Raw genomic sequence first — 666,226 nt, 5'->3', positions numbered from 1 at the left:
GCAGCAGGAACAGCAGCAGGAACAGCAGCAGGAACAGCAGCAGGAACAGCAGCAGGAACAGCAGCAGGAACAGCAGCAGGAACAGCAGCAGGAACAGCAGCAGGAACAGCAGCAGGAACAGCAGCAGGAACAGCAGCAGGAACAGCAGCAGGAACAGCAGGGTATTGAGCTGGTGGTCATGGTACGTGACACCCCAGAATTCCCTGGCGGCCCGCTGCGCGCAGATGTTCATCCTGATGAAGTGGATAACTGGCTGGCGCTGGACTGGCGTCTGGAGGAATAACCATGCTGGTTGCCGATCCCAACTCTCCAGGCTTCAACAGCTACGCCAGCGTGTCAGACCTGCGGGCATTTGCCGCCGGGCGCGGATATAGCATTCCTGCAGATGATGGTGAGTGCGGTCAGATGCTGATGCAGGCAATGGACTTTCTGGAAGGGAAGGCCTGGCGCGGTCAGCGTTCCAGCGCATCACAGCCTCTATCCTGGCCGCGTTCCGGCGTGCGCTTCGATGGTGTTGACCTGTCGAATGATGCGATTCCACAGCGCCTGATTGATGCTCAATGTCGCCTGGCCATCGAATCGCAGGAGATTGACCTCACCCCGTCGGTCGCTGGCGGTGGGGCGGTGACGATGGAGCGCGTCGAGGGTGCGGTAACAGTCCAGTATGAGCCGGGAACGAATAAAGCTTCTCCGTCATTCCCATGGTTCTATTCCGCACTGCGCGGGCTTGTAGTGGGCGGCAACCAGGTCCGGGTCGAAAGGGGGTAGCATGGCAATCGACTATCGACGCATGCGCGCTACGGCAACGCGGCTCCTGAAGGATAACGGCAAATCCTACCAACTGACCCGAGGCGGTACCACCACCCGCGATCAGTACGGGAAAGAGGTTATCACCGAGCCTATTACAGCGACCGTTACCGGCGTTATCACCGAATACTCCACGCGTGAAATCGACGGTTCACTGATTGCTACGGGCGATAAGAAACTGGCGGCCACGTTTGAAACGGAAGTGCGCATTGGCGACCTCATTGATATCGACGGCAAAAAGTGGCGCGTGGTTCAGCCGAATCCGGTTAAGCCCGCAGATGTGCTGATCTCCTACAACATCCAGCTGAGGACCTGATTATGACCAGTTCTGCAAATCAGCCGTTCCTGGCTGCCATTCAGTTGTTCGTCGATGGTTCAAAGCAGGAGATTGAGGAGGCGGTCCGCCGGACGGGTATCAAAATCCTTGGTCGCCTCATTGAAATGTCTCCGGTTGGTAAACCAGACACATGGGAGGTGAATCAGACGGCATCAGCCTACAACACCGCCGTTCGTGAGCACAACGCGGCCCTGCGTGATGATCCGGCCAACCTGACCAAATCGGGACGGCTTAGACGCGGCCTGCGCGTAAACGACTCGATGGACATCAAAAAGCCTGAGGGTTATGTCGGTGGTCGGTTCAAGAACAACTGGTATGTGGGTTTCGACAGCCAGCCGACTCAGTCAAACGATACACCAGATGCTTCCGGCCAGGGCTCAAATTCACGTGGCATGGCGGTGCTTGAGGTATTCAGAGTGGGCCAGGTCAGCTCGATTTACTTCACCAATAACCTGCCATATGCGGCAGCGCTGGAAAACGGTCATTCCACCCAGGCGCCGGGCGGGATGGTGGGCATTACAGCTATCGACGCGGCGCAGCTGTTCCGTGAGGCAATGAGCGAGGTGCGCAATGGCCGGTGATCAGTCAATGCGTATCGCTGGCCTGCTGGAAGGTCGCGTCGCGGTTATCTGTTCCTCGCTCGGGCTGCCGGTGGCCTGGCCGAACATCGCGTTTACTCCACCGGATAATGCGCCGTACGGGCGTGTTTACGTTCTTCCGGCGCAAACCGTGGGGCAGGATCTGGAAGGTCAGTTGCGTACATATCAGGGCATTCTCCAGCTCAACATCATCGCGCAGGCAGGCGGCGGGGTGACGCTGGCCAGAGGGCTGGCAAAGTCTGTCGCAGATGCTTTTCCCGAAGGGCTGCCGCTGGTGGATGGTGACCTGACCGTTTATATCAATGGTCCGCCGCAGGTGCGTCAACCTATACAGGATCGCCCCACATCATCACCCAACGGCAGTAACGGCTCTATCACCTACACTACCCCGGTCAGCATGCAGTACCGCGCTGATTACTGACCCGCCACCCGGCGGGTTTTTTATTATCTAAATTCAGGAGAGTGCTATGGCATTCGCAATCCCTAACGGCTCGCGTGTGAACGTGGCCAAGGCCTATCAAGCCCCAATCACCTTTACCGCAGCCTCTAACGCGACGGAATGCGAACTGACCGTTGCATCGGCCGCCGGCATTCTGGCCGGTGACGTAGTTCAGGTGAGTTCCGGCTGGTTAAAGCTCGATAACATGGTGCTGCGCGTCAAATCGGTGACCAGTAATAAAATCGTGCTGGAAGCATTCGATACTACCGACACCACCAAATTCCCGGCAGGCACTGGCGCGGGCACGCTGCGCAAAATCGACTCATGGATCACCATGCCTCAGGTGATGACACTATCAACTGAAGGTGGTGACCAGCAGAACATCAGTGTGCAGTTCCTCGAAGATGACAAAGCGCGAACTATCCCAACGTTTAAAAACGCCGTGGTTCAGGTTTACACCTTTGCACACGACCCTCAACTGGCGATCTACAAACGCCTCATTGACCTGGATGACTCCAGCGACACAACAGCGGTCTGGTTCCATAACCCACGCGGCAAAGCCGATCGTTTCTACTCAGCCAAAGTATCGTTCCAGCGCGTGCCGCGCACGGAAATCAACGCCGTGGAAAGTAACGAGGCGCGCATGAACTTCGAATCGGACATGCAGATTTACCCGATCGCCGATTCATCCGTGACGCCTCTGGCGTTCCTGACCGACCTGCCGGCCACCAAGTCGGTTGCCACAGGCGCGGCGCTGGATCTGGCGGTGGTAATGAAGGGCGGCTCAGCACCTTACACCTACGTATGGAAGAAAGGCAGCACCGCTATTCCGGGCAAAACCGCATCGACGTTCAACATTTCGTCTGTCGCATCCGGTGATGCTGGCGTTTACACCTGTGAAGTCACCGACGCCGCTGGCAAAACCATCACCTCGGCTGCGTGTACTGTCACGGTCAGCTAACCAATCAGGCCCGGTAAGCCGGGCTTTTTTTTGGAGTAACCCATGAGCGGAACAATTGAGATCAGTGAGGTTGGGATGACAGTCAATATGGCTGGTGGCGGGAAAATAGTTATCGGCAATTGGGGTGATGGCCCAGTAAATACGGCAGCCGCTCGGCCACCCCTTACCCCGGAAGAGGAGCTTTACGGTCGTGGGCTCTGTCTCCTGCCTGATGGATGGGAAGATCTAAGCGGTGATGGACACTGGCAACATCAACTCACTGAATCTTTGCGTCAACTTTGGCCGTCGTTCAGCAGGGAACAGAAGATGGCTATCGCTTACTCCATCAGAGAACTGTCAGATGAGCTGACGAACATCGCATACGAAGCTTCCTGGTAATAACACATCTGCGCATCGCACGCGCACATCAAAGAAAGTCTTTCAGCTGTGAGCCTGGGCGAACCGTTAACTTTCGGCGGATTTGCCGTGCGACAGGCTCACGCCTAAAAGGAAAATTAAAATGTCAGAACCTTCAATCGTCCCTTACGTAAAAACCACTCCCAAACCTTTTGGTGTGGACGTCGAATGGAAATGGCCTGGTGGCTGCTTGTGGCTGGAGCTGCAATACCTTCATGAAGATGGCCGGCTTGTGAAAGAAATCATCCATTGGCCTGCTATCAACTACCTTATTTCCGGTCTCAAAGCAGGTGAGCGATTGCAGCTGCGCCTGCGTCCGCTTCCAGTTGGGCAGGATGGCTCAGCAAGAGATTGGCGAGCCGGTGACTGGATCGAAGGGGTTTCTTCTGTCGATACCGAAGAGATTATTGAGGCGCTGGACGAAGAGATCCGTAACAGCTGCGCACTTCATGGCCTTAAAGGTGGCTGGTTTGTCGATAAAACCGGCAAGGCTTACATCCACGAAGCGCTGATTGGCGATGGCGTAGTGTCTGCCAACTATATTGTAAAGATGAACGTGAACCACGGCGGCAAACTGCACGTTGCTGGCATGACCCTCGGAGTTGAAGAAGGAAAGCAGCAGGTAACGTTTAAGGCCGATCGCTTTAAGGTACATGAAGCCGCTTCATCCATCATTGGAAACGCTGTGGTATCAGCCAGGAAGATGAAGATTAAGCTTGGCGATGAAATGACGCAGGCCATCATTGATGCTGTACGTGAAAGCGATTTGTTCGCAGCCCTCCAGGCAAAGATTGATGCGCAAACAGCTTCAGTAGCTGGCCTGCAACTGGCGGTGCGCGATGTGGTAAACGATGTTCTCCGCAATGCGCTGAAGCCAGGCGGTCTGCTGTACAAACGATAACTCTCACCATCACACACTGGAATATTCAACCCGCTACGGCGGGTTTTTCTTTTTCTAAGGAACCGAAATGACTAAGTTCTCACTCATCCCCACTCCTACATTTTCTGTGACCGCGAGCATCCCACGCGCTGGCGCCGAAGACGGCAAGCTAACCTTCACCTTCCGCCATAAGACACTGGAAGAGCTGCGCTCTATGGACGAAAAGCTGCAAAAGGCCGCTGAAGGTAAAAAGGCTGCTATCGAGCCGCAGGCCGACTACCTCATGGAAATTGTCGAGGGGTGGGCACTACCTGACGAGTTCACCCGCGACAACGTTATTGTCCTCCTGCAGAACTATCCGCGCGCTTTCGACAGCATAGGTCTGGCATACACCAAAGAGCTGATGGGTATCCGCGAAAAAAACTGAGGCAGGTCGCCGCAGCGTTGTACACGCCGGGGCCGACTCTCGCGGAGCTGAGCGCTTTTGGTTTGACGCCTGAGGACGTGGAGGAAGAGGTGGGGATCTTGCCATCGGTGTGGAGGTCCTTCACCATCTTCTCTTCCCTGGCGACCCAGTGGCGAGTCGGCGCGAGCGGGGCGACCGGCCTTGATTACAACGTTCTCCCCTGGATGTTCGAGTTACACGGGGTTGAGGATGCGGCGGCCTGCATGGCTGACCTTCAGATTATGGAAAGCGAGGCTCTCAAGGTAATGCATAAGGAGACGAAATAATGACAGACCAGATCGCCTCGATTACTTTGCGGGCCGATGTTTCTGACCTGAAAACAGCCAGCAACGAACTGGATAAACTCGGCCAGGCGGCGGCCGGTGCTGTAGATAAAGCAGATGATCTGAATAGCGTGTTTCGCGCTGGCGCTGAATCTGCGAAGCAAGGCAGTGAAGGGCTCAAGGAGCAGCAGAACGCGCTCAAGGGGTTGCTGGAGAATATCGATCCGGTTACCAAGGCCTTAAACCGGCTGGATGAGCAGCAAGAATCGCTGCGGAAATTCCAGGCCAAAGGTTTCCTGGATACCGATACCTTCCAGGCTTACAACAAAATCCTGGATGACACCCGCCTTAAGCTGACCGACACCGGAGAAGCCGCGGCTCGTGCTCAGGCCGAATTAGCCGCTACCCAGGCGGCAGAGAAGCAGTCCGCAGCGTTAAAGAACCTTCTTGGGTCCATCGACCCGACTATCCGCGCGTTCAATTCGTTGGATGAACAGCACGCACAGCTGGTGGCCCATTTTGAAGCAGGCCGCATTAACGGCGCGCAGTTCGAGCACTTCAACACCATCCTCAACCAGACGCGTGAGCGCCTCTCTGGTGTCGCTGACGTACTACCAGAGGCACTATCCCGCCAAGAGGCGGCGGCCCGCCGCGCTGGAATCTCCGTCGGTCAGTACAGCGCAGCAATGCGTACGCTTCCGGCTCAGTTCACGGATATCGCCACGCAGTTAGCTGGTGGGCAGTCGCCGTTCCTGATTCTGCTTCAACAGGGCGGGCAGATTAAAGACCAGTTCGGCTCGGTTCAGGGGGCGCTGTCCGGCGTCGGCGAATACATCCGCAGCATGGCTGGGATGATTAACCCTACCACAATCGCACTTGGTGGGCTGATTGGCACGATCGGCCTGCTGGCTGCCGCGGCATACAATTCATCAGAGCAATTCGACCAGGTAGCTCGCTCGGTCATCATGATGGGAGGTGCTGGCTTCGCTTCAATGCAGCAGCTCAACGAAGCCGCTGAGGAGGTGGCCGGTAAGACGAATACATCGATCAGTTCCACCGTCGATACGCTCGTTACACTGAACGATACTGGCAAATATACCGCCAGTCAGATGAAGCAGATCGCAACGACCATCACTCTAATGGGTAAGGCCGGAAACGATACCAAAACGGCAATGGCCGACTTCGGCAAAATTGTCAGCGACCCGGTTAATGGGCTGGCCAGCCTCAATGAGCAATATGGTTTCGTTGATGAGGCTATGATTAAGCACATCATCCAGCTTCGTAAACAGAAGGGTGAGCAGGCGGCTGTTACCGAAGCCATTAACCTGTTTGCTGGCGTCATGGAAAAACGCGCACAGGAGACTATTGAGGCAACGGACAATATTGGCAAAGCATGGACTGGGCTAAAAGCATTCGCCTCTGACACTTTCGGCCAGATCGGAATTACTGTGCGGGCTTGGGGCAATCAGGTTATCGAGGTGTTCAAGTTATTGAGCACTTCGTTTGAAGCCCTTTTCGTCAAGATGAAAGAGGTCTCCCTTGAAATTATGGGGGGGATGATTACCGGTTTCACGGATATTGCTAACAAACTACCGGGCGGGGAAGCTCTCATCAAATCCATGGGGTTTGATGGGCTCGCTGAGAGCGTTGCCGAGAGCAGAAAGGCTGCAAGCAAGGAATATACTCAGCTTACAGCTGAGTACAATAAGCACATTGCTAATCTCAGTAAATCCCAGTGGCAATGGGAGGAGGAAGCGAAGAATGGTTCTGGTGGTGTAAAAGGCACAGGCTCAGTTGATCGGCAAACTAAGGATGCTGTTTCGAAGCTTGCTCAGGACTCAGACAAAAAGACCAAAGAGGCGAAAGCCACTCTGGAAGCTGGCGATCGCACCCTGGAGAACTATCGCGCCCAGGCCAGAACGTTAACTGAAACGCTCGAGACCCTCCGACAAACAGGAGAAACCCACGCTAAAAACACCGAGTTCAGTAAACAGCAATCTCGATTCGCTGAATTGGATGAGGCAGCCAAAACCCGCGCGCTGACTGCTCAGGAAAAATCTTTACTGTCGAGCCGTGAGGCGATTCTGAACGCCGCCAAGGTGGTTGATCAGAAGAACAAGGAAGTAGAGGCGCAGCAGAAGATTAACGGCCTGGCGCAGCAGGCGAATAAATACGTCACGCAGATGTCGGAAAAAACCGATGCATTGCGTGATAGTGCAGGCCTCAGCAGTCGGCAAACGCAGCGCATGATGGAAGAGGCGCAGCTTCGCCAGGGCTGGCTCAACGGTGGCGGTAAGCTTGACGATGCCGGTTATAAAAAAGAACTGGCGGCTCTCAGGAAATATTATGCCGAAGAGGACAAATTACGGGGCGACTGGAAAGCAGGTGCGGTAAGTGGCTGGAATGAATATCTCGACGCTGCAACCAACACTTACGACGCCGTTAAAAACGTTGCCAGTTCCACGCTGACTGGCCTGAGCAACATGCTGACTGAGCTTATGACAACTGGCACCGCGTCAGTTAAAGAGTTCGGCAAATCTATGCTCAAGATGATCCTCGAGATAACCAACCAACTTATAGTGGCCTATACAGTACAGGCCGCGATGGGCTGGATAAACGGTGGCAGTAAAGGCGGGAGCACACCAGGGGGATCTTACGCGAACGCTGCCGCTGGCCTAACTTTTAACGCTAAAGGCGGTGTTTATGATTCGCCAGGGCTCAGTAAGTACGTTAATGGGGTATACGACTCACCCCAGTATTTTACTTTCCAGGGCGCATCGAAGTTTGCGAAGGGCGGTGTATTCGCAGAGGCTGGTGCTGAAGCAATCATGCCGCTTACTCGGGACTCCGCCGGACGGTTGGGCGTACGCGCCCAGGGCGGTGGCGGTATGGCTCCGGTTATTAATACCACCGTTAACGTTGATGCTGGTGGTTCGGTCACAACCCAAACATCCAGTTCCGGTGATGTTATGGGCCGTGCGCTCGCCGATGAAATGCAGAACGCTGCGTTGCAGGTTATCCAGAAGCACCTGAAACCAGGCGGCATGATCTATAACTTCAGTAAAGGCAGGTAGCCAGTTTCGCCGGGTTTTTCCATTGACCGAATACTGTTAGGATTAGTCCGGGCTTTCACCGAGGGAAGATAGGGACATGAAGAAACTTATTTTGGTTATGGGTATCATCGCTTTGGTTGGGTGTGCTACCAAGCCAATTTCAACTGAGCAGGCTAAGCCAGCGCCAGGGAAACAAATTCTTGATAACACTCTCTTCACGAAAAACGCTGGCACCGGGGAGGTTGTGATTAAACGTGACTCTGGTTATGTGGGGAGTGCTTGTTTGACGAGGGTTTATGTCGATGGGCGTGAAGTTGCCGATCTTGACCCTGAACAAAAAATCACAATCTACCCCACCTTGGGGGATCACATCTTCAGCGCGTGGCCAAAAGGAATGTGTGGTGGGGGAATGAGTGAACAGGCAGGTAAAGTAATCGAAGGTAAGGTATTAACTTACAGGATAGGTTACGGCTCTGGTTCAGAATTTGGGATTTACCCAACCGCATTTTAACCACTAACCAAGACCTACCGGGCCTATAGCCCAACAAGCCTCGCACATGCGGGGCTTTTTGTTGTTGGGGTGGTATATGCGGTTAAAATGCGAGCGCCAGCTTTCTGAGGGGGCGAAATACTACAGCAATCTTTGTTGTTCTGCATTCCAACCAAGCCATACATTTTGTGCAAAAAGTGCTATTTATGCCATTCTTGAAAGCTCAAGCTGGCTCATAGGCACCGCCTATCTCCCGAGAACGTGACAATAGTTTACTATTACCTGAGGGGTAACTTCTGCGATAGTGCTGTTAACTTTCAAAATGGTCATCGCGATCATCGTCGAACGTGGGGCTATCTTGACCAAATGAGGATTGCTTAAAAGTTATAGCTAGCTATAGAATCACTGTAGAGTGCTGCTTTCATAAATGATTTAGAGGTTCAATATGTTTAGCGAAGAAAAAGTAGCTCAGATGGCTGCTTACCTGCTACTTAAACGTGGCGGGCGCATGGCATATCTGAAGCTTATGAAATTATTATACTTGGCAAATCGCCAATCTATGATCCGACATGGACGCATGATGGGTGAGGATCGTCTCTATTCAATGCCTCATGGCCCTGTGATGTCTACTACCCTGGATTTAATCCGTGGTAGAGCAGAGACTGGCGGTGAATACTGGTATCGGCTGATTCAAACAGCGGGGCATGATGTTTGCCTGAGTGCTGATCCGCGTGAAATGGATGCTGATGAAGTGTTCGATGAATTGAGCCGGGCAGATGTCCGCATCCTCGATGAAATTTATGCCCAGTATGGTCACATGAATAGATACGAGTTGCGCGATATGACTCACCTGCGTGATGTTTGCCCGGAATGGCATGATCCTCGCGGGTCTAGAACCCCTATTGACGTGCGTGAAATTTTTTTGAATGAGGGTAAAACTCCTGAAGAAGCTGAAAATATTTTCAGGAGCATGTGCGAATCACAAGAGCTCAAGGAGTTTTCTTCTCAATTGTCATGAGCACATTTCAACCATATAAAAAAGGAACCGTTTTAGCTCCAAGCGGGCCATGCAATCATCTTCATGTGATTTGCAACGATCCTGTTTATTACCCAGTAAACGACTGTTACTGCATTTTGGTTGTTAACGTGTCCAGTATTAAGCCGGGCGTTCCTCATGATGATGCGTGTGTGCTTAACCCTGGTGACCATCGATTTATCCAGCATCCCAGTTATATAGTCTATGCCGAGGCAGTTATCTGGCGTGTCGATAATGTTGCAAGAAAGCATGCAGCCGGTGAAATAACGGCGCATGATGATATGCCAGAAGCTGCATTCGAGAGAGTACTCTCAGGCTTCGATATTTCAGAACAAGCAAAACCAAAGCACATCAGGTTTAAAGAAAAGTATTGTACGAACACGTCATTAATAGATCAGCCTGAACCGACCGATGGTTTGACAGGCACATAACTTAAACCCGCCATCTGGCGGTTTTTTGCTTTATGATATCTTACACACCCGCTTCGGCGGGTTTTTTTATGGAGCAAATATGGCCGTTGAAACATACAACTGGCGATCTCAGCTCGGTGCTGGCGCGATTGAATATAGTCAAACGGTGCGTGCTGCGCAGTTTGGCGATGGTTACGAACAGGTGGCCGAGAACGGCATCAACTCCACGGCGATCCAGGTGCCAATGAAGCATACAGGAGCAGAGGCTGAGGTTGATGCAGTCCGTGATTTCCTCCTGGCTCATACCGTGAAGGCCTTCATCATCACGCCGCCCGGAGAAGCGAAGGGGCTTTATCGGGTAGTCGCCGATTCCGTACGAAAAAATCAGATCAGCAGCAAGTTTGCTGAGCTGACTTTCACCATCAAACGCGCATACGGGGTTTACGCATAATGGCATTAGTCGATCAGGCGGCGATGCTGGCACCGGGTGGCAGGGTTCGCCTGGTTGAAGTTGACGCCTCAGAGTTCAGTGGTGGTATCCACCGTTTCCACTACGCACCTTTCCCCCATACGCCGGAAGAAATTGATGCTGCCAATGGAGATGAGCAAAAGCTCGGACCCAAGCCAATCGTCTTCGGTGGCAATACCTACGATTTTTGGCCGTTTCAGGTTTCAGGCCTGGAGCTATCAACAGACCAGGCGGCGGAGCCGTCTCTTAGCGTTTCCAACCTCGACGGTCATATCACGGCGCTATGCCTGCAATTTAAAGACATGGTTAATGCCAAAGTGAGCATTATCGATACCTATGCGGTCTATCTCGATGCTGTGAATTACCCTGGTGGCGTAAACCCTACAACTGATTCGTCAATGTTCACCCTTCAGACCTTCTGGCTTGACACGAAAACCTCCGAAGACGACGAAGTGGTTTCATGGTCACTCAGTAGCCCCGCAGACTTGCAGGGGCTTGTTATCCCAACCAGACAAATCACCTCGCTCTGCGAATGGGCGCTACGCGGGCAGTACCGGAGCGGCGATGGATGCACCTACAACGGCACGGCGTATTTTGATGCGAAGGGTAATCCTGTCGCTGACCCGGCGCTGGATGTGTGCGGCGGCTGCCTGAGTGACTGCCGTAAGCGGTTTGGTGCCGGGCTGGCAGAGCCTAATACCGCGACCCTTGATTTTGGGGGCTATCCAGCCACCGTGCTTTTTTCCAGATAACCGGACGTACCAATGAATAAAACCATAATGGCAGCTATCCGGGCGCATGCACTGGATGAATCCCCGCGTGAGTGCTGTGGCTTCGTTATTCAGTCTGGCCGTCGCCAGCGCTACATTCCCGTGCCGAATACGCACGAAAATCCGACAGAACATTTTCGCATCGACGGCGAGCACTGGGCTAACGCCGAAGATATCGGGACGATTATTCGCGTCATCCACTCCCACCCTGGCGACGGTGCCCGGCCTATTCCGTCCGATCTGGACCGACAACAGTGCAATAACTCCGGCGTGGTCTGGGGCATTTACGCGCCGGACAGCGATGAATACGCCGATATAATGCCGGAGGCGGTGCCGCTTATTGGGCGTCCGTTTATCCTGGGCTCGAATGACTGCTGGGGGCTGATTATGGACTGGCACGCCATTCAGGGCGTCACGCTGAACGATTTTCGCGTCGATTACCCATGGTGGGAAAGCCAGTACCCGGACAATCTCTATTTCGAAAACTGGGAGCGGGAAGGGTTTGTCGAATGCGACCCGTCGCCAGGCTGCATGGTAATCATGCAGGTTGAATCCGCTAAGTGGAACCACGCGGGGATCATTACCGAGGAAGGTGAGCTGCTTCACCATCTGTACGGGCAGCCATCCTGCATCACGCCGTATGCGCGCGGTTATTTCAAAGACAGGACGATGATCTGCGTCCGTCACAAAGAGCTACCGCAGGAGATAAAACCATGGCGCGTTTAACCACTATCCGCCTGTATGGCGCGCTGGGCGCTCGGTTCGGGCGCGTGCATAAGCTGGCGGTGCAGACTTCGGCAGAAGCCGTGAAGGCGCTCTGCATCAATTTCGATGGGCTGGAAAGCTACCTGATGAACGCTAAAAAAAATGGCATGACCTTCGCGGTGTTTCGCGGTAAGCGCAACATAGGCGTGCAGGACTTCCAGGAGCTGGCAGGCGATAGCGATATTCGCATAGCGCCAGTTATGGAGGGGGCGAAGAAGGCCGGCATGTTCCAGACCATCTTGGGGGCAGTGATGGTGGTCGCCGGTATTATCGTCGGCGTGGCGACCGGCTGGACCGGTGTAGGTCTCACCTTTGGTGCCGGACTTATCATGTCGGGCGCGTCAATGATGGCTGGTGGAATTTACCAGATGCTTTCGCCCCAGCCCAAAGGACTACAGGGGCGAGACGATCCTGACAATAAACCCTCATATGCCTTCGGTGGATCGGTGAATACCCTTGCGATGGGTAACCCGGTCGCGCTTCTTTATGGTGAGCGCGAGATTGGCGGCGCCATCATCAGTGCCGGCATAGTCGCAGAAGACATCTGAAAACTCCTTTCTGAATATCAAGCACCCAATTGGGTGCTTTTTTTATGGATGTAATATGGAAGCGATCACTGGTGCAAAGGGTGGCAGCCAGAAGCAGCACACACCTGTAGAACAGCCCGATTCGGCGCAGTCAATGGCGCGCTGCCGCATGCTGCTGGCGCTCGGGGAGGGTGAGTTTGCTGGTGGCCTGGATGCGACCCGGATATTCCTGGACGGTACGCCGTTGGGAAACCCCGACGGAACGATGAATTTTGAAAATGTGTCATGGGATTTCCGGCCTGGCACACAGACCCAGACACCAATACCGGGATTCCCTGCAGTCGAGAATGAAACTACGGTTGGCGTATCGCTGACAAAGGCCACACCATGGACCCGCGCACTGAGTAACACCCAGATTGACGCGGTGTTGGTTCGTATTGGCATCCCTGGGTTACAGCAGCAGGAAAACGATGGGGATATTGTCGGCACTACGGTTCAGTACCATATTGATCTGGCGGTGGACGGTGGCGCTTACTCGACAGTAATGACTAAAACCGTCACAGAGAAGCTCAGTTCGCTCTATGAACTAACCCACCGTATTAATCTTCCCAAAGCCAGCACTGGCTGGCAGATTCGAGTGGTGCGAGACACCGATGACAGCACCAGCCAGATGCTGCAGAACAAAACGCAGGTACAGGCAATCACTGAGGTGATTGATGCGCGCCTGCGTTATCCCCATACGGCGCTGCTGTATGTGTCGTTCAACGCCAAATCGTTCAACAATATCCCGAAGGTTTCCTGTAAACCTAAGGGGCGCATTATCCGCATCCCTTCGAATTACGATCCGATAGCCAGAACCTATAGCGGCACATGGGACGGGACGTTTAAGTGGGGCTGGACGAATAACCCAGCGTGGATCTGGTTCGATGTGCTCACTGAGCCGCGTTTCGGACTTGGCCGCCGCGTGACGCCAGAAATGCTCGATAAATGGGAGCTTTATCGCATAGCGCAGCGCTGTGATCAGCTTGTACCAGATGGAAAAGGCGGTAGCGGTACAGAGCCGCGCTTCATGTTTGACGTGTACATTCAGGCGCAGGCCGACGCCTGGCAGGTGATCAAGGATATCGCCGCAGGCTTTAACGGCATGACGTTCTGGGGCAACAACATGTTCAATGTTGTCTCGGACATGCCGGCGGATACGTCGAAGCTGCAAATCCTTACCCGCGCTTCGGTGGTGGGCAAGCCGGTTTACTCGAGCGGCAGTGAAAAGACCCGCTTCTCCAGCGCGCTGATTAACTTCAGTGACCCTGACAATCACTATCAGGACCGCACAACAGCGGTGATGTTCCCGGACCTGGTTAAGCAGTTCAAGTTTAAGCAAACGCAGATCACCGCAATCGGCTGCACGCGCGAGAGCGAAGCACAGCGCCGTGGCGGGTGGGCTGTGTACTCCAACTCACTTGACCGGATTATCACGCTACAGACCGGGCTTGATGGCTATGTCTACGTGCCGGGTACCGTGTTTGCATTTGCCGACGAACGCCTTTCAGGACGTGTTTATGGCGGGCGTATAACCGGATATAACGCCGGGTTGAAAGCTGTGACAACCGATCGGGGTACCAGTGCCGTTGCGGGTGACACACTGATGATCCGCACAAAGGGCGGTACCGTTGAAAGCCGGGTGATCCAGGCCGTAAACGGCACGCAGCTGGTGGTCGCCACTCCTTTCACGGCAGCGCCGTTACCCAATGCTGTATTCGTCATCGATGCCGGGCAGTTACGCCTGCAATACTTCCGCGTTACGAACCTGAGATTTGATGATGAAGAAAACACCTTCACAATCACCGGGGCCGAATATAACGCATCAAAATATGATGCGGTCGATAACAATGCCCGCCTGGACACGCCGCCAATAAGTCTGATACCAACCGGCCTCGTCAACCAGCCGACCAATATCGTGGTGGCGAGCTATGATTCGGTTCGACAAGGGCAGCGCGTGGCCACGCTAACCGCTACATGGGATGCGCCACTGGATAAAAATGGCAAACCACAGGCGGATGTCATAGCCTATCGGGTGCAGTGGAAGCGCGGCGACAATGAGTGGGTTAACGTACCGGAGACCGGTCTTCGCAATATCGAAGTGCCTGGCATCTTCGAGGGTGATTATCTGGTCCGTGTACGCGCGATCAACTCCGGCGGTGCATCGAGTCTCTGGGCAACTTCCGCGCTTACACACCTGAAGGGGCGTACGGGGGATGTTCCTAAGCCTGTCGGTCTTACGGCATCTGAAAATGTCGTTTTTGGGATCCATATAACTTGGGGCTTTCCAGCCGACACAGGTGACACCCTGAGCACTGAGCTGCAATACAGCATTGCCGCTGACGGTTCGAATCCTATGCTTTTGGCATCTGTACCGTATCCGCAGAAACTTTATCAGCAGATGGGGCTGAAGGCGGGGCAGGAATTCTGGTACCGGGCACGGCTGGTTGACCGAACCGGTAACGAATCAGGTTACACAGAATGGGTGCGCGGGCAGGCCAGCATCGATGTTTCCGATATCACCGATGTGATCCTGGAGGAGATTAAAGAGACTGATACGTTCAAAGACCTGATCGAGAGCGCGGTGGAGAGCAGTGAAAAGTTCGCAGAACTGGCTGATGCAATCAAAGAGAATGCAAACGGTCTTGCAGCGGCGGTTGGATCGAATAAGCAGACAGCAGAAGCAATCATCGGCAACGCGCTTGCTATTGCTGATGTTGTCGTGCGGCAGACAGCCCAGCAGGGCGCTAACTCTGCGACCTTCGAACAACTCCGGGAGGTGATCGCCACTGAGACGGAGGCTCGCGTCACGGATGTTACTCGTCTTGAGGCAAAAACTGAGCAGAACGAGGCGGGAATTACCGAGGTAAGGCAGGCTCTGTCAGATGAAACGCAGGCGAGGGCGACAGCTGTCGACCAGCTTACTGCGAGTACTCAGGTCATTTCTGATAAAGCTGATTCGGCTTCGGGCAAAGCTGACGCTGCATCAGGTAAGGCAGATGCAGCTGAACAAGCCAGCTCGCAAAATACTGCTGATATCACCACGTTGCGACAGGTTGTCACCGACACGACTTCATCAATGGCATCCCGTCTGGAGGAGCTGGGAGCAAGAACCGATACTGCCAGCGGCGGCATTCAGAGTAACTCCATCGCGCTAATAACGAGTACGCTGGCGCAGGTTGATCAGCAGGTGAGACTCAGCGCGCAGTACGGTGACAGTAAGGCCAGCATCGATCGTATTGATAATGTTATGGCAAGCGACAGGGAGGCAACAGCGCGTTCGCTGCTGAGTTTGCAGACTGACGTGAACGGCAACAAGGCAGCAATCAACAGCCTGAACCAGACGTTTTCCAATTATCAGCAGGCCACGGCCACGCAGATAAACGGCATTACGGCGACCATCAACGGGCACACTTCAGCGATCACCACCAACGTGCAGGCCATTGCGAACGTCAACGGCGACCTGAAGGCGATGTACAGCATCAAGGTTGCCGTGGATGCGAACGGAAAACAGTATGCTGCTGGTATGGGGATAGGTGTTGAGAATACTCCATCTGGCATGCAATCACAGGTGCTGTTTGTGGCTGACCGTTTCGCGGTAATGGCGCAGGCTGGTGGGGCGGTATCGTTGCCGTTCGTTATCCAGAACGGACAGACCTTCATCCGGGATACGTTCATCCAGGACGGTACCATCAGCAATGCCAAAATAGGTAACTACATTCAGTCAAATAACTACGTTGCTGGTTCCGTCGGATGGAAACTGGATAAGTCAGGAACGTTTGAGAACTACGGCTCCACAGCTGGAGAGGGGGCAATGAAACAAACCAATCAGACAATTAGTGTCCGGGACTCCAACAATGGGTTGAGGGTGCAGATCGGGAGAATCACGGGAACATGGTAACGGGAGGCCTCTTACGGGGCCTCTTTTTTTCAGGAGAACTGGATGGCGGAATATGGTGTTCAGACATGGGACGCATCAGGCAATGTTAATAATTATGGCGTTAAGCCTGTCAGCGTTTGTGGATATCTCCAGCTGGCCCAGAACCAGAAAACAGGCTCTTACACCGTAGCGCTTCCACCGGGTTGCAGGCTGACCTATTTTCAGAGCATGAACGGCGATCAGTTTGGAACGAGTCGGAGGAAGATCACCATTTCGGGGGGAACCGCAACAGTGTCAGCTGTAGGCGATACCGACTACTCAGCAGGGACTGAGCCTGCGGCAGCGGCTTATCTCATTTTCCAGATCGAGAGGGCATAAATGGCGGAGTATGGCGTTTTACTGACGACCACGAGCGGGGAAGTATGGGTGACCGCGAACAGCTCGCCAATCGCTCTTCAGGCGCGAAAGACAGCGGCACTTCAGGGAACATCGGGGTTCAATACCAAAGTGACGCACACATTCGCCGCAGGTCAGCCCGTTGTCGCGTTCGTTCATTGCACGGTTGAGGTTGAAATCACCCAGACGATAAGCGGGAACACCATCACGATTGATTTTCTCAGACCGAATGCAACCGGCACAGCGTACGTTTATTTTTTCTCTATTTTCCCGCAGACAAAGCCAGACTACGGGCTGGCTGTGTGGGATGCATCAGGGACGCTGATTTTAACAAACGAAACGCGCACGCTGAGCGATGTTGTCACCCTCGGTACCGCCGGGGTGGATGCCAGCTCAGGATACAACATCAATACAACTCTGGCGGGGAAGTGGGCCTGCATGCCTGCCATGCTGGGACTAATTACCGGGGTTGTATCGGCTGGCGGTCAACCGCAGCCCTACTCGGCCATATACAAGAGCATGGCAAAACTTGAGGGAAGCAATACGCGGATATTCGCCAGGCCGCAGACAACCCCCGGCGGCAACCTTCAGAACGTTACGTATTCGAATCTGAGGAACGTGATTATGGCCATTAACTGCGCCAACTATGATTGATCGTTTTTAGCGATCAATTTTGAATAATTGATCTATCAAATCAATTATATCCCATTGATTCATATTGTTATTGTGTAGCTTCATGAATGCCCTGGGATATAACCACTATGAAAAATATGATTCTTTGCCTGGCGGTAGCGGTATTGCTCTCCGGTTGCGCTGGCGTTATTGAGAAGCAGCAACCCGTATGCACCGGAACAGCCTTTGTCGGCGGACAGGAAAGCAGCGTCCAGATCTACGGAGTCCGCAAGCAAAATAATCAGACCCAGTACCGCGCCGGTTACCCCTTTAACTGGACCTGGGTTAGCGCCAACACGTTCACCAGCACCACCTGCCATTAACTCATTCTGTTTCAAAATAAACCTCGCTCCGGCGGGGTTTTTTATTGCCTGGAGAAAACATGATTTATACTACTGGCACTATCGCCATCAGCGGAAACACCCTTACAGGTACCGGCACAAACTTCACTGCTGCTGGTTCTCTTATTCGTAACGGCTGTACCGTTATTGCAATGACCAGCCCTGTGCAGGTATTTCAGATTACCACCATTGGCAGCGCAACAAGTCTCACCGTTACGCCAGCTGCTAACCCTACAATCCCTGCTGGAACAAAATATGCCATTCTTCTGAGCGACAGCCTGAGCGTCGACGGTCTGGCGCAGGACATCGCTGAAACCTTCACTATGTATCAGCGTTACATGAGCGGATTCGCTGATGTGATGAACGGTACTACAGACGTCACCATCACAATTAACGGTGTGGCCGTCACAGTACCAGGCCAGAAATCACTGGCGAAGAAAGGGGCAAACAGTGACATTACCAGCCTTTCCGGGCTGACTACAGCGCTATCTGTAGCACAGGGCGGTACCGGTTCGACAACCGCATCAGGCGCTCGCACAAACCTCGGTTTAGGAACAGCAGCAACAAAGGATACTGGTACGGCGCCAGGGCAAGTTTTACTGGCAGGAGCTGCTTTTGGCTTGGGTAGCAATTTAGATGGGTACTCATATTCACAGCCAACGGGTTTTTATACTGGTCAACCAGATTCTCCAACACCTGATTATGGCGGCGGATGCATCAGAATGAGCCATGGTGGTTATCAGTCAGAGTTATATTCCCCACTTGCTGGCAAAGTCAGACTTTTTGCTCGCAATATAAATACCTCCACCGGAGGCAGCGCCTGGGCAGAATACTATTCTACTGCGAACACCACTAAAGCCAGCGATGGAACACTAAAAGCAGCCTCGCCGGTTGCACGGATCGTTAAATCTCAAGAGGAAAACCAGCGAAGCGATATTGCTGATGATGGTTTTTTATGGTGCGGCTGTGGTGCGGCGAACGCCGAGGCAGAGGGCATTACTATTTCACGGCTTGATGTCGGCGTTTATGTTCTCACAGGTTCGGCAGGTCTGGCGTCTGATGGGTGGCAGTTACTGCCTCCAATGGACCCTGGCGGCATCGGAGAACTTGGCGTAGTTGAGGCAGTTAAAACCGATAACGGCGAACTGACAATCCGTCTGTTTAAGCGCAAATACATGCTGGGCGATGAAGGTGAGATTGTAAAAACAAAAGGGGAGCCGATCGACGTACCGGCTAACAGCTGGATTGATGTTCGCCTGGACATGCCTGAAAACAGCGTCTGGAATCAGCGCCAGAAAGAGGCGATGGCAAAAGAGACTCAAGAATCTGCTTCGTAAAGAAAACCGCTGCCCATCGCATGCAAGAATGGGCGGCGGCTGATTGCTCAGTATTCATGACCGAGCAAACGTCAGGAATATTACCCGACCAAAATTTATAGGCCAACCTGGCGAAAGGTCGGGAACTCTGAAACCAGCCACATATCGGACTCTTCAAACATTTCCTCCAGCATGCGATTCAGTTTTTCACGATCGCTTTTGCTGGCATCGCTATTGAGGCTGTTTGCCTGCATCGGCTTCACTTTCACCTCGGCATCAGGGAAAATCTGGTGCACCCGCTTCTTCAACTCGGCCAGTATGATCTCTCTGGCCCCTTCGAGCCCCTCTACATTTCGCTTGTCATAAACCAGCTCAACGAACATCACTCTCCATCCTTACTGACTTGATCTGTTGATACAAAAATACTACTGTATATGTATACAGTCAATGAGCAAGTGAGGGTGCTGCTATGCCTCGCCAATATGATATTCACGCAGCTTTTTTAGCCTCTATAGAACAGAATCAAAAGGGTTACCTTTGTCTCAATACAAATAAATTCATCAATAAGTTGCGCGAGAAGAGCTGGCATTTCAGCCAGGCGGATGCAAATACATGGATCGAGCGATACCAGCCGGACTTCGCCGATAAGACGACAAACGGCAGCGAGAACCGGTACTGGATCCTGCGTAACATGGGGAGGGTTTTCTAATGGGCTTTCCTTCGCCGGCTACGGATTACGTTGAACAGCGTATATCGCTTGACGAGCGCATCATCACCAGGCCAGCGGCTACGTACTTTATGCGGGCCGGTGCAACGCATTACCGGGAAGGTATCCTCAATGGTGCTTTGCTGGTTGTCGACGCGTCAATGTCTCCATGTGATGGTTCATTGCTGGTTTGCACAGATAGCGGTGAGTTTAGGATTAAGCGGTATCGCACACACCCGCGGCCACACCTGGAAAACCTTGAGAACGGTAAACGGGAGAGTTTGCCAGATAAGGATGAGGTATCCGACACTTCGCGTCCGGTATTTGGGGTGATCACGTATATCATCAACGACGCGCGGTCTGGTGAGTTTGATGATTGTCCGGTGATGTGATGGGGCATGGGTGGGGCATAAAGTTACCGCGAAACGACGTTAGTTCATTGCACATGACAAATCGTATCGCGGCAACATAGCAGAAGTTACCGCACATCAATCCAACATCAAGCCACTTCGTTAAAAGACTTAATAGTCTCCAGATAAAGATCGCCTGCAGTACCGGATTTCCGAGGAAAGGGATCAGGGTAATGACGTCATGGCTGCTTAACGAGCTGCCGATCCCCAGCATGATCCCGCAAAAAGAGAGAAGCGCCACGGGCAGCATAAAGGTTTTGCCCAGTTGCTGGAAAAACTCCCACAGCGATATTTTTTGTGCTGCTTTCGTCGTCATAAAACGACTCCTTAAATGGTAGAAAGAGATTTAACGACCGCGATGGGGCGAAAAGATAAAACGTTTTATCAAACTTTAGTGCGCGCTAAATCACATTCTCAGGCTTTTACTGGTAGTATAAAGATAACGTATTGATAAAACGTTTTAGCGATCTCATTATCAAGGAGTCACGCCACCACATGGCTGTAGCGAAAAAGATCACCATCAACGATGTCGCGCTGGCGGCGGGGGTTTCCGTTAGCACCGTTTCGCTGGTATTGAGCGGGAAGGGGCGCATCTCTCCTGCTACGGGTCAGCGCGTCAACGAGGCCGTTGAGCAACTGGGCTTTGTGCGTAATCGCCAGGCGTCGGCGCTGCGCGGTGGGCAAAGCGGGGTGATAGGGCTGATTGTTCGCGACCTCGCGTCGCCGTTTTATGCAGAACTGACCGCCGGGCTTACCGAGGCGCTTGAAGCGCAGGGGCGAATGGTTTTCCTGCTCCACGGTGGGCGCGAGCCGGAGCAACTGCTCTCCAGGCTGGATATGCTGCTGACGCATGGGGTGGATGGGGTGATCGTGGCCGGCGCGTCCGGTGTGGGCAGTGAATTGTGTGAGCGCGCGGCGCAGAAAGGCGTACCGCTGGTGTTTGCGTCGCGCGCCAGCTATCTCGACGAAGCCGATACCCTTCGGCCGGATAACATGCAGGCCGCGCAAATGCTGACCGAGCATCTTATTCATCGCGGCCATCAGCGCATCGCCTGGCTCGGCGGTAAAAGCTCGTCCCTGACGCGTGCCGAGCGGGTGGGCGGTTACTGCTCCACGCTCATCAAATACGGCTTGCCGTTTCACAGCGAATGGGTGGTGGAGTGTGAATCCAGCCAGAAAAAAGCCGCCGAAGCCATCGGCACGTTGCTTCGCAACAGCCCGACAATCAGCGCGGTGATTTGCTATAACGATGTGATTGCGATGGGGGCGTGGTTCGGCTTGATCCGCGCCGGACGCCAGAGCGGTGAGGGCGGGGTAGAAACGTTCTTCGGCCATCAGGTGGCGCTGGGGGCATTTGCGGATGTCGGTGAAAATGCGCTAGACGATCTCCCCATCGTCTGGGCGACGACGCCGGCTCGTGAAATGGGATACACCCTGGCAGACCGAATTATGCAGCGTATTGAAAATACGGAGGTGCAGGCCGGGCATCAGATTGTGGCGGCGCGGTTAGTGACGGTGAAGTAATCTTCGCTGCACATCGCCTGGCAATAAAAAAACCCCTCATGCGAGGGGTTTTTCGTTTACTGCTGCGGTACTGCTGGCGGCGCTGCCGGTTCAGCCGGTGCCGGAATGCCCAGCGTCGGCATACCAAACATGCCGACAAAATCTTCCAGCGGCATTTTGTCGCCGTTGAGCGTTACCTGGTCATTAGCATATTGCAGGCTGGTGGAAATGGTGTTGTCTTCCACCTTCGTGATGCGGAACATCTGGCCCATCGCCGCCAGGCCTTTCACCTGTTGGTTTGCCAGTTTACCTGCATCTTCTTCACCATACCCTTCGAGTTTCGCAATCTGCGTCATGAACTCGGTTGCCATATCCATCGGGATGGTCAGCTTGCTGTCGAGCGATTTCACGCTGCGGTCAACTTCCTGCGCCAGGGTCTGCGGCTCGCCGGTCGCGGCCGCCGGATCCTTCAGGAACAGCGACAGGTTGAAGTTGGTTTCGCCTTTGTCGTTTTTCCAGCTCAGTGGCGCAACGGTAATTACCGGCTCGCCTTTCAGCAGGATCGGCAGGTTATTAAACAGCACGGCCATCGCCTGCTGCTGGTACGCCTGCGGGTTCTGTTGCAGGGCGGCATCGGTCAGCAGAGCCTGACTCTCTTTGCTGTATTTCTGGCTAAATTCGTGCCATGCCTGGCCGTCAATGTTGCCAATTTTCAGTGACAGCTTGCCGGTACCAAGGTCCTGATTCTGTACTTTCAGGCTTTTCAGGCTGTAATCCAGCTGGGTGTTGATGCTTTTACCGTCTTTGGAAACGTCAGACTTGCCGTCCAGATCCATGCCTTCCAGCACTGCCATCTCTTTACCTTCAATCGCAATGGCGATCTTATCGAGGCTCAGCTTCTGATCGCCAATACGCTCGTCAAAATCGGTCATACGGCTATTGCCGCTGGCTTTCAGGTTGTTGAAGGTAAGCTGGACCTTCTGGTTATATTCATTGACTGAATTCACCAGGCCGCTGGCGGCATCGCCGGTCAGAGAGACATTCTTGCCGTCGCGATCGGCATCAAGCTGGAAATTACCGCCGCTGAAGGCGACTTTATCGGTGCCTTGTTCGTAATTCAGCGCTTTCAGGTCGATGTCGGAACGCGTATCACCGGCATAGCTGATGCGGGTATTGATCTCGAACGGCGACTCATTTTTCGCCATATCGAAAATTGGCTTCGTCACCTCGTTATTTACCAGTACGGTTCTGGCGGATGCCATAGAGGGGATCAGGTTAAACTTTTTCAACTGTGCCAGCGGGAACGGACCGTGGCTGACCACTTCATCCAGTACCACGCTCTGGCCCGGTTTCAGCCAGGCGTTCTGATTGCCCGCTACCGGCTTCACCACCACCTGCATATGGCTGGTAAAGACGCCACGCTGGTAGTTCTGGTAGCTCAGCTCCAGACCTGCTTCAGGCGCGCTGCGCTTAATTTCGCTGTTTGCCTGTGCCATCATCTCTGCCAGACGGCTTTCCAGCTGTTTCCCGGTATACCAGGAAGCACCCGTCCAGATCACGCCTAAAGCAACAATCACTCCTACCGCTACGACCGATTTTTTCATTGCGATTATCCCTAAAATGAAACCAGGCGGTTAAAACCGCCTGGTGTTACAACGCCTGTTACTAGCTTAGCAAGAGTTGTTAAAAAATTCAGTAAGTCCCTAAAGCTTATTAAAAACGCGCGCCAGGCGACCAGTGCCGCTCACGAAGACAGGCGACTCGTTTGCCGGGACAAAAGCGGACTCCCCCGGTTTAAGCAGCAGACGCTCGCTACCGTTATGCAACGTCGCTTCGCCTTCCACACAGAACAGGATCGCGGCGCTCTCCTGTGCAATGGCGGTTTCGTCTGCGCTGAGGTCATGCAGGGAGAAGGCAAAATCGTCAACCGGAATCGGGAAGTCCAGCTCTGCGCCGTTTTTCGCCGGCTGAGTAAGCAGCTCCGCAGCAGGTTTCGCCACGAACTTCACGTTGGCAACCAGCTCAGGGATGTCGATGTATTTTGGCGTCAGGCCCGCGCGCAGTACGTTATCGGAGTTAGCCATCACCTCCAGCGCCACGCCGTTCAGGTAGGCGTGCGGGGTTTCAGCGAACAGGAACATTGCTTCGCCCGGGTTGAGCTTCACCACGTTCAGCAGCAGCGGAGAGAAGAGGCCGCTGTCGTCCGGATAAAACGCGGAAATTATGCGAATGGTGTCCCATGGCTCACCCTGCTGGCCGTTCAGCGCGGCTTTCAGCACCGCCAGCGCGTGGGATTTTTCCTCGCCCTGCATATTCAACAGGCTGGCAAACAGCGCGCTCAGGGCTTCTGCGTTCGGGTTTTCCAGGAAGTGGGCGATCGCGTTGTGAGCCCCAGCGACCGGTTGCAGCAGGGAGATGATCTCGGAAAACTCGCGGAAGGCATTCATCGCCAGGAAAGGGGTAAGGGCGAAAACCAGTTCCGGCTTGTGGTTAGGATCTTTGTAGTTACGCTCTGCGGCGTCTAACGGAATACCGGCGGCATTTTCTTTGGCAAAGCCCAGCTCAGAGGCTTTTTTGTTCGGGTGAACCTGAATGGAGAGCGGCTGGTCGGCGCACAATACCTTGAACAGAAACGGCAGCTCACCAAAACGATTCGCCACTTTATCGCCGAGCAGCGCGGCTTTGTCGGTATCGATGACATCACGCAGGCTACGCACCTGGCCGCTGGCATCTTCAATTTTTGAGCTGCTCTTCGGGTGCGCGCCCATCCACAGCTCTGCCATCGGCAGGTTGTCCGGGTTGGCGATACCGTAGAGATCCGTTAACGCAGTTTTACTTCCCCAGGCGTAGTTTTGCACTGAGTTGATGAGTTTTTGCATTATCAAGCCCTGATTCATATGTGGAATTAACTTCGCGTATTAAAGCAATAAACCGAATGGAAGTAACCTGCGGATGTAAAAAGTCGTACTAGTCTCAGTTTTTGTTAAAAAATTGTGTAGGATAAGCTGACTCGCTTTTAAGCCGGGCAGCGGAACATCTGTCCTGAATAAACAGACCGAAGCAGTAAGTGAGAGAATAATGTCGAATAAACCCTTCCATTATCAGGATCCTTTCCCCCTCAGTCAGGATCGGACCGAGTATTACCTGTTAACCCGCGATTACGTTTCTGTCTCTGAGTTTGAAGGGCAGGAGATCCTCAAAGTTGACCCGCAGGCGCTGACGCTGCTGGCGCAGCAAGCCTTCCACGATGCTTCCTTTATGCTCCGTCCGGCGCATCAGCAGCAGGTTGCCGATATTTTGAGCGATCCGGAAGCCAGCGAGAACGACAAGTACGTTGCCCTGCAATTCCTGCGTAACTCTGATATCGCGGCGAAAGGCATTCTGCCGACCTGCCAGGACACCGGCACGGCGATTATCACCGGTAAAAAAGGCCAGCGCGTCTGGACCGGCGGCGGTGACGAAGCGGCGCTGGCGCGCGGCGTCTACAATACCTACACCGAAGATAACCTGCGCTATTCGCAAAACGCGGCGCTGGATATGTACAAAGAGGTGAACACCGGCACCAACCTGCCTGCGCAGATTGACCTCTACAGTGTCGACGGTGACGAGTACAAATTCCTCTGCATTGCCAAAGGCGGCGGTTCAGCCAACAAAACCTATCTTTACCAGGAAACCAAAGCGCTGCTTACCCCGGGCAAGCTGAAGAACTATCTGGTTGAGAAGATGCGCACCCTTGGCACTGCGGCCTGCCCGCCGTACCATATCGCGTTTGTGATTGGCGGTACGTCTGCTGAAAGCACCCTGAAAACCGTTAAGCTGGCCTCAACCAAATACTACGATGGCCTGCCAACGGAAGGTAACGAACATGGTCAGGCGTTCCGCGACGTGCAGCTTGAGCAGGAACTGCTGGCCGAAGCGCAGAATCTGGGGCTGGGCGCGCAGTTTGGCGGCAAATACTTCGCGCATGACATTCGCGTGATCCGCCTCCCGCGCCACGGTGCATCCTGTCCAGTGGGGATGGGCGTGTCGTGCTCTGCGGATCGTAACATCAAAGCGAAGATCAACCGCGACGGCATCTGGATCGAAAAGCTGGAGAACAACCCGGGCAAATACATCCCTGAAGAACTGCGTAAAGCGGGTGAGGGCGAAGCGGTACGCGTTGACCTGAATCGCCCAATGAAGGAGATCCTGGCGCAGCTTTCGCAGTATCCGGTTTCAACGCGCCTTTCCCTGAACGGGACGATTATCGTGGGCCGCGACATCGCCCATGCGAAGCTGAAAGAGCGCCTGGACAACGGTGAAGGGCTGCCGCAGTACATTAAAGATCACCCGATCTACTACGCAGGCCCGGCAAAAACGCCTGATGGGTATGCTTCCGGCTCGTTAGGCCCAACGACGGCGGGCCGTATGGACTCCTACGTCGACCAGTTGCAGGCCAAAGGTGGCAGCATGATCATGCTGGCGAAAGGCAACCGCAGCCAGCAGGTGACGGACGCGTGCCACAAGCACGGCGGCTTCTACCTCGGCAGCATCGGCGGCCCGGCAGCGGTGCTGGCGCAGGGCAGTATCAAGAGCCTCGAGTGCGTGGAGTACCCGGAACTGGGTATGGAAGCGATCTGGAAAATTGAAGTGGAAGACTTCCCGGCGTTTATCCTCGTGGATGACAAAGGTAACGACTTCTTCAAACAGATCCAGTCTTCCCAGTGTTCGGCATGTGTGAAGTAATTCTGTAAATTGCCGGGTGGCGCTGACGCTTACCCGGCCTACATCCTCGTAGGTCGGGTAAGGCGCAGCCGCCACCCGACATCAAAAAGAGCGCACAAAGCGCCATAACGTTTCTCAGAAGTCATCAATACTTATCTCTTAAGCATGTGAGCAATCCCATCTTTGTTATCAAGGAGTAAGTAATGACAATGCATCGCCGCGAGAAAGACTCCATGGGCGCCATCGACGTCCCGGCCGACAAGCTATGGGGCGCGCAAACCCAGCGTTCGCTGGAGCATTTCCGCATTTCGACAGAGAAAATGCCCGTCTCGCTAATCCAGGCGCTGGCGTTGACCAAACGCGCTGCCGCCAAAGTCAATCAGGATCTGGGCCTGCTGGATGCCGATAAAGCCTCCGCCATCATCAATGCCGCCGACGAAGTGCTGGCGGGCAAACATCCCGACGAATTCCCCCTTGCCATCTGGCAGACCGGCTCAGGCACCCAGAGCAACATGAACATGAACGAGGTGCTGGCGAACCGCGCAAGCGAGCTGCTTGGCGGCGTACGCGGCATGGAGCGGAAGGTTCACCCGAACGATGACGTGAATAAAAGCCAGAGTTCCAACGACGTGTTCCCGACGGCCATGCACGTGGCGGCCGTCATCGCTATCCGCGAGCAGCTTATCCCGCAGCTCAACGTGCTCAAATCTACGCTTAACGAGAAAGCGCAGGCTTTCGGCGACATTGTAAAAATTGGTCGTACGCACCTGCAGGACGCCACGCCGCTGACGCTTGGCCAGGAGATCTCCGGCTGGGTGGCGATGCTGGAGCACAATCTTAAGCATATAGACAACAGCCTGCCGCATCTGGCGGAGCTGGCGCTCGGCGGAACGGCGGTTGGCACCGGGTTAAACACCCATCCCGAGTACGCGGTGCGTGTGGCCGAAGAGCTGGCGAAGATCACCGGGCAGCCGTTTGTTACCGCCCCGAATAAATTCGAAGCGCTGGCGACCTGTGATGCGCTGGTCCATACCCATGGCGCGCTGAAAGGGCTGGCAGCCTCGCTGATGAAAATCGCCAACGACGTGCGTTGGCTGGCCTCCGGCCCGCGCTGCGGCATCGGCGAAATCAGCATTCCGGAAAACGAGCCGGGTAGCTCCATTATGCCGGGTAAAGTAAACCCGACGCAGTGCGAAGCCATGACCATGCTGTGCTGTCAGGTGATGGGTAATGACGTTGCGGTCAACATGGGCGGCGCGTCGGGTAACTTCGAGCTTAACGTCTATCGCCCGATGGTGATCCACAACGTACTGCAATCGATTCGTCTGCTGGCCGATGGCATGGAGAGCTTTAACGAGCACTGCGCGGTGGGCATTGAGCCTAATCGCGAGCGAATCAGCCAGCTGCTGAATGAGTCCCTGATGCTGGTCACGGCGCTAAACACCCATATTGGTTATGACAAAGCGGCCGAAATCGCTAAAAAAGCGCACAAAGAGGGGCTTACCCTGAAAGCCTCTGCGCTGGCGCTGGGCTACCTGACGGACGCCGAGTTTGATGCCTGGGTCCGCCCGGAAGCGATGGTGGGCAGCATCAGGTAATCACTGCGCCACATACAGGTGCAGCCGCGGGATAATCAGCTGTAGCGGCTGTGCCTGGGGTTTATAGCGATGCTGAACGTTTTCAGCATCGTAGTTCAGCAGTTCTCCTATATCCGGCACCACCGCACCCTGATCGGCATCGTAGAGCGCAATCAGCGGTGTCGGGCAGGCGTATTGCACCTGCTTTTGCTGTCCCGCATACCAGACACGAGCGATAGGCTGCACCTTGACCGGACGCTTTATTTTAAGACGGGTATCAGCCGGCAGGGAGGCAATGCTGTGGTACTCCTGCTCCAGCCGTTCAATCCACTGTTCCCGCGACCACGGGGCGACCGTTCGCGGCGATTTCAGGCTTTTCTCCAGCTGAGCCAGGATCTCGTCGCGCGTGAAGTTTTTAATGATGTGCTTGTTGGCCCAGCCGAAGCGCAGCGTGGCGGGGTGGCGCAGTACCGTCAGCGTGCGGTAAGCATTCAGGGTGATCAGCCCCGGAAGCTGGCGATGCACCCATTCAAAACGGGCAGCCGGTGCCAGCCCGGATTCAACGGTCACGATTTTCTCGAAGGCGGCTTTCAGCGTATTAATATGCGTAATTTGCGCCTCAATGGCTTCACGCGTTGCGGTATCCGTTTGCAGACAGATGACGCCGGGCAGGCGAACGGCGGCCTTACTGCTGCGATTTTCGGACTGCTGCTGGATGAAAAGGCGGCGATAGTGCTGCAACGTCAGTTCCAGCGCCACTTTACCGATATGCTGCGTTACCTCAATGGTGTTCAGCGGGTCGTGTTCCGCGCCTTTCGCCACCTCGGGCAGGGAAAAGACGCGGGCGGCCAGCAGGCGGCAGCCCTGTAGTTGCGCCGTCAGGGTCAGTAACGCCTGCTCTATTTCCCGAAATGTGGTGTTAAGCCTTTCGATGAGATCGTAAGTCGCCATAATAGTCCTTAATTAGTTACAACATACTACTGATATAGCACAACACGCCGGGTCAGGCCAGCGTGCGGTTTAGTTCAGGCAGGTATGGGAAGAGGAATGTTGTGATAGATCGGCCAGCTAAAGACGAACCGGGCCCCGCCCAGCTCGCTCGCTTCGCAGCGAACCGAACCGCCCATCGCCTGGGCAATAGAACGGACAATAGCCAGCCCCAGACCACAGCCGCCGGTAGCACGGTCGCGGCTGGGGTCGAGGCGCACAAACGGCTCGAAAACTTTTTCACGCTCCGCTGGCTCAATACCGGGGCCATCGTCTTCCACGCACAGAATTGCCTGGCTCCCCTGCAAATCTAAACCTATGCGCAGCGTGGTTTCGCTGTAGCGCATGGCGTTGTTCATCAGATTATCCAGCACGCGTTCCATCAGGCGCATGTCCAGCGCGCCGTACGCGCCGGGGGTAATGGCTGTCAGCAGTTTTCGCTGAGGGTTAACGCTCTGCACATCGTTAATATGCGTCTGTAGCCAGACGGGAAGATCCGGCGTACTGAGGTGCAACTCCGTCTGAGGCCGATCGAGGCGGGCATAGGTCAGCAGCTCTTCAATCAGCGCTTCAAGCTGGCCAATATCCCGATTGAGGGCCTGCGATTCTGCGGCGGTGAGGTTCTCGCTCATCTCCAGGCGATAACGCAGGCGTACCAGCGGAGTGCGCAGTTCATGCGCAATGCCGTCGATAAGCTGCTTCTTGCTGGCAATCAGGGCGTTGATGTTATCGGCCATCTGGTTAAAGGCAATACCGAGACGGTCAAAACTGGAACCACTGTCGAAATGTATGCGTTCAGTTAAATGACCCTCCCCAAAACGCTGTGCGGCGGATTCCAGTTTCAGCATGTCCTGCCAGTGCGGTCGCATCCAGATGAACACAGGGAAAGCGAGCGAGATGGCAATAAAGCCCAGCAGGGCGAGATCCAGCAGGCGCATCTGGTGCAGGTAATAGAGATAGGGCACTGGCCCGACGGCCAGGACATAGTGGCTGCGCGGAATACGCTGAATGAAGGTATATTTCTCGTCCAGTGCGACGATGTCTCCGTCGCGCAAACGCTGCATCGCCGGCGGCGCTAAATCAAAATCCTTCATGGGTTCGATACGCAGATCAAACGACAGATTCAGATCCAGCTCTTTTAACGTACGTGCCCAGTCATGCGGAGGAATTTCGCGCAGCTCGCTACGCATCAGGTAGAGCGAGCTTTTCATCAGATCGTCCAGGGATTGTCTGCCCGCACGCTCTGCGGTGAACTTATAGACCAGCCCGACCAGCATGGTCATCACCAGAAAGCAGACAAACAGCAGTAAATAAAACTGAACAAACAGCTTCTTCATTAATTTCACCGAAACAGGGGCTTCACTACACGTCTTTTACCAGCAGGGTCGCTATGGGCGCAAGTCAGGCATGATGCGTTGAAAAGGGGTATTCGTCGAAAGGTAATAAAACACGGCATCGCTTTATTCCATCAATGCCCGGGTAATCCGTTTACGCTTCGCTATACGAGTTTATTTGCGATTGAGAGTATTTGTGAATCAGAATAACAATGACAAAGGCCACCTGCGGGTGGCTTTATTTATGGCGTTTACCAGTGAGAGGTATCCGGCGCAAACGGTGCGACAAAGAGACTTATCTTTGTAACCTGAACATTACCAACATTCGTTAATGTCTGGATTTGACTGTGCTGACAATCAGTGGATTCGTGATAAACCCATGCGGACACTTACGCGCGTTGCAATGCACCGCGTAGGTACATATCTCCTCTTCCTGGTTTCGATTGTATGGGCAGGCCATCTTGTTTTTAATTTCACTCCATAACATCTCGTTGTAAGGGGAGATGTTGTATATCGATATTGGCTTGAAAACGCCATTAATGAAGACGCCATTCTTTGTCGGATATATCCTATCGCCGGGGTACAAATAGACATCGCTTTCATACCAAATGATGAGTTTCAAGAACTTGAGTCCCAAGATGCTTGAATAAACGATTCCCGTGTTAGGACAAATTACCGAGCTAATGACTCTCCATGACATTGCTATACCTCGTTCATTAAATAATTGAGAGAGTATAAGGTTTAGCATGAGAATTAGATTTCTGCAAACGCGTAAGCTATTGAAAAAGATCGATATTATTTATATGATAACTATATACCCTTTGTTTTCATAAGGATAAGATAATAATTTAGTCAATTGTAAAGTTCATTTTTAACACAATGTGCATTTAAGTGACGGATTTTTGATCGATGATGGTTCCTGAACTGCTGAATATATATTGTACTATAGCAATGAAATACATTAGAGCTACTTTTGTTTACGCGAAAAATGCACATCGAAATTGAACAGGTAAGAGGAATGTGATCAAGGGATATTTCATGACTAACGATGCATATAATCGAAAACTTACGACGTATACCGATAACATTCCTGATGCATCGCAAGTTATTTTTCGAAATTTACTGTGTAGTTTTTTTTCAGGTTTCCCATGCGTGCGGGGCAAACAGGTAGCCCTTATTACGTACGGTTTTAATGCGGTAGGGCTCGGTGGCGCTGTCCTGCAGTTTTTTTCGCAGGCGAGAAATCGCCACATCAACGCTACGATCCATTCCGTCGTAACTTACGCCGCGCAGATTTTTCAACAATGCATCCCGGTCCATAATTTGCCCGGCATGAGTTGCCAGCTCCCACAGCAGGTCAAAATCTGCGGTTGAGAGCGCAATCAGCTCCCCGGAAAGCATAACCTGTCGGTTGACCGGGTCGATAGAAAGCGTGCCGAACCGCATCGCCTTATGCGGCGTTAAAGAGGGCGCAGGCGCTTCACGCTCAGCGCTGGCACGCTGACGCAGATGAAGGCGCAAACGAGCAAGCAGGACCGCCGGCGGCGTGGTTTTCAGGATGTAGTCATTCGCGCCCATCTCAAGGGACAGAATATGATTCATATCGCTGTCGAGAGAGGTCAGCAGAACGATCGGGCCGTCCCATTTCGCGCGCAGATCCCGGCAAAGCGTCATGCCATCTTTTCCGGGCAGCATAATGTCCAGCAACACCAGGTCCGGATTTTCGCGGGTGACGACGTCTTCAGCGCGATCGCCACGAGGTTCGACAACCACTTCAATATCATGTTTACCCAGATATGCGGCGATCAATTGACCCACTTCGGGTTCATCTTCAACATAAACAATCTTATTCATACTACGTCTGTCATCGCGAAAAACGTCAACATACACCGCACAACCTTAACCTTCCATTAATCTTTCATAATTAGCCGGAGTTCCGTTATCCTGCACGGGAATGTTATTTGATTGTTAAGGGAAAAGAATGGGGCTGTTGATCAAAGCCGCGCTGGGTGCGCTGGTCGTGCTGCTGATTGGGGTGCTGGCTAAAACGAAGAACTACTACATTGCCGGGCTTATCCCGCTGTTTCCCACCTTTGCGTTAATTGCGCACTATATTGTGGCCTCTGAGCGGGGTATAGAGGCGCTGCGTGCCACCATTGTATTCGGGATGTGGTCAATCATCCCGTATTTCATTTATCTGCTGTCGCTGTGGTACTTCACCGGTTTTCTGCGTCTGCCCCTGGCGCTGGGCGGGGCGGTGGTCTGCTGGAGCCTCAGCGCCTGGGTGCTCATCTTCTTCTGGAGCCGCTTTCACTAGCGCAGCGGGCGGCCACCGTCCACGGCAAACGTCCTTCCCGTGACGTAACAGCTGGTCAGCAGATAATCGATCAGGTCGATCACCTCTTTCTCGCCGGGCGCAATTTTCATCAACGATTTGTTAAGCGCCTGCTGACGATACTCGGCATCATCGCCCTCGTTAAATAAAATCATCGCCGGGGCAATCGCGTTGACTTTTACCTCGGGGGCCAGCTTGCGCGCGAACGAGCGAGTCATATTATCCAGCGCGGCTTTGCTGGCCGCGTAGGCGATGTGTTTATCGCTGCCTCGCTCCACCACGTAATCGGTGAAATGGATAATGTCGCCTGCGGCATGGCCGTGTCCGCGCAGCAGATCCTGTAGGGCATGGTTGAGCAGATAAGGCGCATTAACGTGGATCTGCATCATGCAGGCGAGCGTTTCGCTGAGCGAATGTCCTGCTTTTTCAGGAAGCCAGGTACTGGCGTTGTGAATAACCGCCCGCAGCCCGGGGGTGGTCGATTTCACTTTTTCCGCGAAAGCAAGAATACCTTCATCCGTGGAGAAATCCGCCTGAATGCAGACGGCTCCGGCATGTCGTAGCCCTTCAATGGAGGGATATTCCGTGCGGTAACTGACGATAACCGGATGGCGAAGATTGAGAAAGTGATGGGCGAGGGCGAGGCCGATGCGACGGCCTGCGCCAGTGATCAATATTGGGCGTTGCTGCGTGTGTCCCATCGTAATCTCCTTTTCAGTTCAACAATGGGACAGGCGGCGCTATCCCATTAACATCCACGTTGCCGGTACGGCAGCGACTAACAGCAAACCTATCAACGCCATTTCGCGGCGCTTAAGGGCATTATCAAGCTGATGCGTACGGCGAGCGTAGATAAACACCAGCAGGCCTGGCGCGTAGAGCACCACGGACAGCAGCAGATGCATCGGGCCGGAAGCATACAATAACCATAGACCGTAAATACAGGCACCTACGCCTACCGCATAGTGTGCCGGGCGGGTCGCAATTTTTAACAGATATGCGCCCACTAAGAAATAGGGTACCAGAATCATCTCGGAGGCGATGGTCAGCAGCGTGTTATAGTCCGAACCTGTGAGCCAGATCAGCACCAGACAGACCTGCACGCTGATGTTGGTGAGCCACAGAGAAGCCGATGGCGCACTGTTTTTATTCTGACGGGCAAACAGGCGCGGGAACGCTTTGTGCGTGGCGGCCAGGAACGGAACTTCCGCCGCCATAATGGTCCAGCTCAGGTACGCGCCGCAGACGGAGACAATCAAACCTGCCGCGATAACCACATCACCCCAGGGACCGAGCATTTTCACCATCAGCCCGGCCATGGACGGATTACGCATCTCCGCCAGTTCAGGGCGGGCCACCACACCGAGCGACAGCAGCGTCACCAGCAGATAAACGCCCAGCGCCGCCAGGACGGCCAGCAGCGTGGCGCGTCCCACGTCGCGTTTGTTACGCGCGCGGGCAGAGACCACGACGGCACCTTCAACACCGATGAACACCCACAGGGTAATCAGCATGGTATTTTTCACCTGCTCCCAGACGGGAACGCCCAACGCAATACCGCTGAAATCGAGCGTAAAGACATCGAGACGGAAGGCGAGGAAGGCCAGCACGACGAACAGGCCAAGCGGCACCAGCTTGGCCAGCGTCGCCACCAGGTTAATGCTGGCCGCGGTCTGAACACCGCGCAAAATCAACCAGTGAACAATCCACAGCAGCACCGAGGCGCCGACGATGGACTGCCAGGTATTGCCGTCACCAAACAGGCGCAGTTCGGGCGTATCGGTAAAGAAACTGAGCGCCGAGAAGACGATAACCAGATAGGAGACGTTGGCGATCACCGCGCAGAGCCAGTAGCCCCAGGCGGAGCAGAAGCCAATCAGCTCGCCAAAACCTTCACGGGCGTATGTGAATATTCCGCCGTCCAGATCCGGTCGGATACGGGTCAGCAGCAGCATGGCGAACGCCAGCAGCAAAATCCCGACGCCGGTGATGCCCCAGCCAATCAGTAATGCGGCCGGGCTGGCGACGGCCGCCATGTTCTGCGGCAAACTGAATACGCCCGCGCCCAGCATTGAGCTCAATACAAGTGCAGTTAACGCACTCAGGCCAAGTTTCTTTTCCATTGGCTTCCTGTTATGAAAAGTCCAAATCCAGAATAATTATTTCGCTAAGGCGCATAAAAATGGTGGATTACGCTAAGGCGCGGGATTTTACGGAGTGTGACGGATGCATGCAATGACATGGGGCAGAAATCAGGAAAAAAGTAACAAAAAAGGCGGCACTGCGCCGCCTTTATGAAACCGTTTTGTTACTTGTACAGATCGGCACTGATGGTCAGGTTGTTGCCACGTTCCTGCCACTGGCGGGTGATGTGGTAATACTTCGCGCCTTTCTTCGCAGCACGCTTCGCCACCTGATAGGAGATTTCTGTCATGTTGCCATAGTTGCCCGTAAACTTGATGCTGTCGAACGGCACCATCTGCGCGGCAGTGGCTTTGTTCAGCTCTTCAATTTTCGTGCCGTCTGGTAACGTAACGGTATAACGACCGCCTTTGGTGGATTGGGTTTCAAAGAAACGACCCACTTCTGCGCTTGGTGCCGCAGACGTTGCTACGCCCGGAATTTCAACTTTCTTCGCTTCTTCACCGCCTTTTGCTAACGCAGCACGACCGGCTTCTGAATCCGCTGGAATCGCATCCGGGCTTTGCACTACGCGTTTTTTCGCATCTTGCTTATAGATGAAGGCGGTAATGCGCTGGTTTCCGCCCTGGTTGGCATCAACCTGACGCACGATATAAAACGCGTAAGCGCCTTTTTCTCTCGCGGCTTTGCTGATGGCATCGTTAACTTCAGGCTGGCTGCGGTAGAAGCCCTGAACGGTCACGGTGTCATACGGTTCCAGCTGAACAGCCTGATCTTTCGGCAGTTCAACAATGCCGTTAATCACGCGGTTTTTCTGTTCATCTGCCTTTGGGGCATTCTCTTTGTACAGCGCAACAGTCACGCGCTGGTTACCGCTGTTGCCCTGATCGGACTGGTCAACGACGTAAAACGAGGCAGCGCCGTTTTTATCGGCGGCTTTTGATGCGGCGGCGACGGCATCGCCAATGGAATTATACCGACCCACAATGACCGTATGGTCAAAAGGTTTTAACGCTGCCGCTTGCTCCGGCGTCAACTCTGTCGCAGCATTCGCTGACAGGGCGGTCGCGGAAAGAAGTGCGGACGCCAGGAGTGTGTTCTTAAGCTTCATAAAAATAATCCTTCGCCTTGCGCAAACCATGTACTGGTGTTGTTGTTAATTTGAGACGGTCCCGATTATGGCATTTAACACCCGTCGCTGTCTGCGGCATTTTTCACAGCCTGTGCTCAGCAAAGGACCTGATTCGATAACATTTTGTGATATGTGGAAAAAACAGGCGTTTCACAAGAAAAACTGATTAAGCATATGACTTTTACAAGTTAATTTAATGTTAATGAGTTGTTCTTTTATGGCGCTATATCATGTTTTTACCGCTTCGCTTGCGCGATTTATCGGTCCTGAAGGCGAATTTGAGGTAAATATCTCTGTCAGTGACCCCGATCGCTTATTTTTCACAGATAAAATAAGAAATAGTGTTTTCTGGCGGTAGATCACGGGCGCTATTTTCAGTAGGTTATAGAAAGTTTGTTACTGTTTTATTTTCCGGGGTTAATCATTCTCCGTCGTTATCGCGATGGTGAAAATTGATACGAACCGCGGGCAATTATCGACAAACCATCATCACAAACCGATGGAAGGGAAAACTATGCGTATTGGGGTACCAAAAGAACGGTTAGCCAATGAAACCCGCGTAGCGGCAACACCAAAAACGGTGGAGCAACTGCTTAAACTGGGTTTTACCGTCGCGATTGAAAGCGGCGCGGGCAAACTGGCGAGTTTCGATGACGAGGCCTTTACTCAGGCTGGCGCGGACGTAGTGGACGGTGCTGAGGTCTGGCAATCACCCATTATTCTGAAGGTAAACGCACCGGAAGAGAGTGAAATTGAACTGCTGAACGCGGGCACGACGCTTGTGAGCTTTGTCTGGCCAGCCCAAAACCCGGAGCTGATGGAGAAGCTGGCGGCACGCGGTGTCACCGTGATGGCGATGGATTCCGTGCCGCGTATTTCGCGCGCGCAGTCTCTGGATGCGCTGAGTTCTATGGCAAACATTGCCGGCTATCGCGCCATTGTCGAAGCTGCGCATGAGTTTGGTCGCTTCTTTACCGGTCAAATTACGGCCGCAGGCAAAGTACCACCCGCGAAGGTGATGGTAATTGGTGCCGGTGTGGCAGGTCTTGCCGCCATTGGGGCCGCAAACAGCCTGGGCGCTATTGTTCGTGCGTTTGATACCCGGCCGGAAGTGAAGGAGCAGGTGCAGAGTATGGGCGCCGAATTCCTTGAGCTGGACTTCAAGGAAGAAGCGGGCAGCGGTGATGGTTACGCGAAGGTCATGTCTGAAGCCTTTATTAAGGCGGAAATGGCGCTCTTTGCGGCGCAGGCAAAAGAGGTGGACATCATTGTCACCACCGCGCTTATTCCGGGTAAACCGGCACCGAAGCTGATCACCCGTGAGATGGTGGATTCCATGCAGCCGGGCAGCGTGATTGTCGATCTGGCGGCGCAAAACGGCGGTAACTGTGAGTATACCGTGCCAAATCAGGTCACGACGACCGCGAACGGCGTGAAGGTGATCGGTTATACCGACCTGCCAGGACGTCTGCCAACCCAGTCCTCTCAGCTGTACGGCACGAACCTCGTTAATCTGCTGAAGCTGCTCTGCAAAGAGAAAGACGGCAACATCACCGTTGATTTTGATGATGTGGTGGTGCGCGGCGTGACCGTGGTGCGTGAAGGGGAAATCACCTGGCCTGCACCGCCGATACAGGTTTCCGCTCAGCCTCAGGCTGCGCCGAAAGCGGCGCCTGAGCCTGCAGAACCAGCGAAACCTGCGTCGCCGTGGCGCAAATACGCCATCATGGCGCTGGTCATTATCCTGTTTGGCTGGCTGGCGGACGTCGCGCCAAAAGAGTTCCTTGGCCACTTCACCGTCTTCGCGCTCTCCTGCGTGGTGGGTTACTACGTCGTGTGGAACGTTTCCCATGCGCTGCATACCCCGCTGATGTCGGTTACCAATGCCATCTCCGGGATTATCGTGGTTGGGGCATTGCTGCAAATTGGTCATGGCGGCTGGATCAGCTTCCTGAGCTTCATTGCAGTGCTGATCGCCAGTATCAATATTTTCGGTGGTTTCACCGTGACTCAGCGCATGCTGAAAATGTTTCGTAAAGGCTAAGGGGTAGCATATGTCTGGAGGATTAGTTACAGCCGCATACATTGTTGCTGCAATCCTGTTTATTTTCAGTCTGGCGGGGCTTTCCAAACACGAAACGTCTCAGCAGGGAAATAACTTTGGTATCGCCGGGATGGCGATTGCGCTGATTGCCACCATCTTTGGGCCGGACACCGGCAACGTGGCGTGGATCCTGGTGGCGATGATCATCGGTGGTGCGATTGGTATTCGTCTGGCGAAACGCGTTGAAATGACCGAGATGCCGGAGCTGGTTGCTATTCTGCACAGCTTCGTGGGTCTGGCCGCGGTGCTGGTGGGCTTCAACAGCTATCTGTACCACGAACCGGGTCTGGAACCGATTCTGGTGAACATCCACCTGACCGAAGTGTTCCTCGGCATCTTCATTGGCGCGGTGACCTTCACCGGCTCAATCGTGGCGTTCGGCAAACTGCGCGGGAAGATCTCTTCCAAACCGCTGATGCTGCCTAACCGCCACAAGCTGAATCTGGCGGCGCTGGTCGTTTCCTTTGTGCTGCTGGTGGTCTTCGTGCGTACCGAAAGCGTAGGCTTGCAGGTGCTGGCGTTACTGGTGATGACCATTATCGCGCTGGCCTTCGGCTGGCATCTGGTGGCGTCTATCGGCGGGGCAGATATGCCGGTAGTCGTCTCCATGCTGAACTCCTATTCCGGTTGGGCAGCGGCGGCAGCAGGCTTCATGCTGAGCAACGACCTGCTGATTGTCACCGGTGCGCTGGTCGGTTCTTCCGGTGCGATCCTGTCTTACATCATGTGTAAGGCGATGAACCGCTCGTTTATCAGCGTCATCGCGGGTGGCTTCGGTTCTGACGGTTCATCAACCGGTTCTGATGAGGAAGTGGGTGAACACCGTGAAATCAGTGCGGAAGACACCGCAGAGATGCTGAAAAACTCGCATTCCGTTATCATCACCCCGGGCTATGGCATGGCGGTGGCGCAGGCGCAGTATCCGGTGGCGGAAATCACCGAGAAACTGCGCGCGCGCGGTATCAAGGTTCGCTTTGGTATTCACCCGGTGGCGGGGCGTCTGCCAGGCCACATGAACGTGCTGCTGGCGGAAGCGAAGGTGCCTTACGACATCGTGCTGGAAATGGACGAGATCAACGATGATTTCGCCGACACCGACACCGTGCTGGTGATTGGCGCCAACGACACCGTTAACCCGGCGGCGCAGGACGATCCGCGCAGCCCGATTGCGGGTATGCCTGTTCTCGAAGTGTGGAAGGCGCAGAACGTCATTGTCTTCAAACGCTCTATGAACACCGGCTATGCTGGCGTGCAGAACCCGCTGTTCTTTAAAGATAACACCCACATGCTGTTTGGCGACGCCAAGGCCAGCGTGGATGCGATTCTGAAATCTCTTTAATTCCGCTTCATCCTGACAAACCGCCCCTGGGGGCGGTTTTCTTATTTCTGCGGTCAGCCATTCTCCTCTGTCTATACTTTACCCTTTGTGTAATACGAGGAGGTGTAATGCAATTTCTGTCCCGCTTTGACATCATCGCGCTGATGATGACGCCATCATTCTGGATTGGCGTCGCCACGGTAGTCTTTGTAACTCTGCTGGTGTACTGGCTGCTGACGCGCCTGATCGCCTTTGTTAAGAAAGGGATCACCACCTGGGGCGACAAGCATCCCACCACCAACCGGATGCGTTTTATCCTGACGGATATGCTTAACCGCACCAGCCGCTTCCTGCTTTTTGTCGTGGCGCTGCTGTTCAGCCTGCGTTTCGTCGACTTACCGGATCATCTCTTTGGTACCGTGAGCCACGCCTGGTTCCTGGTCTTCGCTATCCAGGTGGCGCTGTGGATGGATCAGGGGGTGGTGTCGTGGCTTCGTCACGTCATGCTGGCGCCGGGAAGCCATAAAAACCCGGTGACGCTGGTGATCACGGGGCTTATCCTCCGTGCCATTGTCTGGTCAGTGATGCTGCTGTCTATCCTTGCTAACGCGGGCGTCAACATCACTGCTCTGGTTGCCAGCCTTGGGGTGGGGGGTATTGCTATCGCCCTCGCGGTGCAAACGATCCTGAGTGACGTGTTTGCATCGCTCTCCATCGGTTTTGATAAGCCGTTCGAAATCGGCGATTTTGTGGTGTTTAACGATGTCGCCGGGACGGTAGAGCACATCGGCCTGAAAACCACTCGTATCCGTAGCCTGAGCGGGGAGCAGATTGTCTGCGGGAACGCCATCCTGCTGCAACAGACGCTGCATAACTACAAGCGGATGCAAACGCGCCGGATCGTCTTTACCTTCGGGGTCGCCAGCGACACGGCGCCGGAAAAACTGCGTTCAGTGGGTGATATGGTCAAACAGATCATTACCGACGTCGGGGAAACGAAGTTTGACCGCGCCCATTTCCTGGGCTTCGATCGCGATCGCCTGACCTTCGAGGTGGTCCATATCGTTAATACGGCGGATTACAACAAGTACATGGATATTCAGCAGGAGATCAATATTCGTATTCTGGAGGGGCTGAACCAGCAGGAGATCAAGCTGGCGCTGCCGAGCATGGTTCTGCACGCGCCCTGGATGAATGCTGGCGACGAGGCACCGGCGCAACGGTTGAGCGAAGCGCAATAAAAAAGCCCGCCGTTACCGGCGGGCTTTCATTTTGGGGTCAATCGTCTTCCTCATCGTCCAGTTCAACCGGCGTCTGATACTGATCCGGTTTGATAACCAGAAGGTCGCAGCGAAGATGGTCGATCACCTGCTCGGCGGTATTACCCAGGAACGCGGCAGAAATACCGGTCCGGCCAATGGTGCCCAGCACCACAATCCCGGCCTGCAAATGCTCCGCCAGATCAGGAATAACCTCTTCCGGTAACCCTTTTTCTACGTGGGTCATGTTCTCATCGATACTGAATTTCTGGCGCAGCGCTTTCATGGCCAGCAGATGCTGACCGCGAATCGCGTCGTTATACACGCTCGGGTCAAATTCAGGCAGCTCGATGGCGATATTGATTGGCGTAACCGGATAGGCTCCCACCAGATGGACTTCGGTATGGTTTACCTGGTCGGCAAGCTGAAGGGTCTCCTTCACCAGCTTCTCGTTCAGCGAATTGTGATAATCCTCTTCGCTGGCCAGATTGACCGCCACGACGGCTTTCCCGCCCTCAGGCCACGGCTGATCTTTCACCATCCATACCGGACAAGGGCATTTGCGCAGCAGGTGCCAGTCGGTCGGGGTGAAAATCACGGATTCCAGTTTGTCATGCTGGTGCGCCATTTTCAGCAGCAGGTCATGCCCACCGGCCACCACTTCCTGAATAATGGCTTCGAAAGGGCGGTTGTGCCAGACCACCTTGATATCGATAGGTACGCCCGCTTCCAGATAATACTTCGCCTGCTCGCGGATCCACGCGGTACGCTGGCTGATCACTCCCTGACGCATAGCGGTGCGCTCGTCAGGCGACAGAAGGGTGGTCATCTCGTATGAGAAGTCATAAATCGGCAAAAAGGCTTTAATTTTGCCACCAATCCGTTGATGTAAATACACAGCACGTCGTAATGCTGGCTGATCGTCCTGATTCGGATCGATAGCCACCAGCATATTTTGATACTTTGCCATACAGGTCTCCTTACTACTGTCACCACAGTCTGTAAGTAAAAGAGTAACCTATATATCTTGAATGAAACAGGGGGGAAGTTTTTGCCAGATCAATAATCATGAAAATTTATCGACCTGGCATAAGATATCCGGGAGAGTTATGCCACGTTACGTGAGTGACCCGCCAGAATGGCCAGGGCTTCACCGTTTTCAATGGTGATGTACTTACCTTTAACCGCCAGCATTCCGCTCTTCTGGAAACGACCCAGCAGACGGCTGATGGTTTCCACGGTCAGGCCCAGATAGTTACCAATATCGCCACGCGTCATGGTCAGACGGAATTCGCGTGGGGAGAAGCCACGTTCCGCGAAACGGCGGGAGAGGTTATAGATAAAGGCGGCCAGACGCTCTTCGGCATTCTTTTTGGAAAGCAGCAGGATCATATCCTGATCGCCTTTGATCTCACCGCTCATCAGACGCATCATCTGCTGACGCAGGTTCGGCATCTTACCGGACAGATCGTCCAGCGTTTCAAACGGGATTTCACAAACCATAGAGGTTTCCAGCGCCTGAGCAAAGCTCGGGTGATGGCCACTGCCGATGGCGTCAAAGCCGACTAAATCGCCCGCCAGATGGAAGCCAGTGATCTGCTCGTCGCCCTGTTCGGTAATGGTGTAGCTTTTGATGGTGCCAGAACGGATAGCATAGAGCGATTTCAGTTCGTCTCCCGCTTTAAACAGCGTCTGCCCTTTCTGAATAGGCTTTTTGCGCTCGATGATATTGTCAAGCTGATCGAGTTCATGCTCATTCAGAGTAAACGGGATACAGAGCTGGCTGATGCTGCAATCCTGGCAATGGATAGCACAACCGCCAGACTGAATGCGTCGTATAATTCGCTTTTCCGGGATCATAGGTTTGCTCAAGCCTTAATTGATATTGGTCAATTTTAACATCTTTTTGGTAAGGACGTAAGTCTGGCAAACCCCCAATAAAGACAAGAGACGGCAGCGAGTTGCCATCTCCTTGAAATTCCACAGAATGATTAAGGATTATTAGCCTAACAGGAAGAAAATTAAGCACAAAAAGCCTGGGAATTACAGCAGAAAATACCCTTCGTGACGCAGCAGCCACTCTTTACGCTGTACGCCCCCGGCATAGCCGGTGAGGGTGCCGTTGCGCCCGATCACGCGATGGCAAGGCACCACAATGCTGACGGGATTTGAGCCATTCGCCGCACCGACTGCGCGCGCCGCGCCGGTACGGCCAAGCTGCTCTGCCAGCTGACCGTAGTGCATCACCTGCCCGCAGGGAATGTTACGTAGCGCCTGCCACACCTCGCGCTGAAAAGGGGTACCCGCCGTGGCGGTTGGCAGGGTATTAATAATGCTGAGATCGCCCTCGAAGTAGGCCGCCAGTTTATCGCTCAGCCCGCCAGGATTACGGGCTGTAATACGCTCGTAACCCTCGGCGCGATAATGAATGTTGAGCAGCTCAACCATCCGGTCGCTGTGCTCTTCCCACTCAACAGCGCGAAGATTGAACGCTTCATCCGCGATAACCCACAGCGGCCCCAGCGGTGTCGCAATCTTGTCTTCGAGTAATCTCAGCATCAGTATTCCTTAGTTCAGCCTCGGGTAAATACCCGGTCCAATCGGCAGGCCGACAAGATACCACGCCACCAGCATCACCAGCCATACCCCTAAGAAGATAAGCGGATAGGGCAAGACCAGCGAATAGTAGGTACCCAGCTTAGCCTCCGGTCTGTAGCGTTGCAGGAAGCCTAAAAACAGCGGAACGAAGGGTGACACGGGCGCCAGCGGGATCACCGAAGAATCGGCGACACGGAACAGGATCTGGGCGAACGCCGGATGAAAGCCGAGCATCATAAACATGGGGACAAAGATGGGGGCCAGAATCGACCAGATGGCCGACCCGCTGGCAATAAACATGCACAGCAGGGACGACAGCAGCGCCAGGCCGACAAACGCCGGAACCCCGCTCAACCCCGCCGCCTCCAGCGCGTCCGTCAGGCTCACGGCCATAAACTTGCCCATGTTGCTCCAGTTAAACATGGCCACAAACTGCGCCAGCGGGAACACCATCACGATAAAACCCGCCATCTCCTTCATCGGCTCGATCATCAGGTGCGGCAGATCTCCCTGACGGCGGATTTTACCGGTAGCGATGCCGTAGGCGAGCGAAACGACGAAGAAGAAGAGAATTATCAGCGGCACAATACCCTGAATAAACGGCGAGGGAAGTACGGTGTGTTTGATTGGATCGCGCAACACGCCATTCTCCGGCACCACCATCAGCGCCACAGCCGCAATGAACGCCAGCGAGACGATCCCGGCGACGCGCAGGCCGAACTGCTGCTCTTTGCTCAGCGTCTCCAGCTTTTCATCGCTCCGGCCTTCCCATTTACCCAGGCGCGGCTCAACGATCTTATCGGTAATCAACCCCCCGACAATCGTCAGGACAATCACCGAACTGGCCATAAAGTACCAGTTGTCGATCACGCTGACGTGCATGGCCGCATCGATGGTGCTTGCTGCCTCCGTGCTGATGCCGGAGAGCAGCACATCGGTGGTCACAATAAGCAGGTTAGCGGTAAACCCACAGCCGACGCCCGCGATCGCCGACAGCAGGCCCGCAACAGGATGACGGCCAACGGCGAGGAAAATCAGCGCCCCCATCGGCGGCATGATCACCAGCGCCGCGTCGGACGAGATATGGCTGAAGAAGGCAATAAACAGCACCATATAGCTGGCATAACGCGCGCTGACGTGCGAGGCCATTTTCACCATCAGCGCGGGCAGCAGACCGACGCGTTCGGCCAGACCCGCGCCTAACACCAGCGCCAGGATGGCGCCCAGCGGCGCAAAACCGCTGAAGTTTTTAATCACGTTCGGCAAAAACCAGTGCAACCCCTCCACGCTGAGCAGATTTTTTACGGCCACCATGCTGCCGTCGGCCGGGCTGCGCACGCTCACATCAAAGGCGGACAGCACGGCTGTCGCGACCATCAGGATGACAATTAAATAGATAAAAAGCAGGAAAGGGTGCGGCACTTTATTGCCGATCCTTTCAACCCAGCCATAGAGCTTACCGGATGGGGAATGCGAAGGTATGGAAGACATACTCATGGGCGTTCCTCGGGACTGTTGTTGTGTTGTGTTGTATTTTTTTTATTTTAAAGGTGACGGTGTCACGTCCTGCGGGATCGGACACTCGTACGGTTTTTCTGTTATGTGTTGTTCGAATTCTTCCCGACATTTTCGCAGCAGGTCGGCATCCTGAAGCAGATGCAGCGCGGTCGCGCCCATCACTTTTCCGGCCAGCAGCATGCCTTTATGGGCAATAGAGGTACGCCCCTGCGCCACCAATTGCCAGGTATGCAGCGGGGTGCCGACGGTAAAACAGGGGCTAAAGCACTGTGCGACAGGCATCTTCCAGCTGACATCCCCCACGTCGGTGGAGCCTGCCAGCACGTTATCGGTGATGGCGTAAGGGGCAACTTCATCCACCAGTAGCGTTTCGTGATGGCGTCGGGCAAAGGCTTTTCCCTCTTCGGCTCCCGTTGCGGCAATGTTTTTCAGGCTGTTTTGCAGGTCGTTTGCCGTGAGCGTGGCGCGGATTTCACGGGCAAATTCGCGTTCTTCTTCCGTCCAGTCCGGCGTGCCGTAATGCTGCAATGCGCGGTACATGGCCGCTTCGAGCGTACGGTTCGGCAGATAGCTGGAGCAGGCTTTATCAAAGCGACACTCGACAGTGGTTTCGGTCATCATCGCCGCGCCCTGGGCGATTTTCTCGATGCGCGCGTAGATCTGCTGCGCATCGGCCATCTCCGGAGCGCGGATCAGGTAAAGCACTTCTGCCTGAGCCTGCACCACGTTAGGCGAAATTCCGCCGGTATCGGTGATGGCGTAATGAACGCGCGCTTTTTCAATGATGTGTTCGTTGAGGAAGTTTGTGCCGGTGGTCATCAACGTCACGGCATCCAGCGCGCTACGTCCCAGATGTGGGGAGTTTGCGGCGTGGGCGGCGATCCCCTTAAACCGCCAGGCGGCCTGAATATTGGCCAGCGTGCTGACGTTAAACATCCCGGCAAAGGCTTCCGGATGCCAGGTCACGGCAGCGTCCACGTCGTCAAATAATCCTTCACGCACCATAAAGGTTTTACCGGAGCCGCCTTCCTCGCCGGGGCAGCCGTAAAATCGTACCGTTCCGCTGCCGCCGTGCTGTTCCAGCCAGCTTTTCACCGCCACCGCACCGGCAAAGGCAGCAGTACCCAACAGGTTATGCCCGCAGCCATGGCCGTTAGCCCCCGGGGTGGCGGATTGCGCCGTCGCGCAGTGCGCCTGCTGGCTCAACCCGGCCAGGGCGTCGTATTCGCCCAGAAGGGCGATAACGGGCTTGCCGCTGCCGTAGCTGGCAATAAAGGCGTTGGGAATGCCTCCGGCTTCCCGCATCAGGGTAAAGCCCTCGGATTCCAGCGCGCTGGCGAGCCGTTCGGCGGACCAGAACTCTTCAAAGCGCGTTTCGGGATGATCCCAGATGTCGTCGGCAATATCGGTAAACGTCTGACATCGCGTGTCGATGGCATCAGCGATAAAAGCGTAGTTCTCCTGCATTACACACCTCGCGTCCACGGGAAATTAAGCGCAGTTCGCGCCAGTGTTTCGATAGCAACGTTCATCACCTGCTCATCAAAATCGAATTTTTCGTTGTGATGTCCGGCGCTCAGTTCGGTGCCGAAGACCATATACGAGGCCATGCCGCCGTTCTGCTGCACGCGGGCCATCATTAGCGTGGCATCTTCGGAGCCCGCAGGCGCTTTGACCTTATTAATGGCATGAGTCACGCCGGGCACCTGGCTTGCCTGTTCGCGCAGATAATCGACCCAGGCCGGGGAGGGGGCACTGGAGGTCGCCGCCCCCATCAGGTTTATCCCGGCTGTTACGCCGTAGAGCGCCGCCGCGCCGGTAATCACCGCCTGCGCGCGCTCAAAGACATAATGATTAATGGCCTCGCTTTCGCCGCGGGTTTCAACCTTAAGCAACGCATCAGCCGGAACCACGTTGCGTCCGCTGCCCGCCTGCATGACTCCGACGTTAACCCGGGACGCGCCTTCGCTGTGTGGCGCGATGCCATGCAGCGCGATAGCGGCCTGGGCCGCCGCGAGCAGGGCGTTACGGCCCTCTTCCGGTTTACCGCCAGCGTGTGCGGCAACGCCGGTAAAGCGCACGTCAAATTTGGTGGTCGCCATGAAGTTATCGCTGCCGCAGATCACCGTCCCTTCCGGAACGCCGGTTCCAATATGAATGGCGGTAAAGTAGTCCACGTCGTCCAGCGCCCCTGCAGCGACCATAGCGCGGGCGCCGCGCGTACCCTCTTCGGCAGGCTGGAAGATCAGTTTGATGGTGCCGTTGAGCTGGGCTTCATACTGCTTAAGCACCTGCGCCAGCCCCAGACCAATGGTGGTGTGGCCGTCGTGCGCGCAGGCGTGCATCATGCCCGGGTTGCAGGAGGCAAAACCGTCGCGGTACGGCCGGTGGCTGTCGTCATGCGCTTCGCTCAGATCAAGCGCATCCATGTCCACGCGAAAGGCCTGGGTCGGGCCGGGGCGACCGGTATTCAGGGTCGCGACAATGCCGGTGAACCCGCCTTCGAACGGCGCGAGCCATTTTTCCGGTGCGCCTTGCGCGCGGGCGCGGGCAAATTCCCGCGCCAGGGTTGCGTCATCGGGCAACCCCATCCGGCTTTCGGCATCCACGACATCGCGACCCATCGCCAGCTCGTAACCCAGCGAGTCCAGGATCTCCGAGACTTTCGCGGCTGTGCGAAACTCCACCCAGCCGGATTCCGCGAAATGGTGAAAATCGCGACGCCATGCGCTCAGTTGGGGGGCTAATGTGTGGATGTACTGCGCCAGTGCGTTCATATCTTTTCCTGTCATCATTAAAATATGTGAACTGCTTCACGCTGTGATAGTTTTTACTTATCACTAAGCGATTTTTCACAGTTTTAACCGTTCAGGAATTACCCTCGCACATCCGATTCCATTAAAGTAGATGACAGTTTCTTTACTCTGATAAACAACGGTTATCGGTCGGGTTATGTCATTTCAGATTAAATTTCATCAAATTCGGGCTTTTGTCGAAGTGGCGCGTCAGGGCAGTATTCGCGGAGCCAGCCGGGTGCTGAATCTTTCGCAGCCCGCGCTGACTAAATCCATTAAAGAGCTGGAAGAGGGCATGGCGGCACAACTGTTTGTGCGCCGGAGTAAAGGTGTCGCCCTGACCGAGTGCGGGGAAGGGTTTTATCACCGCGCTAATTTGATTCTGGAAGAGCTTCGCGCAGCGCAGGATGATATCCGTCAGCGTCAGGGGGAACTGACCGGGCAGATCAATATTGGGATGGGTGCCAGCGTGGCGCGCAGCCTGATGCCCGCCGTTATCTCCCGTTTTCATGCGCAGCATCCTCAGATCAAGGTGCGGATTATGGAAGGTCAGCTGGTATCAATGATCAATGAATTACGCCAGGGTGAGCTGGACTTTACCATCAATACCTATTATCAGGGGCCTTACGATCACGAGTTTACGTTTGAAAAACTCTTTGAGAAACCTTTTGCGGTATTTTGTCGGGAAGGACATCCGGCGTTGGGGGCTACCTCTATTAATGAACTTCTTCATTATAACTGGACAATGCCAACGCCGCGGGGAAGTTATTATAAGCAGCTTGAGGATATATTTCATCATCGCTCGCAGATACCGCGTATTGGCGTCGTTTGCGAAACCTTTTCGTCCTGTATAAGCCTTGTCGCACAAAGTGACTTCCTGAGCGTGCTGCCGCAGGAGCTGGGCTGCGACCCGCTGCTGGCGCACCGGCTGGTCATGCTGCCGGTTGTGGAAACACTTCCCAGAGCGGCCTATTATTTAATTCAGCGCCGTGATGCACGCCAGACGCCCCTGGCTGAATCATTAATTACACAATTCAGAAGGGAAGCGAGAAAAATAGTTTTATCGTGAAATTGCCAAAGAAAAAATAGAGCCTGCCCGACATCAGACAGACCCTACAGTACACACAGCAGTGCGTCCTTTCGCAAATCCTGGGTATTATATCCATGAGGCAGGTATATTTAGGTATAACATCTTTCCTGAAAAAAGAAAGGCGGCACGTCATTGGTTTTACAAAATTTCAACGCAAATCACTTATTTTAACTCTGCTGTAGTTTTAGTTAAGTAATATTTAAATAACTTTAATGGTAGCTATATATATTCATCAGATTAATATTTATCTTGCCCCTTGCGGTAAGGGTTATTGAGGCCCCTGCCCGGTGCAGGTATAGTACAAGCCCCGATGTGCCCGGAGGATTTCCATGAACCCTGACGACAAATCACTTTTTCTTGACGCCATGGAGGATGTCCAGCCCCTGAAACGCTGCACCGATATCCACTGGCAGCAAAGCCGTAATACCCGGGTTCGCCAGGAGATCGATACCGAGCAGCTCGACAACTTTCTCACACTGGGTTTCCTGGAACTCTTGCCGCTTGAAGAGCCGCTGATGTTCCAGCGCGAGGGCGTTCAGCAGGGCGTTATTGACAAGCTGCGCTCGGGTAAATACGCCCGACAGGCCAGCTTAAATCTGTTGCGTCAGCCCGCCGAACGCTGCCGCCAGATGCTGTACGCCTTCATTCGCCAGGCCAGCCGCGACGGTTCACGTAACCTGATTATCATTCACGGGAAGGGCCGCGAGCAGAATTTGCACCCGAACGTGGTGCGCAGTTATCTTGCCCGTTGGTTAACTGAGTTCGAGGACGTGCAGGCTTTCTGCGTGGCGCTGCCGCATCACGGCGGCAACGGGGCATGTTATGTTTCACTCCGAAAATCCGATGAGGCGAAACAGGAGAACTGGGAACGTCACGCCAAGCGCAGCCGTTAACAGTAAGGCCTAGAACGTCTCCCAGTTTGTGTCACCTGAGGCACTGACCGTGGCGGGACGCAACAGTTGCGGTGCTTTTGTATTTTTTGGCCGCGGAGCGGTGTTTTCCTGCATGTTCAGCCGGAAAGCCGCCACGGCCTGGCGCAGCTGTTCAGACTGATCTTCCAGCGCCGCCGCCGCCGTTGCCGACTCCTGTACCAGCGCGGCGTTTTGCTGCGTTACGCTGTCCATCTGCGAGACCGCCAGGCTGACCTGTTCAATACCGCGGCTTTGCTCGTCAGACGCCGACGAGATTTCAGCCATAATATCGGTTACGCGTGTCACGGCCGCGACGATCTCTTTCATGGTCGCACCCGCCTCGCTCACCTGTTCCGAGCCGGTATTCACCCGGCTGACGGAGTTTTCAATAAGCCCTTTGATCTCTTTTGCCGCCTGCGCGCTGCGGCTGGCCAGCGTCCGTACTTCGCCTGCCACCACCGCAAAGCCGCGGCCTTGTTCGCCGGCACGGGCGGCTTCAACCGCCGCGTTGAGCGCCAGAATGTTGGTCTGGAAGGCAATGCTATCGATAACGCCGGTGATATACGCAATTTGCTGAGAACTGTCGGCAATGTCATTCATGGTACGCACTACATTATTCACCACCTGGCCGCCGCGTGCGGCGGTTTCAGACGCATTCTTTGCCAGCAGCGTCGCCTGACGAGCGTTATCCGAGTTCTGTTTCACCGTGGCCGTCAGCTCTTCCATGCTGGCGGCGGTCTCTTCCAGCGAGGCTGCCTGCTGCTCGGTTCGGGCCGAAAGGTCGTTACTCCCGGCGGCAATTTCTCCTGCGCCCGTGTAGATAGAATCTGTGCTGCCGCGCACGGCGCTGACGGTGCTGACCAGCGACTGTTGCATCTCATGCAGACCGGCGGCCAGCTGGCCCATTTCGTTGCGCCCGGTAATCGCGACGTTTTGCGTCAAATCGCCGCTCGCGATGGTGCGAATATGGTTCATGATGGCGTTGAGCGGTCTCAGGAGCAGGTGCTGTAAACCCTGCCAGATCACCACCAGCACGGCGATAACGGTCAGGAAGATCGCCGCCAGCGTCCACTGCATCTGGGTAAAGCTGTTCTGGTTCTCTTCGGCGGCGGCTTTCAGCAGCACGTTGTTTTCCGCGCGCCAGCGGGTATAGACCGCCTCCATCTCATCCTGCGCCTGCTGGGCGTCCAGGTCGCCATAGGCCTGATAGTTATCGGCGCGCAAGTACGCAATGGACAAGCGCATTACCTCGTGCATGTTCTTCCAGGCTTTCTGCATCTCTTCGGTGAGCGCGGCATTTTGCCCCTTCACCTGCGGAATCGCCTGCCAGTTTTTGTAATAGTCTTCGGCTTTGGCCAGCGAACCGTTCGCGGTGCCCAGCAGCGTATTGATTGCCGCGAGAGAGGCCGGGTCGCGCTGGTTTTTCAGGTAGCGGATCGCCACGCGGGTGACGGTAACGCGCGTTTTCACCAGGGTGTTCACACTGTCGCTCAGGCTCTCCTGCTGGGCATTGAGCAACCCGGAGTTCTGAAAGTTGTGACGATCGTTGTTAACGGCAGAGTAGAACAACCCTCCCGTGACAACTTGCAGCAGACAGAATATGGTGAGGGCAAAGATAATACCGGTAATCACGTGCAGATTTTTCAGCATGGCGGTCATCCGTAATAGAAGAGGCAGGGTTACATCAATACTATCGTCGTAGCGAATTTAAACTTTAATTTTACTATTGCTTAACTAATGGTTTCGTTGCGGAACCTGTTGTAAACCCGGATCATTTTTATGAGGAAGATCAGCATGAGCAGCATAGATAAATGCGGAACATTCACGCTCGGAACGCGTACGGTTAAACGGTTTGGCTATGGCGCGATGCAGCTTGCCGGACCTGGCGTTTTTGGTCCGCCAAAAGACAAAAATGCGGCGCTGGCGGTGTTGCGTGAAGCGGTAGAGTCGGGGGTAAATCACATTGATACCAGCGATTTTTACGGCCCCCATGTGACCAACCAGCTTATCTGCGAGGCGCTTCATCCGTACCGGGATGACCTTACGATTGTGACCAAGATCGGAGCCCGACGCGGCGAGGACGCCTCCTGGCTGCCGGCGTTTTCCGCCCAGGAGCTGACGCAGGCGGTGCATGACAACCTGCGCAACCTGAAGCGAGATGTGCTGGACGTGGTTAACCTGCGGATCATGTTTAGCGCCCACGGACCAGCGGAAGGCTCGATTGCCGCGCCGCTAAGCACCCTCGCGGAGCTGCAACAACAGGGGCTGGTTCGCCATATTGGGCTGAGCAACGTCACTGCTTCGCAGGTGGCTGAAGCGCAGAAGATGGTTTCCGTGGTATGCGTACAGAACATGTACAACGTGGTGAATCGCGGTGACGATGCGCTGGTAGATTCGCTGGCGCAGCAGGGGATTGCCTGGGTGCCGTTCTTCCCACTGGGTGGTTTCACGCCACTGCAATCTTCCGGGCTACAGGCGGTGGCGGATTCACTGGATGCGACGCCTATGCAGGTGGCGCTGGCATGGCTGCTGCAACGCTCGCCAAATATCCTCTTGATCCCGGGTACTTCTTCGGTGGCGCATCTGCGTGAAAACCTGGCGGCAGCCGATCTGGTATTGCCGCCTGAGGCGCTGGAGACGTTAAATACGCTGGTAGAGTAACCCAGACAGCAGCAAAAGCCCGGGGGGATTTTTCGGGCTTTTGGTGTTTATGACACAATCTGATTCCTTTGGCGGTGAAGTGCTAACGCTTCCGCCACGATTTCCTGCTTACTTTTCCGTGTTTCATACGCAGTAATGCGGATGTACTCCATCAGCGCTGGATCGATGCGCGCACTTAACATCCTGAGATCGGCCTCCTTTGCTACACCGCGAGCAACACGCTTGTCGGGATAATCACGGGCTGGCATAGAAAACGTCCTCCAAAAATTGTCTTGTTAATTTGTGCTGTAAAATATGCGCTAGTCTTGGTGTAAAGTCAATGGCTAGTGAAGGCGCAGTGAATTACTGTTTGGATTTTCTGTGATTCAAGACTTCATTAAGTGATTTAATAGTGTTTGTATTGTCACTCTGTGAGTCCGCTTTGATGCGGAAAGTCACATTTTCAGTGCTGATAATGACGGAATGTTCAACGCACCAGACGCTCTAAAATTATTGATAATTTCTTCCTGAAACTTAACTCAGGTTTATCCCTGTGCTTATTCATGGTTATTGCTTAATTAAATCTTCTGTTTGAAGGCTCAGCTGTAAAAATCTGACGCTATAAGACCGGCCTTGGGGGAATCCTGATATTAATCCTTTAAGCAACTTCCGGCTGGTCATATATTCCAGCATAGGTGACGTAGTTAGCGATATTCGCTATTTTAACCCTGTTAAACCCATGTAATTTCGCTGGTTTTCATTTCTTCCGACATAATAGATTTTGTCTACGGTCTCTTTTTAATTTATGCTTCGCATACGAACAATTAGCGTTGTGCAGGGTTTTAACATCGTGGCAGTTAATAAAACCCTGCTTTATATAAAGTAATCAGGAGATTCATTTTTATGTCAGACAATAATCCCCGCCCATTGGGCTGGTTAGGCCCGTGGTGCCTGCTGGTGGGTGTGGTACTTCTTGTGACGGGGCTGTTTTTTGCCATCGGCGGTTTTAAACTGGTTTCCCTGGGGGGGAGTTGGTACTTTCTCATTGCCGGGGTTTTCACGCTGCTCTCTGCAATTCAGTTTTTCCGCCGCAAATCCTCTGCCGTAGGGCTGTTTGCTCTGGTGTTTCTTGGCACCCTGATTTGGGCATTTTTCGATGCCGGACTCGACTTCTGGCCCCTGGTTTCCCGATTAATGGTACCCGCCGGGCTGATGGTGCTGGCAGCAGCCACCTGGCCTGCATTGCGTAAGCGTGAAGGAAAACCGTCCTCTACGAAAGGGGCGATGGCGGTCTGCGCGGTCCTTATTATCGGCATGGGCGTCACCTTTGTTCAGATGTTTCAACCCCATCCGACCGTGCCGTTTAGCGGCGAAAAGCGCCCGCTGGTGCCGGTAAAAGAAGAGGCGAAACAGCAGAACTGGGATCACTACGGTAATACGGCTGGCGGTAGTCGCTTTGTGGCGCTGGACCAGATAACCCGTGACAACGTGAAAAACCTGAAACCGGTCTGGACCTACCATACCGGTGATATTCCGCAAAGTCCGGATGGCAATGGCGCAGAAGATCAGCAAACGCCGCTACAGGTAGGCGATCGTGTCTTCCTCTGTACGCCGCATAACAACGTGATCGCCGTGGATGCCGATAGCGGGAAAGAGATCTGGAAAGCGGAAATCAACGCTAAGTCTGCCATCTGGATGCGCTGCCGTGGCCTGGCGTACTTTGATGCCACCAAACCGCTGGCACAGCCAACGGTAGCCGGCTCCACACCGGTTCTGCCAGCGCAGGTCGCACCGGGCGCGGCATGCCAGCGCCGTATCCTGATGAATACCATTGACGGTAAGCTGATCGCGTTAGACGCCGATAACGGCAAATTCTGCCCGGACTTCGGTACTAACGGCAGCGTTAACCTGCATGAAGGAATGGGCGACGCGTCAGATCCCACCTACGTGCTGACGTCGGCCCCGACGCTGGCGGGTACCACGGTCGTGGTTGGCGGCCGCGTTGCGGATAACGTCAGCACCGATATGCCGGGCGGCGTAATACGTGGTTATGACGTGATCACCGGCCAGCTGCGCTGGGCGTTCGATCCGCGTAATCCGGATCCGAACTATGTTCTGAAGCCGGGCGAAGACTACAAACGCAGCTCCGCAAACTCCTGGGCCCCTATGTCCTGGGATGCGTCGATGAATACCGTGTTTATCCCGATGGGAAGTTCCTCTGTCGACCTGTGGGGCGCTGACCGTATTCCGGAAGATCACAAATACGCCACCTCAATTCTCGCTCTGGATGCGACTACCGGGAAAGAGAAGTGGGTATACCAGACCGTGCATAACGACCTCTGGGATTTCGATATCCCGATGCAGCCGAGCCTGGTTGATTTCCCAACGAAAGAGGGCAACAAGCCCGCGGTGGTGGTGGGCACTAAAGCGGGGCAAATTTACGTTCTCGATCGCCTGACGGGTAAACCGCTCACTGAAGTGAAAGAGGTTCCGGTAAAACCAGCGGATATTCCACGTGAACAGTACCCGGCAACGCAGCCTCGCTCTGTGGGGATGCCGCAGATTGGCGCTGAAACCCTGAAAGAATCGGATATGTGGGGGGCGACGCCGTTTGACCAGCTGGCCTGTCGTATCAGCTTCAAATCAATGCGTTATGACGGTCTGTACACGATGCCGGGAACCGATATTTCCCTGAGCTTCCCGGGCTCGCTGGGGGGAATGAACTGGGGCAGTTTGTCCACCGATCCGAACAACCAGTATATCTTCGTCAATGACATGCGTCTGGGCCTGTGGGTTCAGCTGATTAAGCAAGATCCGCAGAGCGCGGTGGCAAACACGGGCGGTGAAGCCGTGAACGCCGGGATGGGCGCCGTTCCGATGAAAGGAACGCCGTATTCGGTCAACAAAAACCGTTTCATGTCACCGCTGGGCATTCCGTGCCAGAAACCACCGTTTGGCTCTCTCTCCGCCATTGACCTGAAAACGCAGAAAATCGTCTGGCAGGTGCCGGTCGGTACCGTACAGGATACCGGTCCGTTTGGGGTAAAAATGCGTATGCCAATGCCTGTCGGTATGCCGACGCTGGGCGGTACGCTGGCCACGCAGGGCGGTCTGGTCTTCATTGCGGGAACCCAGGATTACTACCTGCGCGCCTTTGATTCCTCTACGGGGGAAGAAGTGTGGAAAGCGCGTCTTCCGGTGGGTAGCCAGGGCGGACCTATCAGCTATGTATCACCGAAAACCGGCAAACAGTACATTCTGATCTCTGCTGGCGGTGCACGCCAGTCGCCGGATCGTGGTGACTACGTGATTGCCTACGCGCTGGATAAATAACAGCGAAATAAGCAACCTGGCCCCGTCGAAGTACGGGGCTTTTTTTTGACTAAAAACCACGGATATGAAGAAAGCGGCGGGTCCGGTCAGCCCGTGAAAAGCACCCGCCAGCGACGGCGATGGCGAGTCATCTCGCGCCATAGTGCGATTATCTCGTCAAGTTGCAGGGCATCAACAGCCTGCGGCGTTAACACCGGTAAACCATAGCGCTGGCGCAGGGCGGCTACTGCCGTGGCGCTGGCATTCATCGGTGACAGGATTTGCGTCGCCAGCTGCTGTCGCAATACGCTGAACGCCGTCACATCGCACAGCGTCAGCTCACGCAAAAATTGTTTGCAGCAACCCAACAGGTTCACGGGAGAGCGGTCAGGCGACTGTAACGCCAGCAGCAGGCCATCGCGATCGGCAATACGCTGATAACGACAGCTGACCACGTAGCCAATCTGCTGTTCCACGCGCAGGCGCTGGAAAAATTGCGGTTCGCAGCATAACGCCAGCAGCCGCAGCGCGGCGAGCGACGCGCCCGGCGGCAGGGGAATAAACACCAGCAGCGCCGAATCCGCGCTGGCGTGCGGAATGTGTTCGATCCCGCCGGGACAACCTCTTAATGGCGTCGGCTTAGCGTTAACCGCCGCCCGGAGCAGGCCAAGCTGCCGGGCTAACCCGTGCGCGTGTGCGACGCTGCCGCCAACTAGCGCCGCCAGCCAGCCGTCTCGTGGCGGATCCGATGCCAGACGTTCAGGCAATTGCTGAAGCAGCTCACGGATGGCAATGCCTTCTGGCACTGGCGTAAGAGCCGGGGCGGGGTGGGAGAGGCGATCGATTATCGCCCCGATGATGTGTTCCGCCGTAGCTACGGCGTCAGGTAGCCGCAGGGTGAGCTGCCAGCTACCGTCAACCGTTTGCCACTCGCCGCTGCCGTCAATATGGCGCAGTTCAGCAAGAAGAGGGCGTAACTGTTTGCCCATCGCCACCCCCTGCGCCCGTTCCACGCACGAATAAAAAGGCCTGCGCAGGATCAGCGTTGGCGGTTGTGTCTGCGCCGACAAATGCAGCAGCGGAGCGGCTTCTGACGTCGGGGCTGGCGTAACATACCTGGCAGTCTGCGGGTAGAAGGAGAACGCGATGGGGCTATCATCTGCAACCGGCTGGCGACGCCAATGGCTAAGCGGCAGAGCAAACCCCTGGCTGGTGATAATTTCAGCGGTTTCAATTTTTTTGCAGGCCAGATACGAGGTGGGCGCCGCCAGTAAATCGGCACAAAAGGCGGAAAAACTTACGGGCGCCGCACCGGGCGCAAAACCGAACGCCCGCTGGCGCAGCTGCTCCAGCGTCGGCAGGGCGCTGAAATGCTGCTGTGCCAGCCGATAATAATGCCGCTGCTGCTCATCCGTCGTTTGCTGTAGCGCCCGTAGCCAGTGGGCAATATGCGGGTCAACCTCCTCGGGTCGTTCGCTATCAACCGTTAGCGCCAGCCATCCGTTATCGTTATCCTGATAAAGCCAGTTCAGGGCGACATCTTCTGCCAGCCCGCGCGCCCGCAGCCCGGCAATCAGGCTTCCGGGGGCGTCGTCCAGTAAAAACTCCCGAAATAAGGTGACATTGTCACTTTTTCGAATTAACGGACAACGCCACAGTGCGGGTCGCTCTGTCACTGCCAGCTGAAAATCTGCTTCAGCGCTAAGACGCAACGGGGGAGCGGTTTCAGGCATGCCACCAGAAGCAAAACCGGACGCAAACGTATGGGCAAGCTCGGCCAGCGCATCCAGCGTTTGCGGCCCTTGCAGCCACAATTGCAGATGTCCGGCCACATAATAGCGCCGATGAAAGTCGCGCAACGCGGTTTGCAGCGATCCCGGGTCCTGCCCCAGAGAATCCTGGCTACCTACCTGAAAACGGCGAAAAACTGTGGGTTCTTCCATCGCGTGGCGTGCCGCCGCTTCGCGCCTGGCGGAATCATGCTGCTGGATGAGCCGGTTTTCCGCATCAATGACCGCCACTTCGCGCTGTATGTCATCGCATGAAAGCAGCGGCGCCTGCAACATATCCCGCAGTCGTGCGACGCCGTCGGACAGGTTATCGGCGGCCACATCGAAGAAAAATGCGCTGTGGCGAGCCAGCGTGGTGGCATTGACGCTACCGCCCTGACGCTGGACCCAGGCCATGAGTCGATCGTCACCCTGATAGCGCTGGCTACCGCGGAACAGCAGGTGCTCAAGTAAATGCGCAAGACCGGCGAAGCGCGGTGGCTCGTGATGGCTTCCGGCACTCACGCGCGCCAGCGCCGCCGCGCGTGTCGCCTGCGGCTGATGCACCAGCGTTGCGCGTAAACCGCCTGCCAGCTCCACGATGCGGGGGGTCATTATCGTTACAGTTCCCGGGTTTTATAGATAAGCTGAGAACGGGTGCGGTTGCGGAACTGAAGCTGGCCGATTTTCATATCGCTACAGGCTGCTTCGCGTCGCGCGTCCAGAATTTTATGATGATGCGGCGATTTGCTGCACACCGGATCGGCGTTATCCGCATTCCCGGTGAGCATAAAGGCCTGGCAGCGGCAGCCGCCGAAGTCCTTCTCCTTTTCATCGCAGGAGCGGCACGGCTCCGGCATCCAGTCAAACCCGCGATAGCGGTTGAAGCCGAAAGAGTCATACCAGATGGATTCCAGACTCTGATCAAGCACCGAGGGGAACTCCACCGGTAGCTGGCGCGCGCTGTGGCAGGGCAGCGCCGTGCCTTCCGGGGTCACGCTGAGGAAAATCGACCCCCAGCCGCCCATACAGCCTTTTGGTCGCTCTTCGTAATAATCAGGGGTGACGAACAGCAGGTTGGTCAGATTGCCGCTGGCGGCCATTTTTTGCCGATAGTCGGCAACCACGCGTTCCGCACGGGCAATCTGTTCCCGCGTCGGCAGAAGCCCCTGACGATTAAGGAACGCCCAACCGTAGAACTGGCAGGTGGCAAGTTCGACGTCGTCGGCGTCCAGTTCGATGCACAGCTCGATGATTTTATCGATCTGGTCGATGTTGTGCCGGTGCAGGACGAAATTCAGCACCATCGGGTAATCGCGCGCTTTGACCGCTTTGGCCATCGCCAGCTTCTGCTGGAAGGCTTTTTTATTCCCCGCCAGCGCAGCGTTGAGCACTTCATCGCTGGCCTGGAAGCTAATCTGGATATGGTCCAGACCGGCCTCGCTGAACGCGTCGAGCTTGCTTTCCGTCAGGCCAATTCCCGAGGTGATCAGGTTGGTATAAAAACCGAGATCGCGGGCGGCGCGGATCAGCTCCGGCAGATCTTTACGCGTCAACGGTTCGCCGCCGGAAAAACCTATCTGCACGCTGCCCATCGCCCGCGCCTGGCGGAAAACCTCAATCCACTGTTCAGTGGTCAGCTCCTGATCCTGCCGGGCAAAGTCCAGCGGGTTAGAGCAGTAAGGACACTGTAGCGGACAGCGATAGGTCAGCTCCGCCAGCAGCCACAGCGGTGGATTGACGGTGGGTTTATTCTGGCTCACGGAAAATAATCCACTTCTGTTGATAAGCGATTTGCAGGAATTCTACGACGTCGTCATCCACGCCGCCGGCTTCCGGGAACCGTTCGTTGAGTATGGCAATGATGGCCGCCGCGTCGCGTTGGCCATCGACCAGTTCGAGGATTGCGGCCGCGGTCTCATTGAGTTTAGCCATGCCTTCCGGATAAAGGATGACATGGCTGTCCTGAGCGGCTTCCCATTGCAGGCGATAGCCGCGACGAAAAGCGACGATGGAGTTTTTTTGCATGCTTATACCAGTCGGGTTGTGTGCCAGGCCGCTTTGTCGGTGACCGTGTGATAAGGCGGACGCTGTAGCGCGTAGGCCATGGTCATCGCGTCGAGCATCGACCACAGGATATCGAGTTTGAACTGAAGGATCTCCAGCATCCGATTCTGCTTTTCTGCGCTATCGCAGTAACTCTTCGCCAGCTCCAGACCGTGTTCAACGTCGCGGCTGGCCTGGCTGAGGCGGCTGCGAAAATAAAAATAGCCTTCCTCTTTGATCCACGGATAGTGCTGCGGCCAGCTGTCGAGACGCGACTGATGAATTTGCGGGGCAAACAGTTCGGTGAGCGAACTGCATGCCGCCTCCTGCCAGTTGGCGCGGCGGGCGAAGTTAACGTAAGCGTCCACGGCAAAACGAACGCCGGGCAGCACGTGGCGTTCGCTGATTAAGTCGTCGCGGCTAAGCCCTACGGCTTCGCCCAGCTGTAGCCAGGCTTCGATCCCGCCGTCATGACCGTTGCTGCCGTCGTGATCGAGGATCCGCTGCACCCATTTGCGACGCGTGTGCGGATCCGGGCAGTTCGCCATAATGGCCGCATCTTTCAGCGGGATCGTCGTCTGGTAGTAAAACCGGTTCGCCACCCAGCCCTGGATCTGCTCGCGGCTGGCCTCGCCTTTATGCATCGCGATATGGTACGGATGGTGAATATGATAGTAGGCGCCTTTCGCCCGGAGGGCGTGTTCAAACTCTTGCGGCGAGAGCGTTTCGCGAATGTGCATAGTTAGTCCTGAAGCGTGATGGTCATCCCGTCCCAGCTCACTTCAATTCCCTGCTGCGTGAGGGCGTGACGCTGCGGCGACTGCTCGTTAAGGATCGGGTTAGTGTTATTAATGTGAATCAGAATCTTGCGCTTTGCCGGCAGTGAGGCCAGCAGCGCCATCATGCCGTGTTCATCGCCGAGCGCCAGATGGCCCATATCGCGGCCGGTATTGCGCCCGACGCCAGCGGCCTGCAGTTCATCGTCCTGCCAGACTGTGCCGTCAATCAGCAGACAGTCCGCTTTTTTAAGCCACGGCAGGATGTCGTCATCGGGTTCACCGAGACCCGGCGCGTAGAACAGCGTCTGACCGTTGCGGCGGTTTTCGATAAACAGCGCCACGTTATGCCCCGGCAGCGGGCGGTCGCGCCACGGCGAATAGGGCGGTGCGTTACTGGCGATGGGGACAGCGGTAAACTGCAAATCAGGGCAGGCTTCCACGCTAAAGGCGGTGAGCGGTGCGATCGGATGATGAATCAGGCCGCCGTTCCAGTGCCGGAGCATGGTAAAAATCGGGAATCCGCTGGAAAGATCTTCATGCACCTCTGGCGTACACCATACCTGATGCGGACACCCCTCGCGCAGGCTGAGCAGCCCGGTGGTGTGGTCAATCTGGCTGTCGGTGAGAATAATGCCGCCAATATGCGTGCCGCGCAGAACCTCTTTCTTATTCAATTCTGGCGTATGGGCAATCTGCTGGCTGATATCGGGCGAGGCGTTACACAGTATCCACTCTTCGCCGTTATCGCTGACGATGATCGACGACTGGGTGCGGGGGGTCGCCTGAAGGGTACCGTTGCGCAAACCCTGACAGTTGGCGCAATTACAGTTCCACTGAGGGAAACCGCCGCCGGCGGCGGAACCGAGGACTTTAATAAACATGAAGATAGGCCAGGTAGTAAAACAGAAATGCCCGCACGGATGGCGGGCTGAGCGATTAGCGGTTGGAAATGTACAGCGTCACTTCCAGGCCAAGACGTAAATCAATAAAAGCAGGTTTCTTCCACATCGTTTTTTCCTCTTTAAAAATGCAGCACCAACACCATTGTTTGTGCCAGTTTTGTGATTGTCATCAAATAATGCGTCACTGTGGGGCAAAGCTCAACCCGAAAGATGTAAGGAATTAACGTAATGTTTACAACGTAACCTATTGTTGCCAAACATTTTGCAATACCTTTTGCCAGTTGCCCCACAGCAGCTTATTCAGCACAAATTGATCATAGCCGCTGTCACGCAACGCGCTGATTAGCCGCGGTAAACCACTCACATCATGCAAATCATCAGGTAACGTGATGCCGTCAAAATCGGAGCCCAGCGCAACATGATCTTCGCCCATGATGTTAATAAGATAGTCGATATGGCGAACGATTGTGCTCAGCGGGGTATCGCTATCGCGTTTACCGTCGGCGCGCAGAAAGGCGTTGCCGAAATTGACCCCTGCCACGCCGCCGCTGTCGCGGATAGCCAGCAGTTGCCGATCGGTCAGATTACGCGGTTGCGGGCACAGCGTATGGGCGTTGGAATGGGTGGCGACCAGCGGTGAAGAGGAATGACGAGCAGTATCCCAGAACGCCTTTTCATTCATATGAGAAACGTCAATCAGCATGTTCAGGGCGTTAGCGTGCTTAATAAGGGCGATACCCTCTGCTGTAAGCCCTGGGCCTCTGTCCGGGCTGCCGGGAAACGCCCCGTTAACGCCGGTGCCAAAACGGTTAGCAATGTTCCAGAAAGGCCCAATGCTGCGCACGCCAGCGGCATAGAAAGCCTGTAGATCGCCACCCTCGCCGTCAAAACCGCCCGCACCCTCAATATGCGCCACCATCGCCAGCACCTTATCCTGACGGCAGCGTTCGATATCTGCCGCGCTCAGGCACAATCGCGCCCGTCCATCGGAGTGTGCGACAAGCTGCTTGAGGATCGTCAACTGCTGCCAGAGAATGTCGATTGGTTGCCACGGCTCGCTGGCGTAGTGCGGCGCCATGCGGGCGATATACTCCTGCGGCGGCACGAACAGCGCGAACAGCCCGCCGGAAAATCCGCCTTGCTGCATGCGCGGATAATCGAGGTGTCCGTTCTCAATGCCGGAGAAGAAGGCCGTTACCGGATCCTGGCGATGGTGAAGCCATAAATTAAGCAACAGGTCATTGTGACCATCAAAAATCGCCATAGCGCATCCCACTGTTTTTTATTGCTGCGAAAGTTGCCTGGCACGATAACCGATTTGTCCGGTCCGGCAAGGAGAAACTTACAACTTAGCAGCAATTGTTAATAACGCTTAACCCTGAGGAGATCCGCACATCATATTGCGTGGCGAGATAAGAGCATTTCCCGTTCCATCTGCGATTGCATCGCGTACGTTCCCTGAGCTACAGGGCTACGCTATACTTCGCCACTTTGAGTTATGCGTGGCAGGTAACGAAATATGCGGGAGAGCATTAATTTTATTTTCGTGGTGCTGTCTTTCACGGCACTGATTATGGTGATGCGCTTTTTCATCAGGCGTATTCGGCATCCAAAGCGCATCGTTGCCGACAGCCGGGGAATGAAAAAAATCTCTACCCATCCTTCCTGGTTTGGCGGATCGTCAGGTAAAACCTACTTTTATGATGAGCAGTATTTATACGAGGTCATAAATAGCGTCACCCGTAAAATTGAGCTGGCGGCTATCGTAAAAATTAAGCCGGGCTCGACAGTGGTAAATAACAGGCGGATCTGGTCTGTGAGCTATCTTGAGGGAACCCGTGAAAAACAGGTGCAATTTTATAATAATCTGACGGTGTTTAATCAAAACTTTGCTGCGTTTTTAGAGGCTGTAAAACGCGTGAATCCTGAAGCCGATATTAAGGCCGTCTCCTTGTTCAATCTGTGACTGGAATACATTACCTTTATCTTTCTGACTGCCCATACGGCAGGTATGGGCAGTAAAGCTGCCGATATTACTTCTTCTTGTTCATCATCGCCTTGAGATCGGCAAAGGGGTTAAACGTGGCGACACCCACGTCTTTTTGCGCATCCTCACCTGCGACAACGGTGGTGCCATACTGATCCGCTTCGGTGTACTTTGAGTGTTCGTGGTCATGGCAAAACAGGCACAACAACTCCCAGTTACTGCCATCTTCCGGATTATTGGTGTGATCGTGGTCGATATGGTGGACCGTGAGTTCACGAAGATTCGAATACACAAACTCCCGCGAGCAGCGTCCACAGACCCACGGGTAAATTTTTAGCGCTTTTTCACGGTAGCCGCTTTCCAGCCGTGCGTAGTTTTTGGGGATCAGAGCCATTGCTGATGTTACCTGTTAAAAAAGAGAATAGTTCACACTATATCCCATTTTGAGATGCCAGGAGAATGCCTCCTCTGCGGGAAGGCAGCGTGCGATTTGCGTATTTCTGTCAGTTTATTTGAAGCATTCCGTTAAATAATCACCATTTATTCTCATCGGTTAATGCGTAGAGTAGGGATAACGCAATGCTTTATCAGGATACTCCACTATGAAAAAGATCGGATTTTTGTCGTTTGGTCACTGGACGCCGTCTTCCCAGTCCGGCACGCAAACCGCAGCTGACACGCTGCTACAGTCCATCGATCTGGCTGTCGCCGCTGAAGAGCTGGGCGCGGACGGGGCTTATTTCCGCGTGCACCACTTTGCCCGCCAGCTCAGTTCGCCATTCCCCTTGCTGGCTGCGATAGGCGCGAAAACCAAACGCATCGAAATCGGTACGGGCGTGATCGACATGCGGTACGAGAATCCGCTGTATATGGCGGAAGATGCTGGCGCGGCAGATCTCATCTCCGGCGGGCGATTACAGCTTGGTATCAGCCGGGGCTCCCCGGAGCAGGTGATTGATGGTTGGCGTTATTTTGGTTACGTGCCGCAGGACGGGGAAAACGAATCTGATATGGCGCGCCGTCACACTGAGGTACTGCTTGATGTATTACGCGGTGAAGGGTTTGCGAAGCCTAACCCACAGCCGATGTTCCCAAACCCGCCGGGATTGTTGCGTCTGGAGCCGCATTCAGAGGGCTTACGCGATCGTATCTGGTGGGGGGCTGGCTCCAATGCAACGGCAGTATGGGCGGCAAAACTGGGGATGAACCTGCAAAGCTCAACGCTGAAAGATGATGAAACCGGCGAGCCGTTCCATATTCAGCAGGCAAAACAGATCCGTGCCTACCGACAGGCCTGGGCCGAGGCAGGGCATACCCGTCAGCCACGCGTTTCGGTCAGCCGCAGTATTTTTGCCCTGATGGACGATCGCGACCGGATGTATTTCGGTTCAAGCCGCAATGAGAGCGACAGCGTTGGCTATCTGGATGAGAAAACGCGGGCCATTTTCGGACGCAGCTATGCCGCAGAGCCAGACAAGCTGATTGAACAGTTGAGAAAGGATGAAGCGATCTTGGAAGCGGATACGCTGTTGCTTACCGTGCCGAATCAGCTGGGCGTGGAATACAACGCACATGTGATCGAGTCCATCCTGAAACATGTCGCACCGGAAATGGGATGGCGCGATCGCAATGCGTAATCTGGCCCTCTGGTATCGCCGGTTTGGTGAGCCTGAATCGGTACTGCAAGCGGAAACCACACCATTGTCACCGCGACAGCCGGGAGAGATACGTGTGCGCATGCTTTTTTCTCCGGTGAACGCCTCCGATCTCATCCCCATCACCGGGGCATATCGCCATCGCACGCCGCTGCCCGCAATAGCCGGTTATGAAGGGGTCGGAATAGTGACCGAAACGCCCGCCGCTTACCCGGCGCTGCTGGGCAAGCGGGTCCTGCCGTTACGGGGGCAGGGAACCTGGCAGCGCTATGTCGACTGCCCGGTGGCGTATGCGGTTCCCGTCCCGGACGACGTCGACTCGCTTCTTGCCGCGCGGGCGTATATCAACCCGCTTGCCGCTCAGATGATGCTGGACCGCTATCCTCCGATCGGGAAAACGGTGCTGCTCACCGCTGCCGGTTCTGACTGCGCCGTTCTGCTCGGGCAATGGGCACGCCAGGCGGGTGCAGAGGCGGTTTACGGGATCCATCGCTCGCCCGTGCACGCTCAACGTCTGGCTGAAATGGGGATCGTCCCGATTGCGCAAGATGATACGGCCGCCGTCAACGCTGCCGCCGCGCAAGCGGAGGTGGTGTACGACGCCACGGGCGGCAGCCTGGCGGAGGCGATCCTGAGCGTGATGCCCGAAACCGGTACCTTTGTCTGCTACGGGCTACTCTCCGGGCAGACCTTCCGGCAGCAGCGGCCGTTGCCGCGCGTGGCGTGGTTTCACATTCGTAACTATCTGGACGCGCTGAGCGCTGAGGCGTGGCAGGCGGAGTTTCGGCGCATCTGGCCTAAACTGCGCGCCAGCCAGTGCAGCGATGTTACCCTCTACCCGCTGTCGGAATGGCAGCGGGCAGTGGGCAACTACCGCGAAGCGGGAAGAACGGGCAAGCCTATGCTGTCGATGGACAATTAATCGGCCTTATGGCTCATGTCGCTCAGCAGTACAGCGATACTTTGTCCACCGGCGGTCTGCTCCAGGCCAATTTTGACAATAATTGTCAGCGGAACGGAGAGCAGCATGCCGACAGGCCCGAGCAGCCAGCCCCAGAAAATCAGGGACAGGAACACAACAAGAGTTGAAAGCCCCAGCCCGCGTCCCATTATCCGTGGTTCGAGAATGTTCCCGAAGACAAGGTTAATCACCAGATAGCCTGCCAGCAGAATCAGGGCATCATACAAACCGCTGAAAACCAGCACCTGAAGGATAGGGGGGATCGCCGCCAGCACGGAGCCAATGTTAGGAATATAGTTGAGCGCAAAGGCCAGCAGCCCCCAGACGAAGGCAAAACGCACATCCAGCGCGGCGAGCATCCCCCAGACCACTAATCCCGTCACGAGGCTGATGGCCGTTTTCAGCACCAGATAGCGTGAAACGCTGTCGAGCGCGCGCTGAATAGCACCCATTCCCTCTACCGGACGCACCATGATGTGCTGGAGTTTTGCAGGCAGCTGTGGAACTTCCAGCATCATAAACACAACCGTCAGGAACAGCAGGAAAATCGAGGTCATGGCGTTGGAGAGCTGTGCCAGCAGGCTGGTGACAATCGTCATGGCGGCATTCGGATCGATGTATTTAAGCAGTTCCTCAACCGAGACTTCGATACCCGCGCGTTGCAGCAAGGGTTCAATTTGCAGCAGCGGAGTCGCCAGGGAAGAGCGGTATGTCGGCAGCGTCCGCGCCAGCTCGTTCAGGGAGGTTCCCAGATAGGCGACTAACAGCACCATCGCAACGATAATAATACTGATAAGCAGGCTTATCGCCAGCACACGCGGGATGCGTAGCCGCACCATTCGCTGCACCAGTGGATTGAGGATCACCGCGATAAAAAGCGCCAGGATAAAAGGCACGATGATATCGGCCGCAAAACGAACGCCGGTCAGAATGATCACCAGCATGCCCAGCATGATGACGATCTTAAGCCCGTTGAGGGTGATAATGGGTTTGGCCATGGACGTTCCTGAACAGTTTTTTATTTATAATAGAGGGGAAAGCGGATTAAAAAAACTAACCAAAATCAAACAGACTGGGTAAAGAAATGAAAAGGCTTTGAGTAAATTCCTGGCTTATGATACAAATCAGGCGTGTTCAACTACTGAGGACAATTTTCATCCGCAAAGACGAGAAGCAACACCGCGGATAATTGTAATTTTATGGACAATTTGTTCAGGACGTATTTTTCAAACAACTCTGCTCTGTTTTCTACCTCCCTCTGCACGCTTTCCGGTGAACAACACTGGCGTTCCGCGCTATAGTCACGTCTTCTGCCTGAGCTGGCGCTATGCGCTTAGCTAACTGATTTAATTCCCACTTTTTTGGTTTGCTGTTCGCAGCGAGCCTCGATGGATTATATTCTCAAGCAGGAGAAAAACATGTTTTACTGGATTTTATTAGCTCTGGCTATCGTTGCTGAAATTACCGGCACCTTGTCGATGAAATGGGCGAGCGTGAGTGACGGCAGCACCGGATTTATTTTGATGCTGGTCATGATTACGCTTTCCTATATATTCCTCTCTTTCGCGGTTAAAAAAATCGCGCTGGGCGTGGCATACGCTTTGTGGGAAGGTGTTGGTATTTTATTGATTACGCTGTTCAGCGTCATGATATTTGATGAAACCCTGACGACAATGAAAATTGCCGGGCTGACGACCCTGGTCGCAGGTATCGTGCTGATTAAATCGGGTACGCGCAAACCAGCCAAACAGCAGAAGGAGCAGACCCATGCAGCAGTTTGAATGGATCCACGCGGCCTGGCTGGCTTTCGCCATCGTTCTGGAAATTATTGCGAACGTCTTTTTGAAGTTCTCCGACGGCTTTCGTCGCAAAGCCTACGGCTTGTTATCGATTGCCGCGGTTCTGGGGGCGTTTAGCGCCCTGTCACAGGCGGTGAAAGGCATCGATCTTTCCGTGGCCTACGCGCTGTGGGGCGGCTTCGGTATTGCCGCCACGCTGGCGGCAGGCTGGATTATGTTCGGGCAGCGTTTAAACCATAAAGGCTGGATAGGGCTGGTATTACTGCTCGCTGGCATGATCATGATTAAACTGGCCTGAGTGACCTACTGCTGCGCCAGGGCTTCCAGCCGGTCGCGAAAACCGGTCACCGCTAACGCTCGGTTATCGGCGCGCCAGCGGTCTTTCGCTGCCGGAGCAGAACTCTGAACGCCAATCAGTTGCCAGCCGTTAACGGTTTTTAACATCAGGGGCGATCCGCTATCACCCGGTAGCGTATCGCACTGATGCGAAAGCACGCTGTTTTGCGCCCAGCCCGTCACCACGCAGTCCGTATGGGTGTACAGCGAATCGAGGTGATCAACAGGGTAGCCTGACTGCGTCACTTTTCGATCGGCGGCTTTCAGGGCGGCGGTGAGCGCGTCTTTGTCACCATCAAAGAGCGGTAGCGGAGCGATCCCGGACGGCGGATAACGTAAAACGATCAGCCCGAAATCCCAGGATGCCGCCCCGGGCGGCACAATCCAGCCATCGCCATCCGGTTTCAGGCGTTTCCCGAGCGACGGATCCACCCGCCCCTCAATACCGTGAATTTCGTAGCGCCAAATCCCTTTCTGCGAGACAAAGCGCAGGGCGATCGCTTTATCCGGTTTGCCTTCGGGCGGCATTAACAGGCAATGACCCGCCGTCAGCGCAAGGCGTGGCGTTATGAGAGTTGCGGTACATAGATTGCCGCTGGCGGTTTCCAGTTGCCCGATGGCATCCCAGGGCGCTTCGGTAGGATCGGTGACACGCGTACGATCGTCATGACCAAAAAACAGCGTCTTTACCTCTTTGGCGCTGATGGCGTCATCGTCGCCCTCATCCGCATGTGAAAAGCCTGCAAAAAGGCTAAACGTTCCCAGTAACAACACAACAGATTTACGCATATCACACTCTGGTGGGGGTAATTATGATTATTAAAAGTGAACCCTATGAAAATACTATAGACGCGACGGCGAGAAAGTGGGAGTAAAATCAGCGTGCTACATTCAGGAAAGATAAAAGTGGCTGGCGATGAGCGCGCATAAAATTAGCAGGATAAGAATGAACTCAAACCGATAGCGCCGCAGCATACGCCCTCCGGATAAAAAAACGGCGCTGACCGCAAACCCGTTCAGCGCCGGTTTACCAACGTGCCCCGAAGGGCACGGTTAAGCTTGTACTCTTACGCTGCTGGCTGTGCAGCAGGTTTAGCCGCTTCGTGTTTTGCCGCTTTTTTGTGATGCTTTTTAGCCGCCTGGGCTTTCTGCTCTACCGCAGGTTTTGCCGCTTTTTTGTGGTGCTTTTTCGCGGCCTGCGCTTTCTGTGCTGCCGCTGGTTTAGCCGCTTTGTGATGTTTTTTATGGTGAACCGTTTTGGCCGGAGCAGCGGTGGATGCCGCAGGCGCTGCGGTGGCGGTAGTTTCAGCCGCGAATGCAGCGGAAGAAAGACCCATAGCAGCGGCAACAACCAGAGCTAATACTTTTTTCATTTTCATACCCTCGAATTTGGTTTTTCATTTAACCCCACTGCGGGGCCGTTGAAATAACTATATCCCTGTAAATTCGGGGTTTCCGTGAGTGATTGGTATCGGCGTGTAACCATATGTACAACGCCGGGGTGGCCCCCGGCGCGTTTGGTTACAGGTAGCGGGACGTCAGGTGTTCGCGGAAGTAGCGGATATTCAGATCTTCACCCGTGGCCTGGGTGATGAGCTGCGACGTGCTGAAACGGCTGCCGTGCTGCCAGATATTCTGACGCAGCCAGTCAAATAGCGCCGAGAAATCGCCCCCGGCAATGGATGCCTGCAACCCGGGCAGCGCAGTTTTGGCGGCATGAAACAGCTGTGCCGCATACATTGCCCCCAGCGTGTAAGACGGGAAGTAGCCAAAACCGCCGTCGGTCCAGTGGATGTCCTGCATACAGCCGTTGCGGTAGTTATCTTTGGTGGATAATCCAAGCCAGGCCTGCATTTTCTCATCCCATAACGCGGGGATATCATTCACTTCAATTTCGCTATTGATCAGCGCGCGCTCAATCTCATAGCGCAGCACCACATGCGCCGGATAGCTCACTTCATCCGCGTCAACGCGGATGTAGCCCGGCTTCACGCGCTGGTTCCAGGCAATAAAATTCTCTTCACTGAATGCCGCCTGGCTGCCGAAACGGGCATGGACCGCCGGAAGCAGATGCTTCAGGAAAGCGTCGCTGCGGCCAAGCTGCATTTCAAAGAACAAGCTCTGGGATTCATGGATCGCCGTAGAGCGCGCCAGCGCAACGGGCTGGCCGGCCCACGCTCGCGGAAGGTTTTGCTCGTAGCGGGCATGTCCGGTTTCGTGGATCACGCCGAAAAGCGCGCTGAGCAACTCGTCTTCATCGTAACGCGTGGTGATACGCACATCTTCTGGAACGCCGCCGCAGAACGGGTGGGCGCTAACGTCCAGACGACCGCCGTTAAAATCGAAGCCAAGCATTTTCATCGCTTCCAGGCCCAGCTCGCGCTGGGTGGCGGTCGGGAAGGGACCCTGTGGCGGAACGAACGATCGTTGAGCCTGTTTTTCCACAACCTTTGCCAGCAGCTCCGGCAGCCAGGACTTCAGATCGCCGAACAGCACATCCAGGCGAGCGCTGGTCATGTCGGGTTCAAAGATATCCAGCAGCGCGTCGTAAGGCGTGCAGCCTTTAGCCTCGGCGCGCAGGCGGGCCTCTTCACGACTGAGCTTCACCACCTCTTTCAGGTTGGCTGAAAAGCCCTGCCAGTCGTTGGCCGGACGCTGAGTACGCCAGGCGTGTTCACACCTGCTGCCCGCCAGCGATTTGGCCTCTACCAGCGATTCCGGCAGTAAAGTGGCCTGCTGGTAGTGGCGCGTCATTTCACGCAGGTTGGCCTGCTCAACGTCGTTCAGATCTTCTTCTGCTGCCGCCGCCAGCCATTCACCCACTTTTTTATCGGTCAGGATCTGATGTTGCAGGACGCTCATCTCCGCCAGCGCTTCACCGCGCGCGGCGCTGCCGCCGGGCGGCATCATGGTAAACATGTCCCAGCTGGCGATGGAGGAGAGGTGAGAGAAGCGGGAGAGACGCTGGAAGGTGCGGGTGAGTTGTTGATAGTTATTGTTTTTCATGAAGTCCTCGTGTCTGAATCAGCCGATGACAAAAATTAGCATCGGCTCGATTTAAACACGAAGAGGGCTGAATGTTAATGCAGTCGTTTATGCAGGCTCGCGCCCACCAGCAGTGCCGCGCACAGCATCAGCGCGATAAATCCGCCCACGCCGTTCCAGCCGTAGTTATGCCAGAACACCCCGCCGAGAGTCCCGGCAATGCTGGAACCGAGATAGTAACTGAACAGATACAGTGACGAAGCCTGACCTTTAGCGCGGCGCGCGCGTGGGCCAATCCAGCTGCTGGCAACGGAATGCGCGGCAAAGAAGCCCGCAGAGAAGAGCAGCATTCCGGCAAAAATCAGCCACAGGGAAGAGAAAAGCGTCATCAGCAGTCCGAACAGCATCACGGCGGTGGACACCAGCATCACCGGACCACGGCCGAAGCGCGCGGTCATGGCGCCCGCTTTTGGCGAACTCCATGTCCCGGTGAGATATGCCACAGAGAGCAAACCCACCAATGCCTGGCTAAGATGCCACGGTGAAAGCATCAGCCGGTAGCCAATATAGTTAAACAGCGTGACAAATGACCCCATCAGCAGGAATCCCATCAGAAATAGTCGCGGCAAACCTTTGTCGCGCCAGTGCAGACGGAAGTTGATAAACAGTGTTTTCGGACGCAGGGAAGTCGGGCGGAAATGGCGCGATTCCGGCAGGATTTTCCAGAACATTAGCGCCGAAGCGAGGGCGAAGCAGCCGATTACGGCCAGCGCAATGCGCCAGTTAAAGAAATCGGTAAACACACCGCTGAGCAGGCGTCCGCTCATCCCGCCGATAGAGTTCCCGCTAATGTACAGCCCCATGGAGAAGGCCACGAAACTCGGGTGGATCTCCTCGCTGAGATAGGTCATCCCGACCGCCGCCACGCCGCTGAGGGATAACCCAATCAGCGCGCGCATGACCAGAATGCCGTGCCAGCTGGTCATCATGGTGGACAGCAAGGTACACACGGAGGCCAGCATTAACGCCGTTACCATGACCTGCTTACGCCCGATGGCATCTGAAAGTGGCCCGGTGAACAGCAGACCGATCGCCAGCATCCCGGTTGAAATGGAGAGCGAAATACTGCTGCTGGCTGGCGACACGCCAAATTCATGCGACAGGACCGGCAGGATCGGCTGAACGCAGTAGAGCAGGGCGAAAGTGGCGAGACCCGCTGAAAAGAGCGCCAGCGTGACGCGCATAAACTGGGGGGTACCACGTTTTATAAACTGAACCGGCTGCGGTACTGCGGGTAAATCATCAATGTCGCTGGCCGGCGCGATATCAACGGTCGTTGTACGGCTCACACATAATCCTTGCTTAAACTTCCCCGTGGTTTCTGGTGACGGGTATGACCACAAGATTAGGGTAGGAAAATGTAAATAATCTGTCTAATATATTAATAATCTCAAATGATACTTTAAAAATATGAATATCGAGCTGCGCCATCTGCGCTATTTTGTCGCCGTCGCCGAAGAGCTCCATTTTGGTCGTGCTGCGGCAAGGCTGAATATCTCCCAGCCACCGCTGAGCCAACAGATCCAGATCCTTGAGCAGCAGGTTGGGGCGCGTCTGCTGGCGCGAACCAACCGCAGCGTGAGCCTGACGGCGGCGGGAAAACAGTTTCTCGCCGATAGCCGACAGATCCTGAGTATGGTGGTGGACGCCGCCGCCAGAGCGGAACGGCTTCATCTCGGGGAGACGGGAGAGCTGCGCATCGGGTTTACCTCGTCGGCCCCCTTCATCAGCGCTGTTTCACAAACGCTATCCTCGTTTCGCAGTAACTTTCCGGATGTGCATATTCAGACGCGCGAAATCAATACCCGGGAGCAAATATCGCCGCTTAATGAAGGATCGCTCGACCTGGGGCTAATGCGTAACACGCAGTTGCCTGATACCCTGGCGTGGCAGGTGATCCTCCGCGAACCGCTGATGGCGATGATCCCCCGGGATCACCCGCTCGCCGCGCAGCATAGCGTCACGCTGGCTGAACTGGCGAAAGAACCCTTTGTCTTTTTTGACCCACAGGTGGGTACCGGATTGTATGACGATATTCTTGGTCTGATGCGGCGATATGGCCTTGTCCCGACTATCGCGCAGGAAGTGGGGGAAGCCATGACGATCATTGGTCTCGTTGCCGCAGGACTTGGCGTGTCGATTCTTCCGGCCTCGTTTAAACGGGTACAACTGCCGGAAATGCGCTGGGTGAATATTGCCGAGCAGGATGCGGTCTCGGAGATGTGGCTGGTGTGGTCTAAACATCATGAACAGAGCCATGCGGCACAGCGTTTCAAAGAACAATTAATTACCGCTTCTCACGGGCGTTATTTATAGGGAAAAGCGGGCGAAAATGTGCAGTAAATCACATGGCTAAGTAAAAATTTGACGTCAGCCATTGAAGTGCTTCACCATAGCCCTCAGTTTATTTCGAAGCTCGAAAATAAGGGAGTACGAGGTGGTTGCTGATAGTCAGCCAGGGCATATCGATCAGATCAAGCAGACCAACGCGGGCGCCGTTTATCGCCTGATTGATCAGCTGGGTCCGGTTTCGCGTATCGATCTTTCGCGCCTGGCACAACTGGCACCCGCCAGTATTACCAAGATTGTCCGCGAAATGCTGGAAGCCCATCTGGTTCAGGAGACAGAAATTCAGGAGCCGGGCAGCCGTGGCCGTCCGGCGGTAGGGCTGGTGGTGGAAACGGAAGCCTGGCACTACCTGTCGCTGCGAATTAGCCGCGGGGAAATCTTCCTCGCGCTGCGCGACCTCAGCAGCAAGCTGGTGGTGGAAGACCGGCTGGAACTCCCGCTCGATGCAGAGCAACCACTCCTCGATGCCATTCTGACCCACATCGACCAGTTCTTTATTCGTCACCAGCAGCGCCTTGAACGTTTAACGGCGATTGCGATCACCCTGCCGGGAATTATTGATACCGAAAATGGCATTGTGCACCGCATGCCGTTTTATGAAAACGTCAAAGAGATGCCGCTGGGCGACGTGCTGGAAAACCACACCGGTGTGCCGGTCTACATTCAGCATGATATCAGCGCCTGGACGATGGCGGAGGCGTTGTTTGGCGCTTCCCGGGGCGCGCGCGACGTGATTCAGGTGGTGATTGATCATAACGTTGGCGCAGGTGTGATCACCGACGGGCGTCTGTTGCATGCTGGCAGCAGTAGCCTGGTGGAGATTGGCCATACGCAGGTCGATCCGTACGGAAAACGCTGCTACTGCGGTAATCATGGTTGTCTGGAGACGATTGCCAGCGTCGAAAGCGTGCTGGAGCTGGCGCAGGTGCGGCTCAGCCAGTCAATGAGCTCCACGCTGCACGGTCAACCGTTGAGCGTCGAGGCATTATGCACTGCGGCAAGGCAGGGCGATCTGCTGGCGAAGGACATCATTACCGGCGTGGGCAATAATGTCGGGCGCATTCTGGCCATTATGGTGAACCTGTTTAACCCGCAAAAAATACTGATCGGCTCCCCGCTCAGCCAGGCGGCGGATATCCTCTTCCCGGCGATTTCCGCCTGCATCAACCAGCAGGCGCTTCCCGCGTACAGTAAAAACATCGTGGTCGAAAGTACGCAATTTTCCAACCAGGGTACGATGGCTGGCGCCGCGCTGGTAAAAGATGCGATGTACAACGGCTCGTTACTGATTCGTTTGCTTCAGGGCTAACTCTTTTCCATAGATGTACGAAAAATTGCGCTATCTCAAGCCGGGTAGCGCACGCTTCCCGTAGACTTTCCCCACTGAATTATTTACCTGGTTTATATTTTTTGAAGCATACCCAAGAGGTGGAATGAGTCATGCTTAAGCGTTTCTTTATTACTGGTACGGATACGTCTGTCGGGAAGACCGTCGTATCCCGCGCGTTACTTCAGGCCCTGGCGGCAAGCGGTAAACGCGTTGCAGGATACAAGCCGGTAGCAAAAGGCAGTAAAGAGACGCCAGAAGGGCTGCGCAATAAGGACGCCCTGGTTCTGCAAAGCGTCTCGTCTCTGGAACTGCCTTATGATGCCGTCAATCCCATCGCGTTAAGCGAAGAGGAAAGCAGCGTCGCTCACAGTGGGCTTATCAACTACAGTCTGCTCTCTGATGGCCTGGCAAATCTGAGTGAAAAGGTTGACCACGTTGTCGTTGAAGGGACCGGTGGCTGGCGCAGCCTGATGAACGATTTACGTCCCCTTTCCGAGTGGGTGGTGCAGGAGCAGCTGCCGGTGATTATGGTCGTGGGCATTCAGGAAGGGTGCATCAACCATGCCTTGCTGACGGCGCAGGCTATCGCTAATGACGGCCTGCCACTGATTGGTTGGGTGGCGAACCGTATTAACCCGGGCCTTGCGCACTACGCAGAAATCATCGACGTGCTGAGCAAAAAGCTGCCTGGCCCGTTGGTAGGCGAACTGCCTTATCTGCCCCGCGCCGAGCAGCGCGAATTAGCGCACTATATCGATCTCTCGGCTTTCGGCGGTATGCTGGCCGTAGATCGAGTCGTGGCGTAGCGTTCTCGACAATACCGACGCCACAACACAGGCAACCAGCAAACCGGGAAGTAAAAAATACTGCCCGGTCATCTCACATACCATCAAGGCCGACATGATTGGCGCATGCGTTGTGGCGGCGAGCAGCGTCGCCATACCCGCCAGCCCAAGCAGGATCGCCGTCTCAGAGCCAGGAAACCACAGCGCAAAGATCTGCGCAAACAGCATTCCCGTTGCCATACCAACGAACAAGGTTGGCGTAAACACGCCTCCCGGTGCGCCGGACCCGCTGCTTGCCAGCACCGCCAGGAGCTTGCAGATAAAGACGCCGGCAATTACCGACAGCAGCGGCGGCGACTGCAAAAACGCCTGAACCACGCTGTAGCCATTCCCCCATACCTTCGGCGTCAGCAGCGACAGCAGCCCGACGATCAGCCCCCCCAGCGCCAGCTGCCAAGGCGGTGAAAGTTTGAGACGCAGAAACAGAGAATGGCTGAAAGCCATTAGCCACATCAAAAGCGGGCCGCACAGCCCAGCCAGCAGACCCACGCCAACGATCAGGAAATAATCCACCGCCGTAAGCATCTCGCTGAGATGGACATCATAAAGTGTATTCGCGCCGGGACTTAACAGGCGCGTGGTCAGCAGGGCAACCACAGCGGCAATCACCACCGGGCCGAGGGAGGCCAGCATCAGCGTGCCAAACAGGATCTCTGCGATAAACAGGCTGCCCGCCAGCGGCGCATGATAGGCGCTGGCCATCCCGGCGGCGGCACCGCAGGCGATCCACAGTTTCCATTCGGATTTCGGCGTACAACGTTGTGCAAAAAAGGAGGCAGCGAGGGCGGCAAGCAGGATCATGGCGCCTTCCCGGCCGATGGCGCTGCCGCTGGCGACCACCAGCAACGAGGCGAGGGATTTCACCAGGCTGGCGCTGTAATCAAACTGGCCATCACCCGTCTCCAGCGCCTCCATATAATCGGTCGGGGCGTGGGGACGTTGTGCCGTCATGCGCTGCCATCCCCACAGTAGCACTCCCGCGGCCAGACCACCCAGCGCAGGCGTCAGCGCCCGCCGCCAGGGCGATAACGCGGCAGCGGCGTTCACCAGGCTTCCGCTTTCGTTGCTGAGAAACAACCACTCCAGCAGATACATGCTGTGGCGGAACACCGCAACGGCCAGCGCTGCCAGCACGCCGGTGACGGTAGCAATCAGGAGACGGCGAAACATCGCGCGGATGTCGGGGTAAGCGTGAAGACGTTGCATGAAGTCGTGATTAACGGGGACGATACGATATTGTGGCGGGAAAACGTGAGGTTAGCAAAAGGTATGCGTGCGGAAAAAGGCCGGGCAGTACCCGGCCTGAATGCTTAACTCTCGCTATGAATATTCAATGCCCGGCGCGTACGCCCGGAACTCAAATACTCCGCAATATAATCCTGGGATATCTCGCCGTTATAGCGTCCGTCCTCGTCCACAATCGGCATCCAGCTGGTGTTGCTCTCATACAGGCGAGAAAGCACCACGCGCAGGTTATCCTCGGCCTTACCTGTCATGCGGAACGGATGCAGAATATCACCGCAGCTGCCGCTGGCATTACGCGCTTCGCGGCGCTTCACAAAGCCCAGCGGTTTGCCGAGATCATCAACCACGGTAATGGCGCGAATATCGTTGTCATCCATGGTGGCGAAGGCCTCTGGCAGCGGCGTCGATTCGCGTACCGTAATCGTCGGCTGCTGGTCGGTGACGTCGCCCGCGGATACCAGCAGCAGGCGTTTCAACGTCCGGTCCTGACCAACAAACGAGCCGACAAACTCATTGGCGGGTTTCGCCAGCAGCTCGTCCGGGCTGGCGCACTGAACAATACGCCCCTGACGGAAGACGGCAATACGGTCGCCCAGCTTCAGCGCTTCGTCAATATCGTGGCTCACCAGCATCACGGTCTTTTTCAGCTTGCGCTGCATCTCCAGGAACTGGTTCTGGATCACCTCACGGTTAATCGGGTCAACCGCGCCGAATGGTTCATCCATCAGCAGGACTGGAGGATCCGCTGCCAGCGCGCGGATGACGCCGATACGCTGCTGCTGACCGCCGGACATTTCGCGCGGATAGCGGTGAAGGAATTTATGTGGATCCATTGCCACCATATCCATCAGCTCCTCGGCACGGGATTTACAGCGCGCTTTGTCCCAGCCCAGCATGCGCGGCACGACGGTAATGTTCTCTTCGATAGTCATGTTCGGGAACAGGCCAATCTGCTGGATCACGTAGCCAATGTTGCGGCGCAGGGTCACGGTGTCCATCCCGCTGGTGTCTTCGCCGTTAATCAGGATCGTCCCGCTGCTTGGCGTAATGAGACGGTTAATCATCTTCAGGGTAGTGGTTTTCCCGCAGCCGGACGGGCCGAGCAGCACGCACATTTCCCCTTCAGGCACGTTCAGATTGACGTTGTCGACGGCCTTAAACGTCTGGCCGTGCTTCTGTGAAAATTGTTTGGTGAGGTTTTCCAGTTTTATCATTATCGAATCCCCTTCGGAGTCAGTACCACCTGCAAACGGTGCAGCAACCAGTCGAGCACAATCGCTAAAAGACAAATCATCAGCGCGCCCGCAATTAACATACGAATATCACTCCCGCCAATACCGTTAAGCAGCAGCAGGCCCAGACCGCCCGCGCCAATCACGGCAGCAATCGCCATGACGCCGATGTTCATCACCACGGCGGTGCGGATGCCGCCAAAAATGACCGGCAGCGCCATTGGGATTTCCACCCAGCGCAGACGCTGCCAGAAGGTCATGCCGATGCCGCGTCCCGCTTCGCGCAGGCCGGGTGGCAGGCTGTCGAGCGCCGTGTGGGTGTTGCGCACAATCGGCAGCAGTGAATAGAGGAACACCGCCGTAATCGCGGGCAGGGCGCCAATGCCCTGACCGATCAGCGAAAAGAGCGGGATCATCAGGCCGAAAAGCGCAATTGACGGGATGGTGAGCACAATGGTGGCAATCCCCAGCACCGGCGTTGCCAACCATTTATGGCGGACAATTAAAATACCCAGCGGCACGCCAATAACAATCGCCAGGCCCACGGCGAGTGCCACCAGCCAGAGGTGTTGCAGCGTCAGGGTTAAGAGATAGTCCCAGTTGTCGAGAATATAGTGAATCGTCTCCATAGCGCCTCCTACAGCAACTGTTTGCTACGCAGGAAATCACGGGCGACCTGCTGCGGTGACTGATGGTCGATATCCACCTTCTTATTCAGTTCGGTGATAACGTCGTTGTTGAGCTGGGCTGAGAGGGTGTTCAGCGCCTCCTCCAGCCCCGGGTTAGCCTCCAGCGTGTCTTTTCGAACAACTGGCGTCACGGCGTAACTCGGGAAGAAGCCTTTATCGTCTTCCAGCACTTTAAGATCGAAGCCCTTCACGCGCCCGTCGGTGGTGTAGATCAGCCCGGCATCGACAAACCCGTCGCGCACCGCGTTATAGACCAGCCCCGGATCCATCTGGCGGATCTGCGGGCGGTCCAGCTCCATGTTGTAGGCCGCCTGCAACGGTTTCATCCCGTCGCTACGCCCGGCAAATTCCAGGTCAAGGCCCAGCAGCCAGTTGTTATCTGGATCGGTTTTACGGATCTGCTCAATCTTTGCCACCATCTCAGACATGGTATTGATATGTTCAGCCTCGGCGCGCTTGCGCTGCATGGCAAAGGCATAGGTATTGTTCATATCGGCAGGTTTAAGCCACACCAGACCGTGCTTTGCGTCGAGGCGTTTCACCGTCTCGTATGACTCCTGCGGCGACATGCGTTTGTTGATATGGTTGAAGATGATCAGCGACGTGCCGGTGTACTCCCAGGTCATATCAATCTGCTTGTTAATCATCGCGTTACGGGAAATCACCGTCGCAATATTAGTCTGCGGCTGCACCTGAAATCCTTTCTTTTGCAGATACTGTACGGTCATGGCCGAGAGAATGTGCTGCTCGGTAAAGCTCTTTGTTGCCAGGATCAGCGGCGCGGCGAGCGCCTGGCTGGTGAAGAGCGCGGCGGCGCACAGCGCCGTCAGGCCGGAAAACAGTCTCATAGAAGCTCCTTGTTATAATTATCGCGCGAGATGCGGGCTCAGTAGTCGACCCAGTGCCGCCAGCAGCGTATCCAGAATCAGGGCGAACAGGGCGGTGGCCGCCGCGCCCAGGATCAGCGTCGGGAAGTCATTCAGATAGATCCCCGGGAAAATCAGCTCGCCGTAGCTGCTGGCGCCAATCAGGAATGCCAGCGGTGCGGTACCGACGTTAATCGCAGTGGCAATGCGAATACCGGAAAGCATCACCGGCCAGGCGTTAGGAATTTCGACCTGATGCAGGCGCTGCCATTTGGTCATGCCGATGCCGTTTGCCGCTTCCAGCAACGACGCGGGAACAGAGCACAGCCCGGCATAGGTGTTACGCACAATTGGCAGCAAAGAAGCGAGAAAGAGGGCGATAATGGCCGGTTTATCACCGATGCCAATCACCACCATCGCCAGCGCCAGAACGGCCAGCGGCGGCAGGGTGTTGCCCACGTTAAAGATTTGCATCACGTATTCGGCGATACCCCGTGCCGCCGGACGGCTCAGCAGAATACCGCTTGGAATGCCCACCAGCAGGGCAAAGAACATTGATGAAAAGACCAGAATCAGGTGCTGTTGACCGAGGTAGAGCAGGTCAACCTGGCGCGCCTTAATCGTCTCCAGTCCAATTCCCCAGGTGAGGAGAGCGAGGACCACGATAATCGCGCCGACAAAAAGCAGCGAACGTTTAAGTAATGGGTGCATTGCGGTGTGTCTCCCTGTGCGCATGCGTTATAGCAACCACCTGTTGCGGTTGCCTGTTGTTATGCCATGTTTCGGCAGGGGTACTTCACCTATAGCAAGCGAAACGGAAGGGTTCCAGCAAAGGGGGTAAAACAGTAACCCTATGAAATTAGTGACAACCTGAGTTAAGCCTTATGGCGTAAGGGCTGTCAGTGGGAAGGCAGAATAGTCTTAAAGAAGCATGCCTCAAGTGACAACGTCACTTGAGGCGTGCTGATCACCCTATCGACTAAGCGCGGCGCGTACCTTTCGAACGCGCCACGAGATACGAACGATTGAAAAGGCGGCGATAAACACCAGCATCAGGCCCAGTGCCAGCATCGCGTGGAATCCAAACTCTCTGAAGAGGATCAGCCCCGCAATCCCGCCGGTAATAAACGAGAAAAGGGTGGTTAAATGGGTTTTGAGCTGGCTCTTTTGCGCGGCCGTGTCTTTGGAATAATCCCGGCGCAGCATGGCGACCATAACGGAGGCCAGCGAAATGCCGGCATCGGTCAGCGTGCCGGTAATGTGCGTGGATCTCACCCGACCGCCGGAAAGCTGAGTTGAGGTGGAGTTATGAATTCCCATCAAACCGCACAGGAAAAGAATAATCTCCTGATTCGTGGCGAAGGAGTGAAAATACATTTCATAAAGGGATACCCCGGCAAGTAATAGCCCTTCAACAAATAAAACCTGGCTGAATATCAGCCTGACGTTATGGATAATTCCCCAGATAACAATAATCCGCGCAACAATGGCGCCAGTGACAAACGACAGAATAATGGCACCAAAAAAAAGAATATCACTGAGATCGGTGGAGGAAACTTCGCTGGATAACTGCGATGTATTACCCGTCATATGAGAGGGGAAAAAGCCGAACGCGCCCAGCGCAATGGCATTCAGCAGTCCCGCGGAGGTCGCCAGCCAGAGTGCAAGACGACGATCCTCCTGATGCGTTCGTTCTTTCTTTAATTTAATCAGCAAAGAATACCTCCAGTTTGAGCTTTGCCTGACTTCTCAAGCTAACAAAGCGATGTCGCCGACTGACCAGGATATTGCTTAATTATTATTTCAACGGGAGGTATTCGAGGTTTTGTAATTAAATAAAATAACCCTGTTAATATAATGCCTTATTGCTGATGCCACGAGCAGACTGACGGGCAAAAATACCGTCCCAGTGTGCATGCTCGCTGTAGCGGGATGGGATTTGATTCAGTGTAGACATAGGTGTCATTCACGACGATGAGAAGAGATGCCCCCGTGATTTCCGGGGGCTTAGAGTGTTATTTCAGACTGGTTTTGAAGAACTGCTCAAACTGCGCGAACGGGATTTTTCCTGCGACGTTATCGTAGAGATCAACATGGTTTGCACCGGGAACAATCACCAGCTCTTTCTCTTTGCTGCCGACGGCCTTGAACGCATCCTCCGCAAAATAACGAGAGTGTGCGTTTTCACCGGTCACAATCAGCGTTGGGATAGTGATCTCCCCGGCATAGCTCAGCAGCGGCATATTCATAAAGGATAACGGCATGGTCGCAGTCCACGCGCCGGTGGAGTTTACGGAACGGGCATGGAAACCGCGCGGCATACGGTAGTAATCATAGAACTCTTTCAGTACCGGATGCGGATCGGTGGGCAGTGCTTCCGGCAGAATGCGCTCGGCCGCCGTCACCTTGCCATTCTCATCGACATTAATATCGTGGCCGCCATGGGCGAAAGTGCCGCTTTCAGCATCTTTCCAGCGCTGCGCGTTCAGATACTGCAACACGGCCCGACGATCGGCCGCTGAATAGCGATCTTTCCCGTTGCCCACGCCGTGACCCATCGCGCGGCTCATATCGTACATTACGCTGGTGGCGACCGCCTTCACGCGGGTATCCATGGATGCCGCGTTCAGCGCCATACCGCCCCAGCCGCAGATACCAAGAATGCCGATACGGTTACGGTCAACTTCTTTCTGTAACCCCAGGAAATCCACAGCGGCGCTAAAGTCTTCGGTGTTGATGTCAGGGGAGGCAACGTTACGCGGCTGGCCGCCACTTTCCCCCGTGTAGGATGGGTCGAAGGCCAGGGCCACGAACCCCTGCTCAGCCAGAGTCTGGGCGTACAGACCGCTGGATTGTTCTTTAACCGCGCCGAACGGCCCACTGACAGCTATCGCCGCCAGTTTATGGTCGCCGTTGTTCCTGGGAATGTACAGATCGCCCACCAGAGTGATCCCGTACCGGTTCTGGAACGTCACTTTGCGGTGGTTGACTTTATTGCTCTCGGCGAAGGTTTTCTCCCAGGTTGTCACCATCGAAACGGGGGCGTTAGGATTTAGCGTTTCTGCATAACTCATTGTTGTCACTCCACTTAATGATGCGCATAACAGCAGCGCAACGGACAGTTTTTGGGTGAATGTTTTCATAAGAGGTACCGTGTGTTGTTGTAATGAGGCCATTATAGTTAGCAGAAATAGTGCTGATTAGAGGCCAAAAGCTGCTAGGATTAATATCATTTTGTTATGAATTGACGAGGCATGATGGCGAAGCGGGAAAACTATAATGAGCTGTATCTCTTTATCCAGGTGGTGCGGGAGGGAAGCTTTACGGCAGCCGCACAGCGGCTCGGGCTGGCGCAATCCGGCATCAGCCGATCGGTTCGCGAGCTGGAAGAGCGGCTGGGCGTTCAGCTTCTGGTGCGTACTACGCGCAAGCTGTCGCTGACACACGCCGGGGAACAGCTTTACCAGACCGCCGGCTCCGCCTTTGATGCGCTTGATACCGGGTTGACCAGACTGGCGCATTACCGCCAGACGCCGTCCGGCACGGTGCGCATTAATGCCAGCCAGCACGCCATCGAGAAATGTCTGCTGCCAAAGCTCGCTATCTTCAAACAGCGTTACCCGGATATCCGTCTGGAATTGATGAATGAGAGCCGGTTCGTGGATATCATTGCCGAGCGATTCGACGCGGGCGTCCGGCTGGGACCGGAGGTGGGACAAGGAATGATTGCGGTGCGCATCACGCCCGATATGGAGATGGCTGTGGTTGCCGCCCCGGCGCATTTTCGGCGCTATGGTTTCCCGCAGACGCCCGCCGATCTGGATGCTCATCCCTGCATTGCCTACCAGTTTGCAGACGGTAACCACTATCAATGGGAGCTTGTTCAGGACGGGAAACGAGTTACGCACCGGCCTGAGGGGCAATGGGCCTTTTCCGACAGCTACATGGAGGCCGAAGCGGCCCGGCTGGAACTCGGGCTGGCCTATGTCCCGGTTGAGCTGGTGTCTGACGATCTGGAGCGTGGCACGCTTATACGCGTCTTACAGCGCTACAGCCTGCGGATGGAAGGGCTTTACCTCTATTATCCGCACCGCAACGTGTCCCCGGCGCTGAGAGCGGTTATTGATACGTTGAAAATTTAAGGCAGCCTCTGCTCGACGGTCTATACAGCTCCTGGGTTTGTGGTACGCTACTATTTTATATAGCGCTGCTTAATTAAGGCAAAGAAATGACAAAAATAACGCCAGAATATACGGCTGTAGACTTATCGAGTTGGGCAAGGAAAGAACATTTTGAAGTCTTTCAGAGCTTTGCTCAATGCACGATTAACCAAACGGTTCAGCTGGATATCACTGCGCTGCTGAAACATATCAAACAGGTTGGCTGGAAATTTTATCCTTCGATTATTTCCCTTATTTCGACAGTCGTTAACCGCCATTCTGAGTTCCGTATGGCTATGAAGGATAATGAGCTTGTAATATGGAATGAGGTGCATCCCAGCTATACCCTTTTCCATAAAGAGACGGAGACGTTTTCATCATTATGGAGTCACTTCGACGGGAATATTCATCACTTTCAGAACGTTTATGCAGAAGACGTTTCTCGCTATGGTGATAATCTTGCCTACTGGCCTAAAGAAGAGTATCGGGAAAATATATTCTTCATATCGGATATTCCGTGGGTCAGTTTTACCAGTTTTAATATCAACGTGGCTAACATGCAGAACTTTTTTGCGCCCATGTTCACGTTTGGAAAATACTTTAACCAGGATGGAAAAGTCTTGTTGCCTTTCGCCGTTCAGGTTCATCATTCTGTCTGTGATGGTTTCCATGTGGCCAGACTAATCAACGAGTTGCAAGAGTTGTGTGATAATTTACCGCACTATTAAGCCGCGAGCCGTTTCCGGCCCGCGGCAGCAGGACAGGTGATGAGTCGTTCTGACGATCAGGCGGCTTTGACGGCCCGGATTTTTTTGCTGCTATCCGCCTCCTCTGGCGCTGTTTTATCCGTTGCAGCATTGAGCTCGGGAAGCTTGCTGGTACGCAGGATATGCTGCACGGACTCTTTCTGCTCGGCAAGATACAGACCAAGGTTTTCCGCCTGCGTTTCATCCATCTGCATTCCGCTTTGCAGCAGCCAGTCGGTGAACGCTTCTGCCATGTCGAGCAGTTTGTCGTGAGCGTCAGCCTCTTTCTTACTGGCAAAAGTCATTTTCTCTTCACCTTTTCTTACGACCACGAATTTTGTTTCAACAGCCATTTTGCACCTCCAGCACTGTAATTATATACAGTATAGCAGCTCCGGATCTGCGTTGCAGCAAAAATGTCCGAACCTGGCTTACACAACGGATGTACAAGCCAGGAGCTGTTATCGGTACAGCGTTTTTTCTGCAATCGGGATCAGCAAAGTGGACTGCCATTCTGCCAGCGTCAGCTGGGCAAGTTTACCCAGCGCCGTATAGAACGGATGGGCCGCGTTTTCAACGAATACGCTAAGGAAACGCGTGCTCCACGGCAGCAGATGCCAGGCCATAAGCTGGTCGCGTTCTGTGTCGCGACCGTTCTCGGCAAGCCATGCCGCCAGCATCAGCAACGTTCCGAAGTGATCTTCCGGCTCATTCTGCTGCATCTCAAAGGCGATATGGTTTTCACGCATCCACTGGCGTAATGCAAGGGTCGAATCGCCAAACAGCACGGACTCGCGATCGAGCCAGACGGAGCCCCACGGGGGGGCGGGCAGAGCATACGGGCCAATAAACAGACGCTGCCAGGCGTCTTTCAACGCTTCGTCCGACGGGTTCTTAAACATACTGGCCACGGGCTGCAGGCTTTCCTGCGCCAGCGGCCAGTCCTGCACCCAGTCACCTGCGGTCAGGGCACTCACCAGCGGTGCGGTCTGCTCGCTGTCAGGGGCAAAATAAAACAGCGCGCCCAGTACCCGGGCGCTGAACGCGAACGATTCGCGGTGTGAGACGTCATTCATTACAACTTTCCTTACTTGTGCGCGGGGGTAGGCCGCGCACCTGTGTTAACCTGCAATTGCTAACCCTGCGGTCATATGCAAACCATAAAATAGCCCACGGCCAATCATTTCACCCACCGCCACCAGCACGAAACCTGCAAACAGGCCGAGCGTTTTCGGTTCCTGACGACGAATAAGTGGACAGATCCAGCAGCCTAAACCCGCCGCCAGCAGCGCGATGCGCCATACCTGAAGCGAACCATAATCCGGCAGCAGGGCGTTAGCCTGCTGGATAGAACTCTGGATCGTCCCCAGCGTATTGCTTTGCAACACGACGACCGCCACGCAGGCGATGAGTGCCAGTACGCTGACAGACGCGGCAAGGGTACCTTTGTATGTCACGTTTGCGACCCGCAGAAGCAGCGCGGCCAGCATCGGGCCAGTAAGAGCCATCGTCAGGTAGAAGGCCAACGTGGTGTAGCCCGTATACCAGGTCGGTACGGTATCGATCTGATAGACCCGGGTCATCGCCCAGACAAAAACGACACCCAGGAGCTGGCTGACAACCAGCCAGATTTTGCCTAAAGCTGGGGGCATTTTACCGATAACCGACACCAGCCACCAGAAACCGCCCACGGCAAAGAAGATCGAACCCGCCGCGATCTCATTACTCAGCGCTGACGTTCCCACGCGGTTAAGCGAGTTGAAGGCGCGCAGCGGGGAGCCAAGATGCAGTACCGAGGCCATAAACCCAATACCCATTACCAGCCAGAGAAAAAACAGGCTGCGCACGATGCGTATTCTGGCCTTGTCATCACCTTCATTCAGCCAGGCGAAGCCCATCACGATTAATGCGCCAGCCACGCACTGCCCGAAAACGGTGAAGATCACCAGTGGCCATTCATGCCATCCACTTCCCATCTCACACCTCCTTCGGGTTTGCCAGGTAGCCGGTGGTGTCACCCGTCGGACGGCTGTTGGCGTTAGGTTTAATCACAATACTCGGCTTCGTGAAGCGCGCAGACGGCAGCGGCGCGACCGCAGCAAGCTGACCGTGTTTTTTACGCAGCTCTTCAATCGGGCCAAAGTCCAGCGCGCGCAGCGGGCAGGACTCGACGCAGATGGGCTTTTTGCCGTCCGCCACGCGGCTGTGGCAGCCGTCGCACTTGGTCATGTGGCCTTTAGCCGCGTTATACTGCGGCGCACCGTACGGGCAGGCCATGTGGCAGTAGCGACAGCCGATGCAGACATCCTCGTTCACCACCACAAAACCGTCGTCTCGCTTGTGCATTGCCCCGCTCGGGCAGACCTTAGTGCAGGCCGGATCTTCGCAGTGGTTGCAGGCAATCGACAGGTAATAGGCGAAGACGTTCTGATGCCAGACGCCGTTATCCTCCTGCCAGTCGCCGCCCGCGTATTCATAAATACGACGGAAGCTGACGTCCGGGGTCAGATCTTTGTAATCCTTGCAGGCCAGCTCGCAGGTTTTACACCCGGTGCAGCGGCTGGAATCAATAAAAAATCCATACTGGGTTGTCATCGGTTAATCCTTATGCCTTCTCGATCTGCACCAGGTTCGTGTGCTGCGGATTGCCTTTCGCCAGCGGTGACGGGCGGTGTGTGGTCAGGGTATTGATGCAGGAGCCGTGATCGACACGATCGCCGTTCATGTTGGCGTCATGCCAGGCGCCCTGGCCCATCGCGCTTACGCCGGGCATGATGCGCGGGGTGACTTTGGCGGCAATGCGCACTTCGCCGCGATCGTTAAACACGCGCACCGTGTCACCGTTTTTAATGCCGCGCTTCTCGGCGTCTACAGGGTTAAGCCACACCTCCTGGCGACAGGCGGCCTGGAGCACATCCACGTTGCCGTAGCTGGAGTGGGTACGGGCTTTAAAGTGGAAACCGAACAGTTGCAGCGGGAATTTGCTGCGCTCGGGCGCGTCCCAGCCTTCAAAGGTTGAGGTATAGACCGGTAGCGGGGTGATGGTTTCGTCTTTTTGCAGTTCCCAGGTTGCCGCAATATCCGCCAGCTTGCTGGAGTAGATCTCGATTTTCCCGGACGGGGTTTTGAGCGGATTGGCATCCGGATCGTCACGGAATTTTTTATAGGCCACAAAATGTCCATTTGGATCTTTGCGCTTATAAATACCCATTTTTTTCAGCGCGTCGTAGGACGGCAGCAGCGGATCTTTGGCAACCATTTTGGCGTAAAGGTAGCGCAGCCACTGCTCCTGCGTACGGCCTTCGGTGAATTTCTGATAGACATCCGGTCCGAGACGTTTCGCTACTTCGCTCATGATCCAGTAGATGGGTTTGCGCTCAAACTTCGGGGCGGTTACCGGCTGGAGGAAAATCAGGTATCCCATGTTGCCGGCGTAATCGTTGGGGATGATATCTTCCTGCTCAACGGTCATCAGGTCCGGCAGGACAATATCGGCATACTTCGCGGACGAGGTCATGAAGTTGTCGATAACGACGATCGTTTCGCACTTACTCTCATCCTGCAAAATGTCGTGAGTTTTGTTGATATCAGAGTGCTGGTTGATGATGGTATTACCCGCATAGTTCCAGATGAACTTGATCGGCACATCCAGCTTATCCTTACCGCGTACGCCGTCGCGCAGGGCGGTCATCTCCGGTCCACGCACGATGGCATCCGTCCAGCTGAAGCAGGAGATTTGCGTTTTCACAGGATTTTCCGGCAGCGGCATACGTTCAATGGTGATGGTGTAGGTCGATTCGCGCGCGCCGCTGTTGCCGCCGTTAATGCCGACGTTGCCAGTCAGGATCGGCAGCATGGCGATGGCGCGGGATGTCTGCTCGCCGTTGGCCTGACGCTGCGGGCCCCAGCCCTGGCAAATGTAGGCCGGTTTTGCCGAACCGATTTCACGGGCCAGCTTAATAATGCGATCGGCAGGAATGCCTGTAATGCGCGACGCCCATTCCGGGGTTTTCGCGGTTTTGTCATCACCCTGGCCGAGAATATAGGCTTTGTAATGACCGTTAACAGGTGCGCCTTCCGGCAGGGTTTTTTCGTCATAACCCACGCAGTATTTATCAAGGAAAGGCTGATCGACGAGGTTTTCATTAATCAGCACCCACGCAATACCTGCCACCAGTGCGGCATCGGTGCCCGGACGAATCGGGATCCACTCGTCTTCGCGGCCTGCGGCGGTGTCGGTGTAGCGCGGATCGATAACGATCATCCGTGCGTTAGACCGTTCACGTGCCTGTTCAAGGTAGTAAGTGATCCCGCCGCCGCTCATGCGCGTTTCTGCCGGATTATTGCCGAACATCACCACCAGTTTGGTGTTTTCGATATCTGATGTACTGTTGCCGTCGTTGCTGCCGTAGGTGTAGGGCATTGCGCAGGCGATCTGCGCGGTGCTGTAGGTGCCGTAGTGGCTGAGGAAGCCGCCGTAGCAGTTCATCAGGCGTGCCACCAGCGAGGCGTAAGGGGAGGAGCGGGTGATATTGCCGCCGACAATTCCGGAGGAGTAGTTAATGTAGACCGCTTCGTTGCCGTATTTTTCGACCACGCTTTTCAGGCTCGCGGCGATGGTGTCCAGCGCTTCTTCCCAGGTGATACGCTCAAACTTGCCTTCTCCGCGTTTGCCCACGCGTTTCATCGGATAGTTCAGACGGTCTGGATGATTAATGCGACGGCGAATTGAACGGCCTCGCAGGCAGGCGCGAACCTGATGGTTGCCGTAAACATCCTCGCCGGTATTATCCGTTTCAACCCAATAGACTTCGTCATCGCGAACGTGCAGACGCAGCGCGCAGCGGCTACCGCAGTTTACCGAGCAGGCGCCCCAGACGACTTTATCTTCCGCTGGCTGAATAGCGGTCTGCACTGCGGCGGCGGCGCTTTTCAGACCAAAAGGCAATGCGATCCCACCGGCGGCAAGCGCCAGAGATCCTATGGCAGTAGATTTAACCAGAGTTCGACGGCTTATCCCGTCGTGATGTTCAACTTCGGACATAACTCACCCCATCATTGTTAATAATTATTTTCACCCGTGACTACAACCGGGCTAATGATGGGGGGAGTGTTACTTATTTAGAGGTATTAAATATTAATCCTCGTCAACTCAGGGGAATTGAGTGGGAAAATCATTGCGGCTCAGCGGGTGCATTCTCCTGCGTACCTGCACCGCTTACCGGGTAGTTTCCGCTACTGGTACGAGTGTACAAAATTTTGAAAGTATCGTTGGCGCAATGCCCAACGACCTGCGCATCCGGCTGGTCGGCCTGATCGTTCGGCACGATGTTCAGGGTAAAGCCAGACTCCGGTACGCCGTTGTTGATAATCTTCTGCTGAATGTCGCTTTTCACGCGCTCGCAGGAGTCCGGGGCCGCAAGTATAGCAGGTGAAGCACTCATTAACAGCAGGGCGGTAATCCAGGGTAACCGTTTCATCTGTAGCTCCTTTTCACTGTGTGGACTGTAAGCATAGCAGGGTTAGGGTAAGCTTTTGTTTTTGGACCTGTCTTTCTGAATTGTCCTGGAGCCCTGCCTGCGTCATAAAATAAATTGCGAATAATGGTGCTGATTGTCTACCAGATAAGAAGGCAGGGTGCGTTTTGATACCTCTTGCCTGACCAGTTTTCGGTCTCGTCCCCAGATATCTTCGGCGTTGGTAATAACCTTCATAATATGTTCCGGGTTATTAAATTCCGGCAGATCGTATTCGGTATGAGAAATGGTAGACATTTTTTCGGAAATTCTTTCTGGAGTCATTACCCATGAGAAATGCCAGCCGCCATCTTTCACAATTTTATTATTGATTTTTAGCCAGTTCCATTTAAACCATGACCAGTTTTTATCTTTGCGTGCCCGCTTCCAGTTTCTGAAAGATTCAGGCTCACCGTGGAAGAAATGCTTAAGGTTGTAATAGGACGTCGCGCGGGGCAAGGTACATTTTCTCGGCGTACCATCCATGTTGTGAACCTGAAGATTAAACTGATAGTTGAACACGTTTTGATGAATAGTCGTGCAGAGCGCGCGTGGATTAATGGCCCTGACCGTCTCGGGAGAGAAAATTTCATCAACGTCTGACACCAGAATCAGATCGTCGTCTGCCGCGTCTTTTAACCCATTCATAATGGAGTTGCGAAGCGCTGCTTCATTTGCCCAGGCATCAACCTGGTTATTGTCAGCACTGTTTAAAATAGGCTGCGCGTCAAAAGGCACGTAAATAATTTTGTCTCTGAATTTGCCAAACTTCGTAATATCGAAATGTAATTCTCGCGGTATGCCCGTAAAAGAGTGTGTTGCTTCTACAATGACAAAACGGTCAACGACATCAGCGAGAGTATGTAATCTGATGTCGAGCAACATATCTTCGTCATAGTACAAAAAACAGTCGTAAATCATGATGTTAACCCGAAAATTTAAGAATCTAATTTTATAATAATGTGGAATTTTCCGCGCCCAAAGTAGCCACTTTGGCAGGTCTCGTCAATGCAAATGACGGATTTATACAGCGTAAAGAGTCAAATGAAGTGCTGTTATGTAAGTTGCTGTATTTGCTAATATGATTGTATCACTCTCTGAACGGTAAATGATGTGAATAAATACGCAGCGATAACGCTACTGGCAACGGTACTGGTGGGATGTGACAACAACACCGCGCCGCTGTCATTTACGCCGGAGATGGCGAGCTTTTCGAACGAGTTTGACTTTGACCCTCTGCGCGGGCCGGTGAAGGATTTTACCCAGACGCTATTCAACGATAAGGGTGAAGTCTCTAAACGTGTGACCGGCACGATGTCAACGGAAGGATGTTTCGATACGCTTGAACTGCACGATCTCGACGCTAATACGGGCGTTGCGCTGGTGCTGGATGCTAACTACTACGTCGATGCGGAAACCCAGCAGCAGAAGGTGAAGTTGCAGGGAAAATGTCAGCTGGCGGAACTGCCGTCTGCCGGCCTGACATGGGACACCGACGATAACGGGTTTGTGGTTGCCGCGCACAGCAAAGAGATGGAAGTGAAGTACCAGTATGATACCGACGGCTACCCGCTCGGTAAAACCACGGTCTCCGGCGACCAGCGTTTATCGGTCAAATCGATGCCGTCGAAAGATCTGCGTAAGCGCATGGATTATACGGCGGTAAGCCTGTTGAACGATAAACCGATGGGCAATGTAAAGCAGAGTTGCGATTACGATCGCCACAACAACCCGGTGAGCTGCGAGCTGGTTATCGTCGATGACAGCGTTAAACCTGCCATTGAGCGCAAGTACACCATCAAAAACAGCATTGAATATTATTAAGAATAAAACCGCGCAGGTTACTGCGCGGTGGGTTTAAGCAGGTTGGCGGAGGAGGATTTATGCCCGGCCAGATGCTGATGCTGGAAAATGCACATGCGGATGGTGTTACGGTATTCGCCATTAATAAAGAACTCATGGATCAGTTCACCTTCCACCATAAAGCCGAGCTTACGGTAGATATGAATCGCTTTTTTGTTCTCTTTGTCGACGATAAGGTAAAGCTTGTAGAGATTCAGGACGTTAAACCCATAATCCATCGCCAGCTTTGCCGCCCGCGACGCAAGACCTTTCCCCTGGTGCTCCGGTGAAATAATGATCTGAAATTCCGCCCGACGGTGAACATGGTTGATCTCAACCAGCTCAACCAGTCCGGCTTTCTCACCTTCGCACTCCACCACAAACCGGCGTTCACTCTGATCGTGGATATGCTTATCGTAGAGATCGGACAGCTCGACGAAGGCCTCGTAAGGCTCTTCAAACCAGTAGCGCATCACGCTGGCATTGTTGTCGAGCTGGTGGACAAAGCGTAAATCTTCGCGCTCCAGCGGACGGAGCTTAACGTCACACGGCGTCGACATTACGGTGCTACCGTGCGGCCAGTGCGACGATCCAGACAGCGCAGGGTGTTAGGCTCCCAGTAAGCGTTGACGTTGGCACTTTGCTGGCATTTGTCGCGGGCATCAAACGCGACGTCTTCTTTATCCCACTCTTTTTCCACGCGCTTATTCACTTTCTGACGCAGGCTGCGGGTGTCATTCCATTGTTCTTTGTCCATGGCGGCGTTCTGGCGGCTTTGCGCGCTGTCACCAGACTCAATGATGAGTTTGCTGGTTTCGGCTGATGCCGTTGCGGCGAAGGCGAACGAGGACAGCGCCAGTGCGGCTGTCAGACAAAGGCGTTTGCTTAATGTAGTCATAGCGTTTCCTTTAAACGGGTGCAGACAATCGGATTACCCCGTTGGATTCTACACCAATCCGAAAGGGTGTCATACCCGCGCGGCAGGTATGGGAACGATGAGAGCATTATCGCGTATGATGTCTAAATCAATCCTCACGAAACGAGAAAAATGTTCAAAACGACGCTGCTTTTTTTCGCGACCGCGCTGTGTGAAATCATCGGATGCTTTTTGCCGTGGCTCTGGCTAAAGCGGGGCGCTTCCGCGCTGCTGCTGATCCCGGCGGGTGTGTCCCTGGTTCTTTTCGTCTGGCTGCTCACCCTGCATCCGGCCGCTAGCGGGCGGGTTTATGCGGCCTACGGAGGGGTGTACGTCTGTACTGCGCTGCTGTGGCTGCGCTTTGTCGATGGCATCAGGCTAAGCCTGTATGACTGGGCAGGCGCGCTGGTTGCCCTGTGCGGCATGTTGATCATCGTGGCCGGCTGGGGACGCGCATAGTCGTCCTCATAGTGTGATCGCCCGCTGATTTTTCGATCGTTATACTTGTATGGTAGTAGTGTAGTTGCGTAAATTTCCTGCATCACAACGAGCGATGTAAGGAAATGGATTATGAAGATTGTCGGGGCTGAAGTATTTGTCACCTGCCCGGGGCGTAACTTTGTCACCCTTAAAATCACCACCGATGAGGGCATTGTCGGCCTGGGTGATGCCACGCTTAACGGACGTGAACTTTCCGTTGCCTCCTACCTGAAAGATCACCTGTGCCCTCAGCTGATTGGCCGCGATGCGCACCGCATCGAAGATATCTGGCAGTTCTTCTATAAAGGCGCGTACTGGCGTCGTGGCCCGGTCACCATGTCAGCGATTTCTGCCGTGGATATGGCGCTGTGGGACATCAAAGCGAAAGCCGCGAACATGCCGCTCTATCAACTTCTGGGCGGAGCCTCCCGGGAAGGGGTGATGGTTTATTGTCATACCACCGGGCACACCATTGACGACGTACTGGAAGATTATGCCCGTCATAAAGAGATGGGCTTCAAGGCTATTCGCGTGCAGTGCGGCGTGCCGGGGATGAAAACCACCTATGGTATGTCTAAAGGAAAAGGGCTGGCGTATGAGCCTGCAACCAAGGGCGACTGGCCGGACGAGCAGCTTTGGTCCACCGAGAAATACCTCGACTTCACGCCGAAACTGTTCGACGCAGTGCGCAGTCAGTTCGGCTTCAACGAACATCTCCTTCACGACATGCACCACCGTCTGACGCCCATCGAAGCGGCGCGATTCGGCAAAAGCATTGAAGAGTACCGCCTGTTCTGGATGGAAGACCCGACTCCCGCTGAAAACCAGGAGTGTTTCCGCCTGATCCGCCAGCACACCGTCACGCCCATTGCGGTGGGGGAAGTGTTCAACAGCATCTGGGACTGCAAGCAGCTGATTGAAGAGCAGCTCATTGACTATATTCGCGCCACCATAACCCATGCGGGCGGCATCACCGGGATGCGTCGCATTGCTGACTTTGCCTCACTCTACCAGGTGCGTACCGGCTCACACGGCCCGTCGGATCTGTCGCCGATTTGCCACGCCGCGGCGCTGCATTTTGACCTGTGGGTACCGAACTTTGGCGTGCAGGAGTATATGGGGTATTCAGAGCAGATGCTGGAAGTGTTCCCGCACAGCTGGCGCTTCGATAACGGCTATATGCACCCGGGCGACAAGCCAGGGCTGGGCATTGAGTTTGATGAGAAGCTGGCAGCGAAATACCCGTACGAACCGGCCTGTCTGCCGGTGGCCCGTCTGGAAGACGGCACCCTCTGGAACTGGTAAACGAGGAGCGAATAATGAAAAGCGTAGTGATCCAACAGCCGAATGCGCTGGTGATTGAGGAGCGTCCTCTCCCGTTGCCGGGCGCAGGCGACGTCCGCGTCAGAATTAAACTCGCCGGTATCTGCGGTTCAGACAGCCATATCTATCGCGGGCATAACCCGTTTGCGAAATACCCGCGGGTAATCGGTCACGAGTTCTTTGGCGAAATAGACGCGGTTGGCGAAGGCGTGGAGAGCACCCGACTGGGCCAGCGCGTGTCTGTTGATCCGGTGATCAACTGCGGACACTGCTACCCGTGTTCCGTCGGAAAACCGAACGTTTGCACCTCGCTGGTGGTGCTGGGCGTCCACCGTGACGGCGGCTTCAGCGAATACGCCGTCGTGCCGGCGAAAAATGCCTGGCACATTCCGGATGCGATCCCTGACAAACACGCGGTGATGGTTGAGCCTTTCACCATTGCCGCCAACGTGACGGGGCAGGCGAAACCCACCGAACAGGACGTGGCGCTGATCTACGGCGCAGGCCCGATGGGGCTGGTCACCGTGCAGGCGCTAAAGGGCGTTTACAAGGTGAAGCAGGTCATCGTGGTGGATCGCATTGATGAGCGGCTGGGGATGGCGCAACGCAGCGGCGCAGACTGGGTCTTCAACAACAGCGAGCACTCATTACAGGCCGCGCTGGATGAAAAAGGCATCAAGCCGACGTTAATCATCGATGCTGCCTGTCATCCGTCCATTTTGCAGGAAGCGATTACGCTGGCGTCTCCGGCGGCGCGCATCGTGCTGATGGGCTTCTCCAGCGACCCGAGCCAGATCGTGCAGCAGGGGATCACCGGCAAAGAGCTGTCGATCTTCTCTTCGCGCCTGAATGCCAACAAATTTCCGGTGGTCATTGACTGGCTGGAAAAAGGGCTGATCGACCCTGAAAAACTGGTCACCCATACATTTGACTATCACCACGTTACAGACGCCATCGAACTGTTTGAAAAAGACCAGCGGCAGTGCTGCAAAGTCTTGCTCACGTTCGACCAATAAAAATTCACGCGGTTAAGAGCCTGCGAAGACAGGCTCTCAGTGGTACGCATCTTACCTTGCAGAGATAGCCATTATGACTCAAGCACAACCTCAAAGAAGTACGTCAGACCTGGTGAAAGCCGCCGTATCCGGCTGGCTGGGCACCGCCCTGGAGTTTATGGATTTTCAGCTTTACTCCCTTGGCGCCGCGCTGGTATTCCATGAAATTTTCTTCCCTGAACAATCCGCGGCCATGGCGCTGATCCTGGCGATGGGGACCTATGGGGCAGGCTACATCGCGCGTATCGTCGGGGCATTTATCTTCGGCAGAATGGGAGACAGAATTGGCCGCAAAAAGGTGCTGTTTATCACCATCACCATGATGGGGATCTGCACCACCTTAATCGGCGTCCTGCCAACCTACGCGCAGATCGGGATTTTCGCACCGGTGCTGCTGGTGACGCTGCGTATTATTCAGGGGCTGGGCGCGGGGGCAGAAATCTCCGGCGCAGGTACCATGCTGGCGGAGTACGCGCCGAAGGGTAAACGCGGCATCATCTCCTCGCTGGTGGCCATGGGAACCAACTGCGGGACGCTGAGCGCCACGGCGATCTGGGCCGTGATGTTCTTTGCCCTCGATCGTGAAGAGCTTATTGCCTGGGGCTGGCGCGTGCCATTCCTCGCCAGCGTGGTGGTGATGATCTTCGCCATCTGGCTGCGTATGAACCTTAAAGAGAGCCCGGTGTTTGAGAAGGTTAACGACGCTGAAACCATTGCGCCGGTTGCTGCGCAGGATACCTCGGTCGGCGCGATGTTTAAGAGCAAATCGTTCTGGCTGGCGACGGGGCTGCGCTTTGGTCAGGCCGGCAACTCAGGTTTGATTCAGACTTTCCTTGCCGGATATCTGGTGCAGACGCTGTTGTTTGATAAGGCGATCCCAACCGATGCGCTGATGATCAGTTCAATTCTCGGCTTCCTTTCCATCCCGCTGCTGGGCTGGCTGTCCGATAAAGTGGGGCGCCGTCTGCCGTATATCCTCCTTAACATTTCAGCCATTATTCTGGCTTACCCGATGCTGTCGATTATCGTCGATAAGAGTTACGCGCCGGGCGTGATTATGCTCTCTATCATCGTTATTCATAACTTTGCGGTGCTCGGGTTGTTCGCGCTGGAAAACATCACCATGGCAGAGATGTTTGGTTCGCGGAACCGCTTTACCCGCATGGCCATTTCGAAAGAGGCGGGCGGGCTGGTAGCCGTAGGCTTTGGTCCGGTGCTGGCGGGGATCTTCTGCAACATGACCGGGTCCTGGTGGCCGATTGTGGCGATGCTGGTAGCGTATTCGCTGATTGGGCTGGTCTCCGCGTTGCTGATGCCGGAAGTGCGCGACCGCGATTTGAGTGAAGCCGAAGATGCTGCGGAGGCTCCTCATAAGGAATCGGTAGCCTACAGCGCGCTCTCTTCACGCCGCTAGTGGTTTACATCTTGCGCTACCTGTCACACAACTTTTTACTGATGTCACACCACATGGCGAAAAGTTAATGTAAATCAAGATCTGAAAACGATGTATCAGTATGGTTAATGGCAGCGTTTTTTGACTCCGACTGCCATTCTAGTTGGTGTAGTCAGCAGGCGCTGCCGTTCTTAAAAGGAAGCGGCAGTGGATCACAGCTTTCATTAATTAACGAGTCTCAATCATGGAAAACCGGTTATTACAGGCGAAGGCAACGCGTCCTCAATACGATCGCGACAGCCTCAAGGCACGCATTGTTCATTTAGGGTTTGGCGCGTTTCACCGTGCGCACCAGGCGGTGTACACCGATATACTCGCCGCAGAACAGGGCAGCGACTGGGGTTACTGCGAAGTTAACCTGATTGGCGGCGAACAGCAGATCGCCGATCTGAAGGCACAGGATAACCTTTATACCGTGGCAGAGATGTCTGCCGATGCGTGGACGGCGCGCGTGGTCGGCGTCGTCAAAAACGCGCTGCATGCGCAGATCGACGGGCTGGAAACCGTGCTGGCGGCGCTGTGTGAGCCGCAGGTCGCCATTGTTTCCCTCACCATCACCGAGAAAGGATATTGCCACTCCCCGGCAACCGGACAACTGATGTTCGATCATCCGTTAATCGTTGCAGACCTGCAAAACCCGCATCAGCCTAAATCTGCGCCGGGCGTGGTGGTTGAGGCGCTGGCGCGTCGCAAGGCGGCGGGGCTACCGGCATTCAGCGTGATGTCATGCGATAACATGCCGGAGAACGGCCACGTGATGCGCAATGTGACCTGTGCCTACGCGCGCGCCGTAGACGGCGATCTGGCGGACTGGATCGAAGCGAACGTCACCTTCCCGTCAACCATGGTGGACCGCATTGTGCCCGCCGTCACGGCTGATACGCTGGATAAAATCGAACAGCTGACTGGCGTACGCGATCCGGCAGGTGTCGCCTGCGAGCCGTTCCGCCAGTGGGTGGTGGAAGATAATTTTGTTGCCGGACGCCCCCAGTGGGAAAAGGCCGGTGCGGAGCTGGTTTCTGATGTCATTCCGTTTGAAGAGATGAAGCTGCGAATGCTTAACGGCAGCCACTCGTTCCTGGCCTATCTCGGCTATCTGGCCGGTTATCAGCACATTAACGACTGCATGGAAGATGAACATTATCGCGCAGCCGCGCATGCGCTGATGCTGATAGAGCAGGCGCCGACGTTGAAAGTGCGGGGCGTGGATTTGGGTCGTTATGCCGACCAGCTGATTGCGCGTTACAGCAATCCGGCCCTGCGTCACCGCACCTGGCAAATCGCCATGGACGGTAGCCAGAAATTGCCGCAGCGCATGCTCGATTCCGTGCGCTGGCACCTTGTCCACCAGAAACCCTTCCCGCTGCTGGCCCTCGGCGTGGCGGGCTGGATGCGTTATGTCGGCGGTGTGGATGAGCAGGGTAACGCGATTGAGGTGAGCGATCCGCAGCTGGCGGTGATTCAGGCGGCGGTAAACGGTAGCGCTGAAGGTGAAAGCCGCGTTAGCGCGCTGTTGGGCATTGAGGCTATTTTCGGTAACGAGCTGCCGAAGGACACGGTATTCGTGGCTGCCGTCATGCAGGCCTATCAAACGTTGCTGCAAAAAGGCGCGAAGGCCACGGTTGCTGAGTACGCAGCCCGGCTTTAACGCTTTGACATGCCGCCGTTCGCGGCGGCATGTCGGGGCACAGCTTAGTGCATCCCCAGGCGAATCAGCTCAATCGGTTCGAACTTACCTTCGCATCCTTCCACTTCAACCGTTTTACCACGACGCACCTGCTCGGCATTAAGGCCGTCGCTGTGGATCGCTTTAATCACGCCGAACTGACCTGTGCCGCTAATCATGACGCGGCTGCCAGTGGTGATTGCATTTCGGTTACGGTCGTATGTCATCATGGTATTTTCTCCTCTCGCACTTATCCGTTACGGCGCTAATTCAACGGCTGCCGTTCACGGGGCACTATTAATACGCCTCTCTTAAACGAAATTATTTGCTTTTGATCAAGCTCACACTTTTTTCTTATTTCCAGATGGCGTTGACGGTTCAGGACACCGCTTTACAAAGCGGACAGTTATTTTCCTTAATTGATAGTTTCCAGACGCAAGCGTTTAGGCTTTGTTTATATCCACAATGCCATTCTGGAGGCAGAAAATAACCCTTCATCGGAAAAGGAGTCAGGCTTATGTATAAGAAAATTTTGATGCCTGTTGACGTGTTTGAAATGGATCTAAGCGATAAAGCGGTACGCCACGCGGTCAACCTCGCGAAATCGGAAGGCGCGACGATCACCCTGGTCAACATTCTCCCTAACAGCAGTCGTTCGTTACTGCGGGGGTTCAATGCCGATATTAAGAAGTTCGAAGAGTATATGACCGCCGAGTCGGATAAGAAGATGAAGGCACTGAAACGGCTCTTTGATATGTCCCCAGAAAATATTGATTGTGAAGTACGTTTCGGCAACGTACGCGATGAAATCATCCAGCTCAGCAAAGAGGGGAAATATGACGTTATTGTTATTGGATCAAGAAACCCGAGCATGACAACACATCTGCTGGGCTCGAATGCTGAAACTATCCTGCGCTACGCCACTATTCCGGTATTAGTGGTCCGCTAATCACTTCGCCGCAACCGAAAGGGGGCGGCGAAGCTTTATTCTTCGCTAAACCACTCGCGGTTTTCCTGACGAATTAACTGAACTGACTCGCTAATTTCCTGAAGGTGAAGCGTCATCGCTTTATCTACGGCTTCCACGTCGCGTTTTTCCAGTGCGCTGAAAATATCGTGATGCTGGCGCAGCAACATCTCTGGCGGAGAAACATGGTCGAGGCTCATGTAGCGCACGCGGTCGATGGTAGCTTTGATGTTTTCGACGGTATCCCACGCGAGCTGGCACTCGGCGATCTGCGCCAGTTTCTGGTGAAATTCGTCGTCCAGCTGGAAAAAGTCGTTTAACTGTTTGCGGTCGATGGCAATGCGTTGCTGATGCAGGTTTTGCTCCAGCAGGTAGCACTGGTTATCGTTGATGAGCGACGCGGCGCGACGCACAACGGCGCACTCAATGGCCTGGCGAACAAAACAGCCATTCCGTACCTGCGAAAGCGAAATTTTATTTACATAGCTGCCGCGCTGAGGGCGGATCTGGATAAGGCCGTTTTCTGCGAGCTTAATAAACGCCTCGCGCACGGGCTGACGGGAAACGTCAAAACGTACTGAAACCTCTTTTTCTGAGAGTGGCGTTCCCGGTGGGATCAGGCAGCGAACGATATCACGGCGTAAGATGCGATAAATTTGCTGATTTACAGGCTGGGTAGGATTAAGTTGCGATTCAGCGGCCATGGGTTGTGATTTCTCAGAGAGTTAACCTGAACATACTACCATTCTTTTACCCGTCATCACATACCCGGCCCGCAGGCCGGGAAGGGTGAATTACCCGCGATGCACGCTGAGTCCGGCATAGGTCTGGCTGACGGGCATCATCTCAACCGTGTTGATGTTGACATGCTTCGGCAGCGTCGCGACCCACCAGACGGTTTCGGTGATATCTTCCGGCGTCAGCGCATTCGCATTTTCATAGGTTTTATCCGCTTTCGCGTCATCGCCTTTGAAACGCACGTTGGAGAATTCCGTTCCACCGACCAGACCCGGCTCAACATCGGTCACGCGGATCGCGGTACCGTGCAGGTCGGTGCGCAGGTTCAGGCTGAACTGGCGTACAAAGGCCTTGGTTGCGCCATAGACGTTGCCACCCGCGTAAGGCCAGCTGCCTGCGGTGGAACCGATATTAATGATATGACCACGGTTACGTTCAACCATGCCCGGCAGCACGGCGCGGGTCATGTACACCAGGCCTTTGTTGTTGGTGTCGATCATGTTCTCCCAGTCTTCGACGTTGGCTTTGTGGGCAGGCTCCATGCCCAGCGCCAGGCCAGCGTTATTGACCAGCACGTCGATTTCACGCCATTCGGCAGGCAGGTTGGCAATCATCTCTTCAATGGCGGCGCGGTTGCGCACGTCCAGCTGTGCGGTCAGGATGCTGTCGCCCAGCCCGTCTTTCAACTCCTGGAGACGCTCCTGACGACGACCCGTTGCAATCACCTTATGTCCGTTGGCGACGAAGCGACGCGTGATGCTTTCACCAAAACCTGCTGTCGCCCCGGTAACTAATATAATCATCTCACTGTTCCTCAACGCTTTTTGTGTTGTACTACCATAGCACGCACTCGGGCACATCGTTAAGGCAACATTTGTATGACGCCATTGCAGGCCGGAGCAGGCTGGCCTACTCTGGTGAGAAATACCGTGCTCAGGAGTAAACGATGTCGGTCAACAACCCTTTCTTTGACGTTAGCCTGCTGCCTTATCAGGCTCCGCGTTTTGATGTGATAGAAGACAGCCACTATCGCCCGGCGTTTGATGAAGCAATGCGCCTCAAGCGTGCAGATATTGACGCGATTATCGCGCAGAGCGCCGTGCCGGACTTCAACAACACCGTGCTGGCGCTGGAAAAGAGCGGGGCCATGCTGTCGCGCGTCAGCAGCGTGTTCTTCGCCATGACGTCCGCACACACCAACGATTATCTTCAGGCACTGGACGAGCAGTTCTCCACCGAACTGGCCGGGCTGGCGAACGATATCTGGCTAAACGATACGCTTTTCGCCCGCGTGGAAGCCGTCTGGCAGGATCGCGACACGCTGGATGCCGAATCCCTCCGACTGACGGAGGAGACGTATCAGCACTTTGTTCTTGCGGGCGCGCGTCTGAACGCCGATGAAAAAGCCGAGCTGAAAGCCCTGAATACCGAAGCCGCCACCCTGACCAGCCAGTTCAACCAGCGCCTGCTGGCTGCGAACAAGGCGGGAGGGCTGGTGGTGGATGATGTTCACCAGCTTGACGGACTCAGTGCGGAGGAGATTGCTGCCGCGGCTCATGCTGCCGCAGAAAAAGGGCTGACGGATCGCTGGCTGATCCCGCTTCTGAATACCACGCAACAGCCCGCGCTGGCGGCGCTGTCTTTGCGCGAGACCCGTAAAAAGCTGTTTAGCGCGGGCTGGGAACGCACTCAAAAAGGCGACGAAAACGATACGCGCGACCTGATCCGTCGGCTTACCGCGTTGCGGGCAAGACAGGCGCAGCTGCTCGGCTTTGACAACTATGCCAGCTGGAGCATTGCCGATCAGATGGCGAAAACGCCGGATGCCGCGCTCGAATTCATGCGCGGGATAGTTCCTGCGGCGCGCAGCAGGGCCGCGCTGGAGCAGGCGGATATTCAGAAGGTCATTGACGACGAGCAGGGCGGTTTTACGGTGCAGGCCTGGGACTGGGCGTTTTATGCCGAACGCGTGCGTTCAGCGAAATACGCGCTGGATGAGTCGCAGATCAAACCCTATTTCGCGCTCAATACCGTGCTGGAAGATGGCGTATTCTGGACCGCCACGCAGTTGTTCGGTATCCGCTTTGTCGAGCGTTTCGATATTCCGGTTTATCACCCGGACGTTCGCGTGTGGGAGATTTTCGACCACACGGGTGAAGGCATGGCGCTGTTCTACGGCGACTTTTTCGCGCGTGATTCCAAAGCGGGCGGGGCGTGGATGGGGAATTTTGTTGAGCAGTCTTACGAGTTTGCCGCGCGTCCGGTGATTTATAACGTCTGCAACTATCAAAAACCAGCGAACGGGCAGACCGCACTGATCTCCTGGGATGATGTGATTACCCTGTTCCACGAGTTTGGCCATACGCTGCATGGCCTGTTTGCCAGCCAGCGCTATGCCACGCTTTCAGGCACCAACACGCCGCGTGATTTCGTTGAATTCCCGTCGCAGATCAATGAACACTGGGCCAGCCATCCGCAGGTGTTTGCGCACTTTGCCCGCCATTATCAAACCGGCGAGCCGATGCCGGATGCGCTGCGGGAAAAAATGCTCAATGCGACCCAGTTTAATAAGGGTTATGACATGACGGAACTGCTGAGCGCCGCGCTGCTGGATATGAACTGGCACGGCATTCATCAGCCCGTTGAAGACGTGGAAACCTTTGAAGCCGCCGCGTTGAAAAAAGAAGGGCTGGATCTTCCAGCCGTACCGCCGCGCTATCGCAGCAGCTATTTTGCCCATATATTCGGCGGCGGCTACGCGGCGGGCTATTACGCCTATCTCTGGACGCAGATGCTGGCGGATGATGGCTACCAGTGGTTTGTCGAGCAGGGTGGTTTGACGCGCGAAAACGGACAGACATTCCGCGAGGCGATTTTGTCGCGCGGCAACAGCACTGATTTAGCTGAACTTTACCGGAACTGGCGCGGGCACGATCCGAGGATCGAACCGATGCTGGAGAATCGTGGATTGAGTGTTTAAGGGCTTTTTAGTGTGGAAACAGAACCGGGCGCGATGCCCGGTTTTTTGTTCGATTTTTTCTTCCCCGAAACTCCTCCAAATTCCTCCCCAAAATGAATCCTTAAATTCTGCGAAATTTGCAGGATAACTTTCTTATGGCTGACCCTATATATCAGGGCGAACGACTGGGCAGCTTCCTGCTGCGCCAATGGAGAGGGAATTAATTGTGGAACGTACCCGGGGCTGGAGTGGCGCTGCCTGCGAGGAAAGGTGAATAGGCTGCCCAGTAAATAAAGAGGTTATGGAAACTTGAATACATTACAGTTCATCAGGATTGTTCGATACGCTGATCCCGATCTTGATCAGACTTAAAATCATCAATGCCAGTACCATTGCCACGATAGTAGAGATGATAAGCGTTGTCATAAAGGCCCCCTTTGTGAGTATATCTTTTAGACTGTTTGAATCAAAAAATGTTCCGAGTCCTAAAAAATATATGACATTAGACAGGAATGTATCGTCTGCTAAATGAAAAAAAAGCCTACGCCAGGTAGGCAATACTGATAATTCCTAATTGTTTTAATAATGCTTGTTACTAAAGGTTATCTGCAGTGTTGGTAGAAGATATTGAAGCTTATAGATACTTCCTGGCTGCATCTAATATTTCCTGAGATGTAAGCTCTCGATCTGATGCAACATAGACAACTTCATGGTCACCTGTTAAAGAGGGAAAACCGGCTGACATTATCGGAAGGTTTATCCCTTCTCCATTAGGGTATTGTTCGCGTATTGATGTCACGCCCTTAAGTACGGTGATTACTTTACCTGGTTTACCATTAAAGAAAATAATTACTTTTTTCATGTATCACCATGTATTTCAGGGGGTTTTATGGCCCGGGGTTGTTCGAAAGGGGTTGATTTATTGACGTTTAGTTACCTCTTTCGAAATTAAAACAAGCAATATTCTGCCTTAACGTGTACTGTAGCAGTCCATTTGTACTGGAGAAGCTTATGTCTGCACGTAAAAACACGCAATTCCGCCGAAATTATTTAGTCAAATGCCCTTGTCCAAACTGCACAAGAGACTCGGAGCATAGTTACAATCGTGTACAAAAGGGAGCTCAACTGGTTTGCCCTTACTGCAACGCGTTGTTCAAATCCCCTCAACATTACTAAAAAATCTCATATAATAACTAAGAAGTGATGCTTTTGGAGGCTGCCTAACCTCTTACGCACTTTAATCTTTTATAAGCAGTTAGTTTCTGCTTTGAGACTATTCATGCAGCAGTCCTGCATTTCATCACATCGGTCAGCAAATTTGACGGTGCTGTAAATATGCTGGCCTGTTGTAATGATATTCGCAAACGATAAATGACGCTTCTGATTATTTAATTCACAGAAGCTTAAGCGGTCATTGAGGGGGTTATTTATCGCAAAGCGTAACATTTGCAGCTGTCGGACCTTTGGTACCGGCAATGACAGCAAATTTAACTTTTTGGCCTTCAAAAAGAGTTTTGAATGTCTCTCCCTGTAGAGAAGAAGAGTGAACAAGGATATCTTTACTTCCATCGAGTGGGGAGATGAAGCCAAAGCCCTTATCATCGTTAAACCACTTAACAAGACCTATCATTTTTGATGACATAAAAACTCCACTTGAACACTTAAAAGTTACAAGTTCATGAAAAGAAACGCATGATGGCATACGTATGGACTCAAGAGGAGGGGATATCAGAGATAGCACCTGGTTATGAGGACTACTTTGGAAAAGTCAGATTCACATTGCATCGAACCAACCACATCATTAAGGCATGTGTAGATCTTTTAAGCAAATCTTATTTTAGCCATCTGGGAGGCCATACAGATTAGATTAGCCAATCCAAATTTTTCCTGTGTCGTCAAATTTGATTTATAGCAAGGAAATAATTTGTCTCGTAAAATGACAGGAGTTGTCAAAGGTTTTGACTTCAATAGAGGGAAGGGTTTTATTATCCCATCTAAAAAGTGCAGGTCTAACTAAGATCAGATTTGATTTCTATTTGCTCTATCAAATCCCTCCCCTGGTTTTTTACATTTCCTACTGTACGCGTTACCGCATGCCAGACGAACTTATCGGTGGGCACTGCACCATCTGAAGCTATCTCTTCAGCTTCTTTCCCGCCAACATGCTGTCGCATCCACTCGCGTGCCGCTTCTGGTGACAAAACTAATGGCCTGCGGTCATGAATGTCGACGAGGCCTTTATCAGCCGCAGACGTCACAATCAGAAATCCCTCGGCTTCATCGCCGCGCTCAAACGGTGTGCTTCCGATCGCCGCCATAAAGATTGGCTGACCGTCGGCCCGGTGGATGAAGTAGGGTTGTTTCTTGTCACCTGACTTCTTCCATTCGAACCATCCATCGGCAAAACAGATCGCCCGGCCATGTTGCCACAGAGGTTTAAACATTCTGCTGGTGGCCGCGGTTTCTACACGTGCGTTAATCAGTGGTGCTTTGTCCCACCATCCAGGTGCGTAGCCCCAGAACACCGGATCGAGGTGCAGTAGTTCGTCGCGTTCGCTCAGCAGCAGGACTTTGGTACCGGGCGCGACGTTGTACCGGCCAATGGGGGCCGGGTCATACGCGATGTCGCGATCGCCTTCGTCGGCAAGGTAGGCCAGGTATTCTTCACGGGTTTGGGCTTGTGCAAAGCGTCCACACATAGAAACCTCCAGTCGGATGTCATACTCAAAGTATAGGGCAGGGATAAGAAGACTTGATCGACATGCAAAAGCTGTATCTTGTACAAGATAACGCGAGAAAATGGGCAGAAATTCCGCGAGGCGTTTTTATCTTGCGGGCACGATCCGAGAAATGAACCGATGCTGGAGAACCGCGGGTGAGTGATTAAAGGCATTACTGGCTGAAAACAGAACCGGGCATTGCGCCCGGTTTTTCCCCGGTGGGCTGGTATTTGTTAACCTTGTTACTCTTGCGTCAGCCACATGTCCGACTCTTCAAACATTTCCTCAAGCATACGGTTCAGCTTTTCCCGGTCGCTTTTGCTGGCATCGCTATTCAGGCCATTCGCCTGCATTGGCTTAACCGTCACGCTGGCATCAGGAAAAATCCGGTGCACACGTTTTGTCAGTTCAGCCAGAATTATCTCCCTGGCTCCCTCCAGCCCCTGTACGTTTCGCTTGTCATAAACCAGTTCAACAAACATTATTTTTTCCCTATGAATATTAATTGTGCGATTCTGTCTGCACGTAAAAATACTACTGTATATGGGTACAGTCAAACGGCATTCCGGCTAAAGAAATGCCATGCCGCTCTTCACCTTGTTTATGTTGATGACAATCTATTCATTTAGCCTTTAAAACGAGCAGTCGAAGCGTTTAATCGTAAAATTTACAAAAACCATAATTTGAAGCCAGAGAGAAACTTACAAACGAAACGGTGAAGGTTTAAACAGTCGCTACGGTTCAGCTGCCTTGCGCGTGCTTTAAAACAAAATTACTGTATATAAAAACAGTGTTAGAGGTATGCGTAATGGAATTTATCAGACCTACAGAACTGCGTGAGATTATCGCGCTTCCACTTTTCAGCGATTTAGTTCAGTGCGGATTCCCAAGCCCGGCTGCCGATTATGTGGAGCAGCGCATTGATCTTAATGAACTTCTGGTTGCCCACCCCAGCTCGACGTATTTCGTTAAAGCCGCGGGTGATTCAATGATTGAAGGGGGAATAAGCGACGGCGATTTACTGGTGGTCGATAGTTCCCGAACGGCTGAGCACGGCGATATCGTCATCGCCGCGGTGGAAGGGGAATTCACCGTTAAGCGCCTGCAACTGCGGCCTAATGTTCAACTCAATCCGATGAACAGCGCTTATTCACCGATTATCGTTGGCAGTGAAGACACGCTGGACGTTTTTGGTGTGGTCACTTTTATTGTTAAATCGGCCAGCTGATATGTTTGCGCTCTGTGATGTGAATTCATTCTATGCATCATGCGAGACGGTATTCAGGCCAGATTTGAGAGGCCGACCGGTGGTTGTCCTCTCAAATAACGACGGTTGCGTGATAGCGCGCAGCGCAGAGGCCAAAGCCGCTGGCGTTACTATGGGGGCGCCATACTTTAAGCAGAAAGACCTGTTCCGGCGCGCCGGCGTGGTTTGCTTCAGCAGTAACTACGAACTTTACGCTGACATGTCCAGCCGGGTAATGACCACGCTGGAAGAAATAAGCCCTCGCGTAGAAATATATTCCATTGATGAGGCCTTTTGTGATCTCACCGGGGTTCGTAATTGCCGGGACCTGACTGATTTTGGCAAGGAGATCCGTGAAACGGTTTTGAAGCGTACGCACCTGAAGGTCGGCGTTGGCATAGCCCAGACGAAGACGCTGGCGAAGCTGGCAAATCACGCGGCGAAGAAATGGCAGCAGCAGACGGGTGGGGTGGTTGATTTATCCAATATCGACCGCCAGCGCCGGTTGTTGGCTATCGTGCCTGTAGAGGACGTATGGGGCGTGGGCAGGCGCATCAGCAAGAAGCTCAATGCGATGGGTATCAAAACGGCGCTGGATCTCTCAGAGCAGAGCACGTGGATTATCCGCAAGCACTTCAATGTAGTGCTGGAGCGAACGGTCCGGGAGCTGCGCGGCGAGCCGTGCCTCGATCTGGAAGAGTTTGCACCGACAAAGCAGGAGATCGTCTGTAGTCGGTCATTCGGTGAGCGCGTGACAGAATACGAGCAGGTGCGCCAGGCTATATGCAGCTATGCGGCCCGTGGCGCTGAGAAGTTACGTGGCGAGCACCAGTATTGCCGCTTTATCTCGGCGTTCGTAAAGACCTCTCCGTTCGCTCTGAACGAACCCTATTACGGCAACAGTGCCTCAATGACGCTTCTCACACCCACTCAGGACTCCCGCGACATTATCAACGCCGCGGTAAAGTGCCTCGACAAAATCTGGAAGGAGGGCCACCGCTACCAGAAAGCCGGCATTATGCTCGGGGACTTCTTCAGCCAGGGCGTTGCCCAGCTCAATTTGTTTGACAATAGCGCGCCGCGTGCCGGAAGTGAAAAGCTGATGGAAGTGCTGGATCGTCTGAACGCGAAAGATGGAAAGGGTACGCTTTATTTTGCCGGGCAGGGCATACAGCAGCAATGGCAGATGAAGCGTGAAATGCTTTCGCCGCGGTATACGACCCGGTATTCAGATTTACTGAGAATTCGATGAATGTTAATGGCTGTTTTGTGCCAGAAGCGGACATTGATATAAATGGCAATTGATCAAACAAATCTCTGATGCTCTTTCTGCCAGTATTTAAATGGTGTTCTTAAACGGAACGTACGCCAGTTTGCCGGATGGTTTAATAAAAACTCTCCTGGCGTGTCTGCGCGAATGTACTACTTTCAGTAAAGTGACTTTTACAGGGAGGGTCAATGAAACCATTATCGCTTTTATTATTGTCGAGCCTGACGTTAGTGGGTTGTGGCGCGAACAATACCCCTTCAAATACGCCTGTTCCGGGTGTAAAAACCTCCGTCGGGACGAGCACGCTTGAAGCCGGTGCTCAGCTTATCCAGTCCCGTCCGCCCATTGATGCAATGAGTGCCTACCTTGACGGTTTCCATTTTTATAGCGGGGATAAAAATGGCCAGATGGAAGTCCATCATTATGTAACCGTGTTGAATGAAGACGTGATGCAGGCGGTGATCTACGACGGTAACACCAAAGATGCCCGTTTAATGGGCGTTGAGTACATCATTAGTGAGCGTTTGTTTAACACACTGCCGCCGGAAGAAAAAAAATTGTGGCACAGCCATCAATATGAAGTGAAATCCGGCAGCCTGATTGCTCCAGGTTTACCTGCAGTGGCTGACAAAGCATTGATGAGCAAAATTGTGAATACCTACGGCAAGACCTGGCATACCTGGCACACCGACCGCGATAAAAAGCTGCCGCTCGGCATTCCGGCACTGATGATGGGCTTTACCGGGGAAGGGCAGTTAGACCCTAAACTTCTGGCGGACAGAGATCGACGCTTTGACGTGAGCACGCAAGCCATCAAAGAAGAACGTAAGGATATTGTGGCGCACCCAGTTGCTAAGGGAGCGGATGCCTGGCAACGTGGTGAAGAGATCCAGCTTAAGCGGGTTAAAGGTTCAGGTGAGCATGGCCAGGGCGACACAAGCCATTTTTGATATCAAAAGCCTTCAGGAATACCCCGGCAACGCCGGGGATAGGGCCAGTCCTATTATTTTCTCGTCCTCAGGCATCAGAAACGCCATGTGGCTGAAAGATTACCTGCAATCGAGTCATAGCCAGAACGAAACATTTCGCTTTCAACCCCGATGCCCAATTCGACATCAGCGTTGATTTTATAGCTCATACCTGCCTTAACACCCAGAGTGTCACGACCAGTCACCTGATTCCTGGAACTAAACCCTGTGCTTCGATAGTTGGCGAAAGAGGCTTGTTGCACTACGTTGCCATCAAGCAGTTCATGATCCCAGCTGAGCTGCAGCTCAGCTGCGAACGATGCCCCTGAAGCGAGGGGTACATTCCAGTTACCATTCACCCCGATACTTGATCTCAGAGAATCGAAGGTCTGCGAACCCAGCATCAGTCGGCTGCCGTCATTGCCGCTTTCCTTCACGCCGGGACGATGTAATGTGGTGTAATTCAATGACGTTACCGGTCCGGCGTTCACATTATTATTCAGCGCCCATCGATAGCCTCCGCCGGCCGTAACAGAACCTGACAATCCGGTCCAGGTGGCATGGTGGCTTGCTCCGTAAGTTTCTACATTAATGTTTCTGTCCAGCCAGCTGTCTTCAATACCCAATCGGCCAGTGCCGAATAAATACATTCCTTCGGACCTTTCAGCGCCGTAACGAGCATGAACACCCAGATCGAAAGCAGTGGTTTTCCCGGTTGCGGTTTCTGGTGATTTCACCGTCACCGACTGACCGCTGACCGCACCATGAAAGCCATACATCCAGTTGTGATTCTCATCGTTTTGTTTTTCAGCACCGAATACAATGCCATAACTGCTGGCGTCGTACCCTACACTGTCACCCTGACGCTGTTGCCAGAAGCCGCCGCCAAAGGGTATGGCAAAGCTGCGCCATTCGCCTTCCGTCAGTTGCTTCGGCATAACCACAGGATTTGGCCCGCCCACGATCCGCGCTATCTGCTGTTCACGCTGCAGGGAACTTGCGAACATGGCGCTGTAGGCGCCCACAGAAAGTTGCGGCAAGGCATTGCTGATACTCCCGCCATCAGTGGCTGAGAAATCCAGAGTACGGTACAGCGGTTGTATATCCGACTTAGCTTCCGCCACAATTTTATCCAGCGCTTGCCCTACCTGACGCGCATTAGCGTCCTGCGCATACCGGCTGTATGCGTTTGAAGCGCGCAGCATTGAGAGCTGCCAGCCATTCTTTCCCTGTGGCGTTGTTTGCAGCGTTAGCGTGGGTGAACGGAGCATGCTGTTCACCGCACTGAAATTGCCGTCGGAAGCGTCCGTTTTTAGCAAATCTTGCGTATTCAGACGCCAGTTTGTTGCGTACCAGTCCGGCTGCGGCGCAAACGTCAGTTGACCGTCAAATTGTGCGTGACCGTCCACTCGCAGAGTATCATGCCTGCCGCGCCCGTCGACTTCCAACAACAACTGCCCGGTATTCCCCTGTTGATAAGCACCGGATATTTTGATTTGCCCAAGTGAATTACCCGGCGCAAGGATCCCGTTATTTACAAAGCGGCCTTCCTCATTAAGCGTATAGCTGGCGTTGCCGGACAGGCTGGCACCTGGCGCGATAGTCATGCTGTAAATCTGGAAATCGCCATTAAGCGAGGTTTTCCCTCCGTGCGCGTCCAGTGCCAGATTATTGATACCTTCAATGTTTCCGCGGTACGTAAAGCTGAAATCAGCATCGGCAGCTTCCGTCGCTTGCCCGTACGCATTGGCCTTCCGACCGAAGGTAAGCAGCGTTAACCGCTGTTGGCCATAGTCATCCCGCTGGGCGTAGTCCGAATAAATATCACCCTCCAGCCGGGCACCCGTTAATATATTTATATTACCGACCAGCGCGTTCGGTGATATATAAATCGCCGCGCCTTTACCGGCAACCCGTCCGCTGATGTCGGCATTGTCTACCAGCGCTCCCTGCAACTCGGGTAATAACGCATCGTAATAGCCGTCCACGATATGAAGCCAGGATCCACGATAGTCCACCTCGTTACCCAGGAGGTTATTGCCAAAATCAAAACTGATACCGACGCCACTGGCTCCCAGTGCCTGAACGTCGCCACGTTGAATAAGGCTGTGCTGTTTACCGTAGGCAAACATCACTCCACGGCCATTAACGCCATCGGCGTATATCCGTACACCGGGATCGATGCTCAGGGTGTTATTTTGCCCATCTATACGGATGCCCGCGCCGCCAGCCCCTGAAGTCAACAGGTCCGCTTGTTGAAAGATATGGTTATTACTGCCATACACATGCAGGCCTACTCCCAGATTAGCGGTATTGTATTGACCAGCCAGATAGCCATCCGCCTGCTGATTACGCTGAAAATAGCCATTGCGGTTAACGAGCGTTTGCCCGTTGCCATATAGCGAAAAACCGAAAAAGTTACGCCGGTCAATCTGATATCCCATATCCTGCAGCAACGCCAGTTCCGCTTCCATAAACGTGGTGTAATTGCGGTAGTTCTGATGGCTCATCATGCTGTTTTTCAGCTCGATATGGCTCATGTAGTTATCATCGACCGAGCCGTCGTCTGCTAACATTTTCACCGGCACGCCAGGCATGGCGCCTGCAAGGACTTCATCCACATGCCTGCCGGTGAAATAGCCTTTATCAAGCCGTACATCAAAGCCTTGTGGATCCCATCTGTTATTGCATCCATTACACAATATTACTTGCCCTGGCCGGGCAGGATTGCCACGGTCATCGCGCAGATGGCTGGTCCAGGAGCCAAAAGGCACGGTATCAAAAGCAGGCGTGAATGTGCCACTTCCTTGCAGATCGGTAACCATATTGGATATTCCCAGTCCATGTGCCAGCTCATGAACAGCGACGCTGACCAGATCGGCCTTTCCAGTGCGCGGCAATTGCGCGGGCACATAGGGAACGTTATCAAAATCCAGTTTGCCCATGATGAACTGGGCGTGGGAGCCAAAGGTCAGCTCTCCGGTATCAATACCGTTCAATGCGCCTTGCAACTGCGTCAGACTTATAATGCCGTCGGTAACTGAATCGCTGGAACCTGCGGCATTCTCGTCGTTAAACGTCCCCACATTGATAATGGCAGGCAGTTGCCCTGGGCTGGGGGTAATAACCTCAGCCCAGTAACGCATAGCATCGAGTATTTTTTCTTTTTGTTGCTGGCCAAGATCCCAGGTTGACTCAGACGCATTCGGCCAGTCCGGCATAAAGGGGCCGTCGCCAACATTAAAGAAACGCACTTCAAATACCGCAATATTATGTGGGTTATAGACCAGATAGCTTTCTCCTGCATACGGATTATTACTGACAAATAAACCCGTTAATGCAGCCGTCATAAAAACCCTTTTCATATTAACCATCCTTGTGTGAAAAAATAATTCTTACGTCCGTCAATATAAATTCACATCTGAGCTCAATGAATCATAAACAAATATAATAATTATCGATGTGGTTTGATAATTTAGAATAACGAGTGACCTTGCCCTGTGATAGCCTCGTTTTTCAGGATTTTATAAACGGTGGAGCGGGCGATCCCGGATTGAGAAACCGGGTCCCGGTGAACAGGAATATACCGACATATGCAGGGGAAATAACGGATAGGGTATGGTGTCGTGGCATAATCGACATAAGCGCGAGGCTTTACTGTACTTCACGACACCAAAAACTATCAGATCGCTTATCAATCAAAGCCAGCGAGAGCGTTTGAGCCGAAGCCACAGTAATACACAGGCTCCCAGCGTGACAGCGACCGTAGCCGGATAGCCAAAGAGCGTCTTCAGTTCCGGCATATGTTCGAAGTTCATACCATACATGCTAAAGACTACCGTCGGGATCACGAGGATGGCCCCCCAGCCAGCCAGTTTCTTCACGACTTCGTTTTGCTGCACTGAAACCAGTGCCAGGTTAACGTGCATCGCGCTGCTTAGCAGCTCACGCATGTCATTTACATCCGTTACTACATGGCTTGCGTGATCCTGAATATCTCTGAAATACGCCCTGAGGGGTTTTGGAATAAGTTCTTCATGAATGCGGATAAGCTCTGTACAGATTTCTTCTACTGGCTGAGCGGCGTTGCGAAGCCCGAGTAGATTACGGCGGAGGGAATACACGTCCTGAATAGCTTCACGGTCAAATTCACTGTGAAAAAGTGTCGCTTCTATATCACCAATTTTGGTGTTGAGGCGCGCAGTCAGCTCTGCATAACTGTCAACAATAAAATCCAGAATACAGTAAAGAGGATAAGCCGGACCGTACGAAAGCATGTCCGGGGCCTCAGCAGCACGGGCGCGTATAGGTGCATAGCTCACTGAAGCACCATGGCGCACCGTAATAAGGAAGTTTCGGCCCACAAACAAATGCGTTTCGCCAAACTCAATATTGTCGTCCTGTCCACTGACGGTTTTTACAACGATAAATGCCGAGCTGCCATAACGCTCTATTTTAGGCCGCTGATGTGCATTAAGCGCATCCTCAACGGCCAGATCGTGCAGACCGAACTCCTCCTGGACTTTGTACATAAACGCAGGTTCAGGCTGCCAAAGCCCCAGCCAGATAAACGCATCGGTATCCTGGATGACTTCACTGATATCCTCAATATCTACGGTTTCGGCGGGGTGGCCTGAACGGTAGACCATACAGTTAACAATCATTTCCTGACTATCCCTTAAGCATGTGTCTAAGAAGCTTAACCATTTCCGTTAAATTTCCAAATTTTTATGCCGGCAGGTTTTAATATGTTGAATACTCAGAAAGGTCATGTTCACGCGTCGTTCAATCCGGGCACTGACTCTCCAGCCATTGACCGACGACGGGCCATAATTTCTCCGCACATCGCGTACGAAAAAATCCCATATGCCCAATGGACGAAAGACCAAACTCTGCGTGCCGTATCTCGCAGCGTTCTATTTTTGCTTGTTGCACCGGCTCCATCAGCCGCGCAATAGCTTCACGGTTAGCCCAGGGATCGTCATCAAATCCCATTACCAGCACGGGTAGGGTGATCTCACTTGCCCGTTGGCGTGCATTCCAGTGTGGATCATCGTAAAAATATCCAGGCATTGCGCTCCAGCGCCCCCATTGAAGCATGACTGGTGCCGGTAAATCTTCACCCAGCCCCAGGCGCCTGGCAGGCATGTAACCGAAGATACGGCACAGAATCGGAGCCAGAACACGCAATACGCACCAGACACGCACCTTTTCAGTGGTGCGTTTGATGGTGCTCGTCACCCCGGCATGTGAGGCTACAATGACCGCAGCTTGCAGGGCGTGGGTGGCTGTTGAAAGCAGAACGGCATGCCCGCCCACACTGTGTCCTACCGCCAACAGGCTAAGTCCTGGAAAATGTGCTTTAGCCCAGGCGGTTATACATCCGACGTCCTGGTCGATCCAGTCAGACATAGAAACGCGGTAAGTACGGACCAGCCCGGATTTAGAGAGGCCGGTGCCGCGATAATCGTATGTGAGGACGTTGAATCCTCTGTTAAAAAGATATTCTGCGAATCCCTTATAAAACCCCTGTACAACCGCCGTTGCCGGATGAAGGAGCACTATCGCTTTGGCATCGCTTCTTTCCCAAATTGTGGCTGCCAGAAATCCACCTTCATTGACGGGTATTATGACTGAACGCATTCATAGAGCCTTATTTATGTGGTCATACCAGTTATGCCTGAATTAAATCTAGCCTTTACTACCCCATCTGGCGATTTTTTTTTACACCCCAGCGTTTGTCCCTCGCTCAAAGCAGACAATAAACCTCGCCCGTGCGTTTTTAGCGAAACACACTGCCTTATGGGCTCAACGTGAGGAAGGGGACTCGCCGGATAAACGCCCCTTTAAAAAATCCTCTTCTATACTCAGTTACGTTTAGTGAAATATGCCGCCGTTTTTTTCACGTCGCGTTGTTTTAATAGCCATTGCACGCGCGAACAGCAGGGACATATATCCACGAAAACGCCTTAATGTTGGTCCATTTTGCATTTTTTAGAGGGGGATTCCTGGTATGTTGCATTCTCAATCTTCGCGCGTCGGCACTATTTTGCTGCTGTTGGCCGCGGTTATAGGCTTCGCGGTGGCGCTATACGCCTGGTGGACGCCGCTTACCGGCGTCACAGACACCATTGGCGCACTGGGCGTGGCCATTGCCAGCGCGGTGCTGGCGATACTGATCTTTGTGTTACGTGCGGCATCGGGGCGCGGGGCGCGTGTTTTCCTGATTATTGTCACCCTGGTGGTGTTGGCGGGTATTGGTTTTGCCGCCGCGCTGCTGCACCAGTACATCATAACGGCAGCCATGGTGGTCGGCCTGATTGGTCTGATTATGCTGAGCAGCCATTCCGCCCGTTACAACCATTCCGTCAGAACCTGAGGAGCCGCCCGTGCATAACGATAAGCATTATCCCTTCATAAAAGTCAGCATGACGGCGCTGGCGCTGCTGGTCACCCCGTTCGCGCTGCAGGCGCAGGATAAAGCCGCTGAGGCCTCTCAGGGGACCCAGGAATCACTGAATATTGATGCGGCCGATCAGCAGGCGCCTGGAACCACAAAAACCACAGACGATGCCTCAACCGGTAGCGGTGACGGAAAGAAAGCCGCCTCGGCCAGCCAGCCAGCGACGCCGCTGGTGCCCGGCACGCCAACCTGGGACAGCTTCCACGGCCAGCTTAACGCGCAGAAATACAGCCCGCTTACCCAGATCACGGCGGATAACGTCAGTAAATTAACGAAAGTCTGGGAGTTCCATACCGGCGACGTCTCGGATGGTAAAGGTGATACGCCAGCGACCGTGTGGTCCGCAACGCCCATTTTCGCTAACGACACGCTCTACATCGGTACCCCTTTCGATCGCCTGATTGCGCTGGATCCGGGCACGGGTAAAGAGAAGTGGCACTATGACACCAAATCGTCGCGCAAGGCACTGACCCAGCCGGTGCTGAAAAACCGCGGCGTTTCCTACTGGCAGGCCAAAAATCCGGTGAAGGGAGAGGCGTGCCAGAAGATGGTCTATATGGGCACCGTTGACGGCAAGCTCTTTGCGCTGGACGCCGATTCAGGCAAACCGTGCAGCGGCTTTGCGGACAATGGGGTGCTGGATCTGAATCAGTGGAACACCGTTAACGCCAAGTATCCGCTCTCTGTCCTGCAACCGCCAACCGTCGTCGGCAACCATCTGCTGGTGGGTTGGGCCGGGAAAGACTGGGCCTATGCCGAAGCGCCTCCGGGTACCGTATTTTCTGTCAACGCCCAGACCGGCAAGCTTGAATGGACCTTTGAGGCGATACCGGCAGAGATCCGCAAGCGTACCGGTACCGCTAACGTCTGGACGCACATGTCCGCCGATGAGGCCAATGGGCTGGTCTATCTCCCGGTCTCATCGCCGTCTCCCAACTATTGGGGCGGCAACCGCGTCGACGCAATTCCGCTTGGCACCTCCACCACCGCGCTGGACATCAACACCGGTAAAGTGGTCTGGTCCCGTCAGTGGGTACACCACGACGTCTGGGATTACGACATCAACTCTGCCCCGACGCTGATGGATATCACCGTAGACGGCAAGCAGATCCCGGCGCTGGTTCAGGCCACCAAGCAGGGCTTCCTGTTTGTGGTTAACCGCTTGACCGGGGAGGACGTCTGGCCAATCGAAGAGCGTCCGGTTCCGCAGGGTGATGGTTCGGTCCAGGGCGAAGTTCTCTCGCCTACACAACCGTTCCCGACCAAACCTGCGCCGCTGCTCGACCAGTCGAAAAAGCCGGAAATCTGGAAGCTGGCGGATATCGTCGGTGGCGGCCAGTGCTCTCGCCTGTGGGATAACCTGACCTATGAGGGAATGTATACTCCGCCTACCACCAAAGGCGAAGGCACGCTCACCTATCCCGATAGCGCCGGCGGCGTGCAGTGGGGCGGGGTGGCGTTCGATCCGCAAAAACAGATCGCCATCGTCAACACCTCGCATATCGTTCAGTACGTGAAGCTCTACAGCCGTGAGGATTACGATAACGCGGACAAAGACTCCGGCAACGAAAGCGGCTTTGCCCCACAGGAAGGCGCCCCGTACGGTATGCGTCTGCTGGTGGCGAGCAACTGGCTGGGCATGCCGTGCTGGCAACCGCCGTTTGGTGAAATCGTGGCGATAGACATGCACACGGGCGATGTGAAATGGCGTCGTCCGGTTGGCGCCTCACAGCAGTATGGCTTCTTCATGCCGGAAAGCTGGGGTTCGCCTACCATTGGTGGCCCGGCAGTGACGGCGGGTGGCGTGATCTTCATCGGTGCTTCAATGGATGCCAAAGTGCGTGCCTACTCGGTAGAGAGCGGTGAAGAGCTGTGGTCCGATCAGGCAGAAGCTCCAGCGGTAGCGAACCCGTCCGTGTATGAATATAAGGGTCGGCAGTATGTGGCCTTCGTGGCTGGCGGGAACACGATCCTGAAGGATCAGGTAGGCGATCAGGTGGTTGTCTACGCGTTGCCGGAATAATTCATCAGGAAGGTGAAATAAGCGTGGGGCCTGCGGGCCCCACTTTATTTTGCAGTAGTCGTTTCACCGACGCGCTTATTTATCGGCTGATGCGCCAGCACGCGTTGACATCTGCTCGGCGGACTTCAGATGCTGCTCAACGACCGGCGTGTGCTCGTTGGCCAGAGCCTTCACATCCGGATCGTCAATTTTACTGGCGTCGCTCTTAAGCTTCGACAGCACCTTCTCGTGGTCCTTCACGCCAGCATATTCCATATACATTTTGTCAAAAGCGTCACCGCGCTGGTTTTCAAGCCTTGAGTTCAGGGCTTTATGGGCGGCGTCTGGCTCGGTCGGCAGCTCTACGCCCTTTTTCTGGGCAATGGCCTGCACTTTGGTCAGGGCGGCGCCGTGGTCGTCGACCATTTTCTGGGCGAATGTTTTCACTTCACTGGTCTGGGCCTTGTCCAGGGCGAGCCTGGCGGCGGCGACTTCGTTGATATTGGCCTGCGCCATGTCCTTTAACGCTTTCTCGTCGCCGGAGCTGAGTCTGGCGTCCGGTTGAGCCTGGCCCGCAGCGTTAGTTTGCGCGGCGCTTGTCGTCTGGGCTTGTACGCCAACGGTGCTGAACATTGCTGCAACTGCTGATACGGCTAGCAGCCTTTTCAGGGTTTTACTCGTGTGCATATTGTTCTCCTGATGGTCATGGTACAGGTAAGTTTCGGTTACCTAACGCGCAACCGGGCAGATAAATGCTAACTGCACAGGTCAGTATAGTAGATGAACCTGCTGTAATCGCAGGTTGCGTCAGAGAGGGCAGGTAATAATGCTCAATAAGGCGACGCTTATCACTCAGTCTCTCTACGACATTGGCACGGATCATTCCCATATTTGATGCTAATGTTAAATAGATAGATTTATTAACAGGAGGAATGATATGAAAAAAGCACTATTAGGGAGTGTATTGGCTTTAACAGTTGCAAGCTTTGGCGCATCTGCGGCAGATATGATTTCCAAAGATGAAGCGCACCACTTCAAACTTGAATACCTGGGCAATGTATCTGTAGGGGCTTCAGGTGGACAAATTTCTTCACCTTCAGATCTTCATCAAAAACTCTCGAAACTGGCAGATGAGAAGGGCGGGAAATACTATGTCATCATCGCCGCTCGAGAGCATGGCCCTAACTTCCAGGCCGTAGCAGAAGTCTTCAAATAATCTTTCCGAATAACGCAGAAACCCGCTCATGGCGGGTTTTTTGCTTATAGGGAGCAAAAAAAATGCCCCTGGTGCGGGGCGAGTTTGAGTCAAATCTTTTCTTATGTTTATGTGCTCTAAGGCGTTGGCACAATAACAGCTTATTCAAATAATGCAATCTAAATGCATATTTAAATGCAATGGCCCCATCTGCCCCTCATCTCAAGGTGAAGGCAGCATACGTAACGCAGATAGTCTACGCTTTACATAGGGTTATGGTTAAAACCAGTTAGATACTGGAAACAGTAAACGGCCGCAAGAGGTAAATATGAAAGTTGACGCAATGACGCAAAAGGCAGAGGAAGAAATTTCAGCGCTTATAGCCAAAAAAATTGCAGAATTACGAAAAAAAACAGGGCAGGAAGTATCTGAAATTGAGTTTATCGCTCGTGAGGCCATGACAGGTCTGGAGGGGTATGAAGTAAAAATCAAACTCCTGTAAGCGTTTCTTCCTGAAATGGTCGCTCAATTCTTGCCGCAAAAGAGAACCGGGCGTGGTGCCCGGTTGTTTTATGGATAATCGACGTCTTTATGAGCGAATAAACGTCAGGATATCGGCATTTATGGTATCTGCATGCGTGGTATGCATCCCATGCGGGAAGCCTGGATAGATTTTAAGCTCGCTGTTTGCGAGCAGCTTATCCTGAAGAAGGGAGGCATTTTTATACGGGACGACCTGATCGTCATCACCCTGCAACACCAGGACGGGAACCGTGATGGCTTTGAGATCGTCCGTCTGGTCGGTTTCTGAAAATGCCTTAATGCCATCATAGTGGGCTTTGGCGCTACCGATCATACCCTGACGCCACCAGTTCTGGATTGTTCCCTGCGAAACCTCTGCTCCGTCTCGGTTAAATCCATAGAAAGGACCGCTGGCGACGTCGAGGTAAAACTGGGCGCGGTTAGCGGCCAGCGCCTGGCGGAAGCCGTCGAACACCTCAATGGGCGTACCGCCGGGGTTCGTGTCTGATTTTACCATCAGCGGAGGAACGGCGCTGACCAGTACCGCTTTGGCCACCCGCCCCTGAGGCTGGCCGTACTTCGCAACGTATCTGGCGACCTGGCCTCCGCCGGTGGAGTGGCCGACGTGCACGGCATTACGCAAATCAAGGCTTTCGACCACGGCTGATGCGTCGGAGGCATAATGATCCATATCATGACCTTCACTCACCTGATCGGAACGACCATGACCACGACGGTCGAGGGCGATGACGCGGAAACCTTCTGCAAGGAAAAAGAGCATCTGGTTATCCCAGTCATCGGCGCTCAGCGGCCAGCCGTGATGGAAAACGATCGGCTGCGCATCCTTCGGACCCCAGTCTTTGTAATAAATACTGACACCATCTTTCGTTGTTACGAATGCCATATTTCAGACTCCTCTGCTAATGGCAACATGTGTGAAGGCTAAGTAAATAGCCCAGCATTTAGGGATGTAATAAAACTGACTTATATTAATCTTATTACTGATATATCCGCTTAAAGTGTAGAAGGGTTCCTGAAAACAGTTATAGATTAATTTTGTATGGTCATTATTTATTTTTAAACGAAATATCCCCTAAACCAGCCGGGGCACTGTGTTATTTTTCTCGCGTGGTGAATCCCCCTGTGCGGAGGGGCTAAACAGCACGTGTAGCTTAGGCAATCAGTAGCGGGTCAAGGTGGCTGACCAACGACTCACCGGGAGGCACCCGGCACCACACATACGTTAAAGCTTGTATCTCGCTAAATTTATTAGGGATGGTGTATGAAGTTGGGCTTTTTGGCTGGAGCAGTGCTGGCAACCTGGTTGTCTTTAACCTACCCGACGCAAATGAGAGCTGTTTTTGAACAACTGGTTACGATAGTGCAGCAAATCACGCAGCCTTCAGCAGAGCCTCATTCTGATATGGTCACACCGGAACAGTCATATCCTTGATTGTTATATTTACGATGAACGTTAGCCATCTTAATAGTTAACCTGTGCTTATTTTTCTGATGGGCTTATTATTGGCCGGGCAGAGGTTACCGCCACCCGGCCTGACGGTCTTAAACGATCGCGTTAGGGCACGCTTCGCCCTTTTCAAGCTGCTGTAAATTCCCCAGCGTGGTTTCCGAAATACTGATCAGCGCTTCGGCGGTCAGAAACGCCTGGTGGCCGGTGAACAACACGTTGTGGCAGGCCGACAGGCGACGGAACACGTCGTCCTGAATCACGTCGTTAGATTTATCCTCAAAGAACAGATCGCGTTCGTTCTCATACACGTCCATACCCAACGCGCCGATTTTTTGCGTTTTCAACGCTTCGATAGCGGCCTGAGAGTCGATCAGTCCGCCGCGGCTGGTATTGATGATCATCACGCCGTCTTTCATCTGGTCGAACGCCGACTGGTTAAGCAGGTGATAGTTTTCCGGGGTCAACGGACAGTGCAGGGAGATAACATCAGACTGCGAGAAGAGCGTTTTCAGATCGACATACTCCACGCCCAGCTCCAGCGCAGCGGCGCTTGGGTACGGATCAAACGCCAGCAGGCGCATGCCAAATCCTTTCAGGATGCGTAGGGCGGCCACACCAATTTTGCCGGTACCGATCACGCCTGCGGTTTTACCGTACATGGTAAAGCCGGTCAGCCCTTCCAGAGAGAAGTTGGCATCACGGGTACGCTGATAGGCACGGTGAATACGACGGTTGAGCGACATCATCATCCCGACCGCATGTTCTGCCACGGCTTCCGGAGAATAGGCCGGAACGCGAACAACCTTCAGACCCAGCTCTTTGGCGGCATCGAGATCGACGTTGTTAAAGCCCGCGCAGCGCAGGGCAATGTATTTCACGCCCTGTTTTTTCAACTCTTCCAGTACCGGTCGGCTACCGTCATCGTTAACGAAGATACACACGCCTTCGCAGCCGTGGGCGGTTTTAGCCGTCTTTTCAGTCAGCAGAAAGTCGAAAAATTCAAGATCGAAACTGTACGTCTCGTTAACATGTTGCAGATACTTTTTGTCGTACTGCTTTGTGCTATATACCGCGAGTTTCATAAGACTTTCTCCAGTGATTTTGGAACCACGTTAGCATGTTTAAAATTATCTTACAATTTTTCAAAATTCATTGAAATCAATAAGTTCTATGAATTATTGTAGAGCATCTACTCTTAAAAATGGCATTACCTTCAACTGACTGGCTAAACATGCGACAATGAGCGGCAAGAACGGCTTATTTATTTCGCAAAATCAGGATATTAACTGCCCATGAAGGGTAAATACAAAGCCGCAATCGCGCTATTACTGCTGCTGTTAATCGTGCCGCTGACGCTGCTGATGACGCTCGCCCAGTGGGTGCCCACGCTCGCCGGGATCTGGCTTCCCGTTGGAACACGCATCGCGTTTGAAAAAAGCCCACGGCTCACGCGCCACGCCCTGATCATCCCCGATCTCCGTTATCTGGTAGAAGAGTGCGAAATTGCCCGCGTGGAAAACGTGACCCTGTCACACCCCAGCCGCTGGGATCTGGATATTGGCGCACTTGAACTTAACTCTGTCTGCCTGAGCAAATTACCGCAATCGGCGCCGTCTACGGTGGCGCCGAAAACGCTGGCGCAGTGGCAGGCCATCCTGCCCAACACCTGGCTGACCATCCACCGTTTTACCCTTTCTCCCTGGCAGCAGTGGGAGGGTGAGCTGCATGCCTCACTCACGCCAGCCCGCCAGGACATCACCTATAAAGGCGAGCAGGTGAGCATTAAGGGGCAGTTGCGCGGCCAGACGCTCTCCATCAGCCAGTTCGATGTGCAGCTGCCGGACCAGTCGCAGCCCGTGAAGCTGGTCGGTGAATTTACCCTGCCGCTGGTGCCGGACGGCGTACCGGTGAAAGGGCATACGGTCGCGACCTTTAACGTGCCACAGTTATCCTCGCTGGTCGATGCCGATCTGGACTGGGAGGATAATCAGGGCCAGCTGGTGGTTATGGCGCGGGACAACCCCGATCCGCTGCTCGATTTACCGTGGCAGATCACCGCTCAGCAGTTGACCATCAGCGACGGGCGCTGGAACTGGTCAGCCTCCGGTATGCCGATGAGCGGTCGCATCGGCCTGAAGGTGGATAACTGGCAGCAGGGGCTGGAGAAAGCCACCTTCACGGGGCGGCTCAACGTGCTGACCCAGGGGGACGCGGGTAAGGGCAACGCGGTGCTGAATATCGGTCCCGGCTCGCTCAGTATGGAAAACAGCGCTATGCCGCTGCACCTGAGCGGGGAAGCCAAGCAAAACGATCTGATCCTGTATGCCAGACTCCCGGCGAAGCTGACCGGCAGCCTTTACGATCCGCAGCTTACGTTTGAACCCGGCGCACTATTGCGCTCGCGCGGACGCATCATTGACTCGCTGGATATCGATGAGATCCGCTGGCCGCTGGCGGGCGTGAAGCTCACGCAAAAGGGCGTGGACGGCCGCCTGCAAGCCATTCTGCGGGCGCATGAAAACGAGATGGGCAATTTTGAGCTGCATCTGGACGGCCAGGCTAACGACTTTTTACCGGACAACGGTTTGTGGCAGTGGCGCTACTGGGGTAAAGGGAACTTCACGCCGATGAACGCGCGCTGGGATGTCCGGGGAACCGGGGAGTGGCGCGACAACGTTATCGAACTGACCGATCTTTCCACGGGGTTCGACAAATTGCAGTACGGCACGATGCTGGTCAGCAAACCGCGCCTGGTGCTGGATCACCCGGTGCGCTGGTCGCGGGACCCGGATAACCCCACCTTTAGCGGTGCGCTCGCGCTCAATGCCGGCCAAACGCGCTTTTCAGGCGGAAGCGTGCTGCCGCCGTCCGTTTTGACCTTCAGCGTTGACGGGACAGACCCGACGGTGTTCCAGTTTAAAGGGAACCTTCATGCGGATGACATCGGCCCGGTCCAGGTGAATGGACGCTGGGACGGCGAACGCCTCCGCGGTCAGGCCTGGTGGCCAAAACAGTCTCTTACAGTGTTCCAGCCGCTGATCCCGCCAGACTGGAAAATGACCCTGCGTGGCGGCGAAATGTACGCGCAGGTGGCTTTCTCGGCGGCCCCCGACCAGGGGTTTGAGGCCGGGGGGCACGGCGTGCTGAAAGCGGGCAGCGCGTGGATGCCGGATAACGAAATCAACGGCGTTGATTTTGTTCTGCCGTTCCGCTTAAGCCAGGGCACCTGGTCACTGGGTACGCGCGGACCGGTAACGTTACGAATTGACGAGGTGAAAAACCTGGTCACAGCCCGAAATATCACCGCGGATCTTCAGGGCGATTATCCCTGGACCGAAGCGAACCCGCTCCTGCTCACCAACGTGAAGGTGGAAGCGCTCGGCGGGAAAATCACCATGCAGCAGTTGAGAATGCCGCAGCACGATCCGGCTTTACTGCGCGTGGATAATATTTCCTCCAGCGAACTGATAAGCGCGGTAAATCCGAAGCAGTTTGCCATGTCCGGCCCGGTGAGCGGCGCGCTGCCGTTCTGGCTGGACAATGAGAAATGGATCATTAAAGATGGCTGGCTGACCAACCCGGGGCCGATGACGCTGCGCATCGACCAGGACACGGCGGATGCCATTGTGAAAGACAACGTGGTTGCCGGGGCGGCGATCAACTGGCTCCGCTATATGGAAATTTCGCAGTCGTGGACAAAACTCAATGTGGATAATCTGGGTGTGTTAACCATGCAGGCGGCCATTAAAGGCACCAGCCGCGTCGAGGGCAAAAGCAGCTTCGTTAACCTGAATTACACCCATGAAGAGAACATTTTTACCCTCTGGCGCAGCCTGCGCTTTGGGGACAATCTGCAAACATGGTTTGAGCAACATGCGGCGATACCCCTTCTCCGCGGTTCGACAGGCAAGGAAAGTGAGGAACAACAATGAAAAAGAGGGCTGGTGTACTCACCGTGGCCGTCGTCGCGCTGCTGTCAGGCTGCACGCCGCGCATTGAAGTGGCGGCGCCCAAAGAGCCGATCACCATCAACATGAACGTGAAAATCGAGCATGAAATCCATATCAAGGTGGATAAAGACGTCGAAGCCCTGCTGAAATCCCGCAGCGATCTGTTCTGAGGATGCCATGAAACGATTAGCTCTGATGTTACTGGCGCTGGGGATGAACGTTCACGCCGCCACGCTTACGCTCAACGATGCGCGCACCCAGGGGCGCGTAGGGGAAACCCTGAGCGGCTATCTTGCGCCCGTTCAGCACGACGCTGAAACCCTGGCGCTGGTGAACCGTATCAACGCCGCACGCACGGAAAGTTACCAGCAGCTTGCTGACAGCAATAATTTGCCCGTCGACGAGGTGGCGAAAATGGCGGGGCAAAAGCTGGTGGCCCGCGCGCAGCCGGGTGAGTACGTGAAGGGGATTAACGGCAAATGGCTGAAAAAGTAACTAGCGGTAACGCTTACGGTATTCGCCCGGCGAAACCCCGAAACGCTGCTTAAAGGCGGTGGAAAAATGGCTATGGTCGGTAAAGCCCCAGCTGTAGCCAATGCCCGCCAGCTTTTCGTCATCGCCGATGGAACGCAGCGCCTGAGCGCATAAATCGAGGCGACGGTTCTTGATATACTGCGCTACCACCAGCCCTTTCCCGGCAAACATGCGGTACAAGCTACGCACGGACATGCCGCTCTCTGAGGCTATCCACTCCGGTCTTAACGCCTCCGACTGAATATGATCGTCAATCAGGGACAGAACGTGCCGGAACTGACGCTCCTTGCGCGGCAGCACCTCGTCATGCTGCTGGAAGGCCGGACGCAGCAGACACACCATCGCCTCCAGCGCCGCTTCGCTTTCACTGGCGCTGAGATCGGCATTGCCCATGCTCTCCTGTAACAGTCGGTAGCTCAGCTGTACGGTAGGCAGACTGCGGGATAGGGGCAACGCGCACCTCACTTCCTGAAAACGCGCGTGTTGCTCAATGATTTGTCGCGGGAGCAGCAGCGAAATCTGGCGGGAACGCTCCTGCCAGTAAATGGAGCACGGGCGGGAGGCATCAATCAGCGTGATATCCCCGGCTTTCAGCAGCGCGCGCTGGTCGTCCTGTTCGATTCCGGCGCTGCCTTCCAGCTGAAACACGGTGTAGAACCAGGCATCGTTGCCGTTTTTGATCTCCTGACGGGTGCGAAACAGGTTAACGCCTGCGGCGGTCACCGTGCTCAGCTTCAGACTTTGGGTATAGCTGGTTTCCAGTTCGCCGAGAAACGCCCCCTCTAACGGACGTGCCGCAAAGCGCCCACAAACCTGGTTAATTTGCGCCAGCCACTGCTGAAAATTGTCCTGTTCGCTTGCACATGCCATTGATGTTCTCGCTGCACCGTCACTGTTTTCGCATTGTTGCATTTATGTTGCATATTGTCAGGGCTACGAGGCTGACTATAGGAAAGAACACTCAACGGTTACAGCGATATAAGCGGGAATTATCACGATTTGCGGAGCCTGTCACAGCTGGCAAAGCGAATGTCACACAGACAAAAGCAGGAATGCGAATCCCCTCTTAGACTGCATACACACCCTGCGAAGCATAACGAAGGAGTATCCTATGTCCGAATCACACGTCGCCGTCCTGCCTGGCGTGCAGCAGTTTTTAGATCGCCAGCACGGCCTGTGGATCGAAGGGCGTCAGGCGGCATCCGATAGCGAAAAGCGTCTGAACGTCTACAACCCGGCGACCGGAGAGGTCATTGCCTCCACCGCCGATGCCAGCGTTGATGATGTCGATCGTGCGGTGATGTCTGGCTGGCGCGCCTTTGTCGCCCGAAGCTGGGCCGGGCGGCTTCCGGCAGAGCGGGAACGCATCCTGCTGCGGTTTGCGGATCTGGTGGAACAGCATGGCGAAGAGCTGGCACAGCTCGAAACCCTGGAGCAGGGGAAATCGATTAACATTTCCCGCGCCTTCGAGGTGGGCTGTACCCTGAACTGGATGCGCTACACGGCAGGGCTGACCACCAAAATTGCCGGTAAAACCCTCGATCTCTCGATTCCACTGCCGCAGGGCGCGCGTTATCAGGCGTGGACGCGTAAAGAGCCGGTTGGGGTCGTGGCGGGGATTGTGCCGTGGAACTTCCCGCTGATGATTGGCATGTGGAAAGTGATGCCCGCGCTGGCGGCAGGTTGCTCCATCGTGATCAAACCCTCGGAAACCACGCCGCTCACCCTGTTACGGGTGGCGGAACTGGCGAGCGAGGCGGGGATCCCGGATGGCGTTTTCAACGTGGTGACCGGCAGTGGCGCCGTCTGTGGCGCGGCACTGACCTCGCACCCGCGCATTGCCAAAGTGAGCTTTACCGGATCGACGGCGACGGGCAAGCAGATTGCCCGCGCGGCGGCGGATACGCTGACGGGCGTGACGCTGGAACTGGGCGGCAAAAACCCGGCCATCGTGCTGAAAGATGCCGATCCGGCGTGGGTGATTGAAGGGCTGATGACCGGCAGCTTCCTGAATCAGGGGCAGGTCTGCGCGGCCAGTTCACGTATATATATTGAAGCTCCGCTGTTCGACACGCTGGTCAGCGGCTTTGAACAGGCCGTGAAATCCCTGAGCGTCGGGCCGGGCATGTCGCCGGATGCGTTTATCAACCCGCTGGTGTCGCGCGCCCACTGCGATAAGGTCCAGGCGTTTCTGGATGAGGCGAAGGCGCACAATGCGGAGCTGATCGCCGGGAACCGGGGGCCAGACGGCAAAGGCTATTACGTTTCGCCAACGCTGGTGGTCAACCCGGATAATCATCTGCGACTGACGCGTGAAGAGGTCTTCGGGCCGGTGGTGAATCTGGTCCGTGTAGCGGACGGGGAAGAGGCGCTTCAGCTGGCGAACGACACTGAATACGGCTTAACGGCCAGCGTCTGGACGCAGAACATCAGTAAAGCGCTGGAGTACACCGACAGGCTACAGGCCGGAACCGTGTGGGTGAACAGCCACACGCTGATAGATGCCAACCTGCCTTTCGGCGGCATGAAGCAGTCTGGCACCGGGCGCGATTTCGGCCCCGACTGGCTGGATGGCTGGTGTGAAACCAAGTCGGTGTGTGTGCGGTATTAAAAAAACACCGGGTGGCGGCTACGCCTTACCCGGCCTACGGGATCGAGGAAAAAGGTTGGTTTTGTAGGCAGGGTAAGCGCAGCGCCACCCGGCGTAACTTACAGCGACCACCGATTCCGCCCGGCCTCCTTCGCCCTGTACAGCGCCGCATCGGCGCGGGCGATGATTTCCGCCCCGACTGCCTGGACGGCTGGTGTGAAACAAAGTCGGTGTGTGTGCGGTATTAAAAAAACGCCGGGTGGCGGCTACGCCTTACCCGGCCTACGGGATCGAGGAAAAGGTTGGTTTTGTAGGCCGGGTAAGCGCAGCGCCACCCGGCGTAACTTACAGCGACCACCGATTCCGCCCGGACTCCTTCGCCCGATACAACGCCGCATCGGCGCGGGCGATGATTTCCGGGCCGGCCAGTCCTGGGGTATAGCCGGCAATGCCCATACTCACCGTCACACATTCACTCACCTTCGACGCGCTGTGCGCAATGGCTGCGGTGCGCAGGCCAGCCTGGATCCGCGCGGCGACTTTCTCAGCAACGCTTTCTTCACAGTCAAAGAGGATCACGACGAACTCCTCACCACCGTAGCGCGAAACCACATCCTCTGGCGTGCGCACCGAGGTGTTCAGCACCTCCGCGACCCGCGCGAGACACGCGTCTCCCGCCTGGTGACCATAGGTGTCGTTATACAGTTTGAAGTAGTCGACATCCAGCATCAGTACCGTGAAGCGTTTGCCTTGCTCCACCGCGTTTTCCAGCACCAGCTCCATCGCCCTGCGGTTGGCCGTTTTCGTCAGCGGATCCTGATGGGCCAGCGCATCCAGCCGCGAAATTAAACGCTGATTCTGCTGGTTGCGACGCCAGGCCTCTTCAAACCAGCTTAAGAGGATGTAGCGTCCGCAAACGAGAATGAACGTGAACACCACCCACAGCCCGGCAAAGCGAAGGTTCATCTCCTGATTCAGCAGCATGCTGGCAACGGGCATGGTGATCCACAGCGGCGCGATAAAGCACACCAGCCCCACCGGATGAAAATAGAGCGCGGTCATACCGGCCATCAGCAGGGTAACGAATATCGGCCAGGGATGAGGAAGCTGTATCACGTTGATAAACCAGTAACAACTTATCGACCATAGCAGGCTACACATTAACAGCACGGCGCTGACGCCGCGGATGTGGCGCCAGGCCATTATTACCAGCGCCACGGAAAGGATGACTACCCCCAGCATGGAAGCGTCAATCATTTGTGTGAGAGGTGGGCTGACGTGTAAGAGGGTATCAATTTGGCCGAACAGGGAATTGCGCAGCAGGATCATTAGCGCAAAGCTCGCGTTGACGAAGGCGAGCCACGGCAGGTTCATGGCCAGCCCGTGGACAACCATGGCGTTACGGGTCGGCCAGGTCGCGGGCTCCGGAGTGGCGTTGTGTCTTTTTTCCATGAGAGAGAATGTCCCTGTGGCGGGCGGAAAGACCGCCCGCGAGTGCATGCCTTTACGGGGTCACAATGTTAAACCAGAATTCAAATTTATCCATGTAACCGAGCATGGCATCGAGTTTTGCGGCATCGCCCGTCACTTTGATATCGCCATTATCCTGAGCCTGTTTAAGCGTCACTTCTTTCAGGATGATTTTATTCAGCGTATCGCGGTTGAGGGTCACGGTCGCGTCAGCATCCTTCGCTTCGGCGTTCGCCGTGTGGTTCAGCACGCCATTTTCCAGCTCCAGCTTGTATTTGCCGCCGTCGCTGCCGAGGTCGATGTTAAACACCGATTTTGCATCCGCTGCTTTTTCACCGTTGATATGCACCGCCAGATAGTCAAAGAACATTTCTGGCGTCATTGCGCGCACGGTATCCGGGCTGGCGGTATTCGGGGTCGGACCTTTCACCACGCCGTTACGCAACTCCTGCGCGCCGGTCAGGTAGAAGTTACGCCATGGGCCGGATTCAGCCTGATAACCCAACTGCTCCAGCGCATCCGCTTCAAGGTTACGTGCGGCCTGGTTGTTTGGATCGGCGAATACCACTTTGCTGACCACCTGAGCCACCCAGCGATAGTTGCCCTGGTCAAAATCGGTTTTAGCTTTACTCAGGATGGCATCCGCGCCTCCCATATACTCCACAAATTTCTTCGCGGCTTCTTCAGGCGGCAGTTCATCCAGGGTCGCGGGGTTGCCGTCAAACCAGCCTAAATAGAGCACGTAGGTGGCTTTGACGTCATGACTGACTGAACCGTAATAGCCTCGGTTGGCCCAGGTATTGGCCAGGGAGTTCGGCAGCTTGAAGTTGGCGGCGATCTCGTCACGCGTCAGCCCTTCATTCGCCATGCGCAGGGTCTGGTCGTTGATGTAGCGGTAGAGGTCGCGCTGGCTTTTCAGCAGGTTAACCACATTCTCGTTGCCCCAGGTCGGCCAGTGGTGCTGCGCCATGATAACTTCGGCCTTATCACCCCAGCGTACAATTGCCTGGTTGATGTATTTCGACCATGGCAGCGGTTCACGAATTTTCGCACCGCGCAGGGAGTAGGTGTTGTGCAGGGTATGGGTGACATCTTCCGCAGACTCGATCAGCTTTTTCTCTTCGATATACCAGAGCATCTCAGAAGGCGCTTCGGAGCCCGGCGCGAGCATAAAATCATAGGTCAGGCCATCGATCACCTCTTTCTGACCATCTTTCTCGATGATATTGGTCGGGGCAATCAGGGTCACCGTCCCGGCGGAGGTGGTGGTGCCGAGCCCCGCACCCACCTGGCCTTTCGCATCCGGCTTCAGCAGGTTGCCGTACATATAGCTGGCGCGGCGGCTCATGACGTTGCCCGCCATGATATTTTCCGCGACGGCGGCCTCCATAAATCCGGCTGGCGCGTAGACTTTAACCTTGCCGGACTTCACGTCGGCTTCGTCCACCACGCCGCGCACGCCGCCATAGTGGTCAACGTGGCTGTGGGTGTAAATAACAGCGACGACAGGTTTCTTGCCGCGATTTTTATAGTAAAGATCCATCCCGACTTTGGCCGTCTCCGCCGACACCAGCGGGTCGACCACGGTAATGCCTTCTTTACCTTCAATAATGGTCATGTTTGACAGGTCGAGGTTACGGATCTGGTACACGCCCTCGGTGACTTCAAACAGGCCGCTGATGTTAATCAGCTGGGACTGACGCCATAAGCTCGGGTTAACCGAATCGGGCGCTTTATCGCCTTCCTTGATAAAGGCGTACTGCTGTGGATCCCAGACGGTGTTGCCTTGCTCCCCTTTGATAATTTCCTGAGGTAGCGGGGCGATAAACCCTTTGTGGGCATTGGTAAAATCGGTGTTATCGGAGAAAGGAAGCTGGTTGAAGAGTGCGTTGTTGGCCTGCTGAGTTGCTGCGGTTGCATCCTTAGGGGCTTCTGCGGCCCAGGCTGAACTGGCGGAAATGAAAAAACCGGCCAGCGCAAGGCTTCTTACTATCTCATTGACTTTCATCCTAAAACCTCTCGGTTATGTATAGCGTTGTTCATGGATACTTCGATATCTACAAAATGTTTCAGATGTTGCAAAAGCATTAAGCGAAGTAACATGAACTATAATCGGGGAGTGGTATTCAGCAAGAAAGCGAATGAAAAACCGGGCATCGTGCCCGGTCAACGTGTTATTTCTGCTCTTTTTTCTTACCGAGCGTTGGCGTCTCGTCAAAGAAGTTCCACGGTTTGAGTAACGTGTGCACCCATTCCGTCGGCATTATCGGCCACTCCTCGGCGCGGGCGACATGGGTGGTGCCGGTGGTCATCCAGATGACGTTATCCTGGTCGTTCAGCGACTCGTTATCTTTGCTGTACTGGCCGAGGCCCGTATCATGCGTGGAACGGTTCGGGTATTTTCCCTCCGGGTACATCTCGTCGGGATGGTAACGCGTCACCCACAGCTGTTTATCCATAAAGCTCAGGCGGTGATAAATCCACTCGTCCGGGGCAAACCTCGCGCCCGTCGCCACCGGGTGTGTGCCCCCCGCGTAAGGGATGATCTGATACGAGACCGGGTTGCCCATGCGGTTCTCTTTGCTGGTGTTGCTCAACAGGCGGATGGTGCCCGGATCAAACTTCTGCGCCGCCTGCTGTTCGGTATCAATATCATACTGATTCACCTGCATGGTGCTGGTGCGCGGTCCGCCAGCGGTGTTCGGTTTGACGTCCGGATCCATGGCCACCAGCTTGTTGTTGATGCCGTCCACGTCCATATCCAGACGGAAGTTGTAGATGTGCTGGTGGGTGGTGCCGACAATATTATGGTCGATCAGCGTACCGTATCGGGTGTCATCCTTCGCGGTGGCATCATGCATTGTTTTCGTCTGCACGCCTTTCACCGCTTCAATGCCCGTGGCCCCTGCATCAATGCCGATGGTGCCGTTTTCGTGGAATACCCAGTCGAAGATATAATCGTAGTTACCCACGGTGCTGACCCAGCGCACCACCAGCTCGCGGCGCTCGGTGCTGACGTTGGGTTTACCTAACTCCTGATGCTTATACTCCGGCCCGGCGTAACGCTCGAAAATGGCGATCGCCCGGGGGATCTCCATTGGCGCACCGGTATAGTCCGGGATGGTTTCGTTGAGCATCACGGCGTTAGACGGAACATCCTTGCCGCGCACCAGCGGGGAGGTCAGGGTACCCATGCCGTAATCACCGGAGTCCAGGTAGGCCTTAAAGTACCAGCCGATATCCGGGTCGCCGTACGGCACAATCATGCCCCCGAGCGATCCCTGATACATCACCTGTCGCTTTTTGCCGTTGTCGTTATAGGTCACGGTGGAGATTATCGGGCCGACGCGCGAGTCCAGGCTCAGATGAAAATCCCAGTTCTGCCAGTGCACCATATCCCCGGTAATGGTGTAGTTCTTGCCTTCCGGCTCGATAATCTCCAGCGGTTTTTTCACCGTTTCAACGCGGTCACGGCCATCATAAGGACGCGGGGTGAGCGGCACCGGCACGACCGGGCCCTCCTCAATCTTCTGGATTTTCTTCTGCTCAAGATCCACCACCGCAACCAGGTTTTCGATCGGGTGCGCCCAGTAGTTACCGTCGCCCACGTCGAGATAGCTGATCACTTTCAGCAGGCGGTCTTCCTGTTTCAGCCCATCCTTGCCGTCAAAAAAGCCGACGGTAAGCGGGGTGGTGATCACTTTCTTCGGATCGGTAATGCCGCGCTTTTTCAGCACGGCGGCAAACTCCGGGCTTTCATTGATGATCTGCTGCACGGTATTGAAGTCATCCAGCAGCACCATGCCGTGCGCGTCTTTGATCGGCTCCCAGCGGAGGATCTTTTTGTCCTTCAGATCCACCCGGCTTTCGATGATGCGTTTGCCGTCAAGCATAATGATATTGGCCTGGCGGGGCGCATCCACCGCCGTGCCGTTAAGCACGAAGTCCCAGACTTTGGCTTTTTCTGGCTCCGCCAGCGCAATCTGGGTAAAGCGGGTATTGGGTTTAAAATCCGCAGAGGCTTTCACAATGGCTACGGCCTGGTTGATTTCATCAGCGGTCAACGCGTTTAACGGGTGGGGGCGTTTTTCAACCTGGAATGTCTGATCAAGACCGGACTGAAAGACATCGTTGATAAAAGTCTCCGGGATATAGGCCTTATTGTTCTTCATCACCACAGGCACCTGGAGCGTCAGCGGTTTGCCGTTAACGATGGCGGTGTTGGCGCCGGGTTTGACCTTCACAAAGGCACCGTCTTTAGCGATGGTGAACATCTGGGCGTAATCATCCCACTGCACGTCCGCGCCAAACGCCTGAAGCGTTTTGTCCATCGGGACCATATGCGCCTCGCTGCCGTGAGCGTAAACAGGGGATTGCCAGGCGCAACAGAGCGCAACGGCCATGGCCAGTGCCGTTCTACGGGCAGAAAAAGAAGAATTGCTTCCCATCGCAGACCTCATCTTGTTGTGTTTATTGTGTTGTGTCAGCCTTATCCTGACAGGCGCGCACGAAAAGCGTTTGCCTGCATCTGCCAGGTTGTTTGTCAGTCTTGCCAGGTTAAAAAAAGACCGGGGGATATCACACCCCGGTCAGGTAGTTGTAGGCCGGGTAAGCGGAGCGACACCCGGCATGAAAGAGGTGCGTCAGAAGTCACCCTGCTGGCGCGCCACCAGCGTCAGAATGGAGTAAAGCGCCACGGCCTGCTGATGCTGGTTGAAGATCTCCACCGCCCATTCCACCACGCCCGTCGGTTTTTCCTCGGCAGTGCGCTGTTTCTTCAGCGTTTTACGTTTACAGGTCAGGCGCACCTGAATGGTATCGCCCGGCTTGACCGGCTCGATAAAGCGCAGGTTTTCCATGCCGTAGTTGGCAATGACCGGCCCAACCCCGGCATCGACAAACAGCCCCGCCGCGGCGGAAATCAGGAAATAACCGTGTACCACGCGCTCGCCAAAAATCGACTCCGCCGCGCCAATTTTGTCCATATGGGCATAGAAATGATCCCCGCTCAGGCAGGCAAAATTCACGATATCCGCTTCCGTCAGGGTACGACGCGGGGTCAGCAGGCTGTCGCCCGGCTGTAACTCCTCGAAGTATTTACGGAACGGATGAACGCGATCTTCCTGCACCTCCGCGCCACGGACCCACTGTTTGCCAATGGCGGCGAGCATGGACGGGCTGCCCTGAATGGCCGTGCGCTGGAGATAGTGCTTCACCGCACGCAGGCCGCCCAGCTCCTCGCCGCCGCCCGCACGTCCCGGGCCGCCGTGCACCAGCTGCGGCAGCGGTGAACCGTGGCCGGTGGATTCTTTCGAGGATTCCTGGTTGAGGATCTGAATGCGTCCGTGGGCGCGCGCGGCACCGGCAATAAATTGCCGCGCCACGTTTGAATCTGCCGTGACCAGCGTTCCCGCCAGGCTGCCGCCGCCCGCCCGCGCCAGCTGCATGGCGTGTTCACTGTTGCGGTACGGCATCAGGGTGGCGACGGGGCCAAAGGCTTCGGTGGCGTGAACGGCCGGAGTTTCGTCCGGCTGCGGGCAGAACAGCAGGGTGGGCGGGAAGAATGCGCCAGCCGCCTGCATATCGGCTTTACCACCCAGACGGATCTGGCAGCCCGAGGCAAGCAGATGATCGACTTTTTCCTGCACGTCAGCACGTTGCTCACTGTTGACGAGAGCCCCCATCTTCACCCCTTCCTGGGCCGGATCGCCGACGACCACGTTCTCCAGCCGCGCAATCAGCGCCTGGCTGACGGCTTCAACCTGTGCTTCCGGCACGATGATGCGGCGGATGGCGGTACATTTTTGCCCGGCTTTGGCGGTCATCTCGCGCACCACTTCGCGAATAAACAGCGCAAACTCTGGCTGCTCCGGCGTCACGTCCTCACCCAGCACGCAGCAGTTAAGGGAATCTGCTTCCATGGTAAACGGAATGGAATGCGCGACGATATTCGGATGTACGCGCAGGCTCTGCCCGGTGCTGGCCGACCCGGTAAACGTCACCACGTCCTGGCTGTCGAGCTGGTTCAGCAGATCGCCCGCGCCACCACAGATCAGGCTGATGGCGCCGTCCGGCACCAGTCCGCTCTCGACGATCGCTTTCACCATTGCCTGAGTCACCTGCGCGGTGGCGGTGGCGGGCTTGATGATGGCGGGCATCCCGGCAAGCCAGGTGGGTGCGAGCTTTTCCAGCATCCCCCAGCACGGGAAGTTGAACGCGTTGATATGCACCGCCACGCCGGATTTCGACGTTAACACGTGACGTGCCGCAAAGCCGCCTTCCTTAGACAGCGGGATCAGCTCATCCTCCGGCCACAGGGTATCGTCCGGCAGCTCACGGCTGCCGAGGCTTGCGTAGGTGAAGAGGGTGCCGATACCGCCTTCAATATCCACCCAGCTGTCGGCCTTCGTCGCGCCGGTCTGGGCTGACAGGGCATAAAACCGATCCTTCTGGCTCAGCAGATGTTTGGCCACCGCCTTCAGCATGGCGGCGCGCTCGATAAAGCTCATTGCGCGGAGCGCTTCTCCGCCGTGTTCAATGGCGTAACGGCGCGCGGCCGCCATATCCAGCCCTTCGCTGGTGACTTCAAATAGCGTTTCCCCGCTGATGGCGTGGGTGATGGTGCGCTCGCGGCCCCGGCCTGATTGCCAGGTGCCGGACAAGAAGCTGGCTAACTGCTGCATTTCTTCTCTCCAGGTGTTTCGTGATTTCACTATAAATAGTTTGATCGCGAATCATAAAAAGCAAGCTGAGTTTTAATGAATTGTTAACGTTGTGATCTCTATTGCTTAGCCTGACCACCCGAAAGCCTTGTATAATCGGCCTTTCATGAAAAGGCTTGCGAGCGTTGTCACAAAATAAACAAACGCTTCTTGGGGTTATATTTAACCTTTGTGTAACTTTTAAGAAACCAAATGATTCACCATTATGCTGTTTTTGGTGATTTAACGAATCACAAAGGTGGTTATGTGACGCAAGAACAACGCTTTGAGCAACGCATCGCACAGGAGACGGCCATCGAGCCGCAGGACTGGATGCCGGATGCCTATCGCAAGACGCTGATCCGCCAGATTGGACAGCACGCCCACTCTGAGATTGTCGGCATGCTGCCGGAAGGAAACTGGATCACCCGCGCGCCGACGCTGCGCCGGAAAGCCATTCTGCTGGCGAAGGTGCAGGACGAAGCCGGACACGGCCTGTACCTCTACAGCGCGGCGGAAACGCTGGGCTGCGCCCGGGAGGACATCTATCAAAAGATGCTCGACGGCAAGATGAAATACTCCTCCATCTTCAACTATCCGACCCTGAGCTGGGCCGATATCGGCGTCATTGGCTGGCTGGTGGACGGCGCGGCCATTGTGAACCAGGTGGCGCTGTGCCGTACGTCTTACGGCCCGTATGCCCGGGCGATGGTGAAAATCTGTAAAGAAGAGAGTTTCCACCAGCGTCAGGGTTTTGAGGCCTGTATGGCGCTGGCGCAGGGCAGCGAAGCACAGCGGCAGATGTTGCAGGACGCCATCAACCGTTTCTGGTGGCCCGCGCTGATGATGTTCGGACCCAACGACGACAACTCCCCAAACAGCGCCCGCAGTCTCGCCTGGAAGATCAAACGCTTTGGCAACGATGAGCTTCGCCAGCGCTTCGTGGACAACACGGTGCCTCAGGTGGAGATGCTCGGCATGACCGTGCCGGATCCCCACCTGCGTTTCGATGAAGAGAGCGGCCACTACCGCTTCGGCGAAATCGACTGGCACGAATTTGACGAGGTGATCAACGGGCGCGGGATCTGCAACCACGAACGTCTGGCCGCAAAACGTAAAGCCTGGGACGACGGCGCATGGGTGCGTGAAGCCGCTCTGGCCCACGCGGAAAAACAACGCGCCCGCCAGGCCGCATAAGAGGAATCAACCATGAGCAATGTTTACTGGCCGTTATACGAAGTTTTTGTCCGTTCGAAGCAGGGGCTGTCGCACCGCCATGTGGGCAGCCTTCACGCTGCCGACGACCGCATGGCGCTGGAAAACGCGCGCGATGCCTATACCCGCCGCAGCGAAGGCTGTTCCATCTGGGTGGTGAAGGCGAGTGAAATCGTCGCCTCCCAGCCGGAAGAGAGCGGGGAGTTTTTCGATCCGGCGGAAAGCAAGGTCTACCGCCATCCGACGTTTTACACCATCCCTGATGGTATTGAGCATATGTGAGGTTGGGGATGAACAACGTATCTGCTTATGCCCTGCGTCTGGGCGACAACGGTCTGGTGCTCTCACAGCGTCTGGGCGCCTGGTGCGGCCATGCGCCGGAGCTGGAAATTGACCTGGCGCTCGCCAATATCGGCCTTGATCTGCTCGGGCAGGCGCGCAATTTCCTGACCTACGCCGCTGAACGGGAGGGTAAGGGTGATGAAGACACCCTGGCCTATGGCCGCGATGAGCGTCAGTTCCGCAATCTGCTGCTGGTGGAACAGCCAAACGGCAGCTTCGCCGACACCATTGCCCGTCAGTATCTGATGGATGCGTGGAACGTAGCGCTGTACGAACGGTTGATCCACAGCAGCGACAGTCAGCTTGCCGCCATCGCGGCAAAAGCCATTAAAGAGGCGCGCTATCACCTGCGTTTTAGCCGCGGCTGGCTGGTGCGGCTGGGGGACGGGACAGAAACCTCCTCACAGAAAATGCAGCAGGCGGTGGATAGCCTGTGGCGCTTTACGGCTGAATTGTTTGACGCCGACGACGTCGAGCTGGCGCTGGTTGACACCGACGTGGCGGTTGATCCGCGCGCCCTGCGGGAACCGTGGGAGCGCGAAGTGTTTGCCGGGCTGGCGGAAGCTACCCTCCGCGTGCCCGAGGAAGTGGCGTATCGCACGGGCGGCAAGAAGGGGCTACATACTGAACACCTCGGACCGATGCTGGCTGAGATGCAGTATCTCCAGCGCGTTTACCCCGACCAGCAGTGGTAAAGGAGAACGCTATGCAACGCCTCGTCGACATTGCGCCTGCCCAAATCCCGCAGATTTGGGCGCTGTTAAGCCAGATCCCCGACCCGGAAGTGCCGGTGCTGACCATCACCGACTTAGGCATGGTGCGCAGCGTGAAGGCGCAGGGGGAAGGCTGGGTTATAGGCTTCACGCCAACCTATTCGGGCTGTCCGGCAACGGAGCATCTGCTGGGGGCGATCCGCGAAACTCTGACCGGGAACGGCTTTTCCCCGGTACATATTGTGCTGCAACTGGAGCCCGCCTGGACCACCGACTGGATGACCGACGATGCCCGCAGGCGCCTGCGGGAATATGGTATCAGCCCGCCTGTCGGCCATAGCTGCCATGCCCACGTTCCTGCGGAGGTGAGCTGCCCGCGCTGTGCGAGCACCGATACCTCGCTCATCAGTGAATTTGGTTCCACGGCCTGCAAAGCGCTCTACCGCTGCAATACCTGCCGTGAGCCCTTCGACTATTTCAAATGTATTTGAGGCTGCCATGACAACGTTTCATTCATTAACAGTGGCAAAAGTGGAACCCGAAACCCGCGACGCGGTGACCATTACCTTCGCGGTGCCGCAGGCGTTACAGGAGGCGTACCGCTTCCGTCCCGGTCAGCATTTGACCCTGAAAGCCAGTCCTGGCGGGGATGAACTGCGCCGCTGCTACTCCATCTGCCGGAGCACCGCGTGCGGTGAGATCAGCGTGGCGGTCAAAGCCATCGAGGGCGGACGTTTTTCCCGCTATGCCCGGGACGAGATCAAACCGGGCATGGCGCTGGAGGTGATGGTGCCCCAGGGGCATTTTGGCTACCAGCCGCAGGCCGAACGCGAAGGCCACTATCTGGCGATTGCCGCCGGGTCCGGGATCACCCCGATGCTGGCGATTATGTCCGCTACGCTGGCCACTGAAGCCCACAGCCACTTCACCCTGATTTACGGCAACCGCAGCAGCCAGAGCATGATGTTCCGCCGGGCGCTGGCGGACCTGAAAGATAAATACCCGCAGCGTTTGCAGCTGATCTCCATCTTCAGCCAGGAGACGCTCGACAGCGATCTGCTCCATGGCCGTATTGACGGGGAAAAGCTCCAGGCGCTGGCAAAAACGCTGGTGAATTTCCGCCAGTACGATGAAGCCTTCATCTGCGGCCCGTCGGCGATGATGGACGAGGCTGAGGCGGCGCTGAAAGCGCTGGGTATGCCGGAAAAAGCGATCCATCTTGAACGCTTTAACACGCCGGGAACCCCCGTTAAACGGACAGTCAGCGTGCAGGCCGACGGGCAGAAGGTCACCGTCCGTCAGGACGGGCGCGACAGGGAGATCACCCTGACGGCGGACGACGAGAGCATTCTTGACGCGGCCCTGCGTCAGGGGGCGGATCTGCCTTACGCCTGCAAGGGCGGCGTGTGCGCCACCTGCAAATGCAAAGTGCTTCGCGGGGAGGTGGACATGGCGACCAACTACAGCCTGGAGCCGGACGAGCTGGCCGCAGGCTATGTGCTGAGCTGTCAGGCGCTGCCGTTAACCGCTGACGTTATCGTCGATTTTGATGCGAAGGGGATGGCATGAGCGAACTGATTGTCACCCGTCATGGCCGCGTGTTGCAGCTGACGCTTAACCGTCCGGCGGCGCGCAACGCGCTCAACAATGCGCTGCTCACGCAAATCGCGGAGCAGCTTGAAGCCGCCGCCGCGGATGCGGAGATCGCCGTCTGTGTGATTTACGGCAACGAACGCTGCTTTGCCGCCGGGGCCGATCTCAACGAAATGGCGGAGAAAGACCTGCCCGCCACCCTGAACGATATCCGCCCGCAGCTGTGGGCGCGGATAAACGCCTTCACCAAACCGCTGATTGCCGCCGTGAACGGCTACGCGCTGGGGGCAGGCTGTGAGCTGGCGCTGCTCTGCGACGTGGTGATTGCCGGTGATAACGCCCGCTTTGGCCTGCCGGAAATCACCCTCGGGATCATGCCGGGCGCAGGCGGCACACAGCGGCTGATCCGTAGCGTGGGCAAATCGCTGGCCAGCAAAATGGTGCTGACGGGCGAAAGCATCACGGCGGTTCAGGCGCACAGCGCCGGGCTGGTCAGCGACGTCTACCCGGCCTCGCTGACGCTGGAGTACGCCCTGAAGCAGGCGGGGCTGATGGCGCGCCACTCGCCGCTGGCGTTACAGGCGGCGAAGCAGGCGCTTCGCCAGTCGCAGGAAGTGCCGCTTCAGGCCGGGCTGGCGCAGGAGCGTCAGCTGTTTGCGCTGCTCGCGGCCACAGACGATCGCCGGGAAGGTATCAACGCCTTTTTACAAAAACGCACCCCAGACTTTAAAGGACGCTAATTGTGGAATTTATTCTGAGCCATGTTGAGCAGGGCGTAATGACCATTACGCTGAACCGCCCGGAGCGCCTGAACAGCTTTAACGACGTCATGCACCAGCAGCTTTCCGAATGCCTGAAGCAGGCCGAGCGCGATGACGCTATCCGCTGCCTGCTGATCACCGGGGCAGGACGCGGTTTCTGCGCCGGGCAGGATCTCAACGACCGTAACGTGGACCCGAACGGCCCTGCGCCGGATCTGGGCATGTCCGTTGAGACTTTTTACAACCCGCTGGTGCGCCGCCTGGCAAAACTGCCGAAGCCGGTGATTTGCGCGGTTAACGGCGTGGCGGCGGGGGCAGGAGCCACGCTGGCCCTCGGCTGTGACATGGTGATTGCGGCCCGTTCAGCCAGCTTTGTGATGGCCTTCAGCAAGCTCGGGCTGGTACCGGACTGCGGCGGAACCTGGCTGCTGCCGCGCGTGACCGGACGCGCCCGCGCCATGGGGCTGGCATTGCTGGGCGACAAGCGCAGCGCCGAGCAGGCACAGGCCTGGGGAATGATCTGGCAGGTGGTGGACGACGAGCAGCTCTCCGCCACCGCACAGCAGATGGCGCTGCATTTTGCCTCGCAGCCGACCTATGGCCTGGGCTTGATCAAGCAGGCAATCAACGCCGCCGAAACCAACACCCTCGACGCCCAGCTTGATCTGGAGCGCGACTATCAACGTCTGGCCGGACGCAGCGACGACTACCGGGAAGGCGTCAGCGCGTTCCTGGCAAAACGCGCGCCGAACTTTACGGGGAAATAAGATGGTGAATATCCATACGGTCGCCGTCATTGGCAGCGGCACCATGGGCGCCGGGATTGCCGAAGTGGCAGCCAGCCACGGTCATCCGGTTCTGGTGTACGACATTGACGCTGCGGCGATTTCCCGCGCCGTCGACGGCATTCGCCAGCGGCTGTCCTCTCGCGTTGCGCGCGGAAAACTCTCTGCCGACGCCGGGGAACAGATCCTCGCCCGCCTGACGCCGGTGACGAATATCGGTGCTCTGGCGAAAGCCGATCTGGTGATCGAGGCGGCCTCCGAGCGGCTTGAAGTGAAAAAGGCGCTGTTTACCCAGCTGGCAGAGGTTTGCCCGCCGCAGACGCTACTCGCCAGCAATACCTCGTCCATTTCCGTTACCGCGATTGCGGCGGAGATAAACCACCCTGAACGCGTCGCCGGGCTGCACTTCTTCAATCCTGCCCCGGTGATGAAGCTGGTGGAGGTGGTCAGCGGGCTGGCGACCTCACCCGAAGTGGCCGATGCGCTGTGCGAGCTGGCGCTGAGCTGGGGAAAGCAGCCGGTACGCTGCCAGTCCACACCGGGGTTTATCGTCAACCGCGTAGCGCGTCCTTTCTACTCGGAAGCCTGGCGCGCGCTGGAAGAGCAGGTGGCAGCGCCCGAGGTGATCGACGCCGCCCTGCGAGACGGCGGGGGTTTCCCGATGGGGCCGCTTGAGCTGACGGACATGATTGGTCAGGACGTCAACTTTGCCGTGACCTGCTCCGTATTTAACGCCTTCTGGCAGGAGCGTCGTTTTTTGCCGTCGCTGGTGCAGCAGGAGCTGGTGCTGGCGGGGCGTCTGGGTAAGAAAAGCGGGCAGGGCGTTTACCGCTGGCAGGAGGACAAACCCGCCGTCAGCTGGCTCGCCCCGGTCAGCCACAGCTTCAGCCCGATGCGTGCACAGCGAAGAAGTGACGGTGTCACGGAAATTGACGATCTGTTGTTGATCGAAACGCAGGGTGAAACCGCGCAGTCGCTGGCGCTGCGCCACGGCTGTCCGGTGGTGGTGGTCGACCGCATCGAGCGGGATGTGGCCGTTATAGCCGCCGCGCCCGGCAACCCGCACGCCGCCACGCAGAAAGCCATTTACTGGTTGCAGCACCAGGAGAAACGGGTGGTCCAGATTGCGGATTACCCCGGCCTGCTGATCTGGCGCACGGTGGCGATGATTGCCAACGAAGCGCTGGATGCCCTGCAAAAAGGGGTCGCCAGTGAGCAAGACATCGATACCGCCATGCGCTTAGGGGTCAACTATCCCTGCGGCCCCATCGCCTGGGGCGAGCGCCTTGGCTGGCAGCGTCTGTTAACGCTGCTGGAGAACCTGCAACGTCACTACGGCGAGGAACGTTATCGCCCCTGTTCACTGCTGCGCCAGCGTGCGCTTCTGGAGAGTAGTTATGAGTCATAACGCCTGGCATAACGCCCGCGCGATGTACGAACGGGACGCCTGCGCGCAGGCGATGGGGATGGACATTATCGAGATGGGCGAGGGCTACGCGGTGGTGACCATGACCATCACCCCGCAGATGCTTAACGGGCATAAAACCTGCCACGGCGGACAGCTATTCTCGCTGGCCGATACCGCCTTTGCCTACGCCTGCAACAGTCAGGGGCTGGCGGCGGTGGCCTCAGGCTGCGCCATCGATTTTCTGCGTCCGGGCTTTGCTGGCGATAAGCTGACCGCTACCGCGCGGGTGAAGCATCAGGGCAAACTGACCGGCGTCTACGACATCGAAATTCAGAATCAACAACATAAAACCGTCGCTCTTTTTCGCGGGAAATCCCACCGCACCGGCGGCAGTGTGACAGGAGAAGCCTGATGCGTAACGCATTTATTTGTGAGGGTGTGCGTACCCCGGTCGGTCGCTACGGTGGAGGATTATCCAGCCTGCGTGCCGATGACTTAGGGGCCGTTCCGCTGCGTGCGCTGCTGGCGCGTTACCCGCAGCTCGATCTGGAGCGCATAGATGACGTGATCTTCGGCTGCGCAAATCAGGCCGGAGAGGATAACCGCAACGTGGCGCGCATGTCGTCGCTGCTGGCCGGGCTGCCGCAGACCGTTTCCGGTACCACCATTAACCGCCTGTGCGGCTCCGGTCTGGATGCCCTTGGCTTTGCGGCGCGCGCCATTAAGGCCGGGGATGGCGATCTGCTGATCGCCGGTGGCGTCGAATCCATGTCCCGTGCGCCGTTCGTGATGGGTAAAGCCACCGCGGCGTTTCAGCGTCAGGCGGAGATCTTCGACACCACCATCGGCTGGCGATTTGTGAATCCGCTCATGCATCAGCAATACGGAACTGACAGCATGCCGGAAACGGCAGAGAATGTAGCGGAATTGTTAAATATAAGCCGTGCCGATCAGGACGCATTTGCCTTGCGCAGCCAGCAGCGCACCGCGCTGGCACAGCAGAATGGCGTTCTGGCGCAGGAGATAATCCCGGTACAGGTAACGGGGAAAAAAGGCGCGGTAACGGAAGTGAGCGTAGACGAGCATCCGCGCGCCGAAACCACCCTTGAACAGCTTGCCGCGCTGAAAGCCCCGTTTCGCAAGAACGGTGTGGTGACGGCGGGGAACGCCTCTGGCGTCAACGACGGGGCGGCGGCGCTGATTATCGCCAGCGAGCCGATGGCGCTTGCCCAGGGGTTAACCCCGCGCACCCGCATTGTGGCCATGTCGACCGCGGGCGTCGAGCCGTGTCTGATGGGATTAGGCCCGGTTCCCGCCACCCGTAAGGTGCTGGAACGTGCCGGACTCAGTATCACCGATATGGACGTCATTGAGCTTAACGAAGCCTTCGCCGCACAGGCGCTGGGGGTGCTGCGTCAGCTGGGCTTGCCGGATGACGCGGAGCATGTCAACCCGAACGGCGGAGCGATCGCGCTAGGTCATCCGCTGGGAATGAGCGGTGCCAGACTGGCGCTGGCCGCGAGCAATGAATTGCACCGACGCGGCGGGCGCTACGCGCTGTGTACTATGTGCATCGGTGTGGGTCAGGGCATTGCCATGATCCTTGAGCGTGTTTGAGCGAACAATAATGTGAGTACCCTGCGATGATAAATACAACAAAGCTTGATCCGATCGAAACCGCGTCCATTGATGAATTGCAGGCGTTGCAGACCGCGCGCCTGAAGTGGACGCTGAACCACGCCTACAACAACGTTCCGATGTACAAACGCAAGTTTGATGCCGCGGGCGTTCACCCTGACGATTTCAACGAGCTGGCGGACCTGCAAAAATTCCCGTGCACCACCAAGCAGGATCTGCGCGACAACTACCCGTTCGATACCTTTGCGGTGCCGATGGAGCAGGTGGTGCGTATTCACGCCTCGTCGGGCACCACCGGAAAGCCGACCGTGGTGGGGTATACCCAGAATGATATCGACAACTGGGCCAATATCGTCGCCCGTTCCCTCCGCGCCGCCGGGGGCAGCGCGAAGGATAAAATTCACGTCGCCTACGGTTACGGGCTCTTCACCGGCGGGCTGGGGGCGCACTACGGTGCAGAGCGTCTGGGGGCGACGGTGATCCCGATGTCCGGCGGCCAGACGGAGAAGCAGGCGCAGCTGATCCGCGATTTCCAGCCGGATATGATCATGGTGACGCCCTCTTACTGCCTGAACCTGATCGAAGAGCTGGAGCGTCAGATGGGCGGTGATGCCAGCGCCTGTTCCCTGCGCGTCGGCGTGTTTGGCGCCGAGCCGTGGACGCAGGCGATGCGCCGCGAAATCGAGAAACGGCTGGGCATTACCGCGCTGGATATCTATGGTCTCTCCGAGGTGATGGGGCCGGGCGTGGCGATGGAGTGTCTTGAAACCGCTGACGGTCCGACCATCTGGGAAGATCACTTCTTCCCGGAGATCGTCAACCCGAATGACGGCACGCCGCTGGCCGACGGCGAGCAGGGCGAACTGCTGTTCACCACGCTGACCAAAGAGGCGCTGCCGGTGATCCGCTACCGCACCCGCGACCTGACGCGCCTGCTGCCGGGCACCGCACGCACCATGCGCCGGATGGATCGCATCAGCGGGCGCAGCGACGACATGCTCATCATTCGCGGCGTTAACGTCTTCCCGTCACAGCTGGAAGAGGAGATCGTCAAGTTCGAACATCTTTCGCCGCACTATCAGCTGGAGGTGAACCGCCGCGGGCATCTTGATTCACTTTCGGTGAAGGTCGAGCTGAAACAGAGTAGCTTAACGCTGACGCATGAACAGCGTTGTCAGGTCTGCCATCAGCTGCGTCATCGGATTAAATCGATGGTGGGGATTTCAACCGATGTGATGATCGTTAACTGCGGCAGCATACCGCGATCCGAGGGTAAAGCCTGCCGGGTGTTTGATTTGCGTAAGGTTGCGGCTAACGGATGAGGGATCTACACAAAATAATGTCTGCATCGACGGCCCCCTCTCCCTTGAGGGAGAGGGCTGGGGTGAGGGGGAAACCCCAGATTCGTATGCTATGATTCATCCAGGAAAAAAATAACAACAGAATGAATCACATGAATAAACTTGATGCCTTTATCCAGCACGCAGTCAGCTCTGTTCCCGTCAGCGGAACGTCGCTTATCTCCTCGCTGTATGGCGACGCGCTTTCCCATCGCGGCGGAGAGATCTGGCTCGGCAGCCTGGCGGCCCTGCTGGAAGGGATGGGATTCGGGGAGCGCTTTGTGCGCACCGCGCTGTTTCGCCTCAACAAAGAGGGCTGGCTGGACGTGTCCCGCATTGGCCGCCGCAGCTTTTACCGTCTCAGCGACAAGGGGCTGCGTTTGACCCGACGCGCGGAAAATAAAATCTACCGTGCAGAATTGCCGGCGTGGGATGGTAAATGGCTGCTACTGCTTTCCGAGGGGCTGGATAAAACCACGCTCGCGGACGTGAAAAAACAGCTCATCTGGCAAGGGTTCGGCACGCTGGCGCCGAGCCTGATGGCCTCGCCGTCGCAGAACCTCGCGGACGTGCAGTCGCTGTTGCATGACGCGGGCGTGGCGGAAAACGTCATTTTCTTTGAAGCTCATTCGCCGCTGGCTTTGTCACGCGCGGCGTTACGATCCCGCGTGGAAGAGTGCTGGCAGCTGACCGAACAAAACGCGATGTACGAAACGTTTATCAACTCGTTCCGTCCGCTGCTGCCGCTGCTGAAAGAGGCGTCGCCCGAGGATTTAACCCCGGAACGCTGCTTTCAGATCCAGCTGTTACTCATTCATTTTTATCGTCGCGTGGTGCTGAAAGATCCGCTGTTGCCGGAGGAGTTACTCCCGGCGCACTGGGCGGGACAGAGCGCGCGACAGCTGTGCATTAACATCTACCAGCGCGTGGCAGCGGGAGCCCTGGCGTTTGTCAGTGAGAAGGGGGAAACCTCCGTCGGCGAGCTGCCCGCGCCCGGCACGCTTTATCACCAGCGTTTTGGTGGTCTGAATATCACATAAGGAGAGGGTATGCCTGTTTATCAAATTGATGGTCTGACGCCGGTCGTGCCTGAAGAGAGCTATGTTCACCCGACCGCGGTGCTGATTGGCGACGTGATCCTCGGCAAAGGTGTTTACGTAGGCCCCAACGCCAGCCTGCGCGGTGATTTTGGCCGGATCGTGGTGAAAGACGGCGCGAACATTCAGGATAACTGCGTGATGCACGGTTTTCCGGAGCAGGACACGGTGGTGGAAGAGGACGGGCATATCGGTCACAGCGCGATTCTGCACGGCTGCATTATCCGCCGTAATGCGCTGGTGGGGATGAATGCGGTGGTGATGGACGGAGCGACGATCGGCGAAAACAGCATCGTCGGGGCGGCGGCGTTTGTGAAGGCCAAAGCGGAAATGCCTGCGAATCACTTAATTCTTGGCAGTCCGGCGAAAGCGATTCGTGAGCTAGGCGCGCAGGAAATAGAGTGGAAAAAGCAGGGCACGCGGGAGTATCAGGTGCTGGTGGATCGCTGTAAGCAGACGCTGCATCAGGTAGAGCCGCTGCGGGAAGAAGAGCCCGGCCGCAAACGGCTGGTATTCGATGAGAACTTATGGCCCAAGTCGGCTGGCCGGGATAATTAACCATTTCTTGCCTGCGAAATAATGCAATGGCATAGGGATGCGTTAACGCGCAACAAATACCCTTTGGGGATAGTGTATAATTGAACGTTTCAGACCTGCATTCATAAAGGGATTTTGTTACCCTGACGCAGATCACGCCTCTCATTCAGAGCGGTCAATGCGTTTATGGAAGACACTATATGAGTGAAAACGACACTATCCCAAAGCAGTCCAAAAGCCAGATTAACAAAGCGGTATTTTACACATCTGCTTTGTTAATTTTCCTTCTTGTCGCCTTTGCCGCGATTTTCCCTGACGTTGCCGATAAAAACTTTAAGCTACTGCAACAGCAAATATTCACCAACGCCAGCTGGTTTTACATTCTTGCCGTCGCGCTGATTTTAATGAGCGTGACGTTCCTCGGCTTGTCCCGCTACGGCGATATTAAACTCGGGCCCGACCACTCCCAGCCTGACTTCAGCTACCACTCCTGGTTCGCCATGCTGTTCTCGGCGGGGATGGGGATCGGCCTGATGTTCTTCGGCGTGGCGGAGCCGGTCATGCACTACCTTTCTCCGCCGGTGGGGACACCTGAAACGGTCGCTGCGGCCAAAGAGGCCATGCGGCTGACATTCTTCCACTGGGGGCTGCACGCCTGGGCTATCTACGCCATCGTTGCGTTGATTCTGGCGTTCTTCAGCTACCGCCACGGCCTGCCTTTGACGCTTCGTTCGGCGCTTTATCCGATTATCGGCGACCGTATTTACGGCCCGATAGGTCATGCGGTGGATATCTTCGCGGTAATCGGCACCGTATTTGGCGTGGCGACCTCGTTAGGCTACGGCGTTTTACAGGTCAATGCCGGGCTGAACCACCTTTTTGGCGTGCCCATCAACGATACCGTGCAGGTGATCCTGATCGTCCTGATTACCGGGCTGGCGACCATTTCCGTGGTGTCCGGTCTGGACAAAGGCATTCGCATTTTATCAGAGCTCAATCTGGGGCTGGCGGTACTGCTGCTGGTGCTGGTGTTGTGCCTGGGGCCAACCGTACTCCTGCTGAAATCCTTTGTGGAAAATACCGGCGGATACCTGTCCGAGCTGGTGAGCAAGACGTTTAACCTGTACGCTTATGAACCGAAATCCAGCAACTGGCTGGGAGGCTGGACGCTGCTGTACTGGGGCTGGTGGCTGTCCTGGTCACCGTTTGTCGGGATGTTCATTGCCCGTGTGTCCCGCGGCAGAACCATCCGCGAGTTCGTGACCGGCGTGCTGTTTGTCCCGGCGGGCTTTACCCTGATGTGGATGACGGTGTTCGGCAATAGCGCCATTTACCTCATCATGAACAAGGGAGCGTCCGATCTGGCGAATACCGTCCAGCAGGACGTGGCGCTGGCGCTGTTTAATTTCCTTGAGCATTTTCCGTTCTCTTCCGTGCTGTCATTTATTGCCATGGCGATGGTCATCGTCTTCTTTGTGACCTCAGCCGACTCCGGGGCGATGGTGGTGGATACCCTCGCGTCCGGCGGCGAAGCCAATACCCCCGTCTGGCAGCGCATCTTCTGGGCCGCGCTGATGGGCGTAGTCGCTATCGCGCTGCTGCTCGCGGGCGGACTGAGTGCGCTGCAAACCGTGACCATCGCCAGCGCGCTACCGTTCTCGATGATCCTGCTGGTCTCAATCTATGGGTTGCTGAAGGCGCTCCGACGCGATTTGACCAAACGCGAGAGCCTGAGTATGGCCACGATCGCGCCGACAGCGGCCCGTAACCCCATTCCGTGGCAGCGCAGACTGCGTAACATCGCCTACTTACCTAAACGCTCCCTGGTGAAACGCTTTATGGAAGAGGTGATCAAACCGGCCATGGTGCTTGTGCAGGATGAACTGAATAAGCAGGGAACGCAGAGCCATATCAGCGACGCGTCGGACGATCGTATTCGCCTTGAGGTGGATTTAGGCAATGAGCTGAATTTCATTTATGAAGTCAGGCTGCGTGCCTATAACTCGCCGACCTTCGCGCTAGCGGCCATGGAGAATGATGAGAATCAGGCAGAACAGCACCGATACTATCGGGCAGAAATCTACCTCAAGGAAGGTGGGCAAAATTACGATGTGATGGGCTGGAACCAGGAGCAGTTAATTAACGATATTCTGGACCAGTATGAAAAACATCTGCACTTCCTGCACCTGGTGCGTTAATCAGCCAGCCCCTGAAGCATTCGCTTCAGGGGCGTAATTTAATACGCCTCCGGCAGCGGACGGTCTATCGACACCAGCTTTCCGCGCTTCATGGTGATATAGCCCCCGGCTTTAAGATCCGCCAGCACGCGAAAGACATGCGTTCGCGACAGGTTAGTTCGCTTGATGATAAACAGCGCCAGACCCTCATTCTCTCCCGTGTGGGTTTCCTGCCGATAAAGATAGCGATAGAGCATGGGTTTAATGGTCTGGTAGCTGGTGACCTGCCTGCGTTCGTTGTGCAGGTCGATGGTGAATATCGACATGTAGGTCAGTATGGTGGCCAGCGCCTGCATGCGCTCAGGCCCACCCTGGAAAAATATCTGGTCGAAGTCGGCCCAGGATATTCTCACCAGTTTCACCCTGGCACTGCTGCGATATTCATACTTCGCCAGTGGACAATACCTTTCCATTAACCCGATCGGCATATACTCAATAGTATTGCCAATATTCAGCCCATCATCAGGCATTAATATCGTCAGCGACCCTTCAGTACAGAAATAAATATAGCCAGGTTCAACGGTGAGTTTTTTATTTGCGGCAACGGTTAAGACCTCGCCTTCACAAAGCATTTGCGGAAAAAATTGCCCAATATTGAGTTGCTGATAATAGGTATGGATATCCTGAAAATTCACGCTAAGCCTCTCCCCGCAACGTCTGCTATGGTAGCGAGTATAGCAGCAATAGCCCACGGATTACGAATCGATAAATAACTAGTCCCATATGGGACTATGAAGGGAAGGTATTCTGGTTAGAATGGTCCTCAATGAGTTCGCATTAAAATTATCCGCCACAATTAAATATCGCTGGCGGCGCAATTAATCTATGAGGCCATTTAATGAAATTAACGATAATCGCTAAACATCTGGCGCTGGCCGGTGTGTTGACGTCGCTGTCGCTTTCCGCGTTTGCGGAAGTACAGCCGCAGGATGCCACTCCTACAACCCAGCAGGCTAATAACGCCCTGTATAACAAATTACCGTTTGCCGATAAAACCGACTTTGAAAATGCCCATAAAGGCTTTATCGCCCCGCTGCCGCAAAACATGATCAAAGGCGAGCAGGGGAACGTTATCTGGAACCCGGCGAAATATGATTTCGTCAAAGAGGGTGAAAAAGCCCCGGATACGGTAAACCCGAGTCTGTGGCGTCAGTCACAGTTGATCAACATTGGCGGGCTGTTTAAGGTCACCGACGGCGTGTATCAGATCCGTAATCTCGATCTCTCCAACATGACCATCATTGAGGGCGAGAAGGGCATTACCGTTATCGACCCGCTGTTAAGCGCTGAACCGGCGAAAGAAGCGCTGGATCTCTACTATGCAAACCGCGGCAAGAAACCGGTCGTCGCTGTGATGATCACCCACAGCCACGTTGACCACTATGGCGGCCTGCGCGGCGTGGTTGACGAAGCTGACGTCAAGTCTGGCAAAGTGAAAATCTACGCGCCGGATGGCTTTATGAAAGAGGCGGTTTCCGAAAACATTATGGCCGGAAACGCGATGAGCCGCCGTGCGAGCTATATGTACGGCAACCTGCTGAAGCCGGATGCAAAAGGCCAGGTGGGTGCAGGCCTTGGCACCACCACCTCTGCGGGTACTGTCACCCTCATCCCGCCGACCGACTACATTACCCATACCGGTCAGGAAGAAGTGATCGACGGCTTGACCTACGACTTTATGATGGCGCCGGGTTCAGAAGCTCCGTCGGAGATGCTGTGGTACGTCAAAGAGAAGAAAATGATCGAGGCCGCAGAGGACGTGACCCATACTCTGCACAACACCTACTCCCTGCGCGGCGCGAAAATCCGCGACCCGCTGGCCTGGTCTAAGTACATTAACGCCGCCATTGAGCGCTGGGGCGCGGACGCGGAAGTGATTATTGCGCAGCACCACTGGCCGACCTGGGGTAACGAGAATATCGTCAAGCTGATGAAAGGCCAGCGCGATATGTACCGCTACATCAACGACCAGACCCTGCGTATGGCCAACAAAGGCCTGACTCGCGATGAGATCGCCGCAGAATTTAAGCTGCCGGAATCGCTCGAGAAACAGTGGGCAAGCCGCGGTTACTACGGCTCCGTTAGCCACGACGTCAAAGCCACTTACGTGTTTTATCTCGGCTGGTTCGACGGCAACCCGGCAACCCTCGACGAGCTGCCGCCTGAACAGGCTGCGAAGAAGTTCGTGCAGTACATGGGCGGCGCTGATGCCATCATGCAGAAAGCCAAAGCGGATTATCAGCAGGGTAATTACCGTTGGGTTGCTCAGGTGGTCAGCAAAGTGGTCTTTGCCGATCCTAACAACCAGGCTGCCCGTAATCTGGAAGCCGACGCGCTTGAGCAGTTAGGTTACCAGGCGGAGGCGGGCACCTGGCGTAACTTCTACCTGACCGGCGCGCAAGAACTGCGTAATGGCGTGAAGAAGCTGCCGACGCCGAACACCGCCAGCCCGGATACCGTGCGGGCGATGACCCCGGAAATGTTCTTCGACTACCTGGGTGTGCACATCAACGGGGTGCGTGCCGGTAACGCGAAGGCGGTCTTCAATGTCGATCTCGGTAAGGATGGCGGCAAATACAAGCTGGAGCTGGAAAACGGCGTGCTGAACCATACCGCCAACGCGCAGGCGAAGGATGCCGACGCAACTATCGCGCTTGATCGCACCACGCTGAACAACATCATCCTTAAGAAAGAGACGCTGAAGCAGGCGATGGATAAAGGTGACGTGAAGGTGAGTGGAAACGGGGCGAAGCTGGAAGAGATGCTGAGCTACATGGACAAATTTGACTTCTGGTTCAATATCGTAACGCCATAAGTTCAGGTTTCATCCACATAATCCTGGCGCCTTAGAAATAAGGCGCCATTTTTTTATTCACGCATCGCCAGCGCGCTGGCACTTGCCGGATCGAACAGCGAAATACTCTCGATCTGATCAAGCATGATCACCTTACGGAAATCCATAGCGCTTTTTGGCTCTGAGTCGAGCGTAACCTCATGCTCGGCGTACCATTTGCTGTAGTTGTGCTCAATACACAGCTGCATGTTCTCCCCGTCGCGGTAGCCGCTCAGCATCGGGATAAGCACGATATTGGCGGTTTTTTCATACTCCAGCGTGGCGGTATGGATCATGCCAATATAAATCCGCCGCGACTTCAGCGTGACGTGCGCAAGTTCACCTTCCTCCATGCACTGATAGAGCAGTTGTTCAATCCCGCTCGATTGTGCCAGCCGCTTGTAGAGCTTTTTCCGGCCTTCGCCGTCCAGCCGCGCGCTGCCGGCCCAGTTAGAACGATAGAGACAAAACAGGATCGCAAAGGCCAGCATCACCACGACCGGAGCCTGAATCCCTAAAAAGCTCCAGTTCATAAAATCAATTTGCCAGTCGGCGTATTTTGCGGACGTGAAATGGAACGTGTTGTCGGCGGCGGAGAGGGCGAACAACAGCAGCCAGAGCAGGCCGGTGGCGATCACGCCCTGTAAAACGAAAATGCAGCCATACAGCGCCACAAGGAAATAGACATCCCAGCCGAATGAACGCTTAATTTTGAACCGGGTTGAGAGATCGCGGCTGGTGTACCAGTAGCCGCATACCATCAATACCATGAATATTGCCGTTCCCATTTCAGGCCCTCTTCAGCGCGTTGACATGGCGCAGAAAGTCCTGCCGAACCTCGTTACTTTTGTAGTTAACCGAGGCGTTTCCATCCTGATCGATGATGATGCGGTCGCCATCCTCTACGGCTTCAATAATTTCCTGGTGACTCATAACCTGCAACAAGGATTCCGGGCTGGAAAAGAGCGCCATCAGTAAATTTTTCATCGCGTGACATCCTTATGAATTAAAAGGATAAGTCTGGAAGATAAATGGCACCTTTGCCTTAAGGTTATCCCTAAAAAATAACGGCACGGCGGTGAGAATCTGCTTTTGACTCAAATTGGCACCTCAGGGAAAGTTTTTAAAGTACTGAATTAAAAGAGATATAAAAAATATATCTGCACAAACTTGGACAAATAACGCTAATTGTGTAAGTTTTAATTATGCGATTTCGCTACGTTGTTTACAGCCAGGATGTGACCCATGAGCACGTTGCCGTCCGTCATCAGTCGATTCGTTGATTATTACGCCACGCTGGATACCCAGCCACCTTCGGCGCTGGCAAAGATTTATCGCGCCGATGCCACGCTTATCGATCCCTTTGGCGAACACAGCGGGTTGTTCGCGATTCAGCGCTATTTCACTCACCTGCTGGCTAACGTCCAGCGGTGCCGCTTTACCGTCGATGCACCGTTGCAGCAGGGCGATCGCTTTGTTGTTACCTGGATGATGCACTGGTCGCACCCGCGTATTGCCCGGGGGGCAATGCGCCAGCTGCCGGGCTGCTCTGTGGTAGACATGCGCGACGATCGCATAGTTCGCCAGCGGGATTACTACGATGCCGGAGAGATGATTTACGAACATCTTCCGGTGCTCGGCTGGGCCGTACGCGGCGTGAAGCGGAGAGTGAAATCATGAAAACGGTTCTGATCACCGGCGCAAGCTCGGGCATAGGGGCCGGGCTGGCGAAATCTTTTGCCGAAGATGGCTACCGGGTGATTGCCTGCGGGCGCGATGCGCAACGTCTGGCAGCCGTGCATCAGCACAGCCCCAACATTACGGTGCGCCTGTTCGATATGACAGACAGGGACGCCTGTCGCCAGGCGCTGGCGGACTGTGCTGCCGACACGGTGATTCTTTGCGCCGGAACCTGCGAGTATCTCGATCGCGGCGAGGTGGATGCCGCGTTGGTGGCGCGGGTCATGACCACCAATTTCATGGGGCCGGTAAACTGCCTTGCGGCGTTGCAGCCGCAGCTGATATCCGGCAACCGCGTGGTGCTGGTCAGTTCAATGGCGCACTGGCTTCACTTCCCGCGAGCCGAAGCCTATGGCGCCTCTAAAGCGGCGTTAACCTGGTTTGCCGACACGCTGCGCCTCGACTGGGAGCCGAAAGGGATCGCCGTCACGGTCGTTTCACCTGGTTTTGTCGACACGCCGCTGACCCGAAAAAATGATTTCCCGATGCCGGGCCGGGTCAGCGTGGAGGACGCCGTCCATGCCATTCGTCGCGGTCTGGCAAAAGGGAAGGATCATATCGCGTTTCCCGCCGGGTTTAGCCTGGCGCTGCGCCTGCTCTCCGGTCTGCCCGATAAACTTCAGCGCGCACTGCTGCGCAGGATGGTGCGACCATGAAGATCGCGATTATCGGCAGCGGTATCGCCGGGTTAACCTGTGCCTGGCGGCTCGCCGGACATCATCAGGTCACGCTGTTTGAAGCGCAGGCCACGCCGGGCGGTCATACCGCAACGGTGGATGTCGACACGCCGCAGGGCAACTTTGCCATCGACACCGGTTTTATTGTCTACAACGACCGCACCTATCCGCGCTTCATGGGGCTGCTGAGCGAACTGGGCATCAGCGGGCAAAAAACGCAGATGAGTTTTTCGGTGCATAACCCGCAGAGCGGGCTGGAGTACAACGGCCACACGCTGACGTCACTGTTCGCCCAGCGTCGTAATCTGTTAAACCCTGCCTTCTGGACGCTGCTGAAGGAGATCGTGCGCTTTAATCGGCTGGCGAGACAGACGCTCCGGGGTGACGTCAGCGAGTCCGCCACGCTGGAGACGTTCCTGCACCAGCACCGCTTCACGCCTTTTTTTGCGCGTCACTACATTCTGCCAATGGGGGCGGCTATCTGGTCATCCTCGCTACAGGAGATGAAACGCTTCCCGCTGCCGCTCTTTTTACGCTTTTTTGAAAACCACGGTCTGCTGGACATTACCCATCGTCCGCAGTGGTACGTGGTGCCGGGCGGCTCCCGGGAGTACATCCGCGCGATGATGGACAAGCTTGGCGATCGCCTGACGCTGCACCTCAATGCGCCGGTGCAGCAGGTTATTCGCCACGATCGCGGGGTTGATATAACGCGTGAGGGCGTAACAGACAACTTTGATCAGGTGATCTTCGCCTGCCACTCCGCTCAGGCGCTGAAGATGCTCGCCAGCCCAACGCAGGCTGAACGTGAGGTGCTGGGTGATATCGGCTGGCAGCGTAACGAGGTGGTGCTTCACAGCGATCCGCGCTGGCTGCCGGTGCGCAAGCGCGCGTGGGCGAGCTGGAACTACCGCCTCAGCGAGCAGGATCGGGCCAGCGCCTGCGTCACCTACAACATGAATATCTTGCAGGGACTGCCGCCGGGTAGCCCGCTGTTTTGCGTCACCCTCAACCCGGAAACGCCGGTGGAAGAACGCTATGTGCTGCGCCGCTTAGTCTATGAGCATCCGCTTTTTAACCCGCAAAGCTGGCAAGCCCAGGCCCGGCGTGGCGAAATAAACGGTCGCCAGCGGAGCTGGTTCTGCGGCGCGTACTGGTACAACGGCTTCCACGAAGATGGGGTACGCAGTGCGCTGGATGTGGTAAACGCCATTGCGGCCGGGGAGGGCAACTGAGATGAACAGCTGCCTTTACCACGGCACATTGCACCATCGCCGTCTTTCGCCAAAAGCGCACCACTTTACCTACAGCGTCTTTATGGCCTGGCTCGATCTCGATGAGCTGGACGCGCTGCCCTCCGTCGGTGTGCGCCGTAACCGCGTTGCGCCCGCGGCATTTTATGATGCGGACTACCCGCTGGGCACGCCGCTCAAAGAGTGCGTCCTTGAGCGTCTGGAAAATCTGACCGGCGAACGCCCGGCGGGGCGGGTCATGCTTCTAACCCAACTGCGTTATTTCGGCTTTCATTTTAACCCAGTCAATTTTTACTACTGCTATGACGGGGAAGACACCCTGCGCTGGGTTCTCGCCGAAGTCCGCAACACGCCGTGGAATGAACGACACTACTACGCGGTAGCGGGGCGGGACGCCCCGCCGACGGAAAAAGCGTTTCACGTCTCGCCCTTTAATCCGATGGACATGGTCTACCACTGGCGCTTCAACAGTCCGGCCAGCACGCTGCGCATGCATATCGAAAACCATCAGGAGACGAAGGTGTTTGATGCCACTCTGACGCTGCGCCGGGAGCCGCTGACGCGCGCAGCGCTGCGGTCGCTGCTGGCGCGGATCCCGTTGATGACCCTCAAAACCGTTTTCGCCATTTACTGGCAGGCGCTCAGGCTGTGGCTGAAGCGCGTGCCGCTGCATAACCATCCCCTAAGCAGGAGTGAACGCTCATGACCGATCCCGTCTTTGCGCTTGAACCCGATATCCCGCGCAACGTCCGCGTCGCGCGATGGCTGCTTTTTCGCCTGCTGAACGGGCTGCGCGGCGGCTCGCTGACGCTGCGTGAAGGCGCCCAGACGTTCCAGTTCGGCGACGCCTCCGCCGCGCTTCACGCTGAGGTGCAGGTACTCGCTCCGGGCGTCTACTGGCGCATTCTAACCGGGGGCAGCCTCGCCGCGGCACAAGCGTGGATAGATGGCGACTGGGAGACGGCCCACCTGACGCCGCTGCTGGAGCTGATAGCGCGCAATAGCCAGATCCTCGGGCAACTGGAAAAAGGGTTTCGCCTGCTCGGGAAACCGGTAGAGCGGCTACGGCACTGGATGCGGCGCAACTCCCGCGCGCAGGCACGGGAAAATATTGCCGCCCATTACGATTTGGGCAACGCCTTTTACGCCCATTTCCTTGATGAACAACTCCTTTACTCCAGCGCGCTGTTTACCGGGGAAGAGCAGGATCTGGCAGCGGCTCAGCAGGCAAAAATGGCCAGGCTGTGCGACCAACTGGCGCTCACCGCAAACGATCATCTGCTGGAGATTGGTACCGGCTGGGGGGCGATGGCGGAATATGCCGCCCGTCATTATGGCTGCCGGGTAACAACTACCACGCTATCGCAGGAGCAGTACCAGTGGGCCACCGCGCGGATCGCGCGGGCAGGTTTACAGGATCGCGTTGAGGTGCTGCTCTGCGACTACCGCGATCTGACCGGAGTGTACGATAAGCTGGTGTCGGTTGAGATGATTGAAGCCGTCGGCCAACGCTACCTGCCAACGTTTTTCCGCACCTGCCAGGCGCGTCTGCGTCCGGGCGGGCGGATGGCGATTCAGGCCATCACCATTCAGGATCAGCGCTATCGCGACTACAGCAAAAGCGTCGATTTTATTCAGCGCTACATCTTCCCCGGCGGCTTTTTGCCCAGCATCACCGCCATGAATGAACTGATGACCCGCCATACCGATTTTGTCGTGCGTAACCTCTTCGATATGGGGCCGGACTACGCCCGCACGCTGGCGCACTGGCGTCAGCGCTTCGTTCACGCGTGGCAGGAGATTGAAAAGCTCGGATTTGATGACCGTTTCCGTAGGATGTGGCTGTACTACCTCGGCTACTGTGAAGCCGGGTTTAACGCCCGCACCATCAGCGTGGTGCAGTTGACTGCGGAACGCGTATGAAGCGCTACGGGCAGGTATTTCTGCTGGCCATCGGGTTTGATCTCTACTGGACGCTGGTGGTGCTGTTTCGCGAGCAGGGGCTGGTCATCTGGATCGCGCTGGCGCTGATTGCCTGGCTGTTGTTACCGCCATCACACCGGGTATACACCCTTGTGCTGGCGGCGTCGGGCGCGATGCTGGACGCCCTTTGGGCGCTGACGGGGTTGATTTCATTCACTGGCACGTCTCTGATGCCGCTATGGATGGTGGCGCTGTGGCTGATGTTTGCCACCGTCTGGACGCAACTGACCCGCACGACCACCTTGCCGGGCTGGCTGCTGACGGCGCTGGCGACCCTGGGCGGGCCGCTGGCCTACCTGTTTGGCGAGCGTCTGGGGGCCATCACGTTCCTGGAGCCGACTTTTATCGTCGTCAACTGGATGATCCCGGGCTGGCTGGTGCTGATGCTGTTTTTCCACCTGCTGTTGGGGAGACAACAATGAAAAATCTGTTACTGGTGCTCGCCTTGTCCATCTTCACCTGTACCGTGCAGGCGGCAGACTGGCTGAGCTGGCGCAAGGTAGGTGATGCCACCCTCACCTGGGGGCCGTTTACCGTTTATACCTCTCAACTGCTGACGCCCGACGGCAGCTATACAGGAACAGACAGCGATAACGCGCTGATTATCACCTATGCCCGGGATATCGATGGCGACGACCTGGTCGAGGCGACCCGCGACCAGTGGCAGGCGCAGGGCATTTTGCAGCAGGAGCCGCAGAGTGAAGCCTGGCTGCGGATGCTAAAAGCGCTCTGGCCCGACGTCACGCCCGGCACGCAGCTCGCGTTTGTGGTTAATAACGGTCAGGGGCAATTCTGGTATCGCCCCACGGCTTTGCAGAAAAAATTTACGCCCCTCGGGCCGCGCCAGTCGGCAGCGTTTAGCTCGCGCTTTCTGGCGATCTGGCTCGATCCCCGCACCGAGTATCCTGAACTGCGTCAGCAGTTAATCGGAGGACCACAATGAAACGATTCCTGTTAATGGCGCTTACACTGACAATGCTGGTGGCCGGGTGCAGCACAGAAGTGACCGAGTATCGTCAGCAGCAGCCAAGGCTTGATATTTTCCACTACTTCCAGGGCAAAACCGAGGCGTGGGGGATGGTGCAGGACCGCAGCGGTAAGCAGATCCGCCGTTTTCACGTCGAGATCGCCGGAGATGTTATCGGCGATACGCTGACGCTGAACGAGCATTTTGTCTATGACGACGGCGAGAAGCAAAAGCGCGTCTGGCATATCCGCCGCATTGGCCACGATCGTTACGAAGGCACGGCGGGTGACATAGAAGGTGTCGCGACAGGTCAGGTTTCGGGCAACGCCCTTAACTGGCGCTACAGCATGAACGTGAAGGCGGACGGCAAAACCTGGCTGCTGCACTTTGATGACTGGATGTATTTGCAGGACAGCACCCGCCTATTCAATAAAACCGAGATGAAGAAATTTGGCGTCACCGTCGCCACGGTGACGCTGTTCTTTACCCGCAAAGAGGGCGGTTAATCCTCTTCGGGCTGAGGTTTACTGCTTGAGTAGATGAAGAAGAGCGCGATACTCAGGCAGACCACGGCCCCGAAACGGCTCGCTGAAAACGGAATGGCTTCATTGTTCAGCCAGCCAAAGTTATCAATCAGCATGCTCATGGCCAGCTGACCCAGGATCACCGCTACCGTGGCAACGGCGGTGCCGATACGCTGCACCGCGAGCACCATAATCACTATATAGGGCACGCCGCACAGGGCGCCCAGAAGCTGCCACTTGGGCACATCCATCAGGCTGACCGCCTGTTTCGGCTCAAAAAAGAAAATGAGCAGGGCGGTTACCAGCGCGCCGACGGAAAAGGTCAGAAACGCGCTTTTGAATACCCCCACGCTGCTGCCTAATTGCCCGTTAATGGCAGCCTGAATGCTCAGCGTCGCGCCGCCAATCACCGCCAGAATAATCATAATCACGGTCATAACGTTACCCCTGCGCCACGAGAATGAGCGCGGCGATGATAAATCCCAGCGCAATAATGCGTTTTGTATCAATCCTGCGGTGCGGCGTACCCAGCAGGCCGTAGTGGTCAATAATCAGGCTTTTAAAGAACTGGCCTGCCAGAATGCCGATCATCGTCATAGCAATACCGATCGCTGGCGTGGCAATGGTGAGAATGATGACGTAGACCGGGCCGAGCACGCCGCCCAGCAGGTGCCATGACGGCTGCGCAAAAAATGAGGGACTGTTGCGGGGGCTGAAAAACAGCATCAGCAGAAACGTCAGCCCGGTTCCCACGCTAAATATGCTGAACGCCGCCCACAGGTCGCCCACCTCCGCGCACAGCGGCCCCAGCAGCCCGGCTTCCACGGACAACCCCATGCCGCCGGCAATCACCAGTAAAATTAAAATAATGTGCATAACGCTTTTTCTCCTTTTTCCAGGCGGAGAAGATTACGTCTGAACATCATTGAGAAAAATGCCATAATGCAGGAAACACCTGTGCAGGAAATGCATTAATGATGGATGCCGGACATATCAGCGTTCGCGCGCTGCTGATCTTCATCGACGTTTATGAAACGCAGAATTTTTCCGTGGTGGCGAGGCGGGAAGGGATTTCTGCGTCGCAGGTTTCCCGCATGATTCACCAGCTTGAGGATGCCCTCGGGCAACAGCTTTTCTACCGCAACACGCGGGCGATTATGCCCACAGAGAGCGGGCATCTTTTTGTGCGCTATGCCCGGGCGATGGCCGGAAATCTGGAGGATGCGCGACGCGAGCTGGATGAACGCGCCCGCGAGCCGTCGGGCACGCTGCGTATCAATGGCCCGGTCTTTTTCGGACAACGGCACATCGCGCCGGGCCTGCCGGGGCTTCTGGCGCGTTATCCTCGTCTCTCCATTGAACTGACCCTCACCGACGATTTTATCGATCCGCACCGCGACGCCGCGGACGTAATCTTCCGCATCGGCGCGCTGACGGACTCCTCGTTTCACGCCCGGGTGTTCGGTCAGCAGTTCTACCATCTGGCGGCCTCGCCGGACTATCTGCAAAAACATGGCGCACCCGAGGGGCCGGACGATCTCAGCCGTCACCACTGTCTGGTTTACCGCGGCTCGTCCGGGCCTAACCGCTGGCTGATCCGGCAGTCGGGCGAGGCGTGGGTTCACTATCCCATCGTACCGCTGATGACTTCCAATAACGCGGAAACACTCCTGATTGCGGCGCTGGGCGGCATGGGCGTTGTGCTTTTCCCGGACTGGATGGTGAACGAACGGCTCAAAAGCGGTGAGCTGGTGGCACTGCTGCCGGAAATGGAATGTTCTATTAATACGGAGCCACTGACGATTGCGGCGATTTACCCGAACGCGCGTCATCCGCCCCTGAACGTCAGGGCGGTGATTGACTACTATATAGAGCGGTTCGGTACGCCACTGTACTGGCAAACCTGAAGGTTAGCGGGCAAGCTCGCGACGGATAATGTCAGTCCCGGCGCTTAATGCCTTCAGCTTACCGTTGGCGACCTGGCGGGAAAGGGGAGCCATGCCGCAGTTAGTGGACGGATAGAGCTTGTCTGCATCCACAAACTGCAACGCCTTGCGCAGCGTATCGGCGACCTCTTCCGGCGTTTCGATGGTCTGGGTGGCAACATCAATTGCCCCGACCATCACTTTTTTACCGCGGATCAGCTCCAGTAGATCCATCGGCACGCGCGAGTTGTGGCACTCCAGCGAGATGATATCGATCTTTGAGGTCTGCAACTTTGGAAACGCCTCTTCATACTGGCGCCACTCGGAGCCGAGCGTTTTTTTCCAGTCCGTATTGGCTTTGATGCCGTACCCGTAGCAGATATGTACTGCGGTTTCGCATTTCAGCCCTTCAATGGCGCGCTCCAGCGCGGCGATGCCCCAGTCATTCACTTCGTCGAAAAAGACGTTAAAAGCAGGTTCGTCGAACTGAATAATGTCAACGCCGGCCGCCTCCAGCTCGCGGGCTTCCTGATTAAGAATTTTAGCGAACTCCCAGGCCAGCTTTTCGCGGCTTTTATAGTGAGCATCGTATAGCGTGTCGATCATGGTCATCGGGCCAGGCAGCGCCCACTTGATCGGCTTATCCGTCAGCTGGCGAAGGTATTTCGCGTCGTCTACAAACACCGGTTTCTGGCGCGCCACCGCGTCTACCACGGTCGGCACGCTGGCATCGTAACGGTTACGGATCCGCACCGTCTGACGATTCTCAAAATCCACGCCGCTGAGATGTTCAATAAAGGTGGTGACGAAATGCTGGCGGGTTTGTTCCCCGTCGCTGACGATATCAATCCCGGCGCGAATCTGTTCATCCAGAGACAAACGAAGCGCATCCTGTTTCCCTGCCAGTAATTCCTCGTCCTGGAGTTTCCACGGCGACCAGAGCGTTTCCGGCTGCGCAAGCCAGGTGGGTTTCGGCAGGCTGCCAGCCGTCGATGTCGGGAGCAATGTTTTCATAAGAAGAACCTTTTATTCGTATTAAATTAAAGCGTGAAGTGATGAGACCACTGCTCAAGAAGGGTTTTATAGGGTTTGATGAACCGCTCTTCGGTATATTTACCCTGTTCAATGGCCAGCCGGCTGCGCTCTTCACGGTCATAGACGATTTTTGTTAATGAGTGATCCTGCTGATTCAGGTCGGGCTGATAGCACTGTCCCGCAGCGGAATTGGCATTGTAAATTTCTGGTCGATAGATCTTCTGGAACGTCTCCATGGTGCTGATGGTGCCGATCAGTTCCAGATTGGTGTAATCACGCAATAAATCGCCGGTGAAGAAGAAGGCAAATGGCGCGACGCTGTTTTCCGGCATGAAATAGCGAACCTTGAGGCCCATCTTCGCGAAGTACTGTTCCGTTAGCGACTCGCCGTCCGGCTGGTACTCATACCCCAGCACCGGGTGGTGGTTACCGGTACGACGATAGGTGTCTTTGCTGGAGACGCTCAGGCAGATCACCGGCGCTTTTTTAAAGTTCGCCTGATATTCCGCAGAATGAATGAAGCTTTTAAAGATATTGCCGTGCAGCTCGCCAAAATTCTCGGGGAGGGTAAAACGGGGCTGATCTTTATTATGCTCCAGCAGCAGGACGCTGAAATCATAGTCACGAACATAGGATGAGAAGTTATTCCCGACGATGCCTTCGATGCGCTCGTGGGTCTTTTTATCCACGATCGTCGTTTGCAGAATTTCGATGGCCGGGAAAGTAAAATCGCCGCCGATTTTCATATCGACTGAAATAATCTCCAGCTCGACGGCATAGCGGTCGGATTTTGGGTTATCCCAGCTCGCCAGCGCGTTAAAGCGGTTGTTGATCATCACCAGCGTATTGCGCAGGTTCTCCTGACGCTTCTCGCCACGCGCCAGGTTGGCGAAGTTGGTGGTGGTACGCGTGTTTTCTGACGGGTTATAATTTTCATCAAAGCAACTGCGCTTAAGGGTAAATGTGAAAGCCTGACTCATTTGGTTATGCATCCTAAGTTCATGTTGCCTAAACGTTATCAATGCATAATTTATGCCTGAGCCACTGGCGCAGGGGAAGTGACTTAATTTCACTGCGTCATGAGGGTTCTTCATGAACTGCGCGATTCAGGTATAATCCCCCGACATTTCCAACCGGTTTAAACGATCATGACAAAACTCACCCTACAAGAGCAGATGCTGAAAGCGGGCTTAGTCAGCAGTAAAAAGATGGCGAAGGTTCAGCGCACGGCGAAAAAATCCCGCGTCCAGGCTCGCGAGGCGAGAGAGGCTGTTGAAGAGAACAAGAAAGCCCAGCTGGAGCGTGATAAGCAGCTGAGCGAACAGCAAAAACAGGCGGTGCTGGCAAAAGAGTTCAGGGCGCAGGTGAAGCAGCTGATTGAGATGAACCGCATCACCGTGGCGAAGGGCAACATTACCTTTAACTTTACCGATGGCAGCCTGATCAAAAAAATCGACGTCGATAAGCAGACGCAAACCCAGCTGATCAACGGTCGTCTGGCGATTGCCCGACTGGTGATTAACGCGAATGGCGACTGTGATTACGCGATTATCCCGGCGGTGGTGGCGGATAAAATTGCCCAGCGCGATGCGGACAGCATTGTGCTAAACAGCGCGTTGAGTCAGGAAGAGCAGGACGAAGACGATCCGTACGCAGACTTCAAAATCCCTGACGATTTAATGTGGTAAACCTCGTTCAGAATGGCGCGGCGTGACGGGCATTCATGGTCTCGCCGCTCAGCGGATGCATAAAACTCAGAACGCTTGCATGCAGCATCAGCCGGGGCGTTTCTTCCGCCCCCGGCCATTCCAGACCCCCATACAGATCGCACCCCAAAATAGGGTGGCCTAACTGCTGACAGTGAATGCGCAGCTGGTGGGTGCGCCCGGTCTCCGGGGTAAGCTCAACCCGCGTCAACGGCATTGTCGTATCCTGATAAATACGTTCCATCACCCGATAGCGGGAGCGAGCGGGCTTACCGGTGCGGGCACAGATCGTCATCAGCGGAAACAGCGCCGGATCTTTGGCAATCGGGGCATCCACGGTCCCTTCGTCCTGTTCCACATGTCCGCACAACAGGGCGGTGTAAACCTTGGTCACGGCGCGCTGGCTGAACTGGTGGCAAAGCGCGGCGTTAATCGCTTTGTTACGTGCAATCACCATCAGGCCCGAAGTGCCAAAATCAAGACGATGCACCAGCGTGCAGCCGGGAAAGGTTTGCACCAGACGGTAGTGGACGGAATCGCGGTTTTGCGGATTTTTCCCGGACAGGCTGAGCAGACCTGAGGGTTTGTTGATCAGCAGCAGATGCTCGTCCTGCCAGAGGATCTCAATGTCGTCGTGACAGGGTGGTGCAATAAACGTATCGATTATGACAGACATCAGGCCGCCGGGCTGGAGAGTGGGTGCGGATGATAACGAAATACGGGGGAAAGAAAAACCCTCCCACCGGGCGGAGAGAGGGGGAAAATTTAGGCTGCGACCAGGCTGTCGATAGCGGCTTTCGCGTCGGTCTGCGCTTTGGTGGCTACTTCCGGGCCGTAAGCGATACCTTCAGCGAACACGAAGTTCACGTCGGTAATGCCGATGAAGCCCAGGAACAGCGTCATGTACGGTGCGACCAGATCGGTAGGGGTATCTTTGTGAATACCGCCGCGGCTGGTCAGGACGATAGCGCGTTTACCTTTCACCAGACCTTCCGGGCCGTTCTCGGTGTAACGGAAGGTTACGCCAGCGCGCGCCACCAGGTCGAAGTAGTTCTTCAGCTGCGTAGGAATGTTGAAGTTATACATTGGGGCGTTGATCACGATAACGTCGTGGGCCTGCAACTCAGCAATCAGCTCGTCGGAGAGCGCCAGGGCTTCCTGCTGACGTGGGGTGAGAGGCGCATCGCTCGGACGCAGCGCGCCAACCAGCTCGCCGTCCAGCACAGGAATCGGGTTTGCCGCCAAGTCACGCACGGTGATTTCATCCGCGCTGTGCTGTTCACGCCACTGTTCAACGAAATAGTCAGCCAGCTGACCAGACTGTGAATACCCTGCCAGAATACTGGATTTCAACACTAATACTTTGCTCATGGGAATTTCCTGTTTTGTATTTGATTGAGGGGGTTGCCCCGTTGCTTGTTGACACTTTATTCACAATCCTGCCACAGGGATAGCGCAATATATCGAAGCCTATGTTCGAATTTTTTGAATAAGGCGCGAAAAGCACTGATGTGGTACTCTATAGCAATCATTAAAAAGAGATTTTATCCGGCAGTGCACTGCCCGTTAACGCTATGACAGAACAACAGAAATTATCCTTCCCGATGCTGATGCAACAGCTTGATTCGCTGATGCTGCGCGATAAACAGCGGTTTGCGCGCCGTCTGCACGGCGTTAAGAAGGTTAAAAATCCTGATGCACAACAGGCCATTTACCAGGAGATGGCCAAAGAGATTGAACAGGCGGCAGGGAAAGTTGTGCTGCGTGAAGCCGCACGCCCGGAGATTACCTATCCGGAAAACCTGCCCGTCAGCCAGAAAAAACAGGACATTCTTGAGGCCGTGCGCGACCACCAGGTGGTGATCGTCGCGGGGGAAACCGGTTCAGGTAAAACCACTCAGCTGCCGAAGATCTGCATGGAATTAGGCCGCGGGGTGAAAGGGTTGATCGGTCACACCCAGCCGCGTCGTCTGGCGGCGCGCACCGTGGCGAACCGTATTGCCGACGAGCTGCAAACGGAGCCGGGCGGCTGCATCGGCTACAAGGTGCGATTCAGCGACCACGTCAGCGATAACACCATGGTTAAGCTGATGACCGACGGTATCCTGCTGGCGGAAATCCAGCAGGATCGTCTGCTGATGCAGTACGACACCATCATCATCGATGAAGCGCACGAGCGCAGCCTGAACATCGACTTCCTGCTCGGCTACCTGAAAGAGCTGCTGCCACGGCGTCCGGATCTGAAAATCATCATCACCTCCGCGACCATCGACCCGGAGCGCTTCTCAAAACATTTCAACAATGCGCCGATCATTGAAGTCTCAGGCCGAACCTACCCGGTTGAAGTGCGCTATCGCCCGATTGTTGAAGAGGCGGACGATACCGAGCGCGACCAGCTTCAGGCCATCTTCGATGCCGTCGACGAGCTGGGCAACGAGAGTTCTGGCGACATTCTGATCTTCATGAGCGGCGAGCGTGAGATCCGCGATACCGCCGATGCGCTCAGCAAGCGCGATCTGCGCCATACCGAGATCCTGCCGCTGTACGCGCGCCTGTCCAACAGCGAGCAGAACCGCGTGTTCCAGCCGCACAGCGGGCGCCGCATCGTGCTGGCGACCAACGTGGCCGAAACCTCGCTGACCGTACCGGGCATTAAATACGTGATCGACCCGGGTACGGCGCGCATCAGCCGCTACAGCTACAGAACCAAAGTTCAGCGTCTGCCGATCGAGCCGGTTTCGCAGGCGTCAGCTAATCAGCGTAAGGGCCGCTGCGGCCGCGTGTCGGAAGGGATCTGTATTCGTCTCTATTCGGAAGACGATTTCCTTTCGCGCCCGGAGTTTACCGATCCGGAGATCCTGCGAACCAACCTGGCATCCGTTATCCTGCAAATGACCGCGCTGGGGCTGGGCGATATCGCCGCCTTCCCGTTTGTGGAAGCGCCGGATAAGCGCAATATTCAGGACGGGGTGCGGCTGCTGGAAGAGCTGGGTGCCATTACCACCGACGAGCAGGCGACGGCCTACAAGCTAACGCCGTTGGGCCGCCAGCTTAGCCAACTGCCGGTCGACCCGCGTCTGGCGCGCATGGTGCTGGAGGCGCAAAAACACGGCTGCGTGCGCGAGGCGATGATCATCACCTCGGCGCTCTCCATTCAGGATCCGCGCGAGCGTCCGATGGACAAACAGCAGGCGTCGGATGAAAAACACCGTCGCTTCCACGATAAAGAGTCCGATTTCCTCGCATTCGTCAACCTGTGGAACTACCTCGGCGAGCAGCAAAAAGCGCTCTCTTCGAATCAGTTCCGCCGTCAGTGCCGGGTGGATTTCCTCAACTACCTGCGCGTGCGCGAATGGCAGGATATCTACACCCAACTGCGCCAGGTGGTGAAAGAGCTGGGCATCCCGGTGAACAGTGAACCGGCGGAGTACCGCGAAATTCATATCGCCCTGCTGACCGGCCTGCTGTCTCATATCGGGATGAAGGATGCGGATAAACAGGAATTTACCGGCGCACGCAACGCGCGTTTCTCCATCTTCCCGGGCTCCGGTTTGTTCAAGAAGCCGCCAAAGTGGACCATGGTCGCCGAGCTGGTGGAAACCAGCCGTCTGTGGGGGCGTATCGCCGCGCGTATCGATCCAGAGTGGGTTGAGCCGGTGGCGCAGCACCTGCTGAAACGCTCGTACAGCGAGCCGCACTGGGAGCGCGGGCAGGGCGCGGTGATGGCGACGGAAAAAGTCACCGTTTACGGCCTGCCGGTGGTTGCAGCGCGTAAGGTTAACTACAGCCAGATTGACCCGGCGCTGAGTCGCGAGCTGTTTATCCGCCATGCGCTGGTGGAAGGCGACTGGCAGACGCGCCATGCGTTCTTCCGCGAAAACCTCAAGCTGCGCGCCGAGGTGGAAGAGCTTGAGCACAAGTCCCGCCGTCGCGACATTCTGGTGGACGACGAGACGCTGTTTGAGTTTTACGACCAGCGCATCAGCCACGATGTGATCTCGGCGCGCCATTTCGACAGCTGGTGGAAGAAAGCCAGCAAAGAGACCCCGGACCTGCTCAACTTTGAAAAGAGCATGCTGATCAAAGAGGGCGCGGAGTCGGTCAGCAAGCTCGACTACCCGAACTTCTGGCATCAGGGCAACCTGAAGCTGCGTCTGACCTATCAGTTTGAGCCGGGCGCGGATGCCGATGGCGTGACGGTGCACATTCCGCTGCCGCTGTTAAACCAGGTGGATGAGAGCGGGTTTGAGTGGCAAATTCCCGGCCTGCGCCGCGAACTGGTCATTGCATTAATCAAATCCCTGCCTAAACCAGTGCGGCGCAACTTTGTACCGGCGCCGAACTACGCCGAAGCGTTTTTAGGCCGCGTCACGCCGCTGGAACTGCCGCTGCTGGACGCACTGGAGCGTGAGTTCCGACGCATGACCGGGACCACGATTGACCGCGACGACTGGAACTGGGATCAGGTGCCCGATCACCTGAAAATCACATTCCGCGTAGTGGACGATAAAAACAAAAAGCTGCTCGAAGGCCGTTCTCTGACGGAGCTGAAAGAAGCGCTGAAAGGTAAAGTCCAGGAGACGCTCTCTGCGGTGGCCGATGACGGTATTGAGCAGAGCGGGCTGCACATCTGGAGCTTTGGTCAGCTTCCGGAAAGCTATGAGCAGAAGCGCGGGAACTACAAGGTGAAAGCCTGGCCCGCGCTGGTGGATGAGCGCGACAGTGTGGCGATTAAGCTCTTTGACAATCCGCAGGAGCAACAGCAGATGATGTGGCGCGGGCTGCGTCGCCTGCTGCTGCTTAACATCCCGTCGCCGATTAAGTATCTGCACGAGAAGCTGCCGAACAAAGCCAAGCTGGGGCTCTACTTTAACCCGTACGGTAAGGTGCTGGATCTGATCGACGACTGTATCTCCTGCGGTGTGGACAAACTGATCCACGAGGCGGGCGGTCCGGTCTGGACGGAAGAGGGCTTTGCTCAGCTTCATGAAAAGGTGCGCGCGGAGCTGAACGATACCGTGGTAGAGATTGCGAAACAGGTCGAGCAGATCCTCACCGCCGTGTTCAATATCAACAAGCGCCTGAAGGGGCGGGTGGATATGACCATGGCCCTGGGTCTGTCGGACGTGAAGGCGCAGATGGCGGGGCTGGTGTATCGCGGCTTTGTCACCGGCAACGGCTTTAAGCGTCTGGGTGATACGCTGCGTTATTTGCAGGCGATTGAGAAGCGTCTGGAGAAAATGGCGGTCGATCCGCATCGCGATCGAGCGCAGATGCTGAAAGTCGAAAACGTGCAGCAGGCGTGGCAGCAGTGGCTCAACAAACTGCCGCCAGCGCGTCGCGATGACGACGACGTGCGGGAGATCCGCTGGATGATCGAGGAGCTGCGCGTCAGCTTCTTCGCCCAGCAGCTCGGTACGCCGTATCCCATTTCGGATAAGCGTATCTTGCAGGCGATGGAGCAGATCGCCGGCTAAAACCATTGCCCGGTGGCGCTGCGCTTACCGGGCCTACGGGAGAACATGCAGGCCGGGTAAGGCGTAGCCGCCACCCGGCTTTTTTATCGTTCCACCATCGCTAGCGTAAACCCATCCCACCCCTTAACGCCCACCGTTTGCAGCGCGGTGGCGGTTAAGCGTGGGTTATCTCCAGTCATCTCGATAAACTTCCGTACCCCATGCACGCGTGCATCGTCGCTTTGCCCGTTAACCACCTCGCCGTCGCGCACCACGTTATCGCCGATTATTACCGTGCCGGGACGGGAGTAGTGCAGCGCCCACTCCAGGTAGCCGGGATTGTTTGGCTTATCGGCATCAATAAAGATCAGGTCAAAGGGCGGGACGTCACCGAAATTCTCGAGCGACTTTAGCGCCGGGCCTGTAATCAGTTCGATACGATCGCCGAGTCCCGCAAGATGAATATTCTGGCGTGCAACAGCGGCATGTTTCGGGTCCGCTTCTAGCGTAATCAACTTTCCGTCCGGCGGTAGGGCGCGCGCCATCCAGATTGAGCTATATGCACCAAGCGTACCGATCTCCAGTATTCGACGCGCCTGCGTCATGCGGACAAACAGCGCCAGCAGTTGCCCCTGATTTGCGGCAACGTCGTGCTCGGGTAAACCGGCGCGTTTGTTGTTTTCAAGGACGTTCTGGAGAACTTCATCTTCAGGAATAAGCGACGAAATCATGTAATTATCTACTGAACACCACTGCTGTTGCATAGATTGACTCCTTGGGGGTATCGCCAGAGGCGAAATGTAGGCCGGGTAAGGCGTAGCCGCCACCCGGCATGTTTTCACGCACTGACCCAACCGCCGCCCAGCGCTTTATACAAATCAATTTGCGCCAGCAGCAGGTTGTTTTTCACCTGTACCACGCTGGTCTACACCGAGAACAGCGTGCGCTGTGCATCGAGCACATCCAGATAAGAAGAGTACCCGTTGCGGTAGCGGTTTTGCGCTATCCGCAGCGTCTCCTGCGCGACCGCCTGCTGAGCCAGCAGCTCGTTAAGCTGTTCCTGATAACGGGTGATGGCATCAAGGCTGTCATTCACCTCGGCAAACGCATTACGTACGGTTTTTTCGTAGCTGTACAACGCCTGATTACGCTGAGACTGGGAGATATCCACCTGTGCATTCAGCGTCTGTCGGTTCAGCAGCGGCGCAAGAATACTGCCGCCCACGCTCCAGAGCTGGAGGGGGTTATCCAGCAATCCCGACAGCGTGCGATCCTGCACCGATCCTGTGGCCGTGAGGTTGATCGACGGCAGCAGGCTGGCACGCGATGCCGCCAGCGTCGCGTCCGCCGCAATCAGCTGACGTTCAGCCTGGACGATATCCGGACGCCGGTTCAGTAACGTCGACGGCAGTTGGGAGGGCAGTTTCAGCGGCGTCAGGGCATCAAAGCTTTCACCGCGCGCAACGTTACCCGGGTTGCTGCCCAGCAGCAGGCTAAGCGCATTCTCCTGCTGCGCAATCTGGTGCTGAAGCAGTGGAACCTGAGCGCGGGTGGCGCGCAGCTCAGAATCCGATTGCATCAGCTCAAGGCGAGAGCTGTATCCCGTCTCAAACTGTCGTTTAGCAAGATTGAACGCCTCTTCACGCGATTTCAGCGTGGACTGGGTAACGCGAAGCTGTTCATCCAGCGACAGGAGAGTGACGTACCCGGAGGCCACCGACGATGCGACCGTGAGATCTGCCGCCGCGGCCGCCGCCTTTTGTGCCTCCAGCGACGCTTCGGCGGCACGGGAGGTGCTGCGGTTTACCCCCCAGATATCCACGTCGTAGCTGGCGGTCAGGCTGCCTTTGTACAACGTACCGTATACCGGAAGGCCTGTGGCGGCGGACTGCGAGCGCGCGCGCGTCCCGGTCACGCCCGCGTCAAGCGACGGGAACAGGCTGCCGTCGGCGGCGTATACCCGGGCCTGATACTCATTAATCCGCTCGCGGGCAATCAGCACGTCGCTGTTGTTCTTCAGCGCCTGATCCACATAGTGATTCAGATTGCTGTCGTGGAAATTACGCCACCAGAGCTGCTCTGTCGGGCTGGTTGGCCCCGACGTCGCGCGCCACTGGGCCGGGATATGCAGGGACGATGTGGCGGGCTCAACGTCAACCGACTGGCAACCCGCTAGGATAGCCATCATCAGCAGGCCGGCTATCGGGCGAAGCGTCATTGTTTTGCCTCCCGCGTGTCGATGGTGACCTGCACCGACATGCCAGGGCGCAGCAGCCGGTACGCCTCCGGCTCACCGAGTACCTCAATGCGTACCGGGATGCGCTGGGCGATTTTAACAAAGTTGCCCGTGGCGTTATCCGGGGTAATAGCGCTGAACTCGACGCCTGTGGCCGGGGATATGCTCTCCACGCGGCCCTGATAGGCTTTATCGTTTAACGCATCGACGGTGAATTTCACTGGCTGTCCGACGCGTAAATTCGCCAGCTGCGTCTCTTTGATATTGGCGATCACCCAGTGCTGCGGCGGGACCAGCGTGGTAAGGTGCGTCCCGGCGGTGACGTACGCTCCAAGACGCACCGCAATCTGCCCGAGCTGACCGTCACGCGGCGCGACAATGCGGGTGTTTTGCAGATCGATCTGCGCAAGCTCCAGCGCGGCTTTCGCATTTTGAACGTCCGCTTCCAGCGAAGCGCGATTGACGATAACCGTTTGTAGATCCTGGCGCGACATCTCAAGCGTTGCTTTCGCCTGGTCGATATCGGCGCTCCCCTGGGCGGCACTGGCCAGCGCCGCATCGCGCTCGCGAATGGACAGGGAGCCGTCTGCGGTCAGATCCTTCACGCGTTTCAGATCCGCCTGGGTTTTCAGACTTTGGGCACGGGCGTTTTTCAGTGCCGCTTCGTTTTTGGCAATCACCGCTTCCGCGCTTTTACGCTGTTGCAGGTTGTTGTTCAGCGCAGCAATTTTCATTGCCAGCTGCGCCTCGGCCTGATGGACGCGCTGGCGATAGATCCGGTCATCAATCTGCAACAGCAGGTCGCCTTTTTTAACCTGCACAAAATCCTGAACATGGACCTCAGTAATGTAGCCGTTGACTTGCGGACTGATGAACGTGGTCTGGCCGCGCACGTAGGCGTTATCAGTAAACTGGGTATGACGCGTGAACGGGGGCAACTGCCAGGCATAAAGGATCACCAGCACCCCGACAATGCCGATAGCCGCGGCGGTGAAAATGGAAACGACGCGTACATTTTTGCGGGTGTTGGCCTGCTCTTTGGCGGCATCCTGCTGACTCATAACTTCTCCTGAAAAATAGTCATTACTTATTGCCAGTGGCGTTCTTAAGGGCCATACGGGCGGTGATGCGCAGGCGCAGCAAGCGCCATAAAATCCAGACCAGCGTGGCTGTGGCAATGCTCGCCGTCAGGAGATAAGTATCGTTGTAAGCCAGAATGTTTGCCTCAAGCGTCGTCACCGTCTGAAGCTGAATAATGGCCTGGGTTCCCAACAGGGAACTGTCGCCAACCAGGCTTTTATACATCTGGGTGTAAAGCTGAATGCGTTCGTTCACCAGCGGGTTGAGGGTGGTGAGCTGGTCAGCCAGCAGGCTGGAATGGTACTTCTCGCGCCAGGTCTGGAAGGTACCAAGGATTGCAGAACCCAGCAGGCCACCAAGGTTCTGACTCATGCCAAACATCACGGAAAAGCTGACCAGATTGCGTGGATCGGCGATCACCCCGCCAATGGCGGCCAGCATCGCAGGGGCGAGGAAGAAAGCGCTGCCGAAACCAAGCAGGAACTGGCTGAACATCAGCTGATCCGGCCGGGTCAGGTTATTGGACTGGCTGTCCAGCAGCGAAGCAACAATCATCAGCGCCAGCGAGGTGATAATCGGCCAGGCCAGCTTAGTGGGTTTGATCGTCAGACAGCTGGTGACGATACCGCAGACGATTCCGGCGAAAATAGACCACGCCAGATGGGTCATCTGTTCATTCTGTAGGCCTGCATATTGCAGCCAGCCGATGACGCCGGTGTTCTGTTCCGCCAGTACGATGCGGATCAGCAGCATAATCAACCCCAGGCGTACGATGCTGCCGCTGGACAGCCAGCGGGTATTGAGCAGCGGGTTGCTGCGGTTATGTTCAAAGACGATTGCACAGACAATTAGCACCAGCGAGAGAGCCAACGCCCAGCCGATCCACGGTGTTTCAAACCACCATTCCAGACGCCCTAGCGACAGAACCGCGCACAACAGCGCCATACCGGGCGCAAGCAAAAAGAAGGTGATGAAATCTTTCTTCTCGAAAACTTTGCGTCGATCGCCCGGGGGCAGTTTCAGCACCATCACGCAGGCCAGTGAGATCAGGGCCAAACCCAGCTCGAAGAAGTACAGCCCACGCCACTCATCAAGCTGCAACAGCTCGGTGGAGAACAGCCGCGCCAGCGGTATCGCCAGCGACGAACCGGTAATGCCGATGGTCAGCGCCTTCAGTCGGTGCTTCGCGGGCCAGGCCTGTATCTGGTAATAAATGCCGAGCGAGCTGAGCGCGGCGGCGACCATCCCGTGTGCCGCCCGTACCATCAGCGCCGAGCTGAGATCGTTCACAAACAGGTGGAAAAAGGTGACCAGCACATACAGCACCAGGAAGCCTTCCGTAAACGCGCGCAAACCGTACTGCTGGCGAAACTTTACCAGCAGCAGGTTGATAGAGACGTTAGTCATGACATAGACGGCAGGCAGCCAGGCGATTTCAGTCGACCAGGCGCCGAAGGTGCCTTGCAGATTTTGCAGATTGGCGGTGACGACCGCGTTACCCAGCGCCCCGGTCAGGCACACCAGCAGGCCGACCACGCCATAGGCGATCCGTTTCGACGTCGGATGTTCCGGGGTGGAAGGGGAACCCAGCAGAGCGGGTTTCTCGTGTGGCTGCCACTCGCGAGGAGCATAAGGATCGCGTTGGGGCAGGCGCATAACGGGGTTTACCTTTAAAAATGTTGAATTGTGAGCGGGCTAATGATTCTACGGCTGACGCAAATCATAATTCAAGTGAATACGAATATTGTATGTTAATCAAATGTAGAGGGAATGATGAAGAAAAAGTGCGGCTCGCGAACGGAGCCGCAATAATATTATCGCTGTTCCGGCTGCGCCTGAAGGTGGCGTTCACGGTTGATGCGGCTGGCACAAAAAATTGCAATGAGGGAGATAGCGACCGTCACGCCCAGATACCAGGCCACGGGTACCCAGTCGCCGTCGTATTTCGCCAGCAGTCCGGTAGCTATTAGCGGTGCCGTTCCGCCCGCCAGCGCGGCCCCAAGTTGATAACCCAGCGTGATACCGGTGTAGCGAACGTTGGCACTGAAAATTTCAGAGCAGAGCGTGCCGAGAACCGCCGTCACCGGTGCCCACAGTACGCCAAAAGCGATAACGGTCGCGAGCACAATTCCCCAGGTGGTACCGGTATTCAGCAGCATAAACCAGGGCACGATAAACAGGCCGAGCACGAAGACACTGACGGCGTACATACGCTGGCGGCCAACCCTGTCGGAGAGCAGCCCCATCAGCGGGATCATGATAGTGGCGACCAGTGCGCCAAGAGTTACTGCCTCCAGCGCCTGGGATTTCTGATAGGTCAGGGTGGTAGTGGCGTAGCTCACCACAAACGTGGAGAAAATATAGAACGGTGCTGTCTCAACAACCTTAAGCCCGGCGGCAATTAGCACTTCACGCCAGTGGTGTTTTATGGTGTCGCGCAGCGGAGCTTTCGCAACCTGACCGGATTTTTTCACTTTCTGGAAATCAGGCGTTTCGTCAATATCTTTTCGGATCCAAAGCCCCAATATTACCAGCACGGAACTGAGCAGGAACGGAATGCGCCAGCCCCAGGAGAGAAAATCCTCTTCGCTGAACAGCGTCATTAGCGAGACGATAAATGTCGCCATCAACATGCCGATGGTAACGCCCGCCTGCGGAATACTGCCGAAGAAGCCTTTGCGTTTTTCTGGAGCATACTCATAAGCCAGCAGCAGCGCGCCACCCCATTCACCGCCGATACCCATCCCCTGAATAATACGCATCAGGATCAGCAACGCGGGCGCCCACATCCCGATCATGTCGTAGGTGGGCAGCAGGCCAATCATCACGGTTGCACCTCCCATCAATGAAAGGGTGAGGACAAGCGTTTTTTTGCGACCGATACGATCCCCGATATGTGCAAAGAGAACGCCGCCAATGGGGCGAATAAAAAAGGTCAACGAGAAGGAGAGATAGGAGAGGATCAGCCCGATTACCGGGTCGACCATCGGAAAGAAAATCTTGTTAAACACCAGCGCGGCAGCGGTGCCATAGAGAAAATAATCAAACCATTCAATAGAACTTCCCGTAAGACTGGCAATTAATACCTTTTTGTTTTTCCGCAATACCGTTGTCGTGCTCTCATGTTGTGTCATGACTCAAAACTCCGCCACGTGGATGATAATAGAGGTGTTACCTGGCGCGCTTCAGGTGCAACCTGTCGGTGTGTAATGGTTGTGAAATTGTTAAGCAACTTAGGGTTGGATGTTACGTTTGGCAAGTCAGCCAGAACTAAAACGGGTCAGAACACGATGGGTTAAGCAGCAACTGGTGCTTTTTCAGCACGCTGTTGTGGCAGGATGTGTTGAAGGGCAGATAATCAAAAGCACAAACCCAGGGTGCAACCCAATTGTTTTTGGATGTTTCTGGTTATTTCATCAAAATGACAAATATGCAGTGTAATGAGCACCTCGGCTTTCAGAGTGATCTCCTTTTCACCCCCGTTGTGTGAAGTACTCTAAAGATTAATGCTGTAAGGAGGTAACGATGACAATGGCACTTTTCCCCTGTCTGCCTGGCACAACCCTCGATGCCGTGAATACCGTTGGGGCGTGGCTTGCTCAGGACGACTATCAGGACAACCAGCCCGTTGATCTGGTGATTCTGGCGGGTAACGCGGTGATCCCCGCGATTGATGCTGCCTGTAAAATCGCGGCTGAACAGGAGGTTCCTCTGATCATCAGCGGCGGGATCGGTCACTCGACGACCTTCCTCTACGCCGCGATTGCTAAGCACCCCCGCTATAACAGGATACCCACCACCGGGCGGGCTGAGGCGGCTATTCTGGCCGACATCGCCCGTGAATTCTGGAACATTCCGGCTGAGCATCTTCACGTTGAGGATCAGTCGAGCAACTGTGGCGAAAACGCCCGCTTCAGCCGGGCGTTGATGAAACAGTCCGGACTGAACGCCGCCCGGGTGCTGGTAGTGCAGGACCCGACGATGCAGCGTCGCACAATGGCTACGTTTGCCCGCGTTTGCCGCGACGAGGCTGCATCGCCCGCATGGATGAGTCATCCCGGCCTGACGCCCGTGCTGCAAAACAGTGACGACGGTCTGGCGTTCAGCGGCCCGGTCGAGGGGTTATGGCCGGTAGAACGTTACCTGTCGCTGGTGCTGGGTGAATTTCCGCGACTCAGGGACGACATCAACGGCTACGGTCCGGCGGGACGTGATTTCATTGCCCATGTCGATATCCCTGCCGACGTGGACGCCGCGTGGCAGATCCTGCGAAACGACGTCATTCTCACCGACGCGCTGGTGAGCCGTTCTCTGCTGTAATGCTCTTGCCCGTTTGCGCCATCTTTTACGCAAACGGGCAGCCTTTGTTGCCGATTTGTGATTTTTGAAACGGGCTGACCCGTTTCTTTTATGAGATATCTCACAAAAACAGACTCATAGAGTAGGCAATTGCCCCGGTAATTATAGTTTTTAACATTAAGTTTACTTGTTAAAAACAGTGTGATTACAGGAGCAGGTTATGACAGTACCCGTACAACATCCTATGTATATTGATGGACAGTTTGTTGCCTGGCAGGGTGATGCCTGGATTGACGTGATCAATCCGGCCACGGAAGAGGTCATTTCCCGTATTCCCGACGGCACCGCCGAGGACGCCCGCAAGGCCATTGACGCGGCAGAGCGCGCGCAGGCTGGCTGGGAGGCGCTGCCTGCCATTGAACGCGCCAGCTGGCTACGCAAAATTTCCGCCGGGATCCGCGAGCGCGTCAGCGAAATCAGCGCGCTGATTGTGGCCGAAGGGGGCAAGATCCAGCAGCTGGCGGAAGTGGAAGTTAACTTTACCGCTGACTATATCGACTATATGGCCGAGTGGGCGCGCCGTTATGAAGGGGAAATCATTCAGAGCGACCGTCCGGGCGAGAATATTCTGGTGTTTAAGCGCGCCCTTGGCGTCACCACCGGCATTCTGCCGTGGAACTTTCCCTTCTTCCTGATTGCCCGTAAGCTCGCTCCTGCGCTAATCACCGGCAACACCATCGTTATCAAACCGAGCGAATTTACCCCAAACAACGCCATTGCGTTTGCCAAAATCGTCGACGAGATTGGCCTGCCGAAAGGCGTCTTCAACCTGGTGCTGGGCCGCGGTGAAACCGTCGGACAGGAGCTGGCCGGGAACCCGAAAGTGGCGATGGTCAGCATGACCGGCAGCGTCGGGGCGGGTGAAAAGATCATGGCTGCGGCTGCGAAAAACATCACCAAAGTGGGGCTGGAACTGGGTGGTAAAGCCCCGGCCATCGTGATGGACGATGCCGACCTCGAGCTGGCCGTGAAGGCCATTGTGGATTCACGCGTCATCAATACCGGACAGGTGTGTAACTGCGCGGAACGTGTCTATGTTCAGAAGGGGATCTACGACCGCTTTGTGAATCGTCTGGGCGAGGCAATGAAAGCCGTCCAGTTTGGCAATCCGGCTGAGCGAACGGATATTGCCATGGGGCCGCTGATCAACGCCGCCGCGCTGGAGCGTGTGGAGCAGAAGGTGGCGCGCGCGGTGCAGGAAGGGGCTAAAGTGGTCCTTGGCGGTAAAGCGGCAGAGGGCAAAGGGTATTTTTATCCCCCAACGCTGCTGCTGGACGTACATCAGGACATGGCCATCATGCACGAAGAGACCTTTGGCCCGGTGTTGCCGGTGGTGGCTTTCGACACCCTGGAAGAGGCCCTGAAAATGGCCAACGACAGCGACTACGGTTTAACCTCGTCTGTATATACGCAGGATCTGAATGTCGCCATGAAAGCCATTAAAGGGCTTAAGTTCGGCGAGACCTACATTAACCGTGAAAACTTTGAAGCGATGCAGGGCTTCCATGCGGGCTGGCGGAAATCCGGGATCGGCGGGGCGGATGGCAAACACGGTCTGAATGAGTATTTGCAGACGCAGGTAGTCTATTTGCAGTCGTAATCAGGAGCCCCCTCCATGCGAGATAATGTGTGCACGAAGCAGTTCCCTCGCCCCTTTGGGGAGAGGGTTAGGGTGAGGGGAACATACGGCTCTGGTGGTCATTCCGTTCACTTTAGGTTCCTTGCTACTCTGTAACAAAATGACCGGTGAACGTGCCAGGGTGGCTCAGTCGCCACCACCCTGGCGACCCGGGCTCCCGGCGGTAAATCGCCGCTTCGCGGTCCCTTCGGCTTATTCCTTCCGGCTTATCGGGGACGGGCGGAGGTAACATCCCTGTAAAGCCCGCCCTCTCGGCGCATCCCTGCGCCTCGCCCCGGCCGGAAGGCAAACGCCTCAGCGATTTACAGCCGGACCTGGGCATCGCTGTAATCCCTCCGTTATTCTGAAGGCACGTTAATGCTTCTGATTTCAAATAACTGGGAATACTCGGCCCTCCGTAAAAGGGGGTTCACATTTTCAGGAAAGGTGGTTATGTTGGCGCGATAACTGTTATTTATCGGGAAACAACATGCGCACAAAATATACGGGTCTGCAAATCAGCATTCACTGGCTGGTTTTTCTGTTAGTGATTATGGCCTATTGCGCCATGGAGTTCAGAGGTTGGTTCCCGCGAACCGATCGTCCGCTTATTAATATGATCCACGTTTCCTGCGGGATCAGCATCCTGGTGCTGATGGTGGCGCGCCTGTTTATCCGCCTGAAATTCCCGGCTCCGCCCATTCAACCGAAACCAAAAGCGATGATCACCGGGCTGTCCCATCTGGGGCATCTGGTTATCTACCTGCTGTTTATTGCGCTGCCGCTGATCGGCATGGTGATGATGTATAACCGGGGAAATGACTGGTTTGCGTTTGGCCTGACGATGCCGCATGCGGCGGAGGGGAATTTTGACCTGGTGGATACGCTAAAAGCGTGGCACGTAACGCTGGCGAATCTGGGGTATTTTGTGATTGGTTTGCACGCCTTTGCCGCGCTGATGCATCACTATTTCTGGAAAGACAATACGCTGCTGCGCATGATGCCGAAAAAGCGTCAGTGACCGATAATGCCCTGCCAACCCGCAGGGCATTTTTTTTGCGGCTTATTGCAGTTGCGCGCGCTCCTGCGCCGTTAAGTCCAGTTCCTGAGTTGTACCCGTTTCTGAAGATTTTACCGCCGCTTCCAGCACCGCCATCACCGCCAGGGCTTCCACCGGATGGACCGGATTGTCAATCTTGCCGTTCAGGGCATCGCGCACGTTTATATAGTACTGCCGCTGGTCGCCTTTTGGCGCAGGGATAGCGCTGGCTTCACCCTGGGCATTAAACAGCACCATAGCGTCGCTGTCCTCACCCCAGCTTTCGCTACCCGGAATGACGCCTGCCAGAAGCTGGGCTTCCTGCTGATCGATGCGCGCTTTCACCACGCTGGCCTTATCGCCGTGGACGGTAAAGCGGGCAACGCCGCCTGCCACCAGCATGCTGCAATGGAGGACCACTTTGTGTTCAGGATAGTTCAGCACCACGTGCGCCCAGTCGTTAATTTCCGCACCGTCACGCAGGGTGGCGATGTTGCCCTGTACCGACAGCGGCAGACCAAAAAGCTGTAGCGTCTGGTCAATCATGTGCGGGCCTAAGTCGAACCACAGGCCACTGCCGGGAACATTTTGCTCTCTCCAGCGCACGCGAACCTCCGGGCGGAAACGATCGATATGCGATTCAAAGTGTTTTACCTTGCCGATACTGCCTTGCTCAATCACCTGCTTAATGCCGAGAAAATCGCTGTCCCAGCGGCGGTTATGGAAGACAGAGAGCAGGCGTTGTTTTTCTTGCGCAAGCGCAATCAGATCTCTCGCTTCCTGCATATCCAGCGTAAACGGCTTATCCACTACCACATGCTTGCCGGCATCGAGCGCCAGGGTGGCCAGCGGCGCATGGGTCGCGTTAGGGGAGGCGATAACCACCAGGTCGATATCCGGGTGCTGAATGGCCTCTTCCGGCGTGGCGACAACGAGGACGTCCGGCAGGTCGCGTTTCACTTTCTCTTCATCCCGGGATGAGACCACCGCCAGCTTCAGGCCGTCGACGGACTGGATCAGCGGGGCATGAAACGTCTTACCCACAAAACCATACCCGATCAGCGCAATATTCATTGTCTTCACTTTATTCATGACCTTCTCCACGTTAATGCGCGCAAACGGTAACCTGCACGGCGCTATGGTCCCCGAGCTCTGCCCAGGGACGATCTAAAAACAGTTGATGAATCTGGGATAACCCTGAAACCAGATAAGGTTCGCACTGGTTGAGTTTCAGATGATCGGCGACTACCCAGTGCGCCTGGCTTGCGGCCAGCATGGCACGCTTCACCTCGGCATCCGCCTCCTGACTGGCGCTCAATCCGAGCTCGGCATGAATGGCGCATGCGCCAAGGATGGCGATATCCGCCCGGTAGCGAGAGAGCAGCGAAAGGGTGGCGCTTCCGGCAAACAGGCGCTGTTTCTGATCCCACTTTCCACCAAGCAGGATCAGATCGATATCTTCCCGATCGCTAACCTGCTGGGCGATATCAAGAGAAGGGGTGATGATGGTCAGCGGTCCCTGCAGGAAAGAGGCAACGGCCAGAAGTGTGCTTCCGGCGTCCAGAAAAAGCGTCGAGCCCGCAGGTACGCACTGCGCAACCTGTTTACCCAGCCGCTGCTTGATTTCAGGCAGTAAGGTATTCCTGCTAACTCGGTTCATCGTCGAGAGATTCAGCGCGATGGCGCCGCCATGGTTTTTTTGCGCCAATCCCTGTTTTTCCAGATCGGTCAGATCGCGACGGATAGTATCCGCAGAAACCTGCAACTTTTCTGCCAGCTCAGTGATGCTGGCCTGGCCTTGTTCAGTAATAATTTCAAGTACATATTTCTGTCTGGCGGTTTTATGCATGGGTGCAGTATCCTGCAAAATGTCGCAATACTATGCAGTTTACAGCATTTTACAGGAAAGGGAATCGTAACAGGAGGGGGATGTTGTCCAAAAACAGTTTGATAAGGTGAATATTGAATTAGCATTAATCAGTCATCAAAAACATGTATGTATCGTTTAGACCTGATGTTAACGCTATGTTTTACATAGAAATTTGGTTAAAGCTACCGAATAAGGAGTTCGAATAAGAATATAAAACCAGATTATAAATATAAATTGGTGCTTATATCTATTAGATATTCTTTTTAAAGTAAAATAATTTAATATTAATCAGCGAATGACTTAAATTGACAGTTCTTTGAAAATCTTTGTGTCTGATTCGCGATGAAATAAACGCAAAAATGTACATCAAGGTGTTTCAGAATTTTCCTTAAATTACAGATGGTTTATATGTTTCAGCGTAAACGCATCTAATAGCCATTTGTCCAGAAACCCCATCTTTTTTCTTATTTGTAACACCGCATTAACACTACAGGTGTGGTCGCTCATATCACATTTTGTTATGCTGCGAATCAATGAATATTTAAGTAAATTCTTAAAAGAAAAAAAGAGATTGAACGGCTCTCATCTCAATTGAAATGGGTGTGGTCGACTATTGGCGGAATTTATCAAACAGGAGTGGGGCAAATAGGGTGAATTATTTGTACCTCTTCCTGGTAATTATTTAGCCATCACCTGAAGTCCGGGGGTATTATAAAGATGAAATGCAATAACAGGATGCTCAGATTATCTGCTTCCCTGACCTTAATTTCACTGGTGGTGACTGCGGCTCATGCAACTAACGGTCTGGTAGGGATATCTCCCGTTGCGGCAATGACGATGAAAGAAAGTATTCTTTTCGCTCTTGACCGCGACCCGTCGGTGAGTCAGCAGGCTGCACAGCTGGGGATTGGCCAGGCACAAATAGACGAAGCGCGTAGTGGCTGGATGCCACAAATAGCCCTGAACGGGAGTACGGGTCACAGCCAGACCACCGATTCGAGCGGCTCGTTGCGAAATTCCGCAGCCTGGGGGCTGAGCCTGACGCAGCTTGTGTACGATTTTGGCAAGACCAATAACAGCATCAGCCAGTCTTCAGCTCAGCGTGACAGCTATCGCTACCAGCTAATGAGCACGATGTCTGCCGTCGCGGAAAAAACGGCCCTCAGCTATGTGGAAGTGAAACGCTACAGCGATCTGCTACAGGCGGCAACAGAGAACGTGCAGGCGCTTAAAAACGTTGAGCAGCTGGCAAAACTCCGCGCCGATGCAGGCGTAAGCTCCACCTCTGATGAGCTTCAGACCCGCACCCGTATTGCCGGAATGCAGGCGACGGTAGAGCAGTACAATGCGTCCCTGAACAGCGCCCGCGCGCGGCTGGCGGTATTAACTGGCATACAGGCTGAACGCTATTCACCGGTTCCGGGAGGTCTGGCCGTGGAGTCGGATTCTCTCAATCGAATTGATTATTCACTGATCCCAACGGTGATGGCCGCGCAGAACATGGAGCGTTCAGCCCAGTACGGCGTAGAAACCGCGAAGTCACAGCACTGGCCAACCTTAAGCCTGAAAGGGGGCCGCACCCGGTACGAGTCTGATAATCGCGCGTACTGGGATGATCAGATCCAGCTCAATATTGATGCACCGCTTTATCAGGGCGGCGCGGTCTCGGCGCGCGTCCGTCAGGCCGAGGGCGCAAGGGCAATGGCATCGTCTCAGGTCGATCAGGCCCGTTTTGATGTCCTGCAAAAAGCCTCCGTCGCACAGGCCGACTGGACCGGGGCGCAAGGACGTATGGAGGCCGGAAAACGTCAGCTGGAAAATGCGTTGCGCGCCCGCGACGTCTACAAAAATGAATATACCCTGAGCAAGCGCAGCATTAACGATCTGCTCAGCGTGGAGCAGGATGTCTGGTCTGCCACCTCAGCGAAAATAATGGCTGAATACGATGGCTGGAGCGCGGCGATTAATTACGCCTCCGCGGTGGATAATCTCATGCCGCTTATCGGAATAGAGAAAAACGCTGCCGCGAAATTACCTGATTTGAGTTAAAAAAGGCGCGCCTTTCTGCGCGAAATAAGTCAGACAATAATGGGTGGTTTTTCCCAGGGATAGTTACATCCCTCTGGTGGACATAACCACAGGAATACGCGCACCTGCAAGGAGAAGAATATGAGTAACGCAAAAGTTGTTGATGTTATCATTCGAAAAACGGCAGAAAAAACGAAATTAACCGGTGAAGGTAATCTCTCGGTCTCTATTTCATCGCCGAGCGTGATTGAAATTCAGGGTTCTGCTCAGGACGTGGTGCGTTATGTCCGCCAGGGGAATGACCTCCTCATTTATATGAAAGATGGCAGCGTGATCCGCTGCAATAATTATTTTGTCGAAGACACGGAAACCCATAATCATTCCGAACTGGTATTTAACGATAACCAGGAGTTGACGCATATTTCATTTGCCGATGCCGGGGAAGCATCAGGCGTTGCCGCCACCGAATTAACCGCCCAGGCTGCACCCATTAGCAGCATTGAACCTTTTCTGGAGCAGGGAAGCGTCTTAAGCGATGCGCCGTGGGGCTGGATTGCCGGAGCGGCGTTGGGAGGCGGTGCGATTGGCGCACTGCTGGCTCACGGCGGTGACGGCGAAACCAAAACAAAAGTTATTGATAATACAAAAGAAGTCGAAAGCGCCACGCCAACATTTTTGCTGACGGATAACGCGGGTGACAAGCAGGGGGTGCTGAGTGCAAAAGAGGTCACGGATGATAACACCCCAACCTTCAGCGGTACCGGGCAGCCGGGCGCGACAATTCAGGTTAAAGACAGCAGCGGCAGCACCATCGCCAGCACCATGGTCGCAAAGGACGGCACCTGGACGGTAACACTTCCGACCCAGGCGGAGGGGGAACATACCTGGTCCGTCGTCCAGATCGACGGCAGTAAAACGACCTCTGCGGGCAGTATTACCGTAACCGTTTCTACAGCGGATACCAGCGTGACGCTCGCCACCACGGCGGGCGATAACGTGATCAACGCCAGCGAGCAGGCCGCTGGCTTTACGCTGTCCGGCACCAGCAAAAACCTGGCGCAGGGAACGGCGCTTACCGTCACGCTGAACGGTAAAACCTATTCCGCAGAAGTGGGGGCAAACGGCGCATGGAGCGTGAAGGTGCCTGCTGCTGACGCGCAGGCGCTGGGCGATGGTACCTGGACGGTCAACGTCAGCGGCAAAGACGCGGCGGGCAACACCGTGACCGGCAGCCAGACGATTGGCGTCGATACCGCTGCGCCAGCGATTTCTGTCGACACGATCGCCCAGGACAACATCATCAACGCGGCTGAACATAATCAGCCGCTGACGCTGACCGGAAAAACCGATGCGGAAGCGGGCCAGATTGTGACGGTCACGCTGAACGGCAAAAATCACACGGCGACCGTGGGCAGCGACGGCACCTGGTCCGTTACGCTTTCGGCCAGTGAAGTACAGGCGATGGCTAACGGCGAGCACACCCTGACGGCAAACGTCAGCGACAAAGCGGGTAACGGGGCCTCCACCACCGCCGATTTCACGGTCGATACCGCAGCGCCAGTGGTCACTATCAACACTGTCGCGGGCGACGACATTCTGAACACCAGCGAGCAGGGGCAGGCTCAGATTATTTCCGGCCAGACGAACGGCGCGGCGGCGGGCGACGTTGTCACCGTGACCGTTGGCGGCAAGACCTTTACCGGTGTCGTCCAGGCGGACGGCAGCTGGAGCGTCGGCGTGCCAGCCTCTGTCATTGGCGCGCTGGGTGAAGGTAGCCACAGCATTTCGGTCTCCGTGACCGATGCGGCGGGCAACACCAGCAGCGCGACGCACGGCATTACGCTCAGCGGCAACCCGCCGGAATTCACCCTTGACCCCATCAGCCAGGATAACGTCCTGAATGCGCAGGAGGCCATGCAGCCTCTGAGCCTGAGCGGGACCAGTAATCTGCCGAACGGCAGCGCTGTCACCGTGACGTTGAACAACGTTAACTATCAGGCCACCGTTGAGAATGGTAGCTGGTCCGTTCAGGTGCCGGTTTCCGACGTGCTGGATCTGGCGAATACCCTTTACACCGTGAGCGTCAGCGGCACCGACAGCGTGGGTAACAGCGGCTCCGCCGAGGCGAATCTGCTGGTCGATACCGCGTTGCCGCAGGTGATCCTCAACTCCTTTGCCGGGGATAACCTGGTCAATAACGCCGAAGCGGCGGTTGACCAAACCCTCAGCGGACGCGTCACCGGCGCGGCGGCGGGCGATACCGTCTCTGTCACCGTGGGCGGCAAGAGCTACACCGCGACGGTTGGCAGCGACCTGAAATGGAGCGTGACCATCCTATCGGCCGACCTTCAGGCGTTTGGCGACGGCGATTTAACCTTCAGCGCCTCTGTCACCAATGCGCACGGCAACACCGGCACCGGCGAGCGTGATATCAACATCAACGCCGAACTGCCGGGCCTGCGCGTGAACACGATCTCTGGCGATGACGTGATTAACGCCATTGAACAGCAGCAGGATCTGGCCGTGACCGGCTCCAGCACTCATCTGGCCGAAGGCACACAGATCACCGTCACCATCAATAATGTTGAATACGTCACCACGGTTAACGCCAGCGGCAGCTGGCAGATTGGCGTGCCGTCAGCGGACCTGCAGGCATGGACGGCGGGAGGCATGACCGTCAGCGTCAGTGCGGAAGATGCCTGGGGCAACACCGTGGCGGCTGAACACCCGATCGAGCTTGACCTGAACGCGGTGGCCGTCACCATCGATACCGTAACCACTGACGATAGGCTCAACGCGGCGGAAAAAGGCGCGGATGTCACGCTTTCCGGTCAGACGCAGGGCGTAGAGGCCGGGCAAACCGTGGTGGTGAAATTCGCGGATCAAACCTTTACCGCACAGGTGCAGCAGGACGGCTCCTGGCGCCTGACCGTTCCGGCGAGCGCGATGGAAACGCTGATCGACGGGCGGGCGCAGGTGAGCGTCAGCGTGACTAACGTCAACGGCAACAGCGCGGACGCCTCACGCGTGGTGACCGTCGATACGCAGCCGCCAGCCATTACGCTTGATAACCTGACCGACGACAACATCATTAATGCGGCAGAAGCGCAGCAGGATCTGGTGCTCAGCGGCAGCACAACCGCTGAAGCGGGCCAGACGGTCACCGTGACGCTGAACGGTAAATCTTACCAGACCACGGTCCAGGCGGACGGTCGCTGGCAGTTGAACGTGCCTGCCGCCGACGTTGGCGCGCTGACCGATGGCAATGTCACCGTCACGGCCACCGTCAGTGACGTGGCGGGCAACAGCAGCAGCGCGGACCGCGTTGGGCTGGTGGATGCCACCGTGCCGCAGGTGACCATCAACGATTTCGTCACCGACACCAACACCGTTAACCAGCTGGCCCATTCACAGGCGCAGATCCTGAGCGGCTCCGTCACCGGCGCGGCGGCGGGTGATTTGGTCATCATCACCATCAATAACGTGGACTACACCACCGTGGTGGATGCGGCGGGCAACTGGAGCCTCGGCCTGCCTGCGTCCGTCGTTCAGGGGCTGACGGACGGCACCTGGAGCATTAACGTCTCCGTGACCGATCGGTCCGGCAACACCGGCAGCAGTTCAGTGGATGTGGTGGTCAATACAGTCACGCCTGTAATCGGTATTAATACGCTGGCAGCGGATGACGTGATCAATGCGGCAGAGAAGGGCGAAGATCTGCTGCTTTCCGGTACCAGCAACCAGCCGGAAGGAACCACCATCACCGTTAATCTGAACGGTATCAACTATGCAGCCACCACCGACGCCAGCGGCAAATGGAGCGTTTCCGTACCCGCCTCTGCGGTGAGCGCGCTGGGTGAAGCCAATTACACCGTGACGGCGAGCGTCACCGATAATGTGGGCAACAGCGCCTCTGCCACGCACGATGTGCTGGTGGACAGCTCGCTGCCGGTTGTTACCCTCAACAACGTCGCGGGCGACAATATCGTTAACGCGGCGGAAGTGGCCGCAGGGCAAACCCTGACCGGGAAAGTATCGAACGCGGCATCGGGCGATACCGTCACCATTATCATCGGCGGGCAGACATACACGGCTACCGTACAGGACGATCTCACCTGGAGCCTGCCGTTAACCCAGAGTCAGTTAACCGCGCTCGGCAACGGCGACCTGACCGTATCGGCCAGCGTGACGAACGCGCACGGTAATACCGGATCGTCTTCCCTGGATGTCACCATTGACGCCCAGTTGCCCGGCCTGCGCATTGATACCGTCGCCGGTGACGACGTCATTAACGTTATTGAACACGCGCAGAACCTGGTTATCTCCGGCACCAGCACCGACCTGGCGGCGGGTAGCACCGTCACCGTGAGCATCAACGGCAAGAGTTATTCCGCCTCGGTACTGGCGGACGGCACCTGGCAGGCTGCGGTTCCGGCCGCGGACGTCTCCCGGTGGGAGGACGGGTCGCTCACCATCAGCGCCAGCGCGCAGGATACCTCCGGCAACCCGGTGAACATCGGTACCGTGGTGGATGTCGATCTCGCCCCGGTGGCGATAAGCATCAACAGCGTGACGGACGACAACGTGCTGAACGCGGCAGAAAAAGGCCAGGATCTTGTGCTGTCCGGCTCCTCCTCGAACGTTGAAGCGGGCCAGACCGTTACCATTATCTTTGCGGGTAAAACCTGGACCACGATGGTCGATGCCAACGGCGACTGGACCTGCACCGTACCGGCTGCCGATCTGAGCGGCCTGAAGGACGGCGACGCCAGCGTACAGGTCAGCGTAACCAACGTGAACGGCAACGCGGCCTCTTCCTCGCAGGCATTCAGCGTCGATACCGCCGCGCCAGCGGTCAGCATCAACACCATCAGCGGCGACAACATGCTAAATGCGGCAGAGGCCGCGCAGGACCTGACCCTGAGCGGGACGTCTACTGCCGAAGCAGGCCAGACGGTCACCGTGACCTTCAACGGCAATCAGTACACCGCCCAGGTGCAGGCAAACGGCAGCTGGACGCTGGATGTACCGGCGGCGGATCTGGCGGGGATCGCAGACGGTAGCGCGGCGGTCACGGCGACCGTGTCCGATAAAGCGGGCAACCCGGCCAGCGCGGGGGCGTCCGTGCTGGTCGACACTACCGTGCCGCAGATTACCTTCAACATTGTGGCGGGCGACGACATTGTTAATATTGCCGAGCACGGCCAGGCGCTGATTGTCACCGGCAAGGTGACGGGCGCGCAGGCGGGCGATGTGATTACCCTGACCCTGAACGGCAAAGACTACACCGCCATGCTGGACGGTGCCGGTAACTGGAGCGTGGGCGTTCCGGCGGCGGACGTGGGCGCGCTGGCTAACGGCGATCAAACGATCTCCGCCACGCTCACCGATAAAGCGGGCAACAGCACCAGCGCGACGCACGCGTTTGACGTCTCCCTGACCGCGCCGGTGATTGCCATCACTACCCTGGCGGTTGACGACGTGATCAACGCGACCGAGAAAGGTCAGGATCTGCTGGTCTCCGGCACCAGCAACCAGCCGGACGGGACCCGCATCACCGTAACCCTGAACGGTATCAGTTACGCCGCCACCACCGATGCCAGCGGTAACTGGAGCGTCACCGTTCCGGCGGCAAACGTCTCGGCACTGGGCGAAGCGAGCTACAGCGTGACGGCCAGCGTGACCGATACCGCGGGTAATAGCGCGAACACCAGCTATAGCGTGCTGGTCGACAGCGCGCTGCCGCAGGTCACCATTAATGCAGTTGCCACCGACGACGTGATTAACGCAGCGGAAGTGGCTTCCGGACAAACCCTGAGCGGGAAAGTGAGCGGCGCGGCGAGCGGTGACACTGTCACGATCGGTATCGGGGGCAACACCTATACCGCGACGGTTCAGGACGATCTGAGCTGGTCGGTTAACGTGGCATCTGACGTCTTAACCGCTATCGGTAACGGGGATCTCACCGTAACAGCGAGCGTGACCAACGGCCACGGCAACACCGGCACCGGCGAGCGCGACATCACGATTGATGCCAGCCTGCCGGGCCTGCGCGTGGATACCGTGGCAGGCGACGATGTGATCAACAGCATCGAGCATACTCAAAACCTGATTATCACCGGCTCCAGCGACGGGCTGGCGAGCGGATCGGCGCTGACGGTCACCGTCAACGGCAAAACCTACGCGGCAACCGTGCTGGCGGACGGCACCTGGACGGCGGCTATTCCGGCGGCTGACGTCGGCGCGCTGAGCGCAGGTATAGTCACCGTGACCGTTGACGGCCAGAGCGCGGCGGGTAATCCGGTTTCCATCAGCCATGACGTGAAGGTGGATCTAGCGCCGGTCGCCATCAGCATCGACGCCGTAGCTACCGACGACGTGATTAACGCAGCCGAGAAGGGTGCGGATCTGGTGCTGTCCGGCTCGACCACCAACGTGGAAGAAAACCAGACCGTTACTATCATTTTCGGCGGTAAGACCTATAGCGCGACGGTGGATGCCAGCGGCCACTGGACGGCGACCGTACCGTCTGCCGATTTGGGCGGACTGAAAGACGGCGACACCAGCGTGCAGGTCAGCGTCACCAACGTAAACGGCAACAGCGCCTCTGCGGGCCGCGAGTACAGCGTGGATGCCACCGCGCCGACGGTGTCGATTGAAATCGTCAGCGACAACAACATCATCAATGCTGCCGAAGCGCAGCAGGATCTGGTCATCAACGGCGTCTCTGATGCGGAAGCGGGCCAGACCGTGACCGTGACCCTGAACGGCGAGAATTACACCACCACCGTGCAGGCGAATGGCAGCTGGAGCGTCACCGTACCGTCTGCGGATGTCGGCGCGATTTCCGACGGCGATTACACCATCACGGCAGCCGTCCTGGATAAAGCGGGTAACCCGGCCTCGGCGGATCGCGATGTGCTGGTGGATACCACGGTGCCACAGCTGACCATTAACACCGTTTCCGACGACGACGTGATCAACAGCGCCGAGCATGCGCAGGCGCTGATTGTCACCGGTTCCGTGACCGGTGCGGCGGCGGGTGACGTGGTGACCGTCACCATCAATAACAAAGATTACACGGCGACCCTGGACGCTTCCGGCAAGTGGAACGTGGGCGTGCCTGCGGCGGACGTGAGTGCTCTGACCGCAGGGGATCACACCATCACCGCGGCGCTGACCGATAAAGCCGGAAACAGCAACAGCACAACGCACGAGGTTGAAGTCAACCTCACCGCGCCGGTGCTGACCATTGACACCGTGTCCGGTGACGATGTGATCAACAACACCGAGAAAACCCAGGATCTGACGATCTCCGGTACGGCTTCCGGCCTGGCGACAGGCGCGGTGGTGACCGTGATGCTCAACGGCAAAGCGTACAGCGCCACGGTAGCTACCAATGGCCAATGGACTACAACCGTTCCGGCGAGCGAGGTGGGGCAACTGGGTGAAGCGCTTTACACCGTGTCGGCCTCCGCGACGGACAGCGTCGGCAACAGCACCAGCACCTCGCACACCGTGAACGTGGAATCCGTTCTGCCGGGCGTGATTATCAACACCGTGGCAGGTGACGACGTCATTAACGCGGCGGAGATGGCAACCGGCCAGACCATCAGCGGTAAGGTGGTGAATGCCGAAGCAGGCAACACCGTGACCGTGACCATTGGCGGCAACAGCTACACCGCAACGGTGCAGAGCGATCTCACCTGGTCCGTGAGCGTGCCGGAGTCGGTGCTGACCGCACTGGGCAACGGCGATTTAACCGTGTCAGCCAGCGTCACCAACGGCGTGGGCAATAGCGGAACGGGCGAGCGCGAAATCGTGATAGACGCGAATCTGCCGGGCCTGCGCGTGGACACCGTGGCGGGCGATGACGTGATTAACAGCATCGAACACGGGCAGAATCTGATTATCACGGGTTCAAGCGACGGCCTGACGGCGGGTACGGCGCTGACCGTCACCGTAAACGGTAAAACCTATGCGGCTACCGTGCTGGCAGACGGCACCTGGAGTGCGGCGATCCCTTCTGCGGACGTGAGTGCCCTTGCCGCAGGCACGGTCACCTTGACCGTTGAAGGCCAGAGCAGCGCGGGCAATCCGGTGACTATCAACCATGATGTGATGGTGGATCTGGCAAACGTCGCCATCAGCATTGACGCCATCGCTTCCGATGACGTGATCAACGCCGCCGAGAAGGGCGCGGATCTGGTGCTCTCCGGCACCACTGCGAACGTGGAGGAAAATCAAACCGTCACCATCGCCTTCGGCGGCAAGAACTACACCGCCACGGTGGACGCTGAGGGTAAATGGACCGCCACTGTGCCATCTTCGGATCTGACCGGTCTGAAAGAGGGTGATGCCAGCGTGCAGGTAAGCGTCACCAACGTGAACGGCAACAGCGCCTCGGCGGGTCGCGAGTACAGCGTGGATGCTACCGCGCCGTCCGTGACCATCAACACGATTGCCACAGATGATATCCTCAACGCCTCAGAAGCGCAGTCAGACCTGGCAATTTCCGGCACCAGCACCGCCGAAGCAGGCCAGACGCTGACCGTATCGCTGAACGGCAAAGATTACACCACAACCGTCAGCGCGAACGGCAGCTGGACGCTGAACGTTCCGGCGGCGGATCTGGCAGGATTAACCGACGGCAGCGTGACGGTAACTGCCTCAGTCAGCGACAAGGCGGGTAACCCGGCATCGGTTGATCACACTCTGACGGTGGATGTGACCGTTCCGACTGTGACCATCCACACCGTGGCAGGCGACGACGTGATTAACGTGGCTGAACACAAGCAGGCACAGATTATCAGCGGCTCCGCCACCGGCGCGGCGGCGGGCGATAAGGTCACCTTCACGATCGGCGGCCAGACTTACACCACCGTGCTGGACGCGGCGGGTAACTGGAGCGTGGGCGTTCCGGCAAATGTGATTTCAGGCCTCAGCGACGGTACGGTGACCGTCACTGCGTCTGTCACCGACGCGGCGGGCAACACCGGCAGCGGCACGCATAATGTGACCGTCGATACCGGTCTGCCGTCGGTCAGCTTCAACGCCATCAGTGATGACAACGTCCTGAACGCCGTTGAAAAAGGGCAGGACCTGAGCGTCAGCGGCACCAGCGCCAACCTGACGGAAGGCACCGTGGTGACCGTAATTCTGAACGGCAAAAACTACACGGCGACAACTGCGGCAGACGGCACCTGGAGCCTGACGGTTCCGGCGGCGGATCTGGCCGGTCTCGGTCAGGCCAGTTACACCCTGAATGCGACCGCCACCAACGGCGTGGGCAACAGCGTGAGCAACACCGCGAACCTGCTGGTGGACACCGCGCTGCCAACCGTCACCATCAACACCGTGGCGGGCGACAACGTCATCAACGCGGCGGAAGTGGCGGCAGGTCAGACCCTGAGCGGCACCGTGGCGAATGCCGAAGCGGGCAACACCGTGACCGTGACTATCGGCGGCCACAGCTACACCGCAACGGTGCAGAACAATCTGTCCTGGTCCGTGAATGTGCCGTCTGACGTGCTGACCGCACTCGGCAACGGCAGCCTGAGCGTGACGGCAACCGTCACCAACGGCCACGGCAACACCGGGACCGGCGAGCGCGAGATCGCTATCGACGCTAACCTGCCGGGCCTGCGCGTGAATACCGTGGCGGGTGATGACGTGATCAACACCATTGAGCACGCGCAGAACCTGATTGTTTCAGGCTCCAGCGACGGGCTGGCGCCGGGCACGGCGCTGAGGGTTACCGTCAACGGTAAAGATTACGCGGCAACGGTACTGGCAGACGGCACCTGGCGCGCGGCGATCCCGTCCACCGACGTGAGCGCGTGGCCGGAAGGCACCGTGAAAATCAGCGTTACCGGCGACAGCGCGGCGGGTAACCCGATCTCCATCAGCCACGATGTGACCGTGGATCTGGCTACCGTTGCCATCAGCATCAATGCGCTTGCCACCGACGACGTGATTAACGCGGCGGAGAAGGGCGCGGATCTGGTGCTGTCCGGTGCGACCACCAACGTGGAAGCCGGGCAGACCGTGACCATCAGTCTGAACGGCAGGATCTACACCACCACCGTGGACGACAGCGGCAACTGGACTTACACCGTGCCGTCAGCGGATCTGGCTGGCCTGAAGGACGGCGATGCCAGCGTGCAGGTGAGCGTCACCAACGTGAACGGCAACAGCGCGTCTGCGGGCCACGAGTACAGCGTGGATGCTACCGCGCCGTCCGTGACCATCAACACGATTGCCACAGACGATATCCTCAACGCCACGGAAGCGCAGTCAGACCTGGCAATCTCCGGCACCAGCACCGCCGAAGCGGGCCAGACGCTGACCGTGTCGCTGAACGGCAAAGATTACACCACAACCGTGAGCGCGGACGGCAGCTGGACGCTGAACGTTCCGGCGGCGGATCTGGCAGGATTAACCGACGGCAGCGTGACGGTCACTGCCTCAGTCAGCGACAAGGCGGGTAACCCGGCATCGGTTGATCACACTCTGACGGTGGATGTGACCGTTCCTGGGGTGACCATCCACACCGTTGCAGGTGACGATGTGATTAACGCGGCTGAACACAATCAGGCGCAGATCGTCAGCGGCTCCGCCACCGGCGCGGCAGCGGGCGATAAGGTCACCGTCACGATCGGCGGCCAGACTTATACCACCGTGCTGGACGCGGCGGGTAACTGGAGCGTGGGCGTTCCGGCCAGCGTCATTTCAGTCCTCAGCGACGGCACCGTGACCGTCACTGCGTCTGTCACCGACGCGGCGGGCAACACCGGCAGCGGCACGCATAATGTGACCGTCGATACCGGTCTGCCGTCGGTCAGCTTTAACGCCATCAGCGATGACAACGTACTGAACGCGGTAGAAAAAGGGCAGGACCTGAGCGTCAGCGGCACCAGCGCCAACCTGGCGGAAGGCACCGTGGTGACCGTAATTCTGAACGGTAAAAACTACACGGCGACAACTGCGGCAGACGGCACCTGGAGCCTGACCGTTCCGGCGGCGGATCTGGCGAGCCTGGGCGAAGCCAACTACACCCTGAGCGCGACCGCCACCAACGGCGTGGGCAACAGCGTGAGCAATACCGCGAACCTGCTTGTCGACACCGCGCTGCCAACCGTCACCATCAACACAGTGGCGGGCGACAACGTGATTAACGCGGCGGAAGTGGCTGCGGGGCAGACCCTCAGCGGCAGGGTAACGAACGCTGAGGCGGGCAACACCGTGACGGTGACCATCGGCGGCAACAGCTACACCGCGACGGTGCAGAGCGATCTGACCTGGTCCGTGAACGTGCCTGAGTCGGTTCTGACGGCGCTGGGCAACGGCGATTTAACGGTGTCAGCGACCGTCACTAATGACCATGGCAATTCGGGAACGGGCGAGCGCGATATCACTATCGACGCCAGCCTGCCGGGGCTGCGCGTGGATACCGTGGCGGGCGATGACGTGATCAACAGCATTGAGCATGGTCAGAATCTTATCGTCACTGGCTCAAGCGATGGGCTGGCGGCGGGCACTACGCTCACCGTGACCCTGAATGGCAAGACCTATGCCGCGTCGGTACTGGCAGACGGCTCCTGGACCGCGGCGATCCCGGCGGCAGACGTGGGCGCTCTGGCCGCAGGCACGATGACCGTCACCGTAGGGGGCCAGAGCGCGGCGGGCAATCCGGTCTCCATCAGCCACGACGTCACCGTCGATCTGGCAGCCGTGGCAATCAGCATCGATGCCATCGCCACCGACGACGTGATTAATGCGGCGGAGAAAGGCGCGGATCTGGTGCTTTCCGGCAGCACATCCAATGTGGAAGAGAACCAGACCGTGACCATCACCTTTGGCGGCAAGTCTTACACCGCCAAAGTCGATGCCGACGGCAACTGGACGGCGAGCGTGCCTTCCTCGGATCTGGCGGGTCTGAAAGACGGCGACGCCAGCGTGCAGGTGAGCATCACCAACGCGCACGGCAACAGCGCTTCGGCGGGCCGCGAATACAGTGTAGATGCCACCGCGCCAACCGTGACGATTGACACGGTCGCAGGCGACAACGTGATCAACGGCAGCGAAGCGGCTGCGGGCGTGGCCATTTCCGGCACCACCACGGCGGAAGTCGGTCAGACGGTAACCGTAACCTTCGGCGGGAACAGCTACACCGCGCAGGTTCAGCAGGGCGGCGTCTGGAGCGTTAACGTGCCGGGCACAGACCTGTCCGCCCTGGCGGATAACGGCTACACCGTGCAGGTGAGCGTGAGTGACGCCGCGGGTAACCCGGGCAGCGCGGGTAAAGCGATTACGCTTGATACCACACCGCCGACCGTCAGCTTTAACGTTGTGGCGGGCGATGACGTCATCAACAGCGTGGAGCACGGGCAGGCGCAGATCGTCAGCGGCACCGCAACCGGCGCCAGCGTCGGCGATAAGCTGATTATCACCATCGGTTCGAATCAGTACACCACCACCGTTGACGCCAGTGGCAAATGGAGCGTGGGCGTTCCTGCCAGCGACATTTCTGCCCTGACCGACGGCACCGTGACCCTCAGCGCGACAATCACCGACAGCGCGGGCAACAGCAGCACCCAGACCCATGACGTGGTGGTAAATACCGCATCGGTCGCGCTGACCGTCAACACCCTCAGCGGCGATGACGTGATCAATGCGGCAGAAGCGGGGGCGTCGCTGGTCATCAACGGCTCCAGCGCGCAGTTCGCCAGCGGTACGCAGGTTACTATCACCCTGAATGGTAAGAGCTATACGGCCACTATCCAGAGCGATGGCTCCTGGACAACCACTGTACCGGCCGCCGACGTGGGCACCCTGGCCGACGGCGCGAGCTACCAGGTTTCTGTTTCGGCGCAGGACAGCGCCGGGAACAGCGCCTCGGCGACGCATACCATCAGCGTGGACACCACCGCGCCGGTGATTAGCGTGAACACGTTGTCGGGCGACAACGTGCTGAATGCGGCGGAAGCTCAGCAGCCGCTCACCGTACACGGCTCTTCCAGCGCGGAAGCAGGCCAGACGGTGACCGTCACGCTGGGCGGAAAAACCTACACTGCGCTTGTCGGCAGCGATGGCACCTGGACGCTGGACGTTCCGGCGGCAGACCTGGTCGCACTGAGCCAGGGTGCGCTGACGGTGACCGCCGTGGTCAACGATAAAGCCGGTAACAGCGGCCAGACGACCCATACCTTAACGGTCGATACCGTCGCACCAGCCGTCACCATCAGCACCGTGGCCGATGACGATATCGTCAACAACGCCGAGCAGTTGGCGGGGCAGACTATTAGCGGGACCACCACCGCGGAGCAGGGCCAGACGGTGACCGTCTCCTTCAACGGGCACAGCTATCAGGCGACCGTTGGAGCAGACGGTTCGTGGTCGGTCTTCGTGCCGGGCCGCGACTTCCTCGGCCTGAGCGATGGGGATTACACCATTACGGCTACGGTGAGCGATAAGGCGGGTAACCCGGGCAGCGCAACACACGACGTGACGCTGAACGGCGACGTGCCGACCATCGTCATTAACACCTTTGCCCAGGACGATATTGTCAACGCCGCCGAGCACGGCACGCCGCTAATTGTCAGCGGCACCACCGACGCGCCTGCGGGCCAGACGGTGACCATTACGCTTAACGGTAAAACCTACACGGCTACCGTTCAAAATGACGGCACCTGGAGCTATACGGTCGGCAGCGCAGACGTGACCGCGCTGGCGGACGGCGGTTCGTACGTGATCAATGCGCAGGTGAGCAACGCCATCGGCAACAGCGCCAGCGATAACCACAGCGTCACCGTGGATCTCACCGCACCGTCAATGGGGATCAGCATTGATTCCCTGCAAAACGATACCGGCCTGAGCGCGAGTGACTTCATCACCAACGATAAGCAGGTGGTGGTGAACGGTTCCCTGACCGCGCAGCTCGGTAATAACGAGAAGGCGCAGATCAGCCTCGACGGTGGTTCAACCTGGATTGACCTGACCGTGACCGGCACCACCTGGCGCTACACCGATGGGCGTACCCTGACGGACGGGACGTACCCGTACCAGGTGCGCGTCATTGATAACGCGGGCAACGTCGGGGCAACGGACAGCCAGGACGTGGTAATCGATCTGACGAAGCCTGCGGCGACGAGCATTACCGTGGATTCCGTCTCGCAGGATACCGGCCTGTCCGACAGCGACTTCATTACCAGCGACAACCAGATTAGCCTGAAAGGGACGCTCGGCGCGGCCCTGGGCAGCGGCGACCACGCGCAGATCAGCCTGGACGGTGGCGCGACCTGGACTGACGTGAGCGTCAGCGGTCTGAGCTGGACCTACGTTGATGGCCGCACGCTGGCCGACGGAGACTACAACTACCAGCTGCGGGTGATTGACGACGCGGGGAATATCAGCGCCACCACCAGCCAGGTGGTGACCATTGATACCGTCGCGCCGGACGCCAGCAAAACGATCGCTATCGACAGCATCAGCGACGATACCGGCCTGAGCAGCAGCGACTTTATCACCAATGATACCTCCCTGACGCTGCACGGCTCGCTCGGCGCAACGCTGGCCGACGGCGAATATGCCCAGATTAGCATCGACGGCGGAGTCAGCTGGCAGAACGTGATCGTCACCGGCAACAGTTGGTACTACGTGGACGGCCGCACGCTGGGTAACGGCACCTATGACTACTATGTGCGGGTAATAGACATCGCGGGTAACATTGGTGGGTCGGCATATCAGAAGGTGACCGTGGACCTGGTGGCGCCTGATAGTGCGATTACCGTCAGCATTGACAGTATTTCAACCGATACGGGCTATAGCGACAGCGACTTCCTGACTAATGATACGTCACTGACTATCAATGGTTCGATTGGTGCGCCGCTTTCCAGCGGTGAATATGTGCAGATCAGCGTCGATAACGGTTTGACCTGGCAGTATGTCACGATGAATGGCAACCGCTGGAGCTTCATCGATATCCGCGATTTGCCTGAAGGGGAACATACCTATCAAGTTCGGGTTGTAGATTTAGCGGGGAATACAGGCGCAACGGCTGAGCAGGTGGTTACCGTCGATCTGACGCCGTCTAACACCGCAGCGACAATTATTAGCTATACGGATGAGGTAGGCTCATCACGCGGTGAGTTTAGTGCTGGCACGACAACAGACGATCGTTTGCCTGTGCTAAACGGCACGTTGTCTTCCTCGCTTTTGACCGGCGAGCTGGTGCGTGTGTATCGCGCCGACGGCACCTTGCTTGGCGAGGCTGACGTAAACGGTACTTCCTGGTCCTTCGCCTTGACGGATCCGCTGGTAGATGGAGAAAAAGGGGAATTTTATGCGGTCGTTGTCGATGCCGCTGGAAATGAAACCACACCTTCACCTGTGTTTGATTTCACCGTTGATTTGCAAATGTATGTAGAGGTGCAGGATACCCTGGATACCACGCCGATTATCACCGGCCGCGTTGACTTCGAGATCCTCGATGGTGAATACGTTGAAGTGACGGTCAACAATGTGGTTTACAGTTCTCGCAATGGCGTTGTCGTTGTTGATCCTAAGAACAGTACCTGGTACGTGCAGATCCCTGACGCAGACGCCCTGGCGCTAGGCACATATGATGTCAAGGCTGCACTTTACAAAGCTGACGGCACGCAGATCACGGCGGATGACTCCGCGAACGAGCTGACGGTATCACCGACGCCGGAAATAAGTTTTACCTCGACCGCAGCCTCTTCGCAGGATACGGGCACGGCACTGACTCTGGCTGAAGATGGCTCATGGAGGATCCTCAGCAATTCTACGGTCTTTACCCAGAACGCAACCAGTTCGACGACGTTAGGTTCATTCAGCTCCGTCGCAATCAGTGGTCCGGACAGACAGCAGCAATCAACATTTGTCGACTTTGACCGTGATGGCCTGATGGATATCCTCGGTGCAGATACCAGTTATGCAAATGGCCAGCAGTCTTTCAAATACAATGCGGACGGCACCTACACCACCTTCCAGGTGGGTTCTAATGGCGTTGCGGGACAGACAAATGATGTCAATGGCAACACATGGAGTTGGTACGGCGGCGTAATGGGCATTGATATTGATGGGGATGGATTTGTCGACATGGTATACGGCGATGGATCTCCAAACGATTCCAACGCACCGGGTGGCTATGATACGCAAATCGTAATGAACACGGACGGCACTATTATCGGCTTTGACAAAAGTGGTGCTTATGTTGAAACCGCTACAACCCAGGATGGGGTGGCATCGACCAACAATAACAATGCGCAAATGAGCCGCGATCTCTCTGGCGTGGATCTCAACAATGATGGCTATGTCGACATTGTGTATCACGGGACGGTAGGCACCAACTATACCTCAGGCGGAGGCTCCAGCAGTGCGAATACCCGACTGGTGGTCGCGACCAATGGCGTGGATGCAAACGGTAATTATACGCTGACCAATACCCAGATTGTGACGGGGGTTTTCTATGGAAATCAGGGGACGACGAGTAATTATTACACCACTATGACCTGGGCCGACCTTAACGGCGATGGCTATATGGATCTCTTTGTGGGAGGGCTAACCGGTCAGGGTAACGCCACCAGTGCCGTTTTCTACAACGATGGTGCCGGGAATTTAACCGCGGCGGCTAACGGTGTGGGAACCGGGTCGAATGTTCAGACCTTCGGCGACAGCGTAAACAGCATGACCTCGCTGGCGGTGGACTGGAACGGTGATGGCAAGATGGATCTGATCGAGATTGCGGGCGCAGCGGGCAGCACAGTTGCCACTAACGCCAACAATATCGGCATGCTCTGGCTCAACAATGGTGTGAACGCCGGTACAGGGCAGGTTAACTGGTCATCGCAAACGCTGTTAACGGGCGCAAATCAGGGCAGCACTAACGTCACCACGGGAGCACTAGCGCTCGACCTTGATTATGATGGCGATCGCGATTTAGTCGTGTTCCGCGCGGCGGGTGGCAAGACGGAGTACATCGAAAATACCAGTACCATCAACGATGGAACCAGCATCATTCTGCGTATTTCTGACGCCAACGGTATTAACGCCTTCTATGGTAATACGGTACTGCTGGTAGACGAGAGTACCGGTAAAGTTGTTAGTTCACAGGTCATTAACCCGCAGGGCGGCGTGAACATGAACGATTCGACAGGGCTGGTGTATTTCTACGGTCTTGATGCGAGCAAGTCTTACAGCGCTGTACTGCTTTCTAATGCTAATGACTTTGGCGGTGTTTCGTCCGTCAGTTTCGACTCTTCCGGGACAACGAATACCATCGAGAACGTCAACGCTTCCTGGGCGGGACTCAAAGCGGTAGAGAAGAACCATGCCTATGTATTGACCGCAGAAAATGGGGATGCAGTCGTTGATAGCGCCCAGGCCGCAACGGATGGAAGCAATTCAGTAGGTATTGTAGGAACAGGTTACAACGACACGCTATACGCAACGGCCGGTACGCATATTTATAACGGTGGCGGCGGTAGCCGCGTGGTATCCGATGTGAACGTCTGGACCGCCGAAGGGGGAATGGATATTGTCGATTACAAGCTCGCTGGTTCGACAGCGCTGAATATCGATCTCAGTAAGACCGGTATGCAAGATACAGGTTTTGGTTCTGCACGGTTTGTCAACATTGAAGGGCTGGCTGGTGGAAATGGTGACGATGTCTTTACAGGCAATACCGCGGATAACTTCTTTGAAGGCCGCGGCGGTAACGACACCTTCAACATCGGCAGCGGCGGTCAGGACACGCTGCTCTATAAGCTGATCAACGCGTCTGACGCGACGGGCGGCAACGGTAGCGATGTGGTGAACGGCTTTACCGTCGGTACCTGGGAAGGGACGGCAGACACGGACCGCATCGATCTGCGCGACCTGCTTTCCGACAGCGGCTATACCGGCACCGGCTCGGCGAGCTACGTGAACGGCGTGGCGACGCTGGACAGTAGCGCGGGCAACATTGCTGACTACATCCGCGTGGTGCAGAACGGCAGCAACACCGAGATCCAGGTTGACCTCGACGGGACGGGCGGCCAGTTCTCGCCAACCACCCTGGTGACGCTGAACGGCGTGCAGACGGATCTGGCGACGCTGCTGGCAAATCATCAACTGTTAATTGCGTAAAACAACGCCGCGGGGAGCGATCCTCGCGGCTTTTTGCGTTTCTTTACATTAATAGCCATAACCCTCTATTTCACAAGATTATTTTGCGGGCTCGTTTAGGTAACGTTCGATTTCTAATCATCTCGCAAAGGTATCATTTCAGTGCGAAATCATCGCCCTGAACAGGACGTAGCATTATGAAGACACATCCACAGTACGAACCCTGGTTGCAGGGCATGCTCATCATCGCTAAGCACTATCGGCTGGATTTTTCGGCGGAGCATGTTCGGGTCACGATTAACCATGAAAGCCAGTCTTCGCGCCAGCTGGTGCTGGAGGAGATGGCGCGCCAGCTTGGGCTGGGGATGCGTTGGGTAGCGGCGGAAGCCGTATCGCTCGACCCGTGGCGCTTACCGCTGCTGGCGGAGTTCACCGGCGGGCAAATCGCGGTCATCAACCGTATGGACAACGAAGGGAACATCAGCGTGCAGTTCAGCGGCGACGGCGGCCTGGAGACGACGCTGACGCGTGACGAACTCGGTTCGCGGTTAAAAGGGCTGATGGTGCTGCGTCCCCTGGAGTCCACGCCGGATGCGCGCGTGGATGATTACATCAAACCCTATGAGAAAAACTGGTTCTGGCAGCTGGCGCTGAAAGACTGGCGTCGTTACAGCGATATTATGCTGGTGGCGCTGGTCGCCAACGTGCTGGCGCTCTCCGGCATGGTCTTTTCCATGCAGGTGTATGACAGGGTGGTGCCGTCCCAGTCGGAAGCCACGCTGTGGGTGCTGTTTGGCGGCGTGATGATCGCTATCGTGTTTGAATTCATCATGCGCATGCTGCGGGTGCATATTTCGGATGTGGTAGGGAAACGCGCCGACCTGCGTATTTCCGAGCGCGTGTTTGCCCACGCCCTGCGGATTAAAAACGGCGCACGGTCGAAATCGACCGGGTCGTTTATCGCCCAGATCCGCGAGCTGGAGTCGGTGCGGGAGCTGATCACCTCCACCACCATTGCAGCCATCTCCGATCTGCCGTTCTTCCTGCTGTTCGTCTTCATTCTGTGGATGATTGGCGGCCCGCTGGTGCTGGTGGTGCTGCTGGCCGTGCCGCTGCTGCTCATTCCCGGCCTGCTGGTGCAGCGCCCGCTGGGAAAACTCTCCAGCGAAGGGATGCGTGAATCGGCGATTCGTAACGCCACGCTGGTGGAAGCGGTGCAGGGGCTTGAGGACATCAAGCTGATGCGCGCCGAGCAGCGGTTCCAGAACCAGTGGAATAACACCAATGACGTTGCCGCCAGCGTCGGCATGAAACAGCGCTGGCTGACGGGGCTGCTGCTGACCTGGACCCAGGAGGTGCAATCTATCGTCTACGCCGTGGTGCTGCTGGTGGGCTGTTACCTGGTCATCAGCGGCGACATGACCACCGGTGCGCTGGTGGGCACCTCGATTCTGGCGTCCCGCACCATTGCGCCGCTGTCGCAGATTTCCGGCGTGCTCTCCCGCTGGCAGTCAGCAAAGGTGGCCCGCAAGGGACTGGATGACCTGATGCAGCGTCCGATTGACGATCCCCAGCACGGCAAAAAAGTGCATAAAGCCCACCTGCGCGGTGATTATCAGCTGGACGACGTCGGGTTTTATTACGACGAAGAAGAGAAGCTCACCGTGCTGAACGTCAGCAAACTGCGCATTCGCGCCGGGGAGCGCGTGGCGGTGCTCGGGCGGAATGGTTCGGGGAAAAGCACTTTGCTGCACCTGCTGGCGGGAATGCAGGAGCCACAGCAGGGCAGCATTTTGCTGGACGATATTGCTCTCAATCATCTTGACCCGGCTGACGTACGCCGCGATATGCAGCTGCTCAGTCAGCAGGCGAGGCTGTTCTTCGGCTCCGTACGCGACAACATCCTGATGGGTAATCCGCTGGCGACAGACGAGGAAATCCATCAGGCGCTGGTCAATAGCGGCGCGCTGGAGTTTGTGCGCAAGCAGAAAATGGGGCTGAACACCATCATCAACGAGGGCGGAATGGGGCTTTCCGGCGGGCAACGTCAGGCGCTGTTGCTGGCCCGCGCGCTGATCACCTCGCCGAATATTCTGCTGCTGGATGAACCCACAGCCTGGCTGGATGAGGTCAGCGAGAAGCAATTTATCCAGCATCTGCACCAGTGGCTCGGTAAGCGCCGGACGCTGGTGGTGGCGACGCATCGTCTGCCGATTCTGGACCTGGTTGACCGCATTATCGTGCTGGAAAACGGCAAAGTGGTGATGGATGGCCCTCGTGATGCCATTTTACGCCAGCACGGAATGGCCCCGCAGCAGGCGCCGCAGCGCACGGTTAAACTGAAAACGGAGGGCGTGGCATGAATGATTTCTCCCGCTTTAATAGCCGACTGAAGGAGCCCCGCCTGCCGCGATCGTCGCTGGTGGCATGGTCGCTGTTTGCCCTGCTGGTGGTGTTTATTACCTGGGCCAGCCTGTTCCAGCTGGATGAGGTCACTACGGGCAGTGGCAAGGTGATCCCGTCCTCCCACGAGCAGGTGATCCAGTCCCTGGAAGGGGGGATTATCCACAGTCTGATGGTGCGCGAAGGCGATATCGTCGAGCGTGGTCAACAGCTTGCCCAACTGGACCGGACGAAAACCGAGTCCAGCGTGCTTGAGAGCGAGTCTCGATTAAATGCTGCGATGGCGACAGCCGCGCGTCTGAATGCTGAAGTGAACGACACCGGGCTGACATTCCCGGCAGAGCTGGATGACGACGTTGAGCTGGTTAAACAGGAAACGGCGCTTTACCAGTCTCGTCGCGAAAGTCTTGAAAAAGGGCTGGCGGGTTTACGCCAGGGAGCGGATCTCGTGCAGCGTGAACTGGCATTAACGCGCCCGCTGGTGACGCAGGGGGCGGCCAGTAAGGTCGAAGTTTTACGCCTTGAACGCCAAAAAAATGAGCTGGAGAGCAAAATCACCGAGATGAAAAACCAGTACTACGTTCGCGCCCGCGAAGAACTGGCGAAAGCGAACGCGGAAATCGAAGCGCAGCGTTCGGTGATGAAAGGGCGCGAAGACTCACTCACCCGCTTAACGTTTAATGCGCCGGTGCGTGGCATCGTGAAAGACATTGACGTGACGACGGTTGGCGGGGTGATCCCGCCGAACGGCAAACTGATGAGCCTGGTACCGCTTGATGACCAGATGGTGATAGAAGCGAAAATCTCACCGCGCGATGTCGCGTTTATCCATCCCGGGCAAAAAGCGCTGGTGAAAATCACCGCTTATGACTACTCCATTTACGGCGGGCTGGAGGGGGAGGTGACGATGATTTCACCGGATACCCTTCAGGACGAGGTGAAACGGGATGTTTATTATTATCGCGTTTATATCCGTACAGACAGTAACCATCTGACTAACCGGCAGGGCAAGGAATTCCCGGTGTTTCCGGGCATGATAGCTACGGTTGATATCAAAACCGGCAGTAAATCCGTCATTGATTATCTGCTGAAACCGTTAAATAAGGCAAAAGAGGCGCTGCGCGAGCGATAAAAAAGGCGTTCAGCAAGCCGAACGCCCGTCAGATCAGAGTGTAGACGTCATGTTGACAGCATGGCGTCGTTCTTTTGGCACCACATTGATGTAATGTGTGACATAGGCAAAATATAAACCGGCATAATTTTCGACAAGTTCGATAAATGCCGGGTAAATGGACATCCGGCCATCGCCGCGATCTTTAAGATAACCTGCCTCCTGTGCCGATTTGATAATGCGGTTGACGTGAATACGCGAGACGAAAAATTCTTTTGCAAGTGTGCTGGCTGAATACGCTATTATGGCACCGTATGCTGTTTTGTTTTTAATGGCCTGCAAATAGAGATAGAGCATAATCATTCGGCCACCATCCTTATCAATAAATAAACCCACCTCCGGAAGTACTTTACTGAATGTTAATCCGCGGAAAAGGTATTCTGCGGCGCGCCGGAAAAAGTTGTGCCTGAGTGTGTCATTGTCCAGAAGATTAACATTAATGTTGAATGTCGGATAAAGAATGCTAACAGGCGTGAACGCCCCGGACATATAGCGTTTAAGCTCATCCAGTCCTTTTTCCGTAGGCGCGATTTTTGTTTTTCGCCGATCTTCGGTACAGCGCCAGGTCTTAATTCGCCCGGTGGTTTTAAGTATGGTGATGATCGCAATAACGCTGTTAGGGCTGGCGATATTATAGCGTGAGCACAGTGCCTTAATCTCCGAGACCGACTCAGCCTGATTGCCAAAAACAAAACAACATATTGAGAGTATTATATTGAACCGTGATTCCTGAAGCATCGTTTTGTAGAACAGGGGTTGTTTTTTATAAATGGCGTCATTGATTCTGTAGTGTTCTATTATAGCTTCACTAAATCGCGGGTTGTTTTTAATGACATCCCGTCGATGTAGCAAAGCTCTGGATGAGATGTGATTATCCATAGCATTTTCTCTTTTTTTGTCTGAGCCGATGAGAAGAAGTGTCCGGACTTCTTTTTCGGAATTTTCATTATACCTTGAGAAAGTCCTGGTTACTGTTGTTATATGAAAAGAAAATGATATTTATGCTGCATATGGATGAGTCGGTTGATTAACGCAAAGATGTTCATGTGCATAACATTGATAACGGTTTATTAACCAAATGGGGTGCGGTAAAATTATTCAATGCGACAAGGAATATTGGCTTTAATTACATATGGGAATGATGTTTGTATTCTCAGGAGCAGGTTATGTCTCAAAATTTACCTTCTGTGCAAGGTACTTGCTACAAGCAACGGTTTGTTATTTCAGCCTGCGGTTTCACCTTTGAAGGGTATAGCCTGCTTCTGAAATCTCGAGGCGTACACGCCACGCGACTCCATTTTGAAGAGGATGAAATATGTTCCGTTGACGTTGAAAAAATGATGGAAAATCAATCGCCCGAGGTTTCGGTTTTCCTTGGTCGTGACGTTGCTACTTTTCTTGAAAGCCTGAAGCGCTTGGTATCCGTTCTGAATGCACTGCCAGTGATTTGCAGGGTCACCCTGTATGGTGCACTACCTGAGCGATGGCTTAATGCAACGTTGAGAAGTCTCGTTAATAATACAAAAAAGCTTTCCACGATCAGGGTAGAGAATATTACAGAAATAATGGGCTTTGTAAAAAATGAGACAGATGAGCGTGCTGGCCCTTCACGCTTGTTGCGTAACGTACCGGACAAGGAGGGTAAAGAAAATTTGCATGGGTTAACACATCGCGAGTTAACCGTGCTACTGAATTTCTATCGGGGTATTTCCATAAAAGAGCAGAGTAAGAGGTTAGGGCTGTCAGATAAAACTATTTATACCCATCGCAAGGTGGGTTTGGGTAAATTATATATTATCAGAGTATGGTTTAGCGACTCTCGCGTTTTCAGAGATGAGGTTTGTGCAGTAAAAAATAAAACAAAAGTGTTTTCGGAAACGGAAATAGATATATTACAAGCGTTACATAAACGGGAAATCTTTGCGGCTTATCAAATTATCACTGATAGTGATAAAGAAGGAGTTGGATTTGAAATCCTGCTGCGCTGGCATAAAAAAGGTGAGATCCTGAAGCCAGCCTATTTTCTGGGAGGGATAAAAAATAGTGAAATATGGCTCAAGCTAACGGCGTTAGTCATCCATGCGGCCGTATCAGGTATCAATAAATACAATGGAAAATATTATTTTTCAGTTAACATTCCTCCTCAACTTGCTTCGGGAAACGCGCTGCCGGGGATGGCCAAAAAGGCCGTCGAAATGTTACTCAAACCGCAGTGGGCCGGGAAACTAGTCTTTGAACTAGCTGAAACGATTGACGTAACAAAGGATAAAAATATTCCCGAAACACTCCAGCGTTTACGCGCCGAGGGATGTCGGCTTTTTCTGGATGACTGTTTTTCAAAATATCATGCTATGTTGCCCATCAGACTGATTAATGTTGATGGACTAAAGCTTGATCGCGATATTGTTGAGCACTTTGTGGCTAACGACAAAGACTATAGCATTATTAAAGCGATACAGGTTTACAGCGACATGACGGGGACCGAATGCGTTGCGGAAGGCGTCGATAGCGAAGAAAAATTTGAAAAACTTGTCGCGTTAGGGGTTAAGCGATTCCAGGGTTATTATCTTTCCCACGCGGTTAAAGAAGAAGAGTTGGATCGAATGGTACGGCTATTTAGTTAACGGCTTCACTATGCTGGTGGTACGACAGACTACAGTATTCGACCACCAGTAAAAAACACTCAATCACCGTCGCAATAGTGTATTCTCAGATATCATCACGCGTAAAGCCGACAACAATTTCAAGTGTGTTGCGAATGACATCGCAGGCTTCAGGCTCCTCGGTAATTTCAAGGGCGTGAATCAGTTGCAGGATGATCTCTTTATTCGAAAGGTTGTCACCGGTCAGCATAATACAGCGTATTGCCGAGCCTAACACTTCAACTTCACCACTGAGATGCTTTCCAGCATTAAGAAAGTGTTCCGCCAGTCCTTTATCGTGCAGGGCTTCAAAATTATACGTCTGGTGCATAGTCGCTTTACTCATGGTGGTCACCGTCTCGGTTAAAATTAGTGTTTCTTATTTGGGCTCAGAAGCGTGTTGTGAGTAAAGAGAGAGCGCATGCGGCCAATTTCATAATCGCCCATCACTCTTCCCCGGTCGTGCGATACGCCGGTTACACGCTGGCGCACTTCATCTTCAGCGGCAATCAATGCATTTTTACGCTCATCATTTGATTCAACGTTAGCCATCGCCAGCAGGCGATTAGCAAGAGACGCAAAGGTAATAGGTCCGTTCTCTTTCAGTATGGATAATACGGCCTCACCGATAAGGTCATCCTTAAGTCGTTCAAATTTAGTTCTATGCATAGCTTAATCTCACTCTGCTACACGCGGCTGTAGCATGGGGTTAGTCATCGCATCCAGATGCTCTATTCTCACTCGGCATGACTAACTTAGTAAGTTAAAAACAGTGTTCAGGTTAACGCTCGAAGAAGAGGGCTATCAAACCGTTATAGTGCGCTTTCTCAACGTCAGAGGTTGATTCTTCAATTCTGCGCAACAGCTTTGTACAAATTGTCATTCTGCTCAGTTGTACATTTTCTTTGATGATCTCGCTGACGATGGCACCAAGGGTTTCCTGCTGTGTTGGGACATTATCCTTGTTAAAATACAAGGTTATAGCGCTTTCTGCTGTAGAGGGAGCATGGTTGCGACGCATAATTTTCCACCGTTGACAAACAATTTTGTAACATCACTGGCATCGAATTTATACTATCCGGTCAAATCTGTACATCTAAATTGTACAAGTTTTTCGTGCAGTTCGGGGATTTGTCAGAAGAACTATCAAAATTAGGGGGGAAGAGAGGGAGAAAAACGTGGGGAAAAGAAAAGGCCCCGGAGGGCCTGAAATTATTTCCGTCCCAGCAGAAGTCCCAGAACGATGCCTACCGCACCCGCAGCGATTAAGCCCGTTAACGGGTTATTTCTGACGGCTTCAGTAACATCCGAGACGGCATCACTGGCCTGGGCTGCATATTTTTTCGCTGCACCTTTCACCTGATGTTTAGGGGAATCAACGAATTCACCAAACTGCTGCTGTGCAGAGCCGGATAATTCATCAAGTTTGTTTTTGGCTTTATCGCCAGCGTATTGTGCATTTTTATCAGTGTCGAAATCAGACATTCCAGCCTCCTTTTGTTGATAGTCTAAGGATAGACGCTGATGGCAAGAGTGAGAGAGAATTCGCTAAAATCGACGCCTGATTACCTCTTTTTAGGATATGTCTTTCTTACATGTCCACCATAACGCCCTAAGGATGGAGTGGATAAATATTTCCCTCGCCGTCTCTGTCTACGTAGCGGGAAGAGACTATTTCTCGTGCGTTAGCGCGAAAGGTAATGTAATAGCCAAGGGATGCGGCCAGGCACAGCATATAGCCGAACGATTCCGAACCTTCCTCCACGGCGTTTTTCATGACACGCATATAGCCATGCTCCAGAATGGCGTGCCACAGCACCTGCATTCCAAAGAGACGGGAGAAGACCAGTACAGCCAGCAGGCCGCTCAACAGAATACCGTACCAGGGGGATTGCGTGTATTTTGCCAGCTGTTCCAGGGTAGTGCGAAAATGCATAACGGGGCGAATTATAGCCAGCAGAGCGGTAATCAGCGCGAACCACACCCAACTCCCATGAGAAATGAGGTCAAAAAGCGCGTCCAGTTCACGAATTAACATCGTCAGGAAAAAACCGCCAACCAGTATATTACAGTAACGCATGGATTCATCCATTTTCGCCAGACGAAAATGGAGAAACACGATAGTCGCTAATACCGTTTCCTGCATGATTTCGGTCAGTGATAATTCCGGAATATCATGGCCGACAAACCGCATATCAACCCAAAGACAAAGAATAATAAGCGCGCATGCGACCGCCGCGCCAACAAAGAATAAAAAGCTCTTTAGTACAATCATTAACACCACCATTTTGTTTGTAGCAGTATGTTAGGTGACGAGAATGTTATTTCTGTTCACATCGTGCCATATAAGTGCGGAATTTTAACATTACGAGCTAAATAGGATTCGTAGCGGCCAGAATAAACCCTAAATATCTTTTGTTCCTTGCCGGCGATGTGCTCATTGCAGCGTCTCTATCTTGTGGTTTACAGGGCAATAACATACGAGGTACCATACCCCCCTATAGTATCAGGAGGGCGTATGCCGCATTCACCCGAAGATAAAAAACGTATTCTGACCCGCGTCCGCCGCATTCGAGGCCAGGTTGATGCCCTTGAACGCGCCCTGGAGTCGGGCGATCCCTGTCTCGCCATTCTGCAGCAAATTGCCGCCGTGCGCGGTGCTGCCAATGGCCTGATGGGTGAAATGGTTGAAATTCACCTCAAAGATGAGCTGGTGACGGGGGAGACCACCCCGGATCAGCGGGCAGTGCGGATGGCGGAAGTCGGCCATTTGCTGCGCTCTTATCTAAAATAAACCCACACACCTCACAACAAGGGAAAGACATCATGAAATCTCGCGCAGCTGTCGCGTTCGGCCCAGGCCAGCCGCTGAAAATCGTTGAAATTGATGTTGCTCCGCCGAAGAAAGGCGAAGTGCTGATCAAAATTACTCACACCGGCGTCTGCCATACCGATGCGTTTACCCTGTCCGGTGACGATCCGGAAGGCGTATTCCCGGCGGTGCTCGGCCACGAAGGGGGCGGTGTAGTGGTGGAAGTGGGTGAAGGCGTTACCAGCCTGAAGCCCGGCGACCATGTGATCCCGCTCTACACCGCAGAGTGCGGCGAGTGTAAGTTCTGCAAATCCGGCAAAACTAACCTCTGTCAGGCCGTGCGCGCCACGCAGGGCAAGGGGCTTATGCCGGACGGCACAACCCGCTTCTCCTATAACGGCGAGCCAATCTATCACTACATGGGGACCAGCACCTTCAGCGAATACACGGTGTGCGCCGAGATCTCACTGGCGAAAGTTAACCCGCAGGCCCCGCTGGATAAAGTCTGTCTGCTCGGCTGCGGTGTCACCACCGGTATCGGCGCGGTGCATAACACGGCGAAAGTGAAAGAGGGTGACACCGTGGCGGTGTTCGGCCTGGGCGGGATCGGTCTGGCGGTCATCCAGGGCGCGGTACAGGCGAAAGCTGGGCGTATCATTGCTGTGGATACCAACCCGGAGAAATTTAAGCTCGCAGGTGAGATGGGTGCGACCGACTTCATCAACCCGAAAGACTACGACAAACCGGTTCAGGACGTGATCGTTGAGCTGACCGACGGCGGCGTGGACTTCAGCTTCGAATGTATCGGCAACGTCAACGTGATGCGCTCAGCGCTGGAGTGCTGCCACAAAGGCTGGGGTGAGAGCATCATTATCGGTGTGGCCGGCGCGGGTCAGGAGATTAAAACCCGTCCCTTCCAGCTGGTGACAGGGCGCGTATGGCGCGGGTCGGCATTTGGCGGCGTGAAAGGCCGTACACAGCTGCCGGGCATGGTTGAAGATGCGATGGTCGGCAAAATTCAGCTCGACCCGTTCATTACGCACCGCCTGCCGCTGGAGCAGATCAACGAAGCTTTCGATCTGATGCACGAAGGAAAATCCATTCGTACCGTCATCCATTTCGGCGACAACTGATTATTCTGCCAGCGGTTTTTCCCGCTGGCATTTCTTCCCTGATCTTCTCTAAAGTGTGACCTGTCTGGCGCTTTTAGGCGTAATCTAATTCCCCGCTGTGCCGATGACTCTTTTACAGGCGTGTTTTTACGCATCTTACCTATAAGAGAGTCGACGGTCATGGACAACACAACATCGATGCAGGCGCAGCACAAGCTGAGTTTCTTGCATCACATCCGGCTGGTTCCGCTGTTTTCCTCCATTCTCGGTGGCATTATTCTCCTGTTTGCCTTGAGCTCGGGTCTGGCAGGCTATTTCCTGCTCCAGGCCGATAACGATCAGCAGGATGTCACAGCAGAAATCCAGGTGCGCACCGGTCTGTCAAACAGTTCCAACCATTTACGCACCGCCCGTATCAACATGATCCACGCGGGGGCGGCGAGCCGCATCGCGGAGATGGAGGCGATGAAGCAAAACATCGCTGAGGCTGAGACCCGCATCAGGCAGTCGCAGGATGGATTTGCCGCCTATATGAAGCGCACCGTTCGCACTCAGGCTGATGAAGCGCTGGATGGCGATCTGAAAGCCCGCTATGACGCCTACATCGCCGGTATGCAGCCGATGCTGAAATATGCCAAAAACGGCATGTTTGAAGCCATTATCAACCATGAAAATGAGACCGCGCGTCCGCTGGACGATGCCTATAACGCGGTGCTGCTGAAGGCGATAAAAATTCGCACCGAACGCGCCAACGCACTAACGGCGCAGGCTCACACCCGCACCCGGCTGGGGCTGATGTTTATGTTCGGCGCGTTTGGCCTGGCGCTGGCGCTGGCGGTGATCACCTTTGTGGTGCTGCGCCGTACGGTGATAAACCCGCTTCAGCGAGCCGCTACGCGTATCGAAAATATCGCGAAAGGCGATTTGACCATGCCGGACGAACCGACCGGGCGCAGCGAAATTGGCCGCCTGACGCGCGATCTGCAAACAATGCAGCACGCGCTGGTGACAACCGTGGGCACAGTGCGGCAGGGGGCGGAGGAGATCTACCGGGGAACCAGTGAGATCTCCGCGGGTAATACCGATCTCTCATCCCGAACCGAACAGCAGGCGGCGGCCATCGAACAGACGGCGGCCAGCATGGAGCAGCTCACCGCGACGGTGAAGCAAAACGCCGATAACGCGCATCATGCAAGTAAACTTGCAGAAGATGCCTCCGGTAAGGCCAGCCGCGGGGGGCAGATGGTCTCCGGCGTGGTGAAAACCATGGGTAATATTTCCACCAGCTCGAAGAAGATCTCTGAAATTACCGCCGTGATTAACAGCATCGCGTTCCAGACCAATATTCTCGCGCTCAATGCGGCGGTTGAGGCGGCGCGTGCGGGTGAACAAGGACGCGGCTTTGCGGTCGTGGCGAGTGAAGTCCGCACCCTGGCAAGCCGCAGCGCGAACGCGGCGAAAGAGATTGAAAGCCTGATTAATGAATCGGTGTCGCTTATCGATCAGGGTTCCGGGGAGGTGGTTGCGGCGGGCAATACCATGAATGAGATCGTCGAGGCGGTTAAACGCGTCACCGATATTATGCTGGAGATTGCGGCCGCGTCTGATGAGCAGAGCCGCGGCATTGTTCAGGTGAGCCAGGCGATTTCCGAGATGGATAAGGTGACGCAGCAGAATGCCTCGCTGGTGGAAGAAGCCTCTGCGGCGGCGGCCTCGCTGGAAGAGCAGGGCGCGCGTCTGACGGAAGCCGTTGGCGCGTTTCGTCTCAACGGGGCGCGCGCAGGACGGACTACAGCCGCCGCAACCGCAGCAAAACCCGCGCCTTTAACCCCGGCGGCGGCCGTCTCAGGTGATAACTGGGAAACGTTCTGAGTAAGACAGACCCGCCCTCGCGGCGGGTTCTGCGTTTAGGATCAGAGAGGCATTGACTTACGAATGGCGCTTAACAGCGTTTGGGCGCCTTCAGAGAGCGGGGCATCTACCCGCGTCAGGATCCCAATGGGTTCTCCTGCGCCGGGTGAGGTTACCGGCAGCGCGGTGAGCACGCCGCGTCGCAGATCGTCCTTCACCGCGCCGGACGGCACAAACCACACGTAGTCATAATCCACCGTCAGCTGGCGCGAAAGAGACGCCGAGAGCGTTTCAATACACCCTGAAGGCAGCGTGCAGCCCTGCATTTGCAGCAACGCTTCCGCATTCTGACGCGGAACCGTTCCTTTCGGGGAGACTACCACCGGCCACTCCATTACGCGGCTTAAGGTGACGGTATCCTGCAGCAGGGGATGATTCGGACGCACGACCAGCTTCAGTGATTCCAGGAACAGCAGCTCGTAATTCAGGCCGCTCATCAGTTCCGGATCGGACATCCGGCCAATGCCCAGATCGAGCTCCCCTGACTTCAGGCCCGCCAGCAGCATGGTGTTATTCATGGTCGCGACCTGAAGCGTGGCGTGCTTTTGCTGGCGGTGGAACTGGCCGATCGCTGCAGGCAATATGCCCAGCGCCGCCGTTGGCAGTGCCCCCACGCGCACGATGTCGCTGGCCTGCTCTTCTTTACGGTTTAAGGCCTGACCGGCGGTATTGAGGGCATCAAGAACTTTAACGGCATGCGTCAGGAACTGTTCGCCTACGAGCGTAAGCTGAGCGCCCAGACGGCCGCGGTCGAACAGACGGGTTCCGGTAAGCTGTTCCAGTTCGTTCAGCGTTTTGGATAGTGCAGGCTGACTAAGGTTAAGGGTTTCAGCCGCTCGCCCCAGCGTTCCCTGTTGAGCGACGGCCACAAATGTATGCAAATGGCGCAAGCGTATGCGCTGACTGAACAGACCATTTTTTTCCATAGGCGATGTTAAAAACAGAGCGACGCGGGTGACAAGTTAAGTTGTTTGAATTTGATAACCTGATAGCAAAATATTTTTAACATTTGATCTGTTTGAGTTACAACTGTTTTTCGAAAACGCCCATGCTTTGACCACTCGTCTGCCTGGATCACAATTTGTAAATTCTTCCCAACGAAAAGAACGGGCTTCTCTACACTCCAGGTAGTATTCACTGGAGGCATGACATCATGGCGAACACCATCACGGCTGATGATATTCGGGAACACTTTTCGCAGGCTATGTCGGCGATGTACCAGCAGGAAGTTCCGCAGTACGGCACCTTGCTGGAACTGGTGGCGGACGTTAACCTGGCGGTTCTGGAAAATAACCCACTTTTACATGAACAACTGGCAAATGCAGACGAACTGGCGCGCCTGAATGTTGAACGTCACGGTGCGATCCGCGTTGGCACCGCGCAGGAGCTTTCCACCCTGCGCCGGATCTTCGCCATTATGGGCATGTACCCGGTCAGCTACTACGATCTCTCCCAGGCGGGCGTGCCCATCCACTCGACGGCGTTTCGTCCGACTGACGATGCGGCGCTCTGCCGTAATCCGTTTCGCATTTTTACCTCGCTGCTGCGCCTGGAGCTGATTGAAAACGTTGCGCTGCGCGAAAGGGCGGCAGAGATCCTCTCCCGGCGCAACATCTTTACGCCGCGCTGCCTGGACCTGATCGACCTGCATGATGCGCAGGGACACTTTACCGAGGCACAGGCACGCGAATTTGTGCATGAAGCCTTAGAAACCTTCCGCTGGCATCGCCATGCGACGGTCGATCAGGAAACCTATCTGGCGCTTAGCAACGAACATCGCCTGATAGCCGACGTGGTCTGTTTCCCGGGGTGCCATATCAACCATCTCACGCCGCGTACGCTGGATATCGACCGGGTACAGGAGCTGATGCCGAAGTACGGCATTGAGCCGAAAATCCTGATTGAAGGCCCGCCGCGCCGCGAGGTGCCGATCCTCCTGCGCCAGACCAGCTTTAAGGCGCTGGAAGAGCCGGTGCTTTTCGCGGGAGAACACAAGGGTACGCATACCGCGCGTTTCGGTGAGATTGAGCAGCGGGGCGTGGCCCTTACGCCGAAAGGACGCGAGCTGTACGACCGTCTGTTAAATCAGGCCGGGACCGGCAAAGACAACCTGACCCATCAGCTTCACCTGCGCGAGATCTTCAGCACCTTCCCGGACAGCGAAATGTTCCTGCGCCGTCAGGGGCTGGCTTATTTCCGCTACCGTCTGACTCCGACAGGTGAGGCGCATCGCCACGCGTTTCGTCCCGGCGACGATCCGCAGCCGCTGATCGAACGCGGCTGGGTTGTGGCGCAGCCGATCACCTATGAGGATTTTCTGCCCGTCAGCGCGGCGGGGATTTTCCAGTCGAATCTTGGCAATGAAACGCAGGCGCGCAGCCACGGCAATGCCAGCCGCAATGCCTTCGAAGCCGCGCTCGGCTGTGCGGTGTACGACGAGTTTACGCTTTACGAGGAGGCGGAAGCGCGCAGCAAACAGCGTTGCGGTTTGCTCTGAAACCGTTACTCTGCAGGGGTGTGATGGAAAAAGAAGGTTGGTATGGAAAATCCCTCCGCCCCTGTGGTTGAAACGCGCCAGGGCGCACTAATTGGTTCTACTGAAGGCGATACCCATGTGTGGTGTGGCATTCCTTATGCGGCACCGCCGGTTGGCCCGTGGCGCTGGCGCTCCCCACGCCCCCCTGCACGCTGGGATGGCGTGCGTCCGGCGACGGCGTTCTCCGCCTCCAGCTGGCAGAGCAGCGAAAGCTGTCAGGAGCTGGGCGGCGGCGATCCTGGCCAGTTCTCTGAAGACTGCCTGTACCTTAACATCTGGTCGCCAGTCGTACGCGCCGATCCGCTTCCGGTGATGGTCTGGCTGCACGGCGGAGGATTTACCCTCGGCGCTGGCGGTCTGCCTCCGTATAACGGCAGGGCGCTGGCGAAGCGCGGCACGGTGGTGGTGACAATTAATTACCGTCTCGGCCACCTCGGCTTTTTTGCCCACCCGGCGCTGGAGGGGGAAGAAGAACGCGTGGTGCATAACTTTGCGCTGCTCGATCAGATCCAGGCCCTGGAATGGGTGCGCGATAACATTGCCGCGTTCGGCGGCGATCCTGAGAACATCACCGTATTTGGCGAGTCGGCCGGTGCGCGCAGCGTGCTGTCGCTGATGGCTTCTCCGCTTGCGGGAGGACTGTTCCATAAAGCCATTGTGCAAAGCGGGTACACGCTGCCCGACACCCCGCGCGAGCAGGCCATGCATAAAGGCGAAGCGATTGCTGCCCATTTTGGCCTGCAAAATGCCACCGCGGAACAGCTTCGCGCGATCCCGCCTGAGGCGTTCTGGCCGCTGACCTCGCCACTGAATATCGCCCCTGCGCCCATCGTGGGTGACTGCGTTTTGCCTGAGGCCATGCTCGATGTCTTTTTCGCTGCCCGTCAGCATTCAGTACCGGTGATGATTGGGTCAAACAGCGACGAAGCCAGCGTGATGTCGGTGTTCGGGGTCGATCTTGCCGGGCAGATCCAGAAGCTCCGTCGCGAGCGGCGCTTTGGCCTGGGGCTGATCAAGCTGCTTTATCCGGGCGTGAAGGGCGATGAGGAACTCGGCAGGCAGGTTTGCCGCGACATGGCCTTTACCACCATGGGATACGTGGTGATGCAGGCGCAGCAGCGGGCAGGCGGCCTGTGCTGGCGATACTGGTTTAATTATGTGGCCGAAGCGGAGCACGCGACGTATACCAACGGCGCCTGGCACGGTAACGAAGTGCCCTACGTGTTCGATACCCTTGGGCAGGTGGAACCCTCGCGGCAGTATGTAAATGAACGCGATCTGGCCTTCGCCGCTCAGGTGGCGGACTACTGGGTGAGCTTCGCCCGGGATGCGGGAGCACGCGATAGCCTGGTGGGGCCCACGCGCTGGCCCGCCTGCCGGAAAGGGCGGGACGTGTTGTTACGCATCGGTGTGAATAAACATGCAGGTTTTCGGCTTGAAAACCGTTTTATGCGTGCCCGTATGAGCCTCTTCAAACGGGTAATGAAACACCACGTCAGCCTCGACTGAGCAGACAGGCACGAAACGCATCCAGCCCGTTCTCCGGGTCGGGTGCGTCGCGTAACACCAGCCGGTAGCTCGCCCCCGTCTTTATGCTCGTATCATAAGGCCGTATCAGCCGTCCGGCGCGCACGTCCTCCTCCACCAGCGTTTCATCCGCAATGGCGATGCCCAGCCCCTGAATGGCGGCGGTAATGGCCAGATCCATGGTTTCAAAGTGTTGATTTTTGAGCATAGCTGGCGCCGGACGCGGCTGTTTCGCCAGCCACAGCGTCCAGTCCGTTTTGTCCCGCGTGGGGTGAAGGAAGGTGAGTGTTTCCAGCGCAGAACCGGCCCGCAGCGGGCTCATCACCGGGGTTAAGGCCTCTTCGAACAGCAGATCGCCGGCGCTCATGTGCGTTCCAAACACAATCGCCGCGTCATAGGATTCGGTTTTGAAATTGACGTTATGATCGGTGGTAGTGGTCAGCGCAATCTGGAGTTCCGGCTGTTCGCGCTCGACCTGTAACAGACGCGGTACCAGCCAGCGCATCGCGCAGGTAGGCGCTTTCAGTCGAATTACGGTCTGGTGCGTCCGCGCCTGTTCAGCAACGTTAAGCAGGTGCTCAAACGCAGATTGCAGTTCCGGCAGCAGGGCGCTTCCCTGTGAAGAAAGACGCAGGCCGCGAGCATGGCGTTCGAACAGCGGGAAGCCGAACCAGCTTTCCAGCGAGGCAATTTTGCGGCTTACCGCCCCCTGCGTCAGACAAAGCTCCTTCGCGGCATGGGTAAGATTCAGGTGACGCGCGGTCACGATAAACGTCTCTACGGCATTAAGCGGAAATGAACGACGCGACATATCTCACCTTAGCTATGCGTTTTTGTCATGGCTATTATGACAACAATTCGATTGTCCCGGCAATCAAGTTATTGTTTGAATAGTTATGCATTCACCACGAGAAGGGACAGAGGATGACTTTGAAAACGCCGGTGCAGACCCGCTCTAAATTGCCCGATGTAGGAACCACCATTTTTACCGTTATCGGCCAGCTTTCAGCCCGGCATAACGCCATCAACCTTTCTCAGGGTGCGCCGAATTTTTCCTGCGACCCAAAACTTATCTCCGGTGTCACTCGCGCCATGGAGTCAGGGCATAACCAGTATGCCTCCATGACCGGGCTGCAACCGCTCAGAGAGCGCATCGCGGACAAAATTGCCACGCTCTATGGCACCCGCTATGACCCGGCGAGTGAGGTACTGGTGACCGCCAGCGCCAGCGAAGGGCTTTACTCAGCCATCAGCGGGCTGGTTCATCCTGGCGATGAGGTGATCTATTTCGAGCCCTCCTTTGACAGCTATGCGCCGATTGTCCGTCTGCAGGGGGCGACGCCGATCGCTATTAAGCTGACGGTACCGGATTTTGCCGTGAACTGGGAGGAAGTACGCGCGGCTATTACCCCACGCACGCGGATGATCATCGTCAATACGCCGCACAACCCGAGCGGACAGGTGTTTTCAGCCGCCGATCTGCACCAGCTGGCAGCGCTGACGCGCCACACCGACATCATCATTTTGTCTGACGAAGTGTACGAGCACGTCGTTTTTGATGGCGAACCGCATCACGGGATGGCAACGCACCCGCAACTGGCGGAGCGCAGCGTGATTATTTCTTCTTTCGGAAAAACCTATCACGTCACCGGCTGGCGCGTGGGTTATTGTGTGGCGCCCGCGGAGCTGATGGATGAAATATGTAAGGTCCATCAATTTTTAATGTTCTCGGCCGATACGCCGATGCAGTACGCGTTTGCCGAACACATGACCGATCCGCAAACCTGGCTGTCGCTGGCGGCGTTTTATCAGCGCAAGCGCGATCTGCTGCAAAGTTTGCTCGCCGACTCACCGTTCAGGCTGCTTCCGAGTGCCGGTTCGTTTTTCCTGCTTGCGGATTACAGCGGCTTTAGCGACGAGCGCGACAGCGAGATGGTGAAAAGGCTGATTGTCGAGTACGGGGTTGCCACCATTCCGCTGTCAGCGTTTTATGCCGATGGCACGGACAATAAACTGATCCGTCTCTCTTTTGCGAAAGATGAGGCGACGTTACGGGCAGGTGCCCAGGCCCTTTGTCGGGTTACACCACGTTAAGGAATTTGAGATGAAATTACGCGCGTTAGTTGTCGGCATAGGACTGCTGTGTTCATTCTCGTCGTTTGCTGCTACCGAGTTGCGATACGGGCTGGAAGCGGAATATCCGCCGTTTGAAAGCCGCAATGCCTCAGGGGAGCTGGAAGGATTTGACGTAGAACTGGGAAATGCCATCTGTAAAGCCGCCGCGCTGAAGTGCAGCTGGGTAGAAACCTCGTTTGATGCGTTGATTCCCGGTCTGGTGGCGAAAAAGTTCGACGCCATAAACTCGGCGATGAACATCACCGAACAGCGTCGTAAGAGCATTGATTTTACCCAGCCCATCTACCGTATTCCCTCCCAGCTGGTGGGCAAAGCCGGTTCTGCGGTAGAGGCCACGCCGGAAGGGCTGAAGGGCAAAACCATCGGCGTTCTTCAGGGTTCAATTCAGGAAACCTACGCCAAAGAGCACTGGGAAAAGCACGGTGTCACCGTGGTGTCTTATAAAGATCAGAATATGGCCTGGGGAGATCTGCTGAATGGCCGCATCGATGCCTCGCTGGTCATGTCAGCGGCCGGGCAGGCAGGTTTCCTCAGCAAGCCGCAGGGCAAAGGGTTTGGCTTTATCGGCAAACCGGTGTCGGACGACACCATCCTCGGCAGTGGGATCGGCTTTGGGCTGCGTAAGGGGGATGAGGCCACCAAAAAGCAGCTTGATGCCGCAATTGATAAAGTACGTGCCGACGGCACGATCGCTAAACTGGCTGATAAGTACTTCCCGGGTATCGATGTCAGCGTAAAATAACCGCCTCGTTGGTCCCGGCTGTTGATGTCCAGCCGGGACATTTTTAAATACACTTCATCCTTCAGGCTGCCTCTGCGTTGGCTACGTCTGTTCACCCCAGTCACTTACTTGAGTAAGCTCCTGGAGATTCTCAGACTTGCCGCCTTGAGCCAGCATGAATGATTTAGTGTATTTACTGTTTTTTACACCACTTTCAGGCCGTTCTGGTCGACAGAAAATATTTCTCGGTTTGTTCAGATAATCATCCGCCAACAATTGGATTCTTAACCGTTTTTGTTTAGGCTGTGCGTTCTTTCTTGCCGTCATTTCGCTGCGCGCGAAACTCATTCACACGACCATAAGGACGTTTTCTCAGGCATGAATCGCAGACGTTTTCTCAAAGGTTCCCTGGCAATGGCTGCCCTGAGCGGCACTTCTGGCCTTGCTTCTCTGTTTTCCCAGGCGGCGTATGCTGCTGACTCCGACATTGCCGACGGTCAGAGCCGTCGCTTTGACTTCTCTGTTCTGCAATCCATGGCGCACGATCTGGCGAAAACCCCGTGGGGTGGTGCGCCGCGTCCGCTGCCGGAAACGCTGGCCACCATGACGCCGCAGGCGTACAACGCCATCCGTTACGATGAGAAACAGTCGCTGTGGAATAACATTGAAGGTCGCCAGCTGGACGCCCAGTTCTTCCATATGGGGATGGGATTCCGCCGCCGCGTGCGCATGTTCTCGCTGGATCAAAGCACCTCTCAGGCGCGTGAGATCCACTTCCGTCCAGAGCTGTTCAGCTACGGCGATACGGGCGTGGATACCAAACAGCTTGAAGGTCAGAGTGACCTCGGCTTCGCCGGATTCCGCGTCTTTAAAGCGCCGGAGCTGGCGCGACGCGATATCGTTTCGTTCCTGGGCGCGAGTTACTTCCGCGCAGTGGATGATACCTACCAGTACGGCCTTTCCGCACGCGGGCTGGCGGTGGATACCTTTACTGACACCCCGGAAGAGTTCCCGGATTTCACCTCCTTCTGGTTTGAAACCGTTAAGCCGGGCGATACCACCTTTACCGTCTATGCGCTGCTGGACAGCCCGAGCATTACCGGTGCCTATAAGTTTGTGATCCACTGTGAGAAGAGCCAGGTGATCATGGACGTCGAAAACCATCTCTATGCGCGCAAAGACATCAAGCAGCTCGGCATCGCGCCGATGACCAGCATGTTCAGCTGCGGCAACAACGAACGCCGCATGTGCGACACCATTCATCCGCAGATCCACGATTCAGACCGCCTGGCAATGTGGCGCGGTAACGGAGAGTGGATCTGCCGACCGCTGAACAACCCGCAAAAGCTGCAATTTAACGCTTATCTGGATAAAAACCCGAAAGGCTTTGGTTTGTTGCAGCTTGACCGTGATTTCTCCCATTACCAGGACGTCATGGGCTGGTATAACAAGCGACCAAGCCTGTGGGTCGAGCCGCGCAACAACTGGGGTAAAGGATCCATCGCCCTGATGGAGATCCCGACAACCGGCGAGACGCTCGATAACGTGGTCTGCTTCTGGCAGCCGGAGAAACCGGTGCAGGCGGGTGATGAACTGGACTTCAAATACCGTCTCTACTGGAGCGCGCAGCCGCCGGTGCGTTCACCGCTGGCAAACGTCTACGCTACCCGTACCGGTATGGGCGGCTTCCCGGAGGGCTGGGCGCCGGGTGAAAATTACCCGAAAGTGTGGGCCCGTCGCTTTGCCATTGACTTCGTCGGGGGCGATTTGAAGGCCGCCGCACCGAAGGGCATTGAGCCGGTGATCACCCTGTCCAGCGGTGAAGCGAAGCAGGTGGAGATCCTCTACGTCGAGCCGTTCGACGGGTATCGCATTCTGTTTGACTGGTACCCAACCTCTGACTCCACCGAGCCGGTCGATATGCGTCTGTTCCTGCGCTGTCAGGGCGACGCCATCAGCGAGACCTGGCTGTACCAGTATTTCCCGCCCGCGCCGGACAAACGTAACTACGTTGACGATCGGATCATGCGTTAGTCCTTATGGGTTTGTGCCGGGTGGCGGCTTCGCCTTACCCGGCCTGATTCGGACGCATTTGTAGGCCGGGTAAGCGTTAGCGCCACCCGGTAATTAAGAGGCACTATGTCTTCAGAAATTATCCCCGTAACCCAGGAAATCGAGCTTCGCGCCGTCGAAGAGCGCTATACCACCGATCTGCATAACCTCGTTGTTAAAAACAAAACCTGGCTGCAAACCGCCTTCGACTGGGCGCAGCATGTCGGCACTGAAGAGGACACGCGCCGTAACGTTCAGAGCAATCAGATGCTGCACCAGCGCGGCTACGCCAAAATGTTCCTGATTTTCATGAAGGACGAGCTGGTGGGCGTGCTTTCTTTTAACGCGATAGAGCCTGCGAATAAGGCCGGGTACATCGGCTACTGGCTTGACAAAGCGCATCAGGGGCAGGGCATTCTCTCTCAGGCGCTACAGGCGTTTATGCGCTATTACGTTGAGCGCGGCGAGATCCGCCGCTTTGTGATCAAATGTCGCGTGGCTAACCATAACAGTAACCGCGTGGCGCAGCGCAACGGTTTTACGCTGGAAGGTTGTTTGCGGGAAGCGGAAATGCTCAACGGCCGCTTCGATGACGTAAACCTGTACGCCAGGTTATTCCCGCTATAGCGCCCCCAGCAGCGGCGTCCGGGTGATCCGCGTGTCACCGTTGATCACTTTGGCTCCCCGGACGTGAATGCTTTCACCCTCCAGCGCCTCGATCGCCGCATCGTCTGTCATCTCCACCTGATGCTCAATCAGGACATCGCCGCTGATACGCGCTCGCCCCTGAATAACGACCTTGTCATCAATCAGGATCGGCCCGCCGCGTAACCACGCCTCGCCACCAATCAATACGTGGTGTTTAATCACGCAGTTACCTTCGACGAGGGCGTTTTCCGCGACCTGTGAACTGTACCGCACGGTCGGGATCGCATCATCCTCTAAACCGGCCAGCAGGCGGGCGTTGCCGTACACTTTGGCGCAGTCGCACACCCAGACGTTATTAAGCGCGTTGCCCTCAAGAATGGCGCGGTCAAACACCTCCGCGCGGTGCTCAACAAAGGCCCAGGTCACCATGGCATCGCCGTAGATTTGCGCCTGATGCACAATACGCGACTGGCTGACCGTGGCTCTGTCGTAAATCTGCAGGATCTGCTCACGGTCGGGTGTCAGCCCTTTGGCTGCAATCACCATGCTGTTATGCAGCACCCGCGCGTCACCCGCGATACGGCATTCCCCGCGTACGGTGGAGTGCTGGATAGTGACGTTGTCACTTATTGCCGCGCCGTGACTCACCTCTGCCGCGTCAAGCCAGCTGTTGCCGCCTACGAGTGCGCGGTGGCTTACGATGCAGGGTTGGGTGAGGCGGGCGTTGCCGGATATCCTGGCCCCGGCAAACACCACGCTGTTTTCATCATAAACCCAGCAATCCCCGTCCTGGGCGAGCGCGTGTTCATCCTCAACCCAACCACCTTTTGTCCCGCTGGTCACATCGTTAAAATCCTTTGCGGCAATTATCTGTCTGAGTAGGGTTGTGCACGGCGTTGATCCGTCCTGCCAGCGCCAGAGACGGGTTTCATTGCTAAGCCTGTATTTTGTCATCGTGTTTTCCCTGAAAAGCCATTCACTAAACGTAGCAAACTTTTGGCGTTTCGAAGTGCTGGCGTCTGCACGGTAAACCCCTTAAAATGGCATTTAAAATACATTTTAAAGTTTAAAAAAAATGCATAACCAAGACCAACGCGTTCTTAACTTGCCCGCCGGTTATTTCGGTATGGTTCTGGGTACCATAGGTATGGGGTTCGCCTGGCGTTATGCCGGTACTATCTGGCCGGTGACGCGCTGGCCGGGCGAGATCCTGGTGGCGCTGGCGGTGGCGATCTGGTTCCTGCTGAGCGTGGCGTTTCTTACCCGTGCGGTACGGTTTCCACATAGCGTGCTGGCCGAGATGCGGCATCCGGTAATGAGCAGTTTTGTCAGCCTGTTTCCAGCCACAACGCTACTGGTGGCCATTGGCTTTGTGCCGTGGTGCCGACCGGTGTCGCTGGTGCTGTTTAGCGTAGGCGTGGTGATCCAGCTTGCGTATGCCGCCTGGCAAAGCGCCGGGCTGTGGCGCGGTAAGCATCCGGAAGAGGCCACGACGCCGGGACTGTATCTGCCGACGGTAGCGAACAATTTTATCAGCGCCATGGCCTGCGGTGCGCTGGGTTTCCACGATGCGGGGCTGGTGTTCCTTGGTGCCGGGGTCTTTTCCTGGCTGAGCCTCGAGCCGGTCATTCTGCAACGCCTGCGCAGCGCGGGCGAACTGCCCGCGGCGCTTCGTACTTCGCTCGGGATCCAGCTTGCGCCTGCCCTGGTGGCCTGTAGCGCCTGGTTTAGCGTCAACGGCGGCGAAGCGGACACCTTCGCCAAAATGCTTTTCGGCTATGGTCTGTTGCAACTCCTGTTTATGCTGCGTCTGATGCCGTGGTATCTGTCGCAGCCGTTCAACGTGTCGTTCTGGAGCTTCTCGTTCGGGGTGTCGGCGCTGGCGACCACCGGTTTACATCTGGGGCAGAGCAGTCCGTCAGGGTTCTTTCATGCCCTCGCGGTTCCCCTGTTTATTTTCACCAACATCATCATCGCGATGCTGCTGGTCCGTACTTTTATCTTGCTGATGCAGGGCAAACTTCTGGTGCGCGCTGATAAGGCACTGCTAATGCAATCTGAGGAAAAATAATGACTGTCGATGAAAACTACTTTACTGAGAAATATGGGCTGACCCGCACGCACTCAGAGGTCCTGCTCAGCGCGGACATTGTTAAGCCGGGAAAAACGCTCGATCTCGGTTGCGGAAATGGCCGTAACAGCCTCTACCTCGCTGCAAACGGCTATGACGTGACGGCGTGGGATAAAAACCCGATGAGCATCGATAACATCGAGCGCATTAAGGCGGCGGAAGGGATCGCGAATCTGCAAACGGCGATAAAGGATCTGAACAACCTGACCTTTGACGGCGAATACGACTTTATTCTTTCCACCGTCGTGTTGATGTTTCTCGAAGCAAAAACCATCCCTGGTCTTATCGCCAATATGCAGCGTTGCACTAAACCAGGCGGCTATAACCTGATCGTTGCTGCCATGGATACGGAGGATTATCCGTGCACAGTCGGCTTCCCGTTTGCCTTCAAAACCGGTGAACTGAGCCACTACTACGAAGGCTGGGAGCTGATCAAGTACAACGAAGAGGTGGGGGAACTCCACCGTACCGATGCCAACGGGAACCGAATCAAGCTGCGCTTCGCCACCATGCTCGCACGCAAGCCCGCTTAACGCGCGGCCAGCAGACAGAGTTGCAGGGCCGTGCGACAGGAGGCCTCGAACGACGACAGCGGTAAAAACTCAAACTTCGAGTGGAAGTTATGGGCGCCGGTGAAGAAGTTCGGGGTGAGCAAGCCTTTGGCTGACAGGGCCGCCCCGTCCGTGCCACCGCGCATGGGGATCGGTTTTGGGGTGATACCGAGCGATTCCATCGCCTCGAACATCAGGTCGATCGCGCGGCGGTCTTCGCCAATCGCATTGCTAATATTGCTGTAGGTATCTTCAATGCGATACTCCACGTTTGCCGTGGGATGCTGCGCAGCAATCCGCGCTGCCACATCGGCAATTTGCTGCTTGCGGGCGGCAAAACCCTCTTTGTCAAAATCACGAATGTTGGCTTTCAGCACCGCTTCGTTTTGCCCGGCCTGGATGCCGTTAAACCAGATATAACCTTCGCGCCCCTCGGTGCATTCCGGGGTTTGCTGGCGATCGAAATGGCTGATGAAATCCGTTGCCATCAGCAGCGGGTTGACCAGCACCCCTTTGGCGGACATCGGGTGCGCCGTGACGCCGGTAAAGCGAATTTCAGCCGCCGCCGCGTTAAAGTTCTCGTAAACAATTTCCCCCAGCTCGCAGCAGTCGATGGTCCAGGCAAAATCGACGTCGAAGCGCTTCAAATCCAGCGCTTTCGCGCCACAGAGACCAATCTCTTCATCGGGCACAAACGCCACCACAATATCGCCATGCTTATGTTCAGCGGTGAGGTTTTCCAGCACCGTCATGACCACGGTGACGGCCGCTTTATTATCTGCGCCTAATACGCTGGTTCCGTCGCTGAAAATAATCTCCTCATCAGGATAAGCCAGAATTTCCGGGTGCTCATTTACGCGCAACCAAATATCTTTTTCTTTATTCAGGCAGAGATCATCTCCCGTAAAGGTTAATATTTGTGGATGAATATCCGGGGATAAACCGACGTCAACGGTATCGATATGGGTAATAAAACCAATCCGCGGCGCGCCGGGAATATTGCCTTTTTTCACGGCGGTAACGGTGGCGAACTCATCAATCACAATATCGTCTAACCCCAGCGTTTCCAGCTCCTTCGCCAGCTCCCGCGCCATGTCGTGCTGGCCCGGGGTGGAGGGCAGGGTTTTGACTTTCGGGTCGCTCTGGCTGGTGATGGCGAGATAGCGGAAAAAGCGTTGGGTTAATTGTCTGGAGAGTTCTGAGCCCATAGTGTTTCCTTCTGTATTTATTTTTCATGTGTTTGCACCATCACTTTAATGTTATTTATGAAATGGCAAAAGAAGTAATTAGCCGTCGAATTAAAAAGACAGGAATAAATGATGAAAAGCACATTCACAATGATAACGCTGGCGCTTGCTGCGCTGACGGTCAGTTCCACCGTCGCGGCAAAAACGCTGGTGTATTGCTCCGAAGGATCGCCGGAAAATTTCAATCCTCAGCTCTATACGTCGGGGACCAGCGTGGACGCCAGCGCCGTACCGGTTTATAACCGTCTGGTCGATTTCAAACCGGGCACTACCGAACTGGTGCCGAGCCTGGCGGAAAGCTGGGAGGTGAGCGAGGATGGTAAGGTCTACACCTTCCACCTGCGCAAAGGGGTGAAATTCCACAGTAATAAACTGTTCACGCCGACGCGCGACTTCAACGCGGATGACGTGATTTTCTCGTTTATGCGCCAGAAGGATGTGAATCATCCCTACCATAACGTCTCCAACGGCAGTTATTCCAACTTCGAAAGTCTGGAGTTCGGCAGCCTGATTACCGCCATTGATAAGGTTGACGATCGCACCGTGCGCTTCACCCTGGCGCACCCGGAAGCGCCGTTTGTTGCCGATCTGGCGTGGTATTTTGCCTCCATCCTGTCGGCGGAGTATGCCGATGCCATGCTGAAAGCGGGCACGCCTGAAAAGGTTGATATGCAGCCAATTGGCACCGGGCCGTTTAAACTGGCGCAATATCAGAAGGATTCCCGTATCCTCTTTACCGCCTTCCCGGACTACTGGCAGGGAAAATCGAAGCTGGATCGTCTGGTGTTCACCATCACGCCGGACGCCTCGGTGCGTTTTGCCAAAGTCGAGAAGAATGAGTGCCAGGTGATGCCGTTCCCAAACCCGGCGGATCTGCCGCGTATGAAGGCTAACAAAGACATCAACCTGATGAGCAAGGACGGTCTGAATACCGGTTTCCTGGCATTTAACACGCAAAAGCCGCCGCTGGATAACGTAAAAGTGCGCCAGGCGCTGGCGATGGCGATTAACAAACCGGCCATCATTGAGGCGGTCTTCCACGGCACCGGCACGGCGGCGAAAAACCTGCTGCCGCCTGGCGTCTGGAGTGCCGACAGCGAGCTGAAAGACTACGATTACGATCCAGAAAAAGCGAAAACGCTGTTAAAGGAGGCGGGATTTGCCAACGGCGTAAGCATCGATCTGTGGGCTATGCCCGTGCAGCGGCCGTATAACCCGAACGCGAAGCGTATGGCTGAAATGATCCAGGCGGACTGGGCGAAAGTAGGCGTGCAGACCAAAATCGTGACCTACGAATGGGGCGAATACCTGAAGCGCGTGAAGGGCGGGGAGCATCAGGCTGCGCTGATGGGCTGGACAACGGCGACGGGCGATCCGGATAACTTCTTCGGACCACTGTTTACCTGTACGTCCGCCAACGGCGGGTCGAACTCGGCCAAATGGTGCTATAAGCCGTTTGATAACCTGATTGCCGAAGCAAAATCGATAACCGATCGCGAAAAACGCGTGGCGCTGTACAAGCAGGCGCAGCAGATGATGCACGATCAAATGCCGGCGGTTATGATTGCCCACTCGACCATTTTTGAGCCAGTCAGAAAAGAGGTCACGGGCTATGAAATCGATCCCTTCGGCAAACATCTGTTCTGGCAGGTAGATATAAAACAGTAATATTTTTCTGCCCGGATCCCGTCCGGGCACTATTTTTACAATTTGTGCCTTCCCCGTCATTTTTTGCCACAACATTTCCCTCTGTTTTTTGTTATAACTTCAAGTGCATACTTGCAGATAACTCGGAACTCCATCATGCGTACTTCCACTTTTTTTAAAGTTGCAGTGCTTTCTGGCCTGTTGGCCCTTTCTGGCTGTGCGTCAAAAGTCGCAGCCCCCGATCAATATTCAGGCTTTTTAAAAGATTACTCTGACTTGCAGGAGATGACATCAGCAACCGGGAAACCAACCTTGCGTTGGGTCGATCCTTCCTATGATCCGGCGAACTACGACAGTATTATCTGGACCCCGATAACCTATTATCCGACACCAAAGCCAACCACACAGCTTGGGCAAAAAACGCTTGATGAATTGTTGAGTTACACCAATAACACATTAAAAAACGCGATTGGCCAGCGTAAGCCAATTGTGACGACGCCGGGCAAACATAGCCTGATCTTCCGCGGCGCCATCACGGGTGTGAGCTCAGAGAAAGAAGGTTTGCAGTTCTATGAAGTGGTGCCCGTCGCGCTGCTGGTTGCGGGTACGCAGATGGCAACCGGCCATCGCACCATGGATACGCATCTTTTCTTTGAAGGTGAGCTGATTGATGCGGCCACGAACAAACCGGTAGTTAAAGTTGTTCGTAAAGGTGAAGGTAAAGAGCTTGCCAACGAGAACACGCCGTTGGGATTCGCCACACTGAAACAGGTTGTGGATGATATGGCGACCGATGCCACCATGTTTGATGTCCATCAGACAGCAAAATAATAAAAAACGGCCTGCATTTACGCAGGCCGTTATTTTATGCCGTCAGCAGGCGGCGGAACCAGGTTTCCGGTTTCGTAAACATCACCATATTTCCCCCCAATATCAACAGCAGGCCGACGATCCCGTTGATATGCCACACGTAACCCTCGTACACCGTTGAAATCGACAGCGCCACCAGCGGGAACAGCAGGGTGCTGTACGCGGCCTTACCGGGACCAATGCGGCCTACCAGCGTAAAGTAGGCGCCGAAGGCAATCACCGAGCCAAACAGAGCAAGATAGAGCAGCGCCCCCATATAGCTCACCGTCCATTCCGGCATAAAGCTTTCGCCCCTGAATAGAGCGATAAGGCCCATCACGACGGTGCCATACAGCATCGCCCAGGCGTTGGTGGTCATGGTTTCCAGCCCGTTTCGCTGATGACGCATGCTGATCATATTCCCCAGCGAGAAGCCGTAGGTGCCGAGGGCGGAAAGCCCGATGCCCGTAAGCAATGACGCGCTCCAGCCGCTGGCGAGCAGATCGTTCCAGAACAGGGTAATGATCCCGATAAGCCCCAGCGCTGCCGCCGTCCAGAAGCGCGCGGGTGGACGCTGGCCGAAGAAGATAAAGCTGTTGATGGCGTTATACAGCACGGCCATCGAGAAAATCACCGACTCAAGGCCGGTATTGATATGGGCGGCGGCGGTATAAAAGCACCAGAAGTTGAAACAGAAAACGCAGCAACCCTGAAGCATGCAATAGAGATGATCCCGCAGCGCCAGCCTGCGCAGGCGACGAAGGGCGACCAGTACGATCATCATCGTGGCGCTGGCCACGGCGAAGCGCCAGAAAATGGAGACCGGCGCTGCAACCGGCCCCTGTTGTAAAAAAATGGCGATCCAGGTCGTGCCCCAGATAACAACAACCAGCCCATAGAGTAATGCGTTCATGGTGTCTCTCTTCTCATACCGCGAAAAACAACAGTGTGGCGAAAGAAGGGGGCCCCGGCTTTCATCGCCTTGCGCCGGACTTGCAAATTCTTGCGCTTTTTTCTCGCACAATGGCTGGTAACAGGCTGCAACACTTCTTAGACTGACAGTCTGATTAATCACCTGTTTACGGCCATGTCTCTCGTTTACGACACCTTTGAAACGTTACGCCAAAAAAATGCAGTACTGCGGGAAACCGTCGCGCTCAATACTGGCATTCAACTGGCGGCGTGGTACAACAAGCACGACACGATCACCGTGAAAAGCAACCATCACACCCTTAGCCTGTACGTGGCGGATGGCTATGAAAGCTATCAAAAAACGCCGGGTGGCTGGAAAAATGGCGGCGGGCCGGACCGTTTTTGTCTGATGCCGGAAGAGAGCGAATCCACATGGGATATTCGTGATGACCTGTCGTTCGTGCACCTCTACTGCACCGATGAACACCTGCGGGACGTGGGGGAGAAAATCTGGGATAAACGACCGCTATCGCTGACGCTGGAGGAAAAAATCTTCGGCAGCGATCCGAAAATCACCGCCCTTTATCGCCAGTTTTTGCTCGGCTGCGACTGGCAGCAAAACGCCAATCAGCTCACCCTGAGCACTGCGTCGACCTTATTACTGACGCATTTGGTCCAGCACTATTCCAGCGTCCAGTGGAAGTTACCGGTGGTCACCGGCGGGCTATCGCCGTTTGTGCTGCGCAACGTGCTGGCCTTTATCGAGGAAAATCTGGCGCAACCTTTAACGCTTGCGGAACTGGCGGGCCAGGCCGCACTCAGTGAGTATCACTTTGCGCGGATGTTCCGCCAGTCGATGGGGCTGGCGCCGCATCAGTACGTCATGCAGCGCCGCATGGAGAAGGCCAAAGCGCTGATTCAGCACACGACCACGCCGCTCACCGACATCGCGCTGGCCTGCGGATTTAACTCCGCCAGCCATTTCAGTAACCGTTTTCGCAGCATGACCGGCATCACGCCGTCACAGCTACGCGCGGCGAAGGCGTGAGAAGACAGCGTAACAGATCCCACCCAGCACCAGCCCCCAGAAAGCGGAGCCAATTCCCAGGAGCGTGACGCCGCTGGCGGTCATCAGGAAGGTGACGATCGCCGCGTCGCGCTCTGCTTCATGATTCAGTGCCTGATACAAACTCCCGCTGATAGTGCCGAGCAGGGCCAGCCCGGCCAGCGTCTGGATGCCGCTCAGCGGCAGGGCGGCCATCAGCCCCGAAATCGACCCGCCGAACACCCCCGCCAGCAGATAAAACCCGCCTGCGGCCGCCGCTGCCAGCCAGCGTTTACTGGCATCCGGGTGGGCGTCCGGACTCTGGCAGATGGCGGCGGTGATGGCGGCGATACAGATGGAATAGACGCCGAAGGGGGACAACAGAAGCGCCAGCCCGCCGGTGGCAACGATCAGCGGTGAGACCGCCAGCGGATAGCCCGATGCCTGCATGGTGGCGAAGCCGGGCGCATTCTGCGATGCCATGGTCACCAGGAAGAAGGGTAAGCCGACGCTGATCAGGCTGGTGAAGGTGAACGCAGGGGCAATGAATTCCGGCATGATCACCGATAACGTCATTTTATTCGTGACAACGTCACCTCCAGCCCAGGCCACGAACACCCCCACCAGCAGCGTGGCGACAATGGCGTACCGGGGCGCTACGGCTTTAGCCACCAGCCAGGCGACCAGCATACTGCCACAAAGAAGCACGTGTCCCTCAAGATTGCTGAATGCCTTCAGGCCAAACTGTAACAGCACGCCTGCCAGCATAGCGGCGGCAAGCGAGTGCGGGATCAGTTTCATCAACCGGGCAAACAGGCCAGTGACGCCGCACAGCAGAATCAGCGCATTCGCAAATATAAATACCCCTATGGTTTCCGCCAGCGTCACGCCTTGCAGGCTGGTGCAGAGCAGCGCCGCGCCAGGAGTCGACCAGGCGGTCAGCACCGGGGCTTTATACCACCACGACAATGCAAGCGTGCTGATCCCCATCCCGAGCCCCAGCGCGGTCATCCATCCGGCGATTTGCTGTGTACTGGCGCCCGCCGCCGCAGCCGCCTGCCAGATAATGGCGGCAGAGCTGGCGTAGCCCACCAGAACGGCAACAAAACCAGCCAGCACGGCAGGAAAGAGAGAGGCAGTCGATCGCATGTGAACTCCGTTGTGCGTTATAACGTCCGGGATAAGGTATCACTGTGCGCTATAGCGTACAAGTGGTATGCTTTGCTGCAACGGGAGGAACTATGGATATCACTCAACACCTGGCAACCACACTGAAAGCGCTGCGTCAGGCGCGGGGCTGGAGCCTGTCGAAACTGGCGGAAGAGACGGGCGTGTCGAAAGCGATGCTTGGGCAAATCGAACGCAATGAGTCCAGCCCGACGGTCTCAACCTTGTGGAAAATTGCCACCGGGCTGAACGTACCTTTTTCGGCGTTTATCACTCCAGAGAGCGAACCGCAGGCGGTGTTCGATCCGCAGCAGCAGGCGATGGTGGTGAAACCGCTTTTCCCCTGGGATGAACAGCTTAAGTTCGACCATTTCTCCATCACCCTGTCGCCCGGCGCGCTGAGTGAGTCCACGCCGCACGAAGCCGGGGTGATTGAACACGTGGTGGTGATAAGCGGTGAGCTGGATATGCATATCGACGGTGTCTGGCGCACTCTATACGCTGATTCAGGCGTGCGTTTTGCCGGCGATAAACCGCACGCGTACCGCAACAGCAGCACCCGGACGGTGCATTTTCACTCTCTGATCCATTATCCCCGCTAAAGCGTCGCAAAACGGTTTCACTGGCACAGACTTCTGACTACAATAGCCGCCATTTTGACCATAACGGATAACGACGAAGTATGCGCCTGCACCCCCATCATCTTGAACTGCTAAGCCCGGCCCGCGACGCCGCCATTGCCCGTGAAGCCATTCTTCACGGTGCGGATGCCGTCTACATTGGCGGCCCAGGCTTCGGTGCCCGTCATAACGCCAGCAATAGCCTGCGCGACATTGCCGAACTGGTACCGTTCGCCCACCGTTTCGGGGCGAAGGTGTTCGTGACCCTGAACACCATTCTTCATGATGATGAGCTGGAGCCCGCGCAGCGTCTTATTACCGATCTCTACCAGACCGGCGTTGACGCTCTGATCGTTCAGGATATGGGTGTTCTGGAACTGGATATCCCGCCAATTGAGCTGCACGCCAGCACCCAGTGCGATATCCGCACCGTTGAGAAGGCGAAGTTTCTTTCAGACGTCGGGTTTACGCAGATTGTTCTGGCGCGTGAGCTGAACCTGAACCAGATCCGCGATATCCACCAGGCCACCGACGCGACCATTGAATTCTTTATCCACGGTGCGCTTTGCGTGGCCTATTCCGGGCAGTGTAATATCTCTCACGCCCAGACGGGGCGCAGCGCTAACCGCGGCGACTGCTCTCAGGCCTGCCGTCTGCCATATACCCTGAAAGACGATCAGGGCCGCGTGGTGGCATTCGAAAAACACCTGCTGTCGATGAAAGATAACGATCAGACGGCAAACCTCGGCGCGCTGATCGATGCCGGCGTACGCTCCTTCAAAATTGAAGGCCGCTACAAGGACATGAGCTACGTGAAAAATATCACCGCCCATTATCGTCAGATGCTGGATGCCATCATAGACGATCGCGGTGACCTGGCGCGCGCGTCCGCCGGTCGTACAGAGCATTTCTTTATTCCATCGACGGACAAAACGTTCCACCGCGGCAGTACGGATTATTTCGTTAATGCGCGCAAAGGGGATATTGGCGCGTTCGATTCACCGAAGTTTATTGGTCTGCCGGTGGGTGAAGTGCTGAAAGTGGCGAAGGATCATCTTGACGTTCAGGTTACAGAGCCGCTGGCGAACGGCGATGGTCTCAACGTGATGATCAAACGTGAAGTGGTTGGTTTTCGCGCCAATACGGTGGAGAAAACCGGCGAAAATCGTTATCGCGTCTGGCCGAACGAAATGCCTGCCGACCTTTACAAAGCCCGCCCGAATGCGGCGCTGAACCGTAACCTGGATCACAACTGGCAGCAGGCCTTGCTCAAGACCTCCAGCGAGCGTCGCATTGCGGTGGATATCGCGCTGGGTGGCTGGGAAGAGCAGCTGATCCTGACCATGACCTGCGAAGACGGCATCAGCGTGACGCATACGCTCGACGGCCTGTTCGAGGTGGCGAACAATGCGGAGAAAGCGCTTAGCAACCTCAAGGATGGCGTAGCGAAGCTCGGGCAGACCATTTATTATGCGCGCAATATTGAGGTGAATCTGCCGGATGCGCTGTTCGTGCCGAACAGCCTGCTGAACCAGTTCCGCCGTGAAACGGCAGAGATGCTGGATGAAGCACGCCTGGCAAACTATCCGCGCGGCAGTCGTAAGGCCGAAGCGGTGCCTGCGCCGGTCTACCCGGACACGCATCTCTCTTTCCTTGCGAACGTTTACAACCACAAAGCGCGTGCGTTTTACCATCGTCACGGCGTGCAGCTGATTGACGCCGCGTATGAAGCGCATGAAGAGAAGGGCGATGTGCCGGTGATGATCACCAAACACTGCCTGCGGTTTGCCTTTAACCTTTGTCCGAAACAGGCGAAAGGGAATATTAAAAGCTGGAAAGCGACGCCGATGCAGCTGGTGAATGGCGATGAAGTACTGACGCTGAAGTTTGACTGCCGTCCGTGTGAAATGCACGTTATCGGCAAGATGAAGAATCACATCTTCAAAATGCCGTCTCCGGGCAGCATTGTGGCCTCCGTCAGCCCTGACGATTTGATGAAGACCCTGCCGAAGCGTAAAGGCAGCTAACCCGCAGAGTGGGTATCCGGTTTGCGCGATTTCTGCCAGGCATGGTGCTCGCGCAACCCCTCCGCAGACTCCTCTGCCGCGCTACGTAACTCGTCGCTGTCAGCTTCATGACGAAGCTGATGGTCGGCGTTTTTCACATACACAAATTCATGCCCTTTGTGCTCCGCCATAATCTGCCCCGAGAACAGTGCACTAATCAGCAGCAGTAGCGAAAAGCCTTTTCTGAACATCTTTTACCCCCGAAAATACGCTACGGTCATCGTAGGGATAATTTCATAGAGTAATTATTCGACTCTTTAAATTTGAGAAAATAGACTGTCAAAAATTGTGGTCGCCATAAAACTCACTTAAGACTATTCTTAAAAGCAATATCGCCGTTGTAAACTCCCATTTCTGGTATGCAAAGAGAAGCTAGATTTATCGGGAAATCATTTACAATAAGATTTTTCTGGCTAAGGATTGGATCGAATAAATGAAAAAAATAATCGTGCTATCACTTCTGGGCGTAGTGGTTGCGGTGGGTGCTGCGGCCAGCATCTATTCAAATGAAGAACCAGAATATATTCAGTCAGCAAAAAGCCGTGTCGGATCGTATTTAACCAGCGATTACGGACGTGTCGAATGTAATAGCACCCAGGTAAGTGAAGATCGCTGGGAGCTGGGCTGTACCAATAAGGCGAGGGGCAAAACCTTCCAGTTCGCTGTTTACCCATCCGAGCAGGCGCCGTATGGGGTCTCTCGTGCGTTTTATCTCGAAGCGATTAATGATGATGCCCGCCAGAGTGCAGAGCAGGGGCTGATGCGTTATCTGCAAATTAATACTAAAGCGGGTTAATCGATTCGTTTATGCTTCGTTGAGGCTCACAGTGGTAGATTGCAGGTGATCCACATCCCGGTATGGAATACCGGAGCGTAGATACCAAAATACAAATCTATCCATGCAAGCATTTACCGCCAGATTATGGCGGTTTTTTTTTGCCCGTTTATCGTACCGGCTGTAAAAATTGTTTGCGATATTGCGCGGGTGAAAGCGCAAATTGCTGCCGGAAATGGTGGCGCAGCGTGGCGCTTTGTCCAAATCCGGTTTGTTCCGCAATATTGTCGATGCTGAGCCGACTGTTTTCGAGATAATCTTTTGCCCGCTGCAATCGCGCAGTCAATAACCAGCGCGCGGGCGTTGTTCCGGTCGCGTCCTGGAAACGGCGCAGAAAGGTGCGCTGACTCATACCCACCCGCAGGGCCAGCGATTCGACGGTATGGGAAACGGCCAGATGCTGGTGAAGATAATCAAACAGCTGGCCCAGGCGCTGGCTCTCCCGCAACTGAGCCACCGGTCGGCTAAGCTGCTGGGTTTGCGAGCCGTCCCGATGGGGCGGGATCACTAGCCGACGCGCCACGCGGTTTGCCACTTCCATACCGTAATTCCGGCGCACCACGTGCAGGCACAGATCAATCCCCGCGGCGCTTCCGGCGGAAGTGAGAATATCGCCTTCGTCCTGGTAGAGCACATCTTCGACCACGGTAATGGCGGGATAGCGTGTTTTCAGCGCTTGCGTATAGCGCCAGTGGGTGGTCGCCTTCCGCCCGTCAAGCAGGCCTGAGGCTGCCAGAACGAAAACGCCAGAACAGATCGAGAGTAGCTGGCAGCCGCGGGCATGCGCCGCGCGGAGCGCCTGGCAGAGCGCTTCGGGTACGGGTTCGTCCAGCCCTCGCCAGCCGGGAACGACAACCAGATCCGCCGTCTCCAGCAGACCCAGATCGCCATCGGCCAGAATACGGATCCCGCCCGTTGCCCGGAGTTCGCCATCATCCACGCTCGCCACGGCAAACTGATACCAGTCATCGCCCATCTCCGGGCGCGGCAAGCCAAAGATTTCTACCGCCACGCCAAACTCAAAGGTACATAAACCGTCATATGCCAGCACGACCGCGCGCGGCGAGGGATGTCTTAAGTTTGTCATCTTTTTGCTGTTTTCTGGCATAGGCGGACGCATTCATGGGCTGAGTTAAGGGATAGAGTAGTGTTAACACAAACACCACAAATGAGGAAGATTCATGAGCTATGTTACTGAATTTCCGGCTGCTGAGCCGCAGGAAGCTGTGGGACATTTTCTGCGTCGTCTGAGTGTCGAGACGGACTGCGCCGATGTCCATCACGCGGTATCCTGCGGTGAGCAGGACTTTGTTCTGCTGCACGTTGTCGGAAAGCCTGAACATTTTGCCCGGCGGCATCTGCCCGGCGCGCTGCATTTACCCTGGAGCCAGATCACCGCAGAGCGGATGAAAGCGTGGCCGGAGGGCACGCTGTTTGTCGTCTATTGTGCAGGCCCGCACTGCAACGGGGCGGACAGGGCGGCGCTGAAGCTGGCGCGTCTGGGTCTGCCGGTTAAGATTATGCTCGGAGGCATGACCGGCTGGGAAGATGAGCGGTTCGCGTTTGCAGGATCTTCATCACCCGCTCTGTGAACATGAATTTATTTCAACACAGATGAAATTTTCTCGTTTGTCGGCGGCGAGCCGGTATGACATCTTTTCAGGACGTTTAGACATCCAGAAGTCTAAAGATTCAAGAGATGAATTATCACTGTGGGCAATTAACGCCGACAGACAGAGGAGATTTCCATGCAGCGACACCATGCCCCGTACCGCGCCGATGTAGTCGGCAGTTTTTTACGCCCGGATGCTATTAAACAGGCCCGTCTGCAATTTGCCAGCGGTGAAATCGATGCCGGGCAGCTTCGCGCGGTTGAGGACGAGGCCATTCGTCATGTTGTCGAGCAGCAGTGCGCCTGCGGTCTGCATGTGGTAACGGACGGTGAATTCCGCCGCGCCTGGTGGCACTTTGACTTCTTTGACGGGCTACAGGGCGTGGAGCGTTATGATTCCCAGCAGGGCATTCAGTTCAACGGGGTGCAGACTAAAGCCCATGGCGTGCGCGTAACGGGCAAACTGGGCTTCGGCGATCATCCTATGCTGGAAGATTTCCGCTACCTCAAAAGCATTAGCGGTAATGCACAGCCGAAGATGACCATTCCGAGCCCGAGCGTGCTGCACTTCCGCGGTGGCCGCAAGGATATTGATGCTACGGTCTACCCGGATCTCAAGGATTACTTTGACGATCTGGTGACCACCTGGCGCGATGCCATTCGGGCCTTTTACGATGCAGGCTGCCGCTATCTGCAGCTGGATGACACCGTCTGGGCCTATCTTTGTTCGGAGGACCAGCGCCGCCAGATCCGCGAGCGCGGTGACGATGCAGACGAACTTGCCCGGACCTATGCCCGGGTGCTGAATAAGGCGCTGGAGGGCAAACCGGACGATCTGACCGTCGGGCTGCACGTCTGCCGCGGCAACTTCCGCTCAACCTGGATTTCCGAGGGCGGCTATGAGCCGGTGGCGGAGGTGCTATTCGGCACGGTGAACGTCGACGCGTTCTTCCTGGAGTACGACAACGACCGTAGCGGGGACTTCGCGCCACTGCGTTTTGTGCGCCCGGGTAAACAGCAGGTGGTTCTGGGGCTGATCACCACCAAACACGGTGAACTGGAGAACCCGCAAGGGGTGAAAGCGCGTCTGGAAGAGGCTGCGCGCTACGTGGCGAAAGAGCAGATTTGCCTCAGCCCGCAGTGCGGATTTGCTTCTACGGAAGAGGGTAACAGCCTGAGCGAAGCCCAGCAGTGGGATAAAGTTCGCCTCGTGACGAAAATCGCCAGCGACGTCTGGTAACGCCGTTTACAGCGCTGCATTATTACAGTGCAGCGCTGTACCATTCTGAGTCGTTTCCCGTCACTCCTCTCTTCGATCCCTTTAAAATCCTGTCTCTGCAACCTGGCACTGTTTTTGCTCTCTTGAAACTGGCGTTACTTTTTTCTGCGTCCGGCGGTAACGGACGTCTTCGCACAGCTTTCTTTTCAGGAGTGAAAATATGCACCGTCGTACCTTTATTAAAGCGTTCACCTTGTCCGCCTCCGTCATCGCCATGGGAATGAGCTTTGGCGTCCAGGCCGCAGAGACCATTAAAGTCGGGATTATGCACTCTCTCTCCGGCACGATGGCCATTTCAGAAACGCCCCTGAAAGATGTCGCCCTGATGACCATCGATGAAATCAACGCTAAAGGCGGCGTGCTCGGGAAAAAGCTGGAGCCGGTGGTGGTTGACCCGGCATCCAACTGGCCGCTGTTTGCCGAAAAGGCCCGCCAGCTTCTGAGCCAGGATAAGGTCGCCGTGGTGTTTGGCTGCTGGACCTCCGTATCGCGTAAATCGGTTCTGCCGGTTTTTGAGGAGCTGAACGGTTTGCTGTTCTATCCGGTGCAGTATGAAGGTGAAGAGATGTCACCTAACGTCTTCTATACCGGCGCGGCGCCTAACCAGCAGGCGATCCCGGCGGTGGAGTACCTGATGAGCGAGGACGGCGGCAGCGCGAAGCGATTCTTCCTGCTGGGTACGGACTACGTTTACCCGCGCACTACTAACAAGATCCTGCGCGCCTTCCTGCACTCGAAAGGCGTTGAAGATAAAGATATTGAAGAGGTCTACACCCCATTTGGTCATAGCGATTACCAGACCATTGTCGCCAGTATCAAAAAGTTCTCCACGGGCGGCAAAGCGGCGGTGGTCTCCACTATCAACGGTGATTCCAACGTGCCTTTCTATAAAGAACTGGCGAACCAGGGGCTGAAAGCCACGGACGTGCCGGTGGTGGCGTTCTCGGTGGGTGAGGAAGAACTGCGCGGCATTGATACCAAACCGCTGGTGGGTAACCTGGCGGCGTGGAACTACTTTGAATCCGTCGACAACCCGACCAACCAGACCTTTGTCGCGGCTTACAAAGCCTACGCGAAAGCCCATAAGCTGCCGAATGCCGATACCGTGGTCACCAACGATCCGATGGAAGCGACTTACGTTGGCCTGCATATGTGGGCGCAGGCGGTTGAAAAAGCGGGAACAACCGACGTGGACAAAGTGCGCGCGGCAATGGCGGGCCAGTCGTTCAACGCGCCGTCCGGCTTTACGCTGACCATGGACGCCACCAACCACCACCTGCATAAGCCCGTCATGATTGGTGAAATTGAAGGCAACGGCCAGTTCAACGTCGTCTGGCAAACCGAACAGCCGGTACGCGCTCAGCCGTGGAGCCCGTTTATCGCCGGGAATGACAAAAAGCCTGACCAGCCGATGAAAACCGCCAGCAACTAAGCCACCACCAGGGAGAGACGTCATGAACGCCATACGCATGATGATTGCGATTGTGTGGCTTACCGGACTGCTGCCAGGGATGGCGCAGGCATCGGATGCCGATGATTTCGTTGCCGCTAGCCGCAGCCAGCAAACCGCCATGCTGACCCGCTGGGCAGCCACGCCGGAACCTGCACGTTTGCCGCTGCTTAAGGCGCTGCAACAGGAGAACCTTTATACCGACAGCCAGAAGAAGGCATTTACCCGCATCGACGGCTAAATGGTTGCCCTGGGCGCGGCAAAAAGCGTCGAAGGATCGACCAAAGCCGTGCGGCTGACCAACCGACTGCGCGTGTTAACCGTCACGGCGCTGGCGACGCATCAGCTTGTCAGTGACAGTGTCACCGAAAGGCGTCATGCCGCGCGGCAACTTCAGCGTGACGCCCGGCCGGATATGCTCGGCTTTCTGCAACAGCGGGCCAGTAGCGAAACGGACGACGTCGCCCGACAGTCGCTGATGCTGGCGCTGGCAAACCTCCAGCTGACGAGCCCACAGGCTGAAGTACGGCTCAAGGCTGTTGAGCTGTTGGGACAGTCTGACGATCCGGACGTGCAGGCCACGCTGACGCCGTTCACCCGGACGCAAACCGAGCCGGACGCACGGGTACGTGCCGCCGCCGCTGAGAGCCTGGAGCGTATTCAGCACCGGCTGATGTGGGGCGAACTGCTGGGGCAGGCCTTCATGGGCCTGTCGTTGGGGTCGGTACTCTTGCTGGCCGCGCTCGGGCTGGCTATCACCTATGGTCTGCTGGGGGTGATTAACATGGCTCACGGTGAAATGCTGATGCTCGGGGCGTATGCCACCTGGATGGTGCAGCAGGTAATGGCGCAGTGGATGCCTCAGTGGCTGGCGCTCTATCCGGTGGTGGCGCTGCCGGTGGCGTTTTGCCTGACCGCAGGCATCGGAATGGTGCTGGAGCGCACGGTGATACGCCATCTTTATGGCCGCCCGCTGGAAACCCTGCTCGCCACCTGGGGGATCAGCCTGATGCTTATCCAGCTGGTCCGCATGACCTTTGGCGCTCAGAACCTTGAGGTCGCTAACCCGGCCTGGCTGTCCGGCGGGGTGCAGGTTTTCGCCAACCTGACGCTGCCCTGGAACCGTATTGTGGTGCTCGGCTTTGTACTGCTGGTGCTGTTCTTCACCTGGCTCATTCTGAACAAAACGCGTCTGGGTCTCAACGTGCGGGCGGTGACGCAAAACCGCAGCATGGCGGCCTGCTGCGGCGTTCCCACCGGACGGGTAGATATGCTGGCGTTTGGCCTCGGGTCCGGCATTGCCGGGTTGGGCGGCGTGGCGTTGTCCCAGCTGGGGAACGTGGGGCCGGAGCTGGGCCAGGGATACATCATCGATTCGTTCCTGGTGGTGGTGCTCGGCGGCGTCGGCCAGCTGGCCGGTAGCGTCGCGGCGGCCTTTGGTCTGGGGATCTTCAATAAAATTCTTGAACCGCAGATGGGCGCCGTGCTGGGCAAGATCCTGATTCTGGTGGCGATCATTCTGTTTATCCAGAAACGTCCGCAGGGGTTATTCGCACTTAAAGGGAGGGTGACAGACTGATGAGCCAGCCATTGACCTTAACACTGGCGCGCAGGGCACCGCGCACCGCGCAAATCTTCGGCAGTCTGCTGGTTGCGGCGCTGCTGGTGCTGCCTTTTCTCGCGCTGTTACCCGCAACCCATCCGCTGGCCGTTTCGACGTGGATGTTGACGCTTATCGGCAAGATCCTCTGCTACGCGGTTGTCGCCGTGGCCCTCGATCTGGTCTGGGGCTATGCCGGTATGCTCTCGCTGGGGCACGGCATATTCTTCGCCCTGGGCGGCTATGCGATGGGCCATGTACCTGATGCGCCAGGCGGCCGGGGACGGGCTGCCCGCGTTTATGTCGTTTCTCTCGTGGAGCGAACTGCCCTGGTTCTGGTGGGGAACGCAGCATTTTGCCTGGGCGCTGGTGTTAATCGTGACGATCCCCGGCCTGCTGGCGCTGGTCTTCGGCTGGTTTGCTTTCCGCTCGAAGATCAAAGGGGTCTATTTTTCCATCATGACCCAGGCGCTGACCTATGCGGGCATGCTGCTGTTCTTTCGCAACGAAACCGGTTTTGGTGGCAATAACGGCTTTACCGGCTTCACCACGCTGCTCGGGTTTTCCGTTACGGCGACCACCACGCGGATCGCGCTGTTTCTCGCAACGGTCATGCTGCTGCTTCTGGCCCTGGGCACAGGCTACGCGCTGGCGAAGAGTAAATTTGGTCGCATTTTAACGGCGGTGCGCGATGCGGAAAACCGTCTGACGTTCTGCGGCTACGATCCGCGCGGCTTCAAGCTGCTGGTCTGGACGCTTTCCGCCGTACTGTGTGGTCTGGCGGGGGCGCTGTACGTTCCGCAGGTGGGTATTATCAACCCGGGTGAAATGTCGCCGACCAACTCGATTGAAGCGGCCATCTGGGTGGCGCTGGGCGGGCGCGGCACCCTGGTAGGCCCGGTGATTGGTGCGGCGCTGGTCAATGGTGCGAAGAGCTTTTTCACCGTGGCGATGCCGGAGTACTGGCAACTGTTTCTTGGGCTGATTTTCATCGCCGTGACGCTCTTTTTACCGCGCGGCGTGTTCGGTCTGTTTCGTAAGGGAGAGAATTAATGCAGCCCTCTGAAGGACTCTTTACCCGCCAGCTACCGGGCGATCGTTACCGTGAGCAGACCGATCCGGTGTTACAGCTCGAGGCCATTAACGTCAGTTTCGATGGTTTTCAGGCGTTGACCGATCTCTCACTTAATATCGGCATTGGAGAATTGCGCTGCATCATTGGCCCTAACGGCGCCGGTAAAACTACGCTGATGGACGTGATCACCGGCAAAACCCGGCCAAAAAGCGGGAAGGCTATTTACGATCAGTCCATCGATCTGACAGCCCTTGAACCGGCGGCCATTGCCCGTCAGGGCATTGGCCGTAAGTTCCAGAAGCCGACCGTGTTTGAAGCGCTGACCGTAGGGGAAAACCTCGAAATCGCCATGAAAGCCGACAGGTCCGTCTGGGCGAGCCTGCGGGCTACGCTAAGCGGCGAGCAGCGCGACCGCATTGACGAGATGTTGGTTTTGCTACGGCTTGGCAGCGAGCGCGATCGCCGCGCCGGGCTGCTTTCCCACGGTCAGAAGCAGTTTCTGGAGATCGGCATGCTGCTGGTGCAGGATCCGCATCTGTTGCTGCTGGACGAACCCGCCGCCGGTATGACCGACGCAGAGACGGAATACACAGCCGAGCTGTTCCGAACTCTGGCAGGCAAGCATTCGCTGATGGTGGTTGAGCACGATATGGGCTTCGTCGAGACCATCGCCGACCACGTCACGGTGCTGCATCAGGGGCGCGTACTGGCAGAAGGCTCGCTTCGCGAGGTACAGGCCAATGAGCAGGTGATCGACGTCTATCTGGGACGCTAAGGAGAGGTAATGTTACAGGTTAACGAGCTGAATCAGTACTACGGCGGAAGTCATATTCTGCGCGGGGTGAGCTTTGAGGCGGTGGTCGGGGAAGTTACCTGCCTGCTGGGGCGCAACGGGGTGGGGAAAACCACACTGCTGAGGTGCCTGATGGGGCTGATCCCGGTGAAAGCCGGGGAGGTGGTCTGGCAGGGAAAGACCATCACTCACAGTAAACCGCACCAGCGGGTGCAGTCCGGCGTGGCGTATGTTCCGCAGGGGCGGGAGATTTTTCCGCGTCTGACCGTAGAAGAAAACCTGCTGATGGGACTGTCGCGCTTCTCCGCGGGAAACGCAAGGAGCGTGCCGGAGGAGATTTGGCAGCTTTTCCCGGTGCTGAAGGAGATGAAACACCGTCGCGGAGGCGATCTTTCCGGTGGTCAGCAGCAGCAGCTGGCGATTGGTCGCGCGCTGGCGAGCCGTCCACGGTTACTGATCCTGGATGAACCCACGGAAGGTATACAGCCGTCGGTGATTAAAGAGATTGGGCAGGTGATCCGCAGCCTGGCGAACCGGGGGGATATGGCGATCCTGCTGGTGGAGCAGTTTTATGATTTTGCGGCGGAGCTGGCCGACAGCTATCTGGTGATGTCGCGCGGCAGCATCGTCCAGCAGGGGCGCGGTGAGAACATGGAGCAGGAGGGGGTTCGCGGACTGGTTGCGATCTGAAATGTTATACTATAACATCATTATTCTTATAACACGGAATGAGGGTTTTGCTGTGGCTGCACAACTTGGAAAAATTGCGCTGACTCTGGGAACGCTGCTGGTAAGCGGCTCGCTTTTTGCCCATTCGCACGGTCATCAGATGACGGAGGCGGAACAGAAGGCGGCAAACGGCGTCTTTGAGGATAAAGACGTCAGGGACAGGACGCTGTCTGACTGGGACGGGACCTGGCAGTCTGTTTACCCGTTCCTGCTTGATGGTTCGCTGGATCCGGTTTTCGAAAAGAAAGCGCAGAAGGGGGAAAAATCCGCTGCCGAGGTGAAAGCCTACTACCGTAAGGGCTACGCGACGGACGTGGACGCCATCGGCATTGAAAACAACGTGATGGAATTCCACAGAGGCAAAACGGTGAGCAGCTGCCGCTACGACTACAGCGGCTATAAAATTCTGACCTATGCGTCGGGGAAAAAAGGCGTGCGCTACCTGTTTGAATGTAAGGATAAGGCAAGCCAGGCGCCTAAGTTTGTGCAGTTCAGCGATCATACCATCGGGCCGAAAGCCTCTTCACACTTCCATATCTTTATGGGCAACACCTCCCACGAGGCGCTGCTGAAAGAGATGGATAACTGGCCGACCTACTACCCGAACGAGATGTACAAAGAGCAGGTGGTGGAGGAGATGTTGCACCACTAGGCTGTTGGATTTGCCGGGTGGGGGCTTAGCCTTACCCGGCGTGGGATTAGGGTTTCGTAGGTCGGGTAAGCGCAGCGCCACCCGACACGCTATCTTCACTTTTCACGCGCATCCCGCGCAAAACCATCAGCCACGCCGCAATGATGGCGGCCATCATAATAATAAATAACGACCAGTGCGGCAGATGGGTCAGGATGAGCCCGGTGATCATCGGGTTCGCCGCCGCGCCCAGCCAGCCCAGCGCCTGGGCGGAGAAGTAGCTCGCCTTCATGCCCGGCGGGGCGATATTGTCGATCAGCATGTATTCACCCGGGGCATAAATAATTTCACCCAGGGTGAAAATCGCCGCCGCAATCCCCCAGTAAAGCAGGTTCTCGCCGGAGATCATAAACCCGCCCAGCCCGAGGATGAAAAAGAGCGTTGCGGCTGTCATTAGCGGGCGGATGTTGCTGGCGGAGATCTTGCGGCCAAGCGCGTATTGCAGGGAGACCACCACCACCGCGTTGACGGGCAACACAACGGCCACCACCTTTTCTGCGAAATCGCTGTCCGCATACGCGGCGAGGACGTACTGGGAAATGCAGCTGGCGAACGATCCGCCCACGTAGGACGCCAGCAGGCCGGAGAGCGTGTACCAGAACAGCGCCCGGTCCTTCAGCAGCACCGAGGGCTGCCACGGCGCTTTTTCCTCCACGCTGTCAGACGCTACGCTTTTCTGCACAAAGAAATGGATAAACCCGAGCGGCAGTGCGGCGCAGAAGGCCGCCAGCCAGAACGGCAGTTGCAGGCTGTACATCACCAGTAGAGTGCCAACCGGCGGCCCAATCGTCCAGCCGATGTTCAGGAAACTGTAGTTGAGTGAGAAAACGCGCGCCTTTTCGCTGGAGGTCAGCACGTCGGCAAACCACGCTTTCAGCACCGTTGAGAAGACGGAATAGGCGCAGTTAATCAGGGCAAAGAACAACACCACCAGCGTCACGTTATTCACCAGCGGAATGGCCACAAACCCGGCGATAAAGGCCACGATGGCGACCAGCATATAGCGTTTTTTGTCGAACTTGTCCGCCAGGATGCCAAACCCCAGGCTAAACACCACGCCAATGGTCAACGCCACGGTAAGGGCATAGCCAATATTCTCCACGCTCATATCGTACACGCGTGTGAGATATATGGTCATAAAGGGCAGCGTTGCCCCGCGGCCAATTGTTAATAACAATGACGATGCCAGCAGCGCTGCGGTTGAGCGCCTGATTGATGGTTTCATTTTCCTGCCCGACAAATGCTTATGCTTTTTTTGTTGTGTTATTACAGGATTATCATGGGATCGGCAGCTTGTATAGCACCCAATTTATCCGCAAGTGCTTCTCCTCAGTACCAGAATTAATGATCTTCTCGCGGGGGTATTTTTTCTGTTACCTTGAAGTGTTTACAAAAATTTAATAATTCAGGGGCGGAAAATGACGCGGAAAGACGGGCTGTTAGCGTTACTGGTTGTCGTGGTGTGGGGACTCAATTTTGTGGTCATCAAAATGGGGTTGCATAACATGCCTCCACTCATGCTGGCGGGTCTGCGCTTCCTGCTGGTGGCCTTCCCGGCGCTGCTGTTCGTTGCCCGCCCAAAGATTCCCCTGAAGCTTCTGCTGGGCTACGGCCTCACCATCAGCTTTGGTCAGTTTGCGTTTCTTTTTTGCGCCATCAAATTCGGTATGCCTGCGGGTCTGGCTTCGCTGGTGCTTCAGGTGCAGGCTTTCTTTACCATTATTCTCGGCGCGTTTGTCTTTGGCGAACGTTTGCAGGGCAAACAGCTGGCGGGTATTAGCCTTGCGGTCTTTGGCGTGCTGGTGCTGATAGAAGGCAGCCTCAACGGTCAGCATGTCGCGCTGCTGGGCTTTATGCTCACCCTGGCGGCAGGGCTGAGCTGGGCGTGCGGCAACATCTTTAACAAGCTGATAATGCAGCATGAGTCGCGTCCTGGGATCATGTCGCTGGTGGTCTGGAGCGCGTTGATCCCCATTGTGCCGTTTATGGCCGCGTCGTTTATTCTGGATGGACCGCAGGTGATGCTGAAAAGCCTGGTGGAGATCGACCTGACGACCATTTTGTCGCTGATCTACCTGGCATTAGTCGCCTCAACCATTGGCTACGGCATCTGGGGATCGCTGCTCGGACGCTATGAAACCTGGCGCGTGGCGCCGTTATCGCTGCTGGTTCCGGTGGTCGGGCTTGCCAGCGCCGCCCTGTTGCTGGATGAAACGCTCAGCGCGCTGCAACTGTGTGGCGCAGGGCTGATTATGGCCGGGCTGTATATCAACGTCTTTGGCTTGCGGGTGCGTCGGGCGACGCGGGTGCGGAGTTAAGGCAGAAAAAAGCCCCGCATTAGCGGGGCAAAAACGAATTACAGGTCGTGATTATAATACGGCACGCCTAATTCGTCGGATTTGTCGCTGCCAGCGCCCATGTGATTGAAGTCCCAGGGCGACTGGTTTTGCGTGGACGGCATAATCATGGTGTCACGATTATTTTGCTGCCCCGCACTGGGGGTTTGCTCCGCGAAGCTCTGGCCGGAAACCAGCACCAGCAAGGTGAGGGCGGCGGAGACGATAAATTTCATGATTTCCTCGGTTACGTCTTAACAGGCGATGATTAACTGCAATGTTTTAGCGGATACAGATAACGGGATTCACCCGGCATACTGGTAATACGGTACTTATGAGGCGGCACGTCAAAGTAGTTCTTGAACGTACGCGTCAGGGTTTGTTGCGATTCAAATCCGTAGCGTTCCGCCAGATAGAGGATCGGCTCATTGCTTTCTTTCAGTTTTTGGGCAATCTCCGTCAGCTTGCGGCTGCGAATATATTGTCCTAATGAATGGCCGGTCTCTTTTTTAAACATCCGTTGCAGGTGCCATTTTGAGTAACCTGAACGCTCAGACACTTTCTCAAGGGAGAGTGGAGATTCCAGGTTATCTTCGATCCAGTCCAAAATGCTATGAATGGTGATAGCGTCAGTATTGCGTCTGGACATCGTCATACCTCTTTTTCTGTTTACGGCAGGATTTTCTTGAGTAAAAGCTCAAGCGTTGCCACTTCATCTGCCGTTAAGTTTTTTGTCAGTTCCTGGTGCAGTGTTTGTCCTACTAATTGATGACATTGCTCACACATGGCCGCGCCATCGCTGGTCAGTTTCACCAGTACGCCACGTTTGTCATTCGGGTTAGGGCTTCGTTCTATCCATCCTTTGCAGACGAGACGATCCAGCATGCGGGTTAACGCACCCAGATCGACAGAGAGCACCTTTTTCAGCTCAACCGGCGTGATACACACTTCGCAGCGAATGGAACACAGCACTTTGAACTGTGTTGCGGTGATATCCAGCGGTGACAGGTAGTCATTGAGCAGGCGATCTTTTTTCTGGTTAACCATATGAATAAGACGACCCAGTGGGATTATGTCGTTAAAGAGATCACTGGTGCTTTTCACAATGGTTGCCCTGGCAAGTAGTTTAGTCACGGCAGATATTATTGCTCAGGCAAGTATAAGTCAACTGAATGGATCAGCCGATGCCACGAAATGCTAAAACGCTTCAGGAACTTTTTCTGTACGCTTTTAAATCATATAGATAATCTGGGGTTATTAGTTTCGCGGGACAATTATGGTTACGTTGCGCGGATAGCTCAGGACGAGACTTTCCCCCTATAATTGCGGTAATGAATAAGGATAAGGACTGCGGTGCATTATGTTGGATTTGATTAAAGCAGTGGGGCTTGGGCTGGTGGTGTTGCTTCCGCTGGCGAACCCGTTAACGACCGTGGCGCTCTTTCTGGGGCTGGCGGGTAACATGAACAGCGCGGAGCGCAACCAGCAGTCGAGGATGGCCTCCGTCTACGTCTTCGCGATTATGATGGTGGCTTATTACGCCGGACAACTGGTGATGAATACTTTTGGTATTTCGATTCCCGGTCTGCGTATCGCCGGTGGGCTGATTGTGGCGTTTATTGGTTTCCGGATGCTGTTCCCGGCGCATAAAGCGCATGAATCGCCGGAAGCCAAAAGCAAATCGGAGGAGCTTGAAAGCGAACCGAGCGCCAATATCGCGTTTGTGCCGTTAGCCATGCCGAGCACGGCGGGGCCGGGAACGATTGCGATGATCATCAGTTCCGCCTCAACGGTGCGTGATGGTGTTACTTTTCCGCACTGGGTTATTACCGTTGCGCCGCCGATCATTTTTGCGCTTATCGCCATTATCGTCTGGGGGTCATTGCGCAGCTCCGGGGCGATTATGCGCTGGGTGGGCAAGGGGGGGATTGAAGCTATCTCCCGTCTGATGGGCTTCCTGCTGGTCTGTATGGGCGTGCAGTTTATTATTAACGGCGTGCTGGAGATCATTAAGACGTATCACTGAGGACATTGCCGGGTGGCGCTGCGCTTACCCGGCCTACAAGTCCGTAATAACCTGGGCCGGGTAGGCCGAAGCCGCCACCCGGCACGACTAACGTCAACCGTGGCTGGTCTGTTCTTCCATCGCGACCGGCCATTTACGGAAGATAAGCACCGACCAGATCAGCGCAATCAGCGCGGGAATCGCCCCGAGATAGCCAATGGCCGACATCGATACATGCAGGCTGATCTGATTTCCCACCAGCGCACCGGCCCCAATTCCCAGATTAAAAATTCCCGAGAACAGCGACATTGCCACGTCCGTGGCGTCCGGGGCCAGGGCCAGCACTTTGACCTGCATTCCCAGACCAATAATCATGATCGCCACGCCCCAGAACAGACTGAGGATCGCCAGATGACTCTCGCTGCCTGCCGCAGGCATCAGTAACAGCAGGCACGCCAGCAGCAGGCCAATCGCACTGCTTACAAGCGCAGACGCGTGCTTATTGCCCAGCTTCCCGAACAGGATACTGCCGATAATACCCGCGCCGCCCAGGATCAGCAGCAGAACGGTGGCGAAGTTAGCGCTAAAGCCCGCCACAACCTGAACAAACGGCTCAATATAGCTGTAGGCCGTGTAATGGGCGGTCACCACAATCACGGTCAGCAGATAGATGCTCATCAGCGCCGGTCGACGCATCAGCAGCGGCAGACTTTTCAGCGAGCCGGAGTGTTCGCTGGGCAGTTTTGGCAGCAGTTTGATCAGACACACCAGGGTGATCAGCGCCCCCATGCCGATGGCAAAGAAGGTGGTGCGCCAGCCGAAGTATTGACCCACAATGCGCCCGATCGGCAGGCCTAACACCATCGCCAGCGCCGTTCCGGTGGCAATAAGGCTCAACGCCTGGGCGCGTTTCCCCGCCGGGGCGAGACGAATGGCGAGCGATGCGGTAATCGACCAGAAAACGGCATGGGCAAACGCGATGCCGACGCGGCTGATCACCAGCACCGTAAAGTTCCATGCCATAAATGACAGCACATGGCTGGCTATGAACACCACAAACAGCCCAATCAGCAGCTTACGACGTTCCATCTGGCTGGTCAGCAGCATAAACGGCAGCGACATCAGCGCTACCACCCATGCATAGATGGTCAGCATAATGCCAACCTGCGCCGTTTCCATATGGAAGCTGGCTGCAATGTCGGACAGCAGCCCAACCGGAACAAATTCCGTGGTGTTGAAAATAAACGCTGCGATGGCGAGCGTGACCACGCGTAGCCACGCGACCCTGCGGGAAACCGTGTGTGTTGTCATAGGGATATCTGGGATTCGTTGCCTGAAAGATGAGGAGACGATCTTAAAGCCTTAAACGGCGAAAACTCAACCGTTATGTGATGTGAATCACAAAATTTACCTTCATGCAGCGGTAGCGAACGCGGTTGTTTTCATTGAAGATAAAGAACAACACAACAAAAACAGGCGGTAACACGATGCAGGAGATTGATTTTTATCTGGTAGATGCGTTCAGCGAGTCCTCCTTTGGCGGCAACCCGGCGGCGGTGTGCCCGCTCGACGCGTGGCTGCCGGATGAGACGTTACTGCGGATGGCACAACAACATAACCAGTCGGAAACCGCGTTTTTTGTGTGCACCAAAGGGGGGATTGAGCTGCGCTGGTTCACCACGCTCACCGAGGTTAATCTGTGTGGTCACGCGACGCTTGCCGCGGCGTATGTTCTGTTTAACGAACTGGATTATCCGGACTCACGCCTTCATTTTGACACCGCTTCTGGTCGCCTGACCGTCAGCCGTGAAGGTGACTGGATGACGCTGGACTTCCCGGCCTGCCCGACGCAGGCACAGACGCCGCCACCGGAGATGCTCACCGCACTCGGTATCAGCCACTACGTCGAGGCGCGAAAAGGCCGCGCCTGGGTGCTGGTACTGGAGAGCCGCGAGCAGGTGGAAGCCATTAATCCGGATTTCTCCGCCATGACGCCGGGGGAGCATAAAGTGGCCGTCACCGCCCGGGACGAAGGGGAATACGACTTTGTCAGTCGTTTCTTCTCGCCGGGCGTGGCCGTGCCGGAAGATCCTGTCACCGGCTCCGCGCACACCATGCTGATCCCTTACTGGAGTGAACAGCTTGGCAAAACACAGATGTTTGCCCGTCAGGTTTCTGCCCGTGGTGGCGACGTACGCTGCGAACTGAAAGGCGACCGCGTGCGGATGGGCGGGCAGGCGGCGCTGTATCTGAAGGGCACAGTATTTCTGCGCTGAATAAATCTAAGAGGAACCAACGATGCAGGAAATTGATTTTTATCTGGTGGATGCCTTCAGCGACAGGGTGTTCGGCGGCAATGCGGCGGCGGTGTGTCCGCTGGAAGCGTGGCTGCCGGATGAGACGTTGCTGAAGATGGCGAAGCAGCATAATCAGTCAGAGACGGCGTTCTTTGTCCGAACGGATAACGGGTTTGAACTGCGCTGGTTTACCACGCAGGATGAAATTAACCTCTGCGGCCACGCAACCCTCGCGGCTTCTCACGTTATTTTCGAATACCTGGATTATCCGCATACGGAAATCACCTTCACCACGCGCTTTGTCGGCGAACTGACGGTACAACGCAGCGGCGACTGGCTGACGCTGAATTTCCCGGCGTGGTCAACCGAGGTTGTCGATACTCCACCCGCAGTGCTGTTCAGCGCGCTGGGCATTAACGCGGCAAAAGAGGTGCGTGCAGGGCGCGATTACATGGTGGTGCTCGACAGCCAGCGGCAGGTGGAGGCGCTGACGCCGGATATCACAGCCATGCTCCCGCTGGGGAAAATGGTCTGCGTTACGGCGCCGGGGGATGAGTATGATTTCGTCAGCCGCTTCTTCTGCCCGGGGGAAGGGGTACCGGAGGATCCGGTGACGGGATCAGCGCACAGCATGCTGATCCCGTACTGGAGCGAAAAGCTTGGAAAAACGCAGATGTCGGCCCGCCAGGTCTCCTTGCGCGGCGGGGATCTGCGCTGCGAGCTGAAAGGCGACCGCGTGCTGATTGGCGGGCAGGCCACGCTGTATATGAAGGGGAAAATTTTCCTTCGTCTCCAGGATTACGGTCATCATTAAAAACTATGACGCCGGTATACAGGGCGGGCGGTATGTTGAACGAAAACGACAAGGAGCCTGCCATGTATTCTATTACCGCTGAATCCGCCCATCATCCAGATATTCTCGCCCTGATTACGGCGCTGGACCGTTATCAAAGCGTTCTCTATCCCGCGGAAAGTAATCATCTGCTGGATTTAACCGAACTGCCGGACGACTCGCTGATCCTGATGATTATTCGTGACACTCAGCTTAACGCTGTCGGGTGTGGCGCTGTTGTTTTGAACGGGGACGGGACCGGGGAAATGAAACGGGTCTATATTGATCCAACCCATCGCGGGCAACGGCTGGGTGATAAATTACTGGCGGCGCTGGAAGATGAAGCCCTCAGCCGCTGCTGCCACACCGTCCGGCTGGAGACGGGGATCAAACAACACGCCGCTATTCGTCTGTATCAACAGTGTGGATACGAACGGCGCCCCGCGTTTGCCCCCTACAACGAGGATCCGCTGAGCCTGTTTATGGAGAAGACACTGGTGGCTGACGTTCGTTTAGCAACCCTATAAACGCCTCAAGCTGGCGGGTCATCGCACCGCGTCGCCACACCAGCCAGGTGGTGAGCCAGCGCCAGTTTTCCGCCAGCGGCCACGCCGCCACCTGATGATGCCCCGGCATGCTCTCCAGCATGGAGCGGGGCATCAGCGCAATGCCTGCCCCGGCAATCACGCAGGCGAGCATCCCGTGGTAGGACTCCATCTCGTGGATCCTTCCCGGCGTTACGCGGTCAGCATGAAACCAGCTCTCCAGATGACGCCGGTAGGAACAGTTGGCGCGAAAGGCATAAACCTCGCTACCGCTCACCTGCGTGGCTTTTGACACTTCCGCGTGACCCGCAGGGGTGACCAGCATCATCTCTTCCCGGTAAACCGGCATTCCTTCCAGTTCGGGGTGTGAGAGCGGCCCGTCGACAAAGGCGGCGCTGAGCGTCCCCTCAAGCACACCGTCAATCATCGTACCGGAAGGCCCGGTGGATAACGCAAACTGAATGCGCGGATAGCGCTGATTAAACCGCGCCAGACTTTCCGGAATGCGTACGGCGGCGGTACTTTCCAGCGCGCCGAGCGAGAATAATCCCTGCGGTTCATCCCCGGCGACGACCATTCGTGCTTCGTCAACCAGCGCCAGGATCTGCTTGCTGTAGCGCAAAAAATTGTGCCCGGCGGGGGAAAGCCGCAGGCGCTGATTCTCGCGAATAAACAGCTCCACACCGAGATCCGCTTCAAGCTGTCGGATGCGGGTGGTGAGGTTTGACGGCACCCGGTGTACCTTCTGCGCCGCCTGGGTAATGCTGCCGGTCAGTGCGACGGCGTTAAACATCTCAAGCTGTGTTAAGTCCATACCGTTCTCGATTCGTGAACAAGGTGGTGAGTATTATTCATTTTTAAGAAATAGCAGAGTGGGCCACAATCAATCAACTGTTATTACATGGAGAACTTCATGACGTATTCATCTGCTACCCATGCCCACTCTGTCAACCCGGCTACCGGCGAAACGCTGGCTGCTTACCCGTGGGCAACGTCCGGTGACGTTGAACGTGCCATTGCGCAGGCGGATACCGGTTTTCGTCAGTGGCGACGCGAAAGCGTAGCGCACCGGGCGCAAAAACTTCGCGATCTGGGTGCGGCGCTGCGTAGCCGTGCGGAAGAGATGGCGCAGACTATCTCCCGGGAGATGGGCAAGCCCATTGGGCAGGCGCGTGCGGAGGTGGCTAAGTCCGCCAGCCTTTGCGACTGGTACGCTGAATACGGCCCGGCAATGCTGCGCCCGGAATCTACCCAGGTCGACAATGCGGTGATTGAGTACCGTCCGCTGGGGCCTATTCTGGCGGTGATGCCGTGGAACTTCCCGCTCTGGCAGGTGCTGCGCGGTGCGGTGCCGATCCTGCTGGCAGGGAACAGCTATCTGCTTAAACATGCGCCAAATGTGCTCGGCTCGGCGGAGCTGATCGGGAAGGTGTTCGCGGATGCCGGTTTCCCGGAGGGGATCTTTGGCTGGGTGAACGCGACAAATGACGGCGTCAGCCAGGCGATTAACGATCGGCGTATCGCGGCGGTGACTGTAACCGGCAGCGTTCGGGCTGGTGCGGCAATTGGCTCGCAGGCGGGCGCGGCGCTGAAGAAATGCGTGCTGGAGCTGGGCGGCTCCGATCCGTTTATCATTCTGAATGATGCCGATCTGGATCTGGCTGTCAACGCGGCCGTGGCCGGACGTTATCAGAATACCGGACAAGTTTGCGCGGCGGCGAAACGCTTTATTGTGGAAGCGGGCGTGGCGGACACCTTTACCCAACGCTTTGTTGACGCGGTCAAGGCGCTGAAAATGGGCGCACCGGATGAGGAAGATAACTATATTGGCCCGATGGCGCGATTTGATCTTCGCGATGAACTGCATCAGCAGGTACAGGCTACGCTGGCGGAAGGGGCGACCCTGCTGCTCGGCGGCGAGAAGCTTGCCGGGACCGGTAACTTTTATGCGCCAACCGTACTCGGCGACGTCACCCCACAGATGACGGCCTTCCGTCAGGAGCTGTTTGGCCCGGTGGCCGCGATTACCGTCGCCAATGATGCGTCGCACGCGTTGCAGCTGGCTAACGACAGCGACTTTGGCTTATCAGCGACGGTCTTTACCGCGAACGATGCGCTGGCTGAAACCTTCTCTCGCGAGCTGGAGTGTGGCGGAGTCTTTATCAATGGCTACAGCGCAAGCGATGCGCGCGTTGCGTTTGGCGGAGTGAAGAAGAGCGGCTTCGGGCGAGAGCTTTCACATTTCGGTCTGCATGAGTTCTGTAACGTTCAGACGGTCTGGAAGGATCGCGTGTAATGTTGATGCCGGGTAGGGCAAGGCCGCTACCCGGCAATTCACGTTTCCTGTCATTATTTTGCAATGGTTCTGTCATTTTCGTTTCGTAGACTCGCTCGCGTCTAACGTATTGTTACAGAAGAAAATTATGAACCTAACGCAAATTTTTCGTCGTCTTGCGCAGCGCTTTTTTCCTCGTCAGTTTGGCCTGCTGACCGGCATCTTTTGTATTATCGGCCTTTTCTCCGCCCTGCAACTTTCATCCTCCTTCCTGCTTACTGCCTCCCTGAATCAAGCCCAGCGTAACGAACAGCGCAATCAGCTGGTCTGGCAGCAACAGAGCAGGCTGGATCAGGCACGTATTTCGCTGCTTGCGGCGAGCGATCTGCTCAACCGCTCCGGGGTGTACTTTATGCAGGATAAAGAGACCGGTTCGGAAGGGAGCTGGCATAGCCTGATGGACGAGGCGCAAAAATCCCTGGCGGCGTCTCAGCAGGCATGGCAAGCCTGGCTCGCGCTTAATCCTACGCAGGACGAGGGGCTTGTTAATAGCTATCAGCTGTTCTTCGGTGCCATTAGCGAGCAGGCGGAAGGGCTGGTGAAAACCAACAGCATCGACCTCTTTTTCGCCGTACCCGCCCAGGCGTTTCAGACCGATTTTAATGACAACTTTGCACGTTATCAGCAACGGAGTGAGAAGCAGGCGATACAGGGGCGTCAGACGCTCATGGAACAACTCTCAGGCCTGCAACGGCTGTTCCTGTTTGCGCCGCTGGTGCTGCTGGCTATTGCCATTGCCGTCTGGTTTGCAATGGCGAAATGGGTGATATCCCCGCTACGCCGTCTGATTGTCCATATTAACCAGCTTGCGGCAGGGGATTTGTCGGGAATACCCCCTGACGTTGTGCGTTTTAACCGTGAAATCAGCCAGCTCAGCGGCAGTATTACCGCCATGCAGCGCGGGCTCCAGCAACTGGTGACTCAGGTCAGCGAGGCCACTACCTCTATGGTCGAAAATATCGGGTCACTTGCGCAGGGGAACCAGAAGCTTTATCAGCAGTCCACGCGACAGGCCAAAGAGCTGGAGGAGGTGACCGCGCATATCGCCGATCTCGAAACCCACGTTGAGGGGAACACGGGTTATGCAAAACTCGCCCGCTCGCGCGCGGATGAAGCCCGACAGGCTGCCGTCGGCGGGGAGCAAATGATGACAGCGGTGAATGGCTCGATGCAGACGATCGTCGACCGATCCTCAGAGATGCGTGGGATCGTCGCCATGATCGACAGCGTGGCGTTTCAGACCAATATTCTGGCCCTCAACGCTGCCATTGAAGCCGCCCATGCGGGAGAACAGGGGCGCGGGTTCGCGGTGGTCGCCCGTGAAGTGGGGCTGCTGGCCAGAAAAAGCAGTCACTCTACGCAAACCATCCAGTCGCTAATTAACCACTCGCTACAGGGCATTGAAGAAGGTTCTCAGGTGGTAAACCGTCTGGAAGAAAATCTCCAGCAGGTCACCGGGCTGGTGGCCAATCTGAGTAGCCTGCTGAATGATATTTCGCTGGCCACTCTAAATCAGGGGGAAAGCATTCATCAGATGACGCGCCAACTTCAGGCGCTGAATCAGGTATCGCGTCAGACAGATGTGCTGGTTAGCGAAGCGTCGAATGCCTCTGAGCGCCTGCATCGGGAGTCAGATCTTTTGTTGCAGGCCGTCTCGCGTTTTCGTCTCCCTGCCTGACGTGACGTATAAGCCTCTGTTATACTCGCAGCCCGTTTTAGCCTGAGGGCAAGGAGCAAAGTGTGGCTGCGGTCATCCATAATGAGATGCTGGACGAGATTCTGGCGCAGGTTCGTCCGTTACTGGGGCAGGGTAAGGTTGCCGATTACATTCCCGCGCTGGCCTCGATCAGCGGTAATAAGCTCGGCATCGCCATTTGTACTGTCGACGGGCAGCGTTTTCAGGCGGGAGATGCACTGGAGCGCTTTTCAATTCAGTCGATCTCAAAAGTGCTTAGCCTCGTTGCCGCCATGCGCCAGTATGACGAGCAGGAGATCTGGCAGCGGGTGGGCAAAGATCCCTCCGGTCAGCCCTTCAACTCCCTTCTCCAGCTTGAAATCGAACAGGGTAAGCCGCGCAACCCGTTTATCAACGCCGGGGCGCTGGTGGTGTGCGATATGCTGCAAAGCCGGCTGAGCGCGCCGCGCCAGCGTATGCTCCAGATTGTGCGGCAGCTTTCCGGCGTGCAGGACATCGCCTACGATCCGGTGGTAGCGCGCTCTGAGTTTGAACACTCTGCACGTAACGCCGCCATCGCCTGGCTGATGAAGTCCTTCGGCAACTTTCATAATGATGTCGCCACGGTTCTGCAAAACTATTTTCATTACTGCGCCCTGAAGATGAACTGCGTTGAACTGGCGCAGACTTTTCTGTTTCTGGCGCATCAGGGCCATGCCCCGCATCTGGGCGAGGACGTTGTCTCCCCGATGCAGGCCCGGCAGATCAACGCCTTAATGGCAACCAGCGGAATGTATCAGAACGCCGGGGAGTTTGCCTGGCGCGTGGGGCTGCCGGCTAAATCCGGCGTTGGCGGCGGCGTTGTGGCCATTGTTCCGCACGAGATGGCGATTGCCGTCTGGAGCCCGGAACTGGACGAGACCGGCAACTCACTGGCGGGCGTCGCGGCGCTGGAACAGCTGACCAAACGCCTTGGACGGTCCGTATACTGATGTCCACGTTAGATCCTCTGTTTACGCGACTGGCTCGCTCCACGTTTCGTTCACGATTTCATTTAGGGATGAAAGAGCGGCAATACTGCTGGGATAAGGGCGCGGACACTATCGATAAGCATGCCGCTGATTTTATCGCCGCGCGGCTGGCGCCTGCACACCCGGTGAATGACGGTAAGCAGACGCCGATGCGCGGCCATCCGGTTTTTATCGCCCAGCATGCCACGGCAACCTGCTGTCGGGGCTGTCTGGCTAAGTGGCATGCTATCCCGCAGGGCGTGCCGCTGAGTGCGCAGCAGCAACAGTATATCGTCAACGTGATCCATCATTGGCTGGTCATTGAGGTAAATCGTGCCTCCTGAACTGACAATGTCTCTGTTTAAGCTACGCTTTTACTAATGCTCAGCGTCAGGAGACGTCATGAAAGCACCTCTAATTCCCGTGAATGAAACGGAGCGCATGAATGCGCTGCGCGAGTCCGGTCTGCTTGAGATCGACAATTATCCCGCGTTTGATCGTCTCACGCGGCTGGCAACACGCTTTTTCAGGGTGCCGCTGGCGATGATTACGCTGGTGGATGACCACGCTGCGATCGTGAAATCTGCCGACGGGCGGGCACTCGCCAGCCAGACTCGCGATCTCTCGTTTTGTGGTCATACGATCCTGGGTGACGCGCCGCTGCTGGTGGCTGACACGCTGCTGGACGAACGCTTTGCGGATAATCCGCAGGTGGCGGGAGATCCGGGCGTGCGCTTTTATGCCGGTTTCCCGCTGCGCTTACGTGACGGGGCGTGCGTAGGATCGTTGTGTCTCATTGATTACGCACCGCGTGAGTTTACCGCGGCGGATTCCGCCGTACTGGCCGATCTCAGCGCGCTGGCAGAAGATGAATTTGCAGCCGTTAGCGCCGCCACGACCGATGAACTCACGGGCCTGTTTAACCGACGCGGGTTTAACCAGTTTGCGCAGTTTGCACTGTCGGTTTCGCAGCGTAGGGCAGAACCGTTAACGCTTGGCTGGCTGGATCTGGACCATTTCAAAACCATTAACGATCGCTTCGGGCATCAGGAGGGCGACAAGGCCCTGAAAGCGATGGCCGCCCTGATGCGCTCCTCATTCCGCGAGGCCGACATGCTGGTGCGTTTCGGGGGAGATGAGTTCGCGGTGCTGTTTGCGGATACCGATGAGCCTGGCGCCTGGATCGCCATGCAGTATCTTGTCGAACAAACGGAGAAGTATAACGCGCGTCAGCTGCATCCCTGGTCGTTACAGTTCTCCTGGGGGCTGAGCGAGTTCGATCATCACCGCAACGATATGCAGGCATGGTTAAAACACGCGGATGCGCAAATGTACGCCATGAAGCGGCAACATCACGGCGAAAAATGACATAACGAAATCCTATGTCATCGCTTATTGCGTAACAAAAATGTTAATAGCAAAGTGGAGAGATTCAACCTAAGGACGCGCAATGAACTCTCCCATGCTGATTAAACCTCTCTCCCGACAGGACATCCTCACCCACATTGATGCCCTGAGCGATATCCTCGTCAACTGTGTCAACGGCGGCGCCTCCGTCAGCTTTATGCTGCCTTTTTCTCCCGAGAAAGCCCAAACCTTCTGGCTCGGCGTCGCAGACAGCGTCGGGCGCGACGAGCGTACCGTCCTGGGCTGTTTTGACGCGGAGCAGGGGCTGGTTGGCACGGTCCAGCTGATCACCGACCAGCCGGAAAACCAGCCGCACCGCGCAGATGTCGCGAAACTTCTGGTACATGAGAAGGCGCGCCGTAAAGGTGCGGCAATGGCGCTGATGGAAGCCCTGGAGGCGGTTGCGCGTGAAAAAGCGCTTACGGTGCTGGTGCTTGATACCTCGACCGGCAGCGGCGCGGAGACGTTTTATCAGAGAGCGGGCTGGCAAAAGGCGGGGGAGATCCCACGCTACGCCCTGATGCCGAACGGGGACATGACGGCGACTTCGGTGTTCTATAAATTTCTTTGATATTTTTCACCATCGCGTCCTGAGTTGATCCAGACAGGGGTTCTGGTCCTGAAGTTTTGAAAAGTTATCACACCAATCTTATCAGGCTGTATGACTAATCATAAAGGACCTCCATTGTGAACACACTCAACCGTCGTGATTTCCCCGGTGCGCGCTACCCTGAACGTATCATCCAGTTTGGCGAAGGTAACTTCCTCCGCGCGTTCGTTGACTGGCAAATCGACCTCTTAAACGAGCATACCGATCTCAATGGAGGTGTGGTGATTGTACGGCCGATCCAGAGTGATTTTCCGCCGTCGCTGAGCACCCAGGATGGTCTGTATACGACGATTATTCGTGGTCTGAATGAGGAGGGGGAAGCGGTAAGCGATGCGCGTCTTATTCGTTCCGTGAATCGTGAAATCAGCGTCTATAGCCAGTACGATGAATTCCTGAAACTCGCCCATAACCCGGAGATGCGGTTTGTCTTCTCCAATACCACGGAGGCGGGGATCGGCTATCACGCGGGCGATAAGTTTGACGATGCGCCAGCTGTCAGCTATCCGGCCAAACTGACGCGTCTGCTGTTCGAACGCTTTACCCACTTTAACGGGGCTGCGGATAAAGGCTGGATCATCATTCCTTGTGAGCTTATCGACTACAACGGCGATGCCCTGCGTGAACTGGTGCTGCGTTATGCACAGGAGTGGGCGCTGCCAGCGGCATTCATTGCGTGGCTGAATAACGCTAACACCTTCTGCTCGACGCTGGTTGACCGCATTGTTACCGGCTATCCGCGTGATGAGGTGGCAGAGCTGGAAGCCGGGCTGGGCTATCACGACAGCTTCCTCGACACGGCAGAACATTTCTACCTGTTTGTTATTCAGGGGCCAAAATCACTTTCAGCTGAATTGCGCCTGGATAAATACCCGCTCAACGTCCTGATTGTTGACGATATCAAGCCTTATAAAGAGCGTAAGGTGGCGATCCTCAACGGCGCACACACGGCGCTGGTTCCGGTCGCTTTTCAGGCCGGGCTGGATACGGTAGGGGAAGCCATGAACGACGGGGAGATTTGCGCGTTCGTAGAGAAGGCTATTTATGAGGAGATTATTCCGGTCCTGGATCTGCCGCGCGATGAGCTGCACTCCTTCGCCAGTGCCGTAACGGGGCGTTTTCGTAATCCGTATATTAAGCATCAGCTGCTGTCGATTGCACTGAACGGGATGACCAAGTACCGCACCCGCATTCTGCCACAACTGCTGGCAGGGCAGAAGGCGACCGGTGAACTGCCAGCACGTCTGACGTTTGCCCTGGCGGCGCTAATTGCATTTTACCGTGCCGAGCGCAACGGTGAGCGCTATCCGGTGCAGGACGATGCGCACTGGCTTGAACGTTACCAGCAGCTGTGGACGCAACATCACGACAAACAAGTCACTACCCGTGAACTGGTATCGTCAGTGTTAAGTGTGAGCGAGCACTGGGAACAGGATCTCACTCTGGTGAACGGACTGGTAGACCAGGTTGCCCAGGATCTGGATGCAATTTTAAGCAAAGGCATGCGCGAGGCGGTGAAACCGCTCTGCTAATCATAATGCCCGGCGTTTGCCGGGTTTTTTACAGACCAGTATTAGTTACAACATACTATACGTCCTTTTTTTTTAAAAAGCACATGCAGCACCGTGCGGTCAGGGCTTAACAGGTCAGAAAATGCAATGAACTATTAACATGCTTGCAACCGTGATGAGGATCACGTTTAATAGCCGCGCTCTTTACTTTTCTGAAGCTGATTATGATTGTTCGTCCTCAACAGCACTGGCTGCAACTGATTTTTGTCTGGCATGGTTCGGTACTTCCCAAAATTTATACCCGACTGCTGCTTAACTTCCTGCTTTCCATCGCCGTGATTGTCATGCTGCCGTGGTACACCTCGCTGGGTATCCGCTTTACCGTCGCGCCGTTCAGCATTCTGGGCGTGGCTATCGCCATCTTCCTGGGATTTCGCAATAACGCCTGTTATTCGCGCTACGTTGAGGCGCGTCTGCTTTGGGGGCAGTTGATGATAGCGGCGCGCTCGCTGTTTCGCGAGGTAAAAAACACCTTGCCGGATGATAAACATCTTGGAGAGTTTGTCCGCCTGCAAATCGCGTTTGCTAACTGTCTGCGTATGACACTGCGCAGAAAAACCAATGCCGATCAGCTGTCCCGCTATCTGGCTCCAGACGATTTACGCAAAGTGATGGATGCCAACTCGCCGGCGAACCGTATCCTGCTGATCATGGGGGAGTGGCTGGCCGTACGGCGGCGCAGCGGGCACCTTTCAGACATCCTGTTTCACAGCCTCAACAACCGCCTGAACGATATGTCCATCGTGCTGGCAGGCTGTGAGCGTATCGCCAATACGCCAGTCCCGTTTGCCTATACGCTGATCCTGCACCGGACGGTGTATTTGTTCTGCATCATGCTGCCGTTTGCGCTGGTTGTTGATCTGCATTACATGACGCCCTTTGTCTCTGCGCTGATTTCCTACACTTTTATCTCGCTTGATACGCTGGCGGAAGAGCTGGAAGATCCGTTTGGGACGGAAGATAACGATCTGCCGCTGGACGCCATCTGCAACATGATGGAGCGCGATCTGTTGCAGATGAACGATGAAGAGAACATCCCTGAAAGGCTAATGCCGGATAAGCATTATCAGCTGACCTGACGGGCATTCCACTCGTCGCGGGTGATTTCCCACAGCTCCGAATCCAGCAGACCGCTGACATAGGCTTTCTTCTCTGTCCTGATGAGTCGCATGCCGCTGCTGTCTGAAATACGTCGGGAGCGGCTGTTGGCCGCCGCTTTCGGCGCGCGTAACACCGCTTTGTTAAGCGTATTGAACCAGTAATCCGTTGCCGCGATACTCGCCTCACGCATATATCCCTGGCCCTGAAATTCCGGCGCGAGCCAGAACCCCCTGTTGTTGTCCTCCACGTCATACAGGCAAATCAACCCCATCAGTTCGTCAGGCGCTTCGCGACGGCGAATCGTCCAGAACCACGCAATCCCTTTGGCCATGTCGGGCAGTGCAACGTTGTTGACATAATTTTCTGCACCGTTTTCCGGGTAGGGCCAGGGGACTGAAGCCACCATATAGCGGACAATTTCCCAGCGCGGATAGCGTTGCTGGATCTGGACGGCATCGGCGGCAACAAGGGGTTTAAGTAATAAGCGTTCTGTCGTAAGCGTGGGTATCGTCATCCGGTGATCTCCATATTTGAGCGTTATCATTTGTTTGGGTTCTGATATTTCATCAATATCACATTCCAGTTGGTCGTGCTTTTGTTATTCAGATTTATTCATAAAGGAGTATGTAATGCCAAGAAAAGCCAGGCCCGAAGAAGCCGAAACACTCTGGCACGTCCGTAACGAAGCGATGCGCCATGGCTGTAAAATCTGTTACGACGCAGAAGTGATTGCGCGCTGGACGTCAGAAAAGATGCCTGAACATTACCGTACCTCCAGGTCGATTTCGTGTTATAGGCCTGCCCATGCAGGAGCTGAACTGCTCCCAAATGGAGCTACGGTTTACGAAGTTCAATAGCTTATTTACATTTGCTTACATAAATACACTTTCTTTACATTAAGTAATGTAAGATATTTTTTTAGCACAAAATGCAAAACTAAATTAAATGGAGATGATTTATGTCGAATATAAGAGCATTAAGCCTTAATGAGATAGCATTAGTAAGTGGCGGCAATGGAAGCGGTAATTATGAAGGTGCCGGTAGTCGTAACACCAGCTCTAAATCTGGTAATTCAAAAGGAAACAATGGCTCTATTTACAAGGGCGTTGACTCATGCGGCGCAGGAATCATCGGTGGTCTAATCGCCGGCTCTCCTGGGGGGCCAGTGGGTATGACCGCTGGGGTAATTGGTGGAGCTATAGCTGGCCAGTGCACAAAAGATAGTTTTTCAGATCGTGGTAGTAAAGATAAAAGTAATAATTACAACGGCCCCGGACAATGCCGTTGGTAAGTAATTTGAGTTGTGTGTGATAATAATTTAAAAGCTCATTATAACTGAATGTTATTCTAGGTGTTTCGATATTTAATGATTATTCGAAGTAGTCATGATGAGCTATTATTGTTGATAAAGTTAATGTAATCACAAGTATCGGGTTAAGCATGAAACAATTTTTAAATTTCCTAATTTACTTATTTTTTTTCATTATCGCATTTACCCTTTTGAAATACGCTGAAGTTCTTGAGTTTGACGAAGTATCACGGCCAGGGATTATATCAAGGTTTCTTATTGCGTTGATTGTATTAATAGCAGTAACTCGATGGGGCGTAAACTTGATGAATAGGTTTAAAAGTAAATAAAGTACACTCCGATAAAAATTGTTGTGTTGCAGAATGGAATCATTACAAATGTTCACTGAAGTTAAAGTGCATGATATCAAAAAATGATTACGATATCATAACCATATTTGTTGATTCTTATATAAAATATGAATTAATAATAGGTTGAACATGATAATCTTTAGGCATGTCTATCCATTCATTTATAGTAAGAAAAACGTAATTGTTCTTTTTATTGCGTCTGTTATCTCAATAATAATTACGTTATCGCCATCCATAACCCTCCGCTATCTTACTCTCGATGTGTCATTTTTCTTATTGTTTATTGCGGAATTTTCAATTGCATTTTTCTTGTATATTTTTTTACTTAAGGAAGTTGGATGGTTTTAAATTACGCCCAAGTAGAGATTTAACTTCAATAAAATTTTCTATTGTTGTGTTGTTTGTCATTTTGCTGGTTCAGTATAATGTTTATCTTTACAGGGACAATTTATATCATTATGGACCTTCCCATATTAGTTTTATAGCATTTATAATAGCCACCTTCGTAGTCCCATATTATGAGGAGATTATATACAGGGGCTGTATCTTCGGTGTTTTCCACTCAATTTTTAATAAAAAGTATATTATCCCATGTATATTGACTTCATTGTCTTTTTGTCTGATGCATGGACAGTATTATAACATTTTAGATCAATCCATTCTTTTTTTGGTGTCAATATTGCTATTAATAGTTAGAATAAGAAGTAGAGGGCTTTTTTATCCTATTATAATTCATTCGTGCATGAATGCTTTTGTTTTGTCGTTAAATTTTTGAAGGATATTTGGGATATGAATATCTTCAGGGAAGAGGCTTTAAATCATCAAACAGATTCTGATTATGGTGAGATTGTCTTACCTGCGTCATTCGGTTTATCAGTAAGCGCACTCACAACGTTATTCATATTTCTGTGCCTGATACTCTTTATTCTTTATGGTAGCTATACACGTAAGGCTCACCTTTCCGGAATCGTTATGCCCTCATCCGGGCTGGTAAAAATCACTCCTCAATATGCTGGCTACGTAACCAAATTGACCGCCTCAGAAGGTCAACACATTATTGCCGGTGAGACTCTTTATCATATCAGCGGTGAACATTTCAACGAACAGGGGGCAGGTACACTCGCTGCTATAAGACTTTCCCTACAAACTCAGTTTACAATGCTGACTTCTCAACAGACCCTGGAATTGCGTGACAACAGTCAGCAGCAGCATGCCATACAACAGCGAATAGTTTCCCTGAAACCTCAGGTTAAAAGTGCAGAAAAGCGTCTGTCACTTGCCGTGCATCAGGCTGCGCTGGCCGTGTCTGTTATGGAGCGCTATAAGAAACTTGCTGATACGCATTACGTATCAGATATCGAATACCAGCAGAAGCAGATTGACGTTTCAACGTCACAGCAAAACGTTGAGGATCAGCGTCAGGGGCTTCTGCAACTGCACACCGCGATGGAGGCTGCTAAAGACGACCTTGACCATCTCATCGTTCAGGGTGAAAGCCGGAAGGCTGAAATGGACAGGCAGTTGCAGGTTATCAGGCAACAGCAGGACGAACTGGCAGGTAAGGAAAATTTCACGCTGACTTCACCGGTATCCGGAACCGTTGCTGCCGTGCTGGTCAGACAGGGACAGTCTGTCAGGGCATCTGAACCTGTCATGACCCTCATTCCCGACAATGCCCGTTTGCAGATAGAACTCTATGCTACCAGTCAGAATGCTGGCTTTATTCAGGCGGGGCAGCGTGTTGCCCTGCGGTTCTCTGCCTTCCCCTATCAGAAGTTTGGTGTGCAGTACGGGACTATCCGTGAAATAAGCCATACAACGCTGACATCTTCTGATTTACTCTCCGTATCTCCTGTGACCTGGAAGGAGAATGAAGGTCATTACCGCGTCATCGTTGAACCTGAAAATACTTTTATTCTGGCTTATGGGAAACAGGAAGCCCTGCGCCCCGGCATGGTTCTTGAGGGGGATGTCAGCCTGGATACCCGCAATTTGTGGGAGTGGCTGACTGAGCCGCTCTGGAGCCTGAAAGGAAAGCTGTGATGGATACACTCAAATGGACCGGGAGAAAACAGCTTCCTCTCACCCGACAGACAGAGTCAGCGGAATGTGGTCTGGCATGCCTGGTCATGATGGCCTGCTGGCATGGTCTGCAAACAGACTTACCCACACTGCGCGAACGTTTCAGTATCAGCTCACAAGGGATGACCCTGCAGAGACTGACTGAATGTGCGGCCGGTATCGGATTATCCAGCCGGGCAGTTCGGCTGGAGCTTGAGGACCTAAGATCCCTTTCTCTCCCGTGTATTCTCCACTGGAACATGAATCATTTTGTTGTGCTACATAAAGTTCGCGGAAGCAGGCTGGTTATTCATGATCCGGAAAAGGGAAAAGTAACGCTCTCCCTACAGGATGCTGGAAAACATTTCACCGGCGTCGCGCTGGAGCTGATGCCAGCCAGTGATTTTACCGCTCGGGATGAAAGGAAAAAAATCCATCTGCGCCAACTGACAGGTAAAACACCGGGTCTGTTGTCGGCAATGTCGCGAATTATCGTTTTTGCCGTGGCACTCGAAATCCTGACACTGGGAAGCCCGCTTCTCAACCAGCTGGTGATTGATGAAGTCCTGGTGGTTGCCGACCAGAGTTTGTTGACCGTCATTATTATTGCGCTTCTGCTGATGTCACTGACCCAGATGCTGCTGTCACTGGCCCGCCAGTGGGCGAGTATTACACTGTCCGTCAATTTTAACATGCAGTGGACAGCACGGGTTTTCCATCATCTGGTCCATCTTCCTCTGGCCTGGTTTGATGCACGCAGTAAGGGGAGTATTAATGCTCGTTTTGAGGCGGTAGATACCATCCAGCAGGCGCTGACTACGCAAGTGCTGGAAGGTATTCTGGATGTGTTGCTCGTGGTGACTGCGCTTTGCATGATGCTGCTGTACAGTCCTGAAATGACATTGATCGCCGTACTTGCAGCCATTTTCTATGGTGTGTTGAGGGCACTGTGGTATCCGTCCCTTCGACAGTCGGCAGAAGATGCCTGGGATGCAGGTGCCAGGGAGTCCGGGCATTTTCTTGAAACACTCAACGGGATCCTCAGCCTGAGAATTAACGGTGTGACGGCACATCGTGAGGCCGCCTGGCTGAATCTCAACGTTGCCCGCAGAAATACGCAGTTGCGTCAGAGCCGTCTGCTGATGTGCTATGACATTGCTCACACTCTTACCGGCAGCGTGGTATCAGCAATCATTTTGTGGAAAGGCGCCGGGGAGGTATTGAATGGTACCTTCACCGTCGGCATGCTGGTTGCTTATTTATCCTATCAGACGCGTTTTTCTTCCAGTATCAGTAGCCTGACTGATAAGTTTTTTTCCTGGCGTATGCTCGATGTTTACAACGAACGACTGGCTGATATTGTACTGACCCCGACAGAAGGCCTTCAGCAACAGCCTTTTCGTGAGCATAACAACGCTTCGCACATTCCTTCTGTATCCCGCAGGGAGATGGCTGAAGATGCTCATGCTCCGCTAGTACTTGAGCACATTATCTTCAGCCACAAGGGAGGGAATAATCCGATAATTCGCGGAGTGTCGCTGACACTCCATCCCGGAGAAATTGTTGCCATTACAGGTAAATCCGGATGCGGTAAATCAACGCTGGTGAAGCTTATCCTTGGGATCCACATCCCTGATGAAGGCAGGATCAGGGCATTTGGCAAATTGCACACGCATCCGGATTACTTTCAGGTTCGTCAGCGTATCGGTACAGTACTGCAGGATGACCATCTTTTCAGAGGTTCTATAGCAGATAACATTATTTTTTTCAGTGATGACCGCAATTATGAACGAATGATTCAGTGCGCAAGACTGGCACTTGTCGACAGCGATGTTATGGCTATGCCGATGGGGTATCAGACGCTGATTGGTGAAACCGGCGGGGGGCTTTCCGGAGGACAAAAACAACGCATTCTGCTGGCGAGGGCGTTATACAAGAAACCGGGATTTCTGTTACTGGATGAAGCGACCAGCCACCTTGATGTTGAGAGTGAAATCCGGATAAGCCAGACCTTACGTCAACTGAGGCTTCCTGTCCTGCTGATAGCCCATCGCCCGGAAACCATTGCATCTGCAGACCGGGTTTTGTATCTGGCAGACGGCTACTTAACGGACCTGAAGCACCAGCAAAGTGTTAATGTTGACGAATCGGTTTGTGTTCAAACTAATGACGTGATCGATAAAAATTAACCTTAACGTATAATAATTTTCGATATCCAAACTGGCCTCTATCTGGAAGATTTGTTTGTTGATGCTGCCGAACGTGGCGCAGGGGCAGGCAAAGCCCTCATCGATGAGGGCAAGCGGGAAGGGTGGTCGCAACTTTACTGGGTCACCCGGGCAAACAACCCGGCGCGTAAACTCTATGACCACTATGGTGAAGCCGACGATTACGTCCGTTACCGAATCACCCTTTAACCGGATTTGTATCACACTGTATCTGCCTCTGTGATACATACACAGGTATGCAATAAAACCGCCTCCGCACACATCCCCTATACAAACCCATGGTGTTATATCTCCGTCAACTGAACTCACCCGGAGATAACATCATGTTTAACAAACTCGCATATTCAGCAGTCGCATTGACCGTTTCGCTTGGCACCTTAATGTCCTGTCAGGCAGAAGCGATGGGTAAGGATTACTCGTCGGCTTTTAACCAGGTAAAACAAATTAACGCCGGCGATCTGAACGTCGGTTATGTCGATATCGGGCCGAAAGACGGGCAACCAGTGATCCTGCTGCATGGCTGGCCGTACGATATTCACAGCTACGCGGAAGTTGCCCCCGCGCTGGCCGCGAAGGGGTATCGTGTCATTGTGCCGTCCCTGCGCGGGTACGGCACCACGCGCTTTATTTCTGATAAAACGCCGCGAAACGGCCAGCCTTCGGCAATGGCGAAAGACATCGTCAACCTGATGGACGCCCTGGATATCAAACAGGCGGTGTTTGCCGGTTATGACTGGGGTGCACGTACGGCGGATATCGTTGCGGCGCTCTGGCCGGAACGGGTGAAATCGCTGGTCTCGGTAAGTGGCTACCTGATCAGCAGCCAGGCGATTGGCAAACAGCCTTTACCGCCGAAGGCAGAAGTTCAGTGGTGGTATCAGTTCTATTTCGCCACGCCGCGCGGGGCGGAAGGCTATGCTAAAAATACACACGATTTTGCCCGGTTGATCTGGTCCCAGGCTTCGCCTGACTGGAAATTCAGCGATGCCACCTTCAATGCGAGCGCCAAATCCCTCGATAACCCGGACCACGTTGCCGTCACGCTCAGTAATTACCGCTGGCGTCTGGGGCTGGAGAAGGGTGAGCAGAAATATGACGCCTACGAACAGAAACTGGCTACGCTACCGAACATTACGGTGCCGACCATCACCATCGAGGGCGGTAACAACGGAGCACCACATCCTGCACCCGCAGCCTATGCGGGGAAATTCACCGGAAAATATGAGCACCGTACTTTCGGCGCAACAGTTGGCCACAACCCGCCGCAGGAAGATCCGCAGAACTTTGTTAAAGCCGTTGTCGACGCGGATAAGCTCTGATATGTGCTATTTTCAATCCGTTACCTCTTAATCAGGAGCCTGCGGTGGAGCATATTGATCACATCCTTGTCGTCGATGACGACAGGGATATTCGTGAACTGATTGTCGATTACCTCGTGAAATCCGGCTACCACGCCTCTGGCGCGGCGAACGGGAAAGAGATGCGCGTAGTGCTCGACAAACAGCATATCGACCTGGTGGTGCTGGACGTGATGATGCCCGGTGATGATGGCCTGACGGTGTGTCGACAGCTGCGCAGCAGCAGGCATAAGGATCTGCCGATCCTGATGCTCACCGCGCGCAACGAGGACATGGACCGGATCCTGGGACTGGAGATGGGCGCCGACGATTATGTGGTAAAACCGTTTGTGGCCCGCGAACTGCTGGCGCGTATCAAAACTATCCTGCGCCGTTTTCGTACTATGCCGCCTAATCTTCAGGTGACCGAGGCAGGGCGCCTGGTGGTGTTCGGTGAATGGCAGCTGGATACCGTGGCGCGTCATCTGATTGATAACGAGGGGATGGTTGTGGCGCTCAGCGGGGCGGAATATCGCCTTCTGCATGTATTTCTCGATCATCCTCAACGGGTGCTGACCCGCGATCAACTGCTGAACCTGACGCAGGGACGTGATGCCGAGCTGTTTGAGCGTTCGATTGATCTCCTGGTGAGCCGCGTGCGACAGCGCCTGAATGAAGATGCCCGCTCGCCAGCCTACATTAAAACCGTTCGCAGCGAAGGCTACGTTTTTACTATGCCGGTGACCATCGTCGAGGCCAATGAATGACGCTGTGGCCCCGCACCTTACTGGCCCGGCTGCTGATCATTGTGCTGCTTGGACTCTTGCTGGCTAACGCGCTCAGCCTGACGCTGGTCATGGTTGAGCGAATGCACAGCGCGCGCACGATTATGCTGGGCAATCTTGAGAATGACGTGGCGACCAGCGTGGCCATTCTCGACCGGCTTCCGGCCAAAGAGCGGCCAGAGTGGCTGGAACGGCTCGGTCGCGGTAATTATCGTTATATCCTTGGTCCCGGCGAGGCTGGCGCTGCGCCAACGGACAAGCGCTCGCGGGATGCGATTCGCACCCTGAAAGAGACGCTTTCAGTTCAATATCCGCTCCAGTTTACGGCAGTGCCGGGGCCTGTTTCCCACATTCAGGCCCATCTGACGCTCCGCGACGGCGCACCGCTCACTATCGATCTGATCCCGCGCATGCCGCCAGTCGCCAGCTGGTTACCCGTGGTGCTGGTTCTTCAGTTGTTACTTGTCGCGCTCTGCTCCTGGATTGCCGTGCGCCAGGTTGTCCGGCCTTTCCTGCAATTCACGCGCGCGGTTGATTCCCTCGATCCTGCGGCCCATTCTCCTATGACTGAAAAAGGTCCGGTTGAGGTGCGACAGGCGGCGCAGGCTTTTAATGAGATGCAGTCGCGGATACAAACTTATCTGCGTGAACGCGCGCAGATTCTGGCGTCCATTTCTCACGATCTTCAGACGCCCATCACGCGTATGAAGCTGCGGGTCGAAATGGCGGATCAGCCCGAACTCCACGATAAGTTGTTGAGCGACCTGGATAATATGTCGCGCCTGGTACGAGAAGGTATTGCCTATGCCCGGTCATCAGAATCACTGAAAGAGACCACGCTTAAGCTGGAGCTAAACGCGTGGGTTAACAGCATCGCCAGTGATTATCAGGACATTGGTAAAAACGTGCAGTTTCATGCACGCAGTACACGTCTGCCGATCGTCACCCGCCCCCAGGCATTGCGCCGGGTAATGACCAATCTGCTGGATAATGCGCTCAAGTTTGGCCATAGCGCGGTAATAGAGATTGATGAAGATGAAAGGCAGGTAGCGATCCGCATTATGGATAACGGCCCCGGCATCCCGGAGGCAGAACTGGGGGCGGTGTTACAGCCGTTCTACCGGGTTGAAACGTCGCGCAACCGCGAAACGGGCGGCACCGGGTTAGGCCTCGCCATTGCCGCGCAGCTCACCGCCCAGCTTGACGGGAAATTGCATCTTGCAAACCGGGCAGAGGGCGGGCTGGCCGTAAGCGTGACTCTTCCGCGCGTTTAATTGTACGCCTGTGTATCTGCGCGCCGTGCGGATACACAGGCAGACAAAATTCAGTTTTTTGCACACGGCCTGAACACATTCGCAGGGTGAAATGACCTCACTGCACCTTCGCAGCAACTGTATCGTGAGGTCGTTATGTTTCTGATAATCGCTTTTTTAGGCGGCATGATTAGCCTGCTCAGTCCGTGCACGCTTCCCGTTATTCCTCTGCTGTTCGCCGGCTTTCAGGGGCAGCGCAAACACATTCTGGCGCTTCTGGCGGGAATGATAGTGATGTTCACGTTTGTGGCGATGGTAGTAACGGTTGCCAGTGACTGGATCGCTGACGCCACCGTTATCGGTCGCTGGATTGCGCTGCTGGTACTGAGCATTGCCGCCCTGGCCCTGATCTTCCCGCAGTTCGCTCAGCGCATTGCCAGCCCGGCGGTCAGCGCTGGGAACGTTCTTAACACCCACAGCGTTCAGCGACACGGCATGTTTTCGGCTTTTCTGGCAGGGCTGGCCGTTGGACTTCTGTGGTCCCCCTGTGCAGGACCGATTCTCGGGGCGATCTTCGGCATTAACATTACTGGCCACTCGGCCATCGCAACCGGAGCGCTGTTAGCCGCTTACGGCAGTGGGTGCGCGTTGATGCTGGGGCTGCTTGTCGCGGGGGGCCGTAAGCTGATAACCCCTCTGAGAGCCAAATCCGCATTGATGGAGCGTCTGCGTCAGGGCGCAGGGGTGATGATGTTAGCCGCCGTGGCTTTCAACGCCTCAGGAATGACGTCGGTCCTGAAAGGCGCCAGCGGTATTACCGACCAGCTGGAAAACGCTCTCTTGAGCCTTGCGCAACCAACCTCCACGCAGGTGAAACTGCGACCGATCGCTGACGCAATGCCGAGCAGCCAGCTACCGTCATTGAGCGGCGGTACGGGTTGGGTAAACGGTGACCCTGTCACGTCTGAGGCCTTGCGGGGGAGAGTTGTTCTTATCGATTTCTGGACCTGGGACTGTATCAACTGCCAGCATACCCTTCCGCACGTGCGTGACTGGGCGAAGAAATATGAGTCACAAGGTCTGGTGGTGATTGGCGTCCACACCCCGGAATACCCCTGGGAAAAGCCGTTATCATCGGTGAAAAACGCGGTCAATAAATGGCAGCTGCCGTACCGCGTAGTGACGGATAATAACTACAAAATCTGGAGCGCGTTCGGAAATCAGTACTGGCCAGCGCATTACTATTTCGATGCGAAAGGGCAACTGCGTTACAGCGCGTTTGGCGAAGGTAACTACGACAAGCAGGAGGCCGTGATTCAGCAGTTGCTCAAGGAAGCGCGTTCCTGATCCGGCTTACGGAACCCGCTGAGCCACCATAAACAGGCGCGGAAAAGCCAGCAGTATCTGCCCGTTCTCCTGGAGCGGATACTGCTCTTCCAGCAGCTCAAGGTAGCGTTTCAGATAGTTTTTCTGCTCGCTTTCGTTGAGTTCCTGTAACCACGGCCGTAACCCCGTCGCGCTGACCCAGTCAATAATCGCCTGATGAGAGCTCATCTGATGGAAGTAGATGGTGCGCCAGATATCCACGTCACATCCCGCTTCCGTCAGAATATCGTAGTAGGCATGGATACCCGGCAATGGCTCGCGGCCACGATCGGGGTAGCCCTGTTCCCAGGCAACTTCACGCATCAGGGCGTGCGTCGGCTCAAGCCAGTTGTCAGGCATTTGCACCGCCAGCACGCCGTTTAACTGGAGCAGTGAAACCAGGTGTGGCAGAAGGTGGTAATGGTCCGGGATCCATTGCAGTGAGGCGTTGGCGAAGATCAGGCTGAGAGGCTGGTCAGGTTTGTAGTGACGGATATCCGCCTCAATAAAGTAGCAGTCTGGCAGGGCCTGTCGGGCTTCCTCCAGCATGGCCGGGGAGTTATCCACGCCGGCGATCTGCGCTGAAGGCCAGCGCTGTTTCAGCAGCGCGGTGCTGTTGCCTGGCCCGCAGCCCAAATCCACGGCAGAGGTTATGTCAGCAAGCGGCACCCGGGCGAGTAACTCAGCGGCGGGACGTGTGCGTTCTGCGCTGTACTGTAGATAAAGAGAGGGATCCCAGTCGGCCATTTTCGCATCTCCATGTTGAGGTGTTCAGCAAGAATAGCACAGGCAAATACCTGCGCAGGGGCAGGTATCCGGATAAACGTGATATTATAAAATGCCTTTCAGGGCCACGTGATAAAGCAGCATGATGGTTTTACCGTCGACGATCTGGCCATTCTCGATGCCACGAAGCGCGTCGTCCAGCGTCATTTCCAGCACGTCGATATCTTCCCCCTCTGCTTTAACGCCGCCGCCCGCGCTGGTCCGATCCTGCGGGTGATATTCCGCCAGATAGAAGTAGAGTTTTTCGGTAACGGAGCCCGGGCTCATATAGGCCTCAAAAATTTTCTCTACGCGCGTCACCTTATACCCGGTTTCCTCTTCCGCTTCGGCCTTAATCCGGCTTTCCGGGTCAAGGTTATCGAGCAACCCGGCAGCCGCCTCAATGAGATCCTCTTCGTGAACATTGATAAACACAGGGAAACGAAACTGACGTGTAAGAATGACTGTTTTGCTGTCGCGATTATAGAGCAGGATCGTCGCGCCATTCCCGCGGTCATACACTTCACGCTCTTGCCGCTGCCAGTCACCATCGCTGCGCTGGAGGTCAAAAGTGTATTTTTTCAGGTTATACCAGTTGTCGGACAACGTTTCGCTGTTGATGATGCGTATATCTGCACGTTTTGATTGCACGTTTGGCTCTCCTCTCGTAGAGTATGCATCATAAACAGCATTTTCGTGTAATTACAATAATTATCGTGCAACATCAGGAATCATTCATGCTCACAAGTCAGCGTAAACAGTTGATTCTGGAAAAGCTGGAGGCGGAAGGCCAGGTCCAGTCAACTGCGCTCAGCCTCTTTTTCTCGGTGTCTGAGGACACTATCCGCCGGGATCTACGTGAACTGGCGGCAGAAGGGCGTTTGCAGCGTGTCCACGGCGGCGCGCTTCCGGCATCTTCAGCGATTGCGCCTTTTGCCGAGCGTCAGTCCGTTAAAATGGATGCAAAAAAACGCGTGGCACGTCGGGGCGCGCAGCTCATTTCACCGGGGCAGGTAGTGATCATTGATGGCGGGACGACCACCTCAGAACTTATTACCTTCTTGCCGCCAGATTTGCGGGTAACCGTGGTGACGCACAGCCCGGGTATTGCATTGGGGCTGGTCAACCATCCGTGCATAGAGGTGATCCTGATTGGCGGTCGTTTGTATAAACACTCCATCGTCACGGTCGGCGCGGCCGCTATTGAAGGCATCAACAATATTCATGCGGATCTGTTTTTCATGGGTGTCACCGGCGTGCATCCTGAGGCCGGGCTGACCACCGGAGATTATGAAGAAGCATGCATCAAACGTGCATTTTCCGGCAGAGCGGCGGAAACGGTGGTATTGGCCTCACCGGAAAAGATCAACACGGCCTCGGCGTTTGTGATTGGCGATTTGTCGCAGGTGAATACGCTCGTTGTTGAAAACACAACGGATGAACGCTGGGTCAACGCTATGAAAGAAAAGGGCGTTGCGGTGATCGCCAGCCAGTAAATATCCGCATTTTTGCCAGCCTGCCTGCGTGGTTGTCAAACAGACAAAGGTTATCCATCACGCGGATTCCTAGACTAAGGCTTTCATCTGTTTAAGGAAAAGCCATGAAAGCGATCTCCATTCTGGCGTATGGCGCGGACCCAACCGCTCAACGCCTGGCAACGTCCGCCATTCAGCAGGCCAAAAATAGTGCTCAACAGAACGATGTCATCGTTATTCCGCAAGGCCGTTTTCTGACCGGCGCGTTGTTTCTGAAAAGCGGTGTTTCACTTCGCCTGGACGCTGGCGCACAGCTCGTTGGAAGCCAGGATCTGGCTGATTATCCCCTGATAAATACCCGGGTGGCCGGCATTGATATGCGCTGGCCGGCAGGCATTATTAATATCATCGATTGTGAAAACGTCAGCATTACCGGTACAGGCACGATAGACGGGCAGGGTGCAATTTGGTGGCAACGCTACTGGGGCGATGACGAGCGCAGCGGCATGGTTGGCGATTACAGCGCAAGAGGATTGCGCTGGGTTGTTGATTATGACTGTCAGCGCCCGCGCAATATTCTGGTCTTTGAAAGCCAGAGCATTCTGCTGCGTGATTTTACCAGTCGGGAGTCCGGATTCTGGAACATGCACCTCTGTTATTCGCGCCATATCGCGGTTGAGGGCGTGCAAATCAGCAATTCTGCGGGGCCGAGCACCGACGGGATTGACGTCGACTCCTGCGAACAGGTGCGGATTGAACGCTGCATTGTGTCCTGCAATGACGACAATATCTGCATCAAATCAGGACGAGGACGCGAAGCGGCGCAAAATGCACGTCCCGCGCGGGATATAGTGATTCGAGGATGTACGCTGAATAAGGGATCCGGGATCACACTGGGGAGTGAAACTTCAGGTGGCATTGAACGCGTCCTGATAGAAGATAACGCGTTTAACGGAACGGGCGTCGGGTTTCGCATTAAATCTGCTCGCAACCGGGGCGGATTTATCCGTGATATCACCGTACAAAATCTACGGCTTACGGACGTGCGTTTTCCGGTGCTGATCCAACTGAACTGGTTTCCGCAGTATAGCTATGGCGACCAGAGCAATTTATCTGATAAACCAGAACACTGGCGCAAACTGGCTGAAGGTGTTGAGGGCGAAGCCGGTCTTACTGCGGTCAGCGGACTGACGATTAAAAATATGACGGCGCGTCGATCAGACAGCAAATGCTTTTCGCGGGCATTTTTCATCGAGGGATATCCGGAGCGTCCTGTGGTCGGGTTAACGCTGGAGGGGATTTTGATTGACGCGTCAGAGTTCGGGAAAATTTCTGGTGTGGATGAGCTGCGCTTTAAGGATGTACAGGTGACTGCCGTGGAGATCACGCAAGACCGTAACGACAGTTATGAACGTTGATGGCACAGAACAGAGGGACATGATGCGCGGAATGAGCAGAACAAGGAAGGGTCTGAACTGGCTGGATTTACTCGTATTCAATCTAAGTGCGCATAATGTATATTATGTTAAATTTAGTCCGTCGTTCATTTAGTTCATAACCGCTCAGAGAATGCTATTAATCATACACTTACCTATCCCCCTATCTTCTTCTTGCAGGACGTTATGTTTGTCGGTTACTTTATTCATAACCATACTATGTATGAGGTTTAATGCCACATGTTCATACTCACACAACTCAATATCAACCAACGGCAGCGTTTATGGGCATTGATGGATACTCACACGCGCCAGCCGCTTTTATATCCGTTATTATATCTTATAGACCATCTTGCTTTGCGTTCATCAGCCACGCAATCAGCTTCACTTCAAGCGCTCAAGTTTTTCTATGAATTCTGGCACCAGAAACATGGCGTGACTTTTTGCTTCAGTTTTTATTCCTCGAACCACAATCCATTTATTGCCATTGATGAACTTACAGCCTTTTTTCATTATCTGGAAAATACGCATTTCTATGTACCAGCGTTAACTATAAGGTCTACTACGCAGACCATGCCTCAACGTCGTACAAATATCAGATATGTACATTCGATTATTCGTTTTATCAGATATTTGATTAACACGTATATCTCGCCGAGATACATAGATGGCTCGCCTAAAGAGCTCACACGACTTGCCACGCAGTTAACGGGTCGGTTATCAATACATAAAGCAGAATTCCGTACTCTTAACCATTCTCGTCAGATGAAAAATGGCACGACCCATAAGCGCTTTCGAAGTCTGACTGCTGAGATGGTCATGGGTTTTTACCAAATCATTACACCCGATTCAATTTCAAAGAAAAACCCACTTAATCCCTTCCCTACTGGTGAAATCCAGCTACGTAATTTTCTGATTTGCAGATTGCTTTTAAATTATGGATTGCGTGTCAGTGAATTACTGCTTTTGGAGTGTCATTCGATTAAACCAAATCTCCGAGGGGATCAGTTCAGCCTGATTGTGACCACAGTAGATGACGACGTTTCGGATCAGCGAAAAAGATTGCCTTCATTAAAAAATGTCTATGCAAACCGGGTGCTGGCATTAGATAAACTGGACTTTCATTTTCTAAATATATATATCCATAAAATCCGCCCTCAAGCCTCCCATAGTTTTCTGTTCACTTCCACCCAAAGACTACATCCGCCACTGTCATACCATGCAGTTTATGATATCTTTACCCGTATTGATGACATCATGACTGTGCAGTATCCTGAATACAAAAAAGATGAATATTATGATGCCATTGAAAGCATCTCGCCTCATATAACGCGGCATACTTGGGCTTATTTAACACTACAACGTATTTATCGTGAAAAACTTCAAAAAATTAAGGCCAACTTACACCTGGCAGCCATAGACTTTTCTATCGTTGGATTGATGGATGAAGCCAAGGATGAACTACGGCTACTTGGCGGTTGGAGTCACAATAGCCATATGCCTGATCTTTACGCTAAAAGATTTCTATCTCAGCAGGCTAATACGGCTAATCTTCAGCGAATTGTGATTGATAACGAGGCCCTGAAATCAACATTTTCCCATGTATGCGATGAATGGAGTGCATATGAGTAGAATCAATAAACAGTTAAATGCGCCGAACAGCAATATTTATACACCTGTATTTGTTGAGAGTATTTTAAAAGTTAATATACCAGTTAGTATTTATCTTAAATCGGCAGATCATTTTGATGACAAATATATCATCTCAACAAGTGATAGTTGGGTATTCGATTATTCAGGGAGCCGCCGCTATGCCCACTTTCGTCAGGATAAAATCAGCAACCAATTAATCAAATATATTTGCTTCCATTATGCATCTGCCAAATGTCCAGCTCAGGTTCCTGAGGTACTCCATGCGTGGTCTTTGGCAACTGATCATTGTATAATCAAATCTTCTTTCACTTTTGCGGTGTTGAAAGATTACCTCGAAACTCAGGAAATTAAACCTCAATATTTCTACTTTATTATTTTCGGCCTAAAAATCCTCTGTACCGAAGCATTCCCTGGTTTTACCTTCGAAGATTATGAAGACCTCGAATTCATCCCTCGCCCGCACTCCCATGACTGGGGAATCTATCAGGAAATTGATCATGTTCTGGATCCCCTCGAAAAAAACATGATCAGTAAAGGCTTGTTTGAAATGGCTATGGCGATTCGGTCTGGCGAAAACTACAGTCTAAACACCATGCGAGATGCAGTAATTCTGGGACTGACGTATGTCACCGGTGCCCGACCGGTACAACTGGCCAAGCTGGCGGTAAAAGATTTACGTATTGATACCCGAAACTCCGAAACCGGGTTAATACGATATAGCTTACTCCTTCCTTACGCCAAACAGCGGCACTTAACGACTGAACGTCTGTTTTTGGCGATTCCAGCTGAAATTGGCGCGTTGATTAGGCACTATATCGAGCAAGCGCAACTAAAACCTGATGGCAAGCTATTTGAATTTAGTCACTCTGCACCGTTTAATGTGTCCAGGGCGATTAATAAGGCCATCCTCTGTTTCAGTCCGCCAGATTATCAGGCAGCCGTAGCACGTGGCGAAGCGGCTTTGCCAACCATTACCCCGACCGACTTGCGTCACAACGTGGGGCATTCACTGGCTATGCAAGGGGTTAGCGCCGAGGAAATTGCGCATATTCTGGGACATAGCTCCCTTACTGTTGCCAAGTATTACATTCTGGCGACGCCTGCACTGGCACTGATTCGAGCCAAAGCATTGGGTATCAATCCGGTATGGCAAAACATGGTGGCTATGATGTTGACTGGTGAAATGACCTCTTCAACGAAATGGCAAGACCAGCGAGTGGTCGGCATAATCGGTGATCAGTTGCATGATGGGATTGGCGGTTGCTCCAGAGATGATGGCAAATGCCCGTTCAGTGAAGTACGCTGCTGCTACGGTTGCCTGTATTTCCGCCCCTTTTCTGATGGTGACCATCATGCGGTGCTGGAGAGTGTAGTAAAAGAAGTCGATGAATTGATTTCCATTTCAGACAGTGTTGGTAACGCCCGCAATCCACTTATTTCCGTCCATGAAACCACACAATTTGAAATTCAATCCGTGATTGCTCGTTGCCGCTTTCATCAGGAAAAAGGCGGTGTGCGATGAAAAAACATTTTGCGCAGTTTTACGCATTTATCACCGAGCAGCAAAGCTGGTTTGAACAGCATCTGGCAGCAGACTTCGAGCAGTCATGGGATGATCCTGTCTGGGTCTGCGGCAGCAATGGAAGTGGTTGGTTACGTGGCAATGGCAAAAATAAATTACGCTTTGATGAAATTGGCCGTACCAAAGGTATTGAGGGGCGTCATGCCGTGGCAGAGGACTATGCCCGGTTTATGAAAGCCCTGCTGGTACTGGTGTATCGGAGGCGAAATCGTAGTATATCCCCAGCGGTGGCTGTGGCAACACTCATGATTTTAAAGCGCTGGTACCACTCACTATTTGAGGTGACCGGGCAAACCCACCCAGTGTATCTAACCACAGGGGTAATTCAACGATCGATGGATAACCTCAGCGCGGCTTCATCTCTAGGGGACCCCAATACCGCCAATTACAAAGGACGCTGTGTCAGTCTGCAAAAACTGGTTAATCACCAGTCATTCACACTGGTGACATTGCAATATGTATCCGATGGGCAATATACCAATCAAACAAACCTCACTCGTAAAGCCCGGGAAACCATGGCGCTGAAACAGCAGACCAAGCTGTCTGATACCACTACCGATGGTGAAGATGCGTTGATTACCATTCGCGGATTTCTGAACATAGTTGCATTAATCCAGCGGGTGGAAAGTGATGCTGAGAAAATCGCGTTAAATTGCCTGTTGTTATTGGTTATTACCGGCTTTCGCTCCATTGAAGCGTTTAATCTCAGACAGGATGCCCTGTTTAAACGCCAGATTGATGATCCGGCACTCTGCAAACGGTTTCAGGACAAGGGATTACCCGATTATTTTCTTGGTATCCGTTATGTTGGTGTCAAAGGTGCTGGGGAGCGAACGCATTGGGTAGAACCGCTGGCAGTACCGCTGGTCGAGAGTATATTCAGTACCGTTAAAATGTTGACCGCACCAATACGCAGCCATCTTACCTATCTACGGGCAAAATCTTTTGCTGATTACCTGCCACAGGCCATCAGCAACATGCCGGGTGAACGAGTTGAACTGGATGATGTGGTGAAGTACATCACCCAAACTACCTCAAGTTTTCGGGGCCGGGCAGGACAACGGGACAAAACATCCAAAGCCCTTAGCAAAAGAGGTGTGCTGCCCGTTCAAGAAATACCAGGGCCGAAAAACAGCAAATCTATCTATTATTCCAAGACTGATCTCAATCATTACATCAAGACCGAATTTGGCCTGACGAATGCCAACGAACCCTGTACACACGCCTGGATGGAAAATGGCAAACGCTACCAAGTTAACTACGAGGACCTGCTATTTCTACACGAGAAGGGTTCGCTGGCATTAAAGCGCACACTGGCTTTGCTAGCTACACCGATACCCTTCACTAACACACTTATGAATAAATTTTTAGGCAACGTTGAGCCTGATGGATCAGTATTCAGCAAATATCAATTACTGGAGGAGGATGGTACCTCCACAAGGATGCGTACCCACATTCCCCGGCACAACATCAATACCTTTCTTGCTATTGCGGAAATCTCTGACCACTTACAGGCAATGCTGATGGGGCGAGTGGACATCACGCAGAATCAGCACTATCAACATCTGGCAACTGCAGGACGGCGAAAAGCAGCCTCGTTGATGCCCTTGCAGCCGATATCGACAGCACTAACTGCCACACCCTATTCGTCCTCCGTTGCTACGCCACTGGATATCGTCAAACAGACCGGCCAACTGGCGGCCACGAAACACATGGCTATGGACAATACCATCAAAGCCAACCTGCATACTTTTGACGATAGGAATGATGTAGCCAGATTCATCGAGGCGTCATTTGCTGACGGTCTATTTGAAGATGTTGCTGCCGCCTTTGAAGAAATCCGCACCGCAGAAGGACCAGAGCAAGCCTCTGCTATGGTGGCAAGGCATGCCGTGTTGTATCCGCTAAAATTTGGCTCCTGTATGCGGGAAGTTAACCTCTGGGGATGTCCTTATCGACTGAAATGCCAAAGTGCTGCATTTTGTGAACATTTCACGCTGACAGGCCGGATAGATGAGCTACCCAATCTGATCGCTAAAAAACAGGCGTTACAGCAAGCATATTCTAAGTTAACGCAACTTAAACAACATCAGCCTGACTACCAGACCAGACTGGCCGACATCGAAAAACGGTTACAGCAACTCAAGGCAATACAAGCACAATGGCAGCATCGTGCTAAAACTCAACAACTGGTTGCTACGAAGAATGTGCTATCTGGTGAAGTAATCACCGAGGGCAAAGTCCGTACACTGGCCCAGCTTTTTGCACTTGAATACCAACAATTGATGAAGGAGAACGACTGATGCGCGGCAAGGAACTAGACACATTAATCGAGCACGAATTACAACTAATGCTGGTTGAAGGCTTTGACAAGTCACCTATTTCTGCCAAAGCCTTGCATATTCGGCTCAGGGCAAAAGGTATCGTTAATGGTGGTTTAAGCACGCTGAGCAGCCTTGAGCGAAGGCGCCTAATTGCTGCCTATATTGATCAGCAACTTGGTCCATTGAATCTACGGCCAAAAGAAAAACAGCAATACGTCAACCGCAAAACCCGTCAGGCCTTGCTGGCCAGAAACCAGCAGTTGCAGGCGGAAATCAGCGAACTGCGACACCAATTAGCACAGAATACCCTTTCGTTAATAGAAATTGTCAAAGCGGTAAAAATCAATTCGGTTATTCCGGTGGAAAGTCTATTGGCCAAACATGTGATTCGGGAGCTACACAAGTCATCATAATTCTGACATGAAGTATTTCGCCGACTGCTTCCTGGTTGCCGGCGGAATGCTAGTTGTACAATTAATAAATTTATAAAGGTATTCCTCATTATGATGGAGTTGCTTGTCTCGTTCGCATTAATATAATGTGTTAAATATCAATGACTTAACGACATTAATGAATAATCCGTCACTATTTTTGACATTTGATAAATATGAAATCTACCAGTGTGTTACTAATTGGTAAAGATGAGCAAGTTAGAAGAATGGCGAGAAATGAAAAACATAAACAGATTGATTCGAATTAGTGGAAGGTTGTTACATCACTAAAAAGCCTTCTTATAATCCGCACTTAAGCCTGTTATTACATTAAAAGAAAAAGGAACAATGATTGATATAGCGGTATGTTTTTCTACGAACTCATAATTAAACGCCTTTCTCTATTCGAAAAATGAGCATGGCGACTTTTTATGCCACCTAATCTTAGTGCATTATCTCAGAGGGCGTTTTTGACTGTAATGCTTTGCTTGGTTTATTGCACCTGTTTAATGCTGCACTTTCGTTACCTTCAAAAAGTTCAGTAGCCTTTTGTATAACATCATTTTTTGTCAGAGTGGCTTACATCTGAAGACGTTTTGAGTGCTTCGATCAGGTTGCTTCGCTCTTCCTCTGTCATCCGAGATATGAGTAATGCAAGTTCTGCTGTTGTCTGATCATCACAAAAAAAGTAGTTCAACGGCACGTTTAACTCTGCCGCCATCCGTCGAAGCGTATCAATGTCGGGGACATGGCGCCCTTTCTCATAGTGATTCATACGACTGCTAGCCGATGCGGGATCAAAGCCAATAAGTAGTCCCAGAGAGCGCTGTGATAGCCCCGCCCTGCATCTCGCTTCTTTAAGTCGTTCTGGTATCGGGTTTTTTTCTGACACTGAATCATCTTCATCGGCCTCGGATGCTTAGATTGTCTAAGTATCTGTCATTGTTGTATACTTAGCAATCCTAAGTTGATAGCCTTTTTTTAGTGATATGAATAGTAGAGTAACCAACCCTGAGTCGTACATATTTTCTGCAATCATCTATATTGGCAAAGATAACTTTACCAGTAACGAAGTAGCGAAAATTCTTATCGAGCGATTTTCACTTCCGAAAAATTATTTAAAGGCAAAAGCTTTTGCTTATAACCAAATTCAAAGTCTGGTTAGAAGAGGATTGTTAAATAAAGTAAGGAAATTAGGTGTGTATCAATATTTATACTCAGCCACATCTGAATTCAATGTCGTAAAGGATAGCGTAGAGTTAATTGAGACACCCCAAAATAAACCCTGTCAACTTATTTCAAGCACTGCCAGTTATGAACATAGCAATGTAGACATTCAAATAAGATCTCTTATTGAAAAATACAGCAGTGAGTTGGAAAAAGTATTAGGCGCAAAGGAGATTTATGAGGAATTGATAATTGCCGTACCGAGCAGGGAAAATGAATTCAGGAAACTTTCTCTCGAACAAGAGAAAAAACACATTAAGATAAATGAAAAAATAAATACATTGATTGGGGTTTTTAATAAAACCATTGCAGTAAATCAATGAATTTCAAAAGGTCTTTAAAGTTAAATAGAATCATGAAAAAGAGAGGGCAAAACAGAGTCCGCCCTCTCCCTTCATACCCTGACAAACCTCATTGCAATGAGATTAACAGCGTGCACCACTATATGCTAGTCCTTAATAAATATAAGCTCAGCCAGCCCCAGATGCAACCTTAAAGATTTCAGCACTACTTGTTAAACAACGAGTTCATCCTTACACCTTATAAGCTGTAAAGTAATAAAACACCTTACAAGCTGTTTTTCAAGGAGTGAACTTATTATAAAGTAATCGACATGGCCACCTACTTATGGATACTGTTTTTCCGGTTAGACTTCTTAGCCAGTTACGCCCACTTTTAATAGGTTTTCGTAAATCAAAAGGATTAACTCAAAGAGAATTATCTGCCAGGTTGGGTGTCACTCAGCAGACTTATGCTCGCCTTGAGGCAAACCCTTCAAAAGCTAGTTTTGAGCGTCTATACAAAGTTTTAAATATTTTAGGAGTGGAGATTTCGCTTAGTTCTGCACCACTTTCTACTTATAAAAAGCCTGCAAATTTTGTAGAAAAGGAGTTTGATTCACCGGCAAGGCGTGAAGAATGGTGATAGAAGCCAGGCTATTTGATAAGCCTGTACGTCAGGCAAAGTCCCTAAATGGTGATTATCATGCCGTCAGGTTAACAACTTTATCAATCGGAAGATCAATGCTGTCTGACGGGAAAGCGCTTTCAGAAAAGAGTTTGAAAACAGTGCCAGTAAGCTTCGCTCTTTCCAAAATGCCCATTTGCTCCAGCGCTCGCAGTAATGTAAAAATCTCCTTCGAAAACAATCATCCTATCAGAGTCGAAGCAGATAACTCGCTTTGGATACAGGTAAACAGCGGTTAGAAATATGCCCGTTGCGGCGTATGGATAAATATACTTGCGGAGCCGCGCGACAAATGTAGAGGGAAAGCAGGCAATGAAATTATATGAGAACGTGGTTATTGGTAATTTTCTGTACGGATTAGGCGTCTCTGTCGGGGCTCAACTTCGTGGACATGTGTTGCCAGCATCTGTCAATCTCCTCCAGCAGACGCCTGAAGACAAGGCGCTGGCTGATGTCCTGCTTTCCTTCCCCGGCACGCTGCGGCTGATTGAGTTCAAGACTGCGGATAACCGTTCCGGTAAAGAGGCGGCCCGCTTCAGAAAGCTCTCGCATGCTCTGGAAAGTGATGCGAGACTGACGCCGCTTTCTCACCGGATCCACTGGTATGTCGAAACCATGCCTGACGTTCAGTTGGGGGTGAAAACCTACTTTTCAAGTTATCTCAGCGCCCTCTCCCGACCTAATCGTCAGGCTGAGCCCCTGAATCTTGAGAAATTTATTGCGCAGACAACCCGTAGCATCTTTTCGAGTCAGGTTCATGCCGAAGATCCGGTTGCCGTCAGTAACTAAACGCGTCGGCAACTTGTCTGCAAAAGGTGATAGCCCCGACAGAATTTTTCAGAGCCATCGCCTGCATTTTCAGATTCGGAGTGCGATGTTTAAAAGAAAAAAGCCCCTGATGGGGGCTTCACTTAGGTGTGGTTGCTGTGAACGAAATGAAAACATTGTATCTTCCAACCTTGCTAAATGATTTTATTTGCAAAGTTATGGCGGGTATAAATGACCGGAATTGGGGGCGTAAAGAAGATATAACGGCGCTTCGCCAGTCAGTACTGAAATTTAGGTGTATCTTCGACCCAACAAAAGGGCAATTAATTGCCCTTTTTAATCAGTCTGCAACAATTTCTAAACCATTGCGGAAATTGCGCCACAGTCATGAGGCTTATCAAAAGCAGAGGTGCTTTTCACATATTCAGTAATAAGCGCACCAATAATCTTAACTGCATCTCTGTTCGTTGTAATGAAGCCCAATGGCATAGTCACAGGCAGCGTTTCTGGTTGAGAAATATGATAGATAACGGCAGATAACTCATCCTCAAGATGAAGAATCTCAACATTACCATCTAACAGTCCTTCAACTAGCCCTTTAGCGTGCGCGTGGAATTGCCCAAGTTCATGCTTCCACTGCCTTGCAACCCGGACATCAGTTGCATCCTGGACGGGTACGTATAGCACCGGTTTATACAGTCGCTTATCCTTCGTAGCCGACCTGTTAAGAAAATCGCTCAGGCTTGAGATAAATCGGGCACTCTTTGACCAGTATGGATCTGATGGAGCTATCCAAACGAACGGGCTACCGCCATTATCGGTTTTGTCTCTGATACGCTGATTGAGCACCGGTGCCAGAGCTTTCTGCAGCGTTTCCCAGTTGTCTTTAGAATAAACCGGGCCTAAAAAAGTCGTCCTGCCTGAGTCTGAGTATTCTTCAAGTGCCTGCATATCCTTGATAAATGATGGATTAAGCTGATTTGTTTTAGAGTCAAACAGCTTAAGCGTAAGATCATCGTTAATGGATACCATGGCCTTAAAAATACTCATGGTATTGTTATGCCGTGATAATCTGGCTATCTCAACTGCCATTAACTCATGAACACATTCCGAACTGTTTAACTGTTCATAGTCTTCGCGCTCTACAGCTTTACCATCGTTATCCATTTTAAATTCCGTTGTTAAACGGAGCGGTATTTGCCGCAGCTTATTAACAGAATTAACGGTGTAGATAGAAGGTTGTTCTTTTCCGCCCTGAACCTGCAGGTGAGACAGATAACCTTTATCAAGGATTTGATTGAACTGGTACTGAAAGTGCTTCTCAACCAGTTTCTCACTTTGAGAAATGTTGCTGTCATCAACCTTTAATGTTAACCCTCCCCTCCAGTGGTCCTGGAAAGTCTGGTTGCTGAAGCAGCTAAATGTAGCTAAATCAAAGGATAAGGTGCCGCCACTGTCTTGGATAGTTGCAAGGTGCGGTATCTCGCCAACCTCTGAGAAATAGCCATTTGATTTGTCGGTTAAGGCCAGTCTACCGTCAGAGGAGAGCGTCAATTCACCACGCTGCACAAGATCAGAAATCGCCTCCTCTGTCTCACGATGGGTCAGGCCAAAATAGGTTGCTATTTGAGTTTTGCTCATCGAGGCTACATGAACGAGTCTCAGCACAAACTCCCGGATGAATGGCAGCCCCTTCTGGGAAACATAGGAAAACTGAATGTTAAACCTCTGTGCGGGCAGCAGGAAGTCAACCTCGTGATAGGTTACTTTGTTATCAGATATCATTTCTTTTTGCCTCCCTGCTGAGCGGAGAGGAATCTGTATCCAGCTTCCTGACCTCGTTCAGCCATATAACTTACAACGGAGCCTAATGGCAGTTCTTTATTATTTCCCTTCCAGATATCGGCATTACCCACAATCAACAGTCGATCCATAGCGCGTGACATCGCAACATTTATACGGTTTGGAGCGCGTAAAAAACCTGGGCTATGCTGCTTATCCGAACGCGTCAGTGAAAGGATAATGATCCGGTTTTCCTTGCCCTGATAACTGTCAACAGTGTCAATTTTAACAATGTCCTTAAATCCCTCGCTCCATATTTCCTGATTGAATTTCTGACGGAGCAGCCGCTTTTGTTCGGCATACATACATATCACGCCAATAGCGGCTTCATCTTTGTTAACGAGCTTTGAAAGCTGAGCGACAAATTCTTCATTCTCTGACACCTGTTTAAGAACCGAAATAATCTCGTCAGCTTCACATCGGTTGTAAATGCTTGTTCCGCGATCTTCAAGATGATGTGCCCGATGGCCGAGATTAGCAGTATCAAGCCAGGTTACGACGCTACATAACGCTTCTGGTGCTTGCCGATAGACATCCGGAATTGCCCGTTCTCCATTCAGAAGCTTCCTGTCATAGAACGTCTTCGATACGAGATCACCAATCGGTGGAGCCATACGATACTGGGTCAGCAGAGCTGCACTTGCTTGCGCACCATAAGCAGAGTTGAAGGCACGGGCAAAGTCACTTCGTAACACCTCGTCAATTTCAGTGCGGGAGTTATTGATACCCAGCTTCCTCGCTAATGCCGCCTTGTGAGCATCCGAGTACAATGGGGGAAGCTGCAAGTGGTCACCCACCAAAAGGACGCGTCGGGCCGACTGCATAGCAATGGCCAGCTCGCTTGCAATCGAGCGCGCCGCCTCATCAATGATCACCCAGTCGTAGATATTCTCCTGAATGCCAATGTGCCCCTGTCCAATACCTACGCATGTGCCAGCCACTAACTGCCTGGACCGCGAATAAAACTCGTCCAAGTTCACTCGCTCTCCCGACATAGCATCCTGCATATCACGGGATATTTTAGCTAACGCCTTTACACGTCTTGCCTCATCAGGTCTGACCCCATACTCCGTACACAGTCTGGAAATCAGAATATCTTTTGCTGCAGAGACTTTCGCGTCTTTATCCAGGTTAATCCCATATTCATGACTTAGCCTAGAACGAATGGAATAATCTAGTTCGACTGCGATACCTTTCAGTTCACCAATCTCTTTTGAATCCGTTAAATCGTTCACTTGGTAGAGCAATTTCTCAAGGTGATCGATTTGCCTGAACAACCTGAGTTCAGCAAGTACAACACCCGAAATAAATCTCGGTTCTAGGCCAATGGCTTCACTCAACGCTTCAACACGGTACTTAATTTCAGCATTGAACAGTTCGCGCTTCTCCGTTGTGATTGCGTTTGAATACACATCTTTCAGACCAGGGGAAACGGCCCCTTCTCGGTTGCTGAACCTAACAACGTCCAACTCTGTACCAAGCCGGGAACAGTGTTTTCTGATACGCTCAGCCGCTGTATTAACTGCCTCGTGTGACTGACTGACCAGTAAAATGCGTTTGGTATTCTGTTTCTCGATCAGGTAGTGGACAAAGGCCGCGATGAACTCGGTTTTACCGGTCCCTGGTGGCCCCTGAAGCAGGGAAAGAGGGCCATTATTGACCAGTTTGTTAAACGCCTTTCTTTGCTGCTCATTCAGACTGATCTTGTTTCCGTGCTGGTCTTCACGGTCGTATCTGGCAAAATCTGCATCACTGAGAGTGATACCATAATTTTGAGCCACCTGTTTGCAGGATGGGTCGAACAGGTCAATTAAGTCAGGCAGTACACTTTCTCGATCGAGGAGACGTTCAAGCGCACGTTTACGTTTCTGATAAGACGCCCGATCCTGCTTTGTACGGAAGAAGACAGTATCAGAATCCTTCAGCCTGTAGGCTGCTGAACGCACTTTGATCAGACGGATCTCTTTGAGCTCTGACTTCTTGAGTGACACCTCACCTATAAATCGCTCAACACCTTCCTGATCGACCTGCAAGGCTTCGACCTCATCACCATTTCTGAATACGCCAAGAGGATCAACGTCTGTAGAGTAAGGGAGAAGTAGCTCTCCATGAGCATCTGCAACCGGGACCACCTCTCCGCTGACTTCAATGTTTGGGTAGGATTCAGTTTCAGTATCAAGAATGGCGCGCCAAAGCTTCACCGTCGGGATTTCCAGCACTTCTTTTAAAGAAGGCTCAAGAGCCTGCTTATCCAGTCTTGCAAAGGCATCTTTAAGCTGAAGCGTAAGCGGATCCTGTTCCTGAACGTCTTCAGACGCGGCAATCAATTCGATTGCCCGCCCAAAAGATTCTTCTTCATTAAGTAAAACTGTCAACGCCGACATATCCTGCGGACTGCCGGGGGTAATCCTGATACCGGTAGCAATTTCGAACTGACTTTCATCAATATCTTGCTTACGAATGGATGTACGAGCCCATGGCCTGAATCCATGAATCAGCGTTTTCTGCTCTTTGTGGAACACAGCAGTGAAACTGCCACCTATCCCTGTGAAAGTCACTTTTACTTCAGCTTGCACTTTAGGATTTGGCTCAACTTTCACATACAGATGCCCGTTATCAGGTAGGACAGAGATTATCTCATCGGCGTTTCCTGCTGTTATCTCTATAAGTGCTTGTTCTGATGCTAAGTTATTACTGTCTATCGCTTTTTTAAACCGTCCTAAATGCTTAAACCCAAAAACCAAGTCTTCCAGCTCAGCTCGGATGGCATTCGCAATAGTCTGATGAAACTCTGATTCATGCCCCCATGACAAACCTAACAACTCGCAGGACATTTTCATCACTGCATAGTTGTCGCGTTCAAAGGAAGTACAATTATCGATGTATTCAGGGCTGTAGCTGTGGTTTTTAGGTTCGTCACCGGATGGTGAAAAATCGGGGATATCGATGAGGAAAAGCGAACGACTCTGTGTCACAAGCATCACATTGCCAGGATGGATATCCCCGTGAGAAACACCGAGGCCGTGTAAATGCTCAACGGCGGCGACGAACTTACCAATAAGAGCGATTTTTTCATCATCGGGGACCAGCATTTTATCCCAGGTTTCTCCATGTACCTGATCCGTGACCATATAGAGGCTTGATGATTTTGATGCGATACCGAATTCACGAATTTCAGGAAGATACGTTGGTTTAACTAAAGAAAGCTGCTCAACCTGCTTTAAAAACTTCAGAACCTGGAAGTTAATTGACGGATCGTCTCCCTGCCCCCCCGCGTTCAGCCAGGCCTTCACGAGCCTTCCACCCGAGATATAGACTTCCTTGTCGGATGTTTCGACCAGAAAGTCACCATCTTCCCGGTACTGACGAGAGTGATTGATAGCATGCCGGTAAGGATCAAGCTCAGTATCATCAAATGTTGGGATAGTCTTGCCAGCAGGCTCGGCTTGTTTCAGGGCATCAAAAAATTCTGTCGCGGAAGTAAATTTTGCAGCAACGGCATCCAGTAATACATATGAATACCAGTGTTGGCTGTTTAGCATACTATCCTGTACTTTCTCCAGACTCTTTGGCGACATGCGCGTACCGCTTAATAAATGCCAGGCCACAAGGCCCAGGGCATGAACATCCTGCTGAAAAGGCGTAAGCTCGCCCTCATCAAGCATGTCTTTTACCTCGATTGCACCTACGGATAAAAGCTTACGGTAATCACCGACCGTTCCGGCTGGCCGGTGGTAAGCCGAAATAAAGTTTGAAAGAGCAACTTCTTTTGAAGGTGAAATCCACAGGCTGTGATCGGCTATATCCCTGTGCGCTATTTTCATCTCATGGAGATCACTAAACTTCGCAATGAGCAGTTTCACCACGTTCAAGCGATCCATATCAGAAAAGGCCTTACCATATTTTCCGATAAACTCATTAAACCGGACATGGCCCGGCGGAAGTTCATAGACTTCACTGTACTCGGCCGTGACCTCGTCTTTCTGGAAACTCGTCAGAGACCTGAGACAGTGGTTATACAGGTCACGGTTCTGGTGATTGATGTGCTGTAACACTTCGCGCTCACGTGAAACGATCTGAGCTCGTCCTTCCGGGGTATTCGCTTTTGTTCCCGCGATATTCTTAAAATTCCACACTCTGAGTAGCGCTTCGCTATTCGCTGATATCTCAGATTTTGCCAAGTATTCGCGATACACCTTTTTAGGGTGTTCGAAAATCATATCCTTAGCCTCGTAGCCATTAACTCTCAGGGCTTTTGGCGCCGTCTGAGGCCCTAGGAACAGATTATCAAAAAGAGGAAAATCCTTGTTAAGAACTTCGGAACCTCGGTGCGGTTTGAAGTAGTTATTGAACGTCCGCCGATCGGCAAATTTCAGGAATTCTTTTAACGAGATCGTATGGTGAAGTTGTTCCTCCGGCAGCGCGCTGAAGTCCGCATTGCCGGTCATCACAACAAAGAAATGAACAAACGGGGTATAGCCTTTGTTCGTAAAACGGTTTGCCAGACGCTTGAGTTTGTTGTCTAGCATGAATTTTTTGCCACGGGTCACGCTTACGGGCGAGCGCCCCATGTTCTTGTCACCCTTATACCAAGTATCTCCGCGCGCGGTTACAGGCTGATGGTTCCAATCTTTCAGTTCAACAATGATCACGTTGCAGTGTGTGACAATAACTAAATCGAATTCACCCTCTTTTTTTGCCTCAACAAATCGAAAACCTGCATAACCTTTCCAGGGGAACATTCCATTGCCGGTAAAACCATAGCTTTGTAGCTGCTCGCCAATTGAACCGCCACGGACAGGCTTGTCAGGCTTAGATACATTGGCTGAAAAAGCAGCCTTTATTTTCTCGATAGCCAACACTTCCTGCTCTTGTAAGCCACCATCCCACATTTCTACTTCCAACGAAGTTCCCCTTAGATTTCAGTTTAAATTTGCTTAGAAAGTCAGGCCATTTATTCTGGTCAATAACGGATGAATCGGACTAATTGCTATCTATATTACTATTAAACATAGATAATTTTAATATCATCATTTGTTTGAAGCACTGACGGGCTCACTAGTGAAGTTCAATAGTAAGCCAAAGCGTGCTGCCGCGCCGATTGTTATTCCCCGGTCGAGCAGCAGTCCCCTGATTTGGCAGACTGTCGCAGTACGATGATTGACAATACGCTGTCTTGCCCGGTGCAGAGCCTGAATATCCTGTTGCTCCGGGCTTTTTGGCGGCGCGAACTGCATTGTTGGCTGCATCAGAGTCACGGCTATATCCGATGATCGTTATACCAATCAGACTAATTTGACACGGAAAGCCCGAGAAACAATCGTTCTAAAACAAAAAGACAAGCTGGATGATACGGCCAATATTTCGACTATACGTCATCCAGACCTGTAGACGTTGAAGCTATTCGCGAAAAAACTGGTTCTTTAATGCGAAACATTCCGCTCGGGATGAAGCAATGCAAACATTCGGTAAAGGCCTTTTTTATTACTGGAGAGAAGCGTTAATTACGATAACCCTGAATAGTTAGCCATTATAGGCAATTCATGGATCGGTAAGTAATCAAACTACATATCAACCAACAGCATCCCGGCCATCCCGTCCAGGCGTTTTTTTACCTTTTCCCATCCGGGCATAACCTGCCCCATTAGCCGGTAAAATTCCTCGCTGTGATTGTGCTCAGCGACGTGACATAACTCGTGCAGCAATACATAGTCGATACATTCTGAGGACGCTTTTACCAGCCATGGGTTAAGTGTCAGGCAACCTTTTGCAGAGCAATTTCCCCATTGTGTTTGCATGGCTCGCAAACGGATCGGCGGACGCTCACTTACCCATAAGGTTTGCGGGATCAATAAATCCAGCCTGCGTTGGAACACATCTCTGGCGCGTTCCCGATACCACTCAGTAAGCAACGCCTTCACGCGTTCCGCAGATTTTTGTCTGACTGTGACTTCCAGACGTCCCCGCAGCATTTTTACTCGCTGCGGAACAGTAGCGTCTTCAGTGACTTTCAACTGGTATTGCTTGCCAAGATAGTAATGGCTTTCGCCACTCACGTACTGGCGCGGGACGATATGCGTCTGTTGTTCTCTGAAATCCCGCAGTTGCTGGTATATCCAGCGCCCTCGTTTTTTCAGCGCAGACAGCACTTCCTGCTCCGGCGTTCCGGGTGGTACAGATGCGACGACCCGGCAGTCCGGATGAACCTTGATAAGTATCCTGCCTTTAACGACCTGCCGTGGAGTACACTGCACCACTATGGTTTCATCACCATAAACAAACCGTACAGCATTTATGGATGGTGACTTTTTCTCACTCATGATTTCATCAAACCAACGCGCAGGATCTGAATGATGGTTTCAACGATACGGTTTACCTGATTCATTCCAGCACCGATCTCACGACAGGCCGTAAACAGCTGTGGCAACAGGTTTGTCTTAACGGCTTTCTCAATATCCTGAGGATTAAGGGAGTTTTCCGCAACCGCTTTGACAATAATAGTGTCCACCTCGAAAGCCAGCTTCGTCCATTTATCCTGAACCTGAACATCGTTTACCGCGAAAACCTCAGGTAGCTCTTTTTTGAATACTCCGTAGTATGCTTGCGCATGTTTGCTTACGGCCAGCGCATCCGGGATATCGCTGAGTTTGCGGGCTTCCACCTGCGCCTCAAACTCGCGGAACAGGAGATATTGCTTCAGCGGGTGGTCGAACAGTTTTTCTGTCTCTTCGATAACCATACGCAGGAGTTTTGAGAATGTCTCCTGAGCATAGGGATCGTCGCGCAGTTCCTGTTCAATCATTTTCGTTACGCGGGTTTTAATAATGTCGGTCTCATTGCGGGTCTTGTTGTTATCCCACTCTTCCGGCTTTTCAGTTTTACCCATCTTGCCCACTTCATATACGCCATCCGGTTCACGAACCGCGACACCAGTAACATGCTTATTCAGCAGTTTTTTCACCTGTTCTGCGTAGTCGTCATAATTGACCTGCTCACCACTGACCTGCATCGCCCACTGGCGCAGGCTGGTCATCTGTTTTACCGTCTCTTTATAGAGGTTTCGATCTTGTTCCGTAAAACTCTTATCGGTGAAGAAGGTTGCGGATTGCAATGCTACTTTCAGGCATCCGGCAAAAGCGGTTAACGCTTCAAAGAAGTCATCGCGGGTTTTCTGATGAATATCCAGCATCTCCCCGTCAAGCTCTTCTATTTTGGGCACCAGTACCGCGCGCAACTGCTCCGTGTCGTTCTTATTTTTGACACCGGCAAAAATCGCCCACAGCTGGTTATACAGATGCGGCAGTCGTTTGTACTCAGAGCTCATGGCGCTGTACAACCCATCAATATCTTTGATGTCATAGCCACCCTGGGTCCGGGAAGCGAGATCCTGATATTTGCTCATGGTCGTATCCAGCTCGGCCAGTATGCCGCGATAATCAATCAACAGGCCGAACTTCTTCAGCGGATGTAGCCGGTTTACCCGCGCAATAGCCTGAATAAGATTGTGTGACTTAAGCGGCTTGTCGATATACAGCACGGTATTTTTGGGTTCATCAAACCCGGTCAGCAGTTTATCGACGACGATCAGCAGCTTGAGATGATCATCGGTATCGAACCGGCTAATGATATTGCGGGTGTATACAGATTCATCCTGCGTACCGACATTATCCTTCCACCATTTTGTTACTTCCGGCAGCTTGCTTTCATCCACCTCGGTGTTTCCTTCCCGGGTATCCGGGGGGCTTATCACCACCGCTGATTCAAACAAACCGGCTTCATCAAGATACTTTTTATATTTAATGGCAGAGATTTTGCTGTCGCAGGCAAGTTGTCCTTTCAGACCCTCATCAATATTTTTCGAGAAGTGTGTGGCGATATCCAGCGCAATCAGGCGAATACGATCATCTGCACTGTAAACCTCACCTTTACGGGCATACTTACGCTTGAGGTCAGCCTTTTGCGCATCGCTCAGACCATCGGTAATGCGGTCAAACCAAGCGTCAATCGCGCGGTCATTCACCTCAAGATCCGGAATACGCTCTTCATAGAGAAGCGGTGTAACGGCCTGATCTTCCACCGCCCGCTGCATAGTATAGGCATGGACAATCGGGCCAAATTTGTTGGTGGTCTTATCTTCTTTGAGCAGTGGCGTACCGGTGAATGCCACAAAGGCGGCATTCGGCAGCGCCAGTTTCATCCGCACATGGTTTTCGCCACCCTGACTGCGGTGCCCTTCATCAATCAAGACGATAATATCGGGGCTGGTATTAACGCATTCAGGCAGTTTTGTCGCTGAGTTAAATTTCTGTATCAGGGTGAAGATAATACGTTCTTTGCCGGAGCCGATCTGTTTCGCCAGCATCTGCCCGGACGTCGCCATTGCATTAGCTTTGTCTTTTTTCCCGGCCAATTCGCCGCCAGACGCAAAGGTACCGCTGAGCTGTTCCTCAAGATCGATGCGATCTGTCACCACCACGATACGGCACTGCTTCAGGCTGTCGTGCAAAATCAGCGCCTTACTGAGGAACACCATAGTGTAAGATTTACCGGAACCCGTGGTATGCCAGATGACACCACCTTCCCTGCCACCGTCTGGCCTGCGAGTACTGATGCGTTCCAGTAGTCTTTTAATACCGAATACCTGCTGATAGCGGGCGACAATTTTACCGTTCTTTTTGTCGAACAGGGTAAAGAAGCGGGTCATCTCCAGCAGGCGTTCTGGCGACGACAGACTGATCAGCAGCTTGTCCTGCCCGCTGACGGCCAGTTCACCGGCAGCAATTAACTGCTGATACCACTTAAGATCGGCTGCCGGGCGATGGGCAAACAACGCATCAATTTGCTCAGTAGATAGCGGATGATTGCGGATGGCGTACATCTGCGCATCGGTAATATCTTCTTCACGCCATGCCGCCCAGAACTTCATCGGTGTATGGCAAGTGCCATAGCGACCGTCATGCCCGTTAATTGACAGCAGCAACTGACTGTAGGCAAACAGTTGCGGGATTTCATCGTTGAGCTGATTGCGGATACTCTGGGATATCCCCTCGTCAATGGTTGGCCCCTTTTTGCCGTGTCCGACCGGGCTTTTCGCCTCAATCACGGCAAGCGGGATACCATTCACAAAGCAGACGATATCCGGTCTGCGGGTTTCGACACCACCTGAGCGCAGCACCGAGAACTCCTCGGCAAAGTGGAACTGGTTATTTTGCGGGTGTTCCCAGTCAATCAGCGCAATGGTAGGGTTCACTTTCTTGCCATCGACAAACTCCGTGACGGCGATACCGTAGAGCAGATGGTTATACATCCGTTCATTGGCTTTTAGCAGCCCTTCGTTCAGCGCCGGGGAACATACCTGCGATATCAGGTTATCCAGCGCTTTTTCCGATAAGAGACATGTTTTACCGCCCGCCATAAAGGAACGCTTCGACAACGCCTCACGCAGAATCGGGCGTAGCACCACCTCATCCAGTTTATAGCCCCGGTAATCCATAATCTTTTTTGGGGATAAAAACGTCCAGCCGAGGCTGCTCAGTAACGTTAGAGCCGGAATTTTGGCGCTGTATTCTTCCTGGAATTTTGGCGTGTACGATTGATTCATGAGCGTTCCTTGTTCTCCGTGTTATGCGTTAACGGTCTCTTCCATTTCTACTTTGACACGGCGTTTCCCGGTCAGTAATTGCTGCATCAGGGCTTTTTTCTCTTCTTTCAGGCAGGCGAGCTTGCCCTGAAGAACTCGTATAATCCTGCTGGAGTTATATAACATATCGGCGATTCGCTCCTGCTCTTCAAAACATGGAACCGGGACTCGTGTTTCCATAAATTCTGTTGGCTTAATATTTAACAATCCATTATTTCTGACCCCAGTGTTAACTAGCGCCCCTAACTGTGGCTTGAGGTAATCGGCCTCAAATAAATACTTAAAATAACGATGACTAAGACCTTGTTTTAATTTAAAACATACGTAGACATGAGGTACGAGTCCTGCTTCGTATTTATCAAGATCAAAAACACATCCAAACTCGTATGTTTTTGAGTTTCCTTTGTTATATGCAAACTCGCCTTTTTTAAGCAGGATATAATTTTTTATACTCTCTCCCGCCATATAACGGCTATAACGCTCATCCTGCCTGACAAATCCAGACAAAGAAGATATTGTTAAAATAGGATGTTCGGAAGTATCATTTTTACGTTGAACACGCGTTGCTATTTCACTTATTCTTTTAAACTTCCACTCCCCACTAAACCTCTCCCCATTCTCATCCAGCAAACGTTTCTTACCGGTAAGCAATTGCTGCATCAGGGCTTTTTTCTGCTGCTGACTGTTGGTGAGAAGCTTTTCAGTCACCGCAATTGCCTTATCCCAGGTTGACAGGATTTGAGCGATTTTCTTTTGTTCCGCAATAGGGGGAAGTAATAACGAAAACTGCTTAATATCGTTGGGGCTGATATGAGGTACAGCTGTAGCTGTCTGAGTAAGCTTAACGTATTGCTCAAATTTGTATCCTGAGAAATACTGGCGGAGTAACCCTTGCGCCAAGGTTTTTTTTGCTCGGATTCGAGCAACTCGTTGCACAAGCAAGCAAGGCAGATCATCACAAGTCACTTCAGCAACTTTTAAGCCACCTGATATCCATGTACGATCAAGAGCTATAACAAAATCGCCTTCCAAAAGAAAATATTTATCCATATTTCCTTGTACGTTTCGAGGCCAACGTTTAGCATTTATCCAGCGAAGCTTACCAGGTTCAATATTGTCTCCCCTTAGCAATCTGATATCGTGTTCTTCAGCCGAATATTCAGTACTAGAAAAAGCAAAACCGGTTAAGCAATCAATGTGTTTCTCAAAAGTTGTGTGTGACCAACCCTTAGGCACCATAACCCAACTCCTTTAAATACCCTGCCATCTCCGTTTCCAGTTTCGCCAGTTCCACCTTCAGTTGCTCTCTCTCTTTACGCACGGCCAGCAAATCAATTTCGTCCTCTTCCTCAAAGGTGTCGACATAGCGCGGAATATTGAGGTTGTAGTCGTTGTCTTGAATCTCCTTCAGGCTGGCGAGATAGGCGTATTTCTCAACGTTATCGCCTTCGCGATAGGTATTAACGATTTTCTGGATATTTTCTGCGCTGAGCTGGTTTTGGTTTTTACCCGCTTTGTATTCACGACTAGCATCGATAAACAGCACCTTGTCATCCACTTTCTGTTTTTTGAAAATCAAAATTGCAGCTGGAATACCGGTACCGTAAAACAGCTTTTCTGGCAGGCCAATTACCGCATCCAGCAGGTTTTCATCAATCAGTTTCTGGCGAATTTTGCCTTCGCTGGAGCCACGGAACAACACACCGTGTGGCACCACTACACCCATACGACCAGTTCCCGGTTTCAGGGTTTCAATCATATGCAGAATAAAGGCGTAATCCCCTTTGGTTTTCGGTGGCACGCCGCGACGGAAGCGACCAAACTTGTCCTGCTCGGCCTCATCATGGCCCCACTTATCCAGGCTAAACGGCGGGTTGGCGGTCACGATATCAAACAGCATCAAGTCGCCGTTTTTATCAAGCAGTTTCGGGTTGCGAATGGTATCGCCCCACTCTATTTTGTGGTTGTCTTCGCCGTGCAGGAACATGTTCATTTTCGCCAGCGACCAGGTGGAGCCAATTGCTTCCTGACCGAACAGCGCATAGTTGCGGCTATCATGTCCGGAGACGATTTTACGCCCGCACTTCATTAACAACGAACCAGAACCACAGGCCGGATCGCAGATGGTATCACCGGGCTGCGGATCCAGCAGTTCAGCAATCAGGTCCGAAACTTCCGGCGGAGTATAGAACTCTCCTGCTTTTTGCCCACCACTGGCGGCAAAGTTTTTGATCAGATATTCGTAAGCGTTACCGATCACGTCCAGCGTACCCACGCGGCTCGGCTTCAGGTTCAGAGCTTCACCGGCAAAGTCTTCCAGCAGTTGTCGCAGAATAGTATTCTTCTGTTTTTCTTCACCCAGACGGTCAGTGTTAAACGAGATGTCCTGGAACACGCTTTTCCCGGCATCTTTCAGTTTGGTGCCGTTGGCTTCTTCAATGGCATGCAATGCCTGGTCGATACGCTCACCATTACCCGGCTCATGACGACGCTCATACAGCGCATAGAAACTGGCGTTTTTCGGCAACACGAAACGTTCGTTTGCCATCATCGCTTCAATCAGCTCCGGCGCATCACCATACTGCGCTTTGTATGCGTCATAGTGATCCTGCCAGACATCCGAAATGTACTTGAGGAACAGCATGGTAAGAATAAAGTCTTTATAGGTATCGGCGCTAATTGTGCCACGGAAGGTATCGCACGCGGCCCACAGGGCTTTGTTGATAGTATCCTGACTAATTTTGTCGTTCATGAATCATCCTGCTAAGAAGGAAACCTTGCGATGTGTTGTATTCATCGTAGAAAATTTGGTGCAAATAATACCTTAAGGTGCGTCTTCAGGCACGTCAAAGCCGCATCGTTCGAAGTGGATTTTCCTGAGGGGAATAGGACTCTTTTGCCCGTAATGTGGTGGACTGGTCGATGAAACAAACACTAACGCGCGGCTTGGTACTGGATACACTGTCGATGGCGGTCTGGTAGCGCCGACGTCATTGTGTACAGCGTAATGGTAGGGTTCTGCCGGGATACTTACAATTCCTTTTGCTCGAAGAAAAGGAAGAAACGCGTGTATTTAGGGTCGGACTAAAAGATGCGTAAATCTGTCTATCAGCTCACCTAACAAAAGCATTAGAGAGTCAGCATCAATTATCCGTGAACAACGTAGATACCAGGGGGAAGGACGCGTATCGCACCGTTAAATAGGCTAAACTCTTCTTCTGAAAGGGCTGGAATGCGATCACGCGCTGATACTGGATGTGGGAAACATGGGGGCAAGTGATTTGTATGTTGCGCTCTCCAGGGGGCCAAATCTGTTACGGTCTTCTCTGGTCGTGATGAGTTTACACCCTGAAATTCCCCATGGACTGACTCCACGGCCGTAGACATATCCTGTCCTCACGACGAGGCCTGTTCAAAGACCTCTGGGCTGATGCCCCCCAGGTGGCTGTGGCGCCGGGCCCGGTTGTAAAACACTTCGATGTAATCGAAGATATCGCCCGGGCCAGATCCCGGGTTTTGTATATTCTCTTCCTGATGCGTTCTTTTTTCAGTGAACTGAAGAACGATTCGGCTACAGCATTATCCCGGCAGTTGCCACGCCGGCTCATGCTCGGAGCCAGGTTATTGGCCTGGCAGAACCGTCACCCGCGACCTTTGCTAGCCTGAAGTTAAGTCGTAGCGTAACGTACCAACTAACTAGAAACCGCTCCAAGTCCATATCGTGAGGATAATGACTGTAGAGACACTCCATAATAGTATTGCTGAAGTATTGATTTAGTTTTATTATCCTATGAACGGTGAGATTCATAAATGTTAAATTTCAAAGAGTTAGATAAAGACGGGAAAGAATTTGAACTCCTTATTAGGGAGTTGCTTTTTTCTAAAGGGTTTAAGGTCTATTGGAGTGGTGTGGGGCCAGATGGTGGTCGAGATCTCGTTTGTATTGAAGAACATAAAAGCTTCTTCGCACCCAGTCAAAAGAAGTGGTTAATTCAATGCAAGCATAATGCTAACGGAGGCGGATCGGTAGGAATCAAGGATCTTGATGATATTGTTGATTCATGTTCTCAACATGGTGCTACAGGCTTTATTTTGGCGTGCTCGACTCAGCCATCATCAGCTGTTGTCGACCGACTTGAATCAATTACTAATAATCCAAAGAATGATATTACAGCCATATATTGGGATTATGTTTTTATTGAGCAGGCGCTTTCAACCCCAGCCCTTTGGCGAGTGGCTCAACGTTTTTTCCCAGTATCATCAGAAGCAACTTCTTGGAAAGTATATGCGACTGAAAATCCTAATCATTGGGTAGTAAATTATAAAGGTTACTATTTTCACTTAGCCAATAGAATCGGCTCATATCATGAGCACCATTTTGAAAGTATAAGTAAAAGAATTGAGGAGATTGAGTCAATTGAAATGCCGAAAAATCATTTCATACGGGTTAGGTCAGTATATTTTGACGACAAAAATGGAAATTATACATGGTACTTGGATTACATGTATCCAAACGCAGATAGGCCAAAATATAGCTCCGCTGAAATTAAACATTACTTAGGCGACGGGTACGCTTTAGAGGATGGTCAATGTTATTTATTTGATGTAAAACTAAGATCATACTTCCAGTTTAGTGACCACTATGACCCAGATCACTACGATTACTATTCACCTTATATCAACAATTATTTATATGGTATGAAGCGGGAGGGTAACTGGGATGATCACGAAGAGGCATACCGTTCGGATCAGGAACTAATAGAGAAGTTAGAAGCATGTCGAAATGTAAGTTTTGAAAAGCTGGCTGAAAAGTTTAAAGAACTTGATTTTTGCCGATTGATGCGGTCATCAAATGCGCGTCTGGAAGATCTAGATAAATTCCATCTACAACGAAATTGGTCTGATTTGATATCTTCCTTAGACATTGAAACTGATAGGTTTTTTTCGGCCTGGTTTATTTTTGACGTCAATAATGTTAATAGATTTCATGAGTTAGTGTCATATATACCTCAGCACGTACTTTATAACTTTAGACTGTCCAGGGCTTATATTTATTTACCTGAACGTGACAATAGAAGCGTTCTGGATTCAAATGATGATGAGTACATATTCGAATTAACATTATCAATTCATCCTGCAGAGCTTAATAATAAGTTCATTGCAAGAGAGAAGTTAAATGAGTACTTTGATTTGATTATCAATGGAATTAATGAATTCCAGTCTAAATACTATTAAGTTCTAAGACTACCTCTTATTTTAAGAGAGGCGAAGTACCTGGTGATCTACGGGGCTAGTCTAAGAGTGAGAAATCAAATAACACCACCTGGAGCTTACAAAATAGCCCTTTTCAGGGCTTATTTTGATTTTCTGACAGCTAGCAGTCCTGCATATTTGCTGCCCTTAGCTCTTCGATTACGCTGAATCATCGTTCCGCCACCAGACATGACCGGGATAAACTGTCCGTATTTTGCATCATACGCAAAAATCTGGCCGTCCTTCGGAGCAATCCCTGAATGGTCAAGATGTACATCCACCGCCTGAGTTTCTCCATGAAAAAGCGCAGCTGCTCTTACACGTATAGGGTGACGAATTGATGTTTGTACTGAGGCTGCAGCGACACTTTTCCGGCTGCCCTTCCATTCTCCATTATTCTTCACTAACCCCTATCCAGATGGGAGCCAGCGGCCTGGTTTCCGCAGACTTCCGGGCAATTGATGACAATGGAATAGCACCATGGCGCTTTCCCTTGCCAAACCACAATGCTATTTTGGATCATTTAATCAAATCATGCTCTTGTATGCAATTTATCTGCAACTAGGTTCCGTTCACATTGAGGGACGCCTCTCGAATATTCTGAATGAATAATTTGGCGCTGTGCTGGACATTGTTAGTGAACCATCCTGTATTTTTTTGAAGTGTAGGTGCTTTGAAGTTACAAAACAACATCGAGAATGGCGGGGATTACTCCCGCCATTCTCTCTTACTGAGCTTAGCGGTTGTGAAGAGTGCTACCTCCGTATGGTCGCTTCGTAAGCAAACCTCGCAGATATCCTTTCTCGAAACCAGTACCAGCATGTTGTCACCAGATAACGATAAGATCGACAAACATCACCTTTTTTCTGTTAGTTCATGAAGTTATATATGTAGCCAGTAGGATTGTTAATTTAAATAATTATTTAAAACAATATTATACTGATGATTTTTTTCATGAACTGAATTCTCGCACAACATAAGTTAAATGCACTATGGTGATAATGAGTTTGTGATTTGAACGCTGAGTTAACGCTGCTATTATCTAAGTCTTAAGGTTGGAATCATAAATGTTAGTATTGTCATGCTTGGGCTTAGCGGCAGCTGTATCCTCTCTACCGCTTTCTATAGGATGCTGCTATTTACTTTGCATAACAGAGTCTGGCGCAAGCTTATTAGCCAGACGCGCTGAACATTCATTCCATAAAAATCCCGCCGCTACCGGCGGGATTTCTTCATGGGTTTTTATACCTGCGCAAACAGATAAGCTCATCGCATTTACCCCTTCCCTTTATCGCTACTGAGGAAGCCTGAGAAACAGTGTCCGTTCCTGAGTCTGCGATGCTTTAAAACCATGGTGGATATAAAACGCTTTGGCGTCCTCAGTGAGTGCATGAACCATGATCGCCCGCACCCCAATATTCTCTGCTACCCGATAACAGCGTAAAACCGCATCCTGGAGTAAATCGGCTCCCAACCCATTTCCGCGTATTGAGACATCGACAGCCAGACGGGCAAGAATAATCACAGGAATGGGATCCGGCATGTTACGCCGCAAATTACCTGTCGCTTCCGTATGGTTAACGCTGCCGGTAGCTAGAGAGTAAAATCCCGCGACCTGCTTTGTGCCCGTTTTACAAACGACAAACGTTCGGGCTGCGCCAAGCGCCTGGTTTTTCAGACCTCTTTGTTTTAACCATTCGTCAAGTACGGCCTCTCCACTGACGAACTCCGCCAGTTGATGGACGCTGGATAAGGGCTCTGGGGCGGTTACACGTCCCACTGAGGTTTCCTTGCCAGCAGTTTTTCTATGGCAGGATCGTCGGCGACCGGGGCATCAAGCATATCAATGAACTCTGCATACTGTTCATCGTTAAAATTGAATACACGCCGATCGAGGATCACATTTTCGGCTGCCTGACAGGCCATCTCCAGAATGAAGTCAGTACGTGATTTATGGAGGATCTCTGCGGCGGCATCGATAAGCGCCCGCTGGGATTCTTTGGCTCTAAGATTGAGTTGAACATCTGATTTCATGGGTATACCTCTTGTATAGCAATTGCTTTACAAGCATAGCACAAGCGGCGCGTATAGCAATCGCTATACAGGACCCTTAACTCTTCACTCTGCATATCGCGAGAATTTGCTCTCTCAGCCAGCGGTGCGCGGGATCGCGTTCCATTCTTGGGTGCCACATCTGTGATACCGTAATTTGACGGCTTTTGAACGGCAGCTCGAAAACGTGTACCTGGTCCGTTACCTGCTGATTGAGTAAATAGAGCGCGGGTATCATGGCGATAAGATCCGATGCCACCGCCACGGACAGCGCCGTCGGAAATCCCGGTACGACGCTCGCGATTTTACGTTTTGTTCCGAGTTCGGCCAGCGCATCGTCAACGGATCCGTGCAGTGCACCCTCGGGTGACGCTACCACATGGCCCCAGGCTACATAATCCTTCACCCCTATTTCTGCCTGCTTAGCCAGCGGATGCCCCTTACGCACGACGCCCACAAACCGATCCTCAAACAGTCGTTGCAGCCGTATTTCAGGCCCCATATTACTCTGGACGCCAATCTCCAGATCAACCAGCCCTTCCCGAAGATAGCGCGACGTTTTTTCCGGCTTAGGCGCAAAGCGTATACAGACGTCCGGCGCGGCGTCGGCCACAGCCGCTATAAGCGCAGGCCCAAACGCCACCACAAAACCATCGTTTGCCCTGATGGTAAAAAGTCGCGCCAGGCTTCGCGCGCTGAACGTTTCAGTTGAGGGCTTTAATACCGCCCTGGCCTCGTGCACTGCACGCCTGGCATGGTCCCGGGTCGCTTCGGCCCACGGGGTCAGTACCATGTTACGTCCGGCGCGCACCAGAATCGGGTCGCCAGTGACGTCGCGTAACCTGCTTAATGTCCGGCTCATTGCCGAGGTGCTGAGGTTCAGACGACGTGCCGCGCCTGCCACGCTCGCTTCGCTCAGCAATATGTCGAGTGCTATCAGCAAATTAAAATCGGGTTCGGACATCTCCTTCCTCCCTGCATATTCAGATAAGGCGTTTCATGCAACGATAAAGTGTAAATGGTGCGCCTTCCGCCCTGCAAAAGCCATCTTTATAGTTTTGTGATCCACACACTCTTCTCTAAGGACAACAAGATGATGCTTTTTTCCAGCCAACCCGGGGACGATGGACTGCCTGGTCCGACGCGCGCACGGGTGATGGCCGCGATAATGACCACCACGTTAATGGGCGTTTTTGATGGCACCATGATCAATATTGCCCTGCCCTCCATGGCTCAGGAGATGCAGGTGCCAGCCAGTTATGCCGTCTGGTTCGCCAACGGGTATCTGCTGGCGGCTGCAATGACGCTGGCGATATTCGCGGCGCTTGCGGCCCGCCTGGGTTATCGCCCCGTATTTCTGGCAGGCCTGACGACCTTTACCCTGACATCGCTGGGTTGCGCGCTGACGAAAACGCCCGAAGTGCTTATCGGTATGCGCGTGCTTCAGGGGATCGGCGGCGCAGCGACGCTGAGTATTGCTCCCGCGATACTGCGGTCCGTATTTCCCGGACGATTGCTTGGCCGCATTCTGGGTTTGCACGCCCTGCTCATCGCCTCCAGCTCCGCTATCGGCCCGGTATTGGGCGGTACGATCCTTCACACCCTGAGCTGGCAATGGCTTTTTGCGATAAACGTTCTTCCCGGCACCCTCGCCTTGCTGCTGGCGGTCAAATCGCTGCCGCGGGATGCGGTTCGAAAGCAAGCGCCCTTTGACACCCTGGGCGCCATATTGTCGGCGCTGCTGTTGGGTTCGACGATCGTGGCGGCGAACAGCCTCCAGGATGCTACGTATCACACAGGTAGTCTTTGCTGGACGGTTCTCGCTGCGCTGAGCGGCATGGCTTTTATCTGGCAGATCCGCCGCACGGATAACCCCTTACTGCCGCCAGCCATATTTAAAAATGAACGTTTTACCCTCGCGGCCTTAACGTCGATGATTGCTTTTGTCAGCCAGGGTATCACCTTTATTGCGCTACCCTTCCTGTTTCAGAGCGAATACGGCTACAGTCCGGTGATTTCTGCCCTGCTATTTACGCCGTGGCCGTTAGGGATCGTGCTGATTGCGCCGCATGCAGGCCGGTGGGCGGACACGATTTCAGCCCCGGTGATTTCAACCCTGGGGCTGATGATTTTTGTCGTCGGTTTGATTCTGCTGGCAACGTTACCCGCCAGCCCTTCGATGTGGGATATCTGCCTGCGAAACCTGGTTTGCGGGATGGGATTTGGCTGCTTTCAGAGTCCCAATAACCGGGAAATGCTCTCAAACGTTAGTCGTGACTATGCGAGCTATGCATCCGGTGTATTATCCATTATGCGCACGTTCGGGCAATGTCTGGGGGCCGCCGCTGTGGGCGTACTGCTGGCGACAAATGAGAGATCAATTCATGCTGCACTGTGGATCGCTGCGGCAGCTTCTGCGGTAGCGGTCATCGTCAGCGCGAGCCGGCTGCGTAAAATCACTCATCCTGCGGAAACAGGTTGAGCGAGCAAAAGCTCCCGGGTCGCATCTTCAAAATTAGGGCGCGGCCCGTACACCACTTTTACATGCTGTAATTCATTAATGATTTCATTACTGATGTCGTGACCATAATCCACTGTAGAGGCGCTATCTTTATTGAAAACGACCGAATAGTGATGATCTATTCTGTATTTTTCAACGGTATCAGATATGACTCGCTGGCTTATATGCCGCAGGCGACCCTGCTCTGCCCGCAGTTGCGTGTTTTTACTCATATCATCGATCGCTTTCATTTCACGGCGCAAGGGTTCTGGCAGAGCGTAATATTTTTTCTCAACTTCAAGCGCGGATTTTTTAGCTAATGCGAGAAGTATTTCGTTCTGCTTTTTTTCCTGTGCCAGTAACGGTGATTCACGCAGGATCCGCTTGTAAGAAATACATGCAACCCCTTTTTGTCCGGCGTGAGGCTTAAGGTGACCGTTAAAAGAATATAATCCTACAAGACACACAAAAATTAACAGAATGACTGAAAAGCGTGGCTCAGACCGTTTAGTAATCATTGTCAGTTCCACCGAATAAATAGGGTCGCAGAGGAAATGTACACGACAGAAACACATAACGGTAGCGCAGAGGTGTACAAAAATAAACCGCAGCGCTACCCCCTGTCATGATCAAAGGTATCAATTATATTTAAGGGTGATTGTCCCAGTGGCATTTGCTTGCCCTGGCGTGACAACGTCACTGGTTTTGTAATACCACGCTTTAAAACGTAAGGTTTCAGACTCTCCGGCCCCGCCTGTATTTGCCGGATCGCTATAGGTGGTTGCGGAGCCGATATCAGCAAGCGCGGTACCATCGGCACCAAGCCCACTGCCTTGTGATGCGGCTTTTACACGACTGGAATTAAAAGCTTGCACCTCCTGACCAATGGCCCAGTAGGTAAAACTGCGTAGCGCCGGTTGATAGGCTGATATCACGACCCCCACACCGGTCGCCGTCGTACCCGATTCAGACTGGTCTAAAGCAATCACTGAGCCATTATCATTGTCGCCCTCGGCAAGCGGCCCGTTGATGGTCATGGTCACGTTGGTGCCTGGCTGACAGCTCAGACCAACATCCTGTTCGGGTCCTTCCACCATCTTAAGATTATCAAACGCAGAGGTATCCACATCGCCCATATTAAACAGCAGGGAAGAAACGGATGCTGAGCATCCCATCGCATAGACTTCTATCTGCGTATTTGACAAATAGACTTCTGACGCATTATCACCGTTATCCGAACTGCTCTGCCCTTCACGAAATTCCACCGTCGCCAGTTTGCCGCTCTCAAGGGCCAGATTACCGCTCGGGATTGTACCCCCCGTCGCAATCAACTGCACACGATAGGCCGAGCCCGCCAGCGTATGGCTGCTCTCGCCATCGCCGGACTGCCATGAGTTATCAACCGCACGTTCATAATCATACGGACCGGCCTGGTTAAGCGTGTAGGTCTTAATGCCGATACCCGGTATCGTGGTCGGGTAGATATTATCTCCCACCGGCGACGCCGACGCTAAATGAGTCGGGTTATAATGAAATCCTACGTAATAATCCCTGCTACAGTTTTTAATCGTGACATCCCCATCCGTCCCGCTGATATATCCAGAATCGTATAACACTTCGCCAAAGGTATAATTTTTCGCACTGACCAACAGTTTCGAGGGTAATGGGATCGTCGTGACGGTAACATCATCGCCGTTATCCCGGTTACAGGCTGCATGACTTAATAGTGGGACTGTCCCCAGCAATAACACCAGATAATATAAATATTTTGACATGAAATTAGTCTGCTCACTTAAGCTCAGTTATAAACAACATTCAATGTAATCGCACTGCTGAATGCACCCGGTGTTGGGGTCCCATGTGGGGTATACATTCGGGCAGTAAAAGTCATCGCGCCGGTTTGGTTTTCGAGCGCAACCGGGTAGCTCACGCCGTTGGCCAGCGCGACACCGCTGATGGGATGTTCGTGGTCACGGATAAACAACTGAAGGCCGACATCGGTCGCGCCGCCTGCATCTGCCGCCACCTGATTGGCGTAAATGACAGAAGCATAAGCCGGATCTTCAGCGTAAGGTGCGCCTGTAAAGGTAACCGTTGCCTGGCTTAACCCTGCGGTGCAGCTGTCAAACGCGATGGTCACTGGCACATTTCCTGTGTTCCCCCCCGCTACGGCAAAGTCTTTCCAGTAATATTTCCCGAGGTCGACTGCCTCCGGTTTGGTGACGTTACATGAGCCATCAATAATGTTTCCGGTGACATGGAACTCAATATCATTGCGATCGGTGTACGCCATTGCCGGCGACACGCTCAGCATGAATACCATTCCCGGGCCGATGAGCGATTTAAGGCCGGAACGGAGAATAATGAAGCGTGACATTAATTTGCTCCCGATACGGGATGGCAAACCCCGTTGATGAATAAAATATCGGCCTCTGTTTTAGCGCCGGCAAGTGTGTAATCAACGGCGCACTGCTTGTTCGCCTTCTCCCCCCACTTAACAATTAACCGCCCTTTCCCGGCGAGCCCGACGAGATACACTTCCCCGCCGTCGCCAACAATACTGCTGCGCGTGTCATCCGACTCGCCGCTGGTTTGTGTTACTACTGCGCCAAACGGCACCGGTTTACCGTTGTAGGTCAGCGTCATCATCGCCTTTTGTCCAATCCAGGTGTTGTACTTCACGCGTACTACCGCCCCTTTGGTCGGCACCACGGTTTTGGCGATGTTATCAATGGCCGCGGAAGTATCGCTGGCATCCACTGTGTTGAGTGAGATCGAATTGCTGTGATACGGACGAACGTACGGCACAATGGCGTTACCGAAATAATCGGTATGAACGTTCGTCTGCCCGTTGATCGGCATACCGGAAACCCCCGGCGTTTCAACCAGCGCTACGCTATCGTTAAGCTGACGCGCCAGGGTGATACCGTCGCGATGCAGCACCATGCCCCCGCGCAGGCTGTAATTCACTCGTCGGCTGTAATCGTCGTAGCTATAGCCTGCGGACATATCGGCATAAGTACTTTGATAACCCACAGTGACATTGCCGTTAGTAGCTTCAGAATCGGCGTTATAGCCTTCTGAAACCTGCCAGTTCAGCTGGTTTTCCTGCATCGCGGTACCGGAAATTCCGATGTTGTGCGTGGTATCGCCGTTTTTACTACTGTTCATCGAATAGTTAGCCGAAACAGACCGGGCCGCTTCACTGTGGCTGAAGGCGCTGAACGGTACGCTCAGGTTAAACGAGAAGACGTTATCGTCGTCGTAGTTATCGGAATCGTTATTGTAACCGCCATTGACGTTTTTAGAGTGGGCATAGTTCAGCGAGTACGACACCGGTCCAAGCGTGCTGCTGAAGCCCAGGTTCATGGAGTCCGCATGTTCACTGTTCCAGTAAGAGGCGTCGTACATGCTCAGTGACAGGGTGCCGAAAGGCAACGTCTGTGAGATTGTCACATCAAAACGGTTTCGCTCCCGGCCATTATCAATAGTGCTATTGCCCGGATCCCAGTCATTGAGGAAGTCCTGAAACGAAAGATAATCCCGGGTTGAAAATTTATAACCGGCGACGGCAATATCGGTGTTGGTCTGCTGAAGCGTCTTACTGTAGCGCACGCGATACGACTGGCCGCTATGGTGTTCCTGTTGTCGCATGTTGTCCGGCTGCGGGATATCCGCCCACGACTGGGAAATATCAAATGAGAGCGCTCCGGCGCTGCCCATATTAAAACCAGTTCCGGCAATCAGGTTGGAATAATTGTCTTCCGCCTGAATATAGCCGCCGTAAAGCGTGATCCCTTTTCCGACGCCCCAGGCCGCTGATCCCTGAATAAAGTTAAAATCCTCTGCACGTGAACCCGACCCGTCCTGACGGGTTTTGCCCGCCACCAGGCCATACTGCACCTGACCTTCACGTTGCAATACCGGCAGCGTGGCGTAAGGCACAATAAAGCTACTTTGCGTACCGTCGGACTCTTTGATCACCACCTGTAAGTCGCCGGAGCTGCCGGTCGGATACATATCGCTGAATTCAAACGGCCCCGGCGGCACGGTAGCCTTATAAATGCTGTGACCGTTCTGGTATACCGTCACTTCGGCATTGCTGCGGGCTATACCGCGTATTACAGGGGCGAAGCCTTGCATGCTGTCCGGCTTCATATCGTTATCCGAGTACATCTGCACCCCGGTGAAACCGACGCTATCAAAAATGCCGCCGCGCGTGGTTCCTTGTCCCAGTACCAGCTGGCTTTTAAGAGATTTAATATCCCGTGAGGCGTAGGTATACACGGAATCCCAGTCATTTTCGGATTCGGAATGGGTATAGGTGGAATAGTTGCGAAAGCGCCAGGCGCCTACGTTCAGCCCCGGTTGCAGGCTAAGAAACTGATTACTGCTGTCGGTGCCGTTGCGTTGATGCAGATCCTGTTGACCTGAGACGCTGTAATTAAGTAAACCCGCCGTGATCCCTTCATCCCAGCGCTCCGGTGAAACATAACCCCTTGCGGTGTTAAATAAAGCAACCTGCGGCAGGATCAGGTCGAAACGCTGCTGCGCCAGATCGATTTTTTCGTCCGCGCCGGGGATGGCATACAGATCCACACATTCGCTGGCTTTTTCCTGTTCGCCAAAATAGTTATCGACACGAACGTTCCAGGCTTTCAGCTGAGTGACGTTTAAGCATGCCCCTGTGCGGTCTGACGTAGGGGCACTTTTCAATCGTCGAAAAGAGAGGGTTTTACTGTCTACCAGATTGCCGTTGATAAAAATGTCGACGTTATAGTCCCCGGGCGGCACCTCATCTTTGGCAAACAGACTGAGATCCATTGCTGGCACTTCTGCGCTGTCTGTTTCCAAAAGATGAGGGTTGAAATGTTCCTGCGCACGTGCGCTGAAAGAACTAAAGACAACACTGAGCCCGAGCCCTAAAGAAAGGACGTAGGTTTGTTTCACTTTTTCCATTGTAACCCTGTATCCGTGCGGGAGACTTACGGTGTCGATTAATATGAGGTGACTTTGTCCGGGCCTTTCACGCCATAATCATTAATAAGCGACCAGGTTACTTTGCCGTGAGGTGACATAACACCTTCAGAAATACTCAACCTGGAGAATGGCGCGACAAAATACTGTCCGCTTAACGCCTGGTGATTAATTTCAATTCGTGAGAAGTTCATATAAAAAGGTGTCGGGTTATTGACCTGTAAACCCTTCGCGGTCAGGTTCCACTTAAGCTTTTCCGCACTGGATTCTGGCGTCTGCCCCTGTAATGCTGCCGGACGGTAGATCAGCTTAATCTTTGAGTTGATTGCAATTTGCATCGTATTTTTACCTTCACTACCGTCGGTAGCGGGGATCCCTTTCACGTTCAGCCATAACAGCGATTCACGATCTTCCGGAACAGGTAAACCTGAACGCACAATACGAATTGACGCTTTTTTCCCGGCTTCCAGACGGAATAGCGGTGGCGTAATAATCATATTTTCTTTTTTTAACGGGCTGCCTTTAGCCGGGCTAATCCACGACTGTACCAGGTTAGTAACCTTGTCAGAGTTTTCAACGGACAAAGAGGCGGCCTGGCGGGAGCCGTCAAAAATAACCCGCGTACTCCCGGTAACAATACTGGCGGACGCGTTCAGGCTGGCGGCGCTGGCCACGCAAAAAATAACAGCGGCGATGGGTTTCATAATGCACTCACAAACTAAAAAGGAGGGTTTCCCCTCCTGCGGAATCAGTTATAACGGACGTTATAGGTAATAACAGCGTTAACATCGCCGGCAACGGCCTGCCCGGTGGCAATCATCTGCGCGGTATAGGTTTGACTCGCTGTGCCATCGGTGAAAGTAATAGGATCGTTATCTGCATTATTTTTGACGATGGTACCATTTGAGCCGCCCTGCTTGAGCTGAACGGCCACGTTGGTTGCCGCACCCAGCGTAGCAGTGTTTGCAAAATAGGATGGATCGGCTGCAACAGCATCAACAGGGCCTGAGAAGACAATATTTGCAGTCGTGCTGGTTGGGCAGTTATTCAGGTCGAACACAAACTGTTTTGGCGCGCCAAGGTCGCCTTTTGTAGCGAGGTCGGTTGCCGCCGTTGAGCCCAGATCAACGGTCGCATTTGCCGTGCCGCCATCAACGGCAATATCACAACCCTGATCGAGCACCGTTCCATTAAATGTGATAGTGTTAGAAGCCGTCGCCGCGCTCGCGCCACAGAAAGTCAGAATAAGCGTCGCACCAATTTTAGTCAGTTTCATTCGTTGATATCCCAATAGAAATAATAAATATCTTCATTTTTATTCCTGCCAGGACGAGACAATAACAAAGTAGCTCCACTGAGCTCACAATGAATAATGCACCGTTTGTGACAAGGCAAATATAAACCCTCAGGCAGGAATTAGATTCGCAACATCAATAAACGACATCAGCAAATCCGAAGTAAGGTTACAAGAAAGTTACGGAGTTTCGTAAAATAAAGTAATTTAATTTTAGACAACCTTTTGTTATGGCCTGGATTGGCATTTTGTTAGCATTCGCGCTGTTTTTTCTGAGCAATAACGCCACCGGCAGTGTTGCTAGCAGCATATCCAGACTGACATATTTGAGCGAATGAGAACAATAGGCATGATCAACAAAAAAAACATGATCGCATTAACCCTTTGTGGCCTGATGATGGCAAGTGGCAGTGCGCTGGCGGGCCTTCCTTCTGGTGACAGCGACAATAATATTAATACCAACCCAGAGAACGATGCGGGGACTCAGGGCACGGGCGGCGTAGTCCATTTTACCGGTAAGATTACCGATGCATCCTGTAATATCACCACCGACTCAGCAGGGCAAACCGTTGAATTAGGCACCTGGGCTGCAAGCTACTTTGCCACCCAAAAAGAGACCACGCGCACGCCTTTCCAGATCTCAGTTGAAGGTTGCCCGGATTCCGTTAAAACCGTTGCCGTGTTGTTTGATGGTAACAAAGATGCGAATGATAATACCCTGCTGGGTTTAAATTCTTCCGTGGACAGCGATGGCAATACGGCGACTGGCGTTGCCGTTAAACTCTATGAAAGCGACCGTAACACGCAGATTAAAATTGGTGATATTTCTCAGAGTATCGACCTTGCCGAAGGGGAAGATTCAAAAACACTCAATTTCTACGCCAATTATAATGCCACCACCGATGTCGTCAGCACCGGAGAAGCCGACGCAGATGCCAATTTCCTGATGGTTTATAACTGATCGACTGATGATAAGCAGAGCTTTCTCTGCTTATCTTTTACCTCTACGGGGATCTGAAAATGAAGAAACTCACCGCGGCCCTGTTCTTTTATTCGCTCGGCATGAGTCTGTCAGCACACGCGGGGGTTGTGATGGGCGGTACGCGTGTTGTGTACCTTGAGGGGCAAAGAGAAGTGGCATTTTCCATTACCAATATGGAAAAAGAAACCCCTTATCTTATTCAGTCGTGGATTGAAAATATTGACAGTAAGAATAAAACCGCTCCGCCCTTTATCGTGACGCCTACGTTATTTCGTTTAGATGCGGAACAGAAAAACTCGCTGCGCATCAATTATCTTGGAACGCCATTACCCACTGACCGGGAATCTGTTTTTTGGCTTAACATCAAAAATATTGCCCCGAGCAAAAAAGCAAACAGCAACAAATTGCAGATTAACGTGAAGTCAAAATTCAAGTTATTTTTCCGTCCCGCAGGGTTGAAAGGCAATGCCGAACTTGCCTACAAAAAATTAAAATTTACCTGTCGTAATAATACGCTTAGCGCACACAACCCCTCGCCCTGGTTTGTATCGTTTTACAAGGTCAGCGTTGGGAACACCGACGTTGAAATGCCGGGAATGATTGACCCCTTCTCCGATCGTCAATGGCACATTCCCTGCTCGGGGACCATTCGCTGGCAGGCGATCAACGATTACGGCGGGCTGACGAGAGTCGCCACGCAATCCTGACGCTGTGACAACACGCCTTTGGCGAATGTAGCCAACGACCGCACATGCATTCTCTCGTCCCACGCAATTTACCCCGCATTTATACGCTCGCGATGCTTGCGGGTGCGGTCACGTCTGGCATTCATGTGCGCCGGGCACAGGCCGATGAGTACTTCGATCCTCAGGCGCTGGAGATCACCGCAGATCAGCAGCAGGCTAGCGACTTAAGCTATTTTTCCCGACAAGGCGGTCAGCAGCCGGGACGTTATCGTGTCGCGGTTGTTGTTAACCAGACGCAGCGGGATGAGCGCGAAATTGCATTCGTTGATACGGGGGGAACGCTCTCACCGGTCCTCAACCTGGCGTACCTCAAGAGACTTGGGATAAACATCGCGGCCTTCTCTTCGTTCGATGCGCTGCATGACGAGGAGACATTTACGGACATCGGCAAATATATTCCCGATGCGTCGACGCATTTTGACTTCACCCATCATCGGCTGGTTTTCAGCATTCCTCAGGCAGCCATGTTGCAAAAAAGTGCCGATTATATTCCTCCCGAACAGTGGGACGACGGCATCCCCGCTGCTTTTGTCGATTACAATCTTACGGGCTCGACAACCAACATCGACAATTTTCATGACAACAGCAGCTATCTGAGCCTGCGATCCGGTATCAACCTGGGGGCGTGGCGTTTACGCAATTACGCCACGTTTGAATATGGTAATACCCATCACTGGCAGTCTCAGGGAACATCACTCCAGCGGGCCATTACGCCGCTGAAGAGCGCGTTAACAATAGGGAATGCCTACACGTCTGGCGAGGTTTTTGAGAGTTTTCAGTTTACGGGGCTTCAGCTTGCCTCGGATGAGAATATGCTGCCGGACAGCCAGCGCGGTTTCGCGCCCACGATCCGCGGGGTCGCTCACAGCAATGCCCGCGTCAGCGTTCGCCAGCACGGTTACACCATCTATGAAACCTATGTTGCGCCTGGCGCATTTGTCATTAGCGATCTCTTCCCCACTTCGCAAAGCGGCGATCTTGAGATCACGGTCCATGAAAGTGACGGCAGCGAACGCACGTTCACCCAACCCTACTCCTCGGTGGCCTTCATGCTACGGGAGAAACGACTGAAATTCAGCGCCAGCGCCGGACGGTATAACAGCCCTGACGCCGAGGGCGACACCCCGCCGTTTGTTCAGGCCTCCGCCTTTTACGGATTGTCTTCAAGCCTGACGCTGTACGGCGGAGCGGAGCTTTCCGGCCACTATCAGGCTCTCGCGCTGGGATTAGGTAAAGATTTTGGCCGGTTTGGGGCACTGGGTGTGGACACCGTTGCGGCGAAAGCACACCTCAGTGATGACAGGCTGGCCCTCGGGCAGCAAATACGCGCTCAGTACCAAAAAAATCTCGCTGAAACGAACACGTCGCTCACCCTTTCGACCAGCCATTACACGACGCATGACTTTTACAGTTTCAGTGAAGCAAATGATGACAGCGATCCAGACCAGCACGTGCATAACCGGCGTAACCGCACGCAGTTCAGTTTGACGCAGGATCTCGGTGCGCTGGGCAATATCAGCGCATCCTTTTACCGTCAGGATTACTGGAACGCCTCGGCGGTCGATCAAACCGTCCATCTTGGCTATTACGCTAACTACAAAGGGGTGTCGTTGAGTGTTGGGTATTATCTCACCCGCTCAAGCGCTGATGATAGCGACAACGAACGGGCGATAAACCTTAGCATCAGCGTCCCACTCAGCCGCTGGTTACCCGGCGCAACAACCAGCTACAGCCTCAACAATAACCTTGATGGCCATACTACCCGGCAGGTTTCGCTGTATGGTACGGCGCTGGCCCACGATCGCCTGAACTATAACCTCCAGCAGGGCTTCGACAACCAGGCCAATACCGCGAACAGCAACCTTGCGCTGGCTTATCACGGCGGTTATGGCAGCGCCAGTCTCGGGTACAGCCACGATCGCTATAGCAACCGCGTGAACTACGGCGCGGCAGGCGGCATTGTGGCAACACAGTATGGGGTGACGTTGAGCCAAAGCCTTGGGGATACCCTGGCGCTGATCCGCGCTGACGAGGCGTCGGACGTTCAGGTTGAAGGAGCGACCAATGTTCACACCGACTCCCGAGGTTATGCCGTGATGCCAACCTTATCGGCGTATCACAAAAACACCATTTCGCTGGATACCGAAACGCTGGCAGAAAATGTCGATCTGGACCAGAACAGCAGAACGATTGTGCCGACCAGCGGCGCGGTCGTCCTGGCGAATTACCATACCCACGTGGGCATCAGAACGCTCATCACCCTTACGGCACACGGGCGCCCGCTTCCATTTGGCGCCAGCGCGTATGTCTCGAACGGGACGTCTGCGAAATCAAGCGTCGGCATCGTTGGCGAAGCAGGACAGGTCTATCTCAGCGGCGTGCCGCTACGCGGGACCTTGCATGCCAGCTGGCGGCAGAAAGGCCAGGATATGCGCTGTAGCGCCCCATTACGCCTTCCGGATACCGCTGGCCGCACTCCGGTCACGCTTCTGAAGCTTCAGTGCCAATAACTTACTGAGATATCTGTGAACAATATCAACCGTTTAATCAATCTCCTGATGCTCGCTTTTTTGCTGATTCACGCTACGGCAAGGGCGTCTCAGACCTGCCCGCCGACCATGGGCGATGCGGTCATTAACTTTCAAAACTACTCGATCACTGATAACCCCTCGATCCCTCCGGGGTCGATGCTTTCAGGCGCTATCCTGGGCCAGGAAAACCGCTCGTTTTATAACTGTCCTGAGGGAACCGGCCCGGTAACGATGCGCTTTGTGGCCAATAATGCCTTAACCGTAGCGCCCGTCAGCGGCGTGGCGCCGAACGGTACGGGCGCCCCGGCCTCCGTTTATGACGTGCCAGATATTCCCGGCGTCGGGTTTGCGGTGGGCGTTCGCGAAACCACGCACTGTGCAGCTGAACCCGTGCATTACATCGCCTCGGGGGATGACAGCGTTGCGATTTGCAGCACAAACGATCCCTCGCAAATGGCGACCCAGTTCTTCGTCGTGTTTTATAAAACCGCGCAGGAGATTGTCTATGAACAGCCGAACAGCGGGCAAATTCGCGCAGGAACGCTGATTCTGGAGGATGCTAACGGCGCGGTGATATCTGAAGCTGGCGTGACGGTGGAAGTCGCTGCCGCCGACCTGAAAGTGCATAAATCGAGCTGTTATATCTCGGATAACAACATCACCGTCAATATGGGACAAAGTAGCGTAAGCGATCTCAACAAAGGAATGGATGGGGATAAACACCGCTTCATCATCCCTCTGGTCTGTGACGCATCCCAAACGGCAGCGGTGAAGATCGGGTTCTTTGGTCCGACTGAAAAAGACGCGCAGAATCACGATGTGCTGGCGCTAAGTCAACAGGAGAGCGCCGCTACCGGCGTGGGGATCCGCATTCTGTATGGCGATAACTACGGTGCCGCCAGAGGCACAACCGTTCCTCTCAACAGCACCGGTGTCGAACCTTTTGCCAACGCTGCCCGGCAGACCGCGTTTTCCCTGGATTACGACGCACAATATGTGCGCACCGAAACCCAGGCCACCGCGGGGCTGGCAGACAGCCTGGCAACATTTAGTCTGATATACAACTAAGCGCTACTCCAGTGCCAGCAGCGCAAAACTCGCCAGCCAGTGCCCGCCGCTGTAGTGACTGCCGACAACATGCTCCACGCTCGCCGAGAGATGGCGCGCAACGGCATCGCGTAATGGCTTCCGGGTGTGATGATTTTCCGGCAGGGCGCGGGCAATGTGCTTCATACACCAGGCACGGCTGAGGTTGAGACCGTCCAGATGCGCGATTTTCGGGTCGGTGCGATCGCTCACCTCAGCCGGGTTCATGAGCGCAGAAACGGCGCCCACTTCAGGCAGAAACGCATCGAACCAGGCCGGGAAATCCTCCACCACCTTACTCATCAGCAGGGCCTCGGTCAGCGCTCCGGAGATATACTCGTCGCCACCCGGCTCATAATGCGCAGGATACTGCGTGTCCGCGAGGTAAAACCGCGTTGCCGCGTCCAGGATGGCGCGCTCAAGCGTGTCATCGTTCACCGCCCGGGCATAATCCAGCCCCAGCGCGAGCGCAAACGCCGTGTTGTAGTGCGTCCCGACGCGGATCGGATAGGTAAGCTTGCTGAGGTAATCCACCAGCCGCTGGCGAATATCCCGCGTTAACGGTTGCAGCGTCTGGTACCAGCGCTCCGCCTGCGGCAGTGACGATTGTTTCAGCTCCTGGGCCAGCGCCAGCAGCCAGCCGTAGCCATAAGGTCGCTCAAACGACGCGCGGAACGGCGCGGTAAAATAGGCCAGCTCCTTCGCCACCTTCTCGTCGGTCAGGTGTTCTTCGAAGAGAGTGATGATCTCTTCCCGACACGGCAGTTCGGGCCAGAGACGCAGGCAGCGCAGCAGCAGCCAGTAGCCGTGCACCGCAGAGTGCCAGTCAAAACAGCCGTAAAAGATCGGGTGCAGCTCGCGAGGCGGCAGAACGTCGCCGTCATCGTTGAGCAGATGCATAATGTGGTTCGGATATTCCTGACGTAAATAGGTCAACGGCATTCTGGCGAAGGCGTCAGCCTGATGTTGCGTTAATTCCATTGCAGCTCCTTAGCGAAACACGAGGAAATACATTAAGAACACGTTCACCACCAGCAAGGTTAACGCGGTCGGGATCTGGATCTTGATAACCTGATATTTGTCTTTTAGCTCCAGCAGCGCGGCGGGCACGATGTTGAAGTTGGCGGCCATCGGGGTCATCAGCGTGCCGCAATAGCCTGCGTACATGCCGATAGCCAGCAATGGTGCCGGGTTACCGTGATGGACGTTAATCAGGAATGGCAGAGCGATACCGGCGCTTAACACCGGGAAGGCAGCGAAGGCGTTGCCCATAATCATGGTAAACAGCGCCATCCCCACGCAATAAATGACCACCAGCATGAAGCGGCTGTCCGGGTTCACAAACAGGCTGACCACCTTTTGTACCGATTCGCCGGTATTCGCCACCACAAACACCCCGCCGAGCATGGCGAGCATCTGCGGCAGGATCACCGCCCAGCCAATGGTATCGACCAGCCGACGCGACTGACGAACCGCATGCAGCGGCGTACCTTTTGTCAGCCACCAGCCGGTGAGGATAGCTGCCACACAGGCCACGCACAGCGCCGCCAGCGTAAGCTGCTTCTGGTCTAGCAGATAGACACCGCCAATCGACACGCCTTTCAGAAACAGCGTCCCGATGACCGTCACCACCGGGATCATCAGCGCGGGCAAGAATAGCCAGTTTTTCAGCCGGTGTGATGAGGTAACCTGCTCCTCCTCGGTGGACATTTTATAATGCCCCTTCCCGACCAGCCCGAAACCGGCCAGTAGCGCAATCACGATAACGGCGCCGCCAATAATGCGATACGCCAGCGACTTACCCAGCTCCTGCACCATCAGATCGCCAAACAGGAAGATCCCGCCAAACAGAAACCAGAACAGCGCGGTGGTATAGCGTTTCGGGTTAGCGCGATCGCGAAGGGTCATCACAACCAGCAGCATCACGACAAAGCCGATCAGGTAGTACACGCGGTTAATGGTGATAAGGGTCATCATGGTGCGATCTCCTGCGTACCCTGCTCTGCTCTCCAGGCCATCACGTCGCGACGAATGCTGGCGTCGAGGCGCAGCAGACGCGTCATATGGATGATCAGTGCCGCAATAGCGGTCGGAATGGCCCACAGGCCGATATGCAGCGGTTCGATCCCCTCGATCCCGTTCTCTTTCAGGAACGCATCAATCAGCAGTACCGCGCCAAAGGCGATAAAGATATCTTCCCCAAAGAAAACCGCGATATTGTCACAGGCGGCGGCATGGGCTTTGATTTTGTCGCGGATAGTCTGCGGCAGTTCGCCGTATTCATTCAGGGCCGCCCCTTCGGCCATCGGCGCCAGCAGAGGACGCACCGTTTGTGCGTGGCCGCCAAGCGACATCAGGCCCAGCGCAGCCGTCCCTTCGCGGGCAACAAAGTAGAGCATCAGGATACGCGCCGAGGTGGCGCTGGCGATCTTCGCGACCCAGGCCTGGGCGCGCTCTTTCAGCCCGTAATACTCCAGCAGGCCAATCACCGGCAGGATCAGAATGAAAGTAGCGAGCGATCGGCTATTCACAAACTTTTCGCCAAAGGTTTCCAGCAGCATACCGAAATCCATGCCAACCAGCAGGCCCGTTGCCAGCCCCGCCACCACGACAACCAGCAGCGGGTTGAAACGCAGTGCAAAACCAATAACCACCACCGGAATCCCGATAAGTGGCAACAGTGTAGAACTGTCCATAAACGTTACCCTATCCAAAGTGAGCGTTGCGCGCCGACGGCTATTTTTTATACTTCGCAGCAGAGCGAAGCCGGTGCATTACGGCGCGCGATGTTGTGTGTTGCGTGAGGCTCCACAGAACCTGCACTAAAAAGCTATATCTGAACGTCAAAAACATGTAAACAATTTATCAATAAAATGTTCTTATTTTATCGACGGGTTTACATTCTGGAGAAAGGATCGGTATGACGACAAAGAAAACGAAAACAGCGTTAAACCACGACGATATTGCGGACGGGCGTATCGTCTCCTCCCGCCATCTCGTCTCAGAGCGGTGTGCTGAATTATCAGAGCTGGAATATGCGCTGATCATGACCAGCAATGCGTTTAACAAATGGATGGTACGCTGCATGACCGCAGCAGGGGAACCGGATATGGGCGCTTTCGACGTCTCGCTTCTGCACCACGTAAACCACCGCAACCGCAAGAAAAAGCTGGCCGACATCTGCTTTGTGCTGAACGTGGAAGATACCCACGTGGTGACGTATGCGCTGAAAAAGCTGGTAAAGGCGGGTTACGTCACCAGTGAAAAAGCGGGGAAAGAGCTCTTTTTCTCGACGACGGAGGAAGGCAAAGCGCTGTGCATGAAGTACCGGGAGGTACGGGAAGCCTGCCTGATCAACATTCATGCGGAAAGCGGCATTCCGGGCGCGTCGATTGGCGAGACCGCGCAATTACTCCGCGCGATCTCCTCCCTGTATGATACCGCCGCACGCGCGGCGGCCTCGCTTTAAGGACGGCGGAAAAGCGTTATGCTCCGCCCGGCCAGTTCATAATCGACGGATTCCGTGATGATTTCCCCTGTAGGGGCATCATCCGCCGTCGAAAGCTCCAGCACCCAGCCCCCTTCGCCAAACTGCGGGATCTGGAATGGCACCGTGCCTTCAAACGGGTTAAACAGCATCAGCACGTCGTGCCAGATGCCCTCTTCCTGCTCAAGATCCGGACGGCTGATGGCAAGACCAAGGGTGGAACCCTCGTCCCACTGCTCAGACTGCTGCGGTCCGCCACCAGCGTTAAACCAGCGGATCTCAAGCCCGTCGCGCCAGTTTGCACGGCGCAGCAGCGGCTGCTCAGCGCGCAGAGCAATCAACCGACGGGTAAAGTCGCGCAGCTTCTCGTCGTTTTCAGAGAGTCCTTCCCAGTTTATCCAGGAGATCTCGCTGTCCTGGCAATAGCCGTTATTATTGCCCTTTTGCGTCCGGCCAAACTCATCACCTGCCAGCAGCATCGGCGTGCCGTGGGAGAAGAAGAGCGTGGTGAGGAAGTTGCGCTTTTGCCGCTCGCGGGTGGCGATAATATCCGGATTCTTCGTCGGCCCTTCTTCACCGTAGTTATACGACCGGTTATCGTTATGTCCGTCGTTATTATCTTCCCCGTTATCGGCGTTATGCTTCTCGTTGTAAGATACCAGGTCGTTCAGCGTAAAGCCGTCATGCGCGGTGATAAAATTGACGCTGGCCCACGGACGACGTCCGCGCAGATCGTACAAATCACCGGACCCTAACAGACGGGCGGCAAAATCGTTAGAAACGTTATCTCCCTTCCAGTATTCACGTACCGTGTCGCGGTATTTGTCGTTCCACTCGCCCCAGCCTGGCGGGAAGCCCCCCACCTGATATCCCCCTGGGCCGATATCCCACGGTTCACCGATAAGCTTCAGCTTCGACAGCACCGGATCCTGGGTCACGGCATCAAAGAAGCCGCCGCGCGGGTCAAATCCCTCCGGCTCGCGTCCGAGAATGGTTCCGAGGTCAAAGCGGAAACCGTCAATCTGCATCGATTCCGCCCAGTAACGCAGGGAGTCCATGACCATCTGCAACACGCGCGGGTGCGAGGTGTTAACGGTGTTCCCGGTGCCGGTGTCGTTGATGTAATACCGGTGCTGATCCGGCATGGTGCGGTAATAGCAGAAGTTATCAATCCCCTTAAACGACAGGGTTGGCCCCAGCTCGTTGCCCTCCGCCGTGTGGTTATAGACCACGTCGAGGATCACCTCGATGCCCGCGTCATGATAAGCACGCACCATGTCGCGGAAACCCTGGATCCCCGCCGGGCCGTAATAGCGGGACGCTGGCGCAAAGAAACCGAGCGAGTTATAGCCCCAGAAGTTTTTCAGGCCGCGATCGAGCAGGTGCTGATCGTCAGGGAACCAGTGAACCGGTAGCAGCTCGACCGAGGTAATGCCGAGGCTTTTGATGTACTCCACCGAGGCTTTATGCCCCATCCCCTCAAACGTACCGCGCAGTTCAGGCGGAATAGCCGGGTTAAGCTGGGTAAAGCCTTTTACGTGGCTTTCATAGACCACGGTATGCGGCCACGGGATATCGGGCCGGCGTGAGTCCTGCCAGTCAACGGCATTGGGGTCGATGACCTTACATTTGGGCGTAAACGGCGCGCTGTCTCGCGTGTCAAAACTGAGATCCAGCTCGTCGTGTCCCAGCTCATAGCCGAAGTGGGCATCGTTCCACTCAATTTCACCTACCAGTTCACGGGCATAGGGGTCAATAAGCAGCTTATTGGGGTTGAAGCGGTGACCGTTCTCCGGATCGTAGGGGCCGTAAACGCGGTAGCCATACAGCGCCCCCGGTTTCAGGTCCGGCACATAGCCGTGCCAGACCTCATGGGTATATTCCGGCAGTTCAAGACGGGCGATTTCTGTTTTTCCCGAAGGATCAAACAGACACAGCTCCACCCGCTCCGCGTGGGCGGAAAACAGGGCGAAGTTCACCCCTTTTCCGTCATAATTTGCGCCCAACTGTTGGCCATGACCGGCCCGAATTTCAAACGTTGTATCCTTTGGCATTTTTGTTCTCCTCAATTATTCGCAGGTAAGCAGAACCAACAAACATCCCTTTTCAGACGTTAAATCCAGCGTCTCTGGCAGAAGGCGACGCTCACCGGTAAACAGATCCCGGTAGTGCTTCCCGGCCAGCGCCTGGGGTATGGCCACGGTAGTATTGGCCCACAGCATCGCATTATCGGTGACGTCAAACGCCAGGCGCGGCACGGCGACGATCAGCGCCTCGTCATCTTTGATGCGGGCATAAACGATCAGATTCTCCTCCCGCTCGCCGGTTACCTTCAGCGGCAGCCAGTCGCCGTAGCGGATAAGCGCGGGGTAATGTGGCCGAAGCCGTAACAGCGTGGCGGTGACGTACTGCTTCACGCTGCCGTCTCGCCAGCGTTGCGCATCGTTAAAAACGGTGCCATCCGCTACGCTGAGGTTTTCCGCCAGTGCGGCGAAATCCGGTTCGCGGCGGTTATCCGGGTCGACGAGGCTGAAGTTAAGCCCCTCGCTGCCCTGGTAGATGTCCGGTACGCCAGGCGCAGTCAGTTTGATCACCGTCTGGCTCAAGCTGTTAATTAACCCAGCCCGAATAAACGGCTGGAGTGCGGCACTGAAATCACGCAGGAACAGGGTGTTATCCGGGGAAAGCAGATGGCGCACGTAGTCCAGGACCACGCTCTCGTAACCTTCGTTGCTGTCGATCCAGTCGGTACGCTGCTTGGCCTCGCGCAGGGCTTTCTCGATAAAGCCGAGGAAACGCTCTTCCAGTGACTTAAGGCCATCACGATCCTCAGGCGACAGGGTTGCTGGCCAGACGCCCGCCAGCGCCTGGAAGATCATCCAGGTGTCGGCGGCGTTCGGCGCGGTGCCATCGTTGAGGAATCGGACCTGCGTCTGGTTCATTTGCCGCCAGCGCGCCAGATTTTCTCCCCACAGATCTGGCGCTTCCGTAAGCGTATACAGACGAGCTCGTGCATCCTCGCCGCGTTTGGTGTCGTGGGTGGAAGTTCCCAGCAGCGCATCGGGCTGGCGGGCAAGTCGAATGCGCATCTCCTGATGAAAACGGGAAAGTGAAAACGCGCGCGGCGTCGGGTCGGCGCCGACTTCGTTCAGGGCCAGCTCCAGGTTATGGCGGAAGAACAGCGTATCCTCTACCGATTTCGCCATCAGCGGCCCGGTCAGCTGCTGAAAACGGGTGCGGAAAAGCGAGGCCAGCGCGTGGTCATGCTCCGGCAGATCGCCGGAAAGAATACGCACAATCAGACTCAGAGCGGGTTCAGAGGTGTTGACACTGGCGACCACGCGACTGAGCAGCGCCACATCCGGTGGCGTCAGCCCCTGTGCGGTGCCGTAGGTGCGATACACCGGAAACGCGATAAGCAGCTCACGCAGGGCATGGCGGATATCCTCATGCTCCACTTCGGCACCGTTATGCCCGGCCAGCTCGCTGGCTATATTGAGCAGCGTGGTAAATTCACCTTCAAAATTACGATCGGTCATCAGGCCTTTGGCGTTGCGAAGTTCCGCCTGCCTGTCAACGGTCGTACCCAGTGTCTCGTCGTAGAGCGTCTCCAGCCGCGAGAGGTTGGTATCATCCACCAGCACTTCCGCCAGGGAGGCGATAAACTCATAGCCCGTAGTACCTGAGATGGGCCACTCCGTAGGAAGCTGTTCCCCTTTGGCGAGGATTTTTTCCACCGTGATGTAGCAATCCGGTCCGGTCGCCGCACGCAGTCGCTGCAAATAGCCCAGCGGATCGGCAAGCCCGTCCACATGGTCAATGCGCAGGCCGTCGACAACCCCGGCGTGGACAAGCTCAAGGATCAGGCGGTGCGTGTCTGCGAATACCGCCTCATCCTCTACCCGCACGCCGACCAGCCCGGTGATTTCAAAAAAGCGCCGCCATGAAAGCTGTTTCGGCGCTTCCCGCCAGGACATCAGCCGCCAGCTTTGCGTCTTGTGGATCTCAGCGATGCTCTTGCCTTCGGCATACGTGCCGGGATTAAGCGGATAGGCGGTATCATAGTAAACCAACGCCGCGCTGTCGGTGACACTGTCACGTTTCAGGGTGATAGCCCCCCGCTCCAGCTCGGCTTCAAAGGTGTCGCCAAGAAACGGCAACGTCAGCGGTCGGGACCAGTCGATATCAAAATATGCCGCATAGCGGCTCTGCCGACCATGCTCGATAACATCGCGCCACCAGCGGTTTTCCAGCGAGGTCGACATATGGTTAGGAACGATATCCAGAATCAGCCCCATCCCCGCCTGTTTCAGCGCTGCCGCCATGCGGTCAAACCCTTCCCGCCCGCCAATCGCCGGGTCGATTTCGTTGGGGTCGGTCACGTCATAGCCGTGGGTGGAATCCGTGGTTGCGGTGAATACAGGTGACGCGTAAAGATGGCTAATTCCGAGGTCTTTCATATACGGAATCAGGTCCACAACGCGATCGAAGGTCATGCCGTTGCGAAACTGAATTCGGTAAGTAGAGGAAGGGATCATAGCGCTGCTTCTCCATCAGCAAAGCGAACAACAATGCTGTTCGGCGGCAGGTTTTCGACTGCCTCCGGCCAGCTAAAGATCGTTTTTCCGGGCAGGTCCGCTAAGGCGAGGGGCTTTTTGCCGATATTCAGCGCCAGCGACAGCGTACCGGACGGAAAACGCCAGCTCACGGCAACCATGCCGAGCGCCGTTTGCAGGACGTTACCCTCCACGGCGCCCCGCTGTTTCAGTAACGGGACGATAAAGCGTTGACGCAGCGCAATCAGTTCGCGCGTAACGTGCAGCCACGCCCTGCCTTCCTCTGTGTCTGCCTTGTTCCAGTCAAGCTTCGACCGCATAAAGGTATTTACGTCATTGGGATCCGGTACGGTTTCATCGTGCCCGGCATGGCCGGTAAACTCTTTCGCGCGCCCCTCCCGCACGGCTTTCGCCAGGTCGCCGTGGAAGTCGGTGAAAAAGAGGAACGGATGCGTTTCGCCATACTCCTCACCCATAAACAGCAGCGGGATATGTGGCGACAGGAGCAGCGCCGCGAATAGCACGCGCGTTTTCTCCGCCCCAGCCAGAGAGATAAGCCTCTCCCCCTGGGCACGGTTGCCGACCTGGTCGTGATTCTGAATAAAATCGACAAAAAACTGCGGTGGTTGCTCGCGACACTCTACCCCGCGCGATTTCCCGGTCTGAAGCGAGATTTCCCCCTGGTAGACAAAGCCCTCTGCCAGCGCCCGCGCCAGCTTTTTCTCCGGCTCAAAGGCAAAATCCTGATAATAGGCGTGTGATTCCCCGGTCGCGAAGACATGCGCGGCGTTGTGAAAATCATCATTCCATTCGGCGGTGAAAAGCGGCGTCTGACCATGCTCATCGCGCGGATGCAGGAAAATCACGTTGCGACTGTCTTCGGTGGTCAGATGGATATGCCGATCCGGAAAGGCGTCGCGGATCCGTTGCGCTATCTCGGGAAGAATATGGGTCTCAGCGTTGTCATGGATCTGGTCGATGGCGTCGAAGCGCAGACCGTCAAGATGATACTCCGAGAGCCAGAATAACGGCGCCTCAGCGATGTATTGCCGGACGGCTTCAACCTCATAGGCTATACCGTTGCCCCACGGGGTCATACGATCCTGATGGAAAAACGCCGGCGAGAGCAACGGCAGGTAGTTCCCTTCCGGGCCAAAGTGGTTGAGTACAATATCCAGCACCACGGAAAGCCCGAGCGCGTGGGCGGCATCGATGAAGGCATGAAAATCATCCGGTGTGCCATAAGCTGAGTGCGGGGCATACAGCTGTACGCCATCATACCCCCATCCGCGCGCGCCCCCGAACTGGGACACGGGCATCACTTCCAGTTGCGTAATACCCAGTTCGGCCAGATAAGGCAATTTATCGATGGCCGCCCTGAAGGTTCCTTCCCCGGTGAAGGTGCCGATATGCATCTCGTAGATCACCGTCTCTTCCCATGGCCGCCCTTGCCATTCCCGCTGTGCGGGCAGGTTGTGACGCGGGTCGATTACCACCGACGGGCCGTTGACGTCAGCCTGTTGCGCGCGGGAGGCCGGATCCGGCACCGCCATTCCATCCTGTAAAACAAACTGATACGGCGTACCGTGTCTGACGCCGGGCACGTCAACCTGAAACCAGCCGTCGCCCACCGCCGCCATCGGAATGTCGGTGTCGGTTAAACGCAACGTGAGATCTTTCTGCCCTTCTGCCCAGACGCGAAAACGTACAACGTCATCGGAAATAAACTCAGCACCCCAGTGCCTGCGACATGTTCTGAATTCCATTCATTGTCCTCGAATGACCACATTTTACGCGGAACGAAATACAAGCTTAGACCAGGATGAACAGAGTGTTATGCCAGCAGGGTATGCCGCTTCGTCTATTATCTATTTATAACTCCCACTTAAGGAATACTATGCATATTCGAAAAGGATTAAGCACCGACCTCGCCCGTCTTGAATGTTGTGATTTTTCTTTTACGGTCGATGAGATTGCCAGAGAACCTTTTCTCAATGGTGATTTGCATATCGAGGCGCTAACCGATCCTTATCATAAAACCTATGAACTGGATCTCCAGACGCTGGAAAATCATTGCGTTAATCCCGATTCAATATTTCTTATCGCCGAAACGGATGACGGTGAAATCGCCGGTTTTATTACCGCGTCCTGCAACTGGAATAAATTTATTTCGGTGGATTACATTGCCGTGGAGCGTTCAAAACGCCGAACGGGCGCGGCGCACAAGCTGATGTCTGCCACCCACGTCTGGGCGCGAAGCCTCAATGCGCCCGGCTTACGGCTGGAGACGCAGAACGTTAATGTTTCTGCCTGCCTTTTCTATCGTCACTATGGGTTTATTCTGGGCGGTTACGATCGTTACCTTTACAACGCCCTGCCGGAAAAAGATGAGGTCGCCCTTTTCTGGTATTACATGCTGGCTTGAGAAAATATTTTATATCCGCCACTGGAATATAGATTTGTCTGAATTTGTCAATTTTGCCCGCTTACGTTTAATTAACGACTAATCTTGGAATTCACTATTAAGGAGGCCGGTATGTCTACAGGAAATAATCACACGCTGCATTACCCTCGTCCACCGTTTGCAGAACAACCGCAAAGGGCTCCCGGGCTGGCATCGGAAATGAAGCCAATACCGGATCATGGTGAAACAAGTTATATCGGGTCAGGAAAACTGGCAGGAAAAAAAGCGCTGATTACCGGCGGTGATTCCGGCATTGGTCGCGCGGTAGCCATCGCCTATGCCCGTGAAGGTGCGGATGTCGCTATTGGCTATCTGCCGGAAGAGGAGTCCGATGCGGCATCGGTCATTGCGCTGATTCAGGCTGAAGGCCGTAAGGCGGTCGCCATTCCCGGCGACATTCGCGTGGAGTCCTTCTGCGACACGCTGGTGGAAAAAGCCGTTGCCGAACTGGGCGGCCTGGATATCCTGGTGAATAACGCCGGACGCCAGCAGTACTGTGAATCTATCGACGATCTCACCACGGCAGATTTTGACGCAACGTTTAAGACCAACGTCTATGCCCCCTTCTGGATCACCAAAGCTGCGCTGCGCCATTTGCAGGAAGGTGCCGTGATCATCAACACCACTTCCGTTCAGGCGTTTAAACCGAGCGCGATCCTGGTGGACTATGCGCAGACCAAAGCCTGTAACGTGGCCTTTACCAAGTCTCTGGCCCAGCAGCTGGGACCGCGTGGTATTCGGGTAAATGCCGTCGCGCCAGGTCCATACTGGACGCCTCTTCAGTCCAGCGGCGGTCAGCCGCAGTCCAAAGTTCAGAAGTTCGGGGAAGATACGCCCCTGGGCCGACCGGGCCAGCCGGTTGAAATCGCACCGCTGTATGTGCTGTTTGCCTCCGATTCCTGCTCATACGCTTCCGGGCAAGTGTGGTGCTCTGACGGCGGTACCGGCGTGCTGTAAAGCATCCTCTCAGACCTATCCATTTCATGGATAGGTCACATTCACTCCCCTGCTGTTCTCAAAAATCGCAGTTGAACTATGATGAACTTACTATTAAGGAGCCCATCATGTTTACTGTGAAAAAACTTGCGATATCAACCCTGTTGACCGGTTCAGTTTTATTCTTTCCAGCGATCCACGCGGTGGCCAGCGTTCCGCAGCATGTGGTGAAACAGCAGGCTGGCGGCTACAGCGTTCAGGTTGGCGACACGATTATCACCGCCTTTACGGACGGCAGCGTGCCGCAGGATCTGCACGCCTTACTGCGCCGGACGACGGCGGAAAATACCGATGCGTTACTGGCCAAAAACTTCCAGGCCAATCCGGTGGAAGCATCGATTAACGCGTTTTATATCGCCTTGCCCGGTCACAAAATCCTGGTGGATACCGGTTCCGGTCAGCTCTTTGGCCCCGGCAAAGGCGGGCGGCTAATTGAAAGCCTGGCGACCCAGGGCATCAAACCCGAAGATATTACCGATGTTCTAATCACCCATGCGCACTCCGATCACGCCGGTGGTCTGGTCAAAGACGGTCAGCGCGTGTTTACCCACGCGCAGGTCTATGTCGGCAAACCGGATATCGATTTCTTCTTTAACGTCGAGAACCAGAAAAAGTCTGGCTATGACCAGAACTACTTCGATGTCGCGCACAAGACATTAAAGCCTTATCTGGATGCCGGAAAAGTGAAGACTTTCTCAGGCACCGAACAGCTTCTGCCGGGCATCAGCGGTACGGTTCACCCGGGCCATACCCCAGGTTCCGCGTTTTACACGCTGGAGAGCAAAGGTGAAAAAATTACCTTTGTCGGCGACATCATCCACGTCGCCGCGGTTCAGTTCCCGCAGCCCAACGTGACGATTGCTTACGATGAGGATCAGGACGGCGCCGCCCGGGTGCGCAACGCTGCTTTCGCTGAGTTTGTGAAAAACAAAGATCTGATTGCGGCGCCACATCTGCCTTTCCCCGGGATCGGCTATGTGACGAAAGGTGAGCGGGAAGGCTACGCGTGGGTCCCGGTGACCTATACCAACCGTGACGCAAAATAAGATGTCCCCCTCCGATATGGATATGGACCTGATCCTGACGCTGGATGCGTTACTCAGGGACCAGAATATCACCCATGCGGCCGCGCGGCTGGGCATCAGCCAGCCAGCAATGTCTGCCCGCCTGGCACGCCTGCGCGTGTTGTTTGGTGAGCCGCTGTTTGTCCCTTCCCCACACGGACGTGGGGTGTTACCGACGCCGCGCGCCGAAGCGTTAAGGCCGCAGGTCGCGACGGTTTTGCAGGGCATAGCGGCGATGCTTGAACCCACCACGTTCAACGCGCAGAACAGCAACCGCACCTTTGTTATTGCCCTGCACGAAAACCCGGCGCTAATGCTGGGGGCAGAGTTGCAGAATCAGATTAGCAGTGCGGCACCAGGTATCCGCCTGCGTTTTGCGCTCCCGGAAACCCAGCTGCTGTCAGCGCAGATGGAAAATGGCGATGTGGATATTTATATCGGCGTTAATGCGGGGGCGCACGATGCATGGGTCAGACGCAAACTGTTTGACGATGAATATGCCACAGCCCAGCGGAAAGGCCATCCGCGCGGTACGGGGCCGGTGGATCTGGAAAGCTATTGTAGTCTTTCACACCTGGTGGTTTCATCCGAGGGCGACCCGTTCGCGGGCTTTGTCGATCAGCATCTGGCGGGGCTTGGCCACCAGCGTAACGTGGTGATGTCGACGCAAAGCTATGCGATGGCGCCTGCGATTGTTGCCGGTACCGATTTACTCTGCACCCTACCCAGCCGCATGTTGCTACGCTTTACGCAAACGCTTGATATTTTTTCGCCGCCGCTGGATCTCCCGCCGATCGTCATCGGTATGTACTGGCACCCGAAAAACAGTCAGGATCCGGCTAACCGCTGGCTACGTGAACAGCTTCTTCAGGCCGCCGGACGTCAGGTATGATCGAGGATACTCAGCAATTTTTTCAGGACCTCAGAGCGAATAATCCGGTGGCAAACCAGCGTCAGCTCGCTCTCCCGGAGTCGGTCAAGAATATCCACAAAGACGACGTTTTGTACGCATATCGCCTTCGCTGAAGCTGGCAGCATGGCGATGCCAAACCCTGCCGAGACGAGGCTTATCACCGTGGGGACATCGGTGGCATTTTGCACAACGTCAGGCTGTATGCCAGCGCTGTGACAGGCATCATAGAAATATTGCTCCAGCCCCATCCCCTCCGGGTCGCGCAGGGCGATCCACTTCTCCTCTTTCACCGACGCAAGCGTCAGCGCGGCGGAGCCCGCCAGACTGTGTTGACGAGGTAAGGCCAGCACGGCTTTTTCCGTTGTAAAAGGACGACTTTGCAGATCGTCAGGCAGCAGCGGTAACGGGGCACGAATAATGGCCACATCCAGCTGGTTGCTTTGCACGCCGGTATAAAGGGTTTGCACGTTTCCCGTCATCATGGAAAGGCTGATGGCTGGCCATTTCTCATGTAAAAGCCGCAGCGCGTCGGGCAGCTTACTGTCGAATATCGCGCTTGAAACGCATCCGAGATTCAGCACGCCCTGTTCCCCTCTGGCCGTCTGTCTGGCATCCAGAATCGCCTGATCGGTCATAAAAATCGCCACTCTGGCTTTACTGAGAAACGCCTCACCGGCTGGCGTCAGCGTCAGGCGACGATTCGCCCGGCTAAAGAGCACTACCCCCAGACGATCTTCAAGCGTTTTGATTTGCTGGCTTAGTGCCGGTTGCGCCATGTTAAGGCGCTCCGCCGCACGATGCATGTGAAGCTCTTCCGCCACCACGATAAAATTGCGCATCAGTCGAAACTGCATACTGTGCCTTCATTATTGATAATAAAATTCATATTAAAATAGCATGAATGATGCAATTGATAGCCTTCTTCGTCCGGTTAAGAATGGATGCAATCATCCGAGGGGGAAAATATGGAAAACCACATCAACGATCTCAGAAGTGCTATCGAACTGCTCAAACGCCATGAAGGTCAATACCTTGAAACCAACTATCCGGTCGATCCTGACGCGGAGCTGGCGGGTGTGTACCGGCATATTGGTGCTGGCGGCACGGTAAAACGTCCGACGCGCATCGGCCCGGCCATGATGTTTAACGCTATTAAGGGGTATCCCGACTCCCGTATTCTGGTCGGTATGCACGCCAGCCGCGAGCGGGCGGCGCTCCTGTTGGGCTGCGAGCCCTCTGAACTGGCAAAACATGTCGGCCAGGCGGTGAAAAACCCGATTGCTCCCGTTGTCGTCCCGGCGGCCCAGGCGCCGTGTCAGGAGCAGGTGTTTTATGCCGACGATCCGGACTTCGATCTGCGTAAATTGCTTCCGGCACCGACCAACACGCCGATAGATGCCGGTCCGTTCTTCTGTCTGGGGCTGGTGCTGGCAAGCGATCCGGAAGACGCCTCGCTGACCGATGTCACTATTCACCGTCTTTGCGTTCAGGAGCGCGATGAGCTCTCCATGTTCCTTGCCGCGGGCCGCCATATTGAAGTGTTCCGTAAGAAAGCCGAAGAGGCGGGCAAACCCTTGCCGGTCACGATCAATATGGGTCTCGATCCCGCTATCTATATTGGCGCCTGTTTCGAAGCCCCTACTACGCCCTTCGGCTACAACGAGCTGGGTGTCGCCGGTGCGTTACGTCAGGCTCCCGTCGAGCTGGTGCAGGGTGTGGCCGTAAATGAAAAAGCGATTGCGCGTGCGGAAATCATCATCGAAGGCGAACTGCTGCCGGGCGTGCGCGTAGAAGAAGATCAGCATACCCACACCGGGCACGCGATGCCGGAATTTCCCGGCTACTGCGGGGAGGCTAACCCCTCCTTGCCGGTAATTAAAGTGAAGGCCGTCACGATGCGTCATCAGGCGATCCTGCAAACCCTGGTAGGACCGGGCGAAGAGCACACCACGCTGGCCGGTTTGCCAACGGAGGCCAGCATCCGGAATGCGGTGGAAGAAGCCATCCCCGGTTTCCTGCAAAACGTCTATGCGCATACCGCTGGCGGGGGCAAATTCCTTGGGGTATTGCAGGTTAAAAAACGCCAGCCTTCTGACGAAGGGCGTCAGGGTCAGGCGGCCCTCATCGCGTTAGCCACCTATTCCGAGCTTAAAAATATTATTCTCGTCGACGAAGACGTGGATATTTTCGACAGCGACGACATTTTGTGGGCGATGACGACCCGTATGCAGGGCGATGTCAGTATCACCCATCTGCCGGGGATCCGCGGTCACCAGCTCGATCCGTCTCAGGCACCGGATTACAGTCCCTCCATTCGTGGCAACGGGATCACCTGCAAAACGATTTTCGACTGTACGGTGCCCTGGGCGCTGAAGTCCCGCTTTGAGCGTGCACCCTTTATGGAGGTAGACCCGACGCCGTGGGCACCTGAACTGTTTAAAAAATAGCGTTAACCGGAAAGTCTTCTTCACCCTTCACGGGTGAAGAACCTCACGCTGAAATTGCCGCGTCCCCTGCTTTCTTGTAACCTTTGAGCGTTTATCACATCCCCATAAAAAATGAGACTACCGGACGCCTATGACAGCACCTATTTCCAACGATCCTTTGCATGGCGTAACGCTTGAAATGCAGGTTAACGCGCTGGTTGCGCGATATGGCTGGAATGAACTGGGCAACCGAATCAAAATCAACTGTTTTCGCAAGGACCCGAGTGTTAAATCGAGTCTGAAGTTCCTGCGCCGCACCCCATGGGCGCGGGCGGAAGTTGAAGCCCTCTACCTCGACTCCCTTCACGATGACGGTAACGAGGAACAGGACGAACCGGCGTTTAATCCCTGGACGGATGGCCGGACACCCAGGAGCTAACACGCAAATGATGCGACACGTAAAACGGACTGGCGCGCTGCTTGGCTGCGCGCTTTTACTGGTAAGTTGCACTTCTAAACCACCCAAATCACTCGTTACCCCGCTGCCGCAGGCGAAACCTGTACAGCAGACTAACGAACCCATGCGCGGGATCTGGCTGGCGACCGTCTCCCGTCTCGACTGGCCCCCCGTGTCATCGGTGAATGGCCGCAGCGCGGACCAGCGTATCGCCCAGCAACAGAAGGCGCTGACGGACAAGCTCGATAAGCTGAAAAAGCTTGGGATCAACACCGTCTTCTTTCAGGTAAAACCGGACAGTACGGCGCTGTGGGCCTCTGAAATACTGCCGTGGTCAGATACCCTGACCGGGACTATCGGGGAAGACCCCGGTTACGATCCGCTCCAGTTTATGCTGGATGAAGCGCACAAGCGCGGGATGAAGGTTCACGCCTGGTTCAACCCTTACCGCGTCTCCACCAACACGAAGCCGTCGACCATCGCGGCGCTTAACCGTACCTCGTCGCTTCATCCCTCCAGCGTCTACGTCCAGCATCCGGAGTGGATCCGCACATCGGGGGATCGTTTTGTTCTCGACCCGGGCATTCCCGAGGTGCGGGACTGGATAACCCAGGTGGTGATGGAAGTGGTGAATCGCTACCCTGTCGACGGCGTTCAGTTCGATGACTATTTTTACACCGAGACGCCGGGCTCAACCCTGAACGATGCCTGGACCTTCAGGCGCTACGGCGAGGGATTTGCGTCGAAAGCTGACTGGCGTCGGCACAATACGCAGCAGCTGATTGTGCAGGTATCAAGGGCGATCAAGCAGGCAAAGCCTGAGGTTGAATTTGGCGTCAGCCCGGCGGGAGTCTGGCGCAACCGCTCCTTCGACCCGGCAGGATCGGACACGCGCGGTGCCGCAGCCTACGATGAATCCTACGCTGACACGCGAAAATGGGTACAGCAGGGTTTACTGGATTACATTGCGCCGCAGATCTACTGGCCCTTCGCCCGCGACGCGGCACGATACGATGTGCTGACAAAATGGTGGGCTGACGTGGTGAAACCGACCCATACCCGCCTGTATATCGGGATCGCGTTCTACAAAGTGGGCGCGCCTTCCAGAAACGAACCGGACTGGACGGTGAACGGCGGCGTACCGGAGCTGAAAAAACAGCTCGACCTCAACGATTCACTGCCAGACGTAAAAGGCACTATCCTGTTCCGTGAAGACTATCTTAACCAGCCGCAGACGCAGGAGGCCGTAAATTACCTCCGGGGGCGCTGGGGTAGTTGACTGACAAAAGGCAGAAACGTCCTGTTTCTGCCTTTTTTTTTACGGCTTCGGCCCGAACATCGCCTCAAGCTGTTTTGCGTCTGGCATGCCCACGACCTGCTGCAGTTCGTTTTGCTCATTCAGGTAATAAATAGCCGGTGTGGCATTTGCGCCGAGACTGTCCATAAGCGTCTGGTGATTTTGCAGGATCTCAACGGTTTCCCGTGAAGCCGCCCCTTCAGGTTTAGGCAGCTTTTTACCGCCGGACAGCTCGTACTCTTTCCAGGCCGACACCGGATCTTTGGCATTCAGGATCGCGGAGGCGTTACGCCCGCTGTTCGGGTTAAGAAACGCAACCAGCAGCGTGTTGAGCTGGACCTTGCCGGCCTTCACCCACGGCTGCGCTTCAGCCCAGAACTGCTTGCAGTACGGGCAGAACGGGTCGGCAAAAACAAAGACTTTGCGCGGGGCGCTCTCCGCGCCCTCTTTCAGCGGATGCGCCGCATTGAGCTTTTTCCACATCTCGCGGCCCATCGGGGCGTAGATCTCTTTCTGGAAAAAGGCCTCGCTGAGGTTGGTTCCCTTCTCATCATACAGATAGCCAGACACCACGTGCTTTCCGTCAGGGGTCAGAAAGAGCGTCACGCCCATGTCCTGATACTGCCCCAGCCACGTTGGCGCGCCGCCGGGGGCATCAATTTTCTTAATGATTTTGATATCCTGCTGCTCACTGAAGTGCTTTACCACATCCGGAAGCGACTCCTCTGCCCTGACCAGCCCTGAAAACAGCAGAGCAGAGAGTAACAGCACCTTTTTCTTTGCTAACAGTTGAAGCATAACGACCCCTCTAAGATATTGTTTTTCAGAGTGGTCGAACTTTATTGCCCTGTCAACGCTTCATAAATATCCTTGAGGCGACTACGCAAAAATCGCACAGCTTTGTGTTTGCGGGATAATAACGCCTGCACGCTGTCGCCCGTTTCCTCCGCCAGCGCCTTCATGGTGTATCCTTCAAATTCCGTTTTTTCAAACACCTCGCGCTGTGGTGGCGGCAGTTCCGACAGGGCTTGCCCCAACTCTTCCCACAGCAGCATGTTGAGATACTCCTCCTCCGGGGTTTGCGGTACGCCGAATAACGTTTCTGCAATCTCCTGCTCCGGAAAGTCCTCGTCATCTGCCGTCAGGTACCCCGGCAGTGAAACCTCATGCTTTTTTCGCGCCCGGTCGATCATCTCATTTCGCGCGGCGCGAAACAGCCAGGCGGCGACGTTCTCCACCGGTTGTTCCACTTTCATCAACTGCCAGGTCACTTCCTGAAGAATATCATCGACATCATCACGAACCGCAGTCCGTCCGCGAATGAAGGCTTTTAGCCGTGCGCGGCCGGCATTGAGTGCCGAGATCAGTAATGATTCCCCCGCGTCACCGGCTTTCATATCGCTCACTCGGCTTCCGGCGCTTTCGCAGCGTTATCATCTCGCTTCTCATCCCGGTCATCGTGCCACCGGCAATGACCATGACGCCCAAATCCCGCCCGACGCTGCTGAATGAAGGCCTCCCGTTGTTCGGGGGTCATATTCATCCATTGTGCGTGCATACGGCGGTGTGCACCGAACATGCCTGGACGAAAACCCAGCCCACCAAAAAGAATGCGGCTCAGCAGCAGGATCCCCAGCGCCTGCCAGAAGCCAATGGCTTTAACCCCCAGGATGGCCGGGAGCAACGCGTTCCACAGGGACATGACCAGCAGGCCAAGCACCACGAACAGGACTGCGCCTATCACGATGCCCTTGTACATACGATGGCGGCCCAAACCACGCCCGTGACCTTTTCCGTGCATATCGAAATTTCTCATATGTACCTCGTTTATGTTGAATGATTATGGTCTCTGATGAGGTAGACGGATGAGGAACAGAAATATTGCCGGGGAAAGATAAAATTTATGTGATAGCGGCTTTGTACGGATAACAGTAATGGCTGAAGGAGATTGTGCAGCGGCTGCATGCAGACATTAAAAAAAGGCTCCAACAGGAGCCTTCCTCATTTAATCACGCAATTGCCGGCAGACGAAAACTCGAAATACTCTGCGACAGCTGCTGCGCCTGCTCCTCCAGCGAGGCCGCGGCTGCGGCGGATTGCTGCACCAGCGCCGCGTTCTGCTGGGTCACACCGTCCATCTCCGTTACGGCCTGCCCAACCTGACCAATTCCACGGCTCTGCTCTTCTGAGGCAACCGAAATCTGTTCCATCAGCGTATGCACTTTATTCACAGAGCTGATAATAGAATCAATCACCTCTCCCGAACGATTCACCAGTTCCGCACCGTTTTTCACGCTGGAAACAGACTGGGCGATGAGGCTTTCGATATCCTTCGCCGCCACCGCGCTTTTCTGGGCCAGGGTGCGCACTTCACTTGCCACCACGGCAAATCCTCGCCCCTGCGTACCGGCACGCGCCGCTTCAACGGCCGCGTTCAGCGCCAGAATATTAGTCTGGAAAGCAATACTGTTGATGACACTGGTGATGTCCTCAATACGCTTCGAGTTGGACGCGATAGTATTCATCGTTTCGATGACTTCACGGGTTACCGCTTCACCGGTATGGGCATTTTTCACGGCATCCTGCACCAGCTTACCGGCCTGGAACACGTTATCGGTGTTATTCGCCACCGTCGCGCTCAGCTCTTCCATGCTGGCGGCCGTCTGGGTCAGGGCAGAAGCCTGTTGCTCCGTACGGGAGGCCAGGTCGATATTGCCGGAAGCAATTTCCTGCGCCGCATGCGTTACGGTGTGGCTGGCATCGCGCACCTGAGAAATGGTGGAGAGCAGCGCCTGGCGCATCTGCTCCATCGAGGACATCAGGTGATCGATTTCATTCCCGGAATCACGCTTGATCGGTACCGGTACGTCCAGCTTCCCGGCCGCAATCTGTCGACAGTGCTCGCGCGCCAGGTTCACTGGCGCAAAGACCACGCGTTTCATCAGCAGGCTGACGACGAGGATCACCACCACGAACAGCACCGCAATGCAGGCGATAATAACCAGACCCGACACAAAATTATGGCTCGCATCCTCGTTCAGCGTTTTGGCGTACTTCTGGTGAACGGAGAGAACCTGATCGAGCACAATTTCATATTGGCGATCGAGTTGAGACACCACGGGAATAAGAGCGTTGAACCGCGACACATCGTGAGCGGCGGCAGCGGCAATCAGCGGTGCCAGTCCCTGGTTACGGTAGTTTTGCCACGCCTGCTGGTAGGCAGTGACCAGCGGGGCTTCGTCCTGCAAACGCGGCGAGGCCATAAACGCCGAAAATGCACTATCGGCTTTGGTCAGCGCCTCTTTAACCGAGGCCAGTTTCGCAGACGAGTCGGTGGCGTCCCCCGCTTCCACCATTTTTACATACTCCATAACCCTGACGCGCAGGGTTCGGCTATGGTTAATAGGATCAATAATGGACAGGACCACCTGAATTTCTTTGTTCACATTATCCAGCGAAGTATTACTTTTAATGATGAGCCCAACGCTGGTGATGGTGCTGGCCACAAAGAAGAAAAGCAGAGAAAACAGGATAATCAGGGATGATTTTTTCAACGACATAACACACCTCAGGGATTTAATTTCCCTTTGGTTATCGGCTGAATCCGATCTTTAATTAATTAAAGTTATTGATATATCCGTCAGACGTTACCCTGTCACTCCCGGGCCTTGTATCGCCGTTGCAGTGTGGCATCCAGTTTACGCTGGATTGGCTCCGGCGTTTCCCCTTCAATCAGTTTGCCAATCAGATCAAAGCAGTGCCAGGCGAGCTGGCGGTTATCCTGACGAACGGTATCGACAGGAATGGTCAGAGAATCATAGAGATAGTGATCATCAAAGCTGGCCAGACGCATATCGCTTTGCAGCAGATTATGTTGCCCCATATAGCGCAACACCCCTTCCAGCAGACCGCAGGCGGCGGTAAAAAGGGCTTTTGGCGGGCGGCCCAGGCGCGCGCAAAGTTCGGCAAACATTTCGTAGCCGGAGCTCGGATGGTAATTACCATGAATAATCCACTCCGGACGTAACTCGACGCCAGCGTCACGCAGCCCCTGCTTAAACCCTTCCAGACGGTCACGCGTCGGGGAAAGCCGCGGCTGGCCGCCGAGGAAGTAGAACTCATCCGGATGCTGGCGCGCAATGTCGGCCACCAGCGTGGCGGTCGGGGTAATTGAATCGGTGAGGACCAGCGGCAGAGAACTGTCGTTCATATGACGGTCAAAGAGCACAACGGGCAACTGCTCGCTCAGCTTTTGATAATCCGCGTCGTTGAGCATGCTGGAGGCGACAATCAGCCCGTCCACCTGGCGGGCCACCATGTTATTGACCACCACCGTCTCCTGGCCCGGATTTTCATCGCTACAGGAGATCAGCAGCTGAACACCCGCCTCGCGGCAGAGGGTCTCCAGCTCATGAGAAAAAACGGCAAACCCGTAGTTGGTGATTTCCGGCACCACCAGACCAATGGTGTGGCTGCGGTTGTCCCGCAGCGAACGGGCGTGAATACTGGGCTGATAATGATGTTCTTTGGCAATCGCCAGCACACGCTCGCGTGTCTCCTCCGCCACCCGAAGCTCTTTGCTGCGGCCGTTCAGAACCAGACTGGCGGTGGCTTTTGATACCCCCGCCAGCTCCGCGATATCTTTAATGGTGACGCGTTTTGTTTTTCTCACAACGACTTAGATCCGGCTGCCAAAACCCTATTCTATCATGCAGCTGCGCAGCGACCAGTAGCGTAATGTGATGTCGGACGCACCTTCGAAGCGAACCTGGGCCGGATGGTCAGGAAAATAGCGGCTGCTCATGACGCCTTCACCGTGATTGATGAAAATTTCGACGCTGGAACGGTCACACAGCACGCGTAAATGATGAACAGTGCCCCGCCAGTAGCGGTTCAACGTCTCTCCGGTTTCCAGGCTGGCGCGTTCCAGATGGATCCCCGCATCATCCATAATCAGCCGCAACGCGCCGGCAAAATCCACATTAACGCGCGAGGCGCTCAGTTCGAACTCAAGACGCGTTCCCTCCAGCACCGGGGCATCGCTGGCGCGTCCCTGCCAGTGATGTTCATCCTCGCGCAGTGTTTCCAGCTCACGGACCGGCGTTTGCCAGAGCTTACCGTTGCGGTAGCGCAGCTCGCGCGGACAGGTCATCTGGTGGATCCAGCCGTGGACCCGTGTAGGCTGGAGCATCTCTTCGCCGTCCGGCACGCCCATCCAGCCGATGAGGATGCGGCGGCCGTCTTCTGCCACCGTGGTTTGCGGCGCGTAAAATTCGAAACCGGCATCAAGCTCATGCAATTCGTCGTGCGCAAATGCAGGCGTTTGATAATCAAATGCCCCACTCATCCAGACGGCCGGATAGGTGTTGAGATAGCGATACGGTTCGCGCGCCAGCCCCTGTGGGCAGCAGATCAAGACGTGTGTGCGATCAAGCGCAAACAGATCCGGGCACTCCCACATATAGCCCGCGTCCGTGAGTCCATTGACGCCGTGACCGGCGATTTCGCCGCAGGACGCCCAGGTATGCAAATCGGCTGACGTAAACAGCAGCACCTTGCCGCGCTTATGCTGATCCTGCGCCCCGAGCACCATGTACCACTGCCCGTCATGGCGCCACACTTTCGGGTCGCGGACGTGCCCGGTATACCCGTCCGGCAGGGGCAACACCGGTCCCAGTTTGGCAAACGTGCCGTCGTCATTTTGCACCGCCAGACACTGCCAGGCGGTGCGGCCGCCATCGTCAAACTTAACGTTGCCGGTATAGCACAGGGTCAGCACGCCGTTGTTATCCACGGCGCTGCCGGAGTAACATCCATTGCGGTCATACTCTTCGTCAGGCATCAGCGCCATTGGCTCGTGCTGCCAGTGCACCAGATCTGCTGAGCTCCAGTGTCCCCAGCACTTGTAGCGATGATCGCAGCCCAGCGGGTTCCACTGATAAAACAGATGGTAACGTCCGGCAAACCAGATAAAGCCGTTCGGATCGTTCATCAGCCCTGTCACCGGTGCGGGATGCCACTGCGGATAGTGGCTGTCCGCCAGCACACGCGGCTGGCCTTGCATAACGGCCTGCAACACGGCAGGCCAGCGGGAAGGTAAGGTCATTATTCAGAGTCCGTCTTATATTTCAGCAGCAGAGAAACGGTGAACGCCACGCCAAAGGCAATCACCATGCCGATAATATAGTTGAGCAGCGAGCTGGCCTGAACGATCGCCATACCGGGAAGCGCCGTCAGCCCAACGGCGGTCATGTAGACATGCACCGACACCACCCAGGCACCGCCCGCCGCACCACCGATCAGCGCCGCGATAAACGGCTTCACGAAACGCAGGTTGATGCCAAAAATTGCCGCTTCGGTGATGCCCAGCATCGCGGAAAACGCCGACGGTAAGGTAATGGCTTTGATTTTGGCATCACGGGTTTTGAACCACACCGCCAGACATGCCCCGCCCTGCGCCACGTTCGCCATCGCCCAGATCGGCAGCAGGAAGTTCACGCCAATCGACGGGTTACCCAGCAGTCCGGCCTCAATAGCGTGGAAGCTGTGGTGAATGCCGGTAATGACAATCACCGAATAGAGCCCACCAAACAACAGCCCGGCCAGCCAGCCCGCGTGGGCAATCAGGGTGCTAAGAATAAAGGAGATCCCGTCGCCCAGCGCGCGTCCCGCCGGGCCAATAATCAACAGCGCGATAAAGCCGGAGATAATGACGGTCAGGAACGGCGTCAGGATCAGATCTAACGCATCCGGGATCGCCCGGCGAAGCTGTTTTTCCACAATGCTCATAAACCACACCGCCAGCAGTACCGGGAAGACGGTTCCCTGATAGCCAATCATGGCGATTTCAAGACCGAAGAAGTTCATGGTGTGGAAGCCGGACGCTACGCCCCAGGCGTTGGTCAGCGCCGGATGAGTCAGGATGCCGCCGAGCGTTGCGCCCAGATACGGGTTGCCGCCAAACTCCCGCGCGGCGGTGAAGCCAATCAGGATCGGCAGAATAATAAACGCCGCCGAGCTGCACATATCCAGCATGATATAGAGCGCGTTATCCGGATTAACCCAGCCGTAGGTTTTAACCATCCCGAGCAGGCCCATCAGCAGACCCGAGGCCACGATCGCCGGAATAATCGGCACGAAGATGTTGGAGAGCAGACGCGCGATGCGCTGAAACGGGTTCAGCTTGCGGGCTGCAATATCCGCCGCTTCCGATTTACTGGACTCGCTAATCCCTGCCGCCTGAATAAACGCGGTGTAAACCTTATTCACCACCCCTGTGCCGAAGATCACCTGCATCTGCCCGGCATTTCGAAAACAGCCTTTCACGCCTTCAACCTTGCCGATAGCCTGCTGGTCGGCAAGCGCATCATCGACCAGCACCAGACGAAGGCGCGTGGCGCAATGTGCCGCGCTGGCAATGTTCTCTTTGCCACCGAGCAGCGGAATCAGCTCGCGCGCAATATGATTAAAATCCATAGATACCTCTTCCTGACCTCTTTTTATGATGTTCGAAACGCCCCCGCAATGCGGGAGCGTGAAGGGTTAAAACCAGGTTTCCATCTGCACCCCAAAGTTCCATTCCCCACCCGCGTTGAAGCCGCTGCTGCCAAAGGCGTCATCGCTGGCGTAGTTATCCAGCTTGCTGCTCCAGTCCATCCAGGTGGCGAACAGGCGCAGCTCCGGACGGCTGAAGAAATCGCCAATCTTGCCCGCCTTTAACGTCGGGGCAAAGGTCAGCTTGTAGAAGCTACCGTTAACCGCATTGCGATCCTTGTAGCCTTCCGGGTTTAAATCCATGTATTGATAGCTGCCCTCGAACGCGAGGGCGAAATTCTGGGTCACCTCTTTGATCAGACGCGTATTGAGCGTGACCCACTCATAGCTGTCGCCCTTCACGTAGCGGTCCTTACTGCTTTGCGCCAGTACGGCGGGCGCAATGTGCCAGCCACCGCCCAGCGGCGTGACACCGTAACTTGCAAAACGCCAGGTATCGGCTTCTGACAGCAATGCGCCGTCTGCACCAATGCTTTTCACCTCGGCCCCCAGACCGTGGCCGTAAAGCAGCGCCGTTTTGGCGGAACCTTCCCGCAGGCCGTAGAAGCTCTCGTTATGCAGACCCACCAACGCATGCACCCCGTTATTCGCCGCATCGGTTTTAATCGGATCGCCGTTGCTGTCCTTACGGTCGTCATTATCTTTTGCCCGTAAGCCGCTGACCATCAACTGCACCGGCCCGGCGAAGTGGTTCATGCTTAAGATGTAGTTCTGAACGTTGTTGTCGATCTCCTCTTCACTGCCGAAGTTACGGCCATAAAGGGAGAAGTTACTGCGCAGCGTATCGTTCCACTTCACGTCGTAGACGCCGCCGCCGGTCCCGGCGAGAAATACCACGTCGGAATCCAGCCAGTGAATGTCGAAGTTGTCGCGGTCAAAACGCTTACCCGCCCAGAAGGTGCTGCCTTTCAGCGCACCGGTAACGTCCGGCAAATTGCCCAGCTCGGCAAAGGCCTGACGAATGTTCAGGTCGCTGCTGTCTGCCGACCAGTCGTTATAGGTTTTTTGACCGTCGGCCAGCATCGCCTTAAAACGCGTCGTCGCGCCATTTTCCAGCGTCTGTTTGTGCTCAACATTCAGCTCAACGTAGGTATCCGCTTCGTTCCCCAGACGCCCGATGGCCCCACCCGTTTCCCCTGCGGGTGTCAGATAAGGACCGCTTTTGCTGCTGGAGGCAGCATCGTTCATCAGCAGCCCGGAACGGGCGTAACCGTGAAACTCAAAACCGCCTGTCCGATCGGCTTTCTCTTCCAGCGCCGTGGTACGTTGCGCCACCGCCTGTGTGGAGGTTTGCGCTTCCTGCTGCGCAGCCACCAGTTGCTGCGTTTTCTGTTCCGCTGCCGTGGCGCGTTTTTCAGCAACCTGCGCACGGGTTTCCGCCTCCTGCAAACGCTGCTCCAGCGCTGCCAGGCGCGCTTCGATACGGGTCATATCCGTCTGGGCAAAAACAGAGGTACTGCCGGCCAGCATGCCTATCATCACGGCAAGTCTGCGTTTTTTATACATTTTGTCGCATCCCTAATAACTATCGGTAAAAGTGCTAAATTGCTAAACCGGTTTAGGTGAGTGATACTAAACCGTTGAATTTTGAATCGGCAACGTTTTTTGCTAAACCGTTTTAGTAAGTGTGATCGAGGCGACAATTCAGGCCCCCGACCGGAGGCCTGGCGACGTGAATTACAGTTCGTGATGATAAGGCAGCGCTGTCATTGCCCCTTTTGCGGTTGTCGCCAGCGCTCCGCAGCGCTGCGCTAACGTGATGACCTCTGAGAGACGGGCCTGGCCATGACGTGCCAGACCGAACAGCAGCCCGGCGACGAAAGCATCCCCCGCACCGGTGGTATCAATGCATTCTACGGGTGATGCAGGATAGTGCGTCAACGCGCCTCCCTGCCAGGCGGTCACGCCCTCTTTTCCCTGCGTCACCAGCACCAGCCTGGCCGGACAGGTGCGCATCAGCGCCGCCAGCCCCTCATGGACCTGCGCATTTCCGGTTAAGAACGCCAGTTCTTCCACCGAGATTTTCACCACATCTGCACAGGCTAATGCCCGCTCAAGACACTGACGCAGCTCGACTTCATCGTGCCAGAGATCGGCGCGGATATTGGGGTCAAAGCTGACGAATCCCCCCGCCAGTCTGATAGCGGACATCGCCTGAAACGTCGCGGAACGGCTGGGTTCGGCGCTGAGCGCGATAGAGCAGACGTGCAGCCACTCCCCGGCGCGGAATGGCGGGAGATCGGCTGAGTCGAGGAATAAATCAGCGCTCGGGCGAACCATAAAGGTAAAGGAACGTTCACCGTCGTTATCGAGATCCACCACCACCGTGGAGGTGCGATGCTGCGGGTCCAGGCGCAGCCATTCTGTATTAACCTGCTCATCCGCAAGCGTTTTTTGCATAAAACGCCCGAAGGGGTCGTCGCCCACCCGGCCTATAAAGGCGCTTCTGCCTCCCAGACGCGCTACCCCTACCGCAACGTTGGCCGGTGCGCCGCCAGGACATTGCAGCAGTTTGCCCTCTCCGTCGGGCAACAGATCCACCACTGCATCGCCAAGTACCCAGATCGTCTCCATATCACCTTCTTAGCTAAATCATGTTAAACCGGTTTAGCTATTTAAGCACAGGCAGGGTGTCGGGGAAATATGGCGAGGGACAATTTGCTTAACCCACCCGATGGGGCCAGTGAATATCACCCACGCCATTGAGCTGCGGGCGGGCGAACAAAAAGCCCTGGAAGCGGCGAATACCGGCGGATTCAAGCCAGCACCACTCTTCTATCTTCTCAATGCCTTCTGCGACCAGCGTAATCTCCAGATCGGTGCAGCAGCTGATTATCGACTTCACAATCGCCTGCTTGGGCCCGCTCAGGTGGATATCGCTGACGATCTCTCTGTCGATTTTGAGCTTATCCGGCTGGAACCGGGTGAGCAGCGACAGACCGGCATAGCCGGAACCAAAATCATCTATTGCGAGCCCAACCCCTTCCGCTCGCAGCTGTTTAATGGCGCTGTTAAACTGGTTAAAGCCGGATATCATCTCGTTCTCAGTGACTTCAATGACCACCTGCTCTGGCTGTAGACCGTGCTTTTTTATCTGCGTTACCAGGAACTCTACCGCACCCGGCACGTTAACCAGCGACATTGGCAGCAGGTTCACCGCCAGTTTGTGGCTGCCGATGCCCAGCTTTTGCGCCAGCGCAAAGGTCCAGGCTTTGGTATGCAGATCGACTTCGTATATCTTTTCACGATCGAGACTACGGAAAAAATGCTCCGGGCTGCCGCCGTCGTTTCCGCGTATAAGCGCTTCGAGAGAACTGATTTTGCCTTCGGACGGCTCGACAATGGGTTGCAGCGCAAACTGGCAGGGCTGTCCCGCCAGCAGACCTAACCCTTTACCAAACGGCGCGCGCTCTCGCGAAAGCGTCCATTTATCAGGCTCATAGTCCGAAGCGGGTGGGATAGCGGTTTTGCCGGTGATAAAGGTCTGAATAAATTTGAAGACCCGATCCTCAGAAGTCAGATAGCTTTCCAGCTTGCTGTAATGCAGAACCGACGCCAGAACCGCTTTCGGGGTCTGAACATCCAGGTCAAACAGCAGCATTCCCACGTCTTCGAAACTTCTGCGCGGGCCGTAATCGCGCATCAGCTCCACCACGCCGGTATGCCGGTTGTCCGCACGGATGGTGTTAAAAAGCGCGACGACGCTCTGTTCCGTGCCTTCGAGAATTTGCAGAACGTCACGTCCACGGGAGAGAAGAATGCCTGAGATGCCCTGCTCCGTATTACGGATCCTGGCCTGTTCAACCAGCGCGCTTAACGCTGCGGAGGTGCAGGTTAAGCTCAGCTGGCTTCGATAAATGAGAGTTGTCAGCACAGAAACGGGGTCCGGTATGGGGTATACGCCTGAACGGTATTGTTTAACACAGTTCCCCGGTGTGACCTAATCTATTCCACGTCGGGCTTAATTCTCCCCGATACGGCTGTCGATCCGCGTCTGCATATAGTCGTAGAAAGGATTCGACGTTACGCGCATTAACGCATCTTTACCGACGCTCAGAACTGAGGTTTCTCCCCACAGGGCTATCGTCCCGAGACTGATTCCATAGCGGTTTTTCACCTCAGGATGGCGGCCGTACAGATCGTCTTCAGGCGGGAACGGAATGGCAATATGCGACAGGGAATAAACCTCCTGCGGATACGAGACCGACAGCGGCGTCACCGTTTCCCGGGTGCTGCCCGCAGGCGTTGTCTTTGCCACCATATCAAACCTGTCAGGGCTGGCATTGGTCACAATTGTGACACTGTAACGCCTTTTCGCCTCGGGAAGCAGGTCAGCCACCGCCGTCCAGGATGATGGCCTGAACAGTGGACGGAAACTCCCGGCCTGATTGATGTCAAATACCACCAGTTCGCTGCCATTTGCCGGAAGCTGGTCAAACAGCCCGCTGACTACGGCGCGGGTACTGACCGTTGAATCCATGACCGACTGAAACGCCAGTACCGGCGGAAGCTGCGTTAGTTTGTGATCATGAACATCGCGGTTTATCTGCTCATGCAGCGCCCGGGTAAGCAGCCAGGACTGACGTGCCGCATTCACCGGGAACGAATTGTATTTATAAGGATTATATTCCGGCGAAATGTTGAGCCACGCGGCTTTGGCAAACGCCGGTAACATAGCCGGTAGCCCGGCGAATCCGGCAAAGCGCGCAAACGCCGTGACGCCAATCATCGGTGAGAGCAAAACGATCTGCTGAGGTTTACGCAGTTCAGGCGCATCAAGGGCGTCGAGGGCGTATTTCATCGCCAGCGCCCCGCCGTTGGAATAGCCCACCAGGTGCAGGGGGAGATCGTTCCCCGTCAGGCGTGTTGCTTCACGAACCGCAAGGCGCGTAGCTGCCAGCCACGCCTCCCAGTCAACGTCTGTCAACGCGCCCGGCGCCGTGCCGTGTCCGGGCAAACGAGGCACTACGGCCACAAAGCCGTGCTTTTGATAATTCACAGCCAGACGCCTGACGCTGTAGGGCGAATCCGTCAGACCGTGCAACAACACTACCGCCCCGCGCGGCTTTCCGGCAGGCATCAGCACAAACGACCGGTTTGCATCCGGAGTAAAGTGTCCTGGCCACACCAGGCTCTGACGGTAATAGCGGTTCAGCGGCGTGCGCTCTGCGGGGGTGACTTTCGCCGTCACCTCAGCATCAAGAGCGGTGAAGATGGCGTTTTCCCGCGCGACATAGGCTGCGAAGGTCGCGTTATCCATCTCCTGCACGGACATTTCGTCAGCCCGCCAGGTATGCCAGTGATGCAGAGCCGGCCCCTGCTGCGAAAGATAAACCCGCACCGCCAGCAGAACGAGCACGATGATCCCGATGACCATCGCTATTTTTTTTGCGAGAGCCATCAGGCGCACGCTGACCCGCCAGGGCAAATTCGCCATGTAAGGCTCCCTCTCTTATCCACAGAGCTTTCATCTTACCAAAAAATGTGAAGAGGCTGTCGTATTCACCAAATAGATATCGCTCAGGCCGGACACTGCACCAAAAGTGAACTACGCTGCACAAATGTTGAGCATCTGTTAAACAAATATTGCATTAACTTTGCTGCACAGCGCGTTTTCGCCGCAATGTGAACATGGCACGCGTCCTGCATTGTTAATCTGATAACAGAAACCCGGCTTTTGACAGCCAGTTAACAGCGAGGCGGTATGACGACCAAACCAGAGGTGTTGAGCCGTATCGAAGCGACCTTTAGCCAGCTCACCCCGAGCGAAAAGCGGGTGGCAAGCTGGATGCTGGCGCATGTCGGGCAGATCCCCTTTGAAACGGCTGAGAGCGTGGCGCTGGCCACGGCCACCAGCGGGATCACCGTCGGACGCTTTCTGCGCAAGCTGGGCTATCGCAACCTTGATGACGCCAAAAAAAGCCTGCGCGATCCCCATCAGCCCTGGGGCATTAACGAGCGTCTGGACTCCTGGAAACAGCAACAGCCGCTGTCGGATCGCCTTCAGCACTCCCTGTCGCTGGAGGTGGACGCCATTGCCCATGTCTACCAGCTGGCGCAAAGCGAAACGTTCAGGCAGGTGGTCCAGCAACTTACCCATGCCGACGCCGTCTTCGTGCTGGGGATCCAGTCCACGCGCGGGATCGCCAATGCGTTCTTCAGCCATCTGGAGTATCTGCGCCCGCGGGTAAGCTATTCCGAAGGGCTCTCTGGTAGCTGGGTGGAGTCGCTTAACTCCGGCTTTGCTAACCCGTATATCGTGCTGACCGATACCCGCGCCTACTCCGCCATTGCCCGCCAGTACTGCCGCGTGGCGAGCGAAAAAGGCCTGGCGATGGCGCTGATCACCGATATCTGGTGCCCGTGGGCGCGGGATTACCCGATTGATTTACTCCAGGTGAAGACCGATACCGGCCATTTCTGGGACTCGCTGGCGCCGGTGAGCTGTCTGTTCAACCTGCTGCTGTCGGGCGTCGTGGAGGCGCTGGGGGAAGCGCTGCCGGAACGTCTGGCAATCAACCGACAACTACAACAAGAATTTGGTCAATTTGAACGCTAAAGGAGCGGAGCTATGCCTGAAGAGAGTCAACTGATTGATGTGGCGAAAACTTTTCCCACGCTGCATATCGATCTGAAATACGCGACCGCCGATAACATTACCGGCCGCCCGATCTATCAGCACGCCGCGTGCCTGCTGCACACGGATGCCGCCACCGCGCTGGCGAAATCGATCAGTATCGCCGCGCTGGCCGGTTTGAAGCTGGTGGTCTACGACGCCTATCGCCCGCAGCAGGCACAGGCGCAACTCTGGGATGCCTGCCCCAATCCGGAATACGTGGTGGATGTCGCGATTGGCTCGAACCACAGCCGGGGCACTGCCATTGACGTCACGCTGATGGATGAACACGACAACGTGCTGGATATGGGCGCCGGGTTTGACGAAATGCACGACCGTTCTCATGCCTGGCACCCTTCCGTTCCGCCCGAGGCGCAGCGAAATCGTCTGCTCCTGAACGCCGTTATGTACGGCGGCGGTTTTGTGGGCATCAGCAGCGAGTGGTGGCATTTCGAGCTGCCGAACGCCGCCAGCTATCCGCTGTTAGATGACCAGTTCGCCTGTTATCCGATCACACACTCACTGTAATTCTGGAGCCCGGCCATGAAAACAACGCTGCTTACTACCCTGATTGCCGCTACGCTCGCCCTGAGCGCCCTTCCCGCTCTGGCGGCGGTGCCAAAAGATATGCTGGTGATAGGGAAAGCTGCCGATCCGCAAACGCTGGATCCGGCGGTCACTATCGATAACAACGACTGGACGGTGACCTACCCCTCGTACCAGCGTTTGGTGAAATACAAGCCTGGCACCACGGAGGTGGAAGGCGATCTGTCGACGGGCTGGAAGGCGTCAGACGACCAGAAAGTGTGGACGTTCACCCTGGCAGATAATGCAAAATTCTCCGACGGCACGCCGGTGACCGCCGAAGCGGTCAAGCTGTCGTTTGAACGTCTGCTTAAAATCAACCAGGGATCTTCCGAAGCGTTCCCGAAAGATTTGAAAGTGGACGTGGTGGATGAGCATACGGTGAAATTCACCCTCAGCCAGCCGTTTGCCCCGTTCCTCTACACGCTGGCAAATGACGGCGCGTCGATTGTCAACCCGGCGGTGCTGAAGGCCAATGCCGCCGACGACGCACGCGGTTTCCTGGCGCAAAACACCGCGGGTTCCGGACCGTTTATGCTGAAAAGCTGGCGGAAAGGTCAACAGCTGGTGATGGTGCCCAACCCACACTGGCCAGGTGAAAAGCCGCACTTTAAGCGCGTCTCGGTGAAGATTATCGGTGAAAGCGCCTCGCGTCGCCTGCAACTTTCCCGTGGCGATCTGGATATCGCCGACGCCCTGCCGGTGGATCAGCTTGCTGCTCTGAAGCAGGAAGGCAAAGTGGCCGTGGCGGAATACCCGTCCCTGCGGGTGACCTACCTCTATCTGAACAACAGTAAGCCTCCAATGAATCAGGTGGATTTGCGCCGCGCGGTCTCCTGGGCGACCGATTACCAGGGGATGGTGAAAGGCATTCTCAGCGGGAACGGCAAGCAGATGCGCGGCCCGATCCCGGAGGGCATGTGGGGCTTCGATGCGAACGCCATGCGGTACAGCTTTGACGAGGCCAAAGCCAAAGCGGCGCTGGAGAAAGTCAAAGATAAACCTGCCAGCCTGACGTTCCTCTATTCCGATAACGACCCGAACTGGGAGCCTATCGCCCTCTCCACGCAGGCGAGCCTGGGCAAGCTGGGGATTAACGTCAAGCTCGAGAAACTGGCGAACGCCACCATGCGCGACCGCGTCGGCAAAGGTGATTATGACATTGCGATTGGTAACTGGAGCCCGGACTTCGCTGACCCGTACATGTTCATGAACTACTGGTTCGAATCGGACAAAAAAGGGCTGCCGGGGAACCGCTCATTCTATGAGAACAAAGAGGTCGATGCATTATTGCAGGCGGCACTGAAAACCACCGTTCAGGCGGAACGCACCAAAGATTACCAGCAGGCGCAGAAAGTGGTGATTGACGAGGCGGCTTACGTTTATCTGTTCCAGAAGAACTACCAGCTGGCGATGAACAAAGAGGTCAAAGGCTTCACCTTTAATCCGATGCTTGAGCAGGTCTTTAACATCGCCACCATGAGTAAGTAACGGCCCACGCCGGGGGGAAGTGTATGACGTTCTGGAGCATTGTGCGCCAGCGCTGCTGGGGGTTAATCCTGGTGGTGGCCGGTGTCTGTATTATTACTTTTATTATTTCACACCTGATCCCCGGCGATCCGGCCCGCCTGCTGGCCGGTGATCGCGCCAGCGATGAAATCGTGCAGGGCATCCGCCAGCAGCTGGGGCTGGATCAACCACTCTATATTCAGTTTGGCCGCTACGTTGAGGCGCTGGCACATGGCGATCTGGGCACCTCTATTCGCACCGGTCGCCCCGTTGCGGAAGATTTGAAAGCTTTTTTCCCCGCCACGCTGGAGCTTGCCTTTTGCTCCCTGCTGCTGGCGCTGGTGATTGGCGTGCCGCTGGGCATTTTATCGGCGGTGTACCGTAACCGCTGGCTGGATCACCTGGTGCGACTGATGGCGATGACGGGCATCTCGACGCCTGCCTTCTGGCTGGGACTGGGAGTTATCGTTCTGTTCTACGGGCAACTGCAAATTCTGCCCGGCGGCGGCAGGCTGGACGACTGGCTCGATCCGCCCGCCCACGTTACCGGTTTTTATCTGCTGGACGCTCTGCTGGAAGGCAACGGCGAGGTGTTTTTCAATGCCCTGCAGCACCTGATTTTACCCTCCCTGACCCTGGCCTTTGTGCATCTGGGTATTGTGGCGCGTCAGGTACGTTCCGCGATGCTGGAGCAACTGAGCGAGGATTATATTCGTACCGCCCGCGCGAGCGGGTTGCCGGGCTGGTACATCGTCCTGCGCTACGCCTTACCCAACGCCATGATCCCCTCCATTACCGTGCTCGGGCTGGCGCTGGGCGATCTGCTGTACGGGGCCGTCCTTACCGAAACCGTGTTTGCCTGGCCGGGAATGGGAGCCTGGGTGGTGACCTCCATTCAGGCGCTGGATTTCCCTGCCGTCATGGGCTTCGCGGTCGTGGTATCGCTGGCCTATGTCTTCGTCAATCTGGTGGTGGATCTGCTGTATCTGTGGATCGACCCGCGAATTGGGCGCGGAGGTGCCGAATGATGTTAACTCAGGAAACGCCCGTCCCTGTCAGCACCGCTAAACAGCGCATCAACTGGGCAAAGCTGTTCTGGATGTTACGCAAAAGCCCGCTCACGCTGATCGGCGGGGTCATTATGATCGTGATGCTGCTGATGATGGTGGTCTCGCCGTGGATAGTCCCGCACGATCCGAACGCGCTGGATCTGACCGCGCGCTTGCAGGCACCGTCAGCCCAGCACTGGTTCGGCACCGATGAGGTGGGCCGGGATCTGTTCAGCCGCGTGCTGGTGGGCAGCCAGCAGTCCATCACAGCGGGGCTGGCGGTGGTGGTGATTGCGGGCGGCATCGGTTCGCTGCTCGGCTGTTTGTCCGGCGTACTTGGCGGGCGCGGCGACGCCATCATTATGCGCATCATGGACATTATGCTCTCCATCCCCTCGCTGGTGCTGACGATGGCCCTGGCCGCCGCGCTCGGCCCAAGCCTGTTTAACGCGATGCTGGCGATTGCGATTGTACGCATTCCGTTTTACGTGCGGCTGGCACGCGGGCAAACGCTGGTGGTGCGCCAGTTCACCTACGTGCTGGCCGCCCGCACCTTTGGCGCATCGCGCTGGCACCTGATCAGCTGGCATATCCTGCGTAACGCCCTGCCGCCGCTGATCGTACAAGCGTCGCTGGATATCGGCAGCGCCATTCTGATGGCCGCCACGCTGGGCTTTATTGGATTAGGCGCGCAGCAGCCGACCGCCGAATGGGGGGCAATGGTGGCCGTGGGGCGTAACTACGTGCTTGACCAGTGGTGGTACTGCGCGTTTCCGGGGGCGGCAATTCTGATCACGGCGGTTGGCTTTAATCTGTTTGGCGATGGTCTTCGCGACCTGCTGGATCCCAAATCAGGAGGGAAGCAGTCATGAGTGATTCCGTATTATCGATTGAAGATTTGCACCTGAGTTTCCCCATTTTTCGCGGTGACGTCCACGCGCTCAACCACGTCTCGCTGGAGATTGGCCGGGGTGAAATTGTCGGCGTGGTGGGCGAATCCGGCTCGGGAAAATCGGTCACCGCGATGCTGGCGATGCGCCTGCTGCCGGAAGGCAGTTACCATGTTCACCATGGCCGTGTCACGCTGCTCGGGGAAGATGTGCTGAACGCGTCGGAAAAACAGCTTCGTCAGTGGCGCGGCGCCAGGGTGGCGATGATTTTTCAGGAGCCGATGACGGCGCTTAACCCCACGCGCCGGATTGGCAGGCAGATGGTGGAGGTGATCCGCCAGCATCAGTCGCTTTCCCGCCGCGACGCGCGGCAGAAGGCGATCTCCCTGCTGGGCGAGATGCAAATCCCGGATGCGGCGCAGGTAATGGATCGCTATCCGTTTGAGCTTTCCGGCGGTATGCGCCAGCGGGTCATGATCGCCCTTGCCTTCTCCTGCGAGCCGGAGCTGATCATCGCTGATGAACCCACTACCGCGCTGGATGTGACCGTCCAGCTTCAGGTGCTGCGTCTGCTGAAACATAAAGCGCGCGCCAGCGGAACGTCGGTGCTGTTTATCAGTCACGATATGGCGGTGGTGTCGCAGCTTTGTGACCGGATGTACGTTATGTACGCGGGCAGCGTGATCGAAAGCGGCAGCACGCAGACCTTGATCCACCATCCTGTGCACCCCTATTCGATTGGCCTGCTGCGGTGTGCCCCGGAAAATGGTGAACCGCGCGAGATCCTCCCGGCCATTCCCGGCACGGTACCTAACCTCAGCCACCTCCCGCGCGGATGTGCTTTTCGCGAACGCTGTTTTGCTGCCGGGGCGAAATGCAGCGAAACGCCGCGCTTAATTTCCACGGGCGCAGAAGGCCAGCAGGCTGCCTGCTGGTACCCACAACAGGAGAGACGCCATGTCTGAGGTACTGCTGGAACTGGATAGCGTGCATGTGAATTTTCCTGCGCGCAAAAACTGGCTGGGGCGCGTGACGGAACAGGTACACGCCCTTAACGGCATGGATCTCCGGATCCATCGCGGCGAAACGCTGGGCGTTGTGGGGGAATCCGGCTGTGGAAAGAGCACGCTGGCGCAGCTGCTGATGGGCATGCTCAAACCGAGTACCGGTGCCTGTCAGCGCGCGAATGCGGCGGGTGGTATGCAGATGGTATTTCAGGACCCGCTCTCGTCCCTCGATCCGCGTTTACCCGTCTGGCGCACCATCACCGAGCCGGTGTGGATACAGCAACGTCGCAGCGAACGGGAGCGTCGTCAGTTGGCTGAAACGCTGGCGCAGCAGGTTGGGATTCGAGCGGAATATCTTGACCGCCTGCCGCATGCGTTTTCGGGCGGACAGCGCCAGCGCATCGCTATTGCCCGGGCGCTCTCTTCGGATCCGGACATCATCGTGCTGGATGAACCCACCAGCGCGCTGGATATTTCCGTCCAGGCACAGATCCTCAATTTGCTGGTTGCCCTGCAACAGCAGCGAAATCTGACCTACGTGCTGATCTCGCACAACGTCTCGGTGGTCCGGCACATGAGCGACCGGGTGGCGGTAATGTATCTGGGGCAAATCGTGGAACTGGGGCCGACGGACCAGGTGCTGGGTCAGCCGCGCCATCCGTATACGCAGCTGCTGCTTGACTCCGTTCCCCGGACCGGAGAACCGCTGGATGAGGATCTTGCGTTACGAAAAACCGATCTTCCCGGTAATCGCCACCTGCCCGTTGGGTGCTATTTCCGCGACCGCTGTTCGCTGGCGACGCAGGGATGTGAACAGCCGCAACAACTCCAGCCCTCTTCCGCAAGCCGAAGCGTGCGCTGCTGGCGTAACCGTTAAAAATGAGCCGGGCATGCGCCCGGCCCGATATCAGTTAAGTTTGTAATCCAGCGTGATTTCCGCTTTCAACAGCTGCGAGACCGGGCAACCGGCCTTGGCTTTCTGGATAATGCCGTCGAACTGCTGCGGATCGATACCCGGTACCGTCACCTTGCTTTGCAGCGCGACTTTGCTGATGGCAAAACCGCTGTCGGTTTTATCCAGCGAGACATCCGCCGTGGTATCGATGGAATCGGCGGTATAACCCGCTTCGCCCAGCATTAGCGACAGGGCCATAGAGAAACAGGCCGCGTGCGCTGCGCCAATCAGCTCTTCCGGGTTAGTCCCTTTCTCGCCCTCGAAGCGGGTGTTAAAGCCGTAAGGTTGCTGGTTAAGGACGCCACTTTCGGTCGATACCGTCCCTTTGCCGCGTTTGATGTCGCCAGACCAGTGTGCTGAACCGTGCTTATGAATCGTCATGCTTGCTCTCCTTTTGGCTTACAAAGGGATAAGTATAGGACGCATAGTCCATTTTGCAGGGAAGACAGACTAGTCCGATCGCGTGGCAAGGTGGTTTGCCAGCGCGTCGAGGAACACACGCTGTGCCGCAGGCTGATAGTCTCGCGACTGATAAATACCAAAAATGCCGATCGGTTTTGGCGTATAGGCGCTGAGCACCGGCACCAGGCTTCCCTGCCGTAGCGCCGCGTCGGCCTCGCGCTCGGGCAGCATGGCAATACCACAGTGATTTATCGCCGCCTCCATCAGCAGAGATGAGATACTGGCGCTGAGATTGCCGCTGACCGCCGTCGTGACCGGCTCCCCTGCCGGCGTTAAAAAACGCCACGACTGACCGGCAAAAAAGCTGTAATGCAGGCAGTTGTGCCGGGCTAAGTCTTCCAGCTCCTCTGGAACGCTCCGGCTTGCAAGGTAGTGCGGCGAGGCGCAAAGCACGGACCGACACTCTCCCAATCGGCGAGCGATCATACCCGGTTCGGGGTTATCGGTAATGCGGATCGCCACGTCAATTCGCTCGCCCACCAGGCTCACCGGATGGTTGTTAACATCCAGCTCAATGCGCAGTTGAGGGTAACGCTGCAACAGATCGGGCAGCACCGGAGCGATAATCTGCATCGCGGTAAAATGCGCGCAGGCGACACGAAGCGTGCCTGAGGGTAAATCCTTCACTGACTGATCTTCAATTTCCTGAGAAATTTGCGATAGCTTGCGCGTCTTTTGCAGGACTTTCTCCCCCGCCGCCGTCAGCGTCAGCTTACGGGTGGAGCGGTTAACCAGCCGCGCCCCAGCCCACTTCTCCATCTGCTCCAGATAACGGCTCACCATCGGACGGGAGATCCCCAGCGCCCGCGCCGCCGCGCTTAAACTCCCCAGTTCACAGATGCGGTTGTACACCTGGGCGGCAATAACGCGATCCATTTTGACCTCCATTTGCTCGATCTATGAAACTAAGCATCTCCTGTTTCAGGAATTCTGGCAAATGTAGAGATCCGTACAATAGAGACTTTCCTGAAGAACAGAGACATGACCATGACTATCGCCCGCCTTGCTTTGCTGACAACCCTTTTCACTCCGGCCGTCTTTGCCGCGCCGTTGACCGTTGATACGTATAACCCGCAGGAAAAAGGCATTTTTGCCGTTTCTTCCACGCTGGTATCTGGCCCGAAAGAGGCGGTACTGTTTGACGCCCAGTTCAGCGTGAAAGATGGCGAAGCGCTGGTAGAAAAAATTCGCCACAGCGGTAAAACGCTGAACAAAATCGTGATCACTTCCGGCGATCCGGATTTCTATTTCGGCCTGCAACCGCTGATGAAAGCCTTCCCTAATGCCAAAGTTGTCGCCACGCAACAGGTGGTGGACCATATCAGGGCCACAAAAGACGCGAAGCTCGCCTTCTGGGGGCCACAGATGAAAGATGGCGCGCCGACGCAGCTCTACGTGCCGCAAGTGCTTGCCTCAACCACCTTTATGATTGACGGTGAGAGAGTAAGCATTGAAGAGCCTGAAAGCTATGCGGCGTACGTCTGGATCCCATCCGCCAAAACCATCCTCGGCGGCACGGGCGTCTCATGGGGCATTCACGTCTGGACGGCGGATACCCAAACGACGGAAAGCCGTAAACAGTGGCAGCAGACGCTGGATAGCATGGCTGCCCTTAAGCCCGAACGCGTTATTCCGGGCCACTACCTTGGGACACCGCCAGCGAGTACCGGCGCTATCGACTTTACCCGTCGCTATCTACAGCAGTTTGAAAAGGCCCTCAGGACGCATAAAGAATCAACTGGCGTCATCAATGCGATAAAAAAACAGTGGCCGAACCTTGCGGAAGAAAGTTCGCTGGAACTGAGTGCCAAAGTGAATACCGGCGAAATGAAGTGGTAATAGCCTGATTATCTCCTGCTATATTTAAATTTTTTATAGCAGGAGTTTACTATGCAATCGTCAGTAAGGGGTATTGACCATATCGGTATTACGGTGCCCGACATTGAAAAAGCCACCCTATTTTTTGAACGCGCTTTCGGCGCACAGGTTTTATATCATTCTGTCGATGCAGAAACCGATAATATCGATCAGCCCGCCCAGCAGCACACCTTAAAATTATTTCCCGGCACTAAAATTCATGCCATTCGCATGCTTGTTATGCCGCACGGACCCGGCATAGAACTTTTCGAAATGCATGGCCCTGAACAGGGAATGCCCGCTCGCGCCAGCGACTTTGGACTTCAGCATTTTGCTGTTTATGTTGATGATTTTGATAGTGCCATCGCGGCTTTCACCGCCGCCGGCGGCGAGATGTTCACCGCGCCGAAGCCGCTTAGCTTTCCGGATGAGCAAGGTGAAGGCAATGCTTTCTGCTATGGTCAAACCCCCTGGGGCAGCATTGTGGAATTGATCTCCTGGCCGACGCCCATGCCTTATGAAAAAACCACGAATTTACGCCGCTGGAAACCCTGAGTTTTATTTCTGTGCTACGGGAGATGTTATTTTTAATTCCAGGACGAATCTGAACCACAACGGCAAAAATATTTGCCAATCTGAATGTGAATTACGATTTTGCACGCCGTAACATTAAACAGACAACGACACGGAGGCAGCATGTTTACTTATTACCCGGCACATACCACAGCAGCACAACCGGAACTTGTTAACGCGATCGCACAAGGTCTTCACGCCGAGCACGGTGTTGTTACTGAAGATGACATTTTGATGGAACTGACCAAGTGGGTGGAAGCCACGGACAATGACATCCTCAGTGACATCTACCAGCAAACCATCAACTATGTGGTTAGTGGGCGAAACGCACCTCTGTAAAAACCTGCTAAGCTGGATCTGCAACCTAAGGGGTTACATTTCGTTTGCGTAAGCAAGCTTGTCCTTAAAACTATCAACAGGATTGAGGAGTTAACATGAAATCGAACCGTCAGGCACGCCATATTCTGGGACTGAACTACAAGCTCTCTAACCAGCGTAAAGTGGTTATTGAGGAGGGTAGCGAAACGCAAGTTACCCACGCCACCGGCAGGAAACGTCAGGCAGGCAAGTAATTTCCAGTACGAAATCCACAACACCATCGGTCACCCCGGTGGTGTTTTTCTTTATGTGTTGCGGTAATTAATATTCAGCTCCTTTATAATACCAACCGACCGCACCCCGTAGCACAGGCCAGAAAGATGACAAACAGCAGTGTCAGGGACGGATCTTCTTAAAAAGAGTGAGTGACATGGACAACAAACTGAAAAAACATCGTTCCCTTTATATTCCTTACGCCGGTCCGGTTTTACTGGAGTTCCCCCTTCTGAACAAAGGCAGCGCCTTTAGCATGGAAGAGCGCAGCAGCTTTAACCTGCTGGGCCTGCTGCCTGAAGTGGTTGAGACCATTGAAGAACAGGCAGAACGTGCCTGGATCCAGTATCAGGGCTTTAAAACCGAAATCGATAAACACATCTACCTGCGTAATATTCAGGACACCAACGAAACCCTCTTCTACCGCCTCGTGCAGAACCATCTTGAAGAGATGATGCCCGTCATTTACACCCCCACCGTCGGCGCGGCGTGTGAACGCTTCTCAGAGATCTACCGTCGTTCCCGCGGTGTGTTCATCTCTTATCAGAACCGTCACAACATGGATGACATTCTGCAAAACGTGCCTAACCACAACATCAAGGTGATCGTGGTGACCGATGGCGAACGTATTCTGGGCCTCGGTGACCAGGGCATTGGCGGGATGGGGATCCCCATCGGTAAGCTCTCGCTGTATACCGCCTGCGGCGGGATCAGCCCGGCCTACACCCTGCCGGTGGTACTTGACGTGGGGACCAATAACCAGCAACTGTTGAACGATCCGCTGTACATGGGCTGGCGTCACCCGCGCATTACCGACGACGAGTACTATCAGTTTGTGGATGATTTCATCCAGGCCGTGAAGCACCGCTGGCCTGACGTGCTGTTGCAGTTCGAAGACTTCGCACAGAAAAACGCCATGCCGCTGCTGAACCGCTACCGCGATGAGATCTGCTCGTTCAACGATGACATTCAGGGCACTGCGGCAGTGACCGTCGGTACGCTGATTGCTGCGAGCCGTGCGGCAGGCAGCCAGCTCAGCTATCAGAAAATTGTCTTCCTGGGTGCAGGCTCCGCGGGCTGCGGCATCGCCGAGCAAATTATTGCCCAGACCCAGCGCGAAGGCTTAAGCGAAGAGCTGGCCCGCTCCCGCGTCTTTATGGTGGACCGTTTTGGCCTGCTGACCGACGGCATGCCAAACTTACTCCCGTTCCAGACCAAACTGGTGCAGAAACGCGAAAACCTGAAAAACTGGGATACCGATAACGAAGTGCTCTCGCTTCTTGACGTGGTGCGCAACGTGAAGCCGGACATTCTGATCGGCGTGTCCGGGCAGACCGGCCTCTTCACGGAGGAGATTATTCGCGAGATGCACAAGCACTGCGAACGCCCTATCGTGATGCCGCTATCTAACCCGACTTCACGCGTGGAGGCAACGCCGCAGGACATCATCGCATGGACCGAAGGTAAGGCACTGGTCGCAACCGGCAGTCCGTTTGATCCGGTGGTGTGGAAGGACAAACTCTACCCCATCGCGCAGTGCAATAACTCCTATATCTTCCCGGGTATTGGTCTGGGAGTCATTGCTTCCGGCGCGTCCCGCATCACCGACGAAATGCTGATGTCCGCGAGCGAAACGCTGGCAGGTCACTCTCCGCTGGTGAATAACGGTGAAGGCCTGGTACTGCCGGAACTGAAAGACATTCACAAAGTGTCCCGCGCAATTGCCTTCGCGGTAGGCAAAATGGCGCAGCAGCAAGGCGTCGCGGTGAAAACCTCTGCCGATGCGTTGCAGCAGGCGATTGATGATAACTTCTGGATGCCGGAATACCGTAGCTATCGTCGTACTTCGATTTAAGCATTGCCCCTCACCCAGCCCTCTCCCCAAAGGGGAGAGGGTGAAAACCGCACCGGACAGTCCCCTCGCCCCTTTGGGGAGAGGGTTAGGGTGAGGGGAATATACGGCACTTCCCACTAGCCAAACCCATTTTCCCCCGCTACACTCCCTTCATCCATTAACCTACTGAATATATAAGGAGGCCAATTATGCTGTACTGTGAAATTTTCAATGTTTCACATACATTTGGTGATCGCACCAGCTCAAGCGTTATCGGTATCGTGCTGCGATAACTACCGCTTGAGCGAAGACACTAACCCCTGAAATCCCTTCTCTCGGGCTTACTGAGTTATCGTCAGCGATGTTTGACGAGGCATAAACATGCCTGTAACTCCTGGGTAAGCAACAATGAGCACTCTACTCACTGCACATTCTTTACGTGTTGATACCGCGTTTGGCACGCTCTTCGACTCTCTCTCCTTTACGTTGAAAAAAGGCGACCGGATTGGCCTGCTGGGTGATAACGGCTGCGGAAAAAGTACGCTGCTGAAAATCCTCGACGGGACGCAGTCCCCTGCTGCCGGAACCGTTTCACTGGCGGGACATTGCCTGCTGGCGCGCGTGGAACAACATCTGCCGGAGACCCTTTATCCCCTGACCATGCTGGATGCGGTGCTGGCGCAGCTGCCGACCGGTGAGCGCGACAGTCTTCGCTGGAAGGCCGAGACGCTGCTGGCCGGAATGGGCTTTACGACGCAGGAAACGGCGCTGCAATCCGCCACGCTGAGCGGCGGTCAGCATACGCGGTTGCTGCTGGCGCGGGCGTTGATAAGCGATCCGGATCTGCTGCTTCTGGACGAACCGAGCAACCACCTCGACCTGCCGACCCTGCTGTGGCTGGAGCAGTTTTTACAGAGCTGGTCCGGCAGCTTTGTGCTGGTTTCACACGACAGGCAACTGCTGGACGCGGTAACCAACGGCAGCTGGATCCTGCGCGATAAAATACTACACTACTTCGCCCTTCCCTGCACTGCCGCCCGTCAGGCGCTGGAGGCGAAAGACGAAAGCGATGCGCAGCGCCACAAGGCAGAGCAAAAAGAGATCGACCGCGTCACGGCCAGCGCCAAACGCCTCGCGACCTGGGGCAAGGTCTACGACAACGAAGATCTCTCCCGTAAGGCTAAGCAGATGGAAAAACAGGTCGAACGCCTGAAAGAGAACCAGACGGAACTGACGGCGGGAAGCCCGTGGACCTTAACCCTGCGCGGGGACGCGCTTCGGGCCGATCGCCTGCTGGAAATGACCCACCTCGGCGTGCCCCCGGCGCCGGGTCTGCCAGACCTGTTTACCCTCGTCAGCGCGCGGCTGAAGAGCGGCGATCGCGTGGCAATTGTGGGTCGTAACGGCTGCGGAAAATCGTCGCTGCTGAAGCTTATCTGGCGACATTTTTGCGACGAGATCGCGGACGAGCGGCTTAAGCGTCATCCGCGCGTCTCACCCGGCTACTACGACCAGACGCTGCATCAGTTGCCAGACGATACGGCGCTGCTTGATGCGCTGGAGCCTTTCGCGCCAGATCCGCAGACCCGTAAAATGGCGCTCATCAGTGCCGGCTTCTCGTGGGCGCGGCACGGGCAAAAAGTCAGTACGCTGAGCGGCGGGGAACGTTCGCGCCTGCTGTTCGTCGGCCTGACCCTTGCCCGTTATAGCCTGCTGATGCTGGATGAACCGACCAACCACCTGGATATGGAGGGCAAAGAGGCGCTGGCGGAAACGCTGCAACAGTTTGAAGGCGGAGTGCTGCTGGTGAGCCACGATCGTCAGTTAATTAGCCAGAGCTGTAACCGCTACTGGCTGATTGAGGACGGCAGGCTTAGCGAATGGCACGATGCGGAGGCGGTGTTTGAGCGCCTGCGTGCGAGCACCGGTCCGGTGGTGCCTGAGGCGTCGAAGACTGCATCGAAGGCACCACCTTCAGCGTCTGACGATCTGCTCGAACGCCTGGTTGCCCTGGAAATGCTGCTGGAAGAGGATTTGGCGCGCAAGCCAAAACAACAAAAACCGCAGTTGCAGGCGCAATGGCGAAGAGAGATTGAGGAGATAGAAGCCCAACTATAAATCTGTACCCGGCGGTCGTTACGCCGGGTTTTTTACGTTAGCGTTTTCCCCTACTGATTATTAGAGGATCACCGTATTCTTAATCTGAAACTGAATTAATTGATGACATTATGTTGCGGTTGCCTTGCATTACAGCGCCAAAGTATTAATCCTTAATGGGTATTACACCTGCTATGCAGATACTCATTAGTAAAAGGAGAAACACATGAAGGCTGCTGTTGTCACTCAGGATCATCAGGTTAACGTTACAGAGAAAACCTTACGCGCGCTCAAACATGGTGAAGCGCTGCTGAAGATGGAGTGCTGTGGCGTTTGCCATACCGATCTCCATGTTAAAAATGGCGATTTTGGCGACAAGACCGGGGTGATCCTCGGCCATGAAGGGATTGGTATTGTCAAAGAGATTGGTCCGGGCGTCACGTCACTGAAAGTTGGCGATCGTGCAAGCGTGGCGTGGTTCTTCGAAGGCTGTGGCCACTGTGAATATTGTAATACCGGCAACGAAACTCTGTGCCGTGACGTAAAAAACGCGGGTTACTCCGTCGACGGCGGCATGGCGGAAGAGTGCATCGTGACCGCGGATTACGCGGTTAAAGTCCCGGAGGGGCTGGACTCTGCGGCGGCCAGCAGCATCACCTGCGCCGGTGTCACCACCTACAAAGCGGTAAAAGTCTCTGAGATCAAACCCGGCCAGTGGATTGCGATCTATGGCCTTGGCGGTCTGGGCAACCTCGCACTGCAATACGCCAAAAATGTCTTTAATGCGAAAGTTATCGCCATTGACGTGAATGACGAGCAGTTGAAGCTCGCTGCCAGCATGGGCGCAGACTTAACCGTGAACTCCCGCAGTGAAGATGCGGCAAAAGTGATTCAGGAGAAAACCGGCGGCGCACATGCGGCAGTGGTGACGGCGGTAGCGAAAGCGGCCTTCAACTCTGCCGTTGATGCAGTTCGCGCCGGAGGCCGCGTGGTGGCTGTTGGCCTGCCGCCGGAAGCGATGAGCCTGGATATACCACGTCTGGTCCTGGATGGGATTCAGGTGGTGGGCTCTCTGGTGGGTACTCGTCAGGATCTGCTCGAAGCCTTCCAGTTTGCGGCTGAAGGTAAGGTGGTTCCGAAAGTCACGCTGCGCCCACTGGAAGATATCAACGCCATCTTTAAAGAGATGGAACAGGGCCAGATCCGTGGCCGTATGGTGATTGATTTACGTTCTTAACCGCGGTGGCCGGGTAGCGGGTTTGCCCTGCCCGGCCTGTCACGTAGACGAACGGCGATCGGAAATCCACTCCTGAACCTCGATCTGGAACGTGTCCGGCGCTTTTCGATACATCTTCCGCGCCAGATCCAGGATGGTATGGCGTCCTAACTCCTCTTCCATCCGCTGCTGCGCGCTGTCCATAACCGATCGCACCCCGCACGGTCCGTCACAGACCCAGGCCGGTGGCGTTTCATCAAATACCGCCAGGCGCTGACGCACTTCCCGACATTCGAACATATTCTTATCGCCATCGATGGCGTGCGCCACGTCCAGCACGCTGATCAGCTCTGCCGGACGCGCCAGCCGGAATCCTCCCCCCTTGCCTTCGGTGCTGATAACCAGCCCCGCGCGTGACAAACGAGTGAAAATCTTCCCAAGATAGTCGTACGGTACGCCCTGCAAGGCCGCCATCTCCCGGACGCTCATCTCACGCTCATTGCCTTTTGCATCCACCATACACATCAGGCTATGAATGCCATATTCCACACCAGAACTGTAAAACGCCATGGCTCACTCCGGGTCATTGTTCGCTGCATTATAACGAATTTTAACTCAGAAAGAAGTTGTCGCAGTTAACTCCGACAAGTATAGTGGCAGTTATGTCAGACACACAGCCTGACGAACAAAAGGATCGAGTATGAAAAAGCAGATTTTAATTGTGGGTAGTGGGTTTTCCGGTATGTGGGCTGCGGTCAGCGCCGCGCGTCTTTCTGCTCTGGAAGGTAATAATAGCCTCAGCATTGCCGTGCTGGCCCCGGTACCGGAACTGCGCGTTCGTCCACGTTTTTATGAAGAGAACGTGTCGACGATGGTCGCGCCACTGACCGAACTGTTTGCTGAACTGGGTATTGCCTTTATTTCGGGCGAAGCACAACGTATTGATACCTCTTCTAAAACCGTTTTGTATCGCGATTCAAACGGCGCCATTGCCGAAGTCAACTGGGAACGTCTGATCCTCGCAACCGGTAGCCAGACTAAACGTCCGCCGATTGCCGGTCTGACTGAATACGCATTTGAGATCGACCAACTCGACTCCGCCAGGCTGTTCGAGCAACATCTTGATTCGCTGGTTTCGCGCCCCTCCACCCCAGAACGCAATACCGTGGTCGTGTGTGGCGGCGGTTTTACCGGCATTGAGCTGGCAACGGAACTCCCTGCTCGTCTTCGCACCCGCTTCGGCGCCGATACAAAGACTAAAGTGATCGTAGTTGAAAGAGGTCCAACCATTGGCGGGCGTTACAGCGAAGCGCTGCGTAACACCATTGAAGAAGCAAGCAACGCGCTGGACGTTGAATGGCGTTTAAACAGTGAAATTGAAGCTATTGATGCCAGCGGCGTGACGCTGAAAAACGGAGAGCGCATTGCCAGCGCGACTGTAGTGTGGACGGCAGGGGTAGAAGCTAACCCCCTCAGTCTGCAAATTGACGGGGAACGCGACACTCAGGGACGCCTTATCGTCACCGACACGTTGCAGATCCCTGCGCATCCGGAGGTTTACGCGACGGGTGATATGGCGCACGCCAAAACGGACGATGCGGGCAACACGGCACTGATGACCTGCCAGCACGCGATCCAGCTGGGGAAATTCGCCGGACATAACGCAGCTGCCAGCCTGTTAAATCTGGAGCCGTACCCTTACCGTCAGGTGAATTACGTCACCTGTCTGGATCTGGGTGGCTGGGGCGCGGTGTACACCGAGGGCTGGGAACAGCGTGTTAAATCCGTGCGCGAGGAAGGCAAAAAGATCAAAGTCGCCATCACCAACGAACTGATTTACCCGCCAGCAGCAGACAAAGCAGTCGCATTTGCCGCCGCTGACCCGCTGGCGAAATTCGTGTAGTCCCCTCCTGTGCCCGCGACCAGCGGGCAAAGCGTGAAATCAGGCCAGCGCTCCTGCGTTGGCCTGACGCTTTTTGGCACATAAAAAACCGTACATCAACAGAGAGGTCATTGCTGAGAAGGATAAGATCGCTGCCGGAAGCGTGACATAGCTCCAGCTAAAGCCGAGCGTAATCATCATTCCACCGAAATACGCGCCTATTGCGCTGCCGAGGTTAAACGCCATTTGCCCGCCTGCGGCGCCCAGCATCTCGCCGCCTTTCGCATTTTGCAGCAGCAGTATTTGCAGCGGCGCAGAGAGCGCAAACAGCCCGGCGCAGCAGACGAACCCCATTACCAGTGAAGCTGTTTTAAGCTCGCCAAACGCGAACAGTAACAGCAGCGAAGCCACAATCACCATGTCGGTGGTGGCAGCAATGCGCAGCGGGCTAAAGCGCGACGACAGCTTGCCGCTGAAGACATTACCCAGCACCATGCCCAGCCCCATCAGCATCATGATCGCGGTCATGACGCCCTCGGAAAAGCCTGACACGTTGACCATAAACGGCTTCACGAAGCTAAACCAGGCAAACACCCCGGCATTGCCAAACATCGTTGCGGCAAAAATTAGCCACGGTTCCGGTTTTTTCAGGAAGTGGAATTGTTCTGTCAGCCGGGTGGTTGTCGTGTCGTGAATGTCTGGCACCCACAGCAGAACAGAGAGGATCACCAGCGCATCAAAGACGGCAATCAAAAAGAAGGTGTAGCGCCAGTTAAATTCATGTCCCAGCCAGGTCCCGAGCGGGACGCCAAGCAAATTGGCAACGGTCATCCCGGCAATCATCCCTGCTACAGCAACCGTCACCTTACCCGGTGGCGCAATTTTTGACAGGATTATCGCCCCCACACCGAAAATCGCGCCATGCGGGAAACCAGAGATTAAGCGCCCCGCCGCCAGCCCCATGTAGGTGTCAGAGAAGGTAAAGAGCGCGTTACCGACGACGCACATCGCCACCAGAAACAGCAGCGTTGTTTTCAGCGAAAATCTACTGGAGAACAGCGCCACAATTGGCGCGCCGATCACCACGCCAAAAGCGTAAAACGAAATCATATTTCCGGCGGAGGGAATCGAAATGCCCGTATCATGAGCCAGTTCTGTCAGCACGCCCATGATGCCAAATTCAGCCATCCCCAGGCCAAAGGTAGCCAGTGCTAACGAAAAAATTGTTTTTTTCATACCGCGACCACTGTTAAAAAATACGCAGCGTGCATTATTGATTAAACTTGTATGGTGAACCAGTTCAAATCAGCTTTCTGACACATTAATCCATTCATTCAGGCCGATTACACGCTTAGTACGGCCTCGATCCCGCGACCGGACCCATAGGGAGACCCGCCATGGTCAGTAAGAAGAAAACCCGTGTTGTTGATGATGTCGTTAAAAACGCGCCGCTCAAAACCAAAGCGTACGAGCAAGAGCTTCGCCGCCTCCATGTTGAACTGGTTAAGCTCCAGCAATGGGTGGTCGCCAAAGGGTTAAAGGTCTGTATTGTTTTTGAAGGGCGAGACGGCGCGGGTAAAGGCGGCGCCATCAAAGCCATCACCGAACGCGTCAGCCCCCGGGTGTTTCGCGTTGTTGCGTTACCGGCCCCCACCGATAAAGAGAAAAGTCAGCTCTATTTTCAGCGTTACGTTCCCCATCTGCCCTCTGCCGGTGAAATCGTCATTTTTGACCGGAGCTGGTACAACCGCGCAGGCGTGGAAAGAGTAATGGGTTTCTGTACCGAAGAGCAGGCCGACAAATTTCTTGATGGAACGCCGGTGATGGAAAAAGCGATGGTCGATGCCGGTATCATATTGTTGAAATACTGGCTTGAAGTAACGCCAAAAGAGCAGGAACGCCGCCTGCGCGATCGCATTAATGATGGTCGCAAGATCTGGAAGCTGTCTCCAATGGACATAAAATCTTTCAATCTGTGGGATGAATATACCCTCGCCCGTGATGCGATGTTTAAAGCGACCGACACCGCCTGGGCGCCGTGGTTTGTGGCGCGCTCAGAAGATAAAAAACGGGTTCGGTTGAATATTATTTCGCATCTGCTTTCACAGATCCCCTATAAAGAAATTCACGTTGACAAGGTGGATTTACCGAAACGCAAGATCGGCAAAGTGAAGCCAACAAAATATCCCTTCCGGTATATTGCAGAGCGGTTTTGATATTACTGGAAGACGGCTCGCATAATGTAGATTACCAGGGGAAACAGTATTGTTTTTTGTTGGCTGCGGTTGATAATTACCGCACCAACAAAGGAGAAAACATGAAACCGAACCGCACAGAAAGATGTGCTACGACAGAGCGCCCTACGGGGAATAGACCTCGCCCACTCTCTACAGCAGGAGAGCTCAAGCGGCAGCGTCAACAGGATCAAGGATTTATTAAAGCAATGAATGAATTAACGGCCAAAGCCGGGCTATTATCGGATGACCCTTATTTCGGAGGGCTTTGATGTGTTTTCAGTTTGACGTTTACCGCAATCCATCAAACAGAACGTGTGAATATCAACCCTATTTTATGATTACTCAGCACGATTATTATGACGACTTATCAACGAGACTTATTGTCCCGTTAAGCTATCACAATCATTTAAGAGGATATTCAAACGCTGCAACGCCACTGGTGAACCTTGAATTCCAGACATATTTTCTTAATACAGCCAACATCACACACGTGGAGACAAAAAAACTTAATAATAAGGATTATGTATGTAATCTGCGCAGTACAAGAAGCAGTGTTCTTGCAGGAATTGATGCGTTAATTACCAATACGTAGCTAAAAGCCGCGCAAGCGCAGCGCCGCCGGACAATGCCGACGGCGCGAGGTTTACTTCAACCCTTCCGAACTCTCTTTTTGCGCTTCAAGACGCTCAATGTCGCGGTACCAGCGCGGATGGTGCTTCTGCGCCCAGCGGCGGCTCACCTTCCCTTCAATCATGCCTTTGATCGATCCTTTCACCCAGAATGCCATATACATATGGATCAGAATGGCGTGGATCAGAATAATGGCCGAGGTCGCGTGGATCAGCAGCGCATAACGCACCACCTGAATCGGGAAATAGTGCGCAAAATACGGACGCCAGATGATCACCCCGGTCACCAGCAGCACAAAAATCATGCTCATGATGGTCCAGAACATCATCTTCTGCCCGGCGTTATATTTGCCCACCTTCGCGACTTTATGCTCGTTGCCTTTCAGAACCTCAACAATCCCTTTTAGCCACGGAATATCCTGCTTGTCAGGGATGTTGTGATGAACGAAACGTACAAACATAAACATCAGCACCACGAAAATCAGTACGCCGAAGAACGGATGCAGTATGCGCCCCATCTGCGGTGTCCCGAAGGTTTCCGTTAGCCACTGTAGCGTCGGGAAGAAGAACGAAATGCCGGATACCGCCACCAGGAAGAAGCAGATGACCACCGTCCAGTGACAGGCGCGATCGACAAATTTTGTGCGCACTATCATTTTCGACTTACTCATGATGCTCCTCCTCGTCGTCATCCACCTCTTTATTCGGCCCGATACCGATGTAGTGATAAATCAGCCCGGCAAAGGTGGCGATAAAGCCCGCCGCTGAGAGCGGCTTAAGCGCCCCTTTCCAGAGGTTGATTGAGGTATCGATCGCCGGATCTTTCGGCAGATTGTGATACAGCTCCGGCTGGTCATTGTGGTGCAGAACATACATGACGTGCGTACCGCCCACGCCCTGCGGGTTATAAATCCCGGCCTTGTCATAGCCGCGCGCTTTGAGCTTATCCACCCGCTGCTGCGCCACTTCCAGCATCTCTTTTTTGGTGCCGAAGTGGATAGCCCCGGTAGGACAGGTCTTCACGCAGGCAGGCTCCTGTCCGACGCTGACGCGATCGACACACAGCGTGCATTTATAGACCCGGTTATCTTCTTTATTGAGGCGCGGGATATTAAACGGACAGCCTGCGATGCAGTAGCCGCAGCCGATACAGTTATCCTGCTGGAAGTCGACGATCCCGTTGGCGTACTGAATAATTGCACCCGCAGACGGGCATGCCTTCAGGCAGCCCGGATCTTCACAGTGCATACAGCCGTCTTTACGGATTAGCCACTCAAGCTTGCCGTTCTGGTCGGTTTCGCTAAAGCGCATCACCGTCCAGGACTTGGCGCTCAGATCAGCCGGGTTATCGTAAACGCCAACGCAGTGCCCCACCTCGTCGCGGATATCGTTCCACTCCGAGCAGGCCACCTGGCAGGCCTTACAGCCCACGCAGGAGGAGACATCGATCAGCTTGGCGACTTCTGCCTTGTAGTCCCGCGCGCGAGGCGCGGGCGTTATCGGGTTGGTCGCGGAGCGTTTAATAATGTCTTGTGTTTCCATCGCCATTTAATCGCTCCTTACGCTTTCTCGATGTTGACCAGAAACGCTTTATACTCCGGCGTTTGCGAGTTGGAATCGCCGACGTTTGGTGTCAGGGTATTGGCGATGTAACCTTTCTGCGCCACCCCTTCAAAGCCCCAGTGCAGCGGGATGCCGACGGTTTCTACCTGCTGGCCGTGTACGTTCAGACTTTGCAGACGACGGGTGACCACCGCTACCGCGCGAATAAAGCCGCGCTTGCTGCTCACCGTCACGCGATCGCCATTGGCAATGCCTTTCGCCTTCGCCAGCGTTTCGCTTATCTCCACAAACTGTTCCGGCTGCGCGATGGCGTTAAGCCGCGCATGTTTGGTCCAGGTATGGAAATGCTCAGTCAGGCGGTAGGTAGTTCCGACATACGGGAACTTGTCCTTTTTACCTAAACGCAGCACGTCATCTTCATAGATACGCACTACCGGGCTGGAAACTACGTTCGGGTGCAGCGGGTTAGTGCCGAGCGGCGTTTCCATCGGCTCGTAATGTTCCGGGAACGGCCCTTCCGCCAGCTTGTCGATGGCAAACAGACGTCCCAACCCTTCCGGCTGCATGATAAACGGCCCGGTGTTGCTGCCCGGCGCGGCGGTGCTGAAGTCCGGGATATCGTTCCCCGTCCACTTCGTGCCGTTCCACTCGATCAGCATGCGTTTCGGATCCCACGGCTTACCGTTCACGTCTGCGGAGGCACGGTTGTACAGTACGCGGCGGTTCAACGGCCACGCCCATGCCCAGCCCAGCGTGTTGCCCAGGCCTGACGGATCGGCATTATCACGGTTCGCCATCTGATTACCCTGCTCCGTCCAGCTGCCGGTGTAGATCCAGCATGACGAGGCCGTGGTGCCGTCGTCACGCAACAGCGCGAAGCTATTGAGCAACTGGCCTTTCTTCGCCACCAGATTGCCGTTGGCATCGTACAGATCGGCCAGCGCCACGCCGTTGTTCTCTTTTGCCACCTCTTCAGACTCAGGATGATCCGGCTGCTTGTAGTTCCAGCTCATCTTCAGCAGCGGCTCTGCGCCTTTGCCGCCTTCGGTGCGGTACATCTCGCGCAGACGATGGTAAATACCGGCCAGAATTTCGCCGTCATTACGCGCTTCACCCGGCGCATCCTGACCTTTCCAGTGCCACTGTAGCCAGCGGCCAGAGTTGGCAATAGAACCGTCCTCTTCCGCAAAGCAGGTCGATGGCAGGCGGAACACCTCAGTCTGAATGGATGCCGGATCGACATCGTTAGACTCGCCGTGGTTCTGCCAGAACGTAGACGTTTCGGTGACCAGCGGATCGATAACCACCATGTACTTCAGCTTGCTCAGGCTGCGAACGACTTTGTTTTTATCCGGGAATGACGCCACCGGGTTAAAGCCCTGGCAGATATACCCCGTGACGTCGCCCTTATCCATCATGTTGAAATACTTGATGACATCGTAAGCCTGATCCCATTTCGGCAACCACTCAAAGCCCCAGTCATTCTCTTTCTGCGCCGCATCGCCGTAGAACGATTTCATCAGACTGACGGCAAACTTCGGATAGTTACTCCAGTAGTTCACCTGGTCCGGACGCATCGCTTTTGGCGTATTGGCGTCAAGCCAGCTTTGCCAGTCGGTCTGCTTCTCCGACGGCAGGGTCAGGTAACCCGGCAGGCTGGTCGACAGCAGGCCGAGATCGGTTAAGCCCTGAATGTTGGAGTGTCCGCGCAGGGCGTTCACGCCGCCACCGGCCATCCCCATGTTGCCGAGCAGCAGCTGGATCATCGCCATGGTACGGATGTTCTGCGCGCCCACGGTATGCTGCGTCCAGCCCAGCGCGTACAGGAAGGTGGTTGTTCTGTCGGCGGCACTGGTGGAGGCCAGCACTTCACATACTTTCAGGAAGTCTGCTTTCGGCGTACCGCAGATGTTTTCCACCACGTCTGGCGTATAACGGGAAACATGCTGTTTCAGCAAGTTCCACACGCAACGCGGATCGGTCAGGGTCTCATCGCGTTTCGCGTAGCCGTTTTCGTCGAACTGATAGTTCCAGGACGATTTATCGTACTGACGTTTCTCTGCGTCATAGCCGCTGAACAGGCCATCTTCGAAGGCGAAATCTTCCCGCACCAGCAGGGCGGCATTGGTGTAATGCTTAACGTATTCCGCGTTAATCTTATTGTTTTCGATCAGGTACAACAGCACGCCGGAAAGGAACGTAATATCCGTACCGGAGCGGATCGGCGCATAAATATCAGCCACCGATGCCGTACGCGTAAAGCGTGGATCGACGACAATCAGCGTCGCATCGTTGTTGTTTTTCGCTTCCATCGCCCAGCGGAATCCCACCGGATGGGCTTCAGCGGCGTTACCGCCCATCACCACCACGACGTTTGCGTTTTTGATATCAACCCAGTGGTTGGTCATCGCACCGCGACCAAATGTTGGAGCAAGACTTGCTACCGTTGGTCCGTGTCAGACGCGCGCCTGGTTATCAACCGCCAGCATGCCGAGGGAGCGCACAAATTTTTGCGTCAGCATGCCGGTCTCATTACTTGCCGCAGACGCACACAGCATCCCGGTGGAGGTCCAGCGGTTTACCGTAACGCCCTGCTCGTTCTTTTCAATAAAGTTGGCGTCGCGATCCGCTTTCATCAGTTTTGCAATACGTGAGAAGGCCTCGTCCCAGGAGATGCGCTGCCATTTATCAGAGCCCGGCGCACGATATTCCGGATAGCGCAGACGGTTTTCACTGTGGACGTAGTCCAGCAGCCCCGCCCCTTTCGGGCAAAGCGCCCCGCGGCTCACCGGATGGTCCGGGTCCCCTTCAATATGATAAATCGCTTCTTTGGCGTTCTTCGCGCCATCACCCAGGCTATACATTAATAGCCCACAACCCACGGAGCAGTATGTGCAGGTGTTACGGATCTCTTTCGCGCGCAGCAGTTTATAGTTGCGTGCCTGAGCCAGCGCCATTTTGGGAGCGAATCCCAGCATTGCGGCTGTTGTTCCGGCCATACCGCCCGCGCAGATTTTAAAAAATTGTCTGCGGCTGACGTCCATTGCTGTCCTCGTTATCTGATAAGACTTCGCGCCGCAAACTAACAGCAAAGCCCCTGTTTTTTTTGCGTCAAATCAAGGTCGCCGAACTTCGCCCCCTTAATAGTCACCGCCGGTATGATTTATTACTCCTTTCGGGTTAACCGCGAAACAGAAAATTCGCCTGGTGAATGGGTTAGATGCTATAAGTTTACCCTTTGATTTTTATCAGACTGGCAGGGTAATGGACAGAAAAAGAGCAACGCTGATTGGCCTGGTGGCCATACTGCTGTGGAGCAACATGGTGGGTCTCATCCGCAGCGTCAGTGAGGGACTTGGCCCGGTGGGGGGCGCAGCGATGATCTACACCGTCAGCGGATTATTGTGTCTGGCGACGGTAGGTTTCCCTGATATTAAACGGTTTTCGAAAGGCTATCTCATTGCGGGCAGCGTCCTGTTTGTCAGCTATGAAATGTGCCTTGCCCTGTCGCTTGGCTTTGCCGCGACGCGCTCGCAGGCAATTGAGGTGGGCATGGTCAATTATCTCTGGCCAAGCCTGACGATTGTGTTCGCCATTTTGTTCAACGGACAAAAATCCACCCTGTGGGTGATCCCCGGCTTAGCGATCTCCCTGTTGGGCGTGGGCTGGGTCTTAGGCGGCGAAAACGGGCTGCACGTTCACGACATCATGCAGAACATCGTTTCCAGCCCGCTGAGCTACGGGCTGGCATTTGCCGGTGCCTTTATCTGGGCCGCCTACTGCACCGTCACCAGCAGGTATGCCAGAGGGCAAAATGGCATTACTCTTTTCGTCCTGCTGACCGCCCTGAGCCTGTGGGTCAAATATGCCGTCAGCGATCAGCCCGAAATGGTATTCAGCGTGCCGGTAGTCGTGAAACTGTTGATGTGTGGTGCTGCCCTTGGCTTTGGCTACGCCGCCTGGAACATTGGGATCCTCCACGGTAACGTCACGGTGCTTGCGGCCGTCTCCTACTTCACCCCGGTACTCTCTGCCGCGCTGGCGGCTATTATGCTGAGCTCTCCGCTTTCATTCTCATTCTGGCAAGGGGCATTAATGGTTTGCGCCGGATCATTACTTTGCTGGTATGCCACCCGCAAATAGCATTTTTATTTTTACCGGGCACGAATTATGCCCGGTAAAAATTAACATTATTTTAATATGTGATCACAATAAAGAATATTATTTATAACATTCGTGTGTATTTCTATTTCTGTATAGAGTATTCACAGAAAGTCAGATTCGTTGTGGAAATTGACATAAACTGACAACGCAGGTAATTAATTCAACCCCAATATTCCCGCGCTATATAGCACATAGTGCAATAGTTTATTTCTGGATGTTTCTTTTGAAAAGCAGTTGCTGGCTTCCGGACAAATCCACAAACCACTGTTTTAAAAGTCAATAACGCGCCCCATTCCTTGAGATTATCTGCCAAGCCCTTTTATCTCCCTCTAAAAACAAAAACGCATGGCAACTATTTCCAGCCTTATTATCGTGATTGGTTAATAATCAATTTATGTATATAAATTAACCTCATTGAGCGATTTAAGGGAAATTTATCGGATCAGGATCACACTAATTGAAATTATCTTTAATATTTTGAAACTTATTATTGAAAGCAGTCTACGGAATTTTAAAAATAGTCTGCCATTGACGATAAGCCTCGTTTAAAAATCGCTCAGGTGGCTTAGGAAATACCTAAATAAAATTATAAGGGTTAGTTAAGATGAAACTTAAATTAGTTGCAGTGGCAGTGACTTCCATGTTGGCGGCTGGCGTTGTTAACGCGGCTGAAGTTTTTAACAAAGACGGTAACAAACTGGATCTGTACGGCAAAGTTACTGGTCTGCACTATTTTTCTGATGATGCTGGTAGCGACGGCGACAAAACATACGTTCGTCTGGGCTTCAAAGGTGAAACTCAGATCAACGATCAGCTGACCGGATACGGCCAGTGGGAATATGAGTTCAAGGGCAACCGCTCTGAAGCTCAGGGTTCCGACGGCAACAAAACCCGTCTGGCCTTCGCTGGTCTGAAATTCGATGAATTCGGTTCCTTCGACTACGGTCGTAACTACGGTGTTGCTTATGACATCGGCGCATGGACTGACGTTCTGCCAGAGTTCGGTGGCGATACCTGGACGCAGACTGACGGCTTCATGACCGGTCGTACCACTGGCGTTGCCACCTACCGTAACACCGACTTCTTTGGTCTGGTTGACGGCCTGAACGTGGCTGCCCAGTACCAGGGTAAAAACGACCGTTCAGAGATCACCGAATCCAACGGTGACGGCTGGGGTCTGTCTTCTACCTATGAATTCGACGGCTTCGGTGTGGGTGCGACCTACGCGAAATCTGACCGTACTGACCGTCAGGTTCGTGCTGCAAGCAACCTGAACGCCGGTGGCGAAAACGCAGAAGTCTGGGCTGCTGGCCTGAAGTACGATGCGAACAACATCTACCTGGCAACCACCTACTCTGAAACCCGCAACATGACGGCATTCGGTAGCGGTCACGTTGCCAACAAAGCACAGAACTTCGAAGTTGTGGCTCAGTACCAGTTTGACTTCGGTCTGCGTCCATCCATCGCTTACCTGAAATCCAAAGGTAAAGACATCGGTTCTTATGGCGACCAGGACCTGGTTGAATACGTTGACGTTGGCGCGAGCTACTACTTCAACAAAAACATGTCCACCTACGTTGATTACAAAATCAACCTCGTGGATGACAGCCAGTTCACCAAAGATGCCAAAGTGGCTACCGACAACATCGTGGCTGTAGGTCTGACCTACCAGTTCTAAGAGGTGTTAGTTCAAAAGGCCAGCCCTCGCGGCTGGCCTTTTTTTTTACTGCTGCCCTCAGACCTTCGCCAGACTAAACCAGATCCCGATCGCCAGAATCATCAGCATGGCTCCCGCACTGCCCAGGGCCACGCTGTGCGAGGTGATGAACGCGGTTTTCGCCGCCGTCATCACCGGCTCGGCCAGTGACGGCGTCAGCTCCTGCGCGACCTTCATCGCTTCACCGATGGACGACGAGGCTTTATCGGTCAGCGACGCGCTCAGCCCCTGCGGCAGTACAATTGACGCCGAAAAGCTGCGGGTTAACAGCAGACCGAAAATGGCGATCCCGAGACCAGCGCCCAGCTCGTAGGACATGGTTTCGATCGCGCCTGCCGCGGCCGCTTTCTCTTTCGGCGCGGCAGCCATGATCGCTGACGTCGATGCCAGCAGTGCGCTGGCGGCACTGAAGCCCAGCAGCACCATCAGGCTCCACGCCTGCCACTGTTGGGTGCTGAAATCGAGCGTCGACAGGCCGATAAAACTGATCGCGCTTAGCCCCATGCCTCCGGCCGCGACAATGCGCAGCCCCAGACGCCCGACCAGCACACCCGCGATCGGCCCGCTAAATCCGCTCGCCACCATTACCGGCAGCATAAATATCCCTGCTTCAAACGGCGTAAAACCATGCACGAACTGCAACTCCTGCGCCATCAGCAGTTCAAAGCCCACCAGCGCAATCATGGCGGTCATCGCCATGACCACGCCGCTTAAAATAATGCGATGGCAAAACAGACGCATGTCGATCATTGGCACGCGCGCGCGCAGCTGGATACGGACGAAAATAAACAGCATCACCGCCCCGGTAAGCAGCGTAGAGGCCACCATCCACGGCGACAGCACCCCTTTCAGGGCGGTTTTGGCGCTGTAGACCAGCAGTAAAATGGCGACAATCAGCATAATGGCATGGCTGATATTGAGCGGCTGCTCGGGCCGACCCTGCTGAGCAGGCACATAGCGCGCAGCAAGCGAAACCACGATCAGCACGATCGGCACGTTAATCAGGAAGACCGAACCCCAGTAAAAGTGCTCCAGCAGCATGCCGCCAATCAGCGGGCCAAACGCCGCGCCGCCCGACCCAACGGCAGCCCAGACGCCAAGGGCGATGTTACGGTGCCGCACGTCAATAAACAGCGTGCGGATCCCTGCAAGCGTAGCCGGAATGATCATCGCCGCGCCAATCGCCAGCGACGCGCGGGCGGCAATTAGCCAGCCCGCGGACGGCGCAAAAGCCGCCGCTAACGATGACAGGCCAAACAGCACGCTGCCGATCATCAGCAGGCGCTTAAAACCTATGCGATCGCCCAGCGCGCCCATCGGCAGCACCATCCCCGCCATCACCAGCGAGTAAATATCAATAATCCACAACAATTCGTTGCCGCTGGCACCCAGCGTCATGCTCAATGTTGGCGCCGCCACGTGCAGCACCGTCGCGTCAATCGCCACCGGGATATACACCAGCACGATAATCACTAACGCTAACCACTGACGAAACATAAATTTCCTTTTCATTTAAAAACTGGACACATGTCCAGATTGCGATCCTACGTAAAGTTGAACACTTGTCCAGCTCTTTGTTACACTCGTTTCGTTGCCATTGAGAGTGAGAAATTATGCGTTATCTGAGCAAGGACGAGCGGCGGGAAGAGATCCTACAGGCCGCAATGCGCGTGGCGCTGACCGAAGGATTCGCTGCGATGACCGTGCGCCGAATCGCTACCGAAGCGGGCGTCGCCACCGGGCAGGTGCATCACCACTTTGCGTCGGCGGGCGAGCTTAAATCGCTGGCGTTTGTCAGGCTGATCCGCGATTTGCTGGATGCTGAAATCGTTGGCGAAAACGCAGGCTGGCGCGAGCGCCTGCATGCCATGCTCGGCAGCGATGACGGCGGGTTTGAGCCCTACATTCGGCTGTGGCGGGAGGCGCAAATTCTCGCCAGCCGGGATAGCGATATCAAAAGCGCCTACGTTTTGACCATGGAGATGTGGCACCAGGAAACGGTCGCAATTATCCGCGCCGGTGCGGAGGCCAACGCCTTTACGCTTGCTGATCAGCCGGAAAATATCGCCTGGCGTTTAATTGGTCTGGTATGTGGCCTGGATGGCATATATGTCTTAAATATGCCTGAAATGGACGACGCGGCATTTAATAAGCATCTGGATAAACTTATCTCCCTCGAATTGTTTTAATACTCCCATCGGAGTATTAATTTCCACAAAGAGTTACAATTAGTAACACATAAAGCGAACCCTGATTCCCATTCCAAACTCAGGGATTCGCTTTTTTATCTATCCTTTCAGATGTATCCCATAACATCCTATAAATTTCATACGCCACTGACAGATATCTTTCTGTTTTTCCTTCTTTTTTCTCTCCACTTCGGTAAGCAAGAGGGTGATATGTCACATCAAAGCGAGAAGAGTAATCAGCATCTGTTGAGTAACTGGAAACCGGAAAACGCGCAATTTTGGGAGAATAAAGGGAAACATATCGCACGAAGAAACCTGTGGATTTCCGTGGCGTGTTTGCTGCTCGCATTTTGTGTCTGGATGTTGTTTAGCGCTATTGCGGTAAATCTTAATAAGGTCGGATTTAATTTCAGCACCGATCAGCTTTTTATGCTAACGGCATTACCTTCTCTCTCCGGCGCGATATTGCGTGTCCCCTACTCTTTTATGGTACCGATATTTGGCGGACGTTACTGGACCGTGTTAAGTACCGTTATCCTGGTCGTACCCTGTGTCTGGCTTGGGATCGCCATCCAGAATACCGCCACGCCCTATTGGATCTTCATCATCATCGCACTGCTGTGCGGTTTTGCCGGTGCCAACTTCGCTTCCAGCATGGGAAACATCAGCTTCTTCTTCCCGAAAGCCAGACAGGGCAGCGCACTGGGCATTAACGGCGGGCTGGGTAACCTGGGCGTGAGTGTGATGCAGCTGGTTGCGCCGCTGGTGATTTTCCTGCCGATGTTTACCTTCCTCGGCGTGCACGGCGTACCGCAGGAGGATGGCTCGACGATGTGGCTGGCGAACGCGGCGTGGATCTGGGCGCCGCTGCTGATTCTGGCCACAATTGCGGCGTTTTTTGGCATGAACGACATCGCCAGCTCGAAAGCGTCCATTGCCAGCCAGCTTCCGGTGCTTAAGCGCTTTCTTCTCTGGCTGCTGAGCCTGCTTTATCTGGCAACCTTCGGCTCGTTTATCGGTTTCTCGGCAGGCTTTGCCATGCTGTCGAAAACCCAGTTTCCGGACGTTAATATCCTCCACCTCGCCTTCTTTGGCCCACTGATCGGCGCCCTGGCGCGTTCGGCTGGCGGAATGATTTCGGACAGACTGGGCGGCGTAAGGGTGACGCTGATCAACTTCGTCTTTATGGCCATCTTTAGCGCCCTGATTTTCCTGACGCTCCCCGGGTCTGGTTCAGGCAGCTTTATCGCCTTCTATCTGGTCTTTATGGGCCTGTTTCTGACCGCAGGCTTGGGTAGCGGCTCGACCTTCCAGATGATCGCGATTATCTTTCGCCAAATCACCCTCGACCGCGTGAAAAAACAGGGCGGGAGCGATGAACAGGCACAGCATGAAGCGGTGACCGAAACGGCTGCGGCGCTGGGCTTTATCTCTGCCATCGGTGCGGTGGGCGGGTTCTTTATTCCCAAAGCCTTTGGCACCTCCCTGGCGATGACCGGTTCCCCGGTGGGCGCCATGAAAGTCTTCCTCGTGTTTTACATCGTCTGCGTGCTCGTCACCTGGCTGGTGTACGGCCGCAAATCCTCACAAAAATAATAACTACCTCTTCGCCGGAGCGTGATGCCTCACCCTCCGGCCATGTTATCGAAGCAGGAGAAATGTCATGAGCAAACTGTTGGACCGCTTCCGTTACTTCAAAACAAAAGGCGACAGTTTCGCCGATGGGCACGGCCAGGTGTACCACACCAACCGCGACTGGGAGGACAGCTACCGTCAGCGCTGGCAGTTCGACAAGATTGTGCGATCCACCCACGGCGTTAACTGCACCGGCTCCTGTAGCTGGAAGATTTATGTCAAAAATGGCCTGGTGACATGGGAAACCCAGCAGACCGACTACCCGCGTACCCGCCCCGACCTGCCTAACCACGAACCGCGCGGCTGCCCGCGTGGCGCAAGCTACTCCTGGTATCTCTACAGCGCCAACCGTCTCAAGTACCCGCTGGTACGCCGCAGGCTGATCGAACTCTGGCGCGAGGCGCTGGCGCAGCATACCGATCCAGTGCTGGCCTGGGATGCCATTCAGAACGATCCACAGAAAGCGCAAAGCTACAGAAAGGCGCGCGGTAAAGGCGGGTTTATCCGCTCAAACTGGAAAGAGCTTAACCAGCTGATTGCTGCCGCCAACGTCTGGACCATCAAAAATTACGGCCCGGATCGGGTGGCCGGTTTTTCGCCTATCCCGGCCATGTCGATGGTCTCTTATGCCGCCGGTACGCGCTATCTCTCCCTGCTCGGCGGCACCTGCCTGAGCTTCTATGACTGGTACTGCGATTTGCCTCCGGCATCGCCGATGACCTGGGGCGAGCAGACCGACGTGCCGGAATCGGCGGACTGGTACAACTCCAGCTATATCATTGCCTGGGGCTCGAACGTGCCGCAGACGCGTACCCCGGACGCCCACTTCTTTACCGAAGTGCGTTACAAAGGCACCAAGACCGTCGCCATTACGCCGGACTTCTCGGAGGTGGCGAAGCTCAGCGACCAGTGGCTGGCCCCCAAACAGGGTACCGACAGTGCCCTTGCCATGGCGATGGGGCATGTGATCCTCAAAGAGTTCCACCTTGATAACCCGAGCGATTACTTCCTCAACTATTGCCGCCGCTACACCGACATGCCGATGCTGGTCCTGCTGGATGAACAGGCTGACGGTCGCGTGGTGCCGGGCCGCATGCTGCGCGCGTCGGATCTGGCCGACGGGCTGGGTGAAACCAATAATCCGGAGTGGAAAACCATCGCCTTTGACGTCGCCGGAAATCTGGTGGCGCCGAACGGCTCTATCGGTTTCCGCTGGGGCGAAAAAGGCAAATGGAACCTGGAGTCGCTGGCCGCGGGACAGGAGACCGAGCTGACGCTTTCCCTGCTCATCACCCACGACAGTGTGGCAGACGTGGCCTTCCCTTACTTCGGGGGCAACGAGAACCCGCATTTCCGCAGCGTGAAGCAGGAGCCGGTGCTGACGCGCCGCGTACCGAGTAAAACCCTGACGCTGGCCGACGGCAGCCAGAGACGCGTGGTCAGCGTGTACGATCTGGTGCTCGCAAACTACGGCCTCGATCGCGGTCTGGAAGACAGTAACGCGGCGGCAAACTACGCCGAGATCAAAGCCTACACCCCGGCCTGGGGCGAACAAATTACCGGCGTCCCCGCTTACCTGATAGAAAAAATCGCCCGTGAATTTGCCGACACGGCGCACAAAACCCATGGTCGTTCGATGATCATCCTCGGGGCCGGTGTGAACCACTGGTACCACATGGACATGAACTACCGCGGGATGATCAACATGCTGGTCTTCTGCGGCTGCGTCGGGCAAAGCGGCGGCGGCTGGTCGCACTATGTCGGCCAGGAGAAACTGCGTCCGCAAACCGGCTGGCTGCCGCTGGCCTTCGCGCTGGACTGGAACCGTCCGCCGCGCCAGATGAACAGCACCTCTTACTTCTACAACCACGCCAGCCAGTGGCGTTATGAGAAGCTCACCGCACAGGAGCTGCTTTCTCCTCTTGCAGACGCGTCGAAATTCACCGGACATCTGATTGATTTCAACGTCCGCGCCGAGCGCATGGGCTGGCTACCTTCCGCGCCGCAGCTCAACCTCAACCCGCTGCACGTTAAGGCCCGCGCCGACGCCGCCGGAATGTCGCCGCAGGATTACACCGTGCAGGCGTTAAAATCGGGCGATATTCGATTCGCCTGCGAACAGCCGGACAACGGCATGAACCACCCGCGCAACCTGTTTGTCTGGCGTTCTAACCTGCTTGGCTCGTCCGGAAAAGGCCATGAGTACATGCTAAAATACCTGCTTGGCACCGAGAGCGGGATTCAGGGCGAGGATTTAGGCTCAACGGATGATGTCAAACCTGAAGAGGTGGAATGGCAAACCGCCGCCATTGAGGGCAAGCTGGATCTGCTGGTGACGCTCGATTTCCGTATGTCCAGCACCTGCCTGTTCTCCGATATCGTCCTGCCGACCGCCACCTGGTATGAAAAAGACGATATGAATACCTCGGACATGCATCCGTTTATTCACCCGCTCTCTGCCGCCGTTGATCCCGCGTGGGAGTCCCGCAGTGACTGGGAGATCTACAAAGGCATCGCCAAAGTCTTCTCTGAAGTGTGCGTCGGGCATCTCGGCACCGAAACTGACGTGGTGCTACAGCCGCTACAGCATGACTCCCCGGGGGAACTGTCGCAGCCTTTTGATATTCTGGACTGGCGCAAAGGCGAGTGCGATCTCATCCCCGGTAAAACCGCGCCAAACATTGCGGTCGTCGAGCGCAACTATCCGGAAACCTACGAGCGCTTCACTTCTCTCGGTCCGCTGCTGGACAAACTCGGCAACGGCGGAAAAGGCATATCGTGGAACACGCAAAACGAAGTCGATTTCCTCGGCAAGCTCAATTACGTCAAGCTCGACGGCCCGGCCAAAGGCCGACCGCGCATTGAAACCGCCATTGATGCTTCAGAGGTGATCCTCGCTCTTGCGCCGGAAACCAACGGTCAGGTCGCGGTCAAAGCCTGGGAGGCCCTCGGCGAACTGACCGGGCGCGATCACACCCATCTGGCGCTGAACAAAGAAGACGAGAAAATTCGCTTCCGCGATATTCAGGCGCAGCCGCGCAAAATTATCTCCAGCCCAACGTGGTCCGGCCTTGAGAGCGAGCATGTCTCGTATAACGCAGGCTATACCAACGTTCACGAGCTGATCCCGTGGCGCACGATTTCCGGCCGCCAGCAGCTGTATCAGGATCACGCCTGGATGCGCGCCTTCGGTGAAAGTCTGGTGGCCTATCGTCCACCGATTGATACCCGCAGCGTCACCCATATGCGCGAGATCCCGCCGAATGGCTTCCCGGAAAAAGCGCTTAACTTCCTGACGCCGCACCAGAAATGGGGCATTCACTCCACCTACAGCGAAAACCTGCTGATGCAGACCCTGTCACGCGGGGGGCCAATCGTCTGGATCAGCGAAACCGACGCGCGCGAGCTGGGGATTGAGGACAACGACTGGATCGAAGCCTTCAACGCCAACGGCGCCCTCACCGCCCGCGCGGTGGTTAGCCAGCGCGTGCCGCCGGGCATGACCATGATGTACCACGCTCAGGAGCGCATTCTGAACATTCCGGGGTCAGAAGTGACCGGACGGCGCGGCGGGATCCACAACTCGGTCACCCGCGTCTGTCCGAAACCGACCCACATGATTGGCGGCTACGCGCAGCTGGCGTACAGCTTTAACTATTACGGCACCGTCGGCTCGAATCGCGACGAGTTCATTATGATCCGCAAAATGAAAAACATTAACTGGCTGGACGGCGAAGGTCGGGATCAGGTTCAGGAGGCGAAAAAATGAAAATACGCTCACAGGTTGGCATGGTACTGAATCTCGATAAATGCATTGGCTGCCACACCTGCTCGGTCACCTGTAAGAACGTCTGGACCGGGCGCGAAGGGATGGAGTATGCGTGGTTTAATAACGTCGAAACCAAACCGGGTATCGGCTATCCGAAAAACTGGGAAGATCAGGATGAGTGGCAAGGCGGATGGATCCGCAGTATTCACGGCAAGCTGACCCCGCGCCTCGGCGGAAAAATGGGCGTCCTGTCGAAAATTTTCGCCAACCCCGTGTTGCCGCAGATTGACGATTACTATGAACCTTTCACCTTCGATTACCAGGATCTGCACCGCGCCCCGGAGGGGGATCACCTCCCTACCGCCCGCCCCCGCTCGCTGATTGACGGTAAGCGGATGGATAAGATCGTTTGGGGGCCAAACTGGGAGGAGCTGCTGGGTGGCGAGTTCGAAAAACGCGCCCGCGACCGAAACTTTCAGAAGATCCAGAAAGAGATGTACGGTCAGTTCGAAAACACCTTCATGATGTACCTGCCGCGCCTGTGCGAGCATTGCCTCAACCCGAGTTGCGTTGCCACCTGCCCGAGCGGTGCGATTTACAAACGCGAAGAGGACGGCATTGTGCTGATCGACCAGGACAAATGCCGCGGCTGGCGTCTGTGTATTAGCGGCTGTCCGTACAAGAAAATCTACTTCAACTGGAAAAGCGGCAAGTCAGAGAAGTGCATCTTCTGCTATCCGCGCATCGAGTCCGGCCAGCCGACCGTCTGCTCAGAAACCTGCGTTGGACGCATCCGCTACCTTGGCGTGCTGTTGTATGACGCGGACCGTATTGAAGAGGCGGCCAGCACCGAGCATGAAACCGATCTGTATGAGCGCCAGTGCGACGTGTTCCTTAACCCGAACGATCCGGCGGTGATTGAAGAAGCCCTGAAGCAGGGCATCCCGCAGAACGTCATCGACGCAGCGCAGCGTTCCCCGGTTTACAAAATGGCGATGGACTGGAAGCTCGCCCTGCCGCTGCATCCGGAATACCGCACCCTGCCGATGGTCTGGTATGTGCCGCCGCTGTCACCGATTCAGTCCTACGCGGACGCGGGTGGTCTGCCGCAGAGCGACGGTGTACTGCCTGCGGTCGAAAGCCTGCGCATCCCGGTGCAATACCTGGCAAATATGCTCAGCGCGGGCGATACCGGCCCGGTGCTGCGCGCTCTGAAGCGCATGATGGCGATGCGCCACTACAAACGCTCCCAGACCGTGGAAGGCGTGACCGATACCCGCGCCATTGAGGAAGTGGGCCTGACCGAAGCGCAGGTTGAGGAGATGTACCGCTATCTGGCCATCGCTAACTACGAAGACCGCTTCGTGATCCCGACCAGCCACCGCGAAATGGCGCGCGACGCCTTCCCGGAGAAAAACGGCTGCGGCTTCACCTTCGGTGACGGCTGTCACGGCTCCGACACCAAATTCAACCTCTTCAACAGCAGCCGCATCGACGCGATCAACATTACCGAGGTGCGCGATCACGGGGAGGGAGAATAATGCAGATCCTTAAAATCATCGCGCTACTGATTGAGTATCCCGATGAGCTGCTTTGGGATAACCGTGAAGAAGCGCTTTCCCTGGTGGAACAGGATGCGCCCATGCTACTGCCGTTTGCGCAGCAGCACCTGAGCGCCCCGCTGCTGGATAAGCAGGCCGAATGGTGTGAAGTTTTCGAGCGGGGGCGCGCGACTTCACTACTGCTGTTCGAGCACGTTCACGCCGAGTCCCGCGATCGAGGTCAGGCGATGGTCGACCTGATGAGCCAGTATGAGAAAGCCGGGCTGGAGCTGGATTGCCGCGAGCTGCCGGACTATCTGCCGCTCTATCTGGAATATCTCAGTATCGTCAGCGACGACGAGGCGCGTGAAGGGCTGCAAAACGTCGCGCCTATACTGGCGCTGATTGGAGGCCGCCTGAAACAGCGCGAGGTAGCGCATTACCAGCTGTTTGACGCCCTGCTGTCGCTGGCGGAAACACGGCTTTCCAGCGACAGCGTGGCGAAACAGGTATCCGGTGAAAAACGGGATGATACCCGTCAGGCACTGGACGCCGTGTGGGAAGAGGAACAGGTCAAGTTTATCGAAGACAACGCCACATCGTGCGACAGTTCGCCGATGCAGCAATATCAACGACGCTTTAGCCAGGACGTCGCGCCGCAGTACGTGGACGTCAGCGCCGGAGGCCCAAAATGACTCATTACCTGAACGTGTTTTTCTATGACATTTATCCGTACATCTGCGCCACCGTCTTCTTCCTCGGCAGTTGGTTGCGCTACGACTATGGGCAGTACACCTGGCGGGCGTCATCAAGCCAGATGCTCAGCAAGCGCGGGATGAACTGGGCTTCGAACCTGTTTCATATTGGGATTCTGGGGATCTTCTTCGGGCACCTGTTCGGCATGTTAACCCCGCACTGGATGTACGCCTGGTTTTTACCCGTCGCGGTTAAACAGCAGTTAGCCATGATTGCAGGAGGTATTTGCGGGGTGCTGACGCTGATCGGTGGGTCGATGCTTTTGATCCGACGCCTGTTCAACCAGCGGGTGCGCGCCACGTCCACCACGCCGGATATTATCATCATGAGTATCCTGCTGCTTCAGTGCATCCTTGGGCTGTCGACCATTCCTTTCTCCGCTCAGTACCCTGACGGAAGCGAGATGATGAAGCTGGTCGGCTGGGCGCAGGGGATCGTCACGTTTAAGGGCGGCTCGTCGGAAATGCTGAGCGGCGTCGCGCCGATCTTCCGCGTGCATCTGGTGCTGGGGATGACGATCTTCCTCATCTTCCCGTTCACCCGCCTGGTGCACGTGTGGAGCGCGCCGTTTGAGTACTTCACGCGTCGGTATCAGGTGGTGAGATCGCGCCGTTGATTTGTCGGGTGGCGGCTACGCCTTACCCGACCTACGTTCACACGCCCGTAGGCCCGGTAAGGCGTAGTCGCCACCGGGCTATTTCCCTGCCTGCGGATGCGTATCAAACCCTGCCATTACTGCCGTCAGCTCTGCCAGTGTAAAGCCGTGCTTCGGGTCATCAACGCCCAGGCCAAACCGCTCCTGCATCAGCTTATATAGCGCCTCCGCATCCGGCAAATGGATCTGCTCCTCCACATGACCGTTCTGCCAGTGGGTAAAATTGAAGTTGGTCAGCGTCAGCTTGCCCCCGTCCGGCAGGTGGCGACACATCAGCAGGTGATGCCGAAAATGGGACTGAGGCCAGTGCGCCGACCAGAAGTTACCCATCACGTAATCGTTGAAGTACTGCGTCCCCAGGTCAAATTGGTACATCGACTGCCAGTGCTCGTGATGGCGGAATTGCAGTACCCAGTCGTTACCCTCGCTCAGCAAACGATAACTCCCGTGCGGGGTTTCCTGCTCCTCGTTAGCGATCAAACGAATCGGCGCCGTCAGCGTTTGTCCGCCAAATCCCACATCGGCGATCCAGCGCTCGCCGTTCAGCTCAACCAGGAGCAACCGGTGCGTGCGCGGCGGCATCTGCGACGGATTCGCCAGTACAACCCGCCCCAGCACGCTGCGTACCGTAAACCCAACTTCGCGCAACACCCGCTCAAACAGGCCATTTTGCTCGAAGCAATATCCCCCCCGACGCGCGGTGACCAGTTTATCCACCAGACACCCGTCGTCCAGATGGATTTCCCGCGGCAAAACGACGTCAATATTTTCAAAAGGGATCGCGCAGTTATGGTGTAAATGGAGCCCCCGCAGGGTATCGATATTAACCTGTACGGGCTGCTGCCAGCCCGTGCGGGCAAAATAAGCACTCAGAAATGGGGACATGATTTGCTCCATGATGTGATATCCCCTGTTTATAAACTATTTTCCCTTATGCATATGCGCAAAAGTGCTTTTTCGCCATACTCATCGTGTACATGAGGAGATCCTATGAGCCACTTTCGTCCTGTTGAATTACGTCATGCCAGCCGTCTTCTGAATCACGGTCCAACCGTGCTCATCACCAGCCGGGATGAGACCATCGATCGTCGCAACGTCATGGCCGCCGCATGGTCTATGCCGGTGGAATTTGAACCCCCGCGTATCGCGATTGTGGTAGACAAAAGCGCGTGGTCACGGGAGTTGATCGAACGCAGCGGGAAATTCGGCATTGTGATCCCCGGCGTGGCGGCAGCCAACTGGACCTGGGCGGTCGGCAGCGTCAGCGGGCGCGACGAGGATAAATTTAACTGCTACGGGATCCCGGTTATTCATGGCCCTGAGCTTGGTCTGCCGGTTATAGAAGAGAAATGTCTGGCGTGGATGGAGTGTCGGTTATTACCTGTCACTTCTGCGGCCGAGAAATATGACACCCTGTTTGGCGAAGTGGTTTCCGCCGCGGCAGATGAACGCGCATTTGTCGCCGGACGCTGGCAGTTTGACGGGGATAAGCTGAATACGCTGCATCATCTGGGGGCCGGGACGTTTGTGACGAGTGGGAAGATGGTGAAGGCGCTGGATTGATTTTTTAATTATACCCATCTGAATTATATAAAATTTCTATGGCATTTTATGTTTATCATAACGATGTTAAACGGAGGATATTTCAGAAGCTGTTGCATAAACAATCTTTCGTAAAGGAACTATCCATGTCATGGAACAAAGATGGCGCAATATCATATGCGAAATCACACGCGCAACCCAGCAGCACGGGTTATTGTGCTCGTTACGTAACAGAAGCGATCAGAGCGGGTGGTCGATTAAAAATCCCCAACACGCGTCTGGCAAAAGATATGGGGCGCACATTAGTCAATGCAGGCTTACCGCAACATACAACCTCATTACGAACTGTTCAGGCATGGTTAATGAAACCACTCTACTTTTTACTTTTCGCCCTGTCTCCGCTCGCGGCCGCAGAAAACATTTATGCACCGGATCAGGCGGCGCTTAAATTCAATCAATGGTATATAGCGCAGTTAGATCAGAACAAACCGCCCGTACTCAATCCAGACATTATGAACGAGTTCGTAGCCTCAGGGACCATTTCAGCAATTAAAGAAATGTACTCTGGCGACAGTAACGACAAAGATATGCCCGATGCGGATATGTTTATCAAAGCGCAGGACTGGGATGATGACTGGAATCAGATAACCGTCTTACATTCTGATTTTGACGCCGTTTGCACAAACGTCTATGTCGCATTTGGTAAGAAGCAAGATCATGTTATTGCAGATTGTCTCGTTGAAGAGCAAGGAAAATGGAAAGTGCGCTCGGCGACGCTAATTAAGTAACAGGCATAAACTCCCTGTCGTAATAATAAAGGCACATGGTAGCCAAATGACTACCATGTGCAATTAATTAACTCTTCACGCGCTTGGCAATAATCTCATCCGCCACATTCCGCGGAGCTTCCGCAAAATGATGGAACTCCATCGTATACGTCGCGCGCCCCTGGGACATCGAGCGCAGCGTGGTGGCGTAGCCAAACATTTCAGCCAGCGGGACGTCAGCGCGAATAATCTGGCTGCCGTACTGCTCTGCCATCCCCTGCACCATGCCGCGGCGGGAGGAGAGATCGCCCATAATGTTCCCGGCATACTCTTCCGGCGTTTCCACCTCAACGTGCATCACCGGCTCAAGAATAACCGGATCCGCCCGCCGCGCGCCCTCTTTGAAGCCGAGGATCGCCGCCATGCGGAAGGCCATCTCCGAGGAGTCAACGTCATGGTAGGAACCAAACGTCAGGGTCGCTTTCACATCGACAACCGGATAGCCCGCCAGCACCCCCGTATTCATGGCTTCTCTCAAGCCTTTTTCCACCGACGGGATGTACTCCCGCGGCACTACCCCGCCTTTGGTGGCATCTTCAAACACAAAACCACTTCCGGCTGCTAACGGCTCCAGACTCAGGACCACATGACCGTACTGCCCTTTCCCGCCGGACTGTCGGACAAATTTACCTTCAATATCCTTCACCGCTTTACGCAGGGTTTCACGGTAGGTGACCTGCGGACGACCAATGTTTGCCTCAACGCCAAACTCACGCTTCATGCGGTCAACGATGATTTCGAGATGCAGTTCGCCCATCCCGGAGATAATGGTCTGACCGGACTCTTCGTCCGTGTGCAGACGGAAAGACGGATCCTCCGCCGCCAGGCGCTGCAGGGCGATCCCCATTTTCTCCTGATCGGCCTTGGTTTTCGGCTCAATCGCCAGCGAAATAACCGGGTCCGGGAACTCCATCCGTTCAAGGGTGATCACCGCATTCGGGTCGGTCAGCGTGTCACCGGTGGTGACGTCTTTCAGCCCGACACAGGCTGCGATATCCCCTGTGCGCAGCTCGTCCACCTCATGGCGGTCGTTGGCATGCATCAGCACGATGCGCCCGATTCGCTCTTTTTTGCCCTTTACCGGGTTATAAACCGCGTCGCCTTTGCGCAGTATGCCGGAATAGACGCGAATAAAGGTCAACTGTCCGACGTACGGATCGCTCATCAGCTTGAAGGCCAGCGCAGAGAATGGTTCATCATCGCTTGGGTGGCGCTCGGCGTGCTGTCCATCTTCGTCTACCCCATCAATAGCGGGCACGTCCAGTGGAGACGGCATCAATTCAATCACCGCGTCGAGCATGCGCTGCACACCCTTGTTCTTGAAAGCGCTGCCGCACAGCATGGGCTGTATTTCACCGGAGATCGTCCGGATCCGTAGCCCTTTGATGATTTCAGCTTCATCCAGTTCGCCCGTCTCAAGGTACTTATCCATAAGCTCATCGCTAGCTTCTGCCGCAGACGAGACCATTTTTTCTCGCCACGTCTGGGCGGTGCTCAGCAGATTGTCGGGCACCGGCGCGTAGGTGAACGCCATGCCCTGGGTCGCATCATCCCAAAGAATGGTGCGCATCTTGATGAGATCAACCACGCCGGTGAAGTGTTCCTCTGCGCCCACGGGGATCACAATCGGGACCGGATTAGCTTTCAGCCGCTCCTGCATCATCCGCACCACGCGGAAGAAATCCGCACCCGGGCGGTCCATTTTGTTGACGAATGCCAGACGCGGGACGTGATATTTATTCGCCTGACGCCAGACGGTTTCCGACTGCGGCTGCACGCCGCCGACGGAGTCATAAACCATCACCGCGCCGTCGAGCACACGCATGGAACGTTCCACCTCAATGGTGAAATCCACATGCCCGGGGGTGTCGATAATATTGATGCGGTGCGGTTCAAAGCCTCTGTCCATGCCGGGCCAAAAACAGCTCACCGCCGCCGACGTAATGGTGATCCCGCGCTCCTGCTCCTGCGCCATCCAGTCGGTGGTTGCCGCGCCATCGTGTACTTCACCCAGCTTGTGGCTCATCCCGGTGTAAAACAGGATACGCTCAGTGGTGGTTGTTTTGCCGGCATCGATATGCGCGGAGATACCGATGTTGCGATAACGTTCGAGTGGAATGGGTCGGGGCATGATATTTCCTTACGTCTTCATGACGGGTTTGTGACGACCAGGATAGTCGCGTGTTTGTTCGTTTGTTATAATAGTCCTATTGTACGAGTATTATCGAACTATTTTTTAACGGTTGACCTATTGTTGATATAGCTCAATCTCACGCGAGACGCAGGAAAACGATGATCCCAAACCACCCGGAACCTGAACAAATACTACTGGAAAATGTGCTGTTCGCCCTCGGCAATCCGCTGCGGCTGGCGATTATTCGACGGCTGGCCGACGGCAGTGAGCTGAGCTGCAACGCGCTGCGCCCGGACGAGGTGGTGAAATCAACCATGACTCACCACTGGCGTGTACTGCGCGACAGCGGCGTGATCTGGCAGCGCCCGCAGGGGCGCGAGAATATGATTTCACTGAGAAGAGAAGATCTGGACGCCCGCTTTCCGGGGCTGATGGCGATCCTGTTACAGTCGAAATCATAAGCGCTCTGACTGTTGCCCTTCGGCCAGCGCGCGCAGCGTAGCTTTGAGCCAGTTCGTGACGCCTCGTTTCCCGCTGCGCTTGTGCGAATAAATTTTTACTTCAAACGGACTGATGTGGAACGGTAAATCAAAAATTTTAATACGGGTAGCTGGCAGCAGCTTTTCAGCGGCGAATCGAGGTAACGCCATCAGCAGATCGCTTTCTGCAATAACAAACGGGGCGCTGAGCATAGACGGGGTTTTCATCGCAATGTGTCGGGTATAACCCATGCGTTCCAGCTGCAAATCCAGCACCCCCTGCTTCTCATTCCACGGCGTAACCACAAGATGCCGGGCGGCGAGATAATCCTCCAGCGTGAGCGCGCTCCGGCTCGCATTGCTAATCACCACATATTCATCTTCGAACCAGCTGATCTCTTCCAGCTCCGGGTACCGGCGATCCTCAATGGTGCTGAATCCCAGGGCCAGATCCACCTCTCCTGCCAGTAATTCCGTCAACGCCGGGCTGTGCGGCAAATATCGTAATTCCAGACGCAAACCAGGCGCCGCATGTTGAAGCGTATTCATGAGCGCAGGGAATATGCAGAACGCGGTAAAGTCCGTTATCGCGATCTGCAAACACGCTGTACTAATAGCAGGATCAAATTCCGGCTGCGGCGACAGCTCCTGGTCGAGATATTTCAGGGCCGATGCAATAACTGGCGCAAGCTGGGTGGCATAGACGCTGGGACACATTCGATGTCCTTCCCGGTAGAACAGCGGGTCGTTGAGCGAAACACGCAGCCGTGACAGGGCATGGCTGAGCGCCGAGGTGCTCATCGCCAGCTCATCTGCCGCAAGTCGAACGGAACTGTGGCGATAAATCGCGTCAAAAACCGGCAGAAGGTTTAAATCAAGGCGCCTTAAGGCTGGATGCATAATATTCATCATTTATTGATTTCATTGCACTTAATTCTTCTGACATTAGCCTTTATGCTTATCCCCATCAACTACAAACAAAGATAAAGGGAACGGAATGAGCATTACGATTCGTCAGGCGCGACCTGAAGATGCAGCGGCAATATACGATATGATTTACGAACTCGCAGTCTATGAAAAAGCGCCAGAAGAAGTGGTCACCACGCCGGACGAAATCCGTAAAACGCTGTTTGGTGCAGACAGTAAAACCGAAGCGCTGGTTGCCGAATATGCAGGCCATGCTGTGGGGTATGCCGTTTTTTTCACCAGCTATTCCACCTGGCTTGGCCGCAACGGCATCTATATGGAAGATTTGTATGTCTCCCCGGAATACCGCAGCAAGGGTGCGGGAAAAGCACTGCTTAAAAATATCGCGTAATGCGCAGTGGAACGTCACTGCGGCCGGCTGGAATGGAGCGTGCTTGACTGGAACCAGTCTGCAATTGATTTTTATCTGAGCATCGGCGCGGTACCGCAGTCCGAATGGGTACGCTATCGTCTTGATGGCGAGGCATTGCGGGCATTTGCTGAGTAGCAATGCCATCGCGTGAAACGCCCCTCTTTCTAAGGGGCATAATGTCAATGAAAGCGTTGCTGAAGCACGGTATATCTGAGAAAGAGATTACCGCCTTTTTTGTCTTCTCTGAGACGTTCGACGATTCAGCGACCGAGGCTCATTCCGGCTGCGTCAGGCTGTAGACGGGGATCCGCCGGGTTGTCATCGTTAGCGTATCAAACACCTCAGTCTCTGACGTCACAATCCTCGTGCCCGTTTTTCTTAGCCTCTGCACATCGGCCGCGATGCGCTGAATGCCAAACCAGAAAAGCCCGTCGAGCGCCGTTACAGATAGTCCATTTTCGAGTGCCAGTTTGAGTCGTTCCCTGGGCGCTTTCACCTGCTGTGCAATTTGCCGGTAAGGTACTTCACTTCCGCCAGTGCTGTCGCTTCGCTGGATCCGCGTTTTCAGGTGATAGGTAAATTCGTCAGGAACGCCTTCCAGGTCCTGTTTAAGGCTGTAAACGCAGCCAAACCGCTTGCCGTTGAACAGGACATTTTTTTGACTGAGCTGGAACTCATTTCTGATCCCATCAATCAACTGCGGGGCGCGGGTGAGGAGTAACCGGAAGGGAAGCTCAAAGCTGGTCACATAATCCACATTCAGCAGCGCGAGACGCAAACGCTCTTCCGCACCGGATTTTTGCTCGCGACACTCGCGCATCACTTCTGCCCACTGGCGGGTCAGACGTTCTGGCTCGGCGACTTCGGTGAGGAGATATTTTTCAAGCTGATAGTCGACTCTTCCGGTCATATTTTGCATCCCGACAAGGTGGATGCGGTAATTCTATCCAGCGGCGCAGATTTTATAAAGGGCGGAGCGCAACGGCATCCGCCCCCTGTGTTACTGCTGGATACTCGACCGATCCGACATATCGCTGGCAGCGAAAGTTCTGACTGAGGACTGGACCTGTTTTTTTCGCGCATACCGGTCCGGTTGCCCTTCAGGACGCGTTTTGAAGCGACGATGCAGCCACATATATTGCTCGGGTGCCATCATCACCGCACGCTCAATTGCCCTGTTCATCTGCGTAGCCACGGCCACTTTATCGCCTCCCTGCAAGGTATCGCTAATATCGTCCAGGATAATCAGCTCATACCCTGTGCCGTCTGCTTTTCTGCGTGGTACAAACGGGATCACGGCCGGTCTGGCACTTTTCACCAGCATATAGCTCCCGGCAGTTGTCGCGGCGTCCGGGACGGCAAAAAACGGCACAAACACGCTATTCGTTTTTCCATAGTCGTGATCCGGGGCATACCAAAGGATCTCATTTTGCTTAAGCGCGCGGATCATGCCCTTCAAATCGTAGCGGTCGAGCATGGTTTTATTGGAACGCAGACGACCGCGCGTCTGTAGCCAGTCGAGCAACGCATTGTTGTTGGGACGATAGACGCCAATACCCGCGTTGAGCATGCCAAAGATGCGTGCGCCTAATTCCAGCGTGAGAAAATGCATGCCAATGAGCACCACGCCCCTTCCTTGCGCCCGTGCCTGTTCCATATGTTCGTAGCCGGTCACGCTGAAGTGTTTGCGCACGCGCCAGTCAGGCCAGAACCACGCGATGCCCGTTTCGATGACGCCCATTCCAACCGATTCAAAATTACGCTCAAGCAAACGCTCGCGCTCACCCTCTTTCATCTCCGGAAAGCAAAGCTCAAGATTTCGTCTGGCGATTTCCACGCGGCGTGGAAGCATGCGCATAGCCAGACGCCCGAGTCCGTGCCCTGCTTTTAACAGAAGCGAATATGGGAGCTGGACCGTACACCAGAGTGCGGCGATGCCTGCCCAACTGAGCCAGTAACGAGGATGAATAAAGGCGAGTGAAAACCGAGGTAATTTTGTCATGAAAAAATTATCCTTTTACTATCTGTACTTAATCTGGTGCAGTTGTAGTGCTTACCTGCTGATTTAACGAATATTGTTCGGAGGAGTGAATTGTAGCGGAAACGTTGTGCTGTTTATTATCGATTTTTGCGAAAGGAATGAAAGGCGGGGATCGCCGGGTGATACTGCACCACCCGGCAGGCGAGTTACATCGAATAGCCGGGCTTCTTAATCAGTTCATCCAGTTTAGGTCCAATCTCGGTATCCCAGACCTGCGCCTTCCAGTCAGCTTCCTGGACTTCGTGAAGCGCCACGGAGATTGAGCGATCTTTGCTGTTCAGATGACGGACTATCGTTTCGGCGATATCCGCCGCCAGGGCCGTTTTTTGTTCGTCAGTCAGATCGCGTGGAAAACATTTGATATCAACGTGAGGCATGGGCAGGGCTCCTTTTATAGGTTAGCGTTCCACGTTATCAGATTATGTCGTTAGCTTTTAGCACCTTGTGCAGTTCTGGCAACGCGCAGACGGCATCCGCGATGGCGGTGATATTAGGTGCGTTGGTGGTAAACCACTCATGACCTGGCCCCCAGGTACGCACGACGGTAATATAGACGTCAAGCAGCGTTAGCTGTTGGCCAAAGGCATAAGGCGAGGCGCTGAGCTGGCTGTCAAACCACAGATAGAGGGATTTCCGGTACTCAATACAGTTTTTCTTCAGCTGTTCCGGGGCATCAGGCACCCAGCGTTCCGGGTAATCTGCATACGTAAAGGTGGGATAGACGTTCGCCACAAACCAGATGAGCAGGCGCTGAAACTGCTGGCGCTCGGCCTGCCCAACGGGCGGCGCGAGGTCGGGTCGTCTGTCGAGCACCATCAGGGCGATCGCCGCGGTTTCCGTCACGATCGCCCCATTTTCCAGCTCCAGCGTCGGCACCTGGCACAGCGGGTTCAGTTTCAACAGCAATTCGCGCTGCGGGCCGGGCTGGTCAAACCCATCCACGTTGACGAACTGATACGGGATGTCTGCCAGAGTCAGCATCACCTCACTGATTGCCGATCCCCAGCCGGGTACGCCATAGAGTTTGATCATGTTGCCTCCTCAGGGATGAAAACCCTAAGTGTATACCCGTCATACTTCAAGTTGCAGGTGCGTTGGCTGCATTCACTCACCCCAGTCACGTACTTATGTACGCTCCCGGGGATTCGTTCCCTTGCCGCCTTCCTGCAACTCGAATTATTTAGGGTATAGAGCACCATTAGTAGGTTATCCCGGGCGGATTAACGTCTGAAGACGTCACCGCTTCGCCCGCTTCCCCCCAGCGCGCCAGCACCTTTTGATAATCCCCGCGCTTAATCGCACCGTCCAGCGCAGCCTGCAACGCATACACCAGCCCATTGCCTTTTTTGGTTGTGGTGGCGACATAGGCTTTCTTCGGGCCTAATCCCACGACGCGGGTTTTGCCGGTTAACGCGGCTTTGTAGGCCGAAACGGACTGCGGTCCAAAGAAGACATCCGCCCTGCCGGACTGAATATAGAGATTGCCTGAGGCGTCGTCGGTCAGATAAACCGGCAACGCAGGCTCGCGTCCGGCCTTTTTATTCTCTTCGTTCCAGCCCAGCAGAATACGTTCCTGATTGGTGCCTGACCCGACAATCACCTTTTTACCGGCCAGATCTTTCGCACTGGTGATCGACTGTACGTTGCTGGTGGATTTCACCGAGAAGGCCAGGGAATCGACGCGATAGGTTGCAAAATCGAACTTCTCCTTACGTTGCTCGGTGACGGCGATATTCACCAACGCCACGTCATAGCGCCCGGAAGTGATCCCCAGCGGCCAGTCTTCCCACGCCGTTGGCACCAGCTTCAGCTTCAGCCCCAGACTGCCCGCCAGCAACCGGGCGATATCCGGGTCGCTGCCAATACGGGTGCGGTTATCACTGGCCAGCAGCGCCAGCGGCGGAGAATTCAGGGCTGAAATCGCCACCGTGAGGGTACCCGGCTCAACAAATTTATAGTTCGCCGGGATTTTCGCCACTGCCTGTTGATCAACCGTCACTGGCAGCGGCTGTTCGTTGGCCTTTAAATCAATGCTTGCGTGGCTCGCTGTCGTGAAGACCAGCCCCGCCAGGAGTCCATATTTCATCTGCGCTCCTTACAGCACTTTTGAGAGGAACTGGCGCGTTCGCGGATGCGACGGTCGGTTTAACACGTCGTCGCTGCTGCCCTGCTCCACAATTTTACCGTCGACCATAAATACCACCTGGTCCGCCACTTCCCGGGCAAAGCCGATCTCATGGGTGACCACCACCAGCGTAGTGCCGGAGCGGGCGAGCTTTTTAATCACGTCCAGCACTTCGCCAACCAGTTCCGGATCCAGCGCCGAAGTTGGCTCATCAAACAGCATCACGCGCGGGCGCAGCGCCAGCGCGCGGGCAATGGCAATGCGCTGCTGTTGGCCGCCGGAGAGGTGACACGACCAGGCATCGGCTTTATCGCGCAGACCTACCACATCCAGAAGGCTGTAGGCGTTTTCAATAGCCTCTTTTTTACTGAACTTTTTATGCGCGATGGGTGCTTCAACCAGGTTTTCCAGCACCGTAAGATGCGGAAAAAGATTGAAGTTCTGAAACACATACCCAACGTTGACGCGCTGTTTGAGGATCTCTTTCTCTTTGAGCTCGTAGAGTTTGTCACCCTGACGGCGATAGCCGATGTAATCCCCGTCAATCTGGATAAAGCCTTCGTCTACGCGCTCCAGATGGTTAATAGTGCGCAGCAGCGTCGATTTTCCCGATCCAGAGGGTCCGAGGATCACCGTCACGGAGCCCGGTGGGATCTCAAGCGTAACGTTATCGAGCGCTTTATGTCGGCCAAAAAACTTACTGACGCCGGTTATGGAAATGTGTCCTTCAGGAGAGGCTTGCATGAACGGGCTCCTGTGCTGACGAAGTGGTGACGGAACACGCGCGGCTGGTCGCCCGGCTCTGGTTTACGGCGGAGCGGCGCTCGCTGCGGGCGAGTCCACGCTCAATAACATGCTGGATGGCAGACAGTACGGTGGTGATCACCAGATACCAGACGGCCCCCACCATCAACAGCGGGATCACCTCCTGGGTGCGGTTGTAGATCATCTGGATCGTGTAGAACAGTTCCGGCATCGCCAGCACGTAAACCATCGCCGTCCCTTTGGCGAGGCTGATGATTTCGTTAAACCCGGACGGCAGGATGGTGCGCAGCGCCTGGGGGAGAATTATGCGCACGGTGCGACGCCACGCCGGCAGACCCAGCGCAGCGGCCGCCTCATACTGACCGTGGTCGACCCCAAGGAAGCCCCCGCGAATGATCTCCGCAGTATAGGCGCTCTGCACCAGCGTCAGCCCCACGATGGCGGTAGAAAACTGCCCGAGAACGTTGATGGTTTCAAAGCTGCCCCAGGTAATGCCGGTAAAAGGCACGCCGAGAGAGAGCGTGTCGTAGAGATAGGAGAAGTTATAGAGGATAATCAGTACCACGATCAGCGGCAGCGATCGGAACAGCCAGATGTAACCCCACGCCAGGCTGTTCAACAGCCATGATGACGAGAGCCGAGCCAGCGCCAGCATGCCGCCAATCACCACGCTCAGTACGGTGCTTATCAACGTCAGCAGCAGCGTCTGTCCGACGCCTTCGAGGATCACCGGGTCAAAGAACCAGCGGGCAAATACCGCCCATTCCCAGCGCGGATTAAAGGCCACGGACTGGATCACGACCGCCAGCATAAACAGCGCCACCACGGCGCCAGCAGCGCGCAGCGGATAACGTGCCGGGACCACTTTTATGGTTTCAACGTTGCTCATCGTCGCTCCTTATGCGGTTTTGCTGAGCGCTTCGCGGATCAGCGTCTTGGTGAAACGCAGCCGACCGTCGAACGGCGGCTGGCTATACTCTTCCGGGTCGCGGTTGAGATCGAACTGCGGCTGATACCCCTGACTGAGATAGAGCCGCACCGCCTCCGGCTGACGAAACCCCGTAGTCAGGTAGATGTGGCTGTAGCCCGCCAGCACCGCCCGGCGCTCCAGCTCCTGTACCACGCGCGCGGCCAGTCCCTGCTGGCGCAGCGTTTTATTCGTCCATATACGTTTGATCTCTGCGGTATGTTCGTCGAAGGGCTTGTACGCCCCGGTGGCGACGATCTCACCCTCGCGCTCCAGGACGATAAACAGCCCCTGCGGCGCTAGGTACCACTCTGTCAGCTCGACTTCCGCATCCTTTGAAAAGTAGTCGCCGTAACGAGCGGCGTACTCACCGAAAAGCCCCGAGATAATGGGCTGAAGATCGGCATCTTCCGGCGAAACGTCACGAAATTGTTCATGCATAGCGCCTCCTTAATCGCCCAGACCCGCCGGGTTAACTTCGGAACTGGAGATACGCTCCACGCCTTCCCCCCAGCGGTTTAGCACCTTGTCGTAATCTCCGTTCTTGATCGCGCCGTTCAGCGCGGTTTGAACCGGTTCGACCAGGCCGCTGCCTTTTTTCAGCGTCACCGCGATATGCGCCGCCTTCGGCCAGCCGCCGTCGACGCTGCCGACAAGTTTGGTTTTACCGTTAAGCGCCGCTTTCCAGGCGCCGATCACGTTCGGGCCAAAGAAGGCGTCCGCGCGTCCCGACTGAAGCGCCAGCGTTTGAGCCGCGTCGTCTTTGGTGTAGATCGGCGTAAAGGGTTTAAGCCCTTTTTTGAGGTTCTCTTCGTTCCATGCCAGCAGAATGGCTTCCTGGTTGGTGCCGGAACCCACGATGATGCGCAGCCCGGCGATATCCTCTGCCTTCACAAGCGAGTTGATGGGACTGGTGGATTTCACGTAGAAGCCAAGTGAATCCTTGCGATAGGTGGCGAAGTCGAACTTCTCTTTGCGCGCTTTGGTGACGGTGATGTTGCTGATAGCCGCATCGTATTTCCCGGAGGCCACCCCCAGCGGCCAGTCCTCCCAGGAGGTGGGAACCACGTTCAGCTCCAGCCCAAGGCTGTCCGCCACCAGACGCGCAATGTCGACCTCACTTCCCAGCAGGGTCTTGTTGTCGTCGGAAAAGACCGTCAGCGGCGGTTGATTCAGTCCCGCTACCGCCACGGTAAATTTCCCCGGCACGGCAAAGCGATAGTCTTTCGGCAGTTGCGCGATCGCATCGCTGTTTTTGGCGGTATTGATCGGCGTTTTATTGGCCTCAATGCTCACGCCGGTGCCGTTAATATTGACGTTCTCTGCCCAGACGGCAGGGGTAAAAGCCAGCGCAAGCGCCAGAATAAGCGATGATTTCTGCATAGCGTTTTTCTCTTTTATTGTTGTGTGAACTGATTTTTGGGCTCGTCTAAGCCCAGACTTTCGCGCAGCGTGGTGCCGGGATAGTCGGTGCGGAACAGGCCGCGCGCCTGTAAAAGGGGGACCACCTGGTCGACAAAGCGCGGGAAGGTGTCCGGCGTACCGCCCTGAATGATGAAGCCATCCGCCGCCTTCTCCTCGAACCAGGCCTGTAAACCATCGGCCACCTGCTCCGGTGTGCCGGAAAAACGCGGGCGCGGCGATGCGGCTTCCAGCGCGACCTGACGCAGAGTTAAGTTGCGCTCACGGGCGTTACGCTTGATTTCATCGGTGGTGCTGCGGAAGCTGTTTTTGCCCAAATCGCCAATATCCGGGAACGGCGCGTCGAGAGAATACTGGCTGAAGTCGTGATGCTCGAAATAACGTCCAAGGTAATTCAGCGCATCATTAATGGAGACCAGTGCCGCCGTGGTTTGATACTGGTTTTCTACGTCATCGGCGTCGTTTCCAACAATCACGCTGACGCCCTGGAATATATGTAAATCCCCTGCGCGGCGGCCGTGACTTTCAAGCTGCTGTTTAACATCGCGGTAAAAAGCCTGGGCTTCTTCCCGCGTGTCATGGTGGGTAAAGATGGCGTCAGCGTGTTTTGCCGCCAGCTTTTTACCGTCGTCGGACGCACCAGCCTGAAAGACAATCGGACGTCCCTGCGGCGTGCGGCCAATATTCAGCGGGCCGGAAACCTGGAAGAAATCACCGTGGTGATCCAGAGTATGCAGTTTCGACGCATCAAAGAACTGTCCGCTCTCTTTATTGCGGATAAAGGCATCCCCTTCCCAGGAATCCCACAGTCCTTTCACCACGTCGAGATACTCATCGGCAATGCGGTAGCGCAGCGCATGCTCCGGGTGTTTTTCACGGGAGAAGTTCCTGGCTGACCCTTCCAGCGGTGAGGTCACCACGTTCCAGCCCGCGCGTCCGTTGCTCAGGTGATCGAGGCTGGCGAACTGGCGTGCAACGGTGAAAGGCTCGCTGTACGAGGTGTATAACGTGCCGACCAGCCCCAGGCGCGAGGTGATACTCGCCAGCGCGGACAACACCGTCAGCGGCTCAAAGCGGTTTAAAAAATGCGGAATGGATTTCTCGTTAATATAAAGACCGTCGGCCACAAATATAAAGTCGAGCTTGCCCTCTTCTGCTTTTAAAGCCGTTTCTTTAACGAAATCAAAATTAATGCTGGCATCCGCGACCGCCGCGGGATGGCGCCAGGCAGACATATTACCGGATGCACCATGCAAAATGGTCCCCAGCCGCAATTGACGATGTGCAGACATATTCACCTCAAATTAATTAAACGTGTTGCAGGGCTTTTTCCGCGAGCTGAGCAAAATAGCGGGCAGCGGGTTCGATTAATGCTTCGTCCGGGTTAAATGCCGGGTGATGTAACCCAAACGGACTGTTGCTGCCAATGCTGACAAACGCGCCGGGTATGTTTTGCAGATAGACCGCGAAATCCTCCCCGCCCATGTGCAGTTCCGCATGCCGGGTTTCATATCCCGCTTCGCGCGCGACCGAGGTGGCAAACCCTGCCCAGTGTTCATCGTTCACCAGCGCGGTGGGCCCGGCGTACCAGGTGATGTTGATCTGCGCGCTAAAGGCGCTGGCAAATCCGGCGGCGATTTCACCGACGCGCGCTTTCACTTTCTGCTGCACTTCCGTACGGTGCGTGCGCAGCGTGCCCTCCAGCTCAACGCTTTCCGGCAGCACGTTCCAGGTATTCCCCCCGGCGATGCGCGTCACGCTCAGAACGACCGAATCCAGCGTGTTAACGTTACGGCTGGCTACGCTTTGCAGCGCGGTCACCAGCTGGCTTGCCAGCACGATGGCGTCGTTGCCTTCATGGGGACGTGCGGCATGCGCGCCTTTGCCGGTAACATGAATAACGAAGCGATCGACGTTCGCATAGAATGGGCCGCCGCGCGTAGCAAACTCGCCGACCGGCAGTGAAGGCTCGTTATGCATTCCGAAAATCGCGCGTACGTCACGTAACGCCCCGGCCCGCACCATACTTTTTGCTCCGCCGAAATTCTCTTCCGCAGGCTGGAACAGGATCCGCACGCGACCGTTGAGCGAGGCTTCCCGCTCCTTTAGCTTTAACGCAGCGCCGAGGATCACGCTGGTGTGGATGTCATGGCCACAGGCATGCATCACCCCCGCACGCCGGGAGCTAAACGGCACCCCACTGCGCTCGTCGATGGGTAACGCGTCGATATCGGCGCGCAGCGCAACCAGTGCGTTGCCCGTGCCGATCTCCGCAACCAGCCCGGTCTGGAGATCGTAAGGCAGCGGTGCAATACCGGCCGCCGTCAGCCACTCGCGCAGGCGCGCCGTTGTTTCGACCTCCTGACCGGAGAGTTCAGGGTTCTGGTGCAGCTCACGGCGCCAGGCAATCAGTTGTTCGCTAAAGCTCATACGGTCACCTCCCTGTTAAATCGCGCCTCGGCCAGCAGTCGCAGTGACTGCACGCGCGTTGCGCCATCGGCGACCGGCGTGTCGATGATAAATTCGTCAATTCCCCACTGCTGATGCAGCGCGTTGAGCTGTTCAAGCACCGAATCCGCCGTTCCGGCCAGCAGAGACTGCGCCCGACGCGCGATGCGCACCGGGTCACTCCCCGCCTGCCGCGCAAAGGCGTAGGCCTGTTCTTCGCTGGCCACGGTGACGCGCTGTCCGTTTACCAGCTCCACGCCCCACACTTCAACCTTCTGCGCCAGCGCATCGGCCTCAGCCTGGGTTGGGGCAACAATGACCTGCACGGCCACAATCACCTCCCGGACGCTGTGTTGACGCCACGCTGTGACGACCTCGCGCAGCAGCTCAGGATCACCGTTCAGATGGGCGGCAAAGACAAAATGCCAGTCGAGGGAGGCCGCCAGTAGCGCGCTTTCGGTACTGGCGCCCAGCAGAAATCCCCGGGCAGGCACCGGCGGCAGCGGCGTGGCGCGAACGTCCTCCTCCGCTGACTGATTTTCAGGGCGGATCCAGCGATCAAGCTGCGTCAGTTGTTCAGTAAAGCTGCCTTTTTCCTGCGGATTTAGGCCGTACTGCAAGGCGCGGGTAGAGAGCGGCAGACCGCCGGGCGCTTTGCCAACGCCCAGATCAACCCGGCCCGGCGCAATGGCGGCCAGTACGTTAAAATTTTCGGCGACTTTATAGGGGCTGTAATGTTGCAGCATGACGCCGCCTGAGCCCACGCGAATACGTTTTGTTTGCCCGAGGATCCAGGCAATCAGCAGCTCCGGCGAGGGGCTGGCAAGCTGCGGGGTATTGTGGTGTTCGGCAATCCAGAAGCGGTGATAACCCAGCGTTTCCGCCTGTTGCGCCAGTGCTAAGGTTCGCGCCAGCGCATCGGCGGCTGTTTCGTGTTCTGCGACGGGGCTTTTATCCAGAATGCTGATTCGCCATGACATGTTGCGTTCTCGTTTGACTTAACATGTCGTCATTATTAAAGGCGGATTTCACCTCTGAGAAACAATTAATTTACATTTGGATTGCCGGAAATCAGCTATAGCTTACCGCTACTCGTTCGGATACTGCTCGTCGGTGACCTTCTCCAGCCATGCCACCGGGCTCCCGTCGACAGCTTCTGCGATGGCGATATGGGTCATGGCCGTCTGCGCGCTTGCGCCGTGCCAGTGCTTCACGCCGGGTGGGATCCAGGCGATATCACCCTGATTCAACGGTTCCGCCTCTTTCCCCCACTCCTGTAACCAGCCGCACCCCTGCGTCACGATCAGCGTTTGTCCAAGAGGATGCGTATGCCAGGCGGTACGTGCGCCGGGTTCAAAGGTGACGGTCGCGCCGCCGACTTTTGCCGGTTCAGTCGCCTGGAAAGGCGCGTCAATACGCACGCAGCCGGTAAACCAGGCCTCTGGCCCCTGAACGGAAGGTAGCGAACCGCTACGGATAATTTTCATGATTAACTCCTCGTTTGCTGTTGCGTTAACAGTAGCGTAAAGCCATGGGGAGCATTAGAGTGCATAATCAGAAAGGAACCATGAATTCAATTCATAAATCGAGTAAACCGCCATGTTAAAAGACAACTTCAACGATCTGCTTTCCTTTATGGTCGTCGCCCGGGAGCGCAGCTTTACCCGCGCCGCGGCGCAGCTTGGGGTATCTCAGTCGGCGCTCAGCCACGCAATGCGCAATCTGGAAACGAGGCTGGAAGTCCGTCTGTTAACCCGCACCACCCGTAGCGTGGCCCCTACCGAGGCCGGCGAGCAACTCTTCATGCGCTTAAGCCCCCATCTGCTGGAGATCGAGCAGGAACTTACCGCGCTGCGTGATACCCGCGACAGACCTGCCGGGAATATTCGCCTTACCGCCGGGGAACACGCCATGTCTGCCGTGCTGTGGCCTGTGCTTAAACCCTTTATGGCGCAGTATCCTGACATCAACGTTGAAGTCACGGTGGACGATGGGCTGACAGATATTGTCGATGGCCGCTTTGACGCGGGGGTGCGTCTGGGTGAGCAGGTGGCGAAAGATATGATTGCGATACGTATTGCCCCGGACATGCGCATGGCGGTCGTCGGGTCGGCAGACTATTTGCATCGTTTCGGGGTACCGGAAACGCCGGAGCAGCTTGATCAGCACCGCTGCATTAATATGCGCCTGCCCACACGCGGCGGATTATATGCCTGGGAATTTGAACGGGACGGACGTGAGCTGCGCGTGCGGGTTGACGGCCAATTGATCCTCAACAGCCTGCCGCAACGCATTGATGCCGCCGAAAACGGTCTGGGGCTGGCGTACGTCCCGGAAGATGCGGTTCAGGACGCCCTTGCTGAGGGCCGGTTAGTGCGTGTGCTTGAAGCCTGGTGTCCGGCTTTTGCCGGTTATCATCTCTATTATCCGAGCCGCCGCCAGCACACTTCCGCGTTTTCATTACTTATCGCAGCTCTGCGGCATCCATAAGCTCTACCTATAGGTAACTATTAAGTAAACCTGATGATTAAATCAGCATTCACAGACCTTTTTGCCTAAAAAATCGTCACGATTCAGCGCGTTGTGATTGCAGTCTGCTCTGACCACACGATTTCCTTCGACGAGCATCACTTTCGGCACGGTTATATTTTGCGTCGCTTATCAATTGCGGGTAGGATGCCTCGCCATGTTTTGCCTTATCCATACACAGAATGACTGGAAAGGCAGCATGTGTCTGCGCAGAAGCAATCGTTTGTTTCGGCTTCTGCCAGGCAGGACTATCACGTTAATGGTTCAGACAGGCAAACAGGTAACTCAATGAAAACAAGCAATAAAAGCGCAGCCGATCATCATGCTGCTAAACGTCGCTGGTTGAACTCTCATGAAGAGGGCTATCACAAGGCGATGGGCAACCGTCAGGTGCAGATGATCGCCATCGGCGGCGCTATCGGTACAGGTCTTTTTTTAGGTGCAGGCGCACGTCTGCAAATGGCTGGCCCCGCTCTCGCCCTGGTCTATCTGGTGTGCGGGATCTTCTCTTTCTTCATTCTTCGCGCCCTCGGCGAGCTGGTGCTCCACCGCCCTTCCAGCGGTAGCTTTGTCTCTTACGCCCGTGAATTTCTCGGTGAAAAGGCCGCGTATGTCGCGGGCTGGATGTACTTCGTTAACTGGGCAATGACCGGTATCGTCGATATCACCGCCGTTGCGCTGTACATGCACTACTGGGGCGCGTTTGGCGATGTGCCGCAGTGGGTGTTCGCCCTCGGGGCGCTGGCAATCGTCGGGACCATGAACATGATCGGCGTGAAATGGTTCGCCGAGATGGAGTTCTGGTTCGCGCTGGTGAAGGTGCTGGCCATTGTGATCTTCCTGGTGGTCGGGACCGTATTCCTCGGCACCGGTAAACCGCTGGACGGCAACGCCACCGGCTTCCACCTGATTACCGATAACGGTGGTTTCTTCCCGCACGGCCTGCTGCCAGCGCTGGTTCTGGTCCAGGGCGTGGTATTCGCCTTTGCCTCCATCGAACTGGTCGGTACGGCGGCAGGTGAATGTAAAGATCCGCAGACGATGGTGCCAAAAGCCATCAACAGCGTGATCTGGCGTATCGGTCTGTTCTATGTGGGCTCCGTGGTATTGCTGGTACTGCTGCTGCCGTGGAATGCATACCAGGCGGGGCAAAGTCCGTTTGTGACCTTCTTCTCTAAGCTGGGCGTGCCGTACGTGGGCAGCATCATGAACATCGTGGTACTGACTGCCGCGCTCTCCAGCCTGAACTCCGGGCTCTATTCGACGGGCCGTATCCTGCGCTCCATGTCGATGGGGGGCTCTGCGCCGAAGTTTATGTCGAAGATGAGCAAGCAGCAGGTGCCTTACGCGGGTATTCTGGCTACGCTGGTGGTGTATATCTTTGGCGTGTTCCTGAACTATCTCGTGCCGTCTCAGGTGTTTGAGATCGTGCTGAACGTCGCTGCGCTGGGCATCATCGCCTCCTGGGCCTTTATCGTGGTGTGTCAGATGCGTCTGCGCAAAGCAATTAAAGAAGGGAAAGCGGCTGACGTCAGCTTCAAGCTGCCGGGCGCGCCGGTGACCTCCTGGCTTACCCTGCTGTTCTTGTTGAGTGTGCTGGTGCTGATGGCCTTCGACTACCCGAACGGTACTTACACCATCGCCACAATCCCGCTGCTGGCGGTGCTGTTGATTGCTGGCTGGTTTGGCGTGCGTAAACGCGTGAATGAAATCCACAGTACCGCCCCGGTTCATCCTGGAGATGACAAACAGGATGGTCCGCTGGTGGAAGAGACGTCGCGTTAATAAAAAAGCCGGGTGGCGGCTACGCCTTACCCGGCCTGCATTTCATTGTTTTCCAGGCCCGGTAAGCGCAGCGCCACCGGGCAATTCCCACCTTAAAGCGCGATACGGATCACATCGTCAGGCTGAGTGGCTTCCTGCTGACGGGTGGACTTCTGTTTCACCGTCACGTACAGCGTTTTACCGTCCGCAGACAGCGCCAGGCTGTTCGGGTAAACCGGCGTATCGAAGGTTTTGGTCACTTTGTAAGTTTTGGCGTCAATCACGCTCACCTTGCCCGCCTCGCGGTGCGTCACATAGGCTTCGTTACGCGCCGGGTTAAACAGTACGGCCAGCGATTCTGGCGCGGCGATTTTCTGCATTACGCTGCCATCTTTCAAATTCACCACCAGCACTTCAGGCTGTTTTGAATCCGTCACAAACGCACGCTGGCCGGCAGTGTCCAGGCTCAGGTTCAGGTAGAAGTGCTCTTTTCCGTCTTCCTGTACTTTCTTACGGCTGAGGATTTTGTTGGTCGCGGTATCAATGGTCACCAGCTCACCGTCCGCATTGGTGGTATACAGGCGTTTTGCCTTCGCATCCAGCGCCAGTCCGGTGCTGAACGTGCCGGTGTTCGTGATGGTGTCCTTCAGCTTCAGCGTTGCGCCATCAACAACCCAGATCACGCTCTCCTTGCCGATGCCGGTAATGTATACCGTATTGGTCGTGTCATCGGCCACCAGCTGGCGCGGCTGAAGCGGCTTCACCGTGTCGCTACGTTTGCGATCGTCCAGCACCAGGCGCCCTTTCACCTCGCTCGTTTTGGCGTCAATCGCCGTCACGGCGCTGTTGACGGTGTTACCGAACCACAGCGTCTGGGTGGCGTTATCGATCGTGGCGCCAAACGGCTTGAGATCGTTATGAATCGCCTGCGTCACTTCCAGCGTGACCGGATCCAGACGATAGACCACGCCGCCCTTATCGGTTTTGCGGCTTTGTGACGTCGCAACCCACAGCGCGTTTTCCTGCTGGCTGACGGCCATTTCATACGCGCCCTTGCCGACCGCTTTGCGCAGCATCTCTTCAGCGGCATGAACCTGGAACGTACCGGCAAACAGTAAAGAGCCCAACAGCAGAGACCCACGCAGGCGCGGCGAGCACAGATGACGTAAAGACATAACAATTCCTTTTTAAATGAGGAGATTTACCGCTGACATCGCTTCCGGCGGGCAAAGTCATCGCTTTGCCGTTATTTTAATGAGAATAGTAATCATTAATGAGTTGAATGTGGAGTATTTCTTTCCTGCAAAACCTTACATTCACGAAATGTGCGGTTATAGTTTTCATAACATTTACAAAGGATTTAACATATATACACAGGTTCCAGTTGATTTGGTTCGAATTTTTTCTTAACCGGCTTACTCCATGAAAATTATTACTGCCCATAAGGCATCACTACCCCTGTTGTTCGTTCCCGTCATTTTTGGCCCGCTGAGTGCGATGGCCGCGGATGAACAGACCCTGATCGTCAGCGCCACGCCGCAAACCGTCTCAGAACTGGACACCCCGGCCGCAGTCAGCGTGGTGAGCGGCGAGGATATGCGACATGCCACACCGCGCATCAACCTTTCTGAATCCCTTGGGAGCGTACCTGGCCTGCAAATCCAGAACCGCCAGAACTATGCTCAGGATCTGCAACTTTCCGTTCGCGGATTCGGCGCGCGCTCAACCTTCGGCGTACGCGGGATCCGCATGTACGTGGACGGCATTCCGGCAACCATGCCCGATGGCCAGGGGCAGACATCAAACATTGACCTCAACAGCATAGAGAGCGTCGACGTGCTGCGCGGCCCCTTCTCGGCCCTGTACGGTAATGCCTCCGGCGGCGTGATCAACATCAACACCCAGACCGGACAACAGCCAGCCACCATTGAAGCCAGCAGCTATTACGGCAGCTACGGCACCTGGCGTTACGGCATGAAGGCCACCGGGGCGGTGGGTGATGGTACTCAGGCGGGCGATGTGGATTACGCCGTATCCACTACCCGTTTCACCACCCATGGCTATCGCGACCACAGCGGCGCGCGCAAAAACCTCGCCAACGCGAAACTGGGCGTGCGTATTGATGATGTCAGCAAGCTGACGCTGATTTTTAACAGCGTGGACATGAAAGCCAACGATCCGGGCGGACTGAGCTATCAGGAGTGGCAGAACAACCCGCGCCAGTCACCACGTGGCGATCAGTACAACACGCGTAAGACCATTAAGCAGACCCAGGCCGGGATCCGCTACGACCGTCAGCTGAGCGAACAGGACGACCTCAGCGTGATGATGTATGCCGGTGAGCGTGAAATGACTCAGTACCAGTCCATTCCGGCGTCCACTCAGCGCGAGAATTCTGCGCATTCGGGCGGTGTGATTGATATGCAGCGTCACTATCAGGGTATTGATACGCGCTGGACCCACCGCGGTGAGCTGCTGGTTCCGGTGACATTTACCACCGGGTTGAACTACGAAAACATGAGCGAAAATCGTCGCGGGTATGAGAACTTCGTTATGGACAACGGCGTGCCAGATTATGGCGTGAAGGGTAATAAACGCCGTGACGAACGCAATCTGATGTGGAACCTGGATCCCTACCTGCAAACCCAGTGGCAGCTAACGCAAAAACTGTCCTTAGAGGCGGGCGTACGTTATAGCTCCGTCTGGTTTGACTCCAACGATCGTTACATTACCCCGCAAAACGGTGATGACAGCGGCGACGCCAGCTACCACAAATGGCTCCCGGCAGGTGCGGTGAAATACGCCGTGACCGACGCATGGAACCTGTATGCCGCGGCAGGACGGGGATTTGAGACGCCGACCATCAACGAACTTTCCTACCGTTCTGATGGCAAAGGTGGCCTCAATATGAACCTGCAACCGTCCACCAACAACACCTATGAGATTGGCAGCAAAACCCGCGTCGGCAATGGCATCCTGACGGCGGCGCTGTTCCGCACGGATACCGACAACGAGATCGTGGTGGACGAAAGCAAGGATGGTCGCACGACTTATAAAAACGCGGGAAAAACGCGCCGTCAGGGTGTGGAAATTGCGCTCGACCAGCAGTTTGCCGAGAACTGGAAGCTGAAGATGGCGTGGACCTATCTTGATGCCACCTACCGCACCAACGTCTGTAGCAATGCAGACTGTAGCGGAAACCGGATGCCGGGGATCGCCCGTAACATGGGATATGTGTCGTTTGGCTGGGAGCCTGAGGAAGGCTGGTACGCAGGGGCAGATGCCCGCTACATGAGTGATGTCATGGCCAACGATACCAACACCGCTAAAGCGCCCTCTTATACCGTAGTGGGCCTGAATACCGGGTATAAACTCAACTACGGCAAATGGGGAATGGACGTCTTTGGTCGCGTCGATAACCTGTTCGATAAAGAGTACGCCGGTTCAGAGATTGTTAACGCTGGCTACAACCGCTATTACGAACCTGCCCCTGGTCGTAACTATGGCGTGGGCCTGTCGGTCTCTTATCGTTTTGAGTAAACCATTCTCCGGCAGCGCACGTTGCCGGTAAAAAAATAAGCAAAATAACATCATTCCCGGTTGCCTGATGCGCCGGGAATATAATCAAGGACGTTTGATACAAATAAACAAATAAGTGCGCCAGAGGGATCCTTAACTGTAGTATTGCCGTTGCAGAAGAATATTGGCTTCATCAATGGCTTTGTCGATCGCTTCCCGGCTGGCCGTCACATCCCTTTGCTCAAGCGCAGAAAGCAGATCGTCATAATGATAGGTCGCTGCGGGAACCTCGCTTAACTCTTCATGCAGATAGTGAATGCACGGACCAATCCGTACCCAGAGCTGCTCAATCAGCGAGTGAAGGGTCGGCATCTCGGCATACTGATAGAGCGTGAACCGGAACACGCGGTTGGCATGGATCGCTTTCTGTACATCGCCCTGATGCATGGCGGCACTGAAGTTATCTGACAGCGCGCGTAACGCATCCAGTTTGGTCTCGGTCATATTCTGGCACGCCGCCGCAACGGCCATCGGTTCAAGCTGCTTTCTGATGGCGTTAATTTCGTTATAGCGTTCCAGCGTCACTTCTGGCACCAAAAACGCCTGCGCTGGCGTGGCCTGTAATGCCCCCGCCGACACCAGGCGCAGCAGGGCTTCGCGCACCGGTGTGATACTGGTGCCCAATTTATCCGCAATCTCTTTTGTAACGAGTCGAGCCCCAGGTTTTAATGAGCCCGTAATTAATGCTCCCTTTAAACTGTTCTCTACTTGCAAAGTCAGACTGATTCTTTGTGCTTTTTCCATATGTTCCAAATCAAGCATGTTTAATTCCCGTAGCCAAACAAAATGCCATTTTCAGCGTCTGTTTAAAAAAACATCGCCGGTTAGATATATCCTGTATCGTCATGCCTGGTATGAGGGGCGCGCGTAATATTAAAATCGTTCAAATAATATTGCATTTTTCACTTCTGGCTCAGCTGGGCCGAGGCGCGCAAAGCTTATGGATTAATTAAAGACAATATATCGTATCTTCACAAATAATTATGGCGGACACTGCCCGCCATAACCGATGCTCTGTTTAGTCGGCCGCCACGCGGATCACAACCTTGCCGAAGTTTTTCCCCTCAAGCAGGCCAATCAGGGCGTCCGGCGCCGCGTCCAGCCCTTCCGTAACCTGCTCGCGATAGTGAATTTTGCCTTCCTGCACCCAGCGGCCCATTTCCTGCTGGAACTCGTCAATACGATGACCATAGTCCTGCGCGATAATAAAACCCTGCATACGGATGCGTTTTTTCAGGATTGTCCCCATCAGTAGCGGTAAGCGGTCCGGACCCTCCGGCAGGTTGGTCGCATTGTAGCCGCTGACCAGTCCGCAAACCGGCACGCGCGCGGAGGTATTCAAGAGCGGCAGCACGGCGTCAAAGACTTTACCGCCGACGTTTTCGTAATACACATCAATGCCCTGCGGGCAGGCTTTAGCCAGTTGTTCGTCAAAATCATCCGCATGGTGATCCAGACAGGCATCGAAACCGAGCACGTCGACCGCATGACGGCATTTCTCCTCCCCGCCAGCCACGCCGATGACCCGGCATCCTTTGATTTTACCGATCTGCCCCACCGTTGCGCCGACCGGCCCCGTGGCCGCCGCCACGACAAGGGTTTCCCCTGCCTGAGGCTGGCCGATATCGAGCAGCCCCATATACGCGGTGAAGCCCGGCATCCCCAGCACGCCGAGTGCCCATGAAGGATGCGACGGGTTTTCACCCAACTTCACCAGCCCCTGCCCGTCGGATAGTTCATACTCCTGCCAGCCGCTGTAACCCAGAACCCATTCACCCTCTTTATAATCCGGATGACGGGAGGTCTCGACGCGGCTTACCGTGCCGCCCACCATCACCGCGCCAATCTCGACCGGAGGTGAATAGGATGGCGCATCGCTCATACGGCCTCGCATGTACGGATCAAGCGAGAGCCATACGGTGCGTAATAACACCTGCCCCTCTGCGGGCGCGGGGATCGGCTGCTCTTCCAGGCGGAAATTATCGGCAACCGGCGCGCCGTGTGGACGGGAAGCCAGTACCCAGCGTCGGTTTTGCGTAGTAGATTGACTCATTCATCGCTCCTTACTGCTGAAAATGTCATTCAAGTCTGGCACGTTATCCTGCGGCTCGCCTGTGCATTATGAGCCGGACTGATTAAGCCGCACGACCAGATAAAGGCACGATTCATCCGTTTCGTTGATAAACCGGCAGTCGTTCGGCGGCCCGAGTTCCAGACAATCTCCGGCCTTCATTTCATGGCGAGTATCCCCCTCCAGAAAGACCAGTTCACCTGCCTGCAACCAAATCAGCTGTCGTGCCAGCGCATAAGAGGAGGCGGGCATCGGCACATCGCTACCTGCGGGTAGCTCCACCTGGACGAGGTCGATAGGCATATCGCTGCGCGGCGACACATGGCGACGCAAATAGTGGGTTTGCGGATCGCGCCAGACGGGCTGATTCGCCAGACGTAACAGTTTGCCCTCCTGCATTTCCGCGCGCGCAATAAGCGTAGACATGCTAATACCGAAGGCACCGGATAACCGCGCAAGCAGCGTCGCCGTTGGGCTACTGTCACCCCGTTCAATCTTATGGATCATGGCGCGTGAGATACCTGCCCGTTCGGCCAGTTCGCTTAATGACCAGCCCCGCGACTCGCGTTCAAGGCGTATGCGGGCGCTAATGCGTTGATTCATATTGTCTGTCATTGTATTCATGACGTCATACTATAGTGTACGGATGGTTTTTCGGGGCAGTTTTGTGACAAAAAAATAGGGATTTTGTCGTAGCGATGCAATATAAGAACTGTGTAATATTGTGAGTAAATCGTACTACTATAGTGAACAACACAGCCAGAGGTTACCCATGATTGTTCGTCATGCCTGCAAAGAAGATTGTGCCGCTATCGGTGAAATTTATAACCATGCGGTGCTGCACACCGCCGCCATCTGGAATGATAAAACTGTCGACAACGATAACCGTATCGCATGGTTTGAGGCGCGTACTCTGTCGGGTTATCCAGTTCTGGTCAGTGAAGAAGACGGAGTGGTGACGGGATACGCCTCATTTGGTGACTGGAGAGCGTTCGACGGATTTCGCCACACGGTGGAGCACTCGGTGTACGTTCATCCCGAACATCAGGGCAAAGGCATTGGCCGGCTGCTGATGACGGAGTTAATCAAGGAAGCCCGCCAGATCGGTAAACACGTGATGGTTGCCGGTATTGAGGCGCAGAACCAGGCGTCAATTCATCTGCACGAAACCCTTGGCTTTATTACCACCGGCAATATGCCGCAGGTGGGAACCAAATTCGGTCGCTGGCTGGACTTAACCTTTATGCAGCTCCAGCTTGATGAGCGCAGCGATCCGGATGCTCTGCCATGAATCAATCGTTGACGTTAGCGTTTCTGGTAGCCGCCGGCATTGGGCTGGTGGTGCAAAACACCCTGATGGTGCGCATTACGCAATCTTCCTCCACCATTCTTATCGCCATGCTGCTGAACTCGCTGGTGGGGATTGTGCTGTTTGTCAGCATTTTGCTGGTGAAAAATGGCCTGGCGGGGTTTAACGAACTGGCGTCAACGGTGCGCTGGTGGACGTTGATCCCCGGCCTGCTGGGGTCTTTTTTTGTCTTTGCCAGTATTAGCGGCTATCAGAATGTGGGCGCGGCAACGACCATTGCCGTCCTGGTGGCAAGCCAGCTGATTGGCGGTCTGGTGATGGACATCCTCAAGAGCAACGGCGTTCCCCTGCGCGCGCTGGTTGGCCCGGTCTGCGGCGCAGTGATGCTGGTGGTCGGCGCCTGGCTGGTGGCACGGCGCCAGTTTTAACCCTTACAGAATAGTCCCGCCCTGCGTAAGGTGGGCATGGCGCGCCTCCGCCTCTTCTTTATGCTGCTTACCATGATGCGCAATCGCGGTGCGCAGGCGCTGCTGCTGGGTATAGCGATCTTCACGGCTGAGCTCTACATCATCGCTTAATTCGATCAGCAGTTCGTTCATGTGAGTAATTACGCTCTCTTCGATGGTGGCATCGACGCGGGCGATAACATCATTTAAATGTGACATTGTCACTCCTTTTCACGTGCCCGGTGGCGCTACGCTTACCGGGCCTACATTTGACACCCGTAGGCCGGGTAAGGCATAGCCGCCACCCGGCAAAATACGATCAGTTCAGCTTCGCTTTCGAGAAATCGCTGCCCATCAGGCTTACGCTGTACCCGGTCACATTGCTGCGGGTCGCGTAGAACGTTTTACCGTTAGCTAACGCAATCCACGGTGCCTGCTGGTAGAAAATCTCCTGTGCCTGGCCATACAGCTTCGCACGTTCGTCCGGGTTGCTGGTCAGTTTGGCCTTTTGCACCAGCTCATCATACCCCTTATCACACCAGCGCGCGGCGTTAGATCCGGTTTTGATGCTGTTACAACCCAGCAGCACATCGGCGAAGTTGTCCGGATCGCCGTTATCAGACATCCAGCCGAACAGCGCGGAATCATGCTCGCCTTTGCGCATGCCGGAGAGATATTCCCCCCACTCGTAAGAGACGATTTTCGCCTTCACGCCCACCTTCGCCCAGTCAGCCTGGATCATCTCTGCAATGCGTCGGGAGTTCGGGTTGTACGGACGCTGAACCGGCATGGACCAGAGGGTCACTTCCGCGCCTTTCTCCAGACCCGCCTGCTTCAGCAGCGCTTTCGCTTTTTGCGGATCGTAGCCGTAATCCTTCAGGTCTTTATTAAAGCCGAGCATGTTCGGCGGGATCGGCGATTTAGCGACCGTACCAGACCCCATAAAGACCGCGTTCACAATGGCCTTTTTGTCCGTCGCGTAATTCAGAGCCTGGCGCACCAGCACGTTATCAAACGGTTTTTTCTCTGTGTTGAACGCCAGGTACCCCACATTCAGCGCATCCACCGAGTGCAGCGTCAGGTCTTTGTTTTTCTTGATCGCTTCAAACTGCACCGGCGACGGCGCAGGAATGATCTGACACTCGTTCGTTTGCAGCTTCGCCAGACGCGTCTCAACGTTTGGCGTGATGGAGAAGATCAGGTGTTTGGTCGGCACCTCACCGTCCCAGTAGTTCGGATTGGCGACGTAGCGGATCAGCGAATCCACCTTGTACTGCTGAAGCACATACGGCCCGGTGCCGATTGGCCAGGTGTCCACATTTTCAGGCGTGCCCTTTTTCAGCATCGCGTCCGCGTACTCGGCAGAGAGGATCGAGGCGAAGTCCATTCCCCAGTCGGCCAGGAAAGCCGCGTTGGGTTCGCTCAGCGTGAACTGAACGTGATAATCGTCGATCTTTTTCACATCCTGAATGAGCTTGTCGAGGCCCACGTCATTAAAGTATTCGTAATTACCCTGGGAAACATTGTGATAGGGATGCTTAGGGTCTTTCTGACGCATAACGGAGAAAATAACGTCATCAGCGTTAAAATCACGGGTCGGTTTGAAGTATTTATTGCTGTTGAATTTCACCCCTTTACGCAGGGTAAACGTGTATGTTTTGCCGTCTGGCGAAATGGTCCACGACTCCGCAAGAGAAGGCACCGGCGTGTTTTTTACCGGGTCGAAGTTAATCAGACGGTTATACAGCGTTTGCGAGCTGGCGACAAACGAGGGGCCAGAGCTGGCGATCTGCGGGTTAAACGACTCCGGCGACGCCTCGGAGCAGTAGATAATGGTGTCTTTGTTTGCCGCCCATGCGGCGCTTGCCGGTAGCAGCGCGCTCAGCGCGAGGGCGAGCACGGTTTTCCCTGTAAACATGGTTATGACCCTTTCGGTTTTATTATAGTGAACAGTAATAACAGCACAGACGTTTTGGCCTGACAAATAACGAATCACTATCAGGTTATTCTAAAGCCGTACATTTCGCTGGTTTTAACATCAGCCCGCAGAAACCGATTTGCCTTAAGGTCCATTATTCGTCAAGCACAACCGTCACGATCAATGCCGCAAGAAATCGTCCCTTTTATCGTCTCCTCCGCCGTTTGCTTGCTTACCTGATTCGCTAAAGTAATGGCGTGAAGAAGTCTACAGGACCAAATCGTGGCAAAAACACTTTTACGCAGCGGTAATCTGGATGATTTTCAGGCCGTTGGCGGCGGCGGACAGGCCGTTTTTGAATCAGCGCTGCAAATCCGCGAAGCGCTTCGGTTGCGCAAACAGCAGGCTATCGTCGATTGCCTGGCCATTCCTCAGGTCAATGACGGCGGCGATCGCGTTGACTGGTACTCCCCGGTTGAGGGAACCGTCTCCAGCTGGAAGGCGGCGGATGAAGACGATCGTTTTCGCGCCCTGCGCTATCTGGAAAACACGCTCGCCAGCATGGAGTCGCTGAGTAAAAAATGCCTTCAGTCACCGAAAACGGCGCAGCAACTGTTTGGATCTCTGCTCTCTAAAGCGTTCCAGTTTCCCGGTGAAAACTTTGTTTTCCTGGTGGATGGCAAACCGGTGATCTGCTTCTGGGGTTTCGTCAGTCTTAACGAAAACGCGCGCGACGACGTGCTGGACTGCCTGCGAGAATCGTTGGTCCCTGAACCTGAACCCGTGATGATTAACGAACCTGAACCTGAACCTGAGCCAGAACCGGCCCCGGTGGTGACCTTCGAGCAGGCCGACGCGCCGCTTATCACGCCTGTGGCTACCGTGCGTATCACCGAAAATGAGCTGTATACGCCAGAGCCGGTGCGCATGAACACCGTGCCGTCAGAGCCCGCACCAGCGGTGGTGCAGAAAAAACGTCGCTCCCCCCTGTGGTTGCTGCCGGTTGCCGCCGTCATTATTGCAGCCATTGCCACGCCGCTGCTCTGGCCAAAACAGGCCCCGACCGCAGCGCCAGTTACCTCACCAGCGCCAGCACCTGTCGCCATTGCTCCGGCCCCCGTGAAGACGGTTGAGCCGCTTGAGCTGAAACTCCCACTGCATCAGGCAGAAGTGGTAGAGCCGAAGGTGAAGACGCCTGCCCCGGCAGCCGAACCGGTGGTCATTACCGCGATACCGAAAGATGCCATGGTAATGGAAGCAAACCAGGTCAAAGCGGGGTTAACGCGCTTCCTGAACGGCACCTGGCGCGCGTTTCTCGATGTGCAGGATCCGCTCACCGGCAAACCGCCGTCTCTGCGCTACCAGATCCAGAACAATAAAGGTTTCGCCCGGGTCGTGCATGGCGACAACATTGTCTGCCGGGTAGACGTCTTTTCCGGATTACACAGCAACGGCGAGCTGTTGATCAAAACGCGCGGAAACGCTCGTTGCACCGACGGTTCACGCTATCCGATGCCGGAAGTGACCTGTAAGGCAGGTGCCAGCGACGTGGCGGAATGCACCGCACGTTACGATGCCCACACCGTCGTTCCTCTGACGTTCAAGAAAGCAGGTGTCTGATCCTATGCTGGTTAATCTTTGCGACTATAAACAGAGCGTGACGCTGATTGCTAACAGCGGCGTACAGTTTCTCGATTTTGGCCTGACTCCGCAGGACACCGCCAGCAACGGGCGTTTCGTGCGAAAAACGGCAAATGGCCCGCTGCTGCGCCTGGATTTTGACCTGGTCAACGGCCGGTACACGCTGCCTGCCATCGATGGCGGGAAGCCGGAAGTGGTCAAGCCTGAAAGCACCATTCCACTGCATGACTCCCTGACCGTGCTGGACGGTGTCTGGCTGCCGCTTCCTTTCCTTCGCTTTAACCCGCCGCGGACGTTTGTTGATGGCCCGGATAACTGGGCGCGCGTCCAGGTACGGAAGCTGTCCACGCCCGACGCGGCTGGCAATACGCACCGGGTCACCGTCGCGCTCGACAGCCAGATTGCTGAGCATGCGACGTCTGCCCTGTCGCCGGTTGAAAACGACATTCTTAACGGCACGCGTTTCGCCCTCGCCTGGCGCGACAGTGAGGTTGAGAGTTTCCTCGACCAGACCTGGATTGACGGCTGGCTGCGTGAAGCCTTCACACAATATGCTGACGGGGTTGAAAAACGCGCCGAGCGCGAGCTGCATCAGGCCATGCGCAGCTTTGAATATCAGGCGCACTGGCTCAACCTGCTCTCCATGCTCGGTGAACAACTCACCGTGCCGGAAGTGAAGTTTGTCACCCATACCCTGAGCACCCCTGCTATTCCTGTCGATCTGATCCTTGACGTAGGCAACACCCACACCTGCGGCGTGATTATTGAAGATCATGGTAATGCCAACGACGGCCTGCGCCAGACGGCTGAACTTCAGGTACGATCTCTGAGTGAGCCACAGTTCCTGAATGAGCCGCTGTTTACCAGCCGTCTTGAATTTTCCGAAGCGCGTTTTGGCAAGCAGCACTTCTCGGTGGAAAGCGGCCGGGAGGATGCATTCGTCTGGCCGTCCATTGTCCGCGTGGGTGATGAAGCGCGTAAGCTGGCAATGCAGCGTCTGGGCACGGAAGGCAACAGTGGAATTTCCAGCCCGCGTCGCTATCTGTGGGACGAGACGCCGGTGGTGCAGGACTGGCGCTTTAGCCAGATGAACAGCAAAACCCAGCGCGAACCGCTGGCAACTGCGTTTCCGCTGATGAACCTGATGAACGACGACGGGGAACCACTCTTTACGCTGCCGCAGGATGAGCGTCTGCCGGTGTTCTCTCCGCAGTACAGCCGCAGCACCCTGATGACGCACATGCTCTGCGAGCTGCTGGCTCAGGCGCTTGGCCAGATTAACAGCGTGGCCACCCGCTTGCGGCTCGGCTTCCCGGCCTCTCCCCGCCAGCTGCGAACGCTGATCCTCACCCTGCCTTCGGCGATGCCGAAACAGGAGCGCGAGATTTTCCGCCGCCGCATGTTCGAAGCCATCGCCATCGTCTGGAAAGCGATGGGCTGGCATCCGCAGGATGAAGATTTTGCCAGCCGCAAGCAGCAGGAAAAAAGCGTGGTGCCGGTCCCTGAGATCCAGATGGAGTGGGACGAGGCCAGCTGCGGCCAGCTGGTGTGGCTGTATAACGAAGCCATTTCCCACTTCGGTGGCCAGACCGAGGCCTTTTTCGCCTCCCTTGCCCGTCCGGATCGCGCGCCTGAGCCTGGCGTCCAGCCGGGGCGCGCTCTGCGCGTGGCCTCGATTGATATCGGCGGCGGCACGACGGATATGGCCATCACGCACTATCAGCTAGACGATGGTACCGGTAATAACGTCAAAATCACCCCGCAACTGCTGTTCCGCGAAGGGTTCAAGGTCGCTGGCGACGACACACTGCTGGACGTGATCCAGCGCTACGTTCTGCCCGCGCTGCAAACCCAGCTTCAGAAATCCGGCATTGCCGATGCTTCCCAGCTGATGGCATCCCTGTTCGGCGACTCCGGGCGGATCGATACCCAGGCGGTCCTGCGCCAGCAGACGGCACTTCAGCTCTTTATGCCGATCGGCCACGCGATCCTGGCGGCGTGGGAATCGAGCGATGTTGACGATCCGCTGGCCGGGCTGCATGCCACCTTTGGCGATCTGCTTGCGCAAAAACCGACCCGCAACGTGATGAACTATCTCCAGCAGGCGATCGACCATGCGTTGCCTGCCGGCTCAGAACACTTTGATCTGTTCAGCGTCCCGCTGCACGTCAGTTTCCGGGAGATGCAGGACGCGATGCTGGCGGGTCAGTTCACGCTTGCCGCCCCGCTGCATGCGGTATGTGAGGCGATCTCTCACTACAGCTGCGATATTCTGCTGATCACGGGACGGCCAGGCTGTCTGCCAGGCGTTCAGGCCTTGATTCGCCACCTGCAACCGGTGCCCGTCAACCGCATCGTCTGGCTGGATAAATACCAGGTTCATGAATGGTATCCGTTCAGCCAGCAGGGACGGATCGGCAACCCGAAATCCACCGCCGCCGTGGGTGCGATGCTCTGTAGTCTGGCGCTGGATCTTCGTCTGCCGCGCTTTAACTTTAAAGCAGCGGATATTGGCGCGTACTCTACGGTGCGCTATCTGGGCGTGCTGGATAACACCATCAATACCCTGCGGGACGAGAACGTCTGGTATCACGATATCGACCTCGATAAACCCGGCGCGAAACTGGACGCCCGTCTGCACTTCCCGCTGCGCGGCAACGTTACGCTGGGCTTCCGGCAACTGGCCAATGCCCGCTGGCCCGCGACGCCGCTCTATACCCTGAGCATCAACTCTGCCGAGCTGGCGAAAGCCATTGCGGGCGACGGCGTACTGAACGTGCGCCTGAAGCTGCGTGGCGGCAATAAGCAGGAGGGGCCGGAATCTTTCGAGCTGAGTGATGCCTGGCTACAGGACGGCACGCCAGTGCCGCCGGACGCCCTGACATTTAAACTGAATACTCTGGCCGATCGCCGACACAGCGGCAGCCACTACTGGATCGACAGCGGGAGCGTATACCTCAAATGACTGCGACGACTGCCACCACTCAGGCCTTAATCGGGTGGATCAACGAGACGCGACAGCACGCCCCGATGCTGGATAACGAAGCCGACGCCCTGCTTGCCCGCCTTAACGCTGCTCGCGCGCGTGAAGAGGCCCTCGAACGTGCCCTTGTCTGCCAGGGCAGCATCGGCTTATACGGCCACTCGCAGGCCGCGAAAGCGCATCTGCTGGCCTCCCTGTGCGGCAGCGGCGACGAACGGCTGAACGTTACGCCGGGTCAACGCACGTTTGATTACTTCTCGCATATTAACCCCGGGCATGCGCCGACCAACATGGCCGTGCGTTTCAGCAGAGCGACCAGCGAGGTCGCAGACGACGCGTTTCCCCTGCGCCTGAGCCTGGTAACGGAGGCCGAGCTGGTACAGCTGTTTATCGCCCGCACCACGTTGGATCCGCAGATCCGTGCGGTGGATAAATCGGTGATTGAAGCCCGGCTTGAGAAGTGGCGTACGCTGCGTCAGCCGCACAGCGTGCCGGGAATAACGGCGCAGGAAGTCGCGACCGTTGCCCGGTTCTGGCAAACCGTAGTACCCGGCGCTAAGCAGCATATTGATGATGCCCTGTGGCACCAGTTTGCCCTGCTGGTTCCGTCGCTTGATCTCAGCACCCGCGCCAGCGTCTGGTCTCTGCTGTGGGGTGAGCAGCAGGAGTTAACCCAGCAGTGGCTTAAACTCGCCCAGGTGCTGCATCAAACCAGCCATGCCAGCGCGCTTGCGGCGCCGTTGAGTCTGCTGGTGGACAGTTTTGGTCTGCCGTGTGAAGGTTTCCTTACTCACGGGGCCTTTACCGTGCCGGAAGCGCAGGAAACATTGCTTCATCCGGTAAATAACGGCGAGTTGCTTAATGCCATTAGCCTGCCCGTCGATGTGCTGGCCTGCCTGACCCGCGAAGTGGTGCTGCCCGTTGAAAACTGCGTTCTGGATAACGTAGATATTATTGATATTCCGGCCATTTCTGAGGAAAACACGCCGCTGATGATGCAGGCAAAATGCCTGTGGTTGCTGGAGCATTATCGTCAGCACATTCAGCCGGATGTCCTGGTTATCTGCAATGCAACGGCGCACCATCAGCAGACGGCAAAAACGGCCAGGCTCCTGCAAAACTGGGTCAAAGAGACGCAGCCGGTTGAAGAGTCCGCGTTGCCGGGCCTGGTCTGGGCCATTACCCCTCACGATGCGCGGTTTACCACAAAGCAGAATCTGGACGAAGCGGTGCAGCAATTGCTGGGCCAGCCGGGTCTGCGCTGGGGCACGCTTCAGGCGCTCGATAGCCACAGCATGCAGCGAGTGATTGAGTGGCTGTCGCAGGCTACCCTGCCGGCACATCGCCAGAAGCGTCTCCGCGCGCTGAAAAGGCTGTTACAAGAGTCGCTGTCGACGCTGATGCGCCCATATGTCGCGCCTCTCACTCAGGAGCCAGGCGCAGGGCGGGCAATGGCCGAAAAAATGGTCCGAACGCTGCAAGGCAGTGCCGCTCGTCATGGTGAACTGCTTGAGGGGCTTCTGCCGCCGTTAAACGCGTTTGAGACGCTGCTGACCGTTCACCAGCCTCGTGAGGAACAGGTCAACGGCCTGTTTAACGATGTTATCGATCTGTTTGCGGAAGAGACGCAGGAAAATCCAGGCGCGTTGCAGACCAAAGACAAAGCGCGGCTGGCCCATAACGTGTGGGTTAACCATCTTCGTCAGTGGAGTCGCAACGACGCGGCGGTCGCCCGTCTGGGCCTGGACGCAGAGGTACTACAGCAGATTGCGGATGTGCTGATCGTTACCAGCTACCGGCTGGATCTGCCGCTGCAACTGCAACGCATTGCAGAAAAAGATAAAAGCAGCGCCGCGCAGCTGCATGCCGCGACAGGCAATTTCGTTAGCTGGCTTGGCTATGAACTGACGCCCGTTTCTGAACGGCCTGCAAGCCGGATCCGCAAAGGTCAGCCAATTTTTGTGACGCCAGTTGTGAGCTGCGCTTCACCCCGGCTTACCCGACTTGGCGAGCAGCCTGTTCACGCGGCGACAGCCTATGTTTATGACTGGCTGGTTGCGCTCTACACCCGCGCGATTGAGAATGTGGATTATCAGTGCCCGTATGACATTAAGCCTGCTGCGCGGAAAGCCTTGTCTGCCTTGCTGTCTTAATCATTGCAGCCCGCAGCAATGCGGGCTACCCCTTCATGATCCGTTTATGAAGCCAGACAAAGCCTGAGCCAACGCTGACGGGTTTTCCCAGGACATTGAATGGCCCGCATCAGGGATAATTTTTACAGCAACGCCTTTTTGTTGCAGACGATTAAAATCGTCATCAGGCAGGGACCACTCACCAAAAACTAACATGACCGGGCAGCTCAATGACAAAAACAGGTGTTCCCAGTCGGGTTTAACGCCCTTGACCAGGCTCGTTGCGCCGCGCCAGACGGCCCAGGGGGCATTGCTTTGAAGGCTTCCAGACCACGCCGTCGTTTCCGCCCGCAGCATGTCATCATAGCCCTGTTCCAGAAAATGTTGTTCCGTTTGGGCCGCAATTGCCCGGCTGAACATCCCGCCACCCGCATGAAAATTGGGTTCAGACACTATCAGGCCTTTAACGCGTGACTTTAGCAGCGTTGCCGTTTCGATCGCGATACTCCCCCCCATGCTATGACCATAGAGCCAAAGACTATTCAGGCCGAGATGGTCTAACAGTTCAACCACCACCTGCGCCTGTTCACTTGTGCGATAACGGTAGTTGTCAGGTTTGTCACTGTAACCGCTACCGGGGAGATCGATCAGAATGGCTCTGCGCCCCCCGAAACGGGTATCACAGACAATACGAGGATATTCATACGACGATGCACAGCCCAACCCGTGGATAAACACAACCGGGTCACCGAAACCGGGAAGATCCTGCCAGCGCACCGTGCAGCCTGCTTGCTGTGAATAGAAACTGTTCATAAGCATTCCATGTATGACGGACTGTATATTTATACAGCCTCAATGTATGGAATGCTATGTCTGGATGCCGATTCTGGAAGCGTGCTTCAGAAAAGAGAGATTAACAGGGCAACAGGAAAGCTCATCGGCCAGGTAGATCCCACCAGGAATGCGCTCAACAGGCGAATACGTTTACGATCTTTAGACAGGAACCAGGTAATTAATGCGCAGATGGAGGCCATGATTGCGTAGAAAACCAACATCTTTTGATACAACGTCATTCTGTTTACCTGAGCCGAAAAATAACCGCACGCAATATGCGTCATATGTTGACACAGATCAAGTTTTTTCGTTACACAATAACCCCTTAATTATTAATGATAATAACAACTGAGTACCTTGTGTAACAACGCCGGGTAAAGCAAAACGGTTATTATTGATAAGATGCATATAGAGTGCACTTTTTGGTAAATCCATCCCTGCAGAAAGCAGTCTAATAAAAGCAGGCTTTTAAGGGAGGAAACATGCTACGCATTCCGCAGAGTTGCATTCACACCCGTTCCACGCCTTTCTGGAACAAAGAAACGGCCCCCGCCGGCATTTTTAAACGTCACCTTGATACGGGCACGCAGCCGGGCGTTTACCCTCGCCTGTCGGTGATGCGCGGCGCGGTGCGTTATCTGGGCTATGCTGATGAATTTACACCTGAGCCTGACAGCGAGCTCGTCATTGAAGCGGGTCGTTTCGGCGTTTTCCCGCCAGAGAGATGGCACCACATTGAGGTGATGACCGACGATACCTTGTTCAATATTGAATTCTTTGTTGAACCTGAGGTGCTTAAGTCCCTTTAAGCGTCCGACAACATGAAGGAAACTATGATGTTACGTATTCCTGAAAACTTTGTTCATACCCGCTCGACGCCGTTCTGGAATAAAGAGAGCGCCCCAAAAGCGCTTTTTACCCATCACAACACCAAAGCCGGCGTGTACGGTCGGTTGTCCGTCATGCAGGGTGCGGTGCGTTACTTTGGCTTTGCCGATGGCGATGCCACCGAACCCGATCTGGAAGTGATCATTGAGGCCGGTTCTTTTGGCATCTCCCCACCGCAAAAATGGCACCGCATTGAGCTTCTGACCGACGACACCTATTTTAATATCGACTTTTTCGCGGATCCTGCCGTCACGCTCAGCGGTGCGGGTATCGGTAAAGTGGTCAACACGCATAAGGAGTAAATAATGGGTAAGGCTACCTATACCGTGACCGTCACCAATAACAGCAATGGCGTGTCGGTGGATTATGAAACAGAAGCGCCAATGGAGCTGTTGATCCCGGACGTCGCGGCAGATGTCGTGAAGGATCTGGTGAACACCGTTCGCGCCTACGATACGGAAAATGAACACGAGGTATGTGGCTGGTAAGCTGAATCGCCCGGCACTGCGCCGGGCATGAGGGTTTAGTGTTTAAACATGACATGTCGGACTACCGTATAATCCTCAAGTCCGTAGACCGACATATCTTTTCCGTAACCGGATAACTTCATCCCGCCGTGCGGCATTTCGCTCACCAGCATAAAATGGGTATTGACCCAGGTGCAGCCATACTGCAACCGTGCGCTGAGGCGATGGGCGCGTCCGACGTCTTTTGTCCAGACGGACGAGGCCAGGCCGTATTGCGAATCGTTAGCCCAGTTCAGCACCTGCGCTTCATCCTCAAATTCTGTCACGCTGACCACCGGGCCAAACACTTCTCGCTGGACGATCGCATCTTCCTGCTTCGCCCCGGCCAGCAGCGTTGGCTGGAAGTAATATCCTGCCCCCTCTTTTTTACTGCCACCGGTGACGACGCGGATATGTCCAAGGGTTTTGGCTTCGTCCACGGCAGCACAAACGCGGGAAAGATGCGCTGCGGAGCTGAGCGGGCCCAGCTCAGTTGATGTATCGTCCGGCGCGCCCATTTTCAGGCTGGTAACAGCTGCGCCCAGCTTTTCGACCAGCGCGGAGTAAATCCCCTTCTGGGCATAGATACGACAGGCTGCGGTACAATCCTGACCAGCATTGTAGAAACCAAACGTACGCACGCCTTCAACCACGGCATCCAAATCTGCATCGTCAAAGACAATGACCGGGGCTTTTCCACCCAATTCCATATGGGTACGTTTAACTGAAGATGCTGTATGCCCGATAATATGTTCTCCGGTAGCAATAGAGCCGGTGAGAGAAACCATACGGACTTTTTCGTGCCCGGTCAGCGGATCTCCTACGGTTTTGCCGCGACCAAACAGCACGTTGAGCACGCCTGGCGGGAAGATATCTTTCGCCAGTTCCGCCAGCTTCAGCGCCGTCAACGGGGTGATTTCAGATGGCTTGATGACGACGCAGTTTCCCGCCGCCAGCGCGGGCGCCAGCTTCCACGCCGCCATCATCAGAGGATAGTTCCAGGGCGCGATAGAGGCGACAACGCCAACCGGGTCGCGGCGGATCATCGAGGTATGTCCTTCGAGGTATTCTCCAGCAGCCAGCCCATTCAGGCAGCGGGCGGCCCCGGCAAAGAAGCGAAACACATCGACCACGGCCGGGATCTCATCTCCCTGGACACAGTGCAGCGGTTTCCCGCAATTTAGCGACTCCAGTTGTGCGAACGCGTCAGCGTTGGCTTCTATCACATCAGCCAGTTTCAACAAACTTTCGGCGCGCGTTTTGGGCGTCGTTTGCCCCCACTCAGTGAACGCGCGATCGGCAGCCTGGACGGCAGCGTCCACCTGTGCTGCCGACGCTTCAGCAATCTCCAGCAATACTTCACCCGTGGCAGGATTGTAAACCGCCTGCTTCTCACCCTCGCCGGTCACCAGTTCACCATTAATCAGCAGTTGATTTTGCATAGCATCGTCCTGTTGAAATCGACATAGTTTTCGCTGTCAGCACACGTTCTGGCGGGTCGATGCGTGACAACGTCACGTCACCAATCCGCACTCCCTTACTAAAGGTAGACCGCGCATCATGTCGCTTCAGGAATTTTCATCAAGGTGTGACTGGGGGCAGCATCATTTCGCGAATTAACGCCGCCAGTTGGACGACCGCCTGCTCCTCCCGCTCGCCCCATCCCCATGAGGTATTGAAACGGAAAAACGGTGTCCAGATATTGGAGGTGGAAAACATTTTGCCGGGCGCAATGCTGATTTGATGAGTTAATGCCTTTTCACTCAACTGCCCCGCATCCAGCTGTTCAGGCAGTTCCAGCCATAAAAAGTAGCCGCTGTCGTTATGATGGATTTTGACGCCAGCAGGCATATGGCGCAAAAGCGATTGCCAGGCCTGCTGTTTGCGTTCAGCAAGCGTGCGCCGCAGGCGACGAAGGTGGGCGTCGTAACGTTTGGTCGCCAGGTAATCCACCAGCGCCAGCTGCATGGGGGAGCTGGTGGATAACGTACTCATCAGCTGTAACTGCTGAATACGGCGCGCATGTTTTCCCGCCGCCACCCAGCCAATACGGAAACCGGCCACCAGACACTTGGAGAATGAGGAGCAGTGCAACGTCATATCCTGCTTATCCCAGGCCTTTGCCGGAAGCGGCTTTTCGCGGCCAAAGTAGAGTTCGCTGTAAACATCGTCTTCAATCAGCGTGACGTTATGCCGGGTTAATAAGGCCACCAGCTGAGCTTTCTTCTCTGCACTCAGCGTGAAGCCGAGCGGGTTCTGACTGTTGGTCATCAGCCAGCAGGCTTTCACCGGATAATCATTTAACGCCTGCTCAAGGGCACTGAAATCGATGGCCTCACGCACGTCAGTAGCAACCGACAGCGCTTTCAGTTTCAGACGTTCAAGTGCCTGGAGTGCGCCATAAAAACAGGGGTTTTCAACGATAACCCAGTCACCTGGTTCAGTGACAGCCTGCAAACTAAGGTTGAGTGCTTCGAGCGCGCCCGCGGTGATCACAATTTCGTCCGGGGAGATATTCATCCCCTGCTGAGCGTAGCGACGGGCAATGGCATGACGTAAGTCGACGTTACCCGGCGGCAGGTTTTCAATCACGCTCATGGCCGTGGCCGTTTTACTGACATTAGCCAGCGAGCGGTTGAGTTGCTGAAGCGGGAATAGGCGCGGATCGGGAAATGCCGAGGCAAAAGGGACAACGGAGGGGTCGCGGCTGGCCTGTAGCACGTCGAAGATATAGGTGTTGATGTCAACTACTTCATCGCGCATCACCTGCGCGGGCGGTGCTGGCTGGTGTGTGGTCGGACGGGCGGCAACGTAATAGCCTGACTGCGGTCTGGCAACAATGCGCCCCTGACTTTCCAGCATCTGATACGCGTGGCCCACGGTCATGAAACTCATGCCGCTGCTTGCCACCTGCTCTCGCAGAGAAGGCAGCTTATCGCCCGGCAACCATACGCCAAGCTCAATCTGCGAGATAATTTGTTGCGCCAGACGCTGGTATTTTTTCATCAGATTCTCCTTATTGCTGACAGTGTATATCAGCAGGAGAAAAAGAGAAGAATTTGCTAACTGTTATGGGAAACGCGGTAGATTACTTGCGGTACTCAGTAATGTGATTCTGAGCAGAACGCGCTGCGGCCAGGTGGTCGAGAGTGATCATCGACGATTTGCAGAAAATGCATTTTGCGCCGAACGGATTTTTGTCAGACACATCAAAAGCTGAGGTGCGGTACTGCGAGCCATGACAGCATGGGCAGCGGAAATGGATATAAGAAGTCATAGGATTCTCCTGTAAACGTAAAAACGTAAATTACTCATGAGCCGATCAGGCAAAAGTTGGTTCGATACAAAACTAATCGGAATGTAGATAAAGACCCAAGAGAGGCTGCGGAGAGGCACAACGTGATGAGAACTGCTTTATAAAACTACGTCAGATATTTATTTGGATTCAAAACCAGAAATCCATTAACGCATGTTGCAGGCGACAAAGCAAGCTGTTTAATGCGTAAAAATCATAAAAAGAAATTTTTTATTCAAGATTGTCTACAGCTTCATTGATTATTCAAGAAACCGATTTCGAAGCACCAACACATAACACATTGAAATATAATTGTTTTATATGGCATTTTATGCCTACCTGGTTGGTTCAACAGAGGTATTAACTTTTCAGATTCACTCAGAAAAAAGGAACTATAGGATGGCAATTCCAGCATACCTCTGGCTAAAAGATGACGGTGGCGCGAATATTAAGGGCTCTGTCGACGTTGTAAATCGTGAGGGAAGTATCGAAATTTTGAGTTTTGGGCACGGCCTGTATCTCCCTACCGACAACATGACCGGTAAGATCACAGGTACCCGTATTCATAGCCCACTTAATTTTGAAAAAGAGTTCGACAGCTCAAGCCCCTATTTGTACAAAGCAGTAGCAAAAGGACAAACCTTAAAAAGCGCTGAGTTTAAGTGGTATCATATCAATAATGCAGGCCAGGAGGTCGAATACTTCAACATGCTACTGGAGAACGTGAAAGTTGTCTCTATCTGCCCACTCATGCATGATATAAAAAATCCCGCGACTGAAAAACATAACCATCTCGAAAGTATCGCACTTCGCTACGAAAAGATTACCTGGAAGCATTGCGACGGGAATATTCTCTTCTCTGATGAATGGAAAGACAGATGATTCGATGTACTTTTCATTTAAACGGGGGACAGCTTTCAACGCTGAGCTGTCCTGGCCTGGGTTTTTTCCCCGCATATTCAGGAAACTCAGGTCACAACAGAAACAATCCTGATGCCGTTTCAACGCCTGAGGTAGGGCCATTACCACCCGGACTCTATTATATCGTTACACGTCCTCGAGGTGGGTTAGCTACCCACTGGCATGATGTTATCAAAGAGTTTGAAAGCGGATCGAACCGTGATTTTTGGTTTGCTCTTTATCGTCATGATAATCACATTGACGATACAACCTTTATCAACAGAGTTGAGCGAGGATCTTTTCGTCTACACCCTGCGGGACAGTCCGGTATTAGTAATGGATGCATCACATTACCAAACCATGCTCACTTCAGAATATTAATGCATGGACTACTGGCGTCCGGCACAATAAAAGTCGCTGCTGGATTAAATGCACTTGGCACCATACAGGTATATTGATGAATGCAAGAAAACATGCCCTTACGTGGGTGGTCGAAACATTGATGCTTTTCATTATTTATTCGCTGGTATGCTACATCATGCCGGATGTTTTGCTTTATCACCTCTACACCAGACATTTTGGATTTGTAACTGAACTTGAATGGAGTGAAAGCTACACATTATTACTTTTTATTTTTTCCTTTCTGCTTAACGCCGTATTGATCTACCTTTGGGCGTTACGAAAGTGAGCGTTAACATGGGCGGTAATATTACCGCCCGATACAAGTTTCACATAGACGGTCAAGAAAACTGTTATAGATAAATAACATCGGTCTGTCTCTGCAACCCAGACCTGGCAAAGCTTAGAATGGCATCGAATTTTTTGCACTGCGGAGTTTTGCATGTTTGGTTTCGATGCGTTTCATCTTGCGCGAATACAGTTCGCCTTTACCGTATCCTTTCATATTATTTTTCCGGCGATAACCATTGGCCTGGCGAGCTATCTCGCCGTGCTGGAAGGGCTGTGGCTGAAAACAAAAAACCCCGTCTGGCGTTCGCTGTACCATTTCTGGTCGAAGATCTTCGCCGTCAACTTTGGGATGGGCGTGGTCTCCGGCCTGGTGATGGCTTATCAGTTTGGCACCAACTGGAGCGGGTTTTCGCAGTTTGCGGGCAGCATTACCGGCCCTCTGCTGACCTATGAAGTGCTCACCGCGTTCTTCCTTGAGGCGGGGTTCCTCGGGGTAATGTTGTTTGGCTGGAATAAGGTCGGGCCGGGGCTGCACTTCTTTTCGACCTGCATGGTGGCACTGGGGACCCTCATGTCTACGTTCTGGATCCTCTCGTCAAACAGCTGGATGCATACACCGCAAGGGTATGAAATCATCAACGGTCAGGTCGTTCCGGTGGACTGGTTTGCCGTGGTGTTTAACCCCTCCTTCCCTTACCGCCTGCTGCACATGTCGATAGCGGCATTTCTCAGCAGTGCACTGTTTGTCGGAGCCTCCGCGGCCTGGCATTTGCTGCGCGGAAACAACACGCCTGCCATTCGCACCATGTTCTCCATGGCGTTGTGGATGACGTTGATCGTAGCCCCTGTTCAGGCACTGTTGGGTGATATGCACGGGCTTAATACCTTAAAATACCAGCCCGCGAAAATAGCCGCCATTGAAGGCCACTGGGAGAATCCCCCGGGTGAGCCTACTCCACTGCTGCTGTTTGGCTGGCCGGATATGGAGCAGGAACGGACCCGTTTTAGCCTTGAAATTCCCGCTCTCGGCAGCCTTATCCTGACCCACAGTTTCGATAAACAGGTTCCGGCATTGAAGGAGTTCCCAAAAGACGATCGCCCGAACGCCACCATTGTCTTTTGGTCTTTCCGCATCATGGCCGGTTTAGGGATGTTGATGCTCTTCCTGGGCATGGTGGCGGTCTGGCTGCGTTACAAACAGCGCCTCTACACCTCACGTTCCTTCCTGTGGTTTGCCCTGCTGATGGGGCCGTCCGGGCTGATCGCGATCCTCGCCGGATGGGTAACAACGGAGGTCGGCCGCCAGCCCTGGGTCGTCTATAGGCTACAGCGTACGAAGGATGCGGTTTCCGCACATGGCGATCTGCACATGAGCATCAGCTTGCTGGCCTTCTTCGTGGTTTATACCGCGGTGTTCGGCGTGGGTTACAGCTATATGGTGCGTCTGATTAAAAAAGGGCCGCAGCCTTATGAATCCTTCGCGACTGAATCCGATGGCCGCCCTGCTCGTCCGCTTTCTGCCGTCACCACTGAATTTAAGGAGTAACCGTAATGGGTATCGATCTTTCCATTATCTGGTTCGTGATTATCGTTTTCGCCACGTTGATGTATATCGTGATGGACGGTTTTGATCTGGGGATAGGCATACTGTTTCCGGTAACGCCGAATGCGGACGATCGCGACGTAATGGTCAACAGCGTGGCTCCCGTCTGGGACGGCAACGAAACCTGGCTGGTGCTTGGCGGTGCGGCCCTGTTTGGCGCCTTTCCTCTCGCCTATGCGGTGATCATCGACGCGCTAACCCTTCCACTGACAATAATGCTGATCGGGCTTATATTTCGTGGCGTCGCCTTCGAATTTCGCTTCAAAGCGACTCCGGCGCACCGCCCGTTCTGGGATAAGGCCTTTATTGGCGGGTCAATTGTGGCGGCCTTCAGCCAGGGCATCACCGTCGGCGCGGTCATCCACGGGTTCAGCGTCACCGGTCGCGCTTACAGCGGTGGTCCGTTTGACTGGTTTACCGCGTTCAATCTTTTCTGCGGTGCGGGTCTTGTGGTGGCTTACGCGCTGTTAGGATCAACGTGGCTGGTAATGAAAAGTGAAAATGCCCTGCAACAGCGGATGCGTCAGGTATCGAAAGTGCTTCTGCTCCTGCTTCTGGTATTCATTGCGGTAATCAGTATATGGACCCCTCTCGCCCAACCAGCCATTGCTGCGCGCTGGTTTACGCTGCCGAATCTGTTTTATCTGCTGCCCGTTCCTGCGCTGGTTGCGATCCTGAGTCTGTGCCAGTGGCGCTGCCTGAACGATCCTGCGAGCCATACTCTGCCGTTTATCATGACGTTAGGGCTGGTTTTTCTTGGATTTAGCGGGCTTGGGATCAGCATCTGGCCGCATATCATCCCGCCGGACATTACCCTCTGGCAGGCCGCTGCGCCAGCCCAAAGCCAGGGCTTCATGCTGGTGGGCGCACTGTTGATCATTCCTGTGATTCTGGTCTACACCTTCTGGAGTTATTACGTTTTTCGCGGAAAAGTACAGCATGGGGAGGGTTATCACTGATGCAACAACCTGTATGGAAACGTTTGATGTGGCTTGCCATCATCTGGGGCGGCAGCGTCCTGGCACTGGCCTGCGTAAGTATGCTCTTTAAAATGCTGATGGCCGCAGCCGGATTTAAATCGCACTAATTTATTCACCGGGTGCGTTGCCGCCCGGTCCTTATCTCGCACTTTCAGATAAACCCCATTAACACCCTGGAGGGTATGGTTACACTGAAAAAATATTTACAGCATTGATAGTTTGAGAAGAAAAATGAAAAAGCTCGCGGCAGTAAGTTTAATCAGCCTCGCACTGGCGGGATGCGTTAATCCCGGTAAAGCCTCCGTTCAGACCGATCAGTTAGAGAATCACCGTTTCGTGCTGGAAAACGTTGATGGAAAAGCGGTTAAGGGCCTGAAAACGCAGCCTGAAATTCGGTTCAGCGCGCAGCCCAGTATCAGCCTGATTAACAACATTGCCGTCTCCGGCACAATGTGCAACGGCTTCAACGGCCAGGGAAAATTGTCCGAAGGAGAGTTGACGGTCAAAACGCTGGCAATGACGCGGAAACTCTGCACCGAGCCGCAGCTAAATGAACTGGATCAGACCATCGCCGATATGCTACGCACAGGCGCACAGGTAGACCTGACCGAAGACCAGTTAACGCTGGCGACAGCCAATAAAACATTGATGTTTAAGCGAGTTGAATAACTCAGTAACTTCCGCACGAACCTACGGCAAGCGACTGCTCACTACAGCGTTTGCCATTTGGCAATGCGCACATGCCGATGGCGGAGCCGTCAAGCTGACGGGCAACGGAGAGTGAACCGCCGATCATTGCGCAGTTGGCCTGGCCTGAACTGGACATAGCCGCTCGCATACCTGGCGTAACGTGTGCCGCTGTCGCCTGCTGTACAGGTTCATTGCTGCATGCCGACAACAGTAACGCGGCACATCCGACCCAAAATGCTGAACGCATACCTTCCTCCCCATAAATAAAGCGAAACCTATGCATAATAGGCATCACGCGCCGCATCGTCGAGAGCGGATGTGCGTATTTATGCGCCCTGGTAACAATTTCTCGCAATTTTTTAACGCGAATAGCCATCCAGTCATTGATACAGCGCATCCCAAGGACACAAAAGCGAAAATCGTAAAACCTGAGCTTTGCTAAAATACACAGATAATATTCAGGGTCTGTCGTCGTTTTACAGGCCCCTCTTTTTGCGCAATGTAAGGGTGTTGTCCTATGCAAACTATTGACGGCAATGGTGCAGTCGCGTCTGTTGCGTTTCGTACCAGCGAAGTGATCGCCATCTACCCCATCACGCCCAGCTCCACCATGGCTGAACAGGCTGACGCCTGGGCTGGTAATGGGATAAAAAACGTCTGGGGCGATGTCCCGCGGGTTGTAGAGATGCAGTCCGAAGCCGGCGCCATTGCCACCGTGCATGGTGCGTTGCAGACCGGTGCCCTGTCGACCTCGTTCACCTCGTCTCAGGGGCTGCTGTTGATGATCCCCACGCTTTACAAGCTGGCAGGACAATTAACGCCGTTTGTCCTGCACGTCGCCGCACGTACTGTAGCCACACACGCGCTCTCTATTTTTGGCGACCACTCAGACGTGATGGCCGTGCGTCAGACCGGCTGCGCTATGCTCTGCGCCAGCAGCGTGCAGGAAGCACAGGACTTCGCGCTGATTTCGCATATCGCCACGCTGAAAAGTCGAGTGCCATTTATTCATTTCTTCGATGGTTTTCGCACCTCTCACGAGATCAATAAAATCGTTCCGCTGCCGGATGACACTATTCTTAACCTGCTGCCGCAGGCTGACATTGATGCCCATCGCGCTCGGGCCCTCAATCCGGAACATCCGGTGATCCGGGGTACCTCTGCGAACCCGGATACCTATTTCCAGTCCCGCGAGGCGACAAACCCGTGGTACAACGCGGTGTATGAGCACGTTGAACAGGCGATGGACGATTTTGCCGCTGCGACGGGTCGCGCATATAAGCCATTTGAATATTACGGTCATCCGCAGGCCGAGCGCGTAATCGTCCTGATGGGCTCCGCCATCGGCACCTGCGAAGAGGTGGTCGATGAGCTTCTTACGCGTGGTGAAAAAGTTGGCGTGCTAAAAGTTCGCCTCTACCGTCCATTCTCTGCGAAACATCTGCTCGCAGCCCTGCCGGAAAGCGCGCGTGCCGTGGCGGTACTTGACCGCACCAAAGAGCCTGGCGCGCAGGCTGAACCCCTTTACCTTGATGTAATGACCGCTCTGGCTGAGGCATTTAATCACGGTGAGCGCGAAACGCTGCCGCGCGTCATTGGCGGGCGTTATGGTTTGTCTTCCAAAGAGTTCGGGCCGGAGTGCGTCCTGGCCGTATTTGCTGAACTGCGCGAGGCAAAACCGAAGCCGCGCTTTACGGTCGGCATTTATGATGACGTGACTAACCTTTCTCTCCCTTTGCCGGAAAACACCCTGCCCTCGAATGCGAAACTGGAAGCGCTGTTCTACGGTCTGGGCAGCGACGGCAGCGTCTCGGCGACCAAGAACAACATCAAAATTATCGGTAACTCCACGCCGTGGTATGCGCAAGGGTATTTCGTCTACGATTCCAAAAAAGCGGGCGGGTTGACCGTCTCGCACCTGCGCGTCAGCGAACATCCAATCCGCTCGGCATACCTGATTTCTCAGGCGGATTTTGTTGGCTGTCATCAGCTCCAGTTTATCGATAAATACCAGATGGCCGAGCGCCTGAAGCCCGGCGGTATTTTCCTGATCAACACCCCGTATAGCGCCGATGAGGTCTGGGCACGACTGCCCCAGGAAGTCCAGGCGGTGCTAAACCAGAAACAGGCGCGCCTGTATGTCATTAACGCCGCGAAGATCGCCCGCGAGTGCGGCCTGGCCGCGCGTATCAATACGGTTATGCAGATGGCGTTCTTCCACCTGACCAATATTCTGCCGGGCGACAGCGCGCTGATGGAGCTCCAGGGGGCGATAGCCAAAAGCTACAGCAGCAAAGGTCAGGAGCTGGTTGAGCGCAACTGGCAGGCGCTGGCGCTGGCCCGCGAGTCGCTGTTCGAGGTGCCGTTGCAGCCGGTCAATACCAGCAGCCCGAACCGGCCGCCAGTGGTGTCTGACGCTGCCCCGGATTTCGTCAAAACCGTTACGGCGGCGATGCTTGCCGGGTTGGGCGACACTCTTCCCGTCTCTGCGCTTCCGCCTGATGGCACCTGGCCGATGGGCACGACCCGCTGGGAAAAACGCAACATTGCCGAAGCGATCCCTATCTGGAAAGAAGAGCTGTGCACCCAGTGCAACCACTGCGTGGCGGCCTGCCCGCACTCGGCCATTCGCGCCAAAGTGGTGTCGCCAGAAGCGATGGCGGACGCACCGGAAAGTCTGCACTCGCTGGATGTAAAATCCCGTGATATGCGTGGCCAGAAATATGTTCTTCAGGTGGCACCAGAGGACTGTACCGGCTGTAACCTGTGCGTCGAGGTGTGCCCGGCGAAAGATCGTCAGGATCCCTCAATCAAAGCCATTAATATGATGTCGCGTCTGGAACATGTTGAAGAAGAGAAAGTGAATTATGACTTCTTCCTCGACCTGCCCGAAATCGATCGCAACAAGCTGGAACGCATTGACATTCGTACCTCGCAGCTCATCACCCCCCTCTTCGAGTACTCCGGGGCGTGTTCCGGATGCGGTGAAACGCCGTACATCAAACTGCTTACCCAGCTTTACGGCGACCGGATGCTGATTGCCAACGCGACAGGCTGCTCGTCAATCTATGGGGGGAACTTGCCGTCCACGCCTTATACCACCGACGCGTATGGCCGCGGCCCGGCTTGGGCAAACTCGCTATTTGAGGATAACGCAGAATTTGGTCTGGGATTCCGCCTGACGGTCGATCAGCACCGCGCCCGCGTAATGCGTCTGCTGGAACAGTTTGCCGATAAAATCCCGGCAGAGCTGAATGACGCCCTGCATGCGGAGGCCACGCCTGACGTTCGTCGCGCACAGGTTGCTGAACTGCGCCACGCGCTTCAGGGTGTTGAAGGGGCTGAACAACTGCTGACCGATGCTGACGCGCTGGTTGAAAAATCTATCTGGCTGATCGGTGGCGACGGATGGGCCTACGATATTGGTTTCGGTGGTCTTGATCACGTCCTGAGCCTCACCGAAAACGTTAACATTCTGGTGCTTGATACTCAGTGTTATTCCAACACCGGCGGACAGGCCTCGAAAGCAACGCCACTGGGTGCGGTCACGAAATTTGGTGAGCATGGCAAACGTAAGGCGCGTAAAGATTTGGGCGTCAGCATGATGATGTATGGACACGTCTACGTCGCGCAGATTTCGCTGGGCGCGCAGCTTAACCAGACGGTGAAAGCCATTCAGGAAGCGGAAGCGTATCCTGGCCCGTCGCTGATCATCGCCTACAGCCCGTGTGAGGAGCATGGCTACGATCTGGCGCTTAGCCACGACCAGATGCGTCAGCTTACCGCAACCGGCTTCTGGCCGCTGTACCGCTTTGACCCGCGCCGTGCCGATGAAGGAAAATTACCGCTGGCGCTGGATTCCCGTCCGCCTTCAGACGCCCTTGCCGAAACCTTACTTCAGGAGCAGCGTTTCCGCAGGCTGAACGCTCAACAACCAGAAGTAGCAGAGCAGCTATGGAGGGACGCGGCAGCGGATCTTCAGAAGCGTTATGACTTCCTTGCACAGCTGGCGGGGAAAGCGGAAAAATCAACCAGCGAATAACCGTTATGCCCGGCTTGCCCGGGCATTTTTTTGCCATAAAAAAGCCCGATGCACGTGCACCGGGCTAATCCAAATGTTCGGTGAAAATTGCCTCAACGTTCTGAACAATATTCACGTGAATTATGGATGAAAAAATCTTAAAGGCATATAACGCCATGGAGAATACCTTCTTTACCACTTAATTAATAATTTTTATTTTGTATCGATTATAACGATTAATTCACGGCATCAATTGTTATTTCAAACGCATCATTTGCTTTAGATTTTACTCAACCCGTAACAATTATATTTTATTCATCAACCCTCTGTGTGATTTAGCATGGGACAGCTTTCCATCCCGGAAAGTTCACTAAGCAATAAAAAAATAACTGCAAAGGAATAATCAAAATGCAAAGAAAAGTACTGGCACTGATGATCCCCGCTTTGTTAATGGCTGGAGCCGCTCACGCAGCTGAAATTTATAATAAAGACGGCAATAAACTGGATCTGTATGGCAAAGTAGATGGTCTGCATTATTTCTCTGACGATGCGTCAAAAGATGGCGACCAAACCTATATGCGCCTGGGTTTCAAAGGTGAAACCCAAATCAACGACATGATGATCGGTTACGCGCAGTGGGAATACAACATTCAGGCAAACAACACCGAAGGCTCTGACAATCAGTCCTGGACGCGTCTGGCCTTCGCGGGTGTGAAGGTGGGCGACTACGGATCCTTCGATTACGGCCGTAACTATGGCGTCCTGTACGACGTAGAAGGCTGGACCGATATGCTGCCAGAATTTGGTGGCGACTCTTATACTTATGCCGATAACTTTATGACCGGTCGTGCAAACGGCGTGGCGACCTACCGTAACACCGACTTCTTTGGTCTGGTGCAGGGTCTGAACTTCGCGGTGCAGTATCAGGGTAATAATGAAGGTAATAACTGCGATGAGAATTTCTGCTCTACCAATGAAGGGACCAACAACGGTCGTGATACACGTCATGAAAATGGTGACGGTTACGGTATCTCCGCAACCTATGATTTCGGCATGGGCTTCAGCGCAGGCGCGGCATATGCTTCATCTGACCGTACTAACGATCAGGTAAATTACACTACTGCGGGAGGTGATACTGCGGATGCATGGACCGCAGGCCTCAAATACGATGCCAACAACATTTACCTGGCTGCAATGTATTCCGAAACCCGTAATATGACGCCGTACGGCGACAATGCAGATGCGGTTGCAAATAAAACCCAGAACTTTGAAGTGACCGCACAATATCAGTTCGATTTCGGTCTGCGCCCGGCTGTTTCCTATTTACAGTCCAAAGGTAAAGATCTGGGCAATGGTCAGGACGATAAAGACCTGGTGAAATACGCTGACGTCGGTGCTACCTACTATTTCAACAAAAACATGTCCACCTATGTTGATTATAAAATCAACCTGCTGGATGAAGATGATTCATTCTACAAAAACAATGGCATCGGTACGGATGACATCGTAGCGTTAGGTCTGGTTTACCAGTTCTAATCCCGTTAGCCCGCAGCGATCTGCGGGCTAATTTTATCTCTGTTTCGCCTGTTCTTTGCGAAAAGAGAGATAGCCAATTACCCCGCTGTCGCCATCCATAGGGTGATTTACTCCATCCATTACCGCCACTTCCGGGAAGTCGAATGGCGTAACATTCTCCAGACAGGCGACATTCACACCATATTCATTGGGATTGGAACGTCGTTGATGGAACGTATAAATACCGCAAACCGAGCAGAAGAAATGGCGCGCAGTGCCGGTGTTGAAACGGTACTCTGTGAGCGTGTCCGCGCCCTGCGTCACCTTAATACCCGTCAACGGCGCGGAAACCACTACTGCCCCGCGCATCCTGCAAAACGAGCAGCTACATCGCCGTGCGGTATTCAGGCCGTCCGTCAGCTCAACAGTAAATTTCACCGCCCCACAATGACACTGTGCATGACGAATTTCAGCCATCGCTTATACCCCTTTTCTCACTAACTCAGCCGCTTTCAAAAAGACCTCATCTTCGACACCATCCCCCTTCTGCCTGCCGAGCCTCACCAGCTCATCGACAATACTTTCACGGTTGATGATCTTCTGCGCTGAAACCAGCCCGATAACGGCGGCACCAATCGCCAGCCCAACTAATCCTGTCTGTTCGTCTTTATTTTTCATAGAAGCGCTCCCTTGTTCCCCTCAAAAGCGTAGCAGGAGAACTGTAAAACGTGCTGGAACGCGGGGAAGAGGTCGGTGCTTTATCTCACCTTCTCGTCCGGCAAAACAGGGGGTTCTGAGCGGGTATCGGAATATCGTGAATAGCGTTGCGCATAGAGAGGCCGTAATGGGTGTTAAAACCGCCTTCGTAAAGGCGGCTGGTCATTACTCTGGATCTTTATCGCCTGATTCAGGCGCTGAGCCAGGATCATCTTTCGGTTTTCTTCCATCCTTTCCCGGGTTATCCGGGCTGGGATTATAATCAGGATGGTCACCATTAACGGGTCGGTCAGTCATTTTCACCTCCGTTTTTACTGCGTAAGCTGTAAGTGTAGACAACCCGTTAGTCTTAACCAAACTTCTTTGAGGGGCTCATTTGTAAATCGTGCTGGCATTCGGCGCTGCAATCCGTACCATACACGACACACTTTCGCATGCTGGTTTTTACCGGTAGCCGCAAACCCGTCTTTTATCGCTAACCAGATGGGCACATAAATGCGCAGATGGTGTATGAAATCTATGCTACATGGATAGAAGAGATGAACACGAAGCTGACGCTTTGAAATCGTTTTCTCACCCTGTGCCCCATTTGAGATCTGAGTAACGAATAGATGCAACAAAATCAAGAGATTAACAAGAAAGAACAGTACAACCTGAATAAACTGCAAAAGCGACTGCGCCGTAACGTGGGCGAAGCCATTGCAGACTTCAACATGATTGAAGAAGGCGATCGCATCATGGTCTGCCTGTCGGGCGGTAAAGACAGCTACACCATGCTGGAGATCCTGCGCAATCTACAGCAAAGCGCACCGGTGAACTTTTCCCTGGTCGCGGTTAACCTCGATCAAAAACAGCCAGGATTCCCGGAGCATATCCTGCCGGAGTACCTTGAGAACCTGGGCGTTGAGTACAAAATCGTAGAAGAGAATACCTACGGCATTGTAAAAGAGAAGATCCCGGAGGGCAAAACGACCTGCTCGCTTTGCTCACGTTTGCGTCGCGGCATTCTGTACCGCACCGCAACCGAACTGGGCGCCACCAAGATTGCGCTTGGTCATCACCGGGACGACATTCTGCAAACGCTGTTTTTGAATATGTTTTACGGCGGCAAAATGAAGGGAATGCCACCGAAGCTGATGAGTGACGACGGCAAACACATCGTGATCCGCCCACTCGCCTACTGCCGCGAGAAAGACATTGAGCGTTTCTCTCAGGCCAAAGCCTTCCCTATCATTCCGTGCAATCTGTGCGGTTCACAGCCGAACCTGCAACGTCAGGTCATTGGCGACATGCTGCGTGACTGGGATAAACGCTATCCGGGTCGCATTGAAACCATGTTCAGCGCCATGCAGAACGTGGTGCCTTCGCACCTCGCCGATGTTGAACTGTTCGATTTCAAAGGGATTAACCACGGTTCAGAGGTGGTGAACGGCGGGGATCTGGCGTTTGACCGCGAAGAGATCCCGATGCAGCCTGCTGGCTGGCAGCCAGAGGAAGAGGATGCGCAATTCGATGAACTGCGCCTGAACGTGGTGGAAGTGAAATAACCTGACTGCGTCTCAGACAGTGCTTCTGAGACGCTTTTTTCCCTTACTTCAGCAGCCGAACGCGGCAGGTTTTCCCTTTAATCTTCCCGCCCTGCAACTGTTTCCAGGCCTTATGCGCAACCGACTGGCGAACCGCTACATAGACATGTGCAGGATGGACCGTGATCTTGCCAATTTCTGCCCCGTCGAGACCGATATCCCCTGTTAACGCCCCCAGAACGTCACCGGGACGCATTTTGGCTTTTTTTCCGCCGTCGATGCACAGGGTGGCCATTTCCGCCGCCAGCGGAGCGATGCTGATATTACCGGGGGCATTCACCCAGTTGAGTTTCAGTTGCAGCATTTCCGCAAGAATATTAGCGCGCTGCGCCTCTTCAGGCGCGCAGAAGCTGATCGCGAGACCGCTGTTACCCGCACGCGCGGTACGCCCGATGCGGTGGACATGCACTTCCGGATCCCATGCCAGTTCGAAATTCACCACCAGTTCAAGCGATTTAATATCCAGGCCACGAGCCGCCACATCCGTTGCAACCAGCACGCGAGCGCTGCCGTTAGCGAAACGCACCAGCGTCTGATCGCGATCGCGCTGCTCCAGATCGCCATGCAGCGATAATGCGCTCTGTCCGGCATCATTCAGGGCATCGCACACCGCCTGACAATCTTTTTTGGTATTACAGAACACCACGCAGGACGCTGGCTGGTGTTGGCTAAGCAATTTTTGCAGCAGTGGAATTTTGCCCTGCTGCGACGTCTCGAAGAACTGCTGCTCAATCGCTGGCAATGCATCGACAGTATCGATTTCAATGGTCAGCGGGTTCTTCTGCACGCGCCCGCTGATCGCCGCAATCGCCTCTGGCCAGGTGGCAGAAAAAAGCAGCGTCTGACGCGTGGCTGGCGCAAAGCGAATCACTTCGTCAATCGCATCGCTGAAGCCCATATCCAGCATGCGGTCAGCTTCATCCATCACCAGCGTTTGCAGTGCATCGAGTGAAACGGTGCCTTTTTGCAGGTGATCGAGCAGACGGCCCGGCGTTGCCACAATGATATGCGGCGCGTGTTGAAGGGAATCGCGCTGCGCACCGAACGGTTGTCCGCCGCAGAGCGTTAAAATTTTAGTGTTAGGCAAAAAACGCGCCAGACGACGCAGCTCACCCGCGACCTGGTCGGCCAGCTCGCGCGTCGGGCAGAGTATCAGGGACTGGGTCTGAAACAGGGTTGCATCAATATGCTGCAACAGGCCGAGTCCAAATGCAGCCGTTTTTCCACTACCGGTTTTCGCCTGCACGCGCACGTCCCGGCCTTCAAGGATAGCTGGCAGCGCGGCGGCCTGGACAGGGGTCATAGTGAGGTAACCCAATTCATTCAGGTTAGTCAGTTGGGCTTCAGGCAGAACGTTGAGCGTGGAAAAAGCGGTCACAATATACTCTCATGGTAATGATTGCAGTCAGATGGCGCGTATCCTCGCAGATCTCCGCTAACGATGCGACAATTTAATCGGTTCTTCGTCCGGTGGCGGATCCGGCATCGGCTGCGGACGCGGGATGGGATCGGGAATTGGGGTCGGATCGGTGGGCACCGGATCGGACTGCCATGTGTTCAGGCGTTGCAGGGCAAGTAGCATACTCATCTTTTCCTCCAGATTAGGGTGCTTACCCCTAAAGGGTAGACGCAGATAAACAGGAGGCAAAAAAAAGCCGACTATGAAGTCGGCGTCGTACGAATCAATTGTGCTATGCAGTAATTCAAAAAAAGGAAGTAAGACAATATGGAGCGCAACGCCCATCGCTTGACGTTGCATTCACCTGCGGGAGTCATATTGCACCTAACATGGTCTAAGTTTATTGACTTCGCTCAATTAAAATGTCGTTTTGAAGCAGTCGCAGCATTAGAAAATGCGTAAATTTACAGCCATTTACTACGATGCAACCACCACGCAACACCGCCAATCAAAACCACTAACATGACGCAAAATGTCGTGAAGCCATAGTGATATTCACCGCCGGGGATCCCTCCGAGGTTTACGCCAAACAACCCCGTCAGGAAGGTACTCGGTAAAAAGACCATCGCCATCAGCGACATGGTGTACGTTCTCCTGGCTAACGACTCCTGCATTACCTGGGCTATCTCATCCGCCATGACTGCCGTTCTGGCAATACATGAGTCAATCTCGTCCAGACCACGTCCGAGCCGGTCAGCGATATCCTGCATTCTGCGGCGCTGATCGTCGTTCATCCAGCTCATGCGTTCGCTGGCCAGTCGCGCATAAACGTCGCGCTGGGGGGTCATATAGCGGCGCATCACGATGAGCTGTTTACGCAGCAACGCCAGAAAACCACGTGGGGGGATTTGCTGATCGAGCAAGTTATCTTCCAGATCGATGATTTTATCGTGAAGTTCTTCTATAAACTCGCTGGCATGATCGGTCAACGCATCACACACATCCACCAGCCAGCTTCCGCAATCCGTTGGTCCCGTGCCCTCTTTCAGATCGTTAATGACGTCATCCAGCGCCAGCACTTTTCGCTGGCGGGTGGAAACAATCAGCCGTTCATCCATATAAACACGCATTGCCACCAGCTGATCCGGACGCTCATCCGTACTGCCGTTTATACAACGCAGCGTAATTAACGTCCCCTCACCCATCCGGCTGACGCGGGGTCTGAGACTTTCTCCCGCCAGCGCATCCCGAACGTTGTTGGGCAATAGCGGCGTGGACGCGAGCCACTCGGCGCTGTCCGGGTGCGTGTAGTTGAGGTGCAGCCAGCATGGATGTTCGTTGTCGATGTGATCCTGATCTTCAAGCGGCCTTGCGCCGCCACGTCCATCAAACACCCATGCAAAAACTGCGTCAGGTACGTTAACCTCAGACCCTTTGATGCTCTCCACAGCGCCTCCACCGTTTTATCTCTTTCGGTGTCAGTCTAGCTTTCGCCGAGGGTTAAGCAATAATTATGTGAGGCATCGTCCTGAATACGCTCAGGAATTCACCGCCCATTCGCGGCTTTTTAATGCATTATCAGTCTGGAACTCATTTTCCAGACGGAAATTACGTGTTCGTGTCTGGAGCTCATTCACCTGATTGCGCAGCACATCTGACGATCCATTGAGTTCTTCAACCATCGACACGTTGCTCTGCGTTACGCGTTCAAGCTCAGACAATGCCTGCGTAATTTGTGAAATACCTTTTTCCTGTTCCGATGTTGAGGCGGAAATTTCATCCATCAGTCTGCTGACGTTGCCCGAACCGGTAACAATGTCATGCATGTTTTTTTCGGCTTCAGAGACCACGTTAACGCCCTGCGTCACGTTATGGCTGGTAACTTCAATAAGTGACTTAATATTTTTTGCCGCTTCGGCGCTACGATGTGCCAGGCTTCTCACTTCACCCGCGACCACAGAAAACCCTTTACCATGGTCGCCCGCTCGTGCCGCTTCGACGGCGGCGTTAAGCGCCAGAATATTGGTCTGAAAAGCGATACCGTCAATCAGCGAGATAATCTCCGTCATTTGCTGGGCGCAGTCGGTAATTGATTGCATATTGTTCGCGACCTGCCCCATTAACTCTCCGCCTTTACGCGCCTGCAACGTCGCGAGATTCGCCTGTTCGCTGGCTAAACGGGTATTGTCGGCATTATTTTTTGTACTTGCAGCCATCTCTTCCATGCTGGCTGCCGTTTGCACCAGCGAAGCTGACTGCTGTTCTGTTTTGACGGATAGCTGCGCGCTGCGTGAAGAAAGCTGATCTGACAGGGTCATCGCGGTTTGCGAGGAGGCGCGGATCTCACGGACCAGCGTTGCAATGTTGCTGGAGAGACTATTAATGCCCGGGATCAGTCGTCCCGCACAGTTGTTGCCGAATTCAGGGATCGACACGCCGAGATTGCCTGACGTCACTTCTTCAATACTTTTTTTCACAGTATTGATCGGCGTCACAAGATATTTTGTCATATACGCCCAGAGTAAAATTAAGGCGATACATTGTACGATAATGACTGCAATAAAAAGCGAAAAACTCCCTGAAAATAGCGCTATAACTCCATCACTTACCAAAAACACACATAAAAGGAAATAGACAATGAAGGTTCTGACACTAATATTTCTTAGCATAGTTTTTCCTACGACTTTATATTTTTGTGGGCTCTAAGGTTTATAGCATTGCCACAGTATTTTGTCCTCACGTTCGTCGTTGGTTTGTTGTTTTGCAGTTTGATTTGAGCAGTTTCGCTTAAGGCAGATAAAAAGCATGATATACGGTAAATATCCAGCTTGTAGTTTGGTTACCGCCACCCCTTAAATATTAGCGCTTACCTATTTAAGAAGGAGTACCGTAGATCAACATTGTTTAGTCATGCTTAATAAGTTAACGTAGTTAATATATATCAACTACGTTACCGTGACCTCCCACCAGGCTGGCTTACGTTCAGGCCAGACAGTCGACTGACTGGAAAAAATAGTCCTCCGTCATGAGGACATTCTCTTTCACACTTTGATGTCCGCGACGAATATACCAGCCTGTTTCAGGCGCCATGCTTAAATGGTATATCCTCTCCCCCGATATACTGCCGGGGGCATTAATGCACATTGTCATACACCCCTTCTCTGATCCCCTGATGATCTGTTCTGGTATAATGCTGACGCTGCGATCTCCATTTCGCAGAATGACAGTCGTGATGACATAACGACATATACTGCTACTGAGGCTGTAGCCGACCGTACTCAAATCGGTGATATGCTTTTGGGATAACAGGACTTCAATACCAGAACCCTCAAACCAAACAATAATTTGCTGTGCAAGATCATCCATCCGCTGACAAAAAGCCCTGACTTCGGCTTCAGCCGTATTAATATGAATCGGTTTATTTACGTTATTCTGCTGCACTTTCTTAAAAAAACGCTCTCTTACTGACATGTTAACTCCGTGTTTTTCGCCCGTCTTATTGTTCTTTTTTGTGCTTCAGCAGGGCGTAGCTAACAATCAACTGCTGAAGATGTTGTTCGACCTTGTTTTGCTGCGCTGCTGACCGGGGTTGCCCGGCAGGTAGAGTGGAAAGCAGACGAAGCTGCTCCTCAAGCGGTAGGGTTTGGCTAAATGACTGCGACATGGCAAACACGTCTGATTTCAGTTCACTCACCGTCATGTACTTCCCCTTCTGTTCATCCAGTGCGTTCAGCTTGTTCGTCAACTGCTGCAACTGCGCCATACCCTGATGCCATCCATTCAGATCTAAATCTGCTAGCGCAGCGATACTCATCTGTTTCTGCCAATGTTGCGCCAGGGGTTTGGCCTCTTCCGGCCACAGCGTCAGCGCCTGCTGCACCAGACGGTCGCCGAAGCTCACTGCCCAGTCTGGTTTCAACTGTAAAAGCTGCGCTAACAGCTGTTGTGTCTTGCCAATCCCCGGTTCCGGTGACGGTGACGTTTGTTGCAGCGCCTCTAATTGCCCTGTAGATAGCCCTTGAGGTAGAGGAGCCAGAGCCGCGGCTAGCTGCGCTTGTGCCGAATCTGGCGCATGCAACATCTGCCATCCTCCTGCGACGACACTGGCTGCCACCAGCATGGTCAACATACCAGCAGCAAATGGCTTCCAGGGTTTCATCGACACCGGAGGTTCTTTAACCACCCCAACGTTCAGCACCGGCTCGGGCTCAACCACATAAACCCATTTACTACGCTCAGTCGGTTCGACGAGGTGAATTTCCGTAGCACCCAATGCGTCACCGTGCAGACTCATGTCCGTATTTTCGCTCTTTTCCAGACGCACTGCTGCGTTCTGCATCATCGTGCGCAGAGCATCAAGCTGAGTAGCATGCTTGAGTTCCATACGCTGCAAGACGTCCCCCAAAGCTCTCAGATGCTCTTCAGACTGATACAGCTGCCCTAAGTCAGCGTACGTCAGCGATAGCGTTCGTACTACCTGTTGCAGGCGCTTGCTGAGTGCACTAAGGATTTCGATTCGCGCATGGACAGGCTGTGGCCAGAGGTTTCCCCACTGGCGGGCTACCAGTGCAGCCAGTACCGCCAGCCCTTCATTCATGCCGTAGAGTCCGGCAAGATGCGTGCGGGCGAGCGTATACCAGGCAGCCGTTTGTAGCTCCACACCGTTATGCTCGAACAGTGACAGACAGAGCGTTTCCGCATGTTGCCAGTTAACATCCGGGCGTGCCGGATGGGTGAGCTTGTTCATTTCGTCGCGCAAGGCAGCGTAATCCGCAAGCGTGCGCGGATCCCCGCCGGTTTTAAGTTGGCGTTCAGAATTTATTGTCATAACTGTTTTAACCTGAGTAATAACTAGATGGCGGCTCGTGCATCGAGGTATTGCTGTTGTTTCAGATGACGGATTAATACCCTGCCCTCGGGCATAAATTCCGTGCCGTAGCGCACCAGCCCGACCCCCTTCAGCTCCGCATCAATGGCGTAGCGGAGTTCACCGGGCTGAATCTGTTCCTGCATAACCACGTTCATCCGGCTCAGGCGCGGCTCATATTTCAGCAACACGGTCGACAGTGTAGTGATCAGCTGGTGGGCGGTCCCGGGCATTCCCTGGAGGATTTTTGTCATATCCGGCAGACCGTAGTCCGGCAGGTGGGCCAGCGTACCGGCGCGGCAGTTGAGGATGCGCTGCATGTTATCGAGTACTGATAAAATCACCTGATTCTGTTCGCTGACCTGGCTGAGGCTCAGGCCCCCTGAGAAATTACCGCTCAGCATTTCATAAAGCGATGGCGTATTGTGTCCCTGTGGCATAAGTCATTATATGAACACATTCCGTTTGCAAAGCATCCATTGTTTAGACATTGACGGGTAGGGTTCAGCATTATTCCTGGCTTATTTGCAGCTATAACGCTGCCAGCACCAATGTAATTCGCTGACTCACGCCTTATTTCCTTCGCGGCTTTAAGCCCAGTGACTGATTCAGGTGTAGTGAGTCCTGATTTTACCTTTCTTTGTCATTACACTGGCCGCCAGAGCAACCTTTCAGTATTCACCCATTTGTTAAGAGTTTATATTCATCCGTATCAGCGATTAGTGTGACCGGATACTGATATGATGCTTACCGTACTTACGGTAATAAATCGCTATAGCCCATACTATTTCATTGCCTTAATCGCGTTTCCAGGTCAATTCTGACCAAGGGGCGGAGCGAATTGGCATTTTAAACGTTAACCACACTCTGGAATTTTCCATCCAGCCCACCCTTCACTTGTTGGATACATTGCATATTGCCCGTGCCATTCTGGTGCAACCGAATCAGAGAACTGAGCTTGCCAAAAGTGCCATGCAGAGCTTTTTATTTTATTCCCATTGGAATCATATATAACAAAAAAAGATTGATTGGAAAACAGCCGTAATACTCTCCCAATACCACAATGTGGTCGATAGTCAGGAATATAAGTAGTCAGTTCGCATTTATTATCTCGACTCCATATAGAATCATTCTTGATTGCGTTTTGATAAGCCATGATCTTAATCACCATTAGCAAAACGCAAAAGAAGAAAATTGATATCAACATGAAGCAGCACGTTTTTTATAAAGCTATGCATTTATATTCACCTCTTTCCAGTAAATATATTCCTCCATATCTACCTTATTCAAATGAATGATAAGGTAGTGAGACTGGTCCTTTGAGGTGGAAAGCCATTCCGTGCGGGTCACCATGCCGTGCACACTTTTGCCGCTCCGCATCCGGAAGGAAGCATATTTCATCAGCACCTGTTCCGGGGGAATGTTCGCCTGAAACGTTGTGAACTCGATGTCCCAGCGGAATGGTTCGCTCAGTGCTTCCATGCCGTAAAAGCGCAGGACATCCGGCTTCACTTCACAGTCATTAATATCCAGAAAGTAACGGGTCTGTCCGTCAAAAAGCGCTGACCAGTTATCCATCACGTCACTCCTTCACCGGCACGAGGCTGAGCCAGCCATCGCCCAGTTCAATCGTGCGCGGTTTGTCCGGGTCGAGATCGTCACGGGTCAGCACCAGACGCCAGCGGTTGTCCTTCTGATCCGGCCGGTTAAACAACCCCACCACCGCCACGAACTGAGTGTCCTCATCCATGGGCATATTGAGCGTCACGCTGCCTTCGGGCATCACCAGCAGCTCTTTTGATGCCAGCACGTCGTCCTTAAGTACCGTATCGGCCTTGCGCAGCAGCGTCTGGTAATCAGCGGCATCAACCGCCTTACGATCCCGGAGCTGATAAACCCGCACCATGGTCGCCAGCGGCGTCTGTGCGCCATCGGCGTTGATGGCCTTGCGCGGGGTAAAATCCAGATGCAGTGTTTTAATTTTCTTGTAGAAAATGGAGGCGACGTTCGGTTGTGTGGAGCATTGTGAAATTCGTATCGAAAATAAAGAGAAAGGTCACCAGTGAAATTTCTGATGAGAGTTTCGTATAGAGAGGGCGATTTATAATTTAATTCATGTTTTTGGGGTTTCCCAAAAAGTATCAAGCTAATTATCATTGGCATTCGTGTGTTCTGAATCTTTCCTTTTCATGCTTCTCAAAAAAATCACCAACATATATCCAACCGAACAAGAAAGAAGCATCAATAAAACTCTGAGAGGATTCGAACTATACCATGAATACAGCATAAAGATAATAACCAAGCCAAAGATTAATAAAGAGTACTTTGGTTTTATAAATGCAGACAGGAATACAACAGGAATAATAACACACCTCACATAAAACATTACAAAACCGAGCCCTACCCCCCTACTCCGTGGTATAAAATGTGTCATATACCATTCGTAACCAAAATGATGTACTGCCAGGACGGTGATACACCCAAGGAGAGCTATTAGTAATTTTACTAAAATGTTTTTATTTTTTCCAAATGCCATATTTTTCTAACTCACCATTGTTTATGTGCTCACCAAGAATCTCGGGATTTGCGTTAAGATTAGTCTCTTCTACAATAACGGCGGGGTATGATTTACCAGTAGACTCAACCTTATATTTAAAGTTTTTGCTGGCGAACAATGCTCCTCTCAATACAAAATAATTATCATATTCATTGGAGTAGTCAACCTCTCCCGTAATCGTACCAGCCCCCCATTCAATACCGGTCTGTACTGCCTTAAGTATACTCTGATCACTACGGTAATTACTACGGCAATTACTACGGTAAGTGTCGACAGCAAATGGAATTTGCCCTACAGCATCTGTCCAGTAAGGAATGCCAGATATCAGTACCAATAAATAGCCGGCACCTCCCTCCGGATTTTGTTTCCAGTCCCCCTCCATATTTTTGTAAAAACTATAAGAAGGCCTGTCAATCAGGGAAAACTTAGCGATATCTGACCACGTGAATATTTTGTAGGCTTTTTTTGCGTAATCAGCTTCGTTAACACACAACAATTCCCGATAGTTATCAGCTAACGGTTCAACCCATTGATATTTAAAATTATCATACAAGTCTTGAGATGTCATAATTCTGAAAGAATCATTTTCACCCCCTCTCAAAACAAACAAAACATCAGCATTTTTCCTTGTGATTATTAAGATATTTGGCACGTAGATTTTATGTGCTTCTTCATCTTTTTCAGGCGTAGTGTTACCTTTTATTCCTAATTCAGTTTTTCCATCCTTTGTAACGATTAGATAAGATTTTCCATCGACTTCAATACTGATTTTTTTCATTGAATTATCACTCAGCTTAAAAAGACCCAGTACTCAGATTCACTATCACTCTTGTCGATATATCCATTTGTACCCGAGCCAGAAAGTAATTCCTCTCCATCTGACGTTTCAACACGATAGTTGACATTTGAAGAGAAACTTAACGTTCTGTCGTAATACTGAGTGATCATTGCCATCTGCTTCAATGACGCAAATGGTAGGTCGTTTGCCCCTGCCGTCATCGTCCTTTTTACTTTGCGCAAATACATCGCTGTCGTACCGTACTCAATCTTCCCTGCCTCCAGCCGCAGATAGCTCCCGCCGCCGATAAGCGTGATACGCTTTTTCCCGGCAAACGAGATGTCACTTGCCGAACTCATCGTCAACTTTTTCTCCGCAAACAGCCGCATGTTGGCGTTCTGCGCCTGGACCTCCACCGGCCCTTCCCCTGACTTGACGCTCAGCTGACCGGTACGGGCAAAGAGCCCCAGCTTCTCTCCGGTAAGCAGGGTCAGATTGCCCATAGCGCCTGTGCTGATATCTCCGCCAGCATTAATGGCGACGTTTTTGCTGGCGGCAATTTGCAGATGCTCACCGCTGGTCAGCGCCATCCCTTCCGGGGCGGACATCAGCAGCGCCTCATTGAGCGGTTTCAGCCGCTGTTCGAACATCCGTATCTGGCTGTCGACATCCGCTTTCAGCGCCTGCGCCTGCTCTGCCGCCATTTCCAGCTGTTGCAGATGCTGATTAAGCCGGTCGATTTCCTTCAGCGCGGTGTCCATGTCCAGTGCGTCACCCTGCGCTTTCGACTGCACAGCCGTAGCAACCAACAGCCCCTTCCCGGCGCGAATAACGCCGTGTTCGTCGGTGCGCAATTCTGAGCCCGTGCCACGACGCTGCCCCTGGCTGTCCACCAGGTGTCCGCTGTTGAGCTGAGTTTTCCCGTACTCCGTGGCGAGCTTGATGTGTTCCTCGCCGCGCTTATCCTCCATCCGCAGCTTGTTGTTCGCGGGAGTTCTGAGAATGTTCCGGGTGTGATTGTCGCGGTTCACCAGGTCAGGATGTTCGGAGTCGTGCAGCGCATACGCAATGTACGGCAGGTCAATATCGCCGTTGCTGTAGGCAATCGCCACTTCCGTCCCGTCTGTGAGCGGTGTGTGCCAGCCCAGCGTGTCACCGGCATACGGTTTCGCCATCCGCAGCCACAGGTAGCTGTAACCGGCTTCCGTCCCCTCCCGGTCGAAGTCGAGCTTCACCCGGTAGCGTCCCTGTTCGTCAAGGTGAGCGTAAATATCATTTTTCTCCCGGCTCTCGACCCGGGCCGGAAGCGTGCCGTGGATTTCCGGACGCGGGATTTCCGCAGGGCGGAAACAGTACCGTTCGGTGTAAGGCATGCCCCATAGCGACACGTGCAGACGGGAATCACGGGCTCCCCGGAAGGTCACAAGCGTGAGGACGACGCCTTCTTTCAGGGCCGTAATGACATCCCCCTGCGGCTCCAGCACCTGCCCCGGCGTAAGGTGTGAGGCATTGCTGAACAGGTGGATACGGGCTGATTTATTGAGTTCCCGCTCGTGATGAAGCCGGGCATAAAACGCGCCGGATTCGGTTTCCGGCTCAGGGCTGGCGTCATCACCCGCGTCACGATAAGGCGCGGCGTAACGGTAATGTTCCCCGGTGGTGACCGCCTCATTACGCACGCTGACCGTCGCATCCATCGGCGTGGAGGAAGTCCGGTAGTTGTAATCACGCGTGGCGACGGTGCCGGTGGCAATATTGTGCCAGGTCCGCACATCCCAGACCGATTCTGCTGCGCCGTCAAACAGGCCCGATGGCTCGCTGTAGGGCAGGCGCACATCAAACCGGTAGTGAAGCTGGCTGTCGGCAAATATGTACGTATCCAGACCGCGCACGTCGTCCATCTCCGTACGCCAGAAAATGCCCACCTCAGACAGAATGCGCTGAATGAACTGCAAATCCGTTTCCCGCCACTGGGTGATAATCTCACGCGGAGGATATGTGCGCTCCAGCCGGAATTCAAAATCAGGTCCCTCCAGCCCGTGTTTGCGCAGCACCTGCTCCACCACCTCCGGAACAGACTGGTTCTGAAATACGGCGCACTGCCGGGTGTATCCCAGGAGCGCCAGGCGGGAACTTAGCGTGAGCCGGTAACGGGACTGGTCCTTTGAGGTGGAAAGCCATTCCAGACGGGTCACTATCCCGTGAACACTTTTGCCGCTCCGCATCCGGAAGGTGGCATATTTCATCAGCACCTGTTCCGGGGGGATGTTCGCCTGCCCGGAGGTGAACTCAATGTCCCACCGGAACGGCTCGCTCAGGGCTTCCCTTCCGCGAAAGCACAGAACATCCGGCTTCACTGAACTGTCATTGATATCCAGAAAATATCGGGTCTGTCCGTCGAAAAGCGCCAGCCAGTTATCCATCACATCACTCCTTTACCGGCACGAGGCTGAGCCAGCCCTCGCCCAGTTCAATCGTGCGGGGTTTGTCCGGGTCGAGGTCGTCACGGGTCAGCACCAGACGCCAGCGGTTGTCCTTCTGATCCGGTCGGTTAAACAACCCCACCACCGCCACGAACTGAGTGTCCTCATCCATGGGCATATTGAGCGTCACGCTGCCTTCGGGCATCACCAGCAGCTCTTTTGATGCCAGCACGTCGTCCTTAAGTACCGTATCGGCCTTGCGCAGCAGCGTATGGTAATCAGCGGCATCAACCGCCTTACGATCCCGGAGCTGATAAACCCGCACCATGGTCGCCAGCGGCGTCTGTGCGCCATCGGCGTTGATGGCCTTGCGCGGGGTAAAATCCAGATGCAGTGTTTTAATTTTCTTGTAGAAGATGGATTTCGTGATGCTGACCGTACCGTCCGTAACGGTCTGAGTCAGACCGCAGCCAGCGAGCAGGCTACAGGCAATAAGCGTCAACGCCCAACAGCGGGTTACTGTTGCCATTCAAAAATTCCTTAATTGTAAGTGGGAATACGTGATTAGTCGAAGCGATAATGTCCGTCTTCAGCGGGGGAGAAAGCAGAACATTGCAACCCTTCATAGCGGCCCAGACTGACGGTCAGAGTTTCCCGGTCATTGCTGAGCTTGCCTTCTTTGAGACCCAGTAAACCGGTCCGGCCCAGCTGAATACGCCTGCCTTTGCCCAGGCGCGGCTCAGGCAACAACCACACGGGTACAGTGAGGCGCAGTCGGGCATTGCTGCGGTAACCAAGATAGACGCGCATCAGGACCAGCAAATCGGTATGGAGGATGCCACCGGGTAACCAGCCTTCGGCTTCGCCGGGATCTTCCGTGACCAGTGTCACCAGCACTCTGCTACAGGCTTCCCTGCCCGTTTTACCCAGCGTGGCCCGCTGCGAAAGGCGGATGCGGTTTCCGGCACCCAGCCCACTACGGTTATCGATATGGACCTTCACCGGATCCGGTTCGGTGATAATTGCCCGGGTATTCGGTGCCAGCAGGCTCACCAGGGCCCGGATGCCTTCTGCATTGCGGGTGGGTAATCGCATGGTGCCCAACAAGGCCAGAAAGCGGGAAACCGGCGTTGCCACCTGCTCAGCCGTGCCCGGTATACCGAGTCCCACCAGCCCCAGCAGACACTGTGATGTGGCATCGCGGCCACCCGCCTCGAAGGTCGCCGGATAGGCGTATTTTCGCCAGATCCGGTAATACTGCGTGGTAATCCGGTGGCTAAAAATGTCCAGAAATGAGGTGACCGCCTCATGGCCTTCACGACGCTGCGCAATGTCATCCAGATAGGACGTTGGCAGAGGGGAGTCCACGCCATACACCCCGAGAAATGTCGTGCGGACCGTTGGGGGTAATGTCGGATGGTCTTCGTCGGTCTCAACCGCTTTCAGGGTACTGACCGGGAATCCCATACCAGGCCAGGGCCTGAACCGTACCGGATCGTCGCCCGGATGGCTGGTGGTGCCCAGTTTCGGCGCGTCCGGATTTTCCTGCTCCAGCAGTTGGCAGAAACGATAGAAATTGGCCCGCCAGATATCTTTGTTAAGGGCTAACGTCAGCCCGGTACGTGCTGGCTGTGATTCTCGCGCCATCTCAGTCGTTTTCCTGTCGGTTGCAGTACCAGCGTGAGCTGGTTAAAGAGGTGAACATCGGCATAGAGCGCGAAGAACCGGTGCAGCATCTCGCCGAAGAGATTCACATCGCCTTCGCCTGTAAAATTATCCATGTTAGTCGTAAGATTAATAATCATTTTAAAGTTGGGGCTTGATGTGGTTTTATTGACAATGGTGAATAACCATTTATTTTTCTCTTGTACCAAGCGTTATTTCCTGTATGCGACTGGAGTCTATCCAAGAGGAGTAAATTGTCCCGTTTTTTGCTTGATATTTAATATGCGAAGCACTCCCTGAGTTGTCTTCGACCTCTACATACTCCCCTGGCAAAATGAATAAACCTTGACTTGGAATAGATAACTTATCATCTTTATAGAACTGCAATCGAGCAGTACCAATAACTTTGTAGACTGTTTTTTTGTTCAAGCAGTTAAGATATACTGAAGCATATCTTTCATCAAACTTTAATTTTTCTGGTTTATCTAGGTCAATAGTAATGTCTTCCAAACTGAATTTGAGATAATCATACTTCATCCATAAAAGAAAACCTTCGCCCGGAGTGTCGACGGATTGCTTGTTATTGAATTGAACTTTAGCATATATATTATCATTACTGACACGGTCGATGTCTGCTGTAATCAGATCTCTGTCCACTTTCAATTCATTTATCAGATTTGCATCGCTGGAAGCCACTATTTTATCTAGATATTTCGAGCAATTATCAAAATCATCATCAGTAACACCTGAAAATGCTGAGATAGAGTATGTTAGTAACAATAGAGGAAATACTTTAAACTTGATCATTGTTTAGTCTCGGAAAATTCGTTAGTAAATTTAGGTATAATCGCCCCACATTCTTTTCTATATAACTTTTGTGCTGAGTCTTGGGTTGAATACCACCGAGCATAGTTTCCGTCGTGCTTATTGATGTAATACACAATATATTCCATAGAGCTTTCAACGGAATCGAATACTACAAATTGCTTTGGTTTATCCGTGACTTGGATATTACCTCCCTGTCCACTTAATCCTTTTCCTTCTTTTTTACTCCAAATCCCCGTTGGCTGATATTCTGGGTGCTGCGCAAAAAAATCAGAACTCCATCCATATGCTGGCGGAGTGCCATGTACTTCCATTCCTGGAGCACCACAATGCTGGTATTGACCAGAAGTAAAATGTGTCGTCTCAATGCGAAACATTCTTTCAACTATTACAGACATGTCTTGACCATAATTATCATATATCTTACGTAAAGCATCTTTCCCGTCTTGCACAGTAAAAAGTCCCACATGTTGTTTTTTTATGTTAATAATCGCCCCCAAAAACATTATTGGGTGCATATGCCAAAGTTCGGGTCCCAGTTTCTCAGTCGTGACATCCTGCATCCATACCATCTTATCGAGAAAATCTTCGCTGTACTTCTTCCATTCCGGCGCTTCTTTCTTCAGCGCATTCAGGAACGGTTGCCAGATAGCATCGCCTTTTTTGAAGTACCAGTCGCTGGGATGTTTTACGATAGTTTTCTGAATGACCTCACGATAGTCAGGATTATGTAGAGCTCTCCAGTATTCCATTGGAGAATAACGATCGCTTCCACTGTCTATTTTATCAAGAAGGCGCTGATAATTATGCTTTACCAGGGCGTGACTGGTTCGCGTATCACCGGTCGCGGCCTCGTAAAGTGAGTTGATAAGGCTGCGGAAGAATCCAACAGGCTGATTCTTTCCATCAAGGTAATCAAAGCTGGTCGGTTCTGCGGTTTCAGTTCTGAAACCAAGCTTTGCCAGATCATACTGTGACAGAAGCTGCGGTTCTGCCTGGCCTTTGGGTACGTAGGCATTCTCTGGTCGCAACTGCCAGTATTCCTGTCTGGTCGATTTATCGACTTCTGTCTGCACTTGTTTCAGTGGCAGGATCCCTGTTCTGGTCGTTACTCTGGTATCCTTTGTGAATGTACCGGTTGCAACATCCTTTTTGTACAGCGCCAGGCCAGGAGTGTATTTCAGCCAGAGCGGATTCTTTTCTCCCGCCTGTTCGGGATTGGTCAGAAACTTTTCCAGATTGTCATCCATGCTCGTGCATTCAATATGTACCTGGTATCGGGCCTCATATTCCCCGTCCTTAGGTGCCTGATAATATCCCATATGACCAACAGGATCACCGGCAGTGATGGAGAACGGAGACGGACACACAACCTGGTCAAATTTCATGGCCTCTTTGGCTGGAGGCATAAGCTTGCGCCACCATGACGGACCAGCGCCGGGAGCGGGTTTAATATTATTATTATCCACTACCACCCAGTAACGTTTACCGAGGATCAATGAGGTACTGACCTTTTGCTTATCATCTGTATTACCATCGGCATCAGGTAAACTTTTCAACGTCACAAGACCATACCGGCGCTGGTTATACCCCGCCGCGTTAAGACTGGTATCAGAGGAGTCCCATTCAACGCCTGCCCCCACAGGCATATAACCTGCAATCTGAGGCTGAAGTTGTTCAGAAGTCAGTTTTGCCGTGAGCCAGTCCATTTCAGAAAACGCTTTAAGTGTATCCTGAGTAATCCACTGATTTTCCGATTCCGACTCATAAGCAGAATACGGAGCCAGGTGCATATACAGGGTATAGAAATGAAGCCCGCTGGATTCCGTTTCACCCGGCTGAATGTAGTGTTTTACCAGGACGAATGAACCGGAGAAACTCAGCGGTCCGGATTCCCATGCAATCGTCTGATAATCCTTGCAGATACGATAAGCAACCACTTCCCCTTCAGCCATGCATCGAATCGCCTGCTCACCTTTAAAGGGAACCGGGAAATCCATCGCTTCAAGAGGAGATTTACCACTGAGTGCGCACCACGGGGTCGTGGCTTCGGTGATATGGATCCCGCCATGCCACATTCCACTGCGGCCTATCGCATATTGTCCGGTAGACTCCCCCGCTAAATGGGAGAGAATATCTTCCTGGTTACTAAATTCCTTCCCCCGGTTGTTAGAGGGAATTGGCCAGACAATTTTGGGTAACACAGACACGATTCACACTCCCTGTCAGTCACTAAACGATTTACAGACGACCTGATTGACATTCATGATCTCAGCCAGGTCGAAAACCGACAATAAATCTTCCGCTGTTAACGAATCAGGTTCATCTTTAGCTGGGCTTGGGTTCTCGTCCTCTTCACAAGCTATGTCTGCATCAATATGTGTATTCAAACTCTTAGGCATAAGCTGACTCCATTTTATAATTTAGGGCTAACGTCAGCCCGGTACGTGCTGGCTGTGATTCTCGCGCCATCTCAGTCGTTTCCCTGTCGGTTGCAGTACCAGCGTGAGCTGGTTAAAGAGGTGAATATCGGCATAGAGCGCGAAGAACCGGTGCAGCATCTCGCCAAAGAGATTCACATCGCCTTCGCCTGCAAAATTATCCATATTCAGCGTGACCTCTATGTCCACGCCCCGGAGCATAAAGCCCTTCTCAAAACGGCGGATCAGGGTGTGCTTCACGGCGACTATCGCTTCAAGCCGACGGCGGTTCATTTCATCGTCGGTCCAGTCATACAGGGCCAGCGTTCCCCGCAGGACCTCCGGATTGTCCATCATGCTGAGGAAGTTTGAGCCCAGATGACTCATCACCCGCCAGTGAAAGCGGTCGTTTGCCGGGGGATACAGCGGCATCGTTGGCGCAGTGACGTTCAGGACCCTCACCGGCACCTTGCCGGTTTTGACCACCCTGTCCAGCAGGGTACTTTCCAGCGCTTTGCGCGGAAGCTGGCCGTTGGTGCCGGTTATTCGCATCGAGAGGGAATCTGGTTTCTCAGACAGCTGCTCCAGTTCGAACGAGCGGCCCCCGAGAATTAACCAGGTGTCATACAGGCCAGAGGGACCGCGTTTCACGCGGGTGTGGTAATAACGTTCAGGGGCATCGTGGCGCATCATACCGCCCCGGTGTCGGAAGCTGGTGAACGGTACATAAGGATGCTTGCCATTCTTCACCGCGCCGTGAATATTATCGACGCTGTAAATCTCGGTGTGACCATCCTGAAGACGCAATGGCCTGAGCAGGTATTCGTTCTCCAGCGGGTTAAGCGTCAGCGGGTCGGCTTCCAGGGCAAAAAGGTTGATAACCGGCGCACAGTGCAGCCGGAAGTCTTCCGTCTCAAAGGGCAGATCGGATGACCAGGCTTCACTGAGTACAATGTCGATTTCAAACCAGGTGCTGGCCGCAGTGAGCCCGATAGTGTCGAGACCGCGCAGCTCCACAAACATAAACCTTGGACGGAAGCTGAAATACTCCAGCAACAGCTGGTAACCACTGAAGGCCGTATCGGCTTTTTTCCACAAGCCGTCATTGTCATCGAAGCCCATGGGTTTGCACCAGCCATCAAACTGATGACGTTCAGTATGCGTCCCGGCATGACGCGCATACATGGCATGTACACGCCGGGTCATTGCCAGATGCAGCGCAGAACTCACAGGACTCTCTGCGTTAAGGAATATGGCGACCTTGTCGATCCCGGCTTTACTCCAGTCCACTTTTTCAGGGCATTCGAAGCGCAGACGGATAGCAGAGCGGCCATCGGTTTCAGTATGCAGGCGGGCATCTGCAAGGTGCAGCGGTTGTAGCGGAACATCGCGGGTCGTCCGATACTGACAGGCGGTTTTATGCGGCCCGACAGGACGTGACAAAACGGAAAAGCCTTCAGCCAGCATTTCGGCCTGACGCAGACCACGCCAGTCAGGCGAAAACTCAACGATGGCCAGAGACGGGATAGTCCGCATATAGTGCGGCCACAGCAGACTCACCAGTCCTTCAGTCAGTTCCGGCAGATCATCATCCAGCTTTTCTCGCAGACGGCCCATCAGGAAGGCAAAGCCTTCAAACAGGCGTTCCACATACGGGTCCCGGGCTCCGGGCTTATCGAGATTGAGCATTGCCGCCCGGTCCGGATGTGCCCGGGCAAATTCTTTTCCTGCCTCGCGCAGATAGCGCATTTCGGCTTCAAAATAGCGCAGGGTTAAATCATCCATGCTCGGTATTCCTGATAGTTAACAGACAAAATTCAGCCACACAGCACCATGGCACGGGCAGGATCGATGGTAATCAGCCCCGCCAGCAGGACATCCATCTCAGGCATCAGCCGGATTTTATCGGACTCGCTGCGACCGGCTTTCATGCGCAACAGTTTCAGACGGCGGGCCTGAACTTCGAACATCAGGCCCGGCTCCCAGTCCCCCATCGTCAACTGCGCCGCACCGGATGTCAGTTCAGCCAGCAGATGAAGCGCCATGTCGTTACGCCCGTATTGTTCCGCAACACGAGCCATCAGCAGACGTATCAGCCAGCGATTTCGCGGAGAGTCCAGTCCGGGGCGGGTCTGGAGCCACGTCAGAGCCGCTTCGGGCCCCTCACTGTCACCCTTCTCCATCGCCTCGGCCTCAAGTGACAGCACCTCATCCCCGTTTACCGCCGCGGACACGACCGGCTCGCTACCGAATGACAGCCCTTCCTCATTCACCTTTTCCGCAATCCATCCAGTTGTCACCTCATCGGCAAACGGGGTACCGTCATTCCAGGCCAGGCTTTCAAGCCCGGGCAGACGCCTGAGGAGGAACCGAAGATCCAGCAGGACTGACTCCGCCAGGTTCTCCCAAGGCTGTCCCGCATGGCTGAGTCCCTGCCAGAGGTACCACTGGAGATCGAGCCAGAAATGATTCACCCCTTCGCAGTACATCTGGCTGGCCTGCTCCACCAGCTCAGCCCAGCTTTTTTGCAGGTACAGACGCTTCAGCTGCGCCCGGTACTCTGGTTTAGGCGGAATCAGCCGGGTACGACCACTGCTGTCCAGCGGTGGAATTTGATCGACGGTATCCCAGCGAACGGTTTTCATCAGCCGGTGAGAGGCCAGCCACCCCTGGGGTTGTTCTCCGAGCCAGCGGGAGAGTATCTTTGCCTGATCCAGCAAATCGCGCCCCGACTTTACGTCCGTCAGCAGTGGCGACGGAGAAAAGACAGCGTCATGCCCTCTATCCTGAGTGCTGCTGTTCTGGGGGATTAGCGCTGTCACCCCGCCAGAACGCGCCAGACGGTTTTCCAGCGCGCTACAGAGGCCAGCGAACGCGGGTTTTTCATTTTCAGGCCAGTCTGAGACCGCCTTACTCAGCAGGCTGACCGCTCCGGCCGTCAGGCTGGCATCTTCCCGATCCACTTCCGGCCAGCGCGAGAGCGTATCAAGTACTTTTGTACTGTTGAGCCACTCCAGCGCGGCTTTCCTGGCATTCGGGCGCAGCGGATGGCAGTGTCTGCCGTAGCGGCACAACATCGCGACCAGCAGCAGTATCCCTTCCGCCAGGCCTTTCTCGCCGTCACGGCTCAGCCGGGCCTGGGTATACCAGGTGACGACACGGATATCTTTGGCGCTTTCACACAGTATTTTTTCCGCCAGGGTGCAGAGCAGATCCGGATCGGTGCCCGAGAGTTTGTTGATTTCTTCGCGCATCAGCTGGAAATCGTCGTCACTGGCCGGATCGTCACCCGTTTCCGCCCCGGGGCGGACCGGTTTTAACCAGTTCTCCCAGAGGGACAGGGTGCCGGAGGCGCTTTCAGTAAGGCGCAGCTGCGCCTCGTGGTTTGTGGTGCATGCCGATAACAGGGCTTCCGGTGAACTCATGTTTTTCCTTGTCTTATCGTTATTCGACGTCTTCAACGCTGGCCGCAACCGTAAAGATGGTTTCAGGCAGCGTAAATCTCTGGAGCTTCAGCAGGGCAAGCGGACCGTCACCCAGCTCACTGCGCATAACAAACTTCAGCGGATTTCCGTCCGGGGTGATCCAGACCAGCTGCGTGCGGCTTGCATCAAGAGGTGTAATTAATGCCTTATCCAGCAGCCGGATGAATCCCCAGTTCCCCTGATGGCTGGTGTAGAGCTGCATCCCGCTGTTCACGCTGCGCCAGCGAAGGCTGACACCCGGATAATATGTGTTTCCCGGCCAGGTAAAGCTCTGCCAGCTTTCCATCTGGTTAAAGAAGTCCAGGTTCTGCTCATCAAGCGTCAGCTGCATACGGGCCACATCACGGGAAGGACGCGCCATTAATTCAAAGTGAACGCCCGCATCGCCCTGGGCAAAAACGATATCCGACAGTTCCGCCAGCTGATTAATCGCCCGGAGAAAATCCGGACTGACAACCATCCCCTGACTTGCGGAAGGATCAACGACCCAGCGATTCCCTTCCTGGTGGAGGATCCCGCCGAGATTCGTTTTCAGGAAGGTCGTGATTCGACCCGAGTCGCTACGCAGGAACTGAGACAGTAGCGGCAGGGAAGCATCGCTGCCGGTGGCTTTAAACGGGTACCGTCCCGCAAAGGCCTTATTCCACTGATCGACAATGGTTGTCTGCCAGCGGGCATTGAGGCTACCCGCAGCAGGGGCAAGAACCTGCCGCCAGGCCAGATCCAATGGTTGCACAAACAACGACTGGCCAAATCCGTTCCACTCCTGCCCCAGGCTTGCCGCAACCAGACTGCCATAATCGCGGGTATCGGTCAGATCGATGGCTTTGCCCTGGAACACGGTCTGGGCCAGCATCTGCGACATAGCCTGCGGATCCGGGGCGCTGGTGACCTGCTGAAGCTTCAGCCGCACCTGGGTTACGCGAGCCAGCCAGGACTGGAAACTGAGGTTACCGTTGGCACCGGTGCCCTCTTTACCTTCCATCAGCCCCATCAGCGGGCCAAACACGCCATCGAGCGGACCTTTAGGGCCCTGTGCCTGTTCAATAAACTGTCTGGCATTTTTTTTCTGACCGATCAGTTTTTTCGCTGAGTCCACTATCGAATCAGCCAGTGCCTCACCCTTTTGCCCTGTTTTTCCCTGCCAGGCCAGCGTGTTCATCAGTGCCACCAGCGGTGACTGGCGGACATCGCCGATCAGACTGAGCTGGGCAATCGCTTCGGAAAGTGACGTGGCTTCCTGCCACTGAATGCTGTTGACCATGTTCAGCCAGGCGTTACCAAAATCGGTAAAATAGCGTTCTGTCAGACGGGCTTTCAGCGCCTCCGGGGAGATATCGCTCCCTGTCTGGTGCGTCTTATCCGTCAGTACCCAGTCAATTTCATCACGGCGGGTTTTGACGACCTCGTTAATCGCATCCTGAACCTGCTCTTCCCAGGCCTGGCGTGTAAACATTCCCGGGACGACTTCGTCAGTGCTGAATACCGTTGAGGCATCGGTGTCGCCGGTCATATCGGCAAGCGTTAAATCAGGCCAGTTGCTGGCCACGCGCTTCAGCATGTCCTGATATAACCCGGACTCAGCGTTCCGCTGGCCAATCTGCTTGAGCAGGATCTGACGGACCGTGCTGATTAATTCAGCGTCAGGCTTAATTTTCCATTCCGGATGAGCCGGGAGGTTCTGCGCATAAAAGCCCAGCAGTTTCGGTGCCAGGTCCTGCCATGTGCCATCCGGCACATTCTGACGCTTCGGCCAGGCTACCAGTACGTTTTTTGCCAGCCAGTCTGCGTCTGCTTTGTCAGGACGGGCCAGCATCAGATAACTTTTGAGTACGTCGTAGGTATGCTGTGTGCCCTGCGTTCGGGCATCACTGGCAGGAGGAAGTTGCACAAACGCATTCAGCTGCTGCCTGAGACTATCTGCTGTGGCATCCCTCATCAACTGTACGTTATTTTTCGCATACAGGGGCCAGAGTGCGGCCAGCGTATCGCTGTCCTGATTAAGACCAAAACGGGTGTACCATGGAGCACCGGTCGCCTCACGATGTTGCAGACGGGCAATCGCTTGCTGGAGGACGAGCTGGTTGTGCAGGCGTTCAGCAAGTGGTTTTGCGGTATCCGCTGCCTGCCTCGCTGTTTCCTGTGCCTCATAAATCTGGGTACGGTTAACGATCAGGGACAGCAATGTACCGGTCCCCCACAGGACAATCAGGGAAAGCAGAATTAATCTCAGCAACTTCAGCCAGTCGAAGCCCAGCCTCCTGCCGCTGACGGCATCACAGTCATCAATGACGGCTTTCCATGTCGGTGTGTCGAGGCGCGTGTTCGGTACCGTTCCGGCAACGGCCAGTTCAGGGCTGAACATGACACCGCGTAAACGCAAGGCCGCAGATCCCTGCATCAACCCACTGAGCAAAACAGTCAGACTGGCTTTCAGTCCGTGTTGCAGACGGGAAGATAACTGGAGCAGGCCGTTATGAGCCGGATTATTCAGTAACTGTGCCATACCGACTTTTTGCAGGCGCTGAAACAGCGTAGTCAATGCCTTATCCGCCTCTTTTACAGTGCCTTCCGGTCCGAATATCACCCCTGTCGCAGCCGTGTCTGCGTCCTGATGAGCACCTTTGGCTTTATCAGCCAGCCACAGCCAGACAGGCGCCTGCCAGCCCAGCTGATGATCGGCTTTCTGACGGCAACGCAAGAAAGCATCCCGTTCGCTATCCGTCGGGAGGGCTGAAGTACTCATCACCTGAATAATGCCATCAACCGGCTGGCCAGATCGCAGACGCTTCAGTTTTGAAAGGAAGATCTCATCCGGAAGTGACTGCGCATCACCGCCATAAATCAGCACGTTACCGTCACCTTCCTGCCACAGGTCATGACACAGACCCGGGGCCGCTTTCTGGACGTCGTCCGGGTTGCCCATCACCAGCAGGAGTCGTACCTTACGCTGCCATCGGCGTCCATAGCGAAAACGCAGGTGTTCGGACACGGCATCTTCGCTGAAGACCGGTTCATCGTCATCTTCTTCACCGGGAATGGTGTTCGTCACCGGAGTGATACTCTCAGCCTTTTTCTGACCCCACTGGAAATACAACCCGGATTTACCGGCGAAGTCGAAAGCCTTCTCTGTAAGCCAGCCGAGTAAAAACATCGCGGCAACCATAATGGCGCAGAATGTGAGTATTCGTTGACCGTCATACGGTCCGAAGCCGGTGGCTGAGGCCACATTCTCCGGAAAGGCATAAAACAAAAATGCCACGATGGCTGCCAGGAAAAAGGCGACAGTCACAACTGAGCCGATGAGAGTTTTTACTTTTACCTTAGACATTCTTAGGCGATTCCTTGCGAACTTCTTCTTTGGTGATGACGGCGACCCAGATGTCGTCTTTATCAGCGGCGGGTTGTGCTGCGATAACCTGCGTCCCTCGTTGTTCAACGTCAGCATTAGCAAGCGTGATGGCCAGCCATGGAGCAGCATGGCCGGTATATCCCAGCACGGGATCAATACTGAAATTGTCTTCTGAAAGACTAAATTCCACTTCGCTCTCTTCGCAGGCATTATTCCAGCCGCTGCCCGACGTCAATGTGTGACCGGAGATCCAGCTTCCTTTGAGTTCATTGGGCAGGGTCTTCGACCAGAGCAGCGCCCGGGTAAGTGTCTTTGTGAGCGTTGTTTCTGTTCCCCTTTCGGGGCGATGAAGGCGAAGCGCATCCGGCCAGGCATGGGCTTTGCGGTTGCTCAATACCACCATTGAGACAGCATCAGCATCTTCTTCCCGGGGAGACGCCGGTAACGACAGCGTGATGGCAACCAAAATGCCCGGGGTGTCCCATCGCTTGTCCAGCCAGGCATCAAACGCCCCCAGTCCTTTTCCGGCCATCAGGCGAAAAATCCTGCCCGTCTTGAGTGAGAGATCGGCTTTAAGCTGCTCTTCAAACAGGGGATACAGATCGTTATCACAATCCAGCACCAGCCAGCATGGCAGCTCGGGCGGAAGCGGCTTAACTATCCCCTCTACACGTGTGGTCAGTTTATTAACCGCTGCATTCAGGGCCTTCGTTAAATCAGTCTGATATTCTGGTAATGCCGCGTATCTGACCGGTTTGTCACATCCTCTTGGGCGAGAGAATTCGATAACAGGAGCTGCGACTTTCATTGCCTTCAGCAGGTCATCGGCTTTGTTTCCGGCCGGAGCCTGGATGTGCGTACCGAGGATCCAGGCGCAGCGCTGACCGCGCAGAATTTCACTGTCAATAAGCGCTTCTCGCTCGACATTACGGGACTCGGCCCCCACCTGTTCGGCTTTGTAGGCAAACCGGCGTAAGCCGAAAATAAGCCCCCAAGTGCAAAACGGGAGGCCCAGCGCGGTGAACCAGAAGACAAATCCGGTTCGCTCTGACGTCCAGCACCATAGCGTGAGCGCTATGCCCCCCAGCATGACAAACGCGAGGAATAGCAGCCAACGACCGGTGCCGGGACGCGCTACCTTAGGAGCCTTTTCAGGGATGGCATCCAGCCAGACGGGCATAATCAGGCAACCTTTGCAGCGGCAAAGGAACTGATCAATGTGCAACCACAGGCGCATTTATGACCGTGAAATGCAACCGGGATACCATGATCAAGATAATCAGGATTGCCTTCTACGATAGTTGTAGGGCCATGTCCCGGAACCGGGCAGGACACTTTGTCGCCTTTACGGGCAACGCCAATACCGCCGAATTTCATCGTTTCTGAGGCGGTCAGTACTGAACCACCGTGGGTAGTTTTATCGCCTTTGCGGATAATCTGGAGCATTAATAAGGGTCTCTGTTAGTTAATAATTATCATTAGATTAAAGTAACTAGCCTCCAGACATATTAATCCTGAATCTGTTCCAGTAAGTCATTTAACTCATTCACTCTTGAAATATTCATGTCCATACGGCATACGCTGTACATCGGCGAACCGATTATAAACCCTTGAACATCACACCAATTTTCACATGATGCAATCCAGTTTTTTTGCGCCGTCTCGAATTTACTTGTAATGTCAGGCATTTCACGCGCTTTAATGATTTTGTATATTTTCTGGTAAACAATGTTCATATCTTTCTTTGCGGCGTCTGATGCCTGGTCGGCACAACCCATTACAACAGAGTTATTTATATCTTGATTCATTCTGCGGCAATCAGTTTCAATCTTGGAATAGTCGTTTAGTGCAGCATGTGAAATACAAGGGAGTATTAGAAGTAAAGTCAGTGTTTTATTCTTAACCTTCATTTTATTTGAGCACTCCAGTGGAGGCACTGGTAATTTAATTTACCTATATGTGCCTGGCTCTACAATTTAAAAGACCCATTCTGGACTCAATGGCATGTAAATGCTTTTGAATATTCATTCTGTATCATACTCGTCACCATTCCATCGCAAGATATATTTAGGTCCGCAAAAAAATATCCTTTAGACCTTTGTGTGATTTTTTTGATATTCCAATGGATGTACACATATATGCTGCATCTATTGATTTTCCATCATGCATTGTGATTTCGAATGTTAAAGTAGGAGAGTTGTCGAGATTAGACATACATTCCGATTGATCGCAAGTACCTGGTGGTGTTGAACTCAGAAACGTATACTCGATGATATCTTTTTTTACCATCACCATTTAAGTCATTAGTAACGCGACCTATTTGCCCATCGACAAAGCCAGAGTTTTTCAGCTTACTTGCCGTTACCAGCATATCAATATCTTTGGTTTGAGAACATTGAGCATATGTTGCCGATGCCATTAAAATTAACATAGCCTAAGAGAGTTTTATGTTCATTTTAATAATTATCAACCGTCTTCACATAGGTTTTAATAAAATCATTTAGTTGCTCTACACCATCATATTCGCATTGATTTTCTATCAAATCTGTTCGTTGACCTTCCATCGAGTTATATAAGCTGCATCGTTCAGAAATAGACTTCCGTTGACTATTATAAAACGCCATATCAATTGAATACTCCTTGCCAAATTTGGTAATAATCTCTTTAATGGAGTCCTCTGTTTTTTTTGTGCTGGTTTGTATGCAATCGATCATATCTGGATGAGATTGCATCGAGGAATTGCAAACTTGTGGTAATTTTGCAAATGAAATTACTGGCAAGCTCATGGATGATGCGAATAATATAATCTTCATCCTTTAACCCCAATTTCAGCCAATAATTTTAAGATTTGAAATGCTGAGGCTCTTTGTATGAAAAACCTCTGATTTTTGTAAGAATCTAAAAAGTTTATTCACATGTAAACAATACTAATTATCATTCATTACATTTTCAATTTCTCCTGTTTTTTCTCTAAGTGATGGGTCCGTTTTGCATACGCGAAGAGGGAGTGCCTTGAAGTTGAATATTCTTGTTATTTCTTTTGATTCCTTTGATGCCTCAGATAGTATGCAACCACAACCACAACCATATCCGTAGCTATTATTTGTGTTAATAAATTCTTTAGAAGGAAAACCGACTAAATATTCCATTCCCTTTGGTCCTTCTTTTCCTTGGGTTGAAATTGTCCAGTCGCCATCTTTATCCGTCAACCAGTAGTTTCCAGGGGTTTGATTTTCTAGCCACCCACATCTATTTTCTTTAGCATATAATGACGGGGCGATTAGTAAAACTAACAAAGCTATTTTTTTGTTCAAGATATCTCTCCTGCATTAAGTTGTTCTAAAAAACTTTCCGCAGAATGTTTGATTTCATCTACCTGAAGCATTATATTTTTGAATCCATCAAAGCAAAAACCATAGAGCCTGACAATAAATCTGTTTTACTAAATCATTATTGAAATTAATGATTATCAGATTAATAAAGTTCGGGGATAATATCCTGCATAGGCTCCAAATCTAGCGTGGTAGATTTCTCATTTATTTCTTCCCCTGATAGATTAAATGTCTTGAATGTTTCACCACATGAATTGCAACCACCTGCGCCGGATAAAATAATTCTGTCATTTTTACATGAGGCTCCGTAGAAGACGAAATTCATCATTTTTATTTTTTCGTCTTTGCTGTTAATGCGTTCTACAAGACCTGTAAACTTTGATAGATCATGGTTTTCCTTACCAAGGACGAAAATTTGCTTGCTGCAAATTGGTATGTCAAGTTTATCCTGGTCACCCTTAAGGTTATTTACACTACAAAATGATTCGATACTGTATTGAATACCACCGCAAGAAGATTTGAAAACAGTAGGAGTGTTTGCATTACAAAATGCTGGAATTAGTAGAAGGAAAATGATTTTTTTTCATAAATACTCCGGATAATTATCTTCAATAAATTTCGTCATTTCTTCTGAAGTGGCGTGTAAACTTGTTTTACCTAGCTTTTCTTCAGCTAAGTAGACTTAATATTTTTCCATGATCATTTTTTTATTTACTGTTGGTTGACCATGTGGTGAACCAGGTAAACTGGCCCACTCAATACGACATAAATGTATTGCTTCGCTAATCTTGTCCTGCATTACTGCGTCTAATGCTTTTCGACCTGCAATGAGCGTTATACAACCGAGGTCTTGATTACTCTGACTGAAATCTGAGAAAGAATATCTACGTTGCAGATTTCTCCATGTCCCGTATAAAAATTGATAAGCTCCAGCAGCAGTCGAAACAACACCATTAGCTTCATGTCTGGTATTGGGGTGTTTACTAAAATCTGTAAATTTTGCACCAGTAAACATCGTTCTGTATCCGTCTTCCTGAATGGTCCCCTCACCAATGCGGATCATTCGTAGAAATGCACGTAAACGAAGTATTCTAATATTTACATTAGTCTGAATTAGAGAGGCTAAAAATTTTAAGGGGTGCATATGCCACAATGAAGGCCCTAGTTTTTCGGATGTAACATCCTGCATCCATGCCATTTTATCGATAAAATCTTCGCTATAATTCTTCCACTCCGGGGCATCTTTTTTCAGCGCATTGAGGAATGGTTGCCAGATAGCATCGCCTTTTTTGAAGTACCAGTCGCTTGGATGTTTTACAATTGTTTTCTGAATAACGTCACGATAGTCGGGATTGTGAAGTGCTCTCCAGTACTCCATTGGCGAATATCGGTCACTTCCGCTGTCAATTTTATCCAGCAGGCGCTGATAATTATGCTTCACGAGAGCATGACTGGTTCGTGTATCATCTATCGCGGCCTGGTAGAGCGAATCGATGAGGTTACGGAAGAATCCAGTGGGCTGGTTTTTTCCATCCAGGTAATCAAAGCTGGCTGGTTCTGCGGTTTCAGTCCTGAAGCCCAGCTTTGCCAGATCATACTGCGACAAAAGTTGATGTTCCGCCTGGCCTTTAGGGACGTAAGCATTTTCTGGTCGCAGCTGCCAGTATTCCTGTTTGGTCGACTTATCGACTTCTGTTTGCACCTGACTCAGTGGAAGGATCCCCGCCCTGGTTGTTGCCCTTGTATCTACTGTGAATGTTCCTGTTGCAACATCTTTTTTGTACAACGTAAGGCCCGGAGCGTACTTCAGCCAGAGTGGATTCTTTTCTCCAGCTTGCTCAGGGTTGGTCAGGAACGTTTCCAGGTTATCATCCATACTCGTGCATTCGATATGAACCTGGTATCGCGCTTCATATCCGCCATCCTTAGGTGCCTGATAATATCCCATATGACCAACAGGGTCACCTGCACTGATAGCAAAGGGAGTCGGGCATACTACCTCGTCAAATTTCATCGCTTCTTTTGCTGGCGGCATGAGTTTCTGCCACCAGGAAGGCTGTACCACCCCATCTGTGCCAGGTGACAGGTTGTTTTTGTCCACAAGCATCCAGTATTGCTGCCCTGGGTTCAGGGATGTTTTCTTACCCTTTTTCAACGTCTGTTCTGAGAGGCTAACAAAGGTAACAAGGCCATACTCTCGCTTATTAAATGCAACGGTATGGAGGCCGCTGTCTGTTTTATCCCACTCAACAATAGATCCTTTAGGGATCGTGCCCTTGCGATAGCTTTCACTGGTACTTTTATTGTTGGTACTGGCGGTCATGACCCATTCTGGATCGTAGGCAGTAAGCGTATCCTGGACTGTCCACTTTGTTTCCGCCGGATTGACACTATAGGCTGAATAGGGGGCAAGGTGCATATACAGGGTATAGAAATGCAGCCCGCTGGATTCCTTCTCCCCCGGTTGAATAAAGTGTTTAACCAGAACAAACGAACCGGAAAAGCTAAGCGGGCCGGATTCCCACCCAAGCGTGAGATAATCCTTGCAGACACGATAAGCAACCACTTCACCGTCAGCCATGCATCGCACAGCCTGCTCACCTTTAAAGGGGACCGGGAAATCCAGTGCTTCGAGAGGCGACTTGCCGCTAAGAGCACACCACGGAGTCGTGGCTTCCGTGATATGGAACCCGCCATGCCACATCCCACTGCGGCCAATCATATACTGCCCGGTGGATTCCCCCCCGATATGAGAGAGGATCTCTTCCTGATTTTTGAACTCATTTCCCCGACTGTTGGAGGGGATCGGCCAAACAATTTTGGGTAAAACAGACACGATTCACACTCCCTGTCAGTCGTTAAATGACTTGCTGCTGATTTTGTTTTCCTGAGTGATATCCGTCAGGCTGAAATTGGGTGTTTCGTTGGGGAGATTTGCGCCCGATCCAGGTACCAGATAGTCCGACGTCTTCATAATGAACTCACCTGATGAACCATGCTCAATGCCGTTCTTACTCAGCCTCAGGTAAGATCCGCCACCGTTCAGCGTAAGCGTTTCCGGGGTGCTGATAATAATTTCGTCTTCACTACTGGTCACCGTCAGCTGCTTTTCAGAAAACAGTGCCATCGTGTTGTGCTGAGCCTGAATCTCGATGTCTCCCTGGTTGGCGACCAGCTTAGCCCCTTCTTTATGGACAAACATACCCAGGGCTTTTTCTACCGTTACAGACAGATTTTTCATCGCACCGATATCAAGATGATGACCGGCATTGATCATGGTATTGCGGGTACTGCTGAGCTGAAGATGTTCACCTGAGGTCAGTGCCACCCCCTGCGGCGCACTCCCCAGCAGGACCGCAGACTGGAGATCTTTGATTTTGTCGGTCACAAAATTTATCTGGGTACTGATGTCACTGACCAGCGCTCCTGCGGCTTCAGCGGCGCTGTTCAGGGCCTGCATCTGGCTGTTAGCCTGGTTAATCTGACTTATCGCAGGCGCCATTTCCAGCACCGGGCCCTGCGCTTTGGCCTGGGCATCCGCCGTCAGAAACAGCCCTTTTGCCGCACGTACTGCGCCATGCTCATCCGTTCGCAGTTCAAAACCGGCCCCGCGCTTTTCACGCTGGCTGTTGACCAGGTGTCCCAGGTTCAGCTGCGTTTTGCCGTATTCCGTCGCGAGCTTGATATGCTCTTCCTGGCGCTTATCCTCCATCCGCAGCTTATTGTTCGCCGGGGTACGCCACACGTTCCGCGTATGATTGTCACTGGTGACATGGTCCGGATGTTCTGAATCATGCAGGGCATAGGCAATGTAGGGACGATCCGGGTCTCCGCCGTCAAATACGACGGCAACTTCAGTTCCGTCGATAAGCGGTGAGTGGAATCCGTAAGTATCACCGGCATAGGGTTTAGCCAGCCGCAGCCACATACAGGCATAACCCTGTTCAGAACTGCTGCGGTCGAAGTCAAGTTTCACACGGTAGCGCCCTTCCGTATCCAGCCAGGAATAGGTGTCGCCTTTCTGTATGCTTTCCACCCGTGCAGGCAGCGAGCCGGATATCACCGGGCGACTGAGCAGTGCCGGACGCCAGCAGACGGTTTCGCTGTAGGGGATCCCCTCAAACGTCAGCGTAAAGCTACGTTTGCGTGAACCACCAGAGCGCACCGTGGTGATGACGATGCCTTCCCTGACGGCATCGGGAAGCGTTCCGTCCGTTTCCAGTACCTGCCCCGGAACCAGATGAGGGCTTGAGGAATGCCCGGTGACATGATACTGCGTGTTCAGAATGCGTTCGTGGCGCAGGCGGGCGAAGTATGCGCCGGACTCTGTACTTTCAGCGTCACCTGCTGTCAGAAAGGGTTCCGCGTAATGGTACGTTTCCCCGGTGGTGATCCCTTCCTTGCTGAAAATGCTTTCGGAACTGTCCTGCGGCGACAGCGCCTCATGGTAGTTGTAGTCACGGGTGGCCACACACCCGCTCACCACGTTATATGCGGTCTGAATATTCCATATGCTCTCCTGCCCGCTGTCATTCATCCCGGCCTGGTTGCGCAATGGCAGCGTGATGCCAAATTCATACTGCTGCTGGCTGTCCTGAAAAATCACCACATCCTGCTCAAGATGGCTGTCCATTTCATAGCGCCAGTAAATGCCCACCTCCGCCAGCAGGCGCTGGATAAACTCAAGGTCAGTTTCCCGCCACTGGGTGATGAGCTCCCGGGCCGGGTACTCCCTTGAGAGCCGGAACGCAAAGTCAGGACCTTCCAGGCCGTGTTTACGGAGTACCTGTTCAACCACTTCCGTGACCGACTGGTTGAGGAAAATCTGACTGCCCTTTGTAAAACCCAAAAGCGCGATGCGGGGAACGATCTTCAGTGCGTAACGGGTCTCGTCATTTGACGTGGAAATCCGGCGAAATGACTCCACCACCCCATAAACCGTCCGGACCGGCAGCGCCGGTGCCCCGTCAAACATCGGGGTCTGGAAGGTAAATGACGCCGGTTTCAGCAGTAACGTGTCGCAGGCAATATCCGCAGAAGAACAGGTGACTGTCACATCATACCGCCATGGCTGGCTAAGTGACTCAACCGAATTGTAACGCAGAACATCCAGGAAATCGCCGCATCCATGCACATCAACCCGGTAACGTGACTGGCCCAACAGCAGCTGCAACGCATCGGTTGCCCTGTTGATCAGGGAACTGTTCATGACACCTCTCCTTTCGTTTGTTCATCAAACTCCAGCACGATCCCCTCTTCCTCATCCCAGCCGAGCGTCAGGGTATGTGGTTTCTGTTTCGCGGCCATGTGGGTCAGCAGTTGCTGGCTCAGCACCGGCAGAATCTGCTGGTTCAGCAGGCTGTCAACATTACGCGCCCCGGTGTCCGGCAGCAGGCAGGCGGCAGTCAGCGCGTCGTACAGGCTTTCGCTGATATGGGTAGTCATACCATAGTGACGGTTGAGGCGTCTGCTCACCTGATTCAGCTTCATCTCCACAATGGTACGCATCGCTGCCTGCGCCAGCGGACAGTAAATCACCGTCTGGAAGCGCGCGAGCAGCGCGGGCTGGAAGTGGTCCCGCAGGACAGAACGCAGCAGTTCATGCAGGTCCGGCTCTGTCGCCTCCGGCTGTTCCTCCAGCATCTGCATGATGAGGTCGCTGCCGAGGTTGGAGGTCATCAGAATCACCGTGTTGCGGAAGTCAATTTCCCGCCCCTCGCCGTCGCGCATGAAGCCCCGGTCAAACACCTGGTAGAACAGGTTCATCACGTCCCGGTGCGCCTTTTCCACTTCATCCAGCAGCACCACGCTGTACGGGCGCTTACGGACGGCTTCGGTCAGAATGCCGCCCTGGCCGTAACCCACGTAGCCCGGCGGTGAGCCCTTGAGCTGCGAGACGGTGTGTGGCTCCTGGTACTCGGAGAGGTTGATGGTGATAAGGGACTTCTCGCCGCCGAACAGTTCATCGGCCAGCGCCAGGGCGGTTTCGGTCTTGCCGGTGCCGCTCGGCCCCACAAGCAGGAACACGCCCTGCGGGCCGTTCTCCGGCGCAAGACCGGTTTTGCTGGCGCGCAGGCGCTGCGCAATGGCATTCAGTGCACTGTCCTGGCCGACCACCCGTACGCCGAGGTTTTGCTCCAGACTCAGCAGTTCGGTCTGTTCGTCCTTCATTAATGAGGAGAGCGGTACGCCGGTCCAGTCGGCGATAACGGTGGCAACCGTACGCGCGTCCACATCCAGCCCCAGCAGCGGGGTATTCTGCTGCACGGCAGTAAGCTGCATCTGAAGGTCCGCAATCTCTCCCTGGCGGGAGATATCCGTGCGGCAGGCAAGCAGTTCCTGCGTCAGCGCCAGCTCCTGGCCGTACCGGGTTTCCCGTTCGTCGAGCTGTAAAATGATGGCGACTTCTTCCTCTCCGATGGCAGCCAGACGTTCGCTGTGGGCGGTATTACCCACCGCGATATCCTCCAGCAGCGCCTGCTTCTCCATAGCCAGTGCCGTGAGCTGCGCCTTCATGCGTGTCAGCGGTTCCGGCACCGTATCCAGGCTCATACGGACACGGGCAGAGGCGGTATCCAGCAAATCCACCGCCTTGTCCGGAAGCTGGCGTCCGGTCAGATAGCGTCTGGACAACGTGACGGCGGCTTTAACCGCTTCATCGGTAATATGCACGCCATGGTGCTGCGCGTAGCGTGACTTGAGTCCCCGCAGCATCAGGCACGCGGTGACGTCGTCCGGTTCGTCAACTTTCACCATCTGGAAACGACGCTCCAGCGCGGCGTCGCGCTCAAAGTACTGTTTGTACTCGCTCCAGGTGGTGGCGGCGATGGTTCTGAGCTCACCGCGGGCGAGCGCCGGTTTCAGCAGGTTGGCCGCATCGGCGCCGCCCGCCTGGTTGCCCGCGCCGATAATGGTGTGCGCCTCGTCAATAAAGAGCAGAACCGGCAGGGGTGACTGCTGCACCGCGTCGATGATGTTTTTCAGGCGCTGCTCGAATTCCCCCTTCACACCCGCCCCGGCCTGTAACAGGCCGAGGTCAAGGGTGCGCACCGAGACCGGCTTCAGCGCGTCCGGCACATTGCCCTCATGAATGCGCAGCGCCAGTCCTTCCACGAGCGCGGTCTTACCCACCCCCGGTTCGCCGACCAGAATCGGGTTGTTCTTGCGCCGCCGGGAAAGAATGTCCACCATCTGGCGGATTTCATTGTCGCGGCCACAGACCGGGTCGATTCTGCCCTCACGGGCGCGGGCGGTGACGTCGAGGGTGAACCTGTCCAGCGCATTCTGCAACGCCGGGTTCAGCTCTCCTTTTATATCCGCATTCACCGGACGGCCGACAAACTCCACCTCATCGCCCTGCGTAAGCTCCGCTTCCTGCTGCACCTCCGGGCGCTCATCCGACTGCGCATCCAGAAGTCCACGCAGGCGCTCAAGCTGGCTCTGCGCCAGCGTCAGCAGCGGCCACAGGCCGTCACAGCGCAGCAGTTTCGGGTTTTCCACCAGAGCCATCAGGAGGTGAATGCTGCGGATGTGCTCTTCCCCCGACAGCGAGGCGTGCAGCCAGGCGTCCTGCATCAGTGACTTCACGCCCTCCGAAAGCTGCGGACGGCTGCGCACTGACCGTGGCAGGCTGTCCAGAAAACCCAGCATATCCTGCCATATCGTATCCATATCCCATTCGTAGCGCCGCGCCAGCACCGTCAGGTCGCCCTCACCCTGCTCCAGCAGTTTCAGCAGCCAGTGCTCAGGCAGTATTTCCGCATGGGCGCGGGTCTGGCACAGGGACGCGGCCCCTTCCATCGCGCGGGCACAGTAAGGATTAAGACGGCGTAACAGGATGGCTGGATTTTCCATGAGACTCTCTCTTTATCAGTTCCGGACACGCTACCGCCCGTCGCTGTTCCCTGTTATTCAGGAACCCAAAGCGCATCAGGTCGGGCAGGCAGATTGTGTTTTTCTTTGCTGACCACCCGTCAGTGCAGGCGCTCAGCAAAAAAAGCAGACGGCTGACCGTCTGCTCGGGGCTCTTACGCAGTGGCGCGTTCGTTCCAGGAATCGGAATGAATGATGTTGCCGTCCTTGTAGGTCCAGGTGATTTTTTCGTAGCGCAGTTCAATCTGCTCGAGGTGGTTGTGCTTCTCGAAAGCAGGATCCTTGATGTCATGCATCTTCGGATTCACTTTCACCAGCTTCACGTTCTCAAGCTTCGTGTTGAAGTACTCCACTTCCTGGCCTGCGTCATTGATTCTGTACCATTTGAACTCGGCCGATTTCAGGGTCTGGCCGGTCGTCACCGCCTTGTACAGGTACGGGCTGGAGGAGTCGATTTCCTTGGTGAACAGGAAAGGCGTGTGAATACGGGTGCCGGTCAGCTTGCCGGTATTGTTATCGGTCGGGATGTACAGGTTGTGCTCCTGGGCCACCACTTCGATACTGCCTTCACGGTCTTTCACGTCCACGGACCCTTTGATGTCCGCGCCGCCATCGTCCTTCAGCCACAGATAGACTGGAATTGCCATATTAATTACTCCGTTACATTGTTATCAGCGCCATCATCCTGCGATGACGCATGGGTCTTGCCCGGCGCCTGGCAGGCATTCGCCTGCGGTACCAGACTGATTTCGACACGGCGGTTCAGCGCACGCCCTTCCGCCGTGTCGTTGGTGGCGACAGGACGGCTTTCACCATAGCCCTGCACCGCAAAACAGCTCTCCGGCACGTCGCCGGTATCCCGCATCCAGTCGCGGACCGACTCCGCACGCTTCAGGGGCAGCACCTGGTTGGACGGGTCATCCCCGGTGCTGTCGGTATGGCCCGCCACCACAATCAGCCAGCCGGGCTTCGCCTTGATCCCCACCAGTGAGTTCACCAGCAGCTTCGTTGAGGCGGGTTTAAGCGCCCACTTTCCGGTATCGAACAGCGACATGCTGTCGAGGCGGATGATTTTCGGTACCGGTTCCATGGCGGGAGCCGGTGGCGGCACATACGTGTCAATCGCCTTCTGTAACGCCAGCCACAGACTCTGACCAGGGTAATAGCCCAGCGCATACCTGAGCGGTTCCCCCTGCCGCTGCCAGCGCTCCAGCAGAAGGGCGTCCTGTTTCAGTGCGGCAAGTGACTGCGCCTTAGGCTCATAATGGTTCATGGGGATGGCATACCAGCGCTGCAGATTCATTCCCACCTGGCGGATCAGCGCCGCGTTATTCATGGCAGAAAAACCAAGGGCAGCAAGAACGCAGGCCAGGACCCACACAATGAGACGGCGGGTGCGCTTCCCGCCCTGAACAGATGCACAGTAAGGCTTGAGCAACGGTAGTACCGCATCAGGAAAACGACCGGATGCCTCCGCCATTTCGTCTGTCTGCGGCAGAAGCAGGTGTGTCAAGCGACAAAGCCAGAGTGCCCATAAAGACGTATTGCTGGCTGAAGCGCCGCCGCTTTTCAGAGCCACAGCAAACGGGTGGACCGGCGGAAATAGCCGATCCTCTTTAGCCAGTTCATCCATAAGAAGGGTGCGCATAAAAGCAAAGCCTTCCCGCAGTACAGGCATCAGCGCCAGACGATTTGCCTGTTGCCAGTCGTCCGTAGCCTGTGGCGTCTCATCAACAGGGTAAACAACCGGTTTGTCACCATGGACAATAACCCACGGGGTTTCAGGGCCGGAAAACTCACCGCTCAGGATCACCGGCGGTGTGAATCCGGCGATCAGGCTCAGCTGTTTCATCTGCTGGCGCAACGCTTTCAGGGTCGCGCGCAGCACCGCTTCATCCTGGTGCCCGTCGGGGTGGGAGGCATACATAACGGCGATCTGTCCGGCCTGGCGCGGCTGCCGCTCCTGAATATCGCGCACGATATCAGTGAGCCTGCTGACGTCATTCACCCGCAGCCACCAGCCCTGCGCTGTTTTACGCAGATCATGCTCCCCGAACAGGGCATCCAGTCTGTCTCCGCAGACAAGAACAACCGGACCCGCATCAGCAAGTACCGGCAGATCAAAACCAGACCCGCCATTGCCCTGAGCCTGGCTGAAACGGCTTTTTTGCCGGATCTGCCAGACGGCCAGCGCAACAATGCACAGCGTCATCACGCCTTTAAACAGCGTGCCTGCCGGAATGAAGCCCCACAGAAGCCATAAAAGCGTCGCGGCACCCGCCAGTACGTGGAATATCAGTGAAACCATGACCGATTTACGCATTAATGGGGCAACTCCGGTAACTGCGCGGACAGCAGAGCCTGGAGCCAGAGATGACCGCCCCACCATACGGCACCGGTAATTACCGCCGCCGCCGCGATCCAGAACCAGACAGAGCGCAGCAGGCTGTAACGGTGTTTTCCGGTCCTGCGAACCACCAGGGAAAGGCCAGCATCAAGTGGCGGAACCCGCTCAGCAAGCGCTTTCATTGCCTCTTCACGCTGGGTCTGGCTGACAGACCCCATGCTGTACAACCCCTGGAATCCCAGCGCGAGCACCCGGTGATAGCAGGTCAGAACGGCCATGTTTGGCGCTGGCTGGCGCAATACTTCCGCAATACGATCCCACAGGGCTTCACCGGCGTGCAGCGACCCGAAATAGCGCGCCTGTAGCGGCGCTTTTCGCCAGGCCACCTGGCCCGCATCAGCATCTGCCCCGTCATGCAGTTTTCTGCTCATCACCACTTCGTCAAGCAGCGCGCACTGTGCATAAGAGATATGATCGATGCTGGCTTCATCATATCCTGCACGATCCAGCGCCTCGCGCACGCTTTCCACATGTTTGCAGCAGGTGTCGTACAGCACATTCCCGTCAGGCGTTGTTGCCCCCTGCTTAAGCAGGGCGACGGTGAGCCAAGTCTCCGCCATCAGGGCATCGATATCGGTTTCTTTTCTCATGATCGCAGTACCGCAAACAGTTCAAGTTCAAGCTGTCCCAGCAGGGCAGGCACATAGAACATACAGATCCCCTGCTCCAGCATGTCCCGTGCCGCAGCACTTTCCATGTCCAGCGCGAAGTACTGGTTCTCCATCCGCACCGGTAACGCAGCAGGCACGCGATTCACGGCAATGAGTGGGATCCCCTGCAGCGCAACGGTGGAAATCGCATTCACATCATCCGGGGAACCCGCCTTGCATAATGCCGGGAATTTCTCCGCCACTTGCCAGGCCGGAACGTCAGACCGGACAGAGAGCCAGAGATCGGCTTCTTCACGCAGCCGAATGTCGTGCAGCGAGGCTTTCCAGGTCTGGGCGTCAGGTCGGGACATCTCCAGCGCTATCACACGGGACGGCAGGCTGGCTTCCAGTAAACCGGCGATCAGTTCAAACAGCGGTGGAAACGTCATTTCAGGCCGGGCGTGGTCATAGCCAGGGATTGCGTCCAGATCGCTGTCCAGAGAAAACGTCAGCATACTGCCAGCAAGCCGCGCAAGCTCTGCCCACACCTGTTCCGGATGGCGAGCCGGAAAACGTTCAAACTCGACCAGTACCCTGGCATGAGAGTTAAGCGCATTGAGAAGCCAAAAAAGAGAAACATCCGCCACAGCAAAATCCGCCAGGCGCTCATTACTTTCCCGACGCATGGACATCAACCGTTGGCGGCGGGAGCGAAGCTGGCGGTTCAGTAACACCAGCCTTTCCCGCATCGTCGGGCTGGCAGAAAACAGGGCCATAGGCGGAATGAATGCCGGATCATGACGCCAGCTCCCCTGCCCGTCCCGGATCAGCCGTGCAACCGGACAGCACTGCCACGACGCGTTATCCTCATGCTCAAAACGGATCGCCAGATTAAAGCGGGCAACAGCGACGGACTCCTCTTCGCTGCCAAACGCATCCTGAACATGCACCCACTCTTCACGGTAACGGAGCGGCCGATCGGCCACTGCCGTTTCCTGGAGCACGTTATTTAACCCGGACTGCATCAACGGCAAGGCAATCACCACCGTAACCGCGTCTGAATGCTGCGATAAATCCAGCTCGCGCGGCTCCGGAGGCAGATCGCTGACTGACGTATCAACCAGCGTGCCATCCGGCAGCCAGACCCGCAGTTGTGTAATCTGAATCAGACCCCTACCCAGCAGCCTTTCATCAAATTCCACCTGCTCAACGCCCCACGCAAACGGCGAGGAGAGCGCTGCCACGCCTGTGCTGCGAAACGTTTCCCATTCGGACTGTTGCTGGAACTGCTGAGGGGACAGCAACGCCCCCTCGTTCCACAGCGGACGATAAATTTTCATCCCTGCTACCGCCTTACGCTTTCGCTTTCGGCATCTGGCTCACCAGAGACAGGTTCACATCCATGCCTTCCACCTGGAAGTGCGGTACCGCAAACAGCTTCACGCGGAAGAAACCCGGGTTGTCTTCGATATCTTCCACCACCACCTTCGCGTCACGCAGCGGATGAGATGCCTGCAACTCATCGCCCGGATCGGTCATTTCCGTCACCAGACTACGCACCCAGGTATTCAGCTCCAGCTCCAGCAGGCGGCGGTCCTTGGTGGTGCCGATGTTCTCGCGCTGGATGAGCTTCAGATAGTGCGCAATACGCGACAGCAGGAAGATGTACGGCAGACGGGCATTGATGCGGCTGTTGGCCGTGGCATCTGCGGTGTCGTACAGCGCCGGTTTCTGCGCGGAGTTCGCCGAGAAGAAGCAGGCATAGTCGCGGTTTTTGTAATACGAGAGCGGAATAAAGCCGAGGTTGGCAAACTCAAACTCGCGGGTCTCCGGGATCATCACCTCAGACGGGATTTTCACCTGGTTGCCGGTACCCAAATCGTACAGATGAATAGGCAGATCTTTCACCGCCCCGCCCGCCTGCGGGCCACGGATTTGCACGCACCAGCCGTTATTGATGAAGCTCTTCACCATGTTTGACGCGAAGGAGAACGACGCGCTGGTCCACAGGTATTTCTCGTGATCCGGGCCTTTCACCTGCTCAACGTAGTTAAAGCTGCGCACCGGTACGGTGTCCGGGCCATACGGCAGACGCCCCAGCACGCGCGGCATCACGAGGCCGATGTAGCGGGCGTCGTCAGTATCGCGGAAGGATTTCCACTTGATGTACTCCGCGCGGTCGAAGTAGTTGCCGATATCCTTAATCGCAGCAACCTCTTCCATAGAGTCTTTCAGGAAGAATTTAGGCCCGACAGAGCCAATAAACGGCATATGTGCGGCGGCAGACACTTTCGAGATGTTGCGCAGCAGCGCCACATCCTGCGGACTGGCGTCAAATTCATAGGATGAAATCACTGAGCCAATCGGCTCGCCGCCCGGGGTGTCGAATTCGGCGGTATAGGTGTGCCAGTAGAGGCCGCTCTGGATCAGTTCCGGTGCATCCTCAAAATCCTGGCGCAGGTCGTCCTTGGAGACGTCCAGAATTTCGGTTTTCACATTCTGGCGGTAGTCGGTGTTGTCCACCAGCTGCTTCAGGCCGCGCCACAGGGACTCCACCTTCTGGAACGCCTGGTGATGCATTACGGCATCCAGCTGACGGCTGATCTGGAAATCCAGTTCGGCGATATGGTGGTCAATCAGCGTTTTGTCGAGCTTCTCCACGGGCTGACCGGATTTACGGATGCAGTCCATAAACACCTGCATCGCCGCCGTCAGGCGTTCACCCGCCGGCGCGTCAGAAAGCGCGGCATCATCCAGAAACGCATTGATATCACCCAGGCTCGAGGCCGGAGTCAGGTTGATTTTTTCAAACAGGGAGGCGTAAACGCCCTCTTTTTCCAGTACGATGGTCTGCCCCTGCGCGGAGGCGGTTTCACTATTCACAGACATCAGCATATTCCCGGTTAATCCATTAAATTACACATGCCGCTTATTTCGGGGCCAGTGCACTCATTTCGTCGCGTAATTCCTGAGACAGCGCCGGGTCCTTAAGAATTTTCTCGAGTTCTTTTCTGAAAGTGGCGTTATCAAGAAGATTGGATTTGAGGTCGCGTAATAAATTACGCATGGCCAGCATGGCGCGGAGCTGGGGGATCTGGCGGGCAACCTGTTCAGGTTCGAAATCCTTAATATCGGAGAAATTCAGTTTTATACTTTCCTCCGAACCATCGACAGCCATGGTGTTAGGCACCGTCAGATTAACCTCCGGGTTAAATTCCGAAAGTACGCTATTAAAGTTATTTTTGTTGACGTTGATTTTCTTCCTTTCGGACAATGGACGATTCTCTTTTCCATTACTGAAATCACCGACAGTGAGAAGTTTAAGCGGCAGTTCGACTTTCTTCTGCGCGCCGCCTGTATGCAGCGCCAGTTTTAAATTTATGCGTGCCTTGGGCACCTCATTCTGAAATGAATCGGCCATAGCAGTCCCTTTCTTTGCAAGAAATACGAGTTAAGTGAGTGACGGGTCTTTACAAAACCATATTAGAGCAAAAGCCCATTCATGATCAACTTTTCAGATCAAAGATCTGTATATGGATTTTTCTTAAGAATTTTCCACTAATCAGTGGTATTTATAAATTCCAGATATAAGTGGCACGCAGAAAGTATTAACCATTTATTCACAATAGATTAGCAGGAACGTCTGCCTTGATAGAGAATATTGAATTCATTGCCACCTGTCGTTGAATAATTGATTTATATCAATGCTGACTTAAGCATCAGCTGCAAAATCGCAGAGACATATCATCTTATTCAATAAACCTCCTGAATATGGAAAAATCCTAAATCGGACAAAAGTCAGGTTTTAAATAGCAGGAATTAAGCTATTACATGGAGGATGTATAAATGCTTGCACGCTTTTCAATAAACTGGAAAAGAGATGTCGTTCGAAGCATTCATCAAAAGAATAAATGATTTTTTATGAAAGGAATTTTGATAATAACTAGCCTGTAGGTACCATGAACCGTGAGTTCAGGCGCTTAAGCGATGTACGGCTATTTGCCAAAACCACTTAAGCGCCTTTCCTGTTTTTTTAATGCTTTTCAATATACATTGTACGACTGTACGCAACATCCTCTGGGTTATTTATCGGATACCCTTTAACCCAGGGCTTAATGAGGCGGCCATTGGTGTATTGATAAATAGGGGCTATCGGCGCTTTCTCGGCGAGGATCTTCTCGGCCATGTTGTAGTCTGCATTACGCGCTTTTTCAGTGGTTTCGAGCGTCGCCTGATGAATAATCTTATCGTAAGCAGGGTCGTTGAACCGTGAGATGTTGCCGGTGTGAGAGGACGTCAGCAGCGACAGGAATGTCGACGGCTCATTATAATCCCCTACCCACGACGCACGGATCACGTCGAAATTCCCGGTATTGCGGCTGTCGATGTAGGTCTTCCATTCCTGATTCTGCAACTTAACGTCAACACCCAGATTTTTCTTCCACATAGATGCGACGGCAATGGCGATTTTCTGGTGGTTTTCAGACGTGTTGTACAGCAGCGTTAATTTCAGCGGGCGCTGGGGACCATAGCCTGCCGCCTGTAATAACGTTTTCGCCTGAGCATTTAGCTCCTGCTGCGACATCTGCTCAAATGGCGAGATTTCCGGTGTAAAACCGGCAGTGACATCGGGAGTGAAATGCCAGGCCGGTTTCTCACCGGTTCCCAGGACTTTTTCAGCCATAATACGTCTGTCGATAGTCATGCTGAGCGCCAGACGTACGCGGGCATCCGCAGTTGGGCCTTTTTGTGTGTTAAACGCGTAGTAATAGGTCCCAAGCTGTGGCGGTGTATAAACCTGTCCCGGAATATCTTTAAGCAGCTTCTGGTACATGTTTTTCGGAAACGATTCTGTAATATCGATATCGCCCGCCAGATAGCGTTTGGTCGCTGAGGACTCCTGGTTGATTGGCACAAAGGTGACTTTTTTAAGCACCGTGTTGGCGTTATCCCAGTAGTGAGTATTCGGCTCAACCACCAGTTTTTCATTCACCACGCGATCTTTCAGCACATACGCACCGTTGCCGATGAGCGCGCCAGGGCGCGTCCATTCTTTACCGCTTTCCACGTTTGCCTTTTGAACAGGATAGAACGCAAAGCTAGCCGTGAGGTTGCTGAACCATGGCAGCGGTTTATCCAGCTGCACGCGCAGCGTTTTAGCATCGACTGCCGTCACGCCGAGCGTTTCCGGTGCAGCTTTACCATCGATAATGGCCTGCGCATTATTAATACCCGCCAGCGCTGCAAACCAGGCGAAAGGTGACGTAGTTTTAGGATCAACCAGACGACGCCAGCTGTAGACAAAATCTTGTGCCGTCACCGGGGTACCGTCAGACCACTTCGCGTTATCCCGCAACGTAAACGTCCAGACACGGTTATCGTTGCTCTGCCAGCGCGTCGCCACGCCGGGAACCAGCTCCCCTTTTTCGTTCTGATTCACCAGCCCTTCATAAAGGTCGCGGATCACCTGTATCTCGGGTAAACCCACCGCTTTTGCCGGATCGAGCGAGGCGGGTTCATCTTTAATGTGTCGAACCAGCTCCTGCTTTTGCGCCAGCACCGTTCCCCTGGGAACCTCCGCGGCATATGAAAGTGAAGAAAACCCGCACAGCCACAGCGCAGTACAAAGAAGCGAAACAGGATGCTTCATACGATCCCCTTAATGATGTCAGGTAACAGGCAGATGCGTAATTATTTGTTTCGAAACGGAGAAATGCAAATGCTTCCTCAGGAAAGTTGATGTCAGGCAATTTTACACACAGACGGAAACTATTTGATTAAGCGCGGGATTTGCACAACACTGCCAGAAGCGACTTCATCATCAGGGTTTATTATGGCAACCACCCGACCAAGAACGGAACGCGGCGCCTTCCCGCCCGGGACTGAACATTATGGCCGCTCATTTTTAGGCGCCCCACTGATCTGGTTTCCGGCTCCCGAGCCCGATCGCACTAGCGGCTTAATCATTGCGGGCACACATGGCGATGAAAACTCGTCCATCGTGACGCTTTCGTGCGCGCTACGTACGCTGGCCCCCGATTTACGACGACATCATGTGATTTTGACCGTCAACCCGGACGGATGCCAGCTTGGATTACGGGCGAATGCACGAGGCGTTGACCTTAACAGGAACTTTCCGGCAGCAAACTGGCGTGCCGGTGAAACGGTGTATCGCTGGAACAGTTCGGCGCAGGAACGAGATGTGGTCCTGCTTACGGGAGAAAAACCGGGTTCCGAGCCCGAAACCCAGGCGCTGTGTCAGCTTATTCATAAGATCCACCCGGCCTGGGTTGTCTCTTTCCACGATCCCCTCGCCTGTATTGAAGATCCTCGTCATACAGCGCTCGGGCAGTGGCTGGCGGATGCGTTTGCTCTACCTCTGGTAACCAGCGTCGGGTATGAAACGCCCGGGTCGTTTGGCAGCTGGTGCGCGGACCTCAGTCTTCACTGTATCACCGCAGAGTTTCCGCCTATTTCCTCGGATGAAGCGAGTGAAAAATACCTCAGAGCGATGACAGATCTTCTGCGCTGGCAGCCTCAAAGATGAAGTACGCCGGAGGTAAAACTCAGGGCGGGTGAAACGTCAACCGCCAGCCAGGTTGGGCCATCCAGATCGGCAAAACGCACGCTGTTCACCAGCGGGAGTGCAGCACCGATCGCTCTGGACGTGCACAACATACAGCCCAGCATCAGGGAAAAGCCTTGCGCCTGCGCATCTTGTGCCAGTGCCAGGGCCTCGGTTAACCCACCCGTTTTATCCAGCTTGATGTTCACCATCTCGTAGCGGCCCTTGAGGGCTGACAGGCTCTCACGGGTATGACAGCTTTCGTCTGCACAGACGGGAAGCGGATGAATAAAATTCGCCAGCGCGGCATCGTCTTCTGCCGGGAGGGGCTGCTCCAGCATGGCAATGCCCAGATCGGCAAGCAGCTGACAACGGGCTGCCAGCCCTTCGCTGTGCCATGATTCGTTTGCATCGACGATAAGGGTGGCATCAGGTACCGCCGCACGAATGGCGACCATGCGTTCGCTAATCAGACGATCGTCGAGCTTCACCTTTAATAAGGTTGCACCGGTGGCATACAACGCCTGAGCGCTGGCGGCCATTTGCTCTGGTTCACCAATGACCACCGTTTGCGCGGTGACGATCGATTGCGGCAGCGTAACGTCCAGCAGCGAAGGTAGCGGTTTTTGTTGTTTCGCCGCTTCCAGACTCCAGAGTGCGCAGTCAATCGCGTTACGCGCCGCGCCGGCCGGCAACCTCTGCTGAAGAGCCTCACGCGTCAGGCCCGCCTGCAACTCGGGCACCACCGTCATAATTTGCGCCATGACTGACGCCAGGCTTTCTCCGTAGCGAGGATAAGGGGTACATTCCCCGACGCCTTTTACGCCGTCCTCTTCACATTCAACCACGACCACGCAGGCCTCATTACGGCTGCCGCGCGAGATCACAAACGGGGTGTGCAATGGCCAGGCTTCTTCATAGACCTTAACGCTTCTCATCACTGACTCCTTGCAGGCCGGAAAGGCAGAAAATTGGTTTGCCGTGCTAACTGCGGATGACATACACTAGCCACGACGTTAACTATTTGTAAACAGGAAGATATCTATGTCACAACTCGTTCATTTCCAGGGCAACCCGGTTGCTGTTGCAGGTTCCATCCCACAGTCTGGCAGCAAAGCACAGCCTTTTACTCTGGTGGCTAAAGATCTGTCTGACGTCACGCTGAGCCAGTTTGCTGGCAAACGTAAAGTCCTGAACATTTTCCCAAGCATCGATACTGGCGTTTGTGCTGCATCAGTGCGTAAATTCAACCAGCTGGCGACCGAAATGGACAACACCGTAGTGCTGTGCATTTCTGCTGACCTGCCGTTTGCCCAGTCTCGTTTCTGCGGCGCTGAAGGCCTGAGCAACGTCATCACCCTTTCCACTCTGCGTAGCCCCGATTTCCTGGAAAAATACGGTGTTGCCATTTCCGAAGGCGCGCTGAAAGGTCTGGCTGCTCGTGCGGTGCTGGTGATCGACGAAAACGACAACGTTGTTTTCAGTGAGCTGGTTAACGAAATCACTACCGAACCGGATTACACCGCTGCACTTGAGGCACTTAAAGCCTAAACGTAAAAAAGCCTCTGCAAAGAGGCTTTTTTATTTATTCGTCACCCTTCTTCTGATTTAACCCATACTCGCGCAGCTTATTCGCAATCGCGGTATGTGACACCCCAAGACGTTTAGCCAGCTTGCGCGTGCTCGGATAGCTGCGATAAAGCTGCGTTAACACCGAACGCTCGAAACGGCTGGTGATGTCATCCAGCGAGCCTTCCATTGCCTCTTCGCCTACCGAGACCGTCCCGGCATCGTAATCCGGCAACAGAATATCCTGAGGACGCAGTTCATACCCTTCAAGCTGAGTTAATGCGCGATAGACCGCATTTTTTAGCTGACGAATATTGCCCGGCCAGCCGTAACGCGTCAGCACGGTACCCAGGTCGGCAGAGAGCTTCGGACGCGGCACGCCCTGCTCGTCGGCAAAACGGGCGACAAAGAGTTCCGTCAACGGCATGATGTCCTGCGGGCAATCGCGCAGCGGCGGAATATTAAGCGTCAGAACGTTGAGACGATAGTAGAGATCTTCGCGGAATACCCCTTTCTGCACCAGCTCCACCAGGTTTTTCTGGGTGGCGCAGATGACGCGTACATCCACGTGCACTTCATGATCTTCCCCCACGCGGCGGAACGTGCCGTCATTGAGAAAACGCAGCAGTTTCGCCTGCATGCGTGGCGACATTTCACCAATCTCGTCCAGCAACACCGAGCCGCCATTCGCCTGTTCAAAGAAGCCTTTTTTGCCTTCCGGCGCATGCCCGAACAGTTCACTTTCCACCGCATCTTCAGGAATAGACGCGCAGTTCAACGCCAGATACGGTTTTGCCGCACGCGGACTGGCCATATGCACAGCATGCGCCAGCAGATCTTTCCCCGTACCGGTATCCCCGGTAATCAGCAGCGGTGCCGTAAGATTTGCCAGCTTGCGCGCCTGGTCGAGCACGTGACGCATCTTCGGGCTCACCGCAATAATCTGGCTGAATGCGCCGACGTCCTGGCTGGAAAGGTTCTGTAACTGGCGTCCCATGCGCACCGTGGAGCGCAGCATGATTACCGCGCCGGTGAGCACCCGCGCGGCATTTTCCCCTTTCAGGTAGACCGGCGTGATCTCCATCAGAAAATTCTGTCCATTGATGACGACGTGCTCGCTATGGGTATTTTGCGGGTTGCTGTCCAGCCAGCGCTGGAAATTAAAACCTGGGATCAATTGCGTGGCGTAATGACCGATAAGCTTTTCCTGAGTCTGCGCAAACAGCTGGCAACTGGCCTGGTTAACGCGCTCGACTTTGTTTTTCAGATCGAGAGAGAGAAACGGCTCCGGCATTGCTTCCAGCAGTGCGCTCAGCGCAAGGTGTTCCCGCTCGGATGGCATCCAGGGGATGGTGCGTACATCCGTAACGCCAGCGATACGGCGGATTTCGGCCATCAGGCTACTGAAGGTATTAAATTCAATTTCGGCAAAATTGAGGTAAATTCGCCCGACAGGGTCGATCTCTATGCCACGTAAATCAATGCTACGTAAAACAAGAAGATCGAGTAACTCGCGGGTCAGACCGAGACGGTCCTCACAAAAGACTTCCAGACGCATGGGAAATTCACCGTTTAAGCCAATAACAGTAAAATGATATGTCAGATCACGGTATTCGGGAAGGTGGCTGTCAACAAATATTGACAGCCCGCACGATTAGTAAACGAAACCTCACTGAGAAGGTTTTTTATTGAGCGTCTCTTTAAGCTGACCAATCAATTCGCGACGGAAATCCCCCAGCCGCGGCTTATCGCCATCGATCCAGGGGAGTGGACGACAAACCTCCATCGCTTTGATTCCTAAGCGTGCCGTCAGCAGACCGGCACCAATCCCCTGCGCCGCCCGGGCAGAGAGACGCGCCGCAAGATCCTGCGACATCCAGTCCATCCCGACCTCCCGCACCAGTTCGCTTGCCCCGGCGAAGGCGATATTCAGCAACACCAGTTTGAACAGGCGCAGTCGGCTGTAATAGCCAAGCTCAATGCCATACAGTCTGGCGATGCGGTTGATCAGGCGCAGGTTGCGCCAGGCGATAAAGGCCATGTCCACCATCGCCAGCGGACTGACGGCAATCATCAGGGTGGATTCCGCCGCCGAGCGGCTGATCTCACGACGAGCCTGCGCATCCAGTACCGGCTGAACAATGTGCGCATAGAGCGTGACCACTTCCTGGTCATTCTGGGTTTCGTGGATCGCCGCATACCAGCGCTGAAGCGCCGGGTGAGAGTGATCTATCCCGGCCTGAGCCGCAAGCTTTTCACAAAAAGCACGCCCTTTTCCGGTGCCGTGACTGTGCAGCAGATCCCGCGCTTCATCGCGTTCGTGCGCACGCTGACGCAGACGCCAGAGGCGACGCCACTCGGTCACGACCGAGCCGACGCCCGCACCAACGATCAACGCCCCGGCGGCGCATCCCCCCAGCGCTACCCAGTCCTGGGTTTGCCAGGCATTGACGCCCCACTGCACGCCCTGACCAATTACGCTCACACCAAAAAGGGCTAACCCGGCGGTCACCATCTTACGCCACAGGCTGCGTTTCGGGCGCAGTGCCGCATCAACGACCGCTTCCGCCTGCCCCTCTTCAACCAACGGCTCCTCTGCCAGCACGGGAGCAAAGTTGTCGGCCTGCGGACCGCTGAAGGTTTGCGCTGTTTTAAACGCCTCATGCGGGGACTGCTCAAGCTGGCCGGTAAAATCAATGCGGGGTTTTAACGGTTCCGTCATCGCAATTTATCTCCAATTAAAAACTCCAGCGCGGCATCCAGACGAATATGCGGCAATGGCTGGTCAACGTTCATGCTCTGCGGACGGAAGTCTTCGAACTGAAAACCCTGGCTTTGCCAGAAAGCCTGGCCCGGCAAACGCGGGGGAACTTCGCCCGGATAGACCGTGAGCGGCTCACCGTCGCTGAGTCGGTTGCCCCGCAGGGCCGGAATTTTCTCGCCATTCACGTCAATCAACCCACTCTGTGTAGCCTGTACGGACGCCAGACCCAGACAATCCATACTAATCCCTTCGAACGCCGCGTTCTGCCAGGCATCCTGCACCAGCTGTTGCAGCAGGGATACCATGTTGGCGTGCTGATCGACCGTCACATGATCAGCTTTTGTGGCGGCAAACAGCAGCTTGTCGATGACCGGCGAGAATAAACGGCGAAACAGCGTACGCTGGCCATAATGAAAACTTTGCATCAGCTGCGTCAGCGCCAGCCGCATATCATTGAACGCCTGCGGCCCGCTGTTGAGGGGTTGCAGGCAGTCCACCAGCACGATCTGGCGGTCAAAGCGTAAAAAATGATTTTTATAAAAACCCTTAACCACCTTCTCACAGTAATAATTGTATCGCTCGCGGAGCATACCGGCGTTAGTGGTCTTGTCTGCCTGTGCCAGCTTCGATTCGCCGATGCGGTCAACGTCCGGCCACGGGAAAAACTGTAGCGCGGGAGCACCGGCTAGATCTCCCGGCAGAACAAAACGGCCAGGCTGAATAAAATGCAGCCCTTCCTGCTTGCACTGATGCAGGTAATCCGTCCAGGCCTGGGCTATGACGGCCAGACGGTTTTCATCCGCCGGCGCCAGCGGATCCAGCCCTTCGCAAAGCTGGCGCCATTTGGTCGACCACTCTGCCCGCTGCCCCTGCAACAGACCGGTCATCTGCCGGGACCAGCTCAGGTAATCCTGCGCCAGCATCGGTAAATCGAGCAGCCATTCTCCCGGATAATCCACAATTTCGAGATACAGCGTGGACGTTTCTTTGAAGTGACGCATCAGGGATTCATTCGAGCGAAAACGAAGCGCAAGGCGAATTTCGCTCACGCCACGCGTCGGGGTGGGCCAGGCGGGAGGCTCCCCGTATAACTGTGCCAGACCTTCATCATAGGTGAAACGGGGGATGCCAAAATCACGTTGCGGTACGCGTTTTACGCCTAACAATCGCTCCTCGCGCACCGCGCTAAGCAGTGGCAGGCGCGCCCCAGCATGCAGGTTCAACAGCTGATTGACCATCGCCGTAATGAATGCCGTCTTACCGCTGCGGCTCAGCCCGGTAACGGCAAGACGCAGATGGCGATCAACGCCACGGTTCACCAGAGAATTGAATTCGTTTTTAAGTCGCTTCATCGCCGTCCTTCATTGTCTGGAACCCTGAACAAAGTCACTTCAGAATACAGTAAATTGGGGCAGATCGTTGATTATCAATTCTTAATTATTGCTATTGCCGTTTTCTCTCCAGTAAGATGGACGCAATTGCTGTCAGTCTGGAGTGAGTAAGGTGTATGTCACCCACCATCTATGATATTGCCCGCGTTGCTGGCGTTTCGAAATCAACCGTGTCACGCGTTCTGAATAAACAAACGAATATTTCTCCTGAAGCGCGTGAAAAGGTGTTGAAGGCGATAGATGAGTTAAATTACCAACCTAATAAACTTGCCCGCGCACTCACCTCTTCTGGCTTCGACGCCATTATGGTTATTTCGACCCGCTCAACCAAGACCACTGCAGGAAATCCCTTTTTCTCAGATGTACTGCATGCCATTACGGCAAAAGCAGAAGAAGAAGGTTTTGATGTTATTTTACAAACGTCCAAAAGCAGTGAAGATGATCTGCAAAAATGCGTGGGTAAAATAAAGCAGAAGATGATCAAAGGCATCATCATGCTAAGCTCGCCGGCGAACGAGTCGTTTTTCTCGACGCTGGATGAATACGGTGTGCCCGTGGTCGTCATTGGTAAAGTGGAAGGAAATTACCAGAATATCTATTCTGTCGACACGGATAATTTCCGCGACAGCGCCATATTAACAGACTCGTTTATCACGCATGGCCGCACCAAAATTGCCTGCCTGCATGCCCCGCTCGATTATCACGTCTCTATCGATCGCCTGGCGGGTTATAAATTCAGCCTTGAGAAACACGGCATCGAAATTAACCCGACCTGGGTTATCGATGGCGGCTATACCCATGAAAGCGCGCTTCAGGCGGCCTGCCAGCTACTCTCCTCAGACAACCCGCCCGATGCGGTTTTTGCGACTGACAGCATGAAATTGCTGAGTCTTTATCGTGCCGCGGATGCGCTAAATCTGGCGATCCCGGAACAGGTCGCAATGGCAGGATACAGCGACCCGATGCTATCTCTCATTTTAACCCCTGCACCAGGCGGCTTTGATATCCCCACGAAAAAGCTGGGCGAAGAGAGCTGCGATTTGTTGTTCAGGTGCATTGCGGATAAACCTGCGCCGCATAAGGTATTGGTTGAAACACATTTTTCAGATGCAGCTTCGTTACGCTAAAAACCAGGGGCAAACGCCCCTGGTATAACGTCATCAGAACGCGTAATTGACGCCGACACCCGCATAGTGGAAGCGGTCGCTCTCGCCTTCGTCATGATTTTCCCATTCGTAGGCATACTCGAGCGTCATGGAAAGGCCATTCGCAAAGTCATAAGCATAGAGCAGACCCAGTCGGTTGAAGTCATGCCCTTCACGAGTTGGATCGTCCTGCCAGTCCCAGTTTGACCAGCGATCGAGCCCCAGACGGGTGTAAGGTGTAAGCGTTGTCTGGCCTAATGAAACAGGCAGGTAGGCACGAATCTCCTGGGTGGAGAATTCACCGTTATTACGTGAACTGTCCATATTGAAGCCACGCTCTAAATAGTAGTTAACTTTTGCAGAGACGGTTTCGTTTATTGTCCAGGTAAATCCGGTTTCCGTTTCGACGCGGCTGTCAGAATAACCGGTTTTTCCCAGGTCATTCGCAAACTGGTACATGGCAAACCAACCGCCAAAACGCCAGTCATCTGTTAATTTCACATCCCAGTCAGGCTGAATTTTATAGCGCTGCATATTAGCACTACCGTCTTTCGCACCGTGCTCATCTTTAAAATGATATCCATAATTACGGAAACCGCCCGTAAGACCCAGCGTAAAATCATCGGTGCCAATGAAGCGATACCGTAATTCAAATTCAGGACGATCGAAATAGGTGCCGCGCGTCATGCTGCTGTAATCAACCGGGCCTTCCTGATACATCGCCAGTGAAATTGTCCACGCATCATACGTGGCGTTAAACCACACGGAAGGTTCATATAATCCATCTTTATCGTCACCCTGCCCTTCGACGTTTTCAATTTCATACATGGCACCAATATTAAACTCCCAGTGTTTTGCTGTTTCTGTTGCTTGCGCGCAGCTAACCCCTGCGCACAGAACGAGCGCAGCACTTCTTAGTAGAGTACTCATTAAAATATTCCTTTATAATTAACATACAAAAAAACCGGAAACTTTCATTTCCGGCGAATACCTTTCTTATCTAATAGCTGCTTCAGTATCAGCATCGAAGAAATGGCACTTACTCATATCGAACTGGATGCCGATATTATCTCCTGCAACGTAATCATCCGCCGCTCCCGCACGGACAACCAGTTCATGCCCGCCCACGTTGGCATAAAGCATAAATTCTGCCCCAGTCAGCTCAGCGACGCTGATCTTCGCCGCGATGTTTTCACCGCTGCGCTGTAGCGTGAGAATGTCTTCCGGACGGATCCCAAAGACGACCGCTTTGCGCTGGTAACCTTGCGCATTCAGTACGGCCAGCTTCTCCTCCGGGATCTCCAGACGCAGCGTTTCCGTCACGAAATATCGGTCGTCGATCGCGCCACGAATGAAGTTCATCGCAGGTGAACCAATAAAGCCTGCAACGAACATATTCGCCGGCTCGTTGTAAACCTGCTTCGGCGCGCCCACCTGCTGAATGATGCCGTCTTTTAAAATCACAATACGGGTCGCCATCGTCATGGCTTCCGTCTGATCGTGCGTCACGTAAATCATGGTGGTGTTGAGCTTCTGGTGCAGCTTGCTGATTTCAGCGCGCATCTGTACACGAAGCTTGGCATCGAGGTTTGACAGCGGTTCATCCATCAGGAAGACCCCTGCTTCACGCACTATCGCCCTGCCTAACGCCACGCGCTGACGCTGACCACCTGACAATGCGCCAGGTTTACGCTGGAGATAGTCGCGTAAACCCAGGATCTGGGCCGCCCAGCTAACACGTTCTTCGATGATGGAAGGTGCTATTTTTTGCATCTTCAGACCAAACGCCATGTTGTCGTAGACCGTCATATGCGGATAGAGCGCATAGTTCTGGAAGACCATTGCGATATCACGAGACTTGGCGGGAACATCATTCATGCAAACCCCGTCAATAATCAGTTCACCTGCGCTGATCTCCTCAAGGCCGGCGATCATTCGCAACGTCGTGGATTTCCCACAGCCCGATGGACCGACGAAGACGATAAATTCTTTATCTTCAATCTCGAGATTGAAATCCTTAACCACGTGGACCTGGTTATCATAGATTTTCTGAATGTGTTTCAGAGACAGTTGAGCCATTATTAATTCCTTATCAATACGCCCGGGATGCCCAGAACGCCGTCAGGCGTTCCCAGGTCAGTTCCTGCGTTGAATGAAGTTGTAATCCCGCATGGTTCAGGCCAGGCCCAATTCCGACCGACAGCATTCCTGCGGCGTTGATCGCATCTACCCCTGCGGCGGCATCTTCGATACCAATGGCCTCTTCAGGACGCACGTTCAGTCCTTTACAGGCTGCAAGGAAGATCTCCGGGTCCGGCTTTGAGCGGCAAATGCGCGAAGCATCGGCGCAAAAATCGAAAGCCTGATGAATACCCAACGCGTGCAAAATCCCAGGGGCATTAAGCGATACGGATGCCAGCCCAATTTTGACCTTCGCGGCGCGAATATCCGCCAGCACGTCGCGAATACCCGGGAGCAGCGAATCCTGCGTCAGTGATGCCAGCGACTGGACGTAAAGCGCGTTTTTTTTCGTTGCCAGCGCCAGGCGCTGCTCGTCACTAAACATCCCCTCTTTCCCGCCATGTTTCAGAATGCGCTGGAGGGAGTCCATACGGCTTATTCCCTTCAGCTGTTCGTTAAATACTTCATCGAAGGTAATACCGATCTCCTCCGCCACGGCGCGCCAGGCCAGAAAGTGAAGATGCGCGGTATCGGTGATCACCCCGTCCAGATCGAATACAACAGCGTTAAGCGTCATGGCGCCCCTCCGTGGTAGCGGTCCCATTAACAGGTGCAAGAAAGTCCTTATGCGCGCAGACCTTTCGCCCTGATACGTGCAGCGTTTTACCCCACAGCGTCAACGTGACAGGTGCGGTAGTCTCAATGGTTAACTGGTCATCTTCACAGGTAATGTACATTGTTGCGTCCCGCCACCGCAGCGGGAATGCGAGTTTCTGCCAGTGAACAGGCAGTTTCGGTGAAAGATGCAGCTCCCCTTCGCTAATGTGCAGGCCAGCAAACCCCTGAATAGCGCCCAACCAGATCGCACCGGTGGCGGCGGCATGAATACCGTCATCACTGCTGTGTGGGTCGTCCCCCAGGTCGATGGCGATACCGTCACGCCAGAAGGCATACGCCCCCTCGGTGTCACCGCAGCGTGCGAGCACAATGCCGTGAATGGCTTTACTCAGGGATGAATCATGGATCGTGCGTGGCTCGTAGAACGCCAGATTGGCGGCACATTGCTGCGGCGTAAACCGTTCCGGCAGCAGGTAGTTAAGCATCACCACATCGGCCTGCTTCAGGATCTGCATCTCGTTCACTTCCGCGCGAGAGTAATCAAGCAGAATGGTTTGCTTACCCGCTTTGGCTTTATAGCGGCTCAGATCGATGGCAGGTTTTGCCATGAAGGTATCATCCTGCGGGATCACACCGTCTGCGTCGGCCTCTGGCAGCCACAGGCGCGCCAGGAACTTCCCGGCATTCTCCGTAAAACGCGCATCTTCACGGCCAAACATCGCCATAAACTGACGCGCGCAGGCAACGTTGTGCCAGGCCAGATAGTTGGTGTAGGCGTTGTTGTTGACATGCTCGGTGTATTCATCCGGTCCGATCACGTCATGGATCTCAAGACGACCATTGATTTCCGTCGCGCGTCCCATCCAGAACGAAGCGGTTTCCATCAGTAGCGTCAGCCCCTCATTGCGCATAAAGGCATCGTCGTGTGTTGCCTGCCAGTAAGCGACCACGGCCCAGGCGATATCAGCTACGATGTGATGTTCAGCGAGTGCGGAAGCCACCTTCTGGCGAACCCCGGTGCGGATGTTGATTGCCGCGAATTCTGGCGTCTCTTCCTGTCCGCTGGCCGCACTTTCCCACGGGAACAATGCACCCGGCCAACCGTTACGGCGCGCTTTTTCCCGTGCGCCTGCCAGATTAAGCCAACGATAGCGTAGCAGGCTGCGGGCAATCTGCGGGCGGGTAAACAGATGGAACGGCAGCAGGAAAATTTCGGTATCCCAGAAGACGTGCCCCTTGTACCCCTCACCCGTCAGCCCTTTCGCCGCAATACTGCTTCGCTCATCATGAGCAGGCGTCATTGTCGTCAGATGCCAGACGGCGTAATCCAGCGCCAGCTGATCCTGTTGCTCTGTGGAAGTCACTTCCACACGTGCGTCGCGCCAGACATCTTTCCAGGCATACGCTGAGCTTTCAAGCACCGCCTCATAACCTCTTGCCGCACAGACTTTAAGATCGGCCAGCGCGTTGCGCGCGAATGACTCCTGCGACAGCGCTTTCTCGCTACGATGAGCCACCCAGACGATCTTCTCAAGCGTGACAGTGTCACCTCGAGCAATCGTCAGCGAATGATGCACGCTGAGACGGCGGTTTTTGGCGGTGAAACAGCTGTCGCTCTTCGTCGAGAGCTGGCAAAACGCCGAAACCACAACCTCAGATGCATGGTCCTGCGTTTCATACACGCCCTGCATGTAGTGCTGGTCAAAGATCCTGACCGAGATTTCATCCAGATGCTGTCTGCCGCTGTTCGTTTGTGTCGCATCTATGCCGGTTTTCAGCACGGCCTGAGCGTCGCCATCAAGCGGTGTGATCGAGAACTGCATTGCCACTAAGGGCAACTGGTCCAGCGAAACAAAACGACGGCTCTCCAGCCGATAACGTTTCCCGTCGGGTGCACGCCAGACAACGTTGCGATGCAGTTCGCCGTTAGCAAAGGCCAGCTCGCGCTGCCATTCAAGAATTTCGCCTGACAGGAGCGTGAAATTGACGCCATCAAGCTCAACATCAATACCGGTGATATCCGGCAGATTGACCAGCTCTGTAGTCTCGTTGCGACCCGCGCAATGATAAAGCCCCGCGAGATACATGCCTCTGGTCTGCTGGGTGTAATCTTCTTCATGCGTAGCGCGAATGCCCATGTAGCCATTCCCGCATGTCATGACAGAGGCATATTTGTTCAGGCTGTGAGGACAAAAGCCCGGATCGTTTAATACAGACACGTTCAGCATAATGTCACGCTTTCCCCTGTTTCTGCTGATTCATAAAGCGCGGCAACAAGCTGTTGTATAACCAGACCCTGTTCTGCGTCAGCGATCATAACGTGCTCTCCCAGCACATGACGCACGAAGGCATCCATACTGCGCAGATGGCGCTGATCGTCCGCCTCTTCACGATGGATAAGGGTTTCTAAAACACCGGCTTCGTCGTTATAGATATGCGCCGGGAACAGCGTTGCGCCTGCCTTATCACCGCAGAAAGAGACGTTCATGATGGACTGCTCGCGGATGTTAAGCGCAAAGGAGGTGTCCAGACGCAGAACGCCGCCGTTGCAGAATTCAATCGTGCCAAACAGGGCATCTTCCACGGTAAACTGCGTAGGATCCCATTCGCCAAACTGACCGGTGTGTTTCCGGTTCCCCAGTCTCTGGAAGCTGTGTGCGGTTACCCGCTTCACAGCCGGGAAGCCCAACACGTACATCGCAGCATCCAGCATATGAATGCCGATATCGATAAGCGGCCCGCCACCCTGGAGCGATTTATTGGTGAAAACGCCCCACCCCGGCACACCGCAGCGACGCAGCGCCTGCGCGGAAGTGAAGTAAATTTCACCGAGTGTGCCGTTCATTACCGCATCGCGCAGGAGCTGGGTGTCCAGGGCAAAGCGATGATGAAAATCATACGCAAGGACTTTTCCTGCCTTGCGCGCCGCGATGCGCATCTGGTCGGCCTGTTCCGGCGTCATTGCCGGCGGCTTTTCACACATCACATGGCAACCCGCTTCGAGAGCCGCCATCACATGTTCAAAATGGAACCGGTTAGGCGAACAGACGCTCACCACATCCGGTTTTACTTTCTGCAACATCTCGTGAGCGTCCTGCCATGCCGATGGAATGGCATAACGTTCCGCGAACGCCTGTGCCTGCTCAAGGCGGCTGTCCATGACAGCCACCATTTGAACATCACTGCGCGTGGCGTAATACGAGGCATGCACTTTGTCTGCAACCTGCCCGGCGCCAATGATGGCGACGCGCAGAGGCAAAGGTGTAGAAGCACTCATCACGCTCGTCATCCTTAGCATTCACGCAGGTAATTGAGTGAGTCCTGATAGGCTTGAGCCGGATCGTCGGCACGAACCCGGCACTCGTACACCACATAACCCTGATAGTTATCAGCACGCAGCTGACCGAACAGGCTGGCGAAATCGAGGCTGCCGCTGCCCGGCTGATAGCGGTGGTTATCAGCAATGTGCACATGACCCAGCAGGTCGCGGTTGTGATGCAGCGCTTCCGTCAGTGAGTCTTCTTCAATGTTCATGTGGTAGAAATCACCGATGATCTGCACGTGCTTCAGGCCGTTCTCTTCGATATAACGACGCGCGTCGGCCAGGGTGTTGATCATATGATCCTGATAGCGGTTCAGCGGCTCCAGGTAGACGGTAGTACCGGTGCGCGCTGCTACCTCATCCAGCCAGCGCAGGGAAGCGCTGACCGCTTTGCGATCGCCATCCAGGCTACGTGGCGAAGTCATTGGCGGCAGACGGAAGGTAAACATCCCCCAGGCAGCCGGGACGATAATCCCTTTGCCGCCCACTTCTGCCAGCGCTTCCAGAATGCGTTCAATCTGCTGGAGACCGTTCAGGCGGCGTTCTTCGATGAAATCCCCGATCCAGCCATCGTATCCGCCACACGCCGTCGTAACCGGCAGACCGGTGGCTTTGATAGCGGCTTTCACTTCGTCGAGATGTTCAACCAGCAGCCGGCCATCTATTTCGTAGCCATCAAATCCCATCGCTTTGATGTATTTGAATTTTTCCATGATAGTGGACGGGAAAAAGGCCTGGTTTTGTGTTGCGATTTTCATGATTTGCTGTCCTTAGCTTAAAAAGTAACGCCCATTTTGATACTGAGTTCCGGGTGCTGATCGACATACTTCATGTAGCTTTCCGGGCTGGTGGTGAAGGTGACGACCGGGTCGATCAGATCTTCACAATTGAGATAACCGTTCATCAGCAATTCCCAGCAGGTCTCTTCAATACGCTTGCGACTCCAGCGTGGATAATCCGGGTTGGGTTCACTGCATGCGCGGGAGAAGACAATCTTCGCGTTGTTGAAGTGTGCTTCGCGGCCCAGGTTGAAGCCTGCCGCAAAAGGTTTGGCGAAAGCCACGTAAGAGATCGTGCCGCCGTAGGCGAGTCCGCGCAGCGCAGATTGCAGCGCATCTGCAAAGCCGCTGGTTTCGATGATCACATCCGCGCCCTGCTTGCCGGTCAGTTTCTTAATTTCAAGACCGACATCGGTACCGATTGGGTTCAGGCAGTGGTCTGCACCGTGACGGCGGGCGATCTCACAGCGATGTTCAATAGGATCGACACCAATAACCACTGACGCGCCAGCTTTTTTCGCCAGCTGAATCGCAATCTGGCCAATAGCGCCCAGCCCGACAACTACAACGAAATCCCCTACGCGGACGTTAGCATCACGCACGCCGCTCATGGCGAACTGAGCCGGATCGTAACAAACGGCGTTTTTCCAGGATGCGCCCTGCGGCATTTTGCGCAGCTTATAGTTGTTCACCGCGTTGACGATGACCGTTTCCTGCAATGGACCGTAGCAGCAAACGCTGTCGCCGATCTGGTATTCCGTTACGTCCGCACCACATTCGATGATGTCGCCGACGATCATGTTTCCCAGCTGGAATTTACCAAATTCGATGCCGCGTGCTGCCCCCTCTTCACGTGGGGTAAACATCTGCCACTCGGCGTTAAACTCTTCATCAATGAACGGGCTTGCCGCGCGGAAATCCACAACTTCGGTGCCGTGTTTCGGGGCGCCATAACGGGCACGAATCTTCACTTCATGTGCTGCAACAGGACGATCTTCGTATTCCACCAGCGCCGCTACACGAGGCGCTGTCGCAACTAATTTTTTCATGACTCACTCCTTGTTAAAATCGGCCGCCTCAGCCCTTTACGCCGCCGGCGGTCAAACCACTTTTAATAAAACGTTCAGACAGGGCATACATAATGACAACGGGCAGTGCGGTCACCAGCGATGCCGCCATCATGCGACCCCAGATGTAATCTGGCGTACTGAAGAGCGTGTTCAGCCCCACCGGCAACGTGAAGTTGCTGGCGCTGGACAGGAAAATGGAGGCGAACAGGTAGTCATTCCACGCCACCATGAAGCAGTAAACGAAGACTGACACCAGACCCGAGATCGCCAGCGGCACGGTGATGCGGAAGATGATTTGCAGGCGGTTCAGGCCGTCCATCATCGCGGCTTCTTCTATCTCATCCGGGATAGTGTCGAAATAGCTGCGCAGCATAAAGACCGCAGTCGGCAACGTCTGCGTCACCATGGTGATGATCAGCGCCAGCTCGGTGTCATAAATGCCGAGCGCGGTGATGATTTTGAACAGCGGCACTACCAGCAGGATCCCGGAGAACATATAGACGGTGTAGAAGCTCGCATTGATCGTCGTGCGCCCTTTAAAGCGCAGTTTGGATAACGCATAAGCGCCCAGCGTACCGAGAAACACCGCAATGACCGAGGAGGTCAGCGACACCACCATGCTGTTACGGAAATAATCCACAAACGGGAAAATCAGCGGGTTAAAGATGTCGATGTAGTGCTGTAACGTCCACTCCTGCGGCAGGATAGTCGGGTGCAGTGAGATCGCCTCTTTCGCGCTTTTGAACGATGTCATCAGCATCACAAAAAACGGAAACAGCGTGATAATCAGGAATACCGCCAGTCCCAGATAAAAACCGATACGGCCCAGAACGCGTTTATTTGTTGCCATTGAGGTTTACCCTTTTTCTGGTCAGCAGAATGACAGCGAATATGATCACAAACAGCACAACGGAAATGGCGGCTGCTTTACCCAGGTCATTGAACGCAAAGGCGGTTTTGTAGAGATATACGCCCAGAATGTCGACCTTGGTGGTGAGCAGATAAACATCCGCAAACATGTAGAACATCCAGATGGTGCGCAGCGTGACCACCGTGGCCAGCACCGGCATGATGGCGGGCAACGTCACGATACGAAAACGCTGCCAGGCATTCGCCCCGTCCATCTCTGCCGCTTCGTACAAGGATTTATCAATGGTCTGTAGAATCGCGAGGAACGAGATAAAGGCATACGGGAAGTAACGCCAGATGGCGAACAGCACGACCAGGACAAAACTGCTGCCAGGGTTATCGAACCACAGCGGCGCCTGATCGTAGAGATGCAGCAGATCAACGCCAAGATAGTTCACAATTCCGTAGCCGTTGTTGAACATGTATTTCCAGGCAAATACCAGTGAAATAGACGGCGTCACATAGGACAGTATCACCAGTGAACGTGCCGTTTTCCGCATGCGGAATTCACGGTTAAAGAAGATCGCTACGGCCAGCCCCAGTCCGGTGCTGCCGATCACCACCAGCGCCGTATACCAGAACGTCATCCACAGGGAGTGCCAGAACGCAGCATCGCCCAGGATGCGAATGTAGTTATCCAGACCGACGAACACCGCATCAATACGCGGATTCAGCGGTAAACGTAAAAAACTGATTTCAATGTTAGAAATCATTGGCCAGGCCACCAGGCCCCCCAGCAAAATCAGGCTGGGGGCCAACAGCAGCATGGCGAAAGGCATATCTGAACGACCAGAAAACAACGTCTTCATAATTCCCTTCGCAAAGCGCTCCTATCGTTGTGATATCAGGTCAGTCAGTTTCTTCTGGCTGTTGCTTAACGTCGCATTGAGATCTTTTTGTCCCACCGTCACGTTATGCACCATGGAACTGATAATGCCGGACCCGGTAACATCTCCCATGCGGGTAAAGTTCTTGTCGCCCACGGCACCAAACACCTGGACGTTCGGGAACTGCGCAATCAGCTCGTAAGGCAGTTGACCAAAGGCCTTGATAACGTCGTTGTTTTTCCAGGAATCTGTGCCCACTACGAGTTTATTGACCGGTAGCGCGGCGCCCGGAGACATCATGACCCAATCAGAGGCGTTCTGAGCCTACTCCATCCAGGTGACAAATTTCTCGGCGGCCTGCGTTTCCTCTTCGGTCTGGCCGGTAGTGATCGTCAACGAAGTGATCATGCCGTACACGGCTGATGATTTTTCCGTCGGGACCACGAACCCCAGGTTGGCCGGATTGCCATCTTTGAAGACCGCGGGCAGGATATAGGTAGAGTAAACGGCCATAGGCGCAGAACCGTTCATGAAGGCGTCTTTGATCTCCATGACATCATTCGAGCCCGGCATGGTGTTCGCGGCCAGTGCCCTATAAAACTCCAGCGCTTTCGACATCTCAGGGGTATCGATTTTCACGCTGCCGTTTGCATCAAAGACGTTAGCCCCTCCAGACAAAGCAAACTGCGAGAAAGCCTGCTCCGTCATGACGCTTTCTGCGGTTGGAAGCGCGATACCGTAATGTTTTTTAGCCGGATCGTTGAGCGCCTGACTGGCTTTCAGCAGTTGTTCCCAGTTGTGCGGTTCCTCGATCCCCGCTGCCGCGAGCGCATCTTTGTGATACCAGACGCCGGACAGCCAGGCGCTAACCGGCACCCCCGTCCATGCGTTGCCATCTTCCGTGCGAACCACGCGTAAAATGCCGTCGTAAAATGTCTCCTCGCCCACCGCCTTGATGGCGCGGCCGATGGCGTCACGATCCAGTAGCTGCTCTTTATCCATGACTTTGGCGTAGTCATGGCTGATCTCAATCACCTCCGGCAGCGCACCGGTACGAGCCAGGGTAATTACCTTGGTGTTGTAGGCATCTTCTTCAACGGGTACCTGCTTCACCGTAATCGACGGGTTCTCTTTCTCGAATTTTTCAATCAATTTCGTGATAACGGCCTGACGCTCCTGTTCTACCGACGAGTGCATAAACTCAATGGTGACCTGAGATGCTTTATCGTCCTTACAGCCTGATAACAGGGCGCACGAAACCAGTGCTGATAACAGCACAATTTTTGGCATTTTCATTTTAGAGTCCTTTTTAGTTTTCTTTAATCCACATTACCTGCCATGGATTGAGGATCAGCTCCGTACCGCTAATATCCTGTCCTGATAATAACTCCTTACCAGAAAGCGTTTGTTCATAAACGGTCTGCATTTTATTGCTAAAATTAAATAATGCTGTAATTCGCTCGCCATTTTCAGCAACACGAATAATTTTAAGAATTTGTTTACCCACTGCGTCGAAAGCAGCCTGACTATCCGGATGGAACGCCCTCTCGCCGCGACGAATAGCGATAAGCTCACTCAAACGAGAATAAATTTGATAACGAATACTCTTCTTATTATTCAGTTCGCTATCAAGCTGCCCCGCCGTGTATTTTTTCCGGTTAATCGCGCGGTTATATCCGAGGTGTTCGACGCCTTCATAATCGTTCCGCGAACCAAGAATGCTCTGAATATAAACAGCCGGGACGCCTGGGAAACTTAACAACACAGCATGCGCGAGGAGGAACCGTGCAATACGTTCCTCATCTGAACTGTCTTGTAAACTTAACGCATCAAGATAGGTGACATTAATTTCATAAGGGCTTCGCGTTCCGTCAGGATTATTTTTCCAGTTGACCAGCGCGCCTTCCTGCTGAAGATTTTCGACCAACGAGAGGATCTCTGATTCCGGAAGAATGCCGCGCAGCGGATTCAAACCGATACCATCATGCGAGGCCAGGAAATTAAACCATGTAGTGTGTGAAGAAGGCAGTGCCAGCGACCCCGCCCATTGGCGAAGTGCTTTCACATCCTGACGATGAACGGCATGCAGCACCAGCGGAGGTAAGGAAAACTGATAGACCATCTGGGCTTCGTTTTCACCATCACCGAAGTAAGAGATGTTGTCTTTGTGCGGAACATTTGTCTCAGTAATGATCACCGTTCCAGGTGCCACGGCGTCCGTAATGGCGCGGAACAGCTGAATAAGGCAATGGGTTTGTTCCAGATGGATGCAGGTTGTTCCCGGGATTTTCCACATAAACCCGACCGCATCCAGACGAATATAACGCGCCCCTTCCATGAGGTAATGGAGCAGAACGTCAACCATTGCAATCAGTACCTGCGGCGAGGCGAAATTGAGATCGATCTGGTCATCGCTGAATGTAGTCCATAAATGACGAACGCTGCCATCATTAAGCGTAAACGGCGTCAACAGCGGTAAAGCGCGTGGGCGCGTCACCGCGGATAAATCGGTTTCCGGGTCGACAGAAATAAAGAAATCTTCATAACCAGGCTTCTGCGCCAGATAATTCTCAAACCATTCGCTTTTCGCTGACATATGATTGCAAACGAAATCAAACATTAAGCTGGCTGACTGTTTTAATTCCGCGACATCGCGCCAGTTTCCCGTTTCAGGTGCAACGGTATGATAATCAATAACGGAAAAACCATCATCTGATGACCAAGGATAGAAAGGTAAAAGATGGACATGAGAAAAAGTACGAGAAAGCCACTCATTATAGAACCGGGTAAATACCGGCAATGCTTTCTCCCCTTTCGCGGAGATCTGATCGGCATAGGTAATCAGAACAACATCTTTTTCATCCCAGCCTGACTTACGCTTCTCCGTAATATTAACCGCCGCCTGTTGAAGCTTAGTTAATAACACGTCAAGGTGTGCATCTGAAAATGATTCACCGTAAATATGATTGATAAGGTATTTAATTTTTGCGTTCACATTATTTTCCATGGTAGCGGTCCCACGGAGTGGCAATCTACTCCCATGAAAAATATCTGTCAACGGACCTGGGGGCTGAAAAAGGCATTCTCAAAGCAGCGCAACGCAGTAATGTGAGCTGCCGCAAAGAAAGAGAAAAAGCAGAGGGGGAATTCATGCCCTCTCTCAGCGCGAGAAAGGGCTTATATGAGCGGGATTAGCGTGAAAAGTAGCGACGTGAAACGCGTTTTGCCAGTTTTTGTAACAGCGGCTCCAGGGCGACCGCCAGCAACATTCTGACCGGCTTACGGGCAACAGACTTGATCGCCCAGCCCGCCACACCAGCCGGACCATAACGTAACGCCGTCATCAGAACCAGTTTACCTGCGATTTTCAGGCCGGGTTTTACCTTCTGACCGGCCTGTTGCCAGTTTTGTTTCATGTAAGTTCTCTCTTAAAGCTGACGGAAACGACTTCTCAGCGTAAAGGTATCGGAGGTGACATAACGTTCCATCTCGCGCAATCGCTTCTCCCCTGCGCTCAGCTGTTCATCCACCGCGTTAAGAAGATCGCTGCTGGTTGGCGTGTTTTCCGCATCCAGCTCACCTTCCGGCATCGGATCAAGTACAAACGACAGAATGATGTAAGCCACCAGTGTAATAAAGGCCAGGCCAAAGAAAATCGACAATACAGTGACCACACGTACCAGTTTTACCGGGACATCCAGATAGTGTGCCAGCCCGGCGCAAACGCCCCGAACCATGCCCTGCTGCGGGATGCGCCACAGTTTTTTATTCAGATTTAGTCCAGCCATTAACGCTCCCTCCAGTTCGGGTGTTCCGCATCCAGGATGGCTTCCAGCGCCTGAATACGTTCGCGCATTTTGTTTGCCTCAGAAGAGAGCTGCGCCAGCCGCTGTTGCTCGCTTTGCGACAGCTCCCCGCGAGAAGAGCGGTTGCTGTAGTGCAGCCATAACCAGATGGGCAGAACAAACAGCACGAAAATTGTCAGGGGTATTGCCAGAAAAAGCGCGCTCATGTGTACTCCTTGTCTTGCGATGCGGCACGCTCAGGTGCCGCAGGATTTATTATTGGTTGTCTTGCTTCATTTTGGCTTTCAGCGCAGCCAGCTGCTCGCTAATTTCATCATCGGCTTTCAGGTCAGCAAACTGCTGATCCAGGGTTTTCTGCTTACCGATGCTGTGGCTTTCGGCTTCCGCTTCCATGTGGTCGATACGACGTTCGAACGATTCGAAACGCGCCATCGCTTCATCCAGTTTGCCGCTGTCCAGCTGGCGACGCACGTCGCGGGACGAACTTGCAGCCTGGTGGCGCAGCGCCAGCGCCTGTTGACGTGCACGGGTTTCGCTGAGTTTATTTTCAAGCTCACCAATCTCTTTCTTCATACGCGTCAGAGTATCATCCACCAGCGTCACTTCATGTTCCAGCGTGGCCACCATGTCGGTCAGCTTCTGCTTCTCAATCAGCGCAGCGCGGGCCAGATCTTCTTTATCTTTGCGCAGCGCCAGTTCAGCTTTTTCCTGCCACTCGTTAAGCTGGGCAGTCGCCTGCTCGATACGACGCGTTAACTGCTTCTTCTCTGCCAGCGCGCGGGCGGAGGTGGAGCGTACTTCAACCAGCGTGTCTTCCATCTCCTGAATCATCAGGCGCACCAGCTTCTGCGGATCTTCTGCTTTCTCCAGCAGCGAGTTGATGTTGGCGTTCACGATGTCGGCAAAACGAGAAAAAATACCCATAATTCAATCCTCATAGTTCTGTTATCGGGCGATGCCCTGCTGAGTAGTTAATACAAATCCCATGCCAACTTTTTATCTTATTGATTTTACTGGGTGTGATTGATATTTATCCATCCAGCGGCTATTCTCACCTGGTGAATATCACTAAGGAGTGGTTAATTTCATCATGGCTGAATATAAAGACAATTTGCTTGGCGAGGCAAACAGCTTCCTGGAAGTGCTTGAGCAGGTATCGCGCCTGGCGCCGCTGAATAAACCGGTGCTCATTATCGGTGAGCGCGGAACGGGTAAAGAACTTATCGCTAACCGTCTGCACTTTCTGTCTGGCCGCTGGGACGGGCCTTTTATTTCGCTCAACTGCGCGGCGCTGAATGAAAATTTGCTCGACACGGAGCTTTTCGGTCATGAAGCCGGCGCGTTTACTGGCGCACAAAAACGGCACCCCGGTCGTTTTGAACGTGCCGACGGCGGAACGCTCTTTCTCGACGAGCTGGCGACCGCGCCAATGCTGGTGCAGGAAAAGCTGCTGCGCGTCATTGAGTATGGCGAACTGGAACGCGTTGGCGGAAGTCAGCCGCTTCAGGTTAACGTTCGCCTGGTGTGCGCCACTAACGCCGATCTGCCCGCGATGGTGGCAGAAGATAAATTCCGCGCCGACCTGCTGGACCGGCTGGCTTTCGATGTCGTCCAGTTGCCGCCGCTGCGTGAGCGGCGCAGCGATATCATGCTACTGGCCGATCAATTTGCCATTCAGATGTGCCGGGAACTGGGCCTGCCGCTCTTTCCGGGCTTCAGCGAACAGGCCACCGAGACCCTGCTCGGTTACCACTGGCCGGGGAATATCCGTGAACTGAAAAACGTGGTGGAACGGTCTGTTTACCGTCATGGCAGCAGCGAGACCGAACTGGACAACATTATTCTCGATCCGTTTCGGCGCGAGGTTAAACAGCCCCTTGCTCCGGCGGCGCGCCAGCATGATCCGGCGTTGCCGCTCGATTTACGCCAGTTCCAGCATCAGCAGGAGCAGCAACTGCTGGAACGGAGCCTGAAAGAGGCGAAATATAACCAGAAACGGGCAGCTGAACTGCTGGGTCTGACCTACCATCAGTTAAGGGCATTGCTCAAAAAACATCAAATGCGCTGACATTATCAGCACTTACCCCCAGACATTTTTACGAAGCAGGCGTAAGTGCGATACACTTTGCAGATCGAATCTAAAAACCTTAAAAACTATGCGCCTGGTTTTATCATCCCTGTTTGCACTCGGTCTGTTCAGCAATCTGGCCTTTGCTGCGCCCGATCGTACTGCGCCTCCTGATATTCGTGATAGTGGTTTCGTCTATTGCGTCAGCGGGCAAGTTGATACCTTTAACCCGCAAAAGGCGGGGAGCGGCGTGATTGTTGATACGCTGGCCGCACAGATTTACGATCGCCTGCTCGACGTCGATCCTTATACCTATCGGCTGGTTCCGGAGCTTGCTGAAAGTTGGGAAGTGCTTGATAACGGCGCCACGTACCGCTTCCGTCTACGCGATGATGTGGCTTTTCAGCACACCCCGTGGTTTACCCCAACCCGCAAGCTCAACGCGGATGACGTGGTTTTCACCTTCCAGCGCATCTTTAACCGCAACCATCCGTGGCATAACGTCAACGGCGGAAACTTCCCCTACTTCGACAGTCTGCAATTCGCGGACACGGTCAAAAGCGTTCGTAAGCTGGATAACCGCACGGTTGAGTTTCGCCTGACGCGCCCGGACGCCTCCTTCCTCTGGCACCTGGCGACGCACTACGCGTCCGTCATGTCAGCCGAATACGCGGATCAGCTGACGAAAAAGGATCGTCAGGAACGTCTCGATCGTGAGCCTGTGGGCACAGGACCCTTCCAGTTAGCTGAGTACCGCGCCGGACAATACATTCGCCTGCAACGACACGATCATTTCTGGCGCGGCAAACCGCTGATGCCGCAGGTTATTGTTGATCTGGGTTCAGGTGGAACAGGCCGCCTTTCCAAACTGCTGACCGGTGAGTGCGACGTCCTTGCGTGGCCTGCGGCCAGCCAGTTGACTATTTTGCGCGACGACCCCCGCCTGCGCCTGACCCTACGCCCGGGAATGAACATCGCCTATCTGGCGTTTAACACCGATAAGCCACCGCTGAATAATCCGGCCGTGCGCCATGCGCTGGCGTTAGCGATCAACAATCAGCGTCTGATGCAGTCGATTTATTACGGCACCGCGGAAACCGCCGCCTCTATTCTGCCCCGCGCCTCCTGGGCCTATGACGGCGAGGCGAAGATCACGGAATATAATCCGGCGAAAGCGCGCGAACAGCTTAAAGCACTGGGGGCAGAAAACCTGACGCTTCAGCTGTGGGTACCCACCAGCTCTCAGGCGTGGAACCCCAGCCCGCTGAAAACCGCCGAACTGTTGCAGGCAGATATGGCCCAGGTGGGCGTGAAGGTGATCATCGTTCCTGTCGAAGGCCGTTTCCAGGAGGCGCGTCTGATGGACATGAATCACGACTTAACGCTGGCTGGCTGGTCTACCGACAGTAACGACCCGGACAGCTTCTTCCGTCCGCTGCTGAGCTGTGCGGCGATCAACTCCCAGACCAACTACGCGCACTGGTGTAACCGGGAATTTGATGCTGTGCTGCAAAAAGCCCTCTCATCTCAACAGCTTGCTTCACGCATTGAGGCCTACGATGAAGCGCAAAATATTCTGGCCAGAGAGCTTCCCGTGTTGCCGCTTGCCTCTTCCCTGCGCCTTCAGGCCTACCGTTACGATATAAAAGGGCTGGTACTCAGCCCGTTTGGTAACGCCTCCTTCGCGGGCGTGACTCGTGAGAAAGAACAAGAGGTGAAAAAACCATGATTATATTTACCTTGCGGCGGCTGCTGTTACTGCTGGTCACCCTGTTCTTCCTGACCTTTGTCGGCTTTAGCCTTAGCTACTTTACGCCGCACGCCCCGCTTCAGGGCTCATCCCTCTGGGACGCCTGGCTGTTCTGGTTTAACGGCCTGTTGCACTGGGATTTTGGCGTGTCCAGCATCAACGGACAGCTCATCTCTGAGCAGCTGAAGATGGTTTTCCCGGCCACCATGGAGCTGTGTATACTCGCCTTTGGCTTTGCTCTCATGGTGGGGATCCCGGTGGGGATGCTGGCGGGAATTTATCGCAATAAATGGCAGGATAAATTCATCAGCGCGCTTGCCTTAATTGGCTTTTCCATCCCTGTTTTCTGGCTGGCGCTGCTGCTTACCCTCTTCTTCTCACTGACGTTAGGCTGGCTTCCGGTGTCTGGCCGTTTCGACCTGCTATATAACGTGCAAACGGTGAGCGGCTTCGCCATCGTTGACGCCTGGCTTTCCGATTCAGTCTGGCGCGACGAAATGATCGTGAGCGCCCTGCGCCATATGGTGCTGCCAGTGCTCACGCTGGCCGTCGCACCGACGACCGAAGTGATCCGCCTGATGCGCATCAGCACTATCGAAGTCTTCGATCAAAACTATGTGAAAGCCGCCGCCACACGCGGACTGTCTCGCCTGACGATTCTACGTCGCCATGTGCTGCACAATGCGTTGCCGCCGGTAATCCCACGGCTTGGGCTGCAATTCTCAACCATGCTGACGCTGGCGATGATCACCGAGATGGTTTTCAGCTGGCCGGGCCTTGGACGCTGGATGATCAACGCCATTCGCCAGCAGGATTACGCTGCGATCTCCGCCGGAGTGATGGTGATTGGCTCGCTGGTTATTATTGTTAACGTTGTTTCCGATATTTTGGGTGCCATGGCCAACCCGTTGAAGCATAAGGAATGGTATGCCTTACGATAACGTCTACAGCGAAAAGCGCACGCCTGGTGCGCTACGCACCGTGTGGCGTAATTTCTACGGCGACACCACGGCGATGATCGGCTTTTACGGCTGCATTGGCCTCGTGTTGCTGTGTGTTTTGGGTTCGTGGTTTGCGCCGTATGGCATCGATCAGCAGTTCCTTGGTTATCAGCTTTTACCGCCATCGTGGTCGCGTTACGGGGAGGTTTCGTTCTTCCTGGGGACTGACGATCTCGGACGCGACGTGCTAAGTCGTTTACTGAGCGGCGCCGCACCTACGGTAGGCGGCGCGTTCGTGGTCACCCTTGCCGCCGCGATATGCGGCCTTGCGCTGGGCATTTTTGCCGGCTCTACCCACGGGCTGCGGTCTGCCGTGCTTAACCATATTCTTGATACCTTGCTCTCGATTCCTTCGCTGTTGCTGGCGATTATCGTCGTGGCCTTCGCGGGGCCGCACCTCACACATGCGATGTTCGCCGTCTGGCTGGCCATTCTGCCCCGCATGGTGCGATCGGTTTACAGCCTGGTTCACGACGAACTGGAGAAAGAATATGTCGTCGCCGCCCGTCTGGACGGTGCCACCACGTTTAATATTTTGTGGTTTGCCGTGCTGCCTAACATTGCCGCCGGGCTGGTGACGGAGATCACCCGCGCCCTGTCGATGGCGATTCTTGATATCGCAGCGCTGGGCTTCCTGGACCTGGGCGCACAGCTCCCCTCCCCGGAATGGGGCGCAATGCTCGGCGATGCGCTGGAGCTGATTTACGTTGCGCCGTGGACGGTCATGCTGCCGGGCGCGGCCATTATGGTGAGCGTTCTGCTCGTTAACCTGCTTGGCGACGGGATCCGCCGCGCAATCAATGCGGGGGTGCAATAATGCCGTTACTTGATATCCGCAACCTCACGATCGAAATTAAAACGGGCGAAGGCTGGGTTAAAGCGGTGGATCGCATCAGTATTACGCTCGCAGAGGGCGAAATACGCGGGCTGGTGGGCGAATCGGGCTCCGGTAAGAGTCTAATCGCCAAAGCCATTTGCGGCGTGGCAAAGGACAACTGGCGGGTGACCGCCGACCGTATGCGTTTCGACGACATCGATCTGTTGCGTCTCTCCCCGCGCGAACGCCGTAAACTGGTGGGCCATAACGTCTCGATGATTTTTCAGGAGCCGCAATCCTGTCTCGATCCGTCCGAGCGCGTCGGGAAACAGCTGATGCAGAATATCCCCGGCTGGACCTATAAAGGCCGCTGGTGGCAGCGTTTCGGCTGGCGTAAACGCCGTGCCATTGAGCTGTTGCACCGTGTCGGAATCAAAGACCATAAAGACGCGATGCGCAGTTTCCCCTACGAACTGACCGACGGTGAATGCCAGAAAGTGATGATTGCTATCGCCCTGGCCAATCAGCCGCGTCTGCTGATTGCGGACGAACCGACGAACGCGATGGAGCCAACGACTCAGGCGCAGATTTTCCGCCTGCTCACGCGTCTGAACCAGAATAACAACACCACCATTTTGCTGATCAGCCATGACCTGCAAATGTTGAGCAAGTGGGCGGATAAAATTGACGTGATGTATTGCGGACAAACGGTAGAAACCGCGCCAAGTGAAGACCTGGTGACGACGCCGCATCATCCCTACACGCAGGCGCTGATCAGGGCGATCCCTGATTTCGGCAGCGCAATGCCACACAAGAGCCGTCTGAATACTCTGCCTGGCGCGATTCCGCTGCTGGAATCGCTGCCCATTGGCTGCCGTCTGGGTCCGCGTTGCCCGTATGCTCAGCGTAAATGCATTGAAACACCGCGCCTGACAGGGCCGAAAAATCATCTGTTTGCCTGTCATTTCCCGCTGAACATGGAGAGAGAGTGAAATGGTCGAAACCTTACTGGAAGTGCGTAACCTGAGTAAGACCTTTCGCTATCGCACCGGCCTGTTTCACCGTCAGACCGTCGAGGCGGTTAAACCGCTGAGCTTTACGCTGCGCGAAAAGCAGACGCTGGCGATTATCGGTGAAAACGGCTCGGGCAAATCGACCCTGGCAAAAATGCTCGCGGGTATGGTTGAGCCAAGCGGCGGTGAAATACTGATTGACGATCATCCTCTGGAATTTGGTGACTACTCTTTCCGCAGCCAGCGCATTCGGATGATTTTTCAGGATCCGTCAACGTCCCTAAACCCGCGCCAGCGTATTTCGCAGATCCTGGATTTCCCGCTGCGGTTGAATACCGACCTGGAGCCGGAAGCGCGTCGCAAACGGATTGTCGAAACCCTGCGTCTGGTAGGTCTCCTGCCCGACCATGTCAGCTATTACCCCCACATGCTGGCCCCGGGCCAAAAACAGCGTCTCGGACTGGCCCGCGCGCTGATCCTGCGCCCGAAAGTCATTATCGCCGACGAAGCGCTGGCGTCGCTGGACATGTCGATGCGTTCGCAACTCATCAACCTGATGCTGGAGCTACAGGAAAAGCAGGGGATATCGTATATCTACGTGACTCAGCACCTGGGCATGATGAAGCACATCAGCGATCAGGTGCTGGTGATGCACCAGGGTGAAGTCGTTGAGCGCGGCAGTACCGCTGACGTGCTGGCCTCCCCGCTCCACGACCTGACAAAACGCCTGATTGCCGGACACTTTGGTGAAGCATTGACGGCCGATGCGTGGCGGAAAGATCGTTAGCCGTTGCGTAACCCGCTTGCCAGCAGAGTAAACACCTCGATGGCATGCGGCAGCGTCTTCTGCGGCTCATCACTCGCGGCAATCATCAAGGCAGCATTCAGCGCAACGCCGTTCAACAGATGGGCTGCGACTTTCGCATCCATTTTTTTAAGCACGTTGCGTTCGATTAATTTTTCGATGGTCTGGCGGGTCGACTCAAGACAGCTGTTCTGGCTGGGCCATTGCGCCGGATCGCCCAGAACGGCCGGACCGTCAAGAAGCACGATACGCTGAACTTCCGGAACGAGCGCCATGTTGATGTAGGCGATGCCTTCCGCCAGCAGTCTCTCCCAATCATCGTCTGTGGCCGCGGCAACGGCTTTCGCGTTGCCCGCCATTTCGCTGTCTATCTGCGCGACCACCGCCGCCAGTAACCCTTTCTTATCCCTGAAATTATGATACAGCGCACCGCGCGTTAACCCCACGCTTGCCGTCAGTTCATCCATCGACGCTGCAGCAAAGCCTTTCTCAGCAAACGCCTTCCGCGCCGCATGAATCAATTTTTCGCGATTTTCCTGAGCCGTTTCAGCACGACGTTTTGTAGCCATAGGACTTCCTATAAAAGCGATATTTTTAATTTGACATACGCGGCGTATGTGAATAACATTTTTTTTACATACATTGCGTATGTTACTTCTCCTAAGTAACCACAACAACGCCTCTGACAGAATAAGGAAATGCCATGCATCCACGTAATCCTGTCTTCCCTGTCAATCGACATGCCCTTTATGAGGAACATGGCTATTCGGCTGCCACTCGCTCTGGCGATCTGTTATTTGTTTCCGGCCAGGTCGGCAGCCGCAGCGATGGCACGCCTGAGCCTGATTTCGCCGCTCAGGTGCAGTTGGCATTCGATAATTTACAGGCGACTTTGGCCGCCGCAGGATGCACTTTTGACGATCTGATTGATGTCACGACGTTTCATACCGATCCAGAAAACCAGTTCCCCGTCATCATGGAGGTGAAAAAACTGGTGTTTCCACAGCCACCTTACCCAAACTGGACGGCTATCGGCGTTAACTGGCTGGCCGGATTTGATTTTGAAATTAAGGTTATTGCCCGAATCCCCTCGCCAGCGAATTAATATCCGGCCGTCTTAGCGTGAAGCTTCTGGCCAACCTCTGGTTGGATGAGGCGAACCCAGCACCTGGTGATATACTGCTGGAATACACACGAAATAGCCTGATAAAGAGTCAGTTCAACGTCTTTCGTGCGCGCAGTGACGGCACGTGAGCGAGAAATATCGTGACACAAGGGGCTGTGAGTGGGCTATAATTTCGAGCTAATTTCGAATGATTTTGAAATACTGCCTGTAACGCTATGAATTACAAGGCAAAATAAGCAATGAATATAAGGATTAAAGCTATGGGTTTTCTTTCCGGTAAGCGCATTCTGGTAACTGGCGTTGCCAGCAAACTGTCCATCGCATACGGCATCGCACAGGCTATGCATCGCGAAGGCGCTGAGCTGGCGTTCACCTACCAGAACGACAAGCTGAAAGGCCGTGTTGAAGAATTTGCCGCGCAGCTGGGTTCCAGCATTGTTCTGGAATGTGACGTTGCACAAGACGAAAGCATTGATGGCATGTTTGCTGAACTGGCAAAAGCATGGCCGAAATTCGACGGTTTCGTTCACTCCATCGGCTTCGCTCCGGGCGATCAGCTGGACGGCGACTACGTGAACGCGGTTACCCGTGATGGCTTCAAAATCGCTCATGACATCAGCTCCTACAGCTTCGTTGCGATGGCAAAATCCTGCCGCGCGATGCTGAACCCGGGCGCAGCCCTGCTGACCCTGTCCTACCTGGGCGCAGAACGCGCTATCCCTAACTACAACGTTATGGGTCTGGCGAAAGCGTCTCTGGAAGCCAACGTGCGCTATATGGCGAACGCAATGGGTCCTGAAGGCGTGCGTGTTAACGCAATTTCTGCGGGTCCAATCCGTACTCTGGCCGCTTCCGGTATCAAAGATTTCCGTAAAATGCTGGCACATTGCGAAGCGGTTACCCCGATTCGTCGTACCGTTACCATCGAAGATGTGGGTAACTCTGCGGCATTCCTGTGCTCTGACCTTTCCGCGGGTATCTCCGGCGAAGTGGTTCACGTGGACGGCGGCTTCAACATCGCTGCCATGAATGAGCTGGAAATCAAATAAGTCTGTTACTCTCTTCCCGCCTGGGAAGAGAGTTTTCTCCCCTCCCCGCACTTCGTTATTCCGTTCTGCTATTTGTTATCACCTAACAATATTTTTCCCCTCATCCGCCTTACGCCAGGATATTGATCGCCATTTTGAGATCAAGGAACGCCCATGGAACAACGCCGTTTTTCCGGCAAAGGCCACTGGTATCACGAAACCCAGTCGAATCATTCGCAGACGGACGTTCTGCCGCTGGTGCCTGAAGCCGCTAACGTCGACGATCGTTTTTTGCTCGATTTAGCCCTGCCTGACGACATTGCCGCAAGCTGTTGTGGGTGGCTTACGCCAGCCCGAACCTTGTGCCGCCTCTTATTCCCGCTCGATACTCCCGTAAACCGTCTGCACACGCTTAGCGCCTACGACAGACTGAGCACGGCGTTGACGGTTTCCCAGGCGTGTGGCGTCCAGCGGCTCTGTAACCACTACGCGGCGCTCCTCGCCCCCCTTCCGGGCCCCGACTCTTCCCGGGAAAGCAATCGACGCCTTGCAGAAATCACTCAGTATGCCCGCCAGCTGGCGAGCTCTCCGGACGTCATTGACGATAAAGCGCAAACTCAGCTTGATGAGGTGGGACTGACAACGTATGACATTGTGCTTATCAACCAGATCATCGGCTTTACTGGTTTTCAGGCGCGGGCGGTTGCAGTGTTTCAGGCGCTGCTTGGCCATCCGGTACGCTGGCTACCGGGACACCACATTCAGCCCCATACACTACCGCTGAGCTTTACCCGATGGACAGCCACCCAGCCCGTAGTCGAACTAAAATATGCCAGTGCGGTTCAACTTGAGGCGCTCTCACGCTGGCAGGCCGAACCTGCGCTTTCAGCGCTCACGCCGGTTCTCTGCCATGAGCCGATGCTGCTGAATCTGATGGGCGAGATACTGGTTAACCACCCACAAAGCGAAGCCCAGCCATCTGCATCGCTCTCAGCCGCCCATGCGCTGCTGCTTACGTCTCCCGATCGTTTTAGCGCCGCCCAGTTAACGCCTCTCACGGAGGCCGGTATCCCGCCGGGCAAGGCAATTAACCTGTTAACCCACGGCGCTTTTAATGGCTGGCTGGACCGTCTTCGCGTGGCGCTTGGCAAAGAGGAATAACCACACGCTTTACCTAAAGAGCGCTTGCTGTAGCAGTGAGAATCGCGTAAAACTGTCAGCCGCTCAATGGCTACGAAAATAGAACATTATGTTTCAGGACAACCCGCTGCTAGCGCAGCTTAAACAGCAACTACATTCCCAGACGCCCCGTGCAGAAGGGGTCGTAAAAGCCACGGAAAAGGGCTTTGGCTTTCTTGAAGTTGACGGACAGAAGAGCTACTTCATTCCGCCTCCTCAGATGAAGAAAGTGATGCATGGCGACCGCATTTCGGCCGTTATTCATACCGAAAAGGAACGAGAGTCTGCCGAGCCGGAAGCACTGATCGAACCTTTCCTGACCCGCTTTGTCGGGAAAGTGCATAAAAAAGATGATCGTCTTTCTATCGTACCGGATCATCCTCTCCTGAAAGATGCCATCCCTTGCCGCGCCGCGCGTGGCGTTGAGCATGACTTTGTCGAGGGTGACTGGGCGGTTGCCGAAATGCGCCGTCATCCTTTAAAAGGCGATCGCGGTTTCTACGCCGAGCTGACCCAGTTCATCACCTTTGGCGACGACCATTTCGTCCCATGGTGGGTGACGCTGGCGCGCCACAACCTCGAAAAAGAAGCGCCGGATGGCGTAGCGACCAAAATGCAGGACGAAGGTCTTGAGCGTCGCGATCTGACAGCGCTGGACTTTGTCACCATCGACAGCGCCAGCACCGAGGATATGGACGATGCGCTGTATGCCGAAGAGGCAGCGGATGGCAAAATGCATCTGACCGTCGCCATCGCCGACCCTACCGCATGGATTGTCGAAGGCAGCAAGCTGGACGAAATGGCCAAAGTGCGTTCGTTCACCAACTACCTGCCGGGCTTCAACATCCCGATGCTGCCTCGCGAGCTTTCCGACGATCTCTGCTCCCTGCGTCCCCATGAAGTGCGTCCGGTACTGGCCTGCCGCATGACCATCGCGGCTGACGGTACCATTGAAGAAGATATCGAATTCTTCGCCGCCACCATCGAATCCAAAGCTAAACTGGCTTATGACAACGTGTCCGACTGGCTGGAAAATACCGGCAGCTGGAAGCCTGAATCCGATAATATCGCTGCGCAAATTCGTCTGCTGCATCGCGTCTGCCAGAGCCGCAGTGAGTGGCGCCAGACCCACGCCCTGGTATTTAAGGACCGCCCGGACTACCGCTTTGTGCTGGGGGAAAAAGGCGAAGTGCTCAACATCGTCGCCGAGCCACGCCGTATTGCCAACCGTATCGTTGAAGAAGCGATGATCTCCGCCAACATTTGCGCCGCACGCGTGCTGCGCGACAAGTTAGGCTTTGGCATTTACAACGTGCACACCGGCTTTGACCCGGCTAACACCGAAGCGCTGGCCGCCCTGCTCAAAACCCATGACGTCCACGTCGATCCGGAAGAGGTGCTGACCCTGCCAGGCTTCTGCAAGCTGCGCCGCGAGCTGGACGCACAGCCGTCAGGTTTCCTTGACAGCCGCATTCGCCGCTTCCAGTCCTTTGCGGAAATCAGCACCGAGCCAGGCCCGCACTTCGGTCTCGGTCTTGAGGCTTACGCCACCTGGACCTCCCCGATCCGTAAGTACGGCGACATGGTTAACCATCGTCTGCTGAAAGCGATCATCAAAGGGGAATCTGTTGCCCGGCCACAGGATGAGACTACGTTGCAGATGGCAGAGCGTCGCCGTCTGAACCGTATGGCGGAGCGTGATGTAGGCGACTGGTTGTACGCGCGTTTCCTGAATGATAAGGCAGGGACTGACACCCGTTTCCCGGCTGAAATCATTGACATCAGCCGCGGCGGTATGCGCGTGCGTCTGGTGGATAATGGCGCCGTTGCCTTTATTCCTGCCCCGTTCCTGCATGCCGTTCGCGACGAACTGGTTTGTAGCCAGGAAAACGGGACCGTGCAAATTAAAGGCGAAACGGTTTACAAAGTCACTGACGTGATTGATGTAAACATCGCTGAAGTCCGCATGGAAACCCGCAGCATTATCGCGCGCCCTGTCGCCTGATAACCGCGTAGACTCCCGGCCGTTCCGTTCAGGGATGGCCGGGAGTTCTCCCCAGTATTATCTCTCGCAAAATCATCGTTTTTTCTCACACTTTTCTGTTTCCCACCGCCACATTTCGCCAGAATTATCTACAGTAAAAAGAGCCGTCATAGTCGACTGCAAATGAATAATTTGTGCGCTACTCAGCAGCCGCGGGAGAAAACGGGATGGACGATCTGGAGCAGAATTTGCTGTTTCGTTACATGGGTACGCATAGCCCCTGGTGGCGACTAACAGCAGACAGCAATGCTCTGCATCTTGCTGCCAGTGAAAGCGCTGACATCGTTCAGGTGGTTGCGCTGGACGATGAACAGGCTGCTCTGATTCGCCAGCTCACCGTTATCACCGCCAGCATTGCCATGACCCTTCCCTTGTATGGTTTGGACGTTCCCGTCCATCTTGTCGGTCGTAAAATTAACAAAAATGAGTGGGCGGGAACGGCATCAGCATGGAACGACACGCCTTCCGTGGCGCGCGATCTGGCGCAGGGACTCTCCTTCGCCGAACAGGTGGTGTCCGAAGCTAACTCCGTAATTGTCATCCTCGACCAGAACGGGAATATTCAGCGCTTCAACCGTTTAAGTGAAGAATATACGGGCCTGAAGGAACAGGAAGTCATCGGGCAAAACGTGTTTAAACTGTTCATGAGCCGCAGCGAAGCCGCGGCCTCAAAACGCAACATCACCGGTTTTTTTCGTAACGGCAGCTCCTACGAAGTCGAACGCTGGATCAAGACCCGCAAGGGGCAACGCCTGTTTCTCTTCAGAAATAAATTCGTTCACAGCGGCAGCGGGAAAAATGAAATTTTCCTCATCTGTTCAGGTACCGACATCACGGAAGAGCGTCGGGCCCAGGAGCGCCTGCGCGTTCTCGCCAATACGGATACGATTACCGGTTTGCCTAACCGAAATGCCATCCATGAGCTGATCTCCGACGCCATCACCTCCCGGGGTGAAACGCAGGTGGGCGTGGTTTATCTCGATCTGGATAACTTTAAAAAAGTGAACGATGCCTATGGGCATATGTTTGGCGACCAGCTGCTACAGGCCGTTGCGCTGGCGATCCTGAGTTGCCTGGACGACGGACAAACCCTGGCGCGCCTGGGTGGGGATGAGTTTATCGTGATGGCCACCGATACCTCGCAGGGCGCGCTGGAAGCTATGGCGTCGCGCATTCTGACCCGACTGCGGCAGCCTTTCCGCATCGGGCTGATTGAGGTTTACACCGGCTGCTCGCTTGGTATCGCGCTTGCGCCCCAGCACGGTAACGATCGGGAAAGCGTTATTCGCAATGCCGACACCGCCATGTACACCGCCAAGGAAAATGGCCGGGGTAAATTCTGCGTCTTCTCGCCAGAGATGAACCAGCGCGTATTTGAATATCTGTGGCTGGATACCAACCTGCGTAAAGCGCTGGATAACGATCAGCTGTTAATTCACTACCAGCCAAAAATGACCTGGCGCGGCGAAGTCAGAAGTCTGGAGGCGCTGGTGCGCTGGCAGTCACCAGAGCGTGGCCTGATCCCGCCGATGGAATTTATCTCCTATGCGGAAGAGTCAGGGCTGATAGTGCCCCTTGGCCGCTGGGTTATGCTCGATGTGGTGCGCCAGGTGGCAAAATGGCGCGACAAAGGGATCAACCTGCGCGTCGCGGTCAACGTTTCCGCCCGTCAGTTGGCGGACCAGACCATCTTCAGTGACCTGAAGCAGGCGCTGAAAGACCTGAATTTTGAATACTGCCCGATTGACGTGGAATTGACCGAAAGCTGTCTCATCGAAAATGAAGAGCTGGCCCTGTCAGTGATCCAGCAATTTAGCCGCCTGGGGGCGCAAATTCACCTTGATGACTTTGGTACGGGGTACTCTTCCCTGTCGCAACTGGCGCGCTTTCCTATCGATGCCATTAAGCTTGACCAGTCTTTCGTCCGGGATATCCATAAGCAGTCCATTTCACAGTCGCTGGTGCGCGCGATAGTCGCCGTGGCACAGGCGTTGAATCTGCAGGTCATTGCTGAAGGGGTGGAGAGTGCAAAAGAAGACGCCTTTCTGACGAAGAATGGCGTCAACGAACGGCAGGGTTTTCTTTTTGCTAAGCCCATGCCCGCAGCCGCATTCGAGCGATGGCTAAAGCGCTATCAGGCCAGGAATGTCCGTTAGCTGGCTTTGCGTAAGCCCGTCGCCTGATGGCGATTTTGCAGCATAACCAGCCGCTCCATGTAGGCGATATCCTTCGGTTCAAGGCAGAAGGCGGCATCCACCCAATCCTCTGTAATGTCCATCAACTCGCTTCGCGGAAGTGGCAGAACACGCGTACGCGCGCGCAGCATGGCCCTTACGCCGTTCAGCTTCGGCTGTAGCGTGTCAATAAACGTCCGTACCGAAACATAGCTCTGTAACGGCTCGAATAAGAGATCCACAAGACCGTGCTGTTCATACCATTCCGCCGTATGCGACTCACCTTTATAGATCAGCGCCTCTGCCATTTTCATGCCGGCACGACGCGCCACCAGTGAATAACCGCCCATGCCCGGGAACAGATTGAACGCGATTTCCGGAAAGCCTAATCGGGCATCGCGCTGGGCCAGAATGAAATGATGCGCGAGCGCGGCTTCAAACCCGCCCCCTAACGCGCTTCCTTCCACCATCGCCAGCGTGACAGCACCGGTATCGAACCCTCGTGAGGCGGCATGAACGCAGTCCACACAGGCCCGGGCATAGGCGCGTAACGCTTCGCGTCGGTTGTTTTTGATGCACTCAACGAAGAATTGTAAATCACCGCCGGTATTGTAGATGTCAGGGACCAGCGATCCGGTGACCCAAAAATCAACGACATATCCGGACTGGCGAACCAGCCAGGAGAGATTCATGATCTCCTCGATCAGCGCATGATTGAAGCAAGGCCGTGGCGTGGCACGTAACATCATCCACACCGTGCGCCGTTCGGCCTCATAATAAGCCGCCAGTTGAGTGAATCGTTCAGCATCAGTAAACAATGTGCAGGTTGTCTGGTTGATAACTGTCATAGTCGAATTCCTCTTATAAAAAAGCGCGTTGCGCGCAGTTTTAGACTAATCCACCCCTACAACCCGCAGCACACGGGGGTTAAATTTGTCACTTTCATTTATGAACTTTGGTTATTGCATTTTTTACCTTCTCTTTTGAATCAATTTTCTGCATCATTGATAATATTAACTTTTCGCTTCAGGGTGAGCTTATGTCTAACATTGATGCAACAGCCGTGGCACAGCGTATTGATACTGTGCTGGATATTCTTGTCGCGGGCGATTATCACTCTGCTATCCGTAATCTTGAGATTCTCAAGTCTGAACTGCTGGCTGAGAACGGCACTGATAACGCATCAGAATCCACTCAACCAAAAGCCCCGTGGGAAGTGTAACCACGTCGTTTTCGCCCTTGCCTTTTAAATGGATGCTATGAATTCCCGACAACAAATCATTTTGCAGATGGTGATCGATCAGGGACGCGTAAGCGTAGTCGATCTCGCTAAAGCTACCGGCGTTTCTGAAGTCACCATTCGTCAGGATCTGAATCTTCTGGAAAAACAGAGCTACCTGCGGCGTGCGCACGGATATGCCGTTCCACTGGACAGCGACGACGTTGAAACCCGCATGATGAACAATTTTGCGCTCAAGCGGGAACTGGCGGAGTTTGCTGCATCCTTAGTGAATAACGGTGAGACCGTCTTTATTGAAAATGGCAGCAGTAACGCCCTTCTGGCGCGCACGCTTGCCGATCAAAAAGACGTTACCATCATTACCGTAAGCAGCTATATCGCCCATCTGTTGAAGGAAACTCGCTGCGAGGTCATTCTGCTGGGCGGCATTTACCAGAAGAAAAGCGAAAGCATGGTGGGGCCATTAACGCGTCAATATGTTCAGCAGGTTCACTTCAGTAAGGCATTCATTGGCATTGACGGCTGGCAGCCCGACACCGGCTTTACCGGTCGCGACATGATGCGTTCAGACGTGGTGAACGCCGTACTCGCCAAAGAGTGTGAAGCGATTGTGCTGACCGATAGCTCTAAGTTTGGCGCCGTACACCCTTATACGATGGGTCCGGCTTCGCGCTTCAGCCGTGTGATCACGGATGAGCGTTTACGCGATGAATATCGCCAGCAATTAGAACAAGACGGCCTGACTGTCGATATTGTGAAAAAAACGGCCTGATTATCCTGCTGCGCCCGAATAATGGGCGCACTTAAACCTTTCTCTGAGAGTATTCCGACCCTTCCTTTAAGAGTTTTTACCTGTTGAAACTGTTCTAAACACGTAAAATTAATATTAGCGATATAACAGGAAGTGACTATCACCTGCGTGATGATGTAACGCCTGCGCGACCAGCTTTCACGGGAACAGAATTTAAGTATGGATATTGTCTATACTTAAAGTGCATTCCTTTCCGTGAATCGATAATTCAGGAGAAAGTATTATGACCTTTACCAGCAAAAAATTAGCCGCCGCTGTTCTGGCAATCACTGTAGCAATGTCTCTGAGCGCTTGCTCTAACTGGTCTAAACGTGACCGTAACACCGCGATTGGTGCCGGTGCTGGTGCGCTTGGTGGTGCAGTATTAACGGATGGTAGTACGCTGGGTACATTAGGTGGTGCTGCCGTAGGTGGTATTATCGGTCACCAGGTGGGCAAATAATCACCATAACGGCTCTCACCGGTATAATAATATATTTTGTATTTTCAGGTCTGACTTACGCACGTAAAAAAAAGAGCCACGGCAATGTCCGTGGCTCATTTATTTTAACCGCCCGCCAGTTTGACTTTCATACCTTTGGCTTCCAGGAGCGTTTTAATTAAATCCCGCTTATCGCCCTGAATCTCAATTATGCCGTCTTTTACTGCCCCACCGCATCCGCACTTCTTTTTAAGCTCAGCGGCGAGCTTTACCAGCTCTGCATCATCCAGATCAATGCCGGTGATAAGGCAAACGCCTTTCCCTTTTCTGCCACTGGTCTGGCGCTGAATACGCACGATTCCATCGCCTTTCGGACGTTCAACTTTCTCTTTTGGCTCTTCAATACGCCCGGTATCTGTTGAATAGACCAGACGAGTGTTGGCATCACGCATTATGCCCCCTTTTTCAGTGATGCATTAATCGCTTTCAGAGTCTCTGCCGGATAAGCGGATTGCGTCACCGGGCGACCAATTACCATATAGTCTACCCCCGCGCTCAGCGCCTGCTCTGGCGTCATGATGCGTCGCTGATCCCCTGACTCGCTGCCTGCCGGACGGATACCGGGCGTCACCAGTTTAAATTCGCGGCCTAACTCAGATTTGAAGCGAACCGCCTCCTGAGCTGAACAGACCACGCCATCAAGCCCACACTGTTGCGTGAGGCGCGCCAGACGCTCCGCATGTTCGGCAGGTGACAACGTCACACCCAGGTCACGAAGGTCAGATTCATCCATACTGGTCAGCACGGTGACGGCGATAAGAAGCGGAGCGTCATTGCCAAACGGCACCAGCGCTTCGCGCGCAGCCGTCATCATACGTGCCCCACCGGAGGCATGAACGTTAACCATCCACACACCCAGTTCAGCCGCCGCAGCAACGGCGTGGGCAGTGGTATTCGGAATATCGTGGAATTTCAGGTCGAGGAAAACGTCGAAACCACGCTGGTGCAGATCGCGGACGATTTGCGGACCGAACAGCGTAAACATCTCTTTGCCTACTTTAAGACGGCAATCCCGGGGATCAATACCATCAACAAAGGCCAGTGCGGCGTCACGGTTATTGTAATCCAGAGCAACAACTACAGGAGAATCGGTAACTACGCGGGAAGTGGAGGAAGTAACAGACGTCATGACCAGCCCTTTTCGTCTATGGGCGCGCAGCGGCGCGGAACAGATAAACGGCGTGCATTCTACCTGCCCTCGGGGTAAATGAACAGAATCGAATGCTTTTCCTGTTGAACCACAGACCGCACGGTGCTGAAAGAAATAATGCACTCTTTAGTATGTTGTAACTAAAATGGAGTGTTTTAAAAAATCACTGCCCGTCCAGACCACGAATTGGCTTGATGGTGGACCAGGCCCGGCAGGAAGGGCAATGCCAGTAGAGCGAATAGGCGGTGAAGCCGCATTTCTGGCAGCGATAGCGCGGCTTGCTCCGCACCTGTTCACCGACCATGTCTCGCAGCACCATCAGGCTCTCTTTAGCGCGCCCTTCTTCTGCATCGTTAAGATGATAATCCATCAGCTTGTGGAAGACGCGCATCGTCGGATGGCGCTGCAACTGACGGGTAATGTATACCTGGGCGGTATCACTCCCTTCGTGCTCTTCGACGACATCCGACAGCATCAGCTCGGCTGTGGCACCGGTGTTTTCTTCAACACAGCGGCGCAGGAATGCAACCCACTCATCCTGCTTACCTAACTGCTGATAGCAGGTTTGCAGCATTTCCAGCGTTTCGCTGACCAGCTCTTTGTCCTGATCGATAACGCGAAGCAGGCTTTCCACGGCTTTGGTGTAATCACCATTCGCCATAAAGACCCGCCCCATCATTATCGAGATGCGGGCGCTGTTGCGATCGGCCGCGGCGCCTTTTTTTAGCAATGCCATGGCCTTATCCATGTCATCGCTACCCATTTGCTGAAGGGCCAGCTCGCAGTAAAAATGGGCAATTTCGACGCGCTGTTTGTCTTTGCCGAGTTTGACCAGCCGTTCGGCGGTATCAATCGCTTTTTGCCAGTCGCTGGTTGCCTGGTAGATTTGCAGAAGTTGCTGAAGCGCACCGATACGGAAATCGGTCTCATCCACCAGCTGAGAGAACATATCTTCTGCGCGATCGTACAGGCCCGCCGCCATGTAATCTCTGCCCAACTGCTGCACGGCCAGCAACCGTTGCTCATAGGTCAACGATGCGCTTTCCATCAGGGTCTGGTGGATACGGATGGCACGGTCAACCTCTCCGCGCGAGCGGAACAGGTTTCCCAGGGTGAGATGCGCCTCTACGGTGCCGGTATCCTCTTTGAGCATGTCGAGGAACAGATCGACCGCTTTATCCTGCTGATTGCTCAGCAGGAAGTTCACCCCCGCAACGTAGTCACGGGAGAGTCGGTTTGCTTCATCCTGTTTTGTTTGTTGCGCGCTTCTGCGGCCCATATACCAGCCATAGGCTGCGGCGACAGGCAAAAGCAGAAACAACAACTCCAGCATATTCGATTATTCCTTGACTACCGGCACACCAGAGCTCGCCGGAATGTCAGTCGCAGGCGTAAGTTGATGTTCAAGTCGTTTAATTTTACGTTCAGCGCGAACAAGGGAAACACGAACCTTAAGCCAGAACAGGCCACATACAAGCCAGCCGATGACAAAACCCGCTGCGAATAACACAGCCAGCAGGCTCGACACCCGGTACTCGCCCTGCGCCAGCAGATAGTTGAAACTTACCTGTTGATCGTTTTGCGCGCCCAATGTGACTGAAATGACAAAAATCGCCAACACCAGTAAGAAAATGAGTAAATATTTCACATGACTTCCCGTTATGTGGTTCGAGCGTATAAAGCGTGTTCAACTCACTGCAATCAGCCTTATAAGCTACCATTTTAGTGGCGGGCGCGAAACGGAAAAAGTAATGCGCCCTTCATGGATTTATGGTCAAAATGCGGAATATCAAGCTTCAGGTTCCGCCTGACTCCCTTTCGGCTATTTCTTCCTTCTCTTCCTGCGGTGGCGTCAGAGGCCCACAGAAACGTTGTGCAAGCCAGGTCGCCAGCGTAACCAGTACCCACGAAATCAGCGTAGCCACCACCAAATCACGCGGCCAGTGCATCCCCAGCAGCATCCGGCTGCCCATTACGCCTGTCGCCCAGACCAGCAAAATCGCAATCGTGAGGGTACATCGACGTGGCCAAAGCAGCCCCACGCCGAGTAGCGCCCAGCTGGCAGCAAACATCGTATGTCCGGAAGGAAACGCAAAGCCGGTCTCTTTTTGCCAGTGTTTGCGTAAAAATGTCGGGATATCCTTCTGTTCCGCAAGCTGTTCTTTCACCAACGCCCCGCGATCCTTACGCTTTAAAGTGTAGAACTCATCTACCGGAATATGGTGCGTTTTTTCCAGCCAGATAACAAAGGGACGGGGTTCCTGCACGCGATCTTTCACCCACGACTTCACCCCCTGCCCGACAATAATGGCACCTCCGAGAATGGCAAATAATACCAGCGCCGCGCGAAGACGAAAGCGCAGGCACCACAGGAACCAGGCACAGAGCAGCACGTGCGTAATAATCCCCCAGGGCTGGGTGACCGTCTCAGTTATCCAGTATAAGGCTTTCAGCCACGTCTCGTTTTGTCCGGGCTTCCACATCCAGCCGGAGAACCAAACGATCAGGGGTATAACAAGCAATACGGCGGCGCCTGCGGCCGTGCGTCTGGCAATTGAAAGCATGTCCTCTCCTTTTTCACTAAGCACCACAATCATAACTGAATTTCCACCTTCTGGTGGATATGTCGGATCGTGCGTTTAACGTCCGTATAGCGTGGTGGTGATTAGGTGAAGTAGCCGGGCTTGTGGCAAAATAGTCCAATACAGAAAGCAAAATGGGGCAAAGGCACGAAACGTGTCAGCCTGGTATGGAGAATCACATGCAGCTTAAACGTGTGGCAGAAGCCAAACTGCCAACCCCATGGGGCGATTTCCTGATGGTGGGTTTTGAAGAACTGGCAACCGGACAAGATCACGTCGCCCTGGTATACGGTGACATTTCGGGGCAGACGCCGGTACTGTCCCGCGTTCATTCTGAGTGTCTGACCGGTGACGCGCTCTTCAGCCTGCGCTGTGACTGCGGTTTCCAGCTCGAAGCCGCTCTTTCTCATATCGCAGAGGAAGGACGTGGCGTGCTGCTGTATCACCGCCAGGAAGGACGCAATATCGGTCTGCTGAATAAAATCCGCGCCTACGCGTTGCAGGATCAGGGCTATGATACCGTCGAAGCAAACCATCAGCTCGGCTTTGCTGCTGACGAGCGCGATTTCACCCTCTGCGCAGATATGTTCAAGCTGCTGGGCGTGGACGAAGTGCGTCTGTTAACCAATAACCCGAAAAAAGTGGAGATCCTCACTGAAGCGGGCATCAATATCGTTGAACGCGTGCCGCTGATTGTTGGCCGCAATCCGAAAAACGCGCACTACCTCGATACCAAAGCTGCAAAGATGGGGCACCTGCTGAGCGAGTAAACGCAAAACGCCCGGCACTTCTGCCGGGCGAGTTTGATCAGTCCAGCATCTTTCGAATCACATAATGTAAAATGCCGTCGTTCTGGTAATAGGTTAGCTCTGTTGCCGTATCAATACGACACCGACAATCCAGCACTTCTGTTGTACCATCTGCCCGCGTTAACTTCACCGGAACGGTTTTACCCGGTTGCAGATTTTGCAGACCGCTGATATCAATCTGCTCTTCCCCGGTCAGACCCAGCGTTTTACGCGTTATGCCCTGCGGGAACTCCAGCGGCAGGATCCCCATCCCGATCAGGTTTGAGCGGTGGATACGTTCAAAGGATTCGGCAATCACCACGCGAACCCCGAGCAGACGTGGACCTTTAGCCGCCCAGTCGCGACTGGAACCAGAGCCGTACTCTTTACCGGCAATAACGGCCAGCGGCGTACCCTCCTGCTGATACTTCATGGCTGCGTCATAAATTGAAATGACCTCTGTATCTGGCAGGTGGCGCGTCATGCCCCCTTCCACGCCCGGGACCATTTCATTACGAATGCGGATGTTGGCAAATGTCCCGCGCATCATCACTTCGTGGTTACCGCGGCGCGAACCGTAGGAGTTAAAATCGCGACGTTCCACGCCACGGCTTTGCAGATACCGACCTGCCGGACTGTCCGCTTTGATGCTCCCCGCTGGTGAGATATGGTCAGTGGTGACGGAATCGCCCAGCATCGCCAGAATGCGCGCGCCGTGAATGTCTTTCAGCAGTGCTGGCTCCGCCAGCATCTCATCGAAGAAGGGCGACAGGCGAATATAGGTGGAATCATCCTGCCAGTCATAGGTATCGGAACCCACCACGTCGATCGCTTTCCATTCCGCTGTACCTTCGAACACTTCCGCATACTCTTTGCGGAACATCTCAGTGGAAACTTTCTCTACCGCGCGCGCAATTTCACGCGATGATGGCCAAATGTCTTTCAGATAGACAGGTTCATTTTTGCGATCGTGACCAATCGGATCGGTCGCCAGGTTAATGTTCATGTTTCCGGCCAGAGCATAGGCTACAACCAGCGGCGGCGAGGCCAGCCAGTTGGTTTTCACCAGCGGATGAATACGCCCCTCAAAGTTTCGGTTACCGGAAAGTACCGCGCCAACGGTCAAATCACCCTGCTTGATCGCCACTTCAATAGGCTCAGGCAGTGGACCAGAGTTACCGATGCAGGTCGTACAGCCGTAACCCACCAGATTAAAGCCCAACTCGTCGAGGTACGGCGTGAGTCTGGCCTGCGCCAGGTAATCGGAAACCACTTTCGAACCAGGCGCCAGGGACGCCTTAACCCACGGCTGTGGCTTGAGTCCCAGTTCTACCGCTTTTTTTGCCAGCAGCCCGGCAGCCATTAACACACTCGGGTTGGACGTGTTGGTACAGGAAGTGATAGCGGCGATTACCACGGCGCCGTCAGGGAGCTGATACTGATGCCCGTTCAGAACATAGTCCACAGGACGGTGATCTTTTTGCGCGGCGTTAACCTCCAGCTCATTGCTGGCGGCAAAGGCTTTCGGAACGTTGCTCAGGGCGACGCGGTCCTGCGGTCGTTTCGGCCCTGCGAGGCTTGCCTCAACGGTGCCCATATCCAGTTCCAGCGTGCTGGTAAATACCGGCTCGTCACCCGGGTTACGCCACATGCCCTGCGCTTTGGTGTAGGCCTCTACGAGCGCCACCTGCTCCTCGCTGCGACCACTGAGGCGCATATACTCAAGCGTAACGCTATCAATCGGGAAAAAGCCGCAGGTCGCACCATATTCCGGCGCCATGTTGGCGATGGTGGCCCGGTCCGCCAGCGGCAGTGAATCCAGACCATCACCATAAAATTCAACGAATTTACCCACCACGCCATGCTTACGCAGCATCTGGGTGACCGTCAGAACCAGATCCGTGGCGGTAATGCCTTCGGACAATTTACCGGTCAGCTTAAAGCCCACCACATCGGGAATGAGCATCGATACCGGCTGGCCGAGCATGGCCGCTTCCGCTTCAATACCACCGACGCCCCAGCCCAAAACGCCAAGGCCGTTAATCATGGTCGTGTGTGAATCGGTGCCCACCAGCGTATCCGGGTAAGCCACCCACTCTTTATCCTGCAATTCACTCCAGACGGCTTTGCCGAGATATTCCAGGTTGACCTGGTGACAAATGCCGGTGCCTGGTGGAACAACGCTGAAGCGGCTGAACGCCTGCTGACCCCATTTGAGGAAGACATAGCGTTCATGGTTACGTTCCATCTCCAGACGGACGTTTTCACCGAAAGCATCGTCGTCGCCGAAGTGGTCGACGGTGACGGAGTGGTCGATGACGAGGTCTACCGGTGAGAGCGGGTTCACCTTAGCCGTATCGCCCCCGAGACGCTTAACAGCTTCACGCATGGCGGCCAAGTCCACAACCGCCGGCACGCCGGTGAAATCCTGCATCAATACCCTGGCCGGGCGGTAGGCAATTTCTTTGTCTGCATGAGCATTTTTCAGCCACCCTGCCAGAGCCTGGATATCCTCCTCGGTAACCGAGTCGCCATCTTGCCAGCGCAAGAGGTTTTCCAGTAGTACTTTCAACGACTTGGGTAACCGCGAAATGTCCCCAAGCGTCCTGGCAGCCAGCGGTAAGCTGTAGTAGCGCCAGGTTTTATTTTCCGCCTGTAATGTGTCCTTACTGGCTTCGCGTAGGGTTAACGACATAAGCTCCTCCTTAAAAACAGGGATGTCCTGACAATCATCAGGGCTGTAATTAAAGATAACACAAAGATGTCGTAACGTTTTGATAACAACCCAAATTGATAAATTTAGGAATGGTCCAACGCGAGGGATTAAACAAAAAACCCCGCCATGGCGAGGTTTTACGATTTAGTGTAAGGCCAGCCAGAGGAGCTGACACCAGAAGAGGATCGACGCTGAGAATACGCCGAGCCATGACCAGTATTTTACGGTTGTCATGTTATTCATCATAGGGACACCAGACTTTAATTATTTAAGGATGCGAGGTCTGCCCTCGTTCTATATTGCTGATGTGTATTTATTAAGGAGTACAAAAGTGCACAGTCTTTATTCAGACTATTTGCATCATTACGCAAAAATCAAAATTTTTGTTTTTTGGGTTCGTCTTCTGCGAACACATCAATAAAGGCCTGCTGCTGTGGCGTCAGTTGCCAGGAGGCTGGCACGCTGGTTGCTGGCGCCTTACGCGCTTTGTGAGCATTGTCACGAAGCTGACACATCTCTTTTCTCGCGTCAGTACGCACCGTCATGACCATATTCAACCCCAATATTTCCAGACGAGAAGAGCAACAACCACCCAGAACAGGGCAGAGCCGAGAAAGACCGCCAGCCAGGCTTTACGCTTAAGCGCGGGATCCCTTTGCGGTTCTTCACTTCCTGACGGCATTGCTAACCTCATACAATCGATATCGCTTATCATTTAGAGACCAAACAATTGGCACAAGTAATCATCTGATGAGATAAATCCTAAAGAAACTTTAGCCGAAAAGCCAGTGAATTTACGAATCTGAGCCTGGGAAAATTCAATCTTTTGACCAGAAATAAATAATTGAAAAGAATAATTTGCACACCTGTAAATTAGTTTCTACTTTTGTCGCAAATTTGCGACAGTAAAACCCTATTCATCAAATGGGTTATGACGATATATGACAGTAGGCGCAGATGAGGTTAATTCTAATTTAGATTTAAAGGGGGAAACCGGTATCTTTCCAGAAGAGAAAGATACCGGGTGTAATTATTTGGCAGGAAGTTTGATGTCTTTAAACATCTCTTCGATGTCTTCATTGGAGCGTAACGCCACGGCCGTGTCGACCACGTCACGTGTTAAATGCGGTGCGAAGCGCTGAATAAAATCATACATATAGCTGCGAAGGAACGTGCTGCGACGAAAACCTATCTTGGTGGTGCTGTGGCTGAAGATATCATGCGCGTCCAGACGCACCAGATCCGGGTCTGATACAGGATCCACCGCCATGCTGGCAATAACGCCTACGCCCAGACCCAGACGCACGTACGTTTTAATGACGTCCGCATCCGTTGCAGTGAAGACGATCCGTGGCGTTAATCCGGCGCGGTTAAAGGCGGTGTCTAGCTCAGAACGGCCCGTAAATCCGAACGTATAGGTCACCAGCGGGTATTGCGCCAGCTCTTCGATTGTCACTTCGCCCTTCCCCGCCAGCGGATGATCGGGGGTCACGACAATAGAGCGGTTCCAGTGGTAGCACGGGAGCATGACCAGATCATCGTACAGATGAAGAGCTTCCGTCGCAATGGCAAAATCGGCATTGCCTTTAGACACGGCCTCTGCGATTTGCGTCGGTGAGCCCTGATGCATATGCAGGGAAACGCGGGGATAGCGTTCTATGAAGCCTTTGATCACCCCGGGAAGCGCATAACGCGCCTGTGTATGCGTGGTGGCAATATACAGAGAGCCTTTATCCGGCCAGGTATGTTCCCCGGCGACGGATTTAATGGCGTCGACTTTGGAGAGCACTTCCCGTGCGATGCGTATGATTTCCTGTCCTGCCGGGGTGACCTGAGTCAGGTGCTTACCGCTGCGGGCAAATATCTGAATACCTAACTCATCCTCCAGCATACGCACCTGCTTACTGATGCCGGGCTGAGAGGTATAAAGACCTTCTGCGGTGGAAGAGACATTGAGGTTATGATTGACGACCTCAACGATATAGCGAAGCTGCTGTAATTTCATGCCAGACCATCCGATTTAGCGCATGCGTCAATCGCTTAATACGATTTGATAATAAGAAACGGGTTAACTATAACCACTATATCATTTATAGCCAGGCTGTATAGTACGGAACAAAAAATAATAACTACGTAATAAAAAAGGGCCAGAAGTCCGGCCCTTTTACAGGTAAGTTACGGTAAGGGAAGATTATTTCTTGCCTTCAACCCATTTCCCGTCGACAAAGAAGGCTGACCATCCGGTCGCTTTACCCTCTTTCTCTGCCGCCACGTACTGCTGCTTCGTTTTACGGCTGAAGCGCACCACGGTTTTGTTGCCTTCCGGATCCTGCTGTGGCGCATCGGCCAGGTAACGCAGTTTCTCCGGCAGACGGTCGCGGAAGCGGTACAGCTCTTCTACCAGCGGCGCACGGGTTTCGCGCGATTTCGGGAAGGTGTTGGCCGCCAGGAATACCCCGGCAGCACCGTCACGCAGCACGAAATACGCCTCTGACTTCTCGCACGGCAGCTCAGGAAGCGGAACCGGATCTTCCTTCGGCGGCGCAACTTCACCGTTACGCAGGATCTTACGCGTGTTTTTACAGTCGTCGTTGGTACATGCCATGTACTTACCGAAGCGTCCCATTTTCAGGTGCATTTCGGAACCACATTTCTCACACTCAACGATCGGACCGTCATAGCCCTTAATGCGGAACTCACCTTCTTCGATCTCATAACCGTCGCAGGTTGGGTTATTACCGCAAACGTGCAGTTTGCGTTTTGGATCGATCAGGTAGCTGTCCATCGCCGTGCCGCATTTCTTACAGCGGCGCTTGGCGCGCAGTGCGTTGGTCTCCGCATCGTCACCTTCCAGCACGTTGAGAACTTCGTTCTCCGGCACGAGGTTGATAGTGGTTTTGCAACGCTCTTTCGGCGAAAGCGCATAACCAGAACAGCCGAGGAACACGCCCGTGGTTGCGGTACGGATCCCCATTTTACGGCCACAGGTTGGGCAGTCGATGCTGGTCAGTACCATCTGGTTAGGCAGCATGCCGCCTTCTTCAGGATCTTTCTCAGCTTTCTCAAGCTGGTTGGTAAAATCGCTGAAGAAGCTGTCGAGAACTTTCTTCCACTCGGCCTTATGGCTGGCAACCTCATCGAGACTGTCCTCCATCTGCGCGGTGAAGTCATAGTTCATCAACTCACGGAAGTTAGCTTCCAGACGGTCGGTAACAATCTCACCCATTTTTTCAGCATAGAAACGACGGTTCTCAACGCGAACGTATCCACGATCCTGAATGGTCGAAATGATCGACGCATAGGTAGACGGGCGACCGATGCCGCGTTTTTCCAGCTCTTTTACCAGCGACGCTTCGCTGAAACGCGCAGGCGGCTTGGTGAAGTGCTGGGCCGGTACCAGATCAACCAGCGACAGCTCGTCGCCTTTGTTGACGGAAGGCAGCGTTCTGTCTTCATCACCTTTACGCAGCGCAGGCATCACTTTTGTCCAGCCGTCGAAACGCAGAATGCGGCCGCGCGCTTTCAGGCGGAAATCACCCGCGCCAACGGTCAGCGTAGTGGAGTCGTATTTCGCTGGCGTCATCTGGCAGGCCACGAACTGGCGCCAGATCAGCTGATACAGCTTCTGGGCGTCCGCTTCCATATCTTTAAGAGATTCCGCCAGAACGGAAACGTCAGAAGGACGGATCGCTTCGTGCGCTTCCTGAGAATTCTCTTTGCTGGCGTACTGATTAGGACTGTCCGGCAGGTATTTCTTACCGAAGTTGTCCTCGATATAGCCACGCACCATGCTGACAGCGTCCTGACTCAGGTTGGTGGAGTCAGTACGCATGTAGGTGATGTAACCCGCTTCATACAAACGCTGGGCCATCATCATGGTTTTCTTCACGCCGTAACCCAGACGCGTACTTGCCGCCTGCTGAAGCGTTGACGTGATAAACGGTGCGCCAGGCTTGCTGCTGGTCGGTTTGTCTTCACGATCCAGCACCTGATAACGCGCTTTTTCCAGCAGCGCTACGGCGGCCATGGTCTGATCGCGATTTTCAGGACGGAACGGTTTGTCGTTGTGGTGGCTCACCTGCAACGGCAGCGCATCGCCGCCCGGCGTGGTGACAATCGCATCCACTTCCCAGAACTCTTCCGGAACAAACGCTTTGATCTCGCGTTCACGTTCGACAACAAGACGAACAGCCACAGACTGCACACGCCCCGCAGACAGGCCGCGAGCGACCTTTTTCCACAGCAACGGCGAAACCATGTAGCCTACAACGCGGTCCATAAAGCGACGCGCCTGCTGAGCGTTAACACGGTCGATATTCAGTTCACCCGGCTTTTCAAACGCCTGACGAATCGCATTCTTTGTAATTTCGTTAAACACTACACGGCTGTAGCGTTTGTCATCACCCCCAATCACTTCCCGCAGGTGCCATGCGATGGCCTCCCCTTCGCGGTCAAGGTCGGTTGCGAGATAAATGTGGTCTGCTTTTTCAGCAAGCTGTTTCAGCTCGTTAACGACTTTTTCTTTGCCTGGCAGCACTTCGTATTGTGCATCCCAGTTGTGCCATGGGTTAACACCCATGCGGTTGACAAGCGCGCTACGTTCATCCTTTTTAGGCTTTTTAGCCCCTTTGGTGGAGGTAGAGTCTGCGCTCTTTTTGCTGGCTGAGCCACTTGTCGGCAAATCGCGAATGTGACCAACGCTGGACTTAACCACGTAGTCATTGCCCAGATATTTATTGATCGTTTTGGCTTTTGCCGGGGACTCAACGATGACGAGAGCTTTACCCATATTCACCTTTACCTAATTTAATTCTTCCAGGAATACGCCGCACGTTGATTTCCCTTCCGCTGACGACGAGCCATTGATATTGCGACGTCGTCAGGGGATATCAACCCCTTTGTCTAACCGAACGTCAGTATGGCGACATCCAGGTCATTGACTTTTCGGGTATTTTTCTCACATCAAAGTTCATTCGTGACGAATTCCCGGTCGAATGTCAAGCAATTCTGTTGCCAGAATGACGAAAGCGCACACTGTACCTGATAAAATTCGTTACGCAACTTTATTAGCATGCAAAAGCAAATCCCGCCAGCCAGCCCCTGTTCCTTAAACCCGCGGATAGAAGGGAAAATTTGCCCCCGAAGCGACCCAGGCGTAGACTATTGTCACTGTTTAAGGAGTGGAATATGCAGAATACGACCCAACCCATTGACCGAGCTTCACTGCTTATCGAAGCAAACAAACTCATTCGCGACCATGAAGACACCCTGGCGGGGATTGAAGCGACTGGCGTGGAACAACGTAATGGCGTGCTGGTGTTCAGCGGTGAATACTTCCTTGATGAACAAGGGTTACCAACCCCGAAAAGCACCGCCGTGTTTAACATGTTTAAATACCTGGCGCATACCCTCTCAGAGAAGTACCACCTGGTCGATTAAAACGAAAACGCGAGGCATCTGCCTCGCGTTTTTCTTTACAGCAGCGGCTTTTGTCCGCGCTGCAACCAGCGTAGCAGCAGGCGATCCGCGCTTTCTGCCGCACTATTGGTAAAACGGTCAAGCAGGCGCTTACGTCGGGTGAAGCGCACCCCCACCAGCTCACGGCCTTCCATCAGGTTGAGCAGGAGGTCGTCGCTGGTACCCACTTCATCCACCAGCCCTTTCTCCTGCGCCTGCGTGCCGTACCAGTGTTCGCCGGTAGCCACCTGCTCAATGTCCAGCGTTGGGCGCATGCGGTGCACGAAATCTTTGAACAAATGATGGGTTTCGTTCAGATCTTCCCGGAACTTCTGCCGTCCCTCTTCGGTATTTTCGCCGAGCAGCGTCAGCGTACGTTTGTACTGACCCGCCGTATGCAATTCGATGTCGATCTCTTTATTTTTCAGGAAACGATTGAAGTTAGGGATCTGCGCAACCACCCCAATCGAGCCGATAATGGAGAACGGTGCTGCGACGATTTTATCCGCTACGCACGCCATCATATAGCCGCCACTCGCCGCGACCTTATCTACCGCCACGGTGAGCGGGATCTGTTTATCCCGCAGACGTTGTAACTGCGAAGCCGCCAGTCCATACCCATGCACTACGCCGCCCGGGCTTTCAAGGCGTACCACCACCTGATCCTGGGCTGTCGCCACGGCCAGCACCGCGGTCACTTCCTCCCGCAGAGAGGAGACTTCATGCGCATCCATGCTACCTTTAAAATCGAGCACATAGACGCGCGGTTTTGCGTCAGCCTGTGGCGTGGCGAGCTTAGCTTTCGCCTTCGCGGCTTTGGCGTCCTGCTTATGTTTTTTCTTCTGGGCTTTTAGCCACAGCTTCTGTTGATGATCGTCAAGCAGCGCCAGAGACATCTCTTCCCGCATCTCTTTATACTGCTCGCTCAGGCGGGTAATGCGTAACTCACCACGCTGACGCTTACGCTGCGTCAGGTTGACAATCAGGACGGCAATCACCGCGACAGCAATAACCACCGTCGCGATTTTGGCCAAAAACAACCCATACTGAGAAAGTAATTCCACGCGTTCCACCTTGATTTAACCACGAATCTTTCACGCCAGTGTACAACAGCCCTGCGCAGGCGTCTCGCTCTGGACATTAGCTCTGCGAGGCGGCTTCAGGAATCCCCCGTTTCTGGTTTAAATCTTTGCAAATTGTTAATTTCCCAGCGTTCTGTCCTGTAGACTGATTGAATTCTGACGCGGTTTCGGGCATAAAGCCGAAAAGTCATAAATAAAGGTGCAAGTCACGCCCAATGCGCCTGAGGAGCCACCGTGCATTATCAGCCACAAAAAAACCTTCTACAGAACCGCATCATTCTGGTTACCGGTGCCAGCGACGGGATTGGTCGCGAAGCGGCGCTGACTTATTCTGAATACGGTGCGAGCCTTATTCTGCTGGGACGTAATGAAGAAAAGCTCAAAGCCGTTGCCCGTGAAATCGAAAACGCCGGCGGTACCCCCACGCCCTGGTATACGCTCGATCTGCTGACCTGTACGTCAGCGTCATGTCAGGCCCTTGCCCAGCGCATTAGTACGCATTATTCGCGTCTGGACGGCGTACTGCACAACGCGGGGTTACTGGGCGAAGTGCGCCCGATGGATGAACAGGATCCGGAGATTTGGCAGCAAGTGATGCAGGTTAACGTCAATGGGACGTTTTTCCTGACCCAGGCCTTGCTTCCTTTATTACTTAACTCAGATTCCGGTTCGCTGGTGTTTACCTCCTCCAGCGTGGGGCGTCAGGGTCGTGCGAACTGGGGGGCTTACGCCGCCTCAAAATTTGCCACGGAAGGAATGATGCAGGTGCTGGCCGAAGAGTATCAAAACCGCCATCTGCGGGTTAACTGTATTAACCCTGGCGGTACGCGCACTAAAATGCGTGCCAGCGCGTTCCCGACAGAAGATCCGCAAAAGCTTAAAACCCCGGCCGATATTATGCCTCTTTACCTGTGGCTAATGGGTGACGACAGCCGTCGTAAAACCGGAATGACATTCGATGCTCAGCCAGGCCGCAAACCGGGGATATCGCAATGAGTGAAGACCGTCATCAGCAGCGCCAGCAGCGTCTCAAAGAACAGGTTGATGCACGCGTGGCGGCCGCTCAGGACGAGCGCGGGATCCTCATCGTGTTCACCGGCAACGGCAAAGGCAAAACCACCGCCGCATTTGGGACCGCCACCCGCGCAGTCGGGCACGGTCAGAAAGTGGGCGTGATCCAGTTTATCAAGGGTGAATGGCCCAACGGCGAGCGTAATCTGCTCGAACCGCATGGCGTTGAGTTTCAGGTGATGGCGACCGGTTTTACCTGGGATACCCAGAACCGGGAAACAGATACCGCAGCCTGCCTCGCCGTCTGGGAGCATGCCAAAAGAATGCTCTCTGACCCGTCGCTGAACATGGTGTTGCTGGATGAGATCACGTATATGGTGGCCTATGACTACCTGCCGCTGGAAGCCGTGCTGGAGGCTCTCAGGAACCGCCCTGCACACCAGACGGCGATCGTCACGGGGCGCGGGTGTCATCGGGACATTCTGGAGCTGGCCGATACCGTCAGCGAGCTGCGTCCGGTTAAGCATGCGTTCGATGCGGGTATCAAAGCGCAAATTGGGATTGATTACTGAAGAAAAAAAGCCCGATGTATTCACCGGGCTTTTCAATTAACCGTTGTTATTACGGCTGCCAGAGCGGCGATTGCTGCTGACCTGGCTATGACGTTTCACCGCACGGCGGATCTGATTCGCCTTCATGCGACGACGATCTTTCTCTACCGCCACTTTCGACGTGGTTTCTGGCGTCAGGCCAACCAGATCGCGCAGGTAGTTGGTTTGCGTCAGATCCAGTTCGGTATAGCCGCCACGTGGCAGGCCTTTCGGCAGCAGAATGTCGCCATAGCGGACGCGAATCAAGCGACTCACCTGGACACCGACCGCTTCCCACAGTCGACGCACCTCGCGGTTACGTCCCTCTGTCAGGGTAACGTTGTACCACTGGTTAATGCCTTCACCACCGGTAAACTTGATGGTTTTGAACGCCGCAGGGCCGTCCTCCAGCTGAACACCACGCGACAGGTCGCGCAGTTTGTTCTCATCAACCTGGCCGAAAACACGAACGGCGTATTCACGTTCCACTTCACGACTCGGGTGCATCAGGCGGTTTGCCAGTTCACCATCGGTGGTGAACAGCAGCAGGCCACAGGTATTCACGTCCAGACGCCCTACGGCAATCCAGCGGGCGCCACGCAGTTTTGGCAGACGGTCGAACACCGTCGGGCGGCCTTCCGGATCGTTGCGGGTACACAGTTCGCCTTCCGGCTTGTAGTAAGCCAGCACGCGGCAGATCTGTTCAGCGGACTCTTTCACGGAGATAAGATGGCCGTCAATGCGGATCTTCAGCCCCGGTACGATTTCAACGCGGTCACCGAGTGTGGCGATTTTACCGTCCACACTCACGCGACCTGCTTCAATAATGGCTTCGATTTCACGGCGCGAACCGTGGCCGGCACGCGCCAGCACTTTCTGTAACTTCTCGCTCATTGAGCTTCCTCAGGTGTCGCCTTCACAGGCGTCGAATCAGGTCAAAAACAGGGCAACGCCCTGCTTTGATGGCCGCGTAGTATATCTGCTTACACCCTTACAAGAAAGGCTTAACATCGCCCACGCCTTCACGAATCACTTCTGGCGCGTCTTCGGTGAGATCCACCACGGTGGTCGGTTGCTGGCCTAGATAGCCGCCATGAATAATCAGCTCCACCACTTTCTCCAGACGATCTTTGATCTCTTCCGGGTCGGACTCGGTAAACTCACTGCCCGGCAGCATCAGCGAGGTAGACAGCATCGGCTCGCCGAGGGTTTCCAGCAGCGCCTGGGCAATCGGGTTCGACGGCACGCGCATGCCGATGGTTTTACGTTTTTCCTGCAACAGACGACGCGGCACCTCTTTTGTCCCTTTCAGAATGAAGGTGTAGTTTCCCGGCGTGTTGTTTTTGATCAGGCGAAAGGCCACGTTGTCGACATACGCATAGGTCGACAGCTCAGAGAGATCGCGACACATCAGGGTGAAGTTGTGGCCGTCCGGCAGTTGGCGGATTCGACAGATGCGCTCCATCGCCCCTTTATCCTCGATTTTACAGCCCAGCGCGTAGCCAGAATCGGTTGGGTAGACAATAACACCACCTTTACGGACGATTTCCACAGCCTGATTAATCAGACGTGGCTGTGGGTTATCCGGATGGATATAGAAAAACTGACTCATACTTCCCTCTCTTCAATTTGCTGTGGCTGTTCCCAGAGCTGCCAGACGGGCTCAACGCCAGCGGGTAACCAGAGCTTGCGCCCCAGTTCAATCCACGCGCAGGGCTGATGGAAATCTGAACCCTGTGACCCAAGCAGGCCAAACTGACGGGCGTAGGTCGCGAGCTGCGAACGCTCATTGGGTGCCTGCTGACACTGGGCAACTTCCATCGCCTCACCGCCGGATTCGGCAAAGTGGGCCAGCAACCTTTTCAGCCATTTAGCAGAAAGATTATACCGCCCCGGATGGGCCAATACGGCCTTACCACCAGAATGATGAATCACATCAATAGCTTGTTTTATTGTACACCACTGGGGAGGAACGTATCCGGTTTTCCCGCGCGCCAGATACTTTTTAAACACATTCGCCATGGTCGTCGCTTTACCGGCGTCAACCAAAAAACGGGCGAAATGGCCGCGCGTGACCGCCCCACCGTTCGCCAGCTTGCGCGCACCTTCCAGCGCACCGGGGATATGCGCCTTCTCAAGACGTTCGCCTATCAACTCCGCGCGTTGATTGCGTCGTGCTTTTTGTTCTTGCAAAAATGCGCACATTGCCGGATGTTCTGTATCAATATTCAGGCCAACGATGTGAATTTCGTGGTTTTCCCAGAGCGTGGAGATCTCGACCCCGGGCACCAGATTTAGCGCCAGCCCGCTTCGGGCAATCTCGGCGCGCGCGGCGGGGATGGCGTTTGTTGTGTCGTGATCGGTTATTGCCAGCGTGCCGACACGCATTTCAACGGCGCGATGGACCAGGGCTTCGGGCGTCAGCAGGCCATCTGAAGCCTGCGTATGGCTGTGTAAATCATAAATTACGGCGTAGGTGGTATCGCTCAAAGCACTTCCCATAACAGTCTGGAGACATCCGAAGCACCTATGATACCGACTTACCGCGAAATACTGAAATCAGGGGTTGACAACACGCCATCGAACTAGTTAACTAGTACGCAAGTTCACACGAGAAAGGTATCTGAAAATGACAGCACATTTCGCTCTGCACGGTTGGTGGCGTACTTCCTGATCTTCGGGCAGTGTCACGCGTCTGCGAAAAGCAAACAGATACCCGGCCCGCTCCCAAGCGGGCTTTTTTTTGAACAGAATATGAGAATAACAACATGCAAACAGCCAAACCCCACCTCGAACTGCTGACCTGCGAGGCGGCCTATCGCCATAACCCTACCGCGCTCTTTCATCAGGTGTGCGGTGCACGTCCTGCGACGCTGCTGCTGGAATCTGCTGATATCGACAGCAAGGACGATCTCAAAAGCCTGCTGCTGGTTGATAGCGCGCTGCGCATTACCGCATCGGGTGACACTGTCACTATTAAGGCGTTATCCGAGAATGGCGCGTCGCTGCTGCCGCTGCTGGATGCGGCTCTGCCTTCAGGCATTGAAAATGAGCGTCATCCGGACCTGCGAATTCTGCATTTCCCGCCGGTAAGCCAGTTGCTGGATGAAGATGCCCGCCTCTGCTCACTCTCCGTTTTCGACGCCTTCCGCCTGCTGCAAAATCTGGTCATTGTGCCGGAAGATGAGCGCGAAGCAATGTTCTTTGGCGGGCTGTTTGCTTACGACCTGGTTGCTGGCTTTGAAGATTTACCGGAAACCGAGCAGGGTAACCGCTGCCCGGACTACTGCTTCTACCTGGCCGAAACCCTGCTGGTGATCGACCATCAGAAAAAATACACCCGCATTCAGGTCAGCCTGTTCACGCCATCTGTGTCTGAGAAAAATCGCCTCGCGCAGCGCATCGGCCAACTGCAACAGCAGATGTCAGAAGCACCGCCCGCGCTCCCGGTGCAGCGTGTTGAAAAGATGACCTGCGAGGTGAGTCAGACCGACGATCAGTACGGCGCGGTGGTGCGTCAGATGCAAAAAGCGATTCGTGCCGGGGAGATTTTCCAGGTGGTGCCGTCCCGTCGCTTTTCGCTGCCCTGCCCGTCGCCGCTGGCGGCTTACGATGTGCTGAAAAAGAGCAACCCAAGCCCGTACATGTTCTTTATGCAGGACAATGATTTCACCCTGTTCGGCGCGTCACCGGAAAGCTCCCTCAAGTACGACGCCACCAGCCGCCAGATTGAGATCTACCCGATAGCGGGCACCCGTCCACGCGGCCGTCGTGCCGATGGCTCCCTGGACCGCGATCTCGACAGCCGCATCGAACTGGAAATGCGTACCGACCACAAAGAGCTCTCCGAACACCTGATGCTGGTTGACCTGGCGCGTAACGACCTGGCGCGTATTTGTACGCCGGGCAGCCGATATGTGGCAGACCTGACCAAAGTCGACCGCTACTCCTTCGTCATGCACCTGGTATCCCGCGTGGTGGGTGAGCTGCGCCACGACCTCGACGTCCTGCACGCCTACCGCGCCTGCATGAACATGGGCACGTTGAGCGGCGCGCCGAAAGTCCGCGCCATGCAGCTGATTGCCGAAGCTGAAGGCCGCCGTCGCGGCAGCTACGGTGGCGCGGTGGGCTATTTCACCGCTCACGGTGACCTCGATACCTGCATCGTGATTCGCTCCGCCTACGTTGAGGACGGCATTGCTACCGTCCAGGCCGGGGCCGGGATTGTGCTGGATTCTGTTCCGCAGTCGGAAGCCGACGAAACCCGCAGTAAAGCGCGCGCGGTACTGCGCGCCATTGCTACCGCACACCATGCACAGGAGATTTTCTGATGGCTGACATTCTGCTGCTCGATAATATCGACTCCTTTACCTACAACCTGGCAGATCAGCTGCGTGCGAATGGACACAACGTCGTTATCTATCGCAACCACGTTCCGGCCCAGACGCTGATTGACCGTCTGGCGACCATGCAAAATCCGGTGCTGATGCTCTCCCCGGGGCCAGGCACACCGAGCGAAGCGGGCTGTATGCCTGAGCTGTTGACCCGTATGCGCGGCAAGCTGCCGATTATCGGCATCTGCCTCGGCCACCAGGCGATTGTCGAAGCCTACGGTGGTTACGTGGGTCAGGCGGGGGAGATCCTGCATGGTAAAGCGTCAAGCATTGAACATGACGGTCAGGCGATGTTTGCCGGTCTGCCGAACCCGCTTCCGGTGGCGCGTTACCACTCACTGGTCGGCAGCAATATTCCGGCCGGGCTGACGATTAACGCCTCGTTTGAAGGGATGGTGATGGCGGTGCGTCACGATGCGGATCGCGTCTGCGGGATGCAGTTCCACCCGGAATCTATCCTGACGTCTAACGGCGCGCGCCTGCTGGAGCAAACGCTCAACTGGGCGCTGCAAAAGCTGGAGCAGACCAACACCCTGCAACCGATTCTGGAAAAACTGTATCAGGCCCAGACCCTGAGCCAGCAGGAGAGCCACCAGCTTTTCTCCGCCGTAGTGCGCGGCGAGCTGAAGCCTGAGCAGCTGGCCGCTGCGCTGGTGAGCATGAAAGTGCGCGGCGAAAGCCCGCAGGAGATCGCCGGTGCGGCAACCGCGCTGCTGGAAAATGCCGCCCCGTTCCCGCGCCCGGACTATCCGTTTGCCGATATCGTTGGGACCGGCGGCGACGGCAGCAACAGCATCAATATTTCGACCGCCAGCGCCTTTGTGGCGGCGGCATGCGGACTGAAAGTGGCGAAGCACGGCAACCGCAGCGTGTCCAGCCGTTCCGGATCGTCCGACCTGCTGGCGGCTTTCGGTATCAATCTGGACATGAACGCCGAGCGTTCCCGTGAAGCGCTGGATGACCTGGGCGTCTGTTTCCTGTTTGCGCCGAAGTATCACACCGGTTTCCGCCACGCGATGCCCGTTCGCCAGCAGCTTAAAACCCGGACGCTGTTTAATGTGCTCGGTCCACTCATTAACCCGGCGCACCCGCCGCTGGCGCTGATTGGCGTTTACAGTCCGGAGCTGGTCCTGCCGATTGCGGAGACGCTGCGCGTCCTCGGTTACCAACGCGCCGCCGTGGTACACAGCGGCGGGATGGATGAAGTTTCCCTGCATGCGCCCACGCTGGTGGCCGAACTGAATAACGGCGAAGTGCTGAACTATCAGCTTGAGGCCGCTGATTTCGGGTTGACCCCGTACCATCAGGACGCCCTGGCGGGCGGCACGCCGGAAGAAAACCGTGACATTCTCACGCGCTTATTACAAGGTAAAGGTGAGGCCGCCCATGAGGCCGCCGTGGCGGCCAACGTAGCCATGCTGATGCGTTTACATGGCGAGGAAGATCTGAAAGCCAACGCCCAAAAAGTTCTGGACGTACTGCGCTCCGGTGCAGCTTACGATCGCGTTACCGCACTTGCGGCAAGAGGGTAAATAATGCAGACCGTTTTAGCGAAAATCGTCGCCGATAAGGCCATCTGGGTGGAAGCCCGTAAGCAACAGCAGCCGCTCGCCAGTTTTCAGAATGACGTCGTTCCGAGCAGCCGTAGTTTCTATGATGCCCTCCATGGCGCGCGTACCGCGTTTATTCTGGAGTGTAAAAAAGCGTCTCCGTCCAAAGGCGTGATCCGTGACGATTTCGACCCGGCGCGTATTGCCGGTATCTACAAGCATCATGCGTCTGCCATTTCTGTGCTGACGGATGAGAAATATTTCCAGGGCAGCTTCGATTTTCTGCCCGTAGTCAGCGGCATCGCGCCGCAGCCGATTCTGTGCAAAGACTTTATTATCGATCCGTATCAGATCTGGCTGGCGCGCTTTTACCAGGCCGATGCCTGCCTGCTGATGCTCTCCGTGCTGGATGACGAACAGTATCGCCAGCTCTCCGCCGTCGCGCACAGCCTGAATATGGGCGTGCTTACCGAAGTGAGCAACGAAGAGGAGCTGGAGCGCGCCATCGCGCTGGAAGCCAAAGTGGTCGGCATTAACAACCGCGACCTGCGCGACCTGTCGATTGACCTCAACCGTACGCGCCAGCTTGCGCCGCGTCTGGGTGCGGGCGTCACGGTGATCAGCGAATCCGGAATCAACAGCTACGCTCAGGTGCGCGAACTCAGCCACTTTGCCAACGGTTTCCTGATCGGTTCCGCGATGATGGAACACGACGATCTTAATGCGGCCGTGCGCCGCGTGCTGCTGGGTGAGAACAAAGTTTGCGGCCTGACCCGTGAACAGGATGCGCAGGCGGCGTATGAGGCGGGCGCAATCTATGGTGGTCTGATCTTTGTTGAGTCCTCTCCTCGCGCCGTTAATGAAGAACAGGCGCGCAAGGTGATTGCGGCTGCGCCACTGAGCTACGTGGGCGTGTTCCGCAATGCGGATATTAACGACGTTGCGGCGAAAGCGGACGCGTTATCCCTGAGCGCGGTTCAGCTACATGGCGATGAAGATCAGACATACATCGATGCTCTGCGACATGTTCTGGCACCTCAGGTTCAGATCTGGAAAGCGCAAAGCGTTAGCGCCATCCTGCCCGCGCGTAACCTTACGCATGTTGATAAATACGTGCTCGACAACGGCCAGGGCGGCACGGGGCAGCGTTTCGACTGGTCACTGCTGCGTGGCGAAGTGCTGGACAATGTCCTGCTGGCGGGGGGATTAAGCCCCGATAACTGTGTGGAAGCAGCCAAAACCGGCTGCGCCGGCCTCGATTTCAATTCAGGCGTAGAGTCCCAACCGGGCATAAAAGACGCCAGCAAGCTGGCATCGGTATTTAAAACTCTGCGTGCATATTAAGGAAGAGAAGATGACGACATTACTTAACCCGTATTTTGGTGAGTTTGGTGGGATGTACGTCCCACAAATCCTGATGCCCGCGCTGCGCCAGCTGGAAGAAGCGTTCGTGAGCGCGCAGAAAGATCCGGCGTTTCAGGCGGAGTTTACTGACCTGCTGAAAAACTACGCCGGTCGTCCGACGGCACTGACCAAATGCCGCAATCTGACCGAAGGCACCAGAACCACGCTCTACCTTAAACGTGAAGATCTGCTGCACGGCGGCGCGCATAAAACTAATCAGGTGCTTGGCCAGGCTCTGCTCGCCAAACGTATGGGTAAAACCGAAATTATCGCCGAAACCGGCGCGGGCCAGCACGGCGTGGCCTCTGCCCTCGCCAGCGCCCTGCTCGGCCTGAAGTGCCGCATCTATATGGGGGCGAAAGACGTTGAACGCCAGTCGCCTAACGTGTTCCGTATGCGTCTGATGGGGGCGGAAGTGATCCCTGTGCACAGCGGTTCTGCCACGCTGAAAGATGCCTGTAATGAAGCGCTGCGCGACTGGTCTGGCAGCTACGAAACCGCCCACTACATGCTCGGTACCGCGGCAGGCCCACACCCGTTCCCGACCATCGTGCGTGAATTCCAGCGCATGATCGGTGAAGAGACTAAAGCGCAGATCCTCGAAAAAGAGGGTCGCCTGCCGGATGCGGTGATCGCCTGCGTTGGCGGCGGATCTAACGCCATCGGCATGTTTGCCGATTTTATCGACGAAACCAGCGTTGGGCTGATTGGCGTTGAGCCTGCCGGCCACGGCATTGAAACGGGCGAGCACGGTGCGCCGCTGAAGCATGGTCGCGTGGGGATCTATTTCGGCATGAAGGCCCCGATGATGCAGACCGATGAAGGGCAGATTGAGGAGTCTTACTCAATTTCAGCCGGGCTGGATTTCCCGTCCGTAGGGCCGCAGCACGCGTTCCTCAACAGCACCGGCCGCGCGGATTATGTCTCCATCACTGATGACGAAGCGCTGGAGGCCTTCAAAACGCTGTGCCGCAATGAAGGGATCATCCCGGCGCTGGAGTCTTCCCACGCGCTGGCACACGCGCTGAAAATGATGAAGGAAAACCCGGAAAAAGAGCAGCTGCTGGTGGTAAACCTTTCCGGTCGCGGTGACAAAGATATTTTCACCGTTCACGATATTCTGAAAGCACGAGGGGAAATCTGATGGAACGCTACGACAACGCATTTGCACAACTGAAAGCCCGCCAGGAAGGCGCTTTCGTTCCCTTCGTGACGCTGGGCGACCCCGGTCCAGAGCTGTCGCTGAAGATTATCGATACCCTGATTGACGCCGGTGCCGACGCGCTGGAGTTGGGGATTCCGTTCTCCGATCCGCTGGCGGATGGCCCGACCATCCAGAACGCGACGCTTCGCGCGTTTGCTGCGGGCGTGACGCCGGGCCAGTGCTTCGAAATGCTGGCGGCGATTCGCCAGAAGCACCCGACCATTCCGATCGGCCTGCTGATGTACGCCAACCTGGTGTTCAGCCGCGGTATTGATGCGTTTTACGCAGAGTGCGCCCGCGTGGGCGTTGACTCCGTGCTGGTGGCTGACGTGCCCGTTGAAGAGTCTGCGCCGTTCCGTCAGGCGGCGATGCGCCACAACGTCGCGCCGATTTTCATCTGTCCACCGAATGCCGATGACGATCTGTTGCGCCAGATTGCCTCTTACGGACGGGGTTACACCTACCTGCTCTCCCGTGCGGGCGTCACCGGTGCGGAAAACAAAGCCGCGCTTCCGCTGCATCATCTGGTGGAGAAGCTGGCAGAATACCATGCTGCACCGCCGCTTCAGGGCTTTGGGATTTCCTCTCCGGATCAGGTTACTGCGGCGATTGACGCGAAAGCCGCCGGGGCCATTTCCGGTTCGGCTATCGTGAAAATCATCGAGAAGAATGTGGATAAGCCAGAGCAGATGCTGGCTGAGTTACACGCATTCGTCACATCCATGAAAGCGGCCACACACAAGGCGTAACCGTTAACACCGTCTGGCCCCGGCGTCAGGCGGTTTTCCCTTATCTCTTCCTGAAAGAAGCAGGTCAAAATTGATCCTGTCGATATTTTCGGTGTGAATGACTTTTCAAACTTTCGCGTAAGCGTATGATCTGGGCTCTTTTTAGCGTTACCCTTCTGAGTTCAGAGGTTATTCATGTCCTGGCATTCCTTCAAACAGACTTACCTGGTTAAGTTCTGGTCACCTGTTCCGGCCGTTATCGCGGCAGGCATTCTCTCTACCTATTATTTCGGTATTACCGGCACCTTCTGGGCTGTTACGGGCGAGTTTACCCGCTGGGGTGGGCAGCTATTACAGCTGGCAGGCGTCCATGCCGAAGAGTGGGGCTACTTCAAACTAATCCATCTTGAGGGCACACCGCTGACCCGCATCGACGGGATGATGATCATTGGCATGTTCGGCGGCTGTTTTGCGGCCGCGCTGTGGGCCAACAACGTTAAGTTGCGCATGCCGAAAAGCCGCATCCGCATTATGCAGGCCGTAGTCGGCGGTATCATTGCCGGGTTTGGCGCTCGTCTGGCGATGGGCTGTAATCTGGCCGCGTTCTTTACCGGCATTCCGCAGTTCTCGCTGCATGCCTGGTTCTTTGCCGTCGCCACCGCCATCGGCTCCTACTTCGGTGCTAAATTCACCCTGCTGCCGCTGTTCCGCATTCCGGTGAAAATGACGAAAGTTAGCGCTGCCTCTCCGTTAACGCAAAAACCCGATCAGGCGCGTCGTCGTTTCCGCCTTGGTATGCTGGTCTTTTTTGCTATGGTTGCCTGGGCGATTTGCACGGCAATGAATCAGCCCAAACTCGGTCTGGCCATGCTGTTCGGCGTCGGCTTTGGTCTGCTGATTGAACGCGCGCAGATCTGCTTTACCTCCGCGTTTCGCGATATGTGGATCACCGGACGAACCATGATGGCGAAGGCGATCATTGCCGGTATGGCCGTGAGCGCGATCGGCATCTTCAGCTACGTTCAGCTCGGCGTGGAACCGAAAATCATGTGGGCGGGCCCAAATGCGGTCATTGGCGGGCTGCTGTTTGGTTTTGGCATCGTGCTGGCGGGCGGGTGTGAAACCGGCTGGATGTATCGCGCTGTGGAAGGCCAGGTGCATTACTGGTGGGTGGGTCTGGGTAACGTGATTGGCTCTACCCTTCTGGCCTGCTACTGGGATGACGTCTCTCCGGTGCTGGCAACAAACTGGGACAAGGTCAACCTGCTGAAAACCTTTGGTCCACTCGGGGGACTCCTGGTGACCTACGCCCTGCTGCTTATCGCCTTCTTACTGGTTGTTGCACAAGAGAAGCGCTTCTTCCGACGCGTCACCGTCAAAACTGAAACTCAGGAGAATGCCGCATGAAAGAGATCGTGCCTGATTATCGTCTCGATATGGTGGGTGAACCTTGCCCTTACCCGGCCGTCGCCACGCTTGAAGCGCTACCGCAGCTAAAGAAAGGTGAAATTCTGGAAGTGGTGAGCGATTGCCCCCAGTCGATCAATAACATTCCGCTTGATGCCAAAAATCACGGCTATACCGTGCTAGATATACAGCAGGACGGACCAACCATTCGTTATTTAATTCAGAAGTGATTTCACGATCGAAAAAGGCCTCTCAGAGGCCTTTTCTAGTTTACTGGCTTTGGCCACCGTCGTCGTCTGAGCTTCGGCAGGCATGAATGAATGGTGAGACGTGTTCCGCAAACGGAACAGATAGCACCGTGAGGTAGGCTATGTGCTGGGCTGAACGTCGTGAACTGAAACTGTTTACCTGCACAAACCGGACACTCAAATTTGATGTTGGGGATATCCCCTCCAGCCAGGTGTGTGGAACAACCACCATACAGCAATCACCGGCTGACAGGGGATATATCTTCTGTCAGAAACGATAGCCTGCTGAGAACATAAATACCCACGGATCCAGACGGGTATTGATACTTTGCTGCTGGCCGCCAGCTTTAAAGCGCACGTCCGTATCAATGTCCATATACCAGACAGAGGCGTTGATCAGCCAGTCACGGTTAATCAGATAATCCAGACCAACCTGTCCCGCCATGCCCCACGAGTCTTTCAGGCTGAGATCGGAGAGCCCGGCCTCTTTACCGGTATCGTTAAATTTCTCATCAAAGAAGGTGGTGTAGTTAACGCCTGCACCAATATAAGGGCGTAACTTGCTGCTGGAATCGGCGAAGTACCACTGCGCCATCAAGGTTGGTGGTAAATGGTGCACCGTAGCAATGTCCCCGGTCGGCCCTAAACCGACGCGGTGACGGAATGGCGTGGCGGCCAGAAGCTCAACGCCAATTTTATCCGTAGCCATATACGTGAATGTCAGGCCTAACTGGGTGTTATTGCTAACGTTAAACCCGCCCATACCCAGTACATTGTCGGAACCTTCCGTTGGACGCACCGTTGCCGAACCGGCACGAATAAAGAATTCACCTGCTTCATGCGCGTACGCGCCGCCAGAGAGACTGCTTAAGATAAGGGCTGCCACCGCTAATTTTTTCATATCCGCTCCATCGTTGTGGTTTTAATTGCGGAGGAGAACATACTCACAAATGAGTAATAAGTGATCTAACACAGATCACATTAAAACCAGTAAGTTAACATTCATTGATCTAGGTTAATTTTTGGTGACGCCTCATAAAGCAATAAGTTGTTACCGCGTCAATTTTTGGCATTTCATAGTTAAAAAATTTTCTGTTTTTCCTCTCTTGCGCTTCCTGTAGCGGCTGGATAATTTATCGCTCTCACAATCTGATTTGATGCGTTCTACTTTTGCAGGTGTGCCATGAGTGATCATAACCCGTGCATGACGTGCGGAGCCTGTTGTGCGTATTTTCGAGTCTCTTTCTACTGGGCTGAAGCCAGCGATGGCGGCGGCACCGTTCCGGTTGATCTCACTGAACCCTTGACCCCTTTCCTGCGTTGCATGCGCGGCACCAACCAAAAACAGAGCCGCTGTGTGGCACTGCAAGGTGAACCTGGGGTATCCACCCGCTGTTCCATTTACGCGGATCGCCCCAGCCCGTGTCGCACTTTCGCGATGTCGGGAGTGGATGGGCAGGTCAATGAGGCATGCAATCGCGCCCGCGCCCGCTATGGATTACCGCCGCTTTACAAAGATATGCTTTTCCATACAAGCCTTGATGCTGCCACCAGCGTATTATCCGGTGTACAATTGCCGGCTAATTAACACCTGCAATACTCAAGGAGAGTGCATGTCTATCACGGCGAAGTCTGTCTACCGTGACACGGGAAATTTTTTCCGCAATCAGTTCGTTACTTTTTTACTGATCGCGTTGTTGTGCGCCTTTATTACGGTGGTGCTGGGTCATGCGTTCTCACCCAGTGATGAACAGATTGCCTCGCTGAGCCAGGGGGATCATCTTGCAGGCAGCGCAGGGTTATTTGACCTTGTGCAGAATATGACGCCAGAGCAACAGCAAATCTTGCTGCGTGCATCTGCGGCATCTACCTTCTCGGGGCTGATCGGCAACGCCATTCTGGCGGGTGGCGTGTTGCTGATGATCCAGCTGGTGTCTGCCGGCCAACGCGTCAGCGCGTTACGTGCCATCGGGGCCAGTGCTCCGGTGCTGCCGAAACTGTTTATCCTCATCTTCCTGACCACGCTGCTGGTCCAGATGGGGATAATGTTGGTTGTCGTTCCGGGCGTGCTGCTGGCTATCGTGCTTTCATTTGCGCCAGTAATGGTTGTGCAGGACAAAATGGGTATTTTCACCGCCATGCGCAGCAGTATAAGGCTCGCGTGGGCGAATATGCGTCTGGTCGCCCCGGCCGTTATCAGCTGGTTGCTGGCCAAGACTCTACTGTTGCTGTTTGCGCCGAATTTTGCGGTATTAACGCCAAACGTCGGCGCGGTTGTCGCCAATACGCTGAGCAATCTGATTTCAGCTGTACTGCTGGTCTATTTGTTCCGCCTGTACATGTTAATTCGTCAGTAACCGGGATCGCAGAATGAAGCAGTTTCTTGATTTTTTACCGCTGATCGTATTTTTCGCTTTTTATAAGTTGTACGACATCTATGCCGGCACGCTGGCGTTGATTGTGGCAACGGCTGTGGTGCTGATTTACAGCTGGGTTCGCTATCGCAAAGTTGAAAAGATGGCGCTCATCACTTTCCTGATGGTGGCGGTGTTTGGTGGTCTGACGTTGTTCTTCCACAATGATGAATTTATCAAATGGAAGGTCACAGTGATTTACGGCCTGTTTGCGGGCGCGCTGCTCATCAGCCAGTGGGTGATGAAGAAGCCGCTGATCCAGCGCATGCTGGGGAAAGAACTGACGCTGCCGCAGGCTGTGTGGGGGCGTCTGAATATCGCCTGGGCGCTATTTTTTATTCTGTGTGGTCTGGCGAATATCTATATCGCATTCTGGCTGCCGCAGAATATCTGGGTCAACTTCAAGGTGTTTGGCCTGACGGCGCTGACCCTTATCTTCACCCTGCTCAGCGGCGTTTATATTTATCGCCACATGCCGCAGGATGACAAGCACTGATCCTTCTGGCCAGATCGTCACGCGGTCTGGCCTCTTTTCCCGCCTTCCCTTTTCTCCACAACCTTCCTGCGAAAATGTCTGAATCATGAAGATTTTATGGAGATTGCTGTCGCTTTATTGTAATGAGAATCACTATCATTAATATTCTTCATCGCATTTTTAACAAATGGAAATGAGTTGATGAATAACATAATAAGATTTGCCCCGGCTACACTTACACTCGCCATTCTTTCAACGCTATACCAGAGCGCGCACGCAGCGGAAGATCCTCTCGCCGATGGTGAAACAATGGTCGTTCAGGCAACCGCCGAAGAGGCCCTAAAGCAACAGCCGGGGGTTTCCATCATCACGGCAAAGGACATAGAAAAGGATCCACCGGTTAACGATCTTTCGGAAATTATTCGCAAAATGCCCGGGGTTAACCTCACCGGAAACAGCGCGACAGGCAGTCGTGGTAACAACCGTCAGATCGACATCCGCGGTATGGGGCCAGAGAACACGCTGATTCTGATTGACGGTGTGCCGGTGACGTCACGTAACTCGGTGCGCTACAGCTGGCGCGGGGAGCGCGACACCCGCGGGGACACCAACTGGGTTCCGCCAGAGATGGTTGAGCGTATAGAAGTGCTCCGGGGACCAGCTGCCGCCCGCTATGGTTCGGGGGCTGCCGGCGGCGTCGTCAACATCATTACCAAACGCCCGTCCAACGACTGGCACGGCTCCCTCTCCCTGTACACTAACCAGCCTGAAAATGATAAAGAGGGGGCGACGAAACGCGCTAATTTTGATCTGAGCGGCCCCCTCGCGGGCGATGCGTTAACGATGCGCCTGTACGGGAACATCAACAAAACCGACGCAGATGCTCAGGACATCAACACCGCGCAAAACGGCTCTTACGCCGCCGGGCGAGAGGGCGTACGTAACAAGGACATTAATGCCCTGCTCTCCTGGAAACTCACGCCACAGCAGATTATCGATTTCGACTACAGCTACAGCCGCCAGGGCAATATCTACGCGGGTGATACTCAATACAGCAACAGCAACGTCAGCCCTGACGGTCTGGTGTCGTCCCTGTATGGACACGAAACCAACCGAATGTACCGCCAGTCTTATGGCATTACGCACAACGGCATCTGGGACTGGGGTCAGTCAAAGTTCGGGGTTTATTATGAAAAGACCAACAACACCCGACTGGAAGAAGGCTCTACGGGCAAAGTTGAAGGGATGATCAATAGCGATAAATACGATACCAGCCGGCTGGAGTCATACCGTTCAACGGGTGAACTGAACATTCCTTTCTTCTGGCTGGTCGAACAGACGCTAACCGTGGGTGCAGAATGGAACCGTGATGAACTGAACGATCCGGCCTCAATGCAGTCGACAAATGTGTCGGGAGAAGTGATTAACGGCGTTCCCGGCACGGCTTCTGAGCGCAACAGCAAAAACAGCGCTGACCTCACCGGCATCTATTTTGAGGACAATATTGAAGCGCGTCAGGGCACCAACCTGATCCCAGGGCTCCGCTTTGATTATCACAATCAATTTGGCAGCAACTGGAGTCCGAGCCTGAACCTCTCTCAGGATTTGGGTGACATGTTCAAGGTTAAAGCGGGTATCGCTCGGGTATTTAAAGCGCCAAACTTGTATCAATCCAGCGAAGGCTATCTGCTTTCCACCCGCGGTAATGGCTGCCCGAATAACGTTTCCGAAGGAAGCTGTTACCTGTTAGGTAACCCGGATCTGGATCCGGAAATCAGCGTGAACAAAGAGATCGGCCTGGCCTTTGCCCTGGAAGGCTACGAGGCTGGAATTACCTGGTTCCGCAATGATTACAAAAACAAGATCGTTTCAGGAACGGACGTGCTGGGGCAGACAAGCAGCGGCGCAAATATCCTGCAATGGGAGAACGGCGGTAAGGCCGTTGTTGAAGGTCTGGAAGGCAACCTCACCGTCCCTGTTATTCGCGACACGCTAACCTGGCGTACTAATGCGACGTATATGATTCAGTCTGAAAGTAAAGACACCGGTAATCCGTTGTCGATTATCCCCAAATATACCGTCAACACCATGCTGGACTGGGAGGTTAACAGCAAGCTTTCAGCCAACGTAAGCTGGACGATGTACGGCCGCCAGAAGCCCAGAGAAAACGCTGAAATCCGCAAAGAGGAAAATGCGATGTCCAACAGAGAGATCGGCGCGTATTCCATCGTGGGTATCGGCAGTAACTATCAGCTGACCAAAAACCTGCGCCTGAATGCCGGCATCAGCAACCTCTTTGACAAGCAGATTTACCGTGAAAATGACGGTGCATCTACCTATAACGAACCGGGCCGCGCCTATTACGCTGGCGTAACCATGTCCTTCTGACCTTCAGGCGCCCGCGCTGCGGGCGCTAACCCTATTCTCTCCAGCCAGAAATCATAGTAGCATCCCGCCTGAAGTCTTCAGTTACGAGTTTAAAAACAATGACAACAAATGACGCCCCACAGGGCGAACTGGTTTTACGCACACTGGCAATGCCTGCGGATACGAATGCCAATGGCGATATTTTTGGCGGCTGGTTAATGTCGCAGATGGATATGGGCGGTGCAATCCTGGCAAAAGAGATTGCACACGGGCGCGTGGTAACCGTCCGGGTCGATGGCATGACCTTCCTGCGCCCTGTCGCGGTGGGGGACGTGGTGTGCTGTTACGCACGCTGCGTAAAACGCGGCAATACGTCTATCTCCATTAACATTGAAGTATGGGTGAAAAAAGTCTCTTCTGAACCGATTGGTCAGCGCTATAAGGCGACGGAGGCCCTGTTCATCTACGTGGCAGTGGATAGCGACGGTAAGCCCCGCCAGCTCCCACGGAGCTGATCCTCAGGTAAAAAAAAGCCTCCTTGCGGAGGCTTCTTTTATTCCATCTGTGCCCCGCCGTTCAGGCGGAAGACAATATTTACAATCAACCCATTGCCGGGTTTACCGGCTTCATAACGCCACCTGCGCATGGCCGATTTAACTTCGCGTTCAAACATATTCGCCGGCTGTGCGGACAGGATTTCCACGTTATCCACACGTCCATCAGCCGTAACGTCGAATTTTACCCGTACACGCCCTTCAATACGTAACGCCTGAGCACGTGCCGGATACTGCGGCTGGTTACGGCTCAGCGCGCGCGGGCCCGCTGGCGCCGTTACCGTCGGTTTTGTCGCGGTCGTGGTGTTACTCATCAGCGGACGTGACGGGGCGGCATTTTCAACCGGCTGCGTGGTACGCGGCTCAACCGGACGCACTTCGCGTTTCGGACGCTCTTCCACCTTTTTGACCGGCTTGGGTTTTGGCTTCGGCTTAGGTTTCGGCTCTGGCTTATGGATCACCACCGGCGCTTCTTTTGGCGGTTCAGGAATCGGCTCGGGTTCCGGCTCGGGTTCAACAACGGGCTGTGGCGGCGGCGGCGCAACCTGCGGCGGTTCAAGATCCGCGGGCGATACCATGGTCACAGAAATTGGCTGCGCTGGCGCTGGCATTTCAATAACCTGATGAACCGAGGTATAGAGCAGACCCGCCACGACAGCACCGTGAATAACGACGGAAAGCAGCGTCGGCCATGGAAAGCGGCGAGGTAAATCAAGGGTCATCGAAGTCATAATCATCAACGTTAAAAAACCGAACCTCGATTTTAAATGCAAATAGCAATCATATTCAATAAGACACTTTGTCCTGGCGCAATTTAAGCGTATAAGAGGGCAAAAAAGGGGCATCCAGATCAGGGTTTTAACATTGTTATTATCTTTACATTGCAGTCATTTGTGCTTTCACATAACGTAAATGTCACTTTTACCGGTTAAGGAGCTTTGCCGTGCTTTATGTGATTTACGCTGAAGATGTACCTGATTCTCTGGAAAAACGTCTTTCCGTTCGCCCTGCCCATCTGGCGCGTTTACAGCTGCTACAGGATGAAGGTCGGTTGCTGACCGCAGGCCCGATGCCTGCCGTTGACAGCAACGATCCGGGCGCGGCGGGTTTTACCGGCTCCACGGTGATTGCCGAGTTTGAATCTCTGGAAGCCGCGCAGGCCTGGGCAGAAGCAGACCCGTACGTCGCAGCCGGCGTGTACGAGAAAGTCACGGTTCGCCCGTATAAAAAAGTGTTCTGAAACGAAAGGCTCCCTCAGGAGCCTTTTCTTCATTCAGTGCAGCGACGCCAGCCTCGCCGCAAATCCAACAAACAGCAGGCCTATCAACCCGTTCCCCAGCTTCGCCAGTTTCTTTTTGGTTTTCAGGTAACGCGTGACAAACGCGCCTGAGAAAATCAGGAAGCTCATGTACATGAAGCTGATCAGCTCAAGCGTTGTGGCGAGGATCAGGAACGACGTGCCGGTATTCTTCGCATTGACATCAATGAACTGCACGAAGAACGATACGTAAAAGAGAATCGCTTTCGGGTTCGTCAGGCTCAGCACCAGCGAACGCTTAAGGATCGCGCTTGCCGGTTCGGCGCTACTTTCGTGCGCATTTTTTTGACGTGTCATAACGGACCAGAGCATTTTTCCGCCGAGCCACAGCAGATAAAACGCCCCAAGATAGCGGACAATATTAAATAATACCGGAGTGGTCTGGATCAACGCGGCAACGCCCGCCCAGGCCAGAAACATCAGCACGGCATCACCAATAAACACACCGGTGGCTGCCAGATAGCCTTTCTTAACGCCGTGGCCAATCCCTGTTTTCAGCACAAACAAGGTGTTCGGTCCTGGAACCAGCACGATAAAAAATGCGCCGACAACATAGGTCCAGAAATTCAGTACACCAAACTCCGCAAACACGTCTCACTCCTTTTGCTCAAAAACAGCGGGGATACCGGTAATAACGGTATCCCCTGAATCAGTTGCGCTATTGTACGCCGTTATAGCCATCAAGATAAGTCGCGGCCAGTTCGTTACCAAATAATATGGCGTCTTTACTGTCCATGTCCGAAGACCATTTATCCTTCGCGTTGCCTGCGTACAATTCCTGCGACTTCGCATTTTCTTTCAGCTGATCGCGAATGCTTTGCGCGTATTCACTGGCTTCAGCCTGAGTCCGCCCTTCCGCACGGTCAGCTTTGCCCCTGGCATAAAGCTCGCGGAACTGTGCTACGTTCAGGTGATAATTTTTCTGCACGCTGGAGGTGTAATTGCCGCCAGTAAAGCTGGACTGATGCGACACGAAATAAAACGCGTGCCGTTCGGGTGAGGTTTTGCTACTGGCACAACCGCTTAATACTGCAATCCCGAAGAGTGCTGCCATCACTTTTACGTTCATCCTTTTTTCCTTTAATAAAGCCAATGTATTCCCCACGCAAAAACATAATCTGCCAATGAGGAAAATGACGAAAGTCCTAAACCTTCCCTGAGCGCATCCAGCGCCAAAAGTGCAATAAAAATCCAGAGATAAGGATTCATCTTTTAATATCATGACGTTATGGGGGCGTAGTATATCGTGGAAAACAGACGGGAGGAGACTGCAAAGATTGATAGTCTGGATGTTTAATGGGCACCTTTACGGTGCCCCTCATGCTTTTCAGATATCCTGGACCGCGAACAGCAGCGCGTTACGGTGTCTGTTCAGGCCACATTTTCTGATGGCGTGGATACGCATATTGCGGCGGGATTGTGCTTCCAGCCAACGAGCCTTACGACGACTCACCTGTCGCAACATGCGCCAGCGCCCTACTTCAGTTCTACTGCGCTTCATGTCTACAACTCTTTCTCTAACAGAGATGCCATTATATGCCTAAGCAGGCGGCAAACCAGCGCTTTTATCTGCCGTTTTTATTTGCCAGATGAATCCTGATGCGTAAACTCATAACAATACGCTTTCAAAAGGATTTTTTATTTATGACAACCTTCTACACCGTGGTGAGTTGGCTGGTCATTTTAGGATACTGGCTGTTAATTGCCGGGGTGACGTTGCGCATTCTGATGAAACGCAGAGCGGTGCCTTCCGCCATGGCCTGGCTTCTGATTATCTACATTCTGCCGCTGGTGGGCATCATCGCCTATCTCTCTTTCGGTGAACTTCATCTGGGTAAACGCCGGGCCGAACGCGCCCGTGCCATGTGGCCCTCCACGGCAAAATGGCTTGCCGACCTTAAAGCCTGCAAGCATATCTTCGCCGAAGAGAACAGCAGCGTGGCCGCATCTTTGTTCAAGCTGTGCGAACGCCGCCAGGGCATTGCTGGGGTAAAAGGCAATCAGCTGCAACTGATGACCTCTTCCGATGACGTGATGCAGGCGCTGATCCGTGATATCCAGCTCGCCCGGCATAATATCGAGATGGTGTTTTATATCTGGCAGCCGGGCGGCATGGCGGACCAGGTCGCCGAATCGCTGATGGCCGCTGCACGTCGCGGTATCCACTGCCGCCTGATGCTGGACTCTGCCGGCAGCGTGGCCTTTTTCCGTAGCCCGTGGGCAGGCATGATGCGCAACGCCGGTATCGAGGTGGTCGAGGCGCTGAAAGTGAATCTTATGCGCGTCTTTCTGCGCCGCATGGATCTTCGTCAGCACCGGAAAATGGTTCTGATCGATAACTATATCGCTTACACCGGCAGCATGAACATGGTCGACCCCCGCTTCTTTAAACAGGATTCCGGCGTGGGGCAATGGATCGATTTGATGGCTCGCATGGAAGGCCCGGTGGCAACCTCTATGGGCATCGTCTATTCGTGCGACTGGGAAATTGAAACCGGTAAACGCATTCTTCCCCCGCCGCCGGATGGCAATATCATGCCGTTTGAGGAAGCCAGCGGGCACACTATCCACACTATCGCCTCCGGTCCTGGCTTCCCGGAAGATCTGATCCATCAGGCACTGCTTACCGCCGCGTACTCCGCGCGGGAATATCTGATCATGACCACGCCCTATTTCGTCCCCAGCGACGACCTTCTGCACGCCATCTGTACAGCAGCACAGCGCGGAGTGGATGTGAGCATTATTATGCCGCGCAAGAACGATTCGCTGCTGGTCGGGTGGGCAAGTCGCGCGTTCTTTAGTGAGCTGCTGGCCGCGGGCGTTAAAATCTATCAGTTCGAAGGCGGTCTGTTACACACCAAGAGCGTGCTGGTAGACGGAGAGCTGAGCCTGGTGGGTACCGTCAACCTCGATATGCGCAGTCTGTGGCTGAATTTTGAAATAACGCTGGTCATTGATGACGCCGGTTTCGGCGGCGATCTGGCGGCGGTTCAGGATGATTATATCTCCCGCTCACGCCTGCTGGACGCCAGACTGTGGGCGAAACGTCCGCTGTGGCAGCGAATTGCCGAACGACTGTTTTACTTCTTTAGTCCGTTGCTGTAAAACGTGCCCAACGATGTTTAACAGGTAGTCATCATGGAAATGGATCTGAACAATCGCCTGACCGAAGACGAAACGCTCGAACAGGCCTACGATATTTTTCTCGAGCTGGCGGTCGATAATCTCGACCCTGCTGACGTCATTCTTTTCAACCTGCAATTTGAAGAGCGTGGCGGTGCTGAGCTGTTCGATCCGTCTGAAGACTGGGCCGAACACGTCGATTTTGATCTCAACCCGGACTTCTTCGCTGAGGTGGTAATTGGCCTGGCAGATGAAGACGGCGGAGAAATTAACGACATCTTTGCCCGCGTCCTGCTGTGCCGCGAGAAAGACCATAAGCTGTGCCATATTCTCTGGCGCGAATAATAAAAAAGGCTGCCCGCGCAGCCTTTTTTATTTAATCCGGCAAGGCATTTCCACAGCGGTGACAAAACCGCGCCCCGGGTTCATGATTTCCCTGCTGACAATTCGGACATTTGCGTTGCTGCTTGCTGTTCTGGAAGGCGCTGCTCATATGGGTGGTAATTAGCCCCGTCGGTATCGCTATTACCGAATAACCGATCAGAATAAGAATCGATGCCACAATACGTCCGAGCGGCGTATGCGGTGTAATATCGCCATAGCCCACGGTGGTCACCGTGACGATAGCCCAGTAAACCGACGCATTAAGCGTGGTAAACCCGTATTTTGGCCCTTCGATTAAATACATCAGGGAGCCAAAAACGATCATCACGATAGCAATAAACGAATAGAAGAGAATAAGCTGGTGGCGGGCGCTGACAATGGCGACCCAAAAAACCCTCAGCGACGGCATAAAGCGCAGCAGCTTCAGAATTCGTAACACACGAATCGCCCGCATTGCGCGCCAGGCAAACACATAATTCAGGCTGATCTCAGGCCACAGCCACATGACATACAGCGGCAGGATAGTGGCTAAATCAATAAATCCCCAGAAGCTGAAAACGTATTTCGCCGGATTTGGCCAGCTAATGACCCTCAGCACATACTCTGCGGTAAACACCAGCGTGACGATCAATTCCAGCCAGACAAAAACGTGCCACTCCTCATACGTCATGTGGTACTGCGTTCCGGCACCGGATTCGATAAAGATAATAATGACGCTAATCAGCGCAAATAAGCCACACAGACCCTCGAAACGGCGACCGGAAACCGTTTCTGGATCAAATAAAAGGTGATAAAGCCGCTGACGGGCCGACGTGAATAATCGCGACACATTAACCTCTAAAAAATAAGGGCTGACATCATGTCAGCCCTTGCGATTATAACGGGTCTACTTTCAGGCAGGAAACCGCATGTCGGAAACTGCCCTCCAGAACCGGCCGTGTTTTTGCACATTCCGGCCCGGCTATTGGGCATCGCGTACGGAATACGCAGCCTGAAGGCGGGTTGATTGGCGAAGGCAGTTCACCTTCCAGAAGCTGAATGGTTTTATTTTTTTCCAGATCGGGATCCGGAACGGGAACCGCAGACATCAGCGCTTTGGTATAAGGGTGCAGCGGATTATGGTACACCTCATCATACGTGCCCAGTTCCACGGCGTGGCCCAGATACATGACCAGCACACGGTCTGAAATGTGTTTTACCACCGCCAGATCGTGGGCGATGAAGATCAGCGACAGCCCCATTTCCCGTTGCAATTTCTGTAGCAGGTTAACCACCTGGGCCTGGATGGAAACGTCCAGCGCCGAAACCGGCTCATCACAGATAATCAGTTTCGGTTCAAGGATCAACGCGCGTGCGATACCGATACGCTGGCACTGACCGCCGGAAAACTCGTGAGGGTAGCGGTTGATGAGGTTAGGCAACAGACCCACCTTCAGCATCATCGCTTTCACCCGATCGCGAACTTCCTGGCGCGGCATCTTCGGATGATAGGTGCGCAGCGGCTCGGCAATGATTTCGCCAATGGTCATACGCGGGTTCAGGGACGCCAGAGGATCCTGGAAAATCATCTGGATATCACTGCGCACATTGCGCCATTCATCCGGCTTCATCCCCAGCAGATCTTTGCCAAGCCAGGCCACTTTCCCGTCGGTGGCTTTCACCAGGCCGATGATCGCACGCGCAAACGTCGACTTGCCGCAGCCGGATTCGCCCACCACGCCCAGAGTCTCCCCTTCGTACAGGCGTAGCGTGACGCCATCCACCGCTTTCAGGGTTTTGGCTGGCTGCCAGAACCACTGTTTACCGTCTTTGATATCGAAATGGACCTTCAGGTCAGCGATTTCGAGCAGCACATTTCTTTTTTCGTCGATTGCGTTCATACCAGCTCCTCCAGCGGCTTAAAGCAGGCGCGTAGACGGCCTGGGGCAAACGCTTCCAGCGGCGGTGCGCTGTTACAGATTTCCATCGCATGCGGACAGCGTGGCTGGAACGGGCAGCCTTTTGGCAAACGCAGCAGGTTTGGCGGGTTGCCCGGGATAGTCAGCAGCGACTCCCCTTCCGCATCGAGGCGCGGTACGGCATTCAGCAGCCCGATAGAGTACGGGTGGGCTGGCTGGTAGAACACATCGCGGGCATTACCGTATTCCATCGTGCGGCCTGCATACATGACTAACACTTTGTCGCAGATCCCGGCAACGACGCCTAAATCGTGGGTGATCATGATGATGGCGGTGTTGAACTCACGCTTCAGCTCGTTCAGCAACGTCATGATCTGCGCCTGGACGGTCACGTCAAGGGCGGTGGTTGGTTCATCAGCGATCAGCAGTTTTGGCCGGCAAAGCAATGCCATCGCGATCATGACTCGCTGACGCATACCGCCGGAGAACTCGTGCGGATACATGCGCATGCGCTTGCGTGCTTCAGGCATTTTCACCGCATCCAGCATTTTGACGGACTCTTCAAACGCTTCGGCTTTGCCCAGCCCCTTGTGGAGCATCAGCACTTCCATCAGCTGTTCACCCACCCGCATATAGGGGTTCAGGGAGGTCATCGGATCCTGGAAAATCATTGAAATCTGCTCGGCGCGCAGCTTGTTCAGCTCATGTTCCGGCAAATTCAGGATCTCTTTCCCGTTAAACGTCGCCGAACCCCCTATCACGCCGTTTGATGCCAGCAGGCCCATCAGCGCGAATGCGGTCTGGGATTTACCGGAACCGGATTCGCCCACAATGCCCAGCGTTTCACCGGCACGCAGGTCGAAGTTGAGATCGTTAACGGCAGTCACATCACCGTCGGGGGTTTTAAACGTCACGCGGAGGTCTTTAACGTCCAGCAGTGCGCTGGTCCGCTGTTGCGCCTGTGGCGCGGTTGCCGTTTCAATAATGGTCATGACGGCGCTCCTTAACGGTCTTTCGGGTCGAGGGCATCACGCAGGCCATCGCCGATAAAGTTGAAACAGAACAGGGTGACGACCAGGAAGCCCGCCGGATACAGCAGTAACCACGGTGACACTTCCATGGAGTTTGCGCCGTCACTTAACAGAGCGCCCCAGCTACTCAACGGCTCTTGCGTACCTAATCCCAGGAAGCTCAGGAAAGATTCAAACAAGATCATACTTGGCACCAGCAGGGAGGCGTATACCACCACCACGCCCAGCACGTTAGGAACGATATGACGCACCACAATATTGGCGGTAGAAACGCCACCAACCTGTGCGGCTTCGATAAACTCCTTACGTTTAAGGCTCAGCGTCTGGCCGCGCACAATACGCGCCATATCCAGCCAGGACACCATCCCGATCGCCACGAAGATCAGCAGGATATTTTGACCAAAGAAGGTCACCAGCAGAATGACGAAGAACATGAACGGGAAGGAGTTCAGGATTTCAAGCATACGCATCATCACGGAGTCCACTTTCCCGCCGAGGTAACCGGAAAGCGAACCGTAAAGCGTGCCGACAATTACCGCCACCAGCGCCGCTGCGATGCCAACCATCAGGGAGATACGGCCGCCAATCGCCACACGCACCAGCAAATCACGCCCGGAGGAGTCGGTACCGAAATAGTGCCCGGATTCCATATCCGGCGCGCTGGACATCATGCCCCAGTCCGTATCGAAATAGGTGAACTGAGAGAGCATTGGTGCCAGGGTTACGAACAGCGCGATAAGCACCAGCACGACCAGGCTGGCAACGGCGGCACGGTTATGCATAAAACGACGGCGGGCGTCTTGCCAAAGGCTACGACCTTCGACCTCCAGCTTTTCACTGAAGTTTTCCAGCGCCTCGCTGTTTTTCTTACTCAACATCATGGCGTGCTCCAGTTAGTAACGGATTTTCGGATCGATAACGGCATACAGCACATCGACAACGGCATTAAACAGAATGGTCAGCGCGCCCACGAGGATCGTCAGGCTCAGCACCAGCGAATAGTCTCGGTTAAGCGCCCCGTTAACAAACAACTGCCCGATGCCCGGCAGGCCATAAATGGTTTCAATCACCATTGAACCCGTAATAATGCCGACGAATGCAGGACCCATATAGGAGAGCACCGGTAACAGTGCAGGCTTGAGAGCGTGACGGAAAATAATCCGACGCATCGGCAACCCTTTCGCTCGGGCGGTACGGATAAAGTTCGAATGCAGGACTTCAATCATTGAACCACGCGTAATACGGGCGATACTGGCAATGTAGGCCAGAGATAATGCCACCATCGGCAATATCATGAACTTCAGCGCCCCGCCATTCCAGCCGCCCCCGGGCAGCCATTTAAGGGTTATCGCGAATATCATGACCAGCAACGGCGCGACAACGAAGCTGGGGATAACCACCCCGGTCATTGCGACCCCCATTACGGCGTAATCCCATCGGGTATTTTGTTTTAGTGCGGCGATAACACCCGCAGTGACACCGAGAACAACGGCCAGGATAAATGCAGCAGCCCCTAATTTAGCCGATACCGGGAAGCTGGACGCCACCAGGTCGTTAACGGAATAGTCTTTATATTTGAATGACGGACCAAAATCACCGTGTGCAAGTTGCTTCAGATAGTTGAAGTACTGCGTGGTGATAGGATCGTTTAAATGATATTTCGCTTCGATGTTGGCCATAACTTCTGGCGGAAGCGTGCGTTCACCGGTAAAAGGACTGCCCGGCGCAAGACGCATCATAAAGAAGGAAATTGTAATTAGAATAAATAACGTTGGAATCGCTTCAAGACAGCGACGCAGGATAAATTTCAACATTGCCCGTACCTTCTGGCGTGTGCCTGATGAATGTTACAAAATAGACACAGTGGGGCAAGCTCGCTCGCCCCACGTATTGCCATTAATGCTTGATAATATAAAGATTCTTAACGGAAATATTATCCAACGGGTCTTTACCGGTATAACCCCCTACCCATGGTTTCACCAGGCGGGCGTTAACGTAGTAGTAAACCGGAACGATCGCAGAGTCTTTATCGAGCTGTTGTTCTGATTTCGCGTACAGATCGGCGCGCTGGGCGTCATCTGCCACTTTCAGGGTATCGCCAATCAGCTTATCAAACGCCGGGCTCTTATAGTGTGCGGTATTGTTCGAACTGTCGCTGAGCATGGTGTTCAGGAATGAGGTCGGTTCGTTATAGTCCGCACACCATCCTGCACGTGCCACGTCAAAGGTTCCCTGATGGCGCGTATCGAGGAAGGTTTTCCATTCCTGATTTTCCAGCTTCACGTTCACGCCGAGATTTTTCTTCCAGATTGACGCGACGGCAATAGCCAGTTTTTTATGCAGATCGGAGGTGTTGTACAGCAGACTAAACGTCAGCGGCTTGTCGGCGGTATAGCCCGCTTCAGCCAGCAGCTTTTTCGCTTCTTCGTTACGTTTTTCCTGGGACCATTTGAACCATTCAGGTTCAACCAGCTTCATACCGTCGGTGTAAGGCGGGGTGTAGCTGTAAGCCGGCAGGTCGCCCTGATTCTTCACTTTATTCACGATAATGTCGCGATCCAGAGCCAGCTTCAGTGCGGTACGAACACGTACGTCGGTGAACGGTGCTTTCTGGTTGTTAATTTCATAATAGTAGGTGCACAGATACGGATCGACGTGCACTTCTTTCGGGATCTCTTTTTTCAGCTTCTGGAACAGTTCAATCGGCATGTTGTTATAGGTCATGTCGATTTCGCCGCTGCGGTAGCGGTTTACGTCCGTTACCTCAGAAGAGATTGGCAGGTAGGTGACCTGATTGATAACCGTCTTGGCATTATCCCAATACTGCGGGTTGCGCTCCAGCACCATACGCTCGTTAACGACCCAGTCCTTCAGCTTATATGCACCGTTGGTCACGATATTCGCAGGCTGCGTCCATTTTTCACCAAATTTTTCTACCGCGGATTTTGGTACCGGAGAAACGGACGGGTGAACCAGCAACTTATAGAAGTACGGAACAGGTTCGCTCAACGTCACTTCAAAAGTGTTGGCATCGATGGCTTTTACGCCCAGGTCGGTTACTGGCTTTTTACCCGTGATGATGTCATCAATATTGGCGATATGGCCATACTGGAGGTAACTCGCGTACGGGGAGGCGGTATTCGGATCCGCCAGACGCTGCCAGCTATAGACGAAATCTTCGGCGGTAACCGGCGTACCGTCAGACCATTTGGCATCTTTACGCAGATGGAAGGTCCAGACTTTAAAATCTTTGTTGTCCCATTTTTCCGCCACGCCCGGAGCCGGGTGGCCGTCTACGTCAGTCACCAGCAGACCTTCAAACAGATCGCGGTTAACGTTAGACTCTGGAACACCTTCAATTTTGTGCGGATCAAGAGACTGCACTTCCGCACCGTTATTACGTACCAGCGTTTGCTTCTCAGCCAGCTGAACACCAGCAGGAACGTCCGCAGCCATTGCAGCGTTGCCCGCGATTAGCGCAGTTAAAATCCCCGCCGCTACCAGACTTTTTTTTGTGATGATGGACATTGTGTTGATACTCCACTCATTATTATGACTGGCCTTCGCCAGTTGTGTAATCCCCTGTTGGGGCCTGTACAGCGCAGGAGTTTTTTTTGCTGCTGTCAGGTTCTTTTTTTACTTCTTGCTATCATCGACTTCATTATTACTGACCGCTCGTACGGCGATCTTGCGTCGATTCTTTACACCTCTCCCCTGTCAGTGAGGTGTGCTGGAAAGCTTAAGTGAGGTCTATATGAAAATAGTTCTCATCAACTTGTTTAATGCCGCAAAATATAAGGCCGGAAAGTACCAAATGGTGCCAACTCTCGCCAATACATTTTGCAAATTTGTTAAGCATTTCTCTTTTACGGAGTCAGGCGTAGCTATGCCGCCGACCACCTTTCACGCCAAAAACAAGTAAAACCCTTACAATACATTCAGTTGTAGAGTTCTCTCGTGACTGGTGCGATGACATGACAAATTCGGACGATTTTTCACGAAAATTTAACATCTGGTTATTATTTAGCACATTCGTCTGGGTCAGCGTCGAAATTACTAATATCATTTCGGTTATCTGTCAGCAAGCCCCAGAGTATCATGTGAGTAAAATAACAGAGCGTTTGAAGGATTTATGGGCAGAGAAGCAAACTGAAAATAAACAACCTCTTGAAAATCAACAAAAGAGGGTTATTAGTAGAACTTATTATGGCTGGTGCGTATTTCAACTTTATTTATATGATTTGCTGATATTCACGTAAAAAAACGGAGCCGCTGGCTCCGCTCTTTCAAACGAAAGTCAGTGTACTAATCCGGGGAATATACTTTTTATACCGGTAACGATAAATTCGATGCCTAACGCCATTAACAACAGACCCATGATACGGGTAATCACGTTGATGCCCGTTTGTCCCAGCAAGCGAACCAGCCATGGCGCCATACGAAATACGCCCCAGCAGCAAAGTGCGAACAGGGCAATGGCGACAGAGAAGCCAATCAGGTGCATCAGGCTGTGATAGCGTGTTCCCCATACAATGGTAGAACTGATTGCCCCCGGGCCCGCCATCAGCGGCAGTGCCAGTGGCACCACGCCGATGCTCTCGCGGATAGCTGTCTCTGATTTTTCCTGCTTATTCTGTTTATCCTCCCCCAGCTTGCCGCTGATCATCGACATGGCAATCGTCACCACCAGGATCCCGCCTGCTATTCGGAACGAATCAATCGAGATGCCGAAGACCTGAAGAATGGCGTCCCCCAGATAAAGAGACGTAAGCAAGATAATCGCCACCGACAGGTTTGCCGTCAGGTTGGTTTTATTTCGCGCGGCGGCTGTCTGATAACTGGTCATACTGATGAAGACAGGGATAATCCCTACCGGGTTGACCAGGGCAAACAAGCCAATAAAAAACTTGAAATATGTAGGGAAATCAAAGAGCGTTTGAATCACATTAAGCTCCGCAATTGAGCATGGTCAGGGAGAGACAGCGTGTAATGATAAATCCGCGCTGAAGATACGCTTTTTAGCCGCACACTTCACCAGAAATCTGTTCTAAAACGTTATCAATTCATGATGTTAAACATTTGTATAATCAATGATAGCGCCACTTCCAATAGTTACTTAATTATTTAACACTGGAATAATTAGCACAAAATAACCCTGCTGAAAGGTATCAGCTTAGGACAAAATTGATCTTGATCATAATTTTCGTACTCAGAAGTGAGTAATCTTGGTTACGCCGCCAGGGAGATCACCTATCAAAAAGGTATGATGCTAAGGTAAGGCTCTTTTAGTAAATTAGTGAGCGGAAGCAGTGAGTAATCCTTTGTTTTACTGTGTGTTACGCAAGTGGGATCGGCTCTGACTATACTGTCAGACGTATCGAGCGCTGGTTTACTAAAAGAGTTTAAACATTATCAGGAGAGCATTATGGCTGTTACCAATATCGCTGAACTGAACGCCCTCGTCGAGCGCGTGAAAAAAGCCCAGCGTGAATATGCCAATTTCACCCAAGAACAGGTTGATAAAATCTTCCGCGCGGCCGCTCTGGCTGCTGCAGATGCTCGAATCCCTCTCGCTAAAATGGCCGTAGCCGAATCCGGTATGGGTATCGTTGAAGATAAAGTGATCAAAAACCACTTTGCTTCAGAGTATATCTACAACGCCTATAAAGATGAGAAAACCTGCGGTGTGCTGTCAGAAGACGACACTTTTGGCACCATCACTATCGCTGAACCCATCGGCATTATTTGCGGTATCGTTCCAACCACTAACCCAACCTCTACCGCCATCTTCAAATCTCTTATCAGTCTGAAAACACGTAACGCAATCATTTTCTCCCCGCATCCACGTGCGAAAGACGCCACCAACAAAGCAGCGGATATCGTGCTTCAGGCTGCCATTGCTGCGGGTGCGCCAAAAGATCTGATCGGTTGGATCGACCAGCCTTCTGTTGAACTGTCCAACGCCCTGATGCATCACCCGGACATTAACTTAATCCTGGCGACCGGCGGTCCTGGTATGGTTAAAGCAGCATACAGCTCCGGTAAACCAGCCATCGGCGTAGGCGCAGGTAATACCCCTGTTGTGATCGACGAAACGGCAGATATCAAGCGTGCAGTTGCCTCTGTGCTGATGTCAAAAACCTTCGATAACGGCGTTATCTGTGCATCTGAACAGTCTGTTGTCGTGGTTGATTCGGTATACGACGCCGTTCGTGAACGTTTCGCCAGCCACGGCGGCTACCTGTTGCAAGGTAAAGAACTGAAAGCCGTTCAGGACGTGATTCTGAAAAATGGTGCACTGAACGCAGCTATCGTAGGTCAGCCAGCGTATAAAATCGCTGAACTCGCCGGCTTTGGCGTCCCTGCTACCACCAAGATTCTGATTGGTGAAGTGAAAGTCGTTGATGAAAGTGAGCCGTTTGCTCACGAAAAACTGTCCCCGACACTGGCAATGTACCGTGCGAAAGATTTCGATGACGCGGTAGAAAAAGCAGAGAAGCTGGTGGCGATGGGCGGTATCGGCCACACCTCTTGCCTGTACACCGACCAGGATAACCAGCCAGAGCGTGTTGCTTACTTCGGTCAGAAGATGAAGACGGCACGTATCCTGATCAACACCCCTGCTTCTCAGGGTGGTATCGGTGACCTGTATAACTTCAAACTCGCACCTTCCCTGACTCTGGGTTGTGGTTCCTGGGGTGGTAACTCCATCTCTGAAAACGTTGGTCCAAAACACCTGATCAACAAGAAAACCGTTGCTAAGCGAGCTGAAAATATGTTGTGGCACAAACTTCCGAAATCTATCTACTTCCGCCGCGGCTCTCTGCCAATCGCGCTGGACGAAGTGATTACTGATGGCCACAAACGTGCGCTCATCGTGACTGACCGTTTCCTGTTCAACAATGGCTATGCAGACCAGATCACCTCTGTTCTGAAAGCGTCTGGCGTCGAAACTGAAGTCTTCTTTGAAGTTGAAGCTGACCCAACCCTGAGCGTTGTACGTAAAGGCGCTGAACTGGCTAACTCCTTCAAACCTGATGTGATCATCGCACTGGGTGGCGGTTCCCCAATGGACGCCGCGAAAATTATGTGGGTCATGTACGAGCATCCGGAAACCCACTTCGAAGAACTGGCGCTGCGCTTTATGGATATCCGTAAACGTATCTACAAGTTCCCGAAAATGGGCGTGAAAGCGAAAATGATCGCCGTCACCACCACTTCCGGTACCGGTTCAGAAGTGACGCCATTTGCTGTTGTGACTGATGACGCAACGGGTCAGAAATATCCGCTGGCTGACTACGCACTGACGCCAGATATGGCTATCGTTGACGCCAACCTGGTCATGGAAATGCCGAAATCACTGTGTGCGTTCGGTGGTCTGGATGCGGTAACTCACGCCCTGGAAGCTTACGTTTCCGTACTGGCTTCTGAGTTCTCTGACGGTCAGGCTTTACAGGCACTGAAACTGCTGAAAGAAAACCTGCCAGCTTCTTACAACGAAGGTTCGAAAAACCCTGTAGCTCGTGAACGTGTACACAGTGCGGCAACCATCGCGGGCATTGCATTTGCTAACGCCTTCCTGGGTGTCTGTCACTCCATGGCGCACAAGCTGGGTTCACAGTTCCACATTCCTCACGGTCTGGCGAACGCCCTGTTGATCAGCAACGTTATCCGCTATAACGCCAACGACAACCCAACCAAGCAGACTGCATTCAGCCAGTACGACCGTCCGCAAGCTCGTCGTCGCTACGCTGAAATCGCAGACCACCTGGGTCTGAGCGCACCGGGCGACCGTACTGCAGCGAAGATCGAGAAACTGCTGGCATGGCTGGAAAGCCTGAAGGCTGAACTGGGTATTCCTAAATCTATCCGCGAAGCAGGCGTTCAGGAAGCTGACTTCCTCGCTCACGTAGATAAGCTGTCTGAAGATGCATTCGATGACCAGTGTACTGGTGCTAACCCGCGCTACCCACTGATTTCCGAACTGAAACAGATCCTGCTGGATACCTATTACGGTCGTAACTTCACTGAAAGCGATGTCGCTGCCGTAAAAGTTGACATCCCCGCAGTTGTAAAGGCTGACAAGAAAGCGAAGAAAAATGCTTGATTGACAGTGTGAAAAAAAACCCGCCGCTGGCGGGTTTTTTATATCTGAGGATCCGTAAGACATTTTTTTTATTTGCGATTGTCGCCCTGTAACGCCGTCAGCGAGCCTACAGCCAGCGCCTCTTTATAATGCTTGCGGCAGACCGAGACATAACGTTCATTGCCCCCTATCACCACCTGCTCGCCATCAGCATAAGGCTTACCCGACTGGTCCAGGCGAAGAACCATACTTGCCTTGCGGCCACAAAAGCAGATAGTTTTCAGCTCAACCAGCTTATCCGACCAGGCGAGCAGATACTGGCTACCGGCAAATAACTCACCGCGAAAGTCAGTGCGTAATCCATAGCAAAGAACGGGAATATCCAGCTCATCAACGACCTCTGAAAGCGCATGGACCTGCTCACGGGTCAGGAACTGGCTTTCATCTACCAGCACGCAATGGACAGGCTTAGAGGCATGCTGGGCACGAATGTCCTCAAGCAGGTCCGTTTCAGGGTTAAACAGCCTTGCAGGCGACGAGAGCCCTATTCTTGAGCTTACCTTCCCTGCCCCAAAGCGATCGTCGATTTCGGCGGTATAAACAACGGTACGCATCCCCCGCTCCTGATAATTGTATGAGGATTGCAGTAACGCCGTCGATTTCCCTGCATTCATTGCCGAATAGTAGAAATAAAGTTGTGCCATTGGCCGAAGAACCCTAATCAATGTGTAATATTCCCGATGGATCATTGTACCATATTTTGTATTGTCATCAGCGGCGGGCTGCGTGCTCCAGGCTGTTCTGCACCAATAAACTCTTCGTTGATAGCGCAAAATAATGCGTTAAAACAGACAGTAAAGGCTTTTAGCACGGACAATAAGGCGAGCTCGACACCGGAGATAACACTTCTTTTTATAGTGGCTTCTGCAATCTTTAAAATTCACTATTTATTAACTATTCTTCTGTTCGCTGCGCTTAGCCGGAGTAATACGAAAGGCTGATATTTATCAACCGCAACTATAATTCCTGAGGTAAAAGTCACAAAACAAACATGCAAATGACGCGCTTTTGCCGTTTGAAACGATATCTCATCGCCCCAGCAAACAATGAAATTTAAGTTAGCGTAATTAATAATAGCGTCATTAATTTTGTATTTTTTGAATTCCTTACATTCCAACCTATTGCACAAGTGAAATTAACGCTCTATTATTAGGACAACAAACCCACCCCCATTATAAGTTTGAGATTACTACAATGAGCGAAGCACTTAAAATTCTGAACAACATCCGTACTCTTCGTGCGCAGGCAAGAGAATGTACCCTTGAAACGCTTGAAGAGATGCTCGAAAAATTAGAAGTTGTCGTTAACGAACGTCGTGAAGAAGAAAGCGCAGCAGCGGCTGAAATCGAAGAACGTACACGTAAACTGCAACAGTATCGCGAAATGCTGATTGCCGATGGTATCGATCCAAACGAATTGCTGAACAGCATGGCTGCGGCCAAAACCGGTACCAAAGCAAAACGCGCAGCACGTCCTGCTAAATATAGCTACATCGACGAGAACGGCGAAGAGAAAACCTGGACCGGCCAGGGTCGTACTCCTGCTGTAATCAAGAAAGCTATGGACGAACAAGGTAAACAACTGGATGACTTCCTGATCAAGGATTAATCTGGAAAGATTCTGAAAAATCCCGCTTAATGCGGGATTTTTTATGCCCATAATATACCCCGAACATCTCCTTACATTCTGTCATATTGCCAGGCTCACTATTTAACGTCCTTGACAATCTCCAGCCAATTACGGATCGACAGGCATAAAAAAACCGGTGGGCATCGCCACACCGGTCTTGTTCACTGGTCCGTGAGTTTATTACTTAATACCCACGCTACCTTTGAGCCAGGCTTTAAATTCTTCACCCAGGCTGTTATGGCGAATGCCATATTCGACGAATGCCTGCATATAACCGAGCTTATTACCGCAGTCATGGCTCTTACCTTTCATGTGGTAGGCTTCCACGGTCTCTTTCTCGATCAGCATATCGATAGCATCCGTCAGCTGGATTTCATCGCCCGCACCCGGAGGCGTTTTGGCCAGCAGCGCCCAGATTTCAGCACTCAGTACGTAACGGCCAACGACAGCAAGGTTAGACGGCGCGACGTCCGCTTTAGGTTTTTCAACAACGCCAACCATTGGTACGCTTTCACCAGGTTGCAGGGCAACACCTTTGCAGTCAACCACACCGTAAGCAGTCACATCGTCGACTGGCTCAACCATAATCTGGCTGCTGCCGGTTTCGTCGAAGCGTTTAATCATTTCCGCCAGGTTTTCCTGGGAAAGATCGGACTCATACTCATCAAGGATCACGTCGGGCAGAATAACCGCGACCGGCTCATCACCCACTACCGGATGTGCACACAATACTGCGTGCCCCAGGCCCTTCGCCAGGCCCTGACGAACCTGCATAATGGTAACGTGTGGAGGGCAAATAGACTGCACTTCCTCCAGCAGCTGGCGCTTTACGCGTTTTTCCAGCATTGCTTCGAGTTCGAAACTGGTATCGAAATGGTTTTCGATAGAGTTTTTAGATGAATGCGTCACCAGTACAATTTCGGTGATACCTGCCGCAATACACTCATTCACGACATACTGGATTAATGGCTTATCAACCAGAGGCAGCATCTCTTTTGGGATTGCCTTCGTCGCTGGCAACATCCTGGTACCCAATCCCGCCACCGGGATAACGGCCTTTCTGACTTTCGAATTTAGGGCAGCCATTGAAATTCTCCTGAACTGTTCAAGTTTTGAACTTTTATGCATTGAATAACGCGTTGAGTATACAGTCTCAGCCACTAATACGGGTCTGAAAAGAACGCGTTGCCGATCAATTAAGACAAATACGCATGAAACTTGCAGCGATAGTAGCACTGCCAGCAAAAACACAGGTAAAGCAATCTGAAAAATAAAATCTGACTGCTTACTCCGTGGACAACATTAAGCGTAACCGCCCACCGGCACCCCAAATTTGGCACTGCCAGGAGGTGCAGCGATGGCTAATTTGATTAAGGTAAGTATTACCCAACGTTCCCAACGGCACACCGTTACTCACCTGTATATGGTGTTCGCCGGTATTCAGCGTGGCATTTAATCCAGCAGAGACCAGAATAAGGTTATTCAACCCGCTGTGATAATAGCCAACCAGAAGCGGGAACTGCCCCGGCAAATTGGCCTGGCGAAAAAGTTGGTTGACCTGTTTTAGTAAACTGCCTAACTCAGGAAGTCGTTGCCCCTGATGGGATAATTGTTCCTGTAGCAATCCATTAAACAGCGCACGGAGTAATAAGGCCGCCAGAACGCCGTTATCTCCCGCTCGGGTAACATCCAGGCAATAAAAAGCGAGGTCGGAATCTGATAGCGGCGCAATATCCAGCACCAGTCCAGGCTGGTCAGCCGCTACCAGCTGGCGATAATTTACTCTGCAATGAGAGATATTTTGCTGCACCGGCGGCTGAAGTTCCTGAAGCAGCTTCGCGGCCGCGAGCGGATTACTGACTAAAGCATCCCAGTCCTGGAAAAGACGTTCTTCTTCTTCCACCCGGGAATTAAACATATTGGGATACAGGCAGGCCAACACCGTTTCACGCAGTCGGTTTAAATCTTTAACCGGTTTGAGCAGGATATCCTGCACACCCAAACGCAACGCCTTAGCAATATCCGCCATATTTTCGGTCGCCGAGATCACCAGTATCGGTGTCTGATAACCTTCGTTACGCAGGTTCTCCACCAGCATTAATCCGTCCATGCGCGGCATCTCGAGATCGCAGATCATCAGATCTGGCGCCATGCTGGCCATTTTTTCCAGTGCCTCGACGCCATCTTCGGCAAGGGACGTGGTTGCACCCAGTGAGGATAACCACGAATCCAGTAGCGATCGGAAAACGGGCTCGTCTTCTACTATCAAAATATGTTTTCCGGCCAATGGCTGTGTCATGGTTCCTCCCCTGGCTGACAGTTACTCAATAGTGGCATGCTATTGGTACTATCGCCTGTCAGATTTTGCTGAAGTAATCAAAAAAGTGCTTAACGTGCTGTACGCACAAAAGGCAACAGTTCATCTATTTTCTTTTCGACGGCTAACGAGCCCGCTGCTATGGCGGCCTCAGCCCGGTGGAAATCAAGGGTAGAGATTTGTGGACAATAGGGCTGAATAAGAATATCCGGAGGATCGCCAGCCATACGGTTTCGCTTCAGGCGATTCTCAAGAATTTGAATGGAGGTCGTCATGATTTCAATGGCGTTCGGCGCGGTCACCGTGCGACGGGCAGTCAGGCGCCCTATTCTGCCGCGTAAACGCGCATGCCAGGCAAGTTTCTCTTCTTCCGCATCATCGCTCTGAAGATTAACCGGCATCAAATCCTGCTGCATAAGGTGAGCGTCGTGCTGTAAATCAACTGCAATGACGATATCTGCCCCCATGGCGCGCGTCAGAGAGATGGGCACAGGATTCACCACGCCGCCATCAACGAGCCAGTAGCCATTATGAGGCACAGGCGCCATTAACCCAGGCATGCTACAGGATGCGCGAACGGCGAGATGAATATCCCCTTCGGTGAGCCATAACTCCCTGCCAGTACTGAGGTTGGTTGCAACGGCGCCGAAAGGCATTTGGCAGTGGCTGAAGTCAGCGAGGGGCATTATCTTACGAAACTGATTGAATACGCGTTCGCCGCGCAGCAGGCCGCCACGCTGCCAGGAGAGATCCATCAGGCGCAGTACATCCCAGTAACTAAAGGAGCGCACCCAGCTTTCAAGCTGCGGGAGCTTACCGCAGGCGTACGCGGATCCGACCAGCGACCCGATAGAACATCCTGCGACAATATCAACGTCAATCCCCATCTGGTTTAAGGTATTGATAACGCCAATATGTGACCAACCCCGGGCTGCACCTGAGCCCAACGCCAGTCCAATTTTTACCTTTCTCATTAGCCCTGTTTTACTTCCCCTGGATTCCCGACATAGCGTCAACGCACCTGCTCAGTTAACATATTGCTACCTTAAGCGTTTAACGCCTTATTTTTTGTTCCAGGAAGAGAATCGTGTCTCAACTCTGCCCCTGTGGTAGCGCTCTGGAGTATAGCCTATGTTGCCAGCGATATCTTTCTGGCGAGCAGGTTGCACCAGACCCGTCACACCTTATGCGCTCGCGGTATACTGCTTTTGTGATCAAAAACGCAGACTACCTGATTAAAACCTGGCATCCGTCCTGTGATGCTGCCGATTTTCGGCAAGAGATTGAAGCCGGATTTGCCAACACCGTCTGGCTGGGCCTTACCGTCTTTGATGCCGCTCCCGGCCGCGATGCCAACGAGGGCTATGTCAGTTTTGTCGCCCGCTTTAGCGAACAAAACAAACCCGGCGCCATCATTGAACGCTCACGGTTCTTAAAGGACAGCGGGCAATGGTATTATATTGACGGCACACGTCCGCAATTCGGTCGTAACGATCCCTGCCCCTGTGGTTCAGGAAAAAAATTTAAAAAGTGTTGCGGCAGTAATGCCTGACAACTCAGATTTCGCAAATACATAAACAGGATTTCCCGGCGATGCAATCATTACAACGTAAAGTTCTGCGCACTATCTGTCCCGATCAAAAAGGACTGATCGCACGAATTACCAACATTTGCTACAAGCATGAACTGAATATCGTGCAGAACAACGAGTTCGTTGACCACCGTACCGGTCGCTTCTTTATGCGTACCGAGCTGGAAGGTATTTTCAACGACACAACCCTGCTTGCCGATCTGGACAGCGCCCTGCCGGAAGGCTCGGTGCGCGAGCTAAACCCGGCGGGTCGTCGCCGCATTGTCATTCTGGTCACCAAAGAGGCGCACTGCCTGGGCGATCTGCTGATGAAAGCCAACTACGGTGGCCTGGACGTCGAAATTGCCGCCGTCATTGGCAACCACGAGACGCTGCGTACGCTGGTTGAACGTTTCGACATTCCGTTTGAACTGGTCAGCCATGAAGGTCATACCCGCGAAGAGCACGACAACCTGATGGCTGCTGCGATTGAAGCGCATAACCCGGACTACGTGGTGCTGGCAAAATACATGCGCGTGCTGACGCCATCCTTCGTGGCGCGCTTCCCGAACAAAATTATCAACATCCACCACTCCTTCCTGCCAGCCTTTATTGGCGCGCGTCCGTATCACCAGGCATACGAGCGTGGGGTGAAGATCATTGGCGCAACCGCGCACTACGTGAATGATAATCTGGACGAAGGCCCAATCATCATGCAGGACGTGATCCACGTGGATCACACCTACACGGCAGAAGATATGATGCGAGCTGGCCGTGACGTTGAGAAGAACGTACTGAGCCGTGCGCTTTATCAGGTACTTGCTCAGCGCGTCTTTGTGTACGGCAACAGAACGATTATTCTTTAATCCTTCGGAAAATGAATTGATTAGCTTTACGCCTTTACGGATAAAAAGCAGGCAAACAGCTTCATTTTCCTAAAGGAATGCTTTACAGGGGCGTCTCATTTGATATGATGCGCCCCGCTTCCAACAGGAAGCAGGCCAGTTAAAAGCATTACCCCGTGGTGGGGTTCCCGAGCGGCCAAAGGGAGCAGACTGTAAATCTGCCGTCATCGACTTCGAAGGTTCGAATCCTTCCCCCACCACCATCTCCAGCTTTACCTCAAAATATGAATTACCCCTGGTGGGGTTCCCGAGCGGCCAAAGGGAGCAGACTGTAAATCTGCCGTCATCGACTTCGAAGGTTCGAATCCTTCCCCCACCACCATCACTTCCAGATTCTTTAGCACTCTCCAAAAGCACAATGCCCCATGGTTCTCCCATGCGGGGAAAGATGAGAAGCTTCGACCAGGGTTCGATCCGAGCATAGTGAATTCCGTAGGCCGGGTAAGGCGCAGCCGCCACCCGGCATCCGCACCAAACCCTGGTTCCAGGACAAAAAAAACCCCGCAAATGCGGGGTTGTATCAATACAGCGAATCAGCGACGAGCACGCACGATCTGATATTTGCGCGTCAGGTACTCCACCGGCGCACTCCAGATGTGCACCAGGCGAGAGAACGGGAACAGCACAAACAGGGTCATACCCAGCACCAGGTGAACGCGGAAGATGAACGCCACGCCGTCCAGATGCTCAGAGGCACCACCGCGGAAGGTCACGACAGACTGCGCCCATCCCACCAGCTTCATCATCTCGCTGCCGTCCATATGCTGCGCAGAGAATGGAATGGTCAGCAGACCCAGCGCACACTGCACCATCAGCAGGGAGAGGATCAGGATGTCCGCTCCGGTCGTGGTAGCCCGCACGCGTGGGCTGAACAGACGGCGTTTCAGCAGCAGCAGCCCACCCACCAGGGTCATCACGCCGCAGGCGCCACCGGCGAGCATCGCCATCTTCTGCTTCACTTCAATCGGCAGCCACGCTTCGTACATCCAGTGCGGCGTCAGCATCCCCAGGAAATGACCGGCAAAAATACCCAAAATCCCGATGTGGAACAGGTTTGACGCCAGGTTCATCCCTTTACGATCCAGCATCTGGCTGGAGGCAGCACGCCAGGTGTACTGGCCATAGTCATAACGCAGCCAGCTTCCCACCAGGAACACGGTGCCCGCGATATACGGGTAAATGTCAAAGAAGAACATATTCAGGAAGTGCATTAGTGCTGTCCTCCGTTAGAGATATTCAAATATTGCGGAGCCACCGCTCCGGCAAAACGACGCTGATGCGCGGAGATTTCAGATTCGCCACAGCTCTGGTCAGCAAAGAATTTCACCTGTTCTTCTTCCCAGACGGCATCCAGTGCTTGTGGGGTGTCGTCACGGGCTTCATCCGCAATTTTTTCCGCCACTTTTTGACTGTCAACCGAGGCGTTAGCCAGTTTCACCAGTAGATCGAACAGGACTGCATAATTGCTCTCACGTCGCTGGAGACGTGCGCCGAGCAACGCCAGAATGGGAGCGATGTCCTGCAACCCGCCCAGCGCTTCCTCTTTCGGCAGCTGCGCCAGATATTCCAGGTACAGAGGCAGGTGATCCGGCAGCTCGCGGCTGTCGAGTTGCAAACCGTGCTGCTCGTACTGGGCCATCAGATCCACCATCGCCTGACCACGGTCGCGGGATTCACCGTGAACGTGTTCGAACAGCAATAGAGACGTGGCACGACCACGGTCAAACAGCTGGCTGTAGTCCGCCTGCGCATCAAGAAGATCGCGCGCCAGCAGGTCGCGGAGGAAAACGCCCAGCGTCTGGGCATCCTCTTTATCCAGGTTTTCAGATGACGCGAGTGCATCAAAGAGTTCCTGTTGATGCTGCACAAGCGCAGCATCAGGGTACTCGAGCAGACGCGAAACAATGACGAGTTCAATCATTGGTGCGGCTCCGTTTTGCTGGTCACATCCATCGCGTCGATGCGGCGGCTGTTGAACAGGTTGAATTTGCTGTCTGACCCGTGGCAACCGTCGCCAAAGGTAAAGCCACACCCACTTTTCTCCGGGAAGGCCTCGCGAGCCAGCTCGCGGTGACTGCTCGGCACCACGAAACGATCTTCGTAGTTAGCGATTGCCAGATAGCGGTACATCTCCTGCGCCTGCGCTTCGGTCAGGCCGACCTCTTCCAGCGCGCGGGTATCGTTAACGCCGTCAACGGTTTCCGCACGTTTGAAGTGACGCATCGCCAGCATACGTTTCAGCGCCAGCAGCACCGGCTGGGTATCCCCTGCGGTGAGCAGGTTGGCCAGATACTGAACCGGAATACGCAGGCTTTCCACGTCCGGCAGAATGCCGTTGCTGCCCAGTTCACCTGCGTCAGCCGCAGACTGAATCGGAGACAGCGGCGGCACGTACCAGACCATCGGCAACGTGCGGTATTCCGGGTGCAGCGGCAGCGCCAGCTTCCAGTCCATCGCCATTTTGTACACTGGGGACTGCTGTGCGGCGTCAATCACGCTCTGCGGAATACCGTCTTTCAGCGCCTGCTCGATCACCTTCGGATCGTTCGGATCGAGGAAGACGTCCAGCTGACGCTGATACAGATCTTTCTCGTTCTCGGTGCTTGCGGCATTTTCAATCGCATCCGCGTCGTACAGCAGCACGCCGAGGTAGCGGATACGCCCTACGCAGCTCTCTGAGCAGACGGTCGGCATACCGGCTTCGATACGCGGGTAGCAGAAGATACACTTCTCAGACTTACCGCTCTTCCAGTTAAAGTAGATTTTTTTGTACGGGCAGCCGGTGATGCACATACGCCAGCCGCGGCACTTGTCCTGGTCGATCAGCACAATGCCATCTTCTTCACGCTTGTAGATGGCGCCGCTTGGGCAGGTCGCCACGCACGCCGGGTTAAGGCAGTGTTCGCACAGGCGCGGCAGATACATCATGAAAGTGTTTTCGAACTGGCCGTACATCGCCTTCTGCATGTTCTCGAAGTTCTGGTCTTTGGCGCGTTTTTCGAACTCGCCGCCCAGAATTTCCTCCCAGTTTGGACCGCTGGTAATTTTGTCCATGCGCTTACCGGTGATCAGCGAGCGAGGACGGGCGATCGGCTGGTGTTTGCTTTCCGGCGCGTTGTGCAGGTTCTGATAGTCGTAATCAAACGGCTCGTAGTAATCGTCGATGCCCGGCAGATGCGGGTTAGCAAAGATTTTACCGAGCAGCATCGCACGGTTACCCATGCGCGGTTGCAGTTTGCCGTTGATTTTACGGATCCAGCCACCCTTCCACTTCTCCTGGTTTTCCCAGTCGGTCGGGAAGCCGGTGCCCGGCTTACTTTCCACGTTGTTGAACCAGGCGTACTCCATACCTTCACGGCTGGTCCAGACGTTTTTACAGGTGACTGAGCAGGTATGACAGCCGATGCATTTATCCAGATTCAGCACCATGCCGACTTGTGAACGAATTTTCATTTTACGCTCTCCTGTACCTGGTCATTTCCTTCGCCATCTAACCAGTTAATATTCTTCATCTTACGTACCACCACGAACTCATCGCGGTTTGATCCTACAGTGCCGTAGTAGTTAAAGCCGTAGGCCAGCTGGGCATAGCCGCCGATCATATGCGTCGGTTTCGGCGTAATACGGGTCACAGAGTTGTGAATACCGCCGCGCTGCTCGGTGATCTCTGAACCCGGCAGGTTAACGATACGTTCCTGCGCGTGGTACATCATGGTCATCCCGGCTGGTACACGCTGGCTCACCACCGCACGTGCCGTCAGGGCACCGTTGCTGTTGAACACTTCGATCCAGTCGTTATCTTCGATACCCAGATCTTTGGCGTCCGCTTCGCTCATCCAGACAATCGGCCCCCCGCGTGACAGCGTCAGCATCAGCAGGTTGTCGCTGTAGGTGGAGTGGATACCCCACTTCTGGTGCGGCGTCAGGAAGTTCAGCGCCTTCTCAGGGTTACCGTTTGATTTCGCCCCCATCACCGCTTTCACGGAGCGGGTATCGATTGGCGGCCGGTAAACCAGCAGGCTTTCACCGAAGTCACGCATCCACTGGTGATCCTGATACAGAGACTGACGGCCAGAGAGCGTGCGCCATGGGATCAGCTCGTGAACGTTGGTGTATCCGGCGTTATAGGACACATGTTCATCTTCGAGGCCAGACCAGGTCGGGCTGGAGATAATCTTGCGCGGCTGAGCCTGAATATCGCGGAAGCGGATTTTCTCTTCTTCTTTATTCTTCGCCAGATGCGTATGGTCACGGCCGGTAAATTCACTCAGAGCCGCCCACGCTTTCACCGCCACGTGGCCATTGGTTTCCGGTGCCAGGGTCAGGATCATTTCCGCTGCATCAATTGCCGTGTTCAGCATTGGCTGGCCTTTGGCCGGGCCGTCTGCTTTGGTGTAATTGAGCTTGCGCAGCAGGTCCATTTCGCTCTGGGTGTTCCAGGCGATGCCTTTACCGCCGTTACCGATCTTCTCCATCAGCGGACCGATAGAGGTAAAGCGCTCGTACGTTGCCGGGTAATCACGTTCAACCGGAATAATGTGCGGCGCGGTCACGCCCGGGATCAGGTCGCATTCGCCTTTTTTCCAGTCCTTCACGTCAAGCGGCTGCGCCAGTTCGGCAGCGGAGTCGTGCTGGATTGGCAGCGTCACCACGTCGGTCTCTTTGCCCAGGTGCCCTACACAGACTTCGGAGAATTTCTTCGCGATGTCTTTATAGATTTCCCAGTCGCTTTTTGATTCCCACGCCGGGTCAACGGCCGCAGACAGCGGATGAATAAACGGATGCATATCCGACGTATTCATGTCGTCTTTTTCGTACCAGGTGGCGGTAGGCAGCACGATATCGGAGTACAGGCAGGTACTGGACAGACGGAAGTCCAGCGTTACCACCAGATCCAGCTTGCCGTCCAGACCGTTGTCTTTCCATTCAACTTCTTCTGGCTTCACGCCGCCCTGCTTGCCGAGATCCTTACCCTGAATACCGTTTTCGGTACCGAGCAGGTATTTCAGCATGTACTCATGGCCTTTACCGGACGAACCCAGCAGGTTGGAGCGCCAGATGAACAGGTTACGCGGATGGTTTTTGCCGTTCTCAGGCTGTTCTGCCGCAAAACGGATTGAGCCATCCTTCAGCGATTTCACGGTGTAGTCCACCGGTGACATGCCCGCTTTCTTCGCCGCTTCCGCAATGCGCAGCGGGTTAGTGCCCAACTGTGGTGCAGACGGCAGCCAGCCCATGCGTTCAGCGCGCACGTTGAAGTCAATCAGATGGCCGCTGTAGCGGGATTTATCCGCCATCGGCGACAGCAGCTCCTGCGCGGTCACCGTCTCGTAGCGCCACTGGCTGGAGTGGTTATAGAAGTAGGAGGTGCTGTTCATGTGACGAGCCGGACGCTGCCAGTCAAGGGCAAACGCCAGCGGCTGCCAGCCGGTCTGCGGACGCAGTTTTTCCTGGCCCACGTAGTGCGCCCAGCCGCCGCCGCTCTGCCCGACGCAGCCGCAGAAGATCAGCATGTTGATCAGGCCGCGATAGTTCATATCGAGGTGATACCAGTGGTTCAGACCGGCACCGACGATGATCATGGAGCGACCGTGAGTTTTGTCTGCGTTTTCCGCAAATTCGCGGGCGATACGGGTGATTTGGGCGCGTGGCACACCAGTGATCTGCTCCGCCCAGGCTGGTGTATAAGCCTTCACGTTGTCATAGCTGGTCGCGCAGTTTTCGTCGTTCAGACCGCGCTCCAGGCCATAGTTCGCCATGGTCAGATCGTAGACCGTAGTGACCAGAGCGGTAGAACCGTCCGCCAGTTGCAGGCGCTTAACCGGCAGTTTGTGCATCAGAACGTTTTGCAGCTCAACCTTGTTGAAGTGCTCGGAACCTTCACCACCAAAGTACGGGAAGCCGACATCGGCGATTTCGTCCTGGCTGCCCAGCATGCTGAGGCGAAGTTCTGTCTCTTCACCCGTGTTGCCGTTACGCTGTTCCAGGTTCCATTTGCCTTTTTCGCCCCAGCGGAAGCCGATAGAACCGTTTGGTGCCACCAGCTCGCCGTTGCTGTTGCAGGCGACCGTTTTCCACTCCGGGTTGTTTTCCTGACCCAGCGCGTCCACAAGATCCGCAGCACGCAGCATACGGCCAGCGGCGTAATAGCCGTCACGCTCTTCAAGCATCACCAGCATTGGCATGTCGGTGTAGCGACGCACGTAATCGGTGAAATACTGGCTTGGCTTGTCGAGGTGGAATTCACGCAACATGACGTGGCCCATCGCCAGCGCCATGGCGGCATCAGTACCCTGTTTCGGTGCCAGCCACAGGTCGCACAGTTTGGCGATTTCGGCGTAGTCCGGGGTCACCGCGACGGTTTTAGTCCCTTTGTAACGTACTTCGGTAAAGAAGTGCGCATCAGGGGTACGGGTCTGCGGAACGTTAGAGCCCCAGGCGATGATGTAGCTGGAGTTGTACCAGTCAGCGGACTCCGGCACGTCGGTCTGTTCGCCCCAGGTCTGCGGCGACGCTGGCGGCAGGTCGCAGTACCAGTCGTAGAAGCTCAGACAGGTACCGCCGATAAGTGAAAGGTAGCGCGCGCCGGAGGCGTAAGAGACCATCGACATTGCCGGGATTGGCGAGAAGCCTGCCACGCGGTCAGGACCGTAAGTTTTCACGGTATAGACGTTGGAGGCCGCAATCAGCTCGTTCACTTCTTTCCAGGAAGAACGAACGAAACCACCGCGACCACGCGCCTGTTTGAAGCTTTTCGCTTTGTCGGCGTCCTCGATGATGGATGCCCAGGCATCAACCGGATCGCTGTGCTGCACTTTCGCTTCACGCCACATTTTCATCAGGCGTTTACGCATCAGCGGGTATTTCAGACGGTTGGCGCTGTAGAGATACCAGGAGTAGCTGGCCCCACGCGGGCAGCCGCGCGGTTCATGGTTCGGCATATCCGGACGGGTACGCGGATAGTCGGTCTGCTGCATTTCCCAGGTCACCAGACCGTTTTTAACGAAAATCTTCCAGCTACATGAGCCAGTGCAGTTTACACCGTGGGTAGAACGGACAACTTTGTCATGCTGCCAGCGTTGACGGTAACCGTCTTCCCAGTCCCGGTTGGTATCCAGAACCTGGCCGTGCCCATCGGCAAAAGTTTCACCCTTCTGTTTGAAGTAGCGAAACCGGTCCAAAAATTTGCTCATCGGGTATCTCCTGTGTGGAGCCTGTGGCTCTCTAAATCGACATTGCTGATTTGCAGCGAAGGTAACGCTATGAAAGATGGTGAGAATTGATAACGATCAAGACGGAGGGGGTCTCTGAGGGGGGGTATTAGATCAAATACCACCAAAGCGGTAGCTGTTAATATTTTTTAACTTAATGATTTATATGGATATATTTTATTTATCGTACAATAAGCGGAGCAAAATTTAACATCTTAGGTATTAAGGGGTAGAGACACCTGTAAAGCGATGGCGATCACAGCGTTACCTGTGTGCGACTACGGGAAACGCTATTAGTATGTTGTAACTATTAAGCGATTAAAAAAAGCGCGGCACTCAGGCCGCGCAAACGGATAATCAAGCTTACTTGTTTTTCTTGGTATTACGGCCATATACCAGCCAGGTGATGACCACACAGGCGATATAGAAGACGAGGAATACCTTCATCGCACCCGCCGGAGAGCCGGTCAGATCCAGTGAGATACCGAACGCTTTTGGAATAAAGAAGCCGCCAATCGCGCCAATCGCAGAGATAAACCCAAGCGCCGCAGCGGTATCGGTGGCGGCTTCACGCATCGCCTGCTCGTCGCTCCCGCCCTGCGCTTTCACGCGGTCCATGGTCAGCTTGCGGAAGATGACAGAGATCATCTGGAAAGTAGACGCACTGCCCAGCCCGGCGGTCAGGAACAGCACCATGAAGACGCCGAAGAAGGCAAAGAAGTTACCTCCCTCACCACCCGCAGGCAGCGTCAGGAACAGCAGTGCACAGAAGATGGCCATCAATACAAAGTTCACCAGCGTAACGCGCGTTCCGCCCAGACGGTCGGAGATCATCCCGCCCAGCGAACGTGCCAGCGCGCCAATAAACGGACCGAAGAAGGCAAACTGAAGGATCTGTACGTCCGGGAACTGGGTTTTCGACAGCATGGCAAAGCCTGCGGAGAAACCGATGAACGAGCCGAAGGTCGCCAGATACAGCAGTGCCATTACCCACAGGTGGCCACGTTTCAGAACCGGCAGCTGCTCGCTCAGGGACGCTTTGGACGCGGACAGGTCGTTCATGAAGAACCATGCCGCCAGGGTAAAGACCACCAGGAACGGTACCCAAATCCAGGAGGCATTTTGCAGGAACAGCACTGAACCGTCGGGCTGCGTCACACCGCCGCCGCCAAACGCCGCAAAGATGGAGACCGAGATCGCCAGCGGAGCAATCAGCTGCATCACGCTCACGCCCATGTTACCCAGACCGCCGTTAATGCCCAGCGCACCACCCTGCTTCGCTTTCGGGAAGAAGAAGCTGATGTTTGCCATACTGGACGCAAAGTTCGCCCCCGCAAAGCCGCACAGCAGAGAGATAATCACGAACACGCTAAACGGTGTAGAGGTATCCTGCACCGCAAAACCGAGCCACACGCACGGCACGATCATGATCCCGGTACTGAAAGCCGTCCAGCGACGACCACCAAAGACCGGCACCATAAACGCGTAAGGAACGCGCAGCAGTGCGCCTGAAAGCGACGGCAACGCAGTCAACATAAACAGCTGATCGGTGGTAAAGGTAAAGCCCACTTTTGGCAGGTTAACCGCAACCGCACTGAACAACATCCAGACGCAAAACGCCAGTAACAGACATGGCACGGAAATCCACAAATTACGACTTGCTATACGGTGGCCGCGCTGTTGCCAGAACGCCGGATCCTCTGGACGCCAGTCTGTAATAACGGCACCAGTTTCCCTTTCGGGAGCGGAAGAGTGACTCATAGACACCTCTGATTCTCGAATGATGCTGCAAACATTAGGGCTTTAGGGCGGCGGTAAGTTGATATAAATCAAAGGAAAAGTGGGAGGTTTTGCGGCGAAAAAAAAGCCATCACTCTTAATGAGTAGATGCAAAACGTAAAAAAGGTGTGGTTTTTCACGGTGCTGACGCATCCCTGCTTCGTCCACCCACTAACCGTTACCTCTCTGGCAATTTAGAGGTAATCCTTTATTGGTATGGGTATACTCCAGGGTATGCACCAGAATAGCGCCATTCCTGCAATCAGGTCACGTCAGGAGCCCGGCAACTCTATGTTAAAAAGATGTTTATCTCCGCTGACGCTGGTTAACCAGCTGGCGCTTATTGTTCTGCTGTCCACCGCTATCGGTGTGACCGGCATGGCTATTTCTGGCTGGCTGGTACAGGGTGTGCAGGGTAATGCGCATGCCATCAACGAGGCAGGCTCGCTACGTATGCAGAGTTACCGGCTGCTGGCGTCGGTGCCGCTGACGCAGGCTGACCAACCGCTTATCGACGAAATGGAGCGTACCGCATTCAGCCCTGAACTGGAAAGAGCCGCCATCCGTGACGGCCAGCAATCTCAGCTTAAGGCGCTTCAGGGCTACTGGCATACCCAGCTGGAGCCCGGGTTAAAGCGGGCGGAGGACCGGGAAACGGTCGCCCAGGATGTCGCCGGGTTTGTGTCACGCATCGATCATCTCGTCTCCTCGTTCGATCGCACCACAGAGTTACGAATTGACCGCGTAGTGATGGTTCACCGCGCAATGGCGCTGTTTATGGGTTTGCTGCTGATTTTCACGGTTATCTGGCTGCGCGCGCGGTTGCTTAACCCCTGGAAGCAACTCCTGGCAATGGCCCGCGCCGTCACACAGCGCGATTTTACCCAACGCACGCACATCAGCGGGCGCAACGAAATGGCGATGCTCGGCGAGGCGCTCAACACCATGTCGGCGGAGCTATCTGAAAGCTACGCGGTACTGGAAAAACGCGTTCAGGAGAAAACCGCCGGGCTTGAGCAGAAAAACGAGATCCTCTCTTTCCTCTGGCAGGCGAACCGTCGCCTGCATATGCAGGTACCGCTTTGCGAGCGTCTCTCGCCGGTACTGAACGGCCTGCAAAACCTGACTCTGCTCCACGATCTTGAGCTACGGGTTTACGACGTTGAAGATGAGGAAAACCATCAGGAATTTACCTGTCAGTCGGACATCTCCTGCGACGATAAAGGGTGTCATCTTTGCCCGCGCGGCTTGCCGCCGCTTACCACCAGCGGCACGACCCTCAAGTGGCGGCTGATGGACAGCCATACCCAGTATGGTATTTTGCTGGCCACCCTGCCCGCCGGACGTCACCTGAGCCACGACCAGCAGCAGCTGGTCGATACTCTTGTAGAGCAGCTCACGGCCACGCTGGCGCTCGACCGTCACCAGGAGAAACAGCAGCAGCTGATCGTGATGGAGGAGCGCGCCACTATCGCCCGCGAGCTGCATGACTCCATCGCCCAGTCCCTCTCCTGCATGAAGATGCAGGTGAGTTGCCTGCAAATGCAGGACGAAGGCATGCCCGAGAGCAGCAAACAGCTGCTCAGCCAGATCCGCAACGAGCTTAACACCTCGTGGATTCAGCTTCGCGAGCTGCTGACCACCTTCCGTTTACAGCTCACCGAGCCGGGGCTACGCCCTGCGCTGGAGTCCAGCTGTCAGGAGTTTAGTGCCCGGCTGGGCTTCCCGGTGAAGCTGGATTACCAGTTGCCACCGCGTTTTGTCCCCTCTCACCAGGCGATCCATGTGCTGCAAATTGCCCGTGAAGCCCTGAGCAACGTGCTCAAGCATGCCGAGGCGACGGCCGTCACGGTCACCGTCAGCTGCCAGGATAATCAGGTGAAGCTCAGGGTTCAGGATAACGGCCGCGGCGTGCCGGAAAATGCCGAACGAACGAACCATTATGGTTTAATCATCATGCGAGACCGCGCGCAAAGCCTGCGCGGTGATTGCCAGATTCGCCGGGGAGAGTCAGGTGGCACCGAAGTCGTGGTCACCTTTATACCCGAAAAGCCCCTCATAACTGCTCAAGGAGAAAACCATGACTAATCAGGAACCGGCATCTATCCTGTTGATTGACGATCATCCGATGCTGCGCACTGGCGTTAAACAGCTTGTCAGCATGGCGCCCGATATCACCGTCGTCGGGGAAGCCAGCAACGGCGAACAGGGTATTGAACTTGCCGAATCGCTCGATCCTGATTTGATCTTGCTCGATCTCAACATGCCGGGCATGAATGGCCTGGAAACCCTCGACAAGCTGCGGGAGAAATCCCTCTCTGGCCGGGTGGTGGTCTTCAGCGTCTCAAACCATGAAGAAGACGTGGTCACCGCCCTCAAGCGGGGGGCAGACGGCTATCTGCTGAAAGATATGGAGCCGGAAGATCTGCTCAAGGCGCTGCAACAGGCTGCCGCAGGCGAGATGGTGCTGAGTGAAGCGTTAACGCCGGTACTGGCCGCCAGCCTGCGTGCGAACCGCGCCACGTCTGACCGTGACGTCAGCCAGTTGACCCCGCGCGAGCGCGACATTCTGAAGCTGATTGCTCAGGGTCTGCCGAACAAAATGATCGCCCGCCGTCTGGACATCACCGAGAGCACGGTCAAAGTGCATGTCAAACACATGCTGAAGAAAATGAAGTTAAAATCCCGCGTCGAAGCCGCCGTCTGGGTGCATCAGGAGCGCATTTTTTAACTTACTCATCCGGCAGCAACTTCCACCGTGGATCGTCGGCAGGCATTGCGACGAGCGGTTGCACCACGGAAAGCGTGATCTCATTGGAGGAGACACGCTGCCCATCCTTATCTTCCACCACGGCCGTAAGCCGCCATTCGTTTTTCGCCCCTTCCGCGTCGTTCCAGGCGGGCATGATTATGCTCCAGCCATCGCTGCTGTTGCTGTTTGCCGGTGAGGTCAGGCTGAGCGCCTGGGTATCACCCAGCCAGTGGATCTGACGGATACCGTGCGTGCTGCGAATTTGCAGCTTCAGCATCACAGTTTCGCCTGGCTTAAGATCCCACGGCGGCGTGGCCAGATAGACCGAGAGGGTTTTACGCTGACGGAATTCCATCACGGGCAGATTATCACGCTCAGGTGAATCATAGCGGCTGCCCCGTAGCGAGCGCGTCGCCGCCACTTCCCCGGCGGAAAGCTGTTTCGCCAGCGGCACACCAAAGCGATAGTTGAGCTTCAGCCCGAGGTTATTCTGGCTAACGCCGCTCTCCCCCTGCTTATGGGCAGCCGTCAGGGTGACCAGCGGAACGGGGGTATAATTCAGCCCCAGGTTGACCGCAACCGGGTTGTGATACCCCGTACCGCTGTTAAACAGATCGACGTTATCGCCAAAATACTGTTCAAAGCTGACGCTGGTGTTCAGGTGATGAAACCAGGGAAGCCAGGCTTTGGCCGTTACGTCGTACCCGCGCGCCATGCGCTGCTCCCGGATGTCGGAACGCGGCTGCCAGCCAGCGAACGGCTGGTAGTAATTGGCCGACAGGCGAAGGTTTTCGCCCCACGCCTCTGCGCCCAGTCCGGCACGTTGCAGGTTGTCTTCCAGCAGGTTGTCGTAAAAGGTGTTGTAGCCCAGCAGCCAGTTTCCGGCAACCCAGCGCTGCCCGATCCCGACGTTGCTCACCAGCCCGTCTGTCTGCTGCGTCAGGCCAAGCTGGCTCCAGCTCAGATAGCGGGTGTTGTCGCTCCAGGGGATAAACCAGCTTCCGCTGCTGCCATTAAAGTTACCGTCGTCATCCACCAGTACATTGACATTGGCGTTACCCCAGGGGGAAAGCCAGGATTCGATCTGCTCGTTGACTTCCCCGCTGACGGCATCCCGCACCTTGCCAAACGCGAACTGTCGCGCCTGCTGCCCGGCCGTCAGGCCGTTATCGATCATACTGGCTTCACCGAAGGCCTTTGCCATTTCAGCCAGGTGCTTTTCGCCTTCGGTAGTCGGTTGCGCCATACCGAGATCCGGCAGACTATCGCCGTTGTTATCAAACGGATTTTGCGCCTGCTGCACGAAGGATTTCGGCGCACCGTGAACGGCTCCAGCCGTAAAAAGGGGGAGTAACAGCAAAAAACGGATGCGGGACGATACAGCCTTCAACGTCGTCAATCAGAACCTGTGTTTATGAACAAACACTTATTATGTTAACGCCATAAGCCCTGAAAACCAGTCTTAACAGAAATTTCAGGAATATCCTGAACAGAATTGTCGGGTGGCGGCTTCGCCTTACCCGACCTACAAATTCGTGCCGGTGCGAAGCCGCCACCTGACGCCTTTACACTATTATCCCAACAGCCCTTTCAGCTCCGGCAGGCAGGAGCCGCAGTTCGTACCGCAACGCAGCTTCACGCCCAGCGCTGCGGCAGAATTACAGCCTCCGGCTATCGCCTTACGTATCGTATTTTCACCCACGCTAAAGCAGCTACAGATAATTCGCCCGGGATCGGCATCTTCGCCCGGCCGTTGTCCGTGCAGCAGCGCGTGGCGTTCAGCAAGTTGTACGGGCGCAGCAGCAAAGGCTTCTTCAATAAACGCATGCGCCAGCGCAGGCAGCGTCTGGCCTTCCCAGTAGCCCAGCATCAGCTCGCCGTGATGCCAGGCGAGCACGCTGCTGCGTTCTCCCGTCTGTGCCACCTGTAACTGCCAGCCCCGACCGCTGGCGTACGCCATGACCCACGACAGCAACGGCTGCTCCCCCGCCACCGTCAGACGTGAGGCTTTACGCCACCAGCAGACCGACAGCGGCAGCGCTGGCAACTCGCGGGCATACAGCTCCCCCTGCCAGGCGGGTAGCCAGGGCAGGATCCTCACCGCGGTTTGTTTACTCTCCGGCTGGCCGGACCAGGCATCAATCCGCCCTTCCACCAGCGCGTTGACCTTCCCCTGCCGGGCAAACTGCGCGTTCCAGTGCATCGGCGCAAACAGCTCGCCCGCACGCTGTGCGGTAGAGATACGTACTCTGGCAACCATGACCCCGCGCGGGGAACTTATCCGCGCCAGCTGGCCGTCAGTCAGCCCCGCGCGCGCCGCATCGGTTGCGTTCATCTCAATAAAAGGCTCATCGATATGCTGCATCAGGCGCGGAACATACCCCGTGCGCGTCATGGTGTGCCACTGATCGCGGATCCGCCCGGTATTCAGTATCAAGGGGTACAATTCGTCGACGCCTGCCCCATGCGAGGAAGGATCAACCGGTACAAGATTTCTTTGCGGGAAATCACCGGCATGCCACTGATAAGGCGCCAGCTCGTCCCACGCCTCTCGCGACAGCGACGCCAGTTCGCGCAGGTTTAGCACCCGTTCGCCGTTATTTTCAAACGCCGTCAGCGCCGCATGTTCACAAAATATCTCATGAGGGTGTTCCCAGGCGAAGGCATCGCCATAACCGAGCTGCTCTGCGATCCGGGCGATGATCCACCAGTCCGGTCTGGCCTCGCCCGGCGCAGGCAGAAACGCGCGCTGGCGCGAAATACGCCGCTCGGAATTGGTCACCGTTCCGTCTTTTTCGCCCCAGCCCAGGGCGGGAAAACGGATATGAGCAAACCGGCTGGTGTCCGTCTCCTGCATCACCTCAGATACTATGACCAGCGGGCAGACTGCCAGGGCCTGGCACACCGCGTGGCTGTCGGGAAGTGACACGGCAGGATTGGTGCCCATGATCCACACCGCTTTCACCTCGCCGCGGGCAATAGCGTCAAACAGCTCTACCGCCATCAGCCCCGGCGTTTGTGCCAGCCGCTCGGTTCCCCAGAAACGCGCCACACGCGAAAGATCGTCCGGCTCGAAGTTCATGTGCGCCGCCAGCTGGTTCGCCAGCCCACCCACTTCCCGCCCGCCCATGGCGTTTGGCTGTCCGGTCAGCGAAAACGGGCCGCAGCCCGAACGGTTGAACTTCCCGCTGGCAAGATGCACGTTAATGATGGCGTTACACTTGTCGCTGCCGCTGGAGGACTGGTTGATCCCCATGGTGTAGAGCGTGATCGCGCGTGGCGCAGTGACAAACCAGTCGTAGAAGGTGCCAATCTCGTCTGAAGGCAGATCGCAAAACGCGGCCACGTGAGGAATCGGCCACTCGCCGCTCCCCTGAATCAGATTGAGCAATCCCACAAACAGCCCGGCGTCGCTGCCGGGCTTAAGCGCCAGATGCAGGTCAGCGACATCGCAGGTGGCGGTTTTGCGCGGATCGATCACGACCACTTTCATCTGCGGGTTGCTGCGTTTTGCCTGCACCAGCCGCTGATACAGCACCGGATGCGTCCAGGCCGCGTTTGAGCCAACGAGTACCACCAGATCGCTGTTTTCCACGTCCTCGTAGCTGCACGGCACAATGTCTTCACCGAAGGCGCGTTTGTAGCCCACCACCGCTGACGACATGCACAGCCGCGAGTTGGTATCAATGTTCGCCGCCCCGATAAAGCCTTTCATCAGCTTGTTGGCCGCATAGTAATCCTCGGTCAACAGCTGGCCGGAGGCATAAAACGCCACCGCCTGCGGCCCCCATACGTTGATGATCTTCCGTAGCCGCTCGCCCGCTTCACCCAGCGCCTGCGGCCATGCCACCTCTATGCCGTCAACAACCGGGCGCAGCAGACGTCCCTGCAACCCCGTCGTTTCCCCAAGGGCAGATCCTTTTACGCACAGGCGACCAAAGTTCGCCGGATGAGTTTCATCCCCACGAACGCTTACCGCGCCATCTTCCACACTGGCGACCACACCGCAGCCCACCCCGCAGTAAGGGCACGTTGTACGGGTTTCCGTCATGAGGCCTCCGCACGCATCACCAGCTCTTGGCTTCCAACCCAAACCTTGCCGTTTTCAATTTTTACCGGCCAGGCGCGCACCACGGGTTCGCCGTTCTCCACCTGACACCCATCGCGCAGACGTATGCGCTGCTTGTAAAGCGGGGAAATCACCACCGGCTCGCCCGCTGCATCGCCAAGGATGCCGCGCGAAAGCACGTTCGCGCTGCTGCCCGGCTCCAGGTCGTCCAGGGCATAAACGGACGTTCCAAAGCGGAACAGCGCAATCGGTTTTCGGCCAAGCCGCGCGCCGATGCCAGCCTGCTCGGGGATATCATTGATGCCGCAAATTTCCTGCCAGCGCTTGCTCTCCGCCGCGGCAGGGACATTCACCGCGGTGCGGAACAGCGCCAGGCGATCAGGATCGTTGAGGGTGGTTTGCCATTCGCACTGATAGGTCTCCACCACCCGGGCCATCTCCTGCTCCAGCTCGTGGGCGATCCCCAGGCTGTCGTTGAGGATCACCTCGCGCAGATAGTCGAGGCCGCCTTCCAGGTTATCCATCCAGGTACTGGTGCGTTGCAGACGATCTGCCGTGCGAATGTAGAACATCAGGAAACGGTCAACGGTGCGGATCAGCGTTTCGTCGTCCAGATCGCTGGCAAAGAGATCCGCGTGGCGCGGCTTCATCCCGCCGTTGCCGCACAGATAAAGGTTCCAGCCCTTGTCCGTGGCAATCACCCCCACGTCTTTGCTTTGCGCCTCTGCGCACTCACGGGTACAGCCGGAGACCGCCATTTTGATTTTGTGCGGCGCACGTAACCCCTTGTAGCGATGCTCCAGTTTGACCGCAAGGCCGGTGGAGTCCTGCACGCCATAGCGACACCAGGTCGACCCGACGCAGGATTTCACCGTGCGCAGGGATTTCCCGTACGCATGTCCGGTCTCAAATCCGGCCTCCACCAGCGCCTGCCAGATTTCCGGCAACTGTTCGAGCGTGGCGCCAAACAGGTCAATACGCTGTCCGCCGGTGATTTTGCTGTAAAGGCTATAGCGTTTCGCAATCTGGCCGATGGCGATCAGCCCGTCGGCCGTCACTTCCCCGGCGGGCATGCGCGGCACGATGGAATACGTTCCGTCCTTCTGAATATTGGCAAAGTAGCGGTCGTTGGTGTCCTGCAGCGGCAGATGCGCCGGTTTCAGCAGGTATTCGTTCCAGCAGGAGGCCAGAACTGATCCCACCAGCGGTTTACAGATCTCACAGCCGTGCCCTTGTCCGTAACGGCTGATAAGCTGGTCGAAGGTCCGGATATGGTTGACGCGCACCAGGTGGTATATCTCCTGACGCGAGTACGGGAAGTGCTCACAGATATCTTTTTTCACCTCCACGCCCTGCTCCGCAAGCTGGAACTCCATCACCTGCTTCACCAGCGCGCTACAACCTCCGCAGCCGGTCGCCGCTTTGGTGCACTGCTTAATGGCGCCGATATCCGTTGCGCCCGCACTTACCGCCAGGCAGATATCCCCTTTGCTGACGTTATGACACGAACAGATCTGCGCGCTTTCCGGCAGCGCCGCCACGCCCAGCGCTTTCGGCGCGCAGCCTGACGACGCGGGTAAGATCAGCGTTTCCGGCTCTTTTGGCAGACTAATGCCGTTAAGCATCATCTGCACCAGCGTGGCGTATTCGCTGGCATCGCCCACCAGCACGCCACCCAGCAGGGTTTTGCTGTCGTGACTGACCACAATTTTTTTGTAGATTTGCTGCGGCCCGTGCGTCCACTGGTAGCTCAGCGCCCCCGGCGTGCGCCCGTGGGCATCACCAAACGACGCCACATCCACCCCCAGCAACTTGAGTTTGGTACTCATATCCGCGCCGGTGAAGCGCTTCTCCTCACCCGCCAGCACAGCGGCAGCCACGCGCGCCATCTGGTAGCCCGGGGCCACCAGGCCAAAGATTTTCCCCTCCCACAGCGCGCATTCCCCGATGGCAAGCACGTCCGGATCGGAGGTCCGGCAGCCGTCGTCAATACAGATCCCGCCGCGCTCGCCAATAGCCAGCCCGCTGCTGCGTGCCAGCGCGTCCTGCGGACGAATACCGGCAGAGAAGACGACCATGTCCGTTTCCAGCTGTTCACCATCGGCAAAGCGCAGTACCAGCCCGTCGTATGCGGTGGCAATCTCCGTCGTCGATTTACTGGTGTGTACCCCTACGCCCAGCGCCTCAATTTTCTTGCGCAGCATTGCCGCACCGTCGCTGTCGAGCTGCACCGCCATCAGGTTCGGCGCAAACTCCACCACGTGGGTTTCCAGCCCTAGCTGCTTAAGCGCATTCGCCGCCTCCAGCCCCAGCAGGCCGCCGCCAATTACCACGCCGCGGCGAGAGCCTGCCGCATGGGCCGCAATATTGTCCAGATCGTCGAGGGTGCGGTAGACAAAACAACCCGGCAGATCGCTGCCCGGAACGGGCGGTACGAACGGGTACGAGCCGGTCGCCAGCACCAGCTTATCCCAGTGGGTTTCATGGCCGCTGGCGGTACGCACAACGTGTGCATCACGATCGATAGCGACAATCTGCTGCGAGAGGCGCAGCTCTATACCGTTATCGGCAAAGAACTCCCCCGCCACCAGCGAGAGCGAGTCCGCGCTGCGTCCGCCAAAATATTCCGACAGATGCACGCGGTCATAGGCCACATAGCGCTCTTCGCCAAAAACAATAATCTGATACTGCTGATGCAAATTGCGGTTAACGCAGTCTTCGAGGAAATGATGGCCGACCATACCGTGCCCAACCACCACCAGAGTAGGTTTTGTCATAGCGTTCTGTCCTGCAACCTGCGGTTGCGTTGTGAAACGATCGAACAGCCAGTCCGCGTGGGCGGGCGCAGCCGTTGCCAGTAAATCGGTAAAGGTTGCCGCGCTGCGGCAGTCACCCAGCAGCAGCACGCCAGCCAGCGCCCCCTGATGGATCAGTAAACGTCGATAGTGACGGGTGAGCGGATCCCATGAACTCCATACCACATCGTCCGCCTGCGCCGTCGCGCGTCCGAGGCTGAACAGCTCCACGCCGGTCACCTTAAGACGCACGCCGTTGTCGGTCCGGGTAAACGGCGCGGTGATCTCCCCGGCCAGCCGCGCGGCGAGAATATCCGCCTGCGCCAGACAGGGGGCGACCAGGCCAAATGTCTGGCCGTCAATTTCACAGCACTCGCCGATGGCGTAGATATCCGGCACGGAGGTTTGCATCTGGTGATCCACCACGATGCCGCGCGCGCAGTGAATGCCGCTGGCTTTTGCCAGCGCAACGTTGGGTTGTACACCCGTGGCCAGCACCACGCGCGCGGCGGTGACGCTGTGCCCGTTGAGTAGCGTCACGCTCTTGCCGTTAATCGCCGCGATGCCAGAGGCGAATTCACAGCTAACACCCCGCGCCGTCAGCGCCTCTTCAAGCAGCAGTCCCGCCTGCTGATCCAGCTGCTGTTCCATCAGCCAGGGACCACGATGGATAAGCGTGACGTTGTCACCGTTGCGCGCCAGCGCTGCCGCTGCTTCCACGCCAAGTACGCCACCGCCCAGCACTACCGCCGGACCGGAGAGGTTCTGGATGGCGCGGGTCTCTGCCAGGGTGCGAAAGGTGAACACATGCGGCGCATCGCCGCCGGGGATCGGCGGCACTACAGGGGTAGACCCGGTGGCAAACACCAGCGCATCCCAGCCCAGCGTGCGAGCAGAGGTACGCACTTTACGCGCGTTAACGTCTACTGCGAGCACCGTTTCTCCTCGCAGCACCGTCACGCCTCGTGCCGTGTACCAGTCTTCATCGTGCAGACAGATGTGCTCCGCCTGCTTTTCACCACTCAGCACCGGCGAAAGCTGGATGCGGTTGTACGCCTGCTCCGGCTCGTCACCGATGACGGTGATAGCAAAACGACCGGTCACACGCCCGGTGAGCGATGCAATCAGCCGGGTTGCCGCCATACCATTACCGATAATGACCAGTCGCATCGTGCCCCCTCATTACGCCGCTTTCGGCTGTTTTTCGTAGAGGAAATGGAGGATCTGCTGGCGCATGTGGTGATAGCGGCTATCGTCCGCCAGCTGCACCCGGTTGCGCGGGCGCGGCAGATCGACGCGCAGGATCTCACCCACGGTGGCCGCCGGGCCGTTGGTCATCATCAGTACGCGGTCAGAGAGCAGTACCGCCTCGTCCACGTCGTGAGTGATGAGCACGATGGTGGTGTTCAGCGCCTGCTGGATCTGCATCACCGAGTCCTGAAGATGGGCACGCGTCAGCGCATCGAGCGCGCCAAACGGCTCATCCATAAGCAGCACTTTCGGCTTCATTGCCAGCGCCCGGGCAATACCGACGCGCTGCTTCATACCGCCGGAGATCTCCCCGGGGCGCTTATGCAGCGCGTGGCCCATCTGCACCCGGTCGAGATTGTGCTCAATCCACTCTTTGCGCTCGGCCTTACTCATGGTGCGTCGGAAGACCTGATCCACCGCCAGCGCCACGTTGTCGAAGCAGGTTAACCACGGCAGCAGCGAATGATTCTGAAACACTACCGCACGCTCAGGCCCCGGCCCGGCGATTTCGCGGTTGTCGCAAATCAGCCCGCCTTCCGTCGGCAGCGTGATCCCGGCGATCAGGTTTAACAGGGTCGACTTGCCGCAGCCGGAGTGACCAATCAGACTGACGGTTTCGCCCTCGTGGATATCAAAAGAGACGTTTTGCAGTGCCAGAAACTCGCCGCTGGCGGTGGAAAAACGCTGGCTCACGGCCTGGACCTGAATTAAAGGTTTCATCTTCACTCCTTATTTTTCCTGCCAGCTAAAGCGACGGGCGATCAGCATCAGCCCCTGCTCCAGCAGCAACCCGACCACGCCAATGATGACGATGGCGATGAGAATGTTTTCGACGTTGAGGTTGTTCCACTCATTCCAGATCCAGAAGCCAATGCCTAAACCTCCGGTGAGCATCTCGGCGGCGACAATCACCAGCCAGGCAATGCCAATGGAGAGACGTACCCCGGTCAACACCGCAGGCAGCACGGCGGGGAAAAGAATGCGGCGCATGATGGTCCACTCTGAGAGTTGCAGCACCCGGGCCACGTTGAGGTAGTCTTGCGGAATACGGCGCACCCCTTCGGCGGTGTTAATGACCATCGGCCAGATGGAGCAGATGAAAATGGTCCAGCTCGACGCGGGCTCCGCTTTCTGGAACAGCAGCAGGCCGATAGGCAGCCAGGCCAGCGGGCTGACCGGACGCAGGAGCGCGATCAGCGGGTTGAACATGCGGGAGAAAAAGGTGAAGCGCCCAATCAAAAAGCCCAGCGGAATGCCCGCCAGCGCCGCCAGACCGAAGCCGATGGCGACGCGCTGCAACGACGCCAGCACGTTCCAGCCAATGCCCATATCGTTTGGCCCGTCGCGATAAAACGGATCGGCAAACAGGGTCATGGCCGAATCGAGCGTGCTGAGCGGCGTCGGGAAACCTTTACTGTTTATCGCCGCCAGCTGCCAGAGCACCACCAGCAGACCGAGACCGAGCAGCGCCGGGATGACGCGCTGTAAAAACTCATTCATCCGACGCGTAAACGCTGGCGCACGACGGCGAACCTGTAGCGGAGGCAGGACAATCACTTCCCCGCTCTCTGACTTCTCTTGTGGTTGCGTATTTTGCAGATGCTGCATACTCAGGCCCCTTTACGGTGAATGGCGAAGTGGTTGGCGTACCCTTCCGGATCGGTGCCGTTCCAGACGGTGCCGTCCATCAGGGTACTGCTGCGATACGGTGATGACGGTGTGGACATGCCGCCCACGGCGGTCGCGGCATCCTGCCAGACCGCGGTCTGGTTAATGCGCTGTGCGATGCCCGCATAATCCGGCGCGGCGTTGAGCAAGCCCCAGCGACGGAACTGGGTTAAGAACCACATGCCGTCGGAGAGATACGGGTAGCTCACGGCACCCTCGTTGAAGAAACGGATCGGGTGCGCATCCTGCCAGCGCTGACCGAGCCCGTTGTCGTATTCGCCGAGCATGCGTCCGGTGAGGTATTGTTCCTTGCAGTTGAGCCATGCGCGGCGCGAGAGGATCTGCGCGGTTTCACGTTTGTTTTCCGCTGACGCCTCGATCCAGCGCGCGGCTTCCATCACGGCGCTCACCAGCGCCCGTGCGGTGTGCGGATTTTTCGCCACCCAGTCGCGTCGGGTGCCGAGGATCTTTTCCGGGTGATCGGCCCAGATGGACTGTGACGTGGCGGCGGTAAACCCGATGCGGTCGTTAATCGCCCGCGCGTTCCACGGCTCGCCGACGCAGAACCCGACCATGTTGCCGATGCGCATGTTCATCACCATCTGTGGCGGCGGGACCACCACAGTGCGCACGTCGTCAAACGGGTTAATGCCCGCACTGGCCAGCCAGTAGTAGAGCCACATAGCGTGTGTCCCCGTCGGGAAGGTATGCGCGAAGGTGTAGGTTCCCGGTGCCTGCTGTATAATCAGCTTTTTCAGCCCGTCGAGATCACGAACGCCCTTCTCCGCCAGATCGCTGGAGAGCGTAATGGCCTGACCGTTCTGGTTGAGAGTCATCAGGTTCGCCATCTGCTGCGGCTTGCCCGCGATACCCAGCTCCAGTCCGTACAGCAGGCCGTAAAGAATGTGTGCGGCGTCCAGCTCCCCTGCCACCAGCTTGTCGCGCACCGCCGCCCAGCTCGCCTCTTTAGTAGGTACAATGGTAATGCCGTGTTTTTTATCGAACCCTTTCAGGGCCGCGATAACCACTGGCGCGCAATCGGTCAGGGGGATAAACCCGATACGCACGGTATCCTGCTCCGGCTTATCTGACCCCGCCGCCCATGCGGCCTGCATGACACCCGGCAACAGCATCGCACCACTCGCCAGCATGCTGGCCTGCAATAAACGCCGTCTCGACAAATTCGCCATAACTGCTCCTGAAAAAAGGCAAAAAAAAGCGCCCGACGGTGCTGAAGCACCGCTGGACGCCTTTATCCCGAAGACGTATGCACCGCCGTTGGCGCATCGTCAAAAATAGTTAATCTGTTAATGCAAAGGTGATGCCAGCTTTTTAACCCCGGCGTTACGGGGTTTCTGCAAGGAGAGCGCTGTTTTACGCACCTCAATCAGGCATAAAATGCCCACTGACTGTGCAACTACTCCCCAGGGGGTATCTTCCACAGATTTTTCACCGTAAGGAGCGCACGGGCGATATCCACCATGCGTTGGTTTTTATCCATCGCCATTTTGCGCAGGGCTGTCCACGCCTGCTCCTCGCTCATGTTCTGATGCGTCATTAGCACGCTTTTGGCTTTGTCGATTGTCTTGCGCTCCTCCAGCGTGTCGCGCAGGGAAGCAAGCTGACGGGAGAGTTGCTCAATTTCACGCGCCTGCTGGCGCACCAGCGGCAGCAGTGGTCTATCCGGAAATCGCGCCAGGATATCGTCGTACTCATCGTCTACGTGCAGGTTTTCGCTATAGCGACGCTCCTCAACTGCCGTCATCAGATCGGCAATGGCTACCTCCTCCAGCGTGCGCAGATGCTCAAGACGCGCGGTTTGCAGGGCAAACCATTTGAGAGCGGTATCGCCATTATCTGCCGGAGGCTGGCGGGTGCACGCTTCACGCCTGAGTTTTTCAGTCTCCAGACCCGGCTGACAGTTGAGGGTAAACGTCTCCTGCACGTCTGGAGTGCAATGGGAGATAAAAACCTCAAAGCAGGCCTGCTGGCCATCAATGCGATCCACCAGCCGCTGGCGAGTTTCATCGTCAAAGAATCCCTGGGTGAAACCAATAGCCCCTAACGCCCGCTCTTGTCCCACAAGTTCTTTGCCCTGCATCAGGCTGTAAAGGGCCACAAATCGGCCCGCGATGTGCGGATCGTCAATGCTGTCGCTGAGTTGAGGTACGATATTGAGCAGATGCCGCAGTATGCGGCTGTAGTGTTCCATCGCCTGCGGCGCGGTGACGCGTTGACCTGTAACGCAATCACGCAGCACCGTCAGCGTTTCAAGGCCGTGCAGTGCACTGGCGATACGTTCGCAGAGGGCGCTGCCCGGCAGCGGTTCGTTAAACAGGAGGTGCAATGCCGCAAGGTTTTCATCCACCAAAGCCCTGCTGGCCTTGCATTCAGGCCCGTACAATTTACCCTGCGAGCAGAGCCAGACATTTGACGCACCGCGTTCGCACTGTAGCATATGCACCAGTCGACTGATGCCGTTCACCAGTGCGCCCAGCTGCGCTAATCTGCCGAGCTGTTCCTCCCGCAGCATTCTTGCACGCTGGAACCATTCGGTCGCGCCAGGCGAACTGCCAGCCACTATCGTCATCGTTTCTCTCTCCGATACATATTCTTCGGTATGAGAAGCAATATTCGTGCCTTTTCAAAGAACAGGAGTCAACATGCAGAAGATTGTGATCGTCGCCAACGGTGCGGCCTACGGCAGTGAATCCCTTTTTAACAGTCTGCGCCTGGCAATCGCGCTGCGCGATAAGGAGAGTGAGCTGGAGCTGCGCCTCTTTTTGATGTCCGATGCCGTCACGGCCGCGCTGAAGGGGCAGAAACCCGCTGAGGGCTACAACATCCAACACATGCTGGAGATCCTGACCGCGCAAAACGTTCCGGTCAAGCTGTGCAAAAACTGTACCGACGGTCGCGGCATTACCGGGCTGCCCCTGATTGATGGCGTGGAAATTGGCACGCTGGTTGAACTGGCTGAATGGACTCTTACCGCTGATAAAGTATTAACTTTTTAATAATAAATCGCTAAAAATATTATTTTCTTATGGACGCGGTTTCAGCATCAAGTTTACCTGCGCCATTGCCGATAGGCATGGAAACAACACAGCAGGTATTACACTTATGTTCAGATCCATTCGCGCCCGCATCATTGCGGCGACGACAGGCTGTATGGTCGTCGCCCTTCTTCTTAATACCATTATCAACTTTCAGGTCACGCGCCAGGATAATCAGCAGTCGCAGCGCGATATACTGACCAGCACCAGCGCCAGCCACAATATGGCGATTGCCGACTGGGTCAAAAGCAAAATGACGGTGATTGCCTCCGCGCAGAGTATCGCGCTGGCTGACGATCCGGTTCCGGTGTTTAAGCAATTAGCCCAGGCGGGCGGCTTCACCAACGTCTACGCAGGCTACGCCAGCAAGACGGCGAAATTCTCCGATCCTGCGGGGGTCCCGGCGGATTATGACCCAACCATTCGTCCCTGGTATCAGCAGGTGGTGAGCACGGACGGCCCGGTTGTGACGGCGCCCTACGTTGATGCCGGGACCGGGAAGCTGGTGGTGACGTTTGCCGTACCGGTGAAGGAGAATGGTACTCTGAAAGCGGTGGTAGCGGGCGATGTCGCCATGGATAGCGTGGTGGCGAATGTGCGCGGGATCCACCCAACGCCTGCCAGCAGCGGGTTGCTCCTGAACAGCGACGGCACGGTTATTGCCGGCAACGAGCCGACCCTGACGCTGAAGCCGTTTACCGGGACGATCAAAGGCATCGACCTTGCGGCGCTGAAGAGCGGTAATCCGGTCGACGGGACGCTGAATGATGAGGAAAAAACCTTTATCGCCTCAGCCGTGCCGGGCACGAACTGGCTGCTGGTCGTCGCCCTCGACAGCAGCGACGCTACCTCCGGCATGCGTTCTTTGCTGAAAGCGTCGGCAATCTCGCTGGTGATTCTGGCGCTTCTGAGCGGCGCCATTGTCCACCTCCTGATAGCCCGCCTGCTTAAGCGCCTGTCCGACATTCGCGACGCGATGCACAGCATTGCCAACGGCACCAACGATCTGTCCCAGCGTCTGCCGGATAGCGGCGATGACGAAGTGGCGCAAATTGCGCAGGCGTTTAACGCCTTCAGCAATAAGCTCTCGGTGGTGATGGTCCAGCTTCGCGACGCCAGCGCCTCAGTGAAAAACGCCGCGCAGGAGATTGCGGCAGGCAATCAGGATCTCTCCGGACGTACCGAGCAGGCCGCGTCCAGCCTGCGTGAGACCGCCAGCGCCGTGGAAGAGATAACCGCCTCCGTCACCCAGTCGAATGAATCGGCCGAAGAAGCCAACGACCAGGCCAGTAAGGCCTCTGCGGCCGCAGCGCGCGGCGGCGAAGTTGTCTCGCAGGCAATCAGCACCATGCAGTCCATCGAAGTGGCTTCTGCAAAGATTGGCGATATCACCAGCGTGATTGACGGCATCGCCTTCCAGACCAACATTCTGGCGCTTAACGCCTCCGTCGAAGCGGCTCGTGCCGGTGAGCAGGGCCGTGGGTTCGCGGTCGTTGCGGGGGAAGTGCGTAATCTGGCCAGCCGCAGCGCTCAGGCGGCGAAAGAGATAAAATCCCTTATTGACTCCACTACCGAAAGCGTTGCAACCGGCTCCCGGTTTGTGCACCTTGCGGGCGACAGCATGGATGAGATCCGCGCCAGCGTCGGGAGCGTGTCTGGCATTATGCGTGAAATATCTATTGCCACCCGCGAGCAGATGAAAGGCATCCATGAAATTAACCACGCGGTGACTCACCTGGATCGCATGGTGCAGCAGAACGCTGAACTCGTTGTACAGTCTGCTGCTGCGGCCAGCGCGCTGCAAAGCCAGGCGGGCGACCTTGCTGAGACCGCTGGCCATTTCCGCATATAATTTTTCCCGGACGCGCGTTAAGCAGGGAAAACGCGCGTCGGCTGAAAGGTTTCAGAAATTTTGTCATTTTTGTTTAATCGTTGCGCCATTTTTTGATCGAAATCAGCATCACCCACCTTCCCCTTTGGTGTTATGCAATGAGTAAATTGTGAACAACATCACGCTCGGGATGGGCAAAAACGACGGGGTATAAAAAATGGCACGAGTTAAAACGAGTCTGAAACTGTTTGGCGGGGATACGGTAGTGGTGCGTTGCTCAGAACGTTGCCGCATCCATCTGATGAGTACAAAAGGGCAAAAGCAATCGCAGGCAGATATCCTTACCGTCCAGGATGATAAGGCCTGGCTGACGGTGCCTTACACCGGCACCTGGGATGTGCTGATCGACAGCCACAGCCAGTCGCTCGAACATTCCGTAAGTTACGTGGCAGCATAACCATAAACGCCCGGCCAGCCGGGCGTATTATCAGGCAAAACCCGGGCGCAGCGTATTGCTGAGCGGGTTCCCTTCCAGCAGCGCTTTAACCTTCACCACCAGCTCACTCAGACAGTCGTCCTGCATACCGAGACGCGTCAGCTCCTGATCGAGCGAGAAAAGGTACTGGGCATTAGTGCCCAGCGGTCCACTGGCGGCGGCAATCAGCGGGGCAATCACCTGGGTTCGGGTGTCGGCTTCATACAGCGGGTGCCGCGGATCCATAATGAACACCAGCGCGTTGACGGTGCGGCCGTCGTCCAGTTCCAGCTTGCACCAGCTGGGCATATAGCAGCCGGTGATCATCTCGCGCTTCCACAGCAGCGTCAGCTCATCTTCCAGCGTGGTATCCGGCAGCCGGTATGCCACGCCCGTGGTGCGCCCGCCCTCTTTTAGTGCAAGCATACGTCCAGGCTGACACGCGCTGCCGCGTCCGGCGGTCAGGCGCAAACAGAAGGCGCGGTGCCAGCCAGGCAGCGTTCCGGTTGCCGATTCAACAAACTCGAGCGCCGGGTTCCACATCAGCGAGCCGTAACCAAAAATCCAGACCGGGCCATCATCCGGGCGGCAGGCCAGCGTTGCCGCAAGCGACGCCGCACGTTGTTCAGCCGACCACAGAAGCGATTCCTCAATAGCACCAAATGCCGTCTTACAATCTGCCTTCATCAAGAAATCACGCGTTAACACATTCCACCTCCGCCACTGCATGCTTCCTTGCGACATCTTTAATGCGCCTTCCCGGCATTCTGTGCTGTTCATTTTAACAGCAGTTGAGCAACGATAAGCAATTCGCGGGCCAGATGCAATACAGCGGCAGTTCAACCGCCTGAAATGTCAAAATGGAGGCAGCGTATTATTCGGCAGCTATTTCTTTTTGTGCCATTTGTCATCATCCCCTTTCTCATAGTCATTTTTTACGGCGGCCCAGGCCACTTTATGCGCCGTCTCTTCACGGCTGGCATCGTCCCGGCGATCTTCTTTATCTTTGTACTGATCCCAGGCGCTGTTAAAGGCTTCTTTATAGATATCCTGAGCGTGGGCAGGCAGTACGTTTTGCACGTTATCCGGTAATTCGCTTTTCGATTTGTATGGCATCGCTAACCTCTCTTTTGGCTAAAAGATAAGTGTGGACGACGATACGCCAGGGTGCCAGCCGACAGCGAGAAATGAACTATTTAAGAGTGCAAGGCATTGTTATTAAATTATTATTTTGTGTAAATGAGGCATTATAAGCTTCAGGAAGAAAAATCCCATTAAAGGGTAAAATTAAGTAAAAAATACAGGGTATTTAACCGTTTTCTGTTAATTTAACACCCTCAAAATCTATCTATAATTACAAGCACCTGCACTGTTGGAGAAACACATGACAGCAACACACGAGGCGGTAAAGACCCGCCACAAGGAGACCTCTCTCATTTTCCCGGTTCTGGCACTGGCTGTGCTGCTCTTCTGGGGAAGCAGTCAGTCATTGCCAGTGGTTGTGGGGATCAATATTCTGGCTCTGGTGGGTATTTTAACCAGTGCATTTAGCGTGGTACGCCATGCGGATGTTTTAGCCCACCGTCTTGGAGAGCCGTATGGGTCATTAATTTTAAGCCTTTCGGTTGTGATTCTTGAGGTCAGTCTAATTTCCGCATTAATGGCCACCGGCGACGCCGCACCAACGTTAATGCGCGATACGCTCTACTCCATCATTATGATTGTTACCGGCGGCCTGGTCGGTTTTTCGCTTTTATTAGGTGGCCGCAAATTTGCCACCCAGTACATGAACCTTTTTGGCATTAAACAGTATCTGATCGCCCTGTTCCCGCTGGCGATTATCGTGCTGGTATTCCCGATGGCATTGCCGGGCGCAAACTTCACCACCGGCCAGGCGCTGCTGGTGGCACTGATTTCCGCGGCGATGTACGGCGTGTTCTTGCTGATCCAGACCAAAACGCACCAGAGCCTGTTTGTTTACGAGCATGAAGACGACGGCGACGATGATGACCCGCATCACGGTAAGCCGTCGGCCCACAGCAGCGCGTGGCACACGGTTTGGCTGATCGTGCATCTGATTGCGGTAATTGCGGTCACCAAGATGAATGCTAACCCGCTGGAGGCGCTGTTAACTGAACTGAACGCGCCGGTCGCCTTTACCGGTTTCCTGGTAGCCCTGTTGATCCTGTCGCCAGAAGGCCTGGGAGCGCTGAAAGCGGTGCTCAATAATCAGGTGCAGCGTGCGATGAATCTGTTCTTTGGCTCCGTTCTGGCGACCATCTCCCTTACCGTTCCGGTGGTAACGCTTATTGCCTTTATGACGGGGAATGAATTGCAGTTTGCGCTGGGTGCACCAGAGATGATTGTGATGGTAGCGTCGCTACTACTGTGCCAGATTTCCTTCTCAACCGGCCGCACCAATGTGCTGAACGGCGCGGCGCATATGGCGCTGTTTATTGCGTATCTGATGACGATATTTGCGTAATTTTTTTGCCGGGTGGCGCTGCGCTTACCCGGCCTACGAAACCCGTAGGCCCGCGCAAGCGTAGCGCCGCCGGGCAAAGAAAAACCCGCCGAAGCGGGTTTTTTTATTAGTTGCTGGTATCCAGCTCGTCGAAGCTCTTCACCAGATCGTCAATCGCTTTAATCTGTTTCAGGAATGGCTCCAGCTTATCCAGCGGCAGCGCGGATGGACCGTCGCATTTCGCGTTAACCGGATCCGGGTGCGCTTCAATGAACAGACCCGCCAGGCCGGTTGCCATACCGGCGCGCGCCAGTTCGGTCACCTGCGCACGACGCCCGCCAGACGCGGCGCCAAACGGGTCGCGACATTGCAGGGAGTGGGTCACGTCGAAAATCACCGGAGACTGGTTAGAGACGTTCTTCATTACGCTGAAGCCCAGCATATCCACAACCAGGTTGTCATAACCGAAGTTTGAACCACGGTCGCACAGGATCACCTGGTCGTTACCACCTTCGATAAACTTATCGACGATGTTACCCATCTGGCCAGGGCTCACGAACTGCGGTTTTTTCACGTTAATCACGGCACCGGTTTTCGCCATCGCTTCTACCAGGTCAGTCTGGCGCGCCAGGAACGCCGGAAGCTGAATCACGTCTACCACATCAGCCACGGGCTGTGCCTGAGACGCTTCGTGCACGTCGGTGATCACTTTCACGCCAAACGTCTGTTTCAGCTCCTGGAAAATCTTCATCCCCTCTTCCAGGCCCGGGCCACGGTAGGAGTGAATGGAGGAGCGGTTGGCTTTGTCAAAAGAGGCTTTAAACACGTACGGGATGCCCAGCTTCTGGGTCACGGTCACGTAGTGTTCGCAGATGCGCATAGCGAGATCGCGGGATTCCAGAACGTTCATACCGCCAAACAGCACGAACGGCAGGTCGTTTGCCACGTTGATATCACCAATGCTAACCACTTTTTGTTTCATAGGATCGCCTTATTCAGGTGTGAATCGGAATTAAGATTAATGCAGTGTAATGTGTTTATGCGCGATCGCGTTGATCTGCGCGCGAATCATTTCGCTGATCGGGTCTTCCGGACATTGCTCGACGAAATAATTCAAATCATTCAGCGCCACGTGCTCGCAGTCGAGCTGCGCATAAATCAGGCCGCGGTCGCGGATTTCGTACGGATCTTCCGGATTGAACTGCAACAGCACTTCGCTTGCGCGTAGGGCCAGCTCCATCTGACGCTCTTCCATCAGCGCAGACTTCAGCGTATCCAACAGCTTGCGGATCACTTCGGCGTTATCGGCTTCATCGAGATCTTCATTGAACAGCTCCGCTATCGGGCTGATGTTGCCTTTCAGCCAGACGTCCAGCGTATGCTCATCCAGCGTGTCGCCGTTAAACGGATTGATTAACCACATCTCACCGTCCAGCCACTCCGCCCGCAAAATCATCTGCGTGGGGAAAATGACCGGCACCAGTGGAATATCCAGTCGGTGCGCAACCCACAGTAAAATGGCGCCCAACGCGACGGCGCTACCCTGTCGATTTTTCAGCACCTGGTCCAGCCACAGTGCGTCAGACAGGCGATACACGCCTCGCGTGTCGCAGAAACCCCATTCGCCGTAGAAAAGCTCAATCAGCTTCTCTAATTGCCAGTCTTGCGGACGTGCCTGATTGATCTCTTCGCGCGCCAGGCTGACCAGATTTTCCAGTTCAGCGTAAACGTACTGTGATGTGAAATCGTCGCGGATCATCTCTGAAATCAGGATCATACCATCGCATAGCGGCACTTTGTTAAATTCGAAATCGGCTAAGGACCTCATGACTTACCCCAGTAACGGTATTCTTGTGGTGGCGAGTTTAATGATGATGTACAGCACCACCAGACCCAGCAGAAAGGCGATAAACCCTGTCTGCTGGCTGCGCGGACGATGACGCCCAAGCGCGATAAAACCCAAAACGATGTAGATGATAACGCCAAACAGCTTTTCAGTCAGCCATAGGCCTTTATCAGTAAATGGCAGATAGCCGGTCTTCCACATTAACCCGGCTCCGGAAAGGAACAGCACTGTGTCGATACCGTGTGGGGCGATACGTACCCAGCGGGCGTTAATCAGCGGATTATTGCTGTAGCGCCACCAGTAGCGGACAATGAAAGAGCCGATGGTCATAGCAACGGAAACCAGGTGAACGGAGATCAGCAGCGTAAACAGGCTCATGACCACTGCCCCAGCGTCAGACGTTCATTGCCGCCGTAATCCCGGCAGGTTTCCACGGCGGCGTATCCGGCACGCGTAAACAGCGCTCGCACCGCCTCTCCCTGCGTCCACCCATGTTCCACCAGCAGCCAGCCACCGGGAAGCAAATGTTGCCGTGACGTTGTCACAATGTGATCGAGATCCGCAAGTCCCTGATTCGCAGCGACCAGCGCGGTCAACGGTTCAAAACGCACGTCGCCCTGCGCGAGATGCGGATCGTCTTCGTCGATGTAGGGCGGATTGCTGACAATCATTTCGAACGTGCGGCTTTCAAGCGCGGCAAACCAGCTGCTTCGCAGAACGGAAACATTGTTCAACCCCAGCCGTTCAACGTTGCGCCGCGCGAGGGCGACCGCATCAGGCATCACGTCTACCGCCGTCACGATACAGTCCGGCCGCTCGCTGGCAAGCGCCAGCGCAATCGCGCCGGTGCCGGTACCCAGATCGAGGATCTGACACGACTGCGCCGGTAACCGCGCCAGCGCCTGCTCCACCAGACACTCGGTGTCCGGGCGCGGGATCAGCGTCGCCGCTGAGACATACAGCGGAAGTGACCAGAACTCGCGCTCACCAACCAGATGCGCCACCGGCTCGCCGGTTTTACGGCGGGCGAGCAGCGCCTCCAGCTGCGATAGCTGTTCAGCTGTCAGTTCGGTTTCGCCGAAAGCCAGCAGATACGTGCGGGCTTTACCCGTCACATGCTCAAGCAGAATTTCGGCGTCCCGCTTCGGGCTTTCACTTTCTGAAAGTTCACGGGCCGCCTCACGTAACCAGCGCTGAAAATCCATTAATCCTGCTCGGACAGCGCCGCCAGCTGGTCGGCCTGGTATTCCTGCACGATAGGCTCAATCAGCATATCGAGCTTGCCTTCCATTGCCTCATCCAGACGGTAGAGCGTCAGGTTGATGCGGTGGTCGGTTACGCGCCCCTGCGGGAAGTTATAGGTGCGGTTACGATCGCTACGGTCGCCGCTGCCCAGCAGGTTACGGCGGGTAGAGGCTTCCGCCTGCTGGCGTTTCGCCATTTCCGCCGCGTGGATACGGGCACCCAGCACGGATAACGCCTTAGCTTTGTTCTTGTGCTGGGATCGCTCGTCCTGACACTCAACCACAATCCCGGTGGGCAGGTGAGTAATACGGATAGCGGAGTCGGTGGTGTTAACGTGCTGACCACCCGCCCCTGAAGAGCGGAAGGTGTCGATGCGCAGATCCGCCGGGTTGATATCCGGCAGTTCCGCTTCCGGCAGCTCGGGCATGACCGCCACCGTACAGGCCGAGGTGTGAATGCGTCCCTGAGATTCTGTCGCAGGCACGCGCTGCACGCGGTGACCGCCGGATTCAAACTTCAGCCGACCATAAACGCCGTCGCCGCTGATTTTGGCGATAACCTCTTTGTAGCCGCCATGCTCGCCTTCGTTGGCGCTCATGATCTCTACGCGCCAGCGGCGTGATTCCGCATAACGGCTGTACATACGGAACAGATCTCCAGCGAACAGCGCCGCTTCGTCGCCGCCGGTACCGGCGCGGACTTCCACAAAAGCGTTACGCTCATCGTCCGGATCTTTTGGCAGCAGAAGGACCTGAAGCTGCTGCTCCATCTCTTCTGACCGTGCTTTAGCGTCCTGCAACTCTTCCTGGGCCATCTCGCGCATTTCAGGATCGTCGAGCATCATCTGCGCGGTTTCGATATCTTCCTGGACCTGTCGCCAGTCGGTAAAGCATTTTGAAACATCACTTAGCTGCGCGTATTCACGCGACAGCGCGCGAAAACGTTCCTGGTCGGCAATGGTCCCGGCATCGCCGAGCAGCGCCTGGACTTCTTCATGGCGCTCGTGCAGAGCTTCCAGTTTAGCGACGATAGAAGGCTTCATAGGCGTAAATGCACCTTGTCTTAGAAAATGGGTATAGGGCGCTATTCCAGCCCGAGGCTGTTGCGCAGAATAGTCAGGCGTTCATCGTCCCCGTCACGGGCAGCCTGCTGAAGAGATTTGGTTGGGGCATGGATCAGGCGGTTGGTCAGTTTCCAGGCTAAATCCTGCATAATCGCCTGCGCGTCGCCGCCCTGTTCAAGGGCCGCTAACGCTTTGGCCGTCAGGTCATCACGCACCTGCTCCGCCTGACCGCGGTATTCGCGGATGGTCTCGCTGACGCTTTGCGCGCGCAGCCAGGCCATAAATTCGCTGGTTTCCTGTTCAACGATGGTTTCCGCCTGCACAGCCGCCGCCTTACGCTGGGCAAGGTTGTGCGAAATGATGCTTTGCAGGTCATCCACGCTGTACAGGTAGGCGTTCGCCAGTTTGCCCACTTCCGGTTCGACATCACGCGGAACGGCGATATCCACCAGCAGCATCGGCTGATTGCGGCGTGATTTCAGCGCACGCTCGACCATCCCTTTCCCGATAATCGGCAGCGGGCTGGCGGTAGAACTGATAATAATGTCCGCCTCTTTCAGACGTTCATCGATGTCGCTCAGCGCAATCACCTCAGCGCCCACTTCATCTGCCAGCACCTGCGCACGTTCGCGGGTGCGGTTGGCGATGATCATCTTCTTCACCTTGTGTTCGCGAAGATGGCGCGCCACCAGCTCGATGGTTTCGCCCGCCCCCACCAGCAGTACGGTGACGGTCGACAGCGATTCAAAGATTTGACGGGCAAGAGTACAGGCCGCGAAAGCAACCGAAACCGCACTGGCGCCAATGTCGGTTTCGGTTCGCACACGCTTCGCCACGGAGAATGACTTCTGGAACATTCGCTCCAGTTCGCTGGCTTTCAGATGCCCTTTCTGGGAATCCGCGAAGGCTTTTTTCACCTGGCCGAGGATCTGCGGCTCGCCCAGCACCAGCGAATCCAGACCGCTGGCCACACGCATCAGATGGCTGACCGCATCGTTATCCTGATGCCAGTACAGGCTGTTGCGCAGCTCTTCTTCGTTGAGGTTGTGATAGTCACATAGCCAGCGGATCAGCGCCTCGTGCAGGTTGTCCTGCTCTTCCACGCTTAAATAGAGCTCGGTACGGTTGCACGTCGACAGCACCACGCCACCCTGCACCATCGGCTGTGCAAGCAGGCTATCCAGCGCCAGGTCGAGCGTATCCGGCGAAAACGTAACGCGTTCTCGCAGTGAAACCGGGGCCGTTTTGTGGTTAATACCGAGTGCTAATAGGGTCATGTTGAGCGGGAGTAGTACCAGCGTTAATAAGGTTAGCAGGACGCATCATACAGGATGCGCGAGATCAATAAAAGAGACTGCCCCCTTTCGGAGTAATAGCTTACGCCGCGCTTTGAGATAATTTGAACGTAGACGGTGGCACCCTTCAACGCTAGCATTAACAGTTATAACTGCAACGTATCTCAAGGATTTGTCATCATTATGACCCGAATGATTCGCCTGCTGCCTCTGGCGGCCCTGGTTCTGACCGCCTGTTCCGTTCATCAGCCGAAGGGCCCGGGCAAAAGCCCCGACTCACCGCAGTGGCGTCAGCACCAGCAGGATGTGCTGAAATTAAGCCAGTACCAGACCCGCGGTGCATTTGCATATCTCTCTGACGAACAAAAAGTTTATGCTCGCTTCTTCTGGCAGCAAACGGGGCAGGACAACTATCGCCTGCTGCTGCTCAACCCGCTGGGCAGCACCGAGCTGGAGCTTAACGCGAAGCCTGGCGAAGCGCAGATCACCGATAACAAAGGCCAGCACTACACCGCGACCGACGCCGAAGAGATGATTGGCAAGCTGACCGGGATGCCGATTCCGCTCAATAGTCTGCGCCAGTGGATCCTTGGCCTGCCGGGTGACGCCACCGACTATACGCTTGATGACCAATACCGTCTGAGCCAGGTTAACTACACCCAGGGCGGTAAAACCTGGAAAGTGGTGTACAGCGCGTATGACAGCAAGACGCAACCATCGCTGCCGTCCAATATGGAGCTGACGCAGGGTAGCCAGCGTATCAAGCTGAAAATGGATAACTGGATCGTTAAATGATGACCCACTGGCCCTCTCCCGCAAAACTGAACCTGTTTCTCTACATTACCGGGCAGCGCGCTGACGGCTATCACACCCTGCAAACCCTGTTTCAGTTTGTCGACTACGGCGACACGATCTCAATCGAACCGCGTCAGGACGGGCAGATTTGCCTGCTGACGCCAGTCGACGGCGTGGCGCATGACGATAACCTGATCGTGCGCGCTGCCCGCCTGCTGATGAAAACGGCGTCGTCGTCGGGTCGTCTGCCAGCGGGAAGCGGTGCGGATATCCGTATCGACAAACGCCTGCCGATGGGCGGCGGTCTTGGCGGCGGTTCGTCAAATGCTGCAACCGTTTTGGTGGCGCTTAACCATCTGTGGGGCTGCGGTCTGACAACGGACGAGCTGGCAGCGTTAGGGTTGACGCTGGGCGCCGATGTACCAGTGTTTGTGCGCGGCCACGCGGCGTTTGCTGAAGGGGTGGGCGAAATCCTCACGCCGGTCGATCCGCCGGAAAAATGGTATCTGATCGTTCACCCTGGCGTGAGCATTCCTACCCCGGTCATCTTTAAAGATCCTGACCTGAAAAGAAATACCCCGGTACGGTCAATAAAAACGTTATTAAATTGTGAATTCAGCAACGATTGCGAGGATATCGCAAGAAAACGTTTTCGCGAGGTTGATGCGGTGCTTTCCTGGCTGTTAGAATACGCGCCGTCGCGCCTGACCGGTACAGGGGCCTGTGTCTTTGCTGAATTTGACACCGAATCCGCCGCCCGTCAGGTGCTTGAGCAAGCGCCGGATTGGCTGCATGGTTTTGTAGCACGCGGGATGAACACCTCCCCCCTACAGCAGGCCATTCTGGCGCAGACTGAGTTTCGGTGACAACGTCACCCTGTTCCAGACGTTGCATCGCGCTCTTTAATACACCGCCTGGATAGCGTTTGCTTAGGCCCCGCAGTTTGCGGCGAACGCTATCCACCACTGGACGCATGCCTGAGGTTCTTCTCGTGCCTGATATGAAGCTTTTTGCTGGTAACGCCACCCCGGAACTAGCACAACGTATTGCCAACCGCCTGTACACTTCCCTCGGCGACGCCGCTGTAGGTCGCTTTAGCGACGGCGAAGTCAGCGTACAAATTAACGAAAATGTACGCGGTGGTGATATTTTCATCATCCAGTCCACCTGTGCTCCAACGAACGACAACCTGATGGAATTGGTTGTTATGGTCGACGCGCTGCGTCGCGCTTCTGCTGGCCGTATCACTGCTGTTATTCCTTACTTTGGCTATGCACGTCAGGACCGTCGCGTCCGTTCCGCGCGTGTGCCAATCACCGCTAAAGTTGTCGCAGACTTCCTCTCCAGCGTCGGCGTTGACCGCGTACTGACGGTCGACCTGCACGCAGAGCAGATCCAGGGCTTCTTCGACGTGCCGGTTGATAACGTTTTCGGCAGCCCAATCCTGCTGGAAGACATGCTGCAACTGAATCTGGACAACCCGATTGTGGTTTCTCCAGACATCGGCGGCGTGGTACGTGCTCGAGCTATCGCGAAGCTGCTGAACGATACCGACATGGCGATCATCGACAAACGCCGTCCGCGTGCTAACGTTTCTCAGGTGATGCACATCATCGGTGACGTGGCTGGCCGCGACTGCGTGTTGGTGGACGACATGATCGATACCGGCGGTACGCTGTGTAAAGCCGCTGAAGCGCTGAAAGAGCGTGGTGCGAAACGCGTATTCGCTTACGCAACTCACCCGATCTTCTCCGGCAATGCGGTAAACAACCTGCGTAACTCCGTCATCGACGAAGTTGTGGTGTGCGATACCATCCCGCTGAGCGACGAGATCAAAGCGCTGCCAAACGTGCGTACGTTGACTCTGTCCGGGATGCTGGCCGAAGCGATTCGTCGTATCAGCAACGAAGAATCGATCTCCGCAATGTTCGAACACTGATCGAACACGGCCAAAAAACCCGCTACGGCGGGTTTTTTTGTTTATAGTATTTATTTGTATGACTTATGCCTCCTTCACCTGCCATTCATATGACAGATGATGCGCACACGGATGATAGATAATTGTGAAAAACGTAACCTCCTCACATGTTCTGCCCTTTCGCGCCCTCATCGACGCCTGCTGGAAAGAGAAATACACGTCGTCACGCTTTGTTCGTGACCTGATAGCCGGGATCACCGTCGGGATTATTGCCATCCCGCTGGCGATGGCACTGGCGATTGGTAGCGGCGTCGCGCCGCAGTACGGGCTGTACACCTCAGCCGTTGCGGGGATTGTGATTGCGCTGACGGGCGGGTCCCGCTTCAGCGTCTCCGGCCCAACTGCCGCCTTTGTGGTGATCCTCTACCCGGTTTCCCAACAGTTTGGTCTGGCAGGCCTGCTGGTTGCCACCCTGATGTCCGGCATCTTTTTAATTCTGTTCGGTCTGGCCCGCTTTGGTCGCCTGATTGAATATATTCCCCTTTCCGTGACGCTGGGGTTCACCTCGGGGATTGGGATTACCATCGGGACCATGCAGATTAAGGATTTCCTCGGCCTGCAAATGGCCCATGTTCCGGAGCACTACTTACAGAAAGTGGGCGCGCTGTTTATGGCGTTGCCGACGGCCAACCTGGGCGATGCAGCCATTGGCATCGTTACCCTCGGCACACTCATCGTCTGGCCTCGCTTAGGCATTCGTCTCCCGGGGCATCTCCCCGCTCTGCTGCTGGGCTGCGCGGTGATGGGCGTCGTCAACCTGCTCGGTGGACAGGTCGCCACCATTGGCTCCCAGTTCCACTATGTTCTGGCGGATGGCTCACAGGGTAACGGTATTCCGCAGCTGCTGCCGCAGCTGGTTCTGCCGTGGGACATGCCGGGCTCCAGCTTCACCCTGAGCTGGGATTCCCTTCGCGCTCTGCTGCCTGCCGCGTTCTCCATGGCAATGCTGGGCGCGATTGAATCCCTGCTCTGCGCCGTCGTGCTCGACGGCATGACCGGCACTAAGCACAAAGCCAACAGCGAACTGGTCGGTCAGGGCTTAGGGAACATCGTTGCACCGTTCTTCGGCGGTATTACGGCTACGGCTGCGATTGCCCGTTCCGCCGCGAACGTACGTGCGGGCGCGACATCACCGGTTTCAGCGGTCATTCATTCCCTGTTGGTGATCATGGCGCTGCTGATCCTTGCCCCGCTGCTTTCATGGCTTCCACTCTCGGCCATGGCTGCGCTGCTGTTGATGGTGGCCTGGAATATGAGTGAGGCGCATAAGGTGGTGAATCTGCTGCGCCGTGCGCCGAAAGATGACATCATCGTGATGCTGATCTGCATGTCGCTGACCGTGCTGTTTGATATGGTTATCGCTATCAGCGTCGGCATAGTGCTGGCCTCGCTGCTGTTTATGCGCCGCATCGCGCAGATGACGCGTCTCTCCCCGGTTAACGTTGAGGTGCCTGACGATGTGCTAGTGTTGCGCGTGATTGGCCCGCTGTTCTTCGCCGCGGCGGAAGGTTTGTTCAGCGATCTGGCGTCCCGCATCGCGGGCAAACGGATTGTGGTGCTGAAGTGGGATGCCGTCCCGGTGCTGGATGCCGGCGGTCTGGATGCCTTCCAGCGCTTTATTGCCCGCCTGCCGGAAGGCTGCGAGCTGCGGATCAGTAACCTCGAATTCCAGCCCCTGCGTACCATGGCGCGCGCGGGCGTGCAGCCGATCCCTGGCCGATTGTCCTTCTACCCTAACCGTGAAGCTGCATTAGCGGATCTGTGAGTCATCTGATGCAGAGACACGTCTTTGCATCATCACCCCGATCGCCTGCTGGAGCCATTCAAGCACGGCAGGCGTCATCCACGTACCTTTCATCAGATGCGGCTCCTGCTGCATGGCGAGACGAAATTTTTGCTGGGTCTGCGGGTTTGTTCCCGCATAGGACTGGAATAAAACCAGCCACTTTTCTGCCAGCTTTTGCGCATCGTCAGAAGCGGGACTGAGATTATCCCGCTGCGCCTGATGCAGCTTCGCCACCAGCGGCGGCCACTCCATCATCCGGTCAAAGTAGTGCGCCCGGGTAAAGGCCATCTCTTCGGCAGTGAGATATTGCTCCCAGATGCTGAGCTTTGATTCGGCAAACGCCCGCGTGATGTAATCCGTAATCTCCGGCGTAATGCCGGTTTGCTCCTGCATCTGCGGCTCCCCGCTGTGCATTTCGTTCAGACGGGTCAAAAATTCCGGTTTGCCTGCGGTATCCTGTTCCAGGCGTTCCATCCACCGTGAAGCCAAATCGGTCGCCCGCGCGTCCGTGACGCTGACGTTCTGTTCCAGCAAGTGTTTAACCTCCGTCACCAGACCCGACCAGATATCCGCCAGCGCCTCTTTCTCTACCGCAAACGGCAGTTGCTGCAACTCTTCTTTGCTAAACCAGCGATCGTACATATTCATTAACTCCAGAGTCTGTAGCCAGGATTCCAGATCCGGCGTCGCATCGTCGGTCAGCCCGGTACGCAATTCCACCAGCCGGTTGCGCAGCGTATGGATGCTACGCAGTTGCTTGTCCAGCAAAGTGATTTGCCCGTCGAGTAATTCCGCTAATGACAGCGAACGCTGTTCCAGAAAATCCCTGATTTCGGCAAGCTCCAGCCCGGCTTTTGCCAGCGTCTGGATCATATGCAGACGCTGCACATCCGCCAGGTTATAAAGCCGGTAGCCTGCCGCGCTTCTGGCAGAAGGTAACAACAGCCCTGTTTGCTCGTAGTGATGCAAAGTCCGCACGGTGATCCCAGCACGTTTCGCCAGTTCACCCACCTGAATCAACATAACGGCTCCTTTTGTTCTGCCAGTGTTGCTACTCTGAAGCCTTACGTTACGTGAGGGTCAATGCGTCATGCAAAAAAAAACGACTTCAGATGAAGTCGTTTCGGTGTTCTTTATGGGGCACTAGCCGTGCTTATGCTGGTCGCGGCGGCATCGTTTATCGTAATGGCGCACCCACCAGTATTTATCGCAGACTTCCTCATGTCCGCTCACGCGCGCCCCGGCGAGCCACAATACCGCACCGAGGAAGATACTCAGCACCGCGCCATGCGCAAAGTATTGTGGGAGGTCAAGCTGCGGTAATTGGTTTAAAATTGAATAACCGACACCGGCGACCATCACGAACAGTCCCAACCCCATTAGCACGTTACCGAGCATTGAAGCGTTTTTGCGTTTCATATGTCACCTCCGGAACTTTGGGTTGTCAGGGGAAAAACCCCTTCTCCTTGTGTGTAAAGTATAGACAACGCCACTTATATGAGTTGCGTGAATGATCACATTTACAGATAACTCCCGGACAAAAATTTACAAATAAGACATTGAACAGCTTGAAATTCTAATTGTTCAAAGAAGAAATTATTCGCATTTCGGTGTACAGCAGGCAGAACTTTGTCAAGCGGCGCGCCAGACAGTAAACTACGCGCCAGATCTGGAACCCATTAGGAAGTAAATCGTGACGATTAAACTGATTGTCGGCCTCGCCAATCCGGGCGCAGAGTATGCCGCTACCCGCCATAACGCCGGCGCCTGGTATGTTGATCTGCTGGCGGAACGTCTGCGCGCTCCCCTGCGTGAAGAACCCAAGTTTTACGGGTATACCTCACGCATCAATCTTGCGGGTGCTGACGTGCGGTTGCTGGTGCCAACCACCTTTATGAACCTGAGCGGCAAAGCCGTGGCGGCTATGGCAACGTTTTATCGCATCAATCCGGATGAGATCCTGGTGGCCCACGACGAACTGGATCTGCCACCAGGCGTGGCGAAGTTCAAGCTGGGCGGCGGTCATGGCGGCCACAATGGCCTTAAAGACATCATCAGCAAACTGGGTAATAACCCTAATTTCCACCGTTTGCGCGTGGGAATCGGCCATCCGGGCGATAAAAACAAAGTTGTTGGTTTCGTACTGGGTAAACCACCGGTTTCTGAGCAGAAGTTGATTGACGAAGCGGTGGACGAAGCGGCCCGCTGCACCGAGATTTGGCTTCAGGACGGCCTGACGAAAGCCACCAATCGACTGCACGCTTTCAAAGCGCAATAATCGGCGCCATGGGGCTTTTTTACCGCGCGTCGTGCGGGTTACGTGTATAATAGGCGTAGTTATTTACTTTTGTTCAATCGGTTATCGTTAACGGATTGATTATCAAGATATTAAGGTGATTTAGAAATGGGATTCAAATGCGGTATCGTCGGTCTGCCAAACGTGGGCAAATCCACCCTGTTCAACGCGCTCACCAAGGCAGGTATTGAAGCGGCGAACTTCCCGTTCTGTACCATCGAGCCGAACACCGGTGTTGTTCCTATGCCCGATCCGCGTCTGGACCAGCTCGCGGAAATCGTGAAGCCGCAGCGCATTCTGCCGACCACCATGGAGTTCGTGGACATCGCGGGCCTGGTAAAAGGCGCATCCAAAGGTGAAGGCCTGGGCAACCAGTTCCTGACCAACATCCGTGAAACCGAAGCGATCGGCCACGTTGTGCGCTGCTTCGAGAACGACAACATTATCCACGTTAACAACAAAGTGGATCCGGCTGACGACATCGACGTCATCAACACCGAGCTGGCCCTCTCTGACCTCGACACCTGCGAGCGCGCCATTCACCGCGTGCAGAAGAAAGCCAAAGGCGGCGACAAAGACGCGAAAGCGGAACTGGCTGCCCTGGAAAAATGTCTGCCACAGCTGGAAAACGCGGGCATGCTGCGCGCGCTGAAAAACCTGACTGAAGAAGACAAAGCGGCGATCAAATACCTGAGCTTCCTGACCCTGAAGCCAACCATGTACATCGCCAACGTTAACGAAGACGGTTTCGAGAACAACCCGTACCTCGACAAAGTACGTGAAATTGCCGCGGCTGAAGGTTCTGTGGTGGTAGCGGTTTGCGCGGCCGTTGAATCTGATATCGCCGAGCTGGACGATGCCGACCGTGAAGAGTTCATGGCCGAACTGGGTCTGGAAGAGCCGGGCCTGAACCGCGTGATCCGCGCGGGCTATGAGCTGCTGAACCTGCAAACCTACTTCACCGCTGGTGTAAAAGAAGTGCGTGCATGGACCATCCCTGTCGGTGCGACTGCGCCTCAGGCGGCTGGTAAGATCCACACCGACTTCGAGAAAGGCTTCATTCGTGCGCAGACTATCGCGTTTGAAGACTTTATCACCTACAAGGGTGAGCAAGGCGCGAAAGAAGCTGGCAAGATGCGTGCTGAAGGGAAAGACTACATCGTTAAAGATGGCGATGTGATGAACTTCTTGTTTAACGTCTGATTAGTTTTGAATTAAAAAAATCCACGCTTTGGCGTGGATTTTTTTCGTTCTTATTTAGTTATTATTAACGTTAAAAAACACCTTCTTTGAGTGGATTATCTTTTTTTCCGCCCCAAGGGTCGTCTAATAAAAACTTAGCTGTGACAGTGTCTTTTTCCGGCACAAGAGTGAAATTGTAATAAATTTCATCCCCTTCACAAATCTCATAATAGAGCGAATACGTTTTGTTGGTTACATTTATGTTTATGTCAAATTTCTCTGTCGCAGAAGCCACCTGAAGCTTATTTTTATCTGTAATAAAAAATGGCACTACAATGCAGCGTTGAGCATTTTCATCTAAATTAAAAGTATTTTCTATTTTAATATTTACGTTTGCTCCAAATGCGTCCTCAGGTAAAGGATCAGAAATAACATAATCTTTATGAATCACAGCGCCTTGAGATACATTACCTTTACCCCACTGGCTCAGTTTTTCATCATAGTCTCGTGATCGTAGCAATATTTGACGATGTGAAATCAGTAGGTCAACATGTTGACTATATCTATGCCTCATTATGTAAAAAAGACTATTTTTCATATTCTTCTATCGTTTTTGTTGCTATGTACATATCTTCTCTTTGAGGATTGATTGACCATAAAGATAGCGATTATTACGCAAGGATGCCCCCATAACTGAAGTTGACAAATGCTAATTGAGTAAAAAATTCGTTGTAATTATGCTATATAAATAAAAACGAGCGGTTTGTCACCGAGTTTAGCAATGAAATTAACTATACAACAATAGTTACGTACAAAATAAAACAATAACTATTTTAAAATATTAATTAATTACAACTATAGAATATAGTAAGCTACAATTTCAACGCTATCAATTATACAACTCCTGATTTTTTGGCTGTAAAATATCCCCCCTGCATAAAACTATTAATCCTTTGAAAAAAAGGGCTTATTTTTCCCTTCTCTAGTCTGAGTGGCAACAATAACTTCATAAGCATCTCTTTCACTTCTTTGTGCTTTCAATGCTTCTTCGGATGTAATTTTCGACTCTTTATCAATCATAGCAATAGTTCCAGCATCATATCGGATAAAATATTCATTATCTCTTTTAATTATGTCAATGCCAAAACCAGTAAAAATAACTTCACTCATTTTTCGTACCTCTATTTGTTTATAATCGGTGTAATCAAAGCATCACCGACAGGCGTTTGATCTATTACGGCTTCAGGGATCCCTCCTGACGTCTTACCTCCAGGAACCCAAAAATCATTAGCCCCTCCCTCGTTGCCTGAAGGCATCCTAAGCCCTTGAGGTTTAAGGATATCTATTCGGACCGGTGAATCGCCAAGATCTCCAGGGTCTAATCCTAACATTTTCTCTAACTTCCCGACATCTCCGCCAGCTTTCTTAATAATGTTATCAGCAACTGATTTTGGCATCACAAAATGACCAGATGGAGGGCCAATCTCAGCTCTATTCACTCCCCATGCAATTTTAGAAATACCATCATTAAATAAAGCAAGATGTTGCTTAACATAAGAAGGGTCTAGATAGTTCGTTGGGTTTGGCCGATTGGGCTTCGTCGTGCCTTTTAAAGAATTATACGCCTTTGCTGCCCAAGCCCTACTTGAGAAAACCCCTTTTGTTTTATTCTGGAAATCATTCCAGCTATTTCTGCACGATAACCCCCACGGATCCACCCACCCCAGCGCATTCGGCGCATACTGGTAAAGGTTTATTCCCCCCGCCAGCCCTATCGGGTCCTGCTGCGTAAACCGTCCGCAGTCCGGGTCGTAATACCGGAACAGATTGTAGTGCAGCCCTGTCTCACGGTCCAGGTATTGCCCCTGCATGCGCAGGTTCTGAGAATATCCTGATACCTGCGTTTCGCTTTCCCGCAGCAGTTTGCCCCAGGCGCTGTTCACCCCTTCCCAGCGCACCTGCCCTTCGCTATCAGTCATCCGCTCCGGTGTGCCGTTGGGCTGACAGTGGAACCAGAAGATTTCCGGGGCATCAACGCCGTCAATTCGTGCCAGCGGATCGTAGCTGTCCTGATCGCTGTAGACGTAGGTCAGCGGCACGTCCCCGTGCACCTCCTGCAACAGCCGGAACCCTTCCCAGACAAACCGCGTGGTGACCGGCTTGCCGGTTGGCTGCCCGCCCAGCATCTGGCGGCGCGTTTTGCTGATGCGTCGCCCGAGCGGGTCATAGCGGAAGCTGACCTGCGTCTGCGGCCTGTTGCGGTCCCGCGGCTGGCTGATGACCTCCGTCAGGCGGTGCTCGCCGTCGTAGCGGTAGTGCCAGCGGGTCTGGCCGTTATCCTTCTCCACGGTGCGGCCATGGATGTCATAGCACCAGCGAATGCCGTTCAGCTGCGTCAGGCGGTTGTGCGTGACCTTCTCAGCAGAGCCTTCGAGCGGGTTACCGGCAGCATCCCAGCGCCACTGCTCCTGGCCGGGCAGCGTGCCGTCCTGAACCAGCAGACGTCCGGCGCTGTCGTACTGCCAGCGGTACCAACTGAACGGGTTATCGTCCCGCTCTTCGCGGACCAGGTTATTGCGATAGTCGTAATCCCAGCGGCGGGACCAGCGGCGCGGCGACGGGCGCTGGGCATTGCCGGTAAAAACGTCCCGGCGATGCAGTCGACCGAGACGGTCATATTCGCTGCGTGTGGTTAGCAGCCCCTGCGTACGGCTGGTTTCACGGTGAAGTTCGTCGCGGGTAAAGTCGGAGACCGAGAGCTTATCAAGCGCGATGCTGAGCAGATGCCCGCTGCCGTAGTAGAACTGTTTCAGCTCCCGGCCATCGGGCAGCGTGACGGAGGTGCGGTTGCCAAGGGCGTCATACTGCCACGCCAGCTCGCCGTGTTCGCACGTTTCGCGCGTGACGCGCCCGAGCGCGTCATACTCAAACACAAGCTCCTGCTCGGCTTCGGCGCTCCAGGCATCGGCTGAAAGCGCGGGATGCAGCCCAATCCGGCTCAGAAGGCCGGACGGGGTGTAGTGGTAGCGGGTCTGCCCTTCCGGCGTGGTGCGGGCGACCAGCTGGCCGCTCGCGCTCCAGGCAAAGGCATGGGTAATGGCCTCCGGATGTCCGGCGGCAAAGGTGCGCGCTATCGTACGCCCACAGGCGTCGTAGCGATACTGCGAGGCCACGCCATCCAGCCCCACCTCTTCCAGCAGCAGCGAGTCCGCACCCCAGCGGAACTGGTACGCTTCGCCGTTTTCGTTTTCCAGGGCAATCAGACGCCCGCGGCTGTCCCAGCGGCGACGCACCTCTTCACCCTGCGTATTACGGGTGGCGGTTAAGCGCCCTGCCTCGTCGTATCTGAACTCGCTCTCTTTCCCGTCGGCGCCCGCATGCTTCACCGGCAGGCCACGTTCGTTCCATTTGAGAGATTCCATCCAGCCTTCCGGACGATCGAGCTGCACCGGACGCCCTGCGGCGTCGTAGCGGTAACGCGTCTCTTCGCCGTCGGCGCTTATCTCAGCCACCAGCCAGCCCAGCGGATGATAACGGTATTGTGTCACACGGCCCGAACAGTCCGTAACACGCACCATCTGCCCGGCCTCGTTGTACTCCTGGTAGCGGCTGTTGCCGGCGGCATCAACTTCTTCCACGACCTGACCAAACTCGTCCCGACGAAGCAGCGTGGTCTGCCCCATCGGATCCACCACGCACTTCAGCCCGTGATGTTCGTCATACAGGAAACGGGTGGCGCTACCGTCGGCTTCGATGATGGAGGCCGGAAGCGCACGGTGCTCCAGCCAGGTGGTGGTGCGGGTATTGCCGTCGGCGTCGATCTCCTGCACCCGGTTACCCATGTCGTCATAGACGAAGGTAACGGCATTACCGAGCGGATCGATGCGACGCGTGAGGAGTTCGTTGTCATCCCACTCGTAGCGCCAGTTCTCACCGCGCTCGTCAACGTAGCGAACAATCAGGTTTTGCGCGTTCCAGTAATGCTTTCGCGTCTGACCGTCGTAGTGATCGACGGTCGTCAGCCCGGCGGCTAGATCATAGCTAAAGCGACAGCCATCGCCGGTGCTGGTGCGGTTTTCCACCACGCGCCAGTGGTCGAATTTTTGCCAGCGGTATTCACTCTCCAGACCGCCCGGCAGACGGTGCCAGACCATCAGGCCATCATCGTTATAACGGTATTCACGGGTTACCACGCCGGAGGCATCCGTTGCGCTGGCCAGCTGGCCGCGCACGTCGTACCCCCACTGCATCAGCGGCCATGTCTGGTTGCCGTCAAAATGGCTCGCCGAGGTAACCCGCTGCGGGAAACGTTCATTTTCATAACGCAGAGTGACGTCGATCGCCCGCGGCTCATCGTGCAGACCGACCAGCCGCCCGTGCTCATCCCATTCTGTCAGCAACGCGTTGCCGTACTCGTCGCTGAGGGAGGCCAGGCGCAGTATGGCTGGGTTAGCGCGGGTCGGTTTATACAGACGCCACACCGCGCCGTCATCGTCGGCAATCGCCACGTCGCCGCTCTCATTGCGGCGGATGATAATGCCTTCGCTGATGCTGTAAAACGCGCGGTCGACCGGCGGCAGTTCAAAGCTCAGCTCGCGCCCGGTTTCATCGAACCAAGTGGCGTTGTTTTCTTCCAGCGTCAGATAGCTGTCAAAGGTGGTAGCCCAGCCCAGACCAAACAGCCCTTCGCGGGTGGTCAGGCTGTTGTAGCTGCGCTGCCAGCGCAGCGGGAAGCGCCCCGGCAGCGAGAAATCGAGTTCGTCGTCGTCATTCAGCACCTTCACACCGGTAGCGGCGTGAACCGGGTGCGAGGAGCCGAACACGGCGTTGACGGCCATATCGGCCAGCATCCCGCCACCGGCAGCAGCCAGCGCGCAGGGCATGTTTTTCAGGATCTTGCCCGGACGCCCGCGCAGCAGGGAGAGCGCAATCATCCCCAGCGCCAGGCCCGGCGTTTTGCCGCTTTTAATATCGCGAACCGTGAGGGTGTCGCCGCCGATGATCACGTTCGGGGAGACGTCGTCGGAAACGGTGCCTTCGCAGGTGGTGCGATCTTTTGCACGCACCGCGGGCTGCCCGTTGATAAAGACGCTTTTCGAGCCTTCCGCCAGATACTGCGGCCCGGAGTGTTTCTCGCACGCCACCTTGTCTTCTTCCAGCGGCGAGGTCCAGGCAGCGGCAGAGGCCACGCTCGGCTGCCACATTTCGCTGCCGAACTGTCCGGCAGCGGCAAGCAGCATGCCCGCGTAATCGGCAAAGCTGCCCGGCGACTGCGGCTCAGGGGAAGGGGTATCGGCGGGCGTCAGCGTGCCTGCCGCGCGCGCGGCGGGGATTGCGTTGGTGAGAACGTTATTTGAACCGGTGGTGATCTTACCCGCAGGCGACGGCGGAAAAAGCGCGTTGCCCAGCCCTTCAGCAGCATTGCTGATATCGTCGGTGATCCCCGCGACGTTCGCCAGAACCCCACCAATAATGCCGCTCAACAGACAGCTGGATCCAATTGCCGCCACGCCTGCCGCTGCGGCCCCGGCTCCCAGCAGTGGGGCCGCGACGGTCGCTGCCGCGCCCACCGCCGCGCCAATCACCGCATAGGCAGCGCCTTCCGCCACAATGCTGGTAATATCAGCAAAAATGCTGGAGTGAATAATCTCGTCGCCCTTACGGGCCGCGTTGTTATCGCTCATGCCTTACACATTCCGGTTGTCGTTTAGCGTCAGACTCTGCTTCAGTGCGCTCCAGCGCGCCTCGTCCTCTTCCGTAAAGGCTTTTAAGGCCGAGAGGGTAAAAATCATCAGTACCGGTTTGCCCGGCGTCTGCACGGCCAGCTGTTTTTGCCACAGGCGCTGGCCGTTACGGTCAAAGGTGGTCTCAACTTCCAGTCCGCTAATGTTTCCGTCTGGCCCGGCTTTTACGTGCTGAAATTCGTTCTGGGCGATCTCACCCATCTGAGAACGCAGCACATCCCACTGGCGGTGAAACTCTTGTTCGTAATTGCTGCCATCCGGGATGACGCCGCGACTGACCACTACAGATAACCCGCTTTCGTCATCGCGAATAATGTTCATGCTGTTATCCTGCCAGGCAGCAGGGAAAAGGGAAAACGAACCTTCCTGGAGGGTGTATTTCATAAGTGAACTCGGGATGATATTAGAATAATAAGATTAAAAGCGCTAAAGTTTATACAGCCAATATTAATTACTGCTTAGCGACTCAGAGGGACAAGATCATTACAACGTTAGCACTTTCTTTTTTTTCCGCAAAAACTTTAGGGGCAGCGATATTATTGGCCGTTTGATAATTATCTTCTTTCACAGCCCGTAAAGTTGCCTCGCAACTTAATGTTCGTAGCGTGACATAACTACCCTGCTCAGGCATTCCTGATTCAAAACTGGAAAGCCAAATGCCCATGCCAGCCCGCGTTCATCGGTAGGAGTGCGATATCCAACTGATTGTCCCGGCGTGTTTCCGCGAGGGATATTAGACAATTTCAGATCTGGAAAATGAGATTTGACTTGTTCAAGAGTAATACATGGATGATTAATTACGAAAGAAATCAAAGATACGCTGTTATCGCCATTTCCCCATAAACGAACATCCACATCGCTGATCCGTGTGCCATCAGTTAACGTAAAGGGAGCTGAAGTATAACGGTCTTCTTTCTCCTGTGTATTATTAATCAGCGGTTGGTTAAACAGTTTACTGACATCCTCAACTTGTTTACCCCACACTGATTTCATTTCTTTGATCATTTGCCACAACGAATCTTGATTCATTTTATTATGCCCTGCATAGGTAAATGCTGAAAATAGTGGAAGAACAATGAGGAATGTAGCTTTAATCATCCTACTTTCCATAGAATCCTCCATAGTAATCATTATAATTTAAATTAGTCCCTGAGGCTATTTCGCCTTTACCATACACTTTTCCTATTGCTTTGGCTGCATCAATGCGAGATAACTCACCGCTCACCATTTTATCATATGCAGAATTATATGCTTTTAGGTTTTCGGCACTTCCCGCTATATCAATATCAATACCGCCGTTTGCAAGGATCTCGCGTTGTATTTTAATGTTATTCAGCGTTGCTCCACCTTCATCCATAAGCTGGCTGTTGATGAAGTTTTCCTTACTCGAAGCATCTACCGCAACAGGATAAGTTGCATGCCCTGCCTCATGTGCCAGAGTTTGCACAGTTGTGGCTGTATCCTCCATGTGTTCAGGGTCCATGACAATCAATTTGTTATTAGTATCAGCGTAACTCCCCCCTCCTGCGGCTCCCGGCTGGATAGCCCACCCTTTATCTTTTAGATCTTTTAATTGTGTCTGAAGCGTTGGTGACTTATTGATTTCCTTAACTACATCTTCACTGAAGGGCATCACATCAGAGTTGTAGGAATTATTTTGATAAACGTAACTCCCTTTTAATGGTGGAGCTGCTGCAAATTTTGTTGTTGGTTTTGGTCTGGATGCTGCTGGCGCTGAAACTGCGGGAGCCGGATTCTTAGCACTTTTATTTGGAGAAAACTTCTCCTGCACCGCCGCATCAATATCCCCTTTATGCCCCGATCCCGGTGCCGTTGTGCCCGGCTTGGTTCCCGAGGTATTCAGATGCAGCTTACCACCCGTGGTGATATACCCATCTCCCTCAACGAAAAAGTTAAACTCTTTGCCAATCAGGTTAATCTTGCCGTTAGCGTTAAGCTCAATAGCACTCTCACCCGAGACCAGCCGCAGCTTCGTCCCGGAAGCAATGACATACTGCTCTACCGCTGCATCCAGCTTGCCTTTTCCCGTCAGGATCTCGGTTCCGCCTTTCACGGCCTGGATCTGGTTCGCTTCAACACGATGCAGCTCATTTTTCTTCACGTAATGGCTGCGCGCGCCGCCAACGCTGTGCGTTTCATCATTCTTGACGCTGGTGTCCATGTTGCGCTCGGCCTGGATCCACACCTGCTCTGCTCCCGCCTTGTCCTCAAAGCGCAGGGCGTTGGCGTTGTCCACTGAACCGTCTTTCGTACGGCTCATAAAGCCCATCTGCGTCGCCGCAGCCGGCAGCGCCCACGGCGGCATGCTCGCCTCGTTATACACGCGCCCGGTGATAATCGGTCGGTCCGGGTCACCGTTGATAAAGTCCACCACCACCTCATCGCCGACGCGCGGGATTTGCACCCCGCCGTAGCCCTGGCCCGCCCATGCGCTGGAGACACGCACCCAGCAGGAACTGGTGTCGTCACCCTTCGCCAGCCTGTCCCAGTGGAACTTCACCTTCACGCGGCCATATTTGTCCGTCCAGATACTCTCCCCCTGCGGCCCCACGACTTTCGCCGTCTGCGGGCCGTAGGTCCGCGGCCACGCCGTGCTCTGCGCCGGACGGTACGACACCGCCGCCGGGATAACGGTGAAATCGGTGCGGTGAATGGTTTCCCCCTCGCCGCTGGCGTAGCGGTTCTCCTCGAAGTGATACCCGGCCGCCGTCACCAGATACTCACCGTTATCGCTGAAGAATGGCGCGTTGGTCAGGGTAAAGATGTGGCCCGGCGCAATGCCCGCCGCCGTGGCCGTCGCCTGAATCTGCTGATGCTCCACCTGCCAGCGCTCCTGACGAATGCGGGCGTAGAACTCCGCATGGCCTGTCTCCACAAAGCGGCCCGGCCAGTCGTACACGTCGATGCTGCCCGGTTTCGGTGACGCCGGGTTCTGCTGCGCCTGGAACAGCCACGCGTTCGGCTTGCGGAAGTCGTAGTCGTCGAGGCTGTAAATCCCCGGCGTCACGCTGTCCTCCAGCGCCCACTGGCTGATGCCCTCTTCATCCGTACTGCCGCCGGACGGCGTCTGATGGTAAGGAATGACCTCATAGCCGCTGAACGGCTGATGCTGCGTCGCGGCGTCGGTCAGTACCAGGGTGTGCTTGTCCGCCTCGTGGCTGAAGTGATACGCAATCCCCTCCAGCTCCATCAGGCGGCTGATGAAGTCCAGGCTCGATTCCTGATACTGCACGCAGTAGTCCCACACCCGGTAGCTGCCGGTGAGTTTGTCTTCGAGGTTAACCTGATGCTCACCCAGCAGGGTTTTCACAATCTGCGGTACCGTCTGGCCCTGGAAAATCCGCAGGTTACGGTCGCGCTTCATCGGCCACAGGTCCGGCTCCACCGTCAGCTGGTAGACCGCATAGCGGGTGCCCGTCAGCTCCACGGCACTCACCGCCACGCGCGTCACCTTGCCGTTGATATAGCGGGGGGTAAGCAGGTTCTGGGTGGGGATGGTCACCGTGACCGGCTGACCGAGCAGCCTGCTGCGGTCAATGCGCGCATCCGTGCCGAGCAGGGTCAGCGTCAGCGCGAACGACTCCGACATCGCCTCGCGGCCGGAGAGTTTCCAGAAAAGCAGCCCCTCAACCGGGAGCTGAACGGTAATTCGGTTGAGCATAATCTTTATTCCGTAATGGTTTATGCTGAGAGTATTTTTAACGCAAGGTTTTTTTAAACGTGAATGTTCTGGTTGTTGGCCGTCTTACTCTTTAACCGGGGGCCATTCCCCTTCATATTTATAAATCCACAGGGAATAGATTTTCAGAAACTCTGACAAAAAGAACAAAAAGCCATTTAGCCAGACATTCATCACGCCCGTGAAACTTAACACCAGGGGAAAAAGGGAAACTGAGTAGCGAAATCCAACCAGACGCAGTATTTCCTGGTAGAGCGCCAGTCTTCTCGCGTATAAATTCCGGGCGAAGAAGCACCATGCTGAGGCAATAAAAGAGAGCAACAACAAGAAATCGAGAATAAAGAAAAGAATAACCAGAGCGCTATACCCACCAGCAGACAGCGTGTTCACAACCGTACTGAAGGCGTGTATATCGGAAATAAAAGGGATTCTGTCATGTCGCACGGACTGGGCACAATAGAGCACAATGGCCAGGGCATCCATGCATCCCCAGAAAACGAAAACCTTATCTCTGGCGTTCATGACAGTTGAGCAATCACTTAACCGGCGCGGGTGGCCATTCGCCCCCCTTCTGGATGAGCTTCTCTTTTATTTCGTTTAATTTCTCGTATTGCTCACTGCCTCGGTCAAGTCCATTCAGCGCGTCCGCGAGCGCATTGCTCATCGACCAGCCATTTTTGGCCTTAATTGACGGATCCGCTCCCCGATCGAGCAGCAACAAGACATGATCGTAAGCCTGGTTATCCAGCGCATCAAACACCAGCGTTTTACCCAGTGAGTTGGTTGAGTTTACGTCAGCACCGCGATCGAGCATGGCTTCCAGCGTCTCTGTATTTTTCGCTTTAAGCGACTGGAAGACGATCGGTTCGTGGAAAACCTTATCTTTCACGTTGGGTGAGAGGCCACCGTCCAACATCGCGTCGATCCAGTCCGCACTGTCTCCCTTTAGGGCAAATTCAGCAGGACTGCTTTTTCCCTGCGGTCGAGGCTGGAGCGGATCTGCGCCATCCTTAACTAGCAACGTAATCACCTTTAAATGGCTCGACGTTTTTTTATCATTAATTGCGTTGCCAAGGGCCCAGAAAAGCAGGGTCATATCCTGCTTTCCTGGTTGATTAAGGTCGTTGTCTGGCGCAAGCGTCTTCACCGCATCGACGTCGCCTTCCTCAATCGCTTTCGCCAGTTCAAGCTGCTGGCCGCTGAAGTAGTCCTGTGGATTAAGGTCCATATCCTGCTTACACCCCTGAATCATGAATAAAAAACATAACGCGACAAAAGCCATCAACCCTTTTTTCACAATCGACTCCCGATTATCGAAATATCCTCATCCTTCTGTTGCTCTATGCAATCAATCGCTTGATTAATTCCGTGGCGGTCCAGCGCGCTTCCGGTTCCACCGGGAAGATCATGGGGTATTCCGGCAGCATTAGGGCTCAGCGCAGAGATTTCCTCTTTGAGGATCCACGAAGGGACATGCCCTTTCATCGTTTTCAGATCTTCCCAGGGGTTAACTTCCTGAATCTTCGTCAGCAGTTCACCTTCAACCCGATACGCCTGGATATTATCCGTACTGCCTAATATCTTACCGCCGTATTTTTCTACGGTTCCGGCATTGAGGCCGGCGGCGTTAAACGTCCACCCCGCTTTCCCGCTGCCCATAGAGGTTGCAGAGGCGAGACCACCGCCAAGGGAATGACCGGCAATATCAATATTCTGCCCTGACCTTGCCAGCTCCTTACCGATACTCACGGCCTTTTTATAATAATCTGAAGCCATACCCATGCCCTGTGAGAAGTTATTCGACCAGTCAGCCCCGTTTACCACCGGCGCCAGTTCCCCTTTGGTCAGTAGAGAGGAGACATTCTCAGACAGAGAGGCGAAACCAGGCTCGCGCGATCCCCTGAATACCAGCGTGGGGTTCATATCTGCACCAAACACTTCCGGCTTCGGTTGATAGACGCGCGCCAGAAAATTGGGGGACGTATCATCGTCAAAGAGCATGGATTTGTTCAGCCCGAACTTTCCTAACAGCGCATCGTCATTACTGATATCTGTCCATCCCTCCGGCACGCCCGGTGTGGTTTCGAGCGGGTTCACGGTCTTATAAATATTTTCCGCAAGCTTCGCTTTTTCCACCGCGATATTATTCGCTGCCAGACGTTTCGCGGCGATCTGGGCATCCGGATAAAGGCTATTGCTCCCCTTCGCAATCAGATCCTTACGCGCCTGCCAGCGTTCTGCTTTGGTCATCTTCTGAAGCTGCCCGGCATAGGTTTTACCGTCCTTGCCGGGAGTAGGTTCATCCGGCACCTGTGCCGTTTTAGATTTCACTACCTGTTTTGGCAGTACCGTTGGTGCAGGGCGAGATCCGTACGTTCTCACCATGGTTTCGTAGCGGTCAACAATCGTACTCACCGGATACCAGCCCAGGCCGACCAGCGAGGCAGCCTGGAGTTGCCCTTTGGCGTTGATATAAAAAATTTCCGTTACTGATGACCAGTCACGAAAACTTTCGTCAATGGCAACCACTCTGCCCATCTCTAAATCCTGCGCGATCAGCGTGCGGGTATCGCGCCCGGACTGACAAGGATTCGCACCGGTGATCGTGCGCAGCAGATCGTAGCGCGTGAAGAACGAGCGCAGCGAATGGTCGGGAACCGACATAATCCACTGTCCGGCAACGGACGGGCGGATTATTTTCGCAAACAGCGCTGGCGAGACGTTCTCGTGGAACAGATAGACAAACTTGATGTTATACATTCGCTCCGTCCTGTTACCCGCAGGCTTACGGATTCACCAGCCAGGTGCCTGGCTTCGCAATATCCAGCGTCTGGGTACGCGTTCTTCCATTGCCTTCCAGTTCAATGCGGGTCTCGCCTGCAGGCAGTTTCAGCGATGCGTAACCGTTATTCCCCGGACGCAGCGCTTTCGGCTCGCCGTTCACCTTCAGCGTCTCGCCATCAAGCATGCGGATATAGACCAGCGCGACCGGGCTGGCGTCGACAGGCGACGCACTCTGCTGCGCCGTAGCAGGTGGCGCTACCGGCTCGCTCACGTCGGCAGTTGCCGGTCTGGTTTCCGCTGCGGCGGAGGTTTCAGCCGGAGGGCTCACGGCAGGGGTTTGCGCCGTCTGCGCTGGCGTTTCCTGGCTGCCGCCGCCGAACAGCATCGCACCGGCAACCACCCCAACCAGCACGCCCGCGGCCACCAGCCCCGGAAGCTTGTAACGTCGCCAGTCCAGCGCGGAAGCAGATGTCTCCTCTTCCACCGGCACCAGCATCGTGCCGGTCTTCTTCGCGGTCAGCACCTCGTCGATACCGGCGACGGGCATCTCGATCAGCGCCGCAAACTCTTCGATGGATTGCGGACGGTCTTCCATATGCAGCGCCAGCGCCTTGTCGATGGCCTGAAGCAGCGGAATGGAATACCCCTGCGGCATCAGCTCCACCAGTGGTTTGCAGGTGTCCTGAATCGAACGCACCACGCTGACCGGTGGCGGAGAGCCAACGATAAGGGTGCGCAATACGGCGCCGAGCGCGTAGATATCCGTCCACGGCCCCTGCTCGCTTTCATTGTCGTCGGTATACTGCTCGATAGGCGCGAACCCCGGACGCAGCATGGTTTCCGTCTCATCCGAGAGATTACCGATGGTGCGGCGCGCCGATCCGAAATCAAGCAGCACCGGCAGGCCGTTATCCTGAATCTGAATGTTATCCAGCGAGATGTCGCGGTGCAGGTAGCCCTCATCGTGGATCGTTTTGATGGCGCCGAAGAGCATTGGCAGCATGCGGCGGATCCACGCCTCGTTAATCAGCTCCGGTTTCTCTTCGCGCAGACGCGACAGCGTGGTGCCGCTGTAAAACAGCGTCCCCATATAGGCCGTGTCGTTTTGCACCCAGAAGCGCAGCACGTGCAGCAGGTTCGGGTGGTTAAAGCGCGCCAGCAGGCGGGCTTCCTGGATGAAGCTGTTCAGACCGGCAGAAAACGCTTTGCCGAAGCGCTCGCTGCGCAGCACCAGCGTCATATCCTCGCCGCGCACGGCGAGGGAGGAAGGCATAAACTCTTTGATAGCGATAGTGCGTTCGAGCTGGTGATCCCAGGCGCGATAGACGATGCCGAATCCGCCGCCGCCAATCACCTCTTTTATCTCAAACTCATTGAAACGGTACCCGACCGGGAGCGCGTTTGGGACAGTCCGATTGTTATCATTATCCGTCATCTTTTACAGTTCTCTTGATGATTATTACGCGGCAAACTGACAGTGGAACTCGCCCTGCTCGCAGGTGACATGCAGACGTCGGTACTGCTCGTCGCTGCGGCTGGCGGTAAGTAAAATCTGGCTCATCTGAGGCAGCAACGTATTGGTCAGAATCGCATCCACCATACGCCCGCCCGACTCAACCTCGGTACAGCGCTGAACAATCTGTTCGACCACGCTGTCGTCAAATTCAGAAATAATATTGTGATTCTCTTCCAGACGACGCTGAATGCGCCTGAGCTGAAGACGCACAATCTGCCCCAACATCTCGTCGCTCAGAGGGTAATACGGCACCACCAGCAGGCGGCCCAGCAGCGCAGGCGGAAACACCTCCAGCAGCGGCTGGCGCAGGGCGCCGCTTAACGCGTCAGGATCCGGCATCAGTTCCGGGTCGGCGCACATGGCTGCGATCAGCTCGGTGCCGACGTTAGAGGTCAGAATAATAATGGTGTTACGGAAATCAATGTGACGCCCTTCGCCGTCCTCCATCCAGCCCTTGTCGAAGACCTGGAAGAAGATCTCGTGCACGTCCGGGTGCGCTTTTTCAATTTCGTCCAGCAACACCACGCTGTAGGGACGGCGGCGCACGGCCTCGGTTAAGACGCCGCCTTCACCATAGCCCACATAGCCCGGAGGCGCACCTTTTAACGTCGAAACGGTGTGCGCTTCCTGGAATTCACTCATGTTGATGGTAATGACGTTCTGCTCGCCGCCGTAAAGCGACTCCGCCAGCGCCAGCGCGGTTTCGGTTTTGCCCACGCCGGACGGCCCGCAGAGCATAAATACGCCGACCGGTTTGTTCGGATCGTCAAGCTTCGCCCGCGAGGTTTTTACCCGACGGGCAATCAGATCCAGACCGTGACGCTGACCAATAACCCGCTGGTTCAGCGTATCAGCCAGGTTCAGCACCGCGTCGATCTCATTTTTCACCATCCGACCCAGCGGGATCCCGGTCCAGTCCGAAACCACCGCAGCCACCACGTTTTCATCGACCGCGGCAAACAGCAGCGGTTCGTCACCCTGTAAGGTCTTCAGCGCCTGCTGCTGTTCTGCCAGCTGGCCGCGCAGTTCAGCCGTATCCTCATCACTCGCCGCAAACAGTGCGGCACGCAGACGGATAATTTCCTGCACCCGCGTGCGCTCTTCTTCCCAGCGACGAGCCAGGGCCTCGCGTTGGGTTTCGAACGCGTCACGTTCGGCGCTTAATGTCGCCACGCGCGCCGGATCGCCCGCCCCCACGCGCGCTTCACGTTCGGCAATCTCCAGCTCCACGTCCAGGGCCGCCAGATGACGCAGGCAGTCTTCCAGCTGGGCAGGCGGCGCGCTCTGGCTGACGGCCACGCGCGCGCAGGCGGTATCCAGCAGCGCCACCGCTTTATCCGGCAGCTGACGCGCAGGAATATAGCGATGCGACAGTTTCACCGCCGCGCTGACCGCTTCGTCGAGGAGTAAAACCTGATGATGAGTTTCCAGCGGCGACACGGTGCTGCGCAGCATCAATACAGCTTTCGCTTCATCCGGCTCGTGAACCTGTAGGGTCTGGAAACGGCGGGTCAGCGCCGGATCTTTCTCAATGTATTTTTTGTATTCCGCCCAGGTGGTCGCGCCGATGGTGCGCAGTTGCCCACGCGCCAGGGCAGGCTTGAGCAGGTTAGCGGCATCGCCGGTGCCCTGCTGGCCGCCAGCGCCAATCAGGGTGTGGATCTCATCGATAAACAGAATAATCGGCGTGGCGCTGGACTGCACCTCGTTAATCAGCGCCTGGAGGCGCGCCTCAAATTCCCCTTTCATGCCCGCTCCGGCCTGAAGCATGCCGATATCCAGCAGCCACAGCTGAACGTTTTGCAGCGGCTCAGGCACGTCGCCGTCAGCGATACGCAGCGCCAGCCCTTCCACCACTGCCGTTTTCCCGACGCCAGCTTCCCCGGTCAGCAGGGGGTTGTTCTGGCGACGACGCATCAGAATATCGACCATCTGGCGGATCTCTTCATCGCGCCCCACCACCGGGTCAATTTTCCCATCCCGGGCGCGCGCCGTCAGATCCTGACCATACTGCGCCAGCGTGCCCTGCGCAGCCGGTACTGCCCCGGCAGCTGCGTCCGCAGCGGCGGCGGCCTGCTGGCTCTCTTTGCTGCTGGCGCAAATAGCGTCGAACTGCTCGATCAGCACCTCGACGTTAAGACGGGTGAACTGCGCCGAAATACTTTTCAGCACGTTAGCCAGATTCCACGTTTTCAGTATGCCGATCAACAAATGGCCGCCGCGGATGCGGCTGACGCCAAACTTCAGCGAGCCGTAGACCCAGGCGCGCTCGACGGCGCTGTCGATATGCTCGGAAAGATCAGAGACGGAACTCGCGCCACGCGGCAGGGCATCCAGAGCCGCCACGATATCGCGCGTCAGCTGCTGTTCATCAAGGGCGAAGTGACGGATGACCTGTTGCAGATCGCCATCCTGCTGCTGCATCAGCTGATGCAGCCAGTGCACCAGCTCAACGTACGGGTTGCCGCGCAGCTTACAGAAGGCAGTCGCGCTTTCCAGAGAGGTAAATAACAGCGTATCCAGTTTGCCGAAAAGCACGGCACGGCTAATTTCTGACATGTTAGTTTCCATTAACAATGATTCGGTATACGGAAGGATTATCGCTCTGCGCGATACACCAGATCGCCACGCGGAACAGGCTGAGGCTGAAGGCCCAGCCAGGTGTTGTACCCTAATCGCCCGGCGCTGCCGAGCGTGGTGCCCTGCACCGCATCGGCGCGCAGGATCACCCGTGTTTCCCATTCAAATTCCACCCCGGCGTACTGTCGCACCCAGTCGCGCAGCTCGGTGACCCACCCTTCGCCCGGCAGAAAACGGTTGTATTCGTCTGCGCTCGACGGGCCAATCTCAAGACGAAATTTATGCTGCACGTCGCGTACCGCAATGCCAAGAAAAGCGGACTCCCCCATGCGCGGCAGGCGACGCCCCTCACCCAGCTGTGCCTGCTCCCGCGTTGAGAGCGGCATCCACTGCGGTACATTGGCCACCAACCTGACCGGAATGTTGAAATAGTTGCGCAGGATCTTCTCCAGCCCTTCCGGGTCCCGCCCGTGGCGGGTCAGGTGCCCGGCGTGAGTAAAGCGGGCATGCGGGCTCAGGCTGCCTTTCGACATCTGGCCGGGCTGACCCATGCCAATCAGCGATGCAAGATACCCTTCGAAGCGCCTGTTGTCGTCGCGATCCAGTGAAACGGCAGGCTGCGCGTCCGCCCAGGCGCGGTAAAACAGCAGCGTCAGGCGGTGGTGAAAGAGGTCAGCAAACGCGCTGAGGCTGTGATCCTGATGATGATGAATACGCTCGCGGGCATACTCGGTCATGTGCACCGGCAGTGGGCCGTTAGGACCAAACAGGCCGAAGCTCAGAATGGAAACCTCATGCAGTCCATTCTCTTCCCGCTGCCGGACCTCGGCAACCGTTGACGGCGCAAACCCCATTGAAGGCTGCTGACCAATACGCAGCGGCTCAAATTTAGGCAGCGGCGCGCGCCCCAGCGGGTAACGTTCACCGCCCTGGGCATCAATACGTCTTAACAGCTGAAACAGATCGTAGCGCCACGGCGTCTCGCACACTCCGCGCCAGAACGCATCGGGCAGCGGCGTCAGGCGATGCACGCGCAGCGTTGCAGGGGCAACTTCACTCATACCAGCGCCCTTTTACCCATGCGCGGCGCCCAGTAGCCGATTTCGCCGCGCTGCTGGCTCTTGAGCGTGAACTCCGTAAAGCTGTTGATGGAGACCAGGCGGGCAAAAAGGCGTTCCAGCACGCTGCCGAAAAGCCACGGGCTGGCACCGGAAAAGGCGCGTTCGTCCACCGTCAGAGTGATGCCGATCCCGCGGGCGAACACCACCGGGCCGGGTTCAGGCACGCGGCGGTGCACCGGCTCCAGCACGCAGTGACGAACGCCATCCACCTGACGGGCAACCGGCGTCTCGGCGAGGTTAGCGTACAGCCCTAACAGCTGACGCAGCGCGGCAGCGCCCTCTTCGTTTTCGCTGTCCATCAGGCTGAGGTAGTTCATTTGCAGCTGGCTGATGAGCCGCCAGGTACTGAACCCTTCCGCCAGCGCCGGACGCGGCGGCGTCGGGCCTTTACGCAGGGTTAACGCCTTCACCGGCATGGAGTCGGCCATAATAAACTGCCCAAGCTCCTGCTGGAGCATCAGCGGCAGGTCGCGGCTGGTACACAGCACCTCGGCGGAAATGTAGCGCAAATTCTCCTGCCACGGCGCGTGCTGCGCATCCACCAGCGAGACGAAGACCTCCGAGCCGATATAGCCCGTGCGGGTGCCGTAGCGCAGCGCGTGTTCAGAGAGGACGCGCTGTTCACGGCGCAGGGAAAAATAGGCGCCGTAGTTGCCCGCGTCTCCGCTCCAGGTACTCCAGAACGGACGAAACGTCTGGTCGTCCCGCTGACCATCCGCACTGGCATAGATTTTTTTCACAGCATAAATTTCATAATCCAGCGGGCGGATGTTATCCACCACCAGATGGTATTCATGCTGGCTTTCGCTCAGCTTCTGCCGGGCCGCCACTTTCGGGAACAGGTTGATCACCGGCGTACAGTGCAGCGCCATGTGGCTGGCATCCACCACGCGCTCCAGCTGATCGTCGCTCTTGTCGAGCAGAATGAAGATATCAAACGCTTTTTCGTCTTCGCAGCGCTGGATCAGCTTGCCCAGCCCGCTCAGGCTGATGAAGCGAAAACGCGCCGGGAACGCAAAGTACTCCTGCAACAGGCGATAGCCGTCGAAGTTACGCAGATCGTCCGGGAGCAGCGCCTGATCCGCATCAAAGCCTTCCTGACGCAGGGCGTCAGACGACAGCAGCTGGCGCTGGGGCTGCTTGCTGACCGTCTGGCAGACAATACCCGCGTGGTGCTCCATCACCAGCTCCAGCAGCTTCAGCGCCTCGATGTCCGGGCCGCTTAAGAAGAACTCCAGGCGGTCAAAATCCAGGTGCCCAAGATGCTGCGGGCCATCGCAGGCAATGCGGATCCGTAAGGCGCTGCTGATCCCCCGCTGGCTCAGGCCGAGCTGGGCCAGCGGCAGATCGGCGGGAACGCCGCCCAGCTCGATCCGCTCAATTTTTAACGGCAGCAGGTTGACCTCGTGCGCCGTGGTATAGCTGCACGTAACGCCGGTTTTTTTCAGCGCCAGGCTGTCCATCATGGTGCCGCGCGGCACAATAAAGCCTTTGCTCAGGTCGCCCCGGCTGCTGTCGGGCTGAATTTCAGCGATCGCCATCGACGGCGTAGGCGCCAGATAATTTGGCGCAATCATCTCCAGCATACGCTGTGAAAAGCGTGGAAATTCGGCGTCCATTTTCATCTGCACGCGGGAGGTCAGGAAGGCGAAACCTTCCATCAGGCGCTCTATGTACGGATCCGCCACTTCGATGCCGCGCATGCCGAGCCGCCCCGCCACTTTTGGGTAGCGTTCGGCGAACTCCGCGCCCATCTCGCGCAGATAGGCCAGTTCACGGTTGTAATATTCGAGCAGTTTGCTTTCCATAATTACCCCGCATCCTTCAGTTCAAAATGGCCGTTCTCAAGATCGACGTCGGTGCGAAAGAGAAACTCCAGCGGATACGGTACGCACCACAGGCGGCCTTTGATTTCGATAGACAGCACGTTGTGCAGATCTAATGAGGAGGTATCGGACACGCAGCGAACCTGAAGCCCCTGCGGCAGGATCCGCGGTTCAAAGTTAATAATCGCTTCGGTGAGCTTGCGCTGAATGTCGTGCCATTCGATATCGGACATTCTTTTCCCCGCCAGCGGCGCGACGCCAAAGTTAACGACAGAACGGCTCACCTGCGTCAGACCACTCAGATCGCTGGAGGCATCGTGGTTAATGGTGTTAAACAACCACTGTAAATCCCGCAGGACGTTACGACGCAGCGCGGCGTGGGTAATCAGATTACTGTTGGCGGACTCGCGTTTTTTTTCCGGATCGTTATCCGTCAGGCGATCCAGCAGTGACGGCTGCATTTTGTCGCGCGCCCCCACTTTCTCCTGTCTGCTGCGGGCCTGCCAGCCGCTGCGCAGCAGATCGCCTTCGCCAGCGGGATTACTCATCCGCGCCATCCGCGGCGAACGTCACCAGGCTCAGGGTGAGCAGCGGGCTTTCGCTTTGCTCGCTCAGCCAGGCTTTCTGCCCCATGCCTTCATACAGGGTGCCGTCATCGTCGAGTGGAAGCCACTCGGTGGTGCGCCCCAGCTTAACGCTGTCTGGCGCTCCGTCAGCAAACGGATAACGCGCCGGGATCTGACACACCTGCTCGGTGCCGTCCGTGAGGCGGACCAGAGCATGACGCCACACCAGATCGGTCACGCTGGCCGGAGCCTGAAAACGGATCGTGTCGATGGCGCAGAACGGCACCCAGAAATAGCGGCCGTTGACCAGGGTTTCACACACCGGCCCCAGACGGGCATCGCCGTCCATCAGCCATTCAAAGGTGTGGCTCTCTTCATTCTCCAGCGTGACCTGCCCGCGGCTTGCCGGGGCCTGTTCGAGTGCCGCCAGGCGCAGCGTTTGCGCATGCCCTGCGCTTTCGGTCAGCGCCTGGGCTAACGTGGTCAGCCACGGCCACTGCGCCTCGGGCATTGCCGGTCGTACCTCTCCCGCGAACACGCGCGCCCGCTGCTGTTCACCCTGAATGGCCTGCTCCAGCAGCGTCACGGTTGGTTTTGCCTGCGGCTTCAGCGCCAGCCAGCTTTTCAGCTGGGTCAGGGCGCGCGCCCAGTTGCCGCTGAGGATCAGAAACTGCACAAACGCAGCGCGCAGATCGGCATCCGCCGGACGAGCTTTGATTTCGGCTTCCAGGCGAAGCAGCGCGTCGCTAATCGACTCACCCGCCAGACGTTGATAAAGCGTATTCATAGCCCCTCCTTAATTCGCCGCGCGCCAGGCGCCCACAGCCGGATCGCGTAGCTGCGGACGCAGCGTGTCAATCAGAACAACGTTCAGCTCCGCGCCCGGTGTAATCCATGCGCTCCAGATCTTCTTCACCTCTGCGATACGCGCCTGGAGTCTGGCGTCGTCGCTGGCGATCTCACGGGTGATTTCCACCGCCACCGTGCCGTTGCTCTTCCAGCCGTTCAGGGTGCTGTCGTACGGCAGGATCATCCAGCTCTGATCGCTGTTCGGGGTGCTGAAGACCATGCGCTCTTTGTTGACGGAGGTGATCAGCGCCTTTTCAGGATCGACCGCGTTGTTCAGTCCCATCACCGGGAAGCCGTGAATGTAGGTGACCGGAATCGCTTTCTGCGTCCCGTTACGATTCTGCGTCACCACGGTGTGGCCGCTGAGCCAGCTGCCGTTACCGCAGCGAGTGGTGTCGGAATCGGGAATAAACAGCGCTGGCGCGGAGGAACCGCCCTCCCAGAAGGTGCGCAGGTGGCAACCGTCCTGAAGGGTGAACTCCTGCCATGGCGTACGATCTGCCGCCACGGTGTGCGTCTCCGGATTCTGGTCAGGCGGTAGCAGCGCGCCTGAGGTGGTGGTCGTTGCCGCCGCCGTTTCCTGCTGTTTCACCACCAGCGCCCAGTCCTGCGCTTTAGCCGCTGTGCCCCGGGCAAGCGTCGTGCCTTCCGGATCGTTAAGCGTCCAGTTCAGGGTATTCAGCTTGCTGCACTGGTGCTCCAGCAGCGAGCCAAGGCGCGGCACGAAGTTTTCCAGCACCGAAACCTCTTTCTTGCCGTTCGCCACGATACGCAGCGCCACGTCCGCCTTACACCAGCTTTGCGGCGTATTGTCTTTAATGTTGTCGATCCAGATATCCAGCTTCTGCGCAGGAGACTGCACGATGCGGAAGTTTTCAGCCTGTGCGGTGGTCGCCACCGTCAGAAGAGCCAAACCCGATAGCCAAAGTTTCATATCAATCCTTGTGTGTCTAATCAGTTCCGCAGGGAAGAAATTGTGCTGCGTCAGAGAGCGTATGCAGCAAAGTGGTGTCCTGAGGGTTGCCCATCCACACCGCCACGGCGGTATAGTTATCCTGAGCATTGCCCTCCTGTTCAGCATTCTTTTGAATGATTTGGTTCATCAAGGTCAGCCACTCTTGTGGCGTATTGACCATGTGCAGCGACTGTTTCATCTGCTCTTCGCTGACGCCGTGCCAGAAACCGTCGGTGCAGAGTAAAAACGCATCACCGTCTTCAACCTGCACAACATCGCTGTAGCTCGCTTCCGGTCCGCCATTCTCAATACCCAGCGCCAGATACAGCAGGTTGCTGTTGAGATCGTCGGTCTGATGCCCGGCATCTTTCATCTGCTGCACCAGGCTGTGGTCGGTGGTGACGTGCCACAGCCAGCCGCGGCGAAACAGGTACAGGCGGCTGTCTCCGGCGTGCGCCCAGTAAGCCAGACGGTAATCCCTGTCGATAAACAGGCTGACCAGCGTGGTGCCCATCCGGCGATAGTCCTGCACGGCCTGTTGTTCGCTGAGGATGGTGCGGTTCGCCGTTTGGACGTAGTCACGAATATGCTGCGCATTCAGGTGCTTGTCGCCGTCAAAGCGGGAAATAATGCTGTTGCGGGCCAGCTCAGCGGCCACCTCGCCGCCCGGCAGGCCCGCAATGCCGTCACAGACGACAAAGCAGGCTGAACGTTCCCCAATGGTTTCTCCCGTCTGATCCTGGTTGCTGGCGCGCGTCCCCTGGCGGGAGAGAGAAGCCGTTGCGATATTCATTTTTCTTCCGATCCGCTTTGTGAGTCTTTGTACTGATTGACCTCCATGTCATAGGCATGGAGGAAGGCTTCGCCAAACAGGGTGTGGAAGTCGTCCTCAATCTCGCCCGCCGTCTCGCCATAGCTGCGAACAAAATAATCCCACAGCGCGGCTTTACGGCTGCCCGGCAGCGCCAGGCGTGACGTCATTCCGTTCTGTTTCGCCTGCTCTTCCAGCTGTTCCGGGTTAAAGGATTGCAGCATGGCGGCGATAATGGCGCGGATACCGGAGATCATCCCCAGCTGGTGCGCCTGTAGATCGATCAGCGCATCACGCACCGATTTGGTCGGCGGCATAAAGCCCGGCATCGGCGTGCCGAACATCTGGATCAGGACCGTTTTACCGGTTGGCAGCAGCTTGAACGGGTTGTTGGCATCGTCAAGCACCATGGTCATATCGGCCTTCACCCCGCGCTTGAGAATGGAGCGCGAGGAGAGCAGCGCCACGGTTCCCTGCGAGAACATGCCCAGGATCTGCCCCAGCTGACGCATATTTTCCCGGTCAAACTGCGGCACCGGCTGCATTTCGCTCAGGCCCATGCCCTCCAGCAGCGCCTCCAGCAGTTCGCCCTGAAGCACCTCGCCCCGCTCGCCGGTCTGCGCTGAGGCAGCAGGCGATGCAGCGTTTTTAACCGGGTCGATACGCAGGCGGCCTTTCGGTGCCTGCGCGTTGCTGCGCGCCACGGCCTGCGGCGTTGGCATGGTGAAGCCAGCGTAATCGGGACGCGCGGGCTCTTCTTCCGCGCGCGGCGCGTCCTGTGGTTCAGTCGGTTCCGGATCGAACAGCGGTGAACTGGCCAGCGCATCCTCTTCCTGTGCGGCTTGCGCTTCAGGCTTTGGCTCCGGCTTATCAGCCACGATTTCATCCGGATGGGTTAACGGCGCGCCGCCCATCAGGCCAAGGGGGTCATCGTGACGCGCGGCAGGCGCGCTCGCCGACCCGCCAAACAGGGCTAACGGATCGAGTTCATCCGACGCATCTTCCTTTGGCTGGGCAGGTTTGCTTTCGTCCGGCTGTACCAGCGTTGAAGGGGTGACATCGTCAAAGATGCTCTCTTTTTTAAACAACGCTTCATCGCTGAACAGCGTGTCCGGGTCCACGTTTTTACGTTCAAGCGACGGATCGGCATCGTTGAACATCGCCAGCGGGTCTTCGGCATTCCGCTCCGGGGCCGCAGGCTGGGAGAACGGGTCGTGGGAGGCCGCGGGCTGTGGCTTTGCCCGATTGCTGGAGATGCTGTCGGAGATGGAGAACTCCTGCATCAGGCTGTCCCAGATTTCCGACGGCACGGCCGTAGGTTCAGCTTTTCCGCGCGGCGCGGCGCTGGCCGGTTTCGGTTGTGCCGCCGGAGCAGGTGTCGCCGCTGGGCGCGCCTGCTGCATGCTGGCCGCCATGCGGCTTACGGGCTGGGTGTCATGAATGAGTTCGCTGACTTCAATGCGATAATCATCAATACCGAGAATATCCCCATCCTGAAGCTCAACCTGACGCCCACGCTCCAGCGGGATATCATTCAGTACCACGCGGGTAACGCTGCCGCGGTTCGTGACGCGGCATTCGCCACTGGCGTCGACGTGAACGATGGCCTGCAAACGCGAGATGGTGCGGTCATTATCCGGCAGCACCAGATTGTTATCCGTACCGCGCCCAATGGTGCCGCCCGGGGCATAAAAATCACAGCTGCTTTGCGGCGGCTGATGACCGGGTTTCGTAGAAATAATCGTGAATCGCATGGCGTATTCCTGCTGGTATGATTAGCGCTCAAACGCTGCCGCTCTCGGGGGTGAGAACGGCGGGGTTTGGGGGTTAAGGGCTGATTAAAGCTATTTGACTACATTCAGGAAAATAATGCCGATAAGCAGCCATAGCGTAAAAAGTAAGGCCTGAACTTTATAGCGTCGATGAAGTTTTAATATCCAGCCGATTCTCTCTTCCGGTAAAGCCTGAACGAATTTATAGGCATCATCCTGAACATTTCTGTCTTTGGTAAATTTCATCTTCACGCCTTTGCGAAGACGAACAAACCAGATTATTTTTTGATAGTTCGCCAGCGAGCCAAAAAAAGATGCGTAATTTGTCACCAGATCGAGATCGTAGCCTTTTTGGCGATATTCTGAAAGAAGCTGATTATATTCGGCCTCGTGTTTTTTAAAATAACGAGAACTGATGAAGTCCATAATTACGACAAGTAAAAATAAAACAACGATCAGAAATAAAAGAATATTTTCTACATTCACCATAGTTTATCCATGACATATTCAGTTGCTCCACCGGCAACTTCGCCACCAATGTATCCACCCGCAGCGGCGCCTACCACAGAACACGCGAGCAACCCTACACCACCTGTTGCCACGCCCAATGCAACACATACGCCAGCCCCAGCCATGGCACCATATTTTCCGCCATAAATCCCGCCCGCAAGACTGGCGCCAAATTGACTGTACTTCTTAACGGCGACTTTGGAACAACTCTGCTCTCTACCTACTGTACAGGCATCGTAAACTTCATTGGTTGTGTTTGCTCCAGCGAAGCCGATAGCAAGCCATCCTCCCATTTTCAGAAAACGGGCAGCTTTTGATGCATTGTCTACATATGTTGAATACCCTCGTATCGAGGCAACACCCGCAGTACTCCATTCGTGGACAATTGACCTGCTTGATAAACCTAAAGCGTGCTTGATTTCTTCATAAGGTTTCAGTTTCAGCGTTAGTCTGGACAGCTTATTTAATAAAACGTCCAGCTCAGAAAAAAGTTTTTGCCTCTCAACAAAAAACTGCTTCCCGATCAATGTGCCTTGCGTTCTGTATTGATTTTGATAAGCCAGTTCGATAGCTTTTAATTTCTTTTCTATTTCGCTAAAGTACCTTTCACCTGCATCAGCAACCACCCCGAGAGATTTATCCATAAAATTAGTTAATGCTGCGATGGTACTAAAATACTTGTTAAAGAAATTAGCTTCATCTGTATTCAGTTCTGCCAATGCTCCATTAACCTTTTGCTTTGCATTTTGTAATTGTTTTAGCTGAACCGCATTTTCAGCACCCGGAGCATTAAGGATCAATATTTGCCCGGGTTTTAACCACCGTGTGTCCCTGTTCACTTGCATAAAATAACGTGCCGCTTCACTGTCTGGTTTATTGAACAGTAGTCTTGCCTGGAAATCTAACGTACCAGCCTGCTGAACAACACAATAACCAGGAGCAACCGTTGATTTTACACTCATATTGACATCCCTTTGCAAACGAAATTAAGTCTCTGTAAATAATGACCGGGGAAAACTCCCCGGTCACGCGCGCAATTACGCTTCTTTGTTTTCTTTGATGTTCCAGCCAGCGCTGCTTTCAGCACCTTTACCACCGGCAGTGGTCTGCTCCCAGTACTGCTGTTTCACTTTCGCAGCCTGGAATGCATAGGTCACGCCAACGGTATCACCGTTGTCTGCACCCGTGTACTGAACGGAAGTCACCAGAACGTCTTCCAGGGTGATGCGGGTATATTCAACCTGCTGACCACCCGCTTTGCAGACGGACAGTTCAACTTTGGTCAGGTGCTTACCGCTTGCGCAGTGTTTCAGGATTGCTGTAGTGGATTTGTCGATCAGAGCGTTAACGTGCAGATCGTTAAAGTTAACCTTACCGGCACCGCCGCCACCACCAACGCTCATATTACCCGGCTGGGACGCGCCCCAGGAGAAGGAGGTAATATCAGTCCAGCCGGTGTGGTTAGAATCTTTAGATTCGCCCGTAACACCCTCGACCTTCAGAAACATATCAATAGCCATAATATCTACTCTTCGTGGATGAACAATATTGCTTTCGAAAAAGCCCTTATATGGCAAACAGGAAAGCATGGGGCTGAATAAAACCGTCCATATTTTACCTCTGCCTCATATCAAACGACCCGTGTCATTTGACAGTCTTACATTCCCCCTGAATGAACGGAAAGAATGTGAAGTCTTTTACTACGGCGGATTATCCTGAATCCAGGTACGATCAGGATCGCCAATGATGAGCTGCGGAACCAGTTTATTCAGTTCGTCGCTATGATAAAGACGTAGACAATTTAAGGTTACGCCTTTTACATCAGGTTTGCGCTCCGAGTGGAAACCATTAACTTGGTTTTTATACTTCCCAATAATGGCGTTAACTTTGTCAGTACCGTTTTCAGCATCAAACGGCATCCACTCAATAAATGCACTCGCACTGCGGGCCGCATCAGCAGAAAATTGACTGCCTTTATCTGCAACCTGCGCAAGGCAGCGCGCCAGGACCAAATCTTTTACCACCTGCCGGTATGTTTGCTGCTGATAAAAATCAACGTAAGGGTTGTCACCGCGAGCAGAAAAAGATAAACAAGTGAGCAAAAGAAATGCGGTCTTTAGAAACCTGAATATAATTATTTTAATTCCCAAAACCAGATTTCCTGACAGTACGGAAAGCAATCGGAGTTACATATAAACGAATTATTACTCAGAGGCTCGATAAGGTCGATATGACCACCCCCATACCCATCAATTTTATTGAAGAAAACAACACCTTTTCGGCCCAACATTGAGCGTGCACCAGCCTCGCGGTCTTTAAAGATTTCTGCCTTGCCAAACACATGGGATTTATAAAGCTGATCGGCAAGTAATTTTGCGCCAGGCTCGATTGTTTTTCCCTTATAGGGACCGGTCTTTATGGGTAAACGCCCTGTAAATTCAACATTGCATTTTAACAATGCCAGGCTCATTCTTACCGCACAGGTATTTTCGTATGCCGGTTGTTGCTTGATAATCGTCGAATAATCGTAGCCAATTTCTGAAAAAACCTGTTCACCCGAGGCAAAACCCGCGCGTGTGTGATTTGAAGAGTGATGCTGACGTTTAAGTTGTTCGTATAATGGTCTCATCTGTCACTCTCCTTTTTTGCACGGGCGTAATTCTTTCATGCCGTCAATGATGATTTTTGAAGCGCGTTCCTCGCCTTGCTGTTTCGATAAGTCCGCAAAACGAGAATAGAGAAACTCATGTATTGTATTTGGCAAAAAAGGCCTGCCCTTGCACCATGCAGTGCCCTCAGACGCGTCGACTACGCCGAGAAGATACATATTTGCCTTAATGCGTTCACGTTCATTCGTTTTCGACAGCCAGGCTTTAGCAAAACGCTCTGCACTCAGATTTAAATCGTACCCTGTTAACAGCCTCGGATCGCGTTGGAAGTTTGATGTGTCATCCTGAGGCAATGCTTCCGCTTGAGGGTATTTGTAATTTCCTGCGTCCGCGCTTGCGAGAGTAGAAACTGCCAGCAAACTGGTCGCGATCAAAAGTATATGTTTCACCGTCTATCCTTATTCACTGACAGAAACAAGCTAAGCTCTTCCGCTCAAATTGCCGGCCCCTTCGGGCCGGCAATCATCATTACGCGTCCTTCGTCTTCAGCGACGGCAGTTTAGATACCAGACGCAGGGAAACGGTCAGGCCTTCCAGCTGGTAGTGTGGACGCAGGAAGAACTTCGCGGCGTAGTAGCCCGGGTTGTCTTCAATTTCCTGCACCTGCACTTCCGCAGCCGCCAGCGGTTTGCGGGACTTAGTTTCCTGGGAGGAGTTAGCCGGGTCGCCGTCCACGTAGTTCATCACCCAGTCGTTCAGCCAGCGTTCCATCTCTTCGCGCTCGCGGAAGGAGCCGATTTTGTCGCGCACGATGCACTTCAGGTAGTGAGCAAAACGACAGCAGGCGAACAGGTAAGGCAGACGGGAGGCCAGACGCGCGTTAGCGGTGGCATCCGGGTCGTGATACTCGGCCGGTTTTTGCAGGGACTGCGCGCCGATGAAGGCGGCGAAGTCGGAGTTTTTGCGGTGAACCAGCGGCATAAAGCCGTTTTTCGCCAGCTCGGCTTCACGACGATCGCTGATGGCGATCTCGGTCGGGCATTTCATGTCCACGCCGCCGTCATCGCTCGGGAAGGTGTGGCACGGCAGGTTTTCCACCGCCCCGCCGGACTCCACGCCGCGAATCGAGGTGCACCAGCCGTACTCTTTGAAGGAACGGTTGATGTTGGCGGCCATCGCGTAAGCCGCGTTCGCCCAGGAGTAGCTGTTGTGGTTCGCACCGTCGGTCTGCTCTTCAAAGTCAAAGCTGTCGACCGGATTGGTGCGAATGCCGTACGGCAGACGCGACAGGAAGCGCGGCATGACCAGGCCCAGATAACGGGCATCTTCCGATTCACGCAGTGAACGCCAGGCGGCGTATTCGGTGTTCTGAAAGATTTTTGTCAGGTCGCGCGGGTTAGCCAGCTCCTGCCAGGACTCCATCTGCATCACGCCCGGCGCGGTGCCGGTAATGAACGGACAGTGGGCCGCAGAGCCGATGCGCGCCATCTCGCCCAGCAGCTCAACGTCCTGCGGGCTGTGGTCGAAGTAGTAGTCGCCTACGATGCAGCCAAACGGCTCGCCACCGAACTGGCCGTACTCCTGCTCGTAGATTTTTTTGAAGATCGGGCTCTGGTCCCAGCCCACGCCCTTGTAGCGCTTCAGGGTGCGGCCCAGCTCCTGCTTGGAGATGCTCATAAAGCGGATCTTCAGCATCTCGTCGGTTTCGGTGTTGTTCACCAGATAGCTCAGCCCGCGCCAGGCGCTCTCCAGCTTCTGGAACTCCTCGTGGTGAATGATCTGGTTCACCTGCTGTGAAAGCTGCTCGTCAATACCGGCAATCAGGTTCTGAATGGTGCGGTAGGTATCGTTTGAGAAGGTCACGGTGTTTTCCAGCGCCTGCTGCGCCAGGGTTTTTACCGCGCTTTCTACGGCAGAGCGCGCCTGATCGGTTTTCGGGCGGAACTCTTTATTCAGCAGCGCGCTGAACTCGTCCTGGCTGAAGGCCTGGCCCGCCTGCTGATCGTGTTGTTGAGTCTGGTTGCTCATCGATTATTCCTCGCTACCTTTCGCACTTTCGTCATTTTTTGGCATCTGGCTCAGGGATTTGAGCAGCGTCGGATCCTGAAGGATTTTTGCAATCAGCTCTTCCGCGCCGTTTTTGCCGTCCATGTAGGTCAGCAGGTTAGAGAGCTGGGTGCGCGCTTCCAGCAGCTTGTTCAGCGGCTCAACCTTGCGGGCCACCGCGTCCGGCAGGAAGTCGTCCATGCTGTCAAAGGTCAGATCGACGTTGAGCTTACCTTCGCCGGTCAGGGTGTTATCCACCTGGAACGCCACGCGCGGCTTCAGCGCCTTCATGCGTTCGTCGAAGTTGTCGATGTCGATTTCAAGGAACTTACGCTCGTCGACGGCTGGCAGGTTTTCCACCGGCTTGCCAACCAGATCGGCCATAACGCCCATCACAAACGGCAGCTGAATTTTGCGTTCTGCGCCGTAGATCTCTACGTCGTACTCGATCTGCACGCGGGGAGCACGGTTGCGTGCGATGAATTTCTGTCCACTGTTACTCATTGCCATGATGTTCTCCATCAAAGATGCGCGGTGAAGGTGAAACGGCAGACTCCATGCCTGTCGTCATAATGCCAGGACGCGTCATTCGCGGCGTCCAAAGATGTTTTCCAGTTGGTTAACGCCGTCTGGCGCCAGGTCGCGAATAATGTCCATAAAGTTGAGTTCAGACAGCCGCTGCACCCGTTCAATCATCAGCGGTGCGGGGTGGCTGGGTTCGTACTGCGCAAAATACTGTTTCGCTTTTTCCAACATCAGCTGCGCGTCGGCGCGGCTGGTCACCTGCACGCTGCGCCAGTCCGTCACCTGCTGAACGGGCGACGCGGTCACCGGCTGCGGCTCGGCGTGCTGCTCAGCCTGCGCGTCACGGTTCGGCAGCAACTTGCTGATATCGGTCACCTGACAGGCGCTCGAAACCAGCCCGACGGTTTTCAGCAGCTGTTCCATCTCCGGTACGCCACTTTCCCCGAGATAGTCGGTAAGCAGTTCGCGGATGGCGAGCAGGCGTTCGTTGATCACGATTACCGCTTCGGTGCCTGGCTGATCGCCCCGGGCCAGCTCATCTATCAGTCGTGGACGACCGCCCGGATAATCCGGACACTCTGTTTTACTGCCGTCAAGCAGCGCCTGGGCGTCACGGAGCGAAATCTCATCGCCGTTAGAGCGGAGCAGTGAGGCGTTACGCACCGCGACCGTCAGGTCAGATTTATCGCTCAGCCCGGCGAGGGCGTTAATGCGGTAGAACGGATCGGTTTCGCCATACTCTTCCAGCAGCGGGTAAAGTTGCTCCCAGTAACGGGACAGGGCTTCCTGCACCAGCAGTAGCCCGTCGGCGTAACCTGCCAGCCCGCGACGACGCGTCCAGGCATGGGTTAACGCCAGCATGACGCGAAGATCTTTGGTGCGGCCCAGCAGGCTGGTGGCGAGTCTTTCCACCGTGTTCCAGTCGGCAGGCTCTGCCGGAATGATGGTGTCGCCAAACTGCTGTTCGGCTTTGCCCTGACTGGCCTGCCCCATGGCCTGGAAATCAGCGTCGTACTCCAGGTTTTCACCGCAGGGGTTATCGGGGCTTATCGGCGCGAGAAATTCATCGATATTCATAAGATCCCTGCTTATTCAAACATAGGCGGGTAAAGACCGTGGCGGCCCGGACGGGCGCCGCCTGCCGGATCGAACAGCAGCGTAAAGAGCTGCCCGGTGAAGTTTCCGCTGTGGACGTGGGTGTAAAGCGGATAGCCGTCGCAGCGGTTTGTCCACCAGTAGCTGGTCTGGCGCAGCGGATCAAAACACTCCGCCGCCTGCGGCCAGCCCAGCGTGCTCTGACCCTCGTCGTCATAGCCAATCACGTCGAGAATGTCGGAACGCTTTTGCGGCTCAACCGGCTGGGGCGCCGGGATAGTCATCAGCATTTCATCCAGCTGGGAGGCAGAATAGCTGTTACGCACCGCGTGCAGCCCCAGACGGCCAAGCTGCTGGTACCAGCTTTCAGCCTGCCCGAGCAGACGGGATGACCACTCGGTCGGGGTGAAACTCAGTTGCAGGCATACCGGATAGTGGCGGCCTACGCTGTCACGGCCCGGTAGCAGGCAGCCCATCTGAATCATCTGGCTACCAAGCATCGGCGGGACGACAAAGTTCCACACCGGGGCTTTAGAAAACGGGCGCTCGCCGCTGCGCTGCTCTTCCTGTTGCCAGGCCAGCAGGCCGACCTGAAACCAGTGCGACCACTGGCGTTGCAGGGTATCCGGAAAGCGACGCTGCAAAAAATCTCCGGCGCTGGGTAATTTGCCATACCAGCTATAACGGTTCATCGCAGGGGTATTCGTCATACGGCTGTCCTTGCGGTTATGGGCATGAGAAACGGGGAAGCTGGAACGGGTTACGGATGCTGTTCGGGGCAAACTCCAGCGTGACCTGATGTCCGTCGACGTTGAAGGTCGCCTGACGGCTCAGGCTACCCGCGCCAGGACTGGTGCGCGCCTTGTCGAAAAAGCGGTTGAGCGCCCAGGAACCGTTGGTCACCAGCGTTGCGGTGCTGCCATTGGCAAGACCGAGCTGCATACGCACCTGGTTCGTCCCGCCCGGCCCCGGCCAGGTCATGATCTGCACCGCCTGCGGACCGTGGCTGTAGCGCAGCAGTTGGCCGTCCACGTCCAGCGTCAGGTTCAGAATGGTATTGTCCATACGCACGGTGCGCACCGTCACCTTGAAGGATGGCGTGGTCGCGCCGTTTGCGAAGAAGGCATCGCGGACAGACTGCGCCTGCTGGAACGGACGCAGCAGCCCTTCACTGCCCGGCAGCGTTTTACCGTCGATGCCCGGCATAAAGCGCCAGTTCGCCTGGGTGGTGTCCACCTTGTTGGTCAGGTTGTCGCGGAAAAAGGTGTCCATCAGTCCGGTGCCCGGCGCGAACATGCGGGCGAGATCGTCCGGCGTCACCTCGGTGCTGGCGCTGCGCACCAGCGGATAACGCCCGGCAATCGCCTGACGGCAGAACCCACCCACTTCCATGTTAATGCGCTTACGCACGTTCTCCAGATCGCGACGCTGAGTGTCGCTGCTGGCGCCGACGGCCATATTGCTGAACATGGTTTGCAACCCGCCCGGCAGACGTCCCGCGCTGGCTTGCAGGCGGCTAATTGCATCGCCGCCCGGCGCAGGCATACCGCTGTTTGCTGCATCCTGAACGGCAGTCAGGTAGCGATAAAGCTCGTCAACCTGCTTGAGAAAATCATCAAAGACGATGGTCTTACCGCCCTTCTCCAGCGGCTGCGCCAGCTCAATCATCGGCGCATAGTGGTCGGTCACCAGTTGCTCAGGCGCCTGCGTCACAACCGCGCCCTGCGTCGGGGCATTGTCACCGTTGCTGAACAGCGCTTCCAGCGTGCGGGTGGCGCGGTTGCTTTGGTCTTCCGCTTTTTGCGCATCTTCCGGCGCAGGCGCAGTGCGCGACAGGGTCAGCACCTTGCTCAGGTTAAGTACCAGACGGCGCAGCGGCGAATTGGTGCCTGAAAGCAGGCGCGCGGTGTTGATACGCTGGGAAAGATCGGCGCTGTTGTTGAGCTGAATATCAGCGAGAAAGCGATCCCAGTTAACGATAAAGTCGCGCATGTAGAGCTGACGCACGGCGTAGTCGATCTGCTGTTTATCTTCCTGGGCAGTGGTCGCTCCCAGTACCCAGGCATCGTCCTCGTGCAGGGCGGTGGTCACGCTGTCGATCTGGTCGTTGAAGCTTTTCCAGTAGCCGTCCGGCGTGTAGAGGCCCGGTACGCCCTCACTCACCGGCTTGCCGCTTTTGCGCGAAAACACCAGCTCGCTCTGCGGGCCGCCGAGATCAGAAAGCGAAACCGGCTTCAGGTTCTCATCATGCTCCAGCAGACGTTTCAGGCGCCCATATACGCGTGTTGAGAGCGGCTGCTGGTTGATCAGCGCCCTCTCGCGGGCCACCAGATCCTCATCCTGCGCATACGGTGAAGCCTGAATTTTTGGCTCCAGCAGCTGCGTCAGGTGCCATTCCAGCTCCTGAAGCTGCGCCTGCGTCACGTTCTGCGGCAGGTTGCGTTGCAGGTTGAGCATAACCCACGAGTGCAGGAATTTACCGTCATAATGCTTAGGCTGGTAGAGCATCTGATAGGCTTTCAGCGCCTCATAGCTGTACTCCACGTCGCTGCCGTTGTCGTTGCGCAGCCAGGTGGTAATGTGCATCGCCACGGCAGGCAGCAGCATCTGATCCAGCGCCTTCTGATACAGAGACTGCGAGGCATCGCTGACGTCATCCCCGCGATAAAGCCCCATGCGGCGGGAAACCGGCGGGTTGTTAACGTCGAAGGCATCGCTTTTCGGCAGATCCACCAGGCTGTTAAGCAGCGGCAGAAGCGCAAACAGATCGCGCTGGGGCTGGTTTTGCAGCGCCTTGCTCTGCTGCTCCAGCATCGGCACTTTTGCATCTACCTCTTCCAGATAAGCTTTATTTTTGGCGTAGCTGGTCAGCCACAGACCACCCAGGATCACCAGCAGGGCCAGCAGCGCCGCGTAGCCGGACCACATCACGGCGCGGTTGCGCAGCTCCCACCAGCGGTTTTCCCCGGCGATGCCCGCTTCCTGGAAAATCACGTTTTGCAGCAGATTTTTAATGAAGAAGCTTTGGCCCTTCGCGCCCGGGATCGGCGCCTCTTTGCTTACCGAATCCCAGCGCGTGCTTTCCTCCCCTTCAGGTAAGGAGAGCGCGCGGTTCAGCTCGCCCATCACGCGGTCAAACGGCATCCCTTCCTGGGTGCCGCTGGCAAAGTAGATGCCGCGCGGCGAAAATTCGGTTTCGAAGTTTGAGCGGGCAAAGACCGTGCTCAGGTAGTCTGCCAGCAGCGGACGCAGCGCGGCGAACTCCTGCGGGAAGAGATAGGCTTCCGCACGGGTTTTGGCGTCATGCTCTTTAAGCATGGTTTCCGGCAGGCCAGCATCCAGACGCTGTTGCAGCAGGGAAAATTCCTGCTGGAAGTTGCCCATCAGGTCGTAATCGGCGTGTTTGGTCTGCTCCCACGGCAGCGTAAAGCCCCAGATCTGATCGCGCTGGGCTTTGTCGTAATCCGCAAACCAGGCGCGGAAGCCTTTAAGCAGATCCGCTTTGGTCACCATCACATACACCGGGAAGCGAATACCCAGCTGTTCATGCAGCTCGGAGAGACGCTGGCGCAGGTTGACCGCCTGCTGGCGGGAGGCCTCAGCGGACTGCGAAAGCAGGTCGGAAATGCTGATGGTAATAATCACGCCGTTGATGGGCTGGCGACGGCGGTATTTACGCAGCAGGTTGATAAATTCCAGCCACTCCCCGGCGTCCTGAACCTGCTCGCTCTCCTGAGTGGTGTAGCGCCCCGCGGTATCCAGCAGAACCGCCTCGTTGGTAAACCACCAGTCACAGTTGCGCGTGCCGCCAATGCCGCGCAGCGCGGTTTTACCGAAGCGGTCCGCCAGCGGGAATTGCAGCCCGGAGTTGGCCAGCGCGGTGGTTTTACCTGAACCCGGCGCGCCAATAATGACGTACCACGGCAGCTGATAGAGGTACTGCGTACTGAAGCGCTGCGTCCACTGCGCGCCATGTCCCGCTTTGCTGAAGTGGGCTTTTTTCAGCATCTGGGCGGCTTCATCGAAACGCCCGGCAAGGATCTGCTCCTCGCTGTTCAGACGTTTCTGCGGATCGGCCGCCTCCGGGCTGGTGGTATTTTCGTTAAGCTTGTCCATCAGCTTACGGTTCAGCCAGGCGTTATACAGCCGCGGCAGAATGTGGCTCTGGGCCCAAATCAGGTAGACCACCGCAATGCTGATGACGCGGTTCTGCTCTGATTCAAGGGGCCGGGTGTCCACGATGGACAACAGCGGGCCAATCATCCAGATGACCGCCGCGAGCGCCGTTACGCCCAGGAAGCTCCACAGAATGCGATTGGTCAGTATAGAAAGTAGAGTAGTCAGCATCCTTAGTTTCCTTGCGGCAATCCGTTCAGCTCGGCCTGGGTATTGTCAGGCGATACCAGCAGCGTAATCTCCACGCGGCGGTTACGGGCGCGATTTTCAGGCGTCGTGTTAGGCGCTACCGGGTTGATCTCGCCCCGCCCTTCGGCTTTGACGCGCTCAGGCTGCGAGAGGCTACCCTGGAGCTGTTTTTGCACCGAACGGGCGCGCTCAAGCGAGAGTTCATAGTTAGAGGCGAAGCGTGCGCTGCGGATCGGCACGTTGTCGCTGTACCCCACCACCAGAATTTTGCCGCTGACGTTATTCATCGCCTGGGCGATGCGGTCGATGACCGGCTCATAGCGATCGCGCACCACCGTTGAGGCCGAGGCAAAGAGTCCGTCCCCTTTCAGGATCACCACGCTGCGATCCGCCTCATCCTTAACGGCCACCAGACCGGCATCAATTTCCGGTTTCAGGAAGCCGCGCAGGTTCAGTACCGCCGGCAGCTGGCGCGCAGGTTGCTGGATCGTGGTTTCCGGCAGTTGGGACTGGTAAATTTTCGCCAGCACCGGGCTGGTGTTATCACCGAGACGCCAGTTCAGCACGATATAGAACAGGCAGGCGATAAAGCCGACCAGCGCCACGCACGCCCAGAGTGGAATCATCGGCCGCCAGAGCTTGCGCAGAACGGGGCGATCTTCCGGGTGCGGCGAGAGCGGCGGCGGGTAGCTGCCGCGAACGCCACGGATCATCTGCCACAGGCGCTGTTTGATGGTTTCAAGCTGGGTCCGGCCATTGTCTAGCACGCGGTAGCGGCCTTCAAAGCCGAGCAGCAAACAGTAGTTGATCATCTCCAGCAGCAGAATGTGTTCGCGCGGATTCTGAGACAGACGTGCCAGCAGCTGGAAAAACTTCTCGCCGCCCCAGGTTTCGTTATGAAACGTCACCAGCAGACCATTGCTTGACCAGACGCCGCTGCTTCCCCAGGGGGTCAGAGCGGCGGCTTCGTCCAGCGCCGTGCAGAGGCAGTAGCGCGCGCCGACAATCACTTCATATGGTAAGCCCGCCTGCTGGCATCGCACCTCGAAACGGCGAATTTCGTCAATCAGGCGCTGGCGCAGCCCGACCTGATCGTCGTGGGAAACCGAATGACGGATTTGCGGAATCGCATTGAGCAGCGGATTGGCGGCCGCCACCAGCTGATTGTTCCCACTGGCTCCGGTAAACAGGGCATCACTGCCGGTATCCTGTCGTTCCTGCATATTAAGCGCTCGCTTTATTATTCTGTCGGGCTACGGATGGCCCAGAACTCCATATCGAGACCCGGGAATTCCCCTGCGAGATGCAGCGCGAATGCCCCAGACTTGTCCATCTCGTGCCACAGTTCGCTGCCCCTCTCGAGCTCGAAATAGCTGTAGCCTGCATGCCACGGGATCTGCGGCGGCGCGACGGGCATTGCCCGAAGCATGATGCCCGGCAGCTGGAGCTGAACCAGATCGCGAATTTTCGAGACTGGCGCAACCTTCATCTGGGCAGGGAAATGGGTTTGCAGGTGTTCGCCGGGGACATTGGCTTTTACCGCCAGCACGAAGCCAAATTCGCGGACCATGCTGGTCTCCGGCACGGTGGCGATGTTAAGACCGTGAGAGCGTTCGTGCAGCGGCAGCTGGATGGCATGATCTTCCATGACCAGCGACAGCCCCTGACGCAGCATCAGCATCAGTTTGCCGAAGCAAAGGGCGAGATCGTCATGGTCGTATACCGGCAGTACGCTCTCTGCGGTACGCTGCGGCGTCCAGGTGGCGAGTTCCGTGGCAAACGGCAGCCAGCTTCGCCAGAGCGCTTCAGGGTGAAGCAGCGGCAGCGTTTTTAAATGTGAGATGTCGCCAAGGTGGCGGTTGATCAGCGAAAGAAGCGTGAACTCAACCATCTCGGACGTATTGAAACGCCCCGGCTGGCGCAGGCGGCCGCCGATCTGCTGGCTACGCTGCACCAGCAAGCCGTGCAGGTCATTGATCATGCCGTACAGCTGCGGGCTGTTATTGGCGTTCAGCATTGGCGGGATGTAGCTGTTATCCAGCCGCACGTGGTTGTCGTTGCGCTTTTCAGCGACGCACGCCACGCCGATGGCGGTCCATTCTGCCGTCAGATCTTTCTCCAGCATCAGGGTCAGACGCAGGCGGCCAAACTGAACCGTCGCTTCCCCGACCGACATGGCGTTGTCGTCTTCTACCTCTTGTTCAAACGTAATAAAACGCGCCAGAGAAGAGTGCTCCTCGCTGAAAATCACCTCTTCACGTCCACCGCGACGAACCGGCAGCGCAAGCACCACCTTTTCATTGGTAAGATTATCGGGGATTTTTAGCGGGGCCGGACCGTTGCGGTCGCTGCGCACCTGGAAAAAGGTGCCGTCAGGCAGCAAACCGCTACAGTAGCTCAGGGCAATACAGCCCTGGCGAAGCATCGCTTCATCCAGCTCAAGGTCGAGAAAGCCCCAGAGATACGAACGCTGCAAGGCCCCCCACTCACGAACGTGGTTGAGGAGGTAACTTTCTGTCCGCTGAAAATGGTGGGGACGCAGGAACATGCCCTCGGTCCAGACGACCTTTTCTGCTTTCGTCATGATGATCTCTTTCCTGTTATGAAGGGCGTTACTGGCTGATGACCCGGATACCATTTACGTCAAGGAAGACGCTGGCCTGGAGTTCATCTGCGGACCATTTCCAGAACTGGTAAATCGCGTTTTCGCCGGGAACAGGCAAAGGAAGTGAGACGCGCCATTTTTTGCCGTCCAGTGCCTGGTATTCCGCCATTACGCCGATATAGCGCGCTTCCGGTGAGCTTTGACCGCTCAGGGTTTTCGAAAGCTGGCCCGGCATCAGGAAGAACACATCGCTGTTCAGCAGATTCGCGCCAAGCGTGGCTGACGCGTTGTTCTGTAAGGAGTAGAAGTCGCTGGACATGAAATCCGCATCGGATTTCAGCAGCAATACTCTGACCTTAAGCGGTGCAGAATCATTGATTTGAGGATGAGCCTGAAACTGAAGATTGTAGCGGGAGGGGTCGCTGTGTGAAGACGACGTACAACCACCGATCAGCGCGAGAATCAACGCAAAAAAAGGGAACCACATCCGATGGAAATTTTTATTATTCATAAAAATATGCTCGTGAAACCCGTTTAGTTCAGGATCCAGGTACCGTTCGCGCTGTCTTTGCAGGCTTTGCTGTTGCCATCGACATCAACACAGGTGGTTTTCTTGCGCGCTTTAGGGCGCAGTGCCTGTTTACGCACGGTGGCTTCGTACTGGTCGGCCTTGATCACGGCACGCATCGGCACGTAACCAATCAGCTGTTCACTCCCATCATCGGCCAGCGCCATCCAGAAATGTTCAACCTGCCCAAGCACGACGTAAGTTTTTCCGGTCTCAAGCGTACGGATCACTTTTCCACCGTAGTCAGGACGGCTCATCAGGGATGCCGGGTACATAGCACGATACGGTTCATTCACCTGAGTGAACTCCGCCGGAGGGGTAACAGCGTGACGGTGCGTCAGCGTGATGCCATTAACCTGGCTGGTCACAATCGTATCATCGGTGATCGCTGGTTTTTGCGGCGCCTTACAGCCCGCCACCGCCATAACAAACAGAAGTGATAACAATACACGCAGTTTCATATGCTTTTCCGTAGCGATATTTAGAGGATGAAGAGAGGGGATAAAATTTGACTTAGGTGCTATTGTTAAAAATAGTCAGGTTTTTCCGGGGCGTTACTATTATTTGGGCATAGCTACCGCACGAGCCTTCGAGAATAAGGCCCAGCGTAATCCTGACATATTTTGACAAACGGTAAACAAGTTTACATGAGCTTATCACCTTTTCAATATTTCCTTTTTCGCTACTGCTGATTCATGAGGCATTCGCCTCACCCTGAGATTAATCTGAAAAATAGAGAAATCACGCAATTAGCTGATTTAAAGACAAAAAAACCCAAAAGAGAACCATTCTCACTAACGTAATACCACTATTCCTGCCACTACCATAATTAGTAGAACGGAGAATTTTTCAGTTGCATATGAATATATCTCACACGAATTATTTGTTGTATCGATAGCAAATCGTCAATACTCAGGACGATGTCCCATCAAATTAAGAAAACACAGTAAGGGTGAAAAAATTAATTTCACGCCGCAAATTAACTTTATGCTCTCCCCCTTCTTAAGATAATTTTCTCTCGTCTGGGCCGTACAAATAATTAAGCCTGACTACAATCTTGCTCGCTAAGGCATTGCTCAAAATATAACCCACCCTTTCCAGGTAATTAATAAAGACGCTGCTTTCGACAGGCGAACTTCATTTGGCATTTTACCGTCACTACACTATTGCTTGCTTTCCACCACTCCGACGATTTATTACAAACATGATGAAAATTTGTTATGAGTTCTTTGCTTTCCCGCACCATAGCTTACAGGCCGAGCGGTAAAAACAGGTTAAGTGGGTATCAAAATATGTGCCGTTGCAGGCATCGGGGTTGACCAGAACCGTGCTCGGTAACGATCAACGTCCTCCACTTGACTTATATTGTAAGAAAGGTACTTTTCATGACATGAAGAAGATCCTGATAATCGTTCCTGATGGTGGCATGTTGTTTGAAGCCGCCGGTATAGCCGACATTCTGATGCAGGCCAACCGTCTGCACCCGGACGGTCTGGCGCAGCCCCGCTACCGCATCATTATTGCCACTACCCAGCCTCACCTGGTGATCCATGGCCAGTCCGGCTTAAATCTGCTGGCGGACTATCGCCTGCCGGAGCTGGATCCGCGCGAGCCGCTGGACACGATTATCATCACCGGCCGTGGCATGAATGAGCAGGAAAGCACTGCGGTGGTGGACTGGCTGCACCTGGCCGCGCCGCATGCGCGACGCGTCGCCTCTGTATGCGGCGGGGCCCTGCTGCTGGCACAGGCCGGACTTCTCGATGGGCGCCGGGCAACGACCCACTGGCGGCTTCTGGAAACGTTGAAAACCCGCTATCCTGCGGTCAACGTTGAGGGCGGCCCGCTCTATGTTCAGGATGGTCCCGTCTGGACATCCGGCGGCGTCAGTTCCGGGTTTGATCTGACGCTGGCGCTGGTGGAGGATGATTACGGCTTCACCCTCGCCCGCAACGTGGCGCAGGATATGGTGATGTACCTGCGCCGGCCTGGCGGCCAGCTACAGTTCAGCCGCTATAATCTGGAGCAGTCCGGCGCGACCGGACCGGTTAGCGAACTGCAAAGCTGGATCCTGCAAAACCTCACCGCAGATTTGTGCGTCGAAAGGCTGGCCGAACGGGTCGCCATGAGTCCGCGCAATTTCACCCGCGTGTTCACGCGTGACGTCGGTGTACCTCCGGCCCGTTATGTCACCGAAGCGCGCCTGGCCGCCGCACGACAGCTTCTGGAGCAGACCCCGTATCCGCTTGAGGTCATTGCCGAAAAAAGCGGGTTTGGGACCAGCATCAACCTGCGCCGCGTTTTTGAAAAGCAGCTTCATCTCACGCCGGGCGAATATCGCCAGCGCTTCCACTGCCGCAGAATGGCGTAATCTGATCCTTTTTTGTCATTTACGCCAACCGACCTGACACCTACAGTAACTCCAGACAACACAGATAAGGAGTGCATCATGGTTAAGGTCGGTATTAACGGTTTCGGCCGTATCGGACGTAATGTCCTGCGCGCGGCGCTTGGCAATCCGGATCTCCAGATTGTGGCCATTAACGATCTGACGGACAGTAAAACCCTCGCCCATCTGCTGAAATATGACTCTCTGCTCGGCACGCTAGCGGTACCTGTGGAAGCGGCGGACGGCGCGCTACAGGTTGACGGGCAACGCATCACCGTATTCAGTGAACGCGACCCGGCAAACATTCCGTGGAAAGACGCTGACGTTGAGGTGGTAATCGAAGCCACCGGTTTCTTCACCGAACGTGATAAAGCGGCGGTGCATATCACGAGCGGCGGCGCAAAACGCGTCATTATTTCCGCCCCGGCTAAAAATGATGATCTTACGGTGGTAATGGGCGTGAACCACACGCTGTACGATCCGGCCCAGCATTTTGTGGTCAGTAACGGGAGTTGCACCACTAACGGTCTGGCGCCAGCGGCGCAGGTGCTGCACCAGCAGTTTGGCATTGAACACGGGCTGATGAACACCACGCATGCCTACACCAACAGCCAGGCGCTGCATGACCAGCCAGAAAAAGATCTGCGCGGCGCGCGTGCGGCAGCATTATCGATTGTGCCTTATTCCAGCGGCGCGGCAAAAGCGCTCGGGAAAGTGATCCCCGAACTGGACGGTAAACTCACCGGGTATTCCCTGCGCGTGCCGGTGCCAGTGGTGTCGATTGTCGATCTGACGGTGACGCTGAGCCGCAACGTGACCGCCGAAGAGGTGAATGACGCGTTCCGTCAGGCTGCCGGTAGCGGGCCGCTGAAAGGCATCCTGGGCTACAGCGATGAACCGCTTGTCTCCAGTGATTATCAGGGCGACCCGCGCTCATCCATTATCGACGGGCTTTCAACGCTGGTGATTGGCGGGAATATGGTGAAGATCCTGTCGTGGTATGACAACGAGTGGGGCTTCTCAAACCGTCTGGTGGATTTGGCGGTGCTGATGGATAAAAAAGGGTTGTAGGGCTTAAGCCGGGTGGCATGAATGTATGACCGGATACATAGGTAACAGATCAGACCGGGAACATAGGTAACACTTTTCAGTCTATCCGGAGCACACTCTGGGTTTTTCGGTCGTAGTACGCAAGCGTTA

The 666,226-nt window shown here is 54.7% G+C and carries 590 protein-coding genes, 2 tRNA genes, 15 pseudogenes and 1 other annotated feature; of the genes and pseudogenes, 280 read left to right on the top strand and 327 right to left on the bottom strand.

Annotation, left to right across the window (positions count from 1 at the left end; all coding sequences use genetic code 11):
- The 23 genes from ACOTZP_RS03035 to ACOTZP_RS02925 form a co-directional block, all read left to right on the top strand.
- Nucleotides 1-283, top strand: a 283-nt coding sequence (locus ACOTZP_RS03035; RefSeq protein ID WP_421633624.1) for a hypothetical protein, incomplete at its 5' end; no start/stop codon positions are given.
- A 2-nt stretch (nt 284-285) separates the two neighbouring features.
- Nucleotides 286-768: a DnaT-like ssDNA-binding protein gene (locus ACOTZP_RS03030; protein ID WP_097331681.1), complete on the top strand. Its 483-nt coding sequence runs from the start codon at nt 286-288 to the stop codon at nt 766-768.
- Nucleotide 769: 1 nt separating this feature from the next.
- Nucleotides 770-1,123 carry a hypothetical protein gene (locus tag ACOTZP_RS03025; RefSeq protein WP_163373472.1) on the top strand — a complete coding sequence of 118 codons (354 nt, stop codon included), beginning with the start codon at nt 770-772 and terminating at the stop codon, nt 1,121-1,123.
- Nucleotides 1,124-1,125: 2 nt separating this feature from the next.
- Nucleotides 1,126-1,725 carry a hypothetical protein gene (locus ACOTZP_RS03020; protein WP_265193968.1) on the top strand — a complete coding sequence of 200 codons (600 nt, stop codon included), beginning with the start codon at nt 1,126-1,128 and terminating at the stop codon, nt 1,723-1,725.
- Nucleotides 1,715-2,164 carry a phage tail terminator-like protein gene (locus ACOTZP_RS03015; RefSeq protein WP_421633623.1) on the top strand — a complete coding sequence of 150 codons (450 nt, stop codon included), beginning with the start codon at nt 1,715-1,717 and terminating at the stop codon, nt 2,162-2,164. The genes ACOTZP_RS03020 and ACOTZP_RS03015 overlap by 11 nt, the downstream gene beginning before the upstream one ends.
- A 46-nt stretch (nt 2,165-2,210) precedes the next feature.
- Nucleotides 2,211-3,143 (top strand): phage tail tube protein, encoded by a 933-nt coding sequence (locus ACOTZP_RS03010; protein WP_421633622.1) that lies wholly within the window; start codon nt 2,211-2,213, stop codon nt 3,141-3,143.
- A gap of 42 nt (nt 3,144-3,185) precedes the next feature.
- The gene (locus ACOTZP_RS03005) at nt 3,186-3,521 is read left to right on the top strand and encodes a hypothetical protein (protein WP_421633621.1); all 336 of its coding nucleotides are present in this window, start codon (nt 3,186-3,188) and stop codon (nt 3,519-3,521) included.
- Nucleotides 3,522-3,642: 121 nt separating this feature from the next.
- Complete coding sequence (locus ACOTZP_RS03000; RefSeq protein ID WP_421633620.1) at nt 3,643-4,440, top strand: phage tail tip fiber protein; 798 nt, start codon at nt 3,643-3,645, stop codon at nt 4,438-4,440.
- 67 nt (nt 4,441-4,507) lie between these two features.
- Nucleotides 4,508-4,846 carry a phage tail assembly chaperone gene (locus tag ACOTZP_RS02995; protein ID WP_421633619.1) on the top strand — a complete coding sequence of 113 codons (339 nt, stop codon included), beginning with the start codon at nt 4,508-4,510 and terminating at the stop codon, nt 4,844-4,846.
- Between the two features lie 17 nt (nt 4,847-4,863).
- Nucleotides 4,864-5,151 carry a DUF1799 domain-containing protein gene (locus ACOTZP_RS02990; protein WP_016247126.1) on the top strand — a complete coding sequence of 96 codons (288 nt, stop codon included), beginning with the start codon at nt 4,864-4,866 and terminating at the stop codon, nt 5,149-5,151.
- Nucleotides 5,151-8,222: a phage tail tape measure protein gene (locus ACOTZP_RS02985; protein WP_421633618.1), complete on the top strand. Its 3,072-nt coding sequence runs from the start codon at nt 5,151-5,153 to the stop codon at nt 8,220-8,222. The genes ACOTZP_RS02990 and ACOTZP_RS02985 overlap by 1 nt, the downstream gene beginning before the upstream one ends.
- 76 nt (nt 8,223-8,298) lie before the next feature.
- Nucleotides 8,299-8,712 carry a hypothetical protein gene (locus ACOTZP_RS02980; RefSeq protein WP_421633617.1) on the top strand — a complete coding sequence of 138 codons (414 nt, stop codon included), beginning with the start codon at nt 8,299-8,301 and terminating at the stop codon, nt 8,710-8,712.
- 424 nt (nt 8,713-9,136) lie between these two features.
- Entirely contained in the window at nt 9,137-9,709 is a 573-nt protein-coding gene (locus ACOTZP_RS02975) for a Panacea domain-containing protein (RefSeq protein WP_045142476.1), read from the top strand.
- Nucleotides 9,664-10,158 (top strand): hypothetical protein, encoded by a 495-nt coding sequence (locus ACOTZP_RS02970; RefSeq protein WP_230373256.1) that lies wholly within the window; start codon nt 9,664-9,666, stop codon nt 10,156-10,158. Before ACOTZP_RS02975 ends, ACOTZP_RS02970 begins: the two co-directional genes overlap by 46 nt.
- A 79-nt stretch (nt 10,159-10,237) precedes the next feature.
- Nucleotides 10,238-10,588 (top strand): phage tail protein, encoded by a 351-nt coding sequence (locus tag ACOTZP_RS02965; protein WP_421633616.1) that lies wholly within the window; start codon nt 10,238-10,240, stop codon nt 10,586-10,588.
- Nucleotides 10,588-11,358, top strand: a complete 771-nt coding sequence (locus tag ACOTZP_RS02960; RefSeq protein WP_421633615.1) for a phage minor tail protein L — start codon at nt 10,588-10,590, stop codon at nt 11,356-11,358. The genes ACOTZP_RS02965 and ACOTZP_RS02960 overlap by 1 nt, the downstream gene beginning before the upstream one ends.
- 12 nt (nt 11,359-11,370) lie before the next feature.
- Entirely contained in the window at nt 11,371-12,102 is a 732-nt protein-coding gene (locus ACOTZP_RS02955) for a C40 family peptidase (RefSeq protein WP_421633614.1), read from the top strand.
- Nucleotides 12,090-12,689 carry a tail assembly protein gene (locus tag ACOTZP_RS02950; RefSeq protein ID WP_421633613.1) on the top strand — a complete coding sequence of 200 codons (600 nt, stop codon included), beginning with the start codon at nt 12,090-12,092 and terminating at the stop codon, nt 12,687-12,689. Before ACOTZP_RS02955 ends, ACOTZP_RS02950 begins: the two co-directional genes overlap by 13 nt.
- A gap of 55 nt (nt 12,690-12,744) precedes the next feature.
- Nucleotides 12,745-16,608, top strand: a complete 3,864-nt coding sequence (locus ACOTZP_RS02945; RefSeq protein ID WP_421633612.1) for a phage tail protein — start codon at nt 12,745-12,747, stop codon at nt 16,606-16,608.
- A 42-nt stretch (nt 16,609-16,650) separates the two neighbouring features.
- Nucleotides 16,651-16,965, top strand: coding sequence for a hypothetical protein (locus tag ACOTZP_RS02940; RefSeq protein ID WP_022651029.1), 315 nt, complete (start codon nt 16,651-16,653; stop codon nt 16,963-16,965).
- A complete protein-coding gene (locus ACOTZP_RS02935) occupies nt 16,966-17,637 on the top strand; it encodes a hypothetical protein (protein ID WP_421633611.1) in 672 nt (223 codons plus the stop codon).
- A 107-nt stretch (nt 17,638-17,744) separates the two neighbouring features.
- Complete coding sequence (gene cor / locus ACOTZP_RS02930) at nt 17,745-17,978, top strand: phage exclusion lipoprotein Cor (protein ID WP_421633610.1); 234 nt, start codon at nt 17,745-17,747, stop codon at nt 17,976-17,978.
- A gap of 59 nt (nt 17,979-18,037) precedes the next feature.
- On the top strand, nt 18,038-19,333 hold the full coding sequence (locus tag ACOTZP_RS02925) for a phage tail protein (RefSeq protein WP_421633609.1): 1,296 nt from the start codon (nt 18,038-18,040) through the stop codon (nt 19,331-19,333).
- A 95-nt stretch (nt 19,334-19,428) separates the two neighbouring features.
- Here ACOTZP_RS02925 and ACOTZP_RS02920 read toward each other — a convergent pair whose 3' ends face one another.
- Nucleotides 19,429-19,695, bottom strand: coding sequence for a DinI family protein (locus tag ACOTZP_RS02920; RefSeq protein ID WP_421633653.1), 267 nt, complete (start codon nt 19,693-19,695; stop codon nt 19,429-19,431).
- A gap of 86 nt (nt 19,696-19,781) precedes the next feature.
- Between ACOTZP_RS02920 and ACOTZP_RS02915 the strand changes: the two genes are divergently transcribed.
- On the top strand, nt 19,782-20,021 hold the full coding sequence (locus tag ACOTZP_RS02915; RefSeq protein WP_126787204.1) for a hypothetical protein: 240 nt from the start codon (nt 19,782-19,784) through the stop codon (nt 20,019-20,021).
- Nucleotides 20,021-20,410, top strand: a complete 390-nt coding sequence (locus ACOTZP_RS02910; RefSeq protein WP_126787203.1) for a S24 family peptidase — start codon at nt 20,021-20,023, stop codon at nt 20,408-20,410. Before ACOTZP_RS02915 ends, ACOTZP_RS02910 begins: the two co-directional genes overlap by 1 nt.
- A 139-nt stretch (nt 20,411-20,549) precedes the next feature.
- Here ACOTZP_RS02910 and ACOTZP_RS02905 read toward each other — a convergent pair.
- A pseudogene (locus tag ACOTZP_RS02905) lies at nt 20,550-20,744 on the bottom strand (PTS sugar transporter subunit IIBC); the annotation flags it as partial.
- Nucleotides 20,745-20,923: 179 nt separating this feature from the next.
- On the opposite strand from ACOTZP_RS02905, the gene ACOTZP_RS02900 reads away from it, so the two are divergent.
- Complete coding sequence (locus ACOTZP_RS02900; protein WP_271074858.1) at nt 20,924-21,952, top strand: Mal regulon transcriptional regulator MalI; 1,029 nt, start codon at nt 20,924-20,926, stop codon at nt 21,950-21,952.
- 56 nt (nt 21,953-22,008) lie between these two features.
- Here the strand turns inward: ACOTZP_RS02900 and ACOTZP_RS02895 are convergent, their stop codons facing one another.
- The gene (locus ACOTZP_RS02895) at nt 22,009-23,535 is read right to left on the bottom strand and encodes a YdgA family protein (RefSeq protein WP_271074859.1); all 1,527 of its coding nucleotides are present in this window, start codon (nt 23,533-23,535) and stop codon (nt 22,009-22,011) included.
- Nucleotides 23,536-23,634: 99 nt separating this feature from the next.
- A complete protein-coding gene (gene manA / locus ACOTZP_RS02890; RefSeq protein ID WP_271074860.1) occupies nt 23,635-24,810 on the bottom strand; it encodes a mannose-6-phosphate isomerase in 1,176 nt (391 codons plus the stop codon).
- Nucleotides 24,811-25,009: 199 nt separating this feature from the next.
- Here manA and fumA point away from each other — a divergent pair, with 199 nt between their 5' ends.
- Nucleotides 25,010-26,656, top strand: coding sequence for a class I fumarate hydratase FumA (fumA, locus tag ACOTZP_RS02885; RefSeq protein ID WP_180260416.1), 1,647 nt, complete (start codon nt 25,010-25,012; stop codon nt 26,654-26,656).
- 182 nt (nt 26,657-26,838) lie between these two features.
- Nucleotides 26,839-28,233 (top strand): class II fumarate hydratase, encoded by a 1,395-nt coding sequence (fumC, locus tag ACOTZP_RS02880; RefSeq protein WP_022647929.1) that lies wholly within the window; start codon nt 26,839-26,841, stop codon nt 28,231-28,233.
- On the opposite strand, the gene tus is transcribed toward fumC, so the two are convergent.
- From tus to rstA, 4 genes are all read right to left on the bottom strand, one after another.
- Entirely contained in the window at nt 28,234-29,163 is a 930-nt protein-coding gene (gene tus, locus ACOTZP_RS02875) for a DNA replication terminus site-binding protein (protein ID WP_022647930.1), read from the bottom strand.
- A 74-nt stretch (nt 29,164-29,237) separates the two neighbouring features.
- Nucleotides 29,238-30,536, bottom strand: coding sequence for a two-component system sensor histidine kinase RstB (gene rstB / locus ACOTZP_RS02870; protein ID WP_063149331.1), 1,299 nt, complete (start codon nt 30,534-30,536; stop codon nt 29,238-29,240).
- A gap of 325 nt (nt 30,537-30,861) precedes the next feature.
- The gene (gene iraM / locus ACOTZP_RS02865; RefSeq protein ID WP_023299972.1) at nt 30,862-31,233 is read right to left on the bottom strand and encodes an anti-adapter protein IraM; all 372 of its coding nucleotides are present in this window, start codon (nt 31,231-31,233) and stop codon (nt 30,862-30,864) included.
- 437 nt (nt 31,234-31,670) lie between these two features.
- Complete coding sequence (gene rstA / locus ACOTZP_RS02860; RefSeq protein WP_032671147.1) at nt 31,671-32,387, bottom strand: two-component system response regulator RstA; 717 nt, start codon at nt 32,385-32,387, stop codon at nt 31,671-31,673.
- A 127-nt stretch (nt 32,388-32,514) separates the two neighbouring features.
- On the opposite strand from rstA, the gene ACOTZP_RS02855 reads away from it, so the two are divergent.
- Entirely contained in the window at nt 32,515-32,850 is a 336-nt protein-coding gene (locus ACOTZP_RS02855) for a GlpM family protein (RefSeq protein WP_022647934.1), read from the top strand.
- Here the strand turns inward: ACOTZP_RS02855 and folM are convergent.
- From folM to ydgH, 3 genes are all read right to left on the bottom strand, one after another.
- Nucleotides 32,847-33,569, bottom strand: coding sequence for a dihydromonapterin reductase (gene folM, locus ACOTZP_RS02850; RefSeq protein ID WP_022647935.1), 723 nt, complete (start codon nt 33,567-33,569; stop codon nt 32,847-32,849). The genes ACOTZP_RS02855 and folM overlap by 4 nt on opposite strands.
- Before the next feature lie 39 nt (nt 33,570-33,608).
- Nucleotides 33,609-34,991: an amino acid permease gene (locus ACOTZP_RS02845; RefSeq protein WP_023306086.1), complete on the bottom strand. Its 1,383-nt coding sequence runs from the start codon at nt 34,989-34,991 to the stop codon at nt 33,609-33,611.
- Between the two features lie 185 nt (nt 34,992-35,176).
- Entirely contained in the window at nt 35,177-36,121 is a 945-nt protein-coding gene (ydgH, locus tag ACOTZP_RS02840) for a DUF1471 family protein YdgH (protein WP_421633608.1), read from the bottom strand.
- Between the two features lie 535 nt (nt 36,122-36,656).
- Here ydgH and pntA point away from each other — a divergent pair.
- The 3 genes from pntA to ACOTZP_RS02825 all read left to right on the top strand — a co-directional run bounded on the left by pntA (nt 36,657) and on the right by ACOTZP_RS02825 (nt 40,805).
- Nucleotides 36,657-38,186, top strand: coding sequence for a Re/Si-specific NAD(P)(+) transhydrogenase subunit alpha (pntA, locus tag ACOTZP_RS02835; RefSeq protein WP_017384575.1), 1,530 nt, complete (start codon nt 36,657-36,659; stop codon nt 38,184-38,186).
- 10 nt (nt 38,187-38,196) lie between these two features.
- Nucleotides 38,197-39,585: a Re/Si-specific NAD(P)(+) transhydrogenase subunit beta gene (pntB, locus tag ACOTZP_RS02830; protein ID WP_022647939.1), complete on the top strand. Its 1,389-nt coding sequence runs from the start codon at nt 38,197-38,199 to the stop codon at nt 39,583-39,585.
- Between the two features lie 107 nt (nt 39,586-39,692).
- Nucleotides 39,693-40,805 (top strand): mechanosensitive ion channel family protein, encoded by a 1,113-nt coding sequence (locus tag ACOTZP_RS02825; protein WP_022647940.1) that lies wholly within the window; start codon nt 39,693-39,695, stop codon nt 40,803-40,805.
- Nucleotides 40,806-40,842: 37 nt separating this feature from the next.
- On the opposite strand, the gene uspE is transcribed toward ACOTZP_RS02825, so the two are convergent.
- The 6 genes from uspE to ACOTZP_RS02795 form a co-directional block, all read right to left on the bottom strand.
- A complete protein-coding gene (gene uspE, locus ACOTZP_RS02820) occupies nt 40,843-41,793 on the bottom strand; it encodes a universal stress protein UspE (protein WP_003857535.1) in 951 nt (316 codons plus the stop codon).
- A gap of 137 nt (nt 41,794-41,930) precedes the next feature.
- Nucleotides 41,931-42,683: a fumarate/nitrate reduction transcriptional regulator Fnr gene (fnr, locus tag ACOTZP_RS02815; protein WP_000611906.1), complete on the bottom strand. Its 753-nt coding sequence runs from the start codon at nt 42,681-42,683 to the stop codon at nt 41,931-41,933.
- A gap of 183 nt (nt 42,684-42,866) precedes the next feature.
- Nucleotides 42,867-43,382 (bottom strand): methylated-DNA--[protein]-cysteine S-methyltransferase, encoded by a 516-nt coding sequence (gene ogt, locus ACOTZP_RS02810; protein WP_023306088.1) that lies wholly within the window; start codon nt 43,380-43,382, stop codon nt 42,867-42,869.
- Nucleotides 43,383-43,391: 9 nt separating this feature from the next.
- Nucleotides 43,392-44,918, bottom strand: coding sequence for a p-aminobenzoyl-glutamate transporter (gene abgT / locus ACOTZP_RS02805; RefSeq protein WP_022647942.1), 1,527 nt, complete (start codon nt 44,916-44,918; stop codon nt 43,392-43,394).
- Nucleotides 44,919-44,960: 42 nt separating this feature from the next.
- The gene (locus tag ACOTZP_RS02800) at nt 44,961-46,406 is read right to left on the bottom strand and encodes a M20 family metallopeptidase (RefSeq protein ID WP_271074861.1); all 1,446 of its coding nucleotides are present in this window, start codon (nt 46,404-46,406) and stop codon (nt 44,961-44,963) included.
- The gene (locus ACOTZP_RS02795; RefSeq protein WP_332975782.1) at nt 46,406-47,716 is read right to left on the bottom strand and encodes a M20 family metallo-hydrolase; all 1,311 of its coding nucleotides are present in this window, start codon (nt 47,714-47,716) and stop codon (nt 46,406-46,408) included. Before ACOTZP_RS02795 ends, ACOTZP_RS02800 begins: the two co-directional genes overlap by 1 nt.
- A gap of 175 nt (nt 47,717-47,891) precedes the next feature.
- On the opposite strand from ACOTZP_RS02795, the gene ACOTZP_RS02790 reads away from it, so the two are divergent.
- On the top strand, nt 47,892-48,803 hold the full coding sequence (locus ACOTZP_RS02790; RefSeq protein WP_046620072.1) for a LysR family transcriptional regulator: 912 nt from the start codon (nt 47,892-47,894) through the stop codon (nt 48,801-48,803).
- Nucleotides 48,804-49,153: 350 nt separating this feature from the next.
- A complete protein-coding gene (gene smrA / locus ACOTZP_RS02785; protein ID WP_421633607.1) occupies nt 49,154-49,717 on the top strand; it encodes a DNA endonuclease SmrA in 564 nt (187 codons plus the stop codon).
- 9 nt (nt 49,718-49,726) lie between these two features.
- On the opposite strand, the gene tcp is transcribed toward smrA, so the two are convergent.
- Nucleotides 49,727-51,385: a methyl-accepting chemotaxis citrate transducer gene (gene tcp, locus ACOTZP_RS02780; RefSeq protein ID WP_271074865.1), complete on the bottom strand. Its 1,659-nt coding sequence runs from the start codon at nt 51,383-51,385 to the stop codon at nt 49,727-49,729.
- Nucleotides 51,386-51,529: 144 nt separating this feature from the next.
- Between tcp and ACOTZP_RS02775 the strand changes: the two genes are divergently transcribed.
- Nucleotides 51,530-52,396, top strand: coding sequence for an aldo/keto reductase family oxidoreductase (locus ACOTZP_RS02775; protein ID WP_023299981.1), 867 nt, complete (start codon nt 51,530-51,532; stop codon nt 52,394-52,396).
- Nucleotides 52,397-52,443: 47 nt separating this feature from the next.
- Here the strand turns inward: ACOTZP_RS02775 and ACOTZP_RS02770 are convergent, their stop codons facing one another.
- Entirely contained in the window at nt 52,444-52,644 is a 201-nt protein-coding gene (locus ACOTZP_RS02770; RefSeq protein ID WP_023299982.1) for a hypothetical protein, read from the bottom strand.
- Nucleotides 52,645-53,278: 634 nt separating this feature from the next.
- Between ACOTZP_RS02770 and ACOTZP_RS02765 the strand changes: the two genes are divergently transcribed.
- Complete coding sequence (locus ACOTZP_RS02765; RefSeq protein WP_271074866.1) at nt 53,279-55,708, top strand: glucose/quinate/shikimate family membrane-bound PQQ-dependent dehydrogenase; 2,430 nt, start codon at nt 53,279-53,281, stop codon at nt 55,706-55,708.
- A gap of 86 nt (nt 55,709-55,794) precedes the next feature.
- On the opposite strand, the gene pqqF is transcribed toward ACOTZP_RS02765, so the two are convergent.
- The 7 genes from pqqF to ACOTZP_RS02730 form a co-directional block, all read right to left on the bottom strand.
- Nucleotides 55,795-58,071, bottom strand: coding sequence for a pyrroloquinoline quinone biosynthesis protein PqqF (gene pqqF, locus ACOTZP_RS02760; RefSeq protein ID WP_271074867.1), 2,277 nt, complete (start codon nt 58,069-58,071; stop codon nt 55,795-55,797).
- Between the two features lie 5 nt (nt 58,072-58,076).
- Nucleotides 58,077-59,219, bottom strand: coding sequence for a pyrroloquinoline quinone biosynthesis protein PqqE (gene pqqE, locus ACOTZP_RS02755; protein WP_045308495.1), 1,143 nt, complete (start codon nt 59,217-59,219; stop codon nt 58,077-58,079).
- A complete protein-coding gene (gene pqqD / locus ACOTZP_RS02750) occupies nt 59,206-59,484 on the bottom strand; it encodes a pyrroloquinoline quinone biosynthesis peptide chaperone PqqD (RefSeq protein ID WP_003857508.1) in 279 nt (92 codons plus the stop codon). Before pqqD ends, pqqE begins: the two co-directional genes overlap by 14 nt.
- Nucleotides 59,485-59,486: 2 nt before the next feature.
- Complete coding sequence (gene pqqC / locus ACOTZP_RS02745; RefSeq protein WP_193130086.1) at nt 59,487-60,242, bottom strand: pyrroloquinoline-quinone synthase PqqC; 756 nt, start codon at nt 60,240-60,242, stop codon at nt 59,487-59,489.
- Between the two features lie 2 nt (nt 60,243-60,244).
- Nucleotides 60,245-61,162 (bottom strand): pyrroloquinoline quinone biosynthesis protein PqqB, encoded by a 918-nt coding sequence (gene pqqB / locus ACOTZP_RS02740; protein ID WP_023306096.1) that lies wholly within the window; start codon nt 61,160-61,162, stop codon nt 60,245-60,247.
- 55 nt (nt 61,163-61,217) lie between these two features.
- Nucleotides 61,218-61,289, bottom strand: coding sequence for a pyrroloquinoline quinone precursor peptide PqqA (gene pqqA, locus ACOTZP_RS02735; protein WP_002905689.1), 72 nt, complete (start codon nt 61,287-61,289; stop codon nt 61,218-61,220).
- Nucleotides 61,290-61,427: 138 nt separating this feature from the next.
- Nucleotides 61,428-62,447 carry a dipeptidase gene (locus tag ACOTZP_RS02730; RefSeq protein WP_193130087.1) on the bottom strand — a complete coding sequence of 340 codons (1,020 nt, stop codon included), beginning with the start codon at nt 62,445-62,447 and terminating at the stop codon, nt 61,428-61,430.
- A gap of 255 nt (nt 62,448-62,702) precedes the next feature.
- On the opposite strand from ACOTZP_RS02730, the gene ACOTZP_RS02725 reads away from it, so the two are divergent.
- Nucleotides 62,703-63,149, top strand: coding sequence for a hypothetical protein (locus ACOTZP_RS02725; protein ID WP_048966593.1), 447 nt, complete (start codon nt 62,703-62,705; stop codon nt 63,147-63,149).
- Between the two features lie 67 nt (nt 63,150-63,216).
- Here ACOTZP_RS02725 and yajD read toward each other — a convergent pair whose 3' ends face one another.
- Complete coding sequence (gene yajD, locus ACOTZP_RS02720) at nt 63,217-63,564, bottom strand: HNH nuclease YajD (protein ID WP_006808895.1); 348 nt, start codon at nt 63,562-63,564, stop codon at nt 63,217-63,219.
- Between the two features lie 208 nt (nt 63,565-63,772).
- On the opposite strand from yajD, the gene ACOTZP_RS02715 reads away from it, so the two are divergent.
- Both ACOTZP_RS02715 and ACOTZP_RS02710 read left to right on the top strand, forming a co-directional pair.
- Nucleotides 63,773-64,807, top strand: coding sequence for an LLM class flavin-dependent oxidoreductase (locus ACOTZP_RS02715; RefSeq protein ID WP_271074868.1), 1,035 nt, complete (start codon nt 63,773-63,775; stop codon nt 64,805-64,807).
- Nucleotides 64,800-65,747: a zinc-dependent alcohol dehydrogenase family protein gene (locus ACOTZP_RS02710; RefSeq protein ID WP_271074869.1), complete on the top strand. Its 948-nt coding sequence runs from the start codon at nt 64,800-64,802 to the stop codon at nt 65,745-65,747. Before ACOTZP_RS02715 ends, ACOTZP_RS02710 begins: the two co-directional genes overlap by 8 nt.
- Here the strand turns inward: ACOTZP_RS02710 and ACOTZP_RS02705 are convergent.
- Nucleotides 65,744-66,784, bottom strand: coding sequence for an AI-2E family transporter (locus tag ACOTZP_RS02705; protein WP_271074870.1), 1,041 nt, complete (start codon nt 66,782-66,784; stop codon nt 65,744-65,746). The genes ACOTZP_RS02710 and ACOTZP_RS02705 overlap by 4 nt on opposite strands.
- A gap of 132 nt (nt 66,785-66,916) precedes the next feature.
- Between ACOTZP_RS02705 and ACOTZP_RS02700 the strand changes: the two are divergent.
- From ACOTZP_RS02700 to mdtI, 3 genes and pseudogenes are all read left to right on the top strand, one after another.
- A pseudogene (locus tag ACOTZP_RS02700) lies at nt 66,917-67,087 on the top strand (hypothetical protein).
- Between the two features lie 117 nt (nt 67,088-67,204).
- The gene (gene mdtJ, locus ACOTZP_RS02695; RefSeq protein WP_032624865.1) at nt 67,205-67,567 is read left to right on the top strand and encodes a multidrug/spermidine efflux SMR transporter subunit MdtJ; all 363 of its coding nucleotides are present in this window, start codon (nt 67,205-67,207) and stop codon (nt 67,565-67,567) included.
- Complete coding sequence (gene mdtI, locus ACOTZP_RS02690; protein WP_022647960.1) at nt 67,554-67,883, top strand: multidrug/spermidine efflux SMR transporter subunit MdtI; 330 nt, start codon at nt 67,554-67,556, stop codon at nt 67,881-67,883. Before mdtJ ends, mdtI begins: the two co-directional genes overlap by 14 nt.
- A 5-nt stretch (nt 67,884-67,888) precedes the next feature.
- Here the strand turns inward: mdtI and ACOTZP_RS02685 are convergent, their stop codons facing one another.
- The 5 genes from ACOTZP_RS02685 to ACOTZP_RS02665 form a co-directional block, all read right to left on the bottom strand.
- Nucleotides 67,889-68,710, bottom strand: coding sequence for a trypsin-like serine peptidase (locus ACOTZP_RS02685; protein ID WP_023299991.1), 822 nt, complete (start codon nt 68,708-68,710; stop codon nt 67,889-67,891).
- 102 nt (nt 68,711-68,812) lie between these two features.
- The gene (locus ACOTZP_RS02680) at nt 68,813-68,896 is read right to left on the bottom strand and encodes a hypothetical protein (protein ID WP_057979992.1); all 84 of its coding nucleotides are present in this window, start codon (nt 68,894-68,896) and stop codon (nt 68,813-68,815) included.
- A gap of 92 nt (nt 68,897-68,988) precedes the next feature.
- A complete protein-coding gene (gene asr, locus ACOTZP_RS02675) occupies nt 68,989-69,294 on the bottom strand; it encodes an acid resistance repetitive basic protein Asr (RefSeq protein WP_022647962.1) in 306 nt (101 codons plus the stop codon).
- A gap of 148 nt (nt 69,295-69,442) precedes the next feature.
- Complete coding sequence (locus ACOTZP_RS02670; protein WP_421633606.1) at nt 69,443-70,927, bottom strand: carboxypeptidase M32; 1,485 nt, start codon at nt 70,925-70,927, stop codon at nt 69,443-69,445.
- Between the two features lie 74 nt (nt 70,928-71,001).
- Nucleotides 71,002-72,255 carry an MFS transporter gene (locus ACOTZP_RS02665; RefSeq protein WP_063849263.1) on the bottom strand — a complete coding sequence of 418 codons (1,254 nt, stop codon included), beginning with the start codon at nt 72,253-72,255 and terminating at the stop codon, nt 71,002-71,004.
- Nucleotides 72,256-72,376: 121 nt separating this feature from the next.
- On the opposite strand from ACOTZP_RS02665, the gene ACOTZP_RS02660 reads away from it, so the two are divergent.
- The 3 genes from ACOTZP_RS02660 to bioD all read left to right on the top strand — a co-directional run bounded on the left by ACOTZP_RS02660 (nt 72,377) and on the right by bioD (nt 75,451).
- Nucleotides 72,377-73,282 carry a LysR family transcriptional regulator gene (locus ACOTZP_RS02660; RefSeq protein WP_022647965.1) on the top strand — a complete coding sequence of 302 codons (906 nt, stop codon included), beginning with the start codon at nt 72,377-72,379 and terminating at the stop codon, nt 73,280-73,282.
- Nucleotides 73,283-73,403: 121 nt separating this feature from the next.
- The gene (mlc, locus tag ACOTZP_RS02655) at nt 73,404-74,624 is read left to right on the top strand and encodes a sugar metabolism global transcriptional regulator Mlc (RefSeq protein WP_022647966.1); all 1,221 of its coding nucleotides are present in this window, start codon (nt 73,404-73,406) and stop codon (nt 74,622-74,624) included.
- Nucleotides 74,625-74,755: 131 nt separating this feature from the next.
- A complete protein-coding gene (gene bioD / locus ACOTZP_RS02650) occupies nt 74,756-75,451 on the top strand; it encodes a dethiobiotin synthase (RefSeq protein WP_015570628.1) in 696 nt (231 codons plus the stop codon).
- On the opposite strand, the gene clcB is transcribed toward bioD, so the two are convergent.
- The 7 genes from clcB to ACOTZP_RS02615 all read right to left on the bottom strand — a co-directional run bounded on the left by clcB (nt 75,386) and on the right by ACOTZP_RS02615 (nt 82,665).
- Nucleotides 75,386-76,696, bottom strand: a complete 1,311-nt coding sequence (clcB, locus tag ACOTZP_RS02645) for a voltage-gated ClC-type chloride channel ClcB (protein ID WP_332975777.1) — start codon at nt 76,694-76,696, stop codon at nt 75,386-75,388. The genes bioD and clcB overlap by 66 nt on opposite strands.
- Before the next feature lie 104 nt (nt 76,697-76,800).
- Nucleotides 76,801-77,949, bottom strand: coding sequence for an osmoprotectant ABC transporter ATP-binding protein OsmV (gene osmV, locus ACOTZP_RS02640; RefSeq protein WP_022647969.1), 1,149 nt, complete (start codon nt 77,947-77,949; stop codon nt 76,801-76,803).
- Entirely contained in the window at nt 77,949-78,596 is a 648-nt protein-coding gene (osmW, locus tag ACOTZP_RS02635; RefSeq protein ID WP_022647970.1) for an osmoprotectant ABC transporter permease OsmW, read from the bottom strand. Before osmW ends, osmV begins: the two co-directional genes overlap by 1 nt.
- An 8-nt stretch (nt 78,597-78,604) precedes the next feature.
- Entirely contained in the window at nt 78,605-79,504 is a 900-nt protein-coding gene (gene osmX, locus ACOTZP_RS02630) for an osmoprotectant ABC transporter substrate-binding protein OsmX (RefSeq protein ID WP_017694085.1), read from the bottom strand.
- A gap of 18 nt (nt 79,505-79,522) precedes the next feature.
- On the bottom strand, nt 79,523-80,233 hold the full coding sequence (gene osmY / locus ACOTZP_RS02625) for an osmoprotectant ABC transporter permease OsmY (RefSeq protein WP_022647971.1): 711 nt from the start codon (nt 80,231-80,233) through the stop codon (nt 79,523-79,525).
- Nucleotides 80,234-80,494: 261 nt separating this feature from the next.
- Entirely contained in the window at nt 80,495-81,238 is a 744-nt protein-coding gene (locus ACOTZP_RS02620; protein ID WP_045621656.1) for a YoaK family protein, read from the bottom strand.
- A gap of 299 nt (nt 81,239-81,537) precedes the next feature.
- Nucleotides 81,538-82,665, bottom strand: coding sequence for an alpha/beta hydrolase (locus ACOTZP_RS02615; RefSeq protein WP_271074873.1), 1,128 nt, complete (start codon nt 82,663-82,665; stop codon nt 81,538-81,540).
- A 114-nt stretch (nt 82,666-82,779) separates the two neighbouring features.
- Between ACOTZP_RS02615 and ACOTZP_RS02610 the strand changes: the two genes are divergently transcribed.
- Nucleotides 82,780-83,664, top strand: coding sequence for a LysR family transcriptional regulator (locus ACOTZP_RS02610; RefSeq protein WP_038417031.1), 885 nt, complete (start codon nt 82,780-82,782; stop codon nt 83,662-83,664).
- Between the two features lie 86 nt (nt 83,665-83,750).
- Nucleotides 83,751-84,410: a type A chloramphenicol O-acetyltransferase gene (gene catA, locus ACOTZP_RS02605; protein ID WP_023300000.1), complete on the top strand. Its 660-nt coding sequence runs from the start codon at nt 83,751-83,753 to the stop codon at nt 84,408-84,410.
- Nucleotides 84,411-84,466: 56 nt separating this feature from the next.
- Here the strand turns inward: catA and ACOTZP_RS02600 are convergent, their stop codons facing one another.
- From ACOTZP_RS02600 to ACOTZP_RS02570, 7 genes are all read right to left on the bottom strand, one after another.
- On the bottom strand, nt 84,467-84,781 hold the full coding sequence (locus ACOTZP_RS02600; protein ID WP_058678032.1) for a YebG family protein: 315 nt from the start codon (nt 84,779-84,781) through the stop codon (nt 84,467-84,469).
- Nucleotides 84,782-84,889: 108 nt separating this feature from the next.
- Entirely contained in the window at nt 84,890-85,504 is a 615-nt protein-coding gene (dmsD, locus tag ACOTZP_RS02595) for a Tat proofreading chaperone DmsD (protein WP_032624331.1), read from the bottom strand.
- A 45-nt stretch (nt 85,505-85,549) separates the two neighbouring features.
- Nucleotides 85,550-86,404: a dimethyl sulfoxide reductase anchor subunit family protein gene (locus ACOTZP_RS02590; RefSeq protein ID WP_271074874.1), complete on the bottom strand. Its 855-nt coding sequence runs from the start codon at nt 86,402-86,404 to the stop codon at nt 85,550-85,552.
- Between the two features lies 1 nt (nt 86,405).
- Complete coding sequence (locus ACOTZP_RS02585; RefSeq protein WP_271074875.1) at nt 86,406-87,023, bottom strand: DMSO/selenate family reductase complex B subunit; 618 nt, start codon at nt 87,021-87,023, stop codon at nt 86,406-86,408.
- A 10-nt stretch (nt 87,024-87,033) separates the two neighbouring features.
- The gene (ynfE, locus tag ACOTZP_RS02580) at nt 87,034-89,472 is read right to left on the bottom strand and encodes a selenate/tellurate reductase subunit YnfE (protein WP_023300003.1); all 2,439 of its coding nucleotides are present in this window, start codon (nt 89,470-89,472) and stop codon (nt 87,034-87,036) included.
- 130 nt (nt 89,473-89,602) lie between these two features.
- Nucleotides 89,603-89,908 (bottom strand): DUF1161 domain-containing protein, encoded by a 306-nt coding sequence (locus ACOTZP_RS02575; protein WP_006808860.1) that lies wholly within the window; start codon nt 89,906-89,908, stop codon nt 89,603-89,605.
- 102 nt (nt 89,909-90,010) lie between these two features.
- Nucleotides 90,011-90,865, bottom strand: a complete 855-nt coding sequence (locus ACOTZP_RS02570; protein WP_271074876.1) for a benzoate transporter — start codon at nt 90,863-90,865, stop codon at nt 90,011-90,013.
- 192 nt (nt 90,866-91,057) lie between these two features.
- On the opposite strand from ACOTZP_RS02570, the gene ACOTZP_RS02565 reads away from it, so the two are divergent.
- Nucleotides 91,058-91,768 (top strand): YnfC family lipoprotein, encoded by a 711-nt coding sequence (locus tag ACOTZP_RS02565; RefSeq protein WP_023306115.1) that lies wholly within the window; start codon nt 91,058-91,060, stop codon nt 91,766-91,768.
- Nucleotides 91,769-91,785: 17 nt separating this feature from the next.
- On the opposite strand, the gene speG is transcribed toward ACOTZP_RS02565, so the two are convergent.
- Nucleotides 91,786-92,346 (bottom strand): spermidine N1-acetyltransferase, encoded by a 561-nt coding sequence (gene speG / locus ACOTZP_RS02560; RefSeq protein ID WP_271074877.1) that lies wholly within the window; start codon nt 92,344-92,346, stop codon nt 91,786-91,788.
- The gene (locus tag ACOTZP_RS02555; RefSeq protein ID WP_023300007.1) at nt 92,346-92,684 is read right to left on the bottom strand and encodes a DUF1283 family protein; all 339 of its coding nucleotides are present in this window, start codon (nt 92,682-92,684) and stop codon (nt 92,346-92,348) included. The genes speG and ACOTZP_RS02555 overlap by 1 nt, the downstream gene beginning before the upstream one ends.
- Nucleotides 92,685-92,834: 150 nt before the next feature.
- Here ACOTZP_RS02555 and ACOTZP_RS02550 point away from each other — a divergent pair, with 150 nt between their 5' ends.
- The 5 genes from ACOTZP_RS02550 to ACOTZP_RS02530 all read left to right on the top strand — a co-directional run bounded on the left by ACOTZP_RS02550 (nt 92,835) and on the right by ACOTZP_RS02530 (nt 98,661).
- Nucleotides 92,835-93,161 (top strand): YnfA family protein, encoded by a 327-nt coding sequence (locus ACOTZP_RS02550; RefSeq protein WP_023300008.1) that lies wholly within the window; start codon nt 92,835-92,837, stop codon nt 93,159-93,161.
- A gap of 111 nt (nt 93,162-93,272) precedes the next feature.
- Nucleotides 93,273-94,487, top strand: a complete 1,215-nt coding sequence (gene manD / locus ACOTZP_RS02545) for a D-mannonate dehydratase ManD (RefSeq protein ID WP_023300009.1) — start codon at nt 93,273-93,275, stop codon at nt 94,485-94,487.
- Nucleotides 94,488-94,501: 14 nt separating this feature from the next.
- A complete protein-coding gene (locus ACOTZP_RS02540) occupies nt 94,502-95,521 on the top strand; it encodes a Zn-dependent oxidoreductase (protein ID WP_108367509.1) in 1,020 nt (339 codons plus the stop codon).
- A gap of 73 nt (nt 95,522-95,594) precedes the next feature.
- On the top strand, nt 95,595-96,974 hold the full coding sequence (locus tag ACOTZP_RS02535; protein ID WP_271086498.1) for an MFS transporter: 1,380 nt from the start codon (nt 95,595-95,597) through the stop codon (nt 96,972-96,974).
- 223 nt (nt 96,975-97,197) lie between these two features.
- Nucleotides 97,198-98,661 (top strand): mannitol dehydrogenase family protein, encoded by a 1,464-nt coding sequence (locus ACOTZP_RS02530; protein WP_271074784.1) that lies wholly within the window; start codon nt 97,198-97,200, stop codon nt 98,659-98,661.
- A 44-nt stretch (nt 98,662-98,705) separates the two neighbouring features.
- On the opposite strand, the gene ydfZ is transcribed toward ACOTZP_RS02530, so the two are convergent.
- A complete protein-coding gene (gene ydfZ, locus ACOTZP_RS02525) occupies nt 98,706-98,909 on the bottom strand; it encodes a putative selenium delivery protein YdfZ (RefSeq protein ID WP_003857405.1) in 204 nt (67 codons plus the stop codon).
- 287 nt (nt 98,910-99,196) lie between these two features.
- On the opposite strand from ydfZ, the gene ACOTZP_RS02520 reads away from it, so the two are divergent.
- Nucleotides 99,197-99,628 (top strand): universal stress protein, encoded by a 432-nt coding sequence (locus ACOTZP_RS02520; protein ID WP_023300013.1) that lies wholly within the window; start codon nt 99,197-99,199, stop codon nt 99,626-99,628.
- A 35-nt stretch (nt 99,629-99,663) separates the two neighbouring features.
- Here ACOTZP_RS02520 and ACOTZP_RS02515 read toward each other — a convergent pair whose 3' ends face one another.
- Together ACOTZP_RS02515 and ydfG are read right to left on the bottom strand one after the other, a co-directional pair.
- Nucleotides 99,664-100,350, bottom strand: a complete 687-nt coding sequence (locus tag ACOTZP_RS02515) for a GntR family transcriptional regulator (RefSeq protein ID WP_003857403.1) — start codon at nt 100,348-100,350, stop codon at nt 99,664-99,666.
- Between the two features lie 90 nt (nt 100,351-100,440).
- A complete protein-coding gene (ydfG, locus tag ACOTZP_RS02510; protein ID WP_271074783.1) occupies nt 100,441-101,187 on the bottom strand; it encodes a bifunctional NADP-dependent 3-hydroxy acid dehydrogenase/3-hydroxypropionate dehydrogenase YdfG in 747 nt (248 codons plus the stop codon).
- A gap of 143 nt (nt 101,188-101,330) precedes the next feature.
- On the opposite strand from ydfG, the gene dcp reads away from it, so the two are divergent.
- Nucleotides 101,331-103,364, top strand: a complete 2,034-nt coding sequence (gene dcp, locus ACOTZP_RS02505; protein WP_271074782.1) for a peptidyl-dipeptidase Dcp — start codon at nt 101,331-101,333, stop codon at nt 103,362-103,364.
- Between the two features lie 297 nt (nt 103,365-103,661).
- On the opposite strand, the gene ACOTZP_RS02500 is transcribed toward dcp, so the two are convergent.
- Complete coding sequence (locus ACOTZP_RS02500; protein ID WP_022647993.1) at nt 103,662-103,769, bottom strand: YnaM/YnfT family protein; 108 nt, start codon at nt 103,767-103,769, stop codon at nt 103,662-103,664.
- Nucleotides 103,770-103,977: 208 nt separating this feature from the next.
- On the bottom strand, nt 103,978-104,205 hold the full coding sequence (locus ACOTZP_RS02495) for a hypothetical protein (protein WP_071788017.1): 228 nt from the start codon (nt 104,203-104,205) through the stop codon (nt 103,978-103,980).
- A 149-nt stretch (nt 104,206-104,354) separates the two neighbouring features.
- Here ACOTZP_RS02495 and ACOTZP_RS02490 point away from each other — a divergent pair, with 149 nt between their 5' ends.
- On the top strand, nt 104,355-104,519 hold the full coding sequence (locus tag ACOTZP_RS02490; protein ID WP_213083702.1) for a YnfU family zinc-binding protein: 165 nt from the start codon (nt 104,355-104,357) through the stop codon (nt 104,517-104,519).
- Between the two features lie 247 nt (nt 104,520-104,766).
- On the opposite strand, the gene ACOTZP_RS02485 is transcribed toward ACOTZP_RS02490, so the two are convergent.
- The 3 genes from ACOTZP_RS02485 to ACOTZP_RS02475 all read right to left on the bottom strand — a co-directional run bounded on the left by ACOTZP_RS02485 (nt 104,767) and on the right by ACOTZP_RS02475 (nt 106,545).
- The gene (locus tag ACOTZP_RS02485; RefSeq protein ID WP_022647994.1) at nt 104,767-104,985 is read right to left on the bottom strand and encodes a cold shock domain-containing protein; all 219 of its coding nucleotides are present in this window, start codon (nt 104,983-104,985) and stop codon (nt 104,767-104,769) included.
- Nucleotides 104,986-105,352: 367 nt separating this feature from the next.
- Entirely contained in the window at nt 105,353-106,042 is a 690-nt protein-coding gene (locus ACOTZP_RS02480; protein WP_271074781.1) for an SOS response-associated peptidase, read from the bottom strand.
- A gap of 263 nt (nt 106,043-106,305) precedes the next feature.
- Entirely contained in the window at nt 106,306-106,545 is a 240-nt protein-coding gene (locus ACOTZP_RS02475) for a DinI family protein (RefSeq protein ID WP_006808847.1), read from the bottom strand.
- A 326-nt stretch (nt 106,546-106,871) separates the two neighbouring features.
- Between ACOTZP_RS02475 and ACOTZP_RS02470 the strand changes: the two genes are divergently transcribed.
- The 3 genes from ACOTZP_RS02470 (at nt 106,872) to ACOTZP_RS02460 (ending at nt 109,529) form a co-directional block, all read left to right on the top strand.
- Nucleotides 106,872-107,291, top strand: coding sequence for a translesion error-prone DNA polymerase V autoproteolytic subunit (locus ACOTZP_RS02470; protein WP_022647996.1), 420 nt, complete (start codon nt 106,872-106,874; stop codon nt 107,289-107,291).
- Between the two features lies 1 nt (nt 107,292).
- Nucleotides 107,293-108,561, top strand: coding sequence for a Y-family DNA polymerase (locus ACOTZP_RS02465; protein WP_032622206.1), 1,269 nt, complete (start codon nt 107,293-107,295; stop codon nt 108,559-108,561).
- 206 nt (nt 108,562-108,767) lie between these two features.
- Complete coding sequence (locus ACOTZP_RS02460) at nt 108,768-109,529, top strand: OBAP family protein (RefSeq protein WP_271074780.1); 762 nt, start codon at nt 108,768-108,770, stop codon at nt 109,527-109,529.
- A 74-nt stretch (nt 109,530-109,603) separates the two neighbouring features.
- On the opposite strand, the gene ACOTZP_RS02455 is transcribed toward ACOTZP_RS02460, so the two are convergent.
- From ACOTZP_RS02455 to ACOTZP_RS02445, 3 genes are all read right to left on the bottom strand, one after another.
- Complete coding sequence (locus tag ACOTZP_RS02455; protein WP_250116500.1) at nt 109,604-112,912, bottom strand: autotransporter outer membrane beta-barrel domain-containing protein; 3,309 nt, start codon at nt 112,910-112,912, stop codon at nt 109,604-109,606.
- 333 nt (nt 112,913-113,245) lie between these two features.
- Complete coding sequence (locus tag ACOTZP_RS02450; RefSeq protein ID WP_022648001.1) at nt 113,246-114,211, bottom strand: magnesium and cobalt transport protein CorA; 966 nt, start codon at nt 114,209-114,211, stop codon at nt 113,246-113,248.
- A 121-nt stretch (nt 114,212-114,332) separates the two neighbouring features.
- Nucleotides 114,333-115,190 (bottom strand): alpha/beta fold hydrolase, encoded by an 858-nt coding sequence (locus ACOTZP_RS02445; protein WP_038415997.1) that lies wholly within the window; start codon nt 115,188-115,190, stop codon nt 114,333-114,335.
- Between the two features lie 370 nt (nt 115,191-115,560).
- Here ACOTZP_RS02445 and ACOTZP_RS02440 point away from each other — a divergent pair, with 370 nt between their 5' ends.
- Nucleotides 115,561-115,926, top strand: coding sequence for a hypothetical protein (locus ACOTZP_RS02440; RefSeq protein WP_045621686.1), 366 nt, complete (start codon nt 115,561-115,563; stop codon nt 115,924-115,926).
- Between the two features lie 10 nt (nt 115,927-115,936).
- The gene (locus ACOTZP_RS02435; protein ID WP_063853678.1) at nt 115,937-118,033 is read left to right on the top strand and encodes a pyrroloquinoline quinone-dependent dehydrogenase; all 2,097 of its coding nucleotides are present in this window, start codon (nt 115,937-115,939) and stop codon (nt 118,031-118,033) included.
- 75 nt (nt 118,034-118,108) lie between these two features.
- Here the strand turns inward: ACOTZP_RS02435 and ACOTZP_RS02430 are convergent, their stop codons facing one another.
- Nucleotides 118,109-118,699 carry a DUF4142 domain-containing protein gene (locus ACOTZP_RS02430; RefSeq protein WP_421633604.1) on the bottom strand — a complete coding sequence of 197 codons (591 nt, stop codon included), beginning with the start codon at nt 118,697-118,699 and terminating at the stop codon, nt 118,109-118,111.
- 250 nt (nt 118,700-118,949) lie between these two features.
- On the opposite strand from ACOTZP_RS02430, the gene ACOTZP_RS02425 reads away from it, so the two are divergent.
- Nucleotides 118,950-119,228 (top strand): DUF1471 domain-containing protein, encoded by a 279-nt coding sequence (locus tag ACOTZP_RS02425; RefSeq protein WP_003857380.1) that lies wholly within the window; start codon nt 118,950-118,952, stop codon nt 119,226-119,228.
- A 307-nt stretch (nt 119,229-119,535) separates the two neighbouring features.
- Nucleotides 119,536-119,709 carry a GnsA/GnsB family addiction module toxin gene (locus tag ACOTZP_RS02420; protein ID WP_022648006.1) on the top strand — a complete coding sequence of 58 codons (174 nt, stop codon included), beginning with the start codon at nt 119,536-119,538 and terminating at the stop codon, nt 119,707-119,709.
- 87 nt (nt 119,710-119,796) lie between these two features.
- On the opposite strand, the gene ACOTZP_RS02415 is transcribed toward ACOTZP_RS02420, so the two are convergent.
- The gene (locus ACOTZP_RS02415; RefSeq protein WP_022648007.1) at nt 119,797-120,633 is read right to left on the bottom strand and encodes an alpha/beta fold hydrolase; all 837 of its coding nucleotides are present in this window, start codon (nt 120,631-120,633) and stop codon (nt 119,797-119,799) included.
- 659 nt (nt 120,634-121,292) lie between these two features.
- Entirely contained in the window at nt 121,293-122,282 is a 990-nt protein-coding gene (locus ACOTZP_RS02410; RefSeq protein ID WP_421633603.1) for a 2-hydroxyacid dehydrogenase, read from the bottom strand.
- 210 nt (nt 122,283-122,492) lie between these two features.
- Here ACOTZP_RS02410 and ACOTZP_RS02405 point away from each other — a divergent pair, with 210 nt between their 5' ends.
- Genes ACOTZP_RS02405 through ACOTZP_RS02395 form a run of 3 tightly spaced genes read left to right on the top strand, consistent with a single transcriptional unit; the run spans nt 122,493 to nt 125,645 of the window.
- Nucleotides 122,493-125,132 (top strand): YdbH family protein, encoded by a 2,640-nt coding sequence (locus tag ACOTZP_RS02405; protein WP_271074779.1) that lies wholly within the window; start codon nt 122,493-122,495, stop codon nt 125,130-125,132.
- A complete protein-coding gene (locus ACOTZP_RS02400) occupies nt 125,129-125,320 on the top strand; it encodes a YnbE family lipoprotein (RefSeq protein ID WP_003857369.1) in 192 nt (63 codons plus the stop codon). The genes ACOTZP_RS02405 and ACOTZP_RS02400 overlap by 4 nt, the downstream gene beginning before the upstream one ends.
- Before the next feature lie 7 nt (nt 125,321-125,327).
- Entirely contained in the window at nt 125,328-125,645 is a 318-nt protein-coding gene (locus ACOTZP_RS02395) for a YdbL family protein (protein WP_022648010.1), read from the top strand.
- Here the strand turns inward: ACOTZP_RS02395 and feaR are convergent, their stop codons facing one another.
- Nucleotides 125,646-126,554, bottom strand: a complete 909-nt coding sequence (gene feaR, locus ACOTZP_RS02390) for a transcriptional regulator FeaR (RefSeq protein WP_023300024.1) — start codon at nt 126,552-126,554, stop codon at nt 125,646-125,648. It lies immediately after the preceding gene.
- Nucleotides 126,555-126,795: 241 nt separating this feature from the next.
- Here feaR and ACOTZP_RS02385 point away from each other — a divergent pair, with 241 nt between their 5' ends.
- Nucleotides 126,796-128,295, top strand: coding sequence for an aldehyde dehydrogenase family protein (locus ACOTZP_RS02385; RefSeq protein WP_022648012.1), 1,500 nt, complete (start codon nt 126,796-126,798; stop codon nt 128,293-128,295).
- A gap of 324 nt (nt 128,296-128,619) precedes the next feature.
- Here the strand turns inward: ACOTZP_RS02385 and ACOTZP_RS02380 are convergent, their stop codons facing one another.
- The 4 genes from ACOTZP_RS02380 to paaZ all read right to left on the bottom strand — a co-directional run bounded on the left by ACOTZP_RS02380 (nt 128,620) and on the right by paaZ (nt 136,427).
- Nucleotides 128,620-129,726, bottom strand: coding sequence for a GGDEF domain-containing protein (locus ACOTZP_RS02380; protein ID WP_421633602.1), 1,107 nt, complete (start codon nt 129,724-129,726; stop codon nt 128,620-128,622).
- A gap of 52 nt (nt 129,727-129,778) precedes the next feature.
- Nucleotides 129,779-131,752, bottom strand: coding sequence for an alkyl/aryl-sulfatase (locus tag ACOTZP_RS02375; protein WP_022648014.1), 1,974 nt, complete (start codon nt 131,750-131,752; stop codon nt 129,779-129,781).
- Nucleotides 131,753-131,918: 166 nt separating this feature from the next.
- Nucleotides 131,919-134,192 carry a primary-amine oxidase gene (gene tynA / locus ACOTZP_RS02370; protein ID WP_271074777.1) on the bottom strand — a complete coding sequence of 758 codons (2,274 nt, stop codon included), beginning with the start codon at nt 134,190-134,192 and terminating at the stop codon, nt 131,919-131,921.
- Between the two features lie 195 nt (nt 134,193-134,387).
- On the bottom strand, nt 134,388-136,427 hold the full coding sequence (gene paaZ, locus ACOTZP_RS02365) for a phenylacetic acid degradation bifunctional protein PaaZ (protein WP_045309010.1): 2,040 nt from the start codon (nt 136,425-136,427) through the stop codon (nt 134,388-134,390).
- 285 nt (nt 136,428-136,712) lie between these two features.
- Here paaZ and paaA point away from each other — a divergent pair, with 285 nt between their 5' ends.
- From paaA to ACOTZP_RS02295, 14 genes are all read left to right on the top strand, one after another.
- The gene (paaA, locus tag ACOTZP_RS02360) at nt 136,713-137,642 is read left to right on the top strand and encodes a 1,2-phenylacetyl-CoA epoxidase subunit PaaA (RefSeq protein WP_038417033.1); all 930 of its coding nucleotides are present in this window, start codon (nt 136,713-136,715) and stop codon (nt 137,640-137,642) included.
- A 12-nt stretch (nt 137,643-137,654) separates the two neighbouring features.
- Nucleotides 137,655-137,942 (top strand): 1,2-phenylacetyl-CoA epoxidase subunit PaaB, encoded by a 288-nt coding sequence (gene paaB, locus ACOTZP_RS02355; RefSeq protein ID WP_003857353.1) that lies wholly within the window; start codon nt 137,655-137,657, stop codon nt 137,940-137,942.
- 8 nt (nt 137,943-137,950) lie between these two features.
- Nucleotides 137,951-138,697 carry a 1,2-phenylacetyl-CoA epoxidase subunit PaaC gene (gene paaC / locus ACOTZP_RS02350; RefSeq protein ID WP_045309009.1) on the top strand — a complete coding sequence of 249 codons (747 nt, stop codon included), beginning with the start codon at nt 137,951-137,953 and terminating at the stop codon, nt 138,695-138,697.
- Between the two features lie 11 nt (nt 138,698-138,708).
- Entirely contained in the window at nt 138,709-139,206 is a 498-nt protein-coding gene (gene paaD / locus ACOTZP_RS02345) for a 1,2-phenylacetyl-CoA epoxidase subunit PaaD (protein WP_003857347.1), read from the top strand.
- A 7-nt stretch (nt 139,207-139,213) separates the two neighbouring features.
- Nucleotides 139,214-140,284 (top strand): 1,2-phenylacetyl-CoA epoxidase subunit PaaE, encoded by a 1,071-nt coding sequence (gene paaE / locus ACOTZP_RS02340; RefSeq protein WP_063149991.1) that lies wholly within the window; start codon nt 139,214-139,216, stop codon nt 140,282-140,284.
- The gene (paaF, locus tag ACOTZP_RS02335; RefSeq protein ID WP_022648023.1) at nt 140,281-141,048 is read left to right on the top strand and encodes a 2,3-dehydroadipyl-CoA hydratase PaaF; all 768 of its coding nucleotides are present in this window, start codon (nt 140,281-140,283) and stop codon (nt 141,046-141,048) included. Before paaE ends, paaF begins: the two co-directional genes overlap by 4 nt.
- Entirely contained in the window at nt 141,048-141,836 is a 789-nt protein-coding gene (paaG, locus tag ACOTZP_RS02330) for a 2-(1,2-epoxy-1,2-dihydrophenyl)acetyl-CoA isomerase PaaG (protein WP_421633652.1), read from the top strand. Before paaF ends, paaG begins: the two co-directional genes overlap by 1 nt.
- A 1-nt stretch (nt 141,837) precedes the next feature.
- Nucleotides 141,838-143,262, top strand: coding sequence for a 3-hydroxyacyl-CoA dehydrogenase PaaH (gene paaH / locus ACOTZP_RS02325; protein WP_048965986.1), 1,425 nt, complete (start codon nt 141,838-141,840; stop codon nt 143,260-143,262).
- Nucleotides 143,252-143,674, top strand: coding sequence for a hydroxyphenylacetyl-CoA thioesterase PaaI (paaI, locus tag ACOTZP_RS02320; protein WP_022648026.1), 423 nt, complete (start codon nt 143,252-143,254; stop codon nt 143,672-143,674). Before paaH ends, paaI begins: the two co-directional genes overlap by 11 nt.
- Nucleotides 143,674-144,879 carry a 3-oxoadipyl-CoA thiolase gene (gene pcaF / locus ACOTZP_RS02315; protein ID WP_271074775.1) on the top strand — a complete coding sequence of 402 codons (1,206 nt, stop codon included), beginning with the start codon at nt 143,674-143,676 and terminating at the stop codon, nt 144,877-144,879. The genes paaI and pcaF overlap by 1 nt, the downstream gene beginning before the upstream one ends.
- Before the next feature lie 26 nt (nt 144,880-144,905).
- Nucleotides 144,906-146,222, top strand: coding sequence for a phenylacetate--CoA ligase PaaK (gene paaK, locus ACOTZP_RS02310; RefSeq protein WP_023306139.1), 1,317 nt, complete (start codon nt 144,906-144,908; stop codon nt 146,220-146,222).
- 122 nt (nt 146,223-146,344) lie between these two features.
- Complete coding sequence (gene paaX, locus ACOTZP_RS02305; protein ID WP_032622213.1) at nt 146,345-147,280, top strand: phenylacetic acid degradation operon negative regulatory protein PaaX; 936 nt, start codon at nt 146,345-146,347, stop codon at nt 147,278-147,280.
- A 9-nt stretch (nt 147,281-147,289) separates the two neighbouring features.
- Nucleotides 147,290-147,895 (top strand): phenylacetic acid degradation protein PaaY, encoded by a 606-nt coding sequence (gene paaY / locus ACOTZP_RS02300; protein ID WP_271074774.1) that lies wholly within the window; start codon nt 147,290-147,292, stop codon nt 147,893-147,895.
- A gap of 179 nt (nt 147,896-148,074) precedes the next feature.
- Nucleotides 148,075-150,072 (top strand): BCCT family transporter, encoded by a 1,998-nt coding sequence (locus ACOTZP_RS02295; RefSeq protein WP_271074773.1) that lies wholly within the window; start codon nt 148,075-148,077, stop codon nt 150,070-150,072.
- A 38-nt stretch (nt 150,073-150,110) separates the two neighbouring features.
- Here ACOTZP_RS02295 and ACOTZP_RS02290 read toward each other — a convergent pair whose 3' ends face one another.
- Nucleotides 150,111-150,746: a helix-turn-helix domain-containing protein gene (locus tag ACOTZP_RS02290; RefSeq protein WP_032624309.1), complete on the bottom strand. Its 636-nt coding sequence runs from the start codon at nt 150,744-150,746 to the stop codon at nt 150,111-150,113.
- A 203-nt stretch (nt 150,747-150,949) separates the two neighbouring features.
- Between ACOTZP_RS02290 and ACOTZP_RS02285 the strand changes: the two genes are divergently transcribed.
- On the top strand, nt 150,950-152,926 hold the full coding sequence (locus tag ACOTZP_RS02285; protein ID WP_271074772.1) for an alkyl/aryl-sulfatase: 1,977 nt from the start codon (nt 150,950-150,952) through the stop codon (nt 152,924-152,926).
- A 53-nt stretch (nt 152,927-152,979) separates the two neighbouring features.
- On the opposite strand, the gene ACOTZP_RS02280 is transcribed toward ACOTZP_RS02285, so the two are convergent.
- The gene (locus ACOTZP_RS02280) at nt 152,980-153,732 is read right to left on the bottom strand and encodes a hypothetical protein (RefSeq protein ID WP_022648034.1); all 753 of its coding nucleotides are present in this window, start codon (nt 153,730-153,732) and stop codon (nt 152,980-152,982) included.
- Between the two features lies 1 nt (nt 153,733).
- Nucleotides 153,734-153,931 (bottom strand): hypothetical protein, encoded by a 198-nt coding sequence (locus ACOTZP_RS02275; protein ID WP_022648035.1) that lies wholly within the window; start codon nt 153,929-153,931, stop codon nt 153,734-153,736.
- 258 nt (nt 153,932-154,189) lie between these two features.
- On the opposite strand from ACOTZP_RS02275, the gene ACOTZP_RS02270 reads away from it, so the two are divergent.
- From ACOTZP_RS02270 to ACOTZP_RS02235, 8 genes are read left to right on the top strand one after another with little or no spacing between them, the layout of a single operon-like run.
- Nucleotides 154,190-154,624: a nuclear transport factor 2 family protein gene (locus ACOTZP_RS02270; protein ID WP_022648036.1), complete on the top strand. Its 435-nt coding sequence runs from the start codon at nt 154,190-154,192 to the stop codon at nt 154,622-154,624.
- Entirely contained in the window at nt 154,621-155,340 is a 720-nt protein-coding gene (locus tag ACOTZP_RS02265; RefSeq protein ID WP_161177271.1) for an SDR family NAD(P)-dependent oxidoreductase, read from the top strand. Before ACOTZP_RS02270 ends, ACOTZP_RS02265 begins: the two co-directional genes overlap by 4 nt.
- Nucleotides 155,337-156,596 (top strand): NAD(P)/FAD-dependent oxidoreductase, encoded by a 1,260-nt coding sequence (locus ACOTZP_RS02260; protein WP_271074770.1) that lies wholly within the window; start codon nt 155,337-155,339, stop codon nt 156,594-156,596. The genes ACOTZP_RS02265 and ACOTZP_RS02260 overlap by 4 nt, the downstream gene beginning before the upstream one ends.
- Nucleotide 156,597: 1 nt before the next feature.
- Entirely contained in the window at nt 156,598-157,320 is a 723-nt protein-coding gene (locus ACOTZP_RS02255; protein ID WP_271074769.1) for a DUF1365 domain-containing protein, read from the top strand.
- Nucleotides 157,317-158,537: an SAM-dependent methyltransferase gene (locus ACOTZP_RS02250; protein ID WP_271074768.1), complete on the top strand. Its 1,221-nt coding sequence runs from the start codon at nt 157,317-157,319 to the stop codon at nt 158,535-158,537. The genes ACOTZP_RS02255 and ACOTZP_RS02250 overlap by 4 nt, the downstream gene beginning before the upstream one ends.
- Nucleotides 158,534-159,019 (top strand): DUF2878 domain-containing protein, encoded by a 486-nt coding sequence (locus tag ACOTZP_RS02245; RefSeq protein ID WP_271074767.1) that lies wholly within the window; start codon nt 158,534-158,536, stop codon nt 159,017-159,019. The genes ACOTZP_RS02250 and ACOTZP_RS02245 overlap by 4 nt, the downstream gene beginning before the upstream one ends.
- The gene (locus ACOTZP_RS02240; protein WP_271074766.1) at nt 159,016-159,540 is read left to right on the top strand and encodes a hypothetical protein; all 525 of its coding nucleotides are present in this window, start codon (nt 159,016-159,018) and stop codon (nt 159,538-159,540) included. Before ACOTZP_RS02245 ends, ACOTZP_RS02240 begins: the two co-directional genes overlap by 4 nt.
- Nucleotides 159,537-160,070 (top strand): DUF3833 domain-containing protein, encoded by a 534-nt coding sequence (locus ACOTZP_RS02235; RefSeq protein WP_023300045.1) that lies wholly within the window; start codon nt 159,537-159,539, stop codon nt 160,068-160,070. Before ACOTZP_RS02240 ends, ACOTZP_RS02235 begins: the two co-directional genes overlap by 4 nt.
- On the opposite strand, the gene ACOTZP_RS02230 is transcribed toward ACOTZP_RS02235, so the two are convergent.
- Complete coding sequence (locus tag ACOTZP_RS02230; protein ID WP_022648044.1) at nt 160,067-160,525, bottom strand: DMT family transporter; 459 nt, start codon at nt 160,523-160,525, stop codon at nt 160,067-160,069. The two genes, ACOTZP_RS02235 and ACOTZP_RS02230, sit on opposite strands and share 4 nt — an antisense overlap.
- A 4-nt stretch (nt 160,526-160,529) precedes the next feature.
- Nucleotides 160,530-160,964, bottom strand: coding sequence for a DMT family transporter (locus tag ACOTZP_RS02225; RefSeq protein ID WP_421633599.1), 435 nt, complete (start codon nt 160,962-160,964; stop codon nt 160,530-160,532).
- Between the two features lie 98 nt (nt 160,965-161,062).
- Here ACOTZP_RS02225 and ACOTZP_RS02220 point away from each other — a divergent pair, with 98 nt between their 5' ends.
- Complete coding sequence (locus ACOTZP_RS02220; protein ID WP_271074764.1) at nt 161,063-161,995, top strand: LysR family transcriptional regulator; 933 nt, start codon at nt 161,063-161,065, stop codon at nt 161,993-161,995.
- Between the two features lie 3 nt (nt 161,996-161,998).
- Here the strand turns inward: ACOTZP_RS02220 and ACOTZP_RS02215 are convergent, their stop codons facing one another.
- Nucleotides 161,999-163,027, bottom strand: coding sequence for a methionine synthase (locus ACOTZP_RS02215; RefSeq protein WP_022648046.1), 1,029 nt, complete (start codon nt 163,025-163,027; stop codon nt 161,999-162,001).
- Nucleotides 163,028-163,053: 26 nt separating this feature from the next.
- Nucleotides 163,054-164,028, bottom strand: a complete 975-nt coding sequence (locus tag ACOTZP_RS02210) for a DUF1852 domain-containing protein (RefSeq protein ID WP_271074763.1) — start codon at nt 164,026-164,028, stop codon at nt 163,054-163,056.
- A gap of 168 nt (nt 164,029-164,196) precedes the next feature.
- On the opposite strand from ACOTZP_RS02210, the gene ACOTZP_RS02205 reads away from it, so the two are divergent.
- On the top strand, nt 164,197-164,736 hold the full coding sequence (locus ACOTZP_RS02205) for a DUF2058 domain-containing protein (protein ID WP_022648048.1): 540 nt from the start codon (nt 164,197-164,199) through the stop codon (nt 164,734-164,736).
- Nucleotides 164,737-164,743: 7 nt separating this feature from the next.
- On the opposite strand, the gene ACOTZP_RS02200 is transcribed toward ACOTZP_RS02205, so the two are convergent.
- Nucleotides 164,744-165,430, bottom strand: a complete 687-nt coding sequence (locus ACOTZP_RS02200; RefSeq protein WP_271074762.1) for an RluA family pseudouridine synthase — start codon at nt 165,428-165,430, stop codon at nt 164,744-164,746.
- Between the two features lie 89 nt (nt 165,431-165,519).
- Nucleotides 165,520-166,125 (bottom strand): FMN-dependent NADH-azoreductase, encoded by a 606-nt coding sequence (gene azoR, locus ACOTZP_RS02195; protein ID WP_022648050.1) that lies wholly within the window; start codon nt 166,123-166,125, stop codon nt 165,520-165,522.
- Between the two features lie 203 nt (nt 166,126-166,328).
- Between azoR and hrpA the strand changes: the two genes are divergently transcribed.
- Nucleotides 166,329-170,231, top strand: a complete 3,903-nt coding sequence (gene hrpA / locus ACOTZP_RS02190) for an ATP-dependent RNA helicase HrpA (RefSeq protein ID WP_271074761.1) — start codon at nt 166,329-166,331, stop codon at nt 170,229-170,231.
- Nucleotides 170,232-170,314: 83 nt separating this feature from the next.
- On the opposite strand, the gene ACOTZP_RS02185 is transcribed toward hrpA, so the two are convergent.
- The 5 genes and pseudogenes from ACOTZP_RS02185 to ACOTZP_RS02165 all read right to left on the bottom strand — a co-directional run bounded on the left by ACOTZP_RS02185 (nt 170,315) and on the right by ACOTZP_RS02165 (nt 176,660).
- Nucleotides 170,315-170,974, bottom strand: a complete 660-nt coding sequence (locus tag ACOTZP_RS02185; protein WP_271074760.1) for an O-methyltransferase — start codon at nt 170,972-170,974, stop codon at nt 170,315-170,317.
- A gap of 74 nt (nt 170,975-171,048) precedes the next feature.
- Nucleotides 171,049-172,428 (bottom strand): annotated as a pseudogene (locus ACOTZP_RS02180) (efflux transporter outer membrane subunit).
- The gene (locus tag ACOTZP_RS02175; protein WP_022648054.1) at nt 172,425-173,507 is read right to left on the bottom strand and encodes an HlyD family secretion protein; all 1,083 of its coding nucleotides are present in this window, start codon (nt 173,505-173,507) and stop codon (nt 172,425-172,427) included. Before ACOTZP_RS02175 ends, ACOTZP_RS02180 begins: the two are co-directional and overlap by 4 nt.
- A 22-nt stretch (nt 173,508-173,529) precedes the next feature.
- Nucleotides 173,530-175,182: an MFS transporter gene (locus ACOTZP_RS02170; RefSeq protein ID WP_022648055.1), complete on the bottom strand. Its 1,653-nt coding sequence runs from the start codon at nt 175,180-175,182 to the stop codon at nt 173,530-173,532.
- 158 nt (nt 175,183-175,340) lie between these two features.
- Entirely contained in the window at nt 175,341-176,660 is a 1,320-nt protein-coding gene (locus tag ACOTZP_RS02165) for an MFS transporter (RefSeq protein WP_032624298.1), read from the bottom strand.
- A 391-nt stretch (nt 176,661-177,051) separates the two neighbouring features.
- Here ACOTZP_RS02165 and ACOTZP_RS02160 point away from each other — a divergent pair, with 391 nt between their 5' ends.
- The 3 genes from ACOTZP_RS02160 to cybB all read left to right on the top strand — a co-directional run bounded on the left by ACOTZP_RS02160 (nt 177,052) and on the right by cybB (nt 180,524).
- Nucleotides 177,052-177,846 carry a YdcF family protein gene (locus tag ACOTZP_RS02160; protein ID WP_271074759.1) on the top strand — a complete coding sequence of 265 codons (795 nt, stop codon included), beginning with the start codon at nt 177,052-177,054 and terminating at the stop codon, nt 177,844-177,846.
- A 199-nt stretch (nt 177,847-178,045) separates the two neighbouring features.
- Nucleotides 178,046-179,485 (top strand): aldehyde dehydrogenase, encoded by a 1,440-nt coding sequence (gene aldA, locus ACOTZP_RS02155; protein WP_032624297.1) that lies wholly within the window; start codon nt 178,046-178,048, stop codon nt 179,483-179,485.
- A gap of 508 nt (nt 179,486-179,993) precedes the next feature.
- A complete protein-coding gene (gene cybB, locus ACOTZP_RS02150) occupies nt 179,994-180,524 on the top strand; it encodes a cytochrome b561 (protein ID WP_022648059.1) in 531 nt (176 codons plus the stop codon).
- A 42-nt stretch (nt 180,525-180,566) separates the two neighbouring features.
- Here the strand turns inward: cybB and ACOTZP_RS02145 are convergent, their stop codons facing one another.
- Together ACOTZP_RS02145 and ACOTZP_RS02140 are read right to left on the bottom strand one after the other, a co-directional pair.
- On the bottom strand, nt 180,567-181,634 hold the full coding sequence (locus tag ACOTZP_RS02145; RefSeq protein WP_271074758.1) for an oxidoreductase: 1,068 nt from the start codon (nt 181,632-181,634) through the stop codon (nt 180,567-180,569).
- 13 nt (nt 181,635-181,647) lie between these two features.
- On the bottom strand, nt 181,648-182,391 hold the full coding sequence (locus tag ACOTZP_RS02140) for a DeoR/GlpR family DNA-binding transcription regulator (protein WP_022648061.1): 744 nt from the start codon (nt 182,389-182,391) through the stop codon (nt 181,648-181,650).
- A gap of 756 nt (nt 182,392-183,147) precedes the next feature.
- On the opposite strand from ACOTZP_RS02140, the gene ACOTZP_RS02135 reads away from it, so the two are divergent.
- The 4 genes from ACOTZP_RS02135 (at nt 183,148) to ACOTZP_RS02120 (ending at nt 206,104) form a co-directional block, all read left to right on the top strand.
- A complete protein-coding gene (locus ACOTZP_RS02135; RefSeq protein ID WP_223861947.1) occupies nt 183,148-184,461 on the top strand; it encodes a TolC family outer membrane protein in 1,314 nt (437 codons plus the stop codon).
- Nucleotides 184,462-184,581: 120 nt separating this feature from the next.
- Nucleotides 184,582-202,590: an Ig-like domain-containing protein gene (locus tag ACOTZP_RS02130; RefSeq protein WP_421633598.1), complete on the top strand. Its 18,009-nt coding sequence runs from the start codon at nt 184,582-184,584 to the stop codon at nt 202,588-202,590.
- 176 nt (nt 202,591-202,766) lie between these two features.
- The gene (locus ACOTZP_RS02125) at nt 202,767-204,932 is read left to right on the top strand and encodes a type I secretion system permease/ATPase (protein ID WP_022648065.1); all 2,166 of its coding nucleotides are present in this window, start codon (nt 202,767-202,769) and stop codon (nt 204,930-204,932) included.
- Nucleotides 204,929-206,104 (top strand): HlyD family type I secretion periplasmic adaptor subunit, encoded by a 1,176-nt coding sequence (locus ACOTZP_RS02120; protein WP_022648066.1) that lies wholly within the window; start codon nt 204,929-204,931, stop codon nt 206,102-206,104. The genes ACOTZP_RS02125 and ACOTZP_RS02120 overlap by 4 nt, the downstream gene beginning before the upstream one ends.
- 33 nt (nt 206,105-206,137) lie before the next feature.
- Here the strand turns inward: ACOTZP_RS02120 and ACOTZP_RS02115 are convergent, their stop codons facing one another.
- Nucleotides 206,138-207,022, bottom strand: a complete 885-nt coding sequence (locus ACOTZP_RS02115) for a hypothetical protein (protein ID WP_023300064.1) — start codon at nt 207,020-207,022, stop codon at nt 206,138-206,140.
- A gap of 287 nt (nt 207,023-207,309) precedes the next feature.
- Between ACOTZP_RS02115 and ACOTZP_RS02110 the strand changes: the two genes are divergently transcribed.
- Entirely contained in the window at nt 207,310-208,767 is a 1,458-nt protein-coding gene (locus ACOTZP_RS02110) for an EAL domain-containing protein (RefSeq protein WP_421633597.1), read from the top strand.
- A gap of 85 nt (nt 208,768-208,852) precedes the next feature.
- Here ACOTZP_RS02110 and ACOTZP_RS02105 read toward each other — a convergent pair whose 3' ends face one another.
- The 5 genes from ACOTZP_RS02105 to ACOTZP_RS02085 form a co-directional block, all read right to left on the bottom strand.
- Complete coding sequence (locus tag ACOTZP_RS02105) at nt 208,853-209,131, bottom strand: biofilm development regulator YmgB/AriR family protein (RefSeq protein WP_075208094.1); 279 nt, start codon at nt 209,129-209,131, stop codon at nt 208,853-208,855.
- 23 nt (nt 209,132-209,154) lie between these two features.
- Nucleotides 209,155-209,454, bottom strand: coding sequence for a hypothetical protein (locus ACOTZP_RS02100; protein WP_023306164.1), 300 nt, complete (start codon nt 209,452-209,454; stop codon nt 209,155-209,157).
- Between the two features lie 112 nt (nt 209,455-209,566).
- On the bottom strand, nt 209,567-209,806 hold the full coding sequence (ycgZ, locus tag ACOTZP_RS02095; RefSeq protein ID WP_003857265.1) for a regulatory protein YcgZ: 240 nt from the start codon (nt 209,804-209,806) through the stop codon (nt 209,567-209,569).
- A gap of 191 nt (nt 209,807-209,997) precedes the next feature.
- Nucleotides 209,998-210,270 carry a DUF883 family protein gene (locus ACOTZP_RS02090; protein WP_003857263.1) on the bottom strand — a complete coding sequence of 91 codons (273 nt, stop codon included), beginning with the start codon at nt 210,268-210,270 and terminating at the stop codon, nt 209,998-210,000.
- A 127-nt stretch (nt 210,271-210,397) separates the two neighbouring features.
- On the bottom strand, nt 210,398-211,060 hold the full coding sequence (locus ACOTZP_RS02085; RefSeq protein ID WP_332975736.1) for a transporter: 663 nt from the start codon (nt 211,058-211,060) through the stop codon (nt 210,398-210,400).
- 243 nt (nt 211,061-211,303) lie between these two features.
- Here ACOTZP_RS02085 and ACOTZP_RS02080 point away from each other — a divergent pair, with 243 nt between their 5' ends.
- The 3 genes from ACOTZP_RS02080 (at nt 211,304) to ACOTZP_RS02070 (ending at nt 214,581) form a co-directional block, all read left to right on the top strand.
- Nucleotides 211,304-211,579, top strand: a complete 276-nt coding sequence (locus ACOTZP_RS02080; RefSeq protein WP_003857256.1) for a metal/formaldehyde-sensitive transcriptional repressor — start codon at nt 211,304-211,306, stop codon at nt 211,577-211,579.
- Nucleotides 211,580-211,611: 32 nt separating this feature from the next.
- The gene (locus ACOTZP_RS02075) at nt 211,612-212,730 is read left to right on the top strand and encodes an S-(hydroxymethyl)glutathione dehydrogenase/class III alcohol dehydrogenase (RefSeq protein ID WP_017693450.1); all 1,119 of its coding nucleotides are present in this window, start codon (nt 211,612-211,614) and stop codon (nt 212,728-212,730) included.
- Between the two features lie 159 nt (nt 212,731-212,889).
- Nucleotides 212,890-214,581, top strand: coding sequence for a methyl-accepting chemotaxis protein (locus tag ACOTZP_RS02070; protein WP_045308096.1), 1,692 nt, complete (start codon nt 212,890-212,892; stop codon nt 214,579-214,581).
- 41 nt (nt 214,582-214,622) lie between these two features.
- On the opposite strand, the gene ACOTZP_RS02065 is transcribed toward ACOTZP_RS02070, so the two are convergent.
- Nucleotides 214,623-215,546, bottom strand: coding sequence for a LysR substrate-binding domain-containing protein (locus ACOTZP_RS02065; RefSeq protein WP_022648073.1), 924 nt, complete (start codon nt 215,544-215,546; stop codon nt 214,623-214,625).
- A gap of 227 nt (nt 215,547-215,773) precedes the next feature.
- Between ACOTZP_RS02065 and hglS the strand changes: the two genes are divergently transcribed.
- Both hglS and ACOTZP_RS02055 read left to right on the top strand, forming a co-directional pair.
- Nucleotides 215,774-217,117: a 2-oxoadipate dioxygenase/decarboxylase HglS gene (gene hglS, locus ACOTZP_RS02060; RefSeq protein WP_180256797.1), complete on the top strand. Its 1,344-nt coding sequence runs from the start codon at nt 215,774-215,776 to the stop codon at nt 217,115-217,117.
- 42 nt (nt 217,118-217,159) lie between these two features.
- Nucleotides 217,160-218,665, top strand: coding sequence for a carboxylesterase/lipase family protein (locus tag ACOTZP_RS02055; protein ID WP_421633596.1), 1,506 nt, complete (start codon nt 217,160-217,162; stop codon nt 218,663-218,665).
- On the opposite strand, the gene ACOTZP_RS02050 is transcribed toward ACOTZP_RS02055, so the two are convergent.
- On the bottom strand, nt 218,652-219,494 hold the full coding sequence (locus tag ACOTZP_RS02050; RefSeq protein WP_023306170.1) for a LysR family transcriptional regulator: 843 nt from the start codon (nt 219,492-219,494) through the stop codon (nt 218,652-218,654). The two genes, ACOTZP_RS02055 and ACOTZP_RS02050, sit on opposite strands and share 14 nt — an antisense overlap.
- 113 nt (nt 219,495-219,607) lie before the next feature.
- On the opposite strand from ACOTZP_RS02050, the gene ACOTZP_RS02045 reads away from it, so the two are divergent.
- Together ACOTZP_RS02045 and ACOTZP_RS02040 are read left to right on the top strand one after the other, a co-directional pair.
- Nucleotides 219,608-220,777, top strand: a complete 1,170-nt coding sequence (locus tag ACOTZP_RS02045) for a pyridoxal phosphate-dependent aminotransferase (protein ID WP_421633595.1) — start codon at nt 219,608-219,610, stop codon at nt 220,775-220,777.
- Between the two features lie 10 nt (nt 220,778-220,787).
- Nucleotides 220,788-221,561, top strand: coding sequence for an ABC transporter substrate-binding protein (locus tag ACOTZP_RS02040; protein WP_038416033.1), 774 nt, complete (start codon nt 220,788-220,790; stop codon nt 221,559-221,561).
- Nucleotides 221,562-221,642: 81 nt separating this feature from the next.
- Here the strand turns inward: ACOTZP_RS02040 and ACOTZP_RS02035 are convergent, their stop codons facing one another.
- Nucleotides 221,643-221,888: a hypothetical protein gene (locus tag ACOTZP_RS02035; RefSeq protein WP_271074755.1), complete on the bottom strand. Its 246-nt coding sequence runs from the start codon at nt 221,886-221,888 to the stop codon at nt 221,643-221,645.
- Nucleotides 221,889-221,918: 30 nt separating this feature from the next.
- On the opposite strand from ACOTZP_RS02035, the gene ACOTZP_RS02030 reads away from it, so the two are divergent.
- On the top strand, nt 221,919-223,574 hold the full coding sequence (locus ACOTZP_RS02030; RefSeq protein WP_032622222.1) for a glucan biosynthesis protein D: 1,656 nt from the start codon (nt 221,919-221,921) through the stop codon (nt 223,572-223,574).
- Nucleotides 223,575-223,679: 105 nt separating this feature from the next.
- The gene (gene rimL / locus ACOTZP_RS02025; protein ID WP_063152179.1) at nt 223,680-224,219 is read left to right on the top strand and encodes a 50S ribosomal protein L7/L12-serine acetyltransferase; all 540 of its coding nucleotides are present in this window, start codon (nt 223,680-223,682) and stop codon (nt 224,217-224,219) included.
- Here the strand turns inward: rimL and ydcK are convergent.
- Nucleotides 224,214-225,194: a YdcK family protein gene (gene ydcK / locus ACOTZP_RS02020; protein WP_063849030.1), complete on the bottom strand. Its 981-nt coding sequence runs from the start codon at nt 225,192-225,194 to the stop codon at nt 224,214-224,216. The genes rimL and ydcK overlap by 6 nt on opposite strands.
- Before the next feature lie 121 nt (nt 225,195-225,315).
- Between ydcK and tehA the strand changes: the two genes are divergently transcribed.
- Nucleotides 225,316-226,311, top strand: a complete 996-nt coding sequence (gene tehA / locus ACOTZP_RS02015) for a dicarboxylate transporter/tellurite-resistance protein TehA (RefSeq protein ID WP_058646658.1) — start codon at nt 225,316-225,318, stop codon at nt 226,309-226,311.
- Complete coding sequence (tehB, locus tag ACOTZP_RS02010) at nt 226,311-226,904, top strand: tellurite resistance methyltransferase TehB (RefSeq protein ID WP_023300079.1); 594 nt, start codon at nt 226,311-226,313, stop codon at nt 226,902-226,904. Before tehA ends, tehB begins: the two co-directional genes overlap by 1 nt.
- Here tehB and pepT read toward each other — a convergent pair.
- Nucleotides 226,901-228,130 (bottom strand): peptidase T, encoded by a 1,230-nt coding sequence (gene pepT / locus ACOTZP_RS02005; RefSeq protein WP_023306176.1) that lies wholly within the window; start codon nt 228,128-228,130, stop codon nt 226,901-226,903. The two genes, tehB and pepT, sit on opposite strands and share 4 nt — an antisense overlap.
- Nucleotides 228,131-228,241: 111 nt before the next feature.
- On the opposite strand from pepT, the gene ACOTZP_RS02000 reads away from it, so the two are divergent.
- Nucleotides 228,242-229,837 carry an ABC transporter substrate-binding protein gene (locus ACOTZP_RS02000; RefSeq protein WP_063841471.1) on the top strand — a complete coding sequence of 532 codons (1,596 nt, stop codon included), beginning with the start codon at nt 228,242-228,244 and terminating at the stop codon, nt 229,835-229,837.
- A 135-nt stretch (nt 229,838-229,972) separates the two neighbouring features.
- A complete protein-coding gene (locus tag ACOTZP_RS01995) occupies nt 229,973-230,647 on the top strand; it encodes a DUF3313 domain-containing protein (RefSeq protein ID WP_022648086.1) in 675 nt (224 codons plus the stop codon).
- Between the two features lie 34 nt (nt 230,648-230,681).
- On the opposite strand, the gene ACOTZP_RS01990 is transcribed toward ACOTZP_RS01995, so the two are convergent.
- Entirely contained in the window at nt 230,682-231,578 is an 897-nt protein-coding gene (locus ACOTZP_RS01990; protein ID WP_022648087.1) for a DMT family transporter, read from the bottom strand.
- 174 nt (nt 231,579-231,752) lie between these two features.
- Here ACOTZP_RS01990 and ACOTZP_RS01985 point away from each other — a divergent pair, with 174 nt between their 5' ends.
- Nucleotides 231,753-232,625 (top strand): helix-turn-helix domain-containing protein, encoded by an 873-nt coding sequence (locus ACOTZP_RS01985; protein WP_022648088.1) that lies wholly within the window; start codon nt 231,753-231,755, stop codon nt 232,623-232,625.
- Here ACOTZP_RS01985 and ACOTZP_RS01980 read toward each other — a convergent pair.
- On the bottom strand, nt 232,605-233,771 hold the full coding sequence (locus ACOTZP_RS01980) for a benzoate/H(+) symporter BenE family transporter (protein ID WP_271074754.1): 1,167 nt from the start codon (nt 233,769-233,771) through the stop codon (nt 232,605-232,607). The two genes, ACOTZP_RS01985 and ACOTZP_RS01980, sit on opposite strands and share 21 nt — an antisense overlap.
- Before the next feature lie 92 nt (nt 233,772-233,863).
- On the opposite strand from ACOTZP_RS01980, the gene ACOTZP_RS01975 reads away from it, so the two are divergent.
- Nucleotides 233,864-234,391, top strand: coding sequence for a helix-turn-helix domain-containing protein (locus ACOTZP_RS01975; RefSeq protein ID WP_032624275.1), 528 nt, complete (start codon nt 233,864-233,866; stop codon nt 234,389-234,391).
- A gap of 80 nt (nt 234,392-234,471) precedes the next feature.
- Nucleotides 234,472-236,436, top strand: coding sequence for a peptidase U32 family protein (locus ACOTZP_RS01970; protein ID WP_058646654.1), 1,965 nt, complete (start codon nt 234,472-234,474; stop codon nt 236,434-236,436).
- Here the strand turns inward: ACOTZP_RS01970 and ACOTZP_RS01965 are convergent.
- Nucleotides 236,433-236,666, bottom strand: a complete 234-nt coding sequence (locus tag ACOTZP_RS01965; protein ID WP_023300086.1) for a DUF2554 family protein — start codon at nt 236,664-236,666, stop codon at nt 236,433-236,435. The genes ACOTZP_RS01970 and ACOTZP_RS01965 overlap by 4 nt on opposite strands.
- 242 nt (nt 236,667-236,908) lie before the next feature.
- Between ACOTZP_RS01965 and ACOTZP_RS01960 the strand changes: the two genes are divergently transcribed.
- Complete coding sequence (locus ACOTZP_RS01960) at nt 236,909-237,271, top strand: hypothetical protein (protein WP_015570547.1); 363 nt, start codon at nt 236,909-236,911, stop codon at nt 237,269-237,271.
- A gap of 148 nt (nt 237,272-237,419) precedes the next feature.
- On the opposite strand, the gene ftrA is transcribed toward ACOTZP_RS01960, so the two are convergent.
- Entirely contained in the window at nt 237,420-238,418 is a 999-nt protein-coding gene (ftrA, locus tag ACOTZP_RS01955) for a transcriptional regulator FtrA (protein ID WP_032624271.1), read from the bottom strand.
- A gap of 73 nt (nt 238,419-238,491) precedes the next feature.
- Here ftrA and ACOTZP_RS01950 point away from each other — a divergent pair, with 73 nt between their 5' ends.
- The 8 genes and pseudogenes from ACOTZP_RS01950 to zinT all read left to right on the top strand — a co-directional run bounded on the left by ACOTZP_RS01950 (nt 238,492) and on the right by zinT (nt 246,500).
- A complete protein-coding gene (locus tag ACOTZP_RS01950) occupies nt 238,492-238,902 on the top strand; it encodes a rhodanese-like domain-containing protein (RefSeq protein ID WP_271074753.1) in 411 nt (136 codons plus the stop codon).
- Nucleotides 238,903-239,058: 156 nt separating this feature from the next.
- Nucleotides 239,059-240,162 carry a cobalamin-independent methionine synthase II family protein gene (locus tag ACOTZP_RS01945; protein WP_171935887.1) on the top strand — a complete coding sequence of 368 codons (1,104 nt, stop codon included), beginning with the start codon at nt 239,059-239,061 and terminating at the stop codon, nt 240,160-240,162.
- 199 nt (nt 240,163-240,361) lie between these two features.
- On the top strand, nt 240,362-241,633 hold the full coding sequence (urtA, locus tag ACOTZP_RS01940; protein ID WP_022648096.1) for an urea ABC transporter substrate-binding protein: 1,272 nt from the start codon (nt 240,362-240,364) through the stop codon (nt 241,631-241,633).
- A gap of 22 nt (nt 241,634-241,655) precedes the next feature.
- Nucleotides 241,656-243,230: pseudogene (urtB, locus tag ACOTZP_RS01935) on the top strand (urea ABC transporter permease subunit UrtB).
- Nucleotides 243,230-244,304 (top strand): annotated as a pseudogene (urtC, locus tag ACOTZP_RS01930) (urea ABC transporter permease subunit UrtC). Before urtB ends, urtC begins: the two co-directional pseudogenes overlap by 1 nt.
- Complete coding sequence (urtD, locus tag ACOTZP_RS01925) at nt 244,304-245,101, top strand: urea ABC transporter ATP-binding protein UrtD (protein ID WP_023300093.1); 798 nt, start codon at nt 244,304-244,306, stop codon at nt 245,099-245,101. The pseudogene urtC and the gene urtD overlap by 1 nt, the downstream one beginning before the upstream one ends.
- Before the next feature lie 9 nt (nt 245,102-245,110).
- Nucleotides 245,111-245,809 (top strand): urea ABC transporter ATP-binding subunit UrtE, encoded by a 699-nt coding sequence (gene urtE, locus ACOTZP_RS01920; RefSeq protein ID WP_023300094.1) that lies wholly within the window; start codon nt 245,111-245,113, stop codon nt 245,807-245,809.
- A 52-nt stretch (nt 245,810-245,861) separates the two neighbouring features.
- On the top strand, nt 245,862-246,500 hold the full coding sequence (gene zinT / locus ACOTZP_RS01915) for a metal-binding protein ZinT (protein ID WP_023306187.1): 639 nt from the start codon (nt 245,862-245,864) through the stop codon (nt 246,498-246,500).
- A 46-nt stretch (nt 246,501-246,546) separates the two neighbouring features.
- On the opposite strand, the gene ydeE is transcribed toward zinT, so the two are convergent.
- Nucleotides 246,547-247,764 (bottom strand): efflux MFS transporter YdeE, encoded by a 1,218-nt coding sequence (gene ydeE / locus ACOTZP_RS01910; RefSeq protein ID WP_271074751.1) that lies wholly within the window; start codon nt 247,762-247,764, stop codon nt 246,547-246,549.
- A 193-nt stretch (nt 247,765-247,957) separates the two neighbouring features.
- Here ydeE and eamA point away from each other — a divergent pair, with 193 nt between their 5' ends.
- Nucleotides 247,958-248,857, top strand: coding sequence for an O-acetylserine/cysteine exporter (eamA, locus tag ACOTZP_RS01905; RefSeq protein WP_271074750.1), 900 nt, complete (start codon nt 247,958-247,960; stop codon nt 248,855-248,857).
- Between the two features lie 38 nt (nt 248,858-248,895).
- On the opposite strand, the gene marB is transcribed toward eamA, so the two are convergent.
- From marB to marR, 3 genes are read right to left on the bottom strand one after another with little or no spacing between them, the layout of a single operon-like run.
- The gene (marB, locus tag ACOTZP_RS01900; protein ID WP_023300098.1) at nt 248,896-249,111 is read right to left on the bottom strand and encodes a multiple antibiotic resistance protein MarB; all 216 of its coding nucleotides are present in this window, start codon (nt 249,109-249,111) and stop codon (nt 248,896-248,898) included.
- A 32-nt stretch (nt 249,112-249,143) separates the two neighbouring features.
- Nucleotides 249,144-249,524, bottom strand: a complete 381-nt coding sequence (gene marA, locus ACOTZP_RS01895; RefSeq protein WP_001303241.1) for an MDR efflux pump AcrAB transcriptional activator MarA — start codon at nt 249,522-249,524, stop codon at nt 249,144-249,146.
- Between the two features lie 20 nt (nt 249,525-249,544).
- Nucleotides 249,545-249,979, bottom strand: coding sequence for a multiple antibiotic resistance transcriptional regulator MarR (gene marR, locus ACOTZP_RS01890; protein ID WP_020884159.1), 435 nt, complete (start codon nt 249,977-249,979; stop codon nt 249,545-249,547).
- Nucleotides 249,980-250,235: 256 nt separating this feature from the next.
- Between marR and ACOTZP_RS01885 the strand changes: the two genes are divergently transcribed.
- Nucleotides 250,236-250,901: a MarC family NAAT transporter gene (locus tag ACOTZP_RS01885; RefSeq protein ID WP_022648105.1), complete on the top strand. Its 666-nt coding sequence runs from the start codon at nt 250,236-250,238 to the stop codon at nt 250,899-250,901.
- 93 nt (nt 250,902-250,994) lie between these two features.
- Here ACOTZP_RS01885 and ACOTZP_RS01880 read toward each other — a convergent pair whose 3' ends face one another.
- A complete protein-coding gene (locus ACOTZP_RS01880) occupies nt 250,995-252,191 on the bottom strand; it encodes a sugar transporter (RefSeq protein ID WP_022648106.1) in 1,197 nt (398 codons plus the stop codon).
- A gap of 176 nt (nt 252,192-252,367) precedes the next feature.
- Here ACOTZP_RS01880 and ACOTZP_RS01875 point away from each other — a divergent pair, with 176 nt between their 5' ends.
- The 3 genes from ACOTZP_RS01875 (at nt 252,368) to ACOTZP_RS01865 (ending at nt 254,536) form a co-directional block, all read left to right on the top strand.
- Complete coding sequence (locus tag ACOTZP_RS01875) at nt 252,368-253,156, top strand: PhzF family phenazine biosynthesis protein (RefSeq protein WP_022648107.1); 789 nt, start codon at nt 252,368-252,370, stop codon at nt 253,154-253,156.
- Between the two features lie 22 nt (nt 253,157-253,178).
- On the top strand, nt 253,179-253,991 hold the full coding sequence (locus tag ACOTZP_RS01870) for a PhzF family phenazine biosynthesis protein (protein ID WP_225303366.1): 813 nt from the start codon (nt 253,179-253,181) through the stop codon (nt 253,989-253,991).
- A 62-nt stretch (nt 253,992-254,053) separates the two neighbouring features.
- Complete coding sequence (locus ACOTZP_RS01865) at nt 254,054-254,536, top strand: GNAT family N-acetyltransferase (RefSeq protein WP_271074749.1); 483 nt, start codon at nt 254,054-254,056, stop codon at nt 254,534-254,536.
- On the opposite strand, the gene ptrR is transcribed toward ACOTZP_RS01865, so the two are convergent.
- Nucleotides 254,490-255,368 (bottom strand): putrescine utilization regulator PtrR, encoded by an 879-nt coding sequence (gene ptrR / locus ACOTZP_RS01860; protein ID WP_022648110.1) that lies wholly within the window; start codon nt 255,366-255,368, stop codon nt 254,490-254,492. The two genes, ACOTZP_RS01865 and ptrR, sit on opposite strands and share 47 nt — an antisense overlap.
- Before the next feature lie 99 nt (nt 255,369-255,467).
- Here ptrR and sad point away from each other — a divergent pair, with 99 nt between their 5' ends.
- The 8 genes from sad to ACOTZP_RS01820 all read left to right on the top strand — a co-directional run bounded on the left by sad (nt 255,468) and on the right by ACOTZP_RS01820 (nt 264,238).
- Nucleotides 255,468-256,850 carry a succinate-semialdehyde dehydrogenase gene (sad, locus tag ACOTZP_RS01855; RefSeq protein ID WP_058646634.1) on the top strand — a complete coding sequence of 461 codons (1,383 nt, stop codon included), beginning with the start codon at nt 255,468-255,470 and terminating at the stop codon, nt 256,848-256,850.
- 127 nt (nt 256,851-256,977) lie between these two features.
- Nucleotides 256,978-258,567 (top strand): methyl-accepting chemotaxis protein, encoded by a 1,590-nt coding sequence (locus ACOTZP_RS01850; RefSeq protein WP_058646632.1) that lies wholly within the window; start codon nt 256,978-256,980, stop codon nt 258,565-258,567.
- A 62-nt stretch (nt 258,568-258,629) separates the two neighbouring features.
- The gene (gene glsB, locus ACOTZP_RS01845) at nt 258,630-259,556 is read left to right on the top strand and encodes a glutaminase B (protein ID WP_003857165.1); all 927 of its coding nucleotides are present in this window, start codon (nt 258,630-258,632) and stop codon (nt 259,554-259,556) included.
- Nucleotides 259,556-259,918 (top strand): DUF4186 domain-containing protein, encoded by a 363-nt coding sequence (locus ACOTZP_RS01840; RefSeq protein ID WP_048965757.1) that lies wholly within the window; start codon nt 259,556-259,558, stop codon nt 259,916-259,918. The genes glsB and ACOTZP_RS01840 overlap by 1 nt, the downstream gene beginning before the upstream one ends.
- A 58-nt stretch (nt 259,919-259,976) precedes the next feature.
- Nucleotides 259,977-260,942, top strand: a complete 966-nt coding sequence (locus tag ACOTZP_RS01835; protein WP_271074748.1) for a sensor domain-containing diguanylate cyclase — start codon at nt 259,977-259,979, stop codon at nt 260,940-260,942.
- Between the two features lie 82 nt (nt 260,943-261,024).
- Nucleotides 261,025-261,552, top strand: coding sequence for a GNAT family N-acetyltransferase (locus tag ACOTZP_RS01830; RefSeq protein ID WP_023300102.1), 528 nt, complete (start codon nt 261,025-261,027; stop codon nt 261,550-261,552).
- A 116-nt stretch (nt 261,553-261,668) separates the two neighbouring features.
- The gene (locus ACOTZP_RS01825) at nt 261,669-263,120 is read left to right on the top strand and encodes a tagaturonate reductase (protein WP_271074747.1); all 1,452 of its coding nucleotides are present in this window, start codon (nt 261,669-261,671) and stop codon (nt 263,118-263,120) included.
- 203 nt (nt 263,121-263,323) lie between these two features.
- Complete coding sequence (locus ACOTZP_RS01820; protein ID WP_150311789.1) at nt 263,324-264,238, top strand: bestrophin family protein; 915 nt, start codon at nt 263,324-263,326, stop codon at nt 264,236-264,238.
- Here the strand turns inward: ACOTZP_RS01820 and ACOTZP_RS01815 are convergent.
- Nucleotides 264,226-264,774, bottom strand: coding sequence for a GNAT family N-acetyltransferase (locus tag ACOTZP_RS01815; RefSeq protein WP_023300104.1), 549 nt, complete (start codon nt 264,772-264,774; stop codon nt 264,226-264,228). The two genes, ACOTZP_RS01820 and ACOTZP_RS01815, sit on opposite strands and share 13 nt — an antisense overlap.
- A gap of 444 nt (nt 264,775-265,218) precedes the next feature.
- Here ACOTZP_RS01815 and ACOTZP_RS01810 point away from each other — a divergent pair, with 444 nt between their 5' ends.
- The 9 genes and pseudogenes from ACOTZP_RS01810 (at nt 265,219) to ACOTZP_RS01770 (ending at nt 274,930) form a co-directional block, all read left to right on the top strand.
- Complete coding sequence (locus ACOTZP_RS01810) at nt 265,219-265,551, top strand: hypothetical protein (protein ID WP_023300105.1); 333 nt, start codon at nt 265,219-265,221, stop codon at nt 265,549-265,551.
- 627 nt (nt 265,552-266,178) lie between these two features.
- Entirely contained in the window at nt 266,179-266,694 is a 516-nt protein-coding gene (locus ACOTZP_RS01805) for a CPBP family intramembrane glutamic endopeptidase (protein WP_421633594.1), read from the top strand.
- A gap of 14 nt (nt 266,695-266,708) precedes the next feature.
- On the top strand, nt 266,709-267,962 hold the full coding sequence (locus tag ACOTZP_RS01800; protein ID WP_032624257.1) for an HlyD family secretion protein: 1,254 nt from the start codon (nt 266,709-266,711) through the stop codon (nt 267,960-267,962).
- Nucleotides 267,962-270,169, top strand: a complete 2,208-nt coding sequence (locus tag ACOTZP_RS01795; protein ID WP_271074746.1) for a peptidase domain-containing ABC transporter — start codon at nt 267,962-267,964, stop codon at nt 270,167-270,169. Before ACOTZP_RS01800 ends, ACOTZP_RS01795 begins: the two co-directional genes overlap by 1 nt.
- Before the next feature lie 39 nt (nt 270,170-270,208).
- Nucleotides 270,209-270,397: pseudogene (locus ACOTZP_RS01790) on the top strand (GNAT family N-acetyltransferase); the annotation flags it as partial.
- A gap of 134 nt (nt 270,398-270,531) precedes the next feature.
- Complete coding sequence (locus ACOTZP_RS01785) at nt 270,532-271,527, top strand: alpha/beta fold hydrolase (protein WP_271074745.1); 996 nt, start codon at nt 270,532-270,534, stop codon at nt 271,525-271,527.
- 44 nt (nt 271,528-271,571) lie between these two features.
- The gene (locus tag ACOTZP_RS01780; protein ID WP_271074744.1) at nt 271,572-272,312 is read left to right on the top strand and encodes a response regulator; all 741 of its coding nucleotides are present in this window, start codon (nt 271,572-271,574) and stop codon (nt 272,310-272,312) included.
- Nucleotides 272,309-273,604 (top strand): ATP-binding protein, encoded by a 1,296-nt coding sequence (locus ACOTZP_RS01775; RefSeq protein WP_271074743.1) that lies wholly within the window; start codon nt 272,309-272,311, stop codon nt 273,602-273,604. The genes ACOTZP_RS01780 and ACOTZP_RS01775 overlap by 4 nt, the downstream gene beginning before the upstream one ends.
- A 135-nt stretch (nt 273,605-273,739) precedes the next feature.
- Complete coding sequence (locus tag ACOTZP_RS01770) at nt 273,740-274,930, top strand: cytochrome c biogenesis protein/redoxin (protein ID WP_271074742.1); 1,191 nt, start codon at nt 273,740-273,742, stop codon at nt 274,928-274,930.
- 6 nt (nt 274,931-274,936) lie between these two features.
- Here the strand turns inward: ACOTZP_RS01770 and tam are convergent, their stop codons facing one another.
- Together tam and ACOTZP_RS01760 are read right to left on the bottom strand one after the other, a co-directional pair.
- Entirely contained in the window at nt 274,937-275,695 is a 759-nt protein-coding gene (gene tam, locus ACOTZP_RS01765) for a trans-aconitate 2-methyltransferase (protein WP_154850505.1), read from the bottom strand.
- Nucleotides 275,696-275,779: 84 nt separating this feature from the next.
- Nucleotides 275,780-276,364, bottom strand: a complete 585-nt coding sequence (locus ACOTZP_RS01760) for a GDP-mannose pyrophosphatase (RefSeq protein ID WP_271074741.1) — start codon at nt 276,362-276,364, stop codon at nt 275,780-275,782.
- Between the two features lie 86 nt (nt 276,365-276,450).
- On the opposite strand from ACOTZP_RS01760, the gene ACOTZP_RS01755 reads away from it, so the two are divergent.
- The 6 genes from ACOTZP_RS01755 (at nt 276,451) to ACOTZP_RS01730 (ending at nt 284,596) form a co-directional block, all read left to right on the top strand.
- Nucleotides 276,451-277,209, top strand: a complete 759-nt coding sequence (locus tag ACOTZP_RS01755; RefSeq protein ID WP_023306208.1) for a DeoR/GlpR family DNA-binding transcription regulator — start codon at nt 276,451-276,453, stop codon at nt 277,207-277,209.
- Between the two features lie 104 nt (nt 277,210-277,313).
- Complete coding sequence (locus tag ACOTZP_RS01750) at nt 277,314-278,606, top strand: glycoside hydrolase family 28 protein (protein ID WP_271074740.1); 1,293 nt, start codon at nt 277,314-277,316, stop codon at nt 278,604-278,606.
- A gap of 258 nt (nt 278,607-278,864) precedes the next feature.
- Nucleotides 278,865-280,256: a site-specific integrase gene (locus ACOTZP_RS01745; RefSeq protein ID WP_174562053.1), complete on the top strand. Its 1,392-nt coding sequence runs from the start codon at nt 278,865-278,867 to the stop codon at nt 280,254-280,256.
- Nucleotides 280,249-281,799: a site-specific integrase gene (locus tag ACOTZP_RS01740; RefSeq protein WP_151884366.1), complete on the top strand. Its 1,551-nt coding sequence runs from the start codon at nt 280,249-280,251 to the stop codon at nt 281,797-281,799. The genes ACOTZP_RS01745 and ACOTZP_RS01740 overlap by 8 nt, the downstream gene beginning before the upstream one ends.
- Nucleotides 281,796-284,162, top strand: coding sequence for a hypothetical protein (locus tag ACOTZP_RS01735; protein ID WP_121909752.1), 2,367 nt, complete (start codon nt 281,796-281,798; stop codon nt 284,160-284,162). Before ACOTZP_RS01740 ends, ACOTZP_RS01735 begins: the two co-directional genes overlap by 4 nt.
- Complete coding sequence (locus ACOTZP_RS01730) at nt 284,162-284,596, top strand: hypothetical protein (RefSeq protein ID WP_080320289.1); 435 nt, start codon at nt 284,162-284,164, stop codon at nt 284,594-284,596. The genes ACOTZP_RS01735 and ACOTZP_RS01730 overlap by 1 nt, the downstream gene beginning before the upstream one ends.
- A gap of 577 nt (nt 284,597-285,173) precedes the next feature.
- On the opposite strand, the gene ACOTZP_RS01725 is transcribed toward ACOTZP_RS01730, so the two are convergent.
- A complete protein-coding gene (locus tag ACOTZP_RS01725) occupies nt 285,174-285,506 on the bottom strand; it encodes a helix-turn-helix domain-containing protein (RefSeq protein ID WP_071882729.1) in 333 nt (110 codons plus the stop codon).
- Between the two features lie 97 nt (nt 285,507-285,603).
- Here ACOTZP_RS01725 and ACOTZP_RS01720 point away from each other — a divergent pair, with 97 nt between their 5' ends.
- The 4 genes from ACOTZP_RS01720 to ACOTZP_RS01705 all read left to right on the top strand — a co-directional run bounded on the left by ACOTZP_RS01720 (nt 285,604) and on the right by ACOTZP_RS01705 (nt 287,596).
- A complete protein-coding gene (locus tag ACOTZP_RS01720; protein WP_174576273.1) occupies nt 285,604-286,164 on the top strand; it encodes a hypothetical protein in 561 nt (186 codons plus the stop codon).
- Between the two features lie 304 nt (nt 286,165-286,468).
- Entirely contained in the window at nt 286,469-286,765 is a 297-nt protein-coding gene (locus ACOTZP_RS01715) for a helix-turn-helix domain-containing protein (protein WP_032144004.1), read from the top strand.
- Nucleotides 286,759-287,046, top strand: coding sequence for a hypothetical protein (locus tag ACOTZP_RS01710; protein WP_139157773.1), 288 nt, complete (start codon nt 286,759-286,761; stop codon nt 287,044-287,046). Before ACOTZP_RS01715 ends, ACOTZP_RS01710 begins: the two co-directional genes overlap by 7 nt.
- A gap of 73 nt (nt 287,047-287,119) precedes the next feature.
- Nucleotides 287,120-287,596, top strand: a complete 477-nt coding sequence (locus ACOTZP_RS01705; protein ID WP_421633592.1) for a hypothetical protein — start codon at nt 287,120-287,122, stop codon at nt 287,594-287,596.
- Nucleotides 287,597-287,932: 336 nt separating this feature from the next.
- Here ACOTZP_RS01705 and ACOTZP_RS01700 read toward each other — a convergent pair whose 3' ends face one another.
- The 8 genes and pseudogenes from ACOTZP_RS01700 to ACOTZP_RS01665 all read right to left on the bottom strand — a co-directional run.
- Nucleotides 287,933-289,360: a hypothetical protein gene (locus ACOTZP_RS01700; protein WP_045902976.1), complete on the bottom strand. Its 1,428-nt coding sequence runs from the start codon at nt 289,358-289,360 to the stop codon at nt 287,933-287,935.
- Nucleotides 289,357-294,309: an AAA domain-containing protein gene (locus ACOTZP_RS01695; RefSeq protein WP_151884427.1), complete on the bottom strand. Its 4,953-nt coding sequence runs from the start codon at nt 294,307-294,309 to the stop codon at nt 289,357-289,359. Before ACOTZP_RS01695 ends, ACOTZP_RS01700 begins: the two co-directional genes overlap by 4 nt.
- A 198-nt stretch (nt 294,310-294,507) precedes the next feature.
- Nucleotides 294,508-294,681 (bottom strand): annotated as a pseudogene (locus tag ACOTZP_RS01690) (IS110 family transposase); the annotation flags it as partial.
- A gap of 300 nt (nt 294,682-294,981) precedes the next feature.
- On the bottom strand, nt 294,982-295,737 hold the full coding sequence (locus ACOTZP_RS01685) for a M48 family metallopeptidase (protein WP_121909736.1): 756 nt from the start codon (nt 295,735-295,737) through the stop codon (nt 294,982-294,984).
- The gene (locus ACOTZP_RS01680) at nt 295,734-299,018 is read right to left on the bottom strand and encodes a type I restriction endonuclease subunit R (RefSeq protein WP_421633591.1); all 3,285 of its coding nucleotides are present in this window, start codon (nt 299,016-299,018) and stop codon (nt 295,734-295,736) included. The genes ACOTZP_RS01685 and ACOTZP_RS01680 overlap by 4 nt, the downstream gene beginning before the upstream one ends.
- A gap of 21 nt (nt 299,019-299,039) precedes the next feature.
- Nucleotides 299,040-300,296 (bottom strand): restriction endonuclease subunit S, encoded by a 1,257-nt coding sequence (locus ACOTZP_RS01675; RefSeq protein WP_121909740.1) that lies wholly within the window; start codon nt 300,294-300,296, stop codon nt 299,040-299,042.
- The gene (locus tag ACOTZP_RS01670; RefSeq protein ID WP_121909742.1) at nt 300,286-301,809 is read right to left on the bottom strand and encodes a type I restriction-modification system subunit M; all 1,524 of its coding nucleotides are present in this window, start codon (nt 301,807-301,809) and stop codon (nt 300,286-300,288) included. The genes ACOTZP_RS01675 and ACOTZP_RS01670 overlap by 11 nt, the downstream gene beginning before the upstream one ends.
- Before the next feature lie 644 nt (nt 301,810-302,453).
- A pseudogene (locus ACOTZP_RS01665) lies at nt 302,454-302,698 on the bottom strand (IS3 family transposase); the annotation flags it as partial.
- 169 nt (nt 302,699-302,867) lie between these two features.
- Between ACOTZP_RS01665 and ACOTZP_RS01660 the strand changes: the two are divergent.
- Nucleotides 302,868-304,292: a restriction endonuclease gene (locus ACOTZP_RS01660; RefSeq protein ID WP_421633590.1), complete on the top strand. Its 1,425-nt coding sequence runs from the start codon at nt 302,868-302,870 to the stop codon at nt 304,290-304,292.
- A gap of 119 nt (nt 304,293-304,411) precedes the next feature.
- On the opposite strand, the gene ACOTZP_RS01655 is transcribed toward ACOTZP_RS01660, so the two are convergent.
- The 5 genes from ACOTZP_RS01655 to ACOTZP_RS01635 all read right to left on the bottom strand — a co-directional run bounded on the left by ACOTZP_RS01655 (nt 304,412) and on the right by ACOTZP_RS01635 (nt 307,326).
- Nucleotides 304,412-304,714, bottom strand: coding sequence for a hypothetical protein (locus ACOTZP_RS01655; protein WP_157507578.1), 303 nt, complete (start codon nt 304,712-304,714; stop codon nt 304,412-304,414).
- A 304-nt stretch (nt 304,715-305,018) separates the two neighbouring features.
- Nucleotides 305,019-305,132, bottom strand: coding sequence for a Hok/Gef family protein (locus ACOTZP_RS01650; RefSeq protein WP_121909848.1), 114 nt, complete (start codon nt 305,130-305,132; stop codon nt 305,019-305,021).
- A 472-nt stretch (nt 305,133-305,604) separates the two neighbouring features.
- Nucleotides 305,605-306,090, bottom strand: coding sequence for a GNAT family N-acetyltransferase (locus ACOTZP_RS01645; RefSeq protein ID WP_063137753.1), 486 nt, complete (start codon nt 306,088-306,090; stop codon nt 305,605-305,607).
- A complete protein-coding gene (locus ACOTZP_RS01640) occupies nt 306,078-306,344 on the bottom strand; it encodes a DUF1778 domain-containing protein (protein ID WP_003857131.1) in 267 nt (88 codons plus the stop codon). Before ACOTZP_RS01640 ends, ACOTZP_RS01645 begins: the two co-directional genes overlap by 13 nt.
- Before the next feature lie 76 nt (nt 306,345-306,420).
- Entirely contained in the window at nt 306,421-307,326 is a 906-nt protein-coding gene (locus ACOTZP_RS01635; protein ID WP_271074739.1) for a LysR family transcriptional regulator, read from the bottom strand.
- Between the two features lie 129 nt (nt 307,327-307,455).
- On the opposite strand from ACOTZP_RS01635, the gene ACOTZP_RS01630 reads away from it, so the two are divergent.
- Nucleotides 307,456-308,844 carry an MFS transporter gene (locus tag ACOTZP_RS01630; protein WP_271074738.1) on the top strand — a complete coding sequence of 463 codons (1,389 nt, stop codon included), beginning with the start codon at nt 307,456-307,458 and terminating at the stop codon, nt 308,842-308,844.
- Here the strand turns inward: ACOTZP_RS01630 and ACOTZP_RS01625 are convergent.
- From ACOTZP_RS01625 to ACOTZP_RS01600, 6 genes are all read right to left on the bottom strand, one after another.
- On the bottom strand, nt 308,823-309,380 hold the full coding sequence (locus ACOTZP_RS01625; RefSeq protein WP_045622668.1) for an OmpH family outer membrane protein: 558 nt from the start codon (nt 309,378-309,380) through the stop codon (nt 308,823-308,825). The two genes, ACOTZP_RS01630 and ACOTZP_RS01625, sit on opposite strands and share 22 nt — an antisense overlap.
- Nucleotides 309,381-309,500: 120 nt before the next feature.
- Nucleotides 309,501-310,637, bottom strand: coding sequence for a type 1 fimbrial protein (locus ACOTZP_RS01620; protein WP_271074737.1), 1,137 nt, complete (start codon nt 310,635-310,637; stop codon nt 309,501-309,503).
- Between the two features lie 23 nt (nt 310,638-310,660).
- Entirely contained in the window at nt 310,661-311,239 is a 579-nt protein-coding gene (locus tag ACOTZP_RS01615; RefSeq protein ID WP_022648146.1) for a fimbrial protein, read from the bottom strand.
- Nucleotides 311,239-313,821, bottom strand: a complete 2,583-nt coding sequence (locus ACOTZP_RS01610; RefSeq protein WP_271074736.1) for a fimbria/pilus outer membrane usher protein — start codon at nt 313,819-313,821, stop codon at nt 311,239-311,241. Before ACOTZP_RS01610 ends, ACOTZP_RS01615 begins: the two co-directional genes overlap by 1 nt.
- 38 nt (nt 313,822-313,859) lie before the next feature.
- Nucleotides 313,860-314,543, bottom strand: a complete 684-nt coding sequence (locus tag ACOTZP_RS01605; RefSeq protein ID WP_023300134.1) for a fimbria/pilus periplasmic chaperone — start codon at nt 314,541-314,543, stop codon at nt 313,860-313,862.
- 44 nt (nt 314,544-314,587) lie between these two features.
- A complete protein-coding gene (locus ACOTZP_RS01600) occupies nt 314,588-315,115 on the bottom strand; it encodes a fimbrial protein (protein WP_022648149.1) in 528 nt (175 codons plus the stop codon).
- Nucleotides 315,116-315,482: 367 nt separating this feature from the next.
- Between ACOTZP_RS01600 and ACOTZP_RS01595 the strand changes: the two genes are divergently transcribed.
- Genes ACOTZP_RS01595 through ACOTZP_RS01580 form a run of 4 tightly spaced genes read left to right on the top strand, consistent with a single transcriptional unit; the run spans nt 315,483 to nt 320,460 of the window.
- Nucleotides 315,483-316,094 carry a fimbrial protein gene (locus ACOTZP_RS01595; RefSeq protein ID WP_022648150.1) on the top strand — a complete coding sequence of 204 codons (612 nt, stop codon included), beginning with the start codon at nt 315,483-315,485 and terminating at the stop codon, nt 316,092-316,094.
- 59 nt (nt 316,095-316,153) lie between these two features.
- Nucleotides 316,154-316,822: a fimbrial biogenesis chaperone gene (locus ACOTZP_RS01590; RefSeq protein WP_023300135.1), complete on the top strand. Its 669-nt coding sequence runs from the start codon at nt 316,154-316,156 to the stop codon at nt 316,820-316,822.
- Between the two features lie 44 nt (nt 316,823-316,866).
- Nucleotides 316,867-319,371: a fimbria/pilus outer membrane usher protein gene (locus tag ACOTZP_RS01585; RefSeq protein ID WP_271074735.1), complete on the top strand. Its 2,505-nt coding sequence runs from the start codon at nt 316,867-316,869 to the stop codon at nt 319,369-319,371.
- A 15-nt stretch (nt 319,372-319,386) separates the two neighbouring features.
- On the top strand, nt 319,387-320,460 hold the full coding sequence (locus ACOTZP_RS01580) for a fimbrial protein (RefSeq protein ID WP_271074734.1): 1,074 nt from the start codon (nt 319,387-319,389) through the stop codon (nt 320,458-320,460).
- A gap of 3 nt (nt 320,461-320,463) precedes the next feature.
- On the opposite strand, the gene ACOTZP_RS01575 is transcribed toward ACOTZP_RS01580, so the two are convergent.
- Genes ACOTZP_RS01575 through ACOTZP_RS01565 form a run of 3 tightly spaced genes read right to left on the bottom strand, consistent with a single transcriptional unit; the run spans nt 320,464 to nt 323,174 of the window.
- Nucleotides 320,464-321,459, bottom strand: coding sequence for a DUF2891 domain-containing protein (locus tag ACOTZP_RS01575; protein ID WP_271074733.1), 996 nt, complete (start codon nt 321,457-321,459; stop codon nt 320,464-320,466).
- Nucleotides 321,460-321,468: 9 nt separating this feature from the next.
- The gene (locus tag ACOTZP_RS01570; RefSeq protein WP_421633589.1) at nt 321,469-322,455 is read right to left on the bottom strand and encodes a DUF979 domain-containing protein; all 987 of its coding nucleotides are present in this window, start codon (nt 322,453-322,455) and stop codon (nt 321,469-321,471) included.
- The gene (locus tag ACOTZP_RS01565; RefSeq protein ID WP_022648156.1) at nt 322,452-323,174 is read right to left on the bottom strand and encodes a DUF969 domain-containing protein; all 723 of its coding nucleotides are present in this window, start codon (nt 323,172-323,174) and stop codon (nt 322,452-322,454) included. The genes ACOTZP_RS01570 and ACOTZP_RS01565 overlap by 4 nt, the downstream gene beginning before the upstream one ends.
- A 224-nt stretch (nt 323,175-323,398) precedes the next feature.
- Here ACOTZP_RS01565 and ACOTZP_RS01560 point away from each other — a divergent pair, with 224 nt between their 5' ends.
- The gene (locus tag ACOTZP_RS01560) at nt 323,399-323,947 is read left to right on the top strand and encodes a winged helix DNA-binding protein (protein ID WP_022648157.1); all 549 of its coding nucleotides are present in this window, start codon (nt 323,399-323,401) and stop codon (nt 323,945-323,947) included.
- Here the strand turns inward: ACOTZP_RS01560 and glgX are convergent.
- The 3 genes from glgX to treZ are packed head-to-tail and all read right to left on the bottom strand — an operon-like array spanning nt 323,944 to nt 330,287.
- Nucleotides 323,944-326,019, bottom strand: coding sequence for a glycogen debranching protein GlgX (gene glgX, locus ACOTZP_RS01555; protein WP_271074732.1), 2,076 nt, complete (start codon nt 326,017-326,019; stop codon nt 323,944-323,946). The genes ACOTZP_RS01560 and glgX overlap by 4 nt on opposite strands.
- Before the next feature lie 15 nt (nt 326,020-326,034).
- Complete coding sequence (gene treY / locus ACOTZP_RS01550) at nt 326,035-328,503, bottom strand: malto-oligosyltrehalose synthase (protein WP_271074731.1); 2,469 nt, start codon at nt 328,501-328,503, stop codon at nt 326,035-326,037.
- Nucleotides 328,500-330,287 (bottom strand): malto-oligosyltrehalose trehalohydrolase, encoded by a 1,788-nt coding sequence (gene treZ, locus ACOTZP_RS01545; RefSeq protein WP_271074730.1) that lies wholly within the window; start codon nt 330,285-330,287, stop codon nt 328,500-328,502. Before treZ ends, treY begins: the two co-directional genes overlap by 4 nt.
- A 131-nt stretch (nt 330,288-330,418) precedes the next feature.
- Here treZ and ACOTZP_RS01540 point away from each other — a divergent pair, with 131 nt between their 5' ends.
- The 4 genes from ACOTZP_RS01540 (at nt 330,419) to ACOTZP_RS01525 (ending at nt 333,937) form a co-directional block, all read left to right on the top strand.
- Nucleotides 330,419-330,946, top strand: a complete 528-nt coding sequence (locus ACOTZP_RS01540) for a GNAT family N-acetyltransferase (RefSeq protein ID WP_022648161.1) — start codon at nt 330,419-330,421, stop codon at nt 330,944-330,946.
- A 111-nt stretch (nt 330,947-331,057) separates the two neighbouring features.
- Nucleotides 331,058-331,942: an SDR family oxidoreductase gene (locus ACOTZP_RS01535; protein ID WP_022648162.1), complete on the top strand. Its 885-nt coding sequence runs from the start codon at nt 331,058-331,060 to the stop codon at nt 331,940-331,942.
- 107 nt (nt 331,943-332,049) lie between these two features.
- Nucleotides 332,050-333,027: an MBL fold metallo-hydrolase gene (locus tag ACOTZP_RS01530; protein ID WP_063137764.1), complete on the top strand. Its 978-nt coding sequence runs from the start codon at nt 332,050-332,052 to the stop codon at nt 333,025-333,027.
- A 1-nt stretch (nt 333,028) separates the two neighbouring features.
- A complete protein-coding gene (locus tag ACOTZP_RS01525; protein ID WP_271074729.1) occupies nt 333,029-333,937 on the top strand; it encodes a LysR family transcriptional regulator in 909 nt (302 codons plus the stop codon).
- Here the strand turns inward: ACOTZP_RS01525 and ACOTZP_RS01520 are convergent.
- Nucleotides 333,928-334,812 carry a LysR substrate-binding domain-containing protein gene (locus tag ACOTZP_RS01520; RefSeq protein WP_045308132.1) on the bottom strand — a complete coding sequence of 295 codons (885 nt, stop codon included), beginning with the start codon at nt 334,810-334,812 and terminating at the stop codon, nt 333,928-333,930. The two genes, ACOTZP_RS01525 and ACOTZP_RS01520, sit on opposite strands and share 10 nt — an antisense overlap.
- A gap of 111 nt (nt 334,813-334,923) precedes the next feature.
- On the opposite strand from ACOTZP_RS01520, the gene ACOTZP_RS01515 reads away from it, so the two are divergent.
- From ACOTZP_RS01515 to ACOTZP_RS01505, 3 genes are all read left to right on the top strand, one after another.
- Nucleotides 334,924-336,405 carry a UbiD family decarboxylase gene (locus ACOTZP_RS01515; protein ID WP_271074728.1) on the top strand — a complete coding sequence of 494 codons (1,482 nt, stop codon included), beginning with the start codon at nt 334,924-334,926 and terminating at the stop codon, nt 336,403-336,405.
- A gap of 130 nt (nt 336,406-336,535) precedes the next feature.
- On the top strand, nt 336,536-336,823 hold the full coding sequence (locus ACOTZP_RS01510) for a VF530 family DNA-binding protein (RefSeq protein WP_022648167.1): 288 nt from the start codon (nt 336,536-336,538) through the stop codon (nt 336,821-336,823).
- Between the two features lie 7 nt (nt 336,824-336,830).
- Nucleotides 336,831-338,120 carry a glycoside hydrolase family 10 protein gene (locus ACOTZP_RS01505; RefSeq protein ID WP_022648168.1) on the top strand — a complete coding sequence of 430 codons (1,290 nt, stop codon included), beginning with the start codon at nt 336,831-336,833 and terminating at the stop codon, nt 338,118-338,120.
- A 39-nt stretch (nt 338,121-338,159) separates the two neighbouring features.
- On the opposite strand, the gene dsbG is transcribed toward ACOTZP_RS01505, so the two are convergent.
- The 11 genes from dsbG to ACOTZP_RS01450 all read right to left on the bottom strand — a co-directional run bounded on the left by dsbG (nt 338,160) and on the right by ACOTZP_RS01450 (nt 351,129).
- A complete protein-coding gene (gene dsbG, locus ACOTZP_RS01500) occupies nt 338,160-338,936 on the bottom strand; it encodes a thiol:disulfide interchange protein DsbG (RefSeq protein WP_271074727.1) in 777 nt (258 codons plus the stop codon).
- Nucleotides 338,937-338,977: 41 nt separating this feature from the next.
- Entirely contained in the window at nt 338,978-339,535 is a 558-nt protein-coding gene (locus tag ACOTZP_RS01495) for an RNA polymerase sigma factor (protein WP_332975829.1), read from the bottom strand.
- A gap of 5 nt (nt 339,536-339,540) precedes the next feature.
- Nucleotides 339,541-339,954, bottom strand: coding sequence for a hypothetical protein (locus tag ACOTZP_RS01490; RefSeq protein ID WP_045622692.1), 414 nt, complete (start codon nt 339,952-339,954; stop codon nt 339,541-339,543).
- 193 nt (nt 339,955-340,147) lie between these two features.
- Nucleotides 340,148-341,698 carry a methyl-accepting chemotaxis protein gene (locus ACOTZP_RS01485; RefSeq protein WP_045308137.1) on the bottom strand — a complete coding sequence of 517 codons (1,551 nt, stop codon included), beginning with the start codon at nt 341,696-341,698 and terminating at the stop codon, nt 340,148-340,150.
- 95 nt (nt 341,699-341,793) lie between these two features.
- Nucleotides 341,794-342,810: a LacI family DNA-binding transcriptional regulator gene (locus tag ACOTZP_RS01480; RefSeq protein ID WP_023306234.1), complete on the bottom strand. Its 1,017-nt coding sequence runs from the start codon at nt 342,808-342,810 to the stop codon at nt 341,794-341,796.
- A 27-nt stretch (nt 342,811-342,837) separates the two neighbouring features.
- Nucleotides 342,838-344,244: a sucrose-6-phosphate hydrolase gene (locus ACOTZP_RS01475; RefSeq protein WP_271074726.1), complete on the bottom strand. Its 1,407-nt coding sequence runs from the start codon at nt 344,242-344,244 to the stop codon at nt 342,838-342,840.
- Nucleotides 344,244-345,614 carry a sucrose-specific PTS transporter subunit IIBC gene (locus ACOTZP_RS01470; RefSeq protein WP_038416083.1) on the bottom strand — a complete coding sequence of 457 codons (1,371 nt, stop codon included), beginning with the start codon at nt 345,612-345,614 and terminating at the stop codon, nt 344,244-344,246. Before ACOTZP_RS01470 ends, ACOTZP_RS01475 begins: the two co-directional genes overlap by 1 nt.
- Before the next feature lie 66 nt (nt 345,615-345,680).
- The gene (locus tag ACOTZP_RS01465) at nt 345,681-347,198 is read right to left on the bottom strand and encodes a carbohydrate porin (RefSeq protein ID WP_069596582.1); all 1,518 of its coding nucleotides are present in this window, start codon (nt 347,196-347,198) and stop codon (nt 345,681-345,683) included.
- Nucleotides 347,199-347,369: 171 nt separating this feature from the next.
- Nucleotides 347,370-348,266 (bottom strand): aminoimidazole riboside kinase, encoded by an 897-nt coding sequence (locus ACOTZP_RS01460; protein WP_113788052.1) that lies wholly within the window; start codon nt 348,264-348,266, stop codon nt 347,370-347,372.
- 88 nt (nt 348,267-348,354) lie between these two features.
- A complete protein-coding gene (locus ACOTZP_RS01455) occupies nt 348,355-349,566 on the bottom strand; it encodes a diguanylate phosphodiesterase (protein WP_271074725.1) in 1,212 nt (403 codons plus the stop codon).
- An 87-nt stretch (nt 349,567-349,653) separates the two neighbouring features.
- Complete coding sequence (locus ACOTZP_RS01450; protein WP_032676226.1) at nt 349,654-351,129, bottom strand: alpha/beta hydrolase; 1,476 nt, start codon at nt 351,127-351,129, stop codon at nt 349,654-349,656.
- 267 nt (nt 351,130-351,396) lie between these two features.
- On the opposite strand from ACOTZP_RS01450, the gene ACOTZP_RS01445 reads away from it, so the two are divergent.
- From ACOTZP_RS01445 to ACOTZP_RS01415, 7 genes are read left to right on the top strand one after another with little or no spacing between them, the layout of a single operon-like run.
- Entirely contained in the window at nt 351,397-352,251 is an 855-nt protein-coding gene (locus tag ACOTZP_RS01445; RefSeq protein WP_045308144.1) for a MurR/RpiR family transcriptional regulator, read from the top strand.
- Nucleotides 352,252-352,263: 12 nt separating this feature from the next.
- Nucleotides 352,264-352,836: a D-alanyl-D-alanine dipeptidase gene (gene ddpX / locus ACOTZP_RS01440; RefSeq protein ID WP_023306242.1), complete on the top strand. Its 573-nt coding sequence runs from the start codon at nt 352,264-352,266 to the stop codon at nt 352,834-352,836.
- 15 nt (nt 352,837-352,851) lie between these two features.
- Nucleotides 352,852-354,384: an ABC transporter substrate-binding protein gene (locus tag ACOTZP_RS01435; protein WP_421633588.1), complete on the top strand. Its 1,533-nt coding sequence runs from the start codon at nt 352,852-352,854 to the stop codon at nt 354,382-354,384.
- A 23-nt stretch (nt 354,385-354,407) separates the two neighbouring features.
- Entirely contained in the window at nt 354,408-355,430 is a 1,023-nt protein-coding gene (locus tag ACOTZP_RS01430; RefSeq protein ID WP_003857077.1) for an ABC transporter permease, read from the top strand.
- The gene (gene ddpC / locus ACOTZP_RS01425; protein ID WP_022648185.1) at nt 355,427-356,323 is read left to right on the top strand and encodes a D,D-dipeptide ABC transporter permease; all 897 of its coding nucleotides are present in this window, start codon (nt 355,427-355,429) and stop codon (nt 356,321-356,323) included. The genes ACOTZP_RS01430 and ddpC overlap by 4 nt, the downstream gene beginning before the upstream one ends.
- Entirely contained in the window at nt 356,320-357,306 is a 987-nt protein-coding gene (locus ACOTZP_RS01420; protein WP_022648186.1) for an ABC transporter ATP-binding protein, read from the top strand. The genes ddpC and ACOTZP_RS01420 overlap by 4 nt, the downstream gene beginning before the upstream one ends.
- Complete coding sequence (locus ACOTZP_RS01415) at nt 357,299-358,225, top strand: oligopeptide/dipeptide ABC transporter ATP-binding protein (protein WP_048966623.1); 927 nt, start codon at nt 357,299-357,301, stop codon at nt 358,223-358,225. The genes ACOTZP_RS01420 and ACOTZP_RS01415 overlap by 8 nt, the downstream gene beginning before the upstream one ends.
- 30 nt (nt 358,226-358,255) lie before the next feature.
- On the opposite strand, the gene ACOTZP_RS01410 is transcribed toward ACOTZP_RS01415, so the two are convergent.
- On the bottom strand, nt 358,256-358,684 hold the full coding sequence (locus ACOTZP_RS01410) for an OsmC family protein (RefSeq protein ID WP_003857069.1): 429 nt from the start codon (nt 358,682-358,684) through the stop codon (nt 358,256-358,258).
- A gap of 69 nt (nt 358,685-358,753) precedes the next feature.
- Entirely contained in the window at nt 358,754-359,641 is an 888-nt protein-coding gene (locus tag ACOTZP_RS01405) for a LysR family transcriptional regulator (RefSeq protein ID WP_271074723.1), read from the bottom strand.
- Between the two features lie 111 nt (nt 359,642-359,752).
- On the opposite strand from ACOTZP_RS01405, the gene ACOTZP_RS01400 reads away from it, so the two are divergent.
- The 7 genes from ACOTZP_RS01400 (at nt 359,753) to adhP (ending at nt 366,954) form a co-directional block, all read left to right on the top strand.
- On the top strand, nt 359,753-360,604 hold the full coding sequence (locus ACOTZP_RS01400) for a Vmh family MBL fold metallo-hydrolase (protein WP_199008629.1): 852 nt from the start codon (nt 359,753-359,755) through the stop codon (nt 360,602-360,604).
- A 51-nt stretch (nt 360,605-360,655) separates the two neighbouring features.
- Nucleotides 360,656-361,177: a VOC family protein gene (locus ACOTZP_RS01395; RefSeq protein ID WP_032624213.1), complete on the top strand. Its 522-nt coding sequence runs from the start codon at nt 360,656-360,658 to the stop codon at nt 361,175-361,177.
- A gap of 141 nt (nt 361,178-361,318) precedes the next feature.
- Complete coding sequence (gene bdm, locus ACOTZP_RS01390) at nt 361,319-361,534, top strand: biofilm-dependent modulation protein (protein WP_022648192.1); 216 nt, start codon at nt 361,319-361,321, stop codon at nt 361,532-361,534.
- 95 nt (nt 361,535-361,629) lie between these two features.
- Nucleotides 361,630-361,767, top strand: a complete 138-nt coding sequence (sra, locus tag ACOTZP_RS01385) for a stationary-phase-induced ribosome-associated protein (protein WP_000841561.1) — start codon at nt 361,630-361,632, stop codon at nt 361,765-361,767.
- Nucleotides 361,768-361,943: 176 nt separating this feature from the next.
- A complete protein-coding gene (locus tag ACOTZP_RS01380) occupies nt 361,944-363,641 on the top strand; it encodes an NAD-dependent malic enzyme (protein WP_022648194.1) in 1,698 nt (565 codons plus the stop codon).
- A gap of 387 nt (nt 363,642-364,028) precedes the next feature.
- Complete coding sequence (locus tag ACOTZP_RS01375; RefSeq protein WP_271074722.1) at nt 364,029-365,738, top strand: ABC-F family ATP-binding cassette domain-containing protein; 1,710 nt, start codon at nt 364,029-364,031, stop codon at nt 365,736-365,738.
- A gap of 205 nt (nt 365,739-365,943) precedes the next feature.
- On the top strand, nt 365,944-366,954 hold the full coding sequence (gene adhP, locus ACOTZP_RS01370; RefSeq protein ID WP_022648199.1) for an alcohol dehydrogenase AdhP: 1,011 nt from the start codon (nt 365,944-365,946) through the stop codon (nt 366,952-366,954).
- A gap of 39 nt (nt 366,955-366,993) precedes the next feature.
- Here the strand turns inward: adhP and ACOTZP_RS01365 are convergent, their stop codons facing one another.
- Entirely contained in the window at nt 366,994-367,503 is a 510-nt protein-coding gene (locus ACOTZP_RS01365) for an RrF2 family transcriptional regulator (RefSeq protein WP_022648200.1), read from the bottom strand.
- A gap of 130 nt (nt 367,504-367,633) precedes the next feature.
- Here ACOTZP_RS01365 and ACOTZP_RS01360 point away from each other — a divergent pair, with 130 nt between their 5' ends.
- The gene (locus ACOTZP_RS01360; RefSeq protein WP_271074721.1) at nt 367,634-368,836 is read left to right on the top strand and encodes an NAD(P)/FAD-dependent oxidoreductase; all 1,203 of its coding nucleotides are present in this window, start codon (nt 367,634-367,636) and stop codon (nt 368,834-368,836) included.
- A gap of 39 nt (nt 368,837-368,875) precedes the next feature.
- On the opposite strand, the gene araJ is transcribed toward ACOTZP_RS01360, so the two are convergent.
- The gene (gene araJ, locus ACOTZP_RS01355; RefSeq protein WP_032624209.1) at nt 368,876-370,051 is read right to left on the bottom strand and encodes an MFS transporter AraJ; all 1,176 of its coding nucleotides are present in this window, start codon (nt 370,049-370,051) and stop codon (nt 368,876-368,878) included.
- Between the two features lie 161 nt (nt 370,052-370,212).
- Between araJ and ppk2 the strand changes: the two genes are divergently transcribed.
- The 3 genes from ppk2 to ACOTZP_RS01340 are packed head-to-tail and all read left to right on the top strand — an operon-like array spanning nt 370,213 to nt 371,644.
- Nucleotides 370,213-371,031: a polyphosphate kinase 2 gene (gene ppk2 / locus ACOTZP_RS01350; protein WP_022648203.1), complete on the top strand. Its 819-nt coding sequence runs from the start codon at nt 370,213-370,215 to the stop codon at nt 371,029-371,031.
- On the top strand, nt 371,028-371,321 hold the full coding sequence (locus ACOTZP_RS01345; RefSeq protein ID WP_271086501.1) for a hypothetical protein: 294 nt from the start codon (nt 371,028-371,030) through the stop codon (nt 371,319-371,321). The genes ppk2 and ACOTZP_RS01345 overlap by 4 nt, the downstream gene beginning before the upstream one ends.
- Nucleotides 371,321-371,644, top strand: coding sequence for a CcdB family protein (locus ACOTZP_RS01340; protein WP_271074720.1), 324 nt, complete (start codon nt 371,321-371,323; stop codon nt 371,642-371,644). Before ACOTZP_RS01345 ends, ACOTZP_RS01340 begins: the two co-directional genes overlap by 1 nt.
- A gap of 51 nt (nt 371,645-371,695) precedes the next feature.
- Here ACOTZP_RS01340 and fdnI read toward each other — a convergent pair whose 3' ends face one another.
- From fdnI to fdnG, 3 genes are read right to left on the bottom strand one after another with little or no spacing between them, the layout of a single operon-like run.
- Nucleotides 371,696-372,352 (bottom strand): formate dehydrogenase-N subunit gamma, encoded by a 657-nt coding sequence (gene fdnI, locus ACOTZP_RS01335; protein WP_023300174.1) that lies wholly within the window; start codon nt 372,350-372,352, stop codon nt 371,696-371,698.
- On the bottom strand, nt 372,345-373,229 hold the full coding sequence (gene fdxH / locus ACOTZP_RS01330; protein WP_003857048.1) for a formate dehydrogenase subunit beta: 885 nt from the start codon (nt 373,227-373,229) through the stop codon (nt 372,345-372,347). The genes fdnI and fdxH overlap by 8 nt, the downstream gene beginning before the upstream one ends.
- An 11-nt stretch (nt 373,230-373,240) precedes the next feature.
- Nucleotides 373,241-376,288, bottom strand: coding sequence for a formate dehydrogenase-N subunit alpha (gene fdnG / locus ACOTZP_RS01325; protein WP_271074719.1), 3,048 nt, complete (start codon nt 376,286-376,288; stop codon nt 373,241-373,243).
- Between the two features lie 220 nt (nt 376,289-376,508).
- Between fdnG and yddG the strand changes: the two genes are divergently transcribed.
- Both yddG and ompC (ACOTZP_RS01315) read left to right on the top strand, forming a co-directional pair.
- Nucleotides 376,509-377,387 (top strand): aromatic amino acid DMT transporter YddG, encoded by an 879-nt coding sequence (gene yddG, locus ACOTZP_RS01320; RefSeq protein ID WP_271074718.1) that lies wholly within the window; start codon nt 376,509-376,511, stop codon nt 377,385-377,387.
- A gap of 625 nt (nt 377,388-378,012) precedes the next feature.
- On the top strand, nt 378,013-379,086 hold the full coding sequence (gene ompC / locus ACOTZP_RS01315; RefSeq protein ID WP_022648207.1) for a porin OmpC: 1,074 nt from the start codon (nt 378,013-378,015) through the stop codon (nt 379,084-379,086).
- 57 nt (nt 379,087-379,143) lie between these two features.
- Here the strand turns inward: ompC (ACOTZP_RS01315) and ACOTZP_RS01310 are convergent, their stop codons facing one another.
- Entirely contained in the window at nt 379,144-380,622 is a 1,479-nt protein-coding gene (locus tag ACOTZP_RS01310; RefSeq protein WP_271074717.1) for an MFS transporter, read from the bottom strand.
- A gap of 116 nt (nt 380,623-380,738) precedes the next feature.
- On the opposite strand from ACOTZP_RS01310, the gene ACOTZP_RS01305 reads away from it, so the two are divergent.
- From ACOTZP_RS01305 to narI (ACOTZP_RS01280), 6 genes are all read left to right on the top strand, one after another.
- Entirely contained in the window at nt 380,739-381,314 is a 576-nt protein-coding gene (locus ACOTZP_RS01305) for a TetR family transcriptional regulator (RefSeq protein WP_022648209.1), read from the top strand.
- A gap of 210 nt (nt 381,315-381,524) precedes the next feature.
- Entirely contained in the window at nt 381,525-382,910 is a 1,386-nt protein-coding gene (locus ACOTZP_RS01300; RefSeq protein ID WP_421633586.1) for a NarK family nitrate/nitrite MFS transporter, read from the top strand.
- A gap of 67 nt (nt 382,911-382,977) precedes the next feature.
- Entirely contained in the window at nt 382,978-386,718 is a 3,741-nt protein-coding gene (locus tag ACOTZP_RS01295) for a nitrate reductase subunit alpha (protein ID WP_063145867.1), read from the top strand.
- Nucleotides 386,715-388,259 carry a nitrate reductase subunit beta gene (narH, locus tag ACOTZP_RS01290; RefSeq protein WP_022648212.1) on the top strand — a complete coding sequence of 515 codons (1,545 nt, stop codon included), beginning with the start codon at nt 386,715-386,717 and terminating at the stop codon, nt 388,257-388,259. Before ACOTZP_RS01295 ends, narH (ACOTZP_RS01290) begins: the two co-directional genes overlap by 4 nt.
- The gene (gene narW, locus ACOTZP_RS01285; RefSeq protein WP_022648213.1) at nt 388,259-388,954 is read left to right on the top strand and encodes a nitrate reductase molybdenum cofactor assembly chaperone; all 696 of its coding nucleotides are present in this window, start codon (nt 388,259-388,261) and stop codon (nt 388,952-388,954) included. Before narH (ACOTZP_RS01290) ends, narW begins: the two co-directional genes overlap by 1 nt.
- Nucleotides 388,951-389,631 (top strand): respiratory nitrate reductase subunit gamma, encoded by a 681-nt coding sequence (gene narI / locus ACOTZP_RS01280; RefSeq protein ID WP_022648214.1) that lies wholly within the window; start codon nt 388,951-388,953, stop codon nt 389,629-389,631. Before narW ends, narI (ACOTZP_RS01280) begins: the two co-directional genes overlap by 4 nt.
- A gap of 78 nt (nt 389,632-389,709) precedes the next feature.
- On the opposite strand, the gene nhoA is transcribed toward narI (ACOTZP_RS01280), so the two are convergent.
- Nucleotides 389,710-390,555, bottom strand: a complete 846-nt coding sequence (gene nhoA / locus ACOTZP_RS01275) for an N-hydroxyarylamine O-acetyltransferase (protein WP_063137777.1) — start codon at nt 390,553-390,555, stop codon at nt 389,710-389,712.
- Nucleotides 390,556-390,660: 105 nt separating this feature from the next.
- On the opposite strand from nhoA, the gene ACOTZP_RS01270 reads away from it, so the two are divergent.
- Both ACOTZP_RS01270 and ACOTZP_RS01265 read left to right on the top strand, forming a co-directional pair.
- Nucleotides 390,661-391,233 (top strand): flavin reductase family protein, encoded by a 573-nt coding sequence (locus ACOTZP_RS01270; RefSeq protein ID WP_023300182.1) that lies wholly within the window; start codon nt 390,661-390,663, stop codon nt 391,231-391,233.
- A gap of 341 nt (nt 391,234-391,574) precedes the next feature.
- Nucleotides 391,575-392,000 (top strand): DUF3828 domain-containing protein, encoded by a 426-nt coding sequence (locus ACOTZP_RS01265; RefSeq protein ID WP_271074785.1) that lies wholly within the window; start codon nt 391,575-391,577, stop codon nt 391,998-392,000.
- Between the two features lie 67 nt (nt 392,001-392,067).
- Here ACOTZP_RS01265 and fusA read toward each other — a convergent pair whose 3' ends face one another.
- On the bottom strand, nt 392,068-394,170 hold the full coding sequence (gene fusA, locus ACOTZP_RS01260; RefSeq protein WP_232934859.1) for an elongation factor G: 2,103 nt from the start codon (nt 394,168-394,170) through the stop codon (nt 392,068-392,070).
- Nucleotides 394,171-394,331: 161 nt separating this feature from the next.
- On the opposite strand from fusA, the gene ACOTZP_RS01255 reads away from it, so the two are divergent.
- Complete coding sequence (locus ACOTZP_RS01255; protein WP_022648218.1) at nt 394,332-394,634, top strand: ArsR/SmtB family transcription factor; 303 nt, start codon at nt 394,332-394,334, stop codon at nt 394,632-394,634.
- Here ACOTZP_RS01255 and ACOTZP_RS01250 read toward each other — a convergent pair.
- Nucleotides 394,629-395,564, bottom strand: coding sequence for a LysR family transcriptional regulator (locus tag ACOTZP_RS01250; RefSeq protein ID WP_032677270.1), 936 nt, complete (start codon nt 395,562-395,564; stop codon nt 394,629-394,631). The genes ACOTZP_RS01255 and ACOTZP_RS01250 overlap by 6 nt on opposite strands.
- Nucleotides 395,565-395,649: 85 nt before the next feature.
- Between ACOTZP_RS01250 and ACOTZP_RS01245 the strand changes: the two are divergent.
- Nucleotides 395,650-396,126: pseudogene (locus ACOTZP_RS01245) on the top strand (GNAT family N-acetyltransferase).
- 139 nt (nt 396,127-396,265) lie between these two features.
- On the opposite strand, the gene ACOTZP_RS01240 reads toward ACOTZP_RS01245, so the two are convergent.
- From ACOTZP_RS01240 to ACOTZP_RS01185, 12 genes and pseudogenes are all read right to left on the bottom strand, one after another.
- Nucleotides 396,266-396,901: a helix-turn-helix domain-containing protein gene (locus ACOTZP_RS01240; RefSeq protein WP_063137839.1), complete on the bottom strand. Its 636-nt coding sequence runs from the start codon at nt 396,899-396,901 to the stop codon at nt 396,266-396,268.
- Nucleotides 396,902-396,991: 90 nt separating this feature from the next.
- On the bottom strand, nt 396,992-397,993 hold the full coding sequence (locus ACOTZP_RS01235) for a Kdo(2)-lipid IV(A) acyltransferase (RefSeq protein ID WP_271074716.1): 1,002 nt from the start codon (nt 397,991-397,993) through the stop codon (nt 396,992-396,994).
- A 185-nt stretch (nt 397,994-398,178) separates the two neighbouring features.
- Nucleotides 398,179-398,409 (bottom strand): tautomerase PptA, encoded by a 231-nt coding sequence (gene pptA / locus ACOTZP_RS01230; protein ID WP_022648223.1) that lies wholly within the window; start codon nt 398,407-398,409, stop codon nt 398,179-398,181.
- Nucleotides 398,410-398,446: 37 nt separating this feature from the next.
- Nucleotides 398,447-399,064 carry a glutathione S-transferase family protein gene (locus tag ACOTZP_RS01225; RefSeq protein WP_271074715.1) on the bottom strand — a complete coding sequence of 206 codons (618 nt, stop codon included), beginning with the start codon at nt 399,062-399,064 and terminating at the stop codon, nt 398,447-398,449.
- Between the two features lie 166 nt (nt 399,065-399,230).
- Complete coding sequence (locus ACOTZP_RS01220; RefSeq protein WP_022648225.1) at nt 399,231-400,118, bottom strand: transporter substrate-binding domain-containing protein; 888 nt, start codon at nt 400,116-400,118, stop codon at nt 399,231-399,233.
- A gap of 9 nt (nt 400,119-400,127) precedes the next feature.
- Nucleotides 400,128-400,901 carry an amino acid ABC transporter ATP-binding protein gene (locus ACOTZP_RS01215; RefSeq protein ID WP_271074714.1) on the bottom strand — a complete coding sequence of 258 codons (774 nt, stop codon included), beginning with the start codon at nt 400,899-400,901 and terminating at the stop codon, nt 400,128-400,130.
- On the bottom strand, nt 400,885-401,811 hold the full coding sequence (locus tag ACOTZP_RS01210; RefSeq protein ID WP_421633584.1) for an amino acid ABC transporter permease: 927 nt from the start codon (nt 401,809-401,811) through the stop codon (nt 400,885-400,887). The genes ACOTZP_RS01215 and ACOTZP_RS01210 overlap by 17 nt, the downstream gene beginning before the upstream one ends.
- Nucleotides 401,812-401,820: 9 nt before the next feature.
- The gene (locus ACOTZP_RS01205) at nt 401,821-402,330 is read right to left on the bottom strand and encodes a GNAT family N-acetyltransferase (protein WP_271074712.1); all 510 of its coding nucleotides are present in this window, start codon (nt 402,328-402,330) and stop codon (nt 401,821-401,823) included.
- 9 nt (nt 402,331-402,339) lie between these two features.
- Nucleotides 402,340-404,603: pseudogene (locus ACOTZP_RS01200) on the bottom strand (NtaA/DmoA family FMN-dependent monooxygenase).
- Between the two features lie 16 nt (nt 404,604-404,619).
- The gene (locus tag ACOTZP_RS01195; RefSeq protein WP_063928893.1) at nt 404,620-405,741 is read right to left on the bottom strand and encodes an amidohydrolase; all 1,122 of its coding nucleotides are present in this window, start codon (nt 405,739-405,741) and stop codon (nt 404,620-404,622) included.
- On the bottom strand, nt 405,738-406,739 hold the full coding sequence (locus tag ACOTZP_RS01190; RefSeq protein WP_023306275.1) for an MsnO8 family LLM class oxidoreductase: 1,002 nt from the start codon (nt 406,737-406,739) through the stop codon (nt 405,738-405,740). The genes ACOTZP_RS01195 and ACOTZP_RS01190 overlap by 4 nt, the downstream gene beginning before the upstream one ends.
- Before the next feature lie 108 nt (nt 406,740-406,847).
- Entirely contained in the window at nt 406,848-407,246 is a 399-nt protein-coding gene (locus ACOTZP_RS01185) for a (R)-mandelonitrile lyase (protein ID WP_108367597.1), read from the bottom strand.
- Nucleotides 407,247-407,358: 112 nt separating this feature from the next.
- On the opposite strand from ACOTZP_RS01185, the gene ACOTZP_RS01180 reads away from it, so the two are divergent.
- A complete protein-coding gene (locus tag ACOTZP_RS01180; protein WP_108367598.1) occupies nt 407,359-408,249 on the top strand; it encodes a LysR family transcriptional regulator in 891 nt (296 codons plus the stop codon).
- A gap of 327 nt (nt 408,250-408,576) precedes the next feature.
- Complete coding sequence (gene ansP / locus ACOTZP_RS01175) at nt 408,577-410,073, top strand: L-asparagine permease (protein WP_022648235.1); 1,497 nt, start codon at nt 408,577-408,579, stop codon at nt 410,071-410,073.
- A 92-nt stretch (nt 410,074-410,165) separates the two neighbouring features.
- On the opposite strand, the gene ACOTZP_RS01170 is transcribed toward ansP, so the two are convergent.
- Nucleotides 410,166-411,227, bottom strand: a complete 1,062-nt coding sequence (locus tag ACOTZP_RS01170; protein WP_022648236.1) for a YncE family protein — start codon at nt 411,225-411,227, stop codon at nt 410,166-410,168.
- Nucleotides 411,228-411,474: 247 nt separating this feature from the next.
- Between ACOTZP_RS01170 and pqqU the strand changes: the two genes are divergently transcribed.
- A complete protein-coding gene (gene pqqU, locus ACOTZP_RS01165) occupies nt 411,475-413,592 on the top strand; it encodes a TonB-dependent receptor PqqU (protein ID WP_271074711.1) in 2,118 nt (705 codons plus the stop codon).
- A 132-nt stretch (nt 413,593-413,724) separates the two neighbouring features.
- On the opposite strand, the gene ACOTZP_RS01160 is transcribed toward pqqU, so the two are convergent.
- The 3 genes from ACOTZP_RS01160 to ACOTZP_RS01150 form a co-directional block, all read right to left on the bottom strand.
- A complete protein-coding gene (locus ACOTZP_RS01160; RefSeq protein WP_022648238.1) occupies nt 413,725-414,393 on the bottom strand; it encodes a GntR family transcriptional regulator in 669 nt (222 codons plus the stop codon).
- Between the two features lie 256 nt (nt 414,394-414,649).
- Complete coding sequence (locus ACOTZP_RS01155) at nt 414,650-415,684, bottom strand: NADP-dependent oxidoreductase (protein ID WP_022648239.1); 1,035 nt, start codon at nt 415,682-415,684, stop codon at nt 414,650-414,652.
- 66 nt (nt 415,685-415,750) lie between these two features.
- Nucleotides 415,751-416,326 carry a helix-turn-helix domain-containing protein gene (locus ACOTZP_RS01150; RefSeq protein ID WP_017382277.1) on the bottom strand — a complete coding sequence of 192 codons (576 nt, stop codon included), beginning with the start codon at nt 416,324-416,326 and terminating at the stop codon, nt 415,751-415,753.
- Nucleotides 416,327-416,474: 148 nt separating this feature from the next.
- Here ACOTZP_RS01150 and ACOTZP_RS01145 point away from each other — a divergent pair, with 148 nt between their 5' ends.
- Entirely contained in the window at nt 416,475-416,993 is a 519-nt protein-coding gene (locus ACOTZP_RS01145; RefSeq protein ID WP_063149901.1) for a GNAT family N-acetyltransferase, read from the top strand.
- Nucleotides 416,990-417,439 (top strand): DMT family transporter, encoded by a 450-nt coding sequence (locus tag ACOTZP_RS01140; protein WP_022648242.1) that lies wholly within the window; start codon nt 416,990-416,992, stop codon nt 417,437-417,439. Before ACOTZP_RS01145 ends, ACOTZP_RS01140 begins: the two co-directional genes overlap by 4 nt.
- A 3-nt stretch (nt 417,440-417,442) precedes the next feature.
- On the opposite strand, the gene ACOTZP_RS01135 is transcribed toward ACOTZP_RS01140, so the two are convergent.
- Together ACOTZP_RS01135 and ACOTZP_RS01130 are read right to left on the bottom strand one after the other, a co-directional pair.
- The gene (locus tag ACOTZP_RS01135; protein WP_271074710.1) at nt 417,443-417,676 is read right to left on the bottom strand and encodes a YdcY family protein; all 234 of its coding nucleotides are present in this window, start codon (nt 417,674-417,676) and stop codon (nt 417,443-417,445) included.
- Nucleotides 417,677-417,776: 100 nt separating this feature from the next.
- Nucleotides 417,777-419,375 (bottom strand): ABC transporter substrate-binding protein, encoded by a 1,599-nt coding sequence (locus ACOTZP_RS01130; protein WP_058646538.1) that lies wholly within the window; start codon nt 419,373-419,375, stop codon nt 417,777-417,779.
- A 282-nt stretch (nt 419,376-419,657) separates the two neighbouring features.
- On the opposite strand from ACOTZP_RS01130, the gene ACOTZP_RS01125 reads away from it, so the two are divergent.
- Genes ACOTZP_RS01125 through ACOTZP_RS01115 form a run of 3 tightly spaced genes read left to right on the top strand, consistent with a single transcriptional unit; the run spans nt 419,658 to nt 426,152 of the window.
- Nucleotides 419,658-420,995 (top strand): SrfA family protein, encoded by a 1,338-nt coding sequence (locus tag ACOTZP_RS01125; protein WP_404346918.1) that lies wholly within the window; start codon nt 419,658-419,660, stop codon nt 420,993-420,995.
- A gap of 4 nt (nt 420,996-420,999) precedes the next feature.
- Nucleotides 421,000-423,981: a virulence factor SrfB gene (locus ACOTZP_RS01120; protein ID WP_271074708.1), complete on the top strand. Its 2,982-nt coding sequence runs from the start codon at nt 421,000-421,002 to the stop codon at nt 423,979-423,981.
- On the top strand, nt 423,978-426,152 hold the full coding sequence (locus tag ACOTZP_RS01115; RefSeq protein WP_271074707.1) for a virulence factor SrfC family protein: 2,175 nt from the start codon (nt 423,978-423,980) through the stop codon (nt 426,150-426,152). Before ACOTZP_RS01120 ends, ACOTZP_RS01115 begins: the two co-directional genes overlap by 4 nt.
- Nucleotides 426,153-426,185: 33 nt before the next feature.
- Here ACOTZP_RS01115 and ACOTZP_RS01110 read toward each other — a convergent pair whose 3' ends face one another.
- A complete protein-coding gene (locus tag ACOTZP_RS01110) occupies nt 426,186-426,944 on the bottom strand; it encodes an alpha/beta fold hydrolase (RefSeq protein WP_271074706.1) in 759 nt (252 codons plus the stop codon).
- An 86-nt stretch (nt 426,945-427,030) separates the two neighbouring features.
- Nucleotides 427,031-427,204: a GhoT/OrtT family toxin gene (locus tag ACOTZP_RS01105; RefSeq protein WP_003856960.1), complete on the bottom strand. Its 174-nt coding sequence runs from the start codon at nt 427,202-427,204 to the stop codon at nt 427,031-427,033.
- A gap of 243 nt (nt 427,205-427,447) precedes the next feature.
- Between ACOTZP_RS01105 and ACOTZP_RS01100 the strand changes: the two genes are divergently transcribed.
- From ACOTZP_RS01100 to ACOTZP_RS01090, 3 genes are read left to right on the top strand one after another with little or no spacing between them, the layout of a single operon-like run.
- A complete protein-coding gene (locus ACOTZP_RS01100; protein WP_022648249.1) occupies nt 427,448-427,774 on the top strand; it encodes a DUF1971 domain-containing protein in 327 nt (108 codons plus the stop codon).
- Nucleotides 427,775-427,801: 27 nt separating this feature from the next.
- A complete protein-coding gene (locus ACOTZP_RS01095; protein ID WP_022648250.1) occupies nt 427,802-428,155 on the top strand; it encodes a DUF1971 domain-containing protein in 354 nt (117 codons plus the stop codon).
- 3 nt (nt 428,156-428,158) lie between these two features.
- On the top strand, nt 428,159-428,341 hold the full coding sequence (locus ACOTZP_RS01090) for a DUF1869 domain-containing protein (RefSeq protein WP_003856955.1): 183 nt from the start codon (nt 428,159-428,161) through the stop codon (nt 428,339-428,341).
- 35 nt (nt 428,342-428,376) lie between these two features.
- On the opposite strand, the gene patD is transcribed toward ACOTZP_RS01090, so the two are convergent.
- From patD to ACOTZP_RS01075, 3 genes are all read right to left on the bottom strand, one after another.
- Complete coding sequence (gene patD / locus ACOTZP_RS01085) at nt 428,377-429,801, bottom strand: aminobutyraldehyde dehydrogenase (RefSeq protein ID WP_271074705.1); 1,425 nt, start codon at nt 429,799-429,801, stop codon at nt 428,377-428,379.
- 139 nt (nt 429,802-429,940) lie between these two features.
- The gene (locus ACOTZP_RS01080; RefSeq protein WP_271074704.1) at nt 429,941-431,365 is read right to left on the bottom strand and encodes a PLP-dependent aminotransferase family protein; all 1,425 of its coding nucleotides are present in this window, start codon (nt 431,363-431,365) and stop codon (nt 429,941-429,943) included.
- A gap of 82 nt (nt 431,366-431,447) precedes the next feature.
- Nucleotides 431,448-431,636: a hypothetical protein gene (locus ACOTZP_RS01075; protein WP_017693360.1), complete on the bottom strand. Its 189-nt coding sequence runs from the start codon at nt 431,634-431,636 to the stop codon at nt 431,448-431,450.
- Between the two features lie 417 nt (nt 431,637-432,053).
- Here ACOTZP_RS01075 and ACOTZP_RS01070 point away from each other — a divergent pair, with 417 nt between their 5' ends.
- The 6 genes from ACOTZP_RS01070 to hslJ all read left to right on the top strand — a co-directional run bounded on the left by ACOTZP_RS01070 (nt 432,054) and on the right by hslJ (nt 436,496).
- Nucleotides 432,054-432,536, top strand: coding sequence for an Hcp family type VI secretion system effector (locus ACOTZP_RS01070; RefSeq protein WP_063147267.1), 483 nt, complete (start codon nt 432,054-432,056; stop codon nt 432,534-432,536).
- On the top strand, nt 432,533-433,012 hold the full coding sequence (locus ACOTZP_RS01065; RefSeq protein WP_072053791.1) for a DUF2778 domain-containing protein: 480 nt from the start codon (nt 432,533-432,535) through the stop codon (nt 433,010-433,012). Before ACOTZP_RS01070 ends, ACOTZP_RS01065 begins: the two co-directional genes overlap by 4 nt.
- 383 nt (nt 433,013-433,395) lie before the next feature.
- Entirely contained in the window at nt 433,396-434,790 is a 1,395-nt protein-coding gene (locus tag ACOTZP_RS01060; protein WP_271074703.1) for a cytochrome ubiquinol oxidase subunit I, read from the top strand.
- 5 nt (nt 434,791-434,795) lie between these two features.
- A complete protein-coding gene (cydB, locus tag ACOTZP_RS01055; protein WP_048966802.1) occupies nt 434,796-435,806 on the top strand; it encodes a cytochrome d ubiquinol oxidase subunit II in 1,011 nt (336 codons plus the stop codon).
- Nucleotides 435,806-435,934 carry a DUF2474 domain-containing protein gene (locus tag ACOTZP_RS01050; protein WP_017693358.1) on the top strand — a complete coding sequence of 43 codons (129 nt, stop codon included), beginning with the start codon at nt 435,806-435,808 and terminating at the stop codon, nt 435,932-435,934. Before cydB ends, ACOTZP_RS01050 begins: the two co-directional genes overlap by 1 nt.
- Nucleotides 435,935-436,058: 124 nt before the next feature.
- A complete protein-coding gene (hslJ, locus tag ACOTZP_RS01045; RefSeq protein ID WP_271074702.1) occupies nt 436,059-436,496 on the top strand; it encodes a heat shock protein HslJ in 438 nt (145 codons plus the stop codon).
- 1 nt (nt 436,497) lies between these two features.
- Here hslJ and ACOTZP_RS01040 read toward each other — a convergent pair whose 3' ends face one another.
- Nucleotides 436,498-436,764, bottom strand: a complete 267-nt coding sequence (locus tag ACOTZP_RS01040; protein WP_003856935.1) for a DUF333 domain-containing protein — start codon at nt 436,762-436,764, stop codon at nt 436,498-436,500.
- Nucleotides 436,765-437,034: 270 nt separating this feature from the next.
- Here ACOTZP_RS01040 and nifJ point away from each other — a divergent pair, with 270 nt between their 5' ends.
- Nucleotides 437,035-440,559, top strand: coding sequence for a pyruvate:ferredoxin (flavodoxin) oxidoreductase (gene nifJ, locus ACOTZP_RS01035; RefSeq protein ID WP_271074701.1), 3,525 nt, complete (start codon nt 437,035-437,037; stop codon nt 440,557-440,559).
- Between the two features lie 387 nt (nt 440,560-440,946).
- Nucleotides 440,947-442,074, top strand: a complete 1,128-nt coding sequence (gene ompC, locus ACOTZP_RS01030; RefSeq protein WP_271074700.1) for a porin OmpC — start codon at nt 440,947-440,949, stop codon at nt 442,072-442,074.
- A gap of 33 nt (nt 442,075-442,107) precedes the next feature.
- Here the strand turns inward: ompC (ACOTZP_RS01030) and ACOTZP_RS01025 are convergent, their stop codons facing one another.
- The 3 genes from ACOTZP_RS01025 to ACOTZP_RS01015 all read right to left on the bottom strand — a co-directional run bounded on the left by ACOTZP_RS01025 (nt 442,108) and on the right by ACOTZP_RS01015 (nt 443,067).
- The gene (locus tag ACOTZP_RS01025; protein WP_045308183.1) at nt 442,108-442,530 is read right to left on the bottom strand and encodes a GFA family protein; all 423 of its coding nucleotides are present in this window, start codon (nt 442,528-442,530) and stop codon (nt 442,108-442,110) included.
- Between the two features lie 3 nt (nt 442,531-442,533).
- Nucleotides 442,534-442,731 carry a hypothetical protein gene (locus ACOTZP_RS01020; RefSeq protein ID WP_022648260.1) on the bottom strand — a complete coding sequence of 66 codons (198 nt, stop codon included), beginning with the start codon at nt 442,729-442,731 and terminating at the stop codon, nt 442,534-442,536.
- Between the two features lie 204 nt (nt 442,732-442,935).
- Nucleotides 442,936-443,067, bottom strand: coding sequence for a hypothetical protein (locus ACOTZP_RS01015; RefSeq protein WP_257393828.1), 132 nt, complete (start codon nt 443,065-443,067; stop codon nt 442,936-442,938).
- A gap of 81 nt (nt 443,068-443,148) precedes the next feature.
- On the opposite strand from ACOTZP_RS01015, the pseudogene ACOTZP_RS01010 reads away from it, so the two are divergent.
- Nucleotides 443,149-443,333, top strand: a pseudogene (locus tag ACOTZP_RS01010) (site-specific integrase); the annotation flags it as partial.
- A 48-nt stretch (nt 443,334-443,381) separates the two neighbouring features.
- The gene (ttcA, locus tag ACOTZP_RS01005) at nt 443,382-444,317 is read left to right on the top strand and encodes a tRNA 2-thiocytidine(32) synthetase TtcA (RefSeq protein WP_001186974.1); all 936 of its coding nucleotides are present in this window, start codon (nt 443,382-443,384) and stop codon (nt 444,315-444,317) included.
- Between the two features lie 43 nt (nt 444,318-444,360).
- Here the strand turns inward: ttcA and dbpA are convergent, their stop codons facing one another.
- From dbpA to ACOTZP_RS00830, 35 genes and pseudogenes are all read right to left on the bottom strand, one after another.
- Nucleotides 444,361-445,734, bottom strand: coding sequence for an ATP-dependent RNA helicase DbpA (gene dbpA, locus ACOTZP_RS01000; protein ID WP_069596616.1), 1,374 nt, complete (start codon nt 445,732-445,734; stop codon nt 444,361-444,363).
- Nucleotides 445,735-445,791: 57 nt separating this feature from the next.
- Nucleotides 445,792-445,938: a hypothetical protein gene (locus ACOTZP_RS00995; protein WP_369702450.1), complete on the bottom strand. Its 147-nt coding sequence runs from the start codon at nt 445,936-445,938 to the stop codon at nt 445,792-445,794.
- 281 nt (nt 445,939-446,219) lie between these two features.
- On the bottom strand, nt 446,220-447,203 hold the full coding sequence (gene zntB / locus ACOTZP_RS00990; RefSeq protein ID WP_023314230.1) for a zinc transporter ZntB: 984 nt from the start codon (nt 447,201-447,203) through the stop codon (nt 446,220-446,222).
- Nucleotides 447,204-447,293: 90 nt separating this feature from the next.
- Nucleotides 447,294-448,424, bottom strand: coding sequence for a methyl-accepting chemotaxis protein (locus ACOTZP_RS00985; RefSeq protein ID WP_271074699.1), 1,131 nt, complete (start codon nt 448,422-448,424; stop codon nt 447,294-447,296).
- 313 nt (nt 448,425-448,737) lie between these two features.
- A complete protein-coding gene (locus ACOTZP_RS00980) occupies nt 448,738-449,226 on the bottom strand; it encodes a hypothetical protein (RefSeq protein WP_023306365.1) in 489 nt (162 codons plus the stop codon).
- Between the two features lie 25 nt (nt 449,227-449,251).
- Nucleotides 449,252-450,583, bottom strand: coding sequence for a VasL domain-containing protein (locus ACOTZP_RS00975; protein ID WP_271074698.1), 1,332 nt, complete (start codon nt 450,581-450,583; stop codon nt 449,252-449,254).
- A gap of 23 nt (nt 450,584-450,606) precedes the next feature.
- Nucleotides 450,607-451,062, bottom strand: coding sequence for a type VI secretion system baseplate subunit TssE (gene tssE / locus ACOTZP_RS00970; protein WP_332976570.1), 456 nt, complete (start codon nt 451,060-451,062; stop codon nt 450,607-450,609).
- Nucleotides 451,063-451,478: 416 nt separating this feature from the next.
- The gene (locus ACOTZP_RS00965; protein WP_271074696.1) at nt 451,479-451,778 is read right to left on the bottom strand and encodes a hypothetical protein; all 300 of its coding nucleotides are present in this window, start codon (nt 451,776-451,778) and stop codon (nt 451,479-451,481) included.
- Nucleotides 451,779-451,885: 107 nt separating this feature from the next.
- Nucleotides 451,886-452,200, bottom strand: a pseudogene (locus ACOTZP_RS00960) (type VI secretion system tip protein VgrG); the annotation flags it as partial.
- A 4-nt stretch (nt 452,201-452,204) separates the two neighbouring features.
- Nucleotides 452,205-452,660, bottom strand: a complete 456-nt coding sequence (tssJ, locus tag ACOTZP_RS00955) for a type VI secretion system lipoprotein TssJ (RefSeq protein ID WP_421633650.1) — start codon at nt 452,658-452,660, stop codon at nt 452,205-452,207.
- A 478-nt stretch (nt 452,661-453,138) separates the two neighbouring features.
- Complete coding sequence (locus tag ACOTZP_RS00950; RefSeq protein WP_332976893.1) at nt 453,139-453,957, bottom strand: hypothetical protein; 819 nt, start codon at nt 453,955-453,957, stop codon at nt 453,139-453,141.
- Nucleotides 453,958-453,968: 11 nt separating this feature from the next.
- Entirely contained in the window at nt 453,969-456,380 is a 2,412-nt protein-coding gene (locus ACOTZP_RS00945; RefSeq protein WP_332976892.1) for a type VI secretion system tip protein VgrG, read from the bottom strand.
- 4 nt (nt 456,381-456,384) lie between these two features.
- Nucleotides 456,385-456,909, bottom strand: coding sequence for a type VI secretion system lipoprotein TssJ (gene tssJ, locus ACOTZP_RS00940; RefSeq protein ID WP_404346941.1), 525 nt, complete (start codon nt 456,907-456,909; stop codon nt 456,385-456,387).
- Nucleotides 456,910-456,944: 35 nt separating this feature from the next.
- Entirely contained in the window at nt 456,945-458,027 is a 1,083-nt protein-coding gene (gene tssG / locus ACOTZP_RS00935) for a type VI secretion system baseplate subunit TssG (RefSeq protein ID WP_271074694.1), read from the bottom strand.
- Nucleotides 457,991-458,179, bottom strand: a pseudogene (locus ACOTZP_RS00930) (type VI secretion system baseplate subunit TssF); the annotation flags it as partial. The pseudogene ACOTZP_RS00930 and the gene tssG (ACOTZP_RS00935), both read right to left, overlap by 37 nt.
- 55 nt (nt 458,180-458,234) lie before the next feature.
- The gene (locus ACOTZP_RS00925; protein WP_271074693.1) at nt 458,235-458,852 is read right to left on the bottom strand and encodes a hypothetical protein; all 618 of its coding nucleotides are present in this window, start codon (nt 458,850-458,852) and stop codon (nt 458,235-458,237) included.
- Nucleotides 458,849-461,080 (bottom strand): hypothetical protein, encoded by a 2,232-nt coding sequence (locus ACOTZP_RS00920; protein ID WP_271074692.1) that lies wholly within the window; start codon nt 461,078-461,080, stop codon nt 458,849-458,851. Before ACOTZP_RS00920 ends, ACOTZP_RS00925 begins: the two co-directional genes overlap by 4 nt.
- 225 nt (nt 461,081-461,305) lie before the next feature.
- Complete coding sequence (gene tssF / locus ACOTZP_RS00915; protein WP_271074691.1) at nt 461,306-463,075, bottom strand: type VI secretion system baseplate subunit TssF; 1,770 nt, start codon at nt 463,073-463,075, stop codon at nt 461,306-461,308.
- Between the two features lie 32 nt (nt 463,076-463,107).
- The gene (gene tssA / locus ACOTZP_RS00910; protein ID WP_271074690.1) at nt 463,108-464,715 is read right to left on the bottom strand and encodes a type VI secretion system protein TssA; all 1,608 of its coding nucleotides are present in this window, start codon (nt 464,713-464,715) and stop codon (nt 463,108-463,110) included.
- 19 nt (nt 464,716-464,734) lie between these two features.
- A complete protein-coding gene (locus ACOTZP_RS00905; protein ID WP_271074689.1) occupies nt 464,735-468,106 on the bottom strand; it encodes an ImcF-related family protein in 3,372 nt (1,123 codons plus the stop codon).
- Nucleotides 468,099-469,307 (bottom strand): hypothetical protein, encoded by a 1,209-nt coding sequence (locus tag ACOTZP_RS00900; RefSeq protein ID WP_271074688.1) that lies wholly within the window; start codon nt 469,305-469,307, stop codon nt 468,099-468,101. Before ACOTZP_RS00900 ends, ACOTZP_RS00905 begins: the two co-directional genes overlap by 8 nt.
- Nucleotides 469,308-469,309: 2 nt before the next feature.
- Nucleotides 469,310-469,573, bottom strand: a complete 264-nt coding sequence (locus ACOTZP_RS00895) for a PAAR domain-containing protein (RefSeq protein ID WP_032418592.1) — start codon at nt 469,571-469,573, stop codon at nt 469,310-469,312.
- Nucleotides 469,574-469,635: 62 nt separating this feature from the next.
- Nucleotides 469,636-470,037 carry a lysozyme inhibitor LprI family protein gene (locus tag ACOTZP_RS00890; protein ID WP_271074687.1) on the bottom strand — a complete coding sequence of 134 codons (402 nt, stop codon included), beginning with the start codon at nt 470,035-470,037 and terminating at the stop codon, nt 469,636-469,638.
- 546 nt (nt 470,038-470,583) lie between these two features.
- Nucleotides 470,584-470,940, bottom strand: a complete 357-nt coding sequence (locus ACOTZP_RS00885; protein WP_271074686.1) for a hypothetical protein — start codon at nt 470,938-470,940, stop codon at nt 470,584-470,586.
- 114 nt (nt 470,941-471,054) lie between these two features.
- Nucleotides 471,055-471,441, bottom strand: coding sequence for a DUF4087 domain-containing protein (locus ACOTZP_RS00880; protein WP_421633581.1), 387 nt, complete (start codon nt 471,439-471,441; stop codon nt 471,055-471,057).
- Nucleotides 471,442-472,141: 700 nt separating this feature from the next.
- Nucleotides 472,142-474,295 (bottom strand): glycoside hydrolase family 104 protein, encoded by a 2,154-nt coding sequence (locus ACOTZP_RS00875; protein WP_271074684.1) that lies wholly within the window; start codon nt 474,293-474,295, stop codon nt 472,142-472,144.
- A 15-nt stretch (nt 474,296-474,310) separates the two neighbouring features.
- Nucleotides 474,311-476,668 (bottom strand): type VI secretion system Vgr family protein, encoded by a 2,358-nt coding sequence (locus ACOTZP_RS00870; RefSeq protein WP_421633580.1) that lies wholly within the window; start codon nt 476,666-476,668, stop codon nt 474,311-474,313.
- Nucleotides 476,665-479,313 carry a type VI secretion system ATPase TssH gene (gene tssH / locus ACOTZP_RS00865; protein ID WP_271074674.1) on the bottom strand — a complete coding sequence of 883 codons (2,649 nt, stop codon included), beginning with the start codon at nt 479,311-479,313 and terminating at the stop codon, nt 476,665-476,667. The genes ACOTZP_RS00870 and tssH (ACOTZP_RS00865) overlap by 4 nt, the downstream gene beginning before the upstream one ends.
- A 173-nt stretch (nt 479,314-479,486) precedes the next feature.
- Nucleotides 479,487-479,978, bottom strand: a complete 492-nt coding sequence (gene hcp, locus ACOTZP_RS00860) for a type VI secretion system effector Hcp (RefSeq protein WP_022651331.1) — start codon at nt 479,976-479,978, stop codon at nt 479,487-479,489.
- Between the two features lie 5 nt (nt 479,979-479,983).
- A complete protein-coding gene (locus ACOTZP_RS00855) occupies nt 479,984-481,654 on the bottom strand; it encodes an OmpA family protein (RefSeq protein ID WP_271086505.1) in 1,671 nt (556 codons plus the stop codon).
- Nucleotides 481,654-482,328: a type VI secretion system protein TssL, short form gene (gene tssL, locus ACOTZP_RS00850; RefSeq protein ID WP_192969788.1), complete on the bottom strand. Its 675-nt coding sequence runs from the start codon at nt 482,326-482,328 to the stop codon at nt 481,654-481,656. The genes ACOTZP_RS00855 and tssL overlap by 1 nt, the downstream gene beginning before the upstream one ends.
- On the bottom strand, nt 482,325-483,668 hold the full coding sequence (tssK, locus tag ACOTZP_RS00845; protein WP_271074672.1) for a type VI secretion system baseplate subunit TssK: 1,344 nt from the start codon (nt 483,666-483,668) through the stop codon (nt 482,325-482,327). Before tssK (ACOTZP_RS00845) ends, tssL begins: the two co-directional genes overlap by 4 nt.
- A 13-nt stretch (nt 483,669-483,681) precedes the next feature.
- Entirely contained in the window at nt 483,682-485,223 is a 1,542-nt protein-coding gene (gene tssC / locus ACOTZP_RS00840; RefSeq protein WP_404346959.1) for a type VI secretion system contractile sheath large subunit, read from the bottom strand.
- A gap of 34 nt (nt 485,224-485,257) precedes the next feature.
- A complete protein-coding gene (gene tssB, locus ACOTZP_RS00835) occupies nt 485,258-485,749 on the bottom strand; it encodes a type VI secretion system contractile sheath small subunit (protein WP_023300236.1) in 492 nt (163 codons plus the stop codon).
- A gap of 612 nt (nt 485,750-486,361) precedes the next feature.
- Nucleotides 486,362-487,978 (bottom strand): peptide ABC transporter substrate-binding protein, encoded by a 1,617-nt coding sequence (locus ACOTZP_RS00830; RefSeq protein ID WP_023300237.1) that lies wholly within the window; start codon nt 487,976-487,978, stop codon nt 486,362-486,364.
- 183 nt (nt 487,979-488,161) lie between these two features.
- On the opposite strand from ACOTZP_RS00830, the gene mpaA reads away from it, so the two are divergent.
- Complete coding sequence (gene mpaA / locus ACOTZP_RS00825) at nt 488,162-488,875, top strand: murein tripeptide amidase MpaA (protein WP_022648287.1); 714 nt, start codon at nt 488,162-488,164, stop codon at nt 488,873-488,875.
- On the opposite strand, the gene ycjG is transcribed toward mpaA, so the two are convergent.
- Nucleotides 488,866-489,831: an L-Ala-D/L-Glu epimerase gene (gene ycjG, locus ACOTZP_RS00820; protein WP_108367625.1), complete on the bottom strand. Its 966-nt coding sequence runs from the start codon at nt 489,829-489,831 to the stop codon at nt 488,866-488,868. The genes mpaA and ycjG overlap by 10 nt on opposite strands.
- Nucleotides 489,832-489,937: 106 nt before the next feature.
- Here ycjG and tpx point away from each other — a divergent pair, with 106 nt between their 5' ends.
- Complete coding sequence (gene tpx / locus ACOTZP_RS00815; RefSeq protein WP_003856889.1) at nt 489,938-490,444, top strand: thiol peroxidase; 507 nt, start codon at nt 489,938-489,940, stop codon at nt 490,442-490,444.
- A 34-nt stretch (nt 490,445-490,478) separates the two neighbouring features.
- Here the strand turns inward: tpx and tyrR are convergent, their stop codons facing one another.
- The 3 genes from tyrR to ACOTZP_RS00800 form a co-directional block, all read right to left on the bottom strand.
- Nucleotides 490,479-492,020: a transcriptional regulator TyrR gene (tyrR, locus tag ACOTZP_RS00810; protein WP_022648289.1), complete on the bottom strand. Its 1,542-nt coding sequence runs from the start codon at nt 492,018-492,020 to the stop codon at nt 490,479-490,481.
- Between the two features lie 111 nt (nt 492,021-492,131).
- Complete coding sequence (locus ACOTZP_RS00805) at nt 492,132-493,184, bottom strand: YcjF family protein (protein WP_063147243.1); 1,053 nt, start codon at nt 493,182-493,184, stop codon at nt 492,132-492,134.
- A complete protein-coding gene (locus ACOTZP_RS00800; RefSeq protein ID WP_022648291.1) occupies nt 493,181-494,578 on the bottom strand; it encodes a YcjX family protein in 1,398 nt (465 codons plus the stop codon). The genes ACOTZP_RS00805 and ACOTZP_RS00800 overlap by 4 nt, the downstream gene beginning before the upstream one ends.
- 155 nt (nt 494,579-494,733) lie before the next feature.
- Here ACOTZP_RS00800 and ACOTZP_RS00795 point away from each other — a divergent pair, with 155 nt between their 5' ends.
- On the top strand, nt 494,734-495,744 hold the full coding sequence (locus tag ACOTZP_RS00795) for a LacI family DNA-binding transcriptional regulator (RefSeq protein WP_022648292.1): 1,011 nt from the start codon (nt 494,734-494,736) through the stop codon (nt 495,742-495,744).
- A 33-nt stretch (nt 495,745-495,777) separates the two neighbouring features.
- Here the strand turns inward: ACOTZP_RS00795 and ACOTZP_RS00790 are convergent, their stop codons facing one another.
- From ACOTZP_RS00790 to pspA, 15 genes and pseudogenes are all read right to left on the bottom strand, one after another.
- Nucleotides 495,778-496,692, bottom strand: coding sequence for an OmpG family monomeric porin (locus ACOTZP_RS00790; RefSeq protein WP_206227648.1), 915 nt, complete (start codon nt 496,690-496,692; stop codon nt 495,778-495,780).
- Between the two features lie 66 nt (nt 496,693-496,758).
- Complete coding sequence (locus ACOTZP_RS00785) at nt 496,759-497,841, bottom strand: ABC transporter ATP-binding protein (protein ID WP_022648294.1); 1,083 nt, start codon at nt 497,839-497,841, stop codon at nt 496,759-496,761.
- Nucleotides 497,842-497,854: 13 nt separating this feature from the next.
- Nucleotides 497,855-498,520: a beta-phosphoglucomutase gene (pgmB, locus tag ACOTZP_RS00780; RefSeq protein WP_022648295.1), complete on the bottom strand. Its 666-nt coding sequence runs from the start codon at nt 498,518-498,520 to the stop codon at nt 497,855-497,857.
- The gene (locus ACOTZP_RS00775) at nt 498,510-500,789 is read right to left on the bottom strand and encodes a glycoside hydrolase family 65 protein (protein ID WP_271074671.1); all 2,280 of its coding nucleotides are present in this window, start codon (nt 500,787-500,789) and stop codon (nt 498,510-498,512) included. Before ACOTZP_RS00775 ends, pgmB begins: the two co-directional genes overlap by 11 nt.
- Nucleotides 500,783-501,841, bottom strand: a complete 1,059-nt coding sequence (locus ACOTZP_RS00770) for a Gfo/Idh/MocA family protein (RefSeq protein ID WP_088581801.1) — start codon at nt 501,839-501,841, stop codon at nt 500,783-500,785. Before ACOTZP_RS00770 ends, ACOTZP_RS00775 begins: the two co-directional genes overlap by 7 nt.
- An 11-nt stretch (nt 501,842-501,852) precedes the next feature.
- Nucleotides 501,853-502,641 carry a sugar phosphate isomerase/epimerase family protein gene (locus tag ACOTZP_RS00765; RefSeq protein ID WP_032624140.1) on the bottom strand — a complete coding sequence of 263 codons (789 nt, stop codon included), beginning with the start codon at nt 502,639-502,641 and terminating at the stop codon, nt 501,853-501,855.
- 17 nt (nt 502,642-502,658) lie between these two features.
- Nucleotides 502,659-503,711: a zinc-dependent alcohol dehydrogenase gene (locus ACOTZP_RS00760; RefSeq protein WP_015570403.1), complete on the bottom strand. Its 1,053-nt coding sequence runs from the start codon at nt 503,709-503,711 to the stop codon at nt 502,659-502,661.
- A 28-nt stretch (nt 503,712-503,739) separates the two neighbouring features.
- Nucleotides 503,740-504,582: a carbohydrate ABC transporter permease gene (locus tag ACOTZP_RS00755; RefSeq protein WP_003856865.1), complete on the bottom strand. Its 843-nt coding sequence runs from the start codon at nt 504,580-504,582 to the stop codon at nt 503,740-503,742.
- On the bottom strand, nt 504,569-505,450 hold the full coding sequence (locus ACOTZP_RS00750; protein WP_022648300.1) for a carbohydrate ABC transporter permease: 882 nt from the start codon (nt 505,448-505,450) through the stop codon (nt 504,569-504,571). Before ACOTZP_RS00750 ends, ACOTZP_RS00755 begins: the two co-directional genes overlap by 14 nt.
- A gap of 21 nt (nt 505,451-505,471) precedes the next feature.
- Nucleotides 505,472-506,764, bottom strand: a pseudogene (locus tag ACOTZP_RS00745) (ABC transporter substrate-binding protein).
- A 13-nt stretch (nt 506,765-506,777) separates the two neighbouring features.
- Entirely contained in the window at nt 506,778-508,475 is a 1,698-nt protein-coding gene (locus ACOTZP_RS00740) for a sugar phosphorylase (protein WP_032624138.1), read from the bottom strand.
- 184 nt (nt 508,476-508,659) lie between these two features.
- Entirely contained in the window at nt 508,660-508,884 is a 225-nt protein-coding gene (gene pspD / locus ACOTZP_RS00735; protein ID WP_006810818.1) for a phage shock protein PspD, read from the bottom strand.
- A 12-nt stretch (nt 508,885-508,896) separates the two neighbouring features.
- Complete coding sequence (gene pspC / locus ACOTZP_RS00730; RefSeq protein ID WP_006810819.1) at nt 508,897-509,256, bottom strand: envelope stress response membrane protein PspC; 360 nt, start codon at nt 509,254-509,256, stop codon at nt 508,897-508,899.
- Nucleotides 509,256-509,480 carry an envelope stress response membrane protein PspB gene (gene pspB, locus ACOTZP_RS00725; protein WP_022648304.1) on the bottom strand — a complete coding sequence of 75 codons (225 nt, stop codon included), beginning with the start codon at nt 509,478-509,480 and terminating at the stop codon, nt 509,256-509,258. The genes pspC and pspB overlap by 1 nt, the downstream gene beginning before the upstream one ends.
- 49 nt (nt 509,481-509,529) lie before the next feature.
- Nucleotides 509,530-510,198: a phage shock protein PspA gene (gene pspA, locus ACOTZP_RS00720; RefSeq protein ID WP_022651342.1), complete on the bottom strand. Its 669-nt coding sequence runs from the start codon at nt 510,196-510,198 to the stop codon at nt 509,530-509,532.
- 151 nt (nt 510,199-510,349) lie between these two features.
- On the opposite strand from pspA, the gene pspF reads away from it, so the two are divergent.
- The 6 genes from pspF (at nt 510,350) to sapF (ending at nt 516,710) form a co-directional block, all read left to right on the top strand.
- Nucleotides 510,350-511,342 (top strand): phage shock protein operon transcriptional activator, encoded by a 993-nt coding sequence (pspF, locus tag ACOTZP_RS00715; protein ID WP_162882544.1) that lies wholly within the window; start codon nt 510,350-510,352, stop codon nt 511,340-511,342.
- An 88-nt stretch (nt 511,343-511,430) separates the two neighbouring features.
- Entirely contained in the window at nt 511,431-513,071 is a 1,641-nt protein-coding gene (gene sapA / locus ACOTZP_RS00710; RefSeq protein WP_022648307.1) for an ABC transporter substrate-binding protein SapA, read from the top strand.
- Nucleotides 513,068-514,033, top strand: a complete 966-nt coding sequence (sapB, locus tag ACOTZP_RS00705) for a putrescine export ABC transporter permease SapB (RefSeq protein ID WP_022648308.1) — start codon at nt 513,068-513,070, stop codon at nt 514,031-514,033. Before sapA ends, sapB begins: the two co-directional genes overlap by 4 nt.
- Complete coding sequence (gene sapC, locus ACOTZP_RS00700) at nt 514,020-514,910, top strand: putrescine export ABC transporter permease SapC (RefSeq protein WP_003856843.1); 891 nt, start codon at nt 514,020-514,022, stop codon at nt 514,908-514,910. Before sapB ends, sapC begins: the two co-directional genes overlap by 14 nt.
- Nucleotides 514,910-515,902: a putrescine export ABC transporter ATP-binding protein SapD gene (gene sapD, locus ACOTZP_RS00695; RefSeq protein WP_003856840.1), complete on the top strand. Its 993-nt coding sequence runs from the start codon at nt 514,910-514,912 to the stop codon at nt 515,900-515,902. Before sapC ends, sapD begins: the two co-directional genes overlap by 1 nt.
- Before the next feature lies 1 nt (nt 515,903).
- Complete coding sequence (gene sapF, locus ACOTZP_RS00690) at nt 515,904-516,710, top strand: putrescine export ABC transporter ATP-binding protein SapF (RefSeq protein WP_003856838.1); 807 nt, start codon at nt 515,904-515,906, stop codon at nt 516,708-516,710.
- Here sapF and ACOTZP_RS00685 read toward each other — a convergent pair.
- Nucleotides 516,707-517,297 carry a TetR/AcrR family transcriptional regulator gene (locus tag ACOTZP_RS00685; RefSeq protein ID WP_022648309.1) on the bottom strand — a complete coding sequence of 197 codons (591 nt, stop codon included), beginning with the start codon at nt 517,295-517,297 and terminating at the stop codon, nt 516,707-516,709. The two genes, sapF and ACOTZP_RS00685, sit on opposite strands and share 4 nt — an antisense overlap.
- Nucleotides 517,298-517,431: 134 nt before the next feature.
- Between ACOTZP_RS00685 and ACOTZP_RS00680 the strand changes: the two genes are divergently transcribed.
- From ACOTZP_RS00680 to pdeR, 5 genes are all read left to right on the top strand, one after another.
- Nucleotides 517,432-517,833 carry a RidA family protein gene (locus ACOTZP_RS00680; RefSeq protein WP_332976151.1) on the top strand — a complete coding sequence of 134 codons (402 nt, stop codon included), beginning with the start codon at nt 517,432-517,434 and terminating at the stop codon, nt 517,831-517,833.
- A gap of 281 nt (nt 517,834-518,114) precedes the next feature.
- Nucleotides 518,115-518,903 (top strand): enoyl-ACP reductase FabI, encoded by a 789-nt coding sequence (fabI, locus tag ACOTZP_RS00675; RefSeq protein ID WP_003856831.1) that lies wholly within the window; start codon nt 518,115-518,117, stop codon nt 518,901-518,903.
- Nucleotides 518,904-519,056: 153 nt separating this feature from the next.
- Nucleotides 519,057-520,043, top strand: coding sequence for a CMD domain-containing protein (locus tag ACOTZP_RS00670; RefSeq protein ID WP_271074669.1), 987 nt, complete (start codon nt 519,057-519,059; stop codon nt 520,041-520,043).
- 88 nt (nt 520,044-520,131) lie between these two features.
- Entirely contained in the window at nt 520,132-522,066 is a 1,935-nt protein-coding gene (locus ACOTZP_RS00665; RefSeq protein WP_023300251.1) for an exoribonuclease II, read from the top strand.
- Between the two features lie 206 nt (nt 522,067-522,272).
- Complete coding sequence (gene pdeR, locus ACOTZP_RS00660; RefSeq protein ID WP_023300252.1) at nt 522,273-524,261, top strand: cyclic di-GMP phosphodiesterase; 1,989 nt, start codon at nt 522,273-522,275, stop codon at nt 524,259-524,261.
- Here the strand turns inward: pdeR and ACOTZP_RS00655 are convergent.
- On the bottom strand, nt 524,258-525,127 hold the full coding sequence (locus tag ACOTZP_RS00655; RefSeq protein ID WP_022648314.1) for a crotonase/enoyl-CoA hydratase family protein: 870 nt from the start codon (nt 525,125-525,127) through the stop codon (nt 524,258-524,260). The two genes, pdeR and ACOTZP_RS00655, sit on opposite strands and share 4 nt — an antisense overlap.
- Before the next feature lie 191 nt (nt 525,128-525,318).
- Between ACOTZP_RS00655 and ACOTZP_RS00650 the strand changes: the two genes are divergently transcribed.
- The 3 genes from ACOTZP_RS00650 (at nt 525,319) to osmB (ending at nt 526,772) form a co-directional block, all read left to right on the top strand.
- Nucleotides 525,319-525,501 carry a hypothetical protein gene (locus ACOTZP_RS00650; protein WP_022648315.1) on the top strand — a complete coding sequence of 61 codons (183 nt, stop codon included), beginning with the start codon at nt 525,319-525,321 and terminating at the stop codon, nt 525,499-525,501.
- Between the two features lie 37 nt (nt 525,502-525,538).
- On the top strand, nt 525,539-526,291 hold the full coding sequence (locus ACOTZP_RS00645; protein ID WP_022648316.1) for a DNA-binding transcriptional regulator YciT: 753 nt from the start codon (nt 525,539-525,541) through the stop codon (nt 526,289-526,291).
- A gap of 262 nt (nt 526,292-526,553) precedes the next feature.
- Complete coding sequence (gene osmB / locus ACOTZP_RS00640) at nt 526,554-526,772, top strand: osmotically-inducible lipoprotein OsmB (RefSeq protein WP_003856823.1); 219 nt, start codon at nt 526,554-526,556, stop codon at nt 526,770-526,772.
- A 104-nt stretch (nt 526,773-526,876) separates the two neighbouring features.
- On the opposite strand, the gene yciH is transcribed toward osmB, so the two are convergent.
- From yciH to pgpB, 5 genes are all read right to left on the bottom strand, one after another.
- A complete protein-coding gene (gene yciH, locus ACOTZP_RS00635; RefSeq protein WP_126290900.1) occupies nt 526,877-527,203 on the bottom strand; it encodes a stress response translation initiation inhibitor YciH in 327 nt (108 codons plus the stop codon).
- On the bottom strand, nt 527,203-527,940 hold the full coding sequence (gene pyrF / locus ACOTZP_RS00630; protein ID WP_032624129.1) for an orotidine-5'-phosphate decarboxylase: 738 nt from the start codon (nt 527,938-527,940) through the stop codon (nt 527,203-527,205). Before pyrF ends, yciH begins: the two co-directional genes overlap by 1 nt.
- A 184-nt stretch (nt 527,941-528,124) precedes the next feature.
- A complete protein-coding gene (gene lapB, locus ACOTZP_RS00625; RefSeq protein ID WP_271074668.1) occupies nt 528,125-529,294 on the bottom strand; it encodes a lipopolysaccharide assembly protein LapB in 1,170 nt (389 codons plus the stop codon).
- Nucleotides 529,295-529,300: 6 nt separating this feature from the next.
- Nucleotides 529,301-529,609, bottom strand: coding sequence for a LapA family protein (locus tag ACOTZP_RS00620; RefSeq protein ID WP_006810839.1), 309 nt, complete (start codon nt 529,607-529,609; stop codon nt 529,301-529,303).
- 148 nt (nt 529,610-529,757) lie between these two features.
- Nucleotides 529,758-530,525 (bottom strand): phosphatidylglycerophosphatase B, encoded by a 768-nt coding sequence (pgpB, locus tag ACOTZP_RS00615; RefSeq protein ID WP_421633579.1) that lies wholly within the window; start codon nt 530,523-530,525, stop codon nt 529,758-529,760.
- A gap of 197 nt (nt 530,526-530,722) precedes the next feature.
- On the opposite strand from pgpB, the gene ribA reads away from it, so the two are divergent.
- Nucleotides 530,723-531,313: a GTP cyclohydrolase II gene (ribA, locus tag ACOTZP_RS00610; RefSeq protein ID WP_013096372.1), complete on the top strand. Its 591-nt coding sequence runs from the start codon at nt 530,723-530,725 to the stop codon at nt 531,311-531,313.
- Between the two features lie 37 nt (nt 531,314-531,350).
- Here the strand turns inward: ribA and acnA are convergent, their stop codons facing one another.
- The 6 genes from acnA to topA form a co-directional block, all read right to left on the bottom strand.
- Nucleotides 531,351-534,026 carry an aconitate hydratase AcnA gene (gene acnA, locus ACOTZP_RS00605; RefSeq protein WP_404346986.1) on the bottom strand — a complete coding sequence of 892 codons (2,676 nt, stop codon included), beginning with the start codon at nt 534,024-534,026 and terminating at the stop codon, nt 531,351-531,353.
- 165 nt (nt 534,027-534,191) lie between these two features.
- On the bottom strand, nt 534,192-534,290 hold the full coding sequence (gene ymiC / locus ACOTZP_RS00600; protein WP_032103392.1) for a small membrane protein YmiC: 99 nt from the start codon (nt 534,288-534,290) through the stop codon (nt 534,192-534,194).
- A 131-nt stretch (nt 534,291-534,421) separates the two neighbouring features.
- The gene (locus tag ACOTZP_RS00595; protein WP_271074786.1) at nt 534,422-534,592 is read right to left on the bottom strand and encodes a hypothetical protein; all 171 of its coding nucleotides are present in this window, start codon (nt 534,590-534,592) and stop codon (nt 534,422-534,424) included.
- 8 nt (nt 534,593-534,600) lie between these two features.
- Nucleotides 534,601-534,741: a YmiA family putative membrane protein gene (locus tag ACOTZP_RS00590; protein WP_096168876.1), complete on the bottom strand. Its 141-nt coding sequence runs from the start codon at nt 534,739-534,741 to the stop codon at nt 534,601-534,603.
- 336 nt (nt 534,742-535,077) lie between these two features.
- Nucleotides 535,078-536,052: an HTH-type transcriptional regulator CysB gene (cysB, locus tag ACOTZP_RS00585; RefSeq protein ID WP_006810844.1), complete on the bottom strand. Its 975-nt coding sequence runs from the start codon at nt 536,050-536,052 to the stop codon at nt 535,078-535,080.
- Nucleotides 536,053-536,238: 186 nt separating this feature from the next.
- On the bottom strand, nt 536,239-538,836 hold the full coding sequence (topA, locus tag ACOTZP_RS00580; protein ID WP_271074664.1) for a type I DNA topoisomerase: 2,598 nt from the start codon (nt 538,834-538,836) through the stop codon (nt 536,239-536,241).
- A 398-nt stretch (nt 538,837-539,234) separates the two neighbouring features.
- Here topA and ACOTZP_RS00575 point away from each other — a divergent pair, with 398 nt between their 5' ends.
- The gene (locus tag ACOTZP_RS00575) at nt 539,235-539,486 is read left to right on the top strand and encodes a YciN family protein (protein WP_003856804.1); all 252 of its coding nucleotides are present in this window, start codon (nt 539,235-539,237) and stop codon (nt 539,484-539,486) included.
- A gap of 35 nt (nt 539,487-539,521) precedes the next feature.
- Here ACOTZP_RS00575 and sohB read toward each other — a convergent pair whose 3' ends face one another.
- Complete coding sequence (gene sohB, locus ACOTZP_RS00570) at nt 539,522-540,568, bottom strand: protease SohB (protein ID WP_032624125.1); 1,047 nt, start codon at nt 540,566-540,568, stop codon at nt 539,522-539,524.
- 252 nt (nt 540,569-540,820) lie between these two features.
- Between sohB and ACOTZP_RS00565 the strand changes: the two genes are divergently transcribed.
- Nucleotides 540,821-541,582, top strand: a complete 762-nt coding sequence (locus ACOTZP_RS00565; protein ID WP_022648324.1) for a YciK family oxidoreductase — start codon at nt 540,821-540,823, stop codon at nt 541,580-541,582.
- On the top strand, nt 541,579-542,169 hold the full coding sequence (gene cobO / locus ACOTZP_RS00560; RefSeq protein ID WP_046619712.1) for a cob(I)yrinic acid a,c-diamide adenosyltransferase: 591 nt from the start codon (nt 541,579-541,581) through the stop codon (nt 542,167-542,169). Before ACOTZP_RS00565 ends, cobO begins: the two co-directional genes overlap by 4 nt.
- 36 nt (nt 542,170-542,205) lie before the next feature.
- On the opposite strand, the gene rluB is transcribed toward cobO, so the two are convergent.
- The 3 genes from rluB to rnm all read right to left on the bottom strand — a co-directional run bounded on the left by rluB (nt 542,206) and on the right by rnm (nt 544,677).
- Nucleotides 542,206-543,081 (bottom strand): 23S rRNA pseudouridine(2605) synthase RluB, encoded by an 876-nt coding sequence (gene rluB, locus ACOTZP_RS00555; protein WP_003856794.1) that lies wholly within the window; start codon nt 543,079-543,081, stop codon nt 542,206-542,208.
- Nucleotides 543,082-543,178: 97 nt separating this feature from the next.
- Nucleotides 543,179-543,799, bottom strand: a complete 621-nt coding sequence (locus ACOTZP_RS00550; RefSeq protein WP_003856793.1) for an L-threonylcarbamoyladenylate synthase — start codon at nt 543,797-543,799, stop codon at nt 543,179-543,181.
- Complete coding sequence (gene rnm, locus ACOTZP_RS00545; RefSeq protein WP_271074663.1) at nt 543,796-544,677, bottom strand: RNase RNM; 882 nt, start codon at nt 544,675-544,677, stop codon at nt 543,796-543,798. The genes ACOTZP_RS00550 and rnm overlap by 4 nt, the downstream gene beginning before the upstream one ends.
- A gap of 139 nt (nt 544,678-544,816) precedes the next feature.
- Here rnm and trpL point away from each other — a divergent pair, with 139 nt between their 5' ends.
- The 8 genes from trpL (at nt 544,817) to yedF (ending at nt 553,104) form a co-directional block, all read left to right on the top strand.
- Nucleotides 544,817-544,861: a trp operon leader peptide gene (trpL, locus tag ACOTZP_RS00540; protein WP_071524153.1), complete on the top strand. Its 45-nt coding sequence runs from the start codon at nt 544,817-544,819 to the stop codon at nt 544,859-544,861.
- Nucleotides 544,838-544,932, top strand: a sequence feature (Trp leader region). It overlaps the preceding gene by 24 nt.
- 23 nt (nt 544,933-544,955) lie before the next feature.
- Nucleotides 544,956-546,518, top strand: coding sequence for an anthranilate synthase component 1 (locus ACOTZP_RS00535; RefSeq protein ID WP_271074662.1), 1,563 nt, complete (start codon nt 544,956-544,958; stop codon nt 546,516-546,518).
- A complete protein-coding gene (trpD, locus tag ACOTZP_RS00530) occupies nt 546,518-548,113 on the top strand; it encodes a bifunctional anthranilate synthase glutamate amidotransferase component TrpG/anthranilate phosphoribosyltransferase TrpD (RefSeq protein WP_271074661.1) in 1,596 nt (531 codons plus the stop codon). The genes ACOTZP_RS00535 and trpD overlap by 1 nt, the downstream gene beginning before the upstream one ends.
- Before the next feature lie 3 nt (nt 548,114-548,116).
- Nucleotides 548,117-549,475, top strand: a complete 1,359-nt coding sequence (gene trpCF, locus ACOTZP_RS00525; protein ID WP_271074660.1) for a bifunctional indole-3-glycerol-phosphate synthase TrpC/phosphoribosylanthranilate isomerase TrpF — start codon at nt 548,117-548,119, stop codon at nt 549,473-549,475.
- 10 nt (nt 549,476-549,485) lie between these two features.
- Nucleotides 549,486-550,679 carry a tryptophan synthase subunit beta gene (gene trpB / locus ACOTZP_RS00520; RefSeq protein ID WP_022648334.1) on the top strand — a complete coding sequence of 398 codons (1,194 nt, stop codon included), beginning with the start codon at nt 549,486-549,488 and terminating at the stop codon, nt 550,677-550,679.
- On the top strand, nt 550,679-551,488 hold the full coding sequence (gene trpA, locus ACOTZP_RS00515; RefSeq protein ID WP_022648335.1) for a tryptophan synthase subunit alpha: 810 nt from the start codon (nt 550,679-550,681) through the stop codon (nt 551,486-551,488). Before trpB ends, trpA begins: the two co-directional genes overlap by 1 nt.
- A gap of 174 nt (nt 551,489-551,662) precedes the next feature.
- The gene (gene yedE, locus ACOTZP_RS00510; protein WP_271074659.1) at nt 551,663-552,874 is read left to right on the top strand and encodes a selenium metabolism membrane protein YedE/FdhT; all 1,212 of its coding nucleotides are present in this window, start codon (nt 551,663-551,665) and stop codon (nt 552,872-552,874) included.
- Nucleotides 552,871-553,104, top strand: a complete 234-nt coding sequence (yedF, locus tag ACOTZP_RS00505; protein WP_003856774.1) for a sulfurtransferase-like selenium metabolism protein YedF — start codon at nt 552,871-552,873, stop codon at nt 553,102-553,104. The genes yedE and yedF overlap by 4 nt, the downstream gene beginning before the upstream one ends.
- Before the next feature lie 286 nt (nt 553,105-553,390).
- Here yedF and ompW read toward each other — a convergent pair whose 3' ends face one another.
- Nucleotides 553,391-554,023, bottom strand: a complete 633-nt coding sequence (gene ompW / locus ACOTZP_RS00500; RefSeq protein WP_271074658.1) for an outer membrane protein OmpW — start codon at nt 554,021-554,023, stop codon at nt 553,391-553,393.
- Nucleotides 554,024-554,305: 282 nt separating this feature from the next.
- Between ompW and ACOTZP_RS00495 the strand changes: the two genes are divergently transcribed.
- The 5 genes from ACOTZP_RS00495 (at nt 554,306) to yciA (ending at nt 558,893) form a co-directional block, all read left to right on the top strand.
- The gene (locus tag ACOTZP_RS00495; protein WP_045621607.1) at nt 554,306-554,710 is read left to right on the top strand and encodes a YkgJ family cysteine cluster protein; all 405 of its coding nucleotides are present in this window, start codon (nt 554,306-554,308) and stop codon (nt 554,708-554,710) included.
- A gap of 25 nt (nt 554,711-554,735) precedes the next feature.
- Nucleotides 554,736-555,479 (top strand): YciC family protein, encoded by a 744-nt coding sequence (locus ACOTZP_RS00490; protein ID WP_023300270.1) that lies wholly within the window; start codon nt 554,736-554,738, stop codon nt 555,477-555,479.
- A gap of 13 nt (nt 555,480-555,492) precedes the next feature.
- Complete coding sequence (locus ACOTZP_RS00485) at nt 555,493-556,032, top strand: septation protein A (protein WP_003856762.1); 540 nt, start codon at nt 555,493-555,495, stop codon at nt 556,030-556,032.
- Between the two features lie 180 nt (nt 556,033-556,212).
- Nucleotides 556,213-558,399: a TonB-dependent siderophore receptor gene (locus ACOTZP_RS00480; RefSeq protein ID WP_332976172.1), complete on the top strand. Its 2,187-nt coding sequence runs from the start codon at nt 556,213-556,215 to the stop codon at nt 558,397-558,399.
- Nucleotides 558,400-558,497: 98 nt separating this feature from the next.
- Nucleotides 558,498-558,893, top strand: a complete 396-nt coding sequence (gene yciA, locus ACOTZP_RS00475) for an acyl-CoA thioester hydrolase YciA (RefSeq protein ID WP_022648341.1) — start codon at nt 558,498-558,500, stop codon at nt 558,891-558,893.
- A gap of 38 nt (nt 558,894-558,931) precedes the next feature.
- Here yciA and tonB read toward each other — a convergent pair whose 3' ends face one another.
- On the bottom strand, nt 558,932-559,654 hold the full coding sequence (gene tonB, locus ACOTZP_RS00470; RefSeq protein ID WP_032622462.1) for a TonB system transport protein TonB: 723 nt from the start codon (nt 559,652-559,654) through the stop codon (nt 558,932-558,934).
- 221 nt (nt 559,655-559,875) lie between these two features.
- Between tonB and ACOTZP_RS00465 the strand changes: the two genes are divergently transcribed.
- Entirely contained in the window at nt 559,876-560,172 is a 297-nt protein-coding gene (locus tag ACOTZP_RS00465; RefSeq protein WP_003856755.1) for a YciI family protein, read from the top strand.
- A 33-nt stretch (nt 560,173-560,205) separates the two neighbouring features.
- Here the strand turns inward: ACOTZP_RS00465 and leuE are convergent, their stop codons facing one another.
- From leuE to ACOTZP_RS00445, 4 genes are all read right to left on the bottom strand, one after another.
- Nucleotides 560,206-560,841, bottom strand: a complete 636-nt coding sequence (leuE, locus tag ACOTZP_RS00460) for a leucine efflux protein LeuE (RefSeq protein ID WP_006810877.1) — start codon at nt 560,839-560,841, stop codon at nt 560,206-560,208.
- Nucleotides 560,842-560,908: 67 nt separating this feature from the next.
- Entirely contained in the window at nt 560,909-561,319 is a 411-nt protein-coding gene (locus ACOTZP_RS00455; RefSeq protein ID WP_022648348.1) for an Exc2 family lipoprotein, read from the bottom strand.
- Nucleotides 561,320-561,330: 11 nt separating this feature from the next.
- Nucleotides 561,331-561,459 carry a KPN_01571 family protein gene (locus tag ACOTZP_RS00450; RefSeq protein WP_209662595.1) on the bottom strand — a complete coding sequence of 43 codons (129 nt, stop codon included), beginning with the start codon at nt 561,457-561,459 and terminating at the stop codon, nt 561,331-561,333.
- Between the two features lie 118 nt (nt 561,460-561,577).
- Complete coding sequence (locus tag ACOTZP_RS00445) at nt 561,578-561,751, bottom strand: YciY family protein (protein WP_017384232.1); 174 nt, start codon at nt 561,749-561,751, stop codon at nt 561,578-561,580.
- Nucleotides 561,752-561,894: 143 nt separating this feature from the next.
- Here ACOTZP_RS00445 and cls point away from each other — a divergent pair, with 143 nt between their 5' ends.
- Nucleotides 561,895-563,355 (top strand): cardiolipin synthase, encoded by a 1,461-nt coding sequence (gene cls, locus ACOTZP_RS00440; RefSeq protein WP_022648349.1) that lies wholly within the window; start codon nt 561,895-561,897, stop codon nt 563,353-563,355.
- 33 nt (nt 563,356-563,388) lie between these two features.
- The gene (locus tag ACOTZP_RS00435; RefSeq protein WP_006810881.1) at nt 563,389-563,718 is read left to right on the top strand and encodes an HI1450 family dsDNA-mimic protein; all 330 of its coding nucleotides are present in this window, start codon (nt 563,389-563,391) and stop codon (nt 563,716-563,718) included.
- A gap of 31 nt (nt 563,719-563,749) precedes the next feature.
- Here the strand turns inward: ACOTZP_RS00435 and ACOTZP_RS00430 are convergent.
- The 7 genes and pseudogenes from ACOTZP_RS00430 to ACOTZP_RS00400 form a co-directional block, all read right to left on the bottom strand.
- Nucleotides 563,750-564,618, bottom strand: a pseudogene (locus ACOTZP_RS00430) (ion transporter).
- A 14-nt stretch (nt 564,619-564,632) separates the two neighbouring features.
- Nucleotides 564,633-565,637, bottom strand: coding sequence for a murein tripeptide/oligopeptide ABC transporter ATP-binding protein OppF (gene oppF / locus ACOTZP_RS00425; RefSeq protein WP_022648351.1), 1,005 nt, complete (start codon nt 565,635-565,637; stop codon nt 564,633-564,635).
- Complete coding sequence (locus tag ACOTZP_RS00420; RefSeq protein WP_017384234.1) at nt 565,634-566,647, bottom strand: ABC transporter ATP-binding protein; 1,014 nt, start codon at nt 566,645-566,647, stop codon at nt 565,634-565,636. Before ACOTZP_RS00420 ends, oppF begins: the two co-directional genes overlap by 4 nt.
- 11 nt (nt 566,648-566,658) lie before the next feature.
- The gene (gene oppC / locus ACOTZP_RS00415) at nt 566,659-567,567 is read right to left on the bottom strand and encodes an oligopeptide ABC transporter permease OppC (RefSeq protein WP_015570372.1); all 909 of its coding nucleotides are present in this window, start codon (nt 567,565-567,567) and stop codon (nt 566,659-566,661) included.
- A gap of 12 nt (nt 567,568-567,579) precedes the next feature.
- Complete coding sequence (gene oppB / locus ACOTZP_RS00410) at nt 567,580-568,500, bottom strand: oligopeptide ABC transporter permease OppB (protein WP_003856738.1); 921 nt, start codon at nt 568,498-568,500, stop codon at nt 567,580-567,582.
- An 82-nt stretch (nt 568,501-568,582) separates the two neighbouring features.
- A complete protein-coding gene (oppA, locus tag ACOTZP_RS00405; RefSeq protein ID WP_023300277.1) occupies nt 568,583-570,214 on the bottom strand; it encodes an oligopeptide ABC transporter substrate-binding protein OppA in 1,632 nt (543 codons plus the stop codon).
- Between the two features lie 769 nt (nt 570,215-570,983).
- Nucleotides 570,984-571,631 carry a YchE family NAAT transporter gene (locus ACOTZP_RS00400; protein ID WP_017384236.1) on the bottom strand — a complete coding sequence of 216 codons (648 nt, stop codon included), beginning with the start codon at nt 571,629-571,631 and terminating at the stop codon, nt 570,984-570,986.
- 480 nt (nt 571,632-572,111) lie between these two features.
- Between ACOTZP_RS00400 and adhE the strand changes: the two genes are divergently transcribed.
- Nucleotides 572,112-574,793, top strand: coding sequence for a bifunctional acetaldehyde-CoA/alcohol dehydrogenase (gene adhE, locus ACOTZP_RS00395; RefSeq protein ID WP_271074657.1), 2,682 nt, complete (start codon nt 572,112-572,114; stop codon nt 574,791-574,793).
- A gap of 68 nt (nt 574,794-574,861) precedes the next feature.
- On the opposite strand, the gene tdk is transcribed toward adhE, so the two are convergent.
- Nucleotides 574,862-575,476: a thymidine kinase gene (gene tdk, locus ACOTZP_RS00390; protein ID WP_032622434.1), complete on the bottom strand. Its 615-nt coding sequence runs from the start codon at nt 575,474-575,476 to the stop codon at nt 574,862-574,864.
- Between the two features lie 550 nt (nt 575,477-576,026).
- Between tdk and hns the strand changes: the two genes are divergently transcribed.
- Nucleotides 576,027-576,440, top strand: a complete 414-nt coding sequence (gene hns / locus ACOTZP_RS00385; protein WP_003856724.1) for a histone-like nucleoid-structuring protein H-NS — start codon at nt 576,027-576,029, stop codon at nt 576,438-576,440.
- Nucleotides 576,441-576,641: 201 nt separating this feature from the next.
- On the opposite strand, the gene galU is transcribed toward hns, so the two are convergent.
- From galU to rssA, 3 genes are all read right to left on the bottom strand, one after another.
- On the bottom strand, nt 576,642-577,547 hold the full coding sequence (galU, locus tag ACOTZP_RS00380; RefSeq protein ID WP_022648355.1) for a UTP--glucose-1-phosphate uridylyltransferase GalU: 906 nt from the start codon (nt 577,545-577,547) through the stop codon (nt 576,642-576,644).
- 199 nt (nt 577,548-577,746) lie between these two features.
- Complete coding sequence (gene rssB, locus ACOTZP_RS00375; protein WP_003856721.1) at nt 577,747-578,760, bottom strand: two-component system response regulator RssB; 1,014 nt, start codon at nt 578,758-578,760, stop codon at nt 577,747-577,749.
- 89 nt (nt 578,761-578,849) lie between these two features.
- Nucleotides 578,850-579,752 (bottom strand): patatin-like phospholipase RssA, encoded by a 903-nt coding sequence (rssA, locus tag ACOTZP_RS00370; RefSeq protein WP_022648357.1) that lies wholly within the window; start codon nt 579,750-579,752, stop codon nt 578,850-578,852.
- 113 nt (nt 579,753-579,865) lie between these two features.
- Between rssA and ACOTZP_RS00365 the strand changes: the two genes are divergently transcribed.
- From ACOTZP_RS00365 to ACOTZP_RS00350, 4 genes are all read left to right on the top strand, one after another.
- Nucleotides 579,866-580,330, top strand: coding sequence for a YchJ family protein (locus ACOTZP_RS00365; protein ID WP_022648358.1), 465 nt, complete (start codon nt 579,866-579,868; stop codon nt 580,328-580,330).
- A 41-nt stretch (nt 580,331-580,371) separates the two neighbouring features.
- Nucleotides 580,372-581,214, top strand: coding sequence for a formyltetrahydrofolate deformylase (gene purU, locus ACOTZP_RS00360; RefSeq protein ID WP_003856715.1), 843 nt, complete (start codon nt 580,372-580,374; stop codon nt 581,212-581,214).
- Between the two features lie 157 nt (nt 581,215-581,371).
- Nucleotides 581,372-581,456 (top strand) — tRNA-Tyr (locus ACOTZP_RS00355).
- Nucleotides 581,457-581,490: 34 nt separating this feature from the next.
- Nucleotides 581,491-581,575: transfer RNA gene (locus ACOTZP_RS00350), tRNA-Tyr, on the top strand.
- A gap of 211 nt (nt 581,576-581,786) precedes the next feature.
- Here the strand turns inward: ACOTZP_RS00350 and narI (ACOTZP_RS00345) are convergent.
- The 5 genes from narI (ACOTZP_RS00345) to ACOTZP_RS00325 form a co-directional block, all read right to left on the bottom strand.
- Nucleotides 581,787-582,464 carry a respiratory nitrate reductase subunit gamma gene (gene narI / locus ACOTZP_RS00345; RefSeq protein ID WP_022648359.1) on the bottom strand — a complete coding sequence of 226 codons (678 nt, stop codon included), beginning with the start codon at nt 582,462-582,464 and terminating at the stop codon, nt 581,787-581,789.
- A complete protein-coding gene (gene narJ, locus ACOTZP_RS00340) occupies nt 582,464-583,174 on the bottom strand; it encodes a nitrate reductase molybdenum cofactor assembly chaperone (protein WP_271074656.1) in 711 nt (236 codons plus the stop codon). Before narJ ends, narI (ACOTZP_RS00345) begins: the two co-directional genes overlap by 1 nt.
- The gene (gene narH, locus ACOTZP_RS00335) at nt 583,171-584,706 is read right to left on the bottom strand and encodes a nitrate reductase subunit beta (protein WP_032624103.1); all 1,536 of its coding nucleotides are present in this window, start codon (nt 584,704-584,706) and stop codon (nt 583,171-583,173) included. Before narH (ACOTZP_RS00335) ends, narJ begins: the two co-directional genes overlap by 4 nt.
- Nucleotides 584,703-588,446, bottom strand: coding sequence for a nitrate reductase subunit alpha (locus tag ACOTZP_RS00330; protein ID WP_332976182.1), 3,744 nt, complete (start codon nt 588,444-588,446; stop codon nt 584,703-584,705). Before ACOTZP_RS00330 ends, narH (ACOTZP_RS00335) begins: the two co-directional genes overlap by 4 nt.
- 381 nt (nt 588,447-588,827) lie before the next feature.
- Entirely contained in the window at nt 588,828-590,225 is a 1,398-nt protein-coding gene (locus ACOTZP_RS00325) for a NarK family nitrate/nitrite MFS transporter (protein ID WP_022648363.1), read from the bottom strand.
- Between the two features lie 309 nt (nt 590,226-590,534).
- On the opposite strand from ACOTZP_RS00325, the gene narX reads away from it, so the two are divergent.
- Complete coding sequence (gene narX, locus ACOTZP_RS00320) at nt 590,535-592,331, top strand: nitrate/nitrite two-component system sensor histidine kinase NarX (RefSeq protein WP_271074654.1); 1,797 nt, start codon at nt 590,535-590,537, stop codon at nt 592,329-592,331.
- Nucleotides 592,324-592,974 (top strand): two-component system response regulator NarL, encoded by a 651-nt coding sequence (gene narL, locus ACOTZP_RS00315; RefSeq protein WP_003856701.1) that lies wholly within the window; start codon nt 592,324-592,326, stop codon nt 592,972-592,974. The genes narX and narL overlap by 8 nt, the downstream gene beginning before the upstream one ends.
- 1 nt (nt 592,975) lies before the next feature.
- On the opposite strand, the gene ACOTZP_RS00310 is transcribed toward narL, so the two are convergent.
- The 7 genes from ACOTZP_RS00310 to nasR form a co-directional block, all read right to left on the bottom strand.
- A complete protein-coding gene (locus ACOTZP_RS00310) occupies nt 592,976-594,394 on the bottom strand; it encodes a YchO/YchP family invasin (RefSeq protein WP_022648365.1) in 1,419 nt (472 codons plus the stop codon).
- A gap of 174 nt (nt 594,395-594,568) precedes the next feature.
- Nucleotides 594,569-597,046, bottom strand: coding sequence for a nitrate reductase (locus tag ACOTZP_RS00305; RefSeq protein WP_271074652.1), 2,478 nt, complete (start codon nt 597,044-597,046; stop codon nt 594,569-594,571).
- Complete coding sequence (nirB, locus tag ACOTZP_RS00300) at nt 597,043-601,029, bottom strand: nitrite reductase large subunit NirB (protein ID WP_421633576.1); 3,987 nt, start codon at nt 601,027-601,029, stop codon at nt 597,043-597,045. Before nirB ends, ACOTZP_RS00305 begins: the two co-directional genes overlap by 4 nt.
- A gap of 12 nt (nt 601,030-601,041) precedes the next feature.
- On the bottom strand, nt 601,042-601,830 hold the full coding sequence (locus ACOTZP_RS00295) for an ABC transporter ATP-binding protein (RefSeq protein ID WP_042715167.1): 789 nt from the start codon (nt 601,828-601,830) through the stop codon (nt 601,042-601,044).
- 9 nt (nt 601,831-601,839) lie between these two features.
- Entirely contained in the window at nt 601,840-602,718 is an 879-nt protein-coding gene (ntrB, locus tag ACOTZP_RS00290; RefSeq protein WP_022648369.1) for a nitrate ABC transporter permease, read from the bottom strand.
- 2 nt (nt 602,719-602,720) lie between these two features.
- Nucleotides 602,721-603,968 carry a CmpA/NrtA family ABC transporter substrate-binding protein gene (locus ACOTZP_RS00285; RefSeq protein ID WP_271074650.1) on the bottom strand — a complete coding sequence of 416 codons (1,248 nt, stop codon included), beginning with the start codon at nt 603,966-603,968 and terminating at the stop codon, nt 602,721-602,723.
- Nucleotides 603,969-604,195: 227 nt separating this feature from the next.
- Nucleotides 604,196-605,368 carry a nitrate regulatory protein NasR gene (gene nasR / locus ACOTZP_RS00280; protein ID WP_271074649.1) on the bottom strand — a complete coding sequence of 391 codons (1,173 nt, stop codon included), beginning with the start codon at nt 605,366-605,368 and terminating at the stop codon, nt 604,196-604,198.
- Between the two features lie 73 nt (nt 605,369-605,441).
- On the opposite strand from nasR, the gene ACOTZP_RS00275 reads away from it, so the two are divergent.
- The 3 genes from ACOTZP_RS00275 to ACOTZP_RS00265 all read left to right on the top strand — a co-directional run bounded on the left by ACOTZP_RS00275 (nt 605,442) and on the right by ACOTZP_RS00265 (nt 608,122).
- A complete protein-coding gene (locus ACOTZP_RS00275) occupies nt 605,442-605,795 on the top strand; it encodes a DsrE/DsrF/TusD sulfur relay family protein (RefSeq protein ID WP_421633575.1) in 354 nt (117 codons plus the stop codon).
- Nucleotides 605,796-605,901: 106 nt separating this feature from the next.
- The gene (locus tag ACOTZP_RS00270; RefSeq protein WP_421633574.1) at nt 605,902-607,686 is read left to right on the top strand and encodes a methyl-accepting chemotaxis protein; all 1,785 of its coding nucleotides are present in this window, start codon (nt 605,902-605,904) and stop codon (nt 607,684-607,686) included.
- A 196-nt stretch (nt 607,687-607,882) separates the two neighbouring features.
- On the top strand, nt 607,883-608,122 hold the full coding sequence (locus ACOTZP_RS00265) for a hypothetical protein (RefSeq protein WP_015570352.1): 240 nt from the start codon (nt 607,883-607,885) through the stop codon (nt 608,120-608,122).
- Nucleotides 608,123-608,152: 30 nt separating this feature from the next.
- Here the strand turns inward: ACOTZP_RS00265 and ACOTZP_RS00260 are convergent, their stop codons facing one another.
- On the bottom strand, nt 608,153-608,848 hold the full coding sequence (locus ACOTZP_RS00260; RefSeq protein ID WP_017384255.1) for a gamma-glutamylcyclotransferase: 696 nt from the start codon (nt 608,846-608,848) through the stop codon (nt 608,153-608,155).
- A gap of 177 nt (nt 608,849-609,025) precedes the next feature.
- Nucleotides 609,026-609,256, bottom strand: a complete 231-nt coding sequence (gene chaB / locus ACOTZP_RS00255; protein ID WP_003856674.1) for a putative cation transport regulator ChaB — start codon at nt 609,254-609,256, stop codon at nt 609,026-609,028.
- A 268-nt stretch (nt 609,257-609,524) separates the two neighbouring features.
- Between chaB and chaA the strand changes: the two genes are divergently transcribed.
- Nucleotides 609,525-610,625 carry a sodium-potassium/proton antiporter ChaA gene (gene chaA, locus ACOTZP_RS00250; RefSeq protein WP_003856672.1) on the top strand — a complete coding sequence of 367 codons (1,101 nt, stop codon included), beginning with the start codon at nt 609,525-609,527 and terminating at the stop codon, nt 610,623-610,625.
- Nucleotides 610,626-610,731: 106 nt separating this feature from the next.
- On the opposite strand, the gene kdsA is transcribed toward chaA, so the two are convergent.
- Genes kdsA through hemA form a run of 6 tightly spaced genes read right to left on the bottom strand, consistent with a single transcriptional unit; the run spans nt 610,732 to nt 616,035 of the window.
- On the bottom strand, nt 610,732-611,586 hold the full coding sequence (gene kdsA / locus ACOTZP_RS00245) for a 3-deoxy-8-phosphooctulonate synthase (RefSeq protein WP_022648375.1): 855 nt from the start codon (nt 611,584-611,586) through the stop codon (nt 610,732-610,734).
- 36 nt (nt 611,587-611,622) lie between these two features.
- Entirely contained in the window at nt 611,623-612,432 is an 810-nt protein-coding gene (gene sirB1 / locus ACOTZP_RS00240) for an invasion regulator SirB1 (protein WP_022648376.1), read from the bottom strand.
- Between the two features lie 3 nt (nt 612,433-612,435).
- Nucleotides 612,436-612,828 (bottom strand): invasion regulator SirB2, encoded by a 393-nt coding sequence (gene sirB2, locus ACOTZP_RS00235; protein WP_421633573.1) that lies wholly within the window; start codon nt 612,826-612,828, stop codon nt 612,436-612,438.
- Complete coding sequence (gene prmC / locus ACOTZP_RS00230) at nt 612,825-613,655, bottom strand: peptide chain release factor N(5)-glutamine methyltransferase (RefSeq protein WP_032624094.1); 831 nt, start codon at nt 613,653-613,655, stop codon at nt 612,825-612,827. Before prmC ends, sirB2 begins: the two co-directional genes overlap by 4 nt.
- Nucleotides 613,655-614,737, bottom strand: a complete 1,083-nt coding sequence (gene prfA, locus ACOTZP_RS00225) for a peptide chain release factor 1 (RefSeq protein WP_003856667.1) — start codon at nt 614,735-614,737, stop codon at nt 613,655-613,657. Before prfA ends, prmC begins: the two co-directional genes overlap by 1 nt.
- Nucleotides 614,738-614,778: 41 nt before the next feature.
- On the bottom strand, nt 614,779-616,035 hold the full coding sequence (hemA, locus tag ACOTZP_RS00220; protein ID WP_003856666.1) for a glutamyl-tRNA reductase: 1,257 nt from the start codon (nt 616,033-616,035) through the stop codon (nt 614,779-614,781).
- A 201-nt stretch (nt 616,036-616,236) separates the two neighbouring features.
- Here hemA and lolB point away from each other — a divergent pair, with 201 nt between their 5' ends.
- The 4 genes from lolB to dauA all read left to right on the top strand — a co-directional run bounded on the left by lolB (nt 616,237) and on the right by dauA (nt 620,591).
- The gene (gene lolB / locus ACOTZP_RS00215) at nt 616,237-616,848 is read left to right on the top strand and encodes a lipoprotein insertase outer membrane protein LolB (RefSeq protein ID WP_003856665.1); all 612 of its coding nucleotides are present in this window, start codon (nt 616,237-616,239) and stop codon (nt 616,846-616,848) included.
- The gene (ispE, locus tag ACOTZP_RS00210) at nt 616,845-617,714 is read left to right on the top strand and encodes a 4-(cytidine 5'-diphospho)-2-C-methyl-D-erythritol kinase (RefSeq protein ID WP_032624093.1); all 870 of its coding nucleotides are present in this window, start codon (nt 616,845-616,847) and stop codon (nt 617,712-617,714) included. The genes lolB and ispE overlap by 4 nt, the downstream gene beginning before the upstream one ends.
- 125 nt (nt 617,715-617,839) lie before the next feature.
- Nucleotides 617,840-618,787, top strand: coding sequence for a ribose-phosphate diphosphokinase (gene prs, locus ACOTZP_RS00205; protein ID WP_003856663.1), 948 nt, complete (start codon nt 617,840-617,842; stop codon nt 618,785-618,787).
- Between the two features lie 124 nt (nt 618,788-618,911).
- Nucleotides 618,912-620,591, top strand: a complete 1,680-nt coding sequence (gene dauA, locus ACOTZP_RS00200; RefSeq protein ID WP_038416189.1) for a C4-dicarboxylic acid transporter DauA — start codon at nt 618,912-618,914, stop codon at nt 620,589-620,591.
- Here dauA and ACOTZP_RS00195 read toward each other — a convergent pair.
- Together ACOTZP_RS00195 and ychH are read right to left on the bottom strand one after the other, a co-directional pair.
- A complete protein-coding gene (locus ACOTZP_RS00195) occupies nt 620,577-621,635 on the bottom strand; it encodes a MerR family transcriptional regulator (RefSeq protein ID WP_045621913.1) in 1,059 nt (352 codons plus the stop codon). The two genes, dauA and ACOTZP_RS00195, sit on opposite strands and share 15 nt — an antisense overlap.
- 120 nt (nt 621,636-621,755) lie before the next feature.
- A complete protein-coding gene (ychH, locus tag ACOTZP_RS00190; protein ID WP_022648382.1) occupies nt 621,756-622,031 on the bottom strand; it encodes a stress-induced protein YchH in 276 nt (91 codons plus the stop codon).
- A 274-nt stretch (nt 622,032-622,305) separates the two neighbouring features.
- Between ychH and pth the strand changes: the two genes are divergently transcribed.
- Complete coding sequence (gene pth / locus ACOTZP_RS00185) at nt 622,306-622,890, top strand: aminoacyl-tRNA hydrolase (RefSeq protein WP_006810922.1); 585 nt, start codon at nt 622,306-622,308, stop codon at nt 622,888-622,890.
- 126 nt (nt 622,891-623,016) lie between these two features.
- Nucleotides 623,017-624,111 (top strand): redox-regulated ATPase YchF, encoded by a 1,095-nt coding sequence (gene ychF / locus ACOTZP_RS00180; RefSeq protein ID WP_010432886.1) that lies wholly within the window; start codon nt 623,017-623,019, stop codon nt 624,109-624,111.
- A gap of 70 nt (nt 624,112-624,181) precedes the next feature.
- Here ychF and comJ read toward each other — a convergent pair whose 3' ends face one another.
- From comJ to ACOTZP_RS00015, 33 genes are all read right to left on the bottom strand, one after another.
- Nucleotides 624,182-624,688, bottom strand: coding sequence for a competence protein ComJ (gene comJ / locus ACOTZP_RS00175; protein ID WP_421633572.1), 507 nt, complete (start codon nt 624,686-624,688; stop codon nt 624,182-624,184).
- Between the two features lie 347 nt (nt 624,689-625,035).
- Nucleotides 625,036-625,260 (bottom strand): hypothetical protein, encoded by a 225-nt coding sequence (locus tag ACOTZP_RS00170; RefSeq protein ID WP_023330151.1) that lies wholly within the window; start codon nt 625,258-625,260, stop codon nt 625,036-625,038.
- An 11-nt stretch (nt 625,261-625,271) separates the two neighbouring features.
- Nucleotides 625,272-629,774 carry an RHS repeat-associated core domain-containing protein gene (locus tag ACOTZP_RS00165; RefSeq protein ID WP_271074647.1) on the bottom strand — a complete coding sequence of 1,501 codons (4,503 nt, stop codon included), beginning with the start codon at nt 629,772-629,774 and terminating at the stop codon, nt 625,272-625,274.
- A gap of 3 nt (nt 629,775-629,777) precedes the next feature.
- Nucleotides 629,778-630,218, bottom strand: a complete 441-nt coding sequence (locus ACOTZP_RS00160; RefSeq protein ID WP_421633571.1) for a DcrB-related protein — start codon at nt 630,216-630,218, stop codon at nt 629,778-629,780.
- A gap of 207 nt (nt 630,219-630,425) precedes the next feature.
- Entirely contained in the window at nt 630,426-630,932 is a 507-nt protein-coding gene (locus tag ACOTZP_RS00155; RefSeq protein ID WP_223861994.1) for a hypothetical protein, read from the bottom strand.
- Between the two features lies 1 nt (nt 630,933).
- Complete coding sequence (locus ACOTZP_RS00150) at nt 630,934-633,516, bottom strand: type VI secretion system Vgr family protein (protein WP_063148594.1); 2,583 nt, start codon at nt 633,514-633,516, stop codon at nt 630,934-630,936.
- 84 nt (nt 633,517-633,600) lie between these two features.
- The gene (locus ACOTZP_RS00145; protein ID WP_022648397.1) at nt 633,601-634,017 is read right to left on the bottom strand and encodes a hypothetical protein; all 417 of its coding nucleotides are present in this window, start codon (nt 634,015-634,017) and stop codon (nt 633,601-633,603) included.
- 52 nt (nt 634,018-634,069) lie between these two features.
- On the bottom strand, nt 634,070-634,831 hold the full coding sequence (locus tag ACOTZP_RS00140) for an ankyrin repeat domain-containing protein (protein WP_271074646.1): 762 nt from the start codon (nt 634,829-634,831) through the stop codon (nt 634,070-634,072).
- On the bottom strand, nt 634,828-636,294 hold the full coding sequence (locus ACOTZP_RS00135; protein ID WP_271074645.1) for a phospholipase: 1,467 nt from the start codon (nt 636,292-636,294) through the stop codon (nt 634,828-634,830). The genes ACOTZP_RS00140 and ACOTZP_RS00135 overlap by 4 nt, the downstream gene beginning before the upstream one ends.
- A 25-nt stretch (nt 636,295-636,319) precedes the next feature.
- A complete protein-coding gene (locus tag ACOTZP_RS00130) occupies nt 636,320-637,753 on the bottom strand; it encodes a serine/threonine protein kinase (RefSeq protein WP_023306450.1) in 1,434 nt (477 codons plus the stop codon).
- A 24-nt stretch (nt 637,754-637,777) separates the two neighbouring features.
- Complete coding sequence (gene tssH / locus ACOTZP_RS00125; protein WP_271074644.1) at nt 637,778-640,393, bottom strand: type VI secretion system ATPase TssH; 2,616 nt, start codon at nt 640,391-640,393, stop codon at nt 637,778-637,780.
- A 38-nt stretch (nt 640,394-640,431) separates the two neighbouring features.
- Nucleotides 640,432-641,475, bottom strand: a complete 1,044-nt coding sequence (gene tssG, locus ACOTZP_RS00120) for a type VI secretion system baseplate subunit TssG (protein ID WP_421633570.1) — start codon at nt 641,473-641,475, stop codon at nt 640,432-640,434.
- Nucleotides 641,472-643,343: a type VI secretion system baseplate subunit TssF gene (gene tssF, locus ACOTZP_RS00115; protein WP_023300321.1), complete on the bottom strand. Its 1,872-nt coding sequence runs from the start codon at nt 643,341-643,343 to the stop codon at nt 641,472-641,474. The genes tssG (ACOTZP_RS00120) and tssF (ACOTZP_RS00115) overlap by 4 nt, the downstream gene beginning before the upstream one ends.
- Before the next feature lie 2 nt (nt 643,344-643,345).
- Nucleotides 643,346-643,909: a type VI secretion system baseplate subunit TssE gene (tssE, locus tag ACOTZP_RS00110; RefSeq protein ID WP_015570336.1), complete on the bottom strand. Its 564-nt coding sequence runs from the start codon at nt 643,907-643,909 to the stop codon at nt 643,346-643,348.
- A complete protein-coding gene (locus tag ACOTZP_RS00105) occupies nt 643,902-644,714 on the bottom strand; it encodes a type VI secretion system accessory protein TagJ (RefSeq protein WP_022648404.1) in 813 nt (270 codons plus the stop codon). Before ACOTZP_RS00105 ends, tssE (ACOTZP_RS00110) begins: the two co-directional genes overlap by 8 nt.
- A gap of 9 nt (nt 644,715-644,723) precedes the next feature.
- Nucleotides 644,724-645,710, bottom strand: coding sequence for a hypothetical protein (locus tag ACOTZP_RS00100; RefSeq protein WP_023300322.1), 987 nt, complete (start codon nt 645,708-645,710; stop codon nt 644,724-644,726).
- Nucleotides 645,711-645,726: 16 nt separating this feature from the next.
- A complete protein-coding gene (locus ACOTZP_RS00095) occupies nt 645,727-646,524 on the bottom strand; it encodes a PP2C family protein-serine/threonine phosphatase (protein WP_003859969.1) in 798 nt (265 codons plus the stop codon).
- Nucleotides 646,521-648,296 carry a type VI secretion system-associated FHA domain protein TagH gene (gene tagH, locus ACOTZP_RS00090; protein ID WP_421633569.1) on the bottom strand — a complete coding sequence of 592 codons (1,776 nt, stop codon included), beginning with the start codon at nt 648,294-648,296 and terminating at the stop codon, nt 646,521-646,523. The genes ACOTZP_RS00095 and tagH overlap by 4 nt, the downstream gene beginning before the upstream one ends.
- Before the next feature lie 90 nt (nt 648,297-648,386).
- The gene (locus tag ACOTZP_RS00085) at nt 648,387-648,803 is read right to left on the bottom strand and encodes a hypothetical protein (RefSeq protein ID WP_126314960.1); all 417 of its coding nucleotides are present in this window, start codon (nt 648,801-648,803) and stop codon (nt 648,387-648,389) included.
- The gene (locus tag ACOTZP_RS00080) at nt 648,797-649,786 is read right to left on the bottom strand and encodes a hypothetical protein (protein WP_271074643.1); all 990 of its coding nucleotides are present in this window, start codon (nt 649,784-649,786) and stop codon (nt 648,797-648,799) included. Before ACOTZP_RS00080 ends, ACOTZP_RS00085 begins: the two co-directional genes overlap by 7 nt.
- A 75-nt stretch (nt 649,787-649,861) precedes the next feature.
- The gene (locus ACOTZP_RS00075) at nt 649,862-650,344 is read right to left on the bottom strand and encodes an Hcp family type VI secretion system effector (RefSeq protein WP_014884229.1); all 483 of its coding nucleotides are present in this window, start codon (nt 650,342-650,344) and stop codon (nt 649,862-649,864) included.
- A 180-nt stretch (nt 650,345-650,524) separates the two neighbouring features.
- Nucleotides 650,525-650,974: a type VI secretion system amidase immunity protein Tai4 gene (locus ACOTZP_RS00070; protein ID WP_257394436.1), complete on the bottom strand. Its 450-nt coding sequence runs from the start codon at nt 650,972-650,974 to the stop codon at nt 650,525-650,527.
- Entirely contained in the window at nt 650,959-651,453 is a 495-nt protein-coding gene (locus ACOTZP_RS00065) for a T6SS effector amidase Tae4 family protein (RefSeq protein WP_058646894.1), read from the bottom strand. The genes ACOTZP_RS00070 and ACOTZP_RS00065 overlap by 16 nt, the downstream gene beginning before the upstream one ends.
- Before the next feature lie 3 nt (nt 651,454-651,456).
- Nucleotides 651,457-651,882 (bottom strand): Rap1a/Tai family immunity protein, encoded by a 426-nt coding sequence (locus tag ACOTZP_RS00060; protein ID WP_126502893.1) that lies wholly within the window; start codon nt 651,880-651,882, stop codon nt 651,457-651,459.
- A 79-nt stretch (nt 651,883-651,961) separates the two neighbouring features.
- Nucleotides 651,962-653,461 carry a type VI secretion system contractile sheath large subunit gene (tssC, locus tag ACOTZP_RS00055; RefSeq protein ID WP_006810956.1) on the bottom strand — a complete coding sequence of 500 codons (1,500 nt, stop codon included), beginning with the start codon at nt 653,459-653,461 and terminating at the stop codon, nt 651,962-651,964.
- A 3-nt stretch (nt 653,462-653,464) separates the two neighbouring features.
- Nucleotides 653,465-653,989 carry a type VI secretion system contractile sheath small subunit gene (gene tssB, locus ACOTZP_RS00050; protein ID WP_022648413.1) on the bottom strand — a complete coding sequence of 175 codons (525 nt, stop codon included), beginning with the start codon at nt 653,987-653,989 and terminating at the stop codon, nt 653,465-653,467.
- Nucleotides 653,990-654,064: 75 nt separating this feature from the next.
- Complete coding sequence (tssA, locus tag ACOTZP_RS00045) at nt 654,065-655,081, bottom strand: type VI secretion system protein TssA (RefSeq protein WP_271074642.1); 1,017 nt, start codon at nt 655,079-655,081, stop codon at nt 654,065-654,067.
- An 11-nt stretch (nt 655,082-655,092) separates the two neighbouring features.
- Nucleotides 655,093-655,809 (bottom strand): type VI secretion system-associated protein TagF, encoded by a 717-nt coding sequence (tagF, locus tag ACOTZP_RS00040; protein WP_045308303.1) that lies wholly within the window; start codon nt 655,807-655,809, stop codon nt 655,093-655,095.
- A 16-nt stretch (nt 655,810-655,825) separates the two neighbouring features.
- On the bottom strand, nt 655,826-659,446 hold the full coding sequence (gene tssM / locus ACOTZP_RS00035) for a type VI secretion system membrane subunit TssM (RefSeq protein ID WP_271074641.1): 3,621 nt from the start codon (nt 659,444-659,446) through the stop codon (nt 655,826-655,828).
- Nucleotides 659,447-659,448: 2 nt separating this feature from the next.
- The gene (locus ACOTZP_RS00030) at nt 659,449-660,687 is read right to left on the bottom strand and encodes a DotU family type VI secretion system protein (RefSeq protein ID WP_023300334.1); all 1,239 of its coding nucleotides are present in this window, start codon (nt 660,685-660,687) and stop codon (nt 659,449-659,451) included.
- Nucleotides 660,688-660,704: 17 nt separating this feature from the next.
- The gene (tssK, locus tag ACOTZP_RS00025; protein WP_022648417.1) at nt 660,705-662,048 is read right to left on the bottom strand and encodes a type VI secretion system baseplate subunit TssK; all 1,344 of its coding nucleotides are present in this window, start codon (nt 662,046-662,048) and stop codon (nt 660,705-660,707) included.
- Between the two features lie 28 nt (nt 662,049-662,076).
- Nucleotides 662,077-662,580 (bottom strand): type VI secretion system lipoprotein TssJ, encoded by a 504-nt coding sequence (gene tssJ, locus ACOTZP_RS00020; RefSeq protein WP_022648418.1) that lies wholly within the window; start codon nt 662,578-662,580, stop codon nt 662,077-662,079.
- Between the two features lie 23 nt (nt 662,581-662,603).
- Nucleotides 662,604-663,098, bottom strand: coding sequence for a hypothetical protein (locus ACOTZP_RS00015; RefSeq protein ID WP_023300336.1), 495 nt, complete (start codon nt 663,096-663,098; stop codon nt 662,604-662,606).
- Between the two features lie 929 nt (nt 663,099-664,027).
- On the opposite strand from ACOTZP_RS00015, the gene ACOTZP_RS00010 reads away from it, so the two are divergent.
- Both ACOTZP_RS00010 and gap read left to right on the top strand, forming a co-directional pair.
- Nucleotides 664,028-665,008 (top strand): GlxA family transcriptional regulator, encoded by a 981-nt coding sequence (locus ACOTZP_RS00010; protein WP_023300337.1) that lies wholly within the window; start codon nt 664,028-664,030, stop codon nt 665,006-665,008.
- Nucleotides 665,009-665,086: 78 nt separating this feature from the next.
- The gene (gene gap / locus ACOTZP_RS00005) at nt 665,087-666,097 is read left to right on the top strand and encodes a type I glyceraldehyde-3-phosphate dehydrogenase (protein ID WP_046619477.1); all 1,011 of its coding nucleotides are present in this window, start codon (nt 665,087-665,089) and stop codon (nt 666,095-666,097) included.
- The last annotated feature ends 129 nt before the right edge of the window (nt 666,098-666,226 follow it).

The organism is Enterobacter cloacae complex sp. SYL001, from assembly GCF_049237025.1.
Classification (GTDB): Bacteria; Pseudomonadota; Gammaproteobacteria; order Enterobacterales; family Enterobacteriaceae; genus Enterobacter; species Enterobacter intestinihominis.
This window is presented reverse-complemented; position numbering and strand designations above follow the sequence as displayed.

What these genes read in the sequence shown, in the direction of transcription:
- osmY (WP_022647971.1), bottom strand. Translation starts at nt 80,233, where the DNA reads ATGCACCCATTACTTAAACGTTCGCTGCTTTTTGTCGGCGCGATTATC.
- ACOTZP_RS02415 (WP_022648007.1), bottom strand. Translation starts at nt 120,633, where the DNA reads ATGGCATTCGTAACAACGAAAGATGGTGTCAGTATTTATTACAAAGAC.
- ACOTZP_RS02825 (WP_022647940.1), top strand. Translation starts at nt 39,693, where the DNA reads ATGCAATTTCTGTCCCGCTTTGACATCATCGCGCTGATGATGACGCCA.
- ACOTZP_RS02165 (WP_032624298.1), bottom strand. Translation starts at nt 176,660, where the DNA reads ATGACACAACATGAGAGCACGACAACGGTATTGCGGAAAAACAAAAAG.
- ACOTZP_RS01460 (WP_113788052.1), bottom strand. Translation starts at nt 348,266, where the DNA reads ATGGAGACGATCTGGGTACTTGGCGATGCAGTGGTGGATCTGTTGCCC.
- azoR (WP_022648050.1), bottom strand. Translation starts at nt 166,125, where the DNA reads ATGAGCAAAGTATTAGTGTTGAAATCCAGTATTCTGGCAGGGTATTCA.
- tssE (WP_332976570.1), bottom strand. Translation starts at nt 451,062, where the DNA reads ATGCCACAGGGACACAATACGCCATCGCTTTATGAAATGCTGAGCGGT.
- ACOTZP_RS02070 (WP_045308096.1), top strand. Translation starts at nt 212,890, where the DNA reads ATGGACAACACAACATCGATGCAGGCGCAGCACAAGCTGAGTTTCTTG.
- ACOTZP_RS01135 (WP_271074710.1), bottom strand. Translation starts at nt 417,676, where the DNA reads ATGTCACATTTAAATGATGTTATCGCCCGCGTCGATGCCACCATCGAA.
- adhE (WP_271074657.1), top strand. Translation starts at nt 572,112, where the DNA reads ATGGCTGTTACCAATATCGCTGAACTGAACGCCCTCGTCGAGCGCGTG.
- ACOTZP_RS02140 (WP_022648061.1), bottom strand. Translation starts at nt 182,391, where the DNA reads ATGCATAAAACCGCCAGACAGAAATATGTACTTGAAATTATTACTGAA.
- ACOTZP_RS01565 (WP_022648156.1), bottom strand. Translation starts at nt 323,174, where the DNA reads ATGGACAGTTCTACACTGTTGCCACTTATCGGGATTCCGGTGGTGGTT.
- ACOTZP_RS00095 (WP_003859969.1), bottom strand. Translation starts at nt 646,524, where the DNA reads ATGAATATCGCAACGGCTTCTCTCTCCCGCCAGGGGACGCGCGCCAGC.
- ACOTZP_RS02090 (WP_003857263.1), bottom strand. Translation starts at nt 210,270, where the DNA reads ATGTCTGATTTCGACACTGATAAAAATGCACAATACGCTGGCGATAAA.
- ACOTZP_RS02240 (WP_271074766.1), top strand. Translation starts at nt 159,016, where the DNA reads ATGAAAAATCTGTTACTGGTGCTCGCCTTGTCCATCTTCACCTGTACC.
- tus (WP_022647930.1), bottom strand. Translation starts at nt 29,163, where the DNA reads ATGGCGACTTACGATCTCATCGAAAGGCTTAACACCACATTTCGGGAA.
- ACOTZP_RS02670 (WP_421633606.1), bottom strand. Translation starts at nt 70,927, where the DNA reads ATGAAAAACAATAACTATCAACAACTCACCCGCACCTTCCAGCGTCTC.
- ACOTZP_RS01155 (WP_022648239.1), bottom strand. Translation starts at nt 415,684, where the DNA reads ATGAGTCAATCTACTACGCAAAACCGACGCTGGGTACTGGCTTCCCGT.
- ACOTZP_RS01485 (WP_045308137.1), bottom strand. Translation starts at nt 341,698, where the DNA reads ATGTCGTTGAAAAAATCATCCCTGATTATCCTGTTTTCTCTGCTTTTC.
- ychF (WP_010432886.1), top strand. Translation starts at nt 623,017, where the DNA reads ATGGGATTCAAATGCGGTATCGTCGGTCTGCCAAACGTGGGCAAATCC.
- ACOTZP_RS01585 (WP_271074735.1), top strand. Translation starts at nt 316,867, where the DNA reads ATGCATTCTCTCGTCCCACGCAATTTACCCCGCATTTATACGCTCGCG.
- ACOTZP_RS01670 (WP_121909742.1), bottom strand. Translation starts at nt 301,809, where the DNA reads ATGAACGACAAAATTAGTCAGGATACTATCAACAAAGCCCTGTGGGCC.
- pspA (WP_022651342.1), bottom strand. Translation starts at nt 510,198, where the DNA reads ATGGGTATTTTTTCTCGTTTTGCCGACATCGTGAACGCCAACATCAAC.
- ACOTZP_RS01810 (WP_023300105.1), top strand. Translation starts at nt 265,219, where the DNA reads ATGTCGAATATAAGAGCATTAAGCCTTAATGAGATAGCATTAGTAAGT.
- ttcA (WP_001186974.1), top strand. Translation starts at nt 443,382, where the DNA reads ATGCAACAAAATCAAGAGATTAACAAGAAAGAACAGTACAACCTGAAT.
- adhP (WP_022648199.1), top strand. Translation starts at nt 365,944, where the DNA reads ATGAAGGCTGCTGTTGTCACTCAGGATCATCAGGTTAACGTTACAGAG.
- ACOTZP_RS02055 (WP_421633596.1), top strand. Translation starts at nt 217,160, where the DNA reads ATGGAAAATCCCTCCGCCCCTGTGGTTGAAACGCGCCAGGGCGCACTA.
- purU (WP_003856715.1), top strand. Translation starts at nt 580,372, where the DNA reads ATGCAATCATTACAACGTAAAGTTCTGCGCACTATCTGTCCCGATCAA.
- sirB2 (WP_421633573.1), bottom strand. Translation starts at nt 612,828, where the DNA reads ATGAGCCTGTTTACGCTGCTGATCTCCGTTCACCTGGTTTCCGTTGCT.
- ACOTZP_RS01865 (WP_271074749.1), top strand. Translation starts at nt 254,054, where the DNA reads ATGTATTCTATTACCGCTGAATCCGCCCATCATCCAGATATTCTCGCC.
- narX (WP_271074654.1), top strand. Translation starts at nt 590,535, where the DNA reads ATGTTAAAAAGATGTTTATCTCCGCTGACGCTGGTTAACCAGCTGGCG.
- ACOTZP_RS00975 (WP_271074698.1), bottom strand. Translation starts at nt 450,583, where the DNA reads ATGACAATAAATTCTGAACGCCAACTTAAAACCGGCGGGGATCCGCGC.
- ACOTZP_RS01610 (WP_271074736.1), bottom strand. Translation starts at nt 313,821, where the DNA reads ATGGAAAAAGTGAAACAAACCTACGTCCTTTCTTTAGGGCTCGGGCTC.
- ACOTZP_RS02710 (WP_271074869.1), top strand. Translation starts at nt 64,800, where the DNA reads ATGCGTAATCTGGCCCTCTGGTATCGCCGGTTTGGTGAGCCTGAATCG.
- ACOTZP_RS01575 (WP_271074733.1), bottom strand. Translation starts at nt 321,459, where the DNA reads ATGGAATTAACGCAACATCAGGCTGACGCCTTCGCCAGAATGCCGTTG.
- pspC (WP_006810819.1), bottom strand. Translation starts at nt 509,256, where the DNA reads ATGGCTGGACTAAATCTGAATAAAAAACTGTGGCGCATCCCGCAGCAG.
- narI (WP_022648214.1), top strand. Translation starts at nt 388,951, where the DNA reads ATGACTCATTACCTGAACGTGTTTTTCTATGACATTTATCCGTACATC.
- ACOTZP_RS02105 (WP_075208094.1), bottom strand. Translation starts at nt 209,131, where the DNA reads ATGAGTAAAGCGACTATGCACCAGACGTATAATTTTGAAGCCCTGCAC.
- cybB (WP_022648059.1), top strand. Translation starts at nt 179,994, where the DNA reads ATGCGCACAAAATATACGGGTCTGCAAATCAGCATTCACTGGCTGGTT.
- ACOTZP_RS00665 (WP_023300251.1), top strand. Translation starts at nt 520,132, where the DNA reads ATGTTTCAGGACAACCCGCTGCTAGCGCAGCTTAAACAGCAACTACAT.
- pqqD (WP_003857508.1), bottom strand. Translation starts at nt 59,484, where the DNA reads ATGCAAAAAAACTCCATCGTCGCTTTTCGTCGCGGCTATCGCCTGCAA.
- tssH (WP_271074674.1), bottom strand. Translation starts at nt 479,313, where the DNA reads ATGGAAAATCCAGCCATCCTGTTACGCCGTCTTAATCCTTACTGTGCC.
- ACOTZP_RS02000 (WP_063841471.1), top strand. Translation starts at nt 228,242, where the DNA reads ATGAAAAGCACATTCACAATGATAACGCTGGCGCTTGCTGCGCTGACG.
- tssE (WP_015570336.1), bottom strand. Translation starts at nt 643,909, where the DNA reads ATGAGTAATCCCGCTGGCGAAGGCGATCTGCTGCGCAGCGGCTGGCAG.
- trpCF (WP_271074660.1), top strand. Translation starts at nt 548,117, where the DNA reads ATGCAGACCGTTTTAGCGAAAATCGTCGCCGATAAGGCCATCTGGGTG.
- ACOTZP_RS01510 (WP_022648167.1), top strand. Translation starts at nt 336,536, where the DNA reads ATGACAGCACCTATTTCCAACGATCCTTTGCATGGCGTAACGCTTGAA.
- dmsD (WP_032624331.1), bottom strand. Translation starts at nt 85,504, where the DNA reads ATGAATGACGTCTCACACCGCGAATCGTTCGCGTTCAGCGCCCGGGTA.
- ACOTZP_RS00755 (WP_003856865.1), bottom strand. Translation starts at nt 504,582, where the DNA reads ATGGCAACAAATAAACGCGTTCTGGGCCGTATCGGTTTTTATCTGGGA.
- ACOTZP_RS00670 (WP_271074669.1), top strand. Translation starts at nt 519,057, where the DNA reads ATGGAACAACGCCGTTTTTCCGGCAAAGGCCACTGGTATCACGAAACC.
- tehB (WP_023300079.1), top strand. Translation starts at nt 226,311, where the DNA reads ATGACTGTCGATGAAAACTACTTTACTGAGAAATATGGGCTGACCCGC.
- ACOTZP_RS02795 (WP_332975782.1), bottom strand. Translation starts at nt 47,716, where the DNA reads ATGAACGCACTGGCGCAGTACATCCACACATTAGCCCCCCAACTGAGC.
- ACOTZP_RS02430 (WP_421633604.1), bottom strand. Translation starts at nt 118,699, where the DNA reads ATGCACACGAGTAAAACCCTGAAAAGGCTGCTAGCCGTATCAGCAGTT.
- hrpA (WP_271074761.1), top strand. Translation starts at nt 166,329, where the DNA reads ATGACAGAACAACAGAAATTATCCTTCCCGATGCTGATGCAACAGCTT.
- prmC (WP_032624094.1), bottom strand. Translation starts at nt 613,655, where the DNA reads ATGGATTTTCAGCGCTGGTTACGTGAGGCGGCCCGTGAACTTTCAGAA.
- aldA (WP_032624297.1), top strand. Translation starts at nt 178,046, where the DNA reads ATGACAGTACCCGTACAACATCCTATGTATATTGATGGACAGTTTGTT.
- ACOTZP_RS00170 (WP_023330151.1), bottom strand. Translation starts at nt 625,260, where the DNA reads ATGAGTGAAGTTATTTTTACTGGTTTTGGCATTGACATAATTAAAAGA.
- tssK (WP_271074672.1), bottom strand. Translation starts at nt 483,668, where the DNA reads ATGAAAATTTATCGTCCGCTGTGGAACGAGGGGGCGTTGCTGTCCCCT.
- manA (WP_271074860.1), bottom strand. Translation starts at nt 24,810, where the DNA reads ATGCAAAAACTCATCAACTCAGTGCAAAACTACGCCTGGGGAAGTAAA.
- narH (WP_022648212.1), top strand. Translation starts at nt 386,715, where the DNA reads ATGAAAATACGCTCACAGGTTGGCATGGTACTGAATCTCGATAAATGC.
- ACOTZP_RS02980 (WP_421633617.1), top strand. Translation starts at nt 8,299, where the DNA reads ATGAAGAAACTTATTTTGGTTATGGGTATCATCGCTTTGGTTGGGTGT.
- ACOTZP_RS02250 (WP_271074768.1), top strand. Translation starts at nt 157,317, where the DNA reads ATGACCGATCCCGTCTTTGCGCTTGAACCCGATATCCCGCGCAACGTC.
- chaB (WP_003856674.1), bottom strand. Translation starts at nt 609,256, where the DNA reads ATGCCATACAAATCGAAAAGCGAATTACCGGATAACGTGCAAAACGTA.
- osmV (WP_022647969.1), bottom strand. Translation starts at nt 77,949, where the DNA reads ATGATAAAACTGGAAAACCTCACCAAACAATTTTCACAGAAGCACGGC.
- ACOTZP_RS00950 (WP_332976893.1), bottom strand. Translation starts at nt 453,957, where the DNA reads ATGAAAAAAATCAGTATTGAAGTCGATGGAAAATCTTATCTAATCGTT.
- ACOTZP_RS01985 (WP_022648088.1), top strand. Translation starts at nt 231,753, where the DNA reads ATGTCTCTCGTTTACGACACCTTTGAAACGTTACGCCAAAAAAATGCA.
- ACOTZP_RS02705 (WP_271074870.1), bottom strand. Translation starts at nt 66,784, where the DNA reads ATGGCCAAACCCATTATCACCCTCAACGGGCTTAAGATCGTCATCATG.
- ACOTZP_RS01990 (WP_022648087.1), bottom strand. Translation starts at nt 231,578, where the DNA reads ATGAACGCATTACTCTATGGGCTGGTTGTTGTTATCTGGGGCACGACC.
- rstA (WP_032671147.1), bottom strand. Translation starts at nt 32,387, where the DNA reads ATGAATAAGATTGTTTATGTTGAAGATGAACCCGAAGTGGGTCAATTG.
- ACOTZP_RS01850 (WP_058646632.1), top strand. Translation starts at nt 256,978, where the DNA reads ATGAACCTAACGCAAATTTTTCGTCGTCTTGCGCAGCGCTTTTTTCCT.
- ACOTZP_RS02445 (WP_038415997.1), bottom strand. Translation starts at nt 115,190, where the DNA reads ATGCGTTCAGTCATAATACCCGTCAATGAAGGTGGATTTCTGGCAGCC.
- ACOTZP_RS03000 (WP_421633620.1), top strand. Translation starts at nt 3,643, where the DNA reads ATGTCAGAACCTTCAATCGTCCCTTACGTAAAAACCACTCCCAAACCT.
- cor (WP_421633610.1), top strand. Translation starts at nt 17,745, where the DNA reads ATGAAAAATATGATTCTTTGCCTGGCGGTAGCGGTATTGCTCTCCGGT.
- ACOTZP_RS02775 (WP_023299981.1), top strand. Translation starts at nt 51,530, where the DNA reads ATGAGCAGCATAGATAAATGCGGAACATTCACGCTCGGAACGCGTACG.
- ACOTZP_RS01015 (WP_257393828.1), bottom strand. Translation starts at nt 443,067, where the DNA reads ATGACTGACCGACCCGTTAATGGTGACCATCCTGATTATAATCCCAGC.
- fumC (WP_022647929.1), top strand. Translation starts at nt 26,839, where the DNA reads ATGACAATGCATCGCCGCGAGAAAGACTCCATGGGCGCCATCGACGTC.
- ACOTZP_RS02080 (WP_003857256.1), top strand. Translation starts at nt 211,304, where the DNA reads ATGCCGCATTCACCCGAAGATAAAAAACGTATTCTGACCCGCGTCCGC.
- ACOTZP_RS01880 (WP_022648106.1), bottom strand. Translation starts at nt 252,191, where the DNA reads ATGACAACACACACGGTTTCCCGCAGGGTCGCGTGGCTACGCGTGGTC.
- ACOTZP_RS01695 (WP_151884427.1), bottom strand. Translation starts at nt 294,309, where the DNA reads ATGTGGGATGGTGGCTTACAAGAGCAGGAAGTGTTGGCTATCGAGAAA.
- pqqB (WP_023306096.1), bottom strand. Translation starts at nt 61,162, where the DNA reads ATGTTTATTAAAGTCCTCGGTTCCGCCGCCGGCGGCGGTTTCCCTCAG.
- ACOTZP_RS02910 (WP_126787203.1), top strand. Translation starts at nt 20,021, where the DNA reads ATGGGCTTTCCTTCGCCGGCTACGGATTACGTTGAACAGCGTATATCG.
- treZ (WP_271074730.1), bottom strand. Translation starts at nt 330,287, where the DNA reads ATGGAATTCAGAACATGTCGCAGGCACTGGGGTGCTGAGTTTATTTCC.
- ACOTZP_RS02100 (WP_023306164.1), bottom strand. Translation starts at nt 209,454, where the DNA reads ATGCATAGAACTAAATTTGAACGACTTAAGGATGACCTTATCGGTGAG.
- ACOTZP_RS02455 (WP_250116500.1), bottom strand. Translation starts at nt 112,912, where the DNA reads ATGAAAAGGGTTTTTATGACGGCTGCATTAACGGGTTTATTTGTCAGT.
- ACOTZP_RS01515 (WP_271074728.1), top strand. Translation starts at nt 334,924, where the DNA reads ATGGAAAACCACATCAACGATCTCAGAAGTGCTATCGAACTGCTCAAA.
- ACOTZP_RS00965 (WP_271074696.1), bottom strand. Translation starts at nt 451,778, where the DNA reads ATGGCTTATCAAAACGCAATCAAGAATGATTCTATATGGAGTCGAGAT.
- ompC (WP_271074700.1), top strand. Translation starts at nt 440,947, where the DNA reads ATGCAAAGAAAAGTACTGGCACTGATGATCCCCGCTTTGTTAATGGCT.
- yajD (WP_006808895.1), bottom strand. Translation starts at nt 63,564, where the DNA reads ATGGCTCTGATCCCCAAAAACTACGCACGGCTGGAAAGCGGCTACCGT.
- ACOTZP_RS01150 (WP_017382277.1), bottom strand. Translation starts at nt 416,326, where the DNA reads ATGAATACAATGACAGACAATATGAATCAACGCATTAGCGCCCGCATA.
- ACOTZP_RS03030 (WP_097331681.1), top strand. Translation starts at nt 286, where the DNA reads ATGCTGGTTGCCGATCCCAACTCTCCAGGCTTCAACAGCTACGCCAGC.
- paaC (WP_045309009.1), top strand. Translation starts at nt 137,951, where the DNA reads ATGAACAACGTATCTGCTTATGCCCTGCGTCTGGGCGACAACGGTCTG.
- ACOTZP_RS01095 (WP_022648250.1), top strand. Translation starts at nt 427,802, where the DNA reads ATGTTACGTATTCCTGAAAACTTTGTTCATACCCGCTCGACGCCGTTC.
- ACOTZP_RS02615 (WP_271074873.1), bottom strand. Translation starts at nt 82,665, where the DNA reads ATGAAAACATTCACCCAAAAACTGTCCGTTGCGCTGCTGTTATGCGCA.
- ACOTZP_RS00895 (WP_032418592.1), bottom strand. Translation starts at nt 469,573, where the DNA reads ATGCTCCAGATTATCCGCAAAGGCGATAAAACTACCCACGGTGGTTCA.
- iraM (WP_023299972.1), bottom strand. Translation starts at nt 31,233, where the DNA reads ATGTCATGGAGAGTCATTAGCTCGGTAATTTGTCCTAACACGGGAATC.
- ACOTZP_RS00080 (WP_271074643.1), bottom strand. Translation starts at nt 649,786, where the DNA reads ATGAGTGTAAAATCAACGGTTGCTCCTGGTTATTGTGTTGTTCAGCAG.
- ispE (WP_032624093.1), top strand. Translation starts at nt 616,845, where the DNA reads ATGATGACCCACTGGCCCTCTCCCGCAAAACTGAACCTGTTTCTCTAC.
- ACOTZP_RS02235 (WP_023300045.1), top strand. Translation starts at nt 159,537, where the DNA reads ATGAAACGATTCCTGTTAATGGCGCTTACACTGACAATGCTGGTGGCC.
- tehA (WP_058646658.1), top strand. Translation starts at nt 225,316, where the DNA reads ATGCATAACCAAGACCAACGCGTTCTTAACTTGCCCGCCGGTTATTTC.
- ACOTZP_RS02945 (WP_421633612.1), top strand. Translation starts at nt 12,745, where the DNA reads ATGGAAGCGATCACTGGTGCAAAGGGTGGCAGCCAGAAGCAGCACACA.
- ACOTZP_RS01710 (WP_139157773.1), top strand. Translation starts at nt 286,759, where the DNA reads ATGGTGATAGAAGCCAGGCTATTTGATAAGCCTGTACGTCAGGCAAAG.
- ACOTZP_RS01750 (WP_271074740.1), top strand. Translation starts at nt 277,314, where the DNA reads ATGAAAGCGATCTCCATTCTGGCGTATGGCGCGGACCCAACCGCTCAA.
- ACOTZP_RS01025 (WP_045308183.1), bottom strand. Translation starts at nt 442,530, where the DNA reads ATGGCTGAAATTCGTCATGCACAGTGTCATTGTGGGGCGGTGAAATTT.
- ACOTZP_RS00150 (WP_063148594.1), bottom strand. Translation starts at nt 633,516, where the DNA reads ATGCTCAACCGAATTACCGTTCAGCTCCCGGTTGAGGGGCTGCTTTTC.
- ACOTZP_RS00765 (WP_032624140.1), bottom strand. Translation starts at nt 502,641, where the DNA reads ATGAAAATCGCAACACAAAACCAGGCCTTTTTCCCGTCCACTATCATG.
- tam (WP_154850505.1), bottom strand. Translation starts at nt 275,695, where the DNA reads ATGGCCGACTGGGATCCCTCTCTTTATCTACAGTACAGCGCAGAACGC.
- cobO (WP_046619712.1), top strand. Translation starts at nt 541,579, where the DNA reads ATGAGTGAAGACCGTCATCAGCAGCGCCAGCAGCGTCTCAAAGAACAG.
- fusA (WP_232934859.1), bottom strand. Translation starts at nt 394,170, where the DNA reads ATGCCCCGACCCATTCCACTCGAACGTTATCGCAACATCGGTATCTCC.
- ACOTZP_RS01795 (WP_271074746.1), top strand. Translation starts at nt 267,962, where the DNA reads ATGGATACACTCAAATGGACCGGGAGAAAACAGCTTCCTCTCACCCGA.
- ACOTZP_RS00595 (WP_271074786.1), bottom strand. Translation starts at nt 534,592, where the DNA reads ATGACGGTGCGTACTGACGCGAGAAAAGAGATGTGTCAGCTTCGTGAC.
- ACOTZP_RS01115 (WP_271074707.1), top strand. Translation starts at nt 423,978, where the DNA reads ATGACTGCGACGACTGCCACCACTCAGGCCTTAATCGGGTGGATCAAC.
- ACOTZP_RS02120 (WP_022648066.1), top strand. Translation starts at nt 204,929, where the DNA reads ATGAATGATTTCTCCCGCTTTAATAGCCGACTGAAGGAGCCCCGCCTG.
- ACOTZP_RS01215 (WP_271074714.1), bottom strand. Translation starts at nt 400,901, where the DNA reads ATGCAAGCCTCTCCTGAAGGACACATTTCCATAACCGGCGTCAGTAAG.
- ACOTZP_RS02410 (WP_421633603.1), bottom strand. Translation starts at nt 122,282, where the DNA reads ATGAAACTCGCGGTATATAGCACAAAGCAGTACGACAAAAAGTATCTG.
- ACOTZP_RS02110 (WP_421633597.1), top strand. Translation starts at nt 207,310, where the DNA reads ATGTCTCAAAATTTACCTTCTGTGCAAGGTACTTGCTACAAGCAACGG.
- ACOTZP_RS01650 (WP_121909848.1), bottom strand. Translation starts at nt 305,132, where the DNA reads ATGCTGGTACTGGTTTCGAGAAAGGATATCTGCGAGGTTTGCTTACGA.
- ACOTZP_RS00010 (WP_023300337.1), top strand. Translation starts at nt 664,028, where the DNA reads ATGAAGAAGATCCTGATAATCGTTCCTGATGGTGGCATGTTGTTTGAA.
- ACOTZP_RS01560 (WP_022648157.1), top strand. Translation starts at nt 323,399, where the DNA reads ATGACGACAAAGAAAACGAAAACAGCGTTAAACCACGACGATATTGCG.
- sapC (WP_003856843.1), top strand. Translation starts at nt 514,020, where the DNA reads ATGCCTTACGATAACGTCTACAGCGAAAAGCGCACGCCTGGTGCGCTA.
- ACOTZP_RS02215 (WP_022648046.1), bottom strand. Translation starts at nt 163,027, where the DNA reads ATGAAAACATTGCTCCCGACATCGACGGCTGGCAGCCTGCCGAAACCC.
- tdk (WP_032622434.1), bottom strand. Translation starts at nt 575,476, where the DNA reads ATGGCACAACTTTATTTCTACTATTCGGCAATGAATGCAGGGAAATCG.
- ACOTZP_RS02585 (WP_271074875.1), bottom strand. Translation starts at nt 87,023, where the DNA reads ATGACAACCCAGTATGGATTTTTTATTGATTCCAGCCGCTGCACCGGG.
- ftrA (WP_032624271.1), bottom strand. Translation starts at nt 238,418, where the DNA reads ATGCCAGAAAACAGCAAAAAGATGACAAACTTAAGACATCCCTCGCCG.
- fdnI (WP_023300174.1), bottom strand. Translation starts at nt 372,352, where the DNA reads ATGAGTAAGTCGAAAATGATAGTGCGCACAAAATTTGTCGATCGCGCC.
- ACOTZP_RS01875 (WP_022648107.1), top strand. Translation starts at nt 252,368, where the DNA reads ATGCAGGAGATTGATTTTTATCTGGTAGATGCGTTCAGCGAGTCCTCC.
- ydcK (WP_063849030.1), bottom strand. Translation starts at nt 225,194, where the DNA reads ATGACAAAATACAGGCTTAGCAATGAAACCCGTCTCTGGCGCTGGCAG.
- ACOTZP_RS00075 (WP_014884229.1), bottom strand. Translation starts at nt 650,344, where the DNA reads ATGGCTATTGATATGTTTCTGAAGGTCGAGGGTGTTACGGGCGAATCT.
- ACOTZP_RS02400 (WP_003857369.1), top strand. Translation starts at nt 125,129, where the DNA reads ATGAAAAAGAGGGCTGGTGTACTCACCGTGGCCGTCGTCGCGCTGCTG.
- ACOTZP_RS01405 (WP_271074723.1), bottom strand. Translation starts at nt 359,641, where the DNA reads ATGGATCGCGTTATTGCCGCCCAGGTGTACAACCGCATCTGTGAACTG.
- oppB (WP_003856738.1), bottom strand. Translation starts at nt 568,500, where the DNA reads ATGTTGAAATTTATCCTGCGTCGCTGTCTTGAAGCGATTCCAACGTTA.
- ACOTZP_RS01605 (WP_023300134.1), bottom strand. Translation starts at nt 314,543, where the DNA reads ATGAAACCCATCGCCGCTGTTATTTTTTGCGTGGCCAGCGCCGCCAGC.
- ACOTZP_RS02960 (WP_421633615.1), top strand. Translation starts at nt 10,588, where the DNA reads ATGGCATTAGTCGATCAGGCGGCGATGCTGGCACCGGGTGGCAGGGTT.
- nirB (WP_421633576.1), bottom strand. Translation starts at nt 601,029, where the DNA reads ATGCGACTGGTCATTATCGGTAATGGTATGGCGGCAACCCGGCTGATT.
- ACOTZP_RS02480 (WP_271074781.1), bottom strand. Translation starts at nt 106,042, where the DNA reads ATGTGTGGACGCTTTGCACAAGCCCAAACCCGTGAAGAATACCTGGCC.
- ACOTZP_RS01375 (WP_271074722.1), top strand. Translation starts at nt 364,029, where the DNA reads ATGAGCACTCTACTCACTGCACATTCTTTACGTGTTGATACCGCGTTT.
- ACOTZP_RS01380 (WP_022648194.1), top strand. Translation starts at nt 361,944, where the DNA reads ATGGACAACAAACTGAAAAAACATCGTTCCCTTTATATTCCTTACGCC.
- ACOTZP_RS01675 (WP_121909740.1), bottom strand. Translation starts at nt 300,296, where the DNA reads ATGGTGCCTAAGGGTTGGTCACACACAACTTTTGAGAAACACATTGAT.
- tynA (WP_271074777.1), bottom strand. Translation starts at nt 134,192, where the DNA reads ATGGGAAGCAATTCTTCTTTTTCTGCCCGTAGAACGGCACTGGCCATG.
- tssC (WP_404346959.1), bottom strand. Translation starts at nt 485,223, where the DNA reads ATGCTGATGTCTGTGAATAGTGAAACCGCCTCCGCGCAGGGGCAGACC.
- chaA (WP_003856672.1), top strand. Translation starts at nt 609,525, where the DNA reads ATGACAGCAACACACGAGGCGGTAAAGACCCGCCACAAGGAGACCTCT.
- ACOTZP_RS01635 (WP_271074739.1), bottom strand. Translation starts at nt 307,326, where the DNA reads ATGTCCGAACCCGATTTTAATTTGCTGATAGCACTCGACATATTGCTG.
- ACOTZP_RS01630 (WP_271074738.1), top strand. Translation starts at nt 307,456, where the DNA reads ATGATGCTTTTTTCCAGCCAACCCGGGGACGATGGACTGCCTGGTCCG.
- ACOTZP_RS01800 (WP_032624257.1), top strand. Translation starts at nt 266,709, where the DNA reads ATGAATATCTTCAGGGAAGAGGCTTTAAATCATCAAACAGATTCTGAT.
- ACOTZP_RS02965 (WP_421633616.1), top strand. Translation starts at nt 10,238, where the DNA reads ATGGCCGTTGAAACATACAACTGGCGATCTCAGCTCGGTGCTGGCGCG.
- hglS (WP_180256797.1), top strand. Translation starts at nt 215,774, where the DNA reads ATGGCGAACACCATCACGGCTGATGATATTCGGGAACACTTTTCGCAG.
- ACOTZP_RS02065 (WP_022648073.1), bottom strand. Translation starts at nt 215,546, where the DNA reads ATGGAAAAAAATGGTCTGTTCAGTCAGCGCATACGCTTGCGCCATTTG.
- osmX (WP_017694085.1), bottom strand. Translation starts at nt 79,504, where the DNA reads ATGAGACTGTTTTCCGGCCTGACGGCGCTGTGCGCCGCCGCGCTCTTC.
- ACOTZP_RS02170 (WP_022648055.1), bottom strand. Translation starts at nt 175,182, where the DNA reads ATGCGCCTGCCCCAACGCGATCCTTATGCTCCTCGCGAGTGGCAGCCA.
- ACOTZP_RS00160 (WP_421633571.1), bottom strand. Translation starts at nt 630,218, where the DNA reads ATGAAATACACCCTCCAGGAAGGTTCGTTTTCCCTTTTCCCTGCTGCC.
- ACOTZP_RS02285 (WP_271074772.1), top strand. Translation starts at nt 150,950, where the DNA reads ATGAAATTAACGATAATCGCTAAACATCTGGCGCTGGCCGGTGTGTTG.
- ynfE (WP_023300003.1), bottom strand. Translation starts at nt 89,472, where the DNA reads ATGTCCGAAGTTGAACATCACGACGGGATAAGCCGTCGAACTCTGGTT.
- ACOTZP_RS01945 (WP_171935887.1), top strand. Translation starts at nt 239,059, where the DNA reads ATGCAGCGACACCATGCCCCGTACCGCGCCGATGTAGTCGGCAGTTTT.
- ACOTZP_RS00575 (WP_003856804.1), top strand. Translation starts at nt 539,235, where the DNA reads ATGCAGAATACGACCCAACCCATTGACCGAGCTTCACTGCTTATCGAA.
- ACOTZP_RS00305 (WP_271074652.1), bottom strand. Translation starts at nt 597,046, where the DNA reads ATGACGGAAACCCGTACAACGTGCCCTTACTGCGGGGTGGGCTGCGGT.
- glgX (WP_271074732.1), bottom strand. Translation starts at nt 326,019, where the DNA reads ATGCCAAAGGATACAACGTTTGAAATTCGGGCCGGTCATGGCCAACAG.
- ACOTZP_RS01130 (WP_058646538.1), bottom strand. Translation starts at nt 419,375, where the DNA reads ATGTTTACAGGGAAAACCGTGCTCGCCCTCGCGCTGAGCGCGCTGCTA.
- marA (WP_001303241.1), bottom strand. Translation starts at nt 249,524, where the DNA reads ATGTCCAGACGCAATACTGACGCTATCACCATTCATAGCATTTTGGAC.
- ACOTZP_RS02135 (WP_223861947.1), top strand. Translation starts at nt 183,148, where the DNA reads ATGCTCAGATTATCTGCTTCCCTGACCTTAATTTCACTGGTGGTGACT.
- osmW (WP_022647970.1), bottom strand. Translation starts at nt 78,596, where the DNA reads ATGGAGACGATTCACTATATTCTCGACAACTGGGACTATCTCTTAACC.
- ACOTZP_RS00135 (WP_271074645.1), bottom strand. Translation starts at nt 636,294, where the DNA reads ATGTATAACATCAAGTTTGTCTATCTGTTCCACGAGAACGTCTCGCCA.
- ACOTZP_RS00030 (WP_023300334.1), bottom strand. Translation starts at nt 660,687, where the DNA reads ATGCAGGAACGACAGGATACCGGCAGTGATGCCCTGTTTACCGGAGCC.
- ACOTZP_RS01785 (WP_271074745.1), top strand. Translation starts at nt 270,532, where the DNA reads ATGTTTAACAAACTCGCATATTCAGCAGTCGCATTGACCGTTTCGCTT.
- ACOTZP_RS01740 (WP_151884366.1), top strand. Translation starts at nt 280,249, where the DNA reads ATGAGTAGAATCAATAAACAGTTAAATGCGCCGAACAGCAATATTTAT.
- ogt (WP_023306088.1), bottom strand. Translation starts at nt 43,382, where the DNA reads ATGCTGAGATTACTCGAAGACAAGATTGCGACACCGCTGGGGCCGCTG.
- ACOTZP_RS01265 (WP_271074785.1), top strand. Translation starts at nt 391,575, where the DNA reads ATGAAACCACTCTACTTTTTACTTTTCGCCCTGTCTCCGCTCGCGGCC.
- ACOTZP_RS00985 (WP_271074699.1), bottom strand. Translation starts at nt 448,424, where the DNA reads ATGCTAAGAAATATTAGTGTCAGAACCTTCATTGTCTATTTCCTTTTA.
- ACOTZP_RS01975 (WP_032624275.1), top strand. Translation starts at nt 233,864, where the DNA reads ATGGATATCACTCAACACCTGGCAACCACACTGAAAGCGCTGCGTCAG.
- ACOTZP_RS00065 (WP_058646894.1), bottom strand. Translation starts at nt 651,453, where the DNA reads ATGAGACCATTATACGAACAACTTAAACGTCAGCATCACTCTTCAAAT.
- narL (WP_003856701.1), top strand. Translation starts at nt 592,324, where the DNA reads ATGACTAATCAGGAACCGGCATCTATCCTGTTGATTGACGATCATCCG.
- ACOTZP_RS02515 (WP_003857403.1), bottom strand. Translation starts at nt 100,350, where the DNA reads ATGGCCGCTGAATCGCAACTTAATCCTACCCAGCCTGTAAATCAGCAA.
- narJ (WP_271074656.1), bottom strand. Translation starts at nt 583,174, where the DNA reads ATGATTGAACTCGTCATTGTTTCGCGTCTGCTCGAGTACCCTGATGCT.
- ACOTZP_RS00450 (WP_209662595.1), bottom strand. Translation starts at nt 561,459, where the DNA reads ATGAATCCTTATCTCTGGATTTTTATTGCACTTTTGGCGCTGGATGCG.
- marB (WP_023300098.1), bottom strand. Translation starts at nt 249,111, where the DNA reads ATGAAATTTATCGTCTCCGCCGCCCTCACCTTGCTGGTGCTGGTTTCC.
- ACOTZP_RS00145 (WP_022648397.1), bottom strand. Translation starts at nt 634,017, where the DNA reads ATGGATGCCCTGGCCATTGTGCTCTATTGTGCCCAGTCCGTGCGACAT.
- ACOTZP_RS03015 (WP_421633623.1), top strand. Translation starts at nt 1,715, where the DNA reads ATGGCCGGTGATCAGTCAATGCGTATCGCTGGCCTGCTGGAAGGTCGC.
- ACOTZP_RS00165 (WP_271074647.1), bottom strand. Translation starts at nt 629,774, where the DNA reads ATGAGCGATAACAACGCGGCCCGTAAGGGCGACGAGATTATTCACTCC.
- ACOTZP_RS01660 (WP_421633590.1), top strand. Translation starts at nt 302,868, where the DNA reads ATGTTAAATTTCAAAGAGTTAGATAAAGACGGGAAAGAATTTGAACTC.
- nhoA (WP_063137777.1), bottom strand. Translation starts at nt 390,555, where the DNA reads ATGTCCCCATTTCTGAGTGCTTATTTTGCCCGCACGGGCTGGCAGCAG.
- dsbG (WP_271074727.1), bottom strand. Translation starts at nt 338,936, where the DNA reads ATGCTTCAACTGTTAGCAAAGAAAAAGGTGCTGTTACTCTCTGCTCTG.
- ACOTZP_RS01195 (WP_063928893.1), bottom strand. Translation starts at nt 405,741, where the DNA reads ATGAGCTTTAGCGAACAACTGATTGCCTGGCGCCGTGAGCTGCACCAG.
- ACOTZP_RS01970 (WP_058646654.1), top strand. Translation starts at nt 234,472, where the DNA reads ATGCGCCTGCACCCCCATCATCTTGAACTGCTAAGCCCGGCCCGCGAC.
- rssB (WP_003856721.1), bottom strand. Translation starts at nt 578,760, where the DNA reads ATGACACAGCCATTGGCCGGAAAACATATTTTGATAGTAGAAGACGAG.
- ACOTZP_RS01255 (WP_022648218.1), top strand. Translation starts at nt 394,332, where the DNA reads ATGATCCCAAACCACCCGGAACCTGAACAAATACTACTGGAAAATGTG.
- ACOTZP_RS03025 (WP_163373472.1), top strand. Translation starts at nt 770, where the DNA reads ATGGCAATCGACTATCGACGCATGCGCGCTACGGCAACGCGGCTCCTG.
- oppC (WP_015570372.1), bottom strand. Translation starts at nt 567,567, where the DNA reads ATGATGTTGAGTAAGAAAAACAGCGAGGCGCTGGAAAACTTCAGTGAA.
- ACOTZP_RS01140 (WP_022648242.1), top strand. Translation starts at nt 416,990, where the DNA reads ATGAATCAATCGTTGACGTTAGCGTTTCTGGTAGCCGCCGGCATTGGG.
- ntrB (WP_022648369.1), bottom strand. Translation starts at nt 602,718, where the DNA reads ATGCAGCATCTGCAAAATACGCAACCACAAGAGAAGTCAGAGAGCGGG.
- ACOTZP_RS01225 (WP_271074715.1), bottom strand. Translation starts at nt 399,064, where the DNA reads ATGATCAAACTCTATGGCGTACCCGGCTGGGGATCGGCAATCAGTGAG.
- hslJ (WP_271074702.1), top strand. Translation starts at nt 436,059, where the DNA reads ATGAAAAAGCTCGCGGCAGTAAGTTTAATCAGCCTCGCACTGGCGGGA.
- ACOTZP_RS02440 (WP_045621686.1), top strand. Translation starts at nt 115,561, where the DNA reads ATGTTGCATTCTCAATCTTCGCGCGTCGGCACTATTTTGCTGCTGTTG.
- ACOTZP_RS00485 (WP_003856762.1), top strand. Translation starts at nt 555,493, where the DNA reads ATGAAGCAGTTTCTTGATTTTTTACCGCTGATCGTATTTTTCGCTTTT.
- ACOTZP_RS01090 (WP_003856955.1), top strand. Translation starts at nt 428,159, where the DNA reads ATGGGTAAGGCTACCTATACCGTGACCGTCACCAATAACAGCAATGGC.
- ACOTZP_RS01815 (WP_023300104.1), bottom strand. Translation starts at nt 264,774, where the DNA reads ATGACGATACCCACGCTTACGACAGAACGCTTATTACTTAAACCCCTT.
- tssB (WP_022648413.1), bottom strand. Translation starts at nt 653,989, where the DNA reads ATGGCAATGAGTAACAGTGGACAGAAATTCATCGCACGCAACCGTGCT.
- kdsA (WP_022648375.1), bottom strand. Translation starts at nt 611,586, where the DNA reads ATGAAACAAAAAGTGGTTAGCATTGGTGATATCAACGTGGCAAACGAC.
- ACOTZP_RS02530 (WP_271074784.1), top strand. Translation starts at nt 97,198, where the DNA reads ATGGAAAACCGGTTATTACAGGCGAAGGCAACGCGTCCTCAATACGAT.
- yciA (WP_022648341.1), top strand. Translation starts at nt 558,498, where the DNA reads ATGACAACAAATGACGCCCCACAGGGCGAACTGGTTTTACGCACACTG.
- ACOTZP_RS00085 (WP_126314960.1), bottom strand. Translation starts at nt 648,803, where the DNA reads ATGGTGAATGTAGAAAATATTCTTTTATTTCTGATCGTTGTTTTATTT.
- ACOTZP_RS02995 (WP_421633619.1), top strand. Translation starts at nt 4,508, where the DNA reads ATGACTAAGTTCTCACTCATCCCCACTCCTACATTTTCTGTGACCGCG.
- ACOTZP_RS00740 (WP_032624138.1), bottom strand. Translation starts at nt 508,475, where the DNA reads ATGGAAAATAATGTGAACGCAAAAATTAAATACCTTATCAATCATATT.
- paaB (WP_003857353.1), top strand. Translation starts at nt 137,655, where the DNA reads ATGAGCAATGTTTACTGGCCGTTATACGAAGTTTTTGTCCGTTCGAAG.
- ycjG (WP_108367625.1), bottom strand. Translation starts at nt 489,831, where the DNA reads ATGAGAAGCGTTAAGGTCTATGAAGAAGCCTGGCCATTGCACACCCCG.
- ACOTZP_RS02475 (WP_006808847.1), bottom strand. Translation starts at nt 106,545, where the DNA reads ATGTTTGTTGAACTGGTTTATGACAAGCGAAACGTACAGGGGCTGGAG.
- ACOTZP_RS01100 (WP_022648249.1), top strand. Translation starts at nt 427,448, where the DNA reads ATGCTACGCATTCCGCAGAGTTGCATTCACACCCGTTCCACGCCTTTC.
- ACOTZP_RS03005 (WP_421633621.1), top strand. Translation starts at nt 3,186, where the DNA reads ATGAGCGGAACAATTGAGATCAGTGAGGTTGGGATGACAGTCAATATG.
- urtD (WP_023300093.1), top strand. Translation starts at nt 244,304, where the DNA reads ATGCAGCCCTCTGAAGGACTCTTTACCCGCCAGCTACCGGGCGATCGT.
- ACOTZP_RS00980 (WP_023306365.1), bottom strand. Translation starts at nt 449,226, where the DNA reads ATGTCAGTAAGAGAGCGTTTTTTTAAGAAAGTGCAGCAGAATAACGTA.
- ACOTZP_RS01145 (WP_063149901.1), top strand. Translation starts at nt 416,475, where the DNA reads ATGATTGTTCGTCATGCCTGCAAAGAAGATTGTGCCGCTATCGGTGAA.
- mdtJ (WP_032624865.1), top strand. Translation starts at nt 67,205, where the DNA reads ATGTTTTACTGGATTTTATTAGCTCTGGCTATCGTTGCTGAAATTACC.
- ACOTZP_RS02900 (WP_271074858.1), top strand. Translation starts at nt 20,924, where the DNA reads ATGGCTGTAGCGAAAAAGATCACCATCAACGATGTCGCGCTGGCGGCG.
- ACOTZP_RS01735 (WP_121909752.1), top strand. Translation starts at nt 281,796, where the DNA reads ATGAAAAAACATTTTGCGCAGTTTTACGCATTTATCACCGAGCAGCAA.
- ydfG (WP_271074783.1), bottom strand. Translation starts at nt 101,187, where the DNA reads ATGATTATATTAGTTACCGGGGCGACAGCAGGTTTTGGTGAAAGCATC.
- ACOTZP_RS01160 (WP_022648238.1), bottom strand. Translation starts at nt 414,393, where the DNA reads ATGCTTGATTTGGAACATATGGAAAAAGCACAAAGAATCAGTCTGACT.
- rstB (WP_063149331.1), bottom strand. Translation starts at nt 30,536, where the DNA reads ATGAAGAAGCTGTTTGTTCAGTTTTATTTACTGCTGTTTGTCTGCTTT.
- eamA (WP_271074750.1), top strand. Translation starts at nt 247,958, where the DNA reads ATGACGCGGAAAGACGGGCTGTTAGCGTTACTGGTTGTCGTGGTGTGG.
- ACOTZP_RS02265 (WP_161177271.1), top strand. Translation starts at nt 154,621, where the DNA reads ATGAAAACGGTTCTGATCACCGGCGCAAGCTCGGGCATAGGGGCCGGG.
- ACOTZP_RS01420 (WP_022648186.1), top strand. Translation starts at nt 356,320, where the DNA reads ATGAGTGATTCCGTATTATCGATTGAAGATTTGCACCTGAGTTTCCCC.
- ACOTZP_RS01080 (WP_271074704.1), bottom strand. Translation starts at nt 431,365, where the DNA reads ATGAAAAAATACCAGCGTCTGGCGCAACAAATTATCTCGCAGATTGAG.
- cydB (WP_048966802.1), top strand. Translation starts at nt 434,796, where the DNA reads ATGGGTATCGATCTTTCCATTATCTGGTTCGTGATTATCGTTTTCGCC.
- ACOTZP_RS00550 (WP_003856793.1), bottom strand. Translation starts at nt 543,799, where the DNA reads ATGAGTCAGTTTTTCTATATCCATCCGGATAACCCACAGCCACGTCTG.
- tssK (WP_022648417.1), bottom strand. Translation starts at nt 662,048, where the DNA reads ATGACGAAAGCAGAAAAGGTCGTCTGGACCGAGGGCATGTTCCTGCGT.
- ACOTZP_RS00105 (WP_022648404.1), bottom strand. Translation starts at nt 644,714, where the DNA reads ATGAATACGCTTTATCAACGTCTGGCGGGTGAGTCGATTAGCGACGCG.
- pgmB (WP_022648295.1), bottom strand. Translation starts at nt 498,520, where the DNA reads ATGACGCTTAACGCTGTTGTATTCGATCTGGACGGGGTGATCACCGAT.
- ACOTZP_RS00330 (WP_332976182.1), bottom strand. Translation starts at nt 588,446, where the DNA reads ATGAGCAAATTTTTGGACCGGTTTCGCTACTTCAAACAGAAGGGTGAA.
- ACOTZP_RS00265 (WP_015570352.1), top strand. Translation starts at nt 607,883, where the DNA reads ATGGCACGAGTTAAAACGAGTCTGAAACTGTTTGGCGGGGATACGGTA.
- tssA (WP_271074690.1), bottom strand. Translation starts at nt 464,715, where the DNA reads ATGAGTTCACCGGAAGCCCTGTTATCGGCATGCACCACAAACCACGAG.
- ACOTZP_RS02030 (WP_032622222.1), top strand. Translation starts at nt 221,919, where the DNA reads ATGAATCGCAGACGTTTTCTCAAAGGTTCCCTGGCAATGGCTGCCCTG.
- ACOTZP_RS00905 (WP_271074689.1), bottom strand. Translation starts at nt 468,106, where the DNA reads ATGTCTAAGGTAAAAGTAAAAACTCTCATCGGCTCAGTTGTGACTGTC.
- acnA (WP_404346986.1), bottom strand. Translation starts at nt 534,026, where the DNA reads ATGTCGTTAACCCTACGCGAAGCCAGTAAGGACACATTACAGGCGGAA.
- pspD (WP_006810818.1), bottom strand. Translation starts at nt 508,884, where the DNA reads ATGAAACAAAACTGGCAACAGGCCGGTCAGAAGGTAAAACCCGGCCTG.
- araJ (WP_032624209.1), bottom strand. Translation starts at nt 370,051, where the DNA reads ATGAAAAAAACAATTTTTTCGTTAGCACTGGCTACCTTTGGCCTGGGG.
- ACOTZP_RS02175 (WP_022648054.1), bottom strand. Translation starts at nt 173,507, where the DNA reads ATGAGTCAGCAGGATGCCGCCAAAGAGCAGGCCAACACCCGCAAAAAT.
- ACOTZP_RS02610 (WP_038417031.1), top strand. Translation starts at nt 82,780, where the DNA reads ATGGCGAAGCGGGAAAACTATAATGAGCTGTATCTCTTTATCCAGGTG.
- ACOTZP_RS02485 (WP_022647994.1), bottom strand. Translation starts at nt 104,985, where the DNA reads ATGTCATCAAAAATGATAGGTCTTGTTAAGTGGTTTAACGATGATAAG.
- ACOTZP_RS02770 (WP_023299982.1), bottom strand. Translation starts at nt 52,644, where the DNA reads ATGCCAGCCCGTGATTATCCCGACAAGCGTGTTGCTCGCGGTGTAGCA.
- speG (WP_271074877.1), bottom strand. Translation starts at nt 92,346, where the DNA reads ATGTCGACGCCGTGTGACGTTAAGCTCCGTCCGCTGGAGCGCGAAGAT.
- ACOTZP_RS01775 (WP_271074743.1), top strand. Translation starts at nt 272,309, where the DNA reads ATGACGCTGTGGCCCCGCACCTTACTGGCCCGGCTGCTGATCATTGTG.
- ydeE (WP_271074751.1), bottom strand. Translation starts at nt 247,764, where the DNA reads ATGAAACCATCAATCAGGCGCTCAACCGCAGCGCTGCTGGCATCGTCA.
- ACOTZP_RS00945 (WP_332976892.1), bottom strand. Translation starts at nt 456,380, where the DNA reads ATGGATAACTGGCTGGCGCTTTTCGACGGACAGACCCGATATTTTCTG.
- ACOTZP_RS02935 (WP_421633611.1), top strand. Translation starts at nt 16,966, where the DNA reads ATGGCGGAGTATGGCGTTTTACTGACGACCACGAGCGGGGAAGTATGG.
- sirB1 (WP_022648376.1), bottom strand. Translation starts at nt 612,432, where the DNA reads ATGAGGTCCTTAGCCGATTTCGAATTTAACAAAGTGCCGCTATGCGAT.
- ACOTZP_RS00325 (WP_022648363.1), bottom strand. Translation starts at nt 590,225, where the DNA reads ATGAGTCACTCTTCCGCTCCCGAAAGGGAAACTGGTGCCGTTATTACA.
- ACOTZP_RS02470 (WP_022647996.1), top strand. Translation starts at nt 106,872, where the DNA reads ATGGAATTTATCAGACCTACAGAACTGCGTGAGATTATCGCGCTTCCA.
- ACOTZP_RS01415 (WP_048966623.1), top strand. Translation starts at nt 357,299, where the DNA reads ATGTCTGAGGTACTGCTGGAACTGGATAGCGTGCATGTGAATTTTCCT.
- ACOTZP_RS01475 (WP_271074726.1), bottom strand. Translation starts at nt 344,244, where the DNA reads ATGACCTTACCTTCCCGCTGGCCTGCCGTGTTGCAGGCCGTTATGCAA.
- ACOTZP_RS02115 (WP_023300064.1), bottom strand. Translation starts at nt 207,022, where the DNA reads ATGGATAATCACATCTCATCCAGAGCTTTGCTACATCGACGGGATGTC.
- ACOTZP_RS01745 (WP_174562053.1), top strand. Translation starts at nt 278,865, where the DNA reads ATGTTCATACTCACACAACTCAATATCAACCAACGGCAGCGTTTATGG.
- yddG (WP_271074718.1), top strand. Translation starts at nt 376,509, where the DNA reads ATGGACAGAAAAAGAGCAACGCTGATTGGCCTGGTGGCCATACTGCTG.
- ACOTZP_RS01830 (WP_023300102.1), top strand. Translation starts at nt 261,025, where the DNA reads ATGAACTCTCCCATGCTGATTAAACCTCTCTCCCGACAGGACATCCTC.
- ACOTZP_RS00490 (WP_023300270.1), top strand. Translation starts at nt 554,736, where the DNA reads ATGTCTATCACGGCGAAGTCTGTCTACCGTGACACGGGAAATTTTTTC.
- ACOTZP_RS02125 (WP_022648065.1), top strand. Translation starts at nt 202,767, where the DNA reads ATGAAGACACATCCACAGTACGAACCCTGGTTGCAGGGCATGCTCATC.
- pdeR (WP_023300252.1), top strand. Translation starts at nt 522,273, where the DNA reads ATGGACGATCTGGAGCAGAATTTGCTGTTTCGTTACATGGGTACGCAT.
- ACOTZP_RS02845 (WP_023306086.1), bottom strand. Translation starts at nt 34,991, where the DNA reads ATGGAAAAGAAACTTGGCCTGAGTGCGTTAACTGCACTTGTATTGAGC.
- ACOTZP_RS02040 (WP_038416033.1), top strand. Translation starts at nt 220,788, where the DNA reads ATGAAATTACGCGCGTTAGTTGTCGGCATAGGACTGCTGTGTTCATTC.
- ACOTZP_RS01505 (WP_022648168.1), top strand. Translation starts at nt 336,831, where the DNA reads ATGATGCGACACGTAAAACGGACTGGCGCGCTGCTTGGCTGCGCGCTT.
- ACOTZP_RS02035 (WP_271074755.1), bottom strand. Translation starts at nt 221,888, where the DNA reads ATGAGTTTCGCGCGCAGCGAAATGACGGCAAGAAAGAACGCACAGCCT.
- pgpB (WP_421633579.1), bottom strand. Translation starts at nt 530,525, where the DNA reads ATGCTTTCAATTGCCAGACGCACGGCCGCAGGCGCCGCCGTATTGCTT.
- ACOTZP_RS01470 (WP_038416083.1), bottom strand. Translation starts at nt 345,614, where the DNA reads ATGGATTTTAATCATATTGCGCGCGAGCTGATTCCGCTGCTCGGTGGC.
- ACOTZP_RS02050 (WP_023306170.1), bottom strand. Translation starts at nt 219,494, where the DNA reads ATGTCGCGTCGTTCATTTCCGCTTAATGCCGTAGAGACGTTTATCGTG.
- ACOTZP_RS01835 (WP_271074748.1), top strand. Translation starts at nt 259,977, where the DNA reads ATGAAAGCACCTCTAATTCCCGTGAATGAAACGGAGCGCATGAATGCG.
- ACOTZP_RS01995 (WP_022648086.1), top strand. Translation starts at nt 229,973, where the DNA reads ATGCGTACTTCCACTTTTTTTAAAGTTGCAGTGCTTTCTGGCCTGTTG.
- ymiC (WP_032103392.1), bottom strand. Translation starts at nt 534,290, where the DNA reads ATGAATAACATGACAACCGTAAAATACTGGTCATGGCTCGGCGTATTC.
- ACOTZP_RS01590 (WP_023300135.1), top strand. Translation starts at nt 316,154, where the DNA reads ATGAAGAAACTCACCGCGGCCCTGTTCTTTTATTCGCTCGGCATGAGT.
- ACOTZP_RS01705 (WP_421633592.1), top strand. Translation starts at nt 287,120, where the DNA reads ATGAAATTATATGAGAACGTGGTTATTGGTAATTTTCTGTACGGATTA.
- pntA (WP_017384575.1), top strand. Translation starts at nt 36,657, where the DNA reads ATGCGTATTGGGGTACCAAAAGAACGGTTAGCCAATGAAACCCGCGTA.
- ACOTZP_RS02790 (WP_046620072.1), top strand. Translation starts at nt 47,892, where the DNA reads ATGTCATTTCAGATTAAATTTCATCAAATTCGGGCTTTTGTCGAAGTG.
- ACOTZP_RS00535 (WP_271074662.1), top strand. Translation starts at nt 544,956, where the DNA reads ATGCAAACAGCCAAACCCCACCTCGAACTGCTGACCTGCGAGGCGGCC.
- tyrR (WP_022648289.1), bottom strand. Translation starts at nt 492,020, where the DNA reads ATGCGTCTGGAAGTCTTTTGTGAGGACCGTCTCGGTCTGACCCGCGAG.
- fumA (WP_180260416.1), top strand. Translation starts at nt 25,010, where the DNA reads ATGTCGAATAAACCCTTCCATTATCAGGATCCTTTCCCCCTCAGTCAG.
- pqqC (WP_193130086.1), bottom strand. Translation starts at nt 60,242, where the DNA reads ATGCACATTCGCGAAACGCTCTCGCCGCAAGAGTTTGAACACGCCCTC.
- hcp (WP_022651331.1), bottom strand. Translation starts at nt 479,978, where the DNA reads ATGGCAATTCCAGTCTATCTGTGGCTGAAGGACGATGGCGGCGCGGAC.
- ACOTZP_RS02950 (WP_421633613.1), top strand. Translation starts at nt 12,090, where the DNA reads ATGGCGCGTTTAACCACTATCCGCCTGTATGGCGCGCTGGGCGCTCGG.
- ACOTZP_RS02490 (WP_213083702.1), top strand. Translation starts at nt 104,355, where the DNA reads ATGTCTGCACGTAAAAACACGCAATTCCGCCGAAATTATTTAGTCAAA.
- paaE (WP_063149991.1), top strand. Translation starts at nt 139,214, where the DNA reads ATGACAACGTTTCATTCATTAACAGTGGCAAAAGTGGAACCCGAAACC.
- sad (WP_058646634.1), top strand. Translation starts at nt 255,468, where the DNA reads ATGACGTATTCATCTGCTACCCATGCCCACTCTGTCAACCCGGCTACC.
- ACOTZP_RS02540 (WP_108367509.1), top strand. Translation starts at nt 94,502, where the DNA reads ATGAAAAGCGTAGTGATCCAACAGCCGAATGCGCTGGTGATTGAGGAG.
- ACOTZP_RS00805 (WP_063147243.1), bottom strand. Translation starts at nt 493,184, where the DNA reads ATGACGGAACCGTTAAAACCCCGCATTGATTTTACCGGCCAGCTTGAG.
- ACOTZP_RS01185 (WP_108367597.1), bottom strand. Translation starts at nt 407,246, where the DNA reads ATGAAAATTATCCGTAGCGGTTCGCTACCTTCCGTTCAGGGGCCAGAG.
- ptrR (WP_022648110.1), bottom strand. Translation starts at nt 255,368, where the DNA reads ATGGACTTAACACAGCTTGAGATGTTTAACGCCGTCGCACTGACCGGC.
- ACOTZP_RS00925 (WP_271074693.1), bottom strand. Translation starts at nt 458,852, where the DNA reads ATGATCAAGTTTAAAGTATTTCCTCTATTGTTACTAACATACTCTATC.
- ACOTZP_RS00590 (WP_096168876.1), bottom strand. Translation starts at nt 534,741, where the DNA reads ATGAGGTTAGCAATGCCGTCAGGAAGTGAAGAACCGCAAAGGGATCCC.
- ACOTZP_RS01840 (WP_048965757.1), top strand. Translation starts at nt 259,556, where the DNA reads ATGTCCACGTTAGATCCTCTGTTTACGCGACTGGCTCGCTCCACGTTT.
- ACOTZP_RS01950 (WP_271074753.1), top strand. Translation starts at nt 238,492, where the DNA reads ATGAGCTATGTTACTGAATTTCCGGCTGCTGAGCCGCAGGAAGCTGTG.
- ACOTZP_RS02210 (WP_271074763.1), bottom strand. Translation starts at nt 164,028, where the DNA reads ATGAGTCAGGCTTTCACATTTACCCTTAAGCGCAGTTGCTTTGATGAA.
- ACOTZP_RS00275 (WP_421633575.1), top strand. Translation starts at nt 605,442, where the DNA reads ATGCAGAAGATTGTGATCGTCGCCAACGGTGCGGCCTACGGCAGTGAA.
- paaY (WP_271074774.1), top strand. Translation starts at nt 147,290, where the DNA reads ATGCCTGTTTATCAAATTGATGGTCTGACGCCGGTCGTGCCTGAAGAG.
- oppF (WP_022648351.1), bottom strand. Translation starts at nt 565,637, where the DNA reads ATGAACGCAATCGACGAAAAAAGAAATGTGCTGCTCGAAATCGCTGAC.
- tssA (WP_271074642.1), bottom strand. Translation starts at nt 655,081, where the DNA reads ATGAATATCGATGAATTTCTCGCGCCGATAAGCCCCGATAACCCCTGC.
- ACOTZP_RS02275 (WP_022648035.1), bottom strand. Translation starts at nt 153,931, where the DNA reads ATGAAAAATTTACTGATGGCGCTCTTTTCCAGCCCGGAATCCTTGTTG.
- ACOTZP_RS01640 (WP_003857131.1), bottom strand. Translation starts at nt 306,344, where the DNA reads ATGAAATCAGATGTTCAACTCAATCTTAGAGCCAAAGAATCCCAGCGG.
- paaF (WP_022648023.1), top strand. Translation starts at nt 140,281, where the DNA reads ATGAGCGAACTGATTGTCACCCGTCATGGCCGCGTGTTGCAGCTGACG.
- narI (WP_022648359.1), bottom strand. Translation starts at nt 582,464, where the DNA reads ATGCACTTCCTGAATATGTTCTTCTTTGACATTTACCCGTATATCGCG.
- hemA (WP_003856666.1), bottom strand. Translation starts at nt 616,035, where the DNA reads ATGACCCTATTAGCACTCGGTATTAACCACAAAACGGCCCCGGTTTCA.
- pepT (WP_023306176.1), bottom strand. Translation starts at nt 228,130, where the DNA reads ATGGGCTCAGAACTCTCCAGACAATTAACCCAACGCTTTTTCCGCTAT.
- bdm (WP_022648192.1), top strand. Translation starts at nt 361,319, where the DNA reads ATGTTTACTTATTACCCGGCACATACCACAGCAGCACAACCGGAACTT.
- oppA (WP_023300277.1), bottom strand. Translation starts at nt 570,214, where the DNA reads ATGTCCATCATCACAAAAAAAAGTCTGGTAGCGGCGGGGATTTTAACT.
- urtE (WP_023300094.1), top strand. Translation starts at nt 245,111, where the DNA reads ATGTTACAGGTTAACGAGCTGAATCAGTACTACGGCGGAAGTCATATT.
- lolB (WP_003856665.1), top strand. Translation starts at nt 616,237, where the DNA reads ATGACCCGAATGATTCGCCTGCTGCCTCTGGCGGCCCTGGTTCTGACC.
- ACOTZP_RS01490 (WP_045622692.1), bottom strand. Translation starts at nt 339,954, where the DNA reads ATGAGAAATTTCGATATGCACGGAAAAGGTCACGGGCGTGGTTTGGGC.
- ydfZ (WP_003857405.1), bottom strand. Translation starts at nt 98,909, where the DNA reads ATGATGACATACGACCGTAACCGAAATGCAATCACCACTGGCAGCCGC.
- ACOTZP_RS00445 (WP_017384232.1), bottom strand. Translation starts at nt 561,751, where the DNA reads ATGAAGCGCAGTAGAACTGAAGTAGGGCGCTGGCGCATGTTGCGACAG.
- ACOTZP_RS02385 (WP_022648012.1), top strand. Translation starts at nt 126,796, where the DNA reads ATGTCCGAATCACACGTCGCCGTCCTGCCTGGCGTGCAGCAGTTTTTA.
- paaX (WP_032622213.1), top strand. Translation starts at nt 146,345, where the DNA reads ATGAATCACATGAATAAACTTGATGCCTTTATCCAGCACGCAGTCAGC.
- yciH (WP_126290900.1), bottom strand. Translation starts at nt 527,203, where the DNA reads ATGCGTGATGCCAACACTCGTCTGGTCTATTCAACAGATACCGGGCGT.
- ACOTZP_RS00785 (WP_022648294.1), bottom strand. Translation starts at nt 497,841, where the DNA reads ATGGCTCAACTGTCTCTGAAACACATTCAGAAAATCTATGATAACCAG.
- ACOTZP_RS01535 (WP_022648162.1), top strand. Translation starts at nt 331,058, where the DNA reads ATGTCTACAGGAAATAATCACACGCTGCATTACCCTCGTCCACCGTTT.
- ACOTZP_RS02270 (WP_022648036.1), top strand. Translation starts at nt 154,190, where the DNA reads ATGAGCACGTTGCCGTCCGTCATCAGTCGATTCGTTGATTATTACGCC.
- pntB (WP_022647939.1), top strand. Translation starts at nt 38,197, where the DNA reads ATGTCTGGAGGATTAGTTACAGCCGCATACATTGTTGCTGCAATCCTG.
- ychH (WP_022648382.1), bottom strand. Translation starts at nt 622,031, where the DNA reads ATGAAACGCAAAAACGCTTCAATGCTCGGTAACGTGCTAATGGGGTTG.
- ACOTZP_RS02590 (WP_271074874.1), bottom strand. Translation starts at nt 86,404, where the DNA reads ATGGGAAGTGGATGGCATGAATGGCCACTGGTGATCTTCACCGTTTTC.
- tagH (WP_421633569.1), bottom strand. Translation starts at nt 648,296, where the DNA reads ATGCGATTCACGATTATTTCTACGAAACCCGGTCATCAGCCGCCGCAA.
- pptA (WP_022648223.1), bottom strand. Translation starts at nt 398,409, where the DNA reads ATGCCTCACGTTGATATCAAATGTTTTCCACGCGATCTGACTGACGAA.
- ACOTZP_RS02520 (WP_023300013.1), top strand. Translation starts at nt 99,197, where the DNA reads ATGTATAAGAAAATTTTGATGCCTGTTGACGTGTTTGAAATGGATCTA.
- ACOTZP_RS01190 (WP_023306275.1), bottom strand. Translation starts at nt 406,739, where the DNA reads ATGTCATGGCGAATCAGCATTCTGGATAAAAGCCCCGTCGCAGAACAC.
- ACOTZP_RS02715 (WP_271074868.1), top strand. Translation starts at nt 63,773, where the DNA reads ATGAAAAAGATCGGATTTTTGTCGTTTGGTCACTGGACGCCGTCTTCC.
- galU (WP_022648355.1), bottom strand. Translation starts at nt 577,547, where the DNA reads ATGGCTGCCCTAAATTCGAAAGTCAGAAAGGCCGTTATCCCGGTGGCG.
- ACOTZP_RS02405 (WP_271074779.1), top strand. Translation starts at nt 122,493, where the DNA reads ATGAAGGGTAAATACAAAGCCGCAATCGCGCTATTACTGCTGCTGTTA.
- ACOTZP_RS02130 (WP_421633598.1), top strand. Translation starts at nt 184,582, where the DNA reads ATGAGTAACGCAAAAGTTGTTGATGTTATCATTCGAAAAACGGCAGAA.
- ACOTZP_RS01305 (WP_022648209.1), top strand. Translation starts at nt 380,739, where the DNA reads ATGCGTTATCTGAGCAAGGACGAGCGGCGGGAAGAGATCCTACAGGCC.
- ACOTZP_RS01620 (WP_271074737.1), bottom strand. Translation starts at nt 310,637, where the DNA reads ATGTCAAAATATTTATATTATCTGGTGTTATTGCTGGGGACAGTCCCA.
- ACOTZP_RS01755 (WP_023306208.1), top strand. Translation starts at nt 276,451, where the DNA reads ATGCTCACAAGTCAGCGTAAACAGTTGATTCTGGAAAAGCTGGAGGCG.
- ACOTZP_RS00295 (WP_042715167.1), bottom strand. Translation starts at nt 601,830, where the DNA reads ATGAAACCTTTAATTCAGGTCCAGGCCGTGAGCCAGCGTTTTTCCACC.
- ACOTZP_RS01270 (WP_023300182.1), top strand. Translation starts at nt 390,661, where the DNA reads ATGAGCCACTTTCGTCCTGTTGAATTACGTCATGCCAGCCGTCTTCTG.
- topA (WP_271074664.1), bottom strand. Translation starts at nt 538,836, where the DNA reads ATGGGTAAAGCTCTCGTCATCGTTGAGTCCCCGGCAAAAGCCAAAACG.
- ACOTZP_RS01615 (WP_022648146.1), bottom strand. Translation starts at nt 311,239, where the DNA reads ATGTCACGCTTCATTATTCTCCGTTCCGGCCTTAAATCGCTCATCGGC.
- ACOTZP_RS01600 (WP_022648149.1), bottom strand. Translation starts at nt 315,115, where the DNA reads ATGAAACTGACTAAAATTGGTGCGACGCTTATTCTGACTTTCTGTGGC.
- ACOTZP_RS02045 (WP_421633595.1), top strand. Translation starts at nt 219,608, where the DNA reads ATGACTTTGAAAACGCCGGTGCAGACCCGCTCTAAATTGCCCGATGTA.
- ACOTZP_RS02425 (WP_003857380.1), top strand. Translation starts at nt 118,950, where the DNA reads ATGAAAAAAGCACTATTAGGGAGTGTATTGGCTTTAACAGTTGCAAGC.
- folM (WP_022647935.1), bottom strand. Translation starts at nt 33,569, where the DNA reads ATGGGACACACGCAGCAACGCCCAATATTGATCACTGGCGCAGGCCGT.
- sapB (WP_022648308.1), top strand. Translation starts at nt 513,068, where the DNA reads ATGATTATATTTACCTTGCGGCGGCTGCTGTTACTGCTGGTCACCCTG.
- ACOTZP_RS01065 (WP_072053791.1), top strand. Translation starts at nt 432,533, where the DNA reads ATGATTCGATGTACTTTTCATTTAAACGGGGGACAGCTTTCAACGCTG.
- ACOTZP_RS02200 (WP_271074762.1), bottom strand. Translation starts at nt 165,430, where the DNA reads ATGTCTGTCATAATCGATACGTTTATTGCACCACCCTGTCACGACGAC.
- gap (WP_046619477.1), top strand. Translation starts at nt 665,087, where the DNA reads ATGGTTAAGGTCGGTATTAACGGTTTCGGCCGTATCGGACGTAATGTC.
- ACOTZP_RS01980 (WP_271074754.1), bottom strand. Translation starts at nt 233,771, where the DNA reads ATGCGATCGACTGCCTCTCTCTTTCCTGCCGTGCTGGCTGGTTTTGTT.
- ansP (WP_022648235.1), top strand. Translation starts at nt 408,577, where the DNA reads ATGAAAACAAGCAATAAAAGCGCAGCCGATCATCATGCTGCTAAACGT.
- ACOTZP_RS01685 (WP_121909736.1), bottom strand. Translation starts at nt 295,737, where the DNA reads ATGAGTGAGAAAAAGTCACCATCCATAAATGCTGTACGGTTTGTTTAT.
- ACOTZP_RS00435 (WP_006810881.1), top strand. Translation starts at nt 563,389, where the DNA reads ATGGAAATGGATCTGAACAATCGCCTGACCGAAGACGAAACGCTCGAA.
- rimL (WP_063152179.1), top strand. Translation starts at nt 223,680, where the DNA reads ATGTCTTCAGAAATTATCCCCGTAACCCAGGAAATCGAGCTTCGCGCC.
- ACOTZP_RS02075 (WP_017693450.1), top strand. Translation starts at nt 211,612, where the DNA reads ATGAAATCTCGCGCAGCTGTCGCGTTCGGCCCAGGCCAGCCGCTGAAA.
- trpD (WP_271074661.1), top strand. Translation starts at nt 546,518, where the DNA reads ATGGCTGACATTCTGCTGCTCGATAATATCGACTCCTTTACCTACAAC.
- ACOTZP_RS02205 (WP_022648048.1), top strand. Translation starts at nt 164,197, where the DNA reads ATGACAAAACTCACCCTACAAGAGCAGATGCTGAAAGCGGGCTTAGTC.
- ACOTZP_RS02975 (WP_045142476.1), top strand. Translation starts at nt 9,137, where the DNA reads ATGTTTAGCGAAGAAAAAGTAGCTCAGATGGCTGCTTACCTGCTACTT.
- ACOTZP_RS01435 (WP_421633588.1), top strand. Translation starts at nt 352,852, where the DNA reads ATGAAAACAACGCTGCTTACTACCCTGATTGCCGCTACGCTCGCCCTG.
- ACOTZP_RS02680 (WP_057979992.1), bottom strand. Translation starts at nt 68,896, where the DNA reads ATGCTGCGGCGCTATCGGTTTGAGTTCATTCTTATCCTGCTAATTTTA.
- ACOTZP_RS01235 (WP_271074716.1), bottom strand. Translation starts at nt 397,993, where the DNA reads ATGACAAAATTACCTCGGTTTTCACTCGCCTTTATTCATCCTCGTTAC.
- ACOTZP_RS01625 (WP_045622668.1), bottom strand. Translation starts at nt 309,380, where the DNA reads ATGATTACTAAACGGTCTGAGCCACGCTTTTCAGTCATTCTGTTAATT.
- ACOTZP_RS01520 (WP_045308132.1), bottom strand. Translation starts at nt 334,812, where the DNA reads ATGCAGTTTCGACTGATGCGCAATTTTATCGTGGTGGCGGAAGAGCTT.
- ACOTZP_RS00830 (WP_023300237.1), bottom strand. Translation starts at nt 487,978, where the DNA reads ATGAAGCATCCTGTTTCGCTTCTTTGTACTGCGCTGTGGCTGTGCGGG.
- ACOTZP_RS01105 (WP_003856960.1), bottom strand. Translation starts at nt 427,204, where the DNA reads ATGACGTTGTATCAAAAGATGTTGGTTTTCTACGCAATCATGGCCTCC.
- ACOTZP_RS02570 (WP_271074876.1), bottom strand. Translation starts at nt 90,865, where the DNA reads ATGATTTACGACTGTTTTTTGTACTATGACGAAGATATGTTGCTCGAC.
- sra (WP_000841561.1), top strand. Translation starts at nt 361,630, where the DNA reads ATGAAATCGAACCGTCAGGCACGCCATATTCTGGGACTGAACTACAAG.
- ACOTZP_RS00855 (WP_271086505.1), bottom strand. Translation starts at nt 481,654, where the DNA reads ATGCGTAAATCGGTCATGGTTTCACTGATATTCCACGTACTGGCGGGT.
- ACOTZP_RS02395 (WP_022648010.1), top strand. Translation starts at nt 125,328, where the DNA reads ATGAAACGATTAGCTCTGATGTTACTGGCGCTGGGGATGAACGTTCAC.
- ACOTZP_RS01120 (WP_271074708.1), top strand. Translation starts at nt 421,000, where the DNA reads ATGCTGGTTAATCTTTGCGACTATAAACAGAGCGTGACGCTGATTGCT.
- dcp (WP_271074782.1), top strand. Translation starts at nt 101,331, where the DNA reads ATGTCGGTCAACAACCCTTTCTTTGACGTTAGCCTGCTGCCTTATCAG.
- ACOTZP_RS00015 (WP_023300336.1), bottom strand. Translation starts at nt 663,098, where the DNA reads ATGAAACTGCGTGTATTGTTATCACTTCTGTTTGTTATGGCGGTGGCG.
- ACOTZP_RS01570 (WP_421633589.1), bottom strand. Translation starts at nt 322,455, where the DNA reads ATGATGACCCTTATCACCATTAACCGCGTGTACTACCTGATCGGCTTT.
- ACOTZP_RS02225 (WP_421633599.1), bottom strand. Translation starts at nt 160,964, where the DNA reads ATGCACATTATTTTAATTTTACTGGTGATTGCCGGCGGCATGGGGTTG.
- abgT (WP_022647942.1), bottom strand. Translation starts at nt 44,918, where the DNA reads ATGAGTATGTCTTCCATACCTTCGCATTCCCCATCCGGTAAGCTCTAT.
- ACOTZP_RS00480 (WP_332976172.1), top strand. Translation starts at nt 556,213, where the DNA reads ATGAATAACATAATAAGATTTGCCCCGGCTACACTTACACTCGCCATT.
- ACOTZP_RS00890 (WP_271074687.1), bottom strand. Translation starts at nt 470,037, where the DNA reads ATGAAGGTTAAGAATAAAACACTGACTTTACTTCTAATACTCCCTTGT.
- ACOTZP_RS00680 (WP_332976151.1), top strand. Translation starts at nt 517,432, where the DNA reads ATGCATCCACGTAATCCTGTCTTCCCTGTCAATCGACATGCCCTTTAT.
- paaD (WP_003857347.1), top strand. Translation starts at nt 138,709, where the DNA reads ATGCAACGCCTCGTCGACATTGCGCCTGCCCAAATCCCGCAGATTTGG.
- fnr (WP_000611906.1), bottom strand. Translation starts at nt 42,683, where the DNA reads ATGATCCCGGAAAAGCGAATTATACGACGCATTCAGTCTGGCGGTTGT.
- pspB (WP_022648304.1), bottom strand. Translation starts at nt 509,480, where the DNA reads ATGAGCGCGCTTTTTCTGGCAATACCCCTGACAATTTTCGTGCTGTTT.
- ACOTZP_RS01400 (WP_199008629.1), top strand. Translation starts at nt 359,753, where the DNA reads ATGACTATCGCCCGCCTTGCTTTGCTGACAACCCTTTTCACTCCGGCC.
- ACOTZP_RS02660 (WP_022647965.1), top strand. Translation starts at nt 72,377, where the DNA reads ATGAATATCGAGCTGCGCCATCTGCGCTATTTTGTCGCCGTCGCCGAA.
- ACOTZP_RS02985 (WP_421633618.1), top strand. Translation starts at nt 5,151, where the DNA reads ATGACAGACCAGATCGCCTCGATTACTTTGCGGGCCGATGTTTCTGAC.
- tpx (WP_003856889.1), top strand. Translation starts at nt 489,938, where the DNA reads ATGTCACAACTCGTTCATTTCCAGGGCAACCCGGTTGCTGTTGCAGGT.
- fabI (WP_003856831.1), top strand. Translation starts at nt 518,115, where the DNA reads ATGGGTTTTCTTTCCGGTAAGCGCATTCTGGTAACTGGCGTTGCCAGC.
- ACOTZP_RS00790 (WP_206227648.1), bottom strand. Translation starts at nt 496,692, where the DNA reads ATGAGTACTCTACTAAGAAGTGCTGCGCTCGTTCTGTGCGCAGGGGTT.
- ACOTZP_RS01060 (WP_271074703.1), top strand. Translation starts at nt 433,396, where the DNA reads ATGTTTGGTTTCGATGCGTTTCATCTTGCGCGAATACAGTTCGCCTTT.
- ACOTZP_RS01720 (WP_174576273.1), top strand. Translation starts at nt 285,604, where the DNA reads ATGAATAGTAGAGTAACCAACCCTGAGTCGTACATATTTTCTGCAATC.
- clcB (WP_332975777.1), bottom strand. Translation starts at nt 76,696, where the DNA reads ATGCAACGTCTTCACGCTTACCCCGACATCCGCGCGATGTTTCGCCGT.
- tssG (WP_421633570.1), bottom strand. Translation starts at nt 641,475, where the DNA reads ATGAGTGAAGTTGCCCCTGCAACGCTGCGCGTGCATCGCCTGACGCCG.
- trpB (WP_022648334.1), top strand. Translation starts at nt 549,486, where the DNA reads ATGACGACATTACTTAACCCGTATTTTGGTGAGTTTGGTGGGATGTAC.
- ydgH (WP_421633608.1), bottom strand. Translation starts at nt 36,121, where the DNA reads ATGAAGCTTAAGAACACACTCCTGGCGTCCGCACTTCTTTCCGCGACC.
- asr (WP_022647962.1), bottom strand. Translation starts at nt 69,294, where the DNA reads ATGAAAAAAGTATTAGCTCTGGTTGTTGCCGCTGCTATGGGTCTTTCT.
- lapB (WP_271074668.1), bottom strand. Translation starts at nt 529,294, where the DNA reads ATGCTGGAGTTGTTGTTTCTGCTTTTGCCTGTCGCCGCAGCCTATGGC.
- ACOTZP_RS01540 (WP_022648161.1), top strand. Translation starts at nt 330,419, where the DNA reads ATGCATATTCGAAAAGGATTAAGCACCGACCTCGCCCGTCTTGAATGT.
- tssJ (WP_404346941.1), bottom strand. Translation starts at nt 456,909, where the DNA reads ATGGCAACAGTAACCCGCTGTTGGGCGTTGACGCTTATTGCCTGTAGC.
- ACOTZP_RS02925 (WP_421633609.1), top strand. Translation starts at nt 18,038, where the DNA reads ATGATTTATACTACTGGCACTATCGCCATCAGCGGAAACACCCTTACA.
- ACOTZP_RS02460 (WP_271074780.1), top strand. Translation starts at nt 108,768, where the DNA reads ATGAAACCATTATCGCTTTTATTATTGTCGAGCCTGACGTTAGTGGGT.
- rluB (WP_003856794.1), bottom strand. Translation starts at nt 543,081, where the DNA reads ATGAGCGAGAAGTTACAGAAAGTGCTGGCGCGTGCCGGCCACGGTTCG.
- ACOTZP_RS00100 (WP_023300322.1), bottom strand. Translation starts at nt 645,710, where the DNA reads ATGAAACTTTGGCTATCGGGTTTGGCTCTTCTGACGGTGGCGACCACC.
- tssB (WP_023300236.1), bottom strand. Translation starts at nt 485,749, where the DNA reads ATGGCCGATTCATTTCAGAATGAGGTGCCCAAGGCACGCATAAATTTA.
- feaR (WP_023300024.1), bottom strand. Translation starts at nt 126,554, where the DNA reads ATGGCATGTGCAAGCGAACAGGACAATTTTCAGCAGTGGCTGGCGCAA.
- ACOTZP_RS01300 (WP_421633586.1), top strand. Translation starts at nt 381,525, where the DNA reads ATGTCACATCAAAGCGAGAAGAGTAATCAGCATCTGTTGAGTAACTGG.
- hns (WP_003856724.1), top strand. Translation starts at nt 576,027, where the DNA reads ATGAGCGAAGCACTTAAAATTCTGAACAACATCCGTACTCTTCGTGCG.
- ACOTZP_RS02940 (WP_022651029.1), top strand. Translation starts at nt 16,651, where the DNA reads ATGGCGGAATATGGTGTTCAGACATGGGACGCATCAGGCAATGTTAAT.
- ACOTZP_RS01465 (WP_069596582.1), bottom strand. Translation starts at nt 347,198, where the DNA reads ATGTATAAAAAACGCAGACTTGCCGTGATGATAGGCATGCTGGCCGGC.
- ACOTZP_RS01885 (WP_022648105.1), top strand. Translation starts at nt 250,236, where the DNA reads ATGTTGGATTTGATTAAAGCAGTGGGGCTTGGGCTGGTGGTGTTGCTT.
- ACOTZP_RS01180 (WP_108367598.1), top strand. Translation starts at nt 407,359, where the DNA reads ATGTTAAAAGACAACTTCAACGATCTGCTTTCCTTTATGGTCGTCGCC.
- ACOTZP_RS00685 (WP_022648309.1), bottom strand. Translation starts at nt 517,297, where the DNA reads ATGGCTACAAAACGTCGTGCTGAAACGGCTCAGGAAAATCGCGAAAAA.
- ACOTZP_RS00900 (WP_271074688.1), bottom strand. Translation starts at nt 469,307, where the DNA reads ATGCCCGTCTGGCTGGATGCCATCCCTGAAAAGGCTCCTAAGGTAGCG.
- tssF (WP_271074691.1), bottom strand. Translation starts at nt 463,075, where the DNA reads ATGGATGATTTAACCCTGCGCTATTTTGAAGCCGAAATGCGCTATCTG.
- tagF (WP_045308303.1), bottom strand. Translation starts at nt 655,809, where the DNA reads ATGACGAATACCCCTGCGATGAACCGTTATAGCTGGTATGGCAAATTA.
- ACOTZP_RS02220 (WP_271074764.1), top strand. Translation starts at nt 161,063, where the DNA reads ATGATGGATGCCGGACATATCAGCGTTCGCGCGCTGCTGATCTTCATC.
- ACOTZP_RS01040 (WP_003856935.1), bottom strand. Translation starts at nt 436,764, where the DNA reads ATGCGTTCAGCATTTTGGGTCGGATGTGCCGCGTTACTGTTGTCGGCA.
- paaZ (WP_045309010.1), bottom strand. Translation starts at nt 136,427, where the DNA reads ATGCAGCAGTTAGCCAGCTTCTTGTCCGGCACCTGGCAATCAGGCCGG.
- ACOTZP_RS00655 (WP_022648314.1), bottom strand. Translation starts at nt 525,127, where the DNA reads ATGACAGTTATCAACCAGACAACCTGCACATTGTTTACTGATGCTGAA.
- ACOTZP_RS01250 (WP_032677270.1), bottom strand. Translation starts at nt 395,564, where the DNA reads ATGATGAATATTATGCATCCAGCCTTAAGGCGCCTTGATTTAAACCTT.
- ACOTZP_RS02765 (WP_271074866.1), top strand. Translation starts at nt 53,279, where the DNA reads ATGTCAGACAATAATCCCCGCCCATTGGGCTGGTTAGGCCCGTGGTGC.
- ACOTZP_RS00870 (WP_421633580.1), bottom strand. Translation starts at nt 476,668, where the DNA reads ATGAACAGTTCCCTGATCAACAGGGCAACCGATGCGTTGCAGCTGCTG.
- rssA (WP_022648357.1), bottom strand. Translation starts at nt 579,752, where the DNA reads ATGAGAAAGGTAAAAATTGGACTGGCGTTGGGCTCAGGTGCAGCCCGG.
- ACOTZP_RS02685 (WP_023299991.1), bottom strand. Translation starts at nt 68,710, where the DNA reads ATGCGTAAATCTGTTGTGTTGTTACTGGGAACGTTTAGCCTTTTTGCA.
- smrA (WP_421633607.1), top strand. Translation starts at nt 49,154, where the DNA reads ATGAACCCTGACGACAAATCACTTTTTCTTGACGCCATGGAGGATGTC.
- pqqU (WP_271074711.1), top strand. Translation starts at nt 411,475, where the DNA reads ATGAAAATTATTACTGCCCATAAGGCATCACTACCCCTGTTGTTCGTT.
- ribA (WP_013096372.1), top strand. Translation starts at nt 530,723, where the DNA reads ATGCAGCTTAAACGTGTGGCAGAAGCCAAACTGCCAACCCCATGGGGC.
- ACOTZP_RS00195 (WP_045621913.1), bottom strand. Translation starts at nt 621,635, where the DNA reads ATGTTGATTCAGGTGGGTGAACTGGCGAAACGTGCTGGGATCACCGTG.
- ACOTZP_RS02420 (WP_022648006.1), top strand. Translation starts at nt 119,536, where the DNA reads ATGAAAGTTGACGCAATGACGCAAAAGGCAGAGGAAGAAATTTCAGCG.
- ACOTZP_RS02245 (WP_271074767.1), top strand. Translation starts at nt 158,534, where the DNA reads ATGAAGCGCTACGGGCAGGTATTTCTGCTGGCCATCGGGTTTGATCTC.
- catA (WP_023300000.1), top strand. Translation starts at nt 83,751, where the DNA reads ATGACAAAAATAACGCCAGAATATACGGCTGTAGACTTATCGAGTTGG.
- ACOTZP_RS00155 (WP_223861994.1), bottom strand. Translation starts at nt 630,932, where the DNA reads ATGATTAAAGCTACATTCCTCATTGTTCTTCCACTATTTTCAGCATTT.
- ACOTZP_RS01450 (WP_032676226.1), bottom strand. Translation starts at nt 351,129, where the DNA reads ATGGCGAATTTGCCCTGGCGGGTCAGCGTGCGCCTGATGGCTCTCGCA.
- ACOTZP_RS02855 (WP_022647934.1), top strand. Translation starts at nt 32,515, where the DNA reads ATGGGGCTGTTGATCAAAGCCGCGCTGGGTGCGCTGGTCGTGCTGCTG.
- ACOTZP_RS01445 (WP_045308144.1), top strand. Translation starts at nt 351,397, where the DNA reads ATGACGACCAAACCAGAGGTGTTGAGCCGTATCGAAGCGACCTTTAGC.
- paaI (WP_022648026.1), top strand. Translation starts at nt 143,252, where the DNA reads ATGAGTCATAACGCCTGGCATAACGCCCGCGCGATGTACGAACGGGAC.
- ACOTZP_RS01805 (WP_421633594.1), top strand. Translation starts at nt 266,179, where the DNA reads ATGTGTCATTTTTCTTATTGTTTATTGCGGAATTTTCAATTGCATTTT.
- nifJ (WP_271074701.1), top strand. Translation starts at nt 437,035, where the DNA reads ATGCAAACTATTGACGGCAATGGTGCAGTCGCGTCTGTTGCGTTTCGT.
- ACOTZP_RS00760 (WP_015570403.1), bottom strand. Translation starts at nt 503,711, where the DNA reads ATGAAAAAATTAGTTGCGACAGCGCCTCGTGTAGCGGCGCTGGTGGAA.
- ACOTZP_RS00995 (WP_369702450.1), bottom strand. Translation starts at nt 445,938, where the DNA reads ATGCTACTTGCCCTGCAACGCCTGAACACATGGCAGTCCGATCCGGTG.
- tssJ (WP_022648418.1), bottom strand. Translation starts at nt 662,580, where the DNA reads ATGAATAATAAAAATTTCCATCGGATGTGGTTCCCTTTTTTTGCGTTG.
- ACOTZP_RS02375 (WP_022648014.1), bottom strand. Translation starts at nt 131,752, where the DNA reads ATGAAAGTCAATGAGATAGTAAGAAGCCTTGCGCTGGCCGGTTTTTTC.
- ACOTZP_RS00800 (WP_022648291.1), bottom strand. Translation starts at nt 494,578, where the DNA reads ATGAAGCGACTTAAAAACGAATTCAATTCTCTGGTGAACCGTGGCGTT.
- ACOTZP_RS01295 (WP_063145867.1), top strand. Translation starts at nt 382,978, where the DNA reads ATGAGCAAACTGTTGGACCGCTTCCGTTACTTCAAAACAAAAGGCGAC.
- fdxH (WP_003857048.1), bottom strand. Translation starts at nt 373,229, where the DNA reads ATGGCGATGGAAACACAAGACATTATTAAACGCTCCGCGACCAACCCG.
- ACOTZP_RS00130 (WP_023306450.1), bottom strand. Translation starts at nt 637,753, where the DNA reads ATGACGGATAATGATAACAATCGGACTGTCCCAAACGCGCTCCCGGTC.
- ACOTZP_RS01680 (WP_421633591.1), bottom strand. Translation starts at nt 299,018, where the DNA reads ATGAATCAATCGTACACGCCAAAATTCCAGGAAGAATACAGCGCCAAA.
- ACOTZP_RS02465 (WP_032622206.1), top strand. Translation starts at nt 107,293, where the DNA reads ATGTTTGCGCTCTGTGATGTGAATTCATTCTATGCATCATGCGAGACG.
- mdtI (WP_022647960.1), top strand. Translation starts at nt 67,554, where the DNA reads ATGCAGCAGTTTGAATGGATCCACGCGGCCTGGCTGGCTTTCGCCATC.
- manD (WP_023300009.1), top strand. Translation starts at nt 93,273, where the DNA reads ATGAAGATTGTCGGGGCTGAAGTATTTGTCACCTGCCCGGGGCGTAAC.
- ACOTZP_RS02145 (WP_271074758.1), bottom strand. Translation starts at nt 181,634, where the DNA reads ATGAATAAAGTGAAGACAATGAATATTGCGCTGATCGGGTATGGTTTT.
- ACOTZP_RS02185 (WP_271074760.1), bottom strand. Translation starts at nt 170,974, where the DNA reads ATGCAACAGCAGTGGTGTTCAGTAGATAATTACATGATTTCGTCGCTT.
- ACOTZP_RS02085 (WP_332975736.1), bottom strand. Translation starts at nt 211,060, where the DNA reads ATGATTGTACTAAAGAGCTTTTTATTCTTTGTTGGCGCGGCGGTCGCA.
- mpaA (WP_022648287.1), top strand. Translation starts at nt 488,162, where the DNA reads ATGGCAACCACCCGACCAAGAACGGAACGCGGCGCCTTCCCGCCCGGG.
- ACOTZP_RS02800 (WP_271074861.1), bottom strand. Translation starts at nt 46,406, where the DNA reads ATGCAGGAGAACTACGCTTTTATCGCTGATGCCATCGACACGCGATGT.
- sapD (WP_003856840.1), top strand. Translation starts at nt 514,910, where the DNA reads ATGCCGTTACTTGATATCCGCAACCTCACGATCGAAATTAAAACGGGC.
- ACOTZP_RS00420 (WP_017384234.1), bottom strand. Translation starts at nt 566,647, where the DNA reads ATGACCATTATTGAAACGGCAACCGCGCCACAGGCGCAACAGCGGACC.
- narH (WP_032624103.1), bottom strand. Translation starts at nt 584,706, where the DNA reads ATGAAAATTCGTTCACAAGTCGGCATGGTGCTGAATCTGGATAAATGC.
- ACOTZP_RS01020 (WP_022648260.1), bottom strand. Translation starts at nt 442,731, where the DNA reads ATGAAAAATAAAGACGAACAGACAGGATTAGTTGGGCTGGCGATTGGT.
- ACOTZP_RS01715 (WP_032144004.1), top strand. Translation starts at nt 286,469, where the DNA reads ATGGATACTGTTTTTCCGGTTAGACTTCTTAGCCAGTTACGCCCACTT.
- ACOTZP_RS02495 (WP_071788017.1), bottom strand. Translation starts at nt 104,205, where the DNA reads ATGAAAAAAGTAATTATTTTCTTTAATGGTAAACCAGGTAAAGTAATC.
- treY (WP_271074731.1), bottom strand. Translation starts at nt 328,503, where the DNA reads ATGATCCCTTCCTCTACTTACCGAATTCAGTTTCGCAACGGCATGACC.
- ACOTZP_RS01410 (WP_003857069.1), bottom strand. Translation starts at nt 358,684, where the DNA reads ATGACGATTCATAAGCACGGTTCAGCACACTGGTCTGGCGACATCAAA.
- ACOTZP_RS01525 (WP_271074729.1), top strand. Translation starts at nt 333,029, where the DNA reads ATGTCCCCCTCCGATATGGATATGGACCTGATCCTGACGCTGGATGCG.
- yedF (WP_003856774.1), top strand. Translation starts at nt 552,871, where the DNA reads ATGAAAGAGATCGTGCCTGATTATCGTCTCGATATGGTGGGTGAACCT.
- tssC (WP_006810956.1), bottom strand. Translation starts at nt 653,461, where the DNA reads ATGAGCAACCAGACTCAACAACACGATCAGCAGGCGGGCCAGGCCTTC.
- ACOTZP_RS01210 (WP_421633584.1), bottom strand. Translation starts at nt 401,811, where the DNA reads ATGAGCAACGTTGAAACCATAAAAGTGGTCCCGGCACGTTATCCGCTG.
- ACOTZP_RS02725 (WP_048966593.1), top strand. Translation starts at nt 62,703, where the DNA reads ATGCGGGAGAGCATTAATTTTATTTTCGTGGTGCTGTCTTTCACGGCA.
- prfA (WP_003856667.1), bottom strand. Translation starts at nt 614,737, where the DNA reads ATGAAGCCTTCTATCGTCGCTAAACTGGAAGCTCTGCACGAGCGCCAT.
- ACOTZP_RS01340 (WP_271074720.1), top strand. Translation starts at nt 371,321, where the DNA reads ATGTGTTTTCAGTTTGACGTTTACCGCAATCCATCAAACAGAACGTGT.
- ACOTZP_RS00645 (WP_022648316.1), top strand. Translation starts at nt 525,539, where the DNA reads ATGAATTCCCGACAACAAATCATTTTGCAGATGGTGATCGATCAGGGA.
- ACOTZP_RS01310 (WP_271074717.1), bottom strand. Translation starts at nt 380,622, where the DNA reads ATGTTTCGTCAGTGGTTAGCGTTAGTGATTATCGTGCTGGTGTATATC.
- ACOTZP_RS01495 (WP_332975829.1), bottom strand. Translation starts at nt 339,535, where the DNA reads ATGAAAGCCGGTGACGCGGGGGAATCATTACTGATCTCGGCACTCAAT.
- ACOTZP_RS00455 (WP_022648348.1), bottom strand. Translation starts at nt 561,319, where the DNA reads ATGAACGTAAAAGTGATGGCAGCACTCTTCGGGATTGCAGTATTAAGC.
- uspE (WP_003857535.1), bottom strand. Translation starts at nt 41,793, where the DNA reads ATGGCAAAGTATCAAAATATGCTGGTGGCTATCGATCCGAATCAGGAC.
- tcp (WP_271074865.1), bottom strand. Translation starts at nt 51,385, where the DNA reads ATGCTGAAAAATCTGCACGTGATTACCGGTATTATCTTTGCCCTCACC.
- ACOTZP_RS02280 (WP_022648034.1), bottom strand. Translation starts at nt 153,732, where the DNA reads ATGGGAACGGCAATATTCATGGTATTGATGGTATGCGGCTACTGGTAC.
- ACOTZP_RS00795 (WP_022648292.1), top strand. Translation starts at nt 494,734, where the DNA reads ATGTCACCCACCATCTATGATATTGCCCGCGTTGCTGGCGTTTCGAAA.
- nasR (WP_271074649.1), bottom strand. Translation starts at nt 605,368, where the DNA reads ATGACGATAGTGGCTGGCAGTTCGCCTGGCGCGACCGAATGGTTCCAG.
- ACOTZP_RS00750 (WP_022648300.1), bottom strand. Translation starts at nt 505,450, where the DNA reads ATGAAGACGTTGTTTTCTGGTCGTTCAGATATGCCTTTCGCCATGCTG.
- bioD (WP_015570628.1), top strand. Translation starts at nt 74,756, where the DNA reads ATGCTTAAGCGTTTCTTTATTACTGGTACGGATACGTCTGTCGGGAAG.
- ACOTZP_RS02230 (WP_022648044.1), bottom strand. Translation starts at nt 160,525, where the DNA reads ATGACCGTGATTATGATTATTCTGGCGGTGATTGGCGGCGCGACGCTG.
- osmB (WP_003856823.1), top strand. Translation starts at nt 526,554, where the DNA reads ATGACCTTTACCAGCAAAAAATTAGCCGCCGCTGTTCTGGCAATCACT.
- tssG (WP_271074694.1), bottom strand. Translation starts at nt 458,027, where the DNA reads ATGGCGCGAGAATCACAGCCAGCACGTACCGGGCTGACGTTAGCCCTT.
- pqqF (WP_271074867.1), bottom strand. Translation starts at nt 58,071, where the DNA reads ATGACCCCCCGCATCGTGGAGCTGGCAGGCGGTTTACGCGCAACGCTG.
- tssF (WP_023300321.1), bottom strand. Translation starts at nt 643,343, where the DNA reads ATGGAAAGCAAACTGCTCGAATATTACAACCGTGAACTGGCCTATCTG.
- ACOTZP_RS01240 (WP_063137839.1), bottom strand. Translation starts at nt 396,901, where the DNA reads ATGACCGGAAGAGTCGACTATCAGCTTGAAAAATATCTCCTCACCGAA.
- tssH (WP_271074644.1), bottom strand. Translation starts at nt 640,393, where the DNA reads ATGTCAGAAATTAGCCGTGCCGTGCTTTTCGGCAAACTGGATACGCTG.
- ACOTZP_RS02160 (WP_271074759.1), top strand. Translation starts at nt 177,052, where the DNA reads ATGACAATGGCACTTTTCCCCTGTCTGCCTGGCACAACCCTCGATGCC.
- ACOTZP_RS02915 (WP_126787204.1), top strand. Translation starts at nt 19,782, where the DNA reads ATGCCTCGCCAATATGATATTCACGCAGCTTTTTTAGCCTCTATAGAA.
- ACOTZP_RS01595 (WP_022648150.1), top strand. Translation starts at nt 315,483, where the DNA reads ATGATCAACAAAAAAAACATGATCGCATTAACCCTTTGTGGCCTGATG.
- ACOTZP_RS01360 (WP_271074721.1), top strand. Translation starts at nt 367,634, where the DNA reads ATGAAAAAGCAGATTTTAATTGTGGGTAGTGGGTTTTCCGGTATGTGG.
- ACOTZP_RS02575 (WP_006808860.1), bottom strand. Translation starts at nt 89,908, where the DNA reads ATGAAACGGTTACCCTGGATTACCGCCCTGCTGTTAATGAGTGCTTCA.
- ACOTZP_RS01070 (WP_063147267.1), top strand. Translation starts at nt 432,054, where the DNA reads ATGGCAATTCCAGCATACCTCTGGCTAAAAGATGACGGTGGCGCGAAT.
- ACOTZP_RS01220 (WP_022648225.1), bottom strand. Translation starts at nt 400,118, where the DNA reads ATGAAATATGGACTCCTGGCGGGGCTGGTCTTCACGACAGCGAGCCAC.
- ACOTZP_RS01870 (WP_225303366.1), top strand. Translation starts at nt 253,179, where the DNA reads ATGCAGGAAATTGATTTTTATCTGGTGGATGCCTTCAGCGACAGGGTG.
- ACOTZP_RS00270 (WP_421633574.1), top strand. Translation starts at nt 605,902, where the DNA reads ATGTTCAGATCCATTCGCGCCCGCATCATTGCGGCGACGACAGGCTGT.
- ACOTZP_RS03020 (WP_265193968.1), top strand. Translation starts at nt 1,126, where the DNA reads ATGACCAGTTCTGCAAATCAGCCGTTCCTGGCTGCCATTCAGTTGTTC.
- ACOTZP_RS02500 (WP_022647993.1), bottom strand. Translation starts at nt 103,769, where the DNA reads ATGACAACGCTTATCATCTCTACTATCGTGGCAATGGTACTGGCATTG.
- ACOTZP_RS01170 (WP_022648236.1), bottom strand. Translation starts at nt 411,227, where the DNA reads ATGTCTTTACGTCATCTGTGCTCGCCGCGCCTGCGTGGGTCTCTGCTG.
- ACOTZP_RS01110 (WP_271074706.1), bottom strand. Translation starts at nt 426,944, where the DNA reads ATGAACAGTTTCTATTCACAGCAAGCAGGCTGCACGGTGCGCTGGCAG.
- ACOTZP_RS02260 (WP_271074770.1), top strand. Translation starts at nt 155,337, where the DNA reads ATGAAGATCGCGATTATCGGCAGCGGTATCGCCGGGTTAACCTGTGCC.
- ACOTZP_RS01395 (WP_032624213.1), top strand. Translation starts at nt 360,656, where the DNA reads ATGCAATCGTCAGTAAGGGGTATTGACCATATCGGTATTACGGTGCCC.
- ddpC (WP_022648185.1), top strand. Translation starts at nt 355,427, where the DNA reads ATGATGTTAACTCAGGAAACGCCCGTCCCTGTCAGCACCGCTAAACAG.
- ACOTZP_RS01530 (WP_063137764.1), top strand. Translation starts at nt 332,050, where the DNA reads ATGTTTACTGTGAAAAAACTTGCGATATCAACCCTGTTGACCGGTTCA.
- pyrF (WP_032624129.1), bottom strand. Translation starts at nt 527,940, where the DNA reads ATGACGTCTGTTACTTCCTCCACTTCCCGCGTAGTTACCGATTCTCCT.
- ACOTZP_RS00650 (WP_022648315.1), top strand. Translation starts at nt 525,319, where the DNA reads ATGTCTAACATTGATGCAACAGCCGTGGCACAGCGTATTGATACTGTG.
- ACOTZP_RS01205 (WP_271074712.1), bottom strand. Translation starts at nt 402,330, where the DNA reads ATGCATGAACAATTTCGTGACGTTTCGCCGGAAGATGCCGATCTTCAG.
- ACOTZP_RS01075 (WP_017693360.1), bottom strand. Translation starts at nt 431,636, where the DNA reads ATGACTTCTTATATCCATTTCCGCTGCCCATGCTGTCATGGCTCGCAG.
- urtA (WP_022648096.1), top strand. Translation starts at nt 240,362, where the DNA reads ATGCACCGTCGTACCTTTATTAAAGCGTTCACCTTGTCCGCCTCCGTC.
- ACOTZP_RS03010 (WP_421633622.1), top strand. Translation starts at nt 2,211, where the DNA reads ATGGCATTCGCAATCCCTAACGGCTCGCGTGTGAACGTGGCCAAGGCC.
- ACOTZP_RS02535 (WP_271086498.1), top strand. Translation starts at nt 95,595, where the DNA reads ATGACTCAAGCACAACCTCAAAGAAGTACGTCAGACCTGGTGAAAGCC.
- ACOTZP_RS00885 (WP_271074686.1), bottom strand. Translation starts at nt 470,940, where the DNA reads ATGAAGATTATATTATTCGCATCATCCATGAGCTTGCCAGTAATTTCA.
- ACOTZP_RS02730 (WP_193130087.1), bottom strand. Translation starts at nt 62,447, where the DNA reads ATGGCGATTTTTGATGGTCACAATGACCTGTTGCTTAATTTATGGCTT.
- ACOTZP_RS02255 (WP_271074769.1), top strand. Translation starts at nt 156,598, where the DNA reads ATGAACAGCTGCCTTTACCACGGCACATTGCACCATCGCCGTCTTTCG.
- narW (WP_022648213.1), top strand. Translation starts at nt 388,259, where the DNA reads ATGCAGATCCTTAAAATCATCGCGCTACTGATTGAGTATCCCGATGAG.
- ycgZ (WP_003857265.1), bottom strand. Translation starts at nt 209,806, where the DNA reads ATGCGTCGCAACCATGCTCCCTCTACAGCAGAAAGCGCTATAACCTTG.
- ACOTZP_RS01365 (WP_022648200.1), bottom strand. Translation starts at nt 367,503, where the DNA reads ATGGCGTTTTACAGTTCTGGTGTGGAATATGGCATTCATAGCCTGATG.
- trpA (WP_022648335.1), top strand. Translation starts at nt 550,679, where the DNA reads ATGGAACGCTACGACAACGCATTTGCACAACTGAAAGCCCGCCAGGAA.
- sapA (WP_022648307.1), top strand. Translation starts at nt 511,431, where the DNA reads ATGCGCCTGGTTTTATCATCCCTGTTTGCACTCGGTCTGTTCAGCAAT.
- ppk2 (WP_022648203.1), top strand. Translation starts at nt 370,213, where the DNA reads ATGGTCAGTAAGAAGAAAACCCGTGTTGTTGATGATGTCGTTAAAAAC.
- ACOTZP_RS01820 (WP_150311789.1), top strand. Translation starts at nt 263,324, where the DNA reads ATGATTGTTCGTCCTCAACAGCACTGGCTGCAACTGATTTTTGTCTGG.
- yedE (WP_271074659.1), top strand. Translation starts at nt 551,663, where the DNA reads ATGTCCTGGCATTCCTTCAAACAGACTTACCTGGTTAAGTTCTGGTCA.
- ACOTZP_RS02380 (WP_421633602.1), bottom strand. Translation starts at nt 129,726, where the DNA reads ATGGAAAAAAGACACAACGCCACTCCGGAGCCCGCGACCTGGCCGACC.
- ACOTZP_RS02955 (WP_421633614.1), top strand. Translation starts at nt 11,371, where the DNA reads ATGAATAAAACCATAATGGCAGCTATCCGGGCGCATGCACTGGATGAA.
- ddpX (WP_023306242.1), top strand. Translation starts at nt 352,264, where the DNA reads ATGCCTGAAGAGAGTCAACTGATTGATGTGGCGAAAACTTTTCCCACG.
- ACOTZP_RS02895 (WP_271074859.1), bottom strand. Translation starts at nt 23,535, where the DNA reads ATGAAAAAATCGGTCGTAGCGGTAGGAGTGATTGTTGCTTTAGGCGTG.
- ACOTZP_RS02550 (WP_023300008.1), top strand. Translation starts at nt 92,835, where the DNA reads ATGTTCAAAACGACGCTGCTTTTTTTCGCGACCGCGCTGTGTGAAATC.
- paaK (WP_023306139.1), top strand. Translation starts at nt 144,906, where the DNA reads ATGATAAATACAACAAAGCTTGATCCGATCGAAACCGCGTCCATTGAT.
- ACOTZP_RS00775 (WP_271074671.1), bottom strand. Translation starts at nt 500,789, where the DNA reads ATGCTGAACGTGTCTGTATTAAACGATCCGGGCTTTTGTCCTCACAGC.
- tonB (WP_032622462.1), bottom strand. Translation starts at nt 559,654, where the DNA reads ATGACCCTTGATTTACCTCGCCGCTTTCCATGGCCGACGCTGCTTTCC.
- ACOTZP_RS00495 (WP_045621607.1), top strand. Translation starts at nt 554,306, where the DNA reads ATGAGTGATCATAACCCGTGCATGACGTGCGGAGCCTGTTGTGCGTAT.
- ACOTZP_RS01050 (WP_017693358.1), top strand. Translation starts at nt 435,806, where the DNA reads ATGCAACAACCTGTATGGAAACGTTTGATGTGGCTTGCCATCATCTGG.
- ACOTZP_RS00285 (WP_271074650.1), bottom strand. Translation starts at nt 603,968, where the DNA reads ATGGCGAATTTGTCGAGACGGCGTTTATTGCAGGCCAGCATGCTGGCG.
- comJ (WP_421633572.1), bottom strand. Translation starts at nt 624,688, where the DNA reads ATGAAAAATAGTCTTTTTTACATAATGAGGCATAGATATAGTCAACAT.
- ACOTZP_RS02555 (WP_023300007.1), bottom strand. Translation starts at nt 92,684, where the DNA reads ATGACTACATTAAGCAAACGCCTTTGTCTGACAGCCGCACTGGCGCTG.
- cysB (WP_006810844.1), bottom strand. Translation starts at nt 536,052, where the DNA reads ATGAAATTACAGCAGCTTCGCTATATCGTTGAGGTCGTCAATCATAAC.
- ACOTZP_RS01960 (WP_015570547.1), top strand. Translation starts at nt 236,909, where the DNA reads ATGAAAAAAATAATCGTGCTATCACTTCTGGGCGTAGTGGTTGCGGTG.
- ACOTZP_RS01730 (WP_080320289.1), top strand. Translation starts at nt 284,162, where the DNA reads ATGCGCGGCAAGGAACTAGACACATTAATCGAGCACGAATTACAACTA.
- pcaF (WP_271074775.1), top strand. Translation starts at nt 143,674, where the DNA reads ATGCGTAACGCATTTATTTGTGAGGGTGTGCGTACCCCGGTCGGTCGC.
- cls (WP_022648349.1), top strand. Translation starts at nt 561,895, where the DNA reads ATGACAACCTTCTACACCGTGGTGAGTTGGCTGGTCATTTTAGGATAC.
- ACOTZP_RS01965 (WP_023300086.1), bottom strand. Translation starts at nt 236,666, where the DNA reads ATGTTCAGAAAAGGCTTTTCGCTACTGCTGCTGATTAGTGCACTGTTC.
- tssL (WP_192969788.1), bottom strand. Translation starts at nt 482,328, where the DNA reads ATGAGAAAAGAAACCGATATCGATGCCCTGATGGCGGAGACTTGGCTC.
- sapF (WP_003856838.1), top strand. Translation starts at nt 515,904, where the DNA reads ATGGTCGAAACCTTACTGGAAGTGCGTAACCTGAGTAAGACCTTTCGC.
- ompW (WP_271074658.1), bottom strand. Translation starts at nt 554,023, where the DNA reads ATGAAAAAATTAGCGGTGGCAGCCCTTATCTTAAGCAGTCTCTCTGGC.
- ACOTZP_RS02920 (WP_421633653.1), bottom strand. Translation starts at nt 19,695, where the DNA reads ATGTTCGTTGAGCTGGTTTATGACAAGCGAAATGTAGAGGGGCTCGAA.
- ompC (WP_022648207.1), top strand. Translation starts at nt 378,013, where the DNA reads ATGAAACTTAAATTAGTTGCAGTGGCAGTGACTTCCATGTTGGCGGCT.
- ACOTZP_RS01700 (WP_045902976.1), bottom strand. Translation starts at nt 289,360, where the DNA reads ATGATATCTGATAACAAAGTAACCTATCACGAGGTTGACTTCCTGCTG.
- ACOTZP_RS02450 (WP_022648001.1), bottom strand. Translation starts at nt 114,211, where the DNA reads ATGATTGTTAACTGTATGGTCTACCGTTCAGGCCACCCCGCCGAAACC.
- ACOTZP_RS01430 (WP_003857077.1), top strand. Translation starts at nt 354,408, where the DNA reads ATGACGTTCTGGAGCATTGTGCGCCAGCGCTGCTGGGGGTTAATCCTG.
- patD (WP_271074705.1), bottom strand. Translation starts at nt 429,801, where the DNA reads ATGCAAAATCAACTGCTGATTAATGGTGAACTGGTGACCGGCGAGGGT.
- ACOTZP_RS01770 (WP_271074742.1), top strand. Translation starts at nt 273,740, where the DNA reads ATGTTTCTGATAATCGCTTTTTTAGGCGGCATGATTAGCCTGCTCAGT.
- paaH (WP_048965986.1), top strand. Translation starts at nt 141,838, where the DNA reads ATGGTGAATATCCATACGGTCGCCGTCATTGGCAGCGGCACCATGGGC.
- ACOTZP_RS02295 (WP_271074773.1), top strand. Translation starts at nt 148,075, where the DNA reads ATGAGTGAAAACGACACTATCCCAAAGCAGTCCAAAAGCCAGATTAAC.
- tssM (WP_271074641.1), bottom strand. Translation starts at nt 659,446, where the DNA reads ATGCTGACTACTCTACTTTCTATACTGACCAATCGCATTCTGTGGAGC.
- ACOTZP_RS02600 (WP_058678032.1), bottom strand. Translation starts at nt 84,781, where the DNA reads ATGGCTGTTGAAACAAAATTCGTGGTCGTAAGAAAAGGTGAAGAGAAA.